Source organism: Pseudomonas sp. Marseille-Q0931, assembly GCF_940789645.1.
GTDB lineage: Bacteria > Pseudomonadota > Gammaproteobacteria > Pseudomonadales > Pseudomonadaceae > Aquipseudomonas.
The window spans coordinates 389,976-1,296,383 of the sequence record NZ_CALNWT010000001.1; the positions used below are offsets into that span (position 1 = coordinate 389,976).

Annotated in this window: 836 protein-coding genes, 15 tRNA genes, 1 other RNA gene and 10 pseudogenes (2 of these 862 running past the window's edge); 477 read left to right on the forward strand and 385 right to left on the reverse strand. The window is 62.6% G+C overall.

Annotation, left to right across the window (positions count from 1 at the left end):
- The 11 genes from flgB to P3C50_RS02005 all read left to right on the forward strand — a co-directional run.
- Positions 1-116: the final stretch of a flagellar basal body rod protein FlgB gene (gene flgB / locus P3C50_RS01955; RefSeq protein WP_092376336.1), read on the forward strand. Its footprint begins 292 nt before the window's first position; the window shows 116 of its 408 coding nt (coding positions 293-408); the start codon falls outside the window, past its left edge; the stop codon is at positions 114-116.
- Positions 117-127: 11 nt separating this feature from the next.
- Complete coding sequence (gene flgC / locus P3C50_RS01960; protein WP_003460696.1) at positions 128-571, forward strand: flagellar basal body rod protein FlgC; 444 nt, start codon at positions 128-130, stop codon at positions 569-571.
- Between the two features lie 10 nt (positions 572-581).
- On the forward strand, positions 582-1,271 hold the full coding sequence (locus P3C50_RS01965; protein ID WP_092376333.1) for a flagellar hook assembly protein FlgD: 690 nt from the start codon (positions 582-584) through the stop codon (positions 1,269-1,271).
- Positions 1,272-1,295: 24 nt separating this feature from the next.
- Positions 1,296-2,600: a flagellar hook protein FlgE gene (gene flgE, locus P3C50_RS01970; RefSeq protein ID WP_092376330.1), complete on the forward strand. Its 1,305-nt coding sequence runs from the start codon at positions 1,296-1,298 to the stop codon at positions 2,598-2,600.
- 155 nt (positions 2,601-2,755) lie between these two features.
- A complete protein-coding gene (locus P3C50_RS01975; protein WP_003460700.1) occupies positions 2,756-3,496 on the forward strand; it encodes a flagellar basal body rod protein FlgF in 741 nt (246 codons plus the stop codon).
- Positions 3,497-3,529: 33 nt separating this feature from the next.
- Positions 3,530-4,315 (forward strand): flagellar basal-body rod protein FlgG, encoded by a 786-nt coding sequence (gene flgG / locus P3C50_RS01980; RefSeq protein WP_003460701.1) that lies wholly within the window; start codon positions 3,530-3,532, stop codon positions 4,313-4,315.
- Between the two features lie 50 nt (positions 4,316-4,365).
- On the forward strand, positions 4,366-5,055 hold the full coding sequence (gene flgH, locus P3C50_RS01985) for a flagellar basal body L-ring protein FlgH (RefSeq protein ID WP_147810732.1): 690 nt from the start codon (positions 4,366-4,368) through the stop codon (positions 5,053-5,055).
- Between the two features lie 241 nt (positions 5,056-5,296).
- Positions 5,297-6,376 (forward strand): flagellar basal body P-ring protein FlgI, encoded by a 1,080-nt coding sequence (locus P3C50_RS01990; RefSeq protein ID WP_275545330.1) that lies wholly within the window; start codon positions 5,297-5,299, stop codon positions 6,374-6,376.
- A gap of 7 nt (positions 6,377-6,383) precedes the next feature.
- Positions 6,384-7,565, forward strand: coding sequence for a flagellar assembly peptidoglycan hydrolase FlgJ (flgJ, locus tag P3C50_RS01995; protein ID WP_125865243.1), 1,182 nt, complete (start codon positions 6,384-6,386; stop codon positions 7,563-7,565).
- Positions 7,566-7,573: 8 nt separating this feature from the next.
- A complete protein-coding gene (gene flgK, locus P3C50_RS02000; protein WP_275544682.1) occupies positions 7,574-9,595 on the forward strand; it encodes a flagellar hook-associated protein FlgK in 2,022 nt (673 codons plus the stop codon).
- A gap of 39 nt (positions 9,596-9,634) precedes the next feature.
- Positions 9,635-11,230 carry a flagellar hook-associated protein 3 gene (locus P3C50_RS02005; protein ID WP_275544683.1) on the forward strand — a complete coding sequence of 532 codons (1,596 nt, stop codon included), beginning with the start codon at positions 9,635-9,637 and terminating at the stop codon, positions 11,228-11,230.
- A gap of 565 nt (positions 11,231-11,795) precedes the next feature.
- Here P3C50_RS02005 and P3C50_RS02010 read toward each other — a convergent pair.
- A pseudogene (locus P3C50_RS02010) lies at positions 11,796-12,005 on the reverse strand (transcriptional regulator); the annotation flags it as partial.
- Between the two features lie 313 nt (positions 12,006-12,318).
- Here P3C50_RS02010 and P3C50_RS02015 point away from each other — a divergent pair.
- From P3C50_RS02015 to P3C50_RS02225, 43 genes are all read left to right on the forward strand, one after another.
- On the forward strand, positions 12,319-12,570 hold the full coding sequence (locus P3C50_RS02015; protein ID WP_003460711.1) for an antitoxin: 252 nt from the start codon (positions 12,319-12,321) through the stop codon (positions 12,568-12,570).
- Positions 12,567-12,878 carry a type II toxin-antitoxin system RelE/ParE family toxin gene (locus P3C50_RS02020; RefSeq protein WP_003460712.1) on the forward strand — a complete coding sequence of 104 codons (312 nt, stop codon included), beginning with the start codon at positions 12,567-12,569 and terminating at the stop codon, positions 12,876-12,878. The genes P3C50_RS02015 and P3C50_RS02020 overlap by 4 nt, the downstream gene beginning before the upstream one ends.
- A gap of 283 nt (positions 12,879-13,161) precedes the next feature.
- Complete coding sequence (locus tag P3C50_RS02025) at positions 13,162-14,583, forward strand: flagellin (RefSeq protein ID WP_275544684.1); 1,422 nt, start codon at positions 13,162-13,164, stop codon at positions 14,581-14,583.
- Positions 14,584-14,652: 69 nt separating this feature from the next.
- Positions 14,653-15,006 (forward strand): flagellar protein FlaG, encoded by a 354-nt coding sequence (locus P3C50_RS02030; protein ID WP_053527661.1) that lies wholly within the window; start codon positions 14,653-14,655, stop codon positions 15,004-15,006.
- 127 nt (positions 15,007-15,133) lie between these two features.
- Positions 15,134-16,543 carry a flagellar filament capping protein FliD gene (fliD, locus tag P3C50_RS02035; protein ID WP_003460717.1) on the forward strand — a complete coding sequence of 470 codons (1,410 nt, stop codon included), beginning with the start codon at positions 15,134-15,136 and terminating at the stop codon, positions 16,541-16,543.
- A gap of 108 nt (positions 16,544-16,651) precedes the next feature.
- Complete coding sequence (fliS, locus tag P3C50_RS02040) at positions 16,652-17,029, forward strand: flagellar export chaperone FliS (protein WP_003460718.1); 378 nt, start codon at positions 16,652-16,654, stop codon at positions 17,027-17,029.
- A 30-nt stretch (positions 17,030-17,059) separates the two neighbouring features.
- Positions 17,060-17,353 (forward strand): flagellar protein FliT, encoded by a 294-nt coding sequence (gene fliT, locus P3C50_RS02045; protein WP_003460719.1) that lies wholly within the window; start codon positions 17,060-17,062, stop codon positions 17,351-17,353.
- A gap of 249 nt (positions 17,354-17,602) precedes the next feature.
- Positions 17,603-19,078 carry a sigma-54 dependent transcriptional regulator gene (locus tag P3C50_RS02050; RefSeq protein WP_092376302.1) on the forward strand — a complete coding sequence of 492 codons (1,476 nt, stop codon included), beginning with the start codon at positions 17,603-17,605 and terminating at the stop codon, positions 19,076-19,078.
- A 281-nt stretch (positions 19,079-19,359) separates the two neighbouring features.
- Positions 19,360-20,574, forward strand: coding sequence for a sensor histidine kinase (locus P3C50_RS02055; RefSeq protein WP_275544685.1), 1,215 nt, complete (start codon positions 19,360-19,362; stop codon positions 20,572-20,574).
- A 3-nt stretch (positions 20,575-20,577) separates the two neighbouring features.
- Positions 20,578-21,993 carry a sigma-54-dependent response regulator transcription factor FleR gene (gene fleR / locus P3C50_RS02060; protein WP_275544686.1) on the forward strand — a complete coding sequence of 472 codons (1,416 nt, stop codon included), beginning with the start codon at positions 20,578-20,580 and terminating at the stop codon, positions 21,991-21,993.
- Positions 21,994-22,229: 236 nt separating this feature from the next.
- Positions 22,230-22,559 carry a GIY-YIG nuclease family protein gene (locus P3C50_RS02065; protein WP_275544687.1) on the forward strand — a complete coding sequence of 110 codons (330 nt, stop codon included), beginning with the start codon at positions 22,230-22,232 and terminating at the stop codon, positions 22,557-22,559.
- A gap of 340 nt (positions 22,560-22,899) precedes the next feature.
- Positions 22,900-23,229 (forward strand): flagellar hook-basal body complex protein FliE, encoded by a 330-nt coding sequence (gene fliE / locus P3C50_RS02070; protein ID WP_017679158.1) that lies wholly within the window; start codon positions 22,900-22,902, stop codon positions 23,227-23,229.
- Between the two features lie 10 nt (positions 23,230-23,239).
- Positions 23,240-25,024, forward strand: coding sequence for a flagellar basal-body MS-ring/collar protein FliF (fliF, locus tag P3C50_RS02075; RefSeq protein ID WP_275544688.1), 1,785 nt, complete (start codon positions 23,240-23,242; stop codon positions 25,022-25,024).
- Positions 25,017-26,033 carry a flagellar motor switch protein FliG gene (gene fliG, locus P3C50_RS02080; RefSeq protein ID WP_275544689.1) on the forward strand — a complete coding sequence of 339 codons (1,017 nt, stop codon included), beginning with the start codon at positions 25,017-25,019 and terminating at the stop codon, positions 26,031-26,033. Before fliF ends, fliG begins: the two co-directional genes overlap by 8 nt.
- Before the next feature lie 3 nt (positions 26,034-26,036).
- A complete protein-coding gene (fliH, locus tag P3C50_RS02085) occupies positions 26,037-26,837 on the forward strand; it encodes a flagellar assembly protein FliH (RefSeq protein ID WP_275544690.1) in 801 nt (266 codons plus the stop codon).
- The gene (gene fliI / locus P3C50_RS02090; RefSeq protein WP_084341010.1) at positions 26,827-28,173 is read left to right on the forward strand and encodes a flagellar protein export ATPase FliI; all 1,347 of its coding nucleotides are present in this window, start codon (positions 26,827-26,829) and stop codon (positions 28,171-28,173) included. Before fliH ends, fliI begins: the two co-directional genes overlap by 11 nt.
- A 70-nt stretch (positions 28,174-28,243) precedes the next feature.
- A complete protein-coding gene (fliJ, locus tag P3C50_RS02095; protein WP_003460736.1) occupies positions 28,244-28,693 on the forward strand; it encodes a flagellar export protein FliJ in 450 nt (149 codons plus the stop codon).
- An 85-nt stretch (positions 28,694-28,778) separates the two neighbouring features.
- A complete protein-coding gene (locus tag P3C50_RS02100) occupies positions 28,779-29,084 on the forward strand; it encodes an STAS domain-containing protein (RefSeq protein ID WP_275544691.1) in 306 nt (101 codons plus the stop codon).
- A 2-nt stretch (positions 29,085-29,086) separates the two neighbouring features.
- On the forward strand, positions 29,087-30,775 hold the full coding sequence (locus tag P3C50_RS02105) for a fused response regulator/phosphatase (protein WP_275544692.1): 1,689 nt from the start codon (positions 29,087-29,089) through the stop codon (positions 30,773-30,775).
- A 30-nt stretch (positions 30,776-30,805) separates the two neighbouring features.
- Positions 30,806-31,159: an Hpt domain-containing protein gene (locus tag P3C50_RS02110; protein ID WP_003460751.1), complete on the forward strand. Its 354-nt coding sequence runs from the start codon at positions 30,806-30,808 to the stop codon at positions 31,157-31,159.
- 68 nt (positions 31,160-31,227) lie between these two features.
- Entirely contained in the window at positions 31,228-32,454 is a 1,227-nt protein-coding gene (locus P3C50_RS02115) for a flagellar hook-length control protein FliK (RefSeq protein WP_275544693.1), read from the forward strand.
- A gap of 239 nt (positions 32,455-32,693) precedes the next feature.
- A complete protein-coding gene (gene fliL, locus P3C50_RS02120; protein WP_275544694.1) occupies positions 32,694-33,209 on the forward strand; it encodes a flagellar basal body-associated protein FliL in 516 nt (171 codons plus the stop codon).
- Between the two features lie 12 nt (positions 33,210-33,221).
- Positions 33,222-34,193, forward strand: a complete 972-nt coding sequence (gene fliM, locus P3C50_RS02125; protein ID WP_084341004.1) for a flagellar motor switch protein FliM — start codon at positions 33,222-33,224, stop codon at positions 34,191-34,193.
- Positions 34,194-34,264: 71 nt separating this feature from the next.
- Positions 34,265-34,735, forward strand: coding sequence for a flagellar motor switch protein FliN (gene fliN / locus P3C50_RS02130; RefSeq protein WP_275544695.1), 471 nt, complete (start codon positions 34,265-34,267; stop codon positions 34,733-34,735).
- Between the two features lie 2 nt (positions 34,736-34,737).
- On the forward strand, positions 34,738-35,169 hold the full coding sequence (gene fliO, locus P3C50_RS02135; protein ID WP_275544696.1) for a flagellar biosynthetic protein FliO: 432 nt from the start codon (positions 34,738-34,740) through the stop codon (positions 35,167-35,169).
- Entirely contained in the window at positions 35,163-35,954 is a 792-nt protein-coding gene (gene fliP / locus P3C50_RS02140) for a flagellar type III secretion system pore protein FliP (RefSeq protein WP_275545331.1), read from the forward strand. The genes fliO and fliP overlap by 7 nt, the downstream gene beginning before the upstream one ends.
- Positions 35,955-35,965: 11 nt before the next feature.
- Complete coding sequence (gene fliQ, locus P3C50_RS02145) at positions 35,966-36,235, forward strand: flagellar biosynthesis protein FliQ (protein WP_096826229.1); 270 nt, start codon at positions 35,966-35,968, stop codon at positions 36,233-36,235.
- Between the two features lie 13 nt (positions 36,236-36,248).
- Entirely contained in the window at positions 36,249-37,025 is a 777-nt protein-coding gene (gene fliR / locus P3C50_RS02150) for a flagellar biosynthetic protein FliR (protein ID WP_099523124.1), read from the forward strand.
- A 2-nt stretch (positions 37,026-37,027) separates the two neighbouring features.
- Positions 37,028-38,164: a flagellar biosynthesis protein FlhB gene (gene flhB / locus P3C50_RS02155; protein WP_275544697.1), complete on the forward strand. Its 1,137-nt coding sequence runs from the start codon at positions 37,028-37,030 to the stop codon at positions 38,162-38,164.
- An 83-nt stretch (positions 38,165-38,247) separates the two neighbouring features.
- A complete protein-coding gene (gene flhA / locus P3C50_RS02160; RefSeq protein WP_275544698.1) occupies positions 38,248-40,395 on the forward strand; it encodes a flagellar biosynthesis protein FlhA in 2,148 nt (715 codons plus the stop codon).
- An 11-nt stretch (positions 40,396-40,406) separates the two neighbouring features.
- Positions 40,407-41,717, forward strand: a complete 1,311-nt coding sequence (gene flhF / locus P3C50_RS02165) for a flagellar biosynthesis protein FlhF (RefSeq protein WP_247722460.1) — start codon at positions 40,407-40,409, stop codon at positions 41,715-41,717.
- Positions 41,718-41,830: 113 nt separating this feature from the next.
- Positions 41,831-42,661, forward strand: a complete 831-nt coding sequence (fleN, locus tag P3C50_RS02170) for a flagellar synthesis regulator FleN (RefSeq protein ID WP_162275021.1) — start codon at positions 41,831-41,833, stop codon at positions 42,659-42,661.
- Positions 42,658-43,404 carry an RNA polymerase sigma factor FliA gene (gene fliA / locus P3C50_RS02175; RefSeq protein ID WP_026088789.1) on the forward strand — a complete coding sequence of 249 codons (747 nt, stop codon included), beginning with the start codon at positions 42,658-42,660 and terminating at the stop codon, positions 43,402-43,404. The genes fleN and fliA overlap by 4 nt, the downstream gene beginning before the upstream one ends.
- 99 nt (positions 43,405-43,503) lie before the next feature.
- Complete coding sequence (locus P3C50_RS02180; protein WP_169968482.1) at positions 43,504-43,878, forward strand: chemotaxis response regulator CheY; 375 nt, start codon at positions 43,504-43,506, stop codon at positions 43,876-43,878.
- A 19-nt stretch (positions 43,879-43,897) separates the two neighbouring features.
- A complete protein-coding gene (locus P3C50_RS02185; protein WP_275544699.1) occupies positions 43,898-44,686 on the forward strand; it encodes a protein phosphatase CheZ in 789 nt (262 codons plus the stop codon).
- 12 nt (positions 44,687-44,698) lie between these two features.
- Complete coding sequence (locus tag P3C50_RS02190; protein ID WP_275544700.1) at positions 44,699-46,930, forward strand: chemotaxis protein CheA; 2,232 nt, start codon at positions 44,699-44,701, stop codon at positions 46,928-46,930.
- Between the two features lie 45 nt (positions 46,931-46,975).
- Complete coding sequence (locus tag P3C50_RS02195) at positions 46,976-48,103, forward strand: protein-glutamate methylesterase/protein-glutamine glutaminase (protein ID WP_275544701.1); 1,128 nt, start codon at positions 46,976-46,978, stop codon at positions 48,101-48,103.
- 25 nt (positions 48,104-48,128) lie between these two features.
- Complete coding sequence (locus tag P3C50_RS02200; RefSeq protein ID WP_161928836.1) at positions 48,129-48,869, forward strand: flagellar motor protein; 741 nt, start codon at positions 48,129-48,131, stop codon at positions 48,867-48,869.
- A gap of 12 nt (positions 48,870-48,881) precedes the next feature.
- Positions 48,882-49,691 (forward strand): flagellar motor protein MotD, encoded by an 810-nt coding sequence (gene motD / locus P3C50_RS02205; protein WP_275544702.1) that lies wholly within the window; start codon positions 48,882-48,884, stop codon positions 49,689-49,691.
- 82 nt (positions 49,692-49,773) lie between these two features.
- The gene (locus tag P3C50_RS02210) at positions 49,774-50,562 is read left to right on the forward strand and encodes a ParA family protein (protein ID WP_275544703.1); all 789 of its coding nucleotides are present in this window, start codon (positions 49,774-49,776) and stop codon (positions 50,560-50,562) included.
- 86 nt (positions 50,563-50,648) lie between these two features.
- Positions 50,649-51,473: a CheW domain-containing protein gene (locus tag P3C50_RS02215; RefSeq protein ID WP_275544704.1), complete on the forward strand. Its 825-nt coding sequence runs from the start codon at positions 50,649-50,651 to the stop codon at positions 51,471-51,473.
- A gap of 95 nt (positions 51,474-51,568) precedes the next feature.
- Positions 51,569-52,048, forward strand: a complete 480-nt coding sequence (locus tag P3C50_RS02220; protein ID WP_003243242.1) for a chemotaxis protein CheW — start codon at positions 51,569-51,571, stop codon at positions 52,046-52,048.
- 3 nt (positions 52,049-52,051) lie between these two features.
- Entirely contained in the window at positions 52,052-52,474 is a 423-nt protein-coding gene (locus tag P3C50_RS02225; protein WP_275544705.1) for a DUF2802 domain-containing protein, read from the forward strand.
- Between the two features lie 127 nt (positions 52,475-52,601).
- On the opposite strand, the gene P3C50_RS02230 is transcribed toward P3C50_RS02225, so the two are convergent.
- Both P3C50_RS02230 and P3C50_RS02235 read right to left on the reverse strand, forming a co-directional pair.
- On the reverse strand, positions 52,602-52,943 hold the full coding sequence (locus tag P3C50_RS02230; RefSeq protein WP_275544706.1) for an EscU/YscU/HrcU family type III secretion system export apparatus switch protein: 342 nt from the start codon (positions 52,941-52,943) through the stop codon (positions 52,602-52,604).
- Entirely contained in the window at positions 52,940-54,469 is a 1,530-nt protein-coding gene (locus tag P3C50_RS02235) for a flagellar hook-length control protein FliK (protein ID WP_275544707.1), read from the reverse strand. Before P3C50_RS02235 ends, P3C50_RS02230 begins: the two co-directional genes overlap by 4 nt.
- Positions 54,470-54,698: 229 nt before the next feature.
- On the opposite strand from P3C50_RS02235, the gene ccmA reads away from it, so the two are divergent.
- Genes ccmA through P3C50_RS02285 form a run of 10 tightly spaced genes read left to right on the forward strand, consistent with a single transcriptional unit; the run spans position 54,699 to position 62,049 of the window.
- Positions 54,699-55,343, forward strand: a complete 645-nt coding sequence (gene ccmA / locus P3C50_RS02240; RefSeq protein ID WP_275544708.1) for a cytochrome c biogenesis heme-transporting ATPase CcmA — start codon at positions 54,699-54,701, stop codon at positions 55,341-55,343.
- Positions 55,340-56,011 carry a heme exporter protein CcmB gene (gene ccmB, locus P3C50_RS02245; protein WP_013715011.1) on the forward strand — a complete coding sequence of 224 codons (672 nt, stop codon included), beginning with the start codon at positions 55,340-55,342 and terminating at the stop codon, positions 56,009-56,011. Before ccmA ends, ccmB begins: the two co-directional genes overlap by 4 nt.
- Before the next feature lie 60 nt (positions 56,012-56,071).
- The gene (locus P3C50_RS02250) at positions 56,072-56,827 is read left to right on the forward strand and encodes a heme ABC transporter permease (RefSeq protein WP_197858217.1); all 756 of its coding nucleotides are present in this window, start codon (positions 56,072-56,074) and stop codon (positions 56,825-56,827) included.
- On the forward strand, positions 56,824-57,000 hold the full coding sequence (gene ccmD, locus P3C50_RS02255; protein WP_079783423.1) for a heme exporter protein CcmD: 177 nt from the start codon (positions 56,824-56,826) through the stop codon (positions 56,998-57,000). The genes P3C50_RS02250 and ccmD overlap by 4 nt, the downstream gene beginning before the upstream one ends.
- The gene (ccmE, locus tag P3C50_RS02260) at positions 56,997-57,488 is read left to right on the forward strand and encodes a cytochrome c maturation protein CcmE (protein ID WP_197858218.1); all 492 of its coding nucleotides are present in this window, start codon (positions 56,997-56,999) and stop codon (positions 57,486-57,488) included. The genes ccmD and ccmE overlap by 4 nt, the downstream gene beginning before the upstream one ends.
- Positions 57,485-59,458, forward strand: a complete 1,974-nt coding sequence (locus P3C50_RS02265) for a heme lyase CcmF/NrfE family subunit (protein WP_275544709.1) — start codon at positions 57,485-57,487, stop codon at positions 59,456-59,458. Before ccmE ends, P3C50_RS02265 begins: the two co-directional genes overlap by 4 nt.
- The gene (locus tag P3C50_RS02270; protein ID WP_275544710.1) at positions 59,455-59,994 is read left to right on the forward strand and encodes a DsbE family thiol:disulfide interchange protein; all 540 of its coding nucleotides are present in this window, start codon (positions 59,455-59,457) and stop codon (positions 59,992-59,994) included. The genes P3C50_RS02265 and P3C50_RS02270 overlap by 4 nt, the downstream gene beginning before the upstream one ends.
- The gene (locus P3C50_RS02275) at positions 59,991-60,479 is read left to right on the forward strand and encodes a cytochrome c-type biogenesis protein (RefSeq protein WP_275544711.1); all 489 of its coding nucleotides are present in this window, start codon (positions 59,991-59,993) and stop codon (positions 60,477-60,479) included. Before P3C50_RS02270 ends, P3C50_RS02275 begins: the two co-directional genes overlap by 4 nt.
- On the forward strand, positions 60,476-61,687 hold the full coding sequence (gene ccmI, locus P3C50_RS02280) for a c-type cytochrome biogenesis protein CcmI (RefSeq protein WP_275544712.1): 1,212 nt from the start codon (positions 60,476-60,478) through the stop codon (positions 61,685-61,687). Before P3C50_RS02275 ends, ccmI begins: the two co-directional genes overlap by 4 nt.
- Positions 61,684-62,049 carry a hypothetical protein gene (locus P3C50_RS02285; RefSeq protein ID WP_275544713.1) on the forward strand — a complete coding sequence of 122 codons (366 nt, stop codon included), beginning with the start codon at positions 61,684-61,686 and terminating at the stop codon, positions 62,047-62,049. The genes ccmI and P3C50_RS02285 overlap by 4 nt, the downstream gene beginning before the upstream one ends.
- Positions 62,050-62,160: 111 nt before the next feature.
- On the opposite strand, the gene P3C50_RS02290 is transcribed toward P3C50_RS02285, so the two are convergent.
- Both P3C50_RS02290 and P3C50_RS02295 read right to left on the reverse strand, forming a co-directional pair.
- Positions 62,161-63,618, reverse strand: a complete 1,458-nt coding sequence (locus P3C50_RS02290) for an SLC13 family permease (protein ID WP_275544714.1) — start codon at positions 63,616-63,618, stop codon at positions 62,161-62,163.
- Between the two features lie 83 nt (positions 63,619-63,701).
- Positions 63,702-64,568: an ion transporter gene (locus tag P3C50_RS02295; RefSeq protein WP_275545332.1), complete on the reverse strand. Its 867-nt coding sequence runs from the start codon at positions 64,566-64,568 to the stop codon at positions 63,702-63,704.
- Between the two features lie 251 nt (positions 64,569-64,819).
- On the opposite strand from P3C50_RS02295, the gene P3C50_RS02300 reads away from it, so the two are divergent.
- Entirely contained in the window at positions 64,820-65,719 is a 900-nt protein-coding gene (locus P3C50_RS02300; RefSeq protein ID WP_275544715.1) for a sterol desaturase family protein, read from the forward strand.
- On the opposite strand, the gene P3C50_RS02305 is transcribed toward P3C50_RS02300, so the two are convergent.
- Positions 65,708-66,379, reverse strand: a complete 672-nt coding sequence (locus tag P3C50_RS02305; protein ID WP_275544716.1) for a helix-turn-helix domain-containing protein — start codon at positions 66,377-66,379, stop codon at positions 65,708-65,710. The two genes, P3C50_RS02300 and P3C50_RS02305, sit on opposite strands and share 12 nt — an antisense overlap.
- A gap of 489 nt (positions 66,380-66,868) precedes the next feature.
- On the opposite strand from P3C50_RS02305, the gene P3C50_RS02310 reads away from it, so the two are divergent.
- The 3 genes from P3C50_RS02310 to P3C50_RS02320 are packed head-to-tail and all read left to right on the forward strand — an operon-like array spanning position 66,869 to position 72,466.
- Entirely contained in the window at positions 66,869-67,945 is a 1,077-nt protein-coding gene (locus P3C50_RS02310; RefSeq protein ID WP_275544717.1) for an efflux RND transporter periplasmic adaptor subunit, read from the forward strand.
- A gap of 4 nt (positions 67,946-67,949) precedes the next feature.
- Positions 67,950-70,994 (forward strand): efflux RND transporter permease subunit, encoded by a 3,045-nt coding sequence (locus P3C50_RS02315; protein ID WP_275544718.1) that lies wholly within the window; start codon positions 67,950-67,952, stop codon positions 70,992-70,994.
- Complete coding sequence (locus P3C50_RS02320) at positions 70,991-72,466, forward strand: efflux transporter outer membrane subunit (RefSeq protein WP_275544719.1); 1,476 nt, start codon at positions 70,991-70,993, stop codon at positions 72,464-72,466. Before P3C50_RS02315 ends, P3C50_RS02320 begins: the two co-directional genes overlap by 4 nt.
- Before the next feature lie 589 nt (positions 72,467-73,055).
- On the opposite strand, the gene P3C50_RS02325 is transcribed toward P3C50_RS02320, so the two are convergent.
- The 8 genes from P3C50_RS02325 to gcl form a co-directional block, all read right to left on the reverse strand.
- Positions 73,056-74,081, reverse strand: coding sequence for a DNA topoisomerase IB (locus P3C50_RS02325; RefSeq protein ID WP_275544720.1), 1,026 nt, complete (start codon positions 74,079-74,081; stop codon positions 73,056-73,058).
- A 232-nt stretch (positions 74,082-74,313) separates the two neighbouring features.
- Positions 74,314-75,915, reverse strand: a complete 1,602-nt coding sequence (locus tag P3C50_RS02330; RefSeq protein WP_275544721.1) for a hypothetical protein — start codon at positions 75,913-75,915, stop codon at positions 74,314-74,316.
- Positions 75,916-76,031: 116 nt separating this feature from the next.
- Positions 76,032-76,931: an urea transporter gene (locus tag P3C50_RS02335; protein ID WP_275544722.1), complete on the reverse strand. Its 900-nt coding sequence runs from the start codon at positions 76,929-76,931 to the stop codon at positions 76,032-76,034.
- A gap of 261 nt (positions 76,932-77,192) precedes the next feature.
- Positions 77,193-78,608 carry a pyruvate kinase gene (gene pyk, locus P3C50_RS02340; RefSeq protein WP_275545333.1) on the reverse strand — a complete coding sequence of 472 codons (1,416 nt, stop codon included), beginning with the start codon at positions 78,606-78,608 and terminating at the stop codon, positions 77,193-77,195.
- 82 nt (positions 78,609-78,690) lie between these two features.
- Positions 78,691-80,004: a glycerate kinase type-2 family protein gene (locus P3C50_RS02345; protein WP_275544723.1), complete on the reverse strand. Its 1,314-nt coding sequence runs from the start codon at positions 80,002-80,004 to the stop codon at positions 78,691-78,693.
- A gap of 414 nt (positions 80,005-80,418) precedes the next feature.
- Positions 80,419-81,387, reverse strand: coding sequence for a 2-hydroxy-3-oxopropionate reductase (locus P3C50_RS02350; protein WP_343252182.1), 969 nt, complete (start codon positions 81,385-81,387; stop codon positions 80,419-80,421).
- Between the two features lie 57 nt (positions 81,388-81,444).
- Positions 81,445-82,227 (reverse strand): hydroxypyruvate isomerase, encoded by a 783-nt coding sequence (gene hyi / locus P3C50_RS02355; RefSeq protein ID WP_275544725.1) that lies wholly within the window; start codon positions 82,225-82,227, stop codon positions 81,445-81,447.
- Positions 82,228-82,341: 114 nt separating this feature from the next.
- On the reverse strand, positions 82,342-84,117 hold the full coding sequence (gcl, locus tag P3C50_RS02360; protein ID WP_275544726.1) for a glyoxylate carboligase: 1,776 nt from the start codon (positions 84,115-84,117) through the stop codon (positions 82,342-82,344).
- 111 nt (positions 84,118-84,228) lie between these two features.
- Here gcl and P3C50_RS02365 point away from each other — a divergent pair, with 111 nt between their 5' ends.
- Positions 84,229-85,143 carry a LysR family transcriptional regulator gene (locus tag P3C50_RS02365; RefSeq protein WP_013715037.1) on the forward strand — a complete coding sequence of 305 codons (915 nt, stop codon included), beginning with the start codon at positions 84,229-84,231 and terminating at the stop codon, positions 85,141-85,143.
- Between the two features lie 182 nt (positions 85,144-85,325).
- The gene (locus P3C50_RS02370; protein WP_275544727.1) at positions 85,326-85,760 is read left to right on the forward strand and encodes a GlcG/HbpS family heme-binding protein; all 435 of its coding nucleotides are present in this window, start codon (positions 85,326-85,328) and stop codon (positions 85,758-85,760) included.
- Between the two features lie 146 nt (positions 85,761-85,906).
- Here the strand turns inward: P3C50_RS02370 and P3C50_RS02375 are convergent, their stop codons facing one another.
- Complete coding sequence (locus tag P3C50_RS02375; protein ID WP_275544728.1) at positions 85,907-86,551, reverse strand: TetR/AcrR family transcriptional regulator; 645 nt, start codon at positions 86,549-86,551, stop codon at positions 85,907-85,909.
- Between the two features lie 210 nt (positions 86,552-86,761).
- Here P3C50_RS02375 and moaA point away from each other — a divergent pair, with 210 nt between their 5' ends.
- Entirely contained in the window at positions 86,762-87,757 is a 996-nt protein-coding gene (gene moaA, locus P3C50_RS02380) for a GTP 3',8-cyclase MoaA (RefSeq protein ID WP_275544729.1), read from the forward strand.
- A 43-nt stretch (positions 87,758-87,800) separates the two neighbouring features.
- Positions 87,801-88,640: a substrate-binding periplasmic protein gene (locus P3C50_RS02385; protein WP_275544730.1), complete on the forward strand. Its 840-nt coding sequence runs from the start codon at positions 87,801-87,803 to the stop codon at positions 88,638-88,640.
- 4 nt (positions 88,641-88,644) lie between these two features.
- Here the strand turns inward: P3C50_RS02385 and P3C50_RS02390 are convergent, their stop codons facing one another.
- The 7 genes from P3C50_RS02390 to puuE form a co-directional block, all read right to left on the reverse strand.
- Positions 88,645-90,111, reverse strand: coding sequence for an NCS1 family nucleobase:cation symporter-1 (locus tag P3C50_RS02390; protein WP_275544731.1), 1,467 nt, complete (start codon positions 90,109-90,111; stop codon positions 88,645-88,647).
- A 456-nt stretch (positions 90,112-90,567) separates the two neighbouring features.
- Complete coding sequence (locus P3C50_RS02395; RefSeq protein ID WP_275544732.1) at positions 90,568-91,428, reverse strand: outer membrane protein OmpK; 861 nt, start codon at positions 91,426-91,428, stop codon at positions 90,568-90,570.
- A gap of 83 nt (positions 91,429-91,511) precedes the next feature.
- Positions 91,512-93,014: a nucleobase:cation symporter-2 family protein gene (locus tag P3C50_RS02400; RefSeq protein ID WP_275544733.1), complete on the reverse strand. Its 1,503-nt coding sequence runs from the start codon at positions 93,012-93,014 to the stop codon at positions 91,512-91,514.
- A 251-nt stretch (positions 93,015-93,265) separates the two neighbouring features.
- Entirely contained in the window at positions 93,266-94,603 is a 1,338-nt protein-coding gene (locus P3C50_RS02405) for a urate hydroxylase PuuD (protein ID WP_275544734.1), read from the reverse strand.
- A gap of 47 nt (positions 94,604-94,650) precedes the next feature.
- Entirely contained in the window at positions 94,651-95,154 is a 504-nt protein-coding gene (locus tag P3C50_RS02410) for an ureidoglycolate lyase (RefSeq protein ID WP_275544735.1), read from the reverse strand.
- Positions 95,155-95,198: 44 nt separating this feature from the next.
- On the reverse strand, positions 95,199-95,714 hold the full coding sequence (gene uraD, locus P3C50_RS02415) for a 2-oxo-4-hydroxy-4-carboxy-5-ureidoimidazoline decarboxylase (RefSeq protein ID WP_275544736.1): 516 nt from the start codon (positions 95,712-95,714) through the stop codon (positions 95,199-95,201).
- Between the two features lie 11 nt (positions 95,715-95,725).
- Positions 95,726-96,652 carry an allantoinase PuuE gene (gene puuE / locus P3C50_RS02420; RefSeq protein WP_275544737.1) on the reverse strand — a complete coding sequence of 309 codons (927 nt, stop codon included), beginning with the start codon at positions 96,650-96,652 and terminating at the stop codon, positions 95,726-95,728.
- A 402-nt stretch (positions 96,653-97,054) separates the two neighbouring features.
- On the opposite strand from puuE, the gene uraH reads away from it, so the two are divergent.
- The gene (uraH, locus tag P3C50_RS02425; RefSeq protein ID WP_197858249.1) at positions 97,055-97,408 is read left to right on the forward strand and encodes a hydroxyisourate hydrolase; all 354 of its coding nucleotides are present in this window, start codon (positions 97,055-97,057) and stop codon (positions 97,406-97,408) included.
- A 467-nt stretch (positions 97,409-97,875) separates the two neighbouring features.
- Here the strand turns inward: uraH and P3C50_RS02430 are convergent, their stop codons facing one another.
- Positions 97,876-99,216: an NCS2 family permease gene (locus tag P3C50_RS02430; RefSeq protein WP_197858250.1), complete on the reverse strand. Its 1,341-nt coding sequence runs from the start codon at positions 99,214-99,216 to the stop codon at positions 97,876-97,878.
- Between the two features lie 589 nt (positions 99,217-99,805).
- Between P3C50_RS02430 and P3C50_RS02435 the strand changes: the two genes are divergently transcribed.
- Positions 99,806-100,573: a GntR family transcriptional regulator gene (locus P3C50_RS02435; RefSeq protein ID WP_275544738.1), complete on the forward strand. Its 768-nt coding sequence runs from the start codon at positions 99,806-99,808 to the stop codon at positions 100,571-100,573.
- Positions 100,574-100,925: 352 nt separating this feature from the next.
- Here the strand turns inward: P3C50_RS02435 and guaD are convergent, their stop codons facing one another.
- The 4 genes from guaD to xdhA all read right to left on the reverse strand — a co-directional run bounded on the left by guaD (position 100,926) and on the right by xdhA (position 107,257).
- Positions 100,926-102,230: a guanine deaminase gene (gene guaD, locus P3C50_RS02440; RefSeq protein ID WP_275544740.1), complete on the reverse strand. Its 1,305-nt coding sequence runs from the start codon at positions 102,228-102,230 to the stop codon at positions 100,926-100,928.
- Between the two features lie 73 nt (positions 102,231-102,303).
- The gene (gene xdhC / locus P3C50_RS02445) at positions 102,304-103,149 is read right to left on the reverse strand and encodes a xanthine dehydrogenase accessory protein XdhC (protein WP_275544741.1); all 846 of its coding nucleotides are present in this window, start codon (positions 103,147-103,149) and stop codon (positions 102,304-102,306) included.
- Positions 103,150-103,358: 209 nt separating this feature from the next.
- On the reverse strand, positions 103,359-105,755 hold the full coding sequence (xdhB, locus tag P3C50_RS02450; RefSeq protein ID WP_275544742.1) for a xanthine dehydrogenase molybdopterin binding subunit: 2,397 nt from the start codon (positions 105,753-105,755) through the stop codon (positions 103,359-103,361).
- Between the two features lie 62 nt (positions 105,756-105,817).
- Positions 105,818-107,257, reverse strand: a complete 1,440-nt coding sequence (gene xdhA, locus P3C50_RS02455; protein WP_275544743.1) for a xanthine dehydrogenase small subunit — start codon at positions 107,255-107,257, stop codon at positions 105,818-105,820.
- A gap of 413 nt (positions 107,258-107,670) precedes the next feature.
- Between xdhA and P3C50_RS02460 the strand changes: the two genes are divergently transcribed.
- The 4 genes from P3C50_RS02460 (at position 107,671) to ligA (ending at position 115,324) form a co-directional block, all read left to right on the forward strand.
- Positions 107,671-108,330, forward strand: coding sequence for a GntR family transcriptional regulator (locus tag P3C50_RS02460; RefSeq protein ID WP_275544744.1), 660 nt, complete (start codon positions 107,671-107,673; stop codon positions 108,328-108,330).
- A gap of 6 nt (positions 108,331-108,336) precedes the next feature.
- Complete coding sequence (gene smc / locus P3C50_RS02465; RefSeq protein ID WP_275544745.1) at positions 108,337-111,825, forward strand: chromosome segregation protein SMC; 3,489 nt, start codon at positions 108,337-108,339, stop codon at positions 111,823-111,825.
- A 213-nt stretch (positions 111,826-112,038) separates the two neighbouring features.
- On the forward strand, positions 112,039-112,863 hold the full coding sequence (zipA, locus tag P3C50_RS02470; RefSeq protein WP_275544746.1) for a cell division protein ZipA: 825 nt from the start codon (positions 112,039-112,041) through the stop codon (positions 112,861-112,863).
- A gap of 100 nt (positions 112,864-112,963) precedes the next feature.
- The gene (gene ligA / locus P3C50_RS02475; RefSeq protein WP_275544747.1) at positions 112,964-115,324 is read left to right on the forward strand and encodes an NAD-dependent DNA ligase LigA; all 2,361 of its coding nucleotides are present in this window, start codon (positions 112,964-112,966) and stop codon (positions 115,322-115,324) included.
- 455 nt (positions 115,325-115,779) lie between these two features.
- Here ligA and P3C50_RS02480 read toward each other — a convergent pair whose 3' ends face one another.
- The 5 genes from P3C50_RS02480 to P3C50_RS02500 all read right to left on the reverse strand — a co-directional run bounded on the left by P3C50_RS02480 (position 115,780) and on the right by P3C50_RS02500 (position 118,628).
- Positions 115,780-116,148, reverse strand: a complete 369-nt coding sequence (locus P3C50_RS02480) for a glutaredoxin (RefSeq protein ID WP_275544748.1) — start codon at positions 116,146-116,148, stop codon at positions 115,780-115,782.
- Positions 116,149-116,329: 181 nt separating this feature from the next.
- The gene (gene folE, locus P3C50_RS02485) at positions 116,330-116,875 is read right to left on the reverse strand and encodes a GTP cyclohydrolase I FolE (RefSeq protein WP_197858260.1); all 546 of its coding nucleotides are present in this window, start codon (positions 116,873-116,875) and stop codon (positions 116,330-116,332) included.
- 86 nt (positions 116,876-116,961) lie between these two features.
- A complete protein-coding gene (locus P3C50_RS02490; RefSeq protein WP_024307779.1) occupies positions 116,962-117,519 on the reverse strand; it encodes a Smr/MutS family protein in 558 nt (185 codons plus the stop codon).
- Positions 117,520-117,629: 110 nt separating this feature from the next.
- Positions 117,630-117,950 (reverse strand): hypothetical protein, encoded by a 321-nt coding sequence (locus P3C50_RS02495; protein WP_275544749.1) that lies wholly within the window; start codon positions 117,948-117,950, stop codon positions 117,630-117,632.
- Positions 117,951-118,031: 81 nt separating this feature from the next.
- The gene (locus P3C50_RS02500; RefSeq protein ID WP_275544750.1) at positions 118,032-118,628 is read right to left on the reverse strand and encodes a cysteine hydrolase family protein; all 597 of its coding nucleotides are present in this window, start codon (positions 118,626-118,628) and stop codon (positions 118,032-118,034) included.
- A 155-nt stretch (positions 118,629-118,783) separates the two neighbouring features.
- Between P3C50_RS02500 and P3C50_RS02505 the strand changes: the two genes are divergently transcribed.
- Positions 118,784-118,912, forward strand: a complete 129-nt coding sequence (locus P3C50_RS02505; protein ID WP_275544751.1) for a hypothetical protein — start codon at positions 118,784-118,786, stop codon at positions 118,910-118,912.
- A gap of 77 nt (positions 118,913-118,989) precedes the next feature.
- Entirely contained in the window at positions 118,990-119,910 is a 921-nt protein-coding gene (gene prmB, locus P3C50_RS02510) for a 50S ribosomal protein L3 N(5)-glutamine methyltransferase (RefSeq protein WP_275544752.1), read from the forward strand.
- A gap of 241 nt (positions 119,911-120,151) precedes the next feature.
- On the opposite strand, the gene P3C50_RS02515 is transcribed toward prmB, so the two are convergent.
- Both P3C50_RS02515 and P3C50_RS02520 read right to left on the reverse strand, forming a co-directional pair.
- Positions 120,152-120,952, reverse strand: a complete 801-nt coding sequence (locus P3C50_RS02515; protein WP_275544753.1) for a hypothetical protein — start codon at positions 120,950-120,952, stop codon at positions 120,152-120,154.
- A 36-nt stretch (positions 120,953-120,988) separates the two neighbouring features.
- The gene (locus tag P3C50_RS02520; protein ID WP_275544754.1) at positions 120,989-121,981 is read right to left on the reverse strand and encodes an alpha/beta hydrolase; all 993 of its coding nucleotides are present in this window, start codon (positions 121,979-121,981) and stop codon (positions 120,989-120,991) included.
- Between the two features lie 124 nt (positions 121,982-122,105).
- On the opposite strand from P3C50_RS02520, the gene aroC reads away from it, so the two are divergent.
- From aroC to P3C50_RS02545, 5 genes are all read left to right on the forward strand, one after another.
- The gene (gene aroC / locus P3C50_RS02525; protein WP_275544755.1) at positions 122,106-123,197 is read left to right on the forward strand and encodes a chorismate synthase; all 1,092 of its coding nucleotides are present in this window, start codon (positions 122,106-122,108) and stop codon (positions 123,195-123,197) included.
- Between the two features lie 13 nt (positions 123,198-123,210).
- Positions 123,211-124,362 (forward strand): MFS transporter, encoded by a 1,152-nt coding sequence (locus tag P3C50_RS02530; RefSeq protein ID WP_275544756.1) that lies wholly within the window; start codon positions 123,211-123,213, stop codon positions 124,360-124,362.
- Between the two features lie 16 nt (positions 124,363-124,378).
- On the forward strand, positions 124,379-124,918 hold the full coding sequence (locus P3C50_RS02535; protein ID WP_275544757.1) for an acireductone dioxygenase: 540 nt from the start codon (positions 124,379-124,381) through the stop codon (positions 124,916-124,918).
- Positions 124,919-125,020: 102 nt separating this feature from the next.
- Positions 125,021-125,212 (forward strand): PLDc N-terminal domain-containing protein, encoded by a 192-nt coding sequence (locus P3C50_RS02540; protein ID WP_197859325.1) that lies wholly within the window; start codon positions 125,021-125,023, stop codon positions 125,210-125,212.
- A complete protein-coding gene (locus P3C50_RS02545) occupies positions 125,209-125,766 on the forward strand; it encodes a histidine phosphatase family protein (protein ID WP_275544758.1) in 558 nt (185 codons plus the stop codon). Before P3C50_RS02540 ends, P3C50_RS02545 begins: the two co-directional genes overlap by 4 nt.
- 6 nt (positions 125,767-125,772) lie before the next feature.
- Here the strand turns inward: P3C50_RS02545 and P3C50_RS02550 are convergent, their stop codons facing one another.
- Both P3C50_RS02550 and P3C50_RS02555 read right to left on the reverse strand, forming a co-directional pair.
- Positions 125,773-126,270, reverse strand: a complete 498-nt coding sequence (locus tag P3C50_RS02550) for a methylated-DNA--[protein]-cysteine S-methyltransferase (RefSeq protein ID WP_275544759.1) — start codon at positions 126,268-126,270, stop codon at positions 125,773-125,775.
- Positions 126,271-126,273: 3 nt separating this feature from the next.
- Positions 126,274-127,152, reverse strand: a complete 879-nt coding sequence (locus tag P3C50_RS02555) for a DNA-3-methyladenine glycosylase family protein (protein WP_275544760.1) — start codon at positions 127,150-127,152, stop codon at positions 126,274-126,276.
- Positions 127,153-127,350: 198 nt separating this feature from the next.
- On the opposite strand from P3C50_RS02555, the gene rluB reads away from it, so the two are divergent.
- Positions 127,351-128,502, forward strand: a complete 1,152-nt coding sequence (gene rluB / locus P3C50_RS02560; RefSeq protein WP_275544761.1) for a 23S rRNA pseudouridine(2605) synthase RluB — start codon at positions 127,351-127,353, stop codon at positions 128,500-128,502.
- Between the two features lie 72 nt (positions 128,503-128,574).
- Here the strand turns inward: rluB and P3C50_RS02565 are convergent, their stop codons facing one another.
- The 6 genes from P3C50_RS02565 to P3C50_RS02590 form a co-directional block, all read right to left on the reverse strand.
- Entirely contained in the window at positions 128,575-129,501 is a 927-nt protein-coding gene (locus P3C50_RS02565) for a GGDEF domain-containing protein (RefSeq protein ID WP_197859330.1), read from the reverse strand.
- Between the two features lie 37 nt (positions 129,502-129,538).
- Positions 129,539-129,769, reverse strand: coding sequence for a hypothetical protein (locus P3C50_RS02570; protein WP_275544762.1), 231 nt, complete (start codon positions 129,767-129,769; stop codon positions 129,539-129,541).
- Positions 129,744-130,484 (reverse strand): YciK family oxidoreductase, encoded by a 741-nt coding sequence (locus P3C50_RS02575; protein WP_275544763.1) that lies wholly within the window; start codon positions 130,482-130,484, stop codon positions 129,744-129,746. Before P3C50_RS02575 ends, P3C50_RS02570 begins: the two co-directional genes overlap by 26 nt.
- Before the next feature lie 86 nt (positions 130,485-130,570).
- Positions 130,571-131,251: an N-acetylmuramic acid 6-phosphate phosphatase MupP gene (gene mupP, locus P3C50_RS02580; RefSeq protein ID WP_275544764.1), complete on the reverse strand. Its 681-nt coding sequence runs from the start codon at positions 131,249-131,251 to the stop codon at positions 130,571-130,573.
- A complete protein-coding gene (ubiG, locus tag P3C50_RS02585) occupies positions 131,248-131,946 on the reverse strand; it encodes a bifunctional 2-polyprenyl-6-hydroxyphenol methylase/3-demethylubiquinol 3-O-methyltransferase UbiG (protein WP_275544765.1) in 699 nt (232 codons plus the stop codon). The genes mupP and ubiG overlap by 4 nt, the downstream gene beginning before the upstream one ends.
- A 169-nt stretch (positions 131,947-132,115) precedes the next feature.
- A complete protein-coding gene (locus P3C50_RS02590) occupies positions 132,116-133,435 on the reverse strand; it encodes a TRZ/ATZ family hydrolase (protein WP_275544766.1) in 1,320 nt (439 codons plus the stop codon).
- Between the two features lie 160 nt (positions 133,436-133,595).
- Here P3C50_RS02590 and mtnA point away from each other — a divergent pair, with 160 nt between their 5' ends.
- The 10 genes from mtnA (at position 133,596) to P3C50_RS02640 (ending at position 149,015) form a co-directional block, all read left to right on the forward strand.
- Entirely contained in the window at positions 133,596-134,672 is a 1,077-nt protein-coding gene (mtnA, locus tag P3C50_RS02595) for an S-methyl-5-thioribose-1-phosphate isomerase (protein WP_275544767.1), read from the forward strand.
- Positions 134,673-134,896: 224 nt separating this feature from the next.
- Complete coding sequence (gene gyrA, locus P3C50_RS02600; RefSeq protein WP_275544768.1) at positions 134,897-137,665, forward strand: DNA gyrase subunit A; 2,769 nt, start codon at positions 134,897-134,899, stop codon at positions 137,663-137,665.
- A gap of 156 nt (positions 137,666-137,821) precedes the next feature.
- Entirely contained in the window at positions 137,822-138,907 is a 1,086-nt protein-coding gene (serC, locus tag P3C50_RS02605) for a 3-phosphoserine/phosphohydroxythreonine transaminase (RefSeq protein WP_197859337.1), read from the forward strand.
- Position 138,908: 1 nt separating this feature from the next.
- Positions 138,909-140,003, forward strand: coding sequence for a prephenate dehydratase (pheA, locus tag P3C50_RS02610; RefSeq protein ID WP_197859338.1), 1,095 nt, complete (start codon positions 138,909-138,911; stop codon positions 140,001-140,003).
- Between the two features lie 98 nt (positions 140,004-140,101).
- On the forward strand, positions 140,102-141,211 hold the full coding sequence (gene hisC, locus P3C50_RS02615) for a histidinol-phosphate transaminase (RefSeq protein WP_275544769.1): 1,110 nt from the start codon (positions 140,102-140,104) through the stop codon (positions 141,209-141,211).
- Entirely contained in the window at positions 141,208-143,448 is a 2,241-nt protein-coding gene (locus P3C50_RS02620) for a bifunctional prephenate dehydrogenase/3-phosphoshikimate 1-carboxyvinyltransferase (protein WP_275544770.1), read from the forward strand. Before hisC ends, P3C50_RS02620 begins: the two co-directional genes overlap by 4 nt.
- The gene (gene cmk / locus P3C50_RS02625) at positions 143,445-144,110 is read left to right on the forward strand and encodes a (d)CMP kinase (RefSeq protein WP_275544771.1); all 666 of its coding nucleotides are present in this window, start codon (positions 143,445-143,447) and stop codon (positions 144,108-144,110) included. Before P3C50_RS02620 ends, cmk begins: the two co-directional genes overlap by 4 nt.
- A gap of 149 nt (positions 144,111-144,259) precedes the next feature.
- Positions 144,260-145,942, forward strand: a complete 1,683-nt coding sequence (gene rpsA / locus P3C50_RS02630; RefSeq protein WP_021445094.1) for a 30S ribosomal protein S1 — start codon at positions 144,260-144,262, stop codon at positions 145,940-145,942.
- A 287-nt stretch (positions 145,943-146,229) separates the two neighbouring features.
- The gene (ihfB, locus tag P3C50_RS02635) at positions 146,230-146,514 is read left to right on the forward strand and encodes an integration host factor subunit beta (protein WP_003243558.1); all 285 of its coding nucleotides are present in this window, start codon (positions 146,230-146,232) and stop codon (positions 146,512-146,514) included.
- 515 nt (positions 146,515-147,029) lie between these two features.
- Positions 147,030-149,015 (forward strand): nucleoside-diphosphate sugar epimerase/dehydratase, encoded by a 1,986-nt coding sequence (locus tag P3C50_RS02640; RefSeq protein WP_275544772.1) that lies wholly within the window; start codon positions 147,030-147,032, stop codon positions 149,013-149,015.
- Between the two features lie 675 nt (positions 149,016-149,690).
- Here the strand turns inward: P3C50_RS02640 and P3C50_RS02645 are convergent.
- A tRNA-Asn gene (locus P3C50_RS02645) sits at positions 149,691-149,766 on the reverse strand.
- A gap of 275 nt (positions 149,767-150,041) precedes the next feature.
- Complete coding sequence (locus P3C50_RS02650) at positions 150,042-151,238, reverse strand: amino acid aminotransferase (protein WP_275544773.1); 1,197 nt, start codon at positions 151,236-151,238, stop codon at positions 150,042-150,044.
- Positions 151,239-151,483: 245 nt separating this feature from the next.
- Between P3C50_RS02650 and uvrB the strand changes: the two genes are divergently transcribed.
- A complete protein-coding gene (gene uvrB, locus P3C50_RS02655) occupies positions 151,484-153,499 on the forward strand; it encodes an excinuclease ABC subunit UvrB (RefSeq protein WP_275544774.1) in 2,016 nt (671 codons plus the stop codon).
- Positions 153,500-153,816: 317 nt separating this feature from the next.
- Here the strand turns inward: uvrB and P3C50_RS02660 are convergent, their stop codons facing one another.
- Together P3C50_RS02660 and P3C50_RS02665 are read right to left on the reverse strand one after the other, a co-directional pair.
- On the reverse strand, positions 153,817-155,310 hold the full coding sequence (locus tag P3C50_RS02660) for a DHA2 family efflux MFS transporter permease subunit (protein WP_275545334.1): 1,494 nt from the start codon (positions 155,308-155,310) through the stop codon (positions 153,817-153,819).
- 49 nt (positions 155,311-155,359) lie between these two features.
- Positions 155,360-156,409 (reverse strand): HlyD family secretion protein, encoded by a 1,050-nt coding sequence (locus tag P3C50_RS02665; protein WP_275544775.1) that lies wholly within the window; start codon positions 156,407-156,409, stop codon positions 155,360-155,362.
- A 107-nt stretch (positions 156,410-156,516) separates the two neighbouring features.
- On the opposite strand from P3C50_RS02665, the gene P3C50_RS02670 reads away from it, so the two are divergent.
- The 8 genes from P3C50_RS02670 (at position 156,517) to P3C50_RS02705 (ending at position 160,061) form a co-directional block, all read left to right on the forward strand.
- Positions 156,517-157,437, forward strand: coding sequence for a LysR family transcriptional regulator (locus tag P3C50_RS02670; RefSeq protein WP_275544776.1), 921 nt, complete (start codon positions 156,517-156,519; stop codon positions 157,435-157,437).
- Positions 157,438-157,470: 33 nt separating this feature from the next.
- Positions 157,471-158,952, forward strand: a complete 1,482-nt coding sequence (gltX, locus tag P3C50_RS02675; protein WP_275544777.1) for a glutamate--tRNA ligase — start codon at positions 157,471-157,473, stop codon at positions 158,950-158,952.
- Positions 158,953-159,355: 403 nt separating this feature from the next.
- Positions 159,356-159,431, forward strand: a tRNA-Ala gene (locus P3C50_RS02680).
- Positions 159,432-159,491: 60 nt separating this feature from the next.
- Positions 159,492-159,567 (forward strand) — tRNA-Glu (locus tag P3C50_RS02685).
- Positions 159,568-159,616: 49 nt separating this feature from the next.
- Positions 159,617-159,692 (forward strand) — tRNA-Ala (locus P3C50_RS02690).
- 48 nt (positions 159,693-159,740) lie between these two features.
- Positions 159,741-159,816, forward strand: a tRNA-Glu gene (locus P3C50_RS02695).
- A gap of 47 nt (positions 159,817-159,863) precedes the next feature.
- Positions 159,864-159,939 (forward strand) — tRNA-Ala (locus tag P3C50_RS02700).
- A 46-nt stretch (positions 159,940-159,985) separates the two neighbouring features.
- A tRNA-Glu gene (locus tag P3C50_RS02705) sits at positions 159,986-160,061 on the forward strand.
- A 113-nt stretch (positions 160,062-160,174) separates the two neighbouring features.
- Here the strand turns inward: P3C50_RS02705 and P3C50_RS02710 are convergent.
- On the reverse strand, positions 160,175-162,073 hold the full coding sequence (locus P3C50_RS02710; RefSeq protein WP_275544778.1) for a sensor domain-containing diguanylate cyclase: 1,899 nt from the start codon (positions 162,071-162,073) through the stop codon (positions 160,175-160,177).
- 205 nt (positions 162,074-162,278) lie between these two features.
- Here P3C50_RS02710 and P3C50_RS02715 point away from each other — a divergent pair, with 205 nt between their 5' ends.
- On the forward strand, positions 162,279-162,728 hold the full coding sequence (locus P3C50_RS02715; protein ID WP_275544779.1) for an acyl-CoA thioesterase: 450 nt from the start codon (positions 162,279-162,281) through the stop codon (positions 162,726-162,728).
- Positions 162,729-162,734: 6 nt separating this feature from the next.
- On the opposite strand, the gene P3C50_RS02720 is transcribed toward P3C50_RS02715, so the two are convergent.
- Positions 162,735-163,130: a hypothetical protein gene (locus P3C50_RS02720; RefSeq protein ID WP_275544780.1), complete on the reverse strand. Its 396-nt coding sequence runs from the start codon at positions 163,128-163,130 to the stop codon at positions 162,735-162,737.
- A gap of 95 nt (positions 163,131-163,225) precedes the next feature.
- On the opposite strand from P3C50_RS02720, the gene P3C50_RS02725 reads away from it, so the two are divergent.
- Positions 163,226-164,176 (forward strand): tRNA dihydrouridine synthase, encoded by a 951-nt coding sequence (locus P3C50_RS02725; RefSeq protein WP_275544781.1) that lies wholly within the window; start codon positions 163,226-163,228, stop codon positions 164,174-164,176.
- A 257-nt stretch (positions 164,177-164,433) separates the two neighbouring features.
- Complete coding sequence (locus P3C50_RS02730) at positions 164,434-164,883, forward strand: Hsp20 family protein (RefSeq protein WP_197857317.1); 450 nt, start codon at positions 164,434-164,436, stop codon at positions 164,881-164,883.
- A gap of 255 nt (positions 164,884-165,138) precedes the next feature.
- Here the strand turns inward: P3C50_RS02730 and P3C50_RS02735 are convergent, their stop codons facing one another.
- Positions 165,139-168,423 (reverse strand): bifunctional diguanylate cyclase/phosphodiesterase, encoded by a 3,285-nt coding sequence (locus P3C50_RS02735; protein ID WP_275544782.1) that lies wholly within the window; start codon positions 168,421-168,423, stop codon positions 165,139-165,141.
- 103 nt (positions 168,424-168,526) lie between these two features.
- Positions 168,527-169,408 carry a LysR family transcriptional regulator gene (locus P3C50_RS02740; RefSeq protein ID WP_275544783.1) on the reverse strand — a complete coding sequence of 294 codons (882 nt, stop codon included), beginning with the start codon at positions 169,406-169,408 and terminating at the stop codon, positions 168,527-168,529.
- Between the two features lie 225 nt (positions 169,409-169,633).
- On the opposite strand from P3C50_RS02740, the gene leuC reads away from it, so the two are divergent.
- The 15 genes from leuC to P3C50_RS02815 all read left to right on the forward strand — a co-directional run bounded on the left by leuC (position 169,634) and on the right by P3C50_RS02815 (position 187,011).
- Positions 169,634-171,061, forward strand: a complete 1,428-nt coding sequence (gene leuC, locus P3C50_RS02745; RefSeq protein ID WP_275544784.1) for a 3-isopropylmalate dehydratase large subunit — start codon at positions 169,634-169,636, stop codon at positions 171,059-171,061.
- A gap of 11 nt (positions 171,062-171,072) precedes the next feature.
- Complete coding sequence (gene leuD, locus P3C50_RS02750) at positions 171,073-171,720, forward strand: 3-isopropylmalate dehydratase small subunit (protein ID WP_275544785.1); 648 nt, start codon at positions 171,073-171,075, stop codon at positions 171,718-171,720.
- Positions 171,721-171,825: 105 nt separating this feature from the next.
- A complete protein-coding gene (gene leuB / locus P3C50_RS02755; RefSeq protein ID WP_275544786.1) occupies positions 171,826-172,905 on the forward strand; it encodes a 3-isopropylmalate dehydrogenase in 1,080 nt (359 codons plus the stop codon).
- A 56-nt stretch (positions 172,906-172,961) separates the two neighbouring features.
- On the forward strand, positions 172,962-174,074 hold the full coding sequence (gene asd, locus P3C50_RS02760) for an aspartate-semialdehyde dehydrogenase (RefSeq protein ID WP_275544787.1): 1,113 nt from the start codon (positions 172,962-172,964) through the stop codon (positions 174,072-174,074).
- 137 nt (positions 174,075-174,211) lie between these two features.
- Entirely contained in the window at positions 174,212-175,222 is a 1,011-nt protein-coding gene (locus tag P3C50_RS02765; RefSeq protein ID WP_275544788.1) for an aspartate-semialdehyde dehydrogenase, read from the forward strand.
- A gap of 155 nt (positions 175,223-175,377) precedes the next feature.
- The gene (locus tag P3C50_RS02770; protein WP_275544789.1) at positions 175,378-178,227 is read left to right on the forward strand and encodes a FimV/HubP family polar landmark protein; all 2,850 of its coding nucleotides are present in this window, start codon (positions 175,378-175,380) and stop codon (positions 178,225-178,227) included.
- Between the two features lie 8 nt (positions 178,228-178,235).
- Complete coding sequence (gene truA, locus P3C50_RS02775) at positions 178,236-179,099, forward strand: tRNA pseudouridine(38-40) synthase TruA (protein ID WP_197857303.1); 864 nt, start codon at positions 178,236-178,238, stop codon at positions 179,097-179,099.
- A 46-nt stretch (positions 179,100-179,145) separates the two neighbouring features.
- A complete protein-coding gene (locus P3C50_RS02780) occupies positions 179,146-179,796 on the forward strand; it encodes a phosphoribosylanthranilate isomerase (RefSeq protein WP_275544790.1) in 651 nt (216 codons plus the stop codon).
- 117 nt (positions 179,797-179,913) lie between these two features.
- Positions 179,914-180,798 carry an acetyl-CoA carboxylase, carboxyltransferase subunit beta gene (gene accD / locus P3C50_RS02785; RefSeq protein WP_275544791.1) on the forward strand — a complete coding sequence of 295 codons (885 nt, stop codon included), beginning with the start codon at positions 179,914-179,916 and terminating at the stop codon, positions 180,796-180,798.
- The gene (gene folC, locus P3C50_RS02790; protein ID WP_275544792.1) at positions 180,795-182,072 is read left to right on the forward strand and encodes a bifunctional tetrahydrofolate synthase/dihydrofolate synthase; all 1,278 of its coding nucleotides are present in this window, start codon (positions 180,795-180,797) and stop codon (positions 182,070-182,072) included. The genes accD and folC overlap by 4 nt, the downstream gene beginning before the upstream one ends.
- A gap of 15 nt (positions 182,073-182,087) precedes the next feature.
- Positions 182,088-182,720: an SPOR domain-containing protein gene (locus P3C50_RS02795; RefSeq protein ID WP_275544793.1), complete on the forward strand. Its 633-nt coding sequence runs from the start codon at positions 182,088-182,090 to the stop codon at positions 182,718-182,720.
- A gap of 85 nt (positions 182,721-182,805) precedes the next feature.
- Positions 182,806-183,327 carry a CvpA family protein gene (locus tag P3C50_RS02800; RefSeq protein ID WP_275544794.1) on the forward strand — a complete coding sequence of 174 codons (522 nt, stop codon included), beginning with the start codon at positions 182,806-182,808 and terminating at the stop codon, positions 183,325-183,327.
- A gap of 75 nt (positions 183,328-183,402) precedes the next feature.
- A complete protein-coding gene (gene purF / locus P3C50_RS02805; protein ID WP_275544795.1) occupies positions 183,403-184,911 on the forward strand; it encodes an amidophosphoribosyltransferase in 1,509 nt (502 codons plus the stop codon).
- Between the two features lie 112 nt (positions 184,912-185,023).
- Entirely contained in the window at positions 185,024-186,235 is a 1,212-nt protein-coding gene (locus P3C50_RS02810; protein WP_275544796.1) for an O-succinylhomoserine sulfhydrylase, read from the forward strand.
- On the forward strand, positions 186,235-187,011 hold the full coding sequence (locus tag P3C50_RS02815) for an SDR family oxidoreductase (RefSeq protein WP_275544797.1): 777 nt from the start codon (positions 186,235-186,237) through the stop codon (positions 187,009-187,011). The genes P3C50_RS02810 and P3C50_RS02815 overlap by 1 nt, the downstream gene beginning before the upstream one ends.
- 365 nt (positions 187,012-187,376) lie before the next feature.
- Here P3C50_RS02815 and P3C50_RS02820 read toward each other — a convergent pair whose 3' ends face one another.
- Positions 187,377-189,041: an electron transfer flavoprotein-ubiquinone oxidoreductase gene (locus P3C50_RS02820; protein WP_275544798.1), complete on the reverse strand. Its 1,665-nt coding sequence runs from the start codon at positions 189,039-189,041 to the stop codon at positions 187,377-187,379.
- 324 nt (positions 189,042-189,365) lie between these two features.
- On the opposite strand from P3C50_RS02820, the gene P3C50_RS02825 reads away from it, so the two are divergent.
- Positions 189,366-190,115, forward strand: coding sequence for an electron transfer flavoprotein subunit beta/FixA family protein (locus tag P3C50_RS02825; protein WP_024307880.1), 750 nt, complete (start codon positions 189,366-189,368; stop codon positions 190,113-190,115).
- Positions 190,116-191,045, forward strand: a complete 930-nt coding sequence (locus P3C50_RS02830; protein WP_275544799.1) for an electron transfer flavoprotein subunit alpha/FixB family protein — start codon at positions 190,116-190,118, stop codon at positions 191,043-191,045.
- Between the two features lie 62 nt (positions 191,046-191,107).
- On the opposite strand, the gene P3C50_RS02835 is transcribed toward P3C50_RS02830, so the two are convergent.
- A complete protein-coding gene (locus P3C50_RS02835; RefSeq protein WP_275544800.1) occupies positions 191,108-192,034 on the reverse strand; it encodes an alpha/beta fold hydrolase in 927 nt (308 codons plus the stop codon).
- A gap of 113 nt (positions 192,035-192,147) precedes the next feature.
- On the opposite strand from P3C50_RS02835, the gene P3C50_RS02840 reads away from it, so the two are divergent.
- From P3C50_RS02840 to P3C50_RS02875, 8 genes are all read left to right on the forward strand, one after another.
- Positions 192,148-192,981, forward strand: a complete 834-nt coding sequence (locus P3C50_RS02840; protein ID WP_275544801.1) for a substrate-binding periplasmic protein — start codon at positions 192,148-192,150, stop codon at positions 192,979-192,981.
- A gap of 10 nt (positions 192,982-192,991) precedes the next feature.
- On the forward strand, positions 192,992-193,342 hold the full coding sequence (locus P3C50_RS02845; protein ID WP_197857280.1) for a DUF4398 domain-containing protein: 351 nt from the start codon (positions 192,992-192,994) through the stop codon (positions 193,340-193,342).
- Complete coding sequence (locus P3C50_RS02850; protein ID WP_275544802.1) at positions 193,342-194,154, forward strand: OmpA family protein; 813 nt, start codon at positions 193,342-193,344, stop codon at positions 194,152-194,154. Before P3C50_RS02845 ends, P3C50_RS02850 begins: the two co-directional genes overlap by 1 nt.
- A 370-nt stretch (positions 194,155-194,524) precedes the next feature.
- A complete protein-coding gene (locus P3C50_RS02855) occupies positions 194,525-195,970 on the forward strand; it encodes a PLP-dependent aminotransferase family protein (RefSeq protein WP_197857278.1) in 1,446 nt (481 codons plus the stop codon).
- Between the two features lie 86 nt (positions 195,971-196,056).
- Entirely contained in the window at positions 196,057-197,757 is a 1,701-nt protein-coding gene (locus tag P3C50_RS02860) for a VWA domain-containing protein (protein ID WP_197857276.1), read from the forward strand.
- Complete coding sequence (locus P3C50_RS02865) at positions 197,754-198,326, forward strand: RNA polymerase sigma factor (protein ID WP_197857274.1); 573 nt, start codon at positions 197,754-197,756, stop codon at positions 198,324-198,326. Before P3C50_RS02860 ends, P3C50_RS02865 begins: the two co-directional genes overlap by 4 nt.
- Positions 198,323-198,997 (forward strand): hypothetical protein, encoded by a 675-nt coding sequence (locus tag P3C50_RS02870; protein WP_275544803.1) that lies wholly within the window; start codon positions 198,323-198,325, stop codon positions 198,995-198,997. The genes P3C50_RS02865 and P3C50_RS02870 overlap by 4 nt, the downstream gene beginning before the upstream one ends.
- A 90-nt stretch (positions 198,998-199,087) precedes the next feature.
- A complete protein-coding gene (locus P3C50_RS02875; protein WP_275544804.1) occupies positions 199,088-199,579 on the forward strand; it encodes a hypothetical protein in 492 nt (163 codons plus the stop codon).
- A gap of 167 nt (positions 199,580-199,746) precedes the next feature.
- On the opposite strand, the gene P3C50_RS02880 is transcribed toward P3C50_RS02875, so the two are convergent.
- The 7 genes from P3C50_RS02880 to P3C50_RS02910 form a co-directional block, all read right to left on the reverse strand.
- A complete protein-coding gene (locus P3C50_RS02880; protein ID WP_275544805.1) occupies positions 199,747-200,571 on the reverse strand; it encodes an SDR family oxidoreductase in 825 nt (274 codons plus the stop codon).
- An 82-nt stretch (positions 200,572-200,653) separates the two neighbouring features.
- Entirely contained in the window at positions 200,654-202,642 is a 1,989-nt protein-coding gene (locus tag P3C50_RS02885; protein ID WP_275544806.1) for an acetyl-CoA carboxylase biotin carboxylase subunit, read from the reverse strand.
- An 86-nt stretch (positions 202,643-202,728) separates the two neighbouring features.
- Entirely contained in the window at positions 202,729-203,526 is a 798-nt protein-coding gene (gene atuE / locus P3C50_RS02890) for an isohexenylglutaconyl-CoA hydratase (protein ID WP_275544807.1), read from the reverse strand.
- A 57-nt stretch (positions 203,527-203,583) separates the two neighbouring features.
- Positions 203,584-204,744, reverse strand: a complete 1,161-nt coding sequence (gene atuD, locus P3C50_RS02895; protein WP_275544808.1) for a citronellyl-CoA dehydrogenase — start codon at positions 204,742-204,744, stop codon at positions 203,584-203,586.
- A 25-nt stretch (positions 204,745-204,769) separates the two neighbouring features.
- A complete protein-coding gene (gene atuC / locus P3C50_RS02900) occupies positions 204,770-206,386 on the reverse strand; it encodes a geranyl-CoA carboxylase subunit beta (protein WP_275544809.1) in 1,617 nt (538 codons plus the stop codon).
- Positions 206,387-206,390: 4 nt separating this feature from the next.
- Entirely contained in the window at positions 206,391-207,260 is an 870-nt protein-coding gene (locus P3C50_RS02905) for an SDR family oxidoreductase (protein ID WP_275544810.1), read from the reverse strand.
- A gap of 235 nt (positions 207,261-207,495) precedes the next feature.
- Positions 207,496-209,283, reverse strand: coding sequence for an acyclic terpene utilization AtuA family protein (locus P3C50_RS02910; RefSeq protein WP_275544811.1), 1,788 nt, complete (start codon positions 209,281-209,283; stop codon positions 207,496-207,498).
- Between the two features lie 221 nt (positions 209,284-209,504).
- On the opposite strand from P3C50_RS02910, the gene P3C50_RS02915 reads away from it, so the two are divergent.
- Both P3C50_RS02915 and P3C50_RS02920 read left to right on the forward strand, forming a co-directional pair.
- Entirely contained in the window at positions 209,505-210,128 is a 624-nt protein-coding gene (locus P3C50_RS02915) for a TetR/AcrR family transcriptional regulator (RefSeq protein ID WP_275544812.1), read from the forward strand.
- 213 nt (positions 210,129-210,341) lie between these two features.
- Complete coding sequence (locus P3C50_RS02920; RefSeq protein WP_275544813.1) at positions 210,342-211,151, forward strand: substrate-binding periplasmic protein; 810 nt, start codon at positions 210,342-210,344, stop codon at positions 211,149-211,151.
- Here P3C50_RS02920 and P3C50_RS02925 read toward each other — a convergent pair.
- The 4 genes from P3C50_RS02925 to P3C50_RS02940 all read right to left on the reverse strand — a co-directional run bounded on the left by P3C50_RS02925 (position 211,102) and on the right by P3C50_RS02940 (position 214,315).
- A complete protein-coding gene (locus tag P3C50_RS02925; protein WP_275544814.1) occupies positions 211,102-211,860 on the reverse strand; it encodes a CPBP family intramembrane glutamic endopeptidase in 759 nt (252 codons plus the stop codon). The genes P3C50_RS02920 and P3C50_RS02925 overlap by 50 nt on opposite strands.
- Before the next feature lie 67 nt (positions 211,861-211,927).
- Positions 211,928-212,101, reverse strand: coding sequence for a DUF2897 family protein (locus P3C50_RS02930; protein WP_161865283.1), 174 nt, complete (start codon positions 212,099-212,101; stop codon positions 211,928-211,930).
- A gap of 55 nt (positions 212,102-212,156) precedes the next feature.
- Positions 212,157-212,921, reverse strand: coding sequence for an ethanolamine ammonia-lyase subunit EutC (eutC, locus tag P3C50_RS02935; RefSeq protein ID WP_275544815.1), 765 nt, complete (start codon positions 212,919-212,921; stop codon positions 212,157-212,159).
- Positions 212,921-214,315, reverse strand: a complete 1,395-nt coding sequence (locus P3C50_RS02940) for an ethanolamine ammonia-lyase subunit EutB (protein WP_275544816.1) — start codon at positions 214,313-214,315, stop codon at positions 212,921-212,923. The genes eutC and P3C50_RS02940 overlap by 1 nt, the downstream gene beginning before the upstream one ends.
- Before the next feature lie 260 nt (positions 214,316-214,575).
- Between P3C50_RS02940 and P3C50_RS02945 the strand changes: the two genes are divergently transcribed.
- From P3C50_RS02945 to P3C50_RS02965, 5 genes and pseudogenes are all read left to right on the forward strand, one after another.
- Positions 214,576-215,850, forward strand: coding sequence for a sensor histidine kinase (locus P3C50_RS02945; protein ID WP_275545335.1), 1,275 nt, complete (start codon positions 214,576-214,578; stop codon positions 215,848-215,850).
- A complete protein-coding gene (locus tag P3C50_RS02950) occupies positions 215,847-216,764 on the forward strand; it encodes a response regulator (RefSeq protein ID WP_275545336.1) in 918 nt (305 codons plus the stop codon). The genes P3C50_RS02945 and P3C50_RS02950 overlap by 4 nt, the downstream gene beginning before the upstream one ends.
- Positions 216,765-216,999: 235 nt before the next feature.
- Positions 217,000-217,701 carry an orotidine-5'-phosphate decarboxylase gene (gene pyrF, locus P3C50_RS02955; RefSeq protein ID WP_275544817.1) on the forward strand — a complete coding sequence of 234 codons (702 nt, stop codon included), beginning with the start codon at positions 217,000-217,002 and terminating at the stop codon, positions 217,699-217,701.
- Positions 217,702-217,919: 218 nt separating this feature from the next.
- A pseudogene (locus P3C50_RS02960) lies at positions 217,920-218,680 on the forward strand (SDR family oxidoreductase).
- A 111-nt stretch (positions 218,681-218,791) separates the two neighbouring features.
- Complete coding sequence (locus P3C50_RS02965; RefSeq protein WP_275544818.1) at positions 218,792-219,697, forward strand: bile acid:sodium symporter family protein; 906 nt, start codon at positions 218,792-218,794, stop codon at positions 219,695-219,697.
- A gap of 138 nt (positions 219,698-219,835) precedes the next feature.
- Here P3C50_RS02965 and P3C50_RS02970 read toward each other — a convergent pair whose 3' ends face one another.
- The gene (locus P3C50_RS02970; RefSeq protein ID WP_275544819.1) at positions 219,836-221,026 is read right to left on the reverse strand and encodes a benzoate/H(+) symporter BenE family transporter; all 1,191 of its coding nucleotides are present in this window, start codon (positions 221,024-221,026) and stop codon (positions 219,836-219,838) included.
- A complete protein-coding gene (locus P3C50_RS02975; protein ID WP_275544820.1) occupies positions 221,026-221,637 on the reverse strand; it encodes a LysE family translocator in 612 nt (203 codons plus the stop codon). The genes P3C50_RS02970 and P3C50_RS02975 overlap by 1 nt, the downstream gene beginning before the upstream one ends.
- 144 nt (positions 221,638-221,781) lie before the next feature.
- On the opposite strand from P3C50_RS02975, the gene P3C50_RS02980 reads away from it, so the two are divergent.
- A complete protein-coding gene (locus tag P3C50_RS02980; protein WP_275544821.1) occupies positions 221,782-222,429 on the forward strand; it encodes a hypothetical protein in 648 nt (215 codons plus the stop codon).
- Positions 222,430-222,482: 53 nt separating this feature from the next.
- On the opposite strand, the gene P3C50_RS02985 is transcribed toward P3C50_RS02980, so the two are convergent.
- From P3C50_RS02985 to P3C50_RS03000, 4 genes are all read right to left on the reverse strand, one after another.
- Entirely contained in the window at positions 222,483-224,888 is a 2,406-nt protein-coding gene (locus tag P3C50_RS02985; RefSeq protein ID WP_275544822.1) for a TonB-dependent siderophore receptor, read from the reverse strand.
- 80 nt (positions 224,889-224,968) lie between these two features.
- On the reverse strand, positions 224,969-225,928 hold the full coding sequence (locus P3C50_RS02990; protein ID WP_275544823.1) for a FecR domain-containing protein: 960 nt from the start codon (positions 225,926-225,928) through the stop codon (positions 224,969-224,971).
- Complete coding sequence (locus P3C50_RS02995; RefSeq protein ID WP_275544824.1) at positions 225,925-226,443, reverse strand: RNA polymerase sigma factor; 519 nt, start codon at positions 226,441-226,443, stop codon at positions 225,925-225,927. Before P3C50_RS02995 ends, P3C50_RS02990 begins: the two co-directional genes overlap by 4 nt.
- Before the next feature lie 220 nt (positions 226,444-226,663).
- Positions 226,664-227,173, reverse strand: coding sequence for a MarR family winged helix-turn-helix transcriptional regulator (locus P3C50_RS03000; RefSeq protein ID WP_275544825.1), 510 nt, complete (start codon positions 227,171-227,173; stop codon positions 226,664-226,666).
- Between the two features lie 83 nt (positions 227,174-227,256).
- Here P3C50_RS03000 and P3C50_RS03005 point away from each other — a divergent pair, with 83 nt between their 5' ends.
- The 5 genes from P3C50_RS03005 (at position 227,257) to P3C50_RS03025 (ending at position 231,673) form a co-directional block, all read left to right on the forward strand.
- Positions 227,257-228,414: a PLP-dependent aminotransferase family protein gene (locus P3C50_RS03005; protein ID WP_275544826.1), complete on the forward strand. Its 1,158-nt coding sequence runs from the start codon at positions 227,257-227,259 to the stop codon at positions 228,412-228,414.
- A gap of 120 nt (positions 228,415-228,534) precedes the next feature.
- Entirely contained in the window at positions 228,535-229,137 is a 603-nt protein-coding gene (locus P3C50_RS03010) for a glutathione S-transferase family protein (protein WP_275544827.1), read from the forward strand.
- Between the two features lie 71 nt (positions 229,138-229,208).
- Positions 229,209-230,636, forward strand: a complete 1,428-nt coding sequence (gene arcD / locus P3C50_RS03015; protein WP_275544828.1) for an arginine-ornithine antiporter — start codon at positions 229,209-229,211, stop codon at positions 230,634-230,636.
- Positions 230,637-230,706: 70 nt separating this feature from the next.
- Positions 230,707-231,078, forward strand: a complete 372-nt coding sequence (locus P3C50_RS03020; RefSeq protein ID WP_275544829.1) for a hypothetical protein — start codon at positions 230,707-230,709, stop codon at positions 231,076-231,078.
- Positions 231,079-231,271: 193 nt separating this feature from the next.
- Positions 231,272-231,673, forward strand: coding sequence for a cupredoxin domain-containing protein (locus P3C50_RS03025; protein WP_275544830.1), 402 nt, complete (start codon positions 231,272-231,274; stop codon positions 231,671-231,673).
- A gap of 53 nt (positions 231,674-231,726) precedes the next feature.
- On the opposite strand, the gene P3C50_RS03030 is transcribed toward P3C50_RS03025, so the two are convergent.
- Positions 231,727-232,005, reverse strand: a complete 279-nt coding sequence (locus P3C50_RS03030; RefSeq protein WP_197859434.1) for an HU family DNA-binding protein — start codon at positions 232,003-232,005, stop codon at positions 231,727-231,729.
- 319 nt (positions 232,006-232,324) lie between these two features.
- On the opposite strand from P3C50_RS03030, the gene P3C50_RS03035 reads away from it, so the two are divergent.
- Positions 232,325-233,959 carry a methyl-accepting chemotaxis protein gene (locus P3C50_RS03035; protein WP_275544831.1) on the forward strand — a complete coding sequence of 545 codons (1,635 nt, stop codon included), beginning with the start codon at positions 232,325-232,327 and terminating at the stop codon, positions 233,957-233,959.
- A gap of 104 nt (positions 233,960-234,063) precedes the next feature.
- An RNA gene (gene ffs / locus P3C50_RS03040) (signal recognition particle sRNA small type) lies at positions 234,064-234,160 on the forward strand.
- A gap of 132 nt (positions 234,161-234,292) precedes the next feature.
- Here ffs and P3C50_RS03045 read toward each other — a convergent pair.
- A complete protein-coding gene (locus P3C50_RS03045; protein ID WP_197859472.1) occupies positions 234,293-234,580 on the reverse strand; it encodes a DUF3509 domain-containing protein in 288 nt (95 codons plus the stop codon).
- A gap of 56 nt (positions 234,581-234,636) precedes the next feature.
- Complete coding sequence (locus P3C50_RS03050) at positions 234,637-234,858, reverse strand: hypothetical protein (RefSeq protein WP_197859471.1); 222 nt, start codon at positions 234,856-234,858, stop codon at positions 234,637-234,639.
- Positions 234,859-235,317: 459 nt separating this feature from the next.
- Here P3C50_RS03050 and dnaX point away from each other — a divergent pair, with 459 nt between their 5' ends.
- The 3 genes from dnaX to recR all read left to right on the forward strand — a co-directional run bounded on the left by dnaX (position 235,318) and on the right by recR (position 238,699).
- Positions 235,318-237,444 carry a DNA polymerase III subunit gamma/tau gene (gene dnaX / locus P3C50_RS03055; RefSeq protein ID WP_275544832.1) on the forward strand — a complete coding sequence of 709 codons (2,127 nt, stop codon included), beginning with the start codon at positions 235,318-235,320 and terminating at the stop codon, positions 237,442-237,444.
- A 71-nt stretch (positions 237,445-237,515) separates the two neighbouring features.
- Entirely contained in the window at positions 237,516-237,842 is a 327-nt protein-coding gene (locus tag P3C50_RS03060) for a YbaB/EbfC family nucleoid-associated protein (protein WP_003460931.1), read from the forward strand.
- Positions 237,843-238,099: 257 nt separating this feature from the next.
- Positions 238,100-238,699, forward strand: a complete 600-nt coding sequence (gene recR / locus P3C50_RS03065; protein ID WP_197859469.1) for a recombination mediator RecR — start codon at positions 238,100-238,102, stop codon at positions 238,697-238,699.
- Between the two features lie 35 nt (positions 238,700-238,734).
- On the opposite strand, the gene P3C50_RS03070 is transcribed toward recR, so the two are convergent.
- Positions 238,735-239,151, reverse strand: coding sequence for a hypothetical protein (locus tag P3C50_RS03070; protein ID WP_275544833.1), 417 nt, complete (start codon positions 239,149-239,151; stop codon positions 238,735-238,737).
- A gap of 216 nt (positions 239,152-239,367) precedes the next feature.
- Here P3C50_RS03070 and P3C50_RS03075 point away from each other — a divergent pair, with 216 nt between their 5' ends.
- Both P3C50_RS03075 and P3C50_RS03080 read left to right on the forward strand, forming a co-directional pair.
- Positions 239,368-239,802: a DUF4157 domain-containing protein gene (locus tag P3C50_RS03075; protein ID WP_275544834.1), complete on the forward strand. Its 435-nt coding sequence runs from the start codon at positions 239,368-239,370 to the stop codon at positions 239,800-239,802.
- Positions 239,803-239,874: 72 nt separating this feature from the next.
- Positions 239,875-241,023: an acyl-CoA dehydrogenase family protein gene (locus P3C50_RS03080; protein ID WP_275544835.1), complete on the forward strand. Its 1,149-nt coding sequence runs from the start codon at positions 239,875-239,877 to the stop codon at positions 241,021-241,023.
- 219 nt (positions 241,024-241,242) lie between these two features.
- Here P3C50_RS03080 and P3C50_RS03085 read toward each other — a convergent pair whose 3' ends face one another.
- Positions 241,243-242,190: an AraC family transcriptional regulator gene (locus P3C50_RS03085; RefSeq protein ID WP_275544836.1), complete on the reverse strand. Its 948-nt coding sequence runs from the start codon at positions 242,188-242,190 to the stop codon at positions 241,243-241,245.
- Positions 242,191-242,517: 327 nt separating this feature from the next.
- Between P3C50_RS03085 and P3C50_RS03090 the strand changes: the two genes are divergently transcribed.
- From P3C50_RS03090 to P3C50_RS03115, 6 genes are all read left to right on the forward strand, one after another.
- A complete protein-coding gene (locus tag P3C50_RS03090) occupies positions 242,518-242,664 on the forward strand; it encodes a hypothetical protein (protein WP_275544837.1) in 147 nt (48 codons plus the stop codon).
- A gap of 20 nt (positions 242,665-242,684) precedes the next feature.
- Positions 242,685-242,984, forward strand: coding sequence for an antibiotic biosynthesis monooxygenase family protein (locus P3C50_RS03095; RefSeq protein WP_275544838.1), 300 nt, complete (start codon positions 242,685-242,687; stop codon positions 242,982-242,984).
- A gap of 111 nt (positions 242,985-243,095) precedes the next feature.
- Positions 243,096-244,385, forward strand: coding sequence for an NAD(P)/FAD-dependent oxidoreductase (locus P3C50_RS03100; RefSeq protein WP_275544839.1), 1,290 nt, complete (start codon positions 243,096-243,098; stop codon positions 244,383-244,385).
- 16 nt (positions 244,386-244,401) lie between these two features.
- The gene (locus P3C50_RS03105) at positions 244,402-244,959 is read left to right on the forward strand and encodes a helix-turn-helix domain-containing protein (RefSeq protein WP_125836536.1); all 558 of its coding nucleotides are present in this window, start codon (positions 244,402-244,404) and stop codon (positions 244,957-244,959) included.
- 26 nt (positions 244,960-244,985) lie between these two features.
- Positions 244,986-246,332, forward strand: coding sequence for a glutamine synthetase family protein (locus P3C50_RS03110; protein ID WP_275544840.1), 1,347 nt, complete (start codon positions 244,986-244,988; stop codon positions 246,330-246,332).
- Positions 246,333-246,355: 23 nt separating this feature from the next.
- Positions 246,356-247,723 (forward strand): aspartate aminotransferase family protein, encoded by a 1,368-nt coding sequence (locus P3C50_RS03115; protein WP_275544841.1) that lies wholly within the window; start codon positions 246,356-246,358, stop codon positions 247,721-247,723.
- A gap of 145 nt (positions 247,724-247,868) precedes the next feature.
- On the opposite strand, the gene P3C50_RS03120 is transcribed toward P3C50_RS03115, so the two are convergent.
- The 7 genes from P3C50_RS03120 to P3C50_RS03150 form a co-directional block, all read right to left on the reverse strand.
- Positions 247,869-248,885 (reverse strand): alpha/beta hydrolase, encoded by a 1,017-nt coding sequence (locus P3C50_RS03120; protein WP_275544843.1) that lies wholly within the window; start codon positions 248,883-248,885, stop codon positions 247,869-247,871.
- A 36-nt stretch (positions 248,886-248,921) separates the two neighbouring features.
- Positions 248,922-249,182 carry a DUF2790 domain-containing protein gene (locus P3C50_RS03125; RefSeq protein ID WP_275544844.1) on the reverse strand — a complete coding sequence of 87 codons (261 nt, stop codon included), beginning with the start codon at positions 249,180-249,182 and terminating at the stop codon, positions 248,922-248,924.
- Between the two features lie 56 nt (positions 249,183-249,238).
- Positions 249,239-249,664 (reverse strand): organic hydroperoxide resistance protein, encoded by a 426-nt coding sequence (locus P3C50_RS03130; protein WP_275544845.1) that lies wholly within the window; start codon positions 249,662-249,664, stop codon positions 249,239-249,241.
- A 393-nt stretch (positions 249,665-250,057) separates the two neighbouring features.
- Positions 250,058-250,510 (reverse strand): MarR family winged helix-turn-helix transcriptional regulator, encoded by a 453-nt coding sequence (locus tag P3C50_RS03135; protein ID WP_197856310.1) that lies wholly within the window; start codon positions 250,508-250,510, stop codon positions 250,058-250,060.
- A 68-nt stretch (positions 250,511-250,578) separates the two neighbouring features.
- Positions 250,579-250,893 (reverse strand): I78 family peptidase inhibitor, encoded by a 315-nt coding sequence (locus P3C50_RS03140; RefSeq protein WP_275545337.1) that lies wholly within the window; start codon positions 250,891-250,893, stop codon positions 250,579-250,581.
- 32 nt (positions 250,894-250,925) lie between these two features.
- Entirely contained in the window at positions 250,926-251,576 is a 651-nt protein-coding gene (locus P3C50_RS03145) for a YceH family protein (protein WP_275544846.1), read from the reverse strand.
- 48 nt (positions 251,577-251,624) lie between these two features.
- Positions 251,625-252,191, reverse strand: coding sequence for a TetR/AcrR family transcriptional regulator (locus tag P3C50_RS03150; protein WP_275544847.1), 567 nt, complete (start codon positions 252,189-252,191; stop codon positions 251,625-251,627).
- Positions 252,192-252,278: 87 nt separating this feature from the next.
- On the opposite strand from P3C50_RS03150, the gene P3C50_RS03155 reads away from it, so the two are divergent.
- From P3C50_RS03155 to P3C50_RS03165, 3 genes are read left to right on the forward strand one after another with little or no spacing between them, the layout of a single operon-like run.
- Positions 252,279-253,010 carry an SDR family oxidoreductase gene (locus tag P3C50_RS03155; RefSeq protein WP_275544848.1) on the forward strand — a complete coding sequence of 244 codons (732 nt, stop codon included), beginning with the start codon at positions 252,279-252,281 and terminating at the stop codon, positions 253,008-253,010.
- 42 nt (positions 253,011-253,052) lie between these two features.
- Entirely contained in the window at positions 253,053-253,646 is a 594-nt protein-coding gene (locus tag P3C50_RS03160) for a 2-hydroxychromene-2-carboxylate isomerase (RefSeq protein ID WP_275544849.1), read from the forward strand.
- A 46-nt stretch (positions 253,647-253,692) separates the two neighbouring features.
- Positions 253,693-253,908, forward strand: coding sequence for a DUF3820 family protein (locus tag P3C50_RS03165; RefSeq protein WP_047587460.1), 216 nt, complete (start codon positions 253,693-253,695; stop codon positions 253,906-253,908).
- Positions 253,909-253,976: 68 nt separating this feature from the next.
- Here P3C50_RS03165 and P3C50_RS03170 read toward each other — a convergent pair whose 3' ends face one another.
- The 4 genes from P3C50_RS03170 to fnr form a co-directional block, all read right to left on the reverse strand.
- On the reverse strand, positions 253,977-254,225 hold the full coding sequence (locus tag P3C50_RS03170) for a hypothetical protein (protein WP_197856315.1): 249 nt from the start codon (positions 254,223-254,225) through the stop codon (positions 253,977-253,979).
- A 315-nt stretch (positions 254,226-254,540) separates the two neighbouring features.
- Complete coding sequence (locus tag P3C50_RS03175; protein ID WP_275544850.1) at positions 254,541-255,356, reverse strand: ion transporter; 816 nt, start codon at positions 255,354-255,356, stop codon at positions 254,541-254,543.
- Between the two features lie 89 nt (positions 255,357-255,445).
- On the reverse strand, positions 255,446-255,994 hold the full coding sequence (locus P3C50_RS03180; RefSeq protein ID WP_275544851.1) for an adenine phosphoribosyltransferase: 549 nt from the start codon (positions 255,992-255,994) through the stop codon (positions 255,446-255,448).
- Positions 255,995-256,036: 42 nt separating this feature from the next.
- Entirely contained in the window at positions 256,037-256,771 is a 735-nt protein-coding gene (fnr, locus tag P3C50_RS03185; RefSeq protein ID WP_013715216.1) for a fumarate/nitrate reduction transcriptional regulator Fnr, read from the reverse strand.
- A 155-nt stretch (positions 256,772-256,926) separates the two neighbouring features.
- Between fnr and P3C50_RS03190 the strand changes: the two genes are divergently transcribed.
- Positions 256,927-257,370: a hypothetical protein gene (locus tag P3C50_RS03190; RefSeq protein WP_275544852.1), complete on the forward strand. Its 444-nt coding sequence runs from the start codon at positions 256,927-256,929 to the stop codon at positions 257,368-257,370.
- Between the two features lie 50 nt (positions 257,371-257,420).
- Here P3C50_RS03190 and hemN read toward each other — a convergent pair whose 3' ends face one another.
- The 14 genes from hemN to ccoN (P3C50_RS03260) form a co-directional block, all read right to left on the reverse strand.
- A complete protein-coding gene (hemN, locus tag P3C50_RS03195) occupies positions 257,421-258,803 on the reverse strand; it encodes an oxygen-independent coproporphyrinogen III oxidase (RefSeq protein WP_197856319.1) in 1,383 nt (460 codons plus the stop codon).
- Positions 258,804-258,966: 163 nt separating this feature from the next.
- Entirely contained in the window at positions 258,967-259,650 is a 684-nt protein-coding gene (locus tag P3C50_RS03200; RefSeq protein WP_197856320.1) for a sulfite exporter TauE/SafE family protein, read from the reverse strand.
- A complete protein-coding gene (gene ccoS / locus P3C50_RS03205) occupies positions 259,643-259,849 on the reverse strand; it encodes a cbb3-type cytochrome oxidase assembly protein CcoS (RefSeq protein WP_197856321.1) in 207 nt (68 codons plus the stop codon). The genes P3C50_RS03200 and ccoS overlap by 8 nt, the downstream gene beginning before the upstream one ends.
- A 104-nt stretch (positions 259,850-259,953) precedes the next feature.
- Positions 259,954-262,350, reverse strand: coding sequence for a heavy metal translocating P-type ATPase (locus P3C50_RS03210; RefSeq protein WP_275544853.1), 2,397 nt, complete (start codon positions 262,348-262,350; stop codon positions 259,954-259,956).
- Between the two features lie 8 nt (positions 262,351-262,358).
- Positions 262,359-262,877 carry a FixH family protein gene (locus P3C50_RS03215; RefSeq protein ID WP_275544854.1) on the reverse strand — a complete coding sequence of 173 codons (519 nt, stop codon included), beginning with the start codon at positions 262,875-262,877 and terminating at the stop codon, positions 262,359-262,361.
- Positions 262,878-262,890: 13 nt separating this feature from the next.
- Entirely contained in the window at positions 262,891-264,306 is a 1,416-nt protein-coding gene (gene ccoG, locus P3C50_RS03220; protein ID WP_275544855.1) for a cytochrome c oxidase accessory protein CcoG, read from the reverse strand.
- 161 nt (positions 264,307-264,467) lie between these two features.
- Positions 264,468-265,463 (reverse strand): cytochrome-c oxidase, cbb3-type subunit III, encoded by a 996-nt coding sequence (ccoP, locus tag P3C50_RS03225; protein ID WP_197856325.1) that lies wholly within the window; start codon positions 265,461-265,463, stop codon positions 264,468-264,470.
- A complete protein-coding gene (locus P3C50_RS03230; protein ID WP_275544856.1) occupies positions 265,460-265,648 on the reverse strand; it encodes a cbb3-type cytochrome c oxidase subunit 3 in 189 nt (62 codons plus the stop codon). Before P3C50_RS03230 ends, ccoP (P3C50_RS03225) begins: the two co-directional genes overlap by 4 nt.
- A 6-nt stretch (positions 265,649-265,654) precedes the next feature.
- On the reverse strand, positions 265,655-266,263 hold the full coding sequence (gene ccoO, locus P3C50_RS03235) for a cytochrome-c oxidase, cbb3-type subunit II (protein WP_017677204.1): 609 nt from the start codon (positions 266,261-266,263) through the stop codon (positions 265,655-265,657).
- Positions 266,263-267,711 (reverse strand): cytochrome-c oxidase, cbb3-type subunit I, encoded by a 1,449-nt coding sequence (gene ccoN / locus P3C50_RS03240; protein ID WP_197856327.1) that lies wholly within the window; start codon positions 267,709-267,711, stop codon positions 266,263-266,265. The genes ccoO (P3C50_RS03235) and ccoN (P3C50_RS03240) overlap by 1 nt, the downstream gene beginning before the upstream one ends.
- Positions 267,712-268,055: 344 nt before the next feature.
- Positions 268,056-268,982 (reverse strand): cytochrome-c oxidase, cbb3-type subunit III, encoded by a 927-nt coding sequence (gene ccoP / locus P3C50_RS03245; protein ID WP_275544857.1) that lies wholly within the window; start codon positions 268,980-268,982, stop codon positions 268,056-268,058.
- Positions 268,979-269,158 (reverse strand): cbb3-type cytochrome c oxidase subunit 3, encoded by a 180-nt coding sequence (locus P3C50_RS03250; RefSeq protein ID WP_197856329.1) that lies wholly within the window; start codon positions 269,156-269,158, stop codon positions 268,979-268,981. The genes ccoP (P3C50_RS03245) and P3C50_RS03250 overlap by 4 nt, the downstream gene beginning before the upstream one ends.
- 5 nt (positions 269,159-269,163) lie before the next feature.
- The gene (gene ccoO, locus P3C50_RS03255) at positions 269,164-269,772 is read right to left on the reverse strand and encodes a cytochrome-c oxidase, cbb3-type subunit II (RefSeq protein WP_197856330.1); all 609 of its coding nucleotides are present in this window, start codon (positions 269,770-269,772) and stop codon (positions 269,164-269,166) included.
- The gene (ccoN, locus tag P3C50_RS03260) at positions 269,772-271,211 is read right to left on the reverse strand and encodes a cytochrome-c oxidase, cbb3-type subunit I (protein ID WP_197856331.1); all 1,440 of its coding nucleotides are present in this window, start codon (positions 271,209-271,211) and stop codon (positions 269,772-269,774) included. Before ccoN (P3C50_RS03260) ends, ccoO (P3C50_RS03255) begins: the two co-directional genes overlap by 1 nt.
- A gap of 101 nt (positions 271,212-271,312) precedes the next feature.
- Between ccoN (P3C50_RS03260) and P3C50_RS03265 the strand changes: the two genes are divergently transcribed.
- The 5 genes from P3C50_RS03265 to P3C50_RS03285 all read left to right on the forward strand — a co-directional run bounded on the left by P3C50_RS03265 (position 271,313) and on the right by P3C50_RS03285 (position 276,015).
- Positions 271,313-271,987, forward strand: a complete 675-nt coding sequence (locus P3C50_RS03265; protein WP_275544858.1) for an alpha/beta fold hydrolase — start codon at positions 271,313-271,315, stop codon at positions 271,985-271,987.
- A gap of 371 nt (positions 271,988-272,358) precedes the next feature.
- Positions 272,359-273,768 (forward strand): circularly permuted type 2 ATP-grasp protein, encoded by a 1,410-nt coding sequence (locus P3C50_RS03270; RefSeq protein ID WP_275544859.1) that lies wholly within the window; start codon positions 272,359-272,361, stop codon positions 273,766-273,768.
- Between the two features lie 3 nt (positions 273,769-273,771).
- On the forward strand, positions 273,772-274,722 hold the full coding sequence (locus P3C50_RS03275; protein WP_013715234.1) for an alpha-E domain-containing protein: 951 nt from the start codon (positions 273,772-273,774) through the stop codon (positions 274,720-274,722).
- The gene (locus tag P3C50_RS03280; protein WP_275544860.1) at positions 274,719-275,516 is read left to right on the forward strand and encodes a transglutaminase-like domain-containing protein; all 798 of its coding nucleotides are present in this window, start codon (positions 274,719-274,721) and stop codon (positions 275,514-275,516) included. The genes P3C50_RS03275 and P3C50_RS03280 overlap by 4 nt, the downstream gene beginning before the upstream one ends.
- A gap of 109 nt (positions 275,517-275,625) precedes the next feature.
- The gene (locus P3C50_RS03285) at positions 275,626-276,015 is read left to right on the forward strand and encodes a VOC family protein (protein WP_275544861.1); all 390 of its coding nucleotides are present in this window, start codon (positions 275,626-275,628) and stop codon (positions 276,013-276,015) included.
- A gap of 57 nt (positions 276,016-276,072) precedes the next feature.
- Here P3C50_RS03285 and P3C50_RS03290 read toward each other — a convergent pair.
- A pseudogene (locus P3C50_RS03290) lies at positions 276,073-276,885 on the reverse strand (cytochrome c).
- Positions 276,882-277,241: a rhodanese-like domain-containing protein gene (locus tag P3C50_RS03295; RefSeq protein WP_275544862.1), complete on the reverse strand. Its 360-nt coding sequence runs from the start codon at positions 277,239-277,241 to the stop codon at positions 276,882-276,884. The pseudogene P3C50_RS03290 and the gene P3C50_RS03295 overlap by 4 nt, the downstream one beginning before the upstream one ends.
- 93 nt (positions 277,242-277,334) lie before the next feature.
- Between P3C50_RS03295 and P3C50_RS03300 the strand changes: the two genes are divergently transcribed.
- From P3C50_RS03300 to P3C50_RS03310, 3 genes are all read left to right on the forward strand, one after another.
- Positions 277,335-278,222, forward strand: a complete 888-nt coding sequence (locus tag P3C50_RS03300) for an AEC family transporter (protein ID WP_275544863.1) — start codon at positions 277,335-277,337, stop codon at positions 278,220-278,222.
- Between the two features lie 589 nt (positions 278,223-278,811).
- The gene (locus tag P3C50_RS03305; protein ID WP_275544864.1) at positions 278,812-280,017 is read left to right on the forward strand and encodes an acetyl-CoA C-acetyltransferase; all 1,206 of its coding nucleotides are present in this window, start codon (positions 278,812-278,814) and stop codon (positions 280,015-280,017) included.
- 89 nt (positions 280,018-280,106) lie between these two features.
- Positions 280,107-282,251, forward strand: coding sequence for a 3-hydroxyacyl-CoA dehydrogenase NAD-binding domain-containing protein (locus P3C50_RS03310; protein WP_275544865.1), 2,145 nt, complete (start codon positions 280,107-280,109; stop codon positions 282,249-282,251).
- 89 nt (positions 282,252-282,340) lie between these two features.
- Here P3C50_RS03310 and P3C50_RS03315 read toward each other — a convergent pair whose 3' ends face one another.
- The 3 genes from P3C50_RS03315 to P3C50_RS24155 are packed head-to-tail and all read right to left on the reverse strand — an operon-like array spanning position 282,341 to position 282,998.
- On the reverse strand, positions 282,341-282,607 hold the full coding sequence (locus P3C50_RS03315) for a PepSY domain-containing protein (RefSeq protein ID WP_197856339.1): 267 nt from the start codon (positions 282,605-282,607) through the stop codon (positions 282,341-282,343).
- Positions 282,608-282,662: 55 nt separating this feature from the next.
- Entirely contained in the window at positions 282,663-282,863 is a 201-nt protein-coding gene (gene ptrC, locus P3C50_RS03320) for a type III secretion system co-regulatory protein PtrC (protein WP_013715243.1), read from the reverse strand.
- Positions 282,864-282,884: 21 nt separating this feature from the next.
- A complete protein-coding gene (locus P3C50_RS24155; RefSeq protein WP_296271451.1) occupies positions 282,885-282,998 on the reverse strand; it encodes a PA2485 family small membrane protein in 114 nt (37 codons plus the stop codon).
- Between the two features lie 300 nt (positions 282,999-283,298).
- On the opposite strand from P3C50_RS24155, the gene P3C50_RS03325 reads away from it, so the two are divergent.
- Positions 283,299-284,024 carry an amidotransferase gene (locus P3C50_RS03325; RefSeq protein WP_197856341.1) on the forward strand — a complete coding sequence of 242 codons (726 nt, stop codon included), beginning with the start codon at positions 283,299-283,301 and terminating at the stop codon, positions 284,022-284,024.
- A 226-nt stretch (positions 284,025-284,250) separates the two neighbouring features.
- Here P3C50_RS03325 and P3C50_RS03330 read toward each other — a convergent pair whose 3' ends face one another.
- The 8 genes from P3C50_RS03330 to acnB all read right to left on the reverse strand — a co-directional run bounded on the left by P3C50_RS03330 (position 284,251) and on the right by acnB (position 292,038).
- Positions 284,251-284,493: a hypothetical protein gene (locus P3C50_RS03330; RefSeq protein ID WP_275544866.1), complete on the reverse strand. Its 243-nt coding sequence runs from the start codon at positions 284,491-284,493 to the stop codon at positions 284,251-284,253.
- Between the two features lie 10 nt (positions 284,494-284,503).
- Positions 284,504-284,698, reverse strand: a complete 195-nt coding sequence (locus P3C50_RS03335) for a hypothetical protein (RefSeq protein WP_275544867.1) — start codon at positions 284,696-284,698, stop codon at positions 284,504-284,506.
- Positions 284,699-284,842: 144 nt separating this feature from the next.
- A complete protein-coding gene (locus tag P3C50_RS03340; RefSeq protein ID WP_275544868.1) occupies positions 284,843-285,565 on the reverse strand; it encodes a 1-acylglycerol-3-phosphate O-acyltransferase in 723 nt (240 codons plus the stop codon).
- Between the two features lie 165 nt (positions 285,566-285,730).
- Positions 285,731-286,960 (reverse strand): alanine transaminase, encoded by a 1,230-nt coding sequence (gene alaC / locus P3C50_RS03345; RefSeq protein ID WP_275544869.1) that lies wholly within the window; start codon positions 286,958-286,960, stop codon positions 285,731-285,733.
- Positions 286,961-287,090: 130 nt separating this feature from the next.
- Positions 287,091-287,669 carry an ANTAR domain-containing response regulator gene (locus P3C50_RS03350; RefSeq protein WP_197856346.1) on the reverse strand — a complete coding sequence of 193 codons (579 nt, stop codon included), beginning with the start codon at positions 287,667-287,669 and terminating at the stop codon, positions 287,091-287,093.
- An 18-nt stretch (positions 287,670-287,687) separates the two neighbouring features.
- On the reverse strand, positions 287,688-288,899 hold the full coding sequence (locus P3C50_RS03355) for a CmpA/NrtA family ABC transporter substrate-binding protein (RefSeq protein WP_275544870.1): 1,212 nt from the start codon (positions 288,897-288,899) through the stop codon (positions 287,688-287,690).
- A gap of 182 nt (positions 288,900-289,081) precedes the next feature.
- Positions 289,082-289,291 carry a YgdI/YgdR family lipoprotein gene (locus tag P3C50_RS03360; protein WP_197856348.1) on the reverse strand — a complete coding sequence of 70 codons (210 nt, stop codon included), beginning with the start codon at positions 289,289-289,291 and terminating at the stop codon, positions 289,082-289,084.
- A 146-nt stretch (positions 289,292-289,437) separates the two neighbouring features.
- Positions 289,438-292,038 carry a bifunctional aconitate hydratase 2/2-methylisocitrate dehydratase gene (gene acnB / locus P3C50_RS03365; protein ID WP_197856525.1) on the reverse strand — a complete coding sequence of 867 codons (2,601 nt, stop codon included), beginning with the start codon at positions 292,036-292,038 and terminating at the stop codon, positions 289,438-289,440.
- Positions 292,039-292,442: 404 nt separating this feature from the next.
- Here acnB and P3C50_RS03370 point away from each other — a divergent pair, with 404 nt between their 5' ends.
- The gene (locus P3C50_RS03370; RefSeq protein ID WP_161865404.1) at positions 292,443-292,919 is read left to right on the forward strand and encodes a DUF1289 domain-containing protein; all 477 of its coding nucleotides are present in this window, start codon (positions 292,443-292,445) and stop codon (positions 292,917-292,919) included.
- 63 nt (positions 292,920-292,982) lie between these two features.
- Here P3C50_RS03370 and P3C50_RS03375 read toward each other — a convergent pair whose 3' ends face one another.
- Positions 292,983-293,846 carry a universal stress protein gene (locus P3C50_RS03375; protein ID WP_161865405.1) on the reverse strand — a complete coding sequence of 288 codons (864 nt, stop codon included), beginning with the start codon at positions 293,844-293,846 and terminating at the stop codon, positions 292,983-292,985.
- 157 nt (positions 293,847-294,003) lie between these two features.
- On the opposite strand from P3C50_RS03375, the gene P3C50_RS03380 reads away from it, so the two are divergent.
- Positions 294,004-294,681: a tRNA-(ms[2]io[6]A)-hydroxylase gene (locus P3C50_RS03380; protein WP_275544871.1), complete on the forward strand. Its 678-nt coding sequence runs from the start codon at positions 294,004-294,006 to the stop codon at positions 294,679-294,681.
- 165 nt (positions 294,682-294,846) lie between these two features.
- On the opposite strand, the gene lpxH is transcribed toward P3C50_RS03380, so the two are convergent.
- Together lpxH and P3C50_RS03390 are read right to left on the reverse strand one after the other, a co-directional pair.
- Positions 294,847-295,575, reverse strand: a complete 729-nt coding sequence (gene lpxH, locus P3C50_RS03385; RefSeq protein ID WP_275544872.1) for a UDP-2,3-diacylglucosamine diphosphatase — start codon at positions 295,573-295,575, stop codon at positions 294,847-294,849.
- A gap of 4 nt (positions 295,576-295,579) precedes the next feature.
- Positions 295,580-296,077 carry a peptidylprolyl isomerase gene (locus tag P3C50_RS03390; protein WP_024307989.1) on the reverse strand — a complete coding sequence of 166 codons (498 nt, stop codon included), beginning with the start codon at positions 296,075-296,077 and terminating at the stop codon, positions 295,580-295,582.
- A 157-nt stretch (positions 296,078-296,234) separates the two neighbouring features.
- Here P3C50_RS03390 and P3C50_RS03395 point away from each other — a divergent pair, with 157 nt between their 5' ends.
- Together P3C50_RS03395 and cysS are read left to right on the forward strand one after the other, a co-directional pair.
- Entirely contained in the window at positions 296,235-297,899 is a 1,665-nt protein-coding gene (locus P3C50_RS03395) for a glutamine--tRNA ligase/YqeY domain fusion protein (RefSeq protein WP_275544873.1), read from the forward strand.
- Positions 297,900-299,285, forward strand: a complete 1,386-nt coding sequence (cysS, locus tag P3C50_RS03400; RefSeq protein WP_275544874.1) for a cysteine--tRNA ligase — start codon at positions 297,900-297,902, stop codon at positions 299,283-299,285. It abuts the gene before it with no gap.
- A gap of 52 nt (positions 299,286-299,337) precedes the next feature.
- On the opposite strand, the gene paoC is transcribed toward cysS, so the two are convergent.
- The 5 genes from paoC to P3C50_RS03425 form a co-directional block, all read right to left on the reverse strand.
- Complete coding sequence (paoC, locus tag P3C50_RS03405) at positions 299,338-301,542, reverse strand: aldehyde oxidoreductase molybdenum-binding subunit PaoC (protein WP_275544875.1); 2,205 nt, start codon at positions 301,540-301,542, stop codon at positions 299,338-299,340.
- On the reverse strand, positions 301,539-302,495 hold the full coding sequence (locus P3C50_RS03410; RefSeq protein WP_275544876.1) for an FAD binding domain-containing protein: 957 nt from the start codon (positions 302,493-302,495) through the stop codon (positions 301,539-301,541). The genes paoC and P3C50_RS03410 overlap by 4 nt, the downstream gene beginning before the upstream one ends.
- The gene (paoA, locus tag P3C50_RS03415) at positions 302,492-303,145 is read right to left on the reverse strand and encodes an aldehyde dehydrogenase iron-sulfur subunit PaoA (protein WP_275544877.1); all 654 of its coding nucleotides are present in this window, start codon (positions 303,143-303,145) and stop codon (positions 302,492-302,494) included. The genes P3C50_RS03410 and paoA overlap by 4 nt, the downstream gene beginning before the upstream one ends.
- 203 nt (positions 303,146-303,348) lie before the next feature.
- Positions 303,349-304,497, reverse strand: coding sequence for a PRC family class C beta-lactamase (gene blaPRC / locus P3C50_RS03420; protein ID WP_275544878.1), 1,149 nt, complete (start codon positions 304,495-304,497; stop codon positions 303,349-303,351).
- A 93-nt stretch (positions 304,498-304,590) separates the two neighbouring features.
- Positions 304,591-306,426, reverse strand: coding sequence for a sigma-54-dependent Fis family transcriptional regulator (locus tag P3C50_RS03425; RefSeq protein WP_275544879.1), 1,836 nt, complete (start codon positions 306,424-306,426; stop codon positions 304,591-304,593).
- A 259-nt stretch (positions 306,427-306,685) separates the two neighbouring features.
- Here P3C50_RS03425 and P3C50_RS03430 point away from each other — a divergent pair, with 259 nt between their 5' ends.
- Genes P3C50_RS03430 through P3C50_RS03455 form a run of 6 tightly spaced genes read left to right on the forward strand, consistent with a single transcriptional unit; the run spans position 306,686 to position 312,629 of the window.
- Positions 306,686-307,780: an ABC transporter ATP-binding protein gene (locus P3C50_RS03430; protein WP_275544880.1), complete on the forward strand. Its 1,095-nt coding sequence runs from the start codon at positions 306,686-306,688 to the stop codon at positions 307,778-307,780.
- A complete protein-coding gene (locus tag P3C50_RS03435) occupies positions 307,780-308,877 on the forward strand; it encodes an ABC transporter ATP-binding protein (protein WP_275544881.1) in 1,098 nt (365 codons plus the stop codon). The genes P3C50_RS03430 and P3C50_RS03435 overlap by 1 nt, the downstream gene beginning before the upstream one ends.
- Entirely contained in the window at positions 308,874-309,737 is an 864-nt protein-coding gene (locus P3C50_RS03440; protein WP_275544882.1) for a carbohydrate ABC transporter permease, read from the forward strand. Before P3C50_RS03435 ends, P3C50_RS03440 begins: the two co-directional genes overlap by 4 nt.
- An 8-nt stretch (positions 309,738-309,745) precedes the next feature.
- Positions 309,746-310,546 carry a carbohydrate ABC transporter permease gene (locus P3C50_RS03445; RefSeq protein WP_003239933.1) on the forward strand — a complete coding sequence of 267 codons (801 nt, stop codon included), beginning with the start codon at positions 309,746-309,748 and terminating at the stop codon, positions 310,544-310,546.
- A gap of 12 nt (positions 310,547-310,558) precedes the next feature.
- Positions 310,559-310,831 carry a DUF2160 domain-containing protein gene (locus tag P3C50_RS03450; protein WP_003459912.1) on the forward strand — a complete coding sequence of 91 codons (273 nt, stop codon included), beginning with the start codon at positions 310,559-310,561 and terminating at the stop codon, positions 310,829-310,831.
- Between the two features lie 52 nt (positions 310,832-310,883).
- The gene (locus P3C50_RS03455; RefSeq protein ID WP_275544883.1) at positions 310,884-312,629 is read left to right on the forward strand and encodes an ABC transporter substrate-binding protein; all 1,746 of its coding nucleotides are present in this window, start codon (positions 310,884-310,886) and stop codon (positions 312,627-312,629) included.
- 106 nt (positions 312,630-312,735) lie between these two features.
- On the opposite strand, the gene folD is transcribed toward P3C50_RS03455, so the two are convergent.
- Entirely contained in the window at positions 312,736-313,590 is an 855-nt protein-coding gene (gene folD, locus P3C50_RS03460) for a bifunctional methylenetetrahydrofolate dehydrogenase/methenyltetrahydrofolate cyclohydrolase FolD (protein ID WP_197856366.1), read from the reverse strand.
- A 269-nt stretch (positions 313,591-313,859) separates the two neighbouring features.
- Between folD and P3C50_RS03465 the strand changes: the two genes are divergently transcribed.
- The 9 genes from P3C50_RS03465 to P3C50_RS03505 all read left to right on the forward strand — a co-directional run bounded on the left by P3C50_RS03465 (position 313,860) and on the right by P3C50_RS03505 (position 322,747).
- Positions 313,860-313,936 (forward strand) — tRNA-Arg (locus tag P3C50_RS03465).
- A 38-nt stretch (positions 313,937-313,974) separates the two neighbouring features.
- Positions 313,975-314,050 (forward strand) — tRNA-His (locus tag P3C50_RS03470).
- A gap of 55 nt (positions 314,051-314,105) precedes the next feature.
- Positions 314,106-314,190 (forward strand) — tRNA-Leu (locus P3C50_RS03475).
- Between the two features lie 127 nt (positions 314,191-314,317).
- Entirely contained in the window at positions 314,318-315,628 is a 1,311-nt protein-coding gene (tig, locus tag P3C50_RS03480) for a trigger factor (RefSeq protein WP_197856377.1), read from the forward strand.
- 94 nt (positions 315,629-315,722) lie between these two features.
- Positions 315,723-316,364 (forward strand): ATP-dependent Clp endopeptidase proteolytic subunit ClpP, encoded by a 642-nt coding sequence (clpP, locus tag P3C50_RS03485; protein ID WP_197856378.1) that lies wholly within the window; start codon positions 315,723-315,725, stop codon positions 316,362-316,364.
- A gap of 107 nt (positions 316,365-316,471) precedes the next feature.
- Entirely contained in the window at positions 316,472-317,752 is a 1,281-nt protein-coding gene (gene clpX / locus P3C50_RS03490) for an ATP-dependent Clp protease ATP-binding subunit ClpX (RefSeq protein ID WP_090428603.1), read from the forward strand.
- Between the two features lie 149 nt (positions 317,753-317,901).
- The gene (lon, locus tag P3C50_RS03495) at positions 317,902-320,298 is read left to right on the forward strand and encodes an endopeptidase La (protein WP_197856379.1); all 2,397 of its coding nucleotides are present in this window, start codon (positions 317,902-317,904) and stop codon (positions 320,296-320,298) included.
- 134 nt (positions 320,299-320,432) lie between these two features.
- Positions 320,433-320,705 (forward strand): nucleoid-associated protein HU-beta, encoded by a 273-nt coding sequence (gene hupB, locus P3C50_RS03500; RefSeq protein ID WP_003239952.1) that lies wholly within the window; start codon positions 320,433-320,435, stop codon positions 320,703-320,705.
- A 194-nt stretch (positions 320,706-320,899) separates the two neighbouring features.
- Positions 320,900-322,747 (forward strand): SurA N-terminal domain-containing protein, encoded by a 1,848-nt coding sequence (locus P3C50_RS03505; RefSeq protein WP_275544885.1) that lies wholly within the window; start codon positions 320,900-320,902, stop codon positions 322,745-322,747.
- Between the two features lie 54 nt (positions 322,748-322,801).
- Here the strand turns inward: P3C50_RS03505 and P3C50_RS03510 are convergent, their stop codons facing one another.
- From P3C50_RS03510 to P3C50_RS03540, 7 genes are all read right to left on the reverse strand, one after another.
- Entirely contained in the window at positions 322,802-324,349 is a 1,548-nt protein-coding gene (locus P3C50_RS03510; protein WP_275544886.1) for a phospholipase D family protein, read from the reverse strand.
- Between the two features lie 248 nt (positions 324,350-324,597).
- Positions 324,598-325,392 (reverse strand): enoyl-ACP reductase FabI, encoded by a 795-nt coding sequence (fabI, locus tag P3C50_RS03515; protein ID WP_197856382.1) that lies wholly within the window; start codon positions 325,390-325,392, stop codon positions 324,598-324,600.
- A 4-nt stretch (positions 325,393-325,396) separates the two neighbouring features.
- Positions 325,397-327,034 (reverse strand): ABC transporter ATP-binding protein, encoded by a 1,638-nt coding sequence (locus tag P3C50_RS03520; RefSeq protein WP_275544887.1) that lies wholly within the window; start codon positions 327,032-327,034, stop codon positions 325,397-325,399.
- Position 327,035: 1 nt separating this feature from the next.
- Complete coding sequence (locus P3C50_RS03525; protein WP_197856384.1) at positions 327,036-328,055, reverse strand: ABC transporter permease; 1,020 nt, start codon at positions 328,053-328,055, stop codon at positions 327,036-327,038.
- A 2-nt stretch (positions 328,056-328,057) separates the two neighbouring features.
- Positions 328,058-329,131, reverse strand: a complete 1,074-nt coding sequence (locus P3C50_RS03530) for a microcin C ABC transporter permease YejB (RefSeq protein ID WP_197856385.1) — start codon at positions 329,129-329,131, stop codon at positions 328,058-328,060.
- A 1-nt stretch (position 329,132) separates the two neighbouring features.
- Complete coding sequence (locus P3C50_RS03535) at positions 329,133-330,980, reverse strand: extracellular solute-binding protein (protein WP_275544888.1); 1,848 nt, start codon at positions 330,978-330,980, stop codon at positions 329,133-329,135.
- Entirely contained in the window at positions 330,977-332,806 is a 1,830-nt protein-coding gene (locus P3C50_RS03540; protein WP_275544889.1) for an extracellular solute-binding protein, read from the reverse strand. Before P3C50_RS03540 ends, P3C50_RS03535 begins: the two co-directional genes overlap by 4 nt.
- A gap of 147 nt (positions 332,807-332,953) precedes the next feature.
- Here P3C50_RS03540 and P3C50_RS03545 point away from each other — a divergent pair, with 147 nt between their 5' ends.
- Positions 332,954-334,396, forward strand: coding sequence for an HDOD domain-containing protein (locus P3C50_RS03545; protein WP_275544890.1), 1,443 nt, complete (start codon positions 332,954-332,956; stop codon positions 334,394-334,396).
- Here P3C50_RS03545 and P3C50_RS03550 read toward each other — a convergent pair whose 3' ends face one another.
- On the reverse strand, positions 334,397-335,965 hold the full coding sequence (locus tag P3C50_RS03550) for a LysM peptidoglycan-binding domain-containing protein (protein WP_275544891.1): 1,569 nt from the start codon (positions 335,963-335,965) through the stop codon (positions 334,397-334,399).
- Positions 335,966-336,125: 160 nt separating this feature from the next.
- A complete protein-coding gene (gene gloB, locus P3C50_RS03555; protein WP_275544892.1) occupies positions 336,126-336,899 on the reverse strand; it encodes a hydroxyacylglutathione hydrolase in 774 nt (257 codons plus the stop codon).
- A gap of 72 nt (positions 336,900-336,971) precedes the next feature.
- Between gloB and P3C50_RS03560 the strand changes: the two genes are divergently transcribed.
- From P3C50_RS03560 to nudC, 7 genes are all read left to right on the forward strand, one after another.
- Positions 336,972-337,730 (forward strand): class I SAM-dependent methyltransferase, encoded by a 759-nt coding sequence (locus P3C50_RS03560; protein WP_197856391.1) that lies wholly within the window; start codon positions 336,972-336,974, stop codon positions 337,728-337,730.
- Between the two features lie 42 nt (positions 337,731-337,772).
- Complete coding sequence (gene rnhA, locus P3C50_RS03565) at positions 337,773-338,225, forward strand: ribonuclease HI (protein WP_197856392.1); 453 nt, start codon at positions 337,773-337,775, stop codon at positions 338,223-338,225.
- Between the two features lie 94 nt (positions 338,226-338,319).
- Entirely contained in the window at positions 338,320-339,045 is a 726-nt protein-coding gene (dnaQ, locus tag P3C50_RS03570) for a DNA polymerase III subunit epsilon (protein WP_275545338.1), read from the forward strand.
- Positions 339,046-339,166: 121 nt separating this feature from the next.
- The gene (locus P3C50_RS03575) at positions 339,167-341,410 is read left to right on the forward strand and encodes an Orn/Lys/Arg decarboxylase N-terminal domain-containing protein (RefSeq protein ID WP_275544893.1); all 2,244 of its coding nucleotides are present in this window, start codon (positions 339,167-339,169) and stop codon (positions 341,408-341,410) included.
- Positions 341,411-341,612: 202 nt separating this feature from the next.
- A complete protein-coding gene (locus P3C50_RS03580; RefSeq protein ID WP_275544894.1) occupies positions 341,613-342,425 on the forward strand; it encodes a crotonase/enoyl-CoA hydratase family protein in 813 nt (270 codons plus the stop codon).
- Positions 342,426-342,462: 37 nt separating this feature from the next.
- The gene (locus P3C50_RS03585) at positions 342,463-344,142 is read left to right on the forward strand and encodes a ferrous iron transporter B (protein ID WP_275544895.1); all 1,680 of its coding nucleotides are present in this window, start codon (positions 342,463-342,465) and stop codon (positions 344,140-344,142) included.
- Positions 344,142-344,966, forward strand: a complete 825-nt coding sequence (nudC, locus tag P3C50_RS03590) for an NAD(+) diphosphatase (protein WP_275544896.1) — start codon at positions 344,142-344,144, stop codon at positions 344,964-344,966. The genes P3C50_RS03585 and nudC overlap by 1 nt, the downstream gene beginning before the upstream one ends.
- Before the next feature lie 92 nt (positions 344,967-345,058).
- Here the strand turns inward: nudC and P3C50_RS03595 are convergent, their stop codons facing one another.
- Entirely contained in the window at positions 345,059-345,838 is a 780-nt protein-coding gene (locus P3C50_RS03595; protein WP_275544897.1) for a TSUP family transporter, read from the reverse strand.
- A 102-nt stretch (positions 345,839-345,940) separates the two neighbouring features.
- Between P3C50_RS03595 and P3C50_RS03600 the strand changes: the two genes are divergently transcribed.
- Positions 345,941-346,588, forward strand: a complete 648-nt coding sequence (locus P3C50_RS03600) for a hypothetical protein (RefSeq protein ID WP_275544898.1) — start codon at positions 345,941-345,943, stop codon at positions 346,586-346,588.
- 343 nt (positions 346,589-346,931) lie between these two features.
- On the opposite strand, the gene P3C50_RS03605 is transcribed toward P3C50_RS03600, so the two are convergent.
- The 4 genes from P3C50_RS03605 to P3C50_RS03620 all read right to left on the reverse strand — a co-directional run bounded on the left by P3C50_RS03605 (position 346,932) and on the right by P3C50_RS03620 (position 350,080).
- A complete protein-coding gene (locus P3C50_RS03605) occupies positions 346,932-347,699 on the reverse strand; it encodes an SDR family oxidoreductase (protein ID WP_275544899.1) in 768 nt (255 codons plus the stop codon).
- A gap of 16 nt (positions 347,700-347,715) precedes the next feature.
- Positions 347,716-348,783 carry a phosphotransferase family protein gene (locus tag P3C50_RS03610; protein WP_275544900.1) on the reverse strand — a complete coding sequence of 356 codons (1,068 nt, stop codon included), beginning with the start codon at positions 348,781-348,783 and terminating at the stop codon, positions 347,716-347,718.
- Positions 348,784-349,012: 229 nt separating this feature from the next.
- Positions 349,013-349,324, reverse strand: a complete 312-nt coding sequence (locus tag P3C50_RS03615; protein WP_003459932.1) for an SCP2 sterol-binding domain-containing protein — start codon at positions 349,322-349,324, stop codon at positions 349,013-349,015.
- Between the two features lie 57 nt (positions 349,325-349,381).
- Positions 349,382-350,080, reverse strand: coding sequence for a histidine phosphatase family protein (locus tag P3C50_RS03620; protein WP_275544901.1), 699 nt, complete (start codon positions 350,078-350,080; stop codon positions 349,382-349,384).
- A 199-nt stretch (positions 350,081-350,279) separates the two neighbouring features.
- Here P3C50_RS03620 and sohB point away from each other — a divergent pair, with 199 nt between their 5' ends.
- Both sohB and P3C50_RS03630 read left to right on the forward strand, forming a co-directional pair.
- The gene (gene sohB, locus P3C50_RS03625) at positions 350,280-351,299 is read left to right on the forward strand and encodes a protease SohB (protein ID WP_275544902.1); all 1,020 of its coding nucleotides are present in this window, start codon (positions 350,280-350,282) and stop codon (positions 351,297-351,299) included.
- 69 nt (positions 351,300-351,368) lie between these two features.
- Positions 351,369-352,358: a YhdH/YhfP family quinone oxidoreductase gene (locus P3C50_RS03630; protein ID WP_275544903.1), complete on the forward strand. Its 990-nt coding sequence runs from the start codon at positions 351,369-351,371 to the stop codon at positions 352,356-352,358.
- A 39-nt stretch (positions 352,359-352,397) separates the two neighbouring features.
- Here the strand turns inward: P3C50_RS03630 and P3C50_RS03635 are convergent, their stop codons facing one another.
- Positions 352,398-352,835, reverse strand: a complete 438-nt coding sequence (locus P3C50_RS03635) for a hotdog fold domain-containing protein (protein WP_275544904.1) — start codon at positions 352,833-352,835, stop codon at positions 352,398-352,400.
- A gap of 103 nt (positions 352,836-352,938) precedes the next feature.
- Between P3C50_RS03635 and P3C50_RS03640 the strand changes: the two genes are divergently transcribed.
- Complete coding sequence (locus tag P3C50_RS03640) at positions 352,939-353,523, forward strand: TetR/AcrR family transcriptional regulator (RefSeq protein ID WP_275544905.1); 585 nt, start codon at positions 352,939-352,941, stop codon at positions 353,521-353,523.
- Here the strand turns inward: P3C50_RS03640 and P3C50_RS03645 are convergent.
- A complete protein-coding gene (locus tag P3C50_RS03645) occupies positions 353,520-354,287 on the reverse strand; it encodes a DODA-type extradiol aromatic ring-opening family dioxygenase (RefSeq protein WP_275544906.1) in 768 nt (255 codons plus the stop codon). The genes P3C50_RS03640 and P3C50_RS03645 overlap by 4 nt on opposite strands.
- A 105-nt stretch (positions 354,288-354,392) precedes the next feature.
- Between P3C50_RS03645 and P3C50_RS03650 the strand changes: the two genes are divergently transcribed.
- On the forward strand, positions 354,393-355,049 hold the full coding sequence (locus P3C50_RS03650; protein WP_275544907.1) for a thiopurine S-methyltransferase: 657 nt from the start codon (positions 354,393-354,395) through the stop codon (positions 355,047-355,049).
- Between the two features lie 57 nt (positions 355,050-355,106).
- On the opposite strand, the gene htpX is transcribed toward P3C50_RS03650, so the two are convergent.
- From htpX to P3C50_RS03665, 3 genes are all read right to left on the reverse strand, one after another.
- On the reverse strand, positions 355,107-355,979 hold the full coding sequence (htpX, locus tag P3C50_RS03655) for a protease HtpX (protein ID WP_275544908.1): 873 nt from the start codon (positions 355,977-355,979) through the stop codon (positions 355,107-355,109).
- 87 nt (positions 355,980-356,066) lie between these two features.
- The gene (locus tag P3C50_RS03660) at positions 356,067-356,519 is read right to left on the reverse strand and encodes a hypothetical protein (RefSeq protein ID WP_275544909.1); all 453 of its coding nucleotides are present in this window, start codon (positions 356,517-356,519) and stop codon (positions 356,067-356,069) included.
- A gap of 6 nt (positions 356,520-356,525) precedes the next feature.
- On the reverse strand, positions 356,526-357,737 hold the full coding sequence (locus tag P3C50_RS03665; RefSeq protein ID WP_275544910.1) for a pyridoxal phosphate-dependent aminotransferase: 1,212 nt from the start codon (positions 357,735-357,737) through the stop codon (positions 356,526-356,528).
- Positions 357,738-358,024: 287 nt separating this feature from the next.
- Between P3C50_RS03665 and msrB the strand changes: the two genes are divergently transcribed.
- On the forward strand, positions 358,025-358,420 hold the full coding sequence (gene msrB, locus P3C50_RS03670; RefSeq protein ID WP_275544911.1) for a peptide-methionine (R)-S-oxide reductase MsrB: 396 nt from the start codon (positions 358,025-358,027) through the stop codon (positions 358,418-358,420).
- Positions 358,421-358,460: 40 nt separating this feature from the next.
- On the opposite strand, the gene P3C50_RS03675 is transcribed toward msrB, so the two are convergent.
- Positions 358,461-358,637: a PA1571 family protein gene (locus tag P3C50_RS03675; protein ID WP_275544912.1), complete on the reverse strand. Its 177-nt coding sequence runs from the start codon at positions 358,635-358,637 to the stop codon at positions 358,461-358,463.
- A gap of 147 nt (positions 358,638-358,784) precedes the next feature.
- Here P3C50_RS03675 and P3C50_RS03680 point away from each other — a divergent pair, with 147 nt between their 5' ends.
- From P3C50_RS03680 to P3C50_RS03700, 5 genes are read left to right on the forward strand one after another with little or no spacing between them, the layout of a single operon-like run.
- Positions 358,785-359,900, forward strand: coding sequence for an ATP-NAD kinase family protein (locus tag P3C50_RS03680; RefSeq protein WP_275544913.1), 1,116 nt, complete (start codon positions 358,785-358,787; stop codon positions 359,898-359,900).
- Between the two features lie 8 nt (positions 359,901-359,908).
- Positions 359,909-360,499 carry a DUF1287 domain-containing protein gene (locus tag P3C50_RS03685; RefSeq protein WP_275544914.1) on the forward strand — a complete coding sequence of 197 codons (591 nt, stop codon included), beginning with the start codon at positions 359,909-359,911 and terminating at the stop codon, positions 360,497-360,499.
- Positions 360,496-360,924 (forward strand): thiol-disulfide oxidoreductase DCC family protein, encoded by a 429-nt coding sequence (locus P3C50_RS03690; RefSeq protein WP_275544915.1) that lies wholly within the window; start codon positions 360,496-360,498, stop codon positions 360,922-360,924. The genes P3C50_RS03685 and P3C50_RS03690 overlap by 4 nt, the downstream gene beginning before the upstream one ends.
- Positions 360,917-361,324 (forward strand): DoxX-like family protein, encoded by a 408-nt coding sequence (locus tag P3C50_RS03695; RefSeq protein ID WP_275544916.1) that lies wholly within the window; start codon positions 360,917-360,919, stop codon positions 361,322-361,324. The genes P3C50_RS03690 and P3C50_RS03695 overlap by 8 nt, the downstream gene beginning before the upstream one ends.
- A 7-nt stretch (positions 361,325-361,331) precedes the next feature.
- Positions 361,332-363,089: an ABC transporter transmembrane domain-containing protein gene (locus P3C50_RS03700; protein ID WP_275544917.1), complete on the forward strand. Its 1,758-nt coding sequence runs from the start codon at positions 361,332-361,334 to the stop codon at positions 363,087-363,089.
- Here the strand turns inward: P3C50_RS03700 and rhtA are convergent.
- The 3 genes from rhtA to P3C50_RS03715 all read right to left on the reverse strand — a co-directional run bounded on the left by rhtA (position 363,086) and on the right by P3C50_RS03715 (position 365,257).
- On the reverse strand, positions 363,086-363,937 hold the full coding sequence (gene rhtA, locus P3C50_RS03705) for a threonine/homoserine exporter RhtA (protein ID WP_197856417.1): 852 nt from the start codon (positions 363,935-363,937) through the stop codon (positions 363,086-363,088). The two genes, P3C50_RS03700 and rhtA, sit on opposite strands and share 4 nt — an antisense overlap.
- 353 nt (positions 363,938-364,290) lie before the next feature.
- On the reverse strand, positions 364,291-364,572 hold the full coding sequence (locus tag P3C50_RS03710) for a pyrimidine/purine nucleoside phosphorylase (RefSeq protein WP_275544918.1): 282 nt from the start codon (positions 364,570-364,572) through the stop codon (positions 364,291-364,293).
- A gap of 133 nt (positions 364,573-364,705) precedes the next feature.
- Positions 364,706-365,257: an exonuclease domain-containing protein gene (locus P3C50_RS03715; RefSeq protein WP_275544919.1), complete on the reverse strand. Its 552-nt coding sequence runs from the start codon at positions 365,255-365,257 to the stop codon at positions 364,706-364,708.
- Positions 365,258-365,378: 121 nt separating this feature from the next.
- Here P3C50_RS03715 and P3C50_RS03720 point away from each other — a divergent pair, with 121 nt between their 5' ends.
- The 3 genes from P3C50_RS03720 to P3C50_RS03730 all read left to right on the forward strand — a co-directional run bounded on the left by P3C50_RS03720 (position 365,379) and on the right by P3C50_RS03730 (position 367,242).
- Positions 365,379-366,251 (forward strand): NAD(P)-dependent oxidoreductase, encoded by an 873-nt coding sequence (locus P3C50_RS03720; RefSeq protein ID WP_197856420.1) that lies wholly within the window; start codon positions 365,379-365,381, stop codon positions 366,249-366,251.
- Between the two features lie 73 nt (positions 366,252-366,324).
- Positions 366,325-366,576, forward strand: coding sequence for a YkgJ family cysteine cluster protein (locus P3C50_RS03725; protein ID WP_197856421.1), 252 nt, complete (start codon positions 366,325-366,327; stop codon positions 366,574-366,576).
- A 66-nt stretch (positions 366,577-366,642) separates the two neighbouring features.
- Positions 366,643-367,242, forward strand: coding sequence for an START domain-containing protein (locus tag P3C50_RS03730; RefSeq protein ID WP_275544920.1), 600 nt, complete (start codon positions 366,643-366,645; stop codon positions 367,240-367,242).
- 63 nt (positions 367,243-367,305) lie between these two features.
- Here P3C50_RS03730 and gltA read toward each other — a convergent pair whose 3' ends face one another.
- Positions 367,306-368,586: a citrate synthase gene (gene gltA, locus P3C50_RS03735; protein WP_275544921.1), complete on the reverse strand. Its 1,281-nt coding sequence runs from the start codon at positions 368,584-368,586 to the stop codon at positions 367,306-367,308.
- A 362-nt stretch (positions 368,587-368,948) separates the two neighbouring features.
- On the opposite strand from gltA, the gene sdhC reads away from it, so the two are divergent.
- The 12 genes from sdhC (at position 368,949) to P3C50_RS03795 (ending at position 383,307) form a co-directional block, all read left to right on the forward strand.
- The gene (gene sdhC, locus P3C50_RS03740) at positions 368,949-369,323 is read left to right on the forward strand and encodes a succinate dehydrogenase, cytochrome b556 subunit (RefSeq protein ID WP_161865465.1); all 375 of its coding nucleotides are present in this window, start codon (positions 368,949-368,951) and stop codon (positions 369,321-369,323) included.
- On the forward strand, positions 369,317-369,685 hold the full coding sequence (sdhD, locus tag P3C50_RS03745) for a succinate dehydrogenase, hydrophobic membrane anchor protein (protein ID WP_024308045.1): 369 nt from the start codon (positions 369,317-369,319) through the stop codon (positions 369,683-369,685). Before sdhC ends, sdhD begins: the two co-directional genes overlap by 7 nt.
- Before the next feature lie 3 nt (positions 369,686-369,688).
- Positions 369,689-371,461, forward strand: a complete 1,773-nt coding sequence (gene sdhA, locus P3C50_RS03750) for a succinate dehydrogenase flavoprotein subunit (RefSeq protein ID WP_197856424.1) — start codon at positions 369,689-369,691, stop codon at positions 371,459-371,461.
- Positions 371,462-371,472: 11 nt separating this feature from the next.
- Complete coding sequence (locus P3C50_RS03755) at positions 371,473-372,180, forward strand: succinate dehydrogenase iron-sulfur subunit (RefSeq protein ID WP_275544922.1); 708 nt, start codon at positions 371,473-371,475, stop codon at positions 372,178-372,180.
- Between the two features lie 248 nt (positions 372,181-372,428).
- On the forward strand, positions 372,429-375,260 hold the full coding sequence (locus P3C50_RS03760) for a 2-oxoglutarate dehydrogenase E1 component (RefSeq protein ID WP_197856425.1): 2,832 nt from the start codon (positions 372,429-372,431) through the stop codon (positions 375,258-375,260).
- A gap of 64 nt (positions 375,261-375,324) precedes the next feature.
- Positions 375,325-376,554, forward strand: a complete 1,230-nt coding sequence (odhB, locus tag P3C50_RS03765) for a 2-oxoglutarate dehydrogenase complex dihydrolipoyllysine-residue succinyltransferase (protein WP_275544923.1) — start codon at positions 375,325-375,327, stop codon at positions 376,552-376,554.
- Between the two features lie 66 nt (positions 376,555-376,620).
- Positions 376,621-378,057 (forward strand): dihydrolipoyl dehydrogenase, encoded by a 1,437-nt coding sequence (gene lpdA, locus P3C50_RS03770; RefSeq protein ID WP_275544924.1) that lies wholly within the window; start codon positions 376,621-376,623, stop codon positions 378,055-378,057.
- Between the two features lie 241 nt (positions 378,058-378,298).
- Positions 378,299-379,465 carry an ADP-forming succinate--CoA ligase subunit beta gene (sucC, locus tag P3C50_RS03775; RefSeq protein WP_197856428.1) on the forward strand — a complete coding sequence of 389 codons (1,167 nt, stop codon included), beginning with the start codon at positions 378,299-378,301 and terminating at the stop codon, positions 379,463-379,465.
- Entirely contained in the window at positions 379,465-380,352 is an 888-nt protein-coding gene (gene sucD, locus P3C50_RS03780) for a succinate--CoA ligase subunit alpha (protein ID WP_275544925.1), read from the forward strand. The genes sucC and sucD overlap by 1 nt, the downstream gene beginning before the upstream one ends.
- A 413-nt stretch (positions 380,353-380,765) precedes the next feature.
- A complete protein-coding gene (gene brnQ / locus P3C50_RS03785) occupies positions 380,766-382,079 on the forward strand; it encodes a branched-chain amino acid transport system II carrier protein (RefSeq protein WP_275544926.1) in 1,314 nt (437 codons plus the stop codon).
- Between the two features lie 104 nt (positions 382,080-382,183).
- Positions 382,184-382,918, forward strand: a complete 735-nt coding sequence (locus tag P3C50_RS03790) for a DUF599 domain-containing protein (protein WP_275544927.1) — start codon at positions 382,184-382,186, stop codon at positions 382,916-382,918.
- The gene (locus tag P3C50_RS03795; protein ID WP_275544928.1) at positions 382,915-383,307 is read left to right on the forward strand and encodes an MAPEG family protein; all 393 of its coding nucleotides are present in this window, start codon (positions 382,915-382,917) and stop codon (positions 383,305-383,307) included. Before P3C50_RS03790 ends, P3C50_RS03795 begins: the two co-directional genes overlap by 4 nt.
- 63 nt (positions 383,308-383,370) lie before the next feature.
- Here P3C50_RS03795 and P3C50_RS03800 read toward each other — a convergent pair whose 3' ends face one another.
- Both P3C50_RS03800 and P3C50_RS03805 read right to left on the reverse strand, forming a co-directional pair.
- Positions 383,371-383,658 carry a hypothetical protein gene (locus P3C50_RS03800; protein WP_275544929.1) on the reverse strand — a complete coding sequence of 96 codons (288 nt, stop codon included), beginning with the start codon at positions 383,656-383,658 and terminating at the stop codon, positions 383,371-383,373.
- 146 nt (positions 383,659-383,804) lie between these two features.
- A complete protein-coding gene (locus P3C50_RS03805; protein WP_275544930.1) occupies positions 383,805-384,143 on the reverse strand; it encodes a hypothetical protein in 339 nt (112 codons plus the stop codon).
- A gap of 84 nt (positions 384,144-384,227) precedes the next feature.
- Here P3C50_RS03805 and P3C50_RS03810 point away from each other — a divergent pair, with 84 nt between their 5' ends.
- The 7 genes from P3C50_RS03810 to P3C50_RS03840 all read left to right on the forward strand — a co-directional run bounded on the left by P3C50_RS03810 (position 384,228) and on the right by P3C50_RS03840 (position 394,130).
- Positions 384,228-384,680 (forward strand): PaaI family thioesterase, encoded by a 453-nt coding sequence (locus P3C50_RS03810; protein ID WP_197856435.1) that lies wholly within the window; start codon positions 384,228-384,230, stop codon positions 384,678-384,680.
- Positions 384,677-385,123: a PaaI family thioesterase gene (locus P3C50_RS03815; RefSeq protein ID WP_197856436.1), complete on the forward strand. Its 447-nt coding sequence runs from the start codon at positions 384,677-384,679 to the stop codon at positions 385,121-385,123. Before P3C50_RS03810 ends, P3C50_RS03815 begins: the two co-directional genes overlap by 4 nt.
- Before the next feature lie 60 nt (positions 385,124-385,183).
- Entirely contained in the window at positions 385,184-386,431 is a 1,248-nt protein-coding gene (locus P3C50_RS03820) for an MFS transporter (RefSeq protein WP_275544931.1), read from the forward strand.
- Positions 386,432-386,515: 84 nt separating this feature from the next.
- Positions 386,516-388,414: a molecular chaperone HtpG gene (htpG, locus tag P3C50_RS03825; RefSeq protein WP_275544932.1), complete on the forward strand. Its 1,899-nt coding sequence runs from the start codon at positions 386,516-386,518 to the stop codon at positions 388,412-388,414.
- A gap of 135 nt (positions 388,415-388,549) precedes the next feature.
- Entirely contained in the window at positions 388,550-392,239 is a 3,690-nt protein-coding gene (locus P3C50_RS03830; protein ID WP_275544933.1) for a PAS domain S-box protein, read from the forward strand.
- 2 nt (positions 392,240-392,241) lie between these two features.
- A complete protein-coding gene (locus tag P3C50_RS03835; RefSeq protein ID WP_275544934.1) occupies positions 392,242-393,246 on the forward strand; it encodes an HD-GYP domain-containing protein in 1,005 nt (334 codons plus the stop codon).
- Between the two features lie 95 nt (positions 393,247-393,341).
- Positions 393,342-394,130, forward strand: a complete 789-nt coding sequence (locus P3C50_RS03840) for a dienelactone hydrolase family protein (protein WP_275544935.1) — start codon at positions 393,342-393,344, stop codon at positions 394,128-394,130.
- Between the two features lie 61 nt (positions 394,131-394,191).
- Here P3C50_RS03840 and P3C50_RS03845 read toward each other — a convergent pair whose 3' ends face one another.
- From P3C50_RS03845 to P3C50_RS03875, 7 genes are all read right to left on the reverse strand, one after another.
- Positions 394,192-394,971: a DUF4394 domain-containing protein gene (locus tag P3C50_RS03845; RefSeq protein WP_275544936.1), complete on the reverse strand. Its 780-nt coding sequence runs from the start codon at positions 394,969-394,971 to the stop codon at positions 394,192-394,194.
- Positions 394,972-395,154: 183 nt separating this feature from the next.
- Complete coding sequence (locus P3C50_RS03850; RefSeq protein WP_275544937.1) at positions 395,155-395,868, reverse strand: anti-sigma factor; 714 nt, start codon at positions 395,866-395,868, stop codon at positions 395,155-395,157.
- Positions 395,865-396,413: a sigma-70 family RNA polymerase sigma factor gene (locus P3C50_RS03855; RefSeq protein WP_275544938.1), complete on the reverse strand. Its 549-nt coding sequence runs from the start codon at positions 396,411-396,413 to the stop codon at positions 395,865-395,867. The genes P3C50_RS03850 and P3C50_RS03855 overlap by 4 nt, the downstream gene beginning before the upstream one ends.
- Before the next feature lie 106 nt (positions 396,414-396,519).
- The gene (locus P3C50_RS03860; protein WP_275544939.1) at positions 396,520-397,323 is read right to left on the reverse strand and encodes an XAC2610-related protein; all 804 of its coding nucleotides are present in this window, start codon (positions 397,321-397,323) and stop codon (positions 396,520-396,522) included.
- A gap of 53 nt (positions 397,324-397,376) precedes the next feature.
- Positions 397,377-398,237 carry a pirin family protein gene (locus P3C50_RS03865; protein ID WP_275544940.1) on the reverse strand — a complete coding sequence of 287 codons (861 nt, stop codon included), beginning with the start codon at positions 398,235-398,237 and terminating at the stop codon, positions 397,377-397,379.
- Positions 398,234-398,635: an OsmC family protein gene (locus tag P3C50_RS03870; RefSeq protein WP_275544941.1), complete on the reverse strand. Its 402-nt coding sequence runs from the start codon at positions 398,633-398,635 to the stop codon at positions 398,234-398,236. The genes P3C50_RS03865 and P3C50_RS03870 overlap by 4 nt, the downstream gene beginning before the upstream one ends.
- Positions 398,636-398,693: 58 nt before the next feature.
- A complete protein-coding gene (locus P3C50_RS03875; RefSeq protein WP_275544942.1) occupies positions 398,694-400,088 on the reverse strand; it encodes a methyl-accepting chemotaxis protein in 1,395 nt (464 codons plus the stop codon).
- Between the two features lie 242 nt (positions 400,089-400,330).
- Between P3C50_RS03875 and P3C50_RS03880 the strand changes: the two genes are divergently transcribed.
- Positions 400,331-401,341, forward strand: coding sequence for an amidohydrolase family protein (locus tag P3C50_RS03880; RefSeq protein WP_275545339.1), 1,011 nt, complete (start codon positions 400,331-400,333; stop codon positions 401,339-401,341).
- A 123-nt stretch (positions 401,342-401,464) separates the two neighbouring features.
- Here the strand turns inward: P3C50_RS03880 and P3C50_RS03885 are convergent, their stop codons facing one another.
- The 5 genes from P3C50_RS03885 to P3C50_RS03905 all read right to left on the reverse strand — a co-directional run bounded on the left by P3C50_RS03885 (position 401,465) and on the right by P3C50_RS03905 (position 405,266).
- Entirely contained in the window at positions 401,465-401,851 is a 387-nt protein-coding gene (locus P3C50_RS03885; protein WP_275544943.1) for a diacylglycerol kinase, read from the reverse strand.
- Positions 401,848-402,552, reverse strand: coding sequence for a lipopolysaccharide kinase InaA family protein (locus P3C50_RS03890; RefSeq protein WP_275544944.1), 705 nt, complete (start codon positions 402,550-402,552; stop codon positions 401,848-401,850). The genes P3C50_RS03885 and P3C50_RS03890 overlap by 4 nt, the downstream gene beginning before the upstream one ends.
- A 1-nt stretch (position 402,553) precedes the next feature.
- Positions 402,554-403,243 (reverse strand): class I SAM-dependent methyltransferase, encoded by a 690-nt coding sequence (locus tag P3C50_RS03895; protein WP_275544945.1) that lies wholly within the window; start codon positions 403,241-403,243, stop codon positions 402,554-402,556.
- Positions 403,244-403,324: 81 nt separating this feature from the next.
- Positions 403,325-404,593 (reverse strand): sensor histidine kinase, encoded by a 1,269-nt coding sequence (locus P3C50_RS03900; protein ID WP_275544946.1) that lies wholly within the window; start codon positions 404,591-404,593, stop codon positions 403,325-403,327.
- Positions 404,583-405,266: a response regulator transcription factor gene (locus tag P3C50_RS03905; RefSeq protein ID WP_197856453.1), complete on the reverse strand. Its 684-nt coding sequence runs from the start codon at positions 405,264-405,266 to the stop codon at positions 404,583-404,585. Before P3C50_RS03905 ends, P3C50_RS03900 begins: the two co-directional genes overlap by 11 nt.
- Before the next feature lie 103 nt (positions 405,267-405,369).
- Between P3C50_RS03905 and P3C50_RS03910 the strand changes: the two genes are divergently transcribed.
- The 5 genes from P3C50_RS03910 (at position 405,370) to P3C50_RS03930 (ending at position 410,864) form a co-directional block, all read left to right on the forward strand.
- Complete coding sequence (locus P3C50_RS03910) at positions 405,370-407,334, forward strand: LTA synthase family protein (protein ID WP_275544947.1); 1,965 nt, start codon at positions 405,370-405,372, stop codon at positions 407,332-407,334.
- A gap of 9 nt (positions 407,335-407,343) precedes the next feature.
- Positions 407,344-408,069 carry a phosphatase PAP2 family protein gene (locus tag P3C50_RS03915; protein WP_275544948.1) on the forward strand — a complete coding sequence of 242 codons (726 nt, stop codon included), beginning with the start codon at positions 407,344-407,346 and terminating at the stop codon, positions 408,067-408,069.
- On the forward strand, positions 408,066-408,746 hold the full coding sequence (locus P3C50_RS03920; RefSeq protein ID WP_275544949.1) for a dual specificity protein phosphatase family protein: 681 nt from the start codon (positions 408,066-408,068) through the stop codon (positions 408,744-408,746). The genes P3C50_RS03915 and P3C50_RS03920 overlap by 4 nt, the downstream gene beginning before the upstream one ends.
- A 4-nt stretch (positions 408,747-408,750) precedes the next feature.
- Positions 408,751-409,101, forward strand: a complete 351-nt coding sequence (locus P3C50_RS03925) for a hypothetical protein (RefSeq protein WP_275544950.1) — start codon at positions 408,751-408,753, stop codon at positions 409,099-409,101.
- Positions 409,102-409,235: 134 nt separating this feature from the next.
- Positions 409,236-410,864, forward strand: a complete 1,629-nt coding sequence (locus P3C50_RS03930) for a methyl-accepting chemotaxis protein (protein ID WP_275544951.1) — start codon at positions 409,236-409,238, stop codon at positions 410,862-410,864.
- Positions 410,865-410,921: 57 nt separating this feature from the next.
- On the opposite strand, the gene fabB is transcribed toward P3C50_RS03930, so the two are convergent.
- The 3 genes from fabB to P3C50_RS03945 all read right to left on the reverse strand — a co-directional run bounded on the left by fabB (position 410,922) and on the right by P3C50_RS03945 (position 414,870).
- A complete protein-coding gene (fabB, locus tag P3C50_RS03935) occupies positions 410,922-412,142 on the reverse strand; it encodes a beta-ketoacyl-ACP synthase I (RefSeq protein WP_275544952.1) in 1,221 nt (406 codons plus the stop codon).
- Between the two features lie 11 nt (positions 412,143-412,153).
- Positions 412,154-412,669, reverse strand: a complete 516-nt coding sequence (gene fabA, locus P3C50_RS03940; RefSeq protein ID WP_197856459.1) for a 3-hydroxyacyl-[acyl-carrier-protein] dehydratase FabA — start codon at positions 412,667-412,669, stop codon at positions 412,154-412,156.
- Between the two features lie 218 nt (positions 412,670-412,887).
- Positions 412,888-414,870, reverse strand: a complete 1,983-nt coding sequence (locus P3C50_RS03945) for an ATP-binding protein (RefSeq protein ID WP_275544953.1) — start codon at positions 414,868-414,870, stop codon at positions 412,888-412,890.
- Between the two features lie 204 nt (positions 414,871-415,074).
- Between P3C50_RS03945 and P3C50_RS03950 the strand changes: the two genes are divergently transcribed.
- The 11 genes from P3C50_RS03950 (at position 415,075) to P3C50_RS04000 (ending at position 424,808) form a co-directional block, all read left to right on the forward strand.
- Complete coding sequence (locus P3C50_RS03950) at positions 415,075-416,097, forward strand: NAD(P)H-dependent glycerol-3-phosphate dehydrogenase (RefSeq protein WP_017360809.1); 1,023 nt, start codon at positions 415,075-415,077, stop codon at positions 416,095-416,097.
- A 21-nt stretch (positions 416,098-416,118) separates the two neighbouring features.
- Positions 416,119-416,466, forward strand: a complete 348-nt coding sequence (locus P3C50_RS03955) for a DUF4389 domain-containing protein (protein WP_275544954.1) — start codon at positions 416,119-416,121, stop codon at positions 416,464-416,466.
- Complete coding sequence (sixA, locus tag P3C50_RS03960; RefSeq protein ID WP_275544955.1) at positions 416,463-416,921, forward strand: phosphohistidine phosphatase SixA; 459 nt, start codon at positions 416,463-416,465, stop codon at positions 416,919-416,921. Before P3C50_RS03955 ends, sixA begins: the two co-directional genes overlap by 4 nt.
- Before the next feature lie 184 nt (positions 416,922-417,105).
- Positions 417,106-418,773, forward strand: coding sequence for an AMP-binding protein (locus tag P3C50_RS03965; RefSeq protein WP_197856463.1), 1,668 nt, complete (start codon positions 417,106-417,108; stop codon positions 418,771-418,773).
- Between the two features lie 56 nt (positions 418,774-418,829).
- Positions 418,830-419,273 carry a hotdog fold thioesterase gene (locus P3C50_RS03970; RefSeq protein WP_275544956.1) on the forward strand — a complete coding sequence of 148 codons (444 nt, stop codon included), beginning with the start codon at positions 418,830-418,832 and terminating at the stop codon, positions 419,271-419,273.
- 190 nt (positions 419,274-419,463) lie between these two features.
- Positions 419,464-420,267 (forward strand): AraC family transcriptional regulator, encoded by an 804-nt coding sequence (locus P3C50_RS03975; RefSeq protein WP_275544957.1) that lies wholly within the window; start codon positions 419,464-419,466, stop codon positions 420,265-420,267.
- Positions 420,268-420,309: 42 nt separating this feature from the next.
- On the forward strand, positions 420,310-420,942 hold the full coding sequence (locus tag P3C50_RS03980) for a LysE family translocator (protein ID WP_275544958.1): 633 nt from the start codon (positions 420,310-420,312) through the stop codon (positions 420,940-420,942).
- Positions 420,943-421,040: 98 nt separating this feature from the next.
- Complete coding sequence (locus tag P3C50_RS03985; protein ID WP_275544959.1) at positions 421,041-421,844, forward strand: alpha/beta fold hydrolase; 804 nt, start codon at positions 421,041-421,043, stop codon at positions 421,842-421,844.
- Positions 421,841-422,704: an alpha/beta hydrolase gene (locus tag P3C50_RS03990; RefSeq protein ID WP_275544960.1), complete on the forward strand. Its 864-nt coding sequence runs from the start codon at positions 421,841-421,843 to the stop codon at positions 422,702-422,704. The genes P3C50_RS03985 and P3C50_RS03990 overlap by 4 nt, the downstream gene beginning before the upstream one ends.
- Positions 422,705-422,843: 139 nt before the next feature.
- Positions 422,844-423,647 (forward strand): DUF4892 domain-containing protein, encoded by an 804-nt coding sequence (locus P3C50_RS03995; protein WP_275544961.1) that lies wholly within the window; start codon positions 422,844-422,846, stop codon positions 423,645-423,647.
- A 75-nt stretch (positions 423,648-423,722) separates the two neighbouring features.
- Complete coding sequence (locus P3C50_RS04000) at positions 423,723-424,808, forward strand: AI-2E family transporter (protein ID WP_275544962.1); 1,086 nt, start codon at positions 423,723-423,725, stop codon at positions 424,806-424,808.
- On the opposite strand, the gene P3C50_RS04005 is transcribed toward P3C50_RS04000, so the two are convergent.
- Complete coding sequence (locus tag P3C50_RS04005; RefSeq protein WP_275544963.1) at positions 424,809-425,822, reverse strand: patatin-like phospholipase family protein; 1,014 nt, start codon at positions 425,820-425,822, stop codon at positions 424,809-424,811.
- Positions 425,823-425,929: 107 nt separating this feature from the next.
- Here P3C50_RS04005 and selD point away from each other — a divergent pair, with 107 nt between their 5' ends.
- The 10 genes from selD to P3C50_RS04055 all read left to right on the forward strand — a co-directional run bounded on the left by selD (position 425,930) and on the right by P3C50_RS04055 (position 436,810).
- A complete protein-coding gene (selD, locus tag P3C50_RS04010; RefSeq protein ID WP_275544964.1) occupies positions 425,930-426,964 on the forward strand; it encodes a selenide, water dikinase SelD in 1,035 nt (344 codons plus the stop codon).
- The gene (gene mnmH, locus P3C50_RS04015) at positions 426,964-428,064 is read left to right on the forward strand and encodes a tRNA 2-selenouridine(34) synthase MnmH (protein ID WP_197856473.1); all 1,101 of its coding nucleotides are present in this window, start codon (positions 426,964-426,966) and stop codon (positions 428,062-428,064) included. Before selD ends, mnmH begins: the two co-directional genes overlap by 1 nt.
- Before the next feature lie 77 nt (positions 428,065-428,141).
- On the forward strand, positions 428,142-428,420 hold the full coding sequence (locus P3C50_RS04020; protein ID WP_161868011.1) for a hypothetical protein: 279 nt from the start codon (positions 428,142-428,144) through the stop codon (positions 428,418-428,420).
- Complete coding sequence (locus P3C50_RS04025) at positions 428,420-429,025, forward strand: flavin reductase family protein (protein WP_275544965.1); 606 nt, start codon at positions 428,420-428,422, stop codon at positions 429,023-429,025. Before P3C50_RS04020 ends, P3C50_RS04025 begins: the two co-directional genes overlap by 1 nt.
- A 126-nt stretch (positions 429,026-429,151) precedes the next feature.
- Positions 429,152-431,119, forward strand: coding sequence for a methyl-accepting chemotaxis protein (locus P3C50_RS04030; RefSeq protein ID WP_275544966.1), 1,968 nt, complete (start codon positions 429,152-429,154; stop codon positions 431,117-431,119).
- 95 nt (positions 431,120-431,214) lie between these two features.
- On the forward strand, positions 431,215-432,132 hold the full coding sequence (locus tag P3C50_RS04035; protein ID WP_275544967.1) for an AAA family ATPase: 918 nt from the start codon (positions 431,215-431,217) through the stop codon (positions 432,130-432,132).
- A complete protein-coding gene (locus tag P3C50_RS04040; protein WP_197856477.1) occupies positions 432,132-433,088 on the forward strand; it encodes a DUF58 domain-containing protein in 957 nt (318 codons plus the stop codon). Before P3C50_RS04035 ends, P3C50_RS04040 begins: the two co-directional genes overlap by 1 nt.
- Positions 433,085-435,070, forward strand: coding sequence for a DUF3488 and transglutaminase-like domain-containing protein (locus P3C50_RS04045; protein ID WP_275544968.1), 1,986 nt, complete (start codon positions 433,085-433,087; stop codon positions 435,068-435,070). The genes P3C50_RS04040 and P3C50_RS04045 overlap by 4 nt, the downstream gene beginning before the upstream one ends.
- A 71-nt stretch (positions 435,071-435,141) precedes the next feature.
- Complete coding sequence (locus P3C50_RS04050; protein WP_275544969.1) at positions 435,142-435,906, forward strand: CHAD domain-containing protein; 765 nt, start codon at positions 435,142-435,144, stop codon at positions 435,904-435,906.
- A 106-nt stretch (positions 435,907-436,012) separates the two neighbouring features.
- Complete coding sequence (locus tag P3C50_RS04055; protein ID WP_275545340.1) at positions 436,013-436,810, forward strand: acyl-CoA thioesterase; 798 nt, start codon at positions 436,013-436,015, stop codon at positions 436,808-436,810.
- A 46-nt stretch (positions 436,811-436,856) separates the two neighbouring features.
- Here the strand turns inward: P3C50_RS04055 and P3C50_RS04060 are convergent, their stop codons facing one another.
- The 3 genes from P3C50_RS04060 to P3C50_RS04070 all read right to left on the reverse strand — a co-directional run bounded on the left by P3C50_RS04060 (position 436,857) and on the right by P3C50_RS04070 (position 439,684).
- Positions 436,857-437,213: an Mpo1-like protein gene (locus P3C50_RS04060; RefSeq protein ID WP_275544970.1), complete on the reverse strand. Its 357-nt coding sequence runs from the start codon at positions 437,211-437,213 to the stop codon at positions 436,857-436,859.
- Between the two features lie 95 nt (positions 437,214-437,308).
- On the reverse strand, positions 437,309-438,772 hold the full coding sequence (locus P3C50_RS04065; RefSeq protein ID WP_275544971.1) for a methyl-accepting chemotaxis protein: 1,464 nt from the start codon (positions 438,770-438,772) through the stop codon (positions 437,309-437,311).
- Positions 438,773-438,856: 84 nt separating this feature from the next.
- Positions 438,857-439,684 carry a TatD family hydrolase gene (locus P3C50_RS04070; RefSeq protein WP_275544972.1) on the reverse strand — a complete coding sequence of 276 codons (828 nt, stop codon included), beginning with the start codon at positions 439,682-439,684 and terminating at the stop codon, positions 438,857-438,859.
- 256 nt (positions 439,685-439,940) lie between these two features.
- Here P3C50_RS04070 and P3C50_RS04075 point away from each other — a divergent pair, with 256 nt between their 5' ends.
- Entirely contained in the window at positions 439,941-441,356 is a 1,416-nt protein-coding gene (locus tag P3C50_RS04075) for a transglycosylase SLT domain-containing protein (RefSeq protein WP_275544973.1), read from the forward strand.
- Positions 441,357-441,461: 105 nt separating this feature from the next.
- Complete coding sequence (locus P3C50_RS04080) at positions 441,462-441,896, forward strand: DoxX family protein (protein WP_275544974.1); 435 nt, start codon at positions 441,462-441,464, stop codon at positions 441,894-441,896.
- A 213-nt stretch (positions 441,897-442,109) separates the two neighbouring features.
- Here the strand turns inward: P3C50_RS04080 and P3C50_RS04085 are convergent, their stop codons facing one another.
- Positions 442,110-443,042 (reverse strand): LysR family transcriptional regulator, encoded by a 933-nt coding sequence (locus P3C50_RS04085; protein WP_275544975.1) that lies wholly within the window; start codon positions 443,040-443,042, stop codon positions 442,110-442,112.
- Between the two features lie 149 nt (positions 443,043-443,191).
- On the opposite strand from P3C50_RS04085, the gene P3C50_RS04090 reads away from it, so the two are divergent.
- Complete coding sequence (locus P3C50_RS04090) at positions 443,192-444,421, forward strand: acyl-CoA dehydrogenase (protein ID WP_275544976.1); 1,230 nt, start codon at positions 443,192-443,194, stop codon at positions 444,419-444,421.
- A 61-nt stretch (positions 444,422-444,482) separates the two neighbouring features.
- Here the strand turns inward: P3C50_RS04090 and P3C50_RS04095 are convergent, their stop codons facing one another.
- The 4 genes from P3C50_RS04095 to xthA form a co-directional block, all read right to left on the reverse strand.
- Positions 444,483-444,662, reverse strand: coding sequence for a hypothetical protein (locus P3C50_RS04095; protein ID WP_197856487.1), 180 nt, complete (start codon positions 444,660-444,662; stop codon positions 444,483-444,485).
- Between the two features lie 9 nt (positions 444,663-444,671).
- The gene (locus P3C50_RS04100) at positions 444,672-445,661 is read right to left on the reverse strand and encodes a TerC family protein (protein ID WP_275544977.1); all 990 of its coding nucleotides are present in this window, start codon (positions 445,659-445,661) and stop codon (positions 444,672-444,674) included.
- Positions 445,662-445,823: 162 nt separating this feature from the next.
- On the reverse strand, positions 445,824-447,206 hold the full coding sequence (locus P3C50_RS04105) for a phosphate ABC transporter substrate-binding/OmpA family protein (RefSeq protein ID WP_275544978.1): 1,383 nt from the start codon (positions 447,204-447,206) through the stop codon (positions 445,824-445,826).
- A gap of 101 nt (positions 447,207-447,307) precedes the next feature.
- Positions 447,308-448,120, reverse strand: coding sequence for an exodeoxyribonuclease III (xthA, locus tag P3C50_RS04110; RefSeq protein WP_275544979.1), 813 nt, complete (start codon positions 448,118-448,120; stop codon positions 447,308-447,310).
- A 131-nt stretch (positions 448,121-448,251) separates the two neighbouring features.
- Here xthA and P3C50_RS04115 point away from each other — a divergent pair, with 131 nt between their 5' ends.
- The 9 genes from P3C50_RS04115 (at position 448,252) to P3C50_RS04155 (ending at position 466,441) form a co-directional block, all read left to right on the forward strand.
- Entirely contained in the window at positions 448,252-448,896 is a 645-nt protein-coding gene (locus tag P3C50_RS04115; RefSeq protein ID WP_275544980.1) for a GNAT family N-acetyltransferase, read from the forward strand.
- A gap of 68 nt (positions 448,897-448,964) precedes the next feature.
- Positions 448,965-450,692, forward strand: coding sequence for an autotransporter assembly complex protein TamA (locus tag P3C50_RS04120; protein ID WP_275544981.1), 1,728 nt, complete (start codon positions 448,965-448,967; stop codon positions 450,690-450,692).
- Positions 450,689-454,369 (forward strand): translocation/assembly module TamB domain-containing protein, encoded by a 3,681-nt coding sequence (locus P3C50_RS04125; RefSeq protein WP_275544982.1) that lies wholly within the window; start codon positions 450,689-450,691, stop codon positions 454,367-454,369. The genes P3C50_RS04120 and P3C50_RS04125 overlap by 4 nt, the downstream gene beginning before the upstream one ends.
- 162 nt (positions 454,370-454,531) lie before the next feature.
- A complete protein-coding gene (tpx, locus tag P3C50_RS04130; protein ID WP_197856494.1) occupies positions 454,532-455,032 on the forward strand; it encodes a thiol peroxidase in 501 nt (166 codons plus the stop codon).
- 222 nt (positions 455,033-455,254) lie between these two features.
- Positions 455,255-456,484, forward strand: a complete 1,230-nt coding sequence (locus P3C50_RS04135) for an MdtA/MuxA family multidrug efflux RND transporter periplasmic adaptor subunit (RefSeq protein ID WP_275544983.1) — start codon at positions 455,255-455,257, stop codon at positions 456,482-456,484.
- A complete protein-coding gene (locus tag P3C50_RS04140; protein WP_275544984.1) occupies positions 456,481-459,573 on the forward strand; it encodes an MdtB/MuxB family multidrug efflux RND transporter permease subunit in 3,093 nt (1,030 codons plus the stop codon). Before P3C50_RS04135 ends, P3C50_RS04140 begins: the two co-directional genes overlap by 4 nt.
- An 85-nt stretch (positions 459,574-459,658) precedes the next feature.
- Positions 459,659-462,763, forward strand: coding sequence for a multidrug efflux RND transporter permease subunit (locus tag P3C50_RS04145; RefSeq protein WP_275544985.1), 3,105 nt, complete (start codon positions 459,659-459,661; stop codon positions 462,761-462,763).
- On the forward strand, positions 462,760-464,238 hold the full coding sequence (locus P3C50_RS04150) for an efflux transporter outer membrane subunit (protein WP_275544986.1): 1,479 nt from the start codon (positions 462,760-462,762) through the stop codon (positions 464,236-464,238). The genes P3C50_RS04145 and P3C50_RS04150 overlap by 4 nt, the downstream gene beginning before the upstream one ends.
- Positions 464,239-464,392: 154 nt before the next feature.
- A complete protein-coding gene (locus P3C50_RS04155) occupies positions 464,393-466,441 on the forward strand; it encodes a putative bifunctional diguanylate cyclase/phosphodiesterase (protein ID WP_275544987.1) in 2,049 nt (682 codons plus the stop codon).
- Positions 466,442-466,465: 24 nt separating this feature from the next.
- On the opposite strand, the gene P3C50_RS04160 is transcribed toward P3C50_RS04155, so the two are convergent.
- Entirely contained in the window at positions 466,466-467,473 is a 1,008-nt protein-coding gene (locus P3C50_RS04160) for a TRAP transporter substrate-binding protein (protein WP_275544988.1), read from the reverse strand.
- 308 nt (positions 467,474-467,781) lie between these two features.
- Between P3C50_RS04160 and tam the strand changes: the two genes are divergently transcribed.
- The gene (gene tam / locus P3C50_RS04165) at positions 467,782-468,543 is read left to right on the forward strand and encodes a trans-aconitate 2-methyltransferase (RefSeq protein ID WP_275544989.1); all 762 of its coding nucleotides are present in this window, start codon (positions 467,782-467,784) and stop codon (positions 468,541-468,543) included.
- A 110-nt stretch (positions 468,544-468,653) separates the two neighbouring features.
- Here tam and nuoN read toward each other — a convergent pair whose 3' ends face one another.
- From nuoN to P3C50_RS04230, 13 genes are all read right to left on the reverse strand, one after another.
- The gene (gene nuoN / locus P3C50_RS04170; RefSeq protein ID WP_275544990.1) at positions 468,654-470,138 is read right to left on the reverse strand and encodes an NADH-quinone oxidoreductase subunit NuoN; all 1,485 of its coding nucleotides are present in this window, start codon (positions 470,136-470,138) and stop codon (positions 468,654-468,656) included.
- A 19-nt stretch (positions 470,139-470,157) separates the two neighbouring features.
- A complete protein-coding gene (gene nuoM, locus P3C50_RS04175) occupies positions 470,158-471,687 on the reverse strand; it encodes an NADH-quinone oxidoreductase subunit M (protein ID WP_275544991.1) in 1,530 nt (509 codons plus the stop codon).
- Positions 471,688-471,702: 15 nt separating this feature from the next.
- Positions 471,703-473,553 carry an NADH-quinone oxidoreductase subunit L gene (gene nuoL / locus P3C50_RS04180; protein ID WP_275544992.1) on the reverse strand — a complete coding sequence of 617 codons (1,851 nt, stop codon included), beginning with the start codon at positions 473,551-473,553 and terminating at the stop codon, positions 471,703-471,705.
- Positions 473,550-473,858: an NADH-quinone oxidoreductase subunit NuoK gene (gene nuoK, locus P3C50_RS04185; RefSeq protein ID WP_275544993.1), complete on the reverse strand. Its 309-nt coding sequence runs from the start codon at positions 473,856-473,858 to the stop codon at positions 473,550-473,552. The genes nuoL and nuoK overlap by 4 nt, the downstream gene beginning before the upstream one ends.
- The gene (gene nuoJ / locus P3C50_RS04190; protein WP_275544994.1) at positions 473,855-474,364 is read right to left on the reverse strand and encodes an NADH-quinone oxidoreductase subunit J; all 510 of its coding nucleotides are present in this window, start codon (positions 474,362-474,364) and stop codon (positions 473,855-473,857) included. Before nuoJ ends, nuoK begins: the two co-directional genes overlap by 4 nt.
- A 160-nt stretch (positions 474,365-474,524) precedes the next feature.
- Positions 474,525-475,073 (reverse strand): NADH-quinone oxidoreductase subunit NuoI, encoded by a 549-nt coding sequence (gene nuoI, locus P3C50_RS04195; RefSeq protein ID WP_275544995.1) that lies wholly within the window; start codon positions 475,071-475,073, stop codon positions 474,525-474,527.
- Between the two features lie 11 nt (positions 475,074-475,084).
- On the reverse strand, positions 475,085-476,077 hold the full coding sequence (nuoH, locus tag P3C50_RS04200) for an NADH-quinone oxidoreductase subunit NuoH (protein WP_275544996.1): 993 nt from the start codon (positions 476,075-476,077) through the stop codon (positions 475,085-475,087).
- The gene (gene nuoG, locus P3C50_RS04205) at positions 476,074-478,797 is read right to left on the reverse strand and encodes an NADH-quinone oxidoreductase subunit NuoG (RefSeq protein WP_275544997.1); all 2,724 of its coding nucleotides are present in this window, start codon (positions 478,795-478,797) and stop codon (positions 476,074-476,076) included. Before nuoG ends, nuoH begins: the two co-directional genes overlap by 4 nt.
- A 59-nt stretch (positions 478,798-478,856) precedes the next feature.
- Positions 478,857-480,218, reverse strand: coding sequence for an NADH-quinone oxidoreductase subunit NuoF (nuoF, locus tag P3C50_RS04210; protein ID WP_275544998.1), 1,362 nt, complete (start codon positions 480,216-480,218; stop codon positions 478,857-478,859).
- On the reverse strand, positions 480,215-480,715 hold the full coding sequence (gene nuoE / locus P3C50_RS04215; RefSeq protein ID WP_275545341.1) for an NADH-quinone oxidoreductase subunit NuoE: 501 nt from the start codon (positions 480,713-480,715) through the stop codon (positions 480,215-480,217). The genes nuoF and nuoE overlap by 4 nt, the downstream gene beginning before the upstream one ends.
- A complete protein-coding gene (gene nuoC / locus P3C50_RS04220; protein ID WP_275544999.1) occupies positions 480,712-482,493 on the reverse strand; it encodes an NADH-quinone oxidoreductase subunit C/D in 1,782 nt (593 codons plus the stop codon). Before nuoC ends, nuoE begins: the two co-directional genes overlap by 4 nt.
- Before the next feature lie 62 nt (positions 482,494-482,555).
- Positions 482,556-483,233 (reverse strand): NuoB/complex I 20 kDa subunit family protein, encoded by a 678-nt coding sequence (locus P3C50_RS04225; RefSeq protein WP_013715478.1) that lies wholly within the window; start codon positions 483,231-483,233, stop codon positions 482,556-482,558.
- Positions 483,234-483,243: 10 nt separating this feature from the next.
- Positions 483,244-483,657, reverse strand: a complete 414-nt coding sequence (locus P3C50_RS04230) for an NADH-quinone oxidoreductase subunit A (RefSeq protein WP_013715479.1) — start codon at positions 483,655-483,657, stop codon at positions 483,244-483,246.
- Positions 483,658-484,228: 571 nt separating this feature from the next.
- On the opposite strand from P3C50_RS04230, the gene P3C50_RS04235 reads away from it, so the two are divergent.
- Positions 484,229-485,617: a pectin acetylesterase-family hydrolase gene (locus tag P3C50_RS04235; RefSeq protein ID WP_275545000.1), complete on the forward strand. Its 1,389-nt coding sequence runs from the start codon at positions 484,229-484,231 to the stop codon at positions 485,615-485,617.
- A gap of 40 nt (positions 485,618-485,657) precedes the next feature.
- On the opposite strand, the gene P3C50_RS04240 is transcribed toward P3C50_RS04235, so the two are convergent.
- The 12 genes from P3C50_RS04240 to P3C50_RS04295 all read right to left on the reverse strand — a co-directional run bounded on the left by P3C50_RS04240 (position 485,658) and on the right by P3C50_RS04295 (position 498,793).
- On the reverse strand, positions 485,658-486,320 hold the full coding sequence (locus P3C50_RS04240) for a hypothetical protein (RefSeq protein ID WP_275545001.1): 663 nt from the start codon (positions 486,318-486,320) through the stop codon (positions 485,658-485,660).
- 144 nt (positions 486,321-486,464) lie between these two features.
- On the reverse strand, positions 486,465-488,060 hold the full coding sequence (locus P3C50_RS04245) for an isocitrate lyase (protein WP_197856513.1): 1,596 nt from the start codon (positions 488,058-488,060) through the stop codon (positions 486,465-486,467).
- 556 nt (positions 488,061-488,616) lie between these two features.
- Positions 488,617-489,426 carry a secretin N-terminal domain-containing protein gene (locus tag P3C50_RS04250; RefSeq protein ID WP_275545002.1) on the reverse strand — a complete coding sequence of 270 codons (810 nt, stop codon included), beginning with the start codon at positions 489,424-489,426 and terminating at the stop codon, positions 488,617-488,619.
- Positions 489,423-490,064 carry a histone acetyltransferase HPA2 gene (locus P3C50_RS04255; RefSeq protein ID WP_275545003.1) on the reverse strand — a complete coding sequence of 214 codons (642 nt, stop codon included), beginning with the start codon at positions 490,062-490,064 and terminating at the stop codon, positions 489,423-489,425. Before P3C50_RS04255 ends, P3C50_RS04250 begins: the two co-directional genes overlap by 4 nt.
- A gap of 8 nt (positions 490,065-490,072) precedes the next feature.
- Complete coding sequence (locus P3C50_RS04260) at positions 490,073-490,498, reverse strand: GNAT family N-acetyltransferase (protein ID WP_197856516.1); 426 nt, start codon at positions 490,496-490,498, stop codon at positions 490,073-490,075.
- Positions 490,491-491,657 carry a cupin domain-containing protein gene (locus P3C50_RS04265; protein WP_275545004.1) on the reverse strand — a complete coding sequence of 389 codons (1,167 nt, stop codon included), beginning with the start codon at positions 491,655-491,657 and terminating at the stop codon, positions 490,491-490,493. The genes P3C50_RS04260 and P3C50_RS04265 overlap by 8 nt, the downstream gene beginning before the upstream one ends.
- A 78-nt stretch (positions 491,658-491,735) precedes the next feature.
- Positions 491,736-493,106: an adenylosuccinate lyase gene (gene purB / locus P3C50_RS04270; protein WP_275545005.1), complete on the reverse strand. Its 1,371-nt coding sequence runs from the start codon at positions 493,104-493,106 to the stop codon at positions 491,736-491,738.
- 148 nt (positions 493,107-493,254) lie between these two features.
- Complete coding sequence (locus P3C50_RS04275) at positions 493,255-494,118, reverse strand: DMT family transporter (protein ID WP_275545006.1); 864 nt, start codon at positions 494,116-494,118, stop codon at positions 493,255-493,257.
- A 2-nt stretch (positions 494,119-494,120) separates the two neighbouring features.
- Positions 494,121-494,741: a high frequency lysogenization protein HflD gene (hflD, locus tag P3C50_RS04280; RefSeq protein WP_197856520.1), complete on the reverse strand. Its 621-nt coding sequence runs from the start codon at positions 494,739-494,741 to the stop codon at positions 494,121-494,123.
- Positions 494,738-495,850, reverse strand: coding sequence for a tRNA 2-thiouridine(34) synthase MnmA (gene mnmA, locus P3C50_RS04285; RefSeq protein WP_275545007.1), 1,113 nt, complete (start codon positions 495,848-495,850; stop codon positions 494,738-494,740). The genes hflD and mnmA overlap by 4 nt, the downstream gene beginning before the upstream one ends.
- A 118-nt stretch (positions 495,851-495,968) precedes the next feature.
- Positions 495,969-496,409, reverse strand: a complete 441-nt coding sequence (locus tag P3C50_RS04290) for an NUDIX hydrolase (RefSeq protein WP_275545008.1) — start codon at positions 496,407-496,409, stop codon at positions 495,969-495,971.
- 155 nt (positions 496,410-496,564) lie between these two features.
- On the reverse strand, positions 496,565-498,793 hold the full coding sequence (locus tag P3C50_RS04295; RefSeq protein WP_275545009.1) for an NADP-dependent isocitrate dehydrogenase: 2,229 nt from the start codon (positions 498,791-498,793) through the stop codon (positions 496,565-496,567).
- Positions 498,794-499,150: 357 nt separating this feature from the next.
- On the opposite strand from P3C50_RS04295, the gene icd reads away from it, so the two are divergent.
- Positions 499,151-500,407, forward strand: coding sequence for an NADP-dependent isocitrate dehydrogenase (gene icd, locus P3C50_RS04300; protein WP_197855622.1), 1,257 nt, complete (start codon positions 499,151-499,153; stop codon positions 500,405-500,407).
- A 92-nt stretch (positions 500,408-500,499) separates the two neighbouring features.
- On the opposite strand, the gene cspD is transcribed toward icd, so the two are convergent.
- The gene (gene cspD / locus P3C50_RS04305; protein ID WP_275545010.1) at positions 500,500-500,769 is read right to left on the reverse strand and encodes a cold shock domain-containing protein CspD; all 270 of its coding nucleotides are present in this window, start codon (positions 500,767-500,769) and stop codon (positions 500,500-500,502) included.
- A gap of 231 nt (positions 500,770-501,000) precedes the next feature.
- On the opposite strand from cspD, the gene clpS reads away from it, so the two are divergent.
- Both clpS and clpA read left to right on the forward strand, forming a co-directional pair.
- Positions 501,001-501,363 (forward strand): ATP-dependent Clp protease adapter ClpS, encoded by a 363-nt coding sequence (gene clpS / locus P3C50_RS04310; RefSeq protein WP_275545011.1) that lies wholly within the window; start codon positions 501,001-501,003, stop codon positions 501,361-501,363.
- 29 nt (positions 501,364-501,392) lie between these two features.
- Positions 501,393-503,663, forward strand: coding sequence for an ATP-dependent Clp protease ATP-binding subunit ClpA (gene clpA / locus P3C50_RS04315; RefSeq protein ID WP_275545012.1), 2,271 nt, complete (start codon positions 501,393-501,395; stop codon positions 503,661-503,663).
- 89 nt (positions 503,664-503,752) lie between these two features.
- Here clpA and infA read toward each other — a convergent pair whose 3' ends face one another.
- From infA to trxB, 4 genes are all read right to left on the reverse strand, one after another.
- Positions 503,753-503,971 (reverse strand): translation initiation factor IF-1, encoded by a 219-nt coding sequence (gene infA, locus P3C50_RS04320; protein ID WP_002553999.1) that lies wholly within the window; start codon positions 503,969-503,971, stop codon positions 503,753-503,755.
- A 137-nt stretch (positions 503,972-504,108) separates the two neighbouring features.
- Positions 504,109-504,816 (reverse strand): arginyltransferase, encoded by a 708-nt coding sequence (locus P3C50_RS04325; protein ID WP_275545013.1) that lies wholly within the window; start codon positions 504,814-504,816, stop codon positions 504,109-504,111.
- A gap of 53 nt (positions 504,817-504,869) precedes the next feature.
- On the reverse strand, positions 504,870-505,550 hold the full coding sequence (gene aat / locus P3C50_RS04330) for a leucyl/phenylalanyl-tRNA--protein transferase (RefSeq protein WP_275545014.1): 681 nt from the start codon (positions 505,548-505,550) through the stop codon (positions 504,870-504,872).
- 50 nt (positions 505,551-505,600) lie between these two features.
- A complete protein-coding gene (trxB, locus tag P3C50_RS04335) occupies positions 505,601-506,551 on the reverse strand; it encodes a thioredoxin-disulfide reductase (RefSeq protein ID WP_275545015.1) in 951 nt (316 codons plus the stop codon).
- A 194-nt stretch (positions 506,552-506,745) separates the two neighbouring features.
- Here trxB and ftsK point away from each other — a divergent pair, with 194 nt between their 5' ends.
- The 6 genes from ftsK to cysG all read left to right on the forward strand — a co-directional run bounded on the left by ftsK (position 506,746) and on the right by cysG (position 514,561).
- Positions 506,746-509,151: a DNA translocase FtsK gene (ftsK, locus tag P3C50_RS04340; RefSeq protein WP_275545016.1), complete on the forward strand. Its 2,406-nt coding sequence runs from the start codon at positions 506,746-506,748 to the stop codon at positions 509,149-509,151.
- Between the two features lie 115 nt (positions 509,152-509,266).
- On the forward strand, positions 509,267-509,893 hold the full coding sequence (gene lolA, locus P3C50_RS04345) for an outer membrane lipoprotein chaperone LolA (RefSeq protein WP_275545017.1): 627 nt from the start codon (positions 509,267-509,269) through the stop codon (positions 509,891-509,893).
- A 3-nt stretch (positions 509,894-509,896) separates the two neighbouring features.
- Entirely contained in the window at positions 509,897-511,222 is a 1,326-nt protein-coding gene (locus P3C50_RS04350; protein WP_275545018.1) for a replication-associated recombination protein A, read from the forward strand.
- Positions 511,219-511,599 (forward strand): fluoride efflux transporter CrcB, encoded by a 381-nt coding sequence (crcB, locus tag P3C50_RS04355; protein ID WP_275545019.1) that lies wholly within the window; start codon positions 511,219-511,221, stop codon positions 511,597-511,599. Before P3C50_RS04350 ends, crcB begins: the two co-directional genes overlap by 4 nt.
- Positions 511,600-511,722: 123 nt before the next feature.
- Positions 511,723-513,003 carry a serine--tRNA ligase gene (gene serS / locus P3C50_RS04360; protein ID WP_275545020.1) on the forward strand — a complete coding sequence of 427 codons (1,281 nt, stop codon included), beginning with the start codon at positions 511,723-511,725 and terminating at the stop codon, positions 513,001-513,003.
- Positions 513,004-513,172: 169 nt separating this feature from the next.
- Positions 513,173-514,561 (forward strand): siroheme synthase CysG, encoded by a 1,389-nt coding sequence (cysG, locus tag P3C50_RS04365; protein WP_275545021.1) that lies wholly within the window; start codon positions 513,173-513,175, stop codon positions 514,559-514,561.
- An 87-nt stretch (positions 514,562-514,648) separates the two neighbouring features.
- Here cysG and P3C50_RS04370 read toward each other — a convergent pair whose 3' ends face one another.
- The 7 genes from P3C50_RS04370 to P3C50_RS04400 all read right to left on the reverse strand — a co-directional run bounded on the left by P3C50_RS04370 (position 514,649) and on the right by P3C50_RS04400 (position 518,883).
- Positions 514,649-515,650 (reverse strand): glutathione S-transferase family protein, encoded by a 1,002-nt coding sequence (locus P3C50_RS04370; RefSeq protein ID WP_275545022.1) that lies wholly within the window; start codon positions 515,648-515,650, stop codon positions 514,649-514,651.
- A gap of 85 nt (positions 515,651-515,735) precedes the next feature.
- A complete protein-coding gene (locus tag P3C50_RS04375) occupies positions 515,736-516,719 on the reverse strand; it encodes a glycosyl transferase family protein (protein ID WP_275545023.1) in 984 nt (327 codons plus the stop codon).
- Entirely contained in the window at positions 516,716-517,051 is a 336-nt protein-coding gene (locus tag P3C50_RS04380) for a TusE/DsrC/DsvC family sulfur relay protein (protein ID WP_275545024.1), read from the reverse strand. Before P3C50_RS04380 ends, P3C50_RS04375 begins: the two co-directional genes overlap by 4 nt.
- Positions 517,048-517,347: a sulfurtransferase complex subunit TusB gene (gene tusB, locus P3C50_RS04385; protein ID WP_275545025.1), complete on the reverse strand. Its 300-nt coding sequence runs from the start codon at positions 517,345-517,347 to the stop codon at positions 517,048-517,050. The genes P3C50_RS04380 and tusB overlap by 4 nt, the downstream gene beginning before the upstream one ends.
- Positions 517,347-517,706, reverse strand: a complete 360-nt coding sequence (tusC, locus tag P3C50_RS04390; RefSeq protein ID WP_275545026.1) for a sulfurtransferase complex subunit TusC — start codon at positions 517,704-517,706, stop codon at positions 517,347-517,349. The genes tusB and tusC overlap by 1 nt, the downstream gene beginning before the upstream one ends.
- Complete coding sequence (tusD, locus tag P3C50_RS04395) at positions 517,707-518,099, reverse strand: sulfurtransferase complex subunit TusD (protein WP_275545027.1); 393 nt, start codon at positions 518,097-518,099, stop codon at positions 517,707-517,709.
- 115 nt (positions 518,100-518,214) lie between these two features.
- Complete coding sequence (locus tag P3C50_RS04400; protein WP_197855641.1) at positions 518,215-518,883, reverse strand: Bax inhibitor-1/YccA family protein; 669 nt, start codon at positions 518,881-518,883, stop codon at positions 518,215-518,217.
- Positions 518,884-519,046: 163 nt separating this feature from the next.
- Between P3C50_RS04400 and P3C50_RS04405 the strand changes: the two genes are divergently transcribed.
- From P3C50_RS04405 to P3C50_RS04435, 7 genes are all read left to right on the forward strand, one after another.
- Positions 519,047-519,134: transfer RNA gene (locus P3C50_RS04405), tRNA-Ser, on the forward strand.
- 163 nt (positions 519,135-519,297) lie between these two features.
- Entirely contained in the window at positions 519,298-519,942 is a 645-nt protein-coding gene (uvrY, locus tag P3C50_RS04410; RefSeq protein WP_024308165.1) for a UvrY/SirA/GacA family response regulator transcription factor, read from the forward strand.
- A gap of 2 nt (positions 519,943-519,944) precedes the next feature.
- Positions 519,945-521,768 (forward strand): excinuclease ABC subunit UvrC, encoded by a 1,824-nt coding sequence (gene uvrC, locus P3C50_RS04415; protein WP_275545028.1) that lies wholly within the window; start codon positions 519,945-519,947, stop codon positions 521,766-521,768.
- 33 nt (positions 521,769-521,801) lie between these two features.
- A complete protein-coding gene (gene pgsA / locus P3C50_RS04420; RefSeq protein WP_197855643.1) occupies positions 521,802-522,362 on the forward strand; it encodes a CDP-diacylglycerol--glycerol-3-phosphate 3-phosphatidyltransferase in 561 nt (186 codons plus the stop codon).
- Positions 522,363-522,429: 67 nt separating this feature from the next.
- Positions 522,430-522,505: transfer RNA gene (locus tag P3C50_RS04425), tRNA-Gly, on the forward strand.
- A gap of 38 nt (positions 522,506-522,543) precedes the next feature.
- Positions 522,544-522,617, forward strand: a tRNA-Cys gene (locus tag P3C50_RS04430).
- 121 nt (positions 522,618-522,738) lie between these two features.
- Positions 522,739-522,825: transfer RNA gene (locus tag P3C50_RS04435), tRNA-Leu, on the forward strand.
- A 161-nt stretch (positions 522,826-522,986) separates the two neighbouring features.
- On the opposite strand, the gene P3C50_RS04440 is transcribed toward P3C50_RS04435, so the two are convergent.
- Together P3C50_RS04440 and P3C50_RS04445 are read right to left on the reverse strand one after the other, a co-directional pair.
- On the reverse strand, positions 522,987-523,682 hold the full coding sequence (locus P3C50_RS04440; RefSeq protein ID WP_275545029.1) for an RES family NAD+ phosphorylase: 696 nt from the start codon (positions 523,680-523,682) through the stop codon (positions 522,987-522,989).
- Positions 523,682-524,089, reverse strand: coding sequence for an antitoxin Xre-like helix-turn-helix domain-containing protein (locus tag P3C50_RS04445; RefSeq protein ID WP_275545030.1), 408 nt, complete (start codon positions 524,087-524,089; stop codon positions 523,682-523,684). The genes P3C50_RS04440 and P3C50_RS04445 overlap by 1 nt, the downstream gene beginning before the upstream one ends.
- 213 nt (positions 524,090-524,302) lie before the next feature.
- Between P3C50_RS04445 and P3C50_RS04450 the strand changes: the two genes are divergently transcribed.
- From P3C50_RS04450 to P3C50_RS04465, 4 genes are all read left to right on the forward strand, one after another.
- Entirely contained in the window at positions 524,303-526,321 is a 2,019-nt protein-coding gene (locus P3C50_RS04450) for a ribonucleoside triphosphate reductase (protein WP_275545031.1), read from the forward strand.
- 31 nt (positions 526,322-526,352) lie between these two features.
- Positions 526,353-526,502 carry an anaerobic ribonucleoside-triphosphate reductase gene (gene nrdD, locus P3C50_RS04455; protein ID WP_197855647.1) on the forward strand — a complete coding sequence of 50 codons (150 nt, stop codon included), beginning with the start codon at positions 526,353-526,355 and terminating at the stop codon, positions 526,500-526,502.
- A gap of 67 nt (positions 526,503-526,569) precedes the next feature.
- Positions 526,570-527,295: an anaerobic ribonucleoside-triphosphate reductase activating protein gene (locus tag P3C50_RS04460; protein WP_275545032.1), complete on the forward strand. Its 726-nt coding sequence runs from the start codon at positions 526,570-526,572 to the stop codon at positions 527,293-527,295.
- A gap of 106 nt (positions 527,296-527,401) precedes the next feature.
- Positions 527,402-528,586, forward strand: coding sequence for an NnrS family protein (locus P3C50_RS04465; RefSeq protein ID WP_275545033.1), 1,185 nt, complete (start codon positions 527,402-527,404; stop codon positions 528,584-528,586).
- A 67-nt stretch (positions 528,587-528,653) separates the two neighbouring features.
- Here P3C50_RS04465 and ytfE read toward each other — a convergent pair whose 3' ends face one another.
- Positions 528,654-529,337, reverse strand: coding sequence for an iron-sulfur cluster repair protein YtfE (ytfE, locus tag P3C50_RS04470; protein WP_275545034.1), 684 nt, complete (start codon positions 529,335-529,337; stop codon positions 528,654-528,656).
- 137 nt (positions 529,338-529,474) lie between these two features.
- On the opposite strand from ytfE, the gene norR reads away from it, so the two are divergent.
- Positions 529,475-531,004, forward strand: coding sequence for a nitric oxide reductase transcriptional regulator NorR (gene norR, locus P3C50_RS04475; protein WP_275545035.1), 1,530 nt, complete (start codon positions 529,475-529,477; stop codon positions 531,002-531,004).
- A 163-nt stretch (positions 531,005-531,167) separates the two neighbouring features.
- On the opposite strand, the pseudogene P3C50_RS04480 reads toward norR, so the two are convergent.
- Positions 531,168-531,281, reverse strand: a pseudogene (locus tag P3C50_RS04480) (DUF3079 domain-containing protein); the annotation flags it as partial.
- A 191-nt stretch (positions 531,282-531,472) separates the two neighbouring features.
- Between P3C50_RS04480 and P3C50_RS04485 the strand changes: the two are divergent.
- Genes P3C50_RS04485 through P3C50_RS04495 form a run of 3 tightly spaced genes read left to right on the forward strand, consistent with a single transcriptional unit; the run spans position 531,473 to position 533,815 of the window.
- Positions 531,473-532,462, forward strand: coding sequence for a ubiquinone anaerobic biosynthesis protein UbiU (locus P3C50_RS04485; RefSeq protein WP_275545036.1), 990 nt, complete (start codon positions 531,473-531,475; stop codon positions 532,460-532,462).
- Positions 532,463-532,469: 7 nt separating this feature from the next.
- A complete protein-coding gene (locus P3C50_RS04490) occupies positions 532,470-533,357 on the forward strand; it encodes a U32 family peptidase (RefSeq protein WP_275545037.1) in 888 nt (295 codons plus the stop codon).
- Entirely contained in the window at positions 533,354-533,815 is a 462-nt protein-coding gene (locus P3C50_RS04495; RefSeq protein ID WP_197855655.1) for a ubiquinone anaerobic biosynthesis accessory factor UbiT, read from the forward strand. The genes P3C50_RS04490 and P3C50_RS04495 overlap by 4 nt, the downstream gene beginning before the upstream one ends.
- Before the next feature lie 20 nt (positions 533,816-533,835).
- On the opposite strand, the gene P3C50_RS04500 is transcribed toward P3C50_RS04495, so the two are convergent.
- Positions 533,836-534,720, reverse strand: a complete 885-nt coding sequence (locus P3C50_RS04500) for a DUF72 domain-containing protein (protein WP_275545038.1) — start codon at positions 534,718-534,720, stop codon at positions 533,836-533,838.
- Positions 534,721-534,906: 186 nt separating this feature from the next.
- Here P3C50_RS04500 and P3C50_RS04505 point away from each other — a divergent pair, with 186 nt between their 5' ends.
- The 3 genes from P3C50_RS04505 to ligD all read left to right on the forward strand — a co-directional run bounded on the left by P3C50_RS04505 (position 534,907) and on the right by ligD (position 538,630).
- On the forward strand, positions 534,907-535,131 hold the full coding sequence (locus P3C50_RS04505) for a PLDc N-terminal domain-containing protein (RefSeq protein WP_197855657.1): 225 nt from the start codon (positions 534,907-534,909) through the stop codon (positions 535,129-535,131).
- A gap of 94 nt (positions 535,132-535,225) precedes the next feature.
- The gene (locus P3C50_RS04510; RefSeq protein WP_275545039.1) at positions 535,226-536,086 is read left to right on the forward strand and encodes a Ku protein; all 861 of its coding nucleotides are present in this window, start codon (positions 535,226-535,228) and stop codon (positions 536,084-536,086) included.
- 15 nt (positions 536,087-536,101) lie between these two features.
- Complete coding sequence (ligD, locus tag P3C50_RS04515; protein ID WP_275545040.1) at positions 536,102-538,630, forward strand: DNA ligase D; 2,529 nt, start codon at positions 536,102-536,104, stop codon at positions 538,628-538,630.
- Positions 538,631-538,639: 9 nt separating this feature from the next.
- Here ligD and P3C50_RS04520 read toward each other — a convergent pair whose 3' ends face one another.
- Positions 538,640-539,614, reverse strand: coding sequence for an SDR family oxidoreductase (locus P3C50_RS04520; protein WP_275545041.1), 975 nt, complete (start codon positions 539,612-539,614; stop codon positions 538,640-538,642).
- Positions 539,615-539,631: 17 nt separating this feature from the next.
- A complete protein-coding gene (locus P3C50_RS04525; RefSeq protein WP_275545042.1) occupies positions 539,632-541,425 on the reverse strand; it encodes a thiamine pyrophosphate-requiring protein in 1,794 nt (597 codons plus the stop codon).
- A gap of 229 nt (positions 541,426-541,654) precedes the next feature.
- Between P3C50_RS04525 and P3C50_RS04530 the strand changes: the two genes are divergently transcribed.
- Both P3C50_RS04530 and galU (P3C50_RS04535) read left to right on the forward strand, forming a co-directional pair.
- Complete coding sequence (locus tag P3C50_RS04530; protein WP_275545043.1) at positions 541,655-543,016, forward strand: UDP-glucose dehydrogenase family protein; 1,362 nt, start codon at positions 541,655-541,657, stop codon at positions 543,014-543,016.
- Between the two features lie 41 nt (positions 543,017-543,057).
- The gene (gene galU / locus P3C50_RS04535; RefSeq protein WP_197855663.1) at positions 543,058-543,897 is read left to right on the forward strand and encodes a UTP--glucose-1-phosphate uridylyltransferase GalU; all 840 of its coding nucleotides are present in this window, start codon (positions 543,058-543,060) and stop codon (positions 543,895-543,897) included.
- A 193-nt stretch (positions 543,898-544,090) separates the two neighbouring features.
- Here galU (P3C50_RS04535) and P3C50_RS04540 read toward each other — a convergent pair whose 3' ends face one another.
- On the reverse strand, positions 544,091-544,525 hold the full coding sequence (locus P3C50_RS04540; protein ID WP_275545044.1) for a VOC family protein: 435 nt from the start codon (positions 544,523-544,525) through the stop codon (positions 544,091-544,093).
- Positions 544,526-544,594: 69 nt separating this feature from the next.
- Here P3C50_RS04540 and gorA point away from each other — a divergent pair, with 69 nt between their 5' ends.
- The 9 genes from gorA (at position 544,595) to P3C50_RS04585 (ending at position 550,737) form a co-directional block, all read left to right on the forward strand.
- Positions 544,595-545,953 carry a glutathione-disulfide reductase gene (gene gorA / locus P3C50_RS04545; protein WP_275545045.1) on the forward strand — a complete coding sequence of 453 codons (1,359 nt, stop codon included), beginning with the start codon at positions 544,595-544,597 and terminating at the stop codon, positions 545,951-545,953.
- Between the two features lie 7 nt (positions 545,954-545,960).
- Positions 545,961-546,584 (forward strand): trimeric intracellular cation channel family protein, encoded by a 624-nt coding sequence (locus P3C50_RS04550; RefSeq protein ID WP_197855666.1) that lies wholly within the window; start codon positions 545,961-545,963, stop codon positions 546,582-546,584.
- Between the two features lie 200 nt (positions 546,585-546,784).
- A complete protein-coding gene (locus P3C50_RS04555; protein WP_275545046.1) occupies positions 546,785-547,276 on the forward strand; it encodes a hypothetical protein in 492 nt (163 codons plus the stop codon).
- 10 nt (positions 547,277-547,286) lie between these two features.
- Complete coding sequence (locus P3C50_RS04560) at positions 547,287-547,742, forward strand: DUF421 domain-containing protein (protein WP_275545047.1); 456 nt, start codon at positions 547,287-547,289, stop codon at positions 547,740-547,742.
- A 112-nt stretch (positions 547,743-547,854) separates the two neighbouring features.
- Complete coding sequence (locus P3C50_RS04565) at positions 547,855-548,022, forward strand: general stress protein (RefSeq protein WP_197855667.1); 168 nt, start codon at positions 547,855-547,857, stop codon at positions 548,020-548,022.
- Between the two features lie 159 nt (positions 548,023-548,181).
- Positions 548,182-549,045 carry a UTP--glucose-1-phosphate uridylyltransferase GalU gene (gene galU / locus P3C50_RS04570; protein ID WP_197855668.1) on the forward strand — a complete coding sequence of 288 codons (864 nt, stop codon included), beginning with the start codon at positions 548,182-548,184 and terminating at the stop codon, positions 549,043-549,045.
- 26 nt (positions 549,046-549,071) lie between these two features.
- On the forward strand, positions 549,072-549,926 hold the full coding sequence (locus P3C50_RS04575) for an SDR family oxidoreductase (protein WP_275545048.1): 855 nt from the start codon (positions 549,072-549,074) through the stop codon (positions 549,924-549,926).
- 91 nt (positions 549,927-550,017) lie between these two features.
- Positions 550,018-550,188: a general stress protein gene (locus tag P3C50_RS04580; protein ID WP_197855670.1), complete on the forward strand. Its 171-nt coding sequence runs from the start codon at positions 550,018-550,020 to the stop codon at positions 550,186-550,188.
- 78 nt (positions 550,189-550,266) lie between these two features.
- Positions 550,267-550,737 (forward strand): hemerythrin domain-containing protein, encoded by a 471-nt coding sequence (locus P3C50_RS04585; protein WP_197855671.1) that lies wholly within the window; start codon positions 550,267-550,269, stop codon positions 550,735-550,737.
- 39 nt (positions 550,738-550,776) lie between these two features.
- Here the strand turns inward: P3C50_RS04585 and P3C50_RS04590 are convergent, their stop codons facing one another.
- Together P3C50_RS04590 and P3C50_RS04595 are read right to left on the reverse strand one after the other, a co-directional pair.
- Positions 550,777-551,745 (reverse strand): class I SAM-dependent methyltransferase, encoded by a 969-nt coding sequence (locus tag P3C50_RS04590; protein WP_275545049.1) that lies wholly within the window; start codon positions 551,743-551,745, stop codon positions 550,777-550,779.
- A 15-nt stretch (positions 551,746-551,760) separates the two neighbouring features.
- Positions 551,761-553,161: an iron-containing redox enzyme family protein gene (locus P3C50_RS04595; protein ID WP_275545050.1), complete on the reverse strand. Its 1,401-nt coding sequence runs from the start codon at positions 553,159-553,161 to the stop codon at positions 551,761-551,763.
- Between the two features lie 163 nt (positions 553,162-553,324).
- On the opposite strand from P3C50_RS04595, the gene P3C50_RS04600 reads away from it, so the two are divergent.
- From P3C50_RS04600 to P3C50_RS04620, 5 genes are all read left to right on the forward strand, one after another.
- Entirely contained in the window at positions 553,325-554,461 is a 1,137-nt protein-coding gene (locus tag P3C50_RS04600; RefSeq protein ID WP_275545051.1) for a carboxylate-amine ligase, read from the forward strand.
- A 57-nt stretch (positions 554,462-554,518) separates the two neighbouring features.
- Positions 554,519-555,685, forward strand: coding sequence for a zinc-dependent alcohol dehydrogenase (locus tag P3C50_RS04605; RefSeq protein WP_275545052.1), 1,167 nt, complete (start codon positions 554,519-554,521; stop codon positions 555,683-555,685).
- A 111-nt stretch (positions 555,686-555,796) separates the two neighbouring features.
- Entirely contained in the window at positions 555,797-556,141 is a 345-nt protein-coding gene (locus P3C50_RS04610; protein WP_197855676.1) for a DUF2892 domain-containing protein, read from the forward strand.
- Positions 556,142-556,212: 71 nt separating this feature from the next.
- On the forward strand, positions 556,213-556,635 hold the full coding sequence (locus P3C50_RS04615) for a hypothetical protein (protein WP_275545053.1): 423 nt from the start codon (positions 556,213-556,215) through the stop codon (positions 556,633-556,635).
- Entirely contained in the window at positions 556,632-556,832 is a 201-nt protein-coding gene (locus tag P3C50_RS04620) for a metallothionein (protein WP_197855678.1), read from the forward strand. Before P3C50_RS04615 ends, P3C50_RS04620 begins: the two co-directional genes overlap by 4 nt.
- 264 nt (positions 556,833-557,096) lie before the next feature.
- On the opposite strand, the gene P3C50_RS04625 is transcribed toward P3C50_RS04620, so the two are convergent.
- Positions 557,097-557,477 carry a Rho termination factor N-terminal domain-containing protein gene (locus P3C50_RS04625; protein ID WP_197855679.1) on the reverse strand — a complete coding sequence of 127 codons (381 nt, stop codon included), beginning with the start codon at positions 557,475-557,477 and terminating at the stop codon, positions 557,097-557,099.
- Positions 557,478-557,648: 171 nt separating this feature from the next.
- On the opposite strand from P3C50_RS04625, the gene P3C50_RS04630 reads away from it, so the two are divergent.
- The 4 genes from P3C50_RS04630 (at position 557,649) to glgB (ending at position 565,783) form a co-directional block, all read left to right on the forward strand.
- Entirely contained in the window at positions 557,649-558,161 is a 513-nt protein-coding gene (locus tag P3C50_RS04630) for an MgtC/SapB family protein (protein WP_197855680.1), read from the forward strand.
- Between the two features lie 158 nt (positions 558,162-558,319).
- Complete coding sequence (locus P3C50_RS04635; protein WP_275545054.1) at positions 558,320-560,302, forward strand: alpha-1,4-glucan--maltose-1-phosphate maltosyltransferase; 1,983 nt, start codon at positions 558,320-558,322, stop codon at positions 560,300-560,302.
- A 16-nt stretch (positions 560,303-560,318) separates the two neighbouring features.
- Entirely contained in the window at positions 560,319-563,624 is a 3,306-nt protein-coding gene (treS, locus tag P3C50_RS04640) for a maltose alpha-D-glucosyltransferase (protein ID WP_275545055.1), read from the forward strand.
- Positions 563,621-565,783 (forward strand): 1,4-alpha-glucan branching protein GlgB, encoded by a 2,163-nt coding sequence (gene glgB, locus P3C50_RS04645; protein ID WP_275545056.1) that lies wholly within the window; start codon positions 563,621-563,623, stop codon positions 565,781-565,783. Before treS ends, glgB begins: the two co-directional genes overlap by 4 nt.
- Before the next feature lie 296 nt (positions 565,784-566,079).
- Here glgB and P3C50_RS04650 read toward each other — a convergent pair whose 3' ends face one another.
- From P3C50_RS04650 to P3C50_RS04665, 4 genes are all read right to left on the reverse strand, one after another.
- Positions 566,080-566,493 carry a CBS domain-containing protein gene (locus P3C50_RS04650; protein WP_197855684.1) on the reverse strand — a complete coding sequence of 138 codons (414 nt, stop codon included), beginning with the start codon at positions 566,491-566,493 and terminating at the stop codon, positions 566,080-566,082.
- A 65-nt stretch (positions 566,494-566,558) separates the two neighbouring features.
- The gene (locus P3C50_RS04655; RefSeq protein WP_275545057.1) at positions 566,559-567,329 is read right to left on the reverse strand and encodes an alpha/beta hydrolase family protein; all 771 of its coding nucleotides are present in this window, start codon (positions 567,327-567,329) and stop codon (positions 566,559-566,561) included.
- Entirely contained in the window at positions 567,326-568,366 is a 1,041-nt protein-coding gene (locus P3C50_RS04660) for a DUF3182 family protein (protein WP_275545058.1), read from the reverse strand. Before P3C50_RS04660 ends, P3C50_RS04655 begins: the two co-directional genes overlap by 4 nt.
- Before the next feature lie 47 nt (positions 568,367-568,413).
- Positions 568,414-568,842: a hypothetical protein gene (locus tag P3C50_RS04665; RefSeq protein WP_275545059.1), complete on the reverse strand. Its 429-nt coding sequence runs from the start codon at positions 568,840-568,842 to the stop codon at positions 568,414-568,416.
- A gap of 184 nt (positions 568,843-569,026) precedes the next feature.
- On the opposite strand from P3C50_RS04665, the gene P3C50_RS04670 reads away from it, so the two are divergent.
- Positions 569,027-571,492 (forward strand): glycogen/starch/alpha-glucan phosphorylase, encoded by a 2,466-nt coding sequence (locus tag P3C50_RS04670; RefSeq protein WP_275545060.1) that lies wholly within the window; start codon positions 569,027-569,029, stop codon positions 571,490-571,492.
- A 56-nt stretch (positions 571,493-571,548) separates the two neighbouring features.
- Here the strand turns inward: P3C50_RS04670 and P3C50_RS04675 are convergent, their stop codons facing one another.
- From P3C50_RS04675 to glgA, 11 genes are all read right to left on the reverse strand, one after another.
- A complete protein-coding gene (locus tag P3C50_RS04675; RefSeq protein ID WP_275545061.1) occupies positions 571,549-571,770 on the reverse strand; it encodes a hypothetical protein in 222 nt (73 codons plus the stop codon).
- 129 nt (positions 571,771-571,899) lie between these two features.
- Positions 571,900-572,895 (reverse strand): lysylphosphatidylglycerol synthase domain-containing protein, encoded by a 996-nt coding sequence (locus tag P3C50_RS04680; protein ID WP_197855689.1) that lies wholly within the window; start codon positions 572,893-572,895, stop codon positions 571,900-571,902.
- On the reverse strand, positions 572,892-574,094 hold the full coding sequence (gene clsB, locus P3C50_RS04685) for a cardiolipin synthase ClsB (protein ID WP_197855690.1): 1,203 nt from the start codon (positions 574,092-574,094) through the stop codon (positions 572,892-572,894). The genes P3C50_RS04680 and clsB overlap by 4 nt, the downstream gene beginning before the upstream one ends.
- Entirely contained in the window at positions 574,091-574,879 is a 789-nt protein-coding gene (locus P3C50_RS04690; RefSeq protein WP_197855691.1) for an endonuclease/exonuclease/phosphatase family protein, read from the reverse strand. The genes clsB and P3C50_RS04690 overlap by 4 nt, the downstream gene beginning before the upstream one ends.
- Positions 574,880-574,895: 16 nt before the next feature.
- Positions 574,896-576,164 carry a zinc-dependent alcohol dehydrogenase gene (locus P3C50_RS04695; protein ID WP_275545062.1) on the reverse strand — a complete coding sequence of 423 codons (1,269 nt, stop codon included), beginning with the start codon at positions 576,162-576,164 and terminating at the stop codon, positions 574,896-574,898.
- A 1,005-nt stretch (positions 576,165-577,169) separates the two neighbouring features.
- Positions 577,170-579,290, reverse strand: coding sequence for a glycogen debranching protein GlgX (gene glgX / locus P3C50_RS04700; RefSeq protein WP_275545063.1), 2,121 nt, complete (start codon positions 579,288-579,290; stop codon positions 577,170-577,172).
- 10 nt (positions 579,291-579,300) lie between these two features.
- The gene (locus P3C50_RS04705) at positions 579,301-579,555 is read right to left on the reverse strand and encodes a DUF2934 domain-containing protein (protein ID WP_013715573.1); all 255 of its coding nucleotides are present in this window, start codon (positions 579,553-579,555) and stop codon (positions 579,301-579,303) included.
- Positions 579,545-582,316, reverse strand: a complete 2,772-nt coding sequence (locus P3C50_RS04710; RefSeq protein WP_275545064.1) for a malto-oligosyltrehalose synthase — start codon at positions 582,314-582,316, stop codon at positions 579,545-579,547. Before P3C50_RS04710 ends, P3C50_RS04705 begins: the two co-directional genes overlap by 11 nt.
- The gene (gene malQ / locus P3C50_RS04715) at positions 582,309-584,363 is read right to left on the reverse strand and encodes a 4-alpha-glucanotransferase (RefSeq protein ID WP_275545065.1); all 2,055 of its coding nucleotides are present in this window, start codon (positions 584,361-584,363) and stop codon (positions 582,309-582,311) included. Before malQ ends, P3C50_RS04710 begins: the two co-directional genes overlap by 8 nt.
- Positions 584,360-586,090, reverse strand: coding sequence for a malto-oligosyltrehalose trehalohydrolase (treZ, locus tag P3C50_RS04720; protein ID WP_275545066.1), 1,731 nt, complete (start codon positions 586,088-586,090; stop codon positions 584,360-584,362). Before treZ ends, malQ begins: the two co-directional genes overlap by 4 nt.
- Before the next feature lie 23 nt (positions 586,091-586,113).
- Complete coding sequence (glgA, locus tag P3C50_RS04725) at positions 586,114-587,649, reverse strand: glycogen synthase GlgA (protein ID WP_197855697.1); 1,536 nt, start codon at positions 587,647-587,649, stop codon at positions 586,114-586,116.
- A 228-nt stretch (positions 587,650-587,877) separates the two neighbouring features.
- On the opposite strand from glgA, the gene P3C50_RS04730 reads away from it, so the two are divergent.
- Positions 587,878-588,360, forward strand: coding sequence for a CinA family protein (locus P3C50_RS04730; RefSeq protein WP_275545067.1), 483 nt, complete (start codon positions 587,878-587,880; stop codon positions 588,358-588,360).
- Positions 588,361-588,408: 48 nt separating this feature from the next.
- Here P3C50_RS04730 and P3C50_RS04735 read toward each other — a convergent pair whose 3' ends face one another.
- Positions 588,409-588,933 carry a DUF4142 domain-containing protein gene (locus P3C50_RS04735; protein ID WP_275545068.1) on the reverse strand — a complete coding sequence of 175 codons (525 nt, stop codon included), beginning with the start codon at positions 588,931-588,933 and terminating at the stop codon, positions 588,409-588,411.
- Between the two features lie 275 nt (positions 588,934-589,208).
- On the opposite strand from P3C50_RS04735, the gene katE reads away from it, so the two are divergent.
- Positions 589,209-591,347, forward strand: a complete 2,139-nt coding sequence (gene katE, locus P3C50_RS04740) for a catalase HPII (protein ID WP_275545069.1) — start codon at positions 589,209-589,211, stop codon at positions 591,345-591,347.
- A gap of 191 nt (positions 591,348-591,538) precedes the next feature.
- Here katE and P3C50_RS04745 read toward each other — a convergent pair whose 3' ends face one another.
- The 6 genes from P3C50_RS04745 to coxB form a co-directional block, all read right to left on the reverse strand.
- The gene (locus P3C50_RS04745) at positions 591,539-591,868 is read right to left on the reverse strand and encodes a four-helix bundle copper-binding protein (protein WP_275545070.1); all 330 of its coding nucleotides are present in this window, start codon (positions 591,866-591,868) and stop codon (positions 591,539-591,541) included.
- A 419-nt stretch (positions 591,869-592,287) separates the two neighbouring features.
- A complete protein-coding gene (locus P3C50_RS04750; RefSeq protein ID WP_275545071.1) occupies positions 592,288-592,644 on the reverse strand; it encodes a hypothetical protein in 357 nt (118 codons plus the stop codon).
- Between the two features lie 103 nt (positions 592,645-592,747).
- Positions 592,748-593,065 (reverse strand): hypothetical protein, encoded by a 318-nt coding sequence (locus tag P3C50_RS04755; protein ID WP_197855702.1) that lies wholly within the window; start codon positions 593,063-593,065, stop codon positions 592,748-592,750.
- A gap of 464 nt (positions 593,066-593,529) precedes the next feature.
- Positions 593,530-593,883, reverse strand: coding sequence for a hypothetical protein (locus tag P3C50_RS04760; RefSeq protein ID WP_275545072.1), 354 nt, complete (start codon positions 593,881-593,883; stop codon positions 593,530-593,532).
- Positions 593,883-596,414 carry a cytochrome c oxidase subunit I gene (gene ctaD / locus P3C50_RS04765; RefSeq protein WP_275545073.1) on the reverse strand — a complete coding sequence of 844 codons (2,532 nt, stop codon included), beginning with the start codon at positions 596,412-596,414 and terminating at the stop codon, positions 593,883-593,885. The genes P3C50_RS04760 and ctaD overlap by 1 nt, the downstream gene beginning before the upstream one ends.
- Positions 596,411-597,301, reverse strand: coding sequence for a cytochrome c oxidase subunit II (gene coxB / locus P3C50_RS04770; RefSeq protein ID WP_275545342.1), 891 nt, complete (start codon positions 597,299-597,301; stop codon positions 596,411-596,413). Before coxB ends, ctaD begins: the two co-directional genes overlap by 4 nt.
- A gap of 147 nt (positions 597,302-597,448) precedes the next feature.
- On the opposite strand from coxB, the gene P3C50_RS04775 reads away from it, so the two are divergent.
- The gene (locus P3C50_RS04775) at positions 597,449-597,907 is read left to right on the forward strand and encodes a DUF2231 domain-containing protein (protein ID WP_197855849.1); all 459 of its coding nucleotides are present in this window, start codon (positions 597,449-597,451) and stop codon (positions 597,905-597,907) included.
- A gap of 79 nt (positions 597,908-597,986) precedes the next feature.
- On the opposite strand, the gene P3C50_RS04780 is transcribed toward P3C50_RS04775, so the two are convergent.
- Positions 597,987-598,400, reverse strand: a complete 414-nt coding sequence (locus P3C50_RS04780; RefSeq protein ID WP_275545074.1) for a CopD family protein — start codon at positions 598,398-598,400, stop codon at positions 597,987-597,989.
- A 417-nt stretch (positions 598,401-598,817) separates the two neighbouring features.
- On the opposite strand from P3C50_RS04780, the gene P3C50_RS04785 reads away from it, so the two are divergent.
- The 3 genes from P3C50_RS04785 to P3C50_RS04795 all read left to right on the forward strand — a co-directional run bounded on the left by P3C50_RS04785 (position 598,818) and on the right by P3C50_RS04795 (position 600,488).
- Complete coding sequence (locus P3C50_RS04785) at positions 598,818-599,369, forward strand: ATP-dependent Clp protease proteolytic subunit (protein WP_197855706.1); 552 nt, start codon at positions 598,818-598,820, stop codon at positions 599,367-599,369.
- A 127-nt stretch (positions 599,370-599,496) separates the two neighbouring features.
- On the forward strand, positions 599,497-599,961 hold the full coding sequence (locus tag P3C50_RS04790) for a ferritin-like domain-containing protein (RefSeq protein WP_197855707.1): 465 nt from the start codon (positions 599,497-599,499) through the stop codon (positions 599,959-599,961).
- A gap of 92 nt (positions 599,962-600,053) precedes the next feature.
- Positions 600,054-600,488, forward strand: coding sequence for a PA2169 family four-helix-bundle protein (locus tag P3C50_RS04795; RefSeq protein ID WP_275545075.1), 435 nt, complete (start codon positions 600,054-600,056; stop codon positions 600,486-600,488).
- A gap of 23 nt (positions 600,489-600,511) precedes the next feature.
- Here the strand turns inward: P3C50_RS04795 and P3C50_RS04800 are convergent, their stop codons facing one another.
- A complete protein-coding gene (locus P3C50_RS04800) occupies positions 600,512-601,993 on the reverse strand; it encodes an FAD-dependent oxidoreductase (protein ID WP_275545076.1) in 1,482 nt (493 codons plus the stop codon).
- Positions 601,994-602,274: 281 nt separating this feature from the next.
- On the opposite strand from P3C50_RS04800, the gene P3C50_RS04805 reads away from it, so the two are divergent.
- Positions 602,275-602,784, forward strand: a complete 510-nt coding sequence (locus tag P3C50_RS04805; protein ID WP_275545077.1) for a ferritin-like domain-containing protein — start codon at positions 602,275-602,277, stop codon at positions 602,782-602,784.
- A gap of 399 nt (positions 602,785-603,183) precedes the next feature.
- The gene (locus P3C50_RS04810) at positions 603,184-604,146 is read left to right on the forward strand and encodes a bifunctional GNAT family N-acetyltransferase/nucleoside diphosphate kinase regulator (RefSeq protein ID WP_275545078.1); all 963 of its coding nucleotides are present in this window, start codon (positions 603,184-603,186) and stop codon (positions 604,144-604,146) included.
- A 203-nt stretch (positions 604,147-604,349) separates the two neighbouring features.
- Here P3C50_RS04810 and P3C50_RS04815 read toward each other — a convergent pair whose 3' ends face one another.
- Positions 604,350-604,748, reverse strand: a complete 399-nt coding sequence (locus P3C50_RS04815; protein WP_275545079.1) for a hypothetical protein — start codon at positions 604,746-604,748, stop codon at positions 604,350-604,352.
- Between the two features lie 368 nt (positions 604,749-605,116).
- On the opposite strand from P3C50_RS04815, the gene P3C50_RS04820 reads away from it, so the two are divergent.
- Positions 605,117-605,992, forward strand: a complete 876-nt coding sequence (locus P3C50_RS04820) for a manganese catalase family protein (RefSeq protein WP_275545080.1) — start codon at positions 605,117-605,119, stop codon at positions 605,990-605,992.
- A gap of 172 nt (positions 605,993-606,164) precedes the next feature.
- On the opposite strand, the gene P3C50_RS04825 is transcribed toward P3C50_RS04820, so the two are convergent.
- On the reverse strand, positions 606,165-606,638 hold the full coding sequence (locus P3C50_RS04825) for a hypothetical protein (RefSeq protein ID WP_275545081.1): 474 nt from the start codon (positions 606,636-606,638) through the stop codon (positions 606,165-606,167).
- A 383-nt stretch (positions 606,639-607,021) separates the two neighbouring features.
- Here P3C50_RS04825 and P3C50_RS04830 point away from each other — a divergent pair, with 383 nt between their 5' ends.
- On the forward strand, positions 607,022-607,519 hold the full coding sequence (locus tag P3C50_RS04830) for a ferritin-like domain-containing protein (RefSeq protein WP_275545082.1): 498 nt from the start codon (positions 607,022-607,024) through the stop codon (positions 607,517-607,519).
- 70 nt (positions 607,520-607,589) lie between these two features.
- A complete protein-coding gene (locus P3C50_RS04835; RefSeq protein ID WP_275545083.1) occupies positions 607,590-608,054 on the forward strand; it encodes a low affinity iron permease family protein in 465 nt (154 codons plus the stop codon).
- Positions 608,055-608,317: 263 nt separating this feature from the next.
- Here P3C50_RS04835 and P3C50_RS04840 read toward each other — a convergent pair whose 3' ends face one another.
- The 5 genes from P3C50_RS04840 to P3C50_RS04860 all read right to left on the reverse strand — a co-directional run bounded on the left by P3C50_RS04840 (position 608,318) and on the right by P3C50_RS04860 (position 613,043).
- Positions 608,318-609,370, reverse strand: coding sequence for an aldo/keto reductase (locus tag P3C50_RS04840; RefSeq protein ID WP_275545084.1), 1,053 nt, complete (start codon positions 609,368-609,370; stop codon positions 608,318-608,320).
- A 91-nt stretch (positions 609,371-609,461) separates the two neighbouring features.
- Entirely contained in the window at positions 609,462-610,898 is a 1,437-nt protein-coding gene (locus P3C50_RS04845; RefSeq protein WP_275545085.1) for a catalase, read from the reverse strand.
- Positions 610,899-610,996: 98 nt separating this feature from the next.
- Positions 610,997-611,563, reverse strand: coding sequence for a cysteine hydrolase family protein (locus P3C50_RS04850; RefSeq protein ID WP_275545086.1), 567 nt, complete (start codon positions 611,561-611,563; stop codon positions 610,997-610,999).
- Between the two features lie 53 nt (positions 611,564-611,616).
- Positions 611,617-612,441 (reverse strand): alpha/beta fold hydrolase, encoded by an 825-nt coding sequence (locus tag P3C50_RS04855; RefSeq protein ID WP_275545087.1) that lies wholly within the window; start codon positions 612,439-612,441, stop codon positions 611,617-611,619.
- Between the two features lie 86 nt (positions 612,442-612,527).
- Entirely contained in the window at positions 612,528-613,043 is a 516-nt protein-coding gene (locus P3C50_RS04860; RefSeq protein WP_275545088.1) for a hypothetical protein, read from the reverse strand.
- 361 nt (positions 613,044-613,404) lie between these two features.
- Between P3C50_RS04860 and P3C50_RS04865 the strand changes: the two genes are divergently transcribed.
- Together P3C50_RS04865 and P3C50_RS04870 are read left to right on the forward strand one after the other, a co-directional pair.
- Positions 613,405-614,034, forward strand: coding sequence for a response regulator transcription factor (locus P3C50_RS04865; RefSeq protein WP_275545089.1), 630 nt, complete (start codon positions 613,405-613,407; stop codon positions 614,032-614,034).
- A gap of 78 nt (positions 614,035-614,112) precedes the next feature.
- Positions 614,113-614,511 (forward strand): response regulator transcription factor, encoded by a 399-nt coding sequence (locus P3C50_RS04870; RefSeq protein WP_275545090.1) that lies wholly within the window; start codon positions 614,113-614,115, stop codon positions 614,509-614,511.
- A 15-nt stretch (positions 614,512-614,526) separates the two neighbouring features.
- Here P3C50_RS04870 and P3C50_RS04875 read toward each other — a convergent pair whose 3' ends face one another.
- Positions 614,527-614,877, reverse strand: coding sequence for a hypothetical protein (locus P3C50_RS04875; RefSeq protein WP_275545091.1), 351 nt, complete (start codon positions 614,875-614,877; stop codon positions 614,527-614,529).
- 139 nt (positions 614,878-615,016) lie between these two features.
- Positions 615,017-617,080 (reverse strand): PAS domain S-box protein, encoded by a 2,064-nt coding sequence (locus P3C50_RS04880; protein ID WP_275545092.1) that lies wholly within the window; start codon positions 617,078-617,080, stop codon positions 615,017-615,019.
- Between the two features lie 293 nt (positions 617,081-617,373).
- On the opposite strand from P3C50_RS04880, the gene P3C50_RS04885 reads away from it, so the two are divergent.
- From P3C50_RS04885 to P3C50_RS04910, 6 genes and pseudogenes are all read left to right on the forward strand, one after another.
- The gene (locus P3C50_RS04885) at positions 617,374-618,198 is read left to right on the forward strand and encodes a hypothetical protein (RefSeq protein WP_275545093.1); all 825 of its coding nucleotides are present in this window, start codon (positions 617,374-617,376) and stop codon (positions 618,196-618,198) included.
- Positions 618,199-618,287: 89 nt separating this feature from the next.
- A complete protein-coding gene (locus tag P3C50_RS04890) occupies positions 618,288-618,908 on the forward strand; it encodes an isochorismatase family cysteine hydrolase (RefSeq protein WP_275545094.1) in 621 nt (206 codons plus the stop codon).
- A 12-nt stretch (positions 618,909-618,920) separates the two neighbouring features.
- On the forward strand, positions 618,921-619,469 hold the full coding sequence (locus tag P3C50_RS04895) for a peroxiredoxin family protein (protein ID WP_275545095.1): 549 nt from the start codon (positions 618,921-618,923) through the stop codon (positions 619,467-619,469).
- A 347-nt stretch (positions 619,470-619,816) separates the two neighbouring features.
- Positions 619,817-622,657, forward strand: coding sequence for a hybrid sensor histidine kinase/response regulator (locus tag P3C50_RS04900; protein ID WP_275545096.1), 2,841 nt, complete (start codon positions 619,817-619,819; stop codon positions 622,655-622,657).
- A 490-nt stretch (positions 622,658-623,147) separates the two neighbouring features.
- Positions 623,148-623,289: pseudogene (locus tag P3C50_RS04905) on the forward strand (AraC family transcriptional regulator); the annotation flags it as partial.
- Between the two features lie 901 nt (positions 623,290-624,190).
- Positions 624,191-624,280, forward strand: a pseudogene (locus tag P3C50_RS04910) (transposase domain-containing protein); the annotation flags it as partial.
- 104 nt (positions 624,281-624,384) lie between these two features.
- Here P3C50_RS04910 and P3C50_RS04915 read toward each other — a convergent pair.
- Complete coding sequence (locus P3C50_RS04915; RefSeq protein WP_012018603.1) at positions 624,385-624,657, reverse strand: CopG family ribbon-helix-helix protein; 273 nt, start codon at positions 624,655-624,657, stop codon at positions 624,385-624,387.
- 995 nt (positions 624,658-625,652) lie between these two features.
- Between P3C50_RS04915 and P3C50_RS04920 the strand changes: the two genes are divergently transcribed.
- The 5 genes from P3C50_RS04920 to P3C50_RS04940 all read left to right on the forward strand — a co-directional run bounded on the left by P3C50_RS04920 (position 625,653) and on the right by P3C50_RS04940 (position 633,474).
- Complete coding sequence (locus P3C50_RS04920) at positions 625,653-626,915, forward strand: TolC family protein (protein WP_273233481.1); 1,263 nt, start codon at positions 625,653-625,655, stop codon at positions 626,913-626,915.
- Positions 626,912-628,372: an efflux RND transporter periplasmic adaptor subunit gene (locus P3C50_RS04925; protein WP_275545097.1), complete on the forward strand. Its 1,461-nt coding sequence runs from the start codon at positions 626,912-626,914 to the stop codon at positions 628,370-628,372. The genes P3C50_RS04920 and P3C50_RS04925 overlap by 4 nt, the downstream gene beginning before the upstream one ends.
- Positions 628,369-631,518 carry an efflux RND transporter permease subunit gene (locus P3C50_RS04930; RefSeq protein WP_275545098.1) on the forward strand — a complete coding sequence of 1,050 codons (3,150 nt, stop codon included), beginning with the start codon at positions 628,369-628,371 and terminating at the stop codon, positions 631,516-631,518. The genes P3C50_RS04925 and P3C50_RS04930 overlap by 4 nt, the downstream gene beginning before the upstream one ends.
- A 145-nt stretch (positions 631,519-631,663) precedes the next feature.
- Positions 631,664-631,996 carry a DUF2790 domain-containing protein gene (locus tag P3C50_RS04935; protein WP_275545099.1) on the forward strand — a complete coding sequence of 111 codons (333 nt, stop codon included), beginning with the start codon at positions 631,664-631,666 and terminating at the stop codon, positions 631,994-631,996.
- Between the two features lie 155 nt (positions 631,997-632,151).
- Positions 632,152-633,474 (forward strand): OprD family porin, encoded by a 1,323-nt coding sequence (locus P3C50_RS04940; RefSeq protein WP_275545100.1) that lies wholly within the window; start codon positions 632,152-632,154, stop codon positions 633,472-633,474.
- Between the two features lie 171 nt (positions 633,475-633,645).
- Here the strand turns inward: P3C50_RS04940 and P3C50_RS04945 are convergent, their stop codons facing one another.
- The 6 genes from P3C50_RS04945 to P3C50_RS04970 form a co-directional block, all read right to left on the reverse strand.
- Positions 633,646-634,089, reverse strand: a complete 444-nt coding sequence (locus tag P3C50_RS04945; RefSeq protein ID WP_179573108.1) for a DUF411 domain-containing protein — start codon at positions 634,087-634,089, stop codon at positions 633,646-633,648.
- Positions 634,079-634,921 carry a c-type cytochrome gene (locus tag P3C50_RS04950; RefSeq protein WP_275545101.1) on the reverse strand — a complete coding sequence of 281 codons (843 nt, stop codon included), beginning with the start codon at positions 634,919-634,921 and terminating at the stop codon, positions 634,079-634,081. Before P3C50_RS04950 ends, P3C50_RS04945 begins: the two co-directional genes overlap by 11 nt.
- Before the next feature lie 9 nt (positions 634,922-634,930).
- Positions 634,931-636,022, reverse strand: coding sequence for a copper resistance protein B (locus tag P3C50_RS04955; protein WP_129482723.1), 1,092 nt, complete (start codon positions 636,020-636,022; stop codon positions 634,931-634,933).
- Positions 636,012-636,326, reverse strand: coding sequence for a hypothetical protein (locus P3C50_RS04960; RefSeq protein ID WP_275545102.1), 315 nt, complete (start codon positions 636,324-636,326; stop codon positions 636,012-636,014). Before P3C50_RS04960 ends, P3C50_RS04955 begins: the two co-directional genes overlap by 11 nt.
- A 12-nt stretch (positions 636,327-636,338) precedes the next feature.
- A complete protein-coding gene (locus P3C50_RS04965; RefSeq protein WP_275545103.1) occupies positions 636,339-638,144 on the reverse strand; it encodes a copper resistance system multicopper oxidase in 1,806 nt (601 codons plus the stop codon).
- A 189-nt stretch (positions 638,145-638,333) separates the two neighbouring features.
- Complete coding sequence (locus tag P3C50_RS04970) at positions 638,334-638,540, reverse strand: co-regulatory protein PtrA N-terminal domain-containing protein (protein ID WP_004374659.1); 207 nt, start codon at positions 638,538-638,540, stop codon at positions 638,334-638,336.
- 283 nt (positions 638,541-638,823) lie between these two features.
- Here P3C50_RS04970 and P3C50_RS04975 point away from each other — a divergent pair, with 283 nt between their 5' ends.
- The 4 genes from P3C50_RS04975 to P3C50_RS04990 are packed head-to-tail and all read left to right on the forward strand — an operon-like array spanning position 638,824 to position 641,122.
- Positions 638,824-639,084, forward strand: coding sequence for a membrane protein (locus P3C50_RS04975; protein WP_003460126.1), 261 nt, complete (start codon positions 638,824-638,826; stop codon positions 639,082-639,084).
- 44 nt (positions 639,085-639,128) lie between these two features.
- The gene (locus tag P3C50_RS04980; RefSeq protein WP_275545104.1) at positions 639,129-639,965 is read left to right on the forward strand and encodes a DUF692 domain-containing protein; all 837 of its coding nucleotides are present in this window, start codon (positions 639,129-639,131) and stop codon (positions 639,963-639,965) included.
- On the forward strand, positions 639,962-640,756 hold the full coding sequence (locus P3C50_RS04985; protein ID WP_275545105.1) for a DNA-binding domain-containing protein: 795 nt from the start codon (positions 639,962-639,964) through the stop codon (positions 640,754-640,756). Before P3C50_RS04980 ends, P3C50_RS04985 begins: the two co-directional genes overlap by 4 nt.
- A 51-nt stretch (positions 640,757-640,807) precedes the next feature.
- Positions 640,808-641,122: a hypothetical protein gene (locus tag P3C50_RS04990; protein ID WP_179573114.1), complete on the forward strand. Its 315-nt coding sequence runs from the start codon at positions 640,808-640,810 to the stop codon at positions 641,120-641,122.
- Positions 641,123-641,141: 19 nt separating this feature from the next.
- On the opposite strand, the gene P3C50_RS04995 is transcribed toward P3C50_RS04990, so the two are convergent.
- The 8 genes and pseudogenes from P3C50_RS04995 to P3C50_RS05030 form a co-directional block, all read right to left on the reverse strand.
- Positions 641,142-641,342, reverse strand: a complete 201-nt coding sequence (locus tag P3C50_RS04995) for a heavy-metal-associated domain-containing protein (protein WP_003246756.1) — start codon at positions 641,340-641,342, stop codon at positions 641,142-641,144.
- A gap of 240 nt (positions 641,343-641,582) precedes the next feature.
- Positions 641,583-641,799, reverse strand: a pseudogene (locus P3C50_RS05000) (Tn3 family transposase); the annotation flags it as partial.
- 25 nt (positions 641,800-641,824) lie between these two features.
- Complete coding sequence (locus P3C50_RS05005) at positions 641,825-642,130, reverse strand: PadR family transcriptional regulator (RefSeq protein WP_003246758.1); 306 nt, start codon at positions 642,128-642,130, stop codon at positions 641,825-641,827.
- A 10-nt stretch (positions 642,131-642,140) separates the two neighbouring features.
- Positions 642,141-643,346: a chromate efflux transporter gene (gene chrA / locus P3C50_RS05010; protein WP_003246759.1), complete on the reverse strand. Its 1,206-nt coding sequence runs from the start codon at positions 643,344-643,346 to the stop codon at positions 642,141-642,143.
- A 342-nt stretch (positions 643,347-643,688) separates the two neighbouring features.
- Positions 643,689-646,058: a heavy metal translocating P-type ATPase gene (locus tag P3C50_RS05015; protein ID WP_275545106.1), complete on the reverse strand. Its 2,370-nt coding sequence runs from the start codon at positions 646,056-646,058 to the stop codon at positions 643,689-643,691.
- Positions 646,059-646,063: 5 nt separating this feature from the next.
- The gene (locus P3C50_RS05020; protein ID WP_009686142.1) at positions 646,064-646,312 is read right to left on the reverse strand and encodes a DUF2933 domain-containing protein; all 249 of its coding nucleotides are present in this window, start codon (positions 646,310-646,312) and stop codon (positions 646,064-646,066) included.
- A 79-nt stretch (positions 646,313-646,391) separates the two neighbouring features.
- On the reverse strand, positions 646,392-646,934 hold the full coding sequence (locus P3C50_RS05025) for a cupredoxin domain-containing protein (protein WP_009686141.1): 543 nt from the start codon (positions 646,932-646,934) through the stop codon (positions 646,392-646,394).
- A gap of 165 nt (positions 646,935-647,099) precedes the next feature.
- The gene (locus tag P3C50_RS05030; RefSeq protein ID WP_075747696.1) at positions 647,100-647,459 is read right to left on the reverse strand and encodes a co-regulatory protein PtrA N-terminal domain-containing protein; all 360 of its coding nucleotides are present in this window, start codon (positions 647,457-647,459) and stop codon (positions 647,100-647,102) included.
- A 206-nt stretch (positions 647,460-647,665) separates the two neighbouring features.
- Between P3C50_RS05030 and P3C50_RS05035 the strand changes: the two genes are divergently transcribed.
- Together P3C50_RS05035 and P3C50_RS05040 are read left to right on the forward strand one after the other, a co-directional pair.
- Positions 647,666-648,343, forward strand: a complete 678-nt coding sequence (locus tag P3C50_RS05035; RefSeq protein WP_275545107.1) for a heavy metal response regulator transcription factor — start codon at positions 647,666-647,668, stop codon at positions 648,341-648,343.
- 2 nt (positions 648,344-648,345) lie between these two features.
- A complete protein-coding gene (locus P3C50_RS05040) occupies positions 648,346-649,722 on the forward strand; it encodes a heavy metal sensor histidine kinase (protein ID WP_195882343.1) in 1,377 nt (458 codons plus the stop codon).
- A gap of 171 nt (positions 649,723-649,893) precedes the next feature.
- Here P3C50_RS05040 and P3C50_RS05045 read toward each other — a convergent pair whose 3' ends face one another.
- The 7 genes and pseudogenes from P3C50_RS05045 to P3C50_RS05075 all read right to left on the reverse strand — a co-directional run bounded on the left by P3C50_RS05045 (position 649,894) and on the right by P3C50_RS05075 (position 659,136).
- Positions 649,894-650,301: a DUF6088 family protein gene (locus P3C50_RS05045; RefSeq protein ID WP_343252174.1), complete on the reverse strand. Its 408-nt coding sequence runs from the start codon at positions 650,299-650,301 to the stop codon at positions 649,894-649,896.
- 60 nt (positions 650,302-650,361) lie between these two features.
- Positions 650,362-650,868: pseudogene (locus P3C50_RS05050) on the reverse strand (transposase); the annotation flags it as partial.
- Position 650,869: 1 nt separating this feature from the next.
- Positions 650,870-651,325: pseudogene (locus tag P3C50_RS05055) on the reverse strand (transposase); the annotation flags it as partial.
- 127 nt (positions 651,326-651,452) lie between these two features.
- Positions 651,453-653,672, reverse strand: coding sequence for a DEAD/DEAH box helicase (locus P3C50_RS05060; protein ID WP_275545109.1), 2,220 nt, complete (start codon positions 653,670-653,672; stop codon positions 651,453-651,455).
- The gene (locus P3C50_RS05065) at positions 653,647-654,942 is read right to left on the reverse strand and encodes an ATP-binding protein (RefSeq protein ID WP_106732292.1); all 1,296 of its coding nucleotides are present in this window, start codon (positions 654,940-654,942) and stop codon (positions 653,647-653,649) included. The genes P3C50_RS05060 and P3C50_RS05065 overlap by 26 nt, the downstream gene beginning before the upstream one ends.
- Positions 654,939-657,425 (reverse strand): TerB N-terminal domain-containing protein, encoded by a 2,487-nt coding sequence (locus P3C50_RS05070; protein WP_275545110.1) that lies wholly within the window; start codon positions 657,423-657,425, stop codon positions 654,939-654,941. The genes P3C50_RS05065 and P3C50_RS05070 overlap by 4 nt, the downstream gene beginning before the upstream one ends.
- 277 nt (positions 657,426-657,702) lie before the next feature.
- Positions 657,703-659,136, reverse strand: a complete 1,434-nt coding sequence (locus P3C50_RS05075) for an IS1182 family transposase (protein WP_275545111.1) — start codon at positions 659,134-659,136, stop codon at positions 657,703-657,705.
- Positions 659,137-659,367: 231 nt separating this feature from the next.
- Between P3C50_RS05075 and P3C50_RS05080 the strand changes: the two genes are divergently transcribed.
- A complete protein-coding gene (locus P3C50_RS05080) occupies positions 659,368-659,922 on the forward strand; it encodes a hypothetical protein (protein ID WP_275545112.1) in 555 nt (184 codons plus the stop codon).
- Between the two features lie 26 nt (positions 659,923-659,948).
- Here the strand turns inward: P3C50_RS05080 and P3C50_RS05085 are convergent, their stop codons facing one another.
- Positions 659,949-660,890, reverse strand: coding sequence for a site-specific integrase (locus P3C50_RS05085; RefSeq protein WP_275545113.1), 942 nt, complete (start codon positions 660,888-660,890; stop codon positions 659,949-659,951).
- A 179-nt stretch (positions 660,891-661,069) separates the two neighbouring features.
- Here P3C50_RS05085 and P3C50_RS05090 point away from each other — a divergent pair, with 179 nt between their 5' ends.
- A complete protein-coding gene (locus P3C50_RS05090) occupies positions 661,070-662,047 on the forward strand; it encodes a DNA-binding protein (protein WP_106732288.1) in 978 nt (325 codons plus the stop codon).
- 82 nt (positions 662,048-662,129) lie between these two features.
- Here P3C50_RS05090 and P3C50_RS05095 read toward each other — a convergent pair whose 3' ends face one another.
- Complete coding sequence (locus P3C50_RS05095) at positions 662,130-662,360, reverse strand: helix-turn-helix domain-containing protein (RefSeq protein ID WP_048329181.1); 231 nt, start codon at positions 662,358-662,360, stop codon at positions 662,130-662,132.
- Positions 662,361-662,461: 101 nt separating this feature from the next.
- Between P3C50_RS05095 and P3C50_RS05100 the strand changes: the two genes are divergently transcribed.
- The 5 genes from P3C50_RS05100 to P3C50_RS05115 all read left to right on the forward strand — a co-directional run bounded on the left by P3C50_RS05100 (position 662,462) and on the right by P3C50_RS05115 (position 665,840).
- Positions 662,462-663,052 (forward strand): hypothetical protein, encoded by a 591-nt coding sequence (locus P3C50_RS05100; RefSeq protein ID WP_106732287.1) that lies wholly within the window; start codon positions 662,462-662,464, stop codon positions 663,050-663,052.
- The gene (locus tag P3C50_RS05105) at positions 663,049-664,449 is read left to right on the forward strand and encodes a DEAD/DEAH box helicase (RefSeq protein WP_275545114.1); all 1,401 of its coding nucleotides are present in this window, start codon (positions 663,049-663,051) and stop codon (positions 664,447-664,449) included. Before P3C50_RS05100 ends, P3C50_RS05105 begins: the two co-directional genes overlap by 4 nt.
- Positions 664,450-664,539: 90 nt before the next feature.
- Complete coding sequence (locus P3C50_RS05110; protein WP_084929463.1) at positions 664,540-664,848, forward strand: hypothetical protein; 309 nt, start codon at positions 664,540-664,542, stop codon at positions 664,846-664,848.
- A 114-nt stretch (positions 664,849-664,962) separates the two neighbouring features.
- Positions 664,963-665,226, forward strand: a complete 264-nt coding sequence (locus P3C50_RS24160) for a BPSL0761 family protein (RefSeq protein WP_343252175.1) — start codon at positions 664,963-664,965, stop codon at positions 665,224-665,226.
- Between the two features lie 14 nt (positions 665,227-665,240).
- The gene (locus P3C50_RS05115; RefSeq protein ID WP_106732286.1) at positions 665,241-665,840 is read left to right on the forward strand and encodes a DUF6088 family protein; all 600 of its coding nucleotides are present in this window, start codon (positions 665,241-665,243) and stop codon (positions 665,838-665,840) included.
- A gap of 58 nt (positions 665,841-665,898) precedes the next feature.
- Here the strand turns inward: P3C50_RS05115 and P3C50_RS05120 are convergent, their stop codons facing one another.
- From P3C50_RS05120 to P3C50_RS05135, 4 genes are all read right to left on the reverse strand, one after another.
- On the reverse strand, positions 665,899-666,855 hold the full coding sequence (locus P3C50_RS05120) for a hypothetical protein (protein WP_275545115.1): 957 nt from the start codon (positions 666,853-666,855) through the stop codon (positions 665,899-665,901).
- Between the two features lie 83 nt (positions 666,856-666,938).
- A complete protein-coding gene (locus P3C50_RS05125; protein WP_275545116.1) occupies positions 666,939-667,799 on the reverse strand; it encodes a TniB family NTP-binding protein in 861 nt (286 codons plus the stop codon).
- A complete protein-coding gene (locus tag P3C50_RS05130; protein WP_106732285.1) occupies positions 667,799-669,646 on the reverse strand; it encodes a Mu transposase C-terminal domain-containing protein in 1,848 nt (615 codons plus the stop codon). Before P3C50_RS05130 ends, P3C50_RS05125 begins: the two co-directional genes overlap by 1 nt.
- 160 nt (positions 669,647-669,806) lie before the next feature.
- A complete protein-coding gene (locus P3C50_RS05135; RefSeq protein WP_275545343.1) occupies positions 669,807-670,844 on the reverse strand; it encodes a GlxA family transcriptional regulator in 1,038 nt (345 codons plus the stop codon).
- Positions 670,845-671,243: 399 nt separating this feature from the next.
- Between P3C50_RS05135 and P3C50_RS05140 the strand changes: the two genes are divergently transcribed.
- The 5 genes from P3C50_RS05140 to pdeM all read left to right on the forward strand — a co-directional run bounded on the left by P3C50_RS05140 (position 671,244) and on the right by pdeM (position 678,478).
- On the forward strand, positions 671,244-672,371 hold the full coding sequence (locus P3C50_RS05140; RefSeq protein ID WP_275545117.1) for a hypothetical protein: 1,128 nt from the start codon (positions 671,244-671,246) through the stop codon (positions 672,369-672,371).
- A 144-nt stretch (positions 672,372-672,515) separates the two neighbouring features.
- The gene (locus tag P3C50_RS05145) at positions 672,516-673,523 is read left to right on the forward strand and encodes a ligase-associated DNA damage response exonuclease (RefSeq protein WP_275545118.1); all 1,008 of its coding nucleotides are present in this window, start codon (positions 672,516-672,518) and stop codon (positions 673,521-673,523) included.
- Complete coding sequence (locus P3C50_RS05150; protein ID WP_275545119.1) at positions 673,520-675,178, forward strand: ATP-dependent DNA ligase; 1,659 nt, start codon at positions 673,520-673,522, stop codon at positions 675,176-675,178. The genes P3C50_RS05145 and P3C50_RS05150 overlap by 4 nt, the downstream gene beginning before the upstream one ends.
- Positions 675,178-677,787 carry a ligase-associated DNA damage response DEXH box helicase gene (locus P3C50_RS05155; RefSeq protein ID WP_275545120.1) on the forward strand — a complete coding sequence of 870 codons (2,610 nt, stop codon included), beginning with the start codon at positions 675,178-675,180 and terminating at the stop codon, positions 677,785-677,787. The genes P3C50_RS05150 and P3C50_RS05155 overlap by 1 nt, the downstream gene beginning before the upstream one ends.
- Before the next feature lie 10 nt (positions 677,788-677,797).
- Positions 677,798-678,478, forward strand: coding sequence for a ligase-associated DNA damage response endonuclease PdeM (gene pdeM / locus P3C50_RS05160; RefSeq protein ID WP_275545121.1), 681 nt, complete (start codon positions 677,798-677,800; stop codon positions 678,476-678,478).
- 3 nt (positions 678,479-678,481) lie between these two features.
- Here the strand turns inward: pdeM and P3C50_RS05165 are convergent, their stop codons facing one another.
- Together P3C50_RS05165 and P3C50_RS05170 are read right to left on the reverse strand one after the other, a co-directional pair.
- Entirely contained in the window at positions 678,482-678,901 is a 420-nt protein-coding gene (locus P3C50_RS05165; RefSeq protein WP_275545122.1) for a DUF1810 domain-containing protein, read from the reverse strand.
- Positions 678,898-679,224: a hypothetical protein gene (locus P3C50_RS05170; protein WP_275545123.1), complete on the reverse strand. Its 327-nt coding sequence runs from the start codon at positions 679,222-679,224 to the stop codon at positions 678,898-678,900. Before P3C50_RS05170 ends, P3C50_RS05165 begins: the two co-directional genes overlap by 4 nt.
- 187 nt (positions 679,225-679,411) lie before the next feature.
- Here P3C50_RS05170 and imuA point away from each other — a divergent pair, with 187 nt between their 5' ends.
- Genes imuA through P3C50_RS05185 form a run of 3 tightly spaced genes read left to right on the forward strand, consistent with a single transcriptional unit; the run spans position 679,412 to position 684,511 of the window.
- Complete coding sequence (gene imuA, locus P3C50_RS05175; protein WP_275545124.1) at positions 679,412-680,029, forward strand: translesion DNA synthesis-associated protein ImuA; 618 nt, start codon at positions 679,412-679,414, stop codon at positions 680,027-680,029.
- Between the two features lie 7 nt (positions 680,030-680,036).
- Complete coding sequence (locus P3C50_RS05180; RefSeq protein WP_275545125.1) at positions 680,037-681,446, forward strand: Y-family DNA polymerase; 1,410 nt, start codon at positions 680,037-680,039, stop codon at positions 681,444-681,446.
- Complete coding sequence (locus P3C50_RS05185; RefSeq protein WP_275545126.1) at positions 681,443-684,511, forward strand: error-prone DNA polymerase; 3,069 nt, start codon at positions 681,443-681,445, stop codon at positions 684,509-684,511. The genes P3C50_RS05180 and P3C50_RS05185 overlap by 4 nt, the downstream gene beginning before the upstream one ends.
- An 85-nt stretch (positions 684,512-684,596) precedes the next feature.
- Here P3C50_RS05185 and P3C50_RS05190 read toward each other — a convergent pair whose 3' ends face one another.
- Entirely contained in the window at positions 684,597-684,737 is a 141-nt protein-coding gene (locus tag P3C50_RS05190; RefSeq protein WP_275545127.1) for a hypothetical protein, read from the reverse strand.
- A 118-nt stretch (positions 684,738-684,855) separates the two neighbouring features.
- Between P3C50_RS05190 and P3C50_RS05195 the strand changes: the two genes are divergently transcribed.
- A complete protein-coding gene (locus P3C50_RS05195; protein WP_275545128.1) occupies positions 684,856-686,109 on the forward strand; it encodes an OprD family porin in 1,254 nt (417 codons plus the stop codon).
- Positions 686,110-686,145: 36 nt separating this feature from the next.
- Here P3C50_RS05195 and P3C50_RS05200 read toward each other — a convergent pair whose 3' ends face one another.
- Positions 686,146-687,645 carry a PLP-dependent aminotransferase family protein gene (locus P3C50_RS05200; RefSeq protein ID WP_275545129.1) on the reverse strand — a complete coding sequence of 500 codons (1,500 nt, stop codon included), beginning with the start codon at positions 687,643-687,645 and terminating at the stop codon, positions 686,146-686,148.
- A 121-nt stretch (positions 687,646-687,766) separates the two neighbouring features.
- Between P3C50_RS05200 and P3C50_RS05205 the strand changes: the two genes are divergently transcribed.
- On the forward strand, positions 687,767-688,972 hold the full coding sequence (locus P3C50_RS05205) for an NAD(P)/FAD-dependent oxidoreductase (protein WP_275545130.1): 1,206 nt from the start codon (positions 687,767-687,769) through the stop codon (positions 688,970-688,972).
- A gap of 43 nt (positions 688,973-689,015) precedes the next feature.
- On the opposite strand, the gene P3C50_RS05210 is transcribed toward P3C50_RS05205, so the two are convergent.
- The 3 genes from P3C50_RS05210 to P3C50_RS05220 all read right to left on the reverse strand — a co-directional run bounded on the left by P3C50_RS05210 (position 689,016) and on the right by P3C50_RS05220 (position 692,342).
- Positions 689,016-689,879, reverse strand: a complete 864-nt coding sequence (locus P3C50_RS05210) for a helix-turn-helix domain-containing protein (RefSeq protein ID WP_275545131.1) — start codon at positions 689,877-689,879, stop codon at positions 689,016-689,018.
- Between the two features lie 491 nt (positions 689,880-690,370).
- The gene (locus tag P3C50_RS05215; protein WP_275545132.1) at positions 690,371-691,261 is read right to left on the reverse strand and encodes a chemotaxis protein CheV; all 891 of its coding nucleotides are present in this window, start codon (positions 691,259-691,261) and stop codon (positions 690,371-690,373) included.
- Between the two features lie 58 nt (positions 691,262-691,319).
- Positions 691,320-692,342, reverse strand: coding sequence for a zinc-dependent alcohol dehydrogenase family protein (locus P3C50_RS05220; RefSeq protein WP_197855726.1), 1,023 nt, complete (start codon positions 692,340-692,342; stop codon positions 691,320-691,322).
- A 217-nt stretch (positions 692,343-692,559) separates the two neighbouring features.
- On the opposite strand from P3C50_RS05220, the gene P3C50_RS05225 reads away from it, so the two are divergent.
- From P3C50_RS05225 to P3C50_RS05240, 4 genes are all read left to right on the forward strand, one after another.
- Positions 692,560-693,474, forward strand: a complete 915-nt coding sequence (locus P3C50_RS05225) for a LysR family transcriptional regulator (RefSeq protein ID WP_232106201.1) — start codon at positions 692,560-692,562, stop codon at positions 693,472-693,474.
- A 183-nt stretch (positions 693,475-693,657) separates the two neighbouring features.
- A complete protein-coding gene (mexE, locus tag P3C50_RS05230) occupies positions 693,658-694,896 on the forward strand; it encodes a multidrug efflux RND transporter periplasmic adaptor subunit MexE (RefSeq protein WP_017360947.1) in 1,239 nt (412 codons plus the stop codon).
- Positions 694,897-694,923: 27 nt separating this feature from the next.
- Positions 694,924-698,103, forward strand: a complete 3,180-nt coding sequence (locus P3C50_RS05235) for an efflux RND transporter permease subunit (protein WP_017360948.1) — start codon at positions 694,924-694,926, stop codon at positions 698,101-698,103.
- Positions 698,100-699,488, forward strand: coding sequence for an efflux transporter outer membrane subunit (locus P3C50_RS05240; RefSeq protein ID WP_275545133.1), 1,389 nt, complete (start codon positions 698,100-698,102; stop codon positions 699,486-699,488). The genes P3C50_RS05235 and P3C50_RS05240 overlap by 4 nt, the downstream gene beginning before the upstream one ends.
- A gap of 69 nt (positions 699,489-699,557) precedes the next feature.
- On the opposite strand, the gene P3C50_RS05245 is transcribed toward P3C50_RS05240, so the two are convergent.
- On the reverse strand, positions 699,558-701,414 hold the full coding sequence (locus tag P3C50_RS05245) for a diguanylate cyclase (protein WP_275545134.1): 1,857 nt from the start codon (positions 701,412-701,414) through the stop codon (positions 699,558-699,560).
- A 117-nt stretch (positions 701,415-701,531) separates the two neighbouring features.
- On the opposite strand from P3C50_RS05245, the gene P3C50_RS05250 reads away from it, so the two are divergent.
- Together P3C50_RS05250 and P3C50_RS05255 are read left to right on the forward strand one after the other, a co-directional pair.
- Positions 701,532-702,320: an AadA family aminoglycoside 3''-O-nucleotidyltransferase gene (locus tag P3C50_RS05250; protein ID WP_275545135.1), complete on the forward strand. Its 789-nt coding sequence runs from the start codon at positions 701,532-701,534 to the stop codon at positions 702,318-702,320.
- Positions 702,321-702,331: 11 nt separating this feature from the next.
- A complete protein-coding gene (locus P3C50_RS05255) occupies positions 702,332-702,685 on the forward strand; it encodes an MmcQ/YjbR family DNA-binding protein (protein ID WP_275545136.1) in 354 nt (117 codons plus the stop codon).
- Here the strand turns inward: P3C50_RS05255 and P3C50_RS05260 are convergent.
- Both P3C50_RS05260 and P3C50_RS05265 read right to left on the reverse strand, forming a co-directional pair.
- A complete protein-coding gene (locus P3C50_RS05260; protein ID WP_275545344.1) occupies positions 702,671-703,411 on the reverse strand; it encodes a DUF1294 domain-containing protein in 741 nt (246 codons plus the stop codon). The two genes, P3C50_RS05255 and P3C50_RS05260, sit on opposite strands and share 15 nt — an antisense overlap.
- Positions 703,390-704,220, reverse strand: coding sequence for an undecaprenyl-diphosphate phosphatase (locus P3C50_RS05265; RefSeq protein ID WP_275545137.1), 831 nt, complete (start codon positions 704,218-704,220; stop codon positions 703,390-703,392). Before P3C50_RS05265 ends, P3C50_RS05260 begins: the two co-directional genes overlap by 22 nt.
- 251 nt (positions 704,221-704,471) lie before the next feature.
- Here P3C50_RS05265 and P3C50_RS05270 point away from each other — a divergent pair, with 251 nt between their 5' ends.
- The 4 genes from P3C50_RS05270 to P3C50_RS05285 are packed head-to-tail and all read left to right on the forward strand — an operon-like array spanning position 704,472 to position 707,896.
- Positions 704,472-706,106 carry a methyl-accepting chemotaxis protein gene (locus P3C50_RS05270; protein ID WP_275545138.1) on the forward strand — a complete coding sequence of 545 codons (1,635 nt, stop codon included), beginning with the start codon at positions 704,472-704,474 and terminating at the stop codon, positions 706,104-706,106.
- Positions 706,107-706,113: 7 nt separating this feature from the next.
- A complete protein-coding gene (locus P3C50_RS05275; RefSeq protein WP_275545139.1) occupies positions 706,114-706,728 on the forward strand; it encodes a hypothetical protein in 615 nt (204 codons plus the stop codon).
- A 50-nt stretch (positions 706,729-706,778) separates the two neighbouring features.
- Positions 706,779-707,348, forward strand: a complete 570-nt coding sequence (pnuC, locus tag P3C50_RS05280) for a nicotinamide riboside transporter PnuC (RefSeq protein ID WP_275545140.1) — start codon at positions 706,779-706,781, stop codon at positions 707,346-707,348.
- Entirely contained in the window at positions 707,345-707,896 is a 552-nt protein-coding gene (locus P3C50_RS05285; protein WP_275545141.1) for an AAA family ATPase, read from the forward strand. Before pnuC ends, P3C50_RS05285 begins: the two co-directional genes overlap by 4 nt.
- Here P3C50_RS05285 and P3C50_RS05290 read toward each other — a convergent pair.
- A complete protein-coding gene (locus tag P3C50_RS05290) occupies positions 707,864-708,331 on the reverse strand; it encodes a DUF3429 domain-containing protein (protein WP_275545142.1) in 468 nt (155 codons plus the stop codon). The two genes, P3C50_RS05285 and P3C50_RS05290, sit on opposite strands and share 33 nt — an antisense overlap.
- Before the next feature lie 68 nt (positions 708,332-708,399).
- Positions 708,400-709,389: a sigma-54-dependent transcriptional regulator gene (locus tag P3C50_RS05295; RefSeq protein ID WP_275545143.1), complete on the reverse strand. Its 990-nt coding sequence runs from the start codon at positions 709,387-709,389 to the stop codon at positions 708,400-708,402.
- A 445-nt stretch (positions 709,390-709,834) separates the two neighbouring features.
- Between P3C50_RS05295 and P3C50_RS05300 the strand changes: the two genes are divergently transcribed.
- From P3C50_RS05300 to P3C50_RS05315, 4 genes are all read left to right on the forward strand, one after another.
- Positions 709,835-711,709 carry a di-heme-cytochrome C peroxidase gene (locus tag P3C50_RS05300; RefSeq protein ID WP_275545144.1) on the forward strand — a complete coding sequence of 625 codons (1,875 nt, stop codon included), beginning with the start codon at positions 709,835-709,837 and terminating at the stop codon, positions 711,707-711,709.
- Between the two features lie 33 nt (positions 711,710-711,742).
- A complete protein-coding gene (locus P3C50_RS05305; protein WP_275545145.1) occupies positions 711,743-712,936 on the forward strand; it encodes a catalase family protein in 1,194 nt (397 codons plus the stop codon).
- A gap of 172 nt (positions 712,937-713,108) precedes the next feature.
- On the forward strand, positions 713,109-713,375 hold the full coding sequence (locus P3C50_RS05310; RefSeq protein ID WP_275545146.1) for a hypothetical protein: 267 nt from the start codon (positions 713,109-713,111) through the stop codon (positions 713,373-713,375).
- Positions 713,376-713,498: 123 nt separating this feature from the next.
- Positions 713,499-713,726 (forward strand): DUF1272 domain-containing protein, encoded by a 228-nt coding sequence (locus P3C50_RS05315; protein ID WP_275545147.1) that lies wholly within the window; start codon positions 713,499-713,501, stop codon positions 713,724-713,726.
- A 52-nt stretch (positions 713,727-713,778) separates the two neighbouring features.
- Here the strand turns inward: P3C50_RS05315 and nfuA are convergent, their stop codons facing one another.
- From nfuA to P3C50_RS05330, 3 genes are all read right to left on the reverse strand, one after another.
- A complete protein-coding gene (gene nfuA / locus P3C50_RS05320; RefSeq protein ID WP_197855744.1) occupies positions 713,779-714,363 on the reverse strand; it encodes a Fe-S biogenesis protein NfuA in 585 nt (194 codons plus the stop codon).
- 66 nt (positions 714,364-714,429) lie between these two features.
- Positions 714,430-715,452 (reverse strand): acyltransferase family protein, encoded by a 1,023-nt coding sequence (locus tag P3C50_RS05325; protein ID WP_275545148.1) that lies wholly within the window; start codon positions 715,450-715,452, stop codon positions 714,430-714,432.
- A 168-nt stretch (positions 715,453-715,620) separates the two neighbouring features.
- The gene (locus P3C50_RS05330; protein ID WP_275545149.1) at positions 715,621-717,897 is read right to left on the reverse strand and encodes a fatty acid cis/trans isomerase; all 2,277 of its coding nucleotides are present in this window, start codon (positions 717,895-717,897) and stop codon (positions 715,621-715,623) included.
- A gap of 151 nt (positions 717,898-718,048) precedes the next feature.
- Between P3C50_RS05330 and metH the strand changes: the two genes are divergently transcribed.
- The gene (metH, locus tag P3C50_RS05335) at positions 718,049-721,759 is read left to right on the forward strand and encodes a methionine synthase (protein ID WP_275545150.1); all 3,711 of its coding nucleotides are present in this window, start codon (positions 718,049-718,051) and stop codon (positions 721,757-721,759) included.
- A gap of 568 nt (positions 721,760-722,327) precedes the next feature.
- Positions 722,328-722,663 carry an osmotically-inducible lipoprotein OsmE gene (osmE, locus tag P3C50_RS05340; RefSeq protein ID WP_197855748.1) on the forward strand — a complete coding sequence of 112 codons (336 nt, stop codon included), beginning with the start codon at positions 722,328-722,330 and terminating at the stop codon, positions 722,661-722,663.
- A 231-nt stretch (positions 722,664-722,894) separates the two neighbouring features.
- Here the strand turns inward: osmE and P3C50_RS05345 are convergent, their stop codons facing one another.
- The gene (locus tag P3C50_RS05345) at positions 722,895-723,188 is read right to left on the reverse strand and encodes a DUF1883 domain-containing protein (RefSeq protein WP_013715667.1); all 294 of its coding nucleotides are present in this window, start codon (positions 723,186-723,188) and stop codon (positions 722,895-722,897) included.
- A 139-nt stretch (positions 723,189-723,327) separates the two neighbouring features.
- Here P3C50_RS05345 and P3C50_RS05350 point away from each other — a divergent pair, with 139 nt between their 5' ends.
- Complete coding sequence (locus P3C50_RS05350; RefSeq protein ID WP_275545151.1) at positions 723,328-724,374, forward strand: DUF5924 family protein; 1,047 nt, start codon at positions 723,328-723,330, stop codon at positions 724,372-724,374.
- Positions 724,375-724,385: 11 nt separating this feature from the next.
- On the opposite strand, the gene P3C50_RS05355 is transcribed toward P3C50_RS05350, so the two are convergent.
- Positions 724,386-725,390: an AraC family transcriptional regulator gene (locus P3C50_RS05355; protein WP_275545152.1), complete on the reverse strand. Its 1,005-nt coding sequence runs from the start codon at positions 725,388-725,390 to the stop codon at positions 724,386-724,388.
- Positions 725,391-725,504: 114 nt separating this feature from the next.
- Here P3C50_RS05355 and P3C50_RS05360 point away from each other — a divergent pair, with 114 nt between their 5' ends.
- The 3 genes from P3C50_RS05360 to P3C50_RS05370 all read left to right on the forward strand — a co-directional run bounded on the left by P3C50_RS05360 (position 725,505) and on the right by P3C50_RS05370 (position 730,359).
- Entirely contained in the window at positions 725,505-727,244 is a 1,740-nt protein-coding gene (locus P3C50_RS05360) for an N-acyl-D-amino-acid deacylase family protein (protein ID WP_275545153.1), read from the forward strand.
- Positions 727,245-727,289: 45 nt separating this feature from the next.
- Complete coding sequence (locus P3C50_RS05365) at positions 727,290-728,330, forward strand: RNA methyltransferase (RefSeq protein ID WP_275545154.1); 1,041 nt, start codon at positions 727,290-727,292, stop codon at positions 728,328-728,330.
- 145 nt (positions 728,331-728,475) lie between these two features.
- Positions 728,476-730,359: a methyl-accepting chemotaxis protein gene (locus P3C50_RS05370; RefSeq protein WP_275545155.1), complete on the forward strand. Its 1,884-nt coding sequence runs from the start codon at positions 728,476-728,478 to the stop codon at positions 730,357-730,359.
- A 255-nt stretch (positions 730,360-730,614) separates the two neighbouring features.
- Here the strand turns inward: P3C50_RS05370 and P3C50_RS05375 are convergent, their stop codons facing one another.
- The 4 genes from P3C50_RS05375 to P3C50_RS05390 are packed head-to-tail and all read right to left on the reverse strand — an operon-like array spanning position 730,615 to position 734,392.
- Positions 730,615-731,691, reverse strand: coding sequence for a polyamine ABC transporter substrate-binding protein (locus P3C50_RS05375; protein WP_275545156.1), 1,077 nt, complete (start codon positions 731,689-731,691; stop codon positions 730,615-730,617).
- Positions 731,692-731,745: 54 nt separating this feature from the next.
- Positions 731,746-732,087 (reverse strand): cupin domain-containing protein, encoded by a 342-nt coding sequence (locus P3C50_RS05380; RefSeq protein ID WP_275545157.1) that lies wholly within the window; start codon positions 732,085-732,087, stop codon positions 731,746-731,748.
- A gap of 34 nt (positions 732,088-732,121) precedes the next feature.
- The gene (locus P3C50_RS05385) at positions 732,122-733,525 is read right to left on the reverse strand and encodes an NAD(P)/FAD-dependent oxidoreductase (protein ID WP_275545158.1); all 1,404 of its coding nucleotides are present in this window, start codon (positions 733,523-733,525) and stop codon (positions 732,122-732,124) included.
- A 45-nt stretch (positions 733,526-733,570) separates the two neighbouring features.
- Complete coding sequence (locus P3C50_RS05390) at positions 733,571-734,392, reverse strand: nuclear transport factor 2 family protein (protein ID WP_275545159.1); 822 nt, start codon at positions 734,390-734,392, stop codon at positions 733,571-733,573.
- Positions 734,393-734,509: 117 nt separating this feature from the next.
- Here P3C50_RS05390 and P3C50_RS05395 point away from each other — a divergent pair, with 117 nt between their 5' ends.
- The 4 genes from P3C50_RS05395 (at position 734,510) to P3C50_RS05410 (ending at position 737,846) form a co-directional block, all read left to right on the forward strand.
- Positions 734,510-734,734 carry a DUF2970 domain-containing protein gene (locus tag P3C50_RS05395; protein WP_275545160.1) on the forward strand — a complete coding sequence of 75 codons (225 nt, stop codon included), beginning with the start codon at positions 734,510-734,512 and terminating at the stop codon, positions 734,732-734,734.
- A gap of 435 nt (positions 734,735-735,169) precedes the next feature.
- Entirely contained in the window at positions 735,170-736,828 is a 1,659-nt protein-coding gene (locus P3C50_RS05400) for a nitrite/sulfite reductase (protein ID WP_275545161.1), read from the forward strand.
- Positions 736,812-737,309, forward strand: a complete 498-nt coding sequence (locus P3C50_RS05405; protein WP_275545162.1) for a DUF934 domain-containing protein — start codon at positions 736,812-736,814, stop codon at positions 737,307-737,309. The genes P3C50_RS05400 and P3C50_RS05405 overlap by 17 nt, the downstream gene beginning before the upstream one ends.
- A 135-nt stretch (positions 737,310-737,444) precedes the next feature.
- The gene (locus P3C50_RS05410; RefSeq protein ID WP_275545163.1) at positions 737,445-737,846 is read left to right on the forward strand and encodes a transcriptional regulator; all 402 of its coding nucleotides are present in this window, start codon (positions 737,445-737,447) and stop codon (positions 737,844-737,846) included.
- Positions 737,847-737,975: 129 nt separating this feature from the next.
- Here P3C50_RS05410 and P3C50_RS05415 read toward each other — a convergent pair whose 3' ends face one another.
- A complete protein-coding gene (locus P3C50_RS05415; protein ID WP_275545164.1) occupies positions 737,976-739,655 on the reverse strand; it encodes a DEAD/DEAH box helicase in 1,680 nt (559 codons plus the stop codon).
- A 330-nt stretch (positions 739,656-739,985) separates the two neighbouring features.
- Entirely contained in the window at positions 739,986-740,759 is a 774-nt protein-coding gene (locus P3C50_RS05420; RefSeq protein ID WP_275545345.1) for a spermidine synthase, read from the reverse strand.
- A 250-nt stretch (positions 740,760-741,009) separates the two neighbouring features.
- Here P3C50_RS05420 and P3C50_RS05425 point away from each other — a divergent pair, with 250 nt between their 5' ends.
- The 3 genes from P3C50_RS05425 (at position 741,010) to P3C50_RS05435 (ending at position 743,919) form a co-directional block, all read left to right on the forward strand.
- A complete protein-coding gene (locus P3C50_RS05425; protein WP_275545165.1) occupies positions 741,010-742,353 on the forward strand; it encodes a class II 3-deoxy-7-phosphoheptulonate synthase in 1,344 nt (447 codons plus the stop codon).
- Positions 742,354-742,519: 166 nt separating this feature from the next.
- Positions 742,520-743,275 (forward strand): M48 family metalloprotease, encoded by a 756-nt coding sequence (locus P3C50_RS05430; protein ID WP_275545166.1) that lies wholly within the window; start codon positions 742,520-742,522, stop codon positions 743,273-743,275.
- Between the two features lie 254 nt (positions 743,276-743,529).
- Entirely contained in the window at positions 743,530-743,919 is a 390-nt protein-coding gene (locus tag P3C50_RS05435; protein WP_275545167.1) for a lysozyme inhibitor LprI family protein, read from the forward strand.
- Here P3C50_RS05435 and P3C50_RS05440 read toward each other — a convergent pair.
- Genes P3C50_RS05440 through P3C50_RS05455 form a run of 4 tightly spaced genes read right to left on the reverse strand, consistent with a single transcriptional unit; the run spans position 743,916 to position 746,727 of the window.
- Complete coding sequence (locus tag P3C50_RS05440) at positions 743,916-745,109, reverse strand: winged helix-turn-helix domain-containing protein (protein ID WP_275545168.1); 1,194 nt, start codon at positions 745,107-745,109, stop codon at positions 743,916-743,918. The genes P3C50_RS05435 and P3C50_RS05440 overlap by 4 nt on opposite strands.
- Positions 745,110-745,123: 14 nt before the next feature.
- Positions 745,124-745,570 (reverse strand): DUF3291 domain-containing protein, encoded by a 447-nt coding sequence (locus P3C50_RS05445; RefSeq protein WP_275545169.1) that lies wholly within the window; start codon positions 745,568-745,570, stop codon positions 745,124-745,126.
- 25 nt (positions 745,571-745,595) lie between these two features.
- Positions 745,596-746,480 carry a DMT family transporter gene (locus P3C50_RS05450; protein ID WP_275545170.1) on the reverse strand — a complete coding sequence of 295 codons (885 nt, stop codon included), beginning with the start codon at positions 746,478-746,480 and terminating at the stop codon, positions 745,596-745,598.
- Between the two features lie 22 nt (positions 746,481-746,502).
- Positions 746,503-746,727, reverse strand: a complete 225-nt coding sequence (locus tag P3C50_RS05455) for a DUF1127 domain-containing protein (RefSeq protein WP_275545171.1) — start codon at positions 746,725-746,727, stop codon at positions 746,503-746,505.
- A 97-nt stretch (positions 746,728-746,824) separates the two neighbouring features.
- Here P3C50_RS05455 and P3C50_RS05460 point away from each other — a divergent pair, with 97 nt between their 5' ends.
- Positions 746,825-747,679, forward strand: coding sequence for a LysR family transcriptional regulator (locus tag P3C50_RS05460; protein ID WP_275545172.1), 855 nt, complete (start codon positions 746,825-746,827; stop codon positions 747,677-747,679).
- Here P3C50_RS05460 and P3C50_RS05465 read toward each other — a convergent pair.
- On the reverse strand, positions 747,674-748,441 hold the full coding sequence (locus P3C50_RS05465) for a sulfite exporter TauE/SafE family protein (protein WP_275545173.1): 768 nt from the start codon (positions 748,439-748,441) through the stop codon (positions 747,674-747,676). The genes P3C50_RS05460 and P3C50_RS05465 overlap by 6 nt on opposite strands.
- Before the next feature lie 99 nt (positions 748,442-748,540).
- On the opposite strand from P3C50_RS05465, the gene P3C50_RS05470 reads away from it, so the two are divergent.
- Positions 748,541-749,503, forward strand: a complete 963-nt coding sequence (locus P3C50_RS05470; RefSeq protein ID WP_275545174.1) for a LysR family transcriptional regulator — start codon at positions 748,541-748,543, stop codon at positions 749,501-749,503.
- 94 nt (positions 749,504-749,597) lie between these two features.
- On the opposite strand, the gene efp is transcribed toward P3C50_RS05470, so the two are convergent.
- The 5 genes from efp to P3C50_RS05495 all read right to left on the reverse strand — a co-directional run bounded on the left by efp (position 749,598) and on the right by P3C50_RS05495 (position 752,739).
- On the reverse strand, positions 749,598-750,170 hold the full coding sequence (gene efp / locus P3C50_RS05475; protein ID WP_197855771.1) for an elongation factor P: 573 nt from the start codon (positions 750,168-750,170) through the stop codon (positions 749,598-749,600).
- A gap of 34 nt (positions 750,171-750,204) precedes the next feature.
- The gene (gene earP / locus P3C50_RS05480) at positions 750,205-751,344 is read right to left on the reverse strand and encodes an elongation factor P maturation arginine rhamnosyltransferase EarP (RefSeq protein ID WP_275545175.1); all 1,140 of its coding nucleotides are present in this window, start codon (positions 751,342-751,344) and stop codon (positions 750,205-750,207) included.
- Between the two features lie 107 nt (positions 751,345-751,451).
- On the reverse strand, positions 751,452-751,658 hold the full coding sequence (locus P3C50_RS05485) for a hypothetical protein (RefSeq protein ID WP_275545176.1): 207 nt from the start codon (positions 751,656-751,658) through the stop codon (positions 751,452-751,454).
- Positions 751,659-752,038: 380 nt separating this feature from the next.
- Entirely contained in the window at positions 752,039-752,440 is a 402-nt protein-coding gene (locus P3C50_RS05490) for a type II TA system antitoxin MqsA family protein (protein WP_183894914.1), read from the reverse strand.
- Between the two features lie 2 nt (positions 752,441-752,442).
- Positions 752,443-752,739: a type II toxin-antitoxin system MqsR family toxin gene (locus P3C50_RS05495; protein WP_275545177.1), complete on the reverse strand. Its 297-nt coding sequence runs from the start codon at positions 752,737-752,739 to the stop codon at positions 752,443-752,445.
- A 681-nt stretch (positions 752,740-753,420) separates the two neighbouring features.
- Between P3C50_RS05495 and P3C50_RS05500 the strand changes: the two genes are divergently transcribed.
- Complete coding sequence (locus P3C50_RS05500) at positions 753,421-753,891, forward strand: hypothetical protein (RefSeq protein ID WP_275545178.1); 471 nt, start codon at positions 753,421-753,423, stop codon at positions 753,889-753,891.
- On the opposite strand, the gene P3C50_RS05505 is transcribed toward P3C50_RS05500, so the two are convergent.
- The 4 genes from P3C50_RS05505 to P3C50_RS05520 all read right to left on the reverse strand — a co-directional run bounded on the left by P3C50_RS05505 (position 753,892) and on the right by P3C50_RS05520 (position 756,535).
- Positions 753,892-754,659 (reverse strand): hypothetical protein, encoded by a 768-nt coding sequence (locus tag P3C50_RS05505; protein WP_275545179.1) that lies wholly within the window; start codon positions 754,657-754,659, stop codon positions 753,892-753,894.
- A 54-nt stretch (positions 754,660-754,713) separates the two neighbouring features.
- Positions 754,714-755,505 carry a sensor histidine kinase gene (locus P3C50_RS05510; RefSeq protein WP_275545180.1) on the reverse strand — a complete coding sequence of 264 codons (792 nt, stop codon included), beginning with the start codon at positions 755,503-755,505 and terminating at the stop codon, positions 754,714-754,716.
- 151 nt (positions 755,506-755,656) lie between these two features.
- The gene (locus P3C50_RS05515) at positions 755,657-756,172 is read right to left on the reverse strand and encodes a response regulator (protein ID WP_275545181.1); all 516 of its coding nucleotides are present in this window, start codon (positions 756,170-756,172) and stop codon (positions 755,657-755,659) included.
- 96 nt (positions 756,173-756,268) lie between these two features.
- Positions 756,269-756,535: a DNA-binding protein gene (locus P3C50_RS05520; RefSeq protein ID WP_275545182.1), complete on the reverse strand. Its 267-nt coding sequence runs from the start codon at positions 756,533-756,535 to the stop codon at positions 756,269-756,271.
- Between the two features lie 174 nt (positions 756,536-756,709).
- Between P3C50_RS05520 and P3C50_RS05525 the strand changes: the two are divergent.
- Positions 756,710-756,911 (forward strand): annotated as a pseudogene (locus P3C50_RS05525) (hypothetical protein).
- 277 nt (positions 756,912-757,188) lie between these two features.
- Here P3C50_RS05525 and P3C50_RS05530 read toward each other — a convergent pair.
- Positions 757,189-757,395 (reverse strand): hypothetical protein, encoded by a 207-nt coding sequence (locus P3C50_RS05530; protein ID WP_059391984.1) that lies wholly within the window; start codon positions 757,393-757,395, stop codon positions 757,189-757,191.
- Positions 757,396-757,653: 258 nt separating this feature from the next.
- Between P3C50_RS05530 and P3C50_RS05535 the strand changes: the two genes are divergently transcribed.
- Complete coding sequence (locus P3C50_RS05535) at positions 757,654-757,875, forward strand: hypothetical protein (RefSeq protein WP_064496020.1); 222 nt, start codon at positions 757,654-757,656, stop codon at positions 757,873-757,875.
- Between the two features lie 312 nt (positions 757,876-758,187).
- Here P3C50_RS05535 and P3C50_RS05540 read toward each other — a convergent pair whose 3' ends face one another.
- The 3 genes from P3C50_RS05540 to P3C50_RS05550 all read right to left on the reverse strand — a co-directional run bounded on the left by P3C50_RS05540 (position 758,188) and on the right by P3C50_RS05550 (position 760,081).
- Positions 758,188-758,958, reverse strand: coding sequence for a hypothetical protein (locus P3C50_RS05540; RefSeq protein ID WP_275545183.1), 771 nt, complete (start codon positions 758,956-758,958; stop codon positions 758,188-758,190).
- A 26-nt stretch (positions 758,959-758,984) separates the two neighbouring features.
- Entirely contained in the window at positions 758,985-759,683 is a 699-nt protein-coding gene (locus P3C50_RS05545) for a hypothetical protein (RefSeq protein ID WP_275545184.1), read from the reverse strand.
- 122 nt (positions 759,684-759,805) lie between these two features.
- Positions 759,806-760,081, reverse strand: a complete 276-nt coding sequence (locus tag P3C50_RS05550; RefSeq protein ID WP_071557459.1) for a helix-turn-helix domain-containing protein — start codon at positions 760,079-760,081, stop codon at positions 759,806-759,808.
- Positions 760,082-760,208: 127 nt separating this feature from the next.
- Here P3C50_RS05550 and P3C50_RS05555 point away from each other — a divergent pair, with 127 nt between their 5' ends.
- The 12 genes from P3C50_RS05555 (at position 760,209) to P3C50_RS05610 (ending at position 767,981) form a co-directional block, all read left to right on the forward strand.
- Positions 760,209-760,424: a hypothetical protein gene (locus P3C50_RS05555; protein WP_013715705.1), complete on the forward strand. Its 216-nt coding sequence runs from the start codon at positions 760,209-760,211 to the stop codon at positions 760,422-760,424.
- Positions 760,425-760,619: 195 nt separating this feature from the next.
- On the forward strand, positions 760,620-760,901 hold the full coding sequence (locus tag P3C50_RS05560) for a lysogeny maintenance protein PflM (RefSeq protein ID WP_275545185.1): 282 nt from the start codon (positions 760,620-760,622) through the stop codon (positions 760,899-760,901).
- A gap of 10 nt (positions 760,902-760,911) precedes the next feature.
- Entirely contained in the window at positions 760,912-761,223 is a 312-nt protein-coding gene (locus P3C50_RS05565) for a hypothetical protein (protein ID WP_275545186.1), read from the forward strand.
- Positions 761,224-761,471: 248 nt separating this feature from the next.
- Positions 761,472-761,843, forward strand: coding sequence for a hypothetical protein (locus tag P3C50_RS05570; RefSeq protein WP_275545187.1), 372 nt, complete (start codon positions 761,472-761,474; stop codon positions 761,841-761,843).
- A 15-nt stretch (positions 761,844-761,858) separates the two neighbouring features.
- On the forward strand, positions 761,859-762,038 hold the full coding sequence (locus P3C50_RS05575) for a hypothetical protein (RefSeq protein ID WP_275545188.1): 180 nt from the start codon (positions 761,859-761,861) through the stop codon (positions 762,036-762,038).
- Between the two features lie 9 nt (positions 762,039-762,047).
- Positions 762,048-762,251: a hypothetical protein gene (locus P3C50_RS05580; protein WP_012018527.1), complete on the forward strand. Its 204-nt coding sequence runs from the start codon at positions 762,048-762,050 to the stop codon at positions 762,249-762,251.
- An 11-nt stretch (positions 762,252-762,262) separates the two neighbouring features.
- Positions 762,263-762,469: a major capsid protein gene (locus P3C50_RS05585; RefSeq protein WP_275545189.1), complete on the forward strand. Its 207-nt coding sequence runs from the start codon at positions 762,263-762,265 to the stop codon at positions 762,467-762,469.
- Positions 762,470-762,605: 136 nt separating this feature from the next.
- On the forward strand, positions 762,606-763,964 hold the full coding sequence (locus tag P3C50_RS05590) for a virulence factor TspB C-terminal domain-related protein (RefSeq protein WP_275545190.1): 1,359 nt from the start codon (positions 762,606-762,608) through the stop codon (positions 763,962-763,964).
- Position 763,965: 1 nt separating this feature from the next.
- Positions 763,966-764,283: a DUF2523 domain-containing protein gene (locus P3C50_RS05595; RefSeq protein ID WP_275545191.1), complete on the forward strand. Its 318-nt coding sequence runs from the start codon at positions 763,966-763,968 to the stop codon at positions 764,281-764,283.
- Positions 764,283-765,473 carry a zonular occludens toxin domain-containing protein gene (locus tag P3C50_RS05600; protein ID WP_275545192.1) on the forward strand — a complete coding sequence of 397 codons (1,191 nt, stop codon included), beginning with the start codon at positions 764,283-764,285 and terminating at the stop codon, positions 765,471-765,473. The genes P3C50_RS05595 and P3C50_RS05600 overlap by 1 nt, the downstream gene beginning before the upstream one ends.
- Before the next feature lie 153 nt (positions 765,474-765,626).
- Positions 765,627-766,904, forward strand: a complete 1,278-nt coding sequence (locus P3C50_RS05605; RefSeq protein ID WP_275545193.1) for a hypothetical protein — start codon at positions 765,627-765,629, stop codon at positions 766,902-766,904.
- A 69-nt stretch (positions 766,905-766,973) separates the two neighbouring features.
- Complete coding sequence (locus P3C50_RS05610; protein WP_275545346.1) at positions 766,974-767,981, forward strand: tyrosine-type recombinase/integrase; 1,008 nt, start codon at positions 766,974-766,976, stop codon at positions 767,979-767,981.
- 55 nt (positions 767,982-768,036) lie between these two features.
- On the opposite strand, the gene P3C50_RS05615 is transcribed toward P3C50_RS05610, so the two are convergent.
- Positions 768,037-768,126 (reverse strand) — tRNA-Ser (locus P3C50_RS05615).
- Positions 768,127-768,218: 92 nt separating this feature from the next.
- Complete coding sequence (locus P3C50_RS05620; RefSeq protein ID WP_275545194.1) at positions 768,219-768,437, reverse strand: hypothetical protein; 219 nt, start codon at positions 768,435-768,437, stop codon at positions 768,219-768,221.
- Positions 768,438-768,621: 184 nt separating this feature from the next.
- Between P3C50_RS05620 and P3C50_RS05625 the strand changes: the two genes are divergently transcribed.
- A complete protein-coding gene (locus P3C50_RS05625) occupies positions 768,622-769,311 on the forward strand; it encodes a crotonase/enoyl-CoA hydratase family protein (protein ID WP_275545195.1) in 690 nt (229 codons plus the stop codon).
- Positions 769,312-769,413: 102 nt separating this feature from the next.
- On the opposite strand, the gene P3C50_RS05630 is transcribed toward P3C50_RS05625, so the two are convergent.
- Positions 769,414-769,806, reverse strand: a complete 393-nt coding sequence (locus P3C50_RS05630; protein ID WP_343252177.1) for a hypothetical protein — start codon at positions 769,804-769,806, stop codon at positions 769,414-769,416.
- A gap of 153 nt (positions 769,807-769,959) precedes the next feature.
- Here P3C50_RS05630 and P3C50_RS05635 point away from each other — a divergent pair, with 153 nt between their 5' ends.
- The 13 genes from P3C50_RS05635 (at position 769,960) to cobA (ending at position 785,349) form a co-directional block, all read left to right on the forward strand.
- Entirely contained in the window at positions 769,960-770,274 is a 315-nt protein-coding gene (locus tag P3C50_RS05635; protein WP_197855793.1) for a transcriptional regulator, read from the forward strand.
- Between the two features lie 361 nt (positions 770,275-770,635).
- A complete protein-coding gene (locus tag P3C50_RS05640; RefSeq protein ID WP_275545197.1) occupies positions 770,636-771,919 on the forward strand; it encodes a CmpA/NrtA family ABC transporter substrate-binding protein in 1,284 nt (427 codons plus the stop codon).
- 12 nt (positions 771,920-771,931) lie between these two features.
- Positions 771,932-772,783 carry a nitrate ABC transporter permease gene (gene ntrB, locus P3C50_RS05645; RefSeq protein WP_275545198.1) on the forward strand — a complete coding sequence of 284 codons (852 nt, stop codon included), beginning with the start codon at positions 771,932-771,934 and terminating at the stop codon, positions 772,781-772,783.
- 129 nt (positions 772,784-772,912) lie between these two features.
- Positions 772,913-773,704, forward strand: coding sequence for an ABC transporter ATP-binding protein (locus tag P3C50_RS05650; protein ID WP_275545199.1), 792 nt, complete (start codon positions 772,913-772,915; stop codon positions 773,702-773,704).
- A 96-nt stretch (positions 773,705-773,800) separates the two neighbouring features.
- Entirely contained in the window at positions 773,801-774,490 is a 690-nt protein-coding gene (locus P3C50_RS05655; protein WP_275545200.1) for a polysaccharide lyase family 7 protein, read from the forward strand.
- A 48-nt stretch (positions 774,491-774,538) separates the two neighbouring features.
- Positions 774,539-774,982 carry a thioesterase family protein gene (locus P3C50_RS05660; RefSeq protein WP_275545201.1) on the forward strand — a complete coding sequence of 148 codons (444 nt, stop codon included), beginning with the start codon at positions 774,539-774,541 and terminating at the stop codon, positions 774,980-774,982.
- A 148-nt stretch (positions 774,983-775,130) separates the two neighbouring features.
- Positions 775,131-775,286 (forward strand): hypothetical protein, encoded by a 156-nt coding sequence (locus P3C50_RS05665; protein WP_275545202.1) that lies wholly within the window; start codon positions 775,131-775,133, stop codon positions 775,284-775,286.
- Between the two features lie 421 nt (positions 775,287-775,707).
- On the forward strand, positions 775,708-776,919 hold the full coding sequence (locus P3C50_RS05670; protein WP_275545203.1) for a nitrate/nitrite transporter: 1,212 nt from the start codon (positions 775,708-775,710) through the stop codon (positions 776,917-776,919).
- Positions 776,920-776,923: 4 nt separating this feature from the next.
- On the forward strand, positions 776,924-778,588 hold the full coding sequence (locus P3C50_RS05675) for a bifunctional protein-serine/threonine kinase/phosphatase (RefSeq protein WP_275545204.1): 1,665 nt from the start codon (positions 776,924-776,926) through the stop codon (positions 778,586-778,588).
- A 303-nt stretch (positions 778,589-778,891) separates the two neighbouring features.
- Complete coding sequence (gene nirB, locus P3C50_RS05680) at positions 778,892-781,348, forward strand: nitrite reductase large subunit NirB (RefSeq protein ID WP_275545205.1); 2,457 nt, start codon at positions 778,892-778,894, stop codon at positions 781,346-781,348.
- Positions 781,345-781,671: a nitrite reductase small subunit NirD gene (nirD, locus tag P3C50_RS05685; protein ID WP_197855802.1), complete on the forward strand. Its 327-nt coding sequence runs from the start codon at positions 781,345-781,347 to the stop codon at positions 781,669-781,671. Before nirB ends, nirD begins: the two co-directional genes overlap by 4 nt.
- 98 nt (positions 781,672-781,769) lie before the next feature.
- Positions 781,770-784,490 carry a nitrate reductase gene (locus P3C50_RS05690; protein ID WP_275545206.1) on the forward strand — a complete coding sequence of 907 codons (2,721 nt, stop codon included), beginning with the start codon at positions 781,770-781,772 and terminating at the stop codon, positions 784,488-784,490.
- A gap of 115 nt (positions 784,491-784,605) precedes the next feature.
- Positions 784,606-785,349, forward strand: coding sequence for a uroporphyrinogen-III C-methyltransferase (gene cobA / locus P3C50_RS05695; protein WP_275545207.1), 744 nt, complete (start codon positions 784,606-784,608; stop codon positions 785,347-785,349).
- A gap of 106 nt (positions 785,350-785,455) precedes the next feature.
- On the opposite strand, the gene P3C50_RS05700 is transcribed toward cobA, so the two are convergent.
- From P3C50_RS05700 to ppsA, 8 genes are all read right to left on the reverse strand, one after another.
- Positions 785,456-786,436 (reverse strand): OmpA family protein, encoded by a 981-nt coding sequence (locus tag P3C50_RS05700; protein ID WP_197855805.1) that lies wholly within the window; start codon positions 786,434-786,436, stop codon positions 785,456-785,458.
- 107 nt (positions 786,437-786,543) lie between these two features.
- Positions 786,544-787,134, reverse strand: coding sequence for an RNA polymerase sigma factor SigX (sigX, locus tag P3C50_RS05705; protein ID WP_275545208.1), 591 nt, complete (start codon positions 787,132-787,134; stop codon positions 786,544-786,546).
- An 82-nt stretch (positions 787,135-787,216) separates the two neighbouring features.
- Positions 787,217-788,041 (reverse strand): mechanosensitive ion channel family protein, encoded by an 825-nt coding sequence (locus P3C50_RS05710; RefSeq protein WP_013715734.1) that lies wholly within the window; start codon positions 788,039-788,041, stop codon positions 787,217-787,219.
- Position 788,042: 1 nt separating this feature from the next.
- On the reverse strand, positions 788,043-788,294 hold the full coding sequence (locus P3C50_RS05715; protein WP_172825358.1) for a CrfX protein: 252 nt from the start codon (positions 788,292-788,294) through the stop codon (positions 788,043-788,045).
- A gap of 49 nt (positions 788,295-788,343) precedes the next feature.
- The gene (locus tag P3C50_RS05720; protein WP_275545209.1) at positions 788,344-789,330 is read right to left on the reverse strand and encodes a zinc transporter ZntB; all 987 of its coding nucleotides are present in this window, start codon (positions 789,328-789,330) and stop codon (positions 788,344-788,346) included.
- A 4-nt stretch (positions 789,331-789,334) separates the two neighbouring features.
- Positions 789,335-789,823, reverse strand: a complete 489-nt coding sequence (gene rraA / locus P3C50_RS05725; RefSeq protein ID WP_275545210.1) for a ribonuclease E activity regulator RraA — start codon at positions 789,821-789,823, stop codon at positions 789,335-789,337.
- 183 nt (positions 789,824-790,006) lie between these two features.
- The gene (locus P3C50_RS05730) at positions 790,007-790,993 is read right to left on the reverse strand and encodes an alpha/beta fold hydrolase (RefSeq protein ID WP_275545211.1); all 987 of its coding nucleotides are present in this window, start codon (positions 790,991-790,993) and stop codon (positions 790,007-790,009) included.
- Between the two features lie 165 nt (positions 790,994-791,158).
- Complete coding sequence (gene ppsA, locus P3C50_RS05735; RefSeq protein ID WP_275545212.1) at positions 791,159-793,531, reverse strand: phosphoenolpyruvate synthase; 2,373 nt, start codon at positions 793,529-793,531, stop codon at positions 791,159-791,161.
- Between ppsA and P3C50_RS24165 the strand changes: the two genes are divergently transcribed.
- Both P3C50_RS24165 and P3C50_RS05740 read left to right on the forward strand, forming a co-directional pair.
- Positions 793,478-793,705, forward strand: a complete 228-nt coding sequence (locus P3C50_RS24165) for a hypothetical protein (protein WP_343252178.1) — start codon at positions 793,478-793,480, stop codon at positions 793,703-793,705. The two genes, ppsA and P3C50_RS24165, sit on opposite strands and share 54 nt — an antisense overlap.
- An 87-nt stretch (positions 793,706-793,792) precedes the next feature.
- Complete coding sequence (locus P3C50_RS05740) at positions 793,793-794,611, forward strand: pyruvate, water dikinase regulatory protein (RefSeq protein ID WP_197855811.1); 819 nt, start codon at positions 793,793-793,795, stop codon at positions 794,609-794,611.
- Positions 794,612-794,676: 65 nt separating this feature from the next.
- On the opposite strand, the gene prpF is transcribed toward P3C50_RS05740, so the two are convergent.
- The 5 genes from prpF to P3C50_RS05765 form a co-directional block, all read right to left on the reverse strand.
- On the reverse strand, positions 794,677-795,864 hold the full coding sequence (prpF, locus tag P3C50_RS05745) for a 2-methylaconitate cis-trans isomerase PrpF (RefSeq protein WP_275545213.1): 1,188 nt from the start codon (positions 795,862-795,864) through the stop codon (positions 794,677-794,679).
- Positions 795,865-796,039: 175 nt separating this feature from the next.
- Positions 796,040-798,649, reverse strand: a complete 2,610-nt coding sequence (gene acnD / locus P3C50_RS05750; protein ID WP_275545347.1) for a Fe/S-dependent 2-methylisocitrate dehydratase AcnD — start codon at positions 798,647-798,649, stop codon at positions 796,040-796,042.
- A gap of 30 nt (positions 798,650-798,679) precedes the next feature.
- The gene (gene prpC, locus P3C50_RS05755; RefSeq protein WP_275545214.1) at positions 798,680-799,837 is read right to left on the reverse strand and encodes a bifunctional 2-methylcitrate synthase/citrate synthase; all 1,158 of its coding nucleotides are present in this window, start codon (positions 799,835-799,837) and stop codon (positions 798,680-798,682) included.
- A 123-nt stretch (positions 799,838-799,960) separates the two neighbouring features.
- Complete coding sequence (gene prpB, locus P3C50_RS05760) at positions 799,961-800,848, reverse strand: methylisocitrate lyase (protein ID WP_275545215.1); 888 nt, start codon at positions 800,846-800,848, stop codon at positions 799,961-799,963.
- On the reverse strand, positions 800,845-801,567 hold the full coding sequence (locus tag P3C50_RS05765) for a GntR family transcriptional regulator (RefSeq protein ID WP_275545216.1): 723 nt from the start codon (positions 801,565-801,567) through the stop codon (positions 800,845-800,847). The genes prpB and P3C50_RS05765 overlap by 4 nt, the downstream gene beginning before the upstream one ends.
- A 303-nt stretch (positions 801,568-801,870) precedes the next feature.
- Between P3C50_RS05765 and P3C50_RS05770 the strand changes: the two genes are divergently transcribed.
- From P3C50_RS05770 to pabB, 4 genes are all read left to right on the forward strand, one after another.
- Positions 801,871-802,407, forward strand: a complete 537-nt coding sequence (locus tag P3C50_RS05770; protein ID WP_115291503.1) for an ATP-dependent zinc protease — start codon at positions 801,871-801,873, stop codon at positions 802,405-802,407.
- A gap of 5 nt (positions 802,408-802,412) precedes the next feature.
- A complete protein-coding gene (locus P3C50_RS05775; RefSeq protein ID WP_275545217.1) occupies positions 802,413-803,939 on the forward strand; it encodes an inactive transglutaminase family protein in 1,527 nt (508 codons plus the stop codon).
- A 4-nt stretch (positions 803,940-803,943) separates the two neighbouring features.
- Positions 803,944-804,930 carry an alpha-L-glutamate ligase-like protein gene (locus P3C50_RS05780; protein ID WP_275545218.1) on the forward strand — a complete coding sequence of 329 codons (987 nt, stop codon included), beginning with the start codon at positions 803,944-803,946 and terminating at the stop codon, positions 804,928-804,930.
- 279 nt (positions 804,931-805,209) lie between these two features.
- On the forward strand, positions 805,210-806,568 hold the full coding sequence (gene pabB / locus P3C50_RS05785) for an aminodeoxychorismate synthase component I (RefSeq protein ID WP_275545219.1): 1,359 nt from the start codon (positions 805,210-805,212) through the stop codon (positions 806,566-806,568).
- Positions 806,569-806,608: 40 nt separating this feature from the next.
- Here pabB and thrH read toward each other — a convergent pair whose 3' ends face one another.
- Entirely contained in the window at positions 806,609-807,226 is a 618-nt protein-coding gene (gene thrH / locus P3C50_RS05790; RefSeq protein ID WP_275545220.1) for a bifunctional phosphoserine phosphatase/homoserine phosphotransferase ThrH, read from the reverse strand.
- 175 nt (positions 807,227-807,401) lie between these two features.
- Here thrH and P3C50_RS05795 point away from each other — a divergent pair, with 175 nt between their 5' ends.
- Positions 807,402-808,022: a phosphoadenosine phosphosulfate reductase family protein gene (locus tag P3C50_RS05795; protein ID WP_197855820.1), complete on the forward strand. Its 621-nt coding sequence runs from the start codon at positions 807,402-807,404 to the stop codon at positions 808,020-808,022.
- 60 nt (positions 808,023-808,082) lie between these two features.
- Here the strand turns inward: P3C50_RS05795 and cysB are convergent, their stop codons facing one another.
- From cysB to P3C50_RS05820, 5 genes are all read right to left on the reverse strand, one after another.
- On the reverse strand, positions 808,083-809,057 hold the full coding sequence (gene cysB, locus P3C50_RS05800; RefSeq protein WP_197855821.1) for an HTH-type transcriptional regulator CysB: 975 nt from the start codon (positions 809,055-809,057) through the stop codon (positions 808,083-808,085).
- 104 nt (positions 809,058-809,161) lie between these two features.
- Positions 809,162-809,662 (reverse strand): universal stress protein, encoded by a 501-nt coding sequence (locus P3C50_RS05805; protein WP_197855822.1) that lies wholly within the window; start codon positions 809,660-809,662, stop codon positions 809,162-809,164.
- Positions 809,663-809,786: 124 nt separating this feature from the next.
- Positions 809,787-810,692 (reverse strand): 5'-nucleotidase, encoded by a 906-nt coding sequence (locus tag P3C50_RS05810; protein ID WP_197855823.1) that lies wholly within the window; start codon positions 810,690-810,692, stop codon positions 809,787-809,789.
- 1 nt (position 810,693) lies between these two features.
- Positions 810,694-811,650 (reverse strand): putative 2-dehydropantoate 2-reductase, encoded by a 957-nt coding sequence (locus tag P3C50_RS05815; RefSeq protein ID WP_275545221.1) that lies wholly within the window; start codon positions 811,648-811,650, stop codon positions 810,694-810,696.
- Positions 811,650-812,036 (reverse strand): thioredoxin, encoded by a 387-nt coding sequence (locus P3C50_RS05820; protein ID WP_275545222.1) that lies wholly within the window; start codon positions 812,034-812,036, stop codon positions 811,650-811,652. Before P3C50_RS05820 ends, P3C50_RS05815 begins: the two co-directional genes overlap by 1 nt.
- On the opposite strand from P3C50_RS05820, the gene P3C50_RS05825 reads away from it, so the two are divergent.
- Positions 812,035-812,448 carry a PilZ domain-containing protein gene (locus P3C50_RS05825; protein ID WP_197855826.1) on the forward strand — a complete coding sequence of 138 codons (414 nt, stop codon included), beginning with the start codon at positions 812,035-812,037 and terminating at the stop codon, positions 812,446-812,448. The genes P3C50_RS05820 and P3C50_RS05825 overlap by 2 nt on opposite strands.
- A gap of 201 nt (positions 812,449-812,649) precedes the next feature.
- A complete protein-coding gene (locus P3C50_RS05830) occupies positions 812,650-813,726 on the forward strand; it encodes a 3-deoxy-7-phosphoheptulonate synthase (protein WP_275545223.1) in 1,077 nt (358 codons plus the stop codon).
- A gap of 92 nt (positions 813,727-813,818) precedes the next feature.
- Here P3C50_RS05830 and P3C50_RS05835 read toward each other — a convergent pair whose 3' ends face one another.
- Together P3C50_RS05835 and P3C50_RS05840 are read right to left on the reverse strand one after the other, a co-directional pair.
- The gene (locus tag P3C50_RS05835) at positions 813,819-814,091 is read right to left on the reverse strand and encodes a GNAT family N-acetyltransferase (protein ID WP_013715766.1); all 273 of its coding nucleotides are present in this window, start codon (positions 814,089-814,091) and stop codon (positions 813,819-813,821) included.
- Positions 814,092-814,227: 136 nt separating this feature from the next.
- Entirely contained in the window at positions 814,228-815,601 is a 1,374-nt protein-coding gene (locus P3C50_RS05840) for a GntP family permease (RefSeq protein ID WP_275545224.1), read from the reverse strand.
- A gap of 267 nt (positions 815,602-815,868) precedes the next feature.
- Between P3C50_RS05840 and oprI the strand changes: the two genes are divergently transcribed.
- Positions 815,869-816,120, forward strand: a complete 252-nt coding sequence (oprI, locus tag P3C50_RS05845; RefSeq protein WP_003239826.1) for an outer membrane lipoprotei OprI — start codon at positions 815,869-815,871, stop codon at positions 816,118-816,120.
- Between the two features lie 142 nt (positions 816,121-816,262).
- Here oprI and P3C50_RS05850 read toward each other — a convergent pair whose 3' ends face one another.
- The 3 genes from P3C50_RS05850 to P3C50_RS05860 form a co-directional block, all read right to left on the reverse strand.
- A complete protein-coding gene (locus tag P3C50_RS05850; protein ID WP_197855829.1) occupies positions 816,263-817,219 on the reverse strand; it encodes a L,D-transpeptidase family protein in 957 nt (318 codons plus the stop codon).
- A 72-nt stretch (positions 817,220-817,291) separates the two neighbouring features.
- Positions 817,292-817,573, reverse strand: a complete 282-nt coding sequence (locus tag P3C50_RS05855; protein WP_275545225.1) for a hypothetical protein — start codon at positions 817,571-817,573, stop codon at positions 817,292-817,294.
- Between the two features lie 90 nt (positions 817,574-817,663).
- The gene (locus P3C50_RS05860) at positions 817,664-818,269 is read right to left on the reverse strand and encodes an arylesterase (protein WP_275545226.1); all 606 of its coding nucleotides are present in this window, start codon (positions 818,267-818,269) and stop codon (positions 817,664-817,666) included.
- Between the two features lie 11 nt (positions 818,270-818,280).
- Between P3C50_RS05860 and P3C50_RS05865 the strand changes: the two genes are divergently transcribed.
- The 3 genes from P3C50_RS05865 to greB are packed head-to-tail and all read left to right on the forward strand — an operon-like array spanning position 818,281 to position 822,021.
- Positions 818,281-818,964 carry an ABC transporter ATP-binding protein gene (locus tag P3C50_RS05865; RefSeq protein ID WP_275545227.1) on the forward strand — a complete coding sequence of 228 codons (684 nt, stop codon included), beginning with the start codon at positions 818,281-818,283 and terminating at the stop codon, positions 818,962-818,964.
- A complete protein-coding gene (locus P3C50_RS05870) occupies positions 818,964-821,468 on the forward strand; it encodes an ABC transporter permease (RefSeq protein WP_275545228.1) in 2,505 nt (834 codons plus the stop codon). The genes P3C50_RS05865 and P3C50_RS05870 overlap by 1 nt, the downstream gene beginning before the upstream one ends.
- 55 nt (positions 821,469-821,523) lie before the next feature.
- Positions 821,524-822,021 (forward strand): transcription elongation factor GreB, encoded by a 498-nt coding sequence (greB, locus tag P3C50_RS05875; protein WP_275545229.1) that lies wholly within the window; start codon positions 821,524-821,526, stop codon positions 822,019-822,021.
- A 26-nt stretch (positions 822,022-822,047) separates the two neighbouring features.
- Here the strand turns inward: greB and P3C50_RS05880 are convergent, their stop codons facing one another.
- A complete protein-coding gene (locus P3C50_RS05880) occupies positions 822,048-822,356 on the reverse strand; it encodes a class I SAM-dependent methyltransferase (protein WP_275545230.1) in 309 nt (102 codons plus the stop codon).
- Between the two features lie 492 nt (positions 822,357-822,848).
- Between P3C50_RS05880 and P3C50_RS05885 the strand changes: the two genes are divergently transcribed.
- Together P3C50_RS05885 and P3C50_RS05890 are read left to right on the forward strand one after the other, a co-directional pair.
- Positions 822,849-823,802, forward strand: a complete 954-nt coding sequence (locus P3C50_RS05885; protein WP_275545231.1) for a triacylglycerol lipase — start codon at positions 822,849-822,851, stop codon at positions 823,800-823,802.
- 97 nt (positions 823,803-823,899) lie between these two features.
- Complete coding sequence (locus P3C50_RS05890; RefSeq protein ID WP_275545232.1) at positions 823,900-824,925, forward strand: lipase secretion chaperone; 1,026 nt, start codon at positions 823,900-823,902, stop codon at positions 824,923-824,925.
- A 2-nt stretch (positions 824,926-824,927) separates the two neighbouring features.
- Here P3C50_RS05890 and P3C50_RS05895 read toward each other — a convergent pair whose 3' ends face one another.
- From P3C50_RS05895 to P3C50_RS05910, 4 genes are all read right to left on the reverse strand, one after another.
- Positions 824,928-825,947 (reverse strand): LacI family DNA-binding transcriptional regulator, encoded by a 1,020-nt coding sequence (locus tag P3C50_RS05895; RefSeq protein WP_275545233.1) that lies wholly within the window; start codon positions 825,945-825,947, stop codon positions 824,928-824,930.
- A 260-nt stretch (positions 825,948-826,207) separates the two neighbouring features.
- Positions 826,208-827,221, reverse strand: a complete 1,014-nt coding sequence (locus P3C50_RS05900; protein WP_275545234.1) for a TRAP transporter substrate-binding protein — start codon at positions 827,219-827,221, stop codon at positions 826,208-826,210.
- A gap of 57 nt (positions 827,222-827,278) precedes the next feature.
- Positions 827,279-828,556, reverse strand: coding sequence for a TRAP transporter large permease (locus tag P3C50_RS05905; RefSeq protein WP_275545235.1), 1,278 nt, complete (start codon positions 828,554-828,556; stop codon positions 827,279-827,281).
- Between the two features lie 49 nt (positions 828,557-828,605).
- Positions 828,606-829,727, reverse strand: coding sequence for a gluconokinase, GntK/IdnK-type (locus tag P3C50_RS05910; protein WP_275545236.1), 1,122 nt, complete (start codon positions 829,725-829,727; stop codon positions 828,606-828,608).
- Between the two features lie 334 nt (positions 829,728-830,061).
- Here P3C50_RS05910 and P3C50_RS05915 point away from each other — a divergent pair, with 334 nt between their 5' ends.
- Positions 830,062-831,993 (forward strand): sigma-54-dependent Fis family transcriptional regulator, encoded by a 1,932-nt coding sequence (locus P3C50_RS05915; protein WP_275545237.1) that lies wholly within the window; start codon positions 830,062-830,064, stop codon positions 831,991-831,993.
- Positions 831,994-832,387: 394 nt separating this feature from the next.
- On the opposite strand, the gene aldA is transcribed toward P3C50_RS05915, so the two are convergent.
- Both aldA and P3C50_RS05925 read right to left on the reverse strand, forming a co-directional pair.
- Positions 832,388-833,821 carry an aldehyde dehydrogenase gene (gene aldA / locus P3C50_RS05920; RefSeq protein WP_275545238.1) on the reverse strand — a complete coding sequence of 478 codons (1,434 nt, stop codon included), beginning with the start codon at positions 833,819-833,821 and terminating at the stop codon, positions 832,388-832,390.
- A 238-nt stretch (positions 833,822-834,059) separates the two neighbouring features.
- Positions 834,060-836,237 (reverse strand): PQQ-dependent dehydrogenase, methanol/ethanol family, encoded by a 2,178-nt coding sequence (locus P3C50_RS05925; protein ID WP_275545239.1) that lies wholly within the window; start codon positions 836,235-836,237, stop codon positions 834,060-834,062.
- A 595-nt stretch (positions 836,238-836,832) separates the two neighbouring features.
- Between P3C50_RS05925 and P3C50_RS05930 the strand changes: the two genes are divergently transcribed.
- Complete coding sequence (locus tag P3C50_RS05930) at positions 836,833-838,911, forward strand: TonB-dependent receptor (protein ID WP_275545240.1); 2,079 nt, start codon at positions 836,833-836,835, stop codon at positions 838,909-838,911.
- A gap of 109 nt (positions 838,912-839,020) precedes the next feature.
- Here the strand turns inward: P3C50_RS05930 and P3C50_RS05935 are convergent, their stop codons facing one another.
- The 3 genes from P3C50_RS05935 to P3C50_RS05945 all read right to left on the reverse strand — a co-directional run bounded on the left by P3C50_RS05935 (position 839,021) and on the right by P3C50_RS05945 (position 842,447).
- Complete coding sequence (locus P3C50_RS05935; RefSeq protein WP_275545241.1) at positions 839,021-840,148, reverse strand: acyl-CoA dehydrogenase family protein; 1,128 nt, start codon at positions 840,146-840,148, stop codon at positions 839,021-839,023.
- 149 nt (positions 840,149-840,297) lie between these two features.
- Positions 840,298-841,482, reverse strand: a complete 1,185-nt coding sequence (locus tag P3C50_RS05940; RefSeq protein ID WP_275545348.1) for an acetyl-CoA C-acyltransferase — start codon at positions 841,480-841,482, stop codon at positions 840,298-840,300.
- Between the two features lie 197 nt (positions 841,483-841,679).
- Entirely contained in the window at positions 841,680-842,447 is a 768-nt protein-coding gene (locus tag P3C50_RS05945; protein WP_197859135.1) for a 3-hydroxyacyl-CoA dehydrogenase, read from the reverse strand.
- Positions 842,448-842,534: 87 nt separating this feature from the next.
- On the opposite strand from P3C50_RS05945, the gene P3C50_RS05950 reads away from it, so the two are divergent.
- The 8 genes from P3C50_RS05950 to P3C50_RS05985 all read left to right on the forward strand — a co-directional run bounded on the left by P3C50_RS05950 (position 842,535) and on the right by P3C50_RS05985 (position 853,009).
- Positions 842,535-842,915, forward strand: a complete 381-nt coding sequence (locus P3C50_RS05950) for a MerR family transcriptional regulator (RefSeq protein WP_059392556.1) — start codon at positions 842,535-842,537, stop codon at positions 842,913-842,915.
- Positions 842,916-842,950: 35 nt separating this feature from the next.
- The gene (locus P3C50_RS05955; RefSeq protein WP_275545242.1) at positions 842,951-844,114 is read left to right on the forward strand and encodes an isovaleryl-CoA dehydrogenase; all 1,164 of its coding nucleotides are present in this window, start codon (positions 842,951-842,953) and stop codon (positions 844,112-844,114) included.
- Positions 844,115-844,188: 74 nt separating this feature from the next.
- The gene (locus P3C50_RS05960; protein ID WP_275545243.1) at positions 844,189-845,796 is read left to right on the forward strand and encodes a carboxyl transferase domain-containing protein; all 1,608 of its coding nucleotides are present in this window, start codon (positions 844,189-844,191) and stop codon (positions 845,794-845,796) included.
- Positions 845,797-845,924: 128 nt separating this feature from the next.
- Positions 845,925-846,719 carry a gamma-carboxygeranoyl-CoA hydratase gene (locus P3C50_RS05965; RefSeq protein ID WP_275545244.1) on the forward strand — a complete coding sequence of 265 codons (795 nt, stop codon included), beginning with the start codon at positions 845,925-845,927 and terminating at the stop codon, positions 846,717-846,719.
- Between the two features lie 2 nt (positions 846,720-846,721).
- On the forward strand, positions 846,722-848,650 hold the full coding sequence (locus P3C50_RS05970) for an acetyl-CoA carboxylase biotin carboxylase subunit (RefSeq protein ID WP_275545245.1): 1,929 nt from the start codon (positions 846,722-846,724) through the stop codon (positions 848,648-848,650).
- Between the two features lie 179 nt (positions 848,651-848,829).
- Positions 848,830-849,732 carry a hydroxymethylglutaryl-CoA lyase gene (locus P3C50_RS05975; protein WP_275545246.1) on the forward strand — a complete coding sequence of 301 codons (903 nt, stop codon included), beginning with the start codon at positions 848,830-848,832 and terminating at the stop codon, positions 849,730-849,732.
- Between the two features lie 503 nt (positions 849,733-850,235).
- Complete coding sequence (locus tag P3C50_RS05980; RefSeq protein WP_275545247.1) at positions 850,236-852,191, forward strand: acetoacetate--CoA ligase; 1,956 nt, start codon at positions 850,236-850,238, stop codon at positions 852,189-852,191.
- A 77-nt stretch (positions 852,192-852,268) separates the two neighbouring features.
- A complete protein-coding gene (locus P3C50_RS05985) occupies positions 852,269-853,009 on the forward strand; it encodes a substrate-binding periplasmic protein (protein WP_275545248.1) in 741 nt (246 codons plus the stop codon).
- Here P3C50_RS05985 and P3C50_RS05990 read toward each other — a convergent pair.
- Positions 853,006-854,226 carry a PilT/PilU family type 4a pilus ATPase gene (locus P3C50_RS05990; protein ID WP_275545249.1) on the reverse strand — a complete coding sequence of 407 codons (1,221 nt, stop codon included), beginning with the start codon at positions 854,224-854,226 and terminating at the stop codon, positions 853,006-853,008. The two genes, P3C50_RS05985 and P3C50_RS05990, sit on opposite strands and share 4 nt — an antisense overlap.
- 148 nt (positions 854,227-854,374) lie before the next feature.
- On the opposite strand from P3C50_RS05990, the gene P3C50_RS05995 reads away from it, so the two are divergent.
- Positions 854,375-854,653 (forward strand): peptidylprolyl isomerase, encoded by a 279-nt coding sequence (locus P3C50_RS05995; protein ID WP_013715799.1) that lies wholly within the window; start codon positions 854,375-854,377, stop codon positions 854,651-854,653.
- Positions 854,654-854,659: 6 nt separating this feature from the next.
- On the opposite strand, the gene P3C50_RS06000 is transcribed toward P3C50_RS05995, so the two are convergent.
- The 4 genes from P3C50_RS06000 to P3C50_RS06015 form a co-directional block, all read right to left on the reverse strand.
- Complete coding sequence (locus P3C50_RS06000; protein ID WP_275545250.1) at positions 854,660-855,571, reverse strand: LysR family transcriptional regulator; 912 nt, start codon at positions 855,569-855,571, stop codon at positions 854,660-854,662.
- 68 nt (positions 855,572-855,639) lie between these two features.
- Complete coding sequence (locus P3C50_RS06005) at positions 855,640-856,119, reverse strand: nuclear transport factor 2 family protein (RefSeq protein WP_275545251.1); 480 nt, start codon at positions 856,117-856,119, stop codon at positions 855,640-855,642.
- Positions 856,120-856,128: 9 nt separating this feature from the next.
- Positions 856,129-856,719, reverse strand: coding sequence for a TetR/AcrR family transcriptional regulator (locus P3C50_RS06010; protein WP_275545252.1), 591 nt, complete (start codon positions 856,717-856,719; stop codon positions 856,129-856,131).
- A gap of 175 nt (positions 856,720-856,894) precedes the next feature.
- Positions 856,895-857,815, reverse strand: coding sequence for a LysR family transcriptional regulator (locus P3C50_RS06015; RefSeq protein WP_275545253.1), 921 nt, complete (start codon positions 857,813-857,815; stop codon positions 856,895-856,897).
- A 139-nt stretch (positions 857,816-857,954) separates the two neighbouring features.
- Between P3C50_RS06015 and P3C50_RS06020 the strand changes: the two genes are divergently transcribed.
- On the forward strand, positions 857,955-858,350 hold the full coding sequence (locus P3C50_RS06020; protein WP_275545254.1) for a RidA family protein: 396 nt from the start codon (positions 857,955-857,957) through the stop codon (positions 858,348-858,350).
- A gap of 49 nt (positions 858,351-858,399) precedes the next feature.
- On the opposite strand, the gene nfsB is transcribed toward P3C50_RS06020, so the two are convergent.
- On the reverse strand, positions 858,400-859,050 hold the full coding sequence (gene nfsB / locus P3C50_RS06025; protein WP_275545255.1) for an oxygen-insensitive NAD(P)H nitroreductase: 651 nt from the start codon (positions 859,048-859,050) through the stop codon (positions 858,400-858,402).
- Positions 859,051-859,318: 268 nt separating this feature from the next.
- On the opposite strand from nfsB, the gene P3C50_RS06030 reads away from it, so the two are divergent.
- From P3C50_RS06030 to P3C50_RS06075, 10 genes are all read left to right on the forward strand, one after another.
- Complete coding sequence (locus P3C50_RS06030; protein WP_275545256.1) at positions 859,319-860,233, forward strand: ABC transporter substrate-binding protein; 915 nt, start codon at positions 859,319-859,321, stop codon at positions 860,231-860,233.
- Positions 860,233-861,231: a FecCD family ABC transporter permease gene (locus P3C50_RS06035; RefSeq protein WP_275545257.1), complete on the forward strand. Its 999-nt coding sequence runs from the start codon at positions 860,233-860,235 to the stop codon at positions 861,229-861,231. The genes P3C50_RS06030 and P3C50_RS06035 overlap by 1 nt, the downstream gene beginning before the upstream one ends.
- 1 nt (position 861,232) lies before the next feature.
- The gene (locus P3C50_RS06040; protein WP_275545258.1) at positions 861,233-862,297 is read left to right on the forward strand and encodes a FecCD family ABC transporter permease; all 1,065 of its coding nucleotides are present in this window, start codon (positions 861,233-861,235) and stop codon (positions 862,295-862,297) included.
- A complete protein-coding gene (locus tag P3C50_RS06045) occupies positions 862,294-863,115 on the forward strand; it encodes an ABC transporter ATP-binding protein (protein ID WP_275545259.1) in 822 nt (273 codons plus the stop codon). Before P3C50_RS06040 ends, P3C50_RS06045 begins: the two co-directional genes overlap by 4 nt.
- A gap of 221 nt (positions 863,116-863,336) precedes the next feature.
- Complete coding sequence (locus tag P3C50_RS06050; protein WP_275545260.1) at positions 863,337-863,870, forward strand: spore coat U domain-containing protein; 534 nt, start codon at positions 863,337-863,339, stop codon at positions 863,868-863,870.
- A 57-nt stretch (positions 863,871-863,927) separates the two neighbouring features.
- Complete coding sequence (locus P3C50_RS06055) at positions 863,928-864,428, forward strand: spore coat U domain-containing protein (RefSeq protein ID WP_275545261.1); 501 nt, start codon at positions 863,928-863,930, stop codon at positions 864,426-864,428.
- Complete coding sequence (locus tag P3C50_RS06060) at positions 864,428-865,000, forward strand: spore coat U domain-containing protein (protein WP_275545262.1); 573 nt, start codon at positions 864,428-864,430, stop codon at positions 864,998-865,000. Before P3C50_RS06055 ends, P3C50_RS06060 begins: the two co-directional genes overlap by 1 nt.
- Positions 865,001-865,003: 3 nt before the next feature.
- A complete protein-coding gene (locus P3C50_RS06065; protein WP_275545263.1) occupies positions 865,004-865,762 on the forward strand; it encodes a molecular chaperone in 759 nt (252 codons plus the stop codon).
- Between the two features lie 28 nt (positions 865,763-865,790).
- Complete coding sequence (locus P3C50_RS06070) at positions 865,791-868,085, forward strand: fimbria/pilus outer membrane usher protein (protein WP_275545264.1); 2,295 nt, start codon at positions 865,791-865,793, stop codon at positions 868,083-868,085.
- Positions 868,082-869,044, forward strand: coding sequence for a spore coat U domain-containing protein (locus P3C50_RS06075; RefSeq protein WP_275545265.1), 963 nt, complete (start codon positions 868,082-868,084; stop codon positions 869,042-869,044). The genes P3C50_RS06070 and P3C50_RS06075 overlap by 4 nt, the downstream gene beginning before the upstream one ends.
- 4 nt (positions 869,045-869,048) lie before the next feature.
- Here the strand turns inward: P3C50_RS06075 and P3C50_RS06080 are convergent, their stop codons facing one another.
- Entirely contained in the window at positions 869,049-869,354 is a 306-nt protein-coding gene (locus P3C50_RS06080; RefSeq protein WP_275545266.1) for a hypothetical protein, read from the reverse strand.
- A 145-nt stretch (positions 869,355-869,499) separates the two neighbouring features.
- Positions 869,500-870,372 carry a pyridoxal kinase PdxY gene (gene pdxY / locus P3C50_RS06085; protein ID WP_275545267.1) on the reverse strand — a complete coding sequence of 291 codons (873 nt, stop codon included), beginning with the start codon at positions 870,370-870,372 and terminating at the stop codon, positions 869,500-869,502.
- Positions 870,373-870,620: 248 nt separating this feature from the next.
- Between pdxY and P3C50_RS06090 the strand changes: the two genes are divergently transcribed.
- Positions 870,621-871,151, forward strand: coding sequence for an ATP-dependent zinc protease (locus P3C50_RS06090; protein ID WP_275545268.1), 531 nt, complete (start codon positions 870,621-870,623; stop codon positions 871,149-871,151).
- An 88-nt stretch (positions 871,152-871,239) separates the two neighbouring features.
- On the opposite strand, the gene P3C50_RS06095 is transcribed toward P3C50_RS06090, so the two are convergent.
- Positions 871,240-872,337: a GGDEF domain-containing protein gene (locus P3C50_RS06095; RefSeq protein WP_275545269.1), complete on the reverse strand. Its 1,098-nt coding sequence runs from the start codon at positions 872,335-872,337 to the stop codon at positions 871,240-871,242.
- Positions 872,338-872,759: 422 nt separating this feature from the next.
- Here P3C50_RS06095 and P3C50_RS06100 point away from each other — a divergent pair, with 422 nt between their 5' ends.
- The gene (locus tag P3C50_RS06100; protein ID WP_275545270.1) at positions 872,760-873,182 is read left to right on the forward strand and encodes a hypothetical protein; all 423 of its coding nucleotides are present in this window, start codon (positions 872,760-872,762) and stop codon (positions 873,180-873,182) included.
- A 137-nt stretch (positions 873,183-873,319) separates the two neighbouring features.
- Here P3C50_RS06100 and P3C50_RS06105 read toward each other — a convergent pair whose 3' ends face one another.
- Positions 873,320-874,102 (reverse strand): MetQ/NlpA family ABC transporter substrate-binding protein, encoded by a 783-nt coding sequence (locus P3C50_RS06105; RefSeq protein WP_275545271.1) that lies wholly within the window; start codon positions 874,100-874,102, stop codon positions 873,320-873,322.
- Between the two features lie 223 nt (positions 874,103-874,325).
- Between P3C50_RS06105 and P3C50_RS06110 the strand changes: the two genes are divergently transcribed.
- The 4 genes from P3C50_RS06110 (at position 874,326) to tcyN (ending at position 877,617) form a co-directional block, all read left to right on the forward strand.
- The gene (locus tag P3C50_RS06110) at positions 874,326-875,321 is read left to right on the forward strand and encodes a D-cysteine desulfhydrase (protein ID WP_275545272.1); all 996 of its coding nucleotides are present in this window, start codon (positions 874,326-874,328) and stop codon (positions 875,319-875,321) included.
- A 78-nt stretch (positions 875,322-875,399) separates the two neighbouring features.
- On the forward strand, positions 875,400-876,197 hold the full coding sequence (gene tcyJ, locus P3C50_RS06115; RefSeq protein WP_197859106.1) for a cystine ABC transporter substrate-binding protein: 798 nt from the start codon (positions 875,400-875,402) through the stop codon (positions 876,195-876,197).
- A complete protein-coding gene (gene tcyL / locus P3C50_RS06120) occupies positions 876,194-876,862 on the forward strand; it encodes a cystine ABC transporter permease (RefSeq protein ID WP_275545273.1) in 669 nt (222 codons plus the stop codon). Before tcyJ ends, tcyL begins: the two co-directional genes overlap by 4 nt.
- Positions 876,862-877,617: an L-cystine ABC transporter ATP-binding protein TcyN gene (gene tcyN, locus P3C50_RS06125; protein ID WP_275545274.1), complete on the forward strand. Its 756-nt coding sequence runs from the start codon at positions 876,862-876,864 to the stop codon at positions 877,615-877,617. The genes tcyL and tcyN overlap by 1 nt, the downstream gene beginning before the upstream one ends.
- A gap of 208 nt (positions 877,618-877,825) precedes the next feature.
- Here the strand turns inward: tcyN and P3C50_RS06130 are convergent, their stop codons facing one another.
- A complete protein-coding gene (locus P3C50_RS06130) occupies positions 877,826-879,505 on the reverse strand; it encodes a 2-isopropylmalate synthase (RefSeq protein ID WP_275545349.1) in 1,680 nt (559 codons plus the stop codon).
- Between the two features lie 304 nt (positions 879,506-879,809).
- Here P3C50_RS06130 and P3C50_RS06135 point away from each other — a divergent pair, with 304 nt between their 5' ends.
- Positions 879,810-880,574, forward strand: coding sequence for an AraC family transcriptional regulator (locus P3C50_RS06135; protein ID WP_275545275.1), 765 nt, complete (start codon positions 879,810-879,812; stop codon positions 880,572-880,574).
- 79 nt (positions 880,575-880,653) lie between these two features.
- Here P3C50_RS06135 and P3C50_RS06140 read toward each other — a convergent pair whose 3' ends face one another.
- The 6 genes from P3C50_RS06140 to ttdA all read right to left on the reverse strand — a co-directional run bounded on the left by P3C50_RS06140 (position 880,654) and on the right by ttdA (position 887,317).
- Entirely contained in the window at positions 880,654-881,823 is a 1,170-nt protein-coding gene (locus tag P3C50_RS06140) for a glycerate kinase (protein ID WP_275545276.1), read from the reverse strand.
- An 83-nt stretch (positions 881,824-881,906) separates the two neighbouring features.
- Positions 881,907-883,178, reverse strand: a complete 1,272-nt coding sequence (locus P3C50_RS06145; protein WP_275545277.1) for an SLC13 family permease — start codon at positions 883,176-883,178, stop codon at positions 881,907-881,909.
- Between the two features lie 144 nt (positions 883,179-883,322).
- Positions 883,323-884,381, reverse strand: coding sequence for a tartrate dehydrogenase (locus P3C50_RS06150; protein ID WP_275545278.1), 1,059 nt, complete (start codon positions 884,379-884,381; stop codon positions 883,323-883,325).
- A gap of 393 nt (positions 884,382-884,774) precedes the next feature.
- Positions 884,775-885,641 carry an isocitrate lyase/PEP mutase family protein gene (locus P3C50_RS06155; RefSeq protein WP_275545279.1) on the reverse strand — a complete coding sequence of 289 codons (867 nt, stop codon included), beginning with the start codon at positions 885,639-885,641 and terminating at the stop codon, positions 884,775-884,777.
- Between the two features lie 171 nt (positions 885,642-885,812).
- A complete protein-coding gene (ttdB, locus tag P3C50_RS06160) occupies positions 885,813-886,421 on the reverse strand; it encodes a L(+)-tartrate dehydratase subunit beta (protein ID WP_275545280.1) in 609 nt (202 codons plus the stop codon).
- Positions 886,418-887,317, reverse strand: a complete 900-nt coding sequence (gene ttdA, locus P3C50_RS06165) for a L(+)-tartrate dehydratase subunit alpha (protein ID WP_090337724.1) — start codon at positions 887,315-887,317, stop codon at positions 886,418-886,420. The genes ttdB and ttdA overlap by 4 nt, the downstream gene beginning before the upstream one ends.
- Positions 887,318-887,711: 394 nt before the next feature.
- On the opposite strand from ttdA, the gene P3C50_RS06170 reads away from it, so the two are divergent.
- From P3C50_RS06170 to P3C50_RS06180, 3 genes are all read left to right on the forward strand, one after another.
- The gene (locus P3C50_RS06170; RefSeq protein WP_275545281.1) at positions 887,712-888,626 is read left to right on the forward strand and encodes a LysR family transcriptional regulator; all 915 of its coding nucleotides are present in this window, start codon (positions 887,712-887,714) and stop codon (positions 888,624-888,626) included.
- A gap of 169 nt (positions 888,627-888,795) precedes the next feature.
- On the forward strand, positions 888,796-889,326 hold the full coding sequence (locus tag P3C50_RS06175) for a thioredoxin family protein (RefSeq protein WP_275545282.1): 531 nt from the start codon (positions 888,796-888,798) through the stop codon (positions 889,324-889,326).
- A 209-nt stretch (positions 889,327-889,535) separates the two neighbouring features.
- A complete protein-coding gene (locus P3C50_RS06180) occupies positions 889,536-891,443 on the forward strand; it encodes a patatin-like phospholipase family protein (RefSeq protein ID WP_275545283.1) in 1,908 nt (635 codons plus the stop codon).
- A gap of 18 nt (positions 891,444-891,461) precedes the next feature.
- On the opposite strand, the gene P3C50_RS06185 is transcribed toward P3C50_RS06180, so the two are convergent.
- The 9 genes from P3C50_RS06185 to P3C50_RS06225 all read right to left on the reverse strand — a co-directional run bounded on the left by P3C50_RS06185 (position 891,462) and on the right by P3C50_RS06225 (position 901,257).
- Positions 891,462-892,478, reverse strand: a complete 1,017-nt coding sequence (locus tag P3C50_RS06185; RefSeq protein WP_275545284.1) for an ABC transporter substrate-binding protein — start codon at positions 892,476-892,478, stop codon at positions 891,462-891,464.
- 101 nt (positions 892,479-892,579) lie between these two features.
- Entirely contained in the window at positions 892,580-893,446 is an 867-nt protein-coding gene (locus P3C50_RS06190) for an ABC transporter permease (RefSeq protein ID WP_275545285.1), read from the reverse strand.
- 12 nt (positions 893,447-893,458) lie between these two features.
- The gene (locus tag P3C50_RS06195; RefSeq protein ID WP_275545286.1) at positions 893,459-894,322 is read right to left on the reverse strand and encodes an ABC transporter ATP-binding protein; all 864 of its coding nucleotides are present in this window, start codon (positions 894,320-894,322) and stop codon (positions 893,459-893,461) included.
- A gap of 6 nt (positions 894,323-894,328) precedes the next feature.
- Positions 894,329-895,372, reverse strand: coding sequence for an ABC transporter substrate-binding protein (locus tag P3C50_RS06200; protein ID WP_275545287.1), 1,044 nt, complete (start codon positions 895,370-895,372; stop codon positions 894,329-894,331).
- A 51-nt stretch (positions 895,373-895,423) separates the two neighbouring features.
- A complete protein-coding gene (locus P3C50_RS06205; protein WP_275545288.1) occupies positions 895,424-896,314 on the reverse strand; it encodes a TauD/TfdA dioxygenase family protein in 891 nt (296 codons plus the stop codon).
- A 231-nt stretch (positions 896,315-896,545) separates the two neighbouring features.
- The gene (locus P3C50_RS06210) at positions 896,546-897,391 is read right to left on the reverse strand and encodes an alpha/beta hydrolase (protein ID WP_275545289.1); all 846 of its coding nucleotides are present in this window, start codon (positions 897,389-897,391) and stop codon (positions 896,546-896,548) included.
- Positions 897,388-899,757 carry a TonB-dependent siderophore receptor gene (locus P3C50_RS06215; protein WP_275545290.1) on the reverse strand — a complete coding sequence of 790 codons (2,370 nt, stop codon included), beginning with the start codon at positions 899,755-899,757 and terminating at the stop codon, positions 897,388-897,390. Before P3C50_RS06215 ends, P3C50_RS06210 begins: the two co-directional genes overlap by 4 nt.
- A 64-nt stretch (positions 899,758-899,821) precedes the next feature.
- Positions 899,822-900,760, reverse strand: coding sequence for a DUF4880 domain-containing protein (locus P3C50_RS06220; RefSeq protein WP_343252180.1), 939 nt, complete (start codon positions 900,758-900,760; stop codon positions 899,822-899,824).
- Positions 900,739-901,257: a sigma-70 family RNA polymerase sigma factor gene (locus tag P3C50_RS06225; RefSeq protein ID WP_275545292.1), complete on the reverse strand. Its 519-nt coding sequence runs from the start codon at positions 901,255-901,257 to the stop codon at positions 900,739-900,741. Before P3C50_RS06225 ends, P3C50_RS06220 begins: the two co-directional genes overlap by 22 nt.
- A 335-nt stretch (positions 901,258-901,592) precedes the next feature.
- On the opposite strand from P3C50_RS06225, the gene P3C50_RS06230 reads away from it, so the two are divergent.
- From P3C50_RS06230 to P3C50_RS06245, 4 genes are all read left to right on the forward strand, one after another.
- A complete protein-coding gene (locus tag P3C50_RS06230; protein WP_275545293.1) occupies positions 901,593-902,777 on the forward strand; it encodes an acetyl-CoA C-acyltransferase in 1,185 nt (394 codons plus the stop codon).
- Positions 902,778-903,022: 245 nt separating this feature from the next.
- A complete protein-coding gene (locus tag P3C50_RS06235; RefSeq protein ID WP_275545294.1) occupies positions 903,023-904,570 on the forward strand; it encodes an AMP-binding protein in 1,548 nt (515 codons plus the stop codon).
- 9 nt (positions 904,571-904,579) lie between these two features.
- Positions 904,580-905,743, forward strand: a complete 1,164-nt coding sequence (locus P3C50_RS06240; protein ID WP_275545295.1) for an acyl-CoA dehydrogenase family protein — start codon at positions 904,580-904,582, stop codon at positions 905,741-905,743.
- A gap of 70 nt (positions 905,744-905,813) precedes the next feature.
- Positions 905,814-906,408, forward strand: the beginning of a protein-coding gene (locus tag P3C50_RS06245) for an MFS transporter (RefSeq protein WP_275545296.1). The gene runs 707 nt beyond the window's last position; 595 of the gene's 1,302 nt are visible here — the first part of the coding sequence; the start codon lies at positions 905,814-905,816; its stop codon lies off the right edge, out of view.

Sequence of the window (906,408 nt, forward strand, 5' to 3'; positions counted from 1 at the left end):
TGGATCTGCAGATCGAGCAGTCCAACTATGCCGAGAATGCCGTGCATTTCCAGGCCAGTTTCACCTTCCTCAATAGCAAGTTCAAAGGTCTCACCGCCGCCCTGCGCGGCGAATAAGGAGCGCGACCATGTCCCTTGCCAGTGTTTTCAGCATCGCCGGAACCGGCATGAGCGCGCAGAGCACTCGCCTCAATACCGTGGCCAGCAATATCGCCAACGCGGAGTCTGTCTCTTCGAGTATCGAGCAGACCTACCGTGCCCGTCATCCGGTGTTCGCCACCGTGTTCCAGCAGTCGCAGAACAGTGGTAGTGGTTCGCTGTTCGCCGAGCAGGACGAGGCGGGGAGTGGGGTGCAGGTGCTCGGCATCGTCGAGGATCAGAGCAATCTCGACATGCGCTACGAGCCCAGTCATCCGGCAGCGAATGCGGATGGGTACGTGTTCTATCCGAACGTCAATGTGGTCGAGGAAATGGCGGACATGATTTCGGCCAGTAGAGCCTTTCAAACCAATGCGGAAATGATGAATACCGCCAAGACCATGCTGCAGAAGGTTCTGACCCTGGGTCAGTAAGGACATAGCCATGAGCACCACAGAGACTGTTTCCAGCAGCGTGCTGTCGACATACTCCGGCACCTCGACCAGCAACACCAACGAATCCAGCTACTCCAGCCTGGGCAAGGATGACTTTCTGATGCTGCTGGTGACCCAGTTGAACAACCAGAACCCGCTGGATCCGCAGGACAACAGCGAGTTCGTGGCTCAGCTTGCGCAGTTCAGCAGCCTGGAAAGTCTGACCAATATCTCCGCTTCGATGGACTCGCTGCTGGGCAGCTATCAATCGTCGCAGGCTTTGCAAGCCTCTTCCCTGGTGGGGCGCAGCGTGATGGTTTCCGCCAGCAGCACCCAGGTGGATGGTGTTTCGGGGCTGACCGGCACGCTGGTGGTTCCAACGGCGGCCGACAACGTCTCGGTGAGGGTTTACGACGAGGCGGGCAGCCTGGTCAAAAGCATACCGCTGGATAATCAAAGCAGCGCTGGCCTGGTGGACTTCACCTGGGACGGCACCGATGAGAGCGGCCAACTGCTGCCCGCGGGCACCTACAAATTCTCGGCCTCCGCGTCGCTGGGTGGCACGTCCACCGCGCTGGAAACCTATCTGCCGGCAACGGTCAACAGCGTGACGCTCGGCATCGGGGGCGGCGACATGACGCTGAACCTGGCGGGTGCCGGAAATGTCGCGCTATCCAAAGTCATCAGCGTCGGCCAGTAATCAACAGGCATCGGGAGATAAGACATGACGTTCAATACGGCGCTCAGTGGGTTGAAGGCGGCCAGCACCCACCTGGATGTAACGGGCAACAACATCGCCAACACCGGGACGACGGGCTTCAAGTATTCGCGTGCGGAGTTCGCGGACCTCTATGCCAGCAGCATGTTCGGCACCGGCAGCAACGCGGTCGGCAGTGGGGTGATTACGGCGGATATCGCCCAGCAGCACACCCAGGGCAACATCAGCTACACCGACAACAGCCTGGATCTGGCCGTCAATGGCAGTGGCTATTTCATCGTCAACGATGGCGGCACCCAGCTCTACACCCGCTCCGGCGCGTTCAAGGTGGACAATCAGGGCAACGTCATCGACAACTCGGGCAACAACCTGATGGGCTACGGGGTGGACGCCGATGGCAACCTGGTCAATGGCGTGCTGACCAATCTGACCGTCGACACCAGCAACCAGGCGCCGAATGCCACCTCGACCGTTACCCAGGGGGTGGCGCTCAACTCGTCCGAGACGGTGCCCACCATCGCCTTCGACCCCACGGTCTCCGGTTCCTTCAACTGGTCGACCTCGGTGAGCCTGTACGACTCCCAGGGCAATGAGCACACCATGACCCAGTACTTCGTCAAGGAGGCGAGCAACGAGTGGAGCATGCACGTGCTGATCGACGGGCGCAATCCCGGTGATCCCGCCAGCACCGATCCGTATCAGGCGTCGCTGTCGTTCGACACCTCCGGCAGGCTGCAGGCATCGGCCTCCAGCGACTTCACGGTCAATGCCGATGGCACCATCACGCTGGCCGACTGGGTGCCGGCGACCATCACCGACGCCACCACCGATCCGGTCACCTGGGGCGACAACGGTGCCGCGGCGAGCACATCGGGGGTGACTCTGGATCTACGCAACATGACCCAGACCAATACCCGCTTCGCGGTCAACAGCCTGTCGCAGGATGGCTATACCACCGGTCAGTTGTCCGGGCTGTCGGTGGACGAGACCGGGCAACTGTTCGCCACCTATACCAATGGCCAGGCCAATTTGATTGGCCAGGTGGCGCTGGCCACCTTCGCCAACATGCAGGGGTTGACGCCGGTGGGCGGAACGGCCTGGAAGCAGTCGCTGGCCTCGGGCGAGCCGGTGATAGGTACGCCGGGCTCCGGTACGCTGGGCTCGATCGTCTCCGGTGCGCTGGAGGATTCGAACGTCGACCTGACCGCGCAACTGGTCGACCTGATCATCGCGCAGCGCAACTACCAGGCGAATGCCAAGACCATCGAAACGGAGAATGCGATCGCCCAGACGATCATCAACATCCGCTGACGGCGGCGGGCGGCATATTCTTGCCGCCGTCAAAAGGGCCTTCCGTGATGGAGGGCTTTTTTGTTTTTTAAAAACAATAACTTACTTAAAATTATTAGCCTGGCACGTGCCTTGCTTTGATCTGTCCGAGAGTCGTTTTCACGGCGGAGGTCGAAGTGGACAAATTGCTTTATGTCGCCATGTCGGGCGCGAGCCAGAACACCTATGCGCAAAAGGCGCATGCCAATAATCTGGCGAACATTTCCACCAGCGGGTTTCGCGCCGATCTGGAACAGGCGCGGGCCATGCCGGTTTTCGGTGACAGCTATCCGGCGCGGGTCTACGCCATGTCCGAGCGGCCCGCTACGGATTTCACGCCCGGCGTACTGCAGGAAACCGGGCGGGATATGGATGTTTCGATAGAGGGTGATGGCTGGATTGCCGTGCAGGCCCCGGATGGCTCCGAGGCTTATGTACGCACCGCCAGCCTGTCGATCGATGCCCTAGGCATGCTGCGCACCGGCAATGGGTTGCCGGTCATGGGCAATGCCGGGCCCATCGCCGTGCCGCCCGAGGAGAAAGTCGAGATCGGTCAGGACGGCACGATCAGCATTCGCGCCCTGGGCGAAGCGCCGAATGTCCTGGCCGAGGTCGACCGCATCAAGCTGGTCAACCCCGATACCGCGCAGATGCGCAAGGGGCGCGACGGCCTCATCCATATGAGAGACGGCCAGTTGCTCGAAGCGGATGCCAACGTACGCCTGCATTCTGGCTTCCTGGAGAGCAGCAACGTGAGCGCCGTCGGAGAGATGACGGCCATTCTCGCCCTGTCCAGACAATTCGAACTGCACGTCAAGATGATGAACACGGCCAAGGAGGGCTCCGAGTCCATGGCCCGTGTCATGCAGATCAGCTAACGAGTAGCGCCCGCGCAGGGCGAGGAGATAGACATGCTTCCAGCGCTTTGGGTCAGCAAGACCGGTTTGTCCGCCCAGGACATGAATCTGTCGGTGATATCCAACAACCTGGCCAACGTTTCGACCACCGGCTTCAAGCGCGACCGGGCCGAGTTCCAGGATCTGCTGTACCAGATCCGCCGTCAGCCAGGCGCTCAATCGACCCAGGACAGCGAGCTGCCGTCCGGCCTGCAACTGGGTACGGGGGTACGGATCGTCGGTACCCAGAAGAACTTCACCACGGGCAGCCTGCAGACCACCGACCAGCCACTGGACATGGCGATCAACGGGCGCGGTTTTTTCCAGATTCTGCTGCCCGATGGCACCATCGGCTATTCGCGCGACGGCACGTATCACCTCGATTCCGACGGCCAGATCGTCACGTCGAACGGCTTCGCCCTGGAGCCGGCCATCGTCGTGCCCGCCGAAACCCAGACCTTCACCGTCGGGGAGGATGGCACGGTGTCCGTGACCACCGCCAACAGCGCCGCGGTGCAGATCATCGGCAACCTGCAGACCGCCGATTTCATCAATCCGGCCGGCCTGCAGGCGATTGGCAACAACCTGTTTCTGGAGACCGCTTCCAGTGGCGCTCCGCAAGTGGGAACGCCGGGCCTCAATGGCCTGGGCACCGTTTTGCAAAATACCCTGGAAAACTCCAACGTCAGTGTCGTCGAGGAAATGGTCAACATGATCACGACACAGCGCGCCTACGAAATGAACTCGAAGGTCATTTCCACGGCCGATTCCATGTTGCAGTTCATCACGCAGACGCTTTGAGTCTGATCGGGATCGCTAGGGCGGGCAGAGTGTTGGATGTGAGGTGTGCGATGAAAGGTCTGATTGTGTTGACGTCGGTTTGTCTGCTGCTGGGGGGGTGCGTGGCGCCTGCGCCCAAGGCGGACGATCCCTATTATGCACCCGTGTTGCCGCGTACGCCGCTGCCGGCCAACGCGACCAGTGGCGCGATCTACCAGGCCGGTTTCGAGAGCAATCTGTATGACGATCGAAAGGCTTTTCGCGTCGGCGACATCATCACCATCACCCTGGAGGAGCGCACCCAGGCGAGCAAGGCGGCCCGCTCCGACATCAGCAAGGACAGTTCCGCCAATATCGGGCTGACCTCGTTGTTCGGTGGAGGGGTGTCGGCCACCAACCCGCTGACGCGAAACCGGATGGATCTGGGAACCCAGTTCAACGGTTCGCGGGACAGCGCCGGCGATGCCAGCGCGGCGCAGAGCAACAGCCTCACCGGCTCGGTCACCGTGACCGTGGCCGAAGTGCTGCCCAACGGCGTGCTGGTGGTGCGTGGCGAGAAGTGGCTGACGCTCAATACCGGCAATGAAATGGTGCGGATTGCCGGGCTGATCAGGGCCGACGACATCGCCAGCGACAACACCGTTTCATCCACTCGGGTCGCCGACGCCAGGTTGACCTACTCGGGAACCGGTTCCTTCGCCGACGCCAGCCAGCCAGGTTGGCTGAGCCGATTCTTCCTCAGCCCGCTGTGGCCGTTCTGAGGACATGAACATGAAAACCTGGATGACCTCTGTCGCCGTAGGGCGGGTGCAACCCGCCAGATCGCCTGTGGGAGCGAGCTCTGCTCGCGAAGCTTTTACCGAATTGCGGGTTCGCGAGCAGAGCTCGCTCCTACAACGGACACCTGTGCATTCGCAGTCGGCCTCCTGCCGTCAGCAGTTCGCCTGCGCCTATCGCGGCCAGCGCCGCCGTGGTGCCAACGACTGGCTGCTGCTGGCGATCATGCTCGCCTGCCTGCTGATCAGCCAGCAGGCCCAGGCCGAACGGCTCAAGGATCTGGCGTCCATTCAAGGGGTGCGCAGCAACCAGTTGATCGGCTACGGCCTGGTGGTCGGCCTCAACGGCAGCGGCGACCAAACTACGCAGACGCCTTTTACCGTGCAGACCTTCAACAACATGTTGGCGCAGTTCGGCATCAAGGTGCCGGCCGGCGGCAACGTGCAACTGAAAAACATTGCCGCTGTATCGGTGCATGCTGAGCTGCCGCCATTCTCCAAGCCTGGGCAGACCATCGACATCACCATTTCGTCCATCGGTAACGCCAAGAGCTTGCGCGGCGGCAGCCTGCTGATGACGCCGCTCAAGGGTATCGATGGCAACGTCTACGCCGTTGCCCAGGGCAACCTGGTGGTGGGCGGCTTTGATGCCGGCGGCGCCGATGGCTCGCGGATCACCGTCAACGTGCCGTCCGCCGGGCGTATCCCCGGTGGCGCCACGGTGGAGCGTCCGGTGCCGAGCGGTTTCGACCAGGGCAACTACCTGACGCTGAACCTCAATCGTCCGGACTTCACCACGGCGAAGAACATCGTCGACCAGATCAACGACCTGCTCGGCCCGGGCGTGGCCCAGGCCATCGACGGCGGCTCGATCCGCGTCAGCGCGCCGCTCGATCCCAACCAGCGGGTCGATTACCTGTCGATTCTGGAAAACATCGAAGTCAATCCCGGCCAGGCCGTGGCCAAGGTCATCATCAACTCGCGCACCGGGACCATCGTTATCGGCCAGAACGTCAAGGTGCAGCCGGCTGCGGTGACCCATGGCAGCCTGACCGTGACCATTACCGAAGACCCTATCGTCAGTCAGCCCAACGCCCTGGCCGGTGGCGATACCGCGGTGGTGCCGCGCTCGCGGGTGAATGCCGATGAGGAGGCCAAGCCCATGTTCAAATTCGGCCCTGGCACCACCCTTGATGAGATTGTTCGCGCGGTTAATCAGGTGGGCGCCGCGCCTTCCGACCTGATGGCCATCCTCGAGGCGCTCAAACAAGCAGGCGCCTTGCAAGCCGACCTGATAGTGATTTGAGGTAGCCATGAATACATTGTCAGCAGGCGCACGCAAAACCAGCGATTCTGCCGCCTATACCGACCTGAATCGCCTAGCCGGCATGAAAACCGGAGAGCAGCGCGACAGCGAAGGCAATATCCGTAAGGTTGCCCAAGAGTTTGAAGCGCTGTTCATCAACCAGATTTTCAAATCCATGCGCTCGTCCAACGAGTCGATCGCCAAGGACAGCCTGTTCGACAGCGATACCACGCGCCATTATCAAGAAATGCACGACCAGCAATTGGCCATCCACCTCTCCCGTGAGGGCGGCGGTATTGGTTTGTCCGATGTGCTGGTGCGGCAGATGAGCGGATTGCGCGGTGAGGCGCCGCGCCGCAGCCCATTCGGCCATAGCGTGGAGCAGCCTGAGAACAGCCTTGCCGCGCCGGCCGCGGCCGAGCACAACCGCCTGGATCGTCACTCCGACAGCGCTACCACTCCGGTGTCCCAGGCCGCATTGCTCAACCAGCGCCGGCTGTCCCTGCCGCCGCGCCTGGAAGATCGCCTGTTGGCGGGCATTGTCCCGACTACCGGGGCGCAACCCCCCAGCGGGAGCGACTGGTTGCCGGCCAAGGCCACGGCCGCCAAGCCCACTGAAGCGCTGGACACCTCGGTCCAGCCGGCACGTCAGCAGCCGCCGCTGGCCAAAGGCACGCCGGCATTCGCCTCCGCGGAGGAGTTTGTCGAGACCATGCTGCCCTTGGCCCGCGAGGCCGCCGAGCGCATTGGTGTCGAGCCGCGTTACCTGGTGGCCCAGGCCGCCCTGGAAACCGGCTGGGGCAAGTCCATCCTGCGGCGTGGCGATGGCGGCAGCAGCCACAACCTGTTCGGCATCAAGACCCACGGTCAGTGGCAGGGGGAGTCGGCGCGGGCGATCACCCGTGAATATCGCAACGGGCAGACGGTACGTGAAGCGGCCAGTTTCCGCGCCTACGACTCCTATCGCCAGAGCTTCCATGACCTGGTCGATTTCCTGCAGAGCAACCCACGTTACCAGGAGGCCCTGGCGGCCACTGGCAACTCCGAGCGGTTCGTCAACAAGCTGCAGTCGGCCGGCTACGCCACGGATCCGCAGTACGCCCGCAAGATCAGCCAGATCGCCCGCAAGATCGACGCGACCTACCAGACCATTGCCCGCGCCGACGGCGCCTCCACCCGGACGCTCTGAGGTGACTCATGGCTGATCTTCTCGCAATCGGGGTTTCCGGCCTGCGCGTGAGCCAGACCGCGCTGGCCGTGACCGGCAACAACATCACCAATACCGATACTCCCGGCTATACCCGCCAGCAGGCGATGCAGGTTTCCAATAACTCGCAGCAACTGGGCGCGACCTACCTCGGCAGTGGCGCCTCGATCACCGACGTGCGGCGTATCTACAGCGGCTACCTGACCACCCAGGTGCGCACGGCCACCGCGCTGGACAGCGATGCGCAGACCTACCTGACCCAGATCAGCCAGGTCAACTCGCTGCTGGCCGACAGCACCACCGGCATCACCGCGGTGATGGAGAACTTCTTCGCCGCCCTGCAGACCGCCGCGGCCAGCCCCACCGATACCGCCTCGCGGCAATTGCTGCTGACCCAGGCATCGACCCTGGGCGAGCGCTTCAACTCCATCTACAGCCAGTTGGCGGAACAGAACGGCTACATCAACCAGCAGTTGTCGAGCATGGTTCAGCAGGTCAACAGCCTGGCGGCCAGTGTCGCCCAGTACAACCAGGCCATCGTCAATGCCTCCGCTTCCGGCGCCTCGCCCAACGACCTGCTGGACCAGCGCGACGAGGCGGTGCGAGAGCTTTCCGAGCTGATCGGGGTCACCGTGGTCGAGCAGGATGGCAGCTACAACCTGTTCATCGGCAATGGCCAGCCGCTGGTGGTGGGCGGCAGCGCGGCGCAACTCAGCGCGGTGCCGAGCGCCGACGACCCGTCGCGCTATGCCCTGCTCCTGACGCAGAACGGCCATTTCACGATAGACGTCACCTCGTCGATCACGGGAGGACAGATCGGTGGCCTGCTGCGCTACCGCGAAGAAGTGCTCGACACCACCCTCAACGACCTCGGACGCCTGGCGCTGGTGCTCGCCGACCAGGTCAACAGCCAGCTCGGCCAGGGGCTCGACCTCAATGGCCAATTGGGCGCCATGCTGTTCAGCGACATCAATGAGCTGACCCTGCAGCAGCAGAGAAGCCTGGGGCAAGCCGGCAACAGCGATACCTCCGCCAACCTGCGCGTGTACATCGACGACACCAGCGCGCTCAGTACCAGCGACTACGAAGTGACCTTCACCAGCGCTACCGGCTACAGCGTCAGGCGCCTGTCCGACGGCAAGGACATGGGCAGCTACGACCTGACCGATTCGCCGCCGCCGGTGATCGATGGCTTCACCCTGGCACTCGACAGCGGCAGCGTGGCGGCCGGAGACCGGTTCACCATCCTGCCGACCCGCCATGCGGCGGGCGACATCAAAGTGAGCATGACCGACTCCAACCAACTGGCCTTCGCCGCCCCCCTGGCGGCGACCCTGACCACCGGCAACGTCGGCAGCGGCAGCGTCAGCCAGCCGAGCCTGATCACCCTGATCGACATCTACGACGCCGCCGCCGTTGCCGACATGCAGAGCAGCCTGGAAAACGGCATGCCGATCAAACTGGTCTACGACGCGCCCAGCGGCGGCGCCCAGGGCTACACCCTGTACGACGTTGCTGGCAACAGCATCGGCAGCGGCAGCATCGTGCCGGGGCAGAGCAACGTCGTGACGGTCAGCGTTCCCGCCAACCCGCCCAGCGTGCCCAGCGAATACGCCTTCGAGATGACCCTGGCCGGTTCCCCGGCGGCGGGCGACAGCCTGACCATCGCCTTCAACGGCGACGGCACCGGTGACAACCGCAACGCCCTGGCGGTGCTGGAACTGCAGACGGCCAAGACCGTCGCGGTCAATGGCAACAACGGCATGAGCCTGACCACCTCCTACAGTTCGCTGATCGAAACCATTGGCGCCAAGACCAGTCAAGCCCAGCTCGACGCCGCCGCCACGGAAGCCATCCTGGCCCAGGCGACCAGCAGCCAGTCGTCGCTGTCCGGGGTCAACCTGGACGAAGAGGCGGCCAACCTGATCAAGTTCGAGCAGTACTACACGGCGGCGGCGCAAATCATTCAAGTTGCGCGCACCACGTTCGATACCCTGATCAACAGTTTTTGACGCCGCATCCTTGATGCGGCCCGTATGAGGCATGACCCCATGAGCACGCGCATCTCCACCTCGCAGATGTTTCAGACCAGCATCTCCGGCTATCAGAAAGGTTACGCCGAGATCGTCAAGACCCAGCAGCAGATCTCCAGTGGCGTGCGCATCCAGACCCCCGCGGACGATCCGGTCGGCGCCGCGCGCCTGTTGCAACTGGAACAGCAGCAGGCCCAGCTCGAACAGTACAGCGCCAACATGACCACGGCCACCAACTCGCTGACCCAGCAGGTGGCCCTGCTCGACACCGTGATAAACGTACTGCAGAACGCGCGTGAACTGGCCGTCCACGCGGGCAATGGCGCGCTCTCCGACGAGGATCGCAGCTCGATCGCCAGCGAACTGGATCAGATCATGGAGCAGTTGCTGGACCTGATGAACAGCCAGGACGCCAGCGGCAACTACATCTTCGCTGGCTCCAAGAGCGGTGTGCAGCCCTTCGTGCGCAACCCCGACGGCTCGGTGAGCTACCAGGGCGGCCAGACCAGCCTCAATCTGCAGGTTTCAGGTTCCGGCACGCTGGCCATCAACGACAGCGGCTGGAGCATCTTCGAGAACGTGCCCAATGCCAGCCGCACCCAGTCCAACCTGGACAACGATCCCAACACCGACGGCCAGCGCGTCTATCTTTCCCAGGGCCAGGTCGGCAACACCACCCAGTACGACAAGAGTTTCCGCGACGGCCAGCCCTACACCCTGGAGCTGGTCAGCAGTACGGAGTTCCGCATCTTCGATGCCTCAGGCAACGACGTGACCAGCGAAGCCTCGCTGGCGGGCGGCGTATTCGATCCGACCGCCATCGACGGCACCACCATCAACTTTCGCGGCGCCAGTTTCGAGCTGGATGTGGCCCTGCAGGAGGCCGATGGCCAGGGTGACCTGGACAGCCTGCTGACCGGCTACAGCTTCACCTTCGGCGTGGCGGACACCGAGATCGTCACCACGCGCAGCGCCAGCAACACCTCCACCGCGCAACTGACTTCCGGCAGCGTGGTCGACCCGACCGCCTACACCACCCAGTTTCCCAGCAGCGGCGTGCAGCTTCGCTTTACCAGCGCCAGTGATTACGAGGTCTATGCCCAGCCGGTGCTGACGGGCAGCACGCCGATTGCCAGCGGCTCATTGTCGGGTACCTATCCCGAGACCATCGGCTTCGCCGGCGTGGAGCTGCAGATCAGCGCGGCACCGGCGGCGGGCGATACCTTCGTGGTGCAGGGCAAGTCGGCGGAAACCCAGAGCGTGTTCGAGACCATCGGCAACCTCAGTGCCGCGCTGAAGACCCCGGTATCCGGCGACCCTGCCGCGCAACTGGCGCTGACCGAGGCCGTGGCCTCGGCCATCAGCAACCTGGACAACGGCATGAACCAGGTGCTGGCCACCCAGGCGTCCATCGGTGCGCGGCTGAACGTCATCGACACCCTCAGCACCGAGAACGAAAGCCTGCAGATCGCCAATGCCAGCAGCCAGTCCACGATCCGCGACACCGACATGGCCGAGGCCATCTCCAAACTGGTGCTGCAAATGACCAAGCTGGAGGCCGCCCAGGCATCGTTCGTGCGGATTTCGCAGTTGAGCCTGTTCAACAAGATGTGAATGTCCGTACGGTCGTATCGTGGGAAGCGAAGGGCGGGGGCGACCTGCAGGTGTTTGGGTCAACCGCAGGCGTAATCCGGGGCACGGCATTATCCCCCCGGACTATTGTTTCACTGATCCAGGGTTAGACTGGCGATACTTTTGGCGAAGTTGTCGAAGTCATCGAGGTGCCGGTTGGTGATGCTATGGACGATAGCCCAGTTGATCAGCCGATCCATGCCCGCCTCCGTATTGCGGCTGTGGCGACCTGATTGTAGGAGCGAGCTCTGCTCGCGAAAAAGCTGCGCTCGCGACGCTCGCTCCTACAGGGAGGCTCTATTCGTTCAGGCATAAAGAAACCTGATTAGCAACGATGCTCAGCCAAGCGGGTAGCCCGGATGAAATCCGGGAAAGGTCGGGCGGCATGCCAGACCGCCCCGGATTTCATCCGGGCTACAGGGTTGCGCCAGTGCCCTACCGGCGCGCGGTCAGTACGGCTGAAGCTCGTTGCCAATCAGGTAAAGAAAACGCCGCGATTCCGTACCGGCATCGCGGCGTTTTTCTTAACTGACCGGCATTAGGCTACGGACTGCTCCATACGGAACTTGATCGCTTCAACCGGGGTTGGCAGATCGACCGGGAAGTGTTTGGCTTCGTAGGCTTCGATCAGGGTCAGCATGACCTCAAAGGCGTCGCCTTCCGGGGTGCCGGGTGCCGGTTCGCAGTCAAACAGGGCGGAAACCTCTTTGAGCGCTTCTCTATACTCGCTGTCTGAACGGATCGGGCGAATGTTCATGGCGATTACTCCATCTCTCTGGCGTTAACGATGGCATACAACGGCCTCGTGGAGAAAGCCGAGATGATTTGGCGCAGGGCAATCGGGTGAAGCTTTTTCTCCCCTCTCCCATTTATGGGAGACGACTGCATGGATGCAGGAGGTAGAGCGAAGCAGGAGCCAGAGCCGACGACTGCATGGATGCAGGAGGTAGAGCGAAGCAGGAGCCAGAGCCGAGGGTGTATCGGCGAGCACAGTGCTTGAACTGAGCCAATGCTTGTTTCATCAGCACATCCGTGTAAATGTGGGAACCTGTAATTTCGGAGGTCATCCCATGAGCCGCCTAACCATCGACATGACAGACCAACAGCACCAAAGCCTGAAAGCGCTGGCTGCCTTGCAGGGCAAGACCATCAAACAATACGCGCTGGAAAGGCTGTTTCCAGGTGATCTTGACGCCAATCAGGCATGGAACGAGTTGCAAGCGCTGCTCGGTACCCGCATCCACGAGGGGCTTGCTGGCAATCTGTCTACCAAGAGCATCAGCGAAATTCTTGATGAAGAACTGGCCGAGGGCCAGGCTTGACCGGCTACGTTCTCACTGCGGCGGCAGAATCCGACCTGCGTGGCATCGTCCGCTACACGCGCAAGCAATGGGGCGATGCGCAGGCACGCCGCTACATCGCTACGCTGGAACAGGGTATAGCCAGCCTCGCCGATGGTCGGGGTGCGTTCAAAGACATGAGTGTGCTTTTTCCGGCTCTACGGATGGGGCGGTACGAACATCACTACATATTCTGTCTGCTGCGTGAGGGCGCGCCTGCCTTGATCGTAGCTATTTTCCATGAGCGCATGAACCTGATGGCACGACTGGCCGACCGGCTCAAAGACTGAAGGGCGACGATGCTCAGCCAAGCGGGTAGCCCGGATGAAATCCGGGAAAGGTCGGGCGGCATGCCAAACCGCCCCGGATTTCATCCGGGCTACAGGGTTGCGCCTGTGCCCTGCCGGCGCGTGGTCAGTACGGCTGAAGCTCGTTGCCAATCAGGAAAAAATATTGAAAAAACGCTAAAGAATTGGCAGGGCCCGACGATAAACCCAGTGAAAGCTCTCCAGGCCGTCCCGGTCGGTTGCCAAGGCCGGGAGTCGTACAAGCCCACACCACGAGGTTCTCGTCATGGCTCTTACCGTCAATACCAACGTTGCATCGCTCAACACCCAGAAAAACCTGAACAAGGCTTCCGATGCCCTGTCCACCACCATGCAGCGCCTGTCCAGCGGCTTGAAAATCAACAGTGCCAAGGACGATGCCGCCGGTCTGCAAATCTCCAACCGCCTGACCAGTCAGATCAACGGTCTGAATGTGGCAGTGAAGAACGCCAACGATGGTATCTCCATCGCCCAGACAGCTGAAGGCGCTATGCAGGAGTCCACCAACATCCTGCAGCGTATGCGTGAGCTGGCCCTGCAGTCGGCCAATGGCTCCAATAGCGCCGAAGACCGTGCCTCCCTGCAGTCTGAATATTCCCAGCTCACCACCGAGCTGACTCGTATCGCCAATACCACCACCTTCGGTGGTCGTAACCTGCTGGACGGTTCTTTCGGTACCACCAGCTTCCAGGTCGGCGCCAACGCCAATGAAACCATCAACGTCACGCTGGGTAACATCTCTGCAAACAGCATCGGCTCCCAGCAGGTCAAGTCGGTAGGCGTCGAGCCCAGCACCACGGGTGTTGCGGGTGGCGCTATCACGGTGACTGGTAGTGGCCAGAGCGAGGACATAACCGTTGATGAAGGCGCTTCTGCCAAGGAAGTTGCCAAGGAGCTCAATGGCCTGATCAGCGGCCTGACTGCCACCGCCAGCACTGAGGCCCAATTCACGGTTGACGCGGCTGCAGCCACGACTCCGGCCAGCTTCACTATGACTGTGGGCGATCAGAGCGTCGACTTTGTCGGGGTTACCGACACTGCCAGCCTGGCCGAACAACTGAGCTCCAACGCCTCCAAGCTGGGTATCAGCGTCAACTACAACGAGGAAGCCGGTACCCTGTCGGTCAAGTCCGATACTGGTGAGAATATCTCCTTCAGTGACTCCACCGACGCCGGTTCGATCACGATCGCTACCAAGGACGGTTCGGGTGACTATGGCTCTGCGGTGGCTCTGGCTGACGGTCTGATCGCTACCGGTGCGGTCGAGCTGAACTCGGCCAAGGGCTATACCCTCAACGGCGATGGCGTCACTGGGTTGTTCGCCGCGACGGGAACCACGGCTACCTCGGTGAAGACCACCATCACCCAGACCGACATCACTACCGCCGATGGCGCGCAAAATGCCATTGCGGTGATCGACAAGGCGATCTCCAACATCGACAGCCAGCGTGCCGACCTCGGTGCCGTGCAGAACCGCTTCGACAGCACCGTGGCCAACCTGCAGAGCATCGTGGAGAACTCCACTTCCGCCCGCAGCCGGATCCAGGATGCCGACTTCGCCGCGGAAACCGCCGAGCTGACCAAGCAGCAGACCCTGCAACAGGCGTCCACCGCGATCCTGGCGCAGGCCAACCAGTTGCCGTCCGCGGTGCTGAGCCTGCTGCAATAAGCCAATCTCTGAGGCGGTGGAGGGGGGAGTGCGCAAGCCTTCCCCCTTTGCCCATTGCGAGGTGCTCTCATGACCATTACAAGCGTTACGCCAATTGGCAGCCTGACGCCATCGGCGCGCCAGGTAGCCGGGGCGGCCGTCGAGCGGCCACGGCAGTCGGGCGAGAATCCCCAGGCGGCCGAGGCCGTGGCGAACGTACCGCGCGAGCAACAGGAGTCGGCGGTGGCGAGCATGCAGAGCGCCATGCAGTCGATTCGCCGCGACATCAATTTCCAGGTCGACGACAGCACCGGCCGGGTGGTGGTGCAGGTCGTCGATGGCGGTTCCGGCGAAGTGGTTCGGCAGATTCCCTCCGAGGTGGCCTTGAGTCTGGCGGCGCGCCTGGAGGACATGCGCAGCCTGCTGTTTCGCGAAGAGGCGTGATTTTCACAGGCGTGAGCCTGCGGTGAACGGGTTCGCGAATAAATTCGCTGCTACACAGGTTGAGTGACTGGCTCGTTAATTGCTGGGCAGTGGCAGGGCGTCAATAATTCGTTGCGAGGAGGTCGACATGTCAGGCACCACTATTTCCGGTCTGGGTACAGGGCTGGATATCGACGGCATGGTGACCGCCATCGCCGATGCGGAAAAGGCGCCCAAGCAGGCGCAGATCGACCGGCTGACGACCAAGACGGAAACCAGCCTCTCGGCCGTGGGTACGCTGACCAGCGCGGTCGAGACGTTCGAAGCCTCGCTGACCGCCCTGGAGAGTTCCTCCAGCAGCTTCGAAGGGCTCGGCGTGCAGTCCTCCGCCGATGGCGTGGCCAGCGCCACTGCTGGCGCGGGCGCGGTTCCCGGCAGTTACGAGGTGGAGGTGATCAGCCTGGCCAGTTCGTCGAAAGTGGCCAGTGCCAGCCTGGAGGGCGGTGCTTCCACGACCTTCGATTCCGGCGGCACGCTGACCATCGACGTCGGCGACAACGCCTCCTATGAGGTTCAGGTCGCGCCGGGGGCTTCGCTGACGGAAATCCGCGATGCGATCAACTCCCAGCTTTCCGCCACTGCGGGCATCAGCGCCAACATCATCACCGATGCCAGTGGCGCGCGCCTGGTACTGTCCTCGGAGGTCACCGGGGAGGGCACCGACCTGTATGTGAAGGGCACGGGGGATCTGGCGGCGCTGAACATCAACGTCGATGAGGACGGCAATCACGACCTTACCCAGCAGTCGGGCACCGGGGCTGGCTCCATCACCCTGGCCAGCAATGCTTCCTACAAGATCGACGGCCTGGAGCTGAGCAGCTCCACCAACACCGTCACGGCGCTGAGCGGCCTGAGCATCAAGCTGACGGCCGAGGGCACCACCACCCTGACCGTGGCGCCCAATACCGAGGGCTTGAAAACCTCCATCGAGGCTTTCGTCAGTGCCTACAACAACCTGATCACCGTCACCAATGCCTTGACCCGGGTAACCACCAGCGAAGACGAGACGAGTACCGATGCCGGCGCGCTGGTGGGCGACGCCCTGGTTCGCTCGCTGCTCGGTTCGATACGCAACGAACTGGTACAGCCCTCGACCGGCAGCGGTGAGCTGAGCGTTCTGGCGCAACTGGGCGTGACCACCAACAAGGACGGTACGCTGTCGATCGACGATGCCAAGCTGAGCAGCGCGCTGGAGACCCACTACGATGAGGTTCAGGCGTTCTTCGTCGGCGACGACGGGTTGATTCCGCGCCTGAAATCGGTCACCGAGCCTTACACGGCACCCGGAGGGCTGCTGGCCGGTCGCACCGAGTCGCTGCAAAAGACCATGACGCAATTGAGCGAGCAGCAGCAGGCGCTGGATCGGCGCATCGATTCGCTGACCACCTCGCTGTACACCAAGTACAACAACATGGATATCCTGGTGGCGCAGTTGAATGCAAGCAGCGCGAGCCTTCTGAGCACGCTCGAGGCGCTGAACAATTCCAACAAAAAATGAGTGTCAGGGAGAGCCGCCGCTGTGCGGCTTCCAGCCTAAAGATTCCCGATTGCCGGCCGATAGCCTGTCAAGTCCACGCAGTGACTTGGTTATCGAGGAGCAGTCGTCATGTATGCAGCGTCCGCGCTCAGGCAGTATCAGCAGGTCAGTACCCAGTCCCAGCTTGCCGAGGCCAGCCCCCATCGCTTGATCCAGATGTTGTTCGAAGGCGCCCTGGATCGCCTGGCGCAGGCCCAGGGCGCGCTTGCCCGTGGCCAGGTCGCCGAGAAGGGGCTGCTGATCGGCAAGGTGATCGGGATCGTCGGTGGCCTGCGCGAGGGGTTGGACAAGGGCCAGGGGGGCGAGTTGGCGCAGCACCTCGATGGGCTCTATGAATACATGATTCGGCAGTTGGCCCAGGCCAACCTGAAAAACGATGAGGCGATCCTGCGTCAGGTGGCGCAATTGCTGCGTGAATTGAAAGAAGGCTGGGATGGCATTGCTTGAGGGCCGTGCCGGACAATCCGGGAGAAAATCATGAGTTCGTCTGTCCAGCGTCTGGAAGAAACCGGCTGCGCACTGCGCGATGCCCTGCTCAGGCAGGACTGGGTGGCCATCGGCAAGTTGGATCTGCAATGCCGCCAGGCGGTCGATGCGGCCATGCACGAGGGGGGCGATGAGGCGCGCCTGCGCGACAGCATGCAGGAGCTGCTGCTGCTCTACCGCGAGCTGGTTACGCTGTGCACGGCCGAGCGCAAACGCCTTGGCGATGAGCTGGTGCAGATCAACCAGGCTCGCCAGGGGGCCAAGGTCTATCAGTTGTTCGGCTGATTGTCATGGCTAGCGCAGGTTTCTGCCCCCTCTCCCGCTTGCGGGAGAGGGCTGGGGAGAGGGGAGAAAAAGCTGCCCTGCTGCATCGGTAGGGCGGGTGCAACCGCAGCGAGTACGGGAACGCCACAGGAAATCACGCCATAAATTTGACTGAGTCCAATTTTTTGACTTTACTGGTGGCCAATTGCCGGTGCGCGCCGAAGATATGGCGCGCAATTTCTTCTACTCCTCGGGTCAGACAAACACAAGATGTGGCGTGAAACCAAAATTCTGTTGATCGATGACAATGCTGCGCGCCGCCACGAACTGGCGATCATTCTGAGCTTTCTCGGGGAGGAGCATCTGGCCTGTACAAGCCAGGACTGGCGCAGTGCCGTGGCTGGGCTTGAGTCCAGTCGCGAGGTGCTGAGTGTCTTGCTGGGCGATGTCGAGGCCAAGGGCGGCGCGCTTGAACTGACCAAGCAGCTTGCCGGGTGGGATGAGTTTCTGCCCTTGCTGACGGTGGGTGATGTCAGTATTGCCGAGTGGCCGGAAGACTTGCGTCGGCGCGTGCTGGCCAGTCTGGAGACGCCGCTCAGTTATAACAAGTTGCTCGACTCGCTGCATCGCGCCCAGGTCTACCGTGAAATGTACGACCAGGCCCGTGATCGTGGTCGGCAGCGTGAGCCCAATCTGTTCCGTAGCCTGGTGGGTACCAGTCGCGCCATTCAGCAGGTGCGACAGATGATGCAGCAGGTGGCCGATACCGAGGCCAGCGTGCTGATCCTCGGTGAGTCCGGAACTGGCAAGGAAGTTGTAGCGCGCAATCTGCATTATCACTCCAAGCGTCGCGAGGCACCCTTCGTGCCGGTCAACTGCGGCGCCATTCCGGCCGAGTTGCTGGAGAGCGAGCTGTTCGGTCATGAGAAGGGCGCCTTCACCGGCGCCATCACCAGCCGGGCAGGGCGCTTCGAACTGGCCAACGGCGGCACGCTGTTTCTCGATGAGATCGGTGACATGCCGCTGCCGATGCAGGTCAAGCTGCTGCGTGTGTTGCAGGAGCGCACTTTCGAGCGAGTCGGCAGTAACAAGACGCAGACCGCCGACGTGCGCATCATCGCGGCCACGCACAAGAACCTGGAGAAGATGATCGAGGACGGCAGCTTCCGCGAGGATCTGTACTACCGCCTCAACGTCTTCCCCATCGAGATGGCGCCGCTGCGCGAGCGCATCGAAGACATCCCGCTGCTGATGAACGAGCTGATTTCGCGCATGGAGCACGAGAAGCGCGGTTCCATTCGCTTCAACTCGGCCGCCATCATGTCGCTGTGCCGTCACGACTGGGCGGGCAACGTGCGCGAGCTGGCCAACCTGGTGGAGCGCATGGCGATCATGCATCCCTATGGGGTGATCGGCGTTGGCGAGCTGCCGAAGAAATTCCGCCACGTCGATGACGAGGACGAGCAGTTGGCCGCCAGCCTGCGCGACGAGATGGAGGAGCGCGCCGCGATCCTGGCCGGGCTGCCGGGCCTCGATGCGCCGGCCATGCTGCCGCCGGAAGGCCTGGATCTGAAGGACTACCTGGGCAATCTGGAGCAGGGGCTGATCCAGCAGGCGCTGGATGATGCCGGCGGCGTGGTGGCGCGGGCTGCTGAGCGCCTGCGTATTCGCCGTACCACGCTGGTCGAGAAAATGCGCAAGTACGGCATGAGCCGCCGCGAAGAGGATGGTCAGGACGAGGATTGATTCCTCAGCCTCAAGCTAAGGAAACTCTGGAAAACTCGTCATTCCCGCGCAGGCGGGAATCCAGAACCTGCGAAACTCCTGGGCTCCCGCCTTCGCGGGAGTGACGGTAAGTAACTTTTTCAGAACATCCCTAACGCCGCAAAGAAAGCCGGAGCTTTGACGCAAGCTCCGGCTTTGTTTTTTCAAGTGCTTGATAAATAAGAATAAAAAAGTAGGCACGGCGATTGCTAAAGCTCTTGTATCCGACCGTCTTCTGACGGTGCGTCGTACGAGAGAAGCAGATGGAAGCCAACCTTCGTCCTACCGAGTCAGCCGAGCCAAGCCTTGCAGCGCCGCTCGAACAAGCCAGTCGTGCAGGACTGGAGCAGGCCTTTGCCCTGTTCAATCAGATGTCCAACCAGCTCAGCGAGTCGTACAGCCTGCTCGAGGCGCGAGTCAATGAACTGAAGGGCCAGCTGGCACTGGTCAGCGCTCAGCGTATGCAGGAGCTGGCGGAGAAGGAGCGTCTGGCGCATCGCCTGCAGAGCCTGCTGGATCTGCTGCCCGGTGGCGTGATCGTCATCGATGGTCAGGGTGTCGTGCGAGAGGCCAACCCCGTGGCCCGCGCTTTGCTTGGCCAGCCGCTGGTGGGCATGCTCTGGCGCCAGGTGATCGCGCGCAATTTTGCACCGCGCGAAGATGATGGCCACGAAATATCCATGCGCGATGGACGTCGGTTATCCATCGCGACCCGTTCTCTGCATGGGGAACCGGGGCAGTTGGTTCTGCTGACTGACCTGACTGAAACCCGTCGCCTGCAGGATCAACTATCTCGTCATGAGCGCCTATCGGCGCTGGGGCGCATGGTCGCTTCCCTGGCCCATCAGATCCGTACACCGCTTTCCGCTGCGTTGCTCTATGCAAGCCACCTCAATGAACAGGTACTGCCGGCCGAACAGCAGCAGCGCTTCGCCGGGCGCTTGAAGGAGCGGCTGCACGAGTTGGAAAACCAGGTGCGCGACATGCTGATCTTCGCCCGGGGCGAGCTGCCATTGCCGGATCGTCTGGCGCCGTCGGCCCTGTTCGATGCGCTGCGTGCGGCTGCCGACGCGCATGTGGGCGATATGGCTGTGCGCTGGCAGTGCGATGTGCGCGACGGCGAGCTGCTGTGCAACCGCGACACGCTGGTCGGCACCGTCCTCAATCTGATCGACAACGCCATTCAGGCTGCCGGGCGCGATGCGCGTCTGAAGATTCATCTGTATCGCCGCGGTGGCCAGTTACGGCTATGCGTCAGCGATAACGGACCGGGTATGAGCCAGGAAACCCTGGCGCGCCTGGGCGAGCCCTTCTTCACCACCAAGACTACCGGAACCGGCCTCGGCCTGGCGGTGGTCAAGGCGGTGGCGCGTGCTCATCAGGGCCAGTTGCTGCTGCAATCACGTGCAGGTCGTGGCACCTGCGCCATCGTTTCTTTGCCGCTGCTTGATGCAGCGCCTCACTCGAATCAGGAGTAATCCATGGCTGCCAAAGTCCTGTTGGTTGAAGACGATCGCGCCCTGCGCGAAGCCCTGGCCGATACCCTGTGCCTGGGCGGGCATGATTATCGGGCGGTCGATTGCGCCGAGGCGGCGTTGGTCGCGTTGACCGAAGAGCCGTTCGGGCTGGTGGTCAGCGACGTCAACATGCCGGGTATGGATGGTCATCAACTGCTGGCGCAGATCCGTAGTCGTTATCCGCAACTGCCGGTATTGCTGATGACGGCTTTCGGCGCGGTAGAGAGGGCGGTAGATGCCATTCGCCAGGGCGCCGCTGATTATCTGGTCAAGCCCTTCGAGCCGCGTACGCTGCTGGAGCTGGTGGCCAAGCACGCTCTCGGTAAATTGACGGCGGGGGATTGCGATGGTCCGGTAGCGCTCGAGCCGGCCAGCGTGCAGCTGCTGGAGCTGGCGTCACGCGTGGCGCAGAGTGATTCGACGGTGATGATCACGGGTGAGTCGGGGACCGGTAAGGAGGTGCTGGCGCGTTATATCCATCAGCAGTCGCCGCGCGCCTCCGGGCCTTTCATCGCCATCAACTGTGCGGCGATTCCCGACAACATGCTTGAGGCGACTTTGTTCGGGCATGAGAAGGGCGCGTTCACCGGTGCGGTCACCGCTCAGCCGGGCAAGTTCGAGCTGGCTGACGGCGGCACCATTCTGCTCGACGAGATTTCCGAAATGCCGCTGGGGCTGCAGGCCAAATTGTTGCGTGTGTTGCAGGAGCGTGAGGTGGAACGGGTCGGCGCGCGCAAGCCAATCAACCTGGATATTCGCGTGCTGGCCACCAGCAACCGTGACTTGGCTAGCGAGGTTGCCGCAGGACGCTTCCGCGAGGACCTCTATTATCGACTGTCGGTCTTCCCCTTGGCCTGGCGGCCACTGCGTGAGCGGCCTGCCGACATTCTGCCGCTGGCCGAGCGGCTGCTGGCCAAGCACGTCAAAAAAATGAATCAGGCGCCGGTGCGCTTGTCAGAATCGGCCGCGCAGAGCCTGGTACAGCATCAGTGGCCGGGCAATGTGCGCGAACTGGACAACGCCATTCAACGCGCATTGATCCTGCAGCAGGGAGGCGTGATTCAGGCGCAGGATCTGTGCCTGCACGCGCCCATCGGCCAATCGGTGCAGGGTACGGCACCGCGCCTGGCCGTGGTGCCGAGTGTTGCGCCGCCAATGGCGCAACCGGTCGAGTCGCCGAGTGCGGTCGATGCCGGCGCGCTGGGCGAGGACCTTCGCCGTCGCGAGTTTCAGGTCATCATCGACACCCTGCGTGCCGAGCGTGGACGTCGCAAGGAGGCTGCCGAGCGCCTGGGTATCAGCCCGCGTACGCTGCGTTACAAGCTGGCGCAGATGCGTGATGCCGGTATGGATGTCGAGGCGTATCTGTACGCCAGTTAGTTTTGCTGTGCTGAGCGGGGGGAGGGGTACGGCTGATAGGGTTGTCTGGGTCCACGCCTTCGCGGGGATGACCTCGGGTTTTCTATCGCCGTCATCCCCGCGAAGGCGGGGATCCAGCTGCGGTTTTCAGGTTGTCCTGGTTTGTATGGGCGACTATTTTTTTCGTTCGGGTTTAAATCGATCACTGAGTAGGCCTCCATACTGATGGGGGCGCACCATCTGCAAAGGACTGCAGCATGAAACAGCCAGCCGTTTACATCATGGCCAGCCGGCGTAATGGCACGCTCTATACCGGGGTTACGGCGGATCTGCTGCAGCGTGTCTGGCAGCATAGAGAGGGAGCAGTTGAGGGCTTTACACGCCGCTATGGGGTGAAGTCGCTGGTGTGGTACGAACAGCATGAGAGCATGAGCAGCGCGATAGCCAGGGAAAAGGCGATCAAGAAATGGAATCGTGCCTGGAAGCTGCGTCTGATCGAAGAGCGAAACCCGCAATGGCGGGATCTTTGGTCGGAGATTGTTGGTGATTCGTCTCTTGTCGCTGGATCCCCGCCTTCGCGGGGATGACGGTGGTTGTTCCATGTATCTGGGTGTCTGTCGCCTAACAGGCCGTTGAAAAACCACCTCGATTTTGGCCTCCTGCATCCATGCAGTCGTGCGTTGGCAATGCTGCGTTAAAAACAGCCTCGCGTGCGAGCCCAGGCTAGGTGTCCCCTTCAAAAATGCTCATTTACAGCACGTAAACTGCGCTTTTCGGCTGTTTTTGCCTTGTCTTGCCTGTCTCGCCTAGGTTTTCCAACGGCCCGCTAATTTCCATAAGCTTCTAGTCGCAGTTTTGTTGGCACCCTTGTTGCAAATACCCCTGCATAGCGCCGCTAGTGTCAAAAAGCGGGCAGTGGAGGAAGTCATGAGCCAAGGTGTCGAATTCAATCGCTTGATGCTGGAAATGCGTTCCATGCAGGCTGAGGCCATGGCGCGTCAGAAACCTGCAGTGAGCGAGCCAGTGCAAGGGGCGCCGAGTTTCTCGGAAATGCTCGGCCAGGCGGTGAACAAGGTCAACGAGACCCAGCAGGCTTCCAATAAACTGGCGACCGCTTTCGAGATGGGGCAGAGCGGGGTCGACCTGACCGACGTGATGATCGCCTCGCAGAAAGCCAGCGTATCCTTCCAGGCCATGACCCAGGTGCGTAACAAGCTGGTCCAGGCGTACCAAGACATCATGCAGATGCCGGTCTGAGGATTGATTCATGGCTGAAGCAGCAGTAGCAAACGTACCGGCCAAGGCCGAGCCAGGTGAGCCGAAGAAGCCCCTGCTGGGCCTTAGCTTCCTGGAAAACCTCGCGGAGATGTCGGTGCTGCGTCAGCTCGGCCTGTTGGTCGGTCTGGCTGCCAGCGTGGCGATCGGTTTTGCCGTGGTGCTCTGGTCGCAGCAACCGGACTATCGTCCGCTGTACGGTAGCCTCAACGGTATGGATGCCTCTCAGGTGGTCGATACCCTGACCACTTCCGGCATCGATTACACCATCGAACCCAACTCCGGCGCGCTACTGGTCAAGGCTGACGATCTGGCGCGTGCGCGCATGCGCCTCGCTGCTGCTGGCGTGGCGCCCACCGACAACAGCGTCGGTTTCGAAATTCTCGACCGTGAGCAGGGCCTGGGCACCAGCCAGTTCATGGAGGCGACCCGGTATCGCCGTGGTCTCGAGGGCGAACTGGCACGTACGGTGGCCAGCCTCAACAACGTCAAGGCGGCGCGTGTGCACCTGGCCATGCCCAAGGCTTCGGTGTTCGTGCGTGATGAACGCAAGCCGTCTGCCTCGGTGCTGGTCGAACTCTATCCGGGGCGCGCATTGGAGCCCAGCCAGGTCATGGCGATCGTCAACCTGGTGGCGACCAGTGTGCCTGAGCTGGACAAGGGTCAAGTCACGGTGGTCGACCAGAAGGGCAATCTGCTTTCCGATCAGCAGGAGCTGTCCGAGCTGAGCATGGCTGGCAAGCAGTTCGACTACACCCGCCGTATGGAAACGCTGTTCACCCAGCGCGTGCACAACATTCTGCAGCCGGTGCTGGGCACTGGTCGCTACAAGGCGGAAGTCTCGGCTGACGTGGATTTCAGCTCGGTTGAGTCCACTTCCGAAATGTTCAATCCGGATCAGCCCGCGCTGCGCAGCGAGCAACAGGTCAACGAACAGCGTCAGAGCAGCCTGCCGCCACAGGGCGTGCCGGGCGCGCTGTCCAATCAGCCACCTGGTCCGGCTGCCGCGCCAGAGCAGGCCGCAGGCGCTGCCGCCCCGGCCGGCCCGGTTGCCGCGGGTCAGCCGCTGGTCGACGCCAATGGCCAGCAGATCATGGACCCGGTAACCGGCCAGCCGATGCTGGCGCCATACCCGGCCGACAAGCGTGAGCAGTCGACCCGCAACTTCGAGCTGGACCGGTCCATCAGCTACACCCGGCAGCAGCAGGGGCGCCTGCGTCGTCTGTCGGTGGCGGTGGTGGTGGACGACCAGTTACGTGTCGACCCGGCCACCGGCGAAAGCAGCCGGGTGCCTTGGACCGCCGATGACCTGGCGCGCTTCACTCGTCTGGTGCAGGATTCGGTGGGCTTCGATGCCAGTCGCGGCGACAGCGTCAGTGTGATCAATACCGCCTTCACCGCTTCGCTGGGCGAGGAAATCCCCGATATTCCGTTCTACACCCAGCCTTGGTTCTGGGACATCGTCAAGCAGGTGCTCGGCGTGCTGTTCATCCTGGTGCTGGTGTTCGGTGTGCTGCGCCCGGTACTCAACAACATCACTGGCGGCGGCAGGGGCAAGGAGCTGGCAGGCTCTGGCGATGTGGAGCTTGGCGAAATGGCAGGTCTGGACGGCGAGCTGTCCGACGACCGCGTCAGCCTCGGCGGGCCGCAGAGCATCATGTTGCCGAGCCCCAGTGAGGGGTATGATGCACAACTGAACGCTATCAAGAGTCTGGTAGCGGATGATCCTGGCCGCGTCGCGCAGGTCGTGAAAGAGTGGATCAACGCCGATGAGTGACAATCGCACTGCTACCAAGCTGAACAAGGTCGACAAGGCCGCGATTCTGCTGCTTTCGCTGGGCGAAACCGATGCCGCACAGGTGTTGCGTCACCTCGGGCCGAAAGAGGTGCAGCGCGTCGGTGTGGCCATGGCTGGCATGCGCAACATTCATCGCGAGCAGGTCGAGCAGGTGATGGCCGAGTTCGTCGACATCGTCGGCGACCAGACCAGCCTCGGTGTGGGTTCCGATGCCTACATCCGCAAGATGCTCACCTCTGCGTTGGGTGAGGACAAGGCCGGTAATCTGATCGACCGCATCCTCCTGGGCGGCAGCACCAGCGGTTTGGACAGCCTGAAATGGATGGAGCCGCGTGCCGTTGCCGATGTGATCCGCTACGAGCACCCGCAGATCCAGGCCATCGTCGTCGCCTATCTCGATCCGGATCAGGCTGGCGAAGTGCTCAGCCATTTCGACCACAAGGTGCGCCTGGACATCATCCTGCGCGTGTCCTCGCTCAATACCGTGCAACCGTCCGCGCTCAAGGAACTCAACCAGATCTTGGAGAAGCAGTTCTCCGGCAGCGCCAACACCACGCGCGCCGCCATGGGCGGCGTCAAGCGTGCGGCGGACATCATGAACTTCCTCGACAGCTCGGTGGAAGGCCAGTTGATGGACTCCATTCGCGAACTGGACGAAGACCTGTCGATGCAGATCGAAGACCTCATGTTCGTCTTCGACAACCTGGCCGATGTCGACGACCGTGGCATCCAGGCGCTGATGCGCGAGGTCTCCTCCGAAGTGCTGGTGCTGGCACTCAAAGGGGCCGACGAGGCGATCAAGGACAAGGTCTTCAAGAACATGTCCAAACGTGCGGCCGAGCTGCTGCGCGACGACCTGGAGGCCAAGGGGCCGGTGCGCGTCAGCGATGTCGAAGGGGCGCAGAAGGAAATTCTCACCATCGCCCGGCGCATGGCCGAAGCTGGAGAGATCGTGCTTGGCGGCAAGGGTGGCGAGGAGATGGTTTAAGCCATGGCTGCCAAGGAGCCTGAGAGCGAGCTGATTCGCGCCAAGGATCTCGGCACGTTCGACCGCTGGGCGTTGCCCAGCTTCGATGCGCCGGGTGAAGAACCGGCAGAAGCCGAAGCTGCTGCTGGTGAACAGGTGCAGCCTTCCGCTGAGGTCGAGGCGCAGGACACAGCGCAGGTCGAAGAGGTCGCACTCGAAGATGTCAAACCGCTGACGCTCGATGAACTCGAGGCCATCCGCCAGGATGCCTACAACGAAGGCTTCGCCACGGGCGAGAAGGATGGCTTCCATGCCGGCCAGATCAAGGCCAAGCAGGAGGCTGACGCGGCTTTGGCGCTGAAGGTCGGCAGCCTGGAAACGCTCATGATGCAGTTGCTCGATCCGATTGCCGAGCAGGACCAGCAGATGGAAGTGGCCATGGTGCGTCTGGTCAGCCATATGGTGCGCGAGGTGATTCAGCGTGAGCTGAGCACCGACTCCAGTCAGATTCGCCAGGTGCTGCGTGAAGCGCTCAAGCTGCTGCCGATGGGGGCGGGCAACGTACGCATTCAGGTCAACCCCCAGGACTTCGAGGTGATCAAGGCGCTGCGCGAGCGTCATGAGGAAAGCTGGCGCATCCTCGAGGATGACAGTCTGCTGCCGGGCGGTTGCCGTATCGAGTCGGAGCATAGCCAGATCGACGCCAGCGTCGAGACGCGCATGGCGCAGGCACTCAAGCAATTGTTCGAGCAGCAGCGCGCGCAAGTCTCTCAGCCGCCGGAAGCGGACATCGACCTGGATCTGGATGCCGTCGATGCGCCTTGAGCGGATCAGTTTCGCCAGACGCCTGGCGGGCTATGTCGAAGCGATCAACCTGCCCAGCCAACCCGTGGTGGAAGGGCGCCTGCTGCGTATGGTCGGCCTGACCCTGGAGGCCGAAGGTTTGCGCGCCGCCATCGGCAGCCGTTGTCTGGTGATCAACAGCGACAGCTATCACCCGGTGCAGGTCGAGGCTGAGGTCATGGGCTTCTCCGGCGGCAAGATCTACCTGATGCCGGTCGGCAGCCTGGCCGGTATCGCGCCAGGTGCGCGTGTGGTGCCGTTGCCGGATACCGGGCGCCTGCCCATGGGCATGTCGATGCTCGGGCGAGTGCTTGATGGCGCCGGGCGTGCGCTCGATGGCAAGGGCGGGATGAAGGCCGAGGACTGGGTACCGATGGATGGCCCTGCTATCAACCCGCTCAACCGCGACCCGATCAGCCAGCCGCTGGATGTTGGTATTCGTTCGATCAACGGTTTGCTTACCGTCGGGCGTGGCCAGCGCTTGGGCCTGTTCGCCGGTACCGGTGTGGGCAAGTCGGTGCTCTTGGGCATGATGACCCGTTTCACAGAGGCGGAAATCATCGTTGTCGGCCTGATCGGCGAACGTGGGCGTGAGGTCAAGGAGTTCATTGACGAGATCCTCGGCGAGGAGGGCATCAAGCGCTCGGTGGTGGTCGCCTCGCCGGCCGACGAGGCGCCGCTGATGCGCCTGCGTGCGGCGCAGTACTGCACACGGATCGCCGAATATTTTCGTGACAAGGGCAAGAACGTTCTGCTGCTGATGGACTCGCTGACCCGTTATGCCCAGGCCCAGCGCGAGATCGCCCTGGCTATCGGTGAGCCGCCAGCGACCAAGGGCTACCCGCCATCGGTGTTCGCCAAGTTGCCCAAGCTGGTCGAGCGTGCCGGCAATGCCGAAGCCGGCGGCGGTTCGATCACCGCGTTCTACACCGTGCTCAGTGAGGGCGACGACCAGCAGGACCCCATCGCCGATGCTGCGCGTGGTGTGCTCGACGGACACTTTGTTTTGTCACGCCGTTTGGCCGAGGAGGGGCACTATCCCGCGATTGATATCGAATCCTCGATCAGTCGGGTCATGCCGCAAGTGGTGCCGCCCGAGCAGCTCAAGCAGGCGCAGCGATTCAAGCAGTTGTGGTCGCGCTATCAACAGAGTCGCGATCTGATCAGTGTCGGTGCCTATGTTCCGGGCGGCGACGCGGATACCGATCAGGCCATCGCCCGTCAGCCGGTCATGGCTCAGTACCTGCGTCAGGGCCTCGACGAGAACGTGTCAATGGCGCAGAGCCGCGAGCAGCTGGCCGGGGTGTTGGGACAGTGACCTGTTGCAGTAGGGCGGTTGTAACCCGCCGGGGCGATCTGGCGGGTTACACCCGCCCTACGGGGCGCGGATGAGCCTGAGCCGCGCAAAGCGTCTGCAGCCGGTCGTCGAGATGGCAGAAAAGGCCGAGCGCGAGGCCGCGCGCCAGCTCGGGCATTGCCAAGGGCTGGTGGGGCAGGCTGAGGCCAAGCTGGGCGAGCTGGAGCGTTTTCGTGGCGACTACCAGCAGCAGTGGATCAGCGAGGGCAGCAAGGGCGTTTCCGGCCAGTGGCTGATGAACTACCAGCGCTTTCTGGCGCAACTGGAGACGGCGGTCGGCCAACAGCAGCAAAGTCTGGAGTGGCATCGCGCCAATCTTGAAAAGGTGCGCGCTGTTTGGCAGCAACGCTATGCGCGTCTCGAGGGGCTGCGCAAACTGGTCCAGCGCTACATTGACGAAGCCCGATTGGCCGAGGACAAGCGCGAACAGAAACTGCTCGACGAGCTGGCGCAACGCCTGATCGACCGTGGTGAACCCTGAATAGTGGTTGTTTCGTCGCCGACCAGATGCTACACCTTCAAGCGTGAATTGCCCTATCTGGCAAAGTCTCGACAAAGGAGTAGACATGGCCATTACCTCGCAGCCCTCGGCCGACGGGCAAGAGCTGACCATTGTGATTCGAGGACGCTTCGACTTCGCCTCCCACCAGGAATTTCGTGACGCCTACGAGCGCGTCAACCTGACCCCCAGGCGTTATCAGGTCGACCTGCGTGACACCAGCTATCTGGATAGTTCGGCACTGGGCATGCTGTTGTTGTTGCGTGACCATGCTGGCGGCGATTCGGCGCAGATCAGCCTGCTCAACTGCAGCAGTGACGTGCGCAAGATCCTCGCCATCTCCAACTTCGAGCAGTTGTTCAAGATCAGCTGAGCATGTCTGAGCGACTTGCCATTCTGATCGCCGAGGACAACGCGGCCGACCGCATGCTGTTGTCCACCATCGTCAGTCGTCAGGGCCACCGCGTATTGACCGCCAGCAATGGCCTGGAAGCCGTCGCGCTGTTCGAGCAGGCGCGTCCACAACTGGTGTTGATGGATGCGTTGATGCCGGTGATGGATGGTTTCGAGGCCGCCCGGCGCATCAAGCAGAAGGCTGGTGAAGCGCTGGTGCCGATCATCTTCCTCACGTCGTTGACCGAGGGCGAGGCGCTGGTGCGTTGTCTTGAGGCCGGTGGCGACGACTTTCTCGCCAAGCCCTACAACCGGGTGATACTCGAGGCGAAGATCGGTGCAATGGATCGTTTGCGCCGCCTGCATGACACCGTACTGCAACAGCGCGACCTGATCGCCCGGCACAACGAGCATCTGCTGCGTGAGCAGCGCGTTGCCAAGGCCGTATTCGACAAGGTGGCGCATTCCGGCTGCCTGGATGCACCGAACATCAGTTACATGCAGTCGCCCTACGCCCTGTTCAATGGCGACCTGCTACTGGCGGCCTACAAGCCGTCCGGTGGTATGCATGTGATGCTGGGGGACTTCACCGGTCATGGTTTGCCGGCGGCTATTGGCGCGATGCCGCTGGCCGAGGTGTTTTATGGCATGACCGCCAAGGGGCATGCGCTGGCTGAGATCCTCCGCGAGATCAATGCCAAGCTCAAGCGTATCCTGCCGGTGGGGGTTTTCTGCTGCGCCACCTTGCTCAATATCAGCAGCAAGCGCGGTTTGCTCGAGGTGTGGAACGGCGGGCTGCCCGATGGCTACCTGCTGCATGCCGATGGCCGCCCACAGCAGCCGCTGGTGTCCCGTCATCTGCCATTGGGGATTCTCGAGCAGGCAGCCTTCAGTGATCGTTGCGAGGTCTATCCACTGGCGCCGGGGGATCGCATCTTTCTGCTCAGCGACGGCGTACTCGAGGCCAGCGACCGGCATGGTCAGTTGTTCGGTGAGGCGCGCCTGCTCGAGTTGCTGCAAGCCAATCGGCAGCCGCAGGCATTGTTCGATGAGATCCAGCAGGCACTACTGGCCTTTCGAGGCGAGCAGCAAGACGACGTCAGCATGGTTCAGGTCGGGCTTGCCGACGATGAGGAGCGTCCCCGCCCGCTGGCCTTTGCCGACAGTGGGCAGGTCAGTGTGATGGACTGGTCAGCCAGCTTTGAGTTTCGTGCGCTGAGTCTGCGTCACTTCAATCCGCTGCCGTTTCTGTTGCAGCTGCTGCTCGATGTCAGGGCGCTGCGCCCGCGTGGCGGCGAGCTGTATACCGTGCTGGCCGAGCTCTATTCCAATGCCCTGGAGCATGGGGTGATGAACCTGGATTCCTCGCTCAAGCGCGATGCCAGGGGCTTTGCCGAGTACTACCGGGAGCGGCATCTGCGCCTGGCCTCACTGGATGAGGGGTATGTGCGCTTTCACCTGCAGATGCTGCCGCAGGAGCAGGGCGGCCGCCTGATCGTACAGGTGGAGGATAGCGGGCCAGGTTTCGACCCGGCTGGCCTCCCCAGTGCGGCCGACGATGCTCTGTGTGGGCGAGGGCTGGCACTGGTGCGTGAGCTCAGCGATGGCCTCGAGCTTTACCCTGACGGCCGTGGCGTTCGCGTGGAGTTTTGCTGGCTCACTGAGGCATAATCGGCCTCTTGATGTTCAGGGAGTGACCCGGTGTCCGATATCCATCTCGACGATGCTGTGCTGGCTGCCTTGCAGGATGTCATGGAAGACGAATACCCGACATTGCTCGATACCTTCGTCGTTGACTCCGAAGAGCGTTTGCGTATGTTGCATCAGGCGCTGGACGAGGGTAACGCACAGGAGCTGCGCCTGGCTGCGCACAGCTTCAAGGGCAGTTGCAGCAACATGGGTGCGGTATTGTTGGCCGGCCTGTGCAAGGAGCTGGAGGATGCAGGTCGGCGCGAGGCGCTGGAACTGGCTCCGGCCCTGATCGAGCAGATCGAACGTGAGTTCGCCATCGTCCGCATCCTGTTCAAATCCGAGCGTCAGCGCTATCGCGTCTGAGGCCTTTGCCGAAGTTGGCCCGTCCCTTGCTCTGATCCCGTCACGATTCAATCAGACGGAGAGCGTCCATGTCCGCGTTGCCCGATTTACGCCTGCAGGCCACGCCTGAGGTGAAGAGTAAAGCGAAGCAGCCGGCCAAAGCGCCGGAACCCAGGAATAACGGTGCTTCCAGCTTTGCCGAGGTCTATGCAAGGGAGCGTCAGGCCAAGCCTGGCGAGGGTGCTGGCAGCACTGATAAAACCAGCCCGGAGCAGAGCGCTGATACCGCCAGGGAAGAAACCGAGGCTGCCCCGGCTGCCGCCGAGCAGCCTGTGGTTGCCGCGCCCGGCAACTCCTTGCCGGCCCAGGAAGGGGGGGAAGAAGAGCTCGATCCACTTCTGGCGATGGCGCTGGGTGGTATTCAGGTTCCGCTGGAGGAGGCTCCGTTAGCCGAAGTGGCGTCGGATGTGCCGGCTTTGATCATTAGCGGCGCCGCCCCGGCTGCCGCCGAGCAGGGCGAGCCTGTGCTGGAAAATGATGCGCTCGACCCACTGGCGCTGCTCAAGCAGTCGATGGAGGAGGCAGGCAAGGCCCAGGCACCACAGGATGCAGCGGCCAAAAGTACCCGAGTGGCGACCAGTACGGATTTCGCCGCCGCCATGGCAGCCATGGGCAAGGGCGAGCCGCTTGCTGAGAGCAGCGAGGAGTCGATGCTTGAGCTGCCGCTGGAAAGCCTGACCAAGGAAGCATTGGAAAGCCTCAAGGACAGCGTGCAGCCCAATCGCCCGGATCAGTTCGTCAGCAAGCTCAATGCGCTGACGCAGGCGCTCAACCATCAGGCTGGCGCCGCGCAACGCCTGCCACTGGTACCCGGTCAGCCGGTCGCCATGCAACAGGGCGGCTGGAGCGAGGCGGTGGTGGATCGTGTCATGTGGCTTTCCAGCCACAACCTCAAGTCGGCTGAGATTCAGCTGGACCCTGCCGATCTTGGGCGTCTCGAAGTGCGGGTGAATCTGTCTCAGGATCAGGCCCAGGTGACGTTTGCCAGCCCCAATGCCGGGGTGCGTGATGCGCTGGAGGGGCAGATGCATCGTCTGCGTGAGCTGTTCGCGCAGCAAGGCATGAACCTGGCGGATGCCAACGTCTCCGATCAGTCGCTTAACCGTGGCTGGCAGGGGCAGGGCGAGGGCGGGCGCGGTGGGTCCGGCTCGCGGGATGATCTGCTGGCCAGTGACGAGTTGCAGCCTGGTGTCCGTCAGGACGTGCGCAGCGAGCGCTTGACCGCTGGACGTGGGCTGGTCGACTACTACGCATGAGCGCTGGTTAAGCCTGTATTGACACTGGGCAATGGCCGACTATTGGTGTTCCTCCGCTAGACTTGCACTCGCCCGGGTTGCCGAAAGGTGCTCGGGCGAATGCATTTTGGGTGACAGCAGGCAGCTGGAGCGGTTAAATCCGCGGCCCGGAGTTAGACAAGCCTGCTCATATGCTGGCATAACACTTGCTCTTAACCCTTTGAATGCGGAAAGAACGTAGGTACTGACGGATTATTGGCATGGCTAAGAAAGAAGCGGCACCGACTGCCGACGGACAACCCATCGGCAAGAGCAAGCTCAAACTCATCATTCTGATCGTGGTGGGCCTGCTGCTGGCCGTTGGCCTTTCCGTGGGCAGTGCCTGGTTCATTTTCAGCAAGGGCTACAAGAGCGAGGAGGCTAAGTCGGCAGAGGCCGCGGCGGCGCCTGTGCGCCAGCCGGCCATCTACCAGGATCTGATGCCGGCCTTCGTGGTCAATTTCAATCACCAGAATCGTACCCGCTACCTGCAGGTCAGCATTGCCTTGATGAGCCGCGATAGCGCCGGCATGGAAAAGCTCAAGGTGCATATGCCGGTATTGCGCAACCGCCTGGTGATGCTGCTGTCCGGCCAGGATTTTGCCGCGCTGCAAACGCCGCTGGGCAAGGAGATGCTCCTGCAGCTGGCGCTGGCCAGCGTGCAGGAGCTGGCGCAGAAAGAAACCGGCAGCACTGTGGTCGAGCAGGTGCTGTTCACCAATTTCGTGTTGCAGTAGCGGGAGCTGAAGATGGCCGTGCAAGACCTGCTTTCCCAGGACGAGATCGATGCGCTGTTGCATGGCGTCGATGACGGCCTGGTGGAAACCGAGGACGCTGCCGAGCCGGGTAGCGTCAAGCAATATGACCTGACCAGTCAGGATCGCATCGTCCGTGGGCGCATGCCGACGCTGGAGATGATCAACGAGCGCTTCGCCCGCTACACTCGTATCAGCATGTTCAACCTGTTGCGCCGCTCGGCTGACGTTGCCGTCGGTGGCGTGCAGGTGATGAAATTCGGCGAATACGTGCATTCGCTGTACGTGCCGACCAGTCTCAACCTGGTGAAGATGAAGCCGCTGCGCGGCACCGGCCTGTTCATCCTCGATGCCAGGCTGGTGTTCAAGCTGGTGGACAACTTCTTCGGTGGCGATGGGCGCCATGCCAAGATCGAAGGTCGTGAATTCACCCCCACCGAGCTGCGCGTGGTGCGCATGGTGCTCGACCAGGCGTTCGTCGACCTGCGTGAGGCCTGGCACGCGGTGATGGATATCAACTTCGAGTACGTCAACTCCGAGGTCAACCCGGCGTTGGCCAACATCGTCAGCCCCAGCGAAGTGGTGGTGGTGTCCACCTTCCATATCGAGCTCGACGGTGGTGGTGGTGACCTTCACATCACCATGCCGTACTCGATGATCGAGCCGATCCGCGAAATGCTCGATGCCGGTTTCCAATCCGATGTCGACGATCAGGACGAGCGCTGGATCAAGGCCCTGCGCGAGGACATCCTCGATGTCAGCGTGCCGCTGGCCGCCACCGTCGCCCGCCGCCAGTTGAAGCTGCGCGACATCCTGCATATGCAGCCGGGTGATGTGATCCCCGTGGAATTGCCGGACAACGTGGTCATGCGCGCCAATGGCGTGCCGACCTTCAAGGTCAAGCTGGGAGCGCACAAGGGCAATCTGGCCCTGCAGGTGCTGGAACCAATCGAACGCCAACGCTGAGGCGTTGGTAACTCTCCAGGGCTGACAAAGCCCGACGTGAACGAATAGCAGAAGCCAGGCGAGGAATCACGATGGCAGACGAAGAAAACACCTCCCCAGAGGAACAGGCCCTGGCCGATGAGTGGGCTGCCGCGCTGGCCGAAGCAGGTGATGCAGGTCAGGACGACATCGATGCCATGCTGGCCGGTTCCGCTCAGGCGGCACGACCTGCAGCGCCGCGCGCACCGATGGAAGAGTTCGGCAGCGCGCCGTCTCCCAGCAATCTGCCGGTCACTCTGGATGGGCCCAATCTGGACGTGATCCTGGATATTCCAGTGTCCATCTCCATGGAAGTGGGCAACACCGATATCACTATCCGCAACCTGCTGCAGCTCAATCAGGGCTCGGTGATCGAACTGGATCGTCTGGCCGGTGAGCCGCTCGATGTGCTGGTCAACGGCACCCTGATCGCTCACGGCGAGGTGGTGGTGGTCAACGAGAAGTTCGGCATCCGCCTGACGGACGTGATCAGCCCCAGCGAACGTATCAAGAAGCTGCGCTGATCATGGCCCGACTTTTAGCGTTGTTGCTTGCGCTGCCCGGGTTTGCGCTGGCAGCCGAGCCTGCGGACAAGGCCGCCACGCCCATGGCCGGCAGCGATGTGGCCGGCCAGTTGGGGCAGTTGCTGCTCGGCCTGTTGCTGGTGATCGGTTTGATCTTCCTGCTGGCCTGGCTGTTGCGTCGTGTGCAGCGGCTCGCGCCACGGGGCGGACAGGTGATCAAGTTGCTGGCCACTCAGGCGCTTGGCACGCGCGATCGTCTGGTGCTGGTGCAGGTGGGCAACGAGCAGATTCTGCTGGGATTGTCTGCCGGGCGTATCGCGCCTCTGCATGTGCTCAAGGAGCCCGTGCACCTGTCCGATGCCGAGCCCGCTACGCCGGAGTTCGCCCAGCGCCTGATGGAGCTGCTGGGCAAGGATCAGAAGGACAAATCCTGATGTTGCGTTTGTTGCTGGTAGTGCTGCTGAGCCTGGCTGCTTCACTGGCGTTCGCCGAAGATCCGCCGGGTACCAGTTCGCTGATTCAGCAGGGCAGCAACCCATTGTCGATCCCGGCCATTACCCTGTCGACGGATGCCGAGGGGCAGCAGGAATATTCGGTCAGCCTGCAGATTTTGCTGATCATGACGGCCCTGAGTTTCATTCCGGCGTTCGTCATGCTGATGACCAGCTTCACCCGCATCATCATCGTCTTTTCCATCCTGCGTCAGGCCCTGGGTCTGCAGCAGACCCCCTCGAACCAGATTCTCGTTGGCTTGGCGCTGTTTCTGACGATGTTCATCATGGCGCCGATCTTCGACCGGATTAACACCGATGCCCTGCAGCCCTACCTGAACGAGGAAATCATCGCTCAAGAAGCGCTGAGCCGGGCAGAGGTGCCGATTCGCGACTTCATGCTGGCGCAGACCCGTGAGAGCGACCTGGCCCTGTTCGTGCGGCTGTCCAAACGCACCGACCTGGCCAGCGTGGAGGACGTGCCGCTGACCATTCTGGTGCCGGCCTTCGTCACCTCCGAGCTGAAGACCGCGTTCCAGATCGGCTTCATGATCTTCATCCCGTTTTTGATCATCGACATGGTGGTCGCCAGTATCCTCATGGCGATGGGGATGATGATGCTGTCGCCACTGATCATCTCATTGCCATTCAAGATCATGCTGTTCGTCCTGATTGACGGCTGGGCGCTGATCATGGGCACCTTGGCCGCCAGTTTCGGCACCATATAGCGAGGCCTTTGATGACTCCCGAGGTAGCGGTTGACCTGTTTCGCGAAGCGCTCTGGCTGATCGTGCTGATCGTCGGTCTGGCGGTGGTGCCAAGCCTGATTGTCGGTCTGATGGTTGCAATGTTCCAGGCTGCCACGCAGATCAACGAACAGACGCTGAGCTTTTTGCCGCGCCTGATGGTGATGCTGATCACGCTGATCTGGGCCGGCCCCTGGCTGGTGAGTCAGCTGATGGAGTACACCCAGACGTTGATCCAGAACATTCCGTACCTCATCGGTTGAGGGGCTGGGCGCGATGCTGGAGTTGAGCAACGAGCAGATCAGCGGCTGGGTCGGCCAGTTTCTGCTGCCGTTGTTTCGCATCGCGGCGATGTTGATGGTGATGCCCATCATCGGTACCCAGCTGGTGCCGAACCGCGTACGCCTCTATCTGGCGCTGGCCATCAGTGTGGTGCTGGTACCGACGCTACCACCGATGCCGCAGGTCGATGCCTTGAGCCTGCGTAGTCTGCTGCTGATCCTCGAGCAGGTGCTGATCGGCGCCATGTTCGGCTTTATTCTGCAGTTGTTCTTTCATCTGTTCGCCGTTGCGGGGCAGATCATCGCCATGCAGATGGGCCTGGGGTTCGCCTCCATGGTCGACCCTACCAATGGTGTGTCGGTGCCGGTGCTTGGCCAGTTCATGCTGATGCTGGTGACCTTGCTGTTTCTGGCCATCAACGGCCATCTGGTAGTGCTGGAAATTCTGGCGGAGAGCTTCGTCACGCTGCCGTCCGGGCAAGGGTTGATGGTCAATCATTACTGGGAGCTGGCTGGCAAACTGGGCTGGGTGATCGGCGCCGGCCTGTTGTTGACGCTGCCCATGGTCACTGCGCTGCTGGTGATCAACCTGGCGTTTGGCGTGATGACGCGCGCCGCGCCGCAACTGAACATCTTTTCCATCGGCTTCCCCCTGACCCTGGCCATGGGCCTGGTGATTTTCTGGGTGGGGCTTTCCGATTTCGGCAACCTGTTCCAGGCGCTGGCCAGCGAAGCCCTGCAACAGCTGAGCGAATTCGCTCTTGTGAGGTAGCGATGGCCGAAAGCGAGAGCGGCGCTGACAAGAGCGAGGAACCCACAGGCAAGCGACTTGAAGAGTCGCGCAAGAAAGGCCAGATCGCTCGGTCCAAGGAGCTCAATACGGTGGCGGTGACGCTCACCGGCACTGTCGCCCTGATCATTTTCGGCGCCTACATGGGCAATGTGTTGATGGATGTCATGCGCGGCAATTTCAGTTTGCCGCGCGATGTGCTGATGAGCGAGCGCAGCATGGCGCTTTATCTGCTGGCTTCTGGCAAGCAGGCATTGCTGGCGGTTCAACCCTTTTTCATTGCGTTGTTGATCGCCTCCATCGCTGGCCCCATCGCGCTCGGGGGGTGGTTGTTTTCTGCCGAGGCGCTGCAACCGAAAGCCAGTCGGATGAACCCATTGGCGGGTCTCAAACGCATGTTCTCGGTTCAGGCGTTGGTCGAGTTGCTCAAGGCGCTGGCCAAGTTTCTGGTAATCCTTGCGGTGGCGCTGGTGGTGCTTTCGGTGGACCAGGACGATCTGCTGGCCATTGCCAACGAGCCCGTCGAGCCTGCCATCCTGCACAGCCTGAAGGTTGTCGGCTGGAGCGCGTTCTGGCTGTCCTGCGGGCTGATCCTGATTGCTGCCGTGGATGTGCCGTTCCAGCTGTGGAGTCACAAGCAGAAGCTGATGATGACCAAGCAGGAGGTGCGCGACGAATACAAGGACACCGAGGGCAAGCCCGAAGTCAAAGGACGTATTCGTCAACTGCAGCGTGAGATGGCCGAACGGCGGATGATGCAAGCCGTGCCGCAGGCTGACGTGGTCATCACCAACCCGACGCACTTCGCCGTAGCCCTCAAGTACGACCCGGAGAAGGGGAGCGCACCGGTGTTGCTGGCAAAGGGCGGCGACCTCCTGGCGCTGAAGATTCGCGAGATCGCCCAGGAGCACAAGGTGATGGTGCTGGAGTCCCCGGCATTGGCTCGTGCGGTGTATTACTCCACCGAGCTGGACCAGGAAATTCCTGCTGGCCTGTATCTGGCCGTGGCTCAAGTGCTGGCCTACGTCTATCAGCTTCGTCAGTACCAGGCCGGCAAGGGCAAGCGCCCAGGCCCGCTACCGGACTTCCCGATCCCGGCGGATCTACGCCGCGACTCTTAGGGCGTGTAGCGCGCTGTCGTGTCACTTTTGGAACGCTTCTTGCCATGACCTCTCTAGGACGCACTTTCGCGTCAAAAGATTGAATGGCTTGGGGTAGGGACGTGGCAGTAGATCGCGCACAGTTAATCGGTGACGTACGCAGCAACCTTGCAGGTTTGCGCCATGGCAACCTGGGCATTCCGCTGCTGCTGCTGGTCATGCTCGGCATGGTCATGTTGCCGGTGCCGCCGTTTCTGCTCGATACCCTGTTCACCTTCAGTATCGCGTTGTCCATCGTTGTGTTGCTGGTCAGTATCTACGCGCTGCGGCCGCTGGATTTCGCTGTATTCCCCACTATCCTGCTGGCCGCCACGCTGTTGCGTCTGGCGCTTAACGTGGCCTCGACCCGTGTGGTGCTGCTCAATGGTCACGAAGGGCATGGCGCGGCTGGTCAGGTGATCCAGGCATTCGGTGAGGTGGTGATCGGCGGCAACTACGTGGTTGGTATCGTGGTGTTCGCCATCCTCATGATCATCAACTTCGTGGTGGTCACCAAGGGTGCCGGACGGATTTCCGAGGTCAGCGCGCGCTTCACCCTCGATGCCATGCCCGGCAAGCAGATGGCCATCGATGCCGACCTCAACGCCGGTCTGATCGATCAGAACGAGGCCAAGAAACGCCGCAGCGAAGTAGCCCAGGAGGCTGACTTCTACGGCTCGATGGACGGTGCCAGCAAGTTCGTTCGCGGCGACGCCATCGCCGGTCTGCTGATCCTGTTCATCAACCTGATCGGCGGCATCGCCATCGGCGTGCTGCAGCACAACCTGGCTTTCGCCGACTCCGGTAAGGTCTACACCTTGCTGACCATAGGTGACGGTCTGGTGGCGCAGATTCCTTCGCTGTTGCTGTCCACGGCCGCCGCCGTGATGGTGACCCGGGTGTCCACCTCCGAAGACATGGGGGCGCAGGTCAACCGGCAGATGTTTGCATCGCCCCGTGCTCTGGCGGTGGCCGCTGCGATCCTGATCGCCATGGGCCTGGTGCCGGGTATGCCACATTTCTCCTTCATCAGCCTGGGGCTGGTGGCTGCCGCCGGTGCTTACTGGATTGCGCACAAGAAACGTCGGGCCGAGGAGGCGGAGGTCAAGGAAGTCCAGCGTCAGCAGGAACTGCTGCCGGCGCAGAAGGCCCAGGAGGTCAAGGAGCTGGGTTGGGACGATGTCACCCCGGTGGACATGGTCGGCCTGGAGGTAGGTTATCGCCTGATTCCGCTGGTCGATCGCAACCAGGGTGGCCAGCTGCTCGCGCGGATCAAGGGTGTGCGCAAGAAGCTGTCGCAGGAGATGGGCTTTCTCATGCCCTCAGTGCATATCCGCGACAACCTTGATTTGGCGCCCAACGCCTATCGTCTGACGCTGATGGGGGTCAGTGTCGCCGAGGCGGAGGTCTATCCGGACCGCGAGCTGGCGATCAACCCCGGCCAGGTGTTCGGCCCGCTCAATGGCATCGCCGCCAAGGATCCGGCGTTCGGTCTGGAGGCCGTGTGGATCGACCCCACTCAGCGCGATCAGGCGCAGTCGCTGGGCTACACCGTGGTCGATGCCAGTACCGTGGTGGCCACTCATCTCAACCAGATTCTGCACAAGCATGCCCACGAGCTGCTGGGACACGAGGAAGTGCAACAGCTGATGCAGCTGCTGGCCAAGAGTTCGCCGAAGCTAGCCGAAGAATTGGTGCCGGGGCTGGTATCGCTGTCGACCCTGCTCAAGGTGCTGCAGGCGCTGCTCCAGGAGCAGGTGCCGGTGCGTGACATCCGTACCATCGCCGAGGCCATCGCCAACGTCGCGCCGAAGAGTCAAGATCCCGCCGCGATGGTCGCCGCGGTACGCGTCTCGCTGGCCCGCGCCATCGTGCAAGGCATCGTGGGACTAGAGCCGGAGCTGCCTGTGATAACCCTCGAACCAAGGTTGGAACAGATCTTGCTCAACAGTCTGCAGAAGGCCGGTCAGGGCGGTGAGGATGGCATCCTCCTCGAACCGGGCATGGCCGAGAAGCTGCAGCGTTCCCTGGTGGAAGCGGCGCAGCGCCAGGAAATGCTCGGCAAGCCGGTGATTCTGCTGGTGGCCGGACCGGTCCGGGCGATGTTGTCGCGCTTCGCGCGGCTGGCGGTACCCAGCATGCACGTGCTGGCATACCAGGAAATTCCGGACAACAAGCAGGTCACCATAGTCGCTACGGTTGGCCAGAACTGAGGTAAAGGGTCATGCAGGTCAAACGCTTCTTCGCCGCCGATATGCGGACCGCCATGAAACTGGTGCGTGATGAATTGGGCGCCGACGCCTCGATCATCGGCAATCGCCGTGTCGCCGGTGGTGTCGAGCTGACGGCAGCGCTGGACTATCAGGCGCCGACGCCGGTGCGCCCGAACCCGGCGCTGGAAGCCGAGCTGCGCAAGACCCAGGCGCGCATCGCCAGTGCCCAGGCCGAGCTGACCACGCGTGCCGAGCAGGATGCCGGCAAGGACCGTCAACTGTTCGCCAATGAGTCGCTGCTGGCGCCCGAACTGCCGGCGACCCTGGTCAAGCCGCAGCGCCCGGTCGAAGCCGCTGTACCTGCTACGCCTGCGGTCGACCCGCGCGCACTGGAAGCCATGCGCTTCGAGCTGCACGGCTTGCGTGAGCTGATCGAAGTACAGCTGGGTTCCATCGCCTGGGGGCAGTTGCAGAATCGCCGCCCGCAGCAGGCCAATCTGTGGCGCCGCCTGCAGCGCATGGGGCTGTCTGCCGAGCTGTCGCAGGCGCTGCTGAGCAAGGTGGCCGGCGTTGCCGAGCCGCGTCAGGCCTGGCGTATGCTGCTGGCGCATCTGGCTCACGCGATCAGTACGCCCAAGGTCGAGCCGCTGGAAGAGGGCGGAGTGATCGCTCTGGTCGGTCCGGCCGGCATGGGCAAGACCACCACCCTGGCCAAGCTGGCCGCACGTTACGTGCTTAAGTACGGCTCGCAACAGGTCGCTCTGGTGAGCATGGACAGCTTCCGTATTGGCGCGCAGGAGCAGCTCAAGACCCTGGGGCGCATTCTCGGTGTGTCGGTGACTCAGGTCGATCCTGGTCAGTCTCTGCTGCAGGCGCTGGCGCCGCTGGCCAAGAAACGCGTGGTGCTGGTCGATACCGCTGGCCTGCCAGGCAACGATCCGGCGCTGCGTATGCAGCTGGAGAGCCTGGCCTCGGCACGCATCAAGGCGAAGAATTATCTGGTATTGGCCGCAACAAGTCAGAGCCAAGTGCTCAAGGCGGCCTACCATAGTTACAAGCGTTGTGGCCTTTCAGGCTGCATACTGACGAAGCTGGATGAAGCCGCGAGTCTGGGTGAGGTTTTAGGTCTGGCTATAGGCCAGCAACTGCCGGTAGCCTATGTGACGGACGGGCCGCGGATTCCGGATGACCTGCAAGTGCCGCGTAGCCATCAGTTGGTCAGCCGCGCAGTGGGGCTGCAGGCCGCCGAGGAGCCGAGTGAAGACGCCATGGCGCAGATGTTCGCCGGCCTCTATCACAATCCGGCCAAGCGAGCCGGCTGAAGCGGCGAGAATGTTGCACCCTCCCGCCACGTGGCGCGGGAGTGAACGGCCTCAACGGGTGTTTTCAACGGCCTGTAGGGCCAAGTCGAAGTTAGACAAGGTGTAGAAAGAACATGGCTATGCATCCCGTACAGGTGATTGCGGTTACTGGCGGCAAGGGTGGCGTCGGCAAGACCAATGTGTCGGTCAATCTGTCCATGGCCCTGGCCGATCTCGGCCGTCGGGTGATGCTGATGGACGCTGACCTGGGCCTGGCCAACGTCGACGTTCTGTTGGGACTCACGCCCAAGCGCACCCTGGCTGATGTCATCTCGGGTGAATGCGATCTGCGTGACGTCCTGCTGCAGGGGCCGGGCGGCATCCGCATCGTGCCGGCAGCGTCCGGCACACAGAGCATGGTCAGTCTCACGCCGATGCAGCATGCAGGCTTGATCCAGGCATTCAGTGACATCAGCGAAAATCTTGACGTGCTGGTGATCGACACCGCTGCCGGCATCGGCGATGCGGTCGTCAGCTTCGTGCGTGCTGCGCAGGAGATCCTCGTGGTGGTGTGCGATGAGCCCACCTCGATTACCGATGCCTACGCGCTGATCAAGCTGCTCAATCGCGATCACGGCATCAGTCGCTTCCGTGTATTGGCCAATATGGCCCATAGCCCGCAGGAAGGACGCAATCTCTTTGCTAAGCTGACCAAGGTGACGGATCGTTTCCTCGATGTCGCCCTGCAGTATGTCGGTGCCGTGCCCTACGATGAATGTGTGCGTAAGGCCGTGCAGAAGCAGCGCGCCGTTTATGAAGCCTTCCCTCGATCCAAGTGCGCCCTGGCGTTCAAGGCGATAGCTCAGAAGGTAGATACCTGGCCGTTACCGGCCAATCCTCGTGGTCATCTGGAGTTTTTCGTCGAGCGTCTGGTGCAACAACCGACCGCAGACTCGGCCGTATGACAGCAGCCTCTGGACTTCGTATGTACAACAAGGCTCAGGCGCAGGACTCCCAGCACCAGCTGATCGAGCGCTATGCGCCGCTGGTCAAGCGCATCGCCTACCACCTGCTGGCCCGCTTGCCGGCCAGCGTGCAGGTCGATGATCTTATCCAGGCCGGCATGATCGGCCTGCTCGAAGCCTCGCGCAAATACGACTCCAGCAAGGGCGCCAGTTTCGAGACCTTCGCGGGTATCCGTATCCGTGGCTCCATGCTCGACGAGGTGCGCAAGGGCGATTGGGCGCCGCGTTCGGTGCACCGCAACAGCCGTATGGTCAGCGATGCTATTCGTGTCGTTGAAGCAAGAACTGGGCGCGACGCTAAAGATCACGAGGTCGCGGCCGAACTCCAATTGAGTCTGGAGGATTACTACGGCATTCTTGGCGACACTTTGGGCAGCCGCCTGTTCAGCTTCGACGACCTGTTGCAGGACGGCGAGCATGGCGGGCTGCACGAAGACGCCGGACACACTCACCTCGAACCTTCGCGGGACCTCGAAGACGAACGCTTCCAGGCGGCCTTGGCCGATGCCATCGCCGGTTTGCCGGAGCGCGAACGTCTGGTGCTGGCGCTGTATTACGATGAAGAACTGAACTTGAAGGAAATCGGTGAAGTGCTGGGGGTTAGCGAGTCACGCGTGAGCCAGTTGCACAGCCAGTGCGCGGCGCGTCTGCGCTCGCGGCTGAGTGAATGGCGTGCTGGCTGAAGGCGGCGTACTCGCAGGCGCAAACGGTTTCACGATTAAAGGACGTAGTTGCAAGCGCAATACGTTTGGGACTGTACGGAGGTCGACTTGGACAAGAACATGAAAATCCTCATCGTTGACGATTTCTCGACGATGCGACGGATCATCAAGAACCTCTTGCGGGATTTGGGTTTCACCAACACCGCGGAAGCCGATGACGGCACCTCGGCACTGCCGATGCTGCAAAGCGGCAGTTTCGACTTTCTGGTGACCGACTGGAACATGCCCGGCATGACCGGCATCGACCTGCTGCGTGCCGTACGCGCCGACGAGCGCCTCAAGCACCTGCCGGTGCTGATGGTGACCGCTGAAGCCAAGCGCGATCAGATCATCGAGGCGGCCCAGGCCGGCGTGAACGGCTATGTAGTCAAACCCTTCACCGCTCAGGTGCTGAAGGAAAAGATCGAGAAGATCTTCGAGCGGGTCAACGGCTGATGCCGGCCGCGAGGGTGCTATGGAACACGATGACTCCACGCTGGGTGACCTTGAATCGTCCCTGAAAACCAATGCCCGTGAGCTGGTCGATAGCCTCGAAAAAGGTAACTTCGGCAACGCGGTGCAACTGATCAACGAGCTCAACAAGGTTCGTGATCGCGGGCTGTATCACGAGGTCGGCAAACTGACCCGTGAACTGCACAACGCCATTGTCAATTTTCAACTCGATCCGCGTATGCCGCATGCCCAGGAGCTGTCGCAGATTGCCGACGCTACCGAGCGGCTGAACTACGTCGTGACCATGACCGAGAAGGCTGCCAACCGGACCATGGATCTGGTCGAACAGAGCGCGCCGCTGGTCAATGATCTGAGCGATGAAGCGCAGAGCCTGAACGTCGAATGGGGCCGCTTTATGCGCCGTGAAATCGGTGCCGACGGTTTTCGCGAGCTGGCCAAGCGTGTCGAGCTGTTCCTCGCCCGCAGTGAGCGAGATGGCGCCAAGCTCTCAGGCCATCTCAACGACATTCTGCTGGCGCAGGACTACCAGGACCTTACCGGTCAGGTGATCAAGCGTGTCACCCAACTGGTGACCGAAGTGGAAAGCAACCTGCTCAAGCTGATGCTCATGGCCAGCCAGGTCGACCGTTTCGCCGGTATTCAGCACGACCACGAAGTGCTGCGCGCCGAACAGGAAAAATTAAAAGAACCATCGCGGGGTGAAGGTCCGCAGATTCATGCCGATAAGCGTGATGACGTTGCCTCCAGCCAGGACGATGTCGACGACCTGCTGTCCAGTCTAGGGTTCTAAGGAGCACACAATATGAGCTTCGGCGCCGATGAAGAGATCCTCCAGGATTTCCTGGTAGAGGCCGGCGAGATTCTCGAACAGTTGTCCGAACAGTTAGTCGAGCTGGAAAGCCGACCGGACGACATGAACCTGCTCAATGCCATCTTTCGCGGTTTCCATACCGTCAAGGGCGGAGCGGGCTTCCTCCAGCTCAACGAGCTGGTGGAGTGCTGCCATATCGCCGAAAACGTCTTCGACATCCTGCGCAAGGGTGAGCGTCGCGTCGATTCGGAGCTGATGGATGTAGTGCTCGAGGCTCTTGATGCAGTCAATGGCATGTTCGGCGAAGTGCGTGAGCGGCGTGAGCCGACGCCCGCGTCGCCGGAGCTGCTGGCGGCCCTGTCGCGCCTGGCCGAACCGGGTGGCGGCGAAGCGGCCCCTGAACCGGTGCAGCAGGCGCAGCCGCAACCCGAGCCCGAACCGGAGCCCCAGGCGGTTGCTGCGTCCGTTGCCTCGGGCGATATCACTGACAGCGAATTCGAGCAACTGCTCGACGCGCTGGGTGAGGCGCCGGCTGCCGCTCCAAGTGCGGAGAATGCCGCCGGTGATGAGATCACCGATGACGAGTTCGAATCGCTGCTCGACCAGTTGCACGGCAAAGGGCAGTTCTCCGGCATGGTCGAGACGCCTGCTGCGATCGCTGTCGTTGCCTCTGCGCCGGCTGCTGCCCCGGCAGGCGACGACATAACCGACGACGAATTCGAAGCGCTGCTCGATCAGTTGCATGGCAAGGGTCAGTTCTCTGACGCAGCCGAAGCCGCGGCGCCGGTTGCTGCGGCCGTTGCCGCTGCACCTGTTGCGGCCAGTGATGAGATCACCGACGACGAGTTCGAGTCGTTGCTCGATCAACTGCACGGCAAGGGCAAGTTCGTAGCGCCCAGCGAGCCGGCGCCGGCCCCGGTACCTGCGGCCAAACCGGCTGCGGCGCCCAAGGCCGCCGCACCCGCCAGCCCTGCACCTGCCAAGGCTGAGCCCGCTGCTGCCCGTGCCAGCGCCGCGCCTGCAGCTGCGGCCGAAAAGGCAACGGCGGCGAGCGAAGCGGAAACCACCGTGCGTGTCGATACCGCGCGCCTCGACGAGATCATGAACATGGTCGGCGAGCTGGTTCTGGTGCGTAACCGCCTGGTTCGCCTGGGGCTCAACAGCGGCGACGAGGCCATGTCCAAGGCCGTGTCGAACCTCGACGTGGTAACGGCTGACCTGCAGACCTCGGTGATGAAGACACGCATGCAGCCGATCAAGAAGGTCTTCGGCCGCTTCCCGCGCCTGGTACGCGACCTGGCGCGCAACCTGAAGAAGGAAATCAACCTCGAACTGGTGGGCGAGGAAACCGACCTCGACAAGAACCTGGTCGAGGCGCTGGCCGACCCGCTGGTGCACTTGGTGCGCAACGCCGTCGACCATGGCGTGGAAACCCCGGAAGAGCGCGAGAAGGCCGGCAAGGCGCGCGCTGGTCGCGTGGTGCTGTCCGCCGAGCAGGAAGGCGACCACATCCTCTTGTCGATCACCGATGACGGCAAGGGCATGGACGCCGACGTGCTGCGCGCCAAGGCCGTGGAGAAGGGCCTGCTGGACAAGGACGCGGCCGATCGCCTCAACGAGTTCGAGTGCTACAACCTGATCTTCGCCCCGGGTTTCTCGACCAAGACCGAGATTTCCGACGTGTCCGGCCGTGGTGTCGGCATGGATGTGGTCAAGACCAAGATTTCCCAGCTCAACGGCACGGTCAACGTGTTCTCGCAGAAGGGCCAGGGCTCGAAGATCATCATCAAGGTGCCGCTGACCCTGGCGATCATGCCGACGCTGATGGTGATGCTGGAGAACCAGGCATTCGCTTTCCCGCTGGTCAACGTCAACGAGATCTTCCACCTCGATCTGTCGCGCACCAACGTGGTCGACGGCCAGGAAGTGGTGATCGTGCGCGACAAGGCGCTGCCGCTGTTCTATCTCAAGCGCTGGCTGGTGCCGCAGGCCTTCCATGAAGGTCAGCGCGAAGGCCACGTGGTGATCCTCACGGTTGGCAGTCAACGCATCGGCTTTGTCGTCGATCAATTGGTCGGCCAGGAAGAAGTGGTAATCAAGCCACTGGGCAAGATGCTGCAAGGCACGCCCGGGATGTCTGGCGCCACGATCACCGGCGACGGACGCATCGCATTGATTCTCGACGTACCGAGCATGCTCAAGCGCTACGCTCGACGTTTCTGATGTTTCGCGGCGCGGGCCATTGCTTCGCGCCGTCTAGGAGTGTGTATGGCTGTTAAGGTTCTGGTGGTGGACGACTCCGGTTTCTTCCGCCGGCGCGTCTCGGAAATCCTGTCTGCTGACCCCAGCATTCAGGTCGTGGGCACGGCCACCAACGGGCGTGAAGCCATCGATCAGGCGTTGGCGCTCAAGCCGGACGTGATCACCATGGATTACGAGATGCCGATGATGGACGGCATCACCGCGGTGCGAAACATCATGCAGCGCTGTCCGACGCCGGTACTGATGTTCTCCTCGCTGACTCATGAAGGCGCGCGGGTGACCCTCGATGCGCTGGACGCCGGCGCAGTGGATTTCCTGCCGAAGAACTTCGAAGACATTTCGCGTAACCCCGAGAAGGTCAAGCAGATGCTCTGCGAGAAGGTGCACAGCATCGCGCGCAGCAACCGTCGTTTCAGCTCGGCTGCGGTGGCTCCGGCGCCGACTGCGGCCAGTCCGAGCGCGGCGCCGATTAGCCGTCCGGCCGTTTCGACACGACCTGCGGCACCGGCTCCCGCTCCCGCAGCTCCTGCACGTACTGGTGGTGCAGCGGTTTCGTCTGCGCCGAAGCGCAAGGCTTACAAGCTGGTGGCCATCGGCACCTCCACAGGTGGCCCGGTGGCGCTGCAGCGCGTACTGACCCAGTTGCCGGCCAATTTCCCGGCGCCGTTGGTGCTGATCCAGCACATGCCGGCCGCCTTCACCAAGGCCTTCGCCGAGCGTCTGGACAAGCTGTGCCGCATCCAGGTCAAGGAAGCCGAGGACGGCGATATCCTGCGTCCCGGCCTGGCGCTGCTGGCGCCAGGCGGTAAGCAGATGATGGTCGATGCGCGCGGCGCGGTGAAAATCCTGCCGGGCGACGAGCGCCTCAACTACAAGCCCTGTGTCGATATCACCTTCGGTTCTGCAGCCAAGTCCTATGGCGACAAGGTACTGGCCGTGGTGCTGACCGGCATGGGCGCCGATGGCCGCGAAGGCGCGCGCTTGCTCAAGCAGGGCGGCAGCCAGGTGTGGGCGCAGGACGAAGCCAGCTGCGTGATCTATGGCATGCCCATGGCGGTGGTCAAGGCCAATCTGGCCGATGCGGTCTACGGTCTGGACGATATCGGCCGGCATCTGACCGAGGCCTGCCAGTGACGATGCTTAAGCCGGGAACATGCGTATGGATGTACTGAGCCTGATCGGCGTCATCCTGGCGTTCGTTGCCATTCTGGGCGGCAATTATCTCGAGGGCGGACACGCTGGTGCTCTGCTCAACGGCCCGGCCGCGCTAATCGTCATTGGCGGTACGCTGGGTGCGGCTTTCCTGCAAGCGCCCGTGCAGGTGTTCAAGCGTGCCATGGGTATCCTGCGCTGGATTTTCTTTCCGCCGCGTATCGACCTGATCGGTGGCATCAACCGCGTGGTTGGCTGGAGCATGGTGGCGCGCAAGGAGGGCCTGCTGGGCCTGGAATCCGTGGCCGATGCCGAGCCGGATCCCTATGCGCGCAAAGGCTTGCAGTTGCTGGTCGATGGCGCCGAGCCCGAGTCCATTCGCAGCATTCTGGAGGTCGATCTTTACACCCAGGAAGCGCGCGATATACAGGCCGCCAAGGTATTCGAGAGCATGGGCGGCTACGCGCCGACCATCGGCATCATCGGTGCCGTGATGGGCCTGATTCACGTGATGGGCAACCTGGCCGATCCGAGCATGCTCGGCAGCGGTATTGCCGTGGCGTTCGTCGCTACCATCTACGGCGTCGGCTTCGCCAACCTGTTGCTGTTGCCGGCTGGTAACAAGCTCAAGTCCATCGCGCTGCGCCAGTCGCGTTACCGCGAGATGCTCCTCGAAGGCATCCTGTCCATCGCCGAGGGTGAGAACCCGCGCTCCATCGAACTGAAGCTGCAAGGCTTCATGGACTGATGGAGGCATGGCATGGCGCGCAGGCGGCAACATGAAGAACACGAGAATCACGAGCGCTGGCTGGTGTCCTACGCCGACTTCATCACCTTGCTCTTCGCCTTCTTCGTGGTGATGTATTCGATCTCTTCGATCAACGAAGGCAAGTACAAGATCCTCTCGGAGTCGCTGACTGGCGTATTCAACCAGCCGGATCGCTCGATCAAGCCGATTCCGGTCGGTGAGGAACGGCCGCGTACCAGCGAGCCGGACAACACCGCGGTGGACGACCCGAGTTCGGACTCGAACTTGCAGAGCATCGCCTCCAGCGTGCGTGAGGCCTTTGGTGATCTGATCCAGAGCGATCAGCTGACCGTACGCGGCAACGAGATGTGGATCGAGATCGAGCTCAGCTCCAGCCTGCTGTTTCCCAGCGGCGACGCGATTCCGAACAACCAGGCATTCGACATAATCGAGAAGGTCGCCAAAATCCTGGCGCCGTACCAGAACCCGGTCAAGGTCGAAGGTTTCACCGATAACCTGCCGATCCAGACGCCCCAGTATCCAACCAACTGGGAGCTGTCTTCGGCGCGTGCGTCGAGCATCGTGCGTATGCTGGCCATGGATGGCGTCGATCCTTCGCGTCTGGCCGCAGTGGGTTATGGCGAATTTCAGCCGGTGGCCGACAATGCCACCGCAGAGGGCAGGGGGCGAAACCGTCGGGTCGTGCTGGTGATTTCCCGTAACCTCGACACGCGACGTGGCGCTAGCAGCGCCGCAACCCAGCAGTCCGATGCTGGCACGCAACCTGCACCGGCGTCTGCGTCGGGGGTTCCACAGTCGTGAGCCGTCAAATCCCAGTCGCCTGCTGCGTGCGTGCGACAGCCATTCTCGGCCTGAGCGCCTCTTGCCGGGAGGATGAGAGAAGATGAAAGTCTGGGCAGTAGCCAATCAGAAGGGCGGGGTCGGCAAGACCACCACTTCCATCGCGCTGGCGGGCCTGTTGGCCGACGCCGGCAAGCGCGTGATCGTCGTCGATCTCGACCCGCATGGGTCGATGACCAGTTATTTCGGCCATGATCCCGATACGCTGGAGCACAGTTGCTTCGATCTGTTCCTGCACCAGGGCAATGTGCCACAAGGCCTGCCCAAGCAGCTGTTGCACGGCACCAGCCACGAGAATATCTCGCTGCTGCCGTCGAGCACCGCGCTGGCTACGCTCGAGCGCCAGTCGCCGGGACAGAACGGCCTGGGGCTGGTGATCGCCAAGAGCCTGGCGCAGCTATGGGAGGATTTCGATCACGCCATCATCGACAGCCCGCCATTGCTCGGCGTCCTGATGGTCAATGCCCTGGCGGCCAGCCAGCAGTTGGCGATCCCGGTGCAGACCGAGTTCCTCGCGGTCAAAGGCCTGGAGCGCATGATCACCACGCTGGCCATGATCAACCGCTCGCGCAAGCAGGCGCTGCCTTACACCATCGTGCCGACGCTGTTCGATCGTCGGACCCAGGCGTCGATGAGCACGCTACGTGTGCTGCGCAACACCTATCCCGAACACCTGTGGCAGGCCTACATTCCGGTCGATACGCGCTTGCGCGATGCCAGCCGGGCGGGGCGTACACCGTCGCAGTTCGATGCCAACAGCCGTGGCGTGATCGCCTACCGGGCGCTGCTCAAGCACCTGCTCAGTCACCAGCCGGCGGCGCAGGTGGCTTGAAATGAGCGTCTGTGTTGAACTGCGTCACTCAAGTCGCAGCAGGCTGCGGCCGATAGGCTGTCAAGATCGTATCCCGGGTTCCTGTCATGAGTCGTAACCTCGCCACCGCCACACGTTCCCAGCTGGCCCTGCAGTCCTATCTTGATGGGTTGCTGCAGGACGCTGCTGCCGAGCTGGAGATGTCCGTCAGCCTTGACGAGTTCGAGGCTGCGGTGCTCGAGGAGCAGGTACGCGATGCCCGGCTGGTCGAGCCGGTTGCACCAGTCGTTGCGCCGGTTGCGCTCGCTGCGGTGGTCGAGCCGCAGGTTAAGGTGGCCGTCGCGCCGGTGGAGTTGCTGGCGCCTGTGCAGGCGCCGGTGATCGAAGAGGCACCGCCGGAAGTTGCCATCCTTGCCGAGCTGGCGCCGCAACCGGCCGCGTTGCTGGCCGATGGTCGTCCGGCCTGGGCCGAGGAACCCTTCGAGTGTCTGTTGTTCGACGTTGCCGGGTTGACCCTGGCCGTGCCGCTGATTTGCCTGGGCTCGATCTATCCGCTCGAGGGCCAGGAGCTGACGCCGCTGTTCGGTCAGCCGGATTGGTTCCTGGGCATCCTGCCGAGCCAGGCCGGTAACCTGAAGGTGCTGGACACGGCGCGTTGGGTGATGCCGGATCGGTATCGTGAGGACTTCCGCGAAGGCCTGCAGTATGTGATTTCCGTGCAGGGCTACGAGTGGGGGCTGGCGGTGCATCAGGTCAGCCGCTCGATTCGCCTGGACCCCAGCGAGGTCAAGTGGCGCAGTCAGCGTACCCAGCGGCCCTGGTTGGCCGGTACGGTGATCGAGCACATGTGCGCGCTGCTCGACGTGGCAGCGCTGGCCGAGCTGATCGCCAGCGGTGCGGCGAAACGCCTGAATGGCGGAAAAGTGCATTGAGAATTGGTGGGCCCGTGCCAACGGGCTCTATAGTTGATGACAAGCGGGTCGACCCGCACATGCCGCACTGAGCGGTTTTTGACGAGGCTAGGGACATGAAGAAAAGTTCTGCACAAGGTGCCGAAGATCCGATTCTGCAGTGGGTGACCTTTCGCCTGGACAACGAGACCTATGGCATCAACGTGATGCAGGTGCAGGAAGTTCTGCGCTACACCGAGATCGCCCCGGTGCCGGGGGCACCGAGCTACGTGCTGGGCATCATCAACCTGCGCGGCAATGTTGTGACCGTGATCGATACCCGCCAGCGTTTCGGCCTGGGGTCGGCGCCGGTGACCGACAACACCCGTATCGTCATCATCGAAGCGGACAAGCAAGTGGTCGGCATTCTGGTCGACAGCGTGGCCGAAGTGGTCTACCTGCGCCAGTCCGAGATCGAGACCGCACCGAACGTGGGTAACGACGAGTCGGCCAAGTTCATCCAGGGCGTGTGCAACAAGAACGGCGAGCTGCTGATCCTGGTCGAGCTGGACAAGATGATGTCCGAAGAAGAGTGGTCGGAGCTGGAGAGCATCTGAGCCATGTCCGAGTTTGCCATGCTCGCTGCGGCCCTGGCCTTCGTGGCCTTGCTATGCGTGGCACTGGGCATCGCCTGCAATGGCCTGTATCGCAACCAGCAGCGCCTGCTGGCCGAGCAGGCCAAGCGTGACGCCGCGCGCGATGCGCGGATCAAGGAGCTGAGCAAGCGCCTCGATACCTACCTGACCGGCAGCATTCGCATGGGCGAGGAGCTACACGAGCTGCGCCGCGTGGTGGCACCGCTGCCGGATAAGGTCAGCCAGATCGAGCAGCGCGACCCCAGCAGCCTGTCCTTCACTCAGGCGGCGCGCCTGGTGGGCATGGGCGCCAGCGTCGAGGACCTGACCCAGTCCTGCGGCCTGAGCAAGGCCGAGGCGGAGCTGATCAGTCGTCTGCACAAACCAAAGGCGGGCCAGTCGCAATAGCTCCGTCAGCCCGTTCGCTTAGCGCATAGCCGACAAATCCCGCCGCTTGCGCGATCACCTCACAATCTCCCAGCATCTTCCTGCGAGGTCGATAGCTGTGCTGACGTTGAGTAGCTGAGGTTGCTGCTCAGTTCGTTGGTCCCTTGAGCTGGCGAAGCGGCGGGGTGATGTCGCGTTCCGCATCCGCTTTGAAACCAGGCGGGGTCTTGCCCTGCAGGTACCAGGCGAAGGCAATGATCTCGGCGATGCATCGATACAGCGCTTCGGGAATCGCGTCGCCCAACTCCAGGCGTGCCAACAAACGCACCAGTTCGGCATTCTCGTAGATCGGCACTTCGTACTCGCGGGCGATGGCGAGGATGGCTTCGGCCAGTTCGTCATCACCCTTGGCACTGAGCACTGGCGCATTCTGCCCATCGTAATTGAGGGCAATGGCCTGTCGGGCTTCGGGTTGCTGCTTGCGGCTCATGCGGTTTCATCCACCCAGCGTTGTTCCAGCGAGGTCTTCGGTCCCTGCGGTGGCATGCCCTGGCTGCAGGCCAGCTCTCCGACTTCCAGCCCCGCGGCCTGCAGGCGTTCACGCAGGTGGTCAAGTTCGGCATTGATCAGGTGGGTGGTCTCGGCACGCTCGGCCCACAACTGGCTGGACAGGCTGCCACGCAGCAGTTGCGCGCGCACCTGCAACGGGCCGAGATGATCGAGTTCGAAGGCCAGCTCCACGCGCCAGAGCGTTTCCTTCTGCTCTGTTTTCTCTGGCTTGCCGCTGTCCTCGCGTTGCAATTTGACTTGCAGGGGAATCACTTCCTGCTGGTGGCGCATGGGCAGCTCCAGCTGCCAGGTGGTCAGTAGATTGCCGTTGGCATCGACCTGGGTTTGCGCCAGGCTCGACAGCTGGTGGGTCTGCAGTCGTGAAACGGCCGCCGCGGCGAGTTTCAGCAGGGTTTCCAGGTCGGCCTCGCCATCCATGTTCTGCAGCAGGCGCGAGGGCAGGGGAAAGGTCAGTGCCTGCTGTCGCGACGAGCCGGCCGCATTCACGCCGAGCAGTTGCCGGGCGAGGTTGGGCAGGTTCTGGTTGAGCGCATTCTGCAGGCCGGCGAGGGTACTGGCACCACCAGGCAGTTGCGGCATGAGTTGGGCAATCAGGCGCAGCAGGTTGGCTTTCAGGTCCTGTTGCAAGGCGCCGGTCTGGCCCTGCAGCAGCTTGGCTTCGAGCAGCACGCCGCTGCTTTCCAGTGCCTGCGCCAGGCCCTTGGCGGTGCTCAGCTGGGTGCTGTCGGGCAGCGCACCGAGTAGCTTGTCGATGCTGCCGCGCAGTGCTTCATCGCCGCCGCTCAGGTTCTGCAGACCCTTGAACAAGCCCTCCAGCGAAGCCTGGCGGTTTTGCTGTGCAGCCAGTTGCTGACCCAGTACCAACTGATCGAGACGACCGCTGAGCGGCAGGAAGGCGAGGCTCTGGCTGCCCTGGACCTGGGCACTGAGCAGGCTGCCGAGCGGCAGTGGCAGCGGGCTGTCGAGTGCCAGTTGGTTACCGGCAAGCGGGGTGTTGAGCAGATTCACCACCAGGCGATAGACCGTCTGCGCGCCCTGGGGCGGCAAAACGTCGCGGCTGACGACTTTGCCCTGGACCAGAGTGCCGGGCGGCAGTTGCTGCAGGTCGAGACTGGTCAGCGGTTTGTCGCCGCCTGCCTGCAGGGCCAACGCCAGGCGAGTGTCGGACAGTGCGGTGACCATCAGCGCGCTGCCCTGAGCCAGAGGCCTGGAGCTTTCGGCCTGCAGCGTCGCCTGTTTGCCGCCCTCGAGGGTGAGTTTCAGCAGCAGCTGGAAGCTCTGCGCCTGCTCGCGAACCGCGACCACTTCGGCCTTGGCGCTCTCGCCGGCTGCCAGCATGCCTTCCAGCGGCTGCAGAAGGCGCACGGCCATGTCGGCAGCGGTCGCAGTGTTGCGAATCACCGGTGCGGAGGGCGGAAGCGGACGTGGACTGCTGATTTCGCTCATGGGCTTTGCTGAGGCTCCGTCCTTTGCAGGTGCTGTCGGGGGCGCCATGCGTATCGGTTTCAACTGCTGGTGCGTATGGCACACCCTACGCGATTAACACCCTGTCGAAAATGCTGACTGCGGGGACAGTGATGCGCCATGTATAATGCCGGCCCACTGCGCATCGCACTTCCGGCTCGCGTCAGTATAGCGGCCGGAGCACCGTCGACTTTAGCCCTGTCAGGTATCGATGACCCGTCCTGTTCCCCTTCTCGAAGCCGTGGCGCTCAGCTGTGAGCGGGACTGGCGCATGCTCTTCGAACAGCTGCATTTCGCCCTGCAACCAGGCGACATGCTGCAGATCAGCGGTCCCAATGGCAGCGGCAAGACCAGCCTGTTGCGTCTGATCGCCGGGCTGCGTCAACCGACCTCCGGCGACATTCTCCTGCGGGGCCAGGCTCTGGCCGAGCAGCGCAGCGAGCTGGCGCGCAATCTTCTGTGGATCGGCCATGCAGCCGGTATCAAGGGCCTTTTGAGCGCCGAAGAGAACCTGGCCTGGCTCTGCGCACTGCATCGCCCGGCCGGCCGCGAGGCGATCTGGCAGGCGCTGGAAGCGGTCGGCCTGCGTGGTTTCGAGGACGTTCCCTGTCATACCCTGTCGGCCGGCCAGCAGCGGCGTGTGGCCCTGGCGCGCCTGTATCTGGAGGACACGCCGCCGTTGTGGGTGCTCGATGAGCCCTTCACCGCGCTGGACAAGAATGGCGTGGCGCAACTCGAAGCGCACCTGGCCGGCCACTGCGAGCGCGGCGGCGTGGTGGTGCTGACCACCCACCATAGCCTGCAGCATAAGCCGGCGACCTATCGCGATCTGGATCTGGGGCAGTACGCCGCATGAGCAACGTCTTCACACAGCTGCTTTCGCGCGAAATGCGTCTGCTCGCCCGCCGTCCGTCCGATCTGGCCAACCCGCTGGTGTTCTTCGCCATCGTCATCGCGCTGTTCCCACTGGCGGTAGGGCCGGAGACGCAATTGTTGCAAACCCTTTCCCCAGGCCTGGTCTGGGTGGCAGCGCTTTTGGCCGTGCTGCTCTCGCTGGACGGGCTTTTCCGCAGTGATTTCGAGGACGGCTCGCTGGAGCAGTGGGTCCTTTCGTCGCACCCCCTGCCTCTTCTGGTGTTGGCCAAGGTGCTGGCACACTGGCTGTTCAGCGGTCTGGCGCTGGTTTTGCTGGCGCCTGTGCTGGCGCTGATGCTCGGTCTGCCCGGGCGTTGCCTGCCGGTCCTGTTGATTTCCCTGCTGCTCGGCACCCCGGTGTTGAGCCTGCTCGGCGCGGTAGGCGCGGCGCTTACCGTTGGTCTCAAGCGTGGCGGCCTGCTGCTGGCACTGCTGATTCTGCCGCTGTACATCCCGGTGCTGATTCTCGGCAGCGGAGCATTGCAGGCGGCCCTGCAAGGATTGCCGGCGACCGGCCACCTGTTGTGGCTGGCGAGCCTCACCGCCCTGGCGGTGACCCTGACACCGTTTGCGATTGCCGCCGGCCTGACCATCAGTGTCGGCGAATAAGAAAAGAACCGTGATACCTGGCCGACAACAGTCGAGTCAGGCCTGAATGATGAGTCGAGCATGAACTGGACGTGGTTTCACAAATGGGGTTCGCCCAAGTGGTTCTATGAGATGAGTGGCCGCTGGCTGCCCTGGCTCAGCATCGCTGCCGTGTTGTTGACCGTCTCCGGCCTGGTCTGGGGCCTGGCCTTCGCGCCGCCGGACTACCAGCAGGGCAACAGCTTTCGCATCATCTACATCCACGTTCCGGCCGCATTCCTGGCCCAATCGATCTACGTGACGCTGGCCATCGCCGGCCTGGTTGGCCTGGTCTGGAAAATGAAGCTGGCCGACGTCGCCCTGCAGCAGGCGGCGCCCATCGGCGCCTGGATGACCGCCATCGCGCTGCTCACCGGGGCCATCTGGGGCAAGCCGACCTGGGGCACCTACTGGGTCTGGGACGCACGCCTGACCTCGATGCTGATTCTGCTGTTTCTCTACTTCGGCGTGATCGCCCTGGGCAACGCCATCAGCAACCGCGACAGCGCCGCCAAGGCCTGCGCCGTGTTGGCCATCGTCGGCGTGATCAACATCCCTATCATCAAGTACTCGGTGGAGTGGTGGAACTCGCTGCACCAGACCGCCACCTTCAAGGTCACCGAAAAACCGGCAATGCCGGTGGAGATGTGGCTGCCGCTGCTGCTGGCGGTGCTGGGTTTCTACTGCTTCTTCGGCGCCGTGCTGCTCTATCGCATGCGCCTGGAAGTACTCAAGCGTGAATCGCGCAGCAGCTGGGTGAAAGCTGAGGTGCAGAACCTGGTGGAGGGCAAGGCATGAGCTTTTCGTCCTTTTCCGAATTTCTCGCCATGGGCACCCATGGCCCCTACGTCTGGAGCGCCTACGGCATCAGCCTGGCGATTCTGGCGTTGAATGTGGTGCTGCCGATTCTGGCTCGCCGCCGTTACCTGCAAGACGAGGCGCGCCGTTTGCGCCGGGAGAAGTCGAAGTGAATCCGGTTCGCAAGAAACGCCTGTACATCGTTCTGGCCATCCTCTGTGGCGTCAGCATCGCCGTCGCGCTGGCGCTGACCGCGCTGCAGGAGAACATCAACCTGTTCTACACCCCGAGCCAGATCGCCAATGGCGAGGCGCCGGTCGATACCCGCATTCGTGCCGGTGGCCTGGTGGAGGAGGGGTCGGTGAAGCGCTCGGCCGATTCGCTGGAAGTGGACTTCGTCGTCACCGACGGTGCCCATGGCGTGACCATCCGCTACAGCGGCATCCTCCCGGACCTGTTCCGTGAAGGGCAGGGCATCGTTGCCCTGGGCCGTGTCAATGAACAGGGCGTGCTGGTGGCCGACGAGGTACTGGCCAAGCACGACGAGAACTACATGCCGCCTGAAGTCATGCAGGCGCTGGAAAAGAGCGGGATGATGCAAAAGCACGATGAGGCCAAAGCCGCCAAGCAAGGTGGCTACCAGCAGGAGAGCGCGCAATGATCCCCGAGCTCGGCCACCTGGCGATGATCCTGGCGCTGTGCCTGTGTCTGGTACAGGCGACGCTGCCGCTGGTCGGCGCCTGGCGTGGTGACCACCAGTGGATGAGCCTGGCGCAGCCGGCCGCCTGGGGTCAGTTCGCCTTCCTGTTGTTCTCCTTCCTGTGCCTGACTTACGCCTTCATGGTCGACGACTTCTCCGTCGCCTACGTGGCCAACAACTCCAACAGCGCGTTGCCCTGGTACTACAAGTTCAGCGCGGTATGGGGCGCTCACGAAGGCTCCCTGCTGCTATGGGCCTTGATTCTGGCCGGCTGGACCTTCGCCGTGGCGATCTTCTCGCGCCACCTGCCGGAAGAGATGCTCGCCCGCGTGCTGGCGGTGATGGGCATGATCAGCGTTGGCTTCCTGCTGTTCCTGATCGTTACCTCCAATCCATTCGAGCGTCTGCTGCCGAACTCGCCGGCCGACGGCCGCGACCTCAACCCGCTGCTGCAGGACTTCGGCCTGATCGTCCATCCACCGATGCTGTACATGGGCTACGTCGGCTTCTCGGTGGCCTTCGCCTTCGCCATTGCCGCACTGCTCGGCGGCAAGCTGGACGCTGCCTGGGCGCGCTGGTCGCGGCCGTGGACCATCGTCGCCTGGGCCTTCCTCGGCATCGGTATTGCGCTCGGTTCCTGGTGGGCCTACTACGAACTGGGCTGGGGCGGCTGGTGGTTCTGGGACCCGGTGGAAAATGCCTCGTTCATGCCCTGGCTGGTGGGTACGGCGCTGATCCACTCACTGGCCGTGACGGAAAAACGCGGCGTGTTCAAGAGCTGGACGGTGCTGCTGGCCATCGCCGCGTTCTCGCTCAGCTTGCTCGGTACCTTCCTGGTGCGTTCCGGCGTGCTGACCTCGGTGCATGCCTTTGCTACCGACCCGGAGCGCGGCGTGTTCATCCTCGCTTTCCTGCTGGTGGTGGTCGGCGGTTCGCTGGCGCTGTTCGCCGTGCGCGCACCGGTGGTCAAGAGCCAGGTGGGCTTTGGCCTGTGGTCGCGTGAAACCCTGCTGCTGGTCAACAACATAGTGCTGGTGGTGTCGGCGGCGATGATCCTGCTCGGCACCCTCTATCCGCTGGTGCTCGATGCGCTGACCGGCGCCAAGCTGTCGGTCGGTCCGCCTTACTTCAATGCCTTGTTCCTGCCGCTGATGGCGCTGCTGATGGCGGTGATCAGCGTCGGCGTGCTGGTGCGCTGGAAAGATACGCCGCTGAAGTGGCTGGGCAGCATGCTGACGCCGGTGCTGGTCGCCAGTGTGGTGCTGGCGGTAGCCGCGACCTTCCTGCATGGTGATTTCCACTGGTCGGTTCTGGCGGTCTGCTTGCTGGCGTTCTGGGTGGTACTCGGCGGCGTGCGCGACGTTCTCGACAAGACGCGCCACAAGGGCCTGATCAAGGGCCTGCCGACTCTCGGTCGCAGCTACTGGGGCATGCAGATGGCGCACCTGGGGTTTGCCGTATGCGCCCTCGGCGTGGTGCTGACCAGCCTGGGCAGCTACGAGCGCGACCTGCGCATGGCACCGGGCGAGTCGGTGGAGCTGGCGGGCTATCGCTTCCAGTTCGACGGCGCCGTGCATCACGAAGGCCCCAACTTCATTTCCGACAAAGGCACTATTCGCGTGTTCGACGGCGAGCGGCAGATCAAGGTGCTGCACCCGGAGAAGCGCCTGTACACCGTGCAGCAGGCGACCATGACCGAGGCGGGCATCGATGCCGGCTTCACCCGTGACCTCTTCGTCGCGCTCGGCGAGCCGCTGGAGCAGGGCGCCTGGGCCGTGCGCGTGCACATCAAACCCTTCGTACGCTGGATCTGGCTCGGCGCGCTGCTGATGGGCTTTGGCGGTTTCCTCGCTGCGGCCGACAAACGCTACCGCATCAAGGTCCGCACCCGCGTGCGCGACGCCTTGGGCATGCAGGGGGCCAGCGCATGAGACGCCTGCTCCTGCTGTTGCCGCTGCTGGCCTTCCTGGCGATTGCCGTATTCCTCTACCGTGGTTTGTTCCTCGACCCGTCCGAGCTGCCCTCGGCGCTGATCGGCAAGCCGTTTCCGGTTTTCAGCCTACCGTCCCTGGACGATCCCGAACGCACCCTCAGCGAGGCTGACATCAAGGGCCGGCCTGCGCTGGTCAACGTCTGGGCCACCTGGTGCCCGGCCTGCCGCCACGAGCATCCGGTGCTGAACAAGCTGGCCGAGGCCGGCGTGGTGATCCACGGGGTCAACTACAAGGATCAGCGCGAGCCGGCGCAGAAGTGGCTGCGTGACCTGCACAACCCTTATCAGCTCAACATCGAGGACGCCAAGGGCAGCCTGGGGCTGGATCTGGGGGTGTATGGCGCGCCGGAAACGTTTTTCATCGACGCCAAGGGCATCATCCGTCACAAGTTCGTCGGTACCATCGACGAGCGCGTCTGGCGCGAGAAGCTGGCGCCGATCTACCAGCAACTGGTCGACGAGGCCCAGCCATGAAGCGTTTGCTGATGTCCGCCGGTCTGGCGTTGGGCCTGTTGGCCAGCGCGCATGCCGCCATCGATACCTTCGAGTTCGCCAACGAGGCAGAGCGCCAGCGCTATCGCAACCTGATCGAGGAGTTGCGCTGCCCGAAATGCCAGAACCAGAACATCGCCGACTCCGATGCGCCGATCGCCATGGACCTGCGCGGCGAAATCTATCGCATGCTCGAAGAGGGCAAGAGCAACGAGCAGATCATCGACTTCCTGGTCTCCCGCTATGGCGACTTCGTGCTCTACAAGCCACCGCTGACCAGCCGCACGCTGCTGCTCTGGTACGGCCCGGCCGGCCTGCTGCTGATAGGCTTCGGTGTGCTCGGGGTGATCGTCCTGCGCCGCCGTGGCCAGCAGAAGGATCGCTCCGCCGCCGGCCTCTCCCTTGATGAGCAGGCGCGCCTCGACGCGCTGCTCGCCCAAGCCTCTCAGGACAAGAAAGACCAATGATCGATTTCTGGTTGCCCGCCGGGCTGCTGTTGCTGACTGCCCTGGCGTTTCTGCTGATTCCGGTGCTGCGCATTCGCAAGCTGCAGGCCGAAGAAGACCGTACCGCACTCAACGTTACCCTCTATCAGGAGCGCCTGCAGGAGCTGGAAGCCCAGCGCCAGGCCGGTGTGCTCGATGATGCGCAGATGCAGGCCGGTCGCGCCGAAGCGGCGCGCGAGCTGCTCGACGACACCGAAGGCGTGCAGCGTCGTAGTGGCGTGCTCGGCGGCAAGATCCCGCTGGTCTCGGCGTTGCTGGTGCCGGTGCTCGGCGTGGCCCTGTACCTGCACTGGGGCGCGCTCGACCAGGTCGAGCAGACCCGTCAGATGGCTGCCATGCAGCCGCAGAGCATCGAGGAAATGACCGCGCGCCTGGAACAGACCGTCAAGCAGCAGCCGGATTCCGCCGAAGGTTGGTACTTCCTCGGCCGTACCTATATGGCGCAGGAGCGTGCCAGCGACGCCGCCAAGGCTTTCGAGCGCGCCGTGGAGATCGCCGGGCGTGCCCCGGAACTGCTCGGCCAATGGGCGCAGGCGCTGTATTTCGCCGAAGGCAAGCAGTGGAACGAGCAACTGCAGGCACTCACCGACGAGGCGTTGCAGGCCGATCCGGAAGAAGTCACCAGTTTGGGCTTGCTTGGCATCGCGGCCTATGAAAGTCAGCGCTATGCTGATGCAGTGCGCTACTGGGAGCGTCTGGTCGCCGTGCTACCGGAGCAGGACCCGTCCCGCGCGGCCATCGCCGGCGGTATCGAACGCGCCCGGCAGCAGATGGGCGAGGGCGAGCAGCCCAGCGCTGCCGCCGAGCCGAGCGCCAAGGTGCACGCGCTGGAAGTCAGCGTGTCGCTGTCGCCCGAGGTGCAGCAGAACGTGCAGCCGGACGATGCCGTGTTCGTCTTCGCCCGCGCACTCAGCGGCCCACCGATGCCGCTGGCGGCCAAACGCCTGAAGGTTTCCGACCTGCCGGTGCAGATCAGTCTCTCGGATGTGGATGCGATGATGCCGGAACTGAAGATGTCACAATTCGACCAGGTGCAACTGGTGGCGCGGGTTTCCCGCGCGGGCAATGCCACCCAGGGCGAGTGGAGCGGCGAGACCGGCCCGGTCGCCAGCACCGCCCGTGACGTGCAGACGTTGCTGATCGACAGCCGCGACGGGCAGGCTCAGTGAAGCGCCTGGCGCTGGTCTGCGCGCTCGGGCTTGGCCTGAGCGGTTGCGTATTGCAACAACCGAGTGCGCCGGGCGGCGAGCCGCCACCAGCGCAGCAAGCCGGTACCCCGGCTGGCCAGTTGCCGCCGGTGCAGCAGCCTTCGCATCCGCGCTATGCACCGCCACCCGGCGTGAAAAGCCACTGGAACCCGGCACTGGGTGTATATGTGGTCGAAGGAACGCGGGACCTCTACTACCGCGAGCGCATTTTCTACCGCTGGGATGGTGGCTGGAGCTGGTCGCCTCAAGCCGGTGGGCCGTGGAAGGAAACCGACAGCTCGGGCATTCCGCCGGGATTGTTTCGCCAGTATCAGAACCGCTGATTGCGTAGGGCGGGTGAAACCCGCCATCTCCAAGCTGGCGGGTTTCACCCGCCCTACATTCCTAACAAAAACGGCGCCCGCAGGCGCCGTTTTTGCTGGCAGTGATCAGGTTCAGTGCGCCCAGATCATGCCCACCAGCAGGTAGCAGATCACGGTCACCAGCACCACGCCGAACAGGTTGAGGGCGAAGCCCGCCTTGATCATCGACTGTATTTTCATATGCCCGGTGCCGAACACGATGGCGTTGGGTGGTGTCGCCACGGGCATCATGAAGGCGCAGCTGGCAGCGATGGCGGCTGGAATTGCCAGCAGTTCAGCCGGCATGCCCTGCGATACGGCAAGGGCGCCCAGCAGCGGCAGGAAGGCCGCCGCTGTGGCGGTGTTGGAGGTGACTTCGGTGAGGAAAATGATCACCAGCACTACCACGCCAATCATCGCGATCACCGGCAGGGCGCCCAGCGCGCCGAGGCTCTGGGCGATCCACTCGGCCAAACCGGTGCTGCGGATCACGCCAGCCAGCGACAGGCCACCGCCAAATAGCAGCAGCACGCCCCACGGCAGTTTGCTGGCGCTTTCCCAGTCCATCAGGAATACGCGCTGCTTGGTGTCCACCGGAATGATGAACAGCGCCAGCGCTGCCGCGATGGCGATGCTGGTATCGTTGACGCCCGATACCCAGTCGGCGATCAGCGGCTGGAACACCCAGGCCAGCGCGGTAACCAGAAATACCAGTGCCACCAGCTTCTCGCCGCGGCTCAGCGGGCCGAGTTCGGCCAGTTCGCTGCGGATCAGTTGCGTGCTGTCATGCCCGGCCAGGTTGAAGCCGCCACGGGTCAGCCACCACCAGATGAACGCCAGCATGATCACCGCCACCGGCACGCCGAGCAGCATCCACTGGCCGAAGCCGATCTGCACGTCGTAGTTGTCGGCGAGGAAGGCCGCGAGCAGGGCGTTGGGCGGTGTACCGATCAGCGTGGCGATACCGCCGACGCTGGCGGCATAGGCAATCGCCAGCAGCAGGGCGGTGGCGAAGCGTTCGCGCTCGGTGTCGCCCTCGTTCTTCTCGCCGGTGAGCATGCCGACCACCGACAGGCCGATGGGCAGCATCATGATGGTGGTGGCGGTGTTGCTCACCCACATACTGAGAAACGCGGTGGCCATCATGAAGCCGGCGATCTGTTTGCTTGGCTTGCTGCCCATGGCCAGCAGCGTCATCAGGGCGATGCGCTTGTGCAGGTTCCAGCGCTCCATGGCCAGGCCCAGGACAAAGCCGCCGAGGAACAGGTAGATGGTCGGGTTGGCGTAGGGCGCGGTGGCGGCATTGAGGCTGTCGATGCCCAGCGCCGGGATTAGCAGGATTGGTAGCAGCGAGGTGGCCGGAATCGGAATGGCTTCGGTCGACCACCAGGTGGCCATCAGCAGGGTCAGGCCGATAGTGGCCCAGGCGGCGCTGGACAGATCGCCCGGCGGCTCGGTGATCAGGCACACGAGCAGTAGCAATGGACCCAGGATCAGGCCAATCCAGGCTGCCTTGGCGGGTGCCGTGGATTCATTGGTGGTAACGGCCATGGCGCGCTTCCTTCAGCTAAAAAGTCGGGCTTTATAGCCCACAGGGCGACTTTATGACCACGCGGTGGCCAATCGGTTTTGCTTCAGTCTGTTTCAGGCGCGCTCTGCGGCGGGGCTGAGGGCCCGGCCCGCCGGCTGAACAGCGGCCCGCCGCAGCGGCTGCAGAATGCCGCGCTGTATTCGTGGCGGTTCTTCCGGCAATGCGGGCAGTCATGTTCCATCAGCCCGTCCTGGCGCATGGCGTTGGCCAGTTCGGCGGTGAAGATCCCGGTCGGGACGGCGATGATCGAATAGCCGGTGATCATCACCATGGTGGCCAGCATCTGGCCGACGGGCGTCTGCGGGGTGATATCGCCAAAGCCTACGGTGGTCAGTGTTACCACTGCCCAGTAGATGCCCATGGGAATACTGGTGAAACCGTGAGCCGGTCCCTCGATGACGTACATCAGCGCGCCGAACACGGTTACAAGCGTGGAAACACTCACCAGAAACACGATGATCTTCTGCTTGCTTCCTTGCAGCGCCACAATCAGGAAATTCGCCTGAGACAGATACTGACGCAACTTGAGGACACGGAAAATTCGGATCAGGCGGATGACGCGAACGATCATCAAGTACTGCGCATCGGCAAAGATCAGCGTCAGTATGGCTGGCAGTACCGCCAGCAGATCCACCATTCCGAAGAAACTGAACGCATAGCGCATAGGCTTGGGCGAAATGTACAAACGCAAGCCGTATTCGATTGCGAAAAGGATGGTGAAGAACCATTCCAATAGACTGAAAACCTCGGCGTACCGGCTATGAAAGTGTTCGATGCTGTCGAGCATCACCACTACCAGGCTGGCGAGGATGGCCACCAGCAGCCAGTTGTCGAAGCGTTGCGCCGCCGGCGTGCTGGTTTCGAAAATGATGATGTACAGGCGCTGGCGCCAGCTCTGCCGGTTATCCATGGCAAGCTCCGAAGTAAGCGAAGGGCACAGCCTAGGCAGGAAGGAGGAGCAAGGGCAAGACCGTGGCCCTAGTTGTTGCTCTGCCTTACTCGCCCCCCAGTGGCGGCTCCTGTCGCGGCTGCTCACCGCGACTATGGATGGCGTTGGCCACTTTCGATAAGTCCGGCTGCAGGCAGGCATGCGTGGTTTGTTCAAGCGCGCAAGGCCTGCCAGGCAGCAGGCTGTGGGCTCCGATCATCAAGGAGAACACCATGCGTGATGCACTGCTTCGTTATCTTTACGCCCCCTGTTTCAGCTTCGGCCTGACCGCTCTGGGGATCTGTCTGGTCGGTTACTGGCACTTGGGCCTGGGCTGTCTGCCGGTACTGTTGCTGCTGGCCATCGGTCTATCCGCAGTGGCCGAGCGCCAGGCACCTTATCGACCTCAATGGAATCAGCCGCGCGGTGATGCGGGGCGCGATCGCCTGCATGCACTGGTCAACGAAAGCCTCAACAGCCTTGGCGTACTCGGCATCCCGCTGCTTGCTGCGTTGTTGCCAGGGCCTGATCTTTGGCCGCATGCCTGGCCATTCTGGTTGCAGGTGCTGATGGCGATTGTGGTGGCCGACCTTGGCATCACCCTGATGCACTGGCTCAGCCATCGCAGCGCATGGCTCTGGCGCCTGCACGCGGTGCATCATTCGGTGCAGCGCATGTATGGCCTCAATGGCCTGATGAAGCACCCATTGCATCTGGGTCTCGAAGCCCTGGCGGCTACGCTGCCGTTGGTGCTCGTGGGGATGCCGGTGGACATCGCCGGGGTGCTGGCATTCGCCATTGGCGTGCAGTTGCTGCTGCAGCACAGCAATGTGGATATGCGCATCGGTCCATTACGCCATCTGTTCGCCTGGGCGCCGGTACATCGTTTCCATCACCTGCGTTACGGCAGAGCGGGGGATGTGAATTTCGCGCTGTTCTTCAGTTTCTGGGATCGCCTGCTAGGCACGGCTTTCCACTCCAGCTACGAAGTGGCCAGCGAGGATCTGGGTATCGGCAGCCAGCCGGACTACCCTGACGAGTACCTGGCGCAGCTGGCCGAGCCCTTTGTCGATCGCGCCGGACATGTACCTGCGCCCGTTCTGCCGCTGGGCTTGCGCCGCTCAGTCGAGTAGTTGCAGTTGCAGGTTGTGCAGCGCTCGCGCCTGGATGCCGAACATGCTGCGAACGGTGCGCGAGAAGTGCGCCGAGTCGGCGAAGCTCGCCGCATGTGCGGCTGCGGTCAGATTGCTGCCACGCAGCACCATGGCCAACGCCAGGCGCAGCCGCCGCCAGAGCACCAGCCGGCGGATGGAAAGGCCGACCTGATCACCGAACAGGCGCTCCAGCTGGCTCAATGACAATCGAACCTGGCTTGCCAGCTCTGTGGCGTCGATTTTCTCCTGCAATAGCGCGTCGATACCAAGCAGCGCCTGCTCCACACGTGTGTCCAGAGGCGGTCTTGGCCAGTGGCGAAACCGCTCGATCAGTGCCTGCGGCTGGGTTGGGGCCTCGTCTTGCCAATCCTTCAAGTGCTCCAGGCGGAACGACAGCGGCTCGGTGTACAGCGCCAGCATGGGCTGGCCGGGCTCGATGAAAGCATGCGGCTGCATCGAGGGCACCAGCAGGCGCTGGCTTTGCAGCAACTGGCCGCCGACCATCAGACGTAGTTCACCGTCGTGGGCCAGCATCAGCTGGTGGGCGTAATGAGCATGCGTCTGGGTGTCACCCGCGCAGCCATCGAGCAGGCAATAGTCGCTGGCCAGCCACAGGCGCCCTTGCCAGGCGGTATTCATGCTGCTCGCCGAGCGAGGTTGGCGAGGGTCGTGCGCGATATGTTCATACAGGCAATGGTGGCTGGGTCGGCCCGGATCATACCGCGAGGACTGGGCATGGTTCATCAGCCGTATCAGGTTTTTACCCAGGCGACGCGCGCGCTTCTGGCGCTCACTTCATGCAGCGCTGCCAGCGCGAGGCGCCGATGACAGCGCCGTCGTCACGCAGCGTCGAGTGCGGATAAAGACCGGGCTGGCAGTCGGAGAGGACGGGCAGCCAGCCATTCGCTGGAGGCCGATCCGGCATCCGCTGTTACCGCGACATTGATGAGAGAGGCGCAGGCTGCGACCTCTCGTTCCGTCCCTCATCTTGCGCTCGCTATCCGCGTGACTGACTGGTCACGAGATTGGCAACGATTTGCTGGCGAACTCCTGCGTTGTAGCGATGTTCTACTGTCAGTCCCTGCGACCCGCACTCGCGGTCGTCAATCCCACCAGACAGGAGTCCCGATGACGTCGACGCCAGCATTTCCCCCGCTCAAGACCTATCTGACGATCATCGCCTGCACGCTACTGCTTGGCGGCTGCTCCTCCGGGGATGAGCCGGCCTCCGAGCCGCCGCGGGTGGCGCTGGTCGAGCCGCTTCAGCCGGCCGAGCCACAACCGGAGGCGCTGCGCCTCTCGGGGGTGGTGCAGAGCGTGACCACCACCCAGCTGTCGTTCGAGGTCGCCGGACGCATCGAGCGGATCCTGATCGATGAAGGCACGCGTATCCGTCGCGGGCAACCGCTGGCCGAGCTGGATCGCGTCGACTACCAACTGCAACTGAGTGAAGCCGAGGCACGCCTGCGCCAGTTGCAGGCAGATCTGGCGCGCAAGCGTACGCTGCTCGCCGAAGGCATCCTTGCCCCCGCCGCCATCGAGGCGCTGGAAGCCAACACCGTGGCGGCGCGGGTGGCGCGCGACAGCGCCCGGCGCGACCTCGAACGCAGCACGTTGAGCGCGCCGTTCGATGGCGTCGTGGCGCGCCGTCTGGTCGAGCCGAACATGGTGGTGGCGGTGGGCACGCCAGTGTTCGAGATGCAGGACAACCGCCATATCGAGGTCAGCGTCGATCTGCCGGAAATCGCCGCGTTGAGCATTCCGCTCGGCCCCGAACTCAAGGCCGAAGGGCAGCTGGTGATCGCCGACGTGAGCCTGCCGCTGCGCTACAAGGAGCACAGCACTCAGCCGCGCGAGGGCGCGCGCACCTACCGGCTGGTGCTGCAGGGCGAGCCGCCGGAGGACTACAACCTGCTGCCGGGCATGGCCATGCGCGTCAGCGTGCAGCGGCCACCCCGGCCGCAGGCGAGCCAGGACCAATTTCGCCTGCCGTTGTCGGCGTTGCAGGCCGACAGCGACGGCGGCCACTACATCTGGCAGGCCGTCGATGGCCGCGCCCGGCGATTGGCGGTGGAGTTGCAGGAGGTCGAAGGTGACCAGGCATTGATCCGCGGCGATGGCCTGCAGGCGCAGCTGCCGATTATCGTCGCTGGCGGCAGCAAGCTGCACGAGGAGCAGCCGATCAAAGTGCAGGAGCGGAACTGAGCCAATGGATTTCGCCCGCTACGCCATTACTCGTCGCGTCAATATCTGGATCCTGGTGCTGACCTGCCTGTTCGGCGGCATCCTCGCCTTCTTCGAGATCGGTCGCCTGGAGGACCCCGAGTTCACCATCAAGCAGGCCATCGTCAACGTGCAATATCCCGGCGCCACCGCACTGGAGGTCGAGCAGCAGGTCACCGAGCCACTGGAAAGCGCCATCCAGCAGATGTCGCAGATCAAGGAGATCCGCTCGCGCTCGATGCCGGGCATCGCCGAGATTCGCGTGGAGATGCAGGACCGCTACGCCGGCGATGCGCTGCCGCAGATCTGGGACGAGCTGCGTAACAAGGTCAACGATGCCCAGGGCGATCTGCCGCCCGGCATCGAGCCGCCGCAGGTCAACGACGACTTCGGTGACGTTTACGGCATTTTCTACGCGCTGACCGGTGACGGCCTGACGCTCAAGGAATTGCACGAAACAGCCAAGGAGCTGCGCCGCGCGCTGCTCGCCGCCGACGGCGTCGGCAAGGTGGAGATCGCCGGCGTGCAGGAGGAGCGCATCTTGGTCGAGGTCGATCAGGCGCAACTGGCGGCACTGGGCGTCGACCCGGACGAGATCGCCGCAGCCCTGGCCGACACCGATGCTGCTGTGGATGCCGGCGGCGTCACTGCCGGCGAGTTCTTCGTGCGCCTGCGCCCCAGCGGGGCCTTCGACTCGCTCGAGGAGTTGCGTGCGCTGTCGGTCGGCCAGGGCTCGCAGCGGGTCGAGCTGGGCGCCATTGCCAGGCTTTCGCGCGACTATGCCGAGCGGCCGCAGCAGATCATTCGCCATAACGGCCAGCCGGCATTGACGCTGGGCATCAGCGGGGTGTCCGGGGCGAACATCGTCGAGGTCGGGCAAAGCGTCGAAGCGGTACTCGAGGGCGTCCGGCACCGCATGCCGTTGGGCGCCGAGCTTCACCCGCTATACGAGCAGCACCGTATCGTCGACGATGCGGTGAACAGCTTCGCGCTCAACGTGTTCCTCTCGGTAGCTATCGTTGTCGGCGTGCTGTGCTTGGCCATGGGCCTGCGCGCCGGCGTCATCATCGGCGCGGTGCTGTTTCTTACCGTGCTAGGCACGCTGCTGGTGATGTGGCTGATGGGCATCGAGCTGGAGCGGATTTCCCTCGGCGCGTTGATCATCGCCATGGGCATGCTGGTGGACAATGCGGTAGTGGTCTGCGACGGCATGCTGGTGCGCCAGCGTCAGGGCAAGAGCATCCTCGAGGCCTCGCAGCAGACGCTGCAACAGACGCAATGGCCGCTGCTCGGCGCGACCATCATCGGTATCCTCGCCTTCGCCGGCATTGGCCTGTCCCAGGACACCACCGGCGAATTCCTCTTCTCGCTGTTCTTCGTCATCGCCGTTTCGCTGTTGCTCAGCTGGCTGCTGGCCTTGCTGCTGGTGCCGCTGTTCGGCCATTACCTGCTGCGCAAGGCCAGCGATGAGGAAGATGCCGACGCTGCCTACAGCGGCCCCTGGTATGCGCGCTACCGGCGGCTGGCGGCAGGCGTGCTGCGCCGGCCCTGGCTGACCATCGGTGCGCTGCTGGTGCTGACGGTGATCAGCGCGGTGATCTTCACCCGCCTGCCGCAGAGCTTCTTCCCGCCGTCGAGCACGCCGCTGTTCTACGTCAACCTGTTCCTGCCGCAAGGCACGCATATCCGCGACACTGCGCAGGCTGCCAGCGAGGTCGAGCAGTACCTGGCCGAGCAGGACGGCGTGAGCGAGGTGTCGAGCTTCATCGGCGCCGGGGCCTCGCGTTTCATGCTGACCTACATGCCGGAGCAGCCCAACGCCTCGCTGATGCACTTTCTCGTGCGTACCGAGGATGCCGAGCGGATCGCCAGCCTGGTCCGGCAGATCAATCAGGAACTGCCGCAGCGCTATCCATCGGCGGATGTCAGCGCCGCGCAGTTCATGTTCGGCCCCAACGCCGAGGCCAAGCTGGAAGCACGTATCAGCGGCCCGGACATCGAGGTGCTGCGCGCGCTGTCCGCCGAAGGACGCAAGCGCCTGCAGGAGCAGGGCCAGGTGCTCAATGTGCGCGACGATTGGCGCCAGCCGGAACTGGTGCTGCGCCCGCAACTGGCGCTGGATCGCCTCGCCGATGCCGGGCTGACCCGCCAGGCGGTGGCGCGCGCCCTGGCTGCCGGCAGCGAGGGCCAGCGCGTCAGCCTGCTGCGCGAGCGCGACGAGCTGATTCCGGTGCTGCTGCGCGCCGCGCCGCAGGACCGCATCGACAGCGACAACCTGCTGCAACGGCTGATCTGGAGCCCGGCCAGTAACGGCTACGTGCCGCTGGCGCAGGTGGCCGACGGCGTCGAGCCAAGCCGCGAGGACAGCATCATCGTGCGCTACGACCGCGAGCGCACCATCTCCGTCCGCGCCGAACCGCGTGACGGCGAAAACACCAACGAGGCGCACGCGCGCATCCGTCCGTTGATCGAGGACATCGAGTTGCCGCTCAACTACAGCCTGAAATGGGGCGGCGACTATGAGCAGTCCTCCGACGCCCAGCAGGCGCTGGCCGGTACGCTGGCGGTGCCCTATCTGGCGATGGTGCTGGTCACCGTATTGCTGTTCGCCAAGGTGCGCCAGCCGCTGATGATCTGGGCGGTGGTGCCCATGGCGATTTGCGGGGTGAGCTTCGGCCTGCTGCTCACCGGCCAGGCCTTCGGCTTCATGGCGCTGCTCGGCCTGCTCAGCCTCACCGGCATGCTGATCAAGAACGCCGTGGTGCTGGTGGACGAGATCGACCGGCAGATCGCCGACGAGGTGCCGCGCCTGACCGCCATCATCGAAGCCTCGGCCTCGCGCCTGCGTCCGGTGATGATGGCCGCCGGCACCACGGTGCTGGGCATGGTGCCGCTGCTCTTCGATCCGTTCTTCGCCAACATGGCGGTGACCATCATGGGCGGCCTGGGCTTCGCCACGCTACTGACCTTGCTCGCCGTTCCCTGCCTGTATCTGTTGCTGATGAAAGTGCGTCCGGAGGAAACCGCATGAGTGCCAAGCGCATGGCCGGCCCGCTGCTGTTCGCCCTGGCTCTGGGCGCCTGTTCCAGCGCACCGCAATACCCGGTGCCGCAACTGCCGCCAACCTGGTACAGCGCCGCTGGCGCGTCCGCGGTCGATGCCGAAAAGCTGGCCGCGTGGTGGCGCCAGTTCGACGACCCTCAGCTCACCGCATTGGTCGGCCGCGCCATGCAGCGCAACCATGACGTGCGCCTGGCCATGGCACGGGTCGACAGCGCCCGCGCGCAACTGCGCCAGTCGCGCGCCGGCCTGTTGCCAAGCTTTGACCTGCCGGGGTCGGCCAGCCGCCAATGGCTCGAGAACGACCAGGAGGCTGAACCCGGCAGTCCGCTGGCCGACTTCATCCCGGATGATGATCCGATCACCTTGGACAGTTGGGACCTGGCCCTGCAGGCGACCTGGGAGCTGGACCTGTTCGGCGCCGCCCGCGCACGGCGCGACAGCGCGGCCCAGCAGCTGCGCTCGGCCGAGGCGCAGACGGTGGCCGCGCGCCTGGCCGTGGCCTCCAACACCGCCCAGGGCTATCTGCAGCTGCGCGCGTTGCAGGGTCAGCGCGACCTGCTGGTGGAAGGCATAGAAGTGGCCAGCGAGCTGGAACGCATCGCCGGGCTGCTGTTTCATGCCGGCGAGGTCACCCGGCTGGACGTCGAGGCGACTTCCGCCGAGCGCGCGTCGCTGGAGGCCGACCTGGGCGAGCTGGACGTTCACCTGGCCGAAGCGCAACTGGCCCTGGATACACTGCTCGCCGAACCGCCGGGCAGCACTGCCAATCAGCTTGCCACCGGTGCTGCGGTGCCACTGGCCGAGCCGCGTATAGCCCCCGGCCAGCCCATCGACCTGCTGCGCCGCCGTCCGGATCTGATCGCCGAGGCGGCACGCCTGGACGCCGCCGAGCTGCAGGCGCTGGCCGCCCGTCGCGACCTGTTCCCGAAACTGGCGGTGCAGGCCGCCGTGGGCCGCTCCGGCTTCGCCTTGGGCGACGCCATTTCCGGCGCTTCGAACTTTGCCCGACTCGGTGCCACTTTCAGCCTGCCGTTGCTGGACTATCCGAACCGTGGTGCCGCCATCGAGCTGGCCGATGCCGAGGGCGAGACTGCCTACATCGCCTTCGAGCAGGCCCTGGCCGGCGCGTTGGAGGAAGTCGAACGCGGCCTGACGCGCATCGCCGGCCAGCAACGCCGACATGCCGCCCTCAGCCGCACCCGCGACCATCGCGAGCGCGCGCACCGGCTGGCGCAGCGCAGCTACGAGCTGGGCGAAGTGAACCTGAGCGAGGTGCTGGACGCCCAGCGTGGCGCGCTGCAAGCCCGGCAACGGGCGCTGGAAGGCCGGACCGCGCTGGCGACGGCGCAGGTTGCGCTGTATGTAGCGTTAGGCGGTGGCTGGAACGCGGAGGCCGCAGAAGCTGCGCATGCACCGAGCGAGGCCAGCGCTGCGCAGTGATAGCGCCGGATTCCAGGCGCAGAGAGCAGGCGACTCCCTTGAACATCGATATACCGAGGCGGTAAGAGCGGCTTCAGCCGCGATGCTTGCATCCTCGATATTTGATCCATGCCCTGAGGTCGGCGACACGAAAAGCGCCCACATGCCAAGTTCATGGCCGCTGCGCGTGACCGACGCGGCAGGCGCGGCTTTCGCCGCGAATCGCGAATAAATTCGCTCCTACACAAGGCGCTTTGGTTGCCTGAACACGCGCAGCCGGCACTGGGCGAGGTCAGCGCTGCGCAGTAATAGCGCCGGATTCCAGGGCCGGTGGGTTGAACATCGATATACCGAGGCTGTAAGAGCGGCTTCAGCCGCGATGATGGCATCCTCGATATCCGATCCATGCCCGAGGTCGGCGATACGAAAAGCGCCCATACGCCAACGTACATGGCCGCTACGCGTGACCGACTCGACAGGCGCGGTTTTCGCCGCAAATCGCGAATGAATTCGCTCCTACACAAGGCGCTTTGATCGTTCCCACGCTCCGGTGGGACTGCTGCCCAGGCCGCTCTGCGTCCGTCAGGTTGAGCCCCGCCAGGTATCAGGCTCAGGTCATCGGCAGTTTTTCCAGGAAGCGCATCAACAGGCTTTCTTCAGCGCGCAGGCCCTTGCGCGGCGTCGCCAGGCGGAGGCTGGACAGCTCGCCGGCATGGAAGGCATCGAGGAGCGCGGGGTGGATGTAGCACTTGCGGCAGACCGCCGGCGTATTACGCAACTGTTGGGCAACCTCCTTGACCATCGCCACCACATGTTTCTTCGCCGCGCTATCGGGTTGCCATTCGAGCTCTCGCAGTAGCGTCAGAGCCAGCGCGCTGCCCGCCCAGGTACGGTAGTGCTTGGCGGTGAAGTCGGCGCCGGTGAGTTCACGCAGGTAGTCGTTGATGTCGGTGGAGGTGACCGCCCGACGTTCGCCATGCTCGTCCAGATACTGGAACAGGTGCTGCCCGGGCAGTTCCAGGCAGCGCTGGATGATGCGCGCCAGACGCCGGTCGCTGATCTTCACCTCATGCTCGATGCCGCTCTTGCCGCGAAAATGAAAGCGTATCGTGCTGCCTTGCACTTCGACGTGGCGATTGCGCAGGGTGGTCAGGCCATAGGAGCGATTGTCCCGCGCGTAGCGGGCGTTGCCGATGCGGATCAGGGTGTTGTCCAGCAGCAGGATCACCGTCGCCAGCACTTTCTCTCGGCGGTGTTCGCGCAGGTTCAGGTGCTGTTGCAGGGCTTCACGCAGTGCCGGCAGGGCTTTGCCGAAGGCCAGCAGGCTGGCGTACTTGTCGGCATCCCTGATTTCGCGCCAGCGGGCGTGGTAGCGGTATTGCTTGCGCCCGCGGGCGTCGCGGCCCGTTGCCTGCAGATGACCGTTGGCCAGAGGGCAGATCCATACCTCGGTATAGGCGGGCGGCACCGCCAGGGCATTGATGCGGGCCACCTCCTGCGGGTCACGGATGCGTTGGCCCTGGCTGTCGAAATAGCAGAACTTGCCACGCAGCTTGCGACGGCTGATGCCTGGCATGCTGTCGTCGACATAGCGCAGGTCGGCGGGTAGCTCGATGTCGCCAGGCGCCAGACTCATCGACGCACCTCCCGACAAGGCGCGCAGGCAAGAGGCGAAAGGGCGATGGCAGGGCAGCGGACAAGGTCGGGCATGGGCGTCGCTCGTCGTGGCAGATATCCATTAGCCCGCCGAACGCGGCGGGAGTTCAGTCTTTACCCGAACAAAGGGCGCAGGATCGGCCGCGTCGGCATGATCTGCGCGATCACGGCTCCTCTGGATGATTCACGCACGGCCCAGCGTTTGCCGCGCGCTAGCGCTCGTCCTTCTTGCGCGTCCAGTAGACCTGACCGTCGACGATGACATCCTCCGGCTTGCTCTTGTCGGCATTGTCGAGCACAGCGAAGAAGCGGCGCTCCTCTCCCTGCGGGTTCGACAGCACCAGGGCGTAATCCTCGAAGCGATAGTTCGAGGTGACGCTGTCGTCGCGATTGCTGCCAGTGATGATGTAGCTGGTGGCGAATCTTCCCGCGACGAAGCCGCTGCGCTTGTGCGTGACGGTTCCATCCGGGCGGAACACGAAGGAGCGGTCGCTGCGAGCGCCGCCCATACCGACATTGAGGAAATAATAACTGTGATCGAGCCGCGTATCGGCCGGCAGCGGCGCCAGTTCCTGTGCTTTGGAGAGATCGATCTTTTCTCCGTCACGCGACAACGTGATCTCGCCTGTCCAGCTCTTTGACCAGGTAAGCCAGTTCTCCGGCTCACGGCTCTTCGAGGCGCTCACATCGAGGTCTGTAAAGGGGAATTTCCAGGTATGGCGGTAGGCGCTCGCGTCCGACAGCAGGACGTAGATGTCCTCGTCGCGGCTGGTGTAGCCATTGCCGAAACCGTCCAGACGGTGCGCGAAGTCCGCGACGTAGAGCACGCGATCGACCTCGGCCATGGCGATACCCTTACCCGGCCCGGCGAAAACCTCGTTGGCCTCCGGCGGCCGGTGGACGAGACCGGCTTGGTCATCGGCTTTGGCGAGGGGCGTTTGAGTTTGTTCCAGAGTGAGTATCTGGCACTCGCGCAGCGAGATCTCGGCATTCTTGCCATCGATGACGTTGCGTACCTGGCCGATGACGACGCGGTCCTGGCCAAGCGCCTCGTTCATCCGCGTTTTGTGCGTGTCGTCCTTGAAGCTGCGGCAGGACAGCGAGAAGCGCGATTGGCGAGCCCCGCGCCACTCGCGCAGGCGATTGTCGGCAACCACACGGCCGTAACCGGCGACCGCGCCCTGGTTCTGCAGATAGGTTTCCAGGCGGTCTTCACGTGCCTTGCGCAGGTCGCGATCCTCAAGCGCCCCCTCGTAGGAGCCGACGCTGGCCATTTCGGCGTCGGCCAGCACCGTCAGGTGCGCCAACCCCCTGACCTGCAGGTTAGCTTGCGCTGAGTCCGCTGGTGCTCGCGCCAGGTCCAGCCCGTAATTGCCTGCCAAGCGGCGCAGCTTGCGCACGAGGGGTTTGATGGCGTACTTCTCGTCAGCGAGGAATATTGCCAGGTCCGCACAGGGCGCGGGGTCCGCGGCGAGCGGGGAGGCGATCTGGGTACGGGCACGCGTGAGGTTGCCTTCCATTTCCTTGCGAAACGCTTCGCTATTGCGCACCAGTTCGCTTATGACCTGGTCGTAGTCGGCGATGTCGTTGCGATTGCTCCAGCTTGCCAGGGCATCTCGACGCGCGCTTTCGCTTTGCGGGCTGCGTTCGTCGCAAAGTTCCTTGACCGTTCTCGCCGTCACCACTCGAGTGGCCGCCTCGGAAAGCGTGGCGTTGAATTCGGCGTCCGTAGCGCTCGCTGCTGGCGATAGCGAGCCGGCCAATAGTGCAAGCGCGAAAGCGGACAATCCGCTTGATTTGTTTTCCAAGATCATGGGCAACGCTCCCTGTGCTTACTTTTGTCTGGCCGCCGATAAACCTGGCGGCTGAAGACTCTGAGCGCTATCCCTGGCCTGAGTTCATCTGCTGTGTATCGCGTTTCAGCGCTGCGTCATGAGACCCCGTTCCTTACTGCCCGTTGCCAGCTCAGCGCGCAGGCTTTGACTAGCCAGCAGGCGAGGATGAACGGCATGGTCAGCGCTGGTAGGCCCAGTGCGCTGAACGCCGGTTGCAGGACCAGGGCCAGCAGGATTCCCGCTGCGGGGACCAATGGGCAGCGATAGACCTGGGCCAGGGCGATGGCGGCGAGGGTGGCGTTGTAGCCATAGAGTCCGGCCAGGGCGGCATCGCTGGGCCAGCCATGCGCTATCGCCGGGGCAAGGCCGCTGCTGGAGCCTAGTAGCGCCCAGAGCGCCGTGCGGCCATCGGCCAGGCGCAGACCGATCAGCAGGCACAGGCCGGCCAGTGGCGAGTCGAGGAAGATCACCTGGCCGAGGCCGCGCAAAATGGCCTGCAGCAGTTGTACAGCGTCGAACTCAGCTGAGTGCGATGGAACTGAAAGTGGCTGATCGGCCGGGGCGAACAACGCCAGCAGCAGCCAGCCGAGCAGTACGAAGGGAAGGGTGAAGGCGGGCAGCCAGCCCTGCCGGCGCATGCGCCGCATCCAGGGCGCCAGCAGCAGGCTGGACAGGGCAGCGCTGGCGATGACCAGCACGGGCAGCAACGGCGTCCATGGCAGTTTCAGGCTCAGCAGCAGGCCGAGCAGAATGCCGTTGTAGCCATACAGGCCGATGGCGATGTCCGCTTGCGGGTAGCCGCGGCGTTGCGCGACCAGCATCGCGCTGAGGCCACCGAGCAGCGCGCCGGGCAGCAGCTCGGGAGCGCCACTGAGGATGGCGAGCGCCACCAGCGCGCCGGAGCCTGGGTGCTGTTGCAGGAAAATCTGGGCGAAGCCGCAGAGCAGGGCGCGCAGGCTTTGCAGGGCAGGGTGTGAGGTGGGTAGTGGAGGCATGATGTGTGTGCCAAGAGATCCCTCTCCCCCAGCCCCTCTCCCGCAAGCGGGAGAGGGGAGTTGTTCGTGTCGCTTGGAGGAGCCATGTAGGGCGCGCTGTGCGCACCGCCAAAGGAAGCAAGGTGTGCACGGCCTAGGCGGCCCCGCGACACCCTACGAATCAATACAGCGCGTAGCCCGGGTGAAATCCGGGAATCAGGAGTCGAGCTTTCCCCGGATTTCATCCGGCTACGGTTCTTTATTGCGTCGAGAATCACCGGCTCAATGCAGCGTCTCGATCCTCAGGCTGTTGGTGCTGCCGGGTTGGCCGAAGGGTTCGCCGGCGGTGATCACTACGGTTTCACCGCGCTTGGCCATGCCCTGGGCCTGGGCGATCTCCAGCGCGGTGCTGGTGACCTCTTCGACCCTGCGCAGGCGCTCGTTGACCACCGAGTAGATGCCCCAAGCCACGGTGAGACGGCGGGCGGTGGTCAGGCTTGGCGTCAGGCTGAGGATCGGCGCCTTCGGTCGCTCGCGTGAGGCGCGCAGGCTGCTGGCACCGGACTCGCTGTAGTTGACCAGGGCCGCCACCGGCAGGATCGAGCTGATACGGCGGATGGCGCAGCTGATGGCGTCGCTGGCGGTGGCTTCGGCCTGCGGGCGACCGACGTCGAGTTGAGTCTGGTAGTCCGGGCCATTTTCCACCTGGCGGATGATCTTGCTCATCATCTGCACGGTTTCCAGTGGGTAGTCGCCGGAGGCCGTCTCGGCCGACAGCATGACTGCATCGGCGCCTTCGGCCACGGCATTGGCCACATCGGTGACCTCGGCGCGGGTCGGCGCCGGGGAGAAACGCATGGATTCGAGCATCTGCGTGGCGACCACCACCGGGCGGCCGAGCTGGCGGCAGGTGCGCACGATGTCCTTCTGGATACGCGGCACGTTCTCGGCCGGCACCTCCACGCCCAGATCGCCGCGCGCCACCATGATGGCGTCGCACAGACGGGCGATTTCTTCGAGATGCTGCACCGCCGAGGGCTTCTCTATCTTGGCCATCAGGAAGGCCTTGCCGCCGATCAGCTCACGAGCCTCGACGATGTCTTCCGGGCGCTGCACGAACGACAGCGCCACCCAGTCCACGCCCAGCTCCAGCCCGAAGGCCAGGTCGCGGCGATCCTTCTCGGTCAGCGGCGACAGTTGCAGCACCGCCTCGGGTACGTTGACGCCCTTGCGGTCGGACAGCTCGCCGCCGGCTACCACTTCGGTGACTACGGCATCGGCCTGCTTGCCGGTCACTTTCAGGCGCAGGCGGCCGTCGTCCAGTAGCAGGCTCATGCCCGGCTGCAGGGCTTCGATGATTTCCGGGTGGGGCAGGTTGACCCGGTTGGCGTCACCGGGTGTGGTGTCCAGATCCAGGCGCAGGCTCTGGCCGTTGACCAGTTGCACCTTGCCTTCGGCAAAGCGGCCGACGCGCAGTTTCGGCCCCTGCAGGTCCATGAGGATGCCGATGGGCTGGTTCAGCTCGCGCTCTACCTCGCGTACCCACTGGTAGCGCTGGGCGTGGTCGGCGTGCTCGCCGTGGCTGAAGTTGAGGCGAAACAGGTTGACCCCGGCTTCCACCAGCTGGCGGATATGCGCGGCGTCGCGGATCGCCGGGCCGAGGGTGGCGAGGATCTTTACTTTCTTGTCGGGAGTCATCTGGCAGGCCTTGGTCATGAGTTTTGTCGATGGCGTTGCGGCGTAGGGCGGGTGCAACCCGCCACCAGCGCTCTGGCGGTTTTCACCCGTCCTTCAGGGAGGCGCCCAGTGGTTCTTCACCTGCAGTTTCCGATGTTCCCAGGATCAGAATGGCGCGGAAGTCGTTGACGTTGGTACGGGTCGGGCCGGTGACGATCAGCTCGTCGAGGGCGGCGAAGTAGCCATAGCCGTTGTTGTTGTCCAGTTCGTCTCGGGCGCTCAGACCCTTGATGCCGGCACGGGCGTAGCTGTAGGGCGTCATGATGGCGCCGGCGTTGTCTTCGGAACCGTCGATGCCGTCGGTGTCGCCGGCCAGCGCGTAGATGCCGGGCAGGCCCTTGAGGCTCTCGGTGAGGCTGAGGAGGAATTCGGCGTTGCGTCCGCCACGGCCGTTGCCGCGCACGGTGACGGTGGTTTCGCCGCCGGAAAGGATCACGCATGGCGGCTTGATCGGCTGGCCGTGCAACTGCACCTGGCGGGCGATGCCGGCATGCACCTTGGCCACGTCGCGCGACTCGCCTTCCAGATCGCCAAGAATCAGCACCGGCAGACCGGCGGCTTCGGCTTTGGCCGCAGCCGCGTCGAGCGACTGTTGCGGGGTGGCGATCAGCTGGAAGTGGCTACGGGCGAGCACCGGGTCGCCCGGCTTGACCGTTTCCGAGCGCGGGTCCTGCAGCCAGGCGCGCACGTTGGCGGGAATGTCGATTTGATAACGGGCGAGAATCGCCAGGGCGTCGACCGAGGTGGTCGGATCGCCCACGGTGGGGCCGGAGGCGATCACCGTTGCTTCGTCGCCGGGCACGTCGGAGATGGCGTAGGTGTAGACCGTGGCTGGCCAGCAGGCCTTGGCCAGGCGGCCGCCCTTGATCGCCGAGAGGTGCTTGCGCACACAGTTCATCTCGCCAATGGTGGCGCCGGATTTGAGCAGCGCCTTGTTGATCGCCTGCTTGTCCTTAAGGCTGATGCCCTCTGCCGGCAGCGCCAGCAGCGAAGAGCCGCCGCCAGAAAGCAGGAAAATCACCCGGTCGTCTTCGGACAGGTTCGACACCAGCTCCAGCACGCGGCGGGCGACGCGCTCGCCGGCATCGTCCGGCACCGGGTGCGCGGCCTCCACCACTTCGATCTTCCTGCAATCGGCGCCGTGCTCGTAGCGGGTCACCACCAGGCCGCTGACCTCGCCCTGCCACTGTTGCTCGATCACCTCGGCCATGGCCGCGGCGGCCTTGCCAGCGCCGATGACGATGACGCGGCCGCTACGGTCGGCAGGCAGATGATCGGCCAGTACCTGGCGCGGATGGGCAGCAGCGATGGCGGTGGCGAACAGGTCACGCAGCAGGCTTTGCGGGTCGAAGGTCATGGTGGTGGTCTCTTGCGGATCGATTCCAGTCCGCAGATGCCGCGCGCAGCATCTGGGGAATGGAATCGACCAACCTGGCAATCGGGCCGTGACACCTCCTGCCAGGAAGGTCGAAAGGGTGGGCCAGAAGCAAAGCCCCTCTCCCTAACCCTCTCCCATAAATGGGAGAGGGGACTGGTCCGGCGTACGCCGAAACTCCGTGCAACGCCGAGCTGCTTGTCCCTCACTCCCACAAGTGGGAGAGGGGACTGGTTTGGCGTACGCCGAAATCCGTGCAACACCAAGCTGCTTGTCCCTCACTCCCACAAGTGAGAGGGGGACTGGTTTGGCGTACCCCAAAACTCCGTGCAACGCCGAGCCGCTTGTCTCCCCTCTCCCGCATGCGGGAGAGGGGCCGGGGGAGAGGGCGCTCTGTTACTCGCCGCGGATATTGAAGTTGGCCATATGCTCCAGGCCCTTGATCAGGCCAGAGTGGTCCCAGCCGCTGCCGCCGAGGGCCGCGCAGGTGCTGAACACTTGCTGGGCATTGGCGGTGTTGGGCAGGTTCAGGCCCAGCTCGCGAGCGCCGGACAGCGCCAGGTTGAGGTCCTTCTGGTGCAGGCTGATGCGGAAGCCCGGGTCGAAGGTGCCCTTGATCATGCGCTCGCCGTGCACTTCGAGGATCTTCGAGCCGGCGAAACCACCGGACAGCGCCTCGCGCACCTTGGCCGGGTCGGCACCGTTTCTGGCAGCGAACAGCAGCGCTTCGGCCACTGCCTGGATGTTCAGGGCGACGATGATCTGGTTGGCCACCTTGGCAGTCTGGCCGTCGCCATTGCCGCCGACGAGGGTGATGTTCTTGCCCATGGCCTGGAACAGCGGCAGCGCGCGTTCGAAGGCGTTCGGGCAGCCGCCGACCATGATCGACAGCGTCGCGGCCTTGGCGCCGACTTCACCGCCGGACACCGGGGCGTCCAGGTAGGCAGCGCCGGTGGCCTTGATCTTCTCGGCGAAGGCCTTGGTGGCGGAGGGCGAGATCGAGCTCATGTCGATCACGACCTTGCCGCTGCCAACACCGCTGGCAACGCCGTCTGCGCGGAACAGCACGTCTTCGACCTGTGGGGTGTCCGGCACCATGACGATGATGAATTCGGCTTCCTGCGCGACTTCCTGCGGGTTGGCCAGCGCGACAGCCCCGGCAGCCACGAGGTCGGCCGGAGCCGGGTCGTGATGCTCGGAAAGGAACAGGGTGTGACCGGCTTTCTGCAGGTTCTGGGCCATGGGTTTGCCCATGATGCCGGTGCCGATAAATCCGATTTTTGCCATGAGAATTTGCCTCTTTGTATTTGTCTGTCTCGATGTTGGGGGCGACGCAGGCCTGTGGGAGCGGGCTTGCCCGCGAATGCAGTGGTGGGTTCACTGCCGCTTTCGCGGATGAATCCGCTCCTACAGGTGCAGCCGTCAGATCACGTTATGCGCCTTCATCCAGCCGAGGCCGGCAGCGGTGGTGGTGGCCGGCTTGTATTCACAGCCGATCCAGCCCTGGTAGCCGATGCGATCCAGGTGCTCGAAGAGGAAGCGGTAGTTGATCTCGCCAGTGCCCGGCTCGTTGCGGCCCGGGTTGTCGGCCAGTTGCACGTGGTTGATGGCGGCCAGGTTGTTTTCCACGGTGCGGGCCAGGTCACCTTCCATGATCTGCATGTGGTAGATGTCGTACTGCAGGTACAGGTTGGTGCTGCCGACCTTGTCGCGGATGTCCAGGGCCTGCTTGGTGGTGCTGAGGTAGAAGCCGGGGATGTCGCGGGTGTTGATGGCTTCCATCACCAGGCGGATGCCGGCACCGGCCAGCTTGTCGGCGGCATAGCGCAGGTTGTCGACGAAGGTTTTCTCGACGGTGGCGCAATCCACGCCCTGCGGGCGGATGCCGGCCAGGCAGTTGATCTGCTTGTTGCCCAGCACCTTGGCGTAGGCGATGGCCTTGTCGACGCCGGCGCGGAACTCCTCGATGCGGTTCGGGTGGCAGGCGATGCCGCGCTCGCCCTTGCCCCAGTCGCCGGCCGGCAGGTTGAACAGCACCTGCTCCAGTTTGTTGGCGTCCAGGCGGGCCTTGATCTCTTCCACCGTGAAGTCATAGGGGAAGAGGTATTCCACGCCGCTGAAACCGGCTTCGGCGGCAGCGGCGAAACGGTCCAGGAAGTCCACTTCGGTGAACAGCATGGACAGGTTGGCAGCAAAACGGGGCATGGTGTGCTCCTTGTCGTAGCCCGGATGCAATCCGGGGCGGTGTTGCGGTCTTCCCGGATTGCATCCGGGCTACGTCGTGATGGCCGGGTGCGCGTGGCACACCCGGCGTACTGATCAATCCAGCAGCGAGATGGCGGTCGGGGCGTCGACGCCGCGCTCGGCCAGTTCCTCGAACTCGTTGACGGCGTTGATCTCGGTGCCCATGGAGATGTTGGTGACACGCTCCAGGATCACCTCGACCACCACCGGTACACGGTGTTCGGCCATCAGGCGCTTGGCTTCGGCGAAGGCGTTCTGCAGTTCGTTCGGGTCGAACACGCGGATCGCCTTGCAGCCCAGGCCCTCGACCACGGCGATGTGGTCGACGCCATACCCATTGAGCTCCGGCGCGTTGATGTTCTCGAACGCCAGCTGCACGCAGTAGTCGATGTCGAAGCCGCGCTGCGCCTGACGAATCAGCCCCAGGTAGGAGTTGTTCACCAGCACGTGGATGTAAGGCAGGTTGAACTGCGCGCCGACAGCCAGCTCTTCGATCATGAACTGAAAGTCATAGTCGCCGGACAGCGCCACCACGTTGCGGGTCGGGTCGGCCTTGACCACGCCGAGGGCCGCCGGAATGGTCCAGCCCAGCGGGCCGGCCTGGCCGCAGTTGATCCAGTGGCGCGGCTTGTAGACGTGCAGGAACTGCGCGCCGGCGATCTGCGACAGACCGATGGTGCTGACGTAGCAGGTGTCCTTGCCGAAGGCCTCGTTCATCTCCTCGTACACGCGCTGCGGCTTGGCCGGCACGTTGTCGAAGTGGGTCTTGCGCTGCAGGGTGCGCTTACGCTCGCGGCACGACTCGACCCAGGCGCTGCGATCCTTCAGCTTGCCGGCGGCTTTCCACTCGCGGGCCACTTGGAGGAAGGCATTCAGTGCGTTACCGGCGTCGGAAACGATGCCCAGATCCGGGTTGAACACGCGGCCGATCTGCGTCGGTTCGATGTCAACATGGATGAACTTGCGGCCCTCGGTATAGACGTCCACCGAGCCGGTGTGGCGGTTGGCCCAGCGGTTGCCGATGCCGAACACCAGGTCGGAAGCGAGCAGGGTGGCGTTGCCGTAGCGATGCGAGGTCTGCAGGCCGACCATGCCGACCATCAGCTTGTGATCGTCCGGAATCGCGCCCCAGCCCATCAGCGTCGGCACCACCGGTACGCCGGTCAGCTCGGCGAATTCGACCAGCTTGTCCGCCGCATTGGCGTTGAAGATGCCACCACCGGCGACCAGCAGCGGGCGCTCGGCGTCATTGAGCATGGCGATGGCCTTCTCGGCCTGGACGCGGCTGGTGCTCGGCTTGGCTACCGGCAGCGGCTCGTAGGCGTCGATATCGAACTCGATCTCGGCCATCTGCACGTCGAACGGCAGGTCGATCAGCACCGGGCCGGGGCGGCCGCTGCGCATTTCATGGAAGGCGCGCTGGAAGGCGCGAGGCACCTGGCCGGGTTCCATCACGGTGGTGGCCCATTTGGTCACCGGGCCGACAATGCTGGTGATGTCGACCGCCTGGAAGTCTTCCTTGTGCATGCGTGCACGCGGCGCCTGGCCGGTAATGCAGAGGATTGGAATGGAGTCGGCGGAGGCCGAGTACAGGCCGGTGACCATGTCGGTGCCGGCGGGGCCGGAGGTGCCGATGCACACGCCGATATTGCCGGCGTTGGTGCGGGTGTAGCCCTCGGCCATGTGCGAAGCGCCTTCGACGTGACGGGCCAGGACGTGATCGATGCCACCGAGTTTCTTCAGGGCGGCATACAGGGGGTTGATGGCGGCGCCGGGGACGCCGAACGCGGTATCGACGCCTTCGCGACGCATCACCAGTACGGCTGCCTCGATTGCTCTCATTCTGGCCATGACCATTGTTCTCCGAGTCAGTGGTTTTTCTTCTTGGGAGCAAGGATGACCGCTGTACCGGTGCGGCGGAATTGTTGGATACTTCAGTTCTGTCGATACTTGGAGTACCGAATGGACCGTCATACCCTTATCCGAAGTTTCGTTCTGGTGGCCGACAATGGCAGCTTCGCCGCAGCTGCGCTCAGTGAAGGCGTCACCCCGGTGGTCATGGGGCGCCGCCTGGACGCGCTGGAGCGCCACCTGGGCGTCAAGTTGATGCATCGCTCCACGCGTGGTCTGCAGCTGACCGACCTCGGTGAGCAGTACCTCGATCGCGCCCGCGCACTGCTCAAGGACTTCGACGAGGCCGATGCCAGCGTGGCCCGTGGGGGCAGGTCGGTGCGCGGGCATTTGGTGGTATCCGCGCCTGCCGCGTTCGGCAGACGGCATATCGCGCCGCATGCGCCGGCATTTCTCAAGCGCTACCCGGACCTGAAGCTGTCGTTCAACTTCACCGACAGCCTGGTCGATCTGGTGCGCCAGGGTTACGACATGGGCATCCGCATCGGCGAGGTGACCGACCCCAACTACGTTGCGGTCAAGCTCTTCCCCAATCGCCGTGTGGTCTGTGGCGCGCCCAGTTACTTCGAACTGCATGGCGTGCCGCGCACCCTCGAAGATCTGGCGCGGCACAATTGCCTGGCGTTCAACCTGCAGGGTGGCCAGCAGCGCGGCTGGACCTTCCTGCGCGACGGGCGCCAGGTGGCGGTGAAAGTGGCCGGCAACCTCGATTGCAACGACGGCGAACTGCTCTACGACTGGGTCAAGCAGGGGCTGGGAATCGGCTGGCGCTCAACCTGGGAAATTCAGGCGGAGTTGAAGGCCGGCGAGCTGGTCACGGTGCTCGATGATTACGAAATCCCGGCCTATGACATCCAGGCGGTATACCCACAGCAGCGCTACCTGCCGGCCAAGGTGCGCTTTTTCATCGACTATCTGAAGGACATCTACAACGCGCCGGGGTACTGGGAAGTACGAGGAGGTTGACCGGTTAATTCGATACTTGCCTTGTTATTCAAGAAAACTGAAATTGTGTACATTTTTGATTTGTTTTGTTCTTTTATGTTGAAACAATCCCTCTGTTCGGCTATTGCATAAGGCGCTTTCTCATGTCGCACGTCGTCATTGGTGCGTGCGGCGACTTCCCGTTCGGTTTTCGGAGAATCCTTATGAATGCGCTCAACCTGTCCACAGCCGTGAGCATTACCCACAACGCGCTTGCCGTCGGGCGTGAGCTTCGCGCTGCGCCGCTGACGGTGGCGGTGCTGGATGCCGGCGGGCATCTGATCAGCCTGCAGCGCGAGGATGGTGCCAGCCTGCTGCGTCCGCAGATCGCCATCGGCAAAGCCTGGGGTGCACTGGCGCTGGGCAAGGGCTCGCGCCTGATCGCCGCCGATGCGCAGCAGCGCCCGGCCTTTATCGGTGCGGTGAACAATCTGGCCCAGGGCAGCCTGGTGCCGGCGCCTGGCGGCGTGTTGATCCGTGACGCGCAGGGGCAGGTGATCGGCGCGGTCGGCATCACCGGCGACACCTCGGACATCGATGAGCAGTGTGCGGTCAGCGCGCTTGAAGCTCTTGGCTTGAAGGCGGATGCGGGAGCGTAGGGAGGCTTTGCGCACCGCCTTGATCGCGGCTGCGCGATGCCCTGGGTTGCATCCGGGCTACGACTGTGGGAGGGGCTTCAGTCGCGACTGGGACATCGAAGCGTCGCCGCTAAAGCGCCTCCCACTGCGCAATTGACTCGAAAGCGTCAGGCGCTGGTTACCAGTTCGGAGGCCGTCGATGGCATCGGGTTGACGTCGCAGCCCTTGAGCACCAGACGAATGATGGTCTGCGCGGCGGCTTCGTAGTCGGCGTCGTCCAGGTTGGCCTTGCCGGTGACGGTGGAAATCTGCCAGTTGAAGTCGGCGTAGGTCTGGGTCGCGGCCCAGATGCTGAACAGCAGATGATGTGGGTCGACCTTGGCCATCAGGCCCTGGTCGATCCAGCGCTGGATGCAGGCGATGTTGTGTTTGGCCTGGGCGTTGAGCTGTTCGGTCTGTTCCGGTGATAAATGCGGCGCACCGTGCATGATCTCGCTGGCGAACACCTTGGAAGCATGCGGCAGCTCGCGGGAGATGCGGATCTTCGAGCGGATGTAGGCCGTCAGGACTTCGCTCGGGTGGCCCGGCTGGTTGAAGGGGGCAGAGGCAGCCAGCAACGGTTCGATGATGCTTTCCAGGACCTCGCGGTAGAGGTTTTCCTTGGATTTGAAGTAGTAGTAGACGTTGGGCTTGGGCAGGCCTGCCTTGGCCGCGATGTCACTGGTCTTGGTGGCGGCGAAGCCCTTGTCGGCGAACTCCTCGCTGGCTGCGCGCAGGATGAGCTCTTTGTTGCGCTCGCGAATGCTGGTCATAAGGCCCTGTGTTTTCCTCTGCCGCCGAGCGGCGGTCGGGCATGGTAGCACTGGCTTTGCGCGAGGCTCAAGCCAGCAGCCACGGGCTGCGCAGCGCTTAACTGACTTGTGGGTCAAATTTTTGTGTACAGAAAATCGCTTTTCTGTTCTTATCCCGTACAGCTACCTCCATGAGCAAAGTCTCGGCGCGCGACGCTGCAGGAGACCAACGTGAATACCAGTCAGCTCGTCGATCCCTTCGGTCGACGCATCACCTACCTGCGTTTGTCGGTGACCGACCGCTGCGATTTTCGCTGCACCTACTGCATGAGCGAAGACATGCAGTTCGCACCGCGTGCGCAGATTCTCAGCCTGGAAGAGCTCTACGCCGTGGCCGACGCCTTTATCGGCCTTGGCGTACGGCGTATTCGCATCACCGGTGGCGAGCCGCTTGTGCGCAAGAACCTGCTCAGCCTGCTGCAGCGCCTGGGCGAGCGTGACGAGCTGGAGGACCTGGCGATCACCACCAATGGTTCGCAACTCGGCGAGCTGGCGCCGCAATTGCGTGCGGCCGGTGTGCGCCGGCTGAACATCAGCCTGGATTCGCTGCGGCGCGAGCGCTTCGCCGCCTTCACCCGGCGTGACAAACTCTACCAGGTGCTGGCCGGTATCGATGCGGCGCGTGCAGCCGGCTTCGACAGGATCAAGCTCAACAGCGTGGTGCAGAGCGGGCGCAACGACGACGAGGTGCTGGATCTGGTCGAGTTCGCCATCGACCGTGGCCTGGATATCGGCTTCATCGAGGAGATGCCGCTGGGCAGTGTGGTCAGCCACAGCCGCGAACAGACGTTCTGCTCCAGCGACGAGGTGCGCCAGCGCATCGAGCAGCGATACTCGCTGGTGCGCAGCAGTACGGTAACCGGCGGCCCCTCGCGCTACTGGCAGGTGGTCGGCAGCGATACGCGAGTCGGTTTTATCTCGCCGCATAGTCACAACTTCTGCGGTGACTGCAACCGCGTGCGAGTTACTGCCGAGGGCAAGCTGGTGCTCTGCCTTGGCCATGACAACGCATTGGATCTCAAGCGTCTGCTGCGCGCCCATCCGGGTGACGGCGAGCGTCTGCGCCAGGCGCTGGTCGAGGCGCTGCGCCTGAAGCCCGAGCGACACCACTTCGCCACCGACGAGCAGGTTCAGGTGGTGCGCTTCATGAGCATGACCGGCGGATAGATCCGCTTTCGGATTTCTCACAAAAACAATAAGGAGGCTCTGCATGAAGCCCGTAAGACTGTGTCTGCTATCTACCGTTTTGATGAGCGCGAATGTCCTGGCCCAGACCTATGTGGTCGGCGTCGAGGACCTGCCTTTCGCGCCGCACTACAGCGTCGATGCCGATGGGCAATACCGTGGCTTCGCGCGTGAGGTGCTGGATGCCTTCGCCGCCGATAGCGGCGTCAGCCTGACCTACAGGCCGCTGCCGGTGGATCAGCTGCTTCCGGCCCTGCAGCGCGGCGAGATCGACTTCAAGTACCCGGACAGCCCGCACTGGGCCGGCGCGCAAAAGGCGGGCATGGCGATGCATTACAGCCGGGCCGTGGTCGATTACGTCGATGGTGTGCTGGTCGCGCCGCAGCGCCAGGGCCAGGCGCTGGAAAGCATTCACCGCCTGGCGATGGTGCAGGGCTGGACGCCGCGGGGCTACGAGAATTCCATCGACAGCGGGCAGATTCAGCTGAGTTACAGCGACGATCTGCGCCAGATGATTCGCCAGGCCTTGAAGCAGGACACCGATGGCGCCTATTTCAATGTGGTGGTGGCCACGCATTATCTGGACAACGTCCGCGCGCGGCCCGGTGCGCTGGTGTTCGATCCCAGCTTGCCGCACACCCGCGGCAGTTTCCATCTGTCGAGCCAGCGTCATCCGCAACTGATCGCCCGTTTCGATCAATTTCTTGCCGAGCGCTCGGTTCAGGTCGCGGCGCTCAAGGCAAGTCATCGGGTAGAAGCCAACCTGGACAGCGACTACATAGGCTTGGAGCAGTGGAAGGTGGATTTTCTCGAGCGCCAGAAAGCCAAAGCCGGCGCACAGGCGCCGGCTTCGTCCACACGCTGACGGTTCAGGCAGCGGCGCCCGCGCGCTTCAGTGCCTGCGCCTGGCCGTGCATCAGCCCGTAGTGCAGCACCGCGCCGAGCAGGGCGCCGAGCAGCCAGGCATAGCCCGACAGCATGCTCAGGGCAGGCGCCCAGACCGAGGCCACGGAAAATACCGAGCCGATGGCAAAGGCCAGCATCGCCTTGCGGTTCCAGCCGCCATCGAAGTAGTAGGCCGAACCGACCTCGGCACTGAACAGCTGCTGCAGGTCGAGCTTGCGCCGGCGCACCAGGTAGTAATCGGCGACGATGATGCCGTACAGCGGCGCGAGCACGGCGCCCAGGGTGTCGACGAAGGCGGCGATGCCGACGCTGCTGATGAAGGCCACCCACAGCGCGCCGATGAAGAAGGCGATACCAGCAGTGATGAAGCCGCCGGTGCGGGCGCTGATGTGCGCCGGCGCCAGGTTGGCCAGGTCATAGGCTGGCGGAATGAAGTTGGCCACCAGGTTGATGCCCACGGTCGCGGCGAAGAAGGTCAGCGCGGCGATGATGGTCAGGGTCAGGTTGTCCACCCGCGCAACGATATCGGTGGGGTTGGTCAGCGTCTCGCCGAACACCACCACGGTGCCGGCGGTGATCACCAGGGCGATCAGCGAGAAGAACGCCAGGCTCACCGGCAGGCCGAGGAAGTTGCCGATGGTCATCTGCTTTTCGCTTTTGACGAAGCGGGCGAAGTCGCCGTAGTTGATCACCACCGCGGCGAAGTAGGCGACCATGGTGCCGACTACCGCGAAGAACGCGGCCACCGGGCCGGCCTTGTACTCGCCCGTGCCACTGAAGATGTTGCCCAGCTCACTGAGCAGGCTGGGGCCGGCCTTGTACCAGATCAGGCCCATCAGCGCGATCATCACCACGTAGACCAGCGGCCCGGCCCAGTTGAGGAAGCGGGTGATCCAGCTCATGCCGCAGACGAACAACGCCACCTGGAACAGGCAGACGATCACGTAGGACAGCCAGCCGATGGCGGTCAGGCCCATGTATACGGCCGGGTCCTGAGGTTGCAGCAGCGAGTTGAGCAGCAGCGCCACCGCCGTGGAGGCGAAGTAGGTCTGCACGCCGTACCAGAAGATGGCGACGATACCGCGCACCAAGGCGGGGAAGTTGGCGCCGCGTACACCCATGCTGGCGCGGGCGAACACCGGGAAGGGGATGCCGTACTTGACGCTGGGTTTGCCGGTCAGTTGCACCAGGCCCATGACGATGAAGCCGGCGAGCACGATACCCGCCAGTACCGCCCAGCCATTGAGGCCGTAGGAAATGAACAGCGTCGCCGCCAGGGTGTAGCCGAACAGGCTTTGAATGTCATTCGACCAGACGTTGAAAATCTCGAACCAGCCCCAGGTGCGTTTCTCGGGAGCCAATGGGGCGAGGTCCTCATTGTGTAGCGAGGGGTCGATGTGCTTGATGCGAAAGTCTTCGGTGTTGGACATGGACAGCTCCCAGTTTTGTTCTTGCGCCGCGGCGATCTATGAGGAGATTTGTCTGCAGGTTTCGTTCCGATCCTGTATGCGTTGCGTGACTGATTCCATGTATACAGCCACTTAAACAGTGTTTCGGTAGGAACCTGCTTGTGTTGTACACATAAAAGTCGTTGTTGAATATGGCTTTTGAAGAAATTGCACACAAAAAACTGAATTTTTGTGATCAAAAACTTGACCTTCTGGTCAGTTGTGTGCTTGCAAGATGTTGATCGAAAAGCCGGTTACGCCAGTCAAATCGTGCACCGATTCGGTGCCGGGGTTGGTGCTTGAGTGCCGGGTTGGTGCGACTTCCAGGGTACTTGTCGATCTCCCGTTAAAGAAAAAGGGGGAGGGGCGCAAGCGCCCATCCCCCTTTTACCTGGCCGCCGTCCCTACCGACGTTGGCCAAGTGCGTTGCGGCAATGGTCAGAAGTGATACTTGACCAGTGCCTGCACGGCGGTCTGGTCGAAGCGGTCGCCCGTGCCATCCACCGGTTTCACGCCATACTTGGCGCGCCACATGTTGATTTCGCTGCCCACATAGAGCTGGCGCTCCTTGCCGAACAGGGCCTTGCCCGCATCCCACTTGACCTGGATCGAGGAGCCGACCGAGGTCTGGGTGCCGGCGTCGCGCGACGGCGAGCGCCAGTCGACGAAACCGTCGACCACGAAATCCTGATCGCCCAGGCTGAAAGGGTACGCCGCGCTGACGGTCAGCTGGGTGGCGTAGCCGTTGCTGTCGGCATCCTTGAAGAAGGTGTGGTTGTTGATCTTCACCTGATACAGGTTGGTCTTGAAGTAATTGAAGCCGGGTAGTTCCCAGTCCAGACCGATGCCGTACAGGTAGTTCTCCGGCCCCGGGCCGCCTTCGCCTTTTTCATAGGTAAAGGCGGCGTAGACGTCCTTGATCGGGCCGGCAGCCAGCTTTTGCCCGGTCAGCCAGCTCAGGCTGACGCGCGGCGAGAACTCCATGTAGTAGAAGGTGTTGCGGTCGTGCTGGCGGAAGGTGCCATTGTCGAAGCTGCCGCGTGTCTGCACATTGTCGGCGCGGATGTAGTCGAGGAAGTAGAAGATGTCGCCCCAGGCCCAGCCGCTGGCGTGCTCGAAGGTGAAGGTGGTCTGGGTGCGCTGCTCTTCGCCATTGAAGTTCATGCGCTGGAAGTTCTCGCCATACAGGTACGACAGGCTGTTGTCCTGCCAGAGCAGCAGGTCGCCGGCGAGCGCCTGCTGGCCGCAGAGCAGTCCGGCAGAGAGGGCCAGGCAGTGAGGCAGATGCTTGAGTTTCATGAATTGTCCTTGTTTTTGAGGTGCAAGCAGGTGCCTCCCGGCAGCAGGCTGCCGGGAGTGGAATCGATGACGCGGTTAACGGGTCAGCTGGTGCGCGCGTCCGGGGTGAGGTCGCGGCTCAGGGTCTTGAGGTTGCCGTCGTCGACGCTATCGTCGTCCTGGCGGTTCTGCAGCACGGTGTGCAGGTGCGCCTCGGGGTCGTAGTCGTCCTCTTCCACTTCCTGCTGTTCGTCTGGCAGGAAAATGTTCAGCACAATGGCGCTGAAGGCTCCGATGGTGATCGGTGAGCCGAAGATGTTCTTCAGCACGTCCGGCATGTGCGAGAGCACCTCCGGCACGCCAGCTACGCCCAGGCCCAGGCCCAGGGAAATGGCCACGATCAGCACGTTACGGCGGTGCAGACCGGCTTCGCTGAGAATCTTGATGCCGGCCACCGCGACGGTGCCGAACATGATCAAGGTGGCGCCGCCGAGCACCGGTTTGGGCATCAGTTGCAGCACCGCGCCCACCACCGGGAACAGGCCGAGCAAAACCAGGATGCCGGCGATGTAGAAGGCCACATGACGGCTGGCCACGCCGGTGAGCTGAATCACCCCGTTGTTCTGGCTGAAGGTGGTCATCGGCAGGCTGTTGAACATGGCGGCGACCGCCGAGTTGCAGCCGTCGGCCAGTACCCCGGACTTGATCCGGCGCATGTACAGCGGGCCCTTGACCGGCTGCCTGGAGATGATCGAGTTGGCAGTCAGGTCGCCAGCGGTTTCCAGCGGAGTGATCAGGAAGATCACGGCGATGGGCACGAAGGCGATCCAGTCGAAACCGAAACCGTACTTGAACGGCTGCGGCACGCTGATCAGCGGCACATCGGCCATGTTGGCGAAATCTACACGGCCGGTGAACCAGGCAACGGCGAAGCCGAGCGTCAGTCCGATGATCACCGCGGACAGGCGCAGGACCTGCGACGAGACGCGGTTGAGCACGACGATAGTGCCCAGCACCAGGCCGCCGAGGGCGAAATGATGCAATGCGCCGAGATCCGGTGCGCCGTAGCCGCCGGCCAGGTCGGTCATGCCGACCTTGATCAGCGACAGGCCCATCAGGCAGATGATGGTGCCGGTCACCACCGGGGTGATGACCTTGCGCAGCTTGTTGATGAACTGGCTGAAGGCGATCTCGACGAAGGCGGCGCAGAAACAGATGCCGAACAGCGTGGCGAGTATTTCCTCCTCGCTGGCGCCGCGCCCTTTGACGATGAATCCGGCGCTGAGCACCACGCTGAGAAAGCCGAAGCTGGTGCCTTGCAGGCACAGCAGGCCGGAGCCGATCGGGCCGATGCGTTTGGCCTGAACGAAGGTGCCAAGGCCGGAAACGAACAAGGCCATGCTCACCAGATAGGGTACATGGGCGCCAAGGCCCAGAGCGCTACCGACGATCAGTGTGGGGGTGATGATGCCGACGAAGCTGGCCAGCACATGCTGCAGCGCCGCGAAGATGGCTGGGGCGAACGCGGGCGTGTCGTCCAGCTGGTAGATCAGGTCGCTGTTGCCGGCGGGCGCAGCGGGAGCTTGGGTGTTGCTGTCTGTGGTCATGTCGTAGCCTGCCATTTTGTTTTTATACGGTCATGGGCTTGCACGAGGCTTCACGGCACCTCTCGTCCTGCCCGATAGAAATTTGTCTATTCGGTCAGAATGTTCCCGACTATAGCAACTTGTGGACATGGTTAAAAACAATTTATTTATCGATTGTGCACAAAAAATGAACCGCCGGTCAGCTCACGCTGCCGGCGGTTCATGGGTGTAAAAAGATGCCGCGCCAGTCACGGGCGCGACATGTGTGGCAATCAGTTGATCTGCGCGCCCTCGGCGATCCAGCTGCCGATCAGGTCGCGCTCGTCCTGAGTCATTTGGGTGATATTGCCCAGCGGCATGATCTGCGTGGCCACGGTCTGGGCGTGGATCTTGGCCGCCTGCGCCTTCATCTGCTCCGGGGTATCGAGCATCAGGCCAGCCGGTGCAGCGCTGAACATCGGGCTGCTGGGGCTGGCTGAATGGCACACGGTGCAGCGCTCGTGAATCACGTTTTCGACCTTGGCGAAGTCGCTGCTGGTGGCAGGTGCCGCGCTATCGGCGGCCGCTGGCGACTCCGCGCTGGCGTCGGTCTTGGCCTGGGCGTCTTGCGTAGCGGGTTCGCTGGGCGTGGCGGGGTTGCCAGGGCGTCCCGTGGCAGGTACGGGAGCGTACTTGATCGCCGGGGCTTGAGCCGTTGCCGGTGCGCTGACCGATTTGCTGTGCGGGCTGGTGACGTAAGCCAGGCAGATCATGCCCAGGGCTGCGGCCGGCAGGGTCCAGACGTATTTGCTGCTGTCGTGGCGGGTGTTGAAGTAGTGACGCACCAGCACGGCCAGGATCGCGATGCCGGCCAGGATTGCCCAGTTGTACTGGCTGCCGTAAGTGCTCGGGAAGTGGTTGCTGATCATGATGAACAGCACCGGCAGGGTGAAGTAGTTGTTGTGGCGCGAACGCAGCAAGCCCTTGGCCGGCAGCAGCGGATCTGGCGTCGTGTTGGTTTCGATCGCCTTAACCAGTGCACGCTGGGCCGGCATGATGGTGAAAAACACGTTGCCGACCATGATGGTGCCGATGATGGCGCCGACATGGATGTAGGCCGCGCGGCCGCTGAAAATCTGGCTGAAGCCATAGGCCGCCGCGATGATCAGCACGAAGAGCACGGCGCCGAGCAGGGCGGGGCGTTTGCCCAGCGGCGAATCGCAGAGGAAGTGGTAGATCACATAGCTGACCGCCATGGAGCCGAGGCCGATGGCGATGCCCATCGCCGGAGACAGTTCGACGCCCGGCTTGACCAGGTACAGGCTGGGGTTGAGGTAATACACCACCAGCAGCAGGGCGACGCCCGACAACCAGGTGAAATAGGCCTCCCATTTGAACCAGTGCAGGTTCTCCGGCATTTTCGGCGGGGCCAGCTTGTACTTTTCCAGGTGGTAGATGCCGCCGCCGTGTATCGCCCAGAGGTCGCCCGACAGGCCGTCGCGCGGGTTGCTGCGGTTGAGGTTGTTCTCCAGCCAGACGAAATAGAAGGATGCGCCGATCCAGGCGACGCCGGTGATCATATGGATCCAGCGGATGCCCAGGTTTAGCCACTCGGTGAAATGTGCTTCCACGATTCGTACCTCTTCCCCGGGGGAGGCACGCCAGCCCCGGGCTTCTCTTATTGGTGGGGTTTGAGGAGAAGGAGCTCGTCCTCATTGAAGAAATGCTCATCGCAGTTGTTACCGGAACCACTGCGATCAACCACCAGGAAGTCATCCCGCTTTTCGATCGTCAGCACCGGGTGGTGCCAGACGCCGCGATGGTAATTGACGCCCTGCCTGCCATTGCTGAGGAAGGCACGGACGGACCCTGATACAGGTACATCGCCAAGTGGCGCGACCACGATCAGAAAGGGGTTGCCGAGCAGCGGGATGAAAGCCTGGCTGCCCAGCGGATGGCGTTCCAGCATGCGGATGGTCAGTGGCATCTCCAGTGCTTCGGCGCTGAAGATGCTGATGATGGCCTTGTCCTCCGGCTGTGCGGTCTCCACGGTGGCCAGCTTGTGATAGCGGCGGGTGGAACCGTTGTTGATCATGAAGAAGTCGCTGCCCTCGGTTTCGATCACGTCACCGAAGGGGGCGAAGGCTTCTTTGCTCAGGGGCTCGATGGTCAGGCTACGCATGGCTGTTCTACTTGTTCTGTTCGATTGTCGGGGCTGCTGCAGGCTTAAAGCTGCTGCAGGCGGAAGAGGGCGATCTTGTTGATCTCGGCCAGGGCGGTGGCGAATTCCTGCTCCGGCGTGTTGTGAATGCGCTCCTCGAAGGCGGCCAGGATCTGGTGGCGGTTGCTGCCCTTGACGGCCTTGATGAAGGGAAAGCCGAACTTGGCCTTGTAGGCGTCGTTGAGCTCGGTGAAACGGGCGAACTCCTCGGCGCTGCATTCATGGATGCCGGCACCGGACTGTTCAGCAGTGCTGGAGGCAGTCAGTTCGCCGCGTACGGCAGCTTTGCCGGCCAGATCCGGGTGGGCGTTGATCAGTGCCAACTGCGCATCGGCGCTAGCGGACAGGAGGATGTCGGCCATGCGCTGGTGCAGGGCGTCGATCTCGTCTACCGAAGCGTCCAGGCCGAGGTCGTAGGCTTTCTCGGCGACCCAGGGCGAGTGCTCGTAGATGTCGGCGAAGGCTGCGACGAACTCCTCGCGGCTCAGCTGGGACGGGGTCAGGGTTTGGAAACGGCTCATGGACGGCTCTCTCATTCGGGCGCGCGGAAGGGGTGGTTGGCGTGCCAGTGTCTGGCGATGTCGACGCGGCGGGCGCACCAGACCTTGTCATGGCTTTTCACGTAGTCGATGAAGCGCGCCAGCGAGGCCAGGCGCGCCGGGCGGCCAAGCAGGCGGCAGTGCATGCCGATCGACAGCATCTTCGGCGCGCCGGCCTGGCCTTCGGCATAGAGCACGTCGAAGGCATCCTTGAGGTATTCGAAGAAGTCGTCGCCCTTGTTGAAGCCCTGCACCTGGGTGAAGCGCATGTCATTGGTGTCGAGGGTGTAGGGAATCACCAGGTGCGGTTTGTCTGCGCTGCTGGCAGGGTCCCAGTAGGGCAGGTCGTCGTCGTAGGTATCGGAGTCATAGAGGAAACCGCCTTCCTCACGCACGATGCGTCGGGTGTTCGGGCCCAGGCGGCCGGTGTACCAGCCCAGCGGACGTTCACCGGTGAGCTCGGTGAGGATACGGATGGCTTCGAACATGTGCTCACGCTCGGTGGCTTCGTCCATGTTCTGGTAGTCGATCCAGCGGTAGCCATGGCTGCAGATCTCGTGACCGGCGTTGACCATCTGCCGAATCACCTCGGGATGGCGCTGCGCGGCCATGGCCACGGCGAAGATGGTCAGCGGGATGTCGTGCTTCCTGAACAGATCGAGCAGGCGCCACACGCCGGCGCGGCTGCCGTATTCGTAGAGCGACTCCATGCACAGGTTGCGCTGGCCCTGCAGTGGCTGCGCGGCGACCATCTCGGAGAGGAAAGCCTCGGATTCCTTGTCGCCATGCAGAATGTTGCGCTCGCCGCCTTCCTCGTAATTGAGCACGAAGGACAGGGCGATACGAGCGTCGCCCGGCCATTGCGGATGGGGTGGTTTTGCGCCGTAGCCGATCAGGTCGCGTGGGTAATCAGCATTCACTGCAGTCTTCCTATCTGGAGCGTTGCGGTCACTGCGTGCCGGATAATCGACGGCTACGCGACCGGGATGAGTAATTGTATACAAAGTTAATTGCTGTTTGTAAATCGACTTTTCATCATTTTCTTCGCTGTGCGTGGCCATAGAGAAATTGACCGGATGGCCAGCAATGCGCGCGGGTTGTGCCGTGATTACTAGCTGGGGATGGGGTGAATAGTGAACCGCTTTGGTGCGTTTCGGGTATGGCTACTGGATTTATTGTGTACAATTTTTGATTAAAGTGTTTTATATTCTGACTGCGTGCTATCCTGCCATCGCGTCGGTGCACTGCGACGAGCCGATTTCAACAAAGTAGAGGAGGTGTGATGTTCGCCGGGCGCTGGTCGCCACGAGCATCCGAGACCCATGGGACGATTGACTACACACGTACTGGATGCCGCACATGGCTGCCCAGGCAGTGACATCAAGGTCGAGCTGTACCGCGTCGAAGGCGCGCAGCTGGAACTGATCAACACCGTTACCACCAACCACGATGGCCGTTGCGATGCACCGGTGCTGCAGGGCGATGATTACCGCACGGGCGTCTATCAACTGCACTTCCATGCCGGCGACTACTACCGCGCCCGTGGCGTGAAACTGCCTGAGCCTGCCTTTCTCGATGTGGTCGTGCTGCGCTTCGGCATCGATGCCGGTCAGGAGCATTACCACGTGCCGCTGCTGATTTCTCCCTACAGCTACTCCACCTACCGCGGTAGCTGATGATTGGCGGGCCGTCCGCCAGACGAATGCTTGTCACCCTCAGACTCGTTTGAGTCCTTACGCCCGCTCACACTGCGGGCTTTTTTTTGCGCGAATGTTTTTGCCAAGGCTAAGACCTGTCCGATGTTGTTGTGTGGTCAGGTGACGCCCAGGGGGCGGAGCGTGCTTGCGGGCACCAAGTTGGGTGAACTCCATGGCGCTGCGTGCGGCCCCTACCGATGCACGTTGACCTAGTTCCAATACAAATTTGGGACTGATAGCTGTCAGTCAACAGAAATGCTGCGGCTACTTTTACAGGGGCGCTGCGTTTTTGCCGGATCGGGCTGCTGCTACCAAAGATCTTCGCGGACAAGTCCGCTCCCACAAAAGCACTGTTTGTGTTCTGTGGGAGCGGACTTGTCCGCGAAGCTTTTGTTCTGAATGACTGCTACGGCGATGAGCTTTTGATCATCGCCTCGAGCTTGTCGTCAGAGGAAGGCGAACTTGGCGATGAAGATGACGCACAGCACGTACAGGCTCAGCGATACCTTGTCGCGCTGGCCGGTGAGCAGCTTGAGCGTGGCGTAGGTGAGAAAGCCCAGGGCGATGCCGTTGGCGATGGAGAAGGTCAGCGGCATCATCACCACTGTGACGATGGCCGGAATGGTGTCGGTGTGATCCTTCCAGTCGATGTGCGCCATGCCGCTCATCATCAGCATCGCCACGTAGATCAGCGCGCCCGCGGTGGCATAGGCGGGAATCATGCCGGCCAGTGGCGCAAAGAACATCGCGGCGAGGAACAGCAGGCCGACGGTGATGGCGGTCAGGCCGGTGCGGCCCCCGGCGGCGACGCCCGAAGCGCTCTCGACGTAACTGGTCACCGGCGGGCAGCCAACCATCGCGCCCACGACGCTGGAGGTGGAGTCGGCTTTCAGTGCCTTGGAGAGATTGTGGATCTTGCCGTCTTCGTCTACCAGGTTGGCGCGATGCGCCACACCCATCAGGGTGCCGGCGGTGTCGAACATGTTCACGAACAGGAAGGCCAGGATCACGCTGATCATCGCCACATTGAACGCGCCGGCGATGTCCATCGCCAGGAAGGTCGGCGCCAGGCTCGGCGGCATCGACACCAGACCGCCATATTCCACCAGGCCCAGGGCCCAGCCGATGGCGGTCACGCCGAGCATGCTGAACAGGATCGCGCCAAACACGTTGCGATGACTGAGCACGGCGATCAGCAGGAAGCACACGGCTGCGAGCAGCGCCGTCGGATTGCCGAACGAGCCCATGGTCAGCAGGGTCGCCGGGCTGTCGACGACGATGCCGGCGGTCTTCAGGCCGATGAGGCCGAGAAACAGGCCGACCCCGGCGCCCATGGCGAAGCGCAGGCTCATCGGGATGCTGTTGAGCAGCCATTCGCGAATCTTCGACAAGCTCATGATCATGAACAGCACACCGGAGATGAACACTGCGCCCAATGCGATCTGCCAGCTGTAGCCCATCTCGCCGACGACCGTGTAGGTGAAGAAGGCATTCAGCCCCATGCCCGGCGCCAGACCGACCGGCCAGTTGGCGTACAGGCCCATCAGGAAGCAGCCAAGGGCTGCGCCGATGCAGGTGGCGACGAAGGCGGCGCCATGGTCGATGCCGGCGCCGGCCATGATGTTGGGGTTGACGAAAATGATGTAGGCCATGGTGACGAAGGTCGTCAGGCCCGCCAGCAGTTCGGTCTTTATGGTGGTGCGGTGCTCGGTCAGTTTGAAGAAGCGGTCGAGCAGGCCACCCCTTGCCAGTTGATTCGCGTGTTGTTCTTGTTTGACGCTTTCCACAGCGGGTACTCCTCATCTCTCTTGTTGTGTACCGCCCAGAGCGTTGCGCAAGAACAATGCTCTCTGAGGCAGGCGGTGTCTTTGGTGGTGCTTCCTGGCTAAGTTGTTGACCGAGCGGTCAAGAAGTCACTCAGGCGCGATTATGATGTTGTATACAAAAAATGCAATTAATGTTTTTAATGTTGCATTAATCGCACCAGTCGTACGGTCTGGCCCGGATGCGCACGGATTAGGCGACAATCATTCTGGAATCTGCTTTAAATTCTTTAAAAACAATAAGATAGATGGGTTGCGGGTTTGACGCTTTTACTCGCGTACGCATCGATCCATCGGATAAGGAAACCCTTAGCTGCTAACGAACTGACAACGCAGCTATATATAAGGAAAGAATTTGATCTTCGGCACTCACCCTGGTCAGCGAGCGGCCGATAGCAGCTATGACGTCATACAACGCATGGTGTAGTGGCGGATTGACTTGTGTACAATTGCCTCCATTCTTTTCTGATGTTTTTTCGCTCGGTGCTTGTCAGCTACCGGGTAGAACACAGTAGAGTCGCACTGTCGCCGACTCTCATTGACGCGAGCCAGAATGAACGATCAATTGCAGCCTCTGAAGAAGCAGCCGCGCGCGGGTAAAAGCAGCCGCAGCGGGACTCAGGACGATGTCGTATATGCCCACATTTTCGATGCGATTCTTGAGCAACGCCTGGCGCCCGGCACCAAGCTGAGCGAAGAGGCGCTGGGTGAGATCTTCGGCGTCAGCCGCACCATCATTCGTCGCGCCTTGTCGCGCCTGGCCCATGAGGGCGTGGTGCTGCTGCGGCCGAATCGCGGTGCGGTGGTGGCCAGCCCTAGCGTTGAAGAGGCCCGGCAGATTTTCTATGCACGTCGTCTGGTCGAGCGTGCCATCACCGAGCTGGCCGTCGAGCACGCCACCGCTGAACAGCTCGCTGAGCTACGGCAGATGGTCAAGGACGAACAGGACAGCTTCTCCCGTGGAGATCGTGGTGCGGGTATCCGTCTGTCCGGCGAGTTCCACCTGAAACTGGCCGAAGCCGCACGTAATGCGCCGCTGGTCAGCTTCCAGCGCAGCCTGGTGTCGCAGACTTCGCTGATCATTGCCCAGTACGAAAGCGGCAGCCGTTCGCATTGCTCCTACGACGAACACAATCAGCTGATCGACGCCATCGAGGCGCGCGATACCGAGCGTGCTGTGCACCTGATGATGCATCACATGGACCATATCGACAGCAAGCTGAACCTGGACGAGGAAAGCGCCTCGGACGACCTGCACGCGGTGTTCTCGCATCTGTTGCAGACGAAGAAGAAGCCCGGCCGCAACGCTGCCAATCGCTGATTCGCCACTCTGAAATGAAAGCCCCGATGTTCGCGCATCGGGGTTTTTTCGTTGTGGAGACGATGTAGCTGAGGCGAGGCGCATTTGTAGGAGCGAATTCATTCGCGATGCTGTCGAGCATGGCTTACAGCCTGATCGCGGATAAATCCGCTCCTACGAGAGCGGTAAGGCCCTCGCCTCGGTGATCCGTGCTGAGTTGATCGCCGGCAAGCCGGCTTCTACGCGATCGTGCCTCTTGGTGAAAGTCCCGCTCAAATCTGTAGGAGCGAATTTATTCGCGATGCTGCCGAGCATGGCTTACAGCCTGATCGCGGATAAATCCGCTCCTACAAGGGTGCGCAGATCATCGGCCTCAGCTGCGCTGGTGCACCGAGACGCCGGCGGCGAAGGTCTCTTTCACGGCGCGGTCGTCGCCGAGCATGGTCAGGGCGAACAGGCGTTCTTCCAGGCTCCTGGCCTGCTGCATGCGGTAGCTGATCAGCGGCGTGGCGTTGTAGTCGAGCACCAGGAAGTCGGCGTCCTTGCCGGGCAGGAAGTTGCCCAGCTTGTCGTCCAAATACAGCGCATTGGCGCCGCCCAGGGTGGCCAGGTACAGCGACTTGAACGGGTCGAGCTTCTTGCCCTGCAGCTGCATCACCTTGTACGCCTCGTTCAGCGATTGCAGCTGGCTGAAGCTGGTGCCGGCGCCGACGTCGGTACCCAGGCCGACGCGCACGCCATGAGCTTCGAGCTTGTTCAAGTCGAACAGGCCACTGCCGAGGAACAGGTTGGACGTCGGGCAGAAGGCCACGGCCGAGCCGGTTTCGGCGAGGCGCCTGCACTCGTCGTCGCACAGGTGCACGCCATGGGCGAATACTGCGCGCGGGCCGATCAGCTTGTGGTGGTCGTAAACGTCGAGGTAGCCCTTGCGCTCGGGGAACAGTTCCTTGACCCATTCGATTTCTTTGCGGTTCTCGGACAGGTGGGTGTGCATGTACAGGTCCGGGTACTCGCCCAGCAGCTTGCCGGCCAGCTCCAGTTGCTCCGGCGTACTGGTCGGGGCGAAGCGCGGGGTGACGGCATAGTGCAGGCGGCCCTTGCCGTGCCAGCGCTCGATCAGGGCCTTGCTCTCGGAGTAGCCGGTTTCGGCTGTGTCGGTCAGGTAGTCCGGGGCGTTGCGATCCATCAGCACCTTGCCGGCGATCATGCGCACGTTGAGCTTGTCGGCCTGCTCGAAGAAAGCATCCACCGACTGCGGGTGCACGCTGCCGAACACCAGGGCGGTGGTGGTGCCGTTGCGCAGCAGTTCCTTGAGGAAGATCGCCGCCACGTCGCTGGCATGCGCCTTGTCTTCGAACTGCCGCTCGGTAGGGAAGGTGTAGGTGTTGAGCCAGTCCAGCAGTTGCTCGCCGTAGGAGGCGATCATGCCGGTCTGCGGGTAGTGGATGTGGGTGTCGATAAAGCCGGGGGTGATCAGTGCGTCGCAGTAGTGCTGGATCTCGATGCCGGCCAGCTTCGGCAGCAGCTCGGCAGCCGCGCCGACCTGGGCGACTTTGCCGTTTTCGATCAGCAGGATGCCGTCCTCGAAATATTCATAGGACTGCTCGACACCGACCACGGTCGGGTCGGCGAGGCTGTGCAGGATGGCGGCGCGGTAGGCTTTGCGGGTGTTGCTCATTGTTCGAATCTCGTGCGTGGGATGCGCTGGGCGCATCATAAAAATGGGTGTGGTGCGCATAGCGCACCAAGAATCAGGATCGGCGAGAGGCCGGTAGCAGCTTGGCCACGCTGGATTCGCCTTTCTTCACGTCCTGACCGGCTCTTTTTTCACCAAACAGGGCGTTATAGGTGGCAATTACCTCGCCGGCGATGGACACGGCGATTTCCACTGGCAGCTTGCCTTTCACCTCGGGTAGGCCCATGGGGCAGCGCATACGCGCCATCAGGGTGTCCGCGAAGCCGCGCTCGCGCAGGCGGTGCTCGAACTTGATGCGCTTGGTCTTCGAGCCGATCAGACCGTAGTAGGCGAAGTCGCCGCGCTTCAGGATCGCCGCGGTCAGCTCCAGATCGAGTTGGTGATTGTGGGTCATGACGATGTAGTAGCTGCCGGGCGGCATGTTCTCCACCTCGTCGACCACTTCGTCACCCACAATCTTCTCCACGCCGGCGGCGATGTGCTCGGGAAATTCGTTCTCCCGCGAGTCGATCCAGCGCACCTTGCACGGCAGGCTGGCGAGCAGTGGCACCAGCGCGCGGCCGACATGGCCGGCACCGAACACGGCGATCTGTGCCTGCGGCTGGCCCATGGGCTCAAAGAGCAGCACGGTGGCGCCGCCACAGCACTGGCCGAGGCTGGCGCCGAGGGAGAAACGCTCCAGGCGCGTGTCCTGGCTGTGGCTGGCGAGCATCTCGCGCGCCATCTCCATGGCCTTGTATTCCAGATGGCCGCCGCCGATGGTCTCGAAGATGCGCTCGGCGGTGACCACCATCTTCGAGCCGGCATTACGCGGCGTCGAGCCGCGTTCTTCGATGATGGTCACCAGAACGCAGGCTTCACCTTTTTGCTGCTGCTCGGCGAGGGCGCTGATCCAGCTCATTTGCTCAGCCTCCAGGAAGGCGTGGTCTGTCCCGGGCGCGGCAGGCGCCAGTTGCTCGGCGACGGATCGAGAATCGGCTCCGGCGCCGGGCGAGCGGGGCGGTTATTCGGTTCGGTGTGTTTTGTCATTGTTGTACACCTCTTTGCTTCGGGTCGTAGCCCGGATGCAATCCGGGGCAGGGTCCCCCCGGATTTCATCCGGGCTACGAATCAGGCCGGTTCGACCTCGGCAGCTTTGGCTGCCTTGCTCTGTGCTTTCAACTTGCGCATCTGCTCCACGCCCCAAAGCACGCGCTCAGGCGTGGCCGGGGCGTCGATCTGCGGCTGCACCTTGTAGTCCGCCAGGCTGGCCACGGCGTCCTTGAGAGCGCACCAGGCAGCGATGCCGAGCATGAATGGCGGCTCGCCCACGGCCTTGGAGTGGAACACGGTGTCTTCCGGGTTCTTGCGGTTCTCCACCAGCTTCACGCGCAGGTCGATGGGCATGTCGGCAATGGCCGGGATCTTGTAGCTGGCCGGGCCGTTGGTCATCAGCTTGCCCTTGGCGTTCCACACCAGCTCCTCGGTGGTCAGCCAGCCCATGCCCTGGACGAAGGCGCCTTCGACCTGGCCGATGTCGATGGCCGGGTTCAGCGAATCGCCGACGTCATGCAGGATATCGCCGCGCAGCATGCGGTATTCGCCAGTCAGGGTGTCCACCAGCACTTCCACGCAAGCCACGCCGTAGGCGTAGTAGTAGAAGGGGCGGCCTGCAGCCTTGTCGCGATCGTAGTAGATCTTCGGGGTGCGATAGAAACCGGTCGACGACAGCGAGACCTGACCGAAGTAGGCCTTCTGGATCACCTCCTCGAAGGAAAGGAAGTGGTCGCGTACGCGCACCTGGCCGTTGCGGAATTCGACATCCTCCGGGGTGACCTTGTACTCGCGCACCAGGAAGTCCACCAGGCGCCGCTTGATGGTTTCGGCCGCGTTCTTCGCCGCCATGCCGTTGAGGTCTGCGCCGCTGGAGGCCGCGGTCGGCGAGGTATTGGGCACCTTGTCGGTATTGGTGGCAGTGATCTGGATGCGCTCGATATCGACCTGGAATACCTCGGCCACCACCTGCGCGACCTTGGTGTTGAGGCCTTGGCCCATCTCGGTGCCGCCGTGGTTCAGGTGGATCGAACCGTCGGTGTAGATGTGGATCAGCGCGCCAGCCTGGTTGAGGAAGGTGGCGGTGAAGCTGATGCCGAATTTCACCGGGGTCATGGCCAAGCCTTTCTTCAGCACAGGGCTCTTGGCGTTGAAAGCGCGGATTTCTTCACGGCGCTTGGCGTACTCGCAGCTTTGCTCCAGCTCGGCGGTCATCTCATGGATGACGTTATGCTCGACGGTCTGGTGGTAGTGGGTGACGTTGCGCTCGGTCTTGCCGTAGTAGTTGAGCTTGCGCACTTCCAGCGGGTCCTTGCCCAGGCTGCGCGCGACGGCATCCATCACTTCCTCGATGGCGACCATGCCCTGCGGCCCGCCGAAGCCGCGGTAGGCGGTGTTCGAGGCGGTGTTGGTCTTGCAGCGATGACCGTTGATGGTGGCGTTGCCGAGGAAGTAGGCGTTGTCCGAGTGGAACATGGCGCGGTCGACGATGGAGCCGGACAAATCCGGCGAGTAGCCGCAGTTGCCGGCCAGGTCCATCTCGATGCCGTGCAGCAGGCCGTCGTCATCGAAGCCGACGTCGTACTCGACGTAGAAGGGGTGACGCTTGCCGGTCATGCTCATGTCTTCCATGCGCGGCAGGCGCATCTTGGTCGGTCGGCCGGTGAGGTGGGCGATCACCGCGCACAGGCATGCCGGGCCGGCGGCCTGGGTTTCCTTGCCGCCGAAGCCACCGCCCATGCGGCGCATGTCGATGACGATCTTGTTCATCGGCACGCCGAGCACTTCGGCGACCAGTTTCTGCACCTCGGTGGGGTTTTGCGTCGAGGTGTAGACCAACATGCCGCCATCTTCGGTGGGCATCACCGAGGAAATCTGGGTTTCCAGGTAGAAGTGCTCCTGGCCGCCGATATGCAGGGTGCCTTGCAGGCGACGCGGGGCGCTGGCTAGCTTGCTGGCCGAATCGCCGATGCGGTGGGTGTGGCTGGCGAGCACGAAATGCTTCTTGCGGTAGGCGTCGACCACGTCGAGCACCGGCTCCAGGTCTTCGTATTCGACGATGGCTGCCATGGCCGCCTTGCGTGCGGTTTCCAGGCTGTCTGCGGCTACTGCCAGCACCACCTGGCCAACGTACTCGACCTTGCCGTCGGCCAGCAGCGGGTCACCAGCGACCACCGGGCCGATGTCCAGCTGGCCCGGCACGTCATCCTTGGTGATGGCGATGGCCACGCCCGGAATCTCGTAGCAGGGGCTGGTGTCGATGCGCACGATGCGCGCATGGGCGCGATCGGACTGGCGCGCGTAGACGTGCAACTGGTTGGGGAATTCCAGGCGGTCGTCGACATAGACCGCTTCGCCGGATACGTGCTTGTCCGCGCTCTCGTGCTTGACGCTGCGGCCGACGCCGCTGGCCATGCCGGCGCGGAACAGGGCGGCCAGCTCTTCCTGGGATTTGTGTTCGATATGACTGGACATCTTCGCCTCCAAAACTTCGCATGCCGCCGGGCGGGCCGACAGCGGATCAATTCACTGCACGCTTACGCGTAAGCGGTAACCCGGGTTTCCACCTCGGGCGACTGCTGCTCCAGAAAGAACTTGCGCAGCAGGTTCTGGGCAGTGAGCAGGCGGTATTCCTTGCTGGCACGGAAATCCGACAGCGGGGTGAAGTCCTCGCCCAGCGCGTCGCAGGCGCGTTCGATCACGCCCGGGTACCAGGCCGAGCCGACCAGCGCCGCTTCGCAGGCGCTGGCGCGTTTGGGGATGGCGGCCATACCGCCGAAGGCGATGCGCGCGTCTGTCACCAAGCCGTCGACGATGGTCAGGTTGAAGGCCGCGCAGACGGCGGAGATGTCGTCGTCCAGGCGCTTGGACACCTTGTAGGCGCGGAACGCCTGGTTGGCCTGCTTGCGCGGCACGATGATCTTCTCGATGAATTCGGCTTCCTGGCGTGCGGTCACCTTGTAGTCGAGGAAGTAGTCTTGCAACGGCAGGATGCGCCGGGTGTTGCCCTGGCGCAGGGCAATTTGCGCGCCGAGGGCGATCAGCAGCGGCGGGGCGTCGCCGATGGGCGAAGCGTTGCCGATGTTGCCGCCCAGGGTGCCCTGGTTGCGGATCTGCAGCGAGGCGAAGCGGTGCAGCAGCTCGCCGAAGTCCGGGTACTCGCGCGACAGCGCTTCGTAGCAGTCGGACAGGGCGGCGGCAGCGCCGATTTCGATGGCGCTGTCGGTCACTTCGATGCGCTTCATGTCCTCGATATGGCCGACGTAGATCATTACCGGCAGCTCGCGATGGAACTGGGTGACCTCCAGGGCCAGGTCGGTGCCGCCAGCCAGCAGACGCGCTTCCGGATTGGCGGTGTAGAGATCGGCCAGGTCGGCCACGGTCAGCGGCACCAGGCAGCGCTTGTCGCCGCTATTGAGCTCGGCCGTCTCGCGCGGAGCGATGGTCTTGAGGCGGGCCACGGTATCGCTTTCGAAGGCATCGAACTGATCCGGCTGTTTCTGGCAGCAGGCCTGCTTGGCGGCGTCGATGATCGGGCGGTAGCCGGTGCAGCGGCACAGGTTGCCGGCCAGGGCCTCCATGGTTTGGCCTTTGTCATAGCCCGTGGAGTTCTTCTGCAGGGCGAACAGCGACATGATGAAGCCCGGAGTGCAGAAGCCGCACTGCGAGCCGTGGCAGTCGACCATCGCCTGCTGCACGCTGTGCAGCTTGCCCTGGTGCTTGAGGTCTTCGACGGTGATCAGTTGCTTGCCATGCAGGCTGGAGACGAAGGTCAGGCAGGAATTGAGGGTGCGATAGCGCACCCGCTCGCCATCGAGCTCGCCCACCACCACGGTGCAGGCACCGCAGTCGCCGGAGGCGCAGCCTTCCTTGGTTCCGGTCTTGCCGACGTACTCACGCAGGTAGTTGAGCACGGTGACGTTGGGGTCCAGGGCATGCTCTGTGCGCAGCTCCCGGTTGAGTAAAAACTGGATCAAGGACGACCTCCAGGCACTTTATTGTTATGAATCGGTGGCTCGCCGGGTACTGAGCACGCGTTGCAAGGCCCGGACGTGTTTGGCCATGGAGGCAATCTAGGGTTTTCTGACTTTTGGGTCAACAAATATTTGACTTGAAAGTCAGCTGTTTTAATGCTGCTTGGTAATCAGCCGAACAGCCTTGAGTATGCCCCCGCATTTGCGCCTTTGCGCCAGTTGACTGGCGAGGGATTGCGCATTGACGGCACGTGCTCCCTTTGCCTGCCATGCACATCGCAGCGCGTGCCGGAGGACGCTTGGCCCGGTAGCGCCCTGTGTTACACTCCGCGCTTGTTTTTTCAGCTTCCGCCCAGCCGTGGCGGGGCTCCCAGACTCGACTGCCTGCCCCTGGATCGACGCAAATAAGGAATGTCATGACGTTCAAGGCCCCGGACAGCCTCGCCGAGCAAATCGCCCGCTACCTGGCCGAACGCATCATTCGCGGTGAGCTCAAGGAGCGCGAACGCATCCAGGAGCAGAAGGTCACCCATGCGCTGAACGTCAGCCGTGGTTCGGTGCGCGAGGCGTTGCTGATTCTCGAGCGCCGCCACCTGATCGTCATCCTGCCGCGCCGTGGCGCCCAAGTCAGCGAACTGACTGCGCACCACGTCACCAGCCTTTATGCACTGAGCATCGAGTTGTACATCATGCTGGCCCGCGCGGTGATCGAGCGCTGGCAGACGGAAACCGACCTGACGCCCTTCATCGACATCCAGCGCCGCCTGCAGGACAGCCTCCAGCGCGGCGATATCGGTGCCTTCGTCGATAACAGCTTCGACGTGATGCGCGCGGCCTTTCCCTTCGCCGACAATCCTTACCTGCAGGAAACCCTGGAGAACCTGCTGCCGGCCATCAGCCGCACCTACCACCTGGCGCTGGAACGGCGCAAAGGCGAGATGGGCCAGTTCATGAACACCTTCGCCAGCCTGCTGCAGGCAATTATCGCGCGCGACCCCGTGCGTGCCCGCGAGGTGCTGCAGGCCTATGGCGAGCACAATTGCCAGCTAGTGCTGGCGACCCTGGCCGAGCGTTAAGCCCAGATGCGCCTGAAGAGCATCAAGCTGGCGGGCTTCAAGTCCTTCGTCGATCCGACGACGGTGAGCTTTCCCAGCAACATGGCGGCGGTGGTCGGCCCCAACGGTTGCGGCAAGTCCAACATCATCGACGCCGTGCGCTGGGTAATGGGCGAAAGCTCGGCGAAGAACCTGCGTGGCGAGTCGATGACCGACGTCATCTTCAACGGCTCCAACACGCGTAAGCCGGTGACCCAGGCCTCCATCGAGCTGATCTTCGACAACAGCGACAACTCGCTGGTGGGCGAGTACGCCGCCTTCGCCGAGATTTCCATCCGCCGCCGGGTGACCCGCGACGCTCAGAACACCTATTTCCTCAATGGCACCAAGTGTCGGCGCCGCGATATCACCGACATCTTCCTCGGCACCGGCTTGGGGCCGCGCAGCTACTCGATCATCGAGCAGGGCATGATCAGCAAGCTTATCGAGGCCAAGCCCGAGGAACTGCGCAACTTCATCGAAGAAGCCGCCGGCATCTCCAAGTACAAGGAGCGCCGCCGCGAGACCGAGAACCGCATCCGCCGCACCCAGGAAAACCTGGCGCGCCTGACCGACCTGCGCGAGGAGCTGGAGCGCCAGCTCGAACGTCTGCACCGGCAGGCCCAGGCGGCGGAGAAATATCAGGAATACAAGGCCGAGGAGCGTCAGCTCAAGGCCCAGCTGCTCGCCCTGCGCTGGCAGACGTTGAACCAGCAGGTCGGCAGCCGCGAGCAGGTGATCGGCGACCAGGAAGTCGCTTTCGAGGCCCTGGTGGCCGAGCAGCGCAGCGCCGATGCTGCCATCGAGCGTCTGCGCGACGGTCATCACGAACTCTCAGAGCGTTTCAACCTGGTGCAGGGGCGCTTCTATTCGGTCGGTGGCGATATCGCCCGCGTCGAGCAGAGCATCCAGCATGGCCAGCAGCGCCTGCGCCAGTTGCAGGACGATTTGCGCGAGGCGGAAAAGGCGCGTCTGGAAACCGAATCGCACCTCGGCCACGACCGCACGCTGCTGGCCACTCTGGGCGAAGAGCTGGAAATGCTCCTGCCCGAGCAGGAAATGACCGCAGCGGCAGCCGAGGAATCCGCCGCCAGCCTGGAAGAGGCCGAAACCGGCATGCACGGCTGGCAGGAGCAGTGGGACGGCTTCAACCAGCGCAGCGCCGAACCGCGTCGTCAGGCCGAAGTGCAGCAGTCGCGCATCGCCCAGCTGGAGCAGAGCCTGGAGCGCCTGGCCGAACGCCAGCGCCGTCTGAACGAAGAACTGCAGCAACTGGCGGCCGACCCGGAAGACGCCGCCATCCTCGATCTGAACGAACAGCTTGCCGCTGGCGAGCTGGAACACGAAGCGCTGCAGCTGGCCGAAGAACAGCAGGCCGAGCGCCTGCAGCAACTGCGCGAGGACCTGCAGCAAGCCGGCCAGGCCCAGCAGCAGGCGCAGGGCGAATTGCAACGGCTGAACGGCCGCCTGGCCTCGCTGGAGGCGCTACAACAGGCCGCCCTCGATCCGGGGCAGGGCGCAGGCGACTGGCTGCGCGAGCAGAACCTGCTGCAGCGTCCACGCCTGGCCGAAGGCCTGCGCGTCGAGTCCGGCTGGGAGCTGGCGGTCGAAACCGTGCTCGGTGCCGACCTGCAGGCCGTGTTGCTGGATGATTTCGCCGGCCTGGACTTCTCTGCGCTGGAGCAGGGCGAGCTGCGTTTGGCCAGCCCCGCTTCAGGTGGCGCCCGCCGCGCCGGCAGCCTGCTGGACAAGATCGAGTCGAGCCACGACCTGTCGCCCTGGCTGGCCGGCGTGCGCCCGGTGGAGTCGCTGGAGCAGGCACTGGCGGCCCGCGCGCAACTGGCCGAAGGCGAAAGTCTGATCAGCCGCGATGGCTACTGGGTCGGCCGGCATTTTCTGCGCGTGCGTCGTGCTGCCGAAGCCGACAGCGGCGTGTTGGCTCGTGGCCAGGAGCTGGAGCGCCTGCAGCTTGAGCGCGAGGAGCGCGAAGCGGCCCTGGCGCAACTGGATGAACGCCTGCTGGCGCTACGCGACGAGCAGCGTCTTCAGGAAGAGCAGCGCGAGCAGCAGCGCCGTCAGGGACAGGTGCTCGCGCGGCAGCTGGCCGAGCTGAAGGCGCAGCTGTCCGCCAGCCAGGCCAAGGCCGAGCAGTTGGGCCTGCGCCGTCGTCGTCTGCAGGACGAACTGCAGGAAGCGGCTGAACAGCGCGAGATCGAGCAGGAACAACTGGGTGAATCGCGCCTGCAATTGCAGGATGCGCTGGACGCCATGGCCCTGGATAACGAGCAGCGCGAAAGCCTGCTGGCCAGCCGCGACAGCCTGCGCGAGCGCCTCGATCGCGTGCGCCAGGAAGCCCGTCAGCACAAGGATCACGCTCATCAGCTAGCGGTGCGGGTCGGCTCGCTCAAGGCGCAGCACGATTCCACCCGTCAGGCGCTGGAGCGCCTGGAGATGCAGGCCGAGCGTCTGCACGAGCGACGCGAGCAACTGTCGCTGAATCTGGAAGAGGGCGAGGCGCCGCTGGAAGAGCTGCGCATCAAGCTCGAAGAGTTGCTAGAGCGGCGCATGGCGGTGGACGACGAGCTGCGTCAGGCGCGCCTGGCGCTGGAAGATGCCGACCGCGAACTGCGTGACGCCGAGAAACGCCGCACCCAGGCCGAGCAGCAGGCGCAATTGCTGCGCAGCCAGCTGGAGCAGCAGCGCATGGACTGGCAGTCGCTCAATGTGCGGCGCAAGGCCCTGGCCGACCAGCTCGCCGAGGACAACTATGACCTGCACGGGGTGATCGCCACGTTGCCGGCCGAAGCCAGCGAGAGCGCCTGGGAGGAGGAGCTGGAGCACATGGCCGCGCGTATCGCCCGTCTCGGGCCGATCAACCTGGCGGCCATCGACGAATACCAGCAGCAGTCCGAGCGCAAGCGCTACCTGGATGCGCAGGACGCCGACCTGGTCGAAGCGCTGGAAACCCTGGAGAACGTCATCCGCAAGATCGACAAGGAAACGCGCAACCGTTTCAAGGACACCTTCGATCAGATCAATGGCGGTTTGCAGGCACTCTTTCCAAAAGTTTTCGGTGGCGGCAGCGCTTATTTGGAACTCACCGGCGAAGATTTACTCGATACCGGTGTAACCATCATGGCGCGTCCGCCGGGCAAGAAGAACAGCACCATTCATTTGCTCTCCGGTGGAGAGAAGGCGTTGACCGCCTTGGCGCTGGTGTTTTCCATCTTCCAGCTCAATCCGGCGCCGTTCTGCATGTTGGACGAAGTGGATGCACCGCTGGACGATGCCAACGTCGGACGCTATGCGCGACTGGTCAAGGAAATGTCGGCAACGGTGCAGTTCATCTATATCACCCACAACAAGATCGCCATGGAAATGGCCGATCAATTGATGGGGGTCACCATGCACGAGCCGGGCTGCTCGCGTCTGGTGGCAGTGGATGTCGAGGAGGCGCTGGCGATGGTGGAGGCGTGATGGCAGAGCGCCGTGGGATTAACTGAATATAGGCACAACCTTATGTTGCTCCCTGTGTAAAGTTGCCTTTCGTCGTGCTAGCTTATTGCCCACTTTTGTTACACGCGGCAAACGTCAGATAGAACATGAAGTTGGCGCCGCGTTTTATAGTCGAGTTGTGATCCGATTGATTGGATCTTTTTTTCACCAGAATTGTTAAGGGTCAGGTATTTCATGGAATTCGGTCTGCGCGAGTGGCTGATCGTTATTGGCATCATCGTTATTGCTGGCATTCTTTTCGACGGCTGGCGCCGTATGCGCGGAGGCAAGGGCAAGCTCAGATTCAAGCTCGATCGCAGCTTCGCCAACATGCCGGACGATGACAGTGATCCGGACCTGCTCAGCCCGCCGCGTGTGGTCAATCGCGACCACGAACCGCAGCTCGATGAAGAAGACCTGCCGTCGATGAGTGCCAAGGACCTGCCGCGCCGCTCGCGCAACGAGCCGCAGCAGGGTGACCTCAACCTGGCAGTCGACGAGCCGGTACCGACCTTGCTCAACCCTGTCGATGAGGTCGAGCCGAGAGAGCCGAAGAAGCCTGCCAAGCCAGCCGTCGATGCTGCGCCGGTGGAAGAAGTGCTGGTGATCAACGTGGTCGCCCGTGACGACTTCGGCTTCAAGGGCCCGGCGCTGCTGCAGAACATTCTGGAAAGCGGCCTGCGTTTCGGCGAGATGGACATCTTCCACCGCCACGAGAGCATGGCCGGCAACGGCGAGGTGCTGTTCTCCATGGCCAACGCGCTCAAGCCCGGCACCTTCGATCTGGACGATATCGAAGGCTTCAGCACCCGCGCGGTGAGCTTCTTCCTCAGCCTGCCTGGCCCGCGACATCCCAAGCAGGCCTTCGACGTCATGGTCTCTGCTGCACGCAAGCTGGCCCACGAACTGGGCGGCGAACTGAAGGATGATCAGCGCAGCGTGATGACCGCGCAGACCATCGAACACTACCGCCAGCGCATCGTCGAATTCGAGCGCCGGCAGCTGACCCAGAAACGCTAAACAGCAGCGGCAAGCTGCAAGCCTCAAGCTGCAAGCCGCGCGCTTGGCTTGGGGCTTTTTTGTTCTTGCCGCTTGAAGCTTGTTGCTTGAGGCTTATGTGATGACCGACGCCGCCCAACGTATTTCCGAACTGCGCAACGAACTGGACGCGCACAACTACCGTTACTACGTGCTGGACGAGCCGAGTGTGCCCGATGCCGAGTACGACCGCCTGTTCCGCGAACTGCAGGCGCTGGAGGCCGAGCATCCGGAGCTGGTGACGCCCGAGTCGCCAACCCAGCGCGTCGGCGGTGAAGCCCTCAGCGCCTTCGGCGAGGTGCGTCACGAAGTGCCTATGCTCAGCCTGGGTAACGCGTTCGAGGAAGACGACCTGCGCGCCTTCGATCGCAGTGTGCAGAATGGCCTTGGCGTGCAGGGCGGTGATCTGTTCGGCGGTGGCGCCGAGATCGAGTACAGCTGCGAACCCAAACTCGACGGCCTGGCCGTCAGCCTGCGCTACGAGAACGGCCAACTGGTGCGCGGCGCCACGCGCGGCGATGGCAGCACTGGCGAGGACATCACCAGCAACGTGCGCACCATCCGCAACGTGCCGCTCAAGTTGCAGGGCGAGGGCTGGCCGCAGGTGCTGGAGGTGCGTGGTGAGGTGTTCATGCCCAAGTCCGGCTTCGAGGTACTCAATGCGCGGCAGGCCGAGATTGGCGGCAAGACCTTCGCCAACCCGCGCAACGCCGCCGCTGGCAGCCTGCGTCAGCTCGATCCGAAGATCACTGCCAGCCGTCCGCTGGAGTTCTGCTGCTACGGCGTCGGCCAGGTCAGCGGCGAGCTGCCGGGCACCCAGGTGGCCATGCTGCAGCAACTCAAGGCCTGGGGCGTGCCTATCAGTCGCGAACTGAAGCTGGCCAAGGGCGTCGAGGCCTGCCTGGACTACTACCGCGATATTGGTGAGCGGCGCATGAGTCTGGCGTATGACATCGATGGCGTGGTGTTCAAGGTCAACAATGTCGAGGACCAGCAACAGCTGGGTTTCCGTGCGCGTACGCCGCACTGGGCCATCGCCCATAAGTTTCCCGCGCAGGAAGAACTCACCGAGTTGCTCGATGTGGAATTTCAGGTTGGCCGTACCGGTGCGGTGACGCCGGTGGCGCGTCTGAATCCGGTCAAGGTGGCGGGCGTGATGGTGGCCAATGCCACCCTGCACAATATGGATGAGGTAGCGCGGCTCGGCGTGATGATCGGCGATACGGTGATCATCCGCCGCGCTGGCGACGTGATTCCACAGGTGATGGCCGTGGTACCCGAGCGTCGCCCGGAACACGCGCGTCCGGTGCACATTCCCGAGCAATGCCCGGTGTGCGGCTCGGCGGTGGAGCGTACGCAACTGATCAAGCGCAGCAAGGGTAAGGAGTCGCTCAGCGAAGGTTCGGTATACCGCTGCGTCGGTCGCCTGAGCTGCCAGGCGCAGCTCAAGCAGGCCATCATCCACTTCGTCTCGCGCCGCGCCATGGATATCGACGGCCTCGGCGACAAGACCATCGAGCAATTGGTGGACGAGAAGCTGATCGGCTCGCCGGCCGACCTGTACAAGCTGACCTTCGATCAGATCATCGGTCTGGAAGGCTTCGCCGAGGTCTCCAGCAACAAGCTGCTGGCGGCCATCGAGGCCAGCAAGCGACCGACCTTGGCGCGCTTCATCTATGCCCTTGGCATCCCTGATGTGGGTGAGGAAACTGCCAAGGTGCTGGCGCGTTCATTGGCCTCGCTGCAGCGCGTGCGCCAGGCGCTGCCGCAGGTGCTGACCTATCTGCCGGACATCGGTCTGGAAGTCGCGCACGAGATCCACAGCTTTTTCGAGGATGAACACAACCAGCAGGTGATCAGCGCCCTGCTGGGCGAATGCGGCCTCGAGTTGCAGGAAGAGGGTGAGCTGAGCGCCGAATTCTCGGCCGTCGCCACGCTTGGCGGCATGCTCGACAAGCTGAATATCCCAACCGTCGGACCCGGCGCCGCGCAGAAGCTGGCGGAGCGTTTCGGCAGTCTGGAAGGCGTGCTGGGTGGCGACTGGCTGGACATGCGTCAGGCTCTACCGGAGAGGCAGGCCAAGGCCGTACGCGAGTTCTTCGACAATGCAAGCCATGCCCAACTCGCACGCGCTGTCGAACAGCAACTGCGTGAGTTCGGCATGCACTGGGAAAGCGAGAAGAAGGTTGCCGAGGGTCTGCCGCTGGCCGGTCAGACCTGGGTGCTGACCGGCACGCTGGAAGTGATGAGCCGCGACGTGGCCAAGGAAAAACTGGAAAGCCTGGGTGCCAAGGTGGCCGGCTCGGTCTCGGCCAAGACCCATTGTGTGGTGGCTGGCCCCGGTGCCGGCTCGAAGCTGGCCAAGGCCAGCGAGCTGGGGGTTAAGGTGCTGGACGAAGCGCAGTTCCTTGACAAGCTTAGGGCGTTGGGCATCGAGGCCTAGCGCGCTGCTGTTTGCGAGCAGAGCTCGCTCCTGGAGAGGGTGCGAGGACGCGCCATCGCGAATAAATTCGCTCCTACAGAGAACGGCGAAGGCGCGCCGTTTATGTAGGAGCGGCTTCAGCCGCGAAGCTGTCAGCATATGGCCGGACGTGCGCCGTGCGAGCCGCTCAATCACCGCCAGATTGAGTTCGGCTTACTGTAGGAGCGAATTTATTCGCGATTCTGGATTGATCCATCGCGAATAAATTCGCTCCTACAAAAAAACGGTGAAGGCGCGCCTTTCATGTAGGAGCGGCTTCAGCCGCGAAGCCGTCAGCATGTGGCCCGGATGTGCGCCGTGCGAGCCGCTCAATCACCGCCAGATTGAGTTCGGCTTACTGTAGGAGCGAATTTATTCGCGATTCTGTACTGATCCATCACGATTGAATTCGCGCCTACAGGCGGGCATGTATTCGCTTAGCCAGCGAAGCGCTGATCCAGATAGGCGATGATCGCCTTGGACTCGTACAGCCAGGTGCTCTGGCCGTTTTCTTCGATGCGCAGGCACGGCACTTTGATGCGCCCGCCGTGTTGCTCGAGGGCCTGGCGATGCTCGGCATCGTTCTTGGCGTCGCGCAGTTGCACCGGCAGGTTGAGGCGGTGCAGGGTACGGCGCACCTTGACGCAGAACGGGCAGGCCTGGAATTGGTACAGCGCCAGGCCGGCCGTGGCGCGCTCGACTTCAGCTTGCGCCTCGGGGCTGCGCTTGAGCTTGCGCGGGCGGCTGATCCAGTCGCCGAACACGACCAGCTGACCCAGGCCGATACGAAGGGCTTTGAGCAACATCTTTCTAACTCCTGAACGGCACGCCGCGAGCGGTACGCCAAATGTTGAAGATCTTGTGTCCTGACTGTCCGACGCTTAGCGCCGAGAGAAAAGGGTGTCAGGAAGGCGTCGCAGGGCGACTCTCACGGCAAAATGATGACGGCCATTCACTGAAGTGAGCGGCCGTCGTCTTGAGCGGGAATCAGCGAACCAGATTGAGGAATTCGCCGCGGGTCGCCGGGTTGCTGCGAAATTCGCCGAGCATCACCGAGGTGACCATGGAGGAATTCTGCTTTTCCACACCGCGCATCATCATGCACATATGCTGTGCTTCGATGACCACAGCTACGCCGAGCGCACCTGTGACCTGTTCGACCGCTTCGGCGATCTGCCGGCTGAGGTTTTCCTGGATCTGCAGGCGGCGGGCATACATGTCGACGATGCGCGCGACCTTGGACAGGCCAAGTACCTTGCCGTTGGGAAGGTAGGCCACGTGAGCCTTGCCGATGAATGGCAGCAGGTGATGCTCGCACAGCGAGTACAGCTCGATGTTCTTGACCAGCACCATTTCGCTGTTGTCGGAGCTGAACAGCGCGCCATTGGTGACTTCTTCCAATGTCTGCTGGTAGCCGCGGCAAAGGTACTGCATGGCCTTGGCGGCACGCTTGGGCGTGTCCAGCAGACCTTCGCGGGAGGCGTCTTCGCCGAGCTGGCCGAGGATGGCGGTGTAGTGTTGTTCCAGGGACATGGAAAATCCTGTTGGGTGTCGAATGGGCGCAGGGTAGGGCGCCATTATGAGCCTGACAAGAGTGTCAGGCGTCTATGCGCGTTTCGTCACTCGTCGCGACCATCCATCATGGTGCGCTTGAGGATGATGTACACCGCGCCGGTGCCACCGTGCTTGGCCAGGCAGGAGCTGAAACCCAGCACCTGCGGATGCTGGCGTAGCCAGGTGTTGACGTGGCTCTTGATCATCGGCTTGCGCCCGTCCATGCGTACCGCCTTGCCGTGGGTGACGCGCACGCAGCGAATCTCCAGCTTGGTGGCTTCGGCGAGAAACTCCCAGAGCGTGTCGCGCGCTTTCTCGACGCTCATGCCGTGCAGATCGAGGCTACCGTCGAACGGAATCTGGCCAAGCTTGAGCTTGCGCATCTGGCCTTCCTGCATGCCGTTGGCAGCCCAGTACAGGGCGTCCTCGGCGCCGACGTCGATGACGAACTGGTCGGACAGGCCATCCACCTTGATTTCGCCCTGGCTGACAGTCGCCGCCTGGCGCAAGGTATTGAACTGCTTGCGATCGGGTTTGGGTTTGCCGGTGTCGGCGCGGTCATGCTTGAGCGGCTTGACGCCGCGCAGCTCGGCCTGGAACAGGGAAAAGTCGTCGTCTTGCATCGGTGGCTCCGCGAAACAGACGCGTATTTTATGGCCTGTCATCCCGGCGGGCCATCGTTGCGCGACGTTAAACGCCGATTGGGGCCAATTTCTCTGTTGCCTGCGGTCGGTCAGTCGCGTTTTTTCTTCAGCGAGGGTGACAGGCTCAGGTCGCTGGGTCGCCGTAGACGTCGGCGGCAGCGGCGCCAGAAGGCGATGCCGGCCCACAGCAGGAGCAGGCCGAGCAGCAGCAGGACGATGGCTTCGCCCGTGGAGTCGTTGAGCGTACCCAGTACCGGAGCACGGCCTGCCAGCGATGCGACGCCAGCCATCGACAGGAGGATGCCGAAGGCGGCGAGCAGGGCACCCAGGCCGGCACCGATGCGCAGGCGCCAGTGTTTCGGCTGGCGCGGACGCAGGCGGCGCGCATCGAAGTCGTCGGACAGCTTCATTCCGATTTCCTTTGGCTTATCGGCGGTATGACCGGCCGGTTTCGCTGGGGTTCCGCAGTCTGTCGGTCTTCGACCGGAAAGTCAGATCAGCGACTTGGCTTGCGGCACGAGTGTGGCGAAGTTGTCACCGAGGGCGATCATCTCGATGCGGTGGACCTCGGCGGCTGCGATCACGCTGCCATCCGGTGCGGGTAGATCGCGGGTGGCGCAGGCCGCATCGACTAGGGTGCAGCGATAACCGTAATCCTTGGCGGCGCGTACCGTGGTGCTGACGCTGGAGTGGGTCATGAAGCCGCAGACGATCAGGTCGAGATGGCCTAGGGCCTGCAGGCGATCATGCAGTTCGGTACCGGCGAAGGCGTTGGGCAGGCGTTTTTCCACGATGATTTCGCCAGCCAGTGGCGCCGCCTCCGGCAGATGACGACCGCGTGAGCCGCTGGGGTCGAGCAGACCTCCGGGAATGCCGAGGTGCTTGACGTGGACGATGTGGGTGCCGGCTGCGCGGGCGGCGGCCAGCAGGCTGGAGATCTCTGCCAGTGCAGGGTCCAGGCCGGGAAGTGCCAGTACGCCGCTGCGGTACTCTTCCTGGGCATCGATGATCAGCAAGGTCGCATTGCTCAGGCTGGCCGGTGCGTGGCCACGACCGGTGAGCTGGAACATGGTTTGCGGATGGGACATCTCGGGCTCCTGGCTGATGGTGATGATGTGCCATTGTCCGCTTGCCAGAGCGGTCTGTGAACCTCTATCTGCGCCAATGCTTGCTCAGTGCATCGCGCCGGAGCAGAATCGGAACTGCCCTGAAGGAGTTGGGGTCGTACGCAAAAGGAGTCGCCATGTCGCTTTTGTCGCAGTTGTCCCCGCATTTCTGGCTTTTGTTCTCCATCGCCGTTTCGGTCGCCGTGCTGCGCGAGTTGCGCCGCCCCGACGAGGACGTGGCGCGCAAGAAGCAAAAAGGTTCGTGAGCACTCGTTAACCCATCGTTCATGCGCTGGCTACCGCCCTGGGCTAAACTTCCGCACTTTTCATTCGGAGGCCGCCCGTGACCGCTCTCACTACCCGTTTACGCACCCTGCGTGATTACATCCGCTGGGCTGTCAGCCGTTTTCAGGCCGAGCAACTGTTCTTCGGCCACGGCACCGACAACGCCTGGGACGAGGCGCGCCAACTGGTGCTCGGTGCGCTGCACCTGCCCTGGGAAATCTCCGACGCCTACCTCGATTGCCGCCTGGAAGACGACGAGCATGCCCACCTGCAGGCACTGCTCAAGCGCCGCATTGAAGAGCGCGTTCCTACCGCCTACCTGCTGGGCGAAGCCTGGTTCTGCGGCTTGCCCTTCGTGGTCGATGAGCGCGTGCTGGTACCGCGCTCGCCAATCGCCGAGCTGATCGATCGTCATTTCTCACCCTGGCTGCCGACCGAGCCGGCGCGCATTCTCGATCTGTGCACCGGTTCCGGCTGCATCGGCATCGCCTGCGCTTACGAATTTCCCGAGGCGGAAGTGGTGTTGGGCGACCTGTCGTTCGATGCGCTGGAGGTGGCCAACCTCAACATAGAGCGCCATGGCCTGGAGGAGCGCGTCTATTGCGTGCAGGGCGATGGTTTCGCCGAATTGCCTGGGCAGCGTTTCGATCTGATCGTGTCCAACCCACCTTATGTCGACGCCGAGGATTTCGCCGATATGCCGGCCGAATACCAGCACGAGCCTGAGATGGGCCTGGCCTGTGGCGATGATGGGCTGGATCTGGTGCGACGCATGTTGGCCGAAGCGGCGGATCACCTGACCGAACGCGGCGTACTGATCGTCGAAGTGGGCAACAGCCAGGTGCATGTCGAGGCGCTGTATCCGGAGGTGGACTTCACCTGGTTGGACTTCCAGCGCGGCGGGCACGGCGTGTTCCTGCTGGCGGCCAAGCAGTGCCGCGAGCATCAGGAACTGTTTCGTTCGCGAGTGAAGGGCTGACCGATATTTTTTCGCGGCAGAAGCCGCTCCACGGCAGCGGATGGATGTGGCTGCACGGCCTGTAGGAGCGGATTTATCCGCGAAAGGCGGCCGGCATAAAGAACGTGATGATCGCGAATGAATTCGCTCCTACAGGGGGGCGCGTAGTTGCGTAGGGTGGATGTCGCTTTTCACATCCACCACAACGGTGGATCGATAGAGCGCGATCCACCCTACGGGCGCGCTGGTGTGATTCGCTTGCTCAGCGCGTGGCGATCCAGATCAGCAACCCCGCCTGAAACAGGCTGAACGCCACCAGGCAGGTGATGGTGAAGCGCAGGCCGCTGTCTTCGCGCTTCAGGCGATCGACCCGGTCTTCCAGCTTGCGCAGTTTTACGTCCTGCTCCTGCAGTGTCTGGTCGGCCTGCTGCAGCATCGCGGCGGCGTCGAGCAGTTCGACGATCTGCACCTTTTCGGCCTGCCAGTCACCGTGTAGCGAGCTTACCCGCGGTGCGCTGTAGAAAGGCTTGAGCTGCAACGGGTCGCTGTACTCGATGGTGAAACCCTGCGCCTTCAGCGCGTGGTCTCGGCGAGCGCGAGCGGCCTCGTTGAAGTTGTCCTTGGTCGGCAGAGCACCACCTTCCACCTGGTAGTGTGCGTAATGCTTGCGTGCCCAGGCGATGCCCTGGGCCATCAGGAAACGCCCCAGGCCGCGATTGGCCGGCTCCACGCTCAAGCCCTTGTCCGGGCCGAAGCGCACCTCCTTGTTCTGATGGTCGGCCCAGACTTCCAGCAGGTTGGTCTGACGATGCAGGCGCTGGCCGGGCACCTGGATGGTCAGGCGCAACAGGCTGGTGTCCTTGGCGTGCCGTTCTACCCGGCCGAGCTGGACGAAGCGTAGCGGCCTGGGCCCGGTTTCGCGGTCGACGGGCAGCGGCGCCAGACGCAGCAGGCTGAACTGCTCGGCTGGCAGATCAGACCAGGGATGCGGCGCAGCAGGCGTTTCGCCTGCAACTGCTTCGGCGTCGGCGGCTTGCGTCTGTGGGGCTGGATTTTCGCTCATGGGCGTCCTGTGTACTGTTCGGCGGCCTTCGATGCGTTATCGGCCGTTTTCCTCAGCACTGGAGCGAATAAAGGCGACGATCCGCTCGCCCAGCGCACGGGCCAAGGGTAGCTGTGGATCGTCATAGGACGCTACCTGTTCGTTCCAGGCCGCCGGTGTGATGCGCATGACATGGTTCATGCCGGGAATCAGCGCCAGCTCGGCGTCGGGCTTGGCCTGCTTGAGCACCTCGGCGTTGTCCGGGCTGACCTGGGCATCGTGGCTGCCCTGCACGATCAGCGCGGGAATCTGCAGTGCGGCGAAGTTCTCCGCCGGGTCCTGGCGCAGCAGGCTGATCAGGTAGGGCTGCACGCTGGGGCGATACACCACCTGCAACTCCTCCGGAACCTTGGGCTGCAGCTTGCCGCGGATCAGGTTGGCGAGAATGTGCCGGCTCTCATCCAGCAACGGCTGTGGCAGGCGCATGGCCAGTTGCATGTCCAGCACCTGACCGATCGGGTAGGCGGGGCCGGCAATCGACACCAGCGCGTCGGCCTGGCCACCGGACGCGGCAAGGCTGGCGACCAGCGCGCCCTCGCTGTGACCGATGAGAATCAGCCGCTCGAAACGTGGATCGTCCCTGAGCAGCCTGGCCCAGCCTTCGGCATCGGCCACGTAGCGTTCGACGCTGAGGTCCTTTTCATCCGGCGTCGCGGCACGGCTGGCGGCCACGCCGCGCTTGTCGTAGCGCAGGCTGGCGATGCCATTGCGCGCCAGAACCTGAGCCAGCTTTTTCAGCGCATCGTTATGACCGCCCTCGGGGTTGTTGCCATTGCGATCCGTGGGGCCGGAGCCGGCGATCAGCAGCGCCACCGGTACCGGCTTATCGCTTTGCGGCACCAGCAGGCTGCCGTACAGGGTGCCTTGGTCGGTATCGAGGCTGATGGGCAGTTGGCGGGTGGTGCTGGCCTGGGCCAGGCCGGTGATCAGGGTGAGGGACAAGAGCAGGGCTCGCAGCATGATGAGGGTAGGGTAGTGGCAGACTGGCATTGGACGCATCCGAACGAGCAAGGTTCGGGGTGAACTGCAAGTAGGTGGCAGGTATACTCGCCCACCTTGTGAATCGGGCCTGCGCAGTGGCAGGCCTGTGCTGAATCTCGCGGAGCGTCTTCCCATGTCCGGCAATACCTACGGCAAGCTGTTCACCGTCACCACCGCTGGCGAAAGCCATGGCCCGGCGCTGGTCGCCATCGTCGACGGTTGCCCGCCCGGTGTCGAGATCTCCCTGGAAGACCTGCAGCGCGACCTCGACCGCCGCAAGCCTGGCACCAGCCGCCACACCACGCAGCGCCAGGAAGCCGACGAGGTGGAAATCCTCTCCGGCGTGTTCGAGGGCAAGACCACTGGTTGCTCCATCGGTCTGCTGATCCGCAACACCGACCAGAAGTCCAAGGACTATTCGGCGATCAAGGATCTGTTCCGCCCGGCCCACGCCGACTACACCTACCACCACAAGTACGGTATCCGTGACTACCGTGGCGGCGGTCGCAGTTCGGCGCGCGAAACCGCCATGCGTGTGGCGGCCGGCGCCATCGCCAAGAAGTACCTGGCCAGCCAGGGCATCGTCATCCGTGGCTACATGAGCCAGCTTGGCCCCATCGAGATTCCGTTCAAGAGCTGGGACAGCGTCGAGCAGAATGCCTTCTTCAGCCCCGACCCGGACAAGGTGCCGGAGCTGGAGGCCTACATGGATCAGCTGCGCCGTGACCAGGATTCGGTCGGCGCGAAGATCACCGTGGTAGCCGAAGGGGTGATGCCGGGCCTTGGCGAGCCGATTTTCGACCGCCTCGATGCCGAACTGGCCCATGCGCTGATGAGTATCAACGCAGTCAAGGGCGTGGAGATCGGCGCCGGCTTCGCCTGCGTCGCCCAGCGTGGCACCGAGCACCGTGACGAACTGACCCCGGAAGGTTTCCTCTCCAATAACGCCGGCGGCATTCTCGGTGGCATCTCCAGCGGCCAGCCGATCATCGCCCACCTGGCGCTCAAGCCGACCTCCAGCATCACCACGCCGGGGCGTTCCATCGACGTCAACGGCAATCCGGTGGACGTGATCACCAAGGGCCGTCACGACCCCTGCGTCGGCATCCGCGCCACGCCCATTGCCGAGGCGATGATGGCCATCGTACTGATGGATCACCTGCTGCGTCACCGCGCGCAGAACGCCGACGTGAACGTCACCACGCCGGTGCTGCCGCAGCTGTGATCCGGACTGTGGCATGAGCGCGGCCCTGCCGTACTGGCGGCTTTCCGGTTTCTATTTCTTCTATTTCGCCCTGCTTGGGGGTACGGCGCCGTTTCTGGCGCTGTACTTCGATCACCTGGGCTTTTCCCCGGCGCGGATCGGCGAACTGATCGCCATTCCTATGCTGATGCGCTGTCTGGCACCGAACCTGTGGGGCTGGTTGGGTGACCACACCGGCCAGCGCCTGCTGATCGTGCGCCTCGGCGCGTTGTGCACCTTGGTCTGCTTCGCTGGCATCTTTCTCGGGCAGAGCTATGCCTGGCTGGCGCTGATCATGGCCACCCATGCCTTTTTCTGGCATGCGGTGTTGCCGCAGTTCGAGGTCATCACCCTGGCCCATCTGCGCGAGCAGGCGGCGCGCTACAGCCAGATTCGCCTGTGGGGCAGCATCGGTTTTATCGTCGCCGTGGTCGGCCTCGGCCTGCTGTTCGAGTGGCTGAGCCTGGATGCCTATCCGGCGGCGCTGCTGGTAATCATGGCCGGTATCGTCATCAGCAGTGTCTGGGTGCCCAACGCAGAGCCTGTGCTGCGCCCGAGCACACTGGAGCCTGAGGGTTTTCTGCGCCAGTTGCGGCGCCCCGGCATTCTCGCGTTCTACATCTGCGTTGGGCTGATGCAGTTGAGCAACGGTCCGTACTACACCTTTCTGACCCTGCACCTGGAGGGCGTTGGCTACAGCCGCGGCGCCATCGGCCTGTTCTGGGCGCTGGGGGTGATGGCCGAGATCCTGCTGTTCCTGTTCATGGCGCGGCTGCTGCAGCGGTACTCGCTGCGCGCGGTGTTGCTGGCCAGCTTCCTGATCACCGCCGTACGCTGGCTGCTGCTGGGCAGTCTGCCCCAGTACCTGCCGGTGTTGCTGCTGGCGCAGTGCATGCACGCTGCCACCTTCGGCGCCTTCCATGCCGGGTGCATCCACTTTGTACAACGCAGTTTCGCCGACCGCCAGCAGGGGCAGGCCCAGGCGCTCTACGTCAGCCTGGCCGGCATCGGCGGTGCGCTTGGCGCGCTGTATGCCGGTTACAGCTGGAAGAGCCTGGGCCCAGCCTGGACTTTCGCCATCGCCAGTCTGGTAGCCTTGCTCGCAGCCTACGTCATTGCCACCCGTCTGCCGCCCGAGCGGCCCTGAATCGAGTGAACCCTTCATGAGCAGCCTCGCCGTCCACCTGCATACCTCACCGGAACTGCCGAACAAGGTTCTGAACCACGCCGATGACATCGCCAGCACCCTGGCGGCGGCAGGCATCGACTATCGCCAGGTGGAGCTGCCGGCCGCGTTGCGCCCCGGCTGCGAGCAGGCGGAGTTCGATACGGCTTACGGCCTCTGGCTGCAGGCGTTGATGGGCGAGGAAGGTCATGTGCAGCAGGAGCTGTTCAACCTGCAGCGTAACCATCCGCAGAAGCTGGAGCTGCGTGCGCGCCATCTGGATGAGCAGGTACAGGCCTCGGCCTGCGCCTGGTTGTTTCTCGGCGGTTTCGCCCAGCTCAGCGTACACCTGGACGGCTACGTCTACGTGCTGCAGGGCGAGCGTGGCGACCTGCTGACCCTGCCGGCCGGCACTCGCCACTGGTTCGACATCGGCGAGGAGCCGCATGCGCTGGTGGTGCGCCTGGGCGAGAATGACGAGACGCCGGAGCGCACCGGGGACGATATCGCCAGGCGCTTTCCACGCCTGGGAGACTGACGCTTAGCCCCATGCCGCGCCTGATATGGGGCAAACCCTGCGGGAACCCTGGCTGGGCGCCGACTATCCTATGAAGGCCACCTTTCAGGCAGGAGTGTCGTCATGGGTTCTATGTTCAATGGGCTGATTGGCCTGGTCATCCTTGCCCTGGATATCTGGGCCATCATCAACGTGATCAAGAGCAATGCCGAAACGGGCATCAAGATTCTGTGGATTCTGCTGATCGTGCTGTTGCCGGTGCTCGGCCTTATCATCTGGGCGCTGATGGGACCGCGCGGTAACGTCAGATTGTGAGTCGCCTCTGGCTGCTGGCTCTGGTGCTGCTGCCGCTCTGGGGCGCAGCGGCAGAAACTACCGATGCCTGGCAGGCTCTGCGTGAGGGCCGCGCGCTGATACTCATGCGCCATGCCACGGCGCCGGGTACCGGCGATCTGGCCAATTTTCGTCTCGGGCAATGCGAAACCCAGCGCAACCTCAATGCGCAAGGGCGCGCCGAGGCACGGCGCTGGGGCGAGCTGCTCGCGCGTCAGGGCATCGAGCGACCACGTTTGCTCAGCAGCCGCTGGTGCCGTGCGCTGGATACCGCCAGCGGCATGCAGCGCGGCCCGGTGCAACCCTTCGCTGCGCTGGATTCGTTCTTCGGGCAACCCGAGGATGGCGCCGAGCAGACTGCCGAGCTGATTCGCCTGATCAACGAATTGCCAGCTGGTGCCCCCTTGGTGCTGATTTCCCACCAGGTCAACATCACCGCCTTGACCGGCATCTTCCCTGCTTCGGGTGAAGGGCTGATCCTTGCTTTGCCTCTGGGCTTGCGCGCTGAACCGCTGGCGCGTATCCCCGCGCCGTAGAGACGGCTACAACGCCAGTTGCGCCTGCACGGGCTGCAACACGCCCTCTAGCTCCAGCAACTGCTGCTTGCGCGGTAGACCGCCGGCATAACCGGTGAGGCTGCCATTGCGGCCGATCACACGGTGGCAGGGCACGATGATGGAGATCGGATTGGCGCCGTTGGCCGTTCCCACCGCACGCACGGCTTGTGGTCGGCCGATCACGCCGGCCAGCTCGGAGTAGCTGCAGGTGCGGCCATAGGGAATGGCCTGCAACGCCTGCCACACAGCCTGTTGAAACGCGGTGCCCCTGGGCGCCAGACGCAGGTCGAACTGGCGGCGCTTGCCGGCGAAGTATTCATCGAGCTGGCGGCACACGGCGTCCAGTTCGCGGCCGGCGGGTTGCCAACTTTCCTCGATGCGCCAGGGTCGGCTGTCCAGTTCCATCAATAGCAACTGCAGGCCATTTTCGTCGCCTGCGATAAACAATGGCCCGATGGGGCTGTCGTGATGACGGTAATGCATGGCTCAGCCTCCCGAATAGCAATGCCAGAGATGCGCAGCCGCATAGGCCCGCCACGGGCGCCAGGCTTCCGCACGAATTTTCAGGCGACGGGCGTCGATGCCCCCGGTTCCCCACACTGGCGCCTTGAGCAGGCCAAGATCGCTGGCGGGAAAGGCATCGGCCTCACCGAAGGCGCGCAGGGCGATGTACTCCGCCGTCCACGGGCCGATACCGGGCAGGGCGCATAGTTGCTCGATCAAAGCCGCGCTGCCGTCGCGCAGGCTCAGTTGCAGACTGCCGTCGGCAATGCGTGCAGCGAAATGCTGCAGACACTGCACGCGCTTGCCGGGCATGCCGATGCCGGTCAGATCCGCTTCGGCCAGCGCTTGCGGCGTCGGAAACAGGCGGCTGATGCCCAGCGCCTGTGGCGTCTCGATTGGCGTGCCAACACGCTGCACAAGGCGCCCGACTATGGTGACTGCCGCCTTGACCGTAACCTGCTGGCCGACGATGGCGCGCACCGCCTGCTCGAAAGGATCGAACGCCACTGGCAATCGCAGGCCAGGGTTGCGCAGCAGCAGCGGTGCGAGCAGCTCGTCAGTGCTCAGGTGGCGGGCAATCGCTTCCGGCTCGCTATCGAGATCGAACATGCGCCGCACGCGCTGCTCCAGCTGGTCGAGATGCGCGGGCGATGCGATGCGGCAGCGCAGCTCCAGCGCGTTCTGCCCCGGCAGCGGCGCTACCTGAAGCCAGCCTGAGGTGCCGTCTATGCTGAAACCGCGGCTGTAGCTGCCTGTGCTCAGCGACTCAAGGCCCGGGATCGCGCGCAGGGCGAAGTGGCCATGGAACTGTTGCCAGTCCCACGGTGGTTGATAGGGTAGAAGCAGCGTGATGATGTTCATGGCTGGCACCCTAGCTCGGCCTTGGCGACTTGTCAGCGTGAAGATGACTTTCAAACTGGCGTAGCGATCGCGTCGCCGACCGTCTGGCAATGGCGTTCAGGGTGGACAGCAGGGCAACATCACCTACCCTAAGAGCTTTGCAGCGCGTATGATGCGCGCCCCTTCGATCATCAACTACTACACCGGGAGGTGCCCAAGATGAGTGAGCACGAACAACCGCGTCCTGCAGGCGAGAAACTGCAGAAAGTCCTGGCCCGCCTCGGGCTGGCCTCGCGTCGCGAAATCGAGACCTGGATCGCCGAAGGGCGGGTCAAGGTCAATGGCGCCGCTGCGACCCTGGGCCAGCGCGTCGACGCCAACGACGCCATCGCCCTTGATGGCCGTCTGCTCAAGCGCGAAGAGATCACCGGTTCGGTTCGCCGCGTGCTGATCTACAACAAGCCGGACGGCGAGATCTGCACCCGTGACGACCCGGAAGGCCGTCCCACTGTGTTCGACCGACTGCCGCGTCCGAAAGAAGGCCGCTGGATCAACATCGGGCGTCTCGATATCAATACCACCGGCCTGCTGCTGTTCACCACCGATGGTGAACTGGCCAACCGCCTGATGCACCCGTCCTATCAGATGGACCGCGAATACGCGGTGCGTGTGCGTGGCGAGGTCACCGAGGAAATGCTGGAAAACCTCAAGACTGGCGTCATGCTCGAAGACGGTCCGGCGAAGTTCACCGATATCAAGGAAGCGCCCGGTGGCGAAGGCTTCAACCACTGGTATCACTGCGTGGTGATGGAAGGACGTAACCGTGAGGTGCGTCGTCTGTGGGAGTCCCAGGGGCTGGTGGTCAGCCGCCTGAAGCGCGTGCGTTTCGGCCCGGTATTCCTCACCTCCGAACTGACCATGGGCCGCTGGCGCGAGATGGACCAGCGCGAAGTGGACATCCTCAGCGCCGAGGTCGGCCTGACACCGCAGGCGTTGCCGGCGATGAAGGAAAAGACCCGCGACAAGCTCGACCGTTTGCAGCGCAAGTCGGCCAAGCCGGTCGATGTGCGCGGCAAGCGCGTGCTGCGTCCGGCGAAGGACGAAGCGGGCGAGGGCGCCCGCCCGAGCCGTGCGCCTCGCCGTGAAGATGCCGAGCAGCGTGCGCCGCGCGGCCGCAAGGAAGGCGCTGAGCGCCGTGACAACGGTCGCGGTACGCCGGTTGCCGAGCGTCCGAGTGATGTGAAGAAACGTCAGCCACGTCCGGCCGTTGAGCTGTCCGAGCGTCCGGCGCGCAAGCCGCGTCCTGCCGCGCCGGGCAAGCGCCCGCCATCGGGTGATGGCCAGCGCCCAGGCTTTGGTCGCAAACGCTGATAAACGAAGAAGGGACTCCGCAGAGTCCCTTTTTTCATTCTGGCGCGGAGTTCATCCCTGGCCTTGCAGCTTTCAGCCGGCCATGGACAGGCGATTGCGACCTTCGCGCTTGGCCACATAAAGGGCGTTATCAGCTCGGCGCAGCAGGCTTTCGGCGGACTCGCCCGGCAACAGGCTGGCGCAACCGAGGCTGATGGAGACGTCGATCGGGCGGCCGGCATCCAGGCATTGCAGTTCCAGCACTGCAAAGCGCAGGCGCTCGCCCACCAGCGCCGCTCCCTCACGGCTGGTGCCGGAGAGGATCACCAGAAACTCTTCACCGCCGAAGCGAAAAACCATATCGATATTGCGCAGCTGGTTCTTCAGGGTCTGGGCGACCGCCTTCAGCACTTCGTCACCGAGCGCATGGCCGTGGCTGTCGTTGATGCTCTTGAAGTGGTCGATGTCGAGCATCAGCAGAGACAGCGGCTGCAGATTGCGCCGGGCCAGGTCCACCTCGCGCTGCAGCACCTGGTCCATGGCGATGCGGTTGCCGGTGTCGGTCAGCGGGTCGCGCAATGCGCTTTGCAGCGCGGTACGGTAGAGCAGGGCGTTGCGCAGCGGGAACAGCAGGCTGGCCAACAGCGACTCCAGTTGAATCAGCTCGTCCTCGGCGAAGCGCTGCTTGCGGCGAAAGATCAGTTCGCCCAGGTATTGCCCCTCATGGCTCAGACGATAGCCCGCCGAATGCGGCGCACGCTCACCCAGCTCCAGGCGCAGGTCGTGGGAGGGATGCTGGAAAGCCAGTGCGTCGAGCGGCACCAGGCGCTGCACTTCGCGAGAGAACAGGTTGAGGATGCGCTCCACATCCAGGCTGGTCTGCAGCTGCAGGCTCAGATGATGGCGCAGCTCCACCAGGCTGGAGGGCTTGAGCGGCAGGTTGCGGCTGGCAGTGAAGCCGAGACGCTGCAGCTTGGCCGCGTCGAAATCGATGGTGTTGGAGTGGCTGGGGGGAACCATGGAGCTGAACCTCTGGCGCGATGGTGCGACAAGAGGGTTAGAGCGAATTCCATGCCAACTGTTTCTTCATTGATTTAATTCCTTTTAATTCAATGATTTGTGTGTTTTTCGGTGCGGTGATCGGCAATCTCTTGCCGGTTGTCTGGCGGCAGTGCTGGCAATGTGCTGCCGCCTTGCATCGGTTGCGGCGGATTTCTGTCGTGCCGTGGCCTGCCGTTCTGACGCGGGCCACGGCACGGTGGTTATTGAGCGTCGAACGCCTGGCCATTAACGCCCTTGCTGTCCGGGCCCATCAGATAGAGGTAAAGCGGCATGATCTCTTCGGGCTGCGGACGGGTTGCCGGGTTCTCCCCAGGATATGCCTGCGCGCGCATGGCGGTGCGGGTCGCGCCTGGGTTGATGCTGTTGGCGCGCACGGTAGCGATGCCGTCCAGCTCGTCGGCCATTACCTGCATCAGGCCCTCGGTGGCGAACTTGGAGACCGCGTAGGCGCCCCAGTAGGCGCGGCCCTTGCGACCGACGCTGCTGGAGGTGAAGGCGACGGAGGCATCCTCCGACAGCTTGAGCAGCGGCAACAGGGTGCTGCTGAGCATGAACATGGCATTGACGTTGACGTGCATCACGCGCATGAAGTTGTCACCGGAGAGCTGCTCCAGTGGCGTGCGCGGGCCGAGGATCGAGGCATTATGCAGCAGGCCGTCGAGACGACCGAACTCGTTCTCGATCATCACTGCCAGTTCGTCGTACTGGTGCGGCAGTGCGGTTTCCAGGTTGAAGGGAATCACCACCGGCTGCGGGTGACCGGCGGCCTCGATCTCGTCGTATACCTGGCTCAGGTTGGCTTCGGTCTTGCCCAGCAGCAACACGGTGGCGCCATGAGCGGCAAAACTCTTGGCGGCGGCTGCGCCGATACCGCGGCCGGCACCGGTGATCAGGATGACGCGATCCTTGAGCAGGTCGGGGCGGGCGGTGTAGTCGAACATGTGGGGATCCTTCGCAGAGCTATTGAGAGTAGGGCGGGTGCAACCCGCCAAATGGGAGAATGGCGGGTTTCACCCGCCCTACGTGATCAGCAGCCGCAGAGCGCGCGGTCGAGCACCGCACGCAGCTCCGATGGGTGATCGACGACGACGTCGGCGCCCCAATTGCGCGGGTTGTCTTCAGGGTGAATATAGCCATAGGTGACCGCTACGGTGCGGCAGCCGGCGGCGCGTCCCGATTCGATGTCGCGTTCGTCGTCGCCGATGAACAGCACTTCCTCGGGTTTGACGCCCAACTGCTGGCAGGCGAGCAACAGCATGTCCGGTGCGGGTTTGCTTTGCTCGACATGATCCGGGCAGACCAGCACCGCCGAGCGCTCGGCCAGATTCAGGCGCTGCATGATCGGCTCGGCGTAGCGTACCGGCTTGTTGGTGGCCACGCCCCACGGCAGGCTCGCCTGTTCGATATCGCCGAGCAGGGCCTCGATGCCGTCGAACGGGCGGGTGAGCACCGCGCAATGTTCCTGATAGCGCTCGAGAAACTCCTGGCGCAGGGCTTCGAAGGTGGCCGAGTCCGGGGCCTCATCGAAGGCGCGGGCGACCATGGCGCGCGCGCCGCCGGATACCTGGTCACGAATGGCTTTTTCGGCCAGCGGTGGCAGGCCGCGAGCGGCGCGCATGGCCTGGGTGATGGCGATGAAGTCCGGCGCCGAGTCGAGCAGGGTGCCGTCCATGTCGAAAAGAACTGCTTTCAAACGCATGCGGTTCACTCCTTGCGCAGCGTCTGGATCATGTAGTTGACGTCGACGTCGGCTTCCAGTTTGTAGTGCTTGGTCAGCGGGTTGTAGGTCAGACCGATGATGTCCTTGACCTCGAGGCCGGCTGCGCGGCTCCAGGCGCCCAGTTCGGACGGGCGAATGAATTTCTTGAAGTCATGGGTGCCGCGCGGCAGCAGGCGCAGGATGTACTCGGCACCGATCACCGCGAACAGGTAGGCCTTGGGGTTGCGGTTGATGGTGGAGAAGAACACCTGGCCGCCTGGCTTGACCAGCTTGTGGCAGGCGCGGATGACCGAAGACGGATCAGGCACGTGCTCGAGCATCTCCAGGCAGGTGACCACGTCGAACTGGCCCGGCATTTCCTCAGCCAGGGCTTCGGCGGTGATCTGCCGGTAGTCGACTTCGACGCCCGACTCCAGTTGGTGCAGCTTGGCGACCGAAAGCGGTGCCTCACCCATGTCGATACCGCTGACGGTGGCGCCGCGCTGGGCCATGGCCTCGCTGAGGATGCCGCCGCCGCAGCCGACGTCCAGCACACGCTTGCCGGCCAGGCTGATGCGCTCGTCGATCCAGTTGACCCGCAGCGGGTTGATGTCGTGCAGAGGTTTGAACTCGCTTTCGCGGTCCCACCAGCGGTGTGCCAGGGCCTCGAATTTGGCGATTTCGGCGCGGTCGACGTTGCTCATAAGCATCTCTTTCAAAGCTGGAAAGCGTATTGCCGCTATGTTGCCAGTTTGGGAACGGGCATTGGGCGGCGTGGATTCGTTCAATGTATGTCAGTTTGTCGCAGGCGTTCCGTGAGCGTAGCCCGTATGCAATCCGGGGCGGCTGCATTCTTCCCGGATTTCATCCAGGCTACCTTTTGGCAATCCTGGCTCCCCATTCCCTGGCCTTGGCGATCAGTTCGCCTTCGTCCATTCGCGTCAGGCGGCCATCCTCCAGCAGTTGTTTGCCGCCGACCCAAAGATGCTTCACGCAGTCGCGGCCGCTGGCGTAGATGAGCTGCGAGACCGGGTCGTAGATCGGTTGCTGGGCCAGGCCGGAAAGGTCGAAGGCGGCGATGTCGGCCAGTTTGCCCTGCTCCAGCGAGCCGGTCTGGGTGTCCAGGCCCAATGCGCGAGCACCATTGAGGGTGGCCATGCGCAAGGCGCTGTGAGCATTGAGGGCGGTGGCAGAGCCAGCGACGGCCTTGGCCAGAAGCGCCGCGGTGCGGGTTTCGCCGAGCAGGTCGAGGTCGTTGTTGCTGGCCGCGCCATCAGTGCCGATAGCGACGTTGACGCCGGCCTGCCACAGGCGCTCGACCGGGCAAAAGCCGCTGGCCAGTTTCAGGTTGGACTCGGGACAATGCACGATGCTGCAGTTGTGCTCCACCAGCAACGCCAGATCCTCGTCATCGATCTGCGTCATGTGCACCGCCTGGAAGCGCGGGCCGAGCAGGCCGAGGCGAGCGAGGCGCGCCAATGGGCGTTCGCCGTGCTTGGCGACGGCTTCGGTCACTTCCTGGGCGGTTTCGTGCACGTGCATATGAATGCCGGCATCCAGCTCGTCAGCCAGCACGCGAATTTGCTCGAGCTTGTCGTCACTCACCGTATACGGCGCGTGCGGGCCGAAGGCGATGCGGATGCGTGGGTGCTGCTTGAGATCATCGAACAGTTGCAGGCCCTTGCGCAGCGCCTCGGCAGCGTTGAGGGCGCCGGGCACCGGGAAATCCAGCACGGGAACGGTGATCTGTGCCCGCACGCCGGCGTTGTGCACGCACTCGGCGGCCACCTGCGGGTAGAAGTACATGTCGGAGAAGCAGCTGATGCCGCCCTTGATCTGCTCGGCGATGGCCAGCTCGGTGCCGTCGCGGACGAAGTCCTCGTCGACCCACCGACCTTCAGCGGGCCAGATGTGTTCGTGCAGCCAGGTCATCAGCGGCAGGTCGTCGGCAATGCCGCGCAACAGTGTCATCGCCGCATGGCCGTGGGCGTTGATCAGCCCCGGCGCAAGCAGGCATTGCGGCAGTTCCCGCACCTCCGTTGCCGGATGGCGCAGTGCCTCGTCGCGTGGCGCAATCAGCGCGATCTGCCCATCGCGGATGCCCAGGCCATGATCGCGCAGCACGACCCCGGCCGGCTCCACGGGCACCAGCCAGGTGGGCAGCAGCAACAGGTCGAGTGGGGCTTGGGGCATAGGCTGGGTCCGTGTGACTTGATGGGTCTGGGAAGGTCGCCAGTGTATAGATGAACGCGCGTAGCTTGAAGTCGTGGGGATGTGCCGGATTGTTCGGCTGGTATCTGCCTGTCTGAGTATAATCCGCGGCTTTTTTGACGGTTATCAGGTGGAGTGCGCGATGCGCGAGCAATTGCTGGCGGTGGAAAAGGTTCAGGCGATCGAGTGGCGCGATGGCGCGCTGTATCTGCTCGATCAGCGCCTGTTGCCGCATCGGCAGGTCTGGCTGCGCTGCGACACAGCTGCTCAGGTGGTCGACGCGATTGGCGACATGGTGGTGCGCGGTGCGCCGGCCATCGGTATCGCCGGAGCCTATGGCCTGGTGCTGGGCGCCCGCGTTCGGCTGCAGGCTGGTGGAGACTGGCGTGAGGCACTGGAGGAAGATTTTGCCTGTCTGAAGCGCTCGCGTCCGGCGGCGGCGAATCTGTCCTGGGCGTTGCAACGCATGCGTGAGCGTCTGGCGCGACTCAAGGAGGGCGACGATGCCTTCGCGCTGCTGGAGGCCGAGGCGGTCGGTATTCATGTCAGCGATCGTGAGGCGAATCTGACCATGGCGCAGTTGGGTGTGGAGCTGATCCGCCGGCACCAGGGTAACTCGCAGGTGTTGCTGACCCACGGCAATGCCGGTGCGCTGGCCACGGGTGGCTTTGGTACTGCGCTGGGGGTGATTCGTGCAGCGCATCTGGAAGGGTTGATCGAGCATGTCCATGTCGATGAGACCCGCCCCTGGCTGCTGGGCTCACGGCTGACCGCCTGGGAGCTTGCTGGCGATGGCGTGCCGGTCAGTCTCAATGTCGATGCGGCCGCCGCTCACTTGATGAAGACCAAGGGCATCACCTGGGTCGTCGTCGGGGCCGAGCGAATCACTGCCAACGGTGATGTCGTCAGCAAGATCGGCACCTACCAACTGGCGGTCAATGCCATGCACCACGGCGTGCGCCTGATGGTGGTAGCGCCGAGTTCGACCATCGACATGAGTCAGGAAAGCGGCGAAGACATTCTGCTCGAAGAGCGTGACGGTTGCGAACTGCTGGAGGTGGCAGGCCAGCGTGTGGCGGCCGAGGTGCATGCGGCGAACCCGGTGTTCGACGTGACGCCGGCTGACCTGGTGGACTATCTCGTGACCGAGAAGGGTGTGGTCGAGCGCCCCGACAATACCAAGATGGCGCAGTTGATGTGCCGCAAGCGCCTGCATTGACGCCGCCGCGCGTACGCCTTCGCGGGGTAGGTGTGTGGCACGCTTTGTGGTAATCTCCGGCAGTTTTCAAGGGGGCTGACCGCAGCCACCTTCACTGCATCGAATCGTGACATAACTCGTTGATTTGTCGTGAGTCGCTGATGGCCTGACGCTATCGCGACGTGCTCCATGGCGTTCCGGAAGAATGACGCGGAGTTTCACCAGAAAAAGGAACCAGGCTTCTCATGGGCGAACTGGCCAAAGAAATCCTCCCGGTCAATATCGAAGACGAGCTGAAACAGTCCTACCTCGACTACGCAATGAGCGTGATCGTCGGGCGTGCGCTGCCGGATGCGCGCGATGGCTTGAAGCCGGTCCACCGTCGTGTGCTCTACGCCATGAGCGAACTGGGCAACGACTGGAACAAGCCCTACAAGAAATCCGCCCGTGTGGTCGGTGACGTGATCGGTAAATACCACCCGCACGGCGACACCGCGGTGTACGACACCATCGTGCGCATGGCGCAGGACTTCTCCCTGCGCTACCTGCTGGTCGACGGTCAGGGCAACTTCGGTTCGGTGGACGGCGACAACGCCGCGGCCATGCGATACACCGAAGTGCGCATGACCAAGCTGGCCCACGAGCTGCTGGCCGACCTGGAGAAGGAAACCGTCGACTGGGTGCCCAACTACGACGGCACCGAGCAGATTCCGGCCGTCATGCCGACCAAGGTGCCGAACCTGCTGGTCAACGGTTCCAGTGGTATCGCCGTGGGCATGGCCACCAACATCCCGCCGCACAACCTCACCGAGGTGATCGATGGCTGCCTGGCGCTGATGGATAACGCCGAGCTGACCGTCGATGAGCTGATGCAATACATCCCCGGCCCCGATTTCCCCACTGCGGGGATCATCAATGGCCGCGCCGGCATCATCGAGGCCTATCGCACCGGCCGCGGGCGCATCTACATCCGCGCCCGCGTCGAGGTCGAGGACATCGACAAGGTCGGTGGTCGCCAGCAGTTGGTGGTCACCGAGCTGCCGTACCAGCTGAACAAGGCGCGTCTGATCGAGAAAATCGCCGAGCTGGTCAAAGAGAAGAAGATCGAAGGCATCACCGAGCTGCGCGACGAGTCCGACAAGGACGGCATGCGCGTGGTGATCGAACTGCGTCGCGGCGAAGTGCCGGACGTGGTGCTGAACAACCTGTACGCCCAGACCCAGATGCAGAGCGTGTTCGGCATCAACGTCGTGGCGCTGGTCGACGGTCAGCCGAAGACCATGAACCTCAAGGACATGCTCGAGGTGTTCATCCGTCACCGCCGCGAGGTGGTGACCCGGCGTACCGTCTACGAGCTGCGCAAGGCGCGCGAGCGCGGCCACATCCTCGAAGGTCAGGCCGTTGCGCTGTCGAACATCGACCCGGTCATCGAAATGATCAAGAGCTCGCCGACCCCGGCCGAGGCCAAGCAGCGCCTGCTCGCTGCGGCGTGGGAATCCAGCGCCGTAGAGGCCATGGTCGAGCGCGCCGGCGCCGATTCCTGCCGTCCGGAAGGGCTGGATGAGCAATACGGTCTGCGTGATGGCAAGTATTACCTGTCGCCTGAGCAGGCTCAGGCCATCCTCGAGCTGCGCCTGCACCGCCTGACCGGCCTTGAGCACGAGAAGCTGCTGTCCGAGTACCAGGAAATCCTCGCCCTGATCGGCGAGCTGATCCGTATCCTGACCAGCTCAGAGCGCCTGATGGAAGTCATCCGCGAAGAGCTGGAGAAGGTCAAGGCCGAGTTCGGCGACAAGCGTCGCACCGAGATTATCGCTTCGCGTCTGGATCTGACCATTGCCGACCTGATCACCGAGGAGGAGCGTGTCGTCACCATCTCCCACGGTGGCTATGCCAAGAGCCAGCCGCTGGCTGCCTACGAGGCGCAGCGTCGCGGCGGCAAGGGCAAGTCCGCCACCGGTGTGAAGGACGAGGACTACGTCGAGCACCTGCTGGTCGCCAACAGTCACGCGACCCTGCTGCTGTTCTCCAGCAAGGGCAAGGTGTACTGGCTGCGTACCTTCGAGATTCCTGAAGCCTCGCGTACTGCGCGCGGTCGTCCGCTGGTCAACCTGCTGCCGCTGGACGAGGGTGAGCGCATCACCGCGATGCTGCAGATCGACCTTGAGGCCCTGCAGCAGAGCGCTGGCGCCGACGAGGACCTGGACGACGAAGGCGTGGTGATCGAAGGCGAAGCCACCGAGGTGGTCGAGGCCGAGGAAGTCGAAGAAGTCGAGGGCGAAACCCCTGAACTGGTCGCCGAGCCGACCGGCGCCTTCATCTTCATGGCCACCGCGTTCGGTACCGTGAAGAAGACTCCGCTGGTGCAGTTCAGCCGTCCGCGCAGCGCCGGCCTGATCGCGCTGAAGCTGGAAGAGGGCGACACCCTGATCGCCGCCGCCATTACCGATGGCGCCAAGGAAGTCATGCTGTTCTCCGATGCCGGCAAGGTGCTGCGCTTCGCCGAGAGCAAGGTGCGCACCATGGGTCGTACTGCCCGCGGTGTGCGCGGCATGCGCCTGGGCAAGGATCAGGAGCTGATCTCGATGCTGATCCCTGAGTCTGGCGCACAGATTCTCACGGCTTCCGAGCGCGGCTTCGGCAAGCGCACCGGCCTGGGCAAGTTCCCGCGGCGCGGCCGTGGCGGCCAGGGCGTTATCGCCATGGTCACCAGCGAGCGTAACGGCAAGCTGGTCGGCGCCATCCAGGTGCAGAACGGCGAGGAAATCATGCTGATTTCCGACCAGGGTACCCTGGTGCGTACCCGCGTCGACGAGGTCTCCAGTTCCGGCCGTAACACCCAGGGCGTGACCCTGATCAAGCTGGCCAAGGACGAGACTCTGGTCGGTCTGGAGCGCGTGCAGGAGCCGACACCGGTGGACGAGGACGAACTGGTCGAAGGTGAAGAGGGTGCTGAAGTCGCCGAAAGCGCCGACGCACCGGTCGCCGATGCCGAGGAAGGCAGCGAGGAATAAAGTTGGGCTCCGTGGGAAGGGCTTTAGCCGCGACTGTCGCCGCTAAAGCGCCTCCCACGGAAACTGGGATGGGTTGAGCGCAGCGATACCCATCGGCAAGCGGTGTGACATGCCATCGCCTGGTGGTGGCGTTCTGTGAATCTGAGAGAGACAGACGTGAGCAAGCGAGCTTTTAACTTCTGCGCCGGCCCGGCCGCGCTGCCGACCGCTGTACTGCAACGCGCCCAGGCCGAGATGCTCGACTGGCAAGGCAAGGGCCTGTCGGTGATGGAGATGAGCCATCGCAGCGACGAGTACGTGGCCATTGCCAGCCAGGCCGAGCAGGATCTGCGCGATTTGCTCGCTGTGCCCAACGACTACAAGGTGCTGTTCCTGCAGGGCGGTGCCAGCCAGCAGTTCGCCGAAATCCCGCTGAACCTGCTGCCGGAAGACGGCGTGGCGGATTACGTCGAGACCGGCATCTGGTCGAAGAAGGCCATCGAAGAAGCCCGTCGCTACGGCGCGATCAACGTCGCAGCCAGCGCCAAGGCGCACGACTATTTCGCCATTCCCGGGCAGAACGACTGGCAGCTGTCGAAAGATGCCGCCTACGTGCATTACTGCAGCAACGAAACCATCGGCGGTCTGCAGTTCGACTGGGTGCCGCAGGTCGGCGATACCCCGCTGGTAGTAGACATGTCCTCGGACATTCTCTCGCGCTCGCTCGATGTGTCGCAGTTCGGTCTGATCTACGCTGGCGCGCAGAAGAACATCGGCCCGAGCGGCCTGGTTGTGGTCATCGTGCGTGAAGACCTGCTCGGTCGCGCCCGTTCCAGCTGCCCGACCATGCTCGACTACAAGATCTCCGCCGACAACGGCTCGATGTACAACACCCCGGCGACCTATTCCTGGTACCTGTCCGGCCTGGTCTTCCAGTGGCTGAAGGAGCAGGGCGGCGTCGAGGCCATGGAGCGCATCAACCGCGCCAAGAAGGATCTGTTGTACAAGACCATCGACGGCAGCGATTTCTACAGCAACCCCATCGCCCATAACGCGCGTTCCTGGATGAACGTGCCGTTCCGCCTGGCTGACGAGAAGCTGGACAAGGCCTTCCTCGCCGGCGCCGATGAGCGCGGTCTGCTCAACCTCAAGGGCCATCGCTCGGTAGGCGGCATGCGTGCCTCCATCTACAACGCGGTCGGTCTGGATGCGGTCGAGGCGCTGGTGGCCTACATGGCCGAGTTCGAGAAGGAGCACGGCTAATATGTCGGAGCAGGAACTGCAGGCGCTGCGTGTGCGCATCGATAATCTCGATGAGCGCATTCTCGAGCTGATCAGCGACCGTGCGCGCTGCGCCGAAGAAGTGGCGCGGGTGAAGATGAAGGAATTGAAGGAAGGCGAATCGCCGGTCTTCTACCGTCCCGAACGCGAAGCTCAGGTGCTCAAGCGTGTGATGGAACGCAACCGGGGCCCGCTGGGTAACGAGGAAATGGCGCGGCTGTTCCGCGAAATCATGTCCTCCTGCCTGGCATTGGAAAATCCGCTCAAGGTCGCGTATCTGGGGCCGGAAGGTACATTCTCCCAGGCAGCGGCGCTCAAACACTTTGGGCACGCCGTGATCAGCACGCCGATGGCTGCGATCGACGAGGTGTTTCGCGAAGTCGCCGCTGGCGCGGTGAACTTCGGTGTCGTGCCCGTGGAAAATTCCACCGAGGGTGCGGTCAACCATACTCTCGACAGCTTCCTCGAGCATGACATGGTCATCTGCGGTGAGGTCGAGCTGCGCATCCACCACCATCTGCTGGTGGGTGAGAGTACCAAGACCGACAACATCACCCGCATCTACTCCCACGCCCAGTCTCTGGCCCAGTGCCGCAAGTGGCTGGACGCGCACTACCCGAACGTCGAGCGCGTGGCGGTTTCCAGCAACGCCGACGCCGCCAAGCGGGTGAAGAGCGAGTGGAACAGTGCGGCCATCGCCGGCGACATGGCCGCCAACCTGTATGGCCTGACCAAGCTGGCCGAGAAGATCGAGGACCGTCCGGACAACTCCACGCGCTTTCTCATCATCGGCAGCCAGGAAGTGCCGCCGACCGGCGATGACAAGACCTCGATCATCGTCTCCATGCGCAACAAGCCGGGCGCGCTGCATGAGCTGTTGGTGCCGTTTCATAACAACGGCATCGACCTGACCCGCATCGAAACCCGCCCGTCGCGCAGCGGCAAGTGGACATACGTGTTCTTCATCGACTTCATCGGCCATCACCGTGATCCGTTGATCAAGGACGTGCTGGAGAAGCTCGCCCAGGAAGCCGTGGCGCTCAAGGTGCTGGGCTCCTATCCGAAGGCGGTGCTGTAACTCCGCGTCCCTGTAGGAGCGGCTTTAGCCGCGATATTCGTGACTGAATTCGCTCCTATGAAGCCTGTGGCGCTCGGTCGAGACAATGAGGTTTTGTAATGAGTTGCGATTTCCTGACCCTGGCCCAGCCAGGCGTGCAAAAGCTGTCCCCCTACGTACCCGGCAAGCCAGTCGATGAACTGGCCCGCGAGCTGGGGCTCGATCCGGCAGGCATCGTCAAGCTGGCCAGCAACGAGAACCCGCTTGGCCCCAGCGACAAGGCGCTGGCGGCGATCCGTGCCGAGCTGGACGAGCTGACCCGCTATCCGGACGGCAACGGTTTCACCCTCAAGACCGCGCTGGCGGCGCGCTATGGTGTCGATGCCGCGCAGGTCACCCTGGGTAACGGCTCCAACGATATCCTTGAGCTGGTCGCCCGTGCCTATCTGGCGCCCGGCCTCAATGCCGTGTTCAGCGATTACGCCTTCGCGGTGTACCCCATTGCCACCCAGGCAGTCGGTGCTCAGGGCAAGAACGTGCCGGCCAAGGACTACGGTCACGACCTGCAGGCGATGCTCGCGGCCATCGATGACAACACGCGCGTGGTTTTCATCGCCAACCCCAATAATCCGACCGGTACCTGGTTCGGCCCGCAGGCGCTGGAAACTTTCCTGGCCAAGGTGCCGGAGTCCGTGCTGGTGGTGCTGGACGAAGCCTATATCGAATACGCCGAAGGCGACGAGCTGCCGGACGGCCTGGATTATCTGGCGCGCTATCCCAACCTGCTGGTTTCGCGCACTTTCTCCAAGGCCTATGGCCTGGCTTCGTTGCGTGTGGGTTACGCCATCAGCACGCCCGCGATCGCCGATGTGCTCAACCGCGTTCGTCAGCCGTTCAACGTCAACAGTCTCGCTCTGGCCGCAGCCTGCGCGGCGTTGGCCGATGCCGACTACCTTGCCGAGAGCCGTCGCCTCAACGATGCCGGCATGCAGCAGCTGGAAGAAGGCTTGCGCGCGCTGGGGCTGAGCTGGATTGCATCGAAGGGTAACTTCATCGCCGTCGACTTCGGCCGCGATACCGCTGCGATCAACCAGGCGTTGTTGCGTGAAGGTGTGATCGTACGGCCGATGGCCGGTTACCGCATGCCCAACTTTCTGCGCGTCTCCATCGGCCTGCCGAAAGAGAACGCGCGCTTTCTGGAGGCCTTGGCCAAGGTGCTGGCGGCGTGACTGTCACTGCAGTGCAATCGAACGCCCCTAAGATCGGCCGCCTGGTGGTGGTCGGCCTTGGCCTGATCGGTGGTTCCTTCGCCAAGGGGCTGCGTGAGCGTGGCCTGTGTCGGGAGGTGGTGGGTGTCGATCTGGACGCCGAGTCGCGTCGCCTGGCCGTGCAGTTGGGGGTCGTCGATCGCTGCGAAAGCGACCTGGCCGTCGCCTGTCAGGGGGCAGAGGTCATTCAGTTGGCTGTGCCTATCCTGGCCATGGAAAAGGTGCTCGCTGAACTGGCCAGGCTCGATCTGGGCAATGCCGTGCTGACCGACGTGGGCAGCGCCAAGGGCAATGTCGTGCGCGCTGCGCGCCTGGCGTTTTCCGGCAAGGCCGTGCGTCTGGTGCCTGGGCATCCTATTGCTGGGTCCGAGCAGAGCGGTGTGGAAGCCGCCAATGCCGAGCTGTTCCGCCGTCACAAGGTGATCCTGACGCCCTGCGAGCAAAGCGACGAAGCGGCGCTGGCACTGGTCGAAGGCTTGTGGCGTGAGTTGGGCGCGGACGTCGAGTCGATGGACGTGGAACATCACGACCAGGTGCTCGCCGCCACCAGCCATCTGCCGCACTTGCTGGCCTTTACTCTGGTCGACTCGCTGGCCAAGCGCAGCGAGAACCTGGAAATTTTCCGCTATGCCGCTGGTGGTTTCCGCGACTTCACGCGGATCGCCGGCAGTGATCCGGTGATGTGGCACGATATCTTCCTCGCCAATCGCGAGGCGGTGCTGCGCACACTGGACACGTTTCGCGACGACCTCGACGCCTTGCGCGACGCGGTCGTCGCCGGGGATGGGCATCAACTGCTGGGCGTGTTCACTCGTGCCCGCGTTGCCCGCGAACATTTCAGCAAAATTCTGGCCCGCAGGGCCTATGTGGACGCTATGCACTCGACCGATCTGATTTTCCTGGCAAAACCTGGTAGCAGCCTGTCCGGACGTATCCGCGTACCTGGTGACAAATCCATCTCTCACCGTTCGATCATGCTGGGTTCGCTGGCTGAAGGCACCACCGAGGTGGAAGGTTTTCTCGAAGGCGAAGATGCCCTGGCCACGCTGCAGGCATTCCGCGACATGGGTGTGGTGATCGAGGGCCCGCATCACGGTCGGGTGACCATTCATGGCGTTGGCCTCAATGGTCTCAAGGCGCCGGCCGGCCCGCTGTACATGGGCAACTCCGGTACCTCCATGCGTCTGCTTTCCGGTTTGCTGGCGGCGCAGCCGTTCGACACCACGCTGACCGGCGATGCCTCGCTGTCCAAGCGTCCGATGAACCGCGTGGCCAGGCCGTTGCGGGAAATGGGAGCGGTGATCGAGACCGGCCCGGAAGGTCGCCCGCCGCTGACCATCAAGGGCGGTCAACGCCTAACCGGCATGGATTACGAAATGCCGATGGCCAGTGCCCAGGTCAAATCCTGCCTGCTGCTGGCCGGCCTGTACGCTGCGGGCCGTACCTCGGTCACCGAGCCGGCGCCGACCCGCGATCACACCGAGCGCATGCTGCGCGGTTTCGGCTACCCGGTGAGCGTGGAAGGCAGCACCGCGAGCGTTGAATCCGGGCACAAGCTCAGCGCCACGCGCATCGAGGTGCCGGCTGATATCTCCTCGGCGGCCTTCTTCCTGGTCGCGGCGAGCATCGCCGAAGGTTCCGAGCTGGTGCTGGAGCACGTCGGCATTAACCCGACCCGTACCGGCGTGATCGATATCCTCAAACTGATGGGCGGCGACATCACGCTGGAAAACCAGCGCGAAGTGGGCGGTGAGCCGGTGGCCGACATTCGCGTGCGTGCGGCCAAGCTCAAGGGTATCGATATTCCAGAAGACCTGGTGCCGCTGGCCATCGACGAATTCCCGGTGCTGTTCGTGGCAGCAGCCTGCGCCGAGGGTCGCACCGTGCTGCGCGGCGCCGAAGAGCTGCGGGTCAAGGAGTCTGACCGCATCCAGGTCATGGCCGACGGCCTGATTGCGCTGGGCGTCAAGGCCGAGCCGACCCCGGACGGCATCATCATCGAAGGCGGCGCCATGGGTGGCGGCGAAGTCTGGGCGCATGGCGACCACCGCATCGCCATGTCCTTCAGCGTCGCTTCGCTGCGCGCCAGTGCGCCGATCCGCATCCACGATTGCGCCAACGTCGCGACGTCATTCCCCAACTTCCTCGCCCTGGCGGCTGAGGTGGGCATCAATGTCGCCGAAGAGGGCACGGTATGAGCGCCCCGGTAATCACCGTCGACGGCCCGAGCGGGTCAGGCAAGGGCACGCTTTGCGCGCTGCTGGCCAAGCAGCTGGGCTGGAATCTGCTCGACTCCGGTGCGCTCTATCGTCTGCTGGCCTTTGCGGCCGGCAACCATGGCATCGACCTGACCAACGAGGAAGCGCTCAAGCAGCTGGCCGCTCATCTGGATGTGCAGTTCATCGACAAGCGCATCATTCTCGAGGGCGAAGAGGTCACCGATGCCATTCGCAATGAGCAGGTGGGTGCGGGTGCCTCCATGGTTGCATCGTTGCCGGCGGTGCGCGAAGCGCTGCTGCAGCGTCAGCGGGCGTTTCAGGAAATGCCAGGCTTGGTGGCTGATGGGCGGGACATGGGCACCGTGGTGTTCACCGATGCGCCGCTCAAGGTTTTCCTCACTGCCAGTGCCGAGGAGCGTGCACGCCGCCGCTACCTGCAGTTGAAGGCCAAGGGCGATAATGTTAACCTCGCGAGTCTTCTCGATGAGATACGGGCACGCGACGAGCGCGACACCCAGCGTGCGGTGGCTCCGCTGAAGCCGGCAGCCGAGGCGATCGTGCTGGATTCCACCGAACTTTCCATCGAGCAAGTGCTTGAACGAATTCTGCGTGAGGTCGCCGATCGCGATCTCGCCGGGTAAGGACTTTCGGTTGCTTTAAATCGAAGAGTCCGCAAGGAGGCATGCGGGAGACCAGTCCCTGTCCCGCAGGCCTCTTTTTACTTGAACGAACCCACATGGTCTGGAATGTGGTTTGGGCGAATCCCCGCCCTTGATCAACAGGAATCAACATGAGCGAAAGCTTTGCAGAACTATTTGAAGAAAGCCTGAAATCCCTCGACATGCAGCCGGGCGCCATCATCACCGGCATCGTGGTCGACATCGACGGTGACTGGGTTACCGTCCACGCCGGTCTGAAGTCCGAGGGCGTCATCCCGCTCGACCAGTTCTTCAACGAACAAGGCGAGCTGACCATCAAGGTCGGTGACGAAGTCCACGTTGCGCTGGACGCGGTTGAAGATGGCTTCGGTGAAACCAAGCTGTCCCGCGAGAAAGCCAAGCGCGCTGAATCCTGGCTAGTTCTGGAAGCTGCGTTCAACGCTGAAGAAGTGGTCAAGGGCGTTATCAACGGTAAGGTCAAAGGCGGCTTCACCGTTGACGTCAACGGCATCCGCGCGTTCCTGCCGGGTTCCCTGGTCGACGTCCGTCCGGTGCGTGATACTACTCACCTGGAAGGCAAAGAGCTGGAATTCAAGGTCATCAAACTGGACCAGAAGCGCAACAACGTTGTCGTTTCCCGTCGCAGCGTCCTGGAAGCCGAGAACAGCGCCGAGCGCGAAGCTCTGCTGGAATCCCTGCAGGAAGGCCAGCAAGTCAAAGGTATCGTCAAGAACCTCACCGACTACGGTGCGTTCGTTGACCTGGGCGGCGTAGACGGCCTGCTGCACATCACCGACATGGCCTGGAAGCGCATCAAGCACCCGTCCGAGATCGTCAACGTTGGCGACGAGATCGACGTCAAGGTTCTGAAGTACGACCGCGAGCGCAACCGCGTATCCCTGGGTCTGAAGCAGCTGGGCGAAGATCCGTGGGTTGCCATCAAGGCTCGTTACCCGGAAAACACCCGCGTCATGGCGCGCGTCACCAACCTGACCGACTACGGCTGCTTCGCTGAGCTGGAAGAAGGCGTTGAAGGTCTGGTACACGTTTCCGAAATGGACTGGACCAACAAGAACATCCACCCGTCGAAGGTCGTCAACGTCGGCGACGAAGTGGAAGTCATGGTTCTGGACATCGACGAAGAGCGTCGTCGTATCTCTCTGGGTATCAAGCAGTGCAAGACCAACCCGTGGGAAGACTTCTCCGGTCAGTTCAACAAGGGTGACAAGATCTCCGGTACCATCAAGTCGATCACCGATTTCGGTATCTTCATTGGTCTGGACGGCGGCATCGACGGCCTGGTTCACCTGTCCGACATCTCCTGGAACGAAGCCGGCGAAGAAGCCGTGCGTCGCTTCAAGAAGGGCGACGAGCTGGAAACCGTCATCCTGTCGGTCGACCCGGAGCGCGAGCGCATCTCCCTGGGCATCAAGCAGCTGGAAGACGATCCGTTCAGCAACTACGTCTCCATCAACGACAAGGGCACCATTGTCCGTGGCGTTGTGAAAGAAGTAGACGCCAAAGGTGCCATCATTGACCTGGGCAACGAAATCGAAGCTACTCTGAAAGCCTCCGAAATCAGCCGTGACCGCGTTGAAGACGCGCGCAACGTCCTGAAGGAAGGCGACGAAGTAGAAGCCAAGATCATCAGCGTCGACCGCAAGTCCCGCGTTATCAGCCTGTCCATCAAGTCGAAAGACGTCGAGGACGAGAAGGACGCGATGAAGGAACTGCGTAACAAGCAGGACGTTGAAAGCACCGGCCCGACCACCATTGGTGATCTGATCCGTGCTCAGATGGAAAACCAGAACTAAGTTCGGGTAATTCATCGAAGAATAGGGCGGCCCTCGGGCCGCCCTTTTTCGTTTCTGTATCCCTTCAAGCCACGATCCTCTAAGGGCGCGCGCCTTGGAGAATGGCGGTTGCCCAATGATGCCGATGAGTTGGCTGGAGAGGCTTCGCTTGGAGGCATAAGGCGCCCCTTCGCACAACTAGCCCCGAAACTCGCTAACGCCTTGTTTTTTAGACTGTTCAAAAGCTGACCAGCGTGCTAAAACCAAACCGTCGAGTCTTCTAGCCGCTTGAAAAAGAAGGGAAAACCATGACCAAGTCGGAGTTGATCGAAAGAATTGTCACTCACCAAGGTCAGCTGTCCTCCAAGGATGTCGAGCTGGCCATCAAGACCATGCTGGAGCAAATGTCCCAGGCCCTGGCGACAGGGGATCGCATCGAGATTCGTGGGTTTGGCAGCTTTTCACTGCACTACCGTGCTCCGCGCGTAGGGCGTAACCCGAAAACCGGTCAGTCGGTCCGTCTGGACGGTAAGTTCGTGCCGCATTTCAAGCCGGGCAAGGAGCTGCGTGATCGGGTTAATGAGGATGAGTGATCTCAGATGGTAAGCCGGCCCGGAGGAGTTATGGTTTCGGTGTGCCAGATAAGCTTCAGTGCGAGATTGGTGAGTAAGTGCGAATCGACAGGGCGGTGAGTAAATAGCGTCAGTCACGCCGGTTACTTACACTCATCTGGCGCTTTACCTGCCGCTAAGGTGTGACATTGCCGCTTCTCGTCGTTACTTAAAAGCCTTGTTCGTTGTATAACCGTTGGTCTCAAGAGCCCCGCCGCGAGTTACCAGCAACTGGTATATATGAGCGGCGTCTGTCCAGGCGAGTGAGCACATTTCTTGATGAGCATGTTCTGCTCTAATTGCCCTTTTATTGCGTTAAGGCTTGCGCCGGAGCCTTGGGTGGAGCTCAGTATTTAATGAGGGAAAACGCCTTCACAGACTGTTTGCATAGCTGGAGAATGGCAAGGTAATCGATTGATCGGATTGGAGCTTGATTAGCTGCATCTTTCAGTATCGTTATTGACCGATTTGGCTCTATTTTTCAGTTATCCCTTAGGATGATACTAGTGCGTGAGTTTTTGATTGCTTTGCCCAGGCGGCAGAAGCGCTTTTTGCAATTGGCAGCTGACACGCTGTTGATCTGGGTTGCGCTTTGGCTGTCGTTCGCGGTTAGGTTGGGCGACTTTTTTGCAGCTAGCCCCTTTGATGGCCATGGTTGGTTGTTTATCACTGCTCCACTCATCGCGTTGCCGATCTTCATTCGCATGGGGATGTATCGGGCGGTTATGCGTTATGTCGGTAGCGACGCGCTGCTGACTATTGCCAAAGCGGTTACCTTATCGGCTCTGGTATTGGCCCTTGCTGTCTACTGGTACACCGGCCCGACGGCGGTAGTGCCTCGCTCTATGGTTTTCAATTATTGGTGGCTTAGCCTTCTGTTGTTGGGCGGCTTGCGTTTGGCGATGCGCCAGTTCTTCATTGGCAATTGGCTGGATCCGCTGAGCCAGCAGGTCGATTCTGGTAAAGGAATAGCACGAGTAGCCATATACGGTGCCGGTACTGCGGGTAATCAGCTGCTCGCCGCCTTGCGCTTGAGTGTCACGATGCGTCCCGTGGCGTTTGTGGATGATGATGCCGGGGTTGCCAATCGTGTGATCGCCGGACTGCGCGTTTATACCCCAAAGCATATTCCACAAATGATCGACGAGACGGGCGCTGATGAGATTTTGCTCGCTATGCCTTCTATCTCGCGTGCGCGCAGGCGAGATATTCTCGACAAGCTGGAGCCTTATGCTTTGCATGTGCGAAGCGTGCCGGGATTCACCGATCTGGCAAGTGGGCGGGTAAAAGTCGAGGACATCCAAGAAGTAGATATTGCTGATCTTCTAGGTCGTGATGCTGTTCCGCCTCGCCAGGATCTCTTCCAGCGCTGCATCAAGAACCAAGTGGTTTTGGTGACTGGAGCTGGCGGCTCCATCGGTTCCGAACTGTGTCGGCAGATTCTCGCGAGCGGTGCTCATGCGTTGCTGCTTTTCGAGCACAGCGAGTTCAATCTCTACAGTATTCATGGCGAATTGCAGCAGCGAATCGAGCGAGAGTCGCTGCCTATCAGGCTGGTGCCTATTCTTGGGTCTATCCGGAACTTCGAGCGTCTGTTCGACATTCTGCAGACCTGGCGTGTAAATACTGTGTATCACGCTGCGGCTTACAAGCATGTGCCCATGGTCGAGCATAACGTAGCTGAAGGGGTGCTGAATAACCTGGTGGGAACCGTCAATGCCGCGCAGGCTTCTATTAAAGCTGGCGTAGCGAACTTCGTACTTATCTCCACCGACAAGGCTGTGCGGCCTACAAATGTCATGGGTAGCACAAAGCGGTTGGCTGAAATGGTGCTTCAGGCGTTGAGCCGTGAGTCTGCACCATTGCTCTTTGGTCAGGAGCATGGTGTTCACCAAGTCAACAAGACGCGTTTTACCATGGTGCGTTTCGGTAATGTGCTGGGTTCTTCCGGGTCGGTTATTCCGCTGTTTAGAGAGCAGATCAAGCAGGGTGGGCCGGTCACGGTGACGCACCCGAACATTACCCGCTACTTCATGACCATTCCTGAAGCGGCGCAGCTCGTCATTCAGGCGGGTTCATTAGGGCAGGGCGGCGATGTGTTCGTGCTGGATATGGGGGAGCCAGTGAAGATTGCTGATTTGGCAGAAAAAATGATTCGCCTGTCAGGTCTGAGCGTGCGAGATGAGCGGAATCCTCATGGCGATATTCCGATTGATTTTACTGGACTGCGTCCGGGTGAAAAACTCTATGAGGAGTTGTTGATCGGCGACGATGTGAAACCGACCGAGCATCCGATGATCATGCGGGCGGAAGAGGATATGTTGCCTTGGGAGGATCTCAAGGCACGTTTGCAGGAATTATTGGCAGCAGTCGATGAGGATGACTATACGCGTGTGCGCGTGCTGTTGCGCGAAACGGTGCATGGTTATGTGCCTGAGGGTGAGATCGTGGACTGGATTCATCTTAGAAATCGTGAGTATTGAGCTGGAGGCCGACAGCTGGGATATAGCGTCTAGTTGAAGAGCGAGGCTATGTTTTTTCGCTTTTTTATAAACAAGGGGTGTGCCTTATGTTGAGCGCACGTCTTTTACTCTGCTGTCTGCTGTCTGCTGTCTGCTGTCTGCTGTCTGCTGTCTGCTGTCCTTGCTTCCTTCTCTCTGGCTGTAACCGCGGCTGAAACCCAAAACTGAAAATGCCGGGTCGGCCAATGCGCGGGTGGCTACGGTCAGCCTGGATGCTTCTGGTGTTGCAATACTCCAGCGTGACCTGGCGGCTCCTGGATGTACAGTGAGTGACCTAGTCGGTCCTGCTGAGGGTCCGCAGGCAATAAAAACCCAGCGGTTAGGCTGGGTTCTTGAATTTGGCTCCGCGGCCTGGACTCCACAGCGTAGCTGAACGCGCTTTAGCGCGGCCCCGAAGGGGTGAGCGAAGCGAATAACCTGGGACGTAGTCCCTGGTGAGAGTCCGCAGGCAATAAAAAACCCAGCGGTTAGGCTGGGTTCTTGAGTTTGGCTCCGCGACTTGGACTCGACAGCGTAGCTGAACGCGCTTTAGCGCGGCCCCGGAGGGGTGAGCGAAGCGAATAACCTGGGACGCAGTCCCTGGTGAGAGTCCTGCAGGCAATAAAAAACCCAGCGGTTAGGCTGGGTTCTTGAATTTGGCTCCGCGACCTGGACTCGAACCAGGGACCCAATGATTAACAGTCATTTGCTCTACCGACTGAGCTATCGCGGAACAACGGTGCGTATGTTACTGATTAAAAAGGGGAAGTCAACACTTTGTGGCGACTTCGGATGGGAGAATTCGGCGGGTTGGTGCGTGGGAGGGGCTTTAGCCGCGACGGCTGTGGTGGATCGCGGCTGAAGCCGCTCCTACAGGGTGCAGCATGCAAAGACGCTGGCTACAGGCTGAGGCCTTTGAGTCAGCAGTGCAAAAAACCTGATGGCCGCCTGGCAGCGCAAAACCTGTAGGAGCGAATTTATTCGCGAATAAATTCGCTCCTACAGCGATTACAGCACCGCGTGAATCGCGCGGGTGACGCTGTCCAGGTTGCCTTTGTTCAGCGCGGCGACGCAGATGCGGCCGGTGCCGACGGCGTAGATGCCATACTCTTCCTTCAGGCGTTCCACTTGCTCCACGGTGAGGCCGGAGTAGGAGAACATGCCGCGTTGCTCGGCAACGAAGCTGAAGTCCCGCTTGGCGCCCAGTGCGGCCAGTTGCTCGACCATGGCCAGGCGCATGCTGCGGATGCGGTCGCGCATCTCGCCCAGTTCGGCTTCCCACATGGCGCGCAGTTCAGGGCTGTTGAGCACGCTGGCGACCACGGTGGCGCCGTGGGTCGGTGGGTTGGAATAGTTGGTGCGGATTACGCGCTTGAGCTGCGACAGTACGCGAGTCGATTCTTCACGGCTGCTGGTGACCAGCGACAGGGCGCCGACGCGCTCGCCGTACAGCGAGAACGACTTGGAGAAGGAGCTGGAGACGAAGAACTCCAGGCCCGATTCGGCGAACAGGCGCACGGCTTCGGCGTCCTGCTCGATGCCGTCACCGAAGCCCTGGTAGGCGATGTCGAGGAATGGCACGTGCTCGCGCTCGCGCAGCACTTCAAGCACGGATTTCCAGTCTTCCAGCTGCAGGTCGACGCCGGTCGGGTTGTGGCAGCAGGCGTGCAGCACGACGATGGAGCGGGCCGGCAGGTTGCGCAGGTCTTCGAGCATGCCGCCGCGGTTTACGCCGTTGCTGAACGGATCGTAGTAGCGGTAGTTGTGCACCGGGAAGCCGGCGGACTCGAACAGCGCGCGGTGGTTTTCCCAGCTCGGGTCGCTGATGGCCACGGTGGCGTCCGGCAGCAGGCGCTTAAGAAAGTCGGCGCCGATCTTCAGTGCGCCGGTACCGCCCAGGGCCTGGGTGGTGATCACGCGGCCGCTTTCGATCAGGGCTGCGCCCTTGCCGAACAGCAGTTCCTGCACGGCCTTGTCGTAGGCGGCGATGCCTTCGATCGGCAGGTAGCCGCGCGGTGCGTGGGCCTCGATACGTGCCTTTTCGGCTTCTGCGACGGCGCGCAGCAGCGGAATTCGCCCCTCCTCGTTGTAATAGACGCCCACGCCAAGGTTGACCTTGGTGCTGCGGGTGTCGGCGTTGAATGCTTCGTTGAGGCCCAGGATGGGATCGCGCGGAGCCATTTCGACGGCAGAGAAGAGACTCATGATGGGTGCGGCAACTCGAGTGAGGGGTGGGAGGCCAGGCGTCCCCGACAAAAGCGCTAGGGGGCGCGTAAACGGGGCGTTAGTATAACGACCCTGAATCCAGGGGGCGACAGCGCAAAGCCCTGAATTAAGGCCTTTTGCCAGGTAATTCGACTCTACTTGGACCTATCGCCGAATCGCCCCGCAATTCATGGCTTTTGACGCAGTCCGAATCAATGCGTCACAGCCATTTGTCGAGGTACTGCATGTCCGAGTTTCAGTTAGTGACCCGCTTCAAACCTGCCGGCGATCAGCCCGAGGCGATCCGGCAGATGGTCGAGGGGCTGGAGGCCGGGCTTTCGCACCAGACCCTGCTGGGTGTGACCGGCTCGGGCAAGACCTTTTCCGTGGCCAATGTGATCGCCAAGGTGCAGCGGCCCACGCTGGTGCTGGCGCCGAACAAGACCCTGGCGGCGCAGCTCTACGGCGAGTTCAAGGCGTTCTTCCCAAATAACGCGGTGGAGTATTTCGTTTCCTACTACGAGTACTACCAGCCGGAAGCCTACGTGCCGTCGTCGGACACCTTCATCGAGAAGGACGCCTCGATCAATGACCATATCGAGCAGATGCGCCTGTCGGCGACCAAGGCGCTGATCGAGCGCAAGGACGTCATCGTGGTGTGCACCGTGTCGTCGATCTACGGCTTGGGTAGCCCCGAGGAGTACCTGAAAATGGTGCTGCACCTCGACCGCGGCGACAAGATGGACCAGCGCGCGCTGCTGCGCCGTCTGGCCGAGCTGCAATACACGCGCAACGACATGGATTTCGCACGCGCCACCTTTCGCGTGCGTGGCGATGTGATCGATATCTTCCCGGCGGAATCGGATCTCGAAGCCATTCGCGTCGAGCTGTTCGATGACGAAGTGGAGAGTATCAGCGCCTTCGACCCGCTGACCGGTGAGGTGATCCAGAAGCTGCCGCGCTTCACCTTCTACCCCAAGAGCCACTACGTCACCCCGCGCGATACGCTGCTGGAGGCGGTGGAGCATATCAAGGTCGAGTTGCAGCAGCGCCTGGAATACCTGCGCGGGGCGAACAAGTTGGTCGAGGCGCAGCGCCTGGAGCAGCGCACGCGCTTCGACCTGGAGATGATCCTCGAGCTGGGCTATTGCAACGGCATCGAGAACTACTCGCGCTATCTCTCGGGACGCCCAGCCGGCGCGCCACCGCCCACGCTGTATGACTACCTGCCGGCCGAAGCGCTGCTGGTGATCGACGAGTCTCACGTTTCGGTGCCGCAGGTCGGGGCCATGTACAAGGGCGACCGCTCGCGCAAGGAAACGCTGGTGGAATACGGCTTTCGCCTGCCGTCGGCGCTGGACAACCGGCCGATGCGTTTCGAGGAGTGGGAAGCGGCCAGCCCGCAGACCATCTTCGTCTCCGCCACGCCGGGACCTTACGAAGCCGAGCATGCCGGGCGGGTGATCGAGCAGGTAGTGCGGCCCACAGGACTTGTCGACCCCGAAGTGGAGGTGCGCCCAGCGCGCACCCAGGTCGATGACCTGCTCTCGGAAATTCGACTGCGCGTGGCAGCGGGCGAGCGCGTGCTGGTCACCACGCTGACCAAGCGCATGGCCGAGGATCTGACCGACTATCTCGGCGATCACGACGTCAAGGTGCGCTACCTGCACTCGGATATCGACACCGTGGAGCGGGTGGAGATCATCCGCGATCTGCGCCTCGGCGCCTTCGATGTGTTGGTGGGCATCAACCTGCTGCGCGAGGGTCTGGATATGCCCGAGGTCGCCCTGGTGGCGATTCTCGATGCGGACAAGGAGGGCTTCCTGCGCAGCGAGCGTTCGCTGATCCAGACCATCGGCCGCGCGGCGCGTAACCTCAACGGCCGGGCGATTCTATACGCCGACAACATGACCGGCTCGATGCAGCGCGCCATTGGCGAGACCGAGCGACGTCGCGAGAAGCAGATCGCCTTCAACGAGGCCAACGGCATCGTACCCAAGGGCGTGCAGAAGGATATCAAGGACATCCTCGAAGGCGCCGTGGTGCCGGGCGCACGCAGCAACAAGCGCAAGGGTATGGCCAAGGCGGCAGAGGAGAGCGCCCGTTACGAGAACGAACTGCGCTCGCCGAGCGAGATCACCAAGCGTATTCGCCAGCTGGAAGAGAAGATGTACGCCCTGGCGCGCGACTTGGAGTTCGAAGCTGCTGCGCAGATGCGTGACGAGATTCAGAAGCTCAGGGATCGGTTGTTGCAGGTCTGACGCCGCCATTCCCGGATTGCATCCGGGCTACGAGTGTAGAAGCGGATTTGTCCGCGAAGCTTTCCCGCGCCTATTCGCGGACAAGTCCGCTCCCACAGTGGGCAGGCGCGGCCGCCGACGGGGGCGTTCGCTGTACGGGTAGCCGGATTCGCGAGCAAAGCTCGCTCCTGCGAATGGCGGTCGGCGTTGTTGCTAATTTGCGGGAGCGGACTTGTCCGCGAAGCTTTTCCCGGACCTATTCGCGGACAAGTCCGCTCCCACGGAGACAGGGGCCGCAGCCGAAGAGTGCATTCGGGTTCGATTGATCGGGTCGTGCCTCAATGCGCCGCGCCGCCACCCGCCATGTTCTGCGGCAGCTTTCGCGTCAAAAGAATCGCCAGCATGCTTGCGCCCAGGGCGATGCCAATGAAATGGAACGCGTCGTTGTAGGCCATGATGATCGCTTGCTCATGGACGATCTGGCTTAGCTTGGCCAGCGCCGCCTGCTCGCTGCCTAAGGTTTGCGTCAGCAGGTGCAGGCGCTCTGCCACCTGTGGATTTGTCGGCACGATGGATTCGCGCAGGTAGTCGAAGTAGACCTTGGCGCGGGCATCGAGCAGGGTGGCGAGCAGGGCGATGCCGATGGCGCCGCCCAGGTTGCGCAAAATGTTGAACAGACTGGACGCGGAGCCGGCATCCTGCGGCAGGATGTAGGCTGTGGCGATCAGCGAGATGGTGACCATCACCAGCGGTTGGCCAAGCGCGCGGATAATCTGGATGTGATGAAACTGCTCGCCGGCGAAGTCCGGATTGAGCACGCCGGAGTAGAAGCTTGCCGCACCGAACAGGGCAAAGCCCAGGGCGCACAGCCACTTCGGCGAGATGACCTTCATCAGCTTGGGCACCAGCGGGATCAGGAACAGCTGCGGCACGCCCATCCACATGATCACTTCGCCGATCTGCATGGCGTTGTAACCCTGGATCTGCGCCAGGTACAGCGGCAGAACATAGATCGAGCCATACAGCCCGACACCGAGCCCCAGGCTGGAAATGCTGGCCAGGCCGAAGTTGCGCTCGCGCAGCACGCCCAGGTTGATCAATGGGTTGGGGCGGGATATCTGCAGGATGACGAACAGGATCAGGCTGACCAGTGCCACGCTGCCGAGGCCGACGATCAGCTGCGACTCCAGCCAATCCTTGCGGTGGCCTTCCTCGAGAAACACCTGCAGGCAGCCCAGGCCCAGGCCGAGGGTGACGATGCCAGCGTAGTCGGTGGTCTTCAGCAGCTCCCAGTGCGGCGCCTTCTTCTCCAAGCCGTAGAGCAGGCCGGCGATCATGATCAGGCCCGGCGGCACATTGATGTAGAAGATGTATTCCCAACCCCAGTTCTCGGTCAGCCAACCACCCAGCGTCGGCCCGATGGAGGGGGCGAAGGTAGCGGTGATGGCGAACAGGGCCATGCCCTTGGCGCGGTGATGCTCGGGCAGCTTGATCAGCGTCATGGTGAACGCCAGCGGAATCAGCGCGCCGCCGGTAAAACCCTGCAAGGCGCGGAACACGATCATGCTCTCCAGGCTCCAGGCCATGGAGCACAGCAGCGAGGCAATCAGAAAGCCTACCGACACCCACACCGCCAGGCGTCGCGCCGAGAGCAACTGCACCAGCCAAGCGGTCAACGGGATCATGATGATCTCGGCCACCAGATAGGACGTGGAAATCCACGAACCTTCCTCCAGCGTGGCGGACAGTGCGCCCTGGATGTCCTTGAGCGAGGAGTTGGTGATCTGGATGTCCAGTACCGCCATGAAGGCGCCGAGCATGGTGCTCATCACCGCGATCCAGTCGCGACGACTGGGCTCCGCCGTCGCGCGGATCAGCGCATCACCCGCCATGGTGTTCTTCGCTGCGCAGATCCACGGTGACCTCCACCGACATGCCGGGGCGGATCAGTCCGCGCAGCGGGTTGTCGGCGGCGAAGGTCAGCTTGACCGGGATGCGCTGCACCACCTTGGTGAAGTTGCCGGTGGCGTTGTCCGGCGGCAGCAGGCTGAACTGAGCGCCGGAAGCGGCGAACAGGCTATCGATGCGGCCCTCGATGGGCGTGTCGGGATAGCTGTCGAACAGCAGCTCGGCTTTCTGCCCGGGGCGCATGCGGCCGATCTGGGTTTCCTTGAAGTTGGCCTGAATCCAGATGTCCTGATCCGGCACCAGCGACAGCAGGTAGGCGCCGCTCTGCACCACCTGGCCTTCACGCGCCGAGCGTTGCCCGACCATGCCGCTGATCGGTGCGTGGATCTGTGTGCGCGAGAGGTTGAGATCGGCCTGCTCCAGGTCGGCTTGGGCGGAGAGAATGAGCGCGTCCAGGCGTTTGAGCTCGGCTTCCAGGCTGGCGACCTGTTGACGCTGCGCCTGCAGGTCGGCCTGGGCCTTGGCCACTTGCGAGCGGGCCACGCGATTGTCGGCGGCCAGGGTGGTAACGCGTTCTTCGGAGACATAACCCGGCTTGCGCAGGGTCTGGGCACGGCCAAGATCGAGCTTGGAGCGATCGAGGGTCGCCTGGCTGGCGGCAACATCAGCCTGGCTGGCGGCAATCAGGCTGGCCTGCTGGTCGAGCTTGCTCTGCGCCTGGGCGCGCTCGGCCTCATGGGTTTCCAGAGCGGCGAGGGCGCGCTGGCGAGCCAGGCGGAAATCGGCGTCTTCCAGCACGGCCAGCACCTCACCGGCTTCCACGTGCTGGTTGTCGCGCACCAGCACCTTTTCGATGCGCGCATTCAACTGGCTGGAGACACGGGTTATCTCGCCCTGTACGTAGGCGTTGTCAGTGCTCTCGTGATAGCGGCCGACCAGCAGCCATTGAGCGAGCAGGGCACCGACGATAAGGGCGAGAAGGATTGCGAAGACGAGAAGGCGGCGTTGCAGTTTTGCGGGCATGCTTGAGGCTCGGGATGCGACAAAGAAATGTAAGTAAATTTAACAGTGTTCCCTTTGTGCTAGTAGACTCTAGGCTTGGCATGCTTTGTTGCGTACGAGGAACAATCATGGGGCTGGATGACGCACTGATCTTTACCCGAGTGGTGGAATGCCACAGCTTCACCCAGGCTGCGACCAGCCTGGGCATGCAGAAGTCGACGGTGAGTCGGCGCATCGCCTTGCTCGAGGAACGTCTCGGCGTGCGTCTGCTCAATCGCACCACGCGCAAGTTGCGTCTGACCGAGGTGGGGCAGGCCTATTACGAGCGTTGCCGGCAGATCATGCTCGACTTCGCCGAGGCAGAGCAGGCGGTGATGCAGCTGCAGCGCGAGCCCTCCGGGCTGTTGCGCATCACCTCACCCATCGAATTCGGCCAGCTTTTTCTCGGGCGAGTGCTGGGCGAGTTCATGCGTCAGTACCCGCAGATCGACGCCGAGGTGGAGCTGACCTCGCGCTCGGTGGATCCATTGGAGGAGGGCGTGGACATCGCCATCCAGGTCGGTCAGCCGCAGGATTCCACCCTCATCGCGCGCAAGCTGTTCGAAAGCGGCCGGCGCCTGTGCGCGAGCCCGGCCTATCTGGCCGCGCATGGCACGCCGCGTGGCGTCGCCGAGCTGGAAGGGCACCGGGCAATTCTGTTGCAGCACGATGCGCCACGCTATTGGCCGCTGCTGGGTGAAAACCTGCCCTGTCAGCGGGTGATGACCTGCAACAACATCACCTTCGCCCGTGAGGCGACCCTGGCGGGCGCCGGGATTTCCGGGCTGCCGGTGATGATCAGTGAGGACGCGGTGCGCAGCGGACGCCTGATCGAGCTGTTGCCCGAAGCGCGCTTGCCGGTGGGCGAGGTCTATGCCATCTATCCGTCGCGGCGTTTCCAGGCGATGAAGGTCAAGACCTTCCTCGACTTTCTAATCGCCAGCCTGCCGATCACCCGCGGCGGGCTGCTGGAGCCGGGGGCCGTCGGCCTGCTAACATCGCCCGCTTGATTCAAACCTCGTGTCTTCCTTCCGAGAACATTCATGACCACCGTTCGTACCCGTATCGCGCCATCGCCGACCGGCGACCCCCATGTCGGCACCGCCTACATTGCACTGTTCAACCTGTGCTTCGCTCGCCAGCACGGTGGCCAGTTCATCCTGCGCATCGAAGACACCGATCAGCTGCGTTCGACCCGCGAGTCCGAGCAGCAGATTTTCGATGCATTGCGCTGGCTGGGTATCGAATGGGACGAAGGCCCGGACGTCGGCGGCCCGCACGGCCCGTATCGGCAGAGCGAGCGTGGCGAAATCTACAAGAAGTATTCGGACGAGCTGGTCGCCAAAGGCCACGCCTTCCCGTGCTTCTGCTCCGCCGAGCGCCTCGATGAAGTGCGCGCGCAGCAGATGGCCAACAAGGAAACCCCGCGTTACGACGGCCATTGCATGCACCTCGATCCAGCCGAGGCGCAGCGCCGCATCGACGCGGGTGAGTCGCACGTGGTGCGCATGAAGGTGCCGAGCGAAGGCGTCTGCGTGGTGCCGGACATGCTCCGTGGCGACGTCGAGATCCCCTGGGATCGTATGGACATGCAGGTGCTGATGAAGGCCGATGGCCTGCCCACCTACTTCCTGGCCAACGTGGTCGACGACCACCTGATGGGCATCACCCATGTGCTGCGTGGCGAAGAGTGGCTGCCGTCGGCGCCCAAGCTGATCAAGCTCTACGAGTACTTCGGCTGGGAGCAGCCGGCGCTGTGCTACATGCCGCTGCTGCGCAATCCGGACAAGAGCAAGCTGTCCAAGCGCAAGAACCCCACCAGCATCACCTTCTACGAGCGCATGGGCTACCTGCCGCAGGCCATGCTCAACTACCTGGGGCGCATGGGTTGGTCGATGCCGGACGAGCGCGAGAAGTTCTCGCTGGCCGAGATGATCGAACACTTCGACATCAACCGCGTATCGCTGGGCGGGCCGATCTTCGACCTGGAAAAACTGTCCTGGCTGAACGGCCAGTGGCTGCGCGAGCTGCCGGTGGAGACCTTTGCCGCCGAAGTGCAGAAGTGGGCGCTCAACCCCGAGTACCTGATGAAAATCGCGCCGCACGTGCAGGGCAGGGTGGAGACCTTCAGCCAGATCGCACCGCTGGCCGGCTTTTTCTTCTCCGGCGCGCTGAACCTGGATGCCAAGCTGTTCGAGCACAAGAAACTCTCGGCGGATCAGGTGCGCCAGCTGATGCAACTGATCCTGTGGAAGCTCGAGTCGCTGCGTCAGTGGGAAAAAGAGCGCATCACCGGCTGCATCCAGGCCGTGGTCGAGCATCTGGAACTGAAGCTGCGTGACGCCATGCCGCTGATGTTCGCTGCCATCACCGGGCAGGCCAGCTCGGTTTCCGTGCTCGATGCCATGGAAATCCTTGGTCCGGACCTGACCCGCTTCCGTCTGCGTCAGGCGCTTGAACTGCTCGGCGGCACCTCGAAGAAGGAAGCCAAGGAGTGGGAGAAGCTGCTAGCGGCCATCGGCTAAGTTGAGGCGGGCAGTTGTGGGAGGGGCTTTAGCCGCAAGGATTTGATTTTGTCGCCGCTGTAGCGCCTCCCACGGTCGGAATTCTGTTCACTTTAGAACGGTCAAATACGATCAGTCCCCTCGCCCCTCTGGGGAGAGGGTTAGGGCGGGCCGCGTTCGGAGAGGGGAAAAACTAGCAGCTTGCTGTGTTTTCAGCCCTCTCCCCAGCCCCTCTCCCATAAATGGTAGAGGGGAGCCAAACGCATGCAGCCTTAAGTGAACGGCATTACTCCCACGGTCGGGGCTTATGCTTTGCGAGGAGAGGCCTAAGTAATTGTTCTAGTGGCAAAAACTTTTGGCTAACAGGAAAAATGTTGTTGACAGCCAATCGGGGCGCTCTTAACATGCGCCCCGTCCTCGAGATGGGGCTATAGCTCAGCTGGGAGAGCGCTTGCATGGCATGCAAGAGGTCAACGGTTCGATCCCGTTTAGCTCCACCAATCTCGACTCCTTCGGGAGTGCCAGAATCGGTTTGACCGATTCGCGATCAGGGGTTTTGCGTCCCCTTCGTCTAGTGGCCTAGGACACCGCCCTTTCACGGCGGTAACAGGGGTTCGAGTCCCCTAGGGGACGCCACTTATTCCAGCCGCAGCGCTCAGGCGCTGCAGCCAGACCGAAAGGTTTCGGGGCTATAGCTCAGCTGGGAGAGCGCTTGCATGGCATGCAAGAGGTCAACGGTTCGATCCCGTTTAGCTCCACCAAACACTGACAAGGCCAGCTTAGCGCTGGCCTTGTTCTTCGAAGGTTTTGTCCCCTTCGTCTAGTGGCCTAGGACACCGCCCTTTCACGGCGGTAACAGGGGTTCGAGTCCCCTAGGGGACGCCATTTTCCAGTCGCAACGCGCAAGCGCTGCGAGCCGACCGCAAGGTTTCGGGGCTATAGCTCAGCTGGGAGAGCGCTTGCATGGCATGCAAGAGGTCAACGGTTCGATCCCGTTTAGCTCCACCAATCACACAAGGCCAGCCTAGCGCTGGCCTTGTCGTTCGAAGGTTTCGTCCCCTTCGTCTAGTGGCCTAGGACACCGCCCTTTCACGGCGGTAACAGGGGTTCGAGTCCCCTAGGGGACGCCATTTTTCTTGCCGCATTTGCGGAACCCAGGGGCTGCCTCTTCGGAGGTGGCCCCTTTTTATTTTCGCCTGCCAATGGAGCGCAGCGCCCGCTGCCGGAGCCCTGACGCTGCTTCTCAGGCGTCGTTGAGTGCCACGGCTTCGTAGCTGACCACGCGGTTGCGGCCGTCTGCCTTGGCGCGATACAGGGCGCGATCCGCCAGTTCCAGCCAGCGCTCGCCGCAGTTGGGATCGTTCGGTACCCCGGCGTGCAGGCCGATGCTCAGGCTCAGTGGTATCGATTGCTGCTGGTAGCTGCAGGGGGTTCGGGCGATATCTTCGCGTAGCTGTTCGGCGAGGTCGAGTGCACCGGTAAGGTCGGTACCGTCGAGCAGGGCGACGAATTCCTCGCCGCCGAAGCGGGCCAGCAGGTCGCTGCTGCGCAGACGTTGCTGGATGCGTTGGGCTGCATGGCGCAGGCAGGCATCGCCGGCCAGGTGACCATAGTGGTCATTGACCTGCTTGAAGTGATCCAGGTCCATCATCAGGATCGCCAGCGACTGCTGGCTGCGCTCGGCGCGGGCGCAAGCGCGCGCCAGTTCCTCGCTGAGCGTCTGGCGATTGAACAGGCCGGTGAGACCATCACGGCGATTCAGCTCCGCCAGGCGCAGGTTGGCGTTGGACAGCTGCTGCAGGGTGTCCTGCAGGGTCGCGGTGCGCTCCTGCACGCGTTGTTCCAGGCTCTCGCTGATCTGCCTCTGCAGTTCCAGGTGCTTGGCCTGCTCGTTGCGCAGATGGCGCTCCTGTTCGATCAGTCTGGCCTGTGCCAGGCGTTCGGCGTGTTGCACCTGGCGGATGCGTGCGGCAAGGGCGATGGAGAACACCGTCATCTCGATCAGGCCGCCCACCTGTTGCGTGTGAAGGGTTAGCAGCGAGTAGGGCAGCAGCCCGGTGCCGGTGAGGATGCTGGCCAGGCTGGCGGTGATCAGCACGAACCAGCCCAGGGCGAACAGGCGTGCCGCCACATAACCTTCACGCCAGCGCAGCAGAGTGATGATGAAGGCGGCCACGGCGCAGGCGACCACCAGTACGAAGCTGCCTATCAGTGCGGGTGCATAAGGTCCGAGGAGCGCCATGCCCAGTACCAGCCAGGCGCAGGCCTTGAGTGCGTTGGCGACCCAGCGGTAGGGCTTCGCGGCCTTGTCCAGCTCCAGCACGCCGTAGGTGAACTGTATGCCGAACAAGGTCGCCAGCGCCGAACTGAGTGGAAAGCTGAGCTGGTGCCAGGCCAGGGCGTTGGGCCACAACCATTGCAGGGCGAAGCCAAGCTGGATGAACTGATAGAGACTGAAGCTGGCGACGAACAGGCTGTACCAGAGGTAATTGCGGTCACGCGTGATGCAGAAGATGCTCAGGTTGTAGATCAGCATCGCGATCAGGGCGCCGAAGAACAGGCCCTGTAACAACAGGCTGCGTTGCTCCTCGTGATCGAATGCCTCATGGGTCATCAGGCTGGCGCTGAGGTTGGCGGAACCGTCGGTCTGCATGCGCAGCCAGATGCGCCGTTGCTCGCCCGGCTCGACGTCCAGTGGGAGCGCCAGCTGGCGGTGCTCGACCCAGCGCCAGCCGAAGGGGCGCTGGTCACCCGCGCGGTAAACCCGTTCGTCGTCGAGGCCGTAAGCGTCCAGCTGATCGAGCAACGGATTGCCGATCAATAGTACCCAGCCAAGCGAGCGATTGTGCGGGTTGTGCACGTCCAGGCGCAGCCAGTAGGCGCTGCCGCCGTAGCCGAAGCTGGCATCGCGCCGGTCGACGGGCTGCCAGGCAGAGTCGGGCAGGGCCCGGACATTGGTGATGTCGGCCTGGCCGCTCGGGTCTTGCCAGAAATACATGTAGGGGCCGGGCAGCGTCTGCGTCTGGCCGCTCGGCAGCGGCAGGCTGTCTGCCCAGGTCAGCGCTGGCAGCAGCAGAAGCATCAATAGGCGCAGGATGGCAGTCAATTGCTCGTTCTCGGACTCTCTGGCGAGTGCGCGCATTATGGCGCGCGGTAATGGCGCGATGAAAGCTCGGCACTGCATGCACTGGCCGCGCGGCGTATGATGCGGGGCCGGATCGAGCGGCCGCCGACGAGTTTGGCGGTCACCCGGTGTGGAACATGGAGCCTGGGCGGCGCCGTTGTCGCCTCGCCCGGGCCGGCTCATTCGGCCCGTCTTGGCGGGCTGCAAACCTGGAGGTACCGCCATGAACTGGGAGCTGCCCAGCCCCTTCGTCATCGATATCGACGTGACAGCAGAGGATATCGACGGTCTCGGCCATGCCAACAACGCGGTGTATGTCAGCTGGCTGGAGCGCTGCGCCTGGCGTCATTCGCAGTTTCTGGGGCTGGATCTGGTCGAGTATCGCCGCCTGGATCGGGCCATGGCCGTGGTGCGTCACGAGATCGATTACCTGGCCAGCGCCTATGAAGGGCAGCAGCTGCAGATGGCGACCTGGATCGTCGAGTCCGACCAACGCCTGAAGATGGATCGTCGTTTCCAGCTGGTGCGGCCCGAGGATGGTCTGACGCTGCTCAGGGCCAAGACCACCTTCGTCTGCATCGAATTGTCCAGCGGGCGCCCCAAGCGCATGCCGTCGGAGTTCGTCGAGGGCTATGGCCAGGCCTTGATGGAGCCTTATCCGCTTGAGCTATAGGCGCGCTCAGTCGATCAGTGGCGCGAGAAACACCTGGTGCGGTTCGACCATCACGGCGAACTGACGGGTTTCGCCGGGGCGCAGCAGTATCGACTGCGCGACGTCCGGCCCACGCCCGCCGCAATAGCCGTCGGGTGACAGGGCCACGGCGACGCTTAATTCGCCGCTGGGCAGGTCCAGGCTGGTGCGTTCGCCTGGGCCAAGCTTCGCCACCGCCTGCTGGTTGACGTAAAGCTCCACGTCGCAGGCGTTCGGCGCGTTGCTGTCGCGGCTGAAGATCAAGCGCGCCGACGCGTCGGCGACCGGGTCGGGCGGTATCTGTTTGATACCCCGGGGCAGCGCGTCGCTGGCCTGTGCCCCCAGATACCACATACCCAGAACGATCAACGCGAGATAACGCATGACGAGCTTCCTGTTTTGGCGGTTGTCAGTGTGGCCCATCTTGCGCGCGGCGCGCGACCCCTTAAACTGTGCGCCCCATTTTTTCGGACTATCTCATGCAAATCGCCCTGGCGCCCATGGAGGGGCTGGTCGACGAGATCCTGCGCGACGTACTGACCCGTATCGGTGGGATCGACTGGTGCGTGACCGAGTTCATTCGCGTGAGCGAGCGGCTGTTGCCGGCGGCTACCTACCACAAGCTGGCGCCCGAGCTGTTCAACGGTTCACGCACCCAGGCCGGCACGCCGATGCGGGTGCAGTTTCTCGGCTCCGATCCGCAATGCCTGGCCGACAACGCCGCGTTTGCCTGTACGCTCGGCGCGCCTGTGATCGATCTCAACTTCGGTTGCCCGGCCAAGACGGTTAACAAGTCGCGCGGCGGTGCGGTGCTACTCAAGGAGCCCGAGTTGCTGCATGCGATCGTCCGTGAGGTGCGCCGCACGGTGCCGGTCGAAATTCCGGTGACGGCGAAGATGCGCCTGGGGTTCGAGGGCAAGGAGGGCGCGCTGGACTGCGCGCGGGCGCTAGCCGAAGGCGGGGCGAGCCAGATCGTCGTGCATGCGCGTACCAAGGTCGAGGGATACAAGCCGCCGGCGCATTGGGAATGGGTGGCGCGGGTGCAAGAGGTGGTCGGCGTGCCGGTGTTCGCCAATGGCGAGGTGTGGACGCTGGATGACTGGCGCCGCTGCCGTGAAATCAGTGGCGTGGATGACATCATGTTGGGCCGCGGCCTGGTATCGCGCCCCGGTCTGGCACGGCAGATCGCGGCGGTCAGGGCCGGAGAGGCGCCCGAGGAAATGAGCTGGGCCGAACTGCAGCCGCTGCTGCTCGACTTCTGGCAGCAGGCAAGGCGCAAGCTGGCGCCGCGCTACGCACCGGGGCGCCTGAAACAGTGGTTGGCGATGCTTACTCGTACCTACCCGGAAGCTGTCGCGCTGTTCGCTGAGGTGCGCCGCGAGCAGGATTGCGAGCGTATCGACCGGCTGCTGATGATGCCCTCCAGCTAAAGCCTGTGGCCTGGATGAAATCCAGGCAGCGGGCATTCTCCCCGGATTGCATCCGGGCTACGGCTGAAGCTTGGTGCGCACGCCACACGCTGCGGTAGGGATGGTGGGTGGCTTGGTGGGTCCATGCTTCCATGCGGGCTGTAAACGAATTTTTCAGGCTCTTGAAAAATGTCCTGGCGACCCTAAATACGTGACTGCGGGATGCCGAAGTCGGGTTCCGCGATATGAACCTTGCTGAAATTTTCAGGAGAATACTCATGAGCAACGTACTGTCCCTGGCCCCTCTGTTCCGCCAGTCCGTCGGTTTCGACCGTTTCAACGATCTTTTCGAATCTGCCCTGCGCAGCAATGACGCCGGCAGTTCCTACCCGCCCTATAACGTCGAGAAGCATGGCGAAGACCACTACCGCATCGTGGTCGCGGCTGCCGGCTTCGAGGAAGGCGATCTGGAGCTGCAGGTCGAGCGGGGCGTGCTGACCGTGGTCGGCAACAAGCGTGATCGCAGCGCCGAGAGTGTCAGCTACCTGCATCAGGGCATCGCCCAGCGTGCGTTCAAGCTGTCGTTCCGCCTGGCCGATCATATCGAGGTCAAGGGTGCCAACCTGGTTAACGGTCTGCTCCATGTCGAGCTGGAGCGCATCGTGCCGGAAGAGGCCAAGGCCAAGCGCATTCCCATCGGCAGTCAGCGTCCTGCGCTGGAAAGCTGAGTCGATGGTCGATGAAGCAGGCGCCCCGCGGGGCTAATGCTGTTCACATAAGAATGGTCGAACGCGATCAGTCCCCTCGCCCCTCCGGGGAGAGGGTTAGGGCGGGCCGCGTTCGGCGAGGGGAAAACTGGCAGTTTTGCAGTGTTTTCAGCCCTCTCCCCCAGCCCCTCTCCCATAAATGGGAGAGGGGAGCCAAGCGCGAGCACCTTAAGCGAACAGTTGCCCCGCGGGGCGCCTTTTTCATTTGGCTCGGCTCTAGCCGTTCAGCATCAGCAGGTCGCGGAAGGCTTCCTGCGGCAGCGGTCTGCTGAACAGATAACCCTGATAAAGATGGCAACCTTGCGACTGCAGGAACTCCAGTTGGTCCTGCTGTTCGACACCCTCTGCGATCAACCCCAGGCCCAGGCTGCGTGCCATGGCGACGATGGCGCGAATGATCTCGGCGTCGTTGGGGTCGTTGGTGGCGTCGCGCACGAACGACTGGTCGATCTTCAGCATGTCCACCGGCAGGCGCTTGAGGTAGGTCAGCGAACTGTAGCCAGTGCCGAAATCGTCCATGGCGAAGCTGACGCCTTGCTTTTTCAGGCGCAGCATCTTGCCGACGGTATCGTCGATATTCTGAATGACGATGCCTTCGGTGATTTCCAGCTTGAGCATGGCATTGGGCAACTGGCTGGCACGTAGGCAGTTGGCTACGCGTTCGACGAAGTCGTGCTGGCGGAACTGGCGGGGGCTGATGTTCACGCACAGGCTGAAGCGCTCGCTGTCGACCAAGCCACCAGCCAGTAGCTGGGAGCAGAAATGACAGGCCTCGGCCAGCACCCAGCCACCGACCTCAACGATCAATCCGCTTTCTTCCAGCACCTGAATGAAGTGCGCCGGCGATTGTGGCCCCAGTTGCGGATGCTGCCAGCGCAGCAGGGCTTCGGCGCCGACCACCTTGCCGTCACGGGCGTCGACCTGGGGCTGGAAGTGCAGTTCGAATTCGCCACGAGCCAGAGCCAGGCGCAGATCATTCTCCAGGCGCAGGCGAGCGCTGGCAGCATCCTGCATGGTGCTGCGAAACAGCTGGATAGCGTTGCGGCCGGAATCCTTGGCGCGGTACAGGGCAATATCGGCGCGTTTGAGCAAATCTGCTGGAGTGTTGCCGTGGTCGGGAATCAACGCGACACCGATGCTCGGTGTAACCTGCAGGCGGTGTCCGTCCAGCAGCATCGGTTCGGCAAGCAGCTGACGCAGTTTTTCGGCGACTTGGCGGACGTGGCGGGTGACTTCCGAGCGTTTGCCCTCCAGGCCAGAGAGCAATACCACGAATTCGTCACCGCCCAGGCGCGCCACGGTGTCCTCCAGACGCACGCTGGCTTCCAGGCGCGCGGTGACCAGGCGCAGCACGGAGTCGCCGACGGGGTGGCCGAGCGAGTCGTTGATGTGCTTGAAGTGGTCGAGATCGAGAAACAGCAGGGCGCCGCGCAGGTCATGGCGTTTGAGCAGGGCGATCTGCTGAGTCAGACGGTCCATCAGCAGGGCGCGATTGGGTAGGTTGGTCAGCGCATCGTGATAGGCCAGGTGCTGCACCTGCGCCTGGGCCTGCTTGAGCTCGCTGATGTCACGCGCGGTGAGCAGCAGGCAGGGCACGCCATCGAGTTCGATGGGTTGCACGGAAACGTCGACCAGGCGCACGTCGCCGTCGCGGTGCCGGCCGTGCATTTCCATATGCAGTACCTTGGCGTTGCGCGACAGCTGCTCGAGCAACCGCTGGCGCTCCTCGGGATAGGCCCAGACGTCCATCTCGAAGGACGTGCGCCCGACCACTTCCTCCGGCAGGTAGCCGGTGATGCGGGTGAAGCCTTCGTTGACCTCGATGTAGCGGCCGCTTTCGCGCTCGGTGATGGTGATCGCGTCCGGGCTGGAGTGGAAGGCCTTGGCGAACTTCTCTTCCGAGGCTTGCAGGCGCTGTTCACGCAATACCCGTTCGCTGATGTCGACCAGGGTGCCGACCATTCGCAGCGGTTGCCCGTCGTCGTCGAGCTGCAGCTTGGCCGTGCTTTCGAGAAAGCGCAGGCCGCCATTCTCCCGCTGTACGCGATAGGTGACCTGATAATGGCTGCGGCGCTCTTCGACCATCTGCTGAAAGTGCTGGCGCAGGCTGCGCCGGTCCTCCATTGGCACATGCCGGAAGAAATCGAGAAAGGCGCCTTCGAATGGTGCCGCGTCCAGCCCCTGCAGTTGCGCTGCGCGGGCGCTGGCGATCAGGCGGCTGCCGGGAATGTGCCAGTCCCAGGTGCCCAGGTCGGCCGATTCCAGCGCCAGGCGCAGGCGCTGTTTGCTTTCGTTCAGCGCCAGTTCCTGGGCGCGTTGTTCGGTTATGTTGCGCACGGTGAGCACCAGGCAATCGACGCCGTTCAATTCAATCTCGCCGCCGAACAGCAGGTTGCTGGTGACGCGGCCGTCGCGACTGAACAGGCGCACCTCGAGGTTGTCCAGGCGCCCGGTTTGCGCGGCTTCGAGCATGCGCTGACGGTCACCGGGGTCAGCCCAGATGCCCAGCTCCAGCGAGGTGCGGCCCACGGCTTCGGCGCAGCTCCAGCCAAACTGCTGCTCGAAGCTCGGGTTGACTTCGATAAAGCGACCTGTCGCCCGCTCGGAGATCGCCACCGCGTCCGGGGTATGCATGAATGCCTTGGCGAATTTTTCCTCGCTGGCGCGCAGTGCGTTCTCCGCTCGCTTGCGCTCACTGGTGTCGAGAAAGGTGCAGAGCATCAGGCGGTCACCCTGCAATTCGATGTACTGGCTCGACAGCACACCGTCGAGAATGTCGCCGGCGCGGGTGCGTAGCTGCACCTCCTGAATCACCGGCTCGCGGCTCAGCGGCGCCTGCCGACGCAACTGGTCGCGCTGACTGGCGTGTACCCAGAGATTCAGCTCATGGGTGGAGTAGCCAAGAATTTCGCTGGGGTTCCAGCCAAAGGCGTGGGTGAAGTGCTGGTTGACCTCAATGATTTCGCTGTTGTCGTAGCGCACCAGCATCATGATGTCGGGGCTCAGGCGGAACAGGCTGGCGAAGCGTTCCTCTGAAGCGCTCAGGGCCTCGGCACGTTCCTGCTGGGCAGTGATGTCGCGGATCACGCCGAACATCCGTGGCCGACCGTCAGCCTCGCGTTGCAGGCTGCCGGTGATCTCCAGCCAGTGCAGGCTGCCGTCCGGCCAGCGGATACGATGGCGCAGGGCATTGGGGATCTGTTCGCCCTTGAGAATGGCCTCGAACGTCGCCAGAACTTCGGCGCGCTCCTCCTCGGGGATCAGCTCGATGTAATGCAGTTCCCGCGTTACCGGGCGATTGGGATCGAGGCCGAACAGTGCCTGGGCGCCGCGCGACCAGTTCACCTGGCCGCTGCGAATGTCCCAGTACCAGGTACCGAGATGCGCGCCATTCAGCGCGGCCAGCAAACGCGGTGCGTCTTGCCAGGTTTGCTCGAATTCGGCGGGATCCATCGCCGGGATATGTGGCAGGGGCGGGGTCTGGTCAGTCGATCTGGCCATGGCCGAACCGTTCTCCGGAGGGCGCGATGCGCGGGGCGGGCATTAATGGCATGTGGACACTTTTTTTATCGTTGTGTCACCACGTTAGTCTGATGCCGGTGGCCTATGCAAGGTCGTCCCGTTGGCTGTCGAGCAGATCCATGAAAGCCCGCGCAGCATTGGACAGCGTACGCTCGGTATGCAGGATGTAGCCTAGCTGGCGGGTCAGCTGAATGCCCGGGATCGGCAGGCGCGCGACCTGTTCGTCGAGCATGGTGCGTGGCAGTACGCTCCAGGCCAGGCCAATGGACACCATCATCTTGATGGTTTCCAGGTAGTTGGTGCTCATGGCGATATTCGGCGTCAGGCCCTGGGCCTCGAACAGGCGCTGCACGATGTGATGAGTGAAGGTGTTGCCGCCGGGAAATACCGCGGGGTGCTGCGCCACGTCGGCCAGACTGATCGCCTGGCTGCGTGCCAGCGGATGTTCCGGCGCGGCGACGAAGTCCAGCGGGTCGTCCCACACCGCCACGGCGCGGATCGGTTCGCGGGTTTCCGGGGCGAGGGTGATCACCGCCAGCTCGGCGCGACCATGCAGAATCTCTTCGTAGGCCACCTCCGAATCGAGAAACTGGATATCCAGTGCCACCTGCGGGTGGGCGCGGGTAAACGCACGCAGCAGTGCAGGGAGGCGATGCAAGCCGATATGGTGACTGGTGGCGAGCGTCAGACGGCCGCTGACCTCACCGGATAGATTGGTCAGCGCGCGGCGCGTGTCGTCCAGCACGTTGAGGATTTGGTAGGCGCGCGGCAGCAGGGCGCGGCCCGCCTGGGTCAGGCCGATCTCGCGGCCGAGGCGATCGAACAGGCGCACGCCCAGTTGCTGCTCCAGGCCGGCGATGCGTTTACTCACCGCCGGCTGGGTCAGATGCAGGCGCTCGCCGGCTTCGGAAAAGCTGCCCGTCTCGGCGATGGCGATAAAGGCATTGAGGTTGGCCAAATCCATGGGGCGCTCCGCGAATAGAAGAATGCCTTGAGCATACATTCCAATGCGGAATCCTTTGAATAAAAAATATGAATTTGAGTTATTTCGTGCCCGGCAATAGCATTCTCCCCATAAGCCAAAGGGCCTTTTTCGCCCGAGGCATAGAAAGATGCACTTCTGACGCCAGTCGGTGATAACGCTGGCAGTTTATGGATGTGCTCAAAAGGCGCTGATGAGGTAAGGCTGATGACTGGCAAGACGCTCTACGACAAGCTCTGGGAAATGCACGAAGTGAAACGTCGTGACGACGGTTCCTCGTTGATCTACATCGACCGTCACATCCTCCACGAAGTGACTTCGCCCCAGGCCTTCGAAGGCCTGCGCCTGGCCGGGCGCAAGCCGTGGCGCATCGATGCCAACATCGCCACGCCGGATCACAACGTGCCGACCACCAAGGCCGAGCGCCAGGGCGGCCTCGAGGCTATCGCCGATGAGGTCTCGCGCATCCAGGTACAGACCCTGGATGAGAACTGCGACGACTTCGGCATCCTCGAATTCAAGATGAACGACGTGCGCCAGGGCATCGTCCACGTGGTCGGCCCGGAGCAGGGCGCTACTCTGCCAGGCATGACCGTGGTCTGCGGCGACTCGCATACCTCGACTCATGGCGCCTTCGGTGCGCTGGCCCACGGTATCGGTACCTCGGAGGTCGAGCACGTGCTCGCCACCCAGTGCCTGGTCGCCAAGAAAATGAAGAACATGCAGGTGCGCGTCGAAGGCAAACTGCCGTTCGGCGTGACCGCCAAGGACATCGTGCTGGCCGTGATCGGCAAGATCGGCACTGCCGGTGGCAACGGCCATGCGCTGGAGTTCGCCGGTAGCGCGATCCGCGACCTGTCGCTGGAAGGGCGCATGACCATCTGCAATATGTCCATCGAGGCCGGTGCCCGCGTTGGCCTGGTAGCGGTGGACGAGAAGACCATCGCCTACGTCAAGGATCGCCCGTTCGCGCCCAAGGGCAGCGATTGGGACATGGCCGTGGCGCAGTGGCAGAACCTGGTGTCCGACGCCGATGCGGTGTTCGACACCGTGGTCGAGCTGAAGGCCGAAGACATCAAGCCGCAGGTCAGCTGGGGCACTTCGCCGGAAATGGTCTTGGCCGTCGACCAGAACGTGCCGGACCCGGCCGTCGAGGCCGACCCGGTGAAGAAGGACTCGATCACCCGTGCGCTCAAGTACATGGGCCTGAGCGCCAACCAGCCGATCACCGATATCCAGTTGGATCGCGTGTTCATCGGTTCCTGCACCAACTCGCGCATCGAAGACCTGCGCGCTGCCGCTGAAGTGGCCAAGGGCCGCAAGGTCGCTGCGACCGTCAAACAGGCGCTGGTGGTGCCGGGCTCTGGCCTGGTCAAGGCGCAAGCCGAGGCCGAAGGGCTGGACAAAATCTTCATCGAAGCCGGTTTCGAATGGCGTGAGCCGGGTTGCTCCATGTGCCTGGCGATGAACCCGGACAAACTGGGTAGCGGCGAGCATTGCGCGTCCACCTCCAACCGCAACTTCGAAGGCCGTCAGGGTGCCGGTGGTCGTACCCATCTGGTGAGCCCAGCCATGGCTGCCGCTGCGGCGGTGACCGGTCGCTTCATCGACGTTCGCGAATTGATTCAGGCCTGAGGAGACCGCACATGAAAGCCTTCACCCAACACACCGGTCTGGTCTGCCCGCTCGATCGTGCCAACGTCGACACCGATCAGATCATTCCCAAGCAGTTCTTGAAGTCGATCAAGCGCACCGGCTTCGGCCCAAATCTGTTCGACGAGTGGCGTTATCTGGATGTCGGCCAGCCGAACCAGGACAACTCCAAGCGTCCGATCAACAAGGATTTCGTGCTCAACTTCCCGCGTTATCAGGGTGCCAGTGTGCTGCTGGCTCGTGAGAACTTCGGCTGCGGTTCCTCGCGCGAACACGCGCCATGGGCGCTGGACGAGTACGGCTTCCGCACCGTCATCGCGCCGAGCTTCGCTGATATCTTCTTCAACAACAGCTTCAAGAACGGCCTGCTGCCGATCATCCTCAAGGATGAAGAGGTCGATGCGCTGTTCGAGCAGGCTGAGGCCACTGAAGGTTATCAGTTGACCGTTGACCTCGAGGCGCAGACCGTGACCCGTCCCGATGGCGTGCAGTACAGCTTCGAAGTCGATGCCTTCCGCAAGCACTGCCTGCTCAACGGCCTGGACGACATCGGCCTCACTCTGCAGGATCAGGACGCGATCAAGGCCTTCGAAGCCAAGTACCAGCAGGGCAGCCCCTGGCTGTTCGGCGCGATCAAATAAACCCGGCTGCAAGCCGCAAACTTCAAGCTGCAAGTAAAAGCGGCTTTTGCTTGTGGCTTGCAGCTTGAAGCTTGAAGCTTGTAGCTATTTCCGAAGGAAATCTTCATGAAACAGATTCTGGTTCTCCCTGGCGATGGCATCGGCCCGGAAATCATGGCCGAGGCGGTCAAGGTACTGAACCTGGCCAATGACAAATACGCCCTGGGCTTCGAGTTGAGCTTCGATGATCTGGGTGGTGCGGCCATCGATCGTTATGGCGTGCCGCTGGCCGACGAAACCCTGGCGCGTGCCAAGGCGGCTGACGCGGTGCTGCTCGGCGCCGTTGGCGGGCCGAAGTGGGACGCCATCGATCCGGCCATCCGCCCGGAGCGCGGTTTGCTGAAGATCCGTTCGCAACTGGGCCTGTTCGGCAACCTGCGTCCGGCCATCCTCTATCCGCAGTTGGCCGAGGCCTCCAGCCTCAAGCCGGAAGTGGTCGCGGGCCTGGACATCCTCATCGTCCGCGAGCTGACCGGCGGCATCTATTTCGGCCAGCCGCGTGAGAGCAAGGTGCTGGAGAACGGCGAACGCATGGCTTACGACACCCTGCCGTATAGCGAGAGCGAAATCCGCCGCATCGCCAAGGTCGGCTTCGATATGGCGCGCGTGCGCGGCAAGAAGCTGTGCTCGGTGGACAAGGCCAATGTTCTGGCGTCCAGCCAGCTGTGGCGTGCCGTGGTCGAGGAAGTGGCCAAGGACTATCCGGACGTCGAGCTGAGCCACATGTACGTCGACAACGCCGCCATGCAACTGGTGCGCGCGCCCAAGCAATTCGATGTGATGGTTACCGACAACATGTTTGGCGACATTTTGTCCGATGAAGCTTCGATGCTCACCGGTTCCATCGGCATGCTGCCATCGGCATCCTTGGACGCCAACAACAAGGGCATGTACGAGCCGTGCCATGGCTCCGCGCCGGACATCGCCGGCAAGGGCATCGCCAACCCGCTGGCCACCATTCTCTCGGTATCCATGATGCTGCGTTACAGCTTCGGCCAGGTGGCCGCGGCCGATGCCATCGAAAAAGCGGTGAGCCTGGTATTGGATCAGGGCCTGCGTACCGGCGACATCTGGTCCGAGGGCAAGACCAAGGTCGGTACCGCTGCGATGGGTGATGCAGTGGCCTCCGCGCTGCGTAGTCTGTAATCTTCCCAGCCCCGCCGGGGTGGTTCCGGCTGGCTGTTTATATAGGTGTAGTCGTTATGAAACGTGTAGGTCTGATCGGTTGGCGTGGCATGGTCGGTTCCGTGCTCATGCAGCGCATGCTGGAAGAGCGGGACTTCGACCTGATCGAGCCGGTGTTCTTCACCACCTCCAATGTCGGCGGCCAGGGCCCTGCCATTGGCAAGGACATTGCCCCGCTGAAGGATGCCTACAGCATCGACGACCTCAAGGGCCTGGACGTGATCCTGACCTGCCAGGGCGGCGACTACACCAATGAAGTCTTCCCCAAACTGCGTGAAGCCGGCTGGCAGGGCTACTGGATCGACGCGGCTTCCAGCCTGCGTATGGATGACAGTGCGGTAATCGTGCTCGACCCGGTCAACCGCAAGGTGATCGACCAGGCGCTGGATGCCGGCAGCAAGAACTACATCGGCGGCAACTGCACCGTCAGCCTGATGCTGATGGCCTTGGGCGGCCTGTACGAAGCCGGTCTGGTCGAATGGATGAGCGCCATGACCTACCAGGCGGCCTCCGGTGCTGGCGCGCAGAACATGCGCGAGCTGATCAAGCAGATGGGCGAGATCAACGGCGCTGTCGCCGATGAACTGGCCGACCCGGCCAGCGCCATCCTCGACATCGATCGTAAGGTTGCTGAAGCCATGCGTGGCGAGGCCTTCCCGGTCGACAATTTCGGCGTGCCGCTGGCCGGCAGCCTGATCCCCTATATCGACAAGGAGCTGCCGAACGGGCAGAGCCGCGAAGAGTGGAAAGCCCAGGCCGAAACTAACAAGATCCTCGGCCGTTTCAAGAACCCGATCCCGGTCGACGGTATCTGCGTGCGCATCGGCGCCATGCGTTGCCATAGCCAGGCGCTGACCATCAAGCTCAACAAGGACGTGCCGATGGGCGACATCGAAGGCCTGATCAGCCAGCACAACCCCTGGGTCAAGCTGGTGCCGAACCATCGCGAAGATTCCATCCGCGACCTCGGACCGACTGCCGTGACCGGCACCCTGAGCGTTCCGGTCGGTCGTCTGCGCAAGCTCAACATGGGCTCGCAGTATTTGGGTGCCTTCACCGTGGGTGACCAACTGCTGTGGGGCGCTGCCGAACCGCTGCGCCGCATGCTGCGGATTCTGCTGGAGCGCTAAGCGCCAGCCGGGTATCCGGAATCAAACGAGGCCCTTCTGTTTTGGCAGAGGGGCTTTGTCTTTTATGGGGCACACATCGTTGCCCGGATGTGGGCGTGCAGTTACAGTGCCGCTCCCTCTGCGTTGTAGGTCAGTCCATGAGTCAGCCCATCAATGTCGCGCTGATCGGCGCCACCGGTAATATCGGCGAAGCGCTGGTCGAGTTGCTCGAAGAGCGCGAGTTTCCACTCAAGGATCTGCACCTGCTGGCCAGTATCGAGTCGGCAGGACAAAGCCTCTCATTCCGTGGCCGCCAGGTCCGGGTCAGGTCGCTCGAGGCCTTCGACTTTTCGCAGGTGCAGTTGGCGTTCTTCGCCGCAGGCGCGGAAGTCACGCGCGATTGCCGCGAGCGAGTGCTGGCGGCCGGCTGCTCGCTCATCGATCTGAGCGCTGCGTTACCGCTGGAGCAAGCACCCTGTGTCTTGCCGGAGCTGGGCGTCGAGGCGCTGCCGGCGTTGAGCAAGCCGTGGTGCGTCAGTGCGCCAACCCCTTCGGCGGTTGCCTGCGCATTGGTGCTGGCTGCATTGAAACCGATACTGCAGCCGCAGCGGTTGCAGCTGACTGCCATGTTGGCGATCTCGACCCTGGGGCGCAGTGGCGTACAGGAGTTGGCGCGGCAGACCGCCGAGTTGCTCAACGCACGTCCGCTGGAGCCCAGGACGGTGGATCGGCAGATCGCCTTCAACCTGCTGGCGCAGGTCGGCGAAGTCGACGAGCAAGGGCACGCGCAGCTGGAGAAGCGTCTCGCCGCAGAGGTTCGGCAATTGCTCGACGTGCCCGAACTTCCGGTGGCCGCGACGTGCGCCCTGGCTCCGGTATTTTTTGGCGATAGCCTGGTGCTTGGCGTACAGGCGGATTCTGAGGTCGACATCAGTACCGTGCTGCAGTTGCTCGAGGCCGCTCAGGGGATCGAGCTGGTTGAGGCGGGCGACTACCCGACTGCTGTGGGCGATGCGGTGGGGCAGGATCAAGTCTATGTCGGGCGGGTTCGTCGTGGTGTCGGCGATCCAACGCAGCTCAATTTGTGGATTGCGTCTGATAATGTAAGAAAAGGCGCCGCACTGAATGCAGTGCAGCTGGCCGAGTTATTGATAAAACACTATCTGTAAAAGATACTTACCTAGAAATTTGAAGAATCTTTCTAGCTTGGCAATACTGGCTGAGTTGATTGCTGAATGGGGAGCCGCTCCTAGAGCGGAGGCAGGCAGCAATTCTCAAGACCCTCTCGCATGCCGAGAAAAAAGCTAAAACAAGGGATAACGCTATGGTTCGGGTTCGCAAACTGGTGCTGGCAATCGCAGCCGCTTCCGCGCTGTCTTCCGGTATGGCGCATGCGCTGGGGTTGGGTGAAGTTACCCTGCAGTCCTCGCTGAATCAGCCGCTGGTAGCGGAAATCGAGTTGCTGGAGGTGCGCGACCTGGCCTCCAATGAGGTGATTCCCAACCTCGCGTCCCCTGAAGAGTTCATCAAGGCGGGCGTCGATCGTCAGTACTTCCTGACCGATCTCAAGTTCACTCCCGTATTGAAACCTAATGGCAAGAGTGTCATTCGCGTTACTTCAAGCAAGGCTGTGCGCGAACCCTACCTCAACTTCCTGGTGGAAGTGCTCTGGCCGAACGGTCGGTTGCTGCGTGAGTACACCCTGCTGCTCGATCCACCGCTTTACTCTCCGCAGACCACGGTAGCCGCTGCGCCGCAATTGCCGATTGCCGCTCCTGCGCCTGCACCGCGTGCGACCGTTGCGCCTTCCGCGCCCGCTCCGAGCAGCGCCGCACCGGCTCCCGCGCCGCGTCCTGCCGCACCGGCCCCGGCTTCTCGCGCCATTGCCGGTAACGAATACAGAACCACTGCCAACGATACGCTCTGGGAAATCGCCCAGCGTGTTGGCGGTGGTTCTTCGGTCAACCAGACCATGCTGGCCATCCAGGACCTGAATCCTGATGCCTTCATTGGCGGTAACATCAACCGCATGAAGAGCGGCCAGGTGCTGCGCCTGCCGGACGAGCAGCAGATTCGCAGCCGCAGCAATGCCGAGGCGGTCGCTCAGGTGGCCGAGCAGAACGCCGCCTGGCGCGAAGGTCGCGCCGTCGCCTCGCGTCAGCTGGATGCCACACGCCGTACCACCGCAGGTTCCGCGCCGGCCACTGCCGAGTCGGCTGACAGCCTGAAGCTGGTCGCTGCTGAAGCCGGCCAGTCCACTCGCGGTAGCGATACCGGCTCGGCCAACAGCAAGGCGCTGACCGACAAGCTGGCCGTGACCCAGGAAAGCCTGGACTCTACCCGTCGCGAGAATGCCGAGCTGCAGAGCCGCGTCGGTGACCTGCAGAGTCAGCTGGACAAGCTGCAGCGTCTGGTCGAATTGAAAGACAGTCAGTTGGCCAAGTTGCAGGCCGATCTGTCGGCGGCTCCGGCTCCGGCTGCTGCGGACGAGCCGGTTGCACAAGCCCCGGCTACCGATGCGCCGGCTGCGCAAGCGCCAACTGCTGAGCCCGAGGTCGCGCCTCCCGTGTCGGAGGCAGCGACACCACCGGCTTCGCCGCCTGAAGAGGCGGCGCCTGACTACAATTATTCCGAGGAACCGGCTGCGCCTGTCGAAGACAGCGCCGCCACCACCGAACAGCCGGCCGAGGAGCCGGCTGCTGCCGTTGAGCCTGCCGCTCCGGCCAAGCCGGTCGAAGAGGCCAAGCCGGCTGCGCCCGCTCCGGCACGAGCTCCGGCTCCGCAGGGCTTTGTCGATGACCTGATGGCCAACCCGATGACGCTGGGCCTGGCGGGTGGTGGCGTGCTGCTGCTCCTGCTGGTCGCCCTCATGGCGCTGTCGCGCCGCAATGCCATGAAGGAAGCCGAGCAGCAAGACGAGCTGGCTGACGAGCTGTCCCAGGATCAGGCATTCGCATCCGATCTGGATATGCCGCAAGACAGCTTCGCCGGTCTCGACGACGAGCCTGTTCAGGCCGCTGGCGAGGAGCGCGTTACGGCACAGACCGGCGATGCCCTGGGCGAGGCGGATATCTACATCGCCTACGGCCGCTTCAATCAGGCGGCTGAGCTGCTGCAGAACGCGATCAACGACGAGCCGCATCGTACCGACCTGCGCCTGAAGTTGATGGAGGTCTATGCCGAGCTGGGTGATCGCGAAGGCTTTGCCCGTCAGGACAACGAGCTGCGCGAAATCGGCGGGGCGAATGCCGAGGCCGAACAACTGAAGTCCAAGTATCCGGCCATCGCTGCCTTTACCGGCGCCGGGGTAGTGGCTGCTGCAGCGTCCGCCGAGGACGACATGGGCGATTTCAACCTCGATGATCTCAGCCTGGACGAGCCGGCCGCCGAGACGCCTGCCGCCACGACTGGCGATCTGGACGATGCATTCGACCTGAGCCTCGATGATCTCGAGGCCGATCTGGAGAGCGATCTTCAGACCGCCAACGCCGATGAGGCGCCGCTGTCGCTGGATGACGACCTGGACTTCGGCCTGATCGACGAGCCTGCTGCTGCGCCCTCTGCTGCGGCTGATGACGATCTGGACTTCGATCTGGCCCTGGGCGACGACAAGGTCGAACTGTCCCAGCCGGCCGACGATCTCTCTGCATTCAGCCTCGAGCTGGACGAGCCTGCTGCCGCCCCCAGCGACGAAGCCGATGATTTCCTGCTGAGCCTGGATGATGACGCGCCGCTGAATCAGCCTGCCGACGATCTGTCCGACTTCAGTCTCGATCTGCCGGAAGAGACGCCGGCTGTCGACCTCGACCTGCCGGCCGACTTCGATCTATCGCTCGAAGACGAAACCCCGGCTCAACCTGTTGTCGAGCCTGACAGCTTTGCAGCGCAGCTCGATGAAGTGACTGCCGAGCTGGATCAGTTGTCGAACGATTTCGAAGAGCCGCAAGCGGCTCCGTTGGCCCCGGTCGATGACCTGTCTGCTGGTCTGGATGGTGACGAAGACTTCGATTTCCTCTCCGGCACCGATGAGACCGCGACCAAGCTCGACCTGGCGCGCGCCTACATCGACATGGGCGACACCGAAGGGGCGCGCGACATTCTCGATGAGGTGGTCGCCGAGGGTAACGACGCACAGCAGCAGGAAGCTCGCGAGATGATTTCCAAGTTGGTTTGATCGATTCCATGTCTGAAGCAGTACCTGTAGCGGCCGCCGAAATGGCGGCCGCTGGCTTTTCCAGAGTCGCCCTGGGCCTTGAATACAAGGGCGCACGTTATCGCGGTTTCCAACGTCAGAGCGGCAAGGTCGCTTCCATCCAGGGGTGCCTGGAGGATGCGCTGTCGAAAGTGGCAGGCGGTGCGCCTGTCACTATTCACTGCGCAGGGCGCACCGATGCGTCCGTGCATTCCAGCGGTCAGGTGGTGCATTTCGATACCACCGTCGAGCGCTCGCTGCATGCCTGGATCATGGGTGCCAACATGAACCTGCCCAGCGACATCAGCGTGACCTGGGCCAAGGTAATGCCGGCGCATTTTCATGCGCGTTTTTCGGCCATGGCGCGGCGCTATCGCTACGTCATCTACAACGACCCGATTCGTCCGGCGCATATGGCTGAAGAGGTTACCTGGAATCATCGGCCGCTTGATGTGGCGCGCATGCGTGAAGCCGCATTGGCTCTGGTAGGCACACATGATTTCAGTGCCTTCCGCGCGACGCGGTGCCAGGCCAAGTCACCGGTCAAGACCGTTCACCATCTGCAGCTGATCGAACATGGCCGCTTTATCGTTCTGGATATCCGCGCCAATGCATTTTTGCACCATATGGTGCGTAACATCGCCGGCGTGTTGATGACCATTGGTGCTGGTGAGCGGCCGCCCGAGTGGGCGCGCGAGGTGCTCGAGCGCGGGGATCGCCATAGCGGAGGCGTGACTGCGCATCCCTACGGCCTGTACCTGGTACAGGTGGATTACCCGGAAGAGTTCGAGTTGCCGTCGCGCTACCTGGGGCCGCATTTTCTTTCCGGTCTGGTAGATGTGCGGCAAGGCTGAGCCTTTGTTACCATCCGGCGTTCGACAGGCAGAAGGTGTGAAGCGAATGCGCGTGCGCAGCAAGATTTGCGGCATTACCCGAGTGGAAGATGCGCTGGCCGCAGTAGAGGCCGGGGCGGATGCCATTGGCCTGGTGTTCTACGCCAAGAGCCCGCGTGCCGTCAGTGTCGAGCAGGCTGCTGCTATCGTGCAGGCGGTACCGCCCTTCGTGTCCTGTGTCGGCCTGTTCGTGAACATGCCGCGTGATCAGTTGCTGGCCGTGTTGCAGCAGGTGCCGCTGGACTTGCTGCAATTTCATGGCGACGAGTCGCCCGCTGATTGCGAGGGCTATGGCCGACCCTACATAAAGGCACTGCGTGTGCGTCCGGGTGAGGATCTGGCTGCCACGATGGCGCCCTATGCCGGTGCGCGCGGCATTCTCCTCGACACTTTCGTCGAGGGTGTGCCCGGCGGAACCGGGGCGGCCTTCGACTGGTCACTCGTACCGCAGGACGCTGACAAACCGATCATCCTTGCCGGCGGCCTGGAGGCGAGCAACGTCGCTGCCGCCATTCGCCAGGTCCGGCCCTATGCCGTCGATGTCAGTGGCGGGGTAGAGGTGAATAAAGGCATAAAGGATGCAGAGAAGATTCGTGCATTCGTGCAGGCCGTGCATGACACGCAATGTGACGGCGATCGAGGCGGGGCCGTCAATTAGCCTGTCACGCCGCCGTGGCTCGTTTCGATGGGCGCGATGCGGCAGAAAAGAATTGCTGGAGATGGGCGCTCACGATGAAGCGTTCATCCGAACCAACGGTTATGGAGAAATGACAGCATGAGCAACTGGTTGGTAGACAAACTCATTCCCTCGATCATGCGTTCCGAGGTGAAGAAGAGCTCTGTGCCCGAGGGCCTGTGGCACAAATGTCCGTCCTGTGATGCCGTGCTTTATCGTCCCGAGCTGGAAAAGACCCTCGACGTCTGCCCCAAGTGCAACCATCACATGCGCATCGGCGCGCGCGCGCGTCTCGATATCTTCCTTGATGCCGACGGCCGCGAAGAGATCGGCGCTGACCTGGAGCCGGTGGACCGTCTGAAATTCCGCGACAGCAAGAAGTACAAGGATCGCTTTACCGCTGCGCAGAAGCAGACCGGCGAGAAGGATGCGCTGATCTCCATGAGCGGCACCCTCGAAGGCATGCCGATCGCCGTTTGCGCGTTCGAGTTCTCCTTCATGGGCGGTTCCATGGGTGCCGTCGTCGGCGAGCGTTTCGTCCAGGCGGCCAATGTTGCGCTGGAAAAGCGCTGCCCGTTGGTGTGCTTCTCCGCTTCCGGTGGTGCGCGTATGCAGGAGGCGCTGATCTCGCTGATGCAGATGGCCAAGACCTCCGCTGCGCTGGCGCGTTTGCGTGAAGAGGGCCTACCGTTCATCTCCGTGCTGACCGACCCGGTCTACGGCGGCGTATCGGCCAGCCTGGCGATGCTCGGCGATGTGATCGTGGCCGAGCCGAAGGCGCTGATCGGCTTCGCCGGCCCGCGCGTGATCGAGCAGACCGTACGCGAAAAGCTGCCGGAAGGCTTCCAGCGCAGTGAGTTCCTGCTCGAACACGGTGCCATCGACATGATCATTCCGCGCAATGAGCTGCGTCCGCGTCTGGCGCGCCTGTTGGCGCAGATGATGCATCGTCCTTCCCCGGTTTCCCTGCCGGCCACTGCATGACCGAACGTAGCCTGGGCGAGTGGCTCGCCTACCTCGAGCAGTTGCATCCCTCGGCCATCGACATGGGTCTGGAGCGCTCGCGCGAGGTGGCGCACCGGCTCGGCCTGGGCAAGCCCGCGCCGCTGGTGATCACCGTCACCGGCACCAACGGCAAGGGTTCCACCTGCGCCTTTCTCGCCAGCCTGATCAGTGCTCAGGGGCAGCGTGTCGGGGTCTACAGCTCGCCCCATCTGCTGCGTTACAACGAGCGTGTGCTCGTCGATGGGCGTGAGGTAAGCGACGAGGCGTTGTGCCAGGCTTTCGCGGCGGTCGAGTCGGCGCGTGGCGAAATATCGCTGACCTACTTCGAGATGGGCACGCTGGCAGCCTTCTGGCTGTTCGAGCGGGCCGGACTGGATGCCGTGGTGCTCGAAGTCGGCCTGGGCGGGCGTCTGGATGCGGTCAATCTGGTAGATGCCGATCTGGCCCTGATCACCAGCATTGGCCTGGATCATGCCGACTGGCTCGGTGATACCCGTGAGTCGGTGGCCTTCGAAAAAGCCGGCATCATGCGTGCCGGCAAGCCTGCCTTGTGCGGTGATCTGGATCCGCCGCTGCCTTTGTTGCAGCAGGTCGCGACCCTGGATGCGCCGCTGTTCCTGCGCGGCCGTGACTATGACCTGAGCGTTAAGGCGCAGGAATGGTCCTGGTATGGCCTCGACGCGCAGGGCCAGGTGCTGCGCCTGGAGCAATTGCCAGTTCTCGATTTGCCCATGGAAAACGCCGCGCTGGCGTTACAGGCCTATGCGCTTCTGCCGCTGCCCTGGGATCAGCAGTGGATTGCTCAGGCGTTGCTGGCCACGCGAGTCACCGGGCGGCTGGATCGCCGCGCGCTGGATTGGCGAGGCAAGTCACTCACACTGTTGCTCGATGTTGGGCATAATCCCCATGCGGCCGATTATCTGGCGCAGCGCCTGGAAAGCCGCCCGCCGAACGGAAAGCGCCGGGCCGTGTTCGCCCTGTTGGCCGACAAGGATTTGCCGGGCGTGGTCGCGCCGCTCTTGAGCCTGGTTTCCACCTGGGCGGTGGCGCCGCTCGATACGCCGCGTTCGCGTTCAGCTGGTGAACTGGCCGGGCATCTGCAGGCACAGGGCGCGGCGGTGGGGCAATATCCGAATGTGCGTGCTGCGCTCGAGGCACAGTGCGAGCAGGCGGCAGATGGTGACGAGATACTGTTGTTCGGATCGTTTTTCTGCGTGGCCGAGGCCCTGGAATGGCTGGCCCGCCCGGCTTGATAAGGGGATTGGGGGATGGCAATGCTGGACAAGGGGCTCAAGCAGCGCATGGTCGGTGCGCTGGTGCTGGTGGCGCTGGCGGTGATCTTCCTGCCGATGCTGCTGTCGCGCGAAGACGAGATGCGTCGCGTGGTGGTCGAGGCTCCGGCGATGCCGCAGGCGCCGGAGGCTGCCGAGATCGTGGTTGAGCCTGCCGAGGTCGTCGAGCCCGAGCCGTTGCCGCAGGAACCTGTGCCGGTCGAGGAGGTTGAGCCGCAGATCGTCGAGGTGCCGGAGCAGCCCAAGCAGACCCCGCCTCCTGCTGCCGAGCCGAGCAAACCCGAACCGGCCAGGACCGAGCCTGCCAAGACCGAGCAGGCCGTCACCACGGCTCCGGCCAAGCCTGAAGGGCGCCTGGACGCCAACAGTCTGCCGATCAGCTGGTCGGTGCAACTGGCCAGTCTGTCCAGTCGCGGTGGGGCGGAGAACCTGCAGAAAACCCTGCGCAGCCAGGGCTACAACGCCTATATCCGCACCTTCGATGGCATGAATCGCGTGTTCGTCGGTCCGTTGATCGAGCGTGCCGAGGCCGAGCGCCTGCGCGACCAGCTCAATCGCCAGCACAAGCTCAGCGGTTTTGTCGTGCGTTTCCAGCCTGAGGCCGGCTGAGCCCATCGTTGATATGCAACGCCCGGTTACCCGATTCGCCGGGCTCTGCTAAAATGCTCCGCCTTTTCCGCTGGTAGGCCGCACCGTGGTATTCACCTGGGTCGATTGGGCGATCATCGCCGTCATCGCCATTTCTAGTCTGATCAGTCTCAAGCGCGGCTTCGTCAAGGAAGCCCTGTCGCTGCTGACCTGGATCATCGCAGGTGTGGTCGCCTGGATGTTCGGTGGCGCATTGGCCCAGCATCTCGTCGAATTCATCGAAACACCTTCGGCACGGGTGATCGCCGCCTGTGCCATTCTCTTTATCGCCACCTTGCTGGTGGGCGCGCTGGTCAATTTCCTGATCGGTGAGCTGATCCGCGTGACAGGCCTGTCCGGTACCGACCGTTTTCTCGGCATGGTATTCGGCGCCGCGCGTGGAGGCTTGCTGGTCGTGCTGCTGGTCGGGCTGATCAGCCTGGCACCGGTTGAGCAGGATTCGTGGTGGCAGCAGTCGCAACTGGTGCCGCATTTTCTGATGGTTGCCGACTGGTCGAAGAACCTCATTCTGGGGTGGTCCGAGCAGTGGTTTACCGGTGGTTCGGCTAACCCAGTCGATCTGCTTTAAAAGAGTGGCCGGCGCGGACCAACCGCTGCACCGGTCGCTGAACTAGCCTGAATTATCTAGCAGGGGTCGTGGCACATGTGTGGCATCGTCGGTATCGTCGGTAAATCGAACGTCAATCAGGCGCTGTATGACGGGCTGACCGTCCTCCAGCACCGCGGCCAGGATGCTGCCGGTATTGTCACCAGCCATGATGGCCGCCTGTTCCTGCGCAAGGACAACGGCCTGGTGCGCGATGTCTTCCAGCAGCGCCACATGCAGCGTCTGGTCGGCCATATGGGCATCGGTCACGTGCGCTACCCAACTGCGGGCAGCTCCAGTTCGGCCGAAGCGCAGCCGTTCTATGTCAACTCGCCGTATGGCATCACCCTGGCGCACAACGGCAACCTGACCAACGTCGAGCAGTTGGCCAAGGAAATTTACGAGTCCGACCTGCGCCACGTGAACACCAACTCCGACTCGGAAGTGCTGCTCAACGTATTCGCCCACGAGCTGGCCCAGCGGGGCAAGCTGCAGCCAACCGAGGAAGACGTGTTCGCCGCCGTCACCCACGTGCACGAGCGCTGCCTGGGCGGCTACGCCGTGGTGGCGATGATCACCGGCTACGGCATCGTCGGCTTCCGCGACCCCAATGGCATTCGCCCGATCGTCTTCGGCCAGCGCCACACCGACGAAGGCGTGGAGTACATGATCGCCTCGGAAAGCGTGTCGCTGGACGTGCTCGGCTTCACCCTGATCCGCGACCTGGCGCCGGGCGAAGCGGTGTACATCACCGAGGAAGGCCAGTTGTTCACCCGTCAGTGCGCGGCCAATCCAAAATACGCGCCGTGCATCTTCGAGCACGTCTATCTGGCGCGTCCGGACTCGATCATGGACGGCATCTCGGTCTACAAGGCACGCCTGCGCATGGGCGAGAAGCTGGCCGAAAAGATTCTCCGCGAGCGTCCGGAGCATGATATCGACGTGGTCATCCCGATCCCCGACACCAGTCGTACCGCTGCGCTGGAGCTGGCCAACCGCCTGGGCGTGAAATTCCGCGAAGGCTTCGTCAAGAACCGCTACATCGGTCGTACCTTCATCATGCCCGGCCAGGCAGCGCGCAAGAAATCCGTGCGGCAGAAGCTCAATGCCATCGAGCTGGAGTTCCGCGGCAAGAACGTGATGCTGGTCGACGACTCCATCGTGCGTGGCACAACCTGCAAGCAGATCATCCAGATGGCCCGCGAGGCCGGGGCGAAGAATGTCTACTTCTGCTCGGCGGCGCCTGCTGTGCGCTACCCGAACGTGTACGGTATCGACATGCCCAGCGCCCATGAGCTGATCGCCCATGGTCGCAGCACCGAGCAGGTGTGCGAGCTGATCGGCGCAGACTGGCTGATCTACCAGGATCTGCCGGACCTGATCGAAGCGGTCAGCGGCAGCAAGAAGATCAAGATCGACAACTTTGACTGTGCGGTTTTCGATGGCAAGTATGTGACCGGCGACGTCGATGAGGCCTACCTGGACCGCATCGAGCAGGCGCGCAACGACGCCAGCAAGGCCAAGTCGCAGGCGGTCAGCGCGATTATCGATCTGCACAACAATTGATGCGCGGGGCAGGGGAATCCTGCCCTTGATTTGTAGCCCGGATGCAATCCGGGGGAATGTCGTATTGAAGTTCCCGGATTGCATCCGGGCTACTTATTCGTGAGGTAGAAAGATGACACTGGAATGGGAAGCGGGGCGGCTCGACAGCGATCTGGATGGTGTTGGCTTCGACACCCTGGCGGTGCGCGCCGGTCAGCGCCGTTCGCCGGAGGGTGAGCACGGCGAGGCCTTGTATCTGACCTCCAGCTACGTGTTCCGTACCGCCGCCGATGCGGCCGCGCGTTTTGCCGGTGAAGTGCCGGGCAACGTCTATTCGCGCTATACCAACCCCACTGTGCGCACCTTCGAGGAGCGCATCGCGGTGCTGGAAGGCGCCGAGCAGGCGGTGGCCACCGCGTCCGGCATGTCGGCCATCCTCGCCATCGTCATGAGTCTGTGCAGCGGCGGCGACCACGTGCTGGTGTCGCGCAGCGTGTTCGGTTCGACCATCAGTCTTTTCGAGAAGTACCTCAAGCGTTTCGGCATCGAGGTGGATTATGTGCCGCTGGCCGATCTGGATGCCTGGCAGGGTGCGTTCAAGCCCAATACCAAGCTGCTGTTCGTCGAGTCGCCGTCCAATCCGCTGGCCGAGCTGGTGGATATCGCGGCACTGGCCGAGATCGCCCATGCGCGTGGCGCGCTGCTGGCGGTGGACAACTGCTTCTGCACGCCGGCCCTGCAGCAGCCGCTGAAACTTGGTGCCGATATCGTCATGCATTCGGCCACCAAGTACATCGACGGTCAGGGCCGTGGCCTGGGTGGCGTGGTCGCCGGCCGCAGCGAGCTTATGAAGGAAGTGGTGGGTTTCCTGCGTACCGCCGGGCCGACCCTCAGCCCGTTCAACGCCTGGATGTTCGTCAAGGGCCTGGAAACCCTGCGTATTCGTATGCGCGCGCAGAGCGAGAGTGCCCTGCAACTGGCGCTGTGGCTGGAGCAACAGCCGCAGGTCGAACGCGTGTACTACGCCGGTCTGCCCAGCCATCCGCAGCATGAGCTGGCGAAGAAGCAGCAGAGTGCCTTCGGTGCGGTGGTCAGCTTCGAGGCCAAGGGTGGTCGCGACGCGGCGTGGAAGGTGATCGATGCCACGCGTGTCATCTCCATCACCACCAACCTCGGCGACACCAAGACCACCATCGCCCACCCGGCCACTACTTCGCATGGTCGCCTGACGCCGCAGGAGCGTGCCAATGCCGGCATCAGCGACAGTCTGATCCGCGTTGCGGTGGGGCTGGAAGAGCTGGAAGACCTGAAGGCAGATCTGGCACGCGGCCTGGCCGCGCTCTGATGCTGGAGTGGGGGAGTGACGATGCGCCCAACAATGGGCGTGTCGCGCTGGTCAGCGGCGCGGCGCGTGGTATCGGTCTGGGTATCAGTGCCTGGCTGATCACCGAGGGCTGGCAGGTGGTGCTGGCCGACGTCGATCGCGAGCGCGGCTCGAAGGTGGCACGTGTGCTGGGCGACAACGCCTGGTTCGTTGCCATGGACGTAGCCAAGGAGGATCAGGTCAGTGTCGGCGTTGCCGAGATTCTTGGTCAGTTCGGTCGTCTCGATGCGCTGGTGTGTAACGCGGCCATTGCCGACCCTCATACGCCGCCGCTGGAGTCGCTCGATCTCAAACGCTGGAATCGCATCCTGGCGGTCAACCTGACCGGAGCCATGCTGCTGGCCAAGCATTGCGCGCCGTATCTGCGCGGGCATCGCGGCGCCATTGTCAACATCGCCTCGACCCGCGCCAGCCAGTCCGAGGCCGATTGCGAGGCCTATGCCGCGAGCAAGGGTGGGTTGGTGGCGCTGACCCATGCGTTATCCATCAGTCTCGGCCCCGAGGTTCGCGTCAATTGCGTCAGCCCGGGCTGGATCGATGCCCGTGACCCATCGCAGCAGCGGCTGGAGCCGCTATCGGTATTCGATCATGCGCAGCATCCGGTCGGCCGCGTTGGCACGGTGGAAGACGTCGCAGCGCAGGTCGCCTGGCTGCTGTCCGATGCGGCCGGTTTCGTCACTGGACAGGAGTTCGTCATCGACGGCGGCATGAGTCGCAAGATGATCTATCAGGACTGACAGCGTATAGAAGCGAGCTCTGTGGGAGCGGACTTGTCCGCGAGCTTTTACGCAGTTCGCGGACAAGTCCGCTCCCACGCAAGCAACTGCAGCTAGCGAACAAGGGCTCCGGTGGGAACTCTTCGTTGCGTCACATGTTGGGCTAATTCGGCCCGCCACTGCCTTCCGGAACCACTCAGCCATCGGTGGTGCCATAAGCCGCAAGATCAGCTATCAGGACTGACAGCGCGCAGAAGCGAGCGCTGTGGGAGCGGACTTGTCCGCGAAATTTTACGCGCAGGTTCGCGGACAAGCCCGTTCCCACCCAAGCACCTGCAGATAATAAAAAAGGCTCCCGAGGGAGCCTTTTTCACGCCGGACGCGAATTACATGTTGGGGTAATTCGGGCCGCCAGTGCCTTCCGGTGCAACCCAGGTGATGTTCTGGGCCGGGTCCTTGATGTCACAGGTCTTGCAGTGCACGCAGTTCTGCGCGTTGATCTGGAACTTCTTCGCGCCGTCTTCCTGCGTCACCACTTCGTACACGCCAGCCGGGCAATAGCGCTGCGCCGGTTCGTCGTACAGTGGCAGGTTTTTCTCGATCGGGATGCTCGGGTCGGCCAGCTTCAGATGGCAGGGCTGCTCTTCCTCATGGTTGGTGTTGGAGAGGAACACCGAGGAGAGCTTGTCGAAGCTGAGTTTGCCGTCCGGTTTCGGGTAGGCGATCTTCGCGCACTCCGCTGCAGGCTTCAAGCAGGCGTAGTCCGGCTTGTTGTCGTGCAGGGTGAAGGGCGCCTTGCCGCCGAAGATGTTCTGATCCAGCCAGTTGATGCCGCCGCCAACGATGGCGCCGTACTTGTGGATGGCCGCGCCGAAGTTACGGCTGCGGAACAGTTCGTCGTACAGCCAGCTGGCCTTGAAGCCATCGACATAGTTGGTCAGCTCGTCGCCGCCGTCACGGCCGGCAGCCAGGGCTTCGGCGATGGCGTCGGCCGCCAGCATGCCGGATTTCATCGCAGTGTGGCTGCCCTTGATCTTGGCGAAGTTCAGGGTGCCGAGGTCGCAGCCGATCAGTGCGCCACCCGGGAAGACCATTTTCGGCAGCGAGTTGATGCCGCCCTTGCAGATGGCGCGGGCGCCATAGGAAACGCGCTTGCCGCCTTCCAGGTACTGCGCGACTACCGGGTGGTGCTTGTAGCGCTGGAATTCGTCGAACGGCGAGAGGTGCGGGTTGGCGTAGGACAGGTCGATGATCAGACCCACCACCACCTGGTTGTTTTCCAGGTGATAGAGGAAGGAGCCACCGGTGTTCTCTGTGCCCATGATGTCCATTGGCCAGCCGGCGGTGTGTACCACCAGGCCCTGGTCATGTTTGGACGGGTCGATGTCCCAGATTTCCTTGATGCCGATGCCGTAATGCTGGGCATCGGCTTCGCTGTCGAGGTTGTACTTCTTGATCAGCTGCTTGCCGATGTGGCCGCGGCAGCCTTCGGCGAACAGGGTGTACTTGGCGCGCAGTTCCATGCCGGGGGTGTAGTAGCCTTCCTTGGGATTGCCTTCGCGGTCGACGCCCAGGTCACCGGTGACGATACCGCGCACCACGCCATTCTCGTCGATCAGCGCTTCCTGAGCGGCGAAGCCCGGGTAGATCTCCACGCCCAGGTTCTCGGCCTGCTGGGCCAGCCAGCGGCACAGGTTGCCCAGGGAAATGATGTAATTGCCTTCGTTGTGCATGGTTTTCGGCACAAAGAAGTCAGGAATTCGGGTAGCCTTGTCGGCGTCGCGCAGCAGATAGATGTCATCGCGCTTGACCGGGGTATTCAGTGGGGCGCCAAGTTCTTTCCAGTCGGGGAAGAGTTCGTTCAGGGCGCGCGGCTCGAATACCGCGCCGGAGAGGATGTGGGCGCCAACTTCGGAGCCTTTTTCGACCACGCAGACGCTGATCTCCTGGCCCGCTTCAGCGGCTTTCTGCTTCAGTCGGCAGGCGGCGGACAGTCCGGATGGGCCGGCGCCGACGATGACGACGTCGAACTCCATAAATTCGCGTTCCACAGGCTATCTCCTACTCAAGGCTCTTCGATGTTTTATAGGGGAGGGCGCGACTCGCTCCCTAGGCACGGCGTGGGCATTATATCTACACCCTCTCGACGGGCCAATACAAACGTTTGTTTGAATTTTCTGTAGGCCTGCTAGAATCGTACTACATCGCGGATGACCGGCCAGTTCGCTGTATTGACCAGGCCAGGCCGCGGGGTCAAGATACGGGCGGTTTTGCGCTCGCCGTCTGAGCTGAAAGGTTGGTTGCGGCCGATTTTGCATCACTGGCCAGGCTCGCCTGGGCGACATTCTTATTCACCGGAGAGTAACGAGGAATCCATGAAGGTTCTTGTAGCTGTCAAACGAGTGGTTGACTACAACGTCAAGGTTCGCGTCAAGGCGGACAACAGCGGCGTCGACCTCGCCAACGTCAAGATGTCCATGAACCCCTTCTGCGAAATCGCCGTGGAAGAAGCCGTACGCCTGAAGGAGAAGGGCGTGGCGAGCGAAATCGTCGTCGTCACCATCGGTCCGGCTACCGCTCAGGAGCAACTGCGCACCGCGCTGGCCCTCGGCGCCGACCGTGCCATCCTGGTCGAGTCCAATGACGAGCTGAACTCTCTTGCCGTGGCCAAGCTGCTCAAGGCTGTGGTCGACAAGGAGCAGCCGCAGCTGGTGATCATGGGCAAGCAGGCCATCGACAGCGACAACAACCAGACCGGCCAGATGCTGGGCGCGCTGACCGGCTTCGGCCAGGGCACCTTCGCTTCCAAGGTCGAAGTGGCTGGCGACAAGGTCAATGTCACCCGTGAGATCGATGGCGGTCTGCAGACCGTTGCGCTGAACCTGCCGGCGATCGTCACCACCGACCTGCGCCTGAACGAGCCGCGCTACGCGTCGCTGCCGAACATCATGAAGGCCAAGAAGAAGCCGCTGGAGACTGTGACTCCGGACGCGCTGGGCGTTTCCACTGCCTCCACCGTCAAGACCCTGAAAGTCGAAGCACCGGCTGCCCGCAGTGCCGGCATCAAGGTCAAGTCCGTGGCTGAACTGGTCGAGAAACTGAAGAACGAGGCGAAGGTAATCTAAATGACTATCCTGGTTATCGCTGAACACACCAATGCCGCTCTGGCTGCCGCTACCCTGAACACCGTTGCTGCCGCGCAGAAGATCGGTGGCGACATTCACGTTCTGGTGGCCGGCGCCAACGCTGGCGCTGCTGCCGAAGCTGCCGCCAAGATCGCTGGCGTGGCCAAGGTCCTGGTTGCCGACAACGCCGCCTATGCCAACCAGCTGCCGGAAAACGTCGCGCCGCTGGTAGCCGAACTGGGCAAGGGCTACAGCCACATCCTGGCTGCCGCCACCAGCAACGGCAAGAACATCCTGCCGCGCGTCGCCGCTGCCCTGGACGTCGACCAGATCTCCGAGATCATCGCCGTCGAGAGCGCCGACACCTTCAAGCGTCCGATCTACGCCGGTAACGCCATCGCTACCGTACAGTCCTCGGCTGCCATCAAGGTGATCACCGTACGTAGCACCGGTTTCGACGCCGCAGCTGCCGAGGGTGGTTCCGCTGCCGTTGAAGCCGTCTCCGGTCCGGCCGATGCCGGCAAGTCCGCCTTCGTCGGCGAAGAGCTGGCCAAGTCCGACCGTCCGGAACTGACCGCTGCCAAGATCGTCGTTTCCGGCGGCCGTGGCATGGGCAATGGCGACAACTTCAAGCACCTGTACTCCCTGGCCGACAAGCTCGGCGCTGCCGTCGGCGCTTCTCGCGCTGCGGTCGATGCCGGCTTCGTACCGAACGACATGCAGGTTGGTCAGACCGGCAAGATCGTCGCGCCGCAGCTGTACATCGCTGTCGGTATCTCCGGTGCGATCCAGCACCTGGCCGGTATGAAAGACTCCAAGGTGATCGTTGCGATCAACAAGGACGAAGAGGCGCCGATCTTCCAGGTTGCCGACTACGGTCTGGTTGCCGATCTGTTCGAAGCCGTACCGGAGCTGGAGAAGTCGCTCTAAGCCGCTTTTCCTGCTACGAAAAACCCGCTCTCGTGAGCGGGTTTTTTATTGCCTGCATATTGTCACTTCAGACTTTGCAGAAAACGCCGGTAGAGCAGGGCGCTTTCCTCGGGGCGTTCGAGCATCGGTGCGTGACCGACGTTATCCATGATCACCACGCTGGATTTGCGCAGCAGCGGCTGCATGACTTCGATGCTGGACACGTCCAGCACACGATCCTGCTTGCCCCAGAGCAGCAAGGTGGGCGCCTGGATTTTCTTCAGCTCAGGCTCCAGCGGGACATTGCGTTCGACGAGTTGCTTGAAGACCATCTCGTAGTGCGGGGCCTTGGCCATGGAACGCTCGCCCAGATAACGCTTGAGCGACTGCGGCAGATAGGGCGGCTCGACGAAAACGAACTGCAGCAATTTCTCGAAGTCCTGCGGCTGCGCGACCACCAATGGGTTGGCTTCGCCATGGGTCAGCAGGCGATACAGCTCGCTCCTGTGCGGGCTGTCGATCCCGGCGTTGGCGAACAGTGCCAGCGAGCGCACGCGATCGGGGTAGCGCGCCGCGAAGAGTGCGGCGATGTGTCCGCCCATCGAGTTGCCCAGCACGTGTGCCTGCTGGATGCCCATGGCATCGAGAATGTCCGCCAGACGTTCGGCCTGGGTGCCGACATCATAGCTGCCAGGTGGCAGGTCGCTGTCGCCGAAGCCGGGCAGGTCAAGGGCGATGACGCGATAGTCCTGGGTCAGGTGGCGGGAGAAACGCAGCCAGTTATCCTTGTCCGCGGCGAAGCCGTGGAGCAGCACCAGGGTTTCGCCGCTCGCCGGTCCTCCCTGGTAGTAATGGATGTTAAGATTGTGCACAGCTAGCCGCTCGTGACTGAGCCCGGCGCGGTACTGTTCGATCAGGCGCAGGCCGGCCAGTTGAGTCGCTGGAAAGAAGTACAGCATGGCTGCGCTTCCTGACAGTAGAAGTAGCAGTGCGAGCAGCAGTTTTTTCATGGCGCGTCCTTATCGCGAATTATTATGGCGGCGCCACTAAGCTAGCATGAACGCAGAAGATTACGGGGCGGCTGAGAGCCTCCTGCCGATCAACGCACAACCGAGAGTCGCCAATGCCTGAGCGTGGTCTGTTTAAGTCGCTGCTGCTGTTGTGCACACTGGCCGTGATGCCCGGCGCCGCCCTGGCCGCAGGTAAATGCGAACGCCTGGTGGCGACCGGCAACCCCGAATACCCGCCTTATCTCTGGCGCGATCCGCAGAATCCGCAACAGTTGATCGGTGCCAATGCCGATATGCTCAAGCATCTGGGCAAAGAGCTGGGTGTGGTGATCGACGTGATCCATACCGGGCCCTGGTCGCGCGCGCAGGACGAAGTGCGTACCGGCCGTGTCGACCTGCTTGCGGGCGCGTTCCTGACGCTGCCACGCCTGGAAAGCATGGACTACGTACACCCTGCATTCTTCTTCACGCCGAGCGTGGTCTGGGTGCGCAAGGGCGAGGCCTTCCCCTATGGCAGCTGGATCGACCTGCAGGGGCATACCGGCGACACCCTGGTGGGCAATAGCTTCGGTCAGCAGTTCGATAGCTTTGCCAAGCAGAACCTGACGCTCGAGGGCGTATCCAGTCTGACCCAGGCGTTCCAGAAGTTGCTGCTCGGCCGCACCGATTACGTGCTCTACGAGCGCTACCCCGGCTTGGCGCTCGCCGAGACGCTGGGCATGGAAGATGATCTCGAGGTGCTGGACCCGCCGATCTCCAGCGAGGGTCTTTACCTTACCCTTTCGCATAATTCGGCATGCAACGAGCCCTGGCTGCGTGGTCAGCTGGCGCGGAAGATGACAGAAATGGTCGCCGCCGGGCTGCCTGAGCAGTACCTGAAAAGCAATCTGGAACTGTGGAAGGCGCAGCAGATGCAGCCCGATCCGGTCGGCGACGTGACTCAGTAGGATTTTTTTAGTGATCAATCGAACTCTTCCCGTGCTGCTGGCGCTGGGCCTGGCGGCTTGCGCAAGCGATCCTGCCCCCACCGAGCAGTTGCGTCTGACCGAGCAGGCCTTGGCGCAGACCAAATCCCTGGGCGTAGCCAGCGAGCAGTCCGCGTCCTTGCGCCAGGCCGAAGACAAGTTCGCCCAGGCCCAGGCAGCCATGCAGGACGGTGAAAATAAGCAGGCACGCCAACTGGCCGAGCAGGCCGAGCTCGATGCGCGCCTGGCCGAGGCGGAGCATCTCAACGGCAAGGGCCGCGAGCAGCTGACCGAGCTCAACCAGCGTATCGGCCGTTTGCGCCAGCAACTGGGAGCCATGTGATGAAGGCTTTCGGTTATCTCGGCGGGCTATTGTTGGCCGGTGCCTTGCTCAGTGGTTGTGCAGCCCACCAGCCGGCAAGCGAGCAAGCGCTGGAAGAGGCGCGCCTGAGCTTCCAGTCGGTCAAGGAAGATCCCAATGTCCTGCGCGCCGCGCCCAAGGACGTTATTCGCGCAGGTGAGTCACTGGCGCGCGCCGAGCGGCTATCCAGCTACTGGGGCAGTGGCGACGACGTGCGTCATTACGCCTATCTCAGCCAGCGCTATGCCGATATCGCCCGGCAACACAGCGAGATTAGCCTCAATCATGAGCGCGCTGCCAAGCTCGAGCTGGAGCGTCAGCGCCTGCAGCTGACGTTGCGCGAAGCCAAGCTGCTCAGCGTGCAGCAGCACAACGGCTGGCTGGAAGAGCAGATGGTCAGCCTCGCCACTAGCGAGACCGAGCGCGGCCTGGTGATGACCCTGGGCGACATGCTGTTCGATGCCGGCCGCGCCGACCTGCAGCCGGCAGCCAACCGCACGGTGCTCAAGCTCGTGCAGTTCCTGCAGCTCAACCCGCAGCGGCGTGTGCGTATGGAGGGCTATACCGACAATACCGGTGACGCCGCCGAGAACCTCGAGCTTTCACGAGCGCGAGCGCAGGCTGTGGCCGATCTGCTGGTTGATCTGGGCGTGGATGCCAAGCGTATTCAGGTGGTCGGTTACGGCGTGGACTTTCCCGTCGCGGAGAACGCCTCGGCACGCGGTCGGGCGCAGAACCGTCGGGTGGAGATCGTCTTCTCCGACGAGCGAGGTCAGCTTGGCGCAGAGCGTTGAATCGCTGACATAGAGCATGCGAACCCCGGCGCGTCCGCAATGCTGTTCACTTAAGGTTGTACGCGCTTGGCTCCCCTCTCCCATTTATGGGAGAGGGGCTGGGGGAGAGGGCTGAAAATTCCGCAAGACTGCCAGTTTCCCCCTCTCCCTAACCCTCTCCCCTCAGGGGCGAGGGGACTAATCGCCTGCGACCACTTCTTATGTGAACAGCATTACGGCGCGTCCGGGGTTTTTTATGCATTGAAGATAGCGGCGACGCCGCGTTTTTCCCGCAGACCTTGCCGTATCAGAAAAACAGATTGCATCTGTGCCGGTACAATTGTGTAGCAATAGGTTACTGTTATGCTCCATTGACCCGGAGAATCTCGCCATGACCAATCTGCTGCTCTATCAACGCATCGCCCAGCAGTTGGCCGAGGATATTCGCCGTGGCGTCTACCAGCCGGGCGAGCGTGTGCCCTCGGTGCGCAAGATGAGCGCGCAGCTCAATGTCAGCCACGCCACGGTTTTGCAGGCGTACGCCAATCTTGAGGACCAGGGGCTGATCCGGGCGCGGCCGCAGTCGGGCTTCTATGTTCACCAGACGCCAGCGCTGACCGCGCCGACGCCCGATATTGCCAAGGTCGAGCGGCCGGGCCTGGTCACCCGCGCCAGCATTATCAATCAGGTGCTCACCGAGTCACGTCGTGAGGGCGTGTTCCCGCTGGGCGCAGCGGTGCCGCATGTCGATTACCTGCCGGTGCGCGCGCTGCACCAGCAACTGGCCAAGGTCACTCGTTTTCACAGCCCGCGTGCCTTCAGCTACATGTTCAGCCCCGGCTTCGAGCCGTTGCGCCGCCAGGTGGCGATCCGCATGCGCGATGCCGGCGTGGTGGTCGATCCCTCGGAAGTGGTGATCACCCATGGCTGCGTCGATGCGCTGCAGATGAGCCTGCGCGTGCTGACCAAGCCGGGCGACCTGATCGCAGTGGAGTCGCCAACCTATTACGGTCTGCTGCAACTGGCCGACTTGCTGGGGCTCAAGGTCATCGAGATCCCGTGTGACCCCACCACCGGCATCAGCCTGGAAGCGCTGCAACTGGCGGCCAACCAGTGGCCTATCAAGGCGCTGGTGCTGACTGCACGGCTGTCCAATCCATTGGGCGGTACCATTCCCGAGGAGCGCCAGCGCCAGTTGCTGCGCCTGGCCGGTGATTATGATTTCCAGATCGTCGAGGACGATATCTACGGCGAGCTGATGTTCGAACAGGGGCCGACCAAGGCGCTCAAGTCGCATGACCGCGACAGCCGGGTGATCTATTGCTCGAGCTTCTCCAAGACGCTGTCGCCGGGAGTGCGCATCGGCTGGATCGTCGCCGGCAAGTACCAGGACGAGATTCAGCGCCTGCAGACCTTCTCCACCCATTCGGCGTGCAGCGTCACCCAGATGGCGGTGGCGGCCTACCTGGAGAATGGCGGGTACGACCGCCATCTGCGGCATATCCGCCAGGAGTACCGCAAGAACCTCAGCGCCTTCCAGTTGGCGGTGCAGCAGTACTTCCCGGCTGGCACGCAGATGACCCGCCCCAAGGGCGGCTTCATCCTCTGGGTCAGCCTGCCGGCAAGGGTCAACACCAAGGATCTGCACGTGCGTGCGCTGCAGCAGGGCATCTCGATCGCACCGGGGCTGATCTTCAGCAACACGGAGCAGTTCAACCACTGCGTACGCCTCAACTGCGGCATCCCGTGGAATCGCGAGGCGGAAAGGGCGCTGATGACGCTGGGCATGCTGGCCACGCAGCTGTGCCAGGAGGCAGGTGGCTCCTGGGAGGATTGAAAATGATCCTTCTGGCTTAACCCGATTCGTCGCAGTGCTGCGTCTACCTGAGCGAAGGTCTCGTGCCATTGCTCAGGAGATGCACCATGTCCGCTTATTCCGCGTTGCTCGTTCGTCCGTTCGCCGTCGGTTTCTCGGCTGGAACCTTGTTGCTGCTCGCCGCCTGCAGCGCTTCTGGCCCGGAGCCGGAAGCCCAGGCCAGCTCGCAGCCGGCGGCGACGCTCGTACGTGAACGACTGCCTGCACCCGCAGCGGCCGAAATGCCTGCCGAAGCCAGCCACAAGCGCATGGCGACCCTGGCCTATGCGCCGGCCCCCATCGCCGATGGCCTGCCGCCAAGCTACCGTGACGAGTCGCGCGAGCAATATCAGGCCTATGCCGACAACCCGGTGTTCGCTGTCGCCGAAACGCCGGTATCCACCTTCAGCATCGACGTCGATACCGGCAGCTACGCCAACGTGCGGCGCTTTCTCAATGGCGGGCAACTGCCGCCGAAGGACGCCGTGCGCCTGGAAGAACTGGTCAATTATTTTCCCTATGCCTATCCGCTGCCGCAGGGCGACGTACCGTTCGGCGTCAGCACCGAGCTGGCGGTGACGCCGTGGAACCCGCAGACGCGGCTGCTGCGCATCGCCATCAAGGCCTCGGATCGCAGTGTGGACGAGCTGCCACCGGCCAACCTGGTGTTCCTGGTCGACGTGTCCGGCTCTATGCATCGCCGCGAAGGCCTGCCGATGGTGCAGGGTACGCTGAAGCTGTTGGTCGACCAGCTTCGCCCGCAGGATCGCGTCTCGCTGGTCACCTATGCCGGTGATAGCCAGGTGGTGCTGGACTCCACGCCCGGCAGCGACAAGGCGAAGATCCGTGCGGCCATCGATCAACTCAGCGCGGGTGGTTCGACGGCGGGCGAGTCGGGCATCCAGCTGGCCTATCAGCAGGCCGGCAAGCATCTGATCGACGGCGGCATCAACCGCATCCTGCTGGCCACCGACGGCGACTTCAACGTCGGCATCAGCGACTTCGACAGCCTCAAGCAACTGGCCGCCGACAAGCGCAAGAGCGGCGTCTCGCTGACCACCCTGGGTTTCGGCGTGGACAATTACAACGAGCGTCTGATGGAGCAGTTGGCCGATGCCGGCAATGGCAACTACGCCTATATCGATAACCTGCGCGAGGCGCGCAAGGTACTGGTCGATCAGCTCGGCTCGACCCTGGCCACGGTGGCCAGCGACGTGAAGCTGCAACTGGAATTCAACCCGAGCGAAGTCAGCGAGTACCGCTTGCTGGGCTACGAGAACCGCGCGCTCAAGCGCGAGGATTTCAGCAACGACAAGGTCGATGCCGGTGATATCGGTGCCGGGCACACCGTCACCGCGCTGTACGAGATCGTCCCGGCTGGTGGCAAGGGCTGGCTCGAGCCGCTGCGCTATAAGGTCATCACTCAGCCTGCGCTCGAGACACGCGAGCTGGCCTGGCTGCGGATTCGCTACAAGGCGCCGGGGGAGGCGAGCAGTCGCCTGCTGGAGCGGCCTATCGCGCGTGCCGAGGCCAAGCCGATGAACGCTGCCAGCGAGGACCTGCGTTTCGCCGCTGCGGTTGCGGCCTTTGCCCAGCAGCTTAAGGATGGACGCTATACGGGCGATTTCGGTCTGGCGCAGAGCATCGAACTGGCGCGCTCGGCCAAGGGCGAGGATCGCTTCGGCCTGCGCGGCGAATTCATCCAGCTGGCCGAAATTGCCCAGAGCCTGCAAACTTCCGGCTCCACACCAGTAAGAGTCCAGCAGTGAACGCACCTCTCACGGATGACGACGCCGCTCTATTGCGGCGTTACCGCCGCGGCGATGCCACGGCCTTCAACGCGCTTTACCAGCGCCATCGGCTGGGCCTGTTCCGCTTTCTGCTAGGCCTGTGTGGCGATCATGCCCTGGCCGAGGAAGTGTTCCAGGAAACCTGGATGAGCCTGATCCGCAGCCAGAGCGAGCAGCGCGAGACGGTGCTGTTCAAAACCTGGTTGTACCAGATCGCCCGCAATCGCCTGATCGACCACTGGCGCAAGACGGGCCGTCATCAGGCTGGGCATGACGAATACGATGAAGGCCAGCACGCCCAGGCCGACCCGCAACCGGGCCCGGAGCAGTTGTGGGGCCTGAGCCGCGATAGCGAGCGGCTGCAGGCGGCACTGGCCGACCTGCCGGAAGATCAGCGCGAGGTGTTCCTGCTGCGCGCCCATGGCGATCTGGAATTGAACGAGATCGCCGAGTTGACCCGCACGCCGGCCGAGACGGTCAAGAGCCGTCTGCGCTATGCCCTGCAGAAACTGCGCCGGCTGCTGGCCACCGAGGAGTTGTCCGCATGACCCATGAACGAGAACCGCTGGATCACGAACAGGCGCTGTTGGCGCATTTCCGTGCCCATGGCAGCGGCGAACCCTCGGCCGAGCTGGACGCGCGTATCCTGGCGGCGGCCAGTGCGGCTGCCCGAGAAACGCATCAACCCGATAAGCCGGATTCTGGCTGGGCGCAGCGCTTGCACCAATGGCTGTTCGGCAGCGGACGCCAGCGCTGGTCAGTGGCCGTGGCCGGGCTTGCTTGTGTTGGGATCGGCGTCAGTCTGACCTGGCGCACGCTGGAGCAGACGCCCGACAACTTCGATGCAGTCCCGCCCAGCATGGCCATGAGCCCCGCTGCTCCGGCTCCCGCGCCGATGGCGGCCAAGCGCGCCGCAGAGCAGCAGGCGGCACCGACAGCTACCCCGCAGGAGCGCATGAGAACCCAGGTCATGGCCCGCCAGGCCCCCACTGCCGATATGGCTGAGGCGCCGGTGGCCAGCGCCGCCGCAATCGCGCCGATGGCCGAACTGGTGACCCAGAGCGAACCGCGGGAGGCGCTGCTGCATTTGCTGGAGCTGCGCAAGGGTGGCCAGCAGAAGGAGGCGCAGCGGCTGCTGGAGCAACTGAAGGCCGACTACCCGCTACTGGATATCGAAGCCGAGCTCGATCATCTGGCTAATGAGCCAGAGAGTGAATGAGCAGTTGGGTAAAAGTCGTGTAAGTCGGCTTGTCAGGCGCGCCCAGGCGGAGGAGCATGGGTGCGTTATTGATCGAGTTACCCTAGTCCCATGATGCGTAAGTTCCTGCTGTTACTACTGTGCCTGGGTTGGCTGAGCGCCTGCGAGCGCGAGCCGGAGCCTGTCGCGCAGCAATCCGAGCCTGAACCGGCAGCGGTGGCAACGCCTGAGCCCGTTGCCGAGGTCGTCAAGCCCAAGCCTGTCGAACCGGCGCCGCCTGCCAAGGCAGTCGAAAGCAAGCCCGCGGCGCCCAGCGAAGCGCCGGTGGCGGCCAAGCCCAAGCCTGTTGCGGCGCCACTCAAACCGGCAGGGCCTGAGTCGAAGCTGGCGCTGGATCTGAGCGTGCCGCAAGAGTTGTTCGCCGAGGCCGTGGAGAGCGAAACCCGCGAAGAGCTCTCTTCCCTGCTGCCGCCGCTGTTCGCTGAGAAGCCCGTTGCCGAGAGCCCGTTCCAGATCAGCGGCCGGCTGATCAGCAACGAGCGGGTGGACGACTACTGGGATTCCATCGAGGGCGCCGAGGTGCAGTTCGAGTTCAAGCAGTAGTCGTCTGGAGGGCAGGGATCGCCCGGATAGTCCAGCGCGGTAGCAACCCGTCATCGGTGAACTGGCGGGTTGCACCCGCCCTACGGCAGAGTCCTGACTCTAGTCAGCCCGGTCCGAGCACGGATTTACCCGGATTGCATCCGGGCTACGGCGCCAACGCCGAGGCTTCAATCGACGAACAGGTCGGGCACCAGGCTGCCGCCAGCGGGATCGAAACGGTACTGCTCGAAGTTGCTGACGCCTCGTTCGCGCAGGATGTCTTCGTCGATCAGCAGGCGCCCGGTGAGGCTACGGCCCTGGCTGGTCAGAATCGCATGGGCCGCGTCGGCCATGATCGCTGGCGTGCGTGCGCGTTTGAAGGCGTCGCGGCTGCCCAGCTCGAACTCGATGGCGGCGGTGGCGATCATGGTCTTCGGCCACAGCGAGTTGACGCTGATGCCGTACTTCTTGAACTCCTCGCTCATACCCAGGGTGAGCATGCTCATGCCGTACTTGGTGACGGTGTAGGGGCCGTGCTGGGCGAACCACTTGGCGTCAAGGTTGAGCGGTGGGGAGAGGTTGAGGATATGCCCGCCCGCGCTCTGTTTCAGATAAGGCAGGGCTGCCTGGCTGCAGACCATCACCGCGCGGGTGTTGATCTGGTACATCAGATCGAAGCGCTTGGGTTCGAGTTTCTCCACGCCCACCAGCTTGATCGCCCCGGCGTTGTTGACCAGGGCGTCGATACCGCCGAAATGCTCGGCTGCCTTTGCCATGGCGGCCGCCACGGCCTGTTCGTCACGCACGTCCAGCTGCAGGGCCAGGGCCTTGCCGCCAGCGGCTTCGACCTCGGCGGCGACGCTGAAGATGGTGCCTTCCAGTTTCGGGTGGGGCTCGGCGCTCTTGGCCGCGATGACGATGTTGGCGCCATCCGCGGCGGCCTTGAGGGCGATTTCGCGGCCGATGCCACGGCTGGCGCCGGTGATGAACAGGGTCTTGCCGGAAAGGGACATGGGCGTGCTCCGGTATTGTTGTTATTGGGGCGTAGGGAGTTTGAGTATTCGTCGCGGCTAAAGCCCCTCCCACAGCGATATATCAGGCCTCTACAGCTTCGATTTCCACCAGCAACTGACGATTCTTCACCTGGTCGCCCTGGCTTACGCCAACGCGGCGGACGATGCCGTCGACGCCGGCCTTGAGCGGGTGCTCCATCTTCATCGCTTCCAGCACCACCAGCAGTTGCCCCTTGCTCACGCTGGCGCCTTCGGCGACCAGCACGTCGACGATGGCGCCATCCATCGGTGCCTTCACCGCGCCGCTGCTGGCGGCGTTCTGGCCGCCGGCCGGCTCGTGGGTGGCATCGACCAGTTCCAGGTTGCCGTGCTCACCATACAGCCACAGATGCTCACCTTCGATGTGGTAGGCCTGGCGGCGGCGTACGCCGTCCAGTTCCAGGGTCAGCCAGCGGCCGTCGCTGGCCAGCAGGCGCAGGGACAGCTGTTCTTCGCCCCGACGCACGCGCAGTTGCGCTTGCGTGCCGCTGGCGAGCACGTCCAGCTCCACGGCGTGTTTGTGTTTGCCCTGCTTGAGGACGAAGCGCCAGGGCGCACTGCCGGCGCTGCGCCAGCCGGACAGGCCGGGCTGATGCGCACGGGCGTCGGCCGAGGCCTGGTAGAGCAGGGCGGCGGCCATGGCCAGCTCGGCCAGACTGGCCGTGTGCGGTTGCAGGCTGGGGTCATCAGCGAAGTGTTCGGCGATGAACGCCGTGGTGGCATTGCCGGCAGCGAACTCCGGGTTCTTGAGCAGATTGGCGAGAAAGCGCTGGTTACCGTTGACGCCGAGCAGCACGCATTGTTCTACAGCGCGCACCAGCTTGCGCCGGGCTTCGTCACGAGTTTCGCCGTAGGCGATGACCTTGGCCAGCATCGGGTCGTAGAAGGGGGTGACAGCCTGGCCCTCGACCAGGCCGTGGTCGATGCGCACGCCGGCCAGCAGTTCGGGCTCCCAGCGCAGCACCTGGCCGGTTTGCGGCAGAAAGCCGGCGGCCGAATCCTCGGCGTACAGACGCACCTCCATGGCGTGGCCGGTGAGGCGGATTTCGTCCTGCTGCAGCGGCAGGGGCTGGCCTTCGGCTACGCGAATCTGCCAAGCCACCAGATCCTGACCGGTGATCAGCTCGGTGACCGGGTGTTCGACCTGCAGGCGGGTGTTCATTTCCAGGAAGAAGAACTCTCCGGAGGTATCGAGGAGGAATTCCACGGTACCGGCGCCGACGTAGTTCACCGAGGCTGCAGCCTTGACCGCCGCTTCACCCATGGCCTTGCGCAGCTCCGGAGTCATGACCGGGCAGGGCGCTTCCTCGACCACTTTCTGGTGGCGACGCTGTACCGAGCAGTCGCGCTCGCCAAGGTAGACGATATTGCCGTGCTGGTCGCCGAAGACCTGGATTTCCACATGGCGTGGACGGATCACCGCACGTTCGAGGATCAGCTCGCCCGAACCGAAGGCGTTCTGCGCCTCCGAGCGGGCGGTGCGGATCTGCCCCAGCAGTTCGGCGGATTCATGCACCAGGCGCATGCCGCGGCCGCCGCCGCCGGCGCTGGCCTTGATCATCAGCGGGTAGCCGATACGCTCGGCTTCGCTGGTCAGGGTTTCGTCATCCTGGGCGGCGCCCTCAAAGCCGGGGATGCAGGGCACGCCCGCCTCGAGCATGGCGATCTTCGACAGGCGCTTGCTGCCCATCAGGTGGATGGCTTCCACGGTCGGGCCGATAAAGACGATGCCGGCTGCTTCACAGGCGCGGGCGAAGTCGGCGTTCTCGGAGAGGAAACCATAGCCGGGGTGGATGGCGTCGGCGCCGGTCTTGCGCGCCGCCTCGATGATAGCGTCGATGCGCAGGTAGGACTGGTTGACCTGGGCCGGGCCGATGCATACGGCTTCGTCGGCGATCTGCACGTGGCGGGCGTCGGCATCGGCCTCGGAGTACACCGCCACGGTGCGATAGCCGAGCTCGATGGCGGTGCGCATCACCCGGCAGGCGATCTCGCCACGGTTGGCGATCAGGATCTTGTTGAATGCGGGCATCTTCGTGCTCCTGCTGTGCGTAGCCCGGATGCAATCCGGGGAATCATGTTGGCCGAGCGCTCCCGGATTGCATCCGGGCTACGGTTTCATTGGGCCCACTTCGGCTTGCGCTTCTGCACGAAGGCCATGGTGCCTTCGACGCCCTCGGCGCCAGTCACGGCGGCGGCGAACTGTTCGGCGGCGCGGTCGAGCAGCGGGCCGAGGGCTTCGCGTTCGCTGGCCAGCAGCAGGGCCTTGGTCTGGGCGTTGGCCTGCGGCGCGCACTGGCGAATCTGCTCCAGGGTCTCGTCCAGGCGCTGCTGCAGAGCAGCATCATCGTTCTCGCAGTAGTGCACCAAGCCCAGGCGCAGGGCCTCGGCACCGTCGAAGCGGGCGGCGGTCAGGGCCAGGCGGCGGGCCTGGGTCAGGCCGATGCGGTGCACGACGAAGGGAGCGATCTGCGCGGGGAGGATGCCCAGCGTGGTTTCCGGCAGGCCAAACTTGGCGCCACTGGCGGCGATGGCCACGTCGGACACGCAGGCAAGGCCGAAACCACCGCCGAGCACGGCGCCTTCCAGCACAGCGACCAGTACCTGCGGCGCGGCCTGAGCCTCTTCCAGCAGCGCACCGAAGGCGCGGTTCAGCTCGCGGTATGCGTCACCGCCGCGGGCTCTGGCGCCGGCCATATCCTTGATATCGCCGCCGGCGCAAAAGTGGCCGCCCGCGCCGCGCAGGACGAGGGCGCGCACGTTCGGCTCATGGCGCACGGCTTCCAGGGTGGCGCGTAGTTCGCCGACCATGGCCAGGCTCATGGCGTTGCGGCTGTCCGGGCGGTTGAGGGTGACGTTCAGCACGCCAACGTCGAGGTTCAGCAGCAGGGTTTCGCAGTGGGGCAGATCGTTCATCGCATAGCCTCGGTGTAGGGCGGGTGAAACCCGCCGCAACGGTCTGGGTGGTACGGGTCAGCCCTTCTTTTTCCCCGGCAGGATGCCCATCAGCTTGCAGATAATGCCGAGCATGATTTCGTCAGCGCCGCCGCCGATGCTGACCAGGCGCACGTCGCGGTAAGCGCGCGACACCGGGTTGTCCCACATGAAGCCCATGCCGCCCCAGTACTGCAGGCAGGCGTCGGACACCTCGCGGCCCAGGCGGCCGGCCTTGAGCTTGGCCATCGACGCCAGCTTGGTCACGTCACGGCCCTTCACGTATTGCTCGGTGGCCTGGTAGACCAGCGCGCGCAGGGCTTCGATCTCGGTCTGCAACTCGGCCATGCGGAAGTGGATGACCTGGTTGTCGATCAGCGGCTGGCCGAAGGTGTGGCGCTGCTTGCAGTAGTCGATGGTGCTGTCGACGCAGTGCTCCAGGCCCTTGATCATGTTGGCCGCGCCAAACAGGCGCTCTTCCTGGAACTGCAGCATCTGCATCATGAAGCCGGCGCCTTCGTGGCCGATGCGATAGCGCTGCGGCACGCGCACGTTGTCGAAGAACACCTGGGCGGTCTCCGAGCTGCGCATGCCGAGTTTGTCCAGGTGCGGGCTGACGCTGATTCCCGGGGTCTTCATCGGCACCACGATCAGCGACTTGTTGACGTGCGGCTTGTCGTCGCTGGTGTTGGCCAGCAGGCAGATGAAGTCGGCCGACGGCGAGTTGGTGATCCACATCTTGCTGCCATTGATCACGTAGTCGTCGCCGTCCTTGCGCGCGGTGGTCTTCAGGCCCGCCACGTCGGAGCCGGCGCCGACTTCGGAGACGCCGATGCAGCCGACCATCTCGCCGCTGATGGCCGGACGCAGAAACTCGTCGCGCAGCTCGTCGGAGCCGAAGCGCGCCAGGGCCGGGGTGCACATGTCCGTCTGCACACCGATGGACATGGGGATGCCGCCGCAATGGATGGTGCCGAACTCTTCGGCGGCGACGATGGAGTAGCTGTAGTCCAGGCCCATGCCGCCGAATTTCTCCGGCTTGGAGATGCCCAGCAGGCCCAGTTCGCCGGCCTTCTTGAAGATGTCATGGATGGGGAAGCGGCCTTCCTTCTCCCAGGCGTCGACATGCGGGTTGATTTCCTTGTCGACGAAGTTGCGGACGGTACGGCGGAGTTCTTCGTGTTCCTGGGTGAAGATCATTATTGTTGTGCTCCGATGATAAGGGTCAGAAACGGGCGACGCCGAAACGGTTGGATTTCAACGGCCGCAGGTTGGCTTCGGCGCAGATGTCCAGCAAGAAGCCCAGCAGTTTGCGTGTATCGCGTGGGTCGATCAGGCCGTCGTCCCACAGGCTGGCGGTGCCGTACAGCGCCGTGGACTGGCTGTCGAGCTTTTGCGCGGTCACCGTTTCCAGCATGTCGAGCATCTTTGGATCAGCTTCCTTGCCTTCCTTGGCGTGCTTTTCCTCGGTGACGATGCGCAGCACCTTGCCGGCCTGGGCGCCGCCCATCACGGCGGTGCGGCTGTTGGGCCAGGCGAAGATGAAGCGTGGATCGAGGCCGCGGCCGCACATGGCGTAGTTGCCAGCGCCGTAGGAGCCGCCGACGACGATGGTGAGCTTGGGCACGGTGGCGTTGGCCACGGCCTGGATCATCTTCGAGCCGTGCTTGATCACGCCGTTCTGTTCCGATTCCGTGCCGACCATGAAGCCGGTGGTGTTGTGAAAGAACAGGATCGGCGTGTTGCTCTGCTCACACAGCTGGATGAACTGCGCCGCTTTGGCCGCACCCTGCGGGGTGATCGGGCCGTTGTTGCCGATGAAACCGCAGGCCTGGCCTTCGATCTGCAAATGACCGCAGACGGTCTGGCTGTCGAACTCGTTTTTGAAGTCGAGGAACTCCGAGCCATCGGCGATGCGTGCGATGATCTCGCGTACGTCGTAGGGCTTCTTGGCGTCGGCAGGTACCAGGCCGAGCAGCTCCTCGGCCGGGTAAAGCGGCTCGCGCCAGCTTTTCGACGGACGCGCCGGCAACTGCTGGTTCCACGGCAGCATGCCAAGGATCTCGCGCGCCAGGCGTACGCCGTCGGCGTCGTTCTCGGCCAGGTACTCGGCGGTGCCGGCGACCTGGGCGTGCATCTCGGCGCCGCCGAGTTGCTCGTCGGTGGCGATCTCGCCGGTGGCGGCCTTGAGCAGGGGCGGGCCGGCAAGGAACATCTTGGCCTTGCCGCGCACCACTACCACGTAATCCGATAGGCCCGGCTGGTAGGCCCCACCAGCGGTGCTGGAGCCGTGCACCACAGTGATCTGCGGCAGGCCCATGGCGGACATCCGCGCCTGGTTGGCGAAGCCGCGGGCGCCCTCGACGAAGATGTCGGCGGCGTAGTTGAGGTTGGCGCCGCCGCTCTCGGCCAGGGTCACTACCGGCAGCTTGTTCTCGAAGGCGATCTGCTGCAGGCGCAAGGATTTCTTCAGGCCCGTGGGGGAGATGGTGCCGCCCTTGATCGCGCTGTTGTTGGCGATCACCAGGCAGCGCACGCCGGCGATGTAGCCGATGCCGGCGATCAGGCCGCCGCCGGCCTGGCTGCCGTCCTTGTCGTCGTGCAGCTTGTAGCCGGCCAGCGAGGCCAGTTCGAGGAAGGGCGCGCCGGCATCGAGCAGCAGGTTGATGCGTTCACGCGGCAGCAACTGGCCGCGCTTGTCGAACTTGGCCTTGGCTTCCTGCGCCTTGTCGAGCACCTTCTGCTCCACGTCGCGGAAGGTCGCGATGGCCGCCAGCATGGCTTCGCGGTTCTGCGCGAAGGCTTCGCCATGCACGTCGATTTCCGATTGGATCACGGGCATCGCCTTACTCCTGATCTTTCAGTACGTCGGGCAGGTAGGCCCGGTGGAAACCGTTGTAGGACTCGCTGTTTTTCGCCTTGCCCAGTGTCCAGGCGCGAGTGCCCTGGCTGGCGGCGCCATCGATGCGGATGGTGTTGCCGCTGATGAAGTTGGCGCCGGGGCTGAGCAAAAAGGCGATGGCGGCGGCCACTTCGGACTCCGTGCCGATGCGTTGCAATGGCACGTGATCCTTGAGGTTGCGGATCATGTTCTTCATCGACTCGGGGTAGGTGTCCATGCCGCTGGAGGCGATCCAGCCCGGCGCTACGGCGTTGACCCGCACACCGGCGTGGCCCCACTCGTAGGCGGCGGTCTTGGTGAAGTTCTCCATGCCCGCGCGCGCCGCGCCCGAATGGCCCATGCCGGGCATGCCGCCCCACATGTCGGCGAGCATGTTGACGATGGCGCCGCCGTGCTTGCTCATGCTCTGCAGGAAGACTTCCTTGGCCACCAGAAAACCGCCCACCAGATTGGTGCGCACCACGGTCTCGAAGCCTTTCTGGTTGATGCCGATCAGCGGTGCGGGGAACTGGCCGCCGGCGTTGTTCACCAACTGGTGGATGCGTCCGCGTTCCTTGATCACGGCAGCGACCATGGCCTTGACTGCGTCTTCCTCCCGGATATCGCAGACCTGAAAGCTGGCGCTGCCGCCGTCTTCGATGATCTCGGCGCAGGTCTTCTCCAGCTTCTCCGGCTTGCGCCCGACCAGCACCACATAGGCGCCCAGGTGGGCCAGCTCGTGGGCCACGCAGCGGCCGATGCCGCTGCCACCACCGGTGACCAGAATGGTCTGTTCATTGAACAGGCCAGGTTTGAATACGGAGTCGTAGCTCATTGTTGTTGTCCTTCGACCTTACCGTGGGCACCACTATGTCAAGGTGGTGCGCTATTGATCTGGTTGTAAGTGGAAATCGCAAAGCGTTTTCCACCATAAGCCGGTAGATGGATAAAGCGTCATCCACCTACGACTTATTGTCCTTGTCGATCTTCGGTGGGAGCGGACTTGTCCGCGAGGCTTCTAACCATTCGCGGACAAGTCTGCTCCCACAGTTCGCGAGCAGAGCTCGCTCCTACAGGCTTTCAGCTAGCGCCTTGGGTACCGGCACCGGGAATTCCAGCAACTGTTGGGCGAAGGCCTTGCCCTGAGGGTCGATGCGCAGGCTGGCGACGCCGCCACCGCCCAAAGCGTTTTCCAGCAGGAAGTTGAGGCTGTGGCTGCCCGGCAGATACCAGCGGCTGACGCGGCCCTGCTCGGCGTCCAGGGTATGCGCCATCCAGTTGGCCACGGCTTCGGGCGTCAGCGCAGCGGCGATCCATGCCAGGTATTCGGGCTTTCTGGCCATCACGCCGATGTTGCTGTGATTACCCTTGTCGCCGGAGCGGGCCACGGCCAGGCGGATCAGCGGCACGGCCGCGTCGGCTTCACCCATTGGTACGGGCAGAGCGGCTGGCGCACGGAGTTGGGCTGGGTCGAAGGCATCGATCTGGGGCAGGGCGACCGGCTGGCGCTCACCGTTGATTTCGACGCTCAGGGCGCAGGCACTCTTGTCCACCAGGAAGCTGAACAGGCGGATCACCGGGTAGACGGTGGGGCGGCCGCCGACAATGCCGGTCAGGCCCGGCGCCATGCCTGTGGCAGCCTGGGCGATCTCGCGGGAGAAGAGGATCAGCGCCTCCTTCTTGGCATGCCGTGCGGCGATCTTCACCACCACTTCGCGGCTGTATTTGCGGTGAGCATGGACGCCATAAGTGGCTTCGCTGCCGAGCAGCTCGACGCTGACTTCCTGGTAACGGCCCCAGCCGCGCTCGGCGAACAGCTCTTCGGTCTTCTTGATGATCGCCTCGCTGACCCGTTCGGCCTTGGCCACGGCATCGATACCGGCGAGCAGGAAGCTGGCGGTGCAGCGGAAACCGTCCGGATGGGTGGCACTGACCTTGTACTGGTCGGTGGGCGGCAGGCCGCGTGCGCCCTGCAGCTGCACGTGGTTGTCGCCGGCCTGGCTCAGCTCGACCTGAGTGAAGTCGCAGATAACGTCCGGCAGCAGATAGGCGCGCGGGTCGCCGATCTCGTAGAGCATCTGCTCGCCAACGGTAAAAGGCGTGACCAAGCCGCCGGAACTCTCCGGCTTGGTCACGACGAAGCGGCCATCGTCCTCTACCTCGACGATGGGGAAACCGATGTGCTCGTAGTCCGGCACGTCGCGCCAGTCGGTGAAGTTGCCACCGGTGCACTGCGCGCCGCACTCGATGATGTGCCCGGCCAGCGCGGCCTGGGCCAGCTTGTCGTAATCGCTCCAGGCCCAGCCGAACTCGTGCACCAGGGCGGCGCTGACCACCGCGCTGTCGACCACCCGGCCGGTGACGACGATGTCGGCGCCCTGGTCCAGTGCGGCGACGATGCCCGGCGCGCCCAGGTAGGCGTTGACCGAGACGCAGAAGGGCGGCAGCGCGGCGCCGGTGAACATCTCGCGGGTGCCGGCCTTGACCAGTTCGCCGAGCTTGGGCTGCAGGTTGTCGCCGTGCAGCACGGCGATCTTCAGGTTCACCCCGGCCTGTTCGCAGGCGGCGCTCAAGGCGGCGGCGCAGGCCATCGGGTTGACCCCGCCGGCGTTGCTGATGACACGAATGTTTTTTGCCGCCAGCTCGCCGAGTAACGGTGTGAGCACCTCGATGAAATCGCGGGCGTAGCCGTCATCCGGCTTCTTCATGCGGGCGCCGGCCATGATCGACATGGTGATCTCGGCCAGGTAGTCGAACACCAGATAATCCAGCTCGACACCCCGAACAAGCTGGGCGGCAGCGGTGGAGGTGTCGCCCCAGAATGCCGAGGCGCAGCCGATGCGTACGGTTTTGCTCATTGGAATTGGTCCGTCACACATTGAGAAGGTGTGTCGACATTACCAAGCAAGCGCTTGGTTGAAAAGTGTCGCGCTAGGGTGATTCGGCCAAAAATGCGCCCAAGCGCTTGCTTGGTCAGCTGCTGCCGCATACATTTCATCAAGCAAGACAAGCACTTGCCGGCAGCATGAAGAATTGATCAGAACAATCGCCGAGCAGGGCAAGCAGGGGAGAAGTCAGCGTGGATGAACACAAGGCCCAGGCCGTGATGCAGGAGTTGGTCGACAATGGCCAAGTGACTGATCCGGACAGTGCCCGCGGCAAGCTGTTGCAGATGGCCGCCCACCTGTTCCGCAGCAAGGGTTACGAGCGCACCACTGTGCGAGACCTGGCCGCGGCCATCGGTATTCAATCGGGCAGCATCTTTCATCACTTCAAGAGCAAGGATGAGATCCTGCGCTCGGTGATGGAGGAAACCATCATCTACAACACCGCCCTGATGCGTGCCGCGCTGGCCACTGCGCAGGACACCCGCGAACGTTTGCTGGCGCTGATCCGCTGCGAGCTGCAATCAATCATGGGCGGCACCGGTGAGGCCATGGCGGTGCTGGTCTACGAATGGCGTTCGCTGTCGGAAGACGGCCAGGCGCAGGTGCTGGCACTGCGTGATACCTACGAGCAGATCTGGCTGGCGGTGCTGGGCGAGGCGCGCGAGGCCGGCTATTTCAAGGGCGATCCTTTCATTCAGCGGCGTTTTCTCACCGGCGCACTAAGCTGGACCAACACCTGGTTCCGCCCTCAGGGGCCGATGAGCCTGGACCAGCTGGCTGAAGAGGCATTGTCGCTGGTGTGCAAGGACCTCTGAGCCGCTTCGGAGCAGGGCAAATCCGGACCGGCGCAGGCGTCATCTGCCGTGGCAGCGAGTCGGCTGGCGCTGCGCTAATGCCTTAAATTGAGGCTATCGTCTGCTATCAGACAACAAAGTGCTGACGCCATAAAATCTATCTGGTCGGTCAGAAGAGACTCGGGTAGGCTGCACTCCACTGGCAGAAGGAATTGAGGATTCGAGATGCGGCATATGCGGCGCTGGGTTCATGGATGTGTGGGTGCCTTGTGTCTGTTGCTTGCCGGTTTTCTTTGCGCTGCCGAGGTGGTCAAGGTCGGCGGCGCGCATTTCCCACCCTATGTGATCAAGTCCAACCTGCAGGAGTCGAGCGGGCTTCTGCCGCAATTGCTCGAGGCGCTCAATAACGCGCAGAGCGAATACCACTTCACCATGCTGCCCACTGCCATCGTGCGCCGTTTCGGCGACCTGCAGCGCGGGCGTATCGACATGGCGATATTCGAGAATCCCGAGTGGGGCTGGCAGGATATCGACGCCGAAGCCATCGATATGGGCCTGGAGGATGCCGAGCTATTCGTTGCCAGAAGCGAGGAACTGCGCGGCCAGCAATACTTCGAGCAGCTCGCTGGCAAGCGCCTGGCACTCTACCGGGGTTATCACTACGGTTTTGCCCAGTTCAACAGCGATCCGGAGTTCCTCACTACCACCTTCAACGCCAACCTCGGTCATTCGCATGACAGCAATCTGCTGATGGTGCTGCGCGGGCGAGCCGATGTCGCGCTGGTCACTCGCTCGAACCTTTACGATTTCATCAAGCGTAATCGCGACCAAGCACGCCAGTTGCTGATCTCCGAGCGAATCGATCAGGTCTATCGCCATCACGCGATGATTCGTCGCGGTGCGCCGATAAGCCCTGAACGCTTCACTGCGCTGCTCGAGCAACTGCGGGTCAGCGGCGAGCTGCAGCGCATCTTCTCGCCTTACCGAATTGCCGTCATGCCAGCTTTAGCGGGTAGCTCAGCAACGAAATATGCAGCAGATTGACCGCTGCATGCAGCGCGATGGTCAGGCTGATGCGGCCGCTGTAGTGAAAGGCCAGCCCATAGCCCAATCCCGCACAAGTCGCCACCACGGCGAATAGCACACTGAAAGGCAAGTGGGCTGCGCCGAACAGGCCCGCCGTCAGCAGCAAGCCGGGCCAGGTACCCATACGTCCGACCAGCGCCGGTTGCAGCACGCCGCGAAACAGCAGTTCCTCCGCCAGCACCGCCACGCCCAGGTTGACTGCCAGCCACAGCAGCAAGCCTTGCGGCCATTTCGGTTGCCAGGCGACCAGGCCCAATGCGATCGCCGATACCGGCACCAGCAGCAGTGTGGCGAGGCACACTAGCCCTGCGTATTTCAGTGATATGACGGGCCGGCGGGTCTGCCCAAGCCACCAGCCGAGCAAAGCGCTACCGAGCAGGAGTTTGTCCCAGGAAAGGCGCAGCGCGTAGGGCGTGGCGTCCGGGCTGACGAGGCGCGGCGGCCACAGTTGCCAGGGGCGGAAACCAGGGACGAGATGTGCCGCCAGAGCGATCCCGCCGAGCAAAATCAGGGGTAACCACCGCCACTTCGGCAGATACCGTTCGCCGGTTAGCAGGAGCATGACGAACAGGCTGCCCAGCAGCAGGCCGATGGGCTCGATGAAGCCTAGCCCCGTGCCCAGGGCGAGGGTAAGCGCGGGGAACAGCAAGCGCAGATGCAGGGGCATGGCACCTTCTCCTTGGAAGGCGCGCAGTCTAGCAGGCTGTCTGCCCAGGCGAGGGGAGTGGACGCGCCTAACGCTGGCGCTCGCGCGCGTCCTTGGCTTCTTGCTCGATGGCGCGTTTACGCATGCGTTCGAGCTGGTCCTCGCTCAGGCGCATCTTCTTGGCGCTGCTGCGCAGCACCAGCAGACTACCGATCACCGAGCCGAAGACCAGTACCAGCAACAGCCAGACGTACCAGGGCATGACGAGTCCTCACGGGGGAATTGAGCCTTCACCATACCCCGCGTTCGGAGACTTGTCAGTTGGCCTGTAGTGCCACGGCTTGCAGGGTGCTCTCGTCCTTGAGCCGCACGCCGCTCAGTTGCAGCCGTAGCGCCTGGCGCGCCAGGTAGTCGAGCTTGTGCGCGGCCAGCTCGTAGGGCAGACCTTCCGGGCGCACGTTGGAGATGCAGTTGCGTGCGCTGTCCGGGCAGCCCAGCCGCGGCGCGTAGGTCAGGTACAGGCCCAGGCTGTCCGGTGAGGTCAGGCCCGGGCGTTCGCCAATCATCACGATCACCAGGCGGGCGCGTAGCGCTTCACCGATACCGTCGCCAATCGCCACGCGCCCTTGCTCGGCCAGCACCACGGGAGTGTTGGCCCAGTCGGTAGCGAAGCGATCGCGAAAGGCCTGCAGCAACAGCAGGGCATGGCGTTGTACGGCGATGGCCGACAGACCGTCGGCCAGCACGATGGCGATTTCTGGCGCAGGCAGTTCGTGTTGCAGTTGCACCTGGCAGTCGCCGTGCAGGTGGCGGCCATGATCCGGTCGCAGCAGGTAGGTCTGCCGGTCTTCGGCGTTGCTACGCACTTTCAGCGCGCGAAAACCGGCTGTGTGCAACTGATGCCTGAGCTCGGCGAAGTCCAGCGGGCGATGCACGGCGTCGCGCGCCTGGGCGTGGGCCAGGCCGAACTTGAGCACCTCGCGAGTGGGCAGGCTGCAGCCGACGCGGCCGAGGGCGATGCGCGCCGAGGTGTGCGCGCGCAATTCGTCCCAGGGATTGTGCTGGATCAGGTCGTCGGTCATCACGCGGCTCCCGAGATATGCGGCAGTTGCTTGAGCAGGTGGTGGCCGCGGCCGATGTCGCGCAGGCGGCCGGTCGGTTCGGTAATGGCCATGCGCGCCAGCCAGGCATCGAACTCCGGGGCGCGTTTCAGGCCCAGCACGCTGCGCAGGTACAGCGCATCGTGGAACGAGGTGCTCTGATAATTGAGCATGATGTCGTCGGCGCCCGGGATGCCCATGATGAAGTTGATACCGGCCGCGCCGAGCAGGGTGAGCAGGCTGTCCATGTCGTCCTGATCGGCTTCGGCGTGGTTGGTGTAACAGACGTCGCAACCCATCGGCAGGCCGAGCAGCTTGGCGCAGAAGTGATCCTCCAGCCCGGCGCGGATGATCTGCTTGCCGTCGTAGAGGTATTCCGGGCCGATGAAACCGACCACGGTGTTGACCAGCAGCGGGCGAAATTCGCGGGCCACGGCGTAGGCGCGCGCCTCGCAGGTCTGCTGGTCGACGCCATGGTGGCCGCCGGCCGACAACGCGCTGCCCTGGCCGGTTTCGAAATACATGACGTTATCACCCAAAGTGCCGCGTCCCAACGACAGTGCGGCCTCGTGGGCCTCGTGCAGGATCGCCAGGGAGACGCCGAAGCCGGCGTTGGCGGCCTCGGTGCCGGCGATGGACTGGAACACCAGATCGATCGGCGCGCCGGCCTCGATGGCCTGGATCTGCGTGGTGACATGGGTGAGCACGCAGCTCTGCATGGGAATCTCGAAGTGCTGGCGTACCTCGTCCATCATCTGCCACAGGCGCATCAGCGTTGGCAGCGAATCGCTGGCCGGATTGATGCCGACCGTGGCGTCGCCGGAGCCATAGAGCAGGCCGTCGAGCATACTGGCGGCGATGCCGCGCACGTCGTCGGTGGGATGATTGGGCTGCAGGCGCACGGCAAGGTGCCCGGGCAGGCCCAGGGTGTTGCGAAAGCGGCTGATCACCCGGCATTTGCGCGCCACCAGGATCAGATCCTGATTGCGCATCAGCTTGCTCACCGCCGCGACCATCTCCGGTGTCAGCCCGGTGGCCACTGCGGCCAGTCGCGCGCTGTCGGTCCTCTCCAGCAGCAGCCAGTCGCGCAGGTCGCCGACCGTAAGGTGGCTGATCGGGGCGAATGCGGCGGCGTCATGGCGGTCGATGATCAGGCGGGTGACTTCGTCCTGCTCGTAGGGAATCAGTGCCTCGTCGAGAAAACGCTTGAGCGGCACATCGGCCAGCGCCAGCTTGGCCGCCATGCGCTCTTCATAGGTGGCGGCAGCGAGCCCGGCCAGGTAGTCGCCGGAGCGCGCCGGGCTGGCCTTGGCCAGCAGCGTCTTGAGGTCGGCGAAACGGTAGACCAGGCTGCCGATGGTGGTCTGGTAGGGCATGGCTGCAACCCGTGGCGAAAAGGATGTGCTTGCCGTGCAGCGCTCATGCCAGGGCCGGATTGCCGAGTGCGCACAGCCTCTGGCGCGTGCCGGTCGTCGCCGGTGAATGAAAAGGGTGCAGAGGAGGGCTCGATGCACCCACCTGGCGCATCCGCGTGTGATGGCTGTCACATGATGGCAACCTGGCACTGTTTGAATGATGGCTTTCCGAACGCACGGGGAGGCCGTTCGTGACCCATGCCAGAGCGCTGCAATCGCTGATGCGGGACGTCAACCCGCTAGCCGCATCGACCAGTATCAACGAGGTCGCCGACTTGTTCCTGGCGGCCGAACATCGCGCTTTCCTGTCTCTGCCGATAGTGGACGGAAACAACCGGCCGCTTGGCCTGGTCAGCCGTGTCACGCTGCAGGACATCTTCATGCAGCGCTTCGGACGCGATCTGCGCGGCCGTCACCCGGTTGGCGACGTGATGAATACCGCACCGCTGATCGTCAGCCTCGAAGCAAACCTGGAGGAGGCTTCCAAGCAGGTCACCGCCCAGCTGCAGTATCCGATCACCGAGGACTTCATCCTGATTAATGCTCAGGGCGAGTACTGCGGTCTGGGCACGGTACTGGACCTGCTCAAAGCCATGGAGGCGCGCGTTGCTCAGCGCAACCGCGTGCTGCGCCAGGCACTGGTGGACCTCAAGGAATCCCAGGCGCAGCTGCTGCAGTCGGAAAAGATGGCATCGCTCGGGCAGATGGTCGCCGGTGTCGCCCATGAACTGAACACGCCGCTGGGCTACGTGAAGAACAACGTGCAATTGCTGCGCGAGCTGAGCGAGCCGCTGTTCGAACTGGCCGCCGCCCAGGCGCGGCTGGGCCAATGCCTGAGCGACCCCGATTGTGACGAGGCGAGCCTTGCTCAGGCATTGCAGGCTGCCGAGCAGGCTCGCCAACAGGCCGCGCCGGAGCTGCTCGCCGAGGACCTGCAGCAGCTGTATGGCGACACCCTTTACGGCCTGGAGCAGATCGCCGAACTGGTGGTCGGTCTCAAGGATTTCGCCCGTCTCGATCGCGCCATGAGCGAGGAAGTCGACCTCAACGACTGCATCCGCAGCGCGCTGCTGATCGCTCGCAATAACATCAAGGACAAGGCCGAAGTTGTGCAGCAACTGGGTGAGCTGCCGCGTATCGCCTGCGCGCCATCGCAGATCAACCAGGTGCTACTCAACTTGCTGACCAACGCCGCCCAGGCCATCGATGGCATGGGGCGCATCCAGATTCGCAGCTGGGCCAATGCCCAGGGCATTCACATCTCGCTGCAGGACAACGGCCGTGGCATGCCGCCCGAGGTCATGGCAAAGATTTTCGACCCTTTCTTCACCACCAAACCGGTCGGCCAGGGCACCGGCCTGGGTTTATCCATCAGCTACAAGATCGTCCAGGACCATGGCGGCCAGATTCGCGTTGCCTCCGAGCCAGGGCGAGGCACGCGCTTTCTCATCAGCCTGCCACTGCCCGCCACCGTCGCCATGAAAAGGAGCGCCTGATGTCTGCACCCGTTCGCATCATGTTCGTCGACGACGAGGAGCGCATTCTGCGCAGTCTCGCCCTGCAGTTTCGCCGCCATTACGAGGTGCTGACCGAAAGCGACCCGCTGCGCGCGTTGCAGCGCCTGCGCGAGGAGCAGATTCACGTGCTGGTCAGCGATCAGCGCATGCCGCAGATGAGCGGGGCGCAGCTGCTCGCCGAAGCGCGCGAGATCGCGCCGAACACCTTGCGCATTCTGCTGACCGGTTATTCCGATCTGGATGCCGCGGTGGAGGCGTTGAACAACGGCGGCATCTTCCGCTACCTGACCAAGCCCTGGGATCAGCAGGAAATGGCCTTCACCCTGCGCCAGGCGGCTGAACTGGCCGTGCGCCAGGCGCAGCCGCTGCAAACCGTCGCCAGCGAGCAACTGAGCGCGCCGCTGACTCTGCTGTTGCTCGACGACGAGCCGGATACGCTCGGCGTCGTCGGCGACTTCTGTGTCGCGGGCGGGCATCGCCTGCTGCGTGCGCGCAACCTGGCCGAGGCCATGCTGCAGCTTAACAACGAGCGCGTGGACATGTTGGTCAGCGACCTGATACTGGCCGGCGAAGATACCGCGCCGCTGCTCAAGACCCTGGCGCAAGCCCATCCACGCCTGCTCAGCCTGGTGGTCACGTCCTTTCAGGATACCCAGGCGCTGCTACGCCTGGTCAACGAGGCGCAAATCTTCCGCTATCTGCCCAAGCCGGTTCGCCGTGGTCTGTTCGAGAAGGGCCTCAAGGCCGCTGCCGAGCAGGCCCTGATCTGGCGCGCGCAGCCGCAACAGCTGGTCACCCGCCTGGCCGAGGTGCCGCGTGACGAGCGCGAACAGGAGAAGGTGGGCAGCCTGATGGGCATGCTCGGGCGCCTGCGTGAGCGTCTGATTGCCTGATCGGCTGGCTGCCCTTAAGCGTTTTCGCGGCTGAAGCCGCTCCTACGAGGCTGTGGCTATCTGTAGGAGCGGCTGGGCGGCACTCCGCTTCAGCCGCGATGCCTTTGTGCCGAAGCCAACACCCCGGATCGCATCCGGGCTACGGGCTGCTGATGGCAGGGCTTCAGCCGCGACCAGTGCCGGCGAGCTTTGCGCTACAATGCGCGGCGTTTTTTCATCTGTCCGAGACTTGCCCATGCCCGCCTGCCAAACTCCGATCATCGTCGCCCTCGACTTTCCCAGCCAGGATGCCGCTCTGGCCCTGGCCGATCAGCTCGACCCGGCGCTGTGCCGGGTCAAGGTCGGCAAGGAGCTGTTCACCCGCAGCGGGCCGCAGGTGGTCGAGGCGCTGCAGGCCAAGGGTTTCGAGCTGTTTCTTGATCTGAAATTCCACGACATTCCCAACACTACGGCCATGGCGGTCAAGGCCGCGGCGGAAATGGGTGTGTGGATGGTGAACGTGCACTGTTCCGGTGGTCTGCGCATGATGGCGGCCTGTCGTAACGAGCTGGACAAGCTGGCGGGTGCCAAGCCGCTGCTGATCGGAGTGACGGTGCTGACCAGCATGGAACAGCAGGATCTGGCCGGCATCGGTCTCGACGTGCCGCCGCAGGAACAGGTGCTGCGCCTGGCCGGTCTGGCCGCCGAGGCCGGGCTCGATGGCCTGGTCTGCTCGGCGCAGGAGGCCCGCGCGCTGAAGGTCGCGCAGCCGCGCCTGCAACTGGTGACCCCGGGCATCCGCCCTGCCGGCAGCAGCGCCGACGACCAGAAGCGCATCCTCACCCCGAGCCAGGCGCTGGAGGCCGGCTCCGATTACCTGGTGATCGGTCGCCCGATCAGTCAGGCCGCCGATCCGGCGCAGGCCTTGGCTGCTGTGGTCGCAGAACTGCGCGCCTGAGCCCTGTAGCCTGGATGAGATCCAGGGCGGCCTGGCACGCCGTCCGATCTTTACCGGATTTGATCCGGGCTGTCCGCTGATCGCAGCGCCGCGCTGGTGGAGTCGCCATCAGTGCCCTGCATGACCCACCACTCTAGAGTCTAATAGTGCTGCTCGCCGTCTGGCTTGCTGGCTAGACTCCTCGCCAATTCAACACGAATCGCTGCGAGGAAGCAGACATGAGCATGACGTTCTCCGGCTTGGTCGCCTTGGTCACCGGCGGTGCCGCCGGCATTGGCCGTGCCACGGCCCAGGCATTCGCCGCCGAAGGGCTGAAGGTGGTGGTTTCCGACGTGGATGTGGCAGGCGGTGAGGGCACCGTCGAGCTTATTCACGCGGCCGGTGGCGAGGCCTGCTTCGTGCGCTGCGACGTGACCCGCGACGCCGAGGTCAGGCGCTGTTGGACGCCACCGTGGCACAGTATGGCCGCCTCGACTACGCATTCAATAACGCCGGCATCGAGATCGAGCAGGGCAAGCTGGCCGATGGCAACGAGGCCGAGTTCGACGCGATCATGGGCGTCAACGTCAAGGGCGTGTGGTTGTGCATGAAGCACCAGATTCCGCTGCTACTGGCCCAGGGCGGTGGTGCAATCGTCAATACCGCATCGGTAGCCGGTCTCGGGGCGGCGCCGAAGATGAGCATCTATGCAGCATCCAAGCATGCGGTGATCGGCCTGACCAAATCTGCGGCGGTGGAATACGCGAAGAAGAAAGTCCGCGTTAACGCGGTGTGCCCGGCGGTGATCGACACCGATATGTTCCGCCGCGCCTATGAAGCCGATCCGAAGAAAGCCGAGTTCGCCGCCGCCATGCACCCGGTCGGGCGCATCGGCAAGGTCGAGGAAATCGCCGCCGCGGTGCTCTACCTCTGCAGCGACCATGCCGCGTTCACCACCGGCCATGCGTTGGCGGTCGATGGCGGCGCTACCGCAATCTGATGGCTCTAGCCCGGTAGTCTGCAAGCAGGCTAAGGTTGGCACGCAGGGCCACTGTCAGTGGTGGCCTGACTGCGCAAAATCCTGCCAGGTTCAACTGGAGCGATAACAATAATGACCGCCGATCCCTTGCTGACGTTTTTCCTTCCCGCTGCGCTGGGCATCATCATGCTCGGGCTTGGCCTGTCGCTGAGCCTGGCTGACTTCGCCCGCGTGGCCAAATTCCCCAAGCCGGTGCTGATCGGCCTGGCCTGTCAGTTGCTGCTGTTGCCGCTGGCCTGCTTCTTCCTGGCCAAGGCGTTCGGCCTGGCACCGGCGTTGGCCGTCGGCCTGATGCTGCTGGCGGCTTCGCCGGGCGGCACCACGGCGAATCTCTATAGCCACCTGGCCCATGGCGACGTGGCGCTGAACATCACCCTCACCGCGGTCAATTCGGTGATCGCGATTCTGACAATGCCGCTGATCGTCAACCTGTCGCTGGCGTACTTCATGTCCGCCGATCAGGCCATCCCGCTGCAGTTCGCCAAGGTGGTGCAGGTGTTCATCATCGTCCTCGGCCCGGTGGCGATCGGCATGTGGTTGCGCAGCCGTTTCCCTGCGTTCGCCGAGCGCATGCAGAAGCCGGTGAAGATCATCTCGGCGCTGTTCCTGCTGCTGATCATCCTCTTGGCGGCGGCCAAGGACTGGCGCACCTTCGTCGACTATGCGCCTTCGGTGGGCGGTGCGGCGCTGGCCTTCAATCTGCTGAGCATGGCGGTGGGTTACTGCGTGCCGCGCTTGCTCAAGCTCAACCTGCGTCAGGCGATCGCCATCGCCATGGAAATCGGCATTCACAATGGCACGCTGGCCATCGCCCTGGCGCTGAGCCCGGCGCTGCTGAACAACCCGACCATGGCGATTCCGGCAGCCATCTACAGCCTGATCATGTTCATCACGGCGGCGTTGTTCGGCTTGTGGGTCAATCGTGTGCATGGCGCCGAACTGGCCGAGCCGGTAGTAGGGCCAGGGGAGAGGGCCTAGAGCCAGCGAGAGTGAGAGAGGCTTTGCCTGCGATGATCGCGGCTAAAGCCCCTCCCACTTTCGACGGAAACCGTAGCCCGGATGCAATCCGGGGCGGCCTGGCAGAGCGTTCCCGGATTGCATCCGGCTACAGAGAATCTACCGCTTGCCCCAGTTCAGCACGGCCAGCGTCAGCAGGCCGGCGACGATACCCCAGAACGCCGAGCCGACTCCGGCCAGAGTCATGCCGGAAGCGGTGACCAGGAACGTGATCAGCGCCGCTTCGCGCTCGTTGGGCTCGCTCATGGCCTGGGTCAGGCCGCCAATGATCGAGGCGAAGAGTGCCAGCGCGGCGATGGACAGGATCAGCGCTGCCGGCAGCGCGGCGAACAGCGAGGCCAGGGCGGCGCCAAAGGTGCCGGCGATGGCGTAGAACACCCCGCACCAGACCGCAGCGGTGTAGCGCTTGCGCGGGTCTTCATGAGCCTCCGGGCCGGCGCAGATGGCGGCGCTGATGGCAGCCATGTGAATCCCGTGGCTGCCGAACGGCGCCATCAGAATCGACACCAGGCCGGTGCTGGTCAGCAGCGGCGAGGCCGGCACGTCATAGCCATTGGCACGCAGTACGGCCATGCCCGGCAGGTTCTGCGAGGCCATGGCGACGATGAACAGCGGGATGCCGATGCTGATCGCCGCGGCCAGGGAGAAGCTGGGCGTCGTCCATTCGGGTGTTGCCAGTTGCAGCTGGAAATCGCTGAAATCCAGCAGACCGAAGACCGCGGCCAGCACGCTGCCGACGATCAGCGCACAAAGCACCGAGTAGCGCGGCCACAGGCGTTTGCCGAGCAGGTAGGCGAGCAGCATGGCGACCACCAGAATCGGCTGCTGTTCGGCGGCCACGCAGATTTCCAGGCCGATCTTGAACAGCACGCCGGCCAGCAGGGCGGCGGCGATGGAGGCCGGGATGCGGCGCATCAGGCGGTCGAAGGTACCGGTCAGGCCGATCAGCACGATCAGGCCTGAGGCCAGGATATAGGCGCCAATCGCCTGGCCATAGGAAACTTCCGGCAGGCTGGTGATCAACAGCGCGGCGCCCGGGGTGGACCAGGCGATCATCACAGGCGCGCGATAGCGCAGCGAGAGCACGATGCAGCACAGCGCCATGCCGATCGACAGCGCCCAGATCCACGAGGAAATCTGCCCGGCAGTAAGGCCGGCAGCCTGGCCGGCCTGGAACATCAGCACCAGAGAGCTGGTATAGCCGGTGAGCATGGCGATGAAGCCAGCGACCACGGCCGAGGTGGAGGTGTCCGCCAGTGGGCGCAGGCGGGTAGGGGCGGCGTCTTGCATCAGAACATTCCAGTGTCGACGATGATGGGATAGAGCGAGGCGACCAGCAGCAGCGCCATGCCGATGTTGAAGGCGCGCAGCGCGCGCGGGTTGTTCAGCCATTTGCGCAGCAGGCTACCGGCGATGGTCCATAAGCCCACGCTGGGGCAGTTGACCAGGGCGAACAGGGCCGCGATCAGCAACACGTTGCTGAAGAAGCCATCTTGCGGTGTGTAGGTGGTAATGGCACCGATGGCCATGATCCACGCCTTCGGGTTCACCCACTGAAAGGCGGCAGCCTGGATGAAGGTGAACGGCTTTGCCTCGGGATTCTCGCGGCTTTGCGGCGCGCCGGACTGGGCGATCTTCCAGGCCAGGTAGAGCAGATACGCAGCGCCGACATAGCGCAGCACATCGTGCAGCACCGGCAGGCGCTGGAAGACCTGGCCAAGACCCAGACCCACGGCCGCCACCAGCAGCATGAAGCCGAGGCTGATGCCGAGCATGTGCGGAATGCTGCGGCGTACGCCGAAGTTCACGCCGGAGGCGAGCAGCATCATGTTGTTGGGGCCGGGCGTCACAGAGGTGACGAAGGCGAAGGCAATGAAGGCGAGCAGCAGTTCGGTGGACATGGTCGTTCTCCGGGGACTGGCAAAGCCTATTGCGCCACCGCAGCGGCGTCGCGGTACAGCCATGGCTGGGTTGGGCCATACAGTCTGGTCAAGCGTTGCGCAGGTGGTTAGCCTCGGGGTTTGGCCGAACAAGGATAAAAGGCGATGCAACCGGACAATCCTTACCGTGCGCCACAGGCGGACTTGCTCGAGGGGGCCGGGGTCCAGGCGTTGCCGGGTTGGAGTGCCAGGCAGTTGCGGGTACTGGGCTGGCTGGCGCTGGTCTCGGTGCTGATCAATACCCTGGTGGTCGCGCTGCTGTTCGCCGGGGCGCTGCTGGACGCGCAGGAGGCCGAGCTGTTGTTCGCCTACACCGACTGGCTGGGTCTGGTGCTGGTACTGCTTGGTTGCTATCTGCTGCTGCGCTTCAAGGCCTTTGCCGAGGCCCGCTTCGCAGCGCGCAATCTGAGCGCGCCGGTATGGGCCGTGTTGCTCGTTTCCCTGTTGCTGGAGCTGGCTGATGTGCTATTCGGCGAGCAGCTATTTGCCGGGCTGGACTGGCAGACGCTGAGCTATATGGTGCTGCTGTGTCTGATGGGCAGCTGTACGACCTGGCTGGGGATACGTTTGCTGAAACTGGAATATCCCTACCAGTCACTGAAGGTGATGGCCTGGCTGGATATCGTCGGCGGGCTGATGTTGGCCAGCGTGTTGTTGATGCTGCTGGCACTGCTGCCGTTGCTCGGCGCTGGAGTGGCGCTGATGGGGGTGTTCTTCAAAGGCGCTGCCGAGTTGCGCGGCGCTGCCGACTGACAGCGGCGTAAATGACAGGAGCCGCCCATTGGGCGGCTCCTGTTTTCAGCCGATTACCACTTGTAGTCGAGGCTCGCCGTAACCCGGCGCGGGTCGCCGGCGTAGCAGTAGAAACCGTCGCAGGTGGCCAGGTATTCCTTGTCGAACAGGTTGTTGGCGTTCAGCGAGATGCTGGCGCCGCGCAAGCTGCCATCGAGTTGGCCGAGGTCGTAGCGCACCGCAGCGTCGTAGACGGTGTAAGCGCTGCTGTGGCCGTCGGATGCGTCACGCACGAAACCCAGGTTGCCAACGGCAATATTGTCTGTGGAACCGACGAAGCGGGCGCCAAAACCAATGCCGAAGCCCGCCAGCGCACCCTGTGTCCAGTCATAGTCGGCCCAGATCGACGCCTGATGCTCGGGGATCAGCGGCAGGGCGCGGTTCTTGTCGCGTGGGTCGCCGACCTCGGTCATCTTGCTGTTGGTGTAGCTGTAGGACGCGGTCAGGCTGAGGTTCTCGGTGATGTTGCCGGTAGCTTCCAGCTCCAGGCCACGAACTTCTACCTCGCTTACTGGCTCGGTGGCACCGGCGATGTTGGTGGTGACGATGTTCTGCCGCGTCAGGTCATAGACGGCGGCGGTGAACAGCATGTCGCTGCCCGGAGGTTGGTACTTGATGCCCAGTTCGTACTGCTTGCCGGTGCTGGGTTTGAATGCTGCGCCGCTATTACCGCCCGCTTCGGCCTGGAAGGATTCGGCATAGGACACATAAGGCGTGAAGCCCGATTCGAACACGTAGCTCAGCGCCGCGTTACCGCTGAATTGGCTGTCGCGGCGGCTATCCTTGGCATCGTTGGCGTTGTGGAATACCGAGTCGGTGTCCAGGCGATCCCAGCGGCCACCCAGGGTCAGGCGCCAGGCGTCGAGGGACATCTGGTCCTGCAGATAGAGGCCGGTGTTGCGGCGTTTCTGGTTGTAGTCCTGGTAGGCGGTGTAGGCGACGCCGCTGAAGTCCTGACCATAGATCGGGCGAACGATGTTGCTACTCGGCGCCGTGCCATACAGCCAGCGGTAATCGGTGTCGACGCGCAGATAGTCCACGCCGAGCAGCAAGGTGTGCCCGATTGCGCCCGTGTTGAAGTCGGCCTGGAAGTTGTTGTCCACAGCGAAGTGGCTGATGTTTTCGTCGTACACGTTGGCGCCGCGCGCAACGGTGCCGTCGTCAGCCACTGCAGTGGCCCAGCCGCCGGCCGTGATGATCTGGTTATCCAGTTCGAGCTTGCTGTAGCGCAGGTTCTGATTGAACTGCCAGATATCGTTGATACGGTGCTCGAAGGCGTAGCCCAGCGCATAGAAGGTCTTGTCGTAGAACTCCCAATCAGGGTCGCCAAGGTTCTTGTGGTAGTCGACCTTGCCGGCCGGCGTGCCCAGCTTGGTGCCTTGCAGGGGCAGGAACTGGCTGGTGCCGCCGGTATCGTCACGGTTGAACTGACCGAGGAAGGTCAGCTTGGTGTCGTCGGCGATATTCCAGGTCAGGCTTGGCGCGAGATTGAAACGCTGATCGTCAATATGTTCGACGGTGGTGCCGCTGTCACGGCCGGTGCCGCTGAAACGGTAGAGAAACTGGCCTTCATCATCGATCTTGCCAGTGCTGTCGAAGCTGATCTGCTTGTGGTTGTAGTTACCGACCTGGACCTGTACTTCATGGCTGCTTTCAGCCTGCGGGCGGCGGCTGACGGCATCCACCAGGCCACCGGGCGGCGTCTGGCCATACACAGCCGAGGCGGGGCCGCGCAGCACGGCGACACGCTCCAGATTCCAGGTTTCCAGCTTGGCCATGGTGTAGCTGCCCTTGGGCAGCGGCAGGCCGTCGAGCATCTGGATCGGCTCGAAACCGCGGATCTTCATCCAGTCGGCGCGGCTGTCGCTGCCGTAGCTGCTGGCGATCACGCCCGGCATGTAGCGCACGGCGTCATCGAGGTTCTGGACCTTGCGGTCCTGCATCTGTTCGCGGGTGGCGACGGAGATCGAGCGCGGCGTTTCCAGCAGCGGTGTGTCGGTTTTGGTGCCGGTCGCTGTGCGGTTGGCCAGGTAGCTGCGGGTCGGGCCCAAAGCCGTTTCGGCGGCCTGCTCGCTGGCGGTGACGGTCACGTCCGGTAGCGCAACTGCTGCGTCTGCTGCCGGGACCAGACTGTAAGCGCCGCCGCTACCTTGCAGCTGCAGGCCGGTGCCACGCAGCGCCTGATTGAGCGCTTCGATGGCTTCGTAGTCACCGCTGACCGGTGCCGAGCGTTTGCCCTCGGTCAGCGCAGGATCGATGCTCAATGTCACGCCGGCCTGGCTGGCGATCTGGTTGAGCGTGGCGGCCAAGGGGCCGGCCGGCAACTGATAGGGCTCCGCATGAGCCAGCCCGGCATGGCCGGCGAAGGCGATGGTCAGGGCCAACAGCGTATGGCGGAACGGGACAGGGCGGAAGGACATTGCGAATCTCTCCTAAGAGTTAATGTATCTCAATGCCCTTCTGCCGAAGCAGAAACGAAAAGTGACAGGGGCGGAAAAAATTATTTTTCCGCCGGCACCACGCGAGTCCACCAAGGGCCCAGTTGCTCGGCCCGTACTGGCAGGCTCAATGCCAATGCTGCCAGCGCCTTGTCACTGTCATGCAGCGGGAAGCTGCCGCTAATACGCAGCCCGGCCAGGCTCGGGTCGAGGCTCAGATAACCGCTGCGGTATTCGCCAAGCTGGTCGATCAGGCTCTGCAGCGGCAGGTTGTCCGCCACCAGCATGCCGCGGCTCCAGGCGTCGGCGCCGACGGGGGCGGGGCTGCTGTCGCTGAGGCGCTGGCTGTCCATGCGCACCTGTTCACCGCTGTGAATGACGCGCTCCTGCGAGCCAGCCAGCGGTCTGGCCGCGACCGCCGACTGCAATACGATCAACTCGGTGGCGGCGCCGTCGCGTCGCACCAGAAAGCGCGTGCCCAGTGCGCGCAGGCGCCCTTGATCCGTTTCTACGACGAAGGGGCGGGCATCGCCCTTGGCCGTCTGAATCAGGATCTCGCCGCTACGCAGATGCAGGCGTCGTTCGTTGTCGTCGAACTCGATATCCAGTGCGCTGCGGCTGTTGAGGCGAATCTGGCTGCGGTCGGCGAGCAACAGGTCGCGCTGCTCACCGCTGGCGGTATGGTAGTCGGCGAGGTAATCACCCAGCGGGCGCTGCTGAGCCAGCAACGTCAGTGTCATGCCTGCGGCCAGCAGCACGCCCAAAGCGCTGCCGCCAAACCGGCGCAGGCTGCGTCGACGATTGACGCTGCTCTGCAGCAGGGCGCGCCGTGCCATGGGGGCGCTGGCGGCGGAGAGTTGCTGGTCGATACCGCCGAGGCGCCGCCAGACCAGGCCATGCTCCGGGTGAGCGGCGAGCCAGTCGGCGAAATCGTGACGTTGCTGCTCGCTGGCTTCCCCCGAGTCGAGGCACAGCTGCCAGGCGATGGCTTCATCGAGTACGCGCGCCGAAACCTGGTTCACTGCGCCACCCCGTACAGTGCGATGTAGCACTGGCGCAGGCCCTGGGCGAGGTACTGGCGCACGCGTGAGACGGACACACCCAGGCGCTCGGCGATCTCGGCGTGGCCCAGACCATCCAGGCGGTTATAGAGGAAAGCCGCGCGTGCCTTGCTCGACAGCTGTCCGAGCAGGCGGTCGATCTCGGCCAGCTGTTCCAGTGCCAGGGTTTGTTCCTCCGGGCTCGGCTGCACGGATTCGGGAGCTTGCGCGAGTTCCTCCAGATAGGCGCGCTCCAGCGCGCTGCGGCGGAACTGGTCGACCATCAGGCCTTTGGCGATGGTGGTAAGCAGGGCCCTGGGCTCGCGTGGGGTGTGCAGGTCAGCACGAGCGAGCAGGCGAACGAAGGTGTCCTGGCTCAGGTCTTCGGCGCGCTGCGCACAATTCAGGCTTCTGCGCAGCCAGCCGAACAGCCAGTCACGATGGTCGCGATAAAGCAGACCGACCAGCTGCTGATTGCTGGAATCCTGAACCGACACGCGCACCTCGCGACATCTAAGTTAAGGTGATAATGATTCGCATATGATTGCAGAGGTCGTGTCAGCGTGCAATCACGCGTTGGTGTGGCATGACCGGTGGTGAAGGGGAACGAAAAGGCGGGCTGAATCCGTAGGAGCGAGCTCTGCTCGCGAATAAGAGGGTTCGCGAGCAGAGCTCGCTCCTACGGGGGGCTTGTGACGACGATGCTCAGGTGCCTTCCTAACGACCGCGAGCCAGGGCGTGATTGACATCCAGCCAACCGCGTACGGCGTCTTCGCCCATCTCGCCGAATACGCGCTGCAACAGGCGCGCCTGTTCGCGGCGCAGGGCCTGTTCCAGCTTGGCGCCTTCAGCGCTCAAGCCGAGCAGGCGCTTGCGCTTGTCGTCCGCGGCCGCTTCGCTCTGCACCATGTCCATCTCGATCAATTGGCGCAGCGGCATGTTCAACGCTTGCTTGCTCACGCCCAGGTAACCCAGCAGTTCGCTCATGTTCAGCCCCGGATACTTGGCAATAAAGAACAGGATGCGGTGATGCACGCGTGACAGGCCGCGTTTGGCGAGCATTTCGTCGGGCTTGGCGGTGAAAGCCTGATAGCCGAAGAAGAAGGCTTCCATGGCAGCCTGCTGAGCCGCGGCGTTCTTGATGACCTGCGCGCCATGACGGCCACCTTGCGCGCCCTCGGCGGATGGGGCTAAAAACTTCTCGGGGAAATTTTTTAGGTCAGTCATATTGACGTATCTCGGGTTGGCGGCGTAGTTTCGGTCAAGCAGTTTGACTTAATTCCAACGACTTTTGCACCCCAGGACATCCCATGGCCTTCTCCGAACGCATCGCCCGCCTGAAAAGCTCCCTGATCCGTGAAATTCTTGCCGCGGCGCAGCGTCCGGAGGTGATGTCGTTCGCTGGCGGCCTGCCGGCCGAGCCGATGCTGCCCAAGGTGGACTGGGCCGAGATGCCGGCGAGCATGGGCCAGTACGGTATGAGCGAAGGTGAGCCGGCGTTGCGTGAAGCCATCGCCGCCGAGGCACGTGCGCTGGGCGTGCCCTGCGATGCCAGCCAGGTGTTGATCGTCAGCGGCTCGCAGCAGACCCTGGACCTGGCCTCCAAGCTGTTCATCGATCCGGGTACCGAAGTATTGCTCGAAGCGCCGACCTATCTGGCGGCCCTGCAGGCCTTCCAGCTGCTCGGCGCCGATTGCATCAGCGTGCCGCAGGAGGCCGACGGCCCCGAGCTGGCTGCGCTGCGCCAGCGTCTGGAAAACCACAAGCCGGCCTTCGCCTACCTGATCCCTACCTTTCAGAATCCGTCCGGCACCCGTTACAGCGAAGCCAAGCGCGAAGCGGTAGCGGCGCTGCTCGACGAGTTCGGCGTGACCCTGATCGAAGACGAGCCGTACCGCGAGCTGGTATTCGATGAAGGGAGCGCCACGCCCATCGTCAGCCGCCTGCAGAGGGCCAGCTGGATCTACACCGGCACCGTGTCCAAGACCTTGCTGCCGGGCCTGCGCGTCGGCTACCTGATCGCCACCAGGGATCTGTACCCGCACCTGCTGCGTCTGAAACAGTCGGCCGACCTGCACACCAACCGCATCGGCCAATGGCAGGCGCTGCAGTGGCTGGGTAGCGAGCAGTACCGCGGCCACCTGGCCGAGCTGCGCGATTTCTACCGCATTCGCCGCGACGCCATGCAGGCGGCGCTGCAGGAGCACTTCGGCGATCTGGCCTCGTGGGAAATCCCGCAGGGCGGCCTGTTCTTCTGGCTGACCCTGAAGCAGCCGCTGGACACCCGCACGCTGCTCGACGCCGCGTTGGCGCAGAACGTCGCCTTCATGCCGGGCGAGCCGTTCTTCATCGACCCGGATGCCAACCCCGGCCACCTGCGACTGAACTTCAGTCATGTGGCGCCGGAGCGTCTGGGCGAGGGGCTGCGCCGGCTGGCGGCGGTGATCCGCGATGCGCAGAGTGCGTGATTGGATATTTCCCTGTAGGAGCGGATTTATCCGCGAAATTCGCGGCTGAAGCGGAATGCCGCCCAGCCGCTTCTACAAAAGCAGGGTGATTGCCGCGAGGATTGATGGGAGGGCAACGCGATGTTCAAGGTCTACGGCGATTACCGTTCGGGCAACTGCTACAAGGTCAAGCTGATGCTGCATCTGCTGGGCGAGGCGTACCAGTGGATTGACGTCGATATCCTCAAGGGCGAGACGCAGAGCGAAGCCTTCCTGGCCAAGAACCCCAACGGCAAGATCCCGGTGCTGGAGCTGGAAGACGGCACCTGCCTGTGGGAGTCCAACGCCATCCTCAACTTCCTCGCCGATGGCAGCGAGTTCCTGCCCAGCGAGCCGCGGCTGCGTACCCAGGTGCTGCAGTGGCAGTTCTTCGAGCAGTACAGCCACGAGCCCTATGTCGCGGTGGCGCGCTTCATCCAGCTTTATCAGGGCTTGCCCGAAGCCCGCCGTGAGGAGCACGCACGCTGCCTGAGCGGCGGCTACAAGGCGCTCAAGGTGATGGAGAAGCAGCTCGAACGCACGCCCTATCTGGTTGGCGAACAGTACTCCATCGCCGATATCGCCCTGTATGCCTACACCCATGTGGCGGACGAGGGCGGCTTCAGCCTCGACGCCTTCCCGGCCATACGCGCCTGGGTCGATCGCGTTGCCAGCCATCCGCGTCACGTCACCCTGCTGGGCTGAGCAGCCTGAAAAGGCTGGCAGGTGAGCCGGCCTCGACTAGAGTTTGGCGGTAACCGTACGAGGGAGCCGCCATGTCGGATGGAAATCGCAAGCTGGGGCTGGGATCGCTGACCGCGCTGGTGGTGGGTTCGATGGTCGGTGGCGGGATCTTCTCGCTGCCGCAGAACATCGCTGCGCGGGCTGATGTGGGCGCGGTGCTGATCGGCTGGGGCATCACTGCGGTGGGCATGCTGGCTTTGGCCTTCGTGTTCCAGAGCCTGGCCAATCGCAAGCCGGAGCTGGACGGCGGCGTGTACGTCTATGCCAAGGCCGGTCTTGGCGACTACATGGGGTTCTCCTCGGCCTGGGGCTACTGGATCAGCGCCTGGCTGGGCAATGTCGGTTACTTCGTGCTGCTGTTCTCGACCCTGGGTTACTTCTTTCCGGTTTTCGGCGAGGGCAATACGCCGCTGGCGATTGGCTGCGCGTCGGTGCTGCTGTGGTGCGTGCACGCTCTGGTGCTGCGCGGGATCAAGGAGGCGGCGCTGATCAACCTGATCACCACCGTCGCCAAGCTGGTGCCTATCCTGCTGTTCATCGTCATCGTTGCGCTGGCCTTCGATCGCGACATCTTCACCCGCGATATCTGGGGCCGCAGCAATCCGCAGTTCGGCAGCGTACTGGAGCAGGTGCGAAACATGATGCTGGTGACGGTATTCGTGTTCATCGGTATCGAAGGGGCGAGCGTGTATTCGGCGCGGGCCGAGCGTCGTAGCGACGTGGGCAAGGCCACGGTGATCGGTTTTCTCGGCGTGCTGGCGCTGCTGATGCTGGTCAACCTGTTGTCGTTGGGGGTGATGAGCCAGCCCGAGCTGGCGGCGCTGCAGAATCCCTCCATGGCCGGCGTGCTGGAGCATGTGGTGGGGCGCTGGGGGGCGATCTTCATCAGTATCGGTCTGGCGGTTTCGCTACTCGGCGCCTTGCTGTCCTGGGCATTGCTGTGCGCCGAAATCCTCTTCGTCTCGGCCAGGGACGGCACCATGCCGGCCTTTTTGCGCAAGGAGAACGCCAACCAGGTGCCGGCCAATGCGCTGTGGCTGACCAATGCGATGATTCAGCTGTTTCTGCTGGTCATCCTGTTCGCCCAGGGCACTTACCTATCGCTGATCTACCTGGCGTCGTCGATGATCCTTGTGCCCTATCTGTGGTCGTCGGTCTATGCACTGCTGTTGGTGCTGCGCGGCGACAGCTACGAGGGGCAGCCCGGCACGCGTCGCAAGGACCTGCTGGTCGGCCTGCTGGCCACGCTCTATGCCATCTGGCTGCTGTATGCCGGCGGGGTAAAGTATCTGCTGCTGTCGGCGCTGCTCTACGCGCCGGGCGTGCTGCTGTTCCACAAGGCCAAGCGGGAGCTGGGGCAGGCGGTTTTCAGGCACTTTGAATGGCTGATCTTCATCGCGGTGCTGCTGACCGCGCTGCTGGCGGGTTATGGCTTGTATAGCGGGCATCTGAGTTTGTAAGTGGGGTTGGAGGATGCAGGCTGGAGGTGGATAATCGCTATTCGCATTCTTCTGGCTCTCTTGTCCTGCCATGCGCAAACGGCTGCATACCGCCCTTGTCTGTCTGCTGATACTGGCTCTGCCGATTCAAGCCATGGCCGCGTTCGGCCTGCAGCTTTGCCAGCAGGTGCATGGCAGCGCTGCGCTGCACGGGATGGTCGATCATGGCGCTCAGCATGGTGCGACGATGGCTGCCGAAAAGCCAAAACCTGCCACGCATCATCCGGCCAGTGCCACCGTCTGCAGCCTCTGCGCCTTCTGCGTCAGTGCCGTGGTAATCAGCCAGCCCTTCGCTCACGCCGAGCCGATGCGCCTTGCGCAGCCGCCTGGCTCATCGAACGAGCGCCTTGTCTCCATCGTGCCGGACACGCCCGAGCGTCCGCCGCGTCTCTCTTTCGTCTGATCGAACACCTTTACACACGGCAGCATCTGGCTGGCCGTGCGCGCCTGGTTGCGCGCTAACGATACGAATGATTGGAGATGGATAGATGAAAAGAGCTTCTTACACCGTGCCAGCCCTGCTGCTCGCAACACTGCTCAGCGCGGTGCAGGCCTAGGCCCACGAGGACAGTCACGCCGGCCATGGCGCCATGAACATGATGCAGCACGCCCCGCAGCAGAAGCCCTGGGGCATCGCCGGGCAGGCCGACAAGGTCGATCGCAGCGTGGAGATTCGTATGGACGACAGCATGCGCTTCACCCCCGAGAGGCTGCAGGTCAAGCAGGGTGAGACCATCCGCTTCGTCCATCGCAATGAGGGCGAGCTGATGCACGAGTTCGTTCTGGGAACACGGCAAACCCTGGACGAGCATGCCGCCGAGATGCTCAAGGCACCGGGCATGGCGCACGGTGAGGCGTACATGGCGCACGTCGCGCCAGCGCAGCAGGGTGAGATGATCTGGACGTTCAATCAAGCTGGCGAATTCGAATTCGCGTGCCTGATCGCCGGGCACTACCAGGCGGGTATGCGCGGCAGCATCGAGGTGCTGGCTGAGTAAGGCGGGGGTAGGGGATGGCCGCGACTCAGGACGAGTCGCGGCCAGACGCTGGATCAGTTCAGCGCGTCGGTCAGGCCCTTGGCAGGTACCAGCTTGACCACTTTCTTGGCCGCGATTTCGATGCTCTTGCCGGTCTGCGGGTTGCGGCCGGTGCGGGCCGGACGCTCGCTCACCTTCAGTTTGCCGATACCCGGCAGGGTGATCTCACCATCATTTTCCAGCGCGTCGCCGACAATTTCGCCCAACTGATCGATCAGGGTGCGGACAGTGGCTTTCGGCAGGGATACGGCCTCGGCCAGGTCGCTGATCAGTTGGTCTTTGGTGATTGCCATGATGTAACTCCGTTTGCAGGTGAGAGGTTCGGCGCGCCAGGCAAGGCCTGCACAGCCGAAAACGTGGGAAAGCTAGCACAAAAGATAGGGCTCGGCTGCGCCGCAGCAGGCACTTCCGATAGGGCTTAGTGTCGCATCGGCCCTTGTGGTTCCGGCGTGCGACCAAAAAACGCATCGGCCTGGTTGTGGTGCCGAGCATGGCTCGCTATCGAGCCGGTCGCACAGGCTGGTCTGAGCCAATCATTGTTCTTGCAGCCAGACGGCGACTTGGCAAGGCTCGACTAAGCTTCTGAAACCTGCCCATTGTTGGAGTGCCATCATGTTGCGCGCATTCGCCGATTTAGGGTTTCGCTGGAAAATCGCTCTGCCGATTCTATTGTTGGCTGCCTTGCTGGTTACCATGGGTGCGCTGGGCATGCGTGGTATCACCCAGGTTGCCGAATCCAGCACCACGCTGACGAATCGTCATTTGCCGGCAATCAGCCTGCTGCTCAATGCAGACCGTGATCTTTATCAAGCCTTCATTGCCGAGCGCAGTTTGCTCGACGAAGACTCCGACGCGCATGCGGCGGAGCTTCGCGCCTCCCATGCGGAGAACCTGCAGCAAGCCTACGACCGGGTGCACGAATTCGCCGCAATGCAGCCGAGTAAAGAGGCGCTGGCGCTGGTGGCGGAATTCGATCGTGGTTATGAGCGCTGGAAAGCGACTTCTCTGCGCGTATTGGAAATGGCCGACAGCGATCCTAACGCAGCCAGTAGGCTGAGTTTCGCTGACAGCGAAGTGCATTTCGAACAAGCGCGTACCGCTATCGATAAGCTGGGTGAACTCGAAGACAGCGCCGCCAACGCTGTCGGCACCGAAGCCATTGCGCACGGTGAGGCTCTGGCCTGGCAGCAGGGACTTATCATCGCCATCGGCCTGCTGGTCTGCGTGGCACTGGTGGTCGGCTTTCCGCTATTGGTGACCCGGCCCTTGCACAGCCTACTCCACCGCATCGAGCAAATCGCGGATGGCGATGGCGACCTGCGGGTGCGTCTGGATGTGCTGTCCAGAGATGAACTGGGCAAGCTCAGCCATGCCTTCAACCGTTTTCTCGACAAGCTGCAGCCTTTGATCAGGGAAGTCGGGCGGGTAACCGGTGAAGTGGCTGATTCGGCCAAGAGCCTGGCGGGAATGGCGGCGGCCAACGACCGGCTGATCAGCAGCGAGCATGCTGCGGTGGATCAGGTCAGCACCGCAGCGACAGAAATGAGCGTGGCGGTGCATGAAGTCGCGCGCAACGCGCAGAGTGCCGCCGATGCCGCGCGGCATGCCGAGGTGCAGTCTCGCGAGGGAGCGCAGGTGGTCGGCGTGACCATCAACTCGATCCGTCAACTGGCGCAGGAAGTGGAAAGCGCCTCCGACACCATTCAGACCCTGGAGCAGGAAACTGCCAACATCGGCGCAGTGCTGGCGGTTATCAAAGGCATCGCCGAACAGACCAACCTGCTGGCGCTCAATGCGGCCATCGAGGCGGCGCGCGCGGGGGAGCAGGGCCGCGGTTTCGCCGTGGTGGCTGACGAAGTGCGGGCGCTGGCCGCGCGTACTCAGGACTCGACAAAGGATATCCAGCAAATGATCGAGCGCCTGCAGGTCGGTGTGCAGAATGCGGTCAAGGCTACGCATTCGGGTAGCGCCCGGGCGCGGCAGAGCGTCGAGCAGGCAGCTGGAGTGGACCAGGCACTGAGCGTGACCGGTGATTCGGTGCAGCGGATCAACGACATGGCTGCGCAGATTGCCACGGCCTGCGAGGAGCAGAGCAGCGTCACCGAGGAGATCGCGCGCAACATCAGCGACATCCGCGACCTCTCCAACGAGGCGGCGCAGACTTCCGAACAAAGCACGCGGGCCAGTCAGCACCTGTCCGAGTTGTCCCTTGGCCTGGCCCAATTGGTGGGCCGTTTCCGCGTTTGAGGTGAGCGACTTGCGTATCTAAGTGTTTGAAGCAGTTGTAAGTTTACGTTTAGTCGTTACAATGGCGCGGCCCATCGCAATGGTGGGCAGCGTTATGGTGGCCCTGCCGGTCCCCTCGCATTGATCAGCCGTGAACCCGGTCAGGCCCGGAAGGGAGCAGCCGCAGCGGTGACATCGAGTGCCGGGGTGTGGCTGGTAGGGTCCACCTCCAGTTTTCCGGGCGTTTGCCAGCTTCCTGATTCCCTCTTTTTCAAGTCGCATATCGCGTCGAGCGTTTTCCTGCGTGCAAGAAAAAGCCCGCGCAATGGCGCGGGCTTTGATCTTTGGGCGGAATTAGGCGATGCGGTAGTTCAACACGCTGTCCTGTTCCTTGAGCGTCTTGCGCAGGTCGGCGGGAATATTGCCGGCGCGTAGGGCCAACTCAAGGCGAATCTCTTCCAGGCTCTGGGCGAAGGCGCTCTGGTCGTCGACTTGAAGTTTGGCCAGGACTCGGCTGTATACGGTGCTGTCGCTCTCGTCGAGCAGGGCGAGGATGATGCTGCCGTCCGGGCGTGGTGAGCTGAAGCTGGCACGCAGCGGGTTGAACAGGTGATCGACGAGTTGCTGGTTGGTGAGTTCCAAATATCCCACTCCATCCTGATGGTTGGTCACCTTCGACCTCGGGATGGTGGATTGGTTCAGGCCGTGAGCGACTGGCGGGTACGCTCGATCACCTGTTGCAGCGAGTCGTCGTTGTACTGGCCGGGATACAGGCGCTGGCTGTACTGGGCAATGCCGGTCTTGTCGACCAAGGTAAAGCTGAAGCTGCCCTTGCGCGTTGCCTGAATACGGCAGTCGAAAGGTGCGAAGGCGTGGGTCAGCGTGCTGATGGCTTTCTGGATCTGATGTTGAGTATTCATGTTGTTAGGTTTTCCTTAAAACGGTGTGCGCATCGATGCGCGCTTTGCTCCATGAGGTCGGCCGAAAAGCGGCCTGCTAGGTAAACCATTCGGAGCTTTATGGGCACGATAAAGTTCCATTGTTACGGTTCTTCGGCGTGGTCGGTACGTCGGAGGCAGGCAGAGAAACAGCGCCGATAAGTGGCGAGTCGGCCTGGTCAGTCAGCAGGTGGGATCGGGGAGGGCGGCAGCGCAGGGTGCGCTAGACGTTGAACCGGGAAACCAGCGAGGAGGCGCTACGGCCTTTTTGACTTACAGCGTGGTACGAACGGCGCGAATGATACGCCATTGTTCAAGAATTGACCAGTGCTATTTGCCGAGCTCATGCCCGGCCGCCTTGGGGCTCGGATGGCGGATGCAATTTGCCGGTTGCTCCGCTAGGATTAGCCCACTTTTGCTTTCTTCACATGACGGTTTTCCATGAGTTATCAGGTTCTTGCACGTAAATGGCGTCCGCGCTCGTTCCGCGAAATGGTCGGCCAGACCCATGTGCTCAAAGCCCTGATCAACGCCCTGGACAGCCAGCGCCTGCACCACGCCTACCTGTTCACCGGGACCCGTGGTGTCGGCAAGACCACTATCGCGCGAATCATCGCCAAGTGCCTCAACTGTGAAACCGGTATCAGCTCCACGCCCTGCGGTACCTGCTCGGTATGCCGGGAGATCGACGAGGGGCGCTTCGTCGACCTGATCGAAGTGGACGCCGCCAGCCGCACCAAGGTCGAGGATACCCGCGAGCTGCTCGACAACGTGCAGTACTCGCCGAGTCGTGGCCGCTTCAAGGTCTACCTGATCGACGAAGTGCACATGCTCTCTACCAGCTCCTTCAACGCGCTGTTGAAGACCCTGGAAGAGCCGCCGCCTCACGTGAAGTTCCTCCTGGCCACCACCGATCCGCAGAAGCTGCCGGTCACCGTGTTGTCGCGCTGCCTGCAGTTCTCGCTGAAGAACATGCCGCCGGAGCGTGTGGTCGAGCACCTGACTCATGTTCTGACCGCCGAGAGCGTACCCTTCGAGGACGATGCGTTGTGGCTGCTCGGCCGCGCTGCCGATGGCTCGATGCGTGACGCCATGAGCCTGACTGACCAGGCCATCGCCTTTGGTGAAGGCAAGGTGCTGGCCGCCGATGTGCGCGCCATGCTTGGCACGCTGGATCACGGACAGGTCTACGGCGTGCTGCATGCGCTGATAGAAGGTGATGCGCGGGCGTTGATCGAGGCAGTGCGTCATCTGGCCGAGCAAGGGCCTGACTGGAACGGCGTGCTGGCGGAAATGCTCAACGTGCTGCACCGCGTGGCCATCGCCCAGGCCTTGCCGGAGGCCGTGGACAACGGCCAGGGTGATCGCGAGCGCGTGTTGCAGCTGGCTCAGGCGCTGCCGGCCGAAGACGTGCAGTTCTATTATCAGATGGGCCTGATCGGTCGTCGTGACTTGCCCCTCGCGCCCGAACCGCGCGGCGGCTTCGAGATGGTCCTGCTACGGATGCTGGCTTTCCGTCCGGGCGGTGCCGATGACGCGCCAAAGGTCACGCTAAAGCCCTTGGGGATCAGCCAGGCCACTGCTGATTCCCAACAGAACCCAGTGGCCGGCACCGCTATGCCGGCTCCCGTGGTTTCTGCTCCAGCTGCTGTCGCCGCTGTACCTGTTCAGGCGCCTGTCGCTGCGCCGGCTGTTGAGCCCGGTCCCGTCGCTGCGGTTGCGAGCGCCGAGCCTGTGGTGAGTGAGTCGGCGCCGAGTATTGCATTACCTGCAGCGCCAGCTGTCAGCCTGTCGCAAGAGCCAGAGCCAGAGCCAGAGCCAGAGCCAGAGCCAGAGCCAGAGCCAGAGCCAGAGCCAGAGCCAGCCGCTCCTGCGCAGGTCGTCGATGTGCCCTGGGCAACGGCCGAGGTGCCGGAGCCAGCCGTTGCTCCCGCTCAGCCTGTTGTCGCGCCGCAGCCAGAACCCGTTGCGCTGCCAACTGCGGCCGTTGTCGAGGCGGCTGCGAGCGAGGCCGTGCCGCTGGTGGTGGAAGCCGATGGCGGTGACGACGAACCACCACCTGGCGACTACGACTACGTTGAAATGGACGCCGAAACGCTCGATTACGACTTCGGCCAGCCCGAGGCCGAAACGCCTGTGATCGAAGAGCCCCTGCCGGCCGCCAAGCCCGCTACCGGCCTGGCGGCAGAATGGCTGTCGCTGTTCCCGCAGCTTGGTCTGGGCGGCATGACCGGCAGCATCGCCGCCAACTGCACGCTGATCGAGGCCAATGGCGACGACTGGCTGCTGCACCTGGACCCGGCACACAGCGCGCTGTTCAACACCACGCAGCAGCGTCGTCTCAATGAAGCGCTGAACCAGCAGCAGGGCCGCAGCATCAAATTGCGTATCGAACTGTGCAAACCTGAGCAGGAAACCCCGGCACAGGCTGCGGCGCGCCGCCGCGCCGAACGCCAGCGCAGTGCCGAGGCCTCGATCCAGGCCGACCCGCTGGTACAGCAGATGATTCAGCAGTTCGCCGCCAAGGTGCGCGACGACAGCATCGAACCGATCGACACGCCCAGCTAGGTCGTTTTCACGACGGCCAGCACGCATTAGTTTTCAATGACTTGTTAACCCCGAACGCCGAGGATACCGACATGATGAAAGGTGGCATGGCAGGCCTGATGAAGCAGGCCCAGCAGATGCAGGAAAAAATGCAGAAGATGCAGGAAGAGCTGGCCAATGCCGAAGTCACCGGCCAGTCCGGTGCCGGCCTGGTGAGCGTGGTGATGACCGGTCGCCACGACGTCAAGCGCATCACTCTGGACGACAGCCTGATGCAGGAAGACAAGGAAGTGCTGGAAGATCTGATCGCTGCTGCCGTCAATGACGCGGTGCGCAAGGTCGAGCAGAACAGCCAGGAAAAGATGTCCGGCATGACGGCGGGGATGCAGCTTCCCCCCGGCTTCAAAATGCCCTTCTGACAGGCCTTGTGCCGCCCAGTCGACGCACATGGCTGCGTTGCCGGCGGACTCGGAATCCTCATGTGCTCCAGCACACTGCGGTTCCTCGTCCGCCCGCGCCTTACCCTGTACGCCGCCTGATCGCCACTCTTACGGAGTCGATCGTGCAGATGAGGCTGAAGACGATCCGTTTCGGTGTGTAGCCCGGATGCAATCCGGGTCGCTTGTATGCCCTGTTTCCCCGGATTGCATCCGGGCCATCAACCTGTAGGAACGCCATGAGCTTCAGCCCCCTGATTCGCCAGTTGATCGACTCCCTGCGCATCCTGCCCGGTGTGGGGCAGAAGACGGCGCAACGCATGGCGCTGCAGTTGCTCGAGCGCGATCGCAGTGGCGGGCAGCGTCTGGCGCAGGCGTTGAATGCGGCGATGGAGGGGGTGGGGCACTGCAAGCGCTGCCGCAGCCTGAGCGAAGATGAGCTGTGCCAGCTTTGCCTGGACGAGCGCCGCGACGACAGCCTGTTGTGCGTGGTAGAAGGTCCAATGGATGTGCATGCGGTGGAGCAGACCGGCTATCGCGGTCGCTACTTCGTGCTCAAGGGGCACCTCTCGCCGCTCGACGGCCTGGGGCCGGAAGCCATTGGCATTCCCGAGTTGCTCGAACGCATCGATGCAGGTGCGTTCAGCGAAGTGATCCTCGCCACCAATCCCACGGTGGAAGGCGAGGCGACAGCGCACTACATCGCCCAGATTCTTGCGGGCAAGGGCCTGGTCGCCTCGCGTATCGCTCATGGCATGCCGCTGGGTGGCGAACTGGAGCTGGTCGACGGCGGCACGCTGGCGCACGCCTTGGCCGGTCGGCGCCCGATCAGCCTGTAAGCATAGTCCAGCCGCACCTGTGGTTGGGCTGGCGCTTACTTGAGGCCGCTGAATTGTGGGGCGTTTTCTCGATAATGGATCAACGCATCGACCAAGCGTTCGGCCTGTTCGCGCTCAGCCAGGCGGAACGTGCGCAACGTTGTGCCGTCCAGGTGCTGTAAGCGAACCAGATAATCGTCGCGTTGCTGGTATAGCACCACCGGCCCCAGGCTATTGAAGTAGATGCGCTCGCCGATGTCGCTCGGCGTGCTGGCCTCGCCCTGCTCGCGAAAGCCCAGGTAACGGCTGTCCAGGTACAGGGCATCGGGGTGGGTGATCTCTTTCTGCTGCAGCGCAGCAGTGTGTATCGCTTCGTAGGCCTGCGCCTCGGAGAGCGGTTGCGCCCGGTAGTCCAGGTTCGCGGCGCAACCGGCCAGCAAGCAGGCAATCAGTGCAATCCGGATAATTTGCATGGTGCATCTCCTCGGCAGTCGCATGGCGTCGACGACCATCTGCTGCCAAGATGGCGCCTCATCCCCGGATACGGTACTCCCGTGATCGCTGCTTCCCTGCGCCGTGCTTGCCTATGGCTCCTTCTAGGGGCGCCTTGCACTGCCTTCGCCCAATGTCCGACTGGCCAGATGCAGATATGCCTGGGTTCGTGCATCTGCATTCCCGACCCGATACGCATGCGCGAGGACGGTCTGAATCTGGCTTCGGCGCGCCTGGAGGCCTGGCTGCTGCAATCGCGCCAGGCCACGTTGAATGCCGGAACCGAATCCATGCCGCTGATGATTCGTGCGCAGCTCTCGTCTTTTTACGACAGCGAGCTGCTGGACGGGGTTCGTTTTCGCGCCGGCATGACCGAGGAAATGGATGCTGCCAGCGTCCTGCTGCAGAACCCGGATGTACAGGCCGTGACACTGGTCGACGTCGTGGTTTTCCGCAGTCGCGAGGCGGCCGAGGGCGATGCATCGCTCTGGGCGCATGAGCTTTGGCATGTGCAGCAATACCGCGAATGGGGCACGGCCGAATTCGCCCGCCGCTACACACGCGACTTTAATTCGGTGGAGGAACCTGCCTATGCGATGCAGGCGCGGGTGAGAAGGGCGCTGCAAGAGTGAGTTAAAACGCTCGCTTGAATACCAAGCAAGCGCTAGGTTAGGGTGGCCAAAACAATAACGGGAGTTACCCGCATGGCCGCCCCTCAGTCGTATTTCGATGAGTCTCACCAACTGGTTCGCGATTCCGTCCGGCGTTTCGTCGAGCGTGAAATCCTGTCGCATATCGACGAATGGGAGGAGGCCGAGGAATTCCCGCGCGAGCTCTATCTCAAGGCAGGTGCCGCGGGCATTCTCGGTATCGGCTACCCCGAGCAGTATGGCGGCAGTCATGAGGGTGACGTGTTCGCCAAGGTTGCGGCCAGCGAGGAACTGATGCGCAGTGGCTCGGGCGGACTGGTGGCCGGGCTCGGCTCGCTGGATATCGGCTTGCCGCCCATCGTCAAGTGGGCCAGGCCCGCCGTGCGCGAGCGCGTGGTGCCGCGGGTGCTGGCTGGCGAGAAAATCATGGCGCTGGCGGTGACCGAGCCTTCCGGCGGCTCTGACGTAGCGAATCTCAAGACTCGTGCGGTGCGCGAAGGCGACCACTACCGTATCAACGGCAGCAAGACCTTCATCACCAGCGGCGTGCGTGCCGATTACTACACGGTGGCGGTGCGTACCGGTGGTGAGGGCTTTGGCGGCGTCAGCCTATTGCTGGTGGAGAAGGGCACTCCGGGTTTCACCGTTGGTCGCAAACTGAAGAAGATGGGCTGGTGGGCGTCCGACACGGCCGAGCTCTTCTTCGATGAGTGCAAGGTGCCAGTGGACAACCTGATCGGTGTGGAGAACGCCGGCTTCGCCTGCATCATGGCCAACTTCCAGAGCGAGCGCCTGAGCCTGGCGATCATGGCCAACATGACCGCGCAACTGGCGCTGGAAGAGTCAATGAAGTGGGCGCGCGAGCGCCAGGCGTTCGGCAAGCCGGTGGGCAAGTTTCAGGTGCTCAAGCACCGCCTGGCCGAGATGGCCACGCAGCTCGAAGTCTCCCGTGAGTTCACCTATCGTCAGGCCGCGCAGATGGCGGCCGGCAGAAGCGTGATCAAGGAGATCTCCATGGCCAAGAACTTTGCGACCGATATCGCCGACCGCCTCACCTACGATGCAGTGCAGATCATGGGTGGCATGGGTTACATGCGCGAATCGTTGGTCGAGCGCCTGTACCGCGACAATCGAATCCTCTCCATTGGCGGCGGCACGCGGGAGATCATGAACGAGATCATTTCGAAGCAGATGGGGCTGTAGAAACGGCATCTGGGCCTTTATGGCGCGAAAGCCTGGTCGAACGCCTGTACCGCGACAACCGCATTGTTTCCATCGGCGGTGGCACGCGGGAGATCATGAACGAGATCATTGCCAAGCAGATGGGGTTGTAGCTGCTGGCGTAGGAGGGGCTTCAGCCGCGATTAGCCTAAACGAGACGAAAAAGCTCGCCGCTGAAGCGCCTCCCACGGAAATCGGTGATCAGGACGCTACCTGGTTTTGCGCGGCCTGGCGCAGGCGGGCGATATCGCGCTGCGGTGGGGCGCCGAACAGGCGGCTGTACTCGCGGCTGAACTGCGATGGACTTTCATAGCCTACGCGGTAGCTCGCCGCGGCCGCTTCCAGGTTGTCGCACAGCATCAGGCGGCGAGCTTCCTGCAGGCGCAATTGCTTCTGGTATTGCAGCGGGCTGAAGGCGGTGACGGCCTTGAAGCGGTGATGCAGCGTCGACGGGCTCAGGTTCACCTCGCGGGCCAGCTCCTCGATGCGCAGCGGCTGGTCGAAGTTCTTGCGTAGCCATTCGATGGCGCGGGAGATGCGCTGGCTCTGGCTGTCGGCTATCACCACTTCATGCAGACGATGGCCCTGCGGGCTGAGCAGCATCCGATAGAAGATCTCGCGCAGAGCCAACGGCGCCAACATGGCGATGTCGCGCGGGGTTTCCAGTAGGCGCAGCAGGCGAATCACTGCGTCCAGTAGGCGCGGGTCGAGACGGTCGAGAAACAGCGCGCGTTGCGAGGCCGCGTCTGGCGCCGGGATGGGCGGCATCTCGGTCAGAAGGCTGCTGATCAGCGCCGGGTCGATTTCCAAGGCCAGGCTCAGGTACGGCGCTTCCGGACTGGCCTCGATCACCCGGCCAGTAACCGGCAGCACCACCGACGCCACCAGGTAATTAAGCGGGTCATAGACATAGAGCTCGTCACCCAGGCGTATTTCCTTGCGACCCTGGGCGATGATGCACAGGCAGGGGTCGTAGACTGTCTGCATCGGCAGGCTCGGCGTGGTGGCGCGCGCGAGCTTTAGGCCGGGAATGGCCGTGAGATGCAAACCGTCCTCGGGCACGAAGCGCTCAACGAGGCGCGCCAGTTCATGACTGAGATCGGCAAGCGGAGTATCAAGATTTGTGGCGGTGTGAATGGGTGACTGCATGACGCGCCTCCGGAAAGTCAGCGAAGCCTAGCCAGGTTTTTCAGGCAAGTCATGAGGGGCGGCAGGATTAGGCAAATATTTGCCAGTAATGGGCAAATGACCAGTTATACAGAGTGTTTCATGATTCCTGACGCTCAAACTGGAGGGCTGTTCATCGTTTCTGGTAGGCAGTATTAGGCAATGATTTGCCAGTAATCGACTAACGCCCCAATGACCCTCTCGCTAATCTCTGTAGCCATCGCGCCGTGCCTCAGCGTCGGCCCGAACGCATGCATTAGCCTTGTCACCCGCTGAGTGGTGCCCAACAAGCCAATCAAGGAGCGAGCGATGTCCAGCAAATGGTTGATCGCGCCGCTGACATTGTTGTTGCTCGCCACGGCCTGGCTCGACTCCAGGGCCGTTGGCGAAGCGGCTTTCGCCGAGCCGCAAGCGGCCCCCCACGTATTGCAGCGAAATGCTGCCGGTCTGTACTGATTCAATTCCAGGAGGTTGCCATGAGCATCATTCACCGTATGACCATTCGCGCCCGCCCTGAACGCTCGATCCGTTTGGGCCAGTGTCTGGCCCGGCTGGACGAAGTAGGGCGTGAGCTGCCCGGTTGCCTGGGTCTGCGCGTGTTCTCGTTACGCAATGACCCGCTGACCTGGCAGGTGGAGGGTCAATGGCGCTCAGCGGCGGCGCGAGACGCGTTCCTCGGCAGCGAAGGTCTGCGCCTGGTGTTGGCGCAAGCGATAGACGAGGGGCTGTTCGCTCATCTCGAATGTGCGGTAGAGCTGCAGCAGCAGGTCGCCTGAGGCCGTATCTAGAGTTGCCGAGGCGCCTGCCTTAGCCGCTCGGCTTGCCTTTATGAATTTATCTCTATAGATTTTCATGAAATTAATTAATTCAAATTTCATGAGTCGTCTATGTTTCGCCACGCCAGTGAGCACGTCGACAGCTACTACGCCCATGGCTGCAGAGATCGACTGACGCTGTATCCAGCACTGCAGGAGCACCTGCAGTGCGATGTGTTGGTGATCGGCGCGGGTTTCAGTGGTCTGCATACCGCTCTGCGTCTTGCAGAAGCGGGGCGGCGAGTGATCGTGCTGGAGGCCAGCCGCGTTGCCTGGGCCGCCTCGGGGCGCAATGGCGGGCAGGCGATTCTCGGTTGGTCCTGCGATATGCCGCCGCTGGAAAAGGCCCTCGGCCTCGATCGTGCCCGCCACCTCTGGGACGGTATGGCCTGGTCGGCCCGCGAGCTACGCGAACTACCGCAACGGCATGGCTTCGATTGCGATTACCGCCGTGGCCATCTGTGGACGGCGGTGCTGCCAAGGCGTGTGGCACTGCTGCATGAATGGCAGGAGCAGGCCGCCTATAAATGGGGGCACCGCGCGCTGCAATTCGTCTCCCGTGAGCAGATGCCGGAGTGGGTCGCCAGCGACCGCTACCAGGCCGGTCTTTACGATCCCGAGGCTGGGCATCTCAACCCGCTCAAGCTGGCACTGGGTCTGGCCGAGGCCTTCGTTCGCGCCGGTGGGCAGATCTTCGAGCAGAGCCGTGCGCTGAGCCAGGATAAGCTGGGCGACGGCTACCGGGTACGCACCGAGCAGGGCAGCGTGCAGGCCGATCAACTTGTGCTGGCTTGTAACACCTATATCGACGATCTGGCGCCACGCCTGGCGCGGCGTATCCTGCCGGTCGGCACCTACCAGATCGCCACCGAGCCGCTGGGCGCCGAGCGTGCCGAGGCATTGCTGCCGCGCAACGCTTGCGTCACCGACAACCAGTTCGTCCTCGATTACTTCCGCCGTACGCTGGATCACCGTCTGCTGTTCGGTGGTGGCTGCACCTACCTGGGCGGCCTGCCAAAGGACATGGCTGCTGCCACGCGGCCTTTCCTCGAGCGCGTCTTCCCGCAGCTGGCAGGCGTAGCCATCGACTTCGCCTGGGGCGGGCATATCGATATCACCCGTGCGCGCACTCCGGATGTCGGCGGCGAGAACGGCCGCTATTGGCTGCAGGGCTTCTCCGGTCATGGCGTACTGCCGACCCTTGCGGCTGCGCGAGCGGTCAGCGATGCCATCCTTGGCAATGGCGATGAACTGGCGTTGTACCGGCAGCTGCGCAACCCTGAATTTCCATTCGGCGAGCGCCTTGCGGCGCCGCTCGAGGCCATCGGCAAGGCCTGGTACCGACTGAGAGACAGCTTCTGAAATGGACAGCCCTGAAATGGACAAGAATCTGGAAATGGCGGCCCTTGCCGTGCTCATCCACGACCTGCGCAAGCACAAGAAGGTCACCCTCAACGAGCTGGCCGAGCGCATCGGCCGTTCGGTGGGCTTTCTATCGCAGGTCGAGCGGGGTCTGTCGCGCCCGACGGTGGAGGATCTGACCGCCATCGCCGAGGCGCTCGACGTACCGACCACCTATTTCTACAGCCTGCCCAAGCCCAAGGCGCTGGACTGGGTCACCCGGCCGGACGAACGCCGCACCCTGTACCTGGCCGGCGGCATCACCGACATCATGGCGTCGCCCACCCTGCAGGGCGCCTTCATGGTGGTCGACAGCCTGCTCGAGCCAGGCGCCAGCAGTGGCGAGCGGCAGATGAGCGACCGCTCCGAGCAGGCCGGCTATGTCCTCGAAGGCCAGCTGACACTCTGGCTGGGTGAGGACGAACAGAGTGCCACCCTGTATCCCGGCGATGTTTTCCAGGTGCCGAGCTATGCGCGCCTGCGTTATGCCAACCAGGGCGACACCCCCGCGAGGGTGTTGTGGATCTACACCTGACCTCCCGTGAACCGGAAATAACCACAATGAACGCCACCCGAGTCGAGCTGCTCGACGAAGTCCGTCAATTCCGCCAGGCCCACCCCGAGGTGCGCTTCGTCGACCTGATCTGCCTGGACATTCCCGGGCATTTCTATGGCAAACGCTACCCCATCGAGATGCTGGAGAAGGTCGCTGCCGGCAGTGCCCTGAAGTTGCCGCAGAACTGCGTGCTGCTCGGCGCCCAGGGCGGGCTCTACGAGATCGGCGACTACTGCTTTCATGACGGTGACCCGGACGCGCCACGGCGCTTGATTCCCGGCACGCTCAAACTGGTGAATTGGGAGCGCCTGCCGCTGGGGCAGATGCTGATCAGCTCCGATGGCACCGAAGCGCCCATCGAGTTCGAGCCGCGCGAGGTGCTGGCGCGGGTGGTGCAGCGCCTGGCTGCACGTGGCATTCGGCCGGTGGTGGCATTCGAGCTGGAGTTCTACCTGTTCGACAAGACGCTGAAGGAGGGGCTGCCGCAGTACCCGCGCGATGACGTGAGCGGTGATGCCGATGACCAACCGAACATGCACATCGAGCGGCTCTCGCGCTTTGCCGACGTGCTTGACGATATTGCCGAGACTGCGCGGCTGCAGGGCATCGATACCACGGTGATCACCGCCGAGATCGGCCCTGGGCAGTTCGAGATCAACTTCAGCCACAGCACCGACCCGATGCAGGCAGCCGACTGGTCGGCGCTGTTCTGCCGGCTGACCCGAGGCGTGGCGCTGAAGCATGGTCATCGGGCCAGCTTCATGGCCAAGCCGTACCTGCAGTATCCGGGCAGCGGCATGCATATCCATGTCAGCCTGTACGACGAGGCTGGCGGCAACCTGCTGGCCGGTGATGAGCAGCGACCGTTGCGTCATGCCGTGGCCGGCTGCCTGGAACTGTTGCCGGATCTGATGCCGATTTATGCGCCGAACCACAACAGCTACCGCCGCTTTGGTGCCCAGGTGAACTCGGCGAGCAAGGCCAGCTGGGGCTTCGAGGATCGCGATGCCTGCGTGCGTATTCCCGAGTCGGACGCACGCAACCTGCGCCTGGAATTCCGCCTGCCGGGCGCGGACGCCAATCCCTACCTGGTGCTGGCGGCGCTGCTGACCAGCATCGAGCAGGGCCTCGATGCCAAGATCGAGCCCATCGCACCATTGAATGACGACCGTCAAAGCGGTGTCGGCTTCCCCAACGACATGCTTGACGCCGTGCGCCGTATGCAGGCCAGCGAGCGCGTCGCGGCCGGCCTTGGCAGCGAGTTCGTCATGGTTTATTGCGAGAACAAACGCCAGGATCACCTGGCCTTCATGCACGACATCAGCCCGCGGGAATACCGCTGGTACCTGTGATGTCACGGATCGAAGGAGGCGACATGAACCACTCGAAAACCGCACACTGGCAGGCCCTGAGCCAGGCCCACCACCTGGCGCCGTTCAGTGATTACAAGCAGCTGGCCGAAAAAGGTCCGCGCATCATCACCGAGGCCAAGGGCGTGCACCTGTGGGACAGCGAGGGCAACAAGATCCTCGACGGCATGGCCGGCCTGTGGTGCGTGGCCGTTGGCTATGGTCGTGAGGAACTGGTCGAGGCTGCCGCTACGCAGATGCGCCAGTTGCCGTTCTACAACACCTTCTTCCAGACCGCCCACCCGCCGGTGCTGGAGCTGGCCCACGCCATCTCCCAACTAGCGCCGGCCGGCATGAACCACGTGTTCTTCACCGGCTCGGGCTCGGAAGGCAATGACACCATGCTGCGCCTGGTGCGCCACTACTGGGCGTGCAAGGGTCAGCCAAACAAGAAAATCATCATCGGCCGCGACAACGGTTACCACGGCTCCACCGTGGCCGGTGCAAGCCTCGGCGGCATGAAGTTCATGCACGAGCAGGGTGATCTGCCGATCCCCGGTATCGCCCATATCCCGCAGCCGTACTGGTTCGGCGAGGGCGGCGAAAAGTCGCCGGAAGAGTTCGGTATCTGGGCTGCCGATCAGTTGGAGAAGAAGATTCTCGAACTGGGCGAAGACAAGGTCGCAGCCTTTATCGCCGAGCCGATCCAGGGCGCCGGTGGCGTGATCATCCCGCCAGAGACCTACTGGCCGCGGATCAAGGAAATCCTCGCCAAGTACGACATTCTCTTCGTCGCCGACGAGGTGATCTGTGGCTTCGGTCGTACCGGCGAGTGGTTCGGCAGCCAGTACTACGACCTCAAGCCTGACCTGATGACCATCGCCAAGGGTCTGACCTCGGGTTACGTGCCGATGGGCGGGTTGATCGTCAGCGACAAGGTGTTCGAAGTGATCGAGGCGCATGGCGACTTCAACCACGGCTTCACCTATTCCGGTCACCCTGTGGCGGCGGCGGTGGGCTTGGAGAACCTGCGCATCCTCAAGGACGAAGGAATTGTCGAGCGGGTGAAGGCAGAAACCGCGCCCTACCTGCAAAAACGTCTACGTGAGCTGGCGGATCACCCACTGGTGGGCGAAGTGCGCGGCGTCGGCATGCTTGGCGCCATCGAACTGGTGCAGGACAAGGCGACGCGCAAGCGCTTCTCTGGCGATGTGGGTGTGGGCATGGTTTGCCGTGGGCACTGCTTCAACAATGGCCTGATCATGCGCGCGGTGGGTGACACCATGATCATCGCGCCGCCACTGGTGATCAGCCAGGCGGAAGTGGATGAGCTGGTAGAGAAAGCGCGCAAGTGCCTGGATCTGACCTGGGAGCAGGTCCGTAGTCTGGCGTAACGCGTGATTCGCGGCTGAAGCGGAATGCCGCCCAGCCGCTCCTACAGGCGTAGCTTTTGCGTAGGAGCGGCTTTAGCCGCGAAGGAGAATGAGCAAAAGAAAACCCCGCGATCGGCAACGGTCGCGGGGTTTCGTTTTTCAGCGCTTACTTGAGGCTGTTCTGCAGCGTCTGCGCGGCCTGGTCCATGGCGCTGCGTACCGCCGGCACTTCAGCCAGGACATTGAGCAGGCCGTAGTCGTGGATCATGCCGTTGTAGCGTACGGCGGTTACCGGTACGCCAGCGGCGTTCAGGCGGCGGGCGTAGGCTTCGCCTTCGTCTCGCAACACATCCATCTCGGCGGTCTGCACCAGCGCCGGCGGCAGGCCTTTGAGCTGTTCCAGGCTGGCGCGCAGTGGCGATGCGTAGATCTCGTTACGCTGCTTGGCGTCGGTGGTGTAGTTGTCCCAGAACCATTCCATCATGCCGCGGGTCAGGAAATGGCCTTCGGCGAAATGGTTGTAGGAGGCGTTGTTGAAGTTGGCGTCGGTCACTGGCCACAGCAGTACCTGGGCGCGCAGTTTCGGTGTACCAGCCTCCTTGGCCTTGATGGCGACCACGGCAGCCATGTTGCCACCGACGCTGTTGCCGGCCACCGCCAGGCGCGAGCCGTCGACACCGATCTGGCTGCCGTTGTCGGCCACCCATTTGGTGGCGGCATAAGCCTGGTTGATCGCGGTCGGATACTTGGCCTCCGGCGACGGCGTGTAGTCGACATAGATAGCGGCTGCGCCGGAGCCCACCACCAGGTCTCGGATCAGGCGTTCGTGGGTCGGATAATCACCCAACACCCAGCCACCGCCGTGGAAGAACATGAAGCCCGGCAGAATGCCGCGAGCACCTTCAGGACGTACCACCTTGAGGGTGAGTGGCTGACCATTCACCTGGATTACCTTGGTGTCCACGATGATGCCGGACAGATCCACCTCGACACTGGCCTGAGCGCCCATCAGCACGGCGCGGGCGTCTTTCGGCGAGAGGGTTTCCAGCGGCTGGCCACTACCGGCTGCCAGGGCATCGAGGAAGCCCTGGGTGCTGCGCTCCACGCCGGGGCTGCCGGCGGCGAAGCTGCTGTTGATGGCCAGGGCGAGCAGCCCGGCGGTCAGAGTGCGAGAAATGTTCATGGTCAAACTCCTTTCGATCAATTGGGCTGCTGGCTGTCAGTTCTGGTTGGTGCAAACGCTGGAAAGCTGCTCGTAGCTGAGGGTTTCCACCTCACCCGCACTGTTGCGGTAGGTCATCTGTGCCGTGACCACTTCGCACTGGGCGCTATTGGGCACGTCGATGGAAATCACCTTGGCGATATCCAGGTTCTGGCCGTAGCGGTAGGGCGTGGCCTCGGCGCTTTGGGCCAGGGTGGTGAGCGACGCGCTGAGAGCGATGGCGGTCAGTGCGGTGGCGAACAGGGTGCGGGTTTTCATGGTTCTCCTCTTGGCGCCGCGCTCGGGCTATGGCTGCGAGCGCTGGCTGCTGTCTGTCAGACGATGGTCAGGGTGACGTCGATGTTGCCGCGGGTGGCGTTGGAGTACGGGCAGACGATGTGCGCGCGATCCACCAGGGTTTGTGCGGCGTCGCGCTCCAGGCCGGGCAGGCTGATGCGCAGCTCCACTTCGATGCCGAAGCCGGTGGGGATGGCGCCGATGCCGACCGTGCCTTCGATGAAGGTGTCAGCCGGGATGCTCAGCTTGTCGCGGGCGGCGACGAACTTCAGGGCGCCGAGGAAGCAGGCGGAGTAACCGGCGGCGAACAGTTGTTCCGGGTTGGTGCCGTTACCGCCGGCGCCACCGAGTTCTTTCGGGGTGGTCAGGGCGATGTCGAGGATGCCGTCGAAGGACACTGCGCGGCCTTCACGGCCACCGAAGGCTTCAGCAGTTGCACGGTAGAGAACGTTTTCAATAGTCATGGCGGAGATCCTTCCAGGTAATGTGGTGATGGAGTGGTTCGCTAATGTCTTGTGCGCTAACCGTTTCCATGGAGCGAACTGTAATGCGCAAAACATTAGTGCACAAGTTAAATGTTAGGAAGATTTGGTTATAGGAATTTAATTTTTAGGAATAAGTAGGTGTGGCGGGGCGTTTAACGGTGCTTGCTCAGCGAATCAAGGGTTAGGAGAGGAGCGAAGAAGCGTCGTCCGGACGTCACGAGCCTCGGTATGGATATGCCGGGGTGGACGAATAATCACGCCAAAGCGCGTAGGAAGGGAATCGTGCAGCATTGCACTGCACACGGGGCTTTCAGCATCCGGCGATGGGCTGGCTAATCAGCGAAAGGCGATGGGCGTTGGCATCGCCAGAGATCAGAGTGCGTCTTGCAGATGCCCGCGCAGTTCGATCAGGTCGTCACGCAGCTTTGTCAACTGGTCAATGCTCAACGCGGAAGCCTTGAGGATGCAGGCAGGCAATGCCTTGGCCTGCTCGTGCAATGCACGCCCCTTGTCGGTGAGATGCAGCTGCACCACGCGTTCATCCTGACTGCTGCGTTGACGTTGCAGCAAACCTTCGCTTTCCAGGCGCTTGAGCAATGGCGTCAGCGAACCCGGGTCGGTCAGCATACGTGCGCTGATCTCGCTGACGGTGATGCCCTCGTTTTCCCACAGCACCAGCATGGCCAGGTATTGCGGATAGGTGAGACCGAGCGCCTGCAGCAGCGGTTTGTAGGTCTTGGTCATCATCAGCGAGGTGGAATAGAGGGCGAAGCAAAGCTGGTTATCCAGCATCAGCTCGGCGCAGGGTTCCACTTGGGAGGTCATGGCATTGGCCTATAGGGGTGGTTGGCGGTGTCGGCAAGTGGTGCGGGGGCAGCCCGCACCTGAACGCATCAGCCGCAGGATACGCGGGTGATCACTCGCTGATCATCGACGTTGAGGTTAAGGCGTTGACCATTGTATTCCAAGGTCACCACGCTGTTGGGCGTCAGTATCCGCGCCGTGCTGGCACCCGCCTGCTGACGTGCCTGTTCGAGCAGCTCCGACGTTGCGGTCTTGCCCTTGAGATTTTCGACTGCAGAAGAGTTGCAGCCCTGACTGGTGTCGGCAGGCGTGGCTGCCGGTTCGGATTTTTCGGCAGTGCTGCTGCAGCCGGCTGCGAACAGGGAAGCGGCGAGAATGAGGCTTAAACGAGTCTTGGGATTCAACGCTGTGGGCTCCTTTTCCATAGATGTAGCGCTCATTGCGTGCCCTCCAGGCGTGCAAGGCGCTCTTCGAGTGCTGCGATACGCATTTCCAGTTCGACCAGACGATCCTCGTTAGGTGCCACGGCTTCGCTACGTGCAGCCGGGCGGTTGGCCAGGAGGCTTTCCAGGTCGGCGGATTCACCCAGCAAGTGCATGTAGCGATCCTCGCGCTGGCCGCTCTGGCGTGGCAGCAGTACGACCAGGCCGCGAGCGATCAGGCGCTCCAGCTGATGTTGCACTTCGGCCACATCGTCGAAGTCATGCATGCGGTTGCTGCGGGTAAGCAATTCATTGAGGGTCTGCGGGCCGCGCAGTAGCAGCAAACCGAGCAGCACCGTCTGCGGCTTGACCAGCTCCAGCTGCTTGTCGCAGCGCTGCTCCCAGCGGTCGGCGCGGCTGCCCATGACCAGGTGCGCCAGGCCGCGACCTTCCAGACTACGCAGATAACGCCCGACTTCGCCGGTTTCCAGGTTCATCAGCGGCTCGCGGCTGGTCTTCTGATTGCAGGCCAGTTGCACTGCGTTGAGCGTCAGCGGGTAGGTTTCCGGTGTGGTCAGCTGCTTCTCGATGAGGCAGCCGAGGATGCGCACTTCGACGGCGTGCAATGGGGTTTCACCAACCAGCGGGGAGGGGGTGTGCGACATGGATCGATCCTGGCAGAAAGAACTGGCGTAGGTTAACGGCATCCGTGCTCAGCCGACAGGCTGCAATGTGTGTTCGAGCATGTCCAGGCTGGCGCTGAGCACCTGCTGGCGAGCGTCCTGGCTGACCATCATGCGCGCCAGCAGCAGGCTGCCCAGGCACTGCGCAAGGATGCTCCAGGCCAATTGCGGGTCGCCTATGATCTCGGCCCAGGTTTGCTGCAATTGCACGATCTGCTGCTCGGTGCGCTGCCTCACGCTGTCGTCGGCGCGGGCGATTTCTGCGCCCAGTGCGGGCAATACGCAGCCTTTGTCCGGCTGCTCGACATGCGCCAGGCTCAGATAGGCTGCCAGGCAGCGTTGCAGTTTGTCGCGCCCGGCGTCACCAGGCTCAGCACCCAGGCGGTTCAGGCTGTTACGCAGTTCTCGTTCGATCAGCTCGGCGAACAGCGCATCCTTGCTTGGGAAGTGACTGTAGAAAGCCGCACCTGACAGGCCTATGGTCTTCATCAGTGCATCCACGCCGGTCACGGCAAAACCCTGCTGCTTGGCAATGGCGGCGCTGTTGGCGAGCAGGCGCTCGCGGGTTTCGGCTTTGTGCTCGGCGGAATAGCGCATGAGATACCGTTGTGTGCTGGCTTGACCCATGCGCAAGCGTAGCATAACGTTCGTTAGACTAACGATCGTTAGTCAATGGAGAGGCCCATGAACGAAAACAAGAAGGTCGCCTTGATCATCGGCGCAGGTGATGCCACCGGTGGTGCGATTGCTCGGCGTTTCGCCCGTGAGGGCTATGTCGCCTGCGTTACCCGGCGCAGCCTGGATAAACTGCAGCCACTGCTGGAGAGCATCCGCCACGAAGGTGGCGAGGCACATGGTTTCGCTTCCGACGCGCGGCGCGAGGAGCAGGTGGCTGAGCTGGTCGAGAGCATCGAGCGTGACATCGGACCGATCGAGGTGATGGTGTTCAACATCGGCGCCAACGTGCCGTGCAGCATCCTCGAGGAAACCGCGCGCAAGTATTTCAAGATCTGGGAGATGGCCTGCTTTGCCGGCTTCCTCACCAGCCAGGCTGTGGCCAAGCGCATGGTCACGCGCGGGCGCGGCACCATCCTGTTTACCGGTGCAACCGCTGGCCTGCGCGGCGCCGCCGGATTCGCCGCCTTCGCCGGCGCCAAGCACGGCATCCGCGCGCTGGCGCAGAGCATGGCGCGTGAGCTGGGGCCGCTGAATATCCATGTGGCCCATGTGGTGGTGGACGGCGCCATCGATACTGACTTCATCCGCGACAGCTTTCCCGATATCTATGCCAGGAAGGGGCAGGATGGCATTCTCGACCCCGAGCATATCGCCGACAGCTACTGGTTCCTGCATGCTCAGCCGCGCGATGCCTGGACCTTCGAGCTGGACCTGCGTCCGTGGATGGAACGCTGGTAAGCCACGCCAATTCGACAAGCACAACAACGAGCGAGTGAACTGATGAGCAAGACGGTAGAGTTCTTCTTCGACCTGGGCAGCCCGGCGTCCTACCTGGCCCATACCCAACTGCCGGCGCTGTGCCGTGAGTGCGACGCCGAGCTGGTCTATCGGCCGATGCTGTTGGGCGCGGTATTCCAGGCCACTGGCAACGCCTCGCCGGCGATGATTCCGGCCAAGGGACGCTACATGCTGCGCGACCTGGCACGCTTCGCCGAGCGCTACGGCGTACCGATGCGCTTCAATCCGCATTTCCCGATCAACACGCTGACCCTGATGCGCCTGCTGGTGGCGGTACAGCTGCATCAGCCCACGCGCCTCAACGATGCCTTGCAGGCGCTGTTTCAGGCGATCTGGGTTGACGGTACCAACATGGGCGATCCGGCCAGAGTGACCGAAGTGCTGACGGCGGCCGGCTTCGACGCCCAGGCGTTGCAGGCGCAGATCGCCGAACCGGCGGTGAAAGACGCGCTCAAGGCGACCACCGAAGAAGCGGTGAAGCGCGGCGTATTCGGCGCACCGACCTGCTTCGTCGGCGAAGCAATGTTCTTCGGTCAGGACCGGTTGGATTTCGTTCGTGAGGCACTGACCGACTGACGCTTGGCACAATGACCGAATTGTTTTCCGGCCAGCCGAGCGACCGATGAACCCCGAAGCGCTGAAACTCCTGGTGACCCGCCGCATGCCTTACGGCAAGTACAAGGATCGGCTGATCGCCGATCTACCGGGGCATTACCTCAACTGGTTCGCCCGCGAGGGCTTCCCCAAGGGCGAGCTGGGCCAGTTGCTGGCGCTGATGCAGGAGATCGATCACAACGGTTTGAAGCCGTTGCTCGATCCGTTGCGCGACCGTTCGTAGTCCGGATGGAGTCCGGGGCGATTCCGATCTCTCTCCCGAATTTCATCCGGGCTACGTCTGGGTTGCCGTTAGTGCCAATTGCGGCCGTGATCGAGTTTCTGATCCACCAGCCATTTGCCATGGGCGATGGAGGCGTGCTGGGCCTTGCTCAGGTCATCCATGAAGGCGTAATCCAGCGGTAGCGTCTGACGTTTGCTGGTATTTCCGCCTGGGTCGGTGATCTGGCAACCACCGGCCCAGGGCGTGGGCAGGCCAGGATGTTCCATGACGCTGGCATGAATGACGTGATCGCGATGGGTGCAGGTAAGCGCGCTCATGAGGCCACCTCGTAAACCAAGGCGCCGCCCTCGGCGTCGACGCTACACCGAGGTTCCAGCCGGGAGCCGGTGGCGGCGCCGTGTGGATGAGTGGTGCGTCTGTTCCTCTACCTTAGTCCAGATGCCGCGGCCGCGAGCGTTGCCCGACAAACGTGCGCGTTAGCAACGAGCGAGTGGTGCAAGTCGCCGTCCGCTGGCGTAGAGCAATATTGCGCAGCTCGGCCGGTGCTGCAGGCAGCGAACGCGGCGCAAGTCGAAAGCGCTCGGAAGGGCGCAACCGGCGACCAGCGATCGCAGGCTGCGCCAACATGACGACTAGGAGGCGCTGCGGCGTAGCTCGGCCACTTCGCTGCGCAGGGCGCGCAGCTCGTCGAGAATCGCCTGTTCACGGGTCGCTGCAGCTAGCTCCACGGCATTCGGCTCGTGAGTGCTCTGCATGGCGTTGACGATCACGGCGATGAACAGGTTGAGCATCATGAAGGTGGCAATGAGGATGTAGGGCACGAAGAACAGCCACGCCAGCGGATGCTGCTCCATGATCGGGCGGACGATGCCCATCGACCAGCTTTCCAGGGTCATTACCTGGAACAGGGTATAGAGGCTGGCGCCGATGTTGCCGAACCACTCAGGGAAGCTCTGGCCGAAAAGCTGGGTGGCCATCACCGCGGCGACATAGAACACCAGCCCCATCAGCATGACGATACTGCCCATGCCCGGCAGCGAGGCGAGCAGCGCCTGCACCACTTTGCGCATGCTCGGGTTGATCGACACCAGGCGCAGTACCCGCAGCACGCGCAAGGCGCGCAATACGGCGAAGGGGCCGCTGGCCGGCACCAGGGCGATGCCGACCACTAGGCAATCGAACACCGCCCAGGGATCGCGCAGCAGACCGATGCCGCGTGCGGTAAAGCGCAGCGCCAGCTCGATGACGAAGCAGGTGAGGATCAAGGTATCGAGGATCAGCAGCGGCTTGCCCCAGTCGGCCATGATCGATGGCGAGGTCTGCAGGCCGAGAATGGCGGCATTGATGATGATCAGCAGGGTGATCAGGCGTTGTACGGACGTGCCGTCCATGAGAGCGCCCAGGCGCTGGCGCCAGTCACTGGTTGGATTCAGTTCGAGTTCGTGCATGGGAATCTGGCTATGGCTGGGTGATGCCGGGCAGCGCCCGGCTGAGGCGAGCGCCCGCTTTCGGCTGTGCGATTGGCGGGCGCGACTGCTCAGCGATCGTCGAGCGCGAAGGCCGTCAGGGTGAAGGTGGGAATGTCGGCGTCCTGCAGCTTCCGCGAGCCACCCAGTTCGGGCAGGTCGATGATCGCGGCGGCCTCTAAGACGCTGGCACGCATGCGTCGCACCAGGTTGGCGGCGGCGATCAGGGTGCCGCCGGTGGCGATCAGGTCATCGAAAATCAATACCGAGTCGCCTTCGCAGAGGCTGTCGGTATGCACTTCGAGAAAGGCTTCGCCGTATTCGGTCTGGTAGCCCTCGCTGAGCACATCCGCCGGCAGTTTGCCCTGCTTGCGGAACAGCACCAGCGGTTTGTTCAGTTCGTAGGCGATGATCGAGCCGATCAGGAAACCGCGGGCATCCATGGCACCGATGTGGCTGAAGTCGGCCTCGACGTAACGCTGGATGAAGCTGTCGGCGACCATGCGCAGGGCACGTGGCGACTGGAACAGCGGGGTGATGTCGCGAAAGATCACGCCCGGCTTGGGAAAGTCCGGTACCGGGCGGATCAGGGTCTTGATGCTGAATTCGTCAAAGATCATCGTGGGGTCCTAATGCGTTGAGCCCGCGAATATCGTACGAGCTCAAACGTCGAGATTGCCACCGGCCAGGGCGCACAGCTCGATCGGATCGAGAATGTGCACTTCCTTACCTTCGGCTTCGAGCAGCTTGTTCTGCTGGAAGCGGGTAAATACGCGAGACACCGTCTCTACCGCAAGGCCCAAATAGTTACCAATTTCGTTGCGCGACATGGCCAGGCGGAACTGGTTGGCCGAGAACCCACGGGCGCGGAAGCGCGCCGAGAGGTTGACCAGGAAGGTGGCGATGCGCTCGTCGGCGGTCTTCTTCGACAGCAACAGCATCATCTGCTGATCGTCGCGGATTTCACGGCTCATGATGCGCATCAACTGGCGGCGCAGCTGTGGCAGTTGCAGGGCCAGGTCATCGAGGCGCTCGAAGGGAATTTCGCAGACCGAGGTGGTCTCCAGCGCTTGCGCCGAAACCGGATAGCGTTCGCCGTCGACGCCGGACAGGCCGACCAGTTCGCTGGGCAGGTGGAAACCGGTGATCTGCTCCTCGCCGCCATCGCTGAGGCTGAAGGTCTTCAGCGCGCCGGAACGCACGGCGAACACGGAGCCGAAGGTGTCGCCCTGGCGGAACAGGAACTCGCCTTTCTTCAATGGGCGGCCACGCTTGACGATATCGTCGAGCGCGTCCATGTCCTCCATGTTCAGAGAGATGGGCAGGCACAAGGCAGCCAGGCTGCAATCCTTGCAATGGGCTTGATGCTGCGAACGCAGCTTGATGCTCTCGGACATCGTTGGGCTTCCCGGTATACACGCAATGACCGTAAGGGTACCGCAGGGTTTGCGTGACGACCAGCCATATGCGGGACTGACCGGGCGCTCAAGTTTGACGCTCCGGCGCCGACACATTCGGTAGAGCCATAGTCCAATGCAGGGAGCAGCGCGCAATGCGTATCCAATCCAACAGCCCGCTGAGCAATCTAGCTCAGAGCGTTCAGCGACAATACACCGCAGCCGAGCGCAGCCCGGAAGAAGTACGTGAGGGTCTGCGCGTGAGCCTTTCCGAGCTGGGCAAAAACATGTCGGCCAAGCCCGACAAGAACGAGGATATCGACAAGAGCGAGCTGCCGCAGGCGATCAGGGATCTGCTCAAGATGATTCGTGAGTTGCGCGCGCAGATTGCCGAGAAGCAGGCGCAGATCGACGCGATCATGAGCGATCAGAGCCTCGATGCGGAGGCCAAGCGCCAACAGCTCGACGGGCTGCAGACCGAACTCGCTTCGCTCACCGGTGCGCTGACCTCGGCCAACGCCAATCTGATCAAGCTGATGCGCGAGAGTGGCCTTTCCAGCGAGCAGATGCAGGCGGCGACCACGCTGGCGATGAGTTGAGACGTCGGCCCGTGACGCAGTGCATCCGTCACGGGCGCTGATTTTCTGGCTCAGATCACACGGGAAAAGCGCTGGCGCACCTGGTCGTTGAGATAGCGGTCGAACAGCATGCACAGCGAACGCACCAGCAGACGCCCGGCCGGGCGCACCTCGATCCCTCCCGCACTCAGCTCGATCAGGCCATCGCGGTGAAGCTGTTCCAGCTCCGGCCAGAGCGCCGCGAAGTACTCATGGAATACCACGCCGTAGGCCTGTTCGATGCCGGCGAAGTGCAGGTCGAAATGACAGATCAGTTGCTGGATCACGGCGCGGCGCAGGCGGTCGTCTGCATTGCAGTGCAGACCGCGACGGGTCGCCAGCTGGCCGTTGCCCAGGGTCTGCTGGTAGACATTGATGTCGCTGTCGTTCTGGCTGTACAGATCGCCGATCTGGCTGATGGCTGACACGCCCAGGCCGATCAGGTCGCAATGGCCATGGGTGGTGTAACCCTGGAAGTTGCGTTGCAGAGTGCCTTCTTCCTGGGCGATGGCCAGCTCGTCGTCAGGCAGCGCGAAGTGGTCCATACCGATGTAGCGATAACCGGCGCGTGTCAGTTGTTCGATGCTGTTCTGCAGCATGATCAGCTTGTCGGCCGGGCTGGGTAGATCGTCGGCGCTGATGCGTCGTTGCGGCATGAAGCGTTCGGGCAGGTGCGCGTAGTTGAACAGCGACAGCCGATCCGGCTGCAGTGCGATGACTTCGGCAACGGTGCGGGCGAAGCGCTCCGGGGTCTGCTTGGGCAGGCCGTAGATCAGGTCGATATTCACCGAGCGGAATTGCAGGGTGCGCGACGCCTCGACGATGGCGCGGGTTTCCTCAAGGGTCTGCAGGCGATTGACTGCGCGCTGTACCTCGGGGTCCAGGTCCTGCACGCCAAGGCTGACACGGTTGAAGCCCAGTTCGCGCAGCAGGCCCATGGTCGACCAGTCGGCCTCGCGCGGATCGATTTCGATGCTGTAATCGCCGGAGTCGTCATCCAGCAGGTTGAAGTGCTGGCGCAGGTGCTGCATCAGACGGCGCAACTCATCGTGGCTGAGGAAGGTCGGCGTGCCGCCACCGAAATGCAGCTGTTCGATCGGCTGGCTCTTGTCGATGTGGCGACTGACGATCTCGATTTCTCGCTCGAGCTTTTCCAGGTAGGGCAGGGCACGACCGCGGTCCTTGGTGATCACCTTGTTGCAGGCACAGTAGTAGCAGATGTGCGCGCAGAAGGGGATGTGCACATACAGCGACAGCGGACGCCCGGCCTTGCGGCTGTCGCGCAATGCATGCAGCAGGTCGAAGGGGCCGATGGCGTCATGAAACTGTACGGCGGTCGGGTAGGAAGTGTAGCGCGGGCCGGCGAGATCGTAGCGGCGGATCAGGTCGGCATCCCACTGGATGGCGTCTTGCATGGGAAATAATCCTGGACAGGCTTTGCGGCCAGTCTAGGGATGCTGGAGCGCAACGACCTTGACCTGTATCAAGGGCGCGTAGGGGTACGGTGCGGTGGCGTAGCTGCGTAGCCCGGATGCAATCCGGGGGCATCTTGCTCGCGGATTGCGTCCGCGATACCTGTCAGTGCCCCATCAGCCAATGCTGGTGTGGCCCAGGCAGGGTCCAGATGCCGAACAGGATGACCAGCAGGCCGCCAGCCATGCGCACGCCGCGTTTGCGCAGCAGTGTGGTGATGCGCTCTGCAGCCAGCCCGGTGGCCAGCAGAACCGGCCAGGTACCCAGGCCGAAGGCCAGCATCAGCAGCGCGCTGTCCACTGCATTGCCCTGGCTGGACGCCCACAGCAGCGTGCTGTAGACCAGGCCGCACGGCAGCCAGCCCCATAGGCCGCCCAGCACCACGGCCTTGGGAATGCTCGTCACCGGCATGAAGCGCCGTGTCAGCGGCTGGATATGCCGCCACAGGCCGCGTCCCAGCGCTTCGATACGGGTCAGGCCACTCCACCAGCCAGCCAGATACAGGCCCATGGCGATCAGTAGCAGTGCAGCCAGCGTGCGCATGACCACCTCGGCCTTGCTGCCGGCAATGGCCCAACCCGCCAGCCCGAGAAGCAGGCCGGCCAGGCTGTAACTGAGAATGCGCCCGAGGTTGTATGCCAGCAGCAGTTGCAGGCGTCTGCTGCGTTGCTCGGGCGGAATCGCCAGGGTCAGTGCGCCCATCAGGCCGCCGCACATGCCCAGGCAGTGCCCCCCGCCGAGCAGCCCGAGGATCAACGCCGACACCAGCAGCGGCGCCAGTTCAAGCATCGGGCTTGTCCTGCTTGCTGTGTTCCCCGGCCTGTTCGATGCCGGCCTTGTGCAGGGGATCTTCGTCGTCGAACAGGATGCTGTGAGCCGGCCCGTCCAGGTCGTCGTACTGGCCGCTGTCCACCGCCCAGAAGAACAGCCAGATGGCGAAGCCGACCAGGCCGATGGCGACGGGAATGAGGATATAGAGGGCGGACATGCGGTCTCCATGGAGGCGTCTGGGTAGGAGCGAGCGTCGCGAGCGAAGAAGCGATTCGCTCGCGACGCTCGCTCCTACATGTTCGGGCTACGCTTGCTTGCAGCTTATCGGCTCAGGCGCAGCGCGTTGAGTACCACCAGCAGCGAGCTGAGCGACATGCCCACGGCCGCCCAGATCGGCGTGATCCAGCCCAGGGCGGCGAAGGGCAGTACCAGGCCATTGTACAGCGTCGCCCAGGTAAGGTTTTCGATGATGATGCGCCGTGTGCGCTTGGCCAGTTTCAGGCCATCGACCAGGCTACCCAGGCGGTTCGACAACAGCACCGCGTCGGCACTGGTTTTAGCCAGGTCGGACGCCGAGCCCATGGCCACGCTAATATCTGCAGCGGCCAGCACCGGTACGTCGTTGACGCCATCGCCGAGCATCAGCACGCGACGACCTTCGCCATGCAACTGCTTGAGCACTGCCAGCTTGGCGTCCGGGGTCAGGCCGCCACGGGCGTCATCGATGCCGAGTTGACGGGCGACTTCGCCGACCATCGGCGAGCTGTCGCCTGAAAGCAGATGGATATGCCAGCCGCGGGCGCAGGCGGCGGCGATCAGGTCGGGAGCATCCTCGCGCAGGCGGTCGTCGAGGACGAACCAGGCCAGCGGCCCCTGTTCATCGCCCAGCAGCAGCCACTGGCCGTGCTCGCTGGCAATCGGTGGCACGGTCTGGCCGCTCAGGGCGCAGACGAAGCTGGCTTCGCCGATGCGTAGCAGGCGTCCGTCGACGCTGCCCTGCAGGCCCTGGCCCGGATGGCTGTCGACGGCTTGCGCGGCACGTGGCGCCTGGCTGAAGGCTCGGGCGATGGGGTGCTCCGAGCGGTTCTCCAGCGCGGCGGCCAGCGCCAGGCAATCGCCCTCGTCGAGGTCACGCAGCGGATGGATGGCCTTGAGCGTCAACCGGCCCTCGGTCAGGGTGCCGGTCTTGTCGAGCACCAGGGTGTCGATCTGGTTCAGGCCTTCCAGCACATGGCCGCGGGTCAGCAGCATGCCCAGTTTGTGCAGGCTGCCGGTGGCGGTGGTCAGCGCCGTCGGCGTGGCCAGTGCCAGGGCGCAGGGGCAGGTGGCCACCAGCAGGGCGAGCACGACCCAGAAGGCGCGGCTGGAATCGATTTCCCACCAGGCGAAGCCGACCACGGCGGCAGATACCAGGATGAACAGCAGGAACCACTGCGAAACGCGGTCGGCGATCTCGGCCAGGCGCGGCTTCTCGCTCTGCGCGCGTTCGAGCAGGCGCACAATCGCGGACAGGCGAGTGGCATCGCCCAGCGCCTGAACCTCGACGGTCAGCGGGCCTTCGACATTCAGCGTGCCGGCCGTTACCCCGTCGCCGATGCTACGTGCCTGCGGCAGGTATTCCCCGGTAAGCAGCGATTCGTCGACGCTGGACTGGCCGGCGAGGATACGGCCGTCAGCCGGAATCAGCGAGCCGGGCTGAACCATTACCTGCTCGCCGACACGCAGTTCGCTGAGCAGGATGCGCTGGCTCTGGCCGTCGGCCTCCAGGCGCAGGCATGAGGCTGGCAGCAATTGCACCAGTTGTGCGGTGGCCGCTGCCGTGCGTTCGCGGGCGCGGCGCTCCAGGTAGCGTCCGGCAAGCAGGAACAGGGCAAACATGCCCACCGCGTCGAAATACAGCTCGCCCTGGCCGGTGATGGTCGACCAGATGCCGGCTACGTAGGCGCCGCCGATTGCCAGGGAAACTGACACGTCCATGGTCAGGTGGCGGGTGCGCAGGTCGCGCAGGGCGCCGCGAAAGAACTGTCCGCAGCAGTAGAAGACGATGGGGGTGGTGAGGAACAAGCTGGTCCAGCGCAGGATCTTGTCCAGCTCCGGCGACAGATCGATGTTGAATTCCGGCCAGGTGGCCATGGTCGCCATCATCACCTGCATCCACAGCAGGCCGGCCACGCCCAGTTCGCGCATGCGCCGGCGGTTTTCCGCAGCCAGACGCTCGGCGGCTTCGTCGGCACGCCAGGGGTGGGCGGCATAGCCGATGCGGCGCAATTCGGCGAGTAGCTTGCTCAACGGAATCTGGCTGTCCTGCCAGCGCACCTGCAGGCGGTGGTTGGACAGGTTCAGATGCGCCTCGGCCACGCCCGGTACGCCACGCAGGTGCTTCTCGATCAGCCAGCCACAGGCGGCACAACTGATGCCCTCAATCAGCAGCTGAGTTTCGCTCAGCTCGCCCTCGTGCTGCACGAAAGGGCGTTGCACATCGCTGCGGTCATACAGTGCCAGCTCATCAGGCAATGCCTGCGGCAGTGCTTGCGGGTTGGCAGAGTTCTCGCTGCGATGGCTGTAGTAATGCTCCAGCCCACCGGCGACGATGGCTTCGGCCACGGCCTGGCAGCCGGGGCAGCACATTTCGCGGGTCTGGCCGAGGACTTCGGCGCGGAAATGGCTGCCGGCAGGCACCGGCAGACCACAGTGGAAGCAAGGAGTAGGGGCGGGCATCGGCTGGGTCAGTAGGAGGGATTGTCACCGATCAGGATGGTCTGGCCATCGGTGATGTTCTCTTCCTCGAACAGGCGCCAGTTCTGGCTGCCTTCCTGACCAAGCAGTTCGACGAAGCGACGGCCGTTGACCTGATCGACCATCTGCCCGCGGTACTGGCCATCGGCGCCTGGCTGCAGGATGACGCGGCGATCACGCTCCGGCTGGGTCGGCGAAATCAGGTTGAGGACGATCTGCTGTGGCTTGCTGTTGCCTTGCAGCGACAGGGTGGCGACGCCGGTGGCGTTATCCAGTACCAGTTCGCCCTGCAGTTGCAGACGCTCGGCCAGTTTCTCGCGCTCCAGCGACTGGTTGATGCCCTTGCCAACGTCGTAGTAGTCGTCGGAGATCAGCCCCGGCGGGTTCTTGGTGGCCAGGGTGAGCAGGGCAAGACCCTGCACCACCGAGTAACTGAGCATCGCGATAATGAACCAGGGCCAGAATTGCTTGTACCAGGGTTTTACCGGCGAGGGTGCTTGTTCAGTCATGCTCTTTCCGTTGTCAGCGGACGCTGGGGCCAATGAAGCGGCTGTCGGCGTCGGTCGTGATACTGGGGTCATCCGCGGATTGTACGTGGAAGACGATGTTGTTGGCGCTCGAGGGCAGCTTCTCCGGCGCGATGGACAGCTCGACGGGGAAGGAATAGACCTCGCCGGCCAGTGTCCGCACTTCGCTCTTGCCTTCGTAAACCAGGCCGTCGAGACCGTCGGCGGTGATTACATAGGTCATGTCGCGCTGCGACTTGTTCATGATCTTCAGGGTGTAGACGTTCTCGATATGGCCGCGCTCGTTCTCGCGGAACAGCACGCGGTCCTTGAGCACATCCAGCCCCACCAGCGGGCGATGGGCCACGGCCCAGGCGAACAGGCCGATCATGGCTACCAGCGCGACAGCGTACCCGATCAGGCGCGGGCGCAGCAGGTGGGTCTTCTGGCCGGACAGGTTGTGTTCAGTGGTATAGCTGATCAGCCCCTTGGGATAGTTCATCTTGTCCATGATGTCGTCACAGGCATCGATGCACGCGGCGCAGCCGATGCACTCGACCTGCAGGCCGTCGCGGATGTCGATGCCGGTGGGACAGACCTGTACGCACATCTTGCAGTCGATGCAGTCACCCAGGCCTTGCGCCTTGTAGTCGGCGTCCTTCTTACGAGGGCCGCGCTTTTCGCCGCGACGCGGGTCGTAGGAGACGATCAGGGTGTCCTGGTCGAACATTACGCTCTGGAAGCGCGCGTACGGGCACATGTAGATGCACACCTGCTCGCGCAGGTAGCCGGCGTTGCCGTAGGTGGCGAGGGTGAAGAAACCGATCCAGAAGTAGGCCCAGCCGCTGGCTTCACCGGTGAAGATCTCGATCACCAAGTCGCGAATCGGCGTGAAGTAGCCGACGAAGGTGATGGCGGTGAGCAGCGACACGCCGACCCAGATGCCATGCTTGGCCAGCTTGCGCCCGAATTTCTTGCCGCTCATGGGCTGTTTGTCGAGCTTCATGCGCTGGTTGCGGTCACCTTCGGTGACCTTCTCCGCCCACATGAATACCCAGGTGAATACGCTTTGCGGGCAGGTGTAGCCGCACCAGACGCGGCCGGCGAATACGGTGATGAAGAATAGGCCGAAGGCGCAGATGATCAGCAGCCAGGACAGCAGCATGAAGTCCTGGGGCCAGTAGGTGGCGCCGAAGATATTGAACTTACGTTCCGGCAGGTTCCACCAGACGGCCTGACGACCTTCCCAGTTCAGCCAGACGGTGCCGAAGAAGAGCAGGAAAAGCAAAGCACCGCCAACGCGGCGAAGGTTACGGTAGAGGCCGGTGAACGCGCGGGTGTAGATCTTCTCGCGGCTGGCGTAGAGGTCGACGCTGACGTTCTTGGCAGGGGAAGGGGGGGTGACGTCCTGGACGGGAATCTGTTCGCTCATCAATGCATACCAAAGCGGTTGGTTGGCAGCCCGGGCCGATGCGTGCCGGCTTAGGTCAGTTCACGGTAGCTATATGGTACGCCTGAAAGACAACGCCCGGGTGCGACCAGCGGTCGCGTTCCGGGCGTTCATTGACCCTTGTCAAAAGAGTCGTTCTGCGATTACTGCTCTTGTGCCTTGTGCGACAGGCTGTACACGTAGGCAGCCAGCAGGTGCACCTTGTCGTTGCCAAGGAATTCTTCCTGGGCAGGCATGTTGCCGTGGCGACCGTAGCGGATGGTCTGCTGCAGTTGCGCGTAGCTGCTGCCGTAGATGAACGCTGCCGGGTTGGTCAGGTTCGGTGCGCCCATGGCCGCAGTGCCCTTGCCGTCAGCGCCGTGGCAGGCGAAGCAGGTACCGGCGAAGACCTTCTGGCCTGCCTCGATATCGGCTTCCACGCCTTCCGGCAGTTCACGACCACCCAGCTGGGTCAGCACGTAGGCGGCGACGTTGCGTACACCGTCTTCGCCGATGGCAGGGCCTTGAGCCGGCATGGCGCCCTGGCGACCCTTGAGGATCGTGGTCTTGATGGTTTCCGGCTCGCCGCCCCAGCGCCATTCGGTGTCGGTCAGGTTGGGGAAGCCGTAGCTGCCCTTGGCATCGGAACCGTGGCAAACCGAGCAGTTGGAGGCGAACAGGCGACCACCCATTTTCAGGGCTTGCTCGTCCTTGGCTACTTCCTCGATCGGCATGGCGGCGTACTTGGCGAACAGCGGGCCGTATTGCTCATCGGCGCGCGCCATTTCCTTCTCCCACTGATGCACGCCGGTCCAGCCAGTGTGACGCATGGAGCCGTCCGCGATCTGTACGCCAGCAGCGAAAGGCGTCTGCTTTTCGTTGTCGACGTAATCGTAGCCCGGCAGCAGGCCCTTGAAGTTGCCCAGGCCCGGATACAGCACGAGATAGCCGAGGGCGAAGACGATGGTGGCAACGAACAGCATGAACCACCACTTTGGCAGCGGGTTGTCATACTCCTCGATGCCGTCGAAGCTGTGGCCGACGGTTTCTTCGGTGGTTTCCTGGCGCTGGCCCTTGCGAGTGCCGAAGATCAGCCAGGTCAGGGCGAAGATGGTGCCCAGAGACAGAATGGTTACGTACCAACTCCAGAACGTGGTCATTGGTTATTGCTCCTGGAAGAGTCCTGATCGCCCTTGGACTCGGGCTTGGGGTCGTCAGCGAAGGGCAGGTTGGCAGCTTCGTCGAAGCTCGATTTGCGCTTGCTGCTGTAAGCCCAGAGCACCACGCCGATGAAGGCGATGAAAACCACCGCCGTGCCGATGCCGCGAATCATCCCGAGGTCCATAGCGTCTTACCGTTTGTTCTTGATGGAAGTGCCGAGAACCTGCAGGTACGCGATCAGCGCGTCCATTTCGGTATTGCCTTTCACGGCATCGCGCGCACCGGCGATATCTTCGTCGGTGTAGGGGATGCCGAAGCCACGCATGACTTCCATCTTCTTGGCGGTGTCGCGGCCGTCGAGCTTGTTCTCCACCAGCCATGGGTAGGCGGGCATCTTCGACTCAGGCACGACGTTGCGCGGGTTGTACAGGTGGGCGCGATGCCACTCGTCCGAGTAGCGGCCGCCGACACGGGCCAGATCCGGGCCGGTACGCTTGGAGCCCCACAGGAAGGGGTGATCCCAGACGCTTTCGCCGGCGACGGAGTAGTGGCCGTAACGCTCGGTCTCGGCGCGGAACGGGCGGATCATCTGCGAGTGGCAGCCGACGCAGCCCTCGCGGATGTAGATATCGCGACCTTCCAGTTGCATGGCGGTGTAGGGCTTGAGGCCTTCCACCGGCTCATTGGTGACGTCCTGGAAGAACAGCGGGACGATCTGGGTCAGGCCACCGATGCTGACGGCAATCACCATCAGCAACGCCATCAGACCGATATTCTTCTCGATGATTTCGTGTTTCATCAGTGAGCGCTCCCTTGAACTGCGGGAATCTGCGCGGCCGCTTCGTACTCAGCCGGCTTGGCGGCGCGCACGGTGCGCCAGGTGTTGTAGGCCATCAGCAGCATGCCGGTGACGAAGAAGGCGCCGCCGATCATGCGTACGACAAAGCCTGCATGGCTGGCTTCCAGCGCTTCGACGAAGGAGTAGGTGAGGGTGCCGTCTTCGTTGACTGCGCGCCACATCAGGCCCTGGGTGATGCCGTTGACCCACATCGAGGCGATGTACAGCACGGTACCGATGGTAGCCAGCCAGAAGTGGGTGTTGATCAGGGCGATGCTGTGCATCTGCTCGCGACCGAACACCTTCGGAATCAGGTGGTACAGCGAACCGATGGAGATCATCGCTACCCAGCCGAGGGCGCCGGCGTGTACGTGGCCGATGGTCCAGTCGGTGTAGTGGGACAGGGCGTTGACGGTCTTGATGGCCATCATCGGACCTTCGAAGGTCGACATGCCGTAGAACGCCAGCGACACCACCAGGAAACGCAAGATCGGGTCGGTGCGCAGTTTGTGCCAGGCGCCGGACAGGCTCATCATGCCGTTGATCATGCCGCCCCAGCTTGGAGCCAGCAGGATGACCGACATGGCCATGCCCAGGGACTGCGCCCAGTCAGGCAGGGCGGTGTAGTGCAGGTGGTGCGGGCCGGCCCAGATGTACAGGGTGATCAGCGCCCAGAAGTGCACGATGGACAGGCGATACGAGTAGATCGGACGCTCGGCCTGCTTGGGCACGAAGTAGTACATCATCCCCAGGAAGCCGGTGGTCAGGAAGAAGCCCACGGCGTTGTGGCCGTACCACCACTGGATCATCGCGTCGGTCGCGCCGGCATAGGCCGAGTACGACTTGAACAGGGTCACCGGCATGGCGGCACTGTTGACGATGTGCAGCATCGCGGTCACGAGGATGAAGGCGCCGAAGAACCAGTTGCCCACATAGATGTGCTTGGTCTTGCGCTTGACGATGGTGCCGAAGAACACCACCAGGTAGGTGATCCAGACGATACCCAGCAGGATGTCGACCGGCCACTCGAGCTCGGCGTATTCCTTGGAGCTGGTGTAGCCCATCGGCAGGGTGATCACCGCAAGGACGATGACCGCTTGCCAACCCCAGAAGGTGAAGGCAGCCAGACCGTCGGAGATCAGGCGCGTCTGACAGGTGCGCTGGACCACGTAATACGAGGTCGCGAACAGTGCGCATCCGCCAAAGGCGAAGATCACCGCGTTGGTGTGCAGCGGGCGCAGACGGCCGAAGCTCGTCCACGGCAGGCCCAGGTTGAGTTCTGGCCACACGAGTTGTGCGGCGATGAACACGCCTAGACCCATCCCAATGACCCCCCAGATCACCGTCATAATGGCGAACTGGCGGACCACCTTATAGTTATAAGCAGTCTGACTGATTGCTGTGCTCATGCTAGGGGTTCCACGGTTAATGGAGTTTTATGGGGCAAAAATCGGCGGCAAGTATGGAGAAAGCAGGTAGCCATTGCAACGCAACATGCCGACGCGAACAGGGTTTCAGAGGCTTTAACGGGCCTTGCGAGAGGGCCGGGAAAACGCTCTGTCAGCTTTTGGCGCAATCAGTTTGCGCAGCGCTAAGAAAGGATCGCCTTGGAGTTGTGACGGATGGCGACTGAAAGGCAGCTTAGCCCAGTTCAAGGAAATTGCAGGGCTATTGGTCGGCGGGTGCGACACTGGGTCGCACATATATAAGGAGGGACCGGCGACCGTGATCGGCCGCCGGCAAAGCGGGGGGGTTACTCGTTCTTGCCCTGGCTCAGCTTGAGCACGTAGGCAGCCAGCAGGTGAGCCTTGTCGTTGCCGAGAAAGTCTTCCTGTGCCGGCATGTTGCCGCTTCGACCATAGCGGATGGTCTGTTGCAGCTGCGCGAAGCTGCTGCCGTAGATGAACGCGCTCGGCTGAGTCAGGTCCGGTGCGCCCAGGGCGGGCGTGCCCTTGCCGTTGGCGCCGTGGCAGGCGAAGCAGGTGGTGGAGAAGATCTTCTTGCCTGCCGCGACATCCACGACTTCGCCTTCCGGCAACTCACGGCCACCCAGCGTGGTCAGCACATAGGCGGCTGCGTTGCGCACGCCATCTTCGCCGATCACCGCTACCTGGGGCGGCATCATGCCATGACGTCCCTTGAGGATGGTGGTCTTGATGGTTTCCGGCTCGCCGCCCCAGCGCCAGCTGTCATCGGCCAGGTTGGGGAAGCCATAGCTGCCCTTGGCGTCGGAGCCGTGGCAGACCGAGCAGTTGGAGGCGAACAGGCGGCCGCCCATTTTCAGCGCGCGCTCGTCCTGGGCCACTTCCTCGATCGGCATGGCGGCGTACTTGGCGAAGATCGGGCCATACAGCTCATCGGCACGATCCATCTCGCGCTGCCACTGGTTGACCTGGGTCCAGCCATCCTCATAGCCCGGCAGCAGGCCCTTGAAGTTGCCCAGGCCCGGATAGAGCAACAGGTAGCCGACGGAGAACACCAGGGTGCCGAGGAACAGCATGAACCACCACTTGGGCAGTGGGTTGTCATACTCCTCGATGCCATCGAAGGCGTGCCCCATGGTCTGCTCGGTCGGGTTCTTGTGCACTTCGCTCTTGCGGGTGGCGAAGATCAGCCAGAACAGCGCGACCAGTGAACCGACGGTCAGCAGGGTGATGTACCAACTCCAGAAGGTGGTCATGCTTGGGTCCTCGAAACGGCGGGCTTGGGCTCATCAGCGAAAGGCAGGTTGGCCGCTTCGCTGAAGGCGTCGCGGCGTTTGCCGCTGTAGGCCCAGAGGGTGACGGCGGTGAAGGCGATCAGCACCAGCACGGTACCGATGCCGCGCACGATGCCGATATCGATAAGCTCGAACATGGCGCTCACCTCTTGTTCTTCACGGCGGTGCCAAGCACCTGCAGGTAGGCGACCAGCGCGTCCATCTCGCTCTTGCCTCTGACCGCATCACTGGCGCCGGCGATGTCGTCGTCGCTATAGGGCACGCCGAGCATGCGCAGTGCGCTCATCTTCTTGGCGGTGTCCTTGCCATCGAGAGTGTCCTCAACCAGCCACGGATACGCGGGCATGATCGACTCGGGCACGACGTTGCGCGGGTTGTACAGGTGGGCGCGATGCCACTCGTCCGAGTAGCGGCCGCCAACACGGGCCAGGTCCGGGCCGGTACGCTTGGAGCCCCACAGGAACGGGTGGTCCCAGACGCTTTCGCCGGCGACGGAGTAGTGGCCGTAACGCTCGGTCTCGGCACGGAACGGGCGGATCATCTGCGAGTGGCAGCCGACGCAGCCCTCGCGGATGTAGATATCGCGTCCTTCCAGTTGCAGTGCGTTGTAAGGCTTGAGGCCATCGACCGGCTCGTTGGTGACGTCCTGGAAGAACAGCGGGACGATCTGGGTCAGGCCACCGATGCTGACCGCGAGGATCATTACCAGGGCCATCAGGCCGATATTCTTCTCGAGAATCTCGTGTTTCATCAGTGGGCTCCTTCTACCGAGAACTGCGCAGCGGCTTCCATCTCGGTCGATTGGGCGCTACGTACGGTCAGCCAGACGTTCCAGGCCATCAGCAGCATGCCGGCGAAGAAGATGGCGCCGCCGATTACCCGCACCACAAAGCCGACATGGCTGGCTTCCAGCGCTTCGACGAAGGAGTAGGTGAGGGTGCCGTCTTCGTTGACTGCGCGCCACATCAGGCCCTGGGTGATGCCGTTGACCCACATCGAGGCGATGTACAGCACGGTGCCGATGGTGGCCAGCCAGAAGTGGCCATTGATCAAGCCGATGCTGTGCATCTGCTCGCGGCCGAACACCTTGGGAATCATGTGATACAGCGAGCCGATCGACACCATCGCAACCCAGCCGAGGGCGCCGGCGTGTACGTGGCCGATGGTCCAGTCGGTGTAGTGGGACAGGGCGTTGACGGTCTTGATGGCCATCATCGGGCCTTCGAAGGTCGACATGCCGTAGAACGCCAGCGACACCACCAGGAAACGCAGGATCGGGTCGGTGCGCAGTTTGTGCCAGGCACCGGAGAGGGTCATCATGCCGTTGATCATGCCGCCCCAGCTCGGGGCCAGAAGGATCAGCGACATCACCATGCCGAGCGACTGTGCCCAGTCAGGCAGGGCGGTGTAGTGCAGGTGGTGCGGGCCGGCCCAGATGTATACCGCGATCAGCGCCCAGAAGTGGACGATGGACAGGCGGTAGGAGTAGACCGGGCGACCGGCCTGCTTGGGCACGAAGTAGTACATCATCCCGAGAAAGCCCGCAGTCAGGAAGAAGCCCACGGCATTGTGGCCGTACCACCACTGCACCATGGCATCGGTAGCACCTGCATACAGCGAGTAGGACTTGGTCAGGGTGACCGGGATCTCCAGGTTGTTGACCACGTGCAGAATGGCCACGGTGAGGATGAACCCGCCGAAGAACCAGTTGCCGACATAGATGTGGCTGACCTTGCGCTGCACCACCGTACCGAAGAAGACGATGGCGTAAGACACCCAGACGATGGTGATCAGGATGTCGATCGGCCATTCCAGCTCGGCGTATTCCTTGGAGCTGGTCCAGCCCAGGGGCAGGGTAATGGCCGCAAGCACGATCACCAGTTGCCAGCCCCAGAAGGTGAAGGCAGCCAACTTGGGCGCGAACAGCGTGGTCTGGCTGGTGCGTTGCACCGCGTAGTAGCTGGTGGCGAACAGGGCGCAGCCACCGAAGGCGAAGATCACCGCATTGGTATGCAGCGGACGCAGACGGCCGAAGCTGGTCCACGGTAGGTTCAAGTTAAGTTCGGGCCAGGCCAGCTGGGCAGCGATGAATACGCCGAGTCCCATGCCGACGATGCCCCAAACCACCGTCATAATGGCGAACTGGCGAACCACCCTGTAGTTGTAGGCGGAACGGGTTGTTGTGTTCATGTCTGGGCTTCCATCCACGGTTATGGCAGAGCGGCCGATAACCGTGGTGGACGCAGGCATGAGCAAGCCACGGACACCACGGATATCGACGCGAGGCAAGCATGAGCAAAGGGCCATCTAGGTTTATTGACGCCGGTCAATGTGAGCAGGGGCTACCCTGGCTGTGGGACGAACCGCCGCAGGGGGCGTCGAGCACGCTGATCCTGGCTCATGGCGCTGGCGCGCCGATGGACAGCCCGTTCATGCAGCACATGGCGCAGGGCCTTGCCACACGCGCAGTGCGCGTGGTGCGCTTCGAGTTCGCCTATATGGCGCAGCGGCGGGCGGATGGGCGCAAGCGACCGCCCAATGCGCAGGCGCAACTGCTACAGCAATGGCGTGACGTACATGCCCAGGTGCGCCAAAGGGTCGCAGGGCCTGTGGCCATCGGCGGTAAATCCATGGGCGGGCGCATGGCCAGTCTGCTGGCCGACGAACTGGGTACCTCGGCGCTGATCTGTCTGGGCTATCCCTTCTACGCGGCCGGCAAACCGGAAAAGCCGCGAGTCGCCCATCTGGCCGAGTTGCGCACGCCGACGCTGATCATCCAGGGGGAGCGCGATGCACTGGGCAATCGCGAGGCTGTCGCGGGTTATGACCTGTCGCCCGCCATCGCGCTGCACTGGCTGCAGGCGGGCGACCACGATCTCAAGCCGCTCAAGGCGTCCGGTTTCAGCCACGAGCAGCATCTCGACACAGCGGTCCGGATCGTCGCGCAATTTCTCGGCGCAGGCTGAAGGCGCGTATCGGCTGCTGTAGCCCGGATTAGGTTCGGGAGATCGATAGCGAACGATCCCCGGATTTCATCCGGGCTACGTGCTGCGTTGCCGCGCCTGACATGCGAAAGCGGTTGAGTTTGACTGGCTGGTCACGCAATGTGACAGCCAGGTGCAGGGGTCCATCAAGCGCGGCCTCCGCTTGCCGTTGAAGGCTTGCGGACAAACTGTGCCACGCAGTGGGGCGAATCCTCATGACGGAAATATTGCACTGCACCAGACTGGTGCTGAATGTTTTCGGTTTATAGGTAACTTGTTGATAGGGAAGGACTATTAGTGCTGGCTCGGGCCTTGCAGAGAATGCCGCAAGTCCGGGTGACAAGGAGTACGGCATGGCCCGCACCTTTTATGACGAGATGTATGACGCGAGCGGCGCTGTCCGCCCGCACTACCGAGAATTTGCCCGATGGCTGGCCGAGACGCCGGACGATCTGCTGGCCCAGCGCCGACGAGAAGCCGACCTGCTGTTCCACCGCGCCGGTATCACCTTCACCCTCTATGGGGATGACCAGGGCACCGAGCGCCTGATCCCCTTCGACATCATCCCGCGCGCCATCCCCGCCAGCGAATGGCGCATCGTCGAACGCGGCTGCATCCAGCGCGTGCGGGCACTCAATCTGTTCCTCGCCGACCTCTACCACGATCAACGCATCATCAAGGCGGGGATCATTCCGGCCGAGCAGGTGCTGGCCAACGAGGGCTACCAGATGGCCATGCAGGGCCTAGACCTGCACCGTGACATCTACGCGCACATCGCCGGAGTCGACCTGGTGCGTGACGGCGACGGCAGCTACTACGTGCTGGAAGACAACCTGCGTACGCCCAGCGGCGTCAGCTACATGCTCGAAGACCGCAAGATGATGATGCGCCTGTTCCCCGAGCTGTTCGCAGCGCAGCGCGTGGCGCCGGTGGACCACTACCCGAATCTGCTGCTCGATGCGCTGAAGAGCTCCAGCCCGCTGGACAATCCCACGGTGGTGGTACTGACGCCGGGGCGCTTCAATAGCGCCTACTTCGAGCACGCCTTCCTCGCCCGCGAGATGGGCGTGGAGCTGGTGGAGGGCGCCGACCTGTTCGTGCGTGACGACAAGGTCTACATGCGCACAACCGCCGGTGCCCGTCAGGTGGACGTGATCTACCGCCGCCTCGACGACGCCTTCCTCGACCCGCTGGCCTTCAACCCCGATTCCATGCTTGGCGTCGCCGGCCTGCTGTCGGCGTACCGCTCGCGCAATGTGGTGCTGGCCAACGCCATTGGCACCGGCGTGGCCGATGACAAGTCGGTCTACCCCTACGTCGGCGACATGATCCGCTTCTACCTCGACGAGGAGCCGATCTTGAAAAACGTACCGACCTGGCAGTGCCGCAAGCCGGAAGAACTGTCCCACGTACTGGCCAACCTGTCCGAACTGGTGGTCAAGGAAACCCAGGGTTCCGGCGGCTACGGCATGCTGGTCGGCCCGGCGGCGAGCAAGGCCGAGATCGAGAATTTTCGCGCGCGCCTGATCGCCAAACCGGAGGCCTATATCGCCCAGCCGACGCTGAGCCTGTCGACCTGCCCGACCTTCGTCGAGCGCGGCATCGCACCGCGCCATATCGACCTGCGCCCGTTCGTCCTGACCGGCCGCGAAACCCGCCTGGTGCCTGGCGGCCTGACCCGCGTGGCACTGCGCGAAGGTTCGCTGGTGGTCAATTCGTCGCAAGGCGGCGGGACCAAGGACACCTGGGTGGTGGAGGACTGAATCATGCTGAGTAGAACCGCCTCCGATCTGTACTGGATGTCACGCTACCTGGAGCGCGCCGAGAACCTGGCGCGCATGCTCGACGTCAGTTATTCGCTGTCGCTGATGCCGCAGGACGGCCGTGGCGACGGTCTCGATGAACTGGCCATGCCGCTGCTGATCACCGGCACCCTGGACGACTACCTGGAGCGCCACGGCCCGCTGCACGCCGAGCGTATGCTGCACTTCTTCGCCCTCGATGCGAGCAACCCGGGCAGCATCTACTGCTGCCTGCAGGCCGCGCGCAGCAACGCCCATGCGGTGCGCGGGCGGATCACCGCCGACATGTGGGAGAACATCAACGCCACCTGGCTGGAGATGCGCGGTATCGCCGAGCAGGGTCTGGGGCGCTACGGCATCAGCCGTTTCTGCGAGTGGGTCAAGGAGCGTTCGCACCTGTTCCGCGGCGCCACCTTCGGCACCATCATGCGCGGCGAGGCCTATCGCTTCATCCGCCTGGGTACCTTCATCGAGCGGGCCGACAACACCCTGCGCCTGCTCGATGCGCGCTACGAAATGCTCGGCGAGGAGATCGACGAGCTGGAAGAGCGCACTGCGCGCAGCTATTACCAATGGAGTGCGCTGTTGCGGGCGTTGTCCTCGTTCGAGGCGTTCGCCGAGATCTACCGCGGCTCGCCGCGTACACGCAAGGTCGCCGAACTGCTGCTGTTGCGCCCGGACGTGCCGCGTTCGCTGCGCGCCTGCATGGAGGAGCTCAACCTGATGCTCGCCGGTCTGCCCGGGGAGAACGGCCGCCCGGCACAGCGCCTGGCCGCCGAGCTGGATGCCCGCCTGCGCTACACCAGCATCGGTGAGGTGCTCGACGAAGGCCTGCACGCCTGGCTCACCGACTTCATCCTGCTGGTGCGCCAGCTGGGCAACACCATCCATACGTCCTACCTGGAGGTCGCATGAGACTTTCGATCAGCCACGACACCACCTACCGTTACGATGATCAGGTGCGCGCGAGCATCCAGTACCTGCGTCTGACCCCGCACGACAGCGAGCGCCAGCAGGTGCTCAGCTGGCAGCTCGACCTGCCGCGCCCGGTGCATGCCCAGCTCGATCCCTACGGCAACATCCTGCACGTGCTGACCCTGGACGAGCCGCACGAATCCATCGTCATCGGCGCCCGCGGTCAGGTGGACATCGACGAAAGCTGCGAGGCGGAGCACGAGCGCCAGTCGGCGTTGCCATTTCTGCGTTTCACCCGCCTGACCCAGGCCGACGACGCCATCCGCGAGTTCGCCGCGCAGCAGAGCAGGGCGCGTACCGATCGCACCGGCCTGACCGACCTGATGCATGCGCTTAATGCCCATATCGCCTATCAGCCCGGAATTACCGAAGTGGACACCAGCGCCGCCGAGGCTTTCGCCGGTCGCCGTGGCGTCTGCCAGGATCACACCCACGCTTTCCTCGCTTGCGCGCGCAGCCTTGGGGTGCCGGCGCGCTATGTGTCGGGCTACCTGTACACCGATGACGCCGAACACCTGGCCAGCCACGCCTGGGCCGAGGCCTGGCTGAGCGGCGCCTGGTACAGCTTCGACGTGACCAACTGCCTGGCGCGCCCGGAGCGTCACCTCAAGCTGGCGGTTGGCCTGGATTACCTCGATGCCTGCCCGGTGCGCGGCATGCGCCGCGGTGGCGGCTGCGAGCAGATGCACGCGCAGGTGCAGGTAGCGCCACTATTGCAGGTGCGGCAGCAGTAGGTCGCCCTGCGGGCGAGCGGGACTGAACGAAGCCCCTCGGTTGCGAGTCTTTCCCTAATATCGGCGCGCGCCTGTGGTCGAGGTGCGCCAGACGAGGAGGACTCGAACGATGATTGCCTACACCATGGTGGGCACGCGGGATCTGCCGCAAGCCCTGCGTTTCTATGACCCGCTTTGCGCCGAAATGGGCCTGCAGGTCTGCTGGAAGGACGAGGCCTCCGTCGGCTACGGCCGGGTCGAGGATCTGGCTTTTCCACGTTTTTACGTCGGCTATCCCTACGACGGCAACCAGGCCAGCGTCGGCAATGGCGTGATGACCGCGTTCCAGTTCGCCGAGCCGGAGCAGGTCGACCGCCTGCATCGTCTCGCTCTGAGCAATGGCGGACGCGACGAGGGAGCGCCGGGCTATCGTCCGCGCTACGGTGAGGGCTTCTATGCGGCCTACGTCAGGGACCCGGACGGCAACAAGCTGGCCTTCGTCGTCTATCCGCGCGGGTAGGATGCGCCGCGCACCATCCTCTTGCGCATGGCATGAGCGGCTGCTACCCGCCGGTGCCTACTGACTTTCGCTGCGCTGATCCCGAATATCGGCCATGTGCGCCAGATAGGTGATCAGCTCGGTCAGCTCCTGTTCGCTCAGCACCTGCTGGGTGAACCCCGGCATGCGCCCCTGCGGCCAGCGCCGCAGACTCTGTGGGTCACGGATGTACCGGCGCAAAAAGTCGCCTGTGAAGTACTCCGTCGGGTTGTGCGGCATATTCAGGTCCGGGCCGAACTCGGAATCGCCGGCACCGTTGAGGCGGTGACAGGCCATGCAGTTCTTCTGATAGACAGCGAAGCCTGCGCGGATCTCCGAGTTGGCATCCGTTGCCGGCAGCAGGGCAGGGAAGCGCTGCTCGACCGGCGCCAGCTGGCGAAGCCTGGCGACCTGAAAGGGCCATTGCTCCGGGCCGATCTGGCTGGCCGCCGGATCGCTCCAGGCCAGATAGAAGGGTCCGGCGCTGGGCTTGCCCTTGGCCAGCGGCGGCCAGGGATGCTGCGGGTCTTCGATGGCCAGCCAGGCCTTGGCGCCCTCGCTGGCCAGCAGAATCGCTGCCGGCAGCTCGGCGGCAAAGCCGTCCAGGGCCACGGCCTACAGATGATCGCCTGGCGTCACGCCGCTCAGCAGTACGCTGATAGGTACGGCGCGATATCGCATGGTGCGTTTGTAGCTGACGTCGTCGACTATCTCGATATCGCGAGCCTTTGGGTGCTTCAGCAGTTCGCTGCTGCTCCAGGTGTGCCGCCCCTCCTCAAGCTGCACTTCGAACTCGGCAGCCTGCAGCGCGCCGGCCAGGGTGATCAATGCCAGCAGCAGGGTTGTTTTCATTCGCGGTTCTCCAGCAGTGGCCGTAGATCCTCATAGGCCCCGGCATTGATCACCTGGCTGTAGCCCATTTCTTCCAAGGTATGCTGCGCGATTGTCGAGCGCCGCCCACTGCGGCAGTACAGCACCAGTGAACGATCCTTGTCCGGGGCAACGCTGGCGATCTGCGCGGCGATCTCTTCGTGGCCGATACGGATCGCGCCGGGCAATGCTCCGTCTGCAAACTCCTCGGCGCTGCGAACGTCGATCAGCAGGCTATCGCTGCGTTGCAGGACGGAGATGGCGGCGGGCTGATCAATTTCACCCGCTTGGGCATTGATCAGCGTGAGCAGGCCGGTGAGCAGAAGAATGATGCGCATGGGGTGCTCCGGAAAGAGTCGATTGGCCCGGCAGCGTTGCCCGAGGCTGCGATGCAGTCTAGGATGCGGCGCTCGACGTGACGGGAGTAGCAGATGTTAGCCGAGTTGTTCGCTGTTCTGGCCCCGGTTTTGATTGCAGCGGGTATCGGCTATGGCTGGGTGCGTAGCGGTCACGCCTATCCCACCGATTTCGTCGCACGGCTGGTGTTGAATATCGGCACGCCCTGCCTGGTACTGTCGACCCTCAGTCGCGCCGAGCTGGACCTCGGTGCGTTCTCGCAGATGGCCCTGGCCTGCGTACTGGTGATGCTGTCGATGGGCCTGGTGGGTCTGCTGCTCAGCCGCCTGTTCGCCATCGACTGGAAAGTGCTGGTGCCGGCCTATCTGTTTCCCAACTCCGGCAACATGGGCCTGCCCATGGCGCTGTTCGCTTTTGGCGAGGCCGGCCTGGCCTTGGCAGTGGCCTTCTTCCTGGTGTTGTCGGTGGGGCATTTCAGCATCGGCATGCTGTTGTCCGGGGCCGAGCGCTCGATCAAGGGGTTGCTGGTCAACCCGATCATGATCAGCCTGGCGCTGGTACTTCCCGTACTGTTCCTCGATTTTCAGTTGCCCCGCTGGCTGGCCAACACCGTGGACCTGCTGGGCGGCATGACCATCCCGATGATGCTGCTCACGCTGGGCGTATCGCTGGCGAGCATCCGCGTGCAGCACCTGGGCAACGGCATGCTGCTGGGTCTGCTGCGCATCCTCTGTGGTGCGGCACTGGGCTGGATCATTGGCTGGGCGGTCGGCCTGCAGCCGCTGGCGCATGCCGTGCTGGTGCTGCAAGCCTCGATGCCGGTAGCGGTGTTCAACTACCTGTTCGCCGTACGCGCAGGCCGTTCGCCGGAGCAGGTCGCCAGCCTGGTGCTGTGCTCGACGCTGCTGGCATTCGTGCTGATTCCCTTGCTGCTGGCCTGGTGGATACCCGCGCTGCGCTGAACGCGACACGGCGTCGGCACAGTAGCGGGTGCTTTAGACATTCAACCGACCAGACGGGTCAGGTTGGGAAGAATCAGGATGACCGCCGTGGCGAAAAGGATGACTCCAGCCTGGCGGTATTTCGGCTGTTTGAACATGGCCGTATGCCTTTTGTTGTTATGGGGCGTTGGGTGCCTGCGGTACTGCCTGGCAGGTCGTAGCGTCACGCCCGGGCGTGGTTCTGATTCGCCGCTCCGGCATGTCCCGGCAACGGCTCCCTGTGCCCGTTTGGTGGCGGGAACAGGATTAACTCTAGGGCTGGCATCACCGATCCTTTAGATGACTTGGTTGCTAATGGTCCCTGGTTAGAACTTCGGGCTATGCCTGAGTCCTGCCCGTTGCGCAGCGAGGCTTGAGGCAGAGGGCCTGCTTGGCCTTCACCGCTTCCGCAAGGGCAAACGACCGTTCGTCTGAGCTCAGTGGTCAATGGCGCTGAGCGCTTCGGTCATTGAGCCCCGGCGCCTCGGCGCTATGGTAGGCAGGCTCAATATGAACATGCGTGGTTGGGGCAACCTGTTCCACCAGCGCCGTATTAGTCTCCGAGGACGCCATGACCGAAGCATATATTTTCGACGCGGTGCGCACGCCCCGTGGCAAGGGCAAGAAGGATGGCGCGCTGTACAGCGTCAAGCCGGTGCAGCTGGTTGCCGGTCTGCTGAGTGCCCTGAAGGCGCGAAACGAACTGGATACCAGCCAGGTGGACGACGTCGTCCTCGGCTGCGTGACGCCGGTGGGCGATCAGGGCGCCGATATCGCCAAGACGGCGGCCATGGTCGCCGATTGGGACGTCAGCGTGGCCGGTGTCCAACTCAATCGCTTCTGCGCGTCGGGTCTGGAGGCGGTGAACCTGGGCGCGATGAAGGTGCGCTCCGGCTTCGAGGATCTGGTGGTGGTTGGCGGTGTGGAATCCATGTCGCGCATTCCCATGGGCTCGGACGGTGGTGCCTGGGTCATGGACCCGGAAACCAACAACCACAGCAATTTCGTCCCGCAGGGTATCGGCGCCGACCTGATCGCTACCCTGGAGGGCTTCAGCCGCGCCGATGTCGATGCCTTCGCCCTGCGCTCGCAGCAGAAAGCGGTGCGTGCCAGCGCCGATGGTTCGTTCGCCAGGTCACTGGTGCCGGTGACCGACCAGAACGGCATCGTGCTGCTCGACCATGACGAGTTCATTCGCGGCGACTCCACTCTCGAAGGCCTCGGCAAGCTCAAGCCCAGCTTCGAGATGATGGGGCAGATGGGCTTCGACTCCACCGCGCTGCGCGTCTACAGCCATGTCGAACGTATCGAGCACGTGCACACACCGGGCAACAGCTCGGGCATCGTCGATGGCGCGGCGCTGATGCTGATCGGCTCCGAAGCCAAGGGCAGGGAACTGGGCCTGAAGCCACGCGCGCGCATCGTCGCTACGGCGGTGACCAGTACCGATCCGACCATCATGCTCACCGGTCCCGCGCCGGCCACGCGCAAGGCGCTGGCCAAGGCCGGGCTGTCCATCGACGACATCGACCTGTTCGAGGTCAACGAGGCCTTCGCCTCGGTGGTGATGAAGTTCATGAAGGACATGGGCGTGAGCGAGGACAAGGTCAACGTCAACGGGGGCTCCATCGCCATGGGCCACCCGCTGGGTGCCACCGGCTGCACCATCCTCGGCACGCTGCTCGACGAGCTGGAGAAGCGCCAGCTGCGCTACGGCCTCGCCACCTTGTGCGTCGGCGGTGGCATGGGTATAGCCACGATTATCGAGCGAGTCTGACCAGTAGGGCGGGTGAAACCCGCCATTCGTGTGTTGGCGGGTTTCACCCGCCCTACGCAGCTCCCACATCTTGGGAAGAGAAGATAAAAATGACTGACGCCATCCGTTACGAAAAGGGCCAGGACAATATCGTCGTCCTGACCATGGACATGCCCGGCCAGAGCGCCAACACCATGAACGCGGTGTACCGCGAGGCCATGGGGCAGATCGTCGACCGCCTGGAAGCGGAAAAGGACTCGATCGCCGGGGTGATCGTCACCTCGGCGAAGAAAACCTTCTTCGCTGGCGGCGACCTCAATGAGCTGATCAAGGTCACCCAGGCCGAGGCTCAGGGTTTCTACGAGATGATCCTGAAGATCAAGGGTCAACTACGCCGCCTGGAAACCCTCGGCAAGCCGGTGGTTGCCGCCATCAACGGCGCGGCGCTGGGCGGCGGCTGGGAAATCGCCCTGGCTTGTCACCACCGTATTGCCCTGAATGAAAGCCATGTGCAGCTCGGCTTGCCGGAAGTCACCCTGGGCCTGCTGCCGGGCGGTGGCGGGGTAGTACGCATGGTGCGCCTGCTTGGTCTGGAGAGAGCTCTGCCGTACTTGGCCGAGGGCAAGAAGGTACGCCCGGATGCAGCGCTCAAGGCCGGCCTGATCCACGAATTGGCCAGTGATCGCGAGGACATGCTGGCCAAGGCCCGCGCCTGGATCGCCGCCAACCCGGCTGCCAAACAGCCATGGGACGTGCAGGGCTACAAGATTCCCGGCGGCACGCCGAGTTCGCCGAACGTGGCGCAGATGTTGGCCATCGCCCCGAGCGTGTTGCGCGACAAGACCAAGGGCTGCTTCCCGGCGCCGGAGAAGATCATGTGCGCGGCCGTCGAAGGTGCGCAGGTCGACTTCGATACCGCGCAGATCATCGAGGCGCGCTACTTCACCGAGCTGACCTGCGGTCAGGTGGCGAAGAACATGATCGGCACCTTCTGGTTCCAACTCAACGAGATCAATGCCGGCGGTTCGCGCCCACAGGGCTATCCAAAATCGGTGACCAAGAAGGTCGGCGTGCTCGGTGCCGGCATGATGGGCGCTGGCATCGCCTACGTATCGGCAGCGGCCGGCATCCAGGTGGTGCTCAAGGATGTTTCCCTCGAAGCGGCGGAGAAGGGCAAGAGCTATTCGGCCAAACTGCTGGACAAGAAAGTCGCCAAGGGCCACATGAGCGCCGAGCAGCGCGAGGCCTTCCTGGGGCTGATCAAGGCCACCGACAGCGAGGCGGATTTTGCCGGCTGCGACCTGATTATCGAAGCGGTATTCGAGGATCGTGCGCTCAAGGGCAAAGTCACTGCCGCCGCTGAAGCCGCTGCGCTGAGTGACGCGGTGATTGCCTCCAACACCTCGACGCTGCCAATCACCGGCCTGGCTACTGCCGTGGCCAAACCGGAGAAATTCATCGGCCTGCATTTCTTCAGCCCGGTGGACAAGATGCCGCTGGTGGAGATCATCCGTGGCGAGAAGACTTCGGATGAGACCCTGGCGCGCGGCTTCGACTACGTCATGCAGATCAAGAAGACGCCCATCGTGGTCAACGACAGTCGCGGCTTCTTTACCTCGCGGGTGTTCGGCACCTTCACCAATGAAGGCCTGGCCATGCTCGGCGAAGGCGTCAGCGCAGCGATGATCGAGAACGAGGCGCGCAAGGCCGGCATGCCGGTCGGGCCACTGGCGATCAGCGACGAGGTGTCGTTGAGCCTGATGAACCATGTCCGCCAGCAGACCATCAAGGACCTGGCGGCCGAGGGCAAGTCGATTCCCGAGCACCCGGCCTTTGCCGTGATCGACCTGATGCTCAATGAGTACAAGCGTCCGGGTAAAGCGGCGGGGATGGGCTTCTACGATTACCCTGCCAGTGGCAGAAAGCACCTGTGGCCTGAACTCAAGGCGCGTTTCGAAAAGGCCGATGCGCAGATCTCGCAGGAGGACGTGCGCGACCGCATCCTGTTCATCCAGGCCATCGAGACGGTGCGCTGCGTGGAAGAGGGTGTGCTCAATGCGGTGGCCGACGCCAACATTGGCTCGATCTTCGGCATCGGCTTCGCCGCCTGGACCGGCGGTGCGCTGCAGTTCATCAACCAGTACGGGGTGAAGGACTTCGTCGCACGTGCGCAGTACCTGGCCGAGCAGTACGGCGAGCGCTTCCTGCCGCCGGCGTTGCTGCTGGAGAAGGCGGCCAAGGGCGAGACGTTCTGAGCTCTACGGCCATGGCGTTCGTGCTCCGAGCCCTTTCAAGCGCGCAATGAGAAACGGCCCGCCAGGGCCGTTTCATTGACTCGCATGCATCAGTCTTCCAACTGGTCGCGGGTTACCTCGCCGCTCTTGCCGTCGATGCGAAACTCGTAGAGGCGGCCATCCTGCTTGAGGCCTTCGCCTTCCCAGTAGCCATCGTTGTCGGCTTCGATCTTGTGTAGCTCGGTGTAGCCGGCCTCACGGGCCTTGCTCAGGGCATCGTCGATGCTGATCCAGTCGCTGCCGGGGCGATCCGCCAGGGCGTTACCGGCCAGCAGTAAACTGCCTGCGAGCAGGCCGATCAGGTTGCGGGTATGCATGGTCTGGTTCCTCTTTCCGTTGAAGATGCCTGGAGGAGTCTAGACCATCGCGATTTCACGCCGCCTGGCACCACCCCTGGCGAATGCACACGGCCTCGTGGATCGCCAGCATCTCGCTGTGACGGGTCGGCATGCGTAAGGTCAGCATGCTGCCGTCATCGAGCTGCAGAGCGGCTTCGCTTTCGAACTGCAGACCGCCGTCCTGCAGGTGAACGTAGGTAACGCCGTAGGCGTCCAGGCTGAGTTGGCTGTGCATGGCTGCTCTCCTGTGGGCGTGTCAGCTCGGACGCGCGTCGCGGGCTGCAGTGGCCGCCTGCTCGGGACGAACCGGTGCAGCGGTGTGGAAAGCGGAGGCGGCGGCAAAGCTGGCGAGTGCGGCGTAGATGCTCATGATCGATATCCTTCTGTGCGATGGGGGCGACTGCCCGATGTGTCGATATTCGTCGCGCCCTGGCAATCACAGAAGTGAATGCCGTGCATGGTCACTATCGAAGCGGCTGATGATGATTCGATCCGGCCCGGTTCCTTCCAGGTGTTGTCAATTTTAATTGACGACCGTTCGTGGCGTTGCACAGTGGCAAGGACGTGCAAATATGTCTGAAAATAGGGGGCGACTATTTCTTTGTGCAGTTTCATGTGTTAAGTAAAACGCACAAATCCCCCGCACTCCGTGCTCACCACAGGAAACCTCATGTCACTGCGTATCTGCATCCTGGAAACTGACATCCTCCGCCCTGAACTGGTTGACCAGTACCAGGGTTATGGCCGCATGTTCGAGCAGCTGTTCGCTCAACAGCCGGTGGCGGCGGAATTCAGTGTCTACAACGTGGTGGAGGGGCATTACCCGCCCGATAGCGAGCAATTCGATGCCTATCTGGTGACTGGCAGCAAGGCCGACTCCTTTGGCACTGAGCCATGGATTCAAACGCTCAAGGAGTACCTACTTGAGCGCTACCAGCGTGGCGATAAGCTGTTGGGCATCTGCTTTGGTCATCAGTTACTGGCGTTGCTGCTGGGCGGCAAGGCCGAGCGCGCAGAGCAAGGCTGGGGCGTGGGCGTACACAGCTACCGTCTGGACAGCAAGCCCGAATGGATGAGCCCGGCACTGGACGAGCTGCAACTGCTGATCAGCCACCAGGACCAGGTTACCCGCCTGCCGGAGAAGGCCACGCTGCTGGCTTCCAGCGATTTTTGCCCGATTGGTGCCTACCACATCGAAGACCAGGTGCTGTGCTTCCAGGGACACCCCGAGTTCGTTCACGACTACTCACGTGCGTTGCTCGATCTGCGTCAGCAGCACCTCGGTGAGCAGATTTACCAGCAGGGCGTGGACAGCCTCCAGCACTCGCAACAAGGTAATGCAGTGGCCGAGTGGATGATGCGCTTCGTGGCGCAGGGTAAGGCCGCCAAGGCCTGAGCCTGCTGGAGACAAAAAGCTCGGTTAGCCCGTAATGCTGTTCACTAAAGGTGTACACATTTGGCTCCCCTCTCCCATTTATGGGAGAGGGGCTGGGGGAGAGGGCTGAAAACACCGCAAACTGCCAGTTTTCCCCTCTCCCTAACCCTCTCCCCAAAGGGGCGAGGGGACTGATCGCGCCCAACCATTTCTTATATGAACAGCATTACCGGTTAGCCGGGCATTTTCATGCGTGTTTGGCAGGCACGAAGTAGGGTGAGAGGTGTTCGCTTCGGTTTGGTGGCGGGCTGCTGCGCTGGCGCTTGAGGCCTTCTGCAAGGTCCAGGTGATGGGCCAGTTTATGACTGCATTCGATATTGCGCGCCACGGCGCTAGCCGAGCTCTTGCCAATGCCGCTGAGCGCCAGCAGGGTCGTGAGCAGAGACAGACTGGCGAGCAGTATCAGGCGGCTGCGTTGGCTTCTGATCATGATCTTCGACTCAGCCCAGCGATAAAGCGCCGAGCAAGGCGGGCAATTGGCTGATCAGGCTATGCAGCGGGCCCGGCTGTTCGAGCGTCGGGACGCTGGGCTGCAAGGTGGCGTAACTCAGCACCAATACTGTGGAGGTACTGATCAGATACAGGCCGATGGCGGCGAGGGCGCCGTTACGGGCGGCTTGGGAGAGGCGGGACATGTTCTGTGCTCCAGGTCTGGCTTTGACATGGGCACAGAATCGCTTAAGTCATTTCGATTGAATAATGGATGCTCTGCAGAGTAACTATCGATCAATTTGATGGTTGGCGCGGGTGTCGTTCACTTCGGTGGCCCGCGCGATCACTTATGCCGTGGCCAACTCCTGGTCCATGCTGGTGATGCACTCGCTCATGGCCTGCTGGCAGCGCTCGATCAACGCCGGCATGTCGTCCAGGCTCAGGCCGGCAGTGGGAATGGCCGGCAGCGAGCGAATCAGGATGCGTCCGCTGTTCCAGCGATTGAGGCGCATGGCTTTGCTGTAGTTGCTCACGCACACCGGGATGATCGGTACGCCGGCCGTGATCGCCATCTGAAACGCGCCTTTCTTGAACGGCAGCAGGCCGCGGCCGAGGTTGCGCGTGCCTTCGGGGAAAACCCAGATCGAGGTGTCACGGTGACGCAGGGTTTCGGTGGTGGTCAGCATCGCGCGTTTGGCGGCTGCGGCATTGCTGCGATCGATCAGCACGTTGCCGGCCAGCCAGTACAGCTGGCCAAAGAACGGCACCCACTTGAGGCTCTTCTTGCCGATGCTCACGGTGCGCTCCGGCACCACGCGGCCGAGCACATAAAGATCGAAGTTGGACTGGTGGTTTGCGATGATCACGCAGGAGCGTTGATGCTCCAGCAGCGGGCCTACGTCTGTCTTCAATTTCAGACGCAGCAGGCGCAGGGCGGGCAGCGAATAGAGGCGTGCACACAGGCGGCTGTTGTCAGGGTTGAATGGGCGACACAGGCCGAGCAGCAGGCCAAGAAGGCCGGCCACGATGAAATGCACGCCCATCAGCAGCATGCGCACAACGAAGAGCATTTTGGGAGAACCATCAGAAGAGGGGCGCGCAGTGTACGGGCGTTCACTCTGGCGGGCAATTAGCGGAAACTGCCGCCGGGCGCGCGGTAACGTCCTGAATTGTCGCAGAAATTGTCGGTTTTTATAGTGGTACGCAAAAGGGCGCCTTGCGGCGCCCTCGAATGTTCAATCGGTTTCTGTTTTGACCGGCTTGCCCGGTAACAAACCATCGGCGCGGAACATCGCCTTGATCCCGCGCAGCGCCTGACGGCTGCGGTCCTGGTTCTCGATCAACGCAAAGCGCACGTGGTCGTCGCCGTAATCGCCAAAACCCAGGCCCGGCGAGACGCAGACCTTGGCTTCGGCCAGCAGCTTCTTGGCGAACTCCAGAGAACCGAGGTGAGCGTAGGCGTCGGGAATCTTCGCCCAGATGTACATAGAGGCCTTGGGCTTCTCGACCATCCAGCCGATTTCGTGCAGGCCCTTGACCAACAGGTTGCGGCGCTGGCGGTACTGTTCGGCGATATCCAGCACGCACTGCTGGTCGCCTTCCAGTGCGGCGATGGCGGCCACCTGCAGCGGAGTGAAGGTGCCGTAGTCGTGGTAGCTCTTGATCCGCGCCAGAGCGCTGACCAGCTCCGGGTTGCCGACCATGAAGCCGATGCGCCAGCCGGCCATGTTGTAGCTCTTGGACAGGGTGAAGAACTCCACCGCGATATCCTTGGCGCCGGGTACCTGCATGATCGACGGTGCCTTCCAGCCGTCGTAGACGATGTCGGCATAGGCCAGGTCGTGCACCACCAGTACGTCGTACTGCTTGGCCAGGGATACCACGCGCTCGAAGAAGTCCAGCTCCACACACTGGGCTGTGGGGTTGGAGGGGAAACCGAGAATCATCATCTTCGGCTTGGGAATCGACTCGCGAATCGCCCGCTCCAGCTCGGCGAAGAAATCCACGCCCGGCACCAGCGGCACGGAGCGCACCTGCGCGCCAGCGATCACTGCGCCGTAGATATGGATTGGGTAGCTGGGGTTGGGGACCAGCACGGTGTCGCCATGATCCAGGGTAGCCAGCATCAGGTGCGCCAGGCCTTCCTTGGAGCCGATGGTGACGATGGCTTCGCTTTCCGGATCGATCTCCACGTCGTAGCGGTCCTTGTACCAGCGCGAGATGGCGCGGCGCAGGCGGGGAATACCGCGGGAGGTGGAATAGCCGTGGGTGTCTTCACGTTGCGCGACCTGCACTAGCTTCTCGACGATGTGCGATGGAGTCGCGCCATCGGGATTGCCCATGGAGAAGTCGATGATGTCCTCGCCGCGTCGGCGTGCGGCCATCTTCAGTTCGGCGGTGATGTTGAAGACGTAGGGGGGTAGACGATCGATGCGCGCAAAGCGGCGCTTGGCGTTCTCAGCCATGATTTCCTCGGAGTACGTAAGCGCCCGGAACCGTCCGAGCGACGTTGGCCACTGCTGTGACCGAGCGGCGACGATACGCCCGCCGCCGCTACGCTGTCCAGTACAGTCGGCGCGCGGCGCAGCGCTACAGTCAGCCGCCGAGCATGTCGTGCATGGCGATGATCTGCTCGGCCACCTGGATCAGCTTCTGCTGGCGGCTCATGGCCTGGCGGCGCATCAGGGTGTAGGCCTCTTCCTCGTTGCAGCTCTTCATCTTCATCAGCAGGCCCTTGGCCAGCTCCACACGCTTGCGCTCGGCCAGTTGCGCGTCACGTGCCTGCAACTGCGCGCGTAGCGCCTGGTCGCTCTCGAAGCGTGCCATGGCCACGTCGAGGATCGGCTGCAGGCGCTGGGCATGGATGCCCTCGACGATGTAGGCGCTGACGCCGCTCTGGATCGCCTGGCGCATTACGCCGGGGTCGTGCTCGTCGGTGAACATCACGATCGGGCGCGGCTGGTCGCGGCTGACCAGCACCACCTGTTCCATGACGTCGCGGCCGGGCGATTCGGTGTCGATCAGGATCACGTCGGGGCGTACTGCCTCGACGCGTTCGGGCAGGTCGATGGTCAGGCCGGATTCGTCGATCACCTCGAAGCCGGCCTCGACCAGCGCGCACTTGAGGCGGCCGACCTTCTTTGGGGTGTCGTTGATCAGCAGGATACGCAGCATCTGTGGCTCTCCCGATGATTACAGGGCGACTGCCGGGCTTTCGGCCAGGGCATGCAGGTGGAAGCTGCGGGCATAGGCAGCGGGGTCGCTGCCGTCCCAGCGGGTGCCGTCCTGCAGAATGGAGCAGCGCATCTCGCCCGGTACGGCGATGCCCAGAGCTGTGGCGGCCTCGCGATACAGCCTCAGTTGCTGGACCTGGCGCGCCACCGTGAGGTAGTCGGGGTCGCTGCGCAGCAGGCCCCAGCGGCGGAACTGGGTCATGAACCACATGCCATCGGACAGGTACGGCTGGTTGACCAGGCCGTCGGCGTGAAAGCGCAGCGGGTGCTCGTCCAGCCAGGCGTGGCCCAGGCCGTCCTGGTAATGACCGAGAAAGCGCGGGGTGATGACCGAAAGCGGGGCGTCGACGTAGTCGCTGCCGCTGAGCAGTTGCGCAGTGCTGCGCTTGTTTTCCTCGCTTTCGTCAATGAAACGGGCCGCTTCGAGCACCGCCATGATCAGGGCGCGGGCGGTATTGGGATTTTGCTCGGCGAAGGCACGGGTGCAACCCAGTACCTTTTCCGGATGATCCGGCCAGATTGCCTGGATAGTGGTCAGGGTACAGCCGAGTTGTTCATCGACGGCCTTGGCGGTCCAGGGTTCGCCGACGCAGAAACCGTCGATGCGCTCGGCTTTCAGGTGCTCGACCATCTGCGGTGGAGGGACCACCACGCTGTCGACGTCGCGCAGGGGATGAATGCCCTGGCTGGCCAGCCAGTAGTAGAGCCACATGGCATGAGTGCCGGTGGGGAAGGTCTGGGCAAAGGTCAGGCGCGCTTCATGTTGGTGCACGTGCTCGCGCAGTGCTTCGCCGCTGGTCACGCCGACGGCCTGCAGTGTGTGCGAAAGGTTGATGCTCTGGCCGTTCTGGTTCAACCCCATGAGCACGGCCATGTCGGTGGCCGTGCTGACGCCCAGGCCCAGGTGCACGCCGTAAATCAGGCCGTAGAGGCTGTGCGCCGCATCCAGCTCGCCGCTGAGCAGGCGATCACGCAGGCCGGCCCAGGACGTCTGGCGATGCAGTCTGATGCTGAGCCCGTACTTCTCGGCGAAGCCCTGCGTGGCGGCAACGATTACCGAGGCCGAGTCGCTCAGGGCCATGAAACCGATGTTCAGCACGCTCTTCTCGGGGGCGTTGCTGCCCCAGGCCCAGGCCAGGGTATCGTCGCGAGGGGTGTTGTGTTCGCTCATGCTGCATCCTTAGGTTCACGCAAAAGACGTTGGCCAATGGACTACCGGCCATAAAAAAGCGTCGCATCCATCCCGGCTGCAGAGCCGGGCTGAATACGACGCCGTTGTCGATCAAGCCGTCCGTTGGGCGGGCCTTTTGCGGTGAGATGAAGCAAGGCATATGCCAGTGCGTACTGCCGGCCTCAGCGCTCGAGCATCTGCTTGACGTTGTTTTGCGGAATCTGCTGCTTGCGACCTTCGCTGTCGGTGAACTCGAGCATGCCGGTGTCTTCATCCAGTTCCGGCTTGCCATCGCTGGTGAGCATCTGGCCGTCATTAGTGGTGATGATGTACTCGCTGGCACAGCCGGCCAGGCCGAACAGGCACAGGGCGATAATGATCCATGGTTTCATGATGAACTCCTGAATGGTTGATTGGGAAACTCCCATCTCAGAAGGTAGACGGTGGCGTATCGGCTGCAAGCCGGGTGCGGCAAAACGCCGTTCGGGGCGCATAAAAAAGCCCCGCACTAGGCGGGGCTCTTCTCACGACGCTTGGATCAGGCCTGAACGACCGGGATCTTGGCGTTGGCCGCGGCTTCACGGAAGTCGGCGATCTGGTCGAAGCTCAGGTAGCGGTAGATGTCGCCAGCCATGCTGTCGATATCCTTCGCATAGGCCATGTACTCCTCGACGGTCGGCAGCTTGCCGATGATCGAAGCGACCGCAGCCAGTTCGGCAGAGGCCAGGTACACGTTGGCGCCATCGCCCAGACGGTTCGGGAAGTTACGGGTCGAGGTCGACACGACGGTAGCGTTGGCAGCGACGCGAGCCTGGTTACCCATGCACAGCGAGCAACCCGGCATTTCCATGCGCGCACCGGCCTTGCCGTAGATGCCGTAGTAGCCTTCTTCGGTCAGCTGGTGGGCATCCATCTTGGTCGGCGGCGACAGCCACAGACGGGTCGGGATACCGCCCTTGACCTTGTCCAGCAGCTTGCCGGCAGCGCGGAAGTGACCGATGTTGGTCATGCACGAACCGATGAACACTTCGTCGATCTTGTCGCCAGCCACGGTGGAGAGCAGGCGGGCGTCGTCCGGGTCGTTCGGGGCGCACAGTACCGGCTCGTTGAGCTGGCTCAGGTCGATCTCGATGACTTCGGCGTACTCGGCGTCCTTGTCGGCTTCCATCAGCACCGGGTTGGCCAGCCAGGCTTCCATCGCCTGGGCACGACGCTCCAGGGTGCGGGCATCGCCGTAGCCTTCGCTGATCATCCAGCGCAGCAGGGTGATGTTGGACTGCAGGTACTCGGCGATGGCCGCTTCCGGCAGCTTGATGGTGCAGCCGGCAGCCGAACGCTCGGCGGAGGCGTCAGACAGCTCGAACGCCTGCTCGACGGTCAGGTTGTCCAGGCCTTCGATCTCGAGGATGCGGCCGGAGAAGATGTTCTTCTTGCCTTTCTTCTCGACGGTCAGCAGGCCTTTCTGGATGGCGTAGTAAGGGATGGCATGGACCAGGTCACGCAGGGTGATACCGGGTTGCATCTTGCCCTTGAAGCGCACCAGAACCGATTCCGGCATGTCCAGCGGCATTACGCCGGTGGCGGCGGCGAAGGCGACCAGGCCGGAACCGGCCGGGAAGCTGATGCCGATCGGGAAGCGGGTGTGCGAGTCGCCACCGGTGCCGACGGTGTCAGGCAGCAGCATGCGGTTCAGCCAGCTGTGGATGATGCCGTCGCCCGGACGCAGGGACACGCCGCCACGGGTGCGGATGAAATCCGGCAGGGTGTGGTGGGTGGTGACGTCGATCGGCTTCGGATAGGCCGCGGTGTGGCAGAAGGACTGCATCACCAGGTCAGCGGAGAAGCCCAGGCAAGCCAGGTCTTTCAGCTCGTCACGGGTCATCGGGCCAGTGGTGTCCTGGGAGCCGACGGTGGTCATCTTCGGTTCGCAGTAGGTGCCCGGGCGTACGCCTTCGACGCCGCAGGCCTTGCCGACCATCTTCTGCGCCAGGGTGAAGCCCTTGCCGCTGTCAGCCGGTTGCTCCGGCTTCTTGAACAGGTCGGAGGCCTCCAGGCCCAGCTCGGCACGCGCCTTCTCGGTCAGGCCGCGGCCGACGATCAGCGGGATACGGCCGCCAGCGCGGACTTCGTCGAGCAGCACCGGGGTCTTCAGTTCGAAGGTGGTGATGACTTCGTCGGTGCCGTGCTTGCAGACTTTGCCCGCGTGCGGGTAGACGTCGATCACGTCGCCCATGTTGATGTTCGACACGTCGAATTCGATCGGCAGGGCGCCGGCGTCTTCCATGGTGTTGTAGAAGATCGGGGCGATCTTGGTGCCGAAGCAGAAGCCGCCAGCGCGCTTGTTCGGAACGTACGGAATGTCGTCGCCGAAGAACCACAGCACCGAGTTGGTGGCGGACTTACGGGAAGAGCCGGTACCGACCACGTCACCGACGTAGGCAACCGGGAAGCCCTTGGCCTTGATTTCTTCGATCTGCTTCAGCGGACCGATGGCGCCTTGCTGCTCCGGCACGATGCCGTCGCGAGCCATTTTCAGCATGGCCAGGGCGTGCAGCGGGATGTCAGGGCGCGACCAGGCGTCCGGGGCAGGGGACAGGTCGTCGGTGTTGGTTTCGCCAGGTACCTTGAATACGGCCAGGCTGTACTTCTCGGCGATGGCCGGCTTGTTGGTGAACCACTCGCCATCGGCCCAGGACTGCATGACGGCCTTGGCGTTGGCATTGCCAGCCTTGGCTTTCTCGGCGACGTCGTGGAAGGCGTCGAACATCAGCAGGGTGTGCTTGAGTTGTTCGGCAGCGACGGTGCCCAGGCTGGCATCTTCCAGCAGCTCGACCATGGTGGCGATGTTGTAGCCGCCCTGCATGGTGCCCAGCAGCTCGACGGCGCGTTGCTTGCTGATCAGCGGGGAAGTGGCTTCGCCCTTGGCAACGGCAGAGAGGAAACCAGCCTTGACATAGGCGGCTTCGTCAACGCCTGGCGGTACACGGTTGGTGATCAGGTCTACGAGGAATTCTTCTTCGCCAGCCGGCGGATTCTTCAGCAGCTCGACCAGGCCTGCGGTTTGTTCGGCGTTCAGCGGCTGGGGCACGATACCCTGAGCGGCACGCTCTGCTACGTGTTTGCGATAGGCTTCAAGCACAGTTATTACCCTCATCAGTGGTCCCAAAGGGTTGTCCGGGACGCGATCCAGATACCCACGAACCAGGCGCTTTTCGACTTTATGAGCCGAGCAGCCGAGGTTTCATGAGTGTCTTGTAGAAGCTGCTTTCAAAGTTTTACGCCGGCAGGACGGTTTCTGATGAGGGCGGGCGCAGAGACTCGGGGGGACTCCGAGTGGCTGCGCCGCCATCGTACCTGCAGGATCGACTGTGCTCGTGACGCTTTGAAAACAGCTTCCAACGGACATTGGCGCCGTAAAAGGCGGGCCGATTCTAATGGAAAGCGCGGATAAAGTTAAGCCGATGTCCCCGTATCAGTGGGGGTGATAAGGATTAGACAAAGGGCTAAGATGCCAGGCTGTTCAGTTGTCCGTATTGCTTTGCCATGTCCAATCAGCGCATCAAGACGCCCTGCGTGGGCCTTTGCTCGACCGTCTACGGTGATGTCGTGTGCCGCGGTTGCAAGCGCTTCCACCATGAGGTGATCAACTGGAACAGCTACACCGACGAGGAGAAACGCGCCGTCTGGACGCGCCTGGAAGTGCTGCTGGTACAGGTGATGACGGCCAAGCTTGAAGTGTTCGACGAGCAGCGCCTGCGGCAGCAGTTGGAGCAGCGGCAGATTCGCTTCGTGCCGCAGCAGTCTCCCTACTGCTGGGCCTACCAGCTGATCGCACGGGGCGCGCGGGTGATCAATCAACTGGAAGCCTACGGCATGGTGCTGCTGCCGGAGTTCCGCAACTGGGCGCTGCCCGATCTGCGCGATGCCATCGACAGGGAGTTCTTCCTGCTCTCCGAGGCGCACTACGAGCGCTACATCGCGCCGAAGTTTCTGCGTGAAGGCCTGGAGCTGAGGGTGTAGTTCGGTCTTTGGATATGAAAATGCCGCTCGGAAACGAGCGGCATTTTCGTTTCAGGCGCTGTTTCAGCGCTGTGCTACCAGTTCCTCGAGATGGGCGATGACTTCGTCCGGCTTGAGCACCAGCACGTCGCTTTCCAGTGCATCGAGTACGACCTCGGCGGTATTGCCGATCAAAGCGCCGGAAAGCCCCGTGCGTGCGACGGTGCCGATCACGGTGACTGCGGCATCGAGCTGGTGAGCCACCTGTGGAATCACCACGTCAGCTGGGCCTTCGAGCACATGCAGGCGCTCGTCACTGATGTCGTATTCGGCCTGGAAGCTGCGGCACTGCTCGCGGTAGCGCGCCTCGATGGTTTCCTTGAGCTGGAAGGTCGGGTCGGCTGCCGACAACATAGGCGTCGGGTGTGCGGTGGTCACGTGCAGCGTGCCCTTGGCCAGACCGGCGATATCGTAGCCGTGGCTGATGATGCCGGCATGCAGGGTGCGGTGCTCGCCGTCGGCATTACCGACGTCAACTGCAGCGAGGATCTTACCGCCGGTCCATGGACGCTCGGTCTTGACCATCAGCACCGGGCCGGGGCAATAGCGCAGCAATTTCCAGTCCTCGGGGGTGAGGAGGGCTTTCTTCAGCGGGTTGTCCGGCAGGTGCTGCTTGATCACCAGGCCGCAGCCCTCGGCCTGCTGCACGGCGATGATGGTCTGGTGCTGGTTGTCATGCCAGGACTGCTGGGTGGAAACGCTGAAACCTTCCCCGGCGAGACTGCTGCTGAGATCGTTGAGCCACGCGCTGTGGTCGCCTTTCTTGTCGCATACCAAGAGGTGCAGATGCGACTGGGTGACTCCGGCTACCAGTTTTGCCCGCTTCAGCGCGAGGCCTTCGGGGTGCTGGGGTTCCATCACCACCAGAATGCTACGGATCGCTTGCATGGTCGTCTCCCTGAGAATGAATAGCGCTTATCCAACTATAGGTGCGTCATTGCCAGCAGCTTCTTGACCTGTATCAACGGCGTGCTGGTCGTGCGGCCTGCCACTCGTATAATGGCCCGCCATTTCCAACCTCGCCAGCACCGAGAGCGCTTCAAATATGATGTCAAATGCCGAGCATGTTCCGAGTAACGGTGAGGAACCTGTAACGATCCTGCAGGAAATTCTCGAGTTTCTCGGCGGCGTCGCGACCCCCGACGCCTGGCTGGAAGAGGCCCTGCGCCAGCAGGAAATCCTTCTGCTCGACCACCGCAATCTGGAATACAAGGCAGCACAGACCGCCCTTAGCCTGATGGGGCGCTACCTGACCAAGACCGAATTGACCGCGAGAATGTCGCGTTTGGCCCGTGAGGAGCTGGTGCATTTCGAACAGGTGAGCAAGATCATCCGCGCGCGTGGCATCGAAGTTCGCCATGTTTCCGCGTCGCGCTACGCGGCGGGATTGCGGGCGCTGCTGCGCGGTGGCGAAGTGGAGCGGCTGGTGGACGTACTGGTGGTCGGCGCCTTCATCGAGGCGCGCTCATGCGAGCGTTTCGCCGCATTGGTGCCGCGTCTGGATGCCGAGCTGGCCAAGTTCTACGCCGGATTGCTGGAGAGCGAAGGACGCCACTACCGCGGCTATCTCAAACTCGCCTATCTGTATGGCGACGCGGCGGACGTGGACGCGCGTATCGAGGTGGTGCGGGCGGTGGAACGGGAACTGATCACCTCGCCGGACGAGCAGTTCCGTTTCCATAGTGGTGTGCCCATAGAAAGCAGCCGCGAAGCGGCCATCTGATGATCCGAAGGGCGGGAGAGGGCATTGCAGCCGCCGTCGCCCTCTCCCTACGCGGGCCGCCCCGACCCCTCTCCCATAAATGGGAGAGGGGAGTAAAGCCTTGCAGTCGTAGCCCGGATGAAATCCGGGGCTTTCGATAAATCCCGGATTTCATCCGGGCTACGGTCAGGCTGGCGTCAGCTCGAACGGCGCCTGATTGAACCCGTCTTCATCGACCTGCAGCGCCCAACCCTGGCGATCCCAGTCGCCCAGCACGATGCGCCGTGCCGGTTGGCCGTTCACGTTCAGCTCATGTATGGCTGGCCGATGGGTATGTCCATGGATCAGCGTACGTACGCCGTGCTCGGCCATTACCCGGACCACTTCCTCGGGGGTGACATCGACGATCTCGCGGGCCTTCATCCGCGTCTGTGCGCGGCTTTCGTTGCGCAGCTTGCGCGCCAGCTTTTGCCGGGTGGCGAGCGGCAGGTTGCGCAAAATCAGCAGCGATAGCGGGTTGCGCAGCCAGCGGCGCAGCTTCATGTAGCCGACATCCAGGGTGCACAGGCTGTCGCCGTGCATCAGTAGCACCGGCTCGCCGCCCATCTGCACCTTGTGTGGGTCGCTCAGCAAAGTGCAGCCCGCCTCGCGGCAGAAGCGCTTGCCGATAAGAAAGTCGCGATTGCCGTGCATCAGGTAGATGCGCGTACCGCTGTCGCTCAGTTCGCGCAGCGCGCCAGCGATCTCGTGCTGGAAGGGCGTCATGCCGTCGTCGCCGATCCAGACCTCGAAGAAGTCGCCGAGGATGTACAGCGCCTCGGCCTGGCGCGCGCGGGTGGCGAGAAAATGCAGAAACGCCCGGTTGATGTCCGGGCGTTTCTCTTCGAGATGCAGATCGGAGATCAGCAGGATCATCGACTTACTCGGCTACGATTTCGGCCTTTTCGATGACCACGTCATCCACCGGCACGTCCTGGTGGCCGGCCTTCATGGTGGTGGCCACGCCCTTGATCTTCTCGACTACGTCCATGCCTTCGACCACTTCACCGAACACGGCGTAGCCCCAGCCCTGAACGGTCGGCGCGCTATGGTTGAGGAAGCTGTTGTCGGCGACGTTGATGAAGAACTGCGCGCTGGCCGAGTGCGGCTCCATGGTGCGAGCCATGGCGATGGTGCCGACCTTGTTGGCCACGCCATTGTTGGCTTCGTTCTTGATCGGTGCGCGGGTCGGCTTCTGCTTCATGCCCGGCTCGAAACCGCCGCCCTGGATCATGAAGTTGCCGATCACACGGTGGAAAATGGTGCCGTCGTAATGGCCTTCCTTCACGTATTGCTCGAAGTTGGCCACGGTTTCCGGGGCCTTGTCGGCGAACAGGTTCAGGGTGATGACGCCGTGGTTGGTGTGCAGTTTGATCATGATCGTATCCGTGATGAGGCAGATTCGAGCCAGTGGCCCGGGATGAACGGCCCTGACAGGTTGGCATGCACCCTGTCAGGGGCTTGACAGGTTGGTTATGATACGGACTTTGCCCGAGGCGGCCTACCCGTGCCGCGCCAGTATTGTTAAGGACACCATGAGCAAGCCCACCGTCGAAAAAGCTGCCAACTTCCTGCGCCCCATCGTCCAGGCCGATCTGGACAGCGGCAAGCACGCCAAGATCGTGACCCGCTTCCCGCCGGAGCCCAACGGCTACCTGCACATTGGCCATGCCAAGAGCATCTGCCTGAACTTCGGCCTGGCCGAAGAGTTCGGCGGCCAGTGCAACCTGCGTTTCGACGACACCAACCCGGCCAAGGAAGACCAGGAATACATCGACGCGATCAAGGCCGACGTCGAGTGGCTGGGCTTCAAGTGGGCGGGCGAGGAGCGCTATGCCTCCAACTATTTCGACCAATTGCACGCCTGGGCCGTCGAGCTGATCAAGGCCGGCAAGGCCTTCGTCTGCGATCTGAATGCTGAAGAGATGCGCGAGTATCGCGGCAACCTGACCGAGCCAGGCAAGAACAGCCCGTTCCGCGAGCGCAGCGCCGAAGAGAACCTTGACCTCTTCGCCCGCATGAAAGCCGGCGAGTTCCCCGATGGCGCCCGCTCGCTGCGCGCCAAGATCGACATGGCCTCGCCGAACATCAACCTGCGCGACCCGATCCTCTATCGCATCCGCCACGCCCATCACCACCAGACCGGTGACAAGTGGTGCATCTACCCGAGCTACGATTTCACCCACGGCCAGTCGGACGCCATCGAGGGCATCACCCACTCCATCTGCACCCTGGAGTTCGAGGATCATCGCCCGCTGTACGAATGGTTCCTGGAGAACCTGCCGGTGCCGGCGCAGCCGCGCCAGTACGAATTCGCCCGCCTGAACCTGAACTACACCATCACCAGCAAGCGCAAGCTCAAGCAACTGGTCGACGAGAAGCACGTCAACGGCTGGGACGACCCGCGCATGTCGACCCTGTCCGGCTATCGTCGTCGCGGCTATACCGCCGCCTCGATTCGCACCTTCTGCGACATGATCGGCGTCAACCGCGCCGGCGGCCTGGTGGATATCGGCATGCTCGAGTTCGCCATTCGTGACGATCTGGACGCCAATGCCGCCCGCGCCATGTGCGTGCTCAAACCGCTCAAGGTGGTGATCACCAACTACCCGGAAGGCCAGGTCGAGAACCTCGAGCTGCCGCGCCATCCCAAGCAGGACATGGGCGTGCGTGTGCTGCCGTTCAGTCGTGAGATCTACATCGACGCCAGCGACTTCGAGGAAACCCCGCCGGACGGCTTCAAGCGCCTGATCCCGGGCGGCGAAGTGCGTCTGCGTGGCAGCTACGTGATCCGCGCCGATGAGGCGATCAAGGATGCCGCCGGTAATATCGTCGAGCTGCGCTGCTCCTATGACGAGAACACCCTGGGCAAGAACCCGGAGGGCCGCAAGGTCAAGGGCGTGATCCACTGGGTGCCGGCTGCAGGCAGCGTCGAGTGCGAGGTGCGCCTGTACGACCGCCTGTTCAAGTCGCCCAATCCGGAGAAGAGCGAAGAGGGCGGCAGCTTCCTCGACAACATCAACCCCGAGTCGCTGGTGGCGCTCAGCGGTTGCCGCGCCGAGCCATCGCTGGCCCAGGCGACGGCTGACGACCGCTTCCAGTTCGAGCGCGAAGGTTACTTCTGCCTGGACAAGGATTCCCAGCCTGGCAAGCCGGTGTTCAACCGCACCGTGACCCTGCGCGATTCCTGGGGGCAGTAAATGGCACTGTCGATCTATAACACCCTGACCAAGACCAAGGATGCCTTCAAGCCGCTGGTCGATAATCAGGTGCGCATGTACGTATGCGGCATGACCGTCTATGACTTCTGCCACATCGGCCACGCCCGCGTGATGGTCGCCTTCGACGTGGTCACCCGCTGGCTGCGTCAGCGCGGTTATGACGTGACCTACGTGCGCAATATCACCGACATCGACGACAAGATCATCAAGCGCGCCAATGAGAACGGCGAGCCGTTCGAAACGCTGGTCGAGCGCATGATCGCGGCAATGCACGAGGACGAGGCTCGCCTTTCCGTGCTGCGCCCGGACATCGAACCGCGCGCCACTGGTCATATCGCCGGCATGCACCAGATGATCCAGACCCTGATCGACAAGGGTTTTGCCTATGCGCCGGGCAATGGCGACGTGTACTACCGTGTCACCAAGTTCGAGACCTACGGCAAGCTCTCAAGGCGCAAGATCGACGAGCTGAAGATCGGCGCGCGCATCGAAGTGGACGAGATCAAGGAAGACCCGCTGGACTTCGTGCTGTGGAAAGCTGCCAAGCCGGGCGAGCCAAGCTGGGATTCGCCCTGGGGCAAGGGTCGCCCGGGCTGGCATATCGAGTGCTCGGTGATGTCCACCTGCTGCCTGGGCGAGACCTTCGACATTCATGGCGGCGGTCCGGATCTGGTGTTCCCGCACCATGAGAACGAAATCGCACAGAGCGAGGCGGCCACCGGCAAGCAGTACGCCAACGCCTGGATGCACGCCGGCGCCGTGCGCGTGGACGGCGAGAAGATGTCCAAGAGCCTGGGCAACTTCTTCACCATTCGCGAGGTGCTGGAAAAGTACCACCCGGAGGTGGTGCGTTACCTGCTCGTGTCCAGCCACTACCGCAGCCCGATCAACTATTCCGAAGAGAGCCTCAAGGAAGCCAAGGGCGCTCTGGAGCGTTTCTACAACGGCCTCAAAGGTCTGCCGGAAGCGGCACCTGCCGGTGGCGAGGGATATGTGGAGCGCTTCGGCGCGGCGATGGACGACGACTTCAACTCGCCGGAAGCCTGCGCCGTGCTGTTCGAGATGATCCGCGAGGTCAACCGCCTGCGTGAGGCGGACGTTCAGGCCGCCGCTGGCCTGGCTGCGCAGCTCAAGCAGTTGGCTAGCGTGCTGGGTGTGCTGCAGTTGGAGCCGGGTGCATTCCTGCAAGCCGGCGCTGCGGGCAAGGTCGACGCGGCCGAAGTGGATGCGCTGATCGCCGCTCGCCTGCAGGCCCGCGCCGACAAGAACTGGGCGGAATCCGACCGCATCCGCGACCAGCTCACCGCCATGGGCGTGGTGCTGGAAGACGGCAAGGGCGGCACCACCTGGCGTCTGGCCGAATAAGCCTCATGCTCAACGACGAAGGCCGCTGGAAAGCGGCCTTCGTCGTTTCGGCTCAGGCCACGGGCATCTGCGCCAGCAGCTTGTCCAGCGTGACGGGATAGTCGCGCACCCGCACGCCAGTGGCGTTGTAGATCGCGTTCGCCACCGCCGCGGACACTCCGCAGATACCCAGTTCGCCCACGCCCTTGGCCTTCATCGGCGAGGAGAGGGCATCGCTCTCGTCGAGAAAGACCACCTCTTGATGCGGGATGTCGGCATGCACCGGCACCTCGTAGCCTGCCAGGTCGTGGTTGATGTACAACCCGTAGCGGGTGTCCACCGACAGCTCCTCCATGAGTGCCGCGCCCACGCCCATGGTCATGGCGCCGATCACCTGGCTGCGCGCCGTCTTCGGATTGAGGATGCGCCCGGCGGAACAGACCGCCAGCATGCGCCGGACTCGCACTTCCGCAGTGGCGGCATGCACGGCCACCTCAACGAAATGTGCGCCGAAGGTCGAGATGCGGTAGCGCTTGTCCAGGTCGCCGAACTCGATGCCATCTTCGGCCTCCAGCGTTCCGCCTGCCGCTGCCTCGGCGAGCGTGGCGCGCTTGTCGTCATGGCGGACTTCGCCATTGTCGAACACCGCCCGGGCGGGATCAAAGCCGAGCTTGCGCGCAATCTGTTCGCGCAGCTTCACGCAGGCGGCATAGACCCCCGCGGTGGAGCTATTGGCGCCCCACTGGCCGCCTGAGCCAGAGGAAACGGGAAAGCTCGAATCGCCTAGCTTTACGCTCACCTGGTCCAGCGTCACACCGAGCATTTCCGCAGCGGTCTGGCCGATGATGGTGTAGCTGCCGGTGCCGATGTCGGTCATGTCGGTCTCGACGGTCAGTCGGCCTTGTGCATCGAGGCGCACGCGCGCGGCAGACTGGGTAACCGGTCCGTCGCGAAACGCGCCGGCCATACCCAGGCCGATCAGCCAGTCGCCCTCGCGGCGCGTCGCAGGCTTGGCTTCACGCTCGGCCCAGCCGAAGCGTTGCGCACCCTGCAGCAGGCATTCCTTGAGGTGGCGCTGCGAGTAGGAACGCTCGGGTTTCTCCGGGTCGACCAGCGAATCGTTCATCACGCGGAAGTCGACGGGGTCGAGGCCGAGCTTCTCGGCCATCTCGTCCATGGCGATCTCCACGGCCATCGAGCCAGGCGTGTCGCTGGGGGCGCGCATGGCGTTGGCTTCTGGCATGTCCAGTGCCGCCAGGCGCGAGCTGGACATGCGGTTGGCACCCGCGTACAGCGGCCGCGAGTAGATCACTCCGGATTCGGCGGTGTTGGCGTTGAGGTCACCGGACCAGTTGTCGTGGCCGATCGCGACGATCTGGCCGTCGCGCCTGGCGCCGATGCGGATGCGCTGGATGGTGGCCGCGCGATGGGTGGTGTTGTTCATCATCAGTGGGCGCGGTAATGCCACCTTTACCGGGCGTCCGGCTGCGCGAGCGCCCAGCGCCGCCATCAGCGCGTCGGCGCGGATGAACAGCTTGCCGCCGAAGCCGCCGCCGACGTAGGGCGAGATCAGTCGCACCTTGTCGACGTCTATGCCCAGTGTTTCGGCCAGATCCTTGGCGCCCCAGGCGATCATCTGGTTCGAGGTCCACAGGGTCAGCCGGTCGTCGTCCCAGCGGGCCATCGAGGCGTGCGGTTCCATCATCGCGTGGGACTGGTCGGGCGTGTGGTAGGTGGCGTCGAGCTGCACGGGGGCGCTGGCGAACGCGCTGTCGAAGTCACCGACGGCAGTGTCCGGCTCGCTGCCGGCGACTTTCTCCGGCTTCTTCGCCGTGTCCTTGGCTGCTTCGAGGTCGAAGTTACCGGGCTGACGCTGGTAATCGATCTTCACCAGCTCGGCGGCGGCGCGTGCCTGCTCGAAGCTTTCGGCCACCACCAGGGCGACGGCCTGATGATAATGCTCGATCTCGGGGCCGCCGAGCAGCGTGGCATTGTTGCGCTCGCCCTTGTTCAGGTCGGGCGCCGTGTCGGCGGTGACGATGGTGATCACGCCGGGCGCGGCCCTTGCCTGAGACAGGTCCATGGAGACGATGCGCCCCTTGGCGATGGCCGCGCCGACGATCTGCCCGTAAGCCAGATCGGCGACCTCGGCGTGCCATTCGTAGGCGTAGGTGGCGGTGCCGGTGGTCTTCAGCGGGCCGTCGATGCGATCGAGCGGCTGGCCGACCACGCGTTGGCGGTCGATGGGGTTGGCGCCTTCGGCGGTTTCGAATTTCATGCGTCGGCCCTCGCTTGCGCCAGTACGGCGCCTAAGGTGCGTTGGACCAGGGTGAGTTTGAAGGCGTTGTGCGGCGTGGGTCGGGCATCGGCGAGCAGCCGTTCGGCGACGGCCTCGGCACCGCGGGGCAGTTCGGCTTCCGCCGCCTCCACGCGCCAGGGTTTGTGGGCGACGCCGCCAAGGGCGATGCGACCGTTGCCGTCTGGCTGGAAAACCGCTGCCACCGAGACCAGGGCGAAAGCGTAGGAAGAGCGGTCGCGAACCTTGTGGTAAACATGCCGGCCGCCGAGCGGCTTGGGTAGGGTCACTGCGGTGATCAGCTCGCCTGGGGCCAGCACGTGCTCGATGTGCGGCGTGTCACCAGGCAGGCGATGCAGCTCGGCGATGGGGATGCGGCGCACCTGGCCGTCGGGCTGCACGGTTTCCACCATGGCGTCTAGCAGGCGCATGGCGATCGCCATGTCGCTGGGGTGGGTAGCGATACAGGCGTCGCTGCTGCCGAGCACCGCGTGTTGGCGGCTGATGCCTTCGCGTGCTGCGCAGCCGGAGCCAGGCTGGCGCTTGTTGCACGGCAGGTTGGTGTCGTAGAAGTAAGGGCAGCGCGTGCGTTGCAGCAGATTGCCGGCCGTGGTGGCCTTGTTGCGCAACTGGCCGGAAGCCCCGGCAAGCAGGGCGCGGGCCAGCACGGCGTAGTCGCGACGAATGCGGCTGTCGGCGGCCAGGTCGGTGTTGCTCACCAGCGCGCCTATGCGCATGCCGCCATCGTCCGCCGGCTCGATGCGGTCCAGCCCGAGGCCGTTGACATCGATCAGGTGCAACGGCGTCTCGATCTCGAGCTTCATCAAATCCAGCAGGTTGGTGCCGCCAGCGATGAACTTGGCGCCGGGCATGCGCGCCGCCGATGCTGCGGCCTCGGCTGGCGTGCCTGCGCGTTCGTAGGAAAAGGGTTTCATCCGCGTTCTCCCGCGACTTCGTCGATTGCTTCGATGATGTTGGAGTAGGCGCCGCAGCGGCAGATGTTGCCGCTCATGCGCTCACGCAGCTCGGCGTCGCTGCGTTCGGGTGCGGCTTGCAGATCGTCGGTCACATGGCTGGGCACGCCCTGGTCGATCTCCTCGAGCACGGCCACGGCCGAGCAAATCTGCCCAGGCGTGCAGTAACCGCACTGGTAGCCGTCATGCTTGATGAATGCAGCCTGCATCGGGTGCAGGTGCTCGGGCGTGCCAAGCCCCTCGATGGTGGTGATCTCGGCGCCCTGGTGCATCACTGCCAGGGTCAGGCAGCTGTTGACGCGGCGGCCGTCGAGGATGATGGTGCAGGCGCCGCACTGGCCGTGGTCGCAGCCTTTCTTGCTGCCGGTGAGGTGCAGGTGCTCACGCAGTGCATCGAGCAGCGAGGTGCGGTTGTCCAGTTCGAGTTGGTGAGGTTGGCCATTGACCGTGAAGCCCACCCTGGACTTCTGCACTGCGCGTACGGGGCGCAGTTCGCTGACTTCGGCAGCGCTCAGGCTCGCGACCGGGGCGCTGCCCAGTACCAGGAGGCTGCGGCTCAGCGACAGGACGTCGCGTCTTGAATAGCCATGGCTATTGGCGGAATCACTCATGCGTGTCTCCTTCGCTTGGCAGGTGGGCGATGCGCGATCGCCGCCAGGAGTGCGGTGTCTAGATTCCGACTGTGTCGGCGCCGCACAAGTTGCAATAACCTGTACGGCCGCGGAGATTGGGCTGGAGAGGGCGGCACGCGCCGCAAAAGAAGGGGCGGGACCGTTCTGGTCCCGCGGTGCAAGGCAGGCTTGGTCTTCGCCGGTCAGTCGCCCGAGGGTTGCAGTGCCGCGATGATCTGCAGGGCGAGGCGCACGCGCTCGGCATTGGGGTAGTTGCGATTGGCGAGTATCACAACGCCGGTATCACGCGCCGGCAGCAGCAGGATGTAGGCGCCGAAGCCATTGGTCGAGCCTGTCTTGTTCAGCAGCAGGTCGCCCTCGGCTGGTTTCGGCACGCTGAAGCGTTCTACGGGCTGGGGTTGCAATGCCATGTCGGCGGAGTTGCCGGCCTGCAACTTTTCCAGGCTGATGGGATAGGTGTAGCGCTCCCAGCCCAGGGCCTGCGTCATGTCGCCGACCTGATAGTAGCCACGATGAGTGGCGCTGATGGCCTGGCGTAGCGGTGCCGGCAATTGCTCCTGATGCAGGTTGGCGTCGATGAAGTGCAGCATGTCGGCGGCGCTGGATTTCAATCCGTAGGCCTCGGCGTCCAGCGCCCCGGGATTTACCCGCACGGCCTTGTCGTCGCGGTAGCCCCAGGCATAACGGTGCATGTCCTCGGCCGGTATCTTCACGTGGCTCTCCTGCATGCCCAACTGCGGCAGCAGGTCCTGCTCCATCAACTGCTGAAATGGCTCGGCCAGGCTGGCCGCCGCCAGGTGGCCGAACAGACCGATGCTGGGGTTGGAATACAACCGTTGCGTGCCCGGCGCATACACCGCCTGCCAGTTGCGGTAGTAATCGAGCATCGTCGTATCGTCGCTGACCGCGTCGGGAAACTGCAATGGCAGGCCGCCGGCCGTGTAAGTGGCCAGATCCAGCAGGCTGATGTGATCGAAGGCGCTGCCTTGCAGGGCCGGCAGGTATTGGCTGGCGTTGTCGCTGAGGTTCAGCGTGCCGCGCGCTTCGGCGTAGGCGCCGAGGGTGGCGGTGAACAGCTTGCTGATCGACCCCAGCTCGAACAGGGTGTGGCGATCCACGGCCTGGCCGCTTTCGCGCGATGCGACGCCGTACTCGAAGAAATGTGATTGCCCCTTGTGGCTGATGGCAATGGCCATGCCGGGGATGGCATAGGCCTGCATCATCGATTTTGCTGCGGCGTCCACCTGTGTTTCCAGTGAAGGCGCTGCCGGTGCGTGGCTGGCGGCCAGCAGCGCCAGGGCGGCGAAAAGTGGGCGGTAAAGGTGGCGCATGCTGAGTTCCTTTCGTGGCTGGCGATGCCGGCCCGCTCGGAGTTCGGGCAGGATGGCAAATGTCTGGCTTGGGCTGGTTCTGCGTATAAAGGTTCAGGGCCGCACGCCCTGTTCGCGCAGGCGCTTGTACAGGGTGTTGCGGCTCAGGCCGAGGTGGCGGGCCAGGTAGGAGATATTACCGCCGCAGGCCTGGTACTGGCTGGCAAGATCGCCACTATTCGGCTCGGGATGCGCCGGCAGGTTGGTGTCGGTTGGCAGGTCGAGGAAGAAATCATCCGGCAGGTGCTCGGCGCGGATGGGCTGGTCTTCGGCCATGGCCAGTGCAACGCGCAGCACGCTGGCGAGCTGACGTAGATTGCCGGGCCACGGATGGTGCTGAAACAGCTCCAACACCTCGCGGCTGATGCCGGCGCGCTGGTCGGGTTCGCGGTGCTGCTGCCACAGTTGCTGAAACAGCGCCTGCCTGTCGCTGCGCTCGCGTAGCGGCGGCAGCTCCAGGTTCAGGCCGCTGATGCGGTAGTACAGGTCGGCGCGGAACTGGCCGCTGTCGACGTCCTGGCGCAGCGGGCGGTTGGTGGCCGAGACCAGGCGCACATCGACCGGATGCAGTTCGCTGCTGCCCAGTGGCTGTACGCAGCGCTCCTGCAGCACGCGCAGCAGCCGCGCCTGAACACGCAGGGGCATGTCGCCGATCTCGTCGAGAAACAGCGTGCCCCTGTGCGCCTTGCGGATCAGCCCGATGTGACCTTTCTGGCTGGCTCCAGTAAAGGCGCCTTTCTCATAGCCGAACAGTTCGGACTCCACCAGTTCCGCCGGAATGGCCGCGCAGTTGACCGCGATGAAGGGTTGATCGGCGCGTGAACTGGCGCGATGCAAGGCCCTGACGAACACCTCCTTGCCGGCACCGGTTTCGCCCTGCACCAGAATCGGTATGTCCTTTTCCAGCAGTCGCTCGGCCTGGCGGATGGCCTTATCCATGCGCTCATCACCGAGGCTCAGGGTGTGCAGTTGTGGCTCTTCGGACGTGCTCGGCGTGACGGGCGGGCGGAAATCACGCGCCTGAATCGGTACGGGTCGGGCAGGGCGCCGTACCCGCGCGTGGAAACGAAAGCGGCCGCTGGTGCGCAGATTGAATGGCTGGCCGTCCGGCTGGTTGAGCAGCTGCTGCAGCGGTACGTCGAACAGTTGCTCGATGGCGCCGTAGGTCAGGGGTTGGCCGAGCAGGTTGTCGGCGCGGCGGTTGGCGGACACCACATGGCCCTGTTCATCGAACACCACCAGGCCGGCCCAGGGGCTGTCGAGGTTGTCCAGGCTGGTATTGAAACTGAGCAGGTGGTACTGGTCGGCGAACAGCTTGAGGATCAGGCGGTTCTCCACGGACTGGCTCATCATCTTGACCATGCCCAGGGTGTGCGCCGGCGGCAGGTAGCTGTCGCTGGACACATCCAGCACGGCGATCATGCGCCGTTGTTCGTCGAAGATCGGCGAGGCCGAGCCGGTCATGAAGCGGTTGGCCTTGAGGAAGTGCTCGTCGTGCTGAATGTGCACGGCCTGCCCGCAACTCAGCGCGGTGCCGATGGCGTTGGTGCCGGTGTAGCGTTCCAGCCAACTGGCGCCGGCGACGAAACCGGCGGCCTGACGTGGCTCGATGAAGCGCTGGTCGCCCCAGGATTGCAGCAGCCGGCCCTGGTCGTCGGCGAGCATGATCAGGCAGTTGGAGTTGGAAAGGATGGTGTCGTAGTAGGGCAGCACTTCTTGATGGGTGGTCTGCACCAGGGCCTGACGGCTTTCCAGCAGGGCCGAGAGTTCGCCGGTAGGCGGCGGATCGAAGCGGGGTGCGCTCTGGTGGGTCAGGCCATAGTCACGACAGCGCGACCAGGACTCCTGGATGATGGTGTCGTGCGCCGGGACGCGGGCAGCTTCTGTCATGGTGCGATCTCTTCTTGTTGGTTCGCGATCTGCGCCGCGATCGATCCAGTCTCGTTCAAGATTGTTCAAAGTCAACGAACGAATTGTTCAGTTGTTCACATCTGACTGTTCAAAAGTGTTCAGTGAAAGCCGGGCTGAAAAAGCCTCGTTGGCAGGTTTTCGATTTCCATCAATTAGATACGTCGGATTTCAAGGCGCTGGCACGCTTGTCGCAATCGATGTTCGCAATCGAATGGCACGACAAGAAAAAGGACAGGCCATGTCGCTCAAGCTCGAACACGTCACCCGTATCGTCGATGGCCAGGTGCATATCGACGATGCCTGCCTCAGTTTCGAACCTGGCTCTTTCAATGTTCTGCTCGGTCGCACCCTGGCCGGCAAGACCAGCCTGATGCGCCTGATGGCCGGGCTGGATCGGCCCAGCAGCGGCCGTGTGCTGATGAACGGCGCCGATGTCACCGGTGTGCCGGTGCGCCAGCGCAACGTGTCGATGGTCTATCAGCAGTTCATCAACTACCCGACCCTGACGGTGTTCGAAAACATCGCCTCGCCGCTGCGTCAGGCCGGTGTGGCCAGGGAGCTGATCATCGAGAAGGTCGAGGCCACGGCACGCATGCTGCGTATCGACAAGCTGTTGCCGCGCTACCCGCTGGAGCTCTCCGGCGGCCAGCAGCAGCGCACGGCCATGGCCCGGGCGCTGGTCAAGGACGCATCCTTGATCCTCTTCGATGAGCCCCTGGTCAACCTGGACTACAAGCTGCGCGAAGAGCTGCGCCAGGAGATGCGCGAGCTATTCCAGGCGCGCCATACCATCGCCATCTACGCCACCACCGAACCCAACGAGGCGTTGGCCCTCGGCGGCACCACCACCATCCTGCACGAGGGGCGGGTGGTGCAGAGCGGCAAGACCGCCGAGGTCTACCACCGCCCGCAACAGGTGCTGGCCGCCGAGCTGTTCTCGGAGCCTGCGATCAACCTGATGCCGGGGCGCATCAGCGGCTCCGAGGTGAGCTTCGCCGACTGCGTGCACTTTCCGCTCAACCCCGATCTGCGCGGCATCGCCGAGGGCGAGTACCGCTTTGGCGTGCGTCCCAGCCATATCGGCCTGGTGCCGTCCAACGACGATGATCTGGAGCTGGCGGTAACCGTCGAGCTGGCCGAGATCAGCGGCTCGGAAACCTTCCTCCACGTGCGCAACGAGCAGTTCGTGTTGGTGCTGCACCTGCCGGGCGTGCACGAGTACGCGGTGGATACCCCGATCCTGATCTATATCCCCACCCACAAGCTGTTCGTCTTCGCTGCCGATGGGCAATTGGTGCAGGCGCCCAGTCGCCGCCAGGGGAGGGCCGCCTGATGGCCGAGATTCGTTTGCACAACCTGGCGCACAGCTACAGCGGCACGCCGAAAGCGCCGGAAGACTACGCGATTCGCGAGATGAACCACATCTGGCAGCAGGGCGGCGCCTACGCGCTGCTGGGGCCGTCGGGCTGCGGCAAGTCGACGTTGCTCAACATCATCTCCGGCCTGCTCAGTCCTTCACAGGGCGAGGTGCAGTTCGATGGCAAGGCGGTCAATACGCTGTCGCCGCAAGAGCGCAACATCGCCCAGGTTTTCCAGTTCCCGGTGGTCTACGACACCATGACGGTGTTCGACAACCTGGCCTTCCCGCTGCGCAACCAGGGCATGGACGAAGCGCGGGTGATGAGCAAGGTGCACGAGATCGCCGAAGTGCTGGAGCTGCACCCGCTGCTGCACAAGAAGGCGCGTAACCTCACCGCCGACGAGAAGCAGAAGGTCTCCATGGGCCGCGGCCTGGTGCGTGACGACGTGTCGGCGATCCTCTTCGACGAGCCGCTGACGGTGATCGACCCGCACCTGAAGTGGAAGCTGCGGCGCAAGCTCAAGCAGATCCACGAGCAGTTCAACATCACCATGGTCTACGTCACCCACGATCAGCTGGAGGCTTCCACCTTCGCCGACAAGATCGCGGTGATGTACGGCGGGCAAATTGTCCAGTTCGGCACCCCGCGCGAGCTGTTCGAGCGCCCTGGGCACACTTTCGTCGGCTATTTCATCGGCAGTCCGGGCATGAATTTGATCGAGGTGCAGCGCTGCGAGGGCGGAGTGCGCTTCGCCGATACCGTGCTGCCGCTCTCCGACGCGCTCAACCAGCGCTTGGCCGAACTGGACGGCACGCGTCTGCAGGTCGGTATCCGTCCCGAATTCGTGCACATCTGGGACGGCGCTTATGAAGACGCGCTGTGCGCCCGCGTGCTGCACGTCGAGGACCTCGGCACCTACAAGATCCTCACCTTCGACCTCGATGGTCAGGTGCTCAAGGCACGTCTGCAGGAAGACCAGCCGGTGCCGCGCGAGCAGGTGTACCTGAGCTTCCCGGCTCAGTGGCTGATGCTCTACGCCGACGACTATCTGGTGGAGGTGGCGCCATGAAGGTGCAGAACAACAAGGCCTGGTGGCTGGTGCTGCCGGTGTTCCTGCTGGTGGCGTTCAGTGCCATCGTGCCGATGATGACGGTGGTCAACTACTCGGTGCAGGACATCTTCGACCCGTCCACCCGCTACTTCGTTGGCGTCGACTGGTATCGCCAGGTGCTGCAGGATCCGCGTCTGCACGACTCGCTGCTGCGCCAGTTCATCTTCTCCGCTTGCGTGCTGCTGATTCAGATTCCGTTGGGCATCGCCATCGCCCTGTGCATGCCGACGCGCGGGCGCTGGGCTTCGCTGTGTCTGATCCTGATGGCCATTCCGCTGCTGATTCCGTGGAACGTGGTCGGCACCATCTGGCAGATCTTCGGTCGCGCCGACATCGGCCTGATGGGCTGGACGCTGAACAAGCTGGGCATCAGCTACAACTACGCCTCCAACACCATGGACGCCTGGGTCACGGTGCTGATCATGGACGTCTGGCACTGGACCTCGCTGGTGGCGCTGCTGTGCTATTCCGGGCTGCGCGCCATTCCCGACGTCTACTACCAGGCGGCGCGCATCGACCGCGCGTCGAGCTGGGCGGTGTTCCGCCATATCCAGTTGCCCAAGCTGAAAAGCGTGCTGCTGATCGCGGTGATGCTGCGCTTTATGGACAGCTTCATGATCTACACCGAGCCGTTTGTGCTCACCGGCGGCGGGCCGGGCAACGCCACCACCTTCCTCAGCCAGACCCTGACGCAAATGGCCATCGGCCAGTTCGACCTGGGCCCGGCCGCGGCGTTCTCGCTGGTGTACTTCCTGATCATCCTGCTGGTGTCCTGGCTGTTCTACACCGCCATGACCCACGACGACAAAACCCGCTGAGGCCGACCATGATGCTGCGCAAACGTCTGGCACTGCTGATCTACTTCTTGTTTCTGCTGGTGCCGATCTACTGGCTGCTGAACATGTCGTTCAAGAGCAACACCGAGATTCTCGGCGGGCTCAGCCTGTGGCCGCAGAACTTCACCCTGGACAACTACCGGGTGATCTTCACCGATCGCAGCTGGTACGAGGGCTACCTCAACTCGCTGTATTACGTCAGCCTCAACACGCTGATCTCGCTCAGCGTGGCGCTGCCAGCGGCCTATGCCTTCTCGCGCTACCGCTTTCTCGGCGACAAGCACCTGTTCTTCTGGCTGCTGACCAACCGCATGGCGCCGCCGGCGGTGTTCCTGCTGCCGTTCTTCCAGCTGTATTCGTCCATCGGCCTGTTCGACACCCATATCGCCGTGGCGCTGGCGCACTGCCTGTTCAACGTGCCGCTGGCGGTGTGGATTCTCGAGGGCTTCATGTCCAGCGTGCCGAAGGAAATCGACGAGACGGCCTATATCGACGGCTACAGCTTTCCGAAATTCTTCGTGAAGATCTTTATCCCGCTGATCCGCTCCGGCATCGGCGTCACGGCCTTCTTCTGCTTCATGTTCTCCTGGGTCGAGTTGCTACTGGCGCGCACCCTGACCTCGGTGGACGCCAAGCCCATCGCCGCGGTGATGACCCGTACCGTGTCCGCCTCGGGCATCGACTGGGGTGTGCTGGCCGCTGCCGGGGTGCTGACCATCATCCCGGGGATGCTGGTGATCTGGTTCGTTCGCAACCATGTGGCCAAGGGCTTCGCCCTCGGTCGCGTGTAAGGGAGGTTCGTCATGAGCTGGATGGCCTGGACTCTACCGACCGCGCTGTTCTTCGCCGGCATCGCCGTGCTGCTGGCCGGCATGACGCTGGTCGAGCTGCGCTGGCCGTGCGTCGAGCGCAAGGGTTTTCTGCCGATCACCACCACCCGCGGTGATCGGCTGTTCATCGGTCTGCTCGGCAGCGCCTACCTGCACCTGCTGGTAATAGGCGTGACCGACTGGAGCGTGTGGATAGCCTCGCTGCTATCACTGTTGTGGTTGTGCGCAGTCATGCGCTGGGGCTGAGCCGGGCTGCCGCCGGTATGCCTCTCCCCAATATCCTGAGATGGAGGTCTCTATGTTCGTCGACAATAACAACAAGACCCGACATAGCATGGCGTTGGCTGCCTTGCTGGCGTTGTCCGGTTTGAGCGGTGCGGCCTGGGCGGATGCCTATGAAGAAGCCGCGAAGAAATGGATCGCTGATGAGTTCAACCCCTCGACCCTGACGCCCGAGCAGCAGCTCGAAGAACTGAAATGGTTCATCAAGGCCGCCGAGCCGTTCCGCGGTATGAATATCAGCGTGGTGTCGGAAACCATCACCACCCACGAGTACGAGTCCAAGGTGCTGGCCAAGGCCTTCAGCGAGATAACCGGGATCAAGCTCAAACACGACCTGCTGCAGGAAGGCGATGTGGTCGAGAAGCTGCAGACGCAGATACAGTCGGACAAGAACATCTATGACGGCTGGGTCAACGACTCCGACCTGATCGGCACGCATGCGCGTTACGGCAAGGCGGTGGCGATCAGCGACATGATCGAGGGCGAGGCCAAGGACTTCACTTCACCGACCCTGGATCTCGACGATTTCATCGGCATTTCCTTCACCACCGGCCCGGACAAGAAGATCTACCAGTTGCCTGACCAGCAGTTCGCCAACCTCTACTGGTTCCGTGCCGACTGGTTCGAGCGTCCGGAACTGAAGGCCAAGTTCAAGGAAATCTACGGCTACGAGCTGGGCGTGCCGGTCAACTGGTCGGCCTACGAGGACATCGCCGAGTTCTTCTCCAAGCACGTCAAGGAAATCGACGGTCAGCGCGTCTACGGCCACATGGACTATGGCAAGAAGGACCCGTCGCTGGGCTGGCGCTTCACCGATGCCTGGTTCTCCATGGCCGGCGGTGGCGACAAGGGCCTGCCCAACGGCCTGCCGGTGGACGAATGGGGCATTCGCGTCGACGGCTGCCGGCCGGTGGGTTCCAGCGTTGCCCGTGGTGGTGACACCAACGGCCCGGCGGCGGTGTTCGCCACACAGAAGTATGTCGACTGGATGCGCCAGTACGCGCCGCCGGAAGCGCAGGGCATGACCTTCTCCGAGGCCGGGCCGGTGCCGGCGCAGGGTGCTATCGCTCAGCAGATCTTCTGGTACACCGCCTTTACCGCTGATATGACCAAACCAGGCCTGCCGGTGGTCAACGAGGACGGCACGCCGAAATGGCGCATGGCGCCGTCGCCCAAGGGCCCGTACTGGGAGGAGGGCATGAAGCTCGGCTATCAGGACACCGGTTCCTGGACCTTCCTCAAGTCCACCCCGGAGAAGCAGCGCCTGGCCGCCTGGCTCTATGCGCAGTTCGTCACCTCCAAGACCGTGTCGCTGAAGAAGACCCTGGTCGGCCTGACGCCGATTCGTGAGTCGGACATCAACTCCGATGCGATGAGCGAAGTCGCGCCCAAGCTCGGTGGGCTGGTGGAGTTCTACCGCAGCCCGGCGCGCGTGCAGTGGACGCCGACCGGCACCAACGTGCCGGACTATCCGCGCCTGGCGCAGCTGTGGTGGCAGTTCATTGCCGAAGCCGCGAGCGGCGACAAGACTCCGCAGCAGGCGCTCGATGGTCTGGCCGCAGCGCAGGACACCATGCTCGGTCGTCTGGAGCGTTCCGGTGTGCTGGGTGAGTGCGGGCCGAAGCTGAACGAGCCGCGCGATCCACAGTACTGGTTCGACCAACCGGGTGCACCGAAGCCCAAGCTGGCCAACGAGAAACCCAAGGGTGAGACCATCGCCTACGATGAGCTGCTCAAATCCTGGGAGCAGGCGCGCAACTGAGGCGCGCGGCTGAAGCCATTCCTGTGGGAACGGCTGGGCGGCATTCCGCTTCAGCCGCGATAAAAAACGGCACCCTTGGGTGCCGTTTGTCATTCTATCGCGTCGCCTACTTATGCAGGTGCTCTGCCGCGTGCAGGGTGTTTTCCAAAAGACCCGCGCGAGTCATCGGGCCAACGCCACCCGGCACCGGGGTGATCCAGCCGGCGCGGGGCAGGGCGGTCTCGTAGACCACATCGCCGACCAGCTTGCCGTCTTCCTGGCGGTTGATGCCGACGTCGATGACGATGGCGCCTTCCTTGACCCATTCACCCTTGACCAGGCCCGGCTTGCCGGCCGCGACCACGACGATATCGGCCTGGCCTACGTGGCCAGCCAGATCCTTGGTAAAACGGTGGGTAACGGTTACGGTGCAACCGGCCAGCAACAGCTCCATCGCCATTGGGCGGCCGACGATGTTCGAGGCGCCAACCACCACTGCGTGCAGGCCATACAGATCGACGCCGGTGCTTTCCAGCAGGGTCATGATGCCTTTCGGTGTACAGGGGCGCAGCAGCGGCATGCGCTGAGCCAGGCGGCCGATGTTGTAGGGGTGGAAGCCATCCACGTCCTTGTCCGGACGAATACGCTCGAGCAGCAGGGACGAGTCCAGATGCTCAGGCAGCGGCAGCTGTACCAGAATGCCGTCGATGGTCGGGTCTTCGTTGAGCTCGTCGATCAACGCGAGCAGATCGGCCTGGCTGGTCTCTGCCGGCAGATCATAGGCGCGGGAAAGAAAGCCGACTTCTTCGCAATCCTTGCGTTTATGTGACACATAGACCTGGGAGGCAGGATCGGTGCCGACCAGGATCACAGCCAGGCCTGGCGCACGAAGGCCTTGCTGGCGGCGTTCGGCGACACGTTGGGCAATCTGCTGGCGGAGGCTGGCGGCGATCGCCTTGCCGTCGATCAGTTGTGCGGTCATTGCGCTGGTTAACCATTAATAAGGATGAAAAAAGGACGCGCATTCTCGCATGGGCGCTCACCTGGGCAAAGGCGCCTGCCGTCGATTTAGCGTAACTCCTTTAAATCGCTGAATTTTTTTGAAAATTTCTGTTGACGAGGTTGGGAGGCGTCTATAACATTCGCCCCGCTTCTCAGGAACAGCCACTCGCTGGGTGAGACGGCAAAAGCCAAGCCCTGGTGGTGAGGTTGGAGCCGAAAGCTTCTAAGTCTGCGCTAGCGGATGGATAAGCGCCCGTAGCTCAGCTGGATAGAGCATCCGCCTTCTAAGCGGATGGTCGCAGGTTCGAGTCCTGCCGGGTGCGCCATTTGGCGATCAGGCAATATGAGTAGCAAATGCAATATGGTGGGCGTAGCTCAGTTGGTAGAGCACAGGATTGTGGCTCCTGGTGTCGTGGGTTCGATTCCCATCGTCCACCCCATATTCCAAAGCGCCAGGCCCAAAGCCTGGCGTTTTTGTTTTAGGCTTCAAACCACGCGGACGTGGTGAAATTGGTAGACACACCAGATTTAGGTTCTGGCGCCGCAAGGTGTGAGAGTTCGAGTCTCTCCGTCCGCACCATCTTACAAATCCCCCCGTATTGCCGCCTGCTTCTAGGGTGACTTCTTAATATCGACCCTCTAGAATGCTTGGCCTTGAATTCGGGGCCGGTTCGAGCCGGCTTTTGTCTGTGCAACGAGGAATATCCATGCAAGTTTCTGTTGAAAGCACTTCTGCTCTTGAGCGCCGCATGACCGTCGGCGTACCCGTCGAGCGCATCGAGACTGAAGTCAACAAGCGTCTGCAGCAGACTGCCCGTCGTGCCAAGGTTCCTGGCTTCCGTCCTGGCAAGGTGCCGATGAGCGTTATCCGTCAGCGTTACGAAGACGCCGCTCGTCAGGAAGCGCTGGGCGACCTGATCCAGGCTACCTTCTACGAAGCCGTGGTCGAGCAGAAGTTGAACCCGGCTGGCGCTCCGGCTGTCGAGCCGAAGTCCTTCGAGAAGGGCAAGGACCTGGAATACGTTGCCACCTTCGAAGTGTTCCCCGAGTTCGAAGTGTCCGGTTTCGACTCCATCGCCATCGAACGCCTGCAGGCTGATGTGGCCGACAGCGATGTCGACAACATGCTGGATATCCTGCGCAAACAGAACACCCGTTTCGAAGCTGCCGAGCGTGCGGCTGAAAATGGCGATCAGCTGAACATCGATTTCGTCGGCAAGATCGACGGCGAAGCCTTCGCGGGCGGCAGTGCCAAGGGCACTCAGCTGGTGCTGGGCTCCGGTCGCATGATCCCGGGCTTCGAAGACGCCCTGGTCGGTGCCAAGGCCGGTGAAGAGCGCGTGATCAACCCGACCTTCCCCGAGGACTACCAAAACCTCGATCTGGCCGGCAAAACCGCCGAGTTCACCGTCACCGTGAACAGCGTTTCCGCTCCGCAGCTGCCTGAGCTGAACGACGAGTTCTTCGCCCTGTTCGGCATCAAGGAAGGTGGCCTGGAAGGCTTCCGCGCCGAAGTTCGCAAGAACATGGAGCGCGAACTGCGCCAGGCCATCAAGTCCAAGGTCAAGAACCAGGTGATGGACGGCCTGCTGGCTGCCAACCCGGTCGAAGTGCCGAAGGCGCTGATCGGCAACGAAGTGAACCGTCTGCGCGTGCAGGCTGTTCAACAATTCGGTGGCAACATCAAGCCTGATCAACTGCCGGCCGAACTGTTCGAAGAGCAGGCCAAGCGCCGCGTCGTGCTGGGCCTGATCGTCGCCGAGGTGGTCAAGCAGTTCGACCTGAAGCCGGACGAAGCCCGCGTTCGCGAGCTGATCGAAGAGATGGCTTCGGCTTACCAGGAGCCTGAGCAGGTCGTGGCCTGGTACTACAAGAACGACCAGCAGATGAACGAAGTGCGTTCGGTTGTACTGGAAGAGCAAGTTGTAGATACTGTTCTGCAGAAGGCCAACGTGACCGATAAAGCGGTTTCCTACGAAGACGCAGTCAAGCCGGCGGAAGCTCCTCAAGCCGACTGATCTGGTAACCTCGTTCGAGTACACCACCATAAGCCAGCCTCCGTGCTGGCTTATGTGTATTTGAGACATGACTATTAGGGAGTGAGCGCAAGACATGTCCCGCAATTCTTTTATGCAAAACATGCCTGAAATCCAGGCCGCTGGCGGCCTGGTGCCGATGGTCATCGAGCAGTCCGCTCGTGGCGAGCGTGCCTATGACATCTACTCGCGCCTGCTCAAGGAGCGTGTGATCTTCGTGGTCGGCCAGGTCGAGGACTACATGGCCAACCTGATCTGCGCCCAGTTGCTGTTCCTGGAAGCAGAGAATCCGGACAAGGACATCCACCTGTACATCAACTCGCCGGGTGGTTCGGTCACTGCCGGTATGGCGATCTATGACACCATGCAGTTCATCAAGGCGGACGTGTCCACCACCTGCATCGGTCAGGCCTGCAGCATGGGTGCGTTCCTGCTGGCTGGCGGCGCCAAGGGCAAGCGTTTCTGCCTGCCGAACTCGCGTGTGATGATTCACCAGCCGCTGGGCGGCTTCCAGGGCCAGGCTTCGGATATCGAAATCCATGCCAAGGAAATCCTGTTTATCCGTGAGCGCCTGAACGAACTGCTGGCGCACCACACGGGTCAGAGTCTGGAAACCATCGAGCGCGACACCAACCGCGACAATTTCATGAGCGCTTCGCGCGCCGTGGAATATGGTCTGGTCGATGCTGTGCACGAAAAGCGTCAAATGCCGGTCTAGATGAGGCACCGGCTGCGGGCATCCCTCAATGACGCGACCTGCGCCCTTGAAAATGCCCGCATTTGCCTTCATCTTGTGTTTCAAGCCTACCGTATTGGATTGATCGAATGACTGACACCCGTAACGGTGAGGACAACGGCAAACTGCTTTATTGCTCCTTCTGCGGCAAAAGCCAGCACGAAGTGCGCAAGTTGATCGCCGGTCCTTCCGTCTTCATCTGCGACGAATGCGTCGACCTGTGCAACGACATCATCCGTGAGGAGGTGCAGGAAGCCCAGGCCGAGAGCAACGCGCACAAACTCCCGGCACCCAAGGAAATCAGCGCCATCCTCGATCAGTACGTGATCGGCCAGGAGCGCGCCAAGAAGGTGCTGTCGGTAGCGGTGTACAACCACTACAAGCGTCTGAACCAGCGCGACAAGAAAGACGATGTCGAACTGGGCAAGAGCAATATCCTGCTGATCGGTCCGACCGGTTCGGGCAAGACGCTGCTGGCCGAAACGCTGGCGCGCCTGCTCAACGTGCCGTTCACCATCGCCGATGCCACCACCCTGACCGAAGCCGGTTACGTGGGTGAGGACGTCGAGAACATCATTCAGAAGCTGCTGCAGAAGTGCGACTACGATGTCGAGAAGGCCCAGATGGGCATCGTCTACATCGACGAAATCGACAAGATCTCGCGCAAGTCCGACAACCCGTCGATCACCCGCGACGTGTCGGGCGAGGGCGTGCAGCAGGCGCTGCTCAAGCTGATCGAAGGTACCGTCGCCTCGGTTCCGCCGCAGGGCGGGCGCAAGCATCCGCAGCAGGAGTTCCTCCAGGTCGATACGCGCAACATCCTGTTCATCTGTGGTGGTGCGTTCGCCGGCCTGGAGAAAGTCATCCAGGCGCGTTCGACCAAGGGCGGCATCGGTTTCGGTGCGGAAGTGCGCAGCAAGCAGGAAGGCAAAAAGATCGGTGAATCCCTGCGTGAGGTCGAGCCGGACGATCTGGTCAAATTCGGCCTGATCCCCGAGTTCGTCGGTCGCCTGCCGGTGATCGCGACGCTGGAAGAGCTGGACGAGGCTGCCCTGGTGCAGATCCTCACCGAGCCGAAGAACGCGCTGACCAAGCAGTACGCCAAGCTGTTCGAGATGGAAGGCGTGGATCTGGAGTTCCGCTCCGATGCGCTGAAATCCGTGGCGCAGAAGGCGCTGGAGCGCAAGACTGGTGCGCGTGGTCTGCGTTCGATTCTCGAGGGCATTCTGCTCGACACCATGTACGAAATCCCGTCCCAGCAGGACGTGAGCAAGGTGGTGATCGACGAGAGCGTCATCGAGGGTTCGTCCAAGCCGCTGCTGATCTATGAAAACAGCGAGCCGCCGGCGAAGGCCGCGCCAGACGCCTGACAGCTGTTACACGATGCAAAGAAGGGGCCCTTTGGGCCCCTTCGCTTTTCTGGACATTGCGCTTGTTTTTTACGGGAGCTACCCCCATCTTAAAAGCCAAGGGTAATCCCGCCTGTTTACGGCCTTATGGCCGCCGCTGAGCCGAAATCATGAAGACAACCATCGAATTGCCTCTCCTGCCATTGCGCGATGTAGTGGTCTATCCGCACATGGTCATCCCGCTTTTCGTCGGGCGTGAGAAATCCATCGAGGCCCTCGAGGCAGCCATGACGGGTGACAAGCAGATTCTGCTGGTGGCCCAGAAGAACCCGGCCGTCGATGACCCGGATGATCAGGATCTATACCGCGTTGGCACCGTTGCCACCGTTCTGCAGCTGCTCAAACTGCCCGACGGTACCGTCAAGGTGCTGGTCGAGGGCGAGCAGCGCGGTTCCATCGAGCGTTTCATCGAGCTCGATGATCATTGCCGCGCTGAAGTGCAGTTGATCGAGGAGGGCGAGACTGCCGAGCGCGAGTCCGAGGTTTTCACTCGAAGCCTGCTCAGTCAGTTCGAGCAGTACGTGCAGTTGGGGAAGAAGGTTCCGGCCGAAGTGCTGTCCTCGCTCAACAGCATCGATGAGCCCAGCCGCTTGGTCGACACCATGGCCGCGCACATGGCGCTGAAGATCGAGCAGAAGCAGGAAATCCTCGAGATCACCTCGCTGTCCGCTCGCGTGGAGCACGTGCTGGCGCTGCTGGATGCCGAGATCGACCTGCTGCAGGTCGAGAAGCGTATCCGTGGTCGCGTGAAGAAGCAGATGGAGCGCAGCCAGCGCGAGTACTACCTGAATGAGCAGATGAAGGCCATTCAGAAGGAGCTGGGCGATATCGACGAAGGCCACAACGAAATCGATGAACTAAAGAAGCGCATCGACAACGCCGGCCTGACCAAGGAAGCGTTGACCAAGGCCAATGCCGAGCTGAACAAGCTCAAGCAGATGTCGCCGATGTCTGCCGAGGCCACCGTGGTGCGCTCCTACATCGATTGGCTGGTGAATGTGCCGTGGAAGGCCGAGAGCAAGGTGCGCCTCGACCTGACGCGAGCCGAGAGCATCCTCGATGCCGACCATTATGGCCTGGAAGAGGTCAAGGAACGCATCCTCGAGTATCTCGCCGTGCAGAAGCGGGTGAAGAAGCTCAAGGGGCCGGTTCTGTGCCTGGTCGGCCCGCCCGGCGTGGGCAAGACCTCGCTGGCGGAGTCCATTGCCACCGCCACCAACCGCAAGTTCGTGCGCATGGCGCTGGGCGGCGTGCGTGACGAGGCCGAGATTCGTGGTCACCGCCGTACTTATATCGGTTCGATGCCGGGCCGTTTGATTCAAAAGATGACCAAGGTCGGGGTGCGCAACCCACTGTTCCTGCTCGACGAGATCGACAAGATGGGCCAGGACATGCGCGGCGATCCTGCGTCTGCGCTGCTGGAAGTGCTCGATCCGGAGCAGAATCACAACTTCAACGATCACTATCTGGAGGTCGATTACGACCTGTCGGATGTGATGTTCCTCTGCACCGCCAACTCGATGAACATCCCCGGCCCGTTGCTGGATCGTATGGAAGTCATCCGCCTGCCGGGCTATACCGAGGACGAGAAGGTCAACATCGCCATCAAGTACCTGGCACCGAAGCAGACGCAGGCCAACGGCCTGAAGAAGGGCGAGCTGGAGTTCGATGAGGCGGCCATCCGCGACATCATTCGTTACTACACGCGCGAGGCGGGTGTACGCAGCCTGGAGCGGCAGATCGCCAAGGTATGCCGCAAGGCGGTGAAGGAGCACGTGCGCGAGAAGCGTTTCCAGGTTCGCGTCACGGCAGAGTCGCTGGAGCATTTTTTGGGCGTGCGCAAACATCGCTACGGCCTTGCCGAGCAGCAGGACCAGATCGGCCAGGTGACCGGTCTGGCCTGGACTCAGGTGGGTGGCGAGCTGCTCACCATCGAGACGGCGGTGGTGCCCGGCAAGGGCGTGCTGATCAAGACCGGTTCGCTGGGCGACGTGATGGCAGAGTCCATGACGGCCGCCATGACCGTAGTGCGCAGTCGCGCAAAAAGTCTGGGGATTCCCGCTGATTTCAACGAGAAGCGCGACGTTCACATCCATATGCCCGAAGGTGCGACGCCGAAGGATGGGCCGAGTGCGGGTATCGGCCTGTGCACGGCGCTGGTCTCGGCGCTGACACAGATTCCAGTGCGCGCCGACGTGGCCATGACCGGTGAAATCACTCTGCGCGGTCAGGTGCTGGCCATCGGCGGTTTGAAGGAAAAACTTCTGGCTGCTCATCGGGGTGGAATCAAGACCGTGATCATTCCCGAAGAAAATGTGCGCGATCTGAAAGAAATTCCGGAAAATATTAAGCAAGACCTGCAGATTAAACCGGTTAAATGGATTGACGAGGTCCTGCAAATTGCGCTGCAATACGCCCCGGAGCCCTTGCCCGATGCGGCTCCCGAGATGGTTGCAACGGATGACAAGCGCGAGACTGATTCCAAGGAGCGAATCAGCACGCATTAGCCGGGGGGCTTCCTTGACACAATTTTTGAGCCCTTGTTATAAAGCGGCTCTTATTGTGTCGGCAGGCCATCCAGCACCCGCTTTGCTTACACTAAAAATCAAGAAACAACTCAACAGAAATAAGGGGACTTAGAGTGAACAAGTCGGAACTGATCGATGCTATCGCTGCATCTGCTGATATCCCGAAAGCTGTTGCTGGCCGCGCGCTGGATGCAGTGATTGAATCCGTCACTGGCGCCCTGAAGGCTGGTGATTCCGTCGTACTGGTTGGCTTCGGCACCTTCGCTGTCAAAGAGCGCGCTGCTCGCACTGGCCGCAACCCGCAGACCGGCAAGCCGATCAGCATCGCTGCTGCCAAGATCCCGGGCTTCAAAGCTGGCAAGGCTCTGAAAGACGCCGTTAACTAAGCGTCTTCCGGGTTTGCCTCGCCGTCAGGCTCTGTCTGGCGGTTGTTAGGAGGCAGGGCAGGAAGTCGAAGACTTTTCTGCACTGACCGCTTAACGCGTTACGAGAAGGCGCATCCACGGATGCGCCTTTCTTCTATCTGGACATTACCCACACTGCGCGGCTGGTGACTCTGTACAGTCGTTCTGGGGGAAGCATGCTGCAAAACATCAGGGACAATTCACGCGGTTGGATTGCCAAAATCATCATCGGCCTCATCGTCATGCTGATGGCCTTTACCGGTTTCGAAGCCATCGTCACGGGGACCAGCAACCGCAACAATGCGGCTGACGTGAACGGTGACACCATTACCCTCAACGAGCTCAATCAGGCCGTTGAAATGCAGCGCCGTCAGCTCCTGCAGCAACTGGGTCGTGATTTCGACGCCTCGCTGCTCGATGAAAAACTGCTGCGTGAGGCTTCGCTCAAAGGGCTGATCGAGCGCAAGTTGCTGCTGCAGGCAGCCGACGATGCTCACTTCGCCTTCTCGCAAGGCTCGCTGGATCAGGTGATTCTGCAGACTCCCGAATTCCAGGTGGATGGCCGCTTCGATGCCGCGCGCTTCGATCAGGTCATTCGCCAGATGGGCTACACCCGCCTGCAGTTCCGTCAGATGCTGGAAGAGGAAATGCTGATCGGCCAGTTGCGTGCCGGCCTTGGCGCCAGCAGCTTCGTCACCGAGCAGGAGGCGCGTGCGTTCGCCAACCTCGAGCGTCAGACCCGCGATTTCGCCAGCCTGACCATCAAGGCCGATCCGGCTGCGGTGGAGCTGAGCGACAGTGACGTCAAAACCTATTACGACGAGCACGCCGGCGAGTTCATGAGCGCTGAGCAAGTCGTGCTGGAATACGTCGAACTGCAGAAGGACAGCTTCTTCGACCAGGTCGAAGTCAGCGATGAAGACCTGAAGCCGTTGTACGAGAGCGAAATCGCCAATCTGGCCGAGCAACGTCAGGCGGCGCACATTCTCATCGAAGGCGACGACGAAGCTGCGCGCAACAAGATCGAAGAGATCAAGAAGCGTGTCGATGCCGGCGAAGATTTTGCTGCCCTGGCCAAGGAGTTCTCGCAGGATCCGGGCTCGGCCGTCGATGGCGGTGACCTGGGTTACGCCGGTCCTGGCGTGTACGACCCGGCCTTCGAAGAGGCGCTGTATGCGCTGCAGCAGGACCACGTTTCCGAGCCCGTGAAGAGCGAGTTCGGCTGGCACCTGATCAAGTTGCTGGGTGTTCAGGCACCTGAAGTGCCGAGCTTCGACAGCCTCAAGGACAAACTGGCGCATGACTTCAAGGCGCAGCAGGTCGAACAGCATTTCGTCGAGGCGACCAAGCAACTGGAAGATGCCGCGTTCCAGGCATCGGATCTGGCTCAGCCAGCTCAGGAGCTGGGGCTTGAGGTCAAGACCAGCGAAGCCTTCGGTCGTGAAGGAGGCGCTACCGGCATCACCGCCAATCGTCAGGTACTGCAGGCTGCCTTCAGCCCCGACGTTCTGGAAGACGGTGCCAACAGTTCGACCATCGAGCTGGACCCGAGTACCGTAGTTGTCGTGCGCGTGAAACAGCACAACAAGCCCGAGCAGTTGCCAATGGAGCAGGTTGCCGAGAGCATTCGCGGTCACCTGCTGCAGGAGCGCGCTGCCGCTGCTGCCAAGGCCGAAGGCGAGAAGCAATTGGCCGCTGCCGAGGCGGGCGAGGCTGCTGGTGTTGAGTGGCAGGTGCAGGAAGCGGCGACGCGCAGCCAGGACGGCATCGAGCCGAAGGTGCTGCAGGCGCTGTTCCGCATGCCCAAGCCTGCCACGGCGGGTGAGCCGACCTTTGCCGGGGTGACGCTGAACAATGGCGACTACGTCGTGCTGCGTCTCGATGGCGTGAACGTGCCGGAAGAAGCGCTGGCTGAAGAAGAACTCGCCATGTACCGCAACTTCCTGGCGTCGCGTGCCGGTCAGCAGGACTTCGCCGCGCTGCGCAAGCAGCTGGAAGCCAAGGCAGACGTCGAGCGGTTCTGATCGCTGTCCGCTACGAGAAAGCCCCGCCAAGCGCGGGGCTTTCTCGTTTCTGGCTCATAACAGCCATTCGATGGGCAGCCAGGAAAGCAGGTGAATGCCGAGGCGTTTGAGCAGGCCCGTGCCGGGCTCGCTATAGAGCCGGTGTTGCTCGCCATCCTGGCGCTGCAGCCAGTAGATTCGGTGGTTTTCGTCCAGGCCCAGCTCATAGGCATTGGCCGGGATATCGGTTTCGAAGGCGCGGCCAATGGCGGCGGCCAGTTGCGGGCTTTCGATGAGAAAACCCAGCTCGGTATTGAGTTTCGCGGAGCGTGGGTCGAAGTTGAATGAACCGATGAAAACGCGCTGACCATCGAGAGCGAAGGTTTTCGCGTGCAGGCTCGAGCCGGAGCTGCCGAACGGCCCGGCTGTTTCCCGGTGCCCTTCGTCGTCTGCGCCCAGGCGCATTTCGTAGAGCTTGACGCCACCTTCGAGCAGCGCACGGCGGCGCTTGGCGTATCCGGCATGTACGGGCGTCACGTCGGTTGCTTCCAGTGCGTTGGTGAGGATGCGCACTTCGACGCCGCGTTGTACCAGGCCGGTGAAGATATCGACGCCGGTTTGCGTCGGGACGAAGTAGGGGGAGACGAGGTCGACCCGGGCTTCAGGGATATCAAGCATCTCGCCCAGGTGGCCGATCAGCAGCTCGCCGTCACTGGCATTGCCAAGCCCTTTGGCCGGGTCGTCGCTGACCAGCGTGGTCTCGCTCCATTCGAAGGTCAACTGCTTATCCAGCAAGCGCTGGATGAACTCGCTTTCCTGCAGAGTTTTAATGTAACCGCTGGCTGCCGATGAGCTGGAGAGATCGGCCGCGAGATCGTGCAGGGGCTGTGGGGCGCTACGGTCACGCGGCACGATCAGCTCGAGGGGGTAGCTGGATTCGCTTGCCCAGTAGCGATCGAAGTCGGTCGAGGTATCAGCCACGACCGGCCCGATTGCCAGAACATCCAGATCGGCGAAGAGTACGCCCTCGCTGGCTTCGAAGTATTCGTCGCCGATATTGCGCCCGCCGATGATGGTGGCCTGGTTGTCCACGGTGAAGGACTTGTTGTGCATGCGCCGATTGGCGCGGGAAAAGTGCGTCAGGTAGCCCAGCGCCTTAGCCTTGCGAAGGGAGAAAGGATTGAACAGGCGCACTTCGATGTTGGGATGGCGATCGAGCGTGCTCAGGGTCTGATCGAGGCCGGCAATGCCGTTGTCGTCCAGTAGCAGGCGGACGCGAACGCCTCGTTCGGCGGCTCTGAGCAGGGCATCGAGCAGCAGGGTGCCGGTAATGTCGTTACGCCAGATGTAGTACTGAACGTCGAGGCTGCGTTCGGCCGCTTCGACCAGGAGCATGCGCGCGGCGAAGGCATCGCGGGCAGCCGCCAGCGTAAGGATGCCGGACAGGCCGGGATGGGAGTCCTGTTGGCTGCCCAGCGCCTGGCCAAGGGTGGTATCAGCCGTTTCGGCCTGGGTGAAGGCCTGGCTCTCGCTACGGCCATCCAGCGGCGGCAGGGCGCAACCGAGCGTGAGGCTGCACAGCGCGGTGATCAGGCAGGCTCGCCATGTATTTGTTCGGATCATCGACCCATCTCGGTTCCAGGCTTCCCAGCTAGGACAACGCCAGCGCTGAAGCGTGCCGGCCTTGATGGCGTTTCGGTTCGGGAGGCGAATGAAATGTCGATGATCGGAGTTCTGACAATAAGCCAGAAACGACAACGCCGCACTTGCTGAGCAATGTGCGGCGTTGGAGTCAGTCATGGCCAGGCCGTGCCTGAGGTGCAGCAGGGGCGGGCAACGCACGATTCTGCGTGCGATGCCCGGCGACTTCCTCAGTCTTCCATGGCGCCCATGGCGGTGGTGTTGAAGCCGCCGTCGACGTACATGATTTCACCGCTGATGCCCGAAGCCAGGTCGGAGCAGAGGAAGGCGCCGGCATTGCCGACTTCCTCGATGGTGACGTTGCGGCGCAGCGGCGTCTGCTTTTCGTTGGCAGCCAGCATCTTGCGGAAGCTGGCGATGCCGCTGGCGGCCAGGGTGCGGATCGGGCCGGCGGAGATGGCGTTGACGCGGGTGCCTTCCGGGCCGAGGCTGCCGGCCAGGTAGCGCACGCCGGCTTCCAGGCTGGCCTTGGCCATACCCATGACGTTGTAGTTGGGCATGGTGCGCTCTGCACCCAGGTAGGAGAGGGTGAGCAGGCTGCCGTTGCGGCCCTTCATCATCTCGCGACCGGCCTTGGCCAGGGCGACGAAGCTGTAGGCGCTGATGTCGTGGGCGATCTTGAAGCCTTCACGGGTGGTGACGTCGGTGAAGTCGCCATTGAGCTGGTCGCCCGGAGCGAAGCCTACCGAGTGGACGATGCAGTCGAGGCCGTCCCACTTCTTGCTCAGCGCTTCGAATACCGCGGCGATTTCCTCGTCGTTGGCCACGTCGCAGGGGAAGCACAGGTCGGCGCTGGAGCCCCAGCCGGCGGCGAAGTCTTCCACGCGGCCCTTGAGCTTCTCGTTCTGGTAGGTGAAAGCCAGCTCGGCACCTTCGCGGTGCATGGCCGCGGCGATACCCGAGGCGATGGACAGTTTGCTGGCAACGCCAACGATGAGTACGCGCTTACCGGTTAGAAAACCCATTGTGCTATTCCTCTTCCTGTTTCAAGGATAAGTGAGCCGTTGCCGGGGCCAGAAAAGCGGCTTCCAGCAACTGCTGCGTATAAGGGTGTTGCGGTGCGCTGAAGATCGACTCTGCAGACCCCTGTTCGACCACCTGGCCCTGCTTGACCACCATCAATTGGTGGCTCAGCGCTCTGACTACCGCCAGGTCATGGCTGATAAACAGATAGGTCAGGTTGTACTTGGCCTGCAAGCCGCGCAACAACTCCACCACCTGACGCTGCACCGTGCGGTCGAGCGCCGAAGTTGGCTCGTCCAGCAGGATCAGCGCCGGTTTCAACACCAGTGCCCGGGCAATGGCAATCCGCTGCCGTTGCCCGCCAGAAAACTCGTGGGGGTAGCGATGCCGCGTCTGCGGATCCAGTCCTACCTCCAAAAGCGCGTCGATGATCGCCTGTTCCTGTTCCGCCTCGTTGCCCATGCCGTGAATGCGCAGACCTTCACCGACGATCTGGCTCACCGACATGCGTGGGCTCAGGCTGCCGAAAGGGTCCTGAAACACCACCTGCATCTGCCTGCGCAGCGGGCGTACCTCCTGCTGGCTCAGGCCCTGCAGCTGCTGACCGTGGAAGCGGATATCACCGCGGCTGGTGAGCAGTCGCAGGATGGCCATGCCCAAGGTAGATTTGCCGGAACCACTTTCGCCGACGATGCCCAGGGTCTGGCCCTGGGGCAGGCTGAAGTTGATACCGTCTACCGCTTTGACATGATCCACCGTCCGGCGCAGCAGGCCCTTCTTGATCGGGAACCACACGCGCAGGTCGTCCACTTCCAGCAACGGCTGGCCCGCGGGGTTGGCCGCAGGTTCGCCGCTGGGCTCGGCGCCGAGCAGTTCCTGGGTATAGGGATGCTCTGGCGCCTGGAACAATTGTTCACACGACGCCTGTTCGACGATGCGACCGCGCTGCATGACACATACGCGATGGGCAATTCTGCGAACCAGGTTGAGATCGTGGCTGATCAGCAGCAGCGACATGCCCAGGCGCGCCTGCAGATCCTTGAGCAATTCGAGGATTTTCAGCTGAACCGTGACGTCCAGTGCGGTGGTCGGCTCGTCGGCGATCAGCAGTTGCGGCTCGTTGGCCAAGGCCATGGCGATCATCACGCGCTGACGCTGGCCGCCGGAGAGTTCGTGCGGGTAGGCCTTTAGGCGCTTCTTCGGTTCGGGGATGCCGACCAGCTCCAGCAACTCCAGGGTGCGTGCACTGGCAGCCTTGCCGCGCATGCCCTTGTGCAGGGCGAGCACCTCGTTGATCTGCTTCTCGATGGTATGCAGCGGATTAAGCGATGTCATCGGCTCCTGGAAGACCATGGCGATGCGGTTGCCGCGGATGCCGCGCAGGCGACCTTCGCCGAGCTTGAGCAGGTTTTCGCCGGCGTACTCGATGCTGCCATGCGGATGGCGCGCGAGCGGATAGGGCAGCAGGCGCAGGATCGAGTGCGCCGTGACCGACTTGCCCGAACCGCTTTCGCCGACTAGGGCCAATGTCTCGCCTTTGCGGATGTCGAAGCTGACGCCTTCGACCACGCGCTGGCAGTTGTCGCCCGTGACGAACTCGACGGCCAGGTCGCGAACTTGTAGCAGGGTTTCGTTCTGGCTCATGTCATTTCCTCGGGTCGAAGGCATCGCGGGCGGCTTCGCCGATGAACACCAGCAGGCTCAGCATGATCGCCAGCACGGCGAAGGCGCTGATGCCCAGCCAGGGCGCTTGCAGGTTGCTCTTGCCCTGGGCGACCAGCTCGCCGAGCGAGGGTGCGCCGGGTGGCAGGCCGAAACCGAGGAAGTCCAGGGCGGTCAGGGTGCCGATGGCGCCGGTGAGGATGAAGGGCATGAAGGTCATGGTCGAGACCATGGCATTGGGCAGGATGTGGCGGAACATGATCGCCCCGTTGCCCATGCCCAGCGCTCGCGCCGCGCGCACGTATTCCAGGTTGCGGCCGCGGAGAAATTCGGCGCGCACCACGTCCACCAGACTCATCCACGAGAACAGCAGCATGATGCCCAGCAGCCACCAGAAGTTCGGCTGCACGAAGCTGGCGAGGATGATCAACAGGTAGAGCACCGGCAGGCCCGACCAGATCTCCAGAAAGCGCTGGCCGAGCAGGTCGACCCAGCCGCCGTAGAAGCCTTGCAGCGCGCCGGCGATCACGCCGATCACCGAGCTGGCCAGGGTCAGGGTCAGGGCGAACAGCACCGAGATGCGAAAGCCGTAGATCACCCGTGCCAGCACGTCGCGGCCCTGATCGTCGGTGCCCAACCAGTTCTGCGCCGAAGGCGGCGCCGGAGCGGGCACTTCCAGGTCGTAGTTGATGCTCGAATAGCTGAAGGGAATCGGCGGCCAGATCATGCGGCCGTCCTTTGCCGCGATCAGGTCCTGGATATAGGGGCTCTTGTAGTTGGCCTGCAGCGGGAATTCACCGCCGAACACCGTTTCCGGGTAGCGCTTGAGCACCGGGAAATACCACTCGCCGTCGTAGCGCACGGCCAGCGGTTTGTCGTTAGCGATCAGCTCGGCGCCGAGACTCAGGCCGAACAGGATGAGAAACAGCCACAGCGACCACCAGCCCCGTTTGTGAGCCTTGAAGCGATCGAGGCGGCGCCGATTGAGGGGCGACAGTTTCATGCTCAACCCTCCCGGCTTTCGAAGTCGATGCGCGGATCGACCAGGGTGTAGGTGATATCACCGATCAGTTTCACGACCAGTCCCAGCAAGGTGAAGATGAACAATGTGCCGAACACCAGCGGATAGTCGCGGTTGATCGCTGCCTCGAAGCTCATCAGGCCCAGGCCTTCGAGGGAGAAGATCACTTCGATCAGCAGGGAGCCGGTGAAGAAGATACCGATGAACGCGGCGGGGAAGCCGGCGATGATCAGCAGCATGGCGTTGCGGAACACGTGACCGTAGAGCACGCGATGGTTGGTCAGGCCCTTGGCCCGGGCGGTGATCACGTACTGCTTGTTGATCTCGTCGAGGAAGCTGTTCTTGGTCAGCAAGGTCAGGGTGGCGAAGTTGCCGATGACCAGGGCGGTGACCGGCAGTACCAGGTGCCACAGGTAGTCGAGAATCTTGCCGCCGAGGCTGAGCTGCTCGAAGTTGTTCGAGGTCAGCCCGCGCAGGGGGAACCAGTCCCAGTAGCTGCCGCCAGCGAACAGCACGATGAGCAGAATGGCGAAGAGGAAGGCCGGAATGGCGTAGCCGATGATGATCGCCGAGCTGGTCCAGACGTCGAAGGCGCTGCCGTGGCGAGTGGCCTTGGCAATGCCCAAGGGGATGGAGACCAGATACATGATCAGCGTACTCCACAGCCCGAGCGAGATCGATACCGGCATCTTCTCGATGATCAGGTCGATGACCTTGGCGTCGCGAAAGAAACTGGAGCCGAAGTCCAGCTGGGCGTAGTTCTTCAGCATGATCCAGAAGCGTTCCGGCGCCGGCTTGTCGAAGCCGTACATCTTCTCGATTTCTTCGATCAGCTTGGGATCGAGGCCCTGCGCGCCGCGATAGTTGGAGCCGGCTACGGAAACCTCGCTGCCACCTCCCGCAATGCGGCTGGTGGCGCCATCGAAGCCTTCGAGTTTGGCGATCATCTGTTCCACCGGGCCGCCGGGCGCGGCCTGGATGATGACGAAGTTGATCACCAGGATGCCGAACAGGGTCGGGATGATCAGCAGCAGGCGGCGAATGATGTAGGCCAGCATGTTATTGCTGCGCCTCTTCGGTCGCCTGTTGCTGCGCGTCGTCTGGCTTCTCGAGGTCCGGACGCACCCACCAGGTATGCAGGCCGATATCGTAGAGCGGCGTCCCTTTCGGATGCTCGAAATGGTTCCAGTAGGCCACGCGCCAGGTCTTGATATGCCAATTGGGGATCACGTAGTAGCCCCACAGCAGTACGCGATCGAGAGCGCGGGTATGAGCGATCAGATCCTGCCGCGAGTCGGCATTGATCAGCTCTTCGACGATCTGGTCGATGGCCGGGTCCTTGAGGCCGATGTAGTTGCGGCTGCCAGGGTTGTCGGCGCTGGAGGAGTGCCAGTATTCGCGCTGCTCATTGCCCGGCGAGTTGGACTGGCCGAAGCCGCCGACGATCATGTCGAAATCACGCGAGCGCAGGCGGTTGATGTATTGCGAAACGTCGACGCGGCGAATCACCATCTCGATGCCGAGGTCGGCCAGGTTGCGCTTGAAAGGCAGCAGCACGCGTTCGAACTCGGTCTGCGCCAAGAGGAACTCGAAACTCACCGGCTGGCCATTGGCGTCGAGCATGCGATCGCCTTCGATGCGCCATCCCGCCTGCTGCAGCAATTGGTAGGCGCGGCGCTGCTGCTCGCGGATGATGCCGCTGCCATCGGTGACCGGTACGCGGAATTCCTCGCTGAACACCTCGGCCGGAATCTTGCCGCGCAGCGGCTCGAGAATCGCCAGCTCGTCTTCACCGGGCAGGCCGCGCGAACCCAGCTCGGAGTTGTCGAAGTAGCTGCGAGTTCGGAAGTAGGCGCCGTTGAACAGGCGCTTGTTGGCCCATTCGAAGTCGTACAGCAGGCCCAGCGCCTCACGTACGCGGCGATCCTGAAACTGTGGCCGGCGGGTGTTGAAGATGAAACCCTGCATGCCGGTCGGGTTGCGGTTCTGAATCTCTTCCTTGATCAACTGGCCGTTGGCGACGGCCGGGGTGTTGTAGGCGGTGGCCCAGTTCTTCGCGCTGGTTTCCAGCCAATAGTCGAACTGGCCGGCCTTCAGCGCCTCCAGTGCTACGGTGTTGTCGCGGTAATAGTCGATCTGGATGGTATCGAAGTTGTAGAAGCCGCGGCTTACCGGCAGGTCCTTGGCCCACCAGTCCTTGACCCGCTCGTAGCGGATGCTGCGACCGGCCTGGACGCGGCCGACCTTGTACGGGCCGCTGCCCAGAGGCGCTTCGAGATTGCTTTTGGCGAAGTCGCGTTCTGCCCACCAGTGTTTGGGCAGGACCGGGAGCTGGCCAACGATCAGCGGCAACTCGCGATTGCCGGCATGCTTGAATACGAAACGCACGCTGTGCGGTGATTCCACCTCCACCTGCTCGACATCGGCGTAGTAGCCGCGGTACATCGGCGCGCCTTTTTCCATCAGCGTATCGAAGGTGAACTTGACGTCCTCGGCGGTGATCGGCGTGCCGTCGTGAAAGCGCGCTTCCTTGCGCAGCAGGAAGCGTACCCAGGCATTGTCGGGCGCCTTTTCGATCTTCTCTGCGATCAGGCCGTAGGCGGTGAACGGCTCGTCCATGCTCTGCACGGCCAGGGTGTCGTAGATCAGGCCGATATCGTCGGCGGCAACGCCCTTGCTGATGAACGGGTTGAGGCTGTCGAAGCCGCCGAAGCCCGCCTCGCGAAAGGTCCCGCCCTTGGGGGCTTCGGGATTGGTGTATTCGAAGTGCGTGAAGTTCTCGGGGTACTTGGGCGGCTCGTCATAAAGCGTGACGGCATGCTGCGGGGCTGCGAGGGCGAGGCCGGTGAGGCCAAGCAGGATGAGGCTGCTACCGTGGAGCAGGAAACTGCGCAGCGGGTGGATCATCGAGCGTTCTCCGTGGGCTTCAGCCACCAGGTGCGCAGGCCCAGGGTGTAGGGCGGCGTGGTGACGAAGGCGAACCGGTTACGGTACGCCAGGCGGTGATAATTGATGTACCAGTTGGGGATGCTGTAGTGCTGCCAGAGCAGCACCCTATCCAGGGCGCGTGTGGCGGCGATCTGTTCGTCGCGGGTCTGTGCCGAGAGCAGCTTGTCGATCATCTCGTCGACCACCGGATCCTTGACGCCTGCGTAGTTCTTGCCGCCCTTGAGATTCACCTGGCTGGAATGGAAGTACAGCGATTGCTCCAGGCCCGGGCTGAGGGTTTGTGGCAGGGTCAGCAGAATCATGTCGTAGTCGAATTGGTCGAGGCGTTGCTTGTATTGCGCGCGGTCGACGGTACGCAGATTGGCGCGTATGCCGAGGCTGGCTAGGTTGGCGACGTAAGGCTGGAGAATGCGTTCGAGGCTGGGATTGACCAGCATGATCTCGAACTCCAGGCGTTGGCCACGCGCATTACGCAGCTCCTGGCCGGAGGGCTTCCAGCCGGCGTCGGCCAATAGACCGAGGGCGCGGCGCAAGGTTTCCCGGGGAATGCCGCGGCCGTCGGTTACCGGTTGTGTCGGCGCCTCGGTGAACAGGCGTGCCGGCAGCTTGTCGCGGTGCGGCGAAAGCAGCAGCCATTCGGCGCCCTCGGGCTTGCCGGTGGCCGAGAAGTCGCTGTTGGGGTAGTAGCTGGCGGCGCGCACGTAAGCGTTGTTGAACAGGGTGCGGTTGGTCCACTCGAAGTCGAACATCAGCCCTAGCGCTTCACGCACGCGGCGGTCGCTGAACAGGGCGCGGCGCGTATTCATGAACAGCGCCTGGGTCTGGGTCGGGATCTGGTGCGGTATCTCGGCGCGCACCACCTCACCACGGGCAACGGCCGGGAAGCGATAGCCGTTGCTCCAGTTCTTCGCCTGGTTCTCGATGTAGAAGTCGAATTCGCCGGCCTTGAACGCTTCGAAGGCAACATGGTTGTCGCGGTAGAACTCCACTTCGATACGGTCGAAGTTGTACTTGCCGCGATTGACCGGCAGGTCCTTGCCCCACCAGTCCCTCACCCTCTCGAACACCAGACGCCGGCCCGGTACCACCTGGACGATGCGATACGGGCCGCTGCCCAGCGGCGCATCGAAGGTGGTGGTCTTGAAGTCGCGGTCTTTCCAGTAGTGCTGCGGCAGCACCGGCAGTTCACCCAGGCGCAGAATCAGCAGCGGATTGCCGGCGCGCTTGAAGACGAAGCGGATGCGGTGACGACCGAGGATGTCGACGCGCTTCACTTCCTGCAGGTTGGTGCGGTACTGCGGATGGCCATCGTTGCGCAGCAGGCGATAGGAGAAGGCTACATCGTAGGCGGTGATCGGCTTGCCATCGTGAAAGCGCGCCTCGGGGCGCAGGTTGAACACCACCCAGCTGCGGTCCTCGCTGTACTCGACACTCCCGGCGATCAGGCCATAACTGGAGGCGGGCTCGTCGCCCGACGGATCGTAGGCACCGGTGCCGACCATCAGGGGTTCGTTCAGCTCGTTGACGCCGTACTGCAGAAAATGTGCGGTCGAGATCGGGCTGCTGCCCTTGAGCGTGTAGGGGTTGAGCGTGTCGAACGTGCCGGACGCCATGATGCGCAACGTGCCACCTTTGGGCGCATCGGGGTTCACCCAGTCGAAATGACTGAAGCTGGCGGGGTACTTGAGTGTCCCGAACTGGGCGTAGCCGTGGCTCTCGCTGATAGTCGCAGAGGCGGGAAAGCTCAAGGCCAGGCTGAGGAACAGCAGGAGGAGGGGACGCATCGGGCGTGAGATCCGATCCTTGGCGGCGTTTGGGCTTCTGGGGCCGTACAGTAACAGCTTGTCTGGGCAGGAAAAAGAGCGCCGTGGCGAGTGAGCAGTAGCGGCACTTTGGCATACACTTCACGGACACGCCATGAGGGTACGAAATTGTCGGAACGAAGCCATGGTTTGCAGTCATGGATCGATCGCCTGAACCAAGCAGAACTGCCCGCACTGGCTGCCGTGGTGCAGGATCTGCAACGCCTCGCGCAGCAGGATTCTGCCTCGGTGCAGCAATTGGCCGAGGTGTTGCTGCGTGATGCGGCGCTGACCAGCAAGGTGCTGCGAGTCGGCAACAGCGTCTACTACAACCCGTCCCAGGAAACCATCAAGACCATCTCGCGGGCCATCGTGCTGATCGGCTTCGACAACGTGCGCCTGATCGGCTTGTCGGTGAGCCTGATCGACGGCTTGCTCACGCGCGCCCCGCGCGAGCAACTGCAGGAGTTGCTTGCACGCTCCTTTCACGCCGCCGTGCAGGCGCGCAACATTGCCGGCTACGTGCTCTCCAGGCATGCCGAGGAAGTGTTCATTGCCGCCTTGCTCCATCATCTGGGCGAGCTGGCATTCTGGGGCTGTGGCGGCGAGCAGGCGGACGAGTTGGCCGCAGCCCTGGCGCAGCCCGGAGTCGAGGTCGAGGAGGTGGTGCGCGAGGTGCTCGGCACCAGCTTCCGGCAGCTCACCCAAGGGCTGGTGAAAAGCTGGAACCTCGGTGAGACGGTCAGCCTCGCCCATGCCGGCGCCAACCAGCACGACCCGGCGGCATACGCTGTGCAGCTGGGGGTACGCATCAGCGAGGCCGCGCTGCAGGGCTGGGAGTCGCCGGAGATGGAGGCGGTGCTGGCGAAGATGGCGGCATTCGTCGACCTCAGCGCCGAGGACGCCCTACAGCAGGTGCTGGCCAGCGCCGAGGAAGCGGTCAAGGTGGCCTCGACCTTTGGCGCCAGCAAGCTGTGCCGGCTTATTCCCAATACCGATCCCGAGCAGATCCGCCTGCAGCAGGAAGAACGCAAGGCGCGTCTGCTGCAACCCGACCTGCTGGTGATGCAGCAGGCATTGCAGGACCTGGGCCTGATGATCAGCGCCCGGGCCGATGTCGGCCTGGTGCTCGATACCCTGCTCAAGGGCTTACACCGTGGCGCTGGCCTGGAGCGGGTGATGCTCACGGTGCTGGCCGAAGGGCAAAGCCGCTTTCGCGCCAAGCGCGTGATTGGCGACAAGAGCGAGCAATGGCTGCAGGATTTCGTGCTGCCGGCCGAGCAGGCAGAGCAGCCGCATATCTTCAGTTATGCGCTGCGCCATCGTGAAGCGATCTGGATGGGGGTGCCTGCCAGCTACAACCTCGCCGAGCTGGTGACCCAGCCTATTCGGCGCAGCCTGGGCAATGGCATGTTCTTCATCGCCCCGATCATCGCCGGCACGCGGGAGATCGGCGTGCTTTACGCCGACAGTCGGCTTTCCGGGCGAGCGCTACGACACGAGCAGTTCGTCGCCTTTCAGCGCTTCACCCAGTTGACGGGGCGCTGCCTGGAGGCCATCAGCAAGCGCTGATCAGGGCAGATAGAGGGTCAGCATCTGCCCGGGACGCAGCTTGTTGCTGCGCGGGTTCCAGGCCTGCAGGCGTTTGAGATCGATCTTGAAGCGTTTGGCGATCACGTACAGCGAGTCGCCACTCTGCACGCGATAGTAGGTGGCCTTGTCCCGCGAGCTGGCGCTGCTGCGCGTTGTGGCGGGAGCCTGAGGGGCGTTGGCCGCCAGGGTGAGCACCTGGCCGACTTTCAGCTGATTGCCTTGCAGCTTGTTCCAGCGCTTGAGGTCATGCACAGCCACCTGATTGCTGCGCGCGATTTGCCACAGGTTGTCGCCATTCTTCACCCGATAGGTACGGCTGGCAGCGCTTTGCGCAACGTTGCGCTGCTGGTACAGCGGCTCGTTCGGCATACTGCCGGGCTTGGCGGGAATGGTCAGCACCTGGCCGATTCTCAGGTTGTTGCTGCTCAGACGGTTGACGTCCTTGATTATTTTCACCGACAGGTGATGACGGTTGGCGATGGCGTGCAGGCTGTCGCCGGAGCGTACGCTGTAGCTCTGCCAATCGACCAGTTCCTGCGGCTTCATCAGAGCCAGGTTGGCGCTGAGCAGCTCGGCTTTATCGGTCGGTACCAGCAGGTGCTGTGGGCCGTCGAGGGTGATACCGCGCTTGTAGGCGGGGTTGAGCTGCAGCAGTTGCTGCTCCTCCAGGTCAGCCAGTTTGGCCACGCGGGCCAGATCCATGTGTTGCTTGATGGCGATCTGTTCGAAGTAGGGCTCGTTGGCGATCGGTGACAGACTCACGCCGAAGGCTTCGGGCGTCAGGATCACCTGCGACAGCGCCAGTAGCTTGGGCACGTAGTCCTCGGTTTCCTTGGGCAGCGACAGGTTCCAGTAGTCGCTGGGCAGGCCGAGCTTCTCGTTGCGCTCGATCGCGCGGCTGACACGACCTTCGCCGGCATTGTAGGCCGCCAGGGCGAGCAGCCAGTCGCCATTGAACATTTCGTGCAGGCGGCTCAGATAGTTGAGTGCAGCCTCGGTCGAGGCGGTGACATCTCGGCGGCCGTCGTACCAATTGGTCTGACGCAGGTTGAAGTGGCGGCCGGTGGAGGGAATGAATTGCCAGAGGCCGACGGCGTGGGCCGAGGAGTAGGCCTGTGGGTCGTAGGCGCTTTCGATCACTGGCAGCAGCGCCAGCTCCATCGGCATGTCGCGTTCGGCCAGGCGCTCGACAATGTAGTGAATATAAGGCGCGCTGCGCTCGCTCACGGTGTCGACATGCTTCGGGTTGCTGGCGTACCACAGGCGCACGCGTTCGATGCGCGGGTTGATGCCGATTTCATCCTGCAGCTTGAAACCGTCGCGCACCCGATCCCAAATGTCGCTGTATTCGTGCGGTTTGACTTCGCTGTCGAGCCACTCAGGCTCAGGCTGCAAGCCCACGGCCCGGGAGGTGTCGGTAGAGCGATCCGGCGAGTCGCTGGGTAGGCTCTGACAGCCGGCCAGGATCAGGCTGCACATCACCGCGAGCGCTCGAGCGCTTCGCACCAATGCCTTTAATTTCAATGGTTTAGGTGATGATGCAGGCATTGGGCGAGGGGGCTGTCCCGGCGAAAAGGTCGGGCGATTCTAGGAACCGAAGCGGGGGTGGTCAAGTTTTCGCCAGCCTTTTGTGACCTGCATTCAGGTTGGCACGGCGATGCCGCGAGCGAAGTGAGCCAGCGACATCATCGCCGGGTCTTTGCAGGGATCAGAAGCTGTCTTTCCAGGAGCGCAGACAAGCGAATACGCCGCTCGGCTCGCTCGATTGTCCGCTCTCGCGTCCTTTTGCCGCAGCGATGATCGAAGGCTCGCCGGTGCGCAGGAAGGGGTTGGTCGCCAGCTCCAGTTCGATGTTCGATGGCAGGCTGATACGGCCTTCTTCACGCCAGCGAGTCACTTCGGCCAGGCGTTCGCTCAGGCGCGTATTGTCTGGCTCGACTGCATGGGCGAAGCGCAGGTTGCTCAGGGTGTACTCGTGGGTGCAGTACACCTGCGTGCTGGCGGGCAGGGCAGCGAGGCGGCTCAGTGACTGGTGCATTTGCTGCGGCGTACCTTCGAACAGGCGGCCGCAACCGCCAGCGAACAGCGTATCGCCGCAGAACAGCAAATTCTGCTGCGCCTGGTAGTAGGCAATGTGGCCGAGGGTGTGGCCCGGCACGGCCATGACCTGGAAACGCAGGCCGAGCACCTCGACCTCATCGTTGTCGCTCAGGTCGAGGTCGCGGGCCGGGATCTTCTCCGCGGCCGGGCCGGCGACACGTGCGCCGGTGGCGTTCTTCAGCGTCTCGACGCCGCCGACATGATCGAAGTGATGATGGGTGATCAGGATATCGCTGAGCTGCCAATCCGGATGAGCCTGCAGCCATGCCTGTACCGGCGCTGCATCACCGGGATCGACCACGGCGCAGCGCCTGGTGTCGGCATCCTGCAGCAGCCAGATATAGTTGTCATTGAAGGCGGGCAGCGCGTCGATCTGAATCATTGCGGGTCGCTAAGCTGGTGATAAAGGTGCATCTTAGACACGACATGCAGAACCTGTCATGCGGAGGCAGCGATGACTGATCAGGCATTCGCCCAGGCCGACCCGGAGTGGCTCAAGCTTATCGGCGAGGCGCGCGACTGGCTTGCCGGGCCACTCGGGCAACTGTTGCTCGAAGAAGAACGGCGCTTGCTGGAGCAAGAGCTGGCACGTTTCTTCGGCGGGTATCTGGTGAGTTACGGGCCCGGTGCCGAAGGCCCGCCCGAGGCCGGGCAGATTCAGCACAACGTGCGCCTCGGCGCACCGATGCCCGGGGTGCAGATCGTCTGCGAGGAGCAATCCTGGCCCTTGGGCGAGCACGCTGCCGATGTGGTGGTGCTGCAGCACGGCCTCGATTTCAGCCTGTCGCCGCATGGGCTTTTGCGTGAAGCGGCCCGCAGCGTTAGGCCTGGCGGACATCTGTTGATTCTGGGCATCCATCCCTGGAGTACCTGGGGCGTGCGCAGGCTGTTCGCTCAGGACGGCTTGGCCAGGGCGCGTTGCATCGCGCCGAGCCGCGTCGGTGACTGGTTGAGCTTGCTGGGTTTCGCGTTGGAGAAACGTCGCTTCGGGTGCTATCGTCCGCCGCTCGCTTCGCTGGCCTGGCAAATGCGCCTGCGGCGAATGGAGGGTTGGGGTGACGCCTGGCAGTTGCCTGGGGCCGGTTTCTACCTGTTGGTGGCGCGCAAACTGGTGGTCGGCTTGCGCCCCTTGCGGCAATCGCGCCGCGAGCCGATGGGCAAGTTGCTGCCAATGCCAGTGGCCAAGGTCAGCCGGCGTGACGTCGACAACTGAAGGCCATCCCCCGGCCCGTCAATTCTGTAACAGAGCTTATGAATGTCCGAAACCGATGAAGTGGTGATCTACACCGACGGCGCCTGCAAGGGCAACCCTGGCCCCGGAGGCTGGGGGGCGTTGCTGGTCTATAAAGGTGTGGAAAAGGAATTGTGGGGCGGCGACCCGAGCACTACCAACAACCGCATGGAACTGATGGCGGCGATTGCCGGCCTGATCGCACTGACGCGGCCCTGCTCGGTCAAGCTGGTGACCGACTCGCAGTACGTGATGAAGGGCATCCAGGAATGGCTGCCGAACTGGAAGAAGCGCGGCTGGAAGACCGCCGCCAAAGAGCCGGTGAAAAATGCCGACCTCTGGCAGAAGCTGGACGAGGAAGTGAATCGTCATCAGGTGAGCTGGCAGTGGGTGCGCGGCCATACCGGCCACCCCGGCAACGAGCGGGCGGACCAGTTGGCCAATCGCGGGGTCGACGAGGTGCGTTCGGCGCGCTGAGCCACATGAGTTAATATGCCGCGCTTGAATGTGCGACAACCCGAATAGATGAGAGAGGCAAGGCGTGACAACCGAGAACACCGTCAAGCGCTACGTGGTGCTGGATACCGAAACCACCGGTATGCCGGTCACCGACGGGCACCGCATCATCGAAATCGGTTGTGTCGAGTTGCTGGGGCGTCGTCTGACCGGGCGTCATTTCCACGTCTACCTCAACCCTGATCGCGAGATCGATGAAGGCGCCATCGCGGTTCACGGCATCACCAACGAGTACGTAGCCGACAAGCCGCGGTTCAAGGAGGTCGCCGATGAATTCTACGAGTTCATCAAGGGCGCCCAGCTGATCATCCATAACGCGGCGTTCGACGTCGGCTTCATCAACAACGAGTTCGCCCTGCTGGGGCAGAGCGAGCGCGCCGACGTCAGCGATTACTGCTCGGTGCTCGATACCCTGATGATGGCGCGCGAACGTCATCCGGGCCAGCGCAACAGTCTCGATGCGCTGTGCAAGCGCTACGGCGTCGACAACTCCAACCGCGAACTGCACGGCGCCTTGCTCGACTCGGAGATCCTCGCCGACGTTTACTTGGCGATGACCGGTGGGCAGACCAATCTGTCGCTGGCGGGAGAGGGTGCTGATGGCGATGGCAGCGGGCGTCAGCAGGCCACGCCGATTCGTCGCCTGGACCCTGCACGCCCGCGTACTCGCGTCATTCGTGCCAGCGAGGAAGAGCTGGCGGCGCACCTGGCGCGTCTGGCAGTGATCGAAAAAGCCGCTGGCGGCCCCTCGCTTTGGGCGCAGATGGAGGCGCCTGAATAACCGAACAGCGCAATTGCGACCTTTTCTTATAGCGTGATGCGCAGGGGGTTCCGCCGATCAGGGCGAGCCTCTAACCTGAAGCGATGGGCAGGCCCGGCCTGCCAGCCTTCAGGACGTCACAATGTATAAAGATCTCAAGTTCCCCGTCCTAATCGTGCACCGCGACATCAAGGCCGACACCGTGGCCGGTGATCGTGTGCGCGCCATCGCTCAGGAACTCACCCAGGACGGCTTCAGCATCCTGCCCACGGCCAGTGCCGCCGAGGGGCGTATCGTCGCCTCCACCCACCATGGCCTGGCCTGCATTCTGGTGGCTGCCGAGGGCGCGGGGGAGAACAGTCGGCTGCTGCAGGACATGGTCGAGCTGATTCGCGTGGCTAGGGTGCGGGCGCCGCAGCTGCCGATCTTCGCCCTGGGCGAGCAGGTCACCATCGAGAATGCGCCGGCCGAGGCCATGGCTGATCTCAACCACCTACGCGGTATTCTCTATCTCTACGAAGACACCGTGTCCTTCCTGGCCCGGCAGGTGGCGCGCGCGGCGCACAACTACCTCGATGGTCTGTTGCCGCCGTTCTTCAAGGCGCTGGTGCAGCACACCGCCCAGTCCAACTACTCCTGGCACACGCCGGGCCACGGCGGTGGCGTGGCCTACCGCAAGAGCCCGGTGGGCCAGGCTTTCCACCAGTTCTTTGGCGAGAACACCCTGCGTTCCGATCTGTCCGTCTCGGTACCGGAGCTGGGCTCGCTGCTCGACCATACCGGCCCGCTGGCCGAGGCCGAAGCCCGTGCGGCGCGCAATTTCGGCGCCGACCACACCTTCTTCGTGATCAACGGCACCTCGACGGCGAACAAGATCGTCTGGCATTCGATGGTCGGGCGCGATGACCTGGTGCTGGTGGACCGCAACTGCCACAAATCGATTCTGCACTCGATCATCATGACCGGCGCGATCCCGCTCTATCTGTGCCCCGAGCGTAACGAGCTGGGCATCATCGGGCCGATTCCGCTGTCGGAGTTCAGCCGCGAATCGATCCAGGCCAAGATCGATGCCAGCCCGCTGGCCCGCGGCCGGGCGCCCAAGGTCAAGCTGGCGGTGGTGACCAACTCCACCTACGACGGGCTCTGCTACAACGCCGAGATGGTCAAGCAGGCCCTTGGCGACTCGGTCGAGGTGCTGCATTTCGATGAAGCCTGGTATGCCTACGCGGCATTCCATGAGTTCTACGCCGGCCGTTATGGCATGGGTACGCAGTGCGACGAGCATTCGCCGCTGGTATTCACCACCCATTCCACGCACAAGCTGCTGGCGGCCTTCAGTCAGGCTTCGATGATCCACGTGCAGGATGGTGGCCAGCGCCAGCTGGACCGCGACCGCTTCAACGAAGCTTTCATGATGCACATTTCCACCTCGCCGCAGTACGGCATCATCGCCTCGCTGGACGTAGCCTCGGCCATGATGGAAGGCCCGGCCGGGCGCTCGCTGATTCAGGAGACCTTCGACGAGGCGCTGAGCTTCCGTCGCGCCCTGGCCAACGTACGGCGCAACCTCGAAGCCGAGGACTGGTGGTTCAGCATCTGGCAACCGGGCGAGGCGGACGGCGCCGACAGTCTGTCGACCGCGGACTGGGTGTTGCAGCCGGACGCCGACTGGCATGGCTTCGGCGAAGTGGCCAGCGATTACGTGCTGCTCGATCCGATCAAGGTCACCCTGGTGATGCCCGGCCTCAATGCCGCCGGCAAGCTGGAACAGCAGGGCATTCCCGCCGCGGTGGTCAGCAAGTTTCTCTGGGAGCGTGGCCTGGTGGTGGAAAAGACCGGTCTGTACTCCTTCCTGGTGCTGTTCTCCATGGGCATCACCAAGGGCAAGTGGAGCACGCTGCTGACCGAGCTGCTGGAGTTCAAGCGCAGCTACGACGCCAATCTGCCGCTGATCGACGTATTGCCCTCCATTGCCCACGCTGGCGGCGGGCATTATCAGGGCATGGGCCTGCGTGACCTGTGCGACGCGTTGCATGGCTGCTATCGCGAAAATGCCACGGCCAAGGCGCTGAGGAGCATGTACACGGCATTGCCGGAGCTGGCGATCAAGCCCGCCGATGCCTACGACCGCCTGGTGCGCGGCGAGGTGGAAGCGGTGCCCATCGACCAGTTGCAGGGGCGTATAGCCGCGGTGATGCTGGTGCCTTACCCGCCTGGCATTCCGCTGATCATGCCGGGTGAGCGCTTTACCGCCGCCACGCGCTCGATTCTCGATTACCTGGCGTTCGCCAGGACCTTCGATCAGGCGTTTCCGGGTTTCGATATCGATGTGCACGGCCTGCAAACCGAAACGGGCGAGTACTGCGTGGACTGCCTGGTCGAATAAGCGTGTGCGGATCTGTCGAGGCGCAAGATCCTCGACAGATCAATCCCTTATCTCTGTCATTCAAAGCAGTTGCTAACGTGCTGGGGCGTGCCCTGCGTCACAGTGGCAAGCATCGACTTTTATGCCGTGCTTGTTATAGTTGCTCGGTTATTAATCACAAAATAGTTACTGCGCTGCCAAGCCGCGGCCAAGGATGCCTGCCATGTCCGACTACCAAGCCTTCCGCGTCGAGCTGGTGGGCAAGATCGCCCACGTACAGATCAACCGCCCGGACAAGATCAACGCGATGAATGCCGACTTCTGGCGCGAGATCATCGAGATCTTCCAGTGGGTCGATGACAACGATGCGGTGCGCGTGGTGGTGCTTTCCGGCGCGGGCAAACACTTCTCGTCGGGTATCGACCTGATGCTGCTGGCCTCGGTTGGCGCCCAGTTGGGCAAGGATGTCGGTCGCAATGCCACGGCGCTACGCCGCAAGATTCTCGAACTGCAAGCCTCGTTCAACGCGGTCGACAATTGCCGCAAGCCGGTGCTGGCGGCCATCCAGGGTTACTGCATCGGCGGCGCCATCGACCTGATCAGCGCCTGTGACATGCGTTATTGCACGGTCGATGCGCAGTTCTCGATCAAGGAAATCGACATGGGCATGGCCGCCGACGTCGGCACCCTGCAGCGCCTTCCGCGCATCATCGGCGACGGCATGATGCGTGAGCTGGCCTATACCGGGCGCAGCATCGACGGTCACGAGGCGGCCCGTATCGGCCTGGTCAACCGCACCTACGACGATCAGGAAGGCTTGCTCGCCGGTGTGATGGAACTGGCCGGGCAGATCGCTGCCAAGTCGCCGATTGCCGTGCGCGGTACCAAGGAAATGATTCGCTACATGCGCGACCACCGCGTCGACGATGGCCTGGAGTACATCGCCACCTGGAACGCCGCCATGCTGCAATCCGAAGACCTGCGCCTGGCCATGGCGGCGCACATGACCAAGCAGAAGCCGGAGTTCGTCGACTGATGCCGTATTCGCTGATGTTCGTTGCGAGGCCTAGAGCATGGTAAGTGGAGCTACATCGCTGAACCTGGTGCGCGACGAGCTGTTCGTCACCATGGAAGAGGCCGAGCAGAGCCTTGAACACTTCATCGCCGAGCGGCATAACGGCAGCCTGCTGCAACAGGCGGTGGAAAGCCTGCATCAGGTGCGCGGTACGCTCAACCTGATCGAACTGGCTGGCGCCGAGCTGCTGGCGCAGGAAGTGCTCGATCAGGCCACCGACATCCCCGCGGGTGCCGGTGAAGAGCGCGACGTACAGCTGGCCGCGCTGAGTAATGCGCTGCATGTGCTGCGCCGCTATCTGGAAAGCGTTGATGCCCATCGGCAGGAAATGCCCGAGCTGCTGCTGCCGGCGATCAATGATCTGCGTCAGGCTGGCGCGCAACAGCCGCTGCCGGAGAGTTTCTTCTTCAGCGTGCGCCTGGATCATGCACGGCCGCACAGCGCGACTCAGCCGCTCGACGGCGCCGCCAAGCTGGCCGAAGGCAAGCGCCTGCGGCATATGTATCAGGTCGGTTTGCTCGGCTTCATCCGCGAGCAGAATCCGCAGGCCAGTCTCAAGCTGATGGTGCGCGCCATGGCGCGTCTGGACAGCCTGTTCGCCAACGAGCCGCGCGGGCGCATGTGCTGGATCGGCGCGGCCGCCATCGAAGCGCAGTGCGACGGTCAACTGTTGCCACGCAAGGCGCGCAAGCAGCTGTTCTCGCGACTCGACCGCGAACTCAAGCTGATGCTCGGCAACTCCCAGTACGAGGCGCCGCGCAGCCTGCTCAAGGAATTGCTGTACCTGGTCGCGCTGGCCGACAGTCACGGGCCGCTGGCTACTGCCATGCGCGAGGTGTTCGGCCTCACGCCGCTGCCGTTTACCGACCACCTGCTGCAAGAGGAATACCAGCGCCTGGCGGGCCCCGGCCAGGCGGTGATGCGTTCGCTGTCCACGGCGATCCGCGAAGAGCTGGCCAGCGTCAAGGACATGCTCGATCTGCTCGAGCGCGGCACCTTGCAAGGCGAAACCCTGGGGACGCTGCATGCGTTGCTGGGCAAATTGGCCAAGACCCTCGGCATGGTCGGCCTGAGCTCCGCCGGTAACTCGCTCAACGCGCAACTGCCGCAGGTCGCCGCCTGGAGCGAAGACTCGCCGCCCGCACCTGAGCAGTTGCACAAGCTGGCCGATGCGGTGCTTTACGTCGAAGGCATGGTCGCCAGTCTGGAGCGTGGCGAAGGGCGCGAAAGCCGGCCAACTGCCGTTGAGCCCGGCAACGAGGCCGATTCCTTCGCCAGCCACCAGCTCAACGAAGCCCGTATCGTCGTGGTCGATGAAGCGCAGGCCGGCCTGGCCCTGGCCAAGCGCGCCATCACGGCTTATCTGGAGTCGGGCGGCGACAAGATGCACCTGTCCAATGTGCCGTTCAGCCTGCAGGCGGTACGCGGCGGCCTGTGGTTCCTCGAACAGCGCCGTGCAGCGATGCTGGTCGGCGCCTGCGCCGACTATATCCAGACGCGCATGCTCGAATCGGGGCAGATGCCTTCGGAGCAGATGCTGGAAACCCTGGCCGACGCGCTCAGCAGCCTGGAGTATTACCTGGAAGCGGGCGCGGTGATGCGTCCGGAAACCCGTCCCAGCGTGCTCGACCTGGCTGAAGACAGCGTCAAGGCGCTGGGCATGCCGGTGGCGGCCTGATGGTCTGGCGCAACGCCTTTCTCGACCCGGCCCAGCCCGGCGGCTGGGCAGTGCTCTACAGCCAGCAGCACTTTCTTGTCGACAGCAACGGCGTGCTGTTCCCGCGCGACTGGATCAAGCGCCAGGATCTGCCGATCATCGGTGAGCAGGGCATCGGCCATTTTGGCGAGGATGCCGTTTACCTTCTGCAGCTCAAGCCCTCTGCCACTCTGGAGGGCTGCACCTGGCAGAGCCTGCGCCAGTTCATGTTGCAGGGCGAGGCGGAAACCTTCCGCATGCTTACGTATGCCGCGCAGATCGGCACCTGGTACGCCGACCATCGTTTTTGTGGCAGCTGCGGGGCGCCGACTCGCCAGCTTCCCGGTGAGCGGGCGATGCGCTGCGACAGCTGCGAGTCGCAGCACTACCCGCGCTTGGCGCCGAGCATGATCGTGCTGGTCACCCGTGGCGACGAGATCCTCCTGGCGCGCTCGCCGCGCTTCGTGATCGGCGTGTACAGCACGCTGGCCGGCTTCGTCGAGCCGGGCGAGTCGGTGGAGCATTGCGTGGCGCGCGAGGTGCGCGAGGAAGTCGGCCTCGAGGTGAAGAACCTGCACTACATCGGCAGCCAGGGCTGGCCGTTCCCGCATTCGCTGATGCTCGGCTTCCACGCCGAATATGCCGGTGGCGATATCGTCATGCAGGAAGACGAAATCGAGGATGCGCGCTGGTTCCGTGTCGATGACCTGCCGCCGCTGCCGGCATCGCGCTCCATCGCCCGCCATCTGATCGATCTCTACGTCGCCAGGCGCCTGGGCCTGCCCGAGCCGACGCTGTCGGTGTAAAGAACCTTATGTAGGAGCGGCTTCAGCCGCGAATCTCACCGACCATTTCGCGGCTGAAGCCGCTCCTACAGGATCCTGGATAGTCCGCCGGATCAGCCAAACCAGTGCTGCCAGACCAGGCGTGCAGTCAGCGCCAGAACCACGGTGATGAACACCGGGCGAATGAACTTCGAGCCGCCCTTGATCGCCGTGCGCGCGCCGAGGAAGGCACCGACCATCAGCGCCGCTCCCATGCTCAGGCCCAGCACCCAGGCCACCTGGCCAAAGGCGATGAATACCGCCAGCGCCGCGGCGTTGCTGACGAAGTTCATGGTGCGCGCCACACCGCTGGCGCGCACCAGATCGAGCGGATACATCAGCAGGCTGCTGACCGTCCAGAACGCGCCGGTGCCAGGGCCAGCCACGCCATCGTAGAGTCCCAGGCCCAGCCCCTGCGGCCACTGCCGGCCGCGGGCGATCGGCAGATCGTGCTCGGCTGGCGCTTCCGGCATGCGGCCGAACAGCAGGTAGATGCCGCAAGCGAAGACGATCACCGGCAACATCTGGTTGAGCCAGGCAGCCGGCATCCAGTGGGCGATGACGGCGCCGAGCAGGGCGCCGATCAGGGTCGCCAGCAGTGCGTTGCGCCATTGCCTGGGGTCGAACAGCTTGCGCCGGTAGAAGGTCAGGGCAGCGGTGCCCGAGCCGAAGGTAGCACACAGCTTGTTGGTGCCCAGCACCAGGTGCGGCGGCAGGCCGGCGGTCAGCAGTGCGGGGATGGTCAGCAGACCGCCGCCACCGGCAATGGCGTCGATGAAGCCGGCGGCGAAGGCGACCAGGGCGAGAATGGCGAGTGTGCTGGGATCGATGGCGAGCTCGAGGGCGAAAGGCATATCAAAGTGTCGACTTGTGGGCGAGTGCGCAGCCTGCCGGCTGTTCGTCGTGGAGAGAGCTGCGCATAATGCCGGGATTTCGTCAGAGAAGGAACGCAATCAATGCAATACGACGGGTTGGCCTGGGCCGTGGCGCTGTTGGCCGTGTTGGCGCTGCTGGTGGCATTGCGCATTCTGCTCAATACGGGCTGGTTCCTCGGTTGGTTGCGTGGCACCTGTGGTCTGGCATTTCTCGCCCTGGCCGGGCTGGTCGGCCTGGTGGCCTACGACCTGTATGCGTATGAGCCGCTGCAGGTGGGCAAGCCATTGGTCACGCTGAGCTTCAAGGCCGATGGTCCGCAGCGTTATCAGGTGACGCTGCTCGAAGGTAGCCGTGAGCGTACGGTCACGCTCGAGGGCGACATGTGGCAACTCGATGGCCGCTTGATCCGCTGGAAAGGCCTGGCCGAACTGATAGGTCTCGAGCCGGGTTACCGTCTCGAGCGCCTGTCCGGGCGTTTTCTCGCCATCGAACAGCAGGCGCTGGCGCAACATGGCCGCGTGCAGTTGGCCGAAAGCCCCTATGGTGTCGACCTGTGGCGCTGGCTGCGCCTGAACCAGCGCGACCTGCTGCTGTTCGACCCGCAGGCGCTGCGCGTCACCTACCTGCCGATTGCCGCTGATGCGGTGTATAGCGTCAGCCTTACACCAACCGGGCTGCTGGCCGAACCGATGAATCCGGCGGCGGAAGCAGCGTTGAAGGACTGGTAGCGGCCAGCAGGCAGGTAGATGTGGGGTGGGCTTTAGCCCACAGAGTGATTGGTGGGCTGAAGCCCACCCTACAAAGCCGGTAGCGGCGGTGGGGCAGCAGGGCGGATGCCATTTTTATAGCCGGCCTTAGGGGTAAAAAGCTTCGCGGACGAGTCCGCTCCCACAGGCGATCAGCGTAAACGCGACTGGCACAGTTGCTCTTGTGGGAGCGGACCTGTCCGCGAAAACTGTCAGCGTTCACCTCTATCAAGCAAAAAAGCCGCGATCCTGCAACGCGGTCGCGGCCTTCTGTAGCTGACGGGCATTAACCGACTTAATACCTTGTCGCCTGTGTCATCCGGCCTCAGGAGAGGAAGCCGCCATCCACGTTCAGCGCCACGCCGGTGGTGTAGCTGGAGGCGTCGCTGGCCAGGTACAGCACGGTGCCGGCCATCTCGCTGGGGTCGGCCACGCGCTTGAGCGGGATGCGCTGCAGGGCGTGCTTGAGGATGGCGTCGTTCTTGGTCAGCGCCGAGGCGAACTTGGTGTCGGTCAGGCCTGGCAGCAGGGCGTTGCAGCGAATGCCGAACTGGGCGCATTCCTTGGCGAATACCTTGGTCATGCTGATCACCGCCGCTTTGGTCACCGAGTAGATACCCTGGAACTCGCCCGGCGAAATGCCATTGATCGAGGCGACGTTGATGATCGAGCCGCCGCCGTTTTCCTTCATCAGCTTGCCGCCTTCGATGGACATGAAGTAGTAGCCGCGGATGTTCACGTCAACGGTCTTCTGGAAGGCGCCCAGATCGGTGTCCAGCACGTTGCAGAACTGCGGGTTGGTAGCGGCGTTGTTGACCAGAATGTCCAGGCGGCCGAACTGCTCGCGAATCTGTGCGAAGACATTGGTGATCTGCTCCATCTCGCCGATGTGGCAGGCGATGGCGGTGGCCTTGCCGCCTTCGGCGGTAATGGCATCGGCCACGGCTTGGCAGCCGTCGATCTTGCGGCTGGAGACGATCACGTGCGCGCCTTGCTGGGCCAGCAGCTTGGCGATGGCCTCGCCGATGCCGCGGCTGGCGCCGGAGACGAAGGCGATCTTGCCATCGAGGTCGAACAGTTGGGTCTTGGACATTGTAATTACCCCGGGGTTAGAGAGTGGATTTGCCGATGACCTGCAGGCACATCTGCTCCAGCAGCTTGTTCATGTGAATGAACTGAGCGAAGCGCTTGTCCTGGGTCTGGCCGTGATAGAAGCGGTAATAGATCTGCTGGACGATACCGGCCAGGCGGAACAGGCCGTAGGTGTAGTAGAAGTCGAAGTTGTCGATCTTGATGCCGGCTTTCTCGGCGTAGTAGTCGACGAACTGCTGACGCGTGAGCATGCCCGGTGCGTTGCTCGGCTGGCGCCGCATCAGCTGTACCGGCGCCGGGTCGCTGGCCTCGATCCAGTAGGCCAGGGTGTTGCCCAGGTCCATCAGCGGATCGCCGATGGTGGTCATCTCCCAGTCGAGCACCCCGATGATCTGCATCGGGTTGTTCGGGTCGAGGATCACGTTGTCGAAGCGGTAGTCGTTGTGCACGATGCCCGGCTTGTGGTGGTCGGCCGGCATCTTGTCGTTCAGCCAGGCCCTGACCTGCTCCCAGGTCGGCGCATCCGGGGTCAGAGCCTTCTCGTAGCGGTCGCTCCAGCCTCTGATCTGGCGCTCGACATAGCCCTCGGGCTTGCCCAGATCGCCCAGGCCGCAGGCGTCGTAATCGACGTTGTGCAACTCCACCAGTTTATCGATGAAGCTCTTGCACAGCGCGGTAGTCTGCTCGGCGCTGAAGTTCAGCGCGGCCGGCATGTCCGAGCGCAGGATGATGCCCTTGACCCGTTCCATGACGTAGAACTCGGCACCAATCACCGACTCGTCGGTGCAATGCACGTAGGCCTTGGGGCAGTAGGGAAAACCGGCGTTGAGCTGATTGAGAATGCGGTATTCGCGGCCCATGTCATGAGCGGACTTGGCCTTGTGGCCGAACGGCGGGCGGCGCAGCACGAATTCCTGCTCGGGGTATTCGATCAGGTAGGTCAGGTTGGATGCGCCACCGGGAAACTGGCTGATCTTCGCTTCGCCGCTCAGGCCGGGAATGTTGGCCTTCAGGTAACTGTCGATGACGCTGGCGTCGAGCTCTTCGCCTGTGCGGATGCGGGTGGATTGGTCGGTGAGCGCCATACTTATCCCTTCTACTTATGATGGGTGCCCTAGATAATTGGTTAATCTAATGCTGCACCCAAGCCGTCACAAGCAATACGCGCCGATATAGGCGGGCGTGTTGCACCACAATCAAGCTGCCTGATCAGTCACTTTCAGCCTGCTGGAGCGGGGCTGTCAGCAATGCGCAGGGCAAAAAAAACCGGAGTGCCAGGACTCCGGTTTTTTGTTGATGCGATCAGCTAACCAATCAGACCGGGAACAGCTCGCCCAGCTTCATCGCCAGCATCATGTCGCCTTCGGCGCGCAGCTTGCCGGCCATGAAAGCCTGCATGCCGTCGGTTTCGCCGCTGACGATGCCTTTGAGGGTTTCGCTGTCCATGATCAGGGTCACGTTGGCGTTCGGGTTGTCGCCTTGCTCGAGGGCGCAAGTGCCGTCCTTGACGATCAGCGCGTAGTTCTCGCCATCTTCAATGTTGAACTGGAACACCAGATCCAGGCCTGCAGCGGCGCTGGCGTTGAACTTGGATTGCATGGTTTGGGCGATGTCAGCAACACTCATGGTCTTATCCTTTTTTCGGTTTTTTCGCGCAGCCTCGCGGCCGCATTGGGCTGGAGCTCATCGATAGGTGATGAGCTCCGGCGCCTTCAGCAGCTGTAAATGCACATGGCTGTTGAAGGAAGCCAGACTCACCTCGTGGCCGCGGAATTTCAGCTGGCTGAGCGAGGTATTGACGATTTGCCAATTCAGTTCGAAGGCCTTTGCCGAAGGCACGCCGGTGATCAGGCGGAGCAGGGCGGTGATGGTGCCGCCGGAAGTGAACACGGCGATATTCTGTTTGCTGCCTGCCTGCTCGAGGATGCGCCGCAGGCCGCCTTCGACCTGCTCGACATAGGCTTGCCAGCTTTGCAGGCCGGGCTTGTCATGTTCGCCGGATATCCAGCGATGGATCAGCTTGGCGAACAGACGCTGGAACTCGGCTCGGTTTTGCGCGCCATTGCGCAGGATGTGCAGCGCTTCGGGTTCTTCCGGCAGCATATCCGGCAGCAGGGTGCGGATCACCGCGTCGGCATCGAATTCGTTGAAGGCTTCGTCGATATCCAGTGCCGGCGGGCTGCTCATGCGTTGCAGCGCCGCGTCGGCCGTGTGCTGCTGGCGGCGCAGGCTGCCGCTGATGCAGCGATCGAAGGTGATGCCGAGGCGTTCGAGATGTTCGCCCAGCACTTCGGCTTGGCGCACGCCGACAGGAGACAGGACATCGTAGTCGTCTGCACCGAATGAGGCCTGGCCATGTCGAATCAGATAGATGCTGCCCACGTCCGTATCGATCCCGGCACGTTGAATGTTTCGCGAGGTTATGAGGAAGCTCGAGGGCTGTCAACGAAAAAACATACGCTTGTTTGAATCGCTCGTGTGGCCTTTCTGTAGCGCTGACGCGCTTGGCCGCCGAGGCGCTGCGCCGGTATGCTTGAGCCTTCGTGCGCCCAGGCGCTACTGCAATGTCCGAGGGGGATCCGTGGAGTTTCTTAGCGAGTACGCCAGCTTTCTGGCGAAAACCCTGACCCTGGTGGTCGCCATCGTCGTGGCGCTGGTGGCCATCGCCGCCACCCGTGGCCGAGGGCGGCGCGCAGGCGGCCAGCTGCAAGTGGACAAGCTCAATGATTTTTACAGGGACCTGCGCGAGCGCCTGGAACAGAGCGTGCTGCCCAAGGATCAGCTCAAGGCAACGCGCAAGGCGGAGGCCAAGGCCGCCAAGCAGGACAAAAAAGCACCGCCGAGTAAATCGCGCGTGTTCGTGCTGGATTTCGATGGCGACATCAAGGCTTCGGCTACCGACAACCTGCGCCATGAAGTGACTGCGCTGCTGTCCATGGCCAAGGCCGAAGATGAAGTGGTGCTACGCCTGGAAAGCGGTGGTGGCATGGTGCACAGCTATGGTCTGGCATCCTCTCAGCTGGTGCGCATCCGCGATGCCGGCATCCCATTGACTGTGTGCGTGGACAAGGTGGCCGCCAGCGGTGGTTACATGATGGCCTGCATCGGCCAGAAAATTCTCAGTGCGCCGTTCGCCATTCTCGGCTCCATCGGCGTGGTGGCGCAGCTGCCCAACGTGCATCGCCTGCTGAAGAAGCACGAAATCGATTTCGAGGTGCTGACAGCTGGTGAATACAAGCGCACCCTGACCGTGTTCGGCGAGAACACCGAAAAGGGCCGGGAGAAGTTTCAGGAAGACCTGGAAACCACGCACGAGCTGTTCAAGGGCTTCGTCGCGCGTTATCGCCCGCAGCTGGATATCGACGCCATCGCCACTGGCGAAGTCTGGCTGGGCATGGCCGCGCAGGAGCGGCTGCTGGTGGACGAGCTCAAGACCAGCGACCAGTACCTGGCCGAACGTGCCGCCGAAGCTGAACTGTTCCACCTGCACTTCGCTCAGAAAAAGAGCCTGCAGGAACGTGTCGGGCTGGCCGCGAGCATGGCGCTGGATCGCTTCGTGCTGACCTGGTTGAGCCGGCTCAACCAGCAGCGCTTCTGGTAACGCTTCGTTCAGGACGGGTTGCGTGGCCGACTCGCGCTGCGCAGCGAACCACGACAAGAGGAGAGGGTGATGACCGAGTTCAAGGCCTTGCTGGTCAGTGAAGGCACCGACGGCAGCTTCCAGCGTGAAGTCGTTCAGCGCAACGTCGAGCAACTGCCGCAAGGCGAACTGCTTATTCGCGTGCGCTATTCATCGCTGAACTACAAGGATGCGCTGTCCGCCAGTGGCAATCGCGGCGTGACCAAGGCGTATCCGCATACGCCCGGCATCGACGCAGCGGGTGTAGTCGAGGCTTCCAGCGTGGCCGAGTTCGCCGTTGGTGATGAGGTCATCGTCACCGGCTACGACCTGGGCATGAACACCGCAGGCGGCTTCGGCCAGTACATCCGCGTGCCGGCGGCCTGGGCGATCAAGCGCCCGCAAGGCCTGCCGCTGCGCGAGGCGATGATCCTCGGTACTGCCGGGCTGACCGCTGCACTGTGCGTGGACAAGCTGGAGCAGGCTGGCGTCACGCCCGAGGCCGGAACCGTATTGGTCACCGGCGCCACGGGCGGTGTCGGCAGCATTGCCGTGGTGCTGCTCAAGCAGTTGGGCTATCGCGTCGCCGCCGCGACCGGCAAGGCCGAACAGGCTGAGTTCCTGCGCGGCCTGGGTGCTGAGGAAATCATCAGTCGTGAAGAGCTGCAGCAGGGCAGCGAGCGGCCGATGCTCAAGGAGCGCTGGGCGGCTGCGGTGGATACGGTGGGCGGCGACATTCTGTTCAACGTGGTCAAGTCGCTGCGCCACAGCGGCAGCGTGGCCTGTTGCGGGTTGACCGCTGGCGTCGGCTTCCAGGCCAGCGTACTGCCGTTCATCCTGCGCGGGGTCAACCTGCTGGGCGTGGACTCGGTGGAACTGCCGCTGGTGGTCAAGGCATCGATGTGGGACAAGCTGTCGCTGCAGTGGAAACTCGATCTTTCCCCGCTGCGCCGGGAAGTCGGGTTGGCGGAGCTGCCCGAGGCCATCGAGCGCATATTGGCTGGCGGCATGGTCGGGCGCATCCTGGTGCGGCTCGATTGAGCACTGAGCGAGGCCCGTCGATGACGGGCCTCTGCATTTTCAGGCCTGGCTGACGTACATGGTGATTTCTGCGCGCAGTACCGGTTTGTCACCGACGTACGCCATCACCGGCACCTTGATGTCGCCGGTCTGACCCCAATCTACTTCGCTGCCGTCGGCCACCGTGCGGATATCGCCATCGGCCTTGGCCAGGTACTCGACCGTCATGCCCTTGGGAATCCAGCGGCACCCAGCAGGAATGGAGGCGTCGGTCATGCTGCCGGCGGCGAGCTCGGCGGCATTGCACAGCGCGATGGCATGTACCGTGCCGATATGATTCAGCACCTCACGGCGCTTGGCGAAATGCACCTCGGCATAGCCTGGGCGCAGTTCGACCATCTGCGGTGCGATGCTGGCGAAATAGGGGGCGACTTGACCGATCATCGCGCTGAACTGGGCAGCGCCGGCCTGCTGAAACATCTGCAACATCTGACTCATGACTCTCTCCTGCGTATTGGCGATTGAAGATGAGCGCGCGCCGAGGCAGTATACGAGCATTAGAAATTTATTCTAGAAAAATATTCTAGTCATGGAGAGCGACATGGCCCGTCCATCACGCAAAGACGAGATCCTGCAGGCTGCGCTGGCCTGTTTCACCGAGCATGGCGTTGACGCCACCACTATCGAGATGATTCGTGACCGTTCTGGCGCGAGCATCGGTAGCCTGTATCACCACTTCGGCAACAAGGAGCGGATCATCGCCGCACTCTATCTGGCCGGCACTGCGCAATACGCCGAGCTGCTACAGCGCGGTTTCGCCGACGCAGCCAGCGCCGAAGCCTGCGTCAAGCTGCTGGTGACCAGCTATATCGACTGGGTGGTGGCCAATCCGGATTGGGCGCGCTTTATCCTGCACAGTCGCAGCCGGGTCGAAGCTGGGGAAATGGGTGATGCCCTGCGCGAAGCCAATCGCCAACATTTTGCGCAGATTCTCTCGGCGCTCGCCGAGTACCGTCTGCAGGGGCTGTTCAAGGCGCTGCCGGATGACTGTTTCGCCTCGGTGGTGATTGGGCCTACCCAGGATCTGGCGCGCAATTGGCTAGCTGGCCGCACCCTGAGCGAGCTGGCAGACTGCCGCGAGCTGCTGGCGCAGATCGCCTGGGACAGCGTGAAAAGCAGCGGCTAGTCGAAGCGATAGATATCCATACCCAGCGCACCATAGGTGAAACCACTGTGCGCCACGGAAAAGGTGCCGCCAGCACCGCGGGCGAAAAACAGCGGCAGCAGGTGCTCTTCACTGGGGTGATTGCGTACGGCATTCGGTGCCAGGCGACGATACTGGTGCAAGGCCTGTTCATCGTTCGCTTCAAGCTTTTCCACCACCCAGTCGCGAAACTCCTTGGCCCAAGGCGTGATGACGTCTGGGCCGGCGCGCCAGTTCAGTTCGCCCAGGTTGTGAGTGATGCTGCCGGAGCCGATCAGCAGGATGCCTTGCTCACGCAGACTGGCCAGCGCCCGCCCGATACGGGTCTGCAGTTCAGGGCCCGCGTGGCTGGGCAGCGACAACTGCAGCACGGGAATGTCGGCGTGCGGATACATCAGCGACAGCGGCACCCAGGCGCCATGGTCGAACGGGCGCTGCGTATCGAGCTCGGCCGGCAGCCCGGCCTCGTTCAATTGCCGGGCGATATCGCCGGCCAGTTGCGGCGCTCCGGGCGCGGGGTACTGCAACGCATAGAGACGGGCCGGAAAGCCACCGAAGTCGTGCCAGGTTTGCGGTTGCTCGCCAGCGGTCAGCAGCAGGTGCTGGCTTTCCCAGTGCGCCGACACCACTAGAACGGCCTTGGGTCTCGACAGCTCGGCGGCCAGTTTGGCCAGGGCCGGGCCACTGGCGCCCGGCTCCAATGCCAGCATGGGCGAGCCGTGGGAAATGAACAGCGAGGGCAACATGGCGATCAGCTCCTGAATTAGGATGTTGCCATGTTCGTTGCTGGATCTATCGACTTCCAGCATAAATAGTTGAGCATTCCTATCGAATCAATGGAGGTTTGATCCATGCACGAAGCGTTCTGGCAGGATCGATGGGCGCGTAGCCAAATCGGTTTCCATCAAGAGAAGGTCAACGGCTATCTGCGTCGCCATTGGTCCACGCTTGGCTTGGCCAGCGATGCGGCAGTCCTAGTGCCGCTGTGTGGCAAGAGCCTGGACCTGGCCTGGCTCGCGGAGCAGGGCCACAGGGTGATTGGCGTCGAGCTGGCCGAGCGGGCGGTAGAGGATTTCTTCGCCGAGCGCGAGGTGCAGCCGCAGGTATCGCAGCGCGGTGCATTCAAGGTTTATCAGGCGGGCAAGCTGGAGGTTCTTTGCGGCGACTTCTTCGCCCTGAGCACCGATGACGTCGCCGATTGCCAGGCCTTCTACGATCGCGCCGCACTGATCGCCCTGCCGCCACAAATGCGCGAGCGCTATGTCGCCCACCTGCAGGCGATATTGCCGGCGCGCTGCCAGGGGCTGCTGGTGACTCTGGTGTATGACCAGCAGCGCATGGACGGCCCGCCATTTTCGGTCGAGGACGCCGAAGTGACGCAGCATTTCGCGGCCGGCTGGGCGCTGCGTATGGTCGAGGAAAAGGACGTGCTGGCGGGCAATCCGCGCTTCACCGACAGTGGCCTTGCCGCAGTGGATGAGCGAGTTTTCCATCTGACGCGCCGCTAGCGACGGCGCTAAGAAAGAAAAGGCGACCCGCAGGTCGCCTTTTTCGTTTGCTATCGATCAGCCGCGGCGACGCAGCGCCTCGATACGATCTTCCAGCGGCGGGTGGGTCATCAGCAGGCCGGCCAGGCCGTTCTTCAGGCCTCCGTTGATACCGAACGCGGTCAGGCTGTCGGGCATTTGCACCGGTACGCCCTGTTCGGCACGCAGGCGCTGCAGGGCGGCGATCATCGAGTTGGTGCCAGCCAGGCGAGCCCCGGCTTCATCGGCCTTGAATTCACGTTTACGCGAGAACCACATGACGATGATGCTGGCCAGAATGCCCAGTACCAATTCGGCGAAGATGGTCGCGATGAAGTAGCCGATGCCGTGGCCGTCTTCATTCTTGAAGATCGCCTTGTCGACGAAGTTGCCGAAAATGCGCGCGAAGAACATCACGAAGGTGTTCACCACGCCCTGAATCAGCGCCAGGGTGACCATGTCGCCGTTGGCTACGTGGCCGATCTCGTGGGCCAGCACCGCGCGCACTTCGTCGGGGGAGAAACGCTCCAGTAGGCCCTGGCTGACGGCGACCAGCGCATCGTTCTTGTTCCAGCCGGTGGCGAAGGCGTTGGACTCGTAGGCCGGGAAGATGCCGACTTCCGGCATCTTGATGCCGGCATCGCGCGACAGCTCTTCGACGGTCTGCAGCAGCCACTGTTCGTGGCGGGTGCGCGGCTGGGTGATGATCTGAGTGCCGGTGCTCATCTTCGCCATCCACTTGGAGATGAACAGCGACACAAGCGAGCCGGCGAAACCGAACACGGCGCAGAAGATCAGCAGGCTGCCATGGTTCTGGCCGGTGAAGCGATCAACCCCCAGCAACTTGAGGGTGATGCTGGCGATAACCAGCACTGCCAGGTTGGTGGCCAGGAACAACATAATGCGCATCATGTGTGAACGGACTCCTCACGGGGAAAGACTTTTACTAATGCCGGCTATATAAGGGCGCCCCCCAGGGGCTTTCAACTGGCGACTATTTCAAACTATGTCGCCTGTGCCGGCGGGCTGGGCGCCAAACAATAGACGGGTAAGCCGAGCGGTGCGTTCCCCGTGCTGCTGAGCGAGCGCCTCGCGCAATTGGAAGGCCAGCGTGGCATGCACGCGGCGCACGCTCGCCGGCAGCGTTTCCCCATCACCGAGGGCGTGAGGAATGGCGCGCGACAGGCGCAGAAAGCCTTTCTCGCTGAGCACCGCCTGATCGAGAGCGTCGTAGGCGATGGTCGATTCGAAGCGCAGATAACCTTCCTCGGCCAGCCACAGCAACGCGCCCAGGCAGGCCTGGTGACGCTTGCTGGGCAGGCCGAATTCATCCGGCTCCTCACGGCCGATCAGGTCTTCCACGTACAGCGCCATCTTGCGCGGGAAGGCCTGATAGAGCATCAGCAGGCCGCTGGCGGCGTCCTTGTAGAAGTCGTCGATCTGCAGGTCCATGCCGGCCTACTGACGGTAGGTCTTGAGGAAATTGCCGATACGGCCGATGGCCTGCTCCAGGTCGTCGACGCGGGGCAGGGTGACCACGCGGAAGTGGTCCGGCCACGGCCAGTTGAAGGCGGTGCCCTGGACGATCAGCAGCTTTTCCGAGAGCAGCAGGTCGAGGACGAACTTCTCGTCGTTATGGATCGGGCAAACCTTCGGGTCGATCTTCGGAAAAGCGTACAGCGCCCCCATGGGTTTCACGCAGCTAACGCCAGGGATGTCGTTGAGCAATTCCCAGGTGCGGTTGCGCTGCTCCAGCAGGCGGCCGTTGGGCAGCACCAGGTCGTTGATGCTCTGGTAGCCGCCGAGCGCGGTCTGGATCGCATGCTGGCTCGGCACGTTGGCGCACAGGCGCATGTTGGCGAGGATATCCAGGCCTTCGATATAGCTCTGCGCCTTGTGCTTGGGCCCGGAAATCGCCACCCAGCCGGAGCGGAAACCGGCCACGCGGTAGCTCTTGGACAGGCCGTTGAAGGTCAGGCAGAGCACGTCGGGTGCCAGCGAGGCCGTGCTGATATGCACGGCTTCGTCGTAGAGAATCTTGTCGTAGATCTCGTCGGAGAAGATCACCAGGTTGTGCTGGCGCGCAAGTTCGACGATATCCTGCAGCACTTCCTTGGAATACACCGCCCCGGTGGGGTTGTTCGGGTTGATCAGCACCAGTGCCTTGGTGTTCGGCGTGATCTTGGCGCGCATGTCGGCGATGTCGGGGAACCAGCCGGCCTGCTCGTCGCACAGGTAGTGCACCGGCTTGCCGCCGGACAGCGCCACGGCGGCAGTCCACAGCGGATAGTCGGGCGCCGGGATGAGCACCTCGTCACCGTTGTTGAGCAGCGCCTGCATGGCCATGACGATCAGTTCGGACACGCCGTTGCCGAGGTAGATGTCCTCGATGGTGACGCCTTCGACCTGCTTCTGCTGGTAGTACTGCATCACCGCCTTGCGCGCGCTGAACAGCCCTTTGGAGTCGCTGTAGCCCTGGGCGGTAGGCAGGTTGCGGATGACGTCCTGGAGGATCTCCTCGGGCGCTTCGAAACCGAACGGTGCCGGGTTGCCGATGTTCAGCTTGAGGATGCGCTGGCCTTCCTCCTCCAGACGCTTGGCGTGCTTGAGCACCGGCCCGCGAATGTCGTAGCAGACGTTGGCGAGCTTGTTCGATTTGCTGACCTGCATGTAAGAAATCCCGAGCTAAGGAGAACCCACTGAAGCACGCTGCAAAATTCTCCCGGCGGGGAATCTTGGCAGCCCTTAACGTGGGTGACAGACTGGGGTCGAATCATACGTGGCGACCTGGGCGCGGCAAAGGTGCCGGGCCTGCTTTTTTCTGGCCTGCCACGCTGCGCACATTCGTGTCGCGGCCCGGAAAACTAGCAGTCGCAGTTTGCGGGGCGAGCGCCTGATGTGATGCTGACGTCGTATGCGAAGCCCCGTGTTGCCTATTACCGAGGAGGTATCCGTTCGTGGATAAAGTCGACAAGTCGTTGGACAGCTGGCGTGAGGAACTGACGGACGAGCAGTTCCATGTGTGTCGCCTGGGCGGCACGGAGCGACCGTTCACTGGCGCTTACCATGACGAAAAGACCCCAGGTATCTACCACTGCGCCTGCTGCGGCGAAGCCCTGTTCGATTCGGACGCCAAGTACGATTCCGGCAGTGGTTGGCCGAGCTATTTCCAGCCGATCAACGACGAGGTGATCGCCAGCCTCGACGATTACAGCCATGGCATGCACCGCATCGAGGTCAAATGCGCCAAGTGCGATGCTCATCTGGGGCACGTGTTTCCGGATGGCCCGCGCCCGACCGGGCTGCGTTACTGCATCAATTCGCTGTCGCTGAAGCTGCTACCGCGCGATTGATATGGCATGCCAGGCACCTTGCGTGCCTGGCGCACGCCGCTCAACCCTGTAGAGGCGAGCCCTGGCGGCTCTCCTCGAGGGCATTGCAGGCCTGCTGAATCATGTCTTCGGTGATTGGTACTTCGCGGCCCTGACCATCGATGATAAAACCGCCCACCGGTTGCTGCCGTTGCTGGGTGGTGGCGGGGTGGTGTTGGGCATTGTTCTGCAAGCTCATGGCCTGTCTCCTCATCAGTAGTGCGCGCCAGTCTAGATCGATCAGATGAAGGCGCGGTGACAACTGCAACGGCGGAACTCCGTCACATAACATTTGGCGAAAGTCGTAGTGCAGGCTGCGTGCCAGCTTGCCTGGAACGAGGAATACATGGCGCGTTTTCATATTGGTCTGATCATCAACCCCCTGGCCGGGCTGGGCGGCCCGGCCGCCTTCAAGGGCAGCGACGGCATGGCCGAGCAGGCGCTGGCTCTGGGTGTCGAAGCAAAGGCCGCGCAACGTACGCGCACCGCGCTTGAACAATTGCTGCCGCTGCGCGAGCGCGTCGAGTTCGTCAGCTACCCAGGGGCGATGGGTGGAGATCTATTAGCGCAGATGGGCTTCGCGCATCGTCTGCTGGGTGAGTTGGGCGAGGGCGCGACAAGCGCCGAAGATACTCAGCGTGCGGTGCGGCAACTGCAGGACGCCGGCGTGGCCTTGATTCTGTTCGCCGGTGGCGACGGCACCGCGCGTGACGTCTGCACGGTGGTGAACGCGTCGCAGCCGGTGCTGGGCATTCCGGCCGGGGTAAAGATCCAGTCCGGTGTTTACGCCATCAGCCCACGTGCGGCGGGCGAGTTGACCGCGCGACTGGTCGAAGGTGGCCTGGTGCGCCTGGCCAGCGGTGAAGTGCGCGATATCGACGAGGCCGCGCTGCGCGAAGGGCGTGTCACCGCGCGCTGGTATGGTGAGCTGTGCGTGCCGCAAGAGGGCGGTTATGTGCAGGCGGTCAAGCAAGGTGGGATGGAATCCGAGGAACTGGTGCTAGCCGATTTGGCTGCCTGGCTGGAGAGCGAGTGGCAGCCGGATGCTCGCTACGTGTTCGGTCCCGGTTCGACCCTGCACGGTCTGGCGCAGAATCTCGGGCTGGAAACTACCCTGCTCGGTGTCGATGTGATCGAGGGCGGCCAGGTGATTGCCCGCGACGTCAACGAAGCCCAACTGTTCGCCTTGGTCGAGGGGCACCCGACTTACCTGCTGGTGACCGCAATCGGCGGCCAGGGGCATATCATCGGCCGCGGCAATCAGCAGATCAGCCCGCGTGTGCTGCGCGCCGTCGGCCTGGAGCGCCTGCGCGTAGTCGCCACCAAGCGCAAGCTGGCGACGCTGGAGGGCCGGCCGCTGTTGGTCGATAGTGGTGACGTGGCGCTGGATGATGCCTTCCCCGATGCCGTGCGGGTCTGGGCGGGTTACAAGGAAGAGTTGCTCTATCCCCTGAGCCGATAGGAGAGCGAATGCGCATACTGGTTCTATTGCTGGCTTGGTCGCTGGCGCTTGCCGCGCAGGCCATCGAGGCTGACAGGCTGGTGCTGGATGCACGCAAGCAGGTCGGCGTGACTCTGGGTTATGACCCTGCCTACCGCCAGTTAAGTTACCCCGGTGGCGACGTGCCCATGGCTACCGGCGTGTGCACCGACGTGGTGGTCCGCGCGCTGCGTCAGCAGGGACTGGATCTGCAGGAGGCGGTGCATCGCGATATGCGTGGCAACTTTGCCGTCTACCCGAAAAACTGGGGGCTGAGCCGGCCGGACAGCAATATCGACCACCGCCGCGTGCCCAATTTGATGACCTGGTTCAAGCGCCAGGGCTGGTCGCTGCCGGTCAGTCAGGACGCTGCGGCTTACCGGGCTGGCGATATCGTCACCTGGGATCTGGGGCGCGGCCTGACTCATATCGGCATCGTCAGTGATCGCCAGGCGCCCGGTGCAGCACCGCTGATCCTGCACAACATCGGCCGTGGCACGCAGGAAGAAGACATTCTGTTCGCCTACCGCATCACGGGGCACTATCGGCCAGTCGCCCAGCAGGTGAGTGCCGGCCAATGACCGAACGGGCGCCTGGTCTCGCCGCTGGCGAGCGCGTCGTGCTGTTCGACGGCGTGTGCAAACTGTGCAATGGCTGGGCGACGTTTCTTATCCGCCATGACCGTACCAGGCAGTTTCGCCTGGCGTCCGTGCAGTCCGCCCAGGGGCAGGCGTTGCTGGCCTGGTACGGGCTGCCGACCGATCGTTTCGACACCATGGCCCTGATCGACGAGGCGGGGCTGCATGTGCGCTCCACGGCGCTGCTGCGCATTCTCTCGGGCTTGCCGCTACCCTGGCGTGCGCTGAGGATGCTGCGCCTGGTGCCCAGGCCGCTGCGCGATTGGTGTTATGACCGCATTGCGCTGAATCGCTATCGCCTATTCGGTCGACATGACGTATGCATGCTGCCCACGGCCGATCATGCCGAGCGTTTTCTGCATGACTGAGCGGCGCCTGGCGCATATCGCCTGGCTTGCACGGCTGGCATTGGCAGCGGTCTTCATCTGGCATGGCCTGGCGCCGAAGATACTCTGGCTGAGCCCCGACGAGGTGGCGATGATCGCTGCCCACGGCCTGCCGGACCATCCTCTGTTCGCGCCGCAGTTGATCGCGGCTGTCGGCGGTGTCGCCGAGATCCTGCTGGGCATCGTGTTGCTGCTCCTACGCCGGCAGCGCTGGCCTCTGCTGGTCGCCGGCGCAGCATTGCTGGCGCTGCTGCTTGATGTGGCGCTGCTCAGCCCCCATCTGTTGATCCAGGCGTTCAATCCGCTTTCTACCAACCTGGCTGCGTTGGCGCTATGCGCGGTGGCCTGGCTGGCCGAGGCGCCCACGGCTACCGACTCCTGAGGCCCGTATGATCTCGTTGCTGTCTTCTCGTCAGCGCGGCGCGATGCGCCTGGCCTGGCGTTTCATCGTGCCTTATCGCGGCCGGGTGCTGGGTGCGCTGCTGGCATTGCTGTTCACGGCGGCGATCACGCTGTCCATGGGGCAGGGTATCAAGCTGCTGGTGGATCAGGGGCTGGCCACGCAATCGCCGGCTGCGCTGCGTCAGTCGCTGCTGCTGTTCTTCGTGCTGGTAATGGCTCTGGCCGTCGGCACCTACACGCGTTTCTACCTGGTGTCGTGGATCGGCGAGCGGGTGGTGGCCGACATCCGCCGGCGAGTGTTCGATCACCTGATCGAGCTGCACCCTGGTTTCTACGAGCGCAATCGCAGTTCGGAGATCCAGTCGCGACTGACGGCTGATACCACGCTGTTACAGTCGGTGATCGGCTCGTCGCTGTCGATGGCGCTGCGCAACCTGATCATGCTGATCGGCGGCAGCGTGCTGCTGGTGATCACCAACCCGAAACTCAGCGGTATCGTCCTGCTGGCCTTGCCGCTGGTGGTTGCGCCGATCCTGCTGTTCGGCCGCCGCGTGCGCGCGCTGTCGCGGCAGAGCCAGGATCGCGTGGCCGATGTCGGCAGCTACGTCGGTGAGGTGCTGGGGCAGATCAAGACGGTGCAGGCCTACAACCACCAGAACGAGGACAAGCGGCGCTTTGGCGAGTCCGCCGAGGCCGCTTTCGATGTGGCGCGCAAGCGCATTGCCCAGCGTTCCTGGCTGATCACCGTGGTCATCGTGCTGGTGCTCGGTGCCGTGGGGGTAATGCTCTGGGTCGGCGGCATGGATGTGATCGCCGGGCGCATTTCCGGCGGTGAGCTGGCGGCTTTCGTGTTCTACAGCCTGATCGTCGGCTCGTCCTTCGGCACCCTGAGCGAGGTGATCGGCGAGTTGCAGCGTGCGGCAGGCGCAGCCGAGCGTATCGGTGAGCTGCTGCGCTCCAGCAACGCCATCGTCGCGCCGCAGCAGCCGCAACATCTGCCGCAGCCGGTACAGGGCCGTATCGAGCTGCAGGGCGTGCGTTTCGCCTATCCGTCGCGTTCGGACAGTTACGCCATCGATGGTATCGACCTGCAGGTGGCGGCCGGGGAAACGCTGGCGCTAGTGGGGCCGTCCGGAGCTGGTAAGTCGACGCTGTTCGATCTGCTGCTGCGCTTCTTCGACCCGCAGGCCGGGCGCATCCTCATCGATGGCGTGCCGATCGACCAACTGGACCCGCGTGAGCTGCGTGCCTGCTTCGCCCTGGTTTCGCAGAACCCGGCGCTGTTCTTTGGCTCGGTGGAGGACAACATTCGCTATGGCCGCCTCGATGCCAGTCAGGCCGAGGTGGAAGCCGCCGCGCGGGCAGCGCACGCGCATGAATTTATCCAGCGTCTGCCGCAGGGCTACCAGACCCACCTGGGCGAAGCAGGTCTGGGACTTTCCGGCGGGCAGCGCCAGCGTCTGGCGATTGCCCGGGCATTGCTCGCCGATGCGCCGATCCTGCTGCTCGACGAGGCCACCAGCGCACTGGATGCAGAGAGTGAACACCTGATCCAGCAGGCGCTGCCATCGCTGATGGCCGGGCGCACCACGCTGGTGATCGCCCATCGCCTGGCCACGGTGAAGCAGGCAGACCGCATCGCCGTGGTCGAACAGGGGCGTGTCGCTGCCATTGGCAATCATGCCGAGCTGATCGAAAGCAGCCCTTTGTATGCGCGCTTGGCCGAGCTGCAGTTCAGCAACTAGCTCTTGGGTCTGATAGTGGCGGCCGCTCCGGCCGAGGCGACGATGATGGCGCCCACGGCCAGCCACTGGCCCCAGAGCAGCTTCTCGCCGAGAAAGGCCAGGCCACACATTGCGGCGACTGCCGGTTCCAGGCTCATCAGTACGCTGAAGGTGCGCGCTGGCAGGCGTGTCAGGGCGACCATCTCCAGACTGTAGGGCAGGGCCGACGACAGCACCGCGACGCCAAGGGCGATGGGCAGCAGGTCGAGGCTGAGCAGGTCGCTGCCCGCGTGCCAGACGCCGATGGGCAAGACCAGCAGCGCGGCGACCCAGGTGCCCAGTGCGACGGTGTGGCGACCATGCTGGGCGCCGGCCTTCTGCCCAAAGACGATATACAGCGCCCAGCAGATGCCGGCGCCGAGCGCCAAAGCCGCACCGAGCGGGTCGATGGCGCTTTGCGTGGCGCCTGTCGGCAGCAGCATCCACAGGCCGGCGATGGCCAGAATCACCCAGACGAAATCCAGCAGGCGACGCGAGGAAAACAGCGCCAGGGCCAGCGGACCGGTAAATTCCAGCGCTACGGCGATGCCCAGCGGGATGCTCTGCAGCGCCATGTAGAACATCAGGTTCATGCCGCCGAGCGCCAGGCCGTAGGCCAGCAGAGCGTGGCATTTGCGCAGGTCGAGCCGGGCACGCCAGGGCTGCATCACCAGCGACAGAATGATCGCGCCGAGCACCAGGCGCAGGGCTGTGGTGCCCTCGGCGCCGACCAGCGGGAACAGGTTCTTGGCCAGCGAGGCGCCGCTCTGGATAGAGACCATGGCCACCACCAGCAGAGCGATGGGGACAAGAAGGGCGGAGCGTGGCATGAAGGTGTCCTGATGAAATCGCAGGGGGCTGTTAGGTGGCCGGGCTATCCGTTTTCCGTGAGGACGGCTTTTTTTCTGCCCTGGCCGCGTTAAGTGCCCTGCTAGGGGCAGATACCGGTCAGTAACGGCTTGTGTGGAAGCATGACTGCTGCAAGGGATGCGACGGGTAAAACTTTGCGGACAAGTCCGCTACCACGAGCAGCGCTTCTGTAGGAGCGGACTTGTCCGCGAAATGGGCAGCTTTCGCTACCCTTGGGTCAAGAACAGCCGCAATCGGGCAAAACAGTCGCGGCTTCTTTCCTGATGGCCTGGCGTTGGCTGCCAGGGCCGGTGTTTTAACGGGCGCTGGTCCGTCAGTGGTATTCGCACAGGTACGCGGTGTCGACGGCGACCTTGAGCTGGAACTTGCTGTTGGCCTCAACGGTGAACTGGCTGCCGGCCTCATAGGTGTTCCAGCTGTCGCTGCCCGGCAGTTTGACGGTCAGGGCGCCGGCGACGACATGCATGACTTCCAGTTGGCTGGTGCCGAACTCATATTCGCCCGGAGCCATCACACCGATTGTGGCGGGGCCTTCGGCCATGGCGAAGCCGATGGATTTGACGGTGCCGTCGAAGTACTCGTTGACCTTGAACATCTGCGATTCCTTGGAGGGTTGGAAAAGTCGCCGAGAGCCATGTTTCGCGTCGCGCGGCGACGGCCCGAGGGGCGGTCGCTACGGATGGCAGGCGATAAAAGGGTCGCCAGTATGCCCAAGCGGCTTTTCTTCGTCATCTGTCTTTGAGAGGAAGTACCAGTGGCAGCAGGCGCGCGGTATTGCGTGCGTCTTCGAGCGCACGGTGCTGTTGCCCTTGGAACTGCATGCCGGCCAACTGCAAGGCACTGTGCAGGCCGACCGGGCGTTGCAGTTGGCGGGCCTTGGCGAACGCCTGCTTCAGATTCAGGTGGGGTACGTCAGCCAGCAGGCTATCGAGCCTATGCTGACGCCATTCCTGCTCCAGCTGGCGGCGATCATAGTCGCCCCAGCTGCTCCAGCCGATCAGGCGCGGCGCATGCTGTGACAGCCAGCGCTCGAACTGGCTCCAGACCTGCGGCATCGATGCGGCGCCGTCGACGTCAGCCTGGGTGATGTGGGTGAGCTCGCGGCAGAAATCGGTCAGGCACGGGCGCCGCTGCGGTTTGACGATGCGCTGGAAGTGATCGCGCTCATGGCCGTCAGCGCCAACCAGGCTGGCACCGATCTCGATGATTTCCATTTCTTCCATCGGCCAGCCGCCTTCGTCGGTGGTGGCTTCCAGGTCGATGACCAACCAATGTCCCATTGGTGCTCCTAATCGTTCGCAAGGCCTTGCTCGGGGCCGATTGGCAGGCAGTATGGAAGGCCTTTCCGGCCGGGGCAAACGTCGTGTTAGGCTCTGCGACCTATGTCCGCAGGAGGTTGTTATGGCAAAGGTCGCATTTATCGGCTTGGGCGTTATGGGGTATCCGATGGCCGGGCATCTCGCCCGCAAGGGTCATCAGGTGACGGTCTATAACCGTTCACCGGGTAAGGCCGAGCAGTGGATGGGGGAGTATGCCGGCAGCAGCGCGCCAACCCCGCGCGAGGCGGCGGCGGGCGCCGAATTGGTGATGTGCTGCGTAGGTAACGACGATGACCTGCGCAGCGTGATTCTCGGCGAGCAGGGCGCCTTCGCCGGCATGGCGCCGGGTGCCATCCTGGTCGATCACACCACCGCTTCGGCCGACGTGGCGCGTGAACTGGCTGCCGTCGCGGCCGAGCGTGGCCTGGGTTTTCTCGATGCGCCGGTGTCCGGTGGCCAGGCCGGTGCGGTCAATGGCGTGCTGACCGTGATGGTCGGTGGTGAAGCCGAAGCCTATGCGGTCGCCGAGCCGGTAATCCAGTGCTACGCGCGCATGATGCGTCTGATGGGGCCGGCCGGCAGCGGCCAGCTGAGCAAGATGGTCAACCAGATCTGCATCGCCGGCCTGGTGCAGGGGCTGGCTGAGGCGCTGAATTTCGCCCAGTGCGCGGGGCTCGATGGCCATGCGGTCGTCGATGTGATCAGCAAGGGGGCCGCGCAGTCATGGCAGATGGAGAATCGCTACAAGACCATGCTTGCCGGCGAGTTCGATTTCGGCTTCGCGGTCGACTGGATGCGCAAGGATCTGTCGATCCTGCTTGAGGAATCGCGTCGCAATGGTGCGCAGCTGCCGGTGACGGCGCTGGTCGATCAGTTCTACGCCGACGTTCAGGGCATGGGCGGCGGGCGCTGGGATACGTCCAGCCTGCTGGCGCGTTTGCAGCGTAACCGCTGATCACGAAAGGTCTCGACGGACGGCGCGCGCCTCATTAGGATCGCCGCCGTTCGTTTGTTGTCGAGGTCGTTTCATGGAGTGTCGTGCCGGTTGCGGTGCCTGCTGCATCGCGCCTTCCATTAGCTCGCCGATTCCAGGCATGCCGAACGGTAAGCCGGCCGGCGTGCGCTGCATTCATCTCACTGCCGAGTTTCTCTGCGCCATTTTTGGTCGCCCGGAACGCCCCGCCGTGTGTGGTGGCTTCAAGGCAGACGTGGACCTGTGCGCCGACGATCGCGACAGCGCCATTCGTATGCTGGGCTGGCTGGAGCAGGCGACGGCCTGAGGATCTGAACCGGCTGCGTTCTGCGCCGGTCGAAAAGCAAACAGTCCTGACGGGAGTTGCCTGACGATGATGCGTTTTTCCGTTTTGCTCATGATGCTGACTGCAATCACCGCCCAGGCTGCCGAAAGGCAGTGGCAGCTGGAGCGTGAAGAGGATGGCGTGAGCGTGTATCTGGCTGATGTGCCGGGGTCGAAATACAAGGCCTATCGCGGTGTCGTGACGATCGATGGCGATCTGGCCGCGGTGCAGGCCGCTCAGGAAGATGTCGAGGGCTCCTGCGCCTGGATCTTCAGTTGCCAGCAGCAGCGTTTGCTCGAGACCAGGGGCGATGTCAGCGAGTTGTACGCTCGCTTCGAGACGCCCTGGCCGGTGAAGGCGCGAGATTCGGTGATTCAGGTGAAGACGCGAACCGAAGCCGATGGCAGCGTTACCCGTCTGCTCAAGGCAGTGCCAGAGCGCTTGCCGGAGGAAAAGGATTTCGTGCGCGTGCAGCGTGTCGATGGCCAGTGGCACCTGAAGCCGCTGGACGGCGGCAAGGTGGAAGTGACGTACGAGGCGCATACCGAGCCGGGCGGCAGCGTGCCGTCGTGGTTGGCCAACAGTTTCGTCGTCGATGCGCCGTTGCAGACGCTGCAAGGCTTGCGGGCGAAAGTGGAAGGGCGTTGAGGCAAGTCGTTCGGCAATAAAAAAGGCTGCCAGATTGGCAGCCTTCTTGGTTTCGCGGCGCTATCAGTCGCGGTCGGCGGGCAGGTCGCGCTGCTCGTAGCCGGTGTACAGCTGGCGCGGACGGCCGATCTTGTAAGGGCCGGAGAGCATTTCCTTCCAGTGCGAGATCCAGCCTACGGTACGCGCCAGGGCGAAGATCACGGTGAACATCGAGGTCGGGATGCCGATGGCCTTGAGGATGATGCCCGAGTAGAAATCCACGTTCGGGTAGAGGTTGCGCTCCTTGAAGTAAGGATCGTTGCGCGCGATCTCTTCCAGCTTCATGGCCAGTTCTAGCTGCGGGTCGTTGATGCCCAGTTCGGCCAGTACTTCGTCGCAGGTCTGCTTCATGACCTTGGCGCGCGGGTCGAAGTTCTTGTAGACGCGGTGGCCGAAGCCCATCAGCTTGAACGGATCGTCCTTGTCCTTGGCCTTGGCCACGAACTTGTCGATGTTCTCCACGCTGCCGATCTCGTCGAGCATGGTCAGCACCGCTTCGTTGGCGCCGCCGTGTGCCGGGCCCCACAGCGCGGCGATGCCGGCAGCGATACAGGCGAACGGGTTGGCACCCGAAGAGCCTGCCAGGCGTACGGTGGAGGTGGAGGCGTTCTGCTCATGGTCGGCGTGGAGGATGAAGATCTTGTCCATCGCCTTGGCCAGCACCGGGCTGATCGGTTTGATCTCGCACGGGGTGTTGAACATCATGTGCAGGAAGTTTTCCGCGTAATTCAGGTCATTGCGCGGGTACATCATGGGTTGGCCCATGGAGTACTTGTAAGTCATGGCGGCGATGGTCGGCATCTTGGCCACCAGGCGCATGGCCGATACTTCGCGGTGCTGCGGATTCTTGATGTCCAGTGAGTCGTGATAGAAGGCGGAGAGGGCGCCAACCACGCCGCACATGATGGCCATCGGGTGGGCATCGCGGCGGAAACCGTTGAAGAAGGTCTTCAGTTGTTCGTGAACCATGGTGTGGTTCTTGATGGTGCTGACGAACTTGGCCTTCTCTTCCTTGCTCGGCAGTTCGCCGTTAAGCAGCAGGTAGCAGGTTTCCAGGTAATCGGATTGCTCGGCGAGCTGCTCGATGGGGTAGCCGCGATGCAGCAGAACACCCTTGTCGCCGTCGATGTAGGTGATCTTCGACTCGCAAGAGGCGGTCGACATGAAACCAGGATCAAATGTGAACCGACCCGTGGAGGTCAGGTTCCGCACATCGATTACATCGGGACCAACAGTGCCGGTCAGAACGGGCAGTTCGACGGGGGCATTGCCCTCGATGATCAACTGCGCTTTTTTGTCAGCCATATGTGGCCTCCTAGTTATGCTTGAAATCATCAGACGGCCCCCCACGCAGGGCCCGCACCACTATAGTGGGATAAATCCGAAAGTCAATTTGCGAGAACCCAGGCAGTAGAAGGGTTTGCGCGGGATTATCAACGAAAAAAGGCCGCTATTTACGCCATTTGAATAAAGGCTGCAATGCGCTTTTTGGGGTAGGGCATTGCATTGTCATTAGTCTGCTAACTGTCTATACTCTGCGCCCGACCGCCAGGGGCTTTGCGGCCATATCATGGCGGTCGTCACTCCTTGGGTGATGGGTACCTGACCAGTGCACTTCCCAACAACTTTGCCCTGATAGTTAGGGGCTCTCAGTGTGATAAAAAGCCGTGAATAGCCAACGACCTGTAAACCTAGACCTTAGGACTATCAAGCTCCCAGTCACCGCTTACACCTCCATTCTCCACCGTATCTCCGGTGTCATCCTCTTTGTCGGTATCGCCATCCTGCTGTTCGGCCTCGACAAGTCGCTGACCTCCGAAGAGGGCTTCGCCCAGGTGAAAGAATGCCTGGCCAGTCCGCTGGCCAAGTTCGTGATCTGGGGTCTTCTGTCCGCTCTGCTGTATCACCTGGTGGCCGGCGTGCGCCACTTGATCATGGACATGGGCATCGGCGAGACGCTGGAAGGCGGCAAGCTGGGCTCGAAAATCGTCATCGCCGTTGCGGCGGTCGTGATCGTGCTGCTGGGGGTGTGGATATGGTAACTAATGTCACGAATTTCTCGCGTTCGGGCCTCTATGACTGGATGGCGCAACGCGTTTCTGCGGTCGTTCTCGCGGCTTACACGCTGTTTCTGCTGGGCTATGTGATCTGCAATCCGGGCATGGGCTACGCCGAATGGCACGGTCTGTTCTCGCATACCGCAATGCGCATTTTCAGCCTGCTGGCCCTGGTTGCACTGAGCGTGCACGCCTGGGTTGGCATGTGGACCATCTCCACCGACTACCTGACGCCGATGGCGCTGGGCAAGTGGGCGACTGGTGTGCGTTTCCTGTTCCAGGCCGTGTGTGGCATCGCCATGTTCGCGATGTTCGTCTGGGGTGTGCAGATTCTGTGGGGTTTCTGATTCATGGCTAGCATCCGTACTCTTTCCTATGACGCCATCATCGTAGGTGGCGGCGGCGCCGGCATGCGTGCTGCGCTGCAACTGGCTCAGGGTGGTCACAAGACTGCCGTGGTCACCAAGGTGTTCCCGACTCGTTCGCACACCGTTTCCGCTCAGGGTGGCATCACCTGCGCCATCGCTTCGGCCGACCCGAACGATGATTGGCGTTGGCACATGTACGATACCGTCAAGGGTTCCGACTATATCGGTGACCAGGACGCTATCGAGTACATGTGTTCCGTCGGCCCGGAAGCCGTGTTCGAGCTCGAGCACATGGGCCTGCCGTTCTCCCGTACCGAGCAGGGGCGCATCTATCAGCGTCCGTTCGGCGGTCAGTCGAAAGGTCCGGACAATCCGACCCAGGCTGCCCGTACCTGCGCTGCTGCCGACCGTACCGGTCACGCGCTGCTGCACACCCTGTATCAGGCCAACCTGAAGGCCGGCACCTCGTTCCTCAACGAGTGGTACGCCGTTGACCTGGTGAAGAACCAGGACGGCGCCATCGTCGGCATCATCGCCATCTGCATCGAGACCGGCGAGACCGTCTACATCCGCTCCAAGGCCGTGGTTCTGGCCACTGGCGGTGCTGGCCGTATCTACGCCTCCACCACCAACGCTCTGATCAACACCGGCGACGGCGTGGGCATGGCCCTGCGTGCCGGCGTGCCGGTGCAGGACATCGAGATGTGGCAGTTCCACCCGACCGGTATTGCCGGCGCCGGTGTACTGGTTACCGAAGGCTGCCGTGGCGAGGGTGGTTACCTGATCAACGCCCATGGCGAGCGCTTCATGGAGCGTTACGCGCCGAACGCCAAAGACCTGGCCGGCCGTGACGTGGTTGCGCGCTCCATGGTCAAGGAAGTCATCGCCGGCAACGGCTGTGGCCCGAACAAGGATCACGTACTGCTGAAGCTCGATCACCTGGGTGAGGAAGTGCTGCACAGCCGCCTGCCGGGTATCTGCGAACTGTCGAAGACCTTCGCCCACGTCGACCCGGTCGTCGCGCCGGTTCCGGTCATCCCGACCTGCCACTACATGATGGGCGGCGTTGCCACCAACATTCATGGTCAGGCCATCACCCAGGACGCCAACGGCAACGACACCATCATCGAAGGTCTGTTCGCTGTCGGTGAGGTCGCCTGCGTATCGGTACACGGTGCCAACCGTCTGGGTGGCAACTCGCTGCTCGATCTGGTGGTATTCGGTCGCGCCGCTGGTCTGCACCTGGAAAAAGCGCTGAAAGAAGGCGTGGAAGTCCGTGGTGCCAGCGAAACCGACATCGAGCAGTCGCTGTCGCGTCTGGCTGGCGTCAACGAGCGCAGCACTGGCGAAGACGTGGCACCGCTGCGTAAAGAGCTGCAACAGTGCATGCAGAACTACTTCGGTGTATTCCGTACCGGCGAATACATGCAGAAGGGCATCCAACAACTGGCCGACCTGCGTGAGCGCATCGCGAAAGTCAAAATCGCGGACAAGAGCCAGGCGTTCAACACTGCGCGTATCGAAGCGCTGGAACTGCAAAACCTGCTCGAAGTCGCCGAAGCGACCGCTGTGGCTGCCGAGGCTCGTAAAGAGTCCCGTGGTGCGCACGCTCGTGAAGACTTCGAGGAGCGCGACGATCAGAACTGGCTGTGCCACTCCCTGTACTTCCCAGGCGAGAAGCGCGTAGCCAAGCGTGACGTGAACTTCGCGCCGAAGACCGTTCCGGCATTTGAACCCAAGGTTCGGACTTATTAAGGGTGACTGATATGTTGCAAGTCAGTGTTTATCGCTACAACCCGGAGAAGGACGCCGCTCCGTTCATGCAGGACTTCCAGGTCGACATCGGCGGCAAGGACATCATGGTCCTCGACGTGCTGGCGCTGATCAAGGAACAGGACGAAGGCTTCTCCTACCGTCGCTCGTGCCGTGAAGGCGTATGTGGCTCCGACGGCATGAACATCAACGGCAAGAACGGCCTGGCCTGTATCACGCCGATCTCCGCTGCCGGCCTCAAGGGCGGCAAGCTGGTGATTCGCCCGTTGCCGGGTCTGCCGGTCATTCGTGACCTGGTCGTCGACATGAGCATCTTCTACAAGCAGTACGAGAAGGTGCAGCCGTTCCTGCAGAACGATACGCCGGCTCCGGCCATCGAGCGTCTGCAGTCGCCGGAAGAGCGCGAGAAGCTCGACGGTCTGTACGAGTGCATTCTGTGTGCGTGCTGCTCGACCAGCTGCCCGTCGTTCTGGTGGAATCCGGACAAGTTCCTCGGTCCCGCTGCGCTGCTGCAGGCCTACCGCTTCCTGGCTGACAGCCGTGACACCAAGACCGCCGAACGTCTGGCCTCGCTGGACGATCCGTTCAGCGTGTTCCGCTGCCGCGGCATCATGAACTGCGTGAACGTGTGCCCGAAGGGTCTGAACCCGACCAAGGCCATCGGCCACGTGCGTAACATGCTGCTGCAAAGCGGTACTTGATTCGCAAGTTGCTATACCTGTAACACCTGCGGGTCCGGCTCCGGTCGGCTCGCAGTAAAGCCAGAGCCGCAGCCCACAAAGCCGCGGCTCATACTCGAAAAATATGACGACCAGCAGGGGCATCCGGGCTGGTACCCGGACTATCTGCGGGAACCCAAGTGGCTTCATCCGAGTCGCAGCAACATGACTTTGATTGGAGCCATGCGGTATTCGCGCCGGTGGTGTCCCCTTACCGAGGGTGACCAAGCATGCAAGAAAGCGTGATGCAGCGCATGTGGGACAGTGCCCACCTATCCGGTGGCAACGCTGCCTACGTGGAAGAGCTCTATGAGCTCTACCTGCACGATCCCAACGCTGTGCCAGAAGAGTGGCGCACTTACTTCCAGAAGTTGCCGACCGACGGCAGCGCTGCAACGGACGTATCGCATTCGACCATTCGCGATCATTTCGTCCTGCTCGCCAAGAATTCGCGTCGCGCCCAGCCGGTTTCCGCCGGGGCCGTCAGCAGCGAGCACGAAAAGAAGCAGGTGGAAGTACTGCGCCTGATCCAGGCCTACCGCATGCGTGGCCATCAGGCCGCCCAGCTTGACCCCTTGGGTCTGTGGGTGCGCACTGCGCCGTCTGACCTGTCGATCAATCACTACGGCCTGACCGACGCGGATCTGGACACTACTTTCCGCACCGGCGAGCTGTACATCGGCAAAGAAGAGGCAACGCTACGCGAAATCCGCGATGCGCTGCAGCAGACATATTGTCGCACCATCGGTGCCGAGTTCACCCACATCGTCGATTCCGGTCAGCGCAACTGGTTCGCCCAGCGCCTGGAAAGCGTGCGCGGTCGTCCGCAGTTTTCCGCCGAGGTGCAGGCGCACGTGCTCGAGCGCGTCGTCGCTGCCGAAGGTCTGGAAAAGTACCTGGGCACCAAGTACCCGGGCACCAAGCGTTTCGGCCTGGAAGGTGGCGAGAGCCTGATCCCGCTGCTGGACGAAATCATCCAGCGTTCGGGCTCCTACGGCACCAAAGAAATCGTCATCGGCATGGCCCACCGTGGCCGTCTGAACGTCCTGGTCAACACCTTCGGCAAGAACCCGCGCGACCTGTTCGACGAGTTCGAAGGCAAGAAGACCGAAGGTCTGTCCTCCGGTGACGTGAAGTACCACCAGGGCTTCTCCTCCAACGTCATGACTGCCGGCGGCGAAGTGCACCTGGCGCTGGCGTTCAACCCCTCGCACCTGGAAATCGTTTCCCCGGTGGTCGAGGGTTCGGTACGTGCCCGTCAGGACCGTCGTAGCGACGCCAGTGGCGACAAGGTTCTGCCGATCTCCATCCACGGTGACGCGGCGTTCGCCGGTCAGGGCGTGGTCATGGAAACCTTCCAGATGTCGCAGACCCGCGGCTACAAGACTGGCGGCACCATCCACATCGTGATCAACAACCAGGTTGGCTTCACCACCAGCCGTCCGGAAGATGCGCGCTCCACCGAGTACGCCACCGACGTCGCCAAGATGATCCAGGCGCCGATCTTCCATGTGAATGGCGATGATCCGGAAGCCGTGCTGTTCGTTACCCAGCTGGCCGTCGACTACCGCATGCAGTACAAGCGCGACGTGGTCATCGACCTGGTCTGCTACCGCCGTCGCGGCCACAACGAGGCCGACGAGCCGAATGGCACCCAGCCGCTGATGTATCAGCAGATCGCCAAGCAGCGCACCACCCGCGAGCTCTACGCCGACGCCCTGGTTGCATCCGGCGCGCAGAGCAGCGACGACGTGCAGGCCAAGATCGACGACTACCGTACTGCGCTGGACAACGGCCAGCACGTGGTCAAGAGCCTGGTCAAGGAGCCGAACAAGGAGCTGTTCGTCGACTGGCGTCCGTACCTGGGCCATGCCTGGACCGCGCGTCACGACACCCGTTTCGACCTGAAGACCCTGCAGGACCTGTCCGCCAAGCTGCTGGAGATCCCCGAGGGTTTCCTGGTTCAGCGTCAGGTCTCGAAGATCCTCGAAGACCGCCAGAAGATGGGCGCGGGCGGTTTGCCGATCAACTGGGGCTTCGCCGAGACCATGGCCTACGCCACGCTGCTGGTCGAAGGTCACCCGATTCGCATGACCGGCCAGGACATCGGCCGCGGCACCTTCTCGCACCGTCACGCGGTGCTGCACAACCAGAAGGACGCCTCGGCTTACGTTCCGCTGAAAAACCTGTACGAAGGTCAGCCGAAGTTCGAGCTGTACGACTCCTACCTCTCCGAGGAAGCGGTGCTGGCGTTCGAATATGGCTACGCCACCACTACGCCGAACGCGCTGGTGATCTGGGAAGCCCAGTTCGGCGACTTCGCCAACGGCGCTCAGGTGGTGTTCGACCAGTTCATTTCCAGCGGCGAGACCAAGTGGGGCCGTCTGTGCGGTCTGACCGTTCTGCTGCCGCATGGTTATGAAGGGCAGGGGCCTGAGCACAGCTCGGCGCGTCTGGAGCGTTACCTGCAATTGTGCGCCGAGCACAACATGCAGGTCTGCGTGCCGACCACCCCGGCGCAGGTCTACCACATGCTGCGTCGCCAGGTGATCCGCCCGCTGCGCAAGCCGCTGGTGGTCCTGACGCCGAAATCGCTGCTGCGTCACAAGCTGGCAATCTCGACCTTGGAAGATCTGGCCGAAGGCTCCTTCCAGACCGTGATCGGCGAGATCGACTCGCTGGATCCGGCCAAGGTCGAGCGTATGGTGCTGTGCAGTGGCAAGGTCTACTACGACCTGCTGGAGAAGCGTCGCGCCGAGGGTCGCGAGGACATCGCCATCGTTCGCATCGAGCAGCTCTATCCGTTCCCGGAAGACGATCTGGCCGAGGTACTGGCGCCGTACAAGAACCTCAAGCACATCGTCTGGTGTCAGGAAGAGCCGATGAACCAGGGCGCCTGGTATTGCAGCCAGCACCACATGCGTCGCGTCGCTACTGCGCACAACAAGTCGCTGTTCCTGGAGTATGCCGGTCGTGATGCGTCGGCAGCGCCAGCTTGCGGTTACGCGTCGATGCACGCCGAGCAGCAGGAAAAACTGCTGCAGGACGCCTTTACTGTTTAACGCCTTCATCCGGTAGGTGGCAGGTGCCGCCTACCGGTAAACCGAATTTAAGGAAACGCATACAATGGCTATCGAGATCAAAGCCCCAACCTTCCCGGAATCGGTTGCCGACGGCACCGTGGCCACCTGGCACAAGAAGCCGGGCGAAGCGGTCAAGCGCGATGAGCTGATCGTCGACATCGAAACCGACAAGGTGGTGATCGAAGTCCTGGCCGAGGCCGATGGTGTCCTGGCTGAAATCATCAAGAACGAAGGCGACACCGTCCTTTCCAACGAGCTGCTGGGCAAGCTGACCGAAGGTGGCGCTGGTGCCGCTGCTCCGGCTGCCGCTCCGGCCGCTGCCGCCGCTCCGGCTCAGGCTGCTGCTCCGGCTGCCGCTGCTGGCGACGACTCCATCCTCTCGCCGGCCGCGCGCAAGCTGGCTGAAGAGAACGGCATCGACCCGAACAGCATCGCCGGCACCGGTAAAGGTGGTCGCGTGACCAAGGAAGACGTGGTCGCTGCTGTCGAAGCCAAGAAGAACGCTCCTGCCGCCGCTGCCAAGCCGGCCGCCGCTTCGGCTGCTGCCGCTCCGGTCGTTGCCGCTGGCGATCGCACCGAGAAGCGTGTGCCGATGACCCGCCTGCGCGCCAAGATCGCCGAGCGACTGGTTGAAGCCCAGTCCTCCATGGCCATGCTGACCACCTTCAACGAAGTGGACATGACCGAAGTCATGGCGCTGCGTTCTAAGTACAAGGATCTGTTCGAGAAGTCCCACAACGGTGTGCGCCTGGGCTTCATGTCGTTCTTCGTCAAGGCCGCTACCGAGGCGCTGAAGCGTTTCCCGGCAGTCAACGCATCGATCGACGGCAACGACATCGTTTACCACGGCTATGCCGACATTGGCGTTGCCGTGTCCAGCGACCGCGGCCTGGTGGTTCCGGTACTGCGTAACGCCGAGCAGATGAGCCTGGCTGAAATCGAAAGCGGCATCGCCACCTTCGGCAAGAAAGCCAAAGACGGCAAGCTGTCCATCGAAGAAATGACCGGCGGCACCTTCACCATCACCAACGGTGGTACCTTCGGTTCGATGATGTCGACGCCGATCGTCAACCCGCCGCAAGCCGCCATCCTGGGTATGCACAACATCATCCAGCGTCCGATGGCGATCAATGGTCAGGTGGTGATCCGTCCGATGATGTACCTGGCGCTGTCTTACGACCACCGCCTGATCGATGGTAAGGAAGCCGTGACCTTCCTGGTGACCATCAAGAACTTGCTTGAAGACCCGGCTCGTCTGCTGCTGGAAATCTAAAAGCCAGTCTCCTCCACGACGGCCCTGTTCTCAGGGCCGTCCGGTTTATTCGAGAAGGAATACGTTATGACCCAGAAATTCGACGTGGTAGTCATCGGTGCCGGCCCTGGTGGCTACGTAGCCGCCATCAAAGCAGCTCAACTCGGTCTGAAGACCGCCTGCATCGAGAAATACCAGGGCAGCGACGGCAAGATCGCCCTCGGCGGCACCTGCCTGAACGTCGGTTGCATTCCCTCCAAGGCGCTGCTGGACAGCTCCTGGAAGTACCATGAAGCGAAAGAAGGCTTCGCCGTACACGGTATCCAGGCCAAGGACGTGACCATCGATGTACCGGCGATGGTGGCGCGCAAGAACACCATCATCAAGAACCTCACCGGCGGTGTTGCCGGCCTGTTCAAGGCCAACGGCGTGACCCTGCTGGAAGGCCACGGCAAGCTGCTGGCTGGCAAGCAGGTCGAAGTCACCGGCAATGACGGCAATACTCAGGTGGTCGAAGCTGCTCACGTAATCATCGCCTCGGGCTCCAAGCCGGTCGAGATTCCGCCGGCCCCGGTTGATCAGGACGTGATCGTCGACTCCACTGGCGCTCTGGAATTCCAGGCTGCACCGAAAACCCTCGGCGTCATCGGCGCAGGCGTGATCGGTCTGGAGCTGGGCTCGGTCTGGGCCCGCCTGGGCTCGCAGGTGACCGTGCTGGAAGCCATGGACAAGTTCCTTGCCGCTGCCGACGAGCAGATCGCCAAGGAAGCCCAGAAGACCCTGACCAAGCAGGGCCTGGACATCCGCCTGGGCGCCCGCGTGACCGGTTCGGAAGTCAAGGACAAGCAGGTCGTTGTCAGCTTCACCGACGCCAATGGCGAGCAGAAGATGACCTTCGACAAGCTGATCGTGGCCGTAGGCCGTCGTCCGGTGACCACCGATCTGCTGGCTGCCGACAGCGGTGTGGATCTGGACGAGCGTGGCTACATCTTCGTCAACGATCAGTGCGAAACCAGCGTTCCGGGCGTTTACGCCATCGGTGACGTGGTACGTGGTGCCATGCTCGCGCACAAGGCCTCGGAAGAGGGCGTGATGGTTGCCGAGCGCATCGCGGGCCACAAGGCACAGATGAACTACGACCTGATCCCGTCGGTAATCTACACCCACCCGGAAATCGCATGGGTCGGCAAGACCGAGCAGCAGCTGAAGGCTGAAGGCGTTGCCGTCAACGTCGGCACCTTCCCGTTCGCAGCCAGCGGCCGCGCCATGGCTGCCAACGATACCGGTGGTCTGGTCAAGGTCATCGCTGATGCGAAAACCGACCGCGTACTGGGCGTTCACGTGATCGGCCCAAGCGCCGCCGAGCTGGTACAGCAAGGCGCGATCGGCATGGAATTCGGCACCAGTGCCGAAGACCTGGGCATGATGGTCTTCTCCCACCCGACGCTGTCCGAGGCGCTGCACGAAGCGGCTCTGGCGGTCAACGGTGGTGCGATCCATATCGCCAACCGCAAGAAGCGCTAAGCGTCACAGGTGGCCGCCGCGTGCGGCCACTCAAGTTGTTGTAAGCCGCCGTGGTAGGTGGGGCGTCACGTAATCGCCTCATCGCTACGGTGGTGTTTGCAAGCAGAACCACGTCGGGTGGCCCGCGTCGAGTTCGACTCGCAGCGGAAGGCCCGGCGGACTGCTTCGGCAGTCACAGGTGGCGCGGTATCACAAGTACAGCGCCGAATGCGCAATACCTAAACGAAGACGGTAGACAAGCATGAATCTTCACGAGTATCAGGGTAAGCAGCTGTTCGCTGAATACGGCCTGCCCGTATCCAAGGGCTTCGCGGTAGACACCCCGGAAGAAGCCGCAGAAGCCTGCGAAAAAATCGGCGGCAGCGAGTGGGTCGTCAAGGCTCAGGTCCACGCTGGTGGCCGCGGCAAAGCCGGTGGCGTAAAGCTGGTCAAGAGCAAAGAAGACGCCAAGGCCTTCGCCGCCAACTGGCTGGGCAAGCGTCTGGTGACTTACCAGACTGACGCCAATGGTCAGCCGGTCAGCAAAATCCTGGTCGAATCCTGCACCGACATCGCCAAGGAGCTGTACCTGGGCGCTGTAGTGGACCGCTCCAGCCGTCGCATCGTGTTCATGGCTTCCACCGAAGGTGGCGTGGACATCGAGAAAGTGGCCCACGAAACCCCTGAGAAGATCCTCAAGGCCACCGTTGATCCGCTGGTCGGCGCTCAGCCGTACCAGGGTCGCGAGCTGGCTTTCCAGCTGGGTCTGGAAGGCAAGCAAGTCGCTCAGTTCGCCAAGATCTTCGTAGGTCTGGCCAAGCTGTTCAAAGATCACGATCTGGCCCTGCTGGAAGTCAACCCGCTGGTCATCAAGGCCGACGGCGACCTGCACTGCCTGGACGCGAAGATCAACATCGACGCTAACGCCATGTACCGTCAGCCGAAGCTGAAGACCTTCCACGACCCGTCGCAGGACGATCCTCGTGAAGCCCACGCTGCCAGCTTCGAGCTGAACTACGTGGCCCTGGAAGGCAACATCGGCTGCATGGTCAACGGTGCCGGCCTGGCCATGGGTACCATGGACATCGTCAATCTGCACGGCGGCAAGCCAGCCAACTTCCTCGACGTAGGTGGCGGCGCAACCAAAGAGCGCGTGACCGAAGCCTTCAAGATCATCCTGTCCGACAGCAACGTCGCTGCCGTTCTGGTGAACATCTTCGGCGGTATCGTTCGTTGCGACATGATTGCCGAAGGCATCATCGGCGCCGTTAAAGAAGTCGGCGTGAAGGTCCCAGTGGTCGTCCGTCTGGAAGGTAACAACGCTGAGCTGGGCGCCAAGGTCCTGGCTGAAAGCGGCCTGAACATCATCGCGGCAACCAGCCTGACCGACGCTGCTCAGCAAGTCGTCAAAGCTGCGGAGGGCAAGTAATGAGCGTCCTGATCAATAAAGACACCAAAGTCATCTGCCAGGGCTTCACCGGCTCGCAGGGTACTTTCCACAGCGAACAAGCCATCGCCTACGGCACCCAGATGGTCGGCGGCGTGACTCCGGGCAAGGGTGGCACCACCCACCTGGGCCTGCCGGTGTTCAACACCGTCAAGGAAGCCGTGGAAGCCACCGGCGCTGATGCTTCGGTCATCTACGTACCGGCTCCGTTCTGCAAAGACTCGATCCTGGAAGCTGCTTTCGGCGGCATCAAGCTGATCGTCTGCATCACTGAAGGCATTCCTACCCTGGACATGCTGGATGCCAAGGTCATCTGCGACGAGCTGGGCGTACGCCTGATCGGCCCGAACTGCCCGGGCGTGATCACTCCCGGCGAGTGCAAGATCGGCATCATGCCGGGTCACATCCACCTGCCAGGCAAAGTCGGTATCGTGTCCCGTTCGGGCACCCTGACCTATGAAGCCGTGAAGCAGACCACCGACGCCGGCTTCGGCCAGTCCACCTGCGTGGGCATCGGCGGTGACCCCATCCCGGGCTCCAACTTCATCGATATCCTGAAGCTGTTCCAGGAAGATCCGAAAACCGAAGCGATCGTCATGATCGGTGAGATCGGCGGTTCGGCTGAAGAAGAAGCGGCTGCCTATATCAAGGCCAACGTCACCAAGCCTGTAGTTTCCTACATCGCTGGTGTGACCGCTCCTCCCGGCAAGCGTATGGGCCACGCTGGCGCCATCATCTCCGGCGGCAAGGGCACTGCAGACGAGAAATTCGCTGCGCTGCAGGACGCTGGTGTGAAAACCGTGCGTTCCCTGGCTGACATCGGCAAGGCCCTGGCCGAGCTGACCGGTTGGGAAGTCAAGAACGCCTAAGCGTTTCTGACTCTCGCAGAAAGGCCACCTTAGGGTGGCCTTTTTGTTTGGTGCCTGTTGAGGTTGTGAAGGCTCGGGTAGACATGAATTTCCGCGAAGCTCGCAGCGAAATCGTGAATCAAGCACAGCGACGCCCATGCTCTTGGTGGAAAGAGGGCGGGCAGGTCAGTTGCTGTCGTCGCCGCGCTATTGTCGAGCATGCGACAGTCAGTTATGCCAGTTCGACAGCTCGCCCGGCAACTGTGCTGATGCAGGACGCTTTTCGTTAATATCCGCGGCTTACCGTGTCCGTGGCGCCACAAGCGCCTGGCGATGCATGCAGTGGTTCGAGCCAAACGCTCGGGCGACGTTTCCTGAATCCCTCAAGGAAACCCCCGCAACTCTTCGATTTCCTGCCTGTGGTATTTCTTCTTATGACTCGTTTGAAAGGCCCGGACCTGTTGGCCCTCGGCTTCATGACTTTTGCCCTGTTTCTGGGCGCCGGCAATATCATCTTCCCGCCCAGCGCCGGTCTGGCCGCTGGCGAGAACCTGCTTCCCGCGGCAATCGGCTTTCTGTTGACCGGCGTCGGTCTACCGCTGCTGACGGTCGTTGCACTGGCACGTGTTGGCGGGGGGATGGATCTGCTCACCGCGCCTTTGGGCAAGATCGCCGGCGCCATCCTCGCGGTAGCGGTGTACCTGGCCATCGGCCCATTGTTCGCTACGCCGCGTACGGCCGTGGTGTCGTTCGAGATGGGCATCGCGCCATTCACCGGTGACGAAGGCGCGCCGCTGCTGATTTACACCCTGGTGTATTTCGCTGCCGTGTTGTTTCTTTCCCTCAATCCAGGGCAACTGGTCGATCGCATCGGCAAGTTCATCACGCCGGTACTGCTGGCTGCGCTGCTGGTACTCGGTGGCGCTGCCTTGTTCGCTCCGGCCGGCGAGATCGGCGTGGTTGCCGAGAGCTATCGCGAGGCGCCGCTGGTACAGGGCTTCTTGCAGGGCTACCTGACCATGGACACTCTGGGCGCACTGGTCTTCGGCATCGTCATCGCCAGCGCCATCCGAGATCGCGGCATCAGCGATGCAGGGCTGGTTACCCGTTATTCGGTCATTGCCGGCATCATCGCGGCCACCGGCCTGTCGCTGGTTTATCTGGCGCTGTTCTACCTGGGTGCCACCAGCCAGGGCATCGCCGGTGATGCGCAAAATGGCGTGCAGGTACTGACCACTTATGTACAGCACACCTTCGGCACCACTGGCAGCCTGCTACTGGCCGTGGTCATCACCCTGGCGTGCCTGACCACCGCGGTGGGCCTGCTGACTGCCTGCGGCGAGTTCTTCAGTAAGCTGCTGCCGGTGTCTTACCGCAGCGTGGTGATCGTATTCGGGCTGTTCAGTCTCGGCGTGGCCAATCAGGGCCTGACGCAGTTGATCAGCTTCTCCATTCCCGTGCTGGTTGGCCTGTACCCGCTGGCGATCGTCCTGGTCGCCCTGAGCCTGGCCAATCGCCTGTGGCGTTGCCAATCGCTGGTGTTCATGCCGGTGATGGCCGTTACGCTGGTTTTCGGCATTGCCGATGGCGTGGCCGCGACCCCGTGGGCCGACAAGGTTCCAGCCTGGTTCGGGCAACTGCCGCTGGCCGGGCAGAGCCTGGGCTGGTTGCTGCCGGTGGCGATAACCCTGGCATTGGTGGTGGTGCTCGATCGCCTTCGCGGACTGCGCCAGGGCGCTACCGCCTGACGCAGGCTCGAAACAAACAAGGCTGCCCACAAGGCGGCCTTTTTTGTGGAACAAGAAAACGGGTGGCCTGGCTATAATCGGCAGCAGTCTTACAAGGAGTTGGCATGCTCAACAGCTATCCGTACCTGCCTCATGTTCTGGCCGCACTCTGGTTCGTCATCTGCTGGGGCGGCTACACCCGCTACGCCTCGGTCAAGGCGCAAACCACTCCCTGCCTGGCCAGCGTCCTGCATCTTTACCGCGAAGACTGGATGCGCCGCATGCTGCTGCGTGACAACCGCATTGCCGATGCCAACGTGATCGGCAACCTCGAGCGCAACGCGTCGTTCTTCGCCTCCAGCACGCTGATCATTTTGGCCGGCATCCTCACCGTGCTGGGTGCCTCCGACCGTGCGCTTTCGCTGTTGGCCGATATACCCTTCGTGCAGCAGGCCAGCCGTGGGCTGTCGGAAATCAAGCTGTTGTGCCTGGGCATTATCTTCGTCTACGCCTTCTTCACCTTCAGCTGGTGCATGCGTCAGTACAACTTCGCTGCGGTGCTGGTGGGCTCGGCGCCGATGGTGGGGGAGCGGCACGTGACCGAGCAGGAGCGCAAGGCTTTCGGCGAGCGCACGGCACGGGTGATCTCGATGGCCGCCAACCAGTTCAACTTCGGCCTGCGCGCCTATTATTTCGGTATGGCGACGCTGGCCTGGTTCATCAATCCGTGGTTTTTCATGCTGGTGACCTCGGGTGTGGTCCTGGTGCTTTATCGCCGAGAGTTTCATTCGGATGTGCTGGAAGTGATGGTCTATACCCCAACGCCGGCCGCCGATGTGGCCAAGGAGAAGAGTGAATGAGCATTCCGTTCTGGTGCGTGTTCATCAGCGCCTTGTTGATCTTCGTCGCCAAGGCGCCGCTGGCCAAGGCCATGGCTGCGGAGGGTGGCGGGCGCTACGACAACCATCATCCGCGCGCGCAGCAGGCACGCCTGACCGGCTTCGGCGCACGCGCCCTGGCCGCTCATCTGAACAGCATCGAGGCGTTCCCGTTATTCGCGGCCGGCGTGCTGATGGCGCACACCACCCAGACCTACGGCTTTCTGATCGACGCGTTGGCGATCACCTTCGTCGTCAGCCGTGTGCTGTACCTGCTGTTCTACTGGTGGGACCTGCACTGGCAGCGTAGTCTGGTTTGGATGGTGGGTCTGGTCTGCAGCCTGTTGCTGATGCTCAGCCCGGCGCTGTAAAAGGCGACGAGCAGAAACGACAAGGCCCGCTTCAAGCGGGCCTTGTCGTTCCTGTGACGGGGCTTATCGGCCGGCCGCATCACCGATCTCGTCGCCGGCGTCCTCGATCGCATCGGCCGCGTCGTCGGCCGCATCTTCGATCTTCTCGCCAGTGGTAGGCTCGGTGCCCATCACTTCATCAGTTTTCTGTTCAATGCCTTCACCGGCTTGTTCGGCCGCTTCACCCATGGACTCGGCCGCTTCGGAAACGGATTCCTTGGCGGACTCCAGCTTGTCTTCAGGGGATTGTTCACAGGCCGCCAGGCCCAGCGTGGCCGCGAGCAGCAGGGCATAGGTAAGGGATTTTTGCATGGTTACATCTCCATGTGTAGTGCGGATGATGCCGTGTGGCGCCATCCGTGCGACTTGGAGCGAACAAGCGAAGCGAAGTTCCTGGGCCTGAAAAAAACGAAACCCGCGGCAGAGCGCGGGTTTCGTTTCGTGGTAAATCAGTAGTATTACTGATTGGTCTGGCCGGCGGGAGCCGCTGGCGGAGGCACCGGGTTGGTCGGTTCGCTATCGGGTGGCGGCATCTGCTCGAGCGCTTCCTCGCGATTTTCCTCGGTACGCTCTTCAACCGCTTCTCTCTCGTGTTCGGCTGCTTCGTTCATCGACTCCTGCGCCTCGGAGCGCGCTTCGCGGGCGTCTTCGGCGGCGTCCTCGGAGGGCTTGTCACACGCGGCGAGGCCCAGTGTGGCGGCTAGCATGACGGCATAAGCGAATGTTTTCTGCATGTTGTTCTCCTTGGAAAAAATGCCAGTACATTTTTTCGAAAGAGCAGAGCGCCAGAAGTTCATTGTCGTTGCGTTCGGCAAGCCGTGCCGCATCTGCCGGCTGGCGCTATCATGCGCGACTTTGCGTCGCCATCACGAGGTATGAGGATGAGCACTTCCCCCGTTCTGGAGCGCGCCCAGCGCTTCCTGTCGGCCCTGCGTCATTGCCAGGTGCTCGGCATGCAGGTGCATGCGGCCAGCGCCGAAGGCCTGACCCTGCGCCTGCCCTACAGCCAGCATATCGTCGGCAACCCGGATAGCGGGGTGATCCACGGTGGTGCGATCACCACCTTGATGGACACCACCTGCGGCATCTCCACTGTGTGCGTGCTGGCAGATTTCGAAATCTGCCCGACGCTGGACCTACGCATCGACTACATGCACCCGGCCGAGCCAGGCAAGGACGTGTTCGGTTTTGCCGAGTGCTATCGGGTTACGCCGCACGTGATCTTCACCCGCGGTTACGCCTACCAGGATGATCCCGAGCAACCCATCGCCCATGTGGTGGGGACCTTCATGCGCATGGGCAAGATCAATGCGGGCAAGGGGGCAGGGGCATGAGCGAGCTGAATCTCGAGCAACTGGTGGCGCGCGCCCACCAGGAAAACGACTACGACCCGCTGATCAACCTGATCCCTTACGCCAAGCTGCTCGGTATCGAGTGCCTGCGCCTGGGCGAGGACATGGTCTTGCGCCTGCCAGCCAACCAGGACTGCATCGGCAACCCGATGCTGCCGGCGCTGCACGGCGGGGTGATCGCCGGCTTCATGGAACATGCCGCCATGCTCCATCTGCTGATGTTCATGGGCATTCCACATTTGCCGAAAATCATCGACTTCTCGATAGATTACCTACGCGCCGGCCATTATCGTGACACCTACGCGCAATGCCAGGTCTGGCGCCAGGGGCGACGGGTGGCCAACGTGGCGATCACCGCCTGGCAAACCACCCAGAGCGAGCCCATCGCCACCGCCCGTGCCCACTTCAAGGTCGATGAGCCCTGAGTGCGCGCGGAACGCCGAGCGGCTTGGCAGCGCAGCGAAACGATAACAAGGATTCTGTAGATGGATGCGTTGCTGATTATTGGTGGCCTGGTGTTGGTGCTGGCCGGTCTGGTCTGGCTGGTGATGCGCGCTTTCGCCACCAGTCTGCTGTGGGGCTGGGGCAGCCTGATACCGCCGATCACGCTGTTCTACATCATGCGTCACTGGGCACGTGCGCGTAGTGCGGTCGCCTTGGTTGGGCTTGGCGTGATCCCCCTGGTGGTGGGCATGACGCTGCTCGCCAGCAAGGATGCCGAGCGTCTGGCGGCGATCATTCGCCTGGACTGGCTCAGGCCCGAGGTACAGGCACCGGCAGAGCTGGCCATCGAGCTAGGCGGTGAGCTCAACGGTCAGCCCTTCCGGCCGCAGCAGGGCGAGCTGATCGATGGCGTGCTGGTGCTGCGCGAGGGGCTGGATTTCTTCGCCTTGCGTGAGCTGAGCATTCGCCTGCCGCAGCCCATCGACGGCCCGGTGCGTGTCGACGTGCTGCCGCAGGACAGCGGCGACCTGCCGGAAGTGGAGTTGAGCTGGCTGCTGCCGGAGCAGGACCTGCCCGAGGCGCGGCGCCTGAGCCGTGGCTACACCCTGCATCTGGACCTGCAGCCGCAGGCGCCGAACCGCCTGGCCGGCGACTTCCATCTGGTCTTGCCACCGCGCTTCAAGACCAGCCTCAGCGGTCGCGTCGAGCTGTACCGTGATCGTCTGCGCTATGTCGACGGCCAGGTCGATGCGCGTTTCGATTCCCGTGACACCATTGCCCATGTACTGCAGGACTATCTGCAACGGCGCTTCGCCACGCGCGAGGTACGCGAATTGAAACTGCCGCTGTTCACCTTCGAAGGCGATACCCTGGAGCTGCAGGTCGACGCACGGATTGACGGGCGTAGCGAGCGCCTGCCGGTGCGCCTGCTCAAGCGTGCCGAGTCCGGCTGGGCTGTGGAGGGCGATCGCTTCCCGGCACTGCCCGCCGTTGCCACGGCCCAGGTTGCGCAGCCGCGTGAGGCGGCGCCGGTCGAGGAACGCCTGAGTCGCCCGGCCGACCGCCGGCAGCGCTTCAGCCTGGCGCGCCTGCAGCGCAACCCTGAGCAATACCGCAATCTCAGCATGCGCCTGAGCCGCGCCAACGGCGGTACGGTCGAGGGCCGCTTCGTCGGTGTCGACGCCGACGGCAGCATTCGCCTCAGCCAGCAGATGGGCAGCGGCGGTGGCCAGGCCAGCTTCAGTTTCCAGCCGGAAGAAATTGGCCGTTTGGAGTTGCTCGAACCCTAAGCCCTTGAAATTGATCACGCTGCCCCCATCTGCAGGACATCCGCCGCTTGAGCGGCATAGTCCTGCATGTGGAGTTAGACGACCATGAGTGTGGAAACTCAAAAAGAAACCCTGGGCTTCCAGACCGAGGTGAAGCAACTGCTTCACCTGATGATCCATTCCCTGTACTCGAACAAGGAAATCTTCCTGCGCGAGTTGATCTCCAACGCTTCCGACGCCGCTGACAAGCTGCGTTTCGAGGCGTTGGCCAAGCCCGAGCTGCTCGAAGGCGGCGCCGAGCTGAAGATCCGCCTGTCCTTCGACAAGGATGCCAAGACCGTTACCCTCGAAGACAACGGCATCGGCATGAACCGCGAGGAAGTCATCGCGCACCTGGGCACCATCGCCAAGTCCGGCACGGCTGACTTCCTGAAGAACCTCTCCGGTGACCAGAAGAAGGATTCGCACCTGATCGGTCAGTTCGGTGTGGGCTTCTATTCGGCGTTCATAGTCGCCGATCAGGTCGAGGTGTTCAGCCGCCGCGCCGGTACTCCGGCCAGCGAGGGTGTGCACTGGTCGAGCAAAGGCGAGGGCGAGTTCGAAGTTGCCACCATCGACAAGGCCGAGCGCGGCACACGTATCGTCCTGCACCTCAAGAGCGGCGAAGAAGAGTTCGCCGATGGTTGGCGCCTGCGCAATATCGTCAAGAAGTACTCCGACCATATCGCGCTGCCCATCGAACTGCCGAAGGAGCACCACGGTGAAGACAAACCCTCGGAAGTCGAGTGGGAAACCGTCAACCGTGCCAGCGCCCTGTGGACCCGCCCGCGTACCGAGATCAAGGACGAGGAATACCAGGAGTTCTACAAGCACGTCGGCCATGACTTCGAGAACCCACTGAGCTGGAGCCACAACAAGGTCGAAGGCAAGCTGGAGTACACCTCGTTGTTGTACGTGCCGGCTCGTGCGCCGTTCGATCTGTACCATCGCGAAGCGCCCAAGGGCCTCAAGCTCTACGTCCAGCGCGTATTCATCATGGATCAGGCCGACCAGTTCCTGCCGCTGTATCTGCGCTTCATCAAGGGCGTGGTCGACTCCAACGACCTGTCGCTGAACGTTTCCCGCGAAATCCTGCAGTCCGGCCCTGTCATCGTTTCGATGAAGTCGGCGTTGACCAAGCGCGTGCTGGACATGCTGGAGAAGCTGGCCAAGGACAAGCCGGACGACTACAAGGCGTTCTGGAAGGCCTTCGGCCAGGTGCTCAAGGAAGGCCCGGCGGAAGACTTCGCCAACAAGGAAAAGATTGCCGGCCTGCTGCGTTTCGCCTCCACTGCAGGCGAGGGCGACGAGCAGTCGGTGTCGCTGGCCGACTACCTCGGCCGCGTCCGGGAAGGCCAGGACAAGATCTACTACCTAACCGGCGAATCCTACGCGCAGATCAAGAACAGCCCGCACCTGGAAGTATTCCGCAAGAAGGGCATCGAAGTGCTGCTGCTCACCGATCGTATCGACGAGTGGCTGATGAGCTACCTGACCGAGTTCGACGGCAAGCAGTTCGTCGATGTGGCGCGTGGCGATCTGGATCTGGGCAAGCTGGACTCGGAAGAGGACAAGAAGGCTCAGGAAGAGGTAGCCAAGGCCAAGGAAGGACTGATCGAGCGCCTCAAGGGTGCGCTAGGTGAGCAGGTGGCCGAGGTGCGCGTCTCGCACCGCCTCACCGATTCCCCGGCGATTCTCGCCATCGGTGAGCAGGACCTGGGCCTGCAGATGCGCCAGATTCTCGAAGCCAGCGGGCAGAAGGTGCCGGATGCCAAGCCGATCTTCGAGTTCAACCCCGGCCACCCGCTGATCGAGCGCCTGGACGCCGAGCCGGACGAAGATCGCTTCGCCGACCTGTCGCACATTCTCTTCGACCAGGCCGCGCTGGCCGCGGGCGACAGCCTGAAAGACCCGGCCGCTTATGTGCAGCGCTTGAATAAACTGCTGGTGGAACTCTCCGCCTGATCGGTCAGGTGCTAGGACAAGCCCGCTTCGGCGGGCTTTTCTATGGGTGCGATTGATCGGCTTTAATTGACAAGTGCGATGCCGTCGTTTCAGATGCTGGCAAATAGCCGGCGCTCTGTCGCGTCCTGGGGTTGTATGTCGCTTTTCGAGCTGTTCTTCATCATGGGCGCGGATCCCGGTGTCCTCGTGCTCAGTCGCTACGATCCCCAGTTGGTGCTGTTGTCACTGGCGATTGCCGTGTTCGCCGCCGGCATGGCATTGCAACTGGCCGGCGAGGCACGCGACAGCTCGCATCCGCTCGCTCGGCAGATCACCATCTTCACCGGTTCGCTCGCCCTCGGCGGCGGCATCTGGTCCATGCACTTTCTCGGCATGCTGGCGTTCGAGCTGTGCGCGGCGGTGCGTTTCGATCTGGGCATAACCCTGCTGTCCATGTTACCGAGCCTGGCCGCTTCCTGGGTCGCGCTGAGCCTGCTGGCGCGCCGCGATCTGAGTCTGCTGCAACTGTGCGTCGGTGGCGTGCTGGTCGGCGCCGGTATCGGCGCCATGCACTACAGTGGCATGGCGGCGATGCAGATGGCGCCGCTGCTGCGTTATGACCCCTGGATGTTCGCCCTGTCGATCATTGTCGCGGTGGCCCTGGCCATTTTGGCGCTATGGGTGCGTTTCGGCCTGGAGGGGCGCTTGCCAACGCGCTGGGCGCTATTGCTCAGCGCCCTGGTGATGGGCCTGGCGATCAGCGGTATGCATTACACCGGCATGGCGGCGGCGCGTTTCGTAGGTGCCCCCGAGTCGCAAACGCCGACGGCTGTGGTCGACAGCGGTTACATCGCCATTGGCATCACGTTGTTGACCGTCGCGCTGACGATCTTCGTCGTGGCCGCCAACACGCTGCTGCGTTACCGGCACATGAGCCTCCAGCTCAAGGCCAGCGAACAGCATCTGCGCTCGATCTTCGATACGGCGCTGGATGCGATCATCACGGTCGATCACACCGGTACGCTGCGCTCGGCCAACCGTTCGGTGTCTCGCCTGTTCGGCTGGACGCCGCAGGAGCTGGATGGTCAGCACATGAGCATGCTGGTGCCGGCTCGCCATATCGACCAGGTTGAAACGCTGCTGGCCGACTACCTCAGGACCGGGCGGCTGACCATGGTGGCGGGCGAGCAGGAGCTGGTCTGCCTGACCCGCGACGGCGAAGAGAAGCCGGTGCGCATCAGCGTTGGTATCACACATGCCGGCAGCCGCCCATTGTTCGTGGTGTTCGTCGCCGACATCAGCGAACGCCAGCGTATGGAGAGGGCGCTGCGTGACAGCGAACAGCAGTACCGCTCGCTGATCAGCAACATTCCCGGCGTCTCGTTCCGCTGCCTGCTGGACCGCGACTGGAGCATGCTGTTCATCAGCGACGCGGTGCAGAACCTGACCGGCTACAGCGCCGAGGATTTCATTGAGCGGCGCTGCTCGATCGCCGACCTGTATCACCCGGACGACTACCAGCCCACCGCCGAAAAGGTGGCCCTGGCGGTCGAGCAGGGGAGCAACTACACGGTGGAGTACCGGCTGTTCGACCGCGAGGGCCGGGAGCACTGGATCTGGGAGAGCGGCAGCGCCGTTTGCGACGAGCAGGGCGTGCCGCACTGGATCGACGGTGTTCTCATCGATCAGACCGAAACCAAGCGGCGTAATGCCGAGTACGAGGGCAAGGTCACGGCGATCAGCAAGGCGATGGCGCTGATCGAGTTCGACCTGAGCGGCGAAATCCTCGACATCAACGACAATGCCCTGGCCCTGTTCGGTTATGACCGGGAAGAAGTGGTCGGGCAGCACCACGCCATGTTCTGCGCCGCCGAACTGGTGACCAGCGATGCCTACCGTCAGTTGTGGGCGGACCTGCGCGCCGGGCATTTCCGTACCGGCGAATACCAGCGCATCGGCAAGGGCGGACGGGAAGTCTGGATTCAAGCCAGCTACAACCCCATCCTCGATGGCGACGGCAAGCCGTTCAAGGTGGTCAAGCTGGCTACCGACCTGACCCCGCGGCGCGTGATGGAGCAGGAGCTGCGTGCCGCGCGCGATCGCGCCGAAGCCGCCGCCGCCGCGCGCAGCAGCTTCCTGGCCAACATGAGTCATGAAATCCGCACGCCGATGAATGCCATCATCGGCTTTACCGACCTACTGCTGGAAACCCAGCTGTCGGCCGAGCAGCGCCGTCACCTGAGTACCGTGCAGCATTCGTCGCGCTCGCTGCTGGGGTTGCTCAATGACATCCTCGATACCGCCAAACTCGACCGCGGCGCCATCGAACTGGAACAACTGGACTTCTCCCTGCGCGAACTGTGCGATCAGGTGGTCGCAACGCAGCGCCTGACAGCCGAAAGCAAGGGGCTGCAGCTGCATCTGGATTATCTGACGACGGCCGGCGACTTCTTCTGCGGTGACCCGTTGCGTTTGCGGCAGGTGCTGACCAATCTGCTGGGCAACGCGGTCAAGTTCACCCAAAAGGGCGAAGTGCGCTTGAAGGTTTCCGGCGAATCGGGGGCGATGCGCCTGGCCGTCATCGACACCGGCATCGGCATCGCCGCCGACCGCCTGGAGAAGATCTTCGAACCCTTCGCTCAGGCCGATGCCTCGATGAGCCGACGCTTTGGCGGTACCGGGCTCGGCACCACGATTTCCCGGCAATTGGTCGAACTGATGGGTGGGCGTCTGCGGGTGGAAAGCAGCGAAGGGCAGGGTAGCTGCTTCAGCGTCGAGCTGCCGCTGCGCACCGGCAAGCGCCTGGCCACGCAGCAGCGCGCGGCGCTGCCGGAGCTGGGGCAATTGAACATTCTCGCTGCCGATGACGTGCCGCAGAACCTGGAGCTGCTGCAACTGTTGCTGGAAAGCCTCGGGCATCGCGTGCGTAGCGTCGGCGATGGTGAAAGCGCCGTGCAGGTCTTCACCGAGGAACGCTTCGACCTGATCCTGATGGATGTGCAGATGCCGGGTGTGGACGGTCTCGAGGCGTCGCGGCGCATCCGTCAGTTGGAAGCCGGCGAGGGCCGCAAGCCGGTACCGATCATCGCGCTGACCGCCAGTGTGCTCGATCGTGATCGCCAGGCGGCGCTGGATGCGGGGATGAATGCTTTTGCCTCCAAGCCCCTGGACCTCGACGGGCTGATGTGGGAAATCGCGCGTCTGCTAGGTTTGAACGAAGCGCCGAGCGCCGTGGCGAGTGCTGCCAGCGGCGCCGCCAATGCCAACATGTTCGACTGGGTCCGCGGCAGCGCCCTGTGGGGCGGGCCGTTACGCATGGCCCAGGCAATCGCAGCGTTCGTCGCCGAGCAGGGCGACCTGGTGGCGCGCATGAGCCAAATGCTGGCGACGCAGCGATGGGATGAAGGGCAGGCCCTTGCGCATCGCCTGCATGGTGCCGCGAGCAACCTGGCGTTGATGCATCTGAGCGGTCTTGGCCGGGCCATCGACCAGGCGTTCGAGGCAAGAGACGAGCATCGCCTGCGCGAACTGCTCGGCGAGCTCGAACAGGCCTTGCAGGCTGTCGTCGAGAGGGTGCCGCTGGTGCCGGAACACGGCCGCGCGGCAGAGGCTGCGAGCGTCGACCTTGGCCTGCTGAGTGAGCTCGCCGCTCAGCTGCGTATCGCCCTGGAGCGTGGCAGCCTCGACGACACGGCGCTGGCGAGCATGGAGCGGGCTGCACGCGGCACGGTCTGCGCTGGCATTGTGAACGACCTGCGCCAAGCGCTGGATGACTTCGACTTCGATCAGGCGCTGTTGTTGCTCGATCAACTGTCCCTGCGATTGCAGGGCGAGGAAATTACCTGATTATGACTCTCGCTGCCGATGCACGTCCGCTCTTGCTGCTGGTCGATGACGAGCCCACCAATCTGCAGGTGCTGCGTCACATCCTGCAGGACGACTATCGCCTGTTGTTCGCCAAGGAAGGTGCTCGTGCGCTGGAAATGGTCGAGCGCGAACGGCCTGACCTGATCTTGCTAGATGTCATGATGCCGGGCCTGACCGGCTTCGAGGTGTGCCAGGCGCTCAAGGCCAACCCGCTGCTGGAGGCCATTCCGTTGATTTTCGTCACCGCCCTGGGCGATATCGATGACGAGGCCCGCGGGTTCGAGGTAGGTGCGGTCGACTACATTACCAAGCCGGTCAGCCCGGCCATCGTGCGTGCTCGCGTGCGCACCCATCTATCGCTGGTGCGTGTCGAGGAACTCAGGCAGACGCGCCTGCAGATCGTGCAGCGCCTGGGCATGGCGGCCGAGTACAAGGACAACGAGACGGGTCTGCACGTGATCCGCATGAGTCATTTTTCCAAGGTGCTGGCGCTGGCCGCGGGCTTCAGCGAAAGCGCCGCGGAGGAGTTGCTCAACGCTGCGCCGATGCACGATGTCGGCAAGATCGGCATCCCCGATGCCGTGCTGCGCAAGCCGGGCAAGCTCAACGATGAAGAATGGCAGGTGATGCGTCAGCACGTGGAGATCGGCGCGCGGATCATCGGCGAGCACAGCTCGGGGCTGCTGCGCACCGCGCATCGGATCGCCCTGTCGCACCACGAGAAGTGGGACGGTAGCGGCTACCCCAAGGGGCTGCGTGGCGAAGACATTCCCCTGGAGGGGCGTATCGTCGCCATCGCCGATGTGTTCGATGCGCTGACCAGCGTGCGCCCCTACAAGCAGGCCTGGTCCGTGGAGGCCGCGCTCGACTTTCTCCGCGAGCAGAGTGGCCGTCATTTCGATCCGCAGTTGGTCGAGCTGTTCATCGCATGCTTGCCGGAGATCCTGCAGATCAAGGAACGCTGGGCCGAGCAATCTGCCGCCTGAAACCTTCTGTCTAAAACCCGCGCGTCGGCGATTTGGCCATTAGCGTCAGCGCGGCTATTGTTAGGGGCCTACCATTGCCAAGGGCAGGCCTCACCATGCAGAAGAAAACACTGGTTCCCCTGTTGTGCGCGGCGTTCGCCGGTCTCGCCGATGCAGCTGTCGTGACCAAGACGATTCCCTACGAGATCGATGGCGAAGCCTTCGAGGGCGTGCTGGTGTACGACGATTCGGTGACCACGCCGCGTCCGGGGCTGCTCGCCGTTCCCAGCTGGATGGGGGTGAATGAAGACACCGTTGCCAAGGCCGCCCGTGCGGCCGGTGACAAGTACGTGGTGTTCGTCGCCGACATGTACGGCAAGTCGATTCGCCCGAGCAATGCCGAAGAGGCCGGCGCCGCGGCGAGCAAGGTCCGCGCCGATCGTCCGCTGATGCGCAAGCGCGCCCAGGCTGCAGTGGATGTGCTCAAGGCGCAAGATAGCGAGGTGGCGCTGGATCTGGACAAACTGGGCGCCATCGGCTTCTGCTTCGGCGGCGGCACGGTGCTGGAACTCGCCCGTTCGGGCGCGCCGCTCAAGGGCTTCGTGTCCTTCCACGGCAACCTGGACACACCCAATCCGGCCGATGCCAAGAACATCAAGGCGCCGGTGCTGGTGCTGCATGGCGCGGACGATCCGGCCGTACCGCAGGAGCAGGTCGACGGTTTCATCGCCGAGATGAAGGCGGCCAAGACCGACTGGCAACTGGTCAGCTACGGTGGCGCGGTGCACTCGTTCACCAACCCCAAGGCGAATGTGCCGGGGCGTAACGAATACCACCCGGTGGTGGCGGCGCGCGCGTTCAAGGCGATGAACGATCTGTTCGATGAGGTGTTCGCCGAGCAGTGACAGCGGTTTTGTCAGGCGTCGAACGAAAGGCTGCGCCGGCTGGGCGCAGCCTTTTTTTGTCTTACTTCGCAGGCAGCACGGCGATGTCGATGATGCCGTCCGGCAGTTCGGCGATGTCGCCCAACGTGGTGGGCTTGCCGCTATCCAGATCCAGCTGGTGCAGGGTCTTGCCGGTCAGCACGTAGGCCGTGTTGCCACCCTTGCCATCGCTGGCGATGTCCATGGCGGCCGCCTTAAGACCATCGGCGACCTTGCCGACTTCCTGCTGCACGCCGTCGTTCGGCGGGTTTTGCAGCATCAGGCTGCCACTGGCCAGGTCGATGTTGTACAGCGCGGTGCTCTGGGTACCGGCATAGGCATTGGTATAGGCACCGGCCACCACTTTGGGTTGCTTGCCGGCGTAAGGGCCATCGGCGGCGTAAGCGACCTTGCCGTCTACGGCGACTTCACCGGTATCGACGTTTACCCGCAGGCTGGTGCCGTCCGGGCCGAGCAGGCGCAGGCGGTCGGCTACCGGATTGAAGTCGACCACAGCCTGGCCGCTGCCAGCCAGTGCGGTTTGCAGTTTGCTGCCTGCCGTTGCCTTGCCGCTGGCTGCGTCCAGGGTGTAGAGCTGATCGGTGCCGCTGAGGGCGTAGACCTGGCCGCTGGCCGGGCGCACATCCAGGCCGCGCAAGTCGCTGGCGCCGCTGACGGTCATGCTGCCGGTAACCTTGAGGCTGGCGACATCGACTTTGAACAGCTTGCCATTGGCGCCCAGTGCGAGCAGTTCGGTGGCGCTGGCGGCACCTGCGCTGAGGGTCAACAGGCCGGCGGTGCAGAAGCTAATGATGCGTTTCATGGTTGTTCCTCATAAAAGGATTCAGCATCGAGACGAAGCCGACGAGCCGGCTTCGCAGGTGCCTCGACGAAACACCTGTGAGCTATACCCGCGAGGAACGGGGTTGGATGTCCGCAGATGAAAATATTTTCCGCCGCGTGATCGGTCGTTTGAAAGGTTGCCGGCTGTGTAGCCGGCACCCGTTCAGTTGGTGCTGGCCAGCACGGCGCGGCCGATATACAGCACCGGGCCGCTCGGACGGTTGTACGGCGAGCCGCCGGCCGGTTCTAGGGTCAGCTCGAACAGCTGGCCGGCCTGCACGGTACCGATCTGCTCGGCTGGCAGGCGCAGCGGCTGGCCGGCTTCGACCAGGCCCAGCGAGCGCGGACCGTCGGCCGGATCGATCAGCGTCCAGAACTGCAGGGCGCGGCCCTCAGGCACCTGGTCGGCGACCAGCGGGTCGAGCGTCAGCGTGCCATCGCGAGAGACCTGTATGACCCAGCCAGGCTTGGCCGCTTCGCCAGGTTGCTGCAGCACCACGGTGTAGCGCTCGCCGGTGATATCCGGGGCGCGCAACAGCGGCATCAGCACAGCGACGAGCAGCGCCATGGCCAGCGCGGCAGCGGTCAGGCGCCAGGTCAGCAGGCTGTTCCACCAGGTGGCCAATGGGCTGGCCCGTGGAGTTTCGTGCAGACCCAGACTCTGCCGGATGCGCGGCCAGAGCGCCTGGGAGGGTGCGTGCGCTGGCAGTCGGTCGCTCAGTTCGAGAAAGTGCCGCTCCCACTCCAGGGCGATGCGGGCGGCATCTTCATCCTCTTCGAGCAATTGGCGCACCTCGGTGGCTTCAGGCTCCTCGAGCAAGCCGAGCAGGTATTCGCCGATCAGGGCGCGACGTTCTTCGCGGTCGTGCGGAATCATGCTTGCAGACACTCCTGCAGCGCGCGCAGGCCGGCGCGGATACGGCCCTTGATAGTGCCCAGCGGTGTACTCAGGCGGCTGGCGATCTGCTCGTGGGTCAGACCACGGTAGAACGCCAGCAGGATCGGGTGGCGGCGCGGCCTTTCCAGACGTTGCAGGCAACGTCGCAGCAAGCGCTGTTCGGATCGCTCCAGCGCCTGCGCCTCGGCCTGCGGGCTGTCGTCCAGCACGCGCTCGATGAACTCATCGTCGACCTCGGCATGCCGGCCGCCACTGCGCAGGGCGTTGAGCACGCGATAGCGCAGGATGCTGTGCACCCAGGCACGGCCGCTGCCCAGATCGCGTCGATAACGCACGGCGTGTTGCCAGATGCGTACGAAGGCATCGTGCAGGCAATCCTCGGCGATGTCGCGGCGGCCCAGCATGCTGATGGCCAGGCCGAGCAGTTGCCCGGCCTCTTGCCGATAGAGCGCCTGGAAGGCACGCTCGTCTCCGCGTGCGCAGGCTTCCAGGGTGCTTTCGTAATCGAACTCGCGATCTGCCATGGGTCATCCGTTGGCCTGAGAAATCCGCATGCAGCTTATACCCGCCAGCGGGCGTGCCGGATCACGCCGGCGTAACAAAAAATCCGCTGCAGAATACAATCGCCGTTCACAGCCCATACGCTTCGCCGAGCGAAACCCAGCGCTCCAGCGGGCCCTTGCGCGAGGCGTAGCGGATCAGTAGCCAGTCTCCCTGCTGGTCCAGCACCTCGCAGACGTCACCCTCGATCAGGTAGGCCTTGGTCCGACTCGTTGCGTCCGGGCGCTGGTGCAGGTACAGGCGCGCGTTGGGCACGGTCCAGGTCCGTGGCTGGTCATCATCGTCAAGGGCGCGGCTGGCGATGATCCTGCCCTGAGGGTCGAGCGTCTTCTCGAACAGCGGGAAGAATACCGGGGCGTTCGGGTCATAGGCGTGGTTGACCTGCAGGGTCTTGTACAGCCAGGGGACGCCGGCGTCATCGAAGCGATAGGCGTCGTGATACCAGCGCGGCCCGCTGCGGCAGTGGCTGTACAGCGCGCGTTCGTCGAGGTTGGGCTGCAGCTCCGACAGTTGCGAGCAATTGGCGCGCTCGCTCAGTTCGGGCGGCAGCTGCAGCAGTTCGAAGCGGCGCTCGGCGGGGCGATATAGGTAGAGATGGTAGACGGAGTTGACCATCCCCACCGGTACGCGAATGGCCAGGTCGAGATGACCGTCGAAATCATAGTCCTCGACGTAGAAGCTCGGCGCTTCCACTTCGTTGCCTTCGGGGATGTCTAGTTCGAGACGAGTGCCGTCTGGCTGCTGCAGGACATAGCGCTCGCCTTGCTGCTGTACCTGGGCATGTTGTCCTGGTTCAGGTTCGAAATGGGGAAGGTCGGCCAGGGCCAGCGTGGGCAACAGTAGCAGGCCGAAGAGGGGGAGATAGAGAGGCAAGAGGGCAGTCCTTTGCGAGTGACAGGCGCTTTGTGCGCCTGTCTTCATTGGCGTCAGCGCGGCAGTTCGATGCGCGTGGTTTCGCCAGGTACCTGCGGCCAGTCCCCGGCGGCCCAGCGCTGGCGGGCCTGGTCGATCAGTTCCGGCGTGCTGGCGACGAAGTTCCAGTTCATCCGCCGAGGGCCGATTGGCTCGCCGCCGACCAGTGCCAGATGGCATTCGCCGCAGGCGCTGAGCAGCGGGGTCGCGCCAGCCGGGATCACCGCCATGGTGTGCGCCGGCAGCGTTTCGCCGTCCAGCTCGGCTTCGCCTGTGATCAGATACAGCGCGCGTTCGCTGTACTCGTCCGGGATCAGCAGGTTGGCACCGGCAGCCAGGCGCAACTCGGCGTAGAGCGTTGGCGAGCGAACCGGTACCGGCGATTCCAGGCAAAAGCCGGCGCCAGCGATCAGGGTGATCTGCACGCCCATGGCCTCGCTACGTGGCAGCGAATCGGCCGGGTGGTGGCTGTAAGCCGGCTCGCATTGCTCATCGGCTTCCGGCAGCGCCAGCCACACCTGCAGGCCGTGCATCCGCTTGTTCTGGCCGATCTGCTCGGGCGGCGTGCGCTCGACGTGAGCAACGGCGCGCCCGGCCGTCATCCAGCTGACCTCGCCGGGGCCGACCAGCTGATCGGAGCCGAGGCTGTCCTTGTGCTGCAACTGGCCTTCGAACAGGTAGGTGAGGGTGGACAGGCCGATATGCGGATGCTGAGCGATGTTCATGCCGCTGCTGGCGGGATAGTCCTGCTCGAGCATGTGGTCGAAGAAAACGAAGGGGCCGATGCTGCGAAAACGTGCCGAGGGCAGGGGGCGCAGAATCGGCTGGCCGGAGATGTCTTCGGCGCGCGGGCGGATAAGCTGCAGTTCGCTCATGCCTGCGCTCCGGCCAGGCGGGTTTCCACCTGGATATCGGTGGTGGTCATCAGCTTGTGTATCGGGCACTTGTCGGCGACGCGCAGCAGTTGCTGGCGCTGCGCATCGTCCAGCGGCCCCTTGAGCGACAGTTCGATGATCAGGTGATAGTTGCCTTCGCGCTCTTCGCTGTCGTCCCGCTCGACGCTGACGTCGATGCCTTCCAGCGGCAGGCCGCGCTGGCGCGCATAGAGCAGCAGGGTCATGGCCTTGCAGGTGCCGAGCGAGGCGTCGAACAGATCGTGTGGGTCGGGGCCGGCCCCGTCACCGCCAAGCTCGGTCGAAACGTCGCCGAGCAACTGGTGAGAACCGATTTCGATCTGCTGCTGCAGACCCTTGCTGTTGTGAATGCGGATCATGACGCTTCCTTGGTAGGCGTGACGGCAATGGCCGCCAGACTAGCGTAGGCAGGCCCGATCACACCAGTGCCGAGAGCCTTACATCGGCGCCCAATACCCGCAGCAGGCGTCCCTGACCATTGATGATGGGCATCGACACGGTAAAGCAGAAATCGTCGGTCGCCGAAGAGCGATAGACTTGGGTGATATGCGCCTGCATTTGCTCGGCAGCGGCGCGGAACCAGGGACGCTGGCTCCAGTCGCGGCCGCGGCAACTGGTGTTTTCGTCGTGTGCTACGTCGGCGGCGAAAATGTTTTCGGAGATCTGCACGCCGCGGCTGTCGACCAGGTAGAACAGCTCGAAACGGCTGTCGCGCGCGAGCGTTTCGCCAAGCAGGCGTTCGGCGGCCGTCATGTCGCCGGCCAGTTCGGAGCGTGTCGCCAGCTGCTCGACGCTGGCGCGCACGGCTGCGTGAATTTCCAGGCGGAAGTCGCCAAGCCCGGCGAGCAGGCGGTCGCCGTCCTCGCGTACGGCCTTGCTGTGATGCAGCACCTGGCCGGCTTTGCCAAGCAGCTCGCCTGCGACCTGGGCTATGTTTTGCACGTCGCCGTTGATCGAGCGCACGGCCTGGCCGATCTGCTCGGTGCCCGCGGCGATCTGCCCGACCTGAGCGTCGAGACGGTCCATGGCCTGGCGCGTGCTGTCCAGGCCCTGGCTGACCGCGAGAATGCCGCTGCGGCCGTCGGCCACGGCCTGATTCATATGCTGGCCGGCATCACCGAGCTGGTGCATGCCTTCACGAAAGCGTTCGATGATGCCGCTGACCTGGCCAGTGGCATCGGTGGTGTGGCCGGCCAGGCGGCGAACTTCCTCGGCGACCACGGCGAAGCCACGGCCATGTTCGCCGGCGCGAGCGGCCTCGATGGCGGCGTTCAGGGCCAGCAGATTGGTCTGCTGAGAGATGCTGGCGATCACGCCGATGACCTTGCTCACTTCGTCCAGCTGCCCGGCCAGTTGCCCGATGACCTGAGCCAGTTGCGCCTCGCTGGCATCGATCACTTCGACCTGGCGCAGCACCGCCTCGCCACTTTGCTGACATTGGTGCAGGGTTGCCGACACTTGCGCGGAAAGCCGCGCGACTTCTCCGGTACCCGGCACCAGCTCGACATCCAGGGTAGTGGTGACTTGCTCGCTGGCGCTGGCGATGAGTTCCGAGGACTGCGCCAGGGTCTGCCCGCTCTGCTGGTTGGCGGCGGCGATACGCGCCAGTTGCGGCGCATGTGCAGCAATGCCGACAGCAGCGCCAAGGCTGGTGCGAATGCGTTCCTGAAGGCTGGCACTGAAATCGTTCAGGCGCACCATCCACTGATGGTGCTCGGGCAGGCGGGTGGTGAGGTCGTGCCGGTGAAAGAGCGCGTTCAATGCGGTTTCGCCTTCGCTCTGGCGGGCCCGCCTGCGCAGTAACTGCAACATGATGATTCCCCTGTCTGGTCTGACGAGGGCATTGCAAGCCAGGTGCCACTATCTGCCAGCGTTTTCCGTGGCCCGTTCCGCGCCTTGAGCTGGCTATCGATGTGCGGCGTTGGTGCGCGCTTAGCCCGCACGCTTCATCGAAGTGCGCCGGCGCGCCGTTGGCCCGCCGAACTTGCCCAGCGAGTCGGCGGTCTATGCTGCTCGAACCGTCAGGAGGACTTGCCTTGCTCAAATCTCGAACGATGCCATGGATACTTGCGCTCGGTGCGGTGATCGCCTGCAGCGCCCAGGCCAGGGAGTACCGCTACAGCGACGCCCATCTACACTATGTCGACTTCTTCCAGGAAAGCGCCGGCATGGATGAGTTGCTGGAGAAGATGGCGGAGAACAACGTCGATCATGTGATGTTCTCCGGCATTCCGGTGGCCAAGAAGTGGGACGAAGACGAGCCCAAGCGCCCACGCTATTACGCGGGGGACGATGCCAATGCCTACTGGTACAGCGCGACCGATGTCTTCATCGCCGCTGCCTACAAGCGCCTGCCGGCCGAGCAGCGCAAGCGCTTCCATCCGTTTCTTTCCGGCTTCAACCCCAATGACAAGAACGCCGATGCCCATATCCGCCGCATGCTCGAGCTGGACCCCGGGTTGTGGCAGGGCATCGGTGAAGTCTTCACCCGGCATGACGATCTCACCGCGCTGATCCACGGCAGTGCGCCGCGCGCCAACAACGAGGCGCTGGCGCGGGTGTTTCACCTGGCAGCCGAATACGACCTGCCGGTGATGCTGCATTCGAACATCACCTCCAAGCGCGAGCGTGAGCCGATCTACCTGGAGGAAATCGAGGCGCCGCTGCGTAATCATCCGCATGTGCGTTTCATCTGGGCGCATGCCGGCACAAGTGCCGAGATTCATCGCCATCAGGAGAAGCTCGACTTCCTGATGGATACCGTCGAGCGGATGCTGGGCCAGTACCCGAACCTGTACATCGACCTGTCCTGGACCATGCTGCGGCCCTATCTGCTGGATGAGAACGGCAAACCCGACGAGAAATGGGTGCATCTGGTCAGCAGCTATCCGGAGCGCTTCATGCTCGGCTCCGACGTGGTTGGGCGCTTCGGCAACCTGGGCGAGTACATGAAAGGCTTCGATGCCTTCCTCGATGCGCTGCCCGAGGACGTCGCGCACAAGGTCGCGCGTGACAACTTCCTTTCCATTCTGCCGCGGCGCGTGCAGGCCGAGCTGGATCGTTAGCGGCGCAGTCTTCAGACTTTAAGCGGGGGCGGTGCGCCGCAGGACGTGATGGCCTTCGAAGTCACCGAACGCCGCAGTGGTGCCCGGCGACCACAGGCTCGCCGGGCAGCGTTTAACGGTTGATCAGAGCAGGATGGTCGCCCAGGTCAGGGCGATCATCAGCAGCGCGACCATCTGCGCCGCGCTGCCCATGTCCTTGGCCTGCTTGGACAGCGGGTGCAGGTTCAGCGAGATGCGGTCGACCACTGCCTCGATGGCGGAGTTGAGCAGCTCCACCACCAGTGCCAGCAGCGGCACGAGCACCAGCAACGCGCGCTCCGCGCGGCTGACATCGACCAGGCAGGCCAGCGGCAGCAGTAGCAGATTCAGCCAGACCAGTTGGCGGAACGCCGCTTCACCCTGATACGCCGCGCACAGCCCGGCCAGCGAGTAGCCGGTGGCGTCGAGGATGCGTGCCAGGCCGCGGCGCCCCTTGAAGGACAGGGCGTCCAGATCGGAGCTGTCGTTCATGGATGCAGCCCACCCCAGGGATCGTTCATGGCCTGCTGGTAGGCCTGGCGCAGGTAACTCAGGTCCGCGTCGGGCATGGTTCCGCGATGTCGGTCCAACTGGCCCAGGTCGCGCCGCGAGGCGCTGGCGACACGCCAGCGTCGCCGGCTTTTCTCCAGATCCAGCAGGGCGACCTCCACATCGCCATCGCTACGGGCTTTGACGAACAGGTGCTTGGCATAGCAGCAGCCGTGTTGCCAGCCGCCCAGGTGCAGGCGTGCCAGGGTCGCGGCCAGGCGTTGCAACATAGCCTGGTTGAGCTGCGGCGTTCGGGGCTCGCTGTACCACTGCTCCAGGCTGACGAAGCCTGGCAATGCTTCGGTGACCAGCAACGCCTGCCAGCGACCGGCCTGTTTGCGGGCCGCGCAGTAAACGATGTTTGGTGTACGAATGCCGAGGCGGGCGAAGGCGCGATAGGCCTGCAGCTCACGCAGAATGGTAGGCCTGCCTAACGGGTGACGCAGCGAGCGACAGGTGTGTCCGCTCTGGCGTTTGCAGTAAAGCAGCGGCCTGCTGCTATCCCAGTGTTGCAACAGACGCACGCCGCTTTCGCCGCCGCGCCGCTGGTTGGCTGCCTCGACCCATTCGCCAGGGCTGTGCCACCAGCGATCGAACTCGGTAGAGGGCAGGGCGGCCAGCGCTTGTTCGCTGAGGACTCCCATGTCAGGCCACCTTGCGCAGCACGTAGGTGCGCCACATGGCGTAGCCGGGCAGGAAGTCCAGGTGGCCGAGTATGGCGAAGCCGGCCTGGCGGAACTCATCCTCCAGTGTCTTGCGAGGAGCGACGAAGCGGTTCTGATTCGGCTCTGCACCGCCCTGAGCGGCGCGCCGGGCCTCCAGGCGCCGACGTTTCCAGGCCTTGTAGTTGCCGTCGACCCACAGCGAGACGATCACCGTGTCGCGGCTGACTCGATGGAACTCGCGAAGGATGGCCAGACGGTGCTCGGCCGACTCGATGTGATGAAGCAGGCGAATGCAGAAGATGCAGTCCACTGCATTGGCACTCAGGTCGATAGCGAAGGCCGAGGTGCGCAGGCTGTTGACTCTCGCCACCACCTCGGGCGCCTGCGCGGCACGCGCGGTGGCAAGCATGTCGGCAGAGTTGTCGGCGGCGAGGATCACCCGGTTCGGCTGTTCGCAAAGCATCGCCCAGAAGCGGCCGGCGCCGCAGGGCAGGTCGAGTACCAGGTTAGGCTGAGCGGCCAGCTGCAATGCACGACGCGCCACCTGTACATCACGCCAATGCGACAGGCGCCGGGACAAGCCGTCCTGATGTTTGTGCAGGTATTGCTGGGCGTGGTCGAAATCGTACTTGCGGGAAAAATCCAGTTCGATGGGGCTGGGCTTGGGCATGACGAACGTCCCTTGATGGAGATGTTCGCCACCTTAGGGAGTCGTGCATCAAGGTCCCGTCAAAGGGATGTGAAAATTTCGTCAAGCGCCATTGTTGAGTGTCACGCGAAAGCGCGTATGGCCCGGCTCACTCTCCAGGCTGACCTGCCACCCCTGTTTGGCGCAGATGCGCTTGACCAGCGACAGGCCCAGGCCGAGGCCCTCTCCGCGGGCCTGGTCGCCGCGCACGAAGGGCTGGAAGATGCGCTCGCGCTGCTCGGCGGCAATACCGGTGCCGCTGTCTTCGATGCGAAAGGCGCCGGACTCGAGAATCAGGCGCACCTCGCCGCGCTCGGTGTAGTGCAGGGCATTGCGTAGCAGATTGGCCATCACCGTGGCGAGAAAGGTCGCATTGTAGCGCCCGTCATCCTGGCCTTCCTCGATCAGCTGGAAATCCAGCCCCTTCTCCTTCATCAGTGCGCCCCAGCGGCTGGCTTGTTCATTGGCGATGGCGGCCAGGCTGCGGTCGCCAACGAATGCCGCTTCGTTGCTCTTGTCCCGCGCCAGCTGCAGGAAGGTCTGTACCAGCTCACGCATCTCTTCGCTGGCGCGGGCAATGCGTGCTACCTGTTCCTTCTCGCGCGGGCTCAATGGCGCCTCGGCGAGCAGCTCGCAGGAGGTGGCGATGACCATCAGCGGCGTGCGCAGCTCATGGCTGACATCGCTGGTGAACAGGCGCTCGCGTTCCAATGACTGGCGCACCTGGCCCAGGGTGCTGTCGAAGGCGGCGGCCAACTGGCCGACTTCATCATTGGGGTAATCCGGTGCCAGCGGTGGCGCCAGCGGATGCAGCTGATCACGGTGACGCACCTGCTGCGCCAGGCGGCTGATAGGCGCCATCACCTTGCGCGCCATGATCAGGCCCAGACCCCAGGCGGCGATGACGGTCAGCAGGAAACCCGCCAGCACTACATTGAACAGCGCATTTTCGCGGGCTTCGAACTCCTGCTGCTCCTGCACCAGCAGGTAGGTCTCGCCATTGATCTGCTGCACGTAAACGTAATACGCCTCGTCGCCACTGACGACCTCGTTGAAACCTTCCTGCAGACCCTCGTATTCGGGCGGGATTGCATAGTCGGGGTAATTGGACGAGAAAAAGCGGGTGCTGGAATCCAGGCGCGGGGGGCGTCCCTGGCGAATGTCCTCGTTCAGCGTTTCGCCCAGCTCGCGGCTCATCTCCTGGGAAACCAGGTGTTCCTCGATGAAATGCACCACGCCGACGATGCTCAACGAGAACAGCCCGCTGACCACCGCAGTCATCAGGATGAAGGCGATCAGGATGCGCCGCTCGAACGGCTGCCTAGACAGCATCGGAGCTCTCCGCCAGGCGATAACCGATACCGTGAATGGTGTGCAGCAGCGGCGTGGGGAAGGGTTTGTCGAGCACCTGGCGTAACTGGTGGACATGGCTGCGCAGGCTGTCGCTGTCCGGGCAGTCGTCGCCCCACAGCGCTTCTTCCAGCGCCTCACGGCGCACCACCGCCGGGCTGCGCTGCATGAGAATGGCCAGCAGCTTGAGGCCCAGCGGGTTGAGTTTGAGCGCTTGGCCGGCGCGGCTGACGTGCAGGGTGTCGAGGTCGTAGTTGAGGTCGGCGACCTGCAGCTGGCGTGTGCGGCTGCCGCGGCTGCGGCGCAGGATCGCCTCGATACGTGCAACCAGCTCGGACAGCGCGAAGGGCTTGATCAGATAGTCATCGGCGCCGGCATTGAGTCCTTTCAGGCGATCATCCAGAGCATCTCGCGCAGTGAGCATCAGGATCGGTACTTCGCTGCGACCATCCTCGCGCAGGCGCTTGCATACCTGATAGCCGTCGATGCCCGGCAGCATGATGTCCAGCACGATCAAATCGTAATGACCGCTGCTGGCCAAGTGCAGGCCGCTCAGGCCGTCCTGTGCGCAATCGACGGAAAAGCCCTTGAGCTGCAGGTAGTCGAGCACGTTGGCGAGAATATCTCGGTTGTCTTCGATGACCAGAATGCGCATCGCGAGTAATTCCTGGGTTTGACGATTTTTTCACACGGCTTTGACGAGAGGCTCACGGTGCGCCTCGCAGACTGCGGCTCGTTCATTCTGCAAGGATCATACGATGCCACGGCTTCATTGCGCGCAACTTCGTTATCTGTCGATAATTCTGCTGGCCTGGCTGGCAGTGTTTTTTCTCACCCGCAGCGCATTGCTGCTCGGGCACCTGGGCGATGCGGGCGTGACGCTGCCGGGGCTGCTTGGCCTGTATGGCGTCGGCCTGGTCTATGACCTCAGCTTCCTGGTGTACGCCGCGCTGCCGCTGCCGCTGACCCTGTACCTGATGCTCTGTCCGGCCTGGTTATGGCGCCGTCGCTGGCATCAGCGCCTGCTGGTCGCCCTGGTGGCCGTCAGCCTGTTCGCGATGTTCTTCACTGCCGTAGCCGAATGGCTGTTCTGGGACGAGTTCGGTGTGCGCTTCAACTTCATCGCCGTGGACTACCTCGTCTATTCAAAGGAAGTGGTGGACAACATCCTTGAGTCCTATCCGATCTATCCCTTGCTGGCCCTGCTGGCGATCCTGGCCATAGGCCTGACGCTGGCGCTGCGACGACCGCTGCGGGCCGCACTGGAGGCACCGCGCCTGCCTGCGCTGCAGGCTTTCTGTACGCTGGTCATGCTGGCGTTGCTGGCAGGCCTGTGCAGTGGCCTGGTCGGGCAGGACGCGCCGCGTGGCCTGGGTGGCAACACCTACCAGCGCGAGCTGGCCAGCAACGGGCCGTACCAGTTCTTCGCCGCATTCCGTAACAACGAGCTGGATTACCAGCAGTTCTACGCCACCTTGCCAGAACAGACGGTGGCCGCTCAGTTGCGTACCGAGGTGGCCGAGCCCAATGCCCGTTTCATCGGCAGCGATCCGCAGGACATCCGCCGGCTGATCGACAACCCCGGCTCGCCGCGTAAGCTCAATGTGGTGCTGGTGACCATCGAGAGCCTGAGTGCCAAGTATCTGGGCAGTTTCGGCGACACCCGCGGGCTGACCCCGAACCTCGATGAGCTGCGCAAGCACGCCCTGGTTTTTACCAACCTCTACGCCACCGGCACGCGCACCGACCGCGGTCTGGAGGCGCTGACCCTGTCGGTACCGCCGACACCGGGGCGCTCCATCGTCAAGCGCATCGGCCATGAGTCCGGTTACGCCAGCCTGGGCCAGCAACTGAGCGCTCAGGGCTACGACAGCGTCTTCGTCTACGGCGGCCGCGGCTATTTCGACAATATGAACGCCTTCTTCGGCGGCAACGGTTATCGCGTCGTCGACCAGAGCAGCGTCGACGAGGCCGAGATGAGCTTCCAGAACGCCTGGGGCATGGCCGACGAGGACCTCTATCGCCAGGCGATCAAGGTGGCCGATGCCGATCACGCCGCCGGCAAGCCGTTCCTCCTGCAACTGATGACCACCTCCAACCACCGTCCCTACACCTACCCGGACGGGCGCATCGACATTGCCTCCGGCGAGGGGCGCGAAGGGGCAGTGAAGTACACCGATTACGCCATCGGCCAGTTCCTCGCCGAGGCGCGCAGCAAGCCCTGGTTCGATCAGACGCTATTCGTCTTCGTCGCCGACCATACCGCCGGTAGCGCCGGGCGTGAGGATCTGCCGGTGGCCAACTACCACATCCCGCTGTTCATCTACGCCCCGAAATACGTCAAACCGGCCGAATACGCCGACGTCGCCAGCCAGATCGACGTGGCGCCGACGCTGCTCGGCCTGCTCAATCTGGATTACGTCTCCACCTTCTTCGGCCGCAACCTGTTACGCGCTGATCATCCCGCAGGCCGCGCGCTGCTGGGCAACTACCAGCATCTTGGACTGTTCGACGGCAAGGACCTGGCGATCCTCAGCCCGCGCCGGGGCATGCGCCGCCATGACGACGCCCTGGGGCTGAGTCATGAGTCGCGCAGCGATGGCGACGATCCGCTGCTGCGTCGTGACATCGCCTATTACCAGGGTGCCAGTCATGCCTTCGGTAAACACCTGATGGCCTGGCATCCAGACGCCCAATCCAGCCAGCAACTCAGCGCGCGCTAAGGAGTGGAAATGTCGTCCCGTTATTTCGACTTTCGCGTGGCGCTCAGTATACCGGTACTGCTGATGGCGCTGCTGCTGGCGTTCGATCCCAGCCCGGTGGATTTTGCCCTGGCGCGGCTGTTCTACGAACCCGGACTGGGTTTCATCGGGCGTAGCAGCTTCTGGCTCGAGGACATCCTGCATGACCGCGCCAAGCAGGCGCTGATCCTGCTCGGTGCGCTGGCTATCGCAGGCTTTGTGCTCAGCCTGCTGCCGACGCGGCTGCGCGTCTGGCGTCGTCAGCTCGGTTACCTGGTGCTGGCACTGGGGCTGTCGACTTCCCTGGTCACCCCGCTGAAAACGCTCACCGGCATGCACTGCCCTTGGAGCCTGAGCGAGTTCGGCGGCCAGGAGCAATTCACGCCGCTGCTGGCCGAGCGCGCGCCGACCGCCAATCCCGGCCGCTGCTGGCCAGGCGGCCATGCTTCGGCGGGGTTCTCGCTGCTGGCGCTGTTCTTCGTCCTGCGTGACCGCAGGCCGCGGATGGCACGTATCGCGCTGCTGGTGGCGCTGGGGCTCGGCTCGCTGTTCTCCCTGGGGCGCATGCTGCAAGGCGCACACTTTCTCTCGCACAACCTGTGGACGCTGCTGATCGATTGGATCATCTGCGTGCTGACTTACCGCTGGCTGCTCTATCGCGCACCTGCCGAACAGCCATCGCGCAACTCGCTTGAATGGAGAGAAACCTGCCGATGAACAGATTCCTACCGGGGCTGCGTCTGGCGTTGGCCACGCTGGTATTTTTTGGTGCGCTGCTGGCGCTGCCCTTGAGCATGGCCTGGGCCGCCACCACTGCGCCAGTGCCGGTGCAAACCGTGCGTCCGGCCAGCTGGGCGCAGCCGCTGGACAGCCGCATCAACCTCTATCGCATGGTGCCAAATCTCTATCGCAGCGCCTTGCCGAGGGCCAGGGATTTGCCTGAGCTGCAGACGCTGGGCATCGCCACGGTGATCAACTTCTATCAGCGCGGCGATGAGCACTGGCTGAAGAATCCCAAGGTTGTTCAGGTGCATCTGCCGCTGCGTACCGACCGCATCGACGATGTCGACGTCATCGAAGTGCTGCGCAGCATTCGTCAGGCGCAGAGCCGTGGTCCGGTGTTGATTCACTGCAAGCACGGGCAGAACAGAACCGGGCTGGTCGCCGCCCTTTACCGGGTGATCTACCAGCACTGGAGCAAGGAGCAGGCACTGGCGGAAATGCGCGGCGGCGGCTTTGGTGGTGAGTCGCGCATGGATGATGCCGAGCGTTACCTGCGCCACGCCGATATCCCGGCGTTGCGCTCGGCACTGGCCAGCGGCGCGTGCAGCACCAGCCGGTGGGCAATGTGCGCATTCAGCGAGCGCTTGCTGGGCATGATCGAGAGGGCGTGAACCGATGAAACTTCCGTGTCTTGTGCTTGGCGGCCTGTTTCTCCTGGCCATTAGCGGCTGCCAGAGCCTGCGTGAGCAGATGCAGGCGGCCAATTATCCGTCAGCTTTCGTCGATGGTTTCGAAGCCGGCTGCAGCAGCGGTCGCTCGGCGGCTGGCCCGCTCGGTAAGTTCGCCAAGGATGTGCCGCGGTACCGGTACGAACTTTTGTACGCACAGGGCTGGGACGATGGATTTCAGCAGTGCGAAAACGCGCAACGTATCGATGACTGGGAGCAGCGCCGAGAGGACCACTGGCGCGACCAGGAATGGCGTCGGCATGTCGATCAAACGATGGCGAGGGCCTTGCGTCGGTAAATTCTCTTTTTTTCGTGATCAAGTGCACGGAAATGTCGCCGATAAAAAAGAGGGGCAAGCACCGTCCTATCTGATTCTCCGCCAGGTATGGCTGAGGATGACTCAATTTTTGCGTGCAATGGGAGTTTCACAACATGTCGCTGCGGAATCTATCAATCGCCCCTCGCTCCGGGCTCGGTTTTGGTCTGGTCGCCTTGTTCATGGTGCTGATGGGCGCGTGGGTACTACTGACGCTGGACAACATCAAGAAGCAATCGCAGGAAGTCGAGAAGAACTGGGTGCCTAGCATCATGGCGCTGAACGATCTGTCTCAGACGATCCTGCGCGTGCGTGCCCTGACCCTGCGCATACTGGTCGAACGCGATACGCAAAAGGCCGAGCAGGGGATTGCGCGCGCCAATGGGATGCTCGATCACGCCAGCAGCGTGCGTGAGCGTTACGAAGCGTTGATCAGCTCTCAGGAAGAGCGGCAGGTCTTTCAGCGATTCCTGGATGCAGAAAAGAACTACCTGGCAGAGCGCGCCGAGATTCTGCGCTTGGCTCAGGGCGGTAACTTCGATGCTGCCACGGCCAGGTTCGCTACCGACGTGTTGAGTCGGCATGCCGACGCTCTGGCTGCTGCATTGACCGAACTCGCTACGCTCAACGACACCGGGGTCAGCAGCGCGGTAGCCAACATCGCTGCGGCCAATGACAATGCGCGTTACGGGGTCATCCTGGCGGTCGTACTGGCCGCTATCGCGACCGTGATCCTCGCAATGCTGCTGACACGCAGTATCGTCGCGCCGCTGAAACAGGCGGTCGAAGCTGCAGAAATCGTCGCTTCGGGTGATCTGACCCAGAATTTCCAGATCGAGGGCAAGGACGAGCCAGCACGTCTGCTCGCTGCCCTGAAAACCATGCAGCAAAGCCTGCGCACCACCATCCAGAACATTGCCGATTCGTCCAACCAGCTGGCCTCGGCGTCGGAGGAGCTGCACGCGGTGACCGAGGATTCGACCCGCGGGCTGCATCAGCAGAACACCGAGATCGAGCAGGCGGCTACGGCGGTCAACGAGATGACCGCGGCAGTCGAAGAGGTGGCGCGTAATGCGGTAAGCACCTCCGAGGCGTCGCGTGAATCGAACGTCACTGCGCAGCAAGGACGCGAGCAGGTGCGCCAGACCGTCGACTCGATTGGCCAGCTGGCCGCCGATGTCACCACCACGTCGGGAGAGGTGGAACAGCTGGCGCAGCGCGTGCACGAAATCAGCAAGGTGCTCGACGTGATTCGTTCGATTGCCGAGCAAACCAACTTGCTGGCGCTCAACGCGGCCATCGAGGCGGCCCGTGCTGGCGATGCCGGGCGCGGCTTCGCCGTGGTCGCGGACGAAGTACGCGCGCTGGCGCATCGCACCCAGCAGTCGACCCAGGAGATCGAGCAGATGATCGGCGGCATCCAGAGCGGTACGGATCGCGCCGTCAACGCCATGCAGAGCAGCAATGGCCGCGCCCGTTCGACGCTGGAAGTGGCCCAGGCCGCAGGCGTCGCGCTGGAGCAGATCACCCAGGCGATTTCCTCGATCAACGAGCGCAACCTGGTTATCGCCAGCGCATCCGAGGAGCAGGCACAGGTGGCGCGCGAGGTGGACCGCAACCTGGTGAATATCCGCGACTTGTCGATGCAGACTTCCGCTGGTGCCAATCAAACCAGCGCAGCGAGCCAGGAGCTATCGCGCCTGGCAGTCGACCTCAATAACCTGGTGGCGCGCTTCAAAGTCTGAGGCGCGGGACAAACGAAAACGGCGCCCGAAGGCGCCGTTTCTTTACCGCAGCAGCAATTACTTGCCGGCCCAGCGCTTGAGCACGAGGGTGGCGTTGGTGCCACCAAAGCCGAAGCTGTTGCTCATTACGGTGTCGAGCTTGGCGTTCTCGACGGTCTTGCGCTGGATCGGCAGGTCGGCGACTTCCGGGTCGAGCTCGTCGATGTTGGCCGAGCCGGCGATGAAGTTGCCTTCCATCATCAGCATGCAGTAGATCGCTTCCTGCACGCCTGCAGCGCCGAGGCTGTGGCCGGACAGGCTCTTGGTCGAGCTGATGGCCGGGGCCTTGTCGCCGAACACTTCACGTACGCCACGAATTTCGGCGACATCGCCGACCGGAGTGGAGGTGCCATGGGTGTTCAGGTAGTCGATTGGCGTGTCGACGGTGGCCAGGGCCTGCTGCATGCAGCGGATGGCACCTTCGCCGCTCGGGGCGACCATGTCGTAGCCGTCGCTGGTAGCGCCGTAGCCGACGATTTCCGCGTAGATCTTGGCACCACGGGCCAGGGCGTGTTCCAGCTCCTCGACCACGACCATGCCGCCGCCGCCGGCGATGACGAAACCGTCACGCTTGGCGTCGTAAGCGCGCGAGGCTTTTTCCGGGGTTTCGTTGTACTGGGTGGAGAGGGCGCCCATGGCGTCGAACAGGCAGCTCTGGCTCCAGTGTTCCTCTTCACCGCCACCGGCGAAGACTACGTCCTGCTTGCCCAGCTGGATCTGCTCCATGGCCTGGCCGATGCAGTGTGCGCTGGTGGCGCAGGCCGAGGAGATGGAAAAGTTGACGCCCTTGATCTTGAACGGCGTGGCCAGGCACGCCGATACGGTGCTGCCCATGGTGCGGGTCACGCGGTACGGACCGACGCGCTTGACGCCTTTCTCGCGCAGGGTGTCGATGGCTTCCATCTGGTTGACGGTGGAAGCGCCACCGGAACCGGCGATCAGGCCGGTGCGCGGGTTGGAGATCTGCTCTTCGCTGAGTCCGGAATCCTGGATCGCCTGCTCCATCGCCAGGTAGGCGTAGGCTGCGGCGTCGCCCATGAAGCGGAACAGCTTGCGGTCGATCAGCTCTTCCAGGTTCAGGTTGACCGAACCGGAAACATGGCTGCGCAGGCCCATTTCAGCGTAGGACGGGTTGAAACGGATGCCGGATTTGCCCGCGCGGAGGCTGTCGGCAACGGCTTCTTTGTCATTGCCCAGGCAGGAAACGATGCCCAGACCGGTAATCACGACACGACGCATGTGCAAGTCCTTCAGAAACTGTCGGTAGAGGTGAACAGGCCAACGCGCAGGCCTTCGGCACTGTAGATCTCGCGGCCGTCGACGCTGACGCTGCCATCGGCGATGCCGAGGATCAACGAGCGGTTGATGGTGCGTTTGATATGAATGTTGTAGGTGACTTTCTTGGCGGTCGGCAGTACCTGGCCGAAGAATTTCACTTCACCCGAGCCCAGGGCGCGGCCCTTGCCGGGATTGCCTTGCCAGCCCAGATAGAAGCCGACCAGCTGCCACATGGCGTCGAGGCCGAGGCAGCCTGGCATGACCGGGTCACCTTCGAAGTGGCAGCCGAAGAACCACAGGTCCGGGTTGATGTCGAGCTCAGCGACAATTTCGCCCTTGCCGTGCTTGCCGCCGGTCTCGCTGATGTGAACGATGCGATCGATCATCAGCATGTTCGGGGCGGGCAGTTGCGCGTTCCCGGGGCCGAACAGTTCGCCGCGGCCGCAGGCGAGCAGGTCTTCCCGAGAGTAGGCGTTTTGTTTTGTCATGCGAGCTCCTCAATTATCCCCATGCTTCTAAGGCTGGGCGAATCGTCCTGGCCGGCGCGCCTGAAAAATAGGGGCGACTGCCGGCAGCCTAGTCATAGACTGTTGCGTTGTGGTGAAAGTCACAGCGCTGTGAGTACAGTTGTACTCCGCTGGCTGTGCGTTGTCACAGGCCCAGCAGTTTCCCCTTGTAACTCCAGCTTGTCACGGGCCCATCGCGCTTAGGATCGAGCAGGTAGCCAACGCAGCAGAATGCGTTGCAGATCTGCTCGTTTGAACGGTTTGGCCAGGTAATCGTTCATTCCCGCCTCCAGGCAGGCTTCGCGGTCGCCCTGCAGGGCGTTGGCGGTCAGGGCGATGATCGGCACCTGCTGCCCCTGTTCGAGCTGGCGGATCTGCCGCGTCGCTTCGTAGCCGTCCATCAGCGGCAGCCGGCAGTCCATGAGGATTGCTGCGTAGTCGTGCTGGCTGCAGCTTTGCACGGCTTGCTGGCCGTCGCCGACCAGGCTGACCTGATAGCCCAGGCTGCGCAGCATGGCCTCGATCACCGTCTGGTTGACCGGATTGTCCTCGACCAATAGTACTGCCTGACCCTCACCGCTGCCGAGCGTCAGGATGTCACTGCGCTGAGCCTGCTCGTTGCAGGTGCGAAATGGCAGCGGAACCTCGAGGGTGAAGACCGAACCCTCGCCCAATTGGCTTTCTGCACGCAGGGTACCGCCCATGCGCTCGGCCAGGGTGCGGGCGATCGGCAGGCCGAGACCGGTGCCGCCGTAACGTCTGGAAATGGACGTATCTGCCTGCTGGAAGGCATCGAACATATGTTCCAGGCGTTCGCCGTCGATACCGATGCCGCTGTCGCGTACGGCACAGGTGAACCACAGCACCTGGTCGTCCAGTGGCTGCCAGTGTGTTTCCACGCGGATGTGACCTTCTTCGGTGAACTTCAGCGCGTTACCGATCAGGTTGACCAGAATCTGCCGTATACGTGTGGGGTCGCCGCTTACCTCCAATCCCTCCAGGCCCGGTTGAGCGTCCAGCAGCAGTTGCAGGCCGCGCTGCTGGGCGCTGTGCTGGAAGACCTGAATGGAGCCCTGCAACAGGTCCAGCAGGTTGAAGGAAATGGCTTCGAGTTCCAGTGCCCCGCGTTCGATGCGCGAGAAATCGAGAATGTCGTTGATCACCTTGAGCAGGTGCTCGGTGGACTCTGTCGCCAGCGCCGCGTACTCGCTCTGCTCGTCGTTCAGGCTGGTGGTTTCCAGCAACTGCAGCATGCCCAGCACGCCGTTCATCGGGGTGCGCAGCTCGTGGCTCATCATGGCCAGGAAGTCCGACTTGGCGCGGTTGGCCTGCTCCGACTCCTCGCGGGCCTGGATCAGCTGGGCGATCGCCTGTTGTTGTTCCAGGCCGCTTTTTTCGAGTGCGCAGGCTAGGTTGTTGATGTGCCTGGCCAGATCGGTCAGTTCGTCGTTGCCACGCTCGATCAGGGAGGGGCGGTAATCGCCGCTCTGAATGCGTTCCAGAGCCTGACCCATGGCGCTGAGCGGTTGCGCGAGGCGTCTGGCCAGGCGGCGGGCGAGGAGGAAGGTGAGCAGCAGGGCGAACAGCGAGAGAACCCCGGCCTTGAGCAGGATTTCCTGCTGGCGGGTATTGAAGGTGTCATTGGACATGCCCACGATGACCCGACCCAGGTAGCCATCGCCGATCGCCTTGCCCAACGGTGGCAAGGCCAGCCCGCGGCCTGGCGGCCCTTGCAGGTGAATCGGCGCCTGAAACACCTCCACCTCCGGCGTGCTGTGGCCTGGTTCCTTGGGGCGCTCGACGTAGACCAGAATATTGTCGTCGCGGTCGCGAACCTCGGCAAAGCGCACGTCGGCCGTGCTCAGGGTAGCGCGCAACAGGCTTTCCAGAGTGTCCAGGTTGTCATTGAGCACGCCGTACTGAGTGGCCGGTGCGAGCTGATTGGCGATCAGTTGACCGGTATGGCCCTGCTCCTGGCGCAGGTCCTGCAGGCGGGTGAAGGTGAGAAAACCGGTCAGCAACAGCGTCAGCAGCAGTGCCGGGCCGACGCTGATCAGCTGGGTGCGGGTATGGATATTCCAGCCACGGCGCTGCCCAGTGGCTATACCATCCCTGGTGGGCTGCGGCTCTGCCGCCTGTTGGCGAGAGGGGCAGGGCGGGGGCAAGGGGCTGCCTGTGGGCACGAATCGTCCTTGGCAATTAACGTCGATCCAGCATGTTAACCGACCCGTCGCACTTTGCCAGTGCCAGGCGCGCGCACTCTGCGCTAATTCTCGTTAGCGCCCGTCAACGTGCGGCCGCCACTGAACTTTTGCCCTGGCCGGGCACTCTCGGCTCCGTATAATGCCCGCAGACCGCCATCACGCATGGCCTCATTCGGAAGAACTATGACTCAGCCCCAACCCATTGCCGTCCTCGGCGGCGGCAGCTTCGGCACCGCCCTGGCCAACCTGCTGGCGGAGAACGGCCAGCGTGTCCTGCAATGGATGCGCGATCCCGAGCAGGCCGAGCAGATGCGCCAGAGTGGCGAAAACCCGCGCTATCTGAAGGGCGTCAAGCTGCACCGTGGTATCGAGCCGACCAGTGATCTTGGCGCTGCGCTACAGCAGGCCGAGCTGGTACTGGTGGCGCTCCCTTCCAGCGCCCTGCGCGATGCCCTGCAGCCGGTGGCGGGGCAACTGGCGGGCAAGATGCTGATCAGCACGACGAAGGGCATCGAAGCTAAAACTTTCAAACTGATGAGCCAGATCCTCGAGGAGATCGCTCCCGACGCGCGCATTGGCGTGCTGTCGGGGCCGAACCTGGCCAAGGAAGTGGCCGATCACGCCCTGACCGCGACGGTGATCGCCAGTGAGGACGAAGAACTGTGTCTGCGCGTGCAGCAAGCGCTGCACGGCAGAACCTTCCGCGTCTACGCCAGTGCCGACCGTTTCGGTGTCGAACTCGGCGGTGCGCTGAAGAACGTCTACGCGATCATGTCCGGCATGGCGGCGGCGCTCGGCATGGGCGAGAACACCAAAAGCATGCTGATCACCCGCGCCCTGGCGGAAATGACCCGATTCGCAGTCAAGCTCGGCGCCAATCCGATGACTTTCCTCGGCCTGGCGGGCGTCGGCGACCTGATCGTCACCTGTTCGTCACCGAAGAGCCGCAACTATCAGGTCGGTTTCGCTCTGGGCGAAGGCCTCAGCCTGGAGGAGGCGGTGCAGCGCCTTGGCGAGGTCGCCGAGGGCGTCAATACGCTGAAGGTGCTCAAGGCGCGCGCCGAAGAGCTGGAAGTCTACATGCCGCTGGTCGCCGGCCTGCATGCCATCCTTTTTGAGGGGCGTACGCTGGCTCAGGTCATCGAGCTGCTGATGCGTGGCGAGCCCAAGACCGACGTCGATTTCATCCCTACTGCGGGTTTCTGAATCAATCAAGGAGAGTGAGTCATGAGCGACGAAAAGCAGGAGTTGGAGCGCGAGTCGATTCTGCTGCGCATTCTGTGGATGGTGATTTTCTTCATCGTCTGGCAACTGGCCGAGCTGCTGCTTGGTGCGGTCGTGCTACTGCAACTGGCTTACCGCCTGTTCTACGCTGCGCCGAACGCCGGCCTGCTGGGCTTTGGCGACAGTCTCAGCCAGTACCTGGCGCAGATCGGCCGCTTCGGCACCTTCAATACCGATGAAAAGCCCTGGCCGTTCGCCGATTGGCCGACGCCGCGTCCCCCGGAAGGCGAAACCGCACACAGCATTCCGCCGGCGCCGCACCCGGTGCGCGACGAGGAGCCCAAACTGTGAGGCTATGGCTGCTGCGCCATGGCGAGGCCGAACCGCAGGCTGCCAGCGATGCCGCCCGCGAGCTCACCGCTTATGGACGCAAGGAAGTGCAGCAGGCCGCCACGCAGCTCGCCGGTCGGCCCCTGACCGCCATCATCGCCAGTCCTTACGTGCGAGCTCAGCAGACAGCCGAGCTGGTGCGCAGCTCGCTGGGGTTCGCCGGTAAGATCAATACGGTGCCCTGGCTGACGCCGGACAGTGATCCGCGTGATGCCCTGAAATTTCTCGATGAGCGAGAGGGCGGCGAGGTGCTGTTGGTCAGCCACCAGCCGCTGATCGGTGCCCTGGGTGGCTTGCTGGTCCACGGCCACCGTCAGGAGCCGTTGCCCATGCGCACCGCCAGCCTGGCCGAATTGGAAGGTGATATCCCGGCTGCCGGGCTGATGGAACTGCTGGCGCTGATTCATCCGCATTGAGGCAAACCCCAAGCTACAGGCAGGAGCTCAAGCTCGACTAATGTGTCGGGGTCACACACTGGCACGCCTGCCGTCTGCCTAAACCAGAAACATTTCTTAACTTGCACCTCTTTTGTCTGCGTGGAATATTCAACCAAGCAAGTGCTTGGTTGATTCCTACAAAAACAACAAAGGAGGAAGCCCTGTGGCTGATGCAATCCGTTTGCCGCTCGAGCTGTTCTACGAACGTGAAGCAAGGCACCCGAACAAACGCTACATGGTGCAACCTCTGGGGGGCGGCCAACTGCTCGAGCTGAGCTGGGCCGATGTCGGCGAACAGGCGCGCCGTGTCGCCAACTGGCTGCGCAGCCGCGAGCTGCCGCCGAGCAGTCGTATCGCCATCGTTTCCAAGAACTGCGCGCACTGGATCGTGACCGATCTGGCGATCTGGATGGCGGGGCATGTTTCAGTCCCTCTTTATCCCAACCTCACCGCCGACTCCATGCGCCAGGTGCTGGAGCATTCCGAGGCCGCTCTTGCCTTCATCGGCAAACTCGATGACTGGGCCTCGATGGCGCCAGGGCTGCCGCAGGGCCTGCCTACCGTCAGCCTGCCACTGCATCCGCCTGGCGATTTCGATTACAGCTGGGATGATCTGCAGCGCAGCGCACCGATCCAGGATGACCCCAAGCCTGCCGCCAACCAGCTGGCCACCATCATCTACACCTCCGGCACCACCGGTACGCCGAAAGGCGTCATGCACAATTTCTCCAATTTCGGTTTTGCGGCGAGCAATGCCATCAAGCTGTTCGGGGTGGGCGAGGACGACCGGCTTATCTCCTACCTGCCGCTGTGCCATGTGGCCGAGCGCATGTTCGTCGAGCTGGCCTCGATCTATGCCGGGCAGACGATCTTCTTCGCCGAGAGCCTGGACACCTTTCTCGAAGACCTCAAGCGCGCGCGGCCGACCGTGATGTTCGGGGTGCCGCGCATCTGGACCAAGTTCCAGATGGGCGTGTACAGCAAGATGCCGGCGCAGAAGCTGGACCGCCTGCTGCGCCTGCCCATCATCGGTCACTTCATCGGCCGCAAGGTGCTCGCCGGGTTGGGGCTGGACGCCATCCGCTACGCGTTGTCCGGCGCAGCGCCGGTACCCGAGGCGCTGCTCAACTGGTATCGGCGCCTGGGCATGGAGATCCAGGAGGTCTACGGCATGACCGAGAACTGCGGGTATTCCCACGTCTGCCTACCCGGCCGGTTCAAGCAGGGCTGGATTGGCCAGAACAACCCGGGCGTCGAGGTGCGCATCGCCGAGGATGGTGAAGTCCAGGTGCGCAGCGGTGCGACCATGCAGGGCTATTACAAGGATCCGCTCAAGACCGCCGAGACGCTGACCGACGATGGTTTTCTGCGGACCGGCGACAAGGGCGAGCAGGACGCCGAGGGCAACCTGCGCCTTACCGGGCGCATCAAGGAAATCTTCAAGACCAGCAAGGGCAAGTACGTGGCCCCCGCACCGATCGAGAATCGCATCGGCGAACACTCGCGCATCGAGCAGGTTTGCGTGGTCGGCGATGGTTTGCCGCAACCCATCGCGCTGTGCGTGCTGTCCGACGTTGGGCGCCAGGAGGCGGCCAACGACAGCCGTGATGAGCTGGAAAGCAGCCTCAAGGCGTTGCTTGCCGAGGTCAACGACCGCCTCGACCAGCATGAGCGGCTGCAGGGCCTGGTGTTGGTCAAGGAGGTCTGGGCCGTGGAGAACGGCTTCCTCACGCCGACCCTGAAGATCAAGCGCGCGATGATCGAAGGCACCTACGGCGAGCGTTTCGCCGAGTGGCAGCAGCGCAGCGAAGCGGTGCTCTGGCACGACTGAGTGTCGCCGGGTCGGTGACGCCGGCCCTGTTTTCCCTTTTGCCCAAGGAAAGGTCCATGGCTCTCTGGCAACGAACCCCCGACATAGCGGCACTGAACGCCACGCTCAAGAACAGCATCGGCGAGGTGCTGGACATTCGTTTCGAGTCCTTCGACGACGAATCGCTCAGCGCCAGCATGGTGATCGACCCGCGCACTCATCAGCCTTACGGCCTGCTGCATGGTGGCGCCTCGGTGGTACTGGCGGAAACCCTCGGCTCTACCGCCAGCTACCTGTGCATCGACAGCAGTCGCTTCTACTGCGTTGGCCTGGAGGTCAATGCCAACCACCTGCGCGGTCTGCGCAGCGGGCGCGTGCATGCTGTGGCCCGGCCGGTGCATCTAGGGCGTACCACGCATGTCTGGGACATCCGCCTCAGCGGCGACGATGGCAAACCCAGCTGCATTTCACGGCTGACCATGGCCATAGTGCCGTTGGGCGAGCAGCCGCCGAAGCTGTGAGAGCAAAGGCTGCTGCGCGTCGGCCATACTGCGTTGAAACTAGCCTCAATATGCTCATTTACAGCTTGTAAACTGCGCTTTTTCGCCTAGTTTCGCCTTGCCTGGCGCTAGCTCGCTAGCCTTTGACCAAGCTATATGATCTGCAATTTCATCCAAGATTTGTCCGATCCGTGGCGCTACAGTACGCGCCATGGACCAGATCACTCACATCCAGAGCAGCTTGCCCGGCGTTCGCCTGATCGACGCGGAATATCGCCGCTTTGCCTTTCCCCGGCATTTTCATCTGGAGTACCACGTCGGCCTGCTGATCCAGGGGCAGCATCGCTACGTCTATGGTGGTGAGCGGCGGCACGTCGGGGCAGGGGATGTGCTTCTGATGGCGCCGGAAGGCATTCATGACGGCGCCTGCCTGGATGGAGAGAGCTACCGCATTCGGGTGATGGCCTTCGATCCCTTCTGGCTGGACGAAGCCAGTCGAACCCTGAGCGACGGCCGCCAGGGGGCGCCGAGGTTGACTACCAGCAGCTTGCGCCACCCTTTGCTGTCGCAGCACCTGCAGCATTTTCATGCGGCGATGCTGGGCGGTTCGCAGTTGGCCCAGGAGGAGGCGCTCTGGCAGGCGCTGGCCCATCTGTTGGAGATGGGCTCGACATTGCGCGTCAGCGAGCCGCATCGCGTTTTCGATCAGCGCACCTGGCAGCGGCTGCGCGACTGGCTGGAAAGTCGCCTGGACGATCCGCCCTCGCTGGAGGAAATCGCCACCTTCTGCGCCATGAGCCCGTGGCAGGCGCTCCGGCGTTTTCGTCAGCATACCGGCCTGCCGCCGCATCAGTGGTTGACCCAGCTGCGTCTGCAGCGGGCGTTGCCGCTGGTGCTGGCAGGGCAGCCCCTGAGTGAGATCGCGTTGCGCCTGGGCTTCTACGACCAGGCGCACTTCTCGCGGTTGTTCCGCCGTACTTACGGCCTGCCTCCGGCGCGCCTGCGCCAGGGCTGATTCAACCGCACATTTCATCTTTCAATTTCCTGGAGATCGTCCATGCAGGAGACGTCCGTCTTGCTGTCGCTGGCTGCCGTGTTCGCGGTGGCCCTTATCAGCCCCGGCCCCGATGTGGCGCTGGTGGTGCGTACTTCCCTGCATCAGGGCCAGCGTGCAGGCCTGCTCAGTGCCTTGGGCCTGGCCTGCGGCATTCTTCTGCATGGCACGCTGGTGCTCAGTGGCGTGGCGTTATTGCTCAGTCGCACCGAGTGGCTGTTCGACCTGGTGCAGGTTGGCGGCGCGCTCTATCTGGGCTGGCTGGGCCTTGGTGCGGTACAGGCCTGGTGGCGCGGCGCCGCCGGGCCCACGCGGCTGGACGGTGAGCTGGCGCCTTCGCTGTTCGGTCCCTGGCTGCGCGGTGTATTGACCAACCTGGGCAACCCCAAGGCCCTGGTGTTCTTCCTGGCGCTGCTCAGCAGTCTGGTGCCGGCGGACATGTCGCTGCCCGGCAAGGTGGCTTGCGCTGCGCTGTTGTTCGGCCTCAGTCTGTTCTGGTTCAGCCTGCTTGGTATCACCCTGAGCCGCCCGCTGATGCGCCAGCGGCTGCTGCAGGTGGCGCCGACCATCGACTTCGTCTGCGGCCTAGTGTTTCTGCTGGTGGCGGCGAGCATCATCGGCAGGCTGGTGTTATAGCCCTGACCATTGCGCCGCCATCAATGGCCATTACGGTCATTGCCGCAGGCCGGTGGCTGCCGGAGAATCTCGGCATATTCGTAGCTTGAGTTTGATGCATGCCGCAGCCGATCTTCTTCGCCCATGCCAACGGCTTCCCGTCTGCCACCTACGGCAAGCTGTTCGCCGCGCTGGCACCGGATTTCCAGGTGCAGCACCTGGAGCAACACGGCCACGACCCGCGTTTTCCGGTCAATGACAACTGGTCCAACCTGGTCGATGAGTTGATCCATCACCTGGAGGGTGGTGGCGAGCCGGTCTGGGGCGTCGGCCATTCCCTTGGCGGCGTGCTGCACTATCACGCCGCCTTGCTCCGCCCCGAGCTGTACCGCGGCGTGGTGATGCTCGATTCACCGGTGCTGACCCTGGCCGACCGCATGGTGATCCGTGCTGCCAAACGTTTCGGGTTCATCGACCGCATCACGCCCGCCGGCCGCACGCTGGGGCGCCGCGAGGCGTTCGCCGATCTGCTCGAAGCGCGTACCTACTTCGCCGGCAAAAGTTTGTTCCGCCGTTTCGATCCGGAATGCCTGGACGCCTATGTCAGTCACGGTCTGCAATCGGGTGAGGAGGGCCTGCGTCTGAAATTCGATCCTGCCACCGAGATCAGCATCTATCGCAGCGTGCCGCATACCGCTCCGGGGCGGCCGCAGCAGCTGGCCGTGCCGCTGGCCATGGTGCGCGGGCGCCACAGTCGCGTCGTGCTGCCGCACCATGCGCGGCTGCTCAGGCGCATGCCGCGTGCGGAATACCACCACCTGCCGGGCGGCCATATGTTTCCACTGGAGCGCCCGCAGGCCACCGCCGAGCTGCTGCGTCAGCTGTTCAGCCGTTGGGATGCCGATCAGGAGCAAAGCGCATGAACGCAGGTTTCGAAGAAGTTCGCCTGAGTCTGCCGCATATCGAACTGGCGGCGCATCTCTATGGGCCGGAGGATGGGTTGCCGGTGCTGGCCTTGCATGGTTGGCTGGATAACGCAGCGAGTTTCGCCCGCCTGGCGCCGAAGCTGGAGGGGCTGCGTATCGTCGCCCTGGATTTTGCCGGCCACGGCCACTCCGATCACCGTTCGGCCGGCGCCGGTTATGCGCTGTGGGACTACGCATTCGATGTGCTGCAGGTCGCCGAGCAGTTTGGCTGGCAGCGGTTTTCCATCCTCGGGCATTCCATGGGCGCAATCACTGCGGTGCTGCTGGCAGGGGCGATGCCCGAGCGGATTGCGCGACTGGCGTTGATCGATGGTCTGGTGCCATACACCGGCGAAGCCGAACAGGCACCGGCCAAGCTCGGCGAGGCGTTGCGAGCCAGGCAGGCGCTAAGTGACAAGCGCAAGCCGGTGTATGCCGAGATGGCGCGAGCCGTCGAAGCGCGCATGAAGGGCGTCGGTGCGGTCAGCCGCGAGGCGGCCGAATTGCTCGCCCAGCGCGGCCTGATGCCGGTGCCGGGCGGCTACACCTGGCGCACCGACACTCGTCTGACACTGCCTTCGCCGCTGCGTCTGAGTTGGGCGCACGCCCAGACATTCGTCCGCGCGCTGCAGTGCCCGGTGAGCCTGGTGCTGGCCGAGCAGGGCATGATGGGTGCGCAGCCTGCGCTGCAGACGCTGCTCGAGGATCTGCCGTTCGAGATTCACCGTCTGCCGGGCGGCCACCACCTGCACCTGGATGACGAGGCGGGCGCACAACGTGTAGCGGATTGTTTCAATCCATTCCTGCGCATTTCTTGACTTGCCTGCGGCCCTGGGGAAAGGTGTGGCGGTCTGCCATGGAGGATCGCATGATCGACCCGTTCAACGTCGCCATTCATTGCTTCGCAAGTTCACCTGCCGTTTCCCTGGTACGGGGCACCTCTGGATGATGGGGCGTATGAAGCTTTTTTCCGTTGTGCTTGCCACTCTCTGCAGTGGTGTAGCGTTGGCGGCGGATTTGCCCGGCAGCCGAGACCTTGAAGTGTTGCCGCGCTTTCCTGCCAGCCAAATCGTTGCATTCAAGGAGGCGCCCGACGTCGAGCGCATCTACCCGCAAGGTTCGATTCGCCGCATCAGCGGGCGTTTGCGTTACGAGCGGGAGATCCTGGTGCAGGGCCAGCACAGCGCAGTGACCTACGAACTGCCGCGCACTCACAGCGCCGATCAGGTATTTACCGCGGCGCGGGAAACGCTGCTGGAGCAGGGCGCCGAGTTGCTCTATTGGTGCCAGGGGCGCGAGTGTGGTGCGAGCAACCTGTGGGCCAACGCGGTGTTCGGTAATGCCACGCTGTATGGCTCCGACGATCAGCAGGCCTATGCTCTGTTGCGCCTGGCCGAACCGAATCACGAAAGTCTGCTGGCGCTGTACAGCATCACCCGCGGCAACCGCCGTGCCTACCTGCACGCCGAGCAACTGGATGCCGACGCGGCACTGGGCGAGCTGCTGCCGACACCAGCGACCCTGCTGCGTCAGCTGCGCACCGATGGGCAGTTGAAGCTGCCCGACGAGGCCAAGGCCGACAGCGCCTGGGTGGCGGTGCTGGCGCGTAGCCTGAACCTCGACAGCACCCTGCGAGTCGCCCTGGCAGGCAGTCAGGCCGAAGCCTGGCGCGAGGCGCTGATCGAGCAGCGTGTGCGCGAGGCGCGCCTGGAACTTGGGGATGCTGCGGATGATGCTCTGAGCGTGCGTCTGTTGCGTTAAGCTATCGCTCGCAATCGCCTGTTATAGAGCGCCCGCAAGGGCGCTCTGTCGTTTCGTCGAAGGGAGTTTTGCCTGATGGCCACTAATGATCGTCTGCTGGTGCAGATTCTCCTGCTTGGCCTGCTGGCAGCCAGTCTCTGGGTGCTGGCGCCATTCTGGTCGGCGCTGTTCTGGGCCGCGGTGCTGGCCTTCGCCAGTTGGCCGCTGATGCGCCTGCTGACGCAATTGCTCAACGGGCGCCTGTCGCTGGCGGCGGGCATCCTGACTGGCGTCTGGGTGATCATGGTGGCGGTGCCGCTGGTGTGGCTGGGCTTCAACCTGGCCGATCACATCAAGGACGCCAACGCCCTGGTCAGGGATCTGCAGGTCGAAGGCCTGCCGCCGCCGCCGAGCTGGCTGGGCAGCATTCCGCTGGTGGGCGATCGCCTGGTCGAACTGTGGCGCACCATCGACCAGCAGGGCGCCGCCTTCTTCGACACCTTGCGGCCCTATCTGGGCCAGGTCGGCAACTGGCTGGTGGCGCGTAGCGCGAAGATCGGCGCAGGCATGGTCGAGCTGGCCCTGAGCCTGGTGCTGGTGTTCTTCTTCTACCGAGACGGGCCGCGCCTGGCGGTGTTCGTGCACAGCCTGCTGGAGCGGCTGATCGGCGAGCGTGCCGACCATTATCTGGAGCTGGTCGCCGGCACCGTGCAGCGCGTGGTCAACGGCGTGATCGGCACCGCCGCAGCGCAGGCTGTGTTGGCCTATATCGGCTTCGTCATCGCCGGCGTGCCGGGCGCCCTGGTGCTCGGTCTGCTGACCTTCGCCTTCAGCTTCATCATGATTCCGCCGTTGATCTGGGGCCCGGCCGTGGCCTGGCTGGTGTGGCAGGGGGAGATCGGCATGGCGATCTTCCTGGGCATCTGGGGCTTCTTCATCATCAGTGGCGTGGACAACATCCTCAAACCCTACCTGATCAGCCGTGGCGGCAACCTGCCGCTGGTAGTAGTGCTGTTGGGCGTGTTCGGCGGCATTCTGGCCTTCGGTTTCATGGGCCTGTTCCTCGGCCCGACCTTGCTGGCAGTAGCTTACAGCCTGCTCAGCGACTGGGTGGCGGACAAGACGCCGCCGGCCGAAGCGCTGGTGAACAAGCCGCTGCCGGGCGAGGAACCACGCGGCTGATCAGCCGCGTTCGCTCTCGTACTTGTCGAGGGTGTCGCTCGCGATCTGCCGACCCAGCATGATCAGCTCCGGCGCCTTGTAGAACTCGAAGAAACGGCAGGCGCGCTTGGGCACATTGATCAGCACATCCGGCGGATAGCCGGCGATCTTGTATTGCGCCAACGAGGTCTGCATCACCTCGAAGCTCTGGTTGACCAGCTCCAGCAGCGACGCCGGCCCGCTGAATTCGGCGACCCGCGAACCGCTGGCGGATTTAGGCGCGGGTTCGTCCTCATTTTCCCTGCGGCTCGGGGCTGCGGCCGGGCTGACGTCATCGGCAACGCGTTGCTCCTCGGCAAGCAGCAGGGTTTCGTCCTCGCTCTTGCGGCGGAAGCTCGGCAGGCGTGAGCCGAGCGAGGTCATCAACTGGTCGATGCGGCCTTTGATGGCGGCCGGGCGCTCGATGACCGGCAACTGGTAGTGGTTCTGGTTGGTGGCGTTGAGGTTGACCGCGATGATCAGGTCGCAGTGGCTGGACACCACCGGCACGATCGGCAATGGATTGAGCAGGCCGCCATCGACCAGCATGCGTTTGCCCTGGACGACTGGCGTAAACAGGCTGGGTATCGCCGCCGAGGCGCGCATCGCCTGATGCAGGCAGCCTTCCTGGAACCAGATTTCCTGCTGGTTGGTCAGGTCGGTGGCGACCGCGGTGAAGGGGATGTTCAGGTTCTCGATATCCACCTCGCCGACGATCTCCTGAATCCGCCCGAATACCCGCCCGCCACGGATGGCGCCGAGGCGGAAGCTGACGTCGATCAGGCGCAGCACATCGAGATAATCCAGGCTCTCCGTCCATTCGCGGTATTCGCGCAGCTTGCCGGCGGCGAAGATACCGCCGACCACCGCGCCCATCGAGCAGCCGGCGATGCAGCCGATTTCATAACCGCGCGCCTGCAACTCCTCGATCACGCCAATGTGCGCATAACCGCGCGCGCCGCCTGATCCCAGCACCAGCGCTACTTTCTTGCTCATTTGTTTGTCTCCCCCCTAGCAAGCTTCGACCTTACTCGGCCAGCGGAGCGGAGCCAAGGCAGTCTTTGCTAGAATCCGCCGCCAGTAAACGCGGCGAGAGTGAAACCATGAGCGAACCCATTCGTTTGACCCAGTACAGTCACGGCGCCGGTTGCGGCTGCAAGATTTCACCGAAGGTGCTCGAGGTGATCCTCGCCGGCAGCGGCGCGCAGAATCTCGATCCCAATCTCTGGGTCGGCAATGCCTCGCGCGATGACGCGGCGGTCTACGCGATCGATGAAGAGCGCGGCGTGGTTTCCACCACCGACTTCTTCATGCCGATCGTCGATGATCCCTATGACTTCGGTCGTATCGCCGCCACCAATGCCATCAGCGACATCTACGCCATGGGCGGCGACCCGCTGATGGCCATCGCCATCCTTGGCTGGCCGGTCAATGTGCTGGCCCCCGAAGTTGCGCGTGAGGTGATCCGCGGCGGTCGTGCGGTGTGCGACGAAGCCGGTATTCCGCTGGCGGGCGGGCATTCGATCGATGCGCCGGAGCCGATCTTCGGCCTGGCCGTGACCGGCCTGGTGAGCAAGGCCAACATGAAGCGCAACGACACCGCCACGGCTGGCTGCAGGCTCTACCTGAGCAAACCACTGGGCATCGGCATCCTCACCACGGCGGAGAAGAAGGCCAGGTTGCGCGATGCGGACGTCGGCCTGGCGCGTGACTGGATGTGCACCCTGAACAAGCCCGGCAGCCGCTTTGGCAAACTCGCCGGCGTGCAGGCGATGACCGACGTGACCGGCTTCGGCCTGCTTGGCCACCTGGTGGAAATGGCCGATGGCAGTGGCCTCAGCGCGCGCGTCGATTTTGCTCGCGTGCCGCGTCTGGACAGCGTCGAGCATTACCTCGAGCAGGGCTGCGTGCCCGGCGGCACCTTGCGCAATTTCGACAGTTACGGCGACAGGATCGCGCCGTTGCCGGAGCTGGCCAAGCTGCTGCTGTGCGATCCGCAGACCAGTGGCGGCCTGCTGGTTGCCGTGGCGCCGGAAGGCGAGGCCGAGTTTCTCGCCGTGGCCGCCGAACTGGGGCTGGCGTTGGCGCCCATTGGCGAGATGGTCGAGCGACAGCGCTACGCGGTCGAGGTGCTGTGATGCGCGACAATTGCACCGACTACCGCGAACTGTTCCTCAATGACCGGGCGATGATGGATACCCGGGCGCCGGTCGAATTCCACAAGGGCGCCTTTCCCGGCGTGATCAACCTGCCGCTGATGACCGATATCGAGCGGCAGAAGGTCGGTACCTGCTACAAGCAGCAGGGCCAGCAGGCAGCCATCGAGCTGGGGCATCAACTGGTCAGCGGCCGCAGCAAGGCCGAGCGCATCGAAGCCTGGGCGACCTTCGCCAAGGCCAATCCCGACGGTTATCTGTACTGCTTCCGTGGCGGCCTGCGTTCGCAGATCGTCCAGCAGTGGCTGAAAAGCGAGGCGGGTATCGACTACCCGCGGGTGGTCGGTGGCTACAAGGCCATGCGCAATTTCCTGCTGCAGACCAGCGACGACGCGGTGCAGGCATGCGACTTCGTGCTGGTTGGCGGGATGACCGGCACCGGCAAGACCGAGGTCCTAGGTCAGCTCGACAATGCCGTGGATCTGGAAGCTCACGCCAATCATCGCGGCTCCAGTTTCGGCAAGCGCGCCAGTGGCCAGCCGGCCCAGATCGACTTCGAGAACGCGCTGGCCATCGATTTTCTCAAGCGCCGCGCCGCGGGCCAGCAGCAATTCGTCCTGGAAGACGAGGCGCGTCTGATCGGTCGCTGCTCGTTGCCGCTGCCGTTGCACCAGGCGATGCAGCACCACCCGCTGGTGTGGCTGGAAGACAGCGTGGCCAATCGTGTGGAGCGCATTCTGCAGGCCTACGTGATCGAGCTGTGCGCCGAGTTCGTCGCGGCTCTGGGCGAGGAAGAGGGCTTCGTGGCATTCGCCGCGCGTCTGCGCGAGAGCCTGGGCAACATCACCCGCCGCCTGGGCGGCGAGCGTTACCAACGGCTGGCCGCGATCATGGACCAGGCGCTACAGGAGCAGCAGGTCAACGGGCAGGTGGATACCCATCGTGGCTGGATAGAAGCCTTGCTGGTGGAGTACTACGATCCCATGTACGTGTTCCAGCGCGAGAGCAAATCCGGACGCATCGAGTTCGCCGGCGAGCAGCAGGCTGTGGTGGAATACCTGCGCAAGCGAAACGGCGGGTGAGTCGGGCACTTTCGCCCTGCCGTAGCGTCATAGACTGGGCCAACCCGAAGTCCCTATCCATCCGAGGAGTGTGGTCGATGAAACACTGGATCTGTTTGCCGCTGCTTGCGGTGGCGCTTACCGGCTGCGCCGGCAAGACCGTTTACCGCGAGACCTGTGCCAATCAGCTGGATGCCGCCTGGAAAGAGCTGAGCATCGCCGAGGCCGAAGGCTTCGCCGGTACCGTCAGTTATTCCAAGGCCTTCTCGCTGCTGACCGCCGCCAAGACCCAGCAGCAGTTCGAAGCCTACGAAGGCTGCGTCAGCAAGGCCGAGCGCGCACGCTTCTACATCCGCGAATCGCGAGCGGGGCGTTGATGCAGCTTGATTTCACCGAGCTGAGTCCGCTCGAGGCCTATCGCTGGCTGGCTTCCAGTGTCACCCCGCGCCCCATCGCCTGGGTCTCGACCCGTTCGCCCGAAGGCATCGCCAACCTGGCGCCGTTCAGCTTCTTCCAGGTGATCAGTGACAGCCCGCCGACCGTGCTGGTCAACGTCAACACCCGTGACGATGGCAGCCTCAAGGACACTCTGCGCAATGCCCAGGCCAGCGGCGAGCTGGCGATTCAGCTGGTCAGCTTCGCTCAGGCCGAGGCGATGAATGCCAGCGCCAAGATCCTGCCGCATGAGGTCAGCGAGTTCAGCCACTGCGCCATCGCCAGCCAGCCGTGCGAGCGCATCGACGTGCCGCGTGTCGCTGGTGCGCCGGTAACTTTCGAATGCCGTGTGGCGCAGATCCAACCCTATCCGGCGCAGCAGCCCAACTGCCATCTGATCTTCGCCGAAGTGTTGCTGGCGCATATCGATGACGAGGTGCTCAACGAGCAGGGGCGTCTCGATCCTCTGAAGCTCGACCTGATCGGGCGCCTGGGTGGCAGCGCTTATTGCCGCACACGGGACCTGTTCCAGATGCAACGCCCCTGATCCCGTTCTGAAAACGACGTCCAGTTAGCTTTCCCGGCCATCTCGCTGGTTGATGGCTTGTCGCCAGCAGCCTTGCACTCCTATGTTCCAGAATTCGCGGCTGGCTGCGGTAGGCAGGGGGATGTCATGGGTGGCTCATTGGGCAAGCGCTTGGCCAGTCTGAGTACGGCCAGCAAGTTGATGCTGGGTTTCGCTCTGGTATTGATGCTCACCGCTCTGGTGGCTGCCACCGGATTGCTGGCGCTGCGTGAGGTCAGTGCCGGCGCCGAATTGCAGCAGCGCATGAGCGCCCTTGGCGAGCAGGTGCTGCGCATGCGCCAGAGCGAACAGGCGTTTGCCCTGAGCGGCGACAAACAGCATGCCGAGCGCCTGGCGCAGCAGGCCGAGGCGATTTTGCAGGCCGGCCAGGCCCTGCAGGCCGAGCTGGATAGCGACACGGCCACGATCATGGTGCAGGTCGAGCCGGCGTTGGCGGATTACCGCAGCGCCTTCGCCCGCTACGTCGAACTCACCGACAACATGCAGCTGTCGCTACAGGCCGCCGACTGGCTGGTGGTCAGCGCCGCCAACAGCCTGGATCTACTGCAGGAAGGACTCTCCGAGGATGGCGTCGACCTGCTCAAGAGCTCCCAGGGCGAGCAGGGCGGCGATTCGGTGCTGCAGGCCGGCAAGGTCGGCAAGATTCACCAGCTGCTGCTGCAGGCGCTGGACCAGGCGCGCCAGCGCCTGGAGGCCAGCCGGCGCAGCGATGCCGACGAGCAGAGCGAAATCGCCCAGGCCGGCGAGGCACAGGCACTGGCTGCCGAGCTGCGCGATGCACTGGAGGACCCCGGTTATGCCGCGGTGCTCGGCGAGGTGGTGGTCAACGTCGATTCCTTCAACGAGCGCCTGCAGGAGTACGCCAGCCAGCTGCAGCAGCAAAAGCAGGTTTACGGACAGCTGGTCGCTCAGGTCGAGCAGTTGCTGCAGCAGGTCGAACTGGCCCTGGAAACCCAGCGCCTGAGCATGCAGGCCGAGCGTCAGGCCAGCAGCGGCCTGATCATCGCCGCAGCGGCCCTGGCCCTGCTGTTCGGCCTCGGTGCGGCGCTCATGATCAGCCTGGCCATCGTGCGTCCGCTCAAGCGGGTCATCGGCCTGGCCGAAGCCATCGCCGCTGGCGACCTCGGGGTACGCATCGAGCAGGATCGCCGCGACGAGATCGGCCAGTTGCTCGCAGCCGTGCAGCGCATGGCCGGCAACCTGCGTGAGATGGTCGGCCGCCTGCAGGGCGGTGTGGCGCAGATATCCAGTTCTGCCCAGACGCTTTCGGCAACGGCCGAGCAGACGCGCCAGGGCGTCAACGGCCAGAAGCTGGAAACCGATCAGGTCGCCACCGCAATGAGCGAGATGACCGCCACGGTGCATGAGGTGGCGCGCAACGCCGAAGCGGCCGCGGCCTCCACCGAACAGGCCGACCAGCGGGTCGGCGCGGGCAGCCAGGTGGTGCGTCAGACCTTGCAGCGCATCGTGCAGCTGGCCGGGGCGATGGACGCCACCACGCAGAGCATCCAGCGCCTGAGCCAGGACACCCAGCGTATCGATGCGGTGCTCGATGTGATCAAGAGCGTCGCCGAGCAGACCAACCTGCTGGCGCTCAATGCCGCCATCGAGGCGGCGCGTGCCGGTGAACAGGGGCGCGGGTTCGCGGTGGTCGCCGATGAGGTGCGTGCGCTGGCCAAGCGCACCCAGCAGTCCACGGCGGAAATCGAATCGCTGATCGCGGCGCTGCGCGAAGGCAGCCGCCGTGCCGTGACCGACATGGAGCAGAGCGCCAGCCTGGTGAACCTGACGGTTGGTGACGCCAACCAGACCGAAGGCGCGTTGGTGGCCATTGCCGAGGCGGTGGGCCTGATCTCGGAGATGAACCAGCAGATCGCCGCGGCGGCCGAGCAGCAGACTGCGGTGGCCGAGGAGATCAACCGCAGCGTCACCTCGATCCGCGACATTGCCGATCAGTCGGCCATGGCAATGGACGAAACCGCCTCGTCGAGCATCCAACTGGCCGAGCTGGGCCGGGAACTGCACGCCATGGCCGGGCAATTTCGACTGGCATAGCGGTTGGCCTCACAGTTTCGTGAGTAAAAATTTCATGGCGCTATGCCGCATGCCGGCACGCCAGTAGCATCGACGTTCTGCATAAGGAGCGAACGATGCGAAGCAAACTCGACGCCTGTCTCGACTCGGTCAATCAGGTGCTGCTGGGAAAAGAGGCGCAGGTGCGTCTGGCGCTGGCCTGCCTGCTGGCGCGCGGTCACCTGCTGATCGAAGACTTGCCTGGCATGGGCAAGACCACCTTGAGTCATGCCCTGGCGCGCGTGCTGGGACTGAGCTTCCAGCGTATCCAGTTCACCTCCGACCTCTTGCCTGGCGATATCCTCGGCACCTCGGTGTTCGACAAGGACAGTGGCCAGTTCGTCTTTCATCCCGGGCCGATCTTCGCCGAGCTGGTGTTGGCCGACGAGATCAACCGCGCTACCCCGAAAAGTCAGAGCGCGTTGCTCGAGGCCATGGAGGAAGGGCAGGTGACCATCGAGGGCGCGACCCGGCCGCTGCCCGAGCCGTTCTTCGTCATTGCCACGCAGAACCCGGTGAGCAGCGGCGGCACCTTCGCCCTGCCTGAATCCCAGCTCGACCGCTTTCTCATGCGCCTGTCGCTGGGCTATCCGGCCCAGGCCGCAGAGCGGGCCTTGCTGCTGGGCGACGCCCGGCGCGACCTGCTGCCGCGCATCGAGCCGATTCTCGACCATGCCGAGCTGGCACGTTTGCAGGCGGAGGTGCCCAAGGTGCGGGCCAGCGATGCGTTGGTCGACTACGTGCTGCGTCTGGTCGAGGCGACGCGCAGCCAGCCGCAGTTCGCTTGGGGCCTGTCGCCGCGCGCCAGCCTGGCGCTGCTGGCCGCGGCAAGGGCCTGGGCACTGCTGGCCGAACGTGATTACGTGATTCCCGAGGATGTGCAGGCGGTGTTGCCGTCGGTAGTCGGCCATCGTCTGCGCGAGCGCGCCGATCCCACCGGCCATGGCGGTGGCGCTCTGGTGCAATGGCTGTTGCGCGAAGTGCCGGCACTCTGATGCGCGCAGCGCTGAAACCGCTCTGGCGGCGCTGGCTGGCCAGGCGCATTCCTCCGGCAGCCAGCGTGCGCCTGAATCAGCGGCGCATCTTCATTCTGCCCAGCCGGATGGGCGGCGCGTTCGCCGTGGTGCTGCTGTTGATGCTGCTGGTGGGTATCAATTACCAGAACAGCCTGGCCTATGGCCTGACCTTCCTGCTGATGTCGGTGTTCGTCGTCACCATCCTGCACACCTATCGCAACCTGGCCGGGCTGGTGCTCAAGGCAGGCGGTGGCGGGGCGGTGTTCGTCGGCGAGCAGGCGCGTTTTCGCGTGCGCCTGGAAAGTCGCGCGCGCCAGCACCAGGCCATCGCCCTGGGTTGGCCGCCTGCGGAGCTGGTGGTGCGCGATGTGCCGCGTGAAGGACAGACCGAAGTGGATCTGAATCTTGCCGCTACGCGGCGTGGCTGGCTGCGCCCCGAGCGTCTGCGGGTGGAAAGTCGCTTCCCCCTGGGGCTGCTGGTGGCCTGGAGCTGGGTCGATCTGGACCAGGCGGTGCTGGTCTACCCGCGGCCGCTGGAAGGCGACCTGCCGCTGTCAGCGGGCCTGGGTGATGAGGAGCAGGAAGAGGGCATGCGTGCCCGTGGCCAGGGCGCCGACGATTTCCAGGGCCTGCGCGAATATCAGCCGGGTGACTCGAAGCGGCGCCTGGACTGGAAGGCCTATTCGCGTGGCCAGGGCCTGCTGGTCAAGGATTTCGCCATGCTCAGCGGGCGTGACCTGTGGCTGGACTATGACAGCCTGGCTGGCGACAGCGAAATGCGCCTGTCGCTGCTCTGTCACTGGGTGCTGCAGTTTTCCGAGCGGCAGCAGGCATTCGGCCTGCAACTGCCGGGGCAGGTGATCGCCCCGGATTACGGCGACGGCCATCGCGACGCCTGTCTGCGTGCCCTGGCGCTGTTCGGAGCGCGGCCATGAGCAGCTTGCCAGGTATCCCGCGGGTCGCCCTGATTTGGTTGCTGGTAGCACAGGTGCTGGTGATCGTGCCGCACCTGGTGCACCTGCCTATGTGGATGGTCGCGCTGTGGCTCGGCGCTGCCGGTTGGCGCGTGCAGATCTTCCGCATGCGTGCGCGCTACCCCAGAGGCTGGGCCAAGGGCGGCCTGGTGCTGCTGGTATTGGCCGGTATCCTGCTGTCGCGTGGCACCTTGGTGGGGCTGGATGCGGCAGCGGTGCTGCTGATCGCCACTTTCACCCTCAAATTGCTGGAGATGCGTACGCGGCGTGACGCGCTGGTGGTGATCTTCCTCGGCTTCTTCTGCGTGGTGACCGCTTACCTGTTCGAGGACGGCATTCTGGCCGCGCTCTACAGCCTGTTGCCGGTCACGGCACTGCTGGCTGCACTGGTCGGCCTGCAGCACAGCGGTTTTGCCGAGCGCCCCTGGCCGACCCTGCGCCTGGCCTGCAGCCTGATGCTGCAGGCGATACCGCTGATGGTGCTGCTGTTCGTGTTTTTTCCGCGCATGGGGCCGCTTTGGTCGCTGCCGCTGCCCAACGACAAGGGCGTCACCGGGCTTTCGGACAGCATGGAGCCGGCCGATATTGCCGAACTCAGCCGTTCCTCGGCGCTGGCCTTTCGTGCCAGTTTCGAGGGCGAAGTGCCGCCGCGGGTGCAGCTGTACTGGCGCGCTTTGACGCTGGAGCGCTTCGATGGTCGGCGCTGGTCGCAGTCCAATTACGCGGAAGTGCCGGTCGCGCCGCAGTGGAGCAAGGCCGGAGAGCCGCTCGATTACAGCGTCATCATGCAGCCCAGTGGCAAGCGCTGGCTGTTCGCTCTGGACGTTGGCGAGATGGCGCAGCAAAGCGGGCGCATGATGAGCGACTTCCGTTGGCAGCGCTTGCGCCCGGTGGATCGGCCTCTGTTGTACCAGGTGCGTTCCTGGCCGCAGGCCGTGCGTGAGGCGCAGGCCGAGCCGCCTGGCGTGCGCCAGGCGCTGCAGTTGCCCGAGCAGGGTGATCCGCGCAGCCGTGCCTGGGCCGCCGAGCTGAAGGCCCAGTACCCGCAGGGCGATGCGCTGGTGGCGGCCGTGCTGCAGCATTTCAACCGCGAGCCCTACGTCTATACATTGCGTCCGCAGCCGCTGGGGCGTGACAGCATCGACGAGTTCCTGTTCGACACCCGGCGTGGCTTCTGCGCGCACTATGCCGGCGCCATGACCTTCGTGCTGCGAGCGGCGGGCATTCCAGCGCGAGTGGTCACCGGTTACCAGGGCGGTGAGTTCAACCCCAACGGCAACTACCTCCAGGTGCGCCAGTTCGACGCCCATGCCTGGGTCGAGTACTGGCTGCCCGGGCAGGGCTGGCGCAGCGTCGACCCCACTTTCCAGGTCGCCCCAGAGCGTATCGAGCAGGGCCTGGAAGAGGCCCTGGCCGAAGAGGATGGCTTTCTCGACGATCAACCGTTCTCGCCTTTGCGCTATCGCGAGCTGGCCTGGCTCAACCAGCTGCGCATGAGTTGGGAGAATCTCAATTACGGCTGGCAGCGTTGGGTGCTGGGCTATCAGGGCGAGCAGCAATTGAAGCTGCTGCAGAACTGGTTCGGCAGCCTTGACTGGCAACGGCTCGCCCTGGCACTGGTGGGTACGGGCGGATTATTACTCGGGCTGCTGGCCTTGTGGTTACTCAAGCCCTGGCAGCAGCGTGCCGACCCGCAGCGGCAGGTGTTCCGCAAGTTCGAGCGCCTGCTGGCGCGTCATGGCGTGCAGCGAACTGCGGGCGAAGGTGCGCGCTCCTTCGCGTTGCGTGCTGCGCAGCAGCTGCCTGAGCAAGCGGCGCACATCGAGGCTTTCGCGCGTTGCTTCGAGCAGCAGCGTTACGCCGGCGAGCCGGTTTCGCGGGCGGCCCTGCAACGGGCATTGAGCGATTTGCGCCGGGCATTGCCCTGGCGCCTGTCGCGTTAGCGACCATTGGTCACTTGCGTCAGGGCATGGCCAGGCTGTTAGCTGCGGCCATCGTCATCGGAGGAACGAGCATGAGCGATTTCATCGAGCATTGCCTGGGCCGCGTTCTGGCTCTGCATATGCGCCTGTATGCCTGTCAGGCGCGGCTGGCTGACTGCACCGACCCGGAGGCGCTACACGATCTGCGCATCGCCCTGCGCCAACTGCGCAGCCTGTTGCGTCCGCTGCGCGGCCTGCCGGCGGTGGATGCCTTGGAGCAGGGCGCAGCGGTGTTGGGACGCCTCAGCGGGCCGCTGCGTGATCGCGAGGTGCTGGTGGCCGAGCTGGAACGCCGCGGGATGGCGCATTTGGCTCCGGCCGATGAGGCGCAGCGTGCTGCCGGCTATGCCGCGATCGCTCGCAGCGGTGAGCTTGCGGATCTGATGCTGCTGCTCGACAGCTGGCCGAGCAACTGGCACGACGCCGCCAGACAGGGACAATTGCACGACGTAAAAAAACGCATCCGGCGTCGTTTGCGCCGTCAGCAAAGGCAACTGGCCCGAGCATTGCGCGATCCTGCCCATGACCGCCATCGCCTGCGCCTGCTGATCAAGCGAGTGCGTTACGGCGCTGAAACCTACCCGGCGCAAAGTCGTTTGGACAAGGCAGCACGGCAGCGACTCAAGCGTGCGCAAAGCGCCTTGGGAGACTGGCACGATCATGTGCAATGGCTGGCGCAGGCCGAAGCGTCGCCTTCGCTGCAGCCTTGTCTGGATGCCTGGCGGCGCGCCGAGCAAGCGGCTGAACGCCGAGCTGACGAGGTGTTGCTGGCGCTGTATGTCGACTTCCCGGGATAAGACGACATTCTCGCCGGCAATATGACCGTTTAGGCACTTTTCCAGGCTATCGTTGCGCTGTGCCCATACCCTAAGATCGTCGCCATCGATGAATCTTGAGGTGCGTATGGTCTTTTCCGAGATGCTCGACGCGGTGCGTCGCGATGCCAATGCCGTGACGATTCCGGCCGAATGGGGGCAGGGGCGTGCCAGCTTCGGTGGTCTGGTAGCCGCGCTTGCTTTCGAGGCGATGCGCGCCCAGGTGTCGCAGGGGCGGCCGGTGCGCTCGCTGGCCATCACCTTCGTCGGGCCGGTGGCGCCGGATGTACCGGTGAGCTTCCAGGCCGAGGTGCTGCGCGAAGGCAAGGCAGTCAGCCAGATGCTCCTGCGCGCGGTCCAGGATGGCCAGGTGGTGACGGTGGTGCAGGGCAGTTTCGGCGCGTCTCGCCAGTCGGTGATCGCCGTGGAGGCTCTTGCCGCACCGCAGGTTCCACCGGTCGAGCAGTGCCAGGAACTGCCCTACGTCCGCAACGTCACGCCCGAGTTCACTCGCTTTCTGGCCATGCGCTGGGGCATCGGCGGCATGCCGTTCACCAACAATCCTTCGCGGCAGATGGGCGGCTGGGTGCGCTTGCGCGGCGAGGGCGAACCGCAGGCGCTCAGCGAAGCGCATCTGTTGGCGCTGGTCGATGCCTGGCCGCCAGCGGTGCTGGCGCATTTGAAAAGTCCGGCGCCGGGCAGTTCGCTGACCTGGACCATCGAGTTCGTCCAGCCACTGCGTAGCCTCAGCACTGAAGATTGGTGCTTGTATCGCGCGGACATCGAATACGCCCGCGATGGCTACGGTCATGTGGCCGCGGCGATGTGGAGCCCGGCAGGCGAGTTGATCGCCCTGAGCCGGCAGACCGTAACGGTATTCGGCTGAGTCGCCAGGCAGCCGATGGGCGCCAGCAAGTTTGTGGCTCCGCTGGCTACCTGCCTTTGCGCCAGGCACGCCACCAGTCACCGCTGAACACGAAGCGGGGAAAGGTGATGCACTGTTCCAGTAACAGACGCTTGCAGGCATCTCGCCTGCCGATGAAGGGTTCCGGCTGATTCCGTTCCAGGCGATGACCCTGGGCCTGCAGGGCCAGTGCGGCATACAGGCCGATGGCGCCAAGCGCGAGCGGGACGAAGCCTAGGTGCCACAGGCCGATCAATAGCAGCAGGAGCGATAGCAGAAACAGCGGCACGGCGATCAGGTGCAGCAGCAGGTTGGTGGGGTGCCTGTGCTGGTCGGCGTAGTGGCGCCACTGCCAGGCCAGCAGATTGGGATGACGTTTGCTCATGATGCAGTCCTCGACTCGATGGTCCGAGTCTAGGGCTGTCATTGCCGCACGACGAATTGCTCCTGGCTATCGGGCAGATAGTTCATCGGGGGCTGTCACAGACGCAACTGACCGATGGCCTTGTTCAATTCGCCTGCCAGCTGTGCGAGTTGCTGGCTGGTGGCCGCCGATTCCAGGGTCTGGCCGACCGTCTGCTCGGTAACGTCGCGGATGCCGACCACCGAGCGGCTCATCTCCTCGGCGACCTGGCTCTGCTGGGTGGCGGCCACGGCGATCTGCGTATTGCTGTCGCGCATCAGCGCTACGGCGGCGGTGATCGCAGCCAGCGACTCGCCAGCCTCCTGCGCCAGTTGCACGCAGTGGTTGGCGTTCTCCGAGCTTTCGCGCATGAACTCCACGGCGTCGCGGGTGCCGCCCTGCAGGTTGCCGATCATCTGGGTGATCTCGTCGGTCGAGTCTTGCACGCGCTTGGCCAGGTTGCGCACCTCGTCGGCGACCACGGCGAATCCACGGCCCATTTCACCGGCGCGAGCGGCCTCGATGGCGGCATTGAGGGCGAGCAGGTTGGTTTGCTCGGCGATGCCGTGGATGACGCCGACCACGCGGCTGATGTGCTGGCTATCTTCGGCCAGGCGCTCAATGCTGCCGGCGCTCTGCTGCACCCCGCGCGACAGGGCTGCGATGGACTGCTCGACGCGTTCGACCACCTGCTGGCCGGCGCGGGCCAGTTGGTCGGCGTTCAGCGACTGATCGCGGGTGGTGCCGGCGTGATCGGCGATGTGCTGAACCGTCGCCGACATTTCGTTGATCGCGGTGGCGGCCTGGTCGGTTTCGCTCTGCTGGCTGAGCATGCCCTGGCGCACGGCGCCCATGCGTTCGGCCATGTTGCGCGTACCGCTGTTCAACTCGCTGGCGACCTGGCCAACCGTGCCGACCACACGCTGGTAGCCGGCCTGCATGGCATTGAACGCGGCGGCCATCTGGCCGACCTCATCGCGGCTCTCCAGCGGCACGCGCAGCGACAGGTCTCCGCTGCGCTCGGCCTGCAGCATGACGTCCTTTAGCGTGTTGAGGTGGCTGAGCAGGAAGCGGATCAATAGCTGCGAGGCTGCCAGCAGCAACAGCATCAGCACGGCGACCGCCAGGGCGTAGGTGAGGGCGTGCTCGGCGAACAGATCGAGCAGGCTGGGTGCGCGAGCGGTGACCGCCAGGTTGCGCCCATCGCTGAGGGTGACGCGCTGCGCGCCGATTACCGGCGAGTCGCCGAAGCGGGCGTCATGCTCCAGTGGCTGCCAGCCGCTGGCATCGGGGGCACCTTGGGCGCCCGGCAGGCTGCCTTGCAGCACCTGGATATTGGCCGCGCTGGGCAAGGGCGATTGTTGCGGCCACTGTTGCAGCAGGCGCGCCTGCTCCAGCGCAGCCAGCCTGGCATCGGCACTGCGGGCCTGTTGCTCGGTATGCAGGGCGAACAACACCAGCATTAGGCTGATGACGAAGGCAACGGCGTTGACCGCCCAGAATTTGTACTTCAGAGAAAGATTGCTGATCCAGGCGCCCATGCTGTGGTTATCCGTGTCGCTGCATTCACTGTTGGCTATATGCCAGCAGTATGCCGTGGAAAACAACCGGAGTCTTGACGTCAATCAAGACTCCGGTGCCGGACTCTCGAGTATGGCTGGCATGTTGAAGAACGCCCGGGCGCAGGCCGTGGTCTGCGCCGCCAGCGCCTGTTCACTTTCAGCGCGATGCAGGGCCACCTCGCGCAATACCTCGCCGAGGTAGGCCGGCTCGTTACGCCCGCTCTTGGGCTTTGGCCGCAAGCTGCGCGGTAGCAGGAAGGGCGCATCGGTTTCCAGCATCAGGCGCTCGCCAGGGATGTCCTTGAGCAGCGGGTGCAGGTGCGTGCCGCGGCGTTCGTCGCAAACCCAGCCGGTGATGCCAATATGCAGGTCGAGGTCGAGATAGGCATACAGGGCCCGACGCTCGCCCGTGAAACAATGCACCACGGCTGCAGGCAACTGGTCGCGATAGTTGCGCAAAATCTCCAGCATGCGTTGGCTGGCTTCGCGCTCGTGAAGAAACACCGGCATCTGCAACTCGACGGCCAGCGCCAGCTGTTCTTCCAGCGCCTTTTCCTGGGCGGGGCGCGGGGAGAAATCTCGATCGAAATCCAGCCCGCATTCACCGACGGCGCGTACTTGTGGTTGTGCCAGTAGCGACTTGAGGGCAGCGCTGCTGGTGTCGTTCCATGAGCTAGCGTCGTGTGGATGGACCCCGGCGGTGCAGAACAGACGTTCGCCGCTGGCGTCCAGCTGTCGGCAAAGTGCGAGGCTGGCCTCGCTTTCGTTCAGACTGGTGCCGGTCAGCACCATCTGGCACACGCCAGCGGCGTAGGCACGCTCGACCAGCGCTTCGGCCTGCACCGCGAGGCTGGGGTGGGTGAGATTGACGGCAATATCGATGAGCTGCATGGTGCCACCTGTAGGACGCGAAGGGGCAGAATAGCAGAAGCCGTCCGTTCGTCAGGAAGTCGATTTAAAACAATAGGTTGTTGGCTGTTTTTAAGGTTGATGCAAGGTTGCGGGGTGGCGCGGCAACGCTCGGCTGTGCCAATCTCCGCGCCCGCCTTGTTGTCCGGCGGTTTAGGGTCTGAAGCCGTCTGTCGCGCATCGGCGAGCAGCAGGCCATCAAGAGGCTTCGGCGGTCACCGCCTTCCCTGGAGAGTCGATGTCGCGATTGCTGCTGATCCTGTGCCTGTTGGCCGTGCTGCCGTTGCCCGTCAGCGCGCGCCTGGCCGGCCCTCCGGAGGTCGGTAGCCAGACCCGCAGCGCTCGCGACCTGCCGGCTATCCGCAGCAGTGGCGAATTGCGCGTGCTGGTCAACCAGAGCCGCAACAGTTCCGGCTCGGTCAAGGGCCAGAGCATCGGCATCGAATACCACCGCCTGCGCGCTTTCGAGCAATACCTCAATCGCAATGCCCGCGATGGCCGTAGCCTCACGTTGAAGATCATCCCCAAGGCCAAGGATCAGTTGCTCGCTGCATTGCAGCGCGGCGAGGGTGATCTGGTCGCGCCCGGCGAGTTGCTCGATGTGCGGACCGGGCACGATGTCAGTGCCAGCACGGCGATTCGCCGCGAAGTGCCGCTGGTGCTGGTGTCCAAGCAGGGCAACCGACATTACCGCAGCCTCGAGCAGTTGGCCGGGCGCAGCCTGTCGTTGCCGGCTGGCAGCGCTGTGGGGGAGGCGTTGCGGCGCATCAACCGGCAACTCGCCGACCGCAAGCTGCCACCGATCGTGGTCGAGTGGGTCGATCCTACCCTGGCGGTCGAGGATGTGCTGGAGATGGTCCAGGCCGGCATCTTCGAGCGTACCGCGGTGGAACTGCCGATCGCCGAGCGCTGGGCCAAGGTCATGCCCAGGTTGCGCGTCGACAGGCATCTGGTTCTGGCACGCGACGGCGACATGAAATGGTTCGTGCGCCCGGATGCGCCGATGCTGCGCGCCAGCATCGATCGTTTTTTCAGCAGCTATCAGTCTCCTGCGGATCAGGATGCGGCATTCCAGCGCGTCTATCGCCGTCTGTACAAGGTGCACTCGCCGCTGGGGCGCGCCGAGCGGCAGCGTCTGGAGAAGGTGCGCCCGGTGTTGCAGCAGCATGCCGAGCAGCAGGGCTTCGACTGGCTGATGCTGGCTGCGCTGGCATTCAAGGAGTCGACCCTGAACCCATCGGCGCGCGGCGCGAGCGGTGCGACCGGGCTGATGCAGATCACCCCGGCAGCGGCGCGCAGTGTCGGGGTGAGCAACATCCAGAACCTCAACGGCAACGTTCAGGCCAGCAGCAAGTACCTGGCGATGATTCGGCGCAACTTCTTCAACAGCCCGCAGCTCAACGAACGCGAACGCATGGCTTTCGTGCTGGCTGGTTACAACCTGGGCCCGCAACGGGTGCAGAGTCTGCGCGCCGAGGCGCGCAGGCGGGGACTCAATCCCAATCAATGGTTCTTTCAGGTCGAGCGTGTGGCCATGGAGCAGATGGGAATGGGTGTGGTGAGCTATGTGAACGCGGTGAATAAGTACTACCTTGCTTATGACCGTGAGCGCTATTTGCTGGAACCGCAGGGGCGGCGTCTGACGGCCAATTAAACATCTATAAATTCGATTTATATAAGCGGTATTTTGCTATTTTATTATCGAATAAATTGGATATTCTGTGCGCCATCTAACCCACACACCAAAGGAAGCCTTGCAATGAACAACCTGATCAAAAGCATCACCGCCAGCCAGGCCGGTTTCGGTATCACCATACTGCGCATTATCGCCGGCATCACGTTCGCCGCCCACGGTGCGCAAAAGCTGTTCGGCTGGTTTGGCGGTTATGGTCTGGAAGGTGTCGCACAATGGATGGAAAGCATTGGCCTGGCGCCGGGCTACCTGATGGCGCTGATGGCAGGTAGTGCCGAATTCTTTGGCGGTGTGGCGCTGATCATCGGCCTGCTGGTACGTCCGGCGGCGGCGGTGCTGGCGGTGACCATGCTGGTGGCGATCTTCACCGTGCACCTGGCCAACGGCTTCTTCATGAGCAACAACGGCTACGAGTTCGCCCTGGCGCTGCTGGCCATCAGCGTAGCGCTGCTGATCGAAGGTGCCGGCAAGCTGTCGATCGATAGCAAGCTCGCCCGCTGATCAGGCCAGACACGGGTGGGGGCGTGACGCCATCGTAAAGGTGAAGTGGCCTGAACCCCTTTGCACACTCGAAAACGCCGCGAACCTATGAAGGTTCGCGGCGTTTTTTTGTCGGGGACAACCATTCGCGGACAAGTCCGCTCCCACAGGTACAGTGGCTGCCTTGCTCTTGTGAGAGCGGACTTGTCCGCGAAACGTTTTGCGCGTAGATGATCAGGCCGGCGCCTGCTCGGCCTTCTTCTCCTGCGCGGTAACCTGCTGCGCCAGCTCGATCATCTGTTCGCGCATCCAGCGGTTGGCTGGGTCCTGGTCGGTGCTCTCGTGCCAGTACAGGTGGGTTTCCAGGGCCGGCACGTCACCGACCGGCAGCGCCACGTGGTGCAGATTGTGACGGCGGGCGAAGCGCGCCGGCACGGTCATCACCATGTCGGTCTGCTGCATCACGCTGCTGGCCATCAGGTAATGCTGCGAGCGAAGGGCAATCTTGCGCTGGATACCCATCTTGCCCAACGCCAGGTCGACGTAACCGAGACCGCTGCGGCGGCTGGAAATGTGGATATGAGAGAACGACAGGTACTCGTCGAGGCTGATCTTTTCCTTGGCCAGCGGGTGGCCGGGGCGCATGGCGCAGACGTAGTGATCATCCAGCAGCTTGACGTGACGAACCTGCGGGTCGGTGTTGAGCGGCGCGTCGACGGCAAAATCGAGGCGGCCGGCGGCCAGCTCCTTGGTGGTTTCGCGGCGCTTGGCCAGGAAACTCTCGATGCACACGCTTGGGGCCAAGCGGCGCAGGCGCTGGAACAGCGGCGGCAGGAGGATCTGCTCGGAAAGGTCGGTCATGCTGATGCGGTAGGTCTTGCCGGCCTGCTGCGGGTTGAACGTACGGCTTTCCTGCACGGAAACGCGCAATAGCTGCAGGGCGTTGCGCACCGGGCCGATGATGTTCTGCGCCATGGGCGTCGGCACCATGCCCTGAGCGGTACGCACGAACAGCGGGTCGTTGAAGGTTTCGCGCAGGCGGGCGAGGGCATTGGACACCGCCGGCTGGGTAATGCCGACGATCTGTCCGGCACGGGTCAGGTTGGCCTCGGTGTAGATGGCGTCGAAGACGATGAAGAGGTTCAGATCCACCTTGGTCAGGTTCATGCCGGTAGTGCTCCAGGGGCGTCGATATCAATCGATCATATATCGGTTATGAATGTTCATACACGCTGAAAATAGGTTCGATAAATCTTAAGCGCTGTTCTAGCATCATTTCCACAACCTCTCACCCTTGTCACAAAACAGGTAACCCCATGGATTTCGCCTATTCCCCGAAGGTTCAAGAGCTGCGTGAACGCGTCAGCGCATTCATGGAAGCGCACGTCTATCCGGCTGAAGCGGTGTTCGAGCAGCAGGTGGCCGAGGGCGACCGCTGGCAGCCGACCGCGATCATGGAAGAGCTGAAGACCAAGGCCAAAGCCGAAGGTTTGTGGAACCTGTTCCTGCCCGAATCGGACTACGGTGCGGGCCTGACCAATACCGAATACGCCCCGCTGGCGGAAATCATGGGCCGCTCGCTGATCGGGCCGGAACCTTTCAACTGCGCCGCACCGGACACCGGCAACATGGAAGTGCTGGTGCGCTACGGCAACGAGGCGCAGAAGCAGCAATGGCTGGAGCCGCTGCTGTCCGGCGAGATTCGTTCCGCCTTCGCCATGACCGAACCAGGCGTGGCCTCCAGTGATGCCACCAACATGCAGGCCAACGCTCGCCGCGAGGGCGATGAGTGGGTCATCAACGGTCGCAAGTGGTGGACTTCCGGCGCCTGCGACCCGCGCTGCAAGGTGATGATCTTCATGGGCCTGACCAACCCGGACGCGCCGCGCCATCAGCAGCACTCGATGATCCTGGTGCCGATGGACGCGCCAGGTGTCACCGTGCTGCGCCCGCTGCCGGTATTCGGCTACGACGATGCCCCGCATGGCCACGCCGAAGTGCTGTTCGAGAACGTGCGCGTGCCTTACGAGAACGTGCTGCTCGGCGAGGGGCGCGGTTTCGAGATTGCCCAGGGGCGCCTCGGCCCGGGACGTATCCACCACTGCATGCGTTCGATCGGCATGGCCGAGCGTGCCCTGGAACTGATGTGCAAGCGCGCCGTGAGCCGTACCGCCTTCGGCAAGCCGCTGGCGCGCCTGGGCGGCAATATCGACCACATCGCCGATTCGCGTATGGAGATCAACCAGGCTCGCCTGCTGACGCTGAACGCGGCCTACATGATGGATACCGTCGGCAACAAGATCGCCGCCAGCGAAATCGCCCAGATCAAGGTAGTGGCGCCCAACGTGGCGTTGAAGGTGATCGACCGGGCGATCCAGATGCACGGCGGCGCCGGGGTTTCCAACGACTTCCCGCTGGCCTACTGGTTCGCCATGCAGCGTACCCTGCGCCTGGCCGACGGCCCGGACGAGGTGCACCGCGCCGCCATCGGCAAGTACGAGATCGGCAAATACGTGCCGCGTGATGTGATGAAGGCCAGCCGCTGATCCAGTGACTGAAAGAAACGAGGCCCGCTGATGCGGGCCTCTTTCTTTTATATCTGCAAGGTCAGGGCAGTCTATCGTCCGAGCGCTGCGCCTGGCCCAGCCAGCCGAGGCGCATATGCAATTGCGCGGCGAAGGTGCGTGCCGCCAGTTCTTCCTGGAAGGTCAGTGCGCGACGCCCGAATCGTACCTGCCAGAGCCATTGGCCCTGGCGCTCGATGAGTTCTATGCAGACTTCGCGCATCGCCTCTCCTCAGGTGGCGCTGGCCTTGTCCCGGGTTTTCAGCAGCGACAGCAGCACACCGCCGGCCAGCAGGCCCAAGGTTACGCCAAGTGAGAGCAGGGCGGGAACCTTGATCAGGTCGTGCAGGAAGATCTTGCCGCCGATGTACATCAGTACCAGGGCCAGTGCGTACTTCAGGTAGATGAAGCGGTGCATCAGCGCGGCCAGGGCGAAGTACAGCGCGCGCAGGCCGAGAATGGCGAAGATGTTCGAGGTGTAGACGATGAACGGATCCTGCGAGATGGCCAGCACGGCCGGTACGCTGTCCACGGCAAACACCAGGTCGGCCAGTTCGATTAGCACCAGTGCCAGCAGCAGCGGGGTGGCGTAGAGCAGCGGCTTGCCGCTGACCTGATCCTTCAGGCGCACCAGGAACTTGCCTTCATGCAGGTCGTCGGTGACGCGAATGTGCTTGCGCACGAAGCGGATCACCGGGTTCTGTGCCAGGTCCGGATGCGACTCTTCATCACTGCCACTGCGCAGCATCTTGATGCCGCTGAACAGCAGGAAGGCACCGAAGATGTAGAGGATCCAGTCGAACTGCTGCACCAGGGCCGTACCCAGACCGATCATGATTGCGCGCAGCACGATGACCCCGAGGATGCCCCAGAACAGCACTCGATGCTGGTACTTACGCGGGATGTTGAAGTAGCCGAGGATCATCGCCATGACGAAGACGTTGTCCATCGACAGCGATTGTTCCACCAGGAAGCCGGTGTAGTACTCCATCGCCTTGGTGCCGCCGAGCTGCCACCAGATCCAGCCGCCGAAGGCGACACCGACGCTGAAGTATCCGGAATACAGCAACAGGCTTTCGCGCATCTCGATTTCATGCTGATCGCGATGCAGCACGCCGAGGTCGAGTACCAGAAGGGTGATGATCAGTACCAGGAAGGCCAGCCAGAACCAGCCGGGTGTACCAAAGATGGGGGATGTCAAAAAGGCAAGTAGAGCGTCCATGAGCCCTCCCTTATGTCTGCCTGAGTTGAAAGAAATCCACTCAGTGACTCCGACATCACGGTGAGAACACTCACCGCCAGAGGGGCCCGGCGTCACGCGGTGCAAAGGCTAACGCCGCGTCGACAGGCTGCCAAGCCCCCCGGAGAGGAATATTTCCTGGCGTCAGTAAACCCAGACTTCGACGCGGCGATTGCGGATGCGGCCGTTGTCCTGATCGTTGGCCGCCACCGGCAGCTCACTGCCCAGGCCGGTGATCTCGCGAAACAGCACGCCCTGCTTGGCCAGCTCGCGGCGCACCGCCATGGCCCGCAGTTTCGACAGCAGTTCGGCACGCTCGGGGTCGCTCTTCGGGTCGCCGAAACCGACCAGCACCACCTTGTGCTGCAGCTTGTCGTGCTGCTTGAGGTAATCAAGCACGCGCTGCAGGTCGCGGTGGGCCTTGTTGTCCAGCGTCGCGCTGCCTTCCTGGAAACGGAAGTTCACCGAAAGCCGCTGCGCCTGCTGCGCCAGTTGCCTGTAACCGGCCGGCATCTGCGCGTCCGCGGTGACCTTCACTGCCTGGACGGTCTGGGCGATGAACCCGTTGGCGTCGACGATGGCCTGTCCGCGCGGGCTGTGGGCGAAGTCGATCAGCGCGCGCGCCCAGGGATTGCTCAACTGCGGATCGTTGTAGAGAAACAGGCGGCGCGCCAGCGGGTAGTCCTCGGTGGCGATCAGCGTGGTGCTCGGCGGCATCGGCTGGGAATCGCCGGCGGCGATGGAAACCGCTTTGGCCTGGCGAATGTAGGGCAGGCCGATGAAGCCAATGCCGTTGGGATCGCCGCTGACCGAGTCGGACAGCTGATTGCTGGACTCGAAGCGTTGCGCGCTGGCCGCCAGGCTGCGTCCGCCCGGCGCCAGCACCAGCTCCTTGAACGTGTCGTAGGTACCGGAATTGTCGTCGCGCGCGTAGGCGTGGACCTTGCCAGGTTTACCGCCGAGCGCCGCCCAGTTGTCGATCTCGCCAGAGAACAGTTGCGCGATCTGCTCGACGCTCAGCGTGCCGACAGGGTTGGACGGGTGGACGATGATCGCCAGGCCGTCGATGGCGATGACCTGTTCGCTCTGCGGGCTGCGCAGGTCGCCCAGCGCTGCCAGGCTGACGGCTTCACCGTCCTTGATCGGTCGCGACGAGGCGGCCAGGTCGGTGCTGCCATCCTTGAGTGAGGTGAAGCCGGTACCCGAGCCATGGGCGGCCACTTCGACGATTACCTGGCGGCCGTCGCTCCGGCGTGCGAGCACGCGCTGTTCGTTTTCCCGGGTGCCGGCTTCGCTGCGAATGCCTTGCAGGCCTTGCGCCTCGAACAGCCCCTTGACCAGCTCCGGGGCGAGTTTGGCACCAATGGTATTGGAGCCCTGAATGCGCAGCACCGCCCGGTTGCCCTCAGAAGCGGGCAGAGCGGCAGCGAAAACGGATAGGGGCAGGGCGTAGCAGATGAAACCGATCAGTAGCAGAGACAGAGTACGACCCCAGAGGTCGCGGTCGGCGGACAGGGCGCGCGGCATGCGGCAGGCACCTTCTAGTGGGTGGGACAAGGTGCCGCGCAGATTAAGTCAGTCAGGTTGCAGTCTTGTGACGAGGCGCGTCATCTGCACGCGCCCGTGTTTCAGCTCAGCTCAAGCCAGATCGGCGCATGATCGGACGGCTTGTCCATGCTGCGCAGGTCATAGTCGATGCCGGCGTCCTTGAAGCGCGCCTGCAGGGGTTGGCTGGCGAGAATTACGTCGATGCGCAGGCCGCGCTTGGGCTCGTCCTCGAAGCCTCGGCTGCGGTAGTCGAACCAACTGAAGCGGTCGTTCACCTCGGGGTTGAGGTGGCGGAAACTGTCCACCAGCCCCCAGTTCTTCAGGGTCGCCAGCCATTCGCGCTCTTCCGGCAGGAAGCTGCACTTGCCGGTTTTCAGCCAGCGCAGGCGATTGGGTTCACCGATGCCGATGTCGCAATCCTCGGGGCTGATGTTGATATCGCCCATCACCACCAGCGCCTGCTGAGGGTCGAAGCGCTCCACCAGCAATTGCTGCAGATCGGCATAGAAGCGCTGCTTGGCCGGGAATTTCACGGGATGGTCGCGGCTCTCCCCCTGAGGGAAGTAGCCGTTCATCACGGTGACGGGGTTGCCGCTGGTGTCGGCGAAGGTGCCGTAGATGAAGCGTCGCTGGGAGTCTTCGCCATCACCGGGGAAGCCCTTGTGCAGGCTCAGCGGCTCTTGGCGCGAGAGCAGGGCGACGCCGTAGTGGCCCTTCTGACCGTGGTAGTGCACGTGATAGCCGAGCTGGCGGATCTCCGCTTCCGGAAACTGGTCGTCGGCCACCTTGGTTTCCTGCAGGCCGATCACGTCCGGCTGGTGTTTCTCGATCAGGGCCTGCAATTGATGAGGGCGCGCACGCAGGCCATTGATATTGAAGGAGACGATTTTCATGGGCAGCGGGTCCTGGGCAAAAGGCGATGCTAGCCGATCCTCGGCGCTGGCGGCCAGCGCCTGGCAGGTGCCGGGCGGCGGTGCTAAGTTGGCTGTGACGCTCCATACAATAACTAGAGTTGAGGTCCACCATGCCCCATAACGCCCCAGCTGAAGTGCGCATGCTCGATGGTGGTTACGCCCGCGAGGTTCGCTCGCTGCTCTACCACGCCTATCGCCACGAGCCGACCTTCGCCTACCTGTTCGAGGCCGAACGCCCCGGCTTCGACCAGCGCGTGCGCGCGACGATTCGCGAGCTGGTGCAGCAGCATTTCGCCGAGGATCTGCCGGCCATCGGTCTGCTGATCGACGACCGTCTGATCGGCGCAGCACTGATCGCGCCGCCGCAACGGCGCCTGGATATCACCGAGAGCTGGGGCTGGCGCCTGCGCATGCTGTTGAGCACCGGCTTCGGTTGCACCAAACGCTATCTGGAGTACCACGATGCGGTGCTCGCCTGTCTGCCGCCAGGCCCTTATCACGTGCTGCCGTTGCTGGGCATTCACCCGGAGTTCCAGGGGCAGCATCGCGGCGAGCAACTGCTCGAGGCGCTGCACGACTGGTGCGCGCAGGACAGCGGCTCGCAAGGTGTGGTGCTGGACACTGGCGATGCCCGCTACCTGGAATTCTACCGGCGTCAGGGCTACGAGGAAGTCGGTGAGCTGGCCATTGGCCCGGTGGTCGAGCACGTATTCTTCCACCCCAACCCGCAACCCGTGGTCCGGGCCAGCGCCTGAACTCCGGCTGTCTGGCAGAAGCGTGGCGGCTCTGGCGTGGGCTGTGCGCCGTGGTAGCATCCTTCGCCATGAGCGTATATGGACATCTCCAGCGCAGCCTGGCGCTGCTGCTGATCAGTACGGGGGCCTTCGCTGCAAGCGAGCTGGACGTACGGATCACCCCGAACAATGCGGCCCTCAAGGCCAATATCGAAGGTTACGTCGGCAGCCTCGATGGGCGTGACGCGCAGTCGTTGCGGCGTTTGCGGCGTATCGCCGAGAACGAAGCGGACAAGGCGGTTCAGGCCCTGGGGTATTACCAAGCGCGCATTCGCAGCCGTATCGAAGAGGGCGAAACACCGCGTCTGGTACTTGAAGTCGAGCCGGGCGAGCGCGTTCGCCTGCGCAACGTCGACATCCGCATCGAAGGGCCGGCCAGCGAGCTGTCGGCCTTTCGCGTCCCCAACGCCAGCCGCCTGCAGCCAGGCTCGGTGCTCAATCACGGACGCTACGAGGATGCCAAGCGGCTGATTCAGAATCAGGCCTCGCGCTACGGTTTCTTCGACGGCCGATTCACCCGCCAGAGTCTGCAGATCGATCCGGCTGCCGGCGTGGCCGACATCGAGCTGGTGTTCAGCAGCGGGCCGCGCTACAGCCTGGGCGATATCGCTTTCAGCGGCGACTTCCCGTTCGATGAAGAACTGCTGCTACGCATGGTGCCGTTCGACCCGGACACCCCCTACGATTCCGAGCTGATTGCCGAGCTGTATCAGGCGCTGCAGTCCAGCGGCTATTTCGAGTCGGTAAGGGTCGACGCCATCCCCACCCAGGCCGATCAGTTGCGCATCCCGGTAGCGGTGGCGCTGCAGGTACGCGAGCCGCGTACCATGGGCCTGGGCCTGGGGTTCTCCACCGATGTCGGGCCGCGCCTGCGCGCCAACTGGACGCGTCACTGGCGCAACCCGCAGGGGCACAGCTACGGGGTGGAAACCGAGCTCTCCGCCCCCCGGCAGAACGTCGGCCTGTGGTACGACATTCCCGGCGATCCACCGCTGACCGACAAGCTGCGCCTGGCCGGTGGCTATCAATATGAAGAGCTGGCCAGCAACGACAGCCTGAGCCGTCTGCTCACCCTCGGCCCGGAGTGGCACAGCCAGCGCCCCGGTGGCTGGCAGCGCGTGCTGTCGGTGAAATGGCAGCGCGAGGAATACCGCCTGGGCGACGATTCCGGCTTGAGCACCTTGTTGATGCCGGGGGTGAGTTACTCGCGGCTGCGCAGCGACAATCGTCTCGATCCGAACCAGGGTTACCGCGTGCAGTTCGACTTGCGCGGCGCCGTAGAAGGCGTGTTGTCCGACGCCAATGTGTTGCACGGCAACGTCATGCTCAAGGGCCTGACCACGGTATTTGACAATCATCGTCTGCTCGGTCGCGTGCAGTTCGGCGGGACCGAAACCAATGGCTTCTCGGCGGTGCCGCCGTCGCTGCGCTTCTTTGCTGGCGGCGATCAGAGCGTGCGCGGCTACGATTACCAGAGCCTGTCGCCGGAGAACAATCGCGGCGACAAGATCGGCGGCCGCTACCTGTTCGCGGCCAGTGCCGAGTATCAGTACAGCCTCACCGACAAGTGGCGCCTGGCGACCTTCATCGACCAGGGCAATTCGTTCAACTCGCTGGATTTCCCCACTCTCAAGACCGGTGTCGGTTTCGGCGTGCGCTGGGTGTCGCCGGTCGGCCCGCTGCGTCTGGATCTTGCCCATGCACTGGATGACGATGGCGGCGTGCGGCTGCATTTCTCCATGGGGCCTGAACTATGATCCGGCGTGTGCTGAAATGGCTGGCCATCGGCCTGTTCAGCCTGGTGCTGCTGTTCGCCGCTGCGCTGTGGGTGCTGCTTGGTACCCAAGGTGGCAGTCGCTGGCTGCTGGCGCAGGTGCCGGGGTTGCAAGCCGACAACTTCCAGGGACGCCTGGGCGGCGCCTGGCAGGCCGATGCGCTGCTCTGGCAGCAGGACGCGACGCGTGTTGAGCTGCAGCAACTGGAAATGGCCTGGTCGCCGTCCTGCCTGCTGCGCCTGAGGCTGTGCATCGACCGCCTGCATTTGCAGCAGGCGGCGCTCGACCTGCCGCCCAGCGCTGAGCCAAGCAACGAGCCGTTCAGCCTGCCAGACCTGAATCTGCCGCTGCGCCTGCAACTGGGCGATATCCAGCTGGGCGAGTTGCGCCTGGACGGCCAGGCGCAACTGAGCGATCTAGAACTGATCGCCAGCTGGAACGAGCAGGGCGTCGAGTTGCAGCGTCTGGCCCTGCAGCGCGATGACCTGCGCCTGGATGCCAGCGGTCGCCTGACCCCGCATGGCGACTGGCCGCTGGCATTGAGTGGGCGCCTGCAGTTGCCGGAAGTCGACGGCAAACCCTGGCAGGTCGCGCTGCAGGTCGGCGGCGAGCTGCAGCGCAGCCTGGAGATCGACGCGGATAGCAGTGGTTATCTCGACGCACGCCTGCAAGGCAAGGTGCAGGCCCTGGCCGAGAATCTGCCGGCCGAGTTGCGCCTGACCAGCCGCGACTTCCAGGCCAGCAATGCCTTGCCGCCGACCCTGCGCCTGCAGGACCTGCAACTGCATGCCAAAGGCGATCTGGCGGCCGGCTATCGCGTCGAAGGCACCGCGAGCCTGCCCGCCGAACAGGTGCCGATGCCGCTGCAACTGAAAGGGCGGGTCGATGCCGCCGGTGCGGATATCGAACTGCTGCGTATCCAGGCCGAAGCCCAGCATGTCCAGGTCGAGGGCAAGCTGGCCTGGAGCGAAGCGCTCACCATCGATGCGCAGCTGGATTGGCTGGATTTTCCCTGGCAGCGTCTCTACCCGATGGACGAGCCGCCGCCGGTGGCACTGCGCGCCATGCAGGCCGAAGTCAGCTATAGCGGGGGCAACTACCTGGGCAACTTCGCTGCGCAACTGCAGGGCCCAGCGGGTAATTTCAGCCTGAGCAGCCCGGTCAGTGGCGATCTGGGCCAGGTCAGCCTGCCGCAACTGCAACTGGTGGCCGGTCAGGGCCGCGCTGAAGGCGTGCTCAAGCTGGGCTTTGCCGAAGGTATCGACTGGCAGGCCATGTTGCAGCTCAGCGCCCTCGACCCCGGTTACTGGCTGGCGGAAATGCCGGGCAATCTGGCTGGTCCGCTGAGCACCTCGGGCAGCTTCAACGCCGGTAAGCTGCAGGCCGAGGCCGATATCTACCTCAATGGCCGCCTGCGTGGCCAGCCGGCGCAATTGCAGGTGCAGGGCGCCGGTAGTGGAGAACAGTGGCAGCTGCAGCGCCTGCTGGTGCGCCTGGGCGACAATCGGGTCAGCGGGCAGGGCGCGCTGGATCAGCGCCTGCGCGGCCAGCTGGAGCTGGCCTTGCCGCGCCTGGGGCAACTCTGGCCCGGCCTGCAGGGCCAGATGCAAGGTACGCTTTCGCTGGCCGGCAGCTTGCAGGCCCCGCAAGGGCAACTGGCGTTGACCGGTGAGCGTCTGGCGTTCGGCGACCCCAGCCTGCGTCGGCTGCAGCTGGACGCGACACTGGATGCTCGCCAGCAGGCGCGCATCGACCTGAACCTGCGCGGTATCCGTATCGGCGAAACCTATCTTGGCCGCCTGCAGGCCGAGGGCCGTGGCGATCAGCGTCGCCAGGCGCTGGACATCGACCTGCAAGGCCCGCTGCTGCAACTGGCGCTGGCGCTGGACGGTAACTTGAGCGAGCAGGGCGACTGGCGCGGGCGCATTGCCAGTGGTCGCGTGCAGAGTGGCGGGCAGGATTGGCAGCTGCAGCAGGCCGCGAGCCTGGAGCGCCTGGCCAGCGGCCGGCTGAACCTGGGTGCACATTGCTGGCAATCCGGCGATGCCAGCCTCTGCGGCGGGCAACAGCGGCTGATGCCGCAGCCCAGCCTGGACTGGCGCCTGGAGAACTTCCCGCTGGCCAGCCTGCAGCCCTGGTTGCCCGAGGATTTCGCCTGGCAGGGGCGCCTGGATGGACAGCTCAAGGTCGAGCTGCCCGACAGCGGCCCCAACGGCCAGGTCACGCTCGATGCTGGCGGCGGCACCCTGCGCATTCGCCAGCCGGATGACGAGCAGTGGCTGGATTTCCCCTACGACAGCCTGCGCCTGAACAGCACGCTGCGCCCGCAGCGGGTGGACAGTGAGCTGCGCTTCGTCAGCGCTCGCCTGGGCGAACTGCTGTTGCAGGCGCGCATCGATCCGCGTCCGGCGAATAAACCGGTCGATGGCGAGTTTCGCTTGAGCGGCTTCGACCTGGCCGTGCTGCGCCCCTTCGTGCCCATGGCGGAACGGCTTCAAGGCACGCTGCAGGGCAGCGGCACGATCAGCGGCCAGCTATTGGCACCGCAGGTTAACGGGCAACTGCGCCTTGACGGTGGCGAGCTGTCCGGCAGCGAACTGCCGGTGAGCCTGGAGGGTTTGCAGGTGCAGGCCTTGATTGCGGGTGAGCAGGTGCAGCTGTCCGGCGACTGGCGCAGCGGCGAGCAGGGCCGCGGCAGCCTGCGCGGTGAAATTGCCTGGGCCGAAGGCCTGAGCGGCGATCTGTCACTGCAGGGGCAGCGCCTGCCGGTGAAGGTCGAGCCCTATGCCGAGCTGGAAGTGGAACCCGATCTGCAATTGCAGCTGCGTGCCCAGCGCCTGGCGGTCAGTGGCAAGGTCGGTGTGCCACGCGGGCTGATCAGCGTCCGTGAACTGCCGCCATCGACGGTGAAGGTATCCGGCGACGCGCGGGTGGTCGGGCGCGAAGTGCCCGAGACCGAACAGGGTCTGGGCATCGCCATGGATGTCGACGTCGAAGTCGGGCAGGACAAGCTGGCCTTCAGCGGCTTCGGTCTGACCGCCGACCTGCGCGGGCGCGTGCATATCGGCGACAACCTCGATACCCGTGGTGAGCTGGATCTGGCCAATGGTCGCTACCGTGCCTACGGCCAGCGCCTGACCATTCGCCGTGCGCGGCTGTTGTTCACCGGACCGATCGATCAGCCGTTCCTCGATGTCGAGGCGATTCGCAAGGTGGACAATGTCGTGGCCGGTATACGCCTTTCCGGTAATGCCGAGCAGCCCAGCACCACGGTGTTCGCCGAGCCGGCGATGAGCCAGGAACAGGCGCTGTCCTATCTGGTGCTGGGGCGGCCGCTGGGGCAGAGCAGCGGTGACAACAACATGCTCGGCCAGGCGGCGCTGGCACTCGGCCTGGCCGGCAGTAGTTCGATTACTACCGGCCTGGCCAACAGCCTGGGGATTCAGGATTTCCAGCTCGATACCGAGGGCAGCGGCGTGACCACCAGCGTGGTGGCCAGCGGCAGTATTACCGAGCGCCTGAGCCTGCGTTACGGCGTCGGCGTATTCGAGCCAGCCAACACCATCGCCCTGCGTTACGAGCTGACCCGACGCCTGTACCTGGAGGCCGCCAGCGGTCTGGCCAGTTCGCTCGATCTGTTCTACCGGCGGGATTTCTGATGGCGGTGCGAGCTTTGGCTAAATCCCTACTGGGCCGCGGGTGTATCGACGCCGCTTCTGCGCTAGGCTGGAGCCTTGGTCGGGCCGTGACCTGCCATTCGATGGGGCGTTGCCCCTGTCTAACATCTGCCCTTCAACTCTCTGAACGATAAGGAAACTCCCATGGCGCAAGTCACTCTCAAAGGCAATCCGGTGCAGGTCGACGGCCAACTGCCGCAGGCCGGTCAACAGGCGCCGGCGTTCAGCCTGGTCGCTGGCGACCTGAGCGACGTCACCCTGGCCAGCCTGGCCGGCAAGCGCAAGGTGCTGAACATCTTCCCGAGCGTCGATACGCCGACCTGCGCCACCTCCGTGCGCACGTTCAACGCCGAAGCCAGCCAGCTGAACAACACTGTGGTGCTGTGCATCTCTGCCGACCTGCCGTTCGCCCAGGCGCGCTTCTGCGGCGCCGAAGGCCTGGAAAGCGTGGTCAACCTGTCCACCCTGCGTGGTGCCGACTTCCTCAAGAGCTACGGTGTGGCGATTGCCAGCGGCCCGCTGACCGGCCTGGCCGCGCGTGCCGTGGTGGTGCTGGACGAGCAGGACAAGGTGCTGCATAGCGAGCTGGTTGGCGAAATCGCCCACGAGCCGGACTACGCCGCGGCCCTGGCCGTACTCAAGTAAGATTCAGGAAACACCGAACGGCCTGCCATGCAGGCCGTTTTCATTTGTCGGCGCAAAAAGCCGCGTGCGGCTTCAGAAGCCGCAGACCAGAGCGTCTCGTTCAGGCCCCGCGATAAACAGTGGTTACGTAAGAAGAGAGTAAAAAGCCGGTAAATAGGCTTTGCTTGCAGCCGACCAGTGCTTATCGTTCCGACTCCTAAAAGAAGTGATCCGTTTCCTGCCATGTCCAGCACCTCCTCGAATGCCTCCCGCACCTCCCGCCAATGGCTGATCGGCCTGACGCTGCTCGCCGTGCTGCTACTCCTGCTGTGGTGGTTCTGGCCAAGTCAGCCGCAGTCCCAACAGATGGGCCGTGGCCGCTTCGGTGACATGGGGCCGGTGCCGGTGCGTGTGGCCGAAGTGGTGCAGGGCGAGTTCGCCATCGAGCTCAAGGCACTGGGCACGGTGACCGCCTACAACACGGTCAATGTGCGCTCGCGGGTCGACGGCGAGCTGGTCAAGGTATTGTTCGAAGAGGGGCAGCAGGTCAAGGCCGGCGATCTGCTCGCGGTGATCGACCCGCGTTCCTATCAGGTCGCGCTGCAGCAGGCGCAGGGCGCGCTGCAGGAGAATCAGGCGCAACTGAAGAACGCCGAACTGGATCTGCAGCGCTACAAGGGGCTGTACGCCGAAGACAGCATCGCCAAGCAGACCCTCGACACCCAGCAGGCACTGGTCAATCAGTACCGCGGCAGCCTGCAGAGCAACCAGGCGGACGTCGCCACGGCCAGGCTCAACCTCGACTTCACCCAGATTCGCGCTCCCATCGCCGGGCGCCTCGGCCTGCGCCAACTGGATATCGGCAACCTGGTCAGCAGCGGCGACACCACGCCGCTGGTGGTGATCACCCAGGCCGATCCGATTTCGGTGATTTTCACCATCCCCGAGGGCGACCTGCCTGCGGTGCTGCAGCGCAGGCGCGACGGCGCGACCCTGGCGGTCGAAGCCTGGGATCGCGGCGAGCGCCTGAAGCTGGCCGAGGGCGTACTGGAGAGTCTGGACAACCAGATCGACACCGCCACCGGTACGGTCAAGCTCAAGGCGCGCTTCGACAACGCCGAGCAGATGCTCTTCCCCAACCAGTTCGTCAACGTGCGCCTGCGCGTGGATACCCGCGAGGCGGCCACCATCATTCCGTCGGCTGCAGTGCAGTTCGGTACCCGCGGCACCTTCGTCTATGCGGTAGACGGCGACAACAAGGTGAGCATCCGTCCCGTCAGCATCATTGCCAGCGATGCCGAGCGCAGCATGGTTGCCGACGGCGTTCAGCCCGGCGAGCGGCTGGTGCTGGAGGGCACCGATCGCCTGCGTGACGGCAGTGAAGTGCAGGTAGTCGATCCGCAGGCGGCGCAGACGAGCGAGGCTGGAGAACAGGGCGAGTCGGGCCGCGCTGGCGCACGGAACGACGCATGAACATCTCGCGCCCGTTCATCCTGCGGCCGGTCGCCACCACGCTGTTGATGGTGGCGATCTTCCTCAGCGGCCTGATCGCCTATCGCCTGCTGCCGGTGTCGGCGCTGCCGGAAGTCGACTATCCGACCATCCGCGTGCTGACCCTGTACCCAGGCGCCAGCCCGGATGTGATGACCAGCGCCGTGACGGCGCCGCTGGAGCGCCAGTTCGGGCAGATGGCGGGGCTCAAGCAGATGTCCTCGACCAGCTCCGGTGGCGCCTCGGTGATCACCCTGCGCTTCAACCTGGATGTTTCCCTGGCGGTGGCCGAGCAGGAGGTGCAGGCGGCGATCAACGCGGCGAGCAACCTGCTACCGGGCGATCTGCCGGCACCGCCGGTGTACAACAAGGTCAACCCGGCCGACACGCCAGTGCTGACCCTGGCGGTGAGTTCAAAGACGCTGCCGCTGCCGCAGGTCAATGATCTGGTCGATACCCGCCTGGCGCAGAAGCTCGCGCAAACCAGTGGCGTCGGCCTGGTGACCCTGGCCGGCGGGCAGCGTCCGGCGGTGCGCATTCGCGTCAACCCCGAGGCGCTGGCGTCCTATGGCCTGAGCCTGGCCGACGTGCGCAGCCTGATCACCGCCAGCAACGTCAACCAGCCCAAGGGCAACTTCGATGGGCCGACACGCGTTTCCCAGCTCGATGCCAACGACCAGCTGAAATCCGTCGACGAATACCGCGAGCTGATCCTCAGTTATGAGAACGGCGCCGCGCTGCGTCTGAAGGACGTCGCTGAGATCATCGATGGCGCCGAGAACGAGCGCCTGGCCGCCTGGGCCAACCGCAATCAGGCGGTGCTGGTCAACGTGCAGCGCCAGCCGGGTGCCAACGTGATCGATGTGGTCGACCGTATCCAGACCCTGCTGCCACACCTGACCGAGGGCCTGCCGGCCAGCGTCGAGGTCAAGGTGCTTACCGACCGCACGCAGACCATCCGCGCCGCTGTGCGCGACGTGCAGCACGAGTTGCTGCTGGCCATCGCCCTGGTGGTGATGGTGACCTTCCTGTTCCTGCGCAAGCTATCGGCGACCGTCATCCCGTCGATCGTCGTACCGCTGTCGCTGATCGGCACCTTCGGCGTGATGTACCTGGCCGGCTTCACCATCAACAACCTGACACTGATGGCGCTGACCATCGCCACCGGTTTCGTGGTCGACGACGCCATCGTCATGCTGGAGAACATCGCGCGCCATCTGGAGGAGGGCGAAACACCCCTCAATGCCGCGCTCAAGGGCGCCCGGCAGATCGGCTTCACCCTGGTTTCGCTGACCTTGTCGCTGATCGCCGTACTGATTCCGCTACTATTCATGGCCGATGTGGTGGGCCGCTTGTTTCGCGAGTTCGCCATCACCCTGGCGGTGGCCATCATGATCTCCCTGGTGGTGTCGCTGACCCTGACGCCGATGATGTGCGCGCGCCTGCTCAAGGCGGAGAAAGCGGAGAACGAAGGGCGCTTCTATCAGGCTGCCGGTGGCGTCATCGATGCCATGATCGAGCGCTACGGCGTCTGGCTACAGTGGGTGCTCAAGCATCAGCCGCTGACGCTGCTGGTGGCCATCGCGACGCTGGGCTTGACCGTGCTGCTGTACCTGGTCGTGCCAAAGGGCTTCTTCCCGGTGCAGGACACCGGGGTGATCCAGGGCATTTCCGAGGCGCCTCAGTCGATTTCCTTTGCCGCCATGAGCGAACGCCAGCAGCGTCTGGCTGATGTGATCCTGCGTGATCCGGCGGTGGCCAGCCTGTCCTCGTCGATAGGCGTGGATGGCGATAACCCGACGCTCAACAGTGGCCGCCTGCTGATCAACCTGAAGACTCATGCCGAACGCGATGTCACCGCCAGTGAGGTGATCGAACGGCTGCGCCCGGAGCTGGCGAAGATTCCCGGTATCGAGCTGTTCATGCAGCCGGTGCAGGACCTGACCATCGAGGATCGCATCAGCCGCACCCAGTTCCAGTTCACCCTGGAGTCGCCTGACAGCCAACTGCTGGAAGACTGGACGCCGCGCCTGGTCGAGGCACTGCGCGAACAGCCCGAGCTGACCGATGTGGCCAGCGACCTGCAGAACCGTGGTCTGCAGGTGTACCTGGATATCGACCGCGACGCTGCCGCGCGCCTGGGCATCAGCGTCGGCAATATCGACGACGCGCTGTATGACGCCTTCGGCCAGCGCCAGATCAGCACCATCTACACCCAGGCCAGCCAGTACCGCGTGGTGCTGGAAAGCCGCGATGGCGGGCATATCGGCCTGGCCGCGCTGCGCCAGATCCACGTCGCTACCGGCGAAGGCCAGCAGGTGCCGCTGTCATCCCTGGCGCACATCGAGGAGCGTCCGGCCAGCCTGCTGATCAACCACATCGGCCAATTCCCGGCAGTGACCCTGTCGTTCAACCTGGCGCCGGGCGTGTCGCTGGGCGAGGCGGTTGAGGTGATCGAGCGGGTGGAGCAGGAAATCGGCCTGCCGCTGTCCATCAACACCCAGTTCCAGGGCGCTGCCGAGGCCTTCCGTGCCTCGCTGTCGTCGACCCTGCTGCTGATCCTGGCTGCCATCGTCACCATGTACATCGTGCTCGGCGTGCTCTACGAGAGCTATATCCACCCGATCACCATCCTCTCCACGCTGCCATCGGCGGGTGTCGGCGCACTCCTGGCGCTGCTGCTGACGGGCAACGACCTGGGCCTGATCGCCATCATCGGCATCATCCTGCTGATCGGCATCGTCAAGAAGAACGCGATCATGATGATCGACTTCGCCCTGGAGGCCGAGCGCAACCAGGGCATGGCGCCCGAGCCGGCGATCTACCAGGCGGCGTTGCTGCGTTTCCGGCCGATCCTGATGACCACCCTGGCGGCGTTGTTCGGGGCCATTCCGCTGATGCTCGCGTCGGGCTCCGGCGCCGAGCTGCGTCAGCCATTGGGGCTGGTGATGGTCGGCGGTCTGCTGGTCAGCCAGGTGCTGACGCTGTTCACCACGCCGGTGATCTACCTGTACTTCGATCGCCTGTCGCGGCGGGCGACGGGACGTAGCGCGGCAGGGGTGGCGGTATGAACGGCAATTACCGTGTAGGAGCGAACTTGTTCGCGATCCTTCCAGACCGTTTCGCGAATAAATTCGCTCCCACAGAGGGCGCGGCGTGAACCTCTCCGCCCCCTTTATCCGCCGGCCAGTGGCGACGCTGCTGCTGAGCCTGGCGATCATGCTGCTGGGCGGCGTCAGCTTCGGCCTGCTGCCGGTGTCGCCGTTGCCGAACATGGACTTTCCGGTGATCACCGTGCAGGCCAACCTGCCGGGTGCCAGTCCACAGATCATGGCGTCGACGGTGGCCACGCCGCTGGAGCGCTCGCTGGGCAGCATCGCCGGCGTCAACCAGATGAACAGCAGCAGTAGCCAGGGCAGCACGCGGATCATGGTCGAGTTCGATCTCGACAAGGACATCAACACCGCGGCCCGCGAGGTGCAGGCGGCGATCAATGCCGCGCGCGAGCTGTTGCCCAGCGGCATGCGCACCATGCCCAGCTACCGCAAGATCAACCCCTCGCAAGCGCCGATCATGGTCATCTCGCTGACCAGCGATACCCTGAACAAGGGCCAGCTGTACGACGTGGCCTCGACCATCCTGGCGCAGAAGCTGTCGCAGGTCACCGGCGTGGGCGAGGTGCAGGTCGGCGGCAGTTCGCTGCCAGCGGTGCGGGTGGCGCTGGAGCCGCGTCTGCTCGACCAGTACGGCATCGCCCTGGACGAAGTGCGCCAGGCCATCGCCGCCAGCAATGCGCTGAAACCCAAGGGCGCAGTGGAAGACCCGCAGCGCCGCTGGCAGGTGCAGGCCAGCGACCAGTTGGCCAAGGCCGCCGACTATATGCCGATGATCATTCGCTACCAGGACGGCGCCGCCGTGCGCCTGGGCGATGTGGCGACCGTGACCGATGGCGTCGAGAATCGCTACAACAGCGGTTTCTACAACGATAAAGAGGCGGTGCTGCTGGTGATCAACCGCCAGAGCGGGGCGAATATCCTGCAGACCATCCGCGACATTCGCGCCGAGCTGCCGGCTTTGCGCGAGGTGATGCCAGCCAGCGTCAAGCTGGAGGTGGCCATGGATCGCTCGCCCGTGATCCGCGCCACCCTGCATGAAGCCGAGCAGACCCTGCTGATCGCCGTGGGCCTGGTGATTCTGGTGGTGCTGGCCTTCCTCGGCCGCTGGCGTGCGGCGCTGATTCCGGCGCTGGCGGTGCCGGTGTCGCTGATCGGCAGTTTCGCCGCTATGTATCTGCTGGGCTTCTCGCTGAACAATCTGTCGCTGATGGCGCTGATCATCGCCACCGGCCTGGTGGTGGACGACGCCATCGTGGTGCTGGAGAACATTTCGCGGCACATCCGCAATGGTGAGCCTCCGTTGGAGGCAGCGCTCAAAGGCACACGCGAAGTGGGCTTCACCCTGCTGTCGATGAACCTTTCGCTGGTCGCGGTGTTCATCTCCATCCTGTTCATGGGTGGCATCATCGAGCGCCTGTTCCGCGAGTTCTCCCTGACTTTGGCAGTGGCGGTGGTGATATCCCTGCTGGTGTCGCTGACGCTGACGCCGATGCTCTGTGCGCGCTGGCTCAAGCCCGAGCAAGAGCAATCGCGCAGCCGCCTGCAGCAATGGGGCGATCACGTGCAGGAGCGGGTGCTGGCCGTCTACGCGCGCAGCCTGGATTGGGCGCTGCGTCATGCGTTGCTGATGCTGCTGAGTTTTCTCGCCACCATCGCGCTGAATGTCTATCTATTCGTCAGCGTGCCGAAAACCTTCATGCCGCAGCAGGACACCGGCCAGTTGATCGGTTTCATCCGCGGCGACGACGGCATGTCGTTCCAGGTCATGCAGCCGAAGATGGAGATCTTCCGCAACGCGGTGCTGGCCGATCCTGCGGTGGAAAGCGTGGCCGGTTTCATCGGCGGCAGCGGGGGCATCAACAACGCCTTCATGATCGTGCGCCTCAAGCCCATTGCCCAGCGCAGCGACTCGGCACAGGACGTGATCAACCGCCTGCGCAACACGGTGCCCAAGGTGCCTGGCGGACGCATGTTCCTCATGCCGGACCAGGATCTGCAGATAGGCGGGCGCCAGGGGCGCAGCTCGGAAAACGAATACATGCTGCTGTCCGATGACCTCGATTCGTTACGCACCTGGCTGCCGAGGGTGCGCGAGGCGCTGCGCGCGCTGCCCGAACTGACCGGTATCGACGCGCGGGAAACCGAGGGCGCGCAGCAGATTCGCCTGGTAGTGGACCGCGAGACGGCACGCCGCCTGGGGGTGGACATGGACATGATCACCGCGGTGCTGAACAACGCCTTCAGCCAGCGCCAGGTCTCGACCATCTACCAGGCGCTGAACCAGTACAGCGTGGTGATGGAGATCAATCCCAGGTACGCGCAGCATCCCGAAGCGCTGGACCAGATCCAGTTGATCACCGACGATGGTGCGCGCGTGCCGCTTTCGGCCTTCGCCCGCTGGGAGCGCAGCCTGGAGAACGACCGGGTCAGCCACCAGGGCCAGTTCGCCGTGGAGAACATCGGCTTTTCCCTGGCCGAGGGCGTCAGCCTGGATCAGGCGACCCGGGCCATCGACGTGGCCATCGCCCAGCTCAACCTGCCGACCGAGGTGCAGGGCACGCTGGGTGGCACTGGCGCCGCCTTCCAGCAGACGCAGGACAACCAGCCGCTGATGATCCTGCTGGCGTTGGTGGTGGTGTACCTGGTGTTGGGCGTGCTCTACGAGAGTTACGTGCACCCGCTGACCATTCTTTCCACCTTGCCGTCTGCCGGGGTCGGTGCCTTGCTCGCGCTGCAGCTGGTAGGCATGGAATTCAGCCTGATCTCGCTGCTGGGCCTGTTCCTGCTGATCGGTATCGTCAAGAAGAACGCCATCCTCATGGTCGACCTGGCTCTGCAACTGGAACGCGGTGAGCGCCTGACCCCGCAGGAATCCATCCGTCAGGCCTGTCTGTTGCGTTTCCGCCCGATCATGATGACCACCCTGGCCGCGATTCTTGGCGCCTTGCCGCTGATGCTGGGCACCGCCGAAGGGTCGGAAATGCGTCAGCCGCTGGGCATCACCATCGTCGGTGGCCTGGTGCTGAGCCAGGTGCTGACGCTCTACACCACTCCGGTGATCTACCTCTACTTCGACCGCCTGCGTCATCGCGTCAACCGCTGGCGCGGCGTGCGCACCGATGCCTCGTTGGAAAATCCGCTATGAACCGAGCTCCTTTCGCCCGAACACTCGTCTCCCTGCTGCTGGCTGGCGTATTGGGGGGCTGCGCCCTGGGGCCGGACTATCAGCGGCCCGAGCTGACGGCGCCCGTGCAGTTCAAGCAGGTCGACGGCTGGAAGAGTGCGGCGCCGGCAGACGCGCTGGAGCGCGGCAACTGGTGGGCGCTGTATGGCGACGCCGAGCTCGATGCGCTGGTCGAGCGTCTGCATGTTTCCAACCAGAACCTGGCGGCTGCCGAGGCCCAGTACCGCCAGGCGCGCGCGCTGGTACGCAGTGCGCGGGCCAGCTTCTACCCGACGCTGTCCGGCAACGCCGGCGTGACCCGGGCCGGGCAGGGCGGTGGCGACAGCACCATCCGCACCGCCGATGGCGTCACCGTCAGCGGCTCGGGTGCATCGAGGATTTCCAAGAGCTACGACCTCAGCCTCAACGCAGCCTGGGAGCTGGATATCTGGGGCAAGCTGCGCCGCGGCCTTGAAGCCAGTCGCGCCGAATTCGATGCCAGCGCCGCCGATCTCGCCGCAGCGCGTCTGAGCCTGCAGAGCGAACTGGTGCAGAACTATCTGCAACTGCGCATCCTCGATGAGCAGAAACGCCTGCTGGACGCTACCGTGGCGGCTTATGCGCGCTCGCTGCGTCTGACCGAAAACCAGTACCGCGCCGGCATCGTGCCCAGGTCCGACGTGGCTCAGGCCACTACGCAGCTCAAGAGCACCCAGGCGCAGGCCATCGACCTGCAGTGGCAGCGCGCGCAACTCGAACATGCCATTGCCGTGCTGGTCGGGGTCAGCCCGGCAGAGCTTTCCATCGCACCGCGCGATAGCCTGCCGGCGCTGCCCGAAGTGCCCGTGGCGCTGCCTTCGCAGTTGCTCGAACGTCGTCCTGACGTTGCTGCCGCCGAACGTCGGGTGATGGCAGCCAACGCGCAGATCGGCATCGCCGAAGCGGCCTGGTTCCCCGATCTGACGATCTCGGCCACGGGTGGCTATCGCGGTAGCAGCTTCGCCGACTGGATCGAAGTGCCCAATCGTTTCTGGTCACTGGGCCCGCAACTGGCCTTGAACCTGTTCGACGGTGGCGCGCGGCGTGCGGAGCTGGAGCGCAGCGAAGCCGCCTACGATCAGACCGTGGCGCAATACCGTCAGGCCGTGCTGGACAGCTTCCGTGAGGTGGAGGATTACCTGGTGCAGCTGCGCGTGCTGGAGCAGGAGAGCGGCGTACAGCAGGAGGCGCTGGAGGCGGCGCGCGAGTCGCTGCGCCTGATCGAGAACCAGTACCGCGCCGGTACCGTCGATTTCAACAGCGTGGTCAACGTCCAGGCCACGGCGCTGAACAACGAGCGCAGCAACCTCACGCTGCTGGGCAGTCGCCTGACGGCCAGCGTGCAGCTGATTGCTGCGCTGGGTGGCGGCTGGCAGGTTGGGCAACTGCACGAGAGCGACGCTAGCCATGATCGGTAGGGCGATGCCTTGCCGGTCATATTCATAACCTGACCGGTGAGCTAAATTTTCCGCTAAGATTCGCAATCTAAATCTTAAGTGATCGCAACTGGCTATCAGGGATGTCGGGCGGATACGCCTTTCGGCCGTGCGTCTTTTTTGCGCAGAGTCCTCGATGCTGATTGGTAGTTACGATTCCGCCCTGGTTTTCCTCTCGCTGTGCGTGGCGATTCTCGCGTCTTACACCGCCCTCGACCTCGCGGGGCGTATCGCCAGTGCCAGTGGCAGGGCGCGCCTGTTATGGATCGGTGGCGGCTCGGTGGCCATGGGCATCGGCATCTGGTCCATGCATTTTGTGGGCATGCTCGCCTTCAGCCTGCCGATAGACCTTGGCTACGACCTCACCATTACCCTGTTGTCCCTTGCCATCGCCGTGCTCGCTTCGGGCTTCGCGCTGTGGCTGGTGAGTCAGCCACAGCTGCCTGCCTGGCATCTTGCGCTGGGCGCTTTGGCCATGGGGGGCGGCATCGGGGCCATGCATTACATCGGCATGGCGGCAATGCGCATGCAGCCGGGCATCGTCTATGACCCGTTGCTGTTCGCACTGTCTTTGCTGATCGCCGTCGCGGCCTCCGGAGCGGCCTTGTTCATCGCCTTCCGCTTGCGCCGCAGCGGGCGTCATATCCGCCTACTGCGTGCCGGGGCAGCTGTGATCATGGGGCTGGCCATCATCGGTATGCACTACACCGGTATGGCGGCGGCTAATTTTCCCGAGGGGAGTTTTTGTGGGGCCGCCTTCAGCGGCCTCGACAGCGCCTGGCTGGCCAGCCTGGTGATCGTCACCACCCTTGCTGTATTGACCATCGCATTGCTGACCTCGGTGCTCGATGCGCGCCTGGAGGTGCGTACGGAGCTGTTGAACAATTCGCTGGCCCAGGCCAATGCCGAACTGACCCAGCTGGCACTACACGATGCGCTGACCAAGCTTCCCAATCGCCTGCTGCTGGAAGACCGCATTGGCCAAAGCATCCTCCAGACACAGCGCAACGGTGGGTGCTTTGCCTTGCTGTTCATGGACCTGGACGGTTTCAAACCGGTCAACGATGCGTTCGGTCACCATGTTGGCGATCAGTTGCTGGTAGCCGTGGCTCAACGTCTGCGTGCTCATCTGCGCGCCAACGACAGCCTGGCGCGCATCGGTGGCGATGAGTTCGTGCTGCTGGCCGATCTCCGCCATCGAGAAGACGCGGCAAACCTTGCCAGCCATGTGGTGGGGCTGCTCAACCAGGCCTTCGATGTCGACGGCCATGAATTGCGGGTTTCCACCAGCGTGGGCATCGCGTTGTTCCCTGGGGACGGTCTCGACCAGCAGGAGCTATTGATCAATGCCGACGCGGCGATGTATCACGCCAAGAACCTTGGCAAGAATGGCTACAGCTTCTTCGAGAGTTCGATGAACACCAATGCGCGGCAACAATTGCAACTGCTGCAGGATCTGCGTGTCGCCCTCGAACGTGGTGAGCTGCGCTTGCACTACCAGCCCAAGTTCGCCAGCGACTCCGGCGGCATGCTCGGTGCCGAGGCCTTGTTGCGCTGGCAACACCCTACGCAGGGCATGCTGGCACCGGTACGCTTCATCGGTCTGGCGGAGAAGACCGGTCTGATCATTCCGATTGGCGACTGGGTGCTGGATGAAGCCTGTCGGCAGATGCGTTGTTGGTACGACCAGGGCCACCACCACTGGCGTGTGGCGGTGAATCTCTCTGCGCTGCAGTTCTGCCACGGCGAGTTGGTCGAAACCGTGCGCCGGACCCTGGCCAAACATGCGCTGCCGGCCAACTGCCTGACCCTGGAAATCACTGAAAGCACCGCCATGCATGACGTGGGCACCAGCCAGAAGATACTCGAACAGCTTGCCGAGATGGGCGTGGACATCGCCATTGACGACTTCGGTACCGGCTATTCCAGTCTGCTCTATCTCAAACGTTTGCCAGCCAACGAACTGAAGATCGACCGGGGCTTCGTGCGGGATCTGCAGCATGACGGCGACGATGCCGCCATCGTCTCCGCCATTGTCGCCCTGGGCCAAGCGCTGGACCTGCGCATCGTCGCCGAAGGCGTGGAAACGCCCGAGCAGCAGGCGTTTCTTACCGAACTCGGCTGCGATTCGCTGCAGGGCTTTTTGCTCGGCGTTCCACTGCCCGCCGAACAAATTGCCAGTTGAACGATATCTGGCGGATTTCCGCCATCAATCGCGCTGCTTGCGATTTACGGTTTGTGCGGCCTTGACCACGTCGCTACCGATCACCGATTCGAACTGTTGCCACACCGGGCGCATGGCGTCGCGCCAGGCTTCGCGCTCTTCGCTGCTGAGGGTTATCAGCTGGCTACGGCCTGACTCGATGATGCGCTGGCGGTCGGCCTGGTTGGCGGCTTCGGCCTGCTTGTTCACCGCGTAGGTGACTTCATCGATGATGGCTTCCAGCTCCACGCGCATCTGATGCGGGATGCCGTACCAGAAGCGTGAGTTGCTCACCAGCATGTAGTCCAGCACGCCATGGTTGGTTTCGCTGATGAAGGGCTGCACTTCGTGCAGTTTCTGACTGTAGATGTTCGACCAGGGATTTTCCGCGCCCTGCACCTGGCCGCTCTGCAGCGCCTTGAACACTTCCGCGAAGGGCAGTTTCTGGGTGCTGGCGCCGACCTGGCGGAATTGCGCCTCCAGCACCCCTGATGGCTGGATGCGGAAGCTCAGGCCGTTGGCGTCGCCGGGCGTATGCAGCGCGCGGGTCGCCGACAGCTGCTTCATGCCGTTGTGCCAATAGGCCAGGCCGACGATGTTGTGATCTTCCATCGAGCGCAGCAGCTGGCGGCCCTTGGAACGTTTCTGGAAGCGGTTGACCGCCTCGATGTCATCGAACAGGAAGGGCAGGTCGAACACCTGCAATTGCTTGGTGTACTGCTCGAACTTGGCCAGCGAGGGCGCCAGCAGCTGCACTTCGTTGTTGCGCAGCGCCTCGAGCTCGTTGGCGTCGCCGTAGAGGCTGGAGTTCGAGTAGACCTCGACCTTCACCTTGCCGCCCAGACGCTCTTCCACCAGTTGTTTGAACATCAACGCGCCTTGGCCCTTTGGGGTGCCATCGGCGACGACGTGGGAGAATTTGATCAGGATAGGTTCATCGGCCAGTGCCGTGGCGGCACCGAAAGAGGCTAACGCCAGGGCGCAAGCGGCCAGGGCGCGGACTGGATTGAACATACTGCTTCCTTTTCTTCTTATCGGTTGCGGTGCCTTGGCAGGCGCCTCGTGTTGGTCGCTCCGCTGTTCTGTCGGGGATAGGCAGCACCCCGGACAGCTCCGAGCTGGGTCTTGCATGGCAAGGGTTATGCCATTGTGGCGATTTTCCGCCAGCCTGCTTGGGTCGTTAAAAAGCATGTGATCTGGCGCACAGCGGGTGGCGGATAACCGCCATGTGCAGGCGGGCGGGGAGCGGAAAGTTGCCGGTGCGCAGGCGACTTGTCTTCGCCTGTTATTCTGTCTCCTCGTCTGAACGCAGGAGTGCCCGAATGAGTTGGTCCGCGCAGCAGTATTCTCTCTTCGAACGCCAGCGTACTCGCCCGGTGCATGACCTGCTGGCGGCGGTACCTCGCGATGGTATCGAACTGGCCGTCGATCTGGGCTGCGGCCCCGGCAATTCCACTGGCGTATTGCAGGCGCATGCGCCACAAGCGCGAGTGATCGGTATCGACAGCAGCGAAGACATGCTGCGCGCGGCGCGTGAGCGCCTGCCACAGGTCAGCTTCCAGCTGGCAGATATCCAGCACTGGCAGGCCGAGCGCGCGCCGCAGCTGATCCTGGCCAACGCCTCACTGCAATGGTTGCCCGATCACGCGCAGCTCTATCCGCGCTTGCTCGCGCAGTTGGCGCCCGGCGGCTGGTTGGCGATACAGACGCCGGACAACCTGCAGGAGCCGGCGCATCGGCTGGCCCGTGAAGTGGCGGCCGATGAGCCCTGGGCTGCACGTATCGGTCAGGTGCGTCATGCCGAGCGGCACAGTGCGCAGACCTATTACGACATCCTCGGCGCGCATGCCAGCGAGCTGGACATCTGGCGCACGACCTATTTCCATGTGCTGGACGATGCCGCGGCGGTGGTGGAGTGGTTCAAGTCCACGGCGCTATTGCCGTTCCTGCAACCGCTGGATGCTGAGCAGCAGGTGGCATTTCTGGCGCGTTACCAAGAGGCGATCGCCGAGGCCTATCCGGCGCAGGCTGATGGCCGGGTGTTGTTGCCGTTCCCGCGGTTGTTCCTGGTTGCTCGGCGCTAGCGCAGCAAGCTGTCGCGGCTAAAGCCCCTCCCACAGGTTTGTGGTGACTGGTGGGAGGGGCTTAGCCGCGATCCTTAAACGAAAAGCCCCGCATCTGCGGGGCTTTTCGTTCAGTGCGCCAGGGCAACCAGTCCGGCGTGTTGCACCAGTTCCAGCAACGGCTGAGGGTAAACGCCGATGATGAAGGCGAGCAGGGCGACCACCAGCAGCATGATGCCACCGGCGCGCTGGCCCCAGTCGAAGGGGGCGTCGTGGCGATGCATGTTGGGTTCGCGCATGAACAGGGTGACCATCACCCGCAGGTAATAGAACACGCCGATGGCGCTACCCAGCACCATGGCGCCGAGCAGCCACCACAGCTGCGCCTCGACACCGGCGGCGATCACGTAGAACTTGCCGATGAAGCCTGCCGTCAGCGGAATGCCGGCCAGCGACAGCATCATCACCGTAAGCACGGCGGTCAGGTAAGGGCGCCGCCAGAACAGGCCACGGTACTCGTACAGTGCATCGGCATCGCGGCCACTGTAGGGCGTGGACATCAGGGTGATCACGCCGAACGCACCCAAGCTGGTCAGCACGTAGGTGGCCAGGTAAACGCCCACCGCTTCCACGGCCAGGCCCTTGCTGGCGATCAGCGCCACCAGCAGGTAGCCGAAGTGGGCGATGGAGGAGTAACCCAGCAGGCGTTTGAGGTTGTTCTGCAGCAGGGCCAGCAGGTTGCCGAACAGGATCGAGGCAATGGCGATCAGGGTCAGCAGGTCGCTCAGCCAACCGCCGCTCATGGCCGGGGATATCTGGTACAGGCGCAGCAGCACGGCGAATACCGCCACCTTGCTGGCGGTGGCCAGGAAGGCCGCCACCGGTGCCGGCGCGCCTTCGTAGACGTCCGGTGTCCAAAGGTGGAAGGGCACCAGCGACAGCTTGAAGGCCAGGCCGATGAGCATCATGCCGATGCCGATCTGCACCAGTTGGCTGCTCTCGCGTGCCAGGCTGACACCCAGGTCGACGAACGCCAGGTTGCCGGACTCGGCGTACAGCAGCGCCATGCCAAATAGCAGGAAGGCCGAACCAGCGGCGGACAGCACCATGTACTTGATGCCGGCTTCCAGCGAGCGCTTGTTGAAGAAGGCGTAGGCGATCATCCCGTAGGTCGGCACCGACAGCAGCTCCAGGCCAATGAAAAGACCAGCCAGATGTTGCGCGCTGACCAGCACCAGACCGCCGGCAGCCGACAGCAGCACCAGCAGGTAGAGTTCCTCGCGGTTGCGTGGGTAACCCTTGCCCGACTCACCTCCCAGGTAGGCATGAATAAGCGTGATGCAGGCCAGGCTGGCGGCCAGCACCAGCGCCATGTAGTAGCAGGCGAAGTTGTCGATCAGCAGCAGCGGGGTGACTTCCAGTGGTGCCACGTCCAGCGTTGGAATGAGCGACAGCAGCGCCAGATTCAGGCCCGCGACCGAGAGGATGAAGGTCACCGTGTGATTACGCTTGGCGGCGATCGCCAGCATCACCACGACAGCGGTGAGGCTGGTCACCAGCAGCGGCAGCAGGGCGATCAGGTGTTGCAGGGTGAATTCGACAGCGTGATGTTCCATGAGTCTCTAATCCTTACCCTTACCGGCCCGAGGCGAGTTGATCGAGGGCGCCAGCCATCCACTGCTGTACGCCATGCATGCTGGCAGCAGAGGTATCGAGCACCGGTTGCGGGTAAACGCCAAGCAGAATCAGCAGCACGCCAAGGCCGAGCACCATGGCCAGCTCGCGAGCTTTCAGGCCCGGCAGCGGCGCTTCCTGTTGCACCGGGCCGAAGTAGGCGCGGTGGATCATCGCCAGGGCGTACACCGAGCCGAGTACCAGGCCGCTGGCAGCCAGCACCACGACCCAGGGCGCGCTGGGGAAGCTACCGATCAGGATGAGGAATTCACCGACGAAGTTACCGGTGCCCGGCAGGCCCAGCGCGGCGGCGGCGAAGAACAGGCTGATGGCCGGCAGCCAAGGCATGCGCGCCCAGATCCCGCCCATCTGGCGCAGATCACGGGTGTGCACGCGCTCGTACAGCTGGCCGCACAGTATGAACAGCGCAGCAGCGGACAGGCCGTGGGCAACCATCTGTACCACTGCACCCTGCAGGGCGATCTGGCTGCCGGAATAGATGGCGATCAGCACGAAGCCCATGTGCGACACGCTGGAGTAGGCCACCAGGCGCTTGATGTCGGTCTGCGCGAACGACAGCAGTGCCCCGTAGATGATGGCGAATACGCCGAGCCACTGGGCGATGGGCGCGAATTCCGCCGAGGCATTGGGGAACAGCGGCAGGGCGAAGCGCAGCAGGCCGTAGGCGGCGGTCTTCAGCAGGATGCCGGCCAGGTCGACGGAGCCGGCGGTCGGTGCCTGGGCGTGGGCGTCCGGCAGCCAGGAGTGCACCGGCACCACCGGGAACTTCACCGCGAAGGCGACGAAGAAACCGAGCATCAGCAGGTATTCGGTGCCCGGCGCCAGTTCGGTCTTCAGCAGGTCGGCGTAGTTGAAGGTCAGCACGCCGGTCTGGTTGAAGTGCACGAACACCAGGGCCAGGATCGACACCAGCATCACAAGGCCGCTGGCCTGGGTGAAGATGAAGAACTTGGTGGCGGCGGTGATGCGGGTGCGGCCGTCGCTGCCGCTATGACCCCAGAGCGCGATGAGAAAATACATCGGCACCAGCATCATTTCCCAGAAGAAGAAGAACAGGAACAGGTCGACGGCGAGGAACACGCCGACCACGCCGCCGAGAATCCACATCAGGTTGAGGTGGAAGAAGCCGACGCGGTGCTGGATCTCGTTCCACGAGCAGAGCACCGAGAGCACGCCGAGCAGGCCGGTGAGCACCACCATCAGCACCGACAGGCCGTCCATCGCCAGGTGGATGGTGATGCCCATGCGCGGGATCCAGTCGATGACGAACTCGTGGGCCCAGCGCGGGCCGCCGTCCGGCGCCGGCGCCAGGGTGAAGTCACCGCTGACCCACAGCCACAGGCTCAGGCCGAACAGCAGGCCCATGGTGAGCAGGGCGATCCAGCGCGGCAGAACGTGGCCGAAGCGCTCGCCTTGCCAGCACAGCAGGCCACCGATGAAGGGGATCAGGATTAGCCAGGGCAGAATCATGACAGGCTGTTTTCCTTAACTCAAAAATAGGATGGCGGCGAGCACCAGCACGGCGCCCCCGGCGATCGAAGCGGCGTACCAGCGCACCTGGCCGTTCTCGCTGCGCACCAGTGCGGCGTTGCCACCGCGCGCAAGCAGCGGAATCAGGCCGATGCTGCGGTCGATGGGGTCGCGGCGCAGCAGGTGGCAGAGCGCAAGGTAGGGGCGCACGAACAACTTGTCGTAGAGCCAGTCGAAGCCCCAGGCAGCGAACCACAGGGCGCTCAGCAGGCGACCCGGCGCGCTCTGCGCCACGGCGGATGCAACGCGGCGCTGGCCGAGGAAGAGCAGGGCGGCGATGACGATGCCGCTCACCGCGATCAGCCCCGACAGCAGTTCCAGGCTGTGCTTGGCCTCGCCACCGGCATGGCCGGCACTTTGCGGCAGCACACCGGCCAGCGGCGGGGTGATCCAGGCGCCGATGAAGGTGGACAGCACGATCAGCACCATTAGCGGCAGGTTGTGGGCAATGCCATGGCCTGCGTGTGCCTCGGTCTTCTGCTCGCTATGGAAGGCGATGAAGATCAGGCGGAAGGTGTAGATCGAGGTCAGGAAGGCACCGACCAGGCCGGCGTAGAGCAGCTCGCTGTGGCCGCTGGCGAAAGCTTCCCAAAGGATTTCGTCCTTGGAGTAGAAGCCGGCGGTCAGCAGCGGCAGGGCGGCCAGCGCCGCACCACCGACGACGAAACTGGCGTAGGCCAGTGGCAGCTTCTTCCACAGCCCGCCCATCTTGAAGATGTTCTGCTCGTGGTGGCAGGCGTGGATCACTGCACCGGAGGCGAGGAACAGCAGGGCCTTGAAGAAGGCGTGGGTCATCAGGTGGAAGATCGCCGCATCCCAGGCGCCAACGCCCAGCGCCAGGAACATGTAGCCGATCTGGCTCATGGTCGAATAGGCGAGGATGCGCTTGATGTCGGTCTGCACCAGCGCGGCGAAGCCGGCCAGCACCAGGGTCACGCCGCCGACGATGCCGACCAGTTCGAGAATCTCCGGGGTCAGCAGGAACAGGCCGTGGGTACGGGCGATCAGGTACACGCCGGCGGTGACCATGGTCGCCGCGTGGATCAGCGCCGACACCGGGGTCGGGCCGGCCATGGCGTCGGCCAGCCAGGTCTGCAGCGGCAACTGGGCGGACTTGCCCACCGCGCCGCCCAGCAGCATCAGCGTGGCGAGCCACAGCCAGGCGTCGCCGGCCGCGTACTGCTGCGGCGCCAGCACCATCAGCTCCTGGATGTTCAGGGTGCCGAGATTGATGAACAGCAAGAACATGCCGATCATCAGGAACACGTCGCCGACGCGGGTGACGATGAACGCCTTGAGCGCCGCGTTACCGTTGGGCACGTGCTTGTAGTAGAAGCCGATCAGCAGGTACGAGCACAGGCCCACGCCTTCCCAGCCGAAGAACAGCACCAGCAGGTTGTCGCCGAGAACCAGCAGCAACATGCTGAAGATGAACAGGTTGGTGTAGGCGAAGAAGCGCGAATAGCCTTCTTCACCGCGCATGTACCAGCTGGCGAACAGGTGGATCAGGAAACCCACGCCGGTGACCACGCCGAGCATGGTTGCCGACAGGCCGTCCAGATGCAGGGTGAAGCTCGGCGCCAGGCCTTCGACATTCATCCACTGCCACAGGGTCAGGCTGTAGGCGCCGCCGGCCGGCGGATTGCCGAGAAACGCGGCGATTACCCAGGCGGCGCTGGCGGCGGCCAGGCCGATGGAGCCCACACCGATCAGCGCACTGGTGTTTTCCGAGAAGCGTCCGCGCGAGAAGGCCAGCAGCAGCCAGCCGAGCAGCGGGAAGAATAGAGTCAGGGCTAGAAGGTTCATCTGCGCATCTCGCTGGCAGCGTCGATATCCAGAGTGTTGAAGCGGCGATACAGCTGCAGCAGGATCGCCAGGCCGATACTGGCCTCCGCGGCTGCCAGGGTGATCACCAGAATGAACATCACCTGGCCGTCAGCCGCGCCCCAGCGGGCACCGGCAACGACGAAGGCGAGCGCGGCGGCATTCATCATCACTTCCAGGCTCATCAGGATGAACAGGATGTTGCGCCGCACCATCAGACCGACCAGGCCGATGCAGAACAGCACGCCGGCCAGAGCCAGGCCGTGCTCGAGTGGAATGCCGGTCATGCGTTTGGCTCCTTGGCGTCGTGGCGGCCCAGGTGGTAGGCGGCGACCAGCGCGGCGAGCAGCAGCATGGAAGCCAGCTCCACCGCCAGCAGATAAGGGCCGAACAGGCTGATGCCGACGGCCTTGGCCTCGACCGTGGTGTGGCCGATATGGGCGTTGCTGACGTGGTTGAGCAGCACATAGAGCAACTGGCCGAGCAGCAGGGCGCTGAGAATCGCCGGGCCAACCCAGATGCCGGGTGTCATCCACTTGCGCTCCTGCTCGGCGGCAGCCGGGCCGAGGTTGAGCATCATCACCACGAAGACGAACAGCACCATGATGGCGCCGGCATAGACGATGATTTCCAGCGCGCCGGCAAAGGGGGCGCCGAGGGCGAAGAACACCATCGACACCGCCAGTAGCGAGACGATGAGATAGAGCAGGGCATGCACCGGGTTGGTGTTGGTGACCACTCCGACCGTCGATGCCACCGCCACGCCGGCGGCGAAGTAGAACGCGAATTCCATCAGAAACTCCTCACTCCGCTCGCCTCATGAGAAGCAGCGGCATATCTCGGGATATGACGCCAAAGCCGTAGGAGCGAGCTCTGCTCGCGAAGCGTTTGGCGTTGTCTGCGTTCGCGAGCAGAGCTCGCTCCTACAGGGCGGGAAAACCCATGACCCTGGCTCATGGCAACAGCCCCTTGACGTTGATCGGCTCGGCCTCGTTCTGCGCGGCGCCCTTGGGCTTGCCGGCGATGGCCATACCGGCAACGCGGTAGAAGTTGTAGTCCGGGTTCTTGCCGGGGCCGCTGATCAGCAGGTCTTCCTTCTCGTACACCAGATCCTGACGCTTGAACTCGCCCATCTCGAAATCGGGCGTGAGCTGGATCGCAGTGGTCGGGCAGGCTTCCTCGCACAGGCCGCAGAAGATGCAGCGCGAGAAGTTGATGCGGAAGAACTCCGGGTGCCAGCGCCCGTCATCGGTCTCGGCCTTCTGCAGCGAGATGCAGCCCACCGGGCAGGCCACGGCGCAAAGGTTGCAGGCGACGCAGCGTTCCTCGCCGTCGGGGTCGCGGGTCAGGACGATGCGGCCACGGTAGCGCGGCGGCAGGTAGACCGGCTCTTCCGGGTATTGCAGGGTGTCGCGTTTGCGAAAGCCATGGCTGAAGACCATGGCTAGGCTGCGCAGTTGGGTGCCGGTACCGACCAGCACGTCCCAGATGTACTTGAACATTGCTTTTCTCCTTACTGGGCCGTGGCCAGCACGACGGCGCCGGTCACCAGTAGGTTGATCAGGGTCAGCGGCAGGCAGAACTTCCAGCTGAAGGCCATGACCTGGTCATAGCGCGGGCGTGGGATCGACGCGCGCAGCAGGATGAAGATCATGATGAAGAAGGCCGTTTTCAGCGCGAACCAGAAGAACGGAATCTGCGGCAGGATGCCGAACGGGCTGTGCCAGCCACCAAAGAACAGGGTTACCAGCAGCGCCGACACGGTGACGATGGCCACGTATTCGCCAACGAAGAACATGCCCCATTTCATCCCGGCGTATTCGATGTGGTAACCATCGGCCAGCTCCTGCTCGGCTTCCGGCTGGTCGAATGGGTGACGGTGAGTCACGGCGACGGCAGCGATGAAGAAGGTACAGAAGCCGAAGAACTGCGGAATGATGAACCACAGGTTCTGCGCCTGGTAATCGACGATGTCGCGCATGTTGAACGAGCCGACCTGCGCCACCACGCCCATCAGCGCCAGGGCCAGGAAAACCTCGTAGGACACCGTCTGCGCCGAAGCGCGCAGGGCACCGAGCAGGGCGAACTTGTTGTTGCTCGACCAGCCGGCGAACAGCACGGCATAGACCGACAAGCCGGCCATGGCGAAGAAGAACAGGATGCCGATGTTCAGATCCGCCACGCCCCAGGTCGGGGTGATGGGGATGATGGCGAAGGCCATCAGCATCGCCGAGAAGGCGATCATCGGTGCCAGGATGAATATGAACCTGTCGGCGAACGGCGGCGTCCAGTCCTCCTTGAAGAACATCTTGATCATGTCGGCGGCGATCTGAAACATGCCGAACGGCCCCACACGGTTGGGGCCGTAGCGATCCTGCCACCAGCCGAGCAGGCGGCGCTCGATGAAGCTCAGCAGCGCGCCGCAGACCACCACCACCAGCAGGATGACGATGGCCTTGAGTACCGCGATGACGATCTCGATCAGTTCGGGCGTCAACCAGCTCATTGCGCGGCCTCCTGCAGCAGGGTCACGCTGGCGCCGGCGACGGCTGCCGGAATACCTGGCAAGCCGACCGGCAGGCCGACCAGGCCAACGGCCAGATCATCACGCACCTGCAGCGGCAGGCGCAGTGCCTGACCGTTGACGCGCAGGGCCAGCAGCGCGCCGTCGTTCACGCCAAAGCGTGCCGCTTCATCGCGGGCCAGGGCCACGTAGGGCTCGGGCATGCGCTCCTGAATCGGTTTGGCGCGCGCGGAGTTTTCCTCGCTGCCGAACAGGTGGTGCAGCGGCGCCACCTGCCAGGTGCCGGCTGCCGGGTTGAACGCGGCGTTCACGGCGAACCACGGCAGGACGTTACCGGCGGCTTCGAGCAGGCGCACGCCGGGGTCGCCGGCACGCAGGTGACCACCGACCTCGTCCTGGAACTTGTTCCACGCCTGCGGCGAGTTCCAGCCCGGCGACCAGGCGAACGGAATCTGCTGCCGATCTTCCTTGCTGCCGGCGTAGCCTTCCATGGAGAAGGCGAAGGCGGTGTCCTGATCCTGCGGCTGACGCGGCTCGTGCACGCTGACATTGGCGCGCATGGCGGTACGACCACTGTAGCGGTGCGGCTCGCGGGCGAGCTTGAGCCCCTTGATGCGGAACGAGGCAATCGGCGCGGCGTCCTTGATGCCCGCCAGCAACGGATTACTGGCGGCGCAGGCCGCGGTGACCTGGTCCAGTTGCGTCCAGTCCACGGCCTTGCCCTGCAGGGTGCTGTGCAGCGCGTGCAGCCAGCGCCAGCCTTCGCGGATCAGAATGCCCGCGTCGTAGTAGCTCGGCTCATAGACCTGGAAGAAGCGCTGGGCGCGGCCTTCGAGGCTGACCAGGGTGCCGTCGCCTTCGGCGAAGCTGGCCGCCGGCAGCAGCAGATGGGCGCGTTCGCTGGTGGCGGTGCGCTGGTGATCGGCGACGATCACCGCTTGCGCGGCGCTGAGCGCGGCGTCGACCTTGGCCGCATCGGCGCGGCGGTACAGGTCGTTTTCCAGCACGATGACGGCATCGGTCTGGCCGTTGCTCAGAGCATCGAGTGCGGCATCGACGGACTCGCCGCCCTGCTCTTTATCCAGAAGAAGTGCCAGCCCCAGGCTGTTGGCCTCGGGTACCACCAGGCTCAGCGAGCCGTTCTTCTCGCGGTTCTTCAGCGCGCTGGCGATATTGGCGGCGGCTTCGATCACGGCCTTGTCGCCCAGGGAGGCGCCGGAAACGACCAGCGGGCGCTTGGCATTTATCAGGGCATCGGCGATGCGCTGCACCAGTTCGCCGGCTTCGGCGTCCAGGCCATCGACGGCCGGTGCGCTCGGGTCGATGGCGTGGGCCACGGCGAAACCGATACGGGCCAGGTCGGCCGGTGCGGCGTGCACGCACTGCTCGGCGATATCGTCGAGGCGGGTTTCCGCGACGCTGGCGATAAACAGCGGGTGCAGGGCGTGCTGGGCGACGTTCTGCACAGCCGCCATGTGCCAGTCCTGAATACGCGCACCGGCAGCGATTTCGGTGGCCTTGCCCTTGACCGCCTGGCGCAGGGCCAGGGCCATGCGTGCGGCGGTCTGGGTCAGGTCCTCGCCGAGGACGAAGATGGCGTCGTGCAGTTCGACATCGCGCAGGGTCGGCGTCGGCAGCGGGCCGTTTTGCAGGATGTCGCGGATCAGGCGGATATTGGCCAATTCGCTGGCGGCGATGCCGCTGTAAAAGTTGCTGGCGCCGACCAGTTCGCGCAGGGCGAAGTTGGATTCCAGGCTGGCGCGCGGCGAGCCAATGCCGATCACGCGCTTGCCCTTGAGCAGCTCGGCGGCCTTGTCCAGCGCGGCATCGATGCCGATGGCCTGGCCAGCCAGCAGCGGCTGACGCGGGCGATCCGCATTGTTGACGTAGCCATAGCCGAAGCGGCCACGGTCACAGAGGAAGTACTGGTTCACCGAGCCGTTGAAGCGGTTCTCGATACGTCGCAGCTCGCCGTAGCGCTCACCGGGGCTGATGTTGCAGCCGCTGGAGCAGCCGTGGCAGATGCTCGGGGCGAATTGCATGTCCCACTTGCGGTTGTAGCGCTCGGAGTGGGTCTTGTCGGTGAACACGCCGGTCGGGCAGACCTCCACCAGGTTGCCGGAAAACTCGCTTTCCAGCGTGCCGTCCTCGACACGGCCGAAGTACACGTTGTCATGCGCGCCATAGACGCCCAGGTCGGTGCCGCCGGCGTAATCCTTGTAATAGCGCACGCAGCGGTAGCAGGCGATGCAGCGGTTCATCTCGTGGGCGATGAAGGGGCCGAGTTCCTGGTTCTGGTGGGTACGCTTGGTGAAGCGATAGCGACGGGCGTTGTGGCCGGTCATCACCGTCATGTCCTGCAGGTGGCAGTGACCACCTTCCTCGCACACCGGGCAGTCGTGCGGGTGGTTGGTCATCAGCCATTCGACGACGCTAGCGCGGAACGCCTTGGATTCCTCGTCGTCGATGCTGATCCAGGTGTTGTCGGTGGCGGGCGTCATGCAGGACATGACGATGCGACCACGGGTGTCGTTCTCGTCGTTGTACTGCTTGACCGCGCACTGGCGGCAGGCGCCGACGCTGCCCAGCGCCGGATGCCAGCAGAAGTAGGGGATATCGAGTCCGAGGGACAGGCAGGCCTGCAGGAGGTTGTCTGCACCATCGACTTCGAAATCTTTGCCGTCTACGTGGATAGTGGCCATTTCTTTAAGTCTTCGTTTACCCGCTTCATAAAAGCGGCTGGCTAAGGGAATTCGTCTGTTCAGCTCGCACTTGCCGGCATGCGGGGCGTAGTCGCCACCTTGGCCACACCGGCCTGGGCCATTCCGGCCTCGAACTCTTCACGGAAATACTTGATCGCGCTGCCCAACGGCTCCACGGCGCCTGGCGCGTGAGCACAGAAGGTCTTGCCCGGGCCGAGGAAGTTGACCAGGCCGAGCAGGGTGGCGATGTCCTCGCGGGTGCCTTCGCCACGCTCCAGGGCGCGGAGAATCTTCACGCTCCATGGCAGGCCGTCGCGGCACGGCGTGCACCAGCCGCAGGACTCGCGGGCGAAGAACTCTTCCATGTTGCGCAGCAGGGAGACCATGTTGATCGAGTCGTCCACCGCCAGCGCCAGGCCGGTGCCCATACGCGTGCCGACCTTGGCGATGCCGCCGGCGTACATCTGCGCCTCGAGGTGCTCGGGCAGCAGGAAACCGGTGCCGGCGCCGCCGGGCTGCCAGCATTTGAGGCGATAGCCGTCGCGCATGCCGCCGGCGTAGTCCTCGAACAGTTCGCGCGCTGTAATGCCGAACGGCAGTTCCCACAGGCCGGGGTTCTTCACCTTGCCGGAGAAGCCCATCAGCTTGGTGCCGTGGTCTTCGCTGCCCGGGAGGGCGAGGCCCTTGTACCACTCCACGCCCTGGCCGACGATGGCCGGCACGTTGCACAGGGTCTCGACGTTATTGACGCAGGTCGGCTTGCCCCACACGCCGACGGCAGCGGGGAAGGGCGGCTTGGCGCGCGGGTTGGCACGGCGGCCTTCCAGCGAGTTGATCAGCGCGGTTTCCTCGCCGCAGATGTAGCGGCCGGCGCCGGTGTGCACGAACAGCTCGAAATCGAAGCCTGAGCCGAAGATGTTCTTGCCCAAGAGGCCTGCAGCCTTGGCTTCGTCGATGGCGCGGTTGAGGTTGGCGGCGGCGTCGACGTATTCGCCGCGCAGGAAGATGTAGCCGCGGTAGGCCTTGAGGGCGCGCGCGGAGATCAGCATGCCTTCCACCAGCAGGTGCGGCAGCTGCTCCATCAGCAGGCGGTCTTTCCAGGTGTTGGGCTCCATCTCATCCGCATTGCACAGCAGGTAGCGGATGTTCATGGATTCGTCGGCCGGCATCAGGCCCCACTTCACCCCGGTGGGGAAGCCTGCGCCGCCGCGACCCTTGAGCCCGGATTCCTTTACGGTCTGCACGATGTCGGCCTGGGCCATCTCGGTCAGTGCCTTGCGTGCGGCCGTGTAGCCGTTCTTCTGCTGGTATTCCTCCAGCCACACCGGCTGGGCGTCGTCACGCAGGCGCCAGGTCAGCGGATGGGTTTCTTCGCTGCGGGCGATGCGGTTGGCTGGGCCGATGGAGGTCAACATCTTCATTTGTACTCCTCCAGCAGCTTGGCGACGCCGTCAGGTTGAACATCGCCGAAGGTGTCGTCGTCGATCATCAGCGCCGGAGCCTTGTCGCAGTTGCCCAGGCAGCACACCGGCAGCAGGGTGAAACGCTGGTCGGCGGTGGTCTGGCCGAGACCGATGCCAAGTTGCTTCTGCATCTCACTGACCACCGACTCATGGCCGCCGATGTAGCAGGTCATGCTGTCGCACACGCGAATCACGTGACGACCGACGGGTTGACGGAATATCTGACTGTAGAAGGTGGCCACGCCTTCGACGTCGCTGGCCGGGATGCCGAGAATTTCGCCAATGGCGTCAGCAGCGCCGTCCGGCACCCAGCCGCGTTGCTTCTGCACGATCTTCAGCGCTTCGATGCTGGCGGCGCGCGGGTCTTCGTAGTGGTGCATCTCGTGCTCGATGGCTGAGCGCTCGCTTTCGCTGAGGGTGAAACGGTCGGTCTGAATTAGCGTGTTCATGATCAGCGGTCCACGTCGGCCATGACGAAGTCGATACTGCCCAGGTAGGCGATCAGATCCGCCACCATGCTGCCGCGGATCACCGAGGGGATCTGTTGCAGGTGGGCGAAGCTGGGGGTGCGAATCCGGGTGCGGTAGCTCATGGTGCTGCCGTCGCTCGTCAGGTAATAACTGTTGATGCCCTTGGTCGCCTCGATCATCTGGAAGGCTTCGTTGGCCGGCATGACCGGGCCCCAGGAAACCTGCAGGAAGTGGGTGATCAGGGTTTCGATGTGCTGCAGCGTGCGCTCTTTCGGCGGCGGCGTGGTCAGCGGATGGTCGGCCTTGTACGGGCCTTCCGGCATGTTCTTCAGGCACTGGTCGATGATGCGGATGCTCTGGCGCATCTCTTCCACGCGCACCATGCAGCGGTCGTAGGCGTCGCCATTGGCGGCCAGTGGCACCTCGAACTCGAAGTGCTCGTAGCCGGAGTAGGGGCGTGCCTTGCGCAGGTCGAAGTCGCAACCGGTGGCGCGCAGGCCGGCGCCGGTGGTGCCCCACTCCAGCGCTTCCTTGGTGTTGTACTGCGCCACGCCGATGGTCCGTGCCTTGAGGATGCTGTTCTTCAGCGCGGCCTTCTCGTATTCGTCGAGGCGCTTGGGCAGCCAGTCGACGAATTCCTTGACCAGCTTGTCCCAGCCGCGCGGCAGGTCATGGGCGACGCCGCCGATGCGGTACCAGGCCGGGTGCAGGCGGAAGCCGGTGATGGCTTCGATCACCTTGTAGGCACGCTGGCGGTCGGTGAAGGTGAAGAACACCGGGGTCATGGCGCCGACGTCCTGGATGTAGGTACCGAGGAACAGCAGGTGGCTGGTGATGCGGAAGAACTCGGCGAGCATCACGCGGATGAAGTCGACACGGGCGGGCACTTTGATGCCGGCGAGCTTCTCCACCGAGAGCACGTAGGGCAGGTTGTTCATCACCCCGCCGAGGTAGTCGATGCGGTCGGTGTAGGGGATGAAGCTGTGCCAGCTCTGGCGTTCGGCCATCTTCTCGGCGCCACGGTGGTGGTAGCCGATCTCCGGTACGCAATCGACGATCTCTTCGCCGTCGAGCTGCAGGATGATGCGGAAGGCACCGTGGGCGGAGGGGTGGTTGGGGCCGAGGTTGAGGAACATGTAGTCCTCGTGCTCACCACCGCGTTTCATGCCCCAGTCTTCGGGATTGAAGCGTGCGGCTTCTTCCTCGAGCTGCTGCTTGGCCAGGGTCAGGCTGAACGGATCGAATTCGGTGGCGCGCGCCGGGTAGTCCTTGCGCAGCGGATGACCTTCCCAGGTAGGCGGCATCATGATGCGGCTCAGGTGCGGGTGGCCGGTGAAGGTGATGCCGTACAGATCCCAGACTTCGCGCTCGTACCAGTTGGCGTTGGGCCAGATGCCGGTGGCGGTGGGCAGGTTGAGGTCGCGCTCGGACAAGGCGACCTTGATCATTACGTCACTATTACGCTCCAGCGACATCAGGTGATAGAACACCGTGAAGTCGGCGTCCGGCAGGCTGCGACGCTGGGTGCGCAAGCGCTCGTCGACGCCGTGCAGGTCGTAAAGCATCACGTAGGGGCGCGGCAGGTTGCGCAGGCAGGTGAGCACTTCAATAAGGTGCTCACGGGCAACCCAGAGTATCGGCATGCCGGTGCGGGTCGCTTGCAGGGTGAAACTGTCGTCGCCAAAACGGGCGTGCAATTCGGCGACGACGTCCTGGTCGTCAGCCTTGTAAGGCGGTATGGACACAACGGTGTCTTGAGTCATGGTCTCGGTCGCTGTCGATCAACGTAGAAAGTGGCGTGACGCTTGCGCAGGCAAGCATCGGCTCAGACTTCGTCGGGGCTACGCAGGTTGGTAACGGCGATTCGCTGCTCGCGTCGCTGTTCCTTCTGCGAAGGCATTTCGGCACGGTAGATGCCTTGATCGCCAACGACCCAGGACAGCGGGCGGCGCTCCTGGCCGATGGATTCCTGCAGCAGCATCAAGCCTTGCAGGAACGCCTCCGGACGGGGCGGACAGCCGGGAATGTAGACGTCCACGGGGAGGAACTTGTCCACGCCCTGAACGACCGAGTAGATGTCGTACATGCCGCCGGAGTTGGCGCATGAACCCATGGAGATAACCCACTTGGGCTCCAGCATCTGCTCGTAGAGGCGCTGGATGACCGGCGCCATCTTGATGAAGCAGGTGCCGGCGATGACCATGAAGTCGGCTTGGCGGGGTGATGCGCGAATGACTTCCGCACCGAAACGCGCCACGTCGTGCGGGGCGGTGAAGGCGGTGGTCATTTCCACATAGCAGCAGGACAGGCCGAAGTTGTACGGCCACAAGGAATTCTTGCGCCCCCAGTTGACCGCGCCGTTAAGCACGTCCGAGAGCTTGCCCATGTAGATGTTCTTGTGAACCTGATCCTCTAGCAGCGGGTCGGAGACGACCTCCCGCTGGCCGATCGGATACGCCTCGTTGGGCGCATTCGGGTCGACCCGAGTAAGTTTGTATTGCATCGCCAAAGCCTCATTGTTTCAGCTTCGCCTGCCGTTCACGACGTCCCTGCGGTGCCCAATCGAGCGCGCCGATACGCCAAAGATAGACAAGACCTGCCAACAGAATTGCTATGAAAACTGTAGCTTCGATCAGGCCCGCCCAGCCGCTTTCGCGCACCGAGACTGCCCAAGCGAAGAGATAGAGGGCTTCAACGTCGAAGATCACGAAGAGCATCGCGACCAGATAGAACTTGGCTGACAGGCGCAGACGCGCGCTGCCGGTGGGAAGCATGCCCGACTCGAAAGGCTCGTTCTTGCTGCGTCCCCAGGCCTTGCTGCCAAGCAGGCTGGAAACGCCGAGCATGAAGGCGATGAGCCCGCAGACACCCAGCAAGAAAACAGCGAAGGCCCAGTTATGGGACATGGTCGTTACAGCATCAGGCATGCCGGTACTCCTTGAACTAAGGAACGGCTTTTAATTTAGTAGTGGCCAGGCGCCGTCGAGGGCGCTGACGCAAAGTGTGTATACAATACTATGTGCAAGGTAACTGTAAGTAAATTTTTCAAAGCAAATTATCCTGCACTTTCGCCCGTTGTGTCGAGCTTCTGACCGATTTGTCGCAATGATGCAAATCAGCCGCGAGTAGCATCGTCTCTGCCGTCAGGACTATAGCCAAGCACGCTGGTATGGCAATTCATCGGCCATTCATCCGCCTAATGTGCATCATTTTCTTGCGTGATTATCCCCGCCGAGATGCGTATTCAGCTGCACCTTTGGTGTTTGGCCCAAAGCACTGGCCGCGACGGAAAATTCCCTCAGCGCATAAAGCGGCCCGCGATTTATCACCAAATGTCATCCCCTGGGAGAGGCCGCTACGCCGATCCTGTACTAGCGTGCATGAATCGATAAAAGCGATGTACCAATCATGCAGTGCCCACCACCCGTTGGATCTGCGAAGTTACCCCAGCCTGGGTATGCCGGCCCTTCGTACGCATAACAACATGAGGGGTTTGCCATGCCTGTCGAGTCGCGTCTTGTCCCAGCCATCATGCTGCTCGCCCTGAGCGCGCCTGCCAGCGCGGAGCTGGGCGATTACAGCTTCTGGCAGGGGTTGAGCAATCTGGTTTCGCCGCCCAAGGCCGATAACCCGGTGACGCCCGCGCAACGTGTCGGGCCATACCCGCTACTGGCCAACCCGAGCGGTTTCGCCAGCGGCTTCAACCCTAGCAACTATTACGGTTGGCAGACGATCCAGATGGCGCCACAAACCGGTGCGGTGTGTGGCAACGGCTCGCCTTACAAATTCTTTATCAATCGTGTGCCGAACACGCGCAATACCATCGTTTACCTGGAGGGCGGCGGTGCTTGCTGGGACTATGCCAGCTGCAGCGGCCAGAGCGGCATACGCGGCGCGCGCAACCCAGATGGCATCGCCGACGACTACATGTCCCTGCTCAACCTCGGCGCCAGCCTGGTAAGCCCCTTCGTCGTGCGCCTGCACCCGTGGACGCGGGTAAAGACGCAGAACTGGAACATGGTTTACGTGCCGTACTGCACGGGGGATATCTACTCCGGCGACAAGGTGGCGGTCTACCAGGACCCGCAGGGTGAAAACCCGCCGCTGGTGTGGCACCACAACGGCCTGCGCAACATGCGCGCGGTGGCAGGGTGGCTGAAGGACAACCTGCCGCGGCCAACGCAGATGCTCACCACCGGTTGCAGTGCCGGCGGTGCGGGCAGCCTGACCAATTACGCCAACCTGCGCCAGGACATCGCCCCGGATCGCGGTTACCTGATCAACGACTCCGGGCCGGTGTACACCGCGCTGGCTGGCGACAATCAGGCATATCCGTCCTATCCGCTGCAGGCCTTCATTCGTCAGGCCTGGGGCCTCGATGCCACCGAGGGGCCGCTGCAGTACCTGCAGACGCGCTTGCCCGGTTTCAACAGCAACGACCTGGGCACTCTGTATCCGGCGCTTTCGAGCAACCTGCCGGGAGATCGAATGGGGCATACGCATTTCTGGCAGGACCTGAACTATTCATCCTATTCCTACGAGCGTTTCTATCCGGAGATCGTCAATGCGCCGAATCAGGCCGCCAGGGAGGCGCTGATCAAGCAGCGCTGGGCGACCGATACCACGCGTCTGCGCAGCCAACTGGCCAACCTGGGCAATGTCGGCGGCTACTTCCCACAGTTTCGAGACGTCAACGAAAGCCACTGCACCAGCATCATCGAATTCGCCAACGCCGATATTCAGGAGCAGAACCTGCAACTGGACAACTTCATCGGTAGCGTACTGGACGGCAGCGGACAGGTGCTCGACGCTTCCGAAAGCAGCGATGTGGCCGATCGCAACAAGCCGTTCAACCTCCTGTATTACCTGCTCGATCAACTGCTCTGATGGTCAGCGGGCGCGGTGACGAACAGCTTTGCCACCATACTCAACTGTCTGGAGCTTGCCGGTAGTTGCGTTCGCGGGCCTGTTGCAGGCGCTGGCGCAGATATTGGTCGCGAGTCAGCCCGTCGGGGATGTTCTGCAGGGCGAGGACTTCCTCGACGATGCGCTTTTCCTCGGCCTTGTAACGGTCGAAATCCGGGTCTGATCGCTGTGCCAGTCTGGCTTCGCGTTCGGCGCTTATGGCCCGGTAGCGCTCGATCAGCGCCTCGGCGCGTCTCTTCTGTTCGTTTTCGTCGTCGCTGACGGCCTTGATCAGGGCAATCTGCAGCAGCAGGGCTTCGCTCAATGCCAATTCTCCCTGTTGTTCCATGGCGTCGAGCCCTTCGCTCAGCGCCTGCGCCTGAGCTTCCCGGCTGCCTTCATCGAACTGCTTTGCCTGCTCGATGAAGGCTCTATAGCGTTGATGAAATTCCAGGCGCCGCTCCTGTTGGCGAACCTCAGGCCTTGCCAGCAGTTGGCGTTGCTCCGTGCTGAGGTCCGTCGACGCTGGCGGGGCGCTGTCCTGGATGGCTGCAGGCGCCTGACTCTGCTCGGAATCGACGATGACAGGTTCCTGAGCGGTGGGGCGTTGCCAATACCAGGTCAGGGTCGCGCTACCGACCAGAAGGCAGCTGCCTAATAGCAGGGCTTGGCGTGGTGAGGGCATGGGGCGACTCCAAAGGGCGTCGTCTGAGCTTAGGAGCTGTGGGGCGTGAGGGAAAATGCAGGACGAAAAAAAGCCCCAGCAGAGCCGGGGCGGATTAGGCAAAAAGTCTGCTGCGGATGCGTGGTCCGCAGCAGGGAACCGTTCTTAGTGGAACTGGTTCATCGTGTTGTCTTTACCGCTCGCCTTCAGAGCAGCTTCGCCAGCGAAGTACTCCTTGTGGTTGTCGCCAATGTCGGAGCCAGCCATGTTCTGGTGCTTGACGCAGGCGATACCCTGACGCAGTTCCTGACGCTGAACACCTTTCACGTAGGCCAGCATGCCCTGGTCGGCGAAGTAGCCCTTGGCCAGGTTGTCGGTGGACAGAGCAGCAGTGTGGTAGGTCGGTAGGGTGATCAGGTGGTGGAAGATACCGGCGTGAGCGGAACCATCGCGCTGGAAGGTACGGATCTTCTCATCGGCTACCTGAGCCAGCTCGGTCTCGTCGTACTCGACGCTCATCAGCTTGGCGCGGTCGTAGGCGGAAACATCCTTGCCTTCGGCAACCATGGCGTCGAACACCTGCTGACGGAAGTTCAGGGTCCAGTTGAAGGACGGGCTGTTGTTGTACACCAGCTTGGCGTTCGGGATGACGTCGCGGATGCGGTCGACCATGGCCTTGATCTGGCCAACGTGCGGCTTCTCGGTTTCGATCCACAGCAGGTCGGCGCCGTTCTGCAGGCTGGTGATGCAGTCCAGTACGCAGCGGTCTTCGCCAGTGCCCTTGCGGAACTGGAACAGGTTGGACGGCAGGCGCTTCGGACGCAGCAGCTTGCCGCCGCGGTTGATCACGACGTCGCCGTTACCCAGATCGGCAGCGGACACTTCTTCGCAATCGAGGAAGCTGTTGTACAGGTCGCCCAGGTCGCCCGGCTCTTTGGTCACGGCGATCTGCTTGGTCAGGCCGGCGCCCAGGGAGTCGGTACGTGCGACGATGACGCCGTTGTCGATGCCCAGCTCGAGGAAGGCGTAGCGAACGGCAGCGATCTTGGCAAGGAAGTCGGCATGAGGAACGGTCACTTTACCGTCCTGGTGACCGCACTGCTTCTCGTCGGAAACCTGGTTTTCGATCTGGATACAGCAGGCACCGGCTTCGATCATGCGCTTGGCCAGCAGGTAGGTGGCTTCCGGGTTACCGAAGCCAGCATCGATGTCGGCGATGATCGGGACGATGTGAGTCTCGAAGTTGTCGATCTGGTTCTGGATCTCGGCAGCCTTGGCCTGGTCGCCAGCTTCACGAGCGGCATCCAGGGCGGTGAACAGAAGGTCCAGCTCACGGCTGTCAGCCTGACGCAGGAAGGTGTACAGCTCTTCGATCAGGTCGGATACGGCAGTCTTCTCGTGCATCGACTGGTCCGGCAGCGGGCCGAAGTCGGAGCGCAGGGCAGCGACCATCCAGCCGGACAGGTAGAGGTAGCGCTTGTTGGTGGTCTTCAGGTGCTTCTTGATCGAGATCAGCTTCTGCTGACCGATGAAGCCGTGCCAGCAGCCCAGGGACTGGGTGTAGACGGAGGAGTCGGCGTCGTACTCTTCCATGTCCTTGCGCATGATGTCAGCGGTGTACTGAGCGATTTCCAGACCGGTCTTGAAGCGGTTCTGAGCGCGCATACGGGCGACGGACTCGGGGTTGATAGCGCTCCAGCTGCTGCCGAACGTCTCTTTCAGAGCGGCTACAGCCTTGATGTCGTTTTGATATGCGGACATGGTCAATCCTTCAAAGAATGTGTTGGTTGAGCACCGACTACCCACGCAATGCGTGCACGGATGCAGCGGCTGCGAGAGGCTTCCACTTTGACGGCAAGGAAACGGCTGGGCGAGGATTGACCGCGAGGAGGGGGTGTGGCGAACAGTTCGAAAACTTCGTCTGGGGCCCTTGGCTCGTGGAAACCTCGGCACCTGCTACATCATCGATCTGTTTGACGCTAAACGCTTCCCCGTCCCTCAGGACAACTTCGTTCCAGTCGCAACCTCGTCGTACGGCCTTGTGGGCTGTTGGGACACGGACCGCTACGAAGTACTTCGTGAACGATCTGGAGATCCTTTTCAGGACCCCTGGCTAGCGGGAGCGAGGCCATCATGCCTCTGGGAAAATACTTCGTCAAACGTTTTGTAGTGGTTTTTCAAAACTACTACATATTCATTCGGCGACTGATTGGTCATGCGCGGCAGCCCATGGCCCGGGCGTTTCAGGCATTTTTCGGGTTACGCGGCCTGTCCATCGTACCTAGGGCGCAAGGGCATTCGACTTTGGTCGGGGACGTCAGTCGAGGGCTTCGACTTTGAGGCGCAGTGACATGTCTTCGCGGCCTTGGGTGGTGTGCCGGCGTAGCACATCACGGCCGCTGGAACTGGTTTGCTCGCTGACGCCGCCGAGGGTGATCCATTCGCCCAGGCGACCACTGACGCGCGTGTCGGTGCTCTGCACGTCGACCACGCCGGGGCGGTGGTCATTCATCCGGTCGCGCTGGCTGCTGATGGAAACATGCACCAGCTCGCCGGAGAGGCTGGCCGTTACGTAGAAGCCCTGGGTCACGTCACGGTACTGGGTGTCCTGGTACACCTGGCCGTACGGGCCGGTGCTGGTGCTGGTCAGCGGTACGCTCTGACCGACCTGGATCAGCGCCGGATAGCCCTCGGTGGCCTGCACCTGCTGGGTGCCGCCGCCGCGGCTGTCGGTGCTGCGACGGATGATGCGTACCTGGTCGCGACCGTTGACTTCGCCACGGCCGACCTGCACTTCGGCATTGCCGGCGCTAAGGGTGCCATCGGCCCGATAGCCACGGTCGTTCTGGTAGTTGCTGTCGGTACTTTCCACGGTGATCAGTAGGCGGCGCGGACGGGTGTCGAGCTGCTGCAGGAGCACGCGAACTTCGCCGATCTTGGCGGGTGAGGCATTGACCACCAGCTGGTTGCCGTAGGCACTGACCTTGCCCTCGTTGCCGAGCATCGACTGCACCACGCCCATTACGTCGTCGGCGGTGCGGTAGTTCAGCGGGATCACCTCGGTAGCGGCTTGCAAAGGCAGGCACAGGCCGAGAAGCAGGGCGGCGAACAGCGTGCGCAGGGTCATAGCAGGAAGCTCCGCAGGTCGGGGTCGGTAATGCTGGTGTCCCAGGCCTGGTCGAACTGGGCCTGACGCTGGCGCACGCGCGCCGGATCGTTGTACAGGGTGTAGCCGGACTGCTGATCGAGTTCCGGGCACAACAGCAGCCCTCTGTCGTCGGCGATCAGGAAGGCCAGTTCATCGCTGGCGTAGTCCGGGTTGAGTTTGCGGATATGCAAGTTGGAGGACAGCCGACGCGATAGCGCGAGCAGGCGATGGCCTTCCTTCACCGCACGGGTTGGATCGCGCAGCAGGATGCGCAGGCGCGCCCGCGGGCTGTTCAGCAGGAAACGGGTGCAGGCCTGCTCCACGCTGCTGTGGTGATAGAGCCAGGGTTCGAGATCGTCGGTATATAGACACAGATTGCGCTGGGCCTGCTGGATCAATGCCAGAACGTGGGCGCGCGCCTCCTGCGGCTTGCTGAAGCGCTCCAGGTGCTCATGCTGGCCGAGGACGAACGGCGCCGGCTCCCATTGCGCCGCGTCCGCCGTGACGGGTTCGGGGTTGTGCACGGCAAAACGCCCCGGCGACTCGAATTCGATGGCCGCCAACTCAGTGGCTTCTGGCGTATCGCTCGGTTCGACCGGGGCGTCTTTTTCGTTCATCTGGGTCTCTACTGGCTGGTGCGCACCATATCCACGTGCGGTATGCCGGCGTCGAGGTATTCGTCGCTGACAATCCTGAAGCCTAGCCTTTCATAGAACGGTGTGGCGTGCACCTGGGCAGTGAGCATTTGCTGATGCAGGCCGCGTTTTTCCGCTTCGGCGATCACCGCCTGCATCAGTTTCTCGCCGACCTTGAGGCCGCGCCAGTCCTTGAGCACCGAGACGCGACCGATATGGCCATCCGGCAGCAGGCGTGCGGTGCCAACCGGGTAGTCGCCTTCCTCGGCGAGAAAGTGCACGGCCTCGGTATCTTCGGCGTCCCACTCCAGCTCCGGCGGTACCGATTGCTCGGCGACGAACACGCTGTCGCGGATGCGGCGAAGCTCGGCGATGTCCTTATGCCAGTCCGCGACACGGACGGTGATCTCACTCATCGGCAAATCCCAGGCTGCCCTGCTTGACCAGTTCCCACAGCAGGGTACGCCCCTCGTCGTCGGCCAGCCAGGCACCGAGGTTTTCCACATGTAACGCGTCGGCGCTGCAGATCAGCTTCAGCAGCTCGCGCAAGCGCGCCGACACCAGGCGGCTCTGGCCGCTGGCGAACAGCACCAGGTCTTCACCCACTTCCGACCAGGCCATGCGTGCGCTGGGGTTACGGATGACGATCGCACCATCTTCCAGGGCGCCGAGGAAGTCGTCTTCCTCGATTTCGATGCCGGCGACCAGTTCCGGGTACTTGGGCTCGGTCATGAACTGGCCGAACCAGGTCATCAGCAGGCGCTCGTCGCTCATGTGTTCGTTGAGCAGGGCCTTGAGACGCTCCAGGGCGTCGCGCTGGATCTGGTGGGGGTCCTCGCTCGGCTGGATGTCAGCGTCGCTGTAACGCTCTTCGTCGGGCAGGAACTGGCCGAGGAAGTCAGTGAAATGGGTCAGCACTTCGGCGGCGCTCGGCGCGCGGAAGCCCACGGAATAGGTCATGCAATCATCCTCGGCAATGCCGTTGTGGGCCAGGCACGGCGGCAGATAAAGCATGTCGCCGGGCTCCAGTACCCACTCATCAGTTGGTTCGAATTCGGCCAGGATCTTCAGATCGGCGTGGGGGAGCAGCGGGCTGTCGGCATCGCACATCTGGCCAATCTGCCAGCGGCGATGGCCGTGGGCCTGCAGCAGGAATACGTCGTAGTTGTCGAAATGCGGGCCGACGCCGCCACCGGGGGCAGCGAAGCTGATCATCAGGTCGTCGATGCGCCACTTGGGCAGGAACTTGAAGTCTTCCAGCAGCTCGGCCACTTCCGGGACGAATTGATCGACGGCCTGCACCAGCAGGGTCCAGTCGCGCTCGGGCAGGTCCTGGAAGGTGTCTTCGTTGAACGGGCCACGCTGCAGCTCCCAGGGGCGTTCGCCGTGCTCGATCACCAGGCGCGACTCGACTTCTTCTTCCAGCGCTAGGCCGGCCAGTTCGTCCGGGCTGATCGGGCCTTCGAAGTCGGGAATGGCCTGGCGCACCAGCAGCGGTTTTTTCTGCCAGTAATCGCGGAGGAACTCACGGGCTGTGAGGCCACCCAGCAATTGCAGCGGAGTATCAGGATTCATCGCTAAGCCCTTGAAATGGATAAAAACCTTAAAACAAAAACGCCCGGCTCAGCCGGGCGTCCTCGTGGCTGAAAACTGTTAGATACGCTTGGCCTGGGCCACGGCGTTACCGATGTAGCGCGCCGGGGTCAGTTGCTTGAGCTCTTCCTTGGCGGCGGCCGGCATGTCCAGGCCGTCGATGAAGGCCAGCAGGGCCTCGGGGCTGATGCCCTTGCCGCGGGTCAGCTCCTTGAGCTTCTCGTACGGGTTCTCGATGGCGTAGCGGCGCATCACGGTCTGGATCGGCTCGGCGAGCACTTCCCAGCAGGCGTCCAGATCTTCAGCAATACGCCCCGCATTGAGCTCCAACTTGCTGATTCCCTTGAGGCTTGCCTCGTAAGCGATGACGCTGTGAGCGAAGCCGACACCCAGGTTGCGCAGCACGGTGGAGTCGGTCAGGTCGCGCTGCCAGCGGGAGATCGGGAGCTTGCTGGCCAGGTGCTGGAAGATCGCGTTGGCGATGCCCAGGTTGCCTTCGGAGTTCTCGAAGTCGATCGGGTTGACCTTGTGCGGCATGGTCGAGGAGCCGATCTCGCCCGCTACGGTCTTCTGCTTGAAGTAACCGAGGGAGATGTAGCCCCAGACGTCGCGGTCGAAGTCGATCAGGATGGTGTTGAAGCGGGCGATGGCGTCGAACAGCTCGGCGATGTAGTCGTGCGGCTCGATCTGGGTGGTGTAGGGGTTCCAGGTCAAGCCCAGGTCACCCTCGATGAACTGGCGCGCGTTGGCTTCCCAGTCGATGCTCGGGTAGGCCGACAGGTGGGCGTTGTAGTTGCCCACGGCGCCGTTGATTTTGCCCAGCAGCGGCACGGCAGCGACCTGAGCGATCTGGCGCTCCAGGCGGTAGACGACGTTGGCCAACTCCTTGCCCAGGGTGGTCGGCGAAGCCGGCTGGCCGTGGGTGCGCGACAGCATCGGCACATCGGCGAATTTCACCGCCAGTTCGCGGATGGCGTCGGCCAGTTGCTTCATCAGCGGCAGCAGCACTTGGTCACGGCCTTCGCGCAGCATCAGGGCGTGGGACAGGTTGTTGATGTCCTCGCTGGTGCAGGCGAAGTGGATGAACTCGCTGACCTTGTCCAGTTCAGGCAGCTTGGCGGCCTGCTCCTTGAGCAGGTACTCCACGGCCTTGACGTCGTGGTTGGTGGTGCGCTCGATTTCCTTGACGCGCTCGGCGTGCTCGACGGCGAAGTTCTCGGCCAGCTCGTTGAGCAGGGCGTTGGCTTCGGCGGAGAAGGGCGCGACTTCCGGGATGCCTTCGTGGGCAGCCAGGCGCTGCAGCCAGCGCACTTCGACCAGTACGCGGCTGCGGATCAGGCCGTATTCGCTGAAGATTGGGCGCAGGGCGCTGGTTTTGCCGGCGTAGCGGCCGTCGACGGGGGAAACCGCGGTGAGCGAGGAAAGCTGCATGTAGGCGTTCTCGAGCTGTCGGGCTGAAAAGCCATCCGGGGTCTCTGTGCATCGCGCCGGCTTCGATGAAGCGGGCTCTAGCTCAGGTGCCTGGACGACCTCTGACGAAAAGGGCGCATATCATACATGAAAACCGGCGCATGACCGCCTATGCCCTGCGTCTTGCGACCGATAACAGACTGGCGGCAAAGATCAGTGCCGCGCCGAGCAGCGAGAGGTTGTCTGGCGTCTCGTTCCAGAGCAGCCAGGCGATGATGCCGGCGAAGACGATGGCCAGGTAGGCGACCGGGCCGATCAGCCCGGGCGGCGCCAGGCCGTAGGCGCGCGACATGATCACCTGGCTGGCGGTGGCCAGCAGGCCGATACCCAGCAGCCAGCCGAGCTGGTTGGCGTCCAGCGGCTGCCAGCTCCAGGTCAGCGGGATGGCGGAAAACAACGCGCTGAACAGCGAGAAATAGAAGACGATACGGGTGGCCGGCTCGCTGTCGCTCATTTCGCGGATGGAAACGAAGGCGAAGGCCGCCAGCAGGCTAGCCGCCAGGCCGATCAGGGCAGGGCCTTCGAATAACGCGGCGCTGGGTTTGGCCACTAAGAGTACGCCACACAGGCCAATCAGGCTGCTGATCAGCATGCGCCGGGTTAGCGGCTCCTTGAGCCAGATGTGCGCGATCAGTGGCGTGAATACCGGCGCCGAGTAGGTGAACAGCATGGCGTCAGCCAGCGGCAGATGGGCGATGGCGTAGAAGAAGCAGTACATCGCCGCCAAGCCGTATGTGGTGCGCCACAGATGAGATTTCAGGCGGGTCGTGCGCAGCGGGCGGACCCCGCGCACCAGCAGCAGGGGCAGGAAGAACAGCACGCCGACCAGGTTGCGGAAGAACACCACCGACTCGTTGTTGACGCTGACGGAGATCTCGCGGATGCCGACCCCGGTAAAGGCGAACAGCAGCGCCGAGAGTGCTAGCAGCAGGGCACCCTGGAGGGGTTTGACACTGCGGCTGGCGGGCTCCATGGTCAGTTTCGCGTCAGTTGGTAGAGTTCTTTGAGCAGCTTGCCGCGACTGAACACCAACTGCCAGCGGTGGCCGCCAAGCTGACGCCAGAGGCGCGCCGAGCGAATGCCTGCGAGCAGCAGTGCGCGGATCTTCGCGGCGTTGTTCGGCTGCTGCAGGAAGCGCATGTCGCCATGCACCTGGATGCGCTGGCGGAAGGTGCTGATGGTGTCCTGGTACAGGCCACCGCAGGCGGCGATGACGTTGTCGTGAACCAGGCCAAAGTGCTCGACCTGTTGCTGGATCTGGTCCAGGCGACTGCCCATCACCTGCAGCATGTCGCTGCGCTTATCCAGCTGGCGTTCCAGCCCGATCATCGCCAGGGAATAACGCAGCGGCTCGCGCTGCAGGGCGGACGGGTTGCGCTCCAGCGAGCTGATCAGCGCGCGATAGCCATCACGCAGGTTGAGATCGTCGCCACCGTAGACGTCCAGTGTGGTTTTCGGATCGCGCACCAGCAGGCTGCCGAGCATGCAGCCCATCGAGGCTTCACTGACCTGGCCGGTGCGGGCGATCTTGTCGGCCAGGGAAGCGGCTTCGAAGACGGCGCCGAGGGCGACCAGCTGTTCCTGCATCGGGCTCATCGGGCGTCCTCGTACCAGGCTTCTGCTGTTTCGATCACGCCGCCGCCTAGGCACACCTCGCCGTCGTAAAACACCACGGACTGGCCCGGCGTTACGGCGCGTTGCGGCTCATCGAACACGGCGCGATAGCCGGTTTCGGTTTTCTCCAGGGTGCAATGCTGGTCACTCTGGCGGTAGCGCACCTTGGCGGTGAGGCGGCGCGGAGTGCTCAGGTCCACGGGGTTGACCCAGTAGATGTCCGAGGCGAGCAGGGCGCGGGAGAACAGCCAGGGATGTTCGTTGCCCTGGCCGACGATCAGCACATTGCGTGTCAGGTCCTTGCGCAGCACGTACCAGGGATCGTCGCTGGCGTCCTTGAGGCCGCCGATACCCAGGCCCTGGCGCTGGCCGATGGTGTGGTACATCAGGCCATGATGACGGCCGATGATCTGGCCTTCCGTGGTTTCGATATCGCCCGGTTGCGCCGGCAGGTACTGCTTGAGGAAGTCGCTGAAGCGGCGCTCGCCGATGAAGCAGATGCCGGTGGAGTCCTTCTTCTTCGCGGTGGCCAGCTCGTATTTCTCGGCGATGGCGCGTACCTGCGGCTTTTCCAGCTCGCCGACCGGGAACAAGGTCTTGGCGATTTGCTCGCCGCCGACGGCATGCAGGAAGTAGCTCTGATCCTTGTTCGGGTCCAGGCCTTTGAGCAGTTCGGTGCGGCCGTCGATATCACGGCGACGTACGTAGTGGCCGGTGGCGATCAGGTCGGCGCCGAGGCTCAGGGCGTAGTCGAGGAAGGCTTTGAACTTGATCTCGCGGTTGCACAGGATGTCCGGGTTCGGCGTGCGTCCGGCCTTATATTCGGCCAGGAAATGCTCGAACACGTTGTCCCAGTACTCGGCGGCGAAGTTGGCGGTGTGCAGCTTGATGCCGATGCGGTCGCATACGGCCTGGGCGTCGGCCAGGTCGTCCATGGCGGTGCAGTATTCGGTGCCGTCGTCTTCGTCCCAGTTCTTCATGAACAGGCCTTCGACCTGATAGCCCTGTTCCATCAACAGCAGGGCGGAAACGGACGAGTCGACGCCGCCGGACATGCCGACGATCACGCGTTGGGTGCTAGGTGCTTGCATGGGAGTCTGCGAGTGAAGCCTGAAAAACTGCCGAGTCTACCAGAAAGCCTGTACCCGTAGCCCGGATGAAATCCGGGAAGAGCGCGACAGGCATCCCCGGATTTCATCCGGGCTACGCTTAGTTACGCACCAGCTCCAGCGGCCCACTGACGCCTGCCAAATAATCGTCGACGCAGCGCAGTACCAGCTCGCTACGCCAGCGCTCGGGTTGTGCGGCCAGCTCGTCGCGCGTCAGCCAGGTGATGCCGCTGATGTCGCTATCCAGCTCGCGCTCGAGGTTATGGCGCACGGGGCGGGCGCTGAAGCACACGCGCTGATAGGTGACGCCGTTGCTCGGCGCGGTATAGAGATAGATGCCGAGCAGGGCGGTCAGCTCCACGTCCCAGCCGGTTTCCTCGAGTGTTTCGCGCACTGCGGCTTCACGCAGCGACTCGTTGGCCTCCAGGTGTCCGGCTGGTTGATTCAGCACCATGCGGCCGGCCTTGAATTCTTCGACGAAGAGGAAGCAGCCATCGTCTTCGATCACCGTTGCCACGGTGATATGGGGTTGCCAGTCCATTTCGGTGCTCCAAAAAACGATCAGCGTGATTCTGTAGGAGCGAGCTCTGCTCGCGAAGCTTTTCGCGAGCAGAGCTCGCTCCTACAAAGATTGTCCATATCCATAAATAAAGAACCCCGGCACCAGGCCGGGGTTCTTCTGACACTCAAGCCTTATCAGGCATTCAGTGCAGTCAGAGCAGCGTTGAAGGTGGCGCTGGGGCGCATCACCTTGCTGGTCAGCTCAGGGTTGGAGCGGTAGTAGCCACCGATTTCCGCCGGCTTGCCCTGTACGGCAGCCAGCTCGGCAACGATGGCTGCTTCCTGCTCGGTCAGCTGCTTGGCCAGCGGGGCGAAGTGAGCCTTCAGCGCCGCGTCGTCGTTCTGCTCGGCCAGGGCCTGTGCCCAGTACAGCGCCAGGTAGAAGTGGCTGCCACGGTTGTCGATCTCGCCGACCTTGCGCGCCGGGGACTTGTTGTTGTCCAGCAGCTTGCCGGTAGCCTGGTCCAGGGTCTTGCCCAGCACCTTGGCCTTGGCGTTGTTGGTCTTGATGCCGGTTTCTTCCAGCGACACGGCCAGGGCCAGGAACTCGCCCAGGGAATCCCAGCGCAGGTAGTTTTCTTCGACCAGCTGTTGTACGTGCTTGGGTGCAGAACCGCCGGCGCCGGTTTCGTACATGCCGCCGCCCGCCATCAGCGGAACGATGGACAGCATCTTGGCCGAAGTACCCAGCTCCATGATCGGGAACAGGTCGGTCAGGTAGTCACGCAGTACGTTGCCGGTCACCGAGATGGTGTCCAGGCCGCGGATCATGCGCTCCATGGATACGCGGATGGCTTCGTTGTAGCCCATCATGCGAATGTCCAGACCAGTCAGGTCGTGGTCCTTGAGGTACAGCTCGACCTTCTTCTGCAGCTCGCGATCGTGAGCACGCTCCGGGTCCAGCCAGAAGATGGCCGGGGTGTCGGACTGGCGAGCGCGGGTAACGGCCAGCTTGACCCAATCGCGGATCGGCGCGTCCTTGGTCTGGCAGGCGCGCCAGATGTCGCCGGCTTCTACCTCGTGCTGCATCAGCACGGTGCCGTCGGCGGCAACGACGCGCATGGTGCCGTCGGCGGTCATTTCGAAGGTCTTGTCGTGGGAGCCGTATTCTTCGGCCTTCTGCGCCATCAGGCCGACGTTCGGCACGGTGCCCATGGTGGTCGGGTCGAACGCACCGTTGGTTTTGCAGAAGTTGATCATTTCCTGATAGATGCGAGCGTAGGTGCTCTCAGGCATGACGGCCTTGGTGTCTTTCTGCTTGCCGTCCTTGCCCCACATCTGGCCGGAGTTGCGGATCATCGCAGGCATCGAAGCGTCGACGATCACGTCGCTCGGGATGTGCAGGTTGGTAATGCCTTTGACCGAGTCGACCATGGCCATTTCAGGGCGATGAGCGTAGACCTCGTGGATGTCATGCAGGATTTCTTCCTGCTGCGAGGCGGGCAGCGACTTGATCTTGTCGTAGACGCTGCTGATGCCGTTGTTCGGGTTGACGCCCAGTTCCTTGAACAGCTCGCCGTACTTGTCGAACACGTCCTTGTAGTAAACGCTGACGGCGTGGCCGAAGACGATCGGGTGGGAAACCTTCATCATGGTCGCCTTGACGTGCAGGGACCACATCACGCCGGTTTCCTTGCAGTCCTGCAGGGTCTTCTCGAAGAAGGCGCGCAGTTTGTTGCAGCTCATGAACATGCTGTCGAACACTTCGCCTTCCTGCAGGGCGAGTTGTTTCTTGACCTCGACCTTGCCGTCCTGGCCGACGAACTCGATGCGCACGTCACCGGCCTTGGCCATGGTGATCGACTGCTCGCTGGAGAAGAAGTCGCCGCCGCGCATGTAGTCGGCGTGGGACTGCGAAGCCATGCTCCACTTGCCCATGCTGTGCGGGTGCTTGCGGGCGTAGGCCTTGACCGCGGCCGGGGCGCGACGGTCGGAGTTGCCTTCACGCAGAACCGGGTTGACGGCGCTGCCCAGTACCTTGGCGTAGCGCGCACGCACTTCCTTGTCTTCTTCGCTCTGCGGATCTTCCGGGAAGTCCGGGATGTTGTAGCCCTGGGCCTGCAGCTCGGCGATGGCGGCCTTGAGCTGAGGGACGGAGGCACTGATGTTCGGCAGTTTGATGATGTTGGCGTCAGGCTGCAGGGTCAGCTCAGCCAGCTTGGCCAGGTCGTCATCGATGCGCTTGTCGGCGTCCAGACGGTCGGCAAAGCTCGCCAGGATTCGCCCAGCAAGAGAGATGTCGCGGGTTTCAACGGAGATGTCAGCCGAGGCGGCAAAGGCTTCCACGATGGGCAGAAGCGAATAGGTGGCAAGGGCCGGGGCTTCGTCGGTGAAGGTATAGATGATCTTCGAAGGGGTGGACATTTAGCGTTAACTCTCTTCTTTGCTGAGCGCGCATAGAAACTCGACCTGCGCGTGTGGCGCGAACTCCGGGATGGTGGAGCCGGGTCGAGGACTCGCCGCGGTGATGTTGGATGCACCCGTAGAGTGTCGAACGTTTCGATCCGGCGGACGATGGTGTATCCCCGCCGGCTTCAAGAGGCTGCTATCCGGTTCCGGACAGGCCGCCCCTTATGACTCGTTAGTCACCTAAGCAGTATACCACTGCGGCGCCTCGCCGCAGAATGCCCAGTTGCATAAGACCTTTGCACATGTGTCTCGTCGAGCGGTTTGCGCTACTCTCGGGGATGCACACTGTCTAACCACGAGATGGAGTCCAGCATGGGATACCAAAAGATCCAGGTGCCAGCCAGCGGTGACAAAATCACCGTCAACGCCGATATGTCCTTGAGCGTTCCAGACAATCCGATCATCCCGTTCATCGAGGGTGATGGTATCGGCGTCGATATTTCTCCGGTGATGATCAAGGTGGTCGACGCTGCCGTCGAAAAAGCCTATGGCGGCGCTCGCAAGATATCCTGGATGGAAGTTTATGCCGGTGAGAAGGCCACCCAGGTTTACGATCAGGACACCTGGCTGCCGAAAGAAACCCTCGAGGCCGTGCGTGATTACGTGGTCTCGATCAAAGGCCCGCTGACCACGCCTGTGGGTGGTGGCATCCGTTCATTGAACGTAGCCCTGCGCCAGGAGCTCGACCTGTATGTCTGCTTGCGCCCGGTGCGCTGGTTCGAGGGCGTGCCCAGCCCTGTGAAAAAGCCGGGTGACGTGGACATGGTGATCTTCCGCGAGAACTCCGAGGACATCTATGCCGGCGTCGAGTGGAAGGCTGGCAGCCCTGAGGCGGAGAAAGTCATCAAGTTCCTCACTGAGGAAATGGGCGTCAAGAAGATCCGCTTCACCGACATGTGCGGTATCGGCATCAAGCCGGTTTCCGAGGCCGGCACCAAGCGCCTGGTGCGCAAGGCGCTGCAGTATGCGGTGGACAATGACCGCAGTTCGGTGACCCTGGTGCACAAAGGCAACATCATGAAGTTCACCGAAGGTGCCTTCAAGGAATGGGGCTACGAGATTGCTCGCGAGGAATTCGGCGCCGAGTTGCTCGATGGCGGTCCGTGGATGCAGTTCAAGAATCCGCGCACCGGCAAGAACATCGTGGTCAAGGATGTGATCGCCGACGCCATGCTGCAACAGATCCTGCTGCGTCCGGCTGAATATGACGTCATCGCCACGCTTAACCTCAATGGCGACTATCTGTCCGATGCGCTGGCAGCCGAGGTCGGTGGCATCGGCATCGCGCCCGGCGCCAACCTGTCCGATTCGGTGGCCATGTTCGAGGCGACTCACGGCACGGCGCCCAAGTACGCCGGTCAGGACAAGGTCAACCCCGGCTCGGTCATCCTTTCCGCCGAGATGATGTTGCGCCACATGGGTTGGGGGGAAGCCGCCGACCTGATCATCAAAGGCACCAACGGCGCCATCTCCGCCAAGACGGTGACCTATGACTTCGAGCGTTTGATGGAGGGGGCGAAGCTGATGTCCTGCTCCGAATTCGGCGATGCGATGATCAGCCATATGTAAGCTGATTCAGAGGCATAAAGAAGGCCGGTCACATGACCGGCCTTCTCGTATCCGGCACCTCGCGCCTTGATAAGGCCGTGGCGCTGGAATGCTCAAGCTTCGACTGTGCTTTCGATACTCTGCGTCTGGGTGACCGCCACGGGGGTATCCTGAGTGGCGCTAGCTGCGCTGATATTGACCGCATGCAGTCCTTTGGGGCCTTGCACGATTTCGAAGCGGACCGGCTGGCCGGCCTTGAGTGTCTTGTATCCGTCCATCTGGATGGCCGAGTAGTGGGCGAACAGGTCCTCATCTCGGCCGTCGGCCAAGATGAATCCATAACCTTTGGCGTTGTTGAACCACTTGACCTTACCGCTGAGCATGCTGATATCCCTCTGCAAAGGACTCCATCTCTGGAGTATCATCCACTTCGATTCCGCGCGATAACCAACCAGGCTGGGCGAAGGCGTGGAATCCCTGATACCCGCTGATGGGTATTCTTTTGTTGTAACACCCTTTTGCCGTTAGTCAAGGCTATACGGCGGATGGCTGAGAAGTCAGTCAAAATCCCTCTAGCATCCCCGTTCGCCCGGCCTTGAACCTCTAATTTCAGCATGCATGCAAGTAGCCAGATTCGACTAACATTCAATCAGGATCACCCGGCAGAGCATGAGGATGACTCCTCTGGTATTGCTGTTGAGGAATCCAAGCCAGCATTGCAGGCACCACCGATGTACAAGGTGGTCTTATTCAATGACGACTACACCCCGATGGATTTCGTCGTCGAAGTGCTTGAAACATTTTTCGGCATGAACCGGGAGCTGGCGACCAAGATCATGCTGGCCGTCCATACAGAAGGGCGTGCGGTGTGTGGTGTGTACACCCGCGATATTGCGGAGACCAAGGCGATGCAGGTCAATCAGTACGCGCGGGAAAGTCAGCATCCGCTACTCTGTGAAATAGAGAAGGACGGTTAACGCCGGCCACTTGGGTATGAGGTGAAGCTATGTTGAATCGAGAGCTCGAAGTCACCCTCAATCTGGCTTTCAAGGAGGCCCGTGCCAAGCGTCATGAGTTCATGACGGTCGAGCACCTGCTGCTCGCCTTGCTGGATAACGAGGCGGCGGCCAGCGTTTTAAGGGCCTGCGGGGCCAACCTCGACAAGCTGCGCCATGATCTGCAGGAGTTCATCGACTCCACTACGCCATTGATCCCTCAGCACGATGAAGACCGCGAAACCCAGCCGACCCTGGGCTTCCAGCGTGTGCTGCAGCGTGCGGTGTTCCACGTGCAGAGTTCCGGCAAGCGAGAAGTAACCGGCGCCAACGTGCTGGTGGCGATCTTCAGCGAGCAGGAAAGTCAGGCGGTGTTCCTGCTCAAGCAGCAGAGCGTCGCCCGTATCGACGTGGTCAACTACATCGCCCATGGCATCTCCAAGGTGCCGGGACATGGCGAGCACCATGAAAACGATCAGGACATGCAGGATGAGGAGGGCGGCGAGTCTTCCGCGTCCGGCAATCCGCTGGATGCCTACGCCACCAATCTCAACGACCTGGCCCGCCAGGGGCGTATCGATCCGCTGGTCGGGCGTGAGCACGAGGTCGAGCGCGTCGCGCAGATTCTCGCGCGCCGGCGCAAGAACAACCCGCTGCTGGTAGGCGAGGCCGGCGTCGGCAAGACTGCCATCGCCGAAGGCCTGGCCAAGCGCATCGTCGACGAGCAGGTGCCGGATCTGCTGGCCGACAGCGTCGTGTATTCGCTTGATCTCGGCGCGCTGCTGGCTGGCACCAAGTACCGCGGCGACTTCGAGAAGCGCCTCAAGGCGCTGCTCAACGAGCTGCGCAAGCGCCCGCACGCCATCCTCTTCATCGACGAGATTCACACTATCATCGGTGCCGGCGCCGCGTCGGGCGGGGTCATGGATGCGTCCAACCTGCTCAAGCCGATGCTGTCCTCTGGCGAGATTCGCTGTATCGGTTCCACTACCTTCCAGGAATTTCGCGGCATCTTCGAGAAGGACCGCGCTTTGGCTCGGCGCTTCCAGAAGGTCGACGTGGTCGAGCCGTCGGTGGACGATACCTACGGCATCCTCAAGGGGCTCAAGGCACGTTTCGAGCAACACCACCACATCGAGTACAGCGACGAAGCCCTGCGGGCCGCGGCCGAGCTGGCTGCGCGTTACATCAATGACCGGCACATGCCGGACAAGGCCATCGACGTGATCGACGAGGCCGGCGCCTATCAGCGCCTGCAGCCGGAAGACAAGCGTGTGGCGCGTATCGATGTCGCGCAGGTCGAGGACATCGTCGCTAAGATCGCGCGCATTCCGCCGAAGCACGTCTCCAGCTCCGACAAGGAGTTGCTGCGTAATCTGGAGCGGGATCTGAAGCTCACCGTGTTCGGTCAGGACGCCGCCATCGATTCGCTGGCTACCGCGATCAAGCTGTCGCGTGCGGGCCTGAAGGCGCCGGACAAGCCGGTCGGTTCCTTCCTCTTCGCCGGTCCCACCGGCGTGGGCAAGACCGAGGCTGCGCGGCAGTTGGCCAAGGCCATGGGCATCGAGCTGGTGCGCTTCGACATGTCCGAGTACATGGAGCGCCATACCGTCTCTCGCCTGATTGGCGCGCCGCCCGGTTATGTCGGTTTCGATCAGGGTGGTCTGCTGACCGAGGCGATCACCAAGCAGCCGCACTGCGTGCTGCTGCTCGATGAGATAGAGAAGGCGCATCCGGAAGTCTTCAACCTGCTGCTGCAGGTGATGGACCACGGCACGCTGACCGACAACAACGGGCGCAAGGCGGACTTCCGCAACGTGATCCTGATCATGACCACCAACGCCGGTGCGGAAACCGCGTCGCGTGCATCGATCGGTTTCACGCAGCAGGATCACTCCACCGATGCCATGGAAGTCATCAAGAAGAGCTTCACACCGGAGTTCCGCAACCGCCTGGACACCATCATCCAGTTCGGTCGCCTGAGTCACGAAGTCATCAAGAGCATCGTCGACAAGTTCCTTACCGAACTGCAGGCGCAGCTGGAAGACAAGCGTGTCACGCTGGAGGTCAGCGACGCGGCGCGCAGCTGGCTGGCCGAACGTGGTTACGATGTGATGATGGGCGCACGACCGATGGCGCGTTTGATCCAGGATAAGATCAAGCGTCCGCTGGCAGAGGAAATCCTCTTCGGCGAACTGGCCGAGCATGGCGGCGTGGTGCACGTCGACATCAAGGATGGCGAACCCAGCTTCGAGTTCGAGACGGCGGCGGAGGTCGCCTGATCGAATGGTCGCTCACTGAAAGCCTGTGGCTTTCGGTGAGCCAACGAAAACGCCCGGCATAGGCCGGGCGTTTTCGTTTGGTGCTTGGCTTAACGGGCGCGGTAGGTAATGCGACCCTTGCTCAAGTCATAAGGCGTCAGCTCAACGCGCACCTTGTCACCAGTGAGAATGCGGATGTAGTTCTTGCGCATCTTGCCGGAGATGTGCGCGGTAACGACGTGCCCGTTTTCCAACTCCACGCGGAACATGGTGTTGGGCAGGGTGTCGACGACAGTGCCTTCCATTTCGAAGCTGTCTTCTTTCGACATGCAGTAAAGCCCTCGGTATCCAGGAAATGGCCCGGTGCAACTGGCGCCAGGCAAAAGCGGCGTGCATTGTGCCCGAAAACAGGGGGCTGCGCCAAGGGGCTTGGATTGTCGAGCTGGTCGGACGGTGTTGCCAGGGGCTAGGTCAGCAGTGTCCAGCGCTGATTGACGAAAAGTTCGATAGGACGGTACTGGGTTTTGTAGTTCATCTTGCGGCAGTTCTTGATCCAGTAGCCGAGATAGACGGCGCCCAGCCCCTGGCGTGCGGTCTCGCCGATCTGCCAGAGAATGGCGAAACGACCCAGGCTGCGGCGCTCTTCGGCAGGGTCGTAGAAGGTATAGACCGCCGACAGACCATTCGGCAGAAGATCGGTGACGGCAATCGCGACCAGCCGGCCGTGCAGGCGGAATTCATAGAAGCGTGAAAAGGGCAGGTCGCGCACCAGGAAGGTGGAGAACTGATCACGGCTGGGCGGGTACATGTCGCCGTCGGCGTGGCGCTGCTCGATATAGCGTACGTAGAGATCGTAATACTCCTCGGTGAACGCCGGGCGTACGCAGTGAACGACAATATCTTCATTGCGCTTGAGGATGCGCCGCTGTTGCCGGTTGGGCGTGAAGCGCGCGGCCGGGATGCGCGCCGGGATGCAGGCGGTGCATTGCTGGCAATGCGGGCGGTAGAGGTGATCGCCGCTACGGCGAAAGCCCAGCTCTGACAGTTCGGCATAGACCAGCACGTCCATGGGCTGACTGGGGTCGAGAAACAGGGTGGTGGCCTGTTCTTCCGGCAGATAGCTGCAAGGATGAGGTTGAGTGGCGTAGAACTTCAGGCGGGCCAGCTCGGTCATGGCGAAATCTCGAAAAAGCCTGCCTAGAGTGTAAGCCAGGCTTGGCTGCGCGACTAGGCAAGCCAGTCAGCTTGGCTCGGCAGGTCGAGATGGCGCTGCAGATAGTCGGCGAAACGAGCGCGCGGTATGGCTCTGGCGCCAAAGCTATGCAGGTGCTGCGTGGGCATCTGGCAGTCGATGAGTACGAAATCCCATTGCCGCAGCTTGCCGACGAGCGTAGCGAAGCCGACCTTGGACGCGTTGTCGGCGCGGCTGAACATGGACTCGCCGAAGAATAGCTGGCCCATGGCCAGGCCATAAAGGCCGCCGACCAGCTCGTCTTCCAGCCAGACCTCGACTGAATGAGCGATGCCGCGTTCATGCAGCTGCAGATAGGCCTCCTGCATGCCGCGGGTGATCCAGGTGCCGTCGGCGTAAGCGCGGGGCTCGGCGCAGGCGGCGATGACGGCGGCGAAATCCTGATCGAAGGTGACGCGGTAGCGCTGCTGGCGCAGCAGTTTGGCCAGGCTGCGGGAGACGTGCAGCTCATCGGGAAAGAGAACGGTGCGCGGATCCGGCGACCACCAGAGAATCGGCTGCCCGTCCTGGAACCAGGGGAAGCAGCCGTGGCGGTAGGCACTGACCAGGCGGTCTGCACTCAGGTCGCCGCCAGCGGCGAGCAGGCCATTCGGCTCGTGCATGGCTTTGGCCAGGGGAGGGAAATCCAGTGAATCGCGTTGCAGCCAGGTCAGCATGCGTCAGAGCCCGGAGGAGGGGAGGGCGGACGTCGTCCGCCCTCCTGGCATCAATGGTCTTCGAGGAACTTTTCGACGTCCAGTGCGGCCATGCAGCCAGCGCCAGCCGAGGTGATGGCCTGGCGGTAGACGTGGTCAGCCACGTCGCCGGCGGCGAATACGCCCTCGATGCTGGTGGCGGTCGCATTGCCTTCGCTGCCGCCCTTGATCTTCAGGTAGCCGTCATGCATGTCCAGTTGGCCGACGAACAGCTCGGTGTTGGGTTTGTGGCCGATGGCGATGAATACGCCGGCCAGATCCAGCTCCTTGCTGCTGCCATCGAGGGTGCTTTTCAGGCGTACGCCGGTCACGCCGCTCTGGTCGCCGAGCACTTCATCCAGGGTGTGGTTCCAGTGCAGGCGCATGTTGCCGTTCTCGACCTTGTCGAACAGCTTGTCCTGGAGGATCTTCTCCGAACGCAGCTTGTCGCGGCGGTGTACCAGGTGCACTTCCTTGGCGATGTTCGAGAGATACAGCGCCTCTTCGACGGCGGTATTGCCGCCGCCGATCACCGCGACCACCTGGTTGCGATAGAAGAAGCCGTCGCAGGTGGCGCAGGCGGAGACGCCCTTGCCGGCGAAGGCTTCTTCCGATGGCAGGCCGAGGTACTGGGCGCTGGCACCGGTGGCGATGATCAGGGCGTCGCAGCTGTAGGTGCCGCTATCGCCCTTGAGTACGAAGGGGCGGCTCTGCAACTCGGCGGTATGGATGTGGTCGTAGATGATCTCGGTGTCGAAGCGTTCGGCGTGCTTTTGCATGCGCTCCATCAGCGCCGGGCCAGTGAGGCCTTCGACGTCACCCGGCCAGTTGTCCACTTCGGTTGTAGTGGTGAGTTGGCCGCCAGGCTGGATGCCGGTGATCACAACGGGTTTGAGGTTGGCACGCGCGGCATAAACCGCTGCGCTGTAACCGGCTGGGCCGGAACCCAGGATGATCAGGCGGGAATGCTTGACTTCGCTCATAAAAAAACCCCATAAGCCTTTGTCACAAAAGAGAATGCGTGCTCCAATTGAGCCGCATGGAAGCTGCTGGCGGCTATGCTACACCGAAGCAGGGCAGGTGCGGGAGCACGCTGATTGGCCTACTCGTCATGCTCACCCTACAATAGGCCGCTTGTGCGGTTAACCATCAGATGGACGCGCCAGGGGCGCAGGAAATGGCTGTTTTGAAGAATCCCACCACCCAGATCACCGATTGGCGCCAGAAACTTCAGTATCGGCTGAAGGAAGGCGCATTGATCGCCCTGGGTGCGATGTTCCTGTATCTGCTGATGGCACTGTTGACCTACAACGTGTCGGATCCCGCCTGGGACAACAGCGTACAGGTCGAGCGCATCATCAATGCCGGCGGCAGCATTGGCGCCTGGCTCTCCAGTGCGCTGTTCGGTGCTCTGGGTTACTTCGCCTATATCTTCCCGCTTCTGCTGGCCGCCAAGACCTGGCAGGTCTTCCGCACCCGCAATCAACCCTGGCATTGGAATGGCTGGCTGTTTTCCTGGCACAGCATCGGCCTGGTTTTCCTGATCCTTTCCGGCGCCGTATTGGCCCACATTCACTTCGATCCGGCTGCCGGAATGCAAGGCTCCGGTGGCGGCATGCTGGGCGCGAGCCTGGGTGAGCTGGCGAAGGATGCGCTCAACATCGAGGGCAGCACGCTGCTGTTCCTGGCGCTGTTCCTGTTCGGGCTGACCGTATTCACCGACCTGTCCTGGTTCCGTGTAATGGATCTCACGGGCAAGATCACCCTCGATCTGATCGAGCTGATTCACGGTGCCATCACCGGTTGGTGGAACGCCCGCAACGAGCGCAAGCAGATGAAAATCCAGCTGCGCGAGCTGGATGAACGGGTCACCGAGGTGGCCGCGCCGGTGGTGTCCGACCGTCGCGAGCAGGCCAAGGTCAAGGAGCGCCTGATCGAGCGCGAAGAGTCGCTGAGCAAGCACATGAGCGAGCGCGAGAAGCGCCCGGCACCTGTGATCACCCCGCCCGCGCCGCCGAAAGCGGCCGAGCCGAGCAAACGGGTACTCAAGGAAAAGCAGGCGCCGCTGTTCGTCGATACCGCTGTCGAAGGCAGCCTGCCGCCGATTTCCATCCTCGACGTCGCCGAGAAGAAGCAGAAGCAGTTTTCGCCCGAGTCGCTGGAGGCCATGTCGCGCCTGCTGGAGATCAAACTCAAGGAGTTCGGTGTCGACGTTGTGGTCGAGTCCGTGCATCCCGGCCCGGTGATTACCCGTTTCGAGATCCAGCCCGCGGCCGGAGTCAAGGTCAGCCGCATCTCCAACCTGGCCAAGGATCTGGCGCGTTCGATGGCCATGGTCAGTGTGCGCGTGGTCGAGGTGATTCCCGGCAAGACCACCGTGGGCATCGAGGTGCCCAACGAGGATCGGCAGATCGTGCGCTTCTCCGAAGTGCTGTCTTCGAGCGAGTACGACGATGCCAAGTCGCCGGTCACCCTGGCGCTGGGTCACGATATCGGCGGGCGCCCGGTCATCGCCGACCTAGCCAAGATGCCGCACCTGCTGGTAGCCGGTACCACCGGCTCCGGTAAGTCGGTGGGCGTCAATGCGATGATCCTATCGGTGCTGTTCAAGTCCACGCCGGAAGAGGCGCGGATGATCATGATCGACCCGAAGATGCTCGAACTGTCGATCTACGAAGGCATTCCCCACCTGCTGTGTCCGGTTGTCACCGACATGAAGGAGGCGGCCAACGCCCTGCGCTGGTCGGTGGCCGAGATGGAGCGTCGCTACAAGCTGATGGCGGCCATGGGCGTGCGCAACCTGGCGGGCTTCAACCGCAAGGTGAAGGACGCCATCGAGGCCGGCACGCCGCTGCATGATCCGCTCTACAAGCGCGAGTCGATGGAAGACGAGCCGCCGCATTTGAAAACGCTGCCGACCATCGTGGTGGTCGTGGACGAATTCGCCGACATGATGATGATCGTCGGCAAGAAGGTCGAAGAGCTGATCGCGCGTATTGCGCAGAAGGCCCGTGCCGCCGGTATCCACCTGATTCTCGCCACCCAGCGTCCGTCGGTCGATGTGATCACCGGCCTGATCAAGGCCAACATCCCGACCCGCATGGCCTTCCAGGTATCGAGCAAGATCGACTCGCGCACCATTCTCGATCAGGGTGGCGCCGAACAGTTGCTTGGTCACGGCGACATGCTCTATCTGCCGCCCGGCACCGGCCTGCCGATCCGCGTGCACGGCGCCTTCGTCTCCGATGACGAGGTGCATCGCGTGGTCGAGGCGTGGAAGCAGCGCGGTGCGCCGGATTACATCGAGGACATTCTCGCCGGCGTCGAGGAGAGCGGCAGCGGCTTCGAAGGCGGCGGTGGCGAAGGCGGCGAGGGCAGCGAGGAAGATCCGCTGTACGACGAGGCCGTCAATTTCGTGCTGGAAAGCCGCCGCGCCTCCATTTCCGCCGTGCAGCGCAAGCTGAAGATCGGCTACAACCGCGCCGCGCGCATGATCGAAGCGATGGAAATGGCCGGTGTGGTCAGCTCGATGAATACCAATGGTTCGCGCGAGGTGCTCGCGCCTGGTTCATCGCGCGACTGATCGCGGATAAACCGCCGAATTGGCGGTCTACAGGATTCACGGCAGCTCAGGTGCTGCCGAGCAGTACGGGGTGCGGAGCCGCCCCGTCATTCTCATACGGACTCAAGGGGTTTATATGCGTGTTATTCGCCTGCTGATGCTGGCCGCTCTGAGCTTTACCCTGCTAACCGCCCAGGCTGACGAAGAGGCGGCCACCAAGCGCCTGACCGAACTGCTGAACCAGGCGCAGACCATCAATGCCCGTTTTTCCCAGCTGACTCTGGATGCCAGCGGCACCCAGCTGCAGGAAACCGCCGGCGAGCTGATGCTCAAGCGCCCTGGCCTGTTCCGCTGGCACACCGACCAGCCGATGGAGCAACTGCTGGTGTCCAACGGTGAAAAGGTCTGGCTGTACGACCCGGACCTGGAACAGGTGACCATCCAGACCCTCGACCAGCGCCTGACCCACACCCCGGCCTTGTTGCTGTCCGGCGATGTGTCGCAGATTCGCGAGAACTTCGAGATCGACTACAAGGAAGGCGGCAGCGTGGTCGACTTCATCCTCAAGCCCAAGGCCAAGGACAGCCTGTTCGACAGCCTGCGCCTGTCGTTCCGCAACCGCGTACTCAACGACATGCAGCTGATCGACAGCATCGGCCAGCGCACCAACATCCTGTTCCTCAATGTGAAGATGAACGAGCCGGTCGATGACGGCCAGTTCACTTTCGACATTCCGGAAGGCGCGGACGTCATCCAGGAGTAACGCGTGGATCTGTTCGGTCGCCAACCCGTCGCGCAGCCCCTGGCTGCGCGTTTGCGTGCTACCAGTCTGGATGAATACGTCGGCCAGGAGCACGTGCTGGGGCCGGGCAAACCGCTGCGTGAGGCGCTGGAGCAGGGCGCCCTGCACTCGATGATCTTCTGGGGGCCGCCCGGGGTAGGCAAAACCACCCTGGCGCGGCTGCTGGCCAAGGTCACCGATGCGCATTTCGAGACCATTTCCGCCGTTTTGTCCGGCGTGAAGGAGATTCGTCAGGCTGTCGAGGTGGCCCAGCAACATGCCGCGCAGTACGGCCGTCGCACCATTCTCTTCGTCGACGAGGTGCATCGCTTCAACAAGAGCCAGCAGGACGCCTTCCTGCCTTACGTCGAAGATGGCACGCTGATTTTCATCGGCGCGACCACCGAGAATCCCTCTTTCGAGCTGAACAACGCGCTGCTGTCGCGCGCGCGCGTCTATGTGCTCAAGAGTCTCGATGAAACGGCCATGCGCAAGCTGGTCAATCGCGCCCTGAGCGATCCGAAAGGTTTGGGCGATCGCCACCTGAGCCTGCCGGACGACGCCTTCCAGATTCTTCTGGCTGCCGCCGATGGTGATGGTCGTCGCCTGCTCAACTTCCTCGAGAACGCCGCGGACCTGGCTGAAGACGATGGCGAGATCGGCGTCGAGCTGCTGCAGAATCTGCTGGGCGACAGCCGCCGTCGCTTCGACAAGGGCGGTGAGGCGTTCTATGACCAGATTTCCGCCCTGCACAAGTCGGTACGCGGCTCCAGTCCGGACGGCGCACTGTACTGGTACGCACGCATGCTCGACGGCGGCTGCGATCCCCTCTATATCGCCCGGCGCGTGGTGCGCATGGCCAGCGAGGATATCGGCAATGCCGATCCGCGTGCCCTGACCCTGTGCCTCAATGCCTGGGACGTGCAGGAGCGCCTGGGTAGCCCGGAAGGCGAGCTGGCCGTGGCCCAGGCCATCGTCTACCTGGCCTGCGCGCCGAAAAGCAATGCGGTCTACACGGCCTTCAAGGCAGCCATGCGTGATGCCGCCGAGCAGGGTTCGCAGGAGGTTCCGCTGCACCTGCGCAATGCCCCGACCAAACTGATGAAGCAGCTCGGCTATGGCGATGAGTACCGCTATGCCCATGACGAGCCGGATGCCTACGCGGCGGGCGAGGATTACTTCCCCGAGAACCTGCAGTCGCGTCAGTACTACGACCCCGTGCCGCGTGGCCTGGAGCTGAAGATTCGCGACAAGCTGCAGCATTTGCGTAACCTGGATGCCGCAAGCCCGAGGCGAAGGAGAGCGCCATGATTCGCGTGGCGCTTGCCGTAGCCGCCGGGGGCGCTGCTGGCTCGGTGCTGCGGTTTCTGCTTTCCAGCTGGGTCGCCGCCAATTGGCCGCGGCATTTTTATCTGGGCACCTTTGCCGTCAACGTCATTGGTTGCCTGTTGATCGGCTTGTTGTCAGGCCTGTTTCTCACGCGTACCGAGCTGCCACTGGAGCTGCGCACCGGGTTGATTACCGGCGTGCTCGGCGGTTTCACCACTTTTTCATCCTTCAGCCTGGAAATCATGAAACTGATCGAGGGTGGGCGCGCGCTCGAAGCGCTCGGCTACCTGGCGTTCAGCATCATCGGCGGCCTGCTGGCGGCCTGGGCTGGTTTGAGCCTGGCTCGTCTGGCGGCCTGACCTGCCGGCAGGTTGTTGAAAAGAGCGCAGGTGGTTTTTCAACAGCCTGCTAAGGCTTTACACTCCACAACCCGCGCCACAGTGCTGGCCATCATCATTTCGCCGTTGTCTTGAGACCCGAACATGCTCGATTCCAAACTCGTCCGCACGCAACTCTCCGAAATCGCCGAACGCCTCGCTACCCGCGGCTTCGCCCTCGACGTCGCTCGCTTCGAGGCCCTGGAGAGTCAGCGCAAGTCGGTGCAGGTGCGCACCGAGCAACTGCAGGCCGAGCGCAACAGCCGTTCCAAGTCCATCGGTCAGGCCAAGGCGCGCGGAGAAGACATCGCGCCGCTGCTGGCGGAAGTCGATCAGATGGGTAGCGACCTGGAAGCCGGTAAGCGTGAGCTGGACGCCATCCAGAGCGAGCTGGACAACCTGCTGCTGAACATCCCCAACCTGCCGCACGACTCCGTGCCGGTCGGTGCCGACGAAGACGGCAACGTCGAGGTAGCGCGCTGGGGCACGCCGCGCACCTTCGATTTCGAGGTCAAGGATCATGTCGCCCTCGGCGAACAGCACGGCTGGCTGGACTTCGAAACCGCCGCCAAGCTGTCCGGCGCACGTTTCGCTCTGCTGCGCGGCCCCATCGCGCGCCTGCACCGCGCCCTGGCGCAATTCATGATCAACCTGCACACCGGTGATCACGGCTACGAAGAGGCTTACACCCCTTATCTGGTGCAGGCCCCGGCACTGCAGGGCACCGGCCAGCTGCCGAAATTCGAGGAAGACTTGTTCAAGATCCGTCGTGAAGACCAGGCCGATCTGTACCTGATCCCGACTGCCGAAGTTTCGCTGACCAACATCGTCGCCGGCGAGATTCTCGATGCCAAACAGCTGCCATTGAAGTTCGTCGCGCACACGCCGTGCTTCCGCAGTGAAGCCGGCGCTTCCGGCCGCGATACCCGCGGCATGATCCGCCAGCACCAGTTCGACAAGGTGGAGATGGTGCAGATCGTCGAGCCGTCCAAGTCGTTCGAAGCGCTGGAAGGCATGACCGCCAACGCCGAGCGCGTGCTGCAACTGCTGGAATTGCCGTATCGCAAGTTGGCGCTGTGCACCGGCGACATGGGTTTCTCTGCGGTGAAAACCTACGACCTGGAAGTCTGGGTGCCGAGCCAGGACAAGTACCGCGAGATTTCCTCCTGCTCCAATTGCGGCGACTTCCAGGCGCGCCGCATGCAGGCACGTTACCGCAACCCGGAAACCGGCAAGCCGGAGCTGGTACACACCCTCAACGGTTCCGGTCTGGCAGTTGGTCGCACCCTGGTGGCAGTGCTGGAGAACTACCAGCAGGCTGACGGCAGCATCCGCGTGCCCGAGGTGCTCAAGCCTTACATGGGCGGCATCGAGGTGATCGGCTAAGCCTGATCGTTTTGCACGATACGGGGTGGCAGTAGCCGCCTCGTTTTTTGGGCGGCAGGCTGGCGATGGGCACCGTAATTACGGCGCGCCCGGGACCGGCGTCCATCAGTGGCGCGCACGGCACACCTTGCGTTCCTGCCGCTCACCTTCCGCTTACGAGGCACGACTCATGCAATTCCTTCCGCTGTTCCACAAGCTGCAGGATCGCCCGGTACTGGTGATCGGCGGTGGCGAGGTCGCACTGCGCAAGGCACGCCTGCTGAGCGATGCCGGAGCACGTCTGCGCGTCGTGGCGCCCGAGATTCGTAGCGAGCTTCAGGAGCTGGCCGGGGCCGAGGGCTGTTTTCTGCGCGGCTATGCGAGCAGCGATCTACAAGGCATCTCTCTGGTCATCGCCGCCACCGATGACGTACCGCTCAACGCGCAGATTTCTGCCGAGGCCCAGACGCTGGGCATTCCGGTCAATGTGGTGGACGCGCCGGCGCTGTGCAGCGTGATCTTCCCGGCCATTGTCGACCGCTCGCCGCTGATCGTCGCGGTCAGCAGCGGCGGCGATGCGCCGGTGTTGGCCAGGCTGATCCGCGCCAAGATCGAAACCTGGATTCCCGCCACCTATGGCCAACTGGCCAACCTGGGCAAACGCTTTCGCGAGCGGGTCAAGCAACTGTTTCCCGATGTGCAGCAGCGCCGGGTGTTCTGGGAGGACGTCTTCCAGGGGCAGATCGCCGAGAGCGTGTTTGCCGGTAAGCCGGAAGAGGGCGAGCGTCTGCTGGAGGAACGTCTGGCCGGTGCGGCGCCACGTGCGCTGGGCGAGGTCTATCTGGTCGGCGCTGGCCCGGGCGATCCCGACCTGCTGACCTTCCGTGCCCTGCGTCTGATGCAGCAGGCCGATGTGGTGCTCTACGACCGCCTGGTGGCGCCTGCGATCATCGAGCTGTGCCGGCGCGATGCCGAGCGTATCTATGTCGGCAAGCGCCGCGCCGATCACGCTGTTCCACAGGAGCAGATCAACCAGCTACTCATCGATCTGGCACACCAGGGCAAGCGCGTGCTGCGCCTGAAGGGCGGCGATCCATTCATCTTCGGCCGTGGCGGCGAGGAGATCGAGCAGCTGGCAGTGGAGGGCATTCCTTTCCAGGTCGTGCCAGGTATCACCGCTGCGTCTGGCTGTGCGGCCTACGCCGGTATTCCGCTGACTCATCGCGATCACGCGCAGTCGGTGCGTTTCGTGACCGGTCACCTGAAAGACGGCAGCAGCAACCTGCCCTGGAAGGATCTGGTGGCGCCCGGCCAGACGCTGGTGTTCTACATGGGGTTGGTAGGGTTGCCGGGTATCTGCGAGCAACTGATCGCGCATGGCCGCTCAGGAGCAACGCCGGCGGCATTGGTGCAGCAGGGCACCACGCAGAATCAGCGGGTCTTCACCGGCACGCTGGAAACCTTGCCGGAGCTGGTGGGCGAGCATGAAGTGCACGCGCCCACCCTGGTGATCGTCGGGGAAGTGGTCACCCTGCGGGACAAGCTGGCCTGGTTCGAAGGCGCCCAGGGCGGCATCTGACGCAGGTACGGTGGATCGCGCTTCATCGATCCACCGCGGCTGGGCATCGGTGGATGAAAAAGCGTCATCCACCCTACGACCTAGCTCTCAGCTTTCTTGCCACACACCTTTGCCGGGCAGACGCTGGCGATCATGCGCACGCGTGAAGTCCTGCAGCGGCCCCTTGGGAATGATCCCGGTCGGGTTGATGGTGGCGTGGCTGGCGTAGTAGTGCGACTTGATATGAGTGAAGTCCACCGTCTCGGCGATACCCGGCCACTGATACAGCTCGCGCAGCCAGTTGGAAAGGTTCGGGTAATCCTCGATGCGCCGCAGGTTGCACTTGAAGTGCCCGTGATAGACGGCATCGAAGCGAATCACCGTGGTGAACAGACGAATGTCCGCTTCGGTCAGGTACTCGCCTGCCAGGTAGCGATTCTCATCGAGCAGTGATTCCAGTTCGTCGAGCATGGCGAACAGCTCGTCGAAGGCTTCTTCGTAGGCTTCCTGAGTGGTGGCGAAACCGGCGCGGTAGACGCCATTGTTCACCGCCGGGTAGATGCGCTCGTTGAGCTGGTCGATACGTTCGCGCAGCGGCTCGGGGTAGAAGTCCAGGTTATTGCCGGTCAGGCCGTCGAATGCGCTGTTGAACATGCGGATGATCTCCGCTGATTCGTTGCTGACGATGCCGCCGCTCTGTTTGTCCCACAGCGCAGGTACGGTCACGCGGCCGGTGTAGTTGCGGTCGTCGGTCGTGTAGCGCTGGTGCATGTAACTCAGGTTGTCGAGGTGGTCACCGCTGGAGCCGGTTTCACGGTCGAAGGTCCAGCCATGCTCGCGCATCAGCCAGCTGACCACCGAGACGTCGATCAGCGATTCCAGGCCTTTGAGTTTGCGCAGGATCAGCGTGCGGTGCGCCCAAGGGCACGCCAGCGAAACGTAAAGGTGATAGCGGCCCGCTTCGGCCTTGAAGCCGCCGTTGCCACTGGGGCCAGGGCTGCCGTCTGCGGTTACCCAGTTGCGGCGTTGCGCGCTTTCGCGCTGGAAGCGGCCACTGTTGCCGGTGTTGTACCACTGGTCATGCCAGCGTCCATCGATCAACAAGCCCATAACGCTTGCCTCCGTTCTGAATGAACCTCAAGTCTAGCGTTATGAAGTTGATTGAAAGGTGGAAAAATCTGGCTGAAAAGATCGATCAGTTAGATTGAAAGCGTGTATCCCAGCGTTGCTGCGCTTGCTGGAAAGCCTCATCGCGGGCCATGCCCAGCCCACGTAGTGCGGTGGCCATGGTGGCGATCACGGCCAGGTGGCCGTAGGCGTCCTCTTGCTCGCCCCGCCAGAACGCGCCCAGTACGTCCGGATCGAGCCGCTCGGGCTTGACGTGGCGCTGTGCCGAGAGCGCTGGCCATTCCTCGTCCCAGTCCGCGCCGTTACACGTGCCGTACAGATGGCAGGCCACGTCCGGATTGACCTCGATCTCGCCACCTTCGCCCTTGATCACGATGGCCTCGTCGCCCAGCAGTCGACTGGCCTCGCGGTGCACGGCCTGGTAGCCGGGGTGAAAGATGCTCTGCAGTCCGCAGCTGGCACCGAGCGGGTTGATGATGCGCGCCAGGGAGTGAATCGGCGAGCGCAGGCCGAGGGTGTTGCGCAAGTCGATCATGCGCTGCAGCGCTGGCATCCAGTCACCCAGGTAACTGTAGGCCAGGCCGTGTTGGTCGAGCGCGACTGCCACGCTTTGCCAGTCACGGCAGCAGGGGATATCCAGCATTGCCAGCAGCTGCTCGGTATACAGGCGCCCGGCGGTATGCGCGCCGCCGCCGTGCATGAAGATGCGCACGCCGCTGGCGGCCAACGCCTTGGCCGCCAGCAAATACCAGGGCAGGTGACGCTTCTTGCCGGCGTAGCTGGGCCAGTCCAGGTCGACCTGGATGGCGGGCGCGGCCAGTCGTGGGCGGATGGCTTCGGTGAAACCGGCAAGCTCCTCGGCGCTTTCTTCCTTGTGCCGCAGCAGCATCAGGAAGGCGCCGAGTTGAGTGTCCTCGACCTTGCCGTCGAGCAGCATGCCCATGGCTTCGCGGGCTTCCTCGCGAGTCAGGCCGCGTGCACCGCGCTTGCCCTTGCCAAGCGTGCGCACGAACTGGGCGAAAGGGTGTTCTTCGGGCGTGATCAGGTTCATAGGCAATTGGTCGGTTTCGGCAGGCCGGCGAGCTTGGCGGCGAGTTTGGCGGGCGTGCCCTTGAACAGGCGGTTGAGGTGCAGGCTGTTGCCCTTGTCGGGGCCGAGCTTGAGCGCCACGTATTTGATCAGCGGGCGGTTGGCCGGCGACAACTGGAACTCATCGTAGAAGGCGCGCAGCAGGTCGAGAATTTCCCAGTGCTCATTGGTCAGTTGCAGTTCTTCTGCAGCGGCCAGCGCTTCGGCAACGGGGCGCGACCAGTCCTGTCGCTCGACCAGGTAGCCATCCTTGTCCAGGGCGATATCACGTCCGCCGACGTTCAAGCTGTTCATAACCAGCTGTTGACCTTGGCGTAGCGGGTGCAGAGCTCGACGAATGCCGGGTAATCCACGACCTGCACGCGCTCGGGCGATTGCAGGCCGCGCACAGCAAGGTCTTCTTCCAGCGCGTAGAGCATGACGCTGGCGGGCATCAGCTGCAGCGCTTGCAGGTTGGCGGTGCCGGGTTGCAGCGCGTATACCGCATCGCCGCTGAGCAGCAGCGCGTCGGCGCCGCCCAGCAGGCGCAGGCAACTGGCAAGGCGGCTGTCGGCAAAAGGCGAATGGGAAAGGATGTGCAGGGTGGCCATCAGAGGGTGATCACCTGGTCGTAACGATCGAGGAGGGCGGTCAGGGCGCCGTCGTCGAGGCGCTCTACCGGCAGGTTCAATTCGGCGTCGCCAAGGCCGCGTTCGACGAGGCTGCGCTGGCTGGCGTACAGGCTCTCTACGCCGAACATGGGCAGGGCCTGGAGGTTGGCGCCGAGATCTTTCTGCTGCAACTGGCCAGGCTGCTGCCCGGCGTTGAGCTGAAAGACGCCGTCATCGAGAAACAGCATGCCAATGGGCAGATCGAAGGCACCGCCAGCCAGCGCGATGTCCAGCGCCTCGCGCGCGCCAGGGCCGCTCCAGGGCGCCTGGCGGCTGATGATCAGCAGCGACTTGTTCATTCAGTTGCCTCCGAAGCAGATCAGTCGGTCGGCCTGCTGCGCCGCTTCGTGTAACTGGCCGAGGCCGGAAAGCTCCCAGGGCGCTTGCAGATTGGCTGCCGGGCGCGCATAGCGCTGCGCCTCTTCAGCGTTCAGCACGCCGCGCCGCAGTGCCGCGGCGATACACACCACGGCGTCCAACCCGTTGCTCGAGACGAACTCGCGCCAATCTCGGGGCAGGTCCAGCTCATCCTGCGGGGTCACGACATTGCTGGCGGCGCTGTGCACGCCGTCCTGATAGAAGAACAGGCGAACGATCTCGTGGCCGCCAGCCAACGCTGCCTGGGCAAAGCGCAGCGCGCGCCGCGAGGCAGGCTGGTGAGGAGCGGCGAACAGGGCGATGGCAAACTTCATGGAGTGTCCGGCGAGGCAAAACTGCGGCAATGATAAGGCCAGGGTGCCCGGCAAACAAAGAATCACGCGCAAGAAAAAGCCCGCCGAAGCGGGCTCCAAGGGGGACGAACCGTGATCAGTCGTCGCCGCCCATGATACCGAAGATCTGCAGCAGACTGATGAACAGGTTGTAGATCGACACGTACAGGCTAATGGTGGCCATGATGTAGTTACGCTCACCGCCATGAATGATGGCGCTGGTCTGGAACAGGATGCAGACCGAGGAGAAGAGCACGAAGCCGGCGCTGATCGCCAGTTGCAGACCGCTGATCTGGAAGAAGAAGCTGGCCAGTACGGCGGCGAGCAGGACGAAGAAACCGGCGGTGATGAAGCCGCTGAGGAAGCTCATGTCCTTGCGGGTGGTCAGCACGTACGCGGACAGGCCGAAGAACACCAGCGCGGTCATGGAGAACGCCGAGCTGATCACCTCGGCACCGTTGGCCATGCCCAGGTAGCGGTTGAGGATCGGTCCGAGGGTGTAGCCCATGAAGCCGGTCAGGGCGAGGGTGGAAACCAGGCCCCAGGCCGAGTCACGCAGCTTGTAGGTGAGGAAGAACAGGCCATAGAAGCCGATCAGTACCACGAAGAAGTTCGGGTAGGGCACATTGGCGCGCTGGCTGAGGAAGGCGACCAGGCCGCTGAAAGCCAGGGTGATGGCCAGCAGGCCGTAAGTGTTGCGCAAGACCTTGCTGACTTCCAGCTGGTCGGCCTGCGAATGGTTCAGTACGTAGTCTCGCTCTTGCATGGCGACGCTCCTGTGGCACGAGGATCCGATAATCGAATGCCCGGATCATAACAGAGCCAATCCAAGTGCCAAGACAGAGAGTTTGACAGTGTGTTGCGTTCCGGTAAGATTGCCGCCCGCACTGCAGCGGAGGTTGAAATCTCATCCTCCCTGCTCAGCGTTTGGAAGCGTGGCCGAGTGGTTTAAGGCAACGGTCTTGAAAACCGTCGATGGGCAACTATCCGTGAGTTCGAATCTCACCGCTTCCGCCAATTCTCCCTATTGCCTTGACGCGATTTCTGATCCTAATCTGGCGCTTGCTTTTTGACTGCTGTGCGCCAAGCTAGGTCAGTGCCTGGCTTTTTGCTAAGGTGGCCGGCAAGTTCAACCTCACCGTCGTTGCACGGTGGCTGACAAGGTGCAACGAGGTGGCGATTGATTAGGGTCCTGGTAGTCGACGATCACGATCTGGTTCGCACGGGCATCACCCGCATGCTGGCCGATATCGATGGTCTGCAAGTGGTGGGCGAAGCCTGCACCGGCGAAGAGGCCCTTCTCAAGGTTCGCGAACTCAAGCCCGATGTGGTCCTGATGGACGTCAAGATGCCTGGCATCGGCGGCCTGGAAGCCACTCGCAAACTGATGCGCAGCCACCCCGATATCAAGGTCGTCGCGGTCACCGTGTGCGAGGAAGATCCATTCCCGACTCGCCTGTTGCAGGCTGGCGCCGCCGGTTACCTGACCAAGGGCGCCGCGCTGGATGAAATGGTGCAGGCCATTCGCCTGGTGTTCGCCGGCCAGCGCTACATCGACCCGCAGATCGCCCAGCAACTGGCGCTGAAATCCTTCCAGCCGCAAACCAGCGGCTCGCCGTTCGATCTTCTGTCCGAGCGCGAAATCCAGATCGCACTGATGATCGCCAACTGCCACAAGGTGCAGAACATCTCGGACAAGCTGTGCCTGTCGCCGAAGACGGTCAACACCTACCGTTACCGCATCTTCGAGAAGCTCTCCATTACCAGCGACGTCGAGCTGGCCCTGCTTGCGGTACGCCACGGCATGGTCGACGCCGTCAGCTGAAGATGTCTGCATCCTTCGATTCGAGTGCCTTCCTGGCGACCTGCAGCGGTCGCCCTGGCGTCTATCGCATGTTCGATGGCGAGGCTCGCCTGCTCTATGTCGGCAAGGCGAAGAACCTCAAGAAGCGTCTCGCCAGTTATTTCCGCAAGACCGGTCAGGCGCCCAAGACGGCCGCCCTGGTCGCACGCATCGCACAGATCGAAACCACCATCACTGCCAACGAGACCGAGGCGCTGCTGCTAGAGCAGACGTTGATCAAGGAATGGCGGCCGCCGTATAACATCCTGCTGCGCGACGATAAGTCCTATCCCTATGTATTCCTCTCTGACGGCGAATTCCCACGCCTCGGCATCCATCGTGGCGCCAAGAAAGCCAAGGGGCGCTATTTCGGTCCGTACCCCAGCGCCCTGGCGATTCGCGAGAGTCTGAGCCTGCTGCAGAAGACCTTTCTGGTTCGTCAGTGCGAGGACAGCTACTACAAAAACCGTACGCGCCCCTGCCTGCAGTACCAGATCAAACGCTGCAAAGGCCCCTGCGTCGGCCTGGTCAGCCCGGAGGAATACGCCGAAGACGTGCGCCACTCGGTAATGTTTCTCGACGGCCGCAGCAATGCATTGAGCGAGGAACTCTCTGCCAGCATGGAAAAGGCCTCAATGGCCCTGGAGTTCGAACGCGCTGCCGAGTTGCGCGACCAGATCGCCATGCTGCGGCGCGTACAGGACCAGCAGAGCATGGAAGGCGGCAGCGGCGATGTCGATGTGGTGGCCGTAATGCTCACGCCGGGCGGCGCATGCGTGCACCTGATCAGCGTGCGCGGCGGCCGCGTGCTCGGCAGCAAGAATTTCTTCCCGCAGGTGGCGATTGAAGAGGAGGGCGGCGATGTGCTGATGGCCTTCCTCGCTCAGTACTACCTGGGCAACGCCGAGCGCGATTTGCCCAGCGAGCTGATCGTCAACGTGCAGCATGAAGACTTCGCCACCCTGATCGAGGCCATCGAATCGCTGCGTGGGCGCAGCCTCAGCATCAGCTTGCGCGTGCGTGGCACGCGAGCGCGCTGGCAACAACTGGCCGTCACCAATGCCGAACAGGCGCTGGCTGCTCGCCTGGCCAACCGGCAGCACCTTGCTGAACGCTTCGAGGCGCTGGCGACCGTGCTGGAAATGGACGAGCCGCCGCAGCGCATGGAGTGCTTCGATATCAGTCACTCCAGCGGCGAGGCGACGGTCGCTTCCTGCGTGGTGTTCGGCCCCGAAGGGCCGCTAAAGTCCGACTACCGCCGCTTCAATATCGAGGGCGTGACTGCCGGCGATGACTACGCTGCCATGCACCAGGCCCTGACACGTCGCTTCAGCAAGATCAAGGATGGCGAAGGCAAGCTGCCTGACGTGCTGTTGGTGGACGGCGGCAAGGGCCAGCTGGCGATGGCCCGTGAGGTGCTGCAGGAGCTGGCGGTGCCGGATCTGATCCTGCTTGGCGTGGCCAAGGGCACGACGCGCAAGCCCGGTCTCGAAGTGCTCTACCTCAACGATGCCGAGCATGAGTTCACCTTGCCCGGCAACTCGCCGGCACTGCACCTGATCCAGCAGATTCGTGACGAATCGCACCGCTTCGCGATCACCGGGCACCGCGCACGCAGAGGCAAGACGCGGCGTACCTCGACGCTGGAAGAGGTCGCCGGGATCGGCCCAAAGCGGCGGCGTGAACTGCTCAATCACTTCGGTGGTCTACAGGAACTCTCCCGCGCCAGCGCCGAAGAAATTGCCAAAGCGCCGGGAATCAGTAAAAAGCTCGCCGAGTTGATTTATGACACTCTGCACAGTGAGTAGAATGCCCGTTCACTTCGCAGCCTAGTTGTGCCGATGAATATCCCCAACTTGCTTACCGTGCTCCGGGTCGCGCTGATTCCGGTCTTCATCCTGCTGTTCTACATGCCATTCTCCTGGAGCTACTGGGCGGCCAGCGGCGTCTTCGCCGTTGCTGCCGCGACCGACTGGCTCGACGGCTATCTGGCGCGTCGCTGGGAGCAAGGTACGCCTTTCGGCGCCTTCCTCGATCCGGTAGCGGACAAGCTGATGGTGGCAGTAGCGCTGGTGCTGCTGGCTGCCGAACATTCCAATCTCTGGCTGACCCTGGCTGCGGCGATCATCATCGGTCGTGAGATTGTTGTGTCGGCCTTGCGAGAGTGGATGGCCGAGCTAGGAGCCCGGGCGCACGTGGCAGTATCCAACCTCGGCAAATGGAAAACCGCGGCGCAGATGCTGGCGTTGGTCATCCTCCTTGGTAATCCGCCTGTGTTCACCTTCTGGGTGGTGGTCGGATATATCCTGCTGGTGATCGCGGCGGTGCTGACATTGTGGTCGATGCTGCAGTACCTGCTGGCGGCCTGGCCGCACCTCAGCACTACCTCGGAAAAGAAATAAGTATTTTTGAATCAAAGGGTTGACGGCGCGGTTCGATTCTATAGAATGGCGCCCGTCGACAAGACAAGCGGGAATAGCTCAGTTGGTAGAGCACGACCTTGCCAAGGTCGGGGTCGCGAGTTCGAGTCTCGTTTCCCGCTCCAGTTTTACACGAGTCGCCAAGGCGGCTCGTTTGCTTCATGGCTGAGTTGCAGAGTGGTTATGCACCGGATTGCAAATCCGTGAACGCCGGTTCGATTCCGACCTCAGCCTCCAATCTTAAAGGCCTCGTAGATCCATGATTTACGAGGCCTTTTTCATTCTCGCAGCTGTGCTTTTGCACGCCTTGCGAGGACGCGGAGGGCTGTATATAGTCCGCCCTTCGCACAGCGCTACCGCCCGAATGGCGAAATCGGTAGACGCAGGAGACTTAAAATCTCTCGACCGAAAGGTCGTCCCGGTTCAAGTCCGGGTTCGGGCACCATTCATCTGTTTCTCTCTGTCTCTATAAGCAATCTAAACCGGCACTCTGGCCGGTTTTGTCATTTATGGCGGTCTCTTATTTCCCATTCTGAAATTGGCGAAAAGTGGTTTGGCGCGGGTTAATGGCGACCAAGGCGTTCTGCTTGTCCATATCCGGCAAACCTAGGCGCCAATCAACGTCGTGATCTGATTGACGCTGATCACCTGGCCGCTCCAGATCATTTCGTAGTGCGCGCTCTGGATGATCGAGGTCACAGGGCGCGGCGTCATCAGCGCCCAGCAGATATTGCCGGCAGAGCGCACCGAGTGATAGCGCAGGCCCATGCATCCTGCGCTTTTGGCCTCGGTCCCCAGCTGGTTGGAGTGGGCATAGTCACCTGGCGCATAGATGGGGTCCGACAGCGGCACGACCGTCGCGTCTCTCAACCCGGCTTCGCTGAAGTTGGCTGTTAGCCCGCGGAAGACGAAGCGCTCATAGTTGAGTTCCGGTACCTTCGACCAATAATTTTCCTGGTGGTAGCACACCTCGGCAATGGCGGTATCCATCCTGTCCGCCAGGTACAGCACGCCGAAGCTGCCGTTGCTGAAGCGCGAGCCAGCCGGGTTGACGTGAGTGAAGGGGGCCGTCGCGTACGAGCAGCCGGTAATGCCGAAGGGAATCTGATCGCGCGGGATCAGCTCCAGGCGACCAATCTCGTTCTGCAGTCGTGGATTGGTCAGCGCCTGGATCTGATAGAGGGCTTCGAAGTCCTCTGCGTCGGCGACATCATCGAACAGGGCGATGGGCGGGAACTTGGAGTTGACCAGACGATAGGCCTGCACCGGCTCATCATCCAGCAGCGGTAGGTCGCTGAGCATTACCACTGAGCACCTCGCAGGGTGTCGATGCGCCGGAACGTCTCGTACAACGAGATCATGTCGCCTTGCGCCATGACTTCCATTGGCGTGCGGCCGTTGAAGAACTCGTTGTGGTTCTCCATCAGGGCAAAGCCGTAGACGTTATCGGGGTTGTCGAACACCACGCGCAATGCAGCATGGATGTTCAGCACCAGGCTGATGCGCTGCATCTGATCGGAGTCCAGGTTTACCGTCCAGGACGAGTCCTTCTGACTGGCGCGAGTGTAGGTGCTGCGGGAGATTCGTAGCACTCGGCAGGCCTGTTCGGCTGAGGCCTTCCACTTGTCGAGAATGTTCAACGCCGCGCGCAGGCCGGCTGCGCACTGGCTTTTCGAGAAGTCCTGAACCTGGAGGGCTGTAGCAGTCATATAGAACTCTTCTTTGCGTCTGTGGATCAATTTATAGCATATTTTTGTCTTTGGATTAAATTTGCTTGACCTTATCAATCGAAAGGAGGTGACCGCCAGCGCCCGACAAACTTGATCACGATCAATTTTAAACCGGCCTCCGAAGCGTAGATTCCACATCATCTTGTGTTCTTTCTCTATTTTTAAACTAGATGATGTGCCAGGAGGTGCTGGATGTATAAGGAGCGTGTTCCTTACCGACCGCAGTCGCTGTTCAAGCGCGACGGCCAGGAAGTGCCTTTCGAGGCCGCCAAGATAGAGCGTGCGATCACCGCTGCTGGCCAGGCAACGGGGGAATTCGCGGCGATTGAGGCCAGGGCGCTGACCGACGCGGTAATGGCACGTCTGGTGGAGTTCCGCAGCCTGGAAGTGGAGCAGGTCCAGGACCGGGTCGAGCAGGTGCTGATGGAGGCCGGTTACTATCAGACCGCACGCGCCTATATCGTCTACCGCGAGCGGCATGGCCGTCTGCGACGAGACCGCAAGCACCTGATCGATGTGGCTGCGTCGATGAACGAATACCTGTCACGCGAGGATTGGCGTGTGCAGGCTAACGCCAACCAGGGCTATTCACTGGGCGGGCTGATCCTCAACGTATCCGGCAAGGTGACGGCCAACTACTGGCTGGACGAGGTATACAGCGAGGAGGTCGGCCGGGCGCACCGCGAGGCCGATCTGCATATCCACGACCTCGACATGCTGGCCGGATACTGCGCTGGTTGGTCGCTGCGCACGTTGCTGCATGAGGGTTTCAATGGCATCGCGGGGCGGGTCGAGGCAGGGCCGCCCAAGCATCTGTCCAGCGCGTTGGGGCAGATGGTCAACTTCCTCGGTACCCTGCAGAACGAATGGGCCGGCGCTCAGGCGTTCAGTTCGTTCGATACCTACCTGGCGCCGTTCGTGCGCAAGGATGGCCTGAGCTACGACGAAATCCGCCAGGCCATTCAGGAGTTCATCTACAACCTCAACGTGCCGTCGCGCTGGGGGACACAGACGCCTTTCACCAATCTGACCTTCGACTGGGTCTGCCCCGAGGATCTGCGCGAGCAGGTGCCGGTGATCGGTGGCCATGAGATGCCGTTCTGCTACGGCGACCTGCAGGGCGAGATGGAGCTGATCAATCGCGCCTACATCGAGGTGATGATGGCGGGCGACGCGAAAGGGCGGGTGTTCACCTTCCCGATCCCGACCTACAACATCACCCACGACTTCCCCTGGGACAGCGACAACGCCACACGTCTGTTCGACATGACTGCGCGCTATGGCCTGCCGTACTTCCAGAACTTCCTCAATTCGGACATGCAGCCCAATCAGGTGCGTTCGATGTGCTGCCGCCTGCAACTGGACGTGCGTGAGCTACTGAAACGCGGCAACGGCTTGTTCGGCTCGGCGGAGCAGACCGGATCTCTTGGCGTGGTGACCATCAACTGCGCGCGCCTGGGCTATCGCCATCGGCAGGATCTGCCCGGCCTGCTACAGCGCCTGGATGCGCTGCTGGACATGGCGTACGAAAGTCTGGAGGTCAAACGCAAGGTCATTCAGCACCACATGGATGCAGGGCTCTATCCCTACACCCGGCGATACCTGGGCACGCTGCGCAATCACTTCTCCACCATCGGCGTGAACGGCCTGCACGAGATGCTGCGCAACTTCAGCGATGACCGTGAAGGCATGCAAACCGAGCTGGGTCGTGAGCTGGCGTTGCATGTGCTCGATCATGTGCGGGCGCGCCTGGTGCAATTCCAGGAGCGTAGCGGTCACCTTTACAACCTCGAAGCGACGCCGGCCGAGGGCACTACCTACCGCTTCGCCAAGGAGGACCAGAAGCGCTTCCCCGATATCCTCCAGGCTGGCACGGTCGAGGCGCCTTACTACACCAACTCCTCGCAACTGCCTGTCGGTTTCACCGACGATCCCTTCGAGGCCTTGGCCCTGCAGGACGAGCTGCAATGCAAGTACACCGGCGGCACCGTGCTGCACCTGTATATGGCCGAGCGGATTTCCTCGGCGCAGGCCTGCAAGCAACTGGTGCGCACGGCGCTGTCGCGCTTCCGCCTGCCGTACCTGACCATAACCCCGACTTTTTCCATCTGCCCGGTGCACGGTTACCTGGCCGGTGAACATGAGTTCTGCCCGAAGTGCGACGAGGCGCTGCTGCAGAAACAGCAGTGCTGCGGCGCCTGCGGCGGCTGAAGAGCTATTACCCACCACAAGGAGCGACACCATGAATGCACAGCTGAAACTTCCCGAAGCCCAGCGTCAGCGCTGCGAGGTCTGGACCCGGGTGATGGGTTACCACCGCCCAGTGACGGCATTCAACCTCGGCAAGCAGTCGGAGCATCGCGAGCGCCAGCATTTCGTCGAGCCACGCTGATTGCGCCGCGAGTCCGGGCCATCGCCATGGCCCGGGCTTCGTCATCTTCATGCCCGGAGCGACGGCCATGCCTGCAACCCCTTTGCATCCTACCCACCAAGCGTTGCGCATTGGCGGATTGCAGCCGATGACGACCCTCGATTACCCCGATCACCTGGCCTGCGTACTGTTCTGCCAGGGCTGCGCATGGCGCTGCCGCTATTGCCACAACCCGGAGCTGATCCGCTGCGGTGCAACGAACACCGATTGGAGCTGGGCCAAGGTGCTGGATTTCCTGCAGCAGCGCCAGGGACTGCTGCAGGCGGTCGTGTTTTCCGGTGGCGAGGCCACGCTGCAGTTGGCCTTGCCGTCGGCCATGCGTCGGGTGCGCGAGCTGGGTTTCAAGGTCGGCTTGCACAGCGCCGGGATCAAACCGGCTTCGTTCGGACGCGCACTGGCGCATTGCGACTGGGTCGGTTTCGACGTCAAGGCATTGGAGGAAGAGGCGGCCCTGATCACCGGCGTCAGCGGCAGCGGCCAGGCCAACTGGAAAAGCCTGGAGCTGCTGCTGGCAAGCGGTGTGAGCTACGAATGCCGCACCACGGTGCATTGGGGGCTGTTCGATTGCCGGCACCTGCGGCGTTTGGGCGAACGCCTGGCGGCTCAAGGCGTACGCCGCTTCGCAGTGCAACTGGCTCGCTCGCAGCGGATGCTCGACGAGCAGTTGGGTACTGCTGCCACCCCACCGCAGGCGGCAGAACTCTGGCCTTATTTCGAGCAACTGTTCGAACGTTTCGAACTGCGCGCGGCCTAGGCCAATTGCTGAAAGCCTGCCGGAAACACCATGGGGCCGCTCGAATACCAACGCCCCGACATTCTAGTAACCCCTGCGCCTCGATCCGGGCGGGGGAGGAGGCAACATGCTGATTACCGATAAGCGCAAGGCCCTGGCGATTCCGGCGATCCTGCGCCTGGGCTTTCGCCCCTTCTTTCTGTTCGGCGCGGGACTGGCCGTATTGGCCGTGCCGCTGTGGATCGTGGCGCTCTACGGCGGTCCTATCGCCGAGCCACAGGGTGGTTGGCTGGCCTGGCACCGCCACGAGCAGACGTTCGGCTTCGCCGGGGCCATCATCGCGGGCTTCCTGCTGACCGCGGTGCAGACCTGGACGGGGCGACCGAGCCTATCGGGCAGGCCGCTGGGCTGGCTGGTCGCGCTCTGGCTGCTGGGACGTCTGAGCTGGTGGCTGCCTTCGGCCTGGTTGCTACTGGCGACCAACGTGGCGTTTCTACTCGCGGTCGCGGTAGTCATGGCCCGGCTGCTCTGGGCGGTACGCCAGCGGCGCAATTACCCGATCGTGCTGGTGCTTGCATTGCTGGCTGCGGCGGATCTGCTCAGTCTGTTCGGCGTGGTGTTCGGGCACGAGACCTGGCAACGCCAGGGCTGCCTGGCAGCCATCTGGCTGGTGGCCGCGATGATGACGGTGATCGGCGGGCGGGTGATTCCCTTCTTCACCCAACGGGGGCTGGGCCGGACAGAGGCGGTGCAGCCCTGGGTCTGGCTGGATATGGCCCTGCTGGTCGGCAGCGTGCTAATGGCAGTGCTCACTGCTGCCGGACTGCTGCTGCAGCCTCATTGGTTCTCCGCGATCCTGCTGCTGGCTCTGGGGCTGGGTCACGGCATTCGCCTGTGCCGCTGGTTCGATGCCGGTCTGCTGCGGGTGCCGCTGCTGTGGTCGCTGCACCTGGCTTATGCCTGGCTGGTGGTGGCTTGCCTTGCGCTTGCGGCGTCGCAGTTGGGCGCTCCGCTGTCCTTCAGCCAGGCATTGCATGGGCTGACCATCGGTGCCATGGGCGGCCTGATCCTGGCCATGCTGGCACGGGTGTCGCTGGGCCACACGGGGCGTGCGCTACAGTTGCCACGCGGTTTCGCCATCGCCTTCGTCGCGCTCAATCTGGCCGCGTTGGTCAGGGTCTTTGGCGTGTCCTTCGCCTACCAGCCGGCGCTCTGGCTGGCAGCCCTGGCCTGGAGCCTGGCCTTTGCACAGTATCTTTACTGCTACGGGCCCATGCTGTGTCGGCCGCGTGTCGATGGTCATCCGGGCTAGGGGCAAGAAAAACAAGTGACCTCACTGCCGCCGCGCACCCCTGCTTGGGGCGCGCGGCGGCAGGTGCTTATTGATAGCAGACCGGCTCACCCAACGCGCGGGGGAACAGCAGGTTGTTCTCCAGATGGATGTGCTGCATCAGGTCGCGGCGTAGTTCATCCAGCCCACCGTAAAGCGCTCGCCAGGTGTTGCAGGCGTTGGCGGGCGGCTGCATGCCGTTGGTCAACGCCACCAGGCGCTCCAGGGCATCGCCGTGCTGGTCATGCTCATAGCGCATTACCGAAACCGGCGCACCCAGCATCACACCACCGCCGCGCTGGATCATCGGAAAGAGAATCTGCTCCTCCTTCTGCATGTGGCTTTCCAGTTCCTGTAGCAGATTCATCAGCAGGTCCGTCAGGCCCAGCGGGCAGTGTTCACGGCCGCCATGCACCTGTTCGACACGGGCGGCCAGGCGGATCAGCTCCGGCAATTGCTGGCGATGGACGCCGTGGTAGCGCTCCAGGATGTGTTCGATAAGCTGCTCCGGCGGCGCCGTGCGCCAATCTTTTTCATTCCCTATTTCGCCGTCGAGCGAAAGCAGCTGCCGTTGTACCTGTTCGGCATCGATGCCGCGCTCCTGTGCTGCCTGGCGCAGGCTCTTCTGGCCGCCGCAGCAGAAATCGAGGTGGAATTCATGGAGAACCCGGGTTGCACCGGGGATGTTGCAGGCGATGTGGCCGAGGGTGTGGTCGAGCAGTTGGCTGGCCATGCGTGGCTCCTTTCAGGCTGGTTTGTGCCTGTGCCCATCGCAAACACCGTGCCGGGGCAAGACTTGACGGCAATCAAGGGCTCGCGCGGCTTACAGGTCTAATCTACCCGCCACGAATCAGGTCCGGGGCACCCGAAATGGTAGATTTCACTCCCTTGCAGAACAGCTTGCTCGCCGACCTGACAGGCGAGTTGCCCAGCGCTGTACGCCTGCAGCGGCTGGTGGTCAGCCTGCGTGAAGTCTTCGCCTGCAGTGCGGTGGTGCTATTGCGCCTGGATGGCGACAACCTGCGGCCTCAGGCTGCGGTCGGGCTCAGCCACGAAACTCTGGGGCGCAGCTTCGCAGTTGCCAGGCACCCGCGTCTGGCGCGGATCATGGAGCAGCGCGCGCCGGTACAGTTTCCGGCCGATAGCGAGCTGCCCGATCCTTACGATGGCTTGTTGCAGCACAGCCCGGACGAGCCGCTACCGGTGCACGACTGCATGGGCATGAGCCTGGTGGTCGATGGTCGTACGTGGGGCGCGGTGACGCTCGATGCCTTGCGCCCCGGCACCTTCGACCGCCGCGCCGGCGAACGGCTGCAGCGCTATGGCCTGTTGATCGAGGCGGCGCTGCGGACCTGTCGACTGGAGAACGAGATTCGCAGCCTGCGTCTGGTACGCAGTGAGCCGGGCGAGGAGGGTGACGAGGCGGCGGGCATGATTCTGGGCGACAGCCCAATCCTCACCCAGTTGCTCGACGAACTCGGCGTGGTGGCTGAGTCCGAATTGCCGGTGTTGCTGCAGGGCGAAACCGGCGTCGGCAAGGAACTGTTCGCCCGTTGGCTGCATGCCCATTCGCCTCGTGCGCGCAAGCCGCTGGTGTACGTGAACTGCGCAGCGCTGCCAGAGACATTGGCGGAAAGCGAGCTGTTCGGGCATGTGCGCGGCGCGTTCTCCGGCGCCACGCAGGATCGCCCCGGGCGCTTCGAGGCCGCCAGCGGCGGCACGCTGTTTCTCGACGAGATCGGCGAGCTGCCGCTGTCGATCCAGGCCAAGTTGCTGCGTGCCCTGCAGAATGGCGAGATCCAGCGCCTGGGCTCGGACCGCACGCGACATGTCGATGTCCGGGTAATCACTGCAACCAACCGACGGCTGTGGGAAGAGGTTCGTGAGGGGCGATTCAGGGCCGACCTCTATCATCGTCTGTCGGTCTACCCGGTGCATATCCCACCTTTGCGCGAGCGGGGCAGAGACATCCTGCTGCTGGCCGGGCACTTTCTCGAGCTCAACCGCGCGCGCCTGGGCCTGCGCTGCCTGCGCCTGTCGGCCGATGCCGAGGAAGCGCTGCTGGGCTATTGCTGGCCAGGCAACGTGCGCGAACTGGAGCATGTGATCAGCAGGGCTGCGCTCAAGGTATTGAGCCAGGCCGAGTCGCGTACCGCCTTGCTCAGTATCGGTGCTTCCTGGTTGGGGCTGGAGGGGCCGGTCGCGCTGCAGGCAAGCGCCCCTGCAACGCCAGCGCTGATATCCAGCGAGAGCCTGCAGCAGAGTGTGGATCGCTATCAGCGAGAGCTGATCCGCAACGCGCTGGACGAGCACGGCGGCAAATGGGCCGCCACAGCCCGGGCGCTGGCCGTCGATCCGAGCAATCTGCGCAAGCTGGCAAGGCGTTTGAACCTTCTTTGATTGCGAACAGCAGGTGATGCACTGCATTTACGCAGCGCTAGACCGCAAGGGCTTTATTCCAGAGACACCAGGCGCACCTGGGTGACATCGTCAGGGGCTTTCTCTTTCGCTTCCGCAATGTCCATCCCCCAATCTCCGTGCTCATACCAATCATCGCCGAGCATCTGGTGCGGTCGGCGCCATTGCCGCAGGCCAGCGAATCAGCGGGGCAATATCGATCACAGCCCCAGCAGATGCGATCGGGGCGGCTCGGGTGCAAGGGAAACTTCTTGGCCATTTCAGCGTTTCCTGCCTGGCTTGTCGTCCTCTCAAGCCTAGTGGCGCCAGTTGTGGCGGCCTTGATCGATATCAAGTTTCGGCGCATTCGGCGCCGTGAGGCAACGGCCGGACCGACTTGATCGCAGTCAAGGCGACCGCTGCGATGCGTCGCCTAGAGTGGCGCCTCGCTGTCGAAGCAGGAGTCGAATCATGCATCTGGTCTGTCCCGCGGGAAGTCTTCCCGCCCTCAAGGCCGCGCTGAATCAGGGGGCGGATGCCATCTACGTGGGCTTTCGCGATGACACCAACGCCCGTCATTTTGCCGGCCTGAATCTGGATGACCGTCAGCTGGACATGGGTTTGCAGCTCATCCGGCAGCGCGGCCGTCAGCTCTATGTCGCGGTCAACACCTACGCGCAGGCGCAGGGCTGGAAGCGCTGGCAGCGCGCCGTGGACCAGGCCGCCGCACTCGGAGTGGACGCGCTGATTGCCGCCGATCCGGGTGTGCTGGCCTATGCCAGTCGCCATCATCCCGACCTCAACCTGCACCTCTCGGTGCAGGGCTCTGCCACTAACGCTGCTGCGCTGGCGTTCTACCAGCAGCGCTACAACATTCGCCGGGCCGTGCTGCCGCGGGTACTGTCGCTGGCCCAGGTGCGCCAGGTCGCGGAAAAGAGCAGCGTGCCGCTGGAGGTCTTCGCCTTCGGCAGCCTGTGCATCATGGCTGAGGGGCGCTGCCACCTGTCGTCCTACGTTACCGGCGAGTCTCCCAATCTGTGCGGCGTCTGTTCGCCGGCCAAGGCCGTGCGCTGGCAGGAAGATGCCCAGGGCCTGAATTCACGTCTGGGCGGCGTGTTGATCGACCGTTATGCGCAGGGCGAGCCGGCTGGCTATCCGACCCTGTGCAAGGGGCGCTTCCTGGTCGAAGGTCAGCGCTTCCACGCGCTGGAAGAGCCTACCAGCCTCAACACCATCGATCTGATTCCGCAGTTGGCCGAGATGGGCATCGCCGCGGTGAAGATCGAGGGACGCCAGCGCAGTCCGGCGTATGTCGAGCAGGTTACTCGGGTCTGGCGCGAAGCGCTGGATGCCCATGCCGCAGGCCATTTCGTCGTCCAGGAACGCTGGCGCGAGGACCTGGCGCGGCTGTCCGAAGGCAGCCAGACCACGCTTGGCGCCTATCATCGATCCTGGCAATGAGGAAGCTATGAAACTGAGTCTGGGCCCCGTCCTGTTCTACTGGAGTCGCAGCAAGCTGCTGGACTTCTATGCCGAGATGGCCGAACAACCGCTCGATATCATTTACCTGGGCGAAACGGTTTGCTCCAAGCGCCGCGCGCTGTCGTTGGACGACTGGCTGCAACTGGCCCGCGAACTGCGCACATGCACCGGCGCCGAGCTGGTGCTGTCCGGCCTGGCGCTGGTCGAGGCAGCCTCCGAACTGGCCAGCCTGCGCCGCCTTTGCGACAACGACGAATTGCGGGTAGAGGCCAACGACATGGGGGCGGTACAGCTGCTCGCCGAGCGAAGCCTGCCTTTCGTCGCCGGGCCGGCGCTGAACCTGTACAACGCCCATGCCTTGCACGAGCTGATGAAGTGCGGGCTGCAACGCTGGGTTCCACCCGTGGAGTGCTCCGGACAACTGCTGCACGATTGCCTGCAACAACTCGATGCCCTGCAGATAGAACGTCCGGAAGTCGAGCTGTTCGCCTACGGCCATCTACCACTGGCCTACTCGGCGCGCTGCTTCACGGCGCGGGCGGAGAACCGGCCCAAGGATGACTGCCAGTTCTGCTGCCAGAACTACCCCGAGGGCATCGCGCTGCTCAGCCAGGAGGCGCAGCCGTTGTTCACCCTCAATGGCATCCAGACCCTGTCTGCAGAGGTCAGCAATCTCCTGGCCGACTACCCGGCCCTTGCCGATAGCGGGGTGGACGTCCTGCGCCTGAGCCCGCGTAGTGAAGGTATGGCGCAGGTAATCGGGGATTTCGCCGCGGTGCGCGACGGAGGCCTGCCGCCCCTGGCAGTGAGTGGTTGCAACGGTTACTGGCATGGCCTTCCGGGCATGCTGACGGCGCAGGGGCTGAACTCATGACCCTGGCCCAACGACTGGTGAAACTGGGCACGCCGCTATTGCCACTCGGGCAATACGTCCCCTTTGCCGTACAGCGCCGGCTGATCGAAAGCGCGGCGGCCCGGTTGTTCGCCAAGCCACTGGCCGAGGGTGCGTTCGATCTGCTGGCGGGCCGTTGGCTGCGCATCGAAATCAGCGACCTGGGCCTGGTCTGGTGCGTGAGCTGCGTCGGCACCAAGCTATTGGTACGGCGCCGAGAGGCAGTGGACGTGACCATTCGCGGCAGTTGGCGCGACTTCCTTCTACTGGCCAGCCGCCGGGAAGATCCGGATACCCTGTTCTTTCGCCGTCACCTGGTGATCGAGGGCGACACCGACCTGGGGCTGGCCGTGAAGAATCTGCTGGACGCGCTCGAACCGCAGGAGCTATCCCCCAGAGCCTGGCAGCTGATCCAGGCGATTGGCGAAGCCGTGCACTGAGTGAGGATGACCGCGCGCTGTCAGCCTGATTCTGCGCTTCGCTGCAGCCGTTGCTGGAGGTCGCGCGCGTCATAGGGAGCCCGGACCTTTACGTCGTTATCGAAGTAGCAGTAAAGATCGCGCGCCGTTCGGCGGGGTTTATGTGCCTCGTCGATCAGCCGGGCATCGCCGGGTTGCCCGCCGGCGGTCCAGGTTTCGATGCGCTGCTGCCAATGCTGCAGGGCTTCAGGCGAATACCCGCTGACATACAACTCGGCATCGCCGTGCAGGCGCAGGTAGAGGAAGTCGGCGGTAATGTCCTCCGTATAAGGCCATTTACCCGCTGTGTCCGCCACCACCAGGGCGATGCCGTGCTGGCGTAGCAGTTTGATGAACGCCGGATCGCAGAAACTGGCATTGCGGATTTCCACGGCATGGCGCAATGGGCGATCCGCTGCGGCGTCCAGGTAGCCGGCCACGTGCAGTCGGGCGGAGGCGTGACGGGCGAGGCTGCGGGCCTGGTCGGTATCGGCCGGTAGTTTGGCGACGAATTCGGCGAAGAGCTCCTCGTCGAAGCGGAAGCTGGGTGGAAACTGCCAGAGGATGGGGCCAAGTTTTTCCTTCAGCCCCAGCAGGCCGGACGCGAAGAAGTTGGCCAGCGGTTCGTCGATGTCGACCAGACGGCGCACGTGGGTGATGAAGCGCGGTGCCTTGACGCTGAAGACGAAGTCATCGGGCGTCTGCGCTGCCCAGTTGCTGTAGCGCTCGGGCGTCTGCAGGCCGTAGAACGAGCCGTTGATCTCGATGCTGTTCACCTCACGCGAGGCGAATTCCAGTTCACGCCGCTGGACCAGCCCCTTGGGGTAGAAGTCGCCGCGCCAGGGCGCGTAGCGCCAGCCGGAAATACCGATGCGGACATCGCTCATGGCGCCACCCGCCACAGGCGTGGGCAGCGCTGTTGGGGCAGAACGAAAAAGCTCATTGGCATCACCTCATAGCTCGCATGTGGCATTCGATGCCTGGCCGGAGCCAATCATTCGAGCGAATTTTCTCTGAACCGCAGGCTCTGGGCGCGGACACAACTGTATGGACCTGCGCGGAGGAATTTCGAGATGTCCGGTGAAATCAGTCTGCTATTCATTGCGCTCGGCGTGATCATCATCCTGCTCGACCTATGGGCCATCGTCAGCGTCTTTCGCAGCGACAAGGGTGTAGAGACAAAAGCCATGTGGTCACTGGTGATCGTGCTGTTCCCGATACTGGGGTTGGGCCTGTGGGGCTTGTTCGGGCCGCGTGGCATGAGCCCGCCGCCGTCCTCGCCGGAGCACAGCAAGTAACGGCACGGGTGAGAAGAGGAAGGTCAGATGACCGTTGAGAGTTCGACGGCGCCGGCCATTTGCGCCGGCCACGCTCAGTACGGAGACGAACGCCATGCCTAGGGCCATCTGGAAAGGCGCCATCAGTTTCGGTCTGGTTCATATCCCCGTTGCCCTGGTGTCGGCCACATCGACCCAGGGCGTGGATTTCGACTGGCTGGACAAGCGCAGCATGGACCCGGTCGGCTACAAGCGGGTGAACAAGGTCACCGGCAAGGAAGTGACCAAGGAAAACATCGTCAAGGGGGTGGCCTACGAGAAGGGCCGCTACGTGGTGCTCAGCGAAGAAGAGATTCGCGAAGCGCACCCCAAATCGACGCAGACCATCGATATCTTCGCCTTCGTCGACAGCGTGCAGATTCCCCTGCAGCACATCGACAAGCCGTATTACCTGGCGCCGGATCGTCGGGGTGAAAAGGTCTATGCGCTGCTACGCGAAGCGCTGAGCAGCACCGACAAGGTGGCCCTGGCTCATGTGGTGCTGCACACCCGCCAGCACCTGGCGGCGCTGATGCCGATCGACTCGGCAATGGTGCTGGTGATCCTGCGCTGGCCGAGCGAAGTGCGTGGGCTGGAGACGCTGGAGCTGGATGATTCGGTAACCAAGCCCAAGCTGGCCAAAAGCGAGTTGGACATGGCCAAGCGCCTGATCAAGGACATGAGCGGCGACTGGCAGCCTGAGGAATATCAGGACAGCTTCCAGGATCGCATCATGGCGCTGGTGGAGAAGAAGGCCAAGGCTGGCAAGATCGAGAACGTCGAGCGTGTCGAGGGCGAGGAGGAGCGGCGCAGCGCCGATGTCATCGACCTGACCGAACTGCTCAAACGCAGCCTGGGTGGCAAGCCCGATAGCAAGTCGAAAGCCAAGCCCAAGGCCCGCACCCCACGCAAGAGCCCCAAGACTGCACGCAAATAAGCCGGGATACCGACCATGGCCAGAGCGCAGAGCGAATACAACCGCAAACGCAATTTCGAGCAGACCAGCGAACCCCGCGAGCAACCGCGCAAGCGCCGCAGCAAGGCCGGTGCGCTGCGCTTCGTGGTGCAGAAGCACGATGCGCGCCGCCTGCACTACGACTTTCGCCTTGAGCTGGACGGCACCCTGAAGAGCTGGGCGGTGCCCAAGGGGCCGAGCCTGGACCCGACGCAAAAGCGCCTGGCAGTGCATGTCGAGGATCACCCGCTGGATTACGCCAGCTTCGAGGGCAGCATCGCCGAGGGCAACTACGGTGCGGGCGACGTGATCGTCTGGGACCATGGCATCTGGCAGCCCCAAGGCGATCCGGCGGCCGCCTACAAGGCCGGCAAGCTCAAGTTCACCCTGGTGGGCGAGAAGCTGGCCGGGGACTGGACGCTGGTGCGCACCCGGCTACGCGGCAGCAGCGACAAGGAGCAGTGGCTGCTGATCAAGGAGCGCGACGACACCGCGCGGCCCAGCGACGAGTACGACATCGTCGAGGCGCAGCCGCAAAGCGTGATCAGCGGCGCGCTGGTCGGTGGTCCGAGCAAAACGGCCAAGCGCAAGGCGCCGGCCAAGCCGGCAGGGAGTCGCAAGACGCAGGCGGAGTTCCCTGACAGCCTGGCGCCGCAACTGGCGACCCTAGCCGAGCGTCCGCCCGAAGGCGACTGGTTGTATGAGGTGAAGTTCGACGGCTATCGAATCCTGGCGCGAGTGCGCGGCGATGAAGTGCGTCTGTTCACCCGCAATGGCCATGACTGGACGGAGCGCCTGCCACAGCAGGCCAAGGCTCTGGCCAAGCTGGGCCTGAGCGACAGCTGGCTCGACGGCGAGGTCGTGGCCCTCAATGAGCAAGGCCTGCCGGACTTCCAGCAACTGCAGAACGCCTTCGACATCGGCCGCAGCCACGATCTCATCTACTACCTGTTCGATGCGCCGTTTCTCAACGGCGAGGACATGCGCGAGGAGCCCCTGGAAACTCGGCGCGCCCAACTCAAGACTGCCTTGGGCAGCACGCGGCGCAGCCCGCTGCGTTTCTCCGAGGCCTTCACCGCCCATCACCGGGACATCGTCGAGAGCGCCTGCGCCATGTCGCTGGAAGGCGTCATCGGCAAGCGCTCGGGCAGCCTCTACGTGTCGCGACGCAGCGCCGACTGGATCAAGCTCAAATGCCGCCTGCGCCAGGAGTTCGTCATCGTCGGCTACACCAAGCCGCAGGGCAGCCGCAGCGGCTTCGGCGCGCTGTTGTTGGCGGTGAACGAGGCGGAGGGGTTGCGTTATGCCGGGCGGGTCGGCACCGGGTTCGGGGAAGCGTCGCTCAAGACCCTGCATGAGCAATTGCGCAAGCTGGCACGAGATAAATCGCCACTCGAGCGGAAACTGACGGCTGCCCAGGCCCGCGGTGTGAGCTGGGTCGAGCCGCAACTGGTCGGTGAAGTCGAGTTCGCCGAATGGACGCGTGAAGGCATCGTGCGCCAAGCCAGCTTCATCGCCTTGCGAAGTGACAAGCCGGCAGCGCAGATCGTTCGTGAGCATCCGCGTGCGCCAGGCGCCGCAGCGGAGAAACAAACCAAGAAGGCAGAAAGTTCGCGCAAGTCATCCGCCAAGCCGGTAGTGGCCGGCGTGCCGATCAGCAATCCGCAGCGGGTGATCGACCCGGAAAGCGGCACGACGAAACTGCAGCTGGCCCAGTTCTATGCGGATATCGCCGATTGGTTGCTGCCGTACCTGCGCAACCGGCCGGTGTCGCTGGTGCGGGCGCCGGACGGGGTAGAGGGGGAACAATTTTTCCAGAAGCATGCCGAGCGCCTGGCGATCCCCAACATCAAACACCTCGACCCCAAGCTGGACCCCGGCCACGCGCGGCTGATGGAAATCGACAGCGTGCCGGCCCTGGTCGGTGCAGCGCAGATGGGCTGCATCGAATTTCACCGCTGGGGCGCTACCAGCGACCGCATCGAAACGCCCGATCATTTCGTACTCGATCTCGACCCGGACCCGGCGTTGCCGTGGCGCAGCATGCTGGAGGCGACCCGGCTGACCCTGAGCGTGCTCGACGAGCTGGGCCTGCAGGCTTTTCTCAAGACCAGCGGCGGCAAAGGCATGCACATCATCGTGCCGCTTGCCCGGCACGCCGACTGGGATACGGTCAAGGGCTTCGCCAAGGCCCTGGCGCAGTTCATGGCCAAACAATTACCCGAGCGTTTTACCGCGACGTCGGGGCCTAAGAACCGAGTGGGGAAAATCTTCATCGACTATCTGCGCAACGGTCGCGGTGCCAGTACGGTATCGGCCTACTCGGTGCGCGCGCGTCCCGGCCTGCCGGTTTCGGTGCCGATCGCCCGGGACGAGCTTGACGGCCTGCGCAGCGCCCAGCAGTGGACGGTCGCCAATCTGCAGCAGCGTCTGGACGGGCTGCGCCATGACCCGTGGGATGGGTATGCCAACCGCCAGCGCCTGATCCGCGCCATGTGGGACCGGCTCGGCGCCGAAGCGCCATGATCTGCGCCGTCAGATCAGCAACAACACCAGTAAGGCTGCGCAGGTTCCCAGCAGGGCGGTCACTCGTGCCGAGCTCAGGGCCAGGGCGTGTCCGCGCGACCTGCGGGTAAAGCGTCCTCGCACCTCGTGCAGACCATCGATGCTTTCCAAAAGGTTGTCGCCTGCCGTTTCTGACTGGCCCTCGCTCAGCTGGCCTTGCCAGGCGCGACGCGCAAGGAGACGGTCGAGCAGGCCCGGAAAGAACTGATTGCCGATGATGGCCTTGACGGTGGGCAGGCCGACCCAGAGTTCCCGTGGAGGTGCATTCGCGACGCTGAAAATGGCGCGCGCTGCGACACCGGGGTCATGAATGGGCGGCACGGGTTGCACGCGTTGACCCAGTTTGTTGCGCGCCCAGTCGAACTGCGGCGTGTTGATCGCCGGCAGCTGCACCATGCAGACCTTGACCTCGCTGCGCTGGTGAATGAGTTCGCAGCGTAGCGAGTCGGTGAAGCCGCGCAGCGCGAACTTCGCTGCGCAATAGGCCGACTGCAGAGGGATGGCGCGATAGGCGAGTGCCGAACCGACCTGGATAATCACCCCGCGATTCCGTGTGCGCATCAGCGGTAGCGCCGCCAGGGTGCCATGTACGGCGCCGAGGTAGGTCACCTCGGTAACGCGCCTGATTTCCTCTGGCGTCAACTGCTCGATCGCAGCGAACACCGTGACCATCGCCGAATTGACCCAGACGTCGAGGGGGCCGAGTTCGGCCTCGAAACGTTGTGCCGCCAGCGCCAGGGCATTGGCATCGGCCACATCCGCGCTGATCGCCAGGGTCGGGACGTCGTAGGCCTGCAGCTCCGATGTCGCTGCTGCCAATCCTTCCTCGCTGCGGGCCAGCAAGCCGACGGCATAGCCCGCGGCAGCGAAAGCATGCGCGGTGGCCCGGCCGACACCGGCGCTGGCCCCGCAGATCACCACCACCGGGCAATCGTCTTTTTTCATTCAAACAGCCTCGAGGATCACTTCTTGTGCTTACCCGGCAGCAGCGAACCGAACAATTGCTTGGCGGTTTGCGCAAGGATGCCGCGCTGGTCCGGGTCGACCTGCAGCAGGGTGGAGGCGAACTGCTTGGCCTGCTCCAGGCTGATATGCGGCGGCAACGGTGGGACATCCGGATCGGTGCGAAATTCCAGCAGCACCGGACGATCCGCAGCCAGAGCCTGCTCCCAGGCCGGGCCGACGTCCTCTTCACGCTCGATCAGCAGGCCGAGCAGGCCAATGGAGTTGGCGAAAGCGTGGTAGGGCACGTCGGGGATGTTCTGCGAAGCCTCGAATTTCGGGTCGCCTTCCATCACCCTCTGCTCCCAGGTGACCTGGTTGAGGTCCTGATTGTTGAACACCGCGAGCACCCATTGCGGGTTCTGCCACTCGCGCCAGTACTTGGCCACGGTGATCAGCTCAGCCAGATTGTTCATCTGCATGGCGCCGTCACCCACCAGGCCGACCACCGGACGATCCGGATGGGCGAACTTGGCGGCGATGGCATAAGGCACCGCCGCGCCCATCGACGCCAAGCCGCCGGACAGCGAGCAGAGCATGTCGCGGCGGATCTTCAGATCGCGGGCATACCAGTTGGCGCAGGAGCCGGAGTCGCAGGTGACCACGGCGCGCTCGGGCAGGCGCGGCGACAGCTCGTAGACCACCCGCTGCGGGTTGATCGGGTTGGCCGACACCATGGCGCGGCTTTCCAGGGTCTGGTCCCAGTCGCTGCGCCACCCTTCGATGGTGGTGCGCCAGCTGTCATCCGCCTTGTTCTCCAGCAAAGGCAGCAGGGCGCGCAGGGTCTCGGCGGCATCGCCCTGCAGGTTGACCTCCATTGGATAGCGCAGGCTGAGCATGTCGGGCTGGATGTCGATCTGCACGCCACGCGCCTGTCCTTCTTCCGGCAGGAACTCGGAGTAGGGGAAGCCGGAACCGATCATCAGCAGGGTGTCGCATTCCTCCATCATCTTGTAGCTCGGCACCGTACCGAGCAGGCCGATGGAACCGGTGACCCAGGGCAGCTCGTCAGGCAGCACGGCCTTGCCCAGCAGCGCCTTGGCCACGCCGGCGCCGAGTTTCTGCGCCACTTCGAATACCTCATCGCCGGCATTCAGCGCCCCGGCGCCTACCAGTATGGCGACCTTCTTGCCGCTGTTGAGCACTTCGGCAGCGCGCTGCAGGTCCGCTTCATAGGGCACGACGCGCGGGTGGCGGTAGCCGATGCCACTGTGCAGGGTGCCGTGCTTGTGCGGCGGCTCGGCGTATTCGGCCTCCTGCAGATCGTTGGGTAGGATGATCGCCGTCACCCTGCGTTCACCGACGGCGGTGCGGATGGCGCGGTCGATCAGATGACGCACCTGCGCCGGTGCGCTGGCCTGCTGGACGAAGGCACCGGCGACGTCCTTGAACACCGAGACCAGGTCCAGCTCCTGCTGGTAATGCCCGCCAAGCGCGGTGCGCGCCTGCTGGCCGGTAATCGCCAGCACCGGCATATGGTCCATGCGCGCATCGTAGAGGCCGGTCAGCAAATGTGTAGCGCCGGGGCCCGAGGTGGCGATGCAGACGCCCAGCTGGCCGGAGAACTTGGCATCTGCCGCAGCCATGAAGGCAGCCATCTCTTCGTGGCGGGCCTGGATGAAACGGATCTTTCCATTGGTCCGGCTGAGCGCGCCGAACACGCCGTTGATGCCGTCCCCGGGATATCCGTAGATGCGCCGTACACCCCACTGGTAAAGCCGCTCGACGATGAAATCTCCGACTGTCGTGGCCATTTGCACCCTCCGTTAAATCGAGTTTCGGCCAGACGAGGCAGCGGTAACCAGGCGGCTACCGCTGTCATGACCGCTGATTAGGGTGGACGTGAAGCAGCGGCGGAAGTTTCTCCTGTTTGACCTGTGGTCAGTGCGGGCGGCTGCCGTTGTCATCATCGCTTCGCCATATCGTCACATCACTGCCACCGTGATTGGTTGCAATCGCAGCAAACGCCTGGAGGATGCTGCGATGCAGATATGCGTGATAGGAGCGGGGTACGTGGGGCTGGTGACGGCGACCTGCCTGGCCGAGATGGGCAACCAGGTGGTCTGCGTCGAGCGCGATCCGCAGCGCGTTGCGCGGCTTTCGCAAGGTGAGGTGCCGATCTACGAGCCGGGCCTGGAGGCGTTGCTCAGGGCGCAGCTGGCGGCGGGGCAGCTCAGCTTTACCGCGCAGCTTCAGGCCGGAATCCGCCGCGTCGAGGTCATCTTCATCGCGGTGGGTACACCCAGTGGTGAAGACGGTTCGGCCGACCTCAGTCACGTGCTGGCGGTTGCCGATGATCTGGGCGAGCGGCTCGACCATGCCTGCCTGGTCGTCGACAAGTCCACCGTGCCGGTGGGTACCGCCGAACGCGTCGAGCAGCGCATCAACGCCGGCCTGACCCGTCGCGGCAAACGAGCACGAGTAACCGTTGCCAGCAATCCGGAGTTTCTCAAGGAGGGCTCTGCGGTCGAGGATTTCATGCGGCCTGATCGGGTCATCGTCGGCTGTGACGACGAGCTCGGGCGTGAGCTGCTGCGCAGGCTGTATGCGCCGTTCCTGCGCAACCACGACCGCCTGCTGTGCATGGGCGTGCGCGCGGCCGAGTTCAGCAAGTACGCGGCCAACGCCTTCCTGGCCACCAAGATTTCCTTCATCAACGAAATGGCCGGCATCTGTGCGCGCCTGGGCGTCGATATCGAGGAAGTGCGCCGCGGCATCGGCAGTGACCGGCGCATCGGTACGCACTTCATCTATGCCGGCTGCGGCTACGGCGGCTCGTGCTTTCCCAAGGACGTCAAGGCGTTGATCCGCACCGCCGAGCACGAGGGCATCGAGCCGGGCATCCTGCGTGCGGTCGAGGCGCGCAATGCGCTGCAGAAGACGCTGCTGTTCCAGGCCCTGCGCGAACATTTCAACGGTCATCTGCAGGGGCGAGTCGTCGCGCTCTGGGGGCTGGCGTTCAAGCCCGGTACCGATGATCTGCGCGAAGCGCCGAGCCTGGTGCTGCTCGAGGCGCTGCTGATCGCCGGGGCCAGGGTGCAGGCCTGCGATCCGGCGGCTGCGGCCGCTGTCGCGGCGCGCTATCCGTCGGCGGTCGAGTCGGGGCAACTGCTTCTGAGCGAATCCCCTTACACCGTCACCCAGGGCGCGGATGCGCTGGTCCTGGTGACCGAGTGGAAGCAGTTTCGCCAGCCGGATTTCCCGCGCATACGCGGCATGATGCGTATGCCGGTGCTGTTCGACGGGCGCAACATCTACGATGCCGGCCAGTTGGCCGAGCAGGGGTTTCTCTATCGTGGCATCGGCCGGCCTGCAAGCGGCAGTTGTAAGGCTAGCGCGGCTTGATAGACTGACTGCGCATCCAACCATCCCCATTAGGGAGTCCCATGATCAAGAAATGCCTGTTCCCCGCTGCCGGTTACGGCACGCGCTTTTTGCCTGCTACCAAGGCAATGCCGAAGGAAATGTTGCCGGTGGTGAACAAGCCACTGATTCAATATGGGGTCGAAGAGGCACTGGAGGCTGGCCTCAACCAGATTTCCATCGTCACCGGTCGCGGTAAGCGCGCGCTGGAAGACCATTTCGACGTGAGCTACGAGCTCGAGCACCAGATCAAGGGCACCGACAAGGAAAAATACCTGGTTGGTATCCGCCGTCTGATCGACGAGTGCAGCTTCTCCTACACCCGCCAAGTCGAGATGAAAGGCCTGGGCCACGCCATCCTCTGCGGCCAGCCGCTGATCGGTGACGAGCCCTTCGCCGTGGTCCTGGCCGACGACCTGTGCCTGAACCTTGAAGGCGATAGCGTACTTGCGCAGATGGTCAAGCTGTACAAACAGTTCCGTTGCTCCATCGTCGCCATCCAGGAAGTGCCGAAGGACGAAACCTCCAAGTACGGTGTGATCGCCGGCGAGATGATCCGCGAGGACATCTACCGCGTCAGCAACATGGTGGAGAAGCCCAAGCCCGAGGACGCGCCGTCGAACCTGGCGATCATCGGTCGCTACATCCTCACCCCTGACATTTTCGACCTGATCCGCAGCACGCCGCCGGGCAAGGGCGGTGAGATCCAGATCACCGACGCGCTGATGCGCCAGGCCCAGCAGGGCTGCGTGATGGCGTACAAGTTCAAGGGGCAGCGTTTCGACTGCGGTAGCGCCGAGGGTTACATCGACGCGACCAATTTCTGCTTCGAGAATCTGTACAAGACCGGCAAGGCGTTCTGATACGCCGCCAGGTCAGTACTCGGGTCCGTCAGTCGAGAGAACGCCGCGATTGTCTTGCATGATCGCGGCGTTCTTCATTGCTTTACCGGACCGAATGTTTTTTCGCGGACAAGTCCGCTCCCACGGGAGCAGATTGAGCTGACAGCTCATACCCTGTGGGAGCGGACTTGTCCGCGAAGCTGTTGTGCTCGAATCACTGACCGTACCTGGGAACGGGCATCTGCTCCGAGCCGGGGCCGAGCGGCTGGCCGTAGCTGAATTCCACGTAGTTGCCGGCCGGGTCACGCAGGCCGCAGTAATAGCCAACCGGGTAGGGCTCGTCCCGAGGCGCCCAGATCAGGCAGCCTTCGCGCTCGGCCAGGGCGGCGATGCGGTCGACTTCCTCGCGGCTGCCCAGGGCGAAGCCGAAGTGGCTGTAGTCGTTGGCGGCCAGGTTGCGGTCCTGGCCGCCGGGCATGATGACGAATATGAACTGATGCTCCTTGCCCGGTTCAGCCATCCAGACGATGCGTGTGCCCTTGCCGGGGCGTTCGTGGATCACCTGCATGCCGCAGAACTGCGCGTAGAAGGCGATGCAGGCATCGAGATCGGGGACGTGCAGGGCGAGATGAGTCAGGGTAGGGCGCATATCCACCTCCTGCTTCCAGCTTAGCGCTAGCCTTTACGGTATGCTCCCCATCTGCCAAGGAGATACCTCATGAGTTACGACTTCGATCTGTTCGTGATCGGCGCCGGTTCCGGCGGCGTACGTGCGGCGCGTTTCGCCGCTGGTTATGGTGCTCGCGTTGCGGTCGCCGAGAGCCGCTACCTCGGCGGCACCTGCGTCAACGTCGGCTGCGTACCGAAGAAACTGCTGGTGTACGGCGCGCATTTCGCCGAAGACTTCGAGCAGGCCGCGGGTTTCGGCTGGTCGCTGGGCGAGGCGAATTTCGACTGGCCGACTCTGATCGCCAACAAGAACCGCGAGATCGAGCGCCTCAATGGCATCTACCGCAATCTGTTGACCAACAGCGGCGTCAGTCTGTTCGAGGGCCATGCGCGCATCGTCGATGCCCACACCGTCGAGGTCAATGGCCAGCGCCACAGCGCCGAGCGCATTCTCATCGCCACTGGCGGCTGGCCGCAGATTCCGGACATTCCTGGTCGCGAGCACGCCATCAGTTCCAACGAAGCCTTCTTCCTCAAGCAACTGCCCAAGCGCGTGCTGGTGGTCGGCGGCGGCTATATCGCCGTGGAGTTCGCCTCGATCTTCCATGGCCTGGGCGCGCAGACCTCGCTGCTGTATCGCGGCGATTTGTTCCTGCGCGGCTTCGACGGCGCGGTGCGTGAGCACCTGCGCGACGAGCTGAGCAAGAAAGGCCTGGACCTGCAGTTCAATGCCGACATCGCCAACATCGATCGCAAGGCCGACGGCAGCCTCGCCGCCACGCTAAAGGACGGCCGCGTACTGGAGGCCGATTGCGTGTTCTACGCCACCGGCCGGCGCCCGATGCTCGACAACCTTGGTTTGGAGAATGTCGAGGTCAAGCTGGACAAGCGCGGCTACATCGAAGTCGATGATCTGTTCCAGACCTCCACGCCGTCGATTCTCGCCCTCGGCGATGTGATCGGTCGCGTGCAGCTCACACCGGTCGCGCTGGCCGAAGGCATGGCCGTGGCGCGTCGGCTGTTCAAGCCGGAGGAATATCGTCCCCTGGACTACCGGATGATTCCCACCGCAGTGTTCAGCCTGCCGAACATCGGCACCGTTGGCCTCAGCGAAGAGCAGGCCATCGAAGACGGGCACGAGGTGAAGATTTTCGAGAGCCGCTTCCGTCCGATGAAGCTGACGCTCACCGAGAACCCGGAGCGCACCCTGATGAAGCTGGTGGTCGATGCCGACAACGACCGTGTGCTCGGCTGCCACATGGTCGGCCCGGAGGCGGGCGAAATCGTCCAGGGTCTGGCCATCGCGCTCAAGGCCGGTGCGACCAAGCAGATCTTCGATGAGACCATCGGCGTGCACCCGAGCGCCGCCGAGGAATTCGTTACGCTACGTACGCCGGTCAGCCGCTGAGGGCCTCATGGAAACGCTGTTCTACGTCGCCGACCTGTTCGGCGTGGCAGTGTTCGCCATCACCGGTGCGCTGATGGCCGGACGCAAGTCCATGGACCTGTTCGGCGTACTGGTGATGGCCATCGTTACCGCCCTGGGTGGCGGCACCCTGCGCGACCTGATTCTGGACAATCATCCGGTCAGTTGGATTCGCGACGACACCTACATCCTCGTCGCCTCCCTGGCGGCATTGGGTACCGTGGCCTGGGTGCGCATGACCCGGCCGATTCACGAGAAAGGCCTGCTGATCGCCGATGCCTTCGGTCTCGCCGTGTTCACCGTGTACGGCACCGAGCTGGCGTTGCAAAACGGCACGCCGATCAGCACCGCGGTGATCATGGGGGTGATGACCGGCGTGGTCGGCGGGGTGATTCGTGACGTGCTGTGCAACGAGATCCCGCTGATCTTCCAGAAGGAAATCTACGCCACCGCCTGCATCGCCGGCGCGCTTACCTTCATCGGTCTGCGCGCCCTGGGCACGCCGCACTGGCTGGATACTGCCGCAGCGATGTTCGTGGTGTTGGCAGCCCGGCTGGCGGCGATTCACTGGCATCTCGGTCTGCCGCGCTTCCATCTGCTCGACCGGCATTGAACATCCCTCGCAGGGCCGGCGGTGCGTAATGGCGCCGCCGGCTTTTTCATATGGCGTTTGCCGGTAGGCAATTGACCTGAAGCCTGCCACAACTTCAGCTGGGACCCGCGCAACGCGCGTCCGGCCTGCTGGCAGCAAGTAAAATTTTCTTCTGATATTTGCCACGGATGACAGGTCGTAGTTTTCAGGAGGAAACCAGCATGCACCTACCTGAACAAAGCAGCCGCAGCGCCCCCGTACAGGAGAACATGGCCCTGCAGGTCCGTGGCTGGAAGATCGAACGCCTGGGTTGGTATGGCCTGTTGCTGCTCATGGCTCTGGCACTGGCCGGGCTGTTCTCCAAGGGACCGCTCAGCGATGTCCAGGTTGGTGGCGGGCAGGATGCACTGCAGGTCGAATACCAGCGTTTCGCACGCAACGGCGCGCACTCGCCGCTGAAGGTGAGCCTGCAGGGCACGCCACAGCTGCATATCGCCGGCGAACTGTTGGAGGGCTTTTCCATCGACGCGATCCAGCCCGTCCCGAGACGCAGTGCCAGCGATGGGGCGGGCGGTTTGATTCTCGACTTCCCTGGCGAGGCCGAACGCATCGTCGTCAGCCTGCGCCTCACCGCCGACGGCGTGGGAACTTATCGCTCGACGCTCCATGCGGGCGGCCAGCAGGTCGAACTGAACCAGTTCATCTACCCCTGAGGAGAATCTCATGGACGCGGTACTGCGTGCTGGCGCCGTCTACCTGGCGTTGCTGATCCTGTTCAAGCTATCTGGCCGACGTTCGTTGGCGCAACTGACCACTTTCGATTTCGTGCTGCTGCTGATCATCGGCGAGGCCACGCAGCAGGCGCTGCTGGGCGATGATTTCTCCCTCACCAACATGATTCTGGTGGTCGCGACCCTGATCGCGCTGGACGTCGGTGCCTCGCTGCTCAAGCGCCGCAACGAATGGCTGGCGCACCTGCTCGATGGATCGCCGATCATCATCGTCGAAGACGGCGTGCCGATGCAGTGGCGTATGAACAAGGCGCGCCTGACCCTCGACGACATCATGGAATCGGCGCGAGAGAGCGGGCTAGAGCGGCTGGACCAGATTCGCTACGCGATCGTCGAGCGTAACGGCAAGATTTCCATCATCCAGCGGCCTGACGAAAAATCCACATGACCGCTCGTCAGTGATTGCCGAGCGAGGCGGATAAATAGCCTGAACGTCCTCGCAGGGCCCTTCCTCCAAGTCAGTGCACGGGCAATTTTGCCCATCACTGAGGAGAAACGAGATGACTAACAAGAACCCTGGCAACTTCGCCAACGATCGTGAAAAAGCTTCCGAAGCAGGCAAGAAAGGCGGCCAGAACAGCGGCGGCAACTTTGCCAATGATCGTCAGAAAGCCTCCGAGGCTGGCCGCAAAGGTGGCCAGAACAGCCACGGTGGAGGCCGCAGTTGAGTGATTGCGTAGCCTGGGGGAGGCCCGCTACGGGCCTCCTTTCCCTCACTCGCAACACAGCGCTCGCAGCGAAACGGCAATCGCGCGAAATTCCTTGAACTGCAAAGACTTCAGCCAGGTCAAGTTCTAGTACCGAGTCTCTCAACTGGTACAGAAACCATGATCAAGAAATGTTTGTTCCCCGCCGCCGGTTACGGCACCCGTTTTCTTCCCGCTACCAAGTCGATGCCCAAGGAAATGCTGCCGGTAGTCGACACCCCGTTGATCCAGTATGGCGTCGAAGAAGCACTGCAAGCCGGGCTGCATGAAATTGCCATCGTTACCGGTCGGGGCAAGCGCTCGCTGGAAGACCACTTCGATATCAGCTATGAGCTGGAGCACGAGATTTCCAATACCGGTAAGGAAAAATCCCTCAGCGGCGTACGCCACCTGATCGACCAGTGCACCTTCTCCTACACCCGTCAGATCGAAATGAAAGGCCTTGGCCATGCCATTCTCACCGGCCGTTCGTTGATCGGCGACGAGGCGTTCGCCGTGGTACTTGCCGACGACCTGTGCCTGAACCTGGAGGGCGACGGCGTACTGACCCAGATGGTCAAGCTCTACGAGCAGTTCCGCTGTTCCATCGTGGCCATCCAGGAAGTGCCAATGGAGGAGGTTTCGCGCTACGGCGTGATCGCCGGCGAAGCGCTGCGTGACGACATCTTCCGCATCGAGCGAATGGTGGAAAAACCCAACCCTGAAGATGCGCCGTCGAACCTGGCGATCATCGGCCGCTATATCCTCACCCCGGATATCTTCGAACTGATCGAACAGACCGAGCCAGGCAAGAGCGGCGAGATCCAGATTACCGATGCGCTGATGAAACAGGCGCAGCAGGGCTGTGTGCTGGCCTACAAGTTCAAGGGTCGCCGCTTCGACTGCGGTTCGGCCGAAGGCTATGTGCAGGCTACCAACTTCTGTTTCGAGAATCGCCATAAAACCCACCCGGTGATGGCCAGCCCGCGTCTGAAGGCGGTCTGAACGCTTAGCCGAAGGGAGGAGTGAAGATGAACGACAAGACTTTGCCCGCTCAGCATCAGGAGCGGCAACCTGGCGTCGAGCACGCCATGCATCCCGAACCGGTGTACCTCGCTGACGATTACCGCGCCGCTGGCAAGCTGGCCGGCAAGGTGGCGATCATCACCGGTGGCGACAGCGGCATCGGCCGCGCCGTCGCCGTGCACTTCGCCCTCGAAGGCGCCAAGGTCGCGCTGGTTTATCTCAACGAGGACGAGGATGCGCAGAAAACCCTCGACGAAGTGAACCGGCACGGCGGCGAAGCCATGGCTGTGGCGGGAGACGTCGGTGATGGCAGTTTCTGTCAGTGCGTGGTCGATGCGGTGATCGCCAAGTGGGGACGTCTCGACATCCTCATCAACAATGCCGGCGAGCAGCACCCCGAGCACAACCTCGAAGCACTCGACGAGGCGCAGTGGGAGCAGACCTTCCGCACCAACATCTTCGCCATGTTCCACCTGACCAAGGTCGCGCTGCCGCACCTGCAGCCGGGCTCGAGCATCATCAACACCAGTTCGGTGACGGCCTACAAGGGCAACCCGATGCTGCTCGACTACTCGTCCACCAAGGGTGCGATTACCTCGTTCACCCGGTCGCTGTCGATCAACCTGGCGCCGCGCGGCATCCGCGTCAACGGTGTCGCACCAGGGCCGATCTGGACGCCGCTGATTCCCTCTACCTTCAGTGCGGAAAAGGTCTCCGAATTCGGTGCGGAGACGCCAATGGGGCGCCCGGGACAACCTGCAGAAGTGGCGCCGGCATTCGTCTATCTGGCCAGTAACGACGCGTCTTATGTCACGGGCCAGATGCTTCACGTAAACGGCGGCAGTGTGGTCAATGGCTGATGAAAAAAGCCTGAACAACTCGGCGTAGCCCCTGCCTGAATTCATGTAGGGGCAATAACGCCTCGCGAAAAACTCTCAGGAGGTACCAGCAATGGCGACCAATAAAAATCCGGGTAACTTCGCAAATGATCGGGCCAAGGCTTCCGAAGCCGGCCGTAAGGGTGGTCACAACAGCGGCGGCAACTTCGCCAATGACCGTCAGAGAGCGTCCGAGGCCGGGCGCAAGGGTGGCCAGAAAAGCCAAAGCGGTCGCGACTCGTGATCGTCCCGCCTGGGCCCGCCTCGAGCGGGCCCGGGCTTTTGTAATGATGTGATTAGTAGACCTGAGGAGAGCAAGACGATGAATGCCATCGAACTGCTGAAAAAGGACCACGAAACCGTCAAGGACCTGCTGAGCAAGCTCGAGGAAACCACCGAGCGAGCGGTGCAGACACGCACGAAACTACTGGGCAAGATCGAGCAGGAATTGAAGATCCATACCGAGCTCGAAGAGCAGATATTCTATCCGGCCTTCAGGCAGGCCGGCAGCAAGGATGACGCCGTGCTGGCCGTCGAGGCCAAGGAAGAGCACCGCGCCGTGGAGGCGCTGGTACTGCCCGACATCAAGGAAACGCCGCCTTCGACCATCGAGTTCGCCGGCCGGGTCAAAGTGCTCAAGGAACTGCTTGAACACCATATCGAGGAAGAGGAGCGCGACATGTTCCCGCAGGCCCGCAAGCTGCTGAGCAAGCAGCAGTTGGAGGAACTGGGCGAGTCGATGGAAGTGCTGCGCAAGTCCCTCAAGAGCAGCGCTCAGGCCAACGCAGCCTGAGCCTAGAAGGGCCGGTGCCTGCGTCTGGCAGGCGCCGGCTTAGCGCTGGCGCAGATTGGGCTGATAGGTCAGCCGCAACGCCACGCAGGCGATACGTTCGGCCTCAGCATATTCGGGTTTCTGCAACTCCTCGCCAAACACGTCCGGATCAAGCTCCTGGTAATCCCAATCCCAGCCGGTGTCGCGCAGCGACAGGCGGATGGCATTGAGCAAGGGGTTCTCGCCGGCGAAGATCGCCACACCCGTATAGAGCAGCAGCGTACCACCCGGGGCCAGGCGTTCCATCGCCGTATCGAAGATCGCCAGGGACAACCCGGCGCCATGTTTGCCGCCGCCGTGGCGATAGGTGCGCTGTTGTGGATCGAGCATGTACGGCGGGTTGGCGATGATCAGATCGAACTGGCCCGGCACATCGCGAAGCAGGTCGCTGCTCTGTGCGTGAAGATTATCGATACCGGCCTGGCGCGCATTCACCGAGGTCATGGCCAGAGCCCTGGGATTGATATCCAGCGCCAGGACCTCGGCCTCCGGACGCAACTGCGCCGCGGTTATCGCACCAGGGCCGGCACCACAGCCAATATCGGCGATGCGCCGCAACGGCTGTTTGGCGTGCGCCAGGTAATCGCGCAGCAAACGGGTGAAGCGGTAAGTGTCAGGGCCGAAGAACACCGCGTCGCTTTCCTCGGTGGGGAAGCGCGAGTGCACGTAGAGTTCGTCGCCCAGGCTGGAGAAGCGCACCAGGCTGATCCAGCCCTGAGCCTGAGGCTGCAGCACCTGCGCTTCCCGCATGGCCTCGACGATTTCCTCGTCCAGCGTTCCCTCGGCGAAGGGACGGCTCCAGCCGAATACGTCACGCAGGTCGTTTGCCGGCGCATTGCCTGCGCGCTGGTTGACCCGTTGATGGGTAAGCGGCGTCGGGGTGACGAAGTGGTAGCCGCGCGCGCGTAGCAGGGCGCCCAGATGTAGCAGCGCCTCAGTTTGCGGGGTGTCGAAGGTCTGTTCGGGCATGTGCGAGCTCCTTGATCAGCGCGGCTGTCGCATCATCGCCGTGAAGGTACGGGTGGCGGCCAGGCCGGCGCTGGTCCAGTGCTGGGCCGGCGACTGCAACTCGATCAGGCGGCATTCGCGTCGATAAGCATCCATGCCCTGCAACTGCCGGAGCATGTCGCGCCGCTCGCGATCCAGTTCGCCCCGTTGCGTACCGGCACCGGACGATGTGGCAGCCTGGCTTGTCCGGCGCGCACGAAACGGCGAGCGCTGTTCGGCCTGCTGCCAGTCGCCGGATATCCAGTCTTGCAGCAACTGGCGCTCGTAGGGGCTGAAGACACCGAACATCGCTGCGCCCTGGCCCTCTACCAGACGCCAGAAACGGCTTTCGACCGGATCCTTGTCGCGTCGTATCCAGCCATTGCGCTGCAGCGCCTCGAGAAAGCCCGCGACATTGCCGGAGCTGCCCAGCCACTGGTTCACCGTACGGCCCTCGATGCGGCAGTAGTCGGAATGCACCTGGCTGGCCACCTTGCGCTTGCCTTCGAGCATCTGCAGTACCTGCTGCTGCAGATCGAAACCGTCGATCACGGCGGTGGAGCCGATGCCCAGATCGTTGAGCAGATAGCCGCGCATCACGCGCTCGTAGAAAGCCTGCGCGTCGCCAACTCGTGGCAGGTTGTCCAGCACGCTTTGCACCGCCTTGGCGGCATGGCCGCTGGAGCCATTGTCGATGGTTACGTGCAACTGAAAATAATAGGGGTCTATGTCCAGCTCGTTGAGCTCGAAGGCGCTGATCAGCAAGTGCAGCGGTAATTGCTCATAGCCGAGGTTGTAACCGATCACCTCGGGCAGAAACTCGTCGACCAGCAGCCCAAGGGCCAGTTGGATGGCGCCCTGGCGATACAGCGCGTCGTCCAGTTCCAGCGCATCTTCACAGCCCTGGCTGGCCAGCAGCTGCCGGTAGAGCAGCACATGATTCTGTGCGGGCGCGCCTTCGCCCAACTCTTCCAGGTAAGTCTGCACCAGCGGATACACGCGGTAATCGCGCCAGTGGGGCAGGGCGCCGTAGAGCCAGGCGCCGTCGACCAGCTTGGTTGGCGCGACCGCGCGGAGAAAATGCAGGGCATGCGCCTTGCGTGGAAAGAAACGGCGGCCCTGACCCGAGCGTCGCCCTTCGAGGTAACGGGCGTAATCGGCAGTCACGCTTTGATGCCGACGCAACGACCAGGCAGCCAGCTCATAAGGGCTGGCCGGCAGTTCGCAGGGCAGCTGCGCGACCTCACCCAGGCATTGCTGGATGAATTCCCTGGCTTGCGGGTGCCCCGGTTCGGGTTCGTCCAGCAGTTGGCGATAAAGGCTCTGCCAGGGACCAGTGGCAGGAGCGAAGGAAATCCGTTGTGCGGCAGGCGTGTCGATGAAACTGGCGATCGACATGGGTCAAGTCTCCTGAAAAAACGGGGGGCCATGTTCTGTTTAGGAGGGCTCTGCCTGGATAAAGATTCCACCTAAATTCGCTTCGCTCGGCGCTGCATCAAACAGGTTGAACCCAGGCCGCCGGCCACCCCTCAACTGCAGGAGTTCTGGGAGTAGGCGGGTCATGACCACGAGCACGTTCGGCATCGAAGAGGAGTACTTTCTGACCGACCTGGCGAGTCGCTGCGTGGCGCAGCAGGGGGTCGAGGCCTTTGCCGTGTCCAGCCGTCGCGCATTGGGCCAGTGCGTGACGCGCGAGATGTTCGCCGCGCAGTTCGAAGTGGTGACGCCTGTGCTCACCAGCCTCGAAGAGGCGTGCAACTTTCTCGGCCAGGCGCGCCGCACCATGGCCGAGAAGGCCAGCGAATTCGGCTGTGGCATCCTCGCTGCCGGCACCCATCCACTGGGGCAATGGCGTAGCGTGCAGGCGACCAACATGGCGCGCTATCGGGCGATTTTCGACGATTACCGCATCGTCGCCAGCCGCAGCGTGCTGGCCGGCCTGCATGTGCATGTCGGTGTGCCTGAAGGTATCGACCGCATCCGTCTGATGAACCGCCTGACGCCCTGGCTGCCGCTATTGCTGGGGCTGAGTGCATCCTCGCCATTCTGGGATGGCCGGCCCTGCGGCCTGATGAGCTACCGCCAGGCCGTCTGCGATGAATGGCCGCGCATGGGCATTCCCGATCACTTTCGCGATGACGCCGAATACCAGCGCTACCTCAAGGTGATGACCGCTACCGACTGCATCGGCTCGGCCGTCAACCTGTGGTGGAACATTCGCCCGTCGTTACGCTTTCCCACGCTCGAGCTGCGCATCGCCGACGCCTGTCCGCAACTGCAGGATGCCCTGTGCATCGCCGGGTTGTTCCGCGCCATGCTCGGCCACGCGCTGGATGCCCCACACCATGACTGGTTCGACGACCCGCTGACACGCATCCTCACCCTGGAAAATCGCTGGCGGGCCAAGCGCCGCGGGCTGCGCGGGCTGTTCATCGAACCGCGTAGCCAGAACACCTTGCCGTTCGCCGCCTGGCTGGATCAGGTGCTGGCCTGCATCGCCGAGCAGATCGCGCCCGAGGAGCGCTGGATCATGGCCCACGCGCGCAAGCTGGCCCGTATCGGCGGCAGCGCCGAAGCCCAGCTTGGCCTCTATCGCCGCGCCCGCAGCGGCGGCGCAGAGCATCGAGCAGCCGTGCGTGAAGTGGTGGACACGCTGATGCAACAGACATCCCTGCAGGACGTTCGGCAGATAGCCTGAACATCTGCCCGGCAGCGATTTCGGAACTAGACACATGCCTAATCCGGGAGAAGCCTCATGCAAGCATTGACCTATCACGGCAGTCACGATGTACGGGTGGAACGGGTACCTGACCCGATCATCGAACAGCCCGACGACATCATTCTGCGAGTTACCGCCACGGCGATCTGCGGCTCGGATCTGCACCTGTATCGCGGCAAGATTCCGCAGGTCAAGGAGGGCGATATCTTCGGCCACGAGTTTATGGGCGTGGTCGAGGAGGTCGGCCCGCAAGTCACCGCAGTCAGCAAGGGCGACCGGGTTATCGTGCCTTTCGTCATTGCCTGCGGCGACTGCTTCTTCTGCCAGATGGACCTGCATGCGGCCTGCGAAACCACCAACCCGGGGCGCGGCGCGATTCTCAACAAGAAGCAGATTCCGTCAGGCGCGGCACTGTTCGGCTACAGCCATCTGTATGGCGGCGTGCCGGGCGGGCAGGCCGAGCTGGTACGCGTGCCCAAGGCCAATACCGGGCCGTTCAAGGTGCCGGACGTGCTCGATGACGAGCAGGTGCTGTTCCTCACCGACATCCTGCCCACCGGCTACCAGGCGGCCGTCAATGCCGGAGTCAAGCCCGGCAGTCGCGTGGCGATCTACGGGGCCGGCCCGGTGGGACTGATGAGCGCTGCCTGCGCGCGCATGCTCGGGGCCGAGCAGATCTTCATGGTCGATCATCACGATTACCGCCTGGCCTATGCCCAGCAGACCTATGGCGTGATACCGATCAACTTCGACGAGGTCGACGACCCGGCCAGCGCCATCATCGAGCAGACGCCAGGGCACCGCGGCGTGGATGCGGTGATCGACGCGGTGGGCTTCGAAGCCAAGGGCAGTCTTACCGAAACCGTGCTGACCACGCTCAAGCTGGAGGCCAGCAGCGGCGTGGCGCTGCGCCAGTGCATCGCGGCCGTGCGCCGTGGCGGCACGGTGAGCGTGCCGGGCGTCTATGCAGGCTTCATCCACGGCTTTCTGTTCGGCGACGCCTTCGACAAGGGGCTGACGTTCAAGATGGGCCAGACCCATGTTCACCCGTTGCTGCCAACATTGCTGGAGCATATCCAGCGGGGCGAGCTGAACCCGGAAATCATCATCAGTCACCGCATGTCGCTGGCCGATGCGGCCGAGGGTTATCGCCTGTTCGACTCGCGGCGCGAGCAATGCCGCAAGGTGATTCTGCGGCCCTGAGCCGGAATCGACCGCTGGCCCGATTCTCTGAACCTTTGGCGCCCGATAGGCCTTCTAAATCTCACGGGCGCCGCAATTGGCCTTCGTCATGCAACCATCAGGAGAAATGCCATGTCATTGACCCAAAACGTCCCTCGTATCGAACGCGCCATCTCGCTCGCTACAGGCGCTACTGCCATCGTCGCTGGTGTCTGCCAGGGCGGGACTTCGGGTGTGCTCAAGGCCCTTGGCGGCGCCGCGCTGCTGCAGCGTGGGCTGAGTGGGCACTGTGTAGTCAAGGGGCTGATCAGCGACCCCAAAGCCGAACTGGAGTGCCTGCGCGAGCGCGTAGCCGAACTGCGCGCCGCACTGCCGCGCCTGCAGAAGGAAGTGGATACCTTGAAAGGGCGCCAGGATAGCCGCCTGGACCATGCCGTCGAGGAAACCTTCCCGGCCAGCGACCCGATCTCGCCATAAGCCGAGCGTACGGGCGATGGCGCTAGTGCGCCGTCGCCACACGTGACACCTGTCGATCGAAGGAGGCATCCATGAAAGACACCACCCCAGGTCCAACCCAGGAACAGATCGATGAAAAGGCGCTGGACTTCACCGATGACGAAGACAGTCTCGGTACGGGCGAGCCCTCGTTGCAGCAGACTGCGCGTGCGTCGTCCGGCAGCGAGGAGGAAATCGGCCTGACCGGTGCCGCAACGCTCGGCGAAAGCGAGCACGAGGACAACGTAAGCCTCGATGATATGAGCCCGGATACCCTGATCGACGACAGCGGCGCGCGCTCACCATTCGAGCGCGGCGGCGATGGCGCCAACGATGAAGAGCTCAGCGTGGTCGACGAGACCGAGGTCGGTGGCGGTTTCGGCCTCGACGAAGCGGAGCTGGCACGCTCGGCGCCACTCGACGGCAAACCCTGGAGCGACGAGGTGGTACCCACCGACGAGGAGCGCAAGCCATGAACGCACCTACCTGCGCCTGTCCACACTGCGATTGCACGGCGGAGTCCCGCGACTGGGTGCACGAAGTTGCGGGCGATGATCTGGTCTACTGCTGCGAGGCCTGCATGCAGCGCCATCCCAAAGGCATGGTGCAGTGCCAGAGCGCTGGCTGCGACTGCGGCGAGCGGGTGGCGCGTGAACGGGAGCAAACTCCCTAGCTTCTGTTCGAGAAGCCGTCGCGCACGGGTCAGGCGATGCACAAAGCAGGTGAAAAACGGACGGGCTCGCATTCGAATTTACGAGCGAGCAATCCGAATCCGTTTTTGACGACGCCTCAATGAGCGTCGGTGCTTTTCATAGAGGGCGCTGAAACTAGCACCGTTCGATCAGAGTCATGCGCGTTTGATCCCGTCTCCCATACCTGGGAGACGGGCCGGGTATAGCTGAAAATACCGCCAAACTGCTGCCACTGCGCGCCGCCTTCAGGCAGCGTGCTTGCGCAGCGCCTGCAGCAATTCGTCCTTGCGCATGCTGGAGCGGCCAGCGATGTCGCGCTTGCGCGCCAGGTCCATCAGCTCGGTCTTGTTCATCGCCTCCAGGCGCTGGCCCGGCCGCGGTTTGCCTTCACGGGTGGCCGCCGCACGATGTGCCGATGAACTACGTGCTGCCTTCTTGCTGGCCGCGCTGGTCTTGCGTCCGGAACCGCCAGCCTTGTCGCCACCACCGGACTGCTTGTTGACCGTGGCCCAGGCCCGCGCCTCGGCCTCATCCTGCGGGATGCCGCGATCCTTGTAGCTGTCCTCGATGTGTTCGGCCTTGCGCTTCTGTTTCTCGGTGTACTTGTCTTTGCTGCCACGTGGCATGAGCGTTCTCCCGATTCGCCATGCAGCGGAATTGCCCATGGCGCCTATTCGCAATGAATGCACGGCAGGGCGATTGGTTCCCCGTTTCGGATAACCGGGCGGCGCGGATCAAGCGAACCTCTTGGCGCTTTCTTCGCTCAGAACAGGAACGCTTCTGCAGAGTTGACGCATATGGACATCCTTGAGCGAATTCTTACCACCCTGGTGCAGGAATTTTCCGACCTTGGCCAGGTGGAACACATCACCCGCGCCACGTTGCGCCTGGTCCTGGCCATGGTTCTCGGTGGCCTGCTCGGCTACGAGCGCGAGGTGATGGGCAAGGCCGCCGGCATTCGCACGCACATGCTGGTGTGCCTGGGCGCGGCGATCTTCGTCATGGCCCTGGAGCAGGACGGCGCCGAAGCCGACGCCATGAGCCGGGTGATTCAGGGTATCGCTGCCGGTGTGGGCTTTCTCGGCGCGGGCACCATTCTCAAGGGGCAGAACATCTCCGACGTCAAAGGCCTGACCACCGCAGCCGGCCTGTGGGCTTCGGCGGCCATTGGCGTTGCCGTCGGCCTTGGTCGGGAAGCCACTGCGGTGCTGTCCACGGTGGTCGTGCTGGTGGTGCTGCATCTTATGCCGCTGATGGTCGATCCGAACGTCAAGGTCAAGCCGGATGACGAGAACGATCCCAGGCCATGAGCACAGGCAATGAACGCTTCGACCGGGCAAAAACTGCCTGAACTTTTCTCGCGGCTACGGCCTCGGTATTTCATGCAGGCCCAGCGTCTCTCTCGCGGCTCATGGCCTGCTCACCAATCCCTTGAAAACGTCCGCCAGGCGTAGAGGAGCCAGGAAAGATGCCGTCCCCGCAGCATGCCGACCAGACCGTTACTCACGCCATCGCCCAGCCTCGGCTGGCCATCGAAGCGGTTCAACCAACCATCGAGGGTGGCCGCTTCGCCAGCAAATGCCAGTGTGGCCGGCCGCAGCCGGTCAGTGCGGTGATCTTCAGCGACGGCCATGAGCAGCTGGCCGCCGACCTTTTGTGGCGCGCCAACGGCGAAGCCACCTGGCAGCGCACGCCGATGCAGGCGCTGGGCAATGACCGCTGGAGCGCCACGTTGCACATCGACCAGCAGGGCCGCGGCGAATTTGCCATAGAAGCCTGGCTGGACGTGTACGCCAGCTTCCGCCAGGAGCTGGTGAAGAAGCTTGGCGCCGGCGTGCCGGTGGAACTGGAACTGCAGGAGGGCGCCGATCTGGTTCGGCGCATCGCCGCGCAGGCGCCGGAAGGATTGCGTGCCGAACTGGCGGCGCTGATCGAGCGCATGGAGGCCTCGCAGTCACAGGCCGAGCGCGAAGCCGTGCTGATCGACCCGTCTGTCAACGATCTGATGCGCCGCGCCGAGTATCGTCCGCACCTGCTGCGCACGCCGAACTACCCGCTGGACGTCGAGCGCAGCCTGGCCGAATTCGCCAGCTGGTACGAGCTGTTTCCCCGCTCGCTGGGCGACGAGCAGCGCCACGGCACGTTCGCCGACGTGCATGCACGTATTCCAGAAATCGCCCGAATGGGCTTCGACGTGCTGTATTTTCCGCCCATCCATCCCATCGGCCGGGCGCACCGCAAAGGGCCGAACAACAGCCTCAAGGCCGGCCCCAACGACCCAGGCAGTCCCTATGCGATCGGCAGCGAGGAGGGCGGCCACGAGGCTGTGCACCCGCAGCTCGGCAGCCTCGAGGATTTTCGTCAGCTGGTCCGTGTGGCCCGCGACCACGGCCTGGAAGTAGCGCTGGATTTCGCCGTGCAGTGCTCGCCCGATCACCCCTGGCTCAAGCAGCACCCTGGCTGGTTCAGCTGGCGGCCGGACGGCAGCATTCGCCATGCCGAGAACCCGCCGAAGAAGTACGAGGACATCGTCAACGTCGAGTTCTATGCCGAAGCGGCCATGCCTGATCTCTGGCTGGCATTGCGCGACGTGGTGCTGGGCTGGGTGGAGCAGGGCGTTACGCTGTTTCGCGTCGACAATCCGCACACCAAGCCGATGCCATTCTGGGAGTGGCTGATCGCCGACGTGCGTGAACGCCATCCCGAGGTGATTTTCCTCTCCGAGGCCTTCACCCGCCCGGCGATGATGGCGCGTCTGGGCAAGCTCGGCTTCAGCCAGAGCTACACCTACTTCACCTGGCGCAACACCAAGGCCGAGCTGGAGACCTATCTGACCGAACTGAATCAGGCGCCCTGGCGCGACTGTTACCGGCCGAACTTCTTCGTCAACACGCCGGACATCAACCCGTATTTCCTGCAGCGCAGTGGCCGCCCCGGCTTTCTCATCCGCGCCGCGCTGGCGACCATGGGTTCCGGGCTGTGGGGCATGTATTCGGGCTTCGAACTGTGCGAGGCCGAGCCGGTGCCGGGCAAGGAGGAGTACTTCGATTCGGAGAAGTACCAGCTGCGCCCACGCGACTACCAGGCACCCGGCAACATCAACGCCGAGATCGCCCGACTCAACCAGATCCGCCGCGAGAACCCGGCGCTGCAGACCCACCTGGGCTTCCAGGCCTACACCGCGTGGAACGACAACATCCTCTACTTCGGCAAGCGCACCGCGGATCTGAGCAACTTCATCCTGATCGCCGTCAGCCTCGATCCGCACCACGCCCAGGAGGCGCATTTCGAACTGCCGCTGTGGGAGCTGGGCCTGCCTGACGACGCCGATCTGCACGGCGAAGACCTGATGAACGGTCACCGCTGGACCTGGCACGGCAAGGTGCAGTGGATGCGTATCGAACCCTGGCACCTGCCATTCGGCATCTGGCGAATCCAGACCGTAGGCTGAACAACGGAGTAGCACCATGGCCAAGCGCAGCGCCGGCAAGACCTTTCTCAACGACCCGCAGTGGTACAAGGACGCGGTAATCTACCAGGTCCACGTAAAGTCGTTCTTCGACGCCAACAACGACGGCATCGGCGACTTTCAGGGCCTGATCGACAAGCTCGACTACATCGCCGACCTCGGCGTCAACACCCTCTGGCTGCTGCCGTTCTACCCGTCGCCACGCCGTGACGATGGCTACGACATCGCCATGTACCGCGGCGTGCATCCGGATTACGGCTCGTTGAGCGATGCCCGGCGGTTCATCGCCGAGGCGCACCGGCGCGGCCTGCGCGTGATCACCGAGCTGGTGATCAACCATACCTCGGACCAGCACCCCTGGTTCCAGCGTGCGCGCCGGGCGAAGAAGGGCTCCAAGGCCCGTGACTATTACGTCTGGTCCGACAGCGACGAAAAATACGCCGGCACGCGGATCATCTTCATCGACAGCGAGAAGTCCAACTGGACCTGGGACGCGGTGGCCGGCCAGTACTTCTGGCACCGTTTCTACTCGCACCAGCCGGACCTCAATTTCGACAACCCCAAGGTGCTCGAAGCCGTGCTCGGTGTGATGCGCTTCTGGCTCGACATGGGCGTTGACGGCCTGCGCCTGGACGCCATCCCGTACCTGATCGAGCGCGACGGCACCAGCAGCGAGAACCTGCCGGAGACCCACTCCGTGCTCAAGCGCATCCGTGCCGAACTGGACGCGCGTTACCCGGATCGCCTGCTGCTGGCCGAGGCCAACCAGTGGCCGGAGGACACCCGACCGTACTTCGGTGAAGATGACGAGTGCCACATGGCCTTCCACTTCCCGCTGATGCCGCGCATGTACATGGCTATCGCCCAGGAAGATCGCTTTCCGATCACCGACATCCTGCGCCAGACGCCGGAAATCCCGCCCAATTGCCAGTGGGCGATCTTCCTGCGCAACCACGATGAGCTGACCCTGGAGATGGTCACCGACGATGAGCGCGACTACCTGTGGAACTACTACGCCGCCGACAGCCGCGCGCGCATCAACCTCGGCATTCGCCGGCGTCTGGCGCCGCTGGTAGGGCGCGACCGCAGGCGCATCGAGCTGCTCAACAGCCTGCTGCTGTCGATGCCTGGCACGCCGACGCTGTACTACGGCGACGAGATCGGCATGGGCGACAACATCTACCTTGGCGACCGCGACGGCGTGCGCACGCCGATGCAATGGTCGGTGGACCGCAACGGCGGCTTTTCCCGTGCCGACCCGGCCAGCCTGGTGCTGCCGCCGATCATGGATTCGCTGTATGGCTTCCAGACCATCAACGTCGAGGCGCAGGCGCGCGACCCGCATTCGCTGCTCAACTGGACACGGCGCATGCTCGCCATCCGCAACCAGCACAAGGCCTTTGGCCGTGGCTCGCTGACCATGCTGGCGCCGAGCAACCGGCGCATTCTCGCCTACCTGCGCACGCATCGCGGCGAGGATGGCAATGAGCAGCAGATCCTCTGCGTGGCCAACCTGTCCAGTGCGGCGCAGGCCGTCGAGCTGGAGCTGGCCGACTACTGTGATCGGGTGCCGGTAGAGATGATCGGCGGCGCCTCGTTCCCGCCCATAGGCCAGCTCACCTACCTGCTGACGCTGCCGCCGTACGGTTTCTACTGGTTCTACCTGGCCGACGCCTCGCAGATGCCCAGCTGGCATCTGAAGCCGGTCGAACGTATGCCTGAACTGCAGACCCTGGTGCTCGGCCGTACCCTGAGCGAAGTGATGGAGGGGCGTGCGCGGCAGACGCTGGAACGTGAGTCGCTGCCGCTTTATTTGCCCAAGCGCCGCTGGTTCGCGGGTGAGCAGCAACCGTCCGCCGCGGTCAGCCTGCTGTACGTGATGCCGTTGGCCGAGGGCGCCAATGCGCCGCTGCTGGCCGAGGTGCAGGTGACCGGCGCGGCCGGCGTCGAGCACTACCGCCTGCCGCTTGCCGCGGTGCCCGAGCGCGCCGAGGGCAACGACCTGCCTCAGCAACTGGCGCTGGCTCGTCTGCGCCGCGGCCGCCACGTCGAGCTATTGACCGATGCCTTCAGCCTGCCGCAGTTCAGCCAGCAAGTGCTGCGCCTGCTGCGCGAACAGGCAGTACTGCGCACCAGCGGCGGAGAACTGCAGTTCCGCGCCGAGGCAGCGCTACTGGCGCTCGACAACCTCGACAAGAGCGACGTCAAGCTGCTCTCCGCGGAGCAGTCCAACAGCTCGGCGCTGATCGGCGAGCAGGTGCTGCTCAAGCTGTTGCGCCGCGGTTTTGCCGGCATCCATCCGGAAGTGGAGATGGGCCGTTTTCTCAGCGATCACGGTTACGCCAATGTCGCGCCTTTTCTCGGCGAGGTGGTACGGGTCGACGAGGACGGCCAGCCTCATACCCTGATGGTGGCGCAACGGTATCTGGACAACCAGGGCGACGCCTGGCAATGGACGCTCAATACCCTCGACCGGGCGATCCGCGACGAACTGGCCGGTGGTACCGCCGATCCCGATGTCGATGCACTTAGCGAACTGGAGAAATTCGCCGGTGTGCTCGGCAAGCGCGTTGGCGAAATGCACGCAGTGCTGGCGCGGCCGGTGGAAAGTCCGGATTTCGGCTACCAGCTCAGCAGCGAGCAGGACAGCGCCCGCTGGGCCGAATCCATTGCTGCGCAACTGCGGGACGCCTTGCAGGCGCTGAAAAAACAGCGTGACGGCTTGAGTCCGGTGACTGCCGACCAGGCCGACTGGTTGCTGGCCAGGGAAACGCCTTTGCTGGCAGCGGTCGAGCGCCTGGCGACGCGAGCCGCAGGCGGCCTGCGCATCCGCGTGCATGGCGACCTGCACCTGGGCCAGGTGCTGGTAGTGCAGGGCGATGCCTACATCATCGATTTCGAAGGCGAGCCCAACCGCTCGCTGGAGGAGCGACGCCAGCGCCACAGTCCGTTCAAGGACGTTGCCGGCATGTTGCGCTCCTTCGACTACGCGGCTGCGGTAGCGCAACGCAATGTCGGCGGCGTGGACGGCGCGGTGGATGCCCAGCAGGTGGTGCGCGGCGTCGTGGCGCGCTACCGCGAGCAGTCGTGCAAGGCCTTCCTCGATGCCTATCGCCTGGCCGCCAACGGGCTGCCTCACGAATGGTACGAACGCGACGGCGAGGGCGCAGCCCTCGACCTGTTCTGCCTGGAAAAGGCCGTCTATGAAATCGTCTACGAAAGCGGCCACCGCCCCGACTGGCTCGATGTCCCGCTGCAGGGACTGGTGGATCTCGCTCATCAACTACCTGGAGTGCGAACTTGAATCAGATCAGAGTGCAGCGCCTGCAACGCGCCGAGGACGGCGATCCGTTCAGCTTCCTCGGGCCACATCCGCAGGGCGACGAGACCCTGGTACGGGTTTGGCAGCCGGGTGCCGATGCCGTCGACCTGCTGGCCAGCGATGGCTCGCCACTGGGGCGCATGCACTGCAGCGACCCGGAGGGCCTGTTCGAGCTGCAGCTGCCCCAGTCGCAGCGTTACCGCCTGCGCATCCATTGGCCAGGCAGCGTGCAGGAAACCGAAGATCCCTATGCCTTCGGCCCGCTGCTGGGTGACACCGACCTCTACCTGTTCGCCGAGGGCAATCACCGTCAGCTGTGGCGTTGTCTGGGTGCCGCACCGGTGGAGCATGAAGGCGTGCCTGGCGTGCGCTTCGCCGTTTGGGCGCCCAATGCACGGCGGGTGTCGGTGGTCGGCGACTTCAACAGCTGGGACGGCCGCCGCCACCCCATGCGCCTGCGCTACCCGGCGGGCGTGTGGGAGCTGTTCATCCCGCGCCTGCAGCCGGGCGAGTGCTACAAGTACGAAATCCTCGGCCCGAACGGCGTGCTGCCGCTGCGTGCCGATCCCATGGCGCAGGCCACCGAGACGCCTCCGGCCACCGCCTCAAAGGTGCCGCAGGGCGAGAGCTTCGCCTGGCAGGACCAGCAGTGGATGAGCGAGCGCGAGCAGCGCCAGGCATCGCAGGCACCTCTGGCGATCTACGAGCTGCATGCCGGCTCCTGGCAGTGGCAGGACGATCAGGCACCGGACTGGGACGCGCTGGCCGAGCGGCTGATTCCCTACGTGCAGGACATGGGGTTCACGCATATCGAGCTGATGCCGATCATGGAACATCCGTTCGGCGGCTCCTGGGGTTACCAGCCGCTGTCGATGTTCGCGCCCACCGCGCGTTTCGGCAGCCCGCAGCGCTTCGCCGCCTTCGTCGATAGCTGCCATCGCGCAGGCATCGGCGTGATCCTCGACTGGGTGCCGGGACACTTTCCCAACGACGCCCACGGCCTGGCCGAGTTCGACGGCACCGCGCTGTATGAGTACGCGCACCCGTTCGAGGGCTTTCACCCGGACTGGAACACCTGCATCTACAACCTCGGCCGCACCGAGGTGCACGGTTTCATGCTGGCCAGCGCGCTGTACTGGCTGCGCGAATACCACGTCGACGGCCTGCGCGTGGATGCAGTGGCTTCGATGCTCTATCGCGACTATTCGCGTGAAGCGGGGCAGTGGATTCCCAACCGCCACGGCGGGCGCGAGAATCTGGAGGCCATCGAATTTCTCCAGCATCTCAACGAAGTGGTGCACAGCGAAGTGCCCGGCGCACTGGTGATCGCCGAGGAATCAACCGCCTGGCCCGGAGTCAGCCGCCCGGTGCAGCAGGGCGGCCTGGGCTTCAGCCACAAATGGAACATGGGCTGGATGAACGACAGCCTGAGTTACATCCAGCAGGACCCTATGTACCGCCTGCACCATCACCATCAGATCACCTTCGGCTTGCATTACGCCTTTTCCGAACGCTTCATCCTGCCGATCTCCCACGACGAGGTGGTGCACGGCAAGCGCTCGTTGCTCGGGCGCATGCCCGGCGATCGCTGGCAACAATTCGCCAACCTGCGCCTGTTTCTCGCGCTGATGTGGAGCCACCCGGGCAAGAAATTGCTGTTCATGGGCTGCGAGTTCGGCCAGTGGCGCGAGTGGAACCACGACCAGCAACTGGACTGGTACCTGCTGCAGTATCCCGAGCATGCGGCCGCCCAAGCGCTGCTACGTGAACTGAATCGCCTGTACCGCGCAGAGCCGGCGATGCATCGCCTCGACGATCAGGACAGCGGCTTTCAGTGGCTGATTGGCGATGACGCGCGCAACAGCGTATTCGCCTGGCTACGCAGGGGCGGCGAGGGCAGCGCGCCGCTGCTGGTGGTGCACAACTTCACCCCGCAGGTGCTCGACGGCTACCGCATCGGCGTGCCGCACGCCGGCCGCTGGCAGGTGCTGCTCAATACCGATGAGCGCCGCTGGAGCGGCTCGGGCGCCGGCACGCAGGGCGAACTGCACAGCGAGCAGATGGCCGCTCACGGCCAGACCGACTCGTTGAATCTGCAGCTGCCGCCGTTGGGCACATTGATTCTGCGACCGGCGCAATAAGCGTCGCCGCTGAAGCGCCTCCCACAGAGAGCGAGATGTAACGTGGGAGTGATGATGCTCCGGCCCAACAAGGCGCCGGGCTCATAGTGGGAGAGGTTTAGCCAATCGCGGCTAGCAGGCTGTTGAAAAACTACCTGCGTTGGCAATACCGCGTTAAAAACGGCCTCGCGTGCGAGCCCAGTCAAAATGCTCATTTACAGCACGTAAACTGCGCTTTTTCGGCCGTTTTTGCCTTGTCTTGCCTGCCTCGCCTACGTTTTTCAGCGGCCTGCTAAAGCCCCTCCCAAAAAGGTGGGTCAGTGAGCGGAAGTCACGCCGCGCAGCACGGTGTCGTTGGCCATGCGGCTATGGCCGGAGGCGATATTGCCCAGCGAGACCACGCCCACCAGGCGTTTTTCGCGGTTGAGCACCGGCAGCCGACGTACCTGGATATCCGCCATGTTGGCGGCCACATGCTCGACATCTTCGTCATCGAAGCAATAGCGCACGTTGCTGCTCATCACCTGACGTACCGGAGTATTGCCGTCCAGTCCGGCGGCCACCGCGCGCACGGCGATGTCGCGGTCGGTGACCATGCCGATCAGCCGATCGCCCTCGTTGATCAGCAATGCACCGCTGTCGATATCGGCCATCAGTTTGGCGGCATCGCGAATGCTGCGCTCGGGGTCGAGGGTGCGAACGTTGCGAGTCATGATCTTGCTGATTTTCATCGGTGTCTCCTGTGGCAGTTGAAAGGGCGAATGCCCGAGATGAACCGCGGCGAGATCACGGCGATTCAGGAATAGCGCACCAGATGGTGTGGGTAGTCGCCTACCCGTGCGCCTACCACCATCTCGCTGACCCAATCGATCAGGATGCGTGTATAGGCCTGCTGGTGGCGGTCCTCGCTGAGCCCGTGGTCGGCGCCGGCCATGGTCCGGTGGGTCAGCGAGTGCGCCTTGTCGAAGGCGTTGCGATAGCTCATCAGCGTGGTGTGCGGGACGAAATCGTCGTGCTCGGACTCCACCAGCAGCACATCCCCGCGAAATTCGGAGCAAGCGCCGAGCGCCAGATTGTCCTGCGCGCTCAGCGGCGTGCGGCGGTACTCGGCCAGGCGCGCGACGTCCAGCTTGCGTTTGGGCAGTTGCCATTGCTCGTCCCAGTACAGCGCCGGCACTCGCAGAGCCAACCAGCGCACCGGACGCCGCACGCTGAGCAGGGTGGCGAGGTAGCCGCCGTAGCTGGTGCCGATCACTGCGATGCACTCGGGGTCAACCGCTTCGTGTGCAGCCAGCAGATCGTAGGCGGCGAGGATGTCAGCCAGATTGTCCTCGCGCGATACCTGCTCCTGCGCCTCGATGTTGCGCTCATGCCCGCGCAAATCGAAGGTCAGGCACACGCAACCCAACCCGGCGATGCCACGAGCACGCGCCAGATCGCGTTGCTGGCTGCCGCCCCAGCCGTGTACGAAAAGCACACCGGGCACCTTATTCGGCGGGGTCAGCAGGGTGCCGGCGATGTGCTGGTCCTCCACCAGAATGTCCAGGCTCTGGCTACAGGCGCTCATAACGGGCCTACCTTGACGTACTTGGTCAGCGGGCCTTCCTTGCTGTCCTGCCCGTGATAGAGACAGATCGCGCCCGCTGGCGGGGGAACGTCCCGATAATATTCATGGGTCGAGGCCTGTAGCGTTTGCAGCTGCGCGTCATTCATGAATGCCTCCAGGGCAAAGATTTCCGCCGCACTAGCACCGCCGACGCGCCAGGACTGTTCCAGCACGCCACTGCGTGACTGCCCTTGCGCATTCAGCCCCTGCGCCACGTCGTAGTTGCGCCGCGAGGCCTGGATCGATGGGTAGACTTCCAGCGCCGCCAGTTCGAATATGCGCGCCTGCTGTACAGCGAGGCGCACGGCGCGCGGCAGATCCAGTGTCATCAGAGCCAGGTAGTCGCCGCGCACCAGCGTCAGTTGCGAGCCGCCATAGACCTGATTGCCCTGGCCGTCATCGGTCAGCTGCTGGGTGCCGTGGTAGCTCAAGGTGACGCCCGCCACCCGGATCTGGCCGACGCTGTAGGTAGCGGGCTGCTGCAGGTCTTCTTCCAGGACCAGGCCCTGTTCCATCACACGCTGCTCATCCAGCGCCGCCAGTGCGTTGTCCAGCTCGGTGCGCGAACGCACTGCCTGCTGACCCCGGCCACCGGTGCCGTCGACCGGCTTCAGGCGAATCGGCCCATCGCGCAGCAGGCGTTGCCCGGCCTCGGCAGCGTCCTCCAGATCAAAAACGCTGAAGCCCTGCAAAGTGACGCTCTCGACCTGCTGGGCGAAACGCTCGGACCAGCCCATAGGCAGGTGCCGAGGGGCGTCGAGGCTTGGGTGGCTGATGGCCTTGGTGGCGAGAAAGGCGTGTTCGACCTGGCCGCCGAAGAAGTCCTCAGGCCCATCAATGCCCAGCGCTGCGACATCGCCGACCATCGTGTCTTCGGGCAGGAAATAATGGTGACCGCGAATCTGGGTGCCCGCCTGGTGCGGACCGAGGAAGGGACAACCGAGTAGTTTTGCCAGCTTTTCGCCGAGCAGACGCTGTACCGTGCGTTCGTGGTCCATGTGCCGGACTGTGCCAGGCAGCAGGAGGAGGCCGTCGTAACTACCCATCATCGGTCGCGCCAAGTGCCGCCGGCACTTTCGCAGTCAACGCGTACCTGCTTGAGGTCGCCCGCCTGGTAGTAGTGAGTGACCACCTTGGCCTCGTTGGGCACAGCTGGGCGCGCTTTGCCCTGGTCATCGTCGCGGGAGCGATAGTTGCTCAGGGTTTCCTGAGTCAGTGCTGCTTCGCAGGTGCCCAGCCTGGCCTCGGCGCAGCTGGCTACCTTACGTTGCTCCGTATTGATCATGTCGTCGGTTTCGTTATGGCACGACCAGTCGATAGCGCCTTCGTCCGTACCGGTGAATTCGTAGCAGAACTCCTGGGCGACCTCCGCGATGGCATCGCTGGAAGCCCTGGCACTGACATGGCAGGCCTCGGCCAATGCGTCGCCGGCCGCTAGCGCGCCGACCAGAAGGCCGGGAATGATGGCTCGCATGATGTTCTCCTTGACAATGGCGTTCATGAGTTGTGAGGGGAATCGCCAAGTCGAAGTTCAGGCTATTTGATCAGTGGCCGCGGGGCAGAAAAAACCGGAACTCATGGCCGTTGCGAAGGCCACAAAGAAAAGCCGAACGTATCGCTTCGGCTGTTATCAACGCGACGCGCGCGAGGGGATGCAGATGAGCGAACCGCACGACGAGGCCGACAGCGCCGTAACACAGTTCAAGGCCGCCATTCTGGCCAAGCTGCGCTACGCCGTGGGCAAGGACCCGAGCACCGCCTTCGACCATGACTGGTTCGAGGCGCTGGCCCTGGCCACTCGCGACCACATGATCGACCGCTGGGAAGAGTCCTCCGCCCAGGTCGAGCGCCAGGGCGCCAAGCGTATCTACTACCTGTCTCTGGAGTTTCTCATCGGCCGCTTGCTGATGGACAACCTGAGCAATCTCGGCCTGCTCGATGTCGCCCGCCAGGCCATGGGCGAGCTCGGTGTCGAGCTCGAGCGCATTCGCCTAGTGGAGCCTGACGCAGCGCTGGGCAACGGCGGCCTCGGGCGTCTGGCCGCCTGCTTCATGGAGAGCATGGCGACCCTGCGCCTGGCCGCCCACGGCTACGGTATCCGCTATGAGCATGGCCTGTTTCGTCAGGCGATCATCGACGGCTGGCAGGCCGAGCAGACCGAAACCTGGCTGGATTTCGGCAATCCCTGGGAGTTCGAGCGTCCGGAAGTGGCCTACCGCATCGGTTTTGGCGGCGGGGTGATGACTCTTGACGATGGCACCGGCACCACGCGGCTGCACTGGCAGCCGCAAGAGAGCGTGCGCGCCATTGCCTACGACACGCCGGTGGTGGGCTGGCGCGGCGCATCGGTCAATACCCTGCGGCTGTGGCGTGCACGCGCTGAGGAGGACCTGCAGCTGGATCGTTTCAACGCCGGCGATCACTTCGGCGCGGTGGCCGGCGAGGTCCGCGCGGAAAGCATCTCGCGCGTGCTCTATCCGGCCGACGATACCGAGGCTGGCCAGGAGCTGCGCCTGCGTCAGGAGTACTTCCTGGTTTCCGCCTCGCTGCAGGACCTGCTCGAACGCCATCTGCGCCTGCATAAGGATCTGCAGAGCCTGCCGCAGCACGTGGCGATCCAGCTCAACGACACCCATCCGGCCATCGCCGTGGTCGAGCTGATGCGCTTGCTGGTGGACGACCATCGCATGCCCTGGGCGCAAGCCTGGCAGCTCACGGTGGCCACCACCGCCTATACCAACCACACGCTGCTGCCGGAGGCGCTGGAATCCTGGCCGGTGGCGCTGATGGAGCGTCTGCTGCCCCGGCACCTGCAGATCATCTACCTGATCAACGCCGAGCATATCGATGCGCTGCGCGCCAAGGACATCCACGATTTTCGCCTGCTGCGCGCGGTGTCGCTGATCGAGGAAGACCACGGCCGTCGCGTGCGCATGGGCAACCTGGCGTTTCTCGGTGCGCACAGCATCAACGGGGTGTCCGCGCTGCATACGCGGCTGATGCGCGACACGGTGTTCCGTGACTTGCACCGGCTTTATCCGGACCGGGTGAACAACAAGACCAATGGCGTGACCTTTCGCCGCTGGCTGTTTCAGGTCAATCCGGGGCTCACCCATCTGCTCGTCGATGCCCTGGGCGAGCCGGTGCTGCAGCGCCCCGAGGAGCACCTCAAGGCGCTCGAACCCTACGCCGAGCGCCAGGACTTTCGCGACGAATATGCGCTATGCCGACAGCGCAGCAAGGAGGCGCTGGCCGAGCGGGTCAGGCTTTTGCTGGGGATCAATCTCGACACCACGGCCATCTTCGACGTGCACGTCAAACGCATTCACGAATACAAGCGCCAGTTGCTCAACCTGCTGCACACAGTGGCCTTGTACCAGGCCATCCGCAACGATCCCACCACCGACTGGGTGCCGCGGGTGAAGATCTTCGCCGGCAAGGCAGCGGCCAGTTATCGCCAGGCCAAGCTGATCATCAAGCTGGCGAACGACATCAGCCGCACCATCAATGACGATCCCACCGTGCGCGGCTTGCTCAAGGTGGTGTTCATTCCCAACTACAACGTCAGCCTGGCCGAGACCATCATTCCTGCCGCCGATCTCTCCGAGCAGATTTCCACGGCCGGGCTGGAGGCCTCCGGCACCAGCAACATGAAATTCGCCCTCAATGGCGCGTTGACCATCGGCACGCTGGACGGTGCCAATGTGGAGATGTGCGAGCAGGTTGGCGAGGAGCATATGTTCATCTTCGGCATGACCGCCCAGCAGGTCGCCGCAAGGCAGCGCCAGGGCCTGGAAATGGGCGATGTGGTGGCTGACTCGGAACGTCTGGAAGCCGCGCTTGGCGCCATCCGCGCCGGGGTGTTCTCGCCGGATGATCCGGCGCGCTACGTGGGCTTGGTGGATTCGTTGCTCTACGAGGACCGCTTCATGGTCTGCGCCGATTTCGACGCCTACTGGAAGGCGCAGCGCCAGGTCGATCAACGCTGGCAGCGGCCTGAGCAATGGTGGCGTTCGGCGGTACTCAATACCGCACGTATGGGCTGGTTTTCATCCGATCGCACCATCGCCGAATACGCCAGAGATATCTGGCAGGTGCCGCTGCCGCCGCGTGAAGGGGACTGAGGCCCGGGCCTGTTCAACGTCTTGCAACGAGACGCGGCAAGACGTTGAACAGGCTTTCAGCGCTGCACGCGGTGCGCTGGAGTGGGGGGGCCTTTCTTGGGATGCAGAATGCGTGTGACCTGCACGTCAGTGAATTCGTTGGGCCATTCGAAGGTGTGCAGGGCACTGAGGTAGAAGCGCGCTTGGTCGGGCGTAAGCTGCTCACGGTCCGATTCGACTTCGACGCTATGGGGCTGGTTGTGCAGGATGTAGCTGATCAGATGCAATGGCTTGGCCATGGTATGTCTCCGGTTTTGCTGAATGATGAGAGATAGACCAACCCATCTCGCCTGCGAGTTCCCGTCATCCGTCGGGTGGCGCTTGCCGGCACGCTCCGGTGGAGGGAGCAGCGCGCGGCGCAGGCGTCGCTACGGTGTGTTACCTGCGCTGACCGGGCTGGGTTCCTCGACCGCTTGTTCGCCACGCTTGCGCAAGGTTTTTGCGCGTTTTTCCAGCACCAGGTAGGCGACGCTGGCCACCAGCAGCGGCAGCAGGTAATAGAGCACGCGATAGGCGAGCAGGGCGGCGATCAGGCTGGCCTGGCCGTACTGGTGCTGCAGCATGGCGAGGAACACCGCCTCGAGTACGCCCAGCCCGGCAGGGATATGTGCCACTACCGCAGCCATGCAGCTGATCAGCAACACGCCGAGTACGGAAGGGTAAGACGCGCCCTCCGGCAACAGCCAGAAGATCAGTGCTGCCATCAGCGACCAGTTGCTCGCACCCAGGCACAGCTGCAGCAGCGCCATTTTCAGCGACGGCAGCTTGATCGAGCGCTCACGGAAGTGCCAAACCCGCTGCGTGGCGAATGCGCAGATGCCGATATAGGCGCTGACTACGCCCAACAGGCCGAAGCCCAGCAGTTGCAACCCGGTGACGCCGAGCGCCCAGTTATCCGGTAATTGCACCAGACGCAGGGAGAAGATCACCCCGGCCAGGGCCATGTAGCCGGTCCAGTTGGTCAACAGGCTGAGACTGAGGATGCGCGTCACCGTCGAGGCGCTCAGCCCCAGGCGCATGTACAGCCGATAGCGCATCGCCACACCGCCGATCCAGGTGGTGAAATTGAGGTTGAAGGCATAGCAGACCATTGCCACCGGCATGACCTGGCGTGCCGGCAGGTGATGACGACTGTAATGACGACCCAGCAAGTCGTAGCCACTGAACACCAGATAGCTGGCTAGAACGATCAATACACCGACCAGCAGAGTCTGGGCACTGTAATCGCTGAGCGACTGACGCACTTCGGCCCAGTCCAGGTTACGGATCAGCATGTACAGCAGCACCGGTACCGCCAGCAGGAAGAACAGGGTGAGTGCACGTTTGCCCCAGCGCATCCAGGGGTTGTTCTGAGCGCCATTCATCCAGTCTTTTCCTCTTCATAGCCGCTGGCCTTGTCGACAGGCTCGAGCGGTTTCAATGTCTTGCGATGCGCCGGCAGCCAGCCGGAGATCGCGGGGAAGCGGCGCAAAAAGTGAAAGCACAGAAACACCAGAGGCGCGCGCCACCAATAGCCGCGTATCACGCGTTCGAGCTCGATGCGCTTGCAATGCGCGGCAGACAGCTCGAGCAAATGGTCGTGAAGGTATTGGTTGAAGGGCCGGTCCTGAATCACCAGGTTAGCTTCCAGATTCAGCGCCAGGCTCAGTGGGTCAAGGTTGCTCGAGCCCACCGTGGACCACACGTCATCCACCAATGCCACCTTGCCGTGCAGCGGGCGCTGGCAGTATTCGTAGATCACCACACCGTCACGCAGCAGGTAGTTGTAAAGCAGACGCGAGAAGGCCTGCACCCAGCGCATGTCCGGCTGTCCCTGAAGAATCAGGGTCACTTGCACGCCGCGTCGCGCCGCATTGCGCAAGGCGCGTAGCACGCGATAACCCGGGAAGAAATAGGCGTTGGCGATCACGATGCGTTTGCGCGCCAGTTCGAAGACGCGCAAGTGCTCATCTTCGATATCCGTGGTGTGACGCTCGTTGTCGCGCTCCAGCAGCATAATGCGAGCGTCTCCGGTCTCCTGCGTGTTGGCCTGTACCGGGCTCGGTCCAGCCAGGGCGGGGCGCAACAGGCGTAACGTGCAGGTATGCAAGTCGGCAACGATAGGCCCGGTCACCTCCACGGCGTAGTCCTGCTTGGCCATCTCGCCATAATCGCCGAGGTGGTCGGCTGAATAATTGATCCCCCCGACAAAGGCTCGCTCGCCGTCGATCACCACGATCTTGCGATGCAGGCGGCGGAACAGGTTGGTGCGCATGCCGAAACGCCTTGGGGCGGGGTCGAAGACATGGATTTTTACCCCTTCGCGCGTCATTGCCGCCACATATTCATTTTGCAGGTCGGCGGTGCCGTAGCCGTCCACGGCGATGACCACGCGCACACCGCGCCGCGCCGCCTCGATCAGCACTTCCTGCAGCTCCAGGCCAACCTTGTCTTCACGGATGATGAAGGTTTCCAGCAGTACCTCGACGCGCGCCGCGCGAATGCATTCGAACACCCGCGGGTAATAGCCTTCGCCATTGATCAACAGGCGCAGATGGTTGCCGTCTCGCCACATGCCGCTCACAGATGAATCTCCGCTGCCAGTGGCGCGTGGTCGGACAAATGCGACCAGGGCCGGGTAGACAACACCTGCGGCTCGTGCGCCGTGGCGTTGCGGGTATAGATACGATCCAGGCGCAGCAGCGGCATGCGTGCCGGAAAACTGCGCGCCGGCTTGCCGTGCCGATGTTCGAAGGCCTCGCGCAGGCCGTGCGGTGCCAATTGCTCGTCCGCACGTAAACGCCAGTCGTTGAAGTCGCCAGCCAGAATCACCGGGGCGCTGGGGTCGAAAGTCGCCAGCAGGTCGAGCAGCAGGCCGATCTGCTGACGGCGATGCGCCTCACGCAGGCCGAGGTGCACGCACACCGCGTGCACGGCGTCGTGCCCCGGTACGTCGAGGCGGCAATGCAGCAGGCCGCGCTGCTCGGTGCCGCTGACCGTCACGTCGAAGTTGTGGTGTTCGAGAATGGGGAAGCGCGAGAGCAGGGCGTTGCCGTGGTGACCGTCCGGGTACACGGCGTTGCGCCCGTAGGCGAATTGCGGCCACATGCTGTCGGCGAGAAATTCGTATTGCGGCACGCTTGGCCAGTCGTGGAAGCGTTTGGCGTGCAGCGCATGGTTGCCGAGCACCTCCTGCAGGAAGACCAGGTCGGAGCCGGTGGCCTGCACGGCGCTACGCAGCTCCGGCAGGATGAAGCGACGGTTGAGTGCGGTGAAGCCCTTGTGCGTGTTGATCGTCAGCACGCGCAGGCGCTTGACCGGTGTCACGCGGTCGATGATCACCTCCGGTTTGGCAATGGTGTTGTTCATTTTCGGCCCCGCTCGCTCACAGGTTGCCAGGCTTCTTCGAGCGTGACTCGCCGAGCGGATCGGCTTCAGCAATCACGCGATCAAGGATGGCGTCGCCATGCACCCGCTCCTCACTACCGTGGCTGGCGTCATTCTTCGCCGGCTGCAATTGCACCTTGATCCAGCCGCTGTCACGACGGTCGAAGGCCTTGAAGGCTTCGATGGCATCGCTCATGGGTTTGACCTGAGTAAGTATCTTCGCCGGGTCGATGCGACCGGCCTGGACCATCTCGATCAGTTGCGGGATGTAGCGGCGGTGGTTGCAATTCCCCATGTTGACGCTGAGGTTCTTGTTCATCGCCTGGCCGATAGGAAAATCACGTGCCTGCTGAGGGTAAACGCCGATGATGCCCAATGTGCCGGCCTTGGCCAGGGCGTCGACGGCCCACTGCAGGGCCTGCTCGGGGGCGTCGCCGGGCTGCCATTCGTGGCCTTCTGGCTGGCGTGGCGAGTGGCCGTGGGCAGGGCACTGGGCATCGACGCCCACGGCATCGATGGCGCGGTCCACGCCGATGCCATTGGTCAGCCGGCGCAGGGTTTCGACCGGGTCTTCACGATCGAAGTTGATCACCTCGGCGCCCTGGCGACGGGCCATGTCCAGACGGTCGTCGAGATGATCGATGGCGAACACGCGCGCAGCGCCAAGTAGCTTGGCGCTGGCAATGGCGAACTGGCCGACCGGTCCGGCGCCGAATACTGCGACGGTATCGCCGCTGCCGACTTCGGCCAATTCGGCGCCAAAGTACCCCGTGGGGAAAATATCGGAGAGTAGGATGGCCTGGTCGTCGCTGATCTCGCTGGGCAGCTTCACCAGGCCGATGTTGGCGAAGGGAATACGCGCCATTTCGGCCTGCAGGCCATGGAAGGCGCCGGTGATTTCCGGGCCGCCGTAGAAGGAAGTGCCGGCCTGCTTGCCGTTGGGGTTGGCCTCGTCGCATTGGGCATAGTAGCCAGCGCGGCAATAGCTGCAGTTGCCACAGGCGATGGTTGAGGGCACCACGACGCGGTCACCGATGTTCAGGTTGCGCACGTCGCTGCCCAGCGCTTCGACGATGCCCACGGCCTCATGGCCAAGGATAGTGCCCTTGCGCATGCCACCCACGGTGCCACGCACGAAATGCAGGTCGGTGCCGCAGATGGCCGAGGCGGTGATGCGAATGACCGCATCGGTACTGGCCTGTACCTCGGGTTCCGGAACATCGTCCAGGCGAATATCGCCAATATCGTGGAATACCACTGCTTTCATGATCGTCTCCCGTTGTCGGTCAGATGGCCGCAGCCTGTGACTATCAGCTGGGTCTCTGCCATGGGATGCACCCTGTACGCTGAAAGTTGGCGCCACGGTTTATCCGATGTCTTTGTTTTTCGAGTCGAAGGAGGAAAGCAGGGTTCAGGCTTTTTTTGGGTTCGGATGGTTCGGGAATGTGCGGGTTGATACCGGACTGGCAAGTTTGTGTGCCTATCGCTTACTGACTTAGCAATATCCATTACCGCGTGCACTGAGCGTTTGGGTTGCGCCCCTTACGGGCGCCACACCTCGATTCGCTGCGCTCACCCTTCGGGCCAGCCTGCGGCTGTTACTGCGCTTCGCTACGTTTCGTTGCTTGCCCAAGAAAGGTTTGCCAAAGAAGGGCACCCCGACATCCGGGTTTCGCTTCGCTCAACTCCCCTCGCTCCGGCGCCGCTCCGGGGCCGGCTTACAAGGGCCGTCCCTGGCCCTTTAAGCGGGGCCGCCATCGGTATTTCGCCGCATCCATGCGGCTCGCTCCCCTACGCAACACCTCCACTTGGCCTCCTGAAGGGGAGTTGGGCGCCGTCTGTGAGATCGCGCTTCAAGAGCAAAAGCCAAACGCTACCGACTTTGATCTTGCGGAGATGTCGCAAGCTCGCGAAATGGTTCCCCTTCAGAAGGCCGAGTGGAATCGCCGCGTAAGGGTTGAGCGACATGGATGTCGCGAGAGCCGTGATGGGCCAGGGATGGCCCTTCACGGCGTGCCCCTGGAGCGGTGATGGAACGAGGGAACCCCGGCGCAGCCGGGGCCGTATGTAGGGGTGTGTTTCTTTGCTTACTTTCTTTGCACAAGCAAAGAAAGTGAGTCGCCCGTAAGGGGCGAAACCCACCAGGACAGGCGACACGCTAACGGATAGTGCCACGTTATCGACAGCTAACACATAATTGCCAGTCCGGTGCCTAGCATCCTTTCCGCTAAATGCGAAGAACTTTCCCGGCCAGCCATCCATGGCTGCCGTTTCAGCGCTGCAGTTCCAGCAGTTGCAGAGAGCGACCAGTCAGCTCGAGGGTCTCGCTGTAGAGCGGTCGCTGTTCGCCGGCTTCATCCGGGCGGTGGGTGTCGAGCAGGCAGATCCAGTGCTTGCCGCCAGCCACTTCCGGCAGCTGGAAACTACGCCCGTCGTGATGTGCGTTGAGCAGCAGCAACAAGGTGGCATCGGCGCCGCTGCGCTTGATGCCGGTGGGCTGGGCACGACCGTCGAGCAGCATGCCCATGCAGCGCGCCTCGCCGTCGTGCCAGTGGGCTTCGGTCATTTCCTCGCCACCAGGTGCCAGCCAGGTGACGTCCTTGACGCCCAGTTCCTCATTGTAATGGCCCACCAGAAAGCGTCCGCGACGCAGGATAGGGTAGCTGCGGCGCAGGGCGATCAGGCGTTGGCAGAACGCCGTCAGCGCCTGGCCTTCCTCATCGATGGCCCAGTCTACCCAGCTCAGCTCGTTGTCCTGGCAATAGGCGTTGTTGTTGCCGTGCTGGGTGCGCCCGAACTCGTCGCCGGCCAGCAGCATCGGTGTGCCCTGGGCGAACAGCAGGGTGGCCAGCAGGTTGCGCATCTGCTGCAGGCGCAACTGGCGAATTTCCTGATCATCCGTATCGCCTTCGCAGCCGTGGTTCCAGGAGATGTTGTGGTCGGTGCCGTCCTGGTTGTTCTCGTCGTTGGCCTCGTTGTGCTTGTGGTCGTAAGACACCACGTCGCGCAGGGTGAAACCGTCGTGCGCGGTGATGAAGTTGACCGAGGCGAACGGGCGCCGGCCGCGCTGGTTGTAGAGGTCACCGGAGGCGGTGAGACGGCTGGCCAGCGCGGCCAGTTCGCCTTCGTCGCCTTTCCAGAAGGCGCGCACGTTGTCGCGGAACTTGTCGTTCCATTCAGCCCAACCGGGTGGGAAGCCACCGACCTGATAGCCGCCGGGGCCACAGTCCCAGGGTTCGGCGATCAGCTTGACCTTGCTCAGCACCGGGTCCTGGCGACACGCGACGAGAAAACTGTGGCGCTCGTCGAAGCCGTCGGCGTAACGCCCGAGGATTGTGGCCAGGTCGAAACGAAAGCCATCCACACGCATCTCGGTGGCCCAGTAACGCAGCGAGTCGGTGACCATCTGCAGCACGCAGGGGTGGCTCAGGTCCAGAGTATTGCCGGTGCCGGTGTCATTGACGTAATAGCGGCGCTCGTCGGGCATCAGGCGGTAGTAGCTGGCGTTGTCGATGCCACGCATGCACAGGGTCGGGCCGCGCTCGTTGCCCTCGGCGGTGTGGTTGTAGACCACGTCGAGAATCAGCTCCAGGCCGGCCGCGTGCAGGTGGGCGACCATCTCCTTGAACTCGCTGATCTTGCCGCTGGCCAGGTAGGCGGGGTGGGGCGCGAAGAAACCGATGCTGTTGTAGCCCCAGTAGTTATTCATGCCCTTTTCCAGCAGGTGCTGGTCGTTGACGAAGGCGTGCACCGGCAACAGTTCCAGGCTGGAAATGCCCAGCTCGCGCAAGTAGCGCAGCAGCTGCGGGTTGGTCAGTGCCGCGCAGGTGCCGCGATGCGAGTCGGGCACCGCCGGATGGCGCATGCTCAGGCCGCGCAGGTGGGCCTCGTAGATCACCGTGCTGTCCCAGGGGATGCGCGGCGACGGTTGCTCGCCCCAGGTGAAGGCCGGGTCGATCACCTTGCACTTGGGGACGAAAGGGGCGCTATCGCGCTCGTCGAAGCTCAGATCACCGTCCGGGTTGCCGATGGTGTAGCCGAACAGCGCCTCCGACCACTGCAGCTTGCCTACCAGCTGCTTGGCGTAAGGGTCGATCAACAGTTTGTTGGGGTTGAAGCGGTGCCCGGCCTCCGGCTCGTAGGGGCCGTACACGCGGTAGCCGTAGACTTGCCCGGGACGCGCGTCGGGCAGATAGCCATGCCAGATCTCGTCGGTGTATTCCGGCAGTTCGATGCGTTCGATTTCCGTCTTGCCCTGTTCGTCGAACAGGCACAGCTCGACCCGCGTCGCGTGCGCAGAGAACAGGGCAAAGTTGACCCCAAGGCCATCCCAACTGGCGCCCAGCGGGAACGGCCTGCCTTCGGTGACGCGTGAGCGCTGTTGTTTGCGCATGGTGTCGACCTCAGGCTTTCGGCGTCTTGGGTGTGCGCGGAGCACGGGGTTTCTTCAGCAGTGCCGGCTGCTCGGCTTCGCTCAGCGGCACCGTCTTCGGCTTGCTGATACGCCGCGGCTTGGGCGCTGCCGGAGTCTGGGCCTGCGCCTCGGCTTCGGCCAGTTTGCTGGCCATTTTCCAGTGGCGCTCATGCTGGCCATGGGGACGACCTTCGGACTCCCAGATCTGGAAGGCAAATTCGCGGATACGCTGTTCATCGATCATGGCGTGGCTCCTGTAATGACGGGGTGATACGAAGCAGATTGACTGGAAACCTGGCCAGTGCAGCGGCAAGCGCGATGCCCTGATCCGTGGCGACCTGGCAGTCGCCAAGCAGACCCGTTGCCTGCCGGGCATGCAGTTCTTCGGGCAATACGATCCTGGTGTTGCCCCAACGCTGTGGCGGTACGTGCGGCACCGGATGCTCGCCTAGCAGCCCAGCGGCCAGCCGTGGGACGATGACCAGCAGGTGGTCGTCGCCATGGCTGCGCAGGAAGGCGAGCACCTGAGCGGCGTGCTCACCGGTGACGCCAAGCGGGCGGTAACTGCCCTGGCTGAACAGCAGCGGACAGTCGGCGCGCAAGGCCAGTGTCTGGCGGATCAGCCACTGCTTGATGCGCCCGTCCTGCCAGTTGGCCAACCTGGCCTCGGGCGTGACCTCGGCGTGCAGGGCAGCCTGTCGCGCGGGGAAATCCACCGGGCGGCGGTTGTCCGGGTCGACCAGGCTGAAATCCCAGAACTCGCAGCCCTGGTAAAGATCGGGCACGCCGGGCGTGGTCAGGCGCAGCAGGCACTGCACCAGGCTGTTCAGCGCACCGGCGGGCGCCAGCGCTGCAACCGCGCTGACCAGCTCCCCGCGCGTGGCCAGCCCTGAGGGTTCGCACAGCAAGCGCCGCAGGAAGTCCGCACAGGCGGCTTCGTAGTCGTCGTTCGGCGCACTCCAGGCGCTGTTGAGCTTGGCCTCGCGCAACGCCTTGCGCTGCCAGCCGAGCAGACGCTGCAGGTAGGCATCCAGGCCCGCATCATCATCCGCTTGCAGCCCCAGCGGCCAGCTGCCGATCAATGCCTGGTAGAGAATCGCCTCTTCGCCACCATCCGGCGCCTGCTGCAGATGTCGACTGCGCAGCGGTTGTGCCAGGCGATGCCAGTGTTTGACCCGCTCGGCATACCAGGTGGCGCGCTCGCTAAGTACCGCCAGGCGCGCGCGGCAGTCTTCGCCGCGCTTGTGATCATGGGTGGCGGTGGCCAGCAGGTTGAGCGGGTGCTGCGCTGCGCGCTCGGCGCAGGCCTGGTGAAAATGTTCGGCGCTGGCACTGAAATGCTCGGCATCGAAGCCCACGTCATAACGCGAGAGCAGCACGCCTGCGCGATACAGCGCGGTGTCTTCGACGGCCTTGGCGGCCACCGGCGAGGTCAACTGCTGGAAGCGCGTCAGCGCCTGGGCACGCAGGCGCCGCGCGCGGCCGGGCGGCATGGCACGCAGGAAGGCGCCGCCAAGCCAGTCGTCGAGATGCGGCAGCAACGGCCAGTCGGCCTCGGCCAGGGTCTGCCGTGCGCCGTCCAGCGCCTGCTGGAAGAAACGCCGGTCCTGCTGCGAGCGGCCGCAGGCCTGGGCATAGGTGCGATACACCGGGAAATGCACGATCATTTCGCGCAGCGCCCGGCGGATCGCGCCGAGGGTCAGGTCGCGCGTGGCGATATCGTGGCGCGCAACGTGCAGCAGGCGCTGGGCGACTTCCTCCAGATCGCCGGCCAGCGAGCCCTCCAGCACCAGCCGGCGCGCCTGCTGGATTTCTTCCTCGAACGCCGTCGGCCGGCCGCTGAGCGCCTGCCATAGCGCGCTGAGTGGCAGCTCGCCGTGCGGATCGTGCTGCACCAAGGACACCTGGTTCATGAATTCGTAGCCGGTGCTGCCGTCCACCGGCCACTCCTGCGGCAGGCTCTCACCGGCGCCGAGAATCTTCTCCACGAAAATCGGGAAGGGCGCATCGCCGCGCAGCTGGCGGACGCGGCGCCGCAACCGGCTGCAATAGGCACGCGGGTTGGCCAGGCCGTCGATGTGATCGATGCGCAGACCGTCGACCAGGCCGCGCTCGATCAGTTCGAAAACCTTGGCATGTGTCTGTTCGAACACCTGGCGATGCTCGACGCGCAGTGCGCCAAGCTCGTTGATATCGAAAAAGCGCCGCCAGTTGATGTCGTCCGCCGCGGTACGCCAGCTGGCCACGCGGTAATGCTGGCGTTCCAGCAGTGCGTGCAGGCGTTTCTGCGCCGCTTCGTCATTGCCCTGAAAGCTGGCGAGCAGAGGCGGCACCTTTTCAGACTGGGCGACCAGTTCGACAGACAGCTGTGCAGCCTGTGCGCGGCTGGCGTCATCATTGCCCAGGCGGGCGAAGCGCAGACCCAGCTCGCGCAGGTCGGCATCATCGCTGCCACGCAGGATGCTGGCGTAGCTGGCAGGCGTCAGCGGCAGGCGATGCTCGAAGTGCTGCGCATGGAAGCGTCCGCGCTCGGCATCGAAGTGCAGCTCCAGGGTGCCGTCACGCAGCGCCTCGCCGTAGTCGCTGCGCAGGAAGGGCACCAGCAGCTGGCCGCTGAGCAGCGGGTCATGGGATTGCCATTGGATGTCGAAGAACGCTGCGTAGGGACTCCCTTGCCCCCATTCCAGCACGTCCAGCCACCAGGGATTGCCATCGCCACCGACGGCCATGTGGTTGGGCACGATATCCAGAATCAGCCCCATGTCATGGGCGCGCAGGGCATCCACCAACTTGACCAGTGCGTCTTCGCCGCCCAGCTCGGGGTTGATCCGGCTCGGGTCGATCACGTCGTAGCCGTGCTGCGATCCGGGGCGGGCCGTGAGAATCGGCGAAGCGTACAGGTGGCTGATCCCCAGCTGCGCCATGTAGGGCACCTGCGCAGCCGCGTCGTACAGAGTGAAGTCCTTGTGCAGCTGCAGACGCAGCGTGGCGCGCAACTCAGTCATTGCCAGCCTCCCGGCGTGCGCCGTCGAGAGTGGCCAGGCGCTCGCTGGTAGCCGGCTGTTCCAGCAGCTCGCTGACTGCCAGTGGATAGCGGCGCCGCCAGTTGGGGTGAATGTCGCCAGGGCCGGGCAGGTTGGGCTGCTGCTCCAGGCCACAGGCATCCTCCAGCGGCAACAGCGCCAATGGCGCCGGGGTACGGCCGATATGTTCGATGCAGGCTTGCAGGCCGGCATCGTCATCGCTGCCGGTTACCAGGCCTTGGCGTTCGAACAGCTGGCGCAGCGCCACACGCTCGCCGGCACGCTCGGCGTGGTCGCCTTCCAGCAGCTCGGCGTCGCGCTGGCCGGCGCGCACTCGCCATTCCAGATCGCGGCCGGCGAGCCAGCCCTTGATCGTCGGCAGGTCATGGGTGGTGGTGGTCGCCAGGGCGTTGTCCGGCCAACGATCGGCCGGGACGAAACCGAGGTCGTCCTGCTCGAACAGCAGCACTCGGGTACCGAGGATATTGCGTGCGGCGAGCTTGTCGCGCAGGCCCTCGGGCACGGTGCCGAGGTCTTCGCCGATGACCAGCGCGCGATGGCGGTGCGACTCCAGGGCCAGCAGGCGCAGCAGGTCGTCCAGCGGGTAGCGTAGGTAGGCGCCGTGCTGGGATTCCGCGCCCTGGGGGATCACCCACAGCCGCTGCAGCCCCATGACATGATCGATACGGATGCCGCCGGCATGCGCAAGGTTGGCCTGGAGCATTTCGATGTAGGCGCGAAAGCCGTGCTGACGCAGGCCCTGCGGCGAGAAGGCGGCGACGCCCCAGTTCTGCCCCTGGCGATTGAGCACGTCCGGTGGCGCACCGACGGTGACCCGGGGCAGCAGCTCGTCCTGACGCGACCAGGCCTGGCTGCCGGCGCAATCGGCGCCCACGGCCAGGTCGGCGATCAGGCCGATGCCCATGCCAGCGCCACTGGCCGTGGCCTGGGCCGTTTCCAGTCCATGGGCGATCAACCATTGGCAGAAGGCGTGATAACGCAGCTCATCGGCTTGTTCGAGGGCGAAACGGGTCACCGCGCCCTGGTTCGGGCTGCGCAGTTCGTCCGGCCAGGTGCGCCAGTCGCCGCTGCTGCCTTCGCGCAGGCGCTGCGCATGGATGGCCTCGAAGCAGCAATGCTGCTCGAGCGCTTCGCCGCCAGCGGCGCGAAATGCCTCGAAACGTTCCCGCAGCGGGGCGGGGGCCTGGCGAAAGTCTTCGTACAGTTGCCGTAGCAGACGCGTGCGAACCTGCGCCACGGACGGCCAGTCGATCAGTTCCAGCGCCTCCAGGCGCGTCATTTCACCCTGCAGCCCGGCGGCCTGGATGGCACGCCTGACGCGCTCCTCACCCAGCAGGGTGACCGGCGCGGCGTAGAGGGTGTTGAAGAACAGCCGGCTGGACGGCGAGTAGGGGCCGTAGCTGTGCAGATCGGAGCTGAATTGCGCGTGCACCGGGCTCAGGCCGATGGCGTCGGCGCCGTGATTGGCGGCATGGCGGGCCAGGTCCGCCACGGCCAGCGTATCGCCCAGCCCGCCGTCGCCAGCACGGCGCAGGCCGTAAAGTTGGGCGGTCAGGCCCCAGATACGCGGTTTACCGCACAGTTCCTGTACCGATAAGCAGGCTTGTGGCGCCACCGCGAGCGCATGTCGGGTGTCGCGAATTTCCAGTTGGTAATAACCAAGCTGCTGCTGGGGCGGCAGGCGGCCATCTTGGTCAAGTCGTCCTTCGCTGACGTTGCCCTGTTCGTCGGTCAAGCGGTAGGGGCTCTCGGCAGGGTAGAGGCTCAGCGCCAGAGGCAGGCCCTGGTCCTGCAGGAGCAGGTTGGAATCTTCCGGCACATGCTGGCGGTGCACCAGCGAGGTCAGGCTTTCACGTATCTGCTCGGGGCTTTGTGCGGGGTAGCCCAGCGCCTCCAGCAGGTTGCGCTGCGCCTCCGGAGTTACGCTTTGTGGCTTACCGTAGGCGTCGACCCAGTCGATGCTGAGGTCCGCGGCCTGAGCCAGTTCGGCCAGCAATTGATCGCTCATCGGGCGGGCTCCAGGGTGACCAGAACGCTGCGCGGCGGCAGTTGCGCCTGGCGCAGGTCGGCGTCATCGATACGAAAGGTGTACAGGCGCTCGCCGTGCATGGCCGTCGCGGGCAGGGCAGTGGTGCTGCTGCCCAGGTTGATGGCGATGCTCAGCGCCGGGCCGTTGCCGAGGCGCCAGCGCGCCAGCACGGCACCGTCGCCCAGCACTTGCGCGCCGAGGCTGCGGGCCTCCTGTAGGCCTGGCAACAGGCGGCTGTGGCGCACTTGCAAAAGGCCGCGATAGAAGGCCAGCCACTCGCGCTGCTCGGGCTCCAACGCTGGCGTCAGGTCCGGCTGCGAGCGCTGGAAGCTGGCCTCGGCATTGGGGTCGGCAATGGCCTCGCGGCTGTGCGCCGAATTGAATTGGGAGAAGTCGGCGAATTCGTTGCGCCGACCTTCACGTACCGCGTTGGCCAACTCATCGTGGTAATCGGTGAAGAACAGGAACGGCCGCTTGCTGCCCCATTCCTCACCCATGAACAGCAGCGGCACCATCGGGCACAGCAGCAGTAGTACGGTGGCGGCCTTCAGCGCATCGCTGTCGGCGAGCAGCGTCAGGCGCTCGCCAAAGGCGCGGTTGCCCACCTGGTCATGGTTCTGCAGGAACAGGACGAAGGCATTCGGCGGCAGGTCGGCACTAGGCTCGCCGCGCGGCTGGCCGTGGCGATTGGCCTGGCCCTGGTAGACGAAGCCCTGCTCCAGGCAGGTGGCCAGCTTGCGCGTTGGCGCCTGGGCGTAATCGGCGTAGTAGCTTTCGTTCTCGAAGGTGAGCAGCGCATGCAGGGTGTTGTGGCCATCGTCGTTCCACTGCGCATCGAAGCCATCGCGCAGCAGGTGCGCGGCGTTGTGCTCGTTCTCCAGCACCAGATGCACCTGGCGTTGCTGCGGCACTGCCGAGCGTACGCGCGCTGCCAGCGCCTTGAGAAAGTCGTCATCGTCGATGGCGTGCACGGCGTCCAGGCGCAGGCCGTCGACGCGATAGTCGAGCAACCACATCAGGGCGTTTTCGCAGAAGAAGTCGCGCACCTGCGGTCGGCTGAAATCGATGGCCGCGCCCCAGGGCGTGGTGCGCTCTTCGTGGAAGAACTGTCGTGCGTACACGCCCAGGTAATTGCCGTCCGGGCCGAAGTGGTTGTAGACCACGTCGACGAATACCATCAGGCCATGGGCATGGGCGCTGTCGATCAGTTGCTTGAGTTCTTCGGGTGTACCGTAGGCGTTGGCCGGGGCGAAGGGCAGCACACCGTCGTAGCCCCAGTTGCGCGTGCCGGAGAAGGCATTCAGCGGCATCAGCTGCAAGGCGGTGACGCCCAAGTCGGCCAGGTGCGGAAGATGCTCGATGACCTGCTGAAAACCTCCGAACAGGCCGACATGCAGCTCGTACAGCACCGTCTCGTGCCAGGGCCGGCCATTCCAGTCGTGGTGATGCCAGACATGGGCCGAATGGTCGACCACCTGGCTGAAGCCATGCACATCCTCGACCTGGCGGCGCGAGGCCGGGTCCGGTACCGACCACTGGCCATCGATGCGGTAGCGATAGCGGGAATCGGCCGGGCACTCCAACAGCGCCACGAACCAGCCATCCTCCTGCGCCTGCATCGGTTGCAGCCCACCGTCCTGCAGTTCCAGTTCCACGCGGTTGCTGCTCGGCGCCCAGAGGGCGAAGCGCACGCGTCCATCGGCCATTGGCCGGGCTCCATGGCTGTACATCAACGCAGGGCCCGGCGGGCGCTGACCTGGCTCAGCAGGCGCTGGAACAATCGGTCATAGGGCTGCACCGACTGGCGCCAGAACAGCGGCGAGCGCATGGCGTGGCAGCGCATGGCCTCCAGCAGTTCGGGATGCTCGAAGACCTGCAGCGCGCGGTCGATCGCTTCGCGGTAGGCATCGACGTGCGGCTCATCGAAGAGAAAACCGCTGACGCCATCCTCGATGGTATCGGCCAGGCCGCCGGTGCAGCGCGCGATGGGTAGCGAGGCGTAGCGCTGCGCATACATCTGGCTGAGGCCGCAGGGCTCGAAACGCGAAGGCATGAGCAGGAAGTCGCTGCCGGCATATAGCCGCCGCGCATCGCTCTCGTTGAAGCCGATGTGCACGCCGATACGTCCGCGATGACGCCGGCCAAGCTCCGCCATGGCGGCCTCCAGCGCCGGCTCGCCCTGACCGATCACGCCGATGCGGCCGCCGCGGGCGACGATGTGTTCGGCCACTTGCAGGGTCAGATCTATACCTTTCTGCTGCACCAGGCGCGACACCACGGCGAACAGCGGGCCGTCGGCATCGAGATTCAGCCAGCGCTGCACGTATTCGGTGTTGGCCTGCTTGCCGGCCCAGTCACCCGCGCTGAAGCCCTGCTGCAGATGCGGGTCGCTCTCGGGCTGCCAGCTTTCGTCGATGCCATTGGCAATGCCGCTGAGCTGATTGACCAGCACCTTGGCGCGCAGCAGGCCGTCCAGGCCGCAGCCTTGCTCCGGCGTGGTGATTTCCCGGGCATAGCGGCGGCTCACGGTGGTCACGTGCTGGGCATAGGCGATGCCGGCCTTGAGAAACGACAGCTGACCATAGAACTCCAGGCCATCGACGCCGCACGCCGACTCCGGTATCGCCAGCTCGCTGGCGCAGCGCATGTCGCACAGGCCCTGATAGGCCAGGTTGTGAATGGTCAGCACGGCAGGGGCGCTGACCTGGCGCCAGGCCATGTAAGCGGGGGCCATCGCTGCCGGCCAGTCATTGGCGTGCACCAGCTCCGGGCGCCACTGGATACCGGCATCGCCCGATGCGATTTCCGCAGCGGCCAGGCCAAGGCGGGCGAAGCGAATGTGGTTGTCGGCCCAGTCACGCCCCTGCGCATCCACGTAGGGCGAGCCGTCGCGCTCGTACAACGCATGGTTGAGCAGAACGTAGACGATCAGCCCATCGGCCAGATCCATGCGTCCGATCTGGCAGGGCGGCAGGGCGGCCACGCCCGGCAGTTGCCCAACGATGCGGATCGGCCGACCACTCTCCACGACCTTGCGATAGCCGGGAATCAGCAGGCGCATGTCATGTTGTGGCGACAATGCACGTGGCAGCGCGGCGGATACATCACCCAGCCCGCCACACTTGATCAGATCGGCGAACTCCGAGGTCACGAACAATACGCGCTTACGCTCGGGATGCTCACTGTGCATCTGCAAGGAGGGCTTGGCTGCGGCGCAGAGGGTAGGTGTGGACGGAATATGTGCGGAGGCTGCAGCACTTGCCATGTCTCTCTCCATTGGGTTGGACCTGAGGACGACTCGCCTGCTGGACGAGGGTCTGTGGAGGAGCGCGATGAGCATGATCGACAATCTCCCCCTTACCCTTTTCCTGACGGGGCGAATGCGACAAAGGTTCGACCTTTTTTTACCGGGCAAGCGCAACGCGAAAGGTTGAACTTTGCGCAATGCTGACGCTTCCACAGAGTTCTACTGGAAGCATCAAGGAGAGGGCAGATGCACAGCATCGAGCAGGTGGTTAATTTTCTCAGCAAGTACAAGCTGCGCCTGGCCACTGCCGAGTCCTGCACGGCCGGGCTGATCAGCTCCCTGGTGGCGGACGTGCCCGGTAGCGGCCAGGTACTCGACTGCGCATTCGTCACCTATTCGCCCCAGGCCAAACAGCGCTGCCTGGGCGTCAACCCGGACACCATCGAGCGCTTCGGCCTGACCAGCGAGGAAGTGGCGCGGGAGATGGCGCTCGGCGCCTTGCAGCGCAGCGATGCCGATATCGTCCTGGCCAACACCGGACTGGCGGAAGCGGAAGGGGATATGGATGGCGTGCAGTGCATCGCCTGTGCGATTCGACTCGACCAGCACCAGGGCATCGTCAGCGAGACGGTTCAGTTCAGCGGCAGCCGCAACGAAGTGCGTGAGGAGACGGCGCGCTATGCGCTAATGCAACTGTCGTACTACTACGAACGGTTGCGCCAGGTTTGACCTGATAGCGTATTGCCGGGCTGCATCAACAGCCCGGCACACGAACAATCAGTTGTCCGGTAGCTGACCGTTGATTTCTTCAGCCTTTTTCAGATGCTGCTCCAGCTTGGGCAGCGTATCGCGGGCAAACTGGGCAATTTCCGCATCATCGGCATTCACGCCACGGCGGAACAGCTCGATGGTTTCGCGGTGAGCGACCACCTGATTGTTCATGTAGGCCTTGTCGAAGCTCTCCTCGCCTCGCAGTTTGAGCACCATGGCCTTGGCCTGGTTGAGCAGCTCGGCGTCATCGGACACTCCCAGGTCCTTGCTCTTGGCCAGATCAGCCAGCTTCTGATTCGCGTTGCGGTGATCGTCGACCATCATCTGCGCGAAGCCCTTGACCGCTTCATTCTGGGATTTTTCCAGCGCCAGCTTTGCGGTTTCGATCTCGGCGACACCTTTTGCCGACGCCTCCTCGACAAAGTCGTCGCTATCGATCGATTCAGCTTCGTTGGCAGCGTGCAGACTGCTGGCTGCGCAAATGGCGAAAGCGGCAGCGGCCAGCCAGGCCAGTGGTTTGGATGCTTGCATGTTCGATCCTCCTAGGATGGGTGTGCACTTGGGTAGAAGGCCGAAAGCAAGGCGAAGTTCAGGGCAAATTTGCTCTGGCGATAGCATGCCGTCACAAGCGAAACGGCCCGACTTCGCCGGCCGTCGCGAAAAATTCAAGTCGAACGGAACAGCCGCAGCTTGCCTCAAAAATTACCCGTGGCGACGCGTGGTCGCCTGCGTGGCCGCCATGCCAGACATGGTCACCGATAATCAAGCGCACGGCCTTGTGCGCCTCCAACAGCCGGGAGTAGCCCATGAGCAAGCAACCGAAAACCGCCGGGAACAGCCAGATGGCCGGCAGCGATACGCTCGACAGAAGCAACAGCAACGCCAAGCTCGAACAGCTCGAGCAATTTCGCGAAGACTCCACCGGTGAGGCGCTGACCACCAACACCGGCGTGCGCATCGCCGACAACCAGAACAGCCTGCGCGCGGGTGAACGTGGGCCGACGCTGATGGAAGATTTCATCATGCGCGAGAAGATCACCCACTTCGATCACGAGCGCATTCCCGAGCGTGTAGTGCATGCACGCGGTTCGGCAGCCCATGGCTACTTCGAGGTGACCGACCCGGCCACCGACCTGACCTGCGCCAACTTCCTCAGCGAAGCCGGCAAGCGCACGCCGGTATTCGTGCGTTTCTCCACCGTGCAGGGGCCGCGTGGTTCGGCCGATACGGTGCGCGACGTGCGCGGCTTCGCCGTGAAGTTCTATACCGAGGAGGGCAACTTCGACCTGGTCGGCAACAACATGCCGGTGTTCTTCATCCAGGATGCGATCAAGTTCCCCGACTTCGTCCATGCGGTCAAACCCGAGCCGCACAACGAGATCCCGACCGGCGCGTCGGCCCACGACACCTTCTGGGACTTCGTCTCGCTGACCCCGGAGTCCGCGCACATGGTGCTGTGGACCATGTCCGACCGCGCCATTCCCATCGCCTATCGCTCGATGCAGGGCTTTGGCGTGCACAGCTTTCGCCTGGTCAACGCCGAGGGCCAGAGCAAGCTGGTCAAGTTTCACTGGCGGCCCAAGGCCGGCGTCTGCTCGCTGGTGTGGGACGAAGCGCAGAAACTCGCCGGCAAGGACCCGGACTTTCACCGCCGCGGCCTGTGGGAAGACATCGAGCGCGGCCTCTACCCGGAATGGGAACTGGGCCTGCAGGTGATGAACGAGGAGGATGCGCAAAGCTTCGGCTTCGACCTGCTCGATCCGACCAAGCTGGTGCCCGAGGAGCTGGTGCCGGTGCGTGTGGTCGGGCGCATGGTGCTCAATCGCAACCCGGACAACTTCTTCGCGGAAACCGAGCAGGCGGCGTTTCACATCGGGCATGTGGTGCCGGGCATCGATTTCAGCAACGACCCGCTGCTGCAGGGCCGGCTGTTCTCCTACACCGATACCCAGCTGCTGCGTCTTGGCGGCCCCAATTTCAACGAAATCCCGATCAACCGGCCGCTGTGTCCGTTCCACAACAACCAGCGTGACGCGCCGCACCGGCAGCAGATCAACCGTGGCCGCGCCTCCTACGAGCCGAATTCGATCGACGGCAACTGGCCGCGCGAGACGCCGCCGGCGCCAAGCGGTGGCGGCTACAGCTCCTATCCCGAGCCGCTGCACGGCACCAAGATCCGCGTGCGCTCGCCCAGCTTCGCCGACCACTTCTCCCAGGCCACGCTGTTCTGGCGCAGCATGAGCGAGGCCGAGCAGCAGCACATCGTCGATGCCTACAGTTTCGAGTTGTCGAAAGTCGAGCGCCTGTACATTCGCGAGCGCCAGGTGAAGGAAATCCTGGCCCATATCGATCCGCTGCTGGCGTTGCGCGTTGCGCAGAACCTGGGCATCGACCTGGACAGCACCTCGACGCCAAAGCTGGACGACAGAGCGCAGACGTCGCCCGCGCTCAGCCAGATGAATCTGCTGCCTGGCGATATTCGCGGGCGCCGCGTCGCAGTTCTGCTGACGCCCGGCTGCAAGGCCGACGAAGTCGCCAGCCTGAAGAAGATGCTCGAAGGTGCCGGCGCCGTGGCCAAACTCCTTGCACCTTCAGCGGCGCCGGTGAAGGACTCCGACGGTCAGCCCATGCAGCCTGACGGCAGCTTCGCTTCGGAACCCTCGATTACCGTCGATGCGGTGTTCGTGCCGGGTGGCGAGTACGTGCTCAAGACGCTGCAGGACGATGGCGTGGCCAAGCACTACCTGCTGGAAGCCTACAAGCACCTCAAGCCCATCGCGCTCAGTGGTGATGCCGCTCAGCTGGCGGCGATGCTGGGCCTGGACGAGGACGACGGGATGCTCGGCGGTGACAGCTTCGATCCGCTCTACATGCGCTTCGAGACGGCGCTCAAGCAGCATCGCATCTGGGCGCGGGAGATGCGCGCCAAGAGCATTCCGGCCTGAACCACGCCCGGCCTAACGCGGTTCGCCTGCGTCAGGCCGGGGCTTCTTCTGCCGCTGCGCCCTGGTCGAGGGGCGCAGCGGCACCGGTGCATCGAGCTGCGAGCCCGGGTCTTCGTTCCCCGGATCGTCAAGCAGCCCCTGAGCGGGGCGCGGCACCGGTGTTTTGCGGGTTTGTTCCGACGTTTTCCCGTTCATGCTGGCTCCAGCAATGGGTCCTCTGCGCACACCTGGCAGGTACGCGCGCATTCCTGGCAATGCTGGCTGGCGTGCTGCACGCATTCCTCGGCGCAGGCCAGACAGGCGATGCGGCACAGCTGGCTGGCCACGGCGACATAGGGGCTGTTGCGCAACATCAGAGTCGCGGTAAGGCGACACAGGTCCGCGCAATCTCGGCATAACTCGATGCAGCGATAATGGCCGGCGTCTTCTTCGCTGAGGCAAGCAGCAGCGCATTGCTCGCACGCGTTGGCGCAACTGCTATAGGCGGTCATATGATCGAGATAGTTGTACTCATCTGTCATCTTCGTGCCTCCACGAACAATTTATGTACAGGTATTATGGCGCGCCAACAAAAGGCAATTTTCCTCGGGACATCAACCGTGCGGCACCTAAGTAGCTATTACCAATAGAGAAAATATCGACCCACCATGTCAGCGCTACTTATTCGACATACACGAGAGGGCGTCCATTCCGCAAATATCCAATATTTCTTTACCTGTATCTCAGTCGGCGATAAATGCCAATTACCTATAAATGGCGGCACTGTTTGTAATGAAAAAGTAAATAGTCACAAGCGGTTTACGGCCGATCATTGCGAATGGCGTCGATAAGTATCGATTGAGACTTGATCATTCGATCAAAAAAACAAATCGGATACGAGAGAAGAAAGAGGAGAGAAGGCAGGGGTGGCTGGAAATACCAGCCGAGAGCGCCGGGGCGACTAGAAGGAGTGATTGGTTTTCATCACTTCGATCATCATGTTGTCGGGTCTGTCCGCTGTGCTAGGGCGCAACGGATCGCGATTTACATCCCAGCAGGTGAGTATCGATCGGCTGAACTGGAACTCGGAAGAGGTAGCAGTGAGCCCGTTCTTGTCACAATCCTCGCAGGGCTGGCCGCTGAACGCCTCGCTGTGCACCTGATAGCAGTTCGAATCGATCTCCTGAAGCGAGCGCTGACCACTGTGCGTGGGTGTCGCCGGTGAGAACACCACCGCCAACGTCGGCGGTTGAAAGGGTTGCCAGACCAATAACACCACCAGGCATGTCGCCCCGGCTATGTAGGGCCATTCGTACATCAGTTGGTGCCGATAGGGCATATGCCTTCTGATTCTTCCCATCAGATCTTCGGGCTTGCTCCGAATCGTTGCTGAATCCTTGCATCTGGGCACGTGTGTATCCTCATTCTTTCGTGAGCTTTCTCATGGCCCACAAACGGGAGGAGCGCGTGCGGAAAATCGGCTCGCGCGAGTAGGTTGGCAATTGCATGGCGTTACAATGCTTGACCGCTTCGCTTATCGACTCGCCATCTTCCTCCAAAGTCATATCGAAATGGATCAGCCGGATCAATTCCTGGGTGGGACAAGTCCCATCGAGAACGCGAACGAGCTGTCGTTCATTATGGGCGACGGTCAGCACGATGCTGCCGTCCGGTCTTGGCGTCATATCAATTTCATAATTGGCTAACGCCGACCTAATACTTTCCAAGTCATGGTTCATGAGTTCCTCCTTAAAGACACCCATGAACATAGCGCTGTATCTATGGCATACCAACACTTGGGACGATTGGTATAAATTAAAACCAAATTGACATCATCTACCCGAGTTATACAGATTTGCGCTGGAAAAAATTCATTTGTGATGGGATTTATTCATAAAAACTGCCGGGCTGAGTTTATTGTTTGCATACAGCATCTTGCATCAGGCCAACGAGCGAACTGGCCCGCAGTGACAGAAAAAATAAACTGAACCAAATGCACGACACGCTTTCGTCGAATTGCCTGGATATCCCCAAATCCCAAATAAAACTTGTACAAAAAGTTAATGCGCCTTAAGAAATCGCGATAAAGGGTTTAGCGTTTTGTCACTGGCGGCGCCTTAACCACAAGCCTGGGATCTCCTTGGGCGGACACTTTTTACCGATCCATCGCAGCGGCAGTGTGGTGAACGGCCCGGCAGAACTCTCACAGGCAAGGCGGCAGGCTAAGGGTCGGCAGGGCGACGAAGACGGTAGCGATGGCACCGATCAGGTTGACGCCGGCGGCAATACGGGCAACGAAACGCTCGGACTGGGTTGCGCGGTCACGCCTGGCGGCGCGCTGAAACAGGCGCGCCAGCAAGAGCAGTGCAATCGCGGTAACCAGGCTAAGCAGGGCGAGCAGCCCGTTCAGCCAGGTCCATTGCCCTTGCGCAGGGTCTGGCGGCACCAACGCACAACCCACCGAAAGACCGCCATAGATCGCAACGAACCAGAGGCTCCAGAGCACCAGCCCGAGCGGGATGTGGATCGGGTTGTAGGGCGAGCGTAACGGTTGCATCACGCATCTCCGAAGGCAGGTGGGAACAGCACTACGCTGCAGTAGGTGATCCACATCACCGCCAGGTTGTACTGCCAGAGCTGCTCTACCACCAGCGGCTCGTAAGGCGTGTTCTTGCACACATAGCCATAGTGCACACGCAACGCCTGCAATGCGCTGAGGATGGCTGCCAACGCGCCGTGCACCAGGCTGTAGCTGAGCATCACGGTGATCACCGCATCGTGTGCGGTGGCACGTGGTGCCAGATCGCCTGTCAGCAGGGCCCAGAGCAGCAGCCCGGCATGCAGCGCACCGAGCAGCGCCACGCCGGTAAAGCAGGTGATCAGAGTGGCCGGCTCTCCCTGACTCTGACGCAGACGGCGCAGCACCGGCCGCTGCCAGAGAACGGCGATGCTGAGCAGCACGGCGCTGGCCAGCAGCAGGCGCTGGTCGATGACCGGCTCGTCCGGGACCAGCCAGTTCGGCGACACGGTCCACAGGTAGAACCAGCCGAACAGCAGCGCCAGATAGAGTGCACCATTGGCCAGCAGGGTCACGCCCATGCCCCAGAGTCCCGGTCCGTCGCAGGTGCGCGAGTGCAGCGGCGGCTCTCCGGGCTGTACCCGGGCATCCGGCGCCGCCAGCGGGTGCGCGCCGTTCTCCCAGCTCCAGCGCAGCAGCACCGCCACCGCGATGATGCACGCGGCCAGCGCGACCCAGTAGAACTTGGTCAAAAGCCCCAGGCACATGATGGCGATGAAGGCCGAGGCGGCGAACGGCAGCCAACTGTTGCCGGGCAGGTGGATGATCTCGCGCACCTTGCCGGTCAGCGGTTCGACGCCCCAGGTCTCGCGGCGGCCGTGGTCAATCACTGTCAGCGCAAACTCGCCACGGTCGATGCGTTCGCCCAGATCAGGGCACTCCCACATCGGGTGACGGGTGCGTACCGGCGGCAGGCTGACGAAGTTGTAGGCGCTGGGTGGCAGGTGCGTGCTCCACTCCAGGGTATCCGCATCCCAGGGGTTGTTCTGCGCCTTCTGACCGAAGCGAAAGTGCAGAACGATATCCAGCAGCACCGTGGCGATGCCGATGGCCATGATGAAGCTGCCCACCGAGGAAATCAGATTTGGCAGATCCCAGCCCAGGCCGGTCTGGTAGGTGTAGATGCGCCGCGGCATGCCCATCAGCCCGGTCCAGTGCATGATCAGGAAGGTCACGTTGAAGCCGATGAACACCAGCCAGAAGCCCCACTTGCCGAGGCGCTCCGACGGCATGCGTCCGGAGAAGTGCGGCAGCCAGTAATAGATGCCGGCCAACAGCGGGAAGAACATGCCGCCCACCAACACGTAGTGCATGTGCGCTACCACGAAGTGAGTGTCGTGCACCTGCCAGTCGAAGGGCACCAGGGCCAGCATCACGCCGGTCAGGCCGCCACAGACGAAGATCACCAGAAAGCCCACCAGCCACAGCATCGGCACGTGGTAACGCGGCTTGCCGACCCACAGCGTGGCGATCCAGGCGAAGACCTGAACGCCGGTCGGGATCGCTACCAGCATGCTCGCAGCGGAAAAGAACACCTGCGCCAACTGCGGAATGCCCACGGTGAACATATGGTGTACCCACAAGCCGAAGCTGATGAAGCCGGTCGTGAGAACCGACAGCACCACCCAGCGATAGCCCACCAGCGGACGCTGGCAGAACACCGGCAGCAGGGTCGAGACGATGCCGGCCGCCGGCAGGAAGATGATGTACACCTCGGGATGGCCGAACAGCCAGAACAGGTGTTGCCAGAGAATCGGGTCGCCACCGCGCGCCACCTCGAAGAACGGCAGGCCAACGGCGCGCTCGAGTTCGAGCAGGATGCTGCCGAGGATCAGCGGCGGGAAGCCGACCACTATCATCATGGCCATGACCAGGATGTACCAGGCGTAGATCGGCATCTTGTTCAGGGCCATGCCTTCGGCACGGGTGCGCAGGATCGACACCACCAGTTCGACGCCCGCCGACACCGCGGAGATTTCCACGAAAGTGATACCGATCAGCCAGAAGTCCGAGTTCGGCCCCGGGGTATGCACGGCGCTGGAAAGCGGCGTGTACATGAACCAGCCGGCCTTGGGCGCGATGCCCAGCAGCAGACTGGCGCACAGAATCAGCCCACCGAACAGGTAGCACCAGTAGCCCAGCGCCGATAGCCGCGGGAATACCAGGTCACGGGCGCCGAGCATCTTCGGAATCAGGTAGACCGCCAGGCCCTCCATCATCGGTACGGCAAACAGGAACATCATCACCGTGCCGTGCATGGTGAACACCTGGTTGTAGATGTCCGGTTCGAGGAACTCGTAGCCGGGTATCGCCAGTTGCGTACGCACCAGCATCGCCAGCAGGCCGCCGAACAGGAAAAAGCCCAGCCCGGTGAGCATGAAGCGAATGCCGACGGTGGTGTGGTTGACGATGGTCAGCGACCTCCAGCCGCGCGGGTTGCCCCAGACTTCGTTGAACTGATCGTGCAGTTGCTCGGGGTCGGCAACGCGCTGGTTGCTTGGCGTACTCACGGGTGCAGGGTCTCCAGCCAGTCGGCGATGGCACTGAGGTGGTCGGGGTCGAGGTCGTCATGCAGCGGCATGGCGTTGCCGGGCTTGAGCCGCTGGTGCTCCTGCAGCCAGTGCAACAGTGCGCCCGGCTCGTTGTTCAGCACGCCGGCGCCGAGCATCGATCGCGCGCCGACATCGCTGAGGTCCGGGGCGCGATTTCCTTCGCTGACGCCCGCTACCCGGTGGCACTGGCCGCAGCGAGCCGCGAATGCTTCGCCGGCAGGGCCGGGCAGGGCGCTGGCTTGCAAGTCGCTGCGGGCTTGCAGCCAGTTGGCGAAGTCCTCTTCTTCATGAGCCTGCACGTCGAGGATCATGTGCGTGTGCTGGGTTCCGCAGAATTCCGAGCACTGCCCACGAAAAATGCCGGGGCGGTCGGCCTGCAGGCGGATGCGGTTGTCTCGACCAGGGATCATGTCGATCTTGCCGCCCAGGCGCGGCACCCAGAAGGAATGGATGACATCGGCGCTGGTGACGTCGAGGTCCACCGGGCGACCGACCGGCAGGTGCAGCTGGTTGGCGGTGACCACGCCGCTGTCCGGGTAGCGCACCTCCCACCACCACTGATGGCCGATCACCTCGATGCGCAAGGGCTGCTCGCCGCTCAACGGCAGGGGCAGCATGCGTTGGCCGATAGGAATGCCGAACAGCAGCAACACCAGAATGCTCAGGGTCGGCAGCAACAGGCCGCCGCCGATCAGCCAGCGCAACGTCAGCTGACGTGCCCGGGCGGCGTCCACCTGCGGGCTGTTGCGACGCATGGCATGCACCCACAACGCCGTCACCACGATCAGCACCAGAGTGGCGAAGGCGCACATCGCCCACCACAGGATCGCCACCTCGTGCGCAATCGGTCCGGCCGGGTCGAGCGCCGATTGTGGCCCCTCGCAGGCAACGAGAAACGGAACTGCCAGCGTCAGCGTGGTCAACTTGAAACAGGGCGTCAGCCAATGACGCTGCTGTTCAACCTCATCATTGATCTGTTCAGGGAGGCCGGGATGGCCGAAATAAAGGAAGTTATCGTCAGTCGCGCAGCTATCGCCGGGCATCCGCTGCATCCGATGATGATCCACTTTCCCGTGGCGGCGCTGCTGGGCCTGGTGGCGACCGACATCGCCTATCTGCTGCTGGCCGATCCGTTCTGGGCGCGTGCCAGTCTCTGGCTCGCGGGCGTCGGCGCCTTCGGTGGCTGGGTGGCGAGCATGGCGGGGCTGGTCGATCTGCTCACGGTCGGCAGCATCCGGCGCAAGATTACCGCCTGGTGCCATGCCATCATCGCGGTGATGATGCTGTCGTTGGCATCGCTGAACTGGCTGCTGCGCTACGCCGGCCCGGAGCAGGGCATGGAACGCTGGGCGCTGTACCTGTCGCTGCTGACCGCTGCCCTGATCGGGCTGGCAGCTTACCTCGGCGGGCGCCTGGTGTACGAACACGGCGTGGGTGTAGATACACGCTGAACGACTCGGCCCCTGCTTGCCGGCCACTGGGTGGTAGAGGGAGCGGGGCAGGTCATGCATGTTCTCGGGTACTCCATGGTCAGAAAGGTTTGGCCAGCACCAACCACAGCGTGGCGCTGATCAGGACGGCCAGCAGCAGGCCGATCAACAGGCAGTCACGGCGCAGGGCGCGGTCGGTAACGCGCTCGATGCGCAGGATCAACACGCCGCACAGGGCATGACATAGCACCATGCCGGCGACGGTGGTGAGCTTGACGATCAGCCAGGCATCGAAGATCGAGTCGCGCAGGAACAGCGCCGTGCCCGAGCCGATGGCCAGCAACGCTGCTGGCGTGGCGATCAGGTTGAAAATGGTGCGGGTGAGTTGGCCGTGGTCGCGATAGAAGAGGTCGTCGCTGCTGCGTGTACCGGCGGCGATCATCGCGGGCAGATACAGCAGCGCGCCGCACCAGCCGATCAGCGCCATGAAATGCAGCAGTTTGAGCAGTGGCATCGATGCTTTCCCGTGCGTCCGTTCGTTTCGAGCACATGGCCCTGATGGGGCAGGCCACGACTGTGTGACTGCCTGACGGTGTCTGAGTTCGGCTGCTCTCCTGGACGAGCCGCGTTCGCCTCCCGGGTGAAAAAGAAGGAACCGCCGCAAGGAGAAGGAGGGAGACGGTGCGGCGGTCCGGGGGAAGCAGAGATGCTCGTTCGATTTGGCGCGACTGCGCCGGCCAGGTGCGACACCTGGCAAGCTGCCCCTGAAACAAACAGAGTTGCGCCACCGCCCTCACGTTCAAGCTTTTTCGCCAAGGCCATGCGGTTCGTCACAAACAGTCGCCGGCAGAAAAATTGAAACCCGGCGATGAGTTTTCACTCACTTCAAGAGAAAGCCTCGCAAAGCGCTTCATTGGCAAAGGAGGAAACCATGAGAACTCACGTCGTGCATTTCACCGCACCGATCAATTCCTACACCTGTGGTCAGTTGATCGACAAATGCAGCCAGGCCGTCCATCAGGGCGCCGATGAACTGGTGCTGAAAATCGCCACCATGGGCGGGGAGTGCAGCTACGGCTTCTCCCTCTACAACTTCCTCATCTCGCTGCCGGTACCGGTCAAAACGCACAATCTCGGCACCGTGGAATCGATGGGCAACATCATCTTTCTCGCCGGAGAAACGCGAACGGCGTGCCCGCACAGCAAGTTCCTGTTTCACCCCTTCCACTGGACGGTCAATGGCGCCGTGGACCATGCGCGCATGTCCGAATATGCGATGAGCCTGGACTACGATCTGCAGCTCTACGCCGATATCGTCGCCGAGCGCACGACGGGGGCCGAGGCGCCGCTCGACGTGCTGCAGTGCCTGATGTCCGCGCCGCGCATCCTCAATGTAGAAGAAGCGCTGGCGGCGGGGGTGATCCACCGCGAAGACTGCCTGGGCATGCCGGCCGAAGCGGTCAACTGGTGCGTGCATACGTGAGCCGGTTTCTCTACCGCTTGGAATATTCTCTGAACGATCAGCGAAGCCCTGGCGTCGGAATCCATGTAGGCCCCGCCAAGGGACATACCATCAAGCAATGGCCGTTTAGCCGGCCCGGAGGCGACTTATGGATCTCACAGACGATCGCAAAGACCTGGTACGCACCCTCAACAAGCTCATCGAAACCTGCAAGGACGGTGAAGAGGGCTTCAAGGTCTGCGCCGAAGACGTCAAGCGACCGGATATGAAGCAACTGTTCTCGCAACGCTCGCGGCAGTGTGCCGAAGCGGCGGAAGAGCTGCAGCGTACCGTCCTGGAACTGGGCGGACAGCCCGAGGACAGCACCAGCATGAGCGCCGACCTGCACCGTCGCTGGGTCGACCTGAAATCACTGATCACTGGCAAGGATGAGGAGGCGATCCTCAACGAAGCCGAGCGTGGCGAGGACGTCGCCAAAGAACGCTACAGCGAAGCCTTGACCCAGAATCTGCCGCCGCAGATCCGTACCCTGGTGGAGCGTCAGTATCAGGGCGTGCTGCGCAACCACAACGAGGTCAGGGCCATGCGTGACGCGGCCCGCGCCAGGAGCTGATCCTGGCCCTACTACCGGGTGCCGCGTATCGACGCGCGCACCCGGTTGATCTATCCGCAAATGCGTCAGCAAGCGTAGGGGAGGCGCAACGCATGCCGACCTTGGACAAGACCATCACCCAGCTCAACCACCTTCTGATGACCAGTCACGATGCCAGCCTGAGCTATCGACGCCTCGCAGGCAGCATCGGCACACCCGAGCAGCAGCGGCTATTCAGCGAGCGCGAACAACAGTGCGTGATGCTGATGGACTGCCTGCACAACCAGATTCTTACCTACGGCGGCCGGCCGGCTGAGCACCCAAGCGTGCCCGGCGTGTTTCGCCATGCCTGGAACAGTTTGACCGCCTCGCTGTTGCCCGAGCGCGGACGCGCCCGCCTGCGCGCCGCATTACGCACGGAAAAGCAAATTCGCCACGGTTTCGAGCAATTGCTCGCGGAGCAGTTGGCTCCGGAGTTTCGTCAGCAGTTGCAGGAGCACAACAGCCGCAGCATCGAATTCGAAAGACTGATCCGCGCGCGGCTGTAGCCAAAGGTGCAGTAAAGGGCGGCTCAGTCCGGCAGCGGCCGCTTCGCCAGTGGCTCAAAGGCTGGCCCGTGCCTGACCTGGCCGTCGGCTTCGAAAATGGAACCGTGGCACGGACAATCCCAGGTGCGATCGGCATTGTTCCAGGTCACTGCGCAGCCCATGTGCGTGCACTTCGCCGACAGCGCATGCAGCGCACCGTCATCGTCGCGCCACACTGCCAGCTTCTCATCACCACGACTGACGACTCCGCCCTGGCCAGGCTGCAGAGCCTGCACATCATCGATCAGGGTGTGGCTGTCGCTGCTCTGGTTGAGATCCTCGCCAGCCTTGCGCTTGGGATCGAACAGCGCGCCCCAGGGCCAACGGCCGCTGATGATCTGCTGTGCCAGGCCGATGCCGGAGGCGGTGCCATTGGTGATGCCCCAGGCACTGAAGCCGGTGGCAAGGTACAGGCCGGGCGCCTTTTCGGCATCCGGTTCGCCGACATAAGCCATGCGGTCGGGGGTGTCATAATCCTCGTTGCACCAGCGCCAGACGGCCTCTGCCACCGGAAGGTGTTGCCGCGCCCACTCTTCCAGCTCGACGAAACGCTGTGCCACGTCAGCGTCCTGCCCCGTGTTGAAACGCGGACCAAGTACCAGAATCAGCGGCCCGTCCGCGTCCTGCGCCACACGGATGGAGTGCGTGGGCTCATCAGCGGCGATGAACATGCCTTCCAGCGCGTCCTCCGTGCTCGGACGAAAAGCGATGGCGACGTGACAACGCGGCTGTGTCGGGCTGATGTAGTCCACGGGTGTTTTCACCGGCATATGGGTGGTGATCACCAACTTGTCGGCACTGAGCACACCGCCCTCGAAACCGATCTGCCAGCGCTCATGATGTTCGAAGCTGGTCGCGCGGGTGCCCTCGAAGATACGCCCTCCCTTGGCCTGCACCGCTTGTGCAAGACCCAGCAGATAACGGGCCGGATTGAACTGCGCTTGCTGGGGAAACTCCAGCGCGCCGGAAGTGGCGAACGGCAGCGGCGCATGCTCCAGCACCTGCGCCTGCAGCCCCAGCGAACGAGCGGCCTCGGCTTCCGCCTTTAATGCGGCATTCTGCTGCTCGCTCACGGCGTAGACATAGGCAGAGCGTCGCTGGTAATCGCAGTCGATCGCGTACTGCTCGACCCAGTCAGCGATGCGCTGCAATGCCTGCTGGTTGGCGTCTGCATAAGACTGCGCCGTTGCACGGCCAGCCTTGTCGATCAGGTCGCGGTAGATCAATGCGTGCTGCGTGGTGACCTTGGCGGTCGACAAACCGGTCACCTGACGGCCGACCTTCCTCGCCTCGAGTACCACCACCGACTTGCCAGCCTCGCACAGCGCGAGCGCGGTACTCAGGCCGGCGATGCCGGCGCCGACGACCGCGACCTCACATTCGCAATGCCCGGAGAGGCTGGGAAAATCGATATCGGGCACGGAGGCGGGCCAGCAGCAGCCGGGTTTGGCAGATAGCGCGGTCATGGACACTTCCTCGTTTCTGCAGGGGTAGGTTCCCGTGTAGAAACCCGGTCACGCAGCGCGGTTCAACCTTTCTGCCCGCTGGTCAACATCCTGTCACGCCGCTCATCCATGGGTTCGGCAAATAATCTGAACTGGCGCAGCCGGCGGCGACTCCTCAGTAACGAGGGCCAACGCAATCGCGATAACCCTTAGCCAGAACCTTGCCACGACTGTCCTGCCCGGTCCGTTCTCAAGCGGTGCCAGAGGAGGGCGGTACGACCAGACCGACAGGAGATGCCCCCATGTCCACTGTTACCGACAACCTGCTGGATTGGCTGCGCGATGCTCACGCCATGGAGCAGCAAGCCGAGAAGATGCTCACCGCCCAATCCGAGCGCCTGGAACATTACCCCGATCTCAAAGCGCGCATCGTTCAGCACATCGACGAGACCCGCGGTCAGCGCGAACTGCTGGAGTCCTGCCTGCAGCGCCTGGGCAGCAGCCCATCGACATTCAAGGATCTGTCCGCCAAGGTCATGGCGTTCGGCCAGGCGGTTGCCGGCATGACCGTCAGCGACGAGGTGGTCAAGGGCGCGATGAGTGGCTACGTGTTCGAGAACATGGAAATCGCTGCCTACACCGTGCTGATCGCCGCCGCCAAAGAGGCCGGCGACACCCAGACCCAGACCGCCTGCGAACAGATCCTCAAGCAGGAAGTGGCGATGGCGGATTGGCTCAAAGAGCATCTGCCGCAGATAACCGCTGCGTTTCTCCAGCGCAGTGCATCACCTGACCAGGAAGCCAAGCGCTGAGCGAGCGCCTGGCAGTAACGGTCTCCTAGTGCACCATGATTGCCTGCTGAGCAGGCATGATGGTCGCAGGTTTGATCTTGCAGCGTGGAAGGGCCGTCGGCCCCTCCACGCTGCTGCCCTATAGATCACATCTCCGATACTTCGGCGGCGGGGATATGGCTGCGTGGAGCTTGGCGATCAGCGCCGCGCTGTCGCTCCGATAGGGGGGACGCTCGGTATCGCTGATTACGCAGTTGAGATGATCGAAACCTTCGCCACGCCCAAGCGATAGCGCTACCGCTATAGCGATCGGGTTGAGTCGGCACCACGACCAAGAGAACGATTTGGAAGAAAGGTACGCGCACGGTTCGGCATTATTCGCGTTATGGCTTAAAGTAGCCGGTTGCCGAAAGAACCGTCATGGCCATAGCCATGAAGGGCTTTCATTCTTCGAATTGGTCTGTGGTGAAGATGAACGAGCCTTTCATTTCGCTGTGCCCTGAAATTACTCGGGCACACGCGCTGACGCTGATGGAGTGGTTGGAGGATGAGCGCGTCACTTGCTATCTGAGTGACTCGCGTCATGTTGCCCGCTCCATCGAACAAGCCATCGATCGGACTCAGTTGCCGATCCTGACTCATCTATTCAACCGAGGCGGCCGATTCTTCATGGCCTACGACCGCCATGATGCCCCGGTGGGCTTTGTCCGTCTGATCAAGACCGGCTCGGATTGCGAGATAGTCCTGGCCATCGGAGACAGCGAAAAGTGGGGCCAGAACCTTGGGACCCGCACGCTCCTCGAAGGCATGAAACTGGCGTTTCTCGACATGCGGGCGGAAAAGCTGATCGCCAAGATCCACCCGGATAACCTGCGTTCGCACAAGGCCTTCATGCGCAGCGGCTTTGTGCTTGAGAGCGAAACCTCGACATTGAAGACGTTCTCCATGACGGAGGGGTGCTATCTGCAGTTCTTGCGTGAAGATGCCTTTAAAAATGCCCCTGCGATCTACATCACGGAATTCGACAAAGCCAGGCTCGAGAGCCTGATCGCGCTCGAACAGGGCCCGGCCGTTGTCGAACTCGAACATGAGCTCGAGCGAGCCGTTGTGGTCGAACCTCAGCAGGTGCCGGGCAATGTCGTGACGATGAATTCCAGGGCCTTGCTGCAGCTGGACGATGAAGAGATCGAAGTGGCCCTGGTTTATCCTGAAGACGCGGACTGGAACGCCGGCAAGCATTCCGTGTGCTCCGACATCGGGGCCGCCATCCTCGGCTATCAGGAGGGAGATGCCATCGACTGGCGAATTTCTGATCGAACCCGCCGAATCGAGATCAGGAAAGTGCTTTACCAGCCGGAGGCGGCGGGCGATTTCCACCTGTAACTGCGCCTTGGGCTCGGTGTTCGTCCGCCAAATCCGAAAATGATCGGAAAAACTGACTGCTTAAGCGGGTCCCGGGGCGTCAGCCAAATGTGTGCTGGCGATAGCGGGGGGCTGCGTTGCGCTCCCCCCGGCGTCGCTGCTTTCGGCCATAAGCGCAGATCGTAGGCGACAGCCTCGAACTCGAAGCTGCGGTTGCTAGCCGCCTAGCGGGCTGCGAGAGCCATCGCTTGGCGTTTTTTCCAAAGCATCTTGGCGGCGGTGGGATTGATTGGGCTACCACTGAACGTGGGAAGGGGGGATTGAAGTATCTTTTTGCCGACATCTTCCCATTGAATATTCCCGGTAGTCATTTCCCGGGTGAGGTTGAACTCATCAACTATCGTCTTTAAATCCTTGTCACTTACCAAAGCACAGGGATTAATAGCCTTCATGTAAATGCTCGTGCCGTTCTGGCTAAGCGACATCAGCAGCTTTCCATCAGGTCGCGCCTTGAGTGCTACCTCATGTTCTGGCAGGTGTTTGCGCAAATACTTGATTGCGTTTTCCACGGCATGAACCCTCCATTGTGCTTGTATTGATACAGGCACATGAGCAGTAGGCATGCCAAGATTCCGAGCAACCTTAATCCATTGATTTTAATAGCTTATTTTTATTTCAAGGCTGATCTCGCGGTGCAAAATGCACTGTGTGCCATAAGGCTATCATGCATATTACAATGTCGCTCCCGCTGCGCTTTTAGTGACGAAGGTGACGTCTCTCAGTTACTGCCAGGGCTCACACTTGCCACGGTCCGCTTCCGGACCAATCTAATTTCAAAACGATGGATGGAAGGTCTCTCACGACACCGCTAAGCCGACATGCTGAACTATTCAGAAGGGGCGCTTCTCTAGAAAAGTGAACAGTCAAGTTCATTCAGGGATGGCTTGGCGCGATAAGGACGTAAGCGAAAACAACCGTGAGAGGTAGCCCAATGTTTGTACATAACAAGCGGCTCCAGTACACCGTTCGGGTGGCTGGCCCCAATCCTGGTCTCGCTAATTTATTGCTGGAGCAATTCGGTGGGCCGCAAGGTGAACTTGCCGCCGCGATGCGCTATTTCACCCAAGGCCTGGCTGAAGATGATGCAGGTCGCAAGGATATGCTGATGGACATCGCCACGGAGGAGCTGAGCCACCTCGAGGTCATCGGTACCATCGTTGGCATGTTGAACAAGGGCGCGAAGGGCCAGTTGGCAGAGGGCGTCGAGGCGGAGGCGGAGCTTTATCGATCGCTGACTGGCGGCGGTAATGATTCGCACATTACCTCGCTGCTGTATGGTGGTGGGCCGGCGCTGGTCAACTCCGCAGGCGTGCCATGGACTGCAGCCTACATCGATTCGATTGGTGAGCCTTCCGCTGATCTACGCTCGAATATCGCTGCCGAGGCGCGTGCAAAAATCGTCTATGAGCGGTTGATCAACGTAACCGATGATCCAGGCATTCAAGACGCTCTGCGCTTTTTGATGTCGCGAGAGCTGGCACATCAGAAGTCCTTTGAGAAGGCGCTCCACTCGATGCGACCCAACTTCCCGCAGGGGAAGCTTCCGGGCCTGCCAGAGTTCACCAATACGTACTTCAACATGTCGCAGGGCGAAGGCGAGATGCGAGGTTCGTGGAATCAGGGCGGCGATTGGATCTATGTGGATTCGCCAAGCCCAGCAGTAGATGGTGGGGATGGCATGGCAACCGTTGCGCTGCCGGACAAGGACGGCAAAGTCCTGGCCCAGATGGCTGCTCGCACTCTGTCGGATCCAGCGGCAGACCCGCTTACCGGTGCCGATATTGGCTCCGGGGTCACAAAGAAATAGCGCTGCAGTCGTTAGTGGAGGGGGCCTGGAGCAGGCCCTCTGCGCTATCTGAATGCCTGCTGCGCTAATCGCAGCCGCTAAACGGCGACCAGCCGAATCGAGCCGGAGGCTGGACTGAAGCAGCAGTCGGGCGGGTCAGAGCTTGTTTGGGAATGTGCGGCGACGCGGGTTCTCAGTTTGAAACGGCTTTTCGCATTATTGGCGATACATCGCTGCAACTCGTGACGGCAGCGCAGCCGCCTTTCAGGTAGCGGCAATCTCTAGCTGCGGATTCGTATGGGTACCATCCAAGTTGTTGCTCGATAGCTTCGCGAATTCCCGTCGATATGAACCTGGGAGCGGAGCGTATATACAACTCTGCGTGGGCGGCTTTGCCCGCAGGTAGTGCCGCCAAATATTCAACGGCTTCCTTCTCGCTCGGTGCGCGGTTGATGTCTCCATCAAAACGAGGCGGCAAGGCCGTCCACACCACCGCATCGATGTCCCTGCGGCGCGCCCACTTGGCAATTTGCGCGCGAAAGCGTTGAGAGGGGTCACAGGTGACGGTGTCTCCCACCAGCCATGGCTGATGCGAGGGAATTTGTTCACGTGCTCGTAAAAATTCGCGGGCTTCGGCTAGAGAACCGGTGCTGAGCACGGTCCACATGACCTTCGTGAAGGGCGCTGTAGGGCAGATCACAGCTGCCAGCTCACCTCCATCGCCAACACGTGCGAAATCTATGGGTAAGGCCGGCCCGTCGTGACGCCAAGGCAACTGTGCGGGTAACACTCCCGGTTTCCACATCAGCGAGCCCCAGCCAAGGCAGGCAATCCGCATAACGTAACCACTCCAAAACAGAACATTCGAAGTCCAGCTGTGAGGTTAGGACGGCCGCTCCGAATAGGGCGTTCCACTCTTTTCCACCCATCCCCGATTCGGCTGTTGGGTGGCAGAAAGCATGAACCTCGGCCGAGCGTCCGCAGTCGATTCTTAGCAAGCTGCAAAAACGGGACATTCTCGTTTCTTTCCAATATCAGCTGGAGATCAACATGGCTCGCACTACGATTGAAGATCTTTTTATTCATGAGTTATCCGACGTTTACAGCGCGGAGAAACAGATCACCAAGGCACTGCCGCGCATGGCACGAGCGGCTACCAACCCGCTGCTCGCCGACGCGTTCAAGGCTCACCTTGAAGAAACTCAAGGGCAGATCGAGCGTATCGACCAGCTCGTTGAGGCCTCCGGTCTCAAGCTCAAGCGCATGAAATGCGTCGCCATGGAAGGTCTGGTCGAGGAGTCCAAGGAACTGATCGACGAAATCGAGAAGGGCGCAGTGCTGGACGCAGGTCTGATCGGCGCCGCGCAAAAGGTCGAGCACTACGAGATCGCCAGCTATGGCACCTTGATTGCTATGGCGAAACATCTGGGCCTGAAGGAAGCGGTTTCGCTGCTCAAGGCGACGCTGGTCGAGGAAAAAGCGACCGATGAGAAATTAAGCAAGATCGCTGAGCAGGGTGGTAATCAGGCTGCGACGATGAGCTCCTGAACCCGGCCGGCAGGCAGGCGACCCAACGGTCGCCTGCGCTTGGACTTGAGCAGTGCTTGGAGAATTGGACATGACCTTTACTCAATTTGCCCAGGTGTTATCGCGATGGTCTGGCGACCATAGAATCTTTCTTGTAGCAATCCTGTTATTGCTGGTGTGGGCGGGTAGTGGTCCTTTTTTCCACTTCAACGATACCTGGCAGCTGATCATCAACACGACAACGACCATCATCACGTTTCTGATGGTTTTCCTCATTCAAAACACCCAGAACCGCGATAACGACGTGCTCCACATCAAGCTGGATGAATTGCTGCGCACGACCAAGGACGCCCACAACGCGCTGCTGAATCTGGACGAACTCTCGGCTGGGGAACTTCGGTCGCTGCGAAAGCACTACGCCGCTCTTTTCAGTGAAGACGGCCCTAAAGGCGCACGAATCAACAAGCTTCTCGATGAGCTGTCGCGGGCGGGAGATGACAGCGAAGGGAAGGCCGACGCCGAGAACGAAAGCAAAGATAATGAACAGCCTCAGTAGCACAGCGTTGCGCAACTGATTTTCGCCCTGGTGAACAAGAACAGTCCGAACGGCAAGGTCATACTCCTGCTGCACGATTGGACTGCCTGTCAGGTTTCCACTTCGCCGCGCTGCACTCACATAAGAGTGAAAGAACCGGTGATGGTGGACAGCGCGGAGCGATAACCGCGCGTGGCGCAGTGGCTGGCACTGAGCGATTGATGCCTAGGCCAAGTATGCCGCTCGCGACACCTTTCGTTACGAGCGGCCAGGCGACCCATCGGCTAGGCGACCGGGATCTTGACACGTTCGAGGTGACACCCTCCCGTCAGAGAGGCTTGCATCTCCATGGTTTGCTCGTGCGGTACGCCAAGGGCAATCGCGCTGGCGTCATTCAGGCGTGCGTAATCCGCTTCGGACAATGTCAGATCGAGCGCGCCAAGCGTGGCGTCCAACTGCGCGCGAGTGCGCGAACCGAGGATTGGGATCAAGCTGGTGCTGGACTGCCGGGCCTTGTGTAGCAGCCAGGCAATGGCCACCTGGGTCGGCGTGCTGCCCATGTTGCTGGCGACATCGATCAGCGTGTCGATGATCGCAGTCTCCCTGGCGCCGTTTTCAGCATGCACGAGCATGCCCAACTTGGTTGCACGGCTGTCCTCGCTGCTGCTGCGGTACTTGCCCGTCAGCAGGCCGCCTGCCAGCGGCGACCATTGCGTGACGGCCAGGCCCAGGGCCTCCGCCATGGGTATCAGCTCTCGGTCGGCGCTGCGCTCCGCCAGGCTGTATTCGAGCTGAATGCCGGCCACAGGCGCCCAGCCACGCAACTCTGCCAGCAAGTCGGCACGCGAGACACGCCAGGCGGGGAAGTTGGAAAGGCCGATGTAGTGGATCTTGCCGGCGCTCACCAGGTCGTCGAAGCCGCGCATGATTTCTTCCATCGGCGTCAGCTCGTCGCTGATATGGGCCCAGAGCAAATCGATATGGTCGGTATTCAGGCGACGCAGGCTTTCTTCTACTGCGCGCACCATGTTCTTGCGGTTGTTGCCGAGCTGGGAAACGCCGGCCGCCGGTGTCGTGCCCATGGTGTATTTGGTGGCAAGAACGAAATGATCGCGGTCGGATGCGATGAACTCACCGAGCAGAGATTCCGCCTGGCCCGCCTGATAGCCATTGGCGGTGTCGAGGAAGTTGCCACCGGCTTCGACATAGCCGTCGAAAATCTGCCGGGCTTCGTCGCGTTCGGCGCCATGGCCCCAACCAGTGCCGAAGTTGCCAGTGCCCAGTGCGAGCTCGGATACGCGTAGGCCGGTGCGCCGGCCGAAGGTGCTGTAACGCATGGAAGTCCTCCTGATGGCCGATAAAGGCGGCCATCGCATGTAAAAAAGCGTGAGGGAGCGTCGCGCCACCCTCATGCAAGGAAGTCACGGATTAATGGCCGAGCCGCTCGATAGCGGCGGCAACCCCGGCACCATAGGCCGGATCGGCCTTGCCACAGTTGCCGATGTGCCGTTCTATCACCTGTTGCGAGGCGCCGCGGATTGCCCGCGCGGTGTTGTCGAACAGCGACTGCTGCTGCGCTGGCGACATCAGGCGGAACAGCGCGCCGGGCTGCGAGTAGTAGTCCTCGTCGACGCGGTGATTCCAGTGATCGGCAGCGCCCTCCAGCGTCAGCGGCGGCTCCGCGAACTCGGGTTGCTCGGCCCATTCTCCGAAGCTGTTGGGCTCGTAGGCCAGGCGCGCGCCCTGGTTGCCGTCGACGCGCATCTGCCCGTCGCGGTGGTAGCTGTGATACGGGCAGCGCGGCGCGTTGACCGGGATGTGCGTGTGGTTGACGCCGAGCCGATAGCGCTGCGCATCACCGTAGGAGAACAGTCGCCCCTGAAGCATCTTGTCCGGCGAGAAGCCGATGCCGGGCACCACGTGGGCCGGGTTGAAGGCGGCCTGCTCGACCTCGGCAAAGACGTTCTCCGGGTTGCGATTGAGCTCCAGTACGCCGACTTCGATCAGTGGGTAATCCTTGTGCGGCCAGACCTTGGTCAGGTCGAAGGGGTTGATGGGGTAGCGGCCGGCGTCCTGCTCCGGCATCACCTGCACGTAGAAGGTCCAGCATGGGAAGTTGCCCTGTTCGATGTTGTCGTACAGGTCGCGCTGGCTACTCTCACGGTCGCCGGCCACCACCTGCCCAGCCTCGGCGTCGCTGAGGTTGCGAATGCCCTGTTGGCTCTTCCAGATGAACTTGACCCAGTGCCGCTCGTTAGCCGCGTTGATGAAGCTGAAGGTGTGGCTGCCGAAACCGTGCATGTGTCGGTAGCCGTCGGGAATGCCGCGGTCGCTCATGACGATGGTGACCTGATGCAGCGCCTCCGGCAGGCTGGTCCAGAAGTCCCAGTTGTTCTGCGCGCTGCGCATGCCGGTGCGCGGGTCGCGCTTCACCGCATGGTTGAGGTCGGGAAACTTCAGTGGATCGCGCAGGAAGAACACCGGCGTGTTGTTGCCCACCAGGTCCCAGTTGCCCTGCTCGGTGTAGAACTTGATGGCGAAACCGCGAATATCCCGTTCGGCGTCAGCAGCACCGCGCTCACCGGCCACGGTGGAGAAGCGCACGAAGATGTCGGTTTGCTTGCCCACCTGGGAGAACAGCGCGGCGCGGGTGTAGCGGCTGATGTCCTGGGTCACGGTGAAGGTGCCGTAGGCGCCAGAGCCCTTGGCGTGCATGCGCCGCTCCGGAATTACCTCGCGGTCGAAATGGGCGAGTTTTTCCAGGAACCACACGTCCTGCAACAGCGCCGGGCCACGCGGACCAGCGGTCTGGATGTTCTGGTTATCTACGACTGGAGCGCCGGAGGCGGTAGTGAGCTTCTTCATTTTTTGCTCCTTCGAATAAGCAATGGCGGCTGGGACGGCCCGCTGCTGTAGCGGACAAGTCTCAACCCGACGACTCGTCCGCCTTCAGCAATGAGTCCTCATGCAGCGCTGCGGGCCTGACCGAGGTACTCGGCGGTGGAGATGACCGGTGCATAACCGAACTGCAGCGCCGCCATGAAGGCTGCATGCACCTGCTCGGCCGGCACCTTCACGCCGTTGAACTCCAGATCGAGGGTGGCGCACGCGTCGTGCAGCACGGTGGTCTGGTAGCCGAAGTCGACGGCGGCGCGGGTGATGCCGTCCACGCACATGTGGCTCATGTTGCCGACTACCACCACCTCGCTTACGCCGTGCTCGTCGAGCACCTGCTTCAGCTCGGTCTCGCGGAACGAGTTGATGTAATGCTTGAGTACGACCGGCTCGCCCGGGTGGTTGAGCACGCTGGGATGAATCTGTGCGCCTTCACTGCCGGGCCGGAAGAAGGGGGCGTCCTGGCTCGTGAACTCGTGGCGGATATGCACCACCAGGTCGCCACGCTCGCGGAATACGGCGATGACCTGAGCCGCCTTGGCGGCAGCGGATTCGACCTTGCTCAGGGTCCACAGGCCGCCAGGGAAATAGTCGTTCTGAATATCCACCACGATCAGTGCTTGCTTGCCGTTCATTGCGTTTCTCCTATTCGAGGTGGCCCGCCAAACTGCGGCGGGCATACGAGTGCTTAGCTGCGCACAAATGCCAGCAGGTCGTTGTTGAGCTGATCCTTGTGGGTATCGGTGATGCCATGCGGAGCGCCGGGGTAGATCACCAGCTTCGCGTGAGGCACCAGCTGGGCCGAGGCGCGGGCGGCCGCATCCACCGGCACGATCTGGTCGTCGTCGCCATGCAGGATCAGGGTGGGCACGTCGAATTTCTTCAGATCTTCGGTGAAGTCGGTCTCGGAGAACGCCTTGATGCAGTCATAGGCACTCTTGTGTCCGGCCATCATGCCCTGCATCCAGAACGCATCGATCACGCCCTGGGAGGGCTTGGCGCCTGGGCGGTTGTAGCCATAGAACGGACCGCTGGCGATGTCCTTGTACAACTGCGAACGGTCGGCCAGGGAGCCTGCGCGAATGCCATCGAACACTTCGCGCGGCAGGCCGCCGGGGTTGGCCTCGGTTTTCAGCATCAGCGGTGGGACCGCAGAGATCAGGCCGACTTTGGCCACGCGTTTGGTGCCGTGGCGACCTATGTAGCGGGTAACCTCGCCGCCGCCGGTGGAGAAGCCGAACAGCACCGCTTCCTGCAGGTCGAGCGTTTCGATCAGTTCTGCGAGGTCGTCCGCGTAGCAGTTCATTTCGTTGCCGTCCCAAGGCTGGCTGGAGCGGCCATGGCCACGGCGATCATGGGCGATCACGCGGTAGCCGTTGTTGGCCAGAAAGATCATTTGTGATTCCCAGCTATCCGCGTTCAACGGCCAGCCATGACTGAAGACGATGGGCTGGCCGCTGCCCCAGTCTTTGAAGTAAATCTCGGTGCCGTCGCGAGTGGTGATTGTGCTCATGGTCTTCTCCTTTTTCGTTTGAGGTATCACAGGCAAAGCAGCGGGCAGGCCGATCATGGGTGATGGTCGGCGCACGCATGGGTGGGTCAGGGATGGGAGGCGGCTTGTGGCAGGTGCGCTTGCTGGCCGCGGAGGCGCAGCAGCTGGTAGCTCAGGCCGATCAGGAAGATCAGTACAGCGATTAACACCGCGACCTTCACTTGCGGTGATTCGGGGCCGTTGCCGATGGGATTGCCAACCGGCAGACGCGAAAGCGATTCGTTGAGTCCGGGGATCATCAGCACCAGGTAGCTCAAGCTCATGGCGCTGACCTGCAAGTATTCACGAGCCTTACCCAAACGCCACATATGCTGCGCGCTGCGGCCGACGGCGATGGCCGCCAGCGCGATCAGGCCGAGGGCATGCCCGGTGGTGAAGCCACCCGTGCTGGAGAGGCCGAAGGAGGTGACCACCGAGGCGAACAGGCCGAACTGATAACAGCGGCCGCTGGCCACGTCGGGAATGATGCGTCCGTATTGACGGAAGGCGTAGGCGCCGGCGATGACGGGCAGAAGGCTCAGCGTGGTGTGGATGATGCCGAGCGCGGACAGTGAAGTGGCCATGTTCCTTTTCCTCATGCAGACAAACCGCTGGTGAGGGCTCCGTATGCCAGTGGCAACTGCACGGAAGTGCCGTCTTGTCAGGCCGGTCGAAACTGTTGGCCTGGTGAGATCGACTATAGGAACGCGGGCTTCGGGCAACCATTCTACGAAGGGTCGCTGCCGCTTATATCTAAGTATGAGTCAGCTATCGGAACGGCTACAGGCACGCCCGTAGGCCGCTGAATAGGCGCGCACCTATACCTAGGTATGAGGCGATTGAACCAATGGTCTGGCGTAACGCCCCAGTTGGCGATGTCCATCTGGCAAGGCTGCTGACTAGAATGCAGGTACAGATCCCAGCGCACCTTCAAAGGAGCACCTGATGCCCAACCCGCTTTCGCTGGTGCACATCATCGATGACGATGAATCCCTGCGACAGGCACTCGACAGTCTGTTTCGCTCGGTAGGCATGGCCACGCAGCAATACGGATCGACCCAGGACTTTCTCAATGCCGAGCGCCCTGATTGTCCGTCTTGCCTGGTGCTGGACGTGCGTCTGCCAGGAAAAAGCGGGCTGGACTTCCAGAGTCAGTTGCTCGAGATGAACATCCCGATCCCTATCGTGTTCATGACCGGCCATGGCGATATATCCATGTCGGTGCGCAGCATGAAGGCCGGCGCGGTGGACTTTTTGACCAAGCCCTTTCGTGACCAGGACATGCTCGATGCGGTGGCAGCCGCCATCGACAAGGACCGTATGCAGCGCGAGCAGGGGCGTGGAGTCGCGAAGCTGCATGAGCGCTTCGCCAGTCTCAGCCTGCGCGAGCGTCAGGTCATGGCGCTGGTCACTGCCGGGAAAATGAACAAGCAGGTAGCAGCCAGCCTGAGCCTCAGTGAGATCACCGTGAAAATCCACCGGGGGCATGCGATGCAGAAGATGCAGGCGCGCTCGCTGGCCGACCTGGTGAAGATGGCCAGCGCGCTGCAGCTCAAGGCGGACGGAAGTCTGTGAGCTTTGCGTATGGCTTCAGACCGGGCCAGCGCCCGGGCACGTTTTTGAAAGTCGCGCCGCGTAGGCACAAGCCGGCCGGTGCGCATCGAGGATGTAGATGTGCCGCATGACCTGATTTCCATCATTGATGACGATGAATCGCTGCGACTGGCGACCTCCAGTCTGCTGCGCTCGATGGGTTACATCACCGAATTTTTCGCCAATGCCGAGGACTTTCTCGGCTCTGGCGACCTGTCACGTTTCGCCTGCGTTGTCGCCGATATACAGATGCCTGGCATGAGCGGCATCGATCTGACGCATAAGCTGATTGCCGCCAATGGTCAGGCGAAGGTGGTATTGATGACGGCCCGTACCGAAAGCGATATTCACAAGCGGGCGCGGGAGAGCGGGGCGGTTTGCCTGCTGCAGAAGCCATTCGCGGCAGATTCGTTGCTCAAGTGCGTGGGCAAGGCCCTGGAGCCGGAAGGCGAAAGATAATGGCTGACAGGTGCGCTATATCGGTTCGACATCGTCCAGAACATCCGCTGGCGGGAACGCATCTGGCCCGCCGAACACCTGCAAGGCACTGAGCGCGCCACTGTCGAATAGCTGCTGTAGCAGTGGCTCAAGTACCTTGTCGATGCTGAGCTGCAGCGCCTGCTGATCCAGCCATTCAAACCGCATGATCCAGTGCCGTGCGCTGCGCCTGCTGGCATGAAGCTGACAAACCATGCAGCCGGGCAAGCGAAGAGTGGCTGTGGCCGCAGCTAGCAATTGTTCGTGCAGGGTGGCCGTCTGCTGTGCCGTGGCCTGGATCAATAACAGCTTGCCGAGGCCAAATCTGCCTTTCACTTGCCTGCTCATCGATGTGCTCCCTGTCTGGGGGATACCGCGAGGGTTGCTGCCGGCCTATACCGGTCATGTTCGATGATCGCGGGAGCAGAGGCGGACGCCAATCATCGATGGGCATAGCCACCTGCAAACCATGGTATGAGAGGCGGGATCAACTAACCGTCGGCAGGCTTACGCTGAAGCGCGCTCCGGGGCCCAGCGCATTATTACCCGCGTAGATGCTGCCCCCCAGGCTCTGTACCACCGTGCGGCAGATCGGCAGCCCCATGCCCATGCCGGTCTTCTTCGTGGTGAAGAAACTGTCGAACAGTCGGTCGAGGTTGTCGCTGGCGATACCGGGACCGTTATCCTCAACCAACAGCTCAATACTGGAGGCATCCAGGCTCGTCGTGCTGATGGTCAACTTCGGTGAGGCAGTCTGGGCATGAGCCATCGCTTGCATGGCGTTAACCGCCAGGTTGACGATCACCTGCTGCAACAGGGTGCGATCGGCGCGTATGCGCGGCAGGTTCGGCGTCAGCGCCAGGCACAGCTCGACGTTCTGCGCCTGCAGCTCGTGGCGGAGGAACTGCACGGCTTCCTTGACCACATTGTTCAATGGCAAGGTTACCCGCTGAGGGGCTTGATGGCTGGCCATGGTGCGGATGCGCGCAATGATGTCAGAGGCACGGCGGGCATCGGCCACCATGCGTACCGTCAGATCGTGGACCTCGCCGATTTCCGGCTCGGGGCGGTTGAGCCAGCGCAGACCGGCTTCGCCGTTTGTAGCGATGGCAGCCAGAGGCTGGTTGACCTCGTGAGCGATGGACGCCGTCAGCTCGCCAAGCATCGATACACGTGCGGCATGCATCAGGTCCGCTTGCATGCTATCGAGCGCCATACGCGAAGTGACAAGCTCGCCTATATCGATGTTGCCGACCAGGACCATGCCCTTGGCGCGCATTTGCGGCGGTGCGGTGACGAAGAACAGTACGTCGATTTCCCGGCCATCGAGGGCGCGGGTCTTGGTTTCCGTAAGGTAGCCTGACTCACCGCGATAAGCGGCCTCGATGCTGCGTCGGAAGGCATCGTATTGGCCCGGAATCCAGAAACGGGTGACCGGGCCCAGCATCTCGGCGCGGTCCTTTGCTCCATATAACGTCAACGTACGCTGATTGACATCGATGACCACGCTGGCGGACATGGCTTTTTCGACGAATTCCGGATGTTCGTCGATATAGGTCGAGAGATCGTTGACACCCTGTTGACGCAACTCGGCAAATAACTGATTGAGACCGCTCGAGTCCAATTGCCAGAACGACACTGCCATCACCTCGAAGAGGTTGCGGTAGCGGAACTCGCTCTGCTCAAGGGCCGCGAACGCCTGGTTGCGGGCAGAGAGGTCGATGACCCCGACCATGAGAATGCCTTTTTGCATGTTCTCCGGCGGGAAGGAGGCGGTGAACAGCGCATCGAACTCGCGGCCGTCGATCGTGCGCAGGGTCGTTTCCTTGACGTAGCTGAGCTTGCGGGATACGGCGGCAAGAATGCTCTGTGCAAATACCTGCGTACTCGCTTCGGGCCAGAATGGCTCGACCGAGGTGAGCATTTCCTGCTTATCGCCACGACCAAATAGCGCCACCGTCTGCTCATTGATGTCCAGCACGCGGGTCGCGCGCATCATCTCGCGAACCAGTTCGGGGTGGTCGTTGAAGTGCTTGCCCAGGTCCTTCACTCCGCTGGCGAAGAGGCGCTTGACCATTGCCCCGACCTGGGTGAAGTCCAGTTCCCAGAATGATGCGGCCATGGCTTGGAACAGGTTGCGGTATCGATACTCGCTTTCCACCAGGGTCAGCTCGGTGGCGCGTCGTGCCGTGATGTCCCGGCCCGTTTCGACGATGCCGATGGTATTTCCCTGAGCATCGAGACGCAGTGACCAGCGCGCTTCGATCAACACATGCTCACCCGCCGCGTTGATGCGCTGTAGTTCGCCATCCCAGCGGCCACTTGAGCGTACCTGGCTTTCGAACTCGAGAATCGAGGCGGCGGGCTGCGAGGTGAGCAGGTCGTGGGCTATCTGCCCGCACGCTTCGGCGCTGCTCCAGCCGTATAGCTCTTCGCTGGCTTTGTTCCAGTAGAGAATGCGCCCCTCGAGATCGCGCAGAAAAATGCTCTCGTGGATCAGCTCGAGAATGTCCGAGCCCAGGTCTGACGTCAGTTCGCGATCATCGATCATGCCGCACCGTCCTGTAGGGATTTGGCGTGCGTCGCACGCGTCTACCTGTCGCTGATGCCAACGTGGCTCATACCAAGATATGAGCTGAATGTCCGCCGGTCTGATGGCGGGCTGTATCGGGGCGTCTCACTATCCATTCACGCACTGCCAGTGAACACAGGTTCGAAATGCTACTCGCTGATCTCCAGCGAATAATTCGAGGCCTGGCAGCTGTAGGGGCTTTGGGAGTGCGGAAATATTCGTATCCAGAAATCCTAATCAATCCCGGAATATTTAACTAGCAGGAGCCGAGCATGAATACTTCACGTACCGCGTTGGCCAGCGAAAAAAACCTCAGCCGCCGCGTTGACCCATCCCAATCAACGCCGCAAAAGCATGGTCTGGCCACGTTCTTGATGATGACGCTTGTCGCCGTTTTCGCAGCGCGCGCGCTGGCTCATGAGCCTGGAGGCATCCACAGCGAGAAGACCGCGAAGGTCGACGCCGCCTTCGACCTGGTGCACACCCGCGTCTCACGTGACGGCGACATGCTGGTCTTCGAGCAACTGGTCGACGGCAAGGCCGGCAGCCGTATTCCGTCGCCCAAGGGCAGCTTCGCCGGCGCCGAGGTCTACAGTTACGTCTGGCCGACCAGCCTGGATAGCGGTGCGGTGGGTTTTGAAGAGAAATCCGGGATTCTCGCCCTGGCCCTGACTTCCCATCCGGACTTCGACGACACCCCGCAGCTCGACGAGAACGGCGACGGCAAGAATGACAACGACGGCGGCTTGTGGCATTCGCACTGGGTGGTACTGACCAAGGACGAAACCTGCGGCCCATCGGGGCTCAAGGTGCGTGACATCCCCGAAGGTGCCAAGCCCAAGTTGCCGCCGACCTGGCCCGGCGCGCCGATTTATATCGACTCCCCCGGCTACGATCTGAGCGTCAAGGAAAATGCCGCGCAGATCCGAGTGCCGCTCAAAGCGGTGGGTTTCCCTGAGAGCTTCAACTACGACGGGGTGAGCGCTGCGCTGCAGGTCAATGCCGATCTGCACAACCCGCTGTTATGCGTATCTGGCGTCTGGGATGTGGCTTCTGGCGATCTGTCTTTGCCCGCCACCTGGAAACAGCAACCTTAAGGTCTGAGCCAGCAGCCGCATAGCGGCGCCAACCAGCAGGGGTGATCACCTGCTGCACCTGGCTCGATCCTCATCTCGTGGAGTCTGTCATGAGCCTTCCCATCTACGCCCGAGAAAGAACCGCTCTCTTGCTGGTAGACCCTTACAACGACTTTCTCAGCGAAGGCGGCAAGTTGAGTGGCGAGGCCAAGCTGGTAGCGGATGCGGTTGGCACGCTGCAGAACCTGCGAAACGTGGTCGCGGCAGTACGTGCCGCGGGCATCCAGGTGCTCTTCGTGCCGCATCACCGCGCGCGTCCTGGCGACTTTTTGATGTGGAAGCATCCTAGCCCTTACCAGCTAGGAGCTCGACAACTGCAAGTGTTTGCGGCGGATAGTTGGGAAGGGGAGTGGCATCCCGATTTTCAGCCTCAGCCTGGGGACATCGTTGTGCAGGAGCATTGGGGCGCAAGTGGTTTCGCCAATACCGACCTGGATTTCCAGCTGAAGCAGCTGGGGGTGGAGAAGGTCGTGTTGGTCGGCATGCTGGCCAATACCTGCATTGAATCGACTGGAAAGTGGGCCGCCGAACTGGGTTATCACGTGACATTGGTGCGCGATGCAACTGCCGCTTTCTCGAGCGAGGCAATGCATGCCGCCCATGAAATCAACGGTCCAACCTATGCACATGTGATCGCCACGACAAGCGAGCTCATCGTTGCCCTTGGATAAGGAGTAACAACCATGACTGAGTCGTACAGCCAGGCGCCGGCTTGGCAGGTAGAGCGCTGGTTCAATACCTCCGAACCCCTTAGCCTGGAGCGTCTGCGCGGCAAGGTGATTGTCCTGGAGGCCTTCCAGATGCTTTGCCCAGGGTGTGTGAGCGAAGGTCTGCCGCAAGCTCAGCGGGTCCAGGCAACCTTTCCGTCCGAGCAGGTTGCCGTCATCGGATTGCACACGGTATTCGAACACCACCAGGCAATGACCCCCGTCTCTCTCGAGGCGTTTCTATACGAGTACCGCATCACCTTTCCAGTCGCCGTCGACCTCCCGGACCCTCGGGGTTCTGCACCCCTGACCATGCGGGCCTATGCAATGCACGGTACCCCGAGCATGGTGCTGATAGACAAGCAAGGGCGCATTCGTCAGCACTACTTCGGGCGCGTCAATGAGTTGCAGCTAGGAGCCCAGATCGCATGGTTGATTGCTGAAGCTGGCGTCTTGAACGAAGGGGAACCGTTGACTACAGCTGAGCAGGCGTCGGGATGTGCGGATGGTGTCTGCGCACCTTGAATGTAATGGGTAGATCTTGGTGGAAGCCGTTCAGCGGTTGTTGCAGCAGCGGCAATGGCCGAGCCTTTCCAGGGTCAATGCTGAAAAGTGCTGGTAGCGAAGAATGATTGCCGGGCACGCGCGGTGTTGCCAATCGCAATTGTCCGGTAAGGTTACCGGCACCAGTCACCAACCTGTGAAACAGGGTCCAGAAACGCTCGACTTGCTTATGATGAGTGGATTGCGGGATCTGCGCCTGTAGCGCTGTTATCGAGAGCCATATTCTGAAAAGCCTAACCCGTGAGGAGCTCGAATCCGAAAATGAGCGCCTGCGCGCGGCCCTTAGACGAGCCGGCGTAGAGTCTGAGGTGGATGAATGCCGCCGAGCAGAGCAATCAGGCTCCGTTCAGGACGCAGCGCGTCAGGAAGCCGTTTTCGACAGTGCTGTGGACTTCGCGATCATCTTGACTGATCCAGCCGGCACCATTACCGGTTGGAACTCGGCAGCCGTGCATGTGATGGGCTGGAGTACGGAGGAGATGTTCGGCGAGAGCGTGGCGCGTATCTATACCGCTCAGGATCGAGATGACGGCCTTGTCGAATCCGAAATGCAGCAGGCAATCGAATTCGGTTATGCCTCGAACGAACGTTGGCACCTGCGCAAGGACGGTCGGTCGATCTGGGTATCTGGCGAAACCATGCCGCTGTACTCGGAAAAGCACGCACATCTCGGTTTCATGACAATTTTGCGTGATCGTACAAAGGAACACCTCGATAGTCGCGCGATGGAGGAAACGAAGGAGCGTTATCGTCTGGCAGCCAAAGCGACCAACGACGCTATCTGGGACTGGGATCTGGCAGCCAATCAAGTCCTGTGGAATGACGCGCTCGCCGATGCTTATGGCTACTCGCTATTGGCATCGGAGACTTCCAGCGACTGGTGGCTGGAGCACATTCACCCAGACGACAAGAAGCGCATATACAACTCCATCCACGCTGTAATTGATGGGGACGGCAACTCCTGGAGTGAAGAGTACCGCTTTCGACGCAATGACGGCTCCTACGCTGAGGTACTCGACCGAGGCCATGTAATCCGCGACGCTGATGGCAAAGCACTACGCATGATCGGGGCGATGCTCGACCTGACATCAAGGCGAAAATCGGAAACGGCCTTACGTAAAAGCGAAGAGCGCTTCAGAACAATCGTTGAGACGATCGAGACGGCGTTCGCCATCGTCGAGGTCAAGTTCGATGCCCAGGATCATCCCGTCGACTACCGCTTCATCGAGGTCAATCCGGCGTTTGAACGTGAGGCGGGTATCGACTTGCGTGACAAGTGGGTGACCGAATATGCCCCTGAACTGGAACAATTCTGGTTTGACACCTACGGGCATGTCGCCAAAACACGAGAGCCGCTGGCCTTTGAAAGCTACGCCAATACCTTCGAGCGCTGGTTTGACGTCAAGGCTGTGCCGGTGGGTGACCCCACTGAGAGACAGCTCGGCATCTTCTTCAATGACGTCACTGCGAGGCGCAACGCTCAGGAGCGTCTAAAAGCCAGCGAGGCGCTTGCCCACGAGAATATCGAACGCGTTCAACTCGCCCTGGCAGCAGGGGCGATCATTGGCACCTGGCATTGGCATGTGCCAACCGACCGCTTCACGGTGGACAAAGCATTTGCCGAGGCTTTTGGACTCGACCCGGCACTGGGTTTCAAGGGGCTAAGCCTTGAGCAAATTATCGCGACGGTTCACCCCGATGACCGAGAAGGAATGATCTCAGCCATCGACGATGTGATCGCTCGTGGCGGCGCCTTCTCTCACCAGTACCGAGTTAGGCGTGCGGACCAGAGGTATTACTGGATCGAAGCGAACGGGCGTGTCGAACTCGCCGATGACGGCACCGCCCAGAACTTCCCGGGCGTGCTGATCAATGTGGAGGAGCGTCGGGCGCTTATGGATGAGCGAGACCGAGCAACGGCGGCGTTGAGGGCGCTCAACGATACCCTGGAGCAGCGCGTTGCAGAACGCACCACAGAGCTGATGCAAGCCGAGGAGAAACTTCGCCAGTCGCAGAAAATGGAAGCAGTGGGTCAGCTCACAGGTGGCCTGGCTCACGACTTCAACAACCTGCTGGCGGGCATTTCCGGTTCCCTGGAAATGATGAGCGTACGTATTGCTCAAGGCCGATTAGGCGAGCTCGAGAAGTACATACTGACGGCTCAGGGAGCCTCCAGGCGCGCGGCCGCGCTGACACACCGACTCCTGGCATTCTCGCGCCGGCAGACGCTCGACCCGCGCCCCACGGATGTGAATGCGCTGCTGCTGGGAATGACCGAGCTCATACAGCGAACGGTAGGCCCGAGCATCACGCTCGAAACGCTTGGAACGGCTGAACTCTGGCCGGTGAAGGTCGACAGTAGCCAACTCGAGAACGCGCTACTCAACCTGTGCATCAATGCACGGGACGCGATGCCTGACGGGGGCCGGATAACCATCCAGACGGCCAACCGCTGGATGGACCGCGAGGTTGCGCGAACACATGATCTCACCGAGGGCCAGTACCTTGCCCTAAGCGTCACAGACACGGGCTTCGGCATGGCACCAGACGTTATCGCTAAAGCCTTCGACCCATTTTTCACGACGAAACCGATAGGGCACGGCACCGGCCTCGGGCTATCGATGATCTATGGCTTTGCGAAACAGTCAGGAGGGCAGGCACGTATCCACTCCAAAGTCGGTGTCGGGACGACCCTGACCATCTATCTGCCAAGATACTTCGGCAGCGTTGATGCGGAGCGGGAAGAGCTCTACTCGAATGCCGTAGAGCTATCAGAGCTAGGCGAAACGATACTTGTCGTCGATGACGAGCCGACCATTCGCATGCTGTTGGTCGATGCGTTGAGTGAGCGTGGCTATTCGGTCATTGAGGCAGCCGATAGTGTTGCCGGTCTGAAGATGCTGCGCTCCGATGTGCATATCGATCTGCTGATCAGCGATGTGGGTCTTCCAGGGGGCATGAACGGGCGGCAGATGGCTGACGCCGGCAGAGAGCTTCGCCCCGGCCTGAAGACGCTGTTCATAACAGGGTATGCAGCAAACGCTGCCGTCGGTAATGGGCAACTCCAACCTGGAATGCAGGTGATCACGAAGCCATTCTCTGTGGATTCACTCATTACAAGAGTTCAAGAGCTGATGGCTGCCGAGTAGGCCCGATCTGAGGGCGCGATCAGTAGGGTTCCAGCCATCTCTAACAAGGGATTGGATATCCAATCTCACGGCAGTTGTCAGGTGTGGTTTATGGGATCGAGTAATGACAGAGGAACGGATTCATCTACTTGGGCGAAGGGCTCGGGAAGCATTCTGCACTCGGGAGGACCTTTCCATATGCAATTTAACATAATATATATTATGCGAAGCCTTCAGCCTTTGCCTTGCGGTCAGCCTCAACTGTGGGTGACTTTAAAAGACTGGAAGTCTGTCTTTTAAAGTGGAGACTCTTGAAAATCAATGCCATAGGGATCGGGTAGCTTGTAGCTTGCGCTGAAACGACGCAGATTGATTTTCAAAATTGGGAACGGGCTGACGCCTCTTTCCGAGGTCCAAAGTTCCGCACCGCGCCAGTAAAGCATGCATGCTCTGCAGCTACTGGAGCTAAGTAAATGGGTGGCGCCACCGGCGGCATCCCGATAAAAACGATAGCTGATTCCGCTTGCTGATGGTTGAGGTACGTCAAACTGCGGGCTACTGGCGGCCTGCCCCTGATGGAAACCGCTTCACGCCTAGGCAGTGGCGAAGTCTCCAACTTCCTCCACGCCTTCAAACGCTGGAATGGCGGCACGGCCTTAACTCTAGTCGACGCATGCACGCGTTCTGGCATCGGCAGCGCCCATAGTGTTATGCAGTTCGTCGAGGTGCTACAGCCGCGACTACGCCCCATGGCCATTGCCACTCTCAGAGCTCTGCGGGCTACATCTCTATGTGCAATCCGCCCCCGGCCGCCCATGAGCAACTGCGGGGCGCTTCCGGCATCAATCGGGCACCTTTCATTTCTCCGATTTTAAAGATCGAGCATCAATCCTAACTGGCTGTTTTGACGAATATTTTTAGTTAGCATCATGGGGTTTACAGGTTTTAAGAGACAAGGTCCGCGATAGAGCTGAGCGTTGCAATATCCGATAATCACCAGACCCGGATATTGCTCTAAACTGATCCAGAAGCGCTGATTTAGATGCATTCTTTCAGGTCGATCCCCCCATGCCGCAACACCCACAGCCACTTTTCGAGACTTTCGCTCGTTTCCACGAGCTTAACTTTCTTCACCTCAATGGCGAGCTTCCGGTGGTCCGGGATTTCCTTCTCGACTTCGATGATGGAATCCTTGTATGTAAGCGCCCGGTGAACACACCTTCTGAACTCCAGCATTAAGGGTGATGGTGGCCACCCATCTTTTACCGGACGCGATCACCCTTATCGCCAGGATTCCCATGCGCCAACGAAGCTCCTATCCAAAAACCTTCAAGGCCCAGGTCGCGCAGGAATGCCGGCAACCGGTGGGCCACAGTTTCCGGCGTCGCCATCAGCCACGGCATCAACGCCAACGTGATCCGCAAGTGGCTGCCGATTTACCTCGACCGCCCCTCGGCCTGCCGGCATTCGTGCCGGTACAAGCGACTGCCGGGCGGCCGGCTGAAGAAGCGGCGGTGATCACATTGCCGCTGGGTGACACATCATAACGGTCAAGCGATCATGAGCCTGATCCAGTCGGCACGCATGAGCGAGCATGATCCGTACGCGTACCTCAACGATGTACTGACGCGGTTGCCGACGTAGAAGGCCAGTGAGATTGAGCACCTGTTGCCGCATCAATGGATGCCGGGCTAACCTGCGCAAGACGTATTCCCCGTACGCTTACTGGTCACCTACTCAAATGACCTTCAGCGAGGCACCGGCAACGGTGTATTGCTGCTAAGGCTGTCGGCCCAGGCCTGAACTGCTTGGTGATCGATCACGCGGCCTGCGTCCACATCGGCCAGGGCCGCTCGGGTCAGGCGGCCGCGCTCTTCTTCCTGATCAATCCATGTGGCCAAGGCTTGCTTGAGAATCCAGTCCGTGGAGCGGCCCAGATGTGCGGCCATCTGATCGACTCTCTCAGCTAGCTGTACTGGGACGTGAGCCGTGATAACCCGGGTTTCGATTGGGCAGATCATGATGGGCTACTCCTACGCAACGAAGGGCTGCGGACTGTCGTCCATTATGACTGGCCATTTCGTTACTGCCGAGCCGAAAGCAGTCTCGCCAACCAGATGTCTTTGCCGGATGGTTACCCCTGTATGCAGTATCTAAGTGACACATGCATACAGCAACTGATCGGCTTCTTAGGCAGCGCCGAGCGCTCTAGAACCGGGTTTATAGTCGATTATAGAGTGATTATAGAACAATTATAGAATTCGCTTTTGGTGCCTGATTGGGTATGCCCGAAGCAGGCAGCTCCTGCACCTCGGCTAACCACAGATGTTTGACTAGGACCCAAGCACCTAGGGGCTCGACTTAACGGCTAGCGAGGCCGGTCTTGTGCTAGCGCGCCGAATGGGTGGTGCGAACCCTACGAGCTGAGAAATCCGGTTAAACGGAGCTACCAGTTGAGCCCGATACCCTGCATGACACTCTGTTTGATCCAAATCAACGAAGCACTGTTATTGTCAAAACGAGCGTTCATGCCCCGGGGCAATCTGCTATCGTCGCCCTATCGCCCCGCCTGGTGAATTGCTGTGCGTCGGATTGGATTGATCCTGGTAATGATTGCTAGCCTCGTGCTGCCGAGCTTCGGCGGTACGGCTTTCAGCATGCCTGCACAACCTTGCCCGATGCAGAGCGCCGATCATCAGGGTCATGCAATGGCCGATGCTCCGTGCTGCGAGCAAATGGATAAGTCTGATGGGATGGCCAGTAAGTCCCCCTGCAAATCCGGCCAGGAATGCAAGACCGGAGGACTTCTCCAGGCCACCGTTATCAAGAGCATATCCCCTCTTCCCTCACGCCCCGAGATATTGCTGACCCAGTCGGTGATTAAGCGGGAGCCCGCAGGACTCTGGCGCCCTCCTCGCTTCGTCTAATGCAGTGATCTTCGCGCCTTTAAACCAGGCGCATCGTCGCGACCACGCTTTTGGTGGCGACCTCGATCAATCGCATTGGAGGCGAAAGCATGCCCGCTTTCCTTTTCCTACACCGTGGCTATCTCGGTGTGTTTGCTGCCGCATTCTTGGCAGTTCCCTGGGTTGCTGCACAGGCGCAGCCCCTAACCTTCGAACGAGCGCAGGCACTCGCCGAACAGCGCGCACCTGAGAACCTGGCACGACAAGCACAGGTCGCCTCGGCACAGCAGGCCGTAGGTCCCGCAGACGCCCTGCCCGATCCCAAGCTGATTCTCGGCATCGACAACCTGCCCATCGAGGGGCCTGATCGTTACACCCTGAATCGGGATTCGATGACCATGCGCCGCATTGGGCTCATGCAAGAGGTTCCCAATGGCGACAAACGCCAGGCCCGCCGTCAGTTGGCCGAGGCCTCCGTTGTCCGGGCCGAGGCCGAGCAGCGCGCCATGCAGCTTGAGGTCAAACGCCAGACGGCATTGAGCTGGTTGGATGTGTACTACGCCGAGCACAGCGTTGTTCTATTCGATCAACTGGACCGCCAAATCGAGCTGCTCCGCTCGACGGTGCAATCGCTGATCGCCGGCGGCAGCGCTCAGCCTGGCGAACTGCTGCTGGCCGACCAGGAGGCTTTGGCATTGCAGGATCGGCGAGATGAGCTGAGTCGCGACGTGGCGATTGCTCGGGCCAAGCTACGCCGCTGGATAGGCAACGAAGCCGATCAGCTTCTGGCGGGAGATGTGCCCAGCCTGAGTTTGGATGCCCCCCACCTGCGGCACCGTTTGGCTCAGCATCCCGACTTGCGTGCCGCGTCTGCCCGGGTTGGCGAGGCCAGCGCAGAGTTGAATGAGGCTGTAGCCGAGAAGACACCTGACTGGGGCGTAGAGTTTGCCTACAACAACCGCGACAACCAGTTCGGCGACATGGTGATGGTGCAGTTCACCTTCGACCTGCCCTTGTTCGTCGGCACACGCCAGGGCCCCAAGATCAACGCCAAGCAACAGAGCGTGTCGCAGATGGAAGCCGAGCAGGAAGTGCTGCTGCGCGCCCATCAGGCTGAGTTGGAAAGCGGCCTTGCCGAGTTGGAGCAACTACGCAGAGCTCTGGCGCGTACCGAGAAAACCTTGATCCCTCTGGCGAGCAAACGTGCCGATCTTGAACTGGCCGCCTATCAGGCCGGCAACAGTCAGCTGGCATCCGTCATCACCGCCCAGCGCGAGCTGATCGAGGCTCAGCTGCGACAGATCGAACAGCAGCGCAAGCTGAGCCAGCTCTCCGCGAGCTTGTACTACGCCTATGTGGAGGGCCTGCAATGAAGATTTCAGCATTAGGTTTTTCCGCGGCCTTGCTGACCATGGGCATTGCCGCGGCAGGCGGTGGCTACTTGCTGGCCGAGAGGCCGGCCAAACATGAGGTCATGCCAACTTCCGCACCGACGGATGAGCGCAAAGTGCTCTACTGGTATGACCCGATGCAACCTGACCAGCGCTTCGATAAACCAGGCAAGTCCCCCTTCATGGATATGGAGCTTGTCCCCAAGTACGCAGATGCTGGGCAGGACTCCTCGACCCTGAGCGTGCCCTCGCAAGCCGTGCAAAACCTCGGGATGCGCACCGCGCCAGTGACTCGCGGTGTGCTGCCTTCAGGTATCGAGGCCGTCGGTTCCCTGGCCTATAACCAGCGCGAGGTGGCGAACCTGCAGGCCCGAGCGGGTGGGTTCGTCGAGCGGGTCTACGGACACGCCCCTGGCGATGTATTGCCCGCCGGTACGCCCCTCGTCGACCTGCTGATTCCCGAATGGTCTGCCGCCCAGCTGGAGTTCCTGGCTGTGTTGCGTACTGCTGACACGCGCTTGATAAGTGCGACCCAGGAGCGCCTGCGCCTGCTTGGCATGCCTCAATCGTTGGTCGAGCAGGTTCGTCGCAGCGGCCAGCCACGGGCGGTTCAGACCATCACCACGCCCATCGCCGGCGAGCTGCAGGCATTGGAAGTGCGTGCCGGGATGACCGTGGCAGCCGGCCAGGACCTGGCGCGGATCAACGGGCTGTCCACGGTCTGGCTCGATGCCGCAATCCCCGAAGACCAAGCTGGAGCGGTTCAGCTTGGCGCGAGCATCACCGCCACCCTGACCGCTTTCCCAGAACAGCCTCTGCAAGGTCGTGTCGTCGCCTTGCTGCCGAGTGCCGACTCGCAGACGCGTACGCTCACGGTGCGCAGCGAGCTCACCAATCCCGCCGGTAAATTGCGCCCCGGCATGTTCGCCGCCGTGCGCCTGAACAGCAGCGTCGAACAACCCGCGCTACTGATCCCGAGTGAAGCTGTGATTCGCACCGGTAAGCGTGCGCTGGTGATGCTGGCCGAAGCCGATGGGCGCTACCGCCCCCTGGAGATCACTTTGGGCCGCGAGGCCGATGGGCGTCTGGAGGTGTTGTCCGGTCTTGAGGAAGGACAGTCGGTCGTTACCTCCGGCCAGTTCCTGATCGACTCGGAGGCCAGCCTCCAGGGTGTCGTGGCCAGCCATGTCGAGCAGGACAATGCAAAGAAACTCCATGAGTCCCATGGCGTGATTCGTGCCCTGGACGCCGAGGAGGTCACCCTGGAGCACGGTCCATTCGAGAGCCTGAACATGCCCGGCATGACCATGGCATTTCCGCTGGCCAGCCCTGAAGTAGCTGCGGGACTCAATCCCGGGGATCACGTACGCATCGGCGCTCGTCAGACGGACTCCGGCTTGCAAATAGAGCGGCTCGACAAGCAAGGAGAGCAGCCATGATCGCGCGCCTGATCTACTGGTCGATAGGCAACCGCTTCCTGGTGCTGCTGGCGACCCTGTTCATCACCGCTTTAGGGATCTGGTCGTTGCGCAACACGCCGGTGGACGCGTTGCCGGATCTCTCAGACACCCAGGTCATCATCAGAACCAGCTTTCCCGGCCAGGCGCCGCAGATCGTCGAGAACCAGGTGACCTATCCGCTGGCCACCACGATGCTCTCGGTCCCGGGGGCGAAGACGGTGCGCGGCTACTCGTTCTTCGGCGACTCCTTCGTCTACGTGCTGTTCGAGGACGACACCGATCTCTACTGGGCGCGCTCGCGCGTGCTGGAGTACCTCAACCAGGCCCAGGATCGCCTGCCCGAGGGCGTCACCACCACTCTGGGCCCGGATGCCACCGGCGTGGGCTGGATCTATCAGTACGCCTTGGTCGACCGCAGCGGCCAGCATGACCTGTCCCAGCTGCGGGCGCTGCAGGACTGGTTTCTCAAGTACGAGCTCAAGAGCCTGCCCAACGTGGCCGAGGTGGCCACCCTCGGCGGCATGGTCAAGCAGTACCAGGTGCTGCTCGATCCGCAGAAGTTGGTGGCTTATGGGGTAACTCAGCAGGAAGTCGAAGCGGCGCTGAAGAGCGCCAACCAGGAAACCGGCGGCGCCATCCTGGAGCTGGCTGAGCGCGAGTACATGGTGAGGGCCTCGGGCTATTTGGAGAGCCTGGATGATTTTCGCAATGTGCCGCTGCGGGCTTCGGCAAGCGGAATTCCGGTGCTGCTAGGTCAGGTGGCCACCATTCAACTGGGGCCAGAGATGCGTCGCGGTATCGCCGAATTGGACGGCCAGGGTGAAGTGGTCGGTGGCGTGGTCATCCTGCGCTCCGGCAAGAATGCCCGGGACACCATCGCTGCCGTGAAGACCAAGCTGGACAGCCTGAAAGCCAGCCTGCCCGCCGGCGTCGAAGTGGTCACTACCTATGATCGTTCGCAACTGATCGACCGTGCCATCGACAACCTCAGCTACAAACTGCTGGAAGAGTTCGTGGTGGTTGCCTTGGTTTGCCTGATCTTTCTCTGGCACCTGCGTTCGTCGCTGGTGGCGATCATCACCCTGCCCCTGGGCATCCTGATGGCCTTCATCGTCATGCGCTACCAGGGCGTCAATGCCAACATCATGTCGCTCGGGGGGATCGCCATCGCCATCGGCGCCATGGTCGATGCCGCCGTGGTGATGATCGAGAACGCGCACAAGCACATCGAGACCTGGAAGTCGCGGCACCCCAATGAGCCGCTCCAGGGCGAGGCGCACTGGCGAGTGATCGGCGAAGCCGCGGCCGAGGTAGGGCCGGCACTCTTCTTCAGCCTGCTGATCATCACCCTATCGTTCCTCCCGGTCTTTACCTTGGAGGCCCAGGAAGGACGCCTGTTCGGCCCACTGGCCTTTACCAAGACCTATGCCATGGCCGCCGCCGCCGGCCTCTCTGTCACCCTTGTACCGGTGCTGATGGGCTACTGGATTCGTGGGCATATCCCCAGCGAACAGCAGAACCCCTTGAACCGCTGGCTGATCAGCGCTTACCGGCCGGTGCTGGAGTGGGGGCTGGCCTGGCCCAAGGTGACCCTGGCGCTGGCCGTGCTGGTCTTTGTGTCCAGTCTGTGGCCCCTCAGCAGGCTCGGAGGAGAGTTCCTGCCGCCCATGGACGAAGGCGATCTGTTGTACATGCCTTCGGCCCTGCCCGGCTTGCCGGCGAGCAAGGCAACCCAACTGCTACAGCAAACCAACCGCATGATCCTTACGGTGCCGGAGGTGGCCCAGGTATTTGGCAAAGCCGGGCGAGCGGAGACAGCTACCGATCCGGCGCCGCTGGAAATGTTCGAGACCACCGTGCAGTTCAAACCGCGCGAACAATGGCGCGCAGGTATGACGCCAGAGAAGCTGATTGAAGAGCTGGATCGGGCGGTGAAAGTCCCAGGGCTGTCCAACATCTGGGTGCCGCCAATTCGCAACCGCATCGACATGCTGGCCACGGGGATCAAGAGCCCCATCGGCGTGAAGGTCTCCGGAACCTCCCTGGTCGATATCGAGCGCATTACTCGCGATATCGAGGCGGTGGCCAAAGACGTATCTGGGGTGAGCTCCGCGCTGGCAGAGCGCCTCACCGGCGGGCGCTATGTGGATATCCAGATCGATCGCCTGGCCGCGGCACGCTACGGCCTGAGTATTGCGGACGTACAGGCGGTGGTATCGGGTGCCATTGGCGGCAGCAATATCAGCGAGACGGTCGAAGGACTGGCCCGCTTTCCGATTAACCTGCGCTATCCCAAGGAGTGGCGGGACAGTCCCCAGGCGCTAAGGCGTATGCCGATCCTCACCCCTGCCGGCCAGCAGATCACCTTGGGCACCGTCGCCCAGGTTAGCCTGACCGAAGGGCCGCCGATGCTGCGCAGCGAGAACGGGCGCCTGTCAGGCTGGGTGTATGTCGATGTCCGTGGGCGCGACCTGGCATCGACCGTGCGTGAGCTGCAGCAACGCGTAGCTGAGCGGGTAAAACTCGACGCCGGCATGACCGTTTCTTACTCCGGTCAGTTTGAGTACCTGGAGCGCGCCAATGCGCGGCTGTCCTGGGTGGTGCCGGCGACCTTGTTGATTATCTTCGTGCTGCTCTACCTGACCTTCAGCCGCTTCAGCGAGGCCCTGCTGATCATGGCCACCCTGCCCTTCGCCCTGTCGGGGGGCATCTGGCTGCTCTATTGGTTCGGCTTCAACTTGTCGGTGGCCACTGGGGTCGGCTTCATTGCCCTGGCCGGCGTCTCGGCCGAGTTCGGGGTGATCATGCTGTTGTATTTGAAGAACGCCTGGCATGCTCGGCTGGACTCCGGACGCAGCGGTGATCCGGCCCTGCTTGAGGCCATTCGGGAAGGCGCGGTGCTGCGTGTCCGTCCCAAGGTGATGACGGTTGCCGTGATCATTGCCGGCCTGCTGCCCATTCTCTGGGGCAGTGGAGCGGGTTCAGAGGTGATGAAGCGCATTGCCGCCCCCATGGTTGGCGGCATGATCACCGCCCCGCTGATGTCCATGCTGGTCTTGCCGGCCGCCTACTGGCTGATGCGAAGGCAGCATACACAGAAGGTTCGCGCACCGCAGGAGCTATAGCTTTACAAACCCGGGCAAGCCACGCGCCAAGCTGACTTGCCCGGGTAACGCGGCAGGCAGCATTACGGCGATGTAACTTTGACTTCATTTTTATGACAGGTTGAGCGGATATATTTTAATCACCACCTTGAAGGAGTGATTAAACATGAAAAGCCTCAAAGTTGTTGCAGCCCTTGCCGCTATGGTTGTTTCCTCTGCCACTCTGGCAGAAGGCGGCGCTGATCGTGTTTATGGTCGGATGATTCAGGCCAATGAGCAGGCCATGCAAGAGTATGCTGCCGCTAACGGAAAGAATCCGCCTGAAGTTATTCATTACCGCTACGGCATGAAGCTCGATATCGCCAGGGTCGTGGCCACTACCCCGACGGACTCTAGCTGCGGTGTGATGCCGGCCCAGATGACCTACGAGGACTCCAATGGCGATCTGAATATTCTTGAATACCGGGCAGCCGGGACAGGTTGCCGTAATCAAAACTAGATAAATGACATCGCGCTGACTGAAATGTAATTTCCAAGTCACCCTGACGTTATTTGGCATGTGGAAGTATGACAAAAGCGCGCTCGGCTATGCCGGCGCGCTTGGCGCATATATCCAACAACACAATGAAACTGCCAATAACATCAGGAGCATTTATGAACAACAAGGCCCTATTTGGACTTTCTCTAATCGCTCTAAGTGTCAGCACCGGACAAGCAATGGCCGCCGGCGAGAAAGGCGAGGGATTTATCGAAGGCAGTAGCCTGACCATTCTCAATCGAAACCTCTACTTCAACCGTGATTTCCGCAAAGGCCAGTCCAGTAGCTCAGGTAACGGCTACTCGGAAGAGTGGGCGCATGGCGTGATCGGCCGATTCGAGTCTGGCTACACCGAAGGCACCGTAGGCTTTGGTGTCGATGCCTTTGCAATGCTGGGACTCAAGCTGGACACAGGCGACGGTCGATCTGGTGCAGGCGGCTCAGTCGATGTGATGCCGTATAACAGCCTCGGGCAGGCTGAGGACAACTACTCCAAGCTGGGCGGTGCAGTAAAAACACGGTTCATGGATACCGAAATCAAGGCAGGCGATGTCTTTCCTGTCAGCCCGGTCGTCCAGTACGGTGATGCGCGGCTTTTACCGGAGAGTTTCCGCGGCATCACCGTGGCCAACACCAGTGTGGAAGGACTGTCGCTTCAAGGCGGTCGCCTTCACTCGATGAGCCAGCCCAACAGCAGCAGCATGCGTGACGGCTTCGCCACCTTCTACGCGGGCGAAGTCGACTCTCCATGGATCGCCTATTTCGGCGGAGACTACACGCTCAACGACAACCTGGGCTTCAGTCTCTACACCAGTCGGCTCAAGGATGCCTGGAACCAATACTATGCGGGCACCACGCTGAGCTATCCGCTTGCGGACGATGTCGCCTTGATCGGTGGGCTGAACTACTACAATGCGGTTGATGAAGGGAAGCAGCTCCTCGGGAGCTTCGATAACAACATCTGGAGCGGTAGGGTCGGCATCCAGTTCGGCGCGCACACCGTCCTGGTTGGACTCCAGCGCAACAACGGCGATGACGACTTCGACTACTTGCGCCAATCGGACTCCATCTACCTCGACAACTCCATTCAGTACAGTGACTTCAACTCTCCCAAGGAGAAGTCATGGCAGGTGCGCTATGACCTGGATATGGAGCCTTTCGGTGTGCCCGGATTGAGCTTCATGACTCGATATGCTCAGGGCTGGGATGCCGACTACAGCAACGCAAACGAGGTCTACATGCGCCGAGATGACAATGGCGATCCGTTGACCAACCAGAAGCGCTGGGAACGTGACATCGAGGCCAAGTACGTTGTGCAGTCTGGATCGCTGAAGAACATGTCCTTTCGCATTCGACAAGCCACGACTCGCGCCACTGACTTCGAGTCGGATTTGGATGAGTTCCGCTTCATCGTCGAGTACCCACTGGAAGTGCTTTAAGGCCAGTGCGCGAGCGGTTTGAATGCCGCTCGCATTTTGACTCTGCTGTCCCCTATAGTGCTCCTTTGGTTTGGAGACAGCCCTTGGCGCCCGTCGGGCGCCTTTTTTACTTAGGGGTAGTTTGAAGAAGATCGGCCACTCGTTCCCAAGCGGCCGCGGTGGAATGGGCTGCTACTCGGCGGGATATTCTGCAACGACCTGATCGGCACCCGTCTTGGTCAAGCCAATGACCTGGTAGGCATGCTGTACGCCATCAACTTCCATTCCCGGAGAGCCCGCCGGCATCCCGGGAACCGCGATACCAACCAGATCATTGCGCTTGCTGAGTTCGAGGACCTGAGCAGCTGGTACATGACCTTCGACGAACTTGCCGTCAATCACCGCGGTGTGGCAAGACGCCAACCGTGGCGCGACCCCCAGGCGTTGTTTCACTGCTGTCATGTTGCTTTCGACATGGTCGACGACTTTAAAGCCATTCGCTTCGAGGTGCGAGATCCACTTCTTGCAACACCCACAATTGGCATCACGATGGACATCAATCGTCAGGGCATCAGCTGCTTGAAGCGCAGATGTGGCGGATAGAGCGGCCAGCAGGGCCAGATATTTAGCTTTCATGAACGTGCTCTTTGCCATCGGCGTGGGTGTGGGTCTTGGGTGAGGCATTCGGAGCCTGCTCGGAGTGATGATCGCCTCCGTTTGAGGACGCCTCATCCCCAGCATGGTGGTCATCGCCATTCATATTCGAGTGGTGATCAGCTTCAGACGCGGAGCCGCCTTCGTGACCCGTAGCTGCGGCATCGTGATGACCAGGCTCTCCGGCATCACCTGAGCCATGATGGTCTTCGCCACCGCCGCTATTACCATGATGCCCAGGCTTGTTGTCGCCATGCTGCCCTTCATGGTTGTGCATCTGCGTTTCCCCGCCACCATGCTGATGGCCACCGCTGGATGCGACGAGTGTTTGGTACTGCTTGGCATCCATCGTCGGCAGCTGGTTGAGGAAGGCGACCATGCCCCAGATGTACTGATCGCCCATGCTCTTGCCCCACGCAGGCATACCCGTTGCCTTGATGCCGTGCTTGATCACCCAGAAAGTAGCAGCGGGATTGCCATCGACACCGATCTTGGCGAGGTTGGGGGGCGCAGGATAAAGCGATTGGCTCAACTCGGTCTCCGCCACACCTGGCGCCAAGTGGCAGCCAATGCACATCGAGTTGTAGTTACCCGCACCGGTGCGAATAAGAGCTTGATCATCGAGGTTGGGCACCTCGATGTCCCGCGAGCGAACCTCGATAGAGCGGTCACGGGCCATCGATAAGAAGGCGTGCACTGCAGGAAAATGCGGGTCGTCGGCCCCGACGTTGACCACGCCAAAGTAGGCGCCGGCCAGGACAGCTGTGCTACCGACTACGCCAGCCGCCACCAAAGTTTTAATTGTTCTTTTCATGTCAGGTTCTCAAAACCACATCCGGATACCGGCGACAAAACGCGCCTCGTCTACATCACCGCCCTCGTCGCGAACCATGTCTGCCGTGTTGCCATAGGAGCGGCTCCAGGAGACCCCGACATAGGGGGCAAACTGCCTGACAATCTCGTAACGCAGACGCAAGCCGAGCTCGGTATTGGCCAACCCCGATCCGACACCACGCTCAGGATCGTTCTTGCCGTAGAAGTTCATTTCGGCAATTGGCTGGAGTATCAGTCGGTTGGTCAGCAGAATGTCGTACTCGCCCTCCAGTCGGGCAGCGGTCTGGCCATTCTCGCCCACGAAGGCGGTGGCTTCGGCCTCGAAGGCGTAAAGCGCCATGCCCTGAACACCGAAGGCGGCCCAGGTCTGCGGCGACTCGGGTTTGAAGTCCTGACGAACTCCCGCGACGACGTCCCACCAAGGGCCGATCGAGCGGCCGTACAGCAACTGCAACTCCGCATCCTCAGTCACGCCGTTGGTACGCTCGCCTTCGGAGCGGAACCAGACTCGGTTGATGTCACCGCCTACCCAGCCCGACGCATCCCAGGCCAGGGTGCTGCCCTCATCTGCATCCTGGTATTCGAGCTGATCGAGCAAGAAAAAGCTGTTGATGGCGCTGTCGTGCACCTTATGGCCAGGTAGAGGCGGAAAAGCCGCTTGGCGATCAGCATCCGTCAGAACGGGTATCGGCGTACGGCTGGTGGTTCTTGGAGCTTCAGTGGAGCCATGGTTCATCTTTGAATGATCCATGCCGTCCATCTGCCCTTGCATGGCGCCATGGTTCATCTTGCTGTGGTCCATGACTGGAGCCTTATCTTGGCTCTGGCTGTGGCCCATTTGGCTATGATCCATGCTGCCCGAAGCACCCTGCATGGCACCATGGTCCATCTTGCTGTGATCCATGCCCTCCATCGGCGCTTTGGTAGCGCCGTGGTTCATCTGGCTATGGTCCATCGACATGGCGCCGTGCCCCATTGCCGAATGATCCATTTCTTCCGCAGCCAAGGTAACGCCGCCGCTGAACGCACTCAGCGACACAGCCAGCGCCAAGAGAGATGGACGTGAAAACTTAGTGGTCATGGTTCGAACCTGCTTCGGCTTCGGTGCCGCCATGCTTATCCATCATGTTTTCGTGATTCATGCCGTCATGCTTCATGTCTCCGTGATCCATGGCGCCATGATCCGTCTGCTGGCCAGCCGCCTTATCCTTCGACTGATCTGCGTGATTGCCACTGGCGGTCTTGGGCGCAGCCGACTCGGCAGCATGTTGTTCGTGCTCACTGTGTCCCTCACCTGCCAACGAAACCGGTGCGTGCAGGGCAGCCAATAAGCTAAACATGACTGCGCTGCCAGTCAGGGCATTTCGCTTCATAAAAGTGCTCATCAGAAATCTCCTTTACTCATCCACACGAACTTCACGGAACATGCCCATTTCCATGTGGAGCAGCAGGTGGCAGTGATAGGCCCATCGCCCCAACGCATCGGCAGTCACTCGATAGCTGCGCTTGGAACCTGGCGGCATGTCGATGGTGTGTTTTCGCACCAAGAAATTGCCGTTCGCATCCTCCAGGTCGCTCCACATGCCATGAAGATGGATCGGATGAGTCATCATGGTGTCGTTGACCAGCGTGATGCGAACACGCTCGCCGTACTTGAGGCGCAGAGGCTCGGCGTCAGAGAACTTGATGCCATCGAAGGACCAGGAGAATTTCTCCATGTGCCCGGTAAGGTGCAGCTCGATGGTGCGACTTGGTTCGCGACCATCCGGGTCGAGGAAGGTGCTGCGCAGGTCAGAGTACGTAAGGACGCGTCGGCCGTTGTCTCGCAAACCAATACCTGGGTCGTCCAACTTGTGCGTCGGTGTCATGGTCTGCATATCGACCAGCGGGTTGTTGGTCTCTGAGGCTGGGTGTGCCTGCATCGCACCTGCCATGCCTGCCATGCCCGAATGATCCATTCCAGCCATCTGGCTGTGATCCATGCCGGCCATGCCACCCTGCATGCTCCCATGATCCATGCCCGCCATACTCCCGTGGTCCATTCCGGCCATGTTCCCGTGATCCATGCCGCCCATGCTGCCGTGATCCATACCCATGTCGCCCATGGCAATCAGCGGACGCGGGTCGGGGCTGGGTACCGGTGCACTCAACCCCTCCTGTACAGCAAGGGTGCCGCGCGCATAGCCAGTGCGATCCATGGATTGGGCAAACACGGTATAGGCCTGTTCGCTGTCTGGTTCGACTATCACGTCGTAGGTCTCGGCCACGGCGATACGGAACTCGTCGACGCTGACCGGTTTGACGTGCAGACCATCGGCCGCAACCACAGTCATCTTCAGGCCCGGGATGCGCACATCGAAATAGGTCATCGCCGAGGCGTTGATGAAGCGCAGGCGGATCTTTTCGCCCGGTTTGAATATGCCGGTCCAGTTGCCATCAGGTGCCTGGCCATTCATCAGGTAGGTGTAGGTGTAGCCACTGACGTCAGCGAGATCCGTCGGGCTCATCTTCATCTCGGCCCACATCTTGCGATCGGCTACCGCAGCGGACCACCCCATCTCGCTCACGTCATTGATGAAATCACCAACGGTGCGCTTGTGGTAGTTGTAGTAGTCCGACTGCTTTTTGAGCTTGGCCAGTACCCGCGCTGGATTTTCATCGGTCCAGTCGCTCAGCAGCACGACATAATCACGGTCGTAACTGAAGGGCTCGGGTTCCTTGGCGTCGATGACCAGCGCGCCGTATACGCCGACTTGCTCCTGGAGCCCCGAGTGGCTGTGATACCAGTAGGTGCCGTTCTGGTTGACCTTGAACTTGTACTCATACATGCCGTCGGGGGCGATGCCATGGAAGCTCAGGCCCGGAACGCCATCCATGTTCGCCGGCAGGATAATGCCGTGCCAGTGAATGGACGTGTCCTCCTTGAGGCGGTTGCGTACGCGCAACGTCACGGTCTCGCCCTCCCGCCAGCGCAGGATTGGGCCTGGCAGCGAGCCATTGATCGTCATGGCGGTACGCGCTGCGCCGGTGATGTTTACCGGAGTCTCTCCGATAAACAGGTCGAAATCGTTACCGCTCAGCACGTTCGGCTGACCTGGGCTGGTTACCGCCCAGACCGGCGTGCGCCACATGCCCATGCCGCCGAGAATACCGGCGGCGGCGAGGCCTTTGACGAAAGTACGTCTTGTGGTTTTGCTTTGCATGCCGTTATGTCCAATCCGTCAGATGAGCCGGTGATATGCATCCGGTCTCGGGTTCATTGACTGCTCCAGTGTCGGGAGATTTGATCTTCAAGCCTTGCGTGCTGCGCAAGTTCCCCCTGACACCAAGCAGTATGAAACTGCCATATCTCAACCATCCGGGTGATTACATTTCTGTAAGGTTGAGGGGGCTCAGCAGCTGGCGTGTTCCGCCTGTTTGGCTTGGCTGCCGGCGACAGGAGCTTCATCGTTCTGCTGCTTGGCCAACTGATAGGCTTCCAGCGAGACCTGGCGGGCTTGTTCCATGCGTGCAAACGTGCGATCAGCACCGCCTTCGGCCATCGCCAGGCTGGAAACACTCAGGGCAGCAACTACAAACAGGGTTTTGATCGATTTCATTTCGTTAATCCTCAGAAGTTTAGAAGCCCCTGTAACTAGTGGGGACGAGCGTTAAGCTCGCTGCTACGTTAACCACGACGCCCTGTCAGCAACCTGATCCGAACATTACAGTTCTGTCAGTTTGCTATTTCTTTCTTGTAGGCCCTCTTGAAGGCTCGGTACTGTCTTCCTGCCCGCGCAGCCTTGCGGATTCCATGGGCCTGATCGGTAGCAATGCCTGAGCTAACTCGTTCATTCGCACCGACGGATCGCGACCATCAAACAATCAAGAGAGATAGCCACTATGTCGAACAAATCCAACGTAGCTACCGGTGCCGCCTTGGCTCTGGTGGCCGCCAGCCTGTTCTCCACCCTGCCCGTCCAGGCTGCTCAGGAAACCAAAGCAGCAGAAGTGAAGTGCTTCGGGATCAATGGTTGCAAAGGGCAGAACGACTGCATGACCGCGAAAAACGACTGCAAAGGCCAAGGCGAATGCAAAGGCCAAGGGTTCAAGTTGATGACCCAGACCAAATGTGACGAAGCCGGTGGCAAAACCAGCGAATAAGGCGGTTCAGGGGAGTGCATGCCACTCCCCTGCTGGAGTCTCGAATGAGTAAGCGCAAAACTCTGGGTTTCGGTCTTGGCCTTCGTAACGAGTATTACCGGCAGATCCTGGAGGAACGGCCTGCGGTCGACTGGTTCGAGATCATTTCCGAGAATTACCTGGTGGAGGGCGGCAAGGCTCTCTACTTCCTTGATGCGATCGGCGAGCACTACCCCCTGGTGATGCACGGAGTATCTCTTTCGATTGGCGGCTCACATGCCTTGGACATAGACTACCTACGACAGCTCAAGCAGCTGGCGGATCGGGTGCAGCCTCAGTGGGTGTCTGATCACCTGTGCTGGAGTCGAGGCAACGCCCATCAACTTCACGATCTGCTACCGCTGCCGTTTACCCAGGAGAGCCTGCTGCATGTCGCGGCCCGAGTGCGCTTGGTGCAGGATGTTTTGGAACGTCCCATCGTGCTGGAGAACGTTTCCTCCTACGTGCAGTGGACAACATCCAGCATGAGCGAGTCTCAGTTCCTCTCGGAGCTCAGTTACCTGACCGGGTGCGAGCTGCTTTTCGACGTGAACAACGTCTACGTCAGTTCGTGCAACCAGGGTTTCGACCCTTGGCAGTTCATCATGGAATTGCCGCACGAGCGGATTCGGCAAATTCACCTGGCCGGGCACAGCGATTACGGGCAGTACCTCATCGACACCCATGACCAGCCCATCGCTGATCCGGTTTGGTCTCTCTACAGCAAGACTTTGAGCTACTTGGGCCCGACATCGACCTTGATCGAGCGGGATGACCAGTTTCCGCCGCTGGAAGAGCTGTTGTCCGAATTAGCACATGCCCGTGCTATCGCCAAATCTGTGATATCGGTGGCCACCCCTTGAGCCTGATCGCCGTACAGACTGCATTTGAAACTTACCTGACAGGTGACAGTGCCCTGCCCTCCAACGAGCTTTTGGAGCAGATCCGAGGTAGCACAGCGCTGAGTGCTCTCGAAGGCCTGCAGATCTACCACAATGCTTACCGTTCGCGCCTGCTTGCGGTATTGCGAGAAGACTTCCCTGCCCTGCTTCACTGGATCGGCAACGAATCATTCGAGCAGCTCGCACTGGCCTACTTGGCCGCCTGGCCACCACGACATTTCAGCAGTCGCTGGCTGGGCGAGAAGCTGCCCGAGTTCATTAGCAGCTTCGTCGAAAAACCCCAACTATCGCCGATGCGCGAACTCGCGGAACTGGAATGGGCCTTTACACTGGCCTTCGACGCTCAGGATGTCGAAGCGCTTTCGCTGGAGACCATGAGTGATTTTTCGGCTGAAGACTGGATTTCACTCAGGGTTTCCCTGACTGCATCTGCCCGGTGGTTGCAGCTGCAGTACAACACGCTGGAGTTGTGGAAAGCCGCCAAGTCCGGCAGCTTGCTGCCTGATATTACCCGCCTGCCAACGAACCTAGCCTGTCTTGTTTGGCGTCATGAACTCGTCTGCCAGTACCGGAGCCTGGAGCCAGCGGAGGCTTCGGCATTGCAGTTTCTCATCGAGGGCGGATCGTTCGCTGAACTCTGCGAGTCGTTGAGCGCCACGCATGGCGAGCAAGCTCCCTTGCAAGCCGCGACCTGGTTGAAGTTGTGGGTCAACGACGGTTTGCTAACGCGCGGCCAGCTATTACACGAATGACCCGGAACCTTTAGGCTAGCGCTCTCTCTTTGGCCACTCCCGAGCGCTTCTATGACTCACCGCATCATTCATTTCAAACAGCAAGCCTTGCTTGACCCAGAGACCTATCAGGCAATGCTGGCCGACGGCGTTGGTCACTGGGAGCGGCTTTCAGGAGAAGTCGTCGGCATAGAAGACGAAAAAAGCCACGAGTTCGCTGCATTGAAATGCCTGTTTAAGCGCAAGCGGTACTCCTATGACACGCTGGAAATGCGCGAGCCAGGCGATCACTCAAACTGGCTTCGGGGCCGAGATGGTTCAGAAGGTATGACCAACGAGGTCACCAGTATCCCGGGGCTAAAAGAGCTCTCAGAGCTGGAGATTTAGTTGCTTGGCAGATCAGCGCTCAAGCGCTGACCTGGGCCGAATAGCCAAGCTCCTGGATGAGTTCGCGGATCGATTCGGCACTTTCTGTGCTCTCGACGGTGACCTTTCCGGCCGCTCGATCCACTTCTACTCGTGCATCCTGATCCAGAGCTTGGATGGCCTTCGTAATTTTGCTCACGCAACTGCCACAGCCCATCCCCGCAACACTCAGACTGAACATATCTTTCACCTCATTTCGTGCGCGGCTCAAGTTGCCGCACGGACAGAATCGACCTTGACACGATGGCAAGGTCAAGTGTGCAGACGCTTGCAGGCACCGACGCACAGGTCATTCGCGTCCAGAATACTGGACTTCTCACGTCCCCCAGACCAATAGACATTTAATTTCGGGGACCTGCACCCAGTCGAGCGCCTGGATAGGGGAGCACGCAAAATTCGGAAAAAATCGGACAGTAAGGTTTCAGGGAAACCGCAGCGGCCTTAACCTCCCATCCTCCAGCCTGTGATTCTTCCGCCAGACGTACTCGCCAGTCAGGTTGATGTTTCTCCCAGCCGAGTGGTCGTAGGAGTTACAGCAACTTGCCGTCCACCGGCTTACCCATATAGGTTCTTACCTGGGTGGCGCGTTCCAGGTTCACCGTATTCCAGACCACGATGGCAGCCGTCATCAGGTTGAGGAACTCAAATCAACAGACAATGCATTCAGCGCTCTTCTATCAACTCCCCGAATAACTCTCTAACCTTTGCTTTCGCATCGGCGAGCGCAACTTTGCCATGATCAGTTATCTGATAGACGCGGCGGTCACGGCTATCTCTGCGCTCATTGTTGGAGGTCAGATAACCCTTCTTTTCCAATCCATGGAGCATTGGATACAGGGTACCTGCGCTGATCTCGTAACCGTGACGCCTCAGTTCTTCGATGATACCGAGACCGAAAACGGGCTCTTCGACCGCGTGGTGCAGAATGTGCAAGCGGATCAAACCGCCGTAGAGATCTTTGTCCGTCAAGCTCTCAACCTCAAAGCGCTACGCTTAACAACCAGCCTGCGGGAGCACTGCCGATCACAACCAGCCATGGCGGCAGCTTCCAGAACATCAGGGCTATCAGCGCCACAAGCGCCAAACCGAAGTCTTGCGGGGCAAGAATCGCACTCGTCCATACCGGCTGATAGAGAGCGGCCAGCAGCAGCCCTACAACGGCGGCATTAATACCCAACAAGGCCGCTTGCATACGAGTATTGCGGCGCAGTCGCTCCCAAAACGGCAACGCGCCCACGACTAGAAAGAAAGATGGCGCGAAAATCGCTAGCAGACAGATCAGCCCACTTTGCCAACCGGTAGGAGTTTGATTCATCGAAGCGCCGAGAAACGCCGCAAAGGTGAATAGAGGGCCGGGGACGGCCTGTGCGGCACCGTAGCCTGCCAGAAATGCGTCATTGCTGACCCAGCCGGTAGGCACGACCTCAGCTTGCAGTAACGGCAGCACAACATGGCCACCGCCAAAGACCAGTGATCCGGCTCGGTAGAAGGCGTCTACCATCGACAGCGCCTGAATGCCAAATAAGCTCGCCAACAACGGCAACACCATCAGCAGCACAAAGAACAGCGTCAACCAGAGTAGGCCAACATGCTGCCGGACAGGAATCGGCAGTGGATCATGCGCTAATCCCTGCTGAGGCTTGAACAACAACAGGCCTATAACGGCTGCAATGGCGATAACCAGCACCTGTCCCCAGGCGGACGGCACCAAAAGGACAACGCAGGTCGCTGCCGCCATGATAGTGATGCGCGGGGTATCTGGACAGAGATTGCGAGCCATCCCCCATACAGCTTGTGCGACCACCGCCACCGCCACTACCTTCAAGCCATGCAACACTCCTGGTGGCATCGCATCGCCGTAACTGGCAATTCCCAGTGCAAACAATATCAGTGCAACCGCAGACGGCAGTGTGAAGCCTGCCCAGGCGGCCAACGCCCCGGAATAGCCGGATCGAGACAACCCGACCGCAATGCCGACCTGGCTGCTGGCCGGCCCCGGCAGGAACTGGCAAAGCGCAACCAAGTCCGCATAGCTCTGTTCGCTCAGCCATTTGCGGCGCGTCACGAATTCATCTCGGAAGTAACCCAAGTGGGCGATTGGGCCGCCGAAGGAAGTCAGCCCTAGTCGGAGAAAGATAAGAAAGACAGCCCATGGGCTGTGATCGCTGGATCGGCGTCTAGTCATGTTTGATGTCCTGCACTGCGTTCTTGAAAGCCACATAATGTCGAAATTCGCTATCGAATTTCGATTATTCGCAGTGAATATGACACCTAGATGAACTTGCAGCCTAAACGAGATAGCAGACCGAGCCGCTGTCGATAACCCTTAACGTACGATTTTTCCGACTACTGCGGACTCCGTGTATAAACCGGAAATTGTTGATTTCATTAAGGCAATGAAGGACACGGCTACCCGTGTTTCGGCTGCTAGCTGAAGTTGGAAGCTACCGTACGACATTGTCCGGTCAGATACGCATCAAGAAAATCTCTCCCTGTAGATGGTGGGAACATCGTCTTGTCTAGCAGGCTAGCCGATGTCCGTTGATTTCAATCTCAGAGCATTGAAGACCACCGACGCAGAGCTGACGCTCATCGCCAGCGCAGCAATCAAGGGCGACAGAAGATTCCCCGTGAGCGGGTACAGTAGCCCCGCTGCTAGCGGGATTCCCATCGCGTTGTAGAGGAATGCAAAGGCAAGGTTCTGCCTCATGTTCTTCACCGTGGCCACCGACAAGGTGCGCGCCCGCAGGATGCCCATCAGGTCTCCCTTGACCAGGGTCACTTGGGCGCTGTTCATCGCCACGTCGGTGCCCGTGCCCATAGCGATGCCTACGTCGGCCCTGGCCAAGGCCGGCGCATCGTTGATGCCGTCGCCCGCCATGGCAACACGCCGGCCATAGCTCTGCAGTTCGGCGACTAATTTCTCCTTGTCCTGCGGTTTCACCTCGCCATGCACCTCCTCGATGCCTAACTGCTTCGCCACGGCTCTTGCTGTGGTGAGGCCATCGCCAGTGGCCATGATGACCTTCACGTCAGCGTTCTGGAGTTGAGCAACAGCCTGTTGGGAGGTCGGTTTGATTGGATCGGAAACGGCCAGGAGACCCGCCAGGCGACCATCGACGGCCAGATAGATGATGCTGATGCCCTCCAGGCGCAGTTGCTCTGCACGGTTACGCAGCGGAGTAATATCGACGCCCGCCTCCTCCATCAACGCTGTGTTCCCAAGCTGCAGTTGATGGCCATCGACCTGTCCGCGTACACCAATACCTGAGCCAGATTCGAAGGTCTCCGGTTTCACCAGGGCAAGATCCTGTTCACGCGCATGATCGACAATGGCATGCGCCAGCGGATGCTCGCTGCCCTGGTCGAGGCTTGCGGCCAAGCGCAGAACCTCGACCGAGTCGAACGGCCCGGTTCCCTCTGCACTATGAAAGGCCGGCCGCCCCTGCGTCAGTGTCCCGGTCTTGTCGACGATCAAGGTGTCGATTTTGCAGAGGTTCTCGATAGCGCTGGCATCGCGGAACAACACACCGCTGCTGGCGGCCTTGCCGGTCGAGACCATGACCGACATCGGCGTTGCCAAGCCCAGGGCGCATGGGCAGGCAATGATCAGTACGGCCACAGCGTTGATCAGGCCAAATACCCAACCTGATTCCGGCCCGAACACCCCCCAGCCAAAAAATGTCAGGATCGCGATCAGGATCACCCCCACCACGAAATACCCTGCCACGGCATCGGCCATACGCTGCATGGGCGCCTTGGAACGCTGGGCCTTAGCCACCATCTGGACGATCTGCGACAACATGGTTTCGGCGCCCACCTTCTGCGCTTCCATCACCAGGCTGCCGTGGGTGTTCAGGGTGGCACCGATGAGGGTATCCCCTGCCCGCTTGGTGACGGGCACCGGCTCGCCGGTGAGCATCGACTCGTCAACAGCGCTCTCGCCCTCCAGCACGGTGCCATCCACCGGGACTTTTTCGCCCGGCCGGACACGCAAGTGGTCACCCTGATGGACGTGGGTCAGCGGAATATCTTCTTCCTGGCCGTCAGGCCTGATGCGCCGGGCAGTCTTGGGGGCCAATCCCAGCAGTGACTTAATGGCGGCAGAGGTCTGCGAGCGGGCTTTGAGTTCGAGCATCTGGCCCAACAGCGTGAGCGAGATGATCACCGCGGCGGCCTCGAAGTAGACGCCGATGCGTCCATCCTGAACGAAGGCCGCCGGGAACCACTGCGGCACCAGGGTGGCTGCCACGCTGTAGAGGTAGGCGGCTGCAGTTCCTAATCCGATCAGGGTCCACATATTAGGGCTGCGTTGCCGGATGGAGTCTATTCCGCGAGTGAAAAATACCCAGCCACCCCAAAGCGTCACGGGCGTTGCCAGAACCAGCTCAACCCAGTTCTGGGATGTTCCATGGAACAGCTGCAAGGAATGACCAGCCATCGCCAGCACGGTCACGATGACGGTCAATGGCAGGGTCCACCAGAACCGTCGCGAAAAGTCTTTCAGCTCCGGATTTTCTTCGTCCTCCAGCTCTGGAATGACGGGTTCGAGCGTCATCCCACAGATCGGGCAGTTGCCAGGGCTCGGTTGGCGAATCTCGGGATGCATCGGGCAGGTGTATTCAGCCCCCAGTCCTGCCTGAGTTGAGTACTCTGGCGGAGCGGCATGCTGGTGGTGCCCGGCATGCGATTGATGGCTCATGTACTGATGAGGGGCTGCCTGGAACTTCTCCTGGCATTTTGTACTGCAGAACCGATAGGCCCTTCCCTCAAAGTTCTCCTCGTAAGGACTATCAGATTTGACCTCCATGCCACACACCGGATCGCGTGGGCTCTCTGGATGGCCGTGCGAGTGATGTGCATGGCCCTGGTCATGATGGCAGGAGGTCTTTTGCATTCGAGTTACTTCCTATCCTCGTCCTTGGAAACTGCGGCTCCGCTGGAGTGGGAGTGCCCGCCATGATTGTGGCCAAACAGATGCATCAGCGGGCATAGCAGCAGGATGAGGTATGGCAAAGCCTGCGAAAGATGACCGTAATGCTCGCGCGCGACATAGAAGATGCCGATTACGGCCAGCATGATCAGTGCGATGCCAATCTTGCTCTTCCAAAAAGGTGGTTCCGTAGTGCCAGTGTGGTGCGTGTGATCCATGACAATAGCCTCGGTTCAATGACCATAGAATCAGCATAGGTTGCTCTGGCCAGGCAGAGTTGACGCGTATCAATGGAGTTCAGCGTACGGTCACCTTACCGACCATTCCCGACTGATAATGTCCAGGAACATTGCAGGCGAACTCCAGATCAGTAGCGTCGGAGAAGGTCCAGATCAGCTCTTCGCGTGCACCTGGCTCGACCAGAACGCTGTTGGGATCGTCGTGCTCCATGCCGACCATCTTCATGCCGCCCATGGCGTGGTCCATTTTGCTCATGTCATGCGCTGCAGTCGGGGACAGCGTGCCGTTCTGAAACATCGCAGCCATCTCTTTCTGATGCGCAGCATGGGATGCCGCTTTGCCAAGGTTGAACTCGTGCAGCAGGGCTCCCTCGTTCAGCAGTACGAAGCGAACCGTCTCGCCCGCCTTGATTTCCATTGCCTTGGGTTCAAAGAAGATGTCCCCCATCCGTACCTCGATGGTGCGATCTACTGCCTGACTATCTCCCGACTGGCCGATGCTGTCTTTGTTGTGGCCCGGGCTGGCCATCGCGTTGGCTGCGCTGAATAGCAAACCCACGGTGGTGATCAAAGAAAGGGATTTGAGGGGTAGGCGTTTCATGGTTAGACCTCGCTGGGATGCTGGAAATCTCATGCTATTACTCGCTTGCTGCCAGGCCGCTGCCCCCAAATCTACAACTGCGTCAGCTGGGAAAAAGCACGGCGCCATAGAGGCGCCGCTAGGCCAAAGGAGCAATCACGGAAGGCCTGGAAGATGGGAAAATCCTTATCGATGGCACTCTTTGTCGGCCATCATCAGCTTGTGCTCGCGGATCATTTGAGCCAGCACGTCGTCTACCAGCTCGTCATGCTTTTCCATCCAGGCCATATGCTCTTCGGTCGACATACCCGGAGCAGGATGTTCGTCGTGCAGCTGACTCATAATGTTTTCGAGCATTCTCATGTGCTCCTGCATGTGCACATGTCGCTCGCTGGCTGGGGCCTTCTCCGCCTGGATCAGCAAAGTTTCTGCTTTGTCGCGCATCTGCTGGATGCGTTCGAATACACGGTCGCTGCCCCCTTCGGCCCAAGCCATAGAAGACAGCAGTAGCGAACCAACCAGAAGCAAAGGTTTCAGCGATTTCATGGGCAGTCTCAAGCAGTGCAAACTATGGCCGGCATCTCTGCTTTCGGTCTATCGAGGGCCGAGAGCACAACCTAGTGCTCATGCTTGCACCCTAGACAAGCCACCCTGTCAGCGACCTGAAACCAGGATTACATTTTCGTAAGCTTCTGGTTGGCGCCGCTGTTTGCCTGCAAACTCTGGCCACCCGTTTTTTGGAGTCTGCTCGCATGAAACTTCTGGTAGCTGAAGATGAACCCAAAACCGGTGCATATCTGCAGCAAGGCCTCACCGAAGCGGGATTCAATGTCGACCGGGTTATGACCGGTAAAGATGCTCTACAGCACGCGCTGAGTGAGCCCTATGACCTGCTGATCCTGGATGTGATGATGCCGGGGCTGGATGGCTGGGAAGTGCTGCGCATGGTGCGCGCCGCCGGAAAAGACGTCCCAGTGCTGTTCCTGACCGCACGCGATGGTGTGGAGGATCGCGTTAAAGGGTTGGAACTGGGCGCGGATGACTACCTGATCAAGCCCTTTGCTTTCTCAGAGCTTCTGGCCAGGGTCAGAACGCTGCTGCGCCGAGGCAATGGCTCACCCACGCAAACCACCATGAAAATTGCCGATCTGGAAGTCGATCTGATGAAACGGCGCGCTGTCCGGGGTGGGAAGAGAATTGACCTGACGGCGAAGGAGTTTTCACTGCTGGAACTGCTACTGCGCCGGCGCGGCGAAGTGCTCCCGAAATCGCTGATTGCTTCGCAGGTGTGGGACATGAACTTCGACAGCGACACCAACGTCATTGAGGTCGCTGTACGTCGGCTGCGCGCCAAGATCGATGACGATTTCGATCTCAAGCTGATCCATACCGCCCGCGGCATGGGGTACATGATGGATGCGCCGGAGTGAATATGAAGCACCTCTCGCTGACCGCTCGGATGAGCTTGATGTTCATGTCCGCGGTGATTGCCGTCCTGACAGTAGCGGGGCTGAGCTTCAACATGCTCAGCCAGCACCACTTTAAGATGCTGGACCGGCAGGCCCTGGTGGAAAAACTCGAATCAGCCAAACACATTCTCAACAACGCTCGCAGCGGAGCTAACCTCTCCGAGGAGTTACCGCAGTTGCGAGCCTTACTGGGGGCGCATCAGGATCTGGCCGCAACCATCCTGGCCAGCGACGGCGCAGTGCTCTTTTCCGACCCCAGAGCAGTCGAAGTGCCGGGACGCTTCAGGCGTGCCGATGAGCAGAGCATGTGGGAGTGGCAGAAAGACGAGCACATGTACCGGGGCATGACGGCTCAAATCTCTGTGACTGACCAACCCGAACCGCTTACAGCTCTGCTGATTCTCGATGTCACCAATCACACGCACTTTTTCGACACGCTGCAGCGATGGTTCTGGATTGGATTGGTCATCAGTGCCTTGGTCAGTGCGGCGCTTGGCTGGGTGGTTGCTCGCAGTGGTCTTAGGCCCCTGCGGCAAGTCACTGATGTAGCCTCCGGGATGTCCGCTCGCTCGTTACAGGAACGAATCCCTCTAGAACCAGTGCCGCGGGAACTTCAGCAACTGGTTCTATCCTTCAATGCGATGTTGGCTCGGCTAGAGGATGCCTTCGTTAGGCTCTCCAATTTTTCGGCCGACATTGCCCACGAGCTACGCACGCCCGTTAGCAACCTGATGACCCACACCGAGGTCGTGCTGAGCAAGAAACGCGATATCAATGCCTATGAAGAGAATCTGTACTCGAACCTGGAGGACTTGAAGCGCATGTCTCGCATGATCGATGACATGCTGTTCTTGGCCAAGGCTGATAATGGCCTGATCATCCCAGAGCAGGCCAGGATCGAACTGGCAGACGTAGTCTTCAAACTGTTCGACTACTACCACCTCCTGGCAGAAGAGCGCGACATTGAACTATCGCTCACAGGGAAAGGCCAAGTGCTAGGAGATCGGCTGATGCTTGATCGAGCGCTGTCCAACTTGCTGTCCAATGCGCTGCGTTACACGCCGGCGGGAAAGACAATTTCGGTTCTGATCCGCCAGACAGCGGACTCAACTATCTTCAGCATCGAGAACCCAGGTAACACAATCAGCTCGGAGCATCTAGAGAAGCTCTTCGACCGCTTTTACCGGGTCGACCCTGCTCGACGCGAAGGTAGCCCAAGCAACGCCGGGCTCGGACTTGCCATCACCCGATCCATAATCGAGGCTCACAAAGGCCGCATTTGGTGCACTTCAGCGGCTGGCCTCACGGGCTTTCACATTGAATTCCCCCATCCCAGCTGATATCGGTCTGCCTACAGCCGACGGCGAGCCCAACTTGACAGAGCGAGCTCAGGTGCAATTCGACCGAGCGCAGATGGCTTTTTCGCCATCCAGGCAGGCAATGAGCGGTGAGCTGACACTAGAGCCCGCCATTCGCTCTCGGGTAGTAGTTTATGAAGCTTTGAAACGGCATCACCTACGCTTGCCTTGCCTTGCCTTGCCTTGCCCAGCCAATGCTCGAATGGCATCCCCCGCTCCAGTAGCGCCAAGAGCCATCAGCCATCTAGGCGCATGCCGAATCGATACGGTGGTCTTGCCAACCTGAAGCACCCTAGAACGTCCGGTGGTTAGGAAGACATACCGAACAGGAACCTGTGTTGTCAGCCCCCATTTATTGGCGACGCTAGCCCCAGTGGCGACTATCAGCTCACTCTGCACATTTGCCAATGAGCGGATGATCATCTCCGGTGCCAGTTTGCGCGCGCCGAACCGAGTTTCGACTGCAGCAACATAAAAGCCCCGAGCAACACGAAACAGCTTTCCACTGTCGACCAGGCGAGAGAGCCCTCGCTGCACAGCATGGCGAGATCCCTGATGCACGAATCTGCCAGGTGTCAGAACTTCGTAAGCGAACGGGCCTTACACCTTGCCGACGGATACTCAGTTGTGCGGCAGCAGCTCGGTCAGAGCGCTGGCCTTCTGCGTCGGCAGTCGCGTTAGCACATCCTTGAGATAGGCATACGGATCGTGCCCATTCATCCGCGCCGACTGGATCAGGCTCATGATTGCCGCCGCCCGTTTGCCGCTGCGTAGCGACCCGGCAAACAGCCAATTGGAGCGACCTAGAGCCCACGGGCGGATCTGGTTCTCGACTTGGTTGTTGTCGATGGGCACAGCGCCATCGTCCAGGTAGCGCGTCAGCGCTACCCAGCGTTTGAGGCTGTAATCCAAAGCTTTCGCCGTGGCTGAGCCGTTGGGCACAAGATCACGCTGGGCCAGCATCCAGTCATGTAGTGCGTCGAGGAGCGGTGAAGCCTTTTCCTGCCGTATTCGCCAGCGTTCTTCATTGCTCATGTCGCGCACTTGGCGTTCGACTTCGTACAGCCCAGCGATAGAGTGCAGCGCCTGTTCGGCCAGTTGGCTTTTGTTCGCCGCGTGCAGATCGAAGATTGTTGACCGCCTTGAACTTGCTGCCGTCGATGGCCACCAGCGCCTCGGCGAACAGACCGAGCTGCTGGCACAGCACAACGAACTGCCGACAGACGCCGCGGATGGCCTTGCCGTTATCCTTGCGGAAGTTGGCGATGGTCTTGAAGTCCGGCATCAAACGTCCGGTCAGCCACATCAACTCAACGTTGCGTTGAGCCTCGCGTTCGAGACGGCGGCTGGACTGGATGCGATTGAGATAGCCGTAGATGTAGATCTTCAGCAGGTCGGCAGGATGGTAAGCGGGGCGACCTGTTTCAGCCGGGACGACGCCCTCGAAACCCAACTGGCCAAGGTCGAGTTCATCGACGAAAACATCGACCACCCGCACCGGGTTGGTGTCCGCCACGTAGTCATCCAGGCTCTCGGGAAGCAGCGCGCTTTGGCCTCGATGCTCTCCCTGGATAAAACGCTTCATTGGCGCCCCCGCTGATTTCGAACCCATCAAATTACAGCAAGGTCGATGCCAGAGTTTTTACACAGCCTGGGCCGGTTGCAGCCATCTGACGATGGGCGGGAATCGGCCAAAAGCAATAAGCTAAATATCAGGCCGTCACCGAGGGCTGGCTCACCAGCCCCAATGCCAATGCCTTTGCTCCACCCAAGTCCAGCTGCATCGTAGCGTACGACTGCATGAGTAACGGCGGCGGAAGCACCCAATCCCATTTCTCTTGAACCATATTCTGTACATCCGCCAGAACACTGGATTCATCAATACCATCCCACTCGGCAATCTCGCGCAGCTTGCTTTCAAGCGACGTCCGATCCCCCTCAACCTCTATGACCAACCCACTGTTCTCACTGGCTAGTCCGGTGTACGTCAGCAAGATAGCCAAGGCATCGTTCGTCCAATCGCCTTGCCAGGTGAAAAGGTAAGTCTTGCCTCCGCTTTCGGTCATGCTCGAATGTGCCAGCCCAAGGTCCGTGAAGGCGCTACGCGCCTGAGCCAATAGTTCCTGTGCCGTAGCATCGAGATAGGGGTAGACGTCCGTCTCCAACAAGACGGCCTTCATCTCTTGCCGAACCCGATCATGTACACGGGCTCCTAGCCCATCGAAGGATGGCGGAGCACCACCTGGATCGGATCTCACGACGATGACCTTGGCATCAGTGTCCACATTCGTGACCCGCCAGCGCCGTCCTGCAAAGATGATGCGCTGATCAACGGTTAGTGGCCTGGAGACGGGCAATGCTCCAAGTGGTTTGCCATCGCATACCAGGCGGAACTCTTCATTGCTGACAAATGCACTGTAGAAGTCGTAGTGATTGATCATGCGTTCCCCCACCACGCCGGGCAGCAGGAGCCCTGATGTTTCCTGGGTTATCAAATCGCGCTCACCAAGGGCACGAAGCAAACTGAGGAAGCTGCCCTGCTCCACCCCTGCGAACGGACCACTTCGTATCAAGGTGCTCCAAAGCTCCGCAGCTGTTGCGCCCCCTCGTTGAGCTATCACTGAGAGACACTGCTGCACTAAGGTCGATAAATGAAGGCCCTGAACGCGTGGGGGCTCGAACCAGCCCTGCATCAACAACCTGATCATGGCAATGCTTTGCACCAAGCCCTGGCGGAGTCGATCCGACAATGGCGAGCCATCGTCTAGCTGACGCTCCTTGCAGTAACTTCGGAGAATGGCTGCTTCTCCCGGGCGACGTCCGGATCGACCCAAGCGCTGACGCAAACTGGCTACCGATGGCGGCGCCCCGATCTGCACCACCGTCTTGATGCTGCCGATATCTACCCCAAGCTCCAACGTCGTAGTGCAAACTGCAGTGGCAGGCCGGTCACCGGCTTTCAGCGCTTTCTCGGTTTCCTCTCGAATGTCCTTCGCCAAGCTGCCGTGATGCGGCCAGAACTCGTTCGGTACACCATCCTGCTCGCAACGGCGCCGCAGATTGTCAGCGAACCACTCCACCTGAGTTCGACTGTTGGGGAAGACCAGGTTGTTGCTACCCCGCAGTACCTGAAAGAGGTGTTCTGCGATGGCATGGTCCGGAGAAAAAACCTCATCATCTTCAGACTGCATCGGGAGCGCCTGCTTGGACTCCACATACCCTCTGATCTGAACCTTAAGTATCTGGCCACTCCCCTTGGACTCGATCACCGACACATGATGGGGGGCATTCGGGCGCAAGAAGGCCGCAGCCAGCGTCATGTCGCCCAGCGTGGCGGAAAGACCAACCCTGGGCAGAGGGCGATCAATGATTGTTTCCACTCGATGCATGAGTGACTGTAGCTGCTTGCCTCGCTCACTACCGATAAAGGCATGGAGCTCATCCACCACCAGGTACCGTAGGTTGGCAAACAATCCCGCTAGACTGGTCCCCCTGTTGACGAAAAGAGCTTCGAGCGACTCCGGCGTGATCAGCAGAATGCCTTCCGGGGACTTGAGGAAGCGATGTTTGCGGCTCGCTGAGATATCCCCATGCCAAGCAATGACTGGAAGTTCAAGCTCATCGCAAAGTCTCGCTAAACGATCCCACTGGTCATTGATGAGAGCCTTTAGTGGGCTTATGTAAAGCACCGACCCAGGCCTTTCCGTGTCCTGCAGGAGATTGGTAAGGATGGGTAGAAACGCGGCTTCGGTTTTCCCTGCAGCTGTAGCCGCCGCGATGATGACATCCTGATCCGCGCCCAAAAGCGCAGGGATAGCGCGCTCCTGGGCATCGCGTAGGGAGGTCCAGCCTTCAGACCATATCCAGCGCTGGATTCGCGGCTCAAGGAGTGCGAACCCAGCCGACTCAGAGCTGGAAGGTGGCAAGCTCATCGTCCGCATCTACCTGGGTATCAGTCTCACCACCTCGATCCGGTACAATCTCTACGGCCCCCAGCAGGGTTCGCCAATCAGCGCCCGGATTCTGCTCCAGCACCGCTAGCAGGTTGATGAATGCGGTGATGGTCGTCCGCGGGGTCCGGAAGTAGGCCTCGCCCATCCGCTGATTACAGTGGGCCATAAACAGCGGCAATGCTTCGTCGGGTAGCAAATAGCGCTCGCTCACGCCTGCCGCGTATACATGACGCAGTTTCTGCAGCAGCACGTAGAAATCCTCAGGCGTCAGACTGGTGAGACGTATGACAGGACCGGAAAGATCTACCAGCCCGGACTTGGCGAAGTTGTTTTCCGCCAAACGCGACTGCAGAGCCGGATAGCTGTAGAGGCCGCGGCGAGTATCCATGAGAAACTCGGGGGTACCACCCAACACAAAACCAAGCCCCTCAGCGGAACCCTGCAGGGAGTCATTGAGGATACGCAAAATCTGCTCGTAGTTAGCGTTGCGAGCTTGGGTGTTGGAGAGCTTGTACAGGTTCACCAGCTCATCGAGACATACCATCAATCCGCTAAAGCCGGCCAACCGAACGAATCGCGCGAGCAACTTGAGCTGATCGTAGACCGACGCATCGTCGACGATGGTTCGCACACCCAGTGCGGTGCGGGCATCTGTCCTGGTAGTGAACTCGCCACGCAACCAGCGGATAGCATCCGCCTTGAGCTGCTCGTTGCCCTCTTCGAAGCCTTTGCAATAAGCCGCGATTACATCAGCAAAGTCATAGCCGTTGACCATCTCTGTCAGTTGCTCGAGATGCTCACGAATCACAGCCTCACTGTCTTTGCCGGACGCTTTGGCTTCCGTCTTGGCCTGTGCAATGAACTTCTCGACTATTCCTTGCAGAGCACCGCCATCAGGTTTAGTCCGGGTGGACATATTCTTGGCCAATTCGGCATACAGCGAGCGAGCCTGGCCGCCAGTAGCATGGAGACGACGATCCGGGTTCAGATCCGCATGCATGGTGACGAGCTTGCGCTCCATCGCAATAGAGCGAACCAGGTTGAGGAAGAACGTCTTGCCTGCGCCATATTCACCGATCACTACGCGGAACGCGGAACCACTTTCCGCGAGGCGCTCCACATCACGGATGAGCGCCTCCAGCTCACCGACACGCCCCACCTGAATCAAGTGCTGGCCGGCACGGGGAACGACGCCGGCGCGCAGGGACTGGATGACCGCATCGCGGTCCTTGGCTCTGATGCTGCTCATAGCGGTAGTTTGTCCATGATTTCAGGGTTGATTTCGAAGGGGTCTTCCCCCTCGGTGACTGGCATATCGAAATGCTCGAAGGCCATGTCGTTGATCTGCTCCAATGCTCCGTCGAGCATGAGTTCCATATCGCTTGCTACGGCCCCCAACTCGTCACGAGACCACTCGGTACGGGATACGAGTACACGCAGGAAGGCTGAGTGATCGGCGTCTAAGCCACAAACGGAGGAAGTATCCTCAACAGTCTCTTCCACAACTACGTCATCTGGCTCAGCGGTCTTGTCGTCAACGAAAACCTGAGCCAGCAGCGCAGATACCTGTTCCGTTTCACGCTGCAACTGAGCGATGCGCTCTTTGTCCAGAGCAAATTCGCCAACAGGCTTGGACGGAGTTGCTCCGGGAATGGAAGGCGTTGTCTGCGATGAGCCTACGGCGCTGCCACTGGCGGCCACATGAAGGTCGCTGTAGAGCGATTGCGGATCCAGCTGCAGGGTCTTGTAGACGCGCTCCAGCAACTTCACCTCTGCGGGGCTAACCTCGCCGTCGACCTGCGCCAAGTGAGCGAGAAAAGCCGCCACAACCCTCTTCGCCGGCTCGGCCAGGGGTTCCAGTTTCTTCTTCAGGCTTTGCAGGGTTGGTGGCTGGTTAAGCTGCAGACGCAGGTGGGCCTTCAGGCGTTTCCGATGAGCACCGCTCAGGTGACACCAGGAGTCGATATGCTGGGATAGCAGCATAATTTCCTGCGGCGACGTGTCACCATCGGCCGCCGCCACAGCACAAGCAAGGTCCAACGTAACAGAGGCGGCGCTATACGCCGGCGAAGAACGCAGATCACCATCTTCAGCCTGGGTCGCAAAGAGCGCCACATTATCCTCTGCCTTGGGTGTTCGACTGCCTGCCAGAACATCCGGCTCGATACCGATGTGCAATGATTCCAGCGCGCGGGCGAGCGTCAGAACCTTGTCTCGCGACAGGCTACCTGCACTCTGCAGTCGCCCTGCCAGCTCACCGAAGCTCATGACCACCATACCGTCGCCGATGCGTTGTTTCAGCTCATCGAGCGCTGTTCGAGCAGTTGGCGGCCACAGGTTTACGGGCAGCTGTAACAGTCCTTCTAGTGCATCAGGAGTGCTGGAGTTGCGACCGAGATAACGACTGTAGGGCTCCAACTGCACCGTGCATTCGTCAACCAACTGCTGCAGCTTCTTCCGAGCTGCGCTGGTCGCAGTGACATCAGGAATACCGGATAAGCCATCCAGCTCTTGAGGGGGTAGTCCCGCAGAAGCGGTGTTGTATTGGAGTCGCAGACGAGTCTTGTTCTGAGGGAGCACCATACCTGGGCCATAACGTTCCTCGTAGCGCATGCAGAACAACTGGGCGAACACTTCTTTACAACGGGTTACAGGTGTCCGCTTCCCGATGTTGTGATCAGACAGCACCCAGGCCAACGCCCAGTCAGCCGGCATTGGTTGCTTGTCAGCAGCCAACTGGCCCAGGCCAATACGTAGCTCTATGGGCATTTCATAGCCGTAAGACAACGGTGCCGGCGGCGCCTTTTGATAGCGTCGATCAAGCACTTGGCCTTGACGGAGGAAGTCTACGAAGCGACTGGCGTAGGTATTAAACGAATGATTCTCGTCGTAGATCGAGAGCAGTCTTTCGACCTCGGCAATGATGCTAGGTATCTCGGCGGCGGCAGCCTGATTCGTCTTCGCGTCGACGAATACCCTGCGTTCCAGTCCATAGAAGAACAGGAACACGTAGCCAATGTTGGCATGCGGAGCCTTCCGACCACTGGATAGCCATTGGAGGTATGCGCGCCGAGCCTCAGGGGTGATGTTGTCGTAACTGGGCCAGTAGGAAGTGAGACGCTCAGCAATATCAACGATGCCCCGTGCGACCTTCAGCTTCGGGTTGATCAGTGAGGGTTCCGAAGATCCATAGCGGCTGTTTCGATCTTCACCGACATAGATCAAGCCGCCAGAGATCTTCTCGCCAGCAACCTCAATGGGTTCGCCAGCGGAAAGCCAGCGCACCTTGGCACCAGCCAGGTCCGCCGGCGCACTCGGAATTCTGTGGGAAGACCGCTGAGCGGCCTCCAGTGTCACGGTAAAGAAACCAGAGTTGTCCTGCTTTGCCGAAACCTGCTGGGGTGAGGCCGGGACTTGAATTGATACAGACGTCTCACCTACGGGCGAAACCTCGTCCAAGGAGAACGTCAGACCAATGCTCGCGGTGGCATCAGAAGAGCTCGAATGATCGACCTTTCGACGGAGCGGCTGCTTAGTCGGTGGCGAGGATACGGCTGGAGGTTTGCTGAAGGCCTTGATGATCAGCCACCCACCCATACCAATAATCGCTACTCCCACCAAGACAACCCACACCCCCTTGGGAATGGAAGCAAGCAGCCCGATCATTATGGCGCCCAGAACCATCACTCCAGATACACCGGACTTGCTGCTGCGCCTACGCTTCCTTGCCATCGCTTAGACTCCCCCTAAAGCTATACTGGCCGTTTGGCAGTATCGGTAATTCAAATGCATTAGCCAATACCTAGGCGATAGATGCTTGTCACCAATCCGCCTCCGGCCCAGACCGTGTAAAAACGCAGCAAGCGATGGCAATCAACTGCCGGGTGATTTTCTCAGCGTCCAGGAGGCCGCCGGAGACCCAATCAGGCGCATTCGGTGATTCTGGTTGCTATGGCACTTTAGGCTTCGGTGCGCCTGCTGGAGGGCGGCAGGACTCGTAAAACAGGCCTCAGGCCTTCATCGCTGCCATCAGGGCACCGCTGCCCAGCACGCTCAACACGCGTTTGAGATTGTAGGCGAGCACATGCAGGCTCATCTCGGTGCTCACCCGGTCGAGCGTTCTGGTGAGGAAATGGGTGGCGCCCATCCAGCTCTTCAGCGTGCCGAATGGGTGCTCGACCGTCTGACGGCGGATTCGCATCATCTCGGGCGTTTGATCCAGACGACTCTGCATCGCTTCGAGCACTGCTTCATGCTCCCAGCGGCTCACTCGGCGTGGCTGTGGACTCGGTGTACACTGCTCTTTCAGCGCACAACCCTGGCAATGCGAACTCCAGTAACGGTGCAGCTTCAGCCCTTTCTCGACACTAGAGAAACGCCAGGTCAGGCTTTGCCCAGCCGGGCATAGGTACTCGTTCTTTACTGGGTCATAGATGAAATCACCTTTGCCGAAGCGGCCAGCCGCTGTCGCTCCCGAGGTCAGCGTCTTGGGCACGAAAACGGTGATCCCAGCCTCATGGCACGCCAGGATTTCTTCGCCTTTGAAATACCCTCTGTCTGCGACCGCCGAGAGCTTCTCAACACCCATGGCCTCTCGCGCTTGCTTGGTCATGGTGCTCAGTTGATCGCGATCGACTCCGTCGTTCGTGACCTCATGCGTCACGATCAGGTGGTGCTTTGTGTCGACCGCCGCCTGCACGTTGTAGCCGACCATGCCGCTGCCCCGCGTCTTCATTGAGCGGGCATCGGGATCGGTCAGGGAGATCTGTTTGTCCGGTGTTTCGTTGAGCTGTACCTCGATTTCCTTGAGCTCCTGCATCTTGGCTTTCAGCGTTGCGATCTTGTGGTGGAGGCGTTCTGCTTTGACCTGCGCTACGGCAGGTTCCTGGCGGTCAGCGGTATCCAGTGCGGTCAGGTAACGGTTGATGCTGGACTCGATCTCCTCCATTCGCCGCTGAAGCTTGGCGCTGGTGAAATTGCGGTCGCGGTTGTTGACCGCCTTGAACTTGCTGCCATCGATGGCTACCAGCGCCTCAGAGAACAGGCCAAGCTGCTGGCACAGCACCACGAACTGCCGACATACGCCGCGGATTGCCTTGCCGTTGTCCTTGCGGAAGTTGGCGATCGTCTTGAAGTCCGGCATCAAGCGCCCGGTCAGCCACATCAGCTCGACGTTGCGCTGGGTCTCTCGCTCAAGGCGGCGACTGGATTGGATGCGATTGAGGTAGCCGTAGATGTAGATCTTCAGCAGGTCGGCAGGATGGTAGGCGGGTCTGCCGGTTTCCGCCGGGACGACACCCTCGAAACCCAGTTGGCTAAGGTCGAGTTCATCGACGAACACATCAACCACCCGCACCGGGTTAGTGTCCGCCACGTAGTCATCCAGGCTCTCGGGAAGCAGCGCGCTTTGGCCTCGATGCTCTCCCTGGATAAAACGCTTCATTGGCGCCCCCGCTGATTTCGAATCCATCAAATCACAGCAAGGTCGATGCCAACGTTTTTACACAGCCTGGGCCAAAAGCAGCTGTTGAGATCCCGCGAACTTTTAGCCCAAGGCAGCCAGATTTACGTCAAGCCGAGTAGAGTTCATGGCAGTTTTTAGCTTGCTCGCGTTGAGCTCGATCAGGAACTTCAGTTCATCGAGCAGTGGTTCCCGCAGAAATTTGAGATAGCCATGACCAGTGAATATATTTACCGACTTGACTACACAACAAAGCTGAAAACCTTCCCGGACAGATGTCACCGTGCACCCCGCTGGATTGGCGATATGTATTCATATCCTCACAAACTGCTTAGAAGTCGCCTCGATCAGCTCAACAACTCCCAAGCTATTTATCGAATCTGCTTCTTCACGACGCAGGCGAAGGCAGAGGAGGTGCGCCTGTCCTACAAAGACGGCGGTAAGACCACGACACTGACGCGCTGCCGGAAGGCTGACCTTCCAGCCGCAGGATTCACAGACAGCTGGGACGATGGTTTTAATCTAGGTGTGGCGCATCTGTTTTGGATTGAGGAGTCACTCGGCGAAGAAAACAACACCCTGTCCACCGCATCAGTTCCATTCGAGCGTTTCGAGGCCCTGGTTGATCAGAAATGGATACCTCTGGCCACGCATTTAGCGCCCGCACCCAGAGCTGTGCCACCAGAAGCGGATCAGGCGCAGCAGCCTAAACTCATCACAGAGCCTCGTCTGCTAACTTGCCTTAAACGCCTTATAGGCTCGGCGTAGTAGACGCCTCAGCCAACGGGCTGCAGCTACCTCGGAATGAGTCGCGGCGCACTCAGTTGCGCTGGGAACACTCCAACACTTTCGACGTAGCGCAATGCTGATTGGCTGTCGCTCCAGCCCACGTACTGCATCAGCGCCTTGGTATCCCAGCCACTATGCGCAGCCCAGGTGGCGAACCCCCTACGTAATGAGTGGCTGCTGTATAGCTCAGCGGACAACCCTGCCGATTGCAGCACGGTGCGTAAGATTGGAACGACACTATGCGGGTGCAAGCCTTGCTCACCTAAATGCCCCCAGCGATCAATGCCACGAAACACTGGTCCCCGCGCGATGTCGGCTAGGCTGATCCAATCGATGTATGCCTGTACCGGGCATAGCTTGGCTAGCGCTGGCGCTTTGAAGGTCTGGCCCTGACTGTCCCGATCGCCTTTACTCCAAGGAAGAAATAACTGCATGCCTTCCCCGGCTCGCGCTTGGATGTGCTCTACCTTCAAGCGGCACAACTCATCACTGCGAAATGCCCGCCAGAAGCCGATCAGGATCAGCGCACGATCACGGCAACAGCGCAGCACCCTCGGCCAGTCATCTTCCGCTCTTGCCCTCCCCTCAGCCTGCTCCAACCACTGTACGCATTGCTCGAGTTGGCGCAGCTGCAGCGGCTCGGCCTGCTTCTCCAGACGTGGATGCAGGGTACGGATGCCCTTCAATACCTGGCGAACCAGTGGGGTCTTGGTCGGATCGGGGAAGCCCTGACTGACATGCCACTGCGCCAGAGCTGCTAGACGTAGCTTCAGGGTGTTGCTGGACAGCGTGGCGGCGTGATCGACCAGGTAGCGCACGATCGCATCGCTGGTCGCCGGCAGAAAGCCGCCCCAGGTCACCTCGAAGTGCTCGAGCGCTTGCTGGTAGCTGCGCCGCGTGTTGGCGCGAGTGCCGGCCTGCAGGTACCGCTCGATGTCCTGGCTCATCTGGGCCTATCCCCCTGGTGTACCGGTGAGCGACTGGCAAACGACGAAAAAGCCGCTTCACCTTGGATAATTCGTGATTATCCAATTTTAATCAGGCTTTCATCTAGTATAAAAACTTCGTCGAATCTAGAATGTAAATACATAGTATGTAATACAGTACGAAATAGTAGGAGAGCAACATGGCACGCGGCGGCATCAACAAGGCGATGGTACAAAAGGCACGCACTGCCCTCCTCGCCCGCGGCGAACACCCAAGCATCGATGCGCTACGGGTTGAACTGGGCAATACCGGCTCAAAGACCACCATTCACCGTTACCTGAAAGAGCTGGAGGCCGCCGACAGTGGTCGTGGAACAGCACCGCTTGCTCTGAGCGAGCAACTGGTCAACCTAGTAAACCAACTGGCCGACCAGTTGCAAGAAGAGGCGCAAGCCGCTGTTGCCGGCGAGCGAGAGCTGTTGGGGCGCGAGCGAATCGACTACCAGCAGCGGACTCGGCAGGCCGAGAGCCGCATCCAACAGCTGGAAGGCCAGGCCGCGCTCAACGCCGAACGACTTCAGGCCGCTCACCACGAATTGCAACAGTTACGCGAGCAACGGCAGCAAGTCGAGGTCGAGAACGCCCGCCTGCAGCAGGCCAATCGCGACCTGGACGAGCGCCTCAAAGATCGCGATGCACAGATCCACTCTCTGGAGGAAAAACACCGACATGCGCGCGACACCCTGGAGCACTACCGGCAGGCCAGCAAGGAACAGCGTGAGCAGGAACAACGCCGGCACGAGTCGCAGGTGCAGCAGTTGCAGTTGGAAGTACGTCAGTTGCAGCAGACGTTAATCGTCAAGCAGGACGAGCTGACCCAACTGAATCGCGACAACGCGCGCCTTCTCACCGAAGCAAGGCAGTTGCACAGGGACCAGCAGGCCCAGCAACGTCTGCTGGATCAGAAAGCTCAGGTTCTGGAAGCTCTGCAGAGCCAGTTCAGCGCGTCAGAAGCCGTCAAGTTGGTCCTGGAGCAACGCAATCAGAATCTACAGAGCGAACTGGACAGCTTGAGCAAGGCCAAGGTCAGGCAAGAGCCTCCTCGGCAGTCGCGCAGAGCCCAGCGCGCAACCGCGGCAGTAGATAAATCGACTCCGCCAGCAAAAAAGCAAAGCTGACTGAAACGACTAGGCCGGCAAACCGCGCGGATCACTCGCCTCGTGGCGCGGAGGCCAGTTGCGACTGTTAATCCAGGATCGTTCAGGTTGGTTTAAGTTCGGACAACTTCGGTAGCAGGTAAGCAGGGTCACAGGCAAGCTGGCGTGCAATTCGATATAGCTTCTCTACGGTGATGCTTACTTCACCCCGCTCGATCCGCCCCATGTAGCTGCGGTCGATGCTGCAGGCCAGCGCCAGGGCATCCTGAGAAATCCGGCAGGCCTTTCTCTGCGCTCGGATGCGTTCGCCCAACGCTTTCGCCAACTTATCCATGACCGTCTCAATTCCGCTGAGACGGCAATATCATGCGTTTACGGACGCACGAGCCACGGATTATAATCCGTATTTTTCGCGCTATCTTCTCTGGTGCCGCAATGAAATCAGCCTCGTTCATCTTCGACAGGCGGCTGTATGAGCTGCTTCAGGAGGAAGGCCGCACACGGTTCACAATTCGTGAACTGCGCGATGCCTACGCCAAGCACCTGGATGGCATGACCTATCGCATCGGTGATGTACGCCGCTATGTGTATGAACAGATGCGCCGGATGTTACGCATAGGTTGGTTAGTGCATGACGAAGAGCGCCGCGTACGGGGGCAGGTCTACCACCTGCTGCCTACCCCAGCACATCTTCAACTTGAGCTGATCGACAACGGTTTTGAAAACAGTCTTATGTCTGCAGGGGGGGCTGAGCAGGACACAGCCGTACGCGACGTGGAAGCTCTGCCGCTTCAATCTTCAGCCAATACGGATCAGCAGCTGGAGGCACTCCATAAGGAGATCCGTCTGGATTTCCTTTCTTCAATGGGTGAGGCAGAGCGATTCAAGTTGCTTCTGGATGAGATGCCACATTTGCGGGGCAAGGTTGAAGGCGATTATCTGGAAGCCAGGGATCGCAGCTCTCGCCTCTTGGGGCATCTGCGCGCCATCGAAAAGACCCTCAAAACGCTCGCTGCACCACGATGAGCAGCTCGCTACGCAGCTGGCAGAACAGCTGCATCACTCGGGCGTTGGAGCACTTTACCGTCACGCCGCATTTCTTCTGCCAGGCAACGCCGGGAGCCGGAAAGACGCGCATGGCTGCAGAACTGGCCAGCCGACTGCTTGAGCAGGACAGAATCGATTTGGTGCTGTGCTTTGCGCCGTCCTGCCAGGTCGTGGAGGGTTTTCGTTCGACCTTTGCGGCTGTGCTAGGCAGGCGTCTCGACGGCCGGATAGGTGCCGCGGGTGCGGCTTATACCTATCAGGCCATGGAATACCGTGATGAGGGATTCTGGCAGCTGCTTTATGACTACCGGGTGTTCGTGGTCTTCGATGAGATCCACCATTGCGCCGGCCACGATCCGCTGCTCAGTAATGCCTGGGGGCAGCAGATACTGCATCGGATACAGGATCGGGCTGCCTTCACGTTGGCCCTGTCTGGCACGCCCTGGCGTTCGGACGATAAGGCCATCGCATTGGCTCGTTACTCTTCGCCCGAGGGGCATTTGATCTGTGATTACCGTTATGGCTTGAAAGATGCCATTGCCGACGACGTGTGCCGATCACCTCGCATAGTGTTGCTCGACAATCAGAAGGTGAAACTTACGGAAGAGCTTGGCGCGGATAGCTCCGTGAGGCTGTTTCCCAGCATCGCCAAGCTCTTAGGGGAGTCACCTGTCACCTATGAGGAACTTCTGCGTCATGACGAGGTGATCAATCCAATCCTCGATCTTGGCTGCAGCAAGCTGAACGAGCTACGCCAGATCAAACCTGATGCCGCTGGTTTGGTGGTGGCCACCGACATCGAACACGCCCAGCAAGTTGCACTGGCTCTAGAAGCAATGGGTGAAGAGTGCCGCATCGTGACCAACAAAACCCCGGATGCGCAGCAAGTGATCAATGCATTCCGGAGCAGCGCCTGCCGCTGGATTGTGGCCGTCGGAATGATCAGCGAAGGCACCGACATTCCCCGCCTGCAAGTGTGCTGCTATCTCAGCCGTATCCGCACCGAACTGCACTACCGGCAAGTACTGGGGCGAGTGCTGCGGCGCACAGGTGAGTCCGACGACCAGGCATGGTTATTCATGTTGGCGGAGCCAACGCTTCAGGGTTTTGCGGAGCGAATTTCGGATGACCTGCCTGATGACCTGGCAGTTTTGAGCGATGTGCAGATGCCTGGTTTTACTCCAGGCTCAAGGCCTGAGCCGGTGGGCACTTTGGGTCATATCGACGGTTTCGACGGTGCGGGGTTAGGTGGTGCAGAATCGGGAATTGGATCGCAGCCTACGAACATGATTTCGCTGGGCGGCTTTGCAATTGAGCCCGCTTACCAGGTCAGCTTTTCCCAGCATTATCGGCAGCAGCTACTGGCTTGTTTTTGATGCTCAGCCAGTCGAGGCTGATCCAATGATGTTGGTGTTCATGAATCCATAACCAGCCGACGTCGTGTGGAACGTAATCGTGAGGTGTGCATGGAGAGTAAGTCGCAGGCACTGGTCGATGTGGTTGAGGATGTGATCTGCGACGTGTGCCGCTCTGGAACGAGTATCCCCGGCTATGCCCCCCAATACGGCAAGCTTGAAGCCCAATGGGGATATGGCTCCCAGCATGATGGGGAGCACTACCGGATTCATCTCTGTGAGCCCTGCTTTTTCAGGGTGCTGAGCGGGTTGCGTCGGGAGCGTATGGTCAATGGCATGTTCGATGATGAGCAGCCTTTTGCTTCTGAAGATTTTGGTCTGGTCAGCAAAGACAACTACTGGGGAAAGAACTGGTTGTAGGGTTGAAAAGCCATCAGCCGCACCACGACGAATCGCGGACAAATTAGGGGTAAGCGCGCGGCTTGCCCGTTCTGGTCTCGTAGATTGGAATAACTGAATAAGGAGGTAGCCGCTTTGACCCTGCCGCATGAAAGAACCCGGAGTGTCGTCAATACCGAAGCTTTTCTCCGCGACCTCGCTCGTAACACCGAGCTACCTGATGACATTCGCAGCTATGCGAAAAGCCTGCTTAGACACTACCCGTCCGCCGATCAAGTTTTCTCGCTAGGGCGCCTCGAAGAGTGCCTAGTAAACGACGCTCAAGATGATGAATATCGGCGAAGGGTGATTGCGTTCCATCAGCCGTTTTTCAGTTCGTCGTTAGACTTCACGCTATAGGCGTGAACGCCACGATGCTCAGCACTGATTTAGCCCAGTCGGTATCCGCCCGGATTGCGCAACGAGTCAAGCGCCTACCTAAAGGGCAGCCGTTCAGCATTAGCCATTTCACAGGGTTTGGAACGAAAAACGCCGTATCCAAAGCACTAGCTCGACTGGTCAACCGAGGCGAGCTCGAACGGGTGTATCGTGGGATTTATATGCGACCAAAACCCGGACTTTACGTTGCGAGGGCTCGTCCCAATCTCTGGGAATTGATCAGCGTAATTGCCAGGCAGAAGCACCTGTCTTTACAGATCCATGGTGCCAATGCCGTCAGTAGGTTTGGGCTCAGTACCCAGATGCCGCTCATTCCAATCTATTACACCAACGGAGCCAGCCGTTCAGTATTCATAGGTAAAGCTGAAGTCCGACTGATACATGCGGCCCCGATGGTGATGCAGCATGCCGGGACTGAGGCGGGGATGGCTATCAGTGCACTGTTTTATCTCGGCAAAGAAGGCGCTACTCCAGAATGTACTGCTGCGATTAAGAAAGCGCTTAGGCCTGACGACTTAATCAAATTGATGACCAGTAAAATACCGAAGTGGATGCTAATTGCGTTGGATTGCTAGCACGCCATCCTCACATGTCGGCCGCCAATGACGAGAAATTTATTTCCTTCAGAGCTACTTACATTTCAGGGGGCAAACCTGCAACAAAGCCATCAAAACGCGTCTGGCTTGAGTGTGGAAGCCGACCAATCCTAGACAGAAGATAATCATAATCGCCAATAGAACTATAATTTGCACATGTAAACCCTAGTTCTAGGTTGCTGAGACCGAAATAAGGAAACAAATCATCCACCATGCAATCAAGACGCCCAACCTCTTCATCAGAGAGAATCCCAAGCACCTTACCAGCTAAAATTACCCCACAAATCCTTTGATTTATATCAACCTCATTAACGCCATTCTCAAGCAACCAAGAATAATCTTTTCGATAACGCCCTAGTCTCAGCTTAAAAGCAAACGTAAACGACCAAGACAGGCCGCCTGAATTATGGAGGCTGGGAGCCTGTGTCAATAACTCAAAAACAAGATCAAAGTATGCAGTTGAGGCAGCATCAGCACCCGCACTATCCACCCTCGCCTCTTCGCTAGAGCCATACCACTCAAATACTTGGATTGCAAGATCATAAAGAGCTTCCTGCAGACTCTCGCTCTCCCACAGATTATAGTTTCTAGTACCTTGATATTGATGGTAGGGGTATTGCGAAAACTCAGAGAATGCTCGCCAACCTCTACCAATAGGATCACAGTTAAACCTAATACTCGACAACTTTTTCTCATGGAACGAACAGAATACGCAAACGGCACTGCACCAGCTCCGCCGCCAACATGGAAGAATATTATTTTTAATGTCATCTATTATACAATCTTGACAGTAAAATCGACGGCTTTGCCATGACAAGAGCTTGCCAGGCTTCTTATCAAAGAATCGCAAATAGTCATCCTCAGCGAGATTCAACCTCGATATAACATCCTGGACATAGCTAGAGCCAATGTCAAAATCCGGATCCTCATAAACTAATTCACCATGCCTATCACACTCACCCTTTACACTGACTCCTTCCAATGAGAACTTCACCCAAGGAAACTTTATCATGCATCTATATATCCAGGATGAAAAGCACTCGTCCACGCTGGCGGGGCATAAATTTAGGAGGCGCATTAGTAACTCCACGGCGTCGAAATGGCTTTTACCAAAGAGCCTATGGTGATGCGTTCCTCTCCCGACTTTACTGCGTAGCATGCAGCAGATTTAATTGAGTTCATAATAGAGTCCATTCGCCCACTGGTATTCTCTAAAAGAAACCCAATAACCTCAGCGCCATCAAGGTTTGACGGCCTTCTTAATGGTAGATTTTGCTCAACCCCCGCCAGAAACGATCTAAAAGACTCGCTTTCTCTCCAGTCATCAATCTGGACGCTATAAAATCGCCTAGAGAACTGTTCATCCATACTCAAAGCGTTCCTAGCGAGATCAATACCGAAACCTATTATTGATAATCCATAAGTATTATTGGATAGCGACTTCAGAATGGACAAATTTTTAAGTTGCTCTGGCCTCGCCACCAGCATTGACTCGTGCAGTTCATCTATAATCAGAGCCTTTATTTTTCTCAAGTTTATCACTTCGGCTAGCTCCGCCGGAAGCGTGGCTTTTCTGGGGTGTCCGAACTTAATCAGCCCATGAGGGAGGCCTAGTGCCGAAACAAGCAACTCACCAAATTTTAGATTAAATGGGTTCGCAACCATGTCTAGAAAGACAATTTGGTTAGAGAGTGCTTCAGAATTCCTTATCTGCTGAATGATTGAGCTTTTACCGGCGCCAGGAGCACCGGTTACAATCATACACGGCGCCTGCATTCTTCTAGGAACGGCCAGTACATTTTCAACCATCTTTAAAATGCTATTTGATTGAGGGTGGTCAATGTAAAAACTATCTCGCTGTATAGCGGCCAACCGCATGTCGTCAGATGAACATGCCAATTCCCTAGCGCTCTCCGTTAAGTGCTCATAAGAACTCATCAAGACCTCCTAGAATAGGGCGTCGCCTTTTTCGAGTAGTCAGGTTTTTTGATTTCTACATCTGACCTATCTGGAGCAGTCGCTGATATAGTCTCGTCAGCGATCCACGTGCTGGTCTCATGCTCGAATTTGGCAGCAATTATTTTTCTCGCTCGCTTTGTCTTCGTTATCGCTCCCTTCACTATCTGCGCATTTTCTTTTATCACATCTATCAAAGCATGATCTTCCAATGCTCCATCTGGTGTGACGCCTTCTTTTCGCCTAAACTTCAATAGCGCCCTGTGTTCCTCATATGCAAAGTCACTGGTCGTCACATCAGAAAAGTACAGCGGAATATATCCTCCATCCAACCTTGCCCATATTGTCGCCATTGAGTGCGGATCGTACTTAATGACCACTCTCTCTCTACCTATATGGGGAGTTAATCCAGGACTCCAGTACCATTTACCATTTAGAGTCACGCCTTGGGGGTGGATTTTCCGACTCATCTCCGGCATGAAGTCAAGGCGAAACGTCCACGGATCGGAAATTATCGGAGGATGAGTAACGTTGTTTTCGGAATCAACAAAATGCGACTTCCACTCCGCCGCAGGAGAGCGGCCCAGCCCTTTATGCTTACGCCCATGATAAATAGCGACCTGCCCTGCAAACCATTGGCAAAACTCCTTGAAGGTCAGTGCAGAATTTTTCTCACTATCATAACCTCTGCGACTAACAGGATTGGAGTGAGTAGTACCGGGCAAGAAGTGCACATAATCGGTCATCAGTGTGCCGATCAAACGCTCAACATGACCTCCATAATGCTTTGCCCCAATTGGTCGCCATTTCAAGCCAATTTTGTGTAGCACACATGCACGCTGAAATTTAACGGTCTTGAACTCACTTGCGTTATCCATGTGCAAGAGTTTTGGAACCCCATAATATGGATGTAGACCTGCGCTCACTCCCAGTCTTTTAAGGAATTGATTTTTAGGAAGTGCGGCATGCGCTACAGCACAGGCAACAGAGAGGCTAGATGGCGGGTATAGACTTAGATAATAACCAAGAATAACCCTGGTCTTGACATCAATGAGGACAGTTAACCAGGGCCTGCCTATTGGTCGGCGTGTAATTTGATCGACCAATATCAGATCTACTCTGGTATGATCCATCTGCACCCATTCAAGCGGCAGATGAATTTCCTTTTTACCTGGTCTTGCTGCATATTTTTGACTCGTCGCCTCATGCCCATGCTTTCTCAGATGACGCTCTTTCTCAGGTATATCTTTGAGCCGTGCAGATATTGCCGATCGAGAAGGTGGCTTTAAACCAAGCCTAATGGATAACTCTTCCGCCTTGCGAAAAACCGCAGCTATGGTTGCCGACTTCCCTATGTACGCCTCTTTGATTGCCTGCTTTATTACGTCATCGACATCTTTAATGAGTCTTCTTGAGCCTTTCTTATTCCCTCTCTTCATCCTTAGCAGAGACGCTGGACCAATTTCCTCATCATAAAACTTAATGTTTCTATAAAAGGTACCATTTGAGACGCCTGCTTGCTCTAGCGCCTGAGCCAAGTTGAGTTCTTTTGCCAAGTATCTCTTTATTAAGTCGAACTGTGACTGAGCGGCCTGCAACTCCTCCAGGGGCACTACCGACTCGCTTGATAGCGACTCAACTTGAAGCAGATTAATATTATCCTCATCCCTTGAAGGCAAATGCTCAATTTCGTCAATGTCGACAACTAACTTTTCACTGCTTTTTTTTAGGACAACCTCGACCGTCAAGTTGGGAAGACATTTATTAACTGTTGCAACATGCCCCCTCGCGACGACAACCAAGCCCTCCCGCAGCAATATTTGCCCCATGCGCCCTCCCTGAATCCTTCGATAGATCACAGTTCGTTATGAGCGTAGCTGGCCTTTGAAAAATGTAAAAAAATAAATTCTAGGTTGTTTTTTACAGTCTATAAAAGACACATATGGTTTTTTAATAAAAAAAATCAATAAGATAGGATAATTACAATATTTAAGAGTCACCCACACCTTTCGAGGAACGGACGTTACCGAGGCGCATTTCCTTTGATGGCGGATAACCGTAGAACTCTGTGTAGCATTTGCTGAAATGACTCGATGAGACGAATCCGCAAGCCAGGGAAACATCGAGGATCGGCAGATCGGAATGCTGCAGCAGGCGTCGCCCTTCGGTCAGGCGCAGCTCCAGGTAGTAACGCACCGGCGTAGTCGTCATCTGATCCTGAAACAACCGCTCGATTTGCCGCCTGGAACGCCCGACATACTCGGAAATCTGGCTCAGGCTCAGCGGCTCTTCGATATTGGCGGACATTAGCTGCACCACATTGCGCAGCGGCTCGCTCATTTTGTCGTGCAGCGACGGACGTGCACGGCGGTAGCGCGATTCTTCGAAGGCTAGGATGTCGGTAATGCCATCGGCCAGTTCCCGGCCATGCCGCTTGCGAATCCATTCCATCACCATATGGAAGGCTCCGCTCGGGCTGGCGGCTGTCAGCCGATTGCCATCGACCATGTAGCTTTCGCTGGTCACCTGACTGTTTTTGGCCACTTCTGCCAGCACGGCGCGATGCTCCGGATGGATCGCGCATTTGTGACCATCCAGTAGCCCGGCTTGCCCCAGGAACCAGGCGCCATTCCATAACCCGGCCAGTTCTACCGACTGTTTGTTCGCGCCGTGCAGCAAGGCGCTCAGTGCCGGCGACGCCTTCAGTGGCGTACGCAGGCCGCCACATACCACCAGCAGATCCATGTCCGCCATGTTGGACAGCTGAATTTGCGCGCCAGGACAGATCACCAGCCCCAGATCGCTGGTTACCGATTCGCCAGTCAGGCTGTAGGACTCGGTAGCGAAACAGCCGGGGCTGATCAGGTTGGCCGTGACCATGGTATCGAGCGCCTGGGTGTAGGCCGGCAAGGAGAAATGCTCGAGTAACAGAAAACCTACCCGGGCCTGTTTGACCGTCTGTTTCCTGTCATCTACGAAACGCAGGTTCTTCCCCTGCATGGCTTCGCTGAAGCTACGTTTTGGCAACACTTTCAAGACGTTTTCCGAACCGGTTGTTATTTGACTTGTTTTCAGAAGCGGCATGCTCGAGACACTTCCCCAATGGGGCCATCGCCTAAGCGCACCCTCCTCTGCCTATTCATTTGGCGGCCATCGAGAACATTGCTGGCTTGGGATTCTTCCCGATTCGCGCGCACTCGGCAAATCGGAACTATTTCAGCGTCACGACTCCGATGCTGCGTCGCAACCAGACGAATTAATGCCGCTTGCAGTCGCACCGAAAACGACGCCCCGCACTTACTGTTCCAGCATCTCAGCTGCCAGGAACCCGCAAAGCCCTTAAACGAAGCGTCCGGTGCTTCCTGCACTGAGACCACTTCCGTCACTGCCGCCTCAACAAGACCAAGAATACAAGGTGCAATATCTATGTCCCGGAACGACAATCCCGTGCGCTTTATGCGCGTAATTCTGACCGCTGGAGCACTGATCGCCCTGCTGGTGGGCTCTGGCTTCACCACGGGCCAGGAGATCATGCAGTACTTCGTCGCATACGGTTATGGCGGCATCGCCAGCGTTGCGCTCATGCTGTTGCTGTTCGTCTACGTCAATCTCAGTTTCGTCAGCGCCGGCTATGAACAGCAGTTCAACGAGCCTAAAAGTATTTATCAGTATTACTGCGGCAGACTGATCGGCAATTTCTTCGACTATTTTTCGGTCGTTTTCCTGTTCATGTCCTTCTGGGTAATGATTGCCGGCGCTGGGGCTGCGCTGCATCAGCAGTTCGGCTGGCCGAACTGGGTCGGCGGCACGGTGATGGGCAGCCTTGCCCTGTTGACGCTGCTCTTCGGCTTCAAGCGCCTGGTGGAAATCATCGGTCTGATTGGCCCACTGCTGAGCGTTCTGGCGATCCTGATCGGCGTCATCAGTTATGCCATGGCGCCCGGCGGGCTGGAGAACTACCTGGCTGAACTGGAGCCGCTGGTAACCGATCGCACCATCATGCAGGCCAGCAGCAACTGGTTCATCGCCTGCGCGTCCTATGTCGGCTTTTGCATGATGTGGTTGGCCGCGTTCATGACCAACCTGGGCAAGTCGGCCTCCAGCAGAAAGGAAGCCTGCTGGGGCGCGACGCTGGGCGCGGTGATGTTCAGCCTGGCCGTGTTGGCCATGATGCTGGGCCTGGCTGCCCACCTCGGTGACGTGGCCGGCGCGCAGATTCCCACCCTGGCGCTGATCGCCAAAATTCATCCAGCTCTGGCGTTCGGCTTCGCGCTGATCGTGTTCGTCGCCATCTTCACCACCGCCGCGCCACTGCTGTGGGCGCCGGTAAAACGCTTCGCCCCGGACGAGAACAGCCCGCGTCATCGTATCCTGCTGGTATCGCTTGCAGTGATCGGCACCGTCGTCGGCCTGACCATCCCCTTCGACCGCCTGATCAATGTCGTCTACGTGATCAACGGTTATGTGGGGTTTGCCCTGCTCTTCCTGATGCTGGCCAAGGACATCCGTACGCGACTGTTCAAATCGCAAGTGGCCGTTCCCTTGCGCTCCTGATGCGCAGCCAAGAGGCCGCACTGGAAACAGTGCGGCCTATGTCGATCCTCCGCAGCGACGCATGGCGATCCTGGCCGTGCCTGAAATCCGAACCTAATCTCCTGCCTGTCGCTCTAAGTTCCAACAATGCGCCAAGGGGAATTCATGGATCTGGTCGTTGCCCGTCCCGAAGGTCTTTACTGCCCGCCCGGTGATTTCTACATCGACCCATGGCGGCCAGTGGAACGCTCGATCATCACCCATGCTCATGGCGATCACGCCCGCCGCGGCAATGGGCACTATCTGGCGGCGGCACCTGGCGAAGGCATTCTGCGTTCACGCCTGGGCGACGATATCCGCCTGCAGACCTTGGCCTACGGCGAGCGGCTCGAGCACCACGGCGTAACCCTGAGTTTTCATCCCGCCGGGCACGTGCTCGGTTCTGCCCAGGTGCGTCTGGAATACCAGGGCGAAGTCTGGGTCGCCTCCGGGGATTACAAAGTCGAGCCGGACGGCACCTGCGCGCCATTCGAGCCGGTGCGTTGCCACACCTTCATCAGCGAATCCACCTTCGGCCTGCCAATCTACCGCTGGCCGTCCCAGGCCGAGATATTCGCCGGCATCGACGCCTGGTGGCGCGCCAATGCTGCGGCCGGCAAGGCCAGCGTGCTGTTCGCCTATGCCTTCGGCAAGGCCCAGCGCATCCTCCACGGCATCGACGCCAGCATCGGCCCGATCCTGGTGCACGGCGCCGTCGAGCCGCTGAACGAGGTGTATCGCGCCGGCGGCGTGCATCTGCCGGCCACTCGTTACGCCGGTGATATCGCCAAAAATGACCCGCTGCTGCGCCAGGCGCTGATCCTCGCCCCGCCCTCGGCCGGCGGCAGCACATGGATGCGCCGTTTCGGCGACTACAGTGACGCCTTCGCCAGCGGCTGGATGCTGCTGCGCGGCACGCGCCGGCGGCGCGGCGTGGACCGCGGTTTCGCCCTCTCCGACCACGCCGACTGGCCTGGACTGCTGTGGGCCATCGAACAGACCAGCGCCGAACGGGTGATGGTTACCCACGGCCAGGTCAACGTGCTGGTACGCCACCTGCGCGAGCAAGGTCTCGATGCCCGCGCCTTCCAGACCGAATACGGCGATGAAGACGACGTGGAGCCGACCTCATGAAAGCCTTCGCCGAACTCTACGCCCGGCTGGACGCCACCACCTCCAGCAACGCCAAGCTGCAGGCCATGCAGGAGTATTTCGCCGAAGCGCCGCCAGCCGATGCGGCCTGGGCGGTGTATTTTCTGGCCGGCGGCCGCCCACGTCAGGTCGTGCCGACGCGGGTGCTGCGCGAGCTGGCCACCCGGCTTTCCGGCCTGTCCGACTGGTTGTTCGAGGAGAGCTACCAGGCCGTTGGCGACCTGGCGGAAACCATCGCCCTGCTCCTGCCCGAATCCCCGCACGCCTCGGACGAGGGCCTGGCCTGGTGGCTGGAAGAACGGCTGCTGCCCCTGCGCGGCCTGCCGCCCGCGGAACTGGCCGAACGCCTGCCACCTTTATGGGCGCAGCTGGATCGACAAAGCCTGATGGTCAGCCTCAAGCTGCTCACCGGCGCCTTCCGCGTCGGCGTCTCAAAACTGCTGGTGACCCGTGCCCTGGCTGGCCTGGCGCGGATCGACGCCAAGCGCGTGGCGCAGCGATTGGTGGGTTACACCGATCTGTCGCATCGGCCGTCCGCACAGCGCTACCTGGCACTGATCGCCGCCGAGTCGGAGGACGAGCACGCCCAGCGCGGTGGCCAGCCCTACCCCTTCTTCCTCGCCCATCCGCTGCAGCAGCCATTGGAGCAGTTCGATGCTCAGTTGGGCCCGGCCAGCGACTGGCTGGTGGAATGGAAGTGGGACGGCATCCGCGCGCAGCTGGTCAAGCGCGACGGTCGCCTGTGGCTGTGGTCCCGCGGCGAGGAGCTGATCACCGAGCGCTTCCCGGAGCTGCACGAACTGGCCGAGGCGTTGCCGGACGGCAGCGTACTCGATGGCGAGTTGGTGGCCTGGAAGCAACCTGCCGCCGACAGTAACGCGGTGTTCGGCATTCAACCCTTCGCCCTGCTGCAACAGCGCATCGGCCGCAAGACTCTGAGCAAGAAACTGCTGGAAGAAGTGCCCGCTGCGCTGCTGGCTTACGACCTGCTGGAGTGGCGTGGCGAAGACTGGCGCAGCCGACCCCAGGACGAGCGCCGCGCACGGCTGGAGTTGCTGGTGGCGGAGGTCGACGATGCCCGCCTGCAGCTCTCGCCACAACTCACCGGCCGCGACTGGCAGGACTTTGCCCGCCAGCGCGAAGCCTCCCGTGAGCTGGGCGTAGAAGGCATGATGCTCAAGCGCCGCGACTCCCTGTACGGAGTTGGCCGCACCCGCGATCTTGGCCTGTGGTGGAAGTGGAAGATCGACCCGTTCAGCGTCGACGCGGTGCTGATCTATGCCCAGCGCGGCCACGGTCGCCGGGCCAGCCTGTACAGCGACTACACCTTCGCCGTGTGGGACGACTCCACGCCTGGCGAGCGCGTGCTGGTGCCCTTCGCCAAGGCCTACTCCGGGCTTACCGACGACGAGATGCGCAAGGTCGATGCGATCATCCGCAAGACCACCGTGGAGAAATTCGGCCCGGTGCGCAGCGTCACCCCGACCCTGGTGTTCGAGCTGGGCTTCGAGGGCATCGCCCTGTCCAAACGGCACAAGAGCGGCGTCGCCGTGCGCTTTCCGCGGATGCTGCGCTGGCGCACCGACAAGCAGGTGGAGGACGCCGACACCCTGGCCACGCTGCAGGGCCTGCTCTGATGGACCAACCCGTTCGTCGTCGCAGTCTGTCCGGCGCCTGGTTCGCCCAGCGCAGCTGGAAGCCCTTCGCCTTTCAGAAGGAAGTCTGGCAGGCGGTCAAGGCCGGCGAGTCGGGCCTGTTGCACGCCTCCACCGGCGCCGGCAAAACCTACGCGGTGTGGTTCGCGGCCCTGGACCGTTTCGCCACGCCCACGCCCGCCGGCATGGCTAGCCCGCGCCGCAAGAAGCCGGTCATGGCGCCGCTGACCGTACTCTGGATCACCCCGATGCGCGCCCTTGCCGCCGATACCGCCCGTGCCCTGCAGGCGCCCCTGGATGATCTGCAGATTCCCTGGAACATCGGCCTACGCACCGGCGACACCGGCTCTGCCGAACGCGCCCGGCAGAGCCGCAAGCTGCCCAGCACCCTGATCACTACGCCGGAAAGCCTGACCCTGCTGCTGACCCGCGCCGATGCTCACGAAGCCTTCGCCCATCTGCGCATGGTGGTGATCGACGAGTGGCACGAGCTGCTCGGCAACAAGCGCGGCGTGCAGCTGCAACTGGCCCTGGCGCGCCTGCGCCTGTGGCACCCGGAGCTGCTGGTGTGGGCGCTGTCAGCCACCCTCGGCAACCTCGAGCATGCCCGTGAGGTGCTGATGCCGACCGGGCGCCTGGTCCAGGGCAAGCTGGCCAAGGACCTGCGCATCGACAGCCTGCTACCGCCCGGACTGGAGCGCTTCCCCTTGGCTGGGCACTTGGGATTGCGCATGCTGCCGCAGGTGGTCGAGGAGCTGGACGCCAGCAGCACCGCCCTGGTGTTCACCAACACCCGCTCGCAAGCTGAAACCTGGTATCAGGCGCTGCTCGAGGCGCGTCCGGACTGGGCCGGCCTGCTCGCCCTGCACCACGGCTCGCTGTCGCGGGAGGTGCGCGACTGGGTCGAGCTGGCGCTCAAGGAAGGCCGGCTGAAAGCCGTGGTGTGCACCTCCAGCCTGGACCTGGGAGTGGATTTTCTGCCGGTGGAACGGGTGCTGCAGATCGGTTCGCCCAAGGGCGTGGCCCGCCTGATGCAACGCGCCGGCCGCTCCGGCCATGCCCCGGGCCGCCTATCCCGCGCCACCCTGGTGCCCACCCACAGCCTGGAAGTGCTGGAAGCCGCCGCCGCGCAAACCGCCGTGGCCGAGCGCAAGGTCGAGGCGCGGCTTTCGCCGGACAAGCCGCTCGACGTGCTGGTCCAGCACTTGGTGAGCATGGCCCTGGGCGGCGGCTTCCAGGCCGATGCCATGCTGGCCGAGGTGCGCAGCGCCTGGGCCTATCGCAGCCTCAGCGAGGACGAATGGCAATGGGCGCTGGCCTTCATCCGCCACGGCGGCCATTCGCTGACTGCCTATCCCGATTACCGTCGTGCTGAGCCGGACGCCAACGGCCTGTGGCAGGTGCCCGATGCGCGCCTGGCGCGGCGCCATCGCATGAGCATCGGCACCATCGTCAGTGACGCCAGCCTGGCGGTGAAATACTGGAGCAAAGGCGGTGGTGGAGGCTCGCTGGGTAGCGTCGAGGAAGGCTTCATCGCCCGCCTACGCCCAGGCGATACCTTCCTTTTCGCTGGTCGCACGCTGGAACTGGTGCGGGTGGAAAACATGACCGTCTACGTGCGCCGCGCCACCAGCCGCAAGGCCGCGATCCCGCGGTGGAATGGCGGGCGCATGCCGCTCTCCAGCGAACTGGCGGACGCCGTGCTGGCCAAGCTCGATGCCGCCGCCCGGGCTGAATACCCTGGCCCTGAGATGCAGCTGCTGCGTCCATTGCTCGACGTGCAACAGGCCTGGTCCGCACTGCCCGGCGCAACCACCCTGCTGGCGGAAGTGCTGAAATCCCGCGAAGGCTGGCACCTGTTCCTCTACCCCTTCGCCGGCCGCTCGGTGCACCTGGGGCTGGCCAGCCTGCTGGCCTGGCGCCTGGCCCGCGAACAGCCGCTGAGTGTTTCCATTGCGGTCAATGACTATGGCCTGGAGCTGCTGTGCCCCAGTGAGGTGGATTTTGCTGCGCGGCTCACGCCCGAGCTGTTCAGCACGGACGATCTGCTGCCCGACGTACTCGCCAGCCTCAACGCTGGTGAACTGGCGCGCCGGCGTTTTCGCGAGATTGCCCGTATCGCCGGCCTGGTGTTCAGCGGCTACCCCGGCGCGCCGAAGAGCGCCCGCCAGCTGCAGGCCTCCAGCGCACTATTCTTCGACGTGTTCAGCCAATACGACCCGGGCAACCTGCTGCTCAGCCAGGCCCAGGAAGAAGTGTTGCGGCAGGAGTTGGACGTGCAGCGCCTGCAGCACACCCTGCAGCGCCTGCAGTCTCGCCGCCTGGATATCCGCACGGTCAAGCGCGCCACGCCGTTCGCCTTCCCGCTGCTGGTGGAGCGCTTCCGCGAAAGCCTGAGTTCGGAGAAACTCGCCGACCGTATCCGGCGCATGGTCGCCGATCTGGAACAGGCCGCTGGGCCAGGCGGTTATCAGGACCCGGCATTCGCCATCGACGACGAGCGCCCAGCGCCGCGCAAAGGCCGCTCCCCGCGTCAGGGCAAGGACGGCCTGCCCCGGCCACCGGCGCAGCGCCCGAAAAAACGCCGCTGATAGAGACTCAATGACCGAAGCCCCTACCCATTATCACAGCGTGCAACTGGCCGGCGCCGAACTCTGGCTGCTGGCGGACAAGGCCATCTGGTGGCCGCAGCAGCAGGCGCTGCTGATCGCCGATATCCACATCGGCAAGGCCGCCGCCTATCGTGCCCTGGGCCAGCCGGTGCCCCAGGGCACCACCGCCGCCAATCTGCAGCGGCTGGACGCCCTGTTGCAGCGTTTCGACTGCCGGCAACTGATCTTTCTTGGCGATTTTCTTCACGCCCCCGGCTCGCGCACGCCGGCCACCCTGGCAGCGCTGGCCGAGTGGCGCGCGCGCCACTCCGGGCTGACCATGACTCTGGTGCGCGGCAACCATGACAAACGGGCCGGCGACCCGCCTGCCGCGCTGGCCATCGAGGTGGTGGAAGAACCGCTACTGCTCGGCCCCTTCGCCCTGCAGCACGAGCCTCGCGCGCATACCACGCACCACGTGCTGGCCGGCCACGTGCACCCGGCCTACACGCTGCGTGGCCGGGGCCGACAACGCCTGCGCCTGCCCTGTTTCGTACTGGGCGATGAGGTCAGCCTGCTGCCGGCATTCGGCAGCTTCACCGGCACCATGACCTTCCGCGCAGAGCCCGATCAGCGCATCCTGGTGGTCGGCGACGGCGGTATCTGGCCCGTCCGCCGCAGCGAGTCCTGAGGCTTACAGGCGCTGCAAGGTCGCAGCATCCTGCTCACCGTCGTAGAACGCCTGCAGCACCTCGGCGAACAGCGGCTGCGTCGGCGCGGCGGCCTGAAACAGGGTCATGCTCGAACGCAATTTGAGGTCGTCCGGCGAACCCATGATCTGCCGCACCGGGCGCCCGCGATGGGACAGCAGCGCTCGCACGCAATCTTCCAGGCGCGGGCCGAGCAGCGGGTGCGCCAGGTAGGCCCGCGCCTCGTCGAGGCCGGAGATGCCGTAGTGCTCGGCCATTTCACTGCGGCCCAGGCCGCGCAGCTGCGGAAACACGTACCAGATCCAGTGGCTGCGCTTGGCCCCGGCACACAGCTCATCGAGGGCTTGGCGATAATCGCGCTGCTGCGCCTCGACGAACCGCGTCAGGTCGAACGAAGCGCTCATGGCCTTGACCGTTCGTGCCCCATCGGTGTGGTATCGGGCAGCGCGCCCTGCGTGGCGAAGTCCGGGCTGTGCACTTCGGAATCCAGCGGCATATGCGCATAATGGGCCTTTTCGGCACCTGGCCCGAGTGGGTCGGCCAGCCGCGCGCGCTTGACCTCGTGATGCCCGCCAAGGCCGCGAGCCAACAGGCACCCGCCCAGCGCGGCGCCCGCCAGGCCCAGCAATCCGCCGCGTCGTAAACCGGCGCCCACTAGCGCCAGACCACTACCAAGCGACGCGTAGCGCTGCCAGTCGTGGAGGTTGTTGTCGGTTTGTTCTTTCATGGCAACTCTTCCTGAAGGGTGACCTATTAGCTGACAGGTGCGCCCCTCCGATGTTCTGTCACGTTGGACGACCACTTATCGCATCGCGCTCGACCATGGACGGCGACGGACTGCCCTGCTCAGCCCTTGACCTCTACGACGGCCAACACAATACTGTATTTATATACAGTATTTTTGGTCATTGCCCATGTCATCCGTGGTTGTGCTCGACCGGCTGATCGACGCTCGCCGTGTATGGCGAGGTCAGGCCGTTTCATCGCCAACGAGCGCCAATTTCTCAACCGGACACCGTTTTCTCGACGCCGCACTGCCCGGTGGCGGCTGGCCCACGGCTGCGCTCAGCGAAATTCTCACAGCCGTGCCGGGCATCGGCGAGCTGAGCCTGTTGTGGCCGACCCTTGCCAGGCTGACGGCCGCCAGCGAGCGGGTCGTATTGGTCGCCCCGCCCCACCTGCCCTACCCTCAGGCCTGGATTCAGGCCGGCATCGATCTGCGCCAACTGAGCATCATCCAGGCCGAGGGCCGCGACGCCTTGTGGGCGGCCGAGCAATGCCTGCGCTCGGGCAGTTGTGGCGCGGTGCTGAGCTGGTTGCGCCAGGCCGATGACCGCGCCCTGAGGCGCCTGCAGGTGGCCGCCGCGACCGGGCAAACCTTGGCATTCGCCTATCGGCCGCAGGCAGAGGCTGCCAACCCGTCACCCGCGGCGCTGCGCCTGGTGCTCGAAAGCCAGCCGGCACAAGTGCGGGTGATCAAGTGCCGCGGCGGGTTACCGCCTGCGCGGCCGCTCGCCTTTGCCTGGCATTGAGCCTGCCATGCTCTGGGCTTGCATCCTGCTGCCGCAACTGGCCATGGACGGCGTGCAGCGTCACCGCGCCAATCCCGACGAGCCGTTGGCGCTGCTTACTGGCTCGCCACAACGGCGCGTGCTGCAGGCCGTCAACCCGGCGGCCCGCGCCCTGGGGCTGAAACCCGGCCAGTCGCTGACGACGGCGCAGGCGCTGACGCGCGGCTTCGCCAGTGCGGAATACGACCTCGCGGCCATCGAGCGCTGGCAGCAGTTTCTGGCCGCCTGGGCCTATGGTTTCAGCGCCCAGGTCAGCCTGCATTACCCGCGTTGCCTGCTGCTGGAGGTGCAATCGAGCCTGGGGCTGTTCGGCCCCTGGCCGCGCTTCGAGGCACGTTTGCGCGCCGAGCTATCGGCGCTGGCCTTCCAGCACCGCATTGCCGTCGCGCCGAATCCGGCCGCTGCGCGGGTGCTGGTCAATATCGGTGATGGCCTGATGGCGAGCGATGGGCAGAAGCTCAGGCAGATGCTCGATTCGCTGCCGGTGGACCGACTCGGGCTTTCCCCGGCGACAACCACGGCGTTCAACCGCATGGGCCTCAGGCAATTGTGGCAGCTGTTGGCTCTGCCGCGTGACAGCCTGGCCAGGCGCTTTCCTGCCGATGTGCTGGGCCATCTCGATGCCCTGCTTGGCCAGCGCCCGCTGGCGCTGGATTTCTATACGCCCGCGGATGTATTCGATGCCCGCATCGAGCTGAATTTCGAGGTGGAATCCCATCAGGCGCTGCTGTTCCCGTTGCGCCGACTGACGGCCGACCTAGCCGCCTACCTGGCCGGGCGTGACAGTGGCGTGCAGCGTTTCGTCCTGCACTTGGAACACCGCACGGGTGCCGATACGCAGGTGCAGGTGGGCCTGCTCAGCGCCGAGCGTGATCCCGGCATGCTGTTCGAGCTGACGCGCGGCCGCCTTGAACACCAGCAACTACCGGCACCGGTGCTGGCCGTGCGGTTGGTGGCGCGGGAGTTGCCAGTCTTTGCGCCGCAGCATCAGCAACTGTTCGATGAGCGCCCACAACAGAGCCAGCCCTGGGAGCAACTACGCGAGCGGCTGAGGGCACGCCTCGGTGATGACGCCCTGCATGGCCTGGGTGCCAGAGCCGATCACCGCCCCGAGCGCGCCTGGATCAACGAATCGGCCAGCCCCGAGCTGCCACCCAGCGGCCCGCGCCCCGGCTGGCTGCTGAGCGAAGCCCAGCCGCTGCACGAGGCCTCGCTACGCATCCTCGCCGGCCCCGAGCGCATCGAGTCCGGCTGGTGGGACGGCGAGGATGTGCGCCGCGACTATTACGTAGTGCAGACCCGTGCCGGCCAGCGCGGCTGGGCGTATCGCACGGTCGGCAATGATGGGCCATTGCTGCTGCACGGGTGGTTCGCATGAGCGATTACGCCGAACTCCATTGCCTGTCGAATTTCACCTTCCAGCGCGGCGCATCCAGCGCCCAGGAGCTGTTCGAGCGTGCGGCGAGGCTGGGTTATCGCGCCCTGGCGATCACCGATGAGTGCACCCTGGCCGGCATCGTGCGCGCCTGGGAGGCCGCGGAAAAAACCGGCATAAAGCTGATCGTGGGCAGCGAAGTGCAGATCGAGAAAGGCCCGAAGCTGGTGCTGCTGGCCGAGAACCTGGTGGGCTATCAGGCGCTATGCGGCCTGATCACCCGGGCGCGACGCAGGGCGGCAAAGGGCACCTATCGGTTGTTGCACGAAGATTTCGTGACACCACTCGATGGCCTGCTGGCCATCTGGCTCAGCGCAGGCGACATCACCGCCCTGCCCTGGCTTCGCTCGGTGTTCCCCGAGCGCCTGTGGCTGGGCGTCGAACTGCATCGCGGCGCGGACGATAGCGCACACCTGCAGCGCCTGCTCGACCTGGCCGCCACACACCACTTGCCGGCGGTGGCCTGTGGCGACGTGCACATGCATGCCCGTGGCCGCCGCGCCCTGCAGGACTGCATGACCGCCATCCGTCATCATCTGCCCGTGGCCGAGGCTGGCGCCCATCTATTCGCCAATGGCGAGCGACATCTGCGCCGACTTGAGGAGCTGGGCGAGCTGTATCCGCCCGAGCTGCTCGCGCAATCGCTGTGCATTGCTGAACGTTGCTGCTTCGTCCTTAAAGACCTGAAGTATTACTACCCGCACGAACTGGTTCCAGAAGGTCATGCCCCCACCTCCTGGCTGCGCGTTCTGGTGGAGCGTGGCGCCGCCGAGCGCTGGCCAGGAGGAGTGCCGGCCGCCGCCCGCGCGCAGATCGAGTACGAGTTGGCGCTGATCGCAGAGCTGAAATACGAAAGCTATTTCCTGACCGTGCATGACATCGTCCGCTTCGCCCGCGAGCAGCACATCCTCTGCCAGGGCCGGGGTTCGGCGGCCAATTCGAGCGTCTGCTTCACGCTCGGCATCACCGAGCTGGACCCCACCGAGAACCGGCTGTTGTTCGAGCGTTTTCTCTCCCGCGAGCGCAACGAGCCACCGGATATCGACGTCGATTTCGAGCATGAGCGCCGCGAGGAAGTCATCCAGTACGTGTTTCGCCGCTACGGGCGAACGCGTGCGGCGCTCACGGCCGTGGTCAACACCTATCATGGCGCCGGGGCGATACGCGATGTCGCCAAGGCCCTTGGCTTGCCGCCGGATCAGGTCAATGCGCTGGCTGACTGCTGTGGCCGCTGGAGCAGCGGCCCGCCAGCGGCCGAGCGCCTGCTGGAAGCTGGCTTCGATCCGCAGAATCCGCTGCTCAGGCGCGTGCTGATCCTGACCGGCGAGCTGATCGGTTTTCCCCGGCACCTGTCGCAGCACCCGGGCGGCTTCGTCATATCCGAGCACGCACTCGACACGCTGGTGCCGGTGGAAAACGCGACCATGGCCGAGCGCACCGTGATCCAGTGGGACAAGGATGATCTGGACAGGGTCGGCCTGCTCAAGGTCGACGTGCTGGCCTTGGGCATGCTCAGCGCGCTGCGCCGTTGTTTCGGCCTGATCGAGCGCTACCGCGGCACGCAGTGGACCCTGGCCACCCTGCCCAAAAACGATCTGGCCACCTACGCCATGATCAGCCGCGCAGACACCATTGGCGCATTCCAGATCGAGTCCCGCGCACAGATGGCGATGCTGCCGCGCCTGCGCCCGAAGGAGTTCTACGACCTGGTGATCCAGGTGGCCATCGTCCGTCCAGGGCCGATCCAGGGCGACATGGTGCATCCCTATCTGCGCCGGCGAAACGGCGAAGAGGACATCGACTACCCCTCCGATGAACTCAAGCCAGTCTTCAAGCGCACCCTCGGCGTGCCGCTGTTTCAGGAGCAGGTCATGGAACTGGCCATCGTCGCTGCCGACTACACACCCGGCGAGGCGGATGAACTGCGCCGCAGCATGGCTGCCTGGAAACGCCATGGCGGCCTCGAACCGCATCGCCAGCGACTCACCTCGCGCATGTTGGAAAAGGGCTACACGCAGGCGTTCACCGAACGGATCTTCCGCCAGATCGAGGGCTTCGGCAGCTACGGCTTCCCCGAGTCGCATGCCGCCAGCTTTGCCCTGCTCGCCTACGCCAGTTGCTGGTTGAAATGTCACGAGCCCGCGGCCTACGCCTGCGCCCTGGTCAATAGCTGGCCGATGGGTTTCTACAGCCCTGATCAGGTGCTGCAGGACGCGCGGCGGCATGACGTCGAAGTGCGCCCGGTTGATGTGCGCTACAGCGACTGGGACTGCAGCCTGGAGCCAGATGAACATGGCGAGCCGGCCATCCGCCTGGGGCTGAGGATGATTCGTGGCATGCGCGAAGACGACGCACGGCGTATCGAACAAGCGCGCCTGTCAGGTGCATTCCGTGATGTCGAGGACCTCAGCGTGCGCGCACGCCTGGATGCCTCGGCACGCGAGCGACTGGCCGATGCCGGCGCGCTCGGCGGCCTGGCTGGCCACCGCTACCAGGCGCGCTGGGCGGTGGCTGGCGTCGAGGAACAATTACCGCTGTTCGCCGGTGTATCTGCGCCGAATGAAGACGCTCCGGGCCTGCCTGCCCCATCGCAAGGGGAAGATCTGCTGACCGACTATGCGACGCTCGGCACCACCCTCGGTGCGCATCCACTGGCTCTGCTGCGTCAGGCGCTAAGGGCGCGGCGCTGCCGGAGCTCACGTGAACTGCAGGCGGTCGAGCACGGCCGCCCGGTCAGCATCGCCGGCCTGGTGATCGGCCGGCAAAGGCCGCAAACCGCCAGCGGCGTCATCTTCGTCACCCTCGAAGATGAGTTCGGCATGGTCAATGTGGTCGTCTGGCATGACCTGGCCGAGCGCCAGCGGCGAGTCCTGGTGCAGTCGCAGATGCTGCGCATCGACGGCCATCTGGAAACGCAGGATGGCGTGCTCCATGTGATCGCCGGGCGCCTGACGGACATGACAGCGATGCTGACCGGACTGGACATACGCAGCCGCGACTTTCATTAAGTCACTTGCCTGGCCCACCCTGCATGGCGGGCCGAGAAAGACAAAAAAAAGGCCGCGCTGGATCACCAGGCGGCCACAAGTCGTCTTAACCAAAGGAGATGAAGTGGAGAGCCTGGGCGACGGCGTCCGGGAGTGATGCAACAACCGCCGCCCTGGAATCTTCATCGGGGCGAAGCCTATCGTCGATCGAGCGCAACGGCGCATCGAAGTCGTTGATAGTGATCATCGATCAGCTTGAATAGTGCATCGGCAGGCTGGGTGATAACTCTAAGCGCGCCCTCTGGGCCGGGCCTTACCTCGCTGTGAGGCGCGTTTAGAACAGCACACCAACACCGGGAGCACCCATGCACAAGAAACACTGTCTCGCGCTGGCTTGCAGCCTCGCGCTGGGCGGGCAGTTGGCGCACGCCAGCAGCCAGTCCGAAACTAAGGGTTTCATCGAGGACGCCAGCCTCGATCTGTTGCTGCGCAACGCCTATTTCAACCGTGATTACAAAGACAACACCAACGACGCCAAGAGTTGGGGCCAGGGCTTCATCGCCACCTTCGAGTCCGGCTTTACCCAGGGCACCGTCGGTTTCGGTGTCGACGCTTTCGGCCTGCTCGGGGTCAAGCTCGACAGCGGTCGTGGTCGCAACTATCGCGCCTTCTTCGACACCGACAGCGAGGGCCGCCCAGTGGACGATCTGTCCCAGGCCGGTGGCGCGGTGAAGCTGCGCGTTTCCAATACCGTGATCAAGTACGGCAACCAGTTCCCTTCCCTGCCCGTTCTGGGCCATGACGACAGCCGCCTGCTGCCGCAGTCGTTCACGGGTACGCTGGTGACCAGCAATGAGATCGAGGGGCTGGAACTGAATGCCGGTCGCTTCACCGCCGACAGTCCGATGGGCGACCCGGCGCGCGACCCCAATCGCCTCAAGAGCATCGACGTGCTCGGCGGTAGCTACGTTGTCAGCGATGACCTGAGTCTGGCGGTCTATCACGCCGACCTCGAGGACATGTACAAGCGCTACTACGCCAACGTCAATTACAACCTGGCACTGGCTGCGGAGCAGGCGCTGAACTTCGATTTCAACATCTATCGCACCAAGTACGACACCGGCTCGGTGGCCGCTGTCGACCTCGGCGGTGACGGCCAGGGTGACCGCAACACCATCTGGAGCCTGGCCGCCAAGTACAGCATCGGCGCCCATGCCTTCATCGTCGCCCATCAGCGCAACAGCGGCGATGCCGGCTTTGCCTATGACTACGGCGATGGCGGCGCTAGCATCTACCTGGCCAACTCCTACTACTCGGACTTCAATCTGAAGGACGAGCGCTCCTGGCAGGCCAGCTATGAGCTGGACTTCGCCGAGTACGGCGTGCCAGGCCTGCGCTACAAGTTCGCTTACGTACGCGGTGACAACATCGATACCGGCAGCGACAACAACGGTACCGAGCGCGAGATCTTCAACCAGATCGGCTACACCATCCAGAGCGGCGCTGCCAAGGACCTGCACCTGCGCCTGCGCAATTCCATCTACCGCTCCAGCACCGACGTAGGGCCGGATCTCAACGAGATTCGGGCATTCGTCGAATACCCGCTGAGCATCCTCTGATGGTCGCTGCCCCGGCCTGGCCGGGGCAGCCCTCAATCAGCTGCGCAAGGCCCGAGCGACAGCTTGGGCCGCCTCTTCGATTGCCCTCTCCTCGTAGGGTGCGAAGCCCATCACCAGACCTGGCGCCCGCGCATTGACGCGGTAACTCGCCAGCGGCAGCACGTCGATGCCTGCCGCCTGCAAACGGGTGAAGGCGTCCTGCTCGTTCACGACCTGCAGACGACAGGCGATGTCCATACCCGCGCGGATTTCCGGTACCTCGATCAGCCCCCGCCAATGCCTGTGCGCCGCTTCGGCGAAGGCTTCGGCGCGCGCTGCGTAAATCTTGCGCATGCGCCGTACATGGCGGTCAAAATGCCCTTCATGAATGAAGTCGGCCAGCACTGCTTGAGCCAGGCTGTTGGCATGTCGCGACATCAGCGCCGCGGCACGGGTGAAACTCTCGACCAGGTGTTCGGGCACCACCAGATAGGCCAGGCGAATCGAGGGAAACAGCAGCTTGCTGAAGGTGCCGGCGAGGATGACCGACTGCTCGGCGCCCGGCATCGAACGCAATGCGGGAATGGGTTTGGCGATAAAGCGGTATTCGCTGTCGTAGTCGTCCTCGAAGATGTAACTGCCCTGCTCCGCGGCCCAGCGCAACAAGGCCAGACGTCGTGCCGGTGACAGCTCACCGCCTAGCGGCGCCTGACGTGACGGCGTGACATAAGCCAACCGAGCGCCCGGCGCCAGGCGCAGCCCCTCGTCCACCTTGAGGCCGGAACGATCCACCGGCACATCCACGCGGTTCACGCCGGAAATATCCATCAACTGCCGTGCGCCAGGATAGCCAGGGTCTTCCATCCAGACTTGAGAGTCGCCTGGTGCCAGCAATCGCAGGCAGATATCCAGCCCCTGCTGCACGGTGCCAAGCACCAGGATACGCTCCGGTGACACCTGTACTCCGCGCGCAATGGCGAGGTAGCCGGCGATGGCTTCGCGCAGCTCGGGCAAGCCCGCCGGGTCACCGTCGAGCAGCATCGTCAACCGCGAACTGCGCAACTGTTGCGTATGCAGCTTGCGCCATAGATCGATGGGGAAGGCGTTGATATCACCCCGGTGCGGAAAGAACGGCCGCTGGCCGGAAGGCGTAGTACGCCGGGAGAAGATCGGCTCGATCTCGGCCAGCCTGTTCAGCCATGGCGTCTGCGGTACATCACGCTCCTGCTCGCCCCTGGCGACCACTTTACGCCGCACGTAGCCTGCATTCAGCGTCGGGTCGGGTAATACCTCGCTGACCCGGGTACCGCTGCCGGTCCGCGCCTGCAGATAGCCCTCGGAGAGCAGTTGCTGGTAAGCCGCCTGCGCCGTTCCGCGCGCAAGACCATAGTGCTCGGCCAGGGAGCGAGTGCTGGGCAGCTTGCTGCCAGCTGGCAGGCGCCCGCTCAGAATGGCGCCGCGTAGTGACTCGTACAGCCAACTCTGCAGGCTGACGCCGGCTTCCGGAGTTCCCAGCGGCAGAAACACAACCTGCGGCGCAGCTTTCTCGCGTGGCATGTCAGCTCCAAAGTGGATCATCTATTTGCATAGATAATGGATCAATACCTTGATCCAAGCCAGCGGCAAAATCCGCTCCGTAGTCAGCCAACCTCATCTCCTCACTACGGACACCCACGACATGAAACAGCAAATCCTGATCATCGGCGCCGGCTTTGGCGGCATGTGGAGCACACTGAGCGCCATTCGCCTGCTTGACCAGCATCAGCGTCTCGACATCGCGGTCACCCTGCTCGCACCGCAAGCCGAACTGCGCGTGCGCCCGCGCTTCTACGAAACCGACCTGGCGACCACCGTGGCTCCGCTCGGTCCGCTGTTCGATGCAGTCGGCGTGCAGTTCGTGCAGGGCTGCGCCACCCGTATCGATGCGCAGAACAGGCAGGTGTTCTACCGCAGCGCCAGCGGCGAGCAGTCGACACTGGCTTATGACCGGCTGATCCTCGCATCGGGCAGCCAGGTTGCCCGTCCGCCCCTCGCCGGCATCGACCGTTTTGCCTTCGATGTTGACAGCCTGGAGTCCGCGCAAAAGCTCGAGGCCCATCTGCAAGGACTGCGTCATCAGCCAAGCAGCCAGGCGCGCAATACCGTGGTGGTGGTGGGCGGTGGTTTCACCGGCATCGAAACAGCTACAGAGATGCCGGCGCGCCTGCGTGCCATCCTCGGTGACGAGGCCGATATCCGCGTCATTGTCGTCGACATGGGCAAACAGGTCGGCAGCGCCATGGGCGAGCAGATCGCCACAGTGATCGCCGAAGCCAGCGATACGCTCGGTGTGACCTGGAAGCTCGGCAGCCCGGTCTCGATGGTCGATGAACAGGGTGTGCAGCTCGACAATGGCGAGCGAATCGAGGCCAGCACCGTAGTCTGGACTGTCGGTGTGAAAGCCTCGCCGCTGACGCAGCAAGTCGACGGTGAGCGTGACGCCTTTGGCCGCCTGCATGTCGACCGCAACCTCAAGGTGCTGGGCCAGGACGCCATCTACGCCACGGGCGATACGGCTTACGCAGCGGTGGACGACCTGGGCAACCATGCGCTGATGACCTGTCAGCACGCCATCGCCCTCGGCCGCTCATCCGGTAACAACGCAGTAGCCGATCTGTTGGGCGTGGAGCCGATTCCCTACAGTCAGCCCAAGTACGTCACCTGCCTGGATCTGGGCGCCTGGGGCGCGGTGTTCACCGAAGGCTGGGAGCGCAAGGTAGTGCTGACTGGCAAGGAAGGCAAAGAGCTCAAGACGCAAATCAACACCCAGTGGATCTATCCGCCGGAAGCCAAACGCGAAATTGCACTGGCCGCCGCTGACCCGCTGATTCCGGTCGTCGCCTGAGCGATGCCAAGCCCAGGGCGTCAGTCGCCCTGGGCCTGCAAGGTCAATCGCGGTAGATCTGCACCTGCAGCTTGGCCGGCAGTTCCAGCCCCTCGCTGCGCAGCCACTCGCCGGGCGGTTGCCCGATCTGCTGGGCGAAGGTGCGCGAGAACGACGCTTGTGAGCTGTAACCCACCGCGTCGGCGATCACCTTGATCGGCATTCCTTCACGCAACAGATCCTGCGCCACCTTCATGCGCCAGGCCGTCACGTAGGCCATCGGCGTCATGCCCATCACCTCGTTGAACAGCGCGGCGAACTTGGTCCGCGACATCTTCGCCAGTTCGGCCAGGTGCTCGACGCTCCAGGCCAACTGCGGTTCCTGATGAATGCAGATCAGCGCCGGGCCCAGTTGGCTGTCCTGCAGGGCGTAAAGCAGCCCCCTGGTGATGCGCCCTTCGTTCACCGCACGGCGTACCAGCAGAACGAATACATATTCGAACAGCAGGTTGAGCGCCTTGCTGCGCCCGGGTGCCGGCGTGCGGAACTCGTTGACCAGCGAACCGATCACCGGCCCCAGCTGCTCCAGGGCACTCAGTGGAAACACCAGGGTTTCCTCCAGGCCCAGTTCGAAAGGCTGCTGACCGTAACGCCCGAACTGGAACGAGGCGCAGATCAGATCTGCGCCACCTGGTTCGTGGGCGCGCAGCTTGTAGCAGCAACAGCTGGGACAGAACAACACGCTGGGTTGATCGATCGCGACGCGGGGCTTGTCGGAATGCACCATATCCAGTGCGCCGCGCTCGACCACGTGAATGAAGGCCATGCCTGGGGGTTTATCCAGCACCAGGGTGCCGTCTACCGGGCCGGCGAATAACAGTCGCCCTTGAAGGCTCGTGCGCTCGAAGAACTCGGAAAGAACATCCATTTTCGGGAATGACCTGATAAGGATCTTTTACATAGAGAAGTCAACCAGTTACAGCCCAGGAGAACCGCAACCGCCGTCGATTGATAGACAGCTCCATCGACAAAAATTCCAACTGGATTAATGCCGAAGCAAAGAATTTTATTGACCTGTATCAATTCCGTGACGCAGTGGTGTTCTGACGTGGATCAGGCCAGCTCATCGTGGCGCGCCCTCACCCGACCGGACCTGCATTTCGGCCCGTTCCGGCATGCGCTGGAAAAAGGTGGCGACTCTCCGGGTCACGCTTCGGTCATGCCCTGTTGCCTTGAGGATGCCGTCGCACTTCTACTGACCTCATGCCCACTATGCCTCGAAGACTTCCGTGCTCCTTAGCCGAGTGGTCAGCGAGGCGCATTGGCCCAAAGCACATGCCCGCTCACGGCCTGCGCGCGACCAATTTTGGAAATATACGGCTCTAGCTGGTCAGGCGGCAGTTGCGCCGCAGGGCGTGCCTAGTGCTGCCCGCTCATTTGCCGGAAGGCGTCGAGCAAAGCCTGGCTGAGATCGACCGAGGAAAATTTGGTCAGCACCGCATTGGCACCGACTGAGCGGGCTTTTTCGGTATTCATGGTGCTGTCCAGCGAGGTGTGCAGCAGCACATAGGTCTCGGCGATGTCGGGACTGCGGCGAATTTCCTGAACCAGGCTGTAGCCATCGAGTTCAGGCATCTCGATATCCGAGACCAGCAATTCGAAGGGCATCCCGGCCTGATGATATTCATGCAGCTGCTGCAAGGCGGCCTGACCGCTGCGCACCGCCGTGCAATCGAAGCCCAGCTGACGCAGCACGTTGAGGGTCTGTTGCAGCGCCACCTGCGAGTCGTCGACCAGCAGCACGCGGCGACCTTGCAGCAGGCAGGCATCCTGGCCTTCGAGCAGGCCGACGGGCGCTTCTTCCAGGGCCGGCGCGATATCGTGCAGGACCTTCTCGATATCGAGAATCTGCACGATGGCGCCATCGATCTGGGTCACCCCGGTGATGAAGGCGCGATTACCCGAGCCGGCAGGTGGCGGACGCACGTCGCGGGTGGAGCATTGCACGATGCGTTCGACGTTCTTCACGTGTAGCCCCTGACGCGAGCGGCTCAACTCCGTGACGATCAGGCAACCGTCATCTTCATCAGCTGCGCCACGTTCGCCGATGGCGCGCGCCAGGTCGATCACCGTCATCGCAGCACCGCGCAAGGTGGCGATGCCGCGTACGTTGGGATGACGATTGGGCAGCTTGGTCAAGGCCGGGCACGGAATGATCTCGTTGACCTTGAGCAGGTTGATCCCCAGCAGACGACCGCTATGCAGACGAAACAACAACAGCGATAGCGCGTCGCCGGTAACCAGACTCATGAACCTTTCCTTAGAACGAACGTAGACCTAGGTTATAGCGACCATGTGGCCGCGGACTTTAATCCGTGGCCAGCTTCAGGGCCACACGGCCGCGATTCGGGCAGGTTTCCATGTAGCGATGCGCTTCGACGAAGTCCTCGAAATCGAACACCTTGTCGATCACCGGCGTCAGCAGACGGTCCGCGGTCATCTGGTTGATATGCGTGAGCGCGCGCTGCACCGCCTCGTCGTTCGGCTCGATGCCCAACTCAGGGCAACCGGTGAAGTCCAGCACGCAGTGACGGAAGAACTGCAGGTGCTTCTTGAACGCGGCGCAAGCCGGGAAAGCCGTGTCGTTGCCGCCGTTGATCCCGTACAGGATCAGCTTGCCACGCGGTGCGGCGATATCACCCAGCAGTTTCATCTGCGGGCCGGCGCACTGGTCGAGAATCACCTCGACGCCCTTGCCTTCGGTGTAGCGCTCGACTTCAAGGACCAGGTCCTGCTCTTCGGTCACGATCACCTTGTCGGCGCCCAGACCACGCAGGAACTCGCGATCCTCCGGTGAGCCGGTGGAAACGATGACCTTGGCACCCAGCGCCTTGGCCAGTTGCACGGTCTGCGGCGCCATGCAGTGGCTGGCCTCGGTGATCAGCACATGCTGGCCGGGCTTGAGGTGGGCAAGATCCATCAGCGCCAGATAGCCGAACAACAGGCTGGTGTAGTGCACGCTGGCCTGGATCGGGCTGAGCACCTCGGGATAACGGGTCAGGGCGTGGCTGGGCATCAGCACCAGATCACCCCAGGTCGGGTAGCGGTTCGGCGTGCCCGCCGGGAAACCGGCCACGGCGGTGCCAACTTCCAGGTCGCTCACACCATCACCCAGCGCAGCCACGGTGCCGGCCAGTTCGAAACCGGTACCGGCCGGAAGCTTGGCCTGCTCTGACGCCAGGTTCTGCCGCCAGAGCACGTCTTTCCAGCCCAGGCCCACAGCCTGAACGCGCACCAGCACCTCACCAGGGCCGGGCATGGGCGTCGGAACCTCTTCGTACTGGAGCACATCGGCATCGCCGAACTTATGGAAACGGATCATGCGGGACATCGCTTACCTCGAGCTTGATCGCGGATTAACACTTCATTGACTGTGGACTCTATCCGCTGTGCGGCGGCGACACTATCAGACTCTATCGATAGTCTTCATGCCTGGCAGTGATTCAGCATCTTTCCATCCGCTACACGCTGCCCGTACTATTGCCCGGCCAAAGGCTCTCATTGCACGACCGTGCTGACAAGGCCCGTATCCCTCGAATGGTACCCGGATGAACCGCAACGATCTGCGCCGCCTCGATCTGAACCTGCTGATCGTCTTCGAGACACTGATGCATGAACGCAGCGTGACTCGGGCCGCAGAGAAGCTGTTCCTGGGTCAGCCGGCTATAAGTGCGGCGCTCGCTCGCCTGCGTACGCTGTTCGATGACCCCCTGTTCGTGCGCACCGGCCGCAGCATGGAGCCGACCCCACGCGCGCAGGAGATTTTCGCCCTGCTGTCGCCAGCGCTGGACTCGATCTCCACCGCCGTCAGCCGCGCCGCCGAGTTCGACCCTGCTACCAGCAAGGCAGTGTTCCGCATCGGGCTTTCCGACGATGTCGAGTTCGCCTTGCTGCCCGCCCTGCTCCGTCGCCTGCGCGCCGAAGCGCCCGGCGTGGTGCTGGTGATCCGTCGCACCAACTACCTGATGATGCCGGGGCTGCTGGCCTCCGGAGAAATATCCGTTGGCGTGGCCTACACCGAGGAGCTGCCGGCCAATGCCAAGCGCAAGGTGTTGCGCCGCAGCAAGGCCAAACTGCTGCGCGCCGACACCGTGCCCGGTGCGCTGAGTCTGGAAGATTACTGCGCGCGCCCGCATGCGCTGGTGTCCTTTGCGGGCGACCTTACCGGTTTTATCGATGAGGAGCTGGAGAAGGTCGGCTGCAAGCGCCATGTGGTGCTGGCAGTGCCGCAGTTCAACGGCCTGGCCAGTCTGCTGGCGGAAACCGATATCGTCGCCACCGTCCCGGATTACACCGCTGCCGCACTGACAGCAGCCGGTGGCCTGCGCGCCGAGGAGCTGCCTCTGCAAACACCCGCCTTCGAACTGCACATGGCCTGGCGCGGCGCGCAGGATAACGATCCCGCCGAGCGCTGGCTGCGCTCGCGCATCCAGATGTTCTGCGGCGACCCGGACAGCCTCTGATCATCCCGTACAGCCATCGTTCAGGTGTATTCCGGAACATCGGCGCTCTTCATGAATCGAAATTGATGTAAGTCCGTCCTCAATCATTCCCAATGATATTCAATTTCATGGCGTTCGATTCGTAGCCCTCCAAGACTCGCAGCAGACTCCGTCCATCCACAAATCCGACTGGCGGAGTCACCCATGGAACAGCATCACAAGAACATTTGGATATTCCCCCTGGCCCTCGCCGGTGTCCTTACCCTCAGCGGTTGCGATCAGGCAGCGCAGACCCAGGCACAAATGCCTGCGCCCAAGGTCAGCGTGGCCGAGGTCATCGAGCAACCGGTCAACGAGTGGGATGAGTTCACCGGGCGTCTCGAAGCGCCGCAGTCCGTCGAAATTCGCCCGCGCGTTTCCGGCTACATCGACAAGGTCGCCTTCGACGAAGGCACCCTGGTGAAGAAAGGCGATCTGTTGTTCCAGATCGACCCGCGCCCCTTCCAGGCCGAAGTCAAACGCCTCGAAGCCCAGCTGCAACAGGCTCGTGCCAACCAGGCTCGCGCCGCCAACGAAGCACGTCGTGGCGAGCGCCTGCGCCAGAGCAACGCCATTTCCGCCGAACTCGCCGATGCCCGCGCCAGTGCCGCTACCGAAGCTCAGGCTCAGGTCGCGGCGATTACCGCCGAACTGGAGAATGCGCGCCTGAACCTCGGGTTTACCCGTATCACCGCGCCCATCGATGGCCGCGTCAGCCGCGCCGAGATCACCGAGGGCAACCTGGTGGGTGCCGGTGAAAGCCTGCTGACCTCGGTGGTCTCCACCGACAAGGTCTACGCCTATTTCGACGCCGACGAACGCGCCTTCCTCAAGTACGTGCAATTGGCCCGCGAGTCCGGTGCCGACGCTCGTGGCGCCAGCCCGGTATACCTCGGCCTGTCCGATGAAGCCGGCCACCCGCATCTGGGCCAGCTGGATTTTCTCGACAACCAGGTCAACCCGCGTACCGGCACCATTCGCGGTCGCGCCGTATTCGACAACCAGGACGGTCGTTTCACCCCGGGCCTGTACGCGCGCCTGAAACTGGTGGGCAGCAAGCCCTACGCCGCCACCCTTATCAAGGACGAAGCGGTCGGCACCGACCTGGGCAAGAAGTATGTGCTGGTGCTCGGCGCAGACAACGCGGTGGCCTACCGCGCCATCGAACTGGGGCCGAAGCTCGAAGGCCTGCGCATCGTCCGTAGTGGCCTGAGCAAGGGCGAGAAAATCGTCGTAAACGGTCTGCAACGTGCCATGCCAGGCGCCACCGTCGACCCGCAGCCGGTGACCATGGCCGATGACAGCACCCTCGAGCAACTGGCTCGTATGCGCCAGGCCGTCGATGGTAGCCAGGCCCCGCGTATCGCCGCCGAAAAAATCGACGCACGCGCGCCGCGCGGCTGATCCAGCCCGCGCCTTGAGGACAGACCCATGAATTTCTCGCAATTCTTCATCCAGCGGCCGATCTTCGCCGCCGTGCTGTCGCTGCTGATCCTGATCGGCGGTGCCATCTCGCTGTTCCAGCTGCCCATCAGCGAGTACCCGGAAGTGGTGCCGCCGACCGTAGTGGTGCGCGCCAACTTCCCCGGCGCCAACCCCAAGGTGATCGGTGAAACCGTCGCCTCACCGCTGGAACAGGCCATCGTCGGTGTCGAAGGCATGCTCTACATGTCGTCGCAGTCGACCAACGACGGCAAGCTGACCCTGACCGTGACCTTCGCCCTCGGCACCGACCTGGACAACGCCCAGGTGCAGGTGCAGAACCGCGTCACCCGCACCATGCCGACCCTGCCCACCGAAGTGCAGCGCCTTGGCGTGACCGTGGACAAGGCCTCCCCGGACCTGACCATGGTGGTGCACCTGACCTCGCCGGACCAGCGCTACGACATGCTCTACCTGTCCAACTACGCCGCGCTCAACGTCAAGGACGAGCTGGCGCGCCTGGACGGTGTCGGCGACGTGCAACTGTTCGGCATGGGCAACTACTCGCTGCGCGTGTGGCTCGACCCGAACAAGGTAGCCTCGCGCGGGCTTACCGCCACCGATGTGGTCAACGCCATTCGTGAGCAGAACCGCCAGGTCGCCGCTGGCGCCCTCGGCGCGCCACCGGCCGATGCCGGCAACAGCTTCCAGCTGTCGATCAACACCCAGGGCCGCCTGGTCACCGAGGAAGAGTTCGAGAACATCATCATCCGCGTCGGCGACAACGGCGAGATCACCCGCCTGCGTGATATCGCGCGGGTCGAGTTGGGCTCCAACCAGTACGCCCTGCGCTCGTTGCTGAACAACCAGCCAGCTGTGGCCATGCCGGTATTCCAGCGCCCCGGCTCCAACGCCATCGCGCTTTCCGACTCGGTGCGCGAGCGCATGGCCGAGCTCAAGCAGAGCTTCCCACAGGGCATGGACTACGAAATCGTCTATGACCCGACCATCTTCGTCCGCGGCTCCATCGAGGCGGTGGTGCACACCCTGCTCGAAGCCATCGTGCTGGTGGTGTTGGTGGTGATCCTGTTCCTGCAGACCTGGCGCGCGTCGATCATCCCGCTGGCCGCCGTGCCGGTATCGCTGATCGGTACCTTCGCGGTAATGCACCTGTTCGGCTTCTCGCTCAATGCCCTTTCGCTGTTCGGCCTGGTGCTGGCCATCGGTATCGTGGTGGACGACGCCATCGTCGTGGTGGAGAACGTCGAGCGCAATATCGCCCTGGGCAAGACGCCGGTGGAAGCCACACGCCAGGCCATGAAGGAAGTGACCGGCCCCATCGTCGCCACCGCCCTGGTGCTGTGCGCGGTATTCGTGCCGACCGCGTTCATCTCCGGCCTCACCGGGCAGTTCTACCAGCAGTTCGCACTGACCATCGCGATTTCCACGGTGATTTCCGCGGTCAACTCGCTGACCCTGTCGCCAGCCCTGTCGGCCATCCTGCTCAAGGACCATCACGCGCCGAAGGACCGCTTCTCGCGTGTGCTCGACAAACTCTTCGGGGGCTGGCTGTTCGGCCCGTTCAACCGCATGTTCGACCGCGCCAGTAGTGGCTACGTCGGCACCGTGCGCCGCGTCCTGCGCGGCAGCAGCATCGCCATGCTGGTCTACGGCGGCCTGCTGGCACTCGGTTATCTGGGCTTTTCCAGCACCCCGACCGGCTTCGTACCGCAGCAGGACAAGCAGTACCTGGTGGCCTTCGCCCAACTGCCGGACGCCGCAACGCTGGATCGTACCGAATCGGTGATCAAGCGCATGAGCGAGATCGCCGGCAAATATCCGGGCGTGGAAAACACCGTGGCGTTCCCGGGCCTGTCGATCAACGGGTTCACCAACAGTCCCAACAGCGGCATCGTGTTCGTTGCACTGAAGGACTTCGACCAGCGCAAGGACGATCACCTGTCCGCCAACGCCATTGCCGCGGAACTCAACGGCCAGTTCGGAGAGATTCAGGACGCCTATATCGCCATCTTCCCGCCACCACCGGTACAGGGCCTGGGCACCATCGGCGGCTTCCGCCTGCAGGTTCAGGACCGTGGCAACCTGGGCTACGAAGAGCTGTATACGCAGACCCAGAACATTCTGGGCAAGGCCCGCCAGTTGCCGGAGCTGAACCCGATGTCGGTGTTCACCAGCTATCAGGTCAACGTGCCGCAGGTCGATGCCGCCATCGACCGTGAAAAGGCCAAGACCCATGGCGTAGCCATCAGCGACATCTTCGACACCCTGCAGGTGTACCTGGGCTCGCTGTATGCCAACGACTTCAACCGCTTCGGCCGCACCTACCAGGTCAACGTCCAGGCTGACCAGCAGTTCCGCCTGGAGCCGGAGCAAATCGGCCAGCTCAAGGTGCGCAACAACCGTGGCGAGATGGTACCGCTGTCGACCTTCGTCAAGGTCGATGACAGCGCAGGCCCGGATCGGGTGATGCACTACAACGGCTTCCTCACTGCCGAGATCAACGGTGCCGCCGCGCCGGGCTACAGCTCGGGCCAGGCCGAAGCCGCCATCGCCAAGCTGCTGGAAGAAGAACTGCCAATCGGTATGACCTACGAGTGGACCGACCTGACCTACCAGCAGATTCTCGCCGGCAATACCGCGATCTTCATCTTCCCGCTCTGCGTGCTGCTGGCCTTCCTCGTGCTGGCTGCCCAGTACGAAAGCTGGAGTCTGCCGCTGGCGGTGATCCTGATCGTACCGACCGTACTGCTCGCCGCCATCACCGGCGTGATCATGGCCGGCATCGACAACAACATCTTCACCCAGATCGGCCTGATCGTACTGGTGGGCCTGGCCTGCAAGAACGCCATCCTGCTGGTGGAGTTCGCCAAGGACAAACAGGAAGAAGGCATGGATCGCGTCGCTGCCGTACTGGAAGCCTGCCGCCTGCGTCTGCGTCCGATCCTGATGACCTCCATCGCCTTCATCATGGGCGTGGTGCCGCTGGTGCTCTCCTCCGGTGCCGGCGCCGAGATGCGTCATGCCATGGGCGTGGCGGTGTTCTCCGGGATGATCGGCGTGACCTTCTTCGGCCTGCTGCTGACGCCGGTGTTCTATGTCCTGATCCGTGGCTTCGTGGAAAAACGCGAAGCCCGCAAAGCCGCCCGCCTGCAGGAGTCGCATGCATGAAAGCCTTTGTTCCCGCTCTCCTGACCCTGGCGCTATCGGCCTGCGCCGTTGGCCCGGACTACCGAGCACCTGCTACCGAACCCGCGCGCATCGCCGCGCTGGAGGCGGCTGACTACGACCGCAGCCGGTTCGAAGCTGCCTGGTGGCAACAGTTCGACGACCCGACGCTGAACCAGCTGGTGCAGCGTTCGCTGCAGGACAACCGCGAGCTGCGCGTGGCGTTCAACCGCCTGCGTGCGGCACGTGCCATTCGCGATGACGTGGCCAATGACCGCCTGCCCACCGTCACCAGCCGCGCCAGCGGTGAATTCGGCAAGGCGCAGCAGCCGCCGGTCAGCGAAGAGCGTATCCGTCAGGAGCGCTATGACCTGGGCCTGGACATGGCCTGGGAGCTGGACCTGTTCGGTCGCATCCAGCGCCAGCTGGAAGCCAGCGAGGCGCGCATCGAAGTGGCCGAGGCCGACTACTACCAGTTGCAGGTCAGCCTGATCGCCGAACTGGTCGACGCCTACGGCACCCTGCGCGGCGCGCAACTACGTGAAAGCATCGCCCGCGAGAACCTGAAGAACCAGCAGGACTCGCGCGCCATCACCGAGCAGTTACGCGATGCCGGTGTCGGCACCGAGCTCGATGTGTTGCGCGCCGATGCCCGACTGGCGGCAACCGAAGCCAGCCTGCCGCAATTGCAGGCGCAACAGGTGCGCGCGCAGAACCGCATCGCCACCCTGCTCGGCCAGCGCCCGGAACAACTGCAGATCGACCTGTCGCCCAAACCCCTGCCGGTGATCGCCAAGGCGCTGCCGATCGGCAATCCGGGCGAACTGCTGCGCCGTCGCCCGGATATCCAGGCGGCCGAGCGGCAGTTGGCGGCAGCCACTGCGGAGGTTGGCGTGGCGACGGCGGATCTGTTCCCGCGAGTCAGCCTCTCCGGTTTTCTCGGCTTCACCGCTGGTCGTGGCTCGCAACTGGGCGCCTCGGCAGCCCGCGCCTGGGGCGTAGCACCGAGCATCAGCTGGGCGGCCTTCGACCTGAGTAGCGTGCGCGCCCGTCTGCGCGGCGCCGAAGCCGAGGCCGACGGCGCCCTGGCGCAGTACGAACAGCAGGTATTACTGGCGCTGGAAGAATCGGAAAACGCCTTCAGCGATTACGCCAAGCGCCAGCAGCGCCTGGTTTCCCTGGTACGCCAGGCCGAAGCCAGCCGCGCTGCTGCCGATCAGGCCGCGATTCGCTATCGCGAAGGTACGGTGGACTTTCTCGTCCTGCTCGATGCCGAGCGCGAGCGCCTGGCCGCCGAAGATGCGCAAGCGTCCGCCGAGACCGAGCTGTACAGCGGCATTGTCGCGATCTACAAGGCGCTCGGCGGTGGTTGGCAACCGCAGGCCTGAAACGTCTCTCCCCGGTCGGCAGCCTTGCCGACCTTTCCTCAGCCCCAGGGTGGATGCTCTGGGGCTTTTTTATGCCTGCCCGTCACACACCACGCGATTGCGGCCTTGGCTCTTGGCCCGATACAGCGCCGCATCGGCCCGTTGCAGCAGCGTCTGCGCCGAACTGCCGGCATCGCCCTGCATCGAAGCAATGCCGACGCTGATGCTGACGTGGCCCAACGGCGAACGCTCGTGCGGCAACGCCAGTGCTTCGACCGCCCTCACCAGTTTCTCCGCCATGCTCTGCGCCCCGGCAAGCCCGGTAGAAGGTGCGAGAAAGACGAACTCCTCACCGCCATAGCGCGCCACCAGGTCGGTGGAGCGGCTGATGGTCGCGGCCAGGGTTTGCGCAACGTGCTGCAGACAGCTATCGCCAGCCGGGTGGCCGTAATGGTCGTTGTAGGCCTTGAACCAGTCGACATCCAGCACGGCCAGGGCCAGCGGCTCGCCGACACGCTGAGCGCGCTTGCACTCCCTGGCCAGCACCTCGTCGAAATGCCGGCGGTTGGCGATGCCTGTCAGGGCGTCGGTCAGGCTGAGGGTTTCCAGTCGGCTATTGAGTACCTGCAGCGCTTCGGTGCGCTCGGCCACGCGGTGTTCCAGTTCGCGCTCGGAGCGCTGCAGGGTTTCCACCAGGTGTTCCTGGGCCTGCAGCAACGCCGCCTGCGCCTGCAGTTTTTCCTGACGCATGACATTGATACGGTCAGCCAGGGCGAAGGCCAGCAATAGCATCTCCAGCGACGAGCCGAGCTGCAGGCCGTCCACCGTGAAGGCGTTGGTCGGCAACAGGCCCATGGCACGCAGGCTGGTGGTGGCGCCCCCCAAAATCAGCAGGCCGAAGGCCGCGAGAAAGAAGTAAGCGCTGCGCTGACGTTTGAGGGCGCAGGCCACGCCTACGCCGAGCATCACGAAGGCAGTGAGCAGATTGACCACGATGGCCACGCGTGAAACCTGCGGCAAGGCAATGGCGTAGATCAATGGCGAAACCAGATACAGCGCCACCAACGCCAGCAACCAGCGGTCCATCCGCGGCAACAGGCGTGCGGTCGGCAACATGCTGCGCATGAACAGCAACATCCCACTCAACGCCAGCGATGCGCCTGAGTAATAGGCCACGTTGGAGTTGAGCGGCAGACCGAACAACGTCCAGTCCGGCGCCATGCCATTCTTGATCGTCAGGGTGCAGACGGCGCACAGCACGAAGGTCACATACAGCAGATAGATGCGCTCGCGCAGGGCGATGAACAGCATCAGGTTGAACAGGATCATCGCAACGGCGATGCCCATATAACCGGCTCGCGCCATGTAGTCTTCGCGCTCGTAGGCATGGAACGCCTGCGCCGACCAGAGCTGCAACGGCACCAGTAGACCGATGCTCGACTCGACCCGCAGGTACACCACCTGCTGCGAGTGCGCCGACAGGTGCAGCGGGAAGACGAAGTTGCGATTGTCGTAGGCCTTGCCGCTCTGCGGGCGATCAGCCCCGGTGAACCAGGCCCGATAGCCACCCTGCCCGTCCGGTACGTAGGCATCGACCAGGGAGATACGCGGGTTGTCGACCGCCAACAGGCGCGTCAGCGACTGGTCGCTGGAGTTGCCGACTTCAAGACGAAACCAGTAGGCCGAATGGGTAAAGCCCAGCGCAAACGAGGCGCTGTCGACCGGCTGATGATGAAAGTGCTCAGCCATATCGACAGAGCTAACGACCTCGAAAGTCAGGGTGCGAGTAGAATCTTCCAGCATTGCCACATGAGCGGTCAGTGATACGGGATCCTGCTCCAGCTGCGCAGCGTCGATAGAGCCAGCCGCGGCCCCTGCCTGCAGCGGGAGCAGCAACAAGCCCAGCATGAGCCAGAAATAGAACCGGAAGCGGCGATGGCGATTCATGGAAAGGTATCGGCTGGGACGCGGACGAGCCCCAGCTCAGGCGATGACAGGGAGCCAGAGTCTACAAGACAATGGCCGAACAGCGACAACCAAGTCGCGATCCATGGTGCCAATATCATGCACTCACAGACCATCAACGCCCTCGCCCTCCTGCGCCACCACCTGGGCGATACGCTATTGGCCGTGCACCTGTTCGGCTCCGCTGTCGCTGGCGGCCTAAGGCCAGGAAGCGATATCGACCTGCTGGTCACCGTCAGCACGTCGCTGAGCGACGAGACGCGCCAGGCCCTGATGACGGACCTGCTGCGGTTGTCGGCCTGGCCGGCCACCGTTTACCTGCGCCCTCTGGAGGTGACGGTACTGGTACATGACGCCGTGCGCCCCTGGCGCTACCGACCGATGCGCGAACTGCAGTTCGGCGAATGGCTGCGCGACGATCTGCAGGCGGGTCGCTTTGAGCCCGCCATGGCCGATCATGACCTGGCCATCCTCCTGAGCCAGGTGCGCCTGCACGGTATCAGCCTGCTCGGCCCACCGGCTGCCGAACTGTTCGAACCGGTGCCCGAGGCGGACATGTTTCGCGCACTGCACGACACCGCAGCGCAATGGAACGGGCCGGACGACTGGCTGGGCGATGAGTGCAACGTGATACTGGCCCTGGCGCGCATCTGGCTGACGCTGAGCAGCGGCGAGATCGCCGCCAAGGACGTTGCCGCCAACTGGCTGCTCGAGCGCTTACCCCAGGCACACCGGCCGCTGCTGGAAACTGCGCGAGACGTTTATCTGGGGCAGGCGCGGGATGACCTGGCCCAGCGACCGCAGGCACTGGCCGACTTCGTCGGTTATGCGCGGCGCCAAATCGAACGGCTGCACCGTCAGTCGCCCAGTCGACGGACTTGCTCATGATGGAGAAGCCAATGACAGCCGACCAGATCGCCGCATTCTGTCTCGCCCTGCCCGGCGCTCGCGAAGACCTCAAGTGGGGCAGCAACCGGGTGTTCTCGGTGGCGGGCAACAAGATGTTCGCCATCCTCGACTTCCTCGGCGAAGACCTGGCCTTCAAGGTCGATGACGATCTGTTTCTTGGCTATGTCGACCGCCCGGGCGTGCGCCCTGCGCCCTATCTGGCCCGCGCTCGCTGGATCAGCATGAGCGCCCGGCAGTTGCCGCTGGGCGACGACGAGCTGCGCCAGTTGCTGACTCGCTCGCATCAACTGGTGGTACGCAGGCTGCCCAAACGCCTGCGACCCGGCCTGCTACTGGACGAATAAGGGGATGTGGCGGGCGATGTAGGCGCCATCGAGCAACAGCAGGTCGATCCAGAATATCTGATGTGCAGCGACGATCAGCCAGAAAACCGTCTGATAGGACGCCTTGCGTGTCTTGTGCCTGAAGGCCTGTTGGGCAATCAGAGCGCCCGGCCAACCACCGGCCAGCTCCACCAGATGCAAGGTGTTTTCCGCTGTGCGGCGGCCACCGTTTTGGGCGCTGCGTTTGTCCAGCCAGTACTGCACGAAGCTCAGCAGACTGGCCAGCAGATAAAGCGGCAATATCCACCCGAGGCCCTTGCCTGATAGCTGCAGTGCGCCCAGCAGTGGCAAGGCGCACAGCAAAGCGAGCATCACCGCTTTGCCGGAGAAGTTCTGGATAGAACCCTTAGCCACTGCCTTGTGCGCGGATCTGGCGGACGTCTTTCGCGCTACCGAAGCGGCCGGGCTGGGACTTTTCGGCGTGCGCCGGATCGCCTGGCGGTCGAGGCTCAACTCGCCGGTCAGGCGCAGGTGTTCGGCGCGCGGCCGGCCACGCGGGTCGCGCCCTTCGATGAACAGTACGTCATCCCCCGGCTGCGGGCGCCGGTCGCCACGCATCACCGAGATATGCGCGAAAACCTCTGCCCCGCCGTTTTCCGGCTGAATGAAACCGAAGCCCTTGGCGTCGTCCCAGCTTTTCAGGCGCCCCTTGCGCTCGTTGCCGATTACGGCTGCGCCGTGCTCCAGTCGATCAGGTGCAGCTGCCAGGTAGCGAGAATCACCAGGCCAAAAGCGATGCGATACCAGGCGAACACCGCATAACTGTGGCTGGTAATGAACTTGAGCAGTGCACGCACGGTGATCATCGCCACGATAAAGGTGCTGACGAAGCCGATGGCGAAAATCGGCAGGTCGCTCATCTGCAGAATGTCGCGGTACTTGAACAACGAATAGACCGTGGCTGCGACCATGGTCGGCATGGCCAGGAAGAACGAAAACTCGGTCGCGGCCTTGCGCGACAGACCGAATACCAGACCGCCAATGATGGTCGCACCCGAGCGCGATGTGCCCGGAATCAGCGCCAGGCACTGGGCGAAGCCCACCTTCAAAGCCAGTTTCCAGTTCATGTCGTCGACCGTGTCGGCCTGGATCTTGTGATCACGCTTCTCCGCCCAGAGCATGATGATGCCGCCAATGATCAGCGCCATGGCGACGGTGATCGGATTGAACAGCCAGTGCTCGATCAGGTCGGCGAAGGCCAGACCGAAGATGACCGCCGGAATGAACGCCAGAAACAGATTGAAGCTGAAGCGTTGGGCCTTCGGGTCACTGGGTAAGCCGACCACCACTGCCAGCACCTTCGCCCGGAACTCCCATATGACCGCCAGAATGGCGCCGAGCTGGATGATGATCTTGAACGCTGTCGCGGTTTCGCCGTTGAAGCCAAGCAGATCACCCACCACGATCAGATGCCCGGTGCTGGAAATCGGCAAGAACTCGGTCAGGCCTTCCACGATGCCCAGAATCAGGGCCTGAAAGGCCGCCCAGATATCCATCAAATCCCCCAAAGCGCGGCGACTCACCTGCGCGTAAAACTAGAACGTGGAACATAGATCCCGCCGTGGGACACAAACCCGCCGCGGAGGTTCCTCGCGTAGGTCTAGCTCGGTGCTTGCTCAGGTTCTGTACCGAACGGCCGAAATGCTATCAGACAACTAGAGTGAATAATGCGGCGATGTGACAGTATTGCCTCGCGCACTCTTGAGTTGCCCTGAAGCCGACAATTACAACAATCAGGTATTCGTCCATGAACAGCTTACGCAGCCTTCCCATCAGCCGCCGCCTGTGGCTGATCCTGGCACTGGCCATCCTGACCCTGGTCCTGCAGGGCGCCTACATGCTGCGCCAGATCCACACCGACCTGTATTTCGGCAAATCGGAAAAGACCGAACATGTGGTGCAGAGCGCTGCCGGCATCCTCAAGCACTTCCATGGTCTGGAAAGTGCCGGCAGCCTTAGCCGAGAAGAAGCGCAGAAACAGGCCATGGAAGTGATACGCGGCTTGCGCTACGACGGCCAGGAGTACTTCTGGATCAACGACCAGACCCCGGTCATGCTCATGCACCCGATGAATGCCAAGCTCGAGGGCCAGAACCTTTCCGGCTTCAAGGACCCTGACGGCAAGGCACTGTTCAACGAGATGGTCGCCATCACCCGCAGCCAGGGCGCCGGCCAGGTCGACTACCGCTGGCCGAAGCCAGGCGCCAGCGACCCCGTCCCGAAGATTTCCTACGTTGAGCTGTTCCAGCCCTGGGGCTGGATCATCGGCTCCGGCGTATATGTCGACGACGTGCAGGCGGAATTCAGGACCCAGGCGTTGAAGGCCATGAGCATCGGCCTGCTGATCGCCCTCCTCCTCGCCGCTCTGGTGGTGCTGATCACCCGCAGCATCGTGCGGCCGCTACAAGCTGCGGTTGAGGCAATGGCCAACATCGCCAGCGGGGAAGGCGATTTGACCCGCAACCTCGACACCCACGGCCGCGACGAGCTCACCTCGCTGGCAACCTATTTCAATGCCTTTACCGACAAGTTGCGCCACGTCATCCGGCAGATGCTCGACTCGGCAGGTTCGCTGGACCAGGCCGCACGCAGCCTCGGCGATATTTCCAGTGAGGCGCAGCGCCACAGCCAGCAGCAGGCGCAGCAGATGGAACTGGTGGCTACCGCTGTCAACCAGGTGACCTACGGCGTGCAGGACGTAGCGAAGAACGCCGAACACGCCTCCGGTGAAATGCACACGGCCGAGGAACAGGCCAGCCAGGGGCAGCGGAACATCGAAGCGAGCCTGCGCCAGATCGACCAGCTCTCGGGCACCATCGACAAGGCCGTCGAGGTGATCCAGTCGCTGGCCAGCGAGAGCACGCAGATCGGCAGCGTACTGGAAGTGATCCGATCCATCGCCGAGCAGACCAACTTGCTTGCCCTCAACGCCGCCATCGAGGCGGCACGCGCAGGCGAACAGGGCCGCGGGTTCGCCGTAGTCGCCGATGAGGTGCGGCTGCTGGCGCAACGTACCCAGCAGTCCACGGCCGAAATCCAGGGCATGATCGAACGCCTGCAAGGCAACTCGGAGGCCGCGGTCAAGGTGATCCATGACAGCAGCCGCGCTTCCCAGTTGACCGTGGAACAGGCCAGCCAGGCCGGTGAAAGCCTTGCCCAGATCGCCCAGTCGCTGCGCAACCTGACCGGGCTCAACGCCTCGATCGCCAGTGCCACTCTGGAGCAGTCGCACGTGGTGGAAGACATCAACCAGAACGTCACGCAGACGGCGGCGCTGGCTCACAACACAGCCGAAGCCGCCGAACAGTCGAGTGCGGCCAGTCAGCACCTCAAGCAACTGGCCGACCAGCTCAACCGCCTGCTCGGGCAATTCCGTGTATGAGGCAGGCATGAGCAGCATGCAACATCAGGAGGTCGATTTCAGTCGGCCGCAGAACCAGGACCTGGTCTGGGACCTGGACAGCATGGCCCGCCGCGAACTGGCCGAGCGCTTCATCAAGCTGTTCGAGAACCGCCTGTGCGTCTATTCCGAGTCGGTGGGGCAGCTGTACACCAACTACAGCTTGCATTTCCCCAGCGATCTCGGGCGCAAGATGGTGGTGCTGCCTAACCCTTATGCGTTCCACGACACCCTGCACGGCATCGACAGCCAGGCCATTCGCAAGACGGGCCTGTGCGTGCTGCCGGGCAAGGTGCTGGGCAAACCCGGGCTGTTGCTCAGCACCCAGATCAGGGATGGCGGGCCGGCGCCCAAGACCATGCCATTCAAACCGGCACTGGCGCAGATCATCAGCAACCAGAAGAAAATCGGCGATCTGTTCCTACCCGTGCTGATGAAGGGCGATCTGCGCGAGTTCGACCAGCAAATGCCCTACATTCACCTGCACCGCCTGCAACTGGCGCGTCTGGAACGATTGTCGAGCTTCGAACGCGACGACATCCAGCAGACCATCACGCGCAAGCTGCTGATGCTCTACCGGCAGGCCGACAGCCTGGTGTGCTGAGCCCTCCACATCAGTACAATCGCTACCCTTTCCCCGCTTGAGGACGCCGCATGTCCTGGCTCGAACTCATTGCTGCCGGGCTCGGCATCGTCGCGGTCTGGCTAACCGTCCGGCAGAACCCCTGGTGCTGGCCCATCGGCCTGGTCATGGTGCTGCTCTACGCCTGGCTGTTCTACGACTGGCGGCTGTATTCCAACCTGCTTCTGCAGTTGCTGTTCGCTGCACTGCAGCTCTACGGCTGGTGGCAATGGACCCGAGGCGGTGAGCGTCATGATGGGCGCAAGGTCAGCCGCCTGGGACTCCCCGCAGTTGCCGCCGGCCTGCTGATCGGCGCGCTCGGCGCCTGGCTGCTCGGCTATCTGATGGCCACCTACACAGACGCCAGCTCGCCCTGGCTGGATTCGGCACTGACCGCCTTCAGCCTGGTCGCGCAGTTATGGATGGCGCAAAAACGCCTGCAATGCTGGCTGCTTTGGGTGGTCGTGGACCTCTGCTACGTGGCGTTCTTCCTGTATAGCGAGCTGTATCTCACCGCTGCTCTCTACGCCGCCTTCACCGCCCTGGCCGTCAGCGGCTGGCTGAGCTGGCGCCGCGATCCGGCCCTGCAGTACGCATCATGAAAGTACTGGTGCTGACGGGGCCGGAGTCCAGCGGCAAGAGCTGGCTGGCAGAAGAAATACAGACGCGCTTCGGTGGCGTGGTGGTCGGCGAATATGTGCGCCACTTCATCGACGAGCAGCAGCGCGATACCTGCTATGCCGATATCGCCGAGATCGCCCGCGGGCAATTGACTTGGGAGGATGCCGCGCGAGCAGCCAGCCCCCCGCTGCTGATTCTCGACACGCACCTGTTGAGCAACATGCTGTGGAGCCAATTTCTGTTCGGCAATTGCCCAGGTTGGCTGGAAATCGAGCTGCTTGCACGTCACTACGATCAGCATCTGCTGCTCGACCCAGCGGGCGTGCCCTGGGTCGAGGATGGCCAGCGCTGCCAGCCGCAACTGGCTGAGCGCCAGACTTTTCATCAGGCCTGTCGGGACTGGCTGCTGAAACACGACCAGCCCTTCAGCGAGCTGTCCGGCAGTTGGCGCGAACGGCGCGAGGCAGCGCTTGAGCAGGTCGCAGCGCTGCTCGGTTCAACTGACCAGCACGCTGGCCCAGGCCACTAGCAGGCTCAGGCACACCACCAGCGTCAACGGCGTGCGTAGTGCCGGATACCATTGCGGTGCCAGCCCGACGCGTACTGCGTGCATATCGGCCAGGTACAGACCGATGAAGGCGAACAGGAAGATCAGCAGCGATACCCCCATCGGCAGTCCGCCAGCCAGGGCGGCCCACCCCAGCATAGGCGGAATCACCGAGAGCCCCAGCTGCAGCTTGGCATTCTCGTCGGTCTCTTCCGCGCGCATCGCCAAGCCCCAGTGAATGGCACCCATGAAGGCCAGGATCACTGCCGAGAAATCCAGCAAGGCATCCAGCACGAAGGGTCGCCAGCCCAAGGGAATCACCCAGATGCCCAGCGCGCCGCCGAGGAATGGCAGCAGCCCGGCATAACCCAGCAACACGGCCAGTTTCGGCGGCTTAGCGGCGTCGAACGGGTGCATGTAAATCTCCTTGGCGATAGGTTTGCCAGGCACCTTAGCAGTGTTTCTGGGGCGTTACAGCATGCGCTTCAGCGCAGACGATGCTTGTGCAACAGGCGATAGAAAGTCGGCCGCGAGATCCCCAGCGTGCGCGCCGCCTGACTCATGTTGTGCGTGTAACGCCCCAACACGTCGCTCAGCGCCTGGCGCTCGGCCCGCAGGATGTAGTCCTCGAGTGTCACCGGGCAGGCGGTGTCGGCCTGTACCGACTGCAAGCCCAGGTCTTCGGCCTGGATCTGCCGCCCCTGCGCCAGTACCAGGGCGCGAATCACGCGATTGCGCAGTTCGCTTACGTTGCCCGGCCAGCCGTGACAGAGCATGGCATCGATCGCATCCTCGCTGAAAGGCCGCTTCTGGGGGCCGACCAACTCGCCATGCTGTTTGGCGAAATGCTCGGCAAGCAGCAACAGATCGCCAGGCTGCTCACGCAGATTCGGCGTGTGCAGTCGCTGCGTCGCCAGCAGATGAAACAGGTCACGGCTGAAGCGTCTTTGCTGCACAGCCTGCATCAGCTCTCCACCATCGAGGGTCACCAGCGAGGCCCGAGGATGGACCAGCAGGTAACCCAGCAAGCGCTGCTGCGCGGCATCGGGCAATTGTGCGGCGTGTTCGAGCAGGACGGTGGTAGTACTCGATGCAGCCACGACGGCCTCATCGAAGCACTCGGCGCAATTCACCAGGCGCACGGCCTGTGCCCGGCGGGTGCTGCGCTGATGGAACAAGTGCGCCAGCAGATGTTTGCCGCTGCCCCGCTCGCCGCTGACGAGCAGCGGGCCGTCGACACGACTCAGGCACTCCATGTGCTTGCGCAAGCTTCGCGCCGTGCCGCTATTGCCCAGAAACTGAGATGATTGCCGCCCGGCTGTAAGCCTGCGCAAGCGCGTGGCTGCCTGCGCCTGCTGCAAAACCTCCATTAGGCGTGGAATTTCCACCGGTAGCGACAGCACTGCGAAGAACCAGTCCCCAACGAGCACTTCGCTGTCGATTGGCTTCAGGCGCTGGGCATTCAGCAGTGCCACGCACGACAGCCCTGTTCGTTGCAGGTGTTGGAGTAATGCGTGCCCAGGTTGCTGGTCGAGGTGAAGCAGAAGCGCATCACCTCCATCGGCTGTAAAGGTCTCTGCCGGACCACGCTGCAAGGTCCAGCCAGCCGCCCGCAAAGGCTCAAGCAACGTCTCGCATGCAGCGAAAGGTTCGAGCACCAATAAACGCCGGGATACTACGGATACAGCCTGCATACTCCATCCTTGGCGCCATTATTTTGTAATCCCAATAAAAACAATGCTTTGGCGCACACAAGTGTAACGCTAGCAAGAACTTTGACGCTTAATGGATCATTTATCTATAAGCCTTGTTCCTGTGGGTTATTGCGCAGTTTTCATGATCATCGCGATGGCACCTTGCCAACAGCCTGCAGTATTGGCATAACGAGCCAATTAATAAGAACGCCACAAGGATGTTCCGATGCGTCTGCTCCGCCGTGTTTTCAAACTCGTTATCTTGCTGGCGTTGATCGGTCTGGCGGTGGTGTTGTACTACGTGGCCAACCCCAACCTGCCGACCTACCAGCAGCCAGACGAGTTGCATTATCTGCAGCAGTGGAGCGAGGAGCAGCGCCAGACTTACTACTACACACCGCAAGGCACCACGGTAAAAGGCCTGCGCTACGACTGGTTCACTGCGCTGGAAATGCCCTTCGGCACGGAAAAGTTCGCCCGTCTCGATTACCTGGCCCGCTTCGGCTTTCTCACCGATCCCAGGCAGCAGCCAAGTGCACTCAACCCCGGCAACCTGCCCGTCGGCTTCGCCAGGCATCAGGACAGCGAGAGCGGCGAGCACTTTCTCGATATCAGCTGCGCTGCCTGCCATACCGGTGAGCTGCGCTACCAGGGCCAGGCCGTGCGCATCGATGGCGGCGCCGCCCTGCATTCGCTGGCATCCACCGTACCCACCCTGCGCGGCGGTGGCTTCGGCCAGGCGCTGGGCATGAGCATGGCCTTCACTTACTACAACCCGCTGAAATTCCGTCGCTTCGCCCATCAAGTGCTGGGCAACCAGTACGAGCAAGGCCGTGATCAGTTGCGCGAGGAATTCAAACAGGTGCTCGACCGCCTGCTGGCGACTGCATTCAACGACTGGCATCGTGGCCTTTACCCGACCGAGGAAGGCTTTGGTCGTACCGATGCATTCGGCCGTATCGCCAACACCGTATTTGGCGACGACCTTGACGACCGCAACTACCGCATCGCCGATGCCCCGGTGAGCTACCCACATCTCTGGGACATCTGGAAGTTCGACTGGGTGCAATGGAATGGCTCGGCCATGCAACCGATGGCGCGCAACGTCGGCGAGGCCCTTGGCGTCGGCGCCAGCCTGCACCTGCTCGACGAGCACGGCAAAGGCGTCGCCGAGGCCGATCGCTACGCCTCCAGCGTGCGCCTGCACGACCTGTACACCCTCGAGGAAACCTTGAAACGGCTACAGCCACCGAAATGGCCACAAGCCATATTCGGCACGGTGGATTTGCCCCTGGCCAGTCGCGGCAAGGCCCTCTACAGCGAAAACTGCGCCTACTGCCACGCTGCCGATCCCAAACCGCGGGATGAGCGTCTGGCGCCATCACGCGATCCCGAGTGGAAAATGCGCGTGGTGCCGGTCAGCATCGTCGGTACCGATCCAACCACTGCCGACAATATCGCCGATCATCGTTTCGACATCAGCCGCCTGGGCTGGACCAAGGCCGAACTGTCGAAGCTTGACGTAAAGCTATACGGCGCCAGCCTCGACGATGTGGATTTCAAGAGCATTTCCAGTGCCAAGGCCCTTGCCTACATCACCGCCTATGTGGAAAACCGCGCCTATCAGGACGCCGGCATCGGGCCGCGCCAGCGCCAGGAAATGGATGGCTACGGCCTGCCCATCGGCGTTCAGGAAAAGCGCGGCTATAAGGCGCGCCCACTGGACGGCATCTGGGCCACCCCGCCGTTCCTGCATAACGGTTCGGTGCCCAATCTATTCGAGCTGCTCTCCCCCGTTTACGAACGACAAGCCAAGTTCTGGGTCGGCAACTTCGAATACGACCCGGTACGCGTGGGCTATCGCAGCGAAGAGTTCGAGGGCGGCTTCCTGCTCGACACCAGGGTCACCGGCAATGGCAACGGCGGTCATGAGTTTCGCGACGGCTGCCGCCAGGAAGGCGTGATCGGCCGCGCCCTGTCGCCGGACGAGCGTCTGGCGCTGATCGAATACCTCAAGGTGCTCGGCAATGCCGAACTGGAAACCCAGCTCAGCGATGTGCCGGTACGCCCCTGGACGCCCGGCCCGAGCTGCGAAGGCTGATTTCAACCGATACCTAGAACAAGGATTGCAACGATGTTGAAACGCTTGTGGCTCTGGCTCGGTCGCCTGCTCGGCAAACTGCTGCTCACCGTCGCGCTGCTCGGCCTGGTTGGCTGGGGATTGGGCGAGGCCTATTACGCCTGGAAATTCTCCGGCCCGGTTTCCACTGAAGAAGAAATCGCTCCGGATGAAGCCGCCCTGAGCCGGCTGATCATCGAAGATGCGGTGCGCATCGTCGAGCAGCATCGTGACAATACCCGCGTGCTGCGCGATGCCCATGCCAAGGCACACGGCTGCGTCAGGGCAGAGATGCAGGTGCTGGATACGCTGGACGAATCATTGCGCCAAGGCGTGTTCAGTAAGCCAGGGCATACCTGGCAAGCCTGGATGCGCCTGTCCAACGGCAACGCCTATCCGCAATTCGACCGCGCCCGCGATGCCCGCGGCATGGCCATCAAGCTGCTCGACGTACCGGGTGAGAAACTCATGAAGAGCCCGGCACATGCTGGCGAGCAGGATTTCGTGATGTTCAATCACCCTGCTTTCTTCGTCCGCGACGTGGCGGAATACCGCAGCAACTTCGCCGCCCAGGCCGACGGCAAGAAGGCCCTGGCGTTCTTTCCCAGCTGGGACCCGCGCACCTGGGAAATACGCCACCTGATCATCGCCCTGAAAACCCTGGCGCCTGCACCGGAAAGCCCGGTGGCTACCACCTACAATTCCATTGCACCGTTCAAGCTCGGCGAGCTGAACATCAAGTACCGAGTCATACCGTCTGCGCAGAACTGCCCACCCTATGAACTGCCGGAACAGAACACCGACTTACCCAACTTCCTGCGCAATGCGCTTTACCAGCAACTGTCACTGGATCGCGCACCGGCGTGCTTCGAACTTCAGGTGCAAAAACAGAACGCGCAGCACTACATGCCCATCGAAGATCCGACAGTGGAATGGAACGAAAAGATATCGCCCTTTGAAAGCGTCGCGCGTATTACCGTGCAGCCGCAGGACTTCGACAGCCGCGACCAAAATCTCTTCTGCGACAATTTGTCCTTCAACCCCTGGCATGCGTTACCCGAACACCGTCCTATCGGCGGCATAAACCGTTTGCGCAAGTCGGTATATGAAGCCGTAAGCGCCTACCGCCATCAGCGCAACGCCCCAGCCCCCGCTGCGCCTGAGCCGCAGGCGATCGCAGAGGAAGCGCAGGAGGAACTTTCACAGTAGAAAGTTGTAATCGCCGAGACGCCAGAAGTTTTTTACCGAGGCACTTCGCACAGCAATAAAACTTTTTTCAGCGATGTGTGACTTATGGGTTCGCTCAGTTCATCAACAGCAATGTAAGGCCAACAAGCTGGCCGCAATTAATTGTTGGGATCAACTCGGAGAAACCGAACCCATGAACACACCGCTGCGTTTCAACGAAGCCTTGCTGATTGCCGATCGTGCCTTTCGCCCGTTCCAGTGCGTGGCTTGGGCTCCGCAGGACGGCACCGGCATCATCAACATCAGCGTCGTCGACCGCACCAGCACCCGCCTGCTAGGTCGCCAGCTGTCCTGCGCCACCTACAGCGACCCGCAACAGCTGGAAGATGCGCTGCAGCACTCCCGTGATGAGCTGCGCAGCCAGGGTTTCGACCTGGCACCGTGGAGCATGCCGGAGTAAGTCTTTTTCGGGGCGCCTTGTGCGCCCCGACACTCTGTACGGAAAGCACGCTTGGCCCCGTTGCGTTTGGCCCTGGAGGGACTGCAGACTGCTGCAATCACCCACTGTGCCGAGCCTAGCGCCATGCTTGAACTACGCCCCAACTGCGAGAATTGCGACTGCGATCTGCCGGCAGCCAGTTCCGACGCACTGATCTGCTCCTTCGAGTGCACGTTCTGTCGTTCCTGCGCCGAGACGGCCCTTGGGCTACGCTGCCCGAACTGCGGCGGCGAACTGGTGAAGCGGCCGATCCGCCCTGCGGAAAAACTCGAACGCTTTCCTGCTTCCAGCAAACGCGTACACAAGGCCTGAAATGAAAAAGGGGCGACCTCTCGGTCGCCCCTTTTCATGTGCAAAGCGCCTATCAGTAGTAGGCGTTTTCGCGATTGCTGTGGTCGGTCACGTCACGCACACCCTTGAGTTCGGGAATACGCTCGAGAAGGGTTTTCTCGATGCCTTCCTTGAGGGTGTAGTCTGCCTGACCACAACCCTGGCAACCACCACCGAACTGCAGCACGGCGATGCCTTCGTCGACCACGTCGATCAGCGTCACCTGACCACCGTGACTGGCCAGACCAGGATTGATCTCGGTCTGCAGGTAGTAGTTGATACGTTCGTTCAGCGGGCTGTCCTCATTGACCATCGGCACCTTTGCGTTCGGCGCCTTGATGGTCAGCTGGCCGCCCATGCGATCGGTGGCGTAGTCGACGACAGCGTCTTCCAGGAAAGGCTCGCTGATGCCATCGATCCAGGCAGTGAAACTGGCCAGACCCACGGCGGTGTCTTCAGGCTTCTGCTCACCCGGCTTGCAGTAAGCGATGCAGGTTTCCGCATAAGGCGTACCTGGCTGGGTGATGAAAACGCGGATGCCGATACCCGGGGTGTCCTGCTTGCTCAGCAGCTCGGCCAGGTAGTCTTCGGCAGCTTGGGTAATGGTGATGGCACTCATGGCAACTCCTCACGGTCATGCAGCGGATTGTACGCCAAGTGGCGACCCGAATAAAGTCCTACTAATTTACTCAGGATAAGACTGCAGTCTTCCCCGCTCTGCTCGCTGCCCGACCCAGACTTTGGCGTGAACGACGAAACGCTTTTCGATCAGCTCATAACTGGCCCAGGCCGCCAGGGCGATCACCGGTACGCAGGCCGCGATGACGACCGCAGGCGAGAGATCGAGGCGGGCCTGCAGGTACCAGCCCAGCGACAGGACGATAACGTGCAGCAGGTAGACCGAGTAGGAATAGTCGCCTAGATGGCTCAGCAGCCGATTGCCCTTGAACCACGGCTCCATGGCGATACAGGCAGCGACGATCAACGCGCTCGGCAGCCCCCAGTGCAGCAGGCGCATGGAGCTGTCGAAGTGATAGATGGTCAGCAGCGAAGCCGCGATTACCAGCAGCGGCAGCCAAAATCCCTGGCGAATCCAGCCGCGCTTGTAAAGTACACCCAGGAGCATGCCGAAGATGAACTCGTAGAGGATGCTGTTGCGGTAGAAATCGCTCATCCACGGCTGAGTTGCCAGCAGACTGAAAGCGGCCAGGGCCAGGACGATGAACAGTAGGCGCAGACGCTCAGTGACAATGAAGGCCAGTGCGAACAGCAGGTAGAAGTACATCTCGTAATTCAGCGTCCAACCGACGTTGAGCGTCGGATAGAGGCCAAAGCCGCCAGGATTCTCCGCTGGGATGAAGAGCAGCGAGAGCAATAGATGATGCAGATCGAACTCCTGCACCGGCATCACCGGATTGGCGAAGGCGATGATCAAAGCCGCGATCAACGAGTAGAGCCAGTAGGCGGGGACGATGCGCAGCACACGATTGAGCATGAAGCGCCAGGGCGTGATCGTCTTGCCCCGGGTGGACAGATAGATCACCAACCCGCTGATGACGAAGAAGATGTCGACACCAACCGCGCCCCTTTCAGCAAACAGCCGACCGACGAAACTGTCCGCCTTGAAATTGAAGAACACCTGCATGACATGATGAAACACCACAACCCAGGCCGCCAACGCCCGTAAAGCCTGCACTGAAACCAGCATGAAACCGCCATCGCCCCCTTTTCGCTGTTCGAGCCGGGCTGCCTGAAATCTGGCAACCAAAGGGTCCGACCGCAGCGGTAGAAGAAAGGTCGGCGGAAGCAACAGTGAGCGACAGGTTGTAGGCAGCGCGCAGGCATCGGTCAGCCGCGCGCTGCTTCCAGCGCTCCGCTAGAGGTTCTGGTAGCGGTTCATATCCAGTACCCCCGCCTCCTGCGGCTGGGTTTCACGGATATGCTCGGCCAGATCGTGGAAATAGCGCCAGAACTCGGGATGGCTACGGCGCACGCCCCAGCGCTCGACGATACGCTCGAAGGATTTTGCGTCGCGCACGCCCTCCATCTGTTTGACGAAGTCATCCACCTCACCGGCTTTCACGTTGAACATAAAGTTCGGATAGCTGCTCAGCACTTCCGGATAGATGGTCAGGGTGTCGAGGCGAGGCTGATAACGCAGCTCCTCACCCAGCATGAAGGCCACGTTGCTGTGCGCGCGGTTGCGCAGCAGGCTGTAGATCTCGCGCGAACCATCGCTCAGCTCCACCCGCAGCATGGTCGCTTCCGGCAACTGATCGATCACCCGCAAGCCCCCTGCCGGACGACTGGCCAGGCGCGACAGTGACTGCTCGGCATGCTGCAGCTCCTTGGGCAGACCATCGCGATAACAGTGCGCGCCCAAGCAGCGGTTGATCGGATCGGGCCGCGCATTGAGCTTGGCATGGCGCTGCAGCAGTTGCTCGGCGAACTGCTTCTTCGGGTCCTTGCCGGTCAGGCCCAGGGCGCTCGGCGAGCGGTGATCGACCGAGGTGTAGTCCAGCAGCATCTTCAGCTTGCCGCTGTTCTGGTACCAGTCGTCCAGGTAGGCCTCACGCGAGCCTGCCGGCAACAGGCGCAAAAAGTTCACCTCGGCACCGTTGCGGATCAGGTCGAAGTACAGGCGCGTCTGCGCCTGATGCGAGACGTTGCCGAACACATCGAAGTTGACCACCAGTTGGTAGTAGGTGCGCTCCAGCAGCGGATAGTCCAGCCACCAGAGGGTTTGCGGCACCTCGCCGAGCAAGCCTTTGCGCACCGAGGCACTGTCGTGCTGGCGGAAGATCGACAGCAACGCATTGTCGTTGCCGCTCCAGATATGCGCCCAGTCAGCCGGCGGCGCATCGGCGTAAGCGTCCTTGCGCAGATTCTCGTAATCATTGCGCTTGTCTCGGTAGTTACGCCACAGACCCAGCAGATCGCCGATCTCATCGACCTGGCCGGGCATGACCAAAAGCGGCGTGGCTTCACGTTGAAATTCGGCATCGGTGATGTAGAGATCGTGCTCCGGCGCCTGGAACAACGCCCAGAAGTTGTCACGAATCACGTCGGTGGCGATCTGCCCGCGGCACACCGGGCCTCGGATAAAGGTGCGCACGAAGTATTCGGCGTTATCCAGCATGAACTGATAACGCGCCTGCGCCGGAATCGCAGCGAAGGTTTCGAACGGATTGGCGCGGCGCTGCGCGCCATAGCCCGGCACCGCGTCGAGCGTCCACTCTTCGCCGAAGAATAGCGCCTTGACCCGTGCCAGTTTGTCCTCGCCCAACGGATAGGTGATGTGCGTCTTGTGCACGATCACGCCCTGGATCGGCCACAGACGATAGTAGAACTCGGTGCCCGGATCATCGTTCGGGCGGCGCGTGGCGATGGGGTCGATGGGTTTGCCGCTCGGGGTGCGCGAGCGAACCATTTGGAAAAAGTGCCCGGGCTCGCCACCCTCGAAGTGCAGATGCGCCAGGAACAGGTGCTCGTAAAGCCAGCGTGAGACCAGGTCCTGTCGCGCACCGGGGGCGTTGAGGAAATTTTCCCACTGCTGCACCTGGCGCAACTCGACCGCGCTGGGCTTGAGCGCTTGCTCGGCCACTGGCGCGCCCTGCGCCAGCCACTGCTCCAGGGTGGCGTATTCGTCATCGTTCAGGCCGGTCACCGCGAACGGCATGCCGCCATGGGGATTTTTCTGCGCATAGGCGGCGAACTCGCCCGGCAGTGGGCAACTGTTGCTGCGGGTGATGGCGATATCGAGGTCGTCAGGGAGCTTGGCGTTGGGTTCGACTGGCTCGCTACGACCCAGCTCCAGCATGCGCTTGATCAGCGCGGCCTGGCCGTTTTCACCGTCAAGCACCGAATGGAAATCGCGCTGACGCCAGGCCGCCTCGCCTTGCGCGTCCAGATACAACCGTGTGGTGGCTTGCGCCTTGGTCCGCGTGCCGTCGTAGACCAGCTGTTTGCTGACGCCACGCAGGACGCCCTCGCCACTGCCGAGGTTGAGCTGGCAAGGTGCGTCGTAGCAGGTATGGCACGCCACGCACTTGTGGGTAAGGATGGGCTGGACGTCATCGATATAGGAGACGGCATCGGCACGGGCCAGGCCGGCTGCGAAGGAAAGAAACAACAGTGCAGCGGGCTTGAACATGACCACGTCCTTTATTGCGAAGCGGCAATTCTAACGAGACGGCGCCCTCCGCAACATGAATGAAATTCATGGAAAGGCTCGCGGCGCTCCAGAGCCCTGCAGCTTTGCTATCATCGCGCACCTTTGTTCCCGCTTTGCTCAGGTAGTTCTCATGTCCGATCGCAGCGCCCGCCTCCAAGCCCTCCAGCAAGCCCTGAAGGAGCGCATCCTGATCCTCGACGGCGGCATGGGCACCATGATCCAGAGCTACAAGCTCGAAGAAGCCGACTACCGCGGCGAGCGCTTCGCCGACTGGCCGAGCGACGTCAAGGGCAACAATGACCTGCTACTGCTGACTCAGCCGCAGATCATCGCCGCCATCGAAAAGGCCTACCTGGATGCCGGCGCCGACATCCTGGAAACCAACACCTTCAACGCCACCCAGGTGTCCCAGGCCGACTACGACATGGAGTCGCTGGTCTATGAGCTGAACGTCGCTGGCGCCCGTGTGGCCCGCGAAGTGGCCGACGCCAAGACCCTGGAAACTCCTGATCGTCCGCGCTTCGTCGCCGGCGTGCTCGGCCCGACCAGCCGTACCTGCTCGATCTCCCCGGACGTCAACGACCCCGGCTACCGCAACGTCACCTTCGACGAGTTGGTGGAGAACTACACCGAAGCGACCCGCGGCCTGATCGAGGGCGGCGCCGACCTGATCCTGATCGAAACCATCTTCGACACGCTCAACGCCAAGGCGGCGATCTTCGCCGTGCAGCAGGTGTTCGACGAGGACGGCGTCGAACTGCCGATCATGATCTCCGGCACCATCACTGACGCCTCCGGCCGCACCCTGTCCGGTCAGACCACCGAAGCCTTCTGGAACTCGGTGGCCCACGCCAAGCCGATTTCCGTGGGCCTGAACTGCGCCCTCGGTGCCAAGGAACTGCGCCCTTACCTGGCAGAGCTGGCGGCCAAGGCCGGCACGTACGTGTCCGCGCACCCCAACGCCGGCCTGCCCAATGCCTTTGGTGAATACGACGAAACCCCGGCGCAGATGGCCGAGGTGGTTGAGGAATTCGCCGCGTCGGGCCTGCTGAACATCATCGGCGGCTGCTGCGGCACCACGCCGGGGCATATCCAGGCCATCGCCGAGGCGGTCGCCAAATACCAGCCGCGCCCGATTCCGGACATTCCCAAGGCCTGCCGCCTGTCGGGCCTGGAGCCCTTCACCATCGATCGCCAGTCGTTGTTCGTCAACGTCGGCGAGCGCACCAACATCACAGGTTCCGCCAAGTTCGCCCGGCTGATCCGCGAGGAGAACTACACCGAGGCCCTGGAAGTCGCCCTGCAGCAGGTGGAAGCCGGCGCCCAGGTGATCGACATCAACATGGACGAGGGGATGCTCGACTCGAAGGCCGCCATGGTCAGGTTCCTCAACCTGATCGCTGGCGAGCCGGACATTTCCCGCGTGCCGATCATGATCGACTCCTCCAAGTGGGAAGTTATCGAAGCGGGCCTGAAGTGCATCCAGGGCAAGGGCATCGTCAACTCGATCTCCATGAAGGAAGGCGTCGAGCAGTTCAAGCACCACGCCAAGCTGTGCAAGCGCTATGGCGCCGCCGTGGTAGTGATGGCCTTCGACGAGGTCGGCCAGGCCGATACCGCCGCGCGCAAGAAGGAAATCTGCCAGCGCAGCTACGACATCCTGGTCAACGAAGTGGGCTTCCCGCCGGAAGACATCATCTTCGACCCGAACATCTTCGCCGTCGCCACCGGCATCGAGGAACACAACAACTACGCGGTGGACTTCATCGAAGCCTGCGCCTACATCCGTGACCAGCTGCCGTATGCACTGAGTTCGGGCGGCGTGTCCAACGTGTCCTTCTCGTTCCGCGGCAACAACCCGGTGCGCGAAGCGATCCACTCGGTATTCCTCTACTACGCCATCCAGAACGGCCTCTCCATGGGCATCGTCAACGCCGGTCAGTTGGAGATCTACGACGAGATCCCCAAGGAGCTGCGCGACGCGGTCGAGGACGTGGTGCTCAACCGTAACGACGGCGCTACCGAGGCGCTGTTGGCCATCGCCGACAAGTACAAGGGCGACGGCGCCGCCAAGGAAGTCGAGAACGAGGAGTGGCGCTCGCTGCCGGTCGAAAAGCGCCTGGAGCATGCGCTGGTCAAGGGCATCACCGCCTTTATCGTCGAGGACACCGAAGAGTGCCGCCAGCAATGCGCGCGACCCATCGAGGTCATCGAAGGCCCGTTGATGAGCGGCATGAACGTGGTCGGCGATCTGTTCGGCTCGGGCAAGATGTTCCTGCCCCAGGTGGTCAAATCGGCCCGCGTGATGAAGCAGGCCGTGGCGCATCTGATTCCCTTCATCGAAGCCGAGAAAGGTGACAAGCCGGAAGCCAAAGGCAAGATCCTTATGGCCACCGTGAAAGGCGACGTGCACGACATCGGCAAGAATATCGTCGGCGTGGTGCTGGGCTGTAACGGCTACGACATCGTTGACCTGGGCGTGATGGTGCCGGCGGAGAAGATCCTGCAGACCGCCATCGCCGAGAAGTGCGACATCATCGGCCTGTCCGGGCTGATCACCCCGTCGCTGGACGAAATGGTCCACGTCGCCAAGGAAATGCAGCGCCAGGGCTTTACCCTGCCCCTGATGATCGGCGGCGCGACCACTTCCAAGGCGCACACCGCGGTGAAGATCGACCCGCAGTACAAGAATGATGCGGTGATCTACGTCACCGACGCTTCCCGCGCGGTGGGCGTGGCGACCCAACTGCTGTCCAAGGAGCTCAAACCCGACTTCGTGCGCAAGACCCGTGACGAATACGTGGTAGTGCGTGAGCGCACCGCCGCCCGGGCGACCCGCACCGAGCGCTTGAGCTACGAAAACGCCATCGCCAACAAGCCGAAGTTCGACTGGGCCGGCTATAGTGCACCGCAACCGAGCTTCACCGGCGCCAAAGTGCTCGACGATATCGACCTCAACGTACTGGCCGAGTACATCGACTGGACGCCGTTCTTCATCTCCTGGGACCTGGCCGGCAAATACCCGCGCATCCTTACCGACGAAGTGGTCGGTGAGGCGGCCACCAGCCTGTTCAACGATGCCCAGGCGATGCTGCGCAAGCTGATCGACGAGAAACTGATCAAGGCCCGCGCCGTGTTCGGTTTCTGGCCGGCCAATCAGGTGCGTGACGACGATATCGAAGTCTACGGCGACAACGGCGAGCAACTCGCCACCCTGCACCACCTGCGTCAGCAGACCATCAAGCCGGATGGCAAGCCGAACCTGTCCCTGGCCGACTTCGTTGCGCCCAAGGAAAGCGGCGTTACGGATTATGTGGGTGGTTTTATCACCACCGCCGGCATCGGCGCCGAGGAAGTGGCCAAGGCTTACCAGGACAAGAGCGATGACTACAACGCGATCATGGTCAAGGCCCTGGCCGACCGTCTCGCCGAAGCCTGCGCCGAATGGCTGCACGAGCGCGTGCGCAAAGAGCACTGGGGCTACGCGGCGGACGAGCAACTGGACAACGAGGCGCTGATCCGCGAGCAGTACAAGGGCATCCGCCCGGCTCCCGGCTATCCGGCCTGCCCCGATCACACCGAGAAGGCCACGCTGTTCAAGCTGCTCGACCCCGAGGCCGACTACAACAAGGCCGGCATGAGCGGCGTGTTCCTTACCGAGCACTACGCCATGTTCCCGGCCGCCGCCGTGTCCGGCTGGTACTTCGCCCACCCCGAGGCGCAATACTTCGCCGTCGGCAAGGTCGACAAGGATCAGATCGAGCGTTACACCGAGCGCAAGGGCCAGGACCTCGCCGTCACCGAGCGCTGGCTGGCGCCTAACTTGGGTTATGACGACTGATGTGAAAGAGCCCGCTATCGCGTAACGCTGTTCACTTAAGGTTGTACGCGCTTGGCTCCCCTCTCCCATTTATGGGAGAGGGGCTGGGGGAGAGGGCTGGAACGATGCAAAACCGCCAGTTCCCCCTCTCCCTAACCCTCTCCCCGGAGGGGCGAGGGGACTGATCGCATTACACCGTCTCTTATGTGAACAGCATTGCGCTATCGCGGGCTCTTTTCATTCGTGGCCAGGTTGCAATCCACGGCGGTTCAAAAGCGATGCAAACGTAGGGCGGGTGCAACCCGCCGCTTGATAAGGCCTCAGGGTTCTGGCCCTTCGGTCAAGCCCGTGCCGCTGCAGGACGCAAGCTTCGCGGACGAGTCCGCTCCCACAAGGTGACTGTGCCAACGCTGCCCCTCTCTGTGGGAGCGGACTTGTCCGCGATAACTTTCGCGAATTGCACCGCAAAAACCTGGCCGATCAGGAAAGCCCCGGCGCGCGCCGATCATCGAAAAAACACGAACTCCGATACATCAACAGCGCTCCAACCCATGTCGAGCCATTTCGGCTCATTCGACGGAGCGATGACATGTACAAGCACAGCCTTGCAGTACTGGCCGTAGCGGCCGCCATGACCGGTTGCTCGACCATCGAGAATCCGGCCGACTACGTGACGTTTCGCAACGAGCCACTGGTCAAGCAGGTAGACCACGGCATGACCATGGAACAGGTACGCACCCTCGGCGGCCCGCCCTCTTCCGAAGAGCGCAACAGCGTTACCGGCGGCACCTGCAATAACTACGTGCTGAATGTCGATGGTCTGGAACAACCCTACTACGTGGACTTCGACGTCAACGGCCGGGTCGACAGCAAGGGCTTCATGACCTGCGAGCAGCACCAGGGCAACCAGCGCAAAAGACTCTGATGCAATCAGCCCCGCTGCACGCAGCGGGGCTGATGGGATCGCCTGATGGCCTAGAAGATGAGTTTGAACAACCCGATCACCACGATCAGGCCGATGATGAAAATGATGCCGACGGTGCCGCCTAGAAACTTGAGCATGCTGACTCTCCTTTTTCTGGATTCAGGAGTTGTGACCACGAAGCGGCCGTCAGCGTTTAGCTTTTTTCTCCATCCGCAGCTGCAGCAGCAACCATCAGGCGCCAGGGCGACGGACAATCTTGATGCTGTATTCCATCTGCGGCTTGCGCGTCATGCTCACGGCACGCCGGCTGACGGTATCCAGGGTGATGTTCCAGAAGCCGCTGGAGGGTACGCGGATCTTCGCAGGAAATTTGATGAAGGCGCCGCCGTGGTAACTGTGTCGGCCACGGTTCCTGAAGGCGCGAAAGTTGGCATCGTTCATCAGGCGGATGTTGCACGGTTGCGAGCACTGGATGACCACCAGATCGCCCTCTTCCAGATGCTCGCGTTGATGGATGAATTTCATCGTATTCGGACTCGGTGGTGAAACGGGGGCGCAATAGTGCCGCAAGCGGCGCGGCATCGCCAGCGCAGCTGACGACGCGCTTGCAACCAACGCGTGCGCTGCCTAGGATGCGCGCCCATCATTGCATCACCCTGCCCACATGAAAGCCCTGCTCGACCGCATTCCCATTGTGATTGCTCTGCTCAAGCGCTATCCCGGCCTGGTTGCGCTGTTCGGATTCTGCTCGGGACTGGCCAGCTTTCTTTTGGTCGACCGCCAGGCGCATCTGGCCAAGGTACTGGGCGTGGTGCTGGTGGTCAGCTGGGTCTGGCTGATCCTGGAGAACCTGCTGCGCGAGCGCATAGCCCAGCGCTTCGGCTTCGAGTTGCCGCTGCCATTGCTGCGCTACGGCACGCAGATGATCCATCAGGAGAGCCTGTTCTTCGTCCTGCCGTTCTTCTTCATCACCACCACCTGGAACAGCGGGCAATTGCTGTTCAGTGGCCTGCTGGCGGTCGCTGCGCTGGCCTCGATCACCGATCCGATCTACTACCGCTGGCTGGCACCACGACGCTGGCTGCTGCTGGCCTTTCACAGCCTTGCGCTGTTCGCGGTGATGCTCACCGCGTTGCCGATCATCTTCCACCTGAGCACGCCGCAGAGTTACCGCATCGCCCTGGCGGTCGCTACGCTGCTGGCACTACCGAGCCTGCCGGGGCTGATCGGTGTCGCCGGCTGGCGCCGCACTCTGCTGCTGGCCGCCCTGCCCCTGGCCATGGCCAGCGCCGGCTGGATGGGACGCGTGTGGGTGCCCCCGGCAACGCTGTGGCTGACAGAAGTGGCGATCAGCAACCGCTTCGATGGTGAGCAGCGCACGCCTGGCGTCAGCCTGAAGCGGATCACGCCGCAGCAACTGGGTAATGACGGGCTCTACGCCTACACCTCGATCAACGCCCCGCGCGGCCTCAACGAGCGCATCTATCACGTCTGGCAGCACAACGGCCGGGAAGTCGATCGCATCGCCCTGGAGATCAGCGGCGGACGCAAGGAGGGCTATCGCGCCTGGACACACAAGCTCAATTTCCCCGCCTCGCCCGAGGGTCGCTGGCAGGTGCGAGTCGTCACCGAAGCCGGACAGATGATTGGCGTACTGCGCTTCGAAGTGGTGTCTGCAGCGCCGCGCGAGTCCACCACGCCAGCGCTCTAGCAATCGCCCCTTCAGCGATGCGCCTTGCGCCAGCTCGACGGCGACTGGCCGAAGTGATTGCGAAAGGCCGTGCTGAAGGCCGCCTGGTCGGCATAACCGAGCACGTCGGCCAGTAGCGTCAGCGGCATGTTCGATGCCCGCACCTGCCAACCTGCAGTATCCATCTTCACCTGATGCATCAGTTGCTTGAAGCACAGCCCCTCACCGAGCAGGCGCCGCTGCAGGGTTCGTGGGTGCAGGCCGAGCAGCTCGGCGATATGCCCGAGCGAATGCTGGCGCATGCCGAGGGTCTGCACGATCAGGCTGCGCACCTGCAACTCCAGATCGTCCTGCAGACTGTCCAGGCGTTCGCGCAGCGACGCTTCGAGGCGCTGCGCATCATCTGAGGCCATGGCCAGCACCGGGCGCTGCAGAATGCTGGCGTCGTACACCAGACAGTCGTATTCCTGATCGAAGCGCACCTCGCAACCCAGATGCTGGCGATAGCGCATGCGCGGCGCCACCGGGCTGTGGCTGAATTCCACGCGCAGCGTGCGCAGGTCGGCGCCGCCCACCGCACGTACCAGGCGCGCATAGGCGGCGATGGCCATCTCCCGGTACTGCTGCGCGCCCTCCATCGCAAAAAAATGTTCGATACGTCGCACCTGGACACGCCCTTCCAGCATCAACAATTGCCAGTGCTCGGCCTTGTTGTGCAGCGCCAGATAGCGCTGCGCCGCCGTGAAGGCCGCCTGCAGGTCAGGCTCGCGCACCAGCAGGCGCCCCAACAGCCCGAGCATTTCCAACCCCTGATGGCTGGCTACGCGCAAGCCCAGATCGGGACACTGCAGCTGCACGGCCGCTTCGTTCAGCAGGAGGATCAGCTGCTCGATGCGAATCAGGCCGTCGCCATAGTCCAGCGCATCGGCGCTCATGCCTACGCGCGCAAGAATCACACGCAGATCGCCGCCCAAGCTGGTCACCTCGGCTTCCAGCCCGGTCAGGGCAGCACTGCGCACCTCATAGCGAACGGACATGGTGCCCCTCCTGGCAGATTGCTCGAAGATGCCAACACTGTCGCGTCATGACAAGTTTTGCACTGAGCAGGCGCCTAGTCTGGCCTCACTACAACAAGAGCCGAGGCCTCCGTCATGCCCCAATACGATCTGATCATCCAGAGCGGCCGCTACTTCGACGGCAGCCCTGCTCCCTCCGCCATCCGCAGCCTGGCGATCAAGGGTGGCCGCATCGGCCTGGTCAGCGCCGAGCCGCTCGACGCCAGCCTGGCCGAGCGGGTCATCGATGCCCAGGGCAAATGGATCACCCCCGGTTTTCTCGACACCCACACCCACTACGATGCCGAGCTGATGGTCGCGCCCAGCCTCAGCGAATCGGTGCGTCACGGCGTGACCACGGTGCTGGTGGGCAGTTGCTCCTTGAGCATGGTGTGCAGCGACGCCGAAGATGCGTCAGACATCTTCACCCGCGTGGAAACCGTACCGCGCGAAAAGGTGTTGCCGATTCTGCGTGAGCGCAAGCGCTGGAACGGCCCGCGGCAATGGCGCGAGTTCATCGACCAGCATCCGCTGGGGCCGAACCTGGTCAGCTTTCTCGGCCACAGCGACCTGCGCGTGGCTGTGATGGGCCTGCATCGTGCCACCGACCGCCAGGTGGTGCCGGAGGAAGCCGAGCTGCAGCGTATGGAAGCCATTCTCAGCGAAGCGCTGGATTGCGGCTTCCTTGGCCTGTCCACTATGTGTCTGAAGTGGGACAAGATCGACGGCGATCGCGAATGGTCGAAGAGCCTGCCCAGCACCTACGCCCGTTGGCGTGAAGTGCGCCGCCTCAATCGTCTGCTGCGCCAGCGCGGGCGGGTACACCAGGGCGCACCCAATGCTGCCAACCCGCTGCAGATCACCCAGTACATCAGCGAAGCCATCGGCCTGCTGCGCAAGCCGTTGAAGACCACGCTGATTTCCCTGCTCGACCTCAAGGGCAACCGCAGCCTGGCACTGCTCGCCCGCTTCTCGGCCTGGCTGACCAACCGCCTCGGCGGCGATTTTCGCTGGCAACTCTTGCCGACACCCTTCGCCATCTACGCCGACGGCATGGATATCGTCCTGTTCGAAGAGTTCGGCGCCGGCGAGATGGCGCTGGATGTCAAGGATCAGATCGAGCGCAATCTGCTGCTGCAGAACGAGCAGTACCGCCGCACCTTCCGCAAGTACTACGCTGACAAGCTGTCGCCGCGGGTCTGGCAGCGCGATTTCGGCGATGCCGTGATTCTCGGATGCCCGGACACCTCGCTGGTCGGCAGGAACTTCGCCGATGTCGCCCGCGAGCGCGGCCTGCACGTGGTCGACCTGTTCCTCGACATGGTGGTGCAATACGGCCGCCAGCTGCGCTGGTTCACCGTGATCGGCAATCATCGCCAGGACAAGCTGCGGCAGATGGTACGCAGCCCGCATACGCTGATCACCTTCTCCGACGCCGGCGCGCATATTCGCAACATGGCCTTCTACAACCTGCCGCTGCGTTTCCTCAAGCTGGTCAAGGACAGTCACGACGACGGCCAGCCGGTGATGAGCCTGGAGCGGGCGGTGCACCGCCTGACCGGCGAACAAGCAGATTGGCTCGGCATCGAGGCGGGTTACATTCGCCAGGGAGACCGCGCCGACCTGGTGCTGATCGATCCCGCCGGGCTGCAACAGAACCTGGAGCGGGAAAACTGGGACGAGATGCAGGGCTTCGGCATCCAGCGCATGGTCTGTCGCAATCCCGGCTGCGTCAGCCATGTGCTGATCAATGGCAAACTGGCCGTGGACGACGAGCGTATCGTCCCTGAACTGGGCCGCGAACGCGGTTTTGGCCAGTTCCTCGCGGCGCGCTGAAACGGCCTACGCATGGGCGCGTCGCGGTGGTAGCATGCGCGCCCCATGCAACTCTCCGAACTCAACCAACGCCTCGCCGACCTCGGCGCCAAACCCCAGCATATCGGGCGCATCACCCGTGCCTGGCTGCAGGGCAAGGCGCTGGATACCGGCACCAAGCACCAGAAGACCGAGAATTTCCTGCCGCTGACGGTGCGTGAGGGGCTGCCCGCCATCGCCGCCAGCCTCGAAGCACTGGCCCGGGTCAGCACCGAACACCCGGGCGCTGACGGCTCATCGCGCCTGCTGGTAGAGCTGGCCGACCGGCAGATGGTCGAAAGCGTTCTGCTGCCGCGCGACGGCCTGTGCATCTCCAGCCAGGTCGGTTGCGCCGTCGGCTGCACCTTCTGCATGACCGGCAAGAGCGGTCTGCTGCGCCAGCTCAGTAGTGCCGAGATGGTCGCTCAGGTGGTGTTGGGCCGTCGCCGTCGCGCAGTGAAGAAAGTGGTGTTCATGGGCATGGGCGAGCCCGCCCACAACCTCGACAACGTGCTCGAGGCCATCGACCTGCTCGGCACCGAGGGCGGCATCGGCCATCGTAACCTGGTGTTTTCCACGGTTGGCGATCCCCGTGTCTTCGAGCGCCTGCCCAAGCAGCGCGTGCGCCCTGCCCTGGCTCTGTCGCTGCACACCACCGACGCCGAGCTGCGTCAACGCCTGCTGCCCAGAGCGCCGCGCATCGATCCCGAGCAGCTGATGGAACTGGGCGAAGCCTATGCCCGCAGCATCGATTACCCGATTCAGTATCAGTGGACGCTGCTCAAGGGCATCAACGACAGCCAGCAGGAAATGGACAACATCCTGCGCCTGTTCAGGGGCAAGTTCGCCGTGCTCAACCTGATCCCCTACAACAGCCTGGAAGCCGACGAATACCAGCGCCCGGACGGCGAGCGCATCGTCGAAATGGTGCGCTACCTGCACAGCCGCGGCGTGCTGACCAAGGTGCGCAACTCGGCCGGCCAGGATGTCGACGGTGGTTGCGGGCAACTGCGCGCCCGTGCGGTGGACGTGATCAATACCAGCCGATTGCATCGAAATCGCGGCTGAGGCTCAAGAATGGCGGCTGCCAACCGATAAGAAACGTACAGAGAGACCGCACGTCCAGCAGGCAAAAAGCCAGCACTGTACTAGGTTTGTAAAGAACCGCCTTGCATGGATGCAGACCCGCCGTTATCGCATCCAGGAGCCACCCATGAAAATCGCCCACAAGGTCGGTATCGCAGCCGCGACCGTGCTTTTCCTTACCACCAGCTTGTTATCGCTTTCCCAGGTCAGCCAGGTACGAGACACCCTGCGTAGCCAGGCTGAGGAAAGCATTGCCGAGTCGAGCAGTGCCCTGGCCGGGCAGATCGAGAACTGGCTCAACGCCAAGCTACGCCTGATCGACCTGATGGCGCAAAGCATCGACAGCGACTACAGCCCGGAGCAAACCCAGCGCGTGATCGACGCGCCGCTGCTCAAGGACGAATTCATCCTGGTCTTCGGCGCACTTGAAGCGGATGGCAAACCGATCAAGAACAGCGACGACTGGAAGCCGAACGCCGACTGGGACGGGCGCCAACGGCCCTGGTACGGCACGGCCAAGAGCGGCAGCCAGGCCGTGCTGACCGAACCCTACGTCGACTCCACCACCAATGAAATCCTCATCTCCGCCGTGGCACGGATCAGCGATGCCGGCCAATTCCTTGGTGCCTTCGGTGGCGACATCCGCCTGCAGTCGGTGGCCGATGCAGTCAACACCCTGGATTTCAACGACGCCGGTTACGCCTTCCTGCTCAGCCGTTCGGGCAACATCATTTCCCACCCCAATGCCGAGTACAACGGCAAATCCTACAGCGAACTCTTCGATGGCCAGAGCCCGGCGCTGGGCAAGGAGCTGCGGGAGGTCGAAGCCGGCGACAAGAGCCTGCTGGTTTCCTTCACGCCGCTACCCAATCTGCGCGGCATGGACTGGTACATCGGCGTCGTGCTGGATGAGAACATCGTCATGGCCGAGGCCGATCGCCTGACCTGGCTGGCGGTGATCGGCACTGTCGTTGGCGTGGCCATCAGCCTGTTGGTGCTGGGCCTGCTGATGAACAGCCTGCTCAAACCACTGGGCCTGCTCAGCACCTCGCTGCGCGAGATCAACAGCGGTGAAGGCGACCTGACGCGCCGCCTGGCGATCACCAGCAACGATGAGGTGGGCGAGTTATCACAGGAGTTCAACCGCTTCCTGCAAACGCTGCAGAGCCTGATTGGCGACGTGATGAGCAGCTCGCATCAGGTCCGCGAAAGCACCGCTTTGACTTCCAACGAGTCGGAACAGGCCGCGCGCCGCTTGCAGGAGCAATTGCAGGAACTCGACCAGTTGGCCACGGCCATGCAGGAAATGGCCTCCACTGCCGAGGAAGTGGCGCGCAACGCCCAGGCGGCGGCGCAGGCCGCCGTAGCCGCCAACGAGGAAACCGAGAACGGCGTGCGCGTGGTGTCGCAATCGAGCACGGCGATTCGTCACCTGGCCGACGAGATGGACCAGACCAGCCATGCGATCAACGAACTGGCCAAGCTCAGCCACAACATCGAATCGATCCTGCAGGTGATCACCAGCATTGCCGAGCAGACCAACCTGCTGGCGCTGAACGCCGCCATCGAGGCCGCGCGCGCTGGCGAATCCGGCCGCGGCTTCGCCGTGGTCGCAGATGAGGTCCGCTCGCTGGCCTCGCGCACGCAGCAGGCCACGCAGGAAATCCGCCAGATGATCGACCAGTTGCAAGGCGGCGTGCGTCAGGCCGAGAACCGCATGCAACAGAGCCGCGACACGGCCAGCAAGACCGCCGAAGAGGCCGGCGCGGCGAACGACATGCTCGGCCGTATTCGTGAGGCCATCACCCGCATCAACGACATGAACCTGCAGATCGCCACCGCCGCCGAAGAACAGAGCGCCACCACCGAGGAAATCAACCGCAACACCACCAACATTCGCGACATCAGCCACGAACTGGCCGGTGGCGCCGAACAGCAGGTGCACCAGTGCAGCTCGATGGTGGAACAGGTCGGCCAGCAGGATCGCCTGCTGGGGCGTTTCAAGGTCTGAGCCAAGCGCCGCAGATCCACGCACAAGAAAAAGCCCCGGCATGCCGGTAAAGCTGTTCACATAAGAAATGGTCGGACACGATTAGTCCCCTCGCCCCTTTGGGGAGAGGGTTAGGGAGAGGGGAGAACTGTTAGTTTTGCGGTGTTTTCAGCCCTCTCCCCCAGCCCCTCTCCCATAAATGGGAGAGGGGAGCCAAACGCATGCAACCTTAAGTGAACGGCATTACGGCATGCCGGGGCTTTTTAATCGTAGCGATCAGACACCGCTCTTGACCTTGCTCCAGATACGCGTGCGCACCCGGTCGATCTTCAGCGGCATGGCCTCCAGCGTGTACAGCTTGTCCATCACCGCGTCAGGTGGATAGACGGTCGGGTCAGCCTTGAGGGCGGGATCGACCAGGCTGTCGGCCTTGAGGTTGCCGTTGGCGTAGTTCACATGGTTGCTGATGCCCGCCATCACCTCTGGCTGCAACAGGTAGTTCATAAAGGCGTAGGCCCCCTCCTCGTGACCGGCATCGGCCGGCATGGCTACCATGTCGAACCAGATCGGCGCGCCCTCTTTCGGGATCTCGTACTGAATCTTCACACCATTGCCTGCCTCGGTAGCACGCGCGCCAGCCTGCATGATGTCGCCGGAGAAGCCGACCGCCATGCAGATCTCGCCATTGGCCAGGTCGCCAACGTATTTGGAAGAGTGGAAGTAGCGTACGTTCTTGCGCATTTCCATCAGCAGCGCTTCGGCACGCTTGTAGTCCTCAGGGTTCTTGCTGTGATGCGGCAGCCCCAGATGATGCAGGGCAATCGGCAACATTTCCGGGCCGTTGTCGAGGATCGCCACGCCGCACTGGTTGAGCTTGGCCAACGTGACCGGGTCGAACAGTACGTCCCAGCTGTCCATCTTTACGTCATCGCCCAACACCGCACGCACCTTGTCGACGTTATAACCGATACCAGTGCTGCCCCACAGGTAAGGAAAGCCGTGCTCGTTGCCCGGATCGTTCACCTCCAGCGTTTTCATCAGCACCGGGTTGAGGTTGTTCCAGTTCGGCAGCTTGCTGCGGTCGAGCTTCTTCAGCGCACCGCCCTGGATCTGCCGGGCCATGAAGTGGTTGGAGGGGAAGACCACGTCGTAGCCGGAACGCCCGGCCATGAGTTTGGCGTCCAACGTCTCGTTGCTGTCATAGACGTCGTAATGAGTGCCAAGGCCGCTGTTCCTTTCGAACTGTTTGAGGGTGTCCGGGGCGATGTAGTCGGTCCAGTTGTAGATGCGCACGCTGTCGGCGGCTTGGGCGGTGCCGGCCAGGATCAGGCACGGCAGGAGTTTCTTCAGCATGGAATACCTCGTCGATGGTCTTGTTGTTCTAGGCAGTCACTGAAAAGGTGCTGATCAGAAAATCAGCACATAGGTCTTACGCACCGTTTCTTGTATGTCCCAGATGCCGACGGTGTTGGCCGGCATCATCAGCGCGTCGCCGGCGCGGATCTCGATAGGCTCGCCACCGTCAGGCGTGAAGGTGCAGCGCCCAGCCACGAAGTGACAGAACTCCTGCTGCACGATCTGCCGGCGCCAACGCCCTGGGGTGCATTCCCAGACACCGGTCTCAACACCGTCACTGCGCTCGACACTGGTGGTCGAGGCGACCGCCACCGGCTCGCCCAGCGGGACGGCGACAGGATTGGACGTATCCAGGACGACGTTGGGGGTGTCACGAAAATGGGTAATGTTCATGGGGACTCCAGATAAAGGAACGGCTGGCATTCGCTCAGCCCATCAGGCTTTCCATACGCGCAGCCACCGCCTGCGCCAGACGGCGTCGCCAGGCTGGGCTGCGCGGGTTGGCGAGTACTTCGTCCTCGTGAACGAAACTGCGGATGATTGCGTTGTAACCGAGCCAGCGGCAGGGTTCGGGCTCCCAGCGAGGCAAACGGGAAATAGGACTGTCACTCAGCACCCAGGGCTGGCGTAGCAGTTCGCTGTCGCGCCCCAGAATCAAATCGGCCAGGGTGCGTCCGCCAAGGTTGCTGGCGCCTACACCCTCGCCGCCGTAGCCGCCAGACAACGCGATGCGGTTGCGTGAGTCACGCAGCATGTGCGGCTGAAAGCGCCGCGCCATGCCCAGATTGCCGCCCCAGGAGTGGCTGAAGCGGACGCAACGCAGTTGCGGGAAGATTTCCCCCATCAAATAGCGGCGCAGGCCCAGTTCTTCTTCAGTGAGGTTGAAATCGCTGCGCAGACGTCCACCAAAGCGATAACCGCCGCGTGCGCCGAAGATCAGACGATCATCGAAGCTGCGCTGGCCATAGGTCACTTGGCGGCTGAATTCGCTGAACGCCTGCCCGCGCTCCAGGCCGATACCAGCCCAGACATCCGCCGGTAGCGGCTCGGTGGCCACGATCAGGCTCTGCACCGGCAACTGGTGATTGCCCAGCGGCGACAAGGTGGCCGCATAACCCTCGATGGCCGGCACTACCCAATCAGCCGTGACGCGAGCCTGTGCCGTGCGCACCTGGCCTGGCTGCCAGTCGATCACCGGGCTGCGCTCGTAGAGCTCGACGCCCATGTCTTCAACGCTACGTGCCAGACCCCGGACCAGTTTGGCAGGCTGAACGGTCGCGCAATGCGGGCTGTACAGCGCACCAAAGGCATTGGCGACACGCAGTTGCGCAGCCAGCTCGCTGGGCGACAGCCAGCGGTAATCGTCTTCACCGAGGCCTAGCTCGCGCAAGTGCTCGAGGTAATCGCGCAGGCGTACCTCCTGCTCCGGATAGCGCGCGGCGCAATACAGCACGCCGCCCTTACGCAGGTCACAGTCGATGCCTTCGCGGGCCACCACCTCGGCTACTTCGTCGGGAATACCGTGCAGCAGATCGAAGGATGCCTTGCGCGCGGCAGACGGCCGAGCGGCCAGCAAACGATCCTCACCGAGCAGGTTCCCCATCAGCCAGCCGCCGTTACGCCCGGAAGCGCCGAAACCGGCCGTCTCGGCCTCTAAAATCACGACGCGCAGTTGCGGGGCATACCGTTTGAGGTAATAGGCCGTCCACAACCCGGTATAGCCGGCGCCGATGATAGCTATGTCCGCCTGAATATCTTCCTGCAGGCTGGGCCGCGCCTGCAGCGGATCATCGAGCTGATCCATCCACAGACTGATGTTGCGCCAGTTCATCCACGCCTCCGTCATCGGTTGATGACGCAAGGCTAGTAGTGGCAATCAGGCGCTGTCTTGCGTGCGTGCCCGCGAGGAAATTTCCTTGAGATAGGCTTTCGGCGACAGCCCGGTGTGGCGCTTGAAACAGCTATAGAACGCCGACAAGGAATTGAAACCTGCGGCAAAGGCCAGCTCGTCGATGCGCTTCAGATCACTGCCGACCTGCAGCCCCTCGAGCAGGTACTGCAGACGAGCGCGATTGACGTAGCGATAGAAGCTTTCGCCAAGCACCTGGTTGAGCAGATGGGAAATCTGGTTGCGGCTGTAACCGGTCGCCGCTGCCACCTGCTGCAGGTCCAGCTCCGGGTCGAGAAAAGGCTGACTGCGCTGGAAATAATCCTGAAGATCCTGCGCCAGTTGCCCGAGCTGACGCGTCGACAGCCCCAGGCGGCTGATCGCCGGACGCGAAGTGGCGGTTTCGCCAGCGCCACGAATCTCGTGCACCAGGGTGGCGTATTCGTTGATGCGCCAGATCAGCCCGTCACGCACGGTGATGGCCTCGCCGGTGCGAAACGACACCAGCCCTTCCCCGCCCTGCAGGCTGGTGCGGTACTGGATGAAGGCGGTATGACCATCGATGCGAATACGATCAACGTGCTCCAGCAACTCGCCTGGACGGCGCGGCAGGTTGGCCTCGACGTACTCGCGCAACTCGGCCAGACGCATGCAACGCTGCTGATAGAAATCGTTGTATTCGATATCGGGGTGATACAGCGCCATCACCGCTTCGAGGTCACGATGCTTCCAGCTCAGGTGGTAACGCAAGATGGTTTCACGGGTGCGCTCGGTCTGCGCGGCATCGTCGGCAAAAAGGTCGTCAGGCATGGTAGGCGTCGTTGGTCAGGCACGGGCAGATTGCCTGATTCGCCGAAGCCAGCCTAGCCCCTCGTGCCGCCTGGCCGGTTGCGGACTATGCTTGCAGGATCGAAGGAGAGACCGACCATGACTGATCAGGACAAAGACCCCCAGGCCCCTCTGACGCTACGCGAGATGCTACAGAGCGTGCTGGCGGCAGCGCTCGGGGTACAGAGCGGCAAGAACCGCAGCCGCGACTTCAGCCGCGGCAAACCCGGTCATTTCATTCTGCTCGGAGTACTGTTCACCGCCCTGTTCGTGATCGTGCTGCTGGGGGCGGTAAAACTGATCCTGCACCTGGCGACCGGCTGACCCTTTAGCCTTTGGGCGTCATCAATGGATATCGGCGCAGCGGCGGATGAAAAAAGGCCGACCGCCAATGCGCGCCGGCCTTCGTGCTTACTGCCCGCTAACCCAGAAAACCGCGGTGCCTACAGCAAGCAGGATCAGGCAGAAGATCGCCCAGGCGTCGATGACGCTGTCGGAATTGTCCCTATCGGTGTGTTCGCTCATGGCTCCCCCTCTTCTTGTATTGTGGGTGACGCACACTGCATTTAAGACCAGCCTCGGCCTTCGCTCAAACCATCTGGTTATGCTCTGAGACAGTCTTATTCCTTAAAGCTAGGTTTATATATTCAAACATCACTTTTACGCATAAACCTGAGCTGGTATCGTGCCCCGGCTCCTAGGGGAGTGCGCGGCCGTGCGCGCTGATTGGCAGTAAGTAGCCTGAAAACAGGACCCTTCATGTACGTATATGACCAGTACGATCAAAAGATCGTCGAGGATCGCGTCAAGCAGTTCCGCGATCAAACCCGTCGCTACCTCTCCGGAGAGCTGAGCGGCGAGGAATTCCGCCCGCTGCGCCTGCAAAACGGCCTGTATATCCAGCGTTACGCGCCCATGCTGCGCGTCGCCGTACCCTACGGCCTGCTGTCGTCCGCCCAGGTTCGCGTGCTGGCGCGCATCGCCCGCGACTATGACAAGGGCTACGCCCACATCAGCACTCGCCAGAACGTCCAGTACAACTGGCCGGAGCTGGAAGACATACCGGAGATTCTCGCCGAGCTGGCCACCGTGCAGATGCACGCCATCCAGACCAGCGGCAACTGCATCCGCAACACCACTACTGACCAGTTCGCCGGTGTGGCCAAGGACGAGATCATCGATCCGCGCCCCTGGTGCGAAATCATCCGCCAGTGGTCGACCTTCCACCCCGAGTTCAGCCACCTGCCGCGCAAGTTCAAGATCGCCGTCAACGGCGCCGTCAGCGACCGCGCCGCTATCGAAGTGCATGACATCGGCCTGGAAGCGGTGCAGAACGAAGCCGGCGAGCTGGGCTTCCGTGTTTCCGTCGGCGGCGGCCTGGGCCGTACCCCGATCGTCGGCAGCTTCATCAATGAATTCCTGCCGTGGCAGCACCTGATCAGCTATCTCGACGCCATCCTGCGTGTGTACAACCGCTATGGCCGTCGCGACAACAAGTACAAGGCGCGCATCAAGATCCTGGTCAAGGCGCTGACCCCCGAGGTGTTTGCCGAGCGCGTGAACGCCGAATGGGCGCATCTGAAGGATGGCCCGAGCACCCTGACCGAAGCCGAAGTCGCCCGCGTCGCCGCGCATTTCATCGACCCGGCCTACCAGGCCCTGAACGATGAAGACGCCCTGCTTGCCCAGCAGGACGCTGAGCACCGCGGCTTCGCCCGCTGGCGCCAGCGCAACACCTTCGCTCACAAGAAGCCTGGCTACGTTGCCGTGACCCTATCGCTCAAGCCCACCGGCGTGGCGCCGGGCGACGTCACCGATAAGCAGCTCGACGCCATCGCCGATCTGGCCGACCGCTACTGCTTCGGTGAAGTACGCAACAGCCACAACCAGAACATCATCCTCGCCGACGTCGAGCAGCGTCAGTTGCTGACCCTGTGGAACGAGTTGCGCGAACAAGGCTTCGCCACGCCGAACGTGGGCCTGCTGACCGACATCATCTGCTGCCCGGGCGGCGACTTCTGCTCGCTGGCCAACGCCAAGTCGATCCCGGTGGCCGAAGCCATCCAGCGCCGTTTCGACGATCTCGACTACCTGTTCGACATCGGCGACATCGACCTGAACATCTCCGGCTGCATGAACGCCTGCGGTCACCACCACGTCGGCCACATCGGCATCCTAGGTGTCGACAAGAAGGGCCAGGAGTTCTATCAGGTCTCGCTCGGCGGCAGCGCCGGTCGCGAAGCCAGCCTGGCGCAAATTCTCGGCCCGTCCTTCGCTCAGGACGACATGCCGGACGTGATCGACAAGATCATCAACGTCTACGTCGAACAACGCACCGAAGAAGAAAGCTTCCTCGATACCTACCGCCGTATCGGTATCGACCCGTTCAAGGAGCGCGTCTATGCAGCGAATCATTAAGAACGGCCAGGTGGTCGATGAAACCTGGCACCTGCTGGCCAAGGACGTGACCCTGGACGTCATCCCCAATTGCGACGACATCATCGTCCCGCTGGCCCTGTGGCGCGAGCATGCCCACGCCCTCAAGGCCCGCGATGGCGGCCTTGGCGTGTGGCTGGAAGCCGGTGACGAAGTCGAGGAAATCGCCGATGACCTGGCGCACTTCCAGGTGATCGCCCTGGAGTTTCCGGCCTTCACCGATGGCCGCCACTCCTCCAGCGCCTACCTACTGCGTACCCGCTACGGCTACGAAGGCGAAGTCCGCGCCATCGGCGATGTCCTGCGTGACCAGCTGTTCGCCCTGCGCCGCGTCGGCTTCGATGCCTTCGCCGTGCGTGCCGACAAGGACCCGTACGATGCGTTGAAGGCCTTCGAGGACTACAGCGAGGTGTACCAGGCTTCGGCAGACCAGCCACAACCGCTGTTCCGCCGCCGCGCCTGATCGCGGAGAAGCACCTGAAAACGCCCCGACTGGTTCGGGGCGTTTTGCTTTGCATGGACCGCTCGGCAGTTGAGTCGAACCGTACCGCGTCAGTGAAGTCGGATTCCATAAGCCCATCGCTTAGGGAGATACGCCATGAAACATGACTGGGACCTGATCGAACGCCTGCTGCACGAGGCACAGAACTCCGCCGGCAAACCCTTTGCCCCGCGGCGCTACGCCGAAGACCTTGCCGAAGAGCATGAGAGTGCCGGCGAACACGTTGACGATCTCGACCATCTACGTGCCGAGGCCGCTCGTTACGAGTCGCGCCTGCTGCACAACGGCTTCATCGAACCGCGCCCGGAGGAAGAAGGCGGCAATGGCGAGAACTTCATCCTCACCCCGCGCGGCGCGCAATTGCTGAGCATGCTCGATAGCAGCATCCCCGGCAGCGAGCACCCGCGCGAAGTGCTCGACGAGGCTGGCGAGGCGGCGCTAACACCCGAGGTGTTCGACCGCCTGGCACCCAAGGCGAATCTCAGCGAAAGCGGCTGACCGTTCATTGAAACGAGCTGGGCGCCCTTGTGGCATGGCCCAGGTTTTCTCCGCACAAATGAAAACGCCGCGCCCTGATCAGGGCGCGGCGTTTTTTGATTCAGCTGCAAGGCATCAGCCTTGCCGGGATCAATCCTCGCGGTAGCGACGCAGTTTCAACGCCTTGCCGGCCACGCGGGTGTCTTTCAGCTTGCCGAGCAGACGGTCCAGACCATCTTCCGGCAGCTCGACCAGGCTGAAGGTCTCACGGATCTGAATGCGGCCGATGGCGTCGCGAGCCAGGCCGCCTTCGTTGAGGATGGCGCCCAGCAGGTTCTTCGCGGCGATGCCATCACGCGTGCCCAGTGCAGTACGGCAGCGCACACGGCCTTCGGCCAGCGGTATCGGCGCACGACGCTCGCGGTATTCACCACGCTCGCCGCCACGATCATCACGCTCGCGACGCTCACGCGGCGCACCACCAACACCCGGCACCAGCGGCTGTTCGCGCTCGACGCTGGCCAGATCCAGCGCCTGACCATTGGTGGCCTTCTTCAGCAGCGCAGCGGCGAGTGCGCGCGGGCTGCAACCGATGTCGGCGGTCAGGCGGTCGAGCAGATCACCATGGCTGGCTTCGGCATCAGCGACCAGCGGCGCCAGGCTGCTGGTCAGTTTTTTGATGCGTGCATCGAGCACCTGCTGGGCATTCGGCAGCTTGACTTCGCCGACCTTCTGTCCGGTCACACGCTCGATCACCTGCAGCATGCGGCGCTCACGCGGGGTGACCAGCAGCAGTGCACGGCCATCACGACCGGCGCGACCGGTACGACCGATACGGTGTACGTAGGACTCCGGGTCGTACGGCATGTCGACGTTGAACACGTGGGTGATACGCGGCACATCAATACCACGGGCGGCGACGTCGGTGGCGACGACGATGTCCAGGCGACCATCCTTGAGCGACTCGATCACGCGCTCGCGCTGGTTCTGGGCGATGTCACCGTTCAGTGCAGCGGCCTTGAAGCCCTTGGCTTCCAGAGCGGAGGCCAGGTCCAAGGTAGCCTGCTTGGTGCGCACGAAGGCGATCAGGGCGTCGAAATCCTCGACTTCCAGCAGGCGCAGCACGGCGTTGGTCTTCTGATCGGCATGGATCATCAGGTGCGCCTGCTCGATGCGCGAGACGGTCTGGGTCTTGGCCGCGATCTTGATGTGCTGCGGCTCGCGCAGGTGCTTCTCGGCAATGGCGCGGATCGAATGCGGCAGAGTGGCGGAGAACAGCACGCTCTGGCGGCTTTCCGGCATGGCTTCGAAGATGATCTCCAGATCGTCCATGAAGCCCAGTTTGAGCATTTCGTCGGCTTCGTCGAGTACCAGGTGCTGGATGGTGGACAGCACCTTCTCGTCGCGACGCAGGTGGTCGACCAGGCGGCCCGGAGTGGCGACAATGATCTGCGCGCCCTGACGGATGGCCTTGAGCTGCGGGCCCATCGGCGCGCCGCCATAGACCGCGACGACATTAACGCCCGGCATCTGCTTGGAATAGGTTTCGAAGGCGGTGGCCACCTGCAGGGCCAGCTCGCGGGTCGGCGCCAGGATCAGCACCTGCGGCTCACGCTTGGCCGGGTCGATCTTGCTCAGCAGCGGCAGGGCGAAGGCGGCTGTCTTGCCGGTGCCGGTCTGCGCCTGACCGATCATGTCGTGGCCGGCGAGGATCACCGGAATGGCCTGCGACTGGATCGGGGACGGCTCTTCGTAACCGACGGCGGTCAGAGCGGCGAGAATATTGGGGTGAAGTCCGAGCGCGGCGAAGCCGCCGATTTCCTGGGTCATGGGTCTGCCTCAAGTGCATCCGCAAAGACCCATGTTCCAAAGCTGCGCATGCCGTGTAAGACCTTGTGGGTCACCCTGGCAGCCTGGTCGGCGGGGATTTGCGAAAACGTGATGAAAGTGAATCGTCAAGGATAGTCCGCTGGGGACTGGCTGCCGGAAGTTAATTTCCCGGGCGAGTTGCACTACCTGAACGTGGCCAGTGAATTGGCCGGCGCGCATCATACCGGAAATTCCCGACCAAGGTGCTGTTTTTTATGTCCTGCGCCTTCCTGGGCTGCGCCCTGCCAGTGCTTCCACGCGCTTTTTCCAGGTTTCAGACCATGCGACGCTTCACGTCGCCGGGCGCAATGCCTCGATCAGCGATTGCAGCGAGTAACCCAGGCGCGGCGTCAGCTCACCAGCGCGCGCCTGCAGGCGCCCCATGTCCAGGCACTGGTCGAGGTCGGCCGGAATCAACAGCACCACGTTGCCCTCCTTGACCGGGCACTCCCAGTAGTGCCGGTGATAGAGCCCGCGCAGCAACGCCGCACCCAGTGGCTTGCCGTCGTTGCCAGCCCATTGGTTGATGATCAGCCAGCCGCCCGGGTTGAGCTTTTCGCGGCAACGCTCGAGAAAGCGCCAAGCCAGATGACCGACGCCAGGCCCCTGGTCGGTGTACAGATCGAGGAAGATCAAGTCGGCGGTTTCCGCACTGTCGAGCAGCTCGGTGGCATCGCCGATACGAATGGTCAGGCGCGGATCGTCGTCCAGCCCGAGGAACTCCATGGCCAGGCGCGGCACATCCGGGCGCAGCTCGATGGCCTCGACATCCTCCAATGGCAGGAACTTCAGGCAGGCCTGGGTCAGGTTGCCGGCGCCAAGGCCGAGGAACAACGCGGTTTCCGGCGCATCGTGGCATAGCGCGCCAAGTAGCATGGCGCGGGTGTAGTCGTATTCGAGCCAACCGGGATCGCCCTGGAACACGCAGCTCTGCTCGATGGCATCACCGAACTCCAGGAAGCGGTAGGCACCGATCTGCACCACGCGAATTACCCCGAAGGCATCGTGCACTTCGGCCAGCAGAACCTCGTCCTGCAACTCGTCGTCTGGCGGCAACCCCGGCATCGATACCTCTCCCACAGTGACATCCCGCACCACAAGCGGCGGGTCGAAAGCGCTGATTGTCATTGAAGCGGACACCCCGGGTCACGCGATAATTCTCGTACTTGCGCTGCTGCCCATAACATAGCTGCACGAGCCGAACTCCCGCCTAGCAAAGCTGGCTTCTGCGGCTTTTGGCTTCTTGCCCGCTTACCGCGGCGCGGCCTTGGCGGTAACATGCCGCCAGCCGATTAGCCGAACGCAGAGACGCCCGATGCACGCCTGGAGCCCCGACAGCTGGAGAGGCAAGCCCATCCAGCAACAACCCGAATACCCCGATGCCGCCCACCTCGCCCGCGTCGAACAGACCCTGGCCGGCTATCCGCCGCTGGTGTTCGCTGGCGAGGCGCGCGAACTGCGCCGGCAGTTCGCCGAAGTCACCCAGGGCCGCGCCTTCCTGCTGCAAGGCGGCGACTGCGCCGAGAGTTTCGCCGAATTCTCCGCCGCGAAGATTCGCGACACCTTCAAGGTGCTCCTGCAAATGGCCATTGTCATGACCTTCGCCGCCGGTTGCCCGGTGGTCAAGGTCGGGCGCATGGCCGGCCAGTTCGCCAAGCCGCGCTCGTCCGGCAGCGAAACCATCGACGGCATCACCCTGCCCGCCTACCGCGGCGATATCGTCAACGGCATTGGCTTCGACGCCGCCAGCCGCGCGCCCGATCCGGAGCGCCTGCTTCAGGCCTATCACCAGGCCACTGCCAGCCTCAACCTGCTGCGCGCCTTCGCTCAGGGCGGTTTCGCCGATGTGCACCAGGTGCACCAGTGGAACCTCGACTTCATCGCCAACTCGGCACTGGCCGAGAAATACCACCAGCTCGCCAATCGCATCGACGAAACCCTGGCTTTCATGCGTGCGGTCGGCATGGACAGTGCACCACAGTTGCGCGAAGTGAGTTTCTTCACCGCCCATGAGGCGCTGCTGCTGAACTACGAGGAAGCCTTCGTACGCCGCGACAGCCTCACCGGCCGCTGGTACGACTGCTCCGCACACATGCTGTGGATCGGCGACCGCACCCGTCAGCTGGACGGCGCGCACGTCGAATTCATGCGCGGCATTGAGAACCCCATCGGCGTCAAGGTCGGCCCGAGCATGGACCCGGACGAGCTGATTCGCCTGCTCGACACGCTCAACCCGGACAACGACCCGGGCCGCCTCAACCTGATCGTGCGCATGGGCGCCGACAAGGTCGAAGCGCACTTCCCGCGCCTGCTGCGTAAGGTCAAGGAGGAAGGCCGCGAGGTGCTGTGGAGCTCCGACCCCATGCACGGCAACACCATCAAGGCCAGCAGCGGCTACAAGACCCGCGATTTCGCGCAGATCCTCGCCGAGGTCCGACAGTTCTTTGCCGTGCATCAGGCCGAGGGCACCTACGCCGGCGGTATCCATATCGAGATGACCGGGCAGAACGTCACCGAATGCATCGGTGGCTCGCGCCCGATCACCGAAGACGGGCTGTCCGACCGCTACCACACTCACTGCGACCCGCGCATGAATGCCGACCAGTCCCTGGAACTTGCCTTCATGATCGCCGAGACACTCAAGCAGGTACGCCGCTGACCCGCAGCGCTCTGGCCATTGGCCAGGGCGCGAACCGGCGCGCAATTTTGCCGAGCGTCATTCGGCATAATGCCGCCGCCAACGCGAGCACCGAACGGGTGCCGAACGCTGCTACCTAGCCGGAAAGGACTCGCGGCCAATACCCCCCCAACAAGGACGATGAACCATGCAACTGCGCACCACCCTCTCCGCTTTCGCCCTCTCCAGCGCCGCTCTGCTAACCGGCTGCCAGAACATGTCCCCCGACGCCATGCTGCAATCCGGTCTGATGGCCGTGCAGGCCGCAACACTCAGCGACGCCGAAGTGCGCAGCATGTCCGACCAGGCCTGCGCCGAAATGGACGCCTCGGCCAACATCGCCGGCCCGAACAGTCCGTACACCAAGCGCCTGGACAAGATTGCCAACAACCTCGGCCACCAGATCAACGGCACACCGATCACTTACAAGGTTTACCAAGCCGATGAAGTCAATGCCTGGGCCATGGCCAACGGCTGCGTGCGCGTCTACAGCGGGCTGATGGATCTGATGACCGACAACGAAGTCGAAGGCGTACTCGGCCACGAGATCGGCCACGTCGCCCTCGGCCACAGCAAGAAGGCCATGCAGACCGCCTACGCCACCACCGCCGCGCGCAACGCTGCAGCGGCTTCGGGCAATGCCTCCGTCGCGGCCCTGTCCTCCTCGCAACTCGGCGCCCTGGGCGAACAACTGGTCAACGCGCAATTCTCGCAGAGCCAGGAAAACGCCGCCGACAACTTCTCCTTCGATCTGCTGACCCAGCGCAACATCCCGCGCGAAGGTTTGGTTACCGCTTTCGAGAAGCTGGCCAAGCTGGGCGGCGGCGAAAGCAGCATGTTCTCCTCGCACCCAGGTTCCAGCGACCGCGCCAACAACATGCGCACCCGCCTGGCCACCAAGTAGGCACGAAGCCCTTCAAGCTTGTCGCCAGTACGTACCGTTGTAGTGAGTCATCTGGATCGTAAAAGCTTCGCGGACGAGTCCGCTCCCACACAGTGAAACGTGCCAGCCCAGCGGCTGCCACGAAGCACCTTCAGTGGGAGCGGGCTTGCCCGCGAAGCTCTTTGACTCACGAACAACACCCTCGGCATTACTCTGCGCAACCCTGCTGGCGTTGTTCTTAACTGAACGGCTGGCCGTTCCATCGAGGAATTTTCATGCAAAGCCTGCATAAACTGCTGATGCCGGTGCTATTGGCCCTGCCACTCAGCACCTGGGCCGCCTACGAGCAGCAGTATCAGGCCTGCCTGAACGCCAGCGGGATGATCAACAATGCCAGCGTCGCAGGCTGCGCCGAGGGCGTATCGGAAACGGTAAAGAAGGAGATGAACCGCATCTACCAGCAGCTGTTCCTGAAACTGCAGCAAAGCGCGCCGGAAGATGCCGAGCAACTGCAAGCGGCGCAGAAGGCCTGGCTGATTTACCGCAATGGCCAATGCGATCTGCAGGGCAAGCACGTCGGTTCGCCGATGTACTACACCTGCCCGATGGAGCTGAACATCCAGCGCGTCGAGGAGCTGAAATTTCTGCTGGAGAACGGCGGCTAGCCCAGTAGTCCACGCAGATTGACGCTCGGTGCCAGCCAAACCTCCTCTAGCCCCAACCAGTGCGCCAGCGCACGCAGTGAATCGCCTAGCGCCAGGCGCGCCTCCTCGCTCAACACAGCTTCCTCTACGTGCACCGCATGCACCGCCAGGCGCCCAGCCGCGCGCTCGCTGCGCAGGTCCACCCGCGCCACCAGGCGTTCGTGATGCAGAAACGGCAGCACGTAGTAGCCATACACACGCTTGGCCTGCGGGGTGTAGATTTCCAGACGGTAGCGGAAGCCGAAAAGGCGCTCGGTGCGCTCGCGCTCCCAGATCAGCGAATCGAAGGGCGACAGCAAGGCGCTATGGCGCACACGCCGTGGAATCCTCGGCTCGCCCCGGCAATAGGCAGGCTGCCGCCAGCCTTGCACCGCGACAGCTCGCAACTCGCCCGCCTCCACCAGTTCGGCGATACGACGTTTGCTGTCGCCGGCATCGAGCCGGTAGTAGTCACGCAGGTCCTTCTCGGTCGCCACGCCCAGGGCATCAGCCGAGCGCAGCAACAGGCGCCGCTGCGCCTCATGCTCATCCAGCTCTGCATGGTTGAGCTGATCGGCCGGTATCACCCGTTCCGGCAGGTCATACAAACGCTCGAAGCCGCGCCGCCCGGCAACCGTCACCTCGCCTGCGGCGAACAGCCACTCCAGCGCCGTCTTTTCCGCGCTCCAGTCCCACCATGGGCCGGCCCTCTCCGTACGGGTGCTGAGGCTGCCGGCCCCGAGAGCGCCGCGCTCGCGCACGGCCTGCAGCACGGCAGCTATGGCATCGCGCCGCTCCGCACCGAATTTCGCCAGTTGGCTGTAGATGCCCCTGCCATCGGCAGCGCGGCGCATGCGCCAGCGCAGCAGCGGGTAGAGCTCCAGCGGCAACAACGAGGCTTCATGCCCCCAGTACTCGAACAGACGTCGGCGCCGCGCCCGGCCCCAGGCCAGTTCGTCGAGATGTTCGGCCTGGTAATGACCGAGCCGGGAAAACGCCGGCAAATAATGCGAGCGCACCAGGGCATTGACCGAATCGATCTGCAGCACGCCGAGGCGCTCTATCTGCGCCTGCAAGAGCTTATGGACGATAGCGCCACGCGGCGTACGGCCAAAGCCCTGCGCAGCCAAGGCCAGGCGCCGTGCTTCGGCCAGGGAAATAGAGTCTGTCATGGCGACTCAGCCTATCAGGCCGGCGCCGCGAAGGCATGGCGGAAGGTAAAGGCGTGCTCCGTAGCGCCGTGCTCGCGAACATGTGCCAGTCGCTCGGCCGCCTCGACCACGCTCGGGCGATGATCGACCGGCACCCACCACAGCACCTGGTGCATCTGCTCGACGCGCTCGAACCATTCACGGCGGCGCTTGAGCATCTCGGTGTGCGCGGATTTGTAGACGTAATCGCTGAGCGACTGCACGTCCTGCCAGACAGACATATTGACCAAAACATCGTCGCCAAAGGGGCGGATCGCCGTGGCGTCGCCCGCCTCGTCCTGCAAACGCCAGACGTAGCCTGGCGAGCTCTCGGCCAGGGCGTTGATGCGCTCGAGGTTGGCAACGAAATCGGCCATTTGCGGCGACTCAAGCGGCGCCGTCATCAAGGCGATGTTCAGTTGGGCCAGATGATAAGTGGGCACTTCACGCCTCCTTGCGCATGAATGATCAGGGTTGCTGCGGCACGCCACGCCAGTCGGCCAGGCGCCGACGCAGCCAGGCTTCGCTGCTGACCAGGGTGATGCCCGACAGCACCAGTACCGCGCCAATAACGAAGTTCAGGGTAAGTGGTTCGTCCAGCACCAGCACGCCAAAGGTCACACCGAACAGCGGCGTCATGAAGGAGAACACCGCCATATTCGAGGCCAGGTAGCGACGCAGCAGCCAGAACCACGCCAGATAGGTGAAGAACGACACCACCACGCCCTGGAGCACAATGCTGGCGATGGCGAGCGGCGTCCAACGCACTTGGTCAAGGTCGACTACCGCCAGCGCGTAGCCGAGCAGCAGCACGAAAGCCACCCCCAGCTGATAGAACAGCGTCAGCCCGGCCGGCGCCTCGGACAGGCGAGAACCCCGCACCACCACGGTGGTGGCGCCCCAGGCTATACCCGCGCACAGCCCCAGCGCGTCACCCAGCAGGATGCCGGCATCGATCTCCGCCCAGCTGCCGCCGACACCGAAAGCCATTACCACACCGCCGAAGCACAGCGTGATACCCAACCATTGCAAGCGTCGCAGGCGCTCGCTGGGCAGCAGCAGGTGCAGCCCCAGCGCCGAGAAGATCGGCGCTGTATACAGAAACACCGCCATATGCGAGGCCGTGGTATGACGCAGGCCCAAGGCGATAAAAAAGAACTCCAGCGCGAACAGCACACCCGCCAGCAGGCCGACCAGCAAGGCCGCGATGCCGGAACGCAGCGCCACCTGCAGCATCGGCGCAACATCGTCGGCAGCCAGCTTGATCGCCACCTGCTGACTGCCCCAGATGGCGCACAGCAACAGCATCAGCTGGAACAGAAAAGTGTCGGCGCCTTTGCGTACCGCGGTCATTCCACAGCTCCTGTCATCCCACTCATTTTCTCAACGGATCATCCCAGAACGGCCGCTCGGCTTCCTGTAGCACGTCGGCGCGGGACAGGCCCAGGTCCTTCAGCGCCATATCGCTCAACTGCGCCAACTGCTGCCGCTCACGAGCCAGTTGGCGCCAGCGCCGCAGCATACGCCAAACACTGGTCAATGACGGCAGTCGTTCAAAATGGATGGCCTGCGCCAGCGCGTAACCTTTTTGACCTTTCATCTTCTCGCCCTCCCTGTGGGGTTGGCGTCAGTGTCGGCCCGCGCTTATGATCAATCCAACGAATGTTTCTTATGTCATCCATCTCGAGGATTGATGAATGGCCTACCATCCCAGTATCGACACCGAGTTGCTGCGCAGCTTCGTGGCCATCGCCGACACCGGTGGCTTCACCCGCGCAGCGGAAACGGTCAATCGCACCCAGTCGGCCGTGAGCATGCAGATGAAGCGGCTGGAGGAAGATGTGGTGCAGCGCCCGCTGTTCGAGCGCGACGGCCGCCAGGTGCGGCTGACACCTGAAGGCCAGGTGCTGCTGGGCTATGCGCGGCGCATCCTCAAACTGCATGGCGAGGTACTCAATACTCTGCGCGAGCCACATATGGTCGGCGCCGTGCGCATCGGTACGCCGGACGACTACGTGATGCGCTTTTTGCCGGAGATTCTCTCGCGCTTCGCTCAGGCCTATCCGCTGGTGCAGGTCGAGGTTCATTGCGAACCGTCCGGCCAGTTGCTGCTGCGCCAGGATCTCGATCTGACCATCGTCACTCGCCAGCCCGGCAAGGAGATCGGCCAACTGCTGCGCCAGGAGCGCTTCGCCTGGGCCGTGGCCCAGGGTTTCGCGCCGCACGAACAAAATCCCATGCCGCTGGCCATGTTCAACGCCGATTGTTTCTGCCGCGAGTGGGCCTGTAACGCGCTGGATGCAATGCACCGGCCCTATCGCATCGCCTACACCAGCCCGAGCCTGTCGGCGATCTTCGCCGTGGTGCGCGCCGGGCTGGCCGTCACCGCGCAACTGCAGAGCCTGATCACCCCGGACCTGCGCATCCTCGGCGAAGCCGAAGGCCTGCCGCTGCTGCCGTTGACCAGCATCGTGCTACTGCGCAACGAGAGCAGCCAGTCACCCGTCACCGAATGCCTGGCCGAGCATATCATCGAGGGTTTTCGTCTATAGGCGGCCACCCGACTCCAGCGCAAGCAGCAGCGCGCAAAGCAGCAGGAAGCCGCAGAACAGGCTGCGCAGCAGGCGCTCAGGCAGCGAGTGCGCCAAACGCACGCCCCAGCTGATACTGAGCAGTCCACCGACAGCCAGCGGCACGCCCATCCACCAATTGACGTGGTCATGCAACGCGTAAGTGAACAGCGTGACCCCAGTACTGGGCAGCGCCAGCGACAGCGATAGCCCCTGCGCCACCACCTGGGTGGTGCCGAACACGCTGGTCAGCACCGGCGTCGCCACTACCGCGCCGCCTACGCCAAACAGGCCGCCCATGGCACCGGACACCCCGCCCAGCACGCCAAACCAGCCCCAGTGGTGACGCAGCTCGCCGCTGGCCGCCGCCTGGGCTATCAGCATGCGCAACAGGTTGTACGCCGCCAGCGCCAGCAGGAAACCGACGAAGGCCCAGCGCATGGTGCGCGAATCCACCTCCACCGCATACAACGAGGCCAGCCAGGCACAGAGGAAACTGGTGACGCCCAGCAGCAGTGCATGCCGCAGGTTGATGCGATTGCGCTGGTGATAACGCCAGATCGCCAACATCACGTTCGGCACCACCATGACCAGCGCGGTGCCCTGCGCAAGCTGCTGATCCAGCCCGAAGACAATGCCCAACACCGGAATGGCGATCAGGCCGCCGCCGATTCCGAACAGGCCGCCCAGGGTTCCCAGGCCCAGGCCCAGCAACAGATTCAGCAACAGGTCGAACAGATTCATGACACCTCCAGACAGTGCGCGCATGTTACTCAGTGGCGGCTAGCGCGGAAACGCACAACAACGCAAAATGGCTTTGCCGATTAAGCACAAGCAAGCACCATGAACCCCGATGCCCTAACCGATCAGCTGGAACTCTTCCTCGACGTACTGGAAACCGGCAGTTTTTCTGCCGCTGCCAGGCGTCACCCGCTCACGCCCTCGGCGGTTGCCCGGCGCATCGACGCACTGGAGCGCGCGATGGGCAGCAGCCTATTCAGCCGTACCACCCACGCCGTACGGGTGACGCCGGCGGGCCTGGCGTTCGCCGAACGTGCCCGGCGCATTCTCGCCGAGCTGCACCTGGCGCGTGCCGAGGTGGTATCGCTGACCAGCGCGCCGGAAGGTCTGATTCGCATCGACGCGCCCTCACCCTTTGGCCGTCGTCATCTCGCCCCGGCGATTGCCGATTTCCTGCGCGCCAATCCCGGGCTGGATGTGCAACTGCGCCTGATCGACAGTTTCATCGACCTGCAGGGCGAGCACTTGGGCGAAGTGGACATCGTCGTACGCATCGGCCCGCTGCCCGACAGCCGCCTGGTCGCCACGCCGCTGGCATCGATGACCCGCATCCTCTGCGCCAGCCCGGACTACCTGCGCCGCCGCGGTATTCCGCGTAGCCCGTTGGAGCTGGAGCAACACGACGGCCTGGACTGGGACAGCCTCGCGCCGCCCTATGCCTGGCGTTTCGAGGTGGACGGTAAACTGCAGCTGTGCAAGCCCAAGCGCTTGCGCCAGACCAGCAATAACGCCGAAACCCTGCTGTTCAGCGCCCTTGCCGGCCTGGGCATCGCGCACTTGCCCACGTGGATGAGCAGCGAGCACCTGCAACGCGGCGAGCTGATCCCGCTGTTCTGCGAGCAAGGGCTGCCGGCCACCGAGCCTGTATGCATCTACGCCCTGCGCCTGGAGCGCGAAGCCAGCCCGCGCACGCGCCTGTTGCTGAGTTTTCTCAAGCAGCGCTTCGGCTTCCCGCCGCCCTGGGATCAGGCGCTGCAAGCCAGTCTCGCCACCCCACAGCAGTAAGGCTTGTGTGGGAGCGGCTTCAGCCGCGATAGCGCCCTGAAAACCAGACACAAAAAACCCGGCGCCTAGGCCGGGTTCTTCGTAGCGTTCAAGCTCAGGCCGGAGCCTGGGTGCGGCCCTTGTAGGAACCGTCACGGGTATCGATCTCGATCCAGTCGTCGATATCGACGAACTCGGCAACCTTGATCTCGGTACCGTTGCGCAGCTTGGCAGGCTTCATCACCTTGCCGGAAGTGTCGCCACGAGCAGCGTTCTCGGTGTAGACAACCTGACGCACGATGGTGGTCGGCAGGTCGACGGAGATCACCTTGCCTTCGAAGAACACGGCTTCGCAGACGTCAGCCATGCCTTCTTCGATGAACGGCAGAACGCTTTCCAGATCTTCGGCACGCAGCTCGTAGGAGTTGTACTCCGGATCCATGAACACGTAGTCCTCACCGCTGATGTAGGACAGGTTCACTTCCTTGCGCTCGAGAATCACCGGCTCCATCTTGTCGTCGGCTTTGTAGACGGTCTCGGTCTTGGAACCGTTGAGCAGGTTCTTCAGCTTCATCTTGACGATGGCGCTGTTACGACCGGACTTGGTGAACTCGGCCTTCTGGATCAGCCACGGCTGGCCATCGATCAGGGCCACGCTATTGACTCTCATTTCTTGTGCAGTTTTCATGCGGATATCCGAAATATGCGGGAGGTACAGAAATCTAGGCCGCGTATGATAGCCAATTTCGGTAAAACTGTTCCAGCGCTGTGGCGAGGTCCGGCCGAGCGGCCTGCAAATCGCACCAGCGCTCGGCATGTTGCTGCAGCGTCGGCCATGCATTTTTCAGCTCAAGCCAGGCCTGCTCCATACCGCTTCCCTCATTCCATGCACGCCAGAAGGCGGCATACGCGGCCAATATTTCCGATGGCAGCTCAGCGCCATAAAGCGCGAAAAAAGCCTCCAGCTTGTCCCAGTGCGCCCCTTCTTCCTGCGGGTAAATGTGCCAGAGCAATGGCCGACCGGCCCACTGCGCGCGAATGAAGGAATCCTCGCCACGCACCGCATTGAGATCGCAGCACCACAGCAGACGGTCGTAATCGTCCTGCGCGACGAAAGGCAACACCTGAATCTGCAGACTGCCACGGCGATGCTGATCACCCGGTGCCAGCTGCGCCTCCCCGAGCCAGACTTGCAGATCGCCGAGAACCTTGCCCTGCGGCACCAACAACTGGCTCGACTGCGTATCAGCTGCAAGAGCGTCGAGCCAGCCCGCCAGCCCTGCATTCTCGTAGGCGAACAACGAAATCAGCCGCGCCCCGGCCTCACGCACTACGCCAAGCGAGCGCAAAAACGCCTGTTGCGCCGACGCATCGGCTTGAAAGGCGCGGCGTCGCGTCAGCAAGTCAGCCTCACGCAACAATCCCCCCGTGCCCGCTACGAACCCGGGAAAGAAGAAGAACTTCTGCAAGCCTCCCGGCTGCGGCGACGGCAAGCCATGACAGCCCGCCACCCAGTCCTCGGCACTGAGGTATTCCAGGTTCAGCCACAGACGTCTGGAGTCGTCAGTCATCGCCTCTATATAGGAAGGCGGCAACTGACAGGCAAAGGCCTCGATCACCACATCTGCCGGCGCTACCGCCAGGAACGGCTCGCGCCACTGGCGCACCTCGACACCCGAGTGGTGCTGCCACTCGGCGCTGGCACTGGCGCCTGGGCACAAGCGCACGAACGCATCCGGCTCATCGACCCACAGGCGCACCGCATGGCCCTGCTCGGCCGCCAATTGCCGGGCCAGCCGCCAGGTCACGCCAATATCGCCGTAGTTATCTACCACGCTGCAGAAGATGTCCCACCTGGCCACGCTGCGCCCCTTGAAGAAATGTTCGCCATTCTACCCGCCAGGCAAGAAAAAGCCCGCCAGAGGCGGGCCAAGGGGAGCGCTGGAGCAAGCGCGGGGTAAACGGGGGATCAGGCCAGCAGCGAATCGCTTTCGCGGCGAACGCCGCTGCTGAGTAGCCAGACAGCCTGGCAAGCCAGCGCAGCCTCGCGGGAAGCGAACGGGCCGGCCTTGGGCTGGCCATCGACCATCAGCAGCCAACAGGCCATATGACCATCGGATCGCAGCTCGGCAGGCACGGCACTACCAACAAGGGAAACCACATCGATACGGGACATAATGACCTCCAATCCAACTCAATCTCTGTTGGAATCAACTTTATGCCGCCGCCTCGCCAGGTAGAAATCAGTGCTTTCGATAATGACCATGGATATTGCCAATGGATAGCCGGATGGACTGAAGCCGGCCAGACACGAGTTCAGGCGAGCCATGACGCAAGCGAATACGCGACGTGCTGACGTAGGCCAGCAGAAAGACAGCAAACAAAAGCCCCGAGGACCTTTCAGCTCTCGGGGCTTGATGTATTGCGAAAGTGGCGGTGAAGAAGAGATTTGAACCCGTTTCGGTAGCGTGTCAGTCCGTGCCAAACCCGCTCATTACGGGTCTTGGACTCCCCTCACCTGCTCGATTCGTCGCTATTCGGCTCTAGATTTCGGCATCAACCTGCACGCAGCTCGTTGATCAACTCCGGGTGCCGGCCCAGGATCTTGAACAACTGCACCAGCGGTTGCGGTGCTTCCGTGCTGCCTCGCTCGTAGCGAGAAAACGCATTCGGCCCACCGCCGAACAGCTCTGCCGCTTCGCGCTGGCTCAACCGTAACTGCTTACGCACACTGCGAATCAGCTCCTGATTGCCGTCCTGGGCGTTCACCTGCTGACGAAACTCGTTCATGGCACGCATAACGCGCTCACTCTCCGTCGGCCCAGTCAGGGACTCGCCGCAGGCATCGCACCAGTCAGCCGTTACCGCAGTAATTTGGGTGGTCTGCCCCTTGTAGGTGAAGGGCATATCGCGGGTGTCGTGAACCAGTTCCGCCCCGCCGCATACTGGACATTTCATGGTCACTTCTCCTTAAAGGAAACGATCAGCAGATCGGCCACCAGCGTGAACTTCAGGTAGACCTGCCCGAATTCGGTATCGGGTCGGTAAACGTCCTGCCAGGTAGTATGATCCGCATGGGTTGTCATGCTCTTAAAAAAGTCGCGGCTGCTCAGGGCACTGATGACGGCCAGCATGTCGGCCATCTCCATACCCAGCTCAGCGCCCCCTTCAAGGGCTACGCGGGTGAAGCGATAACGCTGGTCGGCTACGGCCTGCTTCACTAGCTCAAGCTTGAAATGGGGTTTGCGCTTTTCCATGCCGCACAAAATAACCTTTTAGGTTAATTTCTTCAAGGGAGCATCCATGCCAGACGACAGCCGTACACGATTGCGCAACGAATTGCTTGCTCGTGCCGCATCCAAGCCAGCAGAGCCTGCTGATCGCCATTACTTTGACCATCTTCGTCAGCGCGTGCTGCACAAGAGATTATCCCGATGAGAAAGCCTAGGCTGCTCTGGTAACGTCGTGGCACATGCTTTTTGCCTTTCAACTACTCACTTCGTCTCGGTTTAACGCAGTGTTTTTGGCAAATCGCTACATAGTCGCTGGACAAACCTCGATGCAAGCAATAGCGTCTGGCCACTAATCCTTTCTATTCCACATGCTTGGAAAAAATGCGCCCAATCCCGCTTCACAATCCATGGCCTGAACGTCGGCGCAAGTTGCTGATGGCGTTTCTTTTGACCGTTGTAGCCATAACGTGCACTCGGCCAACTAGCTTAGTTGGATTGGCTATAGCGCTCGCAACCATCCCGCCGCTATGCCTCGCGCTTCTTTCTTTGCGCTGGTGGTGGCACCGAAAGTTTGGCGGCAGCAAATTTATGGTTTTGATTAGCTGGCTGCTTGCTATGTCTATTGTAATTGCTGCCCTTACCGTCAAGGATGTGCTATCTCCCTACATAGGTCATCACTTCAGCTAACCATAGGGAAATTCATAATTGATCAACGGACGATTACTTAAGCAATACGACATACCCCTTGCCCTGGGCATTACTCACCTGACAACAGCAGCGTTCCTGCTTAACAGTGGCGAATTTCTTCCGTCATGGGTCACGGCATACAGCTACTTCACTGCACTGACGTGCATCGTCTTCTGTCTGATTTTCAACCCCCACAAGGGTTTCCTAGCAGGCCTTGCCCTGGCGTTTGCCATGACGGTAATAATTAGGGCAATTAACATGTCACTTGTCAGCCTGCATGGCCCTGGAGTGGATTACCTGTTGGGACTGATGGATGCAGTAGTTGGCACAGTTGCTGTTTTGATCTACTCCAAGGTCAAGCCCAGCCAAACAATTGAAAACGGATTTGCTTTGGGGTGTACGGGAGCCTTGGGCGGCTATATTCTCAGCATGTTCTTTGCTTGCAATACCGTGCTGTATTGCGGCCCGGCTTTCTCTTGGGGATTTTAGTCACCCCATCGGATTAAAACTGCTCGCCGCAGAGCAATAGCGCGTCTTCATACGATCACTGCCTGCCTTGCGGTCACTGTCATAGCGGGCGCGCCAGGTTCTGCACTCTTCGTGAAAGTGCTGCTTGGCAGCCTTGCGGCATTCTCGGTAGTCGATTGATCCGCGCCGGTGATTGGCGCAGACGCTGGTGCCGTCGATGTAGTTGTTCACCGATAGCCATTCCGCCAGGTAGTTCGTGCCGCCGTTCCAGCTCTTGATCCACTTGGATGTATGCTCGCGGCTTACCTGGGTTTGTCGCTGCTGTGTCTGCTGGGGTGCTTGGGCTATGCGATGGGTTGCAGGTGGTGTGTAGGTGCTGGCCGGCTGCTTGGGCGTGTAGTTCTTGTCACTGAACACGTTCTGCGAACTGGCAATCGCCCTCGCCTTTTCTTCCTCTGTCCACTCCATCGAGGCGTATGGCTGAGGCTGGCTTACCGGCTCGTATGCAACCCGTTGCGCGGGTGGATCGACGGGGATAGATGGCAGCCTTATAGGCTCTTCCGGCTCGCTGTAGGGCTGTGGCGCCGGTTGCTGGCTGAACAGGGGTTTGCCCTCTACGTGGATCGCCTGCTTGAGCTGATCCACATTGATCACGATTGGCTTGGCAAACAACGCGATCACGCCCCAGGTAATCGCGGAGCCCACGCCCAGGATGGCCACCATTCGCCATGGGCCGGGCTTTTTCTTTCTGCGTAGATAGCCTGGTGCGTCTTCCCAGTCAGACTTCATCTTGCCTCCTTGCTTGGCCCGAAAGTAAATCGGGCAATTTCACTAAGCCATAATCTATATCTTCTCGAAATTTACTAAAACATCAAATTTCTGAAACGCCCGCCCCCCTATTGACACAGGAAGAAATTGCCCGCGCTCCATCTTCATAGAGGCTTGATGTAATTCGCAAACTCGCTTGGCCAAATTCAATCCTAACCCCTGCCCTTCGTACCCAACAGAATTCTTACCTCTAAACTCCCTATCAAATAAAAAATCCATTTCCTCATCAGAAACAGGAGGCCCATAAGAAGAGATCCTTACATCCAAACTATCATATCCGTGCTCCTCGAAGTACACATCAACATTGTAACCAGGCGGACTATATTTGACGGCATTCTGCAAAATTACAAAGGGAAGCATGTCAAACACGGATAGAGCCCTAGTACTCATGTGGGACTCTCCATGAAAATCAACAGACAGCTTTTTGTCGCTAATTAGAGGTCTTAAAAGGTAGCGAGACTTATCAAATTTCTTATAAACCACCGCATCATAGCGCACCTGCTTTGTGACAACCGCAGGATTAATTTCTATGTCTGTATAAGCAAGCCTCGCTGACAACATCCCACTGGCATGCAATATATTTTCAGACAATTCCTTACCCCTCGCAGAAACATGTGTATCTTGAGAGAGATTTTCTGATCTATCAGAAATTATTGCACTAAAAAGCCTAACCTCATGCAAAGTACTATTTAATATAGATCGCAGCTCGTAATTTTCTCTCTCAAGCCTTAATATTTTCTCGGAGGTCTTCTCGGGCCTCTTTTCATCTAGCCTGTAGCTAAATCGCTTCCTTGCCGCGCCTTCCATCAACTAAATACCCCCTTTATCCCCATTGCAATAGTAGTGGCCGCAAACTTAACTATTAGCGACTTTATTTCTGGACTGAGCGCACCAGCTGCCTTATCGGTGGCGATTCTATCTGGCTTACCATCGAGTATACCTTTGATATACGCCTGCTCTATTTAAAAATATCATAGCCATCAACCCCTTCTGCCGACAGCCTATTTCTTAGCTTCATCCATCTCAACCTAGGATTACCCAGCTCTTTCAAGGCGCCTTCAAGTTTATCCTGCCAGAGGTCAATACTTGTATCTTTTGGAAATATAACATCAGCCGCAGTCAGACTTCCATCTATATATTGATTTTGCGTTGAGTATTGAATTAAGAACTTATCAGGGTAGTGCTTCCTTATTTCTTTTAATACATAGAACCCACCACTATTTGAATTCGGCCTAAATGTTCTTCCAATCCCTCCAATATCGCACGCAACAATTGGATACGGCTCAGCTGTCTCTATAGTTTCTATATCTCTAAGATCCCGTATTACAAATCCCGACCTTCGTAGCGTATCAACCATAATCGGTGGATTATCATCTATGACTAAAACCTGAAATTTCGCCTTCAGCTCTAAAATAGGAGTATTCCCTGAGTCGATTGACTGCAGCCGAAGGGGGTTGCCTAATTCCAGATACATTATCCTCACCTTTCATCATGAGAAGACGATCAACTCAATGCCAAGCATATTAAGTTTGTCGGGCATACCAGCGCCTAGCTACCTCCGTTGTAATCGCTATCCCGCGTTTTGACTGGGCAAGTTTGAATTGGCCTGGTCATATTCAGGGCTTGTTTGCCCTGCATCTGGGGCAATTTTCCCGCTAGCCAGCCACAGAGCGTATTGAGGATAAACCTCAACTAGTACGTCTATTTCTTCTGTGCTTACTCGTACTGCCCCTTTGCTCACACTTTTCCAGCGCTCGTAGTCACCGCCATAGGCGCTGGCCTTCTTGGGGCCAAGCTTTTTAATCAATAGGCGAACCCTATCAGCAGCCCTTTCCATATAGAAATCTTTTTTCCAGAGAAATTGTTGCTCTATCTGGCGGACGGGTTAATAATTCCCCCAGAGAAGTATTTACTCCAATAGCTATTTATAGCTAATGGCACGAATAGTGACGGAACGAGCATGGAACTGGAAGAGCTGGAACCTTCGAAGCTGATAGGCCCGCAATAGGACGTGGAAACGTCGAGTACTGGGCCGACCGAAACGGCCTGACCTACGGCACCGCGCGTGCCTGGGCAATGAAAGGCGTTCTCCCACCGTAAAGCTAGGCAAGCGCCGCATGGTCAACAGCGCCCTGCTCCGCACCTGGCTGCTGGAGCTGACTGCGCGCCCGTATTGGGATATTCAGGCGACAGCGCCTGAAGCCTCGATATAAGGCAACGTCCATTCGCCCCTGTCAGGAAGCTGCGTGTACGCACCCTGTGTACGCATGGCGTTTAAAAAGTGATGGGCCAGAAAAGCAAAAACCCCTGCAGGTTTCCCTGCAGGGGCTTTGCGAAAGTGGCGGTGAAGAAGAGATTCGAACCCGTTTCGGTAGCATGTCATTCCGTGCCAAACCCGCTCAATACGGGCTTTGCGCTGCCCTCACCGTCTCGATTCGTCGCTATCAGGCTCTATGATTTCGACACTTTTTCGACACATGAGCCGGGTGTTCAGCTTACGCAGCTAAGCTTCGCTACCTGCGCAAATGCCTCTGATTCGATCACAGGCAGTGAATGAGGCGACTCCACTCGTTCCTTCAGCTTGCTAGAAAACTCCATGGCGGACCGCTGATCCCTGAAACACAGGGTCAACGAACCTGCACTAACGACCCACTGCTCAGACTCTCTGCCATCAGATTTTTCAATCGAAATATCCATGCTGCCTCCATAACACAAGGGTCTAGGTTGCAAAAATCTGGCAAAAAAAAAGACCAACCATACGGTTGGCCTTGCCTAAGAAGTATGAGCTGCACCAACTTTCATGGAGTGCACTAGTACTCTCGCTCTACCGCATTGCAGATTCATGACAATAGCCAGTTTTTTTCCAGTGTCCATCCGTCCGCTCGCTGATTCGTTGCAATATTTTAGAAACATTCGCTCAGTACCTTTCAGGCCGTCTAAACCGAGGGTTTCACCTTGATTCGCAATGTACGCAAGACGCTGGATTCCATCGCAACCAACAACGAAGACGCCGCTTTCACCCTGATGCGAGCTGCTGAGAACACCCGAGACGAGGTGCTACGCCAGCACATGCTCCGACTGATTCACCGCTTGAACCAAGACGCCGTAGACCTCCGCATTCTTCGCGATGAGGTATTCGACCCATCTGCTAAGCGCGCCCTATCAGTCAACATTTAGTGACCCTTTCCCACGCCTTTCACCGCTGCCGTCTGCCACCTTTCAAGCACTCAAGCAGATGCAGTCAGTACTTGGCGATTGGCATGACCGCTATCAGTGGTGCCTGCGCGCTAATCAAGAAGAAGACCTGCAAGGCCTGGTCCCTGTCTGGGAACAAGAGTCCGTCCAACTGCTGGCAGAGTCCGAACTGATTGCAGCTCGGCTGTCCTTGTTACTCCGGCCAGAGAAGAAAGATTCCGCCCCTCTGATTTAGCTCAGTAGTTTTCGCTATCAAGCTCATCGGTCGTGATTGCCCCTCTGATCACGGCCTTATTACCCCATTGGATTAAAGCTACTCGCCGCAGAACAATAGCGCGTCTTCATGCGATCACTGCTTGCCTTTCGGTCACTGTCATAGCGGGCACGCCAGGTTCTGCACTGTTCGTGAAAGTGCTGTTTGGCGGCTTTGCGGCATTCGCGGTAGTCGATTGATCCGCGCCGGTGATTGGCGCAAACGCTGGTGCCGTCGATGTAGTTGTTCACCGATAGCCATTCCGCCAGGTAGTTGCTTCCGCCATTCCAGCTCTTTATCCATCTGGAAGTACGCTCGCGGCTTACCTGCTTGGCTTGGCGCTGCTGCGTTTGCTGGGGTGCCTGGGCGATGCGATGGGTTGCAGGCGGTGTGTAGGTGCTGGCCGGCTGCTTGGGCGTGTAGTTCTTGTCACTGAACACGTTCTGAGAGCTGGCAATCGCCCTCGCCTTTTCTTCCTCTGTCCACTCCATTGAGGCGTATGGCTGAGGCTGGCTGACCGGCTCGTATGCAACCCGTTGCGCGGGTGGATCGATGGGAATGGATGGCAGCCTTATAGGCTCTTCCGGCTCGCTGTAGGGCTGTGGCGCCGGTTGCTGGCTGAACAGGGGTTTGCCATCTACGTGGATCGCCTGCTTAAGCTGTTCAACATTGATCACGATTGGCTTGGCAAACAACGCGATCACGCCCCAGGTAATCGCGGAACCCACGCCCAGGATGGCCACCATTCGCCATGGGCCAGGCTTCTTCTTGCTGCGTAGATAGTCTGGTGCATCGTCCCAGTCGCCTCTCATATCGCCTCCTTGCAGATTCCTAAAAGCTACTCTCCGGATTTATCCTCTAGGCGAGGGAATTCCGAACCACTAGGTAGCTCTTCTGCACGACTCTGAGTTCTCCATACAATATCAGCCACTTCTTTTATTCTATCCACTATAGGCTTAGCATCACTTCCTAGTTTGCCCACAACAACACCTGCGTCCCCAACCAGCCCCCAAAATCGATCAAGATCAGAGATTTTCTTATGTAATTCAGACTGTAACTTTTCCAGTCGAGCCAAGAGCCGCTGTTTATGTCCATCTTCTAAATCAGCCGAAGAGATCTGAACACGAAGTTCATTTATCAAGAGCTGAACCCTTTCCACGTCGCCTTGAGAAAACTCGTAAGAGAAAATATTCCCAAACATACTTCGAAAGTGGTTTCTATTTGCATCAAATCTATTTAAATCCAAAACCCCATTATAAAAATTATAGAGCTCATTTAGCCATGCCTGCGCGCTATTGCAGAAAACAGAGCGACTCGTTACGTCCACACAGTTCAGGGCAGGCGCCTCAGAAGCCAGGATATTTGCTTCTCTAGCCGCCTCTAAAAACATGTAAACCTCGCTCAATACAGTGTAGTCCTCTGTAGTCCAAGCGCTGCCTTTTTGAACCTCGCTCAATACTTCCCTGCATAGCTCAACTACAGTCGCAGCTGTCTCGCCCCTCATTCGCTCTACGAGCTTATTATCAAGCGCAATCATTTACTATCTCCCCTTTAACTTCTGTAGCCATGCTCTTTGATTAAGTGCACTTATACATGACCATCCATTACTAGAGCCTTATCTCTGCGAGAACCAGCGCCTAACTACTTCCGTTGTAATCGCTATCCCGCGTTTTGATTGGGCAAGTTTGAATTGGCCTGATCGTATTCGGGGCTTGTCTGCCCTGCTTCTGGCGCTACCTCGCCACTGACCACCCACAAGGCATATTGAGGAAAGAGCTTAACGATAGCTTCGATCTCCTCTGCCTTGATTTCGCGCTTTCTGGCGGTGTTCTTCAGGTTGTTCCAGGTGTAGCGACTGATACCAGTGCGCTCCTCTAGCTCAGGAAGTCGAATCCCTGAGCTTTTCAAAATAGTTATAACGCGCTCTTTAATCATAGCCACTTGATCTATAGGTGATATATCCAATATGGATCAACAATGGCATTATCCGTTTCGACACGATCCATTTTGGATAACGCAATGCTGAATAACTGGCATTGACACGAATAGTGACGGAACGAGCATGGAACTGGAAGAGCTGGAACCTTCGAAGCTGATAGGCCCGCAACAGGACGTGGAAACCGTCGAGTCCTGGGCCGACCGAAACGGCCTGACCTACGGCACCGCGCGTGCCTGGGCAATGAAAGGCGTTCTCCCCACCGTAAAGCTAGGCAAGCGCCGCATGGTCAATAGCGCCCTGCTCCGCACCTGGCTGCTGGAACAGGAGTGGACGGCATGAATCCTCACCTAGCGCAATCGGCACCGCTGATGCTCTGCCAGGACTGTCTGCAGGTTCGCCCGTACTGCGAGTCTGCTCATGGTGGCGAATGGCGCTGCGACTGCGGTGGCGACTTCTGCGGCTGCAACAGCTGCAACGACTTCGCCCACGGCCAGGGCGCCGACTTCGAAAAGCGCCAAGCGCTGGAGGCCGCCAATGAAAAGCCTAAGCCAGTACCTGCGCCAACCCCACGCCCAGGACTGCGACTGCTCTGTGTGCTGGCTAAACCGCAACTGGATACCGCCCAAGGCGCCTACCTACCCATACACACAATGCACCGACTGCCGCCCCGCGCGATGGTCCGTGGTCAATGGTCGGAACCACGTTACGCAGGCCTATACCTGCGCGAAACACAAGCCCGGGAACCGTCCGCTGAAGTACTGGAGCGTTGTCTACAACAGCGCTACCTCAGTGCCAACGGACGAGTTTCCGTTCTGAGGGTGAGCGCATGACCGTCCCTTTCCGTTTTGGCCGCTATCTGGTTGCCCTGCTCTGGCATTCAGCGCCTTGGGGCTTTATCGGTTTTGCTGTCGGCTGCGTGTTCGGCACGTTGCAAGCCGTTGAGCTGCTGGAGTCTGTGGACGACTCCTTCTATCAAGCAATGACCAAGGTCGTTCACCAGTGCGCCCCTAGCGACCCGGCCAACGCCGCCGATGCTGAACAGGTCAAGGGCCGCGCCCCCGGCTTGTCCGAACACGCTTCACCGTTCGGTCAAACGGAGGCACGGGCAGAGCGAACCCTTGAACGCCCACCACCCTGAATAGCCTCCGCTCGTGAGTGTGGGGCAGCTCCACCGCCCCGCGCTCCCGAGCCCTCGGCGGCAAGAGTGGGATGACAAGGGCAAAGCCCTTGGTGTTTACCAACTAACAGGCTGCACAAGCGGCAACTGAAACCCCGGCAAGTCGAGAGCCACCCTCGGGCAAAAACGAAAGTTTGCCCGTGCGGGATCGCTCGGCCTGCTGAAAGGCAAAACCGCGCAATAACGCGCAACTAAGCGAGGAAACACAAATGGCACGTTCGACTATGGAAGTTGCATTTCTCGGCACTCAGATGACCCAGGTGGATGACACCAAATACGCCAAGGTCTTCTACGGCGACGAACCGGACGGCAAGACCGAACACGGCCTGTCCATCATCGGCATGGCCATCGCTGAAGACGCCGCCGACGAAGTATTCGCAGCCGGCGCCCAGTTCGCCCCGCTGGAGCTGGTACGCATCACCTTCGACGTGGCACGCGGCGGCCAGAACAAGGGCAAAAACCTAGCCCTGCACATCGAAGCCGTGAACCCGAAAGGCCAGGCCGCCAAGCCTGCTGCCCCGCAAGGCACCCAACAACAGCCCAAGCCGACCGGCACCCAGCCGGACGCGGCCAAGGCCTGACGGGAGGGCGCCGCCGTGCTGATCGTTGATCGCGTGCTGTGCGACTGCTGCGGGCAGCCCATGGGCCAGCTCTACAACCAGTCCGCTCCCCAGCCCGACCTGCTGCCCGATCTGAACAAGGCGCCCGCCCTCGTGATCTGCCCCGACTGCCTGGACATGGCTGAGGTCATTCGTGACCCCAGCTTGGCCGAGTAAGGGGGCGCCATGAATTTCATTGTGTGCGACGGCGTATGGGAGAGCGCAGGCCAGACCCCGGTTTGTGTGGGCACCCTCTCCACCGTCGCGCTCAGTGAGATAAGCCCGACCGGGCTAACCGCCGAGGACCATGCACAGATACGTGAACACGCCCTGGTGCTGTTCGCCATCGTCTTCGGCGCTCTCGTGCTGAAAAAGGCACTCAACCTGTAGGAGACACACCCATGCAAAACCTGAAAGTCCTGCGCCGCTCGCTCGGTGCTACCGCCGCTGTTGGCCTGCTGGCCATGCAGCAAGCCCACGCCGCCCTCCCGACTGGCGTGACCACTGCCCTCACTGATGCTCAGGCCGATGGCGTCGAGGTCGCGGGCATCGTCCTCGGCGTAATCATCGCGATTGCCGCCTTCAAGTTCATCCGCCGCGCGCTGTAAGGCCGGCTGTTCCAAAACCAGCCCGGTAATTCGTTATCGGGCTTTTTCACATAAGGGCTTTTCATGGACGCCAACATGCTGACCACCATCATCATCGTCATGGCGTTCTGGGCTCTGTTCTTTGGGCGGGTTTGAGATGGTTCGTTCCTTTTTGTTTCTCGTTTTACTTTCTGCTTCCTCGCCTTCTTTTTCTGATGATTATTATTACTGGGTGATCCAGGGCAATTCTATTGATCGCTATCCTTCTGCTCTTTCTGCTTGTATTGCTGCCGTTGATAACGTTCTTACCGCTAACGGATACTGGCGTTACTCCGGCATGACCCAAAAGACTGAAGCTCTTTATACATGCCGTGGTGATCGTTATCAAAACGGTGCATCAACTCCTACTATTGTTAATTCTGCTCGCCTTGACGTTTTTCGTTCTGGGTCTTCATGCCAGCCCGGTCATACATATAATTCAGGGACTGGCGCATGCGAAGCGCCGCCATCCCAATGCGAATCAAAAAAAGACCAAAACACAACTTGGTCCATGCTGCGGCCCGACCTCAACGGCCTTGGCCCAATCGAATATGGCTGTGAAGCCGGTTGCCGTATCGCCCTCGGTACCTCGGAATGTGCCCCTGTTTCCGAAGGCGCTACCACTGGCGTCTGCTGGGGCGTAGGCAAGTTCACCGGCGCTGAGTGCCAGCCTGGCGACAACCCTACCGGTGGCACCCCACCGACCGATCCCACCGACCCAACGGACCCAACCGACCCGCCGCCAGATTGCGGCCCTGGCCACTCATGGTCCGGCACCACCTGCGTCCCTGATGAACCTGAAGAATGCGACCCAAGCACCGGCGAAGTCTGCCCGCCCGACGATGGTGACGGCGAAGACGGCGATGGTGAGGATGGCGACGGGGATGGGGACGGCGAAGGTGATGGCGAGGGAGACGGCGAAGGGGATGGCGAAGGGGATGGCGAATGCGATCCCGCGACCGATCCGAACCAATGCAAAGGCACGGACGGTGGCGACTGTGATCCGAAAACCGATCCCAACCAGTGCAAGGGCAACGATGACGGCGATTGCGACCCCAAAACCGACCCGAACAAATGCGTAAAGCCCAGCGTCGAGGGCGAAGCCTGCGACACCGAGCTGAAGTGCGAAGGCGACGTCATCCAGTGCGCCATCCTGCGCGCCAACAAAAACCAGATCTGCCAATGGAAGTACGACGAACAGGTCCGCAGCGATATCGCCTCCGAACTGGCCGGTGAGGACTACCAGCTGGAAGAGAAATCCATCGCCGTCAGCGGCCTGTTCACCGAAGCCGTGAACAAAGGCCGCTGGCTGCCTCAATCCTGCCCATCACCACAGAGCTTTTCCGTCATGGGTCGCAGCTACTCGTTTAGCTGGGAGCCCGCCTGCCGTTTCGCCGAAGCCATCGGCCCGCTGATTGTCGCCCTGGCTTCGATCTTCTTTGCAGTCTCCATCGGACGCGGAATCAAGGGGTCTTGATATGCCACTACTACCACTGCTTGCCACCTTCCTCGGCTCCATCGTCGCTGGCCTTGCCTTCAGGGTGCTGGCTTCCCTGGGCTTTGCCTACGTCGCCTATGTCGGTATCGGCCAACTGATTGACACTGTCGACAGCTATATCAAGGGCCTGTTCGGCTCCATCCCGCCACCGGTCGCAGCCATCCTCGGCATGGCCAAGATCGATGTGGCCATCAACATCATTATCGCCGCCGTCATCGCTCGCCTGATGCTGGCGGGGATGGACCGCATTACCGGCACCATCACCGGCCTTGCCCTGCTCAACAAGGCTGGCGGCTGATGTTCGTTCTGCGCACGGGTCTGCAGGGCAACGGCAAGACCTTAAACACCATCAAGGAAGTAGACGCCAAAGCCGCGAAAGAAGGCCGCCCGGTCTACTACCACAACATCCGCGGCTTCAACCCGAACGCCGAAGTGCTGGAAGCGGTCTGGCAAGAATTCGACGAACCGCAGAAATGGCACGAGCTGCCGCAGAACGCGATGATCGTCATCGATGAAGCGCAGACCTTCTTCCGCGTTCGCCCTGCCGGCTCTGCCGTCCCCGCCTACGCCAGCGCCCTGGAAACCATGCGCCATCGCGGCCATGAACTGCACTGCATCACCCAAAACCCCGGCCTGCTCGACACCCACTTCCGCAAGCTCTGCAACTCGCACATTCACTACGTGCGAGGCCATAAAGGCAAGGTCATCAAGCGCTGGGAATTCGAGCGCGTGAACATGGACGTTGAGAAGAAAAACGACTTCACCGACGGCCAGGCCACACGGGTGCTACTCGATAAGAAGTACTTCGGCGTGTACCAGTCCGTGGCCGAAGGCTCTGAGCATCACATGAAGTTCAAGCCGCCCCGGGCGCTGTTCGTCTTTATCGCCTGCATCATCGGTATCGCCTACTTCGGCTATGGCATCTATGAACGGCGCATAGCCCCGCCCAAGCCCCAGGCCGAAGCCGTCGAACAGGCGGGCGCCACGTCACCGACCGGCGAACCCGTGGCGCAACAGCCGGCCCCCAACAATGCCGCGCCGCTGTCGCCTGAAGAGTACGTCGCACAGCGAGTGCCCCGCTTGCCCGATGTACCCAGCTCGGCGCCGATCTATGACGAAATCACCCGGCCCGTCACCTATCCGCGCCTGTCCTGCATGTACTCGACCGATCAGCAGATGGTGGCCAGGAATCACAAGCGCCTCGTCCTGGGCTATCGCGACGGCAAGGTGTATGGCTGTCGCTGCAACACCCAACAAGGCACTCGGGCGGTGGTGTCCTTTGAAGCCTGCATGGCCTACGTCGAAGAAGGCGCGTTCGATCCTGCAAAGCCTGATCGCCTGCCCGATCCCAACGGCCAGATTTCTCAGGCACAGCCAGAACAACAGCCTCCCCAAAACCCGCCTCCGCGCCCTGCTCCTTCTGCCAGCGCTAACACACCGGTAGGCGCTGCATGGCCGTCGCTGAGCGGCTATCAGGGTGCCCTGTGAGCGAACACCAACGGAACGCCATGCGCGGCGGCGTGGTTGCGTGCGAGGCACGAGCGCGCGTGTGCGCCGCCGCGCGGGCGCTGACGTCCCTGTAGCACGTCAGATAAACCAAGGTTAAACGTGTCGATTCGGCACTATTTGGAGCATTAGAAAATGGCAGTTAAAGACCAACTCCGCGTTGATCGTGAGTTCAATAAAAACCCAACCGGTAGGCTGTTTTTCGACAGCATGACCGCTCGGATAACTGACCTTTCCAACGTCCGAATCCTGGCCTGTAGCGTCGACACCGTCCGCCAGCTCTATCGCGGCCTGATCCGCCCGGAAATCATGAGCCTCTTCGACAAGCCCGGCACCATCGTTGACTTCGCGGGCCAGCGTTGGCACTCGGGTCGCGTCAGCAAGGATTCCGGGTACCAGTACAAGCTGCAGAATGCTGACCTAGGCATCATCCTGCTGGTGAAGAACTTCAACGCCAAAATCGAGAACATCGGCCCCCACCTGAAAATCGAAGTGTCACCCCATGCTATCGACCAGTTCTGCCCCGAGCGCCTGCAGGAACGCCTGGACTACTACGCCGGCCACGTGCTGACCAACATCGAGCGCAACCAATGCGCCGTTCACCTCGCCCTGGATCTGCAAGGCTGGCAACCGCCCGCCGATCTGGTCGCCCGTATGCACTGCCGCGCACGCGCTGCCCGCGATATTTCCGGCATCAAGGAAATCCAATGGACGCTGGAGTCTGCGACCTACGGCAAAGGTCAGTCCTACCTGTTCGGCTCAGCTGGTGGCGTCCAGCTCGGTATCTACAACAAGACCGAACAGGCCCGCGCCATCGACAAGCTCGACTACTGGGAAGGCGTGTGGAGACGTCGCGATAGCTTCGATGAAGGCGACCCGGACAACTACGACCCAGAGCAAGACGTCTGGCGCGTAGAGCTGCGTTACCACCACTCTGTGATCCAGCAATTCGCCTCGGGCTCGTTCGATCTGCAGACCAGCCAGATCATTGAAACCAACAGCTACGCCGCCTTTGCCCCGCACCTAGACGGCCTGTGGCGCTATGGCCTGCGCCAATTCAAGCTACTGGCTCGCCCTGGTTACTTCGAACCCATTTGGACCCTGATCCGCGAAGACGTTCGCGTGGATCTGCCGGTTGATTCCCTGGTGGACGAAACCGAGTACAAGCGCCAATACAAGACCTCGCGGGGCTTCTCCGGCAAGAACGTCGAGTTATTCCTGGGAAACTTCGTCAGCCTGCTGGCACGGGAGCGAGTGGGCGCTAGAAAGGCTTTCTATCGGCTCAAGGATTGGGAGTGCTGGCCGGTGATCCGCGACCACTACGCCGCTAAGGGCATGGACGAAGACGGGTTGTATAAGCACATCAAAGGCATCCTTGAGGAACGCCATGTTCGTTGGGGGCGTGCTGTCTGATGTTTGTTTGCCAAATACACAAACAAGACAAACACGCTGATGCTCACGCGCTTGGCCAGGGCCGTCACCATGGCAATTGAGCAACTGAGTGATGGTCGCTGGAAAGTCGACGTTGAACCCATCAAGGGCCGTCGCTTCCGCAAGACCTTCAAGACCAAGGGTGAAGCCCAGCGCTTTGAAGCGACCTGCAGGGCCAATTGCATCGACTCGCCAGCCTGGACGCCCAAGCCGAAAGATCGTCGCCGCCTGTCTGAACTCTGCACCCGGTACCATGAACTGCACGGCCATGCGTTGGCTGATGGTGCCGCGATCCTCCGCACTCTGCAGAATCTGGCTAAAGACCTGGGCGACCCCATCGCGGTCAAGCTAACCGGCAACGCCTTCTGCGAAACACGCAGCGAATTGCTCAAGGCCGGCATTCAAGGCAAGACCATGAACAACCGGCTCGGCTACCTGAAAGCCCTGTTCAACGAGCTGCACCGCCTGGGCGATATCGACTACCCGAACCCGCTGGTCAACGTCCGCCCGCTACGCCTGCAGGAACGCCCTATTTCCTTCCTCTCGACCTGCCAGATAGCCGAACTGCTCGAGGCCCTGGATGACCGCACCACCAGCCCAGGAATCGGCTTGATCGCTCGCGTCTGTCTGAGTACGGGTGCCAGGTGGGGAGAAGCCCAAGCGCTGACACCTGAGCGAGTGCGTAACGGCATGGTGACCTTTGCCAACACTAAGTCGAAGCGAACCCGGTCGATTCCTATCGATAGCGCACTGGAGAGGGCGCTACATGTCTACTTCAAGCGTCACGGCCTGTTCACCAACTGCATGCTGACCTTCAGCCGTGTGCTGGATAAGACCTCGATCAAGCTCCCGGCCGGCCAGGCCACGCACGTGCTACGGCACACCTTCGCCAGTCACTTCGTCATGCGGGGCGGGAACATCCTGACGCTGCAGAAAATCCTGGGGCATACGTCGCTGGCAATGACCATGCGCTATGCGCACCTGTCACCGGACCATCTGCAGGATGCTTTGACCTTGAATCCGCTTTTCGACACTTCTTCGACACCTGCCGAAAGCTGAAAAGCAAAAAGCCCCGAAAACTTCTCAGTTCTCAGGGCTTTAGGTATTGCGAAAGTGGCGGTGAAGAAGAGATTCGAACTCTTGATACGGTTTCCCGTATACACACTTTCCAGGCGTGCTCCTTCAACCACTCGGACACTTCACCGGATCTCGACGTTTTGGCCTGTAGCCCGTCGAGGTGCGCTAATGTAGTCGAATGTTTTCCGAATGGCAAATTTTTTTAAAGGATTCATGCGCTTAAGAGCGCAGCGGGTTTTCCTCTGGGCCTTCGGCAGGCGTTTCGTCGAAACGCAGGTGGCCGAACAGCAGGAAACCCAGGGACATGAACAGCCCCGCACCGAACAGAAGCAGCACACCGGCGGGGCTGCGAAGGTAGAGCATTTCGCTGAGCGTGACCGAGCCCAGCAGTAGGCCGATCACTGCGAGGGTATAAAGGATGGAATTCAGGATGTTCATGGACAGCTCCTTCGCTTCGCCGCCACCTTAATAGCCAGGCTTCGCTGCCCGCCAATTGCCATCCGGCATCGCCACGATAGGCAAAACCGCTGACCCGCCAGTCAGTCACGGCGCTTTACCGGAGCGATTGGGCTGAGTACCTTCTGCCGACATTCAGCCTGCGGCTCCAACAAGGAAAACTGCCATGAGCGACCTGATCAGCTATCAACTCGAAGACGGCATCGCCACCCTCACCCTGAGCAATGGCAAGGTCAACGCCATCTCGCCTGACGTGATCGCTGCCTTCAATGCTGCGCTCGACCGCGCCGAGCAGGATCGCGCCATCGTCATCATCACCGGTCAGCAAGGCATTCTTTCCGGCGGCTACGACCTGAAAGTAATGACCTCCGGCCCGCAGAACGCGATCAACCTGGTCGCTGCAGGTTCCACCCTGGCGCGGCGCATGCTTGCCCACCCCTTCCCGATCATCGTCGCCTGCCCTGGCCATGCCGTGGCCAAGGGTGCCTTCATCCTGCTGTCGAGCGATTACCGCATCGGCGTCGAAGGCCCGTTCAGCATCGGCCTGAACGAAGTGCAGATCGGCATGACCATGCACCATGTCGGTATCGAGCTGGCCCGTGATCGCCTGCGCAAGTCGGCCTTCCACCGCTCTGTGATCAATGGCGAGATGTTCGACCCGGCTGGCGCCGTGGATGCCGGCTTCCTGGACAAGGTGGTGCCGGCCGAGCAACTGCTGGCCACCGCACAGGCTGCGGCGCAGCAGATGAAGAAGATCAACATGACGGCGCACAAGAACACCAAGTTGAAGGTGCGCAAGGCGCTACTGGAAACCCTCGATGCGGCCATCGAGACGGACAAGCAGCACCTGATGTAAGCACGCGACACATCGCGCCTAGAAAAAAGCGCCGCTTCCGTTGAGGTCGCGGCGCTTTTTAGTTTTTGGCCTGTTGCTCTGAGGGCGAAGGTTGCTGCGTGTTCAGCCGGAGTAGTCAAGCGCCGTCCAGGCCCTGCTCATACCCTGGGCCAGCACGCAGCCAGGCTTGCTCAATTGCTCATTGAAGGCTGTCGGCAGCAGCGTGGTTTCGCCCTCGGCAGCGCCATGACGCTCGGTAAGCCATTGCAGCCTGCCGCAATTGGGCGTCTCGATCACATAGCTGGCGGCGATATTGGAGTGGTGGCTGGGCAGGTGGATCACGTCGAGCACCACGCCCGCCTCTTCAACCCGCTGACCATCGGAGACCAGCACGGCCCAGGCCTGCTCGCCCTCGATCACCAGATAGGCACCGTTGGCCTGTGGTCGCTCAATCTGCGGTTGCGCGCAGCCACTCAACAGGGCCAGTAGCACAATCGTCATCAGCATGTGTTGCATTGCCAATACCCCCTTGCAAGGCGCCCACATCTGCATGGTGGGCGGGTCGTTGTCGCCTGAATGAGGCCACTATTACCCAATACTGTTTATTTGTACAGTATTTTTCGATTACCCTATTCGCAGGCAAATGACCGAGCACATAGGAGCGCCATCATGCTGGACGTACTGCAGCTGAAACACCGAGTGAACCGCATGCCGCTGGAGCGCGTTCGCGAGATGGTCGACGAGTTGCTGCTCGAAGGCATCGTCACCGAGAGCCGCACGCCCTTTAATCGTCAGCACTTCAATACCTGCTTCGCCGAGATCGAGGCGTTGTTGCAGCGCGCTGGCTATCACCGGCAGCTGGATGTGGTCGGTTATCAGGGGCTGGCCTACGCGCTGTTCGATCCGGCCCGCTGGGAAGCCGTCGAGGTGCTGCGCTGGTTGCGCGATTACGTCGAAGAAGCCCATGTACAGCCGGCCTCCTGAGCCGGCAGGGCGAACCAAAAACGCTCAGTGACGCACGGCCATGCACGGCATTGGCTCAACGGCAGGCCCGCAACATGGCGCCTGCGCAAAGCCGTTAAGGCTCCAATCGATCTCATCAAATAGCTGCAAACCATTGATTTATAACCTACAGCCTCTTATCCGCAGTTCCGTTCGTGTATCGCCGAGTATCGCGAGCGAAAGCTGGCAAGCCCCTTGCTAATGCCCTGTCAACATCCTGCGTAGCACGCCAACGGCGGCGGGCCGGGGATCACGGACAACGGCGTCCGTCAGGTCACCTCCTCTTAACGAGGTGGCCTGGCGTACGCCGTTTTTGTTTATGCGCCTGACAAGGATTAGACCCATGACCGATCGTGATTCGACCAAGCCCTTCGGCACCAGCCGCCGCAACTTCCTCAAGCAATCCATCGCCCTGGCCGGCGCCGTAGGCGGTATCGCCGCACTCGGCCTGTCCGCCCCCGCATCGCTACGCAGTGCGGCCTGGGCTGCCGGCTCCGACGCACCGGAGAAATCCGCGCTGACGGTCGGCTTCATTCCCCTGACCGATTGCGCATCGGTGGTAGTGGCAGCCACCCAGGGTTTCGGTGAGAAGTATGGCCTGACCATCAAGCCGAGCAAGGAGGCCTCCTGGGCCGGCGTGCGCGACAAGCTGGGCACCGGCGAGCTGGATGCCGCCCACGTGCTCTACGGCATGATGTACGGCGCCCAGCTCGGCCTCGCCGGCCCGCAGAAGGACATGGCGGTGCTGATGGGACTGAACCAGAACGGCCAGGCCATCACCCTGTCCAAGCAGCTGCGCGAAGCCGGGGTAACCAACGGCGCGCAACTGGCCGAGCACGTGAAGAAAGGCGGTAATCCGCTGACCTTCGCCCAGACTTTCCCCACCGGCACCCATGCCATGTGGCTGTACTACTGGCTCGGCAGCCTGGGCATCAACCCGATGAGCGACGTGAAGACCATCGTCGTACCGCCGCCGCAGATGGTCGCCAACATGCGCGTCGGCAACATGGACGGCTTCTGTGTTGGCGAGCCCTGGGGCGCGCGGGCGATCTTCGACAAGATCGGCTTTACCGCCACCACCACCCAGCAGATCTGGCCGGACCACCCGGAGAAGGTGCTCGGCACCACCCGCGCCTTCGTCGAGCAGTACCCCAATGCGGCGCGCGCGCTGATCATGGCGATTCTTGATGCCAGCCGCTTCATCGAGGCCAGCGAGGAGAACCGCAAGAGCACCGCCAAGCTGATTTCCGGCAAGGCTTACGTCAACGCGCCGGTGCAGGTGATCGAGCCGCGCTTCCTCGCCCAGTACGAGGACGGCCTCGGTAATAGCTGGAAGGACGAGCACGCCATGGCCTTCTGCAAGGACGGCAGTGTCAACTTCCCCTATCACTCCGACGGCATGTGGTTCCTGACCCAGTTCAAGCGCTGGGGCCTGCTCAAGGACGCGCCGGACTACGCCGCCGTGGCCGCGCAGATCAACCAGACCGCGCTGTACGCCGAAGCTGCTGGCGCGCTCAAGCTGGCGGTGCCGAGCAGCCCGCTGCGCAGCAGCACGCTGATCGACGGTGTGGTCTGGGACGGCAGCAACCCGGCCGCCTACGCCGACTCCTTCGCCATCAAAGCTTGACCGGAGGTGATCATGAACGCGCCCCTGAAAACGCCCCTTCCCACAGTCAGCAAACCGCGCCTTTCGCCTGCCGCCCTGCTGCCGAGCGCAACGACCCTCGGTCACCTGGCCAAGGCCGGTATCGCCCCGCTGCTGGGCATCCTCGCCTTCATCGGCTTCTGGTCGCTGCTGGCGCAATACAGCGAAGGTCTGCCGGGGCCGCTGAGCACCTGGCAGGCTGCCCTGGTGCTGTTCGCCGACCCGTTCTACGACAACGGCCCCAACGACATGGGCATCGGCTGGAACATCCTCAATTCGCTCGGTCGAGTCGGCATCGGCTTCGGTCTCGCTGCGCTGGTTGGCATTCCCCTGGGTTTCGCCATCGGCCGCTTCGCCTTTCTCGCCGGCATGCTGGCGCCCATCATCAGCCTGCTGCGTCCGGTCTCGCCACTGGCCTGGTTGCCGATCGGCCTGCTGGTGTTCGAGGCAGCGGGGCCGGCGTCGATCTGGGTGATCTTCATCAGTTCGATCTGGCCGATCATTCTCAACACCGCGGCGGGCGTTGCCAGCGTGCCGCAGGATTACCTGAATGTGGCCCGCGTGCTCAAGCTGTCGGAGTTCAAGGTGCTGACGCGCATCCTCTTCCCCGCCGTGCTACCGCACCTGATGACCGGCATCCGCCTGGCCATCGGCGTGGCCTGGCTGGTGATCGTCGCCGCGGAGATGCTCACCGGCGGCATCGGCCTGGGCTTCTGGGTGTGGGATGAGTGGAACAACCTCAACGTCGAGCACATTCTCATCGCCATCATCATCGTCGGCCTGGTGGGCCTGGCGCTGGAGCAGACGCTGCTACTAATTGCCAGGCGCTTCGATTACGCAAGCTGATAAAGCCTTACAAGACATTACGCCAACTCGTTGTTTTAAATGAAGAGTAGCCTGGATGAAATCCGGGTCGCCATGACCCAAATCCTCCGGATTGCATCCGGGCTACGGCGAGAGAATGGGAGAATTTCGATGGAAAAATTCGTAGAGCTGACCCAGGTATCCAAGCATTTCGATACCAAAAAAGGCCGCTTCCAGGCCTTGGCCGACGTCAACCTGAGCATCGCCCGCGGCGAGTTCGTAGCGCTGATCGGCCATTCCGGTTGCGGCAAGTCGACCGTACTCAATCTGATCGCGGGCCTGCTTGAAGCCAACGAAGGGGGGTTGATCTGCAATGGCCGCGAGATCGACGGCCCCGGCCCGGAGCGCGCCGTGGTGTTCCAGAACCACAGTCTGCTGCCCTGGATGACCTGCTTCGGTAACGTCCATCTGGCGGTGGAACGGGTGTTCGGCGCGCAGGAAAGCAAGGCCCAACTCAAGGCCCGCACCGAGCAGGCGCTGAACATGGTCGGCCTCGGCCATGCCATGCACAAGCATCCCAGCGAGATCTCCGGCGGCATGAAACAGCGCGTCGGCATTGCCCGCGCCCTGGCCATGGAGCCGAAGGTGCTGCTGATGGACGAGCCGTTCGGTGCCCTCGATGCGCTCACCCGCGCGCATCTGCAGGACGAGCTGCTGCGCATCGTCGCGCAGACCCGCAGCACCGTGGTGATGGTCACCCATGACGTCGACGAGGCCGTGCTGCTGTCCGATCGCATCGTGATGATGACCAATGGCCCGGCGGCCACCGTCGGCGAAATCCTCGCCGTCGAACTGCCGCGCCCGCGCAACCGCCTGGCGCTGGCCAATGACCCGCAGTACCACAGCTATCGCACCGCCGTGCTGGAGTTCCTCTACCAGCGCCAGCAGCGCCCGGCCGCCTGAAGCTGTGGCAACCGCTCTGGCTGGAGGGCCGGAGCGGGAACCTCTGGGTCGATTCAGGGACGAACCTGTGCCTCCAACCGACGAGCAGAGAACGCCGTGCTAGACCTTACGACCTGGAACCTGTCGATCCCCACCGACCCCGCACCCACCACCATCAGCACCGAGCGCCTGAACAACGGCTACGAAAGCCGTTACTTCCGACGCAACGGCGACGGCAGCGTGACCTTTTGGGTCCCGGTAACCGGCTCGACCACCGCGGATGCGCGCTATCCGCGCAGCGAGCTACGCGAAACCCAGCGCGACGGCAGCCTGAGCAACTGGCAGCACGCCAGTTCGGACAACTACCTCAGTGCCGTACTGCAGGTGGAGCGGGTGCCCAGCCGCAATAAGGTGGTGATTGGCCAGATCCACAGCACCGACGTGCCGGGCAGCCAGAACGACCCGCTGGCCAAGCTGCAGTATCACTATCGCCGCGGCGTCGGCCGCGTCGAGTTGTTGCTGCGCGCCCGCCCCGGAGACAGCAAGGTGCAGAACATCCTGCTGGCCGAGAACGTGCAGCTTGGCGAGCGTTTCGGCTACGACCTGCGCGTGACGCCCAGCGGGCGCCTCGGGGTCAGCGTGGCCAGCAGCGACGGTGACGAGGGCGCGATCTACCGGCAGCTCAGCAGCCGCTGGAACACCCAGTACCTGTACTTCAAGGCGGGCGCCTATATCCAGGACAATTCCGGGCCGGACAACGAAGGCGGCCGGGTGACCTTCCATCATCTCAACAGCCTGCACCGCTAGGGCACGCAGCAGCATACAATCGCCGTTTTTCTCGACAACGGTTCGACCATGGCGCGCCTGACCCTCGATTTTCCCGAAGACCAGTACTGCTACAGCACCCACCTCACCGTGCGTGTCACCGACATCAACGGCGCCAACCATCTGGGCAACGACTCGATGATCTCGATGATTTCCGAGGCGCGCGCACGTTTTCTCTTCGAATTCGGCATCCGTGAAACCGATGGCAGCGGCACCGGCATCATCGTCACCGATCTGGCCACCACCTACCGGGCCGAGGCGCATGCCCGTGACCAGTTGCTGTTCGAAGTCGGCGTGATGGATTTCAACAAGTATGGCGGCGATATCACCTTCCGCATCACCCGCCCAACCGACGGCACACTGGTGGCCATGGCCAAGTCCGGCTTCGTGTTCTTCGACTATCGCCAGTCGAAGGTGGTGCCGATGCCGGACGCCTTCAGCGGCAAATTCCCAAAGGTCAATCGGCTCGACTGACTGCCGCTGGCGTACCCGCCGAAGACGCGCACTACAGCCCGGCCTGGTGGTTCTGACCAAAACTTGCACAATTATTGCTGCCGGCTCCGTGACACATCGCTATTCATCTGCTACGCCTAGCTCATAAACAGAAAAAGGGGGATCGAGGATGACCGACACCTACCGCCGCGCCCGTCAGGCCGGACTGCTGAGCAACCTGCTGGCAATCGCCCTGCTGACCCTGCCGCTACCAACCCACGCCACCAGCGCTGCCCAATCTTCCACAATCGAATCGCAGGTCGCATTCAGCACGCTGCGCAGCTGAGCCAAACGCTCGCCCCGTTGGGGTGCAGCCAATGTGAAACCGCCTCGTTTTGCGGCATCCCTGCGTCGGCTGAATTTGCACAACGCCCGATCTTAAAGCCTTTGATCGATTGGCCCGGCCCTTGCTTGGTCCCTGGTACCAGGTAGCCAACGGCGGCCACCTCCCTCACGACAAAGACGTCGCCTCACCTCGCCTTCATGGCCTGTGGTGAAGCGGCGTTTTTTTTCGTGTTCGCCCCAGCGTTCGGGGCCGCTGCAGGTATCGCGAGCCGAGCCAGCAGCGCGATCGTTCAAACCTGTTGTGGCTTTGGCCGCTGGGCTCTGCATTACCCGTGCACGGCCTCCCCGACAGGTGCGGCAGTCGTGTCCACGACCAAGGTCTGCTGCGCCATGTCGGCTTCTTCTCGCTGATGAGGTGATCGATGAATACAAGTTTCTGGAAAGCCGGCCACGCCCCCACCCTGTTCGCCGCCTTTCTCTATTTCGACCTGAGCTTCATGGTCTGGTACCTGCTCGGCCCGCTGGCAGTGCAGATCGCCACCGACCTTGACCTCAACGCCCAACAACGCGGCCTGATGGTGGCCACACCGATTCTCGCCGGTGCCGTGCTGCGCCTGTTGATGGGTTTTCTCGCTGATCGCCTGTCGCCGAAAACCGCAGGCCTGCTCGGCCAGGTGGTGGTGATCGTCGCGCTGTTCTGCGCCTGGCAGATCGGTATCGGCAGCTACGAGCAGGCGCTGCTGCTCGGCCTGTTCCTCGGTTTCGCCGGCGCCGCCTTTGCCGTAGCCCTGCCGCTGGCCTCGCAGTGGTACCCGCCACAGCACCAGGGCAAGGCCATGGGCATCGCCGGTGCGGGCAACTCCGGCACCGTACTGGCAGCACTGTTCGCGCCCGGGCTGGCCGCGCTTTCAGGCTGGCAGAACGTGTTCGGCTGGGCGTTGATCCCGCTGCTGGCGACCCTGGTGATCTTTGCACTGGTGGCCAAGAACGCACCGGAGCGGCCCAAGGCAAAAGCTTTCGGCGACTACCTCAAGGCCCTCGGCGACCGCGACAGCTGGTGGTTCATGTTCTTCTACAGCGTCACCTTCGGTGGCTTCATCGGCCTGGCCAGCGCACTGCCTGGCTACTTCAGCGACCAGTACGGACTCAACCCGGTCACCGCCGGCTACTACACCGCCGCCTGCGTGTTCGCCGGCAGCCTGCTGCGCCCGCTCGGCGGCGCCCTGGCCGACCGCATCGGCGGCATCCGCTCGCTGCTCATGATGTATACCATCGCCTCGCTGTGCATCGCCGTGGTGGGCTTCAACCTGCCCAGTTCGACCGCCGCCCTGGCGTTGTTCGTCGCCGCCATGCTTGGCCTGGGCGCCGGCAATGGCGCGGTGTTCCAGCTGGTGCCGCAGCGTTTTCGCAAGGAAATCGGTGTGATGACCGGGCTGATCGGCATGGCCGGCGGCATTGGCGGCTTCTTCCTCGCCGCGGGCCTGGGCACGATCAAGCAGCATACCGGCGATTACCAGCTCGGCCTGTGGCTGTTCGCCAGCCTCGGCGTACTGGCCTGGGTCGGCCTGCATGGGGTCAAGCAACGCTGGCGCACCACCTGGGGCAGCGCCGCGGTGACCATCGCGCGGGTGTGAGCGAATGACCCTGCAACTGAGCATCGGCGAAGCCAGCGACACCGGCCCGCGCAGCGAGAACCAGGACGCGCTGCGCGTGGTCACCCCGGCGCCGGCCTTGGCCGCCAGCAAGGGCTACCTGCTGGGCCTGGCCGATGGCGTCAGCCAGTGCGCCGATGGCGGCCTGGCGGCGCGCGCCACCCTACAGGCGCTGGCTTTGGACTACTACTCCACGCCTGAGACCTGGCCGGTACAGCACAGCCTGGACCGCCTGCTGATCGCGCAGAACCGCTGGCTGCAAGCCAATGGCGGCGGCCAACCGCTGCTGACCACCCTCACCGCCCTGGTGCTGCGCGGCCGCCGCTACACCCTGGCGCATATCGGCGACAGCCGCGCCTACCTGTGGCGTGACGAACGCCTGCTGCGCCTGACCGAGGACCACGTCTGGGAACAGCCGGGCATGCAGCATGTGCTCAAGCGCGCCATGGGCCTGGATCAGCACCTGGTGGTGGACTACCGCGACGGCGAGCTGCAGGCCGGCGACCGCTTCCTGCTGGTCAGCGACGGGGTCTGGGCCTGCCTCAGCGACAAGCGCATCGGTGAACTGCTGCGAGGCGAAGATATCGAGGCAGTCTGCCAGGCGCTGGTCGCCGAGGCTCACCGCGCCGGCAGCCAGGACAACGCCAGCGCCCTGCTGGTGCACGTCGAGCAGCTTCCCGACGCCGCGCTGGCCGACACCCTGGCCCAGCTCGATCACTGGCCACTACCGCCGCGCCTGCGCGACGGCCAGGCATTCGAGGGCTGGCAGGTCGAAAGCCTGCTCGGCGAATCGCGCCAGTCGCTGATCTACCGCGTGCGCGACGCGCACAATCAGCCCTGGCTGCTCAAGACACTACCAGCCAGCCGTGCCGGCGAGGAGCAGGCCGGCCCGGCGCTGCTGCAGGAGGAATGGTTCCTACGCCGCGTCGCCGGGCGCCATTTCCCCGAACTGCACGCCCTGCCGCAGCGCCAGCACCTGTATTACGTGCAGCGTGAATATGCCGGCCAGACTCTGGCCGCGCGCCTACGACAGACCGGTCCGCTGAGTCTGGCCGACTGGCAGGACCTGGCGCCACGGCTGATCAAGGCCCTCGGCCTGCTGCACCGACGCAATATCATCCACCGCGACATCAAGCCGGAGAACCTGCTGCTCGGCGACGACGGCGAGCTGCGCGTGCTCGATTTCGGCCTCGCCTACTGTCCAGGTCTGACCCGCGACGAGGCACACAGCCTGCCTGGTACGCCCAGCTACATCGCCCCGGAGGCCTTCGCCGGCAACCCGCCCAGTGCGCAGCAGGATCTCTATGCCGCTGGTGTAACCCTTTATCACCTGCTGACCGGGCATTATCCATATGGCGAGATCGAGGCCTTCCAGCACCCGCGCTTCGGTCAGCCGCTACCCGCCAGCCGTTACCGCCCGGATCTGCCGGCCTGGCTCGATGAAATATTGAACCGCGCGGTCGCCGCCAGCCCGGCGCAGCGCTTCGAAACCGCCGAAGAGTGGCTGCTGGCCCTGGAAAGCGCTGAGCGTCAGTTGCTGAACAGCCGCCCGCGACCACTGCTCGAGCGCGAGCCGCTGCTGGTCTGGCGAACGGTGGCGCTGGTATCGCTGCTGCTCAATCTGCTGCTGGCGGTGCTGCTGCTCAAATGACTCGGCTCGCACCAAAGCAGCGCAAAAAAAGCCTCGCAACGGTGCACGCGCTAACTCACGCGACCCCGCAACGTCGCTGCAACGCCTGAAAAACCGTATTCCGCAGAGTTGGCACAAGGACTGCATTGCTTCTGACACAACATAAAGTGCGGCCTTCAACGAAGAAGGCTGCACCTCCCGACAGAACGGGACCTGGACAAAGGCGTCCTCGCTAGGTGACTAGCGGGACGCCTTTTTTGTTTTCTGGCCTGCCATTTATGGCAGCCACTTTTTCCGTGATCAACGATTCAGGAGATGGCCGGCATGCAAAAACTCAAGCTGGTGATGATCGGCAACGGCATGGCGGGTGTACGCACCCTCGAAGAGCTGCTCAAGCTCGCCCCCGATCTCTACGACATCACCGTGTTCGGCGCCGAGCCGCACCCCAACTACAACCGCATCCTGCTTTCGCCGGTGCTGGCCGGCGAGCAGACCTTCGAGGAGATCGTGCTCAACGATCTGAACTGGTACGCGGAAAACCACATCAAGCTGCTGCTCGGGCGCAAGGTGGTCAGGATCGACCGCAAGAAGCGCCTGGTCATCGCCGATGATGGCAGCGAGGCCGAATACGACCGCCTGCTGATCGCCACCGGCTCCAACCCCTTCATCCTGCCGATTCCGGGCAAGGATCTGGCTGGCGTGATCGGCTATCGCGACATCGCCGACACCCAGATGATGATGGACACCGCCAAGACCCATAAGCACGCGGTGGTCATCGGCGGCGGCCTGCTCGGCTTGGAGGCGGCCAACGGCCTCAAGCTGCGCGGCATGGACGTCACCGTGGTGCACATCGGCGACTGGCTGCTGGAGCGCCAGCTGGACCGCACCGCCGGCGAGCTGCTGCAAAAATCACTGGAAGACCGCGGCCTGAACTTCCTTCTGCCCAAGCACACCGCCGAATTGCTGGACAACGGCGAAGGCCGCGTCTGCGCGGTGAAGTTCAAGGACGGTGAGGTGATTCCTGCCGACCTGGTAGTGATGGCCGCCGGTATCCGCCCCAACAGCGATCTGGCCGAACAGGCCGGCATCGCCTGCAACCGCGGCATCCTGGTCAACGACACCATGCAGACCTATGATCCGCGCGTCTACGCCATCGGCGAGTGCGCCAGCCACCGCGGCATCGCCTACGGCCTGGTGGCGCCGCTGTTCGAACAGGCCAAGGTCTGTGCCAACCACCTGGCCCTGCTCGGCTACTCCCGCTATCAGGGCTCCGTGACCTCGACCAAGCTCAAGGTCACCGGCATCGACCTGTTCTCCGCTGGTGAATTCATGGGCGGCGAAGGCACTGAAACCATTACCCTCTCCGACCCCATCGGCGGCGTGTACAAGAAGCTGGTGATCAAGGACGACGTGCTGGTCGGCGCCTGTCTGTACGGCGACACCGCCGACGGCGGCTGGTATTTCCGCCAGATCCGCGAGAGCCAGAACGTCAGCGAGATTCGCGATCACCTGATGTTCGGCGAAGGCGCGATCGGGGACGTCGGCCACCAGGGCGCGGACAAGACCGCCAATATGCCCGACAGCATGGAAATCTGCGGCTGCAACGGCGTGTGCAAGGGCACCATCGTCAAGGCGATCCAGGAGAACGGCCTGTTCTCGGTCGACGAGGTGAAGAAGCACACCAAGGCCGCCAGCTCTTGCGGTTCCTGCGCCGGCCTGGTCGAGCAGATTCTGATCAGCACCGTCGGCGGTGCCGCCGACGTCAAGCCCAAGAGCGAAAAGGCTATCTGCGGCTGCAGCGACCTCAACCACGGACAAATCCGCAAGGCGATCCGAGAGCAGCACCTGACGTCCATGGCGCAAACCATGGAATACCTGAACTGGGGCACGCCCAATGGCTGCGCTACCTGCCGCCCCGCGCTCAACTACTACCTGATCTCAACCTGGCCGGGCGAAGCCAAGGACGACCCGCAGTCGCGCCTGATCAACGAACGCGCCCACGCCAATATTCAGAAGGACGGGACGTATTCCGTTGTTCCGCGTATGTGGGGCGGCGTGACCAATCCGTCGGAGCTGCGCCGCATCGCCGACGTCGCCGACAAGTACAACGTGCCGATGGTCAAGGTCACCGGCGGCCAGCGTATCGACCTGCTGGGGATCAGGAAGGAAGACCTGCCAGCAGTGTGGAAGGAGCTGGACATGCCGTCCGGCCACGCCTACGGCAAGTCCATCCGCACGGTGAAGACTTGCGTCGGCAGCGAGTTCTGCCGCTTCGGCACGCAGAACTCGACCCAGCTGGGCATCGACCTGGAGCACGACCTGTTCAACATGTGGTCGCCGCACAAGGTCAAGCTGGCGGTCTCCGGCTGCCCGCGCAACTGCGCCGAGGCCGGCATCAAGGACGTCGGCATCATCGGCGTGGACTCGGGCTTCGAGCTGTACATCGGCGGCAATGGCGGGATCAAGACGGAGGTGGCCGAGTTCTTCGTCAAGGTCAAGACCGCCGAAGAGGTGCGCGAATACAACGCCGCCTTCCTCCAGCTGTACCGCGAGGAAGCCTTCTACCTCGAACGCACCGTGCATTACATGCAGCGCGTCGGCATGGAGCACATCAAGAAGGCGGTGCTGGAAGACGAAGCCAACCGCAAGGCCCTGGCCGCGCGCCTGCACTATGCCCTGTCGTTCGAGCAGGACCCGTGGAAGGAACGCCTGGAGACGCCGCAGCTGAAAAAAGAGTTCGACACCATCAAGGTCGTGCAAATCGAGGAGGCCACCGTATGAACTGGCTGGATATCTGCGCTCTGGACGAAATCAACGTCCTCGGCTCGCGCATCGTCAGTGGCCCCAAGGGCGACATTGCTATTTTCCGCACTACCGGGGATGAGGTCTTCGCCCTCGACGACCGCTGCCCGCACAAGGGCGGCCCGCTGTCCCAAGGGCTGATCTATGGCAAGCGCGTAGCCTGCCCGCTGCACAACTGGCAGATCGAGCTGGAATCCGGCGAAGCCGTGGCGCCGGATGTAGGCTGCGCGCACCGGCACCACGCCCGCGTGGAAAACGGCCGTGTGCTGCTGGCCCTGAATACCGCCGCGAAATGTGCGTAAGCCGTAGGGTGGAAAACCGCGAAGCGTTTTCCACCGGTAACCCCACGCATTGGTGGACAAGCACAGCGTTGTCCACCCTACGCCTGTAGGAGCCCGACATGGCCAGCCCCACTCAAGTCACCGCGTCCACCTGCTGCTACTGCGGCGTGGGCTGCGGCGTGCTGATCGAGCACGACGGCGAGAAGATTCTCGGCGTCGCCGGCGACCCCAGCCACCCGGCCAACTTCGGCAAGCTGTGCAGCAAGGGGTCGACCCTGCACCTGACTGGCGATCTCGATGCCCGCGCCCTCCACCCCGAGCTGCGCCTGGGCAAGGGCCTGGCCCGTTCACGCACGGACTGGGACAGCGCTCTGGATCACGCCGCAGCCGTGTTCGCCAAGACCATCCGCGAACACGGCCCGGACAGCGTCGCCTTCTACATCTCCGGCCAGCTGCTGACCGAGGACTACTACGCCTTCAACAAGCTGGCCCGCGCCCTGGTCGGCACCAACAACATCGACTCCAACTCGCGCCTGTGCATGAGCTCGGCGGTGGTTGGCTACAAGCGCAGCCTCGGCGCCGACGCCCCGCCCTGCAGTTACGAGGATATCGAGCGGAGCGATTGCCTGCTGATCGCCGGTTCCAACATGGCCTACGCCCATCCGGTACTGTTCCGCCGCCTGGAAGAAGCCAAGGCACGCCGCCCGGAGATGAGGGTAATCGTCGTCGACCCACGGCGCACCGACACCTGCGAGCTGGCCGACCTTCACCTGGCAATCCTACCCGGCACCGACGTCGCGCTGTTCCACGGCATCCTGCATATCCTGCTCTGGGAGGGCTGGATCGACCGCGCCTATATCGATGCTCACACCGAAGGCTTCGAGGCGCTGAAGAACCTGGTGCGCGACTACAGCCCGGCGGCCACCGCCGATATCTGCGGCATCAGCCTGGACGCCCTGCAGCGCTGCGCCGAGCTGATCGGCCGCGCGCCCTCCTTCCTTTCACTGTGGTGCATGGGGCTCAATCAGTCTTCGTCCGGCAGCGCCAAGAACAGCGCGCTGATCAACCTGCACCTGGCCACCGGACAGATCGGCAAGCCCGGCGCCGGCCCCTTCTCGCTGACCGGCCAACCCAACGCCATGGGTGGCCGCGAGACCGGCAGCCTGAGCAACCTGCTGCCGGGCCATCGCGAGGCCGGCAATGCCGAGCACCGCGCCGAAGTCGCCGCCTACTGGGGCGTCGACGCCTTGCCGGAGGCGCCCGGCCTGTCCGCCATCGAGCTATTCGATGCCGTGCACGACGGTCGCATCAAGGCGCTGTGGATCGCCTGCACCAACCCGGCGCAATCGCTGCCGAACCAGAACAAGGTGCATGAGGCCCTGGCTGCCTGCCCTTTCGTTGTCGTTCAAGAAGCCTTCTTTACCACCGAGACCTGCCGCTACGCCGACCTGCTGCTGCCCGCCGCCAGCTGGGGCGAAAAGGAAGGCACGGTGACCAATTCCGAGCGCCGCGTCAGCCACGTGCGTGGCGCCGTGCCAGCGCCCTTCGATGCGCGGCCAGACTGGTCGATCACCTGCGACTTCGCCCGTCGCCTTGAAACTCTGCTCCGCCCCGGCCTGCCAAGCCTGTTCGATTTCGCCGACAGCGAGTCGCTGTTCGAGGAATACAAGCATCTGACCGCACAGCGCGATCTCGACCTCTCGGGGCTGAGCTACGCGCTGCTCGATGACCAAGGTCCGCAGCAATGGCCGTTTCCGCCCGGCGCGCGCCAGGGCAGCGCACGCCTCTACGCCGACGGCCGCTTTCCCACTGCCAGCGGGCGCGCGCAGTTCCACGCCGACCCGTACCGTGCACCGAAGGAAAAGCGCGAGGCGCGCTATTCGCTGACTCTCAACACCGGCCGCCTGCGCGACCAGTGGCACGGCATGAGCCGCACCGGCACCGCCGCGCGTCTGTTCGGCCATGTCGAGGCCGCCGTACTCGGCCTGCATCCGGACGAGCTGCGTCGCCGCCGTCTGCAGAACGGCGATCTGGTCGAGCTGCGCAGTCGCCGTGGCAGCCTGATCCTGCCGGTGCAGAGCGACGACTCGGTGCGGCCAGGCCAGGCCTGGCTGCCGATGCACTGGGGCGATCGTTTTCTCAAGGGGTTGGGCACCAACGTGCTGACCCAGCCGGCCTTCGATCCATTGTCGAAGCAGCCGGAGCTCAAGCATTCCGGAGTCGAGGTGGACAAGGTCGAGCTGCCCTGGCAACTGTTCGCCCTGGTCGAGGGTGAGGTGCAAAGCCGCTTCGAAGCGTTGCGCCCGCTGTTCGAGGACTTCGCCTACGCCAACCTTACCCCTAGCGGACGCGACCGCCCCGCCCTGCTGATCCGCGCCGCCAGCGCCGTGGCGCCGCAGCCCGAGTTGCTGGCGCAGATCGACCGCCTGCTGCGCCTGCATGAAGGTCCGGTGCTGGCCTATGACGATCCGCGCCGTGCAGTGGGTAAACGCGTGCGTATCGAGCATGGCCGTATCGTCAGTATCCGCCTGGCCGGCGAAACCGCCGCCAGCGAATGGCTGCGCAGCCTGTGGCTGGACGGTCAGGCCGACGCCGACCTGCGTCGCTGGCTACTCGCCCCGGTCTCCGCGCCGCCGGGCAATGTTGGCGCCACCACCCGTGGCAAAACCCTGTGCAACTGCCTGAACGTCAGCGAAGGCGCTGTGTGCGCCGGCATCGAGCGCGGCCTGGACCTGGACGGACTCAAGCAGGAACTCAAGTGCGGCACCAGTTGTGGCTCCTGCGTACCTGAAATCAAGCGCTTGCTGGCCAGCCAGCAGGTGGCTGTAAGGGCCTGTTGATCGCGCCTATGTGCTGGCGAGAGGCGCTGCCTCAAGGGACGCAGAGCGTCCCAGGATCGGTTTCCACGCCGGAGCGCGGGGACCAGCGGAAAAAGACATGATAGAGGTGGTGAACATGAGCGCAAAAGTCTGGCTGGTAGGCGCTGGCCCCGGTGACCCCGAGCTGCTAACGCTCAAGGCGGTCAAGGCACTGAAGCAAGCCGAGGTCGTGATGATCGACGATCTGGTCAACCCGGCCGTGCTCGAACACTGCCCGAGCGCCCGGATCGTCTCGGTGGGTAAACGCGGCGGCTGTCGCTCCACTCCGCAGGCCTTCATCCATCGCCTGATGCTGCGCTATGCGCGTCAGGATAAATGCGTGGTGCGCCTCAAGGGCGGCGACCCGTGCATCTTCGGCCGCGGCAGCGAGGAAGCCGACTGGCTCGTCGCACAGGGTATCGAGGTGGAGCTGGTCAACGGCATCACCGCCGGGCTGGCTGGCGCCACCAATTGTGGCATCCCCCTGACCCTGCGCGGCGTTGCCCGAGGCGTTACCTTGCTCACCGCCCATACCCAGGACGACAGCTCTCTGAACTGGCAGGCGCTGGCGCAGAGCGGCACGACGCTGGTGATCTACATGGGCGTCGCCAAGTTGGCGGATATCCAGACCGGCCTGCTCGACGGCGGCATGAGCGGCGAAATGCCGGTGGCGATGATCGAGAACGCCTCGCTGCCCGAGCAACGCGAATGCCGCAGCTCTCTGGGCGCCATGATGAACGATGCCGCAGCGTTCGCCCTGAAGAGCCCGGCCATCCTGGTGATTGGCGAAGTCGCCCGCGCCAGCAGCGAGATTGGCATGCCGCAGCTTTTGCACGCCTGACTCAATCCACGTTCTGCTTGCCTGCCCGCCGTCTCATGGCGGGCTTTTTTATTCCGCAAAAGAAAAAACCCGGCCGAGGCCGGGTTTTCCTTAAAGCACCAGGAGATTACTGCTGGACCTGGGCTTCCACTTCAGCTTCAACGCGACGGTTGACGGCACGGCCGGAGTCGGTGGCGTTGTCAGCTACCGGGCGGGTTTCGCCGTAGCCAACAGCGTTCACGCGGCTGCCGTCTACACCGTACTGATCGACCAGCACGTTACGTACGGCATTGGCACGACGCTCGGACAGACCCTGGTTGTAGGCATCGGTACCGACGGAGTCAGTGTGACCTTCCACGGTGGTGGTGGTCTGCGGGTACTGATTCATGAAGTCAGCCAGGTTCTTGATGTCGCCGTAGCTTTCTTCTTTAACGCGGTCTTTGTCGAAGTCGAACTTGACGTCCAGCTCAACACGAACGTTTTCCATCGCCGGCTCCGGAGCAGGCTCAGGCATCGGCTCGGGAGCTGCGGCTACAACAGGAGCCGGGGCCGGCTTGCTGCCGCCACCGAAGTTCAGACCAACACCCACGCCGGCTTGCCATTCGGTGTCGCCCTGGTCGATGTTGTACAGAGCGTCAACGCCAGCACGGGCGTAGAACATTTCAGTGAAGTAGTACTTGGCACCCGCGCCAGCGATGGCCAGGGTGGAGTGGTTACGACCACCGCCATTGGCGTCGCCGATGCTCTGATGGCCAAAACCGGCAGAGACGTAAGGACGCAGACCAACGCCCGGCTGACCGAAGTGGTAGATAGCCTTCAGATCGGTCAGGTTGCCTTTGATGTCCTTGCTGCCGCGAGAGCCTTCGCCACGCAGGTCGTGGTACTCGCCATAGGACAGCGCCAGCTCGACGTCGTCGGTCAGGTAGTAGCCGATGCTGCCACCGAACAGATTGCCTTCGTCGTGAGCGAAATCACGCTGAGTGTCGGTGAAGTAGCGATTGACGAAGCCCTCCACCTCGACAGCGCCTTGGCCTTGCGCCAGCGCGCCGAAGGAGGTTGCGGCAACGAGAGAGCCAATGACTACGCCCAAGGTGTTTTTTACTTTCATCCGTTAAATCCCCATCTTGGTGGTTAATAAGTCACCGTTACTTCAGTCGGCAACTTGTCGGCGATTTTATCAGGTTTCGCCACTCCCTTAGTGGTCAGGAAGCTGAACTAAGTTTCGGAAGTTTCCGAAAATTTATCCCGCAACCGATCCAATGCTCGCTTGTAGCGCATCTTCGTTGCGCTCAAGCCCATGTGCATGATGTCCGCAATCTCTTGAAACTCAAGTTCTGCGACAAAACGTAGCACAAGAATCTCGCGATCGATCGGGTTGACGTGTACCAACCATCGATCAAGACCGCCTCGCTCCTCGACTTTGGGTGTCTTCTCGTCGGAAGCCTCTTCGAGCGGATCCAAACTCAAGGCGTCAATCAATCGACGCTTGCGCCGCTCTTTTCGATACTGGGTAATGCATTCATTGTAGGTGATGCTGTAAAGCCAGGTTTTGAATTTGGATTTACCCTCAAAGTTTTTAAGGCCATAAAGTACTTTGAGCATCACCTCCTGACAGACATCGTCCGCATCCCTTTCGTTCCCTAAATAACGTGCACAAACGTTAAAGAGAGTTCGCTGGTAGCGTCGCATCAGCTCTTCATAAGCACGAGTGATGTGAAACAGCTCGTCGTGGGCGCGCGCCACCAGCTCTTCATCGGTGAGCTCGCGGGGGTCATAGCGCGTGGGCGGGGTTTGAGCTTTGTTCAAAACGAGTCGGGCCGACGGTCAGGACGAAAAGTGCCCGGCAGGTCACGCCTGCCGGGCAGCTACATAAAATAACAGATTGGCGTCAGCGACTGTTCACGCGTTGTTCGAGCATCACTCGATTGGCTACCGATACCAGCTCACCGGTATCGGTCAACAGGGTGGTCTTCACTGTGCCGATCTCTTCGATCTGGCCTTCGACCTCACCAACCTGCACTTGTTGCCCGACCTGATACAACTCGCGCACATAGATGCCGGCCAGGATCTGGCTGGCGATATCGCGGCTGCCCAAACCCAGTGCCAGCGCCACTGCCAGGCCGACTGAGATCAGCACGATGGCGATGACGTTGTTGAGCAGATCGGTCTTGACCTCCAGCTGGCCGATGGCCACGGAGATGCTGATGATGATCACCAGCCCCTGCGCAACGCGCCCCAGGCCGTTGGCGTATTCGAGGCCCACGCCTTCGGCGGCGCCACGCACCAGGCTGCTGACCAGCTGCGCCAGGAGCACGCCGGCGAGCAGCACCAAGGCCGCACCGAAGACCTTGGGCAGGTACAGCGCCAGCACATCGAGGGTCGCGGAAACCCGTTGCAGCCCCAGCGATTCAGCAGCGGAAACCAGGAAGATCAGCAGCACGAACCAGTAGACGATCTTGCCGATCAGGGTCGAGACCGAGGCGTGGATACCGACGCGTGCCAGCAGCTTGGTCAGACCGGTGCCCATCATCAGGCGATCCAGGCCAACCTTGCCGAGCAGCTTGGACAGCAGGGTGTCGAGCAGTTTGGCGACGACGAAGCCAAGCAACACCAGCACCAATGCGACGAACAGGTTGGGAATGAATCCGGCAACCTTGGTCCACAGTGCGGTCATCGCGGAGATCAGGCTTTGGGTCCAGGGATCGAGTTCCATTTCAGTCGGCCTTATCAGCAGAAGCAGAGGACTGGGTACGGCGCGATACCGGCGCGACATGCGCCGAACCGTTGTTCAGGGCGATCATCAGCGCCTGCGCCCAGTGGCCCATCAGACTGAACAGGTCACCAGCGCCGACCTGCCGGTTGGCGGTCTTGAGAACGCGGTGCAGGCAGGCATCGTCGTCATGGCTGGACGGCGAGGACTTGAGCAAATCGCGTAGAGACTCTTCGAATGGATCGTGCATGCGCACCTCACGGGATGTCACGGCTAGACGCAGTAGCCGGCGGATGAGTCACACATCACAGCCAACGCCAACGGCGAAAAAGCAGCAATTGCCCCACCGCCAGAAGGATCATCAGGCCGCAGGCGATGAAGAAACCGATCGGATTGTCCGCCCCGGGAATGCCGCCAACGTTGATACCCAGCAGCCCGGTCAGGAAGCTCAAAGGCAGGAACAGCCCGGTGATCACCGTGAAGCGGTACATGATCCGATTCATGCGTTCGCCAAGCCGACTGCTCTCCGCCTCGAGCACCAGACCAACCCGTTCACGAATCAGCTCCAGCTCCTCCAGATAGCGCGTCAGCCTGTTGTTGAGTTCATTCCAATAATCGTCATCATCTTCAACGAACCAGGGCTGCTTGTTGCGTGCCAGCTGCGCATAGAGATCACGCTGCGGCGCAAGAAAGCGACGCAAGCTGGCCGCACGCCGTCGCACCTGCAGCATCAAGCCGTGATCGGGACGATAGCGCTCGTCGTCATCGAGACCATCCTCCTCGCCGTCGAGCTGCTCGCTCAGCTCGGCGACCAGGTCATCGACGCGACTGGTCAGGTGACGCGCCAGTTCCAGCAGCAGCTCGGAAGAGGTTTTTGGCCCCTTGCCCGCCAGCAGATCGGCAATCAGTGCATCGGTCGCCAGCAGCGGTCGCAGGCGCAGGGAAATCACCCGCCGGGCATCGGCAAAAATGCGCACCGACACCATGTCTTCGGGCTCGGCGCCAGGGTTGCGGTTGACCCCGCGCAGGAAGATCAACATCTCGTTGTCCGGCAACGGCAAAAGACGCGGCCGGGTATTCTCTTCCAACAGCAGGTCGCAGCTGAATTCGTCCAGCCCACTGCTCTCGCGCAACCAGCGCTGTGACTGCGCCTGGCTGCGATCCCAATGCAGCCAGAGGCTCTCATGCTCGCCCAGCTGCAGGCCGTCCAGTTCGTCGCGACTGATGCTGCGCGCACCGCCACGGCCATCGAGTACGAAGGCGTGCAGCAGCGCCGAATCCTGATCCAGCATCGGCTTATTCCGGCATCCTGAGAGCTTGCGGGGAGACGATTACGCCGTTGTTGTCGGCGTACAGGTAATCGCCCGGCTTGAAGGTCACGCCGCCAAAGGTGACTGGCACGTTCAGGTCGCCAATACCGCGCTTGTCGGTTTTCATCGGATGGCTGGCCAGCGCCTGCACGCCTAGGTCGGTCTGGGCGATGACGTCGACGTCACGAATGCAGCCATACACCACGATGCCCTCCCAACCATTCCTGGCAGCTTTCTCGGCCAGCATGTCGCCCAGCAGCGCGCGCCGCAGCGAACCACCACCATCGACGACCAGCACCTTGCCCTGCCCGGGCAGATCGACCTGCTCCTTCACCAGGGAATTGTCCTCATGGCACTTGATGGTGACGATCTGACCGCCGAAGGAATCGCGGCCGCCGTAATTGGCGAACATCGGCTCGACCACCTGGATCAGTTCCGGGTAGACATCGCAGAGATCGGGGGTGATGTAGTGCATGACACAACTCCTTGCGACAATGGGTGAAAAGGCAGCCACCTTCATGGACCGATCGAGGCGGTGCAAGCGCAACACCTCGCTCGCAATGAACGGCGAACGAGCGCCAGCCCTGGAAATGACCACGCGCACACGATGCGTCACATAGTACCGGTAAGCATCCGCTGAAGAAACGACCTTGGCCGCTCAAGCACCTGCTATAGAAGCCTCGACGAACTCGGCAGGCAAGTGCAGATGCCGTAGCCAATGTTCGGCAATTGGCCACACCTCGCGCTGGGCCTCCTTGCTGACCAGCATTTCGATATGCCCGAAGTCACTGGCGAAACCTTGGTCCTTGCCCAGCAGCAGAAAGTGCCTCGGCGCGGCGCTGCACTGCTCAAGCAGCTTGCGGCAAGCCCAGGCAGGATCATCGGAATCAGCCGCAGCCGCCACGGCCAGAATCGGTACGCGCACTTGGGCAAGACCCGCCCACCAGTCCTGCTCGCCGTCGCCGAATCGCCCGAACAGCCTGAGCCAGCGCAGGGTTTCCCGTGCCAGGCCGATCGGCTCGTCTTCAGGCCCACGCTTCAGGCGACGCCCGGAAAGATAGGGAAAGGCGCGCAGCAGCAGGCGCGCGCCCCACTCTACTGGCGGCACCTTAAGCGGCCAGTAGATGCGGCTGATCTGGCTGCCGAACAGCGCAGCCGAGCGCGCGCGAGATTGCTCGAGATAACCGCCGCCCAGTGCAGCTGCCAGAATTACCCCTCCCAGGGAGTGGCCGACCCAGTGCGCAGGCTGCCCGGACTGCTCGAAAATGAAATCGGCGATGGCCGGCAGGTCGTAGCGCACGTACTGCGCCACGCTGTTGTCACGATAGCCTTCGTTGCGCGGCGACAGACCATGGCCGCGCATTTCGGCGATCCACACGTCGAACCCGGCGCGCGCCAGATAAGCGCCGAGGCCGATGCCCTTGGGCGAATACCAGAAACGTCGGTTGGAGAAGCTGCCATGCAACAACACCACGGGCACGCCGCGCGCACCTTCGGCGCCTGGCCGGCCCAGCCGGGTCAGGGCCAGCTCGACGCTGGAGTCCGGGCTATTGTTGGGCTTGAGGAGGTAGACGTCCTCGCTGAGGTCGCCACGTAGTTCGGCGCTGATCAGGGCGACGGGGAAAAGCTCACTACTGCTTTGCATGGATCGAAAAACCGCAATGGCGCTGCGCCACAAAGAAGAACGGAACCCACAAAAAACCGCCGGAGCGACTGTGAAATCGCTGGCGACGGCTCTGGTGACTGTCAGGGCTGAACAACCAGAAAAAAGGGCGGGATCGACCCGCCCTTCTTCTGGTCGCTAGTGATCTCAGGCGGGCTGCGCCTCGGCCAGGAAGAACCAGGTGTCGAGGACCGAATCAGGGTTCAGCGAGACGCTCTCGATGCCCTGTTCCATCAGCCACTTGGCCAGGTCCGGGTGATCCGAAGGGCCCTGGCCGCAGATGCCAATGTACTTACCAGCCTTGTTGCAGGCGGCAATGGCGTTGGCCAGGAGCTTCTTCACCGCCGGGTTACGTTCATCGAACAGGTGCGCAACGATGCCGGAGTCGCGATCCAGGCCCAGGGTCAGCTGGGTCAGGTCGTTGGAACCGATGGAGAAGCCATCGAAGAACTCAAGGAACTCTTCAGCCAGAATGGCGTTGGACGGCAGCTCGCACATCATGATGACCTTCAGACCATCCTGACCGCGCGCCAGGCCATTGCTGGCCAGCAGTTCGACCACTTGCGAGGCCTCGCCCAGGGTGCGCACGAAGGGCACCATTATCTCGACGTTGGTCAGGCCCATCTCGTTGCGCACTTTCTTCAGCGCCCGGCATTCCAGTTCGAAGCAGTCACGGAACGATTCGCTGATGTAGCGCGAGGCGCCACGGAAGCCCAGCATCGGGTTTTCTTCTTCCGGCTCGTACAGCTTGCCGCCGATCAGGTTGGCGTATTCGTTGGACTTGAAGTCCGACAGGCGCACGATGACCTTCTTCGGCCAGAACGCTGCGGCCAGGGTGCTGATGCCCTCGACCAGCTTCTCGACGTAGAAGTCGACCGGATCACCATAACCGGCGATGCGCTTCTCGACGCTGTCCTTGATCTCCGGCGGCAGGCTGGAGAAGTTCAGCAGCGCCTTCGGATGCACGCCGATCATGCGGTTGATGATGAATTCCAGGCGGGCCAGGCCCACGCCTTCGTTGGGCAGCTGGGCGAAATCGAAGGCGCGATCCGGGTTGCCAACGTTCATCATGATCTTGAACGGCAGCTCGGGCATGGCGTCGACCGAGTTCTTGCGGATGTCGAAGCCCAGCTCGCCTTCGAAGATGAAGCCGGTATCGCCTTCAGCACAGGAGACGGTGACACCCTGGCCATCCTTCAGCACGCTGGTGGCGTTGCCGCAGCCGACCACGGCCGGAATGCCCAGCTCGCGGGCGATGATCGCCGCATGACAGGTACGGCCGCCGCGGTTGGTAACGATGGCGCTGGCGCGCTTCATCACCGGTTCCCAATCCGGGTCGGTCATGTCGGAAACCAGCACGTCGCCCGGCTGCACCTTGTCCATTTCGGACACGTCGTGGATCACCCGCACCTTGCCGGCGCCGATGCGCTGGCCGATGGCGCGACCTTCCACCAGAACGGTGCCCTTCTCTTTCAGCAGGTAGCGCTCCATCACGGTGGCGCTGGAGCGGCTCTTCACGGTTTCCGGACGGGCCTGCACGATGTACAGCTTGCCGTCATCACCGTCTTTCGCCCACTCGATATCCATCGGGCGACCGTAGTGTTTCTCGATGATCAGCGCCTGCTTGGCCAGCTCGCTGACCTCGGCGTCGGTGATGCAGAAGCGTGCGCGCTCGGCACGTTCAACCTCGACGGTCTTGACCGAACGCCCGGCCTTGGCTTCGTCGCCGTAGACCATCTTGATCGCCTTGCTGCCCAGGTTGCGACGCAAAATCGCCGGGCGGCCCGCTTCCAGGGTCGGCTTGTGTACGTAGAATTCGTCGGGGTTCACCGCACCCTGCACCACGGTCTCGCCGAGGCCGTAGGCCCCGGTAATGAACACCACGTCACGGAAGCCGGACTCGGTGTCGAGGGTGAACATCACGCCGGCGGTGCCGGTTTCCGAGCGCACCATGCGCTGCACGCCAGCGGACAGGGCGACCAGCTTGTGGTCGAAGCCCTGGTGCACGCGGTAGGCGATGGCGCGATCGTTGAACAGGGAAGCGAAGACTTCCTTGGCAGCGCGGATCACGTTGTCCACACCGCGGATATTGAGGAAGGTTTCCTGTTGGCCGGCAAAGGAGGCGTCGGGCAGGTCTTCGGCGGTGGCGGAGGAACGCACGGCCACGGCCATGTTGTCGTTGCCGGCGCTCATTTCGGCGAAGGCCTTGCGAATATCGGCATCGAGTTGGGCCGGAAATTCGGCGTCCATCACCCACTGGCGAATCTGTGCGCCAGTCTTGGCAAGAGCGTTGACGTCGTCGACATCGAGTGCGTCGAGCGCTGCGTGGATCTGCGCGTTCAGACCGCTCTGCTCGAGAAAGTCGCGATAGGCCTGAGCCGTAGTGGCGAAACCGCCGGGAACCGAGACGCCGGCGCCAGCCAGGTTACTGATCATCTCGCCGAGGGATGCGTTCTTGCCCCCCACATGCTCAACATCGTGATTGCCGAGCTTATCGAGGGAAACTACGTACTCTACCAAGGTGATCTCTCCACTAAGATGTTGGAAAAGCTCAGAATTCGCGTAAAGCCAGCTGCGCATCGGCCATGCTGCATTAGAAGCAGGCTCCAGCTCGCAAGCTTTTGCACAAATTCTCGGGGGGCTGGATGCTCTGGCGGCGAACTGCCGCAAGATTGTGGCCTTGCCCTTGAATAAGTAACAATGCCGAAACCCCATGGGGCCGGCGGAAAACGCGGCCTATCATAGCCAAGAATCGATCTCAGCTTAAGGCCTTTGGCGCAAATGAAACGAACCGCTTTCTTCATCTCCGACGGCACTGGCATCACGGCCGAAACCTTGGGCCAGAGCTTGCTCGCGCAGTTCGAGAATATTCAATTCACCAAACTTACGCGTCCTTATATCGACAGTGTCGATAAAGCGCGCGCCATGGTACAACAAATCAACGCCGCCGCTGAAAGGGACGGTGTACGCCCGATCATCTTCGACACCATCGTCAATCGCGATATTCGTGCGATCCTCGACACCGCAAATGGTTTCATGATCGACATCTTTTCCACCTTCCTCTCGCCCCTTGAACAGGAGTTGAGCTCGCACTCCTCCTACTCCGTCGGCAAGTCGCACTCCATTGGCCAGCACTCCAACTATATGGAGCGCATCGAGGCGGTGAACTTTGCACTGGATAACGACGACGGCGCGCGCACCCATTATTACGACAAGGCCGATCTGATCCTGGTCGGTGTTTCACGCTGCGGCAAAACGCCCACCTGCCTGTATATGGCCATGCAGTACGGCATCCGCGCCGCCAACTATCCGCTGACCGAAGACGACATGGAGCGCCTGCAGCTTCCCGACTCGCTGAAAAAATACCGCGAAAAGCTGTTCGGCCTGACCATCGACCCGGATCGCCTCACCGCTATCCGCCACGAGCGCAAGCCCAATAGCCGCTATGCCAGCTTTGCCCAGTGCGAGTTCGAGGTGCGCGAGGTCGAGAGCCTGTTCCGTCGCGAGAACATCGCCTTCATCAACTCCACGCATTTCTCGGTCGAGGAAATCTCGGCCAAGATCCTCGTCGAGAAAGGCGTCGAACGCCGACTTAAATAAGTTGTAGGAGCGAATTTATTCGCGATCGGACTTCGCGAATAAATTCGCTCCTACAGGCCTGCCGCTCATAACTGCTCTACTGGCACTCGCACCCAGCCTTCCATCAGGATGCGCGCACTGCGGCTCATCACCGCCTTGGTCACGGTCCACTGACCATCGACGGACGTGGCCTGCGCGCCGACACGCAAGGTGCCGGACGGATGGCCGAAACGTACCGCCTCGCGCTCGCCGCCACCGGCAGCCAGGTTGACCAGCGTGCCGGGAATCGCCGCCGCGGTGCCAATGGCCACCGCGCAGGTGCCCATCATCGCGTGGTGCAGCTTGCCCATGGACAGCGCACGCACCAGCAGATCGACCTCGCCGGCCTTCACATTCTTGCCGCTGGAGGTGCGGTAGTCCTTGGGCGGGCTAACGAAGGCGACCTTCGGCGTGTGCTGACGTGTCGCAGCCTCCTCAGCCGTTTTTATAAGCCCCATCCGTAGCGCACCGGCAATGCGGATCTGTTCGAAACGCGCCAGTTGCGCCGGGTCGCCGTTGATATTTTCACGCAGCTCGGTGCCCTGATAGCCGATGTCTTCGGCGTTGACGAAGATGGTCGGAATGCCGGCGGTGATCATGGTCGCCTTCAAGGTGCCGATGCCTGGCACCTCGAGGTCGTCGACCAGATTTCCGGTGGGGAACATCGAGCCACCCTCCTCGCCGTCATCCGACGGATCGAGAAATTCCAGCACGATCTCCGCCGACGGGAAGGTCACGCCGTCCAGCTCGAAGTCGCCGGTTTCCTGCACCTGGCCGTCAGTAACTGGCACATGGGCGATGATGGTTTTCTGAATATTGGCCTGCCAGATACGCACCTCGCAGGTGCCGTTGTCGGGTATCCGTGCAGGATCGACCAGACCGGCATGGATGGCGAAGGCACCGGCAGCGGTGGACAGGTTGCCGCAGTTGCCGCTCCAGTCGACGAAGGCCTTGTCGATGGAGACCTGGCCATAGAGGTAGTCGACATCGTGCTCGGCCTGGCTGCTTTTCGACAGGATCACGCACTTCGAGGTGCTCGAGGTGGCGCCGCCCATGCCGTCGATCTGCGCCGCGTAGGGATCGGGGCTGCCGATCACGCGCATGAACAGTTTGTCACGGGGCTCGCCCGGCACCTGGCAAGGTTCGGGCAGATCCTGCAGGCGAAAGAACACGCCCTTGCTGGTGCCACCACGCATATAGGTGGCGGGGATTTTCACTTGCGGCAGATAAGCCATGAGTGCAGTCCTGATAGGAAATGATGGTGCTCCTCGGATTTCATCCGAGCTACGCGCTAGCGCTTCTTGGAGGAGCGAGCTTTGCTCGCGAATAGCCTCGCTGAGAAGCTTCGTTCGCGAGCAGAGCTCGCTCCTACAGAAGTTGTACCGACCCGCTTACGGGCCGGTCGTCACATCAAGCCACCGCGCTTTCAAGGAAATCCTTGGCGAAGCGCTGCAGCACGCCACCAGCGTTGTAAACGCTAACGTCGGCGGCCGTATCCAGACGGCAGGTCACCGGCACCCGCAGCACCTCACCGTTGCGGCGATTGACCACCAGGGTCAGGTCGCAACGCGGCGAGATATCGCCCTCGATGTCATAGGTCTCGGTGCCATCCAGGCTCAGGGTCAGGCGTGTGGTACCTGGCTTGAACTCCACCGGCAGCACGCCCATGCCCACCAGGTTGGTGCGGTGAATGCGCTCGAAGCCTTCGGCAACGATCACCTCCACCCCCGCCAGGCGCACGCCCTTGGCCGCCCAGTCCCGCGATGAGCCCTGGCCGTAGTCGGCGCCAGCCACGATGATCAGGTTCTGCTTGCGGTTCATGTAGGTCTCGATGGCTTCCCACATCCGCATCACCTTTCCCTCGGGCTCGACGCGGGCCAGCGAGCCCTTCTTCACCTGCCCGTCGACCACGACCATCTCGTTGACCAGTTGCGGGTTGGCGAAGGTGGCGCGCTGGGCGGTCAGGTGGTCGCCGCGGTGGGTGGCGTAGGAGTTGAAGTCCTCCTCCGGCAGGCCCATTTTTGCCAGGTACTCGCCAGCTGCCGAGTCCGCCAGGATGGCGTTGGACGGCGACAGGTGATCGGTGGTGATGTTGTCCGGCAGGATCGCCAGCGGCAGCATGCCCTTGAGCGTGCGTTCACCGGCCAGCGCACCTTCCCAGTACGGCGGGCGGCGGATATAGGTCGACATCGGCCGCCAGTCATACAGCGGACTCTCGGCCTCCTGCACGCTGCCCAGGTCGAACATCGGGATATAGATCTGCTTGAACTGCTCGGGCTTCACGCTCGCCGCGACGATGGCGTCGATCTCCTCATCGCTCGGCCACAGATCCTTCAGGGTGATCGGATTGCCAGCCGAGTCATGGCCCAGTACATCCTGCTCGATATCGAAGCGCATGGTGCCCGCGATAGCGTAGGCGACCACCAGCGGCGGCGAGGCGAGGAAGGCCTGTTTGGCATAGGGATGGATGCGCCCGTCGAAATTGCGGTTGCCCGAGAGCACGGCGGTAGCGTACAGGTCGCGCTCGATGATTTCCTTCTGGATCACCGGGTCGAGCGCGCCGGACATGCCGTTACAGGTGGTGCAGGCGTAGGCGACGATGCCGAAACCGAGCTTTTCCAGCTCCGGCAGCAGGCCGGCCTCTTCCAGATACAGCTTGGCAACCTTGGAGCCCGGCGCGAACGACGTCTTCACCCAGGGCTTGCGCATCAGGCCCAGGGCGTTGGCCTTCTTGGCCACCAGGCCGGCGGCCACCACGTTGCGCGGATTGGAGGTGTTGGTGCAGCTGGTGATGGCGGCGATGATCACCGCGCCATCGGGCATCAGCCCTTGCGCTTCTTCGCCCTTGCCGGCTTGCAGTTTGGCTTCGTCGGCGATGCCACGCTCGGCCAAAGCCGCAGTCGGCAGGCGGCGGTGCGGGTTGCTCGGGCCGGCCATATTGCGGCCCACGCTGCCCAGGTCGAAGCGCAGCACGCGCTCGTACTCGGCGGTTGTCAGCGCGTCACTCCACAACCCGAGGGTCCTGGCATAGTTCTCCACCAGCGCCACCTGCTCCGGCTCTCGGCCGGTGAGCTTGAGGTAGTCGATGGTCTGGCCGTCGATATAGAACATCGAAGCAGTGGCGCCGTATTCCGGACACATGTTGGAGATGGTCGCGCGGTCGCCGATGGACAGGCTGTCCGCACCCTCGCCGAAGAACTCGACCCAGGCACCGACCACGCGCTCCTTGCGCAAGAACTCGGTCAGCGCCAGGACGATATCGGTGGCGGTAATGCCAGGCTGACGTTTTCCGGTGAGCTCGACGCCGACGATATCAGGCAGGCGCATCATCGACGGATGGCCGAGCATCACCGTCTCGGCTTCCAGGCCGCCAACGCCAATGGCGATCACGCCCAGGGCGTCGACGTGCGGGGTATGGGAGTCGGTGCCGACGCAGGTGTCGGGGAAGGCGATACCGCCGCGCGCCTGGATTACCGGGCTCATCTTCTCCAGGTTGATCTGGTGCATGATGCCGTTGCCGGCCGGGATCACGTCGACGTTCTTGAACGCGGTCCTGGTCCAGTCGATGAAGTGGAAGCGATCCTCGTTGCGGCGATCCTCGATAGCGCGGTTCTTCTCGAACGCATCTGGGTCGAAACCCGGCGCTTCCACGGCCAACGAGTGGTCGACGATCAACTGGGTCGGCACCACCGGGTTGACCTTGGCCGGATCACCACCCTGTTCGGCGATGGCGTCGCGCAGGCCGGCCAGATCGACCAGTGCGGTCTGGCCGAGAATGTCGTGGCAGACCACCCGCGCCGGATACCAGGGAAAATCCAGGTCGCGCTTGCGATAGACCAGTTGCTCCAGCGCGGCGCTCAGGTCCTGCGGGTCGCAGCGGCGCACCAGTTGCTCGGCAAGCACGCGCGAGGTGTACGGGAGCTTCGCCCAGGCGCCGATCTGGATCGCCTCGACCGCCTCACGGGCGTCGAAGTAATCCAGCGCGGTGCCGGGCAGGCGCTTGCGGTATTGGCTATTCACGGTGTCGTTCATGGTGTTTTCCATGATTAGTTATTTACGATCCTTGAGCGGCACGAACTTCAGGTCTTCGGGGCCTGTGTAGTTGGCGCTCGGACGGATGATCTTGCCGTCGATGCGTTGCTCGATGACGTGAGCGGACCAGCCGGCGGTGCGGGCGATGACGAACAGCGGGGTGAACATGGCGGTGGGCACACCCATCATGTGGTAGCTCACGGCGCTGAACCAGTCGAGGTTGGGGAACATCTTCTTGATCTCCCACATCACGCTTTCCAGGCGCTCGGCGATGTCATACATCTTGGTACTGCCCTGCTCCACGGACAGCTCGCGGGCCACTTCCTTGATCACCTTGTTGCGCGGGTCGCTGACGGTGTAGACCGGGTGGCCGAAGCCGATCACCACTTCCTTGCGCCCTACCCGTTCGCGGATATCTGCCTCGGCCTCGTCCGGGCTGTCGTAGCGCTTCTGCACCTCGAAGGCCACTTCGTTGGCGCCGCCGTGCTTTGGGCCGCGCAGCGCGCCGATGGCGCCGGCGATGCAGGAGAACAGGTCGGAGCCGGTGCCGGCGATCACCCGCGAGGTGAAGGTCGAGGCGTTGAACTCGTGCTCGGCGTACAGGTTGAGCGAGGTGTGCATGGCGCGCACCCAGGACTCGCGCGGCTTCTCGCCGTGCAGCAGGTGCAGGAAGTGGCCGCCGATGGAGTCGTCGTCGGTTTCAACGTCAATGCGCTTGCCGTTGTGGCTGTAGTGGTACCAGTACAGCAGCGCCGAGCCCAGAGAGGCCATCAGCTTGTCGGCAATGTCGCGGGCGCCCGGATGGTTGTGATCATCCTTCTCCGGCGCCAGGCAGCCAAGCACGGATACCGCGGTGCGCATCACGTCCATCGGGTGCGCCGAGGGCGGCAGTTGCTCCAGAGCCGCCTTCACCCCGGCCGGCAGACCGCGCAGGGCTTTGAGCTTGGCCTTGTAGCCAGCCAGCTCGGCGACGTTGGGCAGCTTGCCGTGCACCAGCAGGTAGGCGATCTCCTCGAACTCGCAGCGGTTGGCGAAATCGAGCACGTCATAGCCACGGTAGTGCAGGTCGTTGCCGGTGCGACCGACAGTGCACAGCGCGGTGTTACCGGCGGCGGTGCCGCTCAGAGCGACGGATTTTTTCGGCTTGAAGCCAGGGGTGGTTTCGGTGGCGCTCATGGTTATCTCCTCGACTCTTCTTGTTCTGCTTACTGTCAGCGGTAGCGGGCCGTAGCGCAGGAGCGGATTCATCGGCGAATCGCGAATAAATTCGCTCCTACATAAGCGACCCCGTGCGCAGCTTTACTTCTTGCCGGCGGCGAACAGCGCGTCGAGCTTCTGCTCGAAGGCGTGGTAGCCGATGCGGTCGTACAACTCGGCGCGGGTCTGCATCAGCTCGATCACATCTTTCTGGTGGCCGTTCTGGCGAATCGAGGTGTAGACACTTTCCGCCGCCTTGTTCGCCGCACGGAACGCGGACAGCGGATACAGCTGGATGGCGACGCCGACCGAGGCCAGCTCGTCGCGGGTGAACAGCGGCGTGGCGCCGAACTCGGTGATATTGGCCAGCACCGGCACCTTCAGCGCCTCGACGAAACGCTTGTAGGTCGGCAGGTCGTAAGCGGCCTCGGCGAAGATTGCATCGGCACCGGCCTCGACATAGCGCAGGCACCGTTCGATGGCGGCGTCGACACCTTCAGCCTGGATCGCGTCAGTACGGGCGATCAGGAAGAAGTCTGGATCGGTCTTGGCGTCGGCAGCAGCGCGCACCCGGTCGCACATTTCCTCGCAGGAGACGATCTCCTTGCCCGGACGGTGGCCACAGCGCTTGGCTCCGACCTGATCCTCGATATGCGCGGCGGCAGCACCGGCCTTGATCAGGTTCTTGATGGTGCGCTCGATGTTGAAGGCGCTGGGACCAAAGCCGGTATCGATATCTACCAGCAGCGGCAGGTCGCAGACATCGGTGATGCGGCGCACGTCGGTCAGCACGTCATCCAGGGTGTTGATGCCCAGATCCGGCAGCCCGAGCGAGCCGGCCGCGACACCGCCACCGGACAGGTAGATGGCGCGAAAGCCTGCGCGCTTGGCCAGCAGTGCATGGTTGGCGTTGATCGCGCCGATCACCTGCAGCGGTTGCTCTTCGGCGAGGGCCTGGCGGAAACGCTGGCCGGCGGAAAGCTGGGTCATGAATCACCTCGGGTCTTGGATGAAGTGGCGAGCGCTTCGCTGTAGTGGCGCTCGATATTGCGCTTGGAGGCGCCGATGTGGCGGCGCATCAGCAGTTCGGCCAGCTCGCCGTCACGGTCGGCGATGGCATCGAGAATGCGGTGGTGTTCGGCGAAGGCCTGGTGCGGCCGATTAGGCGTCGCGGAGAACTGCAGGCGGTACATGCGCACCAGTTGGTACAGCTCGTCGCACAGCAGCTTGGCCAGGGTGCGGTTGCCGCTGCCCTGGATGATCCGGTAGTGGAAGTCGAAGTCGCCTTCCTGCTGGTAGTAACCGACGCCAGCCTTGAACGCGGCGTCCTGCTCGTGCAGCTCCAGCACCCGGCGCAGTTCGTCGATCTCATGCTGGGTCATGCGCTCAGCGGCCAGGCGGCAGGCCATGCCTTCGAGGGACTCGCGGATCTCGTACAGCTCGATCAGCTCGGCATGACTGAGCGACACCACCCGTGCGCCCACATGCGGTACGCGCACCAGCAGCTTCTGCCCTTCCAGGCGATGGATTGCCTCGCGCAGCGGACCCCGGCTGATGCCGTAGGTACGCGCCAACTCCGGCTCGGAAATCTTGCTGCCGGGGGCGATCTCACCTTTGACGATGGCAGCCTGGATCAGGCGAAAGACGTGCTCGGAAAGTGTTTCCGAATCCACCTGAGCCGTTGCTGACGCATCTGATTCAAGCAGCATGATTGTCGACACCGATAGCGATCAATGACGACAAAACTACGCTTAAAAGCCAAAACCGTCAAAGCAGACCAAAGTATTGTCGACAATATTTTATTCTCGCCGCCCTGCCCGAGCCTTGACCTTACTTGCAGAAAGCTACATAAGCTGCTGTCAGCTCGGAAAATCCCCATGTTAGAATCCGCGCATTCACGCCCGGCCAACGCCTGTTGCCATGCTGCTAGACTTCCCGGCAGACGGTTATATCGCAGTATGCCGCCAGACGCTGTCGCTCACCCGCCCCTGGCAACACCTTCTCAAGGACCCATGAGACTGAAACCCTTCTCCCTGTTGCTCTGCCTGCTGACCTTGTCCTGCCCGGCTCTGGCCATGGGCAAGTCGATCTATGGCCTGAACGAATACATTCACATAGAAGAACTGGACCTGCAGGTAGCGGCCAAGCTCGACACCGGCGCCAAGACAGCGTCCCTCAGCGCTCGCGACATCAAACGCTTCAAGCGTGACGGAGAAACCTGGGTGCGTTTCGTGCTGGCCATCGATGACGCCCACGAGCGGACCATCGAGCGTCCGCTGGCGCGTATCAGCAAGATCAAACGACGTGCGGGCGACTTCGACCCCGATGAAGACAAGACCTACACCGCACGCCCGGTCATCGACCTCGAACTGTGCATGGGGCAGACCCTGCGCACGATCGAAGTGAACTTGACCGACCGAAGCGCATTCCAATACCCGCTTCTGATCGGCTCCGAAGCGCTCAAGCACTTCGAGGCCATGGTCGATCCAAGCCTTAAATACGCGGCCGGCAAACCCGACTGCACCGACGACGCAACCCCTGGCGAGTAATTCCCATGCGCTCTCTGAACCTGCATCTGAAAGTCCTGATCACCCTGCTGGTGACCTTGGGCGTTCTGATTACGGCATACCAAATCTTCATTCTCGGCATCCCGATGACCGAGGACGAGACCGACGATCTGTGGAACATCGACGCCAAGGTCGAATTCCAGGCGACCCCGCGCGAGCCGGTGAAGCTGCAGATGTTCGTACCGCCGCTGAACCAGGATTACGTGAGCCTCAACGAAAGCTTCATTTCCAACAACTACGGCGTCAGCGTCAACCGTGTCGACGGCAACCGCCGCGTCACCTGGTCGGCCCGGCGCGCCAGCGGCAAGCAGACCCTCTACTACCGCCTGGTCCTGACCAAGCGCTACAGCGGCGAACAGCCGCCGGCCAAGGGCCCGATCTTCCGCGACAGCATCCCGGTCGAAGGCCCCGAGAAGATCGCAGCCGAAGCCCTGCTCGCGCCGATCCGCCAGCATTCGGCGGACGTCGAAACCTTCATCAGCGAGACCATCAAGCGCGTTAACAATGTAAGTGACGACAACGTCAAGCTGCTGCTCGGCGGCGACGCTTCCACCGCCAACAAGGCCAAGGTGGTCGACCTGCTGCTGTCCATCGCCCACGTGCCGATGGAGCGCGTACACACCATTCGTCTGCAGGCCGAAGTAGCTCAATCGCCAGAGCTGTGGCTGCGCAGTTTCAATGGCCAGAAGTGGCTGTATTTCAACCCGGAAACCGGTGAACAGGGCCTGCCGGCAGACCGCCTGGTCTGGTGGATCGGCGATGGTGAACTGGTCAGCCTCGAGGGCGGCCGTCAAGCCGCCGTCAGCTTCAGCCTGAACAACAGCGAGATGAACGCCATTCGCCTGGCCAAGCTGACCGACGAGAACACCGACGCCAGCTTCCTCGAATACTCGCTGTACGGCTTGCCGCTGCAGACCCAGCAGACCTTCATGATCATGGTCATGATCCCGATCGGCGTGTTGGTCATCCTGATCCTGCGCAACCTCGGCGGCCTGCAGACGCTGGGTACCTTCACCCCGGTACTGATCGCCCTGGCCTTCCGCGAAACCCAGCTGGGCTTCGGCATCTTCCTGTTTACCGTGATCACTGCGCTCGGTCTGTCGTTGCGTTCCTATCTGGAGCATCTGAAGCTGCAGATGCTGCCGCGCCTGTCGGTGGTGCTGACCTTCGTCGTGGTGCTGATCGCCGCCATCAGCCTGTTCAGCCACAAGCTGGGCCTGGAGCGCGGTCTGTCGGTAGCGCTGTTCCCGATGGTGATTCTGACCATGACCATCGAACGCCTGTCGATCACCTGGGAAGAGCGCGGCGGCAGCCACGCGTTCAAGGTCGCCATCGGCACCCTGTTCGCCGCCACCATCGCGCACCTGCTGATGAGCGTGCCGGAGCTGGTGTACTTCGTATTCACCTTCCCGGCGATCCTGCTGATCCTGGTGGGCTTCATGCTGGCGATGGGTCGCTACCGCGGCTACCGCCTGACCGAACTGTTCCGCTTCAAAGCCTTCCTCAAGGACTAAGACCATGTTCGGCCTGATCAAGACGTGGAAGGCCCTTGAAGCCAAAGGCATCATGGGCATCAACCGACGCAATGCGGACTACGTGCTGAAGTACAACAAACGGCACCTGTACCCTATCGTCGACGACAAGATCATCACCAAGGAGCGGGCCATCGAGGCCGGCATCGATGTGCCCGAGCTGTACGGCATCATCGAGACCGAGAAAGGCATCGAGAACCTCCACAAGATCATCGAGGGACGCACCGACTTCGTCATCAAGCCGGCACAGGGCGCCGGCGGTGACGGCATCATGGTCATCGCCGACCGTTTCGAGGACCGTTTCAAGACGGTGTCCGGTAAGATCGTCAGCCACGATGAGTTGGAGCAGCAGATCTCCAGCATCCTCTCCGGCCTGTACTCGCTCGGCGGCCACCGTGACCGCGCGCTGATCGAGTACCGCGTGACCCCGGACACCATCTTCAAGAGCATCAGCTACGAAGGCGTGCCGGACATCCGCATCATCGTGCTGATGGGCTATCCGGTGATGGCCATGCTGCGCCTGCCGACGCGTCAGTCCAACGGCAAGGCCAACCTGCACCAAGGGGCCATCGGCGTGGGTGTGGACCTGGCCACCGGCGTGACCCTGCGCGGCACCTGGCTGAACAACAAGATCAGCAAGCACCCGGACACCACCAACGCGGTGGACGGTGTGCAATTGCCGAACTGGGATGGCTTCATGAAACTCGCCGCCGGCTGCTACGAGTTGTGCGGCCTGGGTTACATCGGCGTGGACATGGTGCTGGATCAGGACAAGGGCCCGCTGATTCTCGAGCTCAACGCCCGCCCCGGCCTGAATATCCAGATCGCCAATGACTGTGGTCTGACCCACCGCGCTCACGCCGTCGAAGCTCGCCTGGAAGAACTGAAGGCCAAGGGCATTCAGGAGGACGCCGAAGAGCGCGTGCGTTTCTCCCAGGAGCTGTTCGGCCATATCGTCAGCAAGGAAGTCTGACGCACGCCTGGCCCGTCGCGAGGTCGCTGCGGCCTCGCGACAGGCCGGGTCGTCCTGTAGAGAATCCAGGCTGCGCGCTGTCACTCGCTTGCACACACCTTCATCTCCAAGGGCAACGGCTTATCAGGTCTTTATGCGCTGCCGATACTGGCGCCCACAGCGCATGCTGAGCAGTCGCATCGTACGCCAGGCATCAGCAGCACAGCTGCAACATGCGGCGCTAGGATGAATACTGGCAGCGGACTACAATCGCCCTTTCTAGCCTTCCGACTGCCACGCATGCCAAGCTGCTCCCTGCACCCCCTTCCTTACCGGACAGACCCCAGCGACTACTTCCGGCGCATTCGTCAGGCCCCCGGCGCGGTACTGCTGGATGCCGGGCGCCCGAATGCCGAGCGCGGCCGCTATGACCTGATGAGCGCCTGGCCGTTGGCCGAACTGGCGCCAGTGGCCGACGAATCGGCCAACGCTTTCCTGCAACGCCTGCGCGACGCGCTGCAGAGCCTTGGCCATGCAGAGGCGCCGGCACAGCAGACGCTGCCCTTCGTCGGCGGCCTGATCGGTTACCTGTCCTACGATTTCGGTCGCCGCCTGGAGGCGCTGCCCGAGCAGAGCATCGACGATCTGGGCCTCGAGGATGCGCGGTTCGGTCTCTACGCCTGGGCGTTGATCAGCGATCACCAGCTTGGCACCAGCGCTCTGCTGTTTCACCCGAGCCTGCCGCACGCAGAGCGCCAGCGCCTGCAGGCGCTGTTCGAAGCACCGTACAGCGAAGACCTAGCGCCCTTCCACCTGAGTCAGCCGTTCCAGGCCGATATCGACCAGCACCGCTATCGCCAGGCGATCGAACGCATCCAGAGCTACATTCTCGCGGGCGACTGTTATCAGGTGAATTTCGCCCAGCGCTTTCAGGCACCCTGCGCAGGCGATCCGTGGACGGCTTACCTGGCGCTGCGCCAGGCCTGCCCCACCCCCTTCTCAGGCTTCCAAAGCCTGGGAGATGGCAACGCCATTCTCAGCCTGTCGCCGGAGCGTTTCCTCAAGGTCAGCGCCGGCCAGGTGGAAACACGTCCGATCAAGGGCACCCGGCGCCGAGGCGAAGATGCCGAGGATGACCAGGCGCAGGCGCAGGAACTGCTGGCCAGCCGCAAGGACCGCGCCGAGAACCTGATGATCGTCGATCTGCTGCGCAATGATCTCGGCCGCAGCTGCCGTACCGGCTCGGTCAAGGTGCCGGAGCTGTTCGCTCTGGAAAGCTATCCCAACGTGCATCATCTGGTCAGTTGCGTGACCGCCGAGCTGGCGCCCGACAAGGATGCGCTGGACCTGATCGCCGGCAGTTTCCCGGGCGGCTCAATCACCGGCGCACCGAAGATCCGCGCCATGCAGATCATCGACGAGCTGGAGCCGACCCGGCGCGGACTCTACTGCGGCTCACTGCTGTATCTCGACGTGCGCGGCGAGATGGACAGCTCCATCGCCATTCGCAGCCTGCTGGTCAAGGATGGCAAGGTCAGTTGCTGGGGCGGTGGCGGCATCGTTACCGACTCCCACTGGCAGGCCGAGTACCAGGAGTCGATCACCAAGGTGAAGGTGCTGCTGGAGACGCTGGAGCGTCTGCCAAACAAGCTGGACTAACGAAAACGCCGCGAAATCGCGGCGTTCTTATTCATCGGCCTTACATGCTCAGCTTGCGGTTCGATGCCTTGAGAAATTCCTGTTTGAGGTCCTCATAGCTGTGCACCGCCGGGAACTGCGGGAACTCGCGGATCACGTTGTCCGGCGCGTGGAACAGGATACCGGCGTGGGCTTCGCTGAGCATGGTGGTGTCGTTGTAAGAATCACCCGCCGCGATCACGCGGTAGTACAGGCTCTTGAAGGCAACGACCGACTGGCGCTTGGGGTCCTTCTGGCGCAGCTGGTAGCTGACCACGCGATCGTTCTCGTCGGTGATCAGACGGTGGCACAGCAGGGTCGGGAAACCGAGCTGGCGCATCAGCGGCTGGGAGAACTCGTAGAACGTGTCGGAGAGAATCACCACCTGGAAGCGCTCGCGCAGCCAGTCGACGAACTCGACGGCGCCCTCGAGCGGCTTGAGCGTGGCGATCACGTCCTGAATGTCCTTCAGCTTCAGGCCGTGCTCGTCGAGGATGCGCAGGCGCTGCTGCATCAGCACGTCGTAATCGGGGATGTCGCGGGTGGTCGCCTTGAGCGACTCGATGCCGGTTTTTTCCGCAAAGGCGATCCATATTTCCGGGACCAGTACACCTTCCAGGTCGAGACACGCGATTTCCACAGGCCACTCCTCGGTTGAGCCAAAAAGGAGCCGGCACTCTAGCCGCTGGGCTTGGCTGGCGCAATGCGACCTGCTTATAACTGGAACGAAGGACATCAAGCGCCTTAGTTATTTAGCCGCATAACCGGGCTTTGTTACCATCGCGCCCTCACGCACTCGATCTGGAGTCCTCAACATGGAACTCGACCTGGACGCGCTCAACGCCGAATTCGGCAACCAGCCTGAAAAGCTGGTGCAGTGGGCCATCGGACTGGGCAAACCCGCCATTTGCACCACCAACTTCCGCCCGTTCGAAGCGGTGATCCTGCATATGGTCAGCCAGGTCAAACCGGATATTCCGGTGGTCTGGATGGACAGCGGCTACAACACCGACGCCACCTACCGCTTCGCCGACGAGGTGACGCGCAAGCTGGGCCTCAACCTGATCACTTACCTGCCCAAGCGTTCGCGCGCGCATCGCGAGGCAATCGACGGGCCCCTGCCTGGCCTGGATGATCCGCGCCACGCCGCGTTTACCGAAGAAGTGAAGCTCGAGCCGTTCGCCCGCGCCCTGCGCGAGACCGCACCAAGCGTCTGGTTCACCGCCCTACGCGCCACCGATACCGCCGTGCGTGCGCAGATGGACCCCATCAGCATCAACCCGGACGGCCTGATCAAGGTCGCGCCGCTGCTGCATTGGTCTTCCAAGGACCTCTACCAATACCTGGTCGCTCACGACCTGCCGAACGAGTTCGATTACTACGACCCGACCAAGGGTGAAGATAATCGAGAGTGCGGCCTGCACCTCAGCCACTGATTGGCACTGGCTGGAACGAACATGGCGCCCAAGGGCGCCATGTTTCGTTTCAGCGTCTGCTCAGTGCATTGGCAACTCGACACCCGCGAACAAGTCTTCGAGTTCGGACTTGTTGTGGCACTGCACGGCTTTGGCCAGCATGTCACGGGTCAGGTGCGGGGCGAAACGTTCGATGAAATCGCACATGAAGCCGCGCAGGAAGGTGCCGCGACGAAAACCGATCTTGGTCACGCTGGGCTCGAACAACTCGTCGGCGTCGAGCACCACCAGATCCGGGTCCAGCTTGGGGTCGACGGCCATCTTGGCCACGATGCCGACGCCCAGATTCAGGCGCACGTAGGTCTTGATCACGTCGGCGTCGGCTGCGGTGAATACCACCTTGGGCGTCAGACCGCGATGACTGAAGGCTTCATCCAGTTTCGAGCGCCCGGTGAAACCGAACACGTAGGTGACGATGGGGTGCTCGGCCAGTGCTTCGAGGGTGAGCTTCGGCAGCTTGGTCAACGGGTGCCCCTGCGGCACTACCACGCAGCGGTTCCAGCGATAGCACGGCATCATGATCAGGTCGTTGAACAGTTCCAGGCCTTCGGTGGCGATGGCGAAATCGACACTGCCATCGGCGGCCATCTCGGCGATCTGCGTCGGCGTGCCCTGATGCATGTGCAGTGACACGTCCGGGTACTGCTTGATGAAGGCACTGATCACTGGCGGCAAGGCATAGCGTGCCTGGGTGTGGGTAGTGGCGATGGACAGCGTGCCCTTCTTCTCGTTGGAGAACTCCTGGGCGATCTGCTTGATGCTTTCGACCTTGCGCAGAATCTCGCCGGCGGTGGTGATGATACGCTCCCCGGCAGGGGTCACGCGGGTCAGGTGCTTGCCGCTGCGGGCGAAAACTTCCACGCCCAGCTCATCCTCGAGCAAGCGAATCTGCTTGCTGATCCCTGGTTGCGAGGTGTAAAGGCTCTGAGCGGTAGCCGATACGTTGAGGTCGTGGTGCGCAACTTCCCAGATGTAGCGCAATTGCTGAAGCTTCATATGTTTCCCTCAGAGCAATAAGGCAGATCAACAGCCGCCAATGCCGTATATAACCATATTGTTGGTTTATTCGAATAGCCTAGAACTTTTTACACATTCCCCCTTTATAGATCGCCATGTCCACGATGCTGGAGCATTGGCACCAGATACACCGGCACCTCCGACAACTGCACGATTCGCGCTGCCGTGCGCCCCAGCGGTATGGTCAGGTCCGTGCCATGGCTGTGACTGCCTACGACCAGCAGATCCACCCCAAGTTTCTGCGCCTCCTCGAGAATCACCGCCGGCGGGTCCCCTTGCAGCACCCGCACCGCACGTATCAGTTGAAGATCCTGCTGACCGTCACCCAGCTCGTCACGAAAGCCCTCCAGTACCCGCTGCTCGATGCTGGCCATGACTGTGTTCAGCCCAGTACGGCGAAGCTCTGCAAGCGTGTCCTCGTCCAGATAGGTCTGCAGCACGGATTCGGCGAACAGGCCCATGGGCTCCACCGCGTGTACTACATACAGGTCGGCCTGGAAGCTGCGCGTCAGTGCGAGGGCATGTTGCAGCACATAGGAGGCATAAAGCCCCAGATCGGTGGCATAAAGTATCGAGCGAATCACGCGGCCTCCTCGACTGCTGGCGCAGGCCCTTGATTGAGCTTAGCAGTGCATCAGACAAAGCAAGATCGGCGAGGTTATTTAGGACGAATGGCTATATACAGGCACCTGAGTGCCTGAATCAGGGTCAAGGCAGCAATTCGTTGCTCACACCATGAGGGACGTGACCGGTCGCCACCACCTGGCGAGCCCTTTCGCAGTGGCCGGTCTGGTCGTCGAAGAACACGTCGGCGGCGAAGGCTTCCAGCACCGCCGACTTGTCCAGACCGCCCAGGAAGAAGGATTCGTCCAGGCGGATATTCCACTCGCGCAACGTGCGGATCACCCGCTCATGCGCTGGCGCCGAACGGGCAGTGACCAACGCTGTGCGAATCGGACATTCGGCTTCGGGAAACTCCTGCTGCAGCGCATGCAGCGCGGCGAGAAAGGGCTTGAACGGCCCACCTGGCAGGGCCTGCCGAGCGGACTCACGCTCGTGGTCCTGAAAGGCATTGAGACCGCCACTCTGATAGACCCGCTCGGAGTCATCGGAAAACAGCACGGCATCGCCATCGAAGGCAATACGTAGCTCATTACTGTTGGCCCGGCGGGTACCGCCGGAAAGTAGCGTGGCCGCACCGAAACCCGCTTTCAGCGCGTTGCGCACATCATCGGCGTGGGTGGACAGAAACAGGTGGCAGCCAAAGGCCGCCAGGTAAGGATCGGGGCTGCGACCACCAACGAAGGCGGCGCGGGAAATGCCGAGGCCGTAGTGCTGGATGGAGTTGAACGCACGCAGGCCGGTATCGGCGCTGTTGCGCGACACCAGGATGACCTCGACGCGCTGATCGCTGAGCCGAGCGTTCAACCCGAGCAGCTTCTCCACCAGCGGGAAGGCGTCACCTGGCATCAGCACTTCGTCCTCATGTTCGATCTGATAGCGACGATAGGCTTCCACCCCCTCGCTTTCGTAGATCTGGTGGCTTTCGCTCAGATCGAACAGCGCCCGTGATGAAATCGCCAGCACCAGTTTGTCCCCCAGCCCCTTGCCCATGTTAAGCCTCCCGGCGAGCCTGAATGAAACGTAGCGCCTGATACAGGGCGCGCACCTTGGGCATGTCGAAACCCGCCACATCCGCAGCCGCCAGCGGTGCTTCATAAATGGCGTGCAGTTCGGCCGGCCGCCCCTGGGCGAAGTCGTGATACATGCTCGGCAGGTAATCGGGCATACGCTGCGTCGCCGCCAGCAGTTTGTCCGCATAGCTTTCCGGCATGGTGTAACCCAGCGCCCGGGCGGCCTGCACCACTTCCTGCATCATGTCGCCGATCAGAGCGCGGCTATCGGCGTTGCCCATCAGGCGCTGCGTGTCGGCATCGAGCAACACCGACAGACCGTTGTACGGGATGTTCCACACCAGTTTCTGCCAGCGCGTCTGCGCCAGGTCACGCATCGCTGCAGAGTCCACGCCGGTGCTGCGCAGCAGGCTCGCGCCCTCCTCGGCCAGCGCCAGGCGCGCCTCGTCGTCATCCTGCGGCCCAGAGTGGTAGGCCAGATTGATCGCCCCCAAAGCCTGATGCTCGATCACACCCGGCGCACTGCGGTGAACGCAGATGTAGCAGAGCCCACCCAGCAGGTGCAGATCGTCACTCAGCAGCGGACGCAGCTCATCCTCCACCGCCAGGCCGTTCTGTAGCAGCACCACCTTGGCGCCAGGCGCCGCGGCCTTGGCGATCAACGGCGCCAGCTCGGCATTGGCCGTGGTCTTGGCTCCCACCAGCAGCCAGTCGCATTGCGGCATGTCATCGATATGCTGATAGGCCTGCACTGGCGCCAAGTGCAGGGCGCCGTGCACGCTGCTGTTCAGTTGCAGGCCACGCTCGACAACCGCAGCGTATTCGCTGCGCAGCAAAAAGTGCACGTCATGCCCGGCACGTGCGAGCAGCATGCCGTAGAAGCCGCCGATGGCACCGGTGCCGATGATGCCGATACGCGGCGCGGGGGATTGGGACATCAGGGAAGCTCCTCAGCCGGGCGAAGCAGAGCCTCACCAATGGCGGTCAGCAGATCGGGATGGGTAAGGTGCGCCTGCAATGCGCCAAAGAAATGGCCATCCTTGACCAGAAATAACGAGGGCAGATGGAAAACCTCGTAGCGTGTCACCAATCCGGCGTTATGCCCGGCATCGATCCAGCACAGGCGCTCGACCGGAAGCGGCATACCAGGCAGTGCCTGACGCGCCCAACGACAGCTGGCACAGCCCGTGCTTGTGAACACCAGTAGCGAGGTACCGGGAAGATCGAGCAGGCGGCGGTCAGCATCCAGATCGGTCAATTCCAGTTGTGTCGCTATACTGAAGCCACTGATATCAGTTTGCCTGCATTCGAGGTCGGTGTTCATGCGTAAGTTTCTGCGTCATCCAAGCGACATGCCGGTGGAACTGATCCTGCGCAGACAGGCCTGCATTCCCCGGCAACGGCTGAACAATATCAGCCTGGGCGGGGTTGCATGCAACTCGTTACGCGGCTTTCGCCGCGGTACTTCAATCGAATTGCGCATCCCGCTGCTAGGCGATCAGGCGCGCTATCCCGGGGTGGTGGCCTGGTGTCGGCGCCAGGAAAACGATTACCTAGTGGGCATCGCCTTCCTTGATGAGGACACCTTGTTCCGCGCACGCATGGTCGAACAGGTCTGCCAGATCCAGCATTACCGCCAGCAGCTAGAGCAGGAATCCGGCCAGGCCATCGCCATCGAGCAATGCGCCCAGGACTGGATCGCCAAGCATGCCGCCGGGTTTCCCTATCTGGCTTGAGCACGGCGCAGCCATCATCCGTCCGCTATCAAGTCACTTCATTGCCAATCGATGAGCCCCATTGAACTTAACGCCCATTGTCGCGCAGCCCTGTACGCGCTAAGGTTCGGCTCCCCCTGCGCCAACTAGCTGTGCACCGCCATAGGGGATCGCTGGCGGCCGGCACCCGTGACCTGACGACCTGACCCGATGAATAGCACGATGGCAGATTTACCGATCGACGACCTCAACGTCGCTTCCAACGAAACCCTGATCACCCCCGATCAGCTGAAACGCGAAATCCCCCTGACCGATGCCGCACTGAAGACCGTCGCCCATGGTCGCCAGGTGGTACGCGATATCCTCGACGGCAAGGATCATCGCCTGTTCGTGGTCGTCGGCCCCTGCTCCATTCACGACATCAAGGCCGCTCACGAGTATGCCGAGCGCCTCAAGGTGCTGGCTGCCGAGCTGTCCGACAGCCTGTTTCTGGTCATGCGCGTGTACTTCGAGAAGCCGCGCACCACGGTCGGCTGGAAAGGCCTGATCAACGACCCGTATCTGGATGACTCGTTCAAGATCCAGGATGGCCTGCACATCGGCCGTCAACTGCTGCGCGACCTGGCGGAAATGGGCCTGCCCACCGCCACCGAGGCGCTCGATCCGATTTCCCCGCAGTACCTGCAGGACCTGATCAGCTGGTCGGCCATCGGCGCCCGTACCACCGAATCCCAGACCCACCGCGAAATGGCCTCGGGCCTGTCCTCGGCCGTCGGTTTCAAGAACGGCACAGACGGCGGCCTGACCGTGGCGATCAACGCGCTGCAGTCGGTCTCCAGCCCGCACCGTTTCCTTGGCATCAACCAGGAAGGCGGCGTGTCCATCGTCACCACCAAGGGCAACGCCTACGGTCACGTGGTACTGCGCGGCGGCAACGGCAAGCCCAACTACGATTCGGTCAGTGTCGCCATTTGTGAGCAGGAACTGACCAAAGCCGGCATCCGTCCGAACATCATGGTCGACTGCAGCCACGCCAACTCCAACAAGGACCCGGCCCTGCAGCCGCTAGTGCTGGAGAACGTGGCCAACCAGATCCTCGAAGGCAACAACTCCATCGTCGGCCTGATGGTCGAGAGCCACCTGGGCTGGGGCAACCAGTCGATTCCGAAGGATCTGTGCGACCTCAAGTATGGTGTATCCATCACCGATGCCTGCATCGACTGGGACGCCACCGAGAAGAGCCTGCGCTGCATGCACGCCAAGCTCAAGGATGTGCTGCCCAAGCGTTCTCGCGGCTGAAGACAACATGGCAAAGAAAACGCCGGGCAATGCCCGGCGTTTTCTTGTTCGTTCGTCAAGCGGGATTGTTTCGCCGCCCTTGAGAATTGCGCCTATTGATGCCGCGCACGACGCTCCATGTAGCGCTCGACGTAGGAGCATGACGGAATCACGGTATAACCCTTGCCCTCGGCATACTGCAAGGCATGCTCGGTGAGTGCTGCAGCAATGCCGCGGCCACGCAGGGCGTTGGGTACGAAGGTGCGGTAGATGTCCAACGTCTGCTTACCCAGATCCATATAGGCCAGATAGGCACGATCACCATCGACGGTTGTCACGAACTGGTGACTCGCCTGGTCATGGTGGATGGACAACCCCTCGCTCATCTTCACTCCTCTAGCCGCAACCGTTAGCGGCGCATCTGCTTTTACTTCATACCGGTGCTTTGGCAAAAGCGCAAACTGCTTCTGCACATGCGATCGGCCAAGCTTATCAGGCGCAGAACGGCCCAGCCACGGGCAATCAGATACTCAACAGCGCAATGCAGAGCAACGCCGCTATCACAGGGATCAGCACCGTGATGACGAAGATGTCCTTGTACGCCTGCCTGTGCGTCAAGCCCATGATCATCAGCATGGCGATCACCGCGCCGCAATGCGGCAGCGAATCCAGGCCGCCGGCGGTAATGTTGGCGATACGGTGCAGCACCTCCGGCTCCACGCCCATTTCCAGGTAGCGCGGCGCCAGGGTCTGCATGAATATCTGCAAGCCACCGGAAGAGGAACCGACGATCCCCGATACCACGCTGACCGAGGCGAACACCGACAGCAGTGGCGGCAGGTCCACGGCCAGTATCCATTGGGCGAACTGGGCAAAACCTGCAGTCTGGGTAACGACCCCACCAAAGCCGATCACCGCCGCCGTATTCAACAGCGGCATGATCGAATCGTCCGCCCCCTGCCCCAGCAAACCCAGGGTATTGCGGCGCAAGGCCGGGAACATCAGCACAGCGACGCCAGTGGCGATCACCAGCGCCAGACTGGGCCAGAGAATCGGCTGCGCCTGACTGAAGCTCAGCAGCCCACCCAGTGCACCCTCGCCCGGCAGGACAGCACCTGACAGGGCAAGCAGGCGCGGCAAGAGAATGATGCCCAGCACCACGATGATCGGCACCAGCGCCAGGCCCCAGTGCGGCCCGCTACCTGGTGCGCCGGCGAGCTGCTGCATGCGCTCGTCCTGCGCGTTGGGCTCGAAGCCCTCGCCACGCTCGCGCGCCAGGCGCCACTCCCGCTGCAGATAAGCCATACCCAGGGCGATCATCACCAGCGAAGCGAATAGCCCGATCCAGGCACCGGCGAACAGGTCGGTACCCAGCGCACTGGCGGCGATCACGTTGTGAATCGATGGCGAACCGGGTAACGCCGTCATGGTGAAGGTACCGGCACCGAGCGCCGTGGCGGCGCAGAACAGGCGCTTGGGCAGGTTGGCTTCGCGCATCAGAGTGATGCCCAGCGGATACATGGTGAAGATCACCACGAACACCACCACCCCACCGTAAGTCAGCACCGCACACACCAGCATCGCCACCCACAGCGTGCGCTGCGTACCCAGCCCGCGGGTAATGGCCTGCGCAATGCTGCCGGCCGCCTGGCTGGCCGCCATGACCTTGCCGAAGATCGCCCCACAGAGAAACAGCACGAAGAACTTGCCGGCAAAGGTAAACGCACCCAGTGGGCCGAATGGAAAATGTTCAAGAAGTGCACGAGGTACGGCGACACCATTGCTCAGCGCCACCAGAATCGAACACAGCAATGCTGCGATGAAAATGTTCACGCCGCGCAGCGCCATGAAGATAAGTAGCGCCAGGCCCAGCAAGAGCCCCAAATTCCCAAGCATCGCCATTCCCCTCTTTATTGTTTTAGTTCCAAGCCGGGACAGTTATAACAGTTCGTACAGCCGCTACTGTATGGATTGCGTAACTGACTGTTTTTTAGCCAGCCCCCGTGAGCCGTGCCCTGTAGCCGCCGGGTCAAAGAAAAAAAACTGCAACTCTTGCCCTGGCTCCGTTTACTTACTAAAACTAATAGGTAGTATGTACGCCGGCTAATTTCCCGCAGTTGGGGAATTGCTTTTTATGGAAAACTCCACCTCAAGGGGAACACGATGAACAACGTTCTGAAATTCTCTGCTCTGGCTCTGGCCGCAGTTCTGGCTACCGGTTGCAGCAGCATGTCCAAAGAAACCGAAGCTCGTCTGACTGCTACCGAAGACGCAGCTGCTCGCGCTCAAGCCCGTGCCGACGAAGCCTACCGCAAGGCTGATGAAGCTCTGGCCGCTGCTCAGAAGGCTCAGCAGACCGCTGACGAAGCCAACGAGCGTGCTCTGCGCATGCTGGAAAAAGCCAGCCGCAAGTAATTGCGACTCGTTTTTTCGAAAGCCGTCCCAGGCAACTGGGGCGGCTTTTTTATTGCCTGCGACGGACACTGAACAGCTCCAGCAATCAGGCAATAAAAAGCCCGCCGACATGATTGCGGGCGGGCTTTCAGTGACTCGAAAATCAGAACGGGTTGTCGCTGCTGGCGACCACGCTCTCGGTTTGTGCGGCGATAGGCACCGGCATGCCGTCTTCGGCAGCGACCACTTCGCGGACCATTTCCCAGTCCAGGCGCAGGCCGCTGAGTTCGTCGCGCTTGAGCAATGCATTGATCACCGCCGTATGTTTGTCGACAACGGACGGATCGCCCTCGTCATCGAGCGGCGCGTGGGCCTCCAGGTAGATCTTGCCGCCACTGACGCCGAACTTGTACGGCTCGTTCAGAATGCGTACCGGAGTGCCGACCGGCACCATGTCTGCCAGTTCCAGCACGTTGTGATTGAGCATGCGGAAGCAGCCATGGCTGACACGCATACCAATACCGAACTTCTTGTTCGAACCGTGGATCAGGTAACCCGGGAACGACAGCGTCATCTTGTACGGCCCCAGCGGATTATCCGGGCCAGGCGGCACCACGGTGGGCAGGATGTCACCCTCGGCAGCGTGCTCTTCACGAATGGACTTGGGCGGATACCAGGCCGGGTTCGGCGTCTTCACCGTCACCCGGCCGGTGCCCAGCGGCGAACCCCAGCCTTCCCGGCCGATGCCCAGCGGAAAGGTGTGCACCACGTTCTGCCCCTTCGGGAAGTAGTACAGGCGATACTCGGCCAGGTTGATCACGATGCCCTCGCGCGGGCCCGGCGGCAGCACATAGCGCGTCGGCAGGATAACCTCGGTGCCCTCGCCAGGCAGCCAGGGGTCGACGCCCGGATTGGCGGCGACCATTTCCAGATAGCCAAGATCGTTTGCCGTTCCCAGATCGGCGAAAGTGTCCTCGTACTTGGCCGTGATCACTTGTACCTGGCCCACCACATCTTCGCCTGGCGGCGGCAGTGGAAGTTCGAGAGCCTGAGCTGCGGCACTGGAGCACAGGGCGACCAGAGTCAGGCAGCGGTTGACCGCAGAAAAGCGCGACAACATCCGGGAATACCTTGAAAAGAGTTGAGTGATATTGCGGCGATTGTACACCGCCGTTGGAACGCCTGGCAGACCTCAGCCATCCGCCCAGTTCGAGCACAAACCCTGGCGCTGCGCCTCGAAGGTAGCCAGGCAGGCAGAACAGAGTCGACGATCGCGCAGCCAGACCTTTTCCAGCGCACGCCAACGTGGCTGCGCCGGTAACAAACCGCCACACAATGTGCGATCGGCATGCCCACCCAGGCGCAATTGGCGAGCCACCAGGTGCACGCGCACCTCACGGCAGGCGAACAGATCCAGCTGCTCGTCTGGCTCGATCAGTTGATAGGCATAAAGGGTCCAGGCGGGACGCGGCATCTGGGGCTCCGTGACAGGTCGGCCACATTAGCCGAAAGGCTTGAGGCGGAAAAGCCTCCAGCCATTCAGTTTCCCTCAGCGATGAGGCGGTTACAGCAAGGGCTTGAGCGCCGGCCAGGCATTATCCAGCAGCACGGCCTGTGCGTCCTGAGTCGGGTGAATGCCATCGGCCTGCATCATCCCCGGCACACCACCGACACCCTCGAGGAAGAACGGCACCAGTGCAACCTGCTTCTGCTCGGCCAGGTCAGCGAACACCTGGGCAAAAGCCGTGGTGTAGCGAGCACCATAGTTCGGGGGCAGGCGCATTCCCAGAAGCAGCACTTTGGCACCGGCCGACTGCGAGGCGTCGATCATCGACGCAAGATTCTGTTGCAATTGTGCGGGGGGCTGGCCACGCAGGCCGTCGTTGCCGCCCAGCTCGATGATGACCAGCTCCGGCTTGTGTTCGGCAAGTAGCGCAGAGAGCCGTGCGGCGCCGCCTGCGCTGGTGTCGCCGCTGATCGAGGCATTAACTACGGAGTGCTCGAAACCCTCTTCCCGAAGGCGTTTCTCCAGCAGCGCGACCCATCCCACCCGGCTATCCAGGCCAAAAGCGGCGCTGATACTATCGCCGACCACAAGCAGGGTGCCTGCAACCGCTCCCTGAGCCCAGAACATCAGGGTCAAGGCACCACTGAGCCACCATGCACGCATTTGGAATCTCCATGACTTCGAGCATTCTCGCTGCGCGGAACCTTAGCAAAGTGGTCAGCAGCGCGGAAGGCGAGCTGACCATCCTCCATGATCTCGATCTCGAACTGAGCAAAGGCGACAGCCTGGCCATCGTCGGTAGTTCCGGGTCCGGCAAATCCACCCTGCTCGGGTTGCTCGCCGGCCTCGACCTGCCCAGCGGCGGCGCCGTGCTGCTGGCCGGCAAGAACCTCAGCGAACTCGATGAGGACCAGCGTGCGCGCCTGCGCGCCGAGCATGTCGGCTTCGTATTCCAGTCGTTCCAGTTGCTCGACAGCCTCAATGCGCTGGAAAACGTGATGCTGCCGCTGGAGCTGGAAGGTCATGCCGATGCCCGCCAGCGCGCCCGTGCATTGCTCGAACGCGTAGGCCTCGGCCAGCGTCTGACGCACTACCCACGCCAGCTGTCGGGCGGCGAACAACAGCGCGTGGCCATCGCCCGCGCCTTCGCCGCCGAGCCGGACGTACTGTTCGCCGACGAACCCACCGGCAACCTCGACAGCCATACCGGCGAACGCATCAGCGACCTGCTCTTTCAGCTCAACCAGGAGCGTGGCACCACCCTTGTGCTGGTCACCCATGACGAACGCCTGGCACACCGTTGCCAGCGCCTGATCCGCCTGGAAGGCGGGCATCTGATCGATCGCGTGGAGCCCTGATGAAACGCGTGCCCTTCGCTCGCCTGTTTTCGCTCGCTGCCCGCCAACTGCTGCGCGACGCCCGCGCCGGCGAGTTGCGGGTGCTGTTCTTCGCCTTGCTGGTCGCTGTGGCAGCCAGCAGCGCTATCGGCTATTTCGGCGCGCGCCTGAACGACGCCATGCTGCTGCGCGCCAGCGAATTTCTCGCCGCCGACCTGCGCCTGAGCGGGAGCTCGCCGGCCAGCCAGGAGCAGATCGATGCCGGCCTCAAGCTGGGCCTGGATCATGCCCAGGCGGTGGAGTTTTCCAGCGTGGTCGCCGCAGCGGATGGCATTCAGCTGTCCAGCGTCAAGGCAGCCAACGACGCTTACCCGCTGCGCGGTGAATTGCGAAGCGCAGCCGAGCCCTACGCATCAGAGGAAGTGGGTTCCGGCCCGCGCCCGGGAGAGGTCTGGGCCGAGGCACGCCTGATGGTCGCGCTGAACCTGAAGATAGGGGATGAGCTGGAGATCGGCGCCAAGACTCTGCGTCTAAGCCGCGTGCTGACCTATGACCCGGACACCGCTGGCGATTTCTATAGCCTGACTCCGAGGGTGCTGATGCACCTGGACGACCTCGCTGCGACCGAGGTCGTGCAACCCGGCAGCCGTGTGCGCTTTCGCGAACTCTGGCGCGGCGATGCCGACGCACTGGCGGCCTACCGTCAGGCCGTCGAAGCCGGCCTGGAACCCAATCAACGCCTGGACGATGCGCGTGATGGCAATCGCCAGGTCGGTGGCGCACTCGGCCGCGCCGAACGTTATCTGAACCTGGCCAGCCTGGCGGCGGTGCTGCTCGCCGGTGTCGCGGTGGCCCTGTCTGCCGCACGCTTCGCGGCGCGGCGCTTCGACGCCAGCGCCCTGCTGCGCTGCCTCGGTCTATCACGGCGCGAAGCACTGGCGCTGTTCGGCCTGCAATTGGCGCTGCTCGGGCTGATCGCCAGCGTGCTCGGCGCGCTGCTCGGCTGGGCCGGTCAGCACGTGCTGTTCTACCTGTTACGCGGTCTGATCCCCGATGATCTGCCACCTGCCGACCTGTGGCCCGCTCTCGCCGGAATGGCCACCGGCCTCGTAGCGCTGGCCGGCTTCGCCCTGCCGCCGCTGGCGGCTCTTGGGCGCGTGCCGCCGCTGCGCGTGCTGCGCCGCGACATGCTGCCGGTGCCGGCGGGTTCCTGGCTGGTATACGGCGCGGCGCTGGTCGCGCTGGGCCTGATCATGTGGCGTCTGAGCCTGGACCTGCGCCTGACCCTGGCACTGCTCGGCGGTGGCCTGCTGGCGGCGGTAGTGCTTGGCGGCCTGCTGTTGCTCGGCTTGCAGAGCCTGCGCCGCATGCTGCAGCGCGCCGCGCTGCCCTGGCGTTTGGGTCTTGGACAACTGCTGCGCCATCCATTGGCCGCCGCTGGCCAGTCGCTGGCGTTCGGCCTGATCCTGCTGGCCATGGCGCTGATCGCCCTTCTGCGTGGCGAGCTGCTCGACACCTGGCAGGACCAGTTGCCGGAGGATGCGCCCAACCACTTCGCCCTCAACGTGCTGCCGGCAGAACGCGATGCCTTCGCCGCACGCCTAGCCGAACTATCGCCACACCCGGCGCCGCTGTATCCGGTGGTGCCCGGTCGGCTGATCATGATCAACGACGAGCCGGTGCGCCAACTGGTGACCAAGGAAAGCCGCGGCGAGCGCGCCATCCAGCGCGACCTGAGCCTGACCTGGGCCGAAGAGCTGCCATCGGACAACCTGATCACCGCCGGCAATTGGTGGGGCGCGGCGCACGCCAGCGAACTACCTGGCGTTTCCGTCGAGGCCGAGCTGGCTGAAAGCCTGCAGTTGAAACTGGGCGACCGCCTGCGCTTCAATGTCGGCGGCATCGAGCGCGAAGCGCAGGTCAGCAGCCTGCGCCAGGTGGACTGGGACAGCTTCCAGCCCAACTTCTACATGATCTTCGAGCCGCAGACCCTGCAGGACCTGCCCGCCACCTACCTGACCAGCTTTTACCTGCCACCCGGCCAGGACGCGGAATTGGTCACCCTCAGCCGCGCCTTCCCCAGCGTCACCCTGCTGCAGGTCGACGCACTGCTGGCGCAACTGCGCAGTATCCTCACCCAGGTCACCCTGGCCATCGAGTACGTGCTGCTGTTCGTACTCGCCGCCGGCATTACCGTGCTCCTGGCCGGACTGCAGGCCACGCTGGACGAGCGCATTCGCCAGGGTGCGTTGCTGCGTGCCTTGGGCGCCGAGCGCAAGTTGCTGATCAGCGCCCGCCGTGCCGAGTTCGGTCTGCTGGGCGCTGCCGCCGGCCTGCTTGCCGCGCTGGGCTGCGAGCTGGTGAGTTTCCTGCTCTACCGTTATGCCTTCGACATGAGCTGGCAGCCTCACCCCTGGTTGCTCCTGCTGCCCGTGATCGGCGCGCTGCTGATCGGCCTGGCCGGCGTACTCGGCACCCGCCGCGCTCTGAATGCCAGCCCCCTGAGCGTATTGCGCGAAGGCTGAGCCTGGAGGAAGGGGTTTGCTAGACTGGCGCCCCTTTGCCCCTCTAAGAGACACCATGAGCCGCTATCGCCCCCCTCGCCCCGCCGGCACGCCCTTGATCACGCCTGAAGGCGAAGCGCGCCTGCGCGCCGAGCTGCACGAGCTGTGGCATGTGCGCAGGCCACAGGTGACGCAATCGGTCAGCGAAGCGGCGGCCCAGGGCGACCGTTCGGAAAACGCCGAGTACACCTACGGTAAGAAGATGCTGCGCGAAATCGACAGCCGCGTGCGCTTTCTCACCAAGCGCCTGGAAAAGCTCAAGGTGGTCAGCGAAAAACCGTCCGATCCGAACAAGGTGTACTTCGGCGCCTGGGTCACCATCGAAGACGAGGACGGCGAACAGTCACGCTACCGTATCGTCGGCCCTGACGAGCTGGATCTGAAGCAGGGCCTGATCAGCATCGACTCGCCACTGGCGCGCGCCCTGGTCGGCAAGGAACTGGACGCCGAGGTTCGCGTGCACAGCCCCAGTGGCGAGAAGACCTGCTACATCGTCGAGATCGACTATTCCTAGACACTGCCCCGCCCTACGTCAGCATATTAGCGCCGGGTAATCAGCCCCTGACGCGCCACACGCACCAGCTCACCTACGGTTTGCGCCAGATCCTCGGCGCACGGGGCCTGGATCACCGCCAGGTCGAAGCTGTCCCGCGCGAAGCGGCTCAGCGATTCGCCGTTCTGTACGAACTGGATGCGAAACGCACGCGACCCGGCCCAGCGCTTGGGCCAGCCTTCGAGATAACGCAGCAAGGTGGGCTGATGGCTACCGCCGAGCAGCACGCGCGGATTGCGCAGCAGCAGGCCCGAGGTGATGGGCGCCAGGCGAATAAGGGGTTGGGGACAGATCATGGTCGAGTCTCCGCCTCGAGAATCCCGCTGGGCAGCGGTGGGAGGCGACACCGAACCAGCGCTTTAGCGGAATTTCAGGTGCTGATGACAACACCCTGTGGCGCCCCGCAAGTAGCTGTTTAAATCGGCGCAGGGCGCATCCTAGAGAAGCCCACGGCAAACTGTCAAGGCGCGCTCCGCTGCCAGCCTGACCTTTGATTGGCCGACGGCCCACGCGCCGCTATGCCGGTCCCCCGAAACCCTCGCCATCCGTCCTCGGACAGCGCAATGTGCGGCCATGCGCGTGCTACGGTGTGTCGGCACGTAACAGAACTTAGCCGACGTTATCGGCACACGATAGGCTCAGTAGCAAGCAAAGTACCGGAATAGAGGCCTTACGCAAAAATGCTGGGCAATGGCATGTTTCCTGCCATCGTTCTTGCGCCGTACGTGCCACGGGATGGGTGCGATCGCCTGGCAGGAAGCTTTCCAATCAATCCATCGAGAGCGCCCATGAAGAACAATAAAACCCTGCTCGCCCTCTGCCTCGGCGCCGGCCTGCTCGCCAGCGGCCAGACCCAGGCCGCCTGGTTCGGCTCCTCAGGCTACACCCAGACCCAATATCCCATCGTCCTCGGCCACGGCATGCTCGGCTTCGACAGCATCTTGGGCATCGATTACTGGTATGGCATTCCGGCCGCCCTGCGCCGTGACGGCGCCAGCGTCTATGTCACCGAAGTCAGCCAGCTGGACACTTCGGAAGCGCGCGGCGAGCAATTGCTGCAGCAGGTCGAGGACATCGTCGCCATCAGCGGCAAGGGCAAGGTCAACCTGATCGGCCATAGCCATGGCGGCCCGACCACGCGCTACGTCGCTGCGGTGCGTCCGGACCTGGTCGCCTCGGTCACCAGCGTCGGCGCACCGCACCGGGGCTCAGCCACTGCCGACTTCCTCAAGGGCATCAGCGATGGACCCACCGGCCCGGTCGCCACCCCGCTGCTTGCGGGCATCGTCAATGGCCTGGGTACGCTGATCAACTTCCTCTCCGGCAGCTCCAGCACCACGCCGCAAAATGCCCTGGGTTCGCTGGAATCGCTCAACAGCGAAGGCGCAGCGCGCTTCAACGCCAAGTTCCCGCAGGGCATTCCCACCAGTGCCTGTGGCGAAGGGGCCTATAGCGTGAACGGCGTGCGCTATTACTCCTGGAGCGGCACCAGCCCGCTGACCAACGTGCTCGACCCCAGTGACCTGCTGATGGGCGCGTCCTCGCTGACCTTCGGCAACGAGGCCAACGACGGCCTGGTTGGTCGCTGCAGCTCGCGCATGGGCCAGGTGATCCGTGACAACTACCGGATGAACCACCTCGACGAGGTCAACCAGACCCTGGGCCTGACCAGCCTGTTCGAGACCGATCCGGTGACGGTCTACCGCCAGCACGCCAACCGCCTGAAGAACGCCGGGCTCTGAACTGCTGTTGCTCGCAGGGTGCGCACAACGCACCCTGCGAGGTATCAGCGCTGAGCAACGGTTCGGATCGCGATCCGACGTCTTACTGGAACCTGCCGTGAAGAAAGCCCTGTTCGCCCTGCCTCTACTGATCGCCGCCAGCCTGGCGTTGATGCTTTATCTACAACCCGGGCACCAGCCCACTCAACTCCCTTCTCCCGCCGCCGTGATGGCGCCGCCATCCGCAGCAGAGCCGACTGCCGAGACCACAGCGCCGCGCAGCGAAGACAGACCGAACAAGGCTGCCAGGCTGGCCCTGCCCAGCTCCTTTGTCGGCACCGAAGTCGACGGCAGCTTTCGCGTCGATGCTGCCGGCAATCTGATCGTCAGCGAGGATATCCGGCGGATCTTCGATTACTTCCTCGCCAGCATCGGCGAAGAAAGCCTCGATGCCAGCGTTTCGCGGCTACGCAAATACATCGACAGCCGGCTTCAGGAGCCATCGCGAGCCCGTGCCCGGACGCTGTTGGAGCAGTACCTGAGCTACAAGCGTGAGCTGGTGCTGCTTGAGCGTGACCTGCCGCAAATGGCCAGCCTGGATGCCATGCGCCAGCGCGAGAGCGCCGTACAGGCCTTGCGCGCGCGCCTGTTCGACAACGAGACGCACCTGGCCTTCTTCGCCCGCGAGGAAGGCTATAACCGCTTTACTCTGGAGCGCCTGGCCATCCAGCACGACGCCCGCATGAGTCCCGAAGAAAAAGGCATTGCCGTCGACCGCTTGCGTACCTCCCTGCCCGAAGAGCTACAGGACGCCGTACTGCCGCAACTGCAACAGGAACTACGGCAGAACACAGCGCGGCTGCAGGCCGAGGGCGCCAGCGCAGCGCAGATCCGCCAGATGCGCCAGCAACTGGTCGGTGCAGAAGCCACCACGCGTCTTGAGGCGCTGGATAGCCAGCGGGAGAATTGGCAGCAACGTCTGGGCGACTACATCGCCGCGAAAGCGCGTATCGAGGCCAGCGAAGGCCTCAGCAGCGGAGACAAGCGTGCAGCGATCGAGGCTCTGGCTGCAGAACGTTTCGATGAGCGCGAACGCCTGCGTCTGGATGCCGCCGAACAGTTGGCGGCGAGCAAGAAGCAGTAGCGTCAGGCGCTGTCGCGCATCACCAGTTCGAAACCGACGTCGATACAGTGCTGCTCCGGCGTTTCACCGCGCATCAGCGCCAGCAGCATGTTCGCCGCCAGCTCGCCGATACGACCGCGCGTGGTGCGCACCGTGCTCAGAGCAGGATGCATCCAGGCCGCCGCCGGCAGATCGTTGAAGCCGGCGATAGCCAGGCGTCCCGGCACGTCCAGGCCCAGCTGGCGCGCACGGAACAGCGCGCCCATGGCCAGGTCGTCGTTGTTGAAGAACACCGCATCGATCTGCGGTTGCTGCGCCAGCAGGCGATCGAGCAACTCGGCGCCCAGGCCGATCGACGACAGCTGCGGCGTCAGCAGCTCCAGCGCCGGATCATGGCGATTGAGGTACTGCATCACCTGGCGATAGCCCTCGGCGCGCTGCAGGGTACGCGGGTCGAGCTGCGCCGCGGCGAAGGCGACGTGACGATAACCGCGCTGCACCAGGGCACGGGTCATGGCAGCGCCGGCCTCGACCTGCGAAAAGCCGACGCAGTAGTCCTCCGGCTCTTCGCTCAGCTCCATCAGCGTCACCAGCGGGCAGCTGCTGGCACCGAGGATTTCACGCGCCGCATCGCTGCGCTCGAAGCCGGTGACCAGCATGCCCGCCGGCTGGTGCGCCAGGTAGGAACGCAGCAGGCGCTCGTCCTCCTCGACCCGGTAGTGGCTGACGCCGATCATCATCTCGAAACCGGCCGGCATCAACACGCGCTGGATGGCCTCGACGGTATCGACGAACACCGAGTTCGACAGCGACGGAATCACCACCGCCACCAGGTTCGAGCGCGAACTGGCCAGCGCCCGCGCAGCCGGATTGGGCACGTAGCCCAGCGCCTGCGCAGCCCGCATCACCTGTTCACGCAGCGCATCGGACACCCGCCCCGGCTGCGACAACGCGCGCGAAGCAGACATCAGCGAGCAACCCGCAGCCTTGGCCACATCGGATAGGGTGACGCGTTCAGCGGACCGGCGACGGCGTTGAGTCATAGCGCCTCCATTGTTTACCAGCGGGCGATTCTACCAGCCCCGCCAGTGAATAAAGCGCGGGACACGCCGCCCGGGGTAGCGCCACCATGCAAGGAGCGTTACCACCTGCGTGCCCCGCTAAACCTCGAACCTGACCAGCTTTGGCTGTGCGCTACCTGGCCTGAGCCTGAGCAAGTTCTTGCAAAGCTTTGCTGCGCTCCAGCCCTCTCACATAAATGGGCGAGGGGGCCAAGCGCGCAGCCTTAACTGAACAGCATTGCTTACAAAGCAGCCTTCTCGGCTCCGGCCTGAACCTGATCGAACAGCTGCTGGCCGACCGTGTCGACGACCTTCTGGATCGCCGGCGCGGCCTGGTCACGCATGCGCTGTACTTCGGCCGGCTCCACTTCGTTGATCTGCATGCCCTTCTCCTTTAGCTCGGCCAGGGCGCGAGCTGCTTCCTCGCGGGTGTCCTTACGCTCGAAGTCGCGTGCCTTCTTGGCCGCCTCCAGCAGGATGTTCTGCTCGGTCTGCGATAGGCCGTCCCACCAGCGCTTGGACACGGTGACAATCCACGGGCTGTACACGTGGTTGGTTACGGTCAGGTACTTCTGCACTTCGTAGAACTTCGAGGAGAGGATGGTGTTGAACGGGTTTTCCTGGCCGTCGACCGCCTTGGTCTCCAGCGCGGTGAACAGCTCGGAGAACGGCAGCGGCACGGCGTTTGCGCCCATCAGCTTGAAGGTCTCAAGGAATACCGGGTTGGGCATCACGCGCAGCTTGACCCCGGAGAAGTCCTCCAGCTTGTTGATCGGACGACTGTTGTTGGTCAGGTTGCGGAAACCGTTCTCCCAGTACACCAGGCCGACCAGCCCCTTCTCTTCCAGCTTGTCCATGACCTGGCGACCGACCGGACCGTCCAGTACCACATCGGCCTGCTCGGCGCTGCTGAACAGGAACGGCGTGTCCCACACCGCCATTTCCTTGGTGATGCCCACCAGCGTTGCGGTGGAGCCGACCATCATTTCCTGCGCACCGCCAATCAGCGCGCTCTGCATCTGATCATCGGAACCCAAGCTGGCGGCACCGAAGGTACGCACCTTGAGCTTGCCGTCGGAGGCCTTGGCCACCTCCTCGGCGAACAGCTTGGCCGCGCGGCCCTGGTTGCTGTTCTCGTTGAGGCCGTAACCGAAACGGATCATGCGCGAACGCACGTCATCGGCGTGAGCGGTGAAACTGGCGAGCGGGCTGCACAGCATGGCAGCGGTGAGGATGGCGAGCAGCGGACGTTTCATTGGGTCTACCTCTTATTGTTGTGGATGTTGCCGGCGCGCCAACGCCGGTGGGTCAACTCAGCGCAACCAGGCCAGCGGCACGGTGACGATGGCGGGGAACGCCACCAGCGCCACGACGATGGCCAGATAGATCAGGAAGAACGGCATGACGCCGCGCACCAGCACCTCCATGCGTAGCTTGCCGATGCCTCCGACGACGTTGAGCACCGTGCCGACTGGCGGAGTGATGAGGCCGATGGAGCCGATCAGCACGAACATCACGCCGAAATACACCGGATCGACGCCGGCCTTGATCGCGATGGGCGCGAGCACCGGGGCCAGAATCAGGATGGTCGGGGTCAGGTCCAGCACCATACCCACTGCGATCATCAGCAGCATGATCGCCAGCACCAGCAACCGCGGATGCTCGGCCAGCGGCCCGAGCATGGCGCCGATCTCGTCCGGCAACTGCGCCAGGGTAATCATGTAGGCCGATACCGTGGCGGCCGCGCAGAGGAACATCACCGACGCCGTGGTGCGACTGGCGCGGGTCAGGGTTTCCATCAGGTCGCTCCAGCTCAGCTCACGGTAAAGCAAGGTGGACACCGCCAGCGCATAGACCGCCGCGACCACGGCCGCCTCGGTAGGCGTGAAGATGCCGAAGCGCAGGCCGCCGACGATGATCACCGGCAGCATCAGCGCCGCCACACCGTCGATCAGCACCCGGCGCCGCTCGGCGGCACTGGCCTTGGGCGGCGTCGGCTCGGTGAAGCCACGCGCGATCAGGGTCCAGGCGATGATCAGACCTGCGCCCATGATCAGTCCCGGCACCAAGCCGGCCATGAACAGCTGGCTGATGGATGTATTGGTGACCACCCCGTAGATCACGAAGGGCATCGACGGCGGAATGATCGGCGCGATGATGCCGCCAGCGGCGACCAGGCCAGCCGAAGAATGCACTGGGTAACCACGCTGACGCATCATTGGCAGCAGCAAGGTGGCGAGCGCCGCGGTATCGGCCAGGGCCGAACCGGACATGCTGGCCAACAGCACGGCGGCCGCGATGGCGACGTAGCCGAGGCCGCCGCGCAGGTGACCGAAATAGGCCTGGGCCATGGCGATGATGCGCCGGGAAATACCGCCGGCGTTCATCAGCTCGCCGGCCAGGATGAAGAACGGCACCGCCAGCAGCGGAAAGCTGTCGGCACCAGCGAGCAGGTTCTGCGCCAGCAATTGCACGTCCCAGAAGTCCAGGTACCACATCAGCACGGCCGCGGTGAGGATCAGGGCGAACGCAATGGGCATGCCGAATGCCATGAACCCCAGCAGGGACGAAAGAAATACCGCGACAGTCATCGGCAGGTCCTCGGTGGGCAGTGCCCGTCTTGTTGGAATTGGGGCAGCATTATTCGACGTGAGCCTGGGTCAGCGTTACCTGTGGCGCACGCCGCCAGAGGTTGATCAGTTGCACCACGGCGAGAATCGCCAGCACCAGCATGCTCGCCAGCACCGGCAGCATGGCTAGCACCACGGGGTATCCGACCACCGTACTGACGTTGCCCCAGCCGAACTGCACCTGATTCCAGGCGCCCCAGGCCGAGAGCAGGCTGGCCCCGGCAACCAGCATCCAGCTCAGCGAATCCACCAGGCGTTGCGCCAGCAACGGGAAGCGGTCGCGGATCATGCGAAAGGTCATCAGCTCGCCACGGCGCATGCCGGAGGCCACGCCGACGAACACCAGCCAGACGAAGGCCAGGCGCGACAGTTCCTCGGCGCCCGGCCAGCCGGTGCCGAATGCATAGCGCAGCACCACGTTGGCGAACACGGCCACCACCATGAACGCCATCAGAACGGCCATCAGGCCATCGGTCAGGCGGTCGAACAGACGCGCGATACGGCCCTCATAGATTGGCTCGGCACCCAGTTGCGCCGCCTGGTTAGCGCTATCAATCTCGCTATCGAGAACATCCTGAGCTTCGCTGGAAACCGCCTCCGTGGCATCGCGGCGCACCCAGGCCTGGATTTCGGCCACTACAACTTGCCGGGGCTGCTGCGCATCCACGACCCGTACATGCGGCTCACCCGCCGGGCTTTCGAGAGTGGCGAACTGGCTGTCGACCAGGGAGATCGGCATGAAATGTCCGGGCCGGGCACCGACACGCTGCACCGCAGTGGCGTGGTCGATATTCAGGTGAACGAACTGCAGGCCGGGAATGGCCTGACGCAGGCGCTCACGGTAGGCACGCTTGAGCGCCGAACAGGCCAGCACGAAACACTCGCCGGCGGCCTGCGCTGCCAGCATCTGCTCGCACAGCGCATCGAGCCAGTGGCGGCGATCCTCGTCGCTCAGCGGGATACCCGCACGCATGCGCTCGACGTTTTCGGCAGGATGGAAATGATCGGCTTCGATATGGCGCCAGCCCAGTGCAGCTGCAACCGCCTGGCTGATTTCGCTCTTGCCGGAACCACTGACCCCCATGACCACGAGCGTGGTGCGGGCAGGCAGTGCGGAAGGCTGCTGTTGCATGGGAACTCCATGGGCACCATCGAGGTGGGCCGCTCATTGTTTGAGCCGGATGTTAGCGCTATCCAAAACGTTCGACAATCCCCCGTTTTCAACATTTTTTGCGGCATTGCCGGGCGACCTGCGTCCAACTGACGCAAAACTTCGCCGGCCCGGGTCAGCCACGAAGCCCGGCCGAGCCATTAACCGAAGACAGGGTCGCGACTCGACCTGGCGGTTCCCAACCCGCCTGAATACGGCTAGAGTCGCATTCATTCAGGGCTCGCCCGTGCACTTCAGGGCGAACCGGCAAAACAACAAAAGGCTGCGAGCCAACGCACCATTGGAAGGAGTGCCCATGAGCATCCATTCGCCCGGGGCCTGCCCCAGCGATCTCACTGCTTTCGTGGCCGATCATTTTCCGGAACGCCGCATTCATCCGGACGAACAGATCGCCCGTTCCTGGTACCGCAGCGTGATGCAGCATCGTCTCGATCCACATGGACAGGGCGAGAAGCATGTGTTGACCGCAGAGGAATTGCGCGAACACCAGCGCTCGCATCAGGACTACCTGAGCATCGCCGGTCAGGGTGTCACCGGCCTGGCCAAGCGCGTAGTACCGGCCGGCTTCGCCGTGCTGCTCAGCGACGAACACGGCGTTACCCTCGATACCCGCCTGCCGCTACAATACGAACTCTATACCCAGGCCGGGCTGATCGTCGGGGCCTGCTGGGACGAATCCACGGTCGGCACCAATGGCATCGGCACCGCATTGGCCTCGCGCCAGGCCATGACCATTCACCACCAGGAACACTTCCTGGTTTCCAACTTCCGCCTGAGCTGCTCGGTGGCGCCGATCTACGACGCACAGAACCTGCTGCGCGGCTGCCTCAACGCCACCTGCCTGAACAGCGCCGGCCCCAAGGAGGCGCAGTACCTCACGTTGCAGTTGGTGATCATGTACGCGCGGATGATTGAGAACGCCAGCTTCCGCCAGCGCTACCGCGACCGCATGACGCTCTCGGTGAAATCCCACGATGACATCAGCGACCTGGCCAACGAGCAGTTGCTGGCCCTCGATGAACAGGGGCGGATCATCGGGGCCAACCATGCGGCCTTCGTCAGCTATCAGCAGGAACGCCAGATCGACCTGCTCGGCAGCCGTATCGACCAGTTGCTCCCGGCTGGGGTCGACGAACTGCTGAGCCTGAGCAACGGCGGCGCGCGCAGCCTCAACCTGCGCACCCTGCAGGACGACGCGCCGGTCGGCGTCAGCCTGCGCGTCCCCGCTGTCCAGCCGCAAACGCGCGCCCGCCCGGCGTCTGCCAACAGCAGCGAACATCCCGACCTGCAACGCCTGGGCGGCAACGATCCGCGCCTGCAGGACGGCGTGCGCCGCCTGCGCAAGTTACTGGACAAGGACATCCCTATCCTCATCACAGGGGAAACCGGCACCGGCAAGGAAGCCTTCGCCCGCGCCATCCACCAGGCCAGCGCGCGTGCCCGCGGCCCCTTCGTGGCACTGAACTGCGCGGCGATTCCGGAAAGCCTGATCGAAAGCGAGTTGTTCGGCTATCGCGGCGGCAGCTTCACCGGCGCCAACAAGAAGGGCATGAAAGGCAAGCTGGAACTGGCCAATGGCGGCACCCTGTTCCTCGATGAGATCGGCGACATGCCGGCGCATCTGCAGACCCGTCTGCTGCGCGTGCTGGCTGAGCGCGAGATCTTCCCACTGGGCGCCGAAACTCCGCTGCCGCTGGATGTGCAGTTGATTTCCGCCACCCACCAGGACCTCGCGCAGATGATCGCCAGCAAGGCATTTCGCGAGGATCTGTTCTACCGCCTCAACGGCATGCCTCTGGCCCTGCCTGCACTGCGCGAGCGCAGCGATCGGGATACGCTGATCGACAGCCTGCTGCGCAACCACGGCCCATTGCGGCTGACCGACGCGGCGCGCCAGCGTCTACTCGAGCACCCCTGGCCCGGCAATATTCGCCAGTTGTCCAGTTGCCTGCGTTATGCCGCGGCACTGGCCGAGGATGGTTGTATCGACCTGGACTGCCTGCCGGCCGAACTGCAGCAGCCTGCCCTGCCCGGCGCGTCTGTGCAGGCGCACGAAGGTCGCCTCGTCAGCCGCCTGGAGAATGACGAAGCACGCCATCTGCAGGCAGCGCTGCGCGAACACCACTGGAATATCAGCGCCGTGGCCGAGGCCTTCGGCGTGGCCCGCTCGACCCTGTATCGCAAGATGAAGAAGTATGGGATCGTGCAGCCCAATGCGCTGTTTTGAGCTGATTGCTCAGCCACGGGTCCTGATCGCTCCCACGCTCCGCGTGCGTGCCATCAAAATCAGCGATGCGCCGCTATTGGGGCAAAAGAGCTTCGCGGACAAGTCCGCTCCCACAAGATGACCGTGCCGCATGCTCGCGTAGGAGCGGCTTCAGCCGCGATACCTCGGTTCCATGCAGATGGGAGCCATCAGATCAGCGATGCGCCTCTGTTGAGGCCAAAAGCTTCGCGGACAAGTCCGCTCCCACGATATGAGTGCTGGCAGCTCACTGTCCTGTGGGAGCGGACTTGTCCGCGAAAAAAATCCCTGCCTCGCCAACAGCACCAGCGCCTGTTCCTGCAGACAAAAAAGAGCGGGCCAGCACTGACGCACCGGCCCGCCCAAAGGTCACTCCTTATTCCTGTGCGTAGATCACATGGGTGTGGGTGTACTCGTACAGCCCATGCTTGCCATCTGCGCCGCCGATCCCGGACTTGCGCGTACCGGCGTGGAAGCCCTGCATCGCCTCGAAGTTCTCGCGATTGATGTAGGTCTCGCCGAAGTCCAGCTCGCGGCTGGCCTTGAGCGCGGCGCTGAGATTGCGGGTATAGATCGACGAGGTCAGGCCATACTCGCTGTCGTTGGCGCGGGCGATGGCTTCGTCGAGATCATCGACGATCTGGATCGGCAGCACCGGGCCGAAGATTTCCTTGCGCATGATCTCCATGTCGCTGGCGCAGCCGGCCAGCACCGTGGGCTGGTAGTGGAAGCCTTGACCCAGGTCGGCCACCGCACCACCAGTCATTACCTGCGCGCCCTGCCCGACCGCGGTGCGCACCATCTGCGCGACCTTGTCGAGGCCGGCCTGGTTGATCAGCGGGCCCATGTCCAGATCGGCCTGGGCGGACGGGTCACCATACCGGGTCGCCGCCATCGCCGAGGCGATCTTGTCGATAAACTGGTCAGCCACCTTGCGCTCGACATAGACGCGCTCGGCGCAGTTGCACACCTGCCCGGTATTGATCACCCGCGAAGCCTTGATGGCGTTCACCGCCAGGTCCAGGTCGGCGTCGGCCAGGACGATGGCCGGCGCCTTGCCGCCCAGTTCCAGGTTGAGCTTGGTGATATGCGGCGCAGCGGCGGCCATGATCCGCGAACCGGTACCAACGCTGCCGGTGAAGCTGATCAGATCGACACCGGCATGGCTGGTCAGCGCACTGCCCGCGCCAGCGCCCGTGCCGCCGACGACGTTGAACACGCCAGTCGGCAGGTCCACTTCAGCCACCAGCTTGGCGAACTCGAAGCAGTTGATCGGGGTTTCTTCGCTGGGCTTGATCACGATGGTGTTGCCGGTCAGCAACGCCGGCGCCATCTTGCGGGCGATGAGGAAGAACGGGAAGTTCCACGGCAGGATGCCGGCCACCACGCCCAGCGGCTTGCGCAGCAGGAAGATGTGCTCGCCGGCACGGTCGCTGGTCAGCACCTCGCCTTCCAGGCGGCGCGCCCACTCGGCCATGTAATCGAGGTAATCAGCGGTGAAGTTGACCTCCACCTCGGCCAGCGCCGGCACCTTGCCGCCTTCGCGGGTGATGATTTGCGCCAGGCGCGGGGCGTTGGTGCGCACCTTCTCGGCGATGCGCCGCAGGTAGCCGGCACGCTCGATGGCCGGCCTGGCGGCCCAGCCTTTCTGCGCCTTGCGTGCGGCGGCGATGGCGCAGTCGACCTGCTCGTTGCTGGCCTCGGGAATGCGCGCCAGCAGGTCGCCGGTAGCCGGGTTGCGCACTTCGATCAGCTTGTCGCTGCCGACGAAGGCGTTGTCGATGTAGTTCTGGTAAGTGGTTTCGCTCATGGTCGCTCTCGCTATACGGAGTGGGCGGACGAGCGCATGCCAGGCCGGCATGCGCCCGCGGGGCACCTCTAAAAACTACCTGCGTTGCCATCGCTGCGTTAAAAACAGGCTCGGGCGCGAGTCCGATCAAAATGCTCATTTACAACTCGTAAAGTCGAACGCGACTCCGACCGTTTTTCGCCTGTTCTTGCCTTGCGCTGGCTGCCTCACCTACGTTTTTAGAAGCGCCCCGTATGGGTCAGTTGGCGCTGAATTTCTTCCAGGCGTCGCCTTCTTCCTGAAGGTCGTGGGCGCGCTTGATCAGGTACTGGTGAATCTGATCGACCTGCTTGGCATCGAAGGCCTCGGCGAACGACGGCATGCCGTCCGGCACGCGGCCGCCGTAGAGGATGCCGAGGAACATCTGGTGCTTCTCCGGCGCCATCTTGCGCAGATCAGGCAGCACGCCGCCGCTGACGGCATGGATGCCGTGGCACTGCGAGCAGTAGCTGTCGTACAGCTTGCCGCCCGCCTTGACGGTTGCCGCATCGCCAGTCAGCGCTGGTGGCTTCGGTGCATCGGCCAATGGCGCCGGCTCCTGCAGCTTGGCGGTACCGCCGAGCTTGTAGGTCAGCACTTGGGCGTAGGGCTGCACGCCGGCACGCAGCGACAGGGCACCGGCGAAGGTGGAGAACGCGCCGCCCCAGCCGGCCATGAAGGTGACGTACTGCTCGCCGTCCACCGAGTAGGTGATCGGCGCGGCCATCACGCCACTGGCGGCGGGTTGCTCCCAGAGTTTCTTGCCGTCCTCGGCGGCGTAGGCGATCACCCGGCCATCGGCGCTGCCCTCGAACACCAGGTTGCCGGCGGTGCTCAGCGTGCCGCCGTTGAAGATGGTGATGTAGGGCACTTCCCAGGCGGCCTTCTGCTTCACCGGATCCCAGGCGATCAGCTTGCCGGACCAGGACCTGGCCATCTCCAGCAGGCCATCCGGGCCTTCCGGCATCATGCCGGTGCGCAGGCCGAGCTGGTACATGCTCTTGAACGGGTTGCGCGCCGGCGCCTCCGGGATGTGCTCGTAGTAGGCGGACATGATGTGCGCCGGGATGTAGACCAGGCCGGTCTTGGGGTTGAACGACATCGGATGCCAGTCGTGCGCGCCCCAGAACGCCGGAGTGACCAGCTTGCGCTTGCCGTCCTTCCAGTAGGCGGCGGCCTCGTCGTCGACGATGGGCCGGCCGGTCTTCATGTCGATGCCCTTGGCCCAGTTCACCGGCACGATGTTCTCGGCCGACAGCAGCTCGCCGGTGGCGCGGTCGATGACGTAGAAGAAGCCGTTCTTCGGTGCCTGCATCAGCACCTTGCGCTCTTTGCCGTCGATCTCCAGCTCGGCGAGGATCATGTGCTGCGTGGCGGTGAAGTCCCAGGCATCGCCCGGCGTGGTCTGGTAGTGCCAGGCGTACTCACCGGTGTCGGCATCGACGGCGACGATGGACGACAGGAACAGGTTGTCGCCCTTGGCCTCGCTACGCCATTTCGGATCCCACAGCGAGCCGTTGCCGACGCCGATATAGAGCAGGTTCAGCTCCGGGTCGAAGGCGAAGGAGTCCCAGGCAGTGCCGCCACCGCCCTGCTCGGCGAAGGCATCGCCGTGCCAGGTCTTGGCGGCGATTTCCATGGCCTTGTCTTCCGGCGGCAGCTTGGGGTCGCCTGGCACGGTGTAGAAGCGCCAGGCCTGCTTGCCGCTCTCGGCATCGTAGGCGGTGACGTAGCCGCGCACGCCGAACTCGGCGCCGCCGTTGCCGATGATGACCTTGCCATTGACCACCCGCGGCGCGCCGGTGATGGTGTAGCTGCGATTGTGGTCGGAGCGGGTATCGACCGACCAGACACGCTGGCCGGTCTTGGCGTCGATGGCCTCCAGGCGGCCGTCGAGCACGCCGACGTAGACCTTGCCCTTCCATACCGCCACGCCGCGGTTGACCGCATCGCAGCAGGCCTCGCCGGCGCGATTGCGGTCGGATTTGGGGTCGTACTTCCACAGCAGCTTGCCGTTGCGCGCGTCCAGTGCGTAGACCACCGAGAATGGCCCGGTGGTGTACATCACGCCATCGACGACGATGGGTGTGGCTTCAACGCCGCGGTCCAGGTCGAGCTTGTAGCTCCAGGCCAGACCCAATTTGTCGACGTTCTGCTGGTTGATCTGCTCCAGCGGGCTGTAGCGCTGTTCGTCGTAGGTGCGCCCGTGGCTCATCCAGTTACCGGGCTCCTGGTCGGCGGCGATGATGCGCTTGCCATCGACATCGGCGGCTTGCGCGGCCTGGCAGAAACCGGCCAGTAGCAGCGCTGCGACCAGGGCAGTACGGGGAAGACGCAAGGTGGCTTGCCTGTCGAGACTCGAGCGGGCGACAGGCATATTGAGGCCAATCGAACTCATGGTTTTTCTCCAGTTCTTGTTGTGACCACGAACATGATTTCGCGGCTTGCCAGTGCTGGAGCAACGCCTGTGCCAGAGCCGCCTCGATCGCTACGCCCCAGCATTTGCGGGGCCTTGCCGGATTTTCCGGGAGAAGGGCCATGGGACTGATGCGCAACAGGTGTAGCGCCGATCGCTGCAGCTGTTGCAGCGACGCTACAGCGGCAGGCCGCTAGTGCATGGCAAATGCGGGATACAAAATCAGCCACTTCGCGGGCACATCAGCGGGGCTGCCCTGCTACCCTGCACGGCTCGATCCAGAGCCTTCGGCGCGGCAAGACAGCGCGGCGCAGGCCTGCGACCAATGCACCATTACCGACATCGAAGCTGTAGGGAGCCTTCCAGCGATGGCCAGTGTTTTCGGGGCAACTCAGGTATGGCATGCGCGCGCCTCGCTGGTGGTTTGTCCAACCTGGCACGACCTATGGATGTCCGTTGTTCCAGCGGTTTTCTGGCTGCTCGGCGCCGCGCCGAGACTGCCACTGCTCTGCCGCATTGATGACCGACCGCACCTGCAAGACGGTACCCACAAGAAAAATCTGAAAAGGATCGCTACATGCGCCTCAAGCTGACCTGCATCGCCCTGCTGCCGGGCCTGACCTTGGCCGACCAGACGCCCTACCAGATCGATGAGCTGGTGATCACCGGCAGCCGCTACCAAGCCAGCGGCTGGCAACTGCCCTTTTCCGTCAACCGTATCGATGCCGAGCAGGCGACGCTCGGCAAGCCCGGCGTCAACCTCTCCGAGGCGCTCGGCAGCGTTCCCGGGCTGGTGGTGCAGAACCGCCAGAACTATGCGCAGGATCTGCAGATTTCCTCACGCGGTTTCGGTGCCCGCTCGGCCTTCGGCATCCGCGGCATCAAACTGCTGGCCGACGGCGTGCCGCTGTCCAACCCCGACGGCCAGGGCCAGGCGGCCACCTTCGATCTCGACACCCTGGAGCGCATTGAGGTGCTGCGCGGGCCGTTCGCCAGCGTCTACGGCAGCAACTCGGGCGGCGTGATCCAGCTGTTCTCGCGCGATGGCGAAGGTGCGCCCAAGGTAGCCGTCGACACCTCACAGGCCGCCTACGGCACCAGTCGCACCCGGGTCTCGGCCGAGGGCGGCAACGACAAGGCCGGCTTCATCATCAACCGCTCGCATTTCGAAACCGATGGCTACCGCGACCACAGCGGCGCGATCCTCGACAAGACCTTCGCCAAGCTGACCCTGTACCCGGACGATGTCAGCAAGCTGAGCCTGAGCTTCAGCGAGCTGGACCAGAACGACACCCAGGACCCGCAAGGGCTGACCTGGGATCAGGTGCGCAGCGACCGCCGTGCGGCAGCGCCTAGCGCCCTGCAGTTCGATACGCGCAAGACCGTTGACCATCGCCAGTTCGCCCTCAACTACGAGCGCAGCTTCGCTGCCGGCACCTGGCAAAGCACGGTCTATAGCGGTACGCGCCGGGTGATCCAATACCAGTCGATTCCCGTTGCGGTGCAGGGCAATCCGTCGCACTCCGGCGGGGTGATCGACTTCGAGCGCCGCTTCCACGGTATCGGCAACCGCTGGATTCAGTCGTTCGACCTGGGCAGCAGCCTGCTGACCGTCACTACGGGTCTGGATTACGACTACTCGCGCGATGATCGTCAGGGCTACGAGAACTTCGTTGGCAGCACCCTTGGCGTAAAGGGCGATCTGCGCCGCGACGAACGCAACGAGGTCGCCAGCCTCTCGCCCTATGTACAAGCCGCCTGGCAGCTGGGCAAGCTCCAGCTGCAGGCTGGCCTGCGCCACAGCGAGGTAAAATTCGAGGTGGATGACCATTTCATCCAAGGCGACAACGGCGACGACAGCGGCTCGGTCACCTACCGCAAGCTGACCCCAACCCTGGGCGCCAGCTATGCGCTGCTGCCGGATGTGAATATCTACGCCAGTTGGGGCAAGGGCCTGGAGACACCTACACTCAACGAGCTTTCCTACTCCGGGCCTGACAACACCTTCGGCTTCGACCTGAAACCGGCCACCAGCGAACAATTCGAAGTCGGCCTGAAAGCCCATCTCGCCGACGCCACCAGCCTGCAACTGGCGCTGTTCCAGATCGATACCGATGACGAGTTGGTGGTCGAATCGGCCAGTGGCGGCCGCAACACCTTTCAGAACGCGGCCCAAACCCGCCGACGTGGCCTTGAGCTGTCCCTGGAAAGCCATTTGAGCGAAACCCTACGCGCCAACCTCGCCTACACCCATATCGACGCGACCTACAGCAAGGACTTCAGCAGCCGCGGCGAGGTGATCGAGAGCGGCAACCATTTGCCCGGCATCCCCACCAGCACCCTGTATGGCGAGCTTGCCTGGAAGCCGGTCGACTGGTTCAGCACCGCCGTCGAAGGCCTGTATCGCAGCAAGCTCTACGTCGAGGACAGCAACAGCGCCAAGACGGCGCCCAGCTACGCGCTGTTCAACTGGCAGGCGCGTTTCGAGCAGAAGACCGGCGCACTCACCTTCAACCAGGTGCTGCGTATCGACAACCTGCTGGATCGTGAGTACATCGGTTCGGTGATCGTCGGCGACAGCAATGGCCGCTACTACGAGCCCGGCCCGGAACGCGCCTGGTATGTCGGTGCTGGCGTGCAGTATCAGTTCGAGTGAACTCGGGAACACCAGGGGTATTGGGGGCATTGTGGGAGCGGACTTGTCCGCGAAGCCTTGTCTGGAAAAGCTTCGCGGACAAGTCCGCTCCCACAAAAACCGCGCCGCGCTACAAACTGCGCGCAATCACCATCCGCTGCACGTCGCTGGTGCCTTCGTAGATCTGGCACACCCGCGCATCGCGGTAGATGCGCTCGACCGGGAAGTCCGTGAGATAGCCGTAGCCACCCAGGGTCTGGATCGCCGCCGAGCACACCCGCTCGGCCATCTCCGAGGCGAACAGCTTGGCCATCGACGCCTCGGTCAGGCACGGCTGGCCCGCTTCGCGCAGGCTGGCAGCGTGATGCACCATCTGCCGCGCCACGGCGATCTGCGTGGCCATATCGGCCAGACGGAAAGCCACCGCCTGATGCTCGATGATCGGCTTGCCGAAGGTCACTCGCTCATGGGCGTAATCGCGCGCCGCCTCGAACGCGGCGCGGGCCATGCCCACCGCTTGTGCGGCGATGCCGATGCGACCGCCCTCGAGGTTGGCCAGGGCAATGCGATAGCCCTCGCCCTCCTCGCCCAGGCGCAGGCTCGCAGGAATGCGTACCTCATCAAACTGGATCTGACAGGTATCGGAGGCATGCTGCCCGAGCTTGTCCTCCACACGCACGACCGAGAAACCCGGCGTATCGGTGGGCACGATAAAGGCGCTGATACCCTTCTTGCCCGCTTGCGCATCGGTGACGGCGAAGACGATGACCATGCCGGCGTGATTGCCTGATGTGATGAACTGCTTGGCACCGTTGAGCACATAGTGGTCGCCATCACGCCGCGCGCGGGTGCGCAGGTCGCTGGCGTCGGAGCCGGCCTGCGGCTCAGTCAGGGCGAAGGCACCAAGCATGCTGCCCTCGGCGAGCGGGCGAAGAAAGCGCTGCTTCTGCTCCTCGCTGCCGTACTTGAGGATCGGCATGCAGCCCACCGAATTGTGCACGCTCATGATGGTGGAACAGGCGCCATCGCCCGCGGCGATCTCCTCCAGAGCCATGGCGTAGGCCAGGTGGCCGGTCTCGGCGCCGCCCCACGACTCGGGCACCAGCATGCCCATAAAACCCAGCTGGCCCATCTCGGCGATGGCCTCGGTGGGGAAACGATGCTCACGGTCCCAGTCGGCGGCGAAGGGTTTCAGCCGCTCCTGGGCGAACTGGCGGGCCATGTCACGGATCAGGATCTCTTCTTCATTGGGTAGCATGGCTGGCTCCGGTAGTGCGGTTCGATCAATCCGTGGGAGGCGCTTTAGCGGCGAGCCTTTTCGCGGCTACGACTGCATGGATGCAGGAGGTAGAGCGAAGCAGGATGCCCGAGCCGAAAGCCCCTCCCACAGGTCAATGGTATGGATAGTCAGTACAACTCGATGGCCACGGCAGTGGCTTCACCGCCGCCAATGCACACGGCGCCCACGCCACGCTTGAGTCCGCGCTGCTGCAGCGCCGCCAGCAGGGTGACCAGGATGCGCGCGCCGGAAGCGCCGATTGGATGACCCAGGGCGCAGGCGCCACCGTGCACGTTGAGCTTGTCGTGAGCGATACCCAGCTCACGCATGGCGACCATGGGCACCACGGCAAAGGCCTCGTTGATCTCAAACAGATCGACCGTCTCTAACGGCCACTCTATACGTGCCAACAGGCGCTGGATCGCCGAAACCGGGGCGGTGGTGAACAGGTTCGGCGCCTGGGCGTGGCCGGCATGGCCGACGATGCGCGCCAGCGGTTTCAGGCCGCGCTCCTGCGCCTGGGACAGACGCATCAGCAGCAACGCGGCAGCGCCATCGGAAATCGAGCTGGCATTGGCCGCCGTCACCGTACCGCCCTCGCGGAACGCAGGTTTCAAACCGGGAATCTTGTCCGGCCGCGCCTTGGGCGGCTGCTCGTCGCTATCCATCAGGCGCCGCTCGCGTCCCTGCGGCGCCTCCACGGCAACGATCTCGCCGGCAAAGCTGCCGTCCGCAATCGCCTGCTGGGCGCGACGAAGCGACTCCAGTGCGTAGGCATCCTGCTCCTCGCGGCTGAAGCGATATTGCTGCGCGCAGTCCTCGGCGAAAGTGCCCATCAGCCGGCCGCGCTCGTAGGCGTCCTCCAGACCGTCGAGGAACATATGGTCGAGCACCTGACCATGGCCCATGCGATAGCCGCCGCGCGCACGTGCCAGCAGGTACGGCGCGTTGGACATGCTCTCCATGCCGCCAGCCACCAGCACATCGGCGCTACCGGCGAGCAACTGGTCATGGCCGAGCATCAGCGCCTGCATGCCCGAGCCACACATCTTGTTAAGCGTGGTGCACTGCACAGCCTGGCTCAGGCCCGCGCCAAGCGCCGCCTGGCGCGCCGGAGCCTGACCCTGGCCGGCCTGCAGCACACACCCCATCAGCACGGTATCTACCGCCTCGGCGGCAAGGCCGGCACGCTCCAGGCTCGAGCGAATGGCCGCAGCGCCCAGCTCCGCAGCGGTAAGGCCGGCCAGATCACCGAGAAAGCCGCCCATGGGGGTGCGCACTGCGCTGACGATAACGACAGGGTCGGTTGGCATAGGCATGAAAAGGTCTCCTGAATATCGATCACTAAGTGTGGCTCTTGCTTAGCAAGCCTTCGTGAAGCAGGTTCTTGCAGAGATAGGCTTTTGTGGGAGCAGCCCTCTGTGGGAGCGGACTTGTCCGCGAAGCTTTCCAGGCAGAGATGCGCGGACAAGTCCGCTCCCACAGGGGCACGCAGCAGCGCGCCCTGCCATTACTTAGCCGCCATACGCAGCGCGCCATCGAGGCGGATCACCTCGCCATTGAGCATGGTGTTCTCGACGATATGCCGTACCAGCGCAGCGAACTCGTCGGGCCGGCCCAGGCGCGGCGGGAACGGCACATTGGCCGCCAGCGAGTCGCGCACCTCCTGCGGCATGCCGGCCATCATCGGCGTCTCGAACACGCCTGGGGCGATGCACATGACGCGGATGCCGGAACGCGCCAGATCACGCGCCGCCGGCAACGTCAGCGCTGCCACCCCGCCCTTGGAAGCAGCGTAGGCCACCTGGCCCATCTGCCCGTCGAACGCCGCCACCGAGGCGGTATTGATGATCACCCCGCGTTCGCCGCCTGCGTTCGGCATGTTCTGCGCCATGGCTTCGGCGGCCAGGCGCAGCAGATTGAAGCTGCCGATCAAATTGACCTCGACGGTACGGCGGAAACTGTCCAGACAATGCGCGCCATTGCGCCCGAGGACCTTCTCGGCCGGCGCGACACCGGCGCAGTTGACCAGCCCGTGCAGGGCGCCGAAGGCATCCAGCGCCTGCGCCACGGCTGCCTGGCCATCCTCTTCGCGAGTGATATCGGCGCGCACGAAGCGCGCGGCATCGCCCAGCTCGGCAATGGCCCGCTGACCGGCCTGCTCGTTGATATCCAGCAGCACCACCTTGCCGCCCTGCCCGACCAGCTCACGGGCGGTGGCCAGACCCAAACCGGAGGCGCCACCACTGATCAGGAATACGGATTCGTCGATACGCATGCTCAACCTCTGTGTTTGTTGTGCGGTGAGATTGACAGTCAGATTTGCACAGGTTTACGTTAACGTAAAGGTAAACGAGTAATGATCATGGCAACCACCTACTCAATCTCCGACCTGGCCCGCGAACTGGACATCACCACGCGCGCCATCCGCTTCTACGAGGAGCAAGGCATGCTCGCCCCCGAGCGGCGCGGGCAGGAGCGCATCTACAGCGCCAAGGACAAGGTGACACTGAAACTCATCCTGCGCGGCAAGCGCATCGGTTTCTCGCTCGCCGAATGTCGCGAGCTGATCGAGCTGTACGACCCGGAAACCGGCAGTCGCAAGCAGCTGGAAACCTTCATGGGCAAGATCGCCGAGCGCCGCCTGCAGCTTGAACAGCAACTGCTGGATATCCAGCAGATGCAACTGGAACTGGATACTGCCGAGGAACGCTGCCTCGCGGCCCTGGCTGAAACGACTGCCTAATCGCCCCCACTACAAGAACAATCGCAGGTGACCCCATGAGCTACCCCACCCTCAATTTCGGCCTCGGTGAAACCCTCGACATGCTGCGCGACTCGGTACACCAGTTCGCCCAGAACGAGCTGGCACCGCGCGCCGCGCAGATCGACCGTGACAACGAATTTCCCATGGACATGTGGCGCAAGTTCGGCGACATGGGCCTGCTCGGCATGACGGTCAAGGAAGAGTATGGCGGCACCGACATGGGCTACCTGGCGCATGTGCTGGCCATGGAAGAGATCAGCCGCGCCTCGGCGTCGGTGGGTCTGTCTTATGGCGCGCATTCCAACCTCTGCGTCAACCAGATCCACAAGAACGGCAGCGAAGCGCAGAAGCAGAAATACCTGCCCAAGCTGTGTTCCGGCGAGCATATCGGTGCCCTGGCTATGAGCGAGCCCAATGCCGGCTCCGACGTGGTGTCGATGAAGCTGCGCGCGGAAAAGCGCGGCGACCGCTACGTGCTCAACGGCAACAAGATGTGGATCACCAACGGTCCGGATGCCCACACCTACGTGATCTACGCCAAGACCGACATCAACGCCGGCTCGCGCGGCATGACTGCCTTTATCGTCGAGCGCGACTTCAAGGGTTTCTCCCGCTACCAGAAGCTGGACAAGCTGGGCATGCGCGGCTCCAACACCTGCGAACTGGTGTTCGAAGACTGCGAAGTGCCTGAGGAGAATATCCTTGGCGTCGAGGGCGGTGGCGTGCGCGTGCTGATGAGCGGCCTGGACTACGAGCGCACCGTGCTCTCCGGCGGCCCGACCGGGATCATGAGCGCCTGCATGGACGTGGTGCTGCCCTACGTGCACGAGCGCCAGCAGTTCAAGCAGTCGATCGGTGAGTTCCAACTGGTACAGGGCAAGCTGGCCGACATGTACGCCGGCATGAACGCCTCCAAGTCCTACCTGTACAACGTCGCCAAGGCCTGCGACCGCGGCGAGGAATCGCGCAAGGACGCCGCCGCGGTGATCCTCTACACAGCCGAGATGGCGACCAAGATGGCCCTGGACACCATCCAGCTGCTCGGCGGCAACGGCTACACCAACGAGTATCCGGCCGGGCGCCTGCTGCGTGACGCCAAGCTCTACGAAATCGGCGCCGGCACCAGCGAAATTCGCCGCATGCTGATCGGCCGCGAGCTGTTCAACGAGACCAAATAAGCCTGCGTAGCCCGGATGCAATCCGGGGAATCCTGTCCCGGATTGCATCCGGGCTACGAAATGGAGCGCCACCGATGGCCATCCTGCATACCCAGATCAACCCCCGCTCCCCCCAGTTCGCCGCCAACCAGGCAGCCATGCTCACCCAGGTGGACGAACTGCGCGCCCTGCTCGCCCGCGTCCATGAAGGCGGTGGCGCCAAGGCGCAGGAGCGCCACACCTCGCGCGGCAAGCTGCTGCCGCGCGAGCGCATCAAGCGTCTGCTCGACGCCGGTTCGCCCTTTCTCGAGATCGGCCAACTCGCCGCTCATGAGGTGTACGGCGAGGACGTGCCCGCCGCCGGGGTGATCGCGGGTATCGGCCGGGTCGAAGGTGTCGAGTGCATGATCGTGGCCAACGATGCCACGGTCAAAGGCGGCTCCTACTACCCGCTGACGGTGAAAAAACACCTGCGCGCCCAGGCCATCGCCCGCGAAAACCGCCTGCCGTGCGTCTACCTGGTGGACTCCGGCGGCGCCAACCTGCCGCGCCAGGACGAGGTGTTTCCTGATCGCGAGCACTTCGGCCGGATCTTCTTCAACCAGGCCAATATGAGCGCCATGGGCATCCCGCAGATCGCCGTGGTAATGGGCTCCTGCACCGCAGGTGGCGCCTACGTACCAGCCATGAGTGACGAGACCATCATGGTGCGCGAACAGGCAACCATCTTCCTCGCCGGCCCGCCGCTGGTGAAGGCGGCCACCGGCGAAGTGGTGACCACCGAAGAACTCGGCGGCGCCGACGTGCACTGCAAGACCAGCGGCGTTGCCGACCACTATGCCGAGGACGACGAACATGCCCTGGCCCTGGCCCGGCGCTGCATCGCCAACCTCAACTGGCGCAAGCTCGGCCAACTCGACAGCCGCGCGCCCATCGCCCCGCGCTACCCGGCCGAGGAGCTGTACGGGGTGATTCCGGCCGATGCCAAGCAGCCCTTCGATGTGCGCGAGGTGATCGCGCGGATCGTCGACGACTCGCAACTGGATGAATTCAAGGCGCTGTTCGGCACCACACTAGTGTGTGGCTTCGCCCGCATCAATGGCTACCCGGTGGCGATCCTGGCGAACAACGGCATCTTGTTTGCTGAAGCCGCACAGAAAGGTGCGCACTTCGTCGAACTGGCCTGCCAGCGCGGCATTCCGCTGCTGTTCCTGCAGAACATCACTGGTTTCATGGTGGGCAAGAAATACGAGGAAGGCGGCATCGCCAAGCACGGCGCCAAGCTGGTCACCGCCGTGGCCTGTGCCCAGGTGCCGAAATTCACCGTGATCATCGGTGGCAGCTTCGGTGCCGGCAACTACGGCATGTGCGGCCGCGCCTACGACCCGCGCTTTTTGTGGATGTGGCCCAACGCGCGTATTGGCGTGATGGGCGCGCAGCAGGCCGCCGGCGTACTGGTGCAGGTCAAGCGCGAACAGGCCGCACGCGCCGGCCAACCGTTCAGCGACGACGAGGAGCGGCGCCTCAAGCAGCCCATCGTCGAGCAGTACGAGCAACAGGCGCACGCCTTCTATTCCAGCGCCCGCCTGTGGGACGACGGTGTGATCGACCCGGCGCAGACCCGCGAAGTACTGGCCCTGGCGCTGTCGGCCAGCCTCAACGCGCCGATCGAGCCGACCCGTTTCGGGGTGTTCCGTATGTGATGAACAACTCCCCTCTCCCGCTTGCGGGAGAGGGGCCGGGGGGAGAGGGTTAAACGCTCGAAGCGCCCTCTCCCCAGCCCTCGCCCATGAATGGGAGAGGAAGCAAAAAGCAGATTCCGGAATTGACCATGACCGACTTCACCACCGTACAGCTTGAGAAAGACCCACGTGGCTTCGCCACCTTGTGGCTGAACCGCCCGGAGAAGAACAACGCCTTCAACGCCGAGATGATCCGCGAGTTGATCCTCGCCCTCGATGCCGTCGGTGAAGACAAGAGCCTGCGCTTTCTCCTGCTGCGCGGCCGTGGCAAGCACTTCTCCGCCGGCGCCGATCTGGCCTGGATGCAGCAGGCCGCCGCCCTCGACTACAACGCCAACCTGAATGACGCCCGCGAGCTGGCCGAGCTGATGTACAACCTGCACGGCCTGAAGATCCCGACCCTGGCCATCGTCCAGGGTGCAGCCTTCGGCGGCGCGGTGGGCCTGGCCAGTTGCTGCGACATGGCCATCGGCGCCGAGGATGCGCTGTTCTCGCTGTCCGAGGTACGCATCGGCCTCGCTCCGGCGGTAATCAGCCCCTTCGTAGTGCAGGCCATCGGTGAGCGCGCTGCCAAGCGCTACGCGCTGACCGCCGAGCGCTTCGACGGCAAGCGTGCCCGCGAATTGGGACTGCTCGCCGAATGCTTCCCGATTGGCGAGCTGGACGCTCAGGTCGAGGCCTGGGTTGCCAACCTGCTGCAGAACAGCCCGCAGGCCATGCGCGCCAGCAAGGATCTGCTGCGCGAAGTCGGCAGCGGCGAGCTGACCCCGGCCCTGCGCCGCTATACCGAGAACGCCATCGCCCGTCTGCGGGTCAGTACCGAAGGCCAGGAAGGCCTGCGTGCATTCCTGGAAAAACGCCAACCGTCCTGGCAGGAGCAATGACCATGATCGATACCCTGCTAGTTGCCAACCGTGGCGAAATCGCCTGCCGCGTTATGCGCACGGCCAAAGCCATGGGCATTCGTACTGTAGCCGTGCACAGCGCCATCGATGCCAATGCTCGGCATGTGCGTGAAGCAGACGTCGCGGTAAACCTCGGCGGTGCCAAGCCTGGCGAAAGCTACCTGCTGATCGACAAGATTATTGCCGCCGCCAAGTCCAGCGGCGCGCAGGCCATCCACCCGGGCTACGGTTTTCTCTCGGAGAACGCCGGCTTCGCCCGCGCCATCGAGCAGGCTGGACTGATCTTTCTCGGCCCGCCCGCCTCGGCCATCGAAGCCATGGGCAGCAAGTCGGCGGCCAAATCGCTGATGGAAGCCGCCGGCGTGCCGCTGGTGCCCGGCTACCATGGCGACAAGCAGGATCTCGACACCTTCCGCGAGGCAGCCGCGCGCATCGGTTACCCGGTGCTGCTCAAGGCTGCTGCCGGCGGCGGTGGCAAAGGCATGAAGGTCGCCGAATCGGAAGCGCAACTCGCCGAGACGCTGGAGTCGGCGCAGCGCGAGGCGCAATCGGCCTTCGGCGACTCGCGCATGCTGGTGGAAAAATACGTGCTCAAGCCGCGTCACGTGGAGATCCAGGTGTTCGCCGACCAGCACGGCAACTGCCTGTACCTCAACGAACGCGACTGCTCGATCCAGCGTCGCCATCAGAAGGTGGTGGAAGAAGCGCCGGCACCCGGCCTGAGCGCCGAGCAACGCCGCGCCATGGGCGAGGCGGCGGTCAAGGCCGCGCAAGCCATCGGCTATGTCGGCGCCGGCACGGTGGAGTTCCTGCTCGACGAGCGTGGCGACTTCTTCTTTATGGAGATGAACACTCGCCTGCAGGTCGAGCACCCGGTCACCGAGGCCATCACTGACCTGGATCTGGTGGCCTGGCAGATTCGCGTCGCCCGTGGCGAGCCGCTGCCGCTGAGCCAACAGCAGGTGCCGCTGAACGGCCACGCCATCGAGGTGCGGCTGTACGCTGAAGACCCGGATCACGATTTCCTCCCCGCTACCGGCACCCTGGCGCTGTACCGCGAGGCCGGCAATAGCGACGGCCGGCGTATCGACAGCGGCGTGGCCGAGGGCGATAGCGTCTCGCCCTTCTACGACCCGATGCTGGGGAAGCTGATCGCCTGGGGCGAGAACCGCGAGCAGGCGCGCCTGCGCCTGCTCGCCATGCTCGACGACACCCTGATCGGTGGGGTGAAGACCAACCTGGCGTTTCTGCGTCGCATTCTCGCTCATCCGGCTTTCGCCGCATGCGAGCTGGATACGGGATTTATCCCGCGCCATCAGCCACAACTGCTGCCCGCACCCGGCGAGCTGCCCGACACCTTCTGGCAATTGGCGCCCGATGCCTGGGTGCAGAGCGATGCACCGCTGCAACGCGACGATGATCCGCATTCGCCCTGGGCCGCCCGCAGCGGCTGGCGCGCCGGTGGCGCAGCAGAGGTCGAGCTGCACCTGAGCTGCCAGGGCGACAGCCGCAAGGTACGTGCGACCAACAAAGCCCGCTTGCAAGGCGAAGAGTTGCTGGCGGAGATCGACGGCACGCGCCAGCGTCTGCGCGCCATTCGCCGTGGCGACACGCTTTACCTACAGTGGCACGGCGAACTGCACGCCATCAGCCGCTTCGACCCTATCGCCGCCGCCGAGGCCAGCCATGCCCAGCACGGCGGCCTCAGTGCGCCCATGAACGGCAGCATCGTCCGGGTGCTGGTCGAGCCCGGCCAGGCGGTCGAAGCCGGCACCGCCCTGGTGGTGCTGGAGGCGATGAAGATGGAGCACAGCATCCGTGCGCCCGAGGCGGGCACGGTCAAGGCGCTGTATTGCCGCGAAGGGGAAATGGTCAGTGAAGGCGCTGTGCTGGTGGAGCTGGAGCCATAGGTTGGATCACGCTTCAGCGATCCACCGCCATCGCGCTGAATAAGGTGGACATGAAAAGCGATGCAGTTGTAGGAGCGAATTTATTCGCGATTGAATCGCTACGTTGCCACCGATTTCGCGAATAAATTCGCTCCTACAGACAATCCCACGCGGCGCAGCACGAATACGAGGAAAAACCAATGAGCCTGCCCCTATCCGTGCGTCTGGTCGAAGTCGGCCCGCGCGACGGTCTGCAGAACGAGAAGCAGCCGATCAGCGTCGCCGACAAGGTACGCCTGGTCGATGAGCTGACTGCGGCCGGTCTGAGCTACATCGAAGTGGGCAGCTTCGTCTCGCCCAAATGGGTACCGCAGATGGCCGGCAGCGCCGAGGTATTCGCTGGCATCCAGCGCAAACCTGGGGTCACCTACGCCGGCCTGACGCCCAATCTGAAAGGCTTCGAGGCCGCGCTCGAAGCCAAGGTCGAGGAAGTGGCAGTGTTCGCCGCCGCCAGCGAGGCCTTCTCGCAGAAGAACATCAACTGCTCCATTGCCGAGAGCCTGCAGCGCTTCGTACCGCTGATGGAGGCGGCCAAGGCCGCGAATGTGCGCGTGCGAGGCTACGTGTCCTGCGTGCTCGGCTGCCCGTATGACGGCGAGATCGATCCGGCGCAGGTCGCCAGTGTCGCTCGCGAGCTGTACGCCATGGGCTGCTACGAGGTATCGCTGGGCGACACCATCGGCACCGGCACGCCGGGCAAGACCCGCCATCTGATCAACGTCGTCGGCCGGGAGATTCCCCGACACCTGCTGGCCGGGCACTTTCATGACACCTACGGCCAGGCTCTGGCCAATATCTACGCCAGCCTGCTCGAAGGCATCAGCGTGTTCGACAGTTCGGTCGCTGGCCTGGGCGGCTGCCCCTATGCCAAGGGCGCCACCGGCAACGTCGCCACAGATGATGTGCTGTATCTGCTGCAAGGCCTGGGCATCGAAACCGGTGTGAACATGGACAGGCTGATCGCCGCCGGCCAGCGCATCTGCGAGGTGCTCGGCAAGGCCAACGGCTCACGCGTCGCCCGCGCCCGTCTGGCGAATCGCTGAGCGCGAACGCGTATTCGTGTAGGCATGAATTTATCCGCGATTTTTTCGCGGCTGAAGCCGCTCCTACACAGATGTCGCCCGGATGAAATCCGGGACTGTTGCTGCGCCCGGATTGCGTCCGGCCACATCGCCAGGCGAATCACTGACCGTCAATGCGCACGCCTGTAGGAGCGAATTTATTCGCGATCTTTCGCGGCTGAAGCCGCTCCTACAAAGACGTGAAATCCGCGGCTGTTGCGGCGCTCAGGATGCCTCCGGCTACATCGCCAGACGAATCGTATGAGCGTCAACCCGCTCGCCTGTAGGAGCGAATTTATTCGCGATTTTTTCGCGGCTGATGCCGCTCCTTACAGGCTGATGATCACTTCGCGGCGGTCACTGTCTTACTTCATAAATGCCTGACGTTAGAAGGTGGAGGCCGGATGTGCAGGCCACATCACCAAGGCCAGAGCAGCCTTTTGCGCTAGGGTTGAAGTACCGACAAGCAACGACGAGGACTGACCATGCAGCAACCTCTGTGGGCGCCTACTGCCGAGCGTGTCGCCGCTAGCCGAATGGACGCTTTCCGCCGTTTCGTCAATCAGCGCCACGGCTTGCAACTGGCCGACTACCCTGCCCTGCATGCCTGGAGCGTCGAGCAACGCGAGGCCTTTTGGCCGGCCATCGTCGATTTCTTCGAGATTCGTTTCCACAGCCCCGCCGACTGCGCGCTGCGCGAAGGCCCGGCAATGCCGGATGCGCAGTGGTTCCCCGGCGCCACGCTGAATTTCGCCGAGCACCTGCTGCATCGCCGCGATGGCCATCCGGCGCTGGTGGCCATCGGCGAGGAGGGCAGCCGCGAGCAGCTCAGTCATGCGCAACTGGCCGCCCATGTCGCCGGCCTGCAGCGGGCTCTGCGCGACGCCGGCGTCGGTCTCGGCGACCGCGTCGCGGCGTTCATGCCCAACACCTGGCAAACCGTGGTGGGTATGCTTGCCAGCGCCAGCCTCGGCGCCACTTGGTCAAGCTGCTCGCCGGACTTCGGCACCCAGGGCGTGATCGACCGCTTCGGCCAGATCGAGCCCAGGGTGCTGATCGCCGCCGCGGGTTATCGCTATGCCGGCAAGCGAATCGACCTGACCGACAAGCTAAACGAAATTCTCCATCAACTGCCCAGCCTGGAACATCTGGTCATCGTGCCCTACTCACGCGACGAGGCCAGCCCTACTGATTACGAGTCCGTTGCTCCAGCGACTCTTTGGCAAGACTTCTACCAGCCCGGCGGCGCGCCGCAGTTCATGCCGGTATCCTTCGATCACCCGCTCTACATCCTCTACTCCAGCGGCACCACCGGCGCGCCCAAATGCATCGTCCACGGGCACGGCGGCACGCTGCTGCAGCACGTCAAGGAACTGGGCCTGCACACCGACCTGAGCGCCACCGACACCCTGTTCTACTACACCACCTGCGGCTGGATGATGTGGAACTGGCTGGTATCCGGCCTGGCCCTGGGCGCCACCCTGGTGCTTTACGACGGCTCGCCTTTCCATCCCGGTCCCACGCGCTTGATCGACCTGATCGACGCCGAGGATATAAGCGTCTTCGGCACCAGCGCCAAGTTCATCGCCGCGCTGGAGAAAGCCGGCGTCAGACCGCGCGAAAGCCATAAACTGCGAAGCCTGAAGACCATCCTCTGCACCGGCTCTCCGCTAGCCCACGAAAGCTTCGACTACGTTTACCGCGATGTGAAACCAGACCTGTGCCTGTCATCGATCTCAGGTGGCACCGATATCGTCTCCTGCTTCGCCCTGGGCAACCCGACCCTGCCGGTTTGGCGTGGCGAGCTGCAGTGCAAAGGCCTGGGCATGGACGTGCAGGTTTGGAACGAGCTGGGTCAGCCGGTTCATGGCGACAAGGGCGAGTTGGTCTGCACCCGGCATTTCCCCTCGATGCCGGTGGGCTTCTGGAACGATGCCGACGGCGAGAAGTTCCGAACCGCCTATTTCGACACCTTCCCCGGGGTCTGGGCCCAAGGCGACTATGCCGAAGAAACCGAACATGGCGGCCTGATCATCCACGGCCGCTCCGACGCCATACTCAACCCTGGCGGCGTGCGTATCGGCACCGCGGAAATCTACCGCCAGGTGGAGAAGGTGCCCCAGGTGCTGGAGTCCATCGCCATCGGCCAGGACTGGCAAGGCGATGTGCGTGTGGTGCTGTTCGTGCGACTGCGCGAGGGCGTGACGCTAGATGAGCCATTGCGCGAGGAGATCTGCCAGCGCATTCGCGCCAACACCACGCCGCGCCATGTGCCGGAGAAGGTCATCCAGGTCGCTGACATCCCGCGCACCCTCAGCGGCAAGATCGTCGAACTGGCGGTGCGCAATATCCTCCACGGCCGGCCGGTGAAAAACACCGATGCCCTGGCCAATCCACAGGCACTGGAGTTGTATCGCGATCTGCCAGATTTGCAGAAATAAATCTGCTGACACAGACCAACGCCACGGCAAGCGCTGCCGCCTCTATACTTATCCGACCAAAACGATAGGATTTCGTCGTGCTCAAACGCCTCTGCCTGGCTCATGCGCTGCTCTTCGCTGCAGTGGCGTCGGCCGATGAGCCGGTCAGGCTGTACATGCCGGATGCACCGCCACTGGCAATGAACAATTACGCCGGTGGCCATGGCATGGTGGGTGACGTGGTGCTGGCGGCGCTGGCCAGAATCGGCGAACTCTCCCAGATCGTCGCAGAACCCTGGCCGCGTGCGCAGGTAAGCGTCGCCAGGGGCAGCGACATGCTGATCATTCCGCTGTCGCGCACGCCAGAGCGCGAAGAACTCTATACCTGGATCGCCCCGATCATGAAGTTGGAGCGCGCCTTTTTCACCCTCGACGAACCCGTCCAGAGCTTTGCCGAGGCTCGTCAGCGCTATCGCCGCATCGGTGTCGGCATGGGCACCGCGCAAGTCGGCATCCTGCAGCGCGAAGGATTCAGCGACGAGCAGATCGTGCAACTGAAACTGGGGGAGAACCCGGCTCATCTGCTCGTGCTTGGGCGCATCGACGCCTGGTTCACTGGCGTGCCCGAAGCGCTGTATATCTGGGAGGGTTCGGAGTACCGCAAGCGCAATCTGCGCAGCAGCCCGCCGCTGACCAGCACCGACATCTACCTTGGCTGCTCCAGGCAATGCGACGCGCAACTGGTCGAACGCTTGCGCACCGCCATCAAGGAACTGGAGCTAGACGGCGTCAGCCTAAGGTTGCGGCAGGCCTATCTGCCGCTGCAACCCGATCCCTAGATCCCCTGCCGCCCCGGGTCCTCGGGCGGCTGCTCTTCCTCGATATCCTCCAGCTTCAGCTCCAGCCCCCAATCGCCTGCCGAGGCGGCCTTTGGTGCAGCGACGGGCGCGGCCACCGGCGCAGCGGCAGCAGGTGCCGGCCTGGCATTGGCCGGATTGTCGCGATAGAGCTTGAGCTTCAGGCGCACGTTGTTCGCCGAGTCGGCGTTCTTCACCGCCTCTTCTTCATCGATGGCGCCTTCGTGCACCAGATCGATCAGCGCCTGGTCGAAGGTCTGCATGCCCAGGTTCTTGGATTTTTCCATGATCTCCTTGAGCTCGGAGAATTCGTTGCGCTTGATCAGGTCGCGCACCGTCGGCGTCCCCAGCATCACCTCCACCGCGGCGCGGCGCTTGCCATCAACGGTCTTGACCAGCCGCTGGGAGACGAACGCCTTGAGGTTGTTGCCCAAGTCGTTGAGCAGCTGCGGTCGGCGGTCTTCCGGAAAGAAGTTGATGATGCGATCCAGCGCCTGGTTGGCGTTGTTGGCGTGCAAAGTGGAGATCGCCAGGTGCCCGGTGTCAGCAAAGGCCAGGGCGTGCTCCATGGTTTCACGGTCGCGGATCTCGCCGATCAGGATCACGTCCGGCGCCTGGCGCAGGGTATTCTTCAGCGCGGCGTGGAAGCTGCGCGTGTCCACACCCACTTCGCGCTGGTTAATGATCGACTTCTTGTGCCGGTGCACGTACTCCACCGGGTCTTCGATGGTGATGATGTGGCCGCCGCTGTTGCGGTTACGGTAGTCGATCAGCGCCGCCAGGGAGGTCGACTTGCCCGAACCGGTGCCGCCGACGAACAGCACCAGGCCGCGCTTTTCCATCACGGTACCGAGTAGCACTTCCGGCAGCTTGAGGTCTTCGAAGCGGGGAATGTCCAGCTTGATGTTGCGCGCGACGATCGACACCTCGTTGCGCTGCTTGAAGATGTTGATGCGAAAGCGCCCCACACCAGCCAGCGAGATGGCCAGGTTCATCTCCAGTTCGCGCTCGAATTCCTCGCGCTGCGCGCTATCCATGATCGCGTCGGCGATAGCCGCCACGTCGCCCGCCTTCATTGGCTCCTGGCTCAGCGCCTTGAGTACGCCGTTGAATTTCGCACAAGGCGGCGCACCGGTGGACAGATACAGATCGGAGCCATCCTGACTGGACAGGATTTTCAGCATTGCGTGGAGATCCATGGCGGCGTTTTCCGTGGGCACGATTGAAATACCATAGGCCATGATTCGCCCGCACCGCGGATGAAACACACCCATAAAGTTGACGCCATTCTGCTGGCGCAACGAATGCTGGCACAATAGCGCCCTGACAGAATTGAGGAACCCATCAATGGCAAAGGCAATGGCCCGCCACATCCTGGTCAAGACCGAGGCGGAAGCGGCCGCCTTGAAAAAGCGCATCGCCGCCGGCGAAGCCTTCGATGTGCTGGCGCGCAAGCACTCCACCTGCCCCTCCGGCAAGAAAGGCGGCGACCTCGGCGAAGTGCGCCCCGGGCAGATGGTGCGCGCGGTGGATCAGGTGATTTTCAAGAAGCCGCTGCGTGAGGTGCATGGCCCGGTGAAGACCCAGTTCGGCTATCACCTGATCCAGGTGTTCTATCGCGACTGACCCGGCTCAAGCGCCTGAATCACCCATGAACTCGACGATCTTGCTTCTGAGCCAGCGCTCGGCCGGGTCGTTGTCGGTCACCCCACTCCAGACCATCGACAGATCTGAGGTGACCAACTCGAATGGCGGATCATCAGCGCGTAGCCCGGTGCCTTCGATCAATGCCGTTGCTGCGTAATCCGGCACCGAGGCGAGCATTTCCGTTCCGGCGATGATCGAGCGCAAACCGCTGAACTGCGGCACGGCCAGTACCACGCGACGTGAGCGATCCAGGCGCGCCAGGTCGTTGTCGATGTTGCCGCACAGATCGCCCGAGAACGACACCAGCGCATGCGGCCGCGAGCAATATTCGTCCAGTGTCAGCGCGCCGGGGCGATCGTCGCCACGCAGCACCTTGACCTTCATTTCACGCAGTTTGCGGCGCTTGGCGTTGGCCGGCAGTTCGGTGGTGTAGCTGACGCCAACGGAGATTTCCCCTGAGGCCAGCATCGACGACATCAGCAGGAAGTTGACCCGCCGCACCACGATCACCACCTCGGGCGCCTCTTCACGAATCTGGTTGAGCAAAGCCGGGAACAGGCCGAACTCGGCGTCATCGGACAGGCCGATACGGAAGGTGTCGCGGTTGGTCGCCGGGTTGAACTCGCGGGCACGGCTGACCGCGCCGGAGATGGTGTCCATCGCCGGCTGCAACTCCTTGAGAATCGCCAGCGCCCGCGCGGTCGGCTCGAAACCGCGACCATTGCGCACCAGCAGCGGGTCGTCGAACAGGTCACGCAGCCGGGCCAGCGCCGCACTGACCGCCGGCTGGCCGAGAAACAGCTTCTCGGCCGCACGGGTGAGGTTCTTTTCGAACATCAGGGTTTCGAAGATCACCAGCAAATTCAGGTCGACGCGGCGCAGGTCGTTGCGATTCATCCAGAGGGCCTCAGGGCGCAGGTTTGTTGGCGCATTAAAGCAGCAACTCCCGTGCCCACATAGCCCGATCAGAGTCCCAGTTCGGAAAGCCCTGGATGATCGTCAGGACGACGCCCCTGAGGCCAGCGGAACTTGCGCTCGGATTCCAAGATCGGCAAGTCGTTGATGCAGGCATAACGGTTGATCATCAGGCCGTCGGCACCGAACTCCCAGTTCTCGTTGCCGTAGGAGCGAAACCAGTTGCCCGAGTCGTCACGCCATTCGTAGGCATAGCGCACGGCGATGCGGTTGTCGGCAAATGCCCAGAGCTCCTTGATCAGACGGTACTCCAGCTCCTTGGCCCATTTGCGCTCGAGGAACGCACGCGCCTGATCGCGGCCATTGGCGAACTCGGCGCGGTTGCGCCAGCGCGTATCGAGGCTGTAGGCCAGCGCGACCTTGGCCGCATCACGGCTGTTCCAGCCATCCTCGGCCAGGCGAACCTTCTCGATGGCGCTCTCGCGAGTGAACGGCGGCAGCGGCGGACGAACTTCAGTATTTGACGACATGACGGCACCTCAGGCTTGCGGGGGGTTGTGCCCATTGCTGGGCGATAGGGATTGCAGAAGCAATTGCGCAGTACGACCAGCGCTGTCGGCGGCATCCGCCTGGCCGGTCACCATGGCGACGGCGGTCGCGCCATCGATCAGCAGGAGAAACTGCCTGGCCATATCCTCGGGCTCGGCAAAGCCGCCAGCCGTGGTCAGCTCGTTCAGATAGGCCAGCAGGCGCTGTTTGTGCAGCAGCGCGACGGCGCGGATTTCACTGTCGAGGTCACCGATCTCGCCAGCCGCATTGATAAAGGCGCAGCCGTGGAAATCAGTCGCTGAAAACCAGGCGCGCAGAAGCGGGAATACAGCCAACAAGCGCTCGCTTGGCGAGCCAGCCGAGGTACCCGCGATAAACCACTGCATCCAGCGCTCATCACGCTCGCGCAGTGCCGCGGCGACCAATGCTTCCTTGGTCGGATAGAGGCGATAGATGCTTTTGCGCGCCACCCCGGATGCCTTGACGATGGCGTCCATCCCGGTGGCATTGATGCCGCCGGCATAGACCAGGCTTTCGGTGGCTTGCAGCAAACGTTGCTGTAGAGAGGCGTCTTCGAGCATGGTTCAAACCAGAGAGAATGATCGTTCTCAATAAAGTAGAACGATCATTCTCTGTGGTCAACCGATTTTTTCGTAAGTTGGGGACGAGCGGTAGATCAGTAGAGCGCGCCAGCACTTCAGCATCTCGACGGCGTGAGCCTGACTTCGCAGATGCGCCTTGCAGGCTGAAGGCCGCTCAGCGCCGCTCCGACACTGGCGTGTGCTCGGCCATCAGCTCCACCACCCAGTCGATGAATACCCGCAGCTTGGCGCTGACGTGGCGGTTCGGCGGGAAGGCCAGGTACATCGGCATCGGTGTCATCTGCCAGTCCTCGAACAGGCGCACCAGTTCGCCGTTGGCCAGGTGCGGCCTGGCCATGTAGTGCGGCAGCCAGAGCATGCCCAGGCTTGCCAGCCCGGCGGCCAGGTAGGCATTGCCGTCATCGACGGTCAGCAGCGGGCGGCCCTGCGCCTCGATGCGCTCCTCGCCGCGCCACATGACATAGGGCAATGCCTTGCCGGTGCGTGACCAGAGAAAGCCCACGGTGCTGTGTCCGGCGGCCTCCAGCTCACTTGGGTGCGTCGGCGTTCCGACGCGCTGCAGGTAGCTGGGCGTGGCGTAGATGCCGAGTTGCAGGTCGCCCACATGCCGCGCCACCAGCGACTGATCGCTGATCTCGCCACCGCGCACCACGCAGTCGACGTTCTCGCCGATGATGTCGACGATGCGATCGCTCACGCCCAGGGTCAGCTGAATTTCCGGATAACGCGCATAGAAAGCCGGCAGGGCCGGAATCAGCAGCATGCGTGCGAAGGGGCTGGGCACGTCCACACGCAAACGCCCGCGCGGGGCCAGCGACGCGCTGGACAGGCTGGTTTCGGCATCGTCGACATCGGCCAGCAGACGCACCACGCGTTCGTAGTAGGCGGTCCCATCGGCCGTGACGGCGACCTTGCGCGTGGTGCGGTTGAGCAGGCGCACGCGCAGCCGCGCCTCCAGTTGCTGAACCAGCTGCGTCACGCTGGTCTTGCTCATGTGCAGGGTTGCAGCCGCTTTGGTGAAACTGCCGGTTTCCACCACCCGGGCGAAGGCCTGCATCGCGTCGAAACGGTCCATTTCACGTCTCTCTCAGCCATTGATTGTTTGGATTCTACAAACAGTCATGACCAGAGTTGCTCATTTATCCAGTGCGGCGACGTTCTTAGAGTGAAGCCATCGACAACAGCGGGCCACATCGGCCCCGACGGAGGCAACAATGACCAGCAAACGTGATGTGGTTTTCCCGGCTGAGCGCCACGCCCTGTACGAGCGCCATCGCTACTCGCCGGCGATTCGCTCCAACGGCTTTCTGTTCGTGTCCGGCCAGGTCGGCAGCCGCAAGGACGGCTCGCCCGAGCCGGACTTGAAAGAGCAGGTGCGTCTGGCCTTCACCAACCTCAACGCAATCCTCGCCGAGGCCGGCAGCAGCTTCGACGATGTGGTCGACACCACCATCTTCATGGTCGACCCGCACGCGAAGTTCGAAACCATCTGGGAGGTGGCAGCCGACTACTGGGGCGAAGCGCCCTACCCGACCGTGACCGCCATTGGCGTGACCTGGCTGTCCGGTTTCGATTTCGAGATCAAGGTGATCGCCAAGCTGCGCGATTGAGCAGTGGCGGTGTCCCTCTGCCGACCGCGGAGGGACATCGCCAGGCGGCTCAGAGGTGAGTGAAGACGCGCTCGGCCGGCAGACGCGACTTCGGCAGCGCGGCGTTGAAATCGCTGTCGCTGCGATGCCCCAGAGCCACCGCCACCATGCTGCTCAGACCCTGGGCGGTCAACCCCAGCTCTTGGTCCAGGGCCTCGCGGTCGATGCCTTCCATCGGCGTGGCATCGATACCCTTGGCAGCCGCGCCGAGCAACAGGGTACCGAGCGCCAGATAGGCCTGCTTCTCCGCCCAGTGCGGAATATCGCCCAGGCCACGGTGCAGCTCGACGTAGCTGCTACGGGTGTTGTGCTGGGTGGTGCGCGCCGCATCATCACGGAAGCGGCCATCATCGGCCTCTTGCTGCAGAACATCGGCCAGGTAGGCATCATCGAGGTCGCGGCGGGCGCAGATCAGGATCACATGCGAGGCATTGAGAATCTTCGGCTGGTTGTAGGCGAAGCCGCCCTGCGCGCCCTTAGCCAGGCGCGCCTTGCCTTCGGCGGTGCTCGCCACGAGGAAATGCCATGGCTGCGAGTTGACCGACGACGGCGACAGGCGCAGCAACTCCAGCAACTCGTCGATAATGGCCTGATCCACCTGGCGGCTGGCATCGTAGGCCTTGGTGGTGTAACGCTGACGCGCGAAGAAAACGGGGCTCATGGACGACCTCCTAAGGAATGGATGGAGCGAAATGGGCGCTAGTTTGAACCATGCGGGCGAGTGAAAAAAGCGGCCATCGGCAGCAGGCGTTTCAATGAAAAAATGAAAATCCCATGACGCCGACCCTGAATGATTGCCTGCTGCATGAGCCTGTAAACACTTCGTAAATGAAATGGATTTTCATTAACTTTAATAGTAGAAAGATAGCTTGCTTTCGATCCTGCCTAGACCAGCGCACGTCGCTGCTCGTCCCGACCCGGAGCCCAGCATGTCTATCCGCTCTCATCTGCAACGCGCTGCGGTGGCGATTGCCGCCTCGCTGTTCGCCACCCTTCCCTTGCACGCCAGCGAACGCACGCTGGACAGCGCCTACGGCCCGCTGAAACTCAGCGGTACGCCGCAGCGCGTGGTCGCTCTCGGCGACAGCGCGCTGGATGCGGCGCTGTCGCTTGGCGTGCAACCGGTCGGCACTCTGGCCAGCCGTGGCGGCGATGACGTGCCGGACTATCTCAAGGCCAAGGCCGGCAAGATCACCCTGGTCGGCAGCGTGCGCGAGCCCAACCTGGAAGCCATCCTGCGCCTGCAGCCGGATCTGGTCCTGGCCTCGAGCGAACTGTCACGCGAGCTCTACGCCAAGCTGAGCCTGATGGCGCCAACCGTGGTGCCCAAGGGCAACAGCTTCCAGGACTGGCGCGAAACCTACACCACCTACGCCAAGGCGCTGGGCAAGGCTGCAGACGGCCAGCAGCGCATCGCCGAAATCGACGCGCGCAGCGCACAGCTGCGCCAGCGCCTGCCACAGGGGCAAGCGGTCAGCGTGGTGCGCTGGAACCCGCAGGGGCCGGTGATCATGTCCAGTCACCTGTTCGTCGGCCAGTTGCTCGATGACCTCGGCCTGCGCGCCAACGAACTGGCCGCTGCCCAGGCGCAGAAACCGCACAGCGACGTGCTCAGCCTGGAGAACCTGGCGCGCATCAACGCCGACTGGATCTTCCTCGCCACGCTCAACCCGGACGGCCGCAAGGCGCTGGAGGACGCGCGCAAGCAGCCGGCCTTCACCCGCCTGAAAGCCGTCGCCGATGATCACGTGGTGGCCGTCGACGGCCAGATCTGGAGCAGCAGCTCCGGCTACCTGGCCGCCCAGCAGGTTCTAGATGACGTGGAGAAGGCTCTTCTCGACTGATGCCCGCACGCCTTTCCGTTCCCCAGGCACTGGGCTACGCCGCACTGTGCCTGTCGCTGCTGTGCCTCGCCAGTCTGCTCCTGGGCGCGGGTGACATCGGCCTTCTGCCCAGCCTGCAGGCCTTGCTCGGCGGTAGCGACGACGATGCCCGCTTCATCGTCTTCGAGCTGCGCTGGGTGCGCACCGAACTGGCCGTACTGGTCGGTCTCGCCCTGGGTGCGGCCGGCGTGCTGCTGCAGGCGGTAACGCGCAACCCGCTGGCCGAACCCGGGCTGCTCGGGGTCAGTGCCGGCGCCTCGTTCGCGGTGGTGCTGGCGATCAACCTGGGCGCCTCGGCCGCCAGCCTGCATCTGGGCGTGGCAATGCTCGGCGCACTGATCGGCTGCGTATTGGTGCTGCTGGTCACGCGTATGCGCGGCGTCGGCGACGACCCGGTGCGACTGGTGCTGGCCGGCGCCGCCTTCTCCGGCATGCTCGGCGCGCTGAGCAGCCTGTTGCTGCTGTGGGATCAGCGCACCGCCGATGAGATGCGCTTCTGGGTCATCGGCGCCCTGGCCGGCCGCCCAATGGATACCCTCGACTGGAGCCTGCCAGGGCTGATCGGCGGGTTGTTCATGGCCCTGCTGGTGGTTCGCCCGCTGGCCGCACTGGCACTGGGCGAGCGCGTCGCCAGCGGCCTCGGTCATCACCCGCAGCTGACCCGCCTGGGCACTTTGCTAGCCGTGGCGATCCTGGTCGGTACCGCCACCGCGGCCGCCGGCCCCATCGCCTTCATCGGCCTGATCGTGCCCTACATCGCCCGCCGCCTGGTGGGCTCGGACATCCGCCGCACCCTCGGCCTGAGCATGCTGCTCGGCCCGTGCGTGCTGTTGTTGGCTGACGTCATCTCGCGCCTGCTGGTGCGCCCCTACGAACTGCCGGTGGGCGTGGTGACCGCCTTCGTCGGCGCGCCGATCCTGATCGCCGTGGTGCGCAACCACCGCCTGCCGACCTTGTGACATGAACCTACCTGCCCCACGCCCCTTGCTCGCCCCGGCCGGCCATCATCTGCTGCGTCTTGGCGCCTATAGCCTGCTGCTGCACCGACGCAGCGCGGTCGTAGCGCTGATCCTCAGCCTGCTGCTGATCGTTGTCGGCGGCTTGATACTGGCCGCCGGCGATGACGCCCTCACGCCATGGAAAGCGCTGCAGGCCGCCTTTGGCCAGGGCGAGGCGCTGCAGGTATTTTTAATTCAGGAGCTGCGCCTGCCCCGCCTGGCCGCCGGCCTGCTTAGTGGAGCCGCCCTGGGCGCCGCCGGCTGCCTGCTGCAGACCCTGGCGCGCAACCGCCTGGCCACGCCGGGAGTGATCGGTATCGACGACGGCGCCACTGCCTTCGCCGTCGCCTCAATCGTTGCCGTACCGACCAGCCTGGCGCCGTCTGTCCTGGCGCTGAGTGGCGCCGCCACAGCGGCTGTCCTGACCTTCGCCCTGGCCGCCGGCGGCGGCGCGCGCGGTTATCGCTTCATCGTCGTCGGCATCGCCGTTGGCGCACTGTTCGGTGCGCTGACCAATCTGATGCTGGCGCGCAGCGACATGGACGCCGCCAACGCCGCCTACCCCTGGACGGTCGGCAGCCTCAATGCGCGCCCGGCCGATTCGGTGCTACTGCTCGGCATCGGCCTGGCAGCAGGTATGCCGCTGGCCAAACTACTGGCCGGCGCCCTCAGCCTGATGCGTTTTTCCGACAGTGTCGCCATTGGTCTTGGTGTACGCCTGCAACGCATGCGCCTGCTGACTTTGGCCCTGTGCGTGTGGCTCACGGCGCTTGCCGTAGCCGTCGTCGGCCCGGTCGGCCTGATCGCCCTGGCCGCACCGGAAATGGCCAGGCACCTGTGCAATCGCCACGGCGTACCGGTATTCAACGCGGCATTATCCGGCGCCCTGATGATGATCCTTGCCGACTGGCTCGGCCGCACCCTGTTGGCGCCCGTCGAGGTTCCGGTCGGCATCATCGCCGCCGTGGTCGGCGGCCCTTATCTGCTGTGGATTCTGCTACGCCAGGCCCCACGGAGCTCGACATGACCCTGCTTTCCTCACTGCTCGGCGACACCCGCCAGCCAGACGTTCGCCTCGAAGCCCGCGATCTCAGCATGGGCTATGCCCAGACGACGATCATCGATGACCTGAGCCTGATCATTCCCAGCGGCCAGGTCACCGCCATCGTCGGCCCCAACGGCTGCGGCAAGTCCACCCTGCTCGCCGGCCTTGCGCGCCTGCACAAACCCAGCACCGGTCAGGTGCTGCTCGACGGCAAGGCCATCGGCAGCCTGCCGTCGCGCGAGGTGGCGCGCAGACTTGCCCTGCTGCCCCAGGATGCCAGCGCACCGGATGGGCTGACCGTCAGCGAACTGATCCGCTTCGGCCGCCAGCCTCACCAAGGCCTGCTACGTCAGTGGAGCGAGGAGGATCAGAACATCGTCGAGGCGGCGCTGATCGCCGCGGACCTGGTGGAGCTGGCCGATCGCCCACTGGAATCGATGTCTGGCGGCCAGCGCCAGCGCGCCTGGATCGCCATGGCCATCGCCCAGGCAACGCCCCTGTTGCTGCTCGACGAACCCACCTCGGCGCTCGATCTCGGTCATCAGATCGAGGTATTCGAGCTGATCCGCCAACTGGCTGCCGCCGGCAAGACCGTGGTCATGGTGGTACACGACCTTTCCAGTGCCTGCCGTTACGCCGATCACCTGATCGCCATGCATAAGGGGCAGATCGTTGCCAGTGGCCGTCCCGAGGCTATCGTCACATCGGAGCTGGTCGAGCGACTGTACGGCGTACGTTGTACGCTGCTGCGCGACCCGCTAAGCGGCACGCCAGTGATCGCAGGTATCAGCAAACCTTGAGCCGCCAAAGGGCCGCGCCGCCGGTTGCGCATCTCTGAAAAAATGTAGGAAATTAGCCAATCCATTTTGCGGCCCTTTCTTACATGCAGATTTTTCATCATTCTTTTCAGCAAGTTGCGCAATCTATTAACACAACCAAAACTAGCGTCAAAAATCAGCTTTCTGAAGAAGACGGAGCGCTGGACTATCGTCCAAACAACTCCACTTGATGGGACTCGCCGATGAAGTTTGTCTCGAGAACCGCCGCCCTGGCGCTGACAGTCTTCTCTGCGCCGGCTTTCTCTGCCGGTGAATTGCAGGGACAGCTCAACGTACAGATCACAGTCGGCACCGGCTGCACGGTGACCAATGGCAGTGAAGATGGCTCCGTCAACACCTTTGGATCCTTGTCGTTCGGCGACTACAACGACCTCACCAACCTGATCGACGGCCGTTCGTTCGGCAGCGGTGGTGGCAGCTCGTTTGGTCTGCAATGCAGTCAGGGCACTGCCTATAGCATCGCCCTGAATGCCGGGCAAAACGCCAATGGCGGGCAGCGACGCATGATCAACTCCGGTGCCTACGTGGATTACAACCTCTATCAGGACAGCGGTCGCTCCCAGTCCTGGGGAGACGGAGGTGCCACAGGTTCGGTGCTTACCGGCACCGGCACCGGCAACAACGAAGAGGTCATCGTCTACGGTCGTGTACCCGCGCAGGCCACTCCCGCGCCAGGTACCTATACCGACACCGTGCAGGTGACCATCGCCTGGTAAATCTCATTTCGCTCCCGCATTGGCAAGGATCTTCACGAACATCAGGGAAGACTCGTTATGCAGCGCCTGCTCGCCCTTCTTCTAGCGCTGGCTTCGCCCCTTTTGCAGGCGGCCGACAAGACTGCCACCATCGCACTGAACGTCGAGGTACTGCCCGCTTGCCAGGCAGGCACAACCAGCGCTTCAGGGCTCAGCTTCGGTACGCTGGATTTTGGCACCCACCTCAGACTCGACAACCTGATCACCCGTGTAGGCCAGCCTGGAGCCGGCGCCCTGCGTGTCAACTGCCAGCAGAATATCCCCTACCGCGTGCTGATCAATGGCGGGCACAGCGGCTCCACCAACAACCGGCAGATGGCCGGTCCGGGCTCCGCGGTGCTTACCTACAACCTTTACACGGGCGCGGACTACACCACCGTCTGGGACGACAGCACCGGCGTCAGCGCTGTAGGCAACGGCCAGGATCAGTGGCTGCCGGTTTATGCACGCGTTCCGGCGCAGGGCACTCCGCCACCCGGCAGTTACAGTGACACCCTGACTATCACGGTGAGTTGGTGATGCCGTGCCGGGCCCGATCAATTGGAATCTCCGCCCTGCTCTGCCTGACTACCTGGGTCATACACGCTCTACCCGCCCGAGGCGACACGGGCGTCAACGACCAGTTCGTCAGCCAGAGCTTCCAGCTACGAGCCGAAATCGTACCCGGCTGCCTGCTCGGTGCCGGTGGCAGCGACGCGACGTCGTTCGGCAGCATCTCGTTCGGCTCGATCAGCACCCTGCCCGCAAACCTGGATACCGCCAGCACTCCAGGCAACGGCTCCATCGTGCTGCAGTGCTCTCCCGGCACAGCTGTCACTCTATCGCTCAATGCCGGCCTCAACGCCAGCAGCGTGGGGAGCGGGCGATACCTGGCACGAGGAGCCGAACGTCTGCGTTACCAGCTTTATCAGGACGCTGCGCGCAGCGTTATCTGGGGCGACGGCAACAACGGCGGGGCGCGTCTGAGCATCAACTTTCCCGTCGGCGGTGCCACCCAGACCTTCACGGTCTACGCGCGCCTGTTCAGCGTCAGCCCGCTGCCGTCAGCCGGCTTCTACACCGACACCATCACCGTGACAGTGAGTTATTGAATCATGAGGACATCGACCCTCGTCGCCAGTTGCCTGACACTCCCTCTCTCCTTGGCGAGCCTGGCCTTGCAGGCGGCCAGTTCCATCCTGATCTGGCCAATCAACCCGCTGATCGAAGCGGATCAACAAAAATCAGCCGCGCTGTGGCTGGAAAACCGTGGTCAGGAGCCGGTGGACCTTCAGGTGCGTGTGCTGGCCTGGGAACAGGAGGAGTTCGAAGATCGCCTGAAACCGCAGAAGCAGGTGGTCGGCAGCCCGCCTATGGCTACATTGCAGCCGGGCAAGCGGCAACTGGTGAGGCTGGTCAATCTGGAGCCTCCGAGCGCTGGAACGTTACGTACCTATCGAGTGCTGGTCGACGAAATGCTGCCGCCGCAAACGCGCCCGTCTCAGGTGGGCGTGCAGTTCCAGATGCGCTACTCGGTGCCGCTTTTCGTGGTGGGCCCTGGGGCCTACCTGGATGACGGCGTGCGAGAAACGCCCGGCCAGGGCCAGCCGCTGGCGCCCGATTTACGTTACCGAATGGTCGCAGGCAGCGACGGCGCGTTCCTCTACCTGCGCAATATCGGCCCCGCCCCGGCTCGGCTGTCCCAGGTCGAGTTGCTGCACGACAGCGGCCGACAACCACTGGCCGAAGGCTTGCTCGGCTACGTGCTGCCTGACGCACAGATGCGCTGGCCCTTGCCAGCAGGTGTGCGGAGTGGCCGCGTGCAGGCGCGGATCAACGAAAGCCGGCAAGCTCAGACGCTGGACACTGAATAAGTCGCTGGCGTCGTGGCTACTGGCCGCCGTGCTTTCGGGTCAGCTGGCTCATGGCAATGATCAGGAGCAGTTCGCCCAGGCCCAACTGCTCTACCTGGAGTTGATCGTCAATGAACTGTCCAGTGGCAAGGTGGTGGAGGTGAGAGAGTATCAGGGTCGCCTCTTCGTCCAGCGCGACGACCTGCTCGCCGCTGGCGTGCGCCTGCCTGAGCAGACCAACCCCTGGGTCGCCCTGGACCGCATCGACGCCCTAGAAAGCGAATACCAGCAGGACAATCAGCGCCTGCTGCTCACCCTGCCCAGCGATTGGTTACCCCATCAGCGTTTCGGCCCCACCAGCCTGAACGACGCCATGGAGGCGCAAAGTGCCTTCGGCGCGCTGTTCAGTTATGACCTCTACTACAACCACACCGAGAACGCCGGCCATTACGCCAACACCTGGCTCGAACAGCGCGTGTTCGACGGCTTCGGCGTGATCTCCAACACGGGCGTCTATCGACACAGCTTTTCCGGTCCGGGCTATCGCGACGGCTACACCCGCTACGACACCACCTGGCGGTTCAACGACCAGCAACGCATGCTCAGTTTCAGCGGTGGCGATCTGATCAGCGGGGCGCTGACCTGGAACAGCGCGGTGCGCATGGGCGGGCTGCAGGTATCTCGCGACTTCTCACTGCGCCCGGACCTGATCACCTACCCCCTGCCGCGCTTCGACGGCGATGCCGCGGTTCCCAGCACCGTCGACCTGTTCATCGATGACGCACGCGTCGGCCAGCAGGACCTGCGCCCCGGCCCCTTCACCCTGAACACAGTGCCCTATATCAGTGGCGCCGGCACGGCGACGCTGGTGACCACCGATGTGCTGGGACGCCAGGTCTCGACCACGGTACCGTTCTACGTGACCGATACCTTGCTGCGCCAGGGGCTCTCTGACTTCTCCCTGTCGCTGGGTAAATTGCGCCAGAACTACGGCGAGGAGGACTTCGCCTACGGCAGCCTGGTGGGCAGCGGCAGTCTGCGCTATGGGCTGACCGACAGCCTGACGCTTGAAAGCCACGCCGAAGGTGGCGCAGGCCTGAAGCAGGCCGGGGTCGGCGCAACCCTGGGGCTCGGCCTGATGGGGACGATCACCGGATCGCTGAGCCAGAGCAGCGGCATCGGCAATGGCCAGCAATACAGCCTGGGCTACAGCTACTATGCACGCCGCTTTGGCGTCACTGCGCAACGCATCCAGCGTACCTCGGACTACGCCGACCTGAGCGTCGCCCATGCATTGGACAACGACCTGGCCGGCGGCCCGCTGAGCAAAATCCTCGACCAGCTGACCTTCAGCTTCAGCCCTGAGGGGTTCGGCTCGTTCGGCGTGGGTTACTTCGCCAGCGAGGAACACAGCGGGCGGCGTACGCGCCTGCTCAACCTGTCCTGGTCGCGCAGCCTGTGGGGCAATGCCAGCTTTTATCTGTCGTTTAATCGCCAGCTGGACGACGCCTCGCACGCTGTCCAGGCGCAACTGGTCATCCCGTTCGACCTCCGCTCGACCTTCACCACGGGCGTCGAACGCGACAACGACGGCAACCAGCGCGTGCGCGCCAACTATAGCCGCAACGCCCCTAGCGACGGAGGCCTGGGTTGGAACCTGGGCTATGCAGACGGCGACAGCGAGTACCGTCAGGCCGATCTGACGTGGCGCACCCAGCATGCTCAGGTGCAGGCCGGCGCCTACCAGAACGATGGAATCACCACCCAATGGGGCGGCGTCAGTGGCTCGTTGGTGGCCATGCAGGGGCAAATGTTCGCCAGCAACCGCATCGATGACGCCTTCGTCCTGGTCAGCACCGAGGGGTACTCGGGTGTGCCGGTACGCTACGAGCATCAACTGCTCGGTCGCACCGATTCAGCTGGTTACCTGCTGGTGCCCTGGGTGCCGTCCTACTATCCAGGCCAGTACGAAGTCGACCTGCTGGACCTCCCGAGCAATCTGCAGCTTGCCGAGACACAGCAGCGCATCGCCGTGCACCAGGGCAGCGGCGCTCTGCTCGTCTTCCCCATGGTGATGAGCCTGTCGGCCAGCATTCAATTGGTCGACGGACTCGGGCAGCCTTTGCCACGCGGCACCCAGGTACTGCATCGAGCCAGTGGCCAACGTACCTATATCGGTTGGGATGGCCAGTTGTACTTCGAAGGCCTGTCGGGGGAAAACCAGCTCGAGGCGAGCCTGGCCGACGGTAGCCGGTGTAGCAGTCGATTTTCGCTGGACGACACCGCTGAGGAGATGGCGGTGGTCGGCCCTCTTGCGTGCCTGCAACAGGAAGGCCAGCCATGATCCGCTGGTCGGTCCTTGCCCTGCTGTTGTGCAGCGCCCTGGCCAGCACCACCGCGCATGCCTGCAACACCTATGGAGCCTCGGTCAACCTGGGCACCAGCAACTCCCTGAGCCTGCGCACCAGCCCACAGTCAGCCGCAGCCGGAGCAGGCTTGTCCTGCCCTGGGATACTTCAGGTGTTGACGGCTGCCTACGTCCGAGTGACGCTGCAGACTACAGGCCCTCTAGTACTGCAAGATGGCCAGGGCAACCAGATTCCGTTCCAGATCTACCGGGATGCTGGCTACAACCAGGCTTTGGTGGCTGGACAGGCCCAGCAGCTCGACGCCATCAACCTGCTGGCATTGGGCGGCAGCGCCAGTGCAATCGGCCTGTACTTTCGCACCAACCCGGGGCCTAACGTGCCAGCGGGTACCTATACAGCGACCATAGCACTGCGCTGGGACTGGGCCATCTGCACGGTCGGGCTGATCAACCTCTGCTCATGGAGCCGCAGTCCAGGCCTCACCCAACCCTGTCTGGCAGTCTGCGGCCCGCCCAATAACTGGGGCACGGGCTCTGCGACTACTGTGACCATCACACTGGTGGTCAGCAAGGCCTGCCGCATCGACACCTTGCCTAACGTGGACTTCGGCGCCCAGGCGCTGATCAGCCAGTTCAGCACCCAGCAGCGCACCTTCGCCGTCACCTGCACCGCCACCGAGGGCTACACGCTGACCTTCGACAATGGCCAGAACTATCAGGCGCCTTGGCGACGATTGCGCAGCGGCAGCAATTACATCCGCTATAACCTCTACCACAACGCCAGCAGCCTGATCTGGAACCCCGCCTCGCCACTTACGGCCAGCGGCACGGGCAACTCGCAGACTTTCACCTACCAGGCGATTCTCGACCCTGGACAGCCCAATGCCCCGGTGGGGGTGTACACGGACAACGTTCTGCTGATCATCAACTATTGAAGCGTCACCAGTAGACCACCAGCGTCGAGCCGTCCTTCTCGATGGACTTCACGGGCAGCGAGGCCGTCTGACCGTCCTGGCTCAACGCCAGGGCACGTCCCTGGTCATCGCGCACCTGATAGGCCGAGTGCTCGCAGCTATGGCCGCTCAGATATACGCTCGCCGCATCGCTTCGAGCGACGATCTCGCAGCGTTTGAGAATGGTCAGGCTGATATGCAGCTGCCCGCTGATCTGTTCAGCGAGTGAGGGATTGGCAGCCGCGCACAGCACGCCCGCCAGGCAGTAGGCAAGAATTCGAGTAAACGGCATAACAAGGGGTCTACGGTGAAGATGGCCTGCTGAGGTTGAAGGTCAATATCCATCCGTAGACGCGGTCACCGGTTCGACTGGGACCGCAGGTGTCAAGAATACGGTGATATCACATTGAAATCACCTCTGTTCCGACGAACGCGATTCACCCCAGAGTTTGCGCGACGAAACGCCTGGCCGGCGCCACGATCTGCTCCTGCGCGGTCACCAGCGGCAGGTCGCGGGCGCCATCTTCGGTATGCCCGACCAGGGCGTAAAGCGTGGCCGTCGCCAATTCCAGCGCTTGCGGTAGCGCCTGGCCAGCCAGCAGCCGACCGAGCAGCGTAGCCGAGAACACATCGCCCATGCCGTTGGGCAAGGGGTGCAGCGCCAGGCGCGGCGTGGTCACCAGCCAGGCGCCCTCTCCGTTTACCGCCAGCGTACCCAGTTCGCTGTCAGCGATGTCCGGCGTCGCCAGGCTGGTCACGATCACCACGTCCGGCCCGCGACCCCGCAACTGCCTGGCGATCTTCACCGCCTCCTGCAGATTGGCCGGTTTCGAGCCGGTGAGCAGTTCGAACTCGAACTGGTTGGGCGTAATGATGTTGGCGAAGGGAATCGCCTGGTCACGCAGGAAATCGGGAATCGCCGGATTGACGAACACGCCGCGCCCGACGTCGCCCATCACCGGGTCGCACAGGTAACGCACTGCCGGGTTGTGCTGGCGAATCTCGCCCACCGCCTCGAGAATCACCCGCCCTGTATCGGCATCGCCCAGGTAACCGGAAAGCACGGCCGACAGCCGCGGCAGCACGCCACGCTCACGCAGCCCGAGCAACACTTCGCGCACGTGCTCGGCGCCGAACACCTGGCCGCGGAACTGGCCATAGCCGGTGTGGTTGGAGAATTGCACGGTGTGAATCGGCAGCACCTCGAAGCCGAGGCGCTGCAAGGGAAATACCGCGGCGGCGTTGCCGACGTGGCCCCAGGCGACATGCGACTGAATGGACAGGACGAGGGGCGGAAGCGTGGCGCTCATTGCGGTCTCTGGCTGCTGGACGGGTAAGGCATGGATTATTCGCCAAGCCGTACGAACCTGTCACGCCCGCGCCAGACGACTCGCCGGGCACGTCTGAGCGATTTGCGCGGCCAGCCTCGCAGGTATCAGCCGAACGAAGCCGCAATCAGCTTGCCTGAATGATGATGAACCGTTGCCGCCATTCTTGCGCTTCAACGACTCGATGGCGCACTGCGAAACACTCCTGCCCATTTGCCAGAGGACCTCCCATGACCCTTTCGGTCGTTCGACGTATCGCCGCCATCATCCTCGTACTTCTGGCCGCTCCCTTCGCTGCAACGGCTGCCGACAAGCCCAGGATTCTGGGTTGGGTGGAAGAAGGCCTACTGCTGCCCGAACGGGTATCAGTGAAGATGAAGCTGGATACCGGCGCCCTCACCTCGTCCATGGACGCCAGGGAACTCGAACGTTTCGAGCGCGATGGCGAAAAGTGGGTGCGTTTCAAGGTCCAGCTCAAGGACAGCGACACCGGCAAGTCGGTGAATATTCCCTTCGAACGTCAGGTCGAGCGCAATATCAAGGTGCGCGGGGCCGGCGGCGCCGAGCGACGCCCCGTGGTGTCGATGCAGATGTGCATTGGCGATCAGGTCTACGACGAGCAGTTCTCGCTCAACGACCGCGACAAGATGATCTACCCCGTGCTGATCGGGCGCCGCACCCTGGAGCATCTGGGCGCGGTGGATGCGTCGCAGACCTTTACCCTAGAACCACGGTGCGCCAAGCGGCCGGCAAAAAACTGAACGCGCGGCCTGCCGGCACGCCAGGCGCACCGGAGCCCGGGGCTGAGACGTAAAAGCCCGGCCTGGCCGACCGTCACGCCTCGGCCGTCTACGCCCGCTCGACCCGATTGCGCCCCGCCGTTTTGCCCCGGTACAGCGCCGCATCAGCGCGCTGCAAGGCCTCGTCGAACGCTTGCGCAGCGTTGAAACGATCCGATACGCCGATGGTTGCCGTGCAGCGGATCACGTGCCCCTGGCCGACACCGGGCACCTCGCTCTGCTCGATCGCGGCGCGCATGCGCTCCGCCAGCTGCATGACGCCAGCCTCGTCCGTCTCCAGCGCGATGACCACGAACTCCTCTCCGCCCAGGCGACAGATCAGATCGCCCTGGCGGGCGGTGCAGGTGAGCACGCCGGCGATATGACACAGAACCAGGTCGCCGACCTTGTGGCCGTGGCTGTCGTTGATCTGCTTGAAGTGATCGATATCGATGATCAGCAGGTACGCCGGGCCGGTCATGCGCAGGCGAAATTGTGCGTCCAGGGCGTCCAGCAGCCCACGCCGGTTGAGCAAGCGGGTCAGCGGGTCGTGAGCCGCCAGGCGGCGCAGTTCATCGGTCAGCCGGCGCAGCACCAGCCAGACCGCACAGGGTGGCAACACGGTCGCCAGGAACGACATGTAGATATAGAAGACCTTCTGGAAGCCGCTGTTCATGTCCAGCGCCGCCATTCCGCCGTTGACGATCATCGCGAACTTAACGGCATTGAGCACGCTGACCCCACCGATCAGCACCGCGAACACCACCATCTCGACACGCAGGTCCCTGGCAAAGCTTCGTCTTCCGTAGAGAACGGCTGCCGTCATGGCCAGAAAGAGCAACGCGCAGAGGCCGGCCAGCAGCGCATGGCGTGCTGCGGAACCGAGCAGCCACTGCACCAGAACCTGTACCAGGCTATAGACGACCAGCAGCATGAGCAGCGGGCGCAACACCGGGGTCGGGCGATCAAAAAAGCGCATCGCACCCAGAACGTAAGCGACAGGAGCGCCAAGCGTCAGCGTATGGTTGACCAGGCTCATCGGCCCCCAGTCCGGTGGGCCGTCGAGCAACTGCAGGATATAGGCGAGCCCGAGCAGAAGGTTGCCCAGCGCAAAGACTTCCATGCCCATTGTCTTGCCGTTCAGCCGCCTGCTGATCAGCAGGAACATCACGGAAAAGCACAGCAGGTGCACGCAAAGCATGCCGAGGATGACGGTAGTGACCATGGACTCGCGCAAAGTGAGAGGTAGCAACAGGCCGATGGATCGGCGCCCATATCGCGCCCTCACTTCCCTCAGCATTCCAGAATGTATTCTGGCTTGGCTATTCAAGCCTGTGAATCGTGGCGCATAGCGTCAGCCAAGGCAATCTGCCTTCCAGTCGTTCACGGAGTACCCGACGTTGGGTCAGGTTTGTCCTGCCCGCCAGTCGGCATCGTCAGCCCACAGTGCAGTTTGTCGGGCCAGGGCCACATGACGACAAATTCGGCCCATCATCGCTGCTTGCCCGGTTCGCTGCTGTTCTGCTTTCGGTTTCGGCTGCGCGAGTGTCAGGGCTTCACTCACAGCTCAATCGAGTACAAGGAGGTTCCATGTCGAGCAAGGCTCTTCAGATTTTGCCACTGCTTACCGGCCTGATTCTCGCCGGTTGCGTCGGTAGCCCCATGGAGCGGGCCATCCCCAACATCCCCGGTCTGATGGCGAAGAACTCCTGGCCCGGCAAGCCAGCCTCGGAGGCCATCGCCCAGTATGGTGACCCGCACGTCATCAAGGACCTCGGCGACGGCCGCCAGCAATACCTGTGGTTCGATAACTGGAATCGGAGCTGGGAAGAACTTTCGGCCAGTTACGTCACCCCCGGCCCAGGCGGCTGGTACCGCTACAACGAATATTCGACGCGCACCCGCCATTACAGCTGCTCGGTGATGATGGACATCGACCAGAACAAGATCGTCCAGCGCTTCGACTATCACGACAATATTCGCGGTGCCTGCAGCAACTATTTCAGCCTGTGAGCGCGGCCTGGCGCTCATAAAAGAACGCCGAGCCGGTCAGGCCGGCTCGGCGTCAACGCAAACCCGTTGGCGCAGGTTCATTACGACGTTCCACGGTGGGCAGCAGCGACACAAAAAGAGCCACCAGGTGGATCGATTCAGAAGGCTGGCAACACCGCACCTTCGTAACGTTTCTCGATGAATGCCTTCACCTGCGGACCGGTCAGGGCAGCAGACAGCTTCTTGATCGCCTCGCTGTCCTGATTATCCGGGCGGGCCACCAGGTAATTGACGTAAGGCGAGTCACTGCCTTCGATCGCCAGCGCATCGCGCTTGGGATTGAGCTTGGCTTCCAGCGCGTAGTTGGTGTTGATCAGGGCCAGATCGACCTGATTCAGCACGCGCGGCACGGTGGCTGCCTCCAGCTCGCGGAACTTGAAGTTGCGCGGGTTATCGACGATGTCACGCGGCAGCGATTGCGCGCTGTTGGGGTCCTTGAGGCTCAGCAAACCGGCTTTCTGCAACAGCAGCAGGGCACGGCCAGTGGTGCTGACATCGTTGGGAATGGCGATGGTGGCACCATTCGGCAGTTCATCGAGCGACTTGTACTTGGTCGAGTACGCGCCGAAGGGTTCGACGTGTACGCCCTGCACGATCACCAGCTCGGTACCGCGCTGGGCGTTGAAGCTGTCCAGGTAGGGTTTGGTCTGGAAGTAGTTGGCATCCAGGTTCTTCTGGCTGACCTGCAGGTTGGGTTGTACGTAGTCGGTAAAGACCTTGATCTCCAGATCCACGCCCTGCTTGGCCAGCTCGGGCTTGATCAGTTCGAGGATTTCAGCGTGCGGTACCGGCGTGGCGGCTACGCTCAGTTTCTCGCCGGCGTGGGCCAGGGATGCAGTCAGGGCAGCGGTCAGGGCAGTCAACAACAGGGTCTTTTTCATGATGTCCTTGTTCTCGGTTCATGGCGCCGGCTGGATCGACAGGCCGGCGCGCTTGGCAGATGCCCAACGGATATGGCGGGCTGAGCGCGACAGTATGAAGAAATATTTATTCCACAAAATACTTATTAGTTATTTTCTTATATCCGAAATCAAAATCTGTTTTCGCTTGTGAGCCATCCTCTCTGCGACCTAGAGTAGATGGCCTTCTCTCTCAGGAGGCTCCATGCTTACCGCCGCCCTCGCCCGTTTCCCTCGCCTGCCGCTGATTCCCCAAGCCACCGCTCTGCAACATCTGCCGCGATTGTCCCAGCATCTGGGCAGGGAGGTCTGGATCAAGCGCGACGACCTCACGCCGCTGGCGCTGGGTGGCAACAAGGCGCGCAAGCTGGAATACCTCGCCGCCGATGCGCAGGCCAAGGGCGCCGACGTACTGGTCACCGCCGGCGCTATCCAGTCCAACCATGTGCGCCAGACTGCGGCCGTAGCCGCGCAACTGGGCCTCGGCTGCCTGGCCCTGCTGGAAAATCCCATCGACAGCCACAGCGCCGACTATCTGCAGAACGGCAACCGCCTGCTGCTGGATCTGTTCGGCGCCGAAGTGGAAAACGTCGCCAACCTGGATGATGCCGACCAGTTACTGGAGGCCGCCTGCCAACGGCTGCGCGCTGCCGGACGACGACCGTACCCAGTGCCCATAGGAGGTTCCAATGCCCTGGGCGCGCTCGGCTATGTGCGCGGTGGGCTTGAGCTGGCCGAACAGATCGCCGCCAGCGGCCAGGATTTCGCCGCCGTGGTGCTGGCCTCCGGCAGCGCCGGCACCCACGCCGGGCTGGCCCTGGCGCTGGAGGCGGCACGCCCGGGCACGCGCGTGATCGGCGTCACCGTTTCGCGCAGCGAGGCGGCACAAAAGCCCAAGGTCGAAGGTCTACTGCAGCGCACGGCTGAACTGCTGGGTGTGGACGTGCCACACGGATTGAACCTGGAGCTGTGGGACGCCTATTTCGCGCCACGCTACGGCGAAGCCAATGCTGGTGCTCTGCAGGCCATCCGCCTGCTGGCCAGCCTGGAAGCGATACTGCTCGACCCGGTCTACACTGGCAAAGCGTTCGCCGGATTGCTCGACGGGCTCGAACGAGGCGCCTTCCCCGGCAATGGTCCGTTGCTGTTCCTGCATACGGGTGGCTCACCTGCCCTGTTCGCCTACAAGAAAAAAGAATAAATGAGTAACTTTTAATTATTTAACGGCATAAAAATTTCCGCCTAGAGTGGCGCAATCTTCTTCCTGCACGAGGTCACCATGAACGTCTCAACCCTGCGTCGCCATTTCCTTTTCGGCAGCCTGGCCCTGGTGCTCGGTGCCAGCCTCAGCGCGCCGAGCTTCGCCGCGGACCTGCTCGATGACATAAAGGCCCGTGGCGCCATCAAGGTCGGCCTGGAGGGCACTTACCCGCCCTTCAACTACCAGGACGCCAACGGCAAGCTGACCGGCTTCGAGGTGGAACTGGCCGAAGCGCTGGCCAAGGAAATGGGGGTCAAGGCCGAGTTCCAGCCGACCAAGTGGGACGGCATCCTCGCCGCGCTGGAATCCAAGCGCCTGGACGTGGTGATCAACCAGGTGACCATCTCCGACGAGCGCAAGCAGAAATACGATTTCTCCACCCCTTACACCGTCTCCGGCATCCAGGCGCTGACCCGCAAGGCCGATGGCGACAGCATCAAGAGCGCGCAGGATCTGGCCGGCAAGAAAGTCGGCGTGGGCCTGGGCACCAACTACGAGCAGTGGTTGAAGGAAAACGTGCCGCAGGCCGACATCCGCACCTACGACGACGATCCGACCAAGTTCCAGGACCTCAATGTCGGCCGCATCGACGTAATCCTGGTGGATCGCCTGGCCGCCTTCGAGATGGTCGAGAAAACCGGTGGTCGCCTGGCCGTGGCCGGCGATGCCTTCTCTCGCCTGGAAGCCGGTATCGCCCTGCGCAAGGGCAACCCCGAACTGCTCGCCGCCATCGACGAGGCCCTGGCCAAGCTGAGCGCCGACGGCACCCTCAAGCAACTGTCCGAGAAATGGTTCAAGGCTGACGTCACCCGATGATCGAATCCGCCCTGCAGCTGGCTCTGGAGTCCGCGCCCTTTCTGCTCAAGGGCGCCTATTTCACGGTCATACTCAGCCTGGGCGGCATGTTCTTCGGCCTGCTGCTGGGCTTCGCCCTCGCTATCGGACGCCTGTACGGACCAGCGCCGCTGCGCTGGCTTACACGGTTGTACGTGTCCTTCTTCCGCGGCACACCACTGCTGGTGCAGCTGTTTCTGATCTACTACGGCCTGCCGCAACTGGGTATCCAGCTCGACCCGCTACCGGCCGCGCTGATCGGCTTCTCGCTGAACATGGCCGCCTACACCTCGGAGATTCTCCGCGCCGCGATCGCTTCCATCGACCGTGGCCAGTGGGAAGCCGCTGCCAGCATTGGCATGAGCAAGGCGCAGACGCTGTACCGGGCCATCCTGCCGCAGGCGGCGCGCACCGCCTTGCCGCCGTTGGGCAACAGTTTCATTTCGCTGGTCAAGGACACCGCTCTGGCCGCCACTATCCAGGTGCCGGAGCTGTTCCGTCAGGCGCAGTTGATCACCGCGCGCACCTTCGAGATCTTCACCATGTACCTGGCAGCCGCGCTGATCTACTGGGCGCTGGCCAGCATCCTTGCGCACTTCCAGGCGCGCCTGGAGGCCAGGGTCAACCGGCACGAGCAGGACGACTGATGATATCCGTGCGCAATTTGCGAAAAGCCTTCGGCACCAACGAGGTACTCAAGGGCATCGACCTGGACGTCGCCGCCGGCGAAGTCGTCGCTATCATCGGTCCCAGTGGCTCGGGCAAGACCACCCTGCTGCGCTGCCTCAACCTGCTGGAAGAGCCCAGCAGCGGGCAGATCACAGTGGGCGATATCCATATCGATGCGGATAAGCCGCTCAAGGGTCAGCAGAAACTGATCCGCCAACTGCGCCAGCAGGCCGGCTTCGTGTTTCAGAACTTCAACCTCTTCCCCCATCGCACGGCGCTGGAAAATGTCATCGAAGGCCCGGTGCAGGTGAAGAAGGAGCCGCGTGACGAGGCACTCGCTCATGCCGGCGCGCTGTTCGCCAAGGTGGGCCTCAGCGGCAAAGAGGACGCCTACCCCAAGCGTCTCTCCGGCGGCCAGCAGCAGCGCGTGGCCATCGCCCGCGCCCTGGCCATGCGCCCTCAAGTGATGCTCTTCGACGAACCCACCTCGGCTCTCGACCCTGAGCTGGTAGGCGAAGTGCTGACCACCATCCGTGATCTGGCCGAGGAAAAGCGCACCATGGTCATCGTTACCCACGAAATGGCCTTCGCCCGTGATGTGGCGGATCGGGCGATCTTCATCGACCAGGGGCACATCATCGAACAGGGTCCGGCCAAGGTCCTGCTCACCGCGCCGCAGCACGAACGCACGCGACAGTTTCTCAGCAAGTTTTTGCTCGGCCAGGCGCTGTAGCCAATCGCGAGCATGCAGGAGGCTTCAGCGCCGAGCGCCTGTCGCGGTTACCACTGCGGGGATGCAGGAGGTAGAGCGAAGCAGGATGCCCGAGCCGAAAACCCCTTCCCGGATAGCGCTTACGACCGCTAGGCGCATTGGGTGAGGCAGATGCAGAGCAGGTCGCTCTATGCCAGCTGCCCAGGCCATGGAGACGACAGGCGCGATCTCACTCGAACAACTGCACCAGACCGTCATCGAAACGCGACACCGCGACCAGCAAAGCCTGGATCGAGGCGACGACGATGTTCGCGTGGCTGCCAGCACCGAAGCGCGAGCCGGCCACACCCGGCCAGGCCACCTCGACCAGTGCCAGAGCATTGGCGGAGGCACCGCCGCCCAAGCTGCGCTCCTCGTAGCTGTCGACGCGGATGGGCAGACCGAGCGCAGAGACGGCGGCGTCGATAGAACCGTTACCGATGCCCTGCAACTGCCGTCGGCGGCCGTTGGGCAGCTCGATCTCCAGCATCACACCCTGGCCGGCATCGTCCTCGAACAGCTGGTGACCGAGATAGACCAGTTCGCCACCGGGGCGCGCGGGCGCCAGGTAGTGGCGCTGGAACATTGCCCAGAGCTCGGTGCTGGTCAGTTCGGTTTCGCTGCTGTCAGCCACTTTCTGCACGATGGCGCTGAACTCGACCTGCATCCGCCGCGGCATCGACACGCCGTGGTCGCGCTGCAGCAGGTAGGCGATGCCGCCTTTGCCCGACTGGCTGTTGACCCGCACGATACTGTCGTAGGTGCGACCCAGGTCTTGCGGGTCGATTGGCAGGTAAGGCACCTCCCAGAACCCCTCCGGGTCCTGCGCCGCGAACCCTTTGGCGATGGCATCTTGATGCGAGCCGGAAAAGGCGGTGAACACCAGATCGCCGACGTAGGGATGGCGCGGGTGGATCGGCAGCCCGGTGCACATCTCGGCTACCCGAGCCACGCCAGCAATATCGGAAAAATCCAGGCGCGGATCGACGCCCTGGGTATAGAGATTCAGTGCGAGGGTGACCAAGTCGAGGTTGCCGCTGCGCTCACCATTGCCGAACAGGCAGCCCTCCACCCGCTGGGCGCCGGCCAGCAGCGCCTGCTCGGCACAGGCCACACCGGTGCCGCGGTCGTTGTGCGGATGAACCGAGAGCACCACATGCTCACGGCGCTCCAGGCGCTCGTGCATCCATTCGATCTGGTCGGCAAAGACATTGGGCGTCGCCACTTCCACCGTGGTCGGCAGGTTGATGATGATCGGCCGGCCGGGGCCGGCGTCCCAGGTGCGAATGGCGGCGTTGCACATGCGCAGCGACACCTCCAGCTCGGCCATGCAGAAGGTCTCCGGGGAGTACTGCAGCACCCACTCCGTCTGCGGGTGCGCCGCCACTTTTTCCTTGAGCAATTGCACGTGGCGCACCACCAGCTGCTCCACTTCGTCCACCGACAGGCCGAACACCACCCGCCGCCACACCGGTGCGATGGCGTTGTACAGGTGCACGATCACCCGCCGTGCGCCGGCCACGGCTCGTAAGGTCTCCTCGATCAGGTCCTCTCGCAGCTGGGTCATGACCATCGGCGTGACGTCACCGGGAATACCACCCTCATCGATGAGTTGGCGGATGATCTCGAAGTCGGTGCGCGAGGCGGCCGGGAAACCGACCTCGATTTCCTTGAAACCGAGGCGCACCAACTCGCCGAACAGGCGCAACTTGCGCTCTCGGTTCATTGGCTCGAACAGCGCCTGGTTACCATCACGCAGGTCGGTGGACAGCCACACCGGGGCCTGGGTGATCTGACGCGAAGGCCAGCGGCGATTGGGCAGGTCGATGGAAGGGAAAGCACGGTACTTGGTTTGCGGATTGCGCAGCATGGGGCGAACCTCGAACGGGAGAGCGGACAATGCCGATCTCCCCTGCCCGCTCTGGCGGGCTGTTCAAGGCCGGGATCTGGGGGAGATCGCAAGTCGGCGCCACACATGCGGCGACAGACCCCGGCCGAAGCTCAGGACGAGTAGCGGTAGCAAGGGCAGCAGAAGGTTCATGGCGCAGTTCCGGTCAGACAGGTGCCCAGCATGGGCAGCCAGAAAACTGGCCACGCACGACAAATGGTCCGTCGTTGTCGCCAAATGGTCACTACCGCAGCTAAGCTGGCCAACCGCACATCTGGATACGCCCATGGTCGACCACAGCCACCTGCCTTATGAATCTCTGGCAATGCCGGTCACCGGCGTCTCGGTCGATTACCCCAGCGGTCATCAGGTGCCCGCCCACAGCCACCCGCGCGCGCAATTGATCTACGCCATTTCCGGAGTGCTGGTGGTGGAGACACCGGCCGGCCGCTGGGTCATACCGCCCACCCGTGGCGTGTGGGTGCAGGCAGGCGTCGAACACGCGCTGCGCATACGCGGCGCGGCACGCATGCGCAGTCTGTTCGTCAACCCCGACGCCATCGAGGGGCTGCCCGCGGACAACTGCGTGATCGATGTATCGCCACTGCTACGCGAACTCATCCTGGCGGCCACCGAGGTGCCGGCGCAGTACAGTGCGGAAAGCCGGGACGGCCGCCTGATGCGTTTTCTCCTGGACGAACTGCGTAGCCTGCCGGTGCTGCCCTTCCACCTGCCCTGGCCGGATGACGAACGCATCGCCCGGGTCTGCCAGGCCTTGGCGCAAAACCCGGCGCGGACCGACGGCGCCGAGCATTGGGCAGATAGCCTGGCCATGAGTCCGAAAACCTTTCACCGACGTTTTCTCAGCAGCACCGGCATCACCTTCGGCCGCTGGCGCCAACAGGCTCGCCTGCTGCTCTCGCTGGAAGCCCTGGCCGAAGGCCAGCCAGTGCTACAAGTTGCCCTGCAGCATGGCTACGAAAGCCAGAGCGCCTTCGCCGCAGCGTTCCGAAGGCAGTTCGGCATTGCGCCTTCAAGCTTTTATAAATGAGCTGGGCGATTGTACGGCCGATAGCGATAAGCGTTAGAGGCTGTTTTCGGTCAAGAGCAGTCATTGGATATCTACAAATTTAGAGGGCGCTCGACGTAAGCGTTTTTGTTCGTACATCTGTAGACAACCGAAGCACCCTGCCTATGTCGCGCGCTAAAGCCCGCAGAGGCTCAGGTGCCTGCTGGCAGGCATCGGTAAGTGTCATAGGACCAGAGGCCAGCGAAAAGGCGGCCGTAACTCCATGAGGGTAGAGGTCGGTGAAACCCTCTCCCAACGTACCCGCCAGCACGATCACCGGCACTTGATGCTGGCGTGCCACGCGCGTCACGCCCAAAGTGGTTTTGCCTCGTAAGGTCTGGACGTCGCAACGTCCTTCCCCGGTAATCACCAAGTCCGCATCTTGTATATGCCGTGCGAGTTCAGCCAGCTCAGCGACGATTTCGATACCAGGGCGAAACTCTGCCTTGAGAAACGTACGGGTAGCGAACCCCATGCCACCGGCAGCACCACTGCCTGGGTAGTCACGATGATCGCTCTCGAACAAAGCTTGGCAACAGTCTGCAAAGTGATCCAGCGCGCGATCCAGCCTGGCGACCTCAGCACGAGTCGCTCCCTTTTGCTGGGCAAACGTGTACGACGCCCCATTGGGGCCACAGAGCGGGCTATCGACGTCGACCATCACCTCGAAACGCACGTCTGAAAGACGGGGATCCAGGCTACTCAGGTCGATTCGGTTCAATGCCGCCAAGACTTGCCCTCCCGGCGGTAGTGGCCACTGTTCTGAGTCCAGAAAGCGTGCACCGAGCGCCTCCAGCATGCCAGAACCTGCATCATTGGCCGCGCTGCCGCCTAGGGTGAGTACGATACGTCGGGCCCCAATATCCAGAGCCTCAAGGATCAGCTCGCCAGTGCCGCGACTGGTACTCAGACAGGCATTTCGCTGTGCAACAGGTACCAATTGCAGGCCACTGGCCTCGGCCATCTCAATGATGGCGGTATCCGATCCTGGGAGCCAAGCCCAGCTCGCGTCGACGATGTCGCCAAGGGGGCCAGTTACCAGGCTGCTACACCGTTCGCCTCTCACTACGGCCAGAATGGTGTCCAGTGTACCTTCGCCGCCATCGGCCATTGGGCACTTGATCAGTTCCGCTTCGGGGAAAACCTCCTTCAAGCCCGCCTCAATCGCATCGGCAACCTCGGTTGCACTGAGGCTGTCTTTGAACGAATCAGGTGCGATGACGATTTTCATGCGCTTCTCCAACCTCAGCGAGCCTCCGTGCTCGTCTGAGCCTCCTGGCGTTACTTGCTAGTACGAACGTTGCTGGTCGCCAATTACGAAGGGAAGAACGGAAAGAACAGCAGTAACAGAGGAATCGCAATCGCACCTGCCACCAGGATCAACGGCAAGCCGCACTTCATGTAATCGGCAAACTTATAACCTCCAGCCGACAGCACCATGAGGTTCGCTGGCATGCCGATTGGGGTGGCATAGGCACAGGAACCGCCGATCACGATCGCCATCAGCACAGCGCGCGGATCTGCACCCAAATTCGCCGCGATCGACATGCCAATCGGCACCAACAGCGCGGTGGTGGCGGTATTGGACATGAAATTGGTGAGCGCACAGGAGATGAAGAAGATCACAACCAGCAACAGTACCGGAGACGGCTCTGCACCGAGCAGCGCCATGATTGTAGACGCGACTGTCGCACCGGCCCCGGTCTGCTCCAGCGCGCTGGCAAGAGCCAGGGTGCCGCCGAAGATGAAAATAGTTTGCGTGTCGATGGATTGGTAAGCCTGCTTCTCGGTCAGCACACCGACCAGCACCAAAAACGCTGCACCAACGCAGGCGGTGATATGCAGCGGTACACCTATAACACTCTCAAATACCATACCGAGAATGGTCGCGATCATTACCATCAACGAGGTGATTTGCTTCCATTTCGGCACTGAACTGAAATCATGAGTCGCCTCGCTTACATCGGTTACGGTTTTCGAGGAACCGGCCGGCAACAGGCGATGGCCGAAGAAGGCGAAGTAGATAATGCCGCCTGCCAACAGCGGTAGACCAACCTTGGCGTATTCGAAGAAACTGAATTCCAAACCGACGTTCTGCAAGGCGCTCTGCGCAATCAGGTTTCCTGGTGCACCTATAAGGGAGAGATTGCCACCCATCGCTGCCGCGAATACCAGGGGCATCAGCAACCGCGAGCGAGAGAACCCGGATTTCGCGGCAATGCCGATGACCACCGGAATCAGAATGGCTGCGGTGCCGGTATTGGATAGCACACCAGAGAGCAAACCGACGATGACCATGATCGCTACGATCAGTTGCCGCTCGGTCTTGGCGAAACGTGTCACCAAGCCTCCAATGCGGTTCGCCATGCCCGTCTCGAACAAGGCGCCGCCGACGATGAACATGCCGACGAAAAGGATCACGTTGGTGTTGATGAAGCCGTTGAATGCGGTCTTCGGATCGAGCACACCAGTCAATACCAGTGCGAGGCAGACGATGACGGCTGTCAATGCCAGAGGAATTCGCTCCCAGACGAACATTACGGTCGCGAATAGCAGTAGAAGCAGAGTTATTTCGATGGGGCTCATTCGGTTTCCCTCCTCTTGCGAGGAGGCTCCTTATGCTTATTTTTGTAATGGATGCCTGCTGGGGCATCTAAGCGCCATGCAAGGCAGTGAATCAGCAGTAACGGCTGCGGTGCCGGCCGTGGGTCGGCACTCGGCACACGCTATCTAGCGCGCGATAACCTCAAGCACCGCGTCAGTAACCTGTCGAGTCGTGGCCGTGCCACCCAGATCGGGTGTATGCAGGCCGCTGGCAGTGACAACTTCGATGGAGCGCATTAGATGCTCGCCGGCTTTTCTCTCGCCGAGATGTTCAAGCATCATCGCCGCGGTCCAGAAGGTCGCGATGGGGTTGGCTATGCCCTTTCCGGTGATATCGAAGGCTGAGCCGTGAATTGGCTCGAACATAGATGGGAAGCTGCGATCGGGATTCAGGTTGGCTGTCGGTGCGATTCCCAGACTGCCTGACAGAGCCGCAGCCAGATCCGAAAGAATGTCGGCATGCAGGTTGGTAGCGACGATGACATCGAGTTTTTCGGGTTTGAGCACCATGGTGGTGGTCACCGCGTCGACCAATTCGCGGTTGGTTTGCACATCCGGATAGTCCCTGGCCACTTCGGCGAACACTTCGTCCCATAGCACCATGCCATGGCGTTGGGCATTGGATTTGGTCACCAGGGTCAGATGCTTAGCAGGCCGGCTGCGCGCCAGCTCGAAGGCGAAGCGGTGGATACGTTCTACACCTACGCGAGTGAAGGTGGAAACCTCGGTGGCGACTTCGATGGGTAGACCCTGGTGCACTCGGCCGCCGCTGCCCGAATACTCGCCTTCGGAGTTTTCGCGCACGATCACCCAGTCGATGGCCTGACCATTGCTTAGCGGGCTTTTTACCCCCGGTAGCACGCGGGCCGGGCGCACATTAGCGTATTGATCGAAGCCTTGGCAGATCGGCAGGCGCAGGCCCCAGAGGGAGATGTGGTCGGCGACTTTCAAACTACCGACGGCGCCGAAGAAAATTGCATCAGCCTTTTTAATCTCGGCCAGTCCACCGTCCGGGATGTAATGGCCGTGCTTGAGGTAATACTCCGAGTCCCAGGGGTAATGGGTGACATCGAAACTGAAGCCACCCAAGCGTCTGGCCAGCCCCTCAAGAATCTCCAAGCCGGCGGCAATCACTTCGGTGCCAATGCCATCGCCGGGAATGGCTGCGATGTTGTAAGTCTTCATGCTGCGCTCCACTTATTGTTATTAACGAGGATGACCGCGTTGCTGCGACAGGCCGAGTATAAGCAGTGAACCAAAACAGATTGATCGCCTTAAAATCACATCTTTATTGAACTAAAGTTATTAATTGAGAAGCCAAGGCGAAGCACTATTGCCGTTGCAAGCGACGGCCCGTACGCCATGCCGGAGGGGAGTGCTCTTGCCAACGGCGAGCCGATAGGAGGCTCGCTGAAGCGGCGTGGAGGACGTGACTAGACGGGGACTCGAGACGGACGGCAGATGGGAGTCGCCGCGCCTGTAGAACAGCCCGAGTACAAGAACGGTCCGAGCGATAAGAAAGGTGGCCCAGGGGATGATCGGGCGCTGGGAGCTCCACGCGCGCGATGCGGAGCAGACTTATTCGCTGAGGTTCAGGTATTGCTTCGCCCAAGTAATGTAATCATCAGGGTGGGTGTAGCGGGTCACCAGTTGTGACGCGGTAAGGCCATTGCCCACGGAAATGCCGCGCTGTTCGCGCAGACTGTCGTAGGTCGCCTTGATCGCTGCGAAGTACGCGGCGTGGCCGTTAACCACGATGCGCACCCCAAGTTCGGCTAGGCGTCTGTCATCGCTCAGCTCAGGGTTGCCGTAGGTGACCAGCATCAGCGGCATCTGCAGGCCCTCAGAGATTGCTTCGAGCTGATCGAAATCCATCACGCCCACCAGACAGATGGCGTCAGCCCCGGCGTCCCGGTAGGCGCGGGTGCGCTGGATGATCTCGGTCAGTGGCTGCACACCAGCATGGGTACGAGCGATGATCGCCATAGCATTGTCGTAGCGCGCTGCCTGAGCGGCGAGCAGCTTGCCGATACCCTCCTCAATGCTGATCAGGTCGTAGGATTTGCGGCCGAACTGTGACGGCAGCAGGGTGTCCTCAAGCGTCAGCGCTGCGACGCCGGCGCGCTCCAGCTCGGCCACAGTACGCATCGCATTGAGGGCATTGCCGTAACCATGATCGGCATCGGCGATCACCGGTAGGCGAGATACTCGGCCAATACGCGTGGCCTGCTCGGCGAATTCGCTGAGCGTGATCAGGGCGATGTCCGGAGCACCGAGCACCTGCAGGGAAGCGACCGAGCCGCCAAGAATACCGACCTCGAAACCAAGGTCAGCGGCGATACGAGCCGATAAAGGGTCGAACACCGAAGCGGTGTGATGACTGGTAGATGAAGCAAGCAGCGCGCGGAATACGTTGCGCAACTCGTGATGAGAGGATTTATCCATGGTCGTGTATCCCAGGTTTGGTGCTGGGCAACTGTCCCCAGGATCTGTGCCCAAGGTGGGGCAGCCGAAACGACTGGTCGCCGGCAATGCCGTAAAAATAGTGGAGGATGGACGCCACCGCTCCGGCGTCCGGCGGCACCCACGGCCTCCCTGCCGTGGCGCCTAGCCGGTTTATTTGATGAAGCGAACCTGGCTGTTGATCTTCTCGACAATGGAACTCTTACGCTCGTTGAAGCGCACCTTGTTCTGCTCGAACAGGTTGTTGCCCTTGGTATCAATGGAGATGATCAGCGGGCCGAACTCGCGCACGCGGTTTACCCACAGAGTTTCTGGCATTCCCAAGTCCTGCCATTCGGCGCGCTCAATCTCTTCCACTTTGGTGGCCGCGAGCACCGCACAGCCGCCGGGGAACACCGCGTGCACCGCCTTGTTCTCCAGGCAGCCAGCGGTGGTTTCCGGGCCCATTCCGCCCTTGCCAATGATCAGCTTGACTCCGGTCTGCTCGATGAATTCCTTCTCGAACTTTTCCATACGCATGCTGGTGGTTGGGCCGATGGAGACCATTTCAAAGCTGCCATCGTCTTTTTTACGCACGATCGGTCCTGCGTGGAAGATCGCTCCGCCGTGCAGGTCGACCGGCAGTTCGCGTTTGAGTTCGATCAGCCGGCGGTGCGCCACGTCACGGCAAGTCACCAATTGGCCTGTCAGATAGACAATGTCGCCGACATTGAGGGAGGCCAGGTCTTCATCCTTAATCGGGGTAGAGAGAATCTTTTTCACAGTACTACTCCTTCATGGGAGAGGATGTCGTAGGACAGATCGGCATTGATACGAATCTTGCCGCGACGATGTGCCCAGCAGCCGGTGGAGACAGCAACGCCAATGGTCGACGGGTGGCGCGCCGAGGACTCGATATTCACACCCATAACACTGCTGTTACCGCTCAGGCCCTGAGGACCAATGCCGATTTCGTTGAGTCCCTCCTCAAGGAGTTGCTCCATCATTGCTGCATTTGCGTTCGGGTGGCTGGAATCCACCGGACGCAGAATCGCCCGCTTTGACAAGCGTGCTGCAGTCTCTACCGAAGTAGAAACGCCGACACCAACCAGCAGCGGCGGACAGGCGTTGATACCGCGAGAGGTGATTACGTCGAAGACGAACTCGGTCACCCCCTCATAGCCTTGGCCTGGCATCAGTACTTTTGCCGAGCCCGGCAATGTGCAGCCACCACCGGCCATGTACACATCAATTAGTGCGTAGTCGGCGTCAGGGATGATCTCCCAGTCCAGCCACGGAATCTTCGAGCCCGTATTAGTGCCGGTGTTTTTCTCGTCGAAGGTTTCCACCGCGTTGTGGCGCAGCGGCCCCTTCTTCGTCGCCTCCAGCGTGGCGTTCTGCAGGATGTCCTCCAGTTCACCGAGCAGCGGGAAGCGGGCCCCGGCGGAAATGAAGTACTGGATCACTCCGGTGTCCTGACAGCTTGGACGGTCTAGCTTGTCTGCGTAGTCCTGGTTTTCGGCCATGGAGTCGTAGATCTCGATGGCCAACGAATTGGTTTCTGCGGCACGCAGTTTGGCAGTCTTTTCCTTGACGTCCGTTGGCAGGCGCTTGCCAATATAGGCAGTAAACTTTGCCATCACGTCAGTGAGCGATTGAACGGCTGATTCGTTATCCATTGTTATTCTCCTCATTGCATCGAAAGGCTGGTGGGCTTGCCTGCCTGCGAAAGCAGGCAACGCAGATGAACAATCGTCGTTCACTAGGCGCAGCCACCGACGCTACTGGCGTGTGTTGGCGGCAACGGGAGCTGACGGAAGCGAGCCCCGCAATAGACCGGCCGAAGAAGCCCAACACATGGCGCTTTGCCAGCAATCATCTGCCCGTCTCTGCTCCGAATGTTTCTTGTGAGTCGGACTTGGGTAGCACTAGTGGAACTTCGCTGCACGGCAACAGCGTTCCGGGTTCGCAACGGCCCGGGGATTCCAGCTAACGCGCAGAAGTAAAGTTAATGGTTTTCTGAAAAGCCTGTAATACAATGAAAATAACTTCATTGTTTCTTGCAGGTTAACTATGAATCCGGTATCCGAATTGGCCTTCTTCAGCCAGCTGATCAGACTGGGAAGCCTGGCGGCGACTGCGCGCGAGCTCAACTTGACACCGCCCGCGGTTTCCAAACGGCTGGCACAATTGGAGCAGCGCCTAGGGGTGCGGCTGCTCAATCGCACCACACGCAGCATCAGCCTTACTGCTGAGGGCGAGCTTTATCTGAATAGTGCCCAGCGCATCCTTGGCGAAATTGAGGAAATGGAGCGCCAAGTATCTAGCAGTCGAGCAAAGCCAAAGGGGTTGCTACGCGTCAACGCCCCCCTGGGATTTGGCCGCACGCATGTCTGCCCTGCAATTTCTTCCTTCGTCCGGCTCTATCCGGAGGTCGAGGTACAACTGCACCTGACAGACCGGCCGATCAACCTGCCGGACGATGCCATCGACGTTGCCATCCGCTTCGGGGACTTGCCCGACTCCCGTTTGATTGCCCGCAAGATTGCTGCGAACCGACGCAGACTGTGCGCAGCCCCCTCCTATCTGGAGGCCTTCGGCAATCCCGAAAGCCCCAAGGACCTGATGCAGCACAACTGCATTGTGCTGCGTCAGAACGATGCTGCCTTCGGTATCTGGAGGCTGAGCCGCGGCAAACAGAGTGAGTCGGTAAAGGTACGCGGCAACCTAAGCACCAATGACGGAGAAGTCGCACTGAACTGGGCCTTAGAGGGGCACGGCATCCTTATGCGCGCCGAGTGGAACCTCGCCAGCCACCTAAGCAGCGGCCGGCTGGTGGAAGTACTCAGCGACTACGAAACTCCTCCCGCAGATATCTATGCCGTCTACCTCGAACGCCTCAATCTATCTGCTAAGGTGTCTTTCTTCATCGAGCACTTGCGGGAGTTCTTCAGTCACAAAAGCGATGGATTCTTTCCGTTAGCTTAGGAACTTCTTTTTGTGGGGTGCGGCTCAGTGCTTCTGGATCAAATGACCACTTCTGGCCGAAAACTGCCCCACCAAAGCTGCTTCCCGCCACTGGCAAGCGACACTGCAGCACGTGCCCCTGCAATCACTCTCTACTACCATCAACTGCTTTGACGCTGGCAGAAAGATCATGACCCGCTACAAGGACATCGTTGCAACAGGCAAGCAGTTCAGCGCTTTCATAAGCGAAGGGCTGGAGAGCGAAAAAGCATCGGCCACAAGCTTAGCGCAGAAGGCGCGCAGGCCAGGCACTTTTGCAGCATCGACGCTGGAAAGGCTCGGCCAGCTCGAGGGTAAGTATCATCTGCTGGTCGCGGCGGAGATCTGGTGCCCGGACTGCCATATCAACCTGGCGGTGATGGATTTCATGTGCCAAGCACAGCCGAATATCGAGCTGTCGATCGTCTCCAAGGGGCGTGCCGAGAATGATCTGCGGGATGCGCTGGGGCTAGAGCGCATTCCGGTGCCAGTGGTTGCCATACTGGACGAGGCCTTCGACCTGATCGGAACATTCGTCGAGCGCCCCAGAGCCGTGGTGAACGACAGCACAGGCCAGGCAATGTCGCGTTACAGGGCCGGCGACCATATGGACGATACGCTCCAGGAGCTGCTCGATGTAATGGAGCAACACGAGCGCAAGCGTGCCGGGCAGAACCGTTGAAGACTCGCTGGTAACCAACTGGGCTCTAACCAGATTGAAGGCGGCAACCAAATTCGCACTCGTCCGCCTCTGCTCCCCTTACAGCTTGCCAGCTCCGGCGAACGCTGAACCGTCGTTTTACCGAAGCGCCGCAAGCTGCTAGCAAAACGACAGCAAAGCCGCGTTATCATGCCCGCGCCTGCGTTCGGCATGACGACAAGGAGCAGTAGATGAACGATTCGCGCCAGGCGGTATTCGCCAGGGAATGCGACCTGATCATGAAAGGCGGCATCACCAGCGGCATCGTCTATCCGCTGGCCATTACCGAGATCGCCAAGGCATTTCGTCTGCGCAGCATCGGTGGCACCAGTGCCGGGGCCATCGCCGCCGCGGCAGCTGCCGCCGCCGAACTTGGCCGCCAGCGTTTCCAGAGTGGGCAGTTGAGCAGCGACCCGGCCGGCTTCGCCGAAATCGAACGTTTGCCCGAACATCTCTGCACACCCGCGGCCGACGGCCATGGCACCAAGCTGCTGGCCTTGTTCAAACCCATTCCGGCGCTGCGAACGCTGTTCGACACCTTCATCGCCACGCTCGAAGCCAAGGGCAAGGGGCCCCGGGCGCGCGTGCTGGCACCACTCAAGGTAATGCTGACGCGGCACAAGCTCGCCGCACTGATTGGCGCACTCGTCGCGGGCGGGCCCTTATGGAGCAGCGCCATCACCAGCGGCAATTTATTGGCCTGGTTCTGGGTGCTGTTGTTCGCCGCGCTTGGCGGCGTGTTCGCGGTTGCCTGCCGCCTGCTGCTGCCCGCGCTGCGCGAGCTGCCGCAAAATGGTTTCGGCATATGCACCGGCCTGCCTGACGCCGATGACGAGGCGCCGGAGGAAGCCCTGACCAACTGGCTGACCCACTATTTTGATCGGCTCAGCGGGCAGCAGGCGTTTTGCGCGCAGCACGCTGGGGCGATTGAATGCGAGCGGCCACTGACCTTCGGCGACCTGCGCGCGCACGGCATCGATCTGCAGGTCATGACCACCTGCCTGAGCATGGCGCGCCCTTTCCGTCTGCCCTTTCGCGATGACGATCAGGTACGTGAGAACAACCAGTTCCATTTCCGCGAGGAGGAATTCGCCCGCCTGTTCCCGCGCCGCGTAGTGGCCTGGATGAACGCGCGCCAACGCCCCGGCAACGATGAACGCAACGACGGCTATCTGCGTATGCCCCTGCCGGACGATCTGCCGGTGATCGTCGCGGTGCGCATGAGCCTGAGTTTCCCGCTGCTGCTCAGCGCCGTGCCTCTGCATGCCGTGGACTACCGCAAGCGCGAGAAGAAACTCGAGCGCTGCTGGTTCACCGATGGCGGTATCAGCTCCAACTTCCCCATTCACTTCTTCGACGCCGCCCTGCCCCGGCGCCCGACCTTCGGCCTGGATCTCGGCCCGACCGACGGCTCGGACGAACAGCGCGTGCGCTTCCCGCGCAACAATGGCGATGCGCGGCTCGCCTATTGGCGGCGCTTCCCGCAGAGCGGCCTGCCGGCGCTGCGCGGCTTTCTGGCTCAGCTCAGCAACGTGGCCAAGGACTGGAACCACGAGACCCTGTCGCTGATGCCGGGCTTTCGCGACCGTATCGGCCTGATTCAGCTGACCCGTGAGGAAGGCGGCCTCAACCTGACCATGCCTGCCGAACGCATCGAGCGCCTGACCGGTTACGGCCGCGAAGCCGGCCAGCAATTCGTGCTGCGCTTCGGCAATCCGGCGTGCTGGCAGCCCGGCGCAAAAGCCTCCTCGATGAACTGGGAAAATCACCAGATCATCCGCTTGCGCCTGCAACTGGCCAGCGTCGCCGAACAGTTGCAGAGCCTGGAACGTGCCTGCCGTGAGCTGCACGGCACCGAGCACGACTACCAACGCTTTTTCACACCCGAAGCCAGGCGTTTCAGCTACCCCTTCAAGGGCCTCAACGACCTGGAAAAAGACCCCGATACCGGTCTGTATCGCACACAGGCTGGGCTGGCCAAGGCCATGCTCGAGCAGTTGCGGACGATCGCCCAGATGATCGAGCAGCACCCCGACAGCCACCCGGCCAAGGACGCGCCTAAGCCCACCCCCGAACTGAAACTGCGGCCACGCATCTAGGGTTTGGCCGCTTGACCATCAGCTTCCCGGATTGCCGTAGGCTTCCTCGAAGAAGTAATCCATCCAGGACGCTGCCTTGTTCTTCAGCACGCCCAGCTCATGCAACTTCTCGGCGTAGATGAAGGTGCGCTGCGGCGACACGGTGAAGTCGTTTTCCGGGTCCTCGATGATTTTCTTCACGAACTCCAGCGGCAGCTTGGAGTTCTCCACGCGGATATAGGTCTCGGCCGCAGCGGCCTTGTCAGCCTTGATGATCTGCGAGGCTTCCATCAAAGCATCGTAGAAGGCCTTGTAGGTTTTCGGATTGTCGTCGTGGAATTTCTCGGTGGCGTACAGCACGTTGAAGGTAGCCTGGCCGCCGAGGATGTCGTAGCTGCTGATCAGCTTGTGCACCTTGGGATTTTCCAGCGCCTGGTACTGGAACGGCGGACTGGAAAAATGCGCGGTGATTTCCGAGCCGCCTTTGGTCAGTGCCGCGGTGGCATCCGGGTGCGGCAGGCTGACGGAAATCTTGTCGAAACGCTGGAAGTCGGCATTGCCGTAACGCTTGGCGGTCTCGATCTGCAGAGTGCGCGACTGGAAGCCGACGCCGGCGGCCGGTACCGCGATGCGGTCCATCTCACCGAGATCGTCGAGGGTCTTCACTTCATCGCGATTACTCAGCAGGTAATTGGGCAGCGAGCCCAGCGAGGCCACGGCCTTGATGTTCTGCCGGCCGTGGGTGCGGTCCCACACGGTGAGCATCGGCGGCACGCCAGCCGAAACCACGTCGATGGCACCGGCCAGCAGCGCCTCGTTCATCGCGGTGGCGCCGGAAATGGTGCGCCACTCGACATCGATCTTGTCCAGGCCCTGGGCCTTGGCGTGCTTCTCGATCAGTTGCTGGTCCTTGACCACGTGCAGCACCAGGTAACCGATGCCGAACTGCTGGGCGATGCTGATCTTGCCTTCGGCCTGGGCGGCCAGTGGAATCGCCAGGGCGCCGAGCAAACCCAGTGCAGTGGCCAGGCGGCCAAGTTTGAACGTGTTGGTCATCGTAATTTCTCGTTGTAGTGAATCGGTAGCCCGGGTCGAGCGCAGCGACACCCGGGAAATCAACCTGGGTATCGCTATGCTCAACGCCAGGCTACGGATCGTTAACGCTGCATCCCCCAGCGCTTGACGGTCACCCGCTCGATGCTGGCGAATATCAGGTTCTCCACCAGCAGGCCGATCAGGATCACCGCCACCAGCCCGGCGAACACCTTGTCGGTGTACAGCTCGTTACGGTTCTGGAAGATGTACCAGCCCAGGCCGCCCTTGCCGCTGGAGGCGCCGAACACCAGTTCGGCGGCGATCAGCGTGCGCCAGGCAAAGGCCCAGCCGATCTTCAGCCCCGAGAGGATCGATGGCAGCGCCGCCGGGATCAGGATGAACAGCACGAAGCGCAGGCCCTTGAGGCCGTAGTTGCGCCCAGCCATGCGCTGGGTCTCGGAAACGCCGAGAAAGCCGGCATAGGTATTCAGCGCCAGGGCCCAGAGCACCGAGTGCACCAGCACGAAGATCAGGCTGTTCTCGCCCAGCCCGAACCACAGCAGCGACAGTGGCAGCAGTGCGATGGCCGGCAGCGGGTTGAACATCGAGGTCAGCGTCGACAGCAGGTCGCGGCCGAGCTGGGTCGAGACCGCAAGGCTGGTCAGCAGAAAGGCCAGAACGATGCCGATCAGGTAACCCTTGACCAGCACCGACAGCGAGATCGCCACCTTTTCCAGCAGCTCGCCGCTGCCGATGCCTTCGATGAAGGCCCTGGCCGTCTGCAGGAAGCTGGGCAGCAGCAGGTCGTTGGCCTGGTAGCGGGCCGCCGCCTCCCAGACCAGCGCCAGGGCCAGCAAGATCAGCGATTTGCGCAACCAGCCCTGTTGCCACAGGCGCTGGCCGAGGGACAGCTGGCGTTCCAGCTTGAGGCCGGGCAGCGGCTGCAGGGGGATCTCGTATTCCTCACGCCGTGCGGGGGAAAGACTCATGATGAACGCTCCTCAGTAGGCGATGCGGATATCCTGGAAACCCAGTTCGGCGGCCGTGCCGTTGTCGACTTCTTCGTCGAACAGCAGGCGGTGAATCCGCTGCGCGGTCTGCTGGAAGCCCACACCACCAAGGCTGTGCAGGTCGAACTGATGGCTGTTGATTTCCGCCCGCACCCGGCCGGGGTGTGGCGACAGCAGCAGGATGCGGTTGCCGACGATCAGCGCCTCCTCGATGGAGTGGGTGACGAACAACAGGGTGAAACGCACCTCCTCCCACAGCGCCAGCAACTCTTCCTGCATCTTGCGTCGGGTCAGGGCGTCGAGGGCGGCGAAGGGCTCGTCCATCAGCAGGATCTTCGGCTGCATGGCCAGGGCACGGGCGATCGCCACCCTCGCCTTCATGCCGCCGGACAGGGTGTGCGGATAGGCATCGGCGAAGGCGGCCAGGCCGACCTTCCCCAGGTAATGCAGGGCGCGCTCCTCGGCCTCCTTACGGCCCAGGGTGCGTGAGGCCAGCAGCGGGAACATGACGTTCTGCTTGACCGTCTTCCATGGCGGCAACTGGTCGAACTCCTGGAACACCACGATCCGATCCGGGCCCGGCTCGTGAACCTGGGCACCGTCGAGGCGGATGCTGCCGGCGACCGGTTCGATGAACCCGGCCACCGCCTTGAGCAGCGTGGACTTGCCGCAACCAGAGGGGCCGAGCAGCACGAAACGATCGGCACGGTCCACCTCGAAACTGACATCGTGGGTGGCGCGCACCACGCGCTGCGGGGTGCGGTATTCGAGGCTGACCTTCTCCACCTGCAACAGGGTGTCGAAGGCGCCTGCAACGGGGTTGCTGGCCGTGTGGCCTTGCAGAGGGGCATTCATGGTTTATCAGCTTCCCTGACCGATGGCGGCGTCTTCGAAGAAATAGTCCTGCCAGCTGGCCGGCTTGTGCTTGATGGCGCCGACACGGTGCAGGAAGTCGGCCAGCGGGTAGGTGTTGGTGGGCGTGACGGAGAACTGGAACTGCTCGTTGTCGATGATCTTCAGCAGTTCTTCGCGGCTGATCTTGGCGCCGGTGACGCGAATGTAGGTGTCGGCTGCCGCGCCCTTGTCCTTCTGGGCGAAATCCGCCGCTTCGGCCAGGGCACCTACGAAGGCCTTGTAGGTCTTGGGATTGTCGCGACGGAATTTCTCGGTGGCGTACAGCACCGTCGGCGAGTTCGGGCCGAGCAACTCGTAGGTATCGAGCACCACGTGCACGTCCGGGTTTTCCAGCGCCTGGTTCTGGAATGGCGGGTTGGAAAAGTGCCCGGTCAGCTCGGTGCCACCGGCTTTCAGAGACGCCGTGGCATCCGGGTGCGGTAATGCCACGGTGTACTTGTCGAGGCGGTCGAACGCCTTGTCGCCCCACTGCTTGGCGGCGGCGTATTGCAGGAAGCGCGACTGCACCGATACGCCCACGGCTGGCACGGCGATACGATCCTTGTCGGTGAAATCGGCAATGGTTTTGACCTTGGGGTTGTTGCTCAGCAGGTAGTACGGGAAGTTGCCCAGCGAAGCGACACCCTTGACGTTCTGCCTACCCTGGGTGCGATCCCACACGGTCAGCAGCGGGCCAATACCGGCACCGGCAATGTCGATGGCGCCGGACAGCAGCGCATCGTTGACCGCCGAGCCACCGGACAGCTGCTGCCAGTCGACCTTGATATCCAGCCCCTCGGCTTTGCCATGCTTCTCGATCAATTGCTGATCACGTACCACGTTGAGCAGCAGGTAAACGATACCGAACTGCTCGGCGATACGGATCTGCCCCTCGGCATGGGCGATTTGCGGCGCCGCCAGGCTACCGGCCAGCAGGCTCAGACTCAGGGCGATACCGCCAGCCAACCGAGCAAAACGGGGAATAAAGGGAAAGCGCTTGCCTGCCGACATGTCGAGTCTCCAGTCAAAAAAATACGGAAATGAGGTGTGGTGGGCTATCGCCTAGAACGGCACATCGCCTTGAATAGTCGTGCGGTGCATGCGCCGGCGCAGGTGGCTGGGGCAGCCGGTGGCGAGATGGATCAGCGCGCGGTTGTCCCAGAACACCATGTCGTTGTCCCGCCACTGATGGCGATAGATGAATTCCGGCTTGGCGCTGTGGGCGTACAGCTCGGCGAGGATCTGCCGGCTCTCGTCCTCGGGCACATCGAGAATGTGGGTGGTGAAGTTCTCGTTGACGAACAGGCCCTTGCGGCCGGTTTCCGGGTGAGTGCGCACCACTGGATGGACCACCGCCGTGACCTCGGCCAGCTGCGCCTCGGTCAGCGTCGGGCGACGAATGCCGGCGAATACCTCATCGGCATAACGCGCCGTATAGGAATGGGCAGCGCGCTTGCCGTCGATGGCCTGGCGCAACTCGGTCGGCAGCGTCTCGAAGGCCAGCTGCTGGCTGGCGAACAGGGTATCGCCGCCCTCCTCCGGCAGCTCCTGGGCGTAGAGCATCGAACCCAGGCTGGGGAATTCCTTGTAGGAAAGATCCGAATGCCAGAACTTGCCGGCATCCCCCAGGCCGATCGGCTGCCCGTTCTCCTTGATGTTGGAGATGATGAAAATTTCCGGGTGGCCTTCCAGCAGGAACTGCTTGAGCACGTGGATCTGCAGAACACCGAAGCGGCGGCCGAAGTCGATCTGTTGCTGCGGCGTGATGCGTTGATCGCGGAACACCACGACGTTGTAGTCGAGGTGCGCCTGGTGGATGCGGGCGAAATCGGCGTCGCTCAGCGGGAGGCTGAGGTCGAGGCCGACGATCTCGGCCCCCACCGGCGCATCAAAGGGGCGAACTTCGAATGACTGTGCCGACGTGGAGGGGATGGAATGAGCTGCTGCCGACATAGAGAACTCCATGCAAGGGCGCCAATGGCGCTTCACTTTGACCGGCCGGGGGTTCGGCCATGTGTTCAGTGCGGCGCGCCGATTGGTCGGCAGGTACGCATAGATGGAACCATACAGGCATAAAAAACATAATTTAAATATCTTTTAGCCATATCTATATGACATGTCAGCAGTGCATGCGCAATCCGCTTGTATTGTCCGAGCCGGACCAAGACAGATGCAAAAAACCATTCAGTAACGCCGCGTGCTCATCAACTCCTCCAGAACCCGGGTGGTGACCCGAAACGGAACGGACATGTGGTCCTCGCCCGCCTCGAGCTGGAAGTCACTGCGCAGCCCATATTGCGAAAGGTTTTCCAGGCGAATCTGCAGCGCGCGCACGTCCTGGATTTCCTGCGGCATTTCCCGGTCGCCCACCCACATACTCAGGCTGCGATGGGTCAGATCCAGCTCTCCTGCATGTGCGCGACGGGTGAATGCCCGCTCATGTTCCAGCAGGTAACGGTCGCGCCACCACAGGCTAGGGCTGATGGCGACCACATGCTGGAACAGCTGCGGCCGGGTGAACAGAGCGTAGATGCCGAACATGCCGCCGAACGAATGGCCGACCAGACTGAGCTGGTCCTGATCGACCTTGAAACGCTGATTGACCCGGGGCATCAAACGCTGCTCGATGAAATCGAGAAACAGGTCCTGGCCGCCCTGCGGCGGGTCGTTGCGCTCGGGAAGTTGCGGTGGTGAGAGGTCGAACGCACGGCGCTCGAAATCCAGCGGCGTGGTGCTGGGGTAGCCGATGGCGACGATGATCGCCTTGCGCCATTGCCGTTGCGCCCGCTTGGCGGCGTGGAACGCCGGGAAGTAGGCATTGCCGTCGAGGAGATAGATCACCGGGTAGCCGCCGGTATAGGGCACATCGCCCTCCGGCAGGCTGACCATGATGCGGTAGTCGCGGCCCTCGGCACTCTTCATCAGCCATTGTTCACTGCCGTCCAGAGTGACCGGCTCGGCCTGGGCGGCGGAAAGGCCGCCCAGCAGCAGCGCCGTCATGGCGCTGCACAGCCAGTTCAGCACCCTCACCAGCTGTAGCTCAGGCTGGTGACCACACTGCGTGCCTCGCCGCGGTAACAATAGCCGTCCTGACAGTTGACGTACTGCTTGTCGGTCAGGTTGCGCGCATTGACGGCCAGGCGCACACCGTCCAGCTCGCCGGCGAAGTCGTAATGCACACCTGCGTCGAACAGCGTGTAATCCTCGCTCTTCACCGTGTTCATGTCGTTGCCGTAGACACTGCCGGTGTAGCGCGCGCCAGCACCGAAACCGAGACCGGATGGCAGCTTGTAGGCCAGCCACAGCGCTGCCAGATGACGCGGCACGTTCTTCGGATCGTTGCCCTCGTCGCCGTCGTTGCTCTTGGTGATTTCCGGATCGTTGTAGCTGTAGCTGGCGGTCAGGTGCAGGCGCTCGCTGAGGTCGGCCACGGCTTCCAGTTCCAGCCCGCGTGATACTTGCTCGCCGGTCTGTACGGTGTTGAGTGGATCGAGCGGGTCGCGGGTCGACACGTTCTCCTGGGTCAGGTGATAGAGCGAAGCGGTGAACATCGCGCTGGTGCCGGGCGGCTGGTACTTGAGGCCGATCTCGTACTGCTTGCCTTCAGTGGGTTTGAGCGGGCCGGCAGCATTGCTGCCGCTTTGCGGCAGGAAGGATTCGGCGTAGCTGGCATAGGGTGCCAGGCCATTGTCGAACAGGTACAGCGCGCCTAGCTGGTAAGTGGTGGCGGAGTCGCTGATCTTGCTGTTGCTGTCGCTCAGGTTGTCGCTGGTGCGTACATGCACCCAGTCACGGCGCACACCGGCGGATAGGCGCCAGCGGTCGAGTTCGACCTGGTCCTGCAGGTAGATGCCGCTGCGCTGAGTCAGACTGTCCTGGTCGGAAAGCGGGTTGCCGGGCCGAGCGACTGGCTGGTGATAATCCGGCGCGTTCATGTCTATCGAGGGCGCCGGCCCGGTCGCATAGAGCACCGAGCTGTCGAACCAGGTGTAATCCCAGCCAGTCAGCAGCGTGTGCTGCAGCTCGCCAGTGGCGAAGCGGCTGACCAGACGGGTATCGCTGCTCACCGACTCCATATCCTCGTACACACCGACGGCATAACGCTCCATCACCCCGTTGGTGATCGTGCCATTGGGCTGCAGGTACTGGTTGGTGGTGTCCAGCTGGCCGTAGCGCAGGTTCTGCTGCAGGGAGAAGGTGTCGTTGAAGGCGTGCTCGAACTCGTAGCCGAAGGTCCACTGGCGCTGGCCGAGCTTGTCGAAATACTCGTCGCCCTGCCAGAAATCGGTCAGGCGGTCGCCGTCCTGGTAGAGCATCGGCGACGCGGCAGTCTCGCGCTCCTGATACTGCGCCAGCAGGGTCAGGCTGGTGGCCGGGTCGATCTGCCAGCTCAGCGACGGCGCCAGCAGGCGCACATCATTGTTCAGCTGTTCGATGTCGTACCTGGCGTCGCGATAGACACCAACGGTACGGAACAGTACATCGCCCTGCTCATCCAGCTGACCGCCGACATCGAACTGACCCTGGCGGTGATCGTGGTTGCCAGCCTGGATTTCCACCTGGTTTTTCGCCTGCAGGCTGGGGCGCTTGCTGACCCGGTTGACCATGCCGCCCGGGCTGATCTGCCCATAAAGCACCGAGGCCGGCCCCTTGAGCACCTCGATGCGCTCGAGGGCGTAGGCTTCCGTGCCGTAGATCGACAGCCAGCCGTTATAAGGCTGGCGCAGTCCATCGAGGAAGTCGGCGGACATGGTGGTGTCGAAGCCGCGAATGTTGATCTGGTCGAAACGAGGATCGAGTCCCGAGCTGCCGGTGCGTACGCCAGCGCTGTAGGCCACGGCGTCCTCGACACGGTAGACCTTGCGATCGGCGATCTGCCCGGCGGTCACCACGCTGATGCTCTGCGCGGTTTGCAGAATCGGCAGATCGGTCTTGGTGGCGGTGCTGGCATTGCTGGCGAAATAACCCGGCACGGGTGCAAAGGCACTCTGCGTCGGCGCGGCCTCGATGGTGACGGGCTGCAGCTGATAGCTGTCATCGGCAGTCTGCGGCCGCACCACATAGCCGGACGCGGTTTTCTCGGCCACCAGCCCGGTGCCGCGCAGCAGCTGCGACAGCCCCTCTTCCACCGATTGCGCGCCTGTCGAACCCGGGCTCACCAGCCCACGCACCACTTGCGGGGAATACGACAAGGTGATGCCGGCTCGTTCGGCATAGAAGCTCAGCGCCTGGTCCAGCGGCCCACCCTGCACGTCCGCAGTCGCTGCTCGGGACGCGGGCTCGGCGGCCAGCAGTGCCGGGCTCGTGGCAACGCCATATAGCGCCAGAGCAATACAGATGGCCTTGGATAGCGTGCGCGGTTGCAGGCGCGGCGGCAGAGATCGAGTAGAGCGCATGGGGGTATCCATTTAGGGAGTGATCACCCCTAACCGGATGAACAGCCAAAGTCCGACAAATTTTTTATGCGATGGGCACGACGCGCACCCACCAGCGGGTTCGCTCCACCAGCGTCACCGGCAGTAGATGGGTGATGTTGCGCAACATCAGCTCGGGCTCAGCGAGGCGGAACACGCCGGACAGGCGCAAATCAGCGACCGCCGGATCGCAGCCCAGCCAGCCATGCCGGTAGCGCCCGGCCTCGGCGAGAAAGTCCGCCAGGCGGATGTCGCTGACCACCAGCAGACCGCGCGCCCAGGCGAACGGGTCGAGCGCTCCTCGTTCCAGCGTCGTCATGCGGCTCGCCGATACCGCCAGCCCTTCGCCTGCCTGTAAACGATGCTGCCCTGCCGCGGCACGAACCCGGACCTCGCCCTGCTCGACCCGTATCTCGCTGCGGTCGTCGTACTCGCGCACCGACATGCGCGCGTGCCGCCCCAGGCATTCGGCAAAATTGCAGCGCAGTTGCCATCGCTCACCTTCCACCAGCGCCTCGCCACTCCGCAGCAAAAGCTCCTGCCCGCGTACATCGATGGCGCTGCCGGTGTTGAGCAGCACCTCGACATCGCCCGCCAGCTCGAGCCGCCGCGTTTCGCCGGTGGCCGTGGCGAAGTCCGCCCGCCACACAGGCGCCGAAGCTGCCGCCAACAGCGTGGCGCTGCCGGCCGTCAGCCCAAGCAGCTTGAGCATGCGTCGGCGACTCAGGTCAGCCTCGGCGCGCTGCAGTAGCGGGATGGTTTGCGCTGCATCGGTAATAGGGGTTACCCGAAACAGCCCGGCCATCTGCTGCAGGCGCTGCCAGGCCAGGTCATGCCGTTCGTCCTGCTCCAGCCAGGCCTGCAGTCGCTGCTGCAGCTCGGCACTGGCCGGATCAGCGCGCAGGCGCATCTGCCACTCGATGGCTGTACGGACAATGGATTCAGGTGGCTGTCCGGCGCCTTTCACGCCGACGCCTCGAAACACAGGCGATAGCAGTGCAGCAAGGCGCTGGCCACATGCCGCTCGACGGTGCGACTGGAAACGCCCAGTTGCCGTGCCACCTGCGCATGATTGAGGCCGCCGAGCTGGTACAGCAGAAACGCCTCACGCACGGCGGGCTTCAGGCCATCGAGCAAGCGTGCGATCCGCTCCAGGGACTGCAAAGCCTCGTAGCGAACCTCCGGCGAGGGATGGCTCGCCTCGGGCAACTGCGCCAACGATTCGAGATAGGCACGTTCCAGCGCATCCCGTCGCCAGTGATCGATCACCAGCCCGCGCGCGATACGCGCCAGCAACGCCCTGGGCGCCCGATCATCGACGGGCTGGCCTCGCACCAGCAGGCGCAGAAAGGTGTCCTGAACTAGATCGGCGGCCTGCTGCGAACAGCCCACAGAGCGCCGCAGCCAGCCATGCAGCCAGCCCTGGTGCGTGCCGTACAGCACGTCGAGAGGAATGATCGAATCGATTTCGGAGGAAGACATAGCGCGGCGCAAACCAGCAGGCTGAAATGCCATGGAGCAGCATGGCGACCGCGCGAACATTAATGGCGAATCATTCTTATTTCAACCTTTCCCCCTAAGACTCGGCAGACGGCATCTCGCGGCGTTACCTAGGTGTGGCTAAAAAAAAACCTGCTCGCATAAATTCATACGCTGAATACCTGGCATCACGACATGTCATTTCTAAAATAATCGAGGCCCTCTTAGGGTGGCGATGGGCTCTTTGATCTCAATCCTGCTTGAGGCGAGCAGTTTCGTTACTGAATGAATGCCGAGAGCAGAGCCAATCCCAAACCGCCGATTCCCCGGGAGTAACCATGCAAGACGCCGTTATTGTTTCTACCGCTCGCACCCCTATCGCTAAAGCGTACCGTGGTGCCTTCAACGACCTGAAGTCTCCGAGTATGAGTGCTATCGCTATCCGTGCCGCCGTACAACGCGCTGGCATCGAAGCTGCTGAGATTGAGGATGTCGTCATGGGCACAGCCATGCAGGGCGGCACTGCCTCCACCAACCTCGCTCGCCTATCGCTGCTGGCTGCAGGCCTGCCATTGACCGTAAGCGGCCAAACCGTGGACCGTCAGTGCGCTTCCGGGCTCATGGCCATCGCGACTGCGGCTAAACAGATCATGGTCGATGGTATGCAGGTCACGATCGGAGCCGGCCAGGAGCAGATCAGCCTGGTGCAAAACGCACATATGCAGTGGGCTGCGGCCGACGCAGATCCACAGGTCACCAATCAGGTGCCGCACGCGTATATGCCGATGCTGCAAACCGCTGAATGGGTCGCCAAGCGCTACGGCATCAGTCGAGAGGCCCAGGATGCCTATGCGCTGGAATCACAGCGACGCACTGCTGCAGCACAAGCCTCTGGCGTGTTCGACCACGAAATCGTGCCCGTTACCTCACGCAAGAAGTTGGTGGACAAGGACACCGGCGCTGTCACCTTTGAGGACGTAACGCTCAGCCTTGACGAAGGCAATCGCCCGCAAACATCGCTAGAGGATTTGCGCAAGCTGAAAGCGGTCATCGAAGGTGGATGCATCACGGCAGGCAATGCCAGCCAGCTGTCTGATGGCGCCAGCGCATGCGTCCTGATGAATGGCAGTCTGGCTGCGCAGCGAAATATTGCGCCACTCGGCCTTTATCGTGGCATGGCTGTCGCCGGGTTGGCCCCAGAAGAAATGGGCATCGGCCCCGTCTATGCGGTGCCTAAGTTGCTCAAGCAGCACGGGCTTAGCGTCGACGATATTGGCTTGTGGGAGCTAAATGAGGCGTTCGCTTGCCAGGTGCTGTACAGCGCCGAAAAACTCGGCATTGATCCAGCGAAACTTAACGTCAACGGTGGCGCAATTTCCATCGGCCACCCCTATGGGATGAGCGGCGCACGCATGGTCGGCCACGCCTTGCTGGAGGGCAAACGACGAGGTGCGAAATATATAGTGGTGACCATGTGCGTGGGTGGAGGTATGGGCGCAGCGGGCCTGTTCGAAGTGCTGTAACTGTCGAAGACGATACTTCCCAACCGAATCAGGGCGCCCAGCCCTGATTTCCCTTCTCGGCGTATATCGCCCTCTCCCGTTTGAAACCTGTCGTATGGCTGCACAGCAATCGCCAATTTGCTGCAGGTGCCTCTGCCTCCGGCCATTCCATAACGCTATGGGCTGCATCGAACTCTTGTATTAGTTGCGAGGAAAGCGAACTGACTAGCATCGGCAACCATTATCCAGCCGATGAGAACAATAAATTGAATCTTGGAAAAATCATCAGCCGTAGTGCACGTTATTGGCCGGAACATGAGGCTCTGGTCGACAGCAAACAGCGCATCACCTTCTCCCAGCTCGAACGTCGCACCAATCGCCTGGCCTCGGGTCTGTTCGATCTTGGCCTGCAGCCCGAGGCCCATGTCGCCATCCTTGCCCTGAACCGGGTCGAACTGGCCGAAGCGGAAGTCGCCTTCTACAAGGCGGCCATGGTCAAGGTACCGATCAACGCCCGCCTGTCCCTGGACGAAATCATCCAGATTCTCAACGACTCGCACAGCCAGGCGGTGATCACCGAAGGTCGCTTCGCCGCGGCCCTGCACGCCCGCCGTTCGGAGACCCCGCGTCTGCGCTGGATCATCTCGCTCGATGACGAGGCTGGCGATATCGCCTATCGCGCGCTGCTGGCGGGCGGCAGCGAGGCGCCGGTGCACAGCGACCCGGCTGATGACGCCCTGGCCGTGCTGCACTACACCTCCGGCAGCTCCGGGGTCCTCAAGGCCGCCATGCTCAGCTTCGGCAACCGCAAGGCGCTGATCCGCAAGAGCATCGCCAGCCCTACCCGCCGCGCCGCGCCAGGCGACGTGATGGCCCATGTCGGCCCCATCACCCACGCCAGCGGCATGCAGATCATGCCGCTGCTGGCGGTAGGCGCCTGCAACCTGCTGCTGGAGCGCTATGACGACCGGCTGCTGCTGGAGACCATCGAGCGCGAGCGGGTGACCCGCCTGTTCCTGGTGCCGGCGATGATCAATCGCCTGGTCAACTTCCCCGAGGTGGAGCGCTTCGATCTCTCCAGCCTGCGCCTGGTGATGTACGGCGCCGCGCCCATGGCGCCAGCGCTGGTCAAGCGCGCCATCGAAGTGTTCGGTCCCATCCTGGCCCAGGGTTATGGCGCTGGCGAAACCTGCTCGCTGGTGACGGTGCTGACCGAGCAGGACCACCTGGTCGAGGACGGCGACTTCAGCCGCCTGGCCTCGTGCGGTCGCTGCTACTTCGAGACCGACCTGCGGGTGGTCAACGACGATTTCGAAGACGTGAAGCCCGGCGAGATCGGCGAGATCGTGGTCAAGGGCCCGGACATCATGCAGGGCTACTGGCAGGCGCCGGAGCTGACCGCAGAAGTGATGCGCGACGGCTACTACCTCACCGGCGACCTGGCCACGGTGGATGAGCGTGGCTACGTGTTCATCGTCGACCGCAAGAAGGAAATGATCATTTCCGGCGGCTTCAACATCTACCCCACCGAAGTAGAACAGGTGCTCTACAGCCTGCCGCAGGTGTTCGAGGCAGCCGTGGTCGGCGTGCCCGACGAGCAATGGGGCGAAGCCGTGCGCGCCGTGGTGGTGCTCAAACCGGGCGAGAGCCTGAGCGCCGAGGCCATCATCGAGCATTGCGGGCGCAGCCTGGCCAGCTTCAAGAAACCGCGCGCAGTGGACTTCGCCAAGGAGCTGCCAAAGAACCCCAACGGCAAGGTGGTGCGCCGCCTGATTCGCGAAGCCTACTGGCAGAACAGCGACCGCCGCATCTGAGGAACGAACATGACCAAGCCAAGTGAAAAAGCCGCTCGCCTGATGGAGGGCATCAACGCCTTCGCCCGCGACGAACTCGCCCCGCTCGCCAAGCGCGAAGGCATCGTCTGGGGCGAGCCGGTGGCCAAGCCGCTGCTGCGCGACATCTGGCGTCGCTCCTGCGAGCTGGGCTTCTACAACGCCATGCTGCCAGAGGCCTTGGGTGGCGCCGGCCTGGGCGTCGCAGACCTGTGCGCACTGAAGGAGGCAGCGGTGCTCACGGGTTCGCCACTGGCACCGCACATTCTCGGCGAGCTGTCCGGTCCGCCACGGGTCGGCCACCTGTTCAAGGTCGCCAACGAGTTCCAGGTGGAAACCTTTCTGCGGCCCATCTGCCGCGCCGATAAAGCGGTGTGCTTCGCTCTCACCGAAGCAGAGGCCGGGTCCGATGCCACCGCCATCGGCACCGAGGCGCGCCTGGAGGGCGACCACTATGTGCTCAACGGCGCCAAGCGCTATATCTCCGGTGCGCCCTATGCCGACCTCGCCGTACTGCTCGCGGTCACGGAGCCGGGCCGCGGGCCGCAGGGTATCTCGGCGTTCTTCGTCGACCTGCACGCCGAAGGCGTCAGCATCGACAGCGACTACTCGGTGATGTCCGGCGGCGGCGCCCACGGCAACATCCTGCTCAAGGACGTGCGCGTGCCGGTGCAGAGCCGCATCGGCGACGAAGGCGCCGGCTTCAAGCTAGCCATGGGACGTATCACCCTCAATCGCCTGCTGCACTGCCCGACCATGCTCGGCATGGCCGGCCTGGCGCTGAACCTGTCGCTGGACTATGCCCGTACCCGCAAGCAGTTCGGCCAACCCATCGCCATGTTCCAGTCGATCAACCATATGCTCGCCGACATGGCCACCGAGTTGTACGCCGCACGCAGCATGATGTACGCCACGGCAGCAAACAACGACGCCGGCGGCGACATCAAGGTGCAGGCACCGATGTGCAAGCTGTATGCCTCGGAGACTGCCTTCCGCATCGCCGACAAAGCGGTGCAGATCCATGGCGGCGCCGGCCTGATCAAGGGCCATCCGGTCGAATGGATATTCCGTGCGAGCCGTATGATGCGCATCCTCACCGGCACCAGCGAAATCCAGCGCAACACCATCGCCAAGGACATCCTGATGCCCAACTAGGGCTCAGGACAGGCCCGTCCCCCACGCGGGGCGGGCCTTTTTCATAAGAACAAGACAGAGAATCTCCGCCATGACACTTGAAGCCCCTGCCTTCAATGCACGTAAAGCCTGGATCATCGCCTTCCTGCTGGCCTTCATGATGCTGGTCAACTTCCTCGACAAGGTGGTGATCGGCCTGGTAGCCGTGCCCATGACCCAGGAATTGGGCCTGAGCCCGACCGAGTTCGGCCTGATCGGCGGCGCGCTGCATTGGTTCTTCGCCATTTCGGCCGTGGTCGGCGGTTTCCTCGCCAACCGTCGGCCAACCCGTACCCTGCTGCTGGGCATGGGCCTGTTCTGGTCGCTGATCCAACTGCCCATGCTCTTCGCCAGCTCCCTGTGGATGATCGTCGCCTGCCGGGTGCTGCTCGGCATCGGCGAAGGCCCCGCCTCGCCCGTCGCCACCCACGCCCTGTACAAGTGGTTTCCGAATGATCGCCGCAGCCTGCCAGTGGCCCTGCTGCATTCCGGCAGCGCCATGGGCCTGCTGGTGGCCGGCGCGATGATTCCCTGGATCAGCCTGAACTACGGCTGGCGAGTCAACTTCGCGGTACTGGCCGCCATCGGCGCGGTGTGGTGCGTGCTGTGGCTGCGCTTCGGTCGTGAAGGCAGCCTCGACAGCCTGC

Excerpts from the sequence above, each read along its gene's own strand:
- flgC (WP_003460696.1), top strand. The coding sequence starts at position 128 with ATGTCCCTTGCCAGTGTTTTCAGCATCGCCGGAACCGGCATGAGCGCG.
- P3C50_RS01965 (WP_092376333.1), top strand. The coding sequence starts at position 582 with ATGAGCACCACAGAGACTGTTTCCAGCAGCGTGCTGTCGACATACTCC.
- flgE (WP_092376330.1), top strand. The coding sequence starts at position 1,296 with ATGACGTTCAATACGGCGCTCAGTGGGTTGAAGGCGGCCAGCACCCAC.
- flgG (WP_003460701.1), top strand. The coding sequence starts at position 3,530 with ATGCTTCCAGCGCTTTGGGTCAGCAAGACCGGTTTGTCCGCCCAGGAC.
- flgH (WP_147810732.1), top strand. The coding sequence starts at position 4,366 with ATGAAAGGTCTGATTGTGTTGACGTCGGTTTGTCTGCTGCTGGGGGGG.
- P3C50_RS01990 (WP_275545330.1), top strand. The coding sequence starts at position 5,297 with ATGCTCGCCTGCCTGCTGATCAGCCAGCAGGCCCAGGCCGAACGGCTC.
- flgJ (WP_125865243.1), top strand. The coding sequence starts at position 6,384 with ATGAATACATTGTCAGCAGGCGCACGCAAAACCAGCGATTCTGCCGCC.
- flgK (WP_275544682.1), top strand. The coding sequence starts at position 7,574 with ATGGCTGATCTTCTCGCAATCGGGGTTTCCGGCCTGCGCGTGAGCCAG.
- P3C50_RS02005 (WP_275544683.1), top strand. The coding sequence starts at position 9,635 with ATGAGCACGCGCATCTCCACCTCGCAGATGTTTCAGACCAGCATCTCC.
- P3C50_RS02015 (WP_003460711.1), top strand. The coding sequence starts at position 12,319 with ATGAGCCGCCTAACCATCGACATGACAGACCAACAGCACCAAAGCCTG.
- P3C50_RS02025 (WP_275544684.1), top strand. The coding sequence starts at position 13,162 with ATGGCTCTTACCGTCAATACCAACGTTGCATCGCTCAACACCCAGAAA.
- P3C50_RS02030 (WP_053527661.1), top strand. The coding sequence starts at position 14,653 with ATGACCATTACAAGCGTTACGCCAATTGGCAGCCTGACGCCATCGGCG.
- fliD (WP_003460717.1), top strand. The coding sequence starts at position 15,134 with ATGTCAGGCACCACTATTTCCGGTCTGGGTACAGGGCTGGATATCGAC.
- fliS (WP_003460718.1), top strand. The coding sequence starts at position 16,652 with ATGTATGCAGCGTCCGCGCTCAGGCAGTATCAGCAGGTCAGTACCCAG.
- fliT (WP_003460719.1), top strand. The coding sequence starts at position 17,060 with ATGAGTTCGTCTGTCCAGCGTCTGGAAGAAACCGGCTGCGCACTGCGC.
- P3C50_RS02050 (WP_092376302.1), top strand. The coding sequence starts at position 17,603 with ATGTGGCGTGAAACCAAAATTCTGTTGATCGATGACAATGCTGCGCGC.
- P3C50_RS02055 (WP_275544685.1), top strand. The coding sequence starts at position 19,360 with ATGGAAGCCAACCTTCGTCCTACCGAGTCAGCCGAGCCAAGCCTTGCA.
- fleR (WP_275544686.1), top strand. The coding sequence starts at position 20,578 with ATGGCTGCCAAAGTCCTGTTGGTTGAAGACGATCGCGCCCTGCGCGAA.
- P3C50_RS02065 (WP_275544687.1), top strand. The coding sequence starts at position 22,230 with ATGAAACAGCCAGCCGTTTACATCATGGCCAGCCGGCGTAATGGCACG.
- fliE (WP_017679158.1), top strand. The coding sequence starts at position 22,900 with ATGAGCCAAGGTGTCGAATTCAATCGCTTGATGCTGGAAATGCGTTCC.
- fliF (WP_275544688.1), top strand. The coding sequence starts at position 23,240 with ATGGCTGAAGCAGCAGTAGCAAACGTACCGGCCAAGGCCGAGCCAGGT.
- fliG (WP_275544689.1), top strand. The coding sequence starts at position 25,017 with ATGAGTGACAATCGCACTGCTACCAAGCTGAACAAGGTCGACAAGGCC.
- fliH (WP_275544690.1), top strand. The coding sequence starts at position 26,037 with ATGGCTGCCAAGGAGCCTGAGAGCGAGCTGATTCGCGCCAAGGATCTC.
- fliI (WP_084341010.1), top strand. The coding sequence starts at position 26,827 with ATGCGCCTTGAGCGGATCAGTTTCGCCAGACGCCTGGCGGGCTATGTC.
- fliJ (WP_003460736.1), top strand. The coding sequence starts at position 28,244 with ATGAGCCTGAGCCGCGCAAAGCGTCTGCAGCCGGTCGTCGAGATGGCA.
- P3C50_RS02100 (WP_275544691.1), top strand. The coding sequence starts at position 28,779 with ATGGCCATTACCTCGCAGCCCTCGGCCGACGGGCAAGAGCTGACCATT.
- P3C50_RS02105 (WP_275544692.1), top strand. The coding sequence starts at position 29,087 with ATGTCTGAGCGACTTGCCATTCTGATCGCCGAGGACAACGCGGCCGAC.
- P3C50_RS02115 (WP_275544693.1), top strand. The coding sequence starts at position 31,228 with ATGTCCGCGTTGCCCGATTTACGCCTGCAGGCCACGCCTGAGGTGAAG.
- fliL (WP_275544694.1), top strand. The coding sequence starts at position 32,694 with ATGGCTAAGAAAGAAGCGGCACCGACTGCCGACGGACAACCCATCGGC.
- fliM (WP_084341004.1), top strand. The coding sequence starts at position 33,222 with ATGGCCGTGCAAGACCTGCTTTCCCAGGACGAGATCGATGCGCTGTTG.
- fliN (WP_275544695.1), top strand. The coding sequence starts at position 34,265 with ATGGCAGACGAAGAAAACACCTCCCCAGAGGAACAGGCCCTGGCCGAT.
- fliO (WP_275544696.1), top strand. The coding sequence starts at position 34,738 with ATGGCCCGACTTTTAGCGTTGTTGCTTGCGCTGCCCGGGTTTGCGCTG.
- fliQ (WP_096826229.1), top strand. The coding sequence starts at position 35,966 with ATGACTCCCGAGGTAGCGGTTGACCTGTTTCGCGAAGCGCTCTGGCTG.
- fliR (WP_099523124.1), top strand. The coding sequence starts at position 36,249 with ATGCTGGAGTTGAGCAACGAGCAGATCAGCGGCTGGGTCGGCCAGTTT.
- flhB (WP_275544697.1), top strand. The coding sequence starts at position 37,028 with ATGGCCGAAAGCGAGAGCGGCGCTGACAAGAGCGAGGAACCCACAGGC.
- flhA (WP_275544698.1), top strand. The coding sequence starts at position 38,248 with ATGGCTTGGGGTAGGGACGTGGCAGTAGATCGCGCACAGTTAATCGGT.
- flhF (WP_247722460.1), top strand. The coding sequence starts at position 40,407 with ATGCAGGTCAAACGCTTCTTCGCCGCCGATATGCGGACCGCCATGAAA.
- fleN (WP_162275021.1), top strand. The coding sequence starts at position 41,831 with ATGGCTATGCATCCCGTACAGGTGATTGCGGTTACTGGCGGCAAGGGT.
- fliA (WP_026088789.1), top strand. The coding sequence starts at position 42,658 with ATGACAGCAGCCTCTGGACTTCGTATGTACAACAAGGCTCAGGCGCAG.
- P3C50_RS02180 (WP_169968482.1), top strand. The coding sequence starts at position 43,504 with ATGAAAATCCTCATCGTTGACGATTTCTCGACGATGCGACGGATCATC.
- P3C50_RS02185 (WP_275544699.1), top strand. The coding sequence starts at position 43,898 with ATGGAACACGATGACTCCACGCTGGGTGACCTTGAATCGTCCCTGAAA.
- P3C50_RS02190 (WP_275544700.1), top strand. The coding sequence starts at position 44,699 with ATGAGCTTCGGCGCCGATGAAGAGATCCTCCAGGATTTCCTGGTAGAG.
- P3C50_RS02195 (WP_275544701.1), top strand. The coding sequence starts at position 46,976 with ATGGCTGTTAAGGTTCTGGTGGTGGACGACTCCGGTTTCTTCCGCCGG.
- P3C50_RS02200 (WP_161928836.1), top strand. The coding sequence starts at position 48,129 with ATGGATGTACTGAGCCTGATCGGCGTCATCCTGGCGTTCGTTGCCATT.
- motD (WP_275544702.1), top strand. The coding sequence starts at position 48,882 with ATGGCGCGCAGGCGGCAACATGAAGAACACGAGAATCACGAGCGCTGG.
- P3C50_RS02210 (WP_275544703.1), top strand. The coding sequence starts at position 49,774 with ATGAAAGTCTGGGCAGTAGCCAATCAGAAGGGCGGGGTCGGCAAGACC.
- P3C50_RS02215 (WP_275544704.1), top strand. The coding sequence starts at position 50,649 with ATGAGTCGTAACCTCGCCACCGCCACACGTTCCCAGCTGGCCCTGCAG.
- P3C50_RS02220 (WP_003243242.1), top strand. The coding sequence starts at position 51,569 with ATGAAGAAAAGTTCTGCACAAGGTGCCGAAGATCCGATTCTGCAGTGG.
- P3C50_RS02225 (WP_275544705.1), top strand. The coding sequence starts at position 52,052 with ATGTCCGAGTTTGCCATGCTCGCTGCGGCCCTGGCCTTCGTGGCCTTG.
- P3C50_RS02230 (WP_275544706.1), bottom strand. The coding sequence starts at position 52,943 with ATGAGCCGCAAGCAGCAACCCGAAGCCCGACAGGCCATTGCCCTCAAT.
- P3C50_RS02235 (WP_275544707.1), bottom strand. The coding sequence starts at position 54,469 with ATGAGCGAAATCAGCAGTCCACGTCCGCTTCCGCCCTCCGCACCGGTG.
- ccmA (WP_275544708.1), top strand. The coding sequence starts at position 54,699 with ATGACCCGTCCTGTTCCCCTTCTCGAAGCCGTGGCGCTCAGCTGTGAG.
- ccmB (WP_013715011.1), top strand. The coding sequence starts at position 55,340 with ATGAGCAACGTCTTCACACAGCTGCTTTCGCGCGAAATGCGTCTGCTC.
- P3C50_RS02250 (WP_197858217.1), top strand. The coding sequence starts at position 56,072 with ATGAACTGGACGTGGTTTCACAAATGGGGTTCGCCCAAGTGGTTCTAT.
- ccmD (WP_079783423.1), top strand. The coding sequence starts at position 56,824 with ATGAGCTTTTCGTCCTTTTCCGAATTTCTCGCCATGGGCACCCATGGC.
- P3C50_RS02265 (WP_275544709.1), top strand. The coding sequence starts at position 57,485 with ATGATCCCCGAGCTCGGCCACCTGGCGATGATCCTGGCGCTGTGCCTG.
- P3C50_RS02270 (WP_275544710.1), top strand. The coding sequence starts at position 59,455 with ATGAGACGCCTGCTCCTGCTGTTGCCGCTGCTGGCCTTCCTGGCGATT.
- P3C50_RS02275 (WP_275544711.1), top strand. The coding sequence starts at position 59,991 with ATGAAGCGTTTGCTGATGTCCGCCGGTCTGGCGTTGGGCCTGTTGGCC.
- ccmI (WP_275544712.1), top strand. The coding sequence starts at position 60,476 with ATGATCGATTTCTGGTTGCCCGCCGGGCTGCTGTTGCTGACTGCCCTG.
- P3C50_RS02290 (WP_275544714.1), bottom strand. The coding sequence starts at position 63,618 with ATGGCCGTTACCACCAATGAATCCACGGCACCCGCCAAGGCAGCCTGG.
- P3C50_RS02295 (WP_275545332.1), bottom strand. The coding sequence starts at position 64,568 with ATGGATAACCGGCAGAGCTGGCGCCAGCGCCTGTACATCATCATTTTC.
- P3C50_RS02300 (WP_275544715.1), top strand. The coding sequence starts at position 64,820 with ATGCGTGATGCACTGCTTCGTTATCTTTACGCCCCCTGTTTCAGCTTC.
- P3C50_RS02305 (WP_275544716.1), bottom strand. The coding sequence starts at position 66,379 with ATGAATACCGCCTGGCAAGGGCGCCTGTGGCTGGCCAGCGACTATTGC.
- P3C50_RS02310 (WP_275544717.1), top strand. The coding sequence starts at position 66,869 with ATGACGTCGACGCCAGCATTTCCCCCGCTCAAGACCTATCTGACGATC.
- P3C50_RS02315 (WP_275544718.1), top strand. The coding sequence starts at position 67,950 with ATGGATTTCGCCCGCTACGCCATTACTCGTCGCGTCAATATCTGGATC.
- P3C50_RS02320 (WP_275544719.1), top strand. The coding sequence starts at position 70,991 with ATGAGTGCCAAGCGCATGGCCGGCCCGCTGCTGTTCGCCCTGGCTCTG.
- P3C50_RS02325 (WP_275544720.1), bottom strand. The coding sequence starts at position 74,081 with ATGAGTCTGGCGCCTGGCGACATCGAGCTACCCGCCGACCTGCGCTAT.
- P3C50_RS02330 (WP_275544721.1), bottom strand. The coding sequence starts at position 75,915 with ATGATCTTGGAAAACAAATCAAGCGGATTGTCCGCTTTCGCGCTTGCA.
- P3C50_RS02335 (WP_275544722.1), bottom strand. The coding sequence starts at position 76,931 with ATGCCTCCACTACCCACCTCACACCCTGCCCTGCAAAGCCTGCGCGCC.
- pyk (WP_275545333.1), bottom strand. The coding sequence starts at position 78,608 with ATGACTCCCGACAAGAAAGTAAAGATCCTCGCCACCCTCGGCCCGGCG.
- P3C50_RS02345 (WP_275544723.1), bottom strand. The coding sequence starts at position 80,004 with ATGACCTTCGACCCGCAAAGCCTGCTGCGTGACCTGTTCGCCACCGCC.
- hyi (WP_275544725.1), bottom strand. The coding sequence starts at position 82,227 with ATGCCCCGTTTTGCTGCCAACCTGTCCATGCTGTTCACCGAAGTGGAC.
- gcl (WP_275544726.1), bottom strand. The coding sequence starts at position 84,117 with ATGGCCAGAATGAGAGCAATCGAGGCAGCCGTACTGGTGATGCGTCGC.
- P3C50_RS02365 (WP_013715037.1), top strand. The coding sequence starts at position 84,229 with ATGGACCGTCATACCCTTATCCGAAGTTTCGTTCTGGTGGCCGACAAT.
- P3C50_RS02370 (WP_275544727.1), top strand. The coding sequence starts at position 85,326 with ATGAATGCGCTCAACCTGTCCACAGCCGTGAGCATTACCCACAACGCG.
- P3C50_RS02375 (WP_275544728.1), bottom strand. The coding sequence starts at position 86,551 with ATGACCAGCATTCGCGAGCGCAACAAAGAGCTCATCCTGCGCGCAGCC.
- P3C50_RS02385 (WP_275544730.1), top strand. The coding sequence starts at position 87,801 with ATGAAGCCCGTAAGACTGTGTCTGCTATCTACCGTTTTGATGAGCGCG.
- P3C50_RS02390 (WP_275544731.1), bottom strand. The coding sequence starts at position 90,111 with ATGTCCAACACCGAAGACTTTCGCATCAAGCACATCGACCCCTCGCTA.
- P3C50_RS02395 (WP_275544732.1), bottom strand. The coding sequence starts at position 91,428 with ATGAAACTCAAGCATCTGCCTCACTGCCTGGCCCTCTCTGCCGGACTG.
- P3C50_RS02400 (WP_275544733.1), bottom strand. The coding sequence starts at position 93,014 with ATGACCACAGACAGCAACACCCAAGCTCCCGCTGCGCCCGCCGGCAAC.
- P3C50_RS02410 (WP_275544735.1), bottom strand. The coding sequence starts at position 95,154 with ATGCGTAGCCTGACCATCGAGCCCCTGAGCAAAGAAGCCTTCGCCCCC.
- uraD (WP_275544736.1), bottom strand. The coding sequence starts at position 95,714 with ATGAGCCGTTTCCAAACCCTGACCCCGTCCCAGCTGAGCCGCGAGGAG.
- uraH (WP_197858249.1), top strand. The coding sequence starts at position 97,055 with ATGGGACGATTGACTACACACGTACTGGATGCCGCACATGGCTGCCCA.
- P3C50_RS02435 (WP_275544738.1), top strand. The coding sequence starts at position 99,806 with ATGAACGATCAATTGCAGCCTCTGAAGAAGCAGCCGCGCGCGGGTAAA.
- guaD (WP_275544740.1), bottom strand. The coding sequence starts at position 102,230 with ATGAGCAACACCCGCAAAGCCTACCGCGCCGCCATCCTGCACAGCCTC.
- xdhC (WP_275544741.1), bottom strand. The coding sequence starts at position 103,149 with ATGAGCTGGATCAGCGCCCTCGCCGAGCAGCAGCAAAAAGGTGAAGCC.
- xdhB (WP_275544742.1), bottom strand. The coding sequence starts at position 105,755 with ATGTCCAGTCATATCGAACACAAATCCCAGGAAGAGCTGGCCGCCCTG.
- P3C50_RS02460 (WP_275544744.1), top strand. The coding sequence starts at position 107,671 with ATGACGTTCAAGGCCCCGGACAGCCTCGCCGAGCAAATCGCCCGCTAC.
- smc (WP_275544745.1), top strand. The coding sequence starts at position 108,337 with ATGCGCCTGAAGAGCATCAAGCTGGCGGGCTTCAAGTCCTTCGTCGAT.
- zipA (WP_275544746.1), top strand. The coding sequence starts at position 112,039 with ATGGAATTCGGTCTGCGCGAGTGGCTGATCGTTATTGGCATCATCGTT.
- ligA (WP_275544747.1), top strand. The coding sequence starts at position 112,964 with ATGACCGACGCCGCCCAACGTATTTCCGAACTGCGCAACGAACTGGAC.
- P3C50_RS02480 (WP_275544748.1), bottom strand. The coding sequence starts at position 116,148 with ATGTTGCTCAAAGCCCTTCGTATCGGCCTGGGTCAGCTGGTCGTGTTC.
- folE (WP_197858260.1), bottom strand. The coding sequence starts at position 116,875 with ATGTCCCTGGAACAACACTACACCGCCATCCTCGGCCAGCTCGGCGAA.
- P3C50_RS02490 (WP_024307779.1), bottom strand. The coding sequence starts at position 117,519 with ATGCAAGACGACGACTTTTCCCTGTTCCAGGCCGAGCTGCGCGGCGTC.
- P3C50_RS02495 (WP_275544749.1), bottom strand. The coding sequence starts at position 117,950 with ATGAAGCTGTCCGACGACTTCGATGCGCGCCGCCTGCGTCCGCGCCAG.
- P3C50_RS02500 (WP_275544750.1), bottom strand. The coding sequence starts at position 118,628 with ATGTCCCATCCGCAAACCATGTTCCAGCTCACCGGTCGTGGCCACGCA.
- P3C50_RS02505 (WP_275544751.1), top strand. The coding sequence starts at position 118,784 with ATGTCGCTTTTGTCGCAGTTGTCCCCGCATTTCTGGCTTTTGTTCTCC.
- P3C50_RS02515 (WP_275544753.1), bottom strand. The coding sequence starts at position 120,952 with ATGAGCGAAAATCCAGCCCCACAGACGCAAGCCGCCGACGCCGAAGCA.
- P3C50_RS02520 (WP_275544754.1), bottom strand. The coding sequence starts at position 121,981 with ATGCCAGTCTGCCACTACCCTACCCTCATCATGCTGCGAGCCCTGCTC.
- aroC (WP_275544755.1), top strand. The coding sequence starts at position 122,106 with ATGTCCGGCAATACCTACGGCAAGCTGTTCACCGTCACCACCGCTGGC.
- P3C50_RS02530 (WP_275544756.1), top strand. The coding sequence starts at position 123,211 with ATGAGCGCGGCCCTGCCGTACTGGCGGCTTTCCGGTTTCTATTTCTTC.
- P3C50_RS02535 (WP_275544757.1), top strand. The coding sequence starts at position 124,379 with ATGAGCAGCCTCGCCGTCCACCTGCATACCTCACCGGAACTGCCGAAC.
- P3C50_RS02540 (WP_197859325.1), top strand. The coding sequence starts at position 125,021 with ATGGGTTCTATGTTCAATGGGCTGATTGGCCTGGTCATCCTTGCCCTG.
- P3C50_RS02550 (WP_275544759.1), bottom strand. The coding sequence starts at position 126,270 with ATGCATTACCGTCATCACGACAGCCCCATCGGGCCATTGTTTATCGCA.
- P3C50_RS02555 (WP_275544760.1), bottom strand. The coding sequence starts at position 127,152 with ATGAACATCATCACGCTGCTTCTACCCTATCAACCACCGTGGGACTGG.
- rluB (WP_275544761.1), top strand. The coding sequence starts at position 127,351 with ATGAGTGAGCACGAACAACCGCGTCCTGCAGGCGAGAAACTGCAGAAA.
- P3C50_RS02565 (WP_197859330.1), bottom strand. The coding sequence starts at position 129,501 with ATGGTTCCCCCCAGCCACTCCAACACCATCGATTTCGACGCGGCCAAG.
- P3C50_RS02570 (WP_275544762.1), bottom strand. The coding sequence starts at position 129,769 with ATGGCCAGGCGTTCGACGCTCAATAACCACCGTGCCGTGGCCCGCGTC.
- P3C50_RS02575 (WP_275544763.1), bottom strand. The coding sequence starts at position 130,484 with ATGTTCGACTACACCGCCCGCCCCGACCTGCTCAAGGATCGCGTCATC.
- ubiG (WP_275544765.1), bottom strand. The coding sequence starts at position 131,946 with ATGAGCAACGTCGACCGCGCCGAAATCGCCAAATTCGAGGCCCTGGCA.
- P3C50_RS02590 (WP_275544766.1), bottom strand. The coding sequence starts at position 133,435 with ATGCCCCAAGCCCCACTCGACCTGTTGCTGCTGCCCACCTGGCTGGTG.
- mtnA (WP_275544767.1), top strand. The coding sequence starts at position 133,596 with ATGCGCGAGCAATTGCTGGCGGTGGAAAAGGTTCAGGCGATCGAGTGG.
- gyrA (WP_275544768.1), top strand. The coding sequence starts at position 134,897 with ATGGGCGAACTGGCCAAAGAAATCCTCCCGGTCAATATCGAAGACGAG.
- pheA (WP_197859338.1), top strand. The coding sequence starts at position 138,909 with ATGTCGGAGCAGGAACTGCAGGCGCTGCGTGTGCGCATCGATAATCTC.
- hisC (WP_275544769.1), top strand. The coding sequence starts at position 140,102 with ATGAGTTGCGATTTCCTGACCCTGGCCCAGCCAGGCGTGCAAAAGCTG.
- cmk (WP_275544771.1), top strand. The coding sequence starts at position 143,445 with ATGAGCGCCCCGGTAATCACCGTCGACGGCCCGAGCGGGTCAGGCAAG.
- rpsA (WP_021445094.1), top strand. The coding sequence starts at position 144,260 with ATGAGCGAAAGCTTTGCAGAACTATTTGAAGAAAGCCTGAAATCCCTC.
- ihfB (WP_003243558.1), top strand. The coding sequence starts at position 146,230 with ATGACCAAGTCGGAGTTGATCGAAAGAATTGTCACTCACCAAGGTCAG.
- P3C50_RS02640 (WP_275544772.1), top strand. The coding sequence starts at position 147,030 with ATGATACTAGTGCGTGAGTTTTTGATTGCTTTGCCCAGGCGGCAGAAG.
- P3C50_RS02650 (WP_275544773.1), bottom strand. The coding sequence starts at position 151,238 with ATGAGTCTCTTCTCTGCCGTCGAAATGGCTCCGCGCGATCCCATCCTG.
- uvrB (WP_275544774.1), top strand. The coding sequence starts at position 151,484 with ATGTCCGAGTTTCAGTTAGTGACCCGCTTCAAACCTGCCGGCGATCAG.
- P3C50_RS02665 (WP_275544775.1), bottom strand. The coding sequence starts at position 156,409 with ATGCCCGCAAAACTGCAACGCCGCCTTCTCGTCTTCGCAATCCTTCTC.
- P3C50_RS02670 (WP_275544776.1), top strand. The coding sequence starts at position 156,517 with ATGGGGCTGGATGACGCACTGATCTTTACCCGAGTGGTGGAATGCCAC.
- gltX (WP_275544777.1), top strand. The coding sequence starts at position 157,471 with ATGACCACCGTTCGTACCCGTATCGCGCCATCGCCGACCGGCGACCCC.
- P3C50_RS02710 (WP_275544778.1), bottom strand. The coding sequence starts at position 162,073 with ATGCGCGCACTCGCCAGAGAGTCCGAGAACGAGCAATTGACTGCCATC.
- P3C50_RS02715 (WP_275544779.1), top strand. The coding sequence starts at position 162,279 with ATGAACTGGGAGCTGCCCAGCCCCTTCGTCATCGATATCGACGTGACA.
- P3C50_RS02720 (WP_275544780.1), bottom strand. The coding sequence starts at position 163,130 with ATGCGTTATCTCGCGTTGATCGTTCTGGGTATGTGGTATCTGGGGGCA.
- P3C50_RS02725 (WP_275544781.1), top strand. The coding sequence starts at position 163,226 with ATGCAAATCGCCCTGGCGCCCATGGAGGGGCTGGTCGACGAGATCCTG.
- P3C50_RS02730 (WP_197857317.1), top strand. The coding sequence starts at position 164,434 with ATGAGCAACGTACTGTCCCTGGCCCCTCTGTTCCGCCAGTCCGTCGGT.
- P3C50_RS02735 (WP_275544782.1), bottom strand. The coding sequence starts at position 168,423 with ATGGCCAGATCGACTGACCAGACCCCGCCCCTGCCACATATCCCGGCG.
- P3C50_RS02740 (WP_275544783.1), bottom strand. The coding sequence starts at position 169,408 with ATGGATTTGGCCAACCTCAATGCCTTTATCGCCATCGCCGAGACGGGC.
- leuC (WP_275544784.1), top strand. The coding sequence starts at position 169,634 with ATGACTGGCAAGACGCTCTACGACAAGCTCTGGGAAATGCACGAAGTG.
- leuD (WP_275544785.1), top strand. The coding sequence starts at position 171,073 with ATGAAAGCCTTCACCCAACACACCGGTCTGGTCTGCCCGCTCGATCGT.
- leuB (WP_275544786.1), top strand. The coding sequence starts at position 171,826 with ATGAAACAGATTCTGGTTCTCCCTGGCGATGGCATCGGCCCGGAAATC.
- asd (WP_275544787.1), top strand. The coding sequence starts at position 172,962 with ATGAAACGTGTAGGTCTGATCGGTTGGCGTGGCATGGTCGGTTCCGTG.
- P3C50_RS02765 (WP_275544788.1), top strand. The coding sequence starts at position 174,212 with ATGAGTCAGCCCATCAATGTCGCGCTGATCGGCGCCACCGGTAATATC.
- P3C50_RS02770 (WP_275544789.1), top strand. The coding sequence starts at position 175,378 with ATGGTTCGGGTTCGCAAACTGGTGCTGGCAATCGCAGCCGCTTCCGCG.
- truA (WP_197857303.1), top strand. The coding sequence starts at position 178,236 with ATGTCTGAAGCAGTACCTGTAGCGGCCGCCGAAATGGCGGCCGCTGGC.
- P3C50_RS02780 (WP_275544790.1), top strand. The coding sequence starts at position 179,146 with ATGCGCGTGCGCAGCAAGATTTGCGGCATTACCCGAGTGGAAGATGCG.
- accD (WP_275544791.1), top strand. The coding sequence starts at position 179,914 with ATGAGCAACTGGTTGGTAGACAAACTCATTCCCTCGATCATGCGTTCC.
- folC (WP_275544792.1), top strand. The coding sequence starts at position 180,795 with ATGACCGAACGTAGCCTGGGCGAGTGGCTCGCCTACCTCGAGCAGTTG.
- P3C50_RS02795 (WP_275544793.1), top strand. The coding sequence starts at position 182,088 with ATGGCAATGCTGGACAAGGGGCTCAAGCAGCGCATGGTCGGTGCGCTG.
- purF (WP_275544795.1), top strand. The coding sequence starts at position 183,403 with ATGTGTGGCATCGTCGGTATCGTCGGTAAATCGAACGTCAATCAGGCG.
- P3C50_RS02810 (WP_275544796.1), top strand. The coding sequence starts at position 185,024 with ATGACACTGGAATGGGAAGCGGGGCGGCTCGACAGCGATCTGGATGGT.
- P3C50_RS02815 (WP_275544797.1), top strand. The coding sequence starts at position 186,235 with ATGCTGGAGTGGGGGAGTGACGATGCGCCCAACAATGGGCGTGTCGCG.
- P3C50_RS02825 (WP_024307880.1), top strand. The coding sequence starts at position 189,366 with ATGAAGGTTCTTGTAGCTGTCAAACGAGTGGTTGACTACAACGTCAAG.
- P3C50_RS02830 (WP_275544799.1), top strand. The coding sequence starts at position 190,116 with ATGACTATCCTGGTTATCGCTGAACACACCAATGCCGCTCTGGCTGCC.
- P3C50_RS02835 (WP_275544800.1), bottom strand. The coding sequence starts at position 192,034 with ATGAAAAAACTGCTGCTCGCACTGCTACTTCTACTGTCAGGAAGCGCA.
- P3C50_RS02840 (WP_275544801.1), top strand. The coding sequence starts at position 192,148 with ATGCCTGAGCGTGGTCTGTTTAAGTCGCTGCTGCTGTTGTGCACACTG.
- P3C50_RS02850 (WP_275544802.1), top strand. The coding sequence starts at position 193,342 with ATGAAGGCTTTCGGTTATCTCGGCGGGCTATTGTTGGCCGGTGCCTTG.
- P3C50_RS02855 (WP_197857278.1), top strand. The coding sequence starts at position 194,525 with ATGACCAATCTGCTGCTCTATCAACGCATCGCCCAGCAGTTGGCCGAG.
- P3C50_RS02860 (WP_197857276.1), top strand. The coding sequence starts at position 196,057 with ATGTCCGCTTATTCCGCGTTGCTCGTTCGTCCGTTCGCCGTCGGTTTC.
- P3C50_RS02870 (WP_275544803.1), top strand. The coding sequence starts at position 198,323 with ATGACCCATGAACGAGAACCGCTGGATCACGAACAGGCGCTGTTGGCG.
- P3C50_RS02875 (WP_275544804.1), top strand. The coding sequence starts at position 199,088 with ATGATGCGTAAGTTCCTGCTGTTACTACTGTGCCTGGGTTGGCTGAGC.
- P3C50_RS02880 (WP_275544805.1), bottom strand. The coding sequence starts at position 200,571 with ATGTCCCTTTCCGGCAAGACCCTGTTCATCACCGGCGCCAGCCGTGGC.
- P3C50_RS02885 (WP_275544806.1), bottom strand. The coding sequence starts at position 202,642 with ATGCCCGCATTCAACAAGATCCTGATCGCCAACCGTGGCGAGATCGCC.
- atuE (WP_275544807.1), bottom strand. The coding sequence starts at position 203,526 with ATGAACGATCTGCCCCACTGCGAAACCCTGCTGCTGAACCTCGACGTT.
- atuD (WP_275544808.1), bottom strand. The coding sequence starts at position 204,744 with ATGATCTTCACCCAGGAACACGAAGAACTCCGCCGTACCGTCCGCAAC.
- atuC (WP_275544809.1), bottom strand. The coding sequence starts at position 206,386 with ATGCCCGTGATCCAATCGGAAATCGACGTGCATGGCGAAGCCTTCGCG.
- P3C50_RS02905 (WP_275544810.1), bottom strand. The coding sequence starts at position 207,260 with ATGAGCTACGACTCCGTATTCAAACCTGGCCTGTTCAATGAACAGACC.
- P3C50_RS02910 (WP_275544811.1), bottom strand. The coding sequence starts at position 209,283 with ATGAGCAAAACCGTACGCATCGGCTGCGCCTCGGCATTCTGGGGCGAC.
- P3C50_RS02920 (WP_275544813.1), top strand. The coding sequence starts at position 210,342 with ATGCGGCGCTGGGTTCATGGATGTGTGGGTGCCTTGTGTCTGTTGCTT.
- P3C50_RS02925 (WP_275544814.1), bottom strand. The coding sequence starts at position 211,860 with ATGCCCCTGCATCTGCGCTTGCTGTTCCCCGCGCTTACCCTCGCCCTG.
- P3C50_RS02930 (WP_161865283.1), bottom strand. The coding sequence starts at position 212,101 with ATGCCCTGGTACGTCTGGCTGTTGCTGGTACTGGTCTTCGGCTCGGTG.
- eutC (WP_275544815.1), bottom strand. The coding sequence starts at position 212,921 with ATGACCGACGACCTGATCCAGCACAATCCCTGGGACGAATTGCGCGCG.
- P3C50_RS02940 (WP_275544816.1), bottom strand. The coding sequence starts at position 214,315 with ATGCCCTACCAGACCACCATCGGCAGCCTGGTCTACCGTTTCGCCGAC.
- P3C50_RS02945 (WP_275545335.1), top strand. The coding sequence starts at position 214,576 with ATGCGGGACGTCAACCCGCTAGCCGCATCGACCAGTATCAACGAGGTC.
- pyrF (WP_275544817.1), top strand. The coding sequence starts at position 217,000 with ATGCCCGCCTGCCAAACTCCGATCATCGTCGCCCTCGACTTTCCCAGC.
- P3C50_RS02965 (WP_275544818.1), top strand. The coding sequence starts at position 218,792 with ATGACCGCCGATCCCTTGCTGACGTTTTTCCTTCCCGCTGCGCTGGGC.
- P3C50_RS02970 (WP_275544819.1), bottom strand. The coding sequence starts at position 221,026 with ATGCAAGACGCCGCCCCTACCCGCCTGCGCCCACTGGCGGACACCTCC.
- P3C50_RS02975 (WP_275544820.1), bottom strand. The coding sequence starts at position 221,637 with ATGTCCACCGAACTGCTGCTCGCCTTCATTGCCTTCGCCTTCGTCACC.
- P3C50_RS02980 (WP_275544821.1), top strand. The coding sequence starts at position 221,782 with ATGCAACCGGACAATCCTTACCGTGCGCCACAGGCGGACTTGCTCGAG.
- P3C50_RS02985 (WP_275544822.1), bottom strand. The coding sequence starts at position 224,888 with ATGTCCTTCCGCCCTGTCCCGTTCCGCCATACGCTGTTGGCCCTGACC.
- P3C50_RS03000 (WP_275544825.1), bottom strand. The coding sequence starts at position 227,173 with ATGACTGACCTAAAAAATTTCCCCGAGAAGTTTTTAGCCCCATCCGCC.
- P3C50_RS03005 (WP_275544826.1), top strand. The coding sequence starts at position 227,257 with ATGGCCTTCTCCGAACGCATCGCCCGCCTGAAAAGCTCCCTGATCCGT.
- P3C50_RS03010 (WP_275544827.1), top strand. The coding sequence starts at position 228,535 with ATGTTCAAGGTCTACGGCGATTACCGTTCGGGCAACTGCTACAAGGTC.
- arcD (WP_275544828.1), top strand. The coding sequence starts at position 229,209 with ATGTCGGATGGAAATCGCAAGCTGGGGCTGGGATCGCTGACCGCGCTG.
- P3C50_RS03020 (WP_275544829.1), top strand. The coding sequence starts at position 230,707 with ATGCGCAAACGGCTGCATACCGCCCTTGTCTGTCTGCTGATACTGGCT.
- P3C50_RS03025 (WP_275544830.1), top strand. The coding sequence starts at position 231,272 with ATGATGCAGCACGCCCCGCAGCAGAAGCCCTGGGGCATCGCCGGGCAG.
- P3C50_RS03030 (WP_197859434.1), bottom strand. The coding sequence starts at position 232,005 with ATGGCAATCACCAAAGACCAACTGATCAGCGACCTGGCCGAGGCCGTA.
- P3C50_RS03035 (WP_275544831.1), top strand. The coding sequence starts at position 232,325 with ATGTTGCGCGCATTCGCCGATTTAGGGTTTCGCTGGAAAATCGCTCTG.
- P3C50_RS03050 (WP_197859471.1), bottom strand. The coding sequence starts at position 234,858 with ATGAATACTCAACATCAGATCCAGAAAGCCATCAGCACGCTGACCCAC.
- dnaX (WP_275544832.1), top strand. The coding sequence starts at position 235,318 with ATGAGTTATCAGGTTCTTGCACGTAAATGGCGTCCGCGCTCGTTCCGC.
- P3C50_RS03060 (WP_003460931.1), top strand. The coding sequence starts at position 237,516 with ATGATGAAAGGTGGCATGGCAGGCCTGATGAAGCAGGCCCAGCAGATG.
- recR (WP_197859469.1), top strand. The coding sequence starts at position 238,100 with ATGAGCTTCAGCCCCCTGATTCGCCAGTTGATCGACTCCCTGCGCATC.
- P3C50_RS03070 (WP_275544833.1), bottom strand. The coding sequence starts at position 239,151 with ATGCAAATTATCCGGATTGCACTGATTGCCTGCTTGCTGGCCGGTTGC.
- P3C50_RS03075 (WP_275544834.1), top strand. The coding sequence starts at position 239,368 with ATGCGCGAGGACGGTCTGAATCTGGCTTCGGCGCGCCTGGAGGCCTGG.
- P3C50_RS03080 (WP_275544835.1), top strand. The coding sequence starts at position 239,875 with ATGGCCGCCCCTCAGTCGTATTTCGATGAGTCTCACCAACTGGTTCGC.
- P3C50_RS03085 (WP_275544836.1), bottom strand. The coding sequence starts at position 242,190 with ATGCAGTCACCCATTCACACCGCCACAAATCTTGATACTCCGCTTGCC.
- P3C50_RS03090 (WP_275544837.1), top strand. The coding sequence starts at position 242,518 with ATGTCCAGCAAATGGTTGATCGCGCCGCTGACATTGTTGTTGCTCGCC.
- P3C50_RS03095 (WP_275544838.1), top strand. The coding sequence starts at position 242,685 with ATGAGCATCATTCACCGTATGACCATTCGCGCCCGCCCTGAACGCTCG.
- P3C50_RS03100 (WP_275544839.1), top strand. The coding sequence starts at position 243,096 with ATGTTTCGCCACGCCAGTGAGCACGTCGACAGCTACTACGCCCATGGC.
- P3C50_RS03105 (WP_125836536.1), top strand. The coding sequence starts at position 244,402 with ATGGACAAGAATCTGGAAATGGCGGCCCTTGCCGTGCTCATCCACGAC.
- P3C50_RS03110 (WP_275544840.1), top strand. The coding sequence starts at position 244,986 with ATGAACGCCACCCGAGTCGAGCTGCTCGACGAAGTCCGTCAATTCCGC.
- P3C50_RS03115 (WP_275544841.1), top strand. The coding sequence starts at position 246,356 with ATGAACCACTCGAAAACCGCACACTGGCAGGCCCTGAGCCAGGCCCAC.
- P3C50_RS03120 (WP_275544843.1), bottom strand. The coding sequence starts at position 248,885 with ATGAACATTTCTCGCACTCTGACCGCCGGGCTGCTCGCCCTGGCCATC.
- P3C50_RS03125 (WP_275544844.1), bottom strand. The coding sequence starts at position 249,182 with ATGAAAACCCGCACCCTGTTCGCCACCGCACTGACCGCCATCGCTCTC.
- P3C50_RS03130 (WP_275544845.1), bottom strand. The coding sequence starts at position 249,664 with ATGACTATTGAAAACGTTCTCTACCGTGCAACTGCTGAAGCCTTCGGT.
- P3C50_RS03135 (WP_197856310.1), bottom strand. The coding sequence starts at position 250,510 with ATGACCTCCCAAGTGGAACCCTGCGCCGAGCTGATGCTGGATAACCAG.
- P3C50_RS03145 (WP_275544846.1), bottom strand. The coding sequence starts at position 251,576 with ATGTCGCACACCCCCTCCCCGCTGGTTGGTGAAACCCCATTGCACGCC.
- P3C50_RS03150 (WP_275544847.1), bottom strand. The coding sequence starts at position 252,191 with ATGCGCTATTCCGCCGAGCACAAAGCCGAAACCCGCGAGCGCCTGCTC.
- P3C50_RS03155 (WP_275544848.1), top strand. The coding sequence starts at position 252,279 with ATGAACGAAAACAAGAAGGTCGCCTTGATCATCGGCGCAGGTGATGCC.
- P3C50_RS03160 (WP_275544849.1), top strand. The coding sequence starts at position 253,053 with ATGAGCAAGACGGTAGAGTTCTTCTTCGACCTGGGCAGCCCGGCGTCC.
- P3C50_RS03165 (WP_047587460.1), top strand. The coding sequence starts at position 253,693 with ATGAACCCCGAAGCGCTGAAACTCCTGGTGACCCGCCGCATGCCTTAC.
- P3C50_RS03170 (WP_197856315.1), bottom strand. The coding sequence starts at position 254,225 with ATGAGCGCGCTTACCTGCACCCATCGCGATCACGTCATTCATGCCAGC.
- P3C50_RS03175 (WP_275544850.1), bottom strand. The coding sequence starts at position 255,356 with ATGCACGAACTCGAACTGAATCCAACCAGTGACTGGCGCCAGCGCCTG.
- P3C50_RS03180 (WP_275544851.1), bottom strand. The coding sequence starts at position 255,994 with ATGATCTTTGACGAATTCAGCATCAAGACCCTGATCCGCCCGGTACCG.
- fnr (WP_013715216.1), bottom strand. The coding sequence starts at position 256,771 with ATGTCCGAGAGCATCAAGCTGCGTTCGCAGCATCAAGCCCATTGCAAG.
- P3C50_RS03190 (WP_275544852.1), top strand. The coding sequence starts at position 256,927 with ATGCGTATCCAATCCAACAGCCCGCTGAGCAATCTAGCTCAGAGCGTT.
- hemN (WP_197856319.1), bottom strand. The coding sequence starts at position 258,803 with ATGCAAGACGCCATCCAGTGGGATGCCGACCTGATCCGCCGCTACGAT.
- P3C50_RS03200 (WP_197856320.1), bottom strand. The coding sequence starts at position 259,650 with ATGCTTGAACTGGCGCCGCTGCTGGTGTCGGCGTTGATCCTCGGGCTG.
- ccoS (WP_197856321.1), bottom strand. The coding sequence starts at position 259,849 with ATGTCCGCCCTCTATATCCTCATTCCCGTCGCCATCGGCCTGGTCGGC.
- P3C50_RS03210 (WP_275544853.1), bottom strand. The coding sequence starts at position 262,350 with ATGCCCGCCCCTACTCCTTGCTTCCACTGTGGTCTGCCGGTGCCTGCC.
- P3C50_RS03215 (WP_275544854.1), bottom strand. The coding sequence starts at position 262,877 with ATGACTGAACAAGCACCCTCGCCGGTAAAACCCTGGTACAAGCAATTC.
- ccoG (WP_275544855.1), bottom strand. The coding sequence starts at position 264,306 with ATGAGCGAACAGATTCCCGTCCAGGACGTCACCCCCCCTTCCCCTGCC.
- ccoP (WP_197856325.1), bottom strand. The coding sequence starts at position 265,463 with ATGACCACGTTCTGGAGTTGGTACGTAACCATTCTGTCTCTGGGCACC.
- P3C50_RS03230 (WP_275544856.1), bottom strand. The coding sequence starts at position 265,648 with ATGGACCTCGGGATGATTCGCGGCATCGGCACGGCGGTGGTTTTCATC.
- ccoO (WP_017677204.1), bottom strand. The coding sequence starts at position 266,263 with ATGAAACACGAAATCATCGAGAAGAATATCGGTCTGATGGCGTTGCTG.
- ccoN (WP_197856327.1), bottom strand. The coding sequence starts at position 267,711 with ATGAGCACAGCAATCAGTCAGACTGCTTATAACTATAAGGTGGTCCGC.
- ccoP (WP_275544857.1), bottom strand. The coding sequence starts at position 268,982 with ATGACCACCTTCTGGAGTTGGTACATCACCCTGCTGACCGTCGGTTCA.
- P3C50_RS03250 (WP_197856329.1), bottom strand. The coding sequence starts at position 269,158 with ATGTTCGAGCTTATCGATATCGGCATCGTGCGCGGCATCGGTACCGTG.
- ccoO (WP_197856330.1), bottom strand. The coding sequence starts at position 269,772 with ATGAAACACGAGATTCTCGAGAAGAATATCGGCCTGATGGCCCTGGTA.
- ccoN (WP_197856331.1), bottom strand. The coding sequence starts at position 271,211 with ATGAACACAACAACCCGTTCCGCCTACAACTACAGGGTGGTTCGCCAG.
- P3C50_RS03265 (WP_275544858.1), top strand. The coding sequence starts at position 271,313 with ATGAGCAAAGGGCCATCTAGGTTTATTGACGCCGGTCAATGTGAGCAG.
- P3C50_RS03270 (WP_275544859.1), top strand. The coding sequence starts at position 272,359 with ATGGCCCGCACCTTTTATGACGAGATGTATGACGCGAGCGGCGCTGTC.
- P3C50_RS03275 (WP_013715234.1), top strand. The coding sequence starts at position 273,772 with ATGCTGAGTAGAACCGCCTCCGATCTGTACTGGATGTCACGCTACCTG.
- P3C50_RS03280 (WP_275544860.1), top strand. The coding sequence starts at position 274,719 with ATGAGACTTTCGATCAGCCACGACACCACCTACCGTTACGATGATCAG.
- P3C50_RS03285 (WP_275544861.1), top strand. The coding sequence starts at position 275,626 with ATGATTGCCTACACCATGGTGGGCACGCGGGATCTGCCGCAAGCCCTG.
- P3C50_RS03295 (WP_275544862.1), bottom strand. The coding sequence starts at position 277,241 with ATGCGCATCATTCTTCTGCTCACCGGCCTGCTCACGCTGATCAATGCC.
- P3C50_RS03300 (WP_275544863.1), top strand. The coding sequence starts at position 277,335 with ATGTTAGCCGAGTTGTTCGCTGTTCTGGCCCCGGTTTTGATTGCAGCG.
- P3C50_RS03305 (WP_275544864.1), top strand. The coding sequence starts at position 278,812 with ATGACCGAAGCATATATTTTCGACGCGGTGCGCACGCCCCGTGGCAAG.
- P3C50_RS03310 (WP_275544865.1), top strand. The coding sequence starts at position 280,107 with ATGACTGACGCCATCCGTTACGAAAAGGGCCAGGACAATATCGTCGTC.
- P3C50_RS03315 (WP_197856339.1), bottom strand. The coding sequence starts at position 282,607 with ATGCATACCCGCAACCTGATCGGCCTGCTCGCAGGCAGTTTACTGCTG.
- ptrC (WP_013715243.1), bottom strand. The coding sequence starts at position 282,863 with ATGCACAGCCAACTCAGCCTGGACGCCTACGGCGTTACCTACGTTCAC.
- P3C50_RS24155 (WP_296271451.1), bottom strand. The coding sequence starts at position 282,998 with ATGAGCATCTACGCCGCACTCGCCAGCTTTGCCGCCGCCTCCGCTTTC.
- P3C50_RS03325 (WP_197856341.1), top strand. The coding sequence starts at position 283,299 with ATGTCACTGCGTATCTGCATCCTGGAAACTGACATCCTCCGCCCTGAA.
- P3C50_RS03330 (WP_275544866.1), bottom strand. The coding sequence starts at position 284,493 with ATGATCAGAAGCCAACGCAGCCGCCTGATACTGCTCGCCAGTCTGTCT.
- P3C50_RS03335 (WP_275544867.1), bottom strand. The coding sequence starts at position 284,698 with ATGTCCCGCCTCTCCCAAGCCGCCCGTAACGGCGCCCTCGCCGCCATC.
- P3C50_RS03340 (WP_275544868.1), bottom strand. The coding sequence starts at position 285,565 with ATGCTCTTCGTTGTGCGCATGCTGCTGATGGGCGTGCATTTCATCGTG.
- alaC (WP_275544869.1), bottom strand. The coding sequence starts at position 286,960 with ATGGCTGAGAACGCCAAGCGCCGCTTTGCGCGCATCGATCGTCTACCC.
- P3C50_RS03350 (WP_197856346.1), bottom strand. The coding sequence starts at position 287,669 with ATGCTGCGTATCCTGCTGATCAACGACACCCCAAAGAAGGTCGGCCGC.
- P3C50_RS03355 (WP_275544870.1), bottom strand. The coding sequence starts at position 288,899 with ATGAGCGAACACAACACCCCTCGCGACGATACCCTGGCCTGGGCCTGG.
- P3C50_RS03360 (WP_197856348.1), bottom strand. The coding sequence starts at position 289,291 with ATGAAACCATGGATCATTATCGCCCTGTGCCTGTTCGGCCTGGCCGGC.
- P3C50_RS03370 (WP_161865404.1), top strand. The coding sequence starts at position 292,443 with ATGTCCAATCAGCGCATCAAGACGCCCTGCGTGGGCCTTTGCTCGACC.
- P3C50_RS03375 (WP_161865405.1), bottom strand. The coding sequence starts at position 293,846 with ATGCAAGCGATCCGTAGCATTCTGGTGGTGATGGAACCCCAGCACCCC.
- P3C50_RS03380 (WP_275544871.1), top strand. The coding sequence starts at position 294,004 with ATGATGTCAAATGCCGAGCATGTTCCGAGTAACGGTGAGGAACCTGTA.
- lpxH (WP_275544872.1), bottom strand. The coding sequence starts at position 295,575 with ATGATCCTGCTGATCTCCGATCTGCATCTCGAAGAGAAACGCCCGGAC.
- P3C50_RS03390 (WP_024307989.1), bottom strand. The coding sequence starts at position 296,077 with ATGATCAAACTGCACACCAACCACGGCGTCATCACCCTGAACCTGTTC.
- P3C50_RS03395 (WP_275544873.1), top strand. The coding sequence starts at position 296,235 with ATGAGCAAGCCCACCGTCGAAAAAGCTGCCAACTTCCTGCGCCCCATC.
- cysS (WP_275544874.1), top strand. The coding sequence starts at position 297,900 with ATGGCACTGTCGATCTATAACACCCTGACCAAGACCAAGGATGCCTTC.
- paoC (WP_275544875.1), bottom strand. The coding sequence starts at position 301,542 with ATGAAATTCGAAACCGCCGAAGGCGCCAACCCCATCGACCGCCAACGC.
- P3C50_RS03410 (WP_275544876.1), bottom strand. The coding sequence starts at position 302,495 with ATGAAACCCTTTTCCTACGAACGCGCAGGCACGCCAGCCGAGGCCGCA.
- paoA (WP_275544877.1), bottom strand. The coding sequence starts at position 303,145 with ATGAGTGATTCCGCCAATAGCCATGGCTATTCAAGACGCGACGTCCTG.
- blaPRC (WP_275544878.1), bottom strand. The coding sequence starts at position 304,497 with ATGCGCCACCTTTACCGCCCACTTTTCGCCGCCCTGGCGCTGCTGGCC.
- P3C50_RS03425 (WP_275544879.1), bottom strand. The coding sequence starts at position 306,426 with ATGACAGAAGCTGCCCGCGTCCCGGCGCACGACACCATCATCCAGGAG.
- P3C50_RS03430 (WP_275544880.1), top strand. The coding sequence starts at position 306,686 with ATGTCGCTCAAGCTCGAACACGTCACCCGTATCGTCGATGGCCAGGTG.
- P3C50_RS03435 (WP_275544881.1), top strand. The coding sequence starts at position 307,780 with ATGGCCGAGATTCGTTTGCACAACCTGGCGCACAGCTACAGCGGCACG.
- P3C50_RS03440 (WP_275544882.1), top strand. The coding sequence starts at position 308,874 with ATGAAGGTGCAGAACAACAAGGCCTGGTGGCTGGTGCTGCCGGTGTTC.
- P3C50_RS03445 (WP_003239933.1), top strand. The coding sequence starts at position 309,746 with ATGATGCTGCGCAAACGTCTGGCACTGCTGATCTACTTCTTGTTTCTG.
- P3C50_RS03450 (WP_003459912.1), top strand. The coding sequence starts at position 310,559 with ATGAGCTGGATGGCCTGGACTCTACCGACCGCGCTGTTCTTCGCCGGC.
- P3C50_RS03455 (WP_275544883.1), top strand. The coding sequence starts at position 310,884 with ATGTTCGTCGACAATAACAACAAGACCCGACATAGCATGGCGTTGGCT.
- folD (WP_197856366.1), bottom strand. The coding sequence starts at position 313,590 with ATGACCGCACAACTGATCGACGGCAAGGCGATCGCCGCCAGCCTCCGC.
- tig (WP_197856377.1), top strand. The coding sequence starts at position 314,318 with ATGCAAGTTTCTGTTGAAAGCACTTCTGCTCTTGAGCGCCGCATGACC.
- clpP (WP_197856378.1), top strand. The coding sequence starts at position 315,723 with ATGTCCCGCAATTCTTTTATGCAAAACATGCCTGAAATCCAGGCCGCT.
- clpX (WP_090428603.1), top strand. The coding sequence starts at position 316,472 with ATGACTGACACCCGTAACGGTGAGGACAACGGCAAACTGCTTTATTGC.
- lon (WP_197856379.1), top strand. The coding sequence starts at position 317,902 with ATGAAGACAACCATCGAATTGCCTCTCCTGCCATTGCGCGATGTAGTG.
- P3C50_RS03505 (WP_275544885.1), top strand. The coding sequence starts at position 320,900 with ATGCTGCAAAACATCAGGGACAATTCACGCGGTTGGATTGCCAAAATC.
- P3C50_RS03510 (WP_275544886.1), bottom strand. The coding sequence starts at position 324,349 with ATGATCCGAACAAATACATGGCGAGCCTGCCTGATCACCGCGCTGTGC.
- fabI (WP_197856382.1), bottom strand. The coding sequence starts at position 325,392 with ATGGGTTTTCTAACCGGTAAGCGCGTACTCATCGTTGGCGTTGCCAGC.
- P3C50_RS03520 (WP_275544887.1), bottom strand. The coding sequence starts at position 327,034 with ATGAGCCAGAACGAAACCCTGCTACAAGTTCGCGACCTGGCCGTCGAG.
- P3C50_RS03525 (WP_197856384.1), bottom strand. The coding sequence starts at position 328,055 with ATGAAACTGTCGCCCCTCAATCGGCGCCGCCTCGATCGCTTCAAGGCT.
- P3C50_RS03530 (WP_197856385.1), bottom strand. The coding sequence starts at position 329,131 with ATGCTGGCCTACATCATTCGCCGCCTGCTGCTGATCATCCCGACCCTG.
- P3C50_RS03535 (WP_275544888.1), bottom strand. The coding sequence starts at position 330,980 with ATGATCCACCCGCTGCGCAGTTTCCTGCTCCACGGTAGCAGCCTCATC.
- P3C50_RS03540 (WP_275544889.1), bottom strand. The coding sequence starts at position 332,806 with ATGCGTCCCCTCCTCCTGCTGTTCCTCAGCCTGGCCTTGAGCTTTCCC.
- P3C50_RS03550 (WP_275544891.1), bottom strand. The coding sequence starts at position 335,965 with ATGCCTGCATCATCACCTAAACCATTGAAATTAAAGGCATTGGTGCGA.
- gloB (WP_275544892.1), bottom strand. The coding sequence starts at position 336,899 with ATGATTCAGATCGACGCGCTGCCCGCCTTCAATGACAACTATATCTGG.
- P3C50_RS03560 (WP_197856391.1), top strand. The coding sequence starts at position 336,972 with ATGACTGATCAGGCATTCGCCCAGGCCGACCCGGAGTGGCTCAAGCTT.
- rnhA (WP_197856392.1), top strand. The coding sequence starts at position 337,773 with ATGTCCGAAACCGATGAAGTGGTGATCTACACCGACGGCGCCTGCAAG.
- P3C50_RS03575 (WP_275544893.1), top strand. The coding sequence starts at position 339,167 with ATGTATAAAGATCTCAAGTTCCCCGTCCTAATCGTGCACCGCGACATC.
- P3C50_RS03580 (WP_275544894.1), top strand. The coding sequence starts at position 341,613 with ATGTCCGACTACCAAGCCTTCCGCGTCGAGCTGGTGGGCAAGATCGCC.
- P3C50_RS03585 (WP_275544895.1), top strand. The coding sequence starts at position 342,463 with ATGGTAAGTGGAGCTACATCGCTGAACCTGGTGCGCGACGAGCTGTTC.
- nudC (WP_275544896.1), top strand. The coding sequence starts at position 344,142 with ATGGTCTGGCGCAACGCCTTTCTCGACCCGGCCCAGCCCGGCGGCTGG.
- P3C50_RS03595 (WP_275544897.1), bottom strand. The coding sequence starts at position 345,838 with ATGCCTTTCGCCCTCGAGCTCGCCATCGATCCCAGCACACTCGCCATT.
- P3C50_RS03600 (WP_275544898.1), top strand. The coding sequence starts at position 345,941 with ATGCAATACGACGGGTTGGCCTGGGCCGTGGCGCTGTTGGCCGTGTTG.
- P3C50_RS03605 (WP_275544899.1), bottom strand. The coding sequence starts at position 347,699 with ATGTCCAAGACCCAACTGTTCGACCTCGATGGCAAGATCGCCTTCGTC.
- P3C50_RS03610 (WP_275544900.1), bottom strand. The coding sequence starts at position 348,783 with ATGGCGCTCACCGACCAATCCACCCGCATCCGCACAGGCGAAGAGCTC.
- P3C50_RS03615 (WP_003459932.1), bottom strand. The coding sequence starts at position 349,324 with ATGAGTGTTGCTGACATCGCCCAAACCATGCAATCCAAGTTCAACGCC.
- P3C50_RS03630 (WP_275544903.1), top strand. The coding sequence starts at position 351,369 with ATGACCGAGTTCAAGGCCTTGCTGGTCAGTGAAGGCACCGACGGCAGC.
- P3C50_RS03635 (WP_275544904.1), bottom strand. The coding sequence starts at position 352,835 with ATGAGTCAGATGTTGCAGATGTTTCAGCAGGCCGGCGCTGCCCAGTTC.
- P3C50_RS03640 (WP_275544905.1), top strand. The coding sequence starts at position 352,939 with ATGGCCCGTCCATCACGCAAAGACGAGATCCTGCAGGCTGCGCTGGCC.
- P3C50_RS03645 (WP_275544906.1), bottom strand. The coding sequence starts at position 354,287 with ATGTTGCCCTCGCTGTTCATTTCCCACGGCTCGCCCATGCTGGCATTG.
- P3C50_RS03650 (WP_275544907.1), top strand. The coding sequence starts at position 354,393 with ATGCACGAAGCGTTCTGGCAGGATCGATGGGCGCGTAGCCAAATCGGT.
- htpX (WP_275544908.1), bottom strand. The coding sequence starts at position 355,979 with ATGATGCGCATTATGTTGTTCCTGGCCACCAACCTGGCAGTGCTGGTT.
- P3C50_RS03660 (WP_275544909.1), bottom strand. The coding sequence starts at position 356,519 with ATGGACCTGCAGATCGACGACTTCTACAAGGACGCCGCCAGCGGCCTG.
- P3C50_RS03665 (WP_275544910.1), bottom strand. The coding sequence starts at position 357,737 with ATGCAGGTCAGCAAATCGAACAAGCTCGCCAACGTCTGCTACGACATT.
- P3C50_RS03675 (WP_275544912.1), bottom strand. The coding sequence starts at position 358,637 with ATGAGCTTGCAGAACAATGCCCAACACCACCCCGCCACCACCCAGCAA.
- P3C50_RS03680 (WP_275544913.1), top strand. The coding sequence starts at position 358,785 with ATGGCGCGTTTTCATATTGGTCTGATCATCAACCCCCTGGCCGGGCTG.
- P3C50_RS03685 (WP_275544914.1), top strand. The coding sequence starts at position 359,909 with ATGCGCATACTGGTTCTATTGCTGGCTTGGTCGCTGGCGCTTGCCGCG.
- P3C50_RS03690 (WP_275544915.1), top strand. The coding sequence starts at position 360,496 with ATGACCGAACGGGCGCCTGGTCTCGCCGCTGGCGAGCGCGTCGTGCTG.
- P3C50_RS03695 (WP_275544916.1), top strand. The coding sequence starts at position 360,917 with ATGACTGAGCGGCGCCTGGCGCATATCGCCTGGCTTGCACGGCTGGCA.
- P3C50_RS03700 (WP_275544917.1), top strand. The coding sequence starts at position 361,332 with ATGATCTCGTTGCTGTCTTCTCGTCAGCGCGGCGCGATGCGCCTGGCC.
- rhtA (WP_197856417.1), bottom strand. The coding sequence starts at position 363,937 with ATGCCACGCTCCGCCCTTCTTGTCCCCATCGCTCTGCTGGTGGTGGCC.
- P3C50_RS03710 (WP_275544918.1), bottom strand. The coding sequence starts at position 364,572 with ATGTTCAAGGTCAACGAGTACTTCGACGGCACCGTCAAATCCATCGGC.
- P3C50_RS03715 (WP_275544919.1), bottom strand. The coding sequence starts at position 365,257 with ATGGGACATTGGTTGGTCATCGACCTGGAAGCCACCACCGACGAAGGC.
- P3C50_RS03720 (WP_197856420.1), top strand. The coding sequence starts at position 365,379 with ATGGCAAAGGTCGCATTTATCGGCTTGGGCGTTATGGGGTATCCGATG.
- P3C50_RS03725 (WP_197856421.1), top strand. The coding sequence starts at position 366,325 with ATGGAGTGTCGTGCCGGTTGCGGTGCCTGCTGCATCGCGCCTTCCATT.
- P3C50_RS03730 (WP_275544920.1), top strand. The coding sequence starts at position 366,643 with ATGATGCGTTTTTCCGTTTTGCTCATGATGCTGACTGCAATCACCGCC.
- gltA (WP_275544921.1), bottom strand. The coding sequence starts at position 368,586 with ATGGCTGACAAAAAAGCGCAGTTGATCATCGAGGGCAATGCCCCCGTC.
- sdhD (WP_024308045.1), top strand. The coding sequence starts at position 369,317 with ATGGTAACTAATGTCACGAATTTCTCGCGTTCGGGCCTCTATGACTGG.
- sdhA (WP_197856424.1), top strand. The coding sequence starts at position 369,689 with ATGGCTAGCATCCGTACTCTTTCCTATGACGCCATCATCGTAGGTGGC.
- P3C50_RS03755 (WP_275544922.1), top strand. The coding sequence starts at position 371,473 with ATGTTGCAAGTCAGTGTTTATCGCTACAACCCGGAGAAGGACGCCGCT.
- P3C50_RS03760 (WP_197856425.1), top strand. The coding sequence starts at position 372,429 with ATGCAAGAAAGCGTGATGCAGCGCATGTGGGACAGTGCCCACCTATCC.
- odhB (WP_275544923.1), top strand. The coding sequence starts at position 375,325 with ATGGCTATCGAGATCAAAGCCCCAACCTTCCCGGAATCGGTTGCCGAC.
- lpdA (WP_275544924.1), top strand. The coding sequence starts at position 376,621 with ATGACCCAGAAATTCGACGTGGTAGTCATCGGTGCCGGCCCTGGTGGC.
- sucC (WP_197856428.1), top strand. The coding sequence starts at position 378,299 with ATGAATCTTCACGAGTATCAGGGTAAGCAGCTGTTCGCTGAATACGGC.
- sucD (WP_275544925.1), top strand. The coding sequence starts at position 379,465 with ATGAGCGTCCTGATCAATAAAGACACCAAAGTCATCTGCCAGGGCTTC.
- brnQ (WP_275544926.1), top strand. The coding sequence starts at position 380,766 with ATGACTCGTTTGAAAGGCCCGGACCTGTTGGCCCTCGGCTTCATGACT.
- P3C50_RS03790 (WP_275544927.1), top strand. The coding sequence starts at position 382,184 with ATGCTCAACAGCTATCCGTACCTGCCTCATGTTCTGGCCGCACTCTGG.
- P3C50_RS03795 (WP_275544928.1), top strand. The coding sequence starts at position 382,915 with ATGAGCATTCCGTTCTGGTGCGTGTTCATCAGCGCCTTGTTGATCTTC.
- P3C50_RS03800 (WP_275544929.1), bottom strand. The coding sequence starts at position 383,658 with ATGCAAAAATCCCTTACCTATGCCCTGCTGCTCGCGGCCACGCTGGGC.
- P3C50_RS03805 (WP_275544930.1), bottom strand. The coding sequence starts at position 384,143 with ATGAACTTCTGGCGCTCTGCTCTTTCGAAAAAATGTACTGGCATTTTT.
- P3C50_RS03810 (WP_197856435.1), top strand. The coding sequence starts at position 384,228 with ATGAGCACTTCCCCCGTTCTGGAGCGCGCCCAGCGCTTCCTGTCGGCC.
- P3C50_RS03815 (WP_197856436.1), top strand. The coding sequence starts at position 384,677 with ATGAGCGAGCTGAATCTCGAGCAACTGGTGGCGCGCGCCCACCAGGAA.
- P3C50_RS03820 (WP_275544931.1), top strand. The coding sequence starts at position 385,184 with ATGGATGCGTTGCTGATTATTGGTGGCCTGGTGTTGGTGCTGGCCGGT.
- htpG (WP_275544932.1), top strand. The coding sequence starts at position 386,516 with ATGAGTGTGGAAACTCAAAAAGAAACCCTGGGCTTCCAGACCGAGGTG.
- P3C50_RS03830 (WP_275544933.1), top strand. The coding sequence starts at position 388,550 with ATGTCGCTTTTCGAGCTGTTCTTCATCATGGGCGCGGATCCCGGTGTC.
- P3C50_RS03835 (WP_275544934.1), top strand. The coding sequence starts at position 392,242 with ATGACTCTCGCTGCCGATGCACGTCCGCTCTTGCTGCTGGTCGATGAC.
- P3C50_RS03840 (WP_275544935.1), top strand. The coding sequence starts at position 393,342 with ATGCAGAAGAAAACACTGGTTCCCCTGTTGTGCGCGGCGTTCGCCGGT.
- P3C50_RS03845 (WP_275544936.1), bottom strand. The coding sequence starts at position 394,971 with ATGAAACGCATCATTAGCTTCTGCACCGCCGGCCTGTTGACCCTCAGC.
- P3C50_RS03850 (WP_275544937.1), bottom strand. The coding sequence starts at position 395,868 with ATGATTCCGCACGACCGCGAAGAACGTCGCGCCCTGATCGGCGAATAC.
- P3C50_RS03855 (WP_275544938.1), bottom strand. The coding sequence starts at position 396,413 with ATGGCAGATCGCGAGTTCGATTACGAAAGCACCCTGGAAGCCTGCGCA.
- P3C50_RS03865 (WP_275544940.1), bottom strand. The coding sequence starts at position 398,237 with ATGAGCGAACTGCAGCTTATCCGCCCGCGCGCCGAAGACATCTCCGGC.
- P3C50_RS03870 (WP_275544941.1), bottom strand. The coding sequence starts at position 398,635 with ATGATCCGCATTCACAACAGCAAGGGTCTGCAGCAGCAGATCGAAATC.
- P3C50_RS03875 (WP_275544942.1), bottom strand. The coding sequence starts at position 400,088 with ATGTTGCAGTTACTGCGCAGGCGGGCCCGCCAGAGCGAAGGCGAAACC.
- P3C50_RS03880 (WP_275545339.1), top strand. The coding sequence starts at position 400,331 with ATGCCATGGATACTTGCGCTCGGTGCGGTGATCGCCTGCAGCGCCCAG.
- P3C50_RS03885 (WP_275544943.1), bottom strand. The coding sequence starts at position 401,851 with ATGAACGACAGCTCCGATCTGGACGCCCTGTCCTTCAAGGGGCGCCGC.
- P3C50_RS03890 (WP_275544944.1), bottom strand. The coding sequence starts at position 402,552 with ATGGGAGTCCTCAGCGAACAAGCGCTGGCCGCCCTGCCCTCTACCGAG.
- P3C50_RS03895 (WP_275544945.1), bottom strand. The coding sequence starts at position 403,243 with ATGCCCAAGCCCAGCCCCATCGAACTGGATTTTTCCCGCAAGTACGAT.
- P3C50_RS03900 (WP_275544946.1), bottom strand. The coding sequence starts at position 404,593 with ATGCTGTCTAGGCAGCCGTTCGAGCGGCGCATCCTGATCGCCTTCATC.
- P3C50_RS03905 (WP_197856453.1), bottom strand. The coding sequence starts at position 405,266 with ATGCGCATTCTGGTCATCGAAGACAACCGAGATATTCTCGCCAACGTG.
- P3C50_RS03910 (WP_275544947.1), top strand. The coding sequence starts at position 405,370 with ATGCCACGGCTTCATTGCGCGCAACTTCGTTATCTGTCGATAATTCTG.
- P3C50_RS03915 (WP_275544948.1), top strand. The coding sequence starts at position 407,344 with ATGTCGTCCCGTTATTTCGACTTTCGCGTGGCGCTCAGTATACCGGTA.
- P3C50_RS03920 (WP_275544949.1), top strand. The coding sequence starts at position 408,066 with ATGAACAGATTCCTACCGGGGCTGCGTCTGGCGTTGGCCACGCTGGTA.
- P3C50_RS03925 (WP_275544950.1), top strand. The coding sequence starts at position 408,751 with ATGAAACTTCCGTGTCTTGTGCTTGGCGGCCTGTTTCTCCTGGCCATT.
- P3C50_RS03930 (WP_275544951.1), top strand. The coding sequence starts at position 409,236 with ATGTCGCTGCGGAATCTATCAATCGCCCCTCGCTCCGGGCTCGGTTTT.
- fabB (WP_275544952.1), bottom strand. The coding sequence starts at position 412,142 with ATGCGTCGTGTCGTGATTACCGGTCTGGGCATCGTTTCCTGCCTGGGC.
- fabA (WP_197856459.1), bottom strand. The coding sequence starts at position 412,669 with ATGACAAAACAAAACGCCTACTCTCGGGAAGACCTGCTCGCCTGCGGC.
- P3C50_RS03950 (WP_017360809.1), top strand. The coding sequence starts at position 415,075 with ATGACTCAGCCCCAACCCATTGCCGTCCTCGGCGGCGGCAGCTTCGGC.
- P3C50_RS03955 (WP_275544954.1), top strand. The coding sequence starts at position 416,119 with ATGAGCGACGAAAAGCAGGAGTTGGAGCGCGAGTCGATTCTGCTGCGC.
- P3C50_RS03970 (WP_275544956.1), top strand. The coding sequence starts at position 418,830 with ATGGCTCTCTGGCAACGAACCCCCGACATAGCGGCACTGAACGCCACG.
- P3C50_RS03975 (WP_275544957.1), top strand. The coding sequence starts at position 419,464 with ATGGACCAGATCACTCACATCCAGAGCAGCTTGCCCGGCGTTCGCCTG.
- P3C50_RS03980 (WP_275544958.1), top strand. The coding sequence starts at position 420,310 with ATGCAGGAGACGTCCGTCTTGCTGTCGCTGGCTGCCGTGTTCGCGGTG.
- P3C50_RS03985 (WP_275544959.1), top strand. The coding sequence starts at position 421,041 with ATGCCGCAGCCGATCTTCTTCGCCCATGCCAACGGCTTCCCGTCTGCC.
- P3C50_RS03990 (WP_275544960.1), top strand. The coding sequence starts at position 421,841 with ATGAACGCAGGTTTCGAAGAAGTTCGCCTGAGTCTGCCGCATATCGAA.
- P3C50_RS03995 (WP_275544961.1), top strand. The coding sequence starts at position 422,844 with ATGAAGCTTTTTTCCGTTGTGCTTGCCACTCTCTGCAGTGGTGTAGCG.
- P3C50_RS04000 (WP_275544962.1), top strand. The coding sequence starts at position 423,723 with ATGGCCACTAATGATCGTCTGCTGGTGCAGATTCTCCTGCTTGGCCTG.
- P3C50_RS04005 (WP_275544963.1), bottom strand. The coding sequence starts at position 425,822 with ATGAGCAAGAAAGTAGCGCTGGTGCTGGGATCAGGCGGCGCGCGCGGT.
- selD (WP_275544964.1), top strand. The coding sequence starts at position 425,930 with ATGAGCGAACCCATTCGTTTGACCCAGTACAGTCACGGCGCCGGTTGC.
- mnmH (WP_197856473.1), top strand. The coding sequence starts at position 426,964 with ATGCGCGACAATTGCACCGACTACCGCGAACTGTTCCTCAATGACCGG.
- P3C50_RS04020 (WP_161868011.1), top strand. The coding sequence starts at position 428,142 with ATGAAACACTGGATCTGTTTGCCGCTGCTTGCGGTGGCGCTTACCGGC.
- P3C50_RS04025 (WP_275544965.1), top strand. The coding sequence starts at position 428,420 with ATGCAGCTTGATTTCACCGAGCTGAGTCCGCTCGAGGCCTATCGCTGG.
- P3C50_RS04030 (WP_275544966.1), top strand. The coding sequence starts at position 429,152 with ATGGGTGGCTCATTGGGCAAGCGCTTGGCCAGTCTGAGTACGGCCAGC.
- P3C50_RS04035 (WP_275544967.1), top strand. The coding sequence starts at position 431,215 with ATGCGAAGCAAACTCGACGCCTGTCTCGACTCGGTCAATCAGGTGCTG.
- P3C50_RS04040 (WP_197856477.1), top strand. The coding sequence starts at position 432,132 with ATGCGCGCAGCGCTGAAACCGCTCTGGCGGCGCTGGCTGGCCAGGCGC.
- P3C50_RS04045 (WP_275544968.1), top strand. The coding sequence starts at position 433,085 with ATGAGCAGCTTGCCAGGTATCCCGCGGGTCGCCCTGATTTGGTTGCTG.
- P3C50_RS04050 (WP_275544969.1), top strand. The coding sequence starts at position 435,142 with ATGAGCGATTTCATCGAGCATTGCCTGGGCCGCGTTCTGGCTCTGCAT.
- P3C50_RS04055 (WP_275545340.1), top strand. The coding sequence starts at position 436,013 with ATGGTCTTTTCCGAGATGCTCGACGCGGTGCGTCGCGATGCCAATGCC.
- P3C50_RS04060 (WP_275544970.1), bottom strand. The coding sequence starts at position 437,213 with ATGAGCAAACGTCATCCCAATCTGCTGGCCTGGCAGTGGCGCCACTAC.
- P3C50_RS04065 (WP_275544971.1), bottom strand. The coding sequence starts at position 438,772 with ATGGGCGCCTGGATCAGCAATCTTTCTCTGAAGTACAAATTCTGGGCG.
- P3C50_RS04070 (WP_275544972.1), bottom strand. The coding sequence starts at position 439,684 with ATGCAGCTCATCGATATTGCCGTCAATCTCACCCACCCCAGCCTCGCG.
- P3C50_RS04075 (WP_275544973.1), top strand. The coding sequence starts at position 439,941 with ATGTCGCGATTGCTGCTGATCCTGTGCCTGTTGGCCGTGCTGCCGTTG.
- P3C50_RS04080 (WP_275544974.1), top strand. The coding sequence starts at position 441,462 with ATGAACAACCTGATCAAAAGCATCACCGCCAGCCAGGCCGGTTTCGGT.
- P3C50_RS04085 (WP_275544975.1), bottom strand. The coding sequence starts at position 443,042 with ATGAACCTGACCAAGGTGGATCTGAACCTCTTCATCGTCTTCGACGCC.
- P3C50_RS04090 (WP_275544976.1), top strand. The coding sequence starts at position 443,192 with ATGGATTTCGCCTATTCCCCGAAGGTTCAAGAGCTGCGTGAACGCGTC.
- P3C50_RS04095 (WP_197856487.1), bottom strand. The coding sequence starts at position 444,662 with ATGCGCGAAGTCTGCATAGAACTCATCGAGCGCCAGGGCCAATGGCTC.
- P3C50_RS04100 (WP_275544977.1), bottom strand. The coding sequence starts at position 445,661 with ATGGACGCTCTACTTGCCTTTTTGACATCCCCCATCTTTGGTACACCC.
- P3C50_RS04105 (WP_275544978.1), bottom strand. The coding sequence starts at position 447,206 with ATGCCGCGCGCCCTGTCCGCCGACCGCGACCTCTGGGGTCGTACTCTG.
- xthA (WP_275544979.1), bottom strand. The coding sequence starts at position 448,120 with ATGAAAATCGTCTCCTTCAATATCAATGGCCTGCGTGCGCGCCCTCAT.
- P3C50_RS04115 (WP_275544980.1), top strand. The coding sequence starts at position 448,252 with ATGCCCCATAACGCCCCAGCTGAAGTGCGCATGCTCGATGGTGGTTAC.
- P3C50_RS04120 (WP_275544981.1), top strand. The coding sequence starts at position 448,965 with ATGAGCGTATATGGACATCTCCAGCGCAGCCTGGCGCTGCTGCTGATC.
- P3C50_RS04125 (WP_275544982.1), top strand. The coding sequence starts at position 450,689 with ATGATCCGGCGTGTGCTGAAATGGCTGGCCATCGGCCTGTTCAGCCTG.
- tpx (WP_197856494.1), top strand. The coding sequence starts at position 454,532 with ATGGCGCAAGTCACTCTCAAAGGCAATCCGGTGCAGGTCGACGGCCAA.
- P3C50_RS04135 (WP_275544983.1), top strand. The coding sequence starts at position 455,255 with ATGTCCAGCACCTCCTCGAATGCCTCCCGCACCTCCCGCCAATGGCTG.
- P3C50_RS04140 (WP_275544984.1), top strand. The coding sequence starts at position 456,481 with ATGAACATCTCGCGCCCGTTCATCCTGCGGCCGGTCGCCACCACGCTG.
- P3C50_RS04150 (WP_275544986.1), top strand. The coding sequence starts at position 462,760 with ATGAACCGAGCTCCTTTCGCCCGAACACTCGTCTCCCTGCTGCTGGCT.
- P3C50_RS04155 (WP_275544987.1), top strand. The coding sequence starts at position 464,393 with ATGCTGATTGGTAGTTACGATTCCGCCCTGGTTTTCCTCTCGCTGTGC.
- P3C50_RS04160 (WP_275544988.1), bottom strand. The coding sequence starts at position 467,473 with ATGTTCAATCCAGTCCGCGCCCTGGCCGCTTGCGCCCTGGCGTTAGCC.
- tam (WP_275544989.1), top strand. The coding sequence starts at position 467,782 with ATGAGTTGGTCCGCGCAGCAGTATTCTCTCTTCGAACGCCAGCGTACT.
- nuoN (WP_275544990.1), bottom strand. The coding sequence starts at position 470,138 with ATGGAACATCACGCTGTCGAATTCACCCTGCAACACCTGATCGCCCTG.
- nuoM (WP_275544991.1), bottom strand. The coding sequence starts at position 471,687 with ATGATTCTGCCCTGGCTAATCCTGATCCCCTTCATCGGTGGCCTGCTG.
- nuoL (WP_275544992.1), bottom strand. The coding sequence starts at position 473,553 with ATGAACCTTCTAGCCCTGACTCTATTCTTCCCGCTGCTCGGCTGGCTG.
- nuoK (WP_275544993.1), bottom strand. The coding sequence starts at position 473,858 with ATGACCGGCATTCCACTCGAGCACGGCCTGGCTCTGGCCGGCGTGCTG.
- nuoJ (WP_275544994.1), bottom strand. The coding sequence starts at position 474,364 with ATGGAATTCGCGTTCTACTTCGCCGCCGGCGTGGCGGTGGCATCGACG.
- nuoI (WP_275544995.1), bottom strand. The coding sequence starts at position 475,073 with ATGTTCAAGTACATCTGGGACGTGCTGGTCGGTACCGGCACCCAACTG.
- nuoH (WP_275544996.1), bottom strand. The coding sequence starts at position 476,077 with ATGAGCTGGTTGACGCCCGAACTGATCGAGATCGTCATCGCGGTACTC.
- nuoG (WP_275544997.1), bottom strand. The coding sequence starts at position 478,797 with ATGGCCACTATCCACGTAGACGGCAAAGATTTCGAAGTCGATGGTGCA.
- nuoF (WP_275544998.1), bottom strand. The coding sequence starts at position 480,218 with ATGAAGATGTTGACCTCCATCGGCCCAGCCAACCGCATCGCCCGCAGC.
- nuoC (WP_275544999.1), bottom strand. The coding sequence starts at position 482,493 with ATGACTCAAGACACCGTTGTGTCCATACCGCCTTACAAGGCTGACGAC.
- P3C50_RS04225 (WP_013715478.1), bottom strand. The coding sequence starts at position 483,233 with ATGCAATACAAACTTACTCGGGTCGACCCGAATGCGCCCAACGAGGCG.
- P3C50_RS04230 (WP_013715479.1), bottom strand. The coding sequence starts at position 483,657 with ATGCCTGATGCTGTAACGACCATGTCCCATAACTGGGCCTTCGCTGTT.
- P3C50_RS04235 (WP_275545000.1), top strand. The coding sequence starts at position 484,229 with ATGCCTGTCGAGTCGCGTCTTGTCCCAGCCATCATGCTGCTCGCCCTG.
- P3C50_RS04240 (WP_275545001.1), bottom strand. The coding sequence starts at position 486,320 with ATGCCCTCACCACGCCAAGCCCTGCTATTAGGCAGCTGCCTTCTGGTC.
- P3C50_RS04245 (WP_197856513.1), bottom strand. The coding sequence starts at position 488,060 with ATGTCCGCATATCAAAACGACATCAAGGCTGTAGCCGCTCTGAAAGAG.
- P3C50_RS04250 (WP_275545002.1), bottom strand. The coding sequence starts at position 489,426 with ATGACCCTGCGCACGCTGTTCGCCGCCCTGCTTCTCGGCCTGTGCCTG.
- P3C50_RS04255 (WP_275545003.1), bottom strand. The coding sequence starts at position 490,064 with ATGAACGAAAAAGACGCCCCGGTCGAACCGAGCGATACGCCAGAAGCC.
- P3C50_RS04260 (WP_197856516.1), bottom strand. The coding sequence starts at position 490,498 with ATGAGTGAGATCACCGTCCGTGTCGCGGACTGGCATAAGGACATCGCC.
- P3C50_RS04265 (WP_275545004.1), bottom strand. The coding sequence starts at position 491,657 with ATGAATCCTGATACTCCGCTGCAATTGCTGGGTGGCCTCACAGCCCGT.
- purB (WP_275545005.1), bottom strand. The coding sequence starts at position 493,106 with ATGCAGCTTTCCTCGCTCACCGCGGTTTCCCCCGTCGACGGCCGCTAC.
- P3C50_RS04275 (WP_275545006.1), bottom strand. The coding sequence starts at position 494,118 with ATGGAGCCCGCCAGCCGCAGTGTCAAACCCCTCCAGGGTGCCCTGCTG.
- hflD (WP_197856520.1), bottom strand. The coding sequence starts at position 494,741 with ATGAGCCCGATGCAGGAACAGCTGGTCGCCCTCGGCGCCGTCTTCGAA.
- mnmA (WP_275545007.1), bottom strand. The coding sequence starts at position 495,850 with ATGCAAGCACCTAGCACCCAACGCGTGATCGTCGGCATGTCCGGCGGC.
- P3C50_RS04290 (WP_275545008.1), bottom strand. The coding sequence starts at position 496,409 with ATGGACTGGCAACCCCATATCACCGTGGCAACGGTGATCGAAGACGAT.
- P3C50_RS04295 (WP_275545009.1), bottom strand. The coding sequence starts at position 498,793 with ATGTCCACCCCTTCGAAGATCATCTATACCTTCACCGACGAAGCCCCG.
- icd (WP_197855622.1), top strand. The coding sequence starts at position 499,151 with ATGGGATACCAAAAGATCCAGGTGCCAGCCAGCGGTGACAAAATCACC.
- cspD (WP_275545010.1), bottom strand. The coding sequence starts at position 500,769 with ATGCTCAGCGGTAAGGTCAAGTGGTTCAACAACGCCAAAGGTTATGGA.
- clpS (WP_275545011.1), top strand. The coding sequence starts at position 501,001 with ATGCATGCAAGTAGCCAGATTCGACTAACATTCAATCAGGATCACCCG.
- clpA (WP_275545012.1), top strand. The coding sequence starts at position 501,393 with ATGTTGAATCGAGAGCTCGAAGTCACCCTCAATCTGGCTTTCAAGGAG.
- infA (WP_002553999.1), bottom strand. The coding sequence starts at position 503,971 with ATGTCGAAAGAAGACAGCTTCGAAATGGAAGGCACTGTCGTCGACACC.
- P3C50_RS04325 (WP_275545013.1), bottom strand. The coding sequence starts at position 504,816 with ATGACCGAGCTGGCCCGCCTGAAGTTCTACGCCACTCAACCTCATCCT.
- aat (WP_275545014.1), bottom strand. The coding sequence starts at position 505,550 with ATGCTGACCTGGCTGCAACGCGATTCACTGGATTTCCCTCCCCTGGCC.
- trxB (WP_275545015.1), bottom strand. The coding sequence starts at position 506,551 with ATGAGCGAAGTCAAGCATTCCCGCCTGATCATCCTGGGTTCCGGCCCA.
- ftsK (WP_275545016.1), top strand. The coding sequence starts at position 506,746 with ATGGCTGTTTTGAAGAATCCCACCACCCAGATCACCGATTGGCGCCAG.
- lolA (WP_275545017.1), top strand. The coding sequence starts at position 509,267 with ATGCGTGTTATTCGCCTGCTGATGCTGGCCGCTCTGAGCTTTACCCTG.
- crcB (WP_275545019.1), top strand. The coding sequence starts at position 511,219 with ATGATTCGCGTGGCGCTTGCCGTAGCCGCCGGGGGCGCTGCTGGCTCG.
- serS (WP_275545020.1), top strand. The coding sequence starts at position 511,723 with ATGCTCGATTCCAAACTCGTCCGCACGCAACTCTCCGAAATCGCCGAA.
- cysG (WP_275545021.1), top strand. The coding sequence starts at position 513,173 with ATGCAATTCCTTCCGCTGTTCCACAAGCTGCAGGATCGCCCGGTACTG.
- P3C50_RS04370 (WP_275545022.1), bottom strand. The coding sequence starts at position 515,650 with ATGGGCTTGTTGATCGATGGACGCTGGCATGACCAGTGGTACAACACC.
- P3C50_RS04375 (WP_275545023.1), bottom strand. The coding sequence starts at position 516,719 with ATGAACCTGATCACGCCCGAAGAACACCCTTTCGCCCAGTTCGTGCGC.
- P3C50_RS04380 (WP_275545024.1), bottom strand. The coding sequence starts at position 517,051 with ATGAACAGCTTGAACGTCGGCGGACGTGATATCGCCCTGGACAAGGAT.
- tusB (WP_275545025.1), bottom strand. The coding sequence starts at position 517,347 with ATGGCCACCCTGCACATCCTTTCCCATTCGCCTTTTGCCGACAGCCGC.
- tusC (WP_275545026.1), bottom strand. The coding sequence starts at position 517,706 with ATGAACAAGTCGCTGCTGATCATCAGCCGCCAGGCGCCCTGGAGCGGC.
- tusD (WP_275545027.1), bottom strand. The coding sequence starts at position 518,099 with ATGAAGTTTGCCATCGCCCTGTTCGCCGCTCCTCACCAGCCTGCCTCG.
- P3C50_RS04400 (WP_197855641.1), bottom strand. The coding sequence starts at position 518,883 with ATGCAAGAGCGAGACTACGTACTGAACCATTCGCAGGCCGACCAGCTG.
- uvrC (WP_275545028.1), top strand. The coding sequence starts at position 519,945 with ATGTCTGCATCCTTCGATTCGAGTGCCTTCCTGGCGACCTGCAGCGGT.
- pgsA (WP_197855643.1), top strand. The coding sequence starts at position 521,802 with ATGAATATCCCCAACTTGCTTACCGTGCTCCGGGTCGCGCTGATTCCG.
- P3C50_RS04440 (WP_275545029.1), bottom strand. The coding sequence starts at position 523,682 with ATGCTCAGCGACCTACCGCTGCTGGATGATGAGCCGGTGCAGGCCTAT.
- P3C50_RS04445 (WP_275545030.1), bottom strand. The coding sequence starts at position 524,089 with ATGACTGCTACAGCCCTCCAGGTTCAGGACTTCTCGAAAAGCCAGTGC.
- P3C50_RS04450 (WP_275545031.1), top strand. The coding sequence starts at position 524,303 with ATGTATAAGGAGCGTGTTCCTTACCGACCGCAGTCGCTGTTCAAGCGC.
- nrdD (WP_197855647.1), top strand. The coding sequence starts at position 526,353 with ATGAATGCACAGCTGAAACTTCCCGAAGCCCAGCGTCAGCGCTGCGAG.
- P3C50_RS04460 (WP_275545032.1), top strand. The coding sequence starts at position 526,570 with ATGCCTGCAACCCCTTTGCATCCTACCCACCAAGCGTTGCGCATTGGC.
- P3C50_RS04465 (WP_275545033.1), top strand. The coding sequence starts at position 527,402 with ATGCTGATTACCGATAAGCGCAAGGCCCTGGCGATTCCGGCGATCCTG.
- ytfE (WP_275545034.1), bottom strand. The coding sequence starts at position 529,337 with ATGGCCAGCCAACTGCTCGACCACACCCTCGGCCACATCGCCTGCAAC.
- norR (WP_275545035.1), top strand. The coding sequence starts at position 529,475 with ATGGTAGATTTCACTCCCTTGCAGAACAGCTTGCTCGCCGACCTGACA.
- P3C50_RS04485 (WP_275545036.1), top strand. The coding sequence starts at position 531,473 with ATGCATCTGGTCTGTCCCGCGGGAAGTCTTCCCGCCCTCAAGGCCGCG.
- P3C50_RS04490 (WP_275545037.1), top strand. The coding sequence starts at position 532,470 with ATGAAACTGAGTCTGGGCCCCGTCCTGTTCTACTGGAGTCGCAGCAAG.
- P3C50_RS04495 (WP_197855655.1), top strand. The coding sequence starts at position 533,354 with ATGACCCTGGCCCAACGACTGGTGAAACTGGGCACGCCGCTATTGCCA.
- P3C50_RS04500 (WP_275545038.1), bottom strand. The coding sequence starts at position 534,720 with ATGAGCGATGTCCGCATCGGTATTTCCGGCTGGCGCTACGCGCCCTGG.
- P3C50_RS04505 (WP_197855657.1), top strand. The coding sequence starts at position 534,907 with ATGTCCGGTGAAATCAGTCTGCTATTCATTGCGCTCGGCGTGATCATC.
- P3C50_RS04510 (WP_275545039.1), top strand. The coding sequence starts at position 535,226 with ATGCCTAGGGCCATCTGGAAAGGCGCCATCAGTTTCGGTCTGGTTCAT.
- ligD (WP_275545040.1), top strand. The coding sequence starts at position 536,102 with ATGGCCAGAGCGCAGAGCGAATACAACCGCAAACGCAATTTCGAGCAG.
- P3C50_RS04520 (WP_275545041.1), bottom strand. The coding sequence starts at position 539,614 with ATGAAAAAAGACGATTGCCCGGTGGTGGTGATCTGCGGGGCCAGCGCC.
- P3C50_RS04525 (WP_275545042.1), bottom strand. The coding sequence starts at position 541,425 with ATGGCCACGACAGTCGGAGATTTCATCGTCGAGCGGCTTTACCAGTGG.
- P3C50_RS04530 (WP_275545043.1), top strand. The coding sequence starts at position 541,655 with ATGCAGATATGCGTGATAGGAGCGGGGTACGTGGGGCTGGTGACGGCG.
- galU (WP_197855663.1), top strand. The coding sequence starts at position 543,058 with ATGATCAAGAAATGCCTGTTCCCCGCTGCCGGTTACGGCACGCGCTTT.
- P3C50_RS04540 (WP_275545044.1), bottom strand. The coding sequence starts at position 544,525 with ATGCGCCCTACCCTGACTCATCTCGCCCTGCACGTCCCCGATCTCGAT.
- gorA (WP_275545045.1), top strand. The coding sequence starts at position 544,595 with ATGAGTTACGACTTCGATCTGTTCGTGATCGGCGCCGGTTCCGGCGGC.
- P3C50_RS04550 (WP_197855666.1), top strand. The coding sequence starts at position 545,961 with ATGGAAACGCTGTTCTACGTCGCCGACCTGTTCGGCGTGGCAGTGTTC.
- P3C50_RS04555 (WP_275545046.1), top strand. The coding sequence starts at position 546,785 with ATGCACCTACCTGAACAAAGCAGCCGCAGCGCCCCCGTACAGGAGAAC.
- P3C50_RS04560 (WP_275545047.1), top strand. The coding sequence starts at position 547,287 with ATGGACGCGGTACTGCGTGCTGGCGCCGTCTACCTGGCGTTGCTGATC.
- P3C50_RS04565 (WP_197855667.1), top strand. The coding sequence starts at position 547,855 with ATGACTAACAAGAACCCTGGCAACTTCGCCAACGATCGTGAAAAAGCT.
- galU (WP_197855668.1), top strand. The coding sequence starts at position 548,182 with ATGATCAAGAAATGTTTGTTCCCCGCCGCCGGTTACGGCACCCGTTTT.
- P3C50_RS04575 (WP_275545048.1), top strand. The coding sequence starts at position 549,072 with ATGAACGACAAGACTTTGCCCGCTCAGCATCAGGAGCGGCAACCTGGC.
- P3C50_RS04580 (WP_197855670.1), top strand. The coding sequence starts at position 550,018 with ATGGCGACCAATAAAAATCCGGGTAACTTCGCAAATGATCGGGCCAAG.
- P3C50_RS04585 (WP_197855671.1), top strand. The coding sequence starts at position 550,267 with ATGAATGCCATCGAACTGCTGAAAAAGGACCACGAAACCGTCAAGGAC.
- P3C50_RS04590 (WP_275545049.1), bottom strand. The coding sequence starts at position 551,745 with ATGCCCGAACAGACCTTCGACACCCCGCAAACTGAGGCGCTGCTACAT.
- P3C50_RS04595 (WP_275545050.1), bottom strand. The coding sequence starts at position 553,161 with ATGTCGATCGCCAGTTTCATCGACACGCCTGCCGCACAACGGATTTCC.
- P3C50_RS04600 (WP_275545051.1), top strand. The coding sequence starts at position 553,325 with ATGACCACGAGCACGTTCGGCATCGAAGAGGAGTACTTTCTGACCGAC.
- P3C50_RS04605 (WP_275545052.1), top strand. The coding sequence starts at position 554,519 with ATGCAAGCATTGACCTATCACGGCAGTCACGATGTACGGGTGGAACGG.
- P3C50_RS04610 (WP_197855676.1), top strand. The coding sequence starts at position 555,797 with ATGTCATTGACCCAAAACGTCCCTCGTATCGAACGCGCCATCTCGCTC.
- P3C50_RS04615 (WP_275545053.1), top strand. The coding sequence starts at position 556,213 with ATGAAAGACACCACCCCAGGTCCAACCCAGGAACAGATCGATGAAAAG.
- P3C50_RS04620 (WP_197855678.1), top strand. The coding sequence starts at position 556,632 with ATGAACGCACCTACCTGCGCCTGTCCACACTGCGATTGCACGGCGGAG.
- P3C50_RS04625 (WP_197855679.1), bottom strand. The coding sequence starts at position 557,477 with ATGCCACGTGGCAGCAAAGACAAGTACACCGAGAAACAGAAGCGCAAG.
- P3C50_RS04630 (WP_197855680.1), top strand. The coding sequence starts at position 557,649 with ATGGACATCCTTGAGCGAATTCTTACCACCCTGGTGCAGGAATTTTCC.
- P3C50_RS04635 (WP_275545054.1), top strand. The coding sequence starts at position 558,320 with ATGCCGTCCCCGCAGCATGCCGACCAGACCGTTACTCACGCCATCGCC.
- treS (WP_275545055.1), top strand. The coding sequence starts at position 560,319 with ATGGCCAAGCGCAGCGCCGGCAAGACCTTTCTCAACGACCCGCAGTGG.
- P3C50_RS04650 (WP_197855684.1), bottom strand. The coding sequence starts at position 566,493 with ATGAAAATCAGCAAGATCATGACTCGCAACGTTCGCACCCTCGACCCC.
- P3C50_RS04655 (WP_275545057.1), bottom strand. The coding sequence starts at position 567,329 with ATGAGCGCCTGTAGCCAGAGCCTGGACATTCTGGTGGAGGACCAGCAC.
- P3C50_RS04660 (WP_275545058.1), bottom strand. The coding sequence starts at position 568,366 with ATGGACCACGAACGCACGGTACAGCGTCTGCTCGGCGAAAAGCTGGCA.
- P3C50_RS04665 (WP_275545059.1), bottom strand. The coding sequence starts at position 568,842 with ATGCGAGCCATCATTCCCGGCCTTCTGGTCGGCGCGCTAGCGGCCGGC.
- P3C50_RS04670 (WP_275545060.1), top strand. The coding sequence starts at position 569,027 with ATGAGCGAACCGCACGACGAGGCCGACAGCGCCGTAACACAGTTCAAG.
- P3C50_RS04675 (WP_275545061.1), bottom strand. The coding sequence starts at position 571,770 with ATGGCCAAGCCATTGCATCTGATCAGCTACATCCTGCACAACCAGCCC.
- P3C50_RS04680 (WP_197855689.1), bottom strand. The coding sequence starts at position 572,895 with ATGAATGGCGCTCAGAACAACCCCTGGATGCGCTGGGGCAAACGTGCA.
- P3C50_RS04690 (WP_197855691.1), bottom strand. The coding sequence starts at position 574,879 with ATGAACAACACCATTGCCAAACCGGAGGTGATCATCGACCGCGTGACA.
- P3C50_RS04695 (WP_275545062.1), bottom strand. The coding sequence starts at position 576,164 with ATGAAAGCAGTGGTATTCCACGATATTGGCGATATTCGCCTGGACGAT.
- glgX (WP_275545063.1), bottom strand. The coding sequence starts at position 579,290 with ATGCGCAAACAACAGCGCTCACGCGTCACCGAAGGCAGGCCGTTCCCG.
- P3C50_RS04705 (WP_013715573.1), bottom strand. The coding sequence starts at position 579,555 with ATGATCGATGAACAGCGTATCCGCGAATTTGCCTTCCAGATCTGGGAG.
- P3C50_RS04710 (WP_275545064.1), bottom strand. The coding sequence starts at position 582,316 with ATGACTGAGTTGCGCGCCACGCTGCGTCTGCAGCTGCACAAGGACTTC.
- malQ (WP_275545065.1), bottom strand. The coding sequence starts at position 584,363 with ATGAGCGATCAATTGCTGGCCGAACTGGCTCAGGCCGCGGACCTCAGC.
- treZ (WP_275545066.1), bottom strand. The coding sequence starts at position 586,090 with ATGGCCGATGGACGCGTGCGCTTCGCCCTCTGGGCGCCGAGCAGCAAC.
- glgA (WP_197855697.1), bottom strand. The coding sequence starts at position 587,649 with ATGGCAAGTGCTGCAGCCTCCGCACATATTCCGTCCACACCTACCCTC.
- P3C50_RS04730 (WP_275545067.1), top strand. The coding sequence starts at position 587,878 with ATGCACAGCATCGAGCAGGTGGTTAATTTTCTCAGCAAGTACAAGCTG.
- P3C50_RS04735 (WP_275545068.1), bottom strand. The coding sequence starts at position 588,933 with ATGCAAGCATCCAAACCACTGGCCTGGCTGGCCGCTGCCGCTTTCGCC.
- katE (WP_275545069.1), top strand. The coding sequence starts at position 589,209 with ATGAGCAAGCAACCGAAAACCGCCGGGAACAGCCAGATGGCCGGCAGC.
- P3C50_RS04745 (WP_275545070.1), bottom strand. The coding sequence starts at position 591,868 with ATGACAGATGAGTACAACTATCTCGATCATATGACCGCCTATAGCAGT.
- P3C50_RS04750 (WP_275545071.1), bottom strand. The coding sequence starts at position 592,644 with ATGTACGAATGGCCCTACATAGCCGGGGCGACATGCCTGGTGGTGTTA.
- P3C50_RS04755 (WP_197855702.1), bottom strand. The coding sequence starts at position 593,065 with ATGAACCATGACTTGGAAAGTATTAGGTCGGCGTTAGCCAATTATGAA.
- P3C50_RS04760 (WP_275545072.1), bottom strand. The coding sequence starts at position 593,883 with ATGCAACCGTTACGCTCGCCCTACAACCCGATCCACATCCCGCTCGGG.
- P3C50_RS04775 (WP_197855849.1), top strand. The coding sequence starts at position 597,449 with ATGGCCGAAATAAAGGAAGTTATCGTCAGTCGCGCAGCTATCGCCGGG.
- P3C50_RS04780 (WP_275545074.1), bottom strand. The coding sequence starts at position 598,400 with ATGCCACTGCTCAAACTGCTGCATTTCATGGCGCTGATCGGCTGGTGC.
- P3C50_RS04785 (WP_197855706.1), top strand. The coding sequence starts at position 598,818 with ATGAGAACTCACGTCGTGCATTTCACCGCACCGATCAATTCCTACACC.
- P3C50_RS04790 (WP_197855707.1), top strand. The coding sequence starts at position 599,497 with ATGGATCTCACAGACGATCGCAAAGACCTGGTACGCACCCTCAACAAG.
- P3C50_RS04795 (WP_275545075.1), top strand. The coding sequence starts at position 600,054 with ATGCCGACCTTGGACAAGACCATCACCCAGCTCAACCACCTTCTGATG.
- P3C50_RS04800 (WP_275545076.1), bottom strand. The coding sequence starts at position 601,993 with ATGACCGCGCTATCTGCCAAACCCGGCTGCTGCTGGCCCGCCTCCGTG.
- P3C50_RS04805 (WP_275545077.1), top strand. The coding sequence starts at position 602,275 with ATGTCCACTGTTACCGACAACCTGCTGGATTGGCTGCGCGATGCTCAC.
- P3C50_RS04810 (WP_275545078.1), top strand. The coding sequence starts at position 603,184 with ATGGCCATAGCCATGAAGGGCTTTCATTCTTCGAATTGGTCTGTGGTG.
- P3C50_RS04815 (WP_275545079.1), bottom strand. The coding sequence starts at position 604,748 with ATGCCTACTGCTCATGTGCCTGTATCAATACAAGCACAATGGAGGGTT.
- P3C50_RS04820 (WP_275545080.1), top strand. The coding sequence starts at position 605,117 with ATGTTTGTACATAACAAGCGGCTCCAGTACACCGTTCGGGTGGCTGGC.
- P3C50_RS04825 (WP_275545081.1), bottom strand. The coding sequence starts at position 606,638 with ATGTGGACCGTGCTCAGCACCGGTTCTCTAGCCGAAGCCCGCGAATTT.
- P3C50_RS04830 (WP_275545082.1), top strand. The coding sequence starts at position 607,022 with ATGGCTCGCACTACGATTGAAGATCTTTTTATTCATGAGTTATCCGAC.
- P3C50_RS04835 (WP_275545083.1), top strand. The coding sequence starts at position 607,590 with ATGACCTTTACTCAATTTGCCCAGGTGTTATCGCGATGGTCTGGCGAC.
- P3C50_RS04840 (WP_275545084.1), bottom strand. The coding sequence starts at position 609,370 with ATGCGTTACAGCACCTTCGGCCGGCGCACCGGCCTACGCGTATCCGAG.
- P3C50_RS04845 (WP_275545085.1), bottom strand. The coding sequence starts at position 610,898 with ATGAAGAAGCTCACTACCGCCTCCGGCGCTCCAGTCGTAGATAACCAG.
- P3C50_RS04850 (WP_275545086.1), bottom strand. The coding sequence starts at position 611,563 with ATGAACGGCAAGCAAGCACTGATCGTGGTGGATATTCAGAACGACTAT.
- P3C50_RS04855 (WP_275545087.1), bottom strand. The coding sequence starts at position 612,441 with ATGAGCACAATCACCACTCGCGACGGCACCGAGATTTACTTCAAAGAC.
- P3C50_RS04860 (WP_275545088.1), bottom strand. The coding sequence starts at position 613,043 with ATGGCCACTTCACTGTCCGCGCTCGGCATCATCCACACCACGCTGAGC.
- P3C50_RS04865 (WP_275545089.1), top strand. The coding sequence starts at position 613,405 with ATGCCCAACCCGCTTTCGCTGGTGCACATCATCGATGACGATGAATCC.
- P3C50_RS04875 (WP_275545091.1), bottom strand. The coding sequence starts at position 614,877 with ATGAGCAGGCAAGTGAAAGGCAGATTTGGCCTCGGCAAGCTGTTATTG.
- P3C50_RS04880 (WP_275545092.1), bottom strand. The coding sequence starts at position 617,080 with ATGATCGATGATCGCGAACTGACGTCAGACCTGGGCTCGGACATTCTC.
- P3C50_RS04885 (WP_275545093.1), top strand. The coding sequence starts at position 617,374 with ATGAATACTTCACGTACCGCGTTGGCCAGCGAAAAAAACCTCAGCCGC.
- P3C50_RS04890 (WP_275545094.1), top strand. The coding sequence starts at position 618,288 with ATGAGCCTTCCCATCTACGCCCGAGAAAGAACCGCTCTCTTGCTGGTA.
- P3C50_RS04895 (WP_275545095.1), top strand. The coding sequence starts at position 618,921 with ATGACTGAGTCGTACAGCCAGGCGCCGGCTTGGCAGGTAGAGCGCTGG.
- P3C50_RS04915 (WP_012018603.1), bottom strand. The coding sequence starts at position 624,657 with ATGATCTGCCCAATCGAAACCCGGGTTATCACGGCTCACGTCCCAGTA.
- P3C50_RS04920 (WP_273233481.1), top strand. The coding sequence starts at position 625,653 with ATGCCCGCTTTCCTTTTCCTACACCGTGGCTATCTCGGTGTGTTTGCT.
- P3C50_RS04925 (WP_275545097.1), top strand. The coding sequence starts at position 626,912 with ATGAAGATTTCAGCATTAGGTTTTTCCGCGGCCTTGCTGACCATGGGC.
- P3C50_RS04930 (WP_275545098.1), top strand. The coding sequence starts at position 628,369 with ATGATCGCGCGCCTGATCTACTGGTCGATAGGCAACCGCTTCCTGGTG.
- P3C50_RS04935 (WP_275545099.1), top strand. The coding sequence starts at position 631,664 with ATGAAAAGCCTCAAAGTTGTTGCAGCCCTTGCCGCTATGGTTGTTTCC.
- P3C50_RS04940 (WP_275545100.1), top strand. The coding sequence starts at position 632,152 with ATGAACAACAAGGCCCTATTTGGACTTTCTCTAATCGCTCTAAGTGTC.
- P3C50_RS04945 (WP_179573108.1), bottom strand. The coding sequence starts at position 634,089 with ATGAAAGCTAAATATCTGGCCCTGCTGGCCGCTCTATCCGCCACATCT.
- P3C50_RS04950 (WP_275545101.1), bottom strand. The coding sequence starts at position 634,921 with ATGAAAAGAACAATTAAAACTTTGGTGGCGGCTGGCGTAGTCGGTAGC.
- P3C50_RS04955 (WP_129482723.1), bottom strand. The coding sequence starts at position 636,022 with ATGACCACTAAGTTTTCACGTCCATCTCTCTTGGCGCTGGCTGTGTCG.
- P3C50_RS04960 (WP_275545102.1), bottom strand. The coding sequence starts at position 636,326 with ATGAGCACTTTTATGAAGCGAAATGCCCTGACTGGCAGCGCAGTCATG.
- P3C50_RS04965 (WP_275545103.1), bottom strand. The coding sequence starts at position 638,144 with ATGCAAAGCAAAACCACAAGACGTACTTTCGTCAAAGGCCTCGCCGCC.
- P3C50_RS04970 (WP_004374659.1), bottom strand. The coding sequence starts at position 638,540 with ATGAAATCGATCAAAACCCTGTTTGTAGTTGCTGCCCTGAGTGTTTCC.
- P3C50_RS04975 (WP_003460126.1), top strand. The coding sequence starts at position 638,824 with ATGTCGAACAAATCCAACGTAGCTACCGGTGCCGCCTTGGCTCTGGTG.
- P3C50_RS04980 (WP_275545104.1), top strand. The coding sequence starts at position 639,129 with ATGAGTAAGCGCAAAACTCTGGGTTTCGGTCTTGGCCTTCGTAACGAG.
- P3C50_RS04990 (WP_179573114.1), top strand. The coding sequence starts at position 640,808 with ATGACTCACCGCATCATTCATTTCAAACAGCAAGCCTTGCTTGACCCA.
- P3C50_RS04995 (WP_003246756.1), bottom strand. The coding sequence starts at position 641,342 with ATGTTCAGTCTGAGTGTTGCGGGGATGGGCTGTGGCAGTTGCGTGAGC.
- chrA (WP_003246759.1), bottom strand. The coding sequence starts at position 643,346 with ATGACTAGACGCCGATCCAGCGATCACAGCCCATGGGCTGTCTTTCTT.
- P3C50_RS05015 (WP_275545106.1), bottom strand. The coding sequence starts at position 646,058 with ATGCAAAAGACCTCCTGCCATCATGACCAGGGCCATGCACATCACTCG.
- P3C50_RS05020 (WP_009686142.1), bottom strand. The coding sequence starts at position 646,312 with ATGGATCACACGCACCACACTGGCACTACGGAACCACCTTTTTGGAAG.
- P3C50_RS05025 (WP_009686141.1), bottom strand. The coding sequence starts at position 646,934 with ATGAAACGCCTACCCCTCAAATCCCTTTCTTTGATCACCACCGTGGGT.
- P3C50_RS05030 (WP_075747696.1), bottom strand. The coding sequence starts at position 647,459 with ATGAAATCGCTGAAACCTTTGCTTCTGGTTGGTTCGCTACTGCTGTCT.
- P3C50_RS05035 (WP_275545107.1), top strand. The coding sequence starts at position 647,666 with ATGAAACTTCTGGTAGCTGAAGATGAACCCAAAACCGGTGCATATCTG.
- P3C50_RS05040 (WP_195882343.1), top strand. The coding sequence starts at position 648,346 with ATGAAGCACCTCTCGCTGACCGCTCGGATGAGCTTGATGTTCATGTCC.
- P3C50_RS05060 (WP_275545109.1), bottom strand. The coding sequence starts at position 653,672 with ATGAGCTTGCCACCTTCCAGCTCTGAGTCGGCTGGGTTCGCACTCCTT.
- P3C50_RS05065 (WP_106732292.1), bottom strand. The coding sequence starts at position 654,942 with ATGAGCAGCATCAGAGCCAAGGACCGCGATGCGGTCATCCAGTCCCTG.
- P3C50_RS05070 (WP_275545110.1), bottom strand. The coding sequence starts at position 657,425 with ATGGCAAGGAAGCGTAGGCGCAGCAGCAAGTCCGGTGTATCTGGAGTG.
- P3C50_RS05075 (WP_275545111.1), bottom strand. The coding sequence starts at position 659,136 with ATGAAGCGTTTTATCCAGGGAGAGCATCGAGGCCAAAGCGCGCTGCTT.
- P3C50_RS05080 (WP_275545112.1), top strand. The coding sequence starts at position 659,368 with ATGACCAGTGAATATATTTACCGACTTGACTACACAACAAAGCTGAAA.
- P3C50_RS05085 (WP_275545113.1), bottom strand. The coding sequence starts at position 660,890 with ATGAGCCAGGACATCGAGCGGTACCTGCAGGCCGGCACTCGCGCCAAC.
- P3C50_RS05090 (WP_106732288.1), top strand. The coding sequence starts at position 661,070 with ATGGCACGCGGCGGCATCAACAAGGCGATGGTACAAAAGGCACGCACT.
- P3C50_RS05095 (WP_048329181.1), bottom strand. The coding sequence starts at position 662,360 with ATGGATAAGTTGGCGAAAGCGTTGGGCGAACGCATCCGAGCGCAGAGA.
- P3C50_RS05100 (WP_106732287.1), top strand. The coding sequence starts at position 662,462 with ATGAAATCAGCCTCGTTCATCTTCGACAGGCGGCTGTATGAGCTGCTT.
- P3C50_RS05105 (WP_275545114.1), top strand. The coding sequence starts at position 663,049 with ATGAGCAGCTCGCTACGCAGCTGGCAGAACAGCTGCATCACTCGGGCG.
- P3C50_RS05110 (WP_084929463.1), top strand. The coding sequence starts at position 664,540 with ATGGAGAGTAAGTCGCAGGCACTGGTCGATGTGGTTGAGGATGTGATC.
- P3C50_RS05115 (WP_106732286.1), top strand. The coding sequence starts at position 665,241 with ATGCTCAGCACTGATTTAGCCCAGTCGGTATCCGCCCGGATTGCGCAA.
- P3C50_RS05125 (WP_275545116.1), bottom strand. The coding sequence starts at position 667,799 with ATGAGTTCTTATGAGCACTTAACGGAGAGCGCTAGGGAATTGGCATGT.
- P3C50_RS05130 (WP_106732285.1), bottom strand. The coding sequence starts at position 669,646 with ATGGGGCAAATATTGCTGCGGGAGGGCTTGGTTGTCGTCGCGAGGGGG.
- P3C50_RS05140 (WP_275545117.1), top strand. The coding sequence starts at position 671,244 with ATGTCCCGGAACGACAATCCCGTGCGCTTTATGCGCGTAATTCTGACC.
- P3C50_RS05145 (WP_275545118.1), top strand. The coding sequence starts at position 672,516 with ATGGATCTGGTCGTTGCCCGTCCCGAAGGTCTTTACTGCCCGCCCGGT.
- P3C50_RS05150 (WP_275545119.1), top strand. The coding sequence starts at position 673,520 with ATGAAAGCCTTCGCCGAACTCTACGCCCGGCTGGACGCCACCACCTCC.
- P3C50_RS05155 (WP_275545120.1), top strand. The coding sequence starts at position 675,178 with ATGGACCAACCCGTTCGTCGTCGCAGTCTGTCCGGCGCCTGGTTCGCC.
- pdeM (WP_275545121.1), top strand. The coding sequence starts at position 677,798 with ATGACCGAAGCCCCTACCCATTATCACAGCGTGCAACTGGCCGGCGCC.
- P3C50_RS05165 (WP_275545122.1), bottom strand. The coding sequence starts at position 678,901 with ATGAGCGCTTCGTTCGACCTGACGCGGTTCGTCGAGGCGCAGCAGCGC.
- P3C50_RS05170 (WP_275545123.1), bottom strand. The coding sequence starts at position 679,224 with ATGAAAGAACAAACCGACAACAACCTCCACGACTGGCAGCGCTACGCG.
- imuA (WP_275545124.1), top strand. The coding sequence starts at position 679,412 with ATGTCATCCGTGGTTGTGCTCGACCGGCTGATCGACGCTCGCCGTGTA.
- P3C50_RS05180 (WP_275545125.1), top strand. The coding sequence starts at position 680,037 with ATGCTCTGGGCTTGCATCCTGCTGCCGCAACTGGCCATGGACGGCGTG.
- P3C50_RS05185 (WP_275545126.1), top strand. The coding sequence starts at position 681,443 with ATGAGCGATTACGCCGAACTCCATTGCCTGTCGAATTTCACCTTCCAG.
- P3C50_RS05190 (WP_275545127.1), bottom strand. The coding sequence starts at position 684,737 with ATGATCACTATCAACGACTTCGATGCGCCGTTGCGCTCGATCGACGAT.
- P3C50_RS05195 (WP_275545128.1), top strand. The coding sequence starts at position 684,856 with ATGCACAAGAAACACTGTCTCGCGCTGGCTTGCAGCCTCGCGCTGGGC.
- P3C50_RS05200 (WP_275545129.1), bottom strand. The coding sequence starts at position 687,645 with ATGCCACGCGAGAAAGCTGCGCCGCAGGTTGTGTTTCTGCCGCTGGGA.
- P3C50_RS05205 (WP_275545130.1), top strand. The coding sequence starts at position 687,767 with ATGAAACAGCAAATCCTGATCATCGGCGCCGGCTTTGGCGGCATGTGG.
- P3C50_RS05210 (WP_275545131.1), bottom strand. The coding sequence starts at position 689,879 with ATGGATGTTCTTTCCGAGTTCTTCGAGCGCACGAGCCTTCAAGGGCGA.
- P3C50_RS05215 (WP_275545132.1), bottom strand. The coding sequence starts at position 691,261 with ATGAGTCTGGTTACCGGCGACGCGCTATCGCTGTTGTTGTTTCGTCTG.
- P3C50_RS05220 (WP_197855726.1), bottom strand. The coding sequence starts at position 692,342 with ATGTCCCGCATGATCCGTTTCCATAAGTTCGGCGATGCCGATGTGCTC.
- P3C50_RS05225 (WP_232106201.1), top strand. The coding sequence starts at position 692,560 with ATGAACCGCAACGATCTGCGCCGCCTCGATCTGAACCTGCTGATCGTC.
- mexE (WP_017360947.1), top strand. The coding sequence starts at position 693,658 with ATGGAACAGCATCACAAGAACATTTGGATATTCCCCCTGGCCCTCGCC.
- P3C50_RS05235 (WP_017360948.1), top strand. The coding sequence starts at position 694,924 with ATGAATTTCTCGCAATTCTTCATCCAGCGGCCGATCTTCGCCGCCGTG.
- P3C50_RS05240 (WP_275545133.1), top strand. The coding sequence starts at position 698,100 with ATGAAAGCCTTTGTTCCCGCTCTCCTGACCCTGGCGCTATCGGCCTGC.
- P3C50_RS05245 (WP_275545134.1), bottom strand. The coding sequence starts at position 701,414 with ATGAATCGCCATCGCCGCTTCCGGTTCTATTTCTGGCTCATGCTGGGC.
- P3C50_RS05250 (WP_275545135.1), top strand. The coding sequence starts at position 701,532 with ATGCACTCACAGACCATCAACGCCCTCGCCCTCCTGCGCCACCACCTG.
- P3C50_RS05255 (WP_275545136.1), top strand. The coding sequence starts at position 702,332 with ATGACAGCCGACCAGATCGCCGCATTCTGTCTCGCCCTGCCCGGCGCT.
- P3C50_RS05265 (WP_275545137.1), bottom strand. The coding sequence starts at position 704,220 with ATGGATATCTGGGCGGCCTTTCAGGCCCTGATTCTGGGCATCGTGGAA.
- P3C50_RS05270 (WP_275545138.1), top strand. The coding sequence starts at position 704,472 with ATGAACAGCTTACGCAGCCTTCCCATCAGCCGCCGCCTGTGGCTGATC.
- P3C50_RS05275 (WP_275545139.1), top strand. The coding sequence starts at position 706,114 with ATGAGCAGCATGCAACATCAGGAGGTCGATTTCAGTCGGCCGCAGAAC.
- pnuC (WP_275545140.1), top strand. The coding sequence starts at position 706,779 with ATGTCCTGGCTCGAACTCATTGCTGCCGGGCTCGGCATCGTCGCGGTC.
- P3C50_RS05285 (WP_275545141.1), top strand. The coding sequence starts at position 707,345 with ATGAAAGTACTGGTGCTGACGGGGCCGGAGTCCAGCGGCAAGAGCTGG.
- P3C50_RS05290 (WP_275545142.1), bottom strand. The coding sequence starts at position 708,331 with ATGCACCCGTTCGACGCCGCTAAGCCGCCGAAACTGGCCGTGTTGCTG.
- P3C50_RS05300 (WP_275545144.1), top strand. The coding sequence starts at position 709,835 with ATGCGTCTGCTCCGCCGTGTTTTCAAACTCGTTATCTTGCTGGCGTTG.
- P3C50_RS05305 (WP_275545145.1), top strand. The coding sequence starts at position 711,743 with ATGTTGAAACGCTTGTGGCTCTGGCTCGGTCGCCTGCTCGGCAAACTG.
- P3C50_RS05310 (WP_275545146.1), top strand. The coding sequence starts at position 713,109 with ATGAACACACCGCTGCGTTTCAACGAAGCCTTGCTGATTGCCGATCGT.
- P3C50_RS05315 (WP_275545147.1), top strand. The coding sequence starts at position 713,499 with ATGCTTGAACTACGCCCCAACTGCGAGAATTGCGACTGCGATCTGCCG.
- nfuA (WP_197855744.1), bottom strand. The coding sequence starts at position 714,363 with ATGAGTGCCATCACCATTACCCAAGCTGCCGAAGACTACCTGGCCGAG.
- P3C50_RS05325 (WP_275545148.1), bottom strand. The coding sequence starts at position 715,452 with ATGCTGGTTTCAGTGCAGGCTTTACGGGCGTTGGCGGCCTGGGTTGTG.
- P3C50_RS05330 (WP_275545149.1), bottom strand. The coding sequence starts at position 717,897 with ATGTTCAAGCCCGCTGCACTGTTGTTTCTTTCCTTCGCAGCCGGCCTG.
- metH (WP_275545150.1), top strand. The coding sequence starts at position 718,049 with ATGTCCGATCGCAGCGCCCGCCTCCAAGCCCTCCAGCAAGCCCTGAAG.
- osmE (WP_197855748.1), top strand. The coding sequence starts at position 722,328 with ATGTACAAGCACAGCCTTGCAGTACTGGCCGTAGCGGCCGCCATGACC.
- P3C50_RS05345 (WP_013715667.1), bottom strand. The coding sequence starts at position 723,188 with ATGAAATTCATCCATCAACGCGAGCATCTGGAAGAGGGCGATCTGGTG.
- P3C50_RS05350 (WP_275545151.1), top strand. The coding sequence starts at position 723,328 with ATGAAAGCCCTGCTCGACCGCATTCCCATTGTGATTGCTCTGCTCAAG.
- P3C50_RS05355 (WP_275545152.1), bottom strand. The coding sequence starts at position 725,390 with ATGTCCGTTCGCTATGAGGTGCGCAGTGCTGCCCTGACCGGGCTGGAA.
- P3C50_RS05360 (WP_275545153.1), top strand. The coding sequence starts at position 725,505 with ATGCCCCAATACGATCTGATCATCCAGAGCGGCCGCTACTTCGACGGC.
- P3C50_RS05365 (WP_275545154.1), top strand. The coding sequence starts at position 727,290 with ATGCAACTCTCCGAACTCAACCAACGCCTCGCCGACCTCGGCGCCAAA.
- P3C50_RS05370 (WP_275545155.1), top strand. The coding sequence starts at position 728,476 with ATGAAAATCGCCCACAAGGTCGGTATCGCAGCCGCGACCGTGCTTTTC.
- P3C50_RS05375 (WP_275545156.1), bottom strand. The coding sequence starts at position 731,691 with ATGCTGAAGAAACTCCTGCCGTGCCTGATCCTGGCCGGCACCGCCCAA.
- P3C50_RS05380 (WP_275545157.1), bottom strand. The coding sequence starts at position 732,087 with ATGAACATTACCCATTTTCGTGACACCCCCAACGTCGTCCTGGATACG.
- P3C50_RS05385 (WP_275545158.1), bottom strand. The coding sequence starts at position 733,525 with ATGAACTGGCGCAACATCAGTCTGTGGATGGATCAGCTCGATGATCCG.
- P3C50_RS05390 (WP_275545159.1), bottom strand. The coding sequence starts at position 734,392 with ATGCCTGACGACCTTTTTGCCGACGATGCCGCGCAGACCGAGCGCACC.
- P3C50_RS05395 (WP_275545160.1), top strand. The coding sequence starts at position 734,510 with ATGACTGATCAGGACAAAGACCCCCAGGCCCCTCTGACGCTACGCGAG.
- P3C50_RS05400 (WP_275545161.1), top strand. The coding sequence starts at position 735,170 with ATGTACGTATATGACCAGTACGATCAAAAGATCGTCGAGGATCGCGTC.
- P3C50_RS05405 (WP_275545162.1), top strand. The coding sequence starts at position 736,812 with ATGCAGCGAATCATTAAGAACGGCCAGGTGGTCGATGAAACCTGGCAC.
- P3C50_RS05410 (WP_275545163.1), top strand. The coding sequence starts at position 737,445 with ATGAAACATGACTGGGACCTGATCGAACGCCTGCTGCACGAGGCACAG.
- P3C50_RS05415 (WP_275545164.1), bottom strand. The coding sequence starts at position 739,655 with ATGACCCAGGAAATCGGCGGCTTCGCCGCGCTCGGACTTCACCCCAAT.
- P3C50_RS05420 (WP_275545345.1), bottom strand. The coding sequence starts at position 740,759 with ATGCCGGGGTTGCCGCCAGACGACGAGTTGCAGGACGAGGTTCTGCTG.
- P3C50_RS05425 (WP_275545165.1), top strand. The coding sequence starts at position 741,010 with ATGCACGCCTGGAGCCCCGACAGCTGGAGAGGCAAGCCCATCCAGCAA.
- P3C50_RS05430 (WP_275545166.1), top strand. The coding sequence starts at position 742,520 with ATGCAACTGCGCACCACCCTCTCCGCTTTCGCCCTCTCCAGCGCCGCT.
- P3C50_RS05435 (WP_275545167.1), top strand. The coding sequence starts at position 743,530 with ATGCAAAGCCTGCATAAACTGCTGATGCCGGTGCTATTGGCCCTGCCA.
- P3C50_RS05440 (WP_275545168.1), bottom strand. The coding sequence starts at position 745,109 with ATGACAGACTCTATTTCCCTGGCCGAAGCACGGCGCCTGGCCTTGGCT.
- P3C50_RS05450 (WP_275545170.1), bottom strand. The coding sequence starts at position 746,480 with ATGACCGCGGTACGCAAAGGCGCCGACACTTTTCTGTTCCAGCTGATG.
- P3C50_RS05455 (WP_275545171.1), bottom strand. The coding sequence starts at position 746,727 with ATGAAAGGTCAAAAAGGTTACGCGCTGGCGCAGGCCATCCATTTTGAA.
- P3C50_RS05460 (WP_275545172.1), top strand. The coding sequence starts at position 746,825 with ATGGCCTACCATCCCAGTATCGACACCGAGTTGCTGCGCAGCTTCGTG.
- P3C50_RS05465 (WP_275545173.1), bottom strand. The coding sequence starts at position 748,441 with ATGAATCTGTTCGACCTGTTGCTGAATCTGTTGCTGGGCCTGGGCCTG.
- P3C50_RS05470 (WP_275545174.1), top strand. The coding sequence starts at position 748,541 with ATGAACCCCGATGCCCTAACCGATCAGCTGGAACTCTTCCTCGACGTA.
- efp (WP_197855771.1), bottom strand. The coding sequence starts at position 750,170 with ATGAAAACTGCACAAGAAATGAGAGTCAATAGCGTGGCCCTGATCGAT.
- P3C50_RS05485 (WP_275545176.1), bottom strand. The coding sequence starts at position 751,658 with ATGTCCCGTATCGATGTGGTTTCCCTTGTTGGTAGTGCCGTGCCTGCC.
- P3C50_RS05490 (WP_183894914.1), bottom strand. The coding sequence starts at position 752,440 with ATGAAATGTCCAGTATGCGGCGGGGCGGAACTGGTTCACGACACCCGC.
- P3C50_RS05495 (WP_275545177.1), bottom strand. The coding sequence starts at position 752,739 with ATGGAAAAGCGCAAACCCCATTTCAAGCTTGAGCTAGTGAAGCAGGCC.
- P3C50_RS05505 (WP_275545179.1), bottom strand. The coding sequence starts at position 754,659 with ATGAAGTCTGACTGGGAAGACGCACCAGGCTATCTACGCAGAAAGAAA.
- P3C50_RS05510 (WP_275545180.1), bottom strand. The coding sequence starts at position 755,505 with ATGGAAGGCGCGGCAAGGAAGCGATTTAGCTACAGGCTAGATGAAAAG.
- P3C50_RS05515 (WP_275545181.1), bottom strand. The coding sequence starts at position 756,172 with ATGTATCTGGAATTAGGCAACCCCCTTCGGCTGCAGTCAATCGACTCA.
- P3C50_RS05520 (WP_275545182.1), bottom strand. The coding sequence starts at position 756,535 with ATGGAAAGGGCTGCTGATAGGGTTCGCCTATTGATTAAAAAGCTTGGC.
- P3C50_RS05530 (WP_059391984.1), bottom strand. The coding sequence starts at position 757,395 with ATGGATATTTCGATTGAAAAATCTGATGGCAGAGAGTCTGAGCAGTGG.
- P3C50_RS05540 (WP_275545183.1), bottom strand. The coding sequence starts at position 758,958 with ATGAGAGGCGACTGGGACGATGCACCAGACTATCTACGCAGCAAGAAG.
- P3C50_RS05545 (WP_275545184.1), bottom strand. The coding sequence starts at position 759,683 with ATGATTGCGCTTGATAATAAGCTCGTAGAGCGAATGAGGGGCGAGACA.
- P3C50_RS05550 (WP_071557459.1), bottom strand. The coding sequence starts at position 760,081 with ATGATTAAAGAGCGCGTTATAACTATTTTGAAAAGCTCAGGGATTCGA.
- P3C50_RS05555 (WP_013715705.1), top strand. The coding sequence starts at position 760,209 with ATGGAACTGGAAGAGCTGGAACCTTCGAAGCTGATAGGCCCGCAACAG.
- P3C50_RS05560 (WP_275545185.1), top strand. The coding sequence starts at position 760,620 with ATGAAAAGCCTAAGCCAGTACCTGCGCCAACCCCACGCCCAGGACTGC.
- P3C50_RS05565 (WP_275545186.1), top strand. The coding sequence starts at position 760,912 with ATGACCGTCCCTTTCCGTTTTGGCCGCTATCTGGTTGCCCTGCTCTGG.
- P3C50_RS05570 (WP_275545187.1), top strand. The coding sequence starts at position 761,472 with ATGGCACGTTCGACTATGGAAGTTGCATTTCTCGGCACTCAGATGACC.
- P3C50_RS05580 (WP_012018527.1), top strand. The coding sequence starts at position 762,048 with ATGAATTTCATTGTGTGCGACGGCGTATGGGAGAGCGCAGGCCAGACC.
- P3C50_RS05585 (WP_275545189.1), top strand. The coding sequence starts at position 762,263 with ATGCAAAACCTGAAAGTCCTGCGCCGCTCGCTCGGTGCTACCGCCGCT.
- P3C50_RS05590 (WP_275545190.1), top strand. The coding sequence starts at position 762,606 with ATGGTTCGTTCCTTTTTGTTTCTCGTTTTACTTTCTGCTTCCTCGCCT.
- P3C50_RS05595 (WP_275545191.1), top strand. The coding sequence starts at position 763,966 with ATGCCACTACTACCACTGCTTGCCACCTTCCTCGGCTCCATCGTCGCT.
- P3C50_RS05600 (WP_275545192.1), top strand. The coding sequence starts at position 764,283 with ATGTTCGTTCTGCGCACGGGTCTGCAGGGCAACGGCAAGACCTTAAAC.
- P3C50_RS05605 (WP_275545193.1), top strand. The coding sequence starts at position 765,627 with ATGGCAGTTAAAGACCAACTCCGCGTTGATCGTGAGTTCAATAAAAAC.
- P3C50_RS05610 (WP_275545346.1), top strand. The coding sequence starts at position 766,974 with ATGGCAATTGAGCAACTGAGTGATGGTCGCTGGAAAGTCGACGTTGAA.
- P3C50_RS05620 (WP_275545194.1), bottom strand. The coding sequence starts at position 768,437 with ATGAACATCCTGAATTCCATCCTTTATACCCTCGCAGTGATCGGCCTA.
- P3C50_RS05625 (WP_275545195.1), top strand. The coding sequence starts at position 768,622 with ATGAGCGACCTGATCAGCTATCAACTCGAAGACGGCATCGCCACCCTC.
- P3C50_RS05630 (WP_343252177.1), bottom strand. The coding sequence starts at position 769,806 with ATGCAACACATGCTGATGACGATTGTGCTACTGGCCCTGTTGAGTGGC.
- P3C50_RS05635 (WP_197855793.1), top strand. The coding sequence starts at position 769,960 with ATGCTGGACGTACTGCAGCTGAAACACCGAGTGAACCGCATGCCGCTG.
- P3C50_RS05640 (WP_275545197.1), top strand. The coding sequence starts at position 770,636 with ATGACCGATCGTGATTCGACCAAGCCCTTCGGCACCAGCCGCCGCAAC.
- ntrB (WP_275545198.1), top strand. The coding sequence starts at position 771,932 with ATGAACGCGCCCCTGAAAACGCCCCTTCCCACAGTCAGCAAACCGCGC.
- P3C50_RS05650 (WP_275545199.1), top strand. The coding sequence starts at position 772,913 with ATGGAAAAATTCGTAGAGCTGACCCAGGTATCCAAGCATTTCGATACC.
- P3C50_RS05660 (WP_275545201.1), top strand. The coding sequence starts at position 774,539 with ATGGCGCGCCTGACCCTCGATTTTCCCGAAGACCAGTACTGCTACAGC.
- P3C50_RS05665 (WP_275545202.1), top strand. The coding sequence starts at position 775,131 with ATGACCGACACCTACCGCCGCGCCCGTCAGGCCGGACTGCTGAGCAAC.
- P3C50_RS05670 (WP_275545203.1), top strand. The coding sequence starts at position 775,708 with ATGAATACAAGTTTCTGGAAAGCCGGCCACGCCCCCACCCTGTTCGCC.
- P3C50_RS05675 (WP_275545204.1), top strand. The coding sequence starts at position 776,924 with ATGACCCTGCAACTGAGCATCGGCGAAGCCAGCGACACCGGCCCGCGC.
- nirB (WP_275545205.1), top strand. The coding sequence starts at position 778,892 with ATGCAAAAACTCAAGCTGGTGATGATCGGCAACGGCATGGCGGGTGTA.
- nirD (WP_197855802.1), top strand. The coding sequence starts at position 781,345 with ATGAACTGGCTGGATATCTGCGCTCTGGACGAAATCAACGTCCTCGGC.
- P3C50_RS05690 (WP_275545206.1), top strand. The coding sequence starts at position 781,770 with ATGGCCAGCCCCACTCAAGTCACCGCGTCCACCTGCTGCTACTGCGGC.
- cobA (WP_275545207.1), top strand. The coding sequence starts at position 784,606 with ATGAGCGCAAAAGTCTGGCTGGTAGGCGCTGGCCCCGGTGACCCCGAG.
- P3C50_RS05700 (WP_197855805.1), bottom strand. The coding sequence starts at position 786,436 with ATGAAAGTAAAAAACACCTTGGGCGTAGTCATTGGCTCTCTCGTTGCC.
- P3C50_RS05710 (WP_013715734.1), bottom strand. The coding sequence starts at position 788,041 with ATGGAACTCGATCCCTGGACCCAAAGCCTGATCTCCGCGATGACCGCA.
- P3C50_RS05720 (WP_275545209.1), bottom strand. The coding sequence starts at position 789,330 with ATGCTGGATCAGGATTCGGCGCTGCTGCACGCCTTCGTACTCGATGGC.
- rraA (WP_275545210.1), bottom strand. The coding sequence starts at position 789,823 with ATGCACTACATCACCCCCGATCTCTGCGATGTCTACCCGGAACTGATC.
- P3C50_RS05730 (WP_275545211.1), bottom strand. The coding sequence starts at position 790,993 with ATGCAAAGCAGTAGTGAGCTTTTCCCCGTCGCCCTGATCAGCGCCGAA.
- P3C50_RS24165 (WP_343252178.1), top strand. The coding sequence starts at position 793,478 with ATGCTCAACATCGTGATTGCCGAGCTTATCGAGGGAAACTACGTACTC.
- P3C50_RS05740 (WP_197855811.1), top strand. The coding sequence starts at position 793,793 with ATGAAACGAACCGCTTTCTTCATCTCCGACGGCACTGGCATCACGGCC.
- prpF (WP_275545213.1), bottom strand. The coding sequence starts at position 795,864 with ATGGCTTATCTGCCGCAAGTGAAAATCCCCGCCACCTATATGCGTGGT.
- prpC (WP_275545214.1), bottom strand. The coding sequence starts at position 799,837 with ATGAGCGCCACCGAAACCACCCCTGGCTTCAAGCCGAAAAAATCCGTC.
- prpB (WP_275545215.1), bottom strand. The coding sequence starts at position 800,848 with ATGACCCAGCTTTCCGCCGGCCAGCGTTTCCGCCAGGCCCTCGCCGAA.
- P3C50_RS05765 (WP_275545216.1), bottom strand. The coding sequence starts at position 801,567 with ATGCTGCTTGAATCAGATGCGTCAGCAACGGCTCAGGTGGATTCGGAA.
- P3C50_RS05770 (WP_115291503.1), top strand. The coding sequence starts at position 801,871 with ATGAGACTGAAACCCTTCTCCCTGTTGCTCTGCCTGCTGACCTTGTCC.
- P3C50_RS05775 (WP_275545217.1), top strand. The coding sequence starts at position 802,413 with ATGCGCTCTCTGAACCTGCATCTGAAAGTCCTGATCACCCTGCTGGTG.
- P3C50_RS05780 (WP_275545218.1), top strand. The coding sequence starts at position 803,944 with ATGTTCGGCCTGATCAAGACGTGGAAGGCCCTTGAAGCCAAAGGCATC.
- pabB (WP_275545219.1), top strand. The coding sequence starts at position 805,210 with ATGCCAAGCTGCTCCCTGCACCCCCTTCCTTACCGGACAGACCCCAGC.
- P3C50_RS05795 (WP_197855820.1), top strand. The coding sequence starts at position 807,402 with ATGGAACTCGACCTGGACGCGCTCAACGCCGAATTCGGCAACCAGCCT.
- cysB (WP_197855821.1), bottom strand. The coding sequence starts at position 809,057 with ATGAAGCTTCAGCAATTGCGCTACATCTGGGAAGTTGCGCACCACGAC.
- P3C50_RS05810 (WP_197855823.1), bottom strand. The coding sequence starts at position 810,692 with ATGGGCAAGGGGCTGGGGGACAAACTGGTGCTGGCGATTTCATCACGG.
- P3C50_RS05815 (WP_275545221.1), bottom strand. The coding sequence starts at position 811,650 with ATGTCCCAATCCCCCGCGCCGCGTATCGGCATCATCGGCACCGGTGCC.
- P3C50_RS05825 (WP_197855826.1), top strand. The coding sequence starts at position 812,035 with ATGCGTAAGTTTCTGCGTCATCCAAGCGACATGCCGGTGGAACTGATC.
- P3C50_RS05820 (WP_275545222.1), bottom strand. The coding sequence starts at position 812,036 with ATGAACACCGACCTCGAATGCAGGCAAACTGATATCAGTGGCTTCAGT.
- P3C50_RS05830 (WP_275545223.1), top strand. The coding sequence starts at position 812,650 with ATGGCAGATTTACCGATCGACGACCTCAACGTCGCTTCCAACGAAACC.
- P3C50_RS05835 (WP_013715766.1), bottom strand. The coding sequence starts at position 814,091 with ATGAGCGAGGGGTTGTCCATCCACCATGACCAGGCGAGTCACCAGTTC.
- P3C50_RS05840 (WP_275545224.1), bottom strand. The coding sequence starts at position 815,601 with ATGCTTGGGAATTTGGGGCTCTTGCTGGGCCTGGCGCTACTTATCTTC.
- oprI (WP_003239826.1), top strand. The coding sequence starts at position 815,869 with ATGAACAACGTTCTGAAATTCTCTGCTCTGGCTCTGGCCGCAGTTCTG.
- P3C50_RS05850 (WP_197855829.1), bottom strand. The coding sequence starts at position 817,219 with ATGTTGTCGCGCTTTTCTGCGGTCAACCGCTGCCTGACTCTGGTCGCC.
- P3C50_RS05855 (WP_275545225.1), bottom strand. The coding sequence starts at position 817,573 with ATGCCGCGTCCCGCCTGGACCCTTTATGCCTATCAACTGATCGAGCCA.
- P3C50_RS05860 (WP_275545226.1), bottom strand. The coding sequence starts at position 818,269 with ATGCGTGCATGGTGGCTCAGTGGTGCCTTGACCCTGATGTTCTGGGCT.
- P3C50_RS05865 (WP_275545227.1), top strand. The coding sequence starts at position 818,281 with ATGACTTCGAGCATTCTCGCTGCGCGGAACCTTAGCAAAGTGGTCAGC.
- P3C50_RS05870 (WP_275545228.1), top strand. The coding sequence starts at position 818,964 with ATGAAACGCGTGCCCTTCGCTCGCCTGTTTTCGCTCGCTGCCCGCCAA.
- greB (WP_275545229.1), top strand. The coding sequence starts at position 821,524 with ATGAGCCGCTATCGCCCCCCTCGCCCCGCCGGCACGCCCTTGATCACG.
- P3C50_RS05880 (WP_275545230.1), bottom strand. The coding sequence starts at position 822,356 with ATGATCTGTCCCCAACCCCTTATTCGCCTGGCGCCCATCACCTCGGGC.
- P3C50_RS05885 (WP_275545231.1), top strand. The coding sequence starts at position 822,849 with ATGAAGAACAATAAAACCCTGCTCGCCCTCTGCCTCGGCGCCGGCCTG.
- P3C50_RS05895 (WP_275545233.1), bottom strand. The coding sequence starts at position 825,947 with ATGACTCAACGCCGTCGCCGGTCCGCTGAACGCGTCACCCTATCCGAT.
- P3C50_RS05900 (WP_275545234.1), bottom strand. The coding sequence starts at position 827,221 with ATGAAACGTCCGCTGCTCGCCATCCTCACCGCTGCCATGCTGTGCAGC.
- P3C50_RS05905 (WP_275545235.1), bottom strand. The coding sequence starts at position 828,556 with ATGACTGTCGCGGTATTTCTTTCGTCCCTGCTGGGGTTCATGGCATTC.
- P3C50_RS05910 (WP_275545236.1), bottom strand. The coding sequence starts at position 829,727 with ATGCAACAGCAGCCTTCCGCACTGCCTGCCCGCACCACGCTCGTGGTC.
- P3C50_RS05915 (WP_275545237.1), top strand. The coding sequence starts at position 830,062 with ATGAGCATCCATTCGCCCGGGGCCTGCCCCAGCGATCTCACTGCTTTC.
- aldA (WP_275545238.1), bottom strand. The coding sequence starts at position 833,821 with ATGAGCGAAACCACTTACCAGAACTACATCGACAACGCCTTCGTCGGC.
- P3C50_RS05925 (WP_275545239.1), bottom strand. The coding sequence starts at position 836,237 with ATGAGTTCGATTGGCCTCAATATGCCTGTCGCCCGCTCGAGTCTCGAC.
- P3C50_RS05930 (WP_275545240.1), top strand. The coding sequence starts at position 836,833 with ATGCGCCTCAAGCTGACCTGCATCGCCCTGCTGCCGGGCCTGACCTTG.
- P3C50_RS05935 (WP_275545241.1), bottom strand. The coding sequence starts at position 840,148 with ATGCTACCCAATGAAGAAGAGATCCTGATCCGTGACATGGCCCGCCAG.
- P3C50_RS05940 (WP_275545348.1), bottom strand. The coding sequence starts at position 841,482 with ATGCCAACCGACCCTGTCGTTATCGTCAGCGCAGTGCGCACCCCCATG.
- P3C50_RS05945 (WP_197859135.1), bottom strand. The coding sequence starts at position 842,447 with ATGCGTATCGACGAATCCGTATTCCTGATCAGTGGTGGCGCCTCCGGT.
- P3C50_RS05950 (WP_059392556.1), top strand. The coding sequence starts at position 842,535 with ATGGCAACCACCTACTCAATCTCCGACCTGGCCCGCGAACTGGACATC.
- P3C50_RS05955 (WP_275545242.1), top strand. The coding sequence starts at position 842,951 with ATGAGCTACCCCACCCTCAATTTCGGCCTCGGTGAAACCCTCGACATG.
- P3C50_RS05960 (WP_275545243.1), top strand. The coding sequence starts at position 844,189 with ATGGCCATCCTGCATACCCAGATCAACCCCCGCTCCCCCCAGTTCGCC.
- P3C50_RS05965 (WP_275545244.1), top strand. The coding sequence starts at position 845,925 with ATGACCGACTTCACCACCGTACAGCTTGAGAAAGACCCACGTGGCTTC.
- P3C50_RS05970 (WP_275545245.1), top strand. The coding sequence starts at position 846,722 with ATGATCGATACCCTGCTAGTTGCCAACCGTGGCGAAATCGCCTGCCGC.
- P3C50_RS05975 (WP_275545246.1), top strand. The coding sequence starts at position 848,830 with ATGAGCCTGCCCCTATCCGTGCGTCTGGTCGAAGTCGGCCCGCGCGAC.
- P3C50_RS05980 (WP_275545247.1), top strand. The coding sequence starts at position 850,236 with ATGCAGCAACCTCTGTGGGCGCCTACTGCCGAGCGTGTCGCCGCTAGC.
- P3C50_RS05990 (WP_275545249.1), bottom strand. The coding sequence starts at position 854,226 with ATGGATCTCCACGCAATGCTGAAAATCCTGTCCAGTCAGGATGGCTCC.
- P3C50_RS05995 (WP_013715799.1), top strand. The coding sequence starts at position 854,375 with ATGGCAAAGGCAATGGCCCGCCACATCCTGGTCAAGACCGAGGCGGAA.
- P3C50_RS06000 (WP_275545250.1), bottom strand. The coding sequence starts at position 855,571 with ATGAATCGCAACGACCTGCGCCGCGTCGACCTGAATTTGCTGGTGATC.
- P3C50_RS06005 (WP_275545251.1), bottom strand. The coding sequence starts at position 856,119 with ATGTCGTCAAATACTGAAGTTCGTCCGCCGCTGCCGCCGTTCACTCGC.
- P3C50_RS06010 (WP_275545252.1), bottom strand. The coding sequence starts at position 856,719 with ATGCTCGAAGACGCCTCTCTACAGCAACGTTTGCTGCAAGCCACCGAA.
- P3C50_RS06015 (WP_275545253.1), bottom strand. The coding sequence starts at position 857,815 with ATGGACCGTTTCGACGCGATGCAGGCCTTCGCCCGGGTGGTGGAAACC.
- P3C50_RS06020 (WP_275545254.1), top strand. The coding sequence starts at position 857,955 with ATGACCAGCAAACGTGATGTGGTTTTCCCGGCTGAGCGCCACGCCCTG.
- nfsB (WP_275545255.1), bottom strand. The coding sequence starts at position 859,050 with ATGAGCCCCGTTTTCTTCGCGCGTCAGCGTTACACCACCAAGGCCTAC.
- P3C50_RS06030 (WP_275545256.1), top strand. The coding sequence starts at position 859,319 with ATGTCTATCCGCTCTCATCTGCAACGCGCTGCGGTGGCGATTGCCGCC.
- P3C50_RS06035 (WP_275545257.1), top strand. The coding sequence starts at position 860,233 with ATGCCCGCACGCCTTTCCGTTCCCCAGGCACTGGGCTACGCCGCACTG.
- P3C50_RS06040 (WP_275545258.1), top strand. The coding sequence starts at position 861,233 with ATGAACCTACCTGCCCCACGCCCCTTGCTCGCCCCGGCCGGCCATCAT.
- P3C50_RS06045 (WP_275545259.1), top strand. The coding sequence starts at position 862,294 with ATGACCCTGCTTTCCTCACTGCTCGGCGACACCCGCCAGCCAGACGTT.
- P3C50_RS06050 (WP_275545260.1), top strand. The coding sequence starts at position 863,337 with ATGAAGTTTGTCTCGAGAACCGCCGCCCTGGCGCTGACAGTCTTCTCT.
- P3C50_RS06055 (WP_275545261.1), top strand. The coding sequence starts at position 863,928 with ATGCAGCGCCTGCTCGCCCTTCTTCTAGCGCTGGCTTCGCCCCTTTTG.
- P3C50_RS06060 (WP_275545262.1), top strand. The coding sequence starts at position 864,428 with ATGCCGTGCCGGGCCCGATCAATTGGAATCTCCGCCCTGCTCTGCCTG.
- P3C50_RS06065 (WP_275545263.1), top strand. The coding sequence starts at position 865,004 with ATGAGGACATCGACCCTCGTCGCCAGTTGCCTGACACTCCCTCTCTCC.
- P3C50_RS06075 (WP_275545265.1), top strand. The coding sequence starts at position 868,082 with ATGATCCGCTGGTCGGTCCTTGCCCTGCTGTTGTGCAGCGCCCTGGCC.
- P3C50_RS06080 (WP_275545266.1), bottom strand. The coding sequence starts at position 869,354 with ATGCCGTTTACTCGAATTCTTGCCTACTGCCTGGCGGGCGTGCTGTGC.
- pdxY (WP_275545267.1), bottom strand. The coding sequence starts at position 870,372 with ATGAGCGCCACGCTTCCGCCCCTCGTCCTGTCCATTCAGTCGCATGTC.
- P3C50_RS06090 (WP_275545268.1), top strand. The coding sequence starts at position 870,621 with ATGACCCTTTCGGTCGTTCGACGTATCGCCGCCATCATCCTCGTACTT.
- P3C50_RS06095 (WP_275545269.1), bottom strand. The coding sequence starts at position 872,337 with ATGTTCCTGCTGATCAGCAGGCGGCTGAACGGCAAGACAATGGGCATG.
- P3C50_RS06100 (WP_275545270.1), top strand. The coding sequence starts at position 872,760 with ATGTCGAGCAAGGCTCTTCAGATTTTGCCACTGCTTACCGGCCTGATT.
- P3C50_RS06105 (WP_275545271.1), bottom strand. The coding sequence starts at position 874,102 with ATGAAAAAGACCCTGTTGTTGACTGCCCTGACCGCTGCCCTGACTGCA.
- P3C50_RS06110 (WP_275545272.1), top strand. The coding sequence starts at position 874,326 with ATGCTTACCGCCGCCCTCGCCCGTTTCCCTCGCCTGCCGCTGATTCCC.
- tcyJ (WP_197859106.1), top strand. The coding sequence starts at position 875,400 with ATGAACGTCTCAACCCTGCGTCGCCATTTCCTTTTCGGCAGCCTGGCC.
- tcyL (WP_275545273.1), top strand. The coding sequence starts at position 876,194 with ATGATCGAATCCGCCCTGCAGCTGGCTCTGGAGTCCGCGCCCTTTCTG.
- tcyN (WP_275545274.1), top strand. The coding sequence starts at position 876,862 with ATGATATCCGTGCGCAATTTGCGAAAAGCCTTCGGCACCAACGAGGTA.
- P3C50_RS06130 (WP_275545349.1), bottom strand. The coding sequence starts at position 879,505 with ATGCTGCGCAATCCGCAAACCAAGTACCGTGCTTTCCCTTCCATCGAC.
- P3C50_RS06135 (WP_275545275.1), top strand. The coding sequence starts at position 879,810 with ATGGTCGACCACAGCCACCTGCCTTATGAATCTCTGGCAATGCCGGTC.
- P3C50_RS06140 (WP_275545276.1), bottom strand. The coding sequence starts at position 881,823 with ATGAAAATCGTCATCGCACCTGATTCGTTCAAAGACAGCCTCAGTGCA.
- P3C50_RS06145 (WP_275545277.1), bottom strand. The coding sequence starts at position 883,178 with ATGAGCCCCATCGAAATAACTCTGCTTCTACTGCTATTCGCGACCGTA.
- P3C50_RS06150 (WP_275545278.1), bottom strand. The coding sequence starts at position 884,381 with ATGAAGACTTACAACATCGCAGCCATTCCCGGCGATGGCATTGGCACC.
- P3C50_RS06155 (WP_275545279.1), bottom strand. The coding sequence starts at position 885,641 with ATGGATAAATCCTCTCATCACGAGTTGCGCAACGTATTCCGCGCGCTG.
- ttdA (WP_090337724.1), bottom strand. The coding sequence starts at position 887,317 with ATGGATAACGAATCAGCCGTTCAATCGCTCACTGACGTGATGGCAAAG.
- P3C50_RS06170 (WP_275545281.1), top strand. The coding sequence starts at position 887,712 with ATGAATCCGGTATCCGAATTGGCCTTCTTCAGCCAGCTGATCAGACTG.
- P3C50_RS06175 (WP_275545282.1), top strand. The coding sequence starts at position 888,796 with ATGACCCGCTACAAGGACATCGTTGCAACAGGCAAGCAGTTCAGCGCT.
- P3C50_RS06180 (WP_275545283.1), top strand. The coding sequence starts at position 889,536 with ATGAACGATTCGCGCCAGGCGGTATTCGCCAGGGAATGCGACCTGATC.
- P3C50_RS06185 (WP_275545284.1), bottom strand. The coding sequence starts at position 892,478 with ATGACCAACACGTTCAAACTTGGCCGCCTGGCCACTGCACTGGGTTTG.
- P3C50_RS06190 (WP_275545285.1), bottom strand. The coding sequence starts at position 893,446 with ATGAGTCTTTCCCCCGCACGGCGTGAGGAATACGAGATCCCCCTGCAG.
- P3C50_RS06195 (WP_275545286.1), bottom strand. The coding sequence starts at position 894,322 with ATGAATGCCCCTCTGCAAGGCCACACGGCCAGCAACCCCGTTGCAGGC.
- P3C50_RS06200 (WP_275545287.1), bottom strand. The coding sequence starts at position 895,372 with ATGTCGGCAGGCAAGCGCTTTCCCTTTATTCCCCGTTTTGCTCGGTTG.
- P3C50_RS06205 (WP_275545288.1), bottom strand. The coding sequence starts at position 896,314 with ATGTCGGCAGCAGCTCATTCCATCCCCTCCACGTCGGCACAGTCATTC.
- P3C50_RS06215 (WP_275545290.1), bottom strand. The coding sequence starts at position 899,757 with ATGCGCTCTACTCGATCTCTGCCGCCGCGCCTGCAACCGCGCACGCTA.
- P3C50_RS06225 (WP_275545292.1), bottom strand. The coding sequence starts at position 901,257 with ATGTCTTCCTCCGAAATCGATTCGATCATTCCTCTCGACGTGCTGTAC.
- P3C50_RS06230 (WP_275545293.1), top strand. The coding sequence starts at position 901,593 with ATGCAAGACGCCGTTATTGTTTCTACCGCTCGCACCCCTATCGCTAAA.
- P3C50_RS06240 (WP_275545295.1), top strand. The coding sequence starts at position 904,580 with ATGACCAAGCCAAGTGAAAAAGCCGCTCGCCTGATGGAGGGCATCAAC.